Annotated in this window: 790 protein-coding genes, 40 tRNA genes, 12 rRNA genes, 4 pseudogenes, 5 riboswitches and 4 other annotated features (2 of these 855 running past the window's edge); of the genes and pseudogenes, 700 read left to right on the top strand and 146 right to left on the bottom strand. The window is 46.5% G+C overall.

Features of this window, described 5'->3' with window-relative positions:
* Positions 1-1,026, top strand: partial view of an argininosuccinate synthase gene (locus AC1VYS_RS25685; protein ID WP_090922968.1) — the 3' portion only. It extends 210 nt beyond the left edge of the window; 1,026 of the gene's 1,236 nt are visible here — the last part of the coding sequence; its start codon lies off the left edge, out of view; the stop codon is at positions 1,024-1,026.
* Positions 1,027-1,132: 106 nt separating this feature from the next.
* Positions 1,133-2,536, top strand: a complete 1,404-nt coding sequence (argH, locus tag AC1VYS_RS25680) for an argininosuccinate lyase (RefSeq protein ID WP_482911976.1) — start codon at positions 1,133-1,135, stop codon at positions 2,534-2,536.
* Positions 2,537-2,678: 142 nt separating this feature from the next.
* Here the strand turns inward: argH and AC1VYS_RS25675 are convergent, their stop codons facing one another.
* From AC1VYS_RS25675 to allC, 7 genes are all read right to left on the bottom strand, one after another.
* Positions 2,679-4,034, bottom strand: a complete 1,356-nt coding sequence (locus tag AC1VYS_RS25675) for an allantoinase (protein WP_482911975.1) — start codon at positions 4,032-4,034, stop codon at positions 2,679-2,681.
* 77 nt (positions 4,035-4,111) lie between these two features.
* Positions 4,112-5,506 (bottom strand): NCS1 family transporter, encoded by a 1,395-nt coding sequence (locus tag AC1VYS_RS25670; RefSeq protein WP_482911974.1) that lies wholly within the window; start codon positions 5,504-5,506, stop codon positions 4,112-4,114.
* A 323-nt stretch (positions 5,507-5,829) separates the two neighbouring features.
* Complete coding sequence (locus AC1VYS_RS25665; RefSeq protein ID WP_482911973.1) at positions 5,830-6,690, bottom strand: fumarylacetoacetate hydrolase family protein; 861 nt, start codon at positions 6,688-6,690, stop codon at positions 5,830-5,832.
* Entirely contained in the window at positions 6,690-7,997 is a 1,308-nt protein-coding gene (locus tag AC1VYS_RS25660; protein WP_482911972.1) for an amidase, read from the bottom strand. Before AC1VYS_RS25660 ends, AC1VYS_RS25665 begins: the two co-directional genes overlap by 1 nt.
* A 2-nt stretch (positions 7,998-7,999) precedes the next feature.
* Positions 8,000-9,337 (bottom strand): uracil/xanthine transporter, encoded by a 1,338-nt coding sequence (locus AC1VYS_RS25655; protein ID WP_482911971.1) that lies wholly within the window; start codon positions 9,335-9,337, stop codon positions 8,000-8,002.
* A gap of 204 nt (positions 9,338-9,541) precedes the next feature.
* On the bottom strand, positions 9,542-10,783 hold the full coding sequence (locus AC1VYS_RS25650) for a pyridoxal-phosphate-dependent aminotransferase family protein (protein WP_482911970.1): 1,242 nt from the start codon (positions 10,781-10,783) through the stop codon (positions 9,542-9,544).
* 32 nt (positions 10,784-10,815) lie between these two features.
* A complete protein-coding gene (gene allC, locus AC1VYS_RS25645; protein ID WP_482911969.1) occupies positions 10,816-12,060 on the bottom strand; it encodes an allantoate deiminase in 1,245 nt (414 codons plus the stop codon).
* Positions 12,061-12,231: 171 nt separating this feature from the next.
* On the opposite strand from allC, the gene AC1VYS_RS25640 reads away from it, so the two are divergent.
* Positions 12,232-13,863: a PucR family transcriptional regulator gene (locus AC1VYS_RS25640; RefSeq protein ID WP_482911968.1), complete on the top strand. Its 1,632-nt coding sequence runs from the start codon at positions 12,232-12,234 to the stop codon at positions 13,861-13,863.
* A 141-nt stretch (positions 13,864-14,004) separates the two neighbouring features.
* Here AC1VYS_RS25640 and AC1VYS_RS25635 read toward each other — a convergent pair whose 3' ends face one another.
* On the bottom strand, positions 14,005-14,793 hold the full coding sequence (locus AC1VYS_RS25635) for an alpha/beta hydrolase (RefSeq protein ID WP_482911967.1): 789 nt from the start codon (positions 14,791-14,793) through the stop codon (positions 14,005-14,007).
* Positions 14,794-15,095: 302 nt separating this feature from the next.
* On the opposite strand from AC1VYS_RS25635, the gene AC1VYS_RS25630 reads away from it, so the two are divergent.
* The 3 genes from AC1VYS_RS25630 to AC1VYS_RS25620 all read left to right on the top strand — a co-directional run bounded on the left by AC1VYS_RS25630 (position 15,096) and on the right by AC1VYS_RS25620 (position 18,309).
* Complete coding sequence (locus tag AC1VYS_RS25630; RefSeq protein ID WP_482911966.1) at positions 15,096-15,719, top strand: YhbD family protein; 624 nt, start codon at positions 15,096-15,098, stop codon at positions 15,717-15,719.
* A 13-nt stretch (positions 15,720-15,732) separates the two neighbouring features.
* Positions 15,733-16,560 carry a hypothetical protein gene (locus AC1VYS_RS25625; protein ID WP_482911965.1) on the top strand — a complete coding sequence of 276 codons (828 nt, stop codon included), beginning with the start codon at positions 15,733-15,735 and terminating at the stop codon, positions 16,558-16,560.
* A 186-nt stretch (positions 16,561-16,746) separates the two neighbouring features.
* Positions 16,747-18,309: an MDR family MFS transporter gene (locus tag AC1VYS_RS25620; RefSeq protein ID WP_482911964.1), complete on the top strand. Its 1,563-nt coding sequence runs from the start codon at positions 16,747-16,749 to the stop codon at positions 18,307-18,309.
* A gap of 447 nt (positions 18,310-18,756) precedes the next feature.
* On the opposite strand, the gene AC1VYS_RS25615 is transcribed toward AC1VYS_RS25620, so the two are convergent.
* A complete protein-coding gene (locus tag AC1VYS_RS25615) occupies positions 18,757-20,190 on the bottom strand; it encodes a VanW family protein (protein ID WP_482911963.1) in 1,434 nt (477 codons plus the stop codon).
* A gap of 253 nt (positions 20,191-20,443) precedes the next feature.
* Between AC1VYS_RS25615 and ftsE the strand changes: the two genes are divergently transcribed.
* The 5 genes from ftsE (at position 20,444) to AC1VYS_RS25590 (ending at position 26,507) form a co-directional block, all read left to right on the top strand.
* On the top strand, positions 20,444-21,130 hold the full coding sequence (gene ftsE, locus AC1VYS_RS25610; protein ID WP_366293032.1) for a cell division ATP-binding protein FtsE: 687 nt from the start codon (positions 20,444-20,446) through the stop codon (positions 21,128-21,130).
* On the top strand, positions 21,120-22,037 hold the full coding sequence (gene ftsX, locus AC1VYS_RS25605; protein WP_482911962.1) for a permease-like cell division protein FtsX: 918 nt from the start codon (positions 21,120-21,122) through the stop codon (positions 22,035-22,037). Before ftsE ends, ftsX begins: the two co-directional genes overlap by 11 nt.
* Before the next feature lie 163 nt (positions 22,038-22,200).
* Positions 22,201-23,481: a murein hydrolase activator EnvC family protein gene (locus AC1VYS_RS25600; protein WP_482911961.1), complete on the top strand. Its 1,281-nt coding sequence runs from the start codon at positions 22,201-22,203 to the stop codon at positions 23,479-23,481.
* Positions 23,482-23,641: 160 nt separating this feature from the next.
* Entirely contained in the window at positions 23,642-25,114 is a 1,473-nt protein-coding gene (locus tag AC1VYS_RS25595; protein WP_482915124.1) for a S41 family peptidase, read from the top strand.
* Between the two features lie 64 nt (positions 25,115-25,178).
* Positions 25,179-26,507: a PDZ domain-containing protein gene (locus tag AC1VYS_RS25590; RefSeq protein WP_482911960.1), complete on the top strand. Its 1,329-nt coding sequence runs from the start codon at positions 25,179-25,181 to the stop codon at positions 26,505-26,507.
* A gap of 57 nt (positions 26,508-26,564) precedes the next feature.
* On the opposite strand, the gene AC1VYS_RS25585 is transcribed toward AC1VYS_RS25590, so the two are convergent.
* Positions 26,565-27,254 carry a response regulator transcription factor gene (locus tag AC1VYS_RS25585; RefSeq protein ID WP_482911959.1) on the bottom strand — a complete coding sequence of 230 codons (690 nt, stop codon included), beginning with the start codon at positions 27,252-27,254 and terminating at the stop codon, positions 26,565-26,567.
* A gap of 19 nt (positions 27,255-27,273) precedes the next feature.
* The gene (locus AC1VYS_RS25580) at positions 27,274-28,491 is read right to left on the bottom strand and encodes a sensor histidine kinase (RefSeq protein ID WP_482911958.1); all 1,218 of its coding nucleotides are present in this window, start codon (positions 28,489-28,491) and stop codon (positions 27,274-27,276) included.
* Between the two features lie 202 nt (positions 28,492-28,693).
* On the opposite strand from AC1VYS_RS25580, the gene AC1VYS_RS25575 reads away from it, so the two are divergent.
* The 3 genes from AC1VYS_RS25575 to AC1VYS_RS25565 are packed head-to-tail and all read left to right on the top strand — an operon-like array spanning position 28,694 to position 31,999.
* On the top strand, positions 28,694-29,629 hold the full coding sequence (locus AC1VYS_RS25575; protein ID WP_482911957.1) for an ABC transporter ATP-binding protein: 936 nt from the start codon (positions 28,694-28,696) through the stop codon (positions 29,627-29,629).
* Positions 29,630-29,640: 11 nt separating this feature from the next.
* Positions 29,641-30,831 carry an ABC transporter permease gene (locus tag AC1VYS_RS25570; protein WP_482911956.1) on the top strand — a complete coding sequence of 397 codons (1,191 nt, stop codon included), beginning with the start codon at positions 29,641-29,643 and terminating at the stop codon, positions 30,829-30,831.
* Positions 30,824-31,999 carry an ABC transporter permease gene (locus AC1VYS_RS25565; protein ID WP_482911955.1) on the top strand — a complete coding sequence of 392 codons (1,176 nt, stop codon included), beginning with the start codon at positions 30,824-30,826 and terminating at the stop codon, positions 31,997-31,999. The genes AC1VYS_RS25570 and AC1VYS_RS25565 overlap by 8 nt, the downstream gene beginning before the upstream one ends.
* Positions 32,000-32,207: 208 nt before the next feature.
* Here the strand turns inward: AC1VYS_RS25565 and AC1VYS_RS25560 are convergent, their stop codons facing one another.
* On the bottom strand, positions 32,208-33,047 hold the full coding sequence (locus tag AC1VYS_RS25560; RefSeq protein WP_482911954.1) for a flagellar motor protein MotB: 840 nt from the start codon (positions 33,045-33,047) through the stop codon (positions 32,208-32,210).
* Entirely contained in the window at positions 33,031-33,831 is an 801-nt protein-coding gene (locus AC1VYS_RS25555; protein WP_482911953.1) for a flagellar motor protein, read from the bottom strand. The genes AC1VYS_RS25560 and AC1VYS_RS25555 overlap by 17 nt, the downstream gene beginning before the upstream one ends.
* Positions 33,832-34,000: 169 nt before the next feature.
* On the opposite strand from AC1VYS_RS25555, the gene uvrB reads away from it, so the two are divergent.
* From uvrB to ligA, 16 genes are all read left to right on the top strand, one after another.
* Entirely contained in the window at positions 34,001-35,992 is a 1,992-nt protein-coding gene (gene uvrB / locus AC1VYS_RS25550) for an excinuclease ABC subunit UvrB (protein WP_482911952.1), read from the top strand.
* 444 nt (positions 35,993-36,436) lie between these two features.
* Entirely contained in the window at positions 36,437-39,295 is a 2,859-nt protein-coding gene (uvrA, locus tag AC1VYS_RS25545) for an excinuclease ABC subunit UvrA (RefSeq protein WP_482911951.1), read from the top strand.
* 1,470 nt (positions 39,296-40,765) lie between these two features.
* Positions 40,766-40,975: a hypothetical protein gene (locus AC1VYS_RS25540; protein ID WP_090923015.1), complete on the top strand. Its 210-nt coding sequence runs from the start codon at positions 40,766-40,768 to the stop codon at positions 40,973-40,975.
* A 276-nt stretch (positions 40,976-41,251) separates the two neighbouring features.
* Positions 41,252-42,418 (top strand): S1C family serine protease, encoded by a 1,167-nt coding sequence (locus tag AC1VYS_RS25535; protein ID WP_482911950.1) that lies wholly within the window; start codon positions 41,252-41,254, stop codon positions 42,416-42,418.
* 43 nt (positions 42,419-42,461) lie between these two features.
* Positions 42,462-44,357, top strand: a complete 1,896-nt coding sequence (locus tag AC1VYS_RS25530; protein WP_482911949.1) for a stalk domain-containing protein — start codon at positions 42,462-42,464, stop codon at positions 44,355-44,357.
* A gap of 62 nt (positions 44,358-44,419) precedes the next feature.
* Positions 44,420-44,599: a hypothetical protein gene (locus AC1VYS_RS25525; protein ID WP_482934429.1), complete on the top strand. Its 180-nt coding sequence runs from the start codon at positions 44,420-44,422 to the stop codon at positions 44,597-44,599.
* 131 nt (positions 44,600-44,730) lie between these two features.
* On the top strand, positions 44,731-47,244 hold the full coding sequence (locus AC1VYS_RS25520; RefSeq protein WP_482911947.1) for a U32 family peptidase: 2,514 nt from the start codon (positions 44,731-44,733) through the stop codon (positions 47,242-47,244).
* Between the two features lie 82 nt (positions 47,245-47,326).
* Entirely contained in the window at positions 47,327-51,100 is a 3,774-nt protein-coding gene (locus AC1VYS_RS25515; protein ID WP_482934428.1) for a DEAD/DEAH box helicase, read from the top strand.
* A gap of 148 nt (positions 51,101-51,248) precedes the next feature.
* A complete protein-coding gene (galU, locus tag AC1VYS_RS25510; RefSeq protein WP_482915123.1) occupies positions 51,249-52,127 on the top strand; it encodes a UTP--glucose-1-phosphate uridylyltransferase GalU in 879 nt (292 codons plus the stop codon).
* A gap of 240 nt (positions 52,128-52,367) precedes the next feature.
* Positions 52,368-52,916: a dTDP-4-dehydrorhamnose 3,5-epimerase gene (gene rfbC / locus AC1VYS_RS25505; protein WP_482911945.1), complete on the top strand. Its 549-nt coding sequence runs from the start codon at positions 52,368-52,370 to the stop codon at positions 52,914-52,916.
* A gap of 53 nt (positions 52,917-52,969) precedes the next feature.
* Positions 52,970-53,995 carry a dTDP-glucose 4,6-dehydratase gene (gene rfbB / locus AC1VYS_RS25500; protein ID WP_482911944.1) on the top strand — a complete coding sequence of 342 codons (1,026 nt, stop codon included), beginning with the start codon at positions 52,970-52,972 and terminating at the stop codon, positions 53,993-53,995.
* Positions 53,992-54,882 carry a dTDP-4-dehydrorhamnose reductase gene (rfbD, locus tag AC1VYS_RS25495; protein WP_482911943.1) on the top strand — a complete coding sequence of 297 codons (891 nt, stop codon included), beginning with the start codon at positions 53,992-53,994 and terminating at the stop codon, positions 54,880-54,882. The genes rfbB and rfbD overlap by 4 nt, the downstream gene beginning before the upstream one ends.
* 324 nt (positions 54,883-55,206) lie before the next feature.
* Positions 55,207-56,082: a phosphatidylinositol-specific phospholipase C/glycerophosphodiester phosphodiesterase family protein gene (locus AC1VYS_RS25490; RefSeq protein ID WP_482911942.1), complete on the top strand. Its 876-nt coding sequence runs from the start codon at positions 55,207-55,209 to the stop codon at positions 56,080-56,082.
* Between the two features lie 226 nt (positions 56,083-56,308).
* A complete protein-coding gene (gene pcrB / locus AC1VYS_RS25485) occupies positions 56,309-56,995 on the top strand; it encodes a heptaprenylglyceryl phosphate synthase (protein WP_482915122.1) in 687 nt (228 codons plus the stop codon).
* A gap of 327 nt (positions 56,996-57,322) precedes the next feature.
* Complete coding sequence (pcrA, locus tag AC1VYS_RS25480; protein ID WP_482911941.1) at positions 57,323-59,689, top strand: DNA helicase PcrA; 2,367 nt, start codon at positions 57,323-57,325, stop codon at positions 59,687-59,689.
* A gap of 118 nt (positions 59,690-59,807) precedes the next feature.
* Positions 59,808-61,820: an NAD-dependent DNA ligase LigA gene (gene ligA, locus AC1VYS_RS25475; protein ID WP_482911940.1), complete on the top strand. Its 2,013-nt coding sequence runs from the start codon at positions 59,808-59,810 to the stop codon at positions 61,818-61,820.
* A 157-nt stretch (positions 61,821-61,977) separates the two neighbouring features.
* Here ligA and AC1VYS_RS25470 read toward each other — a convergent pair whose 3' ends face one another.
* Together AC1VYS_RS25470 and AC1VYS_RS25465 are read right to left on the bottom strand one after the other, a co-directional pair.
* Entirely contained in the window at positions 61,978-63,393 is a 1,416-nt protein-coding gene (locus AC1VYS_RS25470; RefSeq protein ID WP_482911939.1) for a molybdopterin-dependent oxidoreductase, read from the bottom strand.
* A gap of 245 nt (positions 63,394-63,638) precedes the next feature.
* A complete protein-coding gene (locus AC1VYS_RS25465; protein WP_482911938.1) occupies positions 63,639-63,860 on the bottom strand; it encodes a hypothetical protein in 222 nt (73 codons plus the stop codon).
* A gap of 186 nt (positions 63,861-64,046) precedes the next feature.
* Between AC1VYS_RS25465 and AC1VYS_RS25460 the strand changes: the two genes are divergently transcribed.
* The 12 genes from AC1VYS_RS25460 (at position 64,047) to pssA (AC1VYS_RS25405) (ending at position 79,429) form a co-directional block, all read left to right on the top strand.
* Positions 64,047-65,602: ribosomal RNA gene (locus tag AC1VYS_RS25460) — 16S ribosomal RNA — on the top strand.
* 107 nt (positions 65,603-65,709) lie between these two features.
* Positions 65,710-65,785, top strand: a tRNA-Ala gene (locus AC1VYS_RS25455).
* Positions 65,786-66,001: 216 nt separating this feature from the next.
* Positions 66,002-69,049 (top strand): 23S ribosomal RNA (locus AC1VYS_RS25450).
* A gap of 150 nt (positions 69,050-69,199) precedes the next feature.
* A 5S ribosomal RNA gene (gene rrf, locus AC1VYS_RS25445) occupies positions 69,200-69,316 on the top strand.
* Together the 16S, 23S and 5S rRNA genes with 1 tRNA gene alongside form the textbook arrangement of a ribosomal RNA operon.
* Before the next feature lie 179 nt (positions 69,317-69,495).
* Entirely contained in the window at positions 69,496-70,692 is a 1,197-nt protein-coding gene (locus AC1VYS_RS25440) for a GNAT family N-acetyltransferase (protein ID WP_482934427.1), read from the top strand.
* Positions 70,693-71,164: 472 nt separating this feature from the next.
* Positions 71,165-71,626, top strand: coding sequence for a CtsR family transcriptional regulator (locus AC1VYS_RS25435; RefSeq protein WP_110899255.1), 462 nt, complete (start codon positions 71,165-71,167; stop codon positions 71,624-71,626).
* Positions 71,627-71,657: 31 nt separating this feature from the next.
* Entirely contained in the window at positions 71,658-72,176 is a 519-nt protein-coding gene (gene mcsA / locus AC1VYS_RS25430) for a protein-arginine kinase activator protein McsA (RefSeq protein WP_482911936.1), read from the top strand.
* Between the two features lie 28 nt (positions 72,177-72,204).
* The gene (mcsB, locus tag AC1VYS_RS25425) at positions 72,205-73,275 is read left to right on the top strand and encodes a protein-arginine kinase McsB (protein ID WP_482911935.1); all 1,071 of its coding nucleotides are present in this window, start codon (positions 72,205-72,207) and stop codon (positions 73,273-73,275) included.
* Positions 73,276-73,467: 192 nt separating this feature from the next.
* Positions 73,468-75,930 (top strand): ATP-dependent Clp protease ATP-binding subunit, encoded by a 2,463-nt coding sequence (locus AC1VYS_RS25420; RefSeq protein WP_482911934.1) that lies wholly within the window; start codon positions 73,468-73,470, stop codon positions 75,928-75,930.
* Positions 75,931-76,198: 268 nt separating this feature from the next.
* Positions 76,199-77,566 carry a DNA repair protein RadA gene (gene radA / locus AC1VYS_RS25415; protein WP_123067451.1) on the top strand — a complete coding sequence of 456 codons (1,368 nt, stop codon included), beginning with the start codon at positions 76,199-76,201 and terminating at the stop codon, positions 77,564-77,566.
* A 13-nt stretch (positions 77,567-77,579) separates the two neighbouring features.
* Positions 77,580-78,656, top strand: a complete 1,077-nt coding sequence (gene disA, locus AC1VYS_RS25410) for a DNA integrity scanning diadenylate cyclase DisA (RefSeq protein ID WP_154960494.1) — start codon at positions 77,580-77,582, stop codon at positions 78,654-78,656.
* Between the two features lie 41 nt (positions 78,657-78,697).
* Positions 78,698-79,429, top strand: coding sequence for a CDP-diacylglycerol--serine O-phosphatidyltransferase (gene pssA, locus AC1VYS_RS25405; protein WP_482911933.1), 732 nt, complete (start codon positions 78,698-78,700; stop codon positions 79,427-79,429).
* A gap of 155 nt (positions 79,430-79,584) precedes the next feature.
* Here pssA (AC1VYS_RS25405) and AC1VYS_RS25400 read toward each other — a convergent pair whose 3' ends face one another.
* Positions 79,585-79,980 carry a nucleoside triphosphate pyrophosphohydrolase family protein gene (locus AC1VYS_RS25400; protein ID WP_482911932.1) on the bottom strand — a complete coding sequence of 132 codons (396 nt, stop codon included), beginning with the start codon at positions 79,978-79,980 and terminating at the stop codon, positions 79,585-79,587.
* A 172-nt stretch (positions 79,981-80,152) separates the two neighbouring features.
* Between AC1VYS_RS25400 and AC1VYS_RS25395 the strand changes: the two genes are divergently transcribed.
* The 63 genes from AC1VYS_RS25395 (at position 80,153) to AC1VYS_RS25085 (ending at position 128,726) form a co-directional block, all read left to right on the top strand.
* Entirely contained in the window at positions 80,153-81,238 is a 1,086-nt protein-coding gene (locus tag AC1VYS_RS25395) for a PIN/TRAM domain-containing protein (RefSeq protein ID WP_482911931.1), read from the top strand.
* A 101-nt stretch (positions 81,239-81,339) separates the two neighbouring features.
* On the top strand, positions 81,340-82,032 hold the full coding sequence (gene ispD, locus AC1VYS_RS25390; RefSeq protein WP_482911930.1) for a 2-C-methyl-D-erythritol 4-phosphate cytidylyltransferase: 693 nt from the start codon (positions 81,340-81,342) through the stop codon (positions 82,030-82,032).
* Positions 82,029-82,505 (top strand): 2-C-methyl-D-erythritol 2,4-cyclodiphosphate synthase, encoded by a 477-nt coding sequence (ispF, locus tag AC1VYS_RS25385; protein ID WP_482911929.1) that lies wholly within the window; start codon positions 82,029-82,031, stop codon positions 82,503-82,505. Before ispD ends, ispF begins: the two co-directional genes overlap by 4 nt.
* Positions 82,506-82,538: 33 nt before the next feature.
* Positions 82,539-83,993 carry a glutamate--tRNA ligase gene (gene gltX, locus AC1VYS_RS25380; protein ID WP_482911928.1) on the top strand — a complete coding sequence of 485 codons (1,455 nt, stop codon included), beginning with the start codon at positions 82,539-82,541 and terminating at the stop codon, positions 83,991-83,993.
* A gap of 512 nt (positions 83,994-84,505) precedes the next feature.
* The gene (cysE, locus tag AC1VYS_RS25375; protein WP_482911927.1) at positions 84,506-85,159 is read left to right on the top strand and encodes a serine O-acetyltransferase; all 654 of its coding nucleotides are present in this window, start codon (positions 84,506-84,508) and stop codon (positions 85,157-85,159) included.
* A 65-nt stretch (positions 85,160-85,224) separates the two neighbouring features.
* Complete coding sequence (cysS, locus tag AC1VYS_RS25370) at positions 85,225-86,625, top strand: cysteine--tRNA ligase (protein WP_482915121.1); 1,401 nt, start codon at positions 85,225-85,227, stop codon at positions 86,623-86,625.
* Positions 86,622-87,143 carry a Mini-ribonuclease 3 gene (locus AC1VYS_RS25365; protein ID WP_482911926.1) on the top strand — a complete coding sequence of 174 codons (522 nt, stop codon included), beginning with the start codon at positions 86,622-86,624 and terminating at the stop codon, positions 87,141-87,143. Before cysS ends, AC1VYS_RS25365 begins: the two co-directional genes overlap by 4 nt.
* Positions 87,144-87,192: 49 nt before the next feature.
* Positions 87,193-87,939: a 23S rRNA (guanosine(2251)-2'-O)-methyltransferase RlmB gene (gene rlmB, locus AC1VYS_RS25360; RefSeq protein WP_482911925.1), complete on the top strand. Its 747-nt coding sequence runs from the start codon at positions 87,193-87,195 to the stop codon at positions 87,937-87,939.
* A 5-nt stretch (positions 87,940-87,944) separates the two neighbouring features.
* Positions 87,945-88,466: an NYN domain-containing protein gene (locus AC1VYS_RS25355; RefSeq protein ID WP_441930658.1), complete on the top strand. Its 522-nt coding sequence runs from the start codon at positions 87,945-87,947 to the stop codon at positions 88,464-88,466.
* 172 nt (positions 88,467-88,638) lie between these two features.
* Positions 88,639-89,283: an RNA polymerase sporulation sigma factor SigH gene (sigH, locus tag AC1VYS_RS25350; protein ID WP_024633601.1), complete on the top strand. Its 645-nt coding sequence runs from the start codon at positions 88,639-88,641 to the stop codon at positions 89,281-89,283.
* 310 nt (positions 89,284-89,593) lie between these two features.
* Positions 89,594-89,743, top strand: a complete 150-nt coding sequence (rpmG, locus tag AC1VYS_RS25345; protein ID WP_072735843.1) for a 50S ribosomal protein L33 — start codon at positions 89,594-89,596, stop codon at positions 89,741-89,743.
* Positions 89,744-89,763: 20 nt separating this feature from the next.
* The gene (secE, locus tag AC1VYS_RS25340) at positions 89,764-89,955 is read left to right on the top strand and encodes a preprotein translocase subunit SecE (RefSeq protein WP_024633600.1); all 192 of its coding nucleotides are present in this window, start codon (positions 89,764-89,766) and stop codon (positions 89,953-89,955) included.
* A 22-nt stretch (positions 89,956-89,977) separates the two neighbouring features.
* Complete coding sequence (gene nusG / locus AC1VYS_RS25335; protein ID WP_145336484.1) at positions 89,978-90,511, top strand: transcription termination/antitermination protein NusG; 534 nt, start codon at positions 89,978-89,980, stop codon at positions 90,509-90,511.
* 68 nt (positions 90,512-90,579) lie between these two features.
* Entirely contained in the window at positions 90,580-91,005 is a 426-nt protein-coding gene (rplK, locus tag AC1VYS_RS25330; RefSeq protein ID WP_017692062.1) for a 50S ribosomal protein L11, read from the top strand.
* Positions 91,006-91,099: 94 nt separating this feature from the next.
* Positions 91,100-91,792: a 50S ribosomal protein L1 gene (rplA, locus tag AC1VYS_RS25325; RefSeq protein WP_482911924.1), complete on the top strand. Its 693-nt coding sequence runs from the start codon at positions 91,100-91,102 to the stop codon at positions 91,790-91,792.
* Between the two features lie 68 nt (positions 91,793-91,860).
* Positions 91,861-92,007, top strand: a sequence feature (ribosomal protein L10 leader region).
* 23 nt (positions 92,008-92,030) lie between these two features.
* Positions 92,031-92,534, top strand: coding sequence for a 50S ribosomal protein L10 (gene rplJ / locus AC1VYS_RS25320; RefSeq protein WP_123067246.1), 504 nt, complete (start codon positions 92,031-92,033; stop codon positions 92,532-92,534).
* A gap of 70 nt (positions 92,535-92,604) precedes the next feature.
* On the top strand, positions 92,605-92,967 hold the full coding sequence (gene rplL, locus AC1VYS_RS25315; protein WP_145336480.1) for a 50S ribosomal protein L7/L12: 363 nt from the start codon (positions 92,605-92,607) through the stop codon (positions 92,965-92,967).
* 98 nt (positions 92,968-93,065) lie between these two features.
* Entirely contained in the window at positions 93,066-93,668 is a 603-nt protein-coding gene (locus AC1VYS_RS25310; RefSeq protein WP_482911923.1) for a class I SAM-dependent methyltransferase, read from the top strand.
* A gap of 414 nt (positions 93,669-94,082) precedes the next feature.
* A complete protein-coding gene (gene rpoB / locus AC1VYS_RS25305) occupies positions 94,083-97,628 on the top strand; it encodes a DNA-directed RNA polymerase subunit beta (RefSeq protein ID WP_482911922.1) in 3,546 nt (1,181 codons plus the stop codon).
* Between the two features lie 110 nt (positions 97,629-97,738).
* Positions 97,739-101,353 (top strand): DNA-directed RNA polymerase subunit beta', encoded by a 3,615-nt coding sequence (gene rpoC / locus AC1VYS_RS25300; protein WP_482911921.1) that lies wholly within the window; start codon positions 97,739-97,741, stop codon positions 101,351-101,353.
* 201 nt (positions 101,354-101,554) lie between these two features.
* A complete protein-coding gene (locus tag AC1VYS_RS25295; RefSeq protein WP_090924680.1) occupies positions 101,555-101,803 on the top strand; it encodes a ribosomal L7Ae/L30e/S12e/Gadd45 family protein in 249 nt (82 codons plus the stop codon).
* 150 nt (positions 101,804-101,953) lie between these two features.
* Positions 101,954-102,376 carry a 30S ribosomal protein S12 gene (rpsL, locus tag AC1VYS_RS25290; RefSeq protein WP_017692070.1) on the top strand — a complete coding sequence of 141 codons (423 nt, stop codon included), beginning with the start codon at positions 101,954-101,956 and terminating at the stop codon, positions 102,374-102,376.
* A gap of 87 nt (positions 102,377-102,463) precedes the next feature.
* Positions 102,464-102,934: a 30S ribosomal protein S7 gene (gene rpsG, locus AC1VYS_RS25285; RefSeq protein ID WP_018753997.1), complete on the top strand. Its 471-nt coding sequence runs from the start codon at positions 102,464-102,466 to the stop codon at positions 102,932-102,934.
* Between the two features lie 48 nt (positions 102,935-102,982).
* A complete protein-coding gene (gene fusA, locus AC1VYS_RS25280) occupies positions 102,983-105,061 on the top strand; it encodes an elongation factor G (protein WP_482911920.1) in 2,079 nt (692 codons plus the stop codon).
* A gap of 94 nt (positions 105,062-105,155) precedes the next feature.
* Positions 105,156-106,346 carry an elongation factor Tu gene (gene tuf, locus AC1VYS_RS25275; RefSeq protein ID WP_482911919.1) on the top strand — a complete coding sequence of 397 codons (1,191 nt, stop codon included), beginning with the start codon at positions 105,156-105,158 and terminating at the stop codon, positions 106,344-106,346.
* Positions 106,347-106,779: 433 nt separating this feature from the next.
* Positions 106,780-107,088, top strand: coding sequence for a 30S ribosomal protein S10 (gene rpsJ, locus AC1VYS_RS25270; RefSeq protein WP_017692074.1), 309 nt, complete (start codon positions 106,780-106,782; stop codon positions 107,086-107,088).
* A gap of 47 nt (positions 107,089-107,135) precedes the next feature.
* Positions 107,136-107,759: a 50S ribosomal protein L3 gene (gene rplC / locus AC1VYS_RS25265; protein WP_482911918.1), complete on the top strand. Its 624-nt coding sequence runs from the start codon at positions 107,136-107,138 to the stop codon at positions 107,757-107,759.
* A 25-nt stretch (positions 107,760-107,784) separates the two neighbouring features.
* Positions 107,785-108,408, top strand: a complete 624-nt coding sequence (gene rplD, locus AC1VYS_RS25260) for a 50S ribosomal protein L4 (RefSeq protein WP_110899280.1) — start codon at positions 107,785-107,787, stop codon at positions 108,406-108,408.
* Positions 108,408-108,698 (top strand): 50S ribosomal protein L23, encoded by a 291-nt coding sequence (rplW, locus tag AC1VYS_RS25255; RefSeq protein WP_090924675.1) that lies wholly within the window; start codon positions 108,408-108,410, stop codon positions 108,696-108,698. The genes rplD and rplW overlap by 1 nt, the downstream gene beginning before the upstream one ends.
* A gap of 31 nt (positions 108,699-108,729) precedes the next feature.
* Entirely contained in the window at positions 108,730-109,560 is an 831-nt protein-coding gene (rplB, locus tag AC1VYS_RS25250; RefSeq protein ID WP_111271026.1) for a 50S ribosomal protein L2, read from the top strand.
* 71 nt (positions 109,561-109,631) lie between these two features.
* Positions 109,632-109,910 (top strand): 30S ribosomal protein S19, encoded by a 279-nt coding sequence (gene rpsS / locus AC1VYS_RS25245; RefSeq protein ID WP_056697694.1) that lies wholly within the window; start codon positions 109,632-109,634, stop codon positions 109,908-109,910.
* Between the two features lie 35 nt (positions 109,911-109,945).
* The gene (rplV, locus tag AC1VYS_RS25240; RefSeq protein WP_090924674.1) at positions 109,946-110,278 is read left to right on the top strand and encodes a 50S ribosomal protein L22; all 333 of its coding nucleotides are present in this window, start codon (positions 109,946-109,948) and stop codon (positions 110,276-110,278) included.
* 15 nt (positions 110,279-110,293) lie between these two features.
* Positions 110,294-110,959: a 30S ribosomal protein S3 gene (gene rpsC, locus AC1VYS_RS25235; RefSeq protein ID WP_090924673.1), complete on the top strand. Its 666-nt coding sequence runs from the start codon at positions 110,294-110,296 to the stop codon at positions 110,957-110,959.
* Between the two features lie 2 nt (positions 110,960-110,961).
* Positions 110,962-111,396: a 50S ribosomal protein L16 gene (gene rplP, locus AC1VYS_RS25230; RefSeq protein WP_076292170.1), complete on the top strand. Its 435-nt coding sequence runs from the start codon at positions 110,962-110,964 to the stop codon at positions 111,394-111,396.
* Positions 111,386-111,583 (top strand): 50S ribosomal protein L29, encoded by a 198-nt coding sequence (gene rpmC, locus AC1VYS_RS25225; protein ID WP_017692083.1) that lies wholly within the window; start codon positions 111,386-111,388, stop codon positions 111,581-111,583. Before rplP ends, rpmC begins: the two co-directional genes overlap by 11 nt.
* A gap of 48 nt (positions 111,584-111,631) precedes the next feature.
* On the top strand, positions 111,632-111,898 hold the full coding sequence (gene rpsQ / locus AC1VYS_RS25220) for a 30S ribosomal protein S17 (RefSeq protein ID WP_056697701.1): 267 nt from the start codon (positions 111,632-111,634) through the stop codon (positions 111,896-111,898).
* Positions 111,899-111,934: 36 nt separating this feature from the next.
* Positions 111,935-112,303: a 50S ribosomal protein L14 gene (rplN, locus tag AC1VYS_RS25215; RefSeq protein ID WP_024633579.1), complete on the top strand. Its 369-nt coding sequence runs from the start codon at positions 111,935-111,937 to the stop codon at positions 112,301-112,303.
* A 41-nt stretch (positions 112,304-112,344) separates the two neighbouring features.
* The gene (rplX, locus tag AC1VYS_RS25210; protein ID WP_017692086.1) at positions 112,345-112,698 is read left to right on the top strand and encodes a 50S ribosomal protein L24; all 354 of its coding nucleotides are present in this window, start codon (positions 112,345-112,347) and stop codon (positions 112,696-112,698) included.
* A gap of 32 nt (positions 112,699-112,730) precedes the next feature.
* The gene (rplE, locus tag AC1VYS_RS25205; RefSeq protein ID WP_090924671.1) at positions 112,731-113,273 is read left to right on the top strand and encodes a 50S ribosomal protein L5; all 543 of its coding nucleotides are present in this window, start codon (positions 112,731-112,733) and stop codon (positions 113,271-113,273) included.
* 74 nt (positions 113,274-113,347) lie between these two features.
* A complete protein-coding gene (locus AC1VYS_RS25200) occupies positions 113,348-113,533 on the top strand; it encodes a type Z 30S ribosomal protein S14 (protein WP_013312154.1) in 186 nt (61 codons plus the stop codon).
* Between the two features lie 32 nt (positions 113,534-113,565).
* The gene (rpsH, locus tag AC1VYS_RS25195; protein ID WP_123067254.1) at positions 113,566-113,964 is read left to right on the top strand and encodes a 30S ribosomal protein S8; all 399 of its coding nucleotides are present in this window, start codon (positions 113,566-113,568) and stop codon (positions 113,962-113,964) included.
* A gap of 30 nt (positions 113,965-113,994) precedes the next feature.
* The gene (gene rplF / locus AC1VYS_RS25190) at positions 113,995-114,537 is read left to right on the top strand and encodes a 50S ribosomal protein L6 (RefSeq protein WP_017692089.1); all 543 of its coding nucleotides are present in this window, start codon (positions 113,995-113,997) and stop codon (positions 114,535-114,537) included.
* Between the two features lie 117 nt (positions 114,538-114,654).
* Positions 114,655-115,023: a 50S ribosomal protein L18 gene (gene rplR / locus AC1VYS_RS25185; RefSeq protein ID WP_017692090.1), complete on the top strand. Its 369-nt coding sequence runs from the start codon at positions 114,655-114,657 to the stop codon at positions 115,021-115,023.
* Positions 115,024-115,050: 27 nt separating this feature from the next.
* Positions 115,051-115,548 (top strand): 30S ribosomal protein S5, encoded by a 498-nt coding sequence (gene rpsE, locus AC1VYS_RS25180; RefSeq protein WP_024633574.1) that lies wholly within the window; start codon positions 115,051-115,053, stop codon positions 115,546-115,548.
* A gap of 12 nt (positions 115,549-115,560) precedes the next feature.
* Positions 115,561-115,746: a 50S ribosomal protein L30 gene (rpmD, locus tag AC1VYS_RS25175; protein ID WP_017692092.1), complete on the top strand. Its 186-nt coding sequence runs from the start codon at positions 115,561-115,563 to the stop codon at positions 115,744-115,746.
* A gap of 43 nt (positions 115,747-115,789) precedes the next feature.
* Entirely contained in the window at positions 115,790-116,230 is a 441-nt protein-coding gene (gene rplO / locus AC1VYS_RS25170; protein WP_090924667.1) for a 50S ribosomal protein L15, read from the top strand.
* Entirely contained in the window at positions 116,230-117,528 is a 1,299-nt protein-coding gene (gene secY, locus AC1VYS_RS25165; RefSeq protein WP_090924666.1) for a preprotein translocase subunit SecY, read from the top strand. The genes rplO and secY overlap by 1 nt, the downstream gene beginning before the upstream one ends.
* A gap of 90 nt (positions 117,529-117,618) precedes the next feature.
* Positions 117,619-118,263: an adenylate kinase gene (locus AC1VYS_RS25160; protein WP_482911917.1), complete on the top strand. Its 645-nt coding sequence runs from the start codon at positions 117,619-117,621 to the stop codon at positions 118,261-118,263.
* 3 nt (positions 118,264-118,266) lie between these two features.
* A complete protein-coding gene (map, locus tag AC1VYS_RS25155) occupies positions 118,267-119,019 on the top strand; it encodes a type I methionyl aminopeptidase (protein ID WP_482911916.1) in 753 nt (250 codons plus the stop codon).
* Between the two features lie 10 nt (positions 119,020-119,029).
* Positions 119,030-119,338, top strand: a complete 309-nt coding sequence (locus AC1VYS_RS25150; RefSeq protein ID WP_482911915.1) for a hypothetical protein — start codon at positions 119,030-119,032, stop codon at positions 119,336-119,338.
* Between the two features lie 3 nt (positions 119,339-119,341).
* Positions 119,342-119,557: a translation initiation factor IF-1 gene (gene infA, locus AC1VYS_RS25145; RefSeq protein WP_017692098.1), complete on the top strand. Its 216-nt coding sequence runs from the start codon at positions 119,342-119,344 to the stop codon at positions 119,555-119,557.
* Positions 119,558-119,709: 152 nt separating this feature from the next.
* A complete protein-coding gene (gene rpmJ, locus AC1VYS_RS25140; protein WP_003333770.1) occupies positions 119,710-119,823 on the top strand; it encodes a 50S ribosomal protein L36 in 114 nt (37 codons plus the stop codon).
* A gap of 20 nt (positions 119,824-119,843) precedes the next feature.
* Positions 119,844-120,212: a 30S ribosomal protein S13 gene (rpsM, locus tag AC1VYS_RS25135; RefSeq protein ID WP_056697730.1), complete on the top strand. Its 369-nt coding sequence runs from the start codon at positions 119,844-119,846 to the stop codon at positions 120,210-120,212.
* Between the two features lie 19 nt (positions 120,213-120,231).
* Positions 120,232-120,627: a 30S ribosomal protein S11 gene (rpsK, locus tag AC1VYS_RS25130; RefSeq protein ID WP_068537278.1), complete on the top strand. Its 396-nt coding sequence runs from the start codon at positions 120,232-120,234 to the stop codon at positions 120,625-120,627.
* Between the two features lie 136 nt (positions 120,628-120,763).
* Positions 120,764-121,708, top strand: a complete 945-nt coding sequence (locus AC1VYS_RS25125; RefSeq protein WP_024633566.1) for a DNA-directed RNA polymerase subunit alpha — start codon at positions 120,764-120,766, stop codon at positions 121,706-121,708.
* Between the two features lie 34 nt (positions 121,709-121,742).
* Positions 121,743-122,108, top strand: coding sequence for a 50S ribosomal protein L17 (gene rplQ, locus AC1VYS_RS25120; RefSeq protein WP_017692102.1), 366 nt, complete (start codon positions 121,743-121,745; stop codon positions 122,106-122,108).
* A 161-nt stretch (positions 122,109-122,269) separates the two neighbouring features.
* Positions 122,270-123,043 (top strand): tRNA pseudouridine(38-40) synthase TruA, encoded by a 774-nt coding sequence (gene truA, locus AC1VYS_RS25115; RefSeq protein ID WP_482911914.1) that lies wholly within the window; start codon positions 122,270-122,272, stop codon positions 123,041-123,043.
* 204 nt (positions 123,044-123,247) lie between these two features.
* On the top strand, positions 123,248-123,685 hold the full coding sequence (gene rplM / locus AC1VYS_RS25110; protein WP_482911913.1) for a 50S ribosomal protein L13: 438 nt from the start codon (positions 123,248-123,250) through the stop codon (positions 123,683-123,685).
* Positions 123,686-123,704: 19 nt separating this feature from the next.
* On the top strand, positions 123,705-124,097 hold the full coding sequence (gene rpsI, locus AC1VYS_RS25105; protein WP_024633563.1) for a 30S ribosomal protein S9: 393 nt from the start codon (positions 123,705-123,707) through the stop codon (positions 124,095-124,097).
* Between the two features lie 663 nt (positions 124,098-124,760).
* Positions 124,761-125,453, top strand: a complete 693-nt coding sequence (locus AC1VYS_RS25100) for a phosphoadenylyl-sulfate reductase (protein WP_482911912.1) — start codon at positions 124,761-124,763, stop codon at positions 125,451-125,453.
* A gap of 98 nt (positions 125,454-125,551) precedes the next feature.
* Positions 125,552-126,721, top strand: coding sequence for a sulfate adenylyltransferase (gene sat, locus AC1VYS_RS25095; protein ID WP_482911911.1), 1,170 nt, complete (start codon positions 125,552-125,554; stop codon positions 126,719-126,721).
* Positions 126,722-126,788: 67 nt separating this feature from the next.
* On the top strand, positions 126,789-127,544 hold the full coding sequence (cwlD, locus tag AC1VYS_RS25090) for an N-acetylmuramoyl-L-alanine amidase CwlD (protein WP_482911910.1): 756 nt from the start codon (positions 126,789-126,791) through the stop codon (positions 127,542-127,544).
* A 78-nt stretch (positions 127,545-127,622) separates the two neighbouring features.
* Complete coding sequence (locus AC1VYS_RS25085) at positions 127,623-128,726, top strand: P-loop NTPase (protein WP_482911909.1); 1,104 nt, start codon at positions 127,623-127,625, stop codon at positions 128,724-128,726.
* A 132-nt stretch (positions 128,727-128,858) separates the two neighbouring features.
* On the opposite strand, the gene gerD is transcribed toward AC1VYS_RS25085, so the two are convergent.
* Positions 128,859-129,614 (bottom strand): spore germination lipoprotein GerD, encoded by a 756-nt coding sequence (gene gerD / locus AC1VYS_RS25080; protein WP_482911908.1) that lies wholly within the window; start codon positions 129,612-129,614, stop codon positions 128,859-128,861.
* A 125-nt stretch (positions 129,615-129,739) separates the two neighbouring features.
* Here gerD and AC1VYS_RS25075 point away from each other — a divergent pair, with 125 nt between their 5' ends.
* Positions 129,740-130,354, top strand: coding sequence for a KinB-signaling pathway activation protein (locus AC1VYS_RS25075; RefSeq protein WP_482911907.1), 615 nt, complete (start codon positions 129,740-129,742; stop codon positions 130,352-130,354).
* Between the two features lie 210 nt (positions 130,355-130,564).
* Here the strand turns inward: AC1VYS_RS25075 and pdaB are convergent, their stop codons facing one another.
* On the bottom strand, positions 130,565-131,341 hold the full coding sequence (pdaB, locus tag AC1VYS_RS25070; protein WP_482911906.1) for a polysaccharide deacetylase family sporulation protein PdaB: 777 nt from the start codon (positions 131,339-131,341) through the stop codon (positions 130,565-130,567).
* A 146-nt stretch (positions 131,342-131,487) separates the two neighbouring features.
* On the opposite strand from pdaB, the gene AC1VYS_RS25065 reads away from it, so the two are divergent.
* The 19 genes from AC1VYS_RS25065 to AC1VYS_RS24975 all read left to right on the top strand — a co-directional run bounded on the left by AC1VYS_RS25065 (position 131,488) and on the right by AC1VYS_RS24975 (position 139,415).
* Positions 131,488-132,105 carry a stage II sporulation protein M gene (locus tag AC1VYS_RS25065; protein WP_482911905.1) on the top strand — a complete coding sequence of 206 codons (618 nt, stop codon included), beginning with the start codon at positions 131,488-131,490 and terminating at the stop codon, positions 132,103-132,105.
* A 173-nt stretch (positions 132,106-132,278) separates the two neighbouring features.
* Positions 132,279-132,509, top strand: a complete 231-nt coding sequence (locus tag AC1VYS_RS25060) for a hypothetical protein (protein ID WP_441930600.1) — start codon at positions 132,279-132,281, stop codon at positions 132,507-132,509.
* Positions 132,510-133,047: 538 nt separating this feature from the next.
* A 16S ribosomal RNA gene (locus tag AC1VYS_RS25055) occupies positions 133,048-134,603 on the top strand.
* A 106-nt stretch (positions 134,604-134,709) separates the two neighbouring features.
* Positions 134,710-134,826, top strand: a 5S ribosomal RNA gene (rrf, locus tag AC1VYS_RS25050).
* Positions 134,827-134,859: 33 nt separating this feature from the next.
* Positions 134,860-134,936 (top strand) — tRNA-Ile (locus AC1VYS_RS25045).
* Between the two features lie 21 nt (positions 134,937-134,957).
* Positions 134,958-135,033, top strand: a tRNA-Ala gene (locus AC1VYS_RS25040).
* A gap of 204 nt (positions 135,034-135,237) precedes the next feature.
* Positions 135,238-138,163, top strand: a 23S ribosomal RNA gene (locus AC1VYS_RS25035).
* A 98-nt stretch (positions 138,164-138,261) separates the two neighbouring features.
* Positions 138,262-138,378, top strand: a 5S ribosomal RNA gene (gene rrf, locus AC1VYS_RS25030).
* An 86-nt stretch (positions 138,379-138,464) separates the two neighbouring features.
* A tRNA-Asn gene (locus AC1VYS_RS25025) sits at positions 138,465-138,540 on the top strand.
* A gap of 3 nt (positions 138,541-138,543) precedes the next feature.
* Positions 138,544-138,616: transfer RNA gene (locus AC1VYS_RS25020), tRNA-Thr, on the top strand.
* A 10-nt stretch (positions 138,617-138,626) separates the two neighbouring features.
* A tRNA-Glu gene (locus AC1VYS_RS25015) sits at positions 138,627-138,698 on the top strand.
* A gap of 43 nt (positions 138,699-138,741) precedes the next feature.
* Positions 138,742-138,817 (top strand) — tRNA-Val (locus AC1VYS_RS25010).
* 8 nt (positions 138,818-138,825) lie between these two features.
* Positions 138,826-138,900: transfer RNA gene (locus AC1VYS_RS25005), tRNA-Gln, on the top strand.
* An 8-nt stretch (positions 138,901-138,908) separates the two neighbouring features.
* Positions 138,909-138,981 (top strand) — tRNA-Lys (locus AC1VYS_RS25000).
* A 12-nt stretch (positions 138,982-138,993) separates the two neighbouring features.
* A tRNA-Leu gene (locus tag AC1VYS_RS24995) sits at positions 138,994-139,074 on the top strand.
* Positions 139,075-139,085: 11 nt separating this feature from the next.
* Positions 139,086-139,160, top strand: a tRNA-Gly gene (locus tag AC1VYS_RS24990).
* Between the two features lie 6 nt (positions 139,161-139,166).
* Positions 139,167-139,243 (top strand) — tRNA-Arg (locus AC1VYS_RS24985).
* A gap of 16 nt (positions 139,244-139,259) precedes the next feature.
* A tRNA-Pro gene (locus AC1VYS_RS24980) sits at positions 139,260-139,333 on the top strand.
* 11 nt (positions 139,334-139,344) lie between these two features.
* A tRNA-Gly gene (locus AC1VYS_RS24975) sits at positions 139,345-139,415 on the top strand.
* A gap of 257 nt (positions 139,416-139,672) precedes the next feature.
* Here the strand turns inward: AC1VYS_RS24975 and AC1VYS_RS24970 are convergent.
* Positions 139,673-140,032, bottom strand: coding sequence for a WGxxGxxG family protein (locus tag AC1VYS_RS24970; RefSeq protein WP_441930309.1), 360 nt, complete (start codon positions 140,030-140,032; stop codon positions 139,673-139,675).
* A 580-nt stretch (positions 140,033-140,612) separates the two neighbouring features.
* Between AC1VYS_RS24970 and ppc the strand changes: the two genes are divergently transcribed.
* The 16 genes from ppc to AC1VYS_RS24890 all read left to right on the top strand — a co-directional run bounded on the left by ppc (position 140,613) and on the right by AC1VYS_RS24890 (position 195,536).
* Entirely contained in the window at positions 140,613-143,405 is a 2,793-nt protein-coding gene (ppc, locus tag AC1VYS_RS24965; protein ID WP_482911904.1) for a phosphoenolpyruvate carboxylase, read from the top strand.
* Between the two features lie 256 nt (positions 143,406-143,661).
* Positions 143,662-144,228, top strand: coding sequence for an RNA polymerase sigma factor SigW (gene sigW / locus AC1VYS_RS24960; RefSeq protein ID WP_090924356.1), 567 nt, complete (start codon positions 143,662-143,664; stop codon positions 144,226-144,228).
* A 135-nt stretch (positions 144,229-144,363) separates the two neighbouring features.
* Positions 144,364-144,978 (top strand): zf-HC2 domain-containing protein, encoded by a 615-nt coding sequence (locus AC1VYS_RS24955; RefSeq protein ID WP_482911903.1) that lies wholly within the window; start codon positions 144,364-144,366, stop codon positions 144,976-144,978.
* A 290-nt stretch (positions 144,979-145,268) separates the two neighbouring features.
* Positions 145,269-146,108: a diadenylate cyclase CdaA gene (gene cdaA / locus AC1VYS_RS24950; RefSeq protein ID WP_482911902.1), complete on the top strand. Its 840-nt coding sequence runs from the start codon at positions 145,269-145,271 to the stop codon at positions 146,106-146,108.
* The gene (locus AC1VYS_RS24945) at positions 146,101-147,603 is read left to right on the top strand and encodes a CdaR family protein (RefSeq protein WP_482911901.1); all 1,503 of its coding nucleotides are present in this window, start codon (positions 146,101-146,103) and stop codon (positions 147,601-147,603) included. The genes cdaA and AC1VYS_RS24945 overlap by 8 nt, the downstream gene beginning before the upstream one ends.
* An 86-nt stretch (positions 147,604-147,689) precedes the next feature.
* Entirely contained in the window at positions 147,690-149,030 is a 1,341-nt protein-coding gene (gene glmM / locus AC1VYS_RS24940; protein WP_482911900.1) for a phosphoglucosamine mutase, read from the top strand.
* Between the two features lie 348 nt (positions 149,031-149,378).
* The gene (locus AC1VYS_RS24935; RefSeq protein WP_482911899.1) at positions 149,379-149,549 is read left to right on the top strand and encodes a hypothetical protein; all 171 of its coding nucleotides are present in this window, start codon (positions 149,379-149,381) and stop codon (positions 149,547-149,549) included.
* Between the two features lie 248 nt (positions 149,550-149,797).
* A complete protein-coding gene (gene glmS / locus AC1VYS_RS24930; RefSeq protein ID WP_482911898.1) occupies positions 149,798-151,630 on the top strand; it encodes a glutamine--fructose-6-phosphate transaminase (isomerizing) in 1,833 nt (610 codons plus the stop codon).
* A 23-nt stretch (positions 151,631-151,653) separates the two neighbouring features.
* A complete protein-coding gene (locus tag AC1VYS_RS24925) occupies positions 151,654-151,893 on the top strand; it encodes a hypothetical protein (protein ID WP_482911897.1) in 240 nt (79 codons plus the stop codon).
* Positions 151,894-152,340: 447 nt separating this feature from the next.
* Entirely contained in the window at positions 152,341-152,508 is a 168-nt protein-coding gene (locus AC1VYS_RS24920; RefSeq protein ID WP_253491078.1) for a hypothetical protein, read from the top strand.
* A complete protein-coding gene (gene ectB, locus AC1VYS_RS24915) occupies positions 152,495-153,778 on the top strand; it encodes a diaminobutyrate--2-oxoglutarate transaminase (protein ID WP_482911896.1) in 1,284 nt (427 codons plus the stop codon). Before AC1VYS_RS24920 ends, ectB begins: the two co-directional genes overlap by 14 nt.
* 767 nt (positions 153,779-154,545) lie before the next feature.
* Positions 154,546-169,416, top strand: coding sequence for an amino acid adenylation domain-containing protein (locus AC1VYS_RS24910; RefSeq protein WP_482915120.1), 14,871 nt, complete (start codon positions 154,546-154,548; stop codon positions 169,414-169,416).
* A 152-nt stretch (positions 169,417-169,568) separates the two neighbouring features.
* On the top strand, positions 169,569-172,880 hold the full coding sequence (locus AC1VYS_RS24905; protein ID WP_482911895.1) for a non-ribosomal peptide synthetase: 3,312 nt from the start codon (positions 169,569-169,571) through the stop codon (positions 172,878-172,880).
* Complete coding sequence (locus AC1VYS_RS24900; RefSeq protein WP_482911894.1) at positions 172,870-174,696, top strand: ABC transporter ATP-binding protein; 1,827 nt, start codon at positions 172,870-172,872, stop codon at positions 174,694-174,696. Before AC1VYS_RS24905 ends, AC1VYS_RS24900 begins: the two co-directional genes overlap by 11 nt.
* Positions 174,693-176,426 carry an ABC transporter ATP-binding protein gene (locus tag AC1VYS_RS24895; RefSeq protein WP_482911893.1) on the top strand — a complete coding sequence of 578 codons (1,734 nt, stop codon included), beginning with the start codon at positions 174,693-174,695 and terminating at the stop codon, positions 176,424-176,426. The genes AC1VYS_RS24900 and AC1VYS_RS24895 overlap by 4 nt, the downstream gene beginning before the upstream one ends.
* Positions 176,427-176,465: 39 nt before the next feature.
* Positions 176,466-195,536, top strand: a complete 19,071-nt coding sequence (locus tag AC1VYS_RS24890) for a non-ribosomal peptide synthase/polyketide synthase (RefSeq protein ID WP_482911892.1) — start codon at positions 176,466-176,468, stop codon at positions 195,534-195,536.
* Between the two features lie 75 nt (positions 195,537-195,611).
* On the opposite strand, the gene AC1VYS_RS24885 is transcribed toward AC1VYS_RS24890, so the two are convergent.
* Positions 195,612-196,658, bottom strand: coding sequence for a helix-turn-helix transcriptional regulator (locus tag AC1VYS_RS24885; protein WP_482911891.1), 1,047 nt, complete (start codon positions 196,656-196,658; stop codon positions 195,612-195,614).
* Positions 196,659-196,755: 97 nt separating this feature from the next.
* Here AC1VYS_RS24885 and AC1VYS_RS24880 point away from each other — a divergent pair, with 97 nt between their 5' ends.
* From AC1VYS_RS24880 to mmuM, 7 genes are all read left to right on the top strand, one after another.
* Positions 196,756-197,199: a VOC family protein gene (locus AC1VYS_RS24880; RefSeq protein WP_482911890.1), complete on the top strand. Its 444-nt coding sequence runs from the start codon at positions 196,756-196,758 to the stop codon at positions 197,197-197,199.
* A 371-nt stretch (positions 197,200-197,570) separates the two neighbouring features.
* Complete coding sequence (locus AC1VYS_RS24875) at positions 197,571-198,491, top strand: methyl-accepting chemotaxis protein (protein WP_482911889.1); 921 nt, start codon at positions 197,571-197,573, stop codon at positions 198,489-198,491.
* A gap of 234 nt (positions 198,492-198,725) precedes the next feature.
* Positions 198,726-200,438, top strand: a complete 1,713-nt coding sequence (locus tag AC1VYS_RS24870) for a spore germination protein (protein ID WP_482911888.1) — start codon at positions 198,726-198,728, stop codon at positions 200,436-200,438.
* Between the two features lie 90 nt (positions 200,439-200,528).
* Entirely contained in the window at positions 200,529-201,629 is a 1,101-nt protein-coding gene (locus tag AC1VYS_RS24865) for a GerAB/ArcD/ProY family transporter (protein ID WP_482915119.1), read from the top strand.
* Positions 201,626-202,828, top strand: a complete 1,203-nt coding sequence (locus AC1VYS_RS24860) for a Ger(x)C family spore germination protein (RefSeq protein ID WP_482911887.1) — start codon at positions 201,626-201,628, stop codon at positions 202,826-202,828. The genes AC1VYS_RS24865 and AC1VYS_RS24860 overlap by 4 nt, the downstream gene beginning before the upstream one ends.
* Before the next feature lie 135 nt (positions 202,829-202,963).
* Positions 202,964-203,065, top strand: a riboswitch (SAM riboswitch).
* A gap of 92 nt (positions 203,066-203,157) precedes the next feature.
* Positions 203,158-204,552 carry an S-methylmethionine permease gene (gene mmuP, locus AC1VYS_RS24855; RefSeq protein WP_482915118.1) on the top strand — a complete coding sequence of 465 codons (1,395 nt, stop codon included), beginning with the start codon at positions 203,158-203,160 and terminating at the stop codon, positions 204,550-204,552.
* Entirely contained in the window at positions 204,549-205,550 is a 1,002-nt protein-coding gene (mmuM, locus tag AC1VYS_RS24850) for a homocysteine S-methyltransferase (RefSeq protein WP_482911886.1), read from the top strand. The genes mmuP and mmuM overlap by 4 nt, the downstream gene beginning before the upstream one ends.
* Positions 205,551-205,679: 129 nt before the next feature.
* Here mmuM and AC1VYS_RS24845 read toward each other — a convergent pair whose 3' ends face one another.
* The 5 genes from AC1VYS_RS24845 to AC1VYS_RS24825 form a co-directional block, all read right to left on the bottom strand.
* Complete coding sequence (locus tag AC1VYS_RS24845) at positions 205,680-208,085, bottom strand: ABC transporter permease (RefSeq protein WP_482911885.1); 2,406 nt, start codon at positions 208,083-208,085, stop codon at positions 205,680-205,682.
* A gap of 3 nt (positions 208,086-208,088) precedes the next feature.
* Positions 208,089-208,847: an ABC transporter ATP-binding protein gene (locus AC1VYS_RS24840; protein WP_482911884.1), complete on the bottom strand. Its 759-nt coding sequence runs from the start codon at positions 208,845-208,847 to the stop codon at positions 208,089-208,091.
* 154 nt (positions 208,848-209,001) lie between these two features.
* Positions 209,002-210,465, bottom strand: a complete 1,464-nt coding sequence (locus tag AC1VYS_RS24835; protein ID WP_482911883.1) for a HAMP domain-containing sensor histidine kinase — start codon at positions 210,463-210,465, stop codon at positions 209,002-209,004.
* Positions 210,466-210,485: 20 nt separating this feature from the next.
* Positions 210,486-211,184 (bottom strand): response regulator transcription factor, encoded by a 699-nt coding sequence (locus tag AC1VYS_RS24830; protein ID WP_482911882.1) that lies wholly within the window; start codon positions 211,182-211,184, stop codon positions 210,486-210,488.
* Between the two features lie 104 nt (positions 211,185-211,288).
* Positions 211,289-212,110 (bottom strand): helix-turn-helix domain-containing protein, encoded by an 822-nt coding sequence (locus tag AC1VYS_RS24825; protein ID WP_482915117.1) that lies wholly within the window; start codon positions 212,108-212,110, stop codon positions 211,289-211,291.
* 235 nt (positions 212,111-212,345) lie between these two features.
* Between AC1VYS_RS24825 and AC1VYS_RS24820 the strand changes: the two genes are divergently transcribed.
* From AC1VYS_RS24820 to AC1VYS_RS24810, 3 genes are all read left to right on the top strand, one after another.
* Complete coding sequence (locus AC1VYS_RS24820) at positions 212,346-213,122, top strand: sugar phosphate isomerase/epimerase family protein (protein WP_145334688.1); 777 nt, start codon at positions 212,346-212,348, stop codon at positions 213,120-213,122.
* Positions 213,123-213,195: 73 nt separating this feature from the next.
* Positions 213,196-214,218 carry a Gfo/Idh/MocA family protein gene (locus AC1VYS_RS24815; RefSeq protein ID WP_090924332.1) on the top strand — a complete coding sequence of 341 codons (1,023 nt, stop codon included), beginning with the start codon at positions 213,196-213,198 and terminating at the stop codon, positions 214,216-214,218.
* Positions 214,219-214,850: 632 nt separating this feature from the next.
* Complete coding sequence (locus AC1VYS_RS24810) at positions 214,851-215,174, top strand: hypothetical protein (protein WP_482934426.1); 324 nt, start codon at positions 214,851-214,853, stop codon at positions 215,172-215,174.
* Between the two features lie 227 nt (positions 215,175-215,401).
* Here the strand turns inward: AC1VYS_RS24810 and AC1VYS_RS24805 are convergent, their stop codons facing one another.
* Both AC1VYS_RS24805 and AC1VYS_RS24800 read right to left on the bottom strand, forming a co-directional pair.
* Complete coding sequence (locus AC1VYS_RS24805; RefSeq protein WP_482911880.1) at positions 215,402-216,352, bottom strand: aldo/keto reductase; 951 nt, start codon at positions 216,350-216,352, stop codon at positions 215,402-215,404.
* 117 nt (positions 216,353-216,469) lie between these two features.
* Positions 216,470-217,474, bottom strand: coding sequence for a Gfo/Idh/MocA family protein (locus AC1VYS_RS24800; RefSeq protein ID WP_482911879.1), 1,005 nt, complete (start codon positions 217,472-217,474; stop codon positions 216,470-216,472).
* A 118-nt stretch (positions 217,475-217,592) separates the two neighbouring features.
* On the opposite strand from AC1VYS_RS24800, the gene AC1VYS_RS24795 reads away from it, so the two are divergent.
* From AC1VYS_RS24795 to AC1VYS_RS24785, 3 genes are all read left to right on the top strand, one after another.
* Positions 217,593-218,432: an AraC family transcriptional regulator gene (locus AC1VYS_RS24795; RefSeq protein WP_482911878.1), complete on the top strand. Its 840-nt coding sequence runs from the start codon at positions 217,593-217,595 to the stop codon at positions 218,430-218,432.
* Between the two features lie 132 nt (positions 218,433-218,564).
* Complete coding sequence (locus AC1VYS_RS24790; protein ID WP_090924327.1) at positions 218,565-218,972, top strand: RrF2 family transcriptional regulator; 408 nt, start codon at positions 218,565-218,567, stop codon at positions 218,970-218,972.
* Positions 218,973-219,144: 172 nt separating this feature from the next.
* Positions 219,145-219,597, top strand: coding sequence for a nuclear transport factor 2 family protein (locus AC1VYS_RS24785; protein ID WP_090924326.1), 453 nt, complete (start codon positions 219,145-219,147; stop codon positions 219,595-219,597).
* A 131-nt stretch (positions 219,598-219,728) separates the two neighbouring features.
* On the opposite strand, the gene AC1VYS_RS24780 is transcribed toward AC1VYS_RS24785, so the two are convergent.
* Positions 219,729-221,096 (bottom strand): MFS transporter, encoded by a 1,368-nt coding sequence (locus AC1VYS_RS24780; RefSeq protein ID WP_154960697.1) that lies wholly within the window; start codon positions 221,094-221,096, stop codon positions 219,729-219,731.
* A 211-nt stretch (positions 221,097-221,307) separates the two neighbouring features.
* On the opposite strand from AC1VYS_RS24780, the gene AC1VYS_RS24775 reads away from it, so the two are divergent.
* The 6 genes from AC1VYS_RS24775 to AC1VYS_RS24750 all read left to right on the top strand — a co-directional run bounded on the left by AC1VYS_RS24775 (position 221,308) and on the right by AC1VYS_RS24750 (position 225,562).
* Positions 221,308-221,634, top strand: coding sequence for an ArsR/SmtB family transcription factor (locus tag AC1VYS_RS24775; RefSeq protein ID WP_154960696.1), 327 nt, complete (start codon positions 221,308-221,310; stop codon positions 221,632-221,634).
* A 153-nt stretch (positions 221,635-221,787) separates the two neighbouring features.
* Entirely contained in the window at positions 221,788-221,982 is a 195-nt protein-coding gene (locus AC1VYS_RS24770) for a hypothetical protein (RefSeq protein WP_090924323.1), read from the top strand.
* 137 nt (positions 221,983-222,119) lie between these two features.
* On the top strand, positions 222,120-223,034 hold the full coding sequence (locus tag AC1VYS_RS24765; RefSeq protein WP_482915116.1) for a helix-turn-helix transcriptional regulator: 915 nt from the start codon (positions 222,120-222,122) through the stop codon (positions 223,032-223,034).
* Complete coding sequence (locus AC1VYS_RS24760) at positions 223,027-224,025, top strand: cysteine peptidase family C39 domain-containing protein (RefSeq protein WP_482911877.1); 999 nt, start codon at positions 223,027-223,029, stop codon at positions 224,023-224,025. The genes AC1VYS_RS24765 and AC1VYS_RS24760 overlap by 8 nt, the downstream gene beginning before the upstream one ends.
* A 105-nt stretch (positions 224,026-224,130) precedes the next feature.
* Positions 224,131-225,126 (top strand): hypothetical protein, encoded by a 996-nt coding sequence (locus tag AC1VYS_RS24755; RefSeq protein ID WP_482934425.1) that lies wholly within the window; start codon positions 224,131-224,133, stop codon positions 225,124-225,126.
* 247 nt (positions 225,127-225,373) lie between these two features.
* Positions 225,374-225,562: an aspartyl-phosphate phosphatase Spo0E family protein gene (locus AC1VYS_RS24750; RefSeq protein ID WP_123065934.1), complete on the top strand. Its 189-nt coding sequence runs from the start codon at positions 225,374-225,376 to the stop codon at positions 225,560-225,562.
* Here the strand turns inward: AC1VYS_RS24750 and AC1VYS_RS24745 are convergent.
* Positions 225,534-225,809, bottom strand: a complete 276-nt coding sequence (locus AC1VYS_RS24745; protein ID WP_482911875.1) for a hypothetical protein — start codon at positions 225,807-225,809, stop codon at positions 225,534-225,536. The genes AC1VYS_RS24750 and AC1VYS_RS24745 overlap by 29 nt on opposite strands.
* 458 nt (positions 225,810-226,267) lie before the next feature.
* Between AC1VYS_RS24745 and AC1VYS_RS24740 the strand changes: the two genes are divergently transcribed.
* The 3 genes from AC1VYS_RS24740 (at position 226,268) to AC1VYS_RS24730 (ending at position 229,867) form a co-directional block, all read left to right on the top strand.
* Positions 226,268-227,962 (top strand): DUF6138 family protein, encoded by a 1,695-nt coding sequence (locus AC1VYS_RS24740; protein WP_482911874.1) that lies wholly within the window; start codon positions 226,268-226,270, stop codon positions 227,960-227,962.
* A gap of 89 nt (positions 227,963-228,051) precedes the next feature.
* Entirely contained in the window at positions 228,052-229,158 is a 1,107-nt protein-coding gene (locus AC1VYS_RS24735; protein WP_482911873.1) for a hypothetical protein, read from the top strand.
* A complete protein-coding gene (locus AC1VYS_RS24730) occupies positions 229,148-229,867 on the top strand; it encodes a hypothetical protein (protein ID WP_482911872.1) in 720 nt (239 codons plus the stop codon). Before AC1VYS_RS24735 ends, AC1VYS_RS24730 begins: the two co-directional genes overlap by 11 nt.
* A 147-nt stretch (positions 229,868-230,014) precedes the next feature.
* Here AC1VYS_RS24730 and AC1VYS_RS24725 read toward each other — a convergent pair whose 3' ends face one another.
* Complete coding sequence (locus AC1VYS_RS24725; RefSeq protein ID WP_482911871.1) at positions 230,015-231,118, bottom strand: stalk domain-containing protein; 1,104 nt, start codon at positions 231,116-231,118, stop codon at positions 230,015-230,017.
* Positions 231,119-231,325: 207 nt separating this feature from the next.
* Here AC1VYS_RS24725 and AC1VYS_RS24720 point away from each other — a divergent pair, with 207 nt between their 5' ends.
* Together AC1VYS_RS24720 and AC1VYS_RS24715 are read left to right on the top strand one after the other, a co-directional pair.
* Positions 231,326-231,946 carry a phosphotransferase gene (locus tag AC1VYS_RS24720; RefSeq protein WP_482911870.1) on the top strand — a complete coding sequence of 207 codons (621 nt, stop codon included), beginning with the start codon at positions 231,326-231,328 and terminating at the stop codon, positions 231,944-231,946.
* Positions 231,943-232,140, top strand: coding sequence for a hypothetical protein (locus tag AC1VYS_RS24715; RefSeq protein ID WP_482911869.1), 198 nt, complete (start codon positions 231,943-231,945; stop codon positions 232,138-232,140). The genes AC1VYS_RS24720 and AC1VYS_RS24715 overlap by 4 nt, the downstream gene beginning before the upstream one ends.
* Before the next feature lie 17 nt (positions 232,141-232,157).
* Here AC1VYS_RS24715 and AC1VYS_RS24710 read toward each other — a convergent pair whose 3' ends face one another.
* Positions 232,158-232,364: a hypothetical protein gene (locus tag AC1VYS_RS24710; protein WP_482911868.1), complete on the bottom strand. Its 207-nt coding sequence runs from the start codon at positions 232,362-232,364 to the stop codon at positions 232,158-232,160.
* A gap of 394 nt (positions 232,365-232,758) precedes the next feature.
* Here AC1VYS_RS24710 and AC1VYS_RS24705 point away from each other — a divergent pair, with 394 nt between their 5' ends.
* The 11 genes from AC1VYS_RS24705 to AC1VYS_RS24655 all read left to right on the top strand — a co-directional run bounded on the left by AC1VYS_RS24705 (position 232,759) and on the right by AC1VYS_RS24655 (position 244,770).
* Positions 232,759-234,399: a copper amine oxidase N-terminal domain-containing protein gene (locus AC1VYS_RS24705; RefSeq protein ID WP_482915115.1), complete on the top strand. Its 1,641-nt coding sequence runs from the start codon at positions 232,759-232,761 to the stop codon at positions 234,397-234,399.
* A 238-nt stretch (positions 234,400-234,637) separates the two neighbouring features.
* Positions 234,638-235,090: a disulfide oxidoreductase gene (locus tag AC1VYS_RS24700; protein ID WP_482911867.1), complete on the top strand. Its 453-nt coding sequence runs from the start codon at positions 234,638-234,640 to the stop codon at positions 235,088-235,090.
* Positions 235,091-235,132: 42 nt separating this feature from the next.
* Positions 235,133-235,576, top strand: coding sequence for a FixH family protein (locus AC1VYS_RS24695; protein WP_482911866.1), 444 nt, complete (start codon positions 235,133-235,135; stop codon positions 235,574-235,576).
* Between the two features lie 91 nt (positions 235,577-235,667).
* Positions 235,668-236,648, top strand: coding sequence for a LacI family DNA-binding transcriptional regulator (locus tag AC1VYS_RS24690; protein WP_482911865.1), 981 nt, complete (start codon positions 235,668-235,670; stop codon positions 236,646-236,648).
* Between the two features lie 136 nt (positions 236,649-236,784).
* Positions 236,785-238,116 carry an ABC transporter substrate-binding protein gene (locus tag AC1VYS_RS24685; RefSeq protein ID WP_482911864.1) on the top strand — a complete coding sequence of 444 codons (1,332 nt, stop codon included), beginning with the start codon at positions 236,785-236,787 and terminating at the stop codon, positions 238,114-238,116.
* A 168-nt stretch (positions 238,117-238,284) separates the two neighbouring features.
* Positions 238,285-239,169: a carbohydrate ABC transporter permease gene (locus tag AC1VYS_RS24680; RefSeq protein ID WP_251511380.1), complete on the top strand. Its 885-nt coding sequence runs from the start codon at positions 238,285-238,287 to the stop codon at positions 239,167-239,169.
* Complete coding sequence (locus AC1VYS_RS24675; protein WP_435368275.1) at positions 239,166-239,996, top strand: carbohydrate ABC transporter permease; 831 nt, start codon at positions 239,166-239,168, stop codon at positions 239,994-239,996. Before AC1VYS_RS24680 ends, AC1VYS_RS24675 begins: the two co-directional genes overlap by 4 nt.
* Before the next feature lie 45 nt (positions 239,997-240,041).
* Positions 240,042-241,529, top strand: a complete 1,488-nt coding sequence (locus AC1VYS_RS24670) for a glycoside hydrolase family 32 protein (protein ID WP_482911863.1) — start codon at positions 240,042-240,044, stop codon at positions 241,527-241,529.
* Between the two features lie 84 nt (positions 241,530-241,613).
* On the top strand, positions 241,614-243,110 hold the full coding sequence (locus AC1VYS_RS24665; RefSeq protein WP_482911862.1) for an alpha/beta hydrolase family protein: 1,497 nt from the start codon (positions 241,614-241,616) through the stop codon (positions 243,108-243,110).
* A 33-nt stretch (positions 243,111-243,143) separates the two neighbouring features.
* Complete coding sequence (locus AC1VYS_RS24660; protein WP_285889025.1) at positions 243,144-243,536, top strand: MerR family transcriptional regulator; 393 nt, start codon at positions 243,144-243,146, stop codon at positions 243,534-243,536.
* Positions 243,537-243,708: 172 nt separating this feature from the next.
* Entirely contained in the window at positions 243,709-244,770 is a 1,062-nt protein-coding gene (locus tag AC1VYS_RS24655; RefSeq protein ID WP_482911861.1) for a serine hydrolase domain-containing protein, read from the top strand.
* A 95-nt stretch (positions 244,771-244,865) separates the two neighbouring features.
* Here AC1VYS_RS24655 and AC1VYS_RS24650 read toward each other — a convergent pair whose 3' ends face one another.
* From AC1VYS_RS24650 to AC1VYS_RS24635, 4 genes are all read right to left on the bottom strand, one after another.
* On the bottom strand, positions 244,866-245,543 hold the full coding sequence (locus AC1VYS_RS24650; protein WP_482911860.1) for a M14 family metallopeptidase: 678 nt from the start codon (positions 245,541-245,543) through the stop codon (positions 244,866-244,868).
* Positions 245,544-245,812: 269 nt separating this feature from the next.
* Positions 245,813-246,781 (bottom strand): ABC transporter ATP-binding protein, encoded by a 969-nt coding sequence (locus AC1VYS_RS24645; protein ID WP_482915114.1) that lies wholly within the window; start codon positions 246,779-246,781, stop codon positions 245,813-245,815.
* Between the two features lie 85 nt (positions 246,782-246,866).
* A complete protein-coding gene (locus AC1VYS_RS24640) occupies positions 246,867-247,667 on the bottom strand; it encodes an ABC transporter permease (RefSeq protein ID WP_482911859.1) in 801 nt (266 codons plus the stop codon).
* Positions 247,664-248,440 carry an ABC transporter permease gene (locus AC1VYS_RS24635; RefSeq protein ID WP_482911858.1) on the bottom strand — a complete coding sequence of 259 codons (777 nt, stop codon included), beginning with the start codon at positions 248,438-248,440 and terminating at the stop codon, positions 247,664-247,666. The genes AC1VYS_RS24640 and AC1VYS_RS24635 overlap by 4 nt, the downstream gene beginning before the upstream one ends.
* A gap of 268 nt (positions 248,441-248,708) precedes the next feature.
* Here AC1VYS_RS24635 and AC1VYS_RS24630 point away from each other — a divergent pair, with 268 nt between their 5' ends.
* Entirely contained in the window at positions 248,709-249,593 is an 885-nt protein-coding gene (locus AC1VYS_RS24630; RefSeq protein WP_482911857.1) for a DegV family protein, read from the top strand.
* Between the two features lie 28 nt (positions 249,594-249,621).
* Here the strand turns inward: AC1VYS_RS24630 and AC1VYS_RS24625 are convergent, their stop codons facing one another.
* Positions 249,622-249,837: a hypothetical protein gene (locus tag AC1VYS_RS24625; RefSeq protein WP_482911856.1), complete on the bottom strand. Its 216-nt coding sequence runs from the start codon at positions 249,835-249,837 to the stop codon at positions 249,622-249,624.
* A gap of 29 nt (positions 249,838-249,866) precedes the next feature.
* On the opposite strand from AC1VYS_RS24625, the gene AC1VYS_RS24620 reads away from it, so the two are divergent.
* The 11 genes from AC1VYS_RS24620 to AC1VYS_RS24570 all read left to right on the top strand — a co-directional run bounded on the left by AC1VYS_RS24620 (position 249,867) and on the right by AC1VYS_RS24570 (position 259,984).
* Positions 249,867-250,583: a response regulator transcription factor gene (locus AC1VYS_RS24620; protein WP_482911855.1), complete on the top strand. Its 717-nt coding sequence runs from the start codon at positions 249,867-249,869 to the stop codon at positions 250,581-250,583.
* A 5-nt stretch (positions 250,584-250,588) separates the two neighbouring features.
* The gene (locus tag AC1VYS_RS24615; protein WP_482915113.1) at positions 250,589-251,524 is read left to right on the top strand and encodes a sensor histidine kinase; all 936 of its coding nucleotides are present in this window, start codon (positions 250,589-250,591) and stop codon (positions 251,522-251,524) included.
* 193 nt (positions 251,525-251,717) lie between these two features.
* Positions 251,718-252,641, top strand: coding sequence for an ABC transporter ATP-binding protein (locus AC1VYS_RS24610; RefSeq protein ID WP_482911854.1), 924 nt, complete (start codon positions 251,718-251,720; stop codon positions 252,639-252,641).
* Entirely contained in the window at positions 252,634-253,341 is a 708-nt protein-coding gene (locus tag AC1VYS_RS24605; RefSeq protein WP_482911853.1) for an ABC transporter permease, read from the top strand. The genes AC1VYS_RS24610 and AC1VYS_RS24605 overlap by 8 nt, the downstream gene beginning before the upstream one ends.
* 118 nt (positions 253,342-253,459) lie before the next feature.
* Positions 253,460-254,272 carry a bifunctional hydroxymethylpyrimidine kinase/phosphomethylpyrimidine kinase gene (gene thiD, locus AC1VYS_RS24600; protein WP_482911852.1) on the top strand — a complete coding sequence of 271 codons (813 nt, stop codon included), beginning with the start codon at positions 253,460-253,462 and terminating at the stop codon, positions 254,270-254,272.
* A 294-nt stretch (positions 254,273-254,566) separates the two neighbouring features.
* Complete coding sequence (locus AC1VYS_RS24595; protein WP_482911851.1) at positions 254,567-255,247, top strand: response regulator transcription factor; 681 nt, start codon at positions 254,567-254,569, stop codon at positions 255,245-255,247.
* Positions 255,244-257,007, top strand: coding sequence for a sensor histidine kinase (locus AC1VYS_RS24590; protein WP_482911850.1), 1,764 nt, complete (start codon positions 255,244-255,246; stop codon positions 257,005-257,007). The genes AC1VYS_RS24595 and AC1VYS_RS24590 overlap by 4 nt, the downstream gene beginning before the upstream one ends.
* Positions 257,008-257,028: 21 nt before the next feature.
* Entirely contained in the window at positions 257,029-257,574 is a 546-nt protein-coding gene (pssA, locus tag AC1VYS_RS24585) for a CDP-diacylglycerol--serine O-phosphatidyltransferase (RefSeq protein ID WP_441930952.1), read from the top strand.
* Positions 257,575-257,588: 14 nt separating this feature from the next.
* A complete protein-coding gene (locus AC1VYS_RS24580; protein ID WP_482911849.1) occupies positions 257,589-258,074 on the top strand; it encodes a DedA family protein in 486 nt (161 codons plus the stop codon).
* A gap of 1,415 nt (positions 258,075-259,489) precedes the next feature.
* Positions 259,490-259,711, top strand: coding sequence for a hypothetical protein (locus tag AC1VYS_RS24575; protein WP_482911848.1), 222 nt, complete (start codon positions 259,490-259,492; stop codon positions 259,709-259,711).
* Positions 259,712-259,714: 3 nt separating this feature from the next.
* Positions 259,715-259,984: a hypothetical protein gene (locus AC1VYS_RS24570; protein ID WP_482911847.1), complete on the top strand. Its 270-nt coding sequence runs from the start codon at positions 259,715-259,717 to the stop codon at positions 259,982-259,984.
* A gap of 63 nt (positions 259,985-260,047) precedes the next feature.
* Here the strand turns inward: AC1VYS_RS24570 and AC1VYS_RS24565 are convergent, their stop codons facing one another.
* Both AC1VYS_RS24565 and AC1VYS_RS24560 read right to left on the bottom strand, forming a co-directional pair.
* The gene (locus tag AC1VYS_RS24565) at positions 260,048-260,710 is read right to left on the bottom strand and encodes a transcriptional regulator (RefSeq protein ID WP_482911846.1); all 663 of its coding nucleotides are present in this window, start codon (positions 260,708-260,710) and stop codon (positions 260,048-260,050) included.
* 464 nt (positions 260,711-261,174) lie between these two features.
* Positions 261,175-262,365, bottom strand: coding sequence for a cation:proton antiporter (locus AC1VYS_RS24560; RefSeq protein WP_482911845.1), 1,191 nt, complete (start codon positions 262,363-262,365; stop codon positions 261,175-261,177).
* A 385-nt stretch (positions 262,366-262,750) separates the two neighbouring features.
* Between AC1VYS_RS24560 and AC1VYS_RS24555 the strand changes: the two genes are divergently transcribed.
* The 5 genes from AC1VYS_RS24555 (at position 262,751) to AC1VYS_RS24535 (ending at position 266,431) form a co-directional block, all read left to right on the top strand.
* A complete protein-coding gene (locus tag AC1VYS_RS24555; protein ID WP_482911844.1) occupies positions 262,751-263,335 on the top strand; it encodes a DUF420 domain-containing protein in 585 nt (194 codons plus the stop codon).
* Between the two features lie 64 nt (positions 263,336-263,399).
* Positions 263,400-264,143 carry a 2,3-diphosphoglycerate-dependent phosphoglycerate mutase gene (gene gpmA, locus AC1VYS_RS24550; RefSeq protein WP_482911843.1) on the top strand — a complete coding sequence of 248 codons (744 nt, stop codon included), beginning with the start codon at positions 263,400-263,402 and terminating at the stop codon, positions 264,141-264,143.
* A gap of 349 nt (positions 264,144-264,492) precedes the next feature.
* Entirely contained in the window at positions 264,493-264,675 is a 183-nt protein-coding gene (locus AC1VYS_RS24545) for a hypothetical protein (RefSeq protein ID WP_482911842.1), read from the top strand.
* A gap of 371 nt (positions 264,676-265,046) precedes the next feature.
* Positions 265,047-265,955: an aldo/keto reductase gene (locus tag AC1VYS_RS24540; RefSeq protein WP_482915112.1), complete on the top strand. Its 909-nt coding sequence runs from the start codon at positions 265,047-265,049 to the stop codon at positions 265,953-265,955.
* A gap of 149 nt (positions 265,956-266,104) precedes the next feature.
* Positions 266,105-266,431: a thioredoxin family protein gene (locus AC1VYS_RS24535; protein ID WP_482911841.1), complete on the top strand. Its 327-nt coding sequence runs from the start codon at positions 266,105-266,107 to the stop codon at positions 266,429-266,431.
* Positions 266,432-266,501: 70 nt separating this feature from the next.
* Here AC1VYS_RS24535 and AC1VYS_RS24530 read toward each other — a convergent pair whose 3' ends face one another.
* Positions 266,502-267,392: a DMT family transporter gene (locus tag AC1VYS_RS24530; RefSeq protein WP_090924940.1), complete on the bottom strand. Its 891-nt coding sequence runs from the start codon at positions 267,390-267,392 to the stop codon at positions 266,502-266,504.
* Between the two features lie 198 nt (positions 267,393-267,590).
* Between AC1VYS_RS24530 and AC1VYS_RS24525 the strand changes: the two genes are divergently transcribed.
* Together AC1VYS_RS24525 and AC1VYS_RS24520 are read left to right on the top strand one after the other, a co-directional pair.
* Positions 267,591-268,481, top strand: coding sequence for a LysR family transcriptional regulator (locus AC1VYS_RS24525; protein WP_482911840.1), 891 nt, complete (start codon positions 267,591-267,593; stop codon positions 268,479-268,481).
* A 79-nt stretch (positions 268,482-268,560) separates the two neighbouring features.
* Complete coding sequence (locus AC1VYS_RS24520) at positions 268,561-268,743, top strand: hypothetical protein (RefSeq protein ID WP_482911839.1); 183 nt, start codon at positions 268,561-268,563, stop codon at positions 268,741-268,743.
* A 368-nt stretch (positions 268,744-269,111) separates the two neighbouring features.
* Here AC1VYS_RS24520 and AC1VYS_RS24515 read toward each other — a convergent pair whose 3' ends face one another.
* The gene (locus AC1VYS_RS24515) at positions 269,112-269,900 is read right to left on the bottom strand and encodes an undecaprenyl-diphosphate phosphatase (RefSeq protein WP_482915111.1); all 789 of its coding nucleotides are present in this window, start codon (positions 269,898-269,900) and stop codon (positions 269,112-269,114) included.
* A 245-nt stretch (positions 269,901-270,145) separates the two neighbouring features.
* On the opposite strand from AC1VYS_RS24515, the gene AC1VYS_RS24510 reads away from it, so the two are divergent.
* The 28 genes from AC1VYS_RS24510 (at position 270,146) to AC1VYS_RS24375 (ending at position 303,368) form a co-directional block, all read left to right on the top strand.
* A complete protein-coding gene (locus AC1VYS_RS24510; protein WP_482911838.1) occupies positions 270,146-270,778 on the top strand; it encodes a TetR/AcrR family transcriptional regulator in 633 nt (210 codons plus the stop codon).
* A 146-nt stretch (positions 270,779-270,924) separates the two neighbouring features.
* Complete coding sequence (locus AC1VYS_RS24505) at positions 270,925-271,785, top strand: substrate-binding periplasmic protein (RefSeq protein WP_482911837.1); 861 nt, start codon at positions 270,925-270,927, stop codon at positions 271,783-271,785.
* Positions 271,786-271,816: 31 nt separating this feature from the next.
* Positions 271,817-272,461 carry an amino acid ABC transporter permease gene (locus tag AC1VYS_RS24500; RefSeq protein ID WP_482911836.1) on the top strand — a complete coding sequence of 215 codons (645 nt, stop codon included), beginning with the start codon at positions 271,817-271,819 and terminating at the stop codon, positions 272,459-272,461.
* 16 nt (positions 272,462-272,477) lie between these two features.
* On the top strand, positions 272,478-273,224 hold the full coding sequence (locus AC1VYS_RS24495; RefSeq protein WP_482911835.1) for an amino acid ABC transporter ATP-binding protein: 747 nt from the start codon (positions 272,478-272,480) through the stop codon (positions 273,222-273,224).
* A 74-nt stretch (positions 273,225-273,298) separates the two neighbouring features.
* On the top strand, positions 273,299-273,721 hold the full coding sequence (locus AC1VYS_RS24490; RefSeq protein WP_090924948.1) for an OsmC family protein: 423 nt from the start codon (positions 273,299-273,301) through the stop codon (positions 273,719-273,721).
* Positions 273,722-273,989: 268 nt separating this feature from the next.
* Complete coding sequence (locus tag AC1VYS_RS24485; RefSeq protein ID WP_482911834.1) at positions 273,990-275,780, top strand: cache domain-containing sensor histidine kinase; 1,791 nt, start codon at positions 273,990-273,992, stop codon at positions 275,778-275,780.
* Complete coding sequence (locus AC1VYS_RS24480; RefSeq protein WP_482911833.1) at positions 275,773-277,380, top strand: response regulator; 1,608 nt, start codon at positions 275,773-275,775, stop codon at positions 277,378-277,380. The genes AC1VYS_RS24485 and AC1VYS_RS24480 overlap by 8 nt, the downstream gene beginning before the upstream one ends.
* Positions 277,373-277,555 carry a hypothetical protein gene (locus tag AC1VYS_RS24475; RefSeq protein ID WP_482911832.1) on the top strand — a complete coding sequence of 61 codons (183 nt, stop codon included), beginning with the start codon at positions 277,373-277,375 and terminating at the stop codon, positions 277,553-277,555. Before AC1VYS_RS24480 ends, AC1VYS_RS24475 begins: the two co-directional genes overlap by 8 nt.
* A gap of 292 nt (positions 277,556-277,847) precedes the next feature.
* On the top strand, positions 277,848-278,831 hold the full coding sequence (locus AC1VYS_RS24470) for an ABC transporter permease (RefSeq protein WP_145334795.1): 984 nt from the start codon (positions 277,848-277,850) through the stop codon (positions 278,829-278,831).
* A 15-nt stretch (positions 278,832-278,846) separates the two neighbouring features.
* Positions 278,847-279,749 (top strand): carbohydrate ABC transporter permease, encoded by a 903-nt coding sequence (locus AC1VYS_RS24465; protein WP_145334797.1) that lies wholly within the window; start codon positions 278,847-278,849, stop codon positions 279,747-279,749.
* 210 nt (positions 279,750-279,959) lie between these two features.
* Positions 279,960-281,648 carry an ABC transporter substrate-binding protein gene (locus AC1VYS_RS24460; protein WP_482911831.1) on the top strand — a complete coding sequence of 563 codons (1,689 nt, stop codon included), beginning with the start codon at positions 279,960-279,962 and terminating at the stop codon, positions 281,646-281,648.
* Positions 281,649-282,045: 397 nt separating this feature from the next.
* Entirely contained in the window at positions 282,046-283,743 is a 1,698-nt protein-coding gene (locus AC1VYS_RS24455; protein WP_482911830.1) for an ABC transporter substrate-binding protein, read from the top strand.
* Between the two features lie 162 nt (positions 283,744-283,905).
* Positions 283,906-285,591: an ABC transporter substrate-binding protein gene (locus tag AC1VYS_RS24450; RefSeq protein WP_482915110.1), complete on the top strand. Its 1,686-nt coding sequence runs from the start codon at positions 283,906-283,908 to the stop codon at positions 285,589-285,591.
* Between the two features lie 381 nt (positions 285,592-285,972).
* On the top strand, positions 285,973-287,319 hold the full coding sequence (locus tag AC1VYS_RS24445) for a GH1 family beta-glucosidase (RefSeq protein ID WP_482911829.1): 1,347 nt from the start codon (positions 285,973-285,975) through the stop codon (positions 287,317-287,319).
* A gap of 643 nt (positions 287,320-287,962) precedes the next feature.
* On the top strand, positions 287,963-288,226 hold the full coding sequence (locus AC1VYS_RS24440; RefSeq protein ID WP_441929460.1) for a hypothetical protein: 264 nt from the start codon (positions 287,963-287,965) through the stop codon (positions 288,224-288,226).
* A gap of 321 nt (positions 288,227-288,547) precedes the next feature.
* Positions 288,548-289,519 carry a ubiquinol oxidase subunit II gene (gene cyoA, locus AC1VYS_RS24435; RefSeq protein ID WP_482911828.1) on the top strand — a complete coding sequence of 324 codons (972 nt, stop codon included), beginning with the start codon at positions 288,548-288,550 and terminating at the stop codon, positions 289,517-289,519.
* A gap of 21 nt (positions 289,520-289,540) precedes the next feature.
* Positions 289,541-291,511, top strand: a complete 1,971-nt coding sequence (locus AC1VYS_RS24430) for a cbb3-type cytochrome c oxidase subunit I (protein ID WP_482911827.1) — start codon at positions 289,541-289,543, stop codon at positions 291,509-291,511.
* Complete coding sequence (cyoC, locus tag AC1VYS_RS24425) at positions 291,512-292,132, top strand: cytochrome o ubiquinol oxidase subunit III (protein ID WP_464678416.1); 621 nt, start codon at positions 291,512-291,514, stop codon at positions 292,130-292,132.
* On the top strand, positions 292,133-292,462 hold the full coding sequence (gene cyoD / locus AC1VYS_RS24420; protein WP_441929464.1) for a cytochrome o ubiquinol oxidase subunit IV: 330 nt from the start codon (positions 292,133-292,135) through the stop codon (positions 292,460-292,462).
* Between the two features lie 384 nt (positions 292,463-292,846).
* On the top strand, positions 292,847-293,830 hold the full coding sequence (locus AC1VYS_RS24415) for a zinc-dependent alcohol dehydrogenase family protein (protein ID WP_482911826.1): 984 nt from the start codon (positions 292,847-292,849) through the stop codon (positions 293,828-293,830).
* 132 nt (positions 293,831-293,962) lie between these two features.
* A complete protein-coding gene (locus tag AC1VYS_RS24410) occupies positions 293,963-294,373 on the top strand; it encodes a hypothetical protein (RefSeq protein ID WP_482934424.1) in 411 nt (136 codons plus the stop codon).
* A gap of 161 nt (positions 294,374-294,534) precedes the next feature.
* On the top strand, positions 294,535-295,374 hold the full coding sequence (gene kduI, locus AC1VYS_RS24405; protein ID WP_090924443.1) for a 5-dehydro-4-deoxy-D-glucuronate isomerase: 840 nt from the start codon (positions 294,535-294,537) through the stop codon (positions 295,372-295,374).
* A gap of 23 nt (positions 295,375-295,397) precedes the next feature.
* The gene (locus tag AC1VYS_RS24400) at positions 295,398-296,156 is read left to right on the top strand and encodes a DeoR/GlpR family DNA-binding transcription regulator (RefSeq protein ID WP_482911824.1); all 759 of its coding nucleotides are present in this window, start codon (positions 295,398-295,400) and stop codon (positions 296,154-296,156) included.
* An 81-nt stretch (positions 296,157-296,237) separates the two neighbouring features.
* Positions 296,238-296,990: a 2-dehydro-3-deoxy-D-gluconate 5-dehydrogenase KduD gene (gene kduD / locus AC1VYS_RS24395; RefSeq protein ID WP_090924445.1), complete on the top strand. Its 753-nt coding sequence runs from the start codon at positions 296,238-296,240 to the stop codon at positions 296,988-296,990.
* 40 nt (positions 296,991-297,030) lie between these two features.
* A complete protein-coding gene (locus AC1VYS_RS24390; RefSeq protein ID WP_482911823.1) occupies positions 297,031-297,882 on the top strand; it encodes a sugar phosphate isomerase/epimerase family protein in 852 nt (283 codons plus the stop codon).
* 336 nt (positions 297,883-298,218) lie between these two features.
* A complete protein-coding gene (locus tag AC1VYS_RS24385; protein ID WP_482911822.1) occupies positions 298,219-299,526 on the top strand; it encodes a homocysteine synthase in 1,308 nt (435 codons plus the stop codon).
* Between the two features lie 735 nt (positions 299,527-300,261).
* On the top strand, positions 300,262-302,352 hold the full coding sequence (locus tag AC1VYS_RS24380; RefSeq protein WP_482911821.1) for a heavy metal translocating P-type ATPase: 2,091 nt from the start codon (positions 300,262-300,264) through the stop codon (positions 302,350-302,352).
* Positions 302,353-302,558: 206 nt separating this feature from the next.
* Positions 302,559-303,368, top strand: a complete 810-nt coding sequence (locus AC1VYS_RS24375; RefSeq protein WP_482911820.1) for an alpha/beta fold hydrolase — start codon at positions 302,559-302,561, stop codon at positions 303,366-303,368.
* 142 nt (positions 303,369-303,510) lie between these two features.
* On the opposite strand, the gene AC1VYS_RS24370 is transcribed toward AC1VYS_RS24375, so the two are convergent.
* Entirely contained in the window at positions 303,511-304,242 is a 732-nt protein-coding gene (locus AC1VYS_RS24370; RefSeq protein ID WP_090924449.1) for a ZIP family metal transporter, read from the bottom strand.
* A 257-nt stretch (positions 304,243-304,499) separates the two neighbouring features.
* Between AC1VYS_RS24370 and trxB the strand changes: the two genes are divergently transcribed.
* Entirely contained in the window at positions 304,500-305,441 is a 942-nt protein-coding gene (trxB, locus tag AC1VYS_RS24365; RefSeq protein WP_482911819.1) for a thioredoxin-disulfide reductase, read from the top strand.
* A 127-nt stretch (positions 305,442-305,568) separates the two neighbouring features.
* A complete protein-coding gene (locus AC1VYS_RS24360) occupies positions 305,569-305,799 on the top strand; it encodes a glutaredoxin family protein (RefSeq protein ID WP_090924451.1) in 231 nt (76 codons plus the stop codon).
* Between the two features lie 351 nt (positions 305,800-306,150).
* Here the strand turns inward: AC1VYS_RS24360 and AC1VYS_RS24355 are convergent, their stop codons facing one another.
* Positions 306,151-306,339, bottom strand: a complete 189-nt coding sequence (locus AC1VYS_RS24355; protein WP_260510823.1) for a hypothetical protein — start codon at positions 306,337-306,339, stop codon at positions 306,151-306,153.
* Positions 306,340-306,500: 161 nt separating this feature from the next.
* Positions 306,501-307,664, bottom strand: coding sequence for an ROK family protein (locus tag AC1VYS_RS24350; RefSeq protein WP_482911818.1), 1,164 nt, complete (start codon positions 307,662-307,664; stop codon positions 306,501-306,503).
* 409 nt (positions 307,665-308,073) lie between these two features.
* On the opposite strand from AC1VYS_RS24350, the gene xylA reads away from it, so the two are divergent.
* The 9 genes and pseudogenes from xylA (at position 308,074) to AC1VYS_RS24305 (ending at position 322,402) form a co-directional block, all read left to right on the top strand.
* Positions 308,074-309,390, top strand: coding sequence for a xylose isomerase (gene xylA / locus AC1VYS_RS24345; RefSeq protein WP_482911817.1), 1,317 nt, complete (start codon positions 308,074-308,076; stop codon positions 309,388-309,390).
* Between the two features lie 875 nt (positions 309,391-310,265).
* On the top strand, positions 310,266-311,759 hold the full coding sequence (gene xylB / locus AC1VYS_RS24340) for a xylulokinase (RefSeq protein ID WP_482911816.1): 1,494 nt from the start codon (positions 310,266-310,268) through the stop codon (positions 311,757-311,759).
* A 358-nt stretch (positions 311,760-312,117) separates the two neighbouring features.
* Entirely contained in the window at positions 312,118-312,900 is a 783-nt protein-coding gene (locus tag AC1VYS_RS24335; RefSeq protein ID WP_482911815.1) for a glycosyltransferase family 2 protein, read from the top strand.
* Positions 312,797-313,759, top strand: a pseudogene (locus AC1VYS_RS24330) (hypothetical protein); the annotation flags it as partial. The gene AC1VYS_RS24335 and the pseudogene AC1VYS_RS24330, both read left to right, overlap by 104 nt.
* Before the next feature lie 423 nt (positions 313,760-314,182).
* Positions 314,183-315,253 (top strand): glycosyltransferase, encoded by a 1,071-nt coding sequence (locus tag AC1VYS_RS24325; protein WP_482915109.1) that lies wholly within the window; start codon positions 314,183-314,185, stop codon positions 315,251-315,253.
* Positions 315,254-316,517: 1,264 nt separating this feature from the next.
* The gene (locus AC1VYS_RS24320; protein ID WP_482911814.1) at positions 316,518-317,144 is read left to right on the top strand and encodes a bifunctional 4-hydroxy-2-oxoglutarate aldolase/2-dehydro-3-deoxy-phosphogluconate aldolase; all 627 of its coding nucleotides are present in this window, start codon (positions 316,518-316,520) and stop codon (positions 317,142-317,144) included.
* A gap of 248 nt (positions 317,145-317,392) precedes the next feature.
* Entirely contained in the window at positions 317,393-318,355 is a 963-nt protein-coding gene (locus AC1VYS_RS24315; RefSeq protein WP_482911813.1) for an alpha/beta hydrolase, read from the top strand.
* Positions 318,356-318,563: 208 nt separating this feature from the next.
* A complete protein-coding gene (locus AC1VYS_RS24310; RefSeq protein ID WP_482934423.1) occupies positions 318,564-320,948 on the top strand; it encodes a YcdB/YcdC domain-containing protein in 2,385 nt (794 codons plus the stop codon).
* A 326-nt stretch (positions 320,949-321,274) separates the two neighbouring features.
* Positions 321,275-322,402, top strand: coding sequence for a transglutaminase domain-containing protein (locus AC1VYS_RS24305; protein ID WP_482911811.1), 1,128 nt, complete (start codon positions 321,275-321,277; stop codon positions 322,400-322,402).
* A gap of 174 nt (positions 322,403-322,576) precedes the next feature.
* On the opposite strand, the gene AC1VYS_RS24300 is transcribed toward AC1VYS_RS24305, so the two are convergent.
* The 5 genes from AC1VYS_RS24300 to AC1VYS_RS24280 form a co-directional block, all read right to left on the bottom strand.
* Positions 322,577-324,871 (bottom strand): preprotein translocase subunit SecA, encoded by a 2,295-nt coding sequence (locus tag AC1VYS_RS24300; RefSeq protein ID WP_482911810.1) that lies wholly within the window; start codon positions 324,869-324,871, stop codon positions 322,577-322,579.
* Positions 324,872-324,894: 23 nt separating this feature from the next.
* Complete coding sequence (locus AC1VYS_RS24295) at positions 324,895-325,605, bottom strand: ABC transporter permease (protein ID WP_482911809.1); 711 nt, start codon at positions 325,603-325,605, stop codon at positions 324,895-324,897.
* 242 nt (positions 325,606-325,847) lie between these two features.
* Complete coding sequence (locus AC1VYS_RS24290; RefSeq protein ID WP_482911808.1) at positions 325,848-326,783, bottom strand: LytTR family transcriptional regulator DNA-binding domain-containing protein; 936 nt, start codon at positions 326,781-326,783, stop codon at positions 325,848-325,850.
* A 231-nt stretch (positions 326,784-327,014) separates the two neighbouring features.
* Complete coding sequence (locus AC1VYS_RS24285; RefSeq protein ID WP_482911807.1) at positions 327,015-328,505, bottom strand: amino acid permease; 1,491 nt, start codon at positions 328,503-328,505, stop codon at positions 327,015-327,017.
* A 111-nt stretch (positions 328,506-328,616) separates the two neighbouring features.
* Positions 328,617-328,835: riboswitch (Lysine riboswitch) on the bottom strand.
* A gap of 170 nt (positions 328,836-329,005) precedes the next feature.
* Positions 329,006-330,148 (bottom strand): virulence factor, encoded by a 1,143-nt coding sequence (locus AC1VYS_RS24280; protein ID WP_482911806.1) that lies wholly within the window; start codon positions 330,146-330,148, stop codon positions 329,006-329,008.
* A gap of 272 nt (positions 330,149-330,420) precedes the next feature.
* On the opposite strand from AC1VYS_RS24280, the gene AC1VYS_RS24275 reads away from it, so the two are divergent.
* A complete protein-coding gene (locus AC1VYS_RS24275; RefSeq protein WP_482911805.1) occupies positions 330,421-330,837 on the top strand; it encodes a hypothetical protein in 417 nt (138 codons plus the stop codon).
* Positions 330,838-330,915: 78 nt separating this feature from the next.
* Here the strand turns inward: AC1VYS_RS24275 and AC1VYS_RS24270 are convergent, their stop codons facing one another.
* Positions 330,916-331,614, bottom strand: a complete 699-nt coding sequence (locus AC1VYS_RS24270) for a response regulator transcription factor (protein WP_482911804.1) — start codon at positions 331,612-331,614, stop codon at positions 330,916-330,918.
* 350 nt (positions 331,615-331,964) lie between these two features.
* On the opposite strand from AC1VYS_RS24270, the gene AC1VYS_RS24265 reads away from it, so the two are divergent.
* The 6 genes from AC1VYS_RS24265 (at position 331,965) to AC1VYS_RS24240 (ending at position 340,875) form a co-directional block, all read left to right on the top strand.
* Positions 331,965-334,802 carry an ATP-binding protein gene (locus AC1VYS_RS24265; RefSeq protein ID WP_482934422.1) on the top strand — a complete coding sequence of 946 codons (2,838 nt, stop codon included), beginning with the start codon at positions 331,965-331,967 and terminating at the stop codon, positions 334,800-334,802.
* Positions 334,803-335,183: 381 nt separating this feature from the next.
* Positions 335,184-336,530 carry a cytochrome ubiquinol oxidase subunit I gene (locus AC1VYS_RS24260; RefSeq protein WP_482911802.1) on the top strand — a complete coding sequence of 449 codons (1,347 nt, stop codon included), beginning with the start codon at positions 335,184-335,186 and terminating at the stop codon, positions 336,528-336,530.
* Positions 336,527-337,561: a cytochrome d ubiquinol oxidase subunit II gene (locus AC1VYS_RS24255; protein WP_482911801.1), complete on the top strand. Its 1,035-nt coding sequence runs from the start codon at positions 336,527-336,529 to the stop codon at positions 337,559-337,561. The genes AC1VYS_RS24260 and AC1VYS_RS24255 overlap by 4 nt, the downstream gene beginning before the upstream one ends.
* A 7-nt stretch (positions 337,562-337,568) precedes the next feature.
* Positions 337,569-337,841 (top strand): hypothetical protein, encoded by a 273-nt coding sequence (locus tag AC1VYS_RS24250; RefSeq protein ID WP_482911800.1) that lies wholly within the window; start codon positions 337,569-337,571, stop codon positions 337,839-337,841.
* A gap of 92 nt (positions 337,842-337,933) precedes the next feature.
* On the top strand, positions 337,934-338,989 hold the full coding sequence (locus tag AC1VYS_RS24245; RefSeq protein ID WP_482911799.1) for an MBL fold metallo-hydrolase: 1,056 nt from the start codon (positions 337,934-337,936) through the stop codon (positions 338,987-338,989).
* Between the two features lie 260 nt (positions 338,990-339,249).
* The gene (locus tag AC1VYS_RS24240; RefSeq protein WP_482911798.1) at positions 339,250-340,875 is read left to right on the top strand and encodes an ABC-F family ATP-binding cassette domain-containing protein; all 1,626 of its coding nucleotides are present in this window, start codon (positions 339,250-339,252) and stop codon (positions 340,873-340,875) included.
* A 109-nt stretch (positions 340,876-340,984) separates the two neighbouring features.
* On the opposite strand, the gene AC1VYS_RS24235 is transcribed toward AC1VYS_RS24240, so the two are convergent.
* Positions 340,985-341,173 (bottom strand): hypothetical protein, encoded by a 189-nt coding sequence (locus AC1VYS_RS24235; RefSeq protein ID WP_090924473.1) that lies wholly within the window; start codon positions 341,171-341,173, stop codon positions 340,985-340,987.
* A gap of 284 nt (positions 341,174-341,457) precedes the next feature.
* On the opposite strand from AC1VYS_RS24235, the gene AC1VYS_RS24230 reads away from it, so the two are divergent.
* Entirely contained in the window at positions 341,458-342,345 is an 888-nt protein-coding gene (locus AC1VYS_RS24230; RefSeq protein WP_482915108.1) for a cation diffusion facilitator family transporter, read from the top strand.
* A gap of 101 nt (positions 342,346-342,446) precedes the next feature.
* Here AC1VYS_RS24230 and AC1VYS_RS24225 read toward each other — a convergent pair whose 3' ends face one another.
* Together AC1VYS_RS24225 and AC1VYS_RS24220 are read right to left on the bottom strand one after the other, a co-directional pair.
* Positions 342,447-342,965: a hypothetical protein gene (locus AC1VYS_RS24225; protein ID WP_482911797.1), complete on the bottom strand. Its 519-nt coding sequence runs from the start codon at positions 342,963-342,965 to the stop codon at positions 342,447-342,449.
* 379 nt (positions 342,966-343,344) lie between these two features.
* Positions 343,345-343,509 (bottom strand): DUF1328 domain-containing protein, encoded by a 165-nt coding sequence (locus AC1VYS_RS24220; protein WP_090924476.1) that lies wholly within the window; start codon positions 343,507-343,509, stop codon positions 343,345-343,347.
* 221 nt (positions 343,510-343,730) lie between these two features.
* Here AC1VYS_RS24220 and AC1VYS_RS24215 point away from each other — a divergent pair, with 221 nt between their 5' ends.
* The 11 genes from AC1VYS_RS24215 (at position 343,731) to AC1VYS_RS24165 (ending at position 356,013) form a co-directional block, all read left to right on the top strand.
* The gene (locus tag AC1VYS_RS24215; protein ID WP_482911796.1) at positions 343,731-344,246 is read left to right on the top strand and encodes a DUF948 domain-containing protein; all 516 of its coding nucleotides are present in this window, start codon (positions 343,731-343,733) and stop codon (positions 344,244-344,246) included.
* 68 nt (positions 344,247-344,314) lie between these two features.
* Positions 344,315-344,851, top strand: a complete 537-nt coding sequence (locus tag AC1VYS_RS24210; RefSeq protein WP_482911795.1) for a hypothetical protein — start codon at positions 344,315-344,317, stop codon at positions 344,849-344,851.
* Positions 344,852-344,946: 95 nt separating this feature from the next.
* The gene (locus tag AC1VYS_RS24205) at positions 344,947-345,291 is read left to right on the top strand and encodes a YflT domain-containing protein (RefSeq protein WP_482911794.1); all 345 of its coding nucleotides are present in this window, start codon (positions 344,947-344,949) and stop codon (positions 345,289-345,291) included.
* Positions 345,292-345,662: 371 nt separating this feature from the next.
* On the top strand, positions 345,663-346,832 hold the full coding sequence (locus AC1VYS_RS24200) for a PP2C family protein-serine/threonine phosphatase (protein ID WP_482911793.1): 1,170 nt from the start codon (positions 345,663-345,665) through the stop codon (positions 346,830-346,832).
* Positions 346,829-350,554, top strand: coding sequence for a response regulator (locus AC1VYS_RS24195; RefSeq protein ID WP_482911792.1), 3,726 nt, complete (start codon positions 346,829-346,831; stop codon positions 350,552-350,554). Before AC1VYS_RS24200 ends, AC1VYS_RS24195 begins: the two co-directional genes overlap by 4 nt.
* Positions 350,555-350,623: 69 nt before the next feature.
* On the top strand, positions 350,624-351,496 hold the full coding sequence (locus AC1VYS_RS24190) for a CheR family methyltransferase (protein WP_251511825.1): 873 nt from the start codon (positions 350,624-350,626) through the stop codon (positions 351,494-351,496).
* Between the two features lie 16 nt (positions 351,497-351,512).
* Positions 351,513-353,189 carry a response regulator gene (locus tag AC1VYS_RS24185; RefSeq protein ID WP_482911791.1) on the top strand — a complete coding sequence of 559 codons (1,677 nt, stop codon included), beginning with the start codon at positions 351,513-351,515 and terminating at the stop codon, positions 353,187-353,189.
* A gap of 87 nt (positions 353,190-353,276) precedes the next feature.
* Positions 353,277-353,615, top strand: a complete 339-nt coding sequence (locus AC1VYS_RS24180) for an STAS domain-containing protein (RefSeq protein ID WP_090924484.1) — start codon at positions 353,277-353,279, stop codon at positions 353,613-353,615.
* An 18-nt stretch (positions 353,616-353,633) separates the two neighbouring features.
* Complete coding sequence (gene rsbW / locus AC1VYS_RS24175) at positions 353,634-354,086, top strand: anti-sigma B factor RsbW (protein ID WP_482911790.1); 453 nt, start codon at positions 353,634-353,636, stop codon at positions 354,084-354,086.
* Positions 354,083-354,856: a sigma-70 family RNA polymerase sigma factor gene (locus AC1VYS_RS24170; RefSeq protein ID WP_342552793.1), complete on the top strand. Its 774-nt coding sequence runs from the start codon at positions 354,083-354,085 to the stop codon at positions 354,854-354,856. The genes rsbW and AC1VYS_RS24170 overlap by 4 nt, the downstream gene beginning before the upstream one ends.
* Positions 354,857-354,993: 137 nt before the next feature.
* Positions 354,994-356,013 carry a magnesium transporter CorA family protein gene (locus AC1VYS_RS24165; RefSeq protein ID WP_482911789.1) on the top strand — a complete coding sequence of 340 codons (1,020 nt, stop codon included), beginning with the start codon at positions 354,994-354,996 and terminating at the stop codon, positions 356,011-356,013.
* A 22-nt stretch (positions 356,014-356,035) separates the two neighbouring features.
* Here the strand turns inward: AC1VYS_RS24165 and AC1VYS_RS24160 are convergent, their stop codons facing one another.
* The 4 genes from AC1VYS_RS24160 to AC1VYS_RS24145 all read right to left on the bottom strand — a co-directional run bounded on the left by AC1VYS_RS24160 (position 356,036) and on the right by AC1VYS_RS24145 (position 358,048).
* A complete protein-coding gene (locus AC1VYS_RS24160) occupies positions 356,036-356,401 on the bottom strand; it encodes a DUF5665 domain-containing protein (RefSeq protein WP_482911788.1) in 366 nt (121 codons plus the stop codon).
* Positions 356,402-356,484: 83 nt separating this feature from the next.
* Positions 356,485-356,892 carry a YtxH domain-containing protein gene (locus AC1VYS_RS24155; RefSeq protein WP_482911787.1) on the bottom strand — a complete coding sequence of 136 codons (408 nt, stop codon included), beginning with the start codon at positions 356,890-356,892 and terminating at the stop codon, positions 356,485-356,487.
* A gap of 64 nt (positions 356,893-356,956) precedes the next feature.
* Positions 356,957-357,214, bottom strand: coding sequence for a GlsB/YeaQ/YmgE family stress response membrane protein (locus AC1VYS_RS24150; RefSeq protein WP_090924488.1), 258 nt, complete (start codon positions 357,212-357,214; stop codon positions 356,957-356,959).
* A gap of 132 nt (positions 357,215-357,346) precedes the next feature.
* Positions 357,347-358,048 carry a phosphatase PAP2 family protein gene (locus tag AC1VYS_RS24145; RefSeq protein WP_482911786.1) on the bottom strand — a complete coding sequence of 234 codons (702 nt, stop codon included), beginning with the start codon at positions 358,046-358,048 and terminating at the stop codon, positions 357,347-357,349.
* Positions 358,049-358,425: 377 nt separating this feature from the next.
* On the opposite strand from AC1VYS_RS24145, the gene AC1VYS_RS24140 reads away from it, so the two are divergent.
* Both AC1VYS_RS24140 and AC1VYS_RS24135 read left to right on the top strand, forming a co-directional pair.
* Positions 358,426-359,430 (top strand): asparaginase, encoded by a 1,005-nt coding sequence (locus AC1VYS_RS24140; protein WP_482911785.1) that lies wholly within the window; start codon positions 358,426-358,428, stop codon positions 359,428-359,430.
* Positions 359,431-359,580: 150 nt separating this feature from the next.
* Positions 359,581-360,318 (top strand): pirin family protein, encoded by a 738-nt coding sequence (locus AC1VYS_RS24135; protein WP_482911784.1) that lies wholly within the window; start codon positions 359,581-359,583, stop codon positions 360,316-360,318.
* Between the two features lie 157 nt (positions 360,319-360,475).
* On the opposite strand, the gene AC1VYS_RS24130 is transcribed toward AC1VYS_RS24135, so the two are convergent.
* Entirely contained in the window at positions 360,476-360,697 is a 222-nt protein-coding gene (locus AC1VYS_RS24130) for a DUF1128 domain-containing protein (RefSeq protein ID WP_482911783.1), read from the bottom strand.
* Between the two features lie 213 nt (positions 360,698-360,910).
* Between AC1VYS_RS24130 and yyaC the strand changes: the two genes are divergently transcribed.
* The 5 genes from yyaC to AC1VYS_RS24105 all read left to right on the top strand — a co-directional run bounded on the left by yyaC (position 360,911) and on the right by AC1VYS_RS24105 (position 367,750).
* On the top strand, positions 360,911-361,468 hold the full coding sequence (gene yyaC / locus AC1VYS_RS24125) for a spore protease YyaC (protein WP_482911782.1): 558 nt from the start codon (positions 360,911-360,913) through the stop codon (positions 361,466-361,468).
* A 60-nt stretch (positions 361,469-361,528) separates the two neighbouring features.
* Positions 361,529-362,320 (top strand): alpha/beta fold hydrolase, encoded by a 792-nt coding sequence (locus tag AC1VYS_RS24120; protein WP_482911781.1) that lies wholly within the window; start codon positions 361,529-361,531, stop codon positions 362,318-362,320.
* A gap of 291 nt (positions 362,321-362,611) precedes the next feature.
* On the top strand, positions 362,612-363,331 hold the full coding sequence (locus tag AC1VYS_RS24115; RefSeq protein ID WP_482911780.1) for a DUF6483 family protein: 720 nt from the start codon (positions 362,612-362,614) through the stop codon (positions 363,329-363,331).
* Between the two features lie 212 nt (positions 363,332-363,543).
* Positions 363,544-364,785, top strand: coding sequence for a class I SAM-dependent methyltransferase (locus AC1VYS_RS24110; RefSeq protein WP_482911779.1), 1,242 nt, complete (start codon positions 363,544-363,546; stop codon positions 364,783-364,785).
* Between the two features lie 829 nt (positions 364,786-365,614).
* On the top strand, positions 365,615-367,750 hold the full coding sequence (locus AC1VYS_RS24105) for an O-antigen ligase family protein (RefSeq protein ID WP_482934421.1): 2,136 nt from the start codon (positions 365,615-365,617) through the stop codon (positions 367,748-367,750).
* A 164-nt stretch (positions 367,751-367,914) separates the two neighbouring features.
* Here the strand turns inward: AC1VYS_RS24105 and AC1VYS_RS24100 are convergent, their stop codons facing one another.
* Complete coding sequence (locus AC1VYS_RS24100; protein ID WP_482911778.1) at positions 367,915-368,262, bottom strand: dehydrogenase; 348 nt, start codon at positions 368,260-368,262, stop codon at positions 367,915-367,917.
* 159 nt (positions 368,263-368,421) lie between these two features.
* Between AC1VYS_RS24100 and uptA the strand changes: the two genes are divergently transcribed.
* The 17 genes from uptA (at position 368,422) to AC1VYS_RS24015 (ending at position 382,174) form a co-directional block, all read left to right on the top strand.
* On the top strand, positions 368,422-369,039 hold the full coding sequence (gene uptA, locus AC1VYS_RS24095) for an undecaprenyl phosphate transporter UptA (RefSeq protein WP_123065842.1): 618 nt from the start codon (positions 368,422-368,424) through the stop codon (positions 369,037-369,039).
* Positions 369,039-369,608: a thioredoxin family protein gene (locus AC1VYS_RS24090; RefSeq protein WP_482911777.1), complete on the top strand. Its 570-nt coding sequence runs from the start codon at positions 369,039-369,041 to the stop codon at positions 369,606-369,608. Before uptA ends, AC1VYS_RS24090 begins: the two co-directional genes overlap by 1 nt.
* A gap of 5 nt (positions 369,609-369,613) precedes the next feature.
* Positions 369,614-370,246: an MBL fold metallo-hydrolase gene (locus AC1VYS_RS24085; protein WP_482911776.1), complete on the top strand. Its 633-nt coding sequence runs from the start codon at positions 369,614-369,616 to the stop codon at positions 370,244-370,246.
* Between the two features lie 361 nt (positions 370,247-370,607).
* Entirely contained in the window at positions 370,608-370,970 is a 363-nt protein-coding gene (locus AC1VYS_RS24080; protein WP_482911775.1) for a hypothetical protein, read from the top strand.
* A 142-nt stretch (positions 370,971-371,112) separates the two neighbouring features.
* Positions 371,113-371,643, top strand: a complete 531-nt coding sequence (gene sigY, locus AC1VYS_RS24075) for an RNA polymerase sigma factor SigY (protein ID WP_482911774.1) — start codon at positions 371,113-371,115, stop codon at positions 371,641-371,643.
* Between the two features lie 2 nt (positions 371,644-371,645).
* Positions 371,646-371,984, top strand: a complete 339-nt coding sequence (locus tag AC1VYS_RS24070; protein ID WP_482911773.1) for a YxlC family protein — start codon at positions 371,646-371,648, stop codon at positions 371,982-371,984.
* On the top strand, positions 371,977-372,210 hold the full coding sequence (locus tag AC1VYS_RS24065) for a sigmaY antisigma factor component (RefSeq protein WP_482911772.1): 234 nt from the start codon (positions 371,977-371,979) through the stop codon (positions 372,208-372,210). Before AC1VYS_RS24070 ends, AC1VYS_RS24065 begins: the two co-directional genes overlap by 8 nt.
* Positions 372,211-372,362: 152 nt before the next feature.
* Entirely contained in the window at positions 372,363-372,746 is a 384-nt protein-coding gene (locus tag AC1VYS_RS24060) for an ATPase (RefSeq protein ID WP_145334911.1), read from the top strand.
* Positions 372,747-372,919: 173 nt separating this feature from the next.
* Complete coding sequence (gatC, locus tag AC1VYS_RS24055; protein WP_090924504.1) at positions 372,920-373,207, top strand: Asp-tRNA(Asn)/Glu-tRNA(Gln) amidotransferase subunit GatC; 288 nt, start codon at positions 372,920-372,922, stop codon at positions 373,205-373,207.
* A gap of 27 nt (positions 373,208-373,234) precedes the next feature.
* Positions 373,235-374,692: an Asp-tRNA(Asn)/Glu-tRNA(Gln) amidotransferase subunit GatA gene (gatA, locus tag AC1VYS_RS24050; protein WP_482911771.1), complete on the top strand. Its 1,458-nt coding sequence runs from the start codon at positions 373,235-373,237 to the stop codon at positions 374,690-374,692.
* 26 nt (positions 374,693-374,718) lie between these two features.
* Positions 374,719-376,158, top strand: coding sequence for an Asp-tRNA(Asn)/Glu-tRNA(Gln) amidotransferase subunit GatB (gatB, locus tag AC1VYS_RS24045; protein WP_154891712.1), 1,440 nt, complete (start codon positions 374,719-374,721; stop codon positions 376,156-376,158).
* A 132-nt stretch (positions 376,159-376,290) separates the two neighbouring features.
* Positions 376,291-376,758 (top strand): GNAT family N-acetyltransferase, encoded by a 468-nt coding sequence (locus AC1VYS_RS24040; protein WP_482911770.1) that lies wholly within the window; start codon positions 376,291-376,293, stop codon positions 376,756-376,758.
* 33 nt (positions 376,759-376,791) lie between these two features.
* The gene (locus AC1VYS_RS24035; protein WP_145334919.1) at positions 376,792-377,502 is read left to right on the top strand and encodes an MgtC/SapB family protein; all 711 of its coding nucleotides are present in this window, start codon (positions 376,792-376,794) and stop codon (positions 377,500-377,502) included.
* A gap of 150 nt (positions 377,503-377,652) precedes the next feature.
* The gene (locus AC1VYS_RS24030) at positions 377,653-378,258 is read left to right on the top strand and encodes a hypothetical protein (RefSeq protein ID WP_482911769.1); all 606 of its coding nucleotides are present in this window, start codon (positions 377,653-377,655) and stop codon (positions 378,256-378,258) included.
* A gap of 30 nt (positions 378,259-378,288) precedes the next feature.
* Positions 378,289-379,710 (top strand): DUF4097 family beta strand repeat-containing protein, encoded by a 1,422-nt coding sequence (locus AC1VYS_RS24025; protein WP_482911768.1) that lies wholly within the window; start codon positions 378,289-378,291, stop codon positions 379,708-379,710.
* 158 nt (positions 379,711-379,868) lie between these two features.
* Positions 379,869-380,294: a peroxide-responsive transcriptional repressor PerR gene (gene perR / locus AC1VYS_RS24020; RefSeq protein ID WP_445647831.1), complete on the top strand. Its 426-nt coding sequence runs from the start codon at positions 379,869-379,871 to the stop codon at positions 380,292-380,294.
* A gap of 149 nt (positions 380,295-380,443) precedes the next feature.
* Positions 380,444-382,174 (top strand): glycosyl hydrolase family 18 protein, encoded by a 1,731-nt coding sequence (locus AC1VYS_RS24015; protein ID WP_482911767.1) that lies wholly within the window; start codon positions 380,444-380,446, stop codon positions 382,172-382,174.
* 130 nt (positions 382,175-382,304) lie between these two features.
* On the opposite strand, the gene AC1VYS_RS24010 is transcribed toward AC1VYS_RS24015, so the two are convergent.
* Entirely contained in the window at positions 382,305-382,682 is a 378-nt protein-coding gene (locus AC1VYS_RS24010) for a DUF2614 family zinc ribbon-containing protein (RefSeq protein WP_482911766.1), read from the bottom strand.
* A 132-nt stretch (positions 382,683-382,814) separates the two neighbouring features.
* Here AC1VYS_RS24010 and AC1VYS_RS24005 point away from each other — a divergent pair, with 132 nt between their 5' ends.
* The 22 genes from AC1VYS_RS24005 to AC1VYS_RS23900 all read left to right on the top strand — a co-directional run bounded on the left by AC1VYS_RS24005 (position 382,815) and on the right by AC1VYS_RS23900 (position 393,961).
* Positions 382,815-383,693: a nucleotidyltransferase-like protein gene (locus tag AC1VYS_RS24005; RefSeq protein ID WP_482911765.1), complete on the top strand. Its 879-nt coding sequence runs from the start codon at positions 382,815-382,817 to the stop codon at positions 383,691-383,693.
* 412 nt (positions 383,694-384,105) lie between these two features.
* Positions 384,106-385,661, top strand: a 16S ribosomal RNA gene (locus tag AC1VYS_RS24000).
* Positions 385,662-386,004: 343 nt separating this feature from the next.
* Positions 386,005-389,052, top strand: a 23S ribosomal RNA gene (locus AC1VYS_RS23995).
* A gap of 70 nt (positions 389,053-389,122) precedes the next feature.
* Positions 389,123-389,198 (top strand) — tRNA-Asn (locus AC1VYS_RS23990).
* A gap of 1 nt (position 389,199) precedes the next feature.
* Positions 389,200-389,291: transfer RNA gene (locus AC1VYS_RS23985), tRNA-Ser, on the top strand.
* Between the two features lie 17 nt (positions 389,292-389,308).
* A tRNA-Glu gene (locus AC1VYS_RS23980) sits at positions 389,309-389,380 on the top strand.
* Positions 389,381-389,482: 102 nt separating this feature from the next.
* A tRNA-Val gene (locus AC1VYS_RS23975) sits at positions 389,483-389,558 on the top strand.
* Positions 389,559-389,575: 17 nt separating this feature from the next.
* Positions 389,576-389,649 (top strand) — tRNA-Met (locus AC1VYS_RS23970).
* A 28-nt stretch (positions 389,650-389,677) separates the two neighbouring features.
* Positions 389,678-389,755: transfer RNA gene (locus tag AC1VYS_RS23965), tRNA-Asp, on the top strand.
* A gap of 96 nt (positions 389,756-389,851) precedes the next feature.
* A tRNA-Phe gene (locus tag AC1VYS_RS23960) sits at positions 389,852-389,924 on the top strand.
* A 22-nt stretch (positions 389,925-389,946) separates the two neighbouring features.
* Positions 389,947-390,022 (top strand) — tRNA-Thr (locus tag AC1VYS_RS23955).
* A 9-nt stretch (positions 390,023-390,031) separates the two neighbouring features.
* Positions 390,032-390,117, top strand: a tRNA-Tyr gene (locus tag AC1VYS_RS23950).
* 6 nt (positions 390,118-390,123) lie between these two features.
* Positions 390,124-390,197: transfer RNA gene (locus AC1VYS_RS23945), tRNA-Trp, on the top strand.
* A 28-nt stretch (positions 390,198-390,225) separates the two neighbouring features.
* Positions 390,226-390,298 (top strand) — tRNA-His (locus tag AC1VYS_RS23940).
* A gap of 14 nt (positions 390,299-390,312) precedes the next feature.
* Positions 390,313-390,387: transfer RNA gene (locus AC1VYS_RS23935), tRNA-Gln, on the top strand.
* 4 nt (positions 390,388-390,391) lie between these two features.
* Positions 390,392-390,466: transfer RNA gene (locus tag AC1VYS_RS23930), tRNA-Gly, on the top strand.
* Positions 390,467-390,472: 6 nt separating this feature from the next.
* Positions 390,473-390,546 (top strand) — tRNA-Cys (locus tag AC1VYS_RS23925).
* A 40-nt stretch (positions 390,547-390,586) separates the two neighbouring features.
* A tRNA-Leu gene (locus AC1VYS_RS23920) sits at positions 390,587-390,665 on the top strand.
* Between the two features lie 158 nt (positions 390,666-390,823).
* Positions 390,824-391,384: a cupredoxin domain-containing protein gene (locus AC1VYS_RS23915; RefSeq protein ID WP_482911764.1), complete on the top strand. Its 561-nt coding sequence runs from the start codon at positions 390,824-390,826 to the stop codon at positions 391,382-391,384.
* 49 nt (positions 391,385-391,433) lie between these two features.
* Positions 391,434-392,009 carry an RNA polymerase sigma factor gene (locus AC1VYS_RS23910; RefSeq protein ID WP_482911763.1) on the top strand — a complete coding sequence of 192 codons (576 nt, stop codon included), beginning with the start codon at positions 391,434-391,436 and terminating at the stop codon, positions 392,007-392,009.
* Entirely contained in the window at positions 392,009-392,773 is a 765-nt protein-coding gene (locus AC1VYS_RS23905) for an anti-sigma factor (RefSeq protein ID WP_482911762.1), read from the top strand. Before AC1VYS_RS23910 ends, AC1VYS_RS23905 begins: the two co-directional genes overlap by 1 nt.
* 255 nt (positions 392,774-393,028) lie before the next feature.
* Positions 393,029-393,961, top strand: a complete 933-nt coding sequence (locus AC1VYS_RS23900) for a class I SAM-dependent methyltransferase (RefSeq protein WP_482911761.1) — start codon at positions 393,029-393,031, stop codon at positions 393,959-393,961.
* 147 nt (positions 393,962-394,108) lie between these two features.
* On the opposite strand, the gene AC1VYS_RS23895 is transcribed toward AC1VYS_RS23900, so the two are convergent.
* Positions 394,109-396,529 carry a helix-turn-helix domain-containing protein gene (locus AC1VYS_RS23895; RefSeq protein WP_482911760.1) on the bottom strand — a complete coding sequence of 807 codons (2,421 nt, stop codon included), beginning with the start codon at positions 396,527-396,529 and terminating at the stop codon, positions 394,109-394,111.
* A 506-nt stretch (positions 396,530-397,035) separates the two neighbouring features.
* On the opposite strand from AC1VYS_RS23895, the gene AC1VYS_RS23890 reads away from it, so the two are divergent.
* The 12 genes from AC1VYS_RS23890 to AC1VYS_RS23835 all read left to right on the top strand — a co-directional run bounded on the left by AC1VYS_RS23890 (position 397,036) and on the right by AC1VYS_RS23835 (position 407,800).
* Positions 397,036-397,344 carry a LiaF transmembrane domain-containing protein gene (locus AC1VYS_RS23890; RefSeq protein ID WP_251509232.1) on the top strand — a complete coding sequence of 103 codons (309 nt, stop codon included), beginning with the start codon at positions 397,036-397,038 and terminating at the stop codon, positions 397,342-397,344.
* A gap of 38 nt (positions 397,345-397,382) precedes the next feature.
* Positions 397,383-398,054 carry a PspA/IM30 family protein gene (locus AC1VYS_RS23885; RefSeq protein ID WP_482911759.1) on the top strand — a complete coding sequence of 224 codons (672 nt, stop codon included), beginning with the start codon at positions 397,383-397,385 and terminating at the stop codon, positions 398,052-398,054.
* Positions 398,055-398,058: 4 nt separating this feature from the next.
* On the top strand, positions 398,059-398,295 hold the full coding sequence (locus AC1VYS_RS23880; protein WP_251509228.1) for a PspC domain-containing protein: 237 nt from the start codon (positions 398,059-398,061) through the stop codon (positions 398,293-398,295).
* 17 nt (positions 398,296-398,312) lie between these two features.
* Entirely contained in the window at positions 398,313-398,813 is a 501-nt protein-coding gene (locus AC1VYS_RS23875; protein ID WP_482911758.1) for a PspC domain-containing protein, read from the top strand.
* Between the two features lies 1 nt (position 398,814).
* Complete coding sequence (locus AC1VYS_RS23870; protein WP_482911757.1) at positions 398,815-399,522, top strand: PspA/IM30 family protein; 708 nt, start codon at positions 398,815-398,817, stop codon at positions 399,520-399,522.
* Between the two features lie 163 nt (positions 399,523-399,685).
* Positions 399,686-400,333 carry a cell wall-active antibiotics response protein LiaF gene (liaF, locus tag AC1VYS_RS23865; protein WP_482911756.1) on the top strand — a complete coding sequence of 216 codons (648 nt, stop codon included), beginning with the start codon at positions 399,686-399,688 and terminating at the stop codon, positions 400,331-400,333.
* Positions 400,334-400,369: 36 nt separating this feature from the next.
* Positions 400,370-401,485, top strand: coding sequence for a sensor histidine kinase (locus AC1VYS_RS23860; protein ID WP_482911755.1), 1,116 nt, complete (start codon positions 400,370-400,372; stop codon positions 401,483-401,485).
* Entirely contained in the window at positions 401,427-402,095 is a 669-nt protein-coding gene (locus AC1VYS_RS23855) for a response regulator (protein WP_482915106.1), read from the top strand. The genes AC1VYS_RS23860 and AC1VYS_RS23855 overlap by 59 nt, the downstream gene beginning before the upstream one ends.
* Before the next feature lie 263 nt (positions 402,096-402,358).
* Positions 402,359-403,192, top strand: a complete 834-nt coding sequence (locus AC1VYS_RS23850) for a YwmB family TATA-box binding protein (RefSeq protein WP_482911754.1) — start codon at positions 402,359-402,361, stop codon at positions 403,190-403,192.
* 178 nt (positions 403,193-403,370) lie between these two features.
* Positions 403,371-404,921, top strand: coding sequence for a glucose-6-phosphate dehydrogenase (gene zwf / locus AC1VYS_RS23845; protein WP_482911753.1), 1,551 nt, complete (start codon positions 403,371-403,373; stop codon positions 404,919-404,921).
* Positions 404,922-405,423: 502 nt separating this feature from the next.
* Positions 405,424-405,822 (top strand): DoxX family protein, encoded by a 399-nt coding sequence (locus AC1VYS_RS23840; RefSeq protein WP_053783291.1) that lies wholly within the window; start codon positions 405,424-405,426, stop codon positions 405,820-405,822.
* A 394-nt stretch (positions 405,823-406,216) separates the two neighbouring features.
* Complete coding sequence (locus tag AC1VYS_RS23835) at positions 406,217-407,800, top strand: peptide chain release factor 3 (RefSeq protein ID WP_090919682.1); 1,584 nt, start codon at positions 406,217-406,219, stop codon at positions 407,798-407,800.
* A gap of 169 nt (positions 407,801-407,969) precedes the next feature.
* Here AC1VYS_RS23835 and sspI read toward each other — a convergent pair whose 3' ends face one another.
* Positions 407,970-408,203: a small acid-soluble spore protein SspI gene (gene sspI / locus AC1VYS_RS23830; protein WP_036673259.1), complete on the bottom strand. Its 234-nt coding sequence runs from the start codon at positions 408,201-408,203 to the stop codon at positions 407,970-407,972.
* Between the two features lie 168 nt (positions 408,204-408,371).
* On the opposite strand from sspI, the gene AC1VYS_RS23825 reads away from it, so the two are divergent.
* The 58 genes and pseudogenes from AC1VYS_RS23825 to AC1VYS_RS23540 all read left to right on the top strand — a co-directional run bounded on the left by AC1VYS_RS23825 (position 408,372) and on the right by AC1VYS_RS23540 (position 460,668).
* Positions 408,372-409,034, top strand: a complete 663-nt coding sequence (locus tag AC1VYS_RS23825; protein ID WP_090919680.1) for a potassium channel family protein — start codon at positions 408,372-408,374, stop codon at positions 409,032-409,034.
* A gap of 102 nt (positions 409,035-409,136) precedes the next feature.
* Positions 409,137-409,931: a TrmH family RNA methyltransferase gene (locus AC1VYS_RS23820; RefSeq protein ID WP_482911752.1), complete on the top strand. Its 795-nt coding sequence runs from the start codon at positions 409,137-409,139 to the stop codon at positions 409,929-409,931.
* A gap of 365 nt (positions 409,932-410,296) precedes the next feature.
* Positions 410,297-412,036, top strand: coding sequence for an ABC transporter ATP-binding protein (locus AC1VYS_RS23815; protein WP_482911751.1), 1,740 nt, complete (start codon positions 410,297-410,299; stop codon positions 412,034-412,036).
* 485 nt (positions 412,037-412,521) lie between these two features.
* Entirely contained in the window at positions 412,522-413,115 is a 594-nt protein-coding gene (locus AC1VYS_RS23810; protein ID WP_482911750.1) for a sigma-70 family RNA polymerase sigma factor, read from the top strand.
* Positions 413,102-413,869, top strand: a complete 768-nt coding sequence (locus AC1VYS_RS23805) for a DUF3600 domain-containing protein (protein ID WP_482911749.1) — start codon at positions 413,102-413,104, stop codon at positions 413,867-413,869. Before AC1VYS_RS23810 ends, AC1VYS_RS23805 begins: the two co-directional genes overlap by 14 nt.
* A 274-nt stretch (positions 413,870-414,143) precedes the next feature.
* Positions 414,144-414,446: a hypothetical protein gene (locus tag AC1VYS_RS23800; RefSeq protein ID WP_482911748.1), complete on the top strand. Its 303-nt coding sequence runs from the start codon at positions 414,144-414,146 to the stop codon at positions 414,444-414,446.
* Positions 414,433-414,978 (top strand): hypothetical protein, encoded by a 546-nt coding sequence (locus tag AC1VYS_RS23795; protein WP_482911747.1) that lies wholly within the window; start codon positions 414,433-414,435, stop codon positions 414,976-414,978. Before AC1VYS_RS23800 ends, AC1VYS_RS23795 begins: the two co-directional genes overlap by 14 nt.
* Positions 414,979-415,037: 59 nt before the next feature.
* Entirely contained in the window at positions 415,038-415,376 is a 339-nt protein-coding gene (locus AC1VYS_RS23790) for a hypothetical protein (protein ID WP_482911746.1), read from the top strand.
* Positions 415,377-415,703: 327 nt separating this feature from the next.
* Positions 415,704-416,084: a hypothetical protein gene (locus tag AC1VYS_RS23785; protein ID WP_482911745.1), complete on the top strand. Its 381-nt coding sequence runs from the start codon at positions 415,704-415,706 to the stop codon at positions 416,082-416,084.
* A 110-nt stretch (positions 416,085-416,194) separates the two neighbouring features.
* Positions 416,195-416,422 (top strand): hypothetical protein, encoded by a 228-nt coding sequence (locus AC1VYS_RS23780; RefSeq protein ID WP_482911744.1) that lies wholly within the window; start codon positions 416,195-416,197, stop codon positions 416,420-416,422.
* A gap of 11 nt (positions 416,423-416,433) precedes the next feature.
* On the top strand, positions 416,434-416,805 hold the full coding sequence (locus tag AC1VYS_RS23775; protein ID WP_482911743.1) for a DUF7674 family protein: 372 nt from the start codon (positions 416,434-416,436) through the stop codon (positions 416,803-416,805).
* A 106-nt stretch (positions 416,806-416,911) separates the two neighbouring features.
* Complete coding sequence (locus tag AC1VYS_RS23770; RefSeq protein ID WP_482911742.1) at positions 416,912-417,424, top strand: hypothetical protein; 513 nt, start codon at positions 416,912-416,914, stop codon at positions 417,422-417,424.
* A gap of 659 nt (positions 417,425-418,083) precedes the next feature.
* On the top strand, positions 418,084-418,302 hold the full coding sequence (locus tag AC1VYS_RS23765) for a hypothetical protein (protein ID WP_482911741.1): 219 nt from the start codon (positions 418,084-418,086) through the stop codon (positions 418,300-418,302).
* A gap of 262 nt (positions 418,303-418,564) precedes the next feature.
* Positions 418,565-419,629, top strand: a complete 1,065-nt coding sequence (locus AC1VYS_RS23760; protein ID WP_482934420.1) for a nucleotidyl cyclase domain-containing protein — start codon at positions 418,565-418,567, stop codon at positions 419,627-419,629.
* 15 nt (positions 419,630-419,644) lie between these two features.
* Positions 419,645-420,910: a hypothetical protein gene (locus AC1VYS_RS23755; protein WP_482911739.1), complete on the top strand. Its 1,266-nt coding sequence runs from the start codon at positions 419,645-419,647 to the stop codon at positions 420,908-420,910.
* Between the two features lie 36 nt (positions 420,911-420,946).
* On the top strand, positions 420,947-421,981 hold the full coding sequence (locus tag AC1VYS_RS23750) for an SAF domain-containing protein (protein ID WP_482911738.1): 1,035 nt from the start codon (positions 420,947-420,949) through the stop codon (positions 421,979-421,981).
* A gap of 14 nt (positions 421,982-421,995) precedes the next feature.
* Complete coding sequence (locus AC1VYS_RS23745) at positions 421,996-422,679, top strand: hypothetical protein (protein ID WP_482911737.1); 684 nt, start codon at positions 421,996-421,998, stop codon at positions 422,677-422,679.
* Between the two features lies 1 nt (position 422,680).
* Positions 422,681-423,520 (top strand): hypothetical protein, encoded by an 840-nt coding sequence (locus AC1VYS_RS23740; protein ID WP_482911736.1) that lies wholly within the window; start codon positions 422,681-422,683, stop codon positions 423,518-423,520.
* Between the two features lie 2 nt (positions 423,521-423,522).
* Positions 423,523-425,430 (top strand): P-loop NTPase family protein, encoded by a 1,908-nt coding sequence (locus tag AC1VYS_RS23735; protein WP_482911735.1) that lies wholly within the window; start codon positions 423,523-423,525, stop codon positions 425,428-425,430.
* Positions 425,427-427,499, top strand: coding sequence for a hypothetical protein (locus tag AC1VYS_RS23730; RefSeq protein WP_482911734.1), 2,073 nt, complete (start codon positions 425,427-425,429; stop codon positions 427,497-427,499). The genes AC1VYS_RS23735 and AC1VYS_RS23730 overlap by 4 nt, the downstream gene beginning before the upstream one ends.
* 18 nt (positions 427,500-427,517) lie before the next feature.
* Entirely contained in the window at positions 427,518-427,982 is a 465-nt protein-coding gene (locus AC1VYS_RS23725; protein WP_482911733.1) for an ABC transporter permease, read from the top strand.
* 29 nt (positions 427,983-428,011) lie between these two features.
* Positions 428,012-428,515 carry an ABC transporter permease gene (locus tag AC1VYS_RS23720; protein ID WP_482911732.1) on the top strand — a complete coding sequence of 168 codons (504 nt, stop codon included), beginning with the start codon at positions 428,012-428,014 and terminating at the stop codon, positions 428,513-428,515.
* 43 nt (positions 428,516-428,558) lie between these two features.
* The gene (locus AC1VYS_RS23715; protein WP_482911731.1) at positions 428,559-428,939 is read left to right on the top strand and encodes a hypothetical protein; all 381 of its coding nucleotides are present in this window, start codon (positions 428,559-428,561) and stop codon (positions 428,937-428,939) included.
* Between the two features lie 13 nt (positions 428,940-428,952).
* Positions 428,953-429,501 carry a hypothetical protein gene (locus AC1VYS_RS23710; RefSeq protein ID WP_308723527.1) on the top strand — a complete coding sequence of 183 codons (549 nt, stop codon included), beginning with the start codon at positions 428,953-428,955 and terminating at the stop codon, positions 429,499-429,501.
* Positions 429,488-430,471 carry a hypothetical protein gene (locus AC1VYS_RS23705; RefSeq protein ID WP_482911730.1) on the top strand — a complete coding sequence of 328 codons (984 nt, stop codon included), beginning with the start codon at positions 429,488-429,490 and terminating at the stop codon, positions 430,469-430,471. The genes AC1VYS_RS23710 and AC1VYS_RS23705 overlap by 14 nt, the downstream gene beginning before the upstream one ends.
* 30 nt (positions 430,472-430,501) lie before the next feature.
* Complete coding sequence (gene essC, locus AC1VYS_RS23700) at positions 430,502-434,506, top strand: type VII secretion protein EssC (protein WP_482911729.1); 4,005 nt, start codon at positions 430,502-430,504, stop codon at positions 434,504-434,506.
* A 128-nt stretch (positions 434,507-434,634) separates the two neighbouring features.
* Complete coding sequence (locus AC1VYS_RS23695) at positions 434,635-434,904, top strand: WXG100 family type VII secretion target (protein ID WP_145406504.1); 270 nt, start codon at positions 434,635-434,637, stop codon at positions 434,902-434,904.
* A 75-nt stretch (positions 434,905-434,979) separates the two neighbouring features.
* Positions 434,980-435,729 (top strand): vWA domain-containing protein, encoded by a 750-nt coding sequence (locus AC1VYS_RS23690; RefSeq protein ID WP_482911728.1) that lies wholly within the window; start codon positions 434,980-434,982, stop codon positions 435,727-435,729.
* A gap of 19 nt (positions 435,730-435,748) precedes the next feature.
* Entirely contained in the window at positions 435,749-436,030 is a 282-nt protein-coding gene (locus AC1VYS_RS23685; protein WP_482911727.1) for a ubiquitin family protein, read from the top strand.
* Between the two features lie 38 nt (positions 436,031-436,068).
* Positions 436,069-437,427 (top strand): protein kinase family protein, encoded by a 1,359-nt coding sequence (locus tag AC1VYS_RS23680; RefSeq protein ID WP_482911726.1) that lies wholly within the window; start codon positions 436,069-436,071, stop codon positions 437,425-437,427.
* Between the two features lie 22 nt (positions 437,428-437,449).
* Positions 437,450-438,259 carry a hypothetical protein gene (locus tag AC1VYS_RS23675; RefSeq protein ID WP_482911725.1) on the top strand — a complete coding sequence of 270 codons (810 nt, stop codon included), beginning with the start codon at positions 437,450-437,452 and terminating at the stop codon, positions 438,257-438,259.
* A complete protein-coding gene (locus AC1VYS_RS23670; RefSeq protein ID WP_482911724.1) occupies positions 438,260-438,535 on the top strand; it encodes a WXG100 family type VII secretion target in 276 nt (91 codons plus the stop codon). It abuts the gene before it with no gap.
* A gap of 12 nt (positions 438,536-438,547) precedes the next feature.
* On the top strand, positions 438,548-438,907 hold the full coding sequence (locus tag AC1VYS_RS23665; RefSeq protein WP_482911723.1) for a WXG100 family type VII secretion target: 360 nt from the start codon (positions 438,548-438,550) through the stop codon (positions 438,905-438,907).
* A gap of 12 nt (positions 438,908-438,919) precedes the next feature.
* Positions 438,920-443,863, top strand: coding sequence for an RHS repeat-associated core domain-containing protein (locus tag AC1VYS_RS23660; RefSeq protein WP_482911722.1), 4,944 nt, complete (start codon positions 438,920-438,922; stop codon positions 443,861-443,863).
* Positions 443,864-444,514, top strand: coding sequence for an SMI1/KNR4 family protein (locus AC1VYS_RS23655; protein ID WP_482911721.1), 651 nt, complete (start codon positions 443,864-443,866; stop codon positions 444,512-444,514).
* A 455-nt stretch (positions 444,515-444,969) separates the two neighbouring features.
* The gene (locus tag AC1VYS_RS23650) at positions 444,970-445,776 is read left to right on the top strand and encodes an S-layer homology domain-containing protein (protein WP_482911720.1); all 807 of its coding nucleotides are present in this window, start codon (positions 444,970-444,972) and stop codon (positions 445,774-445,776) included.
* Between the two features lie 38 nt (positions 445,777-445,814).
* Positions 445,815-446,219 (top strand): hypothetical protein, encoded by a 405-nt coding sequence (locus tag AC1VYS_RS23645; protein WP_482934419.1) that lies wholly within the window; start codon positions 445,815-445,817, stop codon positions 446,217-446,219.
* 722 nt (positions 446,220-446,941) lie between these two features.
* Positions 446,942-447,379, top strand: a complete 438-nt coding sequence (locus tag AC1VYS_RS23640; protein WP_482911718.1) for a hypothetical protein — start codon at positions 446,942-446,944, stop codon at positions 447,377-447,379.
* A 691-nt stretch (positions 447,380-448,070) separates the two neighbouring features.
* Positions 448,071-448,307, top strand: a complete 237-nt coding sequence (locus AC1VYS_RS23635; protein WP_482911717.1) for a hypothetical protein — start codon at positions 448,071-448,073, stop codon at positions 448,305-448,307.
* A gap of 37 nt (positions 448,308-448,344) precedes the next feature.
* Complete coding sequence (locus AC1VYS_RS23630; protein ID WP_482911716.1) at positions 448,345-448,869, top strand: hypothetical protein; 525 nt, start codon at positions 448,345-448,347, stop codon at positions 448,867-448,869.
* A gap of 465 nt (positions 448,870-449,334) precedes the next feature.
* The gene (locus AC1VYS_RS23625) at positions 449,335-449,634 is read left to right on the top strand and encodes a hypothetical protein (RefSeq protein WP_482911715.1); all 300 of its coding nucleotides are present in this window, start codon (positions 449,335-449,337) and stop codon (positions 449,632-449,634) included.
* 173 nt (positions 449,635-449,807) lie between these two features.
* Complete coding sequence (locus AC1VYS_RS23620; protein WP_482911714.1) at positions 449,808-450,113, top strand: barstar family protein; 306 nt, start codon at positions 449,808-449,810, stop codon at positions 450,111-450,113.
* Positions 450,114-450,126: 13 nt separating this feature from the next.
* A complete protein-coding gene (locus AC1VYS_RS23615) occupies positions 450,127-451,284 on the top strand; it encodes an RHS repeat domain-containing protein (protein WP_482911713.1) in 1,158 nt (385 codons plus the stop codon).
* A 25-nt stretch (positions 451,285-451,309) separates the two neighbouring features.
* Entirely contained in the window at positions 451,310-451,708 is a 399-nt protein-coding gene (locus tag AC1VYS_RS23610; RefSeq protein ID WP_482911712.1) for a hypothetical protein, read from the top strand.
* Positions 451,709-452,278: 570 nt separating this feature from the next.
* The gene (locus tag AC1VYS_RS23605) at positions 452,279-452,587 is read left to right on the top strand and encodes a ParB/Srx family N-terminal domain-containing protein (protein ID WP_482911711.1); all 309 of its coding nucleotides are present in this window, start codon (positions 452,279-452,281) and stop codon (positions 452,585-452,587) included.
* A gap of 12 nt (positions 452,588-452,599) precedes the next feature.
* Entirely contained in the window at positions 452,600-452,854 is a 255-nt protein-coding gene (locus AC1VYS_RS23600) for a DUF7660 family protein (protein WP_145406466.1), read from the top strand.
* A 120-nt stretch (positions 452,855-452,974) separates the two neighbouring features.
* Positions 452,975-453,283, top strand: coding sequence for a hypothetical protein (locus AC1VYS_RS23595; protein WP_482911710.1), 309 nt, complete (start codon positions 452,975-452,977; stop codon positions 453,281-453,283).
* Between the two features lie 390 nt (positions 453,284-453,673).
* Positions 453,674-454,321: an RHS repeat-associated core domain-containing protein gene (locus AC1VYS_RS23590; protein WP_482911709.1), complete on the top strand. Its 648-nt coding sequence runs from the start codon at positions 453,674-453,676 to the stop codon at positions 454,319-454,321.
* Positions 454,314-454,868 carry a hypothetical protein gene (locus AC1VYS_RS23585; protein WP_482911708.1) on the top strand — a complete coding sequence of 185 codons (555 nt, stop codon included), beginning with the start codon at positions 454,314-454,316 and terminating at the stop codon, positions 454,866-454,868. Before AC1VYS_RS23590 ends, AC1VYS_RS23585 begins: the two co-directional genes overlap by 8 nt.
* A gap of 606 nt (positions 454,869-455,474) precedes the next feature.
* A complete protein-coding gene (locus tag AC1VYS_RS23580) occupies positions 455,475-455,837 on the top strand; it encodes a hypothetical protein (RefSeq protein ID WP_482934418.1) in 363 nt (120 codons plus the stop codon).
* A 190-nt stretch (positions 455,838-456,027) separates the two neighbouring features.
* Positions 456,028-456,276 (top strand): hypothetical protein, encoded by a 249-nt coding sequence (locus tag AC1VYS_RS23575; protein ID WP_482911706.1) that lies wholly within the window; start codon positions 456,028-456,030, stop codon positions 456,274-456,276.
* Positions 456,277-456,355: 79 nt separating this feature from the next.
* Positions 456,356-456,577, top strand: a complete 222-nt coding sequence (locus AC1VYS_RS23570; protein WP_482911705.1) for a hypothetical protein — start codon at positions 456,356-456,358, stop codon at positions 456,575-456,577.
* A 53-nt stretch (positions 456,578-456,630) separates the two neighbouring features.
* Positions 456,631-457,149 (top strand): annotated as a pseudogene (locus AC1VYS_RS23565) (DUF5704 domain-containing protein); the annotation flags it as partial.
* Between the two features lie 299 nt (positions 457,150-457,448).
* Complete coding sequence (locus tag AC1VYS_RS23560; protein WP_482911704.1) at positions 457,449-458,504, top strand: DUF1308 domain-containing protein; 1,056 nt, start codon at positions 457,449-457,451, stop codon at positions 458,502-458,504.
* Position 458,505: 1 nt separating this feature from the next.
* Positions 458,506-458,802 carry a DUF3349 domain-containing protein gene (locus AC1VYS_RS23555; RefSeq protein WP_482911703.1) on the top strand — a complete coding sequence of 99 codons (297 nt, stop codon included), beginning with the start codon at positions 458,506-458,508 and terminating at the stop codon, positions 458,800-458,802.
* A gap of 498 nt (positions 458,803-459,300) precedes the next feature.
* The gene (locus AC1VYS_RS23550) at positions 459,301-459,513 is read left to right on the top strand and encodes a hypothetical protein (RefSeq protein WP_482934417.1); all 213 of its coding nucleotides are present in this window, start codon (positions 459,301-459,303) and stop codon (positions 459,511-459,513) included.
* A gap of 400 nt (positions 459,514-459,913) precedes the next feature.
* Entirely contained in the window at positions 459,914-460,240 is a 327-nt protein-coding gene (locus AC1VYS_RS23545; protein WP_482934416.1) for a hypothetical protein, read from the top strand.
* Between the two features lie 143 nt (positions 460,241-460,383).
* The gene (locus AC1VYS_RS23540) at positions 460,384-460,668 is read left to right on the top strand and encodes a hypothetical protein (RefSeq protein ID WP_482911700.1); all 285 of its coding nucleotides are present in this window, start codon (positions 460,384-460,386) and stop codon (positions 460,666-460,668) included.
* A gap of 241 nt (positions 460,669-460,909) precedes the next feature.
* Here AC1VYS_RS23540 and AC1VYS_RS23535 read toward each other — a convergent pair whose 3' ends face one another.
* On the bottom strand, positions 460,910-461,230 hold the full coding sequence (locus tag AC1VYS_RS23535; RefSeq protein ID WP_311282147.1) for a winged helix-turn-helix transcriptional regulator: 321 nt from the start codon (positions 461,228-461,230) through the stop codon (positions 460,910-460,912).
* A gap of 425 nt (positions 461,231-461,655) precedes the next feature.
* Between AC1VYS_RS23535 and zwf (AC1VYS_RS23530) the strand changes: the two genes are divergently transcribed.
* From zwf (AC1VYS_RS23530) to yunB, 3 genes are all read left to right on the top strand, one after another.
* Entirely contained in the window at positions 461,656-463,110 is a 1,455-nt protein-coding gene (zwf, locus tag AC1VYS_RS23530) for a glucose-6-phosphate dehydrogenase (protein ID WP_482911699.1), read from the top strand.
* A 273-nt stretch (positions 463,111-463,383) separates the two neighbouring features.
* Positions 463,384-464,277 carry a phosphogluconate dehydrogenase (NAD(+)-dependent, decarboxylating) gene (gnd, locus tag AC1VYS_RS23525; RefSeq protein ID WP_090919660.1) on the top strand — a complete coding sequence of 298 codons (894 nt, stop codon included), beginning with the start codon at positions 463,384-463,386 and terminating at the stop codon, positions 464,275-464,277.
* Between the two features lie 250 nt (positions 464,278-464,527).
* A complete protein-coding gene (gene yunB / locus AC1VYS_RS23520; RefSeq protein WP_482911698.1) occupies positions 464,528-465,487 on the top strand; it encodes a sporulation protein YunB in 960 nt (319 codons plus the stop codon).
* Positions 465,488-465,765: 278 nt separating this feature from the next.
* Here yunB and AC1VYS_RS23515 read toward each other — a convergent pair whose 3' ends face one another.
* Positions 465,766-466,773, bottom strand: a complete 1,008-nt coding sequence (locus AC1VYS_RS23515) for a M23 family metallopeptidase (protein ID WP_482915105.1) — start codon at positions 466,771-466,773, stop codon at positions 465,766-465,768.
* Positions 466,774-467,039: 266 nt separating this feature from the next.
* Between AC1VYS_RS23515 and lipA the strand changes: the two genes are divergently transcribed.
* On the top strand, positions 467,040-467,939 hold the full coding sequence (gene lipA, locus AC1VYS_RS23510) for a lipoyl synthase (RefSeq protein WP_123064726.1): 900 nt from the start codon (positions 467,040-467,042) through the stop codon (positions 467,937-467,939).
* Positions 467,940-467,953: 14 nt separating this feature from the next.
* Positions 467,954-468,376 carry a YutD family protein gene (locus AC1VYS_RS23505; protein WP_482911697.1) on the top strand — a complete coding sequence of 141 codons (423 nt, stop codon included), beginning with the start codon at positions 467,954-467,956 and terminating at the stop codon, positions 468,374-468,376.
* A gap of 53 nt (positions 468,377-468,429) precedes the next feature.
* Here the strand turns inward: AC1VYS_RS23505 and AC1VYS_RS23500 are convergent, their stop codons facing one another.
* Entirely contained in the window at positions 468,430-469,233 is an 804-nt protein-coding gene (locus AC1VYS_RS23500; protein ID WP_482911696.1) for an NAD kinase, read from the bottom strand.
* Positions 469,234-469,335: 102 nt separating this feature from the next.
* Entirely contained in the window at positions 469,336-470,577 is a 1,242-nt protein-coding gene (ylbJ, locus tag AC1VYS_RS23495; protein WP_482911695.1) for a sporulation integral membrane protein YlbJ, read from the bottom strand.
* A 557-nt stretch (positions 470,578-471,134) separates the two neighbouring features.
* Between ylbJ and AC1VYS_RS23490 the strand changes: the two genes are divergently transcribed.
* Together AC1VYS_RS23490 and AC1VYS_RS23485 are read left to right on the top strand one after the other, a co-directional pair.
* The gene (locus AC1VYS_RS23490; RefSeq protein WP_482911694.1) at positions 471,135-471,512 is read left to right on the top strand and encodes a globin domain-containing protein; all 378 of its coding nucleotides are present in this window, start codon (positions 471,135-471,137) and stop codon (positions 471,510-471,512) included.
* A gap of 42 nt (positions 471,513-471,554) precedes the next feature.
* Positions 471,555-472,286, top strand: coding sequence for a DUF2225 domain-containing protein (locus AC1VYS_RS23485; protein ID WP_482915104.1), 732 nt, complete (start codon positions 471,555-471,557; stop codon positions 472,284-472,286).
* A gap of 18 nt (positions 472,287-472,304) precedes the next feature.
* Here the strand turns inward: AC1VYS_RS23485 and AC1VYS_RS23480 are convergent, their stop codons facing one another.
* Both AC1VYS_RS23480 and AC1VYS_RS23475 read right to left on the bottom strand, forming a co-directional pair.
* Positions 472,305-472,535: a hypothetical protein gene (locus AC1VYS_RS23480; RefSeq protein WP_482911693.1), complete on the bottom strand. Its 231-nt coding sequence runs from the start codon at positions 472,533-472,535 to the stop codon at positions 472,305-472,307.
* Positions 472,532-472,702, bottom strand: coding sequence for a YycC family protein (locus AC1VYS_RS23475; protein WP_090919636.1), 171 nt, complete (start codon positions 472,700-472,702; stop codon positions 472,532-472,534). Before AC1VYS_RS23475 ends, AC1VYS_RS23480 begins: the two co-directional genes overlap by 4 nt.
* Before the next feature lie 119 nt (positions 472,703-472,821).
* On the opposite strand from AC1VYS_RS23475, the gene AC1VYS_RS23470 reads away from it, so the two are divergent.
* Both AC1VYS_RS23470 and AC1VYS_RS23465 read left to right on the top strand, forming a co-directional pair.
* On the top strand, positions 472,822-474,621 hold the full coding sequence (locus AC1VYS_RS23470) for a M3 family oligoendopeptidase (protein ID WP_482911692.1): 1,800 nt from the start codon (positions 472,822-472,824) through the stop codon (positions 474,619-474,621).
* Positions 474,622-474,919: 298 nt separating this feature from the next.
* A complete protein-coding gene (locus AC1VYS_RS23465) occupies positions 474,920-475,330 on the top strand; it encodes an O-methyltransferase (RefSeq protein WP_482911691.1) in 411 nt (136 codons plus the stop codon).
* 117 nt (positions 475,331-475,447) lie between these two features.
* Here the strand turns inward: AC1VYS_RS23465 and AC1VYS_RS23460 are convergent, their stop codons facing one another.
* Together AC1VYS_RS23460 and AC1VYS_RS23455 are read right to left on the bottom strand one after the other, a co-directional pair.
* A complete protein-coding gene (locus AC1VYS_RS23460; protein WP_090919627.1) occupies positions 475,448-475,681 on the bottom strand; it encodes an alpha/beta-type small acid-soluble spore protein in 234 nt (77 codons plus the stop codon).
* Positions 475,682-475,883: 202 nt separating this feature from the next.
* The gene (locus AC1VYS_RS23455; protein WP_482911690.1) at positions 475,884-476,861 is read right to left on the bottom strand and encodes an aldose epimerase family protein; all 978 of its coding nucleotides are present in this window, start codon (positions 476,859-476,861) and stop codon (positions 475,884-475,886) included.
* A gap of 250 nt (positions 476,862-477,111) precedes the next feature.
* Positions 477,112-477,375 (top strand) — a binding site (T-box leader).
* 205 nt (positions 477,376-477,580) lie between these two features.
* Between AC1VYS_RS23455 and trpS the strand changes: the two genes are divergently transcribed.
* A complete protein-coding gene (trpS, locus tag AC1VYS_RS23450; RefSeq protein WP_482911689.1) occupies positions 477,581-478,573 on the top strand; it encodes a tryptophan--tRNA ligase in 993 nt (330 codons plus the stop codon).
* Positions 478,574-478,748: 175 nt separating this feature from the next.
* On the opposite strand, the gene AC1VYS_RS23445 is transcribed toward trpS, so the two are convergent.
* A complete protein-coding gene (locus AC1VYS_RS23445) occupies positions 478,749-478,946 on the bottom strand; it encodes a hypothetical protein (RefSeq protein WP_482911688.1) in 198 nt (65 codons plus the stop codon).
* Between the two features lie 119 nt (positions 478,947-479,065).
* On the opposite strand from AC1VYS_RS23445, the gene AC1VYS_RS23440 reads away from it, so the two are divergent.
* The gene (locus AC1VYS_RS23440; RefSeq protein ID WP_056702318.1) at positions 479,066-479,287 is read left to right on the top strand and encodes an alpha/beta-type small acid-soluble spore protein; all 222 of its coding nucleotides are present in this window, start codon (positions 479,066-479,068) and stop codon (positions 479,285-479,287) included.
* A 99-nt stretch (positions 479,288-479,386) separates the two neighbouring features.
* Here the strand turns inward: AC1VYS_RS23440 and AC1VYS_RS23435 are convergent, their stop codons facing one another.
* Entirely contained in the window at positions 479,387-480,367 is a 981-nt protein-coding gene (locus tag AC1VYS_RS23435) for a metal-dependent hydrolase (protein ID WP_482911687.1), read from the bottom strand.
* A 462-nt stretch (positions 480,368-480,829) separates the two neighbouring features.
* Between AC1VYS_RS23435 and AC1VYS_RS23430 the strand changes: the two genes are divergently transcribed.
* Complete coding sequence (locus tag AC1VYS_RS23430) at positions 480,830-481,438, top strand: SCO family protein (protein WP_482911686.1); 609 nt, start codon at positions 480,830-480,832, stop codon at positions 481,436-481,438.
* Between the two features lie 60 nt (positions 481,439-481,498).
* On the opposite strand, the gene AC1VYS_RS23425 is transcribed toward AC1VYS_RS23430, so the two are convergent.
* Both AC1VYS_RS23425 and AC1VYS_RS23420 read right to left on the bottom strand, forming a co-directional pair.
* Entirely contained in the window at positions 481,499-481,846 is a 348-nt protein-coding gene (locus AC1VYS_RS23425; RefSeq protein ID WP_482911685.1) for a toprim domain-containing protein, read from the bottom strand.
* 115 nt (positions 481,847-481,961) lie between these two features.
* Positions 481,962-483,179 (bottom strand): MFS transporter, encoded by a 1,218-nt coding sequence (locus tag AC1VYS_RS23420; RefSeq protein ID WP_482911684.1) that lies wholly within the window; start codon positions 483,177-483,179, stop codon positions 481,962-481,964.
* Between the two features lie 187 nt (positions 483,180-483,366).
* On the opposite strand from AC1VYS_RS23420, the gene AC1VYS_RS23415 reads away from it, so the two are divergent.
* The 11 genes from AC1VYS_RS23415 (at position 483,367) to AC1VYS_RS23365 (ending at position 496,515) form a co-directional block, all read left to right on the top strand.
* Positions 483,367-483,852: an ATPase gene (locus AC1VYS_RS23415; RefSeq protein ID WP_482934415.1), complete on the top strand. Its 486-nt coding sequence runs from the start codon at positions 483,367-483,369 to the stop codon at positions 483,850-483,852.
* 15 nt (positions 483,853-483,867) lie between these two features.
* Positions 483,868-485,013 (top strand): transglutaminase domain-containing protein, encoded by a 1,146-nt coding sequence (locus AC1VYS_RS23410; RefSeq protein WP_482911682.1) that lies wholly within the window; start codon positions 483,868-483,870, stop codon positions 485,011-485,013.
* 111 nt (positions 485,014-485,124) lie between these two features.
* Positions 485,125-487,155, top strand: coding sequence for a peptidoglycan D,D-transpeptidase FtsI family protein (locus AC1VYS_RS23405; protein WP_482911681.1), 2,031 nt, complete (start codon positions 485,125-485,127; stop codon positions 487,153-487,155).
* Positions 487,156-487,417: 262 nt separating this feature from the next.
* Positions 487,418-489,391, top strand: a complete 1,974-nt coding sequence (locus AC1VYS_RS23400) for a peptidoglycan D,D-transpeptidase FtsI family protein (RefSeq protein WP_482911680.1) — start codon at positions 487,418-487,420, stop codon at positions 489,389-489,391.
* 248 nt (positions 489,392-489,639) lie between these two features.
* A complete protein-coding gene (locus AC1VYS_RS23395; RefSeq protein ID WP_482911679.1) occupies positions 489,640-490,584 on the top strand; it encodes a metal ABC transporter solute-binding protein, Zn/Mn family in 945 nt (314 codons plus the stop codon).
* 97 nt (positions 490,585-490,681) lie between these two features.
* Positions 490,682-491,440: a metal ABC transporter ATP-binding protein gene (locus AC1VYS_RS23390; protein WP_482915103.1), complete on the top strand. Its 759-nt coding sequence runs from the start codon at positions 490,682-490,684 to the stop codon at positions 491,438-491,440.
* A 3-nt stretch (positions 491,441-491,443) separates the two neighbouring features.
* On the top strand, positions 491,444-492,403 hold the full coding sequence (locus tag AC1VYS_RS23385; protein WP_482911678.1) for a metal ABC transporter permease: 960 nt from the start codon (positions 491,444-491,446) through the stop codon (positions 492,401-492,403).
* Positions 492,404-493,276: a metal ABC transporter permease gene (locus tag AC1VYS_RS23380; protein ID WP_482911677.1), complete on the top strand. Its 873-nt coding sequence runs from the start codon at positions 492,404-492,406 to the stop codon at positions 493,274-493,276.
* Positions 493,277-493,577: 301 nt separating this feature from the next.
* A complete protein-coding gene (locus AC1VYS_RS23375; RefSeq protein ID WP_482911676.1) occupies positions 493,578-494,327 on the top strand; it encodes a Cof-type HAD-IIB family hydrolase in 750 nt (249 codons plus the stop codon).
* Between the two features lie 54 nt (positions 494,328-494,381).
* Positions 494,382-494,822: a DUF456 domain-containing protein gene (locus AC1VYS_RS23370; protein ID WP_482915102.1), complete on the top strand. Its 441-nt coding sequence runs from the start codon at positions 494,382-494,384 to the stop codon at positions 494,820-494,822.
* A 64-nt stretch (positions 494,823-494,886) separates the two neighbouring features.
* Complete coding sequence (locus AC1VYS_RS23365) at positions 494,887-496,515, top strand: putative polysaccharide biosynthesis protein (protein ID WP_482911675.1); 1,629 nt, start codon at positions 494,887-494,889, stop codon at positions 496,513-496,515.
* A 200-nt stretch (positions 496,516-496,715) separates the two neighbouring features.
* Here the strand turns inward: AC1VYS_RS23365 and AC1VYS_RS23360 are convergent, their stop codons facing one another.
* Positions 496,716-498,005, bottom strand: coding sequence for a DUF2515 family protein (locus tag AC1VYS_RS23360; protein ID WP_482911674.1), 1,290 nt, complete (start codon positions 498,003-498,005; stop codon positions 496,716-496,718).
* Between the two features lie 143 nt (positions 498,006-498,148).
* Between AC1VYS_RS23360 and AC1VYS_RS23355 the strand changes: the two genes are divergently transcribed.
* The 6 genes from AC1VYS_RS23355 (at position 498,149) to AC1VYS_RS23330 (ending at position 504,342) form a co-directional block, all read left to right on the top strand.
* The gene (locus AC1VYS_RS23355; protein WP_111269516.1) at positions 498,149-498,493 is read left to right on the top strand and encodes a thioredoxin family protein; all 345 of its coding nucleotides are present in this window, start codon (positions 498,149-498,151) and stop codon (positions 498,491-498,493) included.
* 918 nt (positions 498,494-499,411) lie between these two features.
* The gene (locus AC1VYS_RS23350) at positions 499,412-500,350 is read left to right on the top strand and encodes a COX15/CtaA family protein (RefSeq protein ID WP_482934414.1); all 939 of its coding nucleotides are present in this window, start codon (positions 499,412-499,414) and stop codon (positions 500,348-500,350) included.
* Between the two features lie 270 nt (positions 500,351-500,620).
* Positions 500,621-501,340 (top strand): Cthe_2314 family HEPN domain-containing protein, encoded by a 720-nt coding sequence (locus tag AC1VYS_RS23345; RefSeq protein ID WP_482911673.1) that lies wholly within the window; start codon positions 500,621-500,623, stop codon positions 501,338-501,340.
* Positions 501,341-501,513: 173 nt separating this feature from the next.
* Positions 501,514-501,652, top strand: a riboswitch (SAM riboswitch).
* 121 nt (positions 501,653-501,773) lie between these two features.
* Complete coding sequence (locus AC1VYS_RS23340) at positions 501,774-502,808, top strand: methionine ABC transporter ATP-binding protein (protein ID WP_482911672.1); 1,035 nt, start codon at positions 501,774-501,776, stop codon at positions 502,806-502,808.
* Positions 502,808-503,467, top strand: coding sequence for a methionine ABC transporter permease (locus AC1VYS_RS23335; RefSeq protein WP_482911671.1), 660 nt, complete (start codon positions 502,808-502,810; stop codon positions 503,465-503,467). The genes AC1VYS_RS23340 and AC1VYS_RS23335 overlap by 1 nt, the downstream gene beginning before the upstream one ends.
* 38 nt (positions 503,468-503,505) lie before the next feature.
* Positions 503,506-504,342, top strand: a complete 837-nt coding sequence (locus tag AC1VYS_RS23330) for a MetQ/NlpA family ABC transporter substrate-binding protein (RefSeq protein WP_482911670.1) — start codon at positions 503,506-503,508, stop codon at positions 504,340-504,342.
* A 75-nt stretch (positions 504,343-504,417) separates the two neighbouring features.
* Here AC1VYS_RS23330 and AC1VYS_RS23325 read toward each other — a convergent pair whose 3' ends face one another.
* Positions 504,418-505,278, bottom strand: coding sequence for a DUF2167 domain-containing protein (locus AC1VYS_RS23325; RefSeq protein ID WP_482911669.1), 861 nt, complete (start codon positions 505,276-505,278; stop codon positions 504,418-504,420).
* A gap of 248 nt (positions 505,279-505,526) precedes the next feature.
* Between AC1VYS_RS23325 and AC1VYS_RS23320 the strand changes: the two genes are divergently transcribed.
* Positions 505,527-506,291, top strand: a complete 765-nt coding sequence (locus AC1VYS_RS23320; RefSeq protein WP_482911668.1) for an SDR family oxidoreductase — start codon at positions 505,527-505,529, stop codon at positions 506,289-506,291.
* 73 nt (positions 506,292-506,364) lie between these two features.
* Here AC1VYS_RS23320 and AC1VYS_RS23315 read toward each other — a convergent pair whose 3' ends face one another.
* On the bottom strand, positions 506,365-506,610 hold the full coding sequence (locus AC1VYS_RS23315) for a NifU family protein (RefSeq protein WP_053783253.1): 246 nt from the start codon (positions 506,608-506,610) through the stop codon (positions 506,365-506,367).
* Between the two features lie 80 nt (positions 506,611-506,690).
* Between AC1VYS_RS23315 and AC1VYS_RS23310 the strand changes: the two genes are divergently transcribed.
* Entirely contained in the window at positions 506,691-506,945 is a 255-nt protein-coding gene (locus AC1VYS_RS23310) for a YuzB family protein (RefSeq protein ID WP_441929858.1), read from the top strand.
* Positions 506,946-506,951: 6 nt separating this feature from the next.
* On the opposite strand, the gene AC1VYS_RS23305 is transcribed toward AC1VYS_RS23310, so the two are convergent.
* Positions 506,952-508,013, bottom strand: coding sequence for an NAD(P)/FAD-dependent oxidoreductase (locus AC1VYS_RS23305; protein WP_482915100.1), 1,062 nt, complete (start codon positions 508,011-508,013; stop codon positions 506,952-506,954).
* A 264-nt stretch (positions 508,014-508,277) separates the two neighbouring features.
* Complete coding sequence (gene mqnE / locus AC1VYS_RS23300; protein WP_482911667.1) at positions 508,278-509,384, bottom strand: aminofutalosine synthase MqnE; 1,107 nt, start codon at positions 509,382-509,384, stop codon at positions 508,278-508,280.
* A gap of 445 nt (positions 509,385-509,829) precedes the next feature.
* Between mqnE and AC1VYS_RS23295 the strand changes: the two genes are divergently transcribed.
* From AC1VYS_RS23295 to AC1VYS_RS23265, 7 genes are all read left to right on the top strand, one after another.
* Positions 509,830-510,186, top strand: coding sequence for a HesB/IscA family protein (locus AC1VYS_RS23295; RefSeq protein WP_434749531.1), 357 nt, complete (start codon positions 509,830-509,832; stop codon positions 510,184-510,186).
* 368 nt (positions 510,187-510,554) lie between these two features.
* Positions 510,555-511,196, top strand: a complete 642-nt coding sequence (locus tag AC1VYS_RS23290) for an NAD(P)-dependent oxidoreductase (protein WP_482911666.1) — start codon at positions 510,555-510,557, stop codon at positions 511,194-511,196.
* 152 nt (positions 511,197-511,348) lie between these two features.
* Positions 511,349-512,791 (top strand): stalk domain-containing protein, encoded by a 1,443-nt coding sequence (locus AC1VYS_RS23285; RefSeq protein WP_482911665.1) that lies wholly within the window; start codon positions 511,349-511,351, stop codon positions 512,789-512,791.
* A gap of 79 nt (positions 512,792-512,870) precedes the next feature.
* On the top strand, positions 512,871-513,752 hold the full coding sequence (gene rarD, locus AC1VYS_RS23280; RefSeq protein WP_482911664.1) for an EamA family transporter RarD: 882 nt from the start codon (positions 512,871-512,873) through the stop codon (positions 513,750-513,752).
* Between the two features lie 145 nt (positions 513,753-513,897).
* Positions 513,898-514,551: an NUDIX hydrolase gene (locus AC1VYS_RS23275; RefSeq protein ID WP_482911663.1), complete on the top strand. Its 654-nt coding sequence runs from the start codon at positions 513,898-513,900 to the stop codon at positions 514,549-514,551.
* A complete protein-coding gene (locus tag AC1VYS_RS23270) occupies positions 514,478-515,671 on the top strand; it encodes an MFS transporter (RefSeq protein ID WP_482911662.1) in 1,194 nt (397 codons plus the stop codon). The genes AC1VYS_RS23275 and AC1VYS_RS23270 overlap by 74 nt, the downstream gene beginning before the upstream one ends.
* A gap of 10 nt (positions 515,672-515,681) precedes the next feature.
* Positions 515,682-516,032, top strand: coding sequence for a hypothetical protein (locus AC1VYS_RS23265; RefSeq protein ID WP_482911661.1), 351 nt, complete (start codon positions 515,682-515,684; stop codon positions 516,030-516,032).
* A gap of 603 nt (positions 516,033-516,635) precedes the next feature.
* On the opposite strand, the gene AC1VYS_RS23260 is transcribed toward AC1VYS_RS23265, so the two are convergent.
* Both AC1VYS_RS23260 and AC1VYS_RS23255 read right to left on the bottom strand, forming a co-directional pair.
* Positions 516,636-517,685, bottom strand: coding sequence for a glycoside hydrolase family 53 protein (locus AC1VYS_RS23260; protein ID WP_482911660.1), 1,050 nt, complete (start codon positions 517,683-517,685; stop codon positions 516,636-516,638).
* A 380-nt stretch (positions 517,686-518,065) separates the two neighbouring features.
* Complete coding sequence (locus tag AC1VYS_RS23255; RefSeq protein ID WP_123064690.1) at positions 518,066-518,293, bottom strand: hypothetical protein; 228 nt, start codon at positions 518,291-518,293, stop codon at positions 518,066-518,068.
* Positions 518,294-518,567: 274 nt separating this feature from the next.
* Here AC1VYS_RS23255 and ppk1 point away from each other — a divergent pair, with 274 nt between their 5' ends.
* Positions 518,568-520,649, top strand: a complete 2,082-nt coding sequence (ppk1, locus tag AC1VYS_RS23250) for a polyphosphate kinase 1 (RefSeq protein ID WP_482911659.1) — start codon at positions 518,568-518,570, stop codon at positions 520,647-520,649.
* Here ppk1 and AC1VYS_RS23245 read toward each other — a convergent pair.
* Complete coding sequence (locus tag AC1VYS_RS23245) at positions 520,609-522,138, bottom strand: Ppx/GppA phosphatase family protein (RefSeq protein ID WP_482911658.1); 1,530 nt, start codon at positions 522,136-522,138, stop codon at positions 520,609-520,611. The two genes, ppk1 and AC1VYS_RS23245, sit on opposite strands and share 41 nt — an antisense overlap.
* 25 nt (positions 522,139-522,163) lie before the next feature.
* The gene (locus AC1VYS_RS23240; protein ID WP_123064687.1) at positions 522,164-522,418 is read right to left on the bottom strand and encodes a hypothetical protein; all 255 of its coding nucleotides are present in this window, start codon (positions 522,416-522,418) and stop codon (positions 522,164-522,166) included.
* A gap of 235 nt (positions 522,419-522,653) precedes the next feature.
* Here AC1VYS_RS23240 and AC1VYS_RS23235 point away from each other — a divergent pair, with 235 nt between their 5' ends.
* Positions 522,654-523,313, top strand: a complete 660-nt coding sequence (locus AC1VYS_RS23235) for a YheC/YheD family protein (RefSeq protein WP_482911657.1) — start codon at positions 522,654-522,656, stop codon at positions 523,311-523,313.
* A 356-nt stretch (positions 523,314-523,669) separates the two neighbouring features.
* Positions 523,670-523,813 (top strand): sporulation histidine kinase inhibitor Sda, encoded by a 144-nt coding sequence (gene sda, locus AC1VYS_RS23230; RefSeq protein ID WP_024632651.1) that lies wholly within the window; start codon positions 523,670-523,672, stop codon positions 523,811-523,813.
* A gap of 21 nt (positions 523,814-523,834) precedes the next feature.
* Here sda and AC1VYS_RS23225 read toward each other — a convergent pair whose 3' ends face one another.
* Complete coding sequence (locus tag AC1VYS_RS23225; protein WP_482911656.1) at positions 523,835-524,086, bottom strand: hypothetical protein; 252 nt, start codon at positions 524,084-524,086, stop codon at positions 523,835-523,837.
* Between the two features lie 93 nt (positions 524,087-524,179).
* A complete protein-coding gene (locus AC1VYS_RS23220; RefSeq protein WP_482911655.1) occupies positions 524,180-525,181 on the bottom strand; it encodes an NAD(P)/FAD-dependent oxidoreductase in 1,002 nt (333 codons plus the stop codon).
* Between the two features lie 506 nt (positions 525,182-525,687).
* On the opposite strand from AC1VYS_RS23220, the gene AC1VYS_RS23215 reads away from it, so the two are divergent.
* Positions 525,688-526,881 carry an NAD(P)/FAD-dependent oxidoreductase gene (locus AC1VYS_RS23215; protein WP_482911654.1) on the top strand — a complete coding sequence of 398 codons (1,194 nt, stop codon included), beginning with the start codon at positions 525,688-525,690 and terminating at the stop codon, positions 526,879-526,881.
* Positions 526,878-527,132, top strand: coding sequence for a hypothetical protein (locus AC1VYS_RS23210; RefSeq protein ID WP_293199034.1), 255 nt, complete (start codon positions 526,878-526,880; stop codon positions 527,130-527,132). The genes AC1VYS_RS23215 and AC1VYS_RS23210 overlap by 4 nt, the downstream gene beginning before the upstream one ends.
* A gap of 424 nt (positions 527,133-527,556) precedes the next feature.
* On the opposite strand, the gene hemQ is transcribed toward AC1VYS_RS23210, so the two are convergent.
* On the bottom strand, positions 527,557-528,303 hold the full coding sequence (gene hemQ, locus AC1VYS_RS23205) for a hydrogen peroxide-dependent heme synthase (protein ID WP_482911653.1): 747 nt from the start codon (positions 528,301-528,303) through the stop codon (positions 527,557-527,559).
* Between the two features lie 227 nt (positions 528,304-528,530).
* On the opposite strand from hemQ, the gene AC1VYS_RS23200 reads away from it, so the two are divergent.
* From AC1VYS_RS23200 to dnaI, 4 genes are all read left to right on the top strand, one after another.
* Entirely contained in the window at positions 528,531-528,824 is a 294-nt protein-coding gene (locus AC1VYS_RS23200) for a YuiB family protein (RefSeq protein ID WP_441929877.1), read from the top strand.
* 382 nt (positions 528,825-529,206) lie between these two features.
* Entirely contained in the window at positions 529,207-530,742 is a 1,536-nt protein-coding gene (locus AC1VYS_RS23195) for a replication initiation and membrane attachment family protein (protein WP_482911652.1), read from the top strand.
* A gap of 110 nt (positions 530,743-530,852) precedes the next feature.
* The gene (locus tag AC1VYS_RS23190; protein ID WP_482911651.1) at positions 530,853-531,767 is read left to right on the top strand and encodes a tetratricopeptide repeat protein; all 915 of its coding nucleotides are present in this window, start codon (positions 530,853-530,855) and stop codon (positions 531,765-531,767) included.
* 161 nt (positions 531,768-531,928) lie between these two features.
* On the top strand, positions 531,929-532,879 hold the full coding sequence (dnaI, locus tag AC1VYS_RS23185; RefSeq protein ID WP_441929880.1) for a primosomal protein DnaI: 951 nt from the start codon (positions 531,929-531,931) through the stop codon (positions 532,877-532,879).
* Between the two features lie 91 nt (positions 532,880-532,970).
* Here the strand turns inward: dnaI and AC1VYS_RS23180 are convergent, their stop codons facing one another.
* A complete protein-coding gene (locus AC1VYS_RS23180) occupies positions 532,971-533,126 on the bottom strand; it encodes a YqzM family protein (RefSeq protein ID WP_090919461.1) in 156 nt (51 codons plus the stop codon).
* A gap of 270 nt (positions 533,127-533,396) precedes the next feature.
* Between AC1VYS_RS23180 and trxA the strand changes: the two genes are divergently transcribed.
* Positions 533,397-533,714, top strand: coding sequence for a thioredoxin (gene trxA, locus AC1VYS_RS23175; RefSeq protein ID WP_090919457.1), 318 nt, complete (start codon positions 533,397-533,399; stop codon positions 533,712-533,714).
* Positions 533,715-534,073: 359 nt separating this feature from the next.
* Positions 534,074-536,161, top strand: a complete 2,088-nt coding sequence (gene uvrC / locus AC1VYS_RS23170; RefSeq protein WP_482911650.1) for an excinuclease ABC subunit UvrC — start codon at positions 534,074-534,076, stop codon at positions 536,159-536,161.
* Here the strand turns inward: uvrC and AC1VYS_RS23165 are convergent.
* Positions 536,130-537,827: a CPBP family intramembrane glutamic endopeptidase gene (locus AC1VYS_RS23165; RefSeq protein ID WP_482911649.1), complete on the bottom strand. Its 1,698-nt coding sequence runs from the start codon at positions 537,825-537,827 to the stop codon at positions 536,130-536,132. The two genes, uvrC and AC1VYS_RS23165, sit on opposite strands and share 32 nt — an antisense overlap.
* Positions 537,828-538,278: 451 nt before the next feature.
* Between AC1VYS_RS23165 and AC1VYS_RS23160 the strand changes: the two genes are divergently transcribed.
* Complete coding sequence (locus AC1VYS_RS23160) at positions 538,279-539,598, top strand: TrkH family potassium uptake protein (protein WP_482915099.1); 1,320 nt, start codon at positions 538,279-538,281, stop codon at positions 539,596-539,598.
* 33 nt (positions 539,599-539,631) lie between these two features.
* Positions 539,632-540,303, top strand: coding sequence for a potassium channel family protein (locus AC1VYS_RS23155; RefSeq protein WP_482911648.1), 672 nt, complete (start codon positions 539,632-539,634; stop codon positions 540,301-540,303).
* 120 nt (positions 540,304-540,423) lie between these two features.
* Here AC1VYS_RS23155 and AC1VYS_RS23150 read toward each other — a convergent pair whose 3' ends face one another.
* A complete protein-coding gene (locus AC1VYS_RS23150; RefSeq protein WP_482911647.1) occupies positions 540,424-541,347 on the bottom strand; it encodes a LysR family transcriptional regulator in 924 nt (307 codons plus the stop codon).
* 360 nt (positions 541,348-541,707) lie between these two features.
* Here AC1VYS_RS23150 and AC1VYS_RS23145 point away from each other — a divergent pair, with 360 nt between their 5' ends.
* Both AC1VYS_RS23145 and sdhA read left to right on the top strand, forming a co-directional pair.
* Positions 541,708-542,376, top strand: coding sequence for a succinate dehydrogenase cytochrome b558 subunit (locus AC1VYS_RS23145; RefSeq protein ID WP_441929886.1), 669 nt, complete (start codon positions 541,708-541,710; stop codon positions 542,374-542,376).
* Between the two features lie 125 nt (positions 542,377-542,501).
* Complete coding sequence (gene sdhA / locus AC1VYS_RS23140) at positions 542,502-544,244, top strand: succinate dehydrogenase flavoprotein subunit (RefSeq protein ID WP_154891050.1); 1,743 nt, start codon at positions 542,502-542,504, stop codon at positions 544,242-544,244.
* Positions 544,245-544,262: 18 nt separating this feature from the next.
* Here sdhA and AC1VYS_RS23135 read toward each other — a convergent pair whose 3' ends face one another.
* Together AC1VYS_RS23135 and AC1VYS_RS23130 are read right to left on the bottom strand one after the other, a co-directional pair.
* On the bottom strand, positions 544,263-544,430 hold the full coding sequence (locus tag AC1VYS_RS23135) for a hypothetical protein (RefSeq protein WP_482911646.1): 168 nt from the start codon (positions 544,428-544,430) through the stop codon (positions 544,263-544,265).
* 113 nt (positions 544,431-544,543) lie between these two features.
* Positions 544,544-544,708, bottom strand: a complete 165-nt coding sequence (locus tag AC1VYS_RS23130) for a hypothetical protein (protein ID WP_482934413.1) — start codon at positions 544,706-544,708, stop codon at positions 544,544-544,546.
* 161 nt (positions 544,709-544,869) lie between these two features.
* Between AC1VYS_RS23130 and AC1VYS_RS23125 the strand changes: the two genes are divergently transcribed.
* From AC1VYS_RS23125 to AC1VYS_RS23105, 5 genes are all read left to right on the top strand, one after another.
* Positions 544,870-545,145 (top strand): hypothetical protein, encoded by a 276-nt coding sequence (locus AC1VYS_RS23125; protein WP_482911644.1) that lies wholly within the window; start codon positions 544,870-544,872, stop codon positions 545,143-545,145.
* A complete protein-coding gene (gene sdhB, locus AC1VYS_RS23120) occupies positions 545,124-545,888 on the top strand; it encodes a succinate dehydrogenase iron-sulfur subunit (protein WP_441929888.1) in 765 nt (254 codons plus the stop codon). Before AC1VYS_RS23125 ends, sdhB begins: the two co-directional genes overlap by 22 nt.
* A 190-nt stretch (positions 545,889-546,078) precedes the next feature.
* The gene (locus AC1VYS_RS23115; RefSeq protein ID WP_482911643.1) at positions 546,079-547,032 is read left to right on the top strand and encodes a metallophosphoesterase; all 954 of its coding nucleotides are present in this window, start codon (positions 546,079-546,081) and stop codon (positions 547,030-547,032) included.
* A gap of 34 nt (positions 547,033-547,066) precedes the next feature.
* Complete coding sequence (locus AC1VYS_RS23110) at positions 547,067-547,798, top strand: metallophosphoesterase family protein (protein ID WP_482911642.1); 732 nt, start codon at positions 547,067-547,069, stop codon at positions 547,796-547,798.
* A 144-nt stretch (positions 547,799-547,942) separates the two neighbouring features.
* Positions 547,943-548,527, top strand: coding sequence for a GNAT family N-acetyltransferase (locus AC1VYS_RS23105; protein ID WP_482911641.1), 585 nt, complete (start codon positions 547,943-547,945; stop codon positions 548,525-548,527).
* A gap of 694 nt (positions 548,528-549,221) precedes the next feature.
* Here the strand turns inward: AC1VYS_RS23105 and AC1VYS_RS23100 are convergent.
* The gene (locus AC1VYS_RS23100; RefSeq protein WP_482911640.1) at positions 549,222-550,031 is read right to left on the bottom strand and encodes a histidinol-phosphatase; all 810 of its coding nucleotides are present in this window, start codon (positions 550,029-550,031) and stop codon (positions 549,222-549,224) included.
* Between the two features lie 220 nt (positions 550,032-550,251).
* The gene (locus AC1VYS_RS23095) at positions 550,252-551,154 is read right to left on the bottom strand and encodes a LysR family transcriptional regulator (RefSeq protein ID WP_441929893.1); all 903 of its coding nucleotides are present in this window, start codon (positions 551,152-551,154) and stop codon (positions 550,252-550,254) included.
* A 447-nt stretch (positions 551,155-551,601) separates the two neighbouring features.
* Here AC1VYS_RS23095 and AC1VYS_RS23090 point away from each other — a divergent pair, with 447 nt between their 5' ends.
* The 5 genes from AC1VYS_RS23090 to AC1VYS_RS23070 all read left to right on the top strand — a co-directional run bounded on the left by AC1VYS_RS23090 (position 551,602) and on the right by AC1VYS_RS23070 (position 556,693).
* Positions 551,602-552,060: a chemotaxis protein CheX gene (locus tag AC1VYS_RS23090; RefSeq protein WP_123064663.1), complete on the top strand. Its 459-nt coding sequence runs from the start codon at positions 551,602-551,604 to the stop codon at positions 552,058-552,060.
* A gap of 58 nt (positions 552,061-552,118) precedes the next feature.
* Complete coding sequence (locus tag AC1VYS_RS23085; RefSeq protein ID WP_090919414.1) at positions 552,119-552,892, top strand: SDR family NAD(P)-dependent oxidoreductase; 774 nt, start codon at positions 552,119-552,121, stop codon at positions 552,890-552,892.
* A gap of 434 nt (positions 552,893-553,326) precedes the next feature.
* Positions 553,327-554,694 (top strand): DEAD/DEAH box helicase, encoded by a 1,368-nt coding sequence (locus AC1VYS_RS23080; protein ID WP_482911639.1) that lies wholly within the window; start codon positions 553,327-553,329, stop codon positions 554,692-554,694.
* Between the two features lie 25 nt (positions 554,695-554,719).
* Positions 554,720-555,472 (top strand): ABC transporter ATP-binding protein, encoded by a 753-nt coding sequence (locus tag AC1VYS_RS23075; protein ID WP_482911638.1) that lies wholly within the window; start codon positions 554,720-554,722, stop codon positions 555,470-555,472.
* Between the two features lie 3 nt (positions 555,473-555,475).
* Positions 555,476-556,693 carry an ABC transporter permease gene (locus tag AC1VYS_RS23070; protein WP_482911637.1) on the top strand — a complete coding sequence of 406 codons (1,218 nt, stop codon included), beginning with the start codon at positions 555,476-555,478 and terminating at the stop codon, positions 556,691-556,693.
* A 176-nt stretch (positions 556,694-556,869) separates the two neighbouring features.
* Here AC1VYS_RS23070 and AC1VYS_RS23065 read toward each other — a convergent pair whose 3' ends face one another.
* From AC1VYS_RS23065 to AC1VYS_RS23055, 3 genes are all read right to left on the bottom strand, one after another.
* Positions 556,870-556,995: a YjcZ family sporulation protein gene (locus AC1VYS_RS23065; protein ID WP_208606778.1), complete on the bottom strand. Its 126-nt coding sequence runs from the start codon at positions 556,993-556,995 to the stop codon at positions 556,870-556,872.
* A 285-nt stretch (positions 556,996-557,280) separates the two neighbouring features.
* Positions 557,281-558,579 (bottom strand): aminotransferase class I/II-fold pyridoxal phosphate-dependent enzyme, encoded by a 1,299-nt coding sequence (locus AC1VYS_RS23060; protein ID WP_482915098.1) that lies wholly within the window; start codon positions 558,577-558,579, stop codon positions 557,281-557,283.
* 165 nt (positions 558,580-558,744) lie between these two features.
* Positions 558,745-559,362, bottom strand: a complete 618-nt coding sequence (locus AC1VYS_RS23055; RefSeq protein WP_482911636.1) for a pyridoxamine 5'-phosphate oxidase family protein — start codon at positions 559,360-559,362, stop codon at positions 558,745-558,747.
* Positions 559,363-559,620: 258 nt separating this feature from the next.
* On the opposite strand from AC1VYS_RS23055, the gene pdxR reads away from it, so the two are divergent.
* A complete protein-coding gene (gene pdxR, locus AC1VYS_RS23050) occupies positions 559,621-561,078 on the top strand; it encodes a MocR-like pyridoxine biosynthesis transcription factor PdxR (protein WP_482911635.1) in 1,458 nt (485 codons plus the stop codon).
* A gap of 60 nt (positions 561,079-561,138) precedes the next feature.
* Positions 561,139-561,924 (top strand): AraC family transcriptional regulator, encoded by a 786-nt coding sequence (locus tag AC1VYS_RS23045; RefSeq protein WP_441929901.1) that lies wholly within the window; start codon positions 561,139-561,141, stop codon positions 561,922-561,924.
* 457 nt (positions 561,925-562,381) lie between these two features.
* Here the strand turns inward: AC1VYS_RS23045 and asd are convergent, their stop codons facing one another.
* Together asd and AC1VYS_RS23035 are read right to left on the bottom strand one after the other, a co-directional pair.
* Positions 562,382-563,176, bottom strand: coding sequence for an archaetidylserine decarboxylase (gene asd, locus AC1VYS_RS23040; RefSeq protein ID WP_482911634.1), 795 nt, complete (start codon positions 563,174-563,176; stop codon positions 562,382-562,384).
* Between the two features lie 84 nt (positions 563,177-563,260).
* Positions 563,261-564,391 carry a YheC/YheD family endospore coat-associated protein gene (locus tag AC1VYS_RS23035; protein ID WP_482911633.1) on the bottom strand — a complete coding sequence of 377 codons (1,131 nt, stop codon included), beginning with the start codon at positions 564,389-564,391 and terminating at the stop codon, positions 563,261-563,263.
* 350 nt (positions 564,392-564,741) lie between these two features.
* Here AC1VYS_RS23035 and AC1VYS_RS23030 point away from each other — a divergent pair, with 350 nt between their 5' ends.
* The gene (locus tag AC1VYS_RS23030) at positions 564,742-568,869 is read left to right on the top strand and encodes a WIAG-tail domain (protein ID WP_482911632.1); all 4,128 of its coding nucleotides are present in this window, start codon (positions 564,742-564,744) and stop codon (positions 568,867-568,869) included.
* A 183-nt stretch (positions 568,870-569,052) separates the two neighbouring features.
* On the opposite strand, the gene AC1VYS_RS23025 is transcribed toward AC1VYS_RS23030, so the two are convergent.
* Positions 569,053-570,615 carry a M4 family metallopeptidase gene (locus AC1VYS_RS23025; RefSeq protein WP_482911631.1) on the bottom strand — a complete coding sequence of 521 codons (1,563 nt, stop codon included), beginning with the start codon at positions 570,613-570,615 and terminating at the stop codon, positions 569,053-569,055.
* An 817-nt stretch (positions 570,616-571,432) separates the two neighbouring features.
* Between AC1VYS_RS23025 and AC1VYS_RS23020 the strand changes: the two genes are divergently transcribed.
* The 27 genes from AC1VYS_RS23020 (at position 571,433) to AC1VYS_RS22890 (ending at position 602,132) form a co-directional block, all read left to right on the top strand.
* Complete coding sequence (locus AC1VYS_RS23020) at positions 571,433-572,206, top strand: glycosyltransferase family 2 protein (RefSeq protein WP_482911630.1); 774 nt, start codon at positions 571,433-571,435, stop codon at positions 572,204-572,206.
* A 68-nt stretch (positions 572,207-572,274) separates the two neighbouring features.
* Complete coding sequence (locus AC1VYS_RS23015) at positions 572,275-573,396, top strand: glycosyltransferase family A protein (protein ID WP_482911629.1); 1,122 nt, start codon at positions 572,275-572,277, stop codon at positions 573,394-573,396.
* Positions 573,393-574,166, top strand: a complete 774-nt coding sequence (locus AC1VYS_RS23010) for a glycosyltransferase family 2 protein (RefSeq protein WP_482911628.1) — start codon at positions 573,393-573,395, stop codon at positions 574,164-574,166. Before AC1VYS_RS23015 ends, AC1VYS_RS23010 begins: the two co-directional genes overlap by 4 nt.
* Entirely contained in the window at positions 574,163-574,894 is a 732-nt protein-coding gene (locus AC1VYS_RS23005; RefSeq protein WP_482911627.1) for a sugar phosphate nucleotidyltransferase, read from the top strand. The genes AC1VYS_RS23010 and AC1VYS_RS23005 overlap by 4 nt, the downstream gene beginning before the upstream one ends.
* A gap of 963 nt (positions 574,895-575,857) precedes the next feature.
* Positions 575,858-576,622, top strand: coding sequence for a GT-D fold domain-containing protein (locus AC1VYS_RS23000; protein WP_482911626.1), 765 nt, complete (start codon positions 575,858-575,860; stop codon positions 576,620-576,622).
* 64 nt (positions 576,623-576,686) lie between these two features.
* Positions 576,687-578,339: a glycosyltransferase family 2 protein gene (locus AC1VYS_RS22995; RefSeq protein WP_482911625.1), complete on the top strand. Its 1,653-nt coding sequence runs from the start codon at positions 576,687-576,689 to the stop codon at positions 578,337-578,339.
* Positions 578,340-578,771: 432 nt separating this feature from the next.
* On the top strand, positions 578,772-579,221 hold the full coding sequence (locus AC1VYS_RS22990) for a hypothetical protein (RefSeq protein WP_482911624.1): 450 nt from the start codon (positions 578,772-578,774) through the stop codon (positions 579,219-579,221).
* Positions 579,222-579,877: 656 nt separating this feature from the next.
* Positions 579,878-581,221, top strand: a complete 1,344-nt coding sequence (locus AC1VYS_RS22985) for an LLM class flavin-dependent oxidoreductase (RefSeq protein ID WP_482911623.1) — start codon at positions 579,878-579,880, stop codon at positions 581,219-581,221.
* A gap of 287 nt (positions 581,222-581,508) precedes the next feature.
* Entirely contained in the window at positions 581,509-583,158 is a 1,650-nt protein-coding gene (locus AC1VYS_RS22980; RefSeq protein WP_482911622.1) for an ABC transporter substrate-binding protein, read from the top strand.
* Positions 583,159-583,233: 75 nt separating this feature from the next.
* Positions 583,234-584,166, top strand: a complete 933-nt coding sequence (locus AC1VYS_RS22975; protein WP_482911621.1) for an ABC transporter permease — start codon at positions 583,234-583,236, stop codon at positions 584,164-584,166.
* 68 nt (positions 584,167-584,234) lie between these two features.
* Positions 584,235-585,176: an ABC transporter permease gene (locus AC1VYS_RS22970; RefSeq protein WP_482915097.1), complete on the top strand. Its 942-nt coding sequence runs from the start codon at positions 584,235-584,237 to the stop codon at positions 585,174-585,176.
* A gap of 25 nt (positions 585,177-585,201) precedes the next feature.
* The gene (gene ssuE / locus AC1VYS_RS22965; RefSeq protein ID WP_482911620.1) at positions 585,202-585,750 is read left to right on the top strand and encodes an NADPH-dependent FMN reductase; all 549 of its coding nucleotides are present in this window, start codon (positions 585,202-585,204) and stop codon (positions 585,748-585,750) included.
* Positions 585,751-585,795: 45 nt separating this feature from the next.
* Positions 585,796-586,668 (top strand): LysR family transcriptional regulator, encoded by an 873-nt coding sequence (locus AC1VYS_RS22960; protein WP_123064643.1) that lies wholly within the window; start codon positions 585,796-585,798, stop codon positions 586,666-586,668.
* A gap of 71 nt (positions 586,669-586,739) precedes the next feature.
* A complete protein-coding gene (locus tag AC1VYS_RS22955; protein ID WP_482911619.1) occupies positions 586,740-588,023 on the top strand; it encodes an amidohydrolase in 1,284 nt (427 codons plus the stop codon).
* Positions 588,024-588,577: 554 nt separating this feature from the next.
* Entirely contained in the window at positions 588,578-589,444 is an 867-nt protein-coding gene (locus AC1VYS_RS22950) for a histidine racemase CntK family protein (RefSeq protein WP_482911618.1), read from the top strand.
* A 62-nt stretch (positions 589,445-589,506) separates the two neighbouring features.
* Entirely contained in the window at positions 589,507-590,307 is an 801-nt protein-coding gene (locus tag AC1VYS_RS22945) for a methyltransferase domain-containing protein (protein ID WP_482911617.1), read from the top strand.
* 95 nt (positions 590,308-590,402) lie between these two features.
* Positions 590,403-591,704 carry an opine metallophore biosynthesis dehydrogenase gene (locus tag AC1VYS_RS22940; protein WP_482911616.1) on the top strand — a complete coding sequence of 434 codons (1,302 nt, stop codon included), beginning with the start codon at positions 590,403-590,405 and terminating at the stop codon, positions 591,702-591,704.
* A 133-nt stretch (positions 591,705-591,837) separates the two neighbouring features.
* Positions 591,838-593,490, top strand: a complete 1,653-nt coding sequence (cntA, locus tag AC1VYS_RS22935) for a staphylopine-dependent metal ABC transporter substrate-binding lipoprotein (RefSeq protein WP_482911615.1) — start codon at positions 591,838-591,840, stop codon at positions 593,488-593,490.
* 13 nt (positions 593,491-593,503) lie between these two features.
* On the top strand, positions 593,504-594,436 hold the full coding sequence (gene opp1B, locus AC1VYS_RS22930) for a nickel/cobalt ABC transporter permease (protein ID WP_482911614.1): 933 nt from the start codon (positions 593,504-593,506) through the stop codon (positions 594,434-594,436).
* Entirely contained in the window at positions 594,436-595,332 is an 897-nt protein-coding gene (gene cntC, locus AC1VYS_RS22925; protein ID WP_482911613.1) for a staphylopine uptake ABC transporter permease subunit CntC, read from the top strand. Before opp1B ends, cntC begins: the two co-directional genes overlap by 1 nt.
* Entirely contained in the window at positions 595,313-596,122 is an 810-nt protein-coding gene (gene cntD, locus AC1VYS_RS22920) for a staphylopine uptake ABC transporter ATP-binding protein CntD (RefSeq protein WP_482911612.1), read from the top strand. The genes cntC and cntD overlap by 20 nt, the downstream gene beginning before the upstream one ends.
* Positions 596,123-596,875, top strand: coding sequence for an ABC transporter ATP-binding protein (locus AC1VYS_RS22915; protein ID WP_482911611.1), 753 nt, complete (start codon positions 596,123-596,125; stop codon positions 596,873-596,875).
* Between the two features lie 142 nt (positions 596,876-597,017).
* On the top strand, positions 597,018-598,211 hold the full coding sequence (gene cntE / locus AC1VYS_RS22910) for a staphylopine family metallophore export MFS transporter CntE (protein WP_482911610.1): 1,194 nt from the start codon (positions 597,018-597,020) through the stop codon (positions 598,209-598,211).
* A gap of 51 nt (positions 598,212-598,262) precedes the next feature.
* On the top strand, positions 598,263-599,495 hold the full coding sequence (gene cntE / locus AC1VYS_RS22905; protein ID WP_482911609.1) for a staphylopine family metallophore export MFS transporter CntE: 1,233 nt from the start codon (positions 598,263-598,265) through the stop codon (positions 599,493-599,495).
* Between the two features lie 381 nt (positions 599,496-599,876).
* Positions 599,877-601,073: a GTP-binding protein gene (locus AC1VYS_RS22900; RefSeq protein ID WP_482911608.1), complete on the top strand. Its 1,197-nt coding sequence runs from the start codon at positions 599,877-599,879 to the stop codon at positions 601,071-601,073.
* A gap of 152 nt (positions 601,074-601,225) precedes the next feature.
* A complete protein-coding gene (gene rpsN / locus AC1VYS_RS22895) occupies positions 601,226-601,495 on the top strand; it encodes a 30S ribosomal protein S14 (RefSeq protein ID WP_482911607.1) in 270 nt (89 codons plus the stop codon).
* 295 nt (positions 601,496-601,790) lie between these two features.
* A complete protein-coding gene (locus AC1VYS_RS22890) occupies positions 601,791-602,132 on the top strand; it encodes a DUF3024 domain-containing protein (protein WP_482911606.1) in 342 nt (113 codons plus the stop codon).
* Between the two features lie 857 nt (positions 602,133-602,989).
* Here AC1VYS_RS22890 and AC1VYS_RS22885 read toward each other — a convergent pair.
* Positions 602,990-604,090 (bottom strand): substrate-binding domain-containing protein, encoded by a 1,101-nt coding sequence (locus AC1VYS_RS22885; protein ID WP_482911605.1) that lies wholly within the window; start codon positions 604,088-604,090, stop codon positions 602,990-602,992.
* 268 nt (positions 604,091-604,358) lie between these two features.
* Between AC1VYS_RS22885 and modA the strand changes: the two genes are divergently transcribed.
* The 17 genes from modA (at position 604,359) to AC1VYS_RS22800 (ending at position 619,115) form a co-directional block, all read left to right on the top strand.
* Complete coding sequence (gene modA / locus AC1VYS_RS22880; protein WP_482911604.1) at positions 604,359-605,240, top strand: molybdate ABC transporter substrate-binding protein; 882 nt, start codon at positions 604,359-604,361, stop codon at positions 605,238-605,240.
* Positions 605,237-605,926, top strand: a complete 690-nt coding sequence (gene modB / locus AC1VYS_RS22875; protein WP_482911603.1) for a molybdate ABC transporter permease subunit — start codon at positions 605,237-605,239, stop codon at positions 605,924-605,926. Before modA ends, modB begins: the two co-directional genes overlap by 4 nt.
* 367 nt (positions 605,927-606,293) lie before the next feature.
* Complete coding sequence (locus AC1VYS_RS22870; RefSeq protein ID WP_434749617.1) at positions 606,294-606,626, top strand: hypothetical protein; 333 nt, start codon at positions 606,294-606,296, stop codon at positions 606,624-606,626.
* 370 nt (positions 606,627-606,996) lie between these two features.
* Positions 606,997-607,284: a nucleoside-diphosphate sugar epimerase gene (locus AC1VYS_RS22865; RefSeq protein ID WP_111269428.1), complete on the top strand. Its 288-nt coding sequence runs from the start codon at positions 606,997-606,999 to the stop codon at positions 607,282-607,284.
* A 23-nt stretch (positions 607,285-607,307) separates the two neighbouring features.
* Positions 607,308-607,649, top strand: coding sequence for an alpha-helical endospore appendage domain-containing protein (locus AC1VYS_RS22860; RefSeq protein ID WP_482911602.1), 342 nt, complete (start codon positions 607,308-607,310; stop codon positions 607,647-607,649).
* A complete protein-coding gene (locus AC1VYS_RS22855) occupies positions 607,646-607,945 on the top strand; it encodes a hypothetical protein (RefSeq protein WP_482911601.1) in 300 nt (99 codons plus the stop codon). Before AC1VYS_RS22860 ends, AC1VYS_RS22855 begins: the two co-directional genes overlap by 4 nt.
* Before the next feature lies 1 nt (position 607,946).
* Positions 607,947-608,285, top strand: a complete 339-nt coding sequence (locus tag AC1VYS_RS22850; protein WP_482911600.1) for a hypothetical protein — start codon at positions 607,947-607,949, stop codon at positions 608,283-608,285.
* Positions 608,286-608,598: 313 nt separating this feature from the next.
* Positions 608,599-609,693 (top strand): CgeB family protein, encoded by a 1,095-nt coding sequence (locus tag AC1VYS_RS22845; RefSeq protein WP_482911599.1) that lies wholly within the window; start codon positions 608,599-608,601, stop codon positions 609,691-609,693.
* 63 nt (positions 609,694-609,756) lie between these two features.
* Positions 609,757-610,899: a CgeB family protein gene (locus AC1VYS_RS22840; RefSeq protein ID WP_482911598.1), complete on the top strand. Its 1,143-nt coding sequence runs from the start codon at positions 609,757-609,759 to the stop codon at positions 610,897-610,899.
* Positions 610,900-610,947: 48 nt separating this feature from the next.
* On the top strand, positions 610,948-612,594 hold the full coding sequence (locus AC1VYS_RS22835) for a glycosyltransferase family 4 protein (RefSeq protein WP_482911597.1): 1,647 nt from the start codon (positions 610,948-610,950) through the stop codon (positions 612,592-612,594).
* 89 nt (positions 612,595-612,683) lie between these two features.
* Positions 612,684-613,775, top strand: coding sequence for a non-hydrolyzing UDP-N-acetylglucosamine 2-epimerase (wecB, locus tag AC1VYS_RS22830; protein WP_482911596.1), 1,092 nt, complete (start codon positions 612,684-612,686; stop codon positions 613,773-613,775).
* Positions 613,768-614,754 (top strand): polysaccharide biosynthesis protein, encoded by a 987-nt coding sequence (locus AC1VYS_RS22825; RefSeq protein WP_482911595.1) that lies wholly within the window; start codon positions 613,768-613,770, stop codon positions 614,752-614,754. Before wecB ends, AC1VYS_RS22825 begins: the two co-directional genes overlap by 8 nt.
* Positions 614,751-615,578 carry a dTDP-4-dehydrorhamnose reductase family protein gene (locus AC1VYS_RS22820; protein WP_482911594.1) on the top strand — a complete coding sequence of 276 codons (828 nt, stop codon included), beginning with the start codon at positions 614,751-614,753 and terminating at the stop codon, positions 615,576-615,578. The genes AC1VYS_RS22825 and AC1VYS_RS22820 overlap by 4 nt, the downstream gene beginning before the upstream one ends.
* A complete protein-coding gene (locus AC1VYS_RS22815) occupies positions 615,560-616,507 on the top strand; it encodes an NAD-dependent epimerase/dehydratase family protein (protein WP_482911593.1) in 948 nt (315 codons plus the stop codon). Before AC1VYS_RS22820 ends, AC1VYS_RS22815 begins: the two co-directional genes overlap by 19 nt.
* On the top strand, positions 616,504-617,220 hold the full coding sequence (locus AC1VYS_RS22810) for a glycosyltransferase (RefSeq protein WP_482911592.1): 717 nt from the start codon (positions 616,504-616,506) through the stop codon (positions 617,218-617,220). The genes AC1VYS_RS22815 and AC1VYS_RS22810 overlap by 4 nt, the downstream gene beginning before the upstream one ends.
* Positions 617,221-617,405: 185 nt before the next feature.
* Positions 617,406-618,212, top strand: a complete 807-nt coding sequence (locus tag AC1VYS_RS22805; RefSeq protein ID WP_482911591.1) for a glycosyltransferase — start codon at positions 617,406-617,408, stop codon at positions 618,210-618,212.
* A 348-nt stretch (positions 618,213-618,560) separates the two neighbouring features.
* On the top strand, positions 618,561-619,115 hold the full coding sequence (locus AC1VYS_RS22800; protein WP_482911590.1) for a GNAT family N-acetyltransferase: 555 nt from the start codon (positions 618,561-618,563) through the stop codon (positions 619,113-619,115).
* A 77-nt stretch (positions 619,116-619,192) separates the two neighbouring features.
* On the opposite strand, the gene AC1VYS_RS22795 is transcribed toward AC1VYS_RS22800, so the two are convergent.
* Positions 619,193-619,363, bottom strand: a complete 171-nt coding sequence (locus tag AC1VYS_RS22795; RefSeq protein ID WP_482911589.1) for a hypothetical protein — start codon at positions 619,361-619,363, stop codon at positions 619,193-619,195.
* Positions 619,360-620,598, bottom strand: coding sequence for a glycosyltransferase family 4 protein (locus AC1VYS_RS22790; protein ID WP_482911588.1), 1,239 nt, complete (start codon positions 620,596-620,598; stop codon positions 619,360-619,362). Before AC1VYS_RS22790 ends, AC1VYS_RS22795 begins: the two co-directional genes overlap by 4 nt.
* A 194-nt stretch (positions 620,599-620,792) precedes the next feature.
* Here AC1VYS_RS22790 and AC1VYS_RS22785 point away from each other — a divergent pair, with 194 nt between their 5' ends.
* The gene (locus tag AC1VYS_RS22785) at positions 620,793-621,152 is read left to right on the top strand and encodes a hypothetical protein (protein WP_482911587.1); all 360 of its coding nucleotides are present in this window, start codon (positions 620,793-620,795) and stop codon (positions 621,150-621,152) included.
* A gap of 238 nt (positions 621,153-621,390) precedes the next feature.
* Positions 621,391-622,881, top strand: a complete 1,491-nt coding sequence (locus AC1VYS_RS22780) for a DHA2 family efflux MFS transporter permease subunit (RefSeq protein WP_482911586.1) — start codon at positions 621,391-621,393, stop codon at positions 622,879-622,881.
* Between the two features lie 121 nt (positions 622,882-623,002).
* Here AC1VYS_RS22780 and AC1VYS_RS22775 read toward each other — a convergent pair whose 3' ends face one another.
* Together AC1VYS_RS22775 and AC1VYS_RS22770 are read right to left on the bottom strand one after the other, a co-directional pair.
* Positions 623,003-624,562, bottom strand: coding sequence for an IS1182 family transposase (locus AC1VYS_RS22775; protein WP_482911585.1), 1,560 nt, complete (start codon positions 624,560-624,562; stop codon positions 623,003-623,005).
* A 146-nt stretch (positions 624,563-624,708) separates the two neighbouring features.
* Positions 624,709-625,782 (bottom strand): glycosyltransferase family 4 protein, encoded by a 1,074-nt coding sequence (locus tag AC1VYS_RS22770; RefSeq protein ID WP_482911584.1) that lies wholly within the window; start codon positions 625,780-625,782, stop codon positions 624,709-624,711.
* Positions 625,783-626,020: 238 nt separating this feature from the next.
* Between AC1VYS_RS22770 and AC1VYS_RS22765 the strand changes: the two genes are divergently transcribed.
* The 6 genes from AC1VYS_RS22765 (at position 626,021) to AC1VYS_RS22740 (ending at position 632,313) form a co-directional block, all read left to right on the top strand.
* Positions 626,021-627,154, top strand: a complete 1,134-nt coding sequence (locus tag AC1VYS_RS22765; protein WP_482911583.1) for an ABC transporter ATP-binding protein — start codon at positions 626,021-626,023, stop codon at positions 627,152-627,154.
* Positions 627,151-627,867: an ABC transporter permease subunit gene (locus tag AC1VYS_RS22760; RefSeq protein WP_482911582.1), complete on the top strand. Its 717-nt coding sequence runs from the start codon at positions 627,151-627,153 to the stop codon at positions 627,865-627,867. Before AC1VYS_RS22765 ends, AC1VYS_RS22760 begins: the two co-directional genes overlap by 4 nt.
* A 4-nt stretch (positions 627,868-627,871) precedes the next feature.
* Complete coding sequence (locus AC1VYS_RS22755; RefSeq protein WP_482911581.1) at positions 627,872-629,266, top strand: GldG family protein; 1,395 nt, start codon at positions 627,872-627,874, stop codon at positions 629,264-629,266.
* Complete coding sequence (locus tag AC1VYS_RS22750; protein WP_482911580.1) at positions 629,263-630,354, top strand: DUF4340 domain-containing protein; 1,092 nt, start codon at positions 629,263-629,265, stop codon at positions 630,352-630,354. The genes AC1VYS_RS22755 and AC1VYS_RS22750 overlap by 4 nt, the downstream gene beginning before the upstream one ends.
* A gap of 207 nt (positions 630,355-630,561) precedes the next feature.
* Entirely contained in the window at positions 630,562-631,578 is a 1,017-nt protein-coding gene (locus AC1VYS_RS22745; RefSeq protein WP_482911579.1) for a YhcN/YlaJ family sporulation lipoprotein, read from the top strand.
* Between the two features lie 507 nt (positions 631,579-632,085).
* On the top strand, positions 632,086-632,313 hold the full coding sequence (locus AC1VYS_RS22740) for a helix-turn-helix domain-containing protein (RefSeq protein WP_090919235.1): 228 nt from the start codon (positions 632,086-632,088) through the stop codon (positions 632,311-632,313).
* A gap of 110 nt (positions 632,314-632,423) precedes the next feature.
* Here AC1VYS_RS22740 and AC1VYS_RS22735 read toward each other — a convergent pair whose 3' ends face one another.
* Both AC1VYS_RS22735 and AC1VYS_RS22730 read right to left on the bottom strand, forming a co-directional pair.
* On the bottom strand, positions 632,424-632,660 hold the full coding sequence (locus AC1VYS_RS22735) for a hypothetical protein (RefSeq protein ID WP_482911578.1): 237 nt from the start codon (positions 632,658-632,660) through the stop codon (positions 632,424-632,426).
* Positions 632,657-633,025 (bottom strand): hypothetical protein, encoded by a 369-nt coding sequence (locus AC1VYS_RS22730; protein ID WP_482911577.1) that lies wholly within the window; start codon positions 633,023-633,025, stop codon positions 632,657-632,659. The genes AC1VYS_RS22735 and AC1VYS_RS22730 overlap by 4 nt, the downstream gene beginning before the upstream one ends.
* A 361-nt stretch (positions 633,026-633,386) precedes the next feature.
* Between AC1VYS_RS22730 and AC1VYS_RS22725 the strand changes: the two genes are divergently transcribed.
* The 4 genes from AC1VYS_RS22725 to AC1VYS_RS22710 all read left to right on the top strand — a co-directional run bounded on the left by AC1VYS_RS22725 (position 633,387) and on the right by AC1VYS_RS22710 (position 636,641).
* Entirely contained in the window at positions 633,387-634,250 is an 864-nt protein-coding gene (locus tag AC1VYS_RS22725) for a MurR/RpiR family transcriptional regulator (RefSeq protein ID WP_482911576.1), read from the top strand.
* A gap of 3 nt (positions 634,251-634,253) precedes the next feature.
* Positions 634,254-634,982, top strand: a complete 729-nt coding sequence (gene nagB / locus AC1VYS_RS22720) for a glucosamine-6-phosphate deaminase (RefSeq protein ID WP_482911575.1) — start codon at positions 634,254-634,256, stop codon at positions 634,980-634,982.
* Positions 634,979-636,193 (top strand): N-acetylglucosamine-6-phosphate deacetylase, encoded by a 1,215-nt coding sequence (gene nagA / locus AC1VYS_RS22715; protein WP_482911574.1) that lies wholly within the window; start codon positions 634,979-634,981, stop codon positions 636,191-636,193. The genes nagB and nagA overlap by 4 nt, the downstream gene beginning before the upstream one ends.
* A gap of 76 nt (positions 636,194-636,269) precedes the next feature.
* A complete protein-coding gene (locus AC1VYS_RS22710; RefSeq protein WP_482911573.1) occupies positions 636,270-636,641 on the top strand; it encodes a hypothetical protein in 372 nt (123 codons plus the stop codon).
* Positions 636,642-637,534: 893 nt separating this feature from the next.
* On the opposite strand, the gene AC1VYS_RS22705 is transcribed toward AC1VYS_RS22710, so the two are convergent.
* From AC1VYS_RS22705 to AC1VYS_RS22690, 4 genes are all read right to left on the bottom strand, one after another.
* Positions 637,535-639,115: an oleate hydratase gene (locus AC1VYS_RS22705; RefSeq protein ID WP_482911571.1), complete on the bottom strand. Its 1,581-nt coding sequence runs from the start codon at positions 639,113-639,115 to the stop codon at positions 637,535-637,537.
* Between the two features lie 384 nt (positions 639,116-639,499).
* Positions 639,500-640,090 (bottom strand): TetR-like C-terminal domain-containing protein, encoded by a 591-nt coding sequence (locus AC1VYS_RS22700; protein ID WP_482911570.1) that lies wholly within the window; start codon positions 640,088-640,090, stop codon positions 639,500-639,502.
* Between the two features lie 559 nt (positions 640,091-640,649).
* Positions 640,650-642,005, bottom strand: coding sequence for a dipeptidase (locus AC1VYS_RS22695; RefSeq protein WP_482911569.1), 1,356 nt, complete (start codon positions 642,003-642,005; stop codon positions 640,650-640,652).
* Between the two features lie 120 nt (positions 642,006-642,125).
* On the bottom strand, positions 642,126-643,001 hold the full coding sequence (locus AC1VYS_RS22690) for a DUF72 domain-containing protein (RefSeq protein WP_482911568.1): 876 nt from the start codon (positions 642,999-643,001) through the stop codon (positions 642,126-642,128).
* Positions 643,002-643,291: 290 nt separating this feature from the next.
* Between AC1VYS_RS22690 and AC1VYS_RS22685 the strand changes: the two genes are divergently transcribed.
* From AC1VYS_RS22685 to AC1VYS_RS22665, 5 genes are all read left to right on the top strand, one after another.
* On the top strand, positions 643,292-644,035 hold the full coding sequence (locus AC1VYS_RS22685; RefSeq protein ID WP_482915096.1) for a class I SAM-dependent methyltransferase: 744 nt from the start codon (positions 643,292-643,294) through the stop codon (positions 644,033-644,035).
* A gap of 63 nt (positions 644,036-644,098) precedes the next feature.
* Entirely contained in the window at positions 644,099-645,091 is a 993-nt protein-coding gene (locus AC1VYS_RS22680; protein ID WP_482911567.1) for an MBL fold metallo-hydrolase, read from the top strand.
* Between the two features lie 238 nt (positions 645,092-645,329).
* Entirely contained in the window at positions 645,330-645,674 is a 345-nt protein-coding gene (locus AC1VYS_RS22675) for a hypothetical protein (RefSeq protein WP_482911566.1), read from the top strand.
* The gene (locus AC1VYS_RS22670; RefSeq protein WP_482911565.1) at positions 645,671-646,717 is read left to right on the top strand and encodes an FAD:protein FMN transferase; all 1,047 of its coding nucleotides are present in this window, start codon (positions 645,671-645,673) and stop codon (positions 646,715-646,717) included. The genes AC1VYS_RS22675 and AC1VYS_RS22670 overlap by 4 nt, the downstream gene beginning before the upstream one ends.
* 37 nt (positions 646,718-646,754) lie before the next feature.
* Positions 646,755-647,408 carry a ferric reductase-like transmembrane domain-containing protein gene (locus AC1VYS_RS22665; protein WP_482911564.1) on the top strand — a complete coding sequence of 218 codons (654 nt, stop codon included), beginning with the start codon at positions 646,755-646,757 and terminating at the stop codon, positions 647,406-647,408.
* Between the two features lie 228 nt (positions 647,409-647,636).
* On the opposite strand, the gene AC1VYS_RS22660 is transcribed toward AC1VYS_RS22665, so the two are convergent.
* Entirely contained in the window at positions 647,637-648,203 is a 567-nt protein-coding gene (locus tag AC1VYS_RS22660) for a phosphatidylglycerophosphatase A family protein (RefSeq protein WP_090919184.1), read from the bottom strand.
* Between the two features lie 394 nt (positions 648,204-648,597).
* Here AC1VYS_RS22660 and AC1VYS_RS22655 point away from each other — a divergent pair, with 394 nt between their 5' ends.
* From AC1VYS_RS22655 to AC1VYS_RS22615, 9 genes are all read left to right on the top strand, one after another.
* On the top strand, positions 648,598-649,653 hold the full coding sequence (locus AC1VYS_RS22655) for a GerMN domain-containing protein (RefSeq protein ID WP_482911563.1): 1,056 nt from the start codon (positions 648,598-648,600) through the stop codon (positions 649,651-649,653).
* 117 nt (positions 649,654-649,770) lie between these two features.
* Entirely contained in the window at positions 649,771-650,526 is a 756-nt protein-coding gene (rph, locus tag AC1VYS_RS22650; RefSeq protein WP_110898930.1) for a ribonuclease PH, read from the top strand.
* 1 nt (position 650,527) lies between these two features.
* The gene (locus tag AC1VYS_RS22645; protein ID WP_482911562.1) at positions 650,528-651,151 is read left to right on the top strand and encodes an XTP/dITP diphosphatase; all 624 of its coding nucleotides are present in this window, start codon (positions 650,528-650,530) and stop codon (positions 651,149-651,151) included.
* Positions 651,152-651,539: 388 nt separating this feature from the next.
* Entirely contained in the window at positions 651,540-652,382 is an 843-nt protein-coding gene (locus AC1VYS_RS22640; protein WP_482911561.1) for an STM4015 family protein, read from the top strand.
* A 3-nt stretch (positions 652,383-652,385) separates the two neighbouring features.
* Positions 652,386-653,669, top strand: coding sequence for an STM4014 family protein (locus tag AC1VYS_RS22635; RefSeq protein WP_482911560.1), 1,284 nt, complete (start codon positions 652,386-652,388; stop codon positions 653,667-653,669).
* A complete protein-coding gene (locus AC1VYS_RS22630; protein WP_482911559.1) occupies positions 653,662-654,447 on the top strand; it encodes an STM4013/SEN3800 family hydrolase in 786 nt (261 codons plus the stop codon). The genes AC1VYS_RS22635 and AC1VYS_RS22630 overlap by 8 nt, the downstream gene beginning before the upstream one ends.
* A gap of 13 nt (positions 654,448-654,460) precedes the next feature.
* Positions 654,461-655,846, top strand: a complete 1,386-nt coding sequence (locus tag AC1VYS_RS22625; RefSeq protein WP_482911558.1) for an STM4012 family radical SAM protein — start codon at positions 654,461-654,463, stop codon at positions 655,844-655,846.
* A complete protein-coding gene (locus tag AC1VYS_RS22620) occupies positions 655,843-656,706 on the top strand; it encodes an STM4011 family radical SAM protein (protein WP_482911557.1) in 864 nt (287 codons plus the stop codon). Before AC1VYS_RS22625 ends, AC1VYS_RS22620 begins: the two co-directional genes overlap by 4 nt.
* Positions 656,707-657,058: 352 nt before the next feature.
* Complete coding sequence (locus tag AC1VYS_RS22615; protein WP_482911556.1) at positions 657,059-658,756, top strand: methyl-accepting chemotaxis protein; 1,698 nt, start codon at positions 657,059-657,061, stop codon at positions 658,754-658,756.
* 170 nt (positions 658,757-658,926) lie between these two features.
* Here the strand turns inward: AC1VYS_RS22615 and asnB are convergent, their stop codons facing one another.
* The gene (gene asnB, locus AC1VYS_RS22610; protein WP_482915095.1) at positions 658,927-660,771 is read right to left on the bottom strand and encodes an asparagine synthase (glutamine-hydrolyzing); all 1,845 of its coding nucleotides are present in this window, start codon (positions 660,769-660,771) and stop codon (positions 658,927-658,929) included.
* Between the two features lie 194 nt (positions 660,772-660,965).
* On the opposite strand from asnB, the gene AC1VYS_RS22605 reads away from it, so the two are divergent.
* Together AC1VYS_RS22605 and AC1VYS_RS22600 are read left to right on the top strand one after the other, a co-directional pair.
* Positions 660,966-661,265, top strand: a complete 300-nt coding sequence (locus tag AC1VYS_RS22605) for a hypothetical protein (protein WP_482911555.1) — start codon at positions 660,966-660,968, stop codon at positions 661,263-661,265.
* 65 nt (positions 661,266-661,330) lie between these two features.
* Entirely contained in the window at positions 661,331-661,687 is a 357-nt protein-coding gene (locus AC1VYS_RS22600) for a hypothetical protein (RefSeq protein WP_482911554.1), read from the top strand.
* 279 nt (positions 661,688-661,966) lie between these two features.
* On the opposite strand, the gene AC1VYS_RS22595 is transcribed toward AC1VYS_RS22600, so the two are convergent.
* Positions 661,967-662,260: a magnetosome magnetite crystal formation protein family gene (locus AC1VYS_RS22595; RefSeq protein ID WP_482911553.1), complete on the bottom strand. Its 294-nt coding sequence runs from the start codon at positions 662,258-662,260 to the stop codon at positions 661,967-661,969.
* Between the two features lie 482 nt (positions 662,261-662,742).
* Here AC1VYS_RS22595 and AC1VYS_RS22590 point away from each other — a divergent pair.
* The 3 genes from AC1VYS_RS22590 (at position 662,743) to AC1VYS_RS22580 (ending at position 669,000) form a co-directional block, all read left to right on the top strand.
* A tRNA-Arg gene (locus AC1VYS_RS22590) sits at positions 662,743-662,816 on the top strand.
* Between the two features lie 906 nt (positions 662,817-663,722).
* Positions 663,723-664,517 (top strand): class I SAM-dependent methyltransferase, encoded by a 795-nt coding sequence (locus tag AC1VYS_RS22585; RefSeq protein WP_482911552.1) that lies wholly within the window; start codon positions 663,723-663,725, stop codon positions 664,515-664,517.
* 469 nt (positions 664,518-664,986) lie between these two features.
* Positions 664,987-669,000, top strand: a complete 4,014-nt coding sequence (locus AC1VYS_RS22580) for a S8 family serine peptidase (protein ID WP_482934412.1) — start codon at positions 664,987-664,989, stop codon at positions 668,998-669,000.
* 138 nt (positions 669,001-669,138) lie between these two features.
* Here AC1VYS_RS22580 and AC1VYS_RS22575 read toward each other — a convergent pair whose 3' ends face one another.
* The 3 genes from AC1VYS_RS22575 to AC1VYS_RS22565 form a co-directional block, all read right to left on the bottom strand.
* The gene (locus tag AC1VYS_RS22575; RefSeq protein WP_482911550.1) at positions 669,139-669,666 is read right to left on the bottom strand and encodes a GNAT family N-acetyltransferase; all 528 of its coding nucleotides are present in this window, start codon (positions 669,664-669,666) and stop codon (positions 669,139-669,141) included.
* A 372-nt stretch (positions 669,667-670,038) separates the two neighbouring features.
* Positions 670,039-671,274, bottom strand: coding sequence for a CynX/NimT family MFS transporter (locus AC1VYS_RS22570; RefSeq protein ID WP_482911549.1), 1,236 nt, complete (start codon positions 671,272-671,274; stop codon positions 670,039-670,041).
* A gap of 1,763 nt (positions 671,275-673,037) precedes the next feature.
* Positions 673,038-673,111: transfer RNA gene (locus AC1VYS_RS22565), tRNA-Arg, on the bottom strand.
* Positions 673,112-673,435: 324 nt separating this feature from the next.
* Here AC1VYS_RS22565 and AC1VYS_RS22560 point away from each other — a divergent pair.
* The 64 genes from AC1VYS_RS22560 to yajC all read left to right on the top strand — a co-directional run bounded on the left by AC1VYS_RS22560 (position 673,436) and on the right by yajC (position 738,638).
* A complete protein-coding gene (locus tag AC1VYS_RS22560; RefSeq protein ID WP_482911548.1) occupies positions 673,436-674,278 on the top strand; it encodes a hypothetical protein in 843 nt (280 codons plus the stop codon).
* Positions 674,279-674,413: 135 nt separating this feature from the next.
* Positions 674,414-675,754: a trigger factor gene (gene tig / locus AC1VYS_RS22555; RefSeq protein ID WP_482911547.1), complete on the top strand. Its 1,341-nt coding sequence runs from the start codon at positions 674,414-674,416 to the stop codon at positions 675,752-675,754.
* Positions 675,755-676,137: 383 nt separating this feature from the next.
* Positions 676,138-676,728 carry an ATP-dependent Clp endopeptidase proteolytic subunit ClpP gene (gene clpP, locus AC1VYS_RS22550; RefSeq protein ID WP_090919143.1) on the top strand — a complete coding sequence of 197 codons (591 nt, stop codon included), beginning with the start codon at positions 676,138-676,140 and terminating at the stop codon, positions 676,726-676,728.
* A gap of 12 nt (positions 676,729-676,740) precedes the next feature.
* The gene (clpX, locus tag AC1VYS_RS22545; RefSeq protein ID WP_342552538.1) at positions 676,741-677,994 is read left to right on the top strand and encodes an ATP-dependent protease ATP-binding subunit ClpX; all 1,254 of its coding nucleotides are present in this window, start codon (positions 676,741-676,743) and stop codon (positions 677,992-677,994) included.
* A gap of 120 nt (positions 677,995-678,114) precedes the next feature.
* Positions 678,115-679,212, top strand: coding sequence for a flavodoxin-dependent (E)-4-hydroxy-3-methylbut-2-enyl-diphosphate synthase (ispG, locus tag AC1VYS_RS22540; protein ID WP_482911546.1), 1,098 nt, complete (start codon positions 678,115-678,117; stop codon positions 679,210-679,212).
* Between the two features lie 241 nt (positions 679,213-679,453).
* Positions 679,454-681,211, top strand: coding sequence for an ATP-dependent protease LonB (gene lonB, locus AC1VYS_RS22535; RefSeq protein ID WP_482911545.1), 1,758 nt, complete (start codon positions 679,454-679,456; stop codon positions 681,209-681,211).
* Between the two features lie 86 nt (positions 681,212-681,297).
* Complete coding sequence (lon, locus tag AC1VYS_RS22530; RefSeq protein WP_482911544.1) at positions 681,298-683,637, top strand: endopeptidase La; 2,340 nt, start codon at positions 681,298-681,300, stop codon at positions 683,635-683,637.
* 250 nt (positions 683,638-683,887) lie between these two features.
* Entirely contained in the window at positions 683,888-684,553 is a 666-nt protein-coding gene (yihA, locus tag AC1VYS_RS22525) for a ribosome biogenesis GTP-binding protein YihA/YsxC (protein ID WP_482911543.1), read from the top strand.
* Positions 684,554-684,893: 340 nt separating this feature from the next.
* On the top strand, positions 684,894-686,279 hold the full coding sequence (gene hemA, locus AC1VYS_RS22520) for a glutamyl-tRNA reductase (protein ID WP_482911542.1): 1,386 nt from the start codon (positions 684,894-684,896) through the stop codon (positions 686,277-686,279).
* 14 nt (positions 686,280-686,293) lie between these two features.
* Positions 686,294-687,121: a cytochrome c biogenesis protein CcsA gene (ccsA, locus tag AC1VYS_RS22515; protein WP_482915094.1), complete on the top strand. Its 828-nt coding sequence runs from the start codon at positions 686,294-686,296 to the stop codon at positions 687,119-687,121.
* A 5-nt stretch (positions 687,122-687,126) separates the two neighbouring features.
* Positions 687,127-687,777, top strand: coding sequence for a precorrin-2 dehydrogenase/sirohydrochlorin ferrochelatase family protein (locus tag AC1VYS_RS22510; protein WP_482911541.1), 651 nt, complete (start codon positions 687,127-687,129; stop codon positions 687,775-687,777).
* Between the two features lie 2 nt (positions 687,778-687,779).
* Positions 687,780-688,733 carry a hydroxymethylbilane synthase gene (gene hemC, locus AC1VYS_RS22505; RefSeq protein WP_482911540.1) on the top strand — a complete coding sequence of 318 codons (954 nt, stop codon included), beginning with the start codon at positions 687,780-687,782 and terminating at the stop codon, positions 688,731-688,733.
* A 4-nt stretch (positions 688,734-688,737) separates the two neighbouring features.
* Positions 688,738-690,294 carry a uroporphyrinogen-III C-methyltransferase gene (gene cobA / locus AC1VYS_RS22500; RefSeq protein ID WP_482911539.1) on the top strand — a complete coding sequence of 519 codons (1,557 nt, stop codon included), beginning with the start codon at positions 688,738-688,740 and terminating at the stop codon, positions 690,292-690,294.
* 98 nt (positions 690,295-690,392) lie between these two features.
* On the top strand, positions 690,393-691,394 hold the full coding sequence (gene hemB, locus AC1VYS_RS22495; RefSeq protein ID WP_482911538.1) for a porphobilinogen synthase: 1,002 nt from the start codon (positions 690,393-690,395) through the stop codon (positions 691,392-691,394).
* Positions 691,395-691,416: 22 nt separating this feature from the next.
* Positions 691,417-692,721 (top strand): glutamate-1-semialdehyde 2,1-aminomutase, encoded by a 1,305-nt coding sequence (hemL, locus tag AC1VYS_RS22490; protein ID WP_482911537.1) that lies wholly within the window; start codon positions 691,417-691,419, stop codon positions 692,719-692,721.
* Positions 692,718-693,638, top strand: a complete 921-nt coding sequence (locus AC1VYS_RS22485) for an RluA family pseudouridine synthase (protein WP_482911536.1) — start codon at positions 692,718-692,720, stop codon at positions 693,636-693,638. Before hemL ends, AC1VYS_RS22485 begins: the two co-directional genes overlap by 4 nt.
* A gap of 191 nt (positions 693,639-693,829) precedes the next feature.
* The gene (locus AC1VYS_RS22480; protein WP_482911535.1) at positions 693,830-695,389 is read left to right on the top strand and encodes a LysM peptidoglycan-binding domain-containing protein; all 1,560 of its coding nucleotides are present in this window, start codon (positions 693,830-693,832) and stop codon (positions 695,387-695,389) included.
* A gap of 163 nt (positions 695,390-695,552) precedes the next feature.
* Positions 695,553-695,832: a binding site (T-box leader), on the top strand.
* A gap of 84 nt (positions 695,833-695,916) precedes the next feature.
* Complete coding sequence (locus AC1VYS_RS22475) at positions 695,917-698,580, top strand: valine--tRNA ligase (RefSeq protein ID WP_482911534.1); 2,664 nt, start codon at positions 695,917-695,919, stop codon at positions 698,578-698,580.
* Between the two features lie 89 nt (positions 698,581-698,669).
* Positions 698,670-700,046, top strand: a complete 1,377-nt coding sequence (locus AC1VYS_RS22470) for a bifunctional folylpolyglutamate synthase/dihydrofolate synthase (protein ID WP_482911533.1) — start codon at positions 698,670-698,672, stop codon at positions 700,044-700,046.
* 56 nt (positions 700,047-700,102) lie between these two features.
* Entirely contained in the window at positions 700,103-701,422 is a 1,320-nt protein-coding gene (gene murC / locus AC1VYS_RS22465; protein ID WP_441930875.1) for a UDP-N-acetylmuramate--L-alanine ligase, read from the top strand.
* Between the two features lie 283 nt (positions 701,423-701,705).
* Complete coding sequence (locus AC1VYS_RS22460; protein ID WP_482911532.1) at positions 701,706-702,959, top strand: SPOR domain-containing protein; 1,254 nt, start codon at positions 701,706-701,708, stop codon at positions 702,957-702,959.
* Between the two features lie 148 nt (positions 702,960-703,107).
* Positions 703,108-703,350, top strand: coding sequence for a DUF4321 domain-containing protein (locus tag AC1VYS_RS22455; protein ID WP_441930836.1), 243 nt, complete (start codon positions 703,108-703,110; stop codon positions 703,348-703,350).
* A 92-nt stretch (positions 703,351-703,442) separates the two neighbouring features.
* Positions 703,443-704,054 carry a Maf family protein gene (locus AC1VYS_RS22450; protein ID WP_482911531.1) on the top strand — a complete coding sequence of 204 codons (612 nt, stop codon included), beginning with the start codon at positions 703,443-703,445 and terminating at the stop codon, positions 704,052-704,054.
* Between the two features lie 30 nt (positions 704,055-704,084).
* Positions 704,085-704,774, top strand: a complete 690-nt coding sequence (gene radC, locus AC1VYS_RS22445) for a RadC family protein (RefSeq protein WP_482911530.1) — start codon at positions 704,085-704,087, stop codon at positions 704,772-704,774.
* Between the two features lie 188 nt (positions 704,775-704,962).
* Positions 704,963-705,997 (top strand): rod shape-determining protein, encoded by a 1,035-nt coding sequence (locus tag AC1VYS_RS22440; protein WP_090919103.1) that lies wholly within the window; start codon positions 704,963-704,965, stop codon positions 705,995-705,997.
* A 180-nt stretch (positions 705,998-706,177) separates the two neighbouring features.
* On the top strand, positions 706,178-707,050 hold the full coding sequence (gene mreC, locus AC1VYS_RS22435; RefSeq protein WP_482911529.1) for a rod shape-determining protein MreC: 873 nt from the start codon (positions 706,178-706,180) through the stop codon (positions 707,048-707,050).
* Positions 707,050-707,583 carry a rod shape-determining protein MreD gene (locus AC1VYS_RS22430; protein WP_441930826.1) on the top strand — a complete coding sequence of 178 codons (534 nt, stop codon included), beginning with the start codon at positions 707,050-707,052 and terminating at the stop codon, positions 707,581-707,583. Before mreC ends, AC1VYS_RS22430 begins: the two co-directional genes overlap by 1 nt.
* Positions 707,584-707,657: 74 nt before the next feature.
* Positions 707,658-708,320: a septum site-determining protein MinC gene (minC, locus tag AC1VYS_RS22425; protein ID WP_482911528.1), complete on the top strand. Its 663-nt coding sequence runs from the start codon at positions 707,658-707,660 to the stop codon at positions 708,318-708,320.
* 3 nt (positions 708,321-708,323) lie between these two features.
* The gene (gene minD / locus AC1VYS_RS22420; RefSeq protein WP_024633965.1) at positions 708,324-709,118 is read left to right on the top strand and encodes a septum site-determining protein MinD; all 795 of its coding nucleotides are present in this window, start codon (positions 708,324-708,326) and stop codon (positions 709,116-709,118) included.
* Between the two features lie 201 nt (positions 709,119-709,319).
* A complete protein-coding gene (locus AC1VYS_RS22415; RefSeq protein ID WP_482911527.1) occupies positions 709,320-710,261 on the top strand; it encodes a peptidoglycan DD-metalloendopeptidase family protein in 942 nt (313 codons plus the stop codon).
* Positions 710,254-711,114, top strand: a complete 861-nt coding sequence (locus AC1VYS_RS22410; RefSeq protein ID WP_482911526.1) for a M50 family metallopeptidase — start codon at positions 710,254-710,256, stop codon at positions 711,112-711,114. The genes AC1VYS_RS22415 and AC1VYS_RS22410 overlap by 8 nt, the downstream gene beginning before the upstream one ends.
* Before the next feature lie 108 nt (positions 711,115-711,222).
* Positions 711,223-712,473, top strand: coding sequence for an Rne/Rng family ribonuclease (locus AC1VYS_RS22405; RefSeq protein WP_482911525.1), 1,251 nt, complete (start codon positions 711,223-711,225; stop codon positions 712,471-712,473).
* A gap of 56 nt (positions 712,474-712,529) precedes the next feature.
* Positions 712,530-712,613, top strand: a sequence feature (ribosomal protein L21 leader region).
* A 14-nt stretch (positions 712,614-712,627) separates the two neighbouring features.
* Positions 712,628-712,939 (top strand): 50S ribosomal protein L21, encoded by a 312-nt coding sequence (gene rplU, locus AC1VYS_RS22400; RefSeq protein ID WP_090919085.1) that lies wholly within the window; start codon positions 712,628-712,630, stop codon positions 712,937-712,939.
* Positions 712,940-712,952: 13 nt separating this feature from the next.
* On the top strand, positions 712,953-713,282 hold the full coding sequence (locus AC1VYS_RS22395) for a ribosomal-processing cysteine protease Prp (protein WP_482911524.1): 330 nt from the start codon (positions 712,953-712,955) through the stop codon (positions 713,280-713,282).
* Positions 713,283-713,305: 23 nt separating this feature from the next.
* A complete protein-coding gene (gene rpmA, locus AC1VYS_RS22390; protein ID WP_110898889.1) occupies positions 713,306-713,617 on the top strand; it encodes a 50S ribosomal protein L27 in 312 nt (103 codons plus the stop codon).
* A 150-nt stretch (positions 713,618-713,767) separates the two neighbouring features.
* On the top strand, positions 713,768-714,505 hold the full coding sequence (locus AC1VYS_RS22385) for a Spo0B domain-containing protein (protein ID WP_482911523.1): 738 nt from the start codon (positions 713,768-713,770) through the stop codon (positions 714,503-714,505).
* A gap of 16 nt (positions 714,506-714,521) precedes the next feature.
* Positions 714,522-715,832: a GTPase ObgE gene (obgE, locus tag AC1VYS_RS22380; RefSeq protein WP_482911522.1), complete on the top strand. Its 1,311-nt coding sequence runs from the start codon at positions 714,522-714,524 to the stop codon at positions 715,830-715,832.
* Positions 715,833-716,086: 254 nt separating this feature from the next.
* Positions 716,087-716,524: an ACT domain-containing protein gene (locus AC1VYS_RS22375; protein ID WP_110898886.1), complete on the top strand. Its 438-nt coding sequence runs from the start codon at positions 716,087-716,089 to the stop codon at positions 716,522-716,524.
* A 46-nt stretch (positions 716,525-716,570) separates the two neighbouring features.
* Complete coding sequence (locus AC1VYS_RS22370; RefSeq protein ID WP_482911521.1) at positions 716,571-717,857, top strand: homoserine dehydrogenase; 1,287 nt, start codon at positions 716,571-716,573, stop codon at positions 717,855-717,857.
* 101 nt (positions 717,858-717,958) lie between these two features.
* The gene (gene thrC / locus AC1VYS_RS22365; RefSeq protein ID WP_482911520.1) at positions 717,959-719,029 is read left to right on the top strand and encodes a threonine synthase; all 1,071 of its coding nucleotides are present in this window, start codon (positions 717,959-717,961) and stop codon (positions 719,027-719,029) included.
* Positions 719,026-719,994, top strand: coding sequence for a homoserine kinase (gene thrB, locus AC1VYS_RS22360; RefSeq protein ID WP_482911519.1), 969 nt, complete (start codon positions 719,026-719,028; stop codon positions 719,992-719,994). Before thrC ends, thrB begins: the two co-directional genes overlap by 4 nt.
* The gene (gene pheA / locus AC1VYS_RS22355; protein WP_482911518.1) at positions 719,991-720,866 is read left to right on the top strand and encodes a prephenate dehydratase; all 876 of its coding nucleotides are present in this window, start codon (positions 719,991-719,993) and stop codon (positions 720,864-720,866) included. The genes thrB and pheA overlap by 4 nt, the downstream gene beginning before the upstream one ends.
* Positions 720,867-721,019: 153 nt before the next feature.
* Positions 721,020-721,901 carry a branched-chain-amino-acid transaminase gene (gene ilvE, locus AC1VYS_RS22350; protein ID WP_482911517.1) on the top strand — a complete coding sequence of 294 codons (882 nt, stop codon included), beginning with the start codon at positions 721,020-721,022 and terminating at the stop codon, positions 721,899-721,901.
* Positions 721,902-722,099: 198 nt separating this feature from the next.
* The gene (locus AC1VYS_RS22345; protein WP_482911516.1) at positions 722,100-723,734 is read left to right on the top strand and encodes a LysM peptidoglycan-binding domain-containing protein; all 1,635 of its coding nucleotides are present in this window, start codon (positions 722,100-722,102) and stop codon (positions 723,732-723,734) included.
* A 507-nt stretch (positions 723,735-724,241) separates the two neighbouring features.
* Positions 724,242-725,797 (top strand): 16S ribosomal RNA (locus AC1VYS_RS22340).
* Positions 725,798-726,132: 335 nt separating this feature from the next.
* Positions 726,133-729,058: ribosomal RNA gene (locus AC1VYS_RS22335) — 23S ribosomal RNA — on the top strand.
* A 149-nt stretch (positions 729,059-729,207) separates the two neighbouring features.
* Positions 729,208-729,324 (top strand): 5S ribosomal RNA (gene rrf / locus AC1VYS_RS22330).
* 71 nt (positions 729,325-729,395) lie between these two features.
* Positions 729,396-729,471, top strand: a tRNA-Asn gene (locus AC1VYS_RS22325).
* A gap of 4 nt (positions 729,472-729,475) precedes the next feature.
* A tRNA-Glu gene (locus tag AC1VYS_RS22320) sits at positions 729,476-729,547 on the top strand.
* A 122-nt stretch (positions 729,548-729,669) separates the two neighbouring features.
* Positions 729,670-729,745 (top strand) — tRNA-Val (locus AC1VYS_RS22315).
* Positions 729,746-729,760: 15 nt separating this feature from the next.
* Positions 729,761-729,834: transfer RNA gene (locus tag AC1VYS_RS22310), tRNA-Met, on the top strand.
* Between the two features lie 28 nt (positions 729,835-729,862).
* Positions 729,863-729,940 (top strand) — tRNA-Asp (locus AC1VYS_RS22305).
* Positions 729,941-730,070: 130 nt separating this feature from the next.
* Positions 730,071-730,145, top strand: a tRNA-Gly gene (locus AC1VYS_RS22300).
* Positions 730,146-730,151: 6 nt separating this feature from the next.
* Positions 730,152-730,228, top strand: a tRNA-Arg gene (locus AC1VYS_RS22295).
* A 16-nt stretch (positions 730,229-730,244) separates the two neighbouring features.
* Positions 730,245-730,323: transfer RNA gene (locus AC1VYS_RS22290), tRNA-Leu, on the top strand.
* A 7-nt stretch (positions 730,324-730,330) separates the two neighbouring features.
* Positions 730,331-730,404 (top strand) — tRNA-Pro (locus AC1VYS_RS22285).
* Positions 730,405-730,662: 258 nt separating this feature from the next.
* Positions 730,663-731,289, top strand: coding sequence for a BofC C-terminal domain-containing protein (locus AC1VYS_RS22280; protein ID WP_482911515.1), 627 nt, complete (start codon positions 730,663-730,665; stop codon positions 731,287-731,289).
* A gap of 277 nt (positions 731,290-731,566) precedes the next feature.
* Complete coding sequence (gene ruvC, locus AC1VYS_RS22275; RefSeq protein ID WP_090915614.1) at positions 731,567-732,070, top strand: crossover junction endodeoxyribonuclease RuvC; 504 nt, start codon at positions 731,567-731,569, stop codon at positions 732,068-732,070.
* Positions 732,067-732,681 (top strand): Holliday junction branch migration protein RuvA, encoded by a 615-nt coding sequence (ruvA, locus tag AC1VYS_RS22270; RefSeq protein ID WP_482911514.1) that lies wholly within the window; start codon positions 732,067-732,069, stop codon positions 732,679-732,681. Before ruvC ends, ruvA begins: the two co-directional genes overlap by 4 nt.
* 55 nt (positions 732,682-732,736) lie before the next feature.
* A complete protein-coding gene (ruvB, locus tag AC1VYS_RS22265; protein ID WP_482911513.1) occupies positions 732,737-733,747 on the top strand; it encodes a Holliday junction branch migration DNA helicase RuvB in 1,011 nt (336 codons plus the stop codon).
* A 153-nt stretch (positions 733,748-733,900) separates the two neighbouring features.
* A complete protein-coding gene (locus AC1VYS_RS22260; RefSeq protein WP_482911512.1) occupies positions 733,901-736,003 on the top strand; it encodes a SpoIID/LytB domain-containing protein in 2,103 nt (700 codons plus the stop codon).
* A gap of 57 nt (positions 736,004-736,060) precedes the next feature.
* Positions 736,061-737,089, top strand: a complete 1,029-nt coding sequence (queA, locus tag AC1VYS_RS22255; RefSeq protein ID WP_482911511.1) for a tRNA preQ1(34) S-adenosylmethionine ribosyltransferase-isomerase QueA — start codon at positions 736,061-736,063, stop codon at positions 737,087-737,089.
* A gap of 33 nt (positions 737,090-737,122) precedes the next feature.
* Positions 737,123-738,259, top strand: a complete 1,137-nt coding sequence (gene tgt, locus AC1VYS_RS22250) for a tRNA guanosine(34) transglycosylase Tgt (protein WP_342552499.1) — start codon at positions 737,123-737,125, stop codon at positions 738,257-738,259.
* Between the two features lie 67 nt (positions 738,260-738,326).
* Positions 738,327-738,638: a preprotein translocase subunit YajC gene (gene yajC / locus AC1VYS_RS22245; RefSeq protein WP_154888523.1), complete on the top strand. Its 312-nt coding sequence runs from the start codon at positions 738,327-738,329 to the stop codon at positions 738,636-738,638.
* A 98-nt stretch (positions 738,639-738,736) separates the two neighbouring features.
* On the opposite strand, the gene AC1VYS_RS22240 is transcribed toward yajC, so the two are convergent.
* On the bottom strand, positions 738,737-739,132 hold the full coding sequence (locus AC1VYS_RS22240) for a TIGR04086 family membrane protein (RefSeq protein ID WP_482911510.1): 396 nt from the start codon (positions 739,130-739,132) through the stop codon (positions 738,737-738,739).
* Positions 739,133-739,313: 181 nt separating this feature from the next.
* On the opposite strand from AC1VYS_RS22240, the gene AC1VYS_RS22235 reads away from it, so the two are divergent.
* A complete protein-coding gene (locus AC1VYS_RS22235; protein ID WP_482911509.1) occupies positions 739,314-740,060 on the top strand; it encodes a YetF domain-containing protein in 747 nt (248 codons plus the stop codon).
* A 2-nt stretch (positions 740,061-740,062) separates the two neighbouring features.
* On the opposite strand, the gene AC1VYS_RS22230 is transcribed toward AC1VYS_RS22235, so the two are convergent.
* Entirely contained in the window at positions 740,063-741,715 is a 1,653-nt protein-coding gene (locus tag AC1VYS_RS22230; RefSeq protein ID WP_482911508.1) for a putative polysaccharide biosynthesis protein, read from the bottom strand.
* 246 nt (positions 741,716-741,961) lie between these two features.
* Between AC1VYS_RS22230 and AC1VYS_RS22225 the strand changes: the two genes are divergently transcribed.
* The 6 genes from AC1VYS_RS22225 (at position 741,962) to AC1VYS_RS22200 (ending at position 748,476) form a co-directional block, all read left to right on the top strand.
* Entirely contained in the window at positions 741,962-742,201 is a 240-nt protein-coding gene (locus AC1VYS_RS22225; RefSeq protein ID WP_145332921.1) for a post-transcriptional regulator, read from the top strand.
* A gap of 91 nt (positions 742,202-742,292) precedes the next feature.
* Positions 742,293-743,543, top strand: coding sequence for a protein translocase subunit SecD (gene secD, locus AC1VYS_RS22220; RefSeq protein WP_482911507.1), 1,251 nt, complete (start codon positions 742,293-742,295; stop codon positions 743,541-743,543).
* Entirely contained in the window at positions 743,533-744,441 is a 909-nt protein-coding gene (secF, locus tag AC1VYS_RS22215; RefSeq protein ID WP_482911506.1) for a protein translocase subunit SecF, read from the top strand. Before secD ends, secF begins: the two co-directional genes overlap by 11 nt.
* A gap of 73 nt (positions 744,442-744,514) precedes the next feature.
* Positions 744,515-745,474, top strand: coding sequence for a cation diffusion facilitator family transporter (locus tag AC1VYS_RS22210; RefSeq protein ID WP_482911505.1), 960 nt, complete (start codon positions 744,515-744,517; stop codon positions 745,472-745,474).
* A 40-nt stretch (positions 745,475-745,514) separates the two neighbouring features.
* Entirely contained in the window at positions 745,515-747,923 is a 2,409-nt protein-coding gene (recJ, locus tag AC1VYS_RS22205) for a single-stranded-DNA-specific exonuclease RecJ (protein WP_482911504.1), read from the top strand.
* A gap of 37 nt (positions 747,924-747,960) precedes the next feature.
* Positions 747,961-748,476: an adenine phosphoribosyltransferase gene (locus AC1VYS_RS22200; protein WP_123066285.1), complete on the top strand. Its 516-nt coding sequence runs from the start codon at positions 747,961-747,963 to the stop codon at positions 748,474-748,476.
* Between the two features lie 214 nt (positions 748,477-748,690).
* Here the strand turns inward: AC1VYS_RS22200 and uraA are convergent, their stop codons facing one another.
* Positions 748,691-750,007, bottom strand: coding sequence for a uracil permease (gene uraA, locus AC1VYS_RS22195; RefSeq protein WP_482911503.1), 1,317 nt, complete (start codon positions 750,005-750,007; stop codon positions 748,691-748,693).
* A 314-nt stretch (positions 750,008-750,321) separates the two neighbouring features.
* On the opposite strand from uraA, the gene AC1VYS_RS22190 reads away from it, so the two are divergent.
* From AC1VYS_RS22190 to AC1VYS_RS22140, 11 genes are all read left to right on the top strand, one after another.
* Entirely contained in the window at positions 750,322-752,499 is a 2,178-nt protein-coding gene (locus AC1VYS_RS22190) for a RelA/SpoT family protein (protein ID WP_441924800.1), read from the top strand.
* 11 nt (positions 752,500-752,510) lie between these two features.
* Positions 752,511-752,960, top strand: a complete 450-nt coding sequence (gene dtd, locus AC1VYS_RS22185; RefSeq protein WP_154887497.1) for a D-aminoacyl-tRNA deacylase — start codon at positions 752,511-752,513, stop codon at positions 752,958-752,960.
* Positions 752,961-753,062: 102 nt separating this feature from the next.
* Positions 753,063-753,230: a hypothetical protein gene (locus AC1VYS_RS22180; protein WP_482911502.1), complete on the top strand. Its 168-nt coding sequence runs from the start codon at positions 753,063-753,065 to the stop codon at positions 753,228-753,230.
* A 251-nt stretch (positions 753,231-753,481) separates the two neighbouring features.
* Entirely contained in the window at positions 753,482-753,988 is a 507-nt protein-coding gene (locus AC1VYS_RS22175; RefSeq protein WP_482911501.1) for a type 1 glutamine amidotransferase domain-containing protein, read from the top strand.
* 71 nt (positions 753,989-754,059) lie between these two features.
* The gene (locus AC1VYS_RS22170; protein WP_123066289.1) at positions 754,060-754,506 is read left to right on the top strand and encodes a hypothetical protein; all 447 of its coding nucleotides are present in this window, start codon (positions 754,060-754,062) and stop codon (positions 754,504-754,506) included.
* A 958-nt stretch (positions 754,507-755,464) separates the two neighbouring features.
* Positions 755,465-756,718 (top strand): histidine--tRNA ligase, encoded by a 1,254-nt coding sequence (gene hisS / locus AC1VYS_RS22165; protein WP_482911500.1) that lies wholly within the window; start codon positions 755,465-755,467, stop codon positions 756,716-756,718.
* Between the two features lie 189 nt (positions 756,719-756,907).
* A complete protein-coding gene (gene aspS, locus AC1VYS_RS22160; RefSeq protein WP_482911498.1) occupies positions 756,908-758,686 on the top strand; it encodes an aspartate--tRNA ligase in 1,779 nt (592 codons plus the stop codon).
* Between the two features lie 18 nt (positions 758,687-758,704).
* A complete protein-coding gene (locus AC1VYS_RS22155; RefSeq protein ID WP_434749764.1) occupies positions 758,705-759,463 on the top strand; it encodes a tRNA threonylcarbamoyladenosine dehydratase in 759 nt (252 codons plus the stop codon).
* 304 nt (positions 759,464-759,767) lie between these two features.
* On the top strand, positions 759,768-761,066 hold the full coding sequence (locus AC1VYS_RS22150) for an NCS2 family permease (RefSeq protein WP_482911497.1): 1,299 nt from the start codon (positions 759,768-759,770) through the stop codon (positions 761,064-761,066).
* Positions 761,067-761,181: 115 nt separating this feature from the next.
* Positions 761,182-762,996 carry an ABC transporter ATP-binding protein gene (locus tag AC1VYS_RS22145; RefSeq protein ID WP_482911496.1) on the top strand — a complete coding sequence of 605 codons (1,815 nt, stop codon included), beginning with the start codon at positions 761,182-761,184 and terminating at the stop codon, positions 762,994-762,996.
* A 228-nt stretch (positions 762,997-763,224) separates the two neighbouring features.
* Positions 763,225-765,411 carry a HelD family protein gene (locus tag AC1VYS_RS22140; protein WP_482911495.1) on the top strand — a complete coding sequence of 729 codons (2,187 nt, stop codon included), beginning with the start codon at positions 763,225-763,227 and terminating at the stop codon, positions 765,409-765,411.
* Between the two features lie 140 nt (positions 765,412-765,551).
* Here AC1VYS_RS22140 and AC1VYS_RS22135 read toward each other — a convergent pair whose 3' ends face one another.
* A complete protein-coding gene (locus AC1VYS_RS22135; RefSeq protein WP_482911494.1) occupies positions 765,552-766,400 on the bottom strand; it encodes a DMT family transporter in 849 nt (282 codons plus the stop codon).
* A 130-nt stretch (positions 766,401-766,530) separates the two neighbouring features.
* On the opposite strand from AC1VYS_RS22135, the gene AC1VYS_RS22130 reads away from it, so the two are divergent.
* From AC1VYS_RS22130 to crcB (AC1VYS_RS22115), 4 genes are read left to right on the top strand one after another with little or no spacing between them, the layout of a single operon-like run.
* Positions 766,531-767,451 carry a LysR family transcriptional regulator gene (locus AC1VYS_RS22130; protein WP_482911493.1) on the top strand — a complete coding sequence of 307 codons (921 nt, stop codon included), beginning with the start codon at positions 766,531-766,533 and terminating at the stop codon, positions 767,449-767,451.
* 36 nt (positions 767,452-767,487) lie between these two features.
* Positions 767,488-768,795: a replication-associated recombination protein A gene (locus AC1VYS_RS22125; RefSeq protein WP_482911492.1), complete on the top strand. Its 1,308-nt coding sequence runs from the start codon at positions 767,488-767,490 to the stop codon at positions 768,793-768,795.
* A gap of 2 nt (positions 768,796-768,797) precedes the next feature.
* Positions 768,798-769,199, top strand: a complete 402-nt coding sequence (gene crcB / locus AC1VYS_RS22120) for a fluoride efflux transporter CrcB (RefSeq protein WP_482911491.1) — start codon at positions 768,798-768,800, stop codon at positions 769,197-769,199.
* Entirely contained in the window at positions 769,196-769,555 is a 360-nt protein-coding gene (gene crcB / locus AC1VYS_RS22115; protein ID WP_482911490.1) for a fluoride efflux transporter CrcB, read from the top strand. Before crcB (AC1VYS_RS22120) ends, crcB (AC1VYS_RS22115) begins: the two co-directional genes overlap by 4 nt.
* A 131-nt stretch (positions 769,556-769,686) precedes the next feature.
* Here crcB (AC1VYS_RS22115) and mnmA read toward each other — a convergent pair whose 3' ends face one another.
* Positions 769,687-770,811, bottom strand: coding sequence for a tRNA 2-thiouridine(34) synthase MnmA (gene mnmA / locus AC1VYS_RS22110; RefSeq protein ID WP_482911489.1), 1,125 nt, complete (start codon positions 770,809-770,811; stop codon positions 769,687-769,689).
* A gap of 356 nt (positions 770,812-771,167) precedes the next feature.
* Here mnmA and cymR point away from each other — a divergent pair, with 356 nt between their 5' ends.
* From cymR to AC1VYS_RS22035, 15 genes are all read left to right on the top strand, one after another.
* Positions 771,168-771,587: a cysteine metabolism transcriptional regulator CymR gene (gene cymR, locus AC1VYS_RS22105; RefSeq protein ID WP_090915550.1), complete on the top strand. Its 420-nt coding sequence runs from the start codon at positions 771,168-771,170 to the stop codon at positions 771,585-771,587.
* 150 nt (positions 771,588-771,737) lie between these two features.
* The gene (locus AC1VYS_RS22100; protein ID WP_482911488.1) at positions 771,738-772,889 is read left to right on the top strand and encodes a cysteine desulfurase family protein; all 1,152 of its coding nucleotides are present in this window, start codon (positions 771,738-771,740) and stop codon (positions 772,887-772,889) included.
* A gap of 164 nt (positions 772,890-773,053) precedes the next feature.
* Positions 773,054-773,575 (top strand): PRC-barrel domain-containing protein, encoded by a 522-nt coding sequence (locus AC1VYS_RS22095; protein WP_482911487.1) that lies wholly within the window; start codon positions 773,054-773,056, stop codon positions 773,573-773,575.
* A gap of 10 nt (positions 773,576-773,585) precedes the next feature.
* Positions 773,586-773,795 carry a hypothetical protein gene (locus AC1VYS_RS22090; protein ID WP_441924697.1) on the top strand — a complete coding sequence of 70 codons (210 nt, stop codon included), beginning with the start codon at positions 773,586-773,588 and terminating at the stop codon, positions 773,793-773,795.
* Between the two features lie 461 nt (positions 773,796-774,256).
* A complete protein-coding gene (locus AC1VYS_RS22085; RefSeq protein WP_441924695.1) occupies positions 774,257-775,324 on the top strand; it encodes an AI-2E family transporter in 1,068 nt (355 codons plus the stop codon).
* A 518-nt stretch (positions 775,325-775,842) separates the two neighbouring features.
* Positions 775,843-778,464, top strand: coding sequence for an alanine--tRNA ligase (gene alaS / locus AC1VYS_RS22080; protein WP_482911486.1), 2,622 nt, complete (start codon positions 775,843-775,845; stop codon positions 778,462-778,464).
* A 129-nt stretch (positions 778,465-778,593) separates the two neighbouring features.
* Positions 778,594-778,854: an IreB family regulatory phosphoprotein gene (locus AC1VYS_RS22075; protein ID WP_441924691.1), complete on the top strand. Its 261-nt coding sequence runs from the start codon at positions 778,594-778,596 to the stop codon at positions 778,852-778,854.
* Between the two features lie 125 nt (positions 778,855-778,979).
* Complete coding sequence (ruvX, locus tag AC1VYS_RS22070; RefSeq protein ID WP_186809628.1) at positions 778,980-779,396, top strand: Holliday junction resolvase RuvX; 417 nt, start codon at positions 778,980-778,982, stop codon at positions 779,394-779,396.
* A 12-nt stretch (positions 779,397-779,408) separates the two neighbouring features.
* The gene (locus AC1VYS_RS22065) at positions 779,409-779,708 is read left to right on the top strand and encodes a DUF1292 domain-containing protein (RefSeq protein ID WP_090915532.1); all 300 of its coding nucleotides are present in this window, start codon (positions 779,409-779,411) and stop codon (positions 779,706-779,708) included.
* Positions 779,709-780,023, top strand: coding sequence for a DUF1292 domain-containing protein (locus AC1VYS_RS22060; protein ID WP_110896269.1), 315 nt, complete (start codon positions 779,709-779,711; stop codon positions 780,021-780,023).
* Between the two features lie 75 nt (positions 780,024-780,098).
* A complete protein-coding gene (gene mltG / locus AC1VYS_RS22055; protein WP_482915093.1) occupies positions 780,099-781,139 on the top strand; it encodes an endolytic transglycosylase MltG in 1,041 nt (346 codons plus the stop codon).
* Between the two features lie 14 nt (positions 781,140-781,153).
* Entirely contained in the window at positions 781,154-782,083 is a 930-nt protein-coding gene (locus tag AC1VYS_RS22050) for a peptidase U32 family protein (RefSeq protein ID WP_482911485.1), read from the top strand.
* A gap of 17 nt (positions 782,084-782,100) precedes the next feature.
* Positions 782,101-783,432 (top strand): peptidase U32 family protein, encoded by a 1,332-nt coding sequence (locus AC1VYS_RS22045; RefSeq protein WP_482911484.1) that lies wholly within the window; start codon positions 782,101-782,103, stop codon positions 783,430-783,432.
* 240 nt (positions 783,433-783,672) lie between these two features.
* Positions 783,673-785,955, top strand: coding sequence for a methyl-accepting chemotaxis protein (locus tag AC1VYS_RS22040; RefSeq protein ID WP_482911483.1), 2,283 nt, complete (start codon positions 783,673-783,675; stop codon positions 785,953-785,955).
* Positions 785,956-786,085: 130 nt separating this feature from the next.
* On the top strand, positions 786,086-787,930 hold the full coding sequence (locus AC1VYS_RS22035) for a peptidoglycan D,D-transpeptidase FtsI family protein (protein WP_482911482.1): 1,845 nt from the start codon (positions 786,086-786,088) through the stop codon (positions 787,928-787,930).
* Positions 787,931-787,963: 33 nt separating this feature from the next.
* Here the strand turns inward: AC1VYS_RS22035 and AC1VYS_RS22030 are convergent, their stop codons facing one another.
* Positions 787,964-789,112, bottom strand: coding sequence for an AI-2E family transporter (locus tag AC1VYS_RS22030; RefSeq protein ID WP_482911481.1), 1,149 nt, complete (start codon positions 789,110-789,112; stop codon positions 787,964-787,966).
* A 172-nt stretch (positions 789,113-789,284) separates the two neighbouring features.
* On the opposite strand from AC1VYS_RS22030, the pseudogene AC1VYS_RS22025 reads away from it, so the two are divergent.
* Both AC1VYS_RS22025 and AC1VYS_RS22020 read left to right on the top strand, forming a co-directional pair.
* Positions 789,285-789,707, top strand: a pseudogene (locus AC1VYS_RS22025) (polysaccharide deacetylase family protein); the annotation flags it as partial.
* A 114-nt stretch (positions 789,708-789,821) separates the two neighbouring features.
* Positions 789,822-790,715 carry a YkoP family protein gene (locus AC1VYS_RS22020; protein WP_482915092.1) on the top strand — a complete coding sequence of 298 codons (894 nt, stop codon included), beginning with the start codon at positions 789,822-789,824 and terminating at the stop codon, positions 790,713-790,715.
* Between the two features lie 209 nt (positions 790,716-790,924).
* Here the strand turns inward: AC1VYS_RS22020 and ilvD are convergent, their stop codons facing one another.
* From ilvD to AC1VYS_RS22005, 3 genes and pseudogenes are all read right to left on the bottom strand, one after another.
* Complete coding sequence (gene ilvD / locus AC1VYS_RS22015; protein ID WP_145332657.1) at positions 790,925-792,610, bottom strand: dihydroxy-acid dehydratase; 1,686 nt, start codon at positions 792,608-792,610, stop codon at positions 790,925-790,927.
* 329 nt (positions 792,611-792,939) lie between these two features.
* Positions 792,940-793,188: pseudogene (locus AC1VYS_RS22010) on the bottom strand (KGG domain-containing protein); the annotation flags it as partial.
* 121 nt (positions 793,189-793,309) lie between these two features.
* Positions 793,310-794,350: an acyltransferase family protein gene (locus AC1VYS_RS22005; protein ID WP_482911480.1), complete on the bottom strand. Its 1,041-nt coding sequence runs from the start codon at positions 794,348-794,350 to the stop codon at positions 793,310-793,312.
* Between the two features lie 234 nt (positions 794,351-794,584).
* On the opposite strand from AC1VYS_RS22005, the gene AC1VYS_RS22000 reads away from it, so the two are divergent.
* From AC1VYS_RS22000 to mgrA, 6 genes are all read left to right on the top strand, one after another.
* Entirely contained in the window at positions 794,585-795,550 is a 966-nt protein-coding gene (locus tag AC1VYS_RS22000; protein ID WP_482911479.1) for a sugar kinase, read from the top strand.
* 89 nt (positions 795,551-795,639) lie between these two features.
* Positions 795,640-796,305, top strand: coding sequence for a bifunctional 2-keto-4-hydroxyglutarate aldolase/2-keto-3-deoxy-6-phosphogluconate aldolase (locus tag AC1VYS_RS21995; RefSeq protein ID WP_090915508.1), 666 nt, complete (start codon positions 795,640-795,642; stop codon positions 796,303-796,305).
* Positions 796,306-796,393: 88 nt separating this feature from the next.
* Positions 796,394-797,164, top strand: a complete 771-nt coding sequence (locus tag AC1VYS_RS21990; RefSeq protein WP_482911478.1) for an alpha/beta hydrolase — start codon at positions 796,394-796,396, stop codon at positions 797,162-797,164.
* A 26-nt stretch (positions 797,165-797,190) separates the two neighbouring features.
* Positions 797,191-797,958 (top strand): HAD family hydrolase, encoded by a 768-nt coding sequence (locus AC1VYS_RS21985; protein WP_482911477.1) that lies wholly within the window; start codon positions 797,191-797,193, stop codon positions 797,956-797,958.
* Positions 797,959-798,007: 49 nt separating this feature from the next.
* On the top strand, positions 798,008-798,748 hold the full coding sequence (locus tag AC1VYS_RS21980; protein WP_482911476.1) for an NAD-dependent protein deacylase: 741 nt from the start codon (positions 798,008-798,010) through the stop codon (positions 798,746-798,748).
* Between the two features lie 78 nt (positions 798,749-798,826).
* A complete protein-coding gene (gene mgrA / locus AC1VYS_RS21975) occupies positions 798,827-799,843 on the top strand; it encodes an L-glyceraldehyde 3-phosphate reductase (RefSeq protein WP_482915091.1) in 1,017 nt (338 codons plus the stop codon).
* Between the two features lie 179 nt (positions 799,844-800,022).
* Here the strand turns inward: mgrA and AC1VYS_RS21970 are convergent, their stop codons facing one another.
* Positions 800,023-800,991, bottom strand: coding sequence for an AraC family transcriptional regulator (locus AC1VYS_RS21970; RefSeq protein ID WP_482911475.1), 969 nt, complete (start codon positions 800,989-800,991; stop codon positions 800,023-800,025).
* A gap of 166 nt (positions 800,992-801,157) precedes the next feature.
* Between AC1VYS_RS21970 and AC1VYS_RS21965 the strand changes: the two genes are divergently transcribed.
* The 11 genes from AC1VYS_RS21965 to ptsP all read left to right on the top strand — a co-directional run bounded on the left by AC1VYS_RS21965 (position 801,158) and on the right by ptsP (position 814,837).
* Positions 801,158-802,339: a galactokinase gene (locus tag AC1VYS_RS21965; RefSeq protein WP_482911474.1), complete on the top strand. Its 1,182-nt coding sequence runs from the start codon at positions 801,158-801,160 to the stop codon at positions 802,337-802,339.
* Position 802,340: 1 nt separating this feature from the next.
* On the top strand, positions 802,341-803,330 hold the full coding sequence (gene galE, locus AC1VYS_RS21960; RefSeq protein WP_123066337.1) for a UDP-glucose 4-epimerase GalE: 990 nt from the start codon (positions 802,341-802,343) through the stop codon (positions 803,328-803,330).
* Between the two features lie 14 nt (positions 803,331-803,344).
* On the top strand, positions 803,345-804,943 hold the full coding sequence (locus tag AC1VYS_RS21955; protein WP_482911473.1) for a UDP-glucose--hexose-1-phosphate uridylyltransferase: 1,599 nt from the start codon (positions 803,345-803,347) through the stop codon (positions 804,941-804,943).
* A gap of 145 nt (positions 804,944-805,088) precedes the next feature.
* Positions 805,089-805,676: an MSMEG_1061 family FMN-dependent PPOX-type flavoprotein gene (locus AC1VYS_RS21950; RefSeq protein ID WP_482911472.1), complete on the top strand. Its 588-nt coding sequence runs from the start codon at positions 805,089-805,091 to the stop codon at positions 805,674-805,676.
* Positions 805,677-805,768: 92 nt separating this feature from the next.
* A complete protein-coding gene (locus tag AC1VYS_RS21945; protein ID WP_482911471.1) occupies positions 805,769-806,932 on the top strand; it encodes an iron-containing alcohol dehydrogenase in 1,164 nt (387 codons plus the stop codon).
* 306 nt (positions 806,933-807,238) lie between these two features.
* On the top strand, positions 807,239-807,775 hold the full coding sequence (locus AC1VYS_RS21940; RefSeq protein WP_482911470.1) for an NfeD family membrane protein: 537 nt from the start codon (positions 807,239-807,241) through the stop codon (positions 807,773-807,775).
* 84 nt (positions 807,776-807,859) lie between these two features.
* The gene (locus AC1VYS_RS21935; protein ID WP_482911469.1) at positions 807,860-809,416 is read left to right on the top strand and encodes a flotillin family protein; all 1,557 of its coding nucleotides are present in this window, start codon (positions 807,860-807,862) and stop codon (positions 809,414-809,416) included.
* Positions 809,417-809,582: 166 nt separating this feature from the next.
* Positions 809,583-810,437: a glucose PTS transporter transcription antiterminator GlcT gene (gene glcT, locus AC1VYS_RS21930; RefSeq protein WP_482911468.1), complete on the top strand. Its 855-nt coding sequence runs from the start codon at positions 809,583-809,585 to the stop codon at positions 810,435-810,437.
* 287 nt (positions 810,438-810,724) lie between these two features.
* Complete coding sequence (ptsG, locus tag AC1VYS_RS21925; RefSeq protein ID WP_482911467.1) at positions 810,725-812,779, top strand: glucose-specific PTS transporter subunit IIBC; 2,055 nt, start codon at positions 810,725-810,727, stop codon at positions 812,777-812,779.
* Between the two features lie 77 nt (positions 812,780-812,856).
* A complete protein-coding gene (locus AC1VYS_RS21920) occupies positions 812,857-813,132 on the top strand; it encodes an HPr family phosphocarrier protein (protein WP_036617010.1) in 276 nt (91 codons plus the stop codon).
* On the top strand, positions 813,125-814,837 hold the full coding sequence (ptsP, locus tag AC1VYS_RS21915) for a phosphoenolpyruvate--protein phosphotransferase (RefSeq protein WP_090915483.1): 1,713 nt from the start codon (positions 813,125-813,127) through the stop codon (positions 814,835-814,837). The genes AC1VYS_RS21920 and ptsP overlap by 8 nt, the downstream gene beginning before the upstream one ends.
* Positions 814,838-815,175: 338 nt before the next feature.
* Here ptsP and gcvPB read toward each other — a convergent pair whose 3' ends face one another.
* The 3 genes from gcvPB to gcvT form a co-directional block, all read right to left on the bottom strand.
* Positions 815,176-816,684 carry an aminomethyl-transferring glycine dehydrogenase subunit GcvPB gene (gene gcvPB / locus AC1VYS_RS21910; protein WP_482915090.1) on the bottom strand — a complete coding sequence of 503 codons (1,509 nt, stop codon included), beginning with the start codon at positions 816,682-816,684 and terminating at the stop codon, positions 815,176-815,178.
* A gap of 86 nt (positions 816,685-816,770) precedes the next feature.
* Positions 816,771-818,126, bottom strand: a complete 1,356-nt coding sequence (gene gcvPA / locus AC1VYS_RS21905; RefSeq protein ID WP_482911466.1) for an aminomethyl-transferring glycine dehydrogenase subunit GcvPA — start codon at positions 818,124-818,126, stop codon at positions 816,771-816,773.
* Positions 818,123-819,265, bottom strand: a complete 1,143-nt coding sequence (gcvT, locus tag AC1VYS_RS21900; RefSeq protein WP_482911465.1) for a glycine cleavage system aminomethyltransferase GcvT — start codon at positions 819,263-819,265, stop codon at positions 818,123-818,125. The genes gcvPA and gcvT overlap by 4 nt, the downstream gene beginning before the upstream one ends.
* Positions 819,266-819,583: 318 nt before the next feature.
* A riboswitch (glycine riboswitch) is annotated at positions 819,584-819,684 on the bottom strand.
* Positions 819,685-819,687: 3 nt separating this feature from the next.
* Positions 819,688-819,810: riboswitch (glycine riboswitch) on the bottom strand.
* A gap of 346 nt (positions 819,811-820,156) precedes the next feature.
* Between gcvT and gcvH the strand changes: the two genes are divergently transcribed.
* From gcvH to AC1VYS_RS21875, 5 genes are all read left to right on the top strand, one after another.
* Positions 820,157-820,549 carry a glycine cleavage system protein GcvH gene (gene gcvH, locus AC1VYS_RS21895; protein WP_482911464.1) on the top strand — a complete coding sequence of 131 codons (393 nt, stop codon included), beginning with the start codon at positions 820,157-820,159 and terminating at the stop codon, positions 820,547-820,549.
* Positions 820,550-820,989: 440 nt separating this feature from the next.
* Positions 820,990-822,453 carry a PTS mannitol transporter subunit IIBC gene (locus AC1VYS_RS21890; protein WP_482911463.1) on the top strand — a complete coding sequence of 488 codons (1,464 nt, stop codon included), beginning with the start codon at positions 820,990-820,992 and terminating at the stop codon, positions 822,451-822,453.
* Positions 822,454-822,520: 67 nt separating this feature from the next.
* On the top strand, positions 822,521-824,629 hold the full coding sequence (locus tag AC1VYS_RS21885) for a BglG family transcription antiterminator (RefSeq protein WP_482911462.1): 2,109 nt from the start codon (positions 822,521-822,523) through the stop codon (positions 824,627-824,629).
* A gap of 1 nt (position 824,630) precedes the next feature.
* On the top strand, positions 824,631-825,065 hold the full coding sequence (locus AC1VYS_RS21880; RefSeq protein WP_482911461.1) for a PTS mannitol transporter subunit IIA: 435 nt from the start codon (positions 824,631-824,633) through the stop codon (positions 825,063-825,065).
* Complete coding sequence (locus AC1VYS_RS21875; RefSeq protein WP_482911460.1) at positions 825,062-826,207, top strand: mannitol-1-phosphate 5-dehydrogenase; 1,146 nt, start codon at positions 825,062-825,064, stop codon at positions 826,205-826,207. The genes AC1VYS_RS21880 and AC1VYS_RS21875 overlap by 4 nt, the downstream gene beginning before the upstream one ends.
* A 201-nt stretch (positions 826,208-826,408) precedes the next feature.
* On the opposite strand, the gene AC1VYS_RS21870 is transcribed toward AC1VYS_RS21875, so the two are convergent.
* Both AC1VYS_RS21870 and AC1VYS_RS21865 read right to left on the bottom strand, forming a co-directional pair.
* The gene (locus tag AC1VYS_RS21870; RefSeq protein ID WP_482911459.1) at positions 826,409-826,639 is read right to left on the bottom strand and encodes a cysteine-rich CWC family protein; all 231 of its coding nucleotides are present in this window, start codon (positions 826,637-826,639) and stop codon (positions 826,409-826,411) included.
* Between the two features lie 180 nt (positions 826,640-826,819).
* On the bottom strand, positions 826,820-828,871 hold the full coding sequence (locus tag AC1VYS_RS21865) for an endonuclease MutS2 (RefSeq protein ID WP_482911458.1): 2,052 nt from the start codon (positions 828,869-828,871) through the stop codon (positions 826,820-826,822).
* Positions 828,872-829,613: 742 nt separating this feature from the next.
* Between AC1VYS_RS21865 and AC1VYS_RS21860 the strand changes: the two genes are divergently transcribed.
* The 14 genes from AC1VYS_RS21860 to AC1VYS_RS21795 all read left to right on the top strand — a co-directional run bounded on the left by AC1VYS_RS21860 (position 829,614) and on the right by AC1VYS_RS21795 (position 852,919).
* Positions 829,614-831,950 carry a helix-turn-helix domain-containing protein gene (locus AC1VYS_RS21860; protein ID WP_482911457.1) on the top strand — a complete coding sequence of 779 codons (2,337 nt, stop codon included), beginning with the start codon at positions 829,614-829,616 and terminating at the stop codon, positions 831,948-831,950.
* Between the two features lie 293 nt (positions 831,951-832,243).
* Positions 832,244-833,197, top strand: a complete 954-nt coding sequence (locus AC1VYS_RS21855; RefSeq protein WP_441924615.1) for an ABC transporter permease — start codon at positions 832,244-832,246, stop codon at positions 833,195-833,197.
* A 45-nt stretch (positions 833,198-833,242) separates the two neighbouring features.
* Positions 833,243-834,115 (top strand): carbohydrate ABC transporter permease, encoded by an 873-nt coding sequence (locus AC1VYS_RS21850; RefSeq protein WP_441924613.1) that lies wholly within the window; start codon positions 833,243-833,245, stop codon positions 834,113-834,115.
* A 129-nt stretch (positions 834,116-834,244) separates the two neighbouring features.
* Positions 834,245-835,744, top strand: a complete 1,500-nt coding sequence (locus tag AC1VYS_RS21845; RefSeq protein ID WP_482911456.1) for an extracellular solute-binding protein — start codon at positions 834,245-834,247, stop codon at positions 835,742-835,744.
* A gap of 23 nt (positions 835,745-835,767) precedes the next feature.
* The gene (locus AC1VYS_RS21840; protein ID WP_482911455.1) at positions 835,768-836,871 is read left to right on the top strand and encodes a glycoside hydrolase family 88/105 protein; all 1,104 of its coding nucleotides are present in this window, start codon (positions 835,768-835,770) and stop codon (positions 836,869-836,871) included.
* Positions 836,872-837,003: 132 nt separating this feature from the next.
* The gene (locus AC1VYS_RS21835) at positions 837,004-838,542 is read left to right on the top strand and encodes an extracellular solute-binding protein (RefSeq protein ID WP_482911454.1); all 1,539 of its coding nucleotides are present in this window, start codon (positions 837,004-837,006) and stop codon (positions 838,540-838,542) included.
* A 353-nt stretch (positions 838,543-838,895) separates the two neighbouring features.
* The gene (locus AC1VYS_RS21830) at positions 838,896-840,173 is read left to right on the top strand and encodes an S-layer homology domain-containing protein (RefSeq protein WP_482911453.1); all 1,278 of its coding nucleotides are present in this window, start codon (positions 838,896-838,898) and stop codon (positions 840,171-840,173) included.
* A gap of 8 nt (positions 840,174-840,181) precedes the next feature.
* A complete protein-coding gene (locus AC1VYS_RS21825) occupies positions 840,182-843,868 on the top strand; it encodes a DUF5704 domain-containing protein (RefSeq protein ID WP_482915089.1) in 3,687 nt (1,228 codons plus the stop codon).
* A gap of 181 nt (positions 843,869-844,049) precedes the next feature.
* Positions 844,050-846,233 carry a type I pullulanase gene (gene pulA, locus AC1VYS_RS21820; RefSeq protein WP_482911452.1) on the top strand — a complete coding sequence of 728 codons (2,184 nt, stop codon included), beginning with the start codon at positions 844,050-844,052 and terminating at the stop codon, positions 846,231-846,233.
* Positions 846,234-846,703: 470 nt separating this feature from the next.
* Positions 846,704-849,580, top strand: coding sequence for a type I pullulanase (gene pulA, locus AC1VYS_RS21815; RefSeq protein WP_482911451.1), 2,877 nt, complete (start codon positions 846,704-846,706; stop codon positions 849,578-849,580).
* A gap of 293 nt (positions 849,581-849,873) precedes the next feature.
* Positions 849,874-850,506, top strand: a complete 633-nt coding sequence (locus AC1VYS_RS21810; protein ID WP_482911450.1) for a 50S ribosomal protein L25 — start codon at positions 849,874-849,876, stop codon at positions 850,504-850,506.
* Positions 850,507-850,747: 241 nt separating this feature from the next.
* Complete coding sequence (locus AC1VYS_RS21805; RefSeq protein ID WP_482911449.1) at positions 850,748-851,251, top strand: hypothetical protein; 504 nt, start codon at positions 850,748-850,750, stop codon at positions 851,249-851,251.
* 289 nt (positions 851,252-851,540) lie between these two features.
* Complete coding sequence (locus AC1VYS_RS21800; protein WP_482911448.1) at positions 851,541-852,512, top strand: helix-turn-helix transcriptional regulator; 972 nt, start codon at positions 851,541-851,543, stop codon at positions 852,510-852,512.
* A 38-nt stretch (positions 852,513-852,550) separates the two neighbouring features.
* Complete coding sequence (locus AC1VYS_RS21795) at positions 852,551-852,919, top strand: HIRAN domain-containing protein (protein ID WP_482911447.1); 369 nt, start codon at positions 852,551-852,553, stop codon at positions 852,917-852,919.
* A gap of 14 nt (positions 852,920-852,933) precedes the next feature.
* Here the strand turns inward: AC1VYS_RS21795 and AC1VYS_RS21790 are convergent, their stop codons facing one another.
* Positions 852,934-854,037: a glycosyltransferase family 4 protein gene (locus tag AC1VYS_RS21790; protein ID WP_482911446.1), complete on the bottom strand. Its 1,104-nt coding sequence runs from the start codon at positions 854,035-854,037 to the stop codon at positions 852,934-852,936.
* A 164-nt stretch (positions 854,038-854,201) separates the two neighbouring features.
* Here AC1VYS_RS21790 and AC1VYS_RS21785 point away from each other — a divergent pair, with 164 nt between their 5' ends.
* From AC1VYS_RS21785 to msrA, 6 genes are all read left to right on the top strand, one after another.
* A complete protein-coding gene (locus tag AC1VYS_RS21785) occupies positions 854,202-854,564 on the top strand; it encodes a DUF3817 domain-containing protein (RefSeq protein ID WP_482934411.1) in 363 nt (120 codons plus the stop codon).
* A gap of 276 nt (positions 854,565-854,840) precedes the next feature.
* Positions 854,841-855,659, top strand: a complete 819-nt coding sequence (locus AC1VYS_RS21780; protein WP_482915088.1) for a TerC family protein — start codon at positions 854,841-854,843, stop codon at positions 855,657-855,659.
* 553 nt (positions 855,660-856,212) lie between these two features.
* Positions 856,213-857,673 carry an RtcB family protein gene (locus tag AC1VYS_RS21775; RefSeq protein WP_482911444.1) on the top strand — a complete coding sequence of 487 codons (1,461 nt, stop codon included), beginning with the start codon at positions 856,213-856,215 and terminating at the stop codon, positions 857,671-857,673.
* Positions 857,673-858,986 (top strand): AAA family ATPase, encoded by a 1,314-nt coding sequence (locus AC1VYS_RS21770; protein ID WP_482911443.1) that lies wholly within the window; start codon positions 857,673-857,675, stop codon positions 858,984-858,986. Before AC1VYS_RS21775 ends, AC1VYS_RS21770 begins: the two co-directional genes overlap by 1 nt.
* 362 nt (positions 858,987-859,348) lie before the next feature.
* Positions 859,349-859,606: a GlsB/YeaQ/YmgE family stress response membrane protein gene (locus AC1VYS_RS21765; protein WP_090915436.1), complete on the top strand. Its 258-nt coding sequence runs from the start codon at positions 859,349-859,351 to the stop codon at positions 859,604-859,606.
* Between the two features lie 222 nt (positions 859,607-859,828).
* A complete protein-coding gene (gene msrA / locus AC1VYS_RS21760; RefSeq protein WP_482911442.1) occupies positions 859,829-860,344 on the top strand; it encodes a peptide-methionine (S)-S-oxide reductase MsrA in 516 nt (171 codons plus the stop codon).
* A 79-nt stretch (positions 860,345-860,423) separates the two neighbouring features.
* Here msrA and AC1VYS_RS21755 read toward each other — a convergent pair whose 3' ends face one another.
* Entirely contained in the window at positions 860,424-861,704 is a 1,281-nt protein-coding gene (locus AC1VYS_RS21755; RefSeq protein ID WP_482911441.1) for a hypothetical protein, read from the bottom strand.
* A gap of 241 nt (positions 861,705-861,945) precedes the next feature.
* On the opposite strand from AC1VYS_RS21755, the gene AC1VYS_RS21750 reads away from it, so the two are divergent.
* Positions 861,946-862,536, top strand: a complete 591-nt coding sequence (locus tag AC1VYS_RS21750; protein WP_482911440.1) for a restriction endonuclease — start codon at positions 861,946-861,948, stop codon at positions 862,534-862,536.
* Positions 862,537-862,738: 202 nt separating this feature from the next.
* On the opposite strand, the gene AC1VYS_RS21745 is transcribed toward AC1VYS_RS21750, so the two are convergent.
* Entirely contained in the window at positions 862,739-863,329 is a 591-nt protein-coding gene (locus AC1VYS_RS21745; RefSeq protein ID WP_482911439.1) for a hypothetical protein, read from the bottom strand.
* A 305-nt stretch (positions 863,330-863,634) separates the two neighbouring features.
* A complete protein-coding gene (locus AC1VYS_RS21740; protein WP_482911438.1) occupies positions 863,635-865,281 on the bottom strand; it encodes an RNA polymerase sigma factor in 1,647 nt (548 codons plus the stop codon).
* A gap of 411 nt (positions 865,282-865,692) precedes the next feature.
* On the opposite strand from AC1VYS_RS21740, the gene AC1VYS_RS21735 reads away from it, so the two are divergent.
* Entirely contained in the window at positions 865,693-865,932 is a 240-nt protein-coding gene (locus AC1VYS_RS21735) for a hypothetical protein (protein WP_482911437.1), read from the top strand.
* Between the two features lie 117 nt (positions 865,933-866,049).
* Here the strand turns inward: AC1VYS_RS21735 and fabV are convergent, their stop codons facing one another.
* Entirely contained in the window at positions 866,050-867,246 is a 1,197-nt protein-coding gene (gene fabV / locus AC1VYS_RS21730; protein ID WP_482911436.1) for an enoyl-ACP reductase FabV, read from the bottom strand.
* A gap of 246 nt (positions 867,247-867,492) precedes the next feature.
* Between fabV and AC1VYS_RS21725 the strand changes: the two genes are divergently transcribed.
* From AC1VYS_RS21725 to AC1VYS_RS21715, 3 genes are all read left to right on the top strand, one after another.
* Positions 867,493-868,776: an XRE family transcriptional regulator gene (locus tag AC1VYS_RS21725; protein ID WP_482911435.1), complete on the top strand. Its 1,284-nt coding sequence runs from the start codon at positions 867,493-867,495 to the stop codon at positions 868,774-868,776.
* Between the two features lie 1,053 nt (positions 868,777-869,829).
* The gene (locus AC1VYS_RS21720; protein ID WP_482911434.1) at positions 869,830-870,249 is read left to right on the top strand and encodes a hypothetical protein; all 420 of its coding nucleotides are present in this window, start codon (positions 869,830-869,832) and stop codon (positions 870,247-870,249) included.
* 128 nt (positions 870,250-870,377) lie between these two features.
* Entirely contained in the window at positions 870,378-871,172 is a 795-nt protein-coding gene (locus AC1VYS_RS21715; protein WP_482911433.1) for a hypothetical protein, read from the top strand.
* Between the two features lie 175 nt (positions 871,173-871,347).
* Here the strand turns inward: AC1VYS_RS21715 and AC1VYS_RS21710 are convergent, their stop codons facing one another.
* The 3 genes from AC1VYS_RS21710 to AC1VYS_RS21700 all read right to left on the bottom strand — a co-directional run bounded on the left by AC1VYS_RS21710 (position 871,348) and on the right by AC1VYS_RS21700 (position 873,996).
* On the bottom strand, positions 871,348-872,007 hold the full coding sequence (locus tag AC1VYS_RS21710) for a hypothetical protein (RefSeq protein WP_482911432.1): 660 nt from the start codon (positions 872,005-872,007) through the stop codon (positions 871,348-871,350).
* A 70-nt stretch (positions 872,008-872,077) separates the two neighbouring features.
* Positions 872,078-872,896 (bottom strand): class I SAM-dependent methyltransferase, encoded by an 819-nt coding sequence (locus AC1VYS_RS21705; RefSeq protein WP_482911431.1) that lies wholly within the window; start codon positions 872,894-872,896, stop codon positions 872,078-872,080.
* A 68-nt stretch (positions 872,897-872,964) separates the two neighbouring features.
* The gene (locus AC1VYS_RS21700) at positions 872,965-873,996 is read right to left on the bottom strand and encodes a helix-turn-helix transcriptional regulator (protein WP_482911430.1); all 1,032 of its coding nucleotides are present in this window, start codon (positions 873,994-873,996) and stop codon (positions 872,965-872,967) included.
* 141 nt (positions 873,997-874,137) lie between these two features.
* Here AC1VYS_RS21700 and AC1VYS_RS21695 point away from each other — a divergent pair, with 141 nt between their 5' ends.
* Positions 874,138-875,571 carry a glycoside hydrolase family 1 protein gene (locus tag AC1VYS_RS21695; protein WP_482911429.1) on the top strand — a complete coding sequence of 478 codons (1,434 nt, stop codon included), beginning with the start codon at positions 874,138-874,140 and terminating at the stop codon, positions 875,569-875,571.
* An 85-nt stretch (positions 875,572-875,656) separates the two neighbouring features.
* On the opposite strand, the gene AC1VYS_RS21690 is transcribed toward AC1VYS_RS21695, so the two are convergent.
* Positions 875,657-876,325: a phosphatase PAP2 family protein gene (locus AC1VYS_RS21690; protein WP_482911428.1), complete on the bottom strand. Its 669-nt coding sequence runs from the start codon at positions 876,323-876,325 to the stop codon at positions 875,657-875,659.
* 244 nt (positions 876,326-876,569) lie between these two features.
* Here AC1VYS_RS21690 and AC1VYS_RS21685 point away from each other — a divergent pair, with 244 nt between their 5' ends.
* Positions 876,570-877,142, top strand: coding sequence for a hypothetical protein (locus AC1VYS_RS21685; protein WP_482911427.1), 573 nt, complete (start codon positions 876,570-876,572; stop codon positions 877,140-877,142).
* A gap of 244 nt (positions 877,143-877,386) precedes the next feature.
* On the opposite strand, the gene AC1VYS_RS21680 is transcribed toward AC1VYS_RS21685, so the two are convergent.
* A complete protein-coding gene (locus AC1VYS_RS21680) occupies positions 877,387-878,166 on the bottom strand; it encodes an AraC family transcriptional regulator (RefSeq protein ID WP_482911426.1) in 780 nt (259 codons plus the stop codon).
* Positions 878,167-878,196: 30 nt separating this feature from the next.
* Positions 878,197-878,781, bottom strand: a complete 585-nt coding sequence (locus AC1VYS_RS21675; protein WP_482911425.1) for a LysE family translocator — start codon at positions 878,779-878,781, stop codon at positions 878,197-878,199.
* Positions 878,782-879,194: 413 nt separating this feature from the next.
* On the opposite strand from AC1VYS_RS21675, the gene AC1VYS_RS21670 reads away from it, so the two are divergent.
* The 6 genes from AC1VYS_RS21670 to mmsB all read left to right on the top strand — a co-directional run bounded on the left by AC1VYS_RS21670 (position 879,195) and on the right by mmsB (position 887,611).
* Positions 879,195-880,208 (top strand): substrate-binding domain-containing protein, encoded by a 1,014-nt coding sequence (locus tag AC1VYS_RS21670; RefSeq protein ID WP_482911424.1) that lies wholly within the window; start codon positions 879,195-879,197, stop codon positions 880,206-880,208.
* Entirely contained in the window at positions 880,189-882,180 is a 1,992-nt protein-coding gene (locus AC1VYS_RS21665; protein WP_482915087.1) for a cache domain-containing sensor histidine kinase, read from the top strand. The genes AC1VYS_RS21670 and AC1VYS_RS21665 overlap by 20 nt, the downstream gene beginning before the upstream one ends.
* Before the next feature lie 20 nt (positions 882,181-882,200).
* A complete protein-coding gene (locus AC1VYS_RS21660) occupies positions 882,201-883,448 on the top strand; it encodes a response regulator (protein ID WP_482915086.1) in 1,248 nt (415 codons plus the stop codon).
* A 291-nt stretch (positions 883,449-883,739) separates the two neighbouring features.
* Positions 883,740-884,825, top strand: a complete 1,086-nt coding sequence (gene chvE / locus AC1VYS_RS21655) for a multiple monosaccharide ABC transporter substrate-binding protein (protein WP_482911423.1) — start codon at positions 883,740-883,742, stop codon at positions 884,823-884,825.
* An 88-nt stretch (positions 884,826-884,913) separates the two neighbouring features.
* A complete protein-coding gene (gene mmsA / locus AC1VYS_RS21650; protein ID WP_482911422.1) occupies positions 884,914-886,464 on the top strand; it encodes a multiple monosaccharide ABC transporter ATP-binding protein in 1,551 nt (516 codons plus the stop codon).
* The gene (mmsB, locus tag AC1VYS_RS21645; protein ID WP_434749846.1) at positions 886,448-887,611 is read left to right on the top strand and encodes a multiple monosaccharide ABC transporter permease; all 1,164 of its coding nucleotides are present in this window, start codon (positions 886,448-886,450) and stop codon (positions 887,609-887,611) included. The genes mmsA and mmsB overlap by 17 nt, the downstream gene beginning before the upstream one ends.
* A 107-nt stretch (positions 887,612-887,718) precedes the next feature.
* On the opposite strand, the gene AC1VYS_RS21640 is transcribed toward mmsB, so the two are convergent.
* Complete coding sequence (locus AC1VYS_RS21640) at positions 887,719-888,504, bottom strand: class I SAM-dependent methyltransferase (protein WP_482911421.1); 786 nt, start codon at positions 888,502-888,504, stop codon at positions 887,719-887,721.
* Positions 888,505-888,665: 161 nt separating this feature from the next.
* Positions 888,666-890,036, bottom strand: coding sequence for a magnesium transporter (gene mgtE, locus AC1VYS_RS21635; RefSeq protein ID WP_482911420.1), 1,371 nt, complete (start codon positions 890,034-890,036; stop codon positions 888,666-888,668).
* Between the two features lie 189 nt (positions 890,037-890,225).
* Between mgtE and AC1VYS_RS21630 the strand changes: the two genes are divergently transcribed.
* The 27 genes from AC1VYS_RS21630 to AC1VYS_RS21500 all read left to right on the top strand — a co-directional run bounded on the left by AC1VYS_RS21630 (position 890,226) and on the right by AC1VYS_RS21500 (position 914,188).
* Positions 890,226-890,936, top strand: coding sequence for a DNA alkylation repair protein (locus AC1VYS_RS21630; RefSeq protein WP_482915085.1), 711 nt, complete (start codon positions 890,226-890,228; stop codon positions 890,934-890,936).
* Positions 890,937-890,981: 45 nt separating this feature from the next.
* A complete protein-coding gene (locus AC1VYS_RS21625; RefSeq protein WP_482934410.1) occupies positions 890,982-891,524 on the top strand; it encodes a methylated-DNA--[protein]-cysteine S-methyltransferase in 543 nt (180 codons plus the stop codon).
* A gap of 108 nt (positions 891,525-891,632) precedes the next feature.
* The gene (locus AC1VYS_RS21620) at positions 891,633-891,938 is read left to right on the top strand and encodes a YfzA family protein (protein ID WP_482911418.1); all 306 of its coding nucleotides are present in this window, start codon (positions 891,633-891,635) and stop codon (positions 891,936-891,938) included.
* A 154-nt stretch (positions 891,939-892,092) separates the two neighbouring features.
* On the top strand, positions 892,093-893,316 hold the full coding sequence (locus AC1VYS_RS21615; RefSeq protein WP_482911417.1) for an amidohydrolase: 1,224 nt from the start codon (positions 892,093-892,095) through the stop codon (positions 893,314-893,316).
* Positions 893,317-893,584: 268 nt separating this feature from the next.
* Positions 893,585-894,058, top strand: a complete 474-nt coding sequence (locus AC1VYS_RS21610; protein ID WP_482911416.1) for a GNAT family N-acetyltransferase — start codon at positions 893,585-893,587, stop codon at positions 894,056-894,058.
* Positions 894,059-894,069: 11 nt separating this feature from the next.
* A complete protein-coding gene (locus AC1VYS_RS21605) occupies positions 894,070-894,498 on the top strand; it encodes a GNAT family N-acetyltransferase (protein WP_482911415.1) in 429 nt (142 codons plus the stop codon).
* 31 nt (positions 894,499-894,529) lie between these two features.
* Positions 894,530-895,264, top strand: a complete 735-nt coding sequence (locus AC1VYS_RS21600; RefSeq protein ID WP_482911414.1) for a DUF1361 domain-containing protein — start codon at positions 894,530-894,532, stop codon at positions 895,262-895,264.
* Positions 895,261-896,385, top strand: coding sequence for a DNA polymerase III subunit beta (gene dnaN / locus AC1VYS_RS21595; protein WP_482911413.1), 1,125 nt, complete (start codon positions 895,261-895,263; stop codon positions 896,383-896,385). The genes AC1VYS_RS21600 and dnaN overlap by 4 nt, the downstream gene beginning before the upstream one ends.
* 84 nt (positions 896,386-896,469) lie before the next feature.
* Positions 896,470-897,093, top strand: coding sequence for a hypothetical protein (locus AC1VYS_RS21590; protein ID WP_482911412.1), 624 nt, complete (start codon positions 896,470-896,472; stop codon positions 897,091-897,093).
* An 11-nt stretch (positions 897,094-897,104) separates the two neighbouring features.
* Positions 897,105-898,046, top strand: a complete 942-nt coding sequence (locus AC1VYS_RS21585; RefSeq protein ID WP_482911411.1) for a GNAT family N-acetyltransferase — start codon at positions 897,105-897,107, stop codon at positions 898,044-898,046.
* Entirely contained in the window at positions 898,043-898,774 is a 732-nt protein-coding gene (locus AC1VYS_RS21580) for a metallophosphoesterase family protein (protein WP_482911410.1), read from the top strand. The genes AC1VYS_RS21585 and AC1VYS_RS21580 overlap by 4 nt, the downstream gene beginning before the upstream one ends.
* A 238-nt stretch (positions 898,775-899,012) precedes the next feature.
* Positions 899,013-899,189: a hypothetical protein gene (locus AC1VYS_RS21575; RefSeq protein ID WP_482911409.1), complete on the top strand. Its 177-nt coding sequence runs from the start codon at positions 899,013-899,015 to the stop codon at positions 899,187-899,189.
* A 140-nt stretch (positions 899,190-899,329) separates the two neighbouring features.
* The gene (locus AC1VYS_RS21570; protein ID WP_482911408.1) at positions 899,330-899,842 is read left to right on the top strand and encodes a hypothetical protein; all 513 of its coding nucleotides are present in this window, start codon (positions 899,330-899,332) and stop codon (positions 899,840-899,842) included.
* Positions 899,842-900,132 carry a hypothetical protein gene (locus AC1VYS_RS21565; protein WP_482911407.1) on the top strand — a complete coding sequence of 97 codons (291 nt, stop codon included), beginning with the start codon at positions 899,842-899,844 and terminating at the stop codon, positions 900,130-900,132. Before AC1VYS_RS21570 ends, AC1VYS_RS21565 begins: the two co-directional genes overlap by 1 nt.
* Positions 900,133-900,199: 67 nt before the next feature.
* Complete coding sequence (locus tag AC1VYS_RS21560; protein ID WP_482911406.1) at positions 900,200-900,694, top strand: DinB family protein; 495 nt, start codon at positions 900,200-900,202, stop codon at positions 900,692-900,694.
* Between the two features lie 11 nt (positions 900,695-900,705).
* Entirely contained in the window at positions 900,706-901,578 is an 873-nt protein-coding gene (locus AC1VYS_RS21555; RefSeq protein WP_482911405.1) for an aminoglycoside phosphotransferase family protein, read from the top strand.
* A gap of 144 nt (positions 901,579-901,722) precedes the next feature.
* Positions 901,723-902,070: a hypothetical protein gene (locus AC1VYS_RS21550; RefSeq protein ID WP_090915355.1), complete on the top strand. Its 348-nt coding sequence runs from the start codon at positions 901,723-901,725 to the stop codon at positions 902,068-902,070.
* Between the two features lie 134 nt (positions 902,071-902,204).
* Positions 902,205-903,203, top strand: coding sequence for an endo-1,4-beta-xylanase (locus tag AC1VYS_RS21545; protein WP_482911404.1), 999 nt, complete (start codon positions 902,205-902,207; stop codon positions 903,201-903,203).
* Positions 903,204-903,443: 240 nt separating this feature from the next.
* The gene (locus tag AC1VYS_RS21540; protein WP_482915084.1) at positions 903,444-904,562 is read left to right on the top strand and encodes a response regulator transcription factor; all 1,119 of its coding nucleotides are present in this window, start codon (positions 903,444-903,446) and stop codon (positions 904,560-904,562) included.
* Positions 904,563-904,566: 4 nt separating this feature from the next.
* Positions 904,567-906,312, top strand: coding sequence for a sensor histidine kinase (locus AC1VYS_RS21535; RefSeq protein WP_482911403.1), 1,746 nt, complete (start codon positions 904,567-904,569; stop codon positions 906,310-906,312).
* Positions 906,313-906,337: 25 nt separating this feature from the next.
* On the top strand, positions 906,338-907,891 hold the full coding sequence (locus AC1VYS_RS21530; RefSeq protein WP_482911402.1) for a response regulator transcription factor: 1,554 nt from the start codon (positions 906,338-906,340) through the stop codon (positions 907,889-907,891).
* Positions 907,892-908,033: 142 nt separating this feature from the next.
* Positions 908,034-909,692 (top strand): ABC transporter substrate-binding protein, encoded by a 1,659-nt coding sequence (locus AC1VYS_RS21525; protein ID WP_482911401.1) that lies wholly within the window; start codon positions 908,034-908,036, stop codon positions 909,690-909,692.
* A 119-nt stretch (positions 909,693-909,811) separates the two neighbouring features.
* Positions 909,812-910,777, top strand: a complete 966-nt coding sequence (locus AC1VYS_RS21520) for an ABC transporter permease (protein ID WP_464677966.1) — start codon at positions 909,812-909,814, stop codon at positions 910,775-910,777.
* A 13-nt stretch (positions 910,778-910,790) separates the two neighbouring features.
* On the top strand, positions 910,791-911,693 hold the full coding sequence (locus AC1VYS_RS21515) for a carbohydrate ABC transporter permease (RefSeq protein ID WP_090915344.1): 903 nt from the start codon (positions 910,791-910,793) through the stop codon (positions 911,691-911,693).
* A 553-nt stretch (positions 911,694-912,246) separates the two neighbouring features.
* The gene (locus AC1VYS_RS21510) at positions 912,247-912,612 is read left to right on the top strand and encodes a hypothetical protein (protein WP_482911400.1); all 366 of its coding nucleotides are present in this window, start codon (positions 912,247-912,249) and stop codon (positions 912,610-912,612) included.
* 275 nt (positions 912,613-912,887) lie between these two features.
* Positions 912,888-913,229: a hypothetical protein gene (locus AC1VYS_RS21505; RefSeq protein ID WP_482911399.1), complete on the top strand. Its 342-nt coding sequence runs from the start codon at positions 912,888-912,890 to the stop codon at positions 913,227-913,229.
* A gap of 140 nt (positions 913,230-913,369) precedes the next feature.
* Positions 913,370-914,188, top strand: coding sequence for a purine-nucleoside phosphorylase (locus tag AC1VYS_RS21500; RefSeq protein ID WP_090915340.1), 819 nt, complete (start codon positions 913,370-913,372; stop codon positions 914,186-914,188).
* A 217-nt stretch (positions 914,189-914,405) separates the two neighbouring features.
* On the opposite strand, the gene AC1VYS_RS21495 is transcribed toward AC1VYS_RS21500, so the two are convergent.
* The 3 genes from AC1VYS_RS21495 to AC1VYS_RS21485 all read right to left on the bottom strand — a co-directional run bounded on the left by AC1VYS_RS21495 (position 914,406) and on the right by AC1VYS_RS21485 (position 917,572).
* Entirely contained in the window at positions 914,406-915,641 is a 1,236-nt protein-coding gene (locus tag AC1VYS_RS21495; RefSeq protein WP_482911398.1) for an MFS transporter, read from the bottom strand.
* A gap of 65 nt (positions 915,642-915,706) precedes the next feature.
* Positions 915,707-916,612: an ArsR/SmtB family transcription factor gene (locus AC1VYS_RS21490; RefSeq protein WP_482911397.1), complete on the bottom strand. Its 906-nt coding sequence runs from the start codon at positions 916,610-916,612 to the stop codon at positions 915,707-915,709.
* A gap of 258 nt (positions 916,613-916,870) precedes the next feature.
* Complete coding sequence (locus AC1VYS_RS21485; protein WP_482911396.1) at positions 916,871-917,572, bottom strand: DUF6199 family natural product biosynthesis protein; 702 nt, start codon at positions 917,570-917,572, stop codon at positions 916,871-916,873.
* A gap of 144 nt (positions 917,573-917,716) precedes the next feature.
* On the opposite strand from AC1VYS_RS21485, the gene AC1VYS_RS21480 reads away from it, so the two are divergent.
* The 5 genes from AC1VYS_RS21480 to pstA form a co-directional block, all read left to right on the top strand.
* Complete coding sequence (locus AC1VYS_RS21480; RefSeq protein ID WP_482911395.1) at positions 917,717-918,544, top strand: sugar phosphate isomerase/epimerase family protein; 828 nt, start codon at positions 917,717-917,719, stop codon at positions 918,542-918,544.
* Positions 918,545-918,874: 330 nt separating this feature from the next.
* On the top strand, positions 918,875-920,275 hold the full coding sequence (locus AC1VYS_RS21475; protein ID WP_482911394.1) for a stalk domain-containing protein: 1,401 nt from the start codon (positions 918,875-918,877) through the stop codon (positions 920,273-920,275).
* 119 nt (positions 920,276-920,394) lie between these two features.
* The gene (locus AC1VYS_RS21470) at positions 920,395-921,258 is read left to right on the top strand and encodes a phosphate ABC transporter substrate-binding protein (protein ID WP_090915333.1); all 864 of its coding nucleotides are present in this window, start codon (positions 920,395-920,397) and stop codon (positions 921,256-921,258) included.
* Between the two features lie 122 nt (positions 921,259-921,380).
* A complete protein-coding gene (gene pstC, locus AC1VYS_RS21465) occupies positions 921,381-922,349 on the top strand; it encodes a phosphate ABC transporter permease subunit PstC (protein ID WP_482911393.1) in 969 nt (322 codons plus the stop codon).
* Positions 922,346-922,746, top strand: the beginning of a protein-coding gene (pstA, locus tag AC1VYS_RS21460; RefSeq protein ID WP_464677963.1) for a phosphate ABC transporter permease PstA. Its footprint extends 508 nt past the window's final position; only the first 401 of its 909 coding nucleotides appear in the window; it begins with the start codon at positions 922,346-922,348; the stop codon falls past the right edge of the window. Before pstC ends, pstA begins: the two co-directional genes overlap by 4 nt.

Here is a 922,746-nt window from a genome sequence, read left to right as displayed (position 1 = left end):
GATTTCATCTATCCGATGTTCCAGGCAGGTGCCCTCTATGAAGGTCAATACTTGCTCGGTACAAGTATCGCACGTCCACTTATCGCTAAACGTATGGTGGACATCGCTCGTGCAGAAGGCGCTACAGCGATCGCTCACGGCGCTACGGGTAAAGGAAATGACCAGGTTCGTTTTGAGCTGAACGCAGCTGCACTGACACCGGACATTCAAGTGATCGCACCTTGGCGTCTGGAAGAGTTCCGCAATCAGTTCCCAGGACGAGCAGAAATGATCGCTTACGCTGAAAAACATGGCATTCCGGTTACCGCTTCTGCGGCGAAACCTTATTCCACGGACCGCAACCTGCTGCATATCAGCTATGAGAGCGGTGTGCTTGAAGATCCTTGGTTCGACCCAAGCGCGGACGAAAACAAAGATATGTTCCTGCTGAGCAGCGCACCTGAGGATGCACCGGATCAACCGGAGTACCTCGAACTGGAGTTTGAACAAGGTGACTGTGTTGCCCTGAACGGCGAGCGTCTGAGCCCGCTGCAAGTGATGGAGCAACTGAATGAACTGGGCGGTAAACACGGTATCGGCCGTGTAGACATGGTAGAAAACCGTTTTGTCGGCATGAAGAGCCGCGGCGTATACGAAACACCAGGTGGAACCATCTTGTTCACGGCACATCGCAAAATGGAATCCATTACGATGGATCGTGAAGTGATGAACCTGCGTGATAGCTTGATTACTCGTTACAGCACACTTGTGTACAACGGTTTCTGGTTTGCGCCGGAACGTCTGGCGTTGCAAGCTTTGGTAACGGAAAGCCAGAAGAACGTAACCGGTACGGTTCGTGTGAAACTGTACAAAGGAAACGTGATTGGCGCAGGGGTGAAAAGTCCTGTCAGCCTGTATAATCCGGATATTGCTACCATGGAAGCTGATCCTTCGGAGGCGTATGATCAAGGCGATGCAACAGGCTTTATCCGCCTGAACGCACTGCGTTTGAAAGTACATTCCGGTGTGGAACAAAACAAAAAATAATTCACGGCGTGTGGTTCACGCCACATCATAATTACTGACAAGGCGGGCCGTTCTTGCACATTCTGGCAGGGGCGGCTTTGTCCATGAACGAAAGGGGATACTCACTGTGAGCAAGCTGTGGGGAGGACGTTTTACGAAGCAAACCAACCATCTGGTTGAAGAATATACCGCATCCATTAACTTTGACAAGGCTTTGGCGGAAGAAGATATTCAAGGCAGTTTGGCCCATGTAACGATGCTCGGAAAATGCGGTATTTTGCCTGCGGAAGATGTGGAAACGATCAAGGAAGGTCTAATCACTGTTTTGCATAAAATCCGTGCAGGCGAAGTGGAATTCTCCGTATCCGATGAAGACATTCACATGAATATTGAGAAAAACCTGATCGAAACGATCGGCCCTGTCGGCGGTAAACTGCATACAGGCCGTAGCCGGAATGACCAGGTGGCAACCGATATGCACTTGTATCTGCGTGAACGTGTCGTTGGTTTTGTTGGCATGCTGCACGCTTTGCAGGAAGCGCTGATCGGACAGGCTAAAGACAATCTGGATACGATTGTACCGGGTTATACCCATTTACAACGTGCTCAGCCGATTTTGTTTGCGCACCACTTGATGGCCTATGTATCCATGTTCCAGCGTGATGCGGAGCGCCTGATGGACAGCTACAAACGGATTAACGTACTGCCACTTGGTGCAGGGGCGCTTGCGGGCACAACGTTCCCGATTGATCGTCATTTTGTAGCAGAGCAGCTTGGCTTTGACGGTGTATATGAGAACAGTCTGGATGCGGTAAGTGACCGTGACTTCATTGTGGAGTTCTTGGCGGCCGCTTCCCTGATCATGACTCACTTGTCCCGCCTGAGCGAAGAACTGGTACTATGGAGCAGCACGGAGTTTGGTTTTGTAGAGCTGGATGATGCGTTCTGCACAGGTAGTAGCATTATGCCGCAAAAGAAAAATCCCGATGTGCCCGAACTCGTTCGTGGTAAAACAGGACGTGTATACGGCAATCTGATCGGATTGCTGACTGTGCTGAAATCTCTTCCGCTAGCCTACAACAAGGACATGCAGGAAGACAAAGAAGGCATGTTTGATACAGTAGCAACACTTGAAGGGGCACTTCAGTTATTTGCTCCAATGATTGCTACGATGAAAGTAAACAAGGGTCGTATGCGTCAAGCGGTAAACCAGGACTTCTCCAATGCAACGGATATTGCTGATTTCCTCGTAGGTGAGGGTCTGCCTTTCCGTCAAGCCCATGAAGTGATTGGTAAAACGGTATTGTACTGCATCCAGAACGGCAAATATTTGCTTGATCTGACGATTGAAGAATTCAAGCAATTTTCACCGCTGTTTGATGACCGCATCTATGCTGTGTTACAGCCTGAAGCAGTAGTTAACGCTCGTAATGTTTACGGTGGAACAGCGTCTAACCAAGTGGCGGAAGCTATTTCTCGTAGTGAGAAGGTGCTGGGACAGACAGAGCAATGGATCGAGAATCGGGGTTAACACCTAGGGGCAGTACTCAGTGAAGATCTGACGATGATCTGAATGGGATAGGATGTTACCGATTGTGATCAATGGGAACTAAAAAAAGCATGTTCAAGAGATGTACTCTCGGACATGCTTCTTTTTTACGTTTCCTACTGCCTTATGGCCTCTGCCAGCTGCCTTCGGTTACAGAGGTGAGCACCTCACCGTTCTGAACAACGACATGTCCGCGGACAATTGTACCTGCCACACTCGACGGAAAAGTGTGCCCAATATAGAGGCTCTGTTTATGTTTTGCGTAATAGTTTTCTTCTGTGACGGTAAAGGCCTCATTTAGATCTACGATGGCAAGGTCTGCATCCATCCCGATGGCAATGCTTCCCTTACGGTCTGCAAGTCCAAAACGTTCTGCCGGATTGGAGGCTGTCCAGGCAGCGACGTGTTCAAGTGGAATATGATTTGCGAGTGCAAGTTCCAGTGCCGAGAGCAGGGTGAATTGTCCACCGCTGATTCCGCCCCATGCCTGAAAGAGATTATAATCTTTCGGGTCTTTCATCTCATAAGGACACGGCGAATGATCTGAGGACAGCATATCGAATCGGCCATCAATCAGGAGGGATACCAGCCGCTGCTGTTCATCTGCTTCCCGGAGTGGAGGTGCACATTTGGCGATCGTACCTTTTTCCCGCAAGCTATCGTGGTTAAAGAGCAGATAATGTGGGCAGGTTTCCACGGTGACGTTCATGCCTCGGGCTTTAGCCGCCTCAATTTTAGCCACGGCTGCTGCGGAACTGATATGAACAAAATGCAGGGCGCAGCCTGTAATTTCGGAGTAGTAGAGTGCACGTTCAACCGCCTCAACTTCTGCGATGATCGGTCGTGTCTCCAGATAGTCATCGGCACTGACCAGTCCTGCCGCCTCTTTTTCAGCTTTAAGCCAGTTTGTTATCGCCGCGCTTTCCGAATGCAGGGCCAGAATTTTATCGAGAGCCGCAATCTTTTTCATGCCCGTCAGCAGTGTCGTGTCGTCTACGGCTTCGAATTCTTTATTACCTGTGGTAGATAAGAATGCTTTGAAACCAATTACGCCAGATTCAGCTAACGGTTGCAGATCATCTTCGTTACCAGGCACGAGCCCGCCCCAGAGGCCAAAATCAACGAGAGACTTTTCATTACCGATGCGGGCTTTCTCCAGCAGTGCTTCCTCCGTGACTGTGGAAGGGATTCCGTTGAGTGGCATATCGAAAAAGGTTGTACAGCCACCTGCGGCCATCATCGCTGATCCGGTGGTGAAGCCTTCCCAGTGCTCCCTTCCTGGTTCGCTGAAATGCACGTGTACATCAATCATGCCTGGGAGTACATGCTGTCCGGTGGCATTCCACTCGTGTGTAGTTTCACCTTCAAGTGTAGCGGTAATCGCCGCAATCTTGCCATTTTTCACACCGATATCAACTTGTGTGACTCCGTCTGGCAACACCACATTTCCGCCACGTATGATCAGATCATAATGTTCCATATCCATCCCTCTCCTCTTTGCTGGTATTTTCATTGTATGGCTCGGATCGTTGAGTCAGGCCTGGGTTTTATTCGTATTTACTCGTAGATCGTACCTTTCTTGAATGAAGAGCCTTTAAAAGCAAATTTGCTAAGTAACAGGTATGCAAGGCCAGCCGTGATGAATCCGATGATCCAGCCAATGTCAACGAGCAGGAAGGCAGCTCCGGCTCCAATCAGCATGGCTAGCAAGGCGCTAGGGTTGTAACCTTTAAAATCGCCGTTATCCAGATATAACTCTGCTGTATCGACCTTTTGTTTTCGCAAGATGTAATATTCGACCAGCATGATCGCTACGATAGGGCCCAGGAATGCGGAGTAGATCAGAATGAACGTATTCAATCCTTGTGCTGAGGAATCTTGTACGAGTACCCACGGGAAGGAGCAGAGGGCAAGTAAGCCAGTGATGATGACAGATGCTTTGTATTTGAGCTTGGTAACAAGCGAGATGACATAAGCCGGCGGTACGATGTTAGCGACCATGTTAACGGCAACTGCGCCAATAACGATGAAGGCTGAGACGAATACGGTGATATAAGGGTTGTCCACAATAACAGCAAATGCCTTGACTGGATTGGAAATGCCTGTTGCTGCCGCCATCATTGCCCCGATGGTCAGAACGAACCCGTAAGCGATAACGATAGGGAAGAAGTAGAGCATACTGCGCTTTTTGTCACTCATGCCGCTCTTCAGCTCACGAGAATAGTCACCTGCACTTAGGAAGATGGCTGCATAGTTGCCGAGGAATACCATGATGAAAGCAAAGAATGGAAGTCCCCATGTTCCTTTGGCATTTACCCAATTTTCAGTAATAGCTGTGCTGTGGGAGTTAAGTAATAAGGTGAATACATAGACGAGTGCAAGCATAATAACGACGGAAGCGAGGGTTTCAACCCACTTGATTGCGTGAAAGCCATAAAGTGACAGGACAATCTGAACCGCCTGTAGCAAGATAAAACAAACAGGAATGCTATCAAGGCTGCCACCGCTTAACACTTTAACAATTTCATTCAAGGCCGTTGCCCCGACCCAGCTCTGAAAGCCGTACCAGACAATGGCGGGCACACCCCGTAAAAATGAGGAGATGATCGATCCTTTGATGCCAAAGGACATGCGCAGTTGAACGACATAGGGGATGCCTGTTCGGTAACCGAAACGGTCATTGATCGCAAAGATCACGGAAATGATACCAATGGCAATCATTGCAGCGACAAATGTCTGAAACACATTGAGTGTGGCAACACCAGCAACAATGAGGCTCGCTCCGAGGGTCATGTTACCGAGGTTCACGCCATCCCCGATCCACATGAACATGTAGGGTACTGATCCGATTGTTCTCTCGCTCTCCTGTTTCGGTTTTAAGGAGTCGTCGATGCTGATTTCTTCGTGTAGCTGCGTCTGTTTCAGTACTTGTCCTGCCAAATTCGTTGACATATCTGCCCCACTCCTCTTTGATATGGGGTGCCGCAAGGCTGGTTGATCTCTGAATTAACGAGTCGTTCCATCCATTCCTGTCTGCACACCACAGATGATATAAAACATGTAAGATAAAATAACTTATTTGTGTTATATATCCTTACCTGTTCTTTGTATCTCTTATTTTATCATCTTGTTTGTACAATTCATTGACAAAAACGTAGATTGTTATCGTAATTTCTGTTGAAATTGTATGAAAAAATATGACATTATGTGTTATGTTATAGAAAAGTGAAGTTAAAAACGCATTTTATGTTCAGAAAGCCTTACAATGTTCGGATTTAGCTCTCTACCTTATTATCTAATTTCTTAAGTCCGGCAATCTGACAGCCAACAAAATCGCCCGGTTGAATCGTGACTGATCCCGGGGTGCCTGTTAAGATGACATCTCCCGGATGAAGTGTCATCACGTTCGACAGAAAAGAAATCAGGTACGCAGGAGAAAAGATCATATGATTAACGGTATTGCTGTGGGCAACATGACCATTGTGCACCGTTTGAATCTCAAGTTCGTTCAGATTTTCGTATTCTTCAGGCGTTGAGAGGGAGGAGCCAAGGCTTAGGAACGTGTCAAAACTTTTGGCACGCTGCATGAACCGGGGGTTGCGGGCATGAATATCCTTGGCGGTTATATCAAGTGAGGTCGTGTAACCTGCTATAACGTCCATTGCCTGCTCTTCCCCAATGCCTTTGCATGTTTGTCCGATGACAATCGCGAGTTCTGCCTCAGCGGTGATCTGTCCCGCTCCGACCGGCAGACGGATCATTTCCCCGGAGCCGATCAGGGATGAGTCAGGTTTGAGAAAAATAACAGGTTCATCCTCTGGTGGATGTCCAGATAGTTCGATGGCTTTGCCCCAATAGTTCATGCCTACACCGATGATTTTTCCGGGTCGGCGATAGAGCGCACGGTAGGACACTTCATTCACCGGTAGAGAAGGTAGTGAATGGAGTTTCTCTTGCCCGTTACTGTCGTACCAGTCACGCAGCGCGGCGAATTGCTCTTTTTGCAGCAAATGAAATAGATCTGTGTCCCAGTTCATACTAAGCTGTTCATTCAACGTCGTTAGTGGAATAATGCCTCGATCCGTGTACAAGGCAATTTCTTCTTGCCCTTGATTTTCAATCGTTACAAGTTTCATTACCTCACCTCTTCCGCGAATTGTTTAGCTGTCCACTGTAATAGCTTAAGATCTGTATTTGTACCGCCGATAAAAGATAGCCCTATGGGTAACCCGTCAGGACGGAGGACAGGAACTGTAACCTGAGGCAGGCCAGAGAGCCCTGCGATACAGGAAAGTTGCATCGTTTTGGCTCTATAAGCCTCTGCTTCAGGCCCCTTTAGTCCCAAAAGGGGAGCTGGTCCGGGTGCAGTTGGAATGGCGAGTAGTCCATGTTCTCCTAACAAATAGACAAGGTTTCGCCGTACACGAGCACGCAGTTCCGCTTCGACCTTGCTGGCAGACTCCTCAAGGGAGCAGGCCCACTCAAAACGTTCTGCGATACCAGGTCCAAATGTCGGGTGTTCCTTTGTAAGCCAGTCACTGTGTTCACGCGCAATTTCCAGCCCTTGGAGAACGCGGAATGCCGCGGACCAGTCCGCCAGGCTCTCGGCAGGTTCTGTCAGATTGGTGGTTTCATAGCTACCCGGCTGCCATTCCGTAATTTTGTGTAAGGTGGAGAGCAGGAGTGAGCGATCCTCCGTTTCTGGCAGGTTCCATGCTTCTGTCGCTATGAAGAAGCGAGAGAATGGCTTCATATCTGTTTCGGATGTCATTCCTAATGTGATTTCTGATGTTTTTTCCTTCAATAGATGTTTTTCTTTCAGTAGGACGTTGCCTACGTTGCGTAAAATCGTTGGATTCCGGCTCATCCAGCCGACTGTATCGAATGAATGTGCAAGAGGAATAACACCTTCTGCCGAGACTGCTCCATGGGTTGGGCGGAAGCCATAGAGACCGCAATATGAAGAGGGAATGCGTACAGATCCACCGGTATCCGTTCCAATGCCGAAATCCACTAGCCCCGCAGCAGCTGCAACGGCAGATCCGCTTGATGAACCGCCTGGAATCCGATCCGGAGCGAGGGGGTTGGTTGGTGTGCCGTAATGAGCATTTTCTCCGTTCAAGCTGTACATGAGTTCGTCCGTCTGTGTTATACCTTCGAGGTTCGCGCCATTTTCTACCAGGGTGAGCAGGGCAGGTGCGGTGGATTCTGAGGGAGTGTGTGTACGAAGCCAATCGGGATTGCCTGCTCCACTTGTTTCCCCCTGAATATCAAAGACATCTTTGACTGCAAAAGTCAGTCCACTGAGTGAGCCGGCATGGGTGGCTGGCAATTTGATTTCGGCATTAACATAGGCTCCCCATGAATTAGACTGGAGCAGATCTGCCTTTTGATTGGGAGCTGATGTTACGGCCTCTTTCTGTTTCTGGTTTGGAAGTTCCATAGTTATTCCCCTTTCATTCTTATATTAGGGTTCAGTGTACTTAGGGAAGAGTGAGATTGAACTTGATTTAGCAATAAGGCCAGTAAAATGCCTACCAATAGCCCATTTCCGAGGAGTGGACGCAGTAATGGGGGTAAGGTAGTAAAAATCTCTGATGGTAATCCCATAACGATAATACCTATGAATAGAGGTGCAGCCGTCCGATAAAGGTTCGCCGAATCCATATGAATCTGTCCGAAATACTGGAGAGATGAGCCTAACAGGCGAAGGTACGTCACGAACAGTACAGCGCTCCCAATACTGAGCGGAAGTTGCGTGAGTAAACTACTCACAGCTGGAATGAGGCCGATAGCCGCAAACAGCAGGCCACCAATGACAAAAGGAAGCCGGTCTCGGATACGGGTCTGCTGGAGAAAGCCGACAGATGAAACGTAAGGTGCGTATGGGACAAGCCCGATCATCCCGGATATCACTGCAAGGATACCGCTGATGGTGAAAGAGCGTTTGTACTGGCGGCTCGATGCTTCTTGCTCATAAATAGAATCTGTACCTTTCAGGGCGCCAAACGTATTCGACGTGTTGATTAGGCCGGCTATGACGGCAATCGCGATTACACCGGCGTTTAGTCCGCCTGTTGGTTCTCCGAGCGGAAACCAGGTTGCATCCAGTGTTCCCGAGTGGGCTGTTCCGCTTACGTTATTGAAGATCATCGTGTGTAATGCCCAGCCACCCATAATGCCAATCAGCAAAGCGTACTGAGCAATTGCTGGTCGTGCCTTTGCTGATAAGACAGCAACGAAAACAGCCACTGCTGCAGCCAAAAGGAAAACGTCTGGCTGGATCGCAGATGTTTTATCGGAAGAGCCGGATGAAATGCCTAGCATACCTTCGAGAAAAATAATATTCAGCCGACAACCGAGTAAGAACATAAAGACGGCCATGACGCCTGGCGTGAATAATTTGGATAACGGAGAAGCCAGGCCACATAAACCGATCAGGATTGTAATCACGCCGGAGATTAATATACCGACGGCTAAGCTGCCGCCCAGTTCTGTCAGTGATATGCCCAGGGAGGGTGCTGCTGCGCTGAGACTTAGAATGACGCCCCACCATAATCCGGATTGCCCTTCCATGACGGACCTTTGATGTCCAAGCCATGCTTGTACAGCACATGCGATTCCAGTGAGGATAAACGAACACTGGATCAGAAATTGAATTCGTTCCTGAGGCAATGCAAATGCTGCCCCAACTGTAATAGGTATAACTACCGTATTTGTAAATAAGAAAAACAGCCATTGCAGCCCGCCCAGACCGGAGCGAAGCCAGTTGATTTTAAGCATGTGTCACCTTCCGTGTGGAGCCTCGTTGAAAATGTTTCCTGCGCACAAGGGCAATCCATGATGCGCTTCATGTATCTTGAACGAAGTCTGAATTGTACAAAAGGATTCCGGAAGTTCCCGGAATCCTTTCTATATTGAAAAACAACCTTGATCCTGATTAGAAAACAGTCCTGTTTCTACGCGGTATAATAATGCCTCAGAGCTTTACTCAGTAGCTTTATTCTGCTGCTCGTAAACGTCGAGGGCCTCTTGCACCCCGCGTCCAATTACAATCGGAGCTTTGTGCCTGATTAGCACTGCTTCCAGTGCGGATAGGACGAATAGTACGTTTTCTTTCCGGCAACTGTAGCCCATGGTGCCGATTCTCCAGATCTGCCCATGCAACGGGCCAAATGAGCTAGCGATTTCGATCCCGAACTGGGTCAGAAGTGTGGTGCGTACAGATTCACCATCAATGCCTGCAGGAATTTTTACACAGGTGACGACCGGAAGCTTCCAGGTTTGATCATTAAACAGCTCTAGCCCCATGCCGCGGATGCCTGCCATCAGTGCTTTTTCATGCAATCGATGACGCTTGAATCGTGCTTCAAGCCCTTCTTCCAGCAGAATGCGCAATCCTTCGCGCAGCGCGTATAACATGGACGTAGCCTCCGTATGATGGTTCAAGCGGCGTGGTCCCCAGTAGTCTTGCAACTGGCTCAGATCAAAGTAATTACTGCGGATCGGGTGTGCGACATCCCGGCGATCACTCTCAAGTGCAACACCACGTTCCACTTTTTTTCGGCTTGTCAGAATGCGTTCTACTCGTTCGTTATAGGTGACTGGTGCCATACCGGAAGGTACTGATATGCACTTTTGGGTACCCCCGATGACGGCATCAAGCTGCCATTCATCCACTTTGACAGGTGCACCCCCGATGGAAGCGACAGCGTCAACCACCGTCAATACACCGAGTTCACGGCAAGCCGGGCCGATTTGATCCAGTGGCTGCATGCAACCGGTTGAAGTCTCGCCATGTACAATGGCCACGATTTTGGGTTGAACCCGTTTGACCTCATCAATCACCGCTTGTTGGTCAAATACTTCTCCCCACGGACATTCCATCAGATGGAGCTCGGCACCGTGGCGTTCTGCGATTTCGGTCAGTAGATGTCCGAAGCGTCCGAAAATAGGGACGAGCACTTTGTCACCTGGTTCGATCAGGCTGCACAATACAGCTTCCAGGCCAGAACGTGAAGTCCCATCAACCGGAAAGGCCCACTGGTTCGTCGTTTGGAATGTCTGCCGTAACATGTCCATGGTTTCATTCATCATTCGGGTAAATTCCGGATCAAATTGTCCCAGAATGGGCGTTGCCATGGCTCGTAAAACTCTAGGGTCAACCTCGACCGGCCCTGGTGTCATAATCGTTCTCAAAGGTGCGTGAATTTCCCGGTACTGTGTCATCTCATATCGCCTCCTGGTTTCGGGTTGTTCGTTCAGTATGCCAGCTTATATAACAGGTCGATTAACAGGCGAACTCCGCGCTGCAAATCTTCCGTATGGGTGAATTCAGCAGGGGAGTGGCTAATGCCGCCCTGGCTTGGAACGAATAATAATCCTGTTGCACAATACGTGCCGAAAATCTGTGAGTCATGTCCTGCGCCACTTGTCATTCTTCTGTATGAAATACCTTCGCTTTTTAAAATGTCCTCAGCCGTTTGGTTTAACGTGCAATCCATCGCAACGGGAGGTTCATCCATCCACTTATGGTAAGCGACCGTTGTTCCATGTTCAGAGGCTACGGTCTCGAAGTCACTGAAGCATGCCTCGCAAAATTGCTCAATGATCTTGGCATCACTGTGACGAACATCCAGGCTAAAGGTGACCTCGCGTGCAATGACATTACCTACATTCGGTTTAACTTCCATGCGTCCAACGGTGGCGACAAGTCCGGACTCATGGGCTTTGGCCCGATGCATCAATATTCGGATCAACTCGGCTGAGGTAAACATCGCGTCGTGACGCCACTGCATGGGTGTTGTCCCGGCGTGATTGCTCTCACCGTATACCGTTATGTTATAACGGCGTTGTCCCACGATGTGGCTGACGATACCGATGGATTTCTCTTCCCGTTCGAGTACCTGGCCTTGTTCGATATGCAGTTCGATAAAACATTCCAGGTCTTTGCGTGTTGGCTGTGGATGAAGTCCTAGTCCGAAGCCTGCTCCGTGCATTGCCTGTTCGAACGGTATTCCGTTTACGTCTTTGATGTGGTGTACGGCCTCGCGGTCTTTTACTCCCGTTATGTTACCTGAGCCCCAATAGGTCATGGGAAAACGGCTGCCCTCTTCCTCGCACAGCGATACCACTTCAATGGGTTTGAGTGGTGGGCCGTGATGCGTCAACAAATATTCCACCGCAATGAGTGCGGCAATGATCCCGTAGGCTCCGTCATACTTGCCGCCGCCGATTACGGTATCAACATGAGATCCGGTTAATATCACGTTCGCCTCAGGATCACGTCCAGAGAGTCTGCCGAATAAATTACCGACATCGTCATAACGTGCGGATAATCCGAGTTGTTCTATTTTAGACTGGATCGCCTTCTGAGCCGCGCTCCAAGCCGGGTCATAGAGCAAACGGGTCACACCGCCGCTGTTGTCTTTTCCATACGAAGCCAGCCATTCGACCATCTCTTCGATCTGCTTAGACAAGGCAGATGGTTTCGATTGTTCAATCATCAAATGCAGTATCCCCCATTCCGGCAGCGCTAGCTTTCCAACCGATGTTAGATTAATTAACTTGGCATTGCGTTTAATTCATCGTAAAATAAAAAAAGTTAAAAATCATTCACGAAAATGTAGAAGAATATCTGAATTCATTGTGCATGTTAACCATAGGGGTGGAGAATGATGAAAATGAGTGACCTGCTGAAGCTGCCTGTATTCAACGGCACAATCGTGGTAGGGGGAAGCGATGGTTTGAAGAGGGAAGTCCATACCGTCAATATGATGGATGCTCCTGATATCATTCCGTACTTAAAAAGAAATGAATTGTTGATTACGACCGCTTTTCACTTCAAGGACGATCTGCCGGCCTTGCTTGAACTGATCCGTGAGATGGGGCACCAGGAATGCGCGGGGCTTGGTATCAAAAGCAAAAGATTCCTCGGTAGCATCCCTGAATCAGCGGTTCAGCTCGCCAATGAGTTAGATCTGCCTCTGATGGAACTTCCCGTCGATCCTTCCCTTGGTGATATTGTCAATAAATCGCTGAGCCATATTCTCGATGTGCGAACAACGGAGCTGCATAATGCGATACAGACCCATCGGCAGTTCACTCAGCAGATCATGAGTGGTCAAGGAATACCGAAGCTGCTAGATCAACTATCTTCCTTACTTCGTTTGCCTGTGTTTCTACTGGGGCCATATCTCCAGCCGATCTTCGGACGAGTTCCTACTAAAACGGCAGCGCATCTGGAGGGGCTGTTATCCGGTGGAGGTCAACTTCATGTTGCACCTTCCATGTTCTCCGCGTTTTCTCTGCTGGGGGAGGAACGTGAGACGTTAACCTTGTTTCCTGTATACACCCATCGACAGCTGCATTTCCTCTGTATTGCGGGTTTTGTATCACCGTCTGAACGTTCAAGCATTCTGACCATTGAACAGGCAACGAACGTGATTGCGTTTGAATTAATGAAGGATAATGCATTAAAGCAGAACCGGCGCCGGATCCAGAACGAGTTTTTTACAAATTTCATTGGAGGGGTCTTCTCAAGCAACGAGGAGATTGCAAGCCGGGCGCGGGAGTTCGGACTGTCCAGCGATCAACGATACCTTTGTGCGGTCGGCAAGTTGAACGGCAAGGATCGAACGACGTCCTTCATGCAGTACAAGGCGGAACAGGATCAGATTGCCGAGCATCTTCAAGGGGAGCTCGCGAACTTCCGTCATCCGATTTATCTGTTCACCCATGACCGATCCTATGTGCTACTTATGCCGCTGGTAGAAGAGTGGGATCTGATCAAACCTTTCTTTATCGAGCTGCTGGAACGTCTGCAACGTAAAATCGCCATGTATTACGAATCCGAGTTGTCATTTGGTCTCAGCAGTTATGCCCAGCCGCTTACTCAAGTGCCTTTATCTTTTAAAGAGGCCAATGAAGCTCTCTATTTCGGAAGTATATCGGGGAAAACAAGCTTTATTGAATTGTATCAGCCGAAGGAGGTATCTGAAATTCTGCGGCTGATCCCTCATGACCATCTAAGGAAGTTTTATGCGGATACGATGCAAGGTTTCGAGGACGAGACTCTTAAGGATCATCATATGTTGCTTCATACGTTGTCCGTATATCTGGAAACACATTGTCATCTTGCCGAGACAGCCAAGCGACTGTACATTCACCGGAATACCGTAATCTATCGGTTGGAGAAATGCGAAGAGATTATTGGTCGCAGCTTGAAAGATCCGGAGGAGACATTGCGACTGCGAATGGCTTTTCGGATCAAAGCTTTGCTGCCGGAAGATGGGAAAGCGGAGTACTGAGATTGACCGAATATGATTAAAAGCAGGCTGAGATAAACTGCACCTCCAGGCTAGTTAAAGTAACCAAAAGGGGGCGCAGTCCACTTCAAGCCTGCTTTTTAATGGACAATTAACGAAGAAGAAAAGGATTTCTTTTATGCCTCAGTCTCTTTTAGACAGCGGTAGCCACTTCAGCACATCCTGGATTTTCATGTCCCAGTAACCCCATTCATGTTCCCCTGGCTCTTCCTCATAAGTTAACTTGAAGTCTGTGTCGGCACAGGCTTTGCGGAACGTCTGATTATCTTCATACAGGAAATCCTCTGTTCCACAGCATTGATAGAGGAGTGGTCGTGGGGCCGTGTGATGTTTACTTTCCTGAAGCAAATGGATTAGATCGTTCTCTGAACCTGCAAATTGCGGGCCGAAGATACGTAACAGTTCATCCTGCCTTAAGGCGGATGGGGCATCGTTGTTCAGATGAGCGGCCATATCTAGAGCGCCCGAAAGACTTGCCGCCGCAGCGTACTGATCCGGTTTTCGTAAAGCCAGCTTGAAGGCGCCATACCCACCCATGGATAGGCCTGCTACAAAATTATCTTCGCGTTTGGCTGAAAGCGGGAAGAAGGAACGAGCAAGTGCTGGCAGTTCTTCGCTTATAAATGTCCAGTAACGCCCTCCCTCTGCCATGTCCGTGTAGAAGCTGCGATGAACCTGCGGCATAACGACCGCAATGCCAAGTGAAGCAACATAACGTTCAATCGATGTACGGCGGAGCCAAATGGAGTCATCGTCTGACATCCCGTGAAGCAAATACAGGGTGGGGTGCAGACCGGAACCTGTCACATTTTCCATACCGATCTGAGTGTGGGTCTGTTGTGGCAGAATCACGTGCATGCTAGTACTTAATCCGAGGGCGTCCGAGTAGAAATCACATTTAATGAGTGCCATACCAAAAGTAACCCCTTTCATAAATGGAAGTTGAATAAGGATGTTATTATGCCATGGAAAAGGTGAGAAAACTGAAATATATCAGCTTATATTCAAGGTTATACCCAAAATAAAGTAAACGCAATGATAGGTTATAAAACGTATTCGATATCTGCGCAAATAATCTTTGTATAATCAATTTTCTGAACAAAATAAAGAAATAAATAAACAAAGAATCGTTTATTTTTATCCAATATTATTGTCATGCCTTTACAGCGTAACAATGTTTTGTTACACTGATTTCATTGGAAGGGGGTCCTAAAATGACAGATGATTTGATCTCCAAAAAAGAACTGCTTGACCTGACAGGCATTTCATACGGTCAACTTTATCGATGGAAACGGAAAAACCTCATTCCTGAGGAGTGGTTTATTCGAAAGTCCTCTTTTACGGGACAGGAAACATTTTTTCCAAAACAGCAGATTTTACAGCGGATCGACAAGATCATTCATATGAAAGACGGGCTGTCGCTGGATGAACTGGCAGATGTGTTCTCGCCAACGCTTGGTGAGGTGGAGATGTCCGATCAGCAATTGCTGGACCGAAACATTGTTTCGTTGGCTTCGCTTGATCTGTTAAACGAGGCTGGACGCCAGCAGGCATTATACGGTTTGGAACAGATTATGATGCTATATGTGCTTGAGAAATTGCTTCTCAGCGGGGATATCACACAGCAGGAGGGGTTGCTCTTGATTGATGTGATGTCTGAGCACTATTACCGGTTCCGGGACCGGGCTAGTGAACTGCTGCTTATTCGCAAGATGGGCATACCTACCTTTATGGTGGTGAACTCGGGAGCAGAGCTTTATTTTGATCACGGGGTAAAAGTGGTACTCCGCATTCCGCTAGCAGCATTCATGGAAGAATTGAAAATTAAATTGGGCTGAGGGGGATTTTACAATGGAAGAACGTCACTTGAGAAATGATCTGAATGTTACAGGGTCTCGTAAAACAACAGGCGGTTCCTATCACCGGGTAAATATCGACGGTATGGCTAAACTGGATGGCGATTTGGACTGTTCCTCCCTGAGTGTTAACGGCACGCTGAAAATCTATGGTTCCCTTGTCTCTGAAAGCACAACGGTTAATGGTATGGCCAAAGTGGAAGGAGAACTTCGCACCCAGTCTCTTGATGTCAACGGAACACTGGGAGTCCACGGTGCAGCTCGAGCCGAGAGCACAATGGTTAATGGAATGTGTACGATCAATGGTCCGCTGGTTAGCTCTCGGGTACGGGTGGATGGCATGACGACGATTAATGGAGACCTGTCTACACCTGAGTTTACTGTGAACGGGAAGTGTAATGTTCGCGGTGGAGTGAATGGTGAACGTATTGATATTGGTGGTATGGCGACGATTGATGGAGATGTGCAGGGAGAGAGAATCGACGTTCAGGGCAATATTAAGGTAGGCGGACTTCTTAATGCGGACAGTGTGGAGATTCGATTATACACGTCCTCTTCAGCAAGAGAAGTAGGCGGCGAACGGATCGACATCCGGCGCAAGGAACGCAGCGGATTCTGGAAAGCGCTCGGATTAGGCGGGGCACCATCCTTCAGGGCCCAACTCATTGAGGGCGATGAAATTGTACTGGAAGATACCGAAGCAGATACGGTTCGAGGGAATCGAGTCCAAATTGGGCGGGGCTGTAATATCCGGTTCGTGGAATATTCAGGTGAACTATCCGTTGATCCGGAAGCAAAGGTGGGCAACAGTACGCGAATCTAGCCAATAGGCAAGATACAAGAGCGAGAGATGACTCTTATAACTTTTAATGGATAGAGCTGATGGTATCCCCTGAGGTAGAAGGTTTTGCAATAAAGCAATCAGTCCTTGGACTGATTGCTTGTTACTTCTTTTCGGATATACTAATGCAGTCATATGAATAGAACGGGAATGGAGAGATTAACAATAATGGCTGCACGCAACAATAAAATTGGATTTGTGCTGGCAGGTTTGCTGCTCAGCATCTTAATGGCCTCTATGGATAATACCATTGTGGCTACGGCCATGGGGGATATCGTGGGCAAGCTCGGCGGACTCGACAAGTTTGTCTGGGTAACGTCTGCTTACATGGTGGCTGAGATGGCGGGTATGCCGATCTTCGGTAAACTGTCAGATATGTATGGACGTAAAAAGTTTTTCGTCTTCGGGATCATCGTATTTATGCTTGGCTCCGCATTGTGTGGGACCGCGACATCCATCGTGGAACTGACGATGTACAGAGCGATCCAAGGGATCGGTGCAGGAGCACTGGTGCCGATTGCGTTTACGATTATGTTTGACGTGGTTGCACCTGAATCGCGGGGTAAGTTGGGTGGTCTGTTTGGAGCAGTATTCGGTCTTTCGAGTGTATTCGGGCCGTTGCTTGGGGCTTACATTACAGAGTATGCAACATGGGAATGGGTGTTTTACATCAATCTGCCGCTAGGGTTGATTGCATTTCTGTTTATCGCATTTTACTATAAAGAATCTCATCAGCATCAGTCACAGCAGATTGACTGGCTGGGTGCAGTAACACTGATCGGCGCAGTGGTCTGCCTAATCTTCGCGCTGGAGCTAGGTGGCAAAACGTTTGCTTGGGACTCTGCACAGATTTTGGGTCTGTTTGCCGGATTTATCGTGCTGGCACTGCTCTTCCTGTATGCAGAAACGAAGGCCAAAGAGCCGATTATTTCATTCAGCATGTTCCGCAAGCGGGTGTACTGGTCAAGTAACGTTATTGCCATGTTCAGTGGCGCTGCGTTTATTACGGCATCGGTATACATCCCGATTTTCATCCAGGGTGTACTCGGAGGGAAAGCGACCAATTCGGGTCTTGTTCTGTTGCCGATGATGCTAGGTTCCGTTGTGACGGCTTCCTTGGGCGGTGTACTCATGACCAAAACCAAATATCGTAACATCATGATTCCAACGCTGGCTTTGCTTGTAGTTGGGCTAGGTTTATTAACCACATTGGATGAAGGTTCATCCCTATGGACCATTCGAGTATACATGGTCATGATTGGCCTTGGTGTCGGTGCATCCTTCTCTGTACTTAGTAACGCGGCTATGAATGCATTTGAACCACAAAGACGCGGTGCCGCCAGTTCCACGCTGAACTTTCTGCGTTCCTTGGGCATGACGATGGGGATCACGATTTTTGGCATCGTACAGAGTCAGGTATTTACGCGCAAAATGACGGATAACATGGCGGGCGCCGCTGGAGAAGCTGGTGCTTCGGCTGGGGCGCCAGCAGGTGGTCTGCCTGCCGGGATGGATCTGACCGATCCGCATGCACTGCTTTCACCAGAGCTGCGTCAAGGGATTCCTCCACAGGTGCTGGAGTCCATCACATATGCGTTATCCTCTTCCATTGTGCAGCTGTTTGCCTGGGCAGTTATTCCAGCAGCACTTGCACTGTTCGCTTCCTTCTTCATGGGGAAAGAGAAGATGGTTGTAGGAGAAGAGCAGCACGAGTACACGGCTGGGCACTAAAGCAAGGAGAACGAAGCCAAGCCATCATTAAACCACTTTATTTCAACCAGTGACCTAGTATTAGTCTTAAATTATACCGCTATGTAAATTAAGCGAACACAAGACTATGCTTATAGGTGGTTTCATAAAATCATGAACTTAAACACAAGTCTCATATCCCATAGTTGGGTATGAGACTTGTTTTTTTTGCTTCTACAGATCTTTCGTTAGAGGGTTTTTAAGACTTATATTTACTTACTCCAATATATAAGTTTAACTTTCATTTACACAATAACGGAGAGGACAGAAAAAACCTGAAGAAGCGAAGCGCTCGCCTTTATCACCGGATTTTCCCCTCTGGAAAAGGGAATCCAAAAAATCCGGGGATAACAGCGATCGGAAGGTTATTCTGTCCTTGGAGTGTTCCGTGTAAACAACATGTATTTCAACTTATTTTTCCACCTGAATTTAAGGCTGTTTCCCTTCACGAATGCCATCCTCCACCACTGAAGGTTGCTGTGGATCAGGCATGCTAATATGACCTGAGCGGGCAATGAGGCGGCTTTGTGCTTTGTAAGTGTCTCGTGAGATCGTCTTGGATTCTACCACCTTTCCATCGACTCTTTTCGTACGTACCGTCTCCACGATGTACCCGGGCTGTCCATTCTGAAGCACTTGTTGGGCACCGTCGGGTAACACGTTGCTGGATACATATTTTACGGGTACACTCAGCGTTTCAATCGTACGAGACTCCACCGCATAACTGACGTTCTCCGGGAAGGTGCCGAAAAACTTCACCACCATGCGCCCGCCTTGCACCTTCGCTTGAATCAACAGGGATTTTTCCGTGCTGTTTCGAAAACGAAAGTTAATGGCGCCTGAGGCATAGGTGGCATCCAGCCCTTTCGGTAAATATTTAACGGGCAATGAGTGATTACGCCGTTCCACAATATCCAGGCCCGTTAGCAGAGCGGCGTTATATACGGTACTGGATACCTGACAGATTCCTCCGCCAATTCCGGGTGTGAGCCGGCCATTCACGATGACCGGTGCTTCCCGAAAACCATAGTCCTTCTCCGCTTTGCGAATCACTTTTTCATAGTCGAACACACCCCCGGGCTTCAAAATCATCCCGTTAATGGCCTGAGCCGCCGCGCTGACGTTATGTATCCGACCTTGACTGCTGTTACCCAGCCCTGTGGAAAATTGAATGATTTTTCGCTCGATGCCTTCCTGCTTCAGCGAATCGATCGTTACCTCTGGTTTCAAGGTGTATAGAGGTAAAAGAATGCGGATGGGTTCCGGTTTTACTCCATCCATCACATCGCTCAGCTCCCTGTGCAACTTGGTCTGCATGAGGGTGCTAAGTGTTTTCCAATCGATCCGGCGCACGCTTTTCTCCGGAATGTACTGCACTTGATCATTTGCGGTGATGCGGCGGATCGCTTCCGCCGGGATACCGAAGGTTTCTTTTTCCCAGGCAGGGCTAAGCAATTGTTGAAAGGTTTGTTCGTTGTAAGTCATATCGAGAGGGAAGGTCTTGGGGAATTGATACCGTGCATACGCGCGTTCCCACAGGTTCCCCTCATCCAGCTGTTGTATTGCAGCCTTGAAGCTGTTTGCGTTGTAACTCACTCCTAGTTCGGCGGCGGTATGTGACATCGTCATTGGGCTAGGTTCAGTCAGTTCCAGTGTGACGGGCCAGTCCTGCAATTGTTGAATGCGAGTGTGCAATTCTGCCAGTACGTCATTACGATGTTTGCCATCGATTGTCCAGCCCCCGACCTGTACACCTTTGGGTAAGTTAGGTTGATTCACGTACATATAGAGCAATCCATAGGACGCGGAACCGATCAAGAGCAGGGTGAAGAGGGCGATGACCGTTACATGTATTTTTTTCATAACCGAACGCTCCTTTTGGCTTCTGTTGTTCCGGAATTCGTAACACTTTCTATCTATATGATCCAACAGTGGAAAACTTTCGGGTACTCAATAGGTAACAAATTTGTTACAATAAACTTCATATGAATCCATGCTTCACCATCAAAAGAGGGACAGGATGGATTTTTCCTGATGAATTTCAGGCCTTTTTAAAGGAAATGCCGGGATTGTGTCGAAATGATAATGGCTAACTATGCGAGCAGGAAGTGATGATGTGATAGAAATGCAGGACGTGTGGAAGACCTACGCCAACGGTACCCACGCATTACAAGGGGTGTCGGTGAAGATCGACCGCAATGAATTTGTCTATATCGTTGGTCCATCCGGTGCAGGCAAATCGACATTTATGAAGCTGATGTACAGAGAAGAAGTGCCGACCAAAGGGCAAATATCCATTAATGGATTTAATATTGGAAAGTTAAAACCGAGAAAAATTCCTTATGTGCGCCGTAACATTGGCGTTGTGTTTCAGGATTTCCGTCTGTTGCCGAAGATGACGGCATTTGAGAATGTTGCGTTTGCAATGGAAGTTATTGAAGCACCCAAACGGCATATCAAGAAACGGGTTATGGAAGTGCTCGATCTGGTGGGACTACGCAACAAGGCCAACCGGGAACCTTCACAACTCTCAGGCGGGGAACAGCAACGGATTGCGATCGCTCGGGCGATTGTGAACAATCCTTCCGTCATTATTGCGGACGAGCCTACAGGGAATCTGGATCCGGAGACGTCATGGGGCATTATGCAACTGCTGGATGAGATCAATTTCCGGGGAACAACGATTGTGATGGCGACACACAACAAAGATATTGTAAATACGATGCGCAAACGGGTTATCGCCATTGAACGTGGACAGATTGTACGGGATCAGATGAGAGGGGAGTACGGTTATGAATTTTAGTACTCTCTTGCGACATCTGCGGGAGGGTTTCAAGAACGTATTCCGCAATGGCTGGATGTCCGTGGCATCCGTCATGTCGATTATCGTCTCTCTGTTTATTCTTGGCGTGTTTATGCTGCTTGTGCTCAACGTAAACTCCATGGCGAATCAGGTCGATAGCCAAGTGGAAATCAGTACGTTTCTGGAGCTGAACGTGGATGAGAACCTGCGTAATGTCATTGGTCAGGAGATCAGTGCCATGCCAGAAGTCAGCGAGATTCGAATTGTTCCGAAGGATGTAGGATTAAAAGAATTCCGTGATCGTCTAGGCGAAAATGCGGACAATGTTCTCGGTGGTTTCGATGTCGATAACAACCCGTTGCCGGATACGATTGAAGTCAAAGTGATTGAACCGGATACGGTCAATTTTGTCGCGCAGAAGATTGAAGCATTAAACGAGAAACATGCCGAGAAGCCGATCATGAAAGTGAACTACGGCAAAGAAACGGTAGATGTATTGTTCAAATTTACGAAGCTTGTTCGTAATATCGGATTTATTTTTGTCGGGGGACTGGGCTTGATGTCGATGTTCCTGATCTCGAATACGATTCGCGTAACGATTCTGGCTCGCCGCCGGGAGATTGGTATTATGAAACTGGTCGGGGCGACCAACACCTTTATCCGCTGGCCTTTCTTTATTGAAGGAGCGTTAATTGGACTAATCGGTTCTGTCATTACAGTCGCCGTTCTGTTCTTCGGATATAGTCAATTGATGTCGACAATTGGTCAGGACGTCTTCATGCAGATGCTGAATCTGATTCCGTTAAGCGAAATTTGGCCACTGATGGGAACGTTGCTGATTGGTCTGGGCGTGCTCGTAGGCATTTTGGGCAGTACACTGTCCATTCGCAAGTCGCTCAAAGTGTAGAAAATGTCAAAAAGAATGGCAAAACAGGTTCATTATTGAACGCTGTTTGACGATATGTAGGAAAGACGCAACTGTTGTTTTGATGAAAGAAAGCAAAGAACATGCTGTTCACCACCTGTGCAGGTTGCTTTCTTGTGAATTCATAGGATGGGAGATCATCATTTTGAAAAAAACCGCTTCGCTGCTGGCCTTCATGTTACTGGCCGGTATGACGTTTCAACCTTCTGACGGATATGCCAAGAATAGCATCAGCGATATTGACCAGCAGATTAAACAATTGGAGAGCAAGGCAGCTTCCGCCAAGCAGGAGCAAAAGAAAGCTGCGGCCAACAAAAAGGAAGCCCAGCATTACAAAAATAAAACCAATGACTATCTGAAGGTTGTTCTGGAACAGATTAATGTCGTAAGTGATGAGCTGGCGAGTGTATCATTGCAGATTGAGAATACGGAGGAAGATCTCCGTACAACGAAAAAAGATTTGCAAGCGGCAGAAGAACGGATCGTTGCAAGAGAGAAACTGCTGGAATCTCGTGTGCGCCTGATGTACACAGATGGGGCAGTATCTTATCTTGATGTCCTGTTGTCCTCCACCAGCTTTACCGATTTTCTGACCCGCGCGGACTCGCTTAAAACGATTGTGGATCAGGATCAGCACCTGCTGGATGAGCATAAAAAGGACAAGCAGCTTGTAGTGGATAAAAAGGCAGATTTGGATCGGCAATATGCAGAAGCTAAAAGCCTGTATTCACAGAAGAAACAGCGCAAGTCGCAGCTGAACGAGAAAGAAAAGGAAAAGCAAGTGCTTCTGGCTTCATATGATGCTAAAATTGAACAATCTGAAGAGTTGACGGCAGAGCAGGAAGCTGTGTTGATGCAGATTGCCGGCAAGCGTTCAGCTTTGTTACAGGAAAAAAATAAATTGCGTGAGCAACAGGCAGCAGCAGCAGCAAAGGCTCGGGCTGAAGCAGCGGCGCGTGCCAAAGCTGCAGCTAAAGCACCAACGCGTGTAAGCTCGAACGGCAACAGTGAAGTGACCTATTCATCAGGCAACGGTATTTTTGGTAGACCGGTCTCTGGTGGACGAATTTCTTCATCTTTTGGTCCGCGGGTTCATCCGATTACAGGGGAAGTAGGCAAAATGCATAATGGTGTCGATTTTGCCGTTCCGGTAGGTACGTCAGTTCATGCAGCTTCTGGTGGAATTGTAATCATGGCTGAATGGTACAGCGGTTATGGATATGCAGTTATCATTGACCATGGCGGCGGGCTGTGGACACTTTATGGTCACTTGCGTGAAGGTGGACTTAAGGTCAGCAAGGGAGATACGGTGAACAAAGGGGATACCATTGCCGAGTCCGGCAATACAGGGAACTCGACTGGACCTCACTTGCACTTTGAAGTGCGAGATAACGGAACAGCTGTGAATCCGATGAACTATTTGTAGATTGTCTGATTTAATGCGATGCAAATTATATAGTTTAAACTTCGAATGGAAAAATCATAATCCGTACAAGCTAGACATATACTAAGCTGGCATGTTCAGGGAAATGATTCGGGGCAGTCCGAATCGGATGCGCTTCAAAACTAAAGGCGGTGACAAACGGATGATGAAAAAAAGATCGGCGCTGCTGTTCGTAATTTTGGGACTGCTTGGCGGGAGTTTGTTAACCATCGTGTTAATGACTTACCCGGGCATTACAAGCCAGGTCAAACCCGGCGAAGGACTGCTGGCAAGTGTAACCGGCAGCTCACAGCAGAAAAACGATTTGAAGAAGATTGAAACCGCAATGGATTTGATCTCCAGCAACTATTATAAAGATGTGGACCGCACCAAACTGATTGATGGTGCGATCAATGGCATGATGGAATCTCTCGGTGATCCGTATTCCAACTATATGGGACAGGAAACAGCTGCCCAGTTTGAGGAGTCCATCGAAGGTTCATTTACCGGCATTGGTGCAGAGGTTTCCTCGCAAGACGGTAATGTCGTTGTCGTTTCCCCAATCAAAGGTTCACCTGCTGAAAAAGCAGGTATCCGTGCGAAAGACATCATTATGTCGGTTAACGGCGAATCGCTTCAAGGACTTGAACTTAACAAAGCGGTTAACAAGATTAGAGGTCCAAAGGGTAGCGAAGCCAAAGTACAGGTGAAACGTGCGGGATCGACAGAGCCGATTGAATTTACGATTGTTCGTGATGATATTGATCTGGAAACCGTCTATGCACATATGGAAGATGGCAATATTGGTGTCATTAACATTACGCAGTTCTCGCTGAATACAGGTGAACGCTTCAAGGAAGAGCTTGCTAAGCTGGAGAAGCAGAATATGAAAGGCCTGATCATCGATGTTCGGAATGACCCGGGCGGTGTACTGCAAGTCGTTATCGATATTGCAGAACAGTTTGTACCGAAAGGCAAAGTCATCGTTCAGGTTGAAGATAAAAATGGCAAGAAAGAACAAAGCAAATCGAATGGCTCAGCCAAACCTTATCCAATCACTGTGTTGATGAACAAAGGTAGCGCGAGTGCTTCCGAAATTCTGGCAGGAGCTTTGCAACAATCTGCTGGTGCTACACTCGTGGGTGAGAATTCATTTGGTAAAGGAACCGTGCAAACCAGCTATGATAAACAGATGGGCGACGGTAGCTTGTTGAAGATTACGATTGCCAAGTGGCTGACACCAAACGGTACTTGGATTCATGAAAAAGGCATCAAACCGGATATCGCAGTGAACCAGCCTGATTATTTCTCGGTTGCACCGATTAATAAGGAGAAGCTGCCACTGAAATATGACAGCAATAGCATGGATGTGAAAAGTGCTCAAACGATGCTGAGAGGACTTGACTTCAAGCCGGATCGTGTGGACGGATACTACGACCAGAAAACCGAAGAAGCCGTCAAGGCGTTCCAGAAGAAAAAAGGCATTCAGGTTACAGGCCAGATTGATGAAAAAACGGCAGAATCTCTGGAGGCTTCTCTGATTGAACGAATTGCCAATCCTCAATATGATGCACAGCTGAAACGCGCGATCGAAAATGTCTCGAAGGATATTTCGTCCGCGGTGTCGAAGCCATAAAGAAGGCTGATTTTCAGCCTTCTTTTTTTCTGAACCGGCTGAAGGAGAGGAGCGAAACGCTACAATGGAATGGGTATGGCCTTGGTTAGCTACATTAGGAGAAGCGTTGTTACAGTTGTTGATTCAGCCGTTTTATTATATGGCAGTGATTCTGATTGCTTTAATTTATCATCGTCAACTGCTCCAGGAACGTAAACTCTTCCATGTACGTATGCAAAGTTCGATCACGCAGACGATTCGAGCTGTTCTTGGGGGAATTGTCATTGGTGTGCTGGTGTCCATGATATCTCTTTTCCTTGGCACTTATCTTACGCTGGGTAGTGTCATCAGCATATGGATTGCAGCATTGGTTTTATCTTTAATTCGTATCCGTTATTTGTGCTTTGCCTATGCAGCGGGGGCACTGGGGATTCTACAATTTGCTCTGAATGTAGCCTCCAGCTGGCAGCCTGTCGGTATGCTTGGACAGGCTGTGGACACAGTTCGCGCATTGGACATGCCTGTGCTGCTCGTTCTGGCTGCGCTGCTGCACTTTGGCGAAGCTGCATTAGCTCGAATGCAAGGTGTTTCTATGGCATCACCGTTTCTCATGGAAGGGAAACGTGGGAAGTTGGTAGGTGGATATCAGATGCAACTCTTCTGGGCGATTCCGCTGCTGATTCTTGTTCCGACAACCGGAGGCATTACGGAGCTGGCGTGGACTCCGCTATTTCATTCAGGCCAGGGCTATACGTTGATGGCACTGCCGATCTTGCTTGGTCTTAGCGAGAATACACAGAGCATGCTGCCTGGGCGTAAACTTCAGCTCTCAGCCAAACGTTTAATGCTGTATAGCTTGGCTTTGCTAGTATTCAGCCTGCTTGCCGTATGGTGGTCACCTTTGACGGTGATTGCAGCATTGGTTGCTTTTGCCGGGCATGAGCTTCTGGTGTGGTATAGTGCGCTCGAGGAGCAGCAACTTAGTCCTGCATTTGTTCACCCGCAACACGGGCTCAAGGTATTGAGTGTGATTCCGGATAGTCCCGCAGCGGAACTCGGGATTGAAGCCGGGGAAACACTATATAAAGTGAACGGGATACTTGTGCACTCTCCAGAAGAACTGCACCGGGCACTGCGGATGAATCCGGCTTTTTGCAAGCTGGAGGTACGTAACCATCAGGGAGAGAGCAAGTTTATGCAGCGGGCGATTTACGAAGGCGAGCATCACCAGCTTGGTGTAATTATGGCACCGGATAAACATGAGGCTTGGGCGGTTCAGCCGCGTCCGGTTACTCTGTTTCATGTGATTACACTCAAGTTATTCACTCGCCGGAAAGAGCAACGTATTGATGAGGCTCCACTTGCTTTGCCACCGGCTCCTATAGTAAACGAAAAAGGTTCCGTGGAGATGTAAAACAAAAAAAGGTATTTCCAGACGTCTGTGAGGGCGTAGGGAAGTACCTTTTTTGCTTTATTTTTTGAGCATAAAGATGGCAATTTGGGTGCGATCTCGTAAATCTAGCTTACCTAGGATTTCCGTCACATAGTTTTTGACCGTACCCTCACTGAGAAACAGCTTAGCGGCAATTTCCTTGTTGGATAACCCTTCAGAGATGGACTCAGCAACGGAAAGCTCCGCACGGGTGAGACCGTACGTTTGAAGTGGCTCGTTTACAGGGAGAGGGGCTGGCGTACGGAGAAGACCCGCGAGTTTGCGTGCGATATCCGGGTGGATCAGCATATCCCCGTTATAAACAGTTTTGATGCCCTGTACGATCCGGGCAGGAGGGACATTTTTGAGCAGATAACCGCTCGCTCCGTTCTGTATAGCCTGAATAATATATTCATCGTCGTCAAAGGTTGTTAGCATCAGCACCTGGATATCGGGGAAACGGGTTTTGATTAAACGAGTCCCTTCGACCCCATCACATACAGGCATACGAATATCCATGAGTACCACATCTGCTGGTGTTCCTGATTCAAGGGAGGCAAGTGCCTGCGTTCCATTGGATGCGGTACCTGTAACATGAATATCTGCATCCAGGCCGAGCACCACGCTAAGGCTTTCGCGGATAAAAGAATCGTCGTCGACAAGAAATACCTGAACCTGTGAAGATTGATCTGGAAGTGGGTGTTGGTTTGCATCGTTTGGTTCTGACATGAGGGTGCTCCTTTCCCTTTTAGAGTAAATTCAGTTTGTTTGAAACGGGGATGCGGGTGATGACGGTGTATGGATCAGTGGACTGAATTTCGACAGTGCCTCCCATGACTTGTGTACGCTGCCGCATGCCCTCATGCCCGAGACCCGTGGTTACGCCTGGATCTAAAAGGGAGTGAGTGCTCCCGTCATTACGGATGATCATGCAGACCTCCTGATGCCCGAAGGCCAACTGCAAATGAATGGAAGAGGCCCCTCCATGTTTAATGGCATTGGTTACCGCTTCTTTGGCGTTTTTGTACAGCACAATCTGCGTACTAGGATAGAGAACGTGTGCCTGACCACATATCTCATAATTGGTTTGTATCCCTGTATCCCGGCCTACTTCCTCTAATAGACGATCCAAAGCGTAGGTATCGGCTGCATCGAAATCAGGGCGCAGCTTGTGAAGCGTGTTACGCATATCATCCATACTTGCGGCAAGTTGATCGCGAATCTGCTTGACCATTTCCGTGCCCTGTTCGGTATTCAAGGGTAGTGTGAGCAGGGCAGCCTCGGACATCATTTTCGTGCGAATTAGACGATGTCCAATATCATCATGAAGTTGTCTGGAAATTCGGATACGTTCCTCTGCCTGGGCTGCATCCTCCAATTGTTTTGCAAATAATAGAAGTTGTGCGCGTGCCTCGTGCAGCTCATAATGTTTATGCCTTAGCTCGTCATACACATTCTCCAGTTGCTCCCGGCTATTTGCTGTCTTGGCCCCTTGCCAAGAGAGTACGGCCGTCATCAACAATAGCAGATTCCCGACAATGCCTACCTTGATGGAGTCTGAGAACCAAGTGAAAGTTTTAACTTGAACTGCCACGGCTTCAAGATTTAGCACAGATGGAGTTGTATAATGCCAATGCAGTGCAAAATTACTTGCAATAAGCTGAATTCCTAACATAACCCATCGTGTAGATCCGCTTAACCGATACATATAAACATAGAGCACCGATAGAGAGATGAAGAACATAAAGGGGCCATATTGAGCTAACAACCAGCTAGCCCACAAAATTTCTGCCAAAAAGAATAGCGATTTTTGAGCAAGTGAACGGGTAAAACGGTTGGCTACCGCAAGTCCAGCTGCAATGAGGATATACAGGGTATATACTGCTTCGCTGTGCATGGGAAGGGTCAAACTGAACAACACAGCGGGTACGAATAATAAACCATATTGCAGGAATCCCATGGGCATATGTAGTGACATCCTTTTTAAGAAGATTGAAAAAATAAGATGATTATGCACCCTCGATTATAACATAGGCAATCGCAAGATCAGGAGATGACTTAAGTCACCTTTGATGTATGACTTTGTGTACCTTCGCCCAAGGTAGACATTCGTTACAATAAACTTAGAAATATCGCGGCAAGAGCTCATATGGGAGGGGCATACGTAGATGAACATATTGGAAATGGATCATGTCGTCAAACGATATGGCAGCAAGTTATCGGTGGATCACCTGAACCTGAATGTAGAAAAGGGCGAGATTTTTGGTCTGCTTGGCCCAAATGGAGCGGGGAAAAGTACCACAATCAGCATGATCGCAGGTTTATTGAGCATGGACCAAGGAGAGATCAGACTGGATGGTATATCGGTGAAAGAGCGACCGCTGGATGTAAAACGCAAGATTGGACTGGTTCCACAAGATTTGGCTCTATATGAAACGATGAGTGCCACGGATAATGTTACCTTTTTTGCCCGGCTCTATGGATTACGAGGCAAGATGCTCAAAGAAAGAGTACAGGAATCTCTTGAATTTGTCGGTTTGCAAGATAAGGCCAAGGATGCTCCATCTACCTTCTCGGGCGGGATGAAACGCAGGCTCAACATTGCATGTGCACTCAGCCATCGACCCGATCTGATTATTATGGATGAACCGACCGTAGGCATTGATCCGCAGTCCCGCAATCATATTCTGGAATCGGTGCGAACACTTAACAAGATGGGCTCGACCATTATCTATACAAGTCATTACATGGAGGAAGTTGCCGCGATCAGTAATCGCGTAGCCATCATGGATCAAGGCCGAATTATTGCTTGTGGCACCGAGGCCGAGTTAAGGGAACGCGTTGCATCGGAGGAAAAAATCGTACTTGCAACTTCGGGCATTGATACCGGTGTTGTAGAAGAACTTAAGCTTCACCCGCGTGTACGGGCAGTCGAAGTTACGGATGATACATTAACGATTATGCTGCCTTCGGCACAGCAGGCGCTGCAAGATATGCTGTTTATTTGCAGCAAGCATGACATAACCATTCAATCCCTCCGGGTCGAAGAACCGGATCTCGAGACGCTTTTCCTCAATCTGACCGGGCGTACGCTTCGAGACTAGGGGGAGATGGCATGAGCATATGGCATATTTGCATCTTTGAACTCAGACGTATTCTGAAAATTCGTTCTGTGGTCATTAATCTGTTTATTCTGCCTTTATTATTGATTTTCATCTTGGGAACGGCATTATCGAGTGCGATGGGAACAGGAAAAGATACGACGCCTGATACGCTGCGCTTGGGGATTGTGCAATCGAACGAAGCGGCATCCTCTCCGGTAGGTGAAGCGCTGAAAGCCTTTGTAGCTACACCTAAGGTGGCCCAAATGATAAAAGTGAAAAAAATGTCTTCGCAGGACGACACGATAGATGCCTTAAAACAAGGAGATCTTGATTTTGGGGTGATCATAACTTCGGATGTGGTGCAGCAATGGATGGCAGGAAAAACCGTTAAGCTGCAATGGATACTTGGAAAAGACAACACACTTAATGTAGTAGGGCAGGCTTTATTCACTAGCTTTACAGATGAGTTGAACCGACGGGCTGCCATTGCAAAAGTCCTTGGGCCAGAAACGGTGCTGGCGATGGCCACGCAAGATGGGATTGGATCGCCATCAGCACAGCCAACTATTAGGGTCAGCAGCCCGGGGCATTCCGGTCAATCCTACAGCGCTTCACAATATTACGCTGCAGCCATGCTGGCGATGTTTATGCTGTACTCTGGTATGACCACCGTTAACAGCCTGTTTACGGAGCGCGACAAACAAACACTTGCGCGTCTTCAGGCAACTCCGGTAGGCAATGGAGTGATCTTTGCTGGCAAAGTTGCAGGCAACAGTCTTCTTGCCTTTTTACAAGCAATCATTATTATCGTGATGACGAACCTGTTATTTGGCGTGAATTGGGGTAGTCATCCTTGGCTGATCGTACTGATCTGTATACTTATTACGCTGGCATCCATGACCTTGGGCATTATTGTGGCCTTGGTTAGTAAAAGTGCTGCCTCAGCTACTGCGTTAATGCAGGGGATTATCATCGTGATGACCTTTATTAGCGGTGGATTTACTCCGATCGCCATTGATTTTGTACAGCGCATTAGCGAATTCACAGTGAATCATTGGGCGCTTCAAAGTTTTCTGAGTATGATGCTGGATGCTACTATGCAAGAGATCATACACAATATTTTAATGCTCGGGGCTGTGTGTGCAGTGCTAGCAGCCGCTGCCGCAGTGATATACAGGAAGGTTGGATACCGTTATGAATAGTCTGCATATCGCTTGGCTAATGATCCGGAGAACACTAGGGCGTAAACGTGGGTTTGTTGCATTTTTACTGCTGCCATGTCTTGTAGTGACAGGTGCAGTTGCTCTTTTTGGAAGTGAGCAGGCCAGTCGTGCGGTCGTTTCTTATGTCAATATGGATGAGGGGATCGCGGGATCATGGATGATCAACGAGCTCGCTCGTACGAAGGACTACAGCTTCAAAGCTGTGAGTAACGAGGCGGAAGTGAAATCGGATATCGTCCGGCAAAAAGGAAGCATGGGAATTGTAATTCCCGCCAATTACACCGAATCGCTGTTACAGGGGAAGCCCGCGGAGATTCAGTGGATTGAAATGCGTGTCAGCGAAAGCTCATACATCCTACGAGCAGCCGCCGAAGGGGTTGCGGATGGGTTGAAACAATCTGCTGCTGCCGTACAAACATCTGCTTCCATGTCGCCTTCTAACGCTGACGCTAGGAATCAGGAGGGGAAACTCGAACAGCTCCTGCAAGAGATCGGGAGGCATCATCTATCCGGGGAAGCATTACATCTGCAGCTGTATCCAAAGCCAGGGTTAAACAACGTCACCGGATTCACGATCATGTTCATGATGGGACTGTTGACGAGTGCAGTTGCTGTTATTATGGAAGACCGAAAGCAGCGAACCATGGCTCGAATGTATGCCGCTCCGGTCAGATCATATGAGATCGCGCTTGGGAATTTTCTGGGAAGTCTTGCGATTGGGGTCATCCAGATTACGCTCGTGCTCGGCATAAGCCGTTGGGTGCTACATTATGATGCAGGGATTCCGTTTGGTGTTCATTTTCTGATTCTTAGTGCATTTATGCTTGTATCAATGGGAATTGCAAGTACTGTCAGCGGACTCATCCGTGAAACCAAAAATGCCAGTATGTTGAACTCCCTCATTATTGTACCCACCTGTATGATTGGGGGCTGCTTCTGGCCATTATCCATCATGCCGGAGTATATGCAGAAGCTTGCGAACTTTGTACCACAGAAGTGGACCATTGAGGCTGTAGAAACGATCTCTGCCGGAGGCACGTTGGCGGACATTACCCTGCCGCTGCTGATCTTGTTTGCCATGGCCGTGATCCTGCTAGCTATCGGTTCGGTCATACTTCGTCCGGATCAGCCAGGGATGGATGCGTAGAATGAGAGAACCGAACGAGAACAGGGTTACGATTATTGGTTATTGAGTATAATGCAAATATAAAATGAACAGAAAAAGCACGTCTGCCGGGATGAATATCGCAGTACGTGCTTTTTGATGTTCTACTTTTCAAATGAACTTTATTATATAAGTTCGCATTAAAGGGTTAACGGAGACTTGCAAGACGGTTAAAACTTGTGGCCATCAACTAAGGTTGCAACTGGCGAAGCACCGTAATTTCAACCCGGCGATTCTTCTGTCTTCCAGCCGCGGTTTTATTATCTCCGGTTGGGCGAGTGTCCGCATAACCCGCGTATTGGAAGTGGTCGGGGTCAAGTTTACCTTGATCCAGAAAGAAGCGGAGTACCGATAACGCCCGTTCTCCGGATAGTTCCCAGTTATCTTTGAAGGTGGAGTTTGCCCCAATTGGAATATTGTCTGTGTGCCCCTCAATACTGACCACCATTTGCAGATTACGAAACAAACTGGCGAGTTTGCTGAGTGTGGGGGCAGCATCGTTTTTCAGAGCAGCCTGTCCTTGGTCAAACAGAAACCGGTCACTTAGCGTAATGGAGATGCCCTGCGGCTTGTCCGCCACGAAAATTTGATTATCCAGTTGATTATCCTCAATATATTGGGTAATCACATTGAATAGATTTTGCAGTTCCTGCTCCTGTGTCCTGAACTGTTCTTCCCGCTCTGTGAGTGGACGGCTGTTTTCATCTGGGCTATCTTTACCCGAGTCGGATGCGGGGTCATGGTTATCCTCTGACCCTCCCTGAATCTGGGAAGGAGGTGTCTTGGTAATCGTTTGACCAGGTGTCTCGCCGAGTCCATCCCCCAGCTCAAGAATGGAGTCCGATTTATTAAAAGTGCTTTGAAGGGATTGAGTCACAACATCATATTTACCGGAATCCAGATTGCTCATGGCATACATGATGACAAAAAAGATCAGCAGCAGCGTAATGAGATCGGCATAGGTAATCATCCATCGCTCCCGATGATCAGCAGTTTCACGTTTGGCACGCCGATTACTGCGACGACTCATCCAACCCCTCCTTTGCAAGCGGAGGCTGTACGACTCTGCGGTGCGAGAGTGTAAAAGACTCTAGCCGTTTGCGGACAAGCTGCGGATTCTCACCATTCTGAATGGCAAGTATGCCTTCGAGCATCATCTCCATGGATTGAACTTCGTCAGCCCCTCTGGATTTGATTTTGGAAGCGATGGGTAAAAAGATCAGGTTAGCACTGGCAACCCCATACAGGGTAGCGGTAAAAGCTACAGCGATGGCTGGTCCGAGTCCTGTTGGATCGGTTAAGCTTCCTAACACTTGAATCAGTCCCATTACAGTTCCGATGATCCCCATCGTTGGAGCATAACCGCCGGCAGATTCAAATATTTTAGCATAACCTTCATGCTTCTGTTCTACAGAATCAATCTCCATCTCCAGAATCTGACGAACAACATCCGGATCTGTACCGTCGACAACCATCTGGATACCATCTTGTAAGAAAGGATGTGGATGATCGACTACTCTGCGTTCCAGGGCAAGCACACCGGATCTGCGGGCAATGGATGACATCTCGATCAGTTCTTCAACCCATTGTTTGGAATCATGAGGATGACGTCCAAACGCCATGCGTAAAGCAGCAGGAATCGTGCGCAGACGGTATGAAGGAAAGCTGGCTACCACAGCAGCAATTGTACCCCCGAATACGATTAAAGCAGCCGTTTTCTGCAACAGGCCAGATAACTGACCGCCTTCCCACAGAAAACCACTGATAACTGCGGCAATTCCGGCTATGATACCGATAAGTGTCGCAATATCCATAAATTAACCCACTCCTATCTTGATTTCACGTTTGCAACACTAAAACGAACAAGGTATAATTGAACGGGAACAAATATTCCTATTACTATAAGTTTTCCCAACTGGAAATTCGGGGAACTTCGACAATATATAGTGACTATTATTTTAGACGATAGGGTGAGATACGGCAATGAGCGATATTATTATGAGCGACAAAACGTTCGAAATCGAGTCAGAGTTTTCTCCCCAGGGTGATCAGCCTGCAGCCATTAAGGAATTGGTGAAGGGTGTTCAGGAAGGGAAGAGATACCAGACGCTTTTGGGTGCAACAGGTACAGGGAAGACATTTACCATTGCACAGACCATTGCCAAACTGCAACGCCCCACGTTGATTATTGCACACAATAAGACACTGGCAGCGCAGCTGGCAAGTGAGTTCAAAGAATTTTTTCCGAATAACATGGTTGAGTATTTTGTCAGTTACTATGACTACTATCAGCCAGAGGCCTATATTCCTTCCTCCGATACGTACATCGAGAAGGATTCAAGCATCAATGAAGAGATTGATAAGCTGCGACACGCAGCGACCAGTTCGTTGTTTGAACGCCGCGATGTCATTATTGTAGCGAGTGTGTCGTGCATATACGGTTTGGGTTCGCCACATGACTACTCCAGTATGTTGCTGTCTCTGCGAGTAGGAATGGAGAAACCACGTAATCAGATTCTGTCCCGCCTTGTCGAGATACAGTATCAGCGGAATGATATTAACTTTGTACGTGGTACGTTCCGTGTCCGTGGCGATGTTATTGAGATTTTCCCAGCCTCTAAGGGTGAACATGCCATTCGAGTCGAGCTGTTCGGAGACGAGATTGAGAAAATTACCGAGATTGACGTCTTGACCGGAGAATTGATCGGTGAACGCGAGCATATTGCCATTTTCCCGGCATCTCACTTCGTAACCCAGGAAGAAACGATGCGTGTGGCACTTGTGAATATTGAGCGAGAGTTGGAAGAACGACTCGAAGTGTTGCGTGAGCAAGGCAAGTTGCTGGAAGCACAGCGTCTGGAGCAACGTACACGATACGATATCGAGATGATGAAGGAAGTCGGATTCTGCTCAGGGATCGAGAACTATTCCGGACCGCTGACCTTCCGTGAACGCGGAGATACACCATACACACTAATGGATTATTTCCCGGATGATATGTTGATCGTGGTGGATGAGTCTCACGTTACATTGCCGCAGATTCGCGCGATGTACAATGGTGACCAAGCGAGGAAGACTGTACTAGTGGATCACGGTTTCCGCTTGCCTTCTGCACTGGATAACCGTCCGCTTAAGTTTGAAGAGTTTGAAGAAAAGATGAACCAGATTATCTATGTATCGGCGACACCAGGGCCTTACGAGATTGAGCATACCGATACGATGGTTCAGCAGATTATTCGTCCTACTGGCCTGCTTGATCCTGTTATTGAGCTGCGTCCGACGAAAGGACAGATCGATGATCTGATTGCAGAGATTAACGACCGGATTGCCAAAGACGAGCGGGTGCTGATCACTACGCTGACCAAGAAAATGTCGGAAGACCTGACGGATTACCTGAAGGAAGTTGGCATTAAGGTTAGATATCTGCACTCGGAGATCAAAACACTGGAGCGGATGTCGATTCTGCGTGATCTGAGGCTGGGTACCTTCCATGTATTGATTGGAATTAACTTGCTTCGGGAAGGTCTGGATCTACCGGAGGTTTCACTGGTGGCTATTCTGGATGCGGATAAGGAAGGTTTCCTGCGTTCCGAGCGTTCCCTGATTCAGACGATCGGGCGTGCCGCGAGGAACAGTGAAGGTAAAGTTATTTTGTATGGAGACAAAGTGACGGATTCCATGGATAAAGCGATTAAAGAGACGGAACGACGTCGTACTATTCAGATGGAATACAATGAGAAACATGGCATTACACCACAGACGATTCGCAAAAAAGTACGTGATGTGATTGAGGCAACAAAGGCTGCTGAATCCAAAAACGAGTATCTGACTGGCGCTGCCGAGAAGATGTCGAAGAAAGAGCGGCAGTCGCTTATTCAGCGTCTGGAAGCTGAGATGAAAGATGCAGCCAAAAACCTGCAGTTTGAGCGTGCGGCCGAGCTTCGTGATGCACTGCTGGAGCTGCGAGCAGAATAGATATAAGTCGATAATGATTCAACATGGATGATAAGAGAACGGCCGGTCTGGCCGTTCTCTTATTGAGTAAATTGAAGTAAATAAATGTATCCATTGACCCGATAATAAGTCATGTTGAAATCGCAAAATCAGGTCTATACTGATAAAAATGACGAATTTGGTTAAGAGGTTTATATGTAAGTAGTTGAACAAATCATTTACACAGAAACGGAGAGGACAGAAAAGACCTGGAAAAGCGGAGCGTTCGCCTAAAAGCTTTCTGACAAGAAAGCTACATCGGAAGCATAAGCTTATCAACAGATTTTTTCCCTTAAGTAAGTGGAAATTAAAAAAATCTGGGGATAACAGCGATTGTAAGGTTATTCTGTCATTGGAGTGTACACGTGTAAAGAATCTATAGTTCAACTTTTATAGAATAGAAAAGCAATGAGAGGATGAATACCATTGGCGAGCGAGAACATTGTCATCAAAGGTGCACGAGCGCACAACTTGAAAAACATCGATATTACCATTCCGCGTGACCGCTTTGTCGTATTGACCGGTTTGAGCGGATCCGGAAAGTCCTCGCTAGCGTTTGATACGATCTATGCCGAAGGACAGCGGCGTTATGTAGAATCATTGTCAGCCTATGCACGTCAGTTTTTAGGTCAGATGGAGAAACCGGATGTCGATTCGATTGAGGGTTTGTCTCCTGCGATTTCAATAGATCAGAAAACAACAAGCCGTAACCCGCGTTCCACGGTCGGAACCGTTACCGAAATCTATGATTACCTGCGTCTCCTGTTTGCACGTGTGGGTCATCCCCATTGTCCGGACCACGGGATTGAGATTACATCCCAAACGGTGGAACAGATGGTGGATCGTATCATGCAATATCCTGAACGTACCCGGTTGCAGATTTTGGCACCAATTGTTGCGGGACGCAAAGGGGAGCACAAAAGTGTATTTGCTGATGTGTCCAAACAAGGTTTCGTACGTGTACGGGTAAATGGAGAACTACGTGACCTATCAGAAGACATCCAACTGGAGAAAAACAAAAAACACACAATAGATGTTGTCGTTGACCGGATCGTTGTAAAGGATGACGTTCAGGCACGGCTGGCAGACTCTATTGAGACGGCTCTCAATCTGTCCGGCGGACAGCTGCTCGTTGATATCATTGGTGAAGAAGAGCTGCGCTTCAGTTCGAATTTTGCCTGCCCGGTCTGCGGATTCAGCATTGATGAGCTGGCGCCTCGGATGTTCTCTTTTAACAGCCCATTTGGCGCTTGCCCGGATTGTGACGGTTTGGGTGTCAAAATGATTGTCGACCCGGATCTGCTTGTGCCAGATCGCAGCAAAACGATTGAAGAAGGGGCGTTTGATGCCTGGACTGGAGGAACGTCCACGTATTATCCGCAATTTCTCCGCTCGGTATGTGAGCACTTTAATATTCCGCAGGATGTGCCTGTCGAGGATCTGCCTGCTGATCAGATGAACAAGTTACTACAAGGGACAGGCTCTGAGAAAATAAAGTTCCGCTACGAGAATGATTTTGGACAACGTAAGGAAGCACTGGTTACGTTTGAAGGTATCGTTAACAATCTGGAGCGTCGTTATCGCGAAACGGCTTCTGAAGGCATCCGTGAGTTTATTGAAGGATATATGAGTGCGAAGCCTTGCGGGACATGCAAAGGGCAACGTTTGAAACGCGAAAGCCTTGCAGTAACGATTAATGATCACAACATGGCCTATGTAACGAGTCTGTCTATTGGTGAAGCGGGACGATTCTTTGATACACTGCAGCTGACCGAAAAAGAACAGACCATTGCAAAACTGATTCTTAAAGAGATTAACAGTCGTTTAGGCTTCCTCGTTAATGTTGGTCTGGATTACCTGACCTTGAGCCGCGCTGCTGGAACGTTGTCCGGCGGTGAAGCACAGCGGATCAGACTAGCCACACAAATAGGATCAAGCCTGATGGGCGTGCTCTACATTCTGGATGAGCCAAGCATTGGTCTTCACCAACGGGACAATGATCGTTTGATCTCCACGCTGGCACATATGCGGGATATCGGCAACACATTGATTGTGGTAGAACATGATGAAGACACCATGATGGCTGCGGACTATATTATCGATATTGGTCCAGGTGCAGGAATTCACGGCGGTATGATTATGTCACAGGGTACACCGGAAGAGATTATGAATGACGAAAATTCGTTAACGGGTCAGTATCTTAGCGGACGGAAGTTTATACCGATTCGTAATGAACGCCGAAGTGTTGGGGACCGTTGGCTGGAAGTACGCGGAGCCAAAGAGAATAATCTGAAGAATCTGAATGTGAAAATTCCTGTAGGAGTATTCACCGCTGTAACGGGAGTGTCGGGTTCGGGTAAATCCACGCTGATTAACGAGATTCTGTACAAAACGCTGGCGCGCGATCTAAACCGTGCACGAGTTCGCCCAGGGGCACACAAGGAGATTCGAGGACTGGAGCATATCGATAAAGTGATTGATATCGACCAGTCGCCGATCGGACGAACACCACGTTCTAATCCGGCGACGTATACGGGTGTCTTTGATGATATTCGTGATCTGTTTGCACAGACGAACGAAGCCAAAGTGCGTGGATACAAAAAAGGCCGTTTCAGCTTTAACATCAAAGGTGGACGTTGTGAAGCTTGTCGGGGAGACGGCATTATCAAGATCGAGATGCATTTCTTACCGGATGTATACGTGCCGTGCGAGGTTTGCAAAGGCAAACGGTACAACCGTGAAACGCTTGAAGTGAAATATAAAAACAAAAATATTTCGGATGTGCTCGAGATGACAGTGGAGGACGCTACTCAATTTTTCGAGAACATTCCGAAGATTCATCGCAAAATGCAAACATTGCTTGATGTCGGCCTCGGTTACATCAATCTGGGTCAACCTGCGACAACACTGTCCGGTGGTGAAGCACAGCGTGTGAAACTTGCTTCCGAACTGTATCGTCGGAGCACTGGCAAAACGATCTATATTCTGGATGAGCCTACGACAGGTCTGCATGTCGATGATATCGACCGTCTGCTGAACGTGCTGCATCGCCTCGTCGATTCAGGAGAGTCTGTGCTTGTCATCGAGCATAATCTGGATGTCATCAAAACAGCCGATTATATCGTTGACCTCGGCCCCGAAGGAGGAAGCGGCGGCGGTACAATTGTAGCGACAGGAACGCCGGAGGATATTATTCAGGTCGAGGAATCCTATACAGGTAAGTATCTGAAACCAGTATTGGAACGCGATACGGAGCGGAGCAGAGCCCTACAACTGGTGGACTAGTAAGAGTAAGAGTAAGAGTAAGAGTAAGAGTAAGAGTGTGGAAAAGTTGTAATTCGGACGATGTAGATGCACCATGCTCGGTTCGGCTTACCTGTAACTTGTACTATGAAATTCGATTAGGTACGGAGTTATCATAAAGACATGAACCTTCTTTGCCTGAGAAATAGGCTGTGGATGAATGCCACCCCCATTTCTACGGTGAGGAAGGTTTTTTTGTGTTGTTTAAGAGTAGGGGGGATTTGGGGGATAGAAATCTGTGATAAAAAGGTGGAGCGGATTCTTAGAGATTATAAGTACATTAAGTAGAGGTAGAGGTGAGGTAGAAGTAGAAGTAGAAGTAGAAGTAGAAGTCGGAAACAGGAACATAATGATCAAAGGAATAAGGAGGTCAGCAGTGTCGACCAGAAGAATAAACAGTTAGCATTACTAAGCAAGTAGCAAGTAGCAAGTAGCAAGTAGCAAGTAGCAAGTAGCAAGTAGCAAGTAGCAAGTAGCAAGTAGCAAGTAGAAGGAGTAAGGAGTAAGTGGCAAGAAGTAATAAGCCGTAATCAGTAAGGGGTTATGAGCAATAACTAAAAAATCTAAAAGAAGTATTAAAAAAGGCCGAGAATCTTTAAGAGGGTTTTAGGTTTTGCAATATTTGTAATAGTTATGGAGTCTTTAATGAGAGGGGGCCTACGCTGGAGGTGTTATGTTGAGTGTAAGAATTGCGCTAAAGTGTATTTATTAAATGAGTTGATCGAGGGTAAACCGCCAGAGTAGTTTCCGTCATCTACTAATCCAACTCGAAATATTCTAACGATCACAGAAGAGCTTATTTGAGCAAAATCAGGTAAATCAGAATTCTAACGATCACCAGCGACGTTATTTCATCGAAAAAGCGAGGAATAGACTGTTTTTCGACGATTTTGAGTGAAATAAGCTTCCTCATGATCGTTAGATTTTGAAACAGGTGATAATCGGCCTAATAAGCTCCGTGGTGATCGTTAGAGCTGGGTGACTACGGTGAATGCTTGGATTTACTCGTAATTAAATGGAGCTACATGAACTACATATGGAATACATGTACTACGTGGACTACATGGAGCTATACGGATTTTAGGGGTGAATACTGGAGTTTTATAGAAATTCTCAGAACTGCTTAAAAATTCTTAGAACTACTTAGAATTACTTAGGACTAAGAACCGCCTACTAATCATCGATGACTGCTTCTGCATCCTGTTCCTATCTCCCTATTACATCTTATCTGTGACCCGTGTACGTCATCATCTATTAGCTGTGAATAAGGCGATTAATGAAAGTGTTTACATATCAGACCAGGCAAGCTTTCATGAGCGGGGTGGTCAAGCTGGATTTTTTTCATTTTTCTGGATGATAGGGCTTGCATTACTAACAGGGTACAGATAACATAGAGGAAGAGTTTAGGGTATGCGTTAGTTGTTCAATTATGGTGAGGAGGTCTGTCTATCCATGCTGCTTGCAGAGGCTGCCACGGCGAGTACATCGAATTTTAATGCATTTGATATTTTTGTCATCTTGTTTACAATCCTGATTTTTATCGGACTGGTTCGTCTGCTTCGTGCACCGAAGAAGAATTTGTTTGCCATCGGGTTTACAGTTGTCAGTCTGCTGGTATTTTTGATGACAGACTACGCGATGATTACAGGCTGGTTTGGTTAACAGAGACACACCTATGCAATAGAGATGAGAATACGTATTAGTCGTATTAAACACTTTCCATAATAAAGATGGAAGGTGTTTTTTCATGTCTGCATATCTCGAAATAGAGAGTCACTTTTTGTCGAAAAAGAACGAAAATTAAAACGATTGTACAGGCATAATTTGTATGATACATTGAGGGATACCAGTATTGCAGATGAGAGAGAAGATAGATTCGGCCAGGAATCGGCTGTCCAGTCGCGCAAGAAGGATGTATAGAGAGGGTCAGGTGAAATCATGAAAAGGTTTTTAACGAGAGCGACAGCTATGATGATGATTATGGTGCTCTCCATTGGTATGGCGGCTACGGCTGGAGCTGCATCTTCTAAGACAGGCATGCAAGCCAAGGTGATCGACGGCCAGGTGTATGTGAATAGCAAAGATCTGGTGAAAATATTTGGTGGCAGTGGACAATATGATGCCAAATCTGGAACGTATACATACAAGGGAAGTGCGAACATTCCGCAAGTGATCGAGAAGGTATCCCCGTCGGTGGTAGGCATTATCGGCAAAACGACGGAAAACCAGAACGGGTCGGAAAATGACCGTTATAATCTAGCACACGGCACAGGCGTTATTATTCGATCTAACGGATGGATTGTGACGAACGCCCATGTGGTAGATGAGCTGGTTGATCCAGTCGTGGTAACGACGGATGGTAATACATATAACATTACAGAATCATTCAGTGATCCATTAAGCGATCTTGCACTAATTAAAATTGATGCCAAATCCCTTAAACCTGCGGTATTTGCTAAAGCTTCGCAGGCGGCTGTGGGTGAAACGGTAATTGCAATTGGTACACCGATTTCTTTTTCATTGCGTAATTCAGCCACGGTTGGTGTGATCAGTGGTTTGAATCGTGGTGTAGAAGCTTCCTACCGCTTAATTCAGACGGACACGGCTATTAATCCGGGGAATAGCGGCGGGCCGCTGGTTAACTTGAAAGGAGAAGTTGTCGGTATCAACTCGATGAAATTTTCTGCGGTTGGCATTGAGAGCATGGGATTCTCCATTCCGGTGGATACCGTGAACTTTGTCATCAATCAGTTTTTCAAATATGGAACGGTCAAACGTGCAAGCCTCGGATTGCAGCTGGAAGAGAGCTGGTCGGCAATAGTAGGATTGCCTGCGGAAGACCCGTTGACGGTTACGAGCGTACTGAGCCCGGAAGCGAAGAAAGCCAAAATCAAGGAAGGGGATGCCATCTACAGCATTGCGGGCAAACGTGTATCTTCGGTAGTCGATATCAATGAGCTGCTCAAAGCCTACTTACCTGGACAAAAGGTAAAGTTGCTGGTGCAAACGGACGGAGACATCGTTACCCGCACTTTAGTACTCGTGGATCGAGCTTCCCTGGAAGATCAGTCCAATGAATCGCTTTTAATGGATGAAGAACAATAAAGCCCGGCAAGCAACCCGAATCTAGAGAGGACGAATGAACGGAATGAAGAAGTCATGGTTACGCGTGCTGAGCACGGGGGTATTAGCGGGGATGTTATTGGCAGGTACGGCGCTGCCTGTATGGGCAGCTGATGATCTGATCACGAATGAGTTACGGGTCAAAGCAGGAAGTACGAGCGCTTTTATCAACGGCAAGAAACAAAACATCACGAAACCACTCACGGTTAAGGGCGTGACACTGGTGCCTGTCGGTGTATTCAAAAAAGCATTTGGCAGTGAAATTCGGCTGGAGAAAAACGATGTAATTAAAATCAAGGAAGGCCCTCATGTGGTTGCCTTGAAGATTAACAGTTCCATTGCATGGATTGACGGAGCGAAAATAGAGATGGGTGCTGCGCCGAAAATGGTGAATGGTGTGTTAATGGTCCCTCTCCGCCCGGTTGCTGCAGGAATCGGTGCAACGCTTGCGCCGAACAGTTCGGGTGAGATCGTCATTCGTATGCTGCAAACAGGTGAGGGTACCGATGATGACAGCATTGATCTCGACAAGGGGAAAACGAGAATCGGCAACAGCTATTATGGCTGGTCGATTCATTATCCGGCTGATCTGCTGGTGTTACAAACCAATGAACAGGAACGGATGATGACCTTTGGCGCTACGGATGAAAGTTATTTTCTCGAAGTGTATGTGAGCGACCAGAACGTTGTGCTGGATGCGGACGACTTGCTGACACAGCTGGTACAGGTGGCCAAACAGGCAGGAGATACGGTACTGGATCGTGAAGCGATATCTAAAGGGAACAACCCTTATGCAAGGGTTGTCGTCAAAGATGCGGATGGTGTGTTATGGGAGTTGCGCCAGTATGTTCATGACGGTCGTCAATACGATGTCTACTTAGCGGATTATGAAGCGACCAATTATAAAGATTTGGGCAAGCATGCTTCATTCCTCAATTCCTTTGAGCCAAGCTATGCGCAGTCTGATCGAAGAATTAAAGATATTTCCACAGTAGAAGAAGGCATGCGAGCGGCTTGGAATGATGACTACGGTATTGAATTAAAGGTTCCGGCAGGCTGGTCCATGGATAATAAAAATATGGTCTATCAAGATCAGGACGGAGCGTATTTGCAGCTTCGTGTGACTTCAGCCAAGTCTGGGGCAACCGTGAAAGACTGGAGTGATCAGCTCGAAAAGTGGATGCGTGAAACCTTCACAGCAGAGAGCTATCAGCAAGTAGGCTCGTTTACAACGGAAGTCTCGGGTGAAACGGCCGAGGTGAATGAATTCCGCTATAACTTTGGGTCAGGATGGCAGACCGAGTTCGACGTTCTTTTGCAGAAAAACGGATATCGTTATTACGCAGAGTATACCTTCCCTGAAGGACAGGCTGCAGACCGGGCTTGGTTTGAGCAAATCATGAAGAGTGTAGAAATTGATTTTGATACGGTAAAAGATAACTTTGGTCAATTGGATGAAGATCCATATCTGACAGATAAAATGAAGACAATCACACGTACGTCTAAAACGTATCGTTACAGCGTGGATATTCCACGCTACTGGACGCCGTACAATGACCGATTTGAAAGCTCGCCTGTTGTTTATACGTTCACAGGCGGAGACTTCTCCATTGCGGCTACAGAGGACAAGTCGATTGAGATGACGGTTAGTCAGCTGAGAGAGGCCTATGCAGAGGCAGCCAAAACGCGAAAAAGCTTCAATCTGATCCGTAGTGAGCAACTGACCTTTGCAGGTGTGCCTGCGTTCTCCTTTACGTATCACGAAGTGGACAAGGGTGTGCCGTATACCGGGCGTCAGATTGTGTTTGAAAAGAATGGAACAACGTATACGATCACAAGCGGTCTAAATGATGCGAACCGTACGCAGGTGCAGGCTGCGATGATGGAGAAAGCAGTGAACTCATTTACTTTTATTAAATAAAATGAAAGCTGTATAGAAATTGCCGGAGGGTCAGAGAACCTTCCGGTTTTTTTCGTTTTGCTATGAAGTGGAAAGGCATGGGATATGAAGGGATTATATTAAATTCGGGTGGAATGCCAATGGAAAAAGATGAAAATGGTAAACGGTTTTTTCAGGAAAACGTAGAAGAGTGGGTGCAGAAGTGGTACACTATACTAGTTCAGGAGTTATTACTGCTGATAAGAGAAATAGAGAGAATGTAGGCTTGGATTTCAGGCAATACAGACTTAATGTATAGATATAGCGATACTTGACGTTGACAGCAATGCAGGCGTACCGAAATACAGGTACCATGGGAAGAACACTGGCTGAGGCCGGTATGGGGAGGATCTACATGAAAACAGCAACATTACGAAGAGAAGACGTTGAGCTTCTAGCACCTGCAGGGGACTGGGATTGCATGCGTTCGGCGGTAGCCAACGGGGCGGATGCGATTTTCTTCGGGGTCGAAAAGTTTAATGCACGGGCACGAGCGAACAATTTCCGTATGGACGAGCTACCGGAGATTATGGCTTTTTTGCACAGTTATGGCGTGAAAGGGTTCCTGACCTTTAATATATTGATCTTTGAAAATGAATTGAAAGATGCCAAGGAACTCATCGATGCCTGCGTAGATGCGGGTGTGGATGCAGTGATCGTACAGGATTTGGGTCTGGTCAAAATGATTCGTGAGATTTCACCGGACTTCCCGATTCACGGCTCTACTCAGATGACGATTACGTCGCCTGAAGCGGTGGAGTTTACGAAGCCGTTTGACATGGAACGTGTCGTACTTGGACGGGAGAACAATCTGAAGCAGATTCAAAAGATTGGTGATCAAGCGAAACTTCCGATGGAAGTATTCGTGCATGGCGCACTCTGCGTGTCCTATTCGGGTCAGTGTCTGACTTCCGAGATGTGGGGCGGGCGCTCCGCAAACCGTGGTGAATGTGCACAGGCTTGCCGTCTGCCGTATGATCTGATGGTAGATGGCGTTCACCAGCCAATGGGTGACGTGGCCTATCTGTTGTCTCCGAAAGATCTGGCAGCCATTGATATCATGCCGGAATTGATCGAAGCGGGCGTTACGTCTTTCAAAATTGAAGGGCGCCTCAAAACGCCAGAGTACGTAGCGAATGTAGTTAGCAAATATCGCAAGGCGATTGACCGTTATTTTGACGGTGACAATACACGTACAAGCAAGGAAGAGATTCGTGAGTTGCAACAGAGCTTCTCGCGTGGATTTACACATGGTTTCCTGGACGGCACGAACAACAAACAGCTGGTAGACGGCACATTCCCGAAAAGCCGCGGCGTTTATCTTGGTCGTGTGGATCAAGTGCTGCGTGACGGTGTTGTGCTGAAACTGGATGCACCCGTGAAACGTGGAGACGGCATTGTGTTTGACGCTGGTGATCCAACGAAAAAAGAAGAAGGCGGACGTGTGTATGATGTACGCCGCAAAGGTGTGAAGATCGAAGGCGAAGCCGGCGAAGGCTGGATCGTGGACATCGTACCAGGCCGCAGTGACGTGGATCTGCGCCGTGTGAAAGTCGGCGACAAAGTATGGAAAACCAATGACCCTGCGCTCGACAAACGTCTGCGTCAAAGCTTTGAGACCGATAAGCCTTACCGTGTCTTCCCGGTCAAAGTAAAAGTCATCGGCAGCCCGGGCCAGCCGCTCAGCACGTGGTGGACCGACGTGCAGAAGGGAACGACCGTGCGCGTGGATTCGGAGATGGAACTGGACATTGCCCAGAAACGTCCGATGACCCATGAATTGCTCGAGGAGCAATTCGGACGTCTCGGCGGCACCGTGTTCCAGCTGGAGGATCTGGACGTCAATCTGCACGGTGACGTCATCATCCCGATGCGCGAGTTGAACAATATTCGCCGTCAGGCGGTCGAACAACTCGCGGGCGAGCGCCCTAAACCGCCCGTCTACGTGAAACGGGCGGTGGACGTGTACGGCGATGCGGTACAACCGGCATCGCCAGTAGCTCGCGGTCAAGCAGAGCTGACCGCGCTATGCCGCAGCCTGCCACAAGTGGAGGCAGCGCTGGAAGCTGGCGTCGGCATGATTTACGCCGACTTCGAGTTTATCAAGCAGTTCCCGGCAGCGGTGGAAGCTGTACATGCCGCAGGTCGCAAAATCGCACTGGCTACGCCGCGTATTCATATGCCTGGCGAGAACGGCTATCACAACAATATCCTGCGTCTGGAACCAGATGCGGTACTCGTACGCAACACAGGTGCGTTGTACTTCTACCTGCGTCATCGTAGAATGAACCCGGACGCGAAGCATCCGCAGCTGATTGGTGACTTCTCCTTGAATATTGCCAATCACAAGGCCGTGGAACTGTTCCTGGAAGCAGGTTGCGACTGGATTACACCGTCGTACGACCTGAACATCCAGCAAATGGTTGATTTGCTCGGTAACTCCCGTACAAGTCAGACCGAAGTGGTCATCCATCAGCATCTGCCGATGTTCCATACGGAGCACTGCGTATACTGTACATTTATGAGTGAAGGAACGGACTATACGAACTGCGGACGTCCTTGCGAAGAAAAACGGGCATCCCTGCAAGACCGAATTGGTATGTCTCACCCGGTACGTGTAGATGAGGGCTGCCGTAACACGGTATATAATGCAGTAGAGCAGTCCGGGGCTGAATATCTGACGAACTTTATGGATCTGGGTGTATCCCGTTATCGTGTAGAGTTCTTGGAAGAGACGCCAGAGCAAGTGAAGGAAGTTATCGACCTGTATAACCGTGCACTGCGCGGTGAGATCAGCGGTACACAAGTATGGAAAACCCTGAAAGCAACGAACCAATTGGGCGTTACACGCGGTCAACTGGTGAAATAATAAGCAACCCCAATCTCTGCTTTACGGAGCTCTTGGGTTTTTTTCTATAAAAGCGGTATCGGCAACCAAGGAGGTGTGAAGCGTGGCTCCATTTACGATGATGGATATTAAATTGCTGTGCGGGGTCACGGCATTCAAACGCGGCGAAGAATATCAACAGTCTGGCAGGATTGGCAAGCTGGCTGTGAGTGAAGACGGACGTCATTATCAAGCCGTTGTTCGAGGGGCAGAAGCCTACCAAGTGAAGGTGGATCTGGACGATGCGGGAGAGATTGATGCCTATTGCAATTGCCCGGCGTACGGCAATTATTATGACTATTGTAAACATATCGCCGCTGTCCTGCTTGCTATTCATGAACGTGAGGATGCACAAGAATTGTCGGGGGGCAGAGGAACGACTTCGAAAGTAGGCACACTGGTTGAAGAAGAGACATGGGAGCGGCCCTATTCAACTTTAACGCCATCTGCATCCAAATCCGCACGTTCTTCTTCCTCATTTTCATCAATAGATTCAGCGGGCGGTTCATCCGCTTTATCAGGCGAGAACAGGGATGTCCCCTTTGAACCATCAACAATGTCCCATCGTGCGAGCATCGAATCTCCAATATCTACAGCACAAGGTCAGCAATCGGAGCAACTGGAGCAACCACATCAACTTCATCAACCGCAGCAGCATAAGCCGCAGTCATTGTCTCCTTCTCCTTTTGCTCAGGCAGGTCGTCCGAGTTCAGCTTCAGGCTGGGGTCGCTCTGCGGACAAACCGTCCTACCGCACGGCAGACCAGATTTTATCCATGTTTGCCAAGGATCGCAGATTGCCACAGGAACGGGAGCAAACGTACACTGCGCCGGTTACCCGCTCCATGCTGCGAGAAGAGTTGCAAGTACAGTTCATCTGCAAGCTGGTACATGTGCATAAAGGCGGGGCCAAGCTGGCGCTTGAAATAAAGGTAGGCAACAAAAGGCTCTATGTTGTGCAGAAGGTGAAGCAGTTCTTGAACTGTGTGGAGAAGGGCGAGCCGATGTCTTTCACCAAGCTGTTTCATTATGATCCACTGATGCATGTGTTCTGTGCTCAAGATCAGGCTATTCTTTCCATGCTCATTCGCATGAGGCAGAGTGAAGAGGCATATCGGGAGTCCATTTCCGGATATTTAGGTGCCTCGGATGGAAGGGATATTCTAATCGCTCCTATCGTCTGGAAACCGCTGCTCGAGCTGCTTCTGCAAGCGGACAGCCGCATGGAGGGCACGGGTCTGTCGAACGGACCACTTTCGCTGAGTGAAGGAGCTTTACCTTTATTTTACCGAATCGCAGAAGGGACTAATGAAGGGTATCAGCTGGAGGTGTCGGGACTGCGTGAGTTGATCCTGCTTCCGGCGTATGATGCGGCGGTCGTTGAGGGTCAGCTTTACATGCTTGAACCGATGCAGATGCGAAGTCTGGAGGATCTGAGCAGTGCGCTCACTTCATACGGTATTAAAGAAAGCATTGATATTTCGTCTCAGCAGGTGGATGAGTTTGTACAGCATGTTGTACCGGAACTGCGGACTTTGGGACATTTGTCAATTGATTCCCGTGTGCGCGAACAGATTGCTGAACCCGAGTTGTCACCGAAGCTGTACATCGACTTTTACCGGGAACGCATTACGGCACGTCTGGAATTTGATTATGGTGTGATGGTCATTAACCCGCTGGCGGAGTATCTGATTGATGAGGAAGAAAAGAAAGTCATCTTGATCCGCGACCGGTTCAAAGAACGAAACCTGATTGAGAGACTGGATCGCTCTTTTCTGGAGCGTGAGGGCAGTGTCTGGGCAAGCGAACGTGAGGACGCGATCTATGATGTGATGTATCACCTGTTGCCTGAGTTTGAGAAGCTGGCCGACATCTACATGCCGAATGCTGTGAAAGCGATGATGCCAACATATCCTATACCACCGAAGGTGCGCGCAGATTTGGGAAGAGGACTGGACTGGCTGGAGATTTCCTTCGAGATGGAGGGAGTCGATGAGCAGGAGTTGCAGGAACTAATGCGTAGCATTGTGGAAAAGAAAGCTTTCTTCCGCCTGCGAAGCGGTGTCTTCCTGTCACTTGAAAATGAAGGCGCGAGCAGCTTCGCTCGCATGGCTGATGCGCTTGGTCTGGAAGCTGGAGATATTCAGAGTAGTCATATCCGTCTGCCTGCTGTAAGGGCTTTGCAACTCCCGGGCAGAGATGAAGTTTCCGGTCAGGTAAAATGGGGCGGTTCGCTCAAACGTTTCCTTGATGATCTGCGTGATCCTGACCGGATGGACTTTCCGTTACCACAGACGCTGGCACCTGTGCTGCGGGATTACCAGGCAAGCGGGTATCAGTGGCTTCGTACCCTAGCACATTACCGGTTTGGAGGCATTCTGGCTGACGATATGGGACTGGGGAAAACGCTGCAAAGCATCGCCTACATTACCGCTTCATTACAAGAGAAACCTGTGTATGAGCAGGGACAGGCAACAGGGGGGTTCGTTGATGCAGACAACACCATGTCTAATGATTGGATCATGAATGAGTCTCAGCAGGCTTACTTGGCCGATCCCACTGGAACGATAGATGGTGCCTGGCATACCTCGCAGCAAGATGGACTGACGATTCGTACACGAATGACGCATCCGCCGATACTGGTTGTTGCGCCTGCTTCGTTGACTTACAACTGGGCGAGTGAGTTTGCGCGGTTTGCTCCGCATCTGAATGTATTGATCGCCGCAGGGCAGAAGGATGAACGTGCCAGCATGCTGGCCGATATGGACAAAGCAGACGTGATTGTGACGTCGTATCCGCTACTTCGTCGTGATCTGGATACGTATCTCGGGAGAACCTTCCATACCTTGATTCTGGACGAGGCGCAAGCGATCAAAAATGCATCGTCCCAGACGGCGCAGGCAGTCAAACGGATCCAAGCACCGCGCCGGTTTGCCCTGACAGGCACGCCCGTCGAGAATTCACTGGATGAACTGTGGTCTATTTTTGAAGCGGTATTCCCGGGACTGTTCCCGAGTTACAGAAGGTTTCGTGACTTGCCACCAGAACGCATCTCGCGTATGGTGCGTCCGTTCATTCTCCGTCGCTTGAAAAAAGATGTGCTGGAAGAACTGCCGGATCGCATTGAGACGGTGCAGCGTTCCGAGCTGACGGTGGAACAGAAAAAGCTGTATGCAGCTTATCTGTCTCAGCTTCAGGATGAGACAGAAAAGGATATGGAAGAGAACGGCTTCCAGAAAAATCGGATCAAAATCTTGGCTGGCATCACCCGTCTGCGTCAGTTATGTTGTCACCCGGCGCTGTTTGTGGACGGGTATCAAGGGGATTCCGGGAAGATGGAGCAACTGCTGGAGACTGTCCAGGATTGTCTGGCCGCCGGCAGACGTATTCTAATCTTCTCGCAGTTCGCAAGTATGCTGAGTCTGATTCGTCAGACCCTTACCGTGCAGGGGAACAATCTGTTTTATCTGGATGGGCAAACCCCTGCACAGAGTCGTGTGGACATGTGCCGCAGATTTAACGAAGGAGAAGCCGAGTTGTTCCTCATTTCACTCAAAGCTGGCGGAACCGGACTTAACCTCACGGGGGCGGACACCGTGATTTTGTATGATCTGTGGTGGAACCCCGCGGTAGAGGAACAGGCGATAGGGCGGGCGCATCGTATGGGACAGAAACAGGTAGTCCAGGTGATTCGTCTCGTGACTGAGGGCACCATCGAAGAGAAAATTCTGGAGCTGCAAAAGCGGAAGAAGGATTTGATTGCCGAGGTGATTGAACCGGGCGACGGGGGATCAACGACACTATCCGAGCAGGATATTCGCGAGTTGTTAATGGTGTAAAGCAAACTCATTTTTTATACAACTATTGTCAATCATTTGTGGTAATGTATAGAGAAATGCACCGCTTTTGCTAACCTGATTTATGGTTTGTTCAATCCCTTTTTTTAATTAACTACACCTTATTGATCCAGCCAAAGGAGTGTTTCCTATACGTATCCGCAAAGCGATTATTCCAGCCGCTGGACTGGGGACTCGGTTTCTGCCTGCAACCAAGGCGATGCCGAAAGAAATGCTGCCCATCGTGGACAAGCCAACCATTCAATACATTATTGAGGAAGCCGTTGCTTCCGGAATTGAAGATATAATTATCGTTACGGGAAAAGGCAAACGCGCAATCGAGGACCACTTTGATTATTCCTTTGAACTTGAACAAAATCTGGCAGACAAACAGAAGTGGGATCTGCTGAATGAAGTGCGCAAACCTTCCGAGATGGCGGACATCCATTATATCCGGCAAAAGGAACCTAAAGGACTTGGTCATGCCATCTGGTGTGCCCGCAAGTTTATTGGCAATGAACCGTTTGCCGTTCTGCTCGGGGACGACATTGTTGAAGCAGATCACCCATGCTTGCAGCAGATGATTGAAGTCTATGACGAACTGCAGTCCCCGATTGTCGGCGTGCAACCTGTCGATTGGAGTGAGGTATCTAGGTACGGTATCATTGATGGGGAATTGCTAACTCGTACGGATGAACGCGTCTTCCGGGCAAAACGTTTAATTGAAAAGCCGAAGACGGAGGTTTCTCCTTCGAATCTGGCGATTATGGGCCGTTATATTCTTACTCCTGACATTTTTGAAATATTGGGCAGACAATCTGCTGGTGTAGGCGGAGAGATTCAGTTGACGGATGCCTTGTCCCGTCTGAATGAGCAAAGACAGATTCTTGCCTATCATTTTGATGGCTTGCGCCATGATGTGGGTGAGAAGTTAGGTTTTATTGAAACGTCCATTCACTATGCACTCCAACGACCAGACCTGCGGGAAGATTTGTTGAAGTATCTGGAAGGTATTGTCGGTAAACGATAAGCGAGCCGCTGATTTTTCCGTCTATCCAATGTATTCATATCAATGTATTCATATTGCAGTATTCGATTTGTAGTTTGTATTATCTTAATGTCTGTCCATCCCTAGCCCAGCCGACGTACGATGTTTCGGCTGGGCTTTTGTGTCTGCATGACAGAGGCGAATGAACAAACACTTAGAGGGCAACTCACATATATATAATCAAAATGAAGAGTACTGTCAAAGGCAGAGCGGGGGGATGGCATGAAGGTAATTCCGCTATTTATGAAGGATGCAGCCATACTGGAACCGAAGATATACGGAGATCACCGCGGATATTTCATGGAAAGTTATAATGAGCAGATGCTGCTGGATCATGGGATACATCATACGTTTATTCAGGACAATCAATCCTTGTCAGCTGAGGCGGGTGTCCTGCGAGGGCTTCATTATCAGCTGCATCCGAAAGCGCAGACTAAGCTGGTGAGAGTGGTATCGGGTGCCATTTACGATGTGATTGTAGATATACGTAGACAGTCACCGACCTTCGGACAATGGAAAGGTGTCATACTCAGTGAACATAATCAGCGTCAGTTGTTAGTACCCCAAGGGTTTGCCCATGGTTTCTGTACACTGACTCCACGTACACAGGTGGCTTACAAAGTGGATGCGTATTATTCGCCTGAACATGACCGCGGTATTTTGTGGAATGATCCTGCGCTTGCGATTGATTGGCCTGTGACGGAACCGATCTTATCGGATAAAGATCAGAAGCACCCCGTACTCAGGGATGCAGAGCTGAATTTTGACTAATGACAAGACCTTCAGATACATTCTTCATTTGGAGGCAGAGGGAGAGAGACAGCATGAAATTACTGGTTACCGGCGGGGCTGGCTTTATCGGCAGCAACTTTGTGTTATATATGCTCCGAGAATATCCGAATTACGAAATTATTAATGTGGATGCACTCACATATGCGGGCAACTTGGAAAATCTGAAGTCGATTGAGTCCAATCCGCGGCACACTTTCATTAAAGCAGACATTGCAGATGTACAGCAGATGGAGAACATTTTTGCTCAGGGTGTCGATGTGGTTGTGAATTTTGCCGCTGAATCCCATGTGGATCGCAGCATTCTGGCTCCCGATGTTTTTGTTCGCACGAATGTTTTGGGTACGCAGGTACTGCTGGACGCATCCAAAAAATATCAGATCACCAAATTCGTACAGGTTTCGACGGATGAAGTATATGGTTCACTCGGGCCAACAGGACTGTTTACAGAAGAGACCCCTTTGATGCCTAACAGCCCTTATTCTGCAAGCAAAGCTGGAGGGGATCTGCTCGTCAGGGCTTATCACGAGACCTTCGGTTTGCCTGTTAACATTACCCGCTGTTCCAACAACTATGGCCCATTTCAATTCCCGGAGAAGCTTATTCCGCTCATTATCTCCCGTGCGTTGAAGGAAGAAGCTATTCCTGTATACGGTGATGGCCTGAATATCCGTGACTGGCTTTATGTGGAAGATCACTGTCGTGCCATTGATTTGGTCATTCATCAGGGCCGATCTGGAGAGGTATATAATATTGGTGGCAATAATGAACGCACAAATATTCACATTGTTGAGACCGTGCTGGAGCAACTGGGCAAACCGGCAAGTCTGATTCAATACGTACAAGACCGTCTGGGACATGATCGGCGTTACGGTATAGATCCAACCAAGCTGGAGACAGAGCTTGGCTGGAAACCGGTGCACCATTTTGAGACGGGAATTAAAGAGACGATAAAGTGGTATTTGAATCACCAGGAGTGGATGGCGAGCGTGCAGTCCGGCACGTATCAGGAGTATGTAAAACTCCAATATGGTCAGCGAATGGGTGAATCGGGCGCATGAATTATAGAATTATGGTAACAGGTGCAGCAGGACAGCTGGGATATGACGTTGTAAAAACCCTTGAAGCAGATGGTCATCGCGTACTAGGCTGTGACCGGGATCAGATGGACATCACGAATCAGCAACAGTGTACAGATCAGATCAATGCGTATCAGCCTGACGTTATTATTCATTGTGCTGCCTACACTGCGGTAGATCAGGCTGAATCCGATATCGATACGGCTTTCTCGATTAACGCTGTAGGTACACGTAATATAACAGTTGCTGCCGAAAACGTGAAAGCCAAGGTGGTCTATATCAGTACAGACTATGTATTTGACGGGATGGGGAACACCCCCTACCAGGAGTACGATGAGACGAATCCGCAAAGTGTATACGGCAAATCTAAACTTGCTGGAGAACGGCTGGTTCAGAGCCTGAGCACGCGGTGGTTTATTATCCGCACATCATGGGTGTTTGGCAGTCAGGGCCATAATTTTGTTAAAACCATGCTGGATCTGATGGGAATACGTCCGAAGCTTCAAGTTGTGCATGATCAGCAGGGTTCACCAACGTACACGGTGGATCTTGCTCGTCTAATCGCTGAGCTGGCTGTAAGCGAAAAATACGGCATTTATCATGCGTCCAATGCGGGAAGCTGCACATGGTTTGAATTTGCACAGGCAATTGCAGAGGAAGCAACTAAACATGGGACTTTTCAAACGGCTGTCCAGATCGCTGAGATCGTACCGTGCACGACAACTGAGTTTCCACGTCCAGCTCCTCGTCCAGCATATTCCGTGATGGATCATATGGGGATCCGAACGAACGGGCTTCAAGCCATGAGGCCTTGGAGAGAAGCACTAATTGCATTCTTGCATGAGCTGGATACGGAGCAGACGAATTGAGATATCATTTTATGAAAAGATGGATCTCTGATCGTTTTTGAGTAAGAAGGTATAGTGTAACCTCTCGTGTTTTACTGTAAAACATCACGATTCAATATTTATGTGATAGTCGTAAAGAGTCGCCTTATGGCGACTTTTTGTTTTGCCTATGCCCGATTCGGGTAGTTAGTTACCAAAATGCAATATGACATAACATGTTCAGATAGATAATGTTTTGTTCCGGCCATGTCGGGAATAAGACTCATTAGTTGTAGTTGTTAGATTCACAATGATTTCTAGTACAGTGTTTATTATGAATACGTCTGCAAAGGATGTGTAGATGATATGAAACGTATTGCCGCCGTTTTGACATTGCTGCTCGTTACCGTAGGTACACTCTTCTGGGCACATGATAGCCAGAGTGAAGAGCAACGTGACGGATTTACGAACTACCGATTAATAGCCCATGCGATGGGAAGTATTCGGGAACAGCCTTATACTAATGCGTATGAAGCCATGATTGCCAATTATGAAAAAGGCACACGGGTATTTGAAATTGATTTCATGCTCACTTCGGATCGCGTGGCTGTGGCCAGACATGAGTGGACGGCTAACATGAGCAAAATGCTGGGACAGGACGAAGAGTTGCCGGAGCATAAACAGGCCGGTGCACTTACCCATGATGAATTCATGAACACACCTATTCTGGGTATCTATCAGCCAATGGATGCTGATGGGATTATGAACGTTTTGTCCAAGTACCCGGATATGTACATCGTGACGGATACGAAGGAGCAAAAAGACGAAGATATCCAGCAAGTGCTTCAATCTCTAGTCGATGCTGCGAAGAAGTATGATTCGTCAACTCTAAGCCGGGTTGTTGTACAGATTTATAATGAACCTATGCTTGTAAAGGTAAAAGAGGTATATCATTTCCCCTCTATTATTTACACGCTCTACGCCACACAAGATACAGAGGGCCAGGTTGTTGATTTTGTGCAAAACAATGACATCGATGCCGTAACCATGCCGGAATATAAAGTGAACCAGAACTTTGTCGCCAAGCTGAAGAAGGCTGGGGCAGTCACCTATGTGCACACCATTAATGATACCCAGCAGGCTGCCAATTATGAGAAATGGGGCGTGTACGGTGTGTACTCTGACGTACTCACTGAGCAGGAAATGGAAGAGATGAATACAAGATTCGCTTGGAAACCGTAAAAGAATTAAGACTCAGGAAAGAGTCCGTGCAGACTCAACAAGAATCGAAAAGAAGACTCGAACTCCAGAGATACAGACTTTTCTCAGAAGGGAAACCGTGAAAAGTCTGTGTTTTTTCTGTTCGCCTTTTATACGAACATTGACACCTGTTGTCTGCTGACATAGACTTAGTTTACAAGCTTTTTAGGATGCAGAAGAACCTCTGGAGGAATGTTCGTTGATAGACATGATTAAGCAGTGGAGACATGTATTTAAGCTCGACCCAGACCGGGAAATTACAGACGAGGCACTGGATCAGATATGCATGTCAGGAACGGATGCGATTATCGTTGGCGGATCATCAGGAATCACATATGACAATACGGTAGATCTGATGTCCCGGGTTCGTCGTTATGAACTGCCCTGTGTGCTGGAAGTATCCGATTTGGAGGCTGTTGTACCCGGTTTTGACGGGTATCTGATTCCGATGGTGTTAAACACAACGGACAGCCAGTGGATTATTGGACATCACCAGCGGGCCATCGAGCGGTTTGGTTATATGATCCCATGGGATCTGCTGATTACCGAAGGGTATATTGTGCTTCATGCGGATTCCACTGTGGCGAAGTTAACCGGAGCGGAGACGGAACTGAGTGCAGAGGCTGCTGCTGCTTATGCTCAAGCTGGAGAACGCCTGCTGAATCTGCCCATTATATATATGGAGTACAGCGGAACATTTGGTGATATGGAACTTGTTGGCGAGACTCACAGACAACTGGAGCGGGCACACCTCATATATGGCGGTGGAATCGATACGGCGGAGAAAGCAGTACAAGCTGCTCAAGCTTCGGATACTGTTGTTGTTGGCAATATTGTGTATAGCAATTTGCGCCAAGCGCTGGAGACGGTACAAGCCGTGAAGGAAAACGCCTAACCGGTTTAGTTTACCATTGCCCCACATCCCCCTTTGAATCTGCTAAAATAGAACTTTGTCCTTTAAACTGAAAATTCACTACAGTTTTCTTGTTATTTTTATCTACCCACAAAGTATAAGGCAACTATGTTTACACATGAACGGAGAGTGCAGAAGCGATCTGAAGAAACGAAGTGTTCGTATTTATCACCGGATTTTCCCTTTGACAAAGGGGATCAAAAAATCTGGGGATAACGACGATCGGAAGATGCTACTGCACTCGGAGTGACCAGTGTAACCCCTAGCACTCTTATACCGATATCCAACTAATGAAAGGAGCATGCATGCATGCAACCTGTAAATATACATGATGCCGTAGCACGGCTTAACACCCCTCAGCGTCAAGCTGTCGAGGCGACGGATGGGCCGCTGCTGATTATGGCTGGCGCGGGCTCAGGCAAAACCCGGGTGTTAACACACCGGATCGCCTATCTGATCGCAACACGGAAAGCACCGCCATGGGGCATTTTGGCGATTACGTTCACCAACAAAGCTGCTCGTGAGATGCAGGATCGGGTTTCGCAGCTCGTAGGCGGTTCTCAGGGCCGTGATATTTGGGTATCCACGTTTCACTCTATGTGTGTGCGCATCTTGCGCCGCGACATTGAACGGATCGGTTTTACTTCCAACTTTAGCATTTTGGACTCATCCGACCAGTTATCCGTTATTCGCAGTTGTATGAAAGATCAGAATATCGATACGAAGAAGTTTGAACCCAAAGCCGTTCAGGCGATGATGAGCACAGCCAAAAACGAACTGATCAGTCCAGAGCAATATGAGAAGCAAGCAGGCGATTATTTCGAGGGCATTGTAGCGAAGGTATACACGATGTACCAACGCCGGTTAAGAGCCAATAACTCGCTCGACTTCGATGACCTGATCATGGCAACGATTCAACTGTTCAAAGAAGTGCCGGAAGTGCTCGACTTTTATCAAAAGAAATTCCAGTACATTCATGTTGATGAGTATCAGGATACGAACCGTGCACAGTACATGTTGTGCCGTATGCTGGCTGACAGCCACCACCGTATCTGCGTTGTAGGGGATAGTGACCAGTCGATCTACCGCTGGCGCGGGGCGGACATTACCAATATCCTCAATTTTGAAAAAGACTACCCGGAAGCACAGACAATTCTACTCGAGCAAAATTATCGTTCCACTTCCAACATCCTGAATGCAGCGAATGAAGTAATTGGCCTGAATACGGGCCGTAAACCGAAGAAACTGTGGACGGATAAAGAAGGCGGCTCGAAGATTAAGGTATACCGTGCCGATTCCGAACATGATGAGGGGTATTTTGTAACCTCCGAGATTAGTAAAAATGTGAAGAACGGCAAATCCTATCAGCATCATGCGATTTTGTATCGTACCAATGCCCAGTCCCGGGTGATCGAGGAAATTCTGATCAAGTCTGATATTCCATATCAGATTGTCGGCGGCATCAAGTTCTATGATCGTAAAGAGATCAAGGACATTCTGGCTTACCTGCGTTTGTTGTCCAACCCGGATGATGATATCAGTTTGACCCGGATTATTAATGTGCCGAAGCGCAGCATCGGGGATACGACAGTAGCCAAGCTGGCTGCAGCAGCTGGAGAGCGCGGGGTTTCCATTTTCCGTGTACTGCAAGTGGTTGATGATCTTGGTTTCGCCGGTCGTACGCGTAACGCGCTCGTAGAGTTCTATGATATGATCGCTGCTCTGCACCAGATGGTCGAGTACCTATCGGTTACTGAACTGACCGAGAAGATTCTGGAGATGAGCCAGTATCGTGACGAGATGCAGAAGGAGAATACCATTGAATCTCGCGCGAGACTGGAGAATATTGAAGAGTTCCTGTCCGTAACGATGGAGTTTGAGAAAAATAATGAAGACAAAACGCTCGTTTCGTTCCTCACTGATCTGGCGCTCATTGCAGATATTGATAGCATGAACGATGATGAAGAGGATCAGAGCGATGCGGTCACGTTGATGACAATGCACAGTGCCAAAGGTCTGGAATTCCCGGTTGTCTTTATCGTGGGTATGGAAGAAGGGGTCTTCCCGCACAGCCGTGCTTTTATGGACAACGAAGAACTGGAGGAGGAACGTCGCCTGGCTTACGTAGGGATTACGCGTGCAGAAGAGCAGCTGTTTCTGTCATGTGCGCAGATGCGGACCTTGTTTGGACGTACAACGGCGAATCCGCCATCCCGTTTCCTGGATGAAATTCCGGATGAGCTTAAGGAAGATACCTCCATTGCACGAGACCGTTACCGCCGTGGAACGAGCACGGGCGGAGGTTCCTATGGAGGACGCGGTTTAGGCTCTAGTGGCGGAAGTAATTTCGGCGGCGCTGCAAGTGCGTCCAAGCTGTTTGAGCAGCAGAGCCGAAGTGGTTCATCCGCAAGTGCTTCCGGGCCAACATCCCGGGTGACGATGAGCACCTCTCGTCCAACATCTGCAGCACCGACCTCAGCTTCGAAGTCTGTCTCTTCCGATAGTGCGGCAGGATTTAAAGCAGGCGATAAAGTGCAACATGGCAAATGGGGAACAGGTACCATCGTTGCGGTTAAAGGCAGTGGTAATGATACCGAACTGCAGATTGCATTCCCGGCTCCGGTTGGCGTGAAACGCCTTCTCGCCGGATTTGCCCCGATTACCAAAGTGGAATAAGAATGAAACGGCCTATTGCCTAATCCTGAGCTGACATGAGATCTGATTCTGCCATGTTCGATTATTGCAATAGGCATGTTTTTTCTACATATATTAAATAAACGGAGGGATGGCCCGTATGGACCCGATGCACCGGATGGAGCAACTCGTAGCCGAGCTGAACCAGCACAATTATCAGTACTACACGATGGATCAGCCACAGATCAGTGATAAGGAGTATGACCTTCTGTATGATGAACTGGTTACGCTGGAACAGGAGAGCGGCATGGTGTTGCCGGATTCTCCTACTCAACGTGTAGGGGGCGAACTGCTCAAGGGATTCAACCCGCATCGTCATTTATCCCCATTATGGAGTTTAGACAAAGCGCAGAACATTGAACAGTTGCGGAGCTGGAATACACGTGTTCTAAAACTGGTTAATGACTACAACAGCAAAAACCCGGATAATCCCTTGCCTGACCCGGGTTACGTCATTGAGTTGAAATTTGATGGACTAACGTTGAACCTGACTTATACAAATGGTGAGTTGGTTCAGGCTTCTACACGCGGAAACGGAGCGGTGGGAGAGGGTATCTTGGCACAGGTTAAAACCATTAAGTCGGTTCCGCTTAAAATTCCGTATACGGGTGGCACAATTGAAGTGCAAGGTGAGGGGATAATGAACCTCTCTGTGTTAAATCGATATAACGAAACGGCTGCCGAGCCGCTCAAAAATGCACGAAATGCAGCCGCAGGTGCGCTGCGTAACCTGAATCCAAAAACGACGGCTGAGCGTCGATTGAATGCCTATTTTTATAATATTGGTTATTCGGACGACATTCAGTTTGCGAGCCATCACGAAATGATGGACTTCTTGCGGGATAACCGTTTCAAAGTTAATCCATCCATCACCTACTTCCATGAATTTGATGATGTGATGGAGCAGCTCGAAGCAATCCAGGAAAATCGTGGACAACTGGATTACCTGATCGACGGGGCGGTAATAAAACTGACGGATATGCGTACTCGTGAGGTGCTTGGCTACACGGACAAGTTCCCGCGCTGGGCAGTTGCCTACAAGTTCGAAGCAGAAGAGACGACTACAGTACTGAACGAAGTGGTGTGGAACGTGGGCCGGACGGGCAAAGTAACTCCGCTCGCGCGGGTAGAAGCGGTTGAACTTGCTGGTGTTACTGTGCAAAACTGTACGCTGAACAATGTCGGCGATATTGAGCGTAAAAATCTGAAGTATGCACTGGGTTCACGTGTCTTCATTCGTCGTTCCAATGATGTTATCCCGGAGATCCTCGGCAAAGTGACCGAAGAGAATGATGGAGAAGAGATCATATATCCGGAGCAATGCCCGGCATGTGGATTCCCGCTGGAGCAGCGCGGAGCGCATTTATTCTGTAACAACAAACTGGCTTGCAAGCCGCAGACGGTTGCTCGTATTTCCCATTTTGCCTCCAGAGACGCGATGGACATCGAGACCTTCAGTGAGAAGACGGCGATTCAGTTATATGACGAATTGAACGTGCGTGAACCGGCCGATCTGTATACACTGCAGTTTGATGATTTGGTGAAGCTGGAGCGATTTGGGGAAAAGAAAGCGAATAACCTTCTCGCAGCGCTCGAGCAGAGTAAAGACCGAGACCTGGCATCGTTCCTGTATTCCTTGGGTATTCCCAACACAGGCAAATCCACGACACGTATGCTCGCCGAGCATTACCGTGATTTGCACGCGATCATGAATGCTACCATGGAGGAATTGGTTGAACTGCCGGACGTGGGTGGTATTGTAGCAGAGAGTATCGTTAGCTTCTTCGCTGATCCGTTTACACAAGCGGCTATCGAGAAAATGCTGAACCTTGGTGTGAAAGCACAGGCACCTGAAGCGCCGGCTGTTGTTGCAGAGGACTCCTTCTTTAGCGGTAAAACGGTAGTGCTCACAGGAACACTCCATCAATTGACGCGTGAAGAAGCCACGCAAAGACTTGAAGCGCTTGGCGCGAAGGTCACAGGAAGTGTATCGAAAAAGACAGACCTGGTCATTGCCGGAGAGAAGGCAGGCAGCAAATTAACGAAAGCTCGTGATCTCGGTATTCCAACCATCGAAGATGAGGATGAACTGGTACGCCTGCTGAATCCGTAGACTGTTAATATCTAAGACAGATGCACCAGCTCTTGTTATTTGGTAATAACAAACAAGTGTCAGACAGCTTGTGAATCAAGAAACCTCCAAAAACACGCATGACGTGTCTGGAGGCTTCTTTTTTGTGTATTGGACAACGTGAAGTTTTCATTCCATTTTATGAACCCGTAATATTCGGAAAACGCTGAGAAGCACCGGATAACCATGCATCTTTGTCGTATCCCCGTTCTTCCCAATATCCAATATGCTCGCTGTCGATGACTTCAATGCGGTTCAACCACTTGACTGATTTATAAGCGTACATCTGTGGAATAACGAGTCGTACAGGTCCGCCAAGGTCTGCAGGAATGGGTTTGCCATCATGCATTACTGCAATCATAATGTCATCCATCTGTGCTTGTTCTAACGTGATGGCATCGGTATATACCCCGTCACCAGAATAAAATTTGACGCTGTGCGCTCCGGGTTTCAAACCGGCTTTCTCCAAAAAATGCTTCAGTGGAATGCCTTCCCATGTATTCTTATATACGGACCAGCCGGTAACGCAGTGAAAGTCACTGACTTGCACGGTGCGCGCAAGCTTGACGAACTGCTCCCAATTCCAGATCTGTGCCCGTTCCACAAGTCCATCTACACGAAATGACCAGTTTGCATTGGAAAAGGAAGGAATGGGTGTAACCGTGTATACGCGAAAGTGTCCTTCGGCGCCACCACCGATCGGCGGGGAAGAAGCGGATAAGGGTTGCGGCAATGGAACCATCTGATTCGGGTCATTCTCTAGCATGGTGTCTATACTGTTATCAAACTTGAGGTTTTTGCCTACCCACGATACAAACGTAGGCCCAAGAGTCACAGCGAGTCCTATGCCAACAGCTGAGCGGATGAAGGCTCGACGAGTATATACGGGTTGAGGCTTCTCGATCTTTGATTCTCTGTTTCTATTGAGATTTTGTAGTGGATCTCCTTGGTGATGAAGTGATGTGTCTGCATGCAAGTTGGACATGGCTGCTGGTGTGCTATGTGTTTCTGACTCTTCTTTATTCGAAGTGGGACTGTTTGGAGCGGGCACACTTGGAATTTGTGTTGAAGGTTCACTGACTTGAAACGTACGGCGTGTTGAGTCTTTTAACCATCGGGTCCGTGTGATTGAGTGGTAAATGATATACGGCAAACCAACCCATGTGAGCAGATCATGAATTAAAAGTGCAGCATTGGACCACCGGGGGCCAGCAAGCTTGAACTGCCATAAGACGATACCGGATAATAACCAACCGACCAGAAGTGCAAGGACGATGATCGTATTGGCTTTTTGCCATGGCTTATTGCGAAGTTGCTTCCAATGCTTACTGGCCAAAAATAAGTAATAGACGACAGGAGCAAGCATGGCGAGACCCACAGCGATATGTAACCACTTTAACCAGACACGTCCGATACCCAGCGTTTCACGCCAGAAGCCACCAATTAGCATAAGACCAGTAATGGAGAGAATGACAACGATCCAGGCGTTCCAAGCATGAATGGAAACCAACTTTTTGCCGTAACCCTTACGCATCTTTTTTAACCACTGTTTCAAATGTGTTCACCTCGGATCATGGATTTGAGTTAAACGCAGGCAATAAGCAAAAATCCAATCGATGTACCACTTAAATAATTCAGCAAGTATTACTTAGAGCGGCATTGATAAGTTGCATGATGATGTTTTCGTGTTCCTGTTGATTGTATAACCTTAAAAACCCTTGAAGTACTTCCTTCAATTTAAGATACCTTATTATAAAGTTTTTGGATCACTTACTTCAAATTTGATCTTATTCGAGCTAATTACTTCCCTATGTTTTGCTTTGCAAAGCCAAAAGCTGCTTCATATTGAACATTCGCTTCAGCAATTGACATTACTCTCATTGGAACATAATAAAATTTAAATAAAGTACTTGCTAAAATAATGACAGCATGATATATTATTTCTTGTCGCTTCAAACGGACATTAGTAGAATAGCTTTGAAGAATGACATAAAAAAATGTTGACAGAAACTTAGTTAACATGATATGATAAATTTCCTGTCTGGTTGACGAAAGTTGACGAAGGATGGGTAACCAAGTTCCTTGAAAACTGAACAAATGGATAGTAACTTTTGATTTACAATGAATCGTCAGATTCAAAATGAGCTTATCGCTCTTTTCAATACCCCGATGAGTGCACAGCGTTTAACGATGCTGCGAAATTCATCTTTATTGGAGAGTTTGATCCTGGCTCAGGACGAACGCTGGCGGCATGCCTAATACATGCAAGTCGAGCGGAGTGGATGGAAAGCTTGCTTTCCTGATACTTAGCGGCGGACGGGTGAGTAACACGTAGGCAACCTGCCCTCAAGCTTGGGACAACTACCGGAAACGGTAGCTAATACCGAATACTTGTTTTCTTCGCCTGAAGAGAACTGGAAAGACGGAGCAATCTGTCACTTGGGGATGGGCCTGCGGCGCATTAGCTAGTTGGTGAGGTAACGGCTCACCAAGGCGACGATGCGTAGCCGACCTGAGAGGGTGATCGGCCACACTGGGACTGAGACACGGCCCAGACTCCTACGGGAGGCAGCAGTAGGGAATCTTCCGCAATGGGCGAAAGCCTGACGGAGCAATGCCGCGTGAGTGATGAAGGTTTTCGGATCGTAAAGCTCTGTTGCCAGGGAAGAACGCTTGGGAGAGTAACTGCTCTCAAGGTGACGGTACCTGAGAAGAAAGCCCCGGCTAACTACGTGCCAGCAGCCGCGGTAATACGTAGGGGGCAAGCGTTGTCCGGAATTATTGGGCGTAAAGCGCGCGCAGGCGGTCATGTAAGTCTGGTGTTTAATCCCGGGGCTCAACCCCGGATCGCACTGGAAACTGTGTGACTTGAGTGCAGAAGAGGAGAGTGGAATTCCACGTGTAGCGGTGAAATGCGTAGAGATGTGGAGGAACACCAGTGGCGAAGGCGACTCTCTGGGCTGTAACTGACGCTGAGGCGCGAAAGCGTGGGGAGCAAACAGGATTAGATACCCTGGTAGTCCACGCCGTAAACGATGAGTGCTAGGTGTTAGGGGTTTCGATACCCTTGGTGCCGAAGTTAACACATTAAGCACTCCGCCTGGGGAGTACGGTCGCAAGACTGAAACTCAAAGGAATTGACGGGGACCCGCACAAGCAGTGGAGTATGTGGTTTAATTCGAAGCAACGCGAAGAACCTTACCAGGTCTTGACATCCAACTAACGAAGCAGAGATGCATCAGGTGCCCTTCGGGGAAAGTTGAGACAGGTGGTGCATGGTTGTCGTCAGCTCGTGTCGTGAGATGTTGGGTTAAGTCCCGCAACGAGCGCAACCCTTATATTTAGTTGCCAGCACTTCGGGTGGGCACTCTAGATAGACTGCCGGTGACAAACCGGAGGAAGGTGGGGATGACGTCAAATCATCATGCCCCTTATGACCTGGGCTACACACGTACTACAATGGCCGGTACAACGGGCTGCGAAATCGCGAGATGGAGCTAATCCCACCAAAGCCGGTCTCAGTTCGGATTGCAGGCTGCAACTCGCCTGCATGAAGTCGGAATTGCTAGTAATCGCGGATCAGCATGCCGCGGTGAATACGTTCCCGGGTCTTGTACACACCGCCCGTCACACCACGAGAGTTTATAACACCCGAAGTCGGTGGGGTAACCGCAAGGAGCCAGCCGCCGAAGGTGGGATAGATGATTGGGGTGAAGTCGTAACAAGGTAGCCGTATCGGAAGGTGCGGCTGGATCACCTCCTTTCTATGGAGAATCGTTTCCCGCGTGGAAACATTCAAATATGTAAGTTCAATGAACTTGCAAGCAATACAAAGTTACCCATCCATTTGTTCAGTTTTGATGGAATTTGAGGGGCCATAGCTCAGCTGGGAGAGCGCCTGCCTTGCAAGCAGGAGGTCAGCGGTTCGATCCCGCTTGGCTCCACCAAAAAAAATTTCATCTATTTGTTGTGTTCTTTGAAAACTAGATATCGAAACGAAACAAACGCAAATTAGAACATTCCTTTTTAGCTGAACTTGTGTTCAACAAGTTTCAATAAAAACGGTAGTACAATTGCAATTGCGATGGTATCGAATGGGAGCGACTTTTGGCTTTGGACGCAGTCCAAAACAAGGGAAGCGAGCAGTCGAAACCGGAGCATATGGTTAAGCTACTAAGAGCACACGGAGGATGCCTAGGCGCTAGGAGCCGATGAAGGACGTGGCGAACAACGAAACTGCCTCGGGGAGCTGTAAGCAAGCTTTGATCCGGGGATGTCCGAATGGGGAAACCCAGCTGGGGTAATTTCCAGTTACACCTAACTGAATACATAGGTTAGTGTGAGGCATACCAGGGGAACTGAAACATCTAAGTACCCTGAGGAAGAGAAAACAATAGTGATTCCGTCAGTAGCGGCGAGCGAACGCGGAGAAGCCCAAACCAGAGAGCTTGCTCTTTGGGGTTGTGGGACGTCTCACATGGAGTTACAAAGGAACCGGTTAAGCGAAGAGGTCTGGAAAGGCCCGCCAAAGAAGGTAAAAGCCCTGTAATTGAAAGTCTGTTCCCTCCGAGACGGATCCCGAGTAGTGCGGGGCACGTGAAACCCCGTATGAATCCGGCAGGACCATCTGCCAAGGCTAAATACTTCCTAGCGACCGATAGTGAAGCAGTACCGTGAGGGAAAGGTGAAAAGCACCCCGGAAGGGGAGTGAAATAGAACCTGAAACCGTGTGCTTACAAAAAGTCAGAGCCCGTTTTAGGGGTGATGGCGTGCCTTTTGTAGAATGAACCGGCGAGTTACGTTCCCGTGCAAGGTTAAGGTGAAGAGCCGGAGCCGCAGCGAAAGCGAGTCTGAATAGGGCGACATAGTACGTGGACGTAGACCCGAAACCGGGTGATCTACCCCTGTCCAGGGTGAAGGTGCGGTAACACGCACTGGAGGCCCGAACCCACGCATGTTGAAAAATGCGGGGATGAGGTGGGGGTAGCGGAGAAATTCCAATCGAACTCGGAGATAGCTGGTTCTCCCCGAAATAGCTTTAGGGCTAGCCTCGGAAAATAGAGTCGTGGAGGTAGAGCACTGATTGGGTGCGGGGCCCGCAAGGGTTACCAAGCTCAGTCAAACTCCGAATGCCATAGACTTACTTCCGGGAGTCAGACAGTGAGTGCTAAGATCCATTGTCAAAAGGGAAACAGCCCAGACCATCAGCTAAGGTCCCCAAGTGTGTGTTAAGTGGGAAAGGATGTGGAGTTGCACAGACAACCAGGATGTTGGCTTAGAAGCAGCCACCATTGAAAGAGTGCGTAATAGCTCACTGGTCGAGTGACTCTGCGCCGAAAATGTAACGGGGCTAAACACACCACCGAAGCTATGGCTTGGATCGACTTCACTGCTTCTTTGAGGCGGTGTTTACCACAAAGACATTTTTGTCTGACAAGGTGTGAAATCTTGGAAGACCAAATGTTTCTCAGGGGATAAACACAGGGCTTCGAAGCTGGAGTGAAGTCGATCCAGGGGTAGGGGAGCGTTGTATAAGGGTTGAAGGTGTACCGTAAGGAGCGCTGGACATTATACAAGTGAGAATGCCGGTATGAGTAACGAAAAGATCAGTGAGAATCTGATCCGCCGAAAGCCTAAGGGTTCCTGAGGAAGGCTCGTCCGCTCAGGGTAAGTCGGGACCTAAGGCGAGGCCGAAAGGCGTAGTCGAAGGACAACAGGTCGAAATTCCTGTACCACCGTAAATCGTTACGAGCGATGGGGGGACGCAGTAGGGTAGTGACGCAGGCTGATGGATGCCTGTCCAAGCAGTAAGGCTGGTTAGTAGGCAAATCCGCTAACCGTAAGGCTGAGCTGTGATGGGGAGTGAAAATTACAGTAGCGAAGGTCATGATCTCACACTGCCAAGAAAAGCCTCTAGCCAGATGAAGGTGCCCGTACCGCAAACCGACACAGGTAGGCGAGAAGAGAATTCTAAGGCGCGCGGAAGAACTCTCGTTAAGGAACTCGGCAAAATGACCCCGTAACTTCGGGAGAAGGGGTGCCCCGGTAGTGTGAATAGCACGAGGGGGCCGCAGTGAAAAGGCCCAAGCGACTGTTTAGCAAAAACACAGGTCTGTGCGAAGCCGTAAGGCGAAGTATACGGGCTGACGCCTGCCCGGTGCTGGAAGGTTAAGGGGAGTGGTTAGGAGCAATCCGAAGCTGTGAACCGAAGCCCCAGTAAACGGCGGCCGTAACTATAACGGTCCTAAGGTAGCGAAATTCCTTGTCAGGTAAATTCTGACCCGCACGAATGGCGTAACGACTTGGGCGCTGTCTCAACGAGAGATCCGGTGAAATTTTAATACCTGTGAAGATGCAGGTTACCCGCGACAAGACGGAAAGACCCCATGGAGCTTTACTGCAGCTTGATATTGAATTTGGGTACGATCTGTACAGGATAGGTGGGAGCCTTTGAAGCGTGAGCGCCAGCTTGCGTGGAGGCACCGTTGGGATACCACCCTGATCGTATCTAGGTTCTAACCTGGTGCCCTCATCGGGTACGGGGACAGTGTCAGGTGGGCAGTTTGACTGGGGCGGTCGCCTCCTAAAGAGTAACGGAGGCGCCCAAAGGTTCCCTCAGAATGGTTGGAAATCATTCGAAGAGTGCAAAGGCATAAGGGAGCTTGACTGCGAGACCTACAAGTCGAGCAGGGACGAAAGTCGGGCTTAGTGATCCGGTGGTACCGCATGGAAGGGCCATCGCTCAACGGATAAAAGCTACCCTGGGGATAACAGGCTTATCTCCCCCAAGAGTCCACATCGACGGGGAGGTTTGGCACCTCGATGTCGGCTCATCGCATCCTGGGGCTGAAGTAGGTCCCAAGGGTTGGGCTGTTCGCCCATTAAAGCGGTACGCGAGCTGGGTTCAGAACGTCGTGAGACAGTTCGGTCCCTATCTGTCGTGGGCGTAGGAAATTTGAGAGGAGCTGTCCTTAGTACGAGAGGACCGGGATGGACGTACCGCTGGTGTACCAGTTGTTCCGCCAGGAGCACCGCTGGGTAGCTATGTACGGACGGGATAAGCGCTGAAAGCATCTAAGCGTGAAGCCCCCCTCAAGATGAGATTTCCCAGTATGTAAGACCCCTTGAAGACGACGAGGTAGATAGGCTGGGGGTGGAAGTGCAGTAATGCATGGAGCTGACCAGTACTAATCGGTCGAGGGCTTATCCAATAGCAAGTTTTGAGTCGCGTGAGTTTCGTTTCGAATCTAGTTTTCAGAGAACAACACTCTGAATGAAGTGAAAATGGGTACATCACCGAGTGTGTGTATGATTTTCAATTCTAAAATGAATGGAAGAAGCATTGCTTCGATCCAATCGCGTTTGGTGGCGATGGCGGAGGGGTTCCACACGTACCCATCCCGAACACGACCGTTAAGCCCTCTAGCGCCGATGGTACTTGGACCGCAGGGTCCTGGGAGAGTAGGACGCCGCCAAGCAAAGAACCACTGCCGATGTAATTCGGTGGTGGTTTTTATTTTTTATATATCAGATTCAGGAGATGTGAACGTTGCATCTCCTGTTTGACTTTAAGTGGAACCTCTGAGACACTCGAATGTAAGGGGAAGTATCGCGTAACCTTTTAAAAAAGAATGGGCTTACATTATAAGAGAATGGGGTGCAGGATGATATGGAACTTCGCAAATTAACGATGGACGATTATGAGGCGTGTATGGCGCTCTCTGAGTATGCTTTTCAGTTTACAATGACAGAAGATCAGTTGGAGAAGCGGCGGCAGGAGTTTGCTAAGCATAATGTGCTGGGTGTTTATGCGGATGGACAGGTAGGTGCCAAACTTCAGATTATTCCTTTTCAAACGTATATTCATGGACGTTCCTTCGAGATGGGTGGAATCGCTGGGGTAGCTACTTGGCCAGAATACAGACGTAAGGGTTGGGTAGCTGGGCTGCTGAAATATGCGCTCGAAGAAATGAAGCGGAATAAACAGAGTATCTCGTTCTTGCATCCATTTTCGTTCTCTTTTTATCGAAAGTACGGTTGGGAAACTTATGTTGAATATAAGAAATACAAATTATCTACGTCGCAACTGCCAGCCAAAAAGCAAACTCCAGGTACGATAAAACGGGAAAATCCTGAACTTGCAGTATTGAAGCAGGTCTATGATGCTTATGCCGCGCGTTATAATGGAACGTTAAATAGGGATGACGCTTGGTGGGGGAATTCGGTATTTGTTAAAAAGGGTAGCAAGCAAGCTGTATATTATGATGAAGCTGGAGAACCGCAGGGTTATGTATTTTACGAGGTAAAGGAAAGCAAATTTACCATTGGCGAAATGGTCCATCTGAATGAAGAGGCGAGACAAGGGCTGTGGACGTTCATTGCCAATCATGATTCGATGATTGACGAGGTGACTTTACAAGCGCCTGCAAGTGATATGCTTGCATTTCAACTGGACAATCCACGGATTGGGCAAGAAGTGATGCCTTACTTTATGGCACGAATCGTGAGCGTGGAGCAGTTTATTTCGCAGTACCCTTTTGCAAGTCAGGACTCGCCCGTACAGATCTGCCTTGAAGTCGAAGATGCATATGCTCCTTGGAATGAAGGGGTATGGGAATTAAATGTGGCAATGAACGGAACGGCTTCGATATGGAAAAAGGCAGAATCAGTACACGAAGGTCCGCTGGATCAAACCATTCGACTGAGCATCCAATCACTCACAGCGATGTTAATGGGGTATCGCAGACCAGCAGAGATGGCACAGATCGGTAGAATGGAAGGCACGGATACCGCGATTCAAGCGCTGGAGAAGGCTATTCCATATCGTGAAACCTATTTGCTCGATTTCTTTTAAGCCTGCAGATATCAAGTATTATTGATCCAAGTAGATACACAGCGTAATTGAAAGCAATCAGAACTTCTCCCGATGTCCGGGAGAGGTTTTTTTGTGTCAGGCGAATATTTCGTGTAAAATCGTAAAAAATGAATAGTGCCCCCACTTGGCAAACCATTAAAATATGCTATAATGTATATAAAGTCAAAGAAAGTCAAAGTCAACTGAAGGTTAAACACATACTATTGTAACTGTGATATGATGTTCGGCTTTCTTATTGCTCTCTGATGAAAGGTATCGTGGTTCAGATACATGTCATTGGAGATCAAGGAGATATTAAAGGACCTTCGTGCTTCCTTTGTTCTCCTGTTTAACATCCGAGGTGGCAAGATTCGCTGTTTCTCTGAGTGGTTAAATGGGTGGAGAAGGTGTACTCTGTGGGGGCGTGTGGGTCCTTATTGACTTAACGTTTCAGACAGTGGAGGATGATTGGATGCGTAATATCTCTGATATTATCGAACGATATCTGAAGGGTATTTTGCATGAAAGTCCCGAAGGAATGATTGAAATTCAGCGTAATGATCTGGCAGATCAGTTTTCATGTGTACCTTCCCAGATCAATTATGTCATCAGCACCCGTTTCACTCTGGAAAAAGGTTATCTGGTAGAGAGTAAACGTGGCGGTGGTGGATATGTTCGTATACAGCGCATTGAATTACCTGCCCAATCCGCTCTGCACAACCATCTTCATCATAGTATTGGTGAGGAGATTGGACAGACTGCTGCGGAAGGCTTGATCTATCAACTGGAAGAAGCGCGTTTCTTAAGCAAGCGGGAAGCCGGGTTGATGCGTGCGGCTGTGTCGAGAGAAGTTCTTATGGTCAAACTTCCTTACCGGGATCAAATTCGTGCCAGAATGTTGAAGGCGATGTTAATATCTTTGCTCGGTAAATGAAAACTATCGGGATCAAAGGAGGTACATCTATATGCTGTGCCAAGAATGTAATAAACGTCCGGCAACACTTCATTTCACGAAAATTGTAAATGGAGAGAAGACGGAATTTCATATCTGTGAATCATGTGCCCGTGAGAAGGGCGAGATGATCCCTGGAACATCAGGAGGATTTTCCATTCACAATCTGCTGTCAGGATTGCTTGATTTTGATCCGGCAGGCAAGAGTTCAGGTGCTGCGCCTGCCAAGACGCTGCAATGTGAAGAGTGCGGCATGACTTATGCCCAGTTCAGCAAAGTTGGCCGTTTCGGCTGTAGTTCGTGTTATAAATACTTTGACAGTCGTCTGGACCCATTATTCAAACGAGTGCATGGTAGCACGTCTCATGTGGGTAAAGTTCCTGCCAGAGCGGGCGGACGCATTAAGGTGAAACGACAGATTGCTGATCTGAAGCAAAATCTGAAGCAGAGCATTGCCCAAGAAGAATTCGAAGAGGCAGCTCAGATTCGTGATCAAATCCGTGAACTTGAAAAAGAAATAGCTCAGGAGTAAAGTTTGTCATAAGTAGGAGGGAAGCATGATGCCTAATCTGCGCTTTACAGAGAAGGCGCTCAGTGAGTGGATGCGCAGTGATGCAGCCGATTCAGAGATCGTGATCAGCAGTCGTGTCCGTATTGCACGTAACCTTCAGCATATCCCGTTTCCGATGCTGGCTTCGGATGAGCAATCGGAAGAGGTGCTGAATAAACTGAGCGAAGTACTTCAGTACGATGACGTACACGCCTTTGGTGATTTTACTACACTTGATCTGATCGATATCGACGAACTCGACAAGCGTGTGCTGGTGGAGAAACATCTGATTAGTCCGAGTCTGGCAAATGAATCGACAAACGGGGCTGTCATCCTCAGTGAGGATGAATCGGTAAGCATTATGATTAATGAAGAGGATCATCTGCGTATCCAGTGCCTCTATCCGGGGTTCCAGGTCAAAGAGGCTTGGGAGAAAGCTTCCGCTATAGATGATGCGTTTGAAGCGCACGTGGATTATGCGTTTGATGATCGCAGAGGTTATCTGACCAGTTGCCCAACCAACGTTGGAACAGGTGTCAGAGCGTCTGTCATGATGCATCTTCCCGCACTCGTTATGACACAGCAAATCGGCCGTATTCTGAGTGCCGTATCCCAAGTGGGATTAACGGTTCGAGGAATTTACGGAGAGGGCAGCGAGGCGATGGGTAACTTGTTCCAAATCTCCAATCAGATTACACTTGGACAAACGGAACAAGAAGTGATCGACAATCTGCACAGTGTAGTTTTACAGATGATTGGTCATGAACGTACAGCCAGAGAACGACTCATTACCGATTCGAGACTGCGTATTACAGATCGTGTGATGCGTTCCTACGGAATCTTGTCCCATGCGGCCATTGTAGACACGAAGGAAGCGGCGCAGCGCTTATCTGATGTCCGGCTCGGTGTAGATCTTGGTTTGCTGGATGGGCTATCCATACCTGTAATGAATGAGCTGAACGTGATGACGCAACCAGGTTTTTTGCAAAAAACGTTTGGCGATATGCGTACGGATGAGCGTGACATCTATCGAGCTCAGTTAATTCGTGATACGATCAATGCAGCTAAAAGTTCTGGATAAACTTCCTGAACACTAATATCGGTTTCATGCCGCATTTGCGGCTTTTATATACTAAGGCTTTCGCTTTTAATGGAGCCACCAATGATTTTATTCGCAGCATGGCTGCAAACAAAAATGATATGAAGAATACGAAGGGTTGTCCAATGGATTTAATCCCCTCGTTTTATCCAAAACCATGGAGGTGCAGGAGATATGATGTTTGGAAGATTTACGGAACGGGCCCAAAAGGTGCTCGCACTCGCGCAGGAAGAAGCTGTCCGTCTCGGTCATAATAACATCGGTACAGAGCATATTTTGCTCGGCCTCATTCGTGAAGGTGAAGGCATTGCTGCCAAAGCACTGATCGGCCTGGGACTCGGATTGGAAAAAATTCAGGATGAAGTAGAAACGCTAATTGGCCGTGGCCAGGAGCAACCTACGAACATTGCATATACGCCGCGTGCTAAAAAAGTCATTGAGCTGTCCATGGATGAGGCTCGTAAACTCGGTCACACCTATGTAGGCACAGAACATATTCTTCTCGGATTGATCCGTGAAGGTGAAGGGGTTGCGGCACGTGTGCTTAATAACCTCGGCATCAGCTTAAACAAAGCACGGCAACAAGTACTGCAATTGCTGGGCAGCAGCGAAGCAGTATCAAGTCACAACGGCACACCTGCCAATGTAAGCACACCAACACTGGACAGCCTAGCTCGCGATCTTACGGCTTATGCCAGAGAGAATAACCTTGATCCGGTTATTGGTCGTAGCAAGGAAATCGAGCGTGTTATTCAGGTATTGAGTCGCCGTACCAAAAACAACCCGGTATTGATTGGTGAGCCTGGTGTAGGTAAAACAGCTATTGCTGAGGGGCTTGCACAGAAAATTATCGCTAACGAAATTCCTGAAACATTGCGCGACAAACGGGTAATGACGCTTGATATGGGTTCGGTTGTAGCCGGAACCAAGTATCGTGGTGAGTTCGAGGACCGTTTGAAAAAAATCATGGATGAGATTCGTCAGGCCGGCAACATTGTCCTGTTCATCGATGAGCTGCACACGTTGATTGGTGCAGGTGGTGCTGAGGGTGCTATCGATGCCTCGAATATTTTAAAACCGGCACTCGCTCGTGGAGAATTACAGTGCATCGGTGCAACGACATTGGATGAGTATCGCAAATACATCGAGAAAGATGCTGCGCTGGAGCGTCGTTTCCAACCGATTACGGTAGATCAGCCTTCGCCGGAAGAAGCCATTCAAATTCTGCACGGTCTGCGTGATCGTTACGAGGCGCATCACCGCGTGAAAATTACGGATGAAGCGATTGTGCAAGCCGTTAAATTGTCGGATCGCTACATCACAGATCGTTTCTTGCCGGATAAAGCGATCGACTTGATTGATGAAGCTGGATCAAAAGTGAGATTGAACTCATATACTATTCCGCCAAACCTGAAACAATTGGAGAGCCGTCTGGAAGATATCCGTAAGGAAAAAGATGCCGCGGTTCAAAGCCAAGAGTTCGAAAAGGCAGCGGCGCTGCGTGATACGGAACAAAAAATCCGTGAAGAGCTGGATACAACCAAAAACCAATGGAAAGAAAAACAAGGACGTACTGATTCCGAGGTTACTCCAGAGGATATCGCTCAAGTGGTGGCCAACTGGACAGGAATTCCGGTGAACAAGCTGAAGGAAGAAGAGACACAACGTTTGATGACTTTGGAGTCCATTCTTCATGAACGGGTTATCGGGCAGGATGAAGCAGTTAAATCGGTAAGCCGTGCTGTTCGTCGTGCACGTGCCGGACTTAAAGATCCAAAACGTCCAATGGGTTCATTTATTTTCCTAGGCCCTACTGGGGTAGGTAAAACCGAGCTTGCTCGTGCACTTGCTGAAGCGATGTTTGGTGATGAAAATGCCGTTATCCGGATTGACATGTCCGAATATGGTGAGAAACACTCCACATCACGACTGGTCGGAGCGCCTCCAGGATATGTTGGATACGAAGAAGGCGGTCAGTTGACAGAGAAAGTTCGTCGCAAACCGTACTCCGTTGTCCTGCTGGATGAAGTGGAGAAAGCACATCCTGAGGTATTCAACATTTTGCTGCAAGTGCTGGAAGATGGTCGTCTGACCGATTCCAAAGGTCGTGTCGTTGACTTCCGCAATACACTGATTATCCTTACATCCAATGTGGGTGCAGAAGCGATTAAACGTAATTCTACGCTTGGCTTCACCGCAGTTGTGGATGCAGGGGCAGATTACGATAACATGAAGGGCAAAGTGATGGATGAGCTGAAGAAAAGCTTCCGTCCTGAGTTCCTGAACCGGATCGATGAGATTATCGTGTTCCACTCACTCGAACAGAAACACATCGCTGAGATTGTTACTCTCATGAGTGAGGAACTACGTAAACGTCTCAATGAATACGAGGTTGACTTTGAGCTCACCGATAACGCTAAGGCCTTCTTAGCGAAAGCTGGCTTCGATCCTGCTTACGGTGCGCGTCCACTTCGCCGGGCAATTCAGAAGCATATTGAAGACAAATTGTCTGAAGAGTTGCTCACAGGTAATGTTACCAAAGGGGATTCGTTGCTCATCGATGAAGAGAATGGTGCATTGTCTGTAACGAAAAAAGAGGCATCAGTTCCGTCCAATGAGGAAATTGAAACGAAATAAATATGGGATGAGCGGCTGAATGAAAGCAGCTTATAGGCATGTTCTGATCCTTCTCGGCTTCCGCCGAGAAGGATTTTTTCATATGTACCGGAGTTGTGATTGAAATGTAGCGTAATTCACCAGGAACATGTGTAAAGTTTGCGATAATCCTTTACGAAAAATCTCAAACAATGGTAAACTTTTAGTAACCCTGAAGGTTAGGGGGAATGAGCAAAATTCGTCGAATAATGCAAAATGCTGTTATAAAATCATCTATAGGAGTGCTGAAGTGGCCAAAGTAAAAACCAAGTTTCAATGTACGGAATGCGGCTATGAAGCCCCCAAATGGTACGGAAAATGTCCTGGTTGTCAGTCCTGGAATTCAATGATAGAAGAAACCGAAACGGTGGTCAAAACACAAGGGAGAAATTCTCCTCTGTTTGACAGTAAAGATAAACCGCTTCCTATCATAGATATAGATAGCGGTCAGGAGCCGCGTGTACAGACTGGAATCGGGGAGTTGAACCGTGTATTGGGCGGCGGTATTGTGCCAGGTTCGCTTGTTCTAGTGGGCGGTGACCCGGGAATTGGTAAATCAACGTTGATGTTACAGACTTCTCATGCACTAACCCACTCGGGATTACGAGTTTTATATGTGTCTGGGGAAGAATCCGTGAAGCAAACAAAATTACGGGCAGACCGTCTAGGTGCACTTTCGCCGGAGCTGTATGTGCTGTGTGAAACCAATATGGAGCGGGTAGAGGAAGCGGTGGATCAGATCCAGCCGCATTTTCTTGTCATCGACTCCATTCAGACGGTATATTTGCCCGAAGTTACCAGTGCACCAGGGAGTGTAGCACAGGTAAGGGAATGCACGTCCAGATTCATGCGGATTGCCAAAGGCCGAGGCATTGCAACGGTTCTTGTAGGGCATGTTACCAAAGAAGGTGCCATCGCTGGCCCCCGCATGTTGGAACATATGGTGGACTGCGTGCTTTATTTCGAAGGAGAACGACATCACACGTATCGTCTTCTTCGCGCGGTGAAGAACCGATTTGGTTCCACCAACGAAATTGGCATATTTGAAATGGGAGAAGACGGTCTTCGTGAAGTCGGTAATCCCTCAGAGCTATTTTTATCTGAACGTCCACTCGGCGTAGCCGGATCTACCGTTGTAGCGAGTATGGAGGGTACACGGCCGTTGCTGGTGGAGTTGCAGGCTTTGATTTCCACGACACACTTCCCTTCTCCCCGGCGGATGGCAACAGGGATAGATCATCATCGATTGAATCTGATCATTGCGGTGCTGGAAAAACGGATGGGCATGTTCCTGCAGACACAGGATGCCTACTTGAACGTGGCTGGTGGTGTAAGGCTAGATGAACCAGCGGTTGATCTGGCTGTGGCAGTTAGCATTGCCTCCAGCTTGAGAGATGTGCCAACCAAGCCGGATGATGTCATCTTTGGCGAGATTGGCTTGACGGGTGAAGTTCGTGCCGTATCCAGGGCAGAACAACGTGTGAAAGAAGCCGCGAAGCTGGGCTTCAAACGAGTTATTTTACCAGAAAAAAGCTTAAAGGGCTGGAAACATCCTCGCGGGATACAACTGATCGGTGTGAATACCGTGGCAGATGCACTAGCGGTTGCTTTAGATTAGGGGGCATAACAAGATGAAGGATTCAAGCCAACTGGACAATATGAATGATTTGTTAAGGCTGATCGCACCAGGTACACCTTTCCGCGAAGGTCTGGAAAATGTGCTGCGCGCCAAGACGGGCGCACTGCTTGTTGTAGGATACAGCCCTGAAGTAATGGAAGTGGTGGATGGGGGATTTTCGATTAACTGTGATTTCTCCCCGAACTACCTGTATGAGCTTGCCAAAATGGACGGTGCCATTATTCTGAGTGAGGATTTGAAGCGGATTTTGTATGCCAACACACAGCTGATTCCCGACTCCTCCATCTCTTCCTCAGAGACAGGCATTCGTCACCGGACCGCAGAGCGAGTAGCGAAACAAACCGGCAAATTGGTCGTTTCCATCTCACAGCGCCGGAATATTATTACCCTGTACCAGGGAACCCTTAGATATTCGCTTAAGGAAATAGGGGTTATTTTGACCAAAGCCAATCAGGCGATTCAAACGCTCGAAAAGTATAAAGCCGTCTTGAAGCAATCTCTTACGAATCTGAGTGCTTCCGAATTTGAGGAGCTGGTGACGATTCCTGAGGTGGTTAATGTTATTCAGCGAACAGAAATGGTACTGCGGATCAAAACGGAGATTGAACGGTACATTGATGAACTGGGGAACGAAGGAAGGCTCATTTCCATGCAAATGGAAGAACTCGTAGGTACTACAGAGGAAGAAGCATGGCTACTGTATAAAGACTATGCACGGGATGATAGCGACGACAAGATTCGTGAAATTATTATGGGCTTAAAAAGATTGTCGGACGATGAATTGCTTGATGCACATCATATTGTACGGCTCCTTGGTTATCCTTCTTCTGCGGCAACATCTGAAGATTCGGTTGCCCCGCGCGGATATCGGGTATTAAATAAGATCCCTCGTTTGCCTAATGTAATTATTCATAACCTGGTGGATCAATTTGAGCAATTACCTCATGTCATCATGGCAACGATTGAAGAACTCGATGAAGTGGACGGCATTGGCGAGGTTCGTGCCCGTACCATCAAGGAAGGCCTCAAACGTCTGCAAGAGCAGATGTTTATTGACAGACAGATGTAGGATTGGCTTATAACGGCTTCTAATGGATGAGGTGAAGCAACATGTTAACCAGATTCATTCCAAATCTTTTTACCTTAGGAAATCTGTTTCTTGGTATGCTGGCTATTTTGCTGGCCATTAACGGAAAATATAGCTCAGCCGCGATTATGGTTATCATTGCGATGCTGCTCGACGGTCTGGATGGGCGGGTGGCAAGAGCACTGAATGCACAAAGTGAATTTGGCAAGGAGCTGGATTCATTATCTGATATGGTATCCTTTGGTGCAGCGCCTGCGTTGATTATTTTCATGGTGTCTTTTCAGGATTCCATGCCGATCTTTGCCTGGATCGCAACGGCGGCTTTTCCGATCTGTGGTGCGATTCGTTTGGCGAGATTTAACGTGCGCCCGGGCATTCCGGGGTATTTCACAGGCTTGCCTATTCCCGCTGCAGGCGGTGTACTGGCTACGCTGTCCCTGTTTCACAAGGATATCGGACCCATTAGTATGATGATTGCTACGCTGCTGTTGTCTTATTTGATGGTCAGCTCACTGAAATATCCCAATTTCAAAAAAGTCGGACTGCCTCGCAAGGCAATCTGGATCGCTCCATGGGTTGTGTTGCTTGCGGTTGCGCTAGCTGTTCTTTTTCCAGATCAACTCTCCAAGCTGATATTTATTCCGTTAGTGTTATATGCTCTATATGGCATGAGACACAGTGTAAGAACTGCAGCTTCTCGCAATCGTGCGAAAAAACGTAAGGACAGAAAGTCATCGCGATCTTCTGACAATTAAAATGCAGGGCTTCTAGCGAACTTACCCACTCGGAAAGATCCCCGAGAGCCAATGCAAAAAAAATTAAAAAAGCACGTACATTTCCTAACAAGGAGTGTACGTGCTTTTTGGTTTGTATTCTTTGATCTATGACCAAGTAACGAGAGACCGATTAACTAAGACAGATTAAACATCCCAAGCGTCGAACATTTCTGTGATTCGTGATTCACAACCTCTTCCATATTGATGTCCAGCAGATTGCAAAGTGCAGACATATAGAACAGATTTCGGCCCAACTCGGCGCTAATCACCTCTTTGCAATTCTCACACAACTCACCTTCCACATGGGTTTCCAGCAGACCTTTGGCTTGAGAAATACCACTCTCGGGAGCGTACTGCTGTTTGGTGGCGTGCAGCTCAATGCAGCCGCATTCGGTAATGGCTTTGGACACTGCGCGATTAACAGAGGCTCCGGCTTGTCCCGTTTTGGACAGTACATCAATCAGGCTGCGATGGCGCAGCAACAGTTCGGAAACTTGATCCTGAAAAGCCTGTAAACTTAGCGTACTCATTTTGCTACTCACCTCGGGATATGAATTGAATTCATTATATGCCAATAAAAGTCTTACTTTCAACTGACGAATGCAACATTTCCAAAAACTTCATGCTGTCGCGATTAGCTTTTCAAAAATTGGATCATACTGGATATGAAGATGAAGAATGATTGAGGAGGTGCAGGAACTCATGTGGAGAAAAGGCATTTTAACTTTTACTGGATTGTGCGGCGCATGGTTCGGGTACACGGCTTATCATCTGGCAGGCAAGTCTATTCCCTGGATGGCTGAATGGATTCAGTCCGCGGGATTGCTGGGAGCTGGCGTATCAACACTGCTGGGAGCAGTACTTTTTATGTCCGTATGCACGATCGGCGGCACAGTGATGGCCAACAGATTAAACAGTGGTATCGATTCCTTAGCCAGAATTCCCATGAATGAACTTGCTGCTGGCGCGGCAGGCATCGTAGCTGGACTACTGTTTGCATTGCTGCTGTATCCTTGCTTGACCTGGCTCGGAAGCGCAGGAGAGGTGCTCCAGATAGCCCTGACCGTGATTGCGGCATATTCCGGGTATAGTTTGGCTATGGCCAAGAAAGACGATCTGGCCGCATTCTGGAAGTCAGGACGATGGGGGCACCCTGAGCCTGAAGAGCAGCGAAGAATGGAAGAACATAAAATCTTGGACACCAGCGTCATTATTGACGGCAGAATCGCAGATATCTGCAAAACCGGATTCATCGAGGGCACGATTGTTATCCCGGAATTTGTATTGGAAGAGCTGCAGCATATTGCAGACTCATCGGATCTGCTTAAGCGTAACCGCGGTCGCCGTGGCCTGGATATTTTGAACAAAATTCAGAAGGAGCTTGATGTGCAGGTATTGATCTACGAAGGAGATTTTGAAGAAATTTCCGAGGTGGACAGCAAACTGGTGAAACTCGCCAAAGTGCTTCAGGGCAAGGTTGTCACCAATGATTTTAACCTGAACAAAGTCTGTGAACTTCAAGGGGTATCGGTGCTCAATATCAATGATCTTGCAAATGCGGTGAAGCCAGTTGTGCTGCCAGGAGAAGAGATCATGGTGCAGATTATTAAGGACGGCAAGGAACACGGGCAAGGCGTAGCCTATCTGGATGACGGAACGATGATCGTAGTCGAAGGTGGACGGGAGTATATCGGCATGATGATGGAAGTGCTGGTGACCAGTGTGCTGCAGACGTCTGCGGGACGAATGATTTTTGCCAAGCCGAAACTGTTGGAAAAAGCCCAATAAAGCGGTATGATGGGTAGTGTATCGTTGTACGATGATGGACATCAGATCTGATATGAAGTGTCGTCCGGCGATAAACTGACAGACAAGGCAGGGATTGCGGCATGGATAAAGGTTGGGGCGTTGTCGTTGTGGCGGCAGGTCGGGGAACCCGAATGGGAACGACCGAGAGTAAACAGTTTTTGCTGCTACAGGACAAGCCCGTTTTCATACATACGCTTGAAGTATTTGCGGCTCTTGACGAGATCCGTGAGATGATTCTTGTTACTGGCGCTGCAGATGTTGAACGATGCCTGGAATGGGTAAAAGAATACCAACTGGAAACGCGTGTCCGCGTGATCCCCGGAGGGAAAGAGAGACAGCATTCGGTTCATGAGGGCCTTCGGGCTCTCGGCACCGAAGGTGTTCTTGTTCACGACGGGGTGCGTCCTTTTGTGACCCGAGAGCAGATCAGAGACTGTATGGCTGCCGCTTCATCAGGCGGAGGTGCTGTGCTGGCTGTGCCGGTGAAGGATACGATTAAACAAGTGAATGCGGAAGGTGTAGTTACAGCGACACCTGATCGCAGCAGTCTGTGGAGCATTCAAACCCCGCAGGCTTTTCGTCTTTCTTCCCTGCTGGAGGCTTATGAATCCGCGGAACGGGACGGGTTTCTGGGGACGGATGATGCCATGCTGGCTGAACGCCAGGGAATGTCGGTTAAGGTTGTGGAAGGCAGTTATACCAACATCAAACTAACGACACCGGAAGATTTACAGTATGCCGCGTTTTGGCTTGAGGGAGAGAAGAAGCGATGATACGTGTAGGACAAGGATTTGACGTGCACCAGTTGGTTGAGGGTAGACCGTGTATTATTGGCGGGGTAACTATTCCTTATGAAAAAGGGCTGCTGGGTCACTCGGACGCAGACGTGCTGCTGCATGCCATCAGCGATGCTATTCTTGGTGCGCTGGCACTTGGAGATATCGGCAAGCATTTCCCGGATACCGATCCGGAATTCAAGGATGCCGACAGCTTGAAATTACTCGAACACGTATGGCAGCTAGTGAAGGATCGCGGGTATAAGCTTGGAAATATCGATTCAACGATTATTGCCCAGAAGCCTAAGATGGCACCGTATATCCCGCAGATGGCTGAGGTGATTGCCAAAGCACTGGAAGCAGATATAACACAAGTGAACGTGAAGGCAACGACAACAGAGCAACTTGGGTTTCCTGGACGGGGAGAGGGAATTGCAGCCCAATCCGTTGTATGCCTGGTACGTGTGTGATATTATCAATCAATTAGAGACGGAGGGGATCATATGAGCACAGAAATTCGGGTGCGCTACGCACCAAGCCCAACGGGACACCTGCATATCGGGAACGCTCGTACTGCGCTGTTTAACTACTTGTATGCCAAACATAATAACGGAAAATTTATCATTCGTATTGAAGATACGGACGTGAAGCGGAACATTGCAGGCGGAGAAGAAAGCCAGCTGAAGTACTTGAAATGGCTCGGGATCGAGTGGGATGAGAGTATTGATGTAGGCGGAGAATACGGGCCGTACCGTCAGACTGAGCGTTTGGATTTGTATCACAAATACACGCAAGAACTGTTGGACAAAGGTCTGGCTTATCGTTGCTACTGCACGGAAGAAGAGCTGGAGCAGGAGCGCGAAGAACAGTCGGCTCGTGGAGAAACTCCGCGTTACTCTGGGAAACACCGTGACCTGACACCGGAGCAGATCGAAGCGTTTGAGGCGGAAGGCCGCGTGGCGAGCATTCGTTTCCGTGTACCAGCAGACCGCACATATACATTCAACGATATGGTCAAAGGCACAATCTCGTTCAATAGCAAGGAATCAGGCGACTTTGTCATTGTGAAAAAGGACGGCATTCCCACGTACAACTATGCCGTTGCCGTGGATGATCACTTGATGAAGATCTCCCACGTACTGCGTGGGGAGGATCATATCTCCAACACGCCGCGTCAGCTGATGATCTATGAAGCGCTTGGCTGGGAGCCGCCGCAATTCGGTCATATGACGCTGATCGTGAATGAAAATCACAAAAAACTGAGTAAACGCGATGAATCCGTCATTCAGTTTATTGAGCAATATGATCAGCTCGGCTATCTGCCGGAAGCGATGTTTAACTTCATTTCCCTGCTTGGCTGGTCGCCGGAAGGGGAAGAAGAAATCTTTTCACAAGAGCAGTTGATCTCTATCTTTGATACGAAGCGTCTATCCAAAAGCCCGGCTGTATTTGATACACACAAGCTGGCGCACTTGAATAACCATTACATCAAAAATGCGGACCCTGCACGAATTGCCGAGATGGCTATACCGCATCTGCAAAAAGCGGGACGTCTACCTGCGGAGCTGTCATCTGAACAAAAAGAGTGGGCATATACGCTCGTACACCTCTATCAGGAACAGATGAATGCTGCATCCGATATCGTGGAACTGTCCGAAGTATTCTTCCGTCCAGAGGTTGAACTGGAAAGCGAAGGCGCTGCGGTGCTTGCTGAAGAGCAGGTTCCAACCGTATTGAAGGCATTTGCGGATAAAGTACAGGCAAGTGACGAATTTACCCCAAGTAAAATGGCTGCTCTGATCAAAGAAGTGCAGAAGGAAACAGGCTTCAAGGGCAAACAGCTCTTTATGCCTATCCGCGTTGCTTTGACCGGACAGACACATGGACGTGATCTTAATCAGACCATAGTGCTACTGGGCCGTGACACTGTCATCCAGCGTTTGCTGGCACGAGTGTAAGTTTTCATTGTTCAACTTATGTAATTGGATTCTGCCGGTTGTCAGTCCAAAGGCTTTTCGCTATAATAGCAACACAAGGTTGAATTGTCATAATACGTTCATATAGAACAGCAAAGACCGGGAGAAGTAAGCTGATCCGGACAGACCCAGAGAGGATGGCCCCGCGCGCGAACAGATATTGGATCTGTTTGACGGGTGGTGGCTGTGAGCCGTCCACTGTCCAGCAGTCTGAAATGCACCCGTGAGCTGCACTGTCGAATCCGGCCCCGCCTCTGTCCACAGGATAGAGGGAAACGTCAGGATAGATGGCGACGACTGGTTCTCGTTACCGAACCGCCAGAGGGCGCATTCTTTTCAAGAATGTGCCAAGCAGAGTGGGACCGCGACTAACGCCTCTGCAGCTTCGTGCTGCAGGGGCGTTTTTTGTTTAGGCGAGTGCGCAAGTATAATACCAAGGAACACGCCGTCCGGCGAACCCGGAGGACGAGAACCGGAACAAGAGGGGAACGAGCATGTTCAAGAAGATCAGATCCGATATTCAGACGGTCTTTGAAAATGATCCGGCCGCCCGGAGTTGGTTTGAAGTCGTATTTACGTATTCGGGGTTGCATGCCATATGGGCCCATCGATTTGCTCACAATCTATACAAACGAAGATGGTATTCGTTCGCCCGGTTCATATCACAGGTTAGCCGGTTTATGACAGGGATAGAGATTCATCCCGGGGCTACGATTGGAGAGCGTTTGTTCATTGACCACGGTATGGGTGTTGTTATTGGAGAAACCTGTGAGATTGGTGACGATGTCGTGATCTATCAAGGAGTAACTCTTGGGGGAACAGGGAAAGAAAAAGGAAAGAGACACCCCACGATTGGTAATAATGTGGTTATCTCATCTGGCGCAAAGGTACTGGGATCATTTCGTGTCGGGGATCAGAGCAACATCGGGGCGAATTCCGTTGTATTGAAAGAAGTTCCTGCAAATAGTACGGTGGTGGGAATCCCAGGCAGAATCGTCAAGCAGGATGGACGACGGGTGGATCGTCTCAATCAACAATTGCCCGATCCGGTCATTGACTCTTTACGTAGCATGCAGCGTGAGATTGAACGACTGCAGGAGGAAGTGCGTACTTTGCAAAATACGCGAGAATCGGAGAAGTGCACATAACTCCATTGATGAACATAAACCATGAAATCAAGTAAAAAGCAGTTTAGGATGAAAGGAAAGTGACTATGACACTTCAGATTTATAATACGATGAGTCGCACCAAAGAGGAGTTTGTCCCACAAGAGCCTGGTAAAGTAAAAATGTATGTATGCGGACCAACTGTATATGACTACATTCATATTGGTAATGCACGCCCTGTAATCTTTTTCGACACGGTTCGTGGATATCTGGAGCAAACGGGACATGAAGTGAATTATGTCGTGAACTTTACCGATGTGGATGACAAACTGATCCGCAAAGCGGAGCAGCTTGGCACAGACGTACCGCATGTGGCTGAAAAGTTTATTGCCGCTTATTACGCGGACTTGGAGGGGCTAGGTATTCCTAAAGCCAGTAGCAACCCAAGGGTAACCGAGAACATGTCGCTAATTATTGATTTTATCCGTGAACTGGTTGAAAAGGGTTTTGCTTATGAAAATGGCGGTGATGTATATTATCGAACAGGAAAGTTCGAAAAATACGGTCAGCTGTCGAAACAAAACCTGCAGGAGTTGCAGTTCGGTATTCGGATCGGTGTAGATGAACGGAAGGAACATCCGGAAGATTTTGTGCTCTGGAAAGCAGCAAAACCAGGCGAGATCTTCTGGTCTAGCCCTTGGGGCGATGGCCGTCCAGGCTGGCATATCGAGTGCTCTGCCATGGCAAGGGAATACCTTGGTGACACGCTAGATATTCACGGCGGTGGACAGGATTTGCAGTTCCCTCACCATGAATGCGAATGCGCACAGTCCGAGGCAATCACAGGTGCACCTTTGGCGAATTACTGGATGCATAACGGTTTTATTCGTATTGATAACGAAAAAATGTCGAAATCCCTCGGTAACGGCGTTCTGGTAAAAGACCTGCGTGATCAGTACAAACGTGAAGCGATTCGTTACTTTATGTTGTCCACCCACTATCGTAATCCGCTCAATTTCACGGAAGATACGATGGAACAGGCGCAAAACAGTGTGGATCGGATTGCGAATGCGGTAGGTAACCTGAAACACCGCCTAGGAGCTGTGTCTGTTAATCAGGAGATTACACCGGAATTTTCAGCAAGACTAGACCAGATTCGACAGCAGTATCATGAAAAAATGCAGGATGATTTTAATACACCGGATGCAATCACCGCATTGTTCGAATGGGCTGCGGAAGCGAATCAGTTATTACAGCAGGATGTAGTGAATGCCGCTGAGATTCATGCGTTGCTGGAATTATTCACTGAACTGAATGCTGTGCTTCGAATTTATACGGACGTTGAGCCAGAGCTTCTCGATGAGGACATTGAACGTCTTATCCAAGAGCGCGTGGAGGCACGCAAATCCAAAAACTGGGCTCGTGCAGACGAAATTCGTGATGAACTGTCGGCTCAGGGAATCCTGCTTGAGGATACTGCGCAGGGCATGAGATGGCGGCGTAAATGAGCGAAGAGAAAAAGAATATTTTATCTAAATCTGTCGAATGGATTGAGCAGGTTGAGGGTGCTGAAGCGAAGAATCAGGCGGATGTCTCAGAAGGTGGATGGTTTCCTTATCCCCCTTCCAGACCTGCAAGGCTGATTCCGCCGATCGCTCTGGCTTACATTGGTGATGCGGTATATGAGGTTGCAGTAAGGCAATATCTGTTATCCAAAGCGAACATGCGCCCCAATCATTTGCATCGTAGCGCAACGAAACTGGTATCTGCCAAAGCGCAAAGCCGCATACTGACAAGTATTGAGGCTGAACTGACAGAAGAAGAGCAGGATGTTGTACGGTCAGGGCGGAATGCCAAATCGGGCAGTGTTCCGAAAAATGCTGATGTGCTGGAATACAGACATGCAACAGCTTTTGAATGTCTGATCGGCTATTTGTACAGCAGTAGTCAGCATGATCGCATGATTCAACTGATCGGGCTGGGTATTGAGCTGGCGGAACAAGCATCTGCATCAACAACGAAATAGCTTCAGGATTGAAATATATAACAAGCAATACAGAGAGGAACGAACAAGGATGGAAGAAGAATGGATTGCCGGTAAACACTCCGTAACGGAGGCGCTGCGTTCAGGCCGGACCATTAATAAAATATGGATCGCCGATACGGCGCAGAAACATTTGACACAACCGATTATTGCGGAGGCAAAAAAACAGGGGATTGTCATTCAGCATGTGGACAAGCGTAAGCTGGATCAGACTGTCCCCGGTATTCAGCATCAGGGTGTAGTCGCTCAGGCGGCACCTTATGCCTATGTTGAGGTTGAAGATATTCTGGAAGCGGCAAAATCCAAAAATGAGCAACCGTTTTTGATTTTGCTCGATGAGGTTGAAGATCCTCACAATCTTGGCTCTATCTTGCGTACAGCAGACTGCACAGGAGCTCACGGGGTTATTGTTCCTAAGCGGCGCTCGGCTTCTGTAACGGCAACGGTGTCCAAAACATCAGCAGGTGCGGCAGAGTATGTTCCGGTTGCCCGTGTAAGCAATTTAGCGCAAACGATCGATCGTCTCAAAGAAGAAGGAGTATGGGTTGTAGGTACAGATATCACTGCACGTGAAGGTGTGTTCGGAAATGGTGTGTTTACTGGTCCGGTAGCACTTGTCATAGGGAATGAGAACAAAGGTATGGGGCGTCTTATTCGTGAGAAATGTGATGTGCTGGTTAAACTGCCAATGCAAGGTCAGATTAATTCCCTGAATGCCTCCGTGGCAGCGGGTGTTGTCATGTACGAGGTGCTTCGCTCCCGCCAAGCGCAGGAATAAATGTTATGGCTGATTCCCGTGATGTGCTTCTTGTAGACGGGTATAATATGATCGGTGATTGGCCGGAATTATCCAAGCTGGCGGAGAGTGGGCTTGAAGAGGCTCGCAACAGACTGCTCTTTCGGCTAGCAGACTATCAGGCATTTTCCGGCCGCCGTGTCATTGTTGTGTTTGACGCCTACCTTGTGCCAGGACTCGGCAAATCCTTTACCCAAAGCAAAGTTCAGATTTATTTTACAAAGGAAAAAGAGACGGCAGACGAATGCATCGAAAGGCTCGTTCGGGAACTAAGCATGCGAAGACGCCAAATCTATGTAGCTACCAGCGATATGGTTGAGCAACATGTCATCTTTGGACAGGGAGCTCTGCGAATATCTGCCAGAGAGTTGCTGATTGAAGTAGAGCAGAATGAAAAAGAGTTACAGCAGCGACTTGCCGAGGATCAGGCTAAGTTAACTCGTAACACAATCGGGGGCAAATTAAGCCCGGATGTATTGCAGCAGTTTGAACGCTGGAGACGAGGCTGACAGCGGGTTTTTTACAAATTTTACAATATTGAAACTATTGACAATTATGTTATAGGTGTTCTTTTTTAGGGATAGCGTGGTTGACGGTTGGAGGTACCATCATATATACTGATCGTATATTTCATAGAGTAGAGTAACGGGGTACCTTGCGTTGCAGCCGGAGGGATTGTCTGTGAGTGTCGACCTCAAAGATATCATGTTATCCAAGTATGATTACCAAAGTGACGAAGACATTGTCGAAGCGGTCCGTGAAGGCGAAAGCGAAGCGCTGGAGTTTTTGATCAACAAGTATCGCAACTTTGTACGCGCCAAGGCAAGATCTTATTTTTTGATCGGAGCTGACCGGGAAGATATTATTCAAGAAGGAATGATTGGCCTTTACAAATCCATTCGTGATTTCAAAGGGGACAAGCTTGCTTCGTTCAAGGCATTTGCCGAACTGTGCATCACGAGACAGATTATTACGGCGATCAAGACAGCCACACGTCAGAAGCATATTCCGCTTAATTCTTATGTATCTCTGGACAAGCCCATTTATGATGAAGAGTCTGATCGTACGTTACTCGATGTGATTTGTGGAACTCAGGTCAGCGATCCGGAAGAGTTGATTATTAACCAGGAAGAGTTTGTGGGCCTGGAAGATAAAATGTCTGAGATTTTGAGTGACCTAGAACGTAAAGTACTGATGTTGTACCTGGACGGGAGATCTTATCAAGAGATTGCAGTGGATTTGGATCGTCATGTCAAGTCTATCGATAATGCATTGCAGCGTGTAAAGCGCAAACTTGAAAAGTACCTGGAAGTTCGAGATAATTGAACAAAGGTTGTTGTCGTTGGAGGAAAAGGCTCGGTATTTGAGTCTTTTTTTATTGTCTGAAGTTTATATTGTCAAGGTTTGATAAATACTAGTAATCGCTCGGTTCATGCCGGAGCAGTGAAAAAATCAGAGATGAGAGATACGTTGCGTTTTGTACGGAATTAATACCCAACGATGAAAGGTTATTCTTTCATTGACATGCTTATACCCTTGTGATAAAGTGTTTTAGGTAGGCCTATTTTATGGCTTTTTTTTCAGGATCAATTTAGAGACTCTGCTTCAATGTGGAAGTCTTCGGGAGGTGTACATCATGCGGGTAATTATTACTTTGGCTTGTACTAACTGCAAACAAAGAAATTACACTACGACAAAAAACAAGCGTAATCACCCCGACCGCATGGAGATGAAGAAATTTTGCAAGTTTTGTAACGAGCAGACTTCTCATCGCGAAACCAGATAGTTTTTGGAGGTGTAGTCGGCGTGAAACGTAGTTTCAAATCTCTGATTTCCTTTTTCTCTGAAAGCTGGGCTGAACTTAAAAAGGTTCGCTGGCCTAATCGTAAAGAGCTGACGAACTACACGTTAATCGTACTTGGTACTGTTGTGGTTATGACGCTGTTTTTTTGGGTCGTAGATATCGGCATCTCCGCTGTGATCGAAGCGATTATTTAAGAAGGGTCCCAGGTGGCTTGATATGGAAAAAAGATGGTACGTCGTTCATACCTATTCAGGGTATGAAAATAAGGTCAAAGCCAATTTGGAAAAACGCGTAGAGTCCATGGGCATGGAAGACAAGATTTTCCGAGTTCTTGTTCCGATGGAAGAAGAAGTGGTAAACAAAGACGGTAAGAAAAAAACCGTTATGCGTAAAGTTTACCCCGGTTATGTCTTGGTCGAAATGGTTCAGACGGATGATTCTTGGTATGTTGTTCGCAACACGCCAGGTGTTACCGGCTTTGTCGGTTCGACAGGTTCCGGTTCCAAACCAACAGCCTTGTTGCCAGAAGAAGTGGAACAAATTCTGAAGCACATGGGTATGGTTGAACCTAAGCCTAAAATTGAATTCGAGATTAAGGAATCCGTACGAATCAAAGTCGGTCCTTTTGCGAATTTTGTGGGCTCCGTGGAAGAAATTTTGGTAGACAAAAGCAAGCTCAAGGTACACGTTAACATGTTTGGACGGGAAACACCGCTTGAGTTGGAATACACCCAAGTGGAGAAGATATAGTTTCTTCAAGTTTCTTGTGGGAGGGCTGCGAGGCCCGTTAACCACTATTTTGCAAGGAGGTGTCAATCATGGCAAAAAAGGTAATCAAAATGGTAAAACTGCAGATTCCAGCAGGTAAAGCAAATCCAGCACCACCAGTAGGTCCGGCATTGGGTCAAGCAGGTGTCAACATCATGGCATTCTGTAAAGAATTCAACGCTCGTACAGCTGATCAAGCGGGATTGATTATTCCAGTTGAAATTTCTGTATTCGAGGACCGTTCCTTTACATTCATCACTAAAACTCCACCTGCAGCAGTTCTGTTGAAAGTGGCAGCTAAAGTTGAAAAAGGATCCGGCGAACCGAACAAGAAAAAAGTTGCTACCGTTAAACGTGATGCGGTACGTCAAATCGCGGAAACAAAAATGCCTGACCTGAATGCAGCAGACGTTGAGTCCGCAATGCGTATGGTCGAAGGTACTGCCCGCAGCATGGGTATCACCATCGAAGACTAATTTTCACACGAAACATGGCTTCGTAAAGCCGGCCGATTCGCGGCCGGTCAATGTGGGAGGTATATCCGCTAAAACCACAAAGGAGGAATATAACATGGCTAAACACGGTAAAAAATACCTGGAAGCTGCTAAGCTGATCGACAGCGAAGCAACTTACGAGCCTTCAGAAGCTGTAGAGCTTGTGAAAAAGGCAGCTACTGCAAAATTCGATGAAACTATCGAAGCAGCAGTTCGTTTGGGCGTAGACCCTCGTAAGCAAGACCAGGCGGTACGTGGTGTTGTTGTCTTGCCACACGGTACAGGTAAAACACAACGCGTATTGGTATTTGCAAAAGGTGACAAAGCGAAAGAAGCGGAAGCGGCTGGCGCGGACTATGTTGGTGATGCAGACATGATCAACAAAATCCAACAAGGCTGGTTCGAGTTCGACGTCTGCGTAGCGACACCAGATATGATGAGTGAAGTAGGTAAATTGGGCCGTCTGCTCGGCGGTAAAGGCCTGATGCCTAACCCTAAAGCCGGAACGGTAACTTTCGATGTAACTAAGGCTGTTCAAGAAATTAAAGCCGGTAAAATCGAATATCGTCTGGATCGTGCAGGTCAAATTCATGCACCGATCGGTAAAGCTTCTTTCTCTTCCGAGCAACTGAATGAGAACCTCAAAGCTCTCATGGAAGCTCTGAACCGTGCTAAACCGGCGGCAGCTAAAGGTGTTTATCTGAAGAACGTAAGTCTTTCTTCTACGATGGGCCCTGGCGCACGCGTGAACGCAGCAGCTTTTAGATAAATTGTTCTTGACAGGTTCGTCCTGTTCTGATAATCTATAAAAGTTGTGAGTCCGAGTGACTGACCGTTGACATTTGAATATGCTTGCCGTAGACAGTAGGTGCCTTATGGCTTAATTTCCTACCGAGGTGTGATTATACAACTTGAACGATGCAAATCGGATGCGAGTATATATCAAGCCTTCGTGATTCTACGGAGGCTTTTCTTAATGGGATAAATTTGATCAGGAGGTGTACAGATTGGCAAACGCAAAAGTGATTCAAGCAAAACAAGAGTCCGTTGATGTTGTAACAGCAAAATTGCGCGAAAGCGTGACAACAGTTGTTGTCGACTACCGCGGATTGAACGTTGCCCAAGCTACTGAACTGCGCAAGCAGCTTCGTGAAGCCGGAATCGAATTCCAAGTGCTGAAAAACACATTGCTTCGCCGTGCAACTGCAGCAGCAGAATTGACAGAACTCGATAGCGTTCTGACAGGTCCTACTGCGATTGCATTCAGCGGAGAAGATGCTGTAGCTCCAGCCAAAATTCTGAACGACTTCGCTAAGAAGAACGATGCACTGAAATTGAAAGGTGCTGTCGTAGAAGGTCGTGTAATTGGAGAAGAAGAAGTTAAAGCGTTGGCAGAACTGCCATCCCGCGAAGGTCTCCTCTCCATGCTCCTCAGCGTGCTTCAAGCGCCAGTGCGCAACTTCGCGCTTGCGGTTAAAGCTGTTGCAGACAAAGAAGAACAAGGCGCGTAAGCTACTTGATCTGAATACTGCCTAGCAGTAATGAAATAAAAAAAATAAAATTATATATGGAGGTTCAATCATGAGTAAAGAGCAAATCTTGGAAGCAATCAAAGGCATGACTGTACTGGAACTGAACGATCTTGTTAAAGCAATCGAAGAAGAATTCGGCGTAACTGCTGCAGCTCCAGTAGCTGCTGTAGGTGGCGGCGCGGCTTCAGCTGAAGCTGAGCAATCCGAGTTCGACGTAATCTTGGCAAGCGCTGGCGCTTCCAAAATCAACGTTATCAAAGCAGTTCGTGAAATCACTGGTCTTGGCTTGAAAGAAGCTAAAGAAGTAGTTGACAACGCTCCAAAAGCACTGAAAGAAAAAGTTTCTAAAGAAGAAGCAGAAACTATCAAAGCTAAGCTTGAAGAAGCTGGCGCTACAATCGAAGTTAAATAATTTAGCTTATCCTAGCTGAATGAACAAAACAACAAACCCCTTGACTTATATCAAGGGGTTTGTTGCTGTAAATGTAACTATGGAAAGTGAGTGAGGGCATGTCCAATCATTATTATTCGGACAAACCGGAAGTAGCACATGATCGCAAGGCCGCGGAAGCGGTGCTTCGCGGAGTTAGTTTGCGACTAGTGACGGATGCTGGTGTTTTTTCCAAGAATGGAGTCGATTATGGCAGCAGAGTGTTGATTGATGCGATGGAACTGCCGTCAGGCGCTCATATTCTCGATGTAGGATGTGGTTACGGGCCAATCGGGCTTACAGCAGCAAAACTTGTACCGGATGGGCATGTCACTATGATCGATATCAACGAAAGAGCGGTTGAGCTTTCCAGAGAAAATGCCAAAGGGAATGGCATTGCAAATGTTACGGTAATGCAGAGTAATCTACTAACTGAAGTAAAAGAGCGGGATTTCGACGTGATCTTGACTAACCCTCCTATACGAGCTGGCAAAGAAACAGTTCATTTGATTTTTGAACAGGCGTATCATCATTTGAAGGTGGGCGGATCGTTATGGATTGTCATTCAAAAGAAACAGGGGGCACCTTCTGCAAAGGCAAAGCTGGAATCGCTGTTTAAACGAGTGGAAGAAGTGACGAAGGATAAAGGCTACCGAATCTTCAAAGCGGTGAAAGAAGAGTAGAGGATCAGTACGGAGGTTCATTCGAATTTGTAAAGTAAGCAGGAGAGCATTTTTTTTGCAATAGGACTATTGACTTGAAATTCAAGCCGTGGTATAGTTGTAAAATGTCAGTATTAAGATGCCCTACTTGGCTTTAGCTAACTAAAAATGTCAAGCTTTTTTTACGCCGAACCGGGCTTATTATGCCTATGTTTGGCGTATAATATGTACATTTTGGGCAAACTGGGGATAAGAATGATTTGGAAAGACATCCGCCGATCAAAGTTGCTCCTTTATCGAACGACATTTCGAATAAGGGCTTTTCTTTATTTGCGGGTGCATTGTTTTGCTCTGTATGTGTACCATTATAAGGTTACAAACAGAGGTTCGCAACGAAATTTTTAAAGTGAGTAGACATTGAGGGGTGAGTTTAAGTTGGCAGGACATCTTGTTCAATATGGTCGACGCACTCGGCGCAGTTATGCACGAATTAACGAGATACTCGAAGTTCCGAACCTGATTGAAATCCAACAAAAATCATACGACTGGTTTTTGGAGGAAGGGTTGCGCGAAATGTTCCAGGATATCTCGCCGATCCAGGATTTTACAGGTAACTTGATTTTGGAATTTATCGATTACAGTCTCGGAGAACCGAAGTATACGGTAGACGACGCGAAAGAGCGTGACGTTACGTATGCAGCACCACTTCGGGTCAAAGTCCGGCTCATTAATAAGGAAACCGGAGAAGTCAAAGAGCAGGAAGTATTCATGGGAGATTTCCCGCTGATGACAAGTACCGGCACATTTATTATTAATGGTGCTGAACGGGTTATTGTCAGCCAGTTGGTTCGCTCTCCTAGCGTTTACTTCAGTACTAAAGTAGATAAGAACGCCAAAAAAACGTATACCGCTACTGTAATTCCTAACCGCGGCGCTTGGCTGGAGCTGGAGATGGACGCAAAGGACGTTGTTTACGTCCGGATCGACCGTACGCGTAAAATACCGGTCACGGTTCTCTTGCGTTCCCTTGGTTTTGGCACAGATGCTGAGATTTTGGATTTGCTCGGTAATGACGAATATATCCGCAATACGCTGGACAAAGACAACACCGATTCTACGGAGAAAGCTCTTATCGAGATTTATGAGCGTCTTCGTCCGGGCGAGCCGCCAACGCTGGATAATGCGAAGAGCTTGCTCGTTGCACGTTTCTTTGATCCAAAACGTTATGATCTCGCAAACGTAGGTCGTTACAAAATCAATAAAAAGCTTCACATCAAAAATCGTTTGTTCAATCAACGTTTGGCTGAATCACTTATCGACGCTGAAACAGGTGAAATCATTGCAGAAGCAGGTCAAATGGTTGACCGTCGTTTGCTCGACGAAATCATGCCTTATCTTGAGAAAAGCGTTGGCTTCCGCACATATCACGTGGGGAACGGCGTTTTGGATGCCAATGATATCCCGATGCAAACCATTGATGTGTTTTCACCAATCGAAGATGGTAAAGTGGTTAAGCTGATTGCCAATGGTGACATTGACAAGTCCGTGAAAAACATCACGCCAGCAGACATCATCTCTTCCATCAGTTACTTCCTTAACCTTTTGCACGGCATTGGAAGCACGGATGATATCGATCACTTGGGTAACCGTCGTCTGCGCTCTGTTGGCGAACTTTTACAAAACCAGTTCCGTATTGGATTGTCCCGTATGGAGCGTGTGGTTCGTGAGAGAATGTCCATTCAGGATGCAAATGTCATTACACCACAGGCTTTGATCAACATTCGTCCTGTTATTGCATCGATTAAAGAGTTCTTCGGAAGTTCCCAATTGTCGCAGTTTATGGATCAAACGAACCCGCTGGGTGAATTGACGCATAAACGTCGTCTGTCCGCACTCGGACCAGGCGGTTTGACTCGTGAGCGTGCCGGCATGGAAGTCCGTGACGTCCATCCATCGCACTATGGCCGGATGTGCCCGATCGAGACACCAGAGGGACCGAACATCGGTTTGATCAACTCCTTGTCGACGTTTGCACGTGTGAACGAATATGGCTTCATTGAAGCTCCATACCGCTGGGTTGATCCGAAGACTGGTGTGGTAACCGAACAAATCGATTACCTCACAGCAGACGAAGAGGACAACTATGTTATCGCTCAGGCGAATGCGAAGCTGAATGAAGATAGCACCTTTGCAGAAGATGCGATCATTGTACGTTACAACAAACAGTCGGATAACATCCTTACGATGCCGAGTGAACGAGTTGACTACATGGACGTATCTCCTAAGCAGGTTGTATCGGTAGCTACAGCGCTCATTCCGTTCCTTGAGAACGATGACTCCAACCGTGCCCTGATGGGATCAAACATGCAACGGCAGGCGGTTCCACTCTTGATTCCTAAAGCTCCGCTTGTAGGAACGGGTATGGAGCACAAAGCTGCGAAAGACTCCGGTGTATGTATTGTTGCCGATTACGACGGAATTATTGAACGTTCCTCTGCGAACGAGATTTGGCTTCGTCGTGTTGAAGAGGTAGATGGTCAGGAAGTCAAAGGCGATATCGTTAAATATAAATTACACAAATTTATGCGTTCGAACCAAGGAACATGCATCAACCAACGTCCGATCGTGAAAAGAGGCGCTGCTGTCAAAGCTGGCGATATCCTGGCTGACGGTCCTTCGACGGAAATGGGTGAACTTGCTCTTGGACGCAACGTTGTTGTTGCCTTCATGACATGGGAAGGTTACAACTACGAGGATGCGATCCTACTCAGCGAAAAACTCGTTAAGGAAGATGTTTACACATCCATCCACATCGAGGAATATGAGTCGGAAGCTCGTGATACGAAGCTCGGACCTGAAGAGATTACACGTGATATCCCTAACGTTGGGGAAGAAGCGTTGCGTAATCTGGATGAGCGCGGTATTATCCGCATCGGTGCTGAAATTGCTGCTGGCGACATTCTCGTTGGTAAAGTTACACCAAAAGGGGTAACGGAATTGACTGCAGAAGAGCGTCTATTGCATGCAATCTTTGGTGAAAAAGCACGTGAAGTACGTGATACATCCTTGCGTGTACCTCACGGTACCGATGGTATCGTAGTTGACGTGAAAGTATTTACCCGTGAAAACGGAGATGAACTGCCACCAGGTGTGAACCAGCTCGTTCGTGTTTATATTGCCCAGAAACGGAAAATCTCCGAGGGTGATAAAATGGCCGGACGTCACGGTAACAAAGGGGTCGTGGCCCGTATCTTGCCGGAAGAAGATATGCCTTTCCTGCCAGACGGTACACCGGTTCAGATCGTTCTTAACCCGCTGGGCGTACCTTCCCGTATGAACATCGGTCAAGTACTTGAGGTTCACTTGGGTATGGCAGCAATGCAGCTTGGTATCCACGTAGCTACACCTGTATTCGATGGAGCGAAGGAGTACGATGTCTTCGATACAATGGAAGAAGCAGGTATGCAACGTAACGGTAAAACCGTGCTGTATGATGGTCGTACAGGTGAAGAGTTTGAACGTGAAGTTACCGTTGGTGTCATGCACATGATCAAATTGGCACACATGGTTGATGATAAAATCCATGCCCGTTCCACAGGTCCTTACTCACTTGTTACGCAACAGCCGCTGGGTGGTAAAGCCCAATTCGGTGGACAGCGTTTCGGGGAGATGGAAGTTTGGGCGCTTGAGGCGTATGGTGCTGCTTATACCCTGCAAGAGATCTTGACCGTTAAATCCGATGACGTTGTGGGTCGGGTGAAAACGTACGAGTCCATTGTCAAAGGTGAGAATGTACCGGAACCAGGTGTTCCTGAGTCATTCAAAGTATTGATCAAAGAGCTGCAAAGCTTGGGTATGGACGTTAAGATTTTGAGTGAAGATGAGCAAGAGATTGAAATGAAAGAAATAGACGATGAAGATGACGCTGCGAGCGATAAGCTCAGCCTCAACCTTGAGGGTACAGAGGTCGGAGCGGAGTAATCGCTTCGGGCGCATGATGACCGGCGTTTTTCATCAGGCTAACGTCTTGCTCCGGCTAAGCCGGAGTAGGCGTAACCTAGATTACAGGACTTGGTAAGGAGGGTTGCTCCTTGTTGGACGTCAACAATTTCGAATATATGAAGATCGGGCTTGCTTCCCCAGAGAAAATTCGTTCTTGGTCCCGCGGAGAAGTGAAAAAACCGGAAACGATCAACTATCGTACACTGAAACCGGAAAAAGAAGGGCTGTTCTGCGAAAAGATTTTTGGCCCTACAAAAGACTGGGAATGTCATTGCGGTAAATACAAACGCGTTCGTTATAAAGGCGTTGTCTGTGACCGCTGTGGAGTTGAAGTAACTCGTGCGAAAGTCCGTCGTGAACGGATGGGCCATATTGAGCTTGCTGCTCCGGTATCTCATATCTGGTATTTCAAAGGTATTCCGAGCCGTATGGGTCTCGCATTGGATATGTCTCCAAGATCTCTGGAAGAGATCATTTATTTTGCATCATATGTAGTAACCGATCCAGGAGAAACTCCACTGGAGAAAAAACAGCTGTTGTCCGAGAAGGAATATCGCAGCTACCGTGAAAAGTACGGGTACGGCTTCCAGGCTGGCATGGGCGCAGAAGCAGTTAAAAAATTGCTTCAAGACCTTGATATAGAGAAAGAGCTTGAATTCCTGAAGGAAGAGCTCCGCACTGCACAAGGACAACGCCGCAATCGTGCGATCAAACGTTTGGAAGTTATTGAAGCTTTCCGTAACTCTGGTAACAATCCAGAGTGGATGATCATGGATGTACTTCCTGTCATTCCGCCGGAACTTCGTCCGATGGTACAACTGGATGGTGGACGTTTTGCTACGTCTGACTTGAATGACCTGTATCGCCGTGTGATTAACCGGAACAACCGTCTGAAACGTCTGCTTGACCTGGGCGCGCCAGATATCATCGTGCAAAATGAAAAGCGGATGCTGCAAGAAGCTGTTGATGCTTTGATCGACAACGGTCGTCGCGGACGTCCTGTTACAGGTCCGGGTAACCGTCCTTTGAAATCTCTCAGCCATATGCTGAAAGGTAAACAAGGTCGTTTCCGTCAGAACTTGCTCGGTAAACGTGTTGACTATTCCGGTCGTTCCGTTATCGTTGTCGGACCTTATCTGAAAATGTATCAGTGTGGTCTGCCTAAAGATATGGCACTCGAACTGTTCAAGCCTTTTGTCATGAAAGAGCTTGTCAATAAAGGGCTTGCCCACAACATCAAGAGCGCAAAACGTAAAGTTGAGCGTGTAAGTCCTGAAGTATGGGATGTTCTTGAAGAAGTAATCAAGGAGCATCCGGTTCTCCTGAACCGTGCCCCTACGCTTCACCGTCTCGGTATTCAAGCGTTTGAACCGATTCTGGTTGAAGGTAAAGCTATTCGTCTTCACCCGCTCGTATGTACGGCATACAATGCCGACTTTGACGGTGACCAAATGGCCGTGCACGTTCCATTGTCCGCTGAAGCACAAGCGGAAGCACGTATCCTGATGCTTGCATCAGGTAACATTTTGAACCCGAAAGACGGTAAACCGGTTGTAACTCCTTCCCAGGATATGGTCCTTGGATCATACTATCTGACAATGGATAACAAAGAGGAGAAGGGTACAGGTATGGTACTGCGTACAGTCAACGAGGCTGTATCTGCATACCAACGGGGTACTGCTGGACTGCATGCACGTGTAGCTATTCCGGTTAAGGCGCTTGGTAAAACAAGCTTTACGGAAGAACAACAAAAAGGCATGTTGTTGACAACGGTCGGCAAAATTATCTTTAACGAAATTTTCCCGGCAAGCTTCCCTTATATCAATGATGCGACTCGTGCAAACCTTTATCAAGGTACGGCCGATCACTCATTCGTATATGAGAAAGGTACTGACTTGAGAGAAGCAATCATGAATGCTCCTCAAGCAGGCGGTGTCGGCAAAGAATATTTGGGTTCCATCATCGCGCGTTGTTTTGAGATTTATCATACAACCGAAACTGCGGTTATTTTGGATAAAATCAAACAACTCGGATTCACATACTCTACACGTGCAGGTATTACCGTAGCCGTGTCTGATGTCGTCGTTCCACCTGAGAAATTCGAAATTCTCAGACAATCCGAAGACAAAGCGCAGATCGTTACGAACCAGTACCGTCGTGGTCTGATTACGAATGAAGAGCGTTATGACCGTATCATTGATATTTGGTCAAAATCCAAGGATGATATCACTGAGATTTTGATGAAATCCATGGATCGCTACAATTCAATCATGATGATGGTTGACTCCAAAGCACGGGGTAACAAATCACAAATCACCCAATTGGGTGGTATGCGTGGTCTGATGGCCAACCCATCTGGTAGAATTATCGAACTCCCAATCAAATCTAACTTCCGTGAAGGTCTGACAGTACTCGAGTACTTTATCTCCACTCACGGTGCGCGTAAAGGTCTCGCGGATACAGCCCTGCGTACAGCCGACTCAGGTTACCTGACTCGTCGTCTCGTAGACGTAGCCCAAGACGTAATTGTGCGTGAAGACGATTGTGGTACAGATAAAGGCTTTACCGTTAGTCGTATCCAGGATGGCAAAGAGGTTATTGAAGATCTCTACGACCGTATTGAAGGCAGATACTGCTTCGAAACTGTCCGTCATCCGGAAACAAAAGAAATTATTGCTGGCCGCAATGAGTTGATCGACTCTGACAAAGCAGAAGCGATTATCAAAGCAGGCGTAACTAAATTGCAAATCCGTTCCGTTCTCAGCTGCCGTGCAAGTCATGGTGTCTGCAAGAAGTGTTATGGTCGTAACCTTGCGACAGGTAAACACGTGGAAATTGGTGAAGCGGTTGGTATCATTGCTGCACAATCCATTGGTGAGCCAGGAACACAGCTTACAATGCGTACGTTCCATACCGGCGGTGTAGCCGGAGACGACATCACGCAAGGTTTGCCGCGTATTCAGGAGTTGTTCGAGGCCCGTAATCCTAAAGGTCAAGCAACGATCAGTGAGATTGACGGTGTGGTTAAAGAGATTCGCGAAGCGAAAGATCGTCGTGAAATCGAAATTCAAGGTGAAGCAGAATCCAAAGTGTACTCTGTTACTTACGGTTCCCGTGTCCGCGTAAGCGAAGGTATGGAAATTGAAGCGGGTGACGAGTTGACAGACGGTTCTATTGACCCGAAAGAAATGCTGCGCATCAAAGGCGTACGTGGCGTACAGAACTACATTTTGCAAGAAGTACAGCGCGTATACCGTAACCAGGGCGTAGAAATCAATGATAAACACGTTGAAGTTATGATCCGTCAAATGCTGCGTAAAATCCGTATCGTTGATGCAGGAGATACAACGTTGCTGCCGGGATCATTTGTAGATACGCATGAGTACGAAAGAGCGAATAAAATTGCGATTCTGAGTGATAAAGAGCCAGCGGTTGCAAAACCAATCTTGCTCGGTATTACCAAAGCATCCCTTGAAACAGACTCCTTCCTCTCTGCGGCATCATTCCAAGAGACGACACGTGTATTGACAGATGCAGCGATCAAAGGCAAAGTCGATCAGTTGCTCGGCCTGAAGGAAAATGTTATCATCGGTAAGCTGATTCCTGCAGGTACAGGTATGAACCGTTACCGCAGCATCAAATTTGCTGAGCCGGAAGACGGCCAATCTTCAGTAGAAGAACTGGAACCAGTTTCGGTAGACTAATATAGATTTCCTCTATCTGAGGAATTAAAGTATGTGTATGTCAGGAGACGACGTTTGTATTAATGAGGCGGACGGAGCCTGATATACACAAACTTTATAAAATCTTTTTAGAATAGCATTGACAATGCTTGCGCTAGATGCTAATATATCAAAGGTGCGTGGGCAGTTGATTGTAAATGGTCCTATTCGGAGGAATGTATGATGTCTAATGAAAAAGGCTTGCAAGATGCTCATGTCAAGATTGGTACCAAACAGACCATGCGGACAGTGCAGACAGGAATGGCTTCTGAAGTCTATGTCGCGGAAGATAGTGATCCGCAGCTCACTTCCAAAATCATTGCCTTGTGTGAACAACACAATGTGAAGTACACGAAAGTGGACACAATGAAAAATCTCGGCAAAGCTTGCGGGATTGGAGTGGGAGCAGCGATGGCTGCTGTCGTAAAATGATACGGTAAGGAACGTTTTTGTCCGAGAACATTTAAGGATTCTCCAAGGCAAAAACTTTTCATTTGTCTTTTTATGAACCGCCTGGGTCTGTGGGCTTAGATAAAGGTTTGTAAAGAAACATGAATAATTGAGGAAGGGGGTGGCAATCACATGCCAACTATTAACCAACTGGTTCGTAAAGGACGTCAAGCTAAAGTTGAAAAGTCAAAATCACCAGCTTTGCAAAAAGGGTTCAACGCTTTGAAACGTGAATCCACTAACATCAGTGCCCCACAAAAACGTGGTGTCTGCACTCGTGTAGGTACAATGACGCCTCGTAAACCGAACTCTGCACTTCGTAAATATGCCCGTGTTCGTTTGACGAACCGTCTCGAGGTAACTGCTTATATCCCGGGAATCGGACATAACCTTCAAGAGCACAGTGTGGTATTGATCCGTGGAGGTAAAGTAAAAGACCTTGCAGGGGTTCGTTATCACATCGTTCGTGGAGCTCTCGATACTGCAGGCGTGAACAACCGTATGCAAGCTCGTTCTAAATACGGTGCGAAACGTCCAAAAGCTAAAAAAGCCTAAATTATGATAAGCATGTTGCCTGAAAGCCTTCTGGCTTAGGTCTGGAAGGTGCAGGGACTGCTGAAGAAGAAAGAAAGGGGGATATCCATGCCACGCAAAGGTCCAGTTACGAAAAGAGACGTGTTGCCAGATCCGGTATACAACTCCAAGTTGGTTACTCGTTTGATCAACCGCATCATGCTCGACGGAAAACGCGGTGTTGCTCAAAGCATTCTGTATAATGCGTTCAAGTTGATTCAAGAACGTACGGGTAATGACCCGATGGAAGTATTTGAAGCAGCAATTAAAAATATCATGCCAGTCCTGGAAGTTAAAGCTCGCCGTGTCGGCGGTGCCAACTACCAAGTACCAATCGAGGTAAAACCAGAGAGACGTACTGCTTTGGGATTACGTTGGCTCGTGAACTACTCCCGCAACCGCGGTGAGAAAACAATGGAAGAGCGTTTGGCGGCTGAGATCATCGACGCTTCCAACAACACAGGCGCTTCTGTTAAGAAACGTGAAGACACGCACAAAATGGCTGAAGCGAACAAAGCGTTTGCTCACTACCGTTGGTAGGATTCAGTTCACAAAAATAAACTTCAATTTTGAAGGGAGACCCATTTCATGGCTAGAGAGTTCTCCTTAAAAAATACACGTAATATCGGGATCATGGCTCATATTGATGCGGGTAAAACCACGACAACTGAGCGGATCTTGTTTTACACAGGACGTACGCACAAAATCGGTGAAGTTCACGAAGGCGCTGCGACAATGGACTGGATGGAACAGGAACAGGAGCGCGGAATTACGATTACTTCCGCTGCGACTACCGCTGCTTGGAAAGGTCACCGCGTAAATATCATTGATACCCCGGGACACGTTGACTTCACTGTTGAAGTTGAACGTTCCCTTCGTGTATTGGACGGGGCAGTAGGTGTATTCAGTGCGAAAGAAGGCGTTGAGCCTCAGTCTGAAACTGTATGGAGACAGGCTGACAAGTACGGCGTACCTCGTATCGCATATGTAAACAAAATGGATATCATCGGTGCTGACTTCTTGAACGTTGTATCTGACATGCGTGATCGCCTTCAAGCGAACGCTGTTGCGATTCAACTTCCAATCGGCGCTGAAAATGATTTCAAAGGTATCATTGATATCGTTGCACAACGGGCTCATATGTACAAAGATGACCTGGGACAAGATATTGAAGAAACCGACATTCCTGCGGAATTCGTTGAAAAAGTTGAAGAACTTCGCAACGAATTGATTGAGCGTGTTGCAGAACTTGATGAAGATTTGACAATGAAATACCTGGAAGGCGAAGAGATCTCTATTGATGAGATCAAAGCCGCTCTCCGTAAGGGTGTAGTAGAGGTTAAAATCTTCCCAGTTATCTGTGGTTCCTCATACCGTAACAAAGGTGTTCAACTGATGTTGGATGCTGTTATCGACTACTTGCCTGCTCCTACGGATGTGCCATCAATCACTGGCCATCTTGAAGATGGAACAGAAGCAGTTCGTCAGTCCTCTGATGAAGAGCCGTTCTCTGCATTGGCCTTCAAAATTATGACTGACCCTTACGTTGGTAAATTGACATTCTTCCGCGTATACTCCGGCGTACTTCAATCCGGATCTTATGTATTGAATGCCACGAAAAACAAACGTGAGCGTATCGGTCGTATCCTTCAAATGCACGCAAACAGCCGTCAAGAAATCACTGAAGTTTACTCTGGTGATATCGCAGCAGCTGTTGGTTTGAAAGATACAGGTACAGGTGATACACTATGTGATGAGAAACACCCGGTTATCTTGGAATCAATGAACTTCCCTGATCCGGTAATCGAAATCGCTGTTGAACCTAAAACCAAAGCTGACCAAGATAAAATGGGTGTAGCTCTCGGTAAGTTGACGGAAGAGGATCCAACTCTTCGCGCTCACACTGACGAAGAAACAGGCCAAACAATCTTGGCGGGTATGGGTGAGCTTCACCTTGATATCATCATTGACCGTATGCGTCGTGAGTTCAAGGTGGATACTACTGTGGGTAAACCACAAGTAGCTTACCGCGAAACATTCCGTGCTCCAGCGCGCGTTGAAGGTAAATTCGTACGTCAATCCGGTGGTCGTGGTCAATACGGTCACGTATGGGTTGAATTCGAACCTCTCGAGCCGGGTACAGGCAGCCAGTTCGAAAGTAAGGTTGTCGGTGGTTCCGTTCCAAGAGAATACATTCAACCTGCACTGTCAGGGATTGAAGAGCAAATGAAAAACGGCGTTATCGCAGGCTTCCCGCTTGTTGACGTTAAGGCTACTATCGTAGACGGATCTTACCATGATGTCGATTCCAACGAGATGGCATTTAAAATTGCCGGATCTATGGCGCTGAAAGCAGCGAAAGACAAATGTAGTCCAGTTCTGCTTGAGCCTATCATGAAAGTAGAAGTAACTGTTCCAGAAGAGTATATGGGTGACGTAATGGGTATGTTGAACTCCCGTCGTGGCCGCATTGAAGGTATGGATTCCCGTAGTGGAGCTCAAATCATCCGTGCTAAGGTACCTCTCTCTGAGATGTTTGGTTATTCTACAACTCTTCGTTCCGGTACTCAAGGACGCGGCGTGTTCTCAATGGAACTCTCCCACTATGAAGAAGTTCCTAAGAGCATCGCTGAAGAGATCGTTGCCAAAACAAAAGGCACCGAGTAGTTTTCTCACACTGAATGCTTGTGCTTGAAACCTGGTTTGAAGCACCGCATTCAGTGAAACATAAAATCATAAATTTTAAGGAGGCCACGTTCAAATGGCAAAGGCTAAATACGAACGTAATAAACCACACGTTAACATTGGTACTATTGGTCACGTCGACCATGGTAAAACAACTCTGACTGCTGCAATCACAACTGTATTGTCCAAAACTTACGGTGGTGCTGCTGTAGCATTCGACCAAATCGACAAAGCTCCAGAAGAGCGCGAGCGCGGTATCACTATCTCCACAGCACACGTTGAGTACGAAACTGACACTCGTCACTACGCTCACGTAGACTGCCCAGGTCACGCCGACTATGTTAAAAACATGATCACTGGCGCGGCACAAATGGACGGAGCTATCCTGGTAGTATCCGCAGCTGACGGCCCAATGCCACAAACTCGTGAGCACATCTTGCTCTCCCGTCAAGTAGGCGTACCTTACATTGTTGTTTTCTTGAACAAATGTGACATGGTTGAAGACGAAGAGTTGTTGGAACTGGTTGAGATGGAAGTTCGCGACCTTCTTAACGAATACGAGTTCCCAGGTGATGATACTCCAATCACTCGTGGATCCGCTCGTGAAGCACTGGCTAACCCAGATGGTGAGTGGGCTCAAAAAATCGTTGAGATGTTCAAAGAAATCGACACTTACATCCCACTGCCTGAGCGTCAAACTGACAAGCCTTTCTTGATGCCTGTCGAGGACGTATTCTCCATCACTGGTCGTGGTACCGTTGCTACAGGTCGTGTAGAGCGTGGTACTGTTAAAGTCGGCGAAGAGATCGAGATCGTTGGTATCACTGAAGAAACTAAAAAATCCGTAGTTACGGGCGTTGAGATGTTCCGTAAATTGTTGGATTCCGCACAAGCGGGTGACAACATCGGTGCATTGTTGCGTGGTGTTGACCGTACTCAAATCGAGCGTGGTCAAGTACTTGCTAAACCAGCATCTGTTAAACCACACACAGAATTCACTGCTCAAATTTACGTTTTGACTAAAGAAGAGGGTGGCCGTCATAAGCCTTTCTTCACTGGATACCGTCCACAGTTCTACTTCCGTACAACTGACGTAACTGGTATCATCAACCTGCCAGAAGGTACTGAAATGGTAATGCCTGGTGACAACATCACGGTTACTGTTCAACTGATCTCTCCAATCGCGATCGAAGAAGGAACTAAGTTCTCTATTCGTGAAGGTGGACGTACAGTTGGTGCGGGTTCCGTAGCAACAATCCAAAAATAATTTGGCTCTTGCCAAATGAGTATAAGCAACAGTGTACTGGAACGAGTAACATTGTATTGTAACGAAGCTTCGGAAGAGTTCTTTATCCGACATCGGATAAAGAACTCTTTTATTATGTCAACGTTTCGGAACCTGCGTCATCTAAAATGAACAAGATTTATCTTATAGATTGATAGGTTAGGCAGCCTGGATATGAAGAAAAACATTGAGCTAAATTGAGTCGATTCATTTGAAAAGATCAATTTAAATGTTTTTATTAAATATGCTTGCAATATGCCCATCTTTTCTATATAATAATGAATGTTGTTCTTGTGACGTTGCGATGATGTGAGAGGTTACTGGCACACCCGGCCCCTTTGCCATGGGAGAGTGGCTAGAAAATTTTCACGGAGTATGTCCGATAAAAAATTGGGCGATAGAAGGAGGGACTAAAATGGCAAAGCAAAAAATTCGTATTCGTTTGAAAGCTTACGACCACAGAATTCTTGATCAATCCGCGGAGAAAATCGTTGAAACAGCAAAACGTTCGGGTGCAGGTGTATCCGGTCCGATTCCGCTTCCTACTGAAAAACAAATCATTACTATTCTTCGTGCGGTGCACAAGTACAAGGATTCTCGGGAGCAATTCGAACAACGCACTCATAAGCGTTTGATCGATATCGTTAACCCGACTCCACAAACTGTGGATGCCTTGATGCGCTTGGATCTACCGTCCGGTGTAGATATCGAAATTAAATTGTAATATATAGCAACAAACAAGACCACGTATAAAGGAAAAGAGGTGTCAACATGAAAGGTATCTTAGGAAAAAAACTTGGAATGACTCAAGTGTTTACCGCTGAAGGTAACGTAGTTCCAGTAACGGTTATCGAAGCAGGTCCTTGTGTTGTTTTACAAAAGAAAGATATTGAAAACGATGGCTACGAAGCAGTTCAAATCGGTTTTGCCGATAAGAAAGAGAAAAATGCTAACAAGCCAGAAGCAGGACACGCTAAAAAAGCGAATACTGCACCTAAGCGCTACGTTCGTGAGCTTCGCGGCATTAACATCGCGGAATATGAAGTTGGCCAAGAATTGAAAGCTGACATTTTCGCTGAAGGCGAGTTCGTTGACGTAACAGGTATTTCTAAAGGTAAAGGTTTTGCCGGCGTTATCAAACGTTGGGGACAAAGCACTGGACCTATGTCACACGGTTCGCGTTACCACCGTGGCCCAGGTTCGATGGGTTCGATCCAAGCAAACCGCGTTCCTAAAGGCAAACGCCTGCCAGGACACATGGGACATGATTCTGTTACAATCCAACGTCTTGAAGTTGTTAAAGTAGACGCTGAGCGTAACGTGATCCTCGTGAAAGGTTCCATTCCTGGACCGAAGAACAGTCTTGTAAAAGTTAAAGAAACGGTGAAAAAATAACCACTGAAGAAAGGAGGAACACAAAATGCCAAAAGTATCAGTTTACAATGTAGATGGTAGCCAAGTGGGTGAAGTTGAACTGAATGATGCGGTATTCGGTATCGAGCCGAATCAACACGTTCTGTACGATGCAGTTCTTATGCAACGCGCTTCCCTTCGTCAAGGTACCCACAAAGTAAAAGGACGTTCTGAAGTACGTGGCGGTGGACGTAAACCTTGGAAACAAAAAGGTACAGGTCGCGCTCGTCAAGGTTCGATTCGTTCTCCACAATGGAAAGGCGGCGGTATCGTATTTGGTCCGACTCCACGGAGCTATGCGTATAAACTGCCTAAGAAAGTTCGCCGTCTGGCGATCAAATCAGCCCTTTCATCTAAAGTGCAAGACAATGACATTATCGTTTTGGACGCTCTTACTCTGAGCTCGCCTAAAACTAAAGAATTTGCAGCTATCTTGAACAATCTTAAAGTAGGCCGCAAAGCTTTGATCGTAGCCCCTAGCTATGATGATAATGTAGCTCTTTCCGCACGGAATATTCCTGGCGTGAAATTCGTAGCTGCTGACGGCATTAATGTTCTTGACGTGCTTGGGCACGACAAACTGATCATTACGAAAGAAGCAGTTCAGAAGGTAGAGGAGGTGCTCGCGTAATGAAGGATCCTCGTGATATTGTAAAACGTCCGATTATTACGGAACGTACTGCTGACATGATGAACGACTTGAAATATGTATTTGAAGTCGATATCCGTGCAAACAAAACCGAGATCAAAAAAGCGGTAGAAGCTATTTTCGGCGTAAAAGTGAAAAACGTGAACACACTTCGTGTTCCAGCTAAACCGAAACGGTACGGACGTTATTCCGGATATACAAGCGAATGGAAAAAAGCGTTTGTAACACTGACGCAAGACAGCAAATCGCTTGAGTTCTTTGAAACTGTATAATTGAAATTTTTGAAGTAAGGAGGGAAAACTAGTGCCAATCAAAAAGTATAAACCAACATCCCCGGCAAGACGGAATATGTCCGTTTCTACATTTGAGGAAATCACCACAGATAAGCCGGAGAAATCGTTGTTAGCACCGTTGAGCAAACAAGCGGGTCGTAACAACCAAGGTAAAATTACAGTTCGTCACCACGGTGGTGGACACAAACGTAAATACCGTATCATCGACTTCAAACGTACTAAAGATGGAATACCGGGCCGCGTTGCTACAATCGAGTATGACCCGAACCGTACTTCCAACATTGCGTTGATTCACTATGCTGATGGTGAGAAACGTTACATCATCGCTCCTAAAGGTCTGAAAGTTGGAGATCAAGTATTCTCTGGTCCTGACGCAGATATCAAAATCGGTAACGCACTGCCGCTTGAAAACATTCCAGTAGGTACCGTTATCCACAACATCGAGTTGAAACCAGGTAAAGGCGGACAATTGGTTCGTGCTGCTGGTACAGAAGCTCAATTGCTTGGTAAAGAAGAAAAATACGTTTCTGTTCGTCTCTCTTCCGGAGAAGTTCGTCGTATTTTGAAAGTTTGCCGCGCGACAATCGGATCCGTTGGTAACCAAGACCACGAGCTCATCAAAATCGGTAAAGCCGGTCGTAGCCGTTGGTTGGGACAACGTCCTGAGGTTCGTGGTGTGGTAATGAACCCTAACGATCACCCTCACGGTGGTGGTGAAGGTCGTGCTCCAATCGGACGTAAATCGCCAATGTCACCATGGGGTAAACCTACTCTTGGTTTCAAAACGCGTAAGAAAAATAAAGCTTCTGATAAATACATCATCCGTCGCCGCACGAAGTAATACACAGTGTGCATAACTTCGTGAGGCATCTACGGATGCATAAAAGCTATGTTTGAAGGGAGGATCTCCACATGAGTCGCAGTTTGAAAAAAGGGCCATTCATTGATGGCTACATGCTCAAGAAGGTAGAAGAGATGGAAGCATCAGGCAAGAAGAACGTTATCAAAACCTGGTCCCGTCGCTCTACAATTTTCCCACAATTCATCGGACACACATTTGGCGTTTACGACGGTCGTAAGCACGTGCCAGTGTATGTAACTGAGGACATGGTCGGACACAAACTGGGTGAGTTCGCTCCAACCCGTACGTACAAAGGCCATACTGATGATGATAAGAAAACAAGAAGATAAATGAACATCTCTAATGTTTGAGAGGAGGTTACACAATGGAAGCAAAAGCACATGCTAAGTTTATCCGGATTGCTCCTCGTAAAGTTCAACTCGTTGTTGACTTGATTCGCGGCAAGCAAGTAGGTGAGGCGGTTGCCATTCTCCGTCACACTCCGAAATCCGCTTCTCCAGTTGTTGAGAAGTTGCTTAACTCCGCTATTGCGAATGCGGAACACAATTATTCTTTGGATGTTAATAACTTGGTGATCTCGCAAGCTTACGTAAACCAAGGACCAACGATGAAACGTTTCCGCCCTCGTGCAATGGGACGTGCAAGTCGTATTAACAAACGTACTAGCCACATTACTTTGGTGGTATCTGAAAAGTAGAAGGAGGGAAAACGTGTGGGCCAAAAGGTAAATCCAGTCGGACTTCGTGTCGGAGTTATCCGTGACTGGGAATCTAAGTGGTATGCAGGCAAAGACTTCGGTGATCTTTTGATGGAAGACGTGAAAATTCGTGAATTCCTGAAAAATAAATTGAAAGACTCCGCTATGTCTCGTGTTGAGATCGAGAGAGCGGCTAACCGCGTAAACGTAACGATTCACACAGCGAAACCAGGTATGGTAATCGGTAAAGGTGGATCTGAAGTTGAAAATCTTCGTAACCAAATTACGAAAATTGCTGGCGGTAAAAAGGTACACATCAACATTTCTGAAATTAAGAACCAAGACCTGGACGCAATCCTGGTAGCAGAAAGCATTGCACAACAATTGGAACGTCGTGTTTCTTTCCGTCGTGCGTTGAAACAAGCTATTCAAAGAACTATGCGCTCCGGTGCTAAAGGTATTAAAACTCAAGTAGGCGGACGTCTTGGCGGTGCTGAGATTGCACGTTCTGAAGGCTACAGCGAAGGAACTGTTCCACTGCACACACTGCGTGCTGACATTGACTATGGTACTGCAGAGGCTCATACTACTTACGGACGTATCGGCGTAAAAGTATGGATCTATCGTGGAGAGGTTCTTCCTACGGCTAAGAAACAAGCTGCTAAGGAAGGAGGCAACTAATCATGTTGGTACCAAAACGTGTAAAACACCGTAAGCAACAACGTGGACATATGAAAGGCCAAGCAAAAGGCGGAACTACGCTGAACTTTGGCGAATACGGTCTGCAAGCTACGGAACCGGCTTGGATTACGAACCGTCAAATCGAAGCGGCTCGTATTGCGATGACTCGTTACATCAAACGTGGTGGTAAAGTCTGGATCAAAATTTTCCCTGACAAACCAATCACTCAAAAGCCTCTCGAGGTTCGGATGGGTAGCGGTAAAGGTAACGTAGAAAAATGGGTTGCAGTAGTGAAACCAGGTAAGATCATGTTTGAACTTGCTGGTGTACCGGAGGATATTGCTCGCGAAGCGATGCGTCTTGCCGCTCACAAACTGCCAATCAAAACGAAGTTCGTGAAACGTGAAGAATTGGGTGGTGAAGCAAATGAAAGCTAGTGAATTTCGCAACCTAACCTCTGCTGAAATCGAGCAAAAGATTGCCGGATTTAAAGAAGAACTCTTTAATCTCCGCTTTCAACTCGCTACCGGTCAGCTGGATAACCCGACTCGAATCCGTGATGTGCGGAAAGAAATAGCTCGTGCTAAAACCATCATCCGTGAAAGAGAACTGGGAATCGGTTAATTAGAGGTCGGATGTACATTCCGTCTGTAATCAGGAAGGAGGCCAACAATGAGCGAAGAGCGTAATGCACGTAAAGTTCAAACTGGTAAAGTTGTCAGTGATAAAATGGACAAAACGATTGTTGTTGCTGTAGAAACCTACAAAAACCACAAATTGTATCATAAACGCATTAAGGTTACTAAAAAGTTCAAAGCGCATGACGAAGAAAACACTGCGAAAATCGGTGACACGGTGAAAATCATGGAGACTCGTCCGCTTTCGAAAGATAAACGCTGGAGACTTACTGAAGTCGTTGAAAAAGCGGTTATCATCTAATTGCATGATCAGCATAGCTGGAAGGAGGAATACTAAATGATTCAACCATTTACACGTTTGACTGTAGCCGACAACTCCGGTGCGAAGGAACTGATGTGTATCCGCGTACTCGGCGGTACGGGACGTCGTACAGCTCAAATCGGTGATTTGATCGTTTGTTCTGTAAAACAAGCAACACCAGGCGGCGTTGTCAAAAAAGGTGATGTAGTTAGAGCGGTTGTCGTTCGTACGAAACGTTCTGTGCGTCGTAAAGACGGTTCCTACATCGGTTTTGATGAAAATGCAGCTGTTGTTGTAAAAGACGACAGAAGCCCACGTGGAACACGTATTTTCGGACCTGTTGCTCGTGAACTTCGCGAGAAAGATTTTATGAAAATCGTTTCCTTGGCCCCAGAGGTTATCTAATAGATTATGCTCGTGATGTTTAGAAACAGGAGGTGTACGAAATGCCAAGAGTGAAAAAAGTTCTGGAATCCCATAACAACAAACTTCACGTTAAAAAGGAAGATACGGTTATGGTGATCAGCGGTAAAGACAAAGGTAAAAAAGGCCGTGTCATCGCTGCTTATCCTCGTGAAAACCGCGTCCTTGTGGAAGGTGTTAACATGGTGAAAAAACACCAGAAGCCTAACCAGCAAAACCCGCAAGGCGGCATTATCGAGAAGGAAGCTCCGATTCACGTTTCCAACGTGATGCACATCGATCCAAAGAGCGGAAAAGTAACCCGTGTTGGTTACAAAGTGTTGGATAACGGTAAAAAAGTGCGCGTTGCAAAACGTTCCGGAGAAATTATCGACTAATTGAACCGAATGAGAAAGGAGGGCTATGATTCATGGCATCAAGAATGAAAGAACGTTACCTGCAAGAAATCGCTCCTGCTTTGATGCAGAAGTTTAACTATACAACGGTAATGCAAGTGCCGAAAATCGAGAAAATCGTTATCAACATGGGTGTGGGCGACGCTGTCCAAAACTCCAAAGTGTTGGATTCCGCAGTAAACGATTTGCAACTGATCGCAGGTCAAAAACCTGTAATCACTCGTGCGAAAAAATCAATCGCAGGTTTCAAACTGCGTGAGAACATGCCTATCGGTGTGAAAGTAACATTGCGCGGCGAGCGTATGTACTACTTCCTCGATAAATTGTTCAACGTAACACTTCCACGTGTACGTGACTTCCGCGGTGTATCGAGCAAAGCGTTCGATGGTCGTGGTAACTACACTCTGGGTCTGAAAGAGCAATTGATCTTCCCAGAGATCGAGTATGATAAAGTAGACAAAGTCCGCGGTATGGATATTGTCATCGTAACAACGGCGAAAACAGACGAAGAGTCCCGCGAATTGCTTACGCAAATGGGAATGCCTTTCGTTAAATAATGTTGGCATAAACGTTCCGGGTGTCTGGAAAGACTCCCTTTTCTCCGAAATTATTTAGGAGGTGTCAGGCTAAAGTGGCAAAAACTTCGATGAAAGTTAAACAACAACGTACACCAAAGTTTAAAGTACGTGCTTATACACGCTGCGAGCGTTGCGGTCGTCCACATTCGGTACTGCAAAAGTTCAAAATTTGCAGAATTTGCTTCCGTGAATTAGCTTATAAAGGCCAGATCCCTGGCGTGAAAAAAGCAAGCTGGTAAAAAGTCCTGAACGGGAAGGAGGTTAACTCACAATGACTATGTCTGATCCAATTGCAGATATGCTTACTCGTATTCGTAACGCGAACACTGTTCGCCACGAAACGGTAGAAATGCCTGCTTCGACAATGAAAAAACAAATTGCCGATATCCTGAAGCGTGAAGGTTTCATCCGTGACGCTGAATTTATCGAAGATAACAAACAAGGGATTATCCGTGTTTTCTTGAAATACGGTCAAAATAACGAGCGCGTTATCACTGGTCTGAAAAGAATCAGTAAACCAGGTCTTCGTGTTTACACGAAAAGCAATGAAGTACCTCGCGTACTTGGCGGCCTTGGAATCGCGATTATCTCGACATCCAAAGGTGTTATGACGGACAAAGAAGCTCGTCAATCGAAATCCGGCGGAGAAGTCGTCTGCTACGTTTGGTAATATAACGTCACAAGATAGGAGGTGCAACATATGTCTCGTATTGGTCGCAAACCAATTACAGTACCAAGTGGTGTAGACATCACTTTGGACAATACCGTTATCACGGTAAAAGGACCTAAAGGAACTTTGACTCGTGAACTTCACAAAGACATGAAGGTTACAGTTGAAAACAACGAAATTACAGTTGTGCGTCCTTCCGATAACAAAACTCACCGTTCTTTGCACGGCACAACGCGTAGCGTTGTCAACAACATGGTGAGCGGCGTAACTGAAGGATTCGCTAAATCTCTGGAGTTGGTTGGGGTCGGATATCGTGCAAGCAAATCCGGAGATAAAATTGTTCTGAACGTTGGTTACTCTCACCCGGTTGAAATTACACCGGAAGCGGGAATCGAATTCGAAGTACCTTCGAATACGAAAATCATTGTTCGCGGTATCGATAAAGAGCGCGTAGGTGCTTACGCTGCTAAGATTCGTTCCGTTCGCGAACCTGAGCCGTACAAAGGTAAAGGTATTAAATATGAAGGCGAGCGTATCATCCGTAAGGAAGGTAAAGCCGGTAAGAAGAAATAAGATTTCTCTTACCGCCTTTGCGCGGCTTTCGGCTTGCTTGCTTCGTGTGTTTCTAATATACCCCGTGGCTTCTGCTTTGAAGCCAGCGAGGTAACCTGAAAGGAGTGAATCCCTGAGATGATTACGAAACCAGATAAAAACAAGGCTCGTCTGAAAAGACACCTTCGTGTTCGTAAGAAAATCCAAGGAACGGCTGCACGTCCTCGTTTGAACGTTTTCCGTTCTGGTAAACATATGTACGCTCAAATCATCGATGATGTAGCTGGTGTAACAATCGCTTCCGCGTCTACTGTAGACAAAGAATTGAGCACTGACATCAAAAATGGTGCATCTGTTGAATCTGCTCGTAAAGTTGGCGAACTCGTTGCTAAACGTGCAAAAGACAAAGGTGTTTCCAATATCGTATTTGACCGTAGCGGATATCTGTATCATGGTCGTATCGCAGCATTGGCTGAAGCGGCTCGTGAAGCAGGACTTGAGTTTTAAGATATTTTTCAAAAGGAGGTTAACGACTTGCGTGTAGATCCGAATACTTTGGAACTGTCTGAAAGAGTAGTAAACATTAATCGCGTAGCTAAAGTAGTAAAAGGCGGACGCCGTTTCAGCTTTAGCGCACTGGTTGTAGTCGGCGACGGCAACGGCTGGGTTGGAGCGGGTATCGGTAAAGCGGGCGAAGTACCTGATGCAATTCGCAAAGGTATTGAAGATGCTAAGAAAAACCTTGTACACGTTCCACTCGTAGGAACTTCGATTCCTCACTTGGTAACAGGTAAGTTCGGCGCAGGACGCGTTCTGTTGAAACCAGCATCTGAAGGTACTGGTGTTATCGCTGGTGGTCCTGTACGTGCGGTTCTCGAACTTGCTGGTGTAGGTGACATTTTGACAAAATCTCTGGGTTCTTCGAATTCCATGAACATGGTCAATGCGACTTTGGAAGGTTTGTCCCGTTTGAAGCGTGCTGAAGACGTGGCTAAACTGCGCGGAAAATCCGTCGAAGAGCTTCTGGGTTAGGAGGGAATTCTCATGGCTAAATTAGAAATTACCCTCGTCCGTAGCTTGATCGGACGTCCGGAGACGCAAAGAACAACTGTGAAAACATTGGGCTTGCGCAAAATCAACAGCAAAGTGGTTCAAAACGATAATCCTGCCATCCGTGGTATGATTAACAAAGTAAGCCACTTGGTAGCTGTTAAAGAAGTAGAAGCATAAGAACGGGTTAATCCCACAAATCTTTAAGGAGGTGCAACGAACGATGAAGTTACATGAGCTTTCTCCATCACCTGGATCCCGCAAAGAGCGTAAGCGTGTTGGTCGCGGTCCAAGTAGTGGTACGGGTAAAACATCAGGTCGCGGTCATAAAGGACAAAACGCTCGTTCTGGCGGTGGTGTTCGTCCAGGCTTCGAAGGTGGACAAAATCCATTGTATCGTCGCTTGCCAAAACGCGGTTTCGTAAACCCAACTCGCAAAGAATATGCAGTTGTTAATATCGAAGACCTGAATAGTTTGCCTGCGGGTACAGAAGTAACTCCAGAATTCTTGATGACGAATGGCGTTGTTAAAAACGCTAAATCCGGAATCAAAGTCCTGGGTAACGGTGAAGTCACTGTGAAGCTGACTGTTAAAGCTAACAAGTTTTCTCAATCTGCGGTGGAGAAAATTGAAGCTGCCGGCGGTACAACCGAGGTGATTTAATGTTCAAGACCCTAAAGAATATCTGGCGGGTTGAGGATCTGCGCAAAAGGGTATTATTTACCCTTTTTGTACTGATCATTTACCGCATCGGCTCCTTTGTTCCCGTTCCAGGTGTTAACAAAGATGTGTTCGAAGCGACAAATTCTGCGGGTAAAGAAGTTTTTGGACTTCTCAATACGTTCTCGGGTGGAGCACTGTTTCAGTTCTCGATATTTGCACTCGGGATCGTTCCTTACATCACTGCGTCTATCATAGTACAGTTGCTTTCCATGGACGTTATTCCTAAATTAGCGGAGTGGGCAAAGCAAGGTGAGCAAGGTAAGAAGAAATCTGCACAACTGACTCGTTATTTAACGATCGGTCTGGCATTGATTCAAGCGTTTGGTACGTCGATCGGATTTAACCGCTTGTACAATACAGACATGATTCCTAACGCTACGTTTGCAGATTATATCTTGATCGCGATTGTACTTACGGCCGGTACTTCATTCCTGATGTGGCTTGGTGAGCAGATCACCGAGAAGGGCATCGGAAACGGAATCTCGATTTTGATCTTTGCGGGTATCCTGTCAACAGTGCCTAACATTATCAAACAAACGATCGAGTCCGATTTCATCCAACCTGATCAGTTGTTTATGAACATCCTTAAAGGTGTAATCATCGCGATTGTGATCGTACTGATTATCATCGGTGTCATTTACATTCAGCAGGCGATTCGGAAAATTCCTGTGCAGTACGCAAAACGCGTCGTAGGAAACAAAATGTACGGTGGACAGAATACACATATCCCGCTGAAGATTAATGCAGCTGGTGTTATCCCTGTCATCTTCGCATCATCGCTGTTGATGTTCCCAACGATTATCGCCAACTTCTGGGCTAATCATGGTTGGGCACAGTGGATCGGTCAAAACTTGACTACACACAAACCACTTGGTATGGTGCTGTATGTCGTGATGATCTTCGGATTCACATTCTTCTATACTTTTGTACAGATGAATCCACAGCAGATGGCTGATAATATGAAAAAGAACGGCGGTTATATCCCGGGTATTCGCCCAGGTAAAGCAACCGAGAAATATCTGACCCGTGTCATGACTCGTTTGACAATGGCCGGAGCCATCTTCTTGGCAGTCATTTCCGTTCTGCCTGTATTCTTAGGGGCACTTTCTGGTTTGCCTCAATCAGCGCAAATTGGGGGGACTTCTCTCCTGATCGTTATCGGTGTTGCGCTGGATACGATGAAGCAAATCGAAAGCCAATTGATCAAACGCCACTACAAAGGTTTTATCAATAAATAGGCAATAGGTTCCGGTTGAGTAAAGATTTACTTGCCGGCACCTATTGTGCTGTTTGTTGATGTAGGGTAGTCTTGGAGGGAGTGACATAACGTGAACATCCTATTCATGGGCCCTCCGGGGGCAGGAAAAGGTACGCAAGCAGACGTCATTGTGAAAGAGTTCGGTATTCCCCATATTTCAACAGGCGATGCATTTCGTCTTGCGATTAAACAGGGAACTCCCATTGGCCTGAAAGCCAAGGAATATATGGATCAAGGATTACTTGTACCAGATGATGTAACCATCGGCATCGTTGAAGAACGTTTGCAGCAGTCCGACTGCAGAGAAGGATTCCTCTTGGATGGATTTCCAAGAACCCTGTCTCAAGCAGAAGCCCTGGATGGCATCCTGGAACGACTGAACTCAGGTCTTGATCATGTGATCAACCTGAAAGTGGATCGCAACAAATTACTCGCTCGTTTAACGGGTCGTCGTATTTGTAAAAACTGTGGTTCGACTTATCATGTCGTATTTAATCCACCGAAGCAGGATGGTACTTGTGATAAATGCGGCGGCGAGTTGTACCAACGCTCTGATGATAACGAAGAGAGCGTAGGCACTCGTTTGGACGAATATATCAACAAAACAGCACCACTCCTCACGTTCTACGAAACTAAAGACCTTCTTCGTCAAATCGACGGAGAACAGGATATCGATCAAGTTTCTCAAGAAATCGTGTCCTTGTTGAGAGGTTAATTGATGATCATTGGTAAGTCCGAAACGGAACTGGGTTTGATGAGGGAAGCAGGGAGAATTGTTGCGGAAACGCATCTTCTCTTGGCAGAGCACATTGTTCCCGGTATTACGACTGGTGAACTTGACCATATGGCTGATCAATTTATCTGCAGTCAAGGAGCTGTGCCGTCTTTCAAAGGTTATAACGGTTTCCCTGCCAGTGTGTGCGCTTCAGTGAATGAAGAGTTGGTACATGGATTTCCCGGCAAACGCAAGTTGAACGAGGGCGATATCGTTACGTTTGACATTGGCGCGCAGTACCAGGGGTATCATGGAGATTCTGCCTGGACCTATCCAGTAGGCCGTATTTCCGAAGAAGCTAGACGTCTTCTGGACGTTACTGAGGCTTCATTATACGCAGGACTAGCGCTGGTAAAACCAGACGTTCGCTTGTTTACAATATCTCATGCAATTCAGAAATATATTGAAGATGAAGGGTTTTCCGTCGTTCGTGAATATGTCGGTCACGGCATTGGAGCGGATTTGCACGAGGAACCATCGATTCCGAACTATGGTCTTCCTGATCGTGGACCAAGGTTAAAGGCTGGCATGGTGCTAGCCATTGAGCCAATGGTTAACGCAGGCAGACGGTATGTGAAAACGTTGGAAGATAACTGGACTGTCGTCACAGTAGATGGATCGTTATGTGCCCACTTTGAACACACCGTAGCAGTTACACCTGAGGGTATGGAAATTTTCACAAAACTGAACGCGTAGGTGATTAGGCATGAACAATCAGTCGAATCCGCAGCTCGGTCAACTTGTGAAGATCCGTAAAGGCCGCAATGCGGACCAAGCCGCAGTAATTGTTTCTATAGTAGACAATAGGTTCGTATATATCGCGGATGGAGACAAACGAAAGTTTGACCAACCCAAGAAGAAGAACATTCTTCATCTTGAACTTCAACCGATGATTAGCAGTGAGGTTGTAAACAGTTTAAACGAGAGTGGTCGGGTGACAAACGGAAAGCTCCGCTATGCGGTTCATTCGTTTCTGGAATCCACCAACATTCAAGCTGAAGAGAAAGGAGACTGACTAATGGCCAAGGAAGATGTCATTGAAGTGGAAGGCACGGTTCTTGAACCGCTGCCGAATGCAACGTTCAAGGTTGAGCTTGAGAATGGTCATCAAATTCTCGCTCACGTTTCCGGAAAATTGCGGATGCACTTCATCCGTATCCTGACTGGAGACAAAGTAGTTGTTCAGTTATCGCCTTATGATCTAACAAAAGGTCGTATAACTTACCGTAAATAGTAGTAGACAGTTGCAATGAACTGTGAAGCTTATGAAGCGGGTTTTGCCCGGCAAAACTTGCGAAAGCTTCGAAGCCGGTTTTACAATAGTAGAACTAGGTCAATGCTTACGAAGAGGGTTTTGCTAAGCAGAACTTTGAGGAGGTAATTCACATGAAGGTAAGACCTTCGGTCAAGCCGATTTGCGAAAAATGCAAAGTCATTCGCCGCAAAGGGAATGTAATGGTTATCTGTGAAAATCCAAAACACAAACAAAAACAAGGTTAATGAAGGGGGTGTAGCGTAAAATGGCACGTATAGCTGGTGTGGATTTGCCACGTGATAAGCGCGTTGAGATCGCCTTGACTTATATTTTCGGAATCGGTAAAACGACTTCCCAGAAAATTCTGAGCTCTACAGGCATCAATCAGAACACTCGTGTTCGTGATTTGACGGAAGATGAAGTCAGCAAATTGCGTGAAAGTATCGACAAAGAGGTCAAAGTTGAAGGTGACCTGCGTCGTGAAATCTCTTTGAATATTAAACGTTTGACGGAGATCGGTTGTTACCGTGGAGTTCGTCATCGTCGTGGTCTGCCTGTTCGTGGACAACGTACGAAAACGAATGCTCGTACTCGTAAAGGTCCTCGTCGTACTGTAGCGAACAAGAAGAAATAATAAGGGGGGATAAGAGAAAATGGCTAAACCGAAAAAAGTCGTACGTACTAAACGTCGTGACCGTAAAAATATTGAATCTGGCGTGGCACATATCCGTTCCACTTTCAATAACACTATCGTTACTATTACGGATCCTCACGGAAACGCGATTTCGTGGGCAAGCTCCGGCGGCCTCGGATTCAGAGGTTCCCGTAAATCGACTCCGTTTGCTGCACAAATGGCTGCTGAGACTGCTGCCAAAGCTGCAATGGAACATGGGATGAAATCCGTTGAGGTTATGGTTAAAGGACCAGGCGCAGGCCGTGAAGCAGCGATCCGCTCTTTGCAAGCTGCTGGTCTTGAAGTTAACCTGATCAAAGACGTAACTCCAGTCCCGCATAACGGATGCCGTCCTCCAAAACGTCGTCGTGTCTAATGAGATTTGCCCCTTCGTGTGGTATACATCCGGCACAATCTGCTAATAATGGTTGTTTAGGCATACTACTACATGTTTTCGCAAGAGAAGGTAAATGTTTCATAAAGGACCGACGTTTTGAAGGAGGGGTATTGCAGTGATAGAAATCGAAAAGCCGAAAATTGAGACGGTAGACGTCAATGATGATGGCACCTATGGGAAATTCGTAGTAGAACCGCTGGAGCGCGGATACGGTACGACGCTTGGAAACTCGCTTCGCCGAATCCTGCTCTCATCACTGCCGGGTGCGGCAGTGTCTTCGGTTCAAATCGATGGCGTTCTGCATGAATTTGCTACAGTTCCTGGCGTAATGGAAGATGTTACAGAGATTATCCTTAACCTGAAAGCTTTGTCGCTCAAAATTCATTCTGACGAGGAGAAAGTGCTCGAGATTGATGCTGAAGGCGAAGGAGCAATCACGGCTGGAGACATTCGTGCTGATTCCGATGTGGAAATCCTTAATCCGGATCTTCACATTGCTACGCTTGGACCAGGTTCGAGACTTCACATGCGTATTTTTGCCAATCGCGGTCGCGGCTACGTCCAGGCAGATCGGAATAAACGCGATGACCAGCCGATCGGCGTCATCCCTGTCGATTCCATCTTCACCCCGATTAGCCGCGTAAACTACGCTGTGGAAAATACGCGTGTAGGCCAAGTAACCAACTATGACAAGCTCACGTTGGAAGTTTGGACTGACGGAAGTATTCGTCCTGAAGAGGCTGTAAGCCTTGGCGCTAAAATTTTGACCGAGCATCTCATGCTCTTCGTGGGTCTTACAGACGAAGCGAAAGATGCAGAGATCATGGTTGAAAAAGAAGAAGACAAAAAAGAAAAAGTACTCGAAATGACGATTGAAGAGCTGGATCTCTCTGTTCGTTCCTACAACTGCCTCAAACGTGCTGGTATTAATACCGTACAAGAGCTGACTACGAAAACGGAAGAAGACATGATGAAAGTCCGTAACCTCGGACGCAAGTCTTTGGAAGAAGTTCAAGAGAAGCTTGAGGAACTTGGTTTGGGACTACGTACAGAAGAATAGACAGCTGAGTGCTTGAAGTGAAGGAGGGAAAACAATGGCATACCAAAAGTTGGGCCGTAATTCCAGCGCACGTAAGGCTTTGTTCCGTGACCTGGTAACCGACCTGTTCTTATACGAGCGCATTCAGACAACTGAAGCGAAAGCAAAAGAGGTTCGCTCTATTGCTGAAAAACTGATCACTAAAGCGAAAAAGGGAGATCTTCATGCCCGTCGCCAAGTGGCAGCTTATGTTCGCCGCGAAACAATCGATGGTGAGCAAGATGCAATCCAAAAACTGTTTAGCGAATTGTCCGGTCGTTACGCTGAGCGTCCAGGCGGATACACACGTATCCTGAAACTGGGACCTCGTCGTGGTGACGCAGCGCCTATGGTTTACTTGGAACTGGTAGACCGCGCGTAATACAGATGTGAGATGAGGAAAGGGGACAGAGTCCGACGATTCTGGATTAACCCTTTTTTTCTCTTCATTTCGGAATTCGTGCTGTAAATGAAGCTCCGTAAGGGGCTTCTTTTGCTGTTCGGGATAGGGTTATGTATAGTATGGAACAAAGGTGTGGTAATATGCGCAACTTATGTATGACGGTGACTTACGATGGAACGGCCTACTACGGCTTTCAAGTACAGCCAGGAGGTAATACCATTCAGGACCACCTTGAGGATTCCATTCGTGCGTTGACTGGTGAGACAGTAAAAATCACGGGTTCAGGCCGAACGGATGCAGGCGTTCATGCCCGCAGACAAATCTTCAATTTCCTTACAGCGTCCCAGATTCCGGTGGAACGTTGGTGTATCGCACTCAACTCCAGATTGCCATCTGATATTGTTGTTATTGATGCAATGGAGGTACCGCTAGATTTTCATTCTCGTTATGCAGCGAAAAAGAAAACCTATCGATACACGGTCAATGCAAACCAATTTCCGGATGTCTTTAATAGGAGATTGCAGCATCATCATCATGCCAAGCTGGATATCACTGCTATGGAAGAAGGCCTGCGTCATTTCATAGGCACATATGACTTTACGTCCTTTGCTTCGCGCAAGTCTCAGAAAGAGAATCATGTACGTTCGGTATACGAAGCATGGATAGAAGTGGACCGATCAATGTGTAGGGACCATCCTCGCGATCAGGGTGTCATTCACATTTATGTGAGTGGTAACGGCTTTTTGCAGCATATGGTGCGAATCATTGTCGGGACGTTGCTGGAGATCGGAGAGGGCAAACGGAAAGCCTCTGATGTGCCGAATATGATTGCTGCATGCAACCGTTCTGCTGCAGGACCAACTGCAGTTAGTTGCGGTTTGATGCTCTGGGATCTTGAATACAAAAAAGATTAAATTTAGTGAGTAAAAAGCTTAATTTATACTTGCGATTTGATCGCCTATCATGTAATATAAAAGTTGTGTTTTCTTAATGGCTTTCCCACAGCCCCAATTAAGATGTTCACATCGCAACAACTATCCATCAACACCTAAAGTTATCACTTAACGAACGAAGATAAATGAAAATGATGATTTTGAACATTTAAGGAGGAACTTTTCATGCGTACTACGTACATGGCGAAGCCTAACGAAGTTGAGCGCCAATGGCACATCATTGATGCTGAAGGCAAAACCCTCGGACGTTTGGCGAGCGAAGCAGCTGCTTTGATCCGCGGCAAACATAAGCCACAATTCACTCCACACGTGGACACTGGCGATTTCGTTGTTATCATCAATGCAGAGAAAATTGTATTGACTGGTAAAAAAATGCAAGGTAAAAAATACTACCGTCACTCGATGCACCCAGGTGGTTTGAAAGTAACTACTGCAGAAGAGATGGTTAAAAACAAAGCTGAACGTATGTTGGAATTGGCTGTTCGCGGTATGCTTCCTAAAACTCGCATGGGCGAGAAAATGAAGCTGAGACTTAAAGCGTACAGAGGCACTGAGCATCCACACGCAGCACAAAAACCAGAAGTTTACGAACTTCGCGGTTAATTAAAAGGAGGACAGTTTCATGGCACAAGTACAATACTATGGGACAGGTCGTCGTAAACATTCGGTAGCACGTGTTCGCCTTGTACCGGGTGAAGGACGCATTGTCATCAATAAACGTGATATTAATGAATACTTCGGTTTGGAAACACTCAAACTGATCGTAAAACAACCACTGAATTTGACTGAAACGCTCTCTAACTATGACGTTTTGGTTATCGCTCATGGTGGCGGAATCTCCGGTCAAGCCGGCGCAATCCGTCATGGTATCTCCCGCGCTCTGCTTAAAGCAGATCCAGAATACCGTGCATCCCTGAAAAAAGCAGGATTCCTGACTCGTGACCCACGTATGAAAGAACGTAAAAAATACGGTCTTAAAGCGGCTCGTCGCGCACCTCAGTTCTCCAAACGTTAATTTTTCAAAGTCCTTGGCTTCGGCTAAGGGCTTTTTTTGTTTTCTAAGTAGAATTCGATACGATGTACTAATCTAAAGCATTTCGAAGTTACTGTATCGTTCTGCTTTCATATGCAAAATGTTTCTTAAGACACCTCCTCCTCGAGCCTTTTAACTTACTTTTCGCTACACACTTGCTAGAGGTTTACTTCACCATATTGTTACCTCGAATCACTCCCAATTTCTCATTTCTTGTTATCAGTTTTTTTTATAAATACGATAAAGGGTTCTTACTTTTGCTAACAGGCGGAATCACAAGCATGTAGGGATCTGTTTGCTCAGCGAGAATCGACTTCAGCTTGCCTATGTCATATGGGAAGGTATTCTACCTGCACTTAGCATGCTATAAAGTCAACTGCGGCAAAGGTTTTTAGGTTATAAGGTAGGAAGTACCTTGGAGATGCTCTCATGAGATCTTGGTTTGATCTTATCCTCGAATGAGGTAAAAGACTAAATAACACTAAAACTGAGCCTAGTTAATTCGTTTTTTTGAGGAATGAACTGATGTATTTTACCAGATGGCAGGCATTGACATCCCGAGTGAAAGATTTATACTATACATAATTCATATTAGATTAGTCGGCTTTATTTGGTTTTGAGATCATGAATGGGGGAAATTGAACGATGAACTTGTTAGAAAAGGAAGAACTGGCACGTGCAAAAGCAGAGGAACTGGAGCATGCAAGTCCAGAGGATATTATTCGTTATGCAATTGAGACATTTCCAAATATCACTTTTGCATGCAGCTTCGGTGCAGAAGATGTTGTACTTGTAGATATGTTGCAAAAAATCAGCCCATCCACAGATATTTTTTATCTGGATACAGATTTTCATTTCCAGGAAACCTATAATACGCGTGATCGGATGCAAGAAAAGTACAACCTTGATTTTGTGAGAGTCTCGCCAAAGATTACACCGGAAGAGCAGGCTGCCCAGCATGGAGAAGAATTATGGAAATCAGATCCTAATGCTTGTTGCAACATTCGTAAGGTTGAACCGCTGACGCGTATTCTTTCGCAATATGATGCATGGATTACAGGTATTCGGAGAGATCAGGCGCCAACGCGGGCAAACTCCAAGAAGGTTGAATATGATACGAAGTTTGGCCTGATGAAATTTAACCCAATTGCTCATTGGACGAGTGAGGATGTGTGGGAATACATTCGTGCTAATAACGTGACATATAATCCACTTCATGATCAGAATTACCCAAGTATCGGCTGTGAGTACTGCACACGGCAAGTTATGCCTGGAGAAGATCCACGTGCGGGACGTTGGTCTGGCAATGATAAAACGGAATGCGGGCTGCATAAATAAGAGTTTAATTGTGGGCGGACCTAGCATTGTCTCTATATTTTATTGATCATAAGTGGTTTCCATCAAAATAACGGATGTATAAATAAGGAGCTGACAAGATGACTTCGATTCTGCCTCATGGAGGTGCGCTCGTACAGCGTGTCGTACAAGGAGAAGAACGTGAGCAATTGCTGCAGGAAAGTAAAAACCTGAACTCATTACAGATTAGCACTTGGACGATCTCAGATTTGGACTTGATTGGTGTAGGTGCGTTCTCACCACTGCAAGGGTTTATGAATGAGGAAGATTATCTTTCTGTCGTATCTCGGATGCGTTTGGCTGACGGTACCGTATGGAGCATACCAATCACCCTTGCTGTAGATGATCAACAGGCATCTTCTCTTCGTAAAGGTGAGGTTGTTGCTCTTGTTGGTGAAGCGGATGGGGTAACTTATGGTCTGCTTGAAGTTCAAAGCATCTATAAGGTGGATCAGGGAGAGGAAGCACGCCGTGTATTCAAGACCGATGATCCAGAACATCCTGGTGTGAAAAAACTGCTCGAGCGTCCTGCAACATATGTAGGAGGGCCAATTCAGGTATTGAACCGTCCGAAACCTGCCAAGTTCGAAGAATTCTATTATGATCCGGCAGAGACACGCAACATTTTTAAGGAAAAAGGCTGGCGAACCGTTGTTGGCTTTCAGACCCGTAACCCGGTTCATCGGGCGCATGAATATATCCAGAAAAGTGCAATGGAGATCGTTGATGCCCTTTTCCTGAATCCGCTTGTGGGCGAAACCAAATCGGATGATGTTCCTGCGAATGTGCGCATGAAGAGTTATTTGGTTCTACTGGAGAACTACTATCCGGCGGATCGTGCATTTCTGGGCGTATTCCCGGCTGCCATGCGGTATGCAGGACCTCGTGAAGCTATTTTCCATGCGATGGTGCGTAAAAATTATGGTTGTACCCACTTTATTGTGGGCCGTGATCATGCAGGTGTAGGTGATTACTACGGAACCTATGAAGCACAAGAGATCTTCTCTAATTTTACCGCTGAGGAGCTCGGCATTACACCGCTGTTCTTCGAACATAGCTTCTTCTGCACTAAGTGCGGAAACATGGCTTCCAGTAAAACATGCCCTCATGACAAGGAGCACCACCTGACGCTGTCCGGAACCAAGGTCCGTGGATTGCTGCGTAATGGTGAATGTCCGCCGCCTCAATTTACACGGCCTGAGGTTGCTGAGGTGCTGATTGAGGGTATGGCAGAGCAAGTCCATTCCTAAGGGTATATTTGTCCATCTTGTCCCATATAGATGATTAGAGTCATTTATAGGGACGAGGTGGTTTTTTATGCGCAAAAACATGGGGAAACATCTGGTGGTCTGGATCCGCTTGAAAACAGTGAAGAGGGTTATGCTGAGCCTATGTTTGTTGGCTATGTTTGTGGCGGTTGTTTCGTATGAGATGCCTTCGGCCAAAACGTCAGGATATTGGAGCCTGCCTCTGGCTGGTAAGGTGATCGCTATTGATGCAGGTCATGGAGGGCCAGATGGTGGCGCAGTGAGCAGGCAGGGAGTTATTGAGAAGGATATCAATCTGTCCATTGCGCTGTATGTTAGAGACTATTTGCAGCAAGCAGGAGCTCTTGTTGTGATGACTCGTGAAATCGATAAGGATTTGGCCGACGAGGGAACGAGAGGGTACTCCAGACGCAAGACAGAGGATCTCAAACAGAGAGTGAGGCAGATTGAAGATAAACAGGCCGATTTATTTATTAGCATTCACATGAACAGCGTGCCATCTAATCGCTGGAGTGGCGCACAAGTTTTCTACACGCCTAATCATCCTGATAACGAAGGTCTTGCAAATCTGTTACAAGCTGAAATGATTCGGAACCTGGAAAATACAGATCGTATAGCAAAAACGGTGAGTACCGTCTACTTGTTACAGGCTCTGAAAATCCCATCAGCACTCGTTGAGGTTGGATTTTTGTCCCATCCAGAAGAGGCAAAAATGCTTGCTGATGAAATGTACCAACGGAAAGTAGCTGCGTCTATTTACAACGGCATTCTCCGATATTCCGCAGGAGAACGTCCGAAAAGTTAGTCATAAGAAGAAAGGTAGTGCTATAATTGGAACAGCATACCTAACACATGCCAATAGATAAAACCGAGGTGCTGTCTGATGTTATCCAAAGAACAGATACTTGAACTTTTACAGCCATTACAGGAACCACAGCTTGGACAAAGCCTGACGGAACTGGGATGGATTCGTGACATTATGGTGAAAGAACATCATGTGGCATTAAGCATGGTGACACTGGAGAATCGGCCAGAAGATGCAACCGCTTTAACGGATGCTGCACGTAACTTGCTGTCCCAGCATGGAGTGAAGGATGTTCATATCCGCACACGAGTAGCGTCTGAGCACGACCGTCAGAGTCTTAACCTGGGACAAGCCGAACAAGATGAAGACCAGGATGAAGTACTTGTTAAAGGCCATGCAGCGGGTCTAGATGGACATGAGCTGTTAAGTCCTGAATCGGGAGTTCGTTTTATCGCCGTCGCTAGTGGTAAGGGGGGCGTAGGTAAATCAACGGTGACTGTTAATTTGGCCGCTGCTTTGGCCCGTCAAGGAAAGAAAGTCGGACTCATTGATGCCGATATTTATGGTTTCAGTGTGCCAGATATGATGGGGATCGAGGAATATCCGGTCGTTGAGGATGGGGTTATTCAACCGGTCGAACGTTTTGGCGTCAAAGTGATGTCGATGGGTTTCTTTATTCGGGAAAATAATCCGGTGATTTGGCGTGGACCAATGCTTGGCCGGATGCTGCGTCAGTTCTTCACCGATGTTCAGTGGGGCGAGCTCGATTATATGCTTCTGGATCTGCCACCAGGTACAGGTGACGTCGCACTGGATGTGCATCAGATGTTACCACAGAGCAAAGAGATCATCGTTACGACTCCACATGCCACTGCAGCCTTTGTAGCGGCACGTGCCGGAGCGATGGCCATTCAAACGGAACATGAGTTGCTGGGTGTAGTTGAAAACATGGCGTACTACGAATGTGGCAAATGTGGAGAGAAAGAATATGTATTTGGTCGTGGCGGGGGTGGACGTCTTGCGGAAAGCCTGCACACGGTGCTCCTGGCCCAGATTCCATTAGGTGCTCCGGACAACCATCCTTCTGAGCCGGATTTCTCACCGTCTGTATACAAGGCTGAGACGACAATCGGGGCTATATATGACGAAGTTGCCCGGTCGATCGAGTCTAAATTTCAATAAGCATTGTAATAGGATTGAAAGTAAAAGCCTGCGTCCTTTGCTTTGGATGCAGGCTTTTTTGACATTATCTCAAGTTAGAGGATGGGCGTCCATCATTGTTAAATTTTTGCTAACTCTGAATTAAGCTTTTCGTTATGAACTTCCTCCACCGCCACCAGAGTCTCCGCCTCCAGAATCACCACTGCCACCATCTCCACCGTCCTGACCACCGGCTTCCTGCCCCTTTTGCCCGCCACCACTTTCCGTTTTAGGCTGGAGTTCTTCTTGTACCACTTTTTTTAGCAGAGTAAGGACTTCCATACGAAACAAAGGATTCTGCATAACTTCCTGCATAACGGTCATGGTTTGTTTTCGATATTCCGGGGTTTTAGTCATATCCATAAACATCTTGGATACCTCAGGTGATTTCATGATATCCCCAATCGATTTTTGGTATGTCGGGTCTTTGATCAATTGCATGTGAAGTTGTTTGCTTTGTCCGTTAATCGCCTTAGCGAATTCACCGGCAAATTGCGGATCGGTCATGATTTTCTCGAATTCCTTCTGGTATTCAGGAGCTGTTATGGTATCTTTTACGGCAATACGTATTTGTTCTGAAGATTGCATAGGCATTAACATTTTCATACCCACCGTTCCCGAGCCACCGCCAGAGCCGCCCCCCTCTTCAGAGCCACCACCTCCACCACTGCCGCCAGAGGAGCTTTGACCCGTTAGAGCCTCTTCAACGGCCTTTTTACCTTCATCACTTTTCAGAATATCGACGACCATCGTTTTCATCTCTTTATAGCTGCCCTGAGGAGGCGAAGAACTCTGATCTGAACCGCAGCCGGCAAGCATGACGGATAGCCCGAATACAACACAGCATAGCTGCGACATAGGCCGTTTCATGTGTACGATCCCTCCTTGATTAGATACTGGATGTAGTATGTGATGGGAAAGGGGGAAATATGTTGAGCAATGATGGTTTTTTGCTGTGAAGGTTGGTAAAATAAACTCTCGGGGGTGGAAAACATTTGAATTTGCGTAGATGGTTTTTCCTGTTTTGGACAGCCTTGCTTATTGGCGCCGCAGGAGCATTAGGTACAGGATTGATTATGATGCTGGTAAACGGGGAAAAAATGAATGGAATCGCCGACTTTATGCTCTATCTGCTGATTCTGTTTGGCTCCGGAGTGATGATTAGTGTATATTCACAAATGGGTTTCTTTGCATATCTCATATTAAACTATATGGGGAAAGGTGTATTCCCAAGACGCGGATGGCAAATTGTGCAGATTGTGTTGACCGTGCTGGCGTTGCTGGATATCATGTTTTTGCGTCTTTTTGTAGGTGGAGGGCGGGAGCGCTTCTCGGATATTTTGCTGGGGCTGATCATTTTGGCAACGGCAATTGTTACCGCTTACGTGAAAATTAAACAGACGCATATCTCCGCGCTAGTACCCACGCTCTTTTTCATGATAGCCGTAACGGCTGTGGAGACGATTGGTGTATTGCGGATTGATGTTAATGCAGCTACCATCTTTATTGTAATCCCTTTGCTGCTATGTAATGCATATCAGATGTTGATCCTGCACAAACTGGTCGATGGTGCAAAAGAACGGGCTGTGGAAACTGCGGTCAGCCGTTAATTGATTGTGGGGCGTAAAAGGTCATTACCTCAATAAGGTGTCCATATTACGAAAAATACCAAAAGAGCTAACCAAGTTAGCTCTTTTTCAACTTTATATGAACTTGTGTGGCCATCTTGTTATTTAGCCGTCCATTGTAGGTATGATCAGCATCAGTTGTAGAAGGTAACTACTTTTTTTGACTTGTTTCAGATCATTATTCCGTGTTTCTTATTGGACGCTGGCTTGATCACGTACTTCCTTACCTTCTACACTGGAATGATGAAGCAACTCCGACACGGTCACGAATTCGTATCCCTGATTTTTCAATTTATCAATGATGACAGGCAGGGCTTCATGAGTTTGTTTAGAAGAATCACTGGCATGCAGCAGGACGATATCGCCTGGATGGGCCTTGCTGACGACACGATCAACGATCGTTTGTACTCCTGGATTTTTCCAATCCAACGAATCGGTATCCCACTGAACAACCTGATAGTTTAGACTGTTCGCAACCTGAAGCACACGTTTATCAAAATCTCCGTTTGGCAATCGCAGTAAATTCGGTTCTTTTCCCGTTAAATCGGTTAAAATGCTGTGAGCTGTCGAAATTTCCTTGCGAATTTGTTCTTCAGTTAAGCTGCTGTAGTTTTCGTGGCGATGCCCATGACTTCCAATCTCATATCCTGCATCTTTGATGGCGGTAACAATCTCGGGGTGGGTTTTGCTCCAGGGTGAGGAGAGAAAGAAGGTGGCTTTCTGCACTTTATTCTCCTGCAGAACTTTTAGAATCGGCTCGGTTCGTTTATCCCCCCAGCTAATGTCAAAGGTAAGTGCAATAACCTTCTTGTCAGTTGGAACACTGTAAACGGCGGAAGGTGCTTCTTCCGAGAAGACAGATACGTTGCCGCTTTCGAGATAAATAATACCAATTGCAAAGATGGCAGCAACGAGCACAATCAGGTTACGTTTGATCTTTTTGCCACTGAATACATAGAACGAGTTCATTTCGCTAAGCGCCCCTCTCCCATTTAAAAATGCTTGTTTCTGTTCGATAGGAAAATGCTTGTTTACAGTTCAGTGTATGCTCGTACCGTCCAGTTATTCGTTTTACATCGTTGTTTGTCCATCATTTCGATTACTAGGAGGCTGTTATGTTAAAATTCAGTACATTTATGAGAGATATGGGGACGATTAGGGGAGCCTTAGTTTGGTCCTTTCTGTTGTTTGCTGTAGGGATCGGAGCTGGCTGGGTAAGTACAGGGCCGCTGGAGGAATTGTTGTTAAGCCAGATTGAGGGACTACGCCAGGTCAGTCAACAGCTGGAGCAGGGAGGAAATGTGCAATGGAATTTCTTTTTGCTTATTTTTTTCAACAATGCCATCAAAAGCGTACTGGTCATCTATGCAGGTATTTTCTTCGGTATTTTACCCATTGTCTTCCTGCTACTTAACGGGATGGTACTCGGCTTTGTTGTTCACACCACAATGAATTATGGGGCAAGCTTTTTTGATATCGTTGTAAAGGGGCTGCTTCCACACGGAATTATTGAGATTCCTGTCATTATTATAGCTTGTGCATTCGGACTGAAGTTCGGTGGCCTGGTGATACGTAGTCTCGCGCAATTGGGGGGCGACAAACGCACAATGATTGGGTCTCGGTGGAAAGAGTTTATGAATATGACGTTAACGGCAAGCTTCTGGATAATTATCTTACTCCTTGTTGCCGCAGTTATTGAGAGCACACTCACGTATGCGCTTGTAAGAGGTTGAAATCCCTTGTAGAAATTTTGTGATACCCAGCATTCATAAATTTCCAAGAATTTGACCATAACAATAAAACGGGTTTCAGCAGTGCAGGCGAAAAGAGCTCTACTTAAAGAAATTGCGTTGTTGAAATACTGCAGTGTGACTATAGAGGATATGCACAAAAAGGAGAACTCTTAATGCTGGGTATGCTATTTAACGAGAAGGAATGCAAGGAACTGGACTACGTATTGCGCAAAGAATTGGATGAAATGCTGTTCGATCTGAGTGACCATCGTCTTGACCAGGAGATTAAATATGCCATAGCGAGTCGGTACAAAACGGTATTCCGCATGTATGCACGGTTCGCACCGCCTAAGGAGTTGTCGAAGTATGCAAGAGGCGGTAAGCTAAAGAAGTCCAAGCCATGAAGTGGGGCTGAAATATATAAATCTGCATAAGGTGAGGAGAGGTGCAACTCTATCTACAGAGTTTTTGTGAGTTTTGTACCTCTGATTCATCGACTTGCTTTGAAATAGACCAATCAATTGAGCTTTTTGTCGAAATAGGGTTGACCTTTCCGATTCTATATGGTAAATTAATTTTCGTTCCATTTTAAGGAGCTGTTTGATTGGACAAGCATATTTGTTAACATGATTAAAAATAATCTGAAAATAATGCTTGCAAAGACAATGTGGTTGTGATACATTATAAAAGTCGCCGCTGAAACGACGACAACATGAAAAACAACGCATTAATTGAATGTTTGATCTTTGAAAACTGAACAACGAGTGAGTAAAACATTCTGCTTGCAGGATGAACGTGAAGGTTTTGGTACATGCCATCCGGCTGTATGGAAACTGGAACAACAATGAGATTTTTAATCTCGTCAGATTCAAAATGAGCTTATCGCTCTTTTCAATACCCCAATGAGTTGCACAGCATTTAACGATGCTGCGAAATTCATCTTTATTGGAGAGTTTGATCCTGGCTCAGGACGAACGCTGGCGGCATGCCTAATACATGCAAGTCGAGCGGAGTTGATGGAAAGCTTGCTTTCCTGATACTTAGCGGCGGACGGGTGAGTAACACGTAGGCAACCTGCCCTCAAGCTTGGGACAACTACCGGAAACGGTAGCTAATACCGAATACTTGTTTTCTTCGCCTGAAGAGAATTGGAAAGACGGAGCAATCTGTCACTTGGGGATGGGCCTGCGGCGCATTAGCTAGTTGGTGAGGTAACGGCTCACCAAGGCGACGATGCGTAGCCGACCTGAGAGGGTGATCGGCCACACTGGGACTGAGACACGGCCCAGACTCCTACGGGAGGCAGCAGTAGGGAATCTTCCGCAATGGGCGAAAGCCTGACGGAGCAATGCCGCGTGAGTGATGAAGGTTTTCGGATCGTAAAGCTCTGTTGCCAGGGAAGAACGCTTGGGAGAGTAACTGCTCTCAAGGTGACGGTACCTGAGAAGAAAGCCCCGGCTAACTACGTGCCAGCAGCCGCGGTAATACGTAGGGGGCAAGCGTTGTCCGGAATTATTGGGCGTAAAGCGCGCGCAGGCGGTCATGTAAGTCTGGTGTTTAATCCCGGGGCTCAACCCCGGATCGCACTGGAAACTGCGTGACTTGAGTGCAGAAGAGGAGAGTGGAATTCCACGTGTAGCGGTGAAATGCGTAGAGATGTGGAGGAACACCAGCGGCGAAGGCGACTCTCTGGGCTGTAACTGACGCTGAGGCGCGAAAGCGTGGGGAGCAAACAGGATTAGATACCCTGGTAGTCCACGCCGTAAACGATGAGTGCTAGGTGTTAGGGGTTTCGATACCCTTGGTGCCGAAGTTAACACATTAAGCACTCCGCCTGGGGAGTACGGTCGCAAGACTGAAACTCAAAGGAATTGACGGGGACCCGCACAAGCAGTGGAGTATGTGGTTTAATTCGAAGCAACGCGAAGAACCTTACCAGGTCTTGACATCCAACTAACGAAGCAGAGATGCATCAGGTGCCCTTCGGGGAAAGTTGAGACAGGTGGTGCATGGTTGTCGTCAGCTCGTGTCGTGAGATGTTGGGTTAAGTCCCGCAACGAGCGCAACCCTTATATTTAGTTGCCAGCACTTCGGGTGGGCACTCTAGATAGACTGCCGGTGACAAACCGGAGGAAGGTGGGGATGACGTCAAATCATCATGCCCCTTATGACCTGGGCTACACACGTACTACAATGGCCGGTACAACGGGCTGCGAAATCGCGAGATGGAGCTAATCCCAGCAAAGCCGGTCTCAGTTCGGATTGCAGGCTGCAACTCGCCTGCATGAAGTCGGAATTGCTAGTAATCGCGGATCAGCATGCCGCGGTGAATACGTTCCCGGGTCTTGTACACACCGCCCGTCACACCACGAGAGTTTATAACACCCGAAGTCGGTGGGGTAACCGCAAGGAGCCAGCCGCCGAAGGTGGGATAGATGATTGGGGTGAAGTCGTAACAAGGTAGCCGTATCGGAAGGTGCGGCTGGATCACCTCCTTTCTATGGAGAATCGTCTTCTGCAACGAAGACATTCAAATTTTAAATCTAGCCAGGTCGGCTAGTTACTCACTCGTTGCTCAGTTTTGAGAGCTCAAACTCTCGAACGTTTGGTGGCGATAGCGAAGGGGTTCCACACGTTCCCATCCCGAACACGACCGTTAAGCCCTTCAGCGTCGATGGTACTTGGACCGCAGGGTCCTGGGAGAGTAGAACGCCGCCAAGCGTAACCCATTATGGGTTCAAAAAAATATAATGTGGGCCCTTAGCTCAGTTGGTTAGAGCGCACCTCTGATAAGGGTGAGGCCGGTGGTTCGAGTCCACCAGGGCCCACCATTTCTTCATCTAATATAATATGGGGCCATAGCTCAGCTGGGAGAGCGCCTGCCTTGCAAGCAGGAGGTCAGCGGTTCGATCCCGCTTGGCTCCACCAAAAAGATTTTTAAGTTTGTTCTTTGAAAACTAGATATCGAAACGAAACAAACGCGAATTAGAACATTCCTTTTTAGCTGAACTTGTGTTCAACAAGTTTCAATAAAAACGGTAGATTGCTGGAGCGAGTGATCGAAATGGAGCGACTTTTGGCTTTGGACGTAGTCCAAAACAAGGGAAGCGACAGCTCGAACACGAGCGACCTGGTTAAGCTACTAAGAGCACACGGAGGATGCCTAGGCGCTAGGAGCCGATGAAGGACGTGGCGAACAACGAAACTGCCTCGGGGAGCTGTAAGCAAGCTTTGATCCGGGGATGTCCGAATGGGGAAACCCAGCTGGGGTAATATCCAGTTACTCATAACTGAATACATAGGTTATGTAGAGGCATACCAGGGGAACTGAAACATCTAAGTACCCTGAGGAAGAGAAAACAATAGTGATTCCGTCAGTAGCGGCGAGCGAACGCGGAGAAGCCCAAACCAAGGAGCTTGCTCTTTGGGGTTGTGGGACGTCTCACATGGAGTTACAAAGGAACCGGTTAAGCGAAGAGGTCTGGAAAGGCCCGCCAAAGAAGGTAAAAGCCCTGTAATTGAAAGTCTGTTCCCTCCGAGACGGATCCCGAGTAGTGCGGGGCACGTGAAACCCCGTATGAATCCGGCAGGACCATCTGCCAAGGCTAAATACTTCCTAGCGACCGATAGTGAAGCAGTACCGTGAGGGAAAGGTGAAAAGCACCCCGGAAGGGGAGTGAAATAGAACCTGAAACCGTGTGCTTACAAAAAGTCAGAGCCCGTTTTAGGGGTGATGGCGTGCCTTTTGTAGAATGAACCGGCGAGTTACGTTCCCGTGCAAGGTTAAGGTGAAGAGCCGGAGCCGCAGCGAAAGCGAGTCTGAATAGGGCGACATAGTACGTGGACGTAGACCCGAAACCGGGTGATCTACCCCTGTCCAGGGTGAAGGTGCGGTAACACGCACTGGAGGCCCGAACCCACGCATGTTGAAAAATGCGGGGATGAGGTGGGGGTAGCGGAGAAATTCCAATCGAACTCGGAGATAGCTGGTTCTCCCCGAAATAGCTTTAGGGCTAGCCTCGGAAAACAGAGTCGTGGAGGTAGAGCACTGATTGGGTGCGGGGCCCGCAAGGGTTACCAAGCTCAGTCAAACTCCGAATGCCATAGACTTACTTCCGGGAGTCAGACAGTGAGTGCTAAGATCCATTGTCAAAAGGGAAACAGCCCAGACCATCAGCTAAGGTCCCCAAGTGTGTGTTAAGTGGGAAAGGATGTGGAGTTGCACAGACAACCAGGATGTTGGCTTAGAAGCAGCCACCATTGAAAGAGTGCGTAATAGCTCACTGGTCGAGTGACTCTGCGCCGAAAATGTAACGGGGCTAAACACACCACCGAAGCTATGGCTTGATGCTTTGCATCAGGGGTAGGGGAGCGTTGTATGTACGTTGAAGGTGTACCGTAAGGAGCGCTGGAGAGCATACAAGTGAGAATGCCGGTATGAGTAACGAAAAGATCAGTGAGAATCTGATCCGCCGAAAGCCTAAGGGTTCCTGAGGAAGGCTCGTCCGCTCAGGGTAAGTCGGGACCTAAGGCGAGGCCGAAAGGCGTAGTCGAAGGACAACAGGTCGAAATTCCTGTACCACCGTAAATCGTTACGAGCGATGGGGGGACGCAGTAGGGTAGTGACGCAGACTGATGGATGTCTGTCCAAGCAGTGAGGCTGATGTGTAGGCAAATCCGCACATCGTAAGGCTGAGCTGTGATGGGGAGTGAAAATTACAGTAGCGAAGGTCATGATCTCACACTGCCAAGAAAAGCCTCTAGCCAGATGAAGGTGCCCGTACCGCAAACCGACACAGGTAGGCGAGAAGAGAATTCTAAGGCGCGCGGAAGAACTCTCGTTAAGGAACTCGGCAAAATGACCCCGTAACTTCGGGAGAAGGGGTGCCCCGGTAGTGTGAATAGCACGAGGGGGCCGCAGTGAAAAGGCCCAAGCGACTGTTTAGCAAAAACACAGGTCTGTGCGAAGCCGTAAGGCGAAGTATACGGGCTGACGCCTGCCCGGTGCTGGAAGGTTAAGGGGAGTGGTTAGGAGCAATCCGAAGCTGTGAACCGAAGCCCCAGTAAACGGCGGCCGTAACTATAACGGTCCTAAGGTAGCGAAATTCCTTGTCAGGTAAATTCTGACCCGCACGAATGGCGTAACGACTTGGGCGCTGTCTCAACGAGAGATCCGGTGAAATTTTAATACCTGTGAAGATGCAGGTTACCCGCGACAAGACGGAAAGACCCCATGGAGCTTTACTGCAGCTTGATATTGAATTTGGGTACGATCTGTACAGGATAGGTGGGAGCCTTTGAAGCGTGAGCGCCAGCTTGCGTGGAGGCACCGTTGGGATACCACCCTGATCGTATCTAGGTTCTAACCTGGTGCCCTAATCGGGTACGGGGACAGTGTCAGGTGGGCAGTTTGACTGGGGCGGTCGCCTCCTAAAGAGTAACGGAGGCGCCCAAAGGTTCCCTCAGAATGGTTGGAAATCATTCGAAGAGTGCAAAGGCATAAGGGAGCTTGACTGCGAGACCTACAAGTCGAGCAGGGACGAAAGTCGGGCTTAGTGATCCGGTGGTACCGCATGGAAGGGCCATCGCTCAACGGATAAAAGCTACCCTGGGGATAACAGGCTTATCTCCCCCAAGAGTCCACATCGACGGGGAGGTTTGGCACCTCGATGTCGGCTCATCGCATCCTGGGGCTGAAGTAGGTCCCAAGGGTTGGGCTGTTCGCCCATTAAAGCGGTACGCGAGCTGGGTTCAGAACGTCGTGAGACAGTTCGGTCCCTATCTGTCGTGGGCGTAGGAAATTTGAGAGGAGCTGTCCTTAGTACGAGAGGACCGGGATGGACGTACCGCTGGTGTACCAGTTGTTCCGCCAGGAGCACCGCTGGGTAGCTATGTACGGACGGGATAAGCGCTGAAAGCATCTAAGCGTGAAGCCCCCCTCAAGATGAGATTTCCCAGTATGTAAGACCCCTTGAAGACGACGAGGTAGATAGGCTGGGGGTGGAAGTGCAGCAATGCATGGAGCTGACCAGTACTAATCGGTCGAGGGCTTATCCAATAGCAAGTTTTAAATCGCGTACGTTTCGTTTCGAATCTAGTTTTCAGAGAACAACAACTCTGAATGAATGGAAGAAGCTATGCTTCGATCCAATCGCGTTTGGTGGCGATGGCGGAGGGGTTCCACACGTACCCATCCCGAACACGACCGTTAAGCCCTCTAGCGCCGATGGTACTTGGACCGCAGGGTCCTGGGAGAGTAGGACGCCGCCAAGCGAACTCTTTCATCTTACATAGAAAACAGGCTCTGCATGTGGACGTTGTATGATGAAAATTGCATTTGCATTGCAAATGCATATTATTCCCTGATAGCTCAGTTGGTAGAGCACTCGACTGTTAATCGAGTTGTCACAGGTTCGAGTCCTGTTCGGGGAGCCATTTGCTCTCATAGCTCAGTAGGTAGAGTGCATCCATGGTAAGGATGAGGTCACCGGTTCGATCCCGGTTGAGAGCTCTGCAAATGGGGCCCGTTGGTCAAGGGGTTAAGACACCTCCCTTTCACGGAGGTAACAGGGGTTCGAATCCCCTACGGGTCATAGTATTATCTAATGTTTTAATCGGGATGAACATCCCAAAGATGGAGGCTTAGCTCAGCTGGGAGAGCATCTGCCTTACAAGCAGAGGGTCGGGGGTTCGATCCCCTCAGCCTCCACCATCTATTTTTGGGGATTAGCCAAGCGGTAAGGCAACGGACTTTGACTCCGTCATGCATAGGTTCAAATCCTATATCCCCAGCCATTTACTATGAGTCATTAGCTCAGTTGGTAGAGCACCTGACTTTTAATCAGGGTGTCGAAGGTTCGAATCCTTCATGACTCACTTTTACTACATGCGCGTGTGGCGGAATTGGCAGACGCACTAGACTTAGGATCTAGCGTCTTTGACGTGGGGGTTCAAGTCCCTCCACGCGCATCCTTTATTTTGCGGAAGTGGCTCAGCGGTAGAGCATCGCCTTGCCAAGGCGAGGGTCGCGGGTTCGATTCCCGTCTTCCGCTCCAATATTTGCGCCCTTAGCTCAGCTGGATAGAGCGTTTGACTACGAATCAAAAGGCCGGGAGTTCGAATCTCTCAGGGCGCGCCATTATTTCCATTCATATCGGGATGTAGCTCAGCTTGGTAGAGCACCTGGTTTGGGACCAGGGGGTCGCATGTTCAAATCGTGTCATCCCGATTTTTGTTTATGCGGGTGTAGTTCAATGGTAGAACTTTAGCCTTCCAAGCTAATAGCGTGGGTTCGATTCCCATCACCCGCTTACTGATTCAAAACAAAGTCTCTGCACACACTGCAGGGACTTTGTTTATTTTACTGCACAATGCTTAATCTGAAATGCTAAGTATATACAGTGACAGGAAGCGAACTAAGGAATGGATCGCCTCATATGTATTCTAAGAGCCAAGACCTTCATGAGAAGCACCACAGAAGGTCTTGGCTCTATTATGTTGCTTTACGCTAGCGGACAGTGATGACCCGTCCAGCAGCGTGAGTTTTACTTTTCAGAAGAACCAGTAATTAACGCTCGTGATGATCTGTCACTCTCTTACGCATGCCGGCCAATCCCAGCAATCCCAGTAAACCAAGCCATCCCCAGTCCATGCCTCTGTCACGGTCTGTTGTTGTCGCAGCATTTGTCCGTACGCTATTTGTGCGGTAATCTCCATTGTTTCGGTAATCACCATTCGTACGATAGTTACCATCCATGTTCATGTTCAAGTTGCTGTTTGTACGATCCATGTAGTTGCTGTTTTGATACGATTGTACACGTGAACCATTGGTGTCGGTTCCTTTAGACATGTGGCCCTCAGCACCTGCAGGACCAGCAATTGAGGCAACCAGCAATACAGAAGCAATAATCGTTGTGGCTTTTTTCATGATGTGAACTCCTCCTTTATGTTGTACGAACTATCAAATAATCTGCCCAAACACACAAGAACATTATGTAGTATGAAGAGTGTTAACTTATGGGGGAGCGACAAAACGAATGAGAGATACATAAGAATTCCGCTGAAAGCAGACGGTAAGTGGTACAAAATAAAAAAATCATCTTTAATTTATTACGTCAGTGTGGTAAAGTATACAAAAGCTTGCTTTGCCGGTCATGTTTCTTTGTAACGTCTGTTATCAATGAATGGTAAAACTGGAGATTAGAAATTTCACTTGTGTACAATCAGGCCTATATAAACGAACTGCATAATTATAACTTTTTTAGATTAGTTATGAGATGTACGAGGTGTGAAAAGTACGTGAAAAAGGTATCATGCGACAGCATATGACCATTCATTGAAGCAGAACAAGAAAATGAATAAAAAAGCGTGTTTTTATGCTGTAATTCGGGGATAATCCCCATTTTTTCTAGTAGAAAAATAAAGATTTTCGTACCATTTTATTGTATGATGTTATGAAGGTGTCAAATTTACGTGTACGAATGGAACGATCAGATGGGAGGATAAGCATGACTGAAACTATGGTAACCGCCAGCAAAAGCCAATCCAACAACCTGCTTCGTAGAGACGTGCGGTTCCTGGGCAATATACTCGGAGAAGTTCTTGTCCATCAAGGCGGCACGGAGCTTCTAGATATCGTTGAGAAGATTCGGGAAACGAGCAAATCGTTACGTGCAGAGTTTTTGCCAGAACTGTATGAAGAGTTCAAAACGATGATCCAGGAATTAGACTCGGACAATCGGCATCAGGTTATTCGGGCTTTCGCTATTTATTTTCAATTAGTTAACATTGCTGAACAAAACCATCGGATTCGGCGTAAACGGGATTATGAGCGTTCTGCAGGGGATGCTGTGCAGCCGGGATCCATTGAAAAAGCAGTACAGGATTTGAAGGAACGTGGATTGTCTCATACCGAAGTAGAAGAGATTCTGGATGATTTATCTCTGGAACTCGTGATGACGGCTCATCCAACCGAGGCGATGCGCCGGGTTATTTTGGATATTCATAAACGGATCTCTGAAGATGTCATGCTGCTTGATAATCCTACGCTGACGTTGCGTGAACGTGAACAACTGCGTGAGAAACTGTTGAATGAGGTCATTACTCTCTGGCAGACAGATGAGCTTCGCGATCGCAAACCGACTGTACTTGATGAAGTGCGGAACGGGATGTATTACTTTCATGAAACGTTGTTCCACGTACTTCCGGATGTATATCAGGAACTGGAACGTTGCCTGAATAAATTTTATCCAGACCATGACTGGCATGTGCCGACGTATTTGCGTTTCGGTTCCTGGATCGGTGGAGACCGGGATGGAAATCCATCGGTAACTTCAGATGTAACATGGCAGACGTTGTTAATGCAGCGCAAGCTCGCTTTGCGTGAATATCAGCGGATTATGATTGAACTTATGGGTCACCTCAGCTTCAGCACCAACATCATCCATATCTCGGATGAACTGGTTCAGTCGATTGAGCAGGATCGTAACTGTGTTACTTTGAAGAAAGTAGACATTTGGCGCAACGAAAAAGAGCCGTACCGTATCAAACTGGCTTACATGATCGCCAAGTTGAACAATGTTCTTGATGAGAACAAGGTAGGTCAGCCGGATCGCTACCAGAACGCTCAAGACCTGATTGATGATCTGTTAATTATCGACCGTAGCTTGCGTCATCATTTTGCTGACTATGTAGCGGATACAACAGTTCGTAAAATGATTCGTCAAGTTGAATTGTTCGGTTTCCATACAGCTTCTTTGGATGTTCGTCAGCACAGTAAGGAACATGAAAGTGCGATGTCAGAAATTTTGGCAAAAATGAATATTGTAGACGATTATGCACGTCTGACAGAGGACGGTAAAATCGATCTGCTTGCTCGTTTGCTGGATGACCCAAGGCCTCTTACATCTCCTTACCATCAGTATACGGAAGGAACCAAAGAGTGTCTGGATGTATTCCGTACGATTAAGCGTGCTCAGAATGAATTCGGTACGGGCTGTATCACCAGCTACCTGATCAGTATGACACAGGGGGCAAGTGATCTGCTTGAAGTGATGGTTTTCGCCAAAGAGGTTGGTTTGTTCTCCAAAGGAGCAAACGGTGAAGTGATCTCTACACTGCAGGCTGTGCCATTGTTCGAGACGATTGACGACCTTCATGCGGCATCCGAGATTATGCAAAGACTCTTTAATCTGCCTGTGTATCGTGAAAGCGTTAAGGGACGTAATGAACTGCACGAAATTATGCTTGGTTACTCTGACAGTAATAAGGATGGCGGAGTAGTTACAGCCAACTGGGAATTGCGCGTAGCAATGAACGCGATTACGGCTGTGGGCAATGAACATGGTGTGAAACTGAAGTTCTTCCATGGACGCGGCGGAGCACTTGGACGCGGTGGGATGCCTTTGAACCGTAGTATTCTTGCACAACCACCTCATACGATTGGCGGCGGCATCAAGATTACGGAACAAGGAGAGGTTATTTCGTCCCGTTATTCTCTACAAGGGATTGCTTACCGCAGTCTGGAGCAGGCTACTTCAGCGCTGATTACAGCGGCTTTGAATGGTCTGGAGCCGCAAGAGTCGGCATCTGAGCAAGCTTGGGATGAGATTATCAAAGACATCTCTGAAGTATCGCTGACGAAGTATCAGGATCTCATTTTCCGTGACCCGGACTTCTTCACGTTCTTTAAGGAGTCTACACCTCTTCCTGAGGTTGGTGAGCTCAACATTGGTTCAAGGCCATCCAAACGGAAGGGTAGTGACAAGTTTGAAGACTTGCGTGCGATTCCTTGGGTATTTGCCTGGACACAAAGCCGTTACTTGCTTCCGGCTTGGTATGCGGCAGGTACGGGGTTGCAAAGTTACTATCAGGGCAAAGAGGAGAACCTGAACGTCCTGAAAGAAATGTATGCTAACTTCCCGTTCTTCCGTACGCTGATTGATACGGTGCAAATGGCGGTTGCCAAAGCAGATCTCGTGATTGCTAAAGAGTATTCGGCCATGACTTCCAATAAAGAAGCTCGTGACCGTATCTTTGGTCAGATCGAATCGGAGTTTAAGCTTACCAAAGAGCTGATTCTGAAAATTACAGGTGAAGCTGAAATTCTGGATGATGTACCTGTAATTCAGGAATCGATTCGTTTGCGTAATCCGTATGTTGATCCACTTTCCTACATGCAAGTACAGTTGCTAAGTGAACTGCGTGACATGCGGGAACGTGGTGAGGATGATACCGAACTACTTCGTGAAGTATTGTTGACCATTAATGGTATTGCAGCAGGATTGCGGAATACAGGCTGATGCTTGATCAAAAGATCATTCACAACGTTCATATGATGAATGATTTATGTAATAAAATAAATATCTATCTCTTCTTTTGAAAAGAGAGATTAGACGGGACTCCTTAGGGAGTTCCCGTTTTTACTGTTTTTGGAGGATATTTTGTGATACAGTCTTGATTTTTGACCAAAGTTGATTTACGATTTGATTGGTGAATTACAAGTGTGGACGGGTATCAGAAGACGGAAGACCCATCAGCAAGTCTGGGGGAATCAGGGTGGACAATTTGGAGAACAGGCTTGTGAAGCTGGTACTCAAGGGAGACCAGAGAGCCTTTGCAGAAATCGTTGAATTATACAAGGACAAGCTGTTTCATTTGGCATATCGGATGCTGAGCAACCGTCACGAAGCGGAGGATGTTGTTCAGGAGACGTTTTTGCGTGTGTTTCGAAATATGGAAAAGTATGATCCGAATCAGAAATTCTCGACCTGGATCTATCGGATTGCAACGAATTTGTGCATTGACCGGTTACGGAGAAAGAAACCTTCTTACTCACTTGATGCAGAACTGAATGATCAGGAAGGATCTGACGGCTACGCAATGCTTCCTAGTGATGATCGAACACCAGAGAGCGAAGCACTTCTTTCCGAAACACAGACCCTCATCCGTGAGGCGATTGATAGCTTACCAGCCAAGTATAAGTCTGTTATGGTATTGAGATATTTACAGGACTTGTCATTACAGGAGATCAGTGATGTCACGGGTATGCCCGTAACAACGATTAAGACAAGGGTGCACCGGGGCCGTGATTTTCTGCGCAAAAAACTAGAATATAAGTTATAATCACAATCACCCGAAATTTTGGGCAAAATTATTTGAAACATATCCGAAACGGGTGCGTATGAAATGTATGCAAGTCTTATGCATGCTTTTTGCAGGTGTATGGACTAAGTGTCTAAGGAAAGGATTGGCTCTCATATGGATTGCAACTCGGCCGTCTCTTTAATGCATGAATGTTTGGATGAGTCGTTGTCCCCGGTACAGAAGACTGAACTGAAAAGCCATCTGTTGATCTGTCCGGATTGTCGCATGCGCTTTAAAGAGTTGGAACAGACGGAAATGCTACTCTTTGCCATGAAACATTATTCACCGTCTGCCTCGGATGAGCTGACCAATCGAATTATGAATGCTCTGCCACAGCCCAAGAGACAGCAAATATGGCTCAAATGGGTCAAAGGACATCCCGCGCTGACGGCGGCAGCCTTCTTTTTGGTCGTGATGCTCTTTAGCGCCTTTAATTTCTGGAATCAGAACAACGAAATGGTCGTTAAGGGGAAGAGTCTGGATCAACTCGTGATTCAAGGCAACACGGTAATTGTTCCAGAAGGTAAGTCAATTGCTGGCGATCTTACAATAGAGAATGGAACCGCTCAGGTATATGGTGATGTGAATGGTAATCTGACGGTCATCGACGGACAACTGTATCAAGCATCAACAGCCCATGTGTCAGGACAGGTGAAAAGCATTGATCAGGCGCTGGACTGGTTCTGGTACAAAATAACCAATATGGTAGATGAAGTAGCTTACCGCTAATTCAGGGTATAACTTCACGGGTATATACCAAGCAGGGTACCTCCGAATTGCGTGGGGTGCTCTTTTTTTATTGTCTAAATTACAGATAAAGTGGAAAAAGGAAGCTTATATGCAGTTTGTGACTGGAGTAACTTGCAACCTGAACGGTAACGTTATAACCTAGATAGTAATAAGAACATACTACATATAGATAAGCATTGAATAAATGCGAAGAAGGGATTATGTAAAATCCCGAATGGTTAATATGAGATCAGGGTTTACTCATCAATGGGGATAGCGGGGGCTGGCTTATGAATTATTTTGCTGACTTAACGTGGAAAGAGTCCATTAAGGACGTTATCGATATATTGATCGTTACCTATATTATGTACAAACTGATTTTACTTGTACGGGGTACACGTGCGGTTCAGCTTCTGAAAGGGATTCTGTTCCTTGTGTTGATCTGGGCATTAAGTACGTGGCTAAACCTGTATACACTCAAGTGGCTGATGAACCAGATGTTTACGTTTGGGGTCGTTGCGGTGTTCATTATATTCCAACCGGAACTCCGCCGTGGTCTGGAGCAATTGGGTCGAGGCAAGTTATTTGGTCGGTCAACTGCCGCAAGTGATGAAGAATTAACGGTGTTAATTGGTGAGATTATTAAGTCTGTTAACTACTTATCCCGCCGTAAAATAGGTGCGCTGGTTGTCTTTGAGCGTGAAACAGGGCTGAATGACTACACGGAATCAGGGATCAAGATGCAGTCTCTTGTTAGTTCTGAACTGATGATTAACATTTTTATTCCCAATACACCACTTCATGATGGAGCAGTCATCATCCAGGGAAAACAGATATCCGCCGCAGCTTGTTACTTGCCATTATCCGAGAATCCGTTTATCAGCAAGGAATTGGGTACACGCCATCGTGCGGCAATCGGAATAACTGAGGTGGCCGATGCAATCTGTCTAGTTGTTTCGGAGGAGACGGGACAAGTTTCTCTTGCGATGAATGGACAGGTGGTCCGTGATATTAAGGAAGAGTCACTGATTGCGAAGCTGTATGAGGAATTGCGTCCAACCTCCAATCTGAGCAAAAAGAATGCATGGTCAACCTTCTGGAAACGGAAGGGGGGACGCAACAATGGATAAATGGTTTAACAACAATACGTTTGCCAAAATACTTGCACTGGCGGTGAGTTTGCTTCTCTGGTTCATGATTCATCTGGATGAAGTTCCAACAACACCGACAATAACTACAGGCATATCCAGTAAGGTTGTGGAGCGTACTGTGCCTGTACAGCCATATGGACTGGATAGTAATGCTTATGTTCTTACGTCGCTCAGCACAGATGAGGTGAAGCTGGAGATCAAAGGACAGCGTTCGATGCTGACGTCTATTTTTACCAATGATGATTATAAAGTTCTGGTCGATTTGAGCCAAGTAAAGGATGGTTCCAATACATTGCCGCTTGTACCTGATCTGCCTTCCGGTGTCGAAGTGGTCAGTATGGAACCGTCCATGGTGACGGTGAACGTGGAGAAATTGGGCACCAAATCGTTTAACGTGAATATTGTACCCGAAGGAGAGCCTTCGGCAGGATATACAGTTGGAACGCCCGTAGTTGAGCCTTCCGCTCCGGTTAAGGTAACTCTTCCGGAAGGACAGCTTGAAGCTGTGGCGAGTGTTCAGGGCAGTGTGAGTGTGAAAGATGCGAAGGAAGAAGTGATTCAGAAGAAAGTGAAGCTTCAGGCATATGACGCTGAGGGTAAAGTAATCGAGAATGCGATGATCACGCCACAAACGGTTGAGGTTCGTGTTCCGGTCAATCAGCCCTATACCAAAGTTCCCTTGAGGATCAAATATTCAGGACAGTTGCCAGACGGTTTGGTACTCTCCTCGGTCGAGCCGAGCGTGAAAGAAGTCTCGATTTATGGGAGTAAGGGGGCACTTGCAGGTATACAGTCCTACGACCAAGCTACTCTTGATCTTACACAATTCACCGAGTCCGGAATATCTACAGTTAACGTAGACTTGACGCCGCCTTCCGGTTCTGAGAAAATCGAGCCTAGTTCGATTCAGATCAAGGTAACGGTGTCACCCTATGATGAGGTCGAAACGACCACTAAGGTCTTTCCCAACGTGCCGATACATTTAAGTGGTGTAGGAAATGGGCTGGAAGGTGAGTTGGTTACTCCGAAAAGTGGTGGTCTAAATATCACTCTAACCGGATCAAGAAACATGCTTGAAGGTCTAAGTGGTGACGACATCAAACTTAACGGTGATCTCCAAGGGCTTGCTGTGGGCACACATGAAATTAAACTGGAAGCCGATCTGCCCCGGTTTGCCAAGCTGGGTGAGGGCTCCAATAATTTAAATGCTACGGTTAAGATCACTGAGAAAGCCGAAGACGTGACTGCTCCTCCAGAGCAAAACTCCAGTGAGGATAATACATCAGCGCCGGACCCATCGCCGGCTGAAGTGGAGAATGGGCAGCCAAACACGGATGATCCTGTAGAAAATCAAAACGAATCGAATACGGAACAGCAGGATCAAAGTCAGGGAAGTGCAGCAACCAACCGCGGAAATGTGAACAACAGTGCGAATAATAGCAGCGGTGGTAGTAAATCAGGGCCTAATCCGTAATGATACAATGTTTTATGTATTTCAAATTCAAATTCAAAAATAATATGGATACACTCATATATGATGCAAATAGAAGGAGTTAGATCATGGGTAAATATTTTGGTACAGATGGTGTCAGAGGGGTTGCTAATAAGGAGTTGACAGCGGAGCTAGCTTATAGCATCGGGCGTTGTGGTGGTTATGTGCTTGCAGGTGGGGTGGAAAGACCTAAAGTCGTCATTGGCATGGATACACGAATCTCTGGACTTATGCTGGAATCAGCGCTCGTAGCGGGTCTGTTGTCTATTGGTGCAGATGTCATTCGTTTGGGCGTTGTGTCTACTCCAGGTGTGGCTTACATTGCACGATTGCTTAAAGCAGACGCGGGTGTAATGATCTCGGCTTCTCACAATCCGGTTGAGGATAACGGTATCAAATTTTTCGGTGGGGATGGCTTTAAGCTATCGGATGAAACAGAGAACCGGATCGAGGAACTAATGGATGCGGAAAAAGATGAGCTGCCGCGCCCAGTTGGTGCAGGTCTCGGAACGGTGACGGTAGATGAGCAATCTCGTTATCTTTATCTGGATTACCTCAAAACAACCGTATCCGAGTCGTTCTCTGGTCTCAAAATTGTACTCGACTGTGCCAACGGTGCTGCTTATGAGCTGGCGCCCAAATTGTTTAGCGAGCTTGGTGCAGAAGTCATTGCCATTGGTGCTGAACCTAACGGGCTGAACATTAATGAGCAATGTGGTTCAACTCATCCGGAGCATTTAAAGCAAGAGGTGCTGAAACATCAAGCGGATCTTGGTCTTGCTTTTGACGGGGATGCCGATCGTCTGATTGCTATTGATGAAACGGGTGCCGAAGTGGATGGCGACTTTATTCTGTGTATTTGCGGAGACGCGATGAATCGGGCAGGCAAGCTGAAAGATAGCACGGTGGTGTCTACCGTTATGAGTAATATTGGTTTCTACAAAGCAACAGAGAAGCTTGCGCTGAAAACAGCCAAAACGGCTGTTGGTGACCGCTATGTGATGGAAGAGATGCGTCGTGGTGGATATAACCTGGGCGGCGAGCAGTCGGGTCACGTTATTTTCCTGGACTACAATACAACGGGAGATGGCATGCTAACGGCGATTCAACTTGTCGACACACTGAAAGCTTCAGGTAAAAAGCTGAGTGAGTTGAAAGCAATCATGACACAGTACCCACAAGTACTGGTTAACGTTCGTGTTGAAGACAAGAGCAAATACGAAGGCAATGTTGCCATCGGAGAAGCGATCGCTGCAGTAGAAGAAAAGCTGGGAGATAATGGTCGCGTGTTGGTCCGTGCGTCAGGTACAGAGTCCCTAATTCGTGTAATGGCGGAAGGGCCAGATAAGGATGAACTGGAGCAGTTTGTATCCCAGATTGCTGATGTTGTGCAAAAAGAACTGGTATAGACGCTAAGAAAAACCCTGTTGTCATGGGATCTGAATGTTACTTTTAACAAAATTGATTTCTTGGCATATGGTTATACAGAGGTTGATTTAATTCTAATTATTAACGATTCATTCATTGTTCCTGCGTCCTGGCCAGATAAGACCATGGGTCTGATTATTTGGCCTTGGAACGTGGGTAAATATGCTGAAATAGTTACAGGTACTTTGCTCCATTGCAAAATGGACTTAAGGTGCATATAATGAGTGGAGTCGTCATTCAGACACGGAAAGTGAGGATTGTAAGGTTGCAGTTATACAAGCGCCAGAGCTTGAAGTTGCGCGGGACGCATGTTGGTGAATGTCTCTTTTATGAAATGTAGAGAAGACATGATGAACATGGACGGCAATCAAGCTGACGAGGTGGAGGTGTTCGGATTGTTCGGCGGGGACCTCCCGGTGATGCACCAGAGCCGTGAACCGGATTGCGGAAAATGGATGGGTGACTGTCCACACAACGCGCCGGTAGGTGCAGGAGATTAATTAAAATTAAAATGAATGTGCGTGAAGAGCGTAAACAGTGCGCGGACGGGAAAATGATGTACATTCATGATTGCATTCGTAATAGAGCATGAACACAGCGGGATGGCAGAAGGCCGTTCTGATCATTGATAATTGAATAGGAAATGATATTCATGATACGTTAGGCAATCTATCATTTTCCAATACGTCCACCTCTGCCTGTTTCTCTTCCTGACACAGTATTCATATACAAACGGAGGAACTAAATTATGTGCGGTATTGTTGGATATATTGGTAATAAGAACACTCAATCGGTATTGGTCGAAGGATTGAAAAAGCTTGAGTATCGTGGTTATGACTCTGCAGGGATCGCTGTATTTACACCGCAAGGTCTGCAAATTACGAAAGCTCTTGGACGTTTGGCGAACCTTGAAGCAAAGCTGGATGGTGCTCCGCTGGTAGGTAATGCCGGAATCGGACACACTCGCTGGGCTACGCATGGTAAACCATCGGACGAGAATTCCCATCCACACACGGATGGAAGCCAGAAGTTCTCCGTTGTGCATAACGGGATTATTGAGAACTATCTGGAGCTGAAGGATGAGCTGATCTCCCAAGGTCACACGTTTACTTCCGAGACAGATACTGAAGTCATTTCTCACCTGGTTGCACGTGAATACAATGGTGATATCGTTAAAACTGTGCAAAAAGTGATCACATTGTTGCGTGGTGCATTCGCACTGGGTGTATTGACAGAGCATGAGCCTGAGAAACTCGTTGCTGTGCGTCAAGCTAGCCCATTGATTATTGGTGTTGGTGAAGGCGAGAACTTCATTGGTTCTGATATCCCGGCAATTCTGGAACATACACGTAATGTGTACATTCTGAATGATGGTGAAATGGCTGTATTAACACATGATGCTGTCGAATTGATGACGATTGAGGGCAATTTTATTTCTCGGGAAATGATTCGTGTCGATTGGGATGCAGTAACCGCGGAAAAAGGCGGATTTGAGCACTTTATGTTGAAAGAGATTCATGAGCAACCAAAAGCATATCGTGATACAATGCTGGGTCGCATCGACAATGAAGGCAAAAAAGTGCAGCTTCCTGAGCTCAAAATGACGGAAGAGCAAATTAAAAACATTCGTAACATTCAGATTATTGCTTGTGGTACGGCGTACCATGCAGGTCTGGTTGGACGTACAGTGATTGAGCAATTGGTGCGTATTCCGGTTGAAACGGATGTAGCTTCCGAGTATCGTTACCGCTCACCAATTGTAAACAAAGACACACTTGTAATTGTAGTGAGCCAATCCGGTGAAACGGCAGATACGCTGGCAGCACTGCGTGAAGCTCAATCTAACGGTGCGCATGTACTGGCGATTACAAACGTTGTAGGTAGCTCGATTGCACGTGATGCAGACGATGTGATTGCTACATTGGCTGGTCCTGAGATCGCCGTGGCTTCCACTAAGGCTTACACTTCCCAGTTGATCGCGTTCAACCTGCTTGGTTTGTACCTTGCACAAGTACGTGGTACACAAACGCCTGATGAGATTGCACACACACTGGCAGCGATGCAAGCATTGCCTGAGCAAGTGGAATCCATGCTGGAGCAAGCAGATGCCATTAAAGGATATGCAGAGCAAATCTCCAAACATCAACATCTTTTCTTCATTGGCCGTGGGCTGGATTACGCGGTAGCTCAAGAAGGGTCGTTGAAACTGAAAGAGATTTCTTATATCCACTCTGAAGCATATGCTGCAGGTGAGTTGAAACATGGTACACTTGCGTTGATCGAGGACGGTATCCCTGTTATTGCCTTGGCAACACAGGAGAACGTACTGGAGAAAACGGTAAGTAACATCAAAGAAGTAAAAGCACGTGGCGCAGACGTACTGGCGATTACGTACGAAGAGCACGTAGCTCCATTGCTGAAATCCGTGGACCAAGCGTTTGCGATTCCTAAGACGTTGCCACTTCTAAGCCCAGCTCTGTCTGTTGTTGCATTGCAATTGCTGGCATATTACGCTTCCCTCGCTCTGGGTCACGATGTCGATAAACCACGTAACTTGGCGAAAAGTGTAACGGTTGAGTAAAATCCTGGCTTGAATGAACAAACATGTTCAGTATTGAAAAAAGTTATGAACCAGTAAAAGAGTTTGAATCGTATGGTATGAACAATGGTTTTAACATCGAAAAGGGAGCCCGAGAGATTGACTCGTGGCTTCCTTTTTTAGTTCTCAAAAATACACTATACAGCTTGATATTCGTTGTAGTGAAAGTGGAAGAAGCGAACGAAGCCAAGCAAAGAAGAAGGAACCTTCCACGTAACAAAATCGCAAGTAAATACACCTTGTAAAATAGCTGTTAACTCGACATCAATGTAATTTTTAGCTCTGCTAATCTTTACAAAACAAAAGTAAATTAAAATGAAAAGTATAACTTCTTAAATTCTTCTGCTTACATAAGTTAACGAGATCAATTTAGGACAATTATGTTAATTTTTTGTAAAGTGAAAGGATTCAAAGCTTTGACGGAGAAGATAAAGGTAATATATACCATTAATACCATTCGATTTATTGGTAAATTACTCCTGTTGAATTCCTCGATTGATGACAAACTCTGCTTATTTTCCTCCTAATTGTGTTAATTTAAGGCGAAATATTAACACTTTATACTTCAAAGATCTAATTTAACCAAAATTTTACTATACATTCTTTGGAAATTTGATATAATTCTACGCAGGTCGACCTTCCAATTATTGAAAAAAATAGAATTGGTGGGTTTTTATACATACCTAAGCTGTGTGCGAGAGACCAGTCTACTGGATACCCAGCAAGCCGGCATGCGAGGACCGACAATTGTGGTAACGACAGCCAAGAATTTTTTGCTCGATGACGCCAGAAGTTTCAGAAAGAATGAAGCTAAACTTATCCCAATTACGATGGAGGATGAAGCGCGTGAGCATTTTTGAAAAGCTGGAATCTAACGTAAGATCTTACTGCAGAAGCTTTCCGGTAGTATTCGACCGGGCCAAGGAAGACCTGTTATATGCTGAGGATGGAAGAGCATATATTGACTTTTTTGCAGGTGCTGGAGCACTGAACTATGGTCATAACAACGATTATATTAAAGGTCGGATTCTAGATTACCTGACCTCCGATCGGATTATGCATGGTCTCGATATGTACACAATGGCCAAGCGCGAATTCATCCAGAGCTTCTCGGAACGAATCCTGGAGCCAAAGAAGCTGAATTACAAGCTTCAATTCTGCGGTCCGACGGGCACAAATGCAGTGGAAGCGGCACTCAAGCTTGCACGCAAGGCGAAGAAAAGAACCGGCATCTTTGCATTCATGGGCGGTTTCCACGGCATGTCACTTGGCAGCCTCTCGGCAACAAGTTCCAAGTCGATGAGGGAAGGAGCGGGGCTTCCTCTGGATGGAGTTACATTCATACCACATCCGAGTGGGGCTTTCGCAGATATGGATACACTTGGTTATATTGAAAATATTCTAACGGATTCGCACTCCGGAGTTGATAAACCGGCTGCCATTCTGCTTGAAACAGTTCAGGCTGAAGGCGGTATTCACGTCGCTGACGCACAGTGGCTACGCGGATTGCAACAGATTTGCCGCAAGCACGATATACTGCTCATTACTGATGAGATTCAGGTCGGCTGCGGCCGAACTGGCGAATTCTTCTCTTTCGAACGTGCGGGGATTGAGCCGGATCTGATTACCCTGTCAAAGTCGATCAGCGGATACGGCCTGCCAATGTCCCTCCTGCTCCTGAAGCCTGAACTGGATCTCTGGACGCCAGGAGAACACAACGGTACCTTCCGCGGCAACCAGCTCGCTTTTGTGGCTGCCAAGGCTGCTCTTGAGTTCCGGGATAGAGCAGCTTTGGAACAACAGGTGAAGCAGAAGGAAGAGTTCGTGCGAGCTTTCCTTGATAAAGAAATCAAACCTCTACATCCTTCCATCACGATCCGCGGGATCGGCCTGATCTGGGGTATTGACGTTTCGGGCTTCACGGATGAAGCCGGGGCGAAGCGGATGTCGGAGATCAGTTTTGAGAAAGGGCTTATTATTGAAAGGGCCGGCAGAGGGGACCTCGTCCTGAAGATCATGCCTCCGCTGACTGTTTCAATGGAGAATCTGGCTGCTGGTTGCGATATTATCAAGTCTAGTATTCAGCAGGTAATCTCTCAAGAGGCCCAGAGATTGCTGGTAACGACCTAAGCTTGGTCAAGCCGAAAGGTGGGCTGGTAATAGGAATGGAACTTCCTTCCAGAGACTGACCCGCGCTGGTGTTAAGATAATGTTTGCTCACATAGGAATATTTCACTGAGAAATTCCTTAGTACTGTCAGTCAACATGGAATTCACTTCTTTCCTAGGGCTAACCCCGTTATCTAACACAGAGCATTTATGGGAGCCTCATGAAATGCCATCTTCACATGTAATCGCCCGGGAAAAGATCACTACCCCGCAGCCTGATCTTGACTTATCCACATCGGGACTGCGGGGGAATGCACTAATCGTACATAGAGTGTATCAGTGCTCCTTAACATAGATTTCGATCAAGGTAACTCCGTTGCTAAATCCGGATGTACAGCTAATTCCCTGCTGGCCTAATGGAATCCTACAGCACGTCTTACATCAATGGGAGGAACCTCCTTTGTCCACCTCTAATTCTAATTCCAATTCCAAATCCAAGGTTAAATGCAAGGTCCGTTTTCGGGCATCTGTATTCACAGTAAACATATTGAAGCAAGGGAGCCAATAACAGATACACCTTTTGCGTAAACGATGTCTCTATTTTTTTTCAAGCAGGGAGTCGTTCGAGATCGTTGCCAGGCAGAAGATTGCCATATGCGATCAATTGAATAAGCAAAGCGGTGATTTGGCATAAGCCATTGCTATTGTTGTCACATTTTGAAAAGGCGGGGAGCATTGCTGCGGCATAGGCTCTGCCGGATTGCTTTTACCGATGAAGAGAGGGGAACGATCCAGGTGGCTTTTGAAAAAGAAACGTTGTTTTGGAACGAAAAACTCGCTAGTGATGATGATATTCTGACACGGTTGCCTTACAGCAAAACTCAAAGCCCTTTAAGACCCAAGATGGCAAACGTTAGTGGTTCGCTCTCAGAGAAAGTGTCGCAGCGTGTCCTTCAAATGAGCAAGGGAGCTCCGCTGGCGACGTTTATGATTATGCTTGCTGGTGTGCAGTCACTTTTATATAAATATACAGGCGCTTCCGACATTTTGGTTGGTATGCCGATTGTACCGAAAAAGACGGAACAGCGCCGATCGATTAATCATACGGTCATATTAAAAAATTCGTTTGCGGCGGGTGCGACTTTTAAAACAATTCTGAGTGAATTGAGGACTTCCTTACCTGAAGTGATTCAGCATCAACATATTCCGTTCTCGAAAATGACAGAGAAGCTGGACTTGCAATATGCGGACGGCAAGCCCATCATCCATACACTAGTATCTCTCAAGGAGCTACATCATGATGAAATCACACCCCATGTAGTCATGGATTGTTCTTTTGTTTTCAGCATAACCGACGGGACGATACAGTTAGCCCTTTTATACAACGAGCATTTGTATGATGCTGAATTCATGACTCGGGTTGTTGGTCATCTCGACAGCTTGCTAACTGTGGGTCTCCACGAGTTGGAGCAGGACATTGTGAAGATTGATATGTTGTCTGAAGAAGAGAGATTTCAATTGCTCCAAAGCTTTAACGATACCAAGCAGGACTATGCCCGGGATTGGACCATTCATCAACTCGTAGAAGAACAGGTACAACGGGTTCCCGAAGCGACGGCAGTTGTTTTTAAGAATCAGCGGATTTCGTACGCGGAGTTGAACGAACGGGCTAACCAGCTGGCGAGAACGCTGCGATCCGCTGGTGTGTTACCCAATCAATTGGTCGGCTTGATGGTCAAAAGATCGCTGGAGACGGTTGTTGGTATTCTGGCGGTTCTAAAAGCTGGCGGTGCCTATGTACCGATTGATCCGGAATACCCGGAAGAACGCATCCGCTACATTTTGGAGAACTCGAACGCACAGCTGCTGCTGACTCAAAGGGAACTAATGCACCGGGTACCTTTCAAAGGGACTGTACTCGCACTGGATGACGAGAAATCCTATAGCAACGATGGCTCGAATATGGTGTCTGCTAGCGGTCCGAATGATCTTGCTTATGTCATTTATACATCTGGTACAACAGGCAAGCCGAAAGGGGTCATGCTGGAGCATCGGGGTTTGGTAAGCTTGAAGCTGATGTTCGCTGACAGGCTGGGTATTACGGAGCAGGACCGGATCGTTCAATTTGCCAGTCTGTCATTCGACGCATCCTGCTGGGAAATCTTCAAGGCACTCTATTTTGGCGCGGCTTTGTATATCCCAACGGCCGAAACGATTCTCGATACCCGTTTGTTCGAACGTTTTATGAATGAGCATGCCATTACGGCAGCGATTTTGCCCCCAACGTATAGTGCTTATTTAAACCCTGACCGTCTTCCTAGTTTAACGAAACTCGTAACGGGAGGCTCGGCGGTATCGGCTGAATTTGTGCAGCAGTGGAAAACGAAGGTTAACTATTTTAATGCTTATGGTCCTACGGAAGCTTCCATAGTTACGACGCTTTGGGATGCAAATGAGGAGCAGCCAGAGCAAAGAGTGATTCCGATTGGACGACCGCTGGCCAATCACCAGATATTCATTTTGGATGCCCACCTGCAGCTTGTACCTCCCGGAGTGGACGGCGAGTTATGCGTGGCAGGCGTGGGACTTGCGAGAGGGTACCTGAATCAACCGGAGTTGACGGCAGAGAAATTTGTGCGACATCCGTTTGCGCCGGGAGAACGCCTTTATCGGACAGGAGATCTCGCCCGCTGGCTGCCAGACGGGAATATGGAGTACTTGGGCCGGATCGACCACCAAGTGAAGATACGTGGATTCCGAATCGAGATCGGTGAGATTGAAGAGCAGCTTCTGAAGATCGACACTGTGCAGGAGACGATTGTAATCGCGCGGGAAGGGAAAAGTGGGCAAGAACTGTGTGCTTACTTGGTTGCAATCCATCCACTTACGCTCGGTGAGCTGAGAAGCACACTGGCGCAAAAGTTGCCGAACTACATGATTCCGGCACATTTTGTCCAGCTTCCGCGGATGCCACTCACGCCGAACGGCAAAATTGATCGTAAGGTTTTGCCTAGTCCGGAAGGGAATGCGCTGACCGGAGGCTCGTACGTAGCTCCCCGCAATGAAGCGGAGCGGACGCTTGCCGAAGTATGGCAGGCGGTATTGAATGCTGATCGCATTGGGGTAACGGATCATTTCTTTGAGCTTGGCGGAGACTCGATCAAGTCTATCCAAGTATCTTCGCGGCTTCATCAAGCAGGATACAAGCTGGAAATCCGAGATTTGTTCAAATATCCGACGATCTCACAGCTCAGTCTACATGTGAAACCGATTGGACGAGCTATCGATCAAAGCGAAATAACGGGTGAAACGGTACTGATGCCGATTCAGCATTGGTTTTTCGAAAGTTCTTTTGCTGATCCGCATCATTTCAATCAGTCGGTGATGCTGTACCGGAAGGAACGTTTTGATGAAGAGAAGGTAGGTCAGGTGCTGCAAAAGCTGGCGGAACATCATGACGCCTTGCGAATGGTGTTCCGTAAGACGGAACAAGGGTTCAGCGCCCGGAACCGAGCAATTCAGGAAGGCGTGCTGTTCACGCTGGATGTGTTTGACTTCGAGGATGAGCAACACACCGAGCAGGTTGTGGAAGCGAAGGCGACGGACATTCAAGCAGGTATTGACCTGGAGAATGGACCTCTTATGAAAGCGGGACTCTTTCAGTGTGCGGATGGCGATCATCTGTTACTGGCGGTTCATCATGCCGTGGTGGACGGTGTATCATGGCGGATACTGATGGAAGACTTCGCCCTGGGTTACGATCAGGCAGTCAAAAGGGAGGACATTCGTTTTCCGGCGAAAACGGATGCGTACCGCACTTGGTCAGAACAGCTAGCAGATTACGCGCAAGGTCCAGATATAGCGAAGGAACAGGCCTATTGGCAGGCGATAGAACAAATTGCGGTCCCCGCTATACCGAAGGATATCGAGACAGACGTTACGACGCAGCAGGACAGCGAATCACTTTTCGTTTGTCTGACTTCCGAAGAAACAGAGCTTTTGCTGAAACGAGTGCACCGGGCCTATAACACCGAAATGAACGATATTTTGGTAACGGCGCTTGGCATAGCTGTTCGCAAGTGGACGGGACATGAACGGGTGCGAATCAATCTCGAAGGGCACGGGCGTGAATCAATCGGAACAGATATTGATATTACACGTACAGTTGGCTGGTTTACGACCAAGTTTCCGGTAATTCTGGAGCCAGAAACTGACCGGGACTTGGCTTACCAGATTAAACAGGCTAAGGAAAGATTGCGCCTTATTCCGAATAAGGGGCTAGGGTACGGCATATGCCGTTATCTCTCTAAGCCGGAGGATGGCTTTGTTTGGGGTGCTGAACCGGAAATTAATTTTAACTACCTCGGCCAGTTCGACGATGATGCGAATCAAGACGAGATCGGTATATCTTTTTATTCCAGCGGTAATCCGGCTAGTGCTCGGCAAGCCCGCAGCTTTGTGCTGGATATCAACGGTATGGTGCTGGATGGCGCTTTGTCACTCGATCTTAGTTACAGCCGGAAGCAATATCGCAAGGAAACAATGGAAGCCTTCGGTCAGATGCTTGGGCAAAGTCTCCGAGAGCTCATTATCCACTGTGCGGATAAAGAGAATACCGAATTGACACCGAGCGACCTGCAATTTAAGGGTTTGACCATCACAGAATTGGAGCAAATCTCCCAACGTTCAAGCCATATGGGGGTAATCGAAAATATTTACTCGCTTACGCCGATGCAGAAGGGTATGTGGTTCCACAGTGCGCTTGATCAACAAACAGCCGCTTACTTCGAACAGACACGTTTTACGATGCGTGGAGCACTGAACGTCCAGCTTTTCGAGAAGAGTTGGACAGAACTAGCGAAACGTCATCTGGTACTGCGGGCAAATTTTGTGAAGGGTTCAGCGGGCGAGCCAATGCAAGTCATATACCGCGACAAGCCAATCGGTTTTGAATATGAAGATTTGCTTCATTTGCAGGCGGACGAGAAACAAGCGTATTTAGACAAAAAAGCCGAGGGTGATAAGCTTCGCGGTTTCGATCTAGAATATGATGCGCTCATTCGAGTTACGATTCTGCGTACGGAGGAAGAAAGTTATCATGTGCTGTGGAGTTTTCAGCATATTCTGATGGACGGTTGGTGCTTGCCGCAGCTGACACATGAGCTGTTTGAGACGTACGCGGCCTTGGTGTCCGGCAAGGAGCTGGCTGTAGATAAAGGCTCAGATTATGGAGCTTATATCGAATGGTTGGAGAAACAGGACGATCAGGCGGCATCAGCCTATTGGACATCATTCCTGGAAGGTTATGAAGGGCAAACTGTACTTCCGGGACAAAAAGAACCTGCGCCGAACGGCGAATTCAGGGCTGATCACGTCACCGCCGAGCTAGGCAAGGACTTGAGCGAGCGGATGGACCAGGTGGCGAAACAGCACCTAGTTACGGTTAATACACTGCTGCAAGCCGCCTGGGGCGTGATGCTGCAAAAGTATAACGGGACAAATGATGCCTTATTCGGCAGTGTCGTAGCCGGAAGACCCGTAGAAATCCCTGGTATTGAGTCAATGATCGGGCTGTTCATCAATACGGTTCCGGTCCGCGTAACGAGTGAAGCGGATACCCAATTTACCGATTTGATGGCGCAGCTTCAAGAACGGGCGCTGGATTCCGGGAATTATGATTACTATCCTTTGTATGAAATTCAAGCTCGCAGCGTGCAAAAGCAGAACCTGGTCAACCATATCATTGCTTTTGAGAACTATCCGGTGGATGAGCAGATGGAGCAGGCAGGTGACCAGCAGCACGGTGATCTGACGATCGCTGACGTTCAGATGGAGGAGCAGACGAACTATGACTTCAACGTGACCGTGGTACCGGGAGCCGAGATTGAAATTCGTTTTGACTTTAACGCCGAAGTGTTCGATAAAGGCAGTATGGAGCGGCTTAAGGGGCATCTTGTGCATCTGCTGGAGCAGGTGACGGATAATCCGGAAATTACTGTGGGCGATCTGGATCTTGTGACGGAGGAGGAAAAGGCAGACCTTCTCGGACGTTTTAACGATACCACCACGGAATTCCCGCGTGGGAAGACGCTTATTCAATTGTTCGAAGAGCAAGCAGATCGCAACCCGGATGCAATTGCCATCTCCTTGAATGAGCAAGAGTTGACTTACCGGGAGCTTAACGAATATGTTAATCGCCTTGCCCGTACCTTGCGTAGTCACGGAATAACCCGAGGGAGACTAGTCGCTATTATGGCTGAGCGTTCCATTGAAATGGTGGTGGGTATGCTGGCGGCACACAAAGCCGGAGCGGGTTACGTACCAATTGATCCGGAATATCCAGAGGAGCGTATTCGTTTTCTGATCGAGGATTCGGGAGCACAGGTCATGCTGACCCAAAGCCACTTGCGTGAACTTCTGGCGGATTCGGACTCCGTGATCTTATTGGATGATGAATTTTTCTATCACGAGGACAGAACTGATCTACATCCAGGCACGGAAGCGACAGATCTGGCATGCATCATCTACACGTCCGGCACGACGGGCAAGCCGAAAGGCAACCTTGTTTCACACCGCAACATCGTGCGGATTGTGCGAAATACGAATTATATCGATATCACTGAACAGGATCATGTCCTTCAACTTTCGAGTTATTCGTTTGACGGAGCGATTTTTGATATTTTCGGAGCTTTGACCAATGGAGCACGGCTTGTGCTGGTTCCTCGCGAGACTTTGTTAGAGATTGGTCAGCTAGCAGATCTCATTCAGCGCGAGCATATATCGGTCATGCTGATTACGACAGCTTTCTTTAATGTGCTTGTAGATGTGAACGTCAATTGTCTGCAGGATGTCCGGGCGATTTTGTTCGGAGGAGAGCGTGTGTCGGTTGGTCATGTACGTAAAGCGCTTGCCCATATTGGACCAGGCAAGCTTAATCACCTGTACGGCCCGTCGGAAAGTACGGTTTATACCACGTATCTTCCAGTCGACTTCGTGGATGATTCGGCAGTTACTGTGCCTATCGGGCGGCCAATCAGCAATACGACGGTGTATATCGTCGACAGCCAGAACAAGCTTTTGCCGGTTGGAGTAGCCGGGGAACTTTGCATTGGTGGAGAAGGCTTGGTACAGGGCTACAATAATCGACCGGAGCTGACTGCCGAGAAATTTGTAGATAATCCGTTTATGCCAGGAGAGCGCATGTACCGAACAGGAGATTTGGCGAAATGGCTGCCAGATGGCACGATTGATTATGTAGGACGGACGGATGATCAAGTGAAAATCCGAGGCTTCCGCATTGAGTTGGGTGAGATCGAAGCTCAGCTTCAAAAAGTGAAGGGGATTCGGAAAACAACGGTATTTGCACGGGAAAACATCTCTGGTGAAAAGCAGCTTTGTGCTTATTATGAAGCAGACATCGAGCTTCCAACAGCTGAGCTGAAGAGTGTGCTCTCACAGGAACTTCCGGCTTATATGATCCCGACGTATCTGATTCAGTTGGAAAGGCTCCCGTTGACGACGAATGGCAAGGTCGACCGCAGGTCTCTCCCGGAGCCTGAGGAAAGTTTGCAACCGGGTGAAGGACATGTTCCGCCTCGGACTCCACTGGAGGTCAGCTTGGCCGAAATTTGGAAAAGCGTGCTCGGACTAGCGGTTATCGGCGTTCATGACAATTTCTTTAACCTCGGTGGACATTCCTTGAGGGCGACGAAACTGGTGAGCAAGATCCATCAGGATCTGAACGTTGAATTGCCTTTGCGTGACGTATTCCGCTACTCGACACTTGAAGAGATGGCTTTCGCTATCTCCCGAATCGGAGAGCAGTCGTTCTCGTCAATTCCGCTGGCAGACGTAAGAGAATATTATCCACTTTCTTCAGCTCAGAAGCGGTTGTACATCCTGAATCAGCTGGAAGGAGCCGATCAGAGCTACAATATGCCGGGTGTGTTGCTGTTGGAAGGAACGATTAATCGGAGCCTGTTGGAGGAGGCTTTCCACGGACTTATTGCACGGCATGAAACATTACGAACAGGCTTCCAGATCGTACAAGGTGAAGCAGTACAGCGCATTTACGAGAGCTTCGACTTCACTCTTAAGTACCGTCATTCTAGCGAGGTGGAAGCACCAAAAGTTGTGCATGACTTCATCCGGCCTTTCGACTTGGCGAAACCTCCACTGTTGCGAGCAGAACTCGTAGAGCTGGGAACCAATCGTTATCTATTGATGTTCGATATGCACCATATTATCTCTGACGGGGTTTCAATGGACGTATTCGTTGAGGAACTGGTTCGTTTGTACGACGGCCATCCATTAGAGCCTTTGCGTATTCAATATAAGGACTACGCTGTATGGCAACAGTCGGATGAACAAGAGGTGCAGTTGAAACGCGAGGAAATTTACTGGTTGGATCGTTACCGGGGGGAGTTACCGGTTTTGGAAATGCCAACGGATTATCCGCGTCCTGCTGTACAAAGCTTTGAGGGACAAACGCTCACGTCCTTTGTAGATCCTGCAACGAGCGAAGGCTTAAAGCAGTTAGCTGCTCAAACAGGAACGACGCTGTATATGGTGCTGCTTGCCGCCTATACCGTACTTTTGCATAAATACACAGGGCAGGATGATTTGATCGTTGGAACGTCAATTGCGGGCAGAACACATGTTGACACGCAGCCGTTAATCGGAATGTTCGTCAATACGCTGGCGCTCCGCAATTATCCCGCTTCGGAGAAGACTTTCCTGTCGTATTTGGAAGAAGTGAAAGAAACGACCTTAGGCGCTTACGAGCATCAGAATTATCCGTTTGAAGAGCTTGTCGATAAAGTGCAGGTTAGCCGGGATCTAAGCCGCAACCCGTTGTTCGACACTATGTTCTCCTTACAAAATTTGGAGGATAAAGAGCTAGAGTTGGAAGGGATGAAATTGTCCCCTTACCCTAGCGAATACGGCTCGGCCAAGTTCGACTTGAGTGTGGATGTTACAGAAGAGAACGGCGGTTTGGAGTGCAGCTTTGAATTCGCAACGGCTCTTTATGCAGAATCCACAATCCGGCGAATGTCGACTTATTTTGGACAATTGCTTAAGGAGATTATAAGTCACCCGGATGCAAAGATTGCTGAGTTGAACTTGTTGACGGCAGAGGAGAAAGAAATTCTGGACGCCTTTAATCCGGGACAGGTGGAAGCAGCTCCTACAGTCGCATTCCACCGTTTGTTCGAGGAACAGGCGGAACGAACGCCGGAAGCGGCAGCTGTTGTGTATGAGAATAACAGGCTGACGTATTCAGAACTGAACAAACAGGCGAACCGTTTGTCGGCTACGTTGCGTGCAAGCGGCATCGGCCGGGAAACGATCGTTGGAATTCTCGCAGAGCGTTCGGTCGACTTGCTGGTAGCCGTTCTGGCGGTTTGGAAAGCAGGCGGTGCTTATGTACCGCTAGATCCGGACTATCCGGCAGATCGTGTGCGGTTCATGCTCCAAGACAGCGGAGCGAAGGTGCTGCTGACTCAAAGACCGCTGCGAGAGCGTGCTGAAGCTTGGCTTAGCGAAGAAGAACTGGCGTTGTCCACGGTGCTGTACCTTGATGAAGAAACATCGTACAGCGAGGAGTGGGCGAATGCGTCAATGGATTTTGGCGAAGTCTCCAGTACGGTTTCGGTTATGGTCTCTGGCAAGCTGACAGGAGCTGTGAATGGTGGCGGCGATGAGAGCCCATTAAATGTTGTTGATGTTGCTGGCGCGTACAGCTTCCATGAGGCTCGTCCGGAGGATCTGGCCTACGTAATTTACACATCGGGAACAACGGGCAAGCCGAAGGGCGTAATGATCGAACATCGCAGTCTGGTGAACACAGCGGCGGGCTACCGTCGGGAATATAGGTTGGATCAATTCCCGGTGCGGCTATTGCAGCTTGCTAGCTTCTCATTTGATGTGTTCGTAGGTGATATTGCGCGCACACTGTACAACGGAGGCACAATGGTCATTGTGCCAAAAGACGACCGGATTGATCCATCTCGTCTACACCACTGGATCGAGCAAGAGCAGGTTACCATTTTTGAATCAACGCCGGCGTTAATCGTGCCGTTTATGGAATACGTGTACGAGCAGGGCCTGGATATGAGCGGGATGGAGCTGTTAATTACAAGCTCGGACAGCTGTAGTGTGGCGGATTACCGGAATTTGCAGGAACGTTTTGGATCGCTGTTCCGAATCATCAACGCCTATGGCGTGACGGAAGCGGCAATCGACTCCAGTTTCTATGACGAATCACTGGCAATGTTGCCGCAAACAGGCCATGTGCCAATTGGAAAAGCGTGGCTAAATGCGAAGTTTCACATCGTGGATGCGTATTTAAATCCGGTGCCTGTCGGAGTGCTGGGCGAGTTGGTTATCAGCGGAGTTGGGGTCTCGCGCGGTTACTTGAATCGTCCAGAATTGACCGAAGAGAAGTTCGTCGATAGTCCATTTACTGCGGGTGAACGGTTATACCGCACAGGAGACTTGGCGCGGTGGATGGAAGACGGCAACGTGGATTTCATCGGCCGGATCGACAATCAGGCGAAAATCCGGGGTTATCGAATTGAGACTGGGGAGATTGAGTCCCAGTTGCTGCGCGTGGAAGGCTTGCGAGAAACAGTGGTGCTGGTTCGAAGTGATGCGACTGGTCAAAAAGCGCTATGCGCGTATTACACGCGAGATACCGGAACGGAACTGGCAGTAAACGATCTGCGCAGTAAACTGGCACAGGAGTTGCCGGGATATATGATCCCGTCATACTTCGTAGAGCTTGAGGTTATGCCTCTGACACCAAACGGAAAAATCGATCGGAAGGCACTGCGAGCACCGGAAGGGGAAACAGGAAGTGGAACGGAATCCATCGCACCGCGCAATGAGCTGGAAACGAAGCTGGCGTTGATATGGCAGGAGGTTTTGGGGTTAACAAAGGAAATTGGCGTTTATGATAACTTCTTCGACATTGGCGGTCACTCTCTACGTGCGACGACACTGGTTAGCAAGGTTCACCAAGAGTTGAACGTAGATCTGCCTCTGCGTGACGTGTTCCGTCATTCCACCATCGAGAGCATGGCAGTAGCCATTTCACGGTTAAATGAACAGAAATTTGTTTCTATTCCGGTGGCAGATGGCCGAGAGGTGTATCCACAATCTTTTGCCCAAAAACGTCTTTATATTCTGAACCAACTGGAAGGTGCGGAGCTTAGCTACAACATGCCTGAAGCGATGTTGCTGGAGGGGGCTTTGGATCAGGCAAGGTTTGAAGATGCATTCCGTAAGCTTATGATGCGGCATGACATGCTGCGTACCGGATTTGAAATGTTAGATGGCGAAGCATCGCAGCGGATTTATGAGGATGTAGATTTTGCCGTGGAGTTCTATCAAGCGGATGAGCAAGAAGCTGAGGAGATCGTTCACCGTTTCGTCCGTCCGTTTGATTTGGCAAAACCTCCGCTGCTGAGAGTGGGTCTCGTAGAGCTTGCTCCAGAACGCCATATTCTCATGTACGACATGCATCACATTATTTCTGACGGCGTATCTATGGAAATCTTTATCGAAGAATTCGTCCGCCTGTACCGGGGAGAGTCATTGGAACCTCTGGGCATTCAGTACAAAGACTACTCCGTTTGGCTACATTCGCAGGAGCAGAAGGAAAGGCTTCAGCTTCAGGAGGCATACTGGCTGGACATGTTCCAAGGCGAACTTCCGGTGCTCGAAATGCCGACCGACTATCCGCGTCCTTCTGTGCAGAACTATGAGGGTCAGACAATGGAATTTTTCTTGGATGCTTCTAGTACAGACAGCCTGAAGCAGCTGGCTTCGGAAACAGGTACGACGCTGTTTATGGTGCTACTTGCGGCATATAACGTGCTTCTGCACAAATATTCAGGTCAGGAAGATGTGATTGTCGGTACACCGATTGCCGGAAGGAACCATGGAGATGTGCAGCCGTTAATCGGGATTTTCTTAAATACGCTGGCCATCCGCAGTTATCCGGTTTCGGAGAAGACATTCCTGTCATACCTGAACGAAGTGAAAGAAACGACTCTCCACGCTTTCGAGCATCAAAACTATCCGTTCGAAGAATTGGTGGACAAGGTTCAAGTCAACCGTGATTTAAGCCGCAATCCACTTTTCGACACACTGTTTACGATGCAGAATACGGAGAACGAAGAATTTGAGTTGGAAGGTCTTCGCCTGATCCCTTATCCAAACGAGCTGGATACCGCCAAATTTGATATCAGCTTGGATGTGGGCGAGGAGAATGGCGGCTTGGATTACAGCTTCGAATATGCGACGGCTCTTTACAAAAGAGAGACGATTGAACGGTTGGCTAAACATTACGAGCAGCTGCTCGTAATGATCATAAACCGCCCGGATGCAAAGATCGCCGAGCTGAGCCTGCTGACGTCAGAGGAAGAAGACCAAATTCTCGAAGAGTTTAACCCGGTGCAACCGGAACTGGCTCCTGCGGCTGCGTTCCACCGTCTGTTCGAGGAACAAGTTGAACATATACCGGAAGAGACAGCCGTTGTGTACGAGAATAACAGGCTGACGTATGCGGAATTGAACGAGCGATCGAACCGTTTGTCGGCTACGCTGCGTGCAAGCGGCATCGGGCGGGGGACGATCGTTGGTATTCTTGCCGAACGTTCGGTAGACCTGTTGGTGGCGGTACTGGCTGTTTGGAAAGCAGGTGGTGCGTATGTACCGCTTGACCCGGACTATCCGGCAGACCGGGTGCGGTTCATGCTTGAAGACAGCGGGGCGAAGGTGCTGCTGACGCAAAGACCGCTGCGAGAGCGTGCCGAAGCTTGGATTAGTAACGACGATTTAGTGCTATCAGCGGTTCTGTACCTTGATGACGAAACGTCTTACAGCAATGTTGTTGATGTAAATGGCATGGGCGATTTCCATAAAGCGCGTCCGGAGGATCTGGCGTACGTTATTTACACGTCAGGAACGACCGGCAAGCCGAAGGGCGTCATGATTGAGCATCGCAGTCTGGTGAACACAGCGGCGGGTTACCGTCGTGAATACCGGTTAGATCAGTTCCCGGTGCGGCTATTGCAGCTCGCGAGCTTCTCATTCGACGTGTTCGTGGGCGATATTGCGCGTACGCTGTACAACGGAGGCACAATGGTGATTGTACCGAAGGACGACCGGATTGATCCGTCTCGTCTGCACCACTGGATCGAGCAGGAGAGGGTGACCATTTTTGAATCGACGCCAGCACTCATCGTGCCGTTTATGGAATACGTGTACGAGCAGGGATTGGATATAAGCGGAATGGAGCTACTCATCACAAGCTCGGACAGCTGTAGTGTGGCAGATTACCGGAATATGCAGGAACGCTTTGGATCGCTGTTCCGAATCATCAATGCCTATGGCGTGACGGAAGCGGCAATCGACTCCAGTTTCTACGATGAGCCACTGACAAGTCTGCCGCAAACTGGCCATGTGCCTATCGGCAAAGCGTGGTTAAATGCGAAGTTCTACATCGTGGATACGCATCTGAACCCAGTACCCGTTGGTGTACTTGGCGAGTTGGTTATCGGCGGAGTTGGGGTCGCGCGAGGATACTTGAACCGCCCAGAACTGACAGAAGAAAAGTTCGTAGACAGTCCATTTGCTGCGGGTGAGCGATTGTACCGTACAGGAGACTTGGCACGGTGGACGGATGACGGGAACGTAGACTTCATCGGACGAATCGACAACCAGGCCAAAATCCGGGGGTACCGGATTGAAACGGGCGAGATCGAGTCGCAATTGCTGCGGCTGGAAGGCGTGCGTGAAACGGTTGTACTGGTACGAAGTGACGCGAAGGGGCAAAAGGCACTCTGCGCATACTGCACGCCAGATACTGGAGCTAAGCTGGTAGTGAACAATCTGCGTAGTGCACTGGCACAGGAGTTGCCAGGATATATGATCCCTTCATACTTCGTGGAGCTTGACCATCTGCCTCTGACACCAAACGGAAAGATTGACCGGAAGGCGCTGCCAGCGCCAGAAGGGGAAGCGGGAGGCGGAACAGAGTATGTCGCACCACGTAATAAGCTGGAAACGAAGCTGGCAGTAATTTGGCAGGAAGTTCTGGGGCTTGCGAAGGAAATTGGCGTTTACGACAACTTCTTTGACATCGGCGGTCACTCCCTGCGAGCGACGACGCTAGCGGGCAAGGTATTTAAGGACTTAAACGTCAACTTGCCATTGCGTGATGTATTCCGTCACTCCACGATTGCGGCGATGGCTGATGCTATTGCCCGGATGGAACGGTGGGAGCATGAGACCATCCCTCAAGCGGAAGAGAGAGAGTGCTATCCTCTGTCTTCGGCGCAGAAAAGGCTGTTTATTCAGCACACACTCGACGGAGCAGATCAGCTTTACAATATGCCAGAGCTGGTTCAGTTGGAAGGTGAGCTTGATTTAGGCCGGTTGGAAGATGCTTTGCGGAAATTGATCACACGGCATGAATCGCTACGCACCGGTTTTGAAATTGTGAAGGGTGAAGCGGTTCAGCGGATTTACCCGCAGGTTGATTTTGTGATTGAGCATCATCAAGCGGATCAAGAGGATGCGGCTCATATCGAGCAGATCATCCGTGGCTTCGTTCGTCCGTTTGATCTCGGTAAGCCGCCGTTACTTCGAGCGGGGGTCATTGAGCTGGGGCCAAACATGCACATTCTTCTTTTCGACATGCACCATATTGTGTCCGACGGCATATCCATGGCGATTGTGATGGATGAGTTCTCGCTTTTATACGCTGGGGAAGAACTGCCGCCACTGCGCATTCAATACAAGGATTACGCTGTCTGGCAGCAGTCGAAGGCGCATCATGACCGGATCGGGCAACAGGAAGCATACTGGCTGAAAACCCTGGAAGGCGATCTGCCAGCGTCAGATTTGCCGATGGATTACGAGCGGCCTGCGGTTCGTGACTACGAAGGCATGCATCTGGATTTTGATGTCGAAGCTTCTCTTTCTGCGCGGTTACGCCAATTGGCAGCCGAGCGTGAAAGCACGCTGTACATGGTGCTTCTTGCGGCATATACGGTGCTGCTGTCCAAGTACAGCGGGCAGGACGACTTGATCGTGGGTACCCCAGTGGCGGGAAGAACGAATGCCGATTTGGAACCAATCATCGGTATGTTTGTTAATACGCTGGCACTCCGCAATCGTCCGTCGGGCAACAAAACGTTTTTGTCCTACCTCGAAGAAGTGAAGGAGACAGCGTTGGGTGCTTTCGAGAATCAAGATTTTCCATTTGAAGAACTCGTGGAGCGTTTGAATGTGAAGCGGGAACCAGGACGCTTCCCGTTGTTTGATGCCGTTTTCGACATGCAAAATATCGAGGAACAAGATGTTGAACTGGAAGGGATCAGCCTGAAGAATTATGAGCTTGACCAATTGGAAGAAGCAAAGTTTGATCTGACACTGTTTATGTATGAAAACAACGGAGCACTAAGCGGGGGCTTCTTCTACGCCACCAAGCTGTTCAAAGAATCGATGATCCGCACCTTGACCGGGGATTACCTGCGGGTACTGTCTCAAATTGTGGAGAATCCGCAAATGGAACTAAGCCAAATCGAATGCCATAAACCGGCGGCGAGCGCAAAAAGTGCCGTCGATACAATCGAATTCGTATTTTAATGCTACAAGCGCACATCCGCGATCAAGCGAGAGCGGTGCGCGTTCTAAAGAAGACAGGGAACAACATGCAAGCCCGGAGAAGCGCAGTTCAAAATCAAGCTTTTTGAATCTGCGCCGGGCATGCGGTCAATTCATTTTTAGGGGAGGTACAGATGAAATCTTTGTTTGAAAAGGAAGAAAGGTACTGGAGCGGTAAGTTTGAAACCGATGACAGCCTGAGCTTCCTTCCCTACAGTAAATCCTCCAAATTATCTGCTGACGGCGAAGCTACGGCTGAACCGAGGCTGATTCGTCGTACTCTGCCGAGCGAGCTTTCGGAGAGAATAGTTCGCCTCGCAAATGGGTCGGACTTGGCTTTGTACATGATTGTTTTGGCAGGAGTGAAAAGCCTGCTATTCAAATATACTGGTCAGGATCAAGTGCTGATCGGAATGCCTTCTTATAACTCAAAATCTGATGGGACTCCGCCACCGCATGAGATCTTGGTGATTAAGACGTCTATACACCAGCAGACTACGTTGAAAACGCTGCTTGGTGGCATTAAAACCTCCATCGGTGAGGCACTGGAGCATCAGCATCTGCCTTTTCGGAAAATGGTGGAACCGCTCCATCTGGACTATACGGGAGATGGCCTTCCAATCATCAATACCGTTGTATCTTTAACTTCGGTTCATCCGGGACCGCTGAGTCACCAGATGGCGACGGATACCATTTTTTGCTTTGAGCGTCGGAACCACGCCATCGAGCTGGAAATAAGCTTCAACGAGCAGCGGTATGAGCAGGCCTTTATGGAACAGGCGACCGACCATCTTGTTCGGCTGCTGTCCGTGCTTTTATTTCAACCAGATCTGGAGCTTGGACAAGCAGATGTGCTGTCCCCGGACGAGAGAGAAATGCTGCTGAATCGATTTAATGATACCGAAACCGGATTCGATCGAGAAAAAACGATTTATGGTTTGTTCGAAGAACAGGCGGAGCTTTACCCAAATAACGTAGCCGCCGTCATGAATGAGCGGCAACTGACCTACCGTGAGCTGAATGAGCGATCCAATCGGCTGGCGCGGAAGCTGCGGGAGACTGGAGTTCAAGCAGATCAATTGGTAGCGATTTTGGCGGAACGCTCAATTGATATGGTGGTTGGTATTCTGGCGATTCTCAAAGCGGGCGGAGCCTACGTACCTGTAGATCCCGATTACCCGGAGGAGCGCATCGGCTTCATGATCGAGGATTCAGGTGCGCCGTTATTGCTAATTCAACAGCATCTGTATGAGAAGACTGATTTTGCAGGAACACGCATTGAGATAGATGATTTTGTTTGGGATGACAGAATGGCAGATTCTGAAGACACACTGGATACTTCAAACCTGGAGCCGATTTCGGGTCCTGACAACCTGGCCTATGTTATCTATACGTCGGGAACAACCGGCAGACCGAAAGGGACGTTGATTGAGCATAAAAATGTTGTACGTCTCCTGTTCAATGATAAGAACCTGTTTGACTTCGGGCCTTCCGATACCTGGACGCTGTTCCACTCGTTCTGCTTTGATTTCTCCGTCTGGGAAATGTACGGGGCACTGCTGAACGGAGGCAAGCTGGTCATCGTACCGCCACTCACAGCAAAAAATCCAGCCGAGTTCCTGGCACTACTGGGCCGTGAACAGGTTACGATTTTGAACCAGACGCCTACTTACTTCTATCAGCTGCTACGTAATGTTCTATCAGACCATGCTTATGAGCTACGGATTCGCAACGTTATCTTCGGAGGCGAAGCGCTGAGTCCGCTTTTACTTAAGGGGTTCAAGACGAAGTACCCGGAGACAAAGCTGATCAATATGTACGGTATTACCGAGACGACAGTTCACGTTACATATAAGGAAATTACGTGGGTCGAAATAAAAGCAGCGAAAAGCAATATCGGTAAGCCGATCCCAACATTGAGCGTGTATGTTCTGGATGAAAGCCACAGACCTGTGCCGATCGGTGTGGCAGGTGAGATGTACGTGGCTGGGGAAGGCCTGGCGAGAGGGTATCTGAATCGCCCGGATCTGACAGCAGAGAAATTTGTCGATTCCCCGTTTGCGGAGGGGGAGAAACTGTATCGCTCGGGTGATTTGGCGGCTTGGTTGCCGGACGGAAACATCGAATATCTGGGCCGAATCGACCATCAGGTGAAAATCCGTGGCTACCGGATTGAGCTGGACGAAATCGAGACGCAGCTTCTGAAGATCACCGCTGTGCAAGAAGCCAAGGTGCTCGACCGCGATGATGCGAACGGCCAAAAGCAGCTTGTCGCCTATTATGTCGCGGAAAAGAGACTGAAGTCGCATGAACTCAAGGAGGAGCTTGCCAAGCAGCTTCCAGGGTATATGATCCCATCGCATCTTGTGCAGCTTTCACAGATGCCATTGACCTCAAACGGGAAAATCGACCGAAAAGCGCTGCCAGCGCCGGGTGAAGCTACGGATTTGGAAGTGGAATATGTCGCGCCGAGAACGCTGCTCGAAATGAAGATCGCCCGCGTCTGGCAGGATACGCTTGGCATTCCGCAGGTTGGCGTAAAGGATAACTTTTTTGAGCTTGGTGGCAACTCCTTAAGTCTGATGAGGCTTGTTCAAGCTGTTTACGATGAAACGGGTATTGAAGTACCGCTGAACCGCCAATTTCATCATTTATCCGTTGAAGCCATGGCTTTCGGGGAGGGGGATCTAGGTCTGGATCAGGGGGGAGACTCCTTCATTAAACTGAATAAGGCAGGAGATTTGAACGTGTTCTGCTTCCCTCCTGGCAGCGGGTTCGGTATCGGTTACCGAGAGCTAGCAAGCAGGCTGGACGGTCGATTCGTGCTCTACGGTATTGATTTTATCGATGATGCTGCCACCAATTATGAGGTTATGCTGAACCGCTATGTGGATGAGATTGTCAGCATCCAGCCCAAAGGACCTTATGTGTTACTAGGTTACTGCTTTGGAGGAAACCTGACGTTCGAGGTAGCCAAAACGATGGAGAAACGAGGGTATTCTGTAACGGACGTACTCATGGTGGACTCGTGGATTAAAGACACGCTGACACCGGCTGAAACGTCGGAGAAAGAGCTTGAAGAAATGCTTGCCGATTTCGAGGAAGAAGAGAAGGAATTAATGAGCAGCCCACTTGTGCGGGAGCGGGTTCATCGGAAGGTCAAGGCAACCTTGGCGTATGAAGCACAGCTAATTAATTCCGGCATGATCACTGCCCGGATTTACGAACTGATTGCGAAGGACAGCGAAGCTTTTCGTCTGGAGCACCAGTTGCCATCATGGCAGGGAGCAACAACGCAAGCTTATGCCGATTACCGACTGGAAGGTGCGCATGAGGAATTGCTTGAACTCGCGCGCGTAGATGAAACTGCCGTGGTCATCCGGAACATTTTAGAGCAAGTCCAGCGGCAGATCGAAGCGGAGGCTGGGGTGCTTCATGGAAGCTGACCGGCAGCCGTCTGCTCGACAACAAAGTGCAGTGACGTCTTCCAAACGCCAAACTGCCTACGCTACCTGGAAAGCGTTCCGCTGGCTGATGTCCTATGTAAACCGTCACAAAGGGTGGATGATCGTCGGTATCTTGTCCGCGATTGCTGCCGCCGTTATTGAAATATGGACGGGAAGTTTGATTGAGCGGTTGACCACCGAAGCCGAGGAAGGAGCGGGGCCAGTCGTTCTGCAAATCGTGTACACCGTCTTTGTGGTCATCTTAATCGGTGTGCCAGCGAAGTTTTTTATGAGTTTTGGGGTGGAGAGGAGCAGCGCCTCTGCGGTGCAGGATATCCGTAACCATGTTATGCATCATATCGGCAAACTCCGGGTCTCCTATTTGGAAAAGCAGCACTCGGGTGACGTGTTGTCGCGGATGAACAATGACCTGCAGCTCATCCAGCAGTTTATGATTCGGGATCTTGCCCAGTGGTTCTATCATCCGTTATTGTTCATCGGTTGTTTCTCCTATTTGATCTACCTCCAATGGGAGCTCATGTTGTACAGCCTGCTGTTATTTCCTGTAGCGCTGTTCGTTTCCCAATGGATCGGCAAGCAACTGGAACGGTTGACGGAAGAAGCTCAGACCAACATGGGCCGAATGAACGTTAACCTTCAGGATACGCTTGGAGGCATGCCTATTGTAAAAAGCTACCTGTTATCCGGCATGTTATCCCGTTCCTATCAAGTGTTGCTGCAATTGACAGCTCAAAAAAAGCTGGCCGTGAAAAAGCGTGAAGCCTGGGTCAACCCGCTGCTTTCCACGCTGATGATCAGTCCTATCATTTTCGCTGTCAGTTATGGAAGCTATTTAATCTATCAAGGACAGCTTGGTGCGGGAGAGCTGGTTGCCTTCCTGTATTTGCTGAATCTGTGTCTGGAGCCGCTGGAGCACATTCCCGAGCTCATCACGCGCACGTTCGAAATGACCGGTGCCCTGAGAAGGGTCTCCGACATCGTAGAGCAACCGACCGAAACGGAAAATGGCCGTTCCCTTCCGAGAACAAGTGCAGTACCTATCGATTTTCAGAACGTAACCTTTGGGTACGAGGAAAACTCTCCAATTCTACGGAATGTTAGCTTCTCCGTGCCGGAAGGAAAGACGATTGCGCTTGTTGGAGCAAGCGGTGGAGGAAAGAGCACGGTATTTAAACTGGTATGCGGTTTTTATCCGCTTCCGAAGAACCAAGGCGAGATCCGCGTATTCGGCGGCCTGATCGAAGGAGCCGATCTGGAGCAGCTTCGGTCACACTTTTCGGTGGTCGCTCAGGATTCCTATTTGTTTAGCGGCACGATCGCTGAAAATATCGGCTATGGGCGGGAAGAAGCGTCGATGGACGAGATCATTGAAGCAGCCAAAGTTGCCCAGGCACATTCTTTCATTATGCAGCTTCCCGGCGGTTATCAGACGTATGTCGGAGAGCGTGGAGGTTTCTTATCTGGCGGTCAGCGCCAGCGTATCGCCATGGCCAGGGCTTTTCTGAAGAATGCTCCCATTCTGTTGCTGGACGAGCCAACATCGGCTCTTGATCCGGAGTCTGAAAGTGCGGTTCAGGAAGCGCTGGGTGTATTGATGAAGCAAAGAACGACGATGGTTATTGCCCACCGGCTGTCTACGGTACAAAGTGCAGACGAGATTTGGGTCATGGAACAAGGAAAACTTGTGGAAAAGGGTACTCATGAACAATTACTGGAGATGAAGGGACTGTATGCCCAGTCGTACTACCAGGAATTTACCGAGTCTGCCGAACGCAGGGAGGTGGCGTACATATGAAAAAGAGCGGACGAATCTCGCAAGTGAAAGAACTCGGCTACTTGTTAAAATTTATGAACCGCAAGCAAAAAGCGCAGTACGCCACAGGCCTTGCTGTAACGGCGCTCACCCAGACATTGTTCCTGATCGCCTTCAGTCTGGTCGTACATAACTTGGTTGATTTTGCCGTATCCCGAGATACATCTCTAATGGTGAATGCTTTTATTATTTTAGGTGCGGCGTTGTTCCTGGAAAATATAATTTCTCCTTGGTTCATTTATTTGTACCAGCGTAGTGTCGAACTGACGGTGCTGAATATCCGCGAGCGTCTGTATGACAAACTGTGCCGGGTGCGGCCGAGATTTCTGGAGCAGACGCACCATGGGGACTTGCTTTCGCGAGTGAACAATGACGTAACGACCGTTGAGTTTACATTCTCGCAGGTTTATTTTGTGTTGCTGCTGCAAGTTGTCTTTTGCATTGGCTCGATTGCCTCCATGGTGTTGATCGATTGGCGGTTTGCCGGCGTATCCTTCGTCATACTGCTGTTATCCTCCGTGGTTAGCCTGAAATTTGCGCGGGATATTCGCGTCTTGTCTGAACAAGGTTTGCAAACACTCGGTAAAATGACCGAAAAATTCAAAGATTTTATGGGCGGCATTCAAATGGTGAAGCTGTTCCGAATCCGCACGATCTACAGCCAGTACGAGGCGTTGAACGAACAAATGGCACAGACGCTTCGGCAAACGGCTAAGAAGAACGGCATGCAGGCAGCGGTGAACCATTTTATCAGCTATGTTACGTTCTGCGGTATTATCGTCATCGGCAGTCTCCTGTATGCCTACGGAATGATGGGTATGGGGAGCGTCGCTGCCCTGGCGGTTCTGCAAGTGAATCTGACGCATGCCTTGTTGAACTTGGGGACAGTTCTGTCCATGACCCAAAATTCGCTCGCGGGTGCTCACCGTATTCAAGAGGTACTCAGGGAGGAAGAGGAACCGGAGCGTCTGGGATCTCCTCACAGCGAGCTTGTGTCTGAGGCTGCAGTGGAGTTTCGCGACGTGGAATTTTCCTATCAGGCGGATAAAAAGGTGCTTGTGAACATGTCCATGCAAGTATTTCCTGGTCAAGTTGCTGCGATCGTGGGAGCCAGCGGCAGCGGTAAAAGTACGCTAATCAAGCTGTTACTCGGCTTTTATCCTGTAGACAGTGGTGAAATTTTGCTTCAAGGCAAACCATTCGGTCATTACACGCTCGACGAAATTCGCAGGCAGATTGCATACGTTCCGCAGGAGCCATTTTTGTTTACCGGCACGATTGAGGAAAACATCCGCTACGGGAACCCGGAAGCCACGGATGAAGAAGTGATCGAAGCAGCCAAAGCGGCATATGCTCATCATTTTATTCAAGAACTTCCTGAACAATATCAAACGTCGGTAGGAGAGAGAGGTGCATCGTTGTCTGGCGGACAAAGGCAGCGCATTGCGATCGCCCGGGCGATTCTCAAAAATGCCCCGATTCTGCTGCTGGACGAAGCTACCTCCGCACTGGATAACGAATCCCAGCATTGGGTACAACAGGCCCTGAATGTTTTGATGAAGGGGCGCACCACAATTCTGATTGCTCACCGTCTCAGCACGGTGGAACATGCAGATTCAATTACTGTAATGAATCAAGGGACGGTCGTCGAACGGGGTCGCCATCAGGATCTGCTGGCACTCGGGGGTTATTATGCTCGGCTTTACGGTTAGCTTATCTACAAACAATCTCTAAAACGGGAGTGTGTCGATGTGAGAGAGAATGCCAACAAGCAATATGGATTAACGCAAGCCCAGCGCCGAATATGGTTCATGGAGATTATGAATCCGGATACGTCCATCACGATGCTTTCTGCTACCTATCAAATTACGGGTGAGATCGACACACAGCTTCTGGAGCAAGCAGCAACAGAGATCATCAAAACCTATGACGCTTTCCGAATCCGCCTTGGTGGGGATTTGCAAAATCCAACGCAGTGGTTTGAAGAACCGGAAAATGTGCAAGCAATAATAAACCGACTCGAAATAGACAATACCGAACAATTTTATGCATGGGTGAATGATTTAAGCCAAAAGCCGGCTAGTGTGTTCGATGAACACCTTCACCAATTTACGATGATCCTTTTTGCGAACGGCCAGGTATGGCTTAATTTGACGATAAATCATATCATCGCTGACGGTTTGTCTGTTAATGCGTTGCTGCATGCAGTAATGGAAAAATATCTGGAACTGCGGAAAGACAAAGACAAAGCCGAAGATAAAGATGGAGGCAAAGGCGAAAATAAAGGCATCACGAGAAGTGGCCAAGCCCCTTCCTATCTGGATTATATCTCTGCGGAGCAAGATTATGAGCAATCGGCGCGTTATCAAAAAGGTAAAGAATATTGGCTGACGAAGTACAACACTTTGCCTGAAACGACCGGTATTAAATCGGTTCCGCCATTCTCCATCGGCAGCGAATCCAATACAATTGCCATCACTTTGGACGGTTCCCGGTATGAACGCATTCTGGCCTTCGGTGAACAACATCAGGTCAGCTTATATACATTATTTTTGTCCGCGATGTACGCCTTGTTGTACAAACTGACCGATAGCACCGATGTTCCAGTCGGCACGGTTTTTGCCAATCGGACCAGTAAGAAGGAAAAAGAAACCATAGGCATGTTTGTCAGCACCGTAGCTACACGCATTCATCTAAATCCAGACGAGCACGTGCTTTCCTTGATTCACCAAGTTGCCAAGGAAAATACAGCGGATCTTCGGTATCAAAAGTATCCTTACAATCAGTTAATTCAGGATTTGCGCGAACAACACGGCCGAAACGATCTCTCGGAACTGTTCCGCACGTCTCTGGAATATCTTCCTCTGAAAATTGAGGAATACGAAGAAATCAAAGTACGTCTGGAAGCTCACTTTGCTAGGCATGAAATGGACGATTTATTGCTGCGTTTCGATCATATGTTGAATGAAGGCCATGTCATTCTCCATGCATCCTATCGTACTGGCCTGTTTGAGACGACCGAAATTGATCGGATTATCGAACAGTATGTAACTGTTCTAGATCAGTTTGTTCAGACGCCGGAACTCGCGGTACGCGAAATTTCCCTGTTGAGTGATGAGGAGAGACAGCGTATTCTCCACGTGTTTAACCCTTCGGTGGCAGAACTGAACGAAGGCGAAGCATTTCATCGGTATGTTGAAAGGTTTGCCCGGGAAACTCCGGATCATCCGGCAGTTGTTTACATGAACGAACAGCTGACCTATAGCGAATTAAATGATCGCGCCGATCGGCTGGCTGTTCTTCTTCGCGAACAGGGTGTGGGAAGGGAAACAATTACAGGTATTTGGGCGGAACGTTCGGTGGAGCTGCTGGTCGGAGTGCTCGCCGTTTGGAAAGCTGGCGGGGCCTACGTACCGCTGGATCCTGATTATCCGGCGGAGCGGATTGAATTCATGCTCGGTGATAGCGATGCTTCGGTGCTGCTTACGCAGCGTCATCTGTTGGAGCGTGCTGGGGGTTGGTTAGCCGATGAGCGTCTGAAGCTTCAAGCTGTTTATGCACTGGACGATGAAGAGATTTATAACGGACAGGCTTTAAACATGAAATTTGAGTCTACTGACAGCGCACCGCAAGACCTGGCTTATGTGATTTACACCTCGGGAACGACAGGACGTCCGAAAGGTGTCATGATCGAGCACGGTAGTCTCGTAAATACGGCGGATGCATACCGCCGCGAATATCGGTTGGATCAGTTTCCGGTGCGGCTGCTGCAGCTGGCCAGTTTCTCGTTTGATGTATTCGTCGGCGACATCGCACGTACGCTGTATAACGGAGGCACGATGGTAATTGTGCCCAAGGATGACCGAATTGACCCGGGTCGTTTACATGCCTGGATTCGGGATCAAAGCATAACGGTATTTGAATCAACGCCTGCACTCATCCTGCCGTTCATGCAGCATATTTATGATGAAGGGCTAGATCTTAGCTCCATGCAATTGTTGATTACCAGCTCAGACGCTTGCAGTGTTACCGATTACCGCATACTGCAGGAAAGATTCGGCGGACAGTTCCGCATCATTAACAGCTATGGTGTTACCGAAGCGGCCATTGACAGCAGCTTTTACGATGAGCCTCTGGATAAATTGCCAACGTCGGGTCATGTGCCGATCGGCAAAGCTTGGCTGAACTCCAGGTTTTACATTGTTGATGCTGCGTTAAAGCCAGTGCCTGTAGGGGTTCCAGGCGAACTTGTCATCGGCGGCTCAGGGGTTGCTCGCGGGTACTGGAACCGTCCGGATTTAACTGCCGAGAAGTTTGTGGACAGCCCTTTTGTGCCAGGTGAACGTCTGTACCGGACAGGCGATTTGGCTCGCTGGTTGGAAGACGGCAATGTCGACTTCATTGGCCGGATCGACTATCAGGTGAAGATTCGCGGGTTCCGAATTGAACTTGGCGAAATTGAGACAGCTTTGCTGCGTTTTCCGGGCGTCAAGCAGGCTGTAGTGACAGACCGTATAGATGAGCAGGGGCAAAAGTACTTATGTGGTTACGTGGCAAGTGACGCTTCCTTGCAGTCCAGCGATTTGTTGCTGCAATTGAAACAAGATTTGCCAGTCCATATGATCCCGGCACGGCTGATGTATCTGGATAAGCTTCCGCTCACACCGAATGGAAAAATTGACCGTAAAGCACTCCCTGAACCGACCGGAACGGTGGAAGTGGGCCATGAGTATGTGGCTCCGCGTACCACGCTGGAAACAAGACTTGCGCTCATTTGGCAGCAGGTGCTAGGTGTTACGCGAGTTGGAATCCATGACGATTTCTTTGAGCTGGGTGGTCATTCCTTACGAGCCTCCTCGCTAGTTTCGAAGATTCGGAGAGAGCTGCAAGTCGAGGTTCCACTGCGTGACGTTTTCCGTTATACGACGATTGGGCAGCTTGCTCAAAGAATCAGCGGGTTAAGGCAGCAGGAGGCGTATGAGATTACGAAGGCGCCCGAGGCCAAGTACTTTCCAGTTTCATCGGAGCAAAAGCGTCTGTATGTATTGCGCCAGCTTAACGGAGCTGAGCGCAGCTACAATATGTCTGCGGCGCTTCTTCTCGAAGGGGTGTTGGATCATAAGCGCGTCCAGCAAGCGTTCCGGGCACTGATTCAGCGCCATGAGACGCTGCGTACCGGGATCGAACAGGTTCAAGGCGAGCTTGTGCAGCACATCTATGATGAGGTGGAGTTTGCTGTAGATTTTCTCCAGGCGAGCGAGCAGGAAGTGGATCAAGTAGTAGAAGGCTATTATCGCCCGTTTGATCTGACCAAGCCACCTCTTCTCCGCATCGGCCTGATCGAAGTTGCCGAGGATCGTCATATTCTGTTGTTTGATATGCATCATATCGTCTCAGATGGCATTTCGACGGCATTGCTTTTCGACGAGTTCAGCCGCCTGTATCGGGGCGAGGAGCTGGCTCCACTGCATATTCAATACAAAGATTATGCGGTTTGGCAGCAGTCTGAATCTTACGGGCAACTAATTCAGCCGCAGAAGGAGTATTGGCTGCAACAGTTGTCGGGCGAGCTGCCGGTCTTGGAGCTGCCAACGGACTTCCCGCGGCCTGCGGTGCAGAGTTTTGACGGCCGCACCGTGAAGTTTTATATCGGAAAAGAGCGGACGGATAAGTTGAAAGAGCTGGCTGCACGGACAGGCACGACCCTGTATATGGTGCTGCTATCGGCCTACTCCATCCTGATGCATAAATACTCTGGTCAGGAAGATCTGATCGTGGGAACCCCTATTGCGGGAAGAACGCAGGAAGAAGTGCAGCCAATCGTCGGGATGTTCATCAACACGCTGGCTATTCGCAGTCGTCCGGAGCGTTCCAAGTCGTACCTTTCGTACCTTGAAGAAGTTAAGGACATTACGCTGGGGGCTTTCGAACACCAAAATTATCTGTTCGAAGATTTGGTGGAAAGTCTTCATATTCCGCGTGCGACCGGTCGGAATCCAATCTTTGATACGTTCTTCTCCCTGCAAAATACGGAGAACGAGCAAATTGTTATCGAGGGACTGGAGCAATCGTTCTATCCGCTGGAAAACCGAACGTCCAAATTCGAGCTGCTCTTGGATATTTCGGAGCTGGACGGTCAGCTCGAGTGCCGGTTGGAGTATGCCACGGCTTTATATAAACAGGAGACGGCTGAACGATTCGCCAAACATTATGACAAGTTGCTTGAAACTATCGCAGCGGCACCGGGCGGAAACATTGCCTCGCTTGAAATGCTCAATGAGGAGGAAATCGACGAGCTGGTGCGTGGTTTCAATCATTCGCAGGCAGGCTACCCGCGTCAGCAGACGATTCACAGCTTGTTCGAAGAAAAGGCAGAGCTATACCCGAATAACGTAGCCGCCGTCATGAATGAGCGGGAGCTTACCTACCGCGAGCTGAACGAGAGATCCAACCGACTTGCGCGGAAGCTGAGGGAGGCAGGAGTCCATGCGGATCAACTGGTAGCGATTTTGGCTGAACGTTCGCTTGATATGGTCGTCGGCATTCTGGCTATCCTCAAAGCGGGCGGAGCCTACGTTCCTGTTGATCCCGACTACCCGGAGGAACGCATCCGTTTCATGATCGAGGATTCGGGCGCACCGTTATTGCTGATTCAACAGCATCTGCACGAGAAGACCGACTTCGCAGGTACGCGGCTTGAATTAGACGATTTCGTATGGGGTGACAGCGGAGCGGACTCCGCAGATGCCCTGCGCGCTTCGAATCTGGAGCCGATTTCCGGGCCAAACAACTTGGCCTATGTCATCTACACCTCGGGAACGACCGGCAGACCGAAAGGAACATTGATCGAGCATAAAAACGTTGTACGTCTCCTGTTCAACGACAAGAATCTGTTCGACTTCGGCGCATCTGATACGTGGACGTTGTTCCACTCGTTCTGTTTTGATTTCTCCGTCTGGGAAATGTATGGAGCATTGTTGTACGGAGGAAAGTTGGTCATCGTACCGCCACTCACTGCGAAGAATCCGGCTGATTTTCTGGCGCTGTTAGGGCGTGAACAGGTTACGATTTTGAATCAAACGCCAACGTACTTCTACCAGCTGCTGCGTGAGGCCTTATCGGATCATGCATATGATTTGCGGATTCGCAACGTCATCTTCGGTGGGGAAGCACTCAGTCCGCTATTGCTCAAGGGGTTCAAAGCAAAATACCCGGACACCAAACTAATTAACATGTATGGCATTACCGAGACAACGGTTCACGTGACGTATAAAGAGATTACGTGGGTTGAGATGGAGGCGGCAAAGAGCAATATCGGTAAGCCGATTCCAACACTGAGCGTGTATGTTCTGGATGAAAATCGTCGTCCTGTGCCCATCGGGGTTGCGGGCGAGATGTATGTGGCTGGAGAAGGTCTGGCGCGAGGATACCTGAATCGACCGGATCTGACGGCGGAGAAATTTGTTGATTCCCCGTTTGCGAAGGGGGAGAAACTGTACCGCTCGGGTGACTTGGCTGCTTGGTTGCCAGACGGCAACATCGAATACCTGGGCCGGATTGACCATCAGGTGAAAATCCGCGGGTACCGGATCGAGCTGGACGAAATCGAGACACAGCTTCTGAATGTCGAAGGCGTGGAAGAAGCAGTAGTGCTTGCTCGTGAGGACGGAGGGGGCGAAAAGGCGCTAGTTGCTTACTATGTGGCGAACCGCATGCTGACGGTCAGCGAGATGAGAACCTCGCTAGCTCAGGAAATGCCAGGATATATGATCCCGTCATACTTCGTGCAGATGGAGCGTATGCCGCTCACGTCGAACGGTAAGGTGGATCGCAAAGCGCTACCAGAGCCGCAAGACGGCATGGAAACGGGCGTTGAATTTGTAGCGCCGCGTAACCGGACAGAGGCTCAGCTTGTGAAGATCTGGGAGGATGTGCTGGGTTACTCCGGTATTGGTGTTCTGAACAATTTCTTTGAGCTTGGAGGCCATTCGTTGCGTGCGACCAGCCTTGTGAGCAAGATTCGGAAGGAAATGAACGTCGAACTTCCGCTGCGTGATGTGTTCCGCTACATGACGGTAGAGTCGATGGCCGAGGCTATTGCCAGTTTGGAAGAATCGCAACATATCTCGATTCCGAAAGCGGAAGAGAAAACATACTATCCGGTTTCCTCCGCTCAAAAAAGGTTGTACGTCCTGCACCAGTTGGATAGCTTGGAGCTGAATTACAACCTCCCAAGCGCCTTGCAATTGGAAGGCACTTTGAACGAGGCCAAAGTGGAACAAGCACTGAATGCTTTGGTGGCCCGCCATGACATGCTGCGTACCGGTTTTGAGATCGTGGACGGGGAGCCGGTTCAGCGTATTTTTCCGCTCCTTGCTTTCAAGATTGAGAAGGTTCAAGCGAGTGAAGATCAGGTTGCGGCTATTCTTGAAGGTTTCATCCAGCCGTTTGACTTGACTCAGCCACCTTTGCTGCGTGCCCTGCTGATCGAACTGGAGACAGAAAAATTCTTGCTTGCGCTGGATATTCATCATATTGCTTCCGATGGTCTCTCTATGGACGTGCTGCTGCGCGAATTCGTGCGGTTATACAATGGAGAAGAATTGCCCGAGCTGCGTATCCAATACAAGGATTATGCCGTTTGGCAGCAATCCGAGGAGCAACGCCAGCACATTAAAGAACAGGAAAAATACTGGCGCGGGGTGTTCAGCTCAGAGCTTCCGGTTCTTGAACTGCCTCTCGACTTATCCCGTCCGGCTGTCCAGCAGTTTGACGGTCAAACGCTCACGTTTACGCTGGATGCGGAGAAAAGTGAAGCTCTTAAACGGCTTGCTGGTGATTCGGGGGCTACGCTGTATATGCTCCTGCTCGCCGCATATACCGTATTGCTTCATAAATATGCGGGACAGGAAGATATCGTGGTCGGAACACCGATCGCTGCTCGTTCTCACGCTGATCTGCAGCCGATTATCGGTATGTTTGTCAATACGCTGGCTCTTCGCTTGGAACCAGTTGCTGAGCAAACGTTTATGGATTATTTACAGAAAGTGAAGGAAACGACGCTTGGAGCCTACGAGCACCAGGATTATCCGTTCGAAGAACTGGTGGAAGCTCTTCAGGTGAGCCGGGATTTAAGCCGGAATCCGCTGTTCGATACGATGTTTTCATTGCAAAAGCACGAAAGCTTGGATTTAACCCTTGAAGGTCTGCAATGGTCGCTATATGACATTGAGGAAAAAACAGCAAAGTTTGATCTTAGCTTGGATATTGTAGAAGCGGGTAACGAATTGGTTTGCAAGGTTGAGTATGCTACTTCGTTATTTAGACAGGAAACGATGGTAAGGCTAGCGGGTCACTATGATCAGCTACTGGCGTCGATCCTGGCTCAGCCGAATTCGCGGATTTCGGACTTGGATATCCTGATGGACTACGAAAAACATGATCTGCTGGTCGGTTTTGACGTATCGTCTTCGGCCCTTGCGAAGCAATCCGCCGCAGAGGGTACAGGTCTGGAAGCTCATAAGTCGTGGAGAGAGAGAATGTTCCACGAGCTGTTCGAGGAGCAGGCGGAGCGTACTCCGGGAGCGTTGGCGGTTGTCTACGAAGACAACAAGCTGACGTATGCGGAGTTAAACGCCAAAGCGAATCGTCTGGCATATGTACTACGGGAGCACGGCGTGAAGCCGGAGCAGGTGGTGGGCATTTTGGCTGGTCGTTCGGCGGAGTTATTGATCGGGGTTCTCGCTGTATGGAAAGCGGGTGGCGCTTATGTTCCACTTGATCCAGACTATCCGGCAGAGCGTATCGAGTATATGCTCTCGGACAGTGGGGCATCGGTACTGCTCACGCAAACCTGCCTTTTGGAGCAAGCGGAAGCTTGGCGCGAAGATAGAGCTCTAACATTGCAAACAGTGCTTGCACTTGATGATGCAGCGACGTATAGCCTCGGAGCATCGGAAACGGACGTGAGCTTACAAGCTGTTGGTGAAGTAGGGGCAGCGAAAGAGGCTTTGGCACAAGCGGAGACGGTTGCTGCGGAAACGTCTGTTACGGCAGAAGCCGAGCAAAGCGTACTATCGGCAGACTTTGTATCGAATCTGGCGAATGTGAACAAGCCAGGTGATTTGGCTTACGTTATCTACACCTCCGGTACGACGGGCCGTCCGAAGGGCGTGGCGATGGAACACCGTAGCTTGATGAATACGGCGGCGGGATACCGCCGGGACTACCGCTTGGATCAGTTCCCGGTCCGACTGTTACAGCTTGCGAGCTTCTCGTTTGATGTGTTCGTTGGCGACATTGCGCGGACGCTTTACAACGGTGGAACCATGGTCATTGTGCCGAAAGACGACCGGATTGATCCAACCCGACTTTACGGCTGGATTCATGATTACGCCGTGACGGTGTTTGAATCAACCCCGGCGCTGATCATGCCGTTCATGGAGCATGTGTACGCCGAGGGTCTGGATCTCAGTTCGATGGAGTTGCTGATTACAAGCTCGGATGCTTGTAGCGTAGCGGATTACCGCAATTTGCAGGAGCGCTTCGGTTCGCAGTTCCGTATTATTAACAGCTATGGCGTAACAGAGGCGGCAATTGATTCGAGCTTCTATGACGAGCCGCTGGAACAGTTGCCGAAGACAGGTAGTGTGCCGATTGGGAAAGCATGGCTGAACGCCAAGTTCTACATTGTGGATGCGAATCTGAAGCCGGTGCCTATTGGAGTTCTAGGCGAGCTGGTGATCGGCGGGGCCGGGGTGGCCCGTGGTTACTTGAACCGCCCGGATTTGACAGCGGAGAAATTCGTAGACAGTCCGTTCGCCGCTGGAGAGCGGCTGTACCGGACAGGTGACCTGGCTCGCTGGATGCCGGACGGTAACGTGGACTTCATCGGCCGGATCGACAACCAGGTGAAAATTCGCGGTCATCGAATCGAGCTTGGTGAGATTGAAGCGGCCATGAAAAATGTTGCTAACGTGCGTCAGACCCTTGTCATTGATCGAACGGATGAGCGGGGGCAGAAATTTTTGTGCGGATATGTCGTAGCGGATTCCAACTTTGATCTGGAGGAGCTTGTGGCCCATCTGGACGCTGTTTTGCCTTCCCATATGGTGCCTTCGCGTATGATGCGCCTGGATCAAATGCCACTTACGCCAAACGGTAAGATCGATCGCAAAGCACTGCCTGTACCGGAAGGAAACATTCGCGCAGAGGCTACATACGCGGCGCCTCGTACGCCTGCTGAGCAAGCCCTTGCGTCGGTCTGGCAGTCCGTGCTGGGTGTGGATCAGGTTGGCACGATGGACAATTTCTTTGCGCTCGGCGGCGATTCAATCAAGGCTTTGCAAGTATCTTCCCGTCTTTTGCAAACGGGGTACAAGCTGGTCATGAAAGATTTGTTTCATTATCCAACGATTTCTGCCCTTAGTTTGCAGCTTCAAACGGCGGAGAGAACGGCAAGCCAGGCCGAAGTGACAGGGGAGGTCATCTTAACTCCGATTCAGCGCTGGTTCTTTGAACAAAATCCGGCCGATGTGCATCACAGCAATCAGGCATTCATGCAGTTCTCCCAGCATGGATATGACGAAGGTGCCTTACGCCAAGCGGTGCGTCAGCTTGTCGTACATCATGATGCTCTTCGTACGGTTTACCGCCAGACCGAAAACGGTTATAACGCCTGGAACCGCGGCGCCGGGGAGAACGAAGTTCTGTTCGATCTGGAAGTTGTCGATTTTAAGGGAGCCCATAACGTGAAAGAAGCGGTAGAAGCTAAGGCGAATGACATTCAAGCGAGCATTGATCTGGCAAACGGTCCGCTTGTGAAGCTCGGCTTGTTCCGTTGTGATGACGGCGACCACTTGCTCATCGCGATTCACCACTTGGTCGTAGACGGTGTATCCTGGCGGATTCTGCTTGAGGATTTTGCTACTGGCTATGAGCAGGCACTGCAAGGGCAACCGATCCGTCTGCCGCTCAAAACCGATTCCTTCCAAACGTGGGCGAAACAGCTCGCTGATTATGCAAACGGCTCGGCGATGGAAGGCGAAAGAGAATATTGGCAGCATATTGAGCATTTGAGCCATGAGCCACTGCCGAAAGATTTTGAACAAAGCAGATCCAACCTGCAGAACAGCGGGCTCGTGACTGTTCGTTGGTCGGCGGAGGAAACGCAGCAGCTGTTGAAGCAGGCACACCGCGCCTACAATACGGAAATGAACGATCTGTTGCTTGCGGCGCTTGGACTCGCGGTAAAAGAGTGGAGCGGTCTGGATCGCGTGCTGGTAAATCTCGAAGGCCACGGCCGGGAAGAACTTTTGCCAGATGTAGACATTACGCGCACAGTGGGCTGGTTTACGAGTCAGTTCCCTGTCGTTCTCGAGCCTGGTCATGCTCAGGCACTCGGTCATCAGGTGAAACAGGTAAAAGAAAGCTTGCGCCGCATCCCGAACAAAGGAATCGGCTACGGCATTCTGCGTTATATATCGACACCGCGTGAAAACGAGCGCTTTGCATTGGAACCAGAGATCAGTTTTAACTATTTGGGACAGTTCGACCAGGATTACGATAGTAGTGGTTCACAGCCGTCACCGTTTAGTCCAGGCTCCGATTCAAGCCCAAATGCAGTGATGGACTTTGTCCTTGATATCAACGGGATGGTATCGGAAGGAATATTGGAACTCACGATCCGTTATGGGGAAACTCAGTATCAACGGGATACGATAGAACGTCTGAGCACTCTGCTTCATTCGAGCTTGCTTGAAGTCATTCGTCATTGTGTATCCAAAGAACGGCCGGAGCTTACGCCTAGTGACGTACTGCTGCAAGATGTGACGCTGGAGGAACTGGATCGGTTGGCTGAACAAACGGCGGTACTAGGTGAACTGGAAAATGTATACACCCTGACTCCGTTGCAAAAAGGGATGTTGTTCCACAGCCTACTGGATGCAGATTCGGAGGCTTACTTCGAACAGGTGACCTTCGATCTGTACGGAAACCTTAATGTTGAAGCATTCACAAAAGGATTGGATACGCTGGTGCAGCGGAATGAGGCGTTACGAACCAATTTTATTACCGGCTGGAGAGACGAGCCCATTCAAGTGGTATTCCGCGAGCGGAAGTGTGAAGTGTACTTCGAAGATATTCGCTTCGCAAGCGACGAAGACCCGGAGAAGAGGATAACCGATTTTGTCAGCGCCGATAAAGCGAACAAGTTCGATTTGGCTCAAGGCTCTCTGATGCGTGTTACCGTTTTGCGTACCGGAGAAGAGTCCTATCATGTGATCTGGAGTCACCATCACATTTTGATGGACGGCTGGTGCATGTCATTCATGATTAAGGAAGTGTTCGACACCTACTTCGCGTTCCAGGAGAATTGCACGGCGGAGCTTCCTCCGGTTACTTCATACTCCCGGTATATCGAATGGCTGGAAACTCAGGATGCTGCGAAAGCTTCACGTTACTGGTCAGACTATTTGGCAGGTTACGATCAGCAGACCAAGCTACCTCAGGAGAAAACGCTGACGAAGCAGGGTGCGTTTGAAGCGGCTGAAATCGATGTTGAACTCAGCAAGGAACTGACGTGGCAAATTGAGCGGGTGGCACGCCAGCAACAGGTGACGCTTAATACGTTCATGCAGACCGTATGGGGGCTGGTTTTACAGATATACAACAACAGTGAAGATGTCGTATTCGGCTCGGTCGTATCGGGTCGTCCGGCGGAAATTCCGGGCATCGAAAGCATGATTGGCCTATTTATTAATACGATCCCGGTCCGTGTTCAAGGCAAAGCCGAGGAGACTGTGGCTGATATCTTAAGGAAAACCCAAGATCAAGCGCTGGCTTCAGGAGCTTACGAGACGTTCCCGCTGTTCGAAATTCAGTCGCTAAGTGAGCAGAAGCGCGACTTGATCAACCACATTATGGTCTTTGAGAATTATCCGATGGAAGAACAAATTGAACAGGTCGTCGGCGGAGACAAAGAAGCGCTGAAAATCGCTAATATCCAGTCACCGGAACAAACAAACTACGACCTGGACATTACCGTTATTCCGGAAGAGCATATTTTGCTGCGGTTTACGTATAATGCGCTGACGTACGGAGAGGAAGACATCAAGGCGATCCATAGTCATTTTGCCTGGGCACTGGAGCAGGTTGCGGCTAACCCGAACATGCGTGTGAACCAGTTGGAACTTTTGACGTCGGCGGAAAAAGAACAAATTCTTGGTGCGTTTAACCCGTCGCAACCGGAAATAGAAGAGGCTCCTATGGCTGCGTTCCATCGTCTGTTCGAGGAACAGGCGCAACGTACGCCTGAATCGGAAGCTGTCGTGTACGAAAACGACAGGCTGACATATGCTGAGCTGAACGAGCGGGCGAACCGTTTGGCGTCTACACTGCGTGCCAGCAGCATCGGCCGTGAGTCCATCGTTGGTATCTTTGCCGAACGTTCGGTGGATTTGCTGGTAGCTGTGCTGGCCGTTTGGAAAGCAGGCGGCGCGTATGTACCGCTGGACCCGGATTATCCGGCAGACCGCGTGCGATTCATGCTTGAAGACAGCGGAGCGAAGGTACTTCTAACGCAAACGCCGCTGCGAGAACGTGCCGAAGCCTGGATTGGTGAAGAGGAACTTGCGCTGGAAGCGGTGCTGTACCTCGACGACCAAGCGGCTTACAGTGAGGAGCTGGCAAATGCAACGATGGATTCTGGTATGGTGTCGGGAGTTGTTTCAAGCCTGGTTTCTAACGTCTCCTCCGACACCATTTCCGACAAGCTGACGGGTGTTGTGAAGAATAAAGGTAATGCGAGTCATCCAGATGTTGTTGATGTTGCTGATCTGAAGAGTTTCCATGAAGCAGGTCCGGAGGATCTGGCCTACGTGATCTACACGTCAGGAACAACGGGCAAGCCTAAGGGCGTGATGATCGAGCATCGCAGTCTGGTGAACACGGCCGCGGGTTACCGTCGGGAGTATCGGTTGAATCAGTTTCCGGTGAGGTTGTTACAGCTTGCCAGCTTCTCGTTTGACGTGTTCGTGGGGGATATTGCACGCACGCTGTATAACGGAGGCACAATGGTGATTGTGCCGAAGGACGAACGGATTGATCCGTCTCGTTTGCACCACTGGATCGAGCAGGAACAAGTGACCATTTTTGAATCGACGCCAGCGCTGATTGTGCCGTTTATGGAATATGTGCATGAGCAGGCGCTGGATATGAGCGAGATGGAGCTGCTCATCACAAGTTCGGACAGCTGTAGCGTGGCAGATTACCGCACTTTGCAGGAACGTTTTGGATCATTGTTCCGAATCATCAATGCCTATGGTGTAACGGAAGCGACGATCGACTCCAGCTTCTACGATGAGCCACTGGAAATGTTGCCACAGACAGGGCATGTACCTATCGGCAAAGCGTGGTTAAATGCGAAGTTTTACATTGTGGATACACACCTGAATCCGGTGCCAGTCGGTGTGCTGGGCGAATTGGTTATCGGCGGAATTGGGGTCGCGCGCGGATACTTGAACCGTCCGGAGCTGACTGAAGAGAAGTTCGTGGACAGTCCATTCATCACGGGTGAGAGGTTGTACCGCACGGGAGATTTAGCTCGTTGGATGGAGGATGGCAACGTGGATTTCATTGGCCGAATCGACAACCAAGCGAAAATACGGGGTTACCGGATCGAGACAGGCGAAGTTGAAGCGAAGCTGCTCCGCATTAGTGCCGTGAAGGAAGCTGTCGTTGTTGTCCGGGAAGATCAGGAAGGCCAGAAAGCGTTGTGCGCATATTATACAGCCGAAGAAGGTTTGACTGCGCGCGACTTGAAGCGGGCTATTGCCAGCGAGCTACCGGGGTATATGATCCCGTCATATTTCATGGAGCTGGAGTACCTGCCTCTGACCTCAAACGGAAAGATCGACCGTAAGGCGTTGCCTGCGCCTGAAGCGGGAGTATCCGGAGGACGTGAGTACGTGGCGCCGCGTACCGAACTGGAGGTAAAACTGGCTGCCATATGGCAGGAGGTGCTTGTTCGTGACAAGGCTGTTAGCGTAACGGACAACTTCTTCGATCTCGGCGGACACTCTCTGCGAGCGACAACGCTTGTTAGCAAGATGCATAAAGAACTAGGCATTGAATTCCCTCTTCGTGATGTGTTCAATTACTCGACGGTTGAGGAAATGGCTATGGCTATGGAGCAACTGGAGACCCGTTCGTTTACATCTATTTCTGCTGCGGAACCGAGCGATTATTATCCGCTCTCTTCGGCTCAGAAACGTCTCTATATCTTGAACCAGTTGGAAGGAGGCGAGCTGAGCTACAACATTCCAGGAGCGATGTTGCTCGAAGGAGAGCTCGACCGGCAGCGGTTTGAAGAAGCGTTCCGCGGACTTATAGCTCGGCATGAAACACTGCGTACCGGCTTCGAGATGGTAAATGGTGAAGTGGTTCAGCGGATTTATGAAGAAACTGTCTTCCAGGTGGAATATGTGCGGATCAGCGAAGAGCAAACGGAAGAAACGGTGCGCGAATTCATTCGTGCGTTTGATCTGGCTCAACCACCCCTTCTGCGTGTAGGCCTTGCCGAACTGGCACAGGATCGGCACATTCTAATGTTTGATACGCATCATATCGTATCTGACGGCGTTTCGATGGACGTACTAATCGAGGAGTTCGTCCTCCTTTACAGTGCGGAGCCACTCGAGCCACTCCGTATTCAGTACAAAGATTATGCGGTATGGCAACAATCGGACGAGCAGAAGGCGCTTCTTGCCAAACAGGAGGCTTACTGGCTCGATATGTTCAGCGGAGAGTTGCCTGTGTTGGAATTGCCGACCGACTATCCGCGCCCGGCGATGCAGAGCTACGAGGGTCGTACACTGCAATTGTTTATGAACAGCGAGAAAAGCGAGGGTCTGAAACGGCTTGCTGCTGAGAACGGTGCAACACTTTACATGGTTCTGCTTGCTGGATACACCATATTATTGCAAAAATATACAGGGCAAGAAGACGTCGTTGTGGGCACGCCGATTGCAGGAAGAAATCATAACGATGTTCAGCCGTTGATCGGGATGTTTGTCAATACGCTGGCCATCCGTAGTTATCCGGCTGCAAGCAAAACATTCCTTGACTACTTGAAGGAAATCAAGGAGACAACCCTTGGTGCTTTTGAACATCAAAATTATCCGTTTGAGGAACTGGTAGATAAGGTAAACGTGGTTCGCGATTTGAGCCGCAATCCGCTGTTTGATACGATGTTTGCTTTGCAGAATACAGAGAATGTGGAAATCCAGCTTCCCGGACTCCATTTATCGACGTATGCCAGCGAAGAAATTGTTTCGAAGTTCGATCTAAGCTTGGACGTCACAGAGATTGAGGAAGGTCTGGAATACTTGTTTGAATACGCCACGGCTCTTTATAAAACCGAAACCATGGAGAAATTGGCCGCTCACTATTTGCAACTACTTGAATCGATTCTCTGCAATCCATCGGCAACCATTGCTGAGTTGAACTTGCTGACGGCAGAGGAACAGGAAATTATCGACGCGTTTAACCCTACGCGACCTGAAGCGGAAGCCGTTCCTGCAGCTGCGTTCCATCGTCTGTTCGAGGAACAGGCAGAGCGCACGCCTGAAGATACAGCTGTTGTATACGAGAATGACAGGCTGACGTATGCGAAGCTGAACGAGCAGGCGAACCGTCTGGCGGCTACGCTACGGATAAGCGGCATCGGCCGGGAGTCAATCGTTGGCATTCTTGCCGAGCGTTCGGTGGACTTGCTGGTGGCCGTGCTGGCTGTCTGGAAAGCAGGCGGGGCGTATGTACCACTTGACCCGGATTATCCGGCAGACCGTGTACGCTTCATGCTCCAAGATAGCGGAGCGAAGGTGCTACTGACGCAAACGCTACTGCGAGAACGTGCTGAAGCCTGGCTCGTTGAAGAGGAACTGGCGCTGGCGAAGGTGCTGTATCTGGACGACGAGGAATCGTATAGCGTTGAGCGGGCGAATTCATCGATGGGCTCGGGTATCGTTTCGGACAAGCTGAAAAGTGCTGCGAACGATGGAGATGCGAGTCGGCCAGATGTTGTTGATGTTGCTGGCATGGACAGCTTCCATGAAGCACGTCCAGAGGATCTGGCATATGTAATCTACACGTCGGGAACAACCGGGAAACCGAAGGGCGTTATGATTGAGCACCGCAGTCTGGTGAATACGGCGGCGGGTTACCGTCGGGAATACCGATTAGATCAGTTCCCTGTGCGGCTGCTGCAGCTCGCCAGTTTCTCGTTTGATGTATTCGTGGGCGATATCGCGCGCACGTTGTATAACGGAGGTACTATGGTAATTGTACCGAAGGACGACCGGATTGATCCATCCCGTCTGCATCACTGGATTGAGCGGGAACAAGTGACTATCTTCGAATCGACACCAGCGCTAATCGTGCCGTTTTTGGACTACGTGCATGAGCAAGGGCTGGATATGAGCGGGATGGAGCTGCTGATTACAAGCTCGGACAGCTGCAGCGTAGCGGATTACCGAACTTTGCAGGAACGCTATGGCTCGGTGTTCCGGATCATCAACGCCTACGGGGTGACGGAAGCGGCGATTGACACCAGTTTCTACGATGAATCGTTGACGCTGCTGCCGCAGACTGGACATGTACCAATCGGCAAAGCGTGGCTGAATGCGAAGTTTTACATTGTGGATGCACATCTGAACCCGGTGCCCGTTGGTGTACTTGGAGAGCTGGTTATCGGGGGAGTTGGCGTGGCACGCGGATACTTGAATCGCCCGGACCTCACAGAAGAGAAATTCGTCGATAGTCCGTTCGCCGAGGGAGAGAGACTGTACCGAACGGGAGATTCAGCTCGTTGGATGCAAGACGGCAACGTGGACTTTATCAGTCGGATTGACAACCAGGCGAAAATCCGGGGATATCGTATCGAAACGGGCGAGATTGAAGCGATGATGCTGAGTGTAAGTGGCGTGAAGGAAGCAGTCGTTGTTGTCCGGGAAGATCAGGAAGGGCAAAAAGCATTGTGCGCTTATTATACAGCGGAAGGCGAATTGACCGCGGCAGATCTGAAACGGGAGATCTCCAGCGAGTTGCCGGGATACATGATTCCGTCCTACTTTGTGGAGCTGGAGCGATTGCCTTTGACGCCGAATGGGAAAATCGACCGGAAGGCGCTGCCCGCGCCGGAAGGGGTAGCAAATGCAGGCCGCGAATACGTGGCACCGCGCACCGAATTAGAAGCGAAACTGGTTGCCGTTTGGCAGGACGTACTCGGTTCGGTCCAGATTGGCATAACAGACAATTTCTTCGACCTTGGTGGACATTCTCTGCGAGCAACGACGCTCGTAAGCAAAGTACACAAGGAGTTAAGCGTAAACTTACCGCTGCGCGATGTATTCCGGCATGCAACCATCGAATCGATGGCCGAAGCCATCAGCCAATTGGAGCGACAGGAACACATTTCTATTCCGGTGCTAGACAAGAAGGAGTACTATCCGCTTTCCTCCGTGCAAAAACGGTTATACATCCAGCAACAGATGGAAGGTGCGGAGCTTAGCTACAACATGTCTGGTATGACGGTTCTCGTCGGGCAACTGGAAAGGAACCAATTCGAATTGGCACTCAAAGGACTAATTGCTCGTCATGAAATTTTGCGAACGGGCTTCGAAATGGTAGGCGGTGAACCTGTACAACGGATTTATCGGGACTTGGAGTTTACCGTCGAGTATACGAAAGCGACGGAGAGTGAAACCAGGAGCATTGCAGACAGCTTTGTGCGTGTCTTTGACTTGGAGCAGCCGCCGCTACTGCGTGTGGGCATAGTTGAATGGGAAGCAGAACGGCATCTGCTCATGTTGGACATTCATCATATCGTCACGGATGGTATGTCGATGGGCATCATCGTTGAAGAGCTGTTGCGCCTGTATAACGGTGAGACGCTGGAACCACTTCGTATTCAATACAAAGAATTTGCTGCCTGGCAGCAGTCCAAACCTGTACAAGAGCGGCTGAAACGTCAGGAAGCTTACTGGCTGGATATGCTGGAAGGTGAACTGCCTACGCTTGAACTGCCTACAGACTTTGTGAGACCAGCTACACGTAGCTTTGAGGGAGATGTACTTCCCTTCAGCATCGATAAGCTGATGACTGACAACTTGCAGCGCATTGCTGATGAGAATGGTGCTACCCTGTATATGGTATTATCGGCCGCCTATTCCATCCTGCTCAGCAAGTACTCGGGACAAGATGATATCATTGTAGGCACGCCGGTTTCCGGCCGCACGCACGCTGACCTGGAGCCGCTTATCGGAATGTTTGTCAACACATTAGCGATTCGCCATTATCCATCCGGCGAGAAGACATTCCTCACTTATTTGAACGAAGTCAAAGAAACGATGCTGGGGGCCTACGACCATCAGGATTATCCATTCGAGGAGCTTGTGAAAAAGCTGCAGGTGCCGCGAGATCAAAGTCGCAATCCTGTATTCGATGTTATGTTTGCTCTGGAAACGAAGGAAGACAACGTTCAAAGTTTCGGAGAGATCCAGATCGAATCATATCCAGAAACGCATGCCGTGTCCCAATTTGATCTTACCTTGATCATTTCGTTGCTGGATGAGGGAATGAACGGGCAGTTTGAATATGCCACCAAGTTGTTCACACGCAATCTGATCGACAATTTTGCGCAAGACCTGCTCCTGATTATCCGTCAGGTTTGCGAACAGCCTTCTATACTGCTAAAGGATATTTCCTTGAATGGACAATCCGAACAGGAGCAAGATGAGTTAGAGGCTATCGATATTATTTTCTAGTCCATTACCCGGTCTGGGTGTATGCCGTTGTTCGTTCGGCGCGCATCCTGGGCCGGGTGTTTTTTTGCTACCACATTAAATAGACTCCAGCAATCTTAAATAATATTGTCTCAACGATTCCTTCAACATCTCAGGCTCAACAATCTTAAAGGAAGTGCCGTAGCCTGCAAGGTAACTCACGATGAAATCTAATTCATGAGATTCATAGGTTCCGACGAGTAGCCAGACTCCTTCCTTATTTTCAAGACGCATAGACGGATAGTGATTTTGCTGAAACTGTTCTATCCCGGCCTCGTTAATTTCACATTGAAAAGGAATTGCTTGTTCGGAAGGTTTCCATAAGAAATGATATTGCTCTGCTCTCAGATCAGCCAGCTCAATAATAGGCTCAATATCCGTCAAGACAGCCGAAATGATTCGATCACAGCGGAATACACGATAAGCTTGTTTCTCCAGATCGTACGCCTGGCAATACCAGTACCCTTTACTGGAATATAGCGCAATGGGCTGTATAACACGGGTGCTGCTTTTTGTTTTGGAAATTGCTTTTGACTGATCATGAGTAGCTTCCAGATTCTCTTTGGCAGACTCATTGTTCTCAAACGAAACGGTGACTTTACTCCGCTCCGCCGCACTCTTGTTTATGTCAGGATACGTAATCTGAATAACCATTTGCTGTACCGCGGCCTTCAATAGAAGCTCCAGATGAATACTGTCTTTGATCTGTTCGGTATGTTTAAAGGTGACACGTTGTTGCATGTGATGAATATTCTCTCGTTGTCGATCGGATAATGCGGCCATGAATTTCTCATGCACAGAGTCAAATGTCGTCTGAAAAGGCAGGCTGGTGAAGCTGCGAAGGGCCTGCATGGCGAAGTACAGGGCATGGAGCTCATCGGTATTAAAAGAGATCGGAGGCAGCTGCATCTGTTGAAGCAACCGGTAGCCGCCATAACGTCCATATTCGACATAGATGGGCGCGCCCATCTCTTCCAAGGACGCGATGTCTCGCAATGCGGTGCGTTTGGATATATGAAACTCTTGCATCAATTCAGTCAGGGTGAAATATTGTTTTTGATTAATGAAGCGAAGCATATGGTGTAAACGTTCAGTCTTTTTCATCTGTTCACCTCTCCCTCCTCTCAATGGTGCCGTTTATTGGCACCTTTACTTGTTATAGTGACAAGTGTAAGGCAAACGATTAGAGGAGGCAAACAGAATGAATATGGAAGTGATTCCTTTTCTCTCGATGAACGGAGAAGCGGCTAAAGCCATTACATTTTACGAAAAAACGTTGGGTGCAAAGGTGTTGTTCCGAAAAAGCTACAAAGAAATGAAGCAAATGAGTCCCGGTTTCACATATCCTGCCGGTCAGGATGAGTACATTACACATTCGGTGCTGGAAATCGGAGCAAACAAAATCATGATCGCAGAGGATGCAATGGATGCGGAGAGACCCTGGGAACTGGGGAACAGTACATCGCTGTGCATTCAATCCCAGGATCAAGGCCAAATGGATCGACTGTACGAGGTGTTGGCACAACATGAGGGGGTGAAGGTACTTGTGCCCTACGAACGGAATGAATTCAGCCCCGGATATGGGATCGTCCGTGATCCGTTTGGCGTTGTGATTCAGCTTTGTGTAACGGTGCATGATTTCTAAGGTTTAAAATTATTACATTTGGCGTCAATCTCAAAACTTGAAGTCAGGCTTGAAGTTTCTAAAGAAGAGCAAATTATGGTTATCCATAACTTGCTCTTTATTTTTCTGTTCTCCCACAGATCGTTAATTATGATTGGAGAAAAGACTGCAATAGTGTAAGATCAAGCCTGCATAGTCCAAAGTATGGAGGTTGTATGTACAACAAAAAATTATATTTTAGGATTTATGCAAATCAGTGATCCAAAAGTCCCGAATTCGGGTATCATTACTAGGAGTCAACACATCGCATGAATGCATCTATTAATGAACGGCATTAAGTAATTAATTTGCAACAATTTTATTGACTATGGGACGGATTGTGGGGGATGAGGATGTCTTTATTGGAGACTGGGCGGCAAGATCAGGTAACGGACGAGTTGGTGGTCAAAGCGATGGAGAAAAGTTTGGCGATTATTCGATTCGACTTAAACCGCAGGGTTACATACGTGAACGATGTATTTGCTTCAAGGATGGGATACACCAAGAAAGAGATGTACGGTATGCAGCATCGTCAATTATGTTTTGGGAGATTTGCAGACAGCCCATCGTATGAGGAGTTCTGGAGAAGTATTTTGGGCGGGAAAAGCTTCCAGGACAAGATCGAACGCATGGATGCAAATGGTCAATCGGTGTGGCTAGAAGCTACATATATGCCCGTGTTTGATGCATCGAATCAAAAGGTGCTTGGTGTCTGTAAGATGGCTACTGATATTACGAATCGCCAGAACAACATTACAGCCGTTGTTCAAGAATTGAAGGCGCTATCTCAAGAGCTGAATGAGCAGGCAGAGGCAGGGATTGGGCGGAGCCATGAACTAATGTCCAGCGTTTCTTACATCTCGGAAGTATCTGCAGCTAACCAATCTACACTAATACATCTGCAAGAGCAGGCTGGCTCCATTCAAGGCGTGGTGCGGACGATTCGGGAAATTTCTTCTCAGACACAGCTACTTGCACTGAATGCAGCAATTGAGGCTGCACATGCAGGAGAATTCGGACGCGGGTTCGATATCGTGGCGAAGGAAGTGCGCAAGCTATCTGCCATGGTGGAGAATTCAATTAATGAGATTCGAGATAGTGTAACAGGAATTACCAAAGAGATTACCAACATTACAGATGGTACAAAAAAGGTAGAGGATTACGTGCAACAAAGTCACGAGAGAATTGAGATTGCGTTAAATGATTTCAAAACGATCGCGGCTGCGGCTCATTTACTTGATGATAAGGCACAGCATGTGACTCGAATTGTGTAAGCGAAAATAAATGTATGATAGGAATGATAAGAACGATTCTGTGCTCATTACAGGATCGTTTTTTTGTGTTCAGATACAATTTTTCACAAATCACAAGTGATAGGGATTGATCAAGCAAGAATGTGTTCCATTGCATATCTTGCCAAAATCACGGAATTTTTATGGACGAACAGGACACAATAAGCCAGAAATACCTGCGCTTTGATTTTACGGAGAAGGGAGGAGGATGGGAGAATGTGGTCAACGATCTTATCTTATGTACCGAAATGGACCATTTGGGCACAGGCACTCATGGTTTTCATCGTACCGATTATTATATATTTCACGACGAATTGGTTCCATACGGCAATTAAGCGTGGAAGCTTCTCCCGCGAAAATAAAATGATTCCTTCACCGAAGGACATTTCACCAGCTGAAGCTGGCATCGGACCAGGCACGGAAACCGGGCACTATGCCAACATTAAGTTAACCGGAATATACACGACAGATTTGATTACGGTTCGAGAGACCTTTGGCAAAAATGCAGATGTACATATTCGAGAGTTCGCCATTCGAGGAACGAATACGAGAGCAGCAATCCTGTATACCGAAGGGCTGACGGATACAGATCTGATCGACAAATATTTAATTGAACCTTTGATGATTAAGGGCATACCTGAACTTAAACAGGAAAGTTTTCTTCATCCTGAGCAGGCAGACTTCCTGTCCACATATCTGAAAACTCAAATCCTTCCCGTCAGCGAGATTCAAGAGACACAATCTCTTCAGGAGCTTGCATCAAGTGTGTTAGTAGGGAAAAACGGTTTGTTGGTGGATGGTATACCGGGGGCTATGCTGATCGGGACGTCCAGATTAAAGACACGCGGGGTGGATGAACCCTTATCTGAAGGTCTGCTACGCGGACCGCGTATCGGTTTTACAGAGGAGCTTAGTGATAACACGGGAATTTTACGACGTTATGGAAGCGACCAGAGTTTATTTATAGAAAAGTTTGAAGTGGGCAGCCGGATCAAAAAGGACCTCGCTATTGCTTATATTCAGGATATTGCCGACCCTAAACTCGTGACCGAGGTTATTAAACGTGTCAAAAGTATCGATATGGACACGATGCTGGAATCCGGTTATGTAGAACAACTGATTGAAGACGATGCCCTGAGTCCTTTTCAGCAGATACTGAATACAGAAAGGCCCGACCGCGTGATCGGTGCTTTATTGGAAGGTCGAGTCGCTATTTTGCTGGACGGAACTCCGTTTGTACTGGTTGTGCCGGTTACGTTCAGCATGCTGCTCCAATCTCCAGAAGACTACTATGAACGCTGGATTCCAAGTACCTTCCTTCGAATTCTACGTTTTATGGCGGCTATGCTAGCCTTGCTAGCCCCAGCGCTTTATATCTCATTCATATCGTTCCATCCAGGTCTGATTCCAACGAAACTGGTGCTGACGATTATTGAAACCCGTTCGGGTGTACCCTTTCCTTCCATTATTGAAGCTTTAATTATGGAGCTGTCCATCGAGATTCTAAGGGAAGCAGGGATTCGTCTGCCCAAACCCATCGGACCTGCGATGGGAATCGTTGGGGGTCTGATCATCGGGCAGGCAGCAGTACAGGCAGGTATTATAAGCCAATTTCTAGTTATTGTTGTAGCGGTCACAGCGATTTCGTCCTTCACTATTCCCGTGTATAGTGCGGGATTGACGCTCCGTTTGCTCCGTTTTGCTGCCATGTTTAGTGCTGCTGTAATGGGATTATATGGCGTGGTTATGTTCTTCTTGCTGATGTGTACACATCTGGCTCGATTATCGAGTTTCGGAGTGCCTTATATTGCGCCAGCTGTTCCATATCATTTGAGCGATTGGAAGGATTTTGTCATCCGTGCTCCGCTTAATATGATGAGAAAACGTCCTTCCATGATGAATCCGACCGATGAAGATCGGAAGAAATAATGAAGTTCGAGGTGGATTTTCGTGCAAAGCAGTTTTGTGCAGTCCAGTTTAGCCTCGTACAATCCACAGATGGTCTGGAGGTGTTATGTAATGAATGACTCCCAATTCAAAATTACTACCACGCAAGCCGTGGTCATCATTGTCAATTACATGCTTGGTGCAGGCATATTGACTCTGCCTCGGACAACCAGTAAAGCTGTCGGAACACCTGACGTATGGATTTCTATCCTTCTCTCCGGGTTGATTATCACGGGTGTGGGAATTATACTGGTGACCTTGTGCCGTCGATTCCCGGAAAAAACGGTTTTTCAATTCACCAGGGAGATTACGGGACGGTGGATTGCTTACATACTGGGCTTTGCCAACATTCTTTATTTTATGGTGATTGCTGCCTTCGAAATCCGGGTGATGGCTGACGTTACCGGAATGTATCTGCTCGAACGTACCCCTACTTGGGCCATTGTGATGGTATTTATGTGGATTGGAATCTATCTGATCTCTGGCGGACTTCCAGTCATCGTGCGTGTGTTTGAGATCATTTTGCCGATTACCTTGGTCATATTTGTGATGGAAATTTTGCTTAGTAATCAGTTGTTCGAGATCGGTAATCTCAGACCTGTACTTGGAGAAGGGATTTTACCTGTGATCAAAGGGTTGAAGCCTTCCTTGCTATCATACACAGGTTATGAAGTGATGCTGGTCATTACAGCCTATATGCAAAATCCAAAAAAAAGCAATAAGGCCATGACTTGGGGTCTTGGCATATCTACATCGATTTATTTGATCACGGTCGTTATGGTCGTTGGCAGTTTATCGCTCGATGGAATTAAAACGAGAACCTGGCCAACGCTCGATCTGGTTCGAAGTTTTGAGATTCAGGGTTTGATCTTTGAACGCTTCGAATCGTTATTGCTCGTCATCTGGATTTTGCAGATTTTCTCTACGTTTGCGATCACCCATTACTGCGCTTCTGTGGGGATTCGTGATCTGTTTAAGGCTAAAAAGATGCGGATGATTATGTACTCTCTTCTACCTTTTATCTATTTGGCAGCCATGATTCCCAAAAATGTATATGAAACATTCGCATTAGGTGACATGCTGGGTAATGTATCTGTCGTGTTGTTTGCCATTATGCCTCTGATACTGCTGCTGCTGAGCATTATTCGTAAAAAAGGAGGTAAACACGCATGATTTCACTCCGGTTGTGGCTACGTATGATCTGTGTATTACTGATTTTTAGTCTTATCTCGGGATGCTGGAGCAGCCGGGAAATAGAAGATTTGAGTCTGTATGTGGGTCTCGGCATCGATGTTGGTCAGGAAACAAATTTCGAGAAAAAAATATCAGCCCAAGGAGGGCATTATCCCAAAGAAGAAATTGTGACAGCAACTGTTCAGATTGCCCCAGGGAAATCGAGTGGTCAGCAGAGCGATGAAGGAGGTTCACCTTCTTCCGGAAAATCATCATACTCCAATGAACAACTTACCGGGGATTCGTTGCTTCAAATATTTCGTCAGTTTGCCTTGCGCCGAGATCGTCCGCTCATTGGACATCATCTCAAAGTGATCGTCATTTCCAAAGATATTGCTAAAAAGTATGGATTGAAACAGCTGCTTGATTTTGTGTTGCGGGATAATGATATTCGCCCCAATTGCCTTGTGTTAATCAGCCATCACCGTGCGCTGGATGTACTCACTTCTAGAGATCCTTCCCGGATTCCGGCCTTTTATCTTACGGGAATCACAAATAACTCGTATATATCCAATAAGATAATGGAGCCGGTTTCGCTTGCCAAACTGGATGCAGAGATGCAGTCTGGCTCCAGCTTTTTGCTTCAAAATGTGTTGAATGCAGATGGCGAGGATAAATTTTCAGGGGGCAGCATCTTTAAAGCCAAAACAACGAAATTTATCGGGGAGCTTAGCCAAACCGACCTGGAAGCATTATCTTGGATTAAGCCTAAGGAACATGGCGGTGTCATCAAAACATACAGCAAGGAAGGCTTCACGGTTCTCTATGAGATTAAGAAAAAGACCACAAAAATCATTCCGAAGGTAGTTCGAGGGGACATCTCATTTCACGTCAAGGCAGAGTCAGAAGGTTGGCTAATGGAGGATTGGCGAGCCCCCGAAAAAGAAGAGAAGGGAGCCTATCTGAAGGAACTGGAGAAGGATTTTGCTAAAATCGTAGATCAACAGATTGATCAAATGCTCTATAAAATCCAGCATACGTATAAAGCTGACGTTGCCGGTTTTCGGGATAGCCTCCGAATCCATTATCCTAAAACGTGGAAAAAGGTAAAAGATAACTGGGATGAAGTGTTTGCAACAGTACCTATTACGTATGAGATTAAAACAAGTGTTGTAAATCCGGGATCTTCCACAGAGTAGCCTAATACTCTCCACGGGAATGCTTAATGTGTTAACCCCGACACCAAGGGTCGATGGCTCTGCTTGGAGCAGACATATTGTTTATTTAAATGTTGACACATTAGGCAGCAGTCGATATAGTTATACAAAATCATTTTCTTATCCAGAGAGGTGGAGGGACTGGCCCTTAGAAACCTCAGCAACAGATCTGAAGGATACTGTGCTAATTCCAGCGGGTGAAAGCCTGATAGATAGGAGCGTTTGTTTTTATTTGTCAGTTACGGCGCACTCTTCAGGAAAGAGTGGGTCTTTTTTGTTTGTTCTGGATGAAGAAGCAAGGAGCAGGTTATATGGAGAACAGCAACGAAAAGGGTCAATTTCAGCGAAAAATGCAAACGAGGCATGTCGTTATGCTCTCTCTTGGCGGCGTCATTGGAACTGGACTGTTCCTTAGCTCAGGGTATACCATTCAACAAGCCGGACCACTAGGTACGATTCTATCCTATCTGATTGGCGCTTTGGTGGTGTACCTGGTGATGCTCTGTCTTGGTGAGCTGTCTGTGCATATGCCGGAGACAGGTGCATTTCATAGTTATGCGGCTAAATACATTGGACCCGCTACAGGATACACAGTGGCCTGGCTGTACTGGCTTACTTGGACTGTAGCACTTGGATCGGAATTTACAGCAGCGGGACTGCTTATGCAGCGCTGGTTTCCGTCTGTGAACGTCTGGATCTGGAGTGCGCTGTTTGCGCTGATGATTTTCCTGTTTAATGCGTTCACGGTAAAACTGTTTGCAGAATCGGAGTTCTGGTTCTCTTTGGTGAAGGTGATGACGATCGTCATCTTTATCATTCTTGGCGGCGCCGCCATGTTTGGTATTATTCCGATGGCAAATGCTGAACCGGCTCCGTTCTTTTCCAACATTACTGCGTCCGGGTGGTTTCCTTACGGAGCGACTGCGATCCTCATGACGATGCTGGCAGTCAATTTTGCCTTTTCAGGCACGGAGCTGATTGGTATTGCCGCAGGGGAAACGGAAAATCCGGAAAAAACGATTCCGAAGGCCATTCACACCACGCTGTGGCGTTTAATTATTTTCTTTATTGGCACGATCGTTATTCTGTCCGCTTTGCTGCCAATGTCAGATGCAAGTGTGCTGGAGAGTCCGTTCGTTGCTGTCATGGAGCGGGTCGGTGTTCCGTATGCAGCCGACATCATGAACTTTGTTATTTTAACGGCAATTCTGTCTGCTGCGAATTCGGGGCTATATGCTTCATCACGGATGCTCTGGTCACTGGCGGATAAAAAGACGATCTCTCCATGGTTTGCCCGCCTGACGAAACGCGGAGTACCATTCAATGCGCTTGTGCTCAGCATGGCTGGTGGTGCACTGGCTTTATTGTCCAGCATCATTGCACCGGGAACTGTCTATATCACGCTCGTTTCGATCTCAGGTCTTGCTGTGGTAGCGGTATGGATGAGCATCAGCGTGTCTCAATACATGTTCCGTAGGCAGTATCTGCGGGAAGGACATGACGTGAAAGATCTGGTTTACCGAACGCCATTATATCCAATCGTACCTATCGTTTCATTTGTATTGTGCCTGGCATCCTGCATCGGTATCGCTTTTGACCCAACGCAGCGGATTGCACTATACTGTGGTATTCCATTTATTATCTTATGTTATATCGCGTATTATTGGACAGATCGGACGAAGAAGAAAAGAGGGATGACTTCATGACTAAACGTGAGGAAACAAATAATATCCATGTGATTCAACATATTTTGGAGGAGTATCCGGTCATGATTCTGGACGGTGCACTGGCGACGGAGCTTGAGCAGCATGGCTGTGATCTGGATGATCCGCTCTGGTCTGCACGAGTGTTGCTGGAGAACCCGGATGTTATCGTGAACGTGCATGCTGATTATTTTCGTGCAGGGGCAGATTGCGCAATCACCTCCAGTTATCAGGCAACGGTGGAGGGCTTCCGCAAGCGTGGCATTGGAGAAGAGGCTGCACTGGATCTGATTCGCAAAACGGTAGAGCTGGCTGCAAAGGCCAGAGATGACGTGTGGGCAGAAGTGCAGGGAGCCACAGTAGCTGAAGGTTCAACAGGACAGCTTGGCGAGAAGTTGCGTCGTCCGCGACCTGTCGTTGCTGGCTCTGTCGGCCCATACGGTGCCTATCTGGCAGATGGTTCGGAATATGTGGGACATTACGGCGTGTCCGATGAGACACTTGCTGCATTTCACCGACCTCGCATGGCTGCGTTGATTGAAGCAGGAGCTGACATACTCGCATTCGAGACGATTCCTTCGTTGCAAGAGGCTCGTGTTCTTGTGGAATTGCTTAAGGAGTTTCCGAATACTCATGCGTGGCTTTCTTTTTCATTAAAAGATGGGACAAGCATCAGCGAGGGAACGTCGCTTCAGGTATGCGCACAGACCTTTGGCTCTGAATCGCAGATTGCGGCAATCGGCCTGAACTGCGCTCCAATGGAAGTGGTCACGGAAGCCATCGGTATTCTTCGCCAAGGTAGCGATAAACCAGTTATCGTCTACCCGAATTCAGGCGAGATTTACGATGCCGAGACCAAAACATGGAGCGGGCAAGGCTCTTGTGGCAGCATGAAGGATGCATCGGAACAATGGGTTGCTGCTGGTGCGCAGATTATTGGCGGATGCTGCCGGACAACACCGTATCAAATTAGCGAGCTGGCGAAGAAGTGGCGTGGTTAGTAGCCCAAATTTTATAGAAAAAATTGAATAAGAACATAAAAATGTATCTAAACATAAAAAACTTAGATAATCTCCAAGAGCCCTTACCTTTTTATATATAGGTAAGGGCTCTTTTAGATTCCTTTTAGGTTATTCAATAACTAACATACGTGGTGATGCCTTGCGAATTTCCTGAGATGCCAGCCAGCATCCAATTGCTGCTGCCAATATACTCAAACAGACGAATAACAGGATGCCCCATCCATTCAGAACCAAGGGAAGGTGTACGATCCCATATCCCGAGAGAACTTGTTCAAGTAACCGGGGAAGAAGATAGACGCCCGCAATAATGCCAAACATTGAACCTATCAGGGATAGCGATGCGACTCCAAGTGTAAGCGAGGAACGAATACTGCCGGATGTCATACCTATTGATTTGTAGATGCCATACGTCTTGTTCTCTTTGCGAATGCTGATCCGGCAGGTACTGAAGATGATCATAAAGGTAACCATGATGAACAGTAGACCAATCAGAGCCATGGGATATATAAGAATGTTTAATGCTTCTTCGAAAACGGAATCCAGCAATGTTTTTTGCGTGACGATGGAAGCAGAGTCTCTGAACCGCTCATTCAGTTGGGCTGCAATTATCCCTGCCTGTGATGGGTCGTTGATATTAATAAAGGCAGCATCTACGTCACTGTAACTTGGATTTACGCTTTTAACCGCTTGAACGGTGATTCTCCCGGATACTGACATGTTTGCAATCGCTTGATAGATACCCGAAATGATGAATGTGCGCTTCTCTCCTTCAACGTAAAGATCGATAAGGTCTCCCAAATCCTTGTTTAACATTTTGGCAACACTGACCCCGATTGAAATTTCATTCTCGCGTTCAGGGTTATTTCCTTTTAACGTCTCGAACCCGGAGTCCTTATAGCTCCCATCCAATACACCTAAATAAAGACTGATCGACGGACGGGTTGTATGGTTTTCCAAAACTTCGGAGGGAATCACGCCGGTAAGGTTTCCCTGCCAGCCCACATTTTTGATGCGGTGATCTTCTTCCAGTACACGTTGAAGTGCTGCTTTTGGAAATGTCGTTTTGTCTACGACCACAGCGGCAATGTTGGCATTGTCATACCCCCATTGGGCTGCTGTCTGATGGATGCCGATAATACTGGTTAGAACAGTATATCCGAAGACGAGCACGGAAGCGGCCACCGACGTCAGCAGTATCATTAAGACAGAGCTTTTGCCATTTTTGATCAAACTGCGTATGCCGATGACCCAAGAAACAGGCAGCTTTCCAAATGAAGCCATATGTGCTAGCGGTGAATCCATTCGTCGCACCATGCGTACATTGTCGTTCTCCGACATACCGTAACGAATGGCCTGAACAGGCTGGATCATGCGAGCTTTTCTGGCGTATAACACGACAAATGCAATAACCAAGACGAGTAACAGCAGCCCTACAACAATAGCAGCTCCAATGCCCTCAATGGCAAGATCCCCCTGGTCAGTCCGCAGGGACGATACGGAGATGTTGATGATGAATTTGGAGACGAATACGCTAAGTACCACTCCGGGAAGAACGGCGATGATGGACAACAGAGCATATTGAATAACGTAGGTAGCAATGGTTGCTCGGGAGGTCAGCCCAAGCGACTTGAGGATACCTATCGTTTTGTAGTTGGCCAGAATGGCATCGGATATGGTGAAGCCAATCGTAATGAGTGCAATCATCATCATGACGGCCCCTAAGAATATCATAATGAAACCGATGATCTGGTTGATGATTAGATAGAAGGATGAGATACTTTCGAATTCCATTTTGGTTTCCAGAAAAGGAGAACCTGTCTCGCTTGTATAACGGTCCCAGTAGCTGGAGCTCGTACTGTAGTCATCAAAATGTATGCCTATCATGTGATGTTCTTTACCTGCAAGCGTGGTGAAATCATGTTGATAATCGCCAGGGTTCATCCAGATTCTTGCCGTATTGCTGAACGGTGCTCCGTAAGGAACATCCACAACAATCGCTGATACGGTGAGACTTAGCCTAGAAGGTCCCGTTCTGAATTGAACGACATCACCGACAGTAATGTTATAACTGTAGGCCATCGAAGTAGGAATCCACACATTTCCTTGTGCGGGAGACGGGCTTTCTTTACCGGCTGCAAATACGAGTTGATCTACATTCCATGGAGGTGGAGGGGTGTTCATCATGTACAAGTAAATGTTAGAGATATCCACATTATCTAAGGTTATGCCTGACAAAGTACGGTAAGTAAGCAAAGGCGAGACCTGAACACCTTTCTGAGCGGCCCACCAGTCATACACCGTTAGGGGATCATTTAGATTTTTTTCCAATGTCAACATCTGATGCGATCCGTTCGTTTGGCTATGCATTTCCTTGAACTGATAACCTGTGTTCGCCAAAATGATGACGGAAGTGCACACCAGAAGGGTGGAAAGTAAAATAAGCAGGGTATTAAACAGGTTTTGGATTTTATTTTGAGTGAGATAAGAAAAGCTCAGCTTCAGGATGGCAGCCATAAATTACTCCTTCCCCGATACAAAAGCGAAGACAATGGACTCCCGCTCCGGAATTTGATGCTCGTGATATTTGTCGAATTCCAGAATACCGCCGATTTTACCATCCTGGATCAAGATCAGACGATCAGCCCGGCATGCGGCTTGGATGTCATGGGTTACCATCACGACGGACTGTCCTTCCCGGTTCATATCTGTCAGGATGTCGAGCACCGCTTTTCCATGTTCGAAGTTTAAACTTCCGGTAGGCTCGTCAGCGAACAGGATATCCGGTGAGTTGATTAGTGCACGGGCAATCGCAGCCCGTTGTTGCTGACCCCCAGAGGTCTGGGAGGGCAGGCGGTTGTGTTGTTCATGAATATCCATGTCGCGCATAAGTTGATTCGCCCGCGCTTGAACCTCACTTTTTTTATTTCTGGCGATGTACCCGGGAAGAGCGATGTTTTCGTGAATAGAAAGGTCGGGAACAAGGTTGATGCTTTGATAGATGTACCCGATTCGACGTGTGCGGAATGCAGACAATTCTCGTTCGTTATAGGTATCAATACGTTGATTCTGAAAATAAACCTCGCCAGCAGTGACCTGGTCCAGTCCGCTCAGTAAATATAACAGTGTAGATTTCCCTGAACCGGAATTGCCCATGATCACAGTGAAATCCCCTTCATAGATATCGAGATTCACATTACGAATCGCATGGTACTGTTCGCTCCCGGTCTGGTAGGTTTTACACAGGTTTTGGGCACGAATGATGGATGTTTTGTTCAAGCAGATTCACTCCCCGTTGCAGTATATCGTTCATCATAAAGGGAAGATGTTGAGAAACCCTTATCCAAATATAAATAAAGTATTACAAACCTAGGACAGATAGCTCAGAGTAAACAAGGCATTTATGAACACTGAGACTCTATAATTCGTCACCTCAACATAAGGGCAGACTGAACTGAAAGAGAGTTTCTTTACCATTTTTGCTGGAAAAATGAATCTGTCCTCCATGCGCTTCAATGATGCTTTTGCAGATAGAAAGGCCAAGTCCTGTTCCTTCCTGGATAAGGGGAGAGTAGGAAGCAGAGGAAGTAGAGGAAGAGCCACCTCTAAAATATCGTTCAAATACAAAGGGCATGTCCTGAGTCTGGATACCTCGCCCCGAATCAGTGATGGTCAGTTTGAATTGTCCCGAATGGACCTCAGCATGAATGCGGATAAAATCACCGGGAGCAGTATGTTTAAGTGCGTTAGATATCAGATTGGAGATGACCTGTTCTATGCGTACCGGATCAATCCGAATAAGTACGTCAGGGATAGGGCTAGGCTGTTCGTAGGTCAATCCGTGGGATTGAACGATATGTGCAATGGGTCTCAGCATATTTTCGAAGACGGAGCGACTGTATCGTTCTTGCGGCTCAACCGAGATCTGCCCAAGCTCATGTAATGCGTGAACAAGCAAATCCTCTACTAGCCGGGCTGTTTTGTCTGTATGGATTTGCATAATATCCAAATATTCTTTGAGAGTGTCTTCATCTTCGCATACTCCTTGGGAGATCGCATCTATGTACGCTTTTATCGTCGTAATGGGTGTCTTGAGATCATGAGAGATATTAGTGATGAGCTCTTTCTGAGCTTTTTCCTGCCTCATGCGCTGTGTGCTCAGATGCATAAGTTCCATCCGCATCAAGTCCAGCATAGCGTAGAGGTCACCTATTTCGTCTGTGTGTTGGTATTGAATTTTCTCGTCGTATTTGCCTTTAAGAATCGATTCAGCGTGATGTTTCAGCTGGTTGACCGGGGTTAACATCTGTCTCTTGATCCGGCGAACGATGGTGTATAGAAGAAACATGAGCATTAGGGAAAGTATGATTACTGTAACCATTAGGAATATGGGAACAGGAGACTTCTTCTGAGCAAACACCAGAGATTGGGGGACGGTGAAAATGATATTTCCAACCTGAGGACCATTTGGCTTTGGGCTTCCCATAACGGGAAAAGCAATGTCCAATGATTCATTGCCATCCGCAAGCTGTAACACATCTGCGAGATTATAATGCAATGCGGATCTCAGATTAACCAATGATCCTTCGGAGGACGGTAAAGAGGACAGTTGGATTAGACCATCCAGTCCGACATAGGAAAAAGGAATATTTTCTTTGCTTGCTGCTGCACGGATTCGCTCTTGAACAATAGGGTCTGCAAGACGATGATGATTTTGCTCCAGTTCAAGCAGCACCGGATTAACCTTCAGGCGTACCTGATTAATCATCGGTACAGATTCACTGGAAGAATGTGATGCCAGCAGATGAAGGAATAATCCAAGGCTACAGAGCAGGATTAGAAGTAGGATTGCTAATGATAATTTCAGCCATCGTGTAGACCAGTTATATAGTGACATGAACGCTTCTCCATTCGTGCTTAGTCATGATTAAACTTGTATCCGACTCCCCAGACGGTTTTTAAAAGGGTTGGATGAGAGGCATCGTGCTCAATCTTTTCCCGTAATCTGCGTATGTACACCGTTACTGTATTTTCATCTCCGTAAGCATCGAAGCCCCAGATCGCATCAAGTAATTGAGATTTGGAGAAGACCTGATTTTTGTTGCTGGCAAGATAATACAGCAGTTGGAATTCTTTTGCCGATAGGGAAACTTCATTACCATTTACGGTAACTTTATAAGCCTTCTTGTCAATTTCCAGGTTAGCAAGACGTAGTAGATGGGAGTGATCCTGTACCGTGTTCAGACTGTCATATCTTCTGAAGTGAGCATTGATTCTGGCGAGCAGCTCGCTTAGGGAGAATGGTTTGCTCATATAGTCGTCAGCACCGAATCCAAGCCCCAGCACCTTGTCGGTATCACTTCCTCTGGCACTCAGAATAAGAATGGGAATGTTGTTCCGCCTGCGAATTTCGCGGCATACATCGATACCGTCCTGATCTGGCAACATAATATCGAGAATAATATAGTCCGGCTGGATTAACTCCATAATCTGAAGGCCATCCTCTCCAGTGGCTGCAACGGCGGCCTCATATCCATTTCTCATCAGATAATCGCGCAAGATGCGGGAAATGTCATGTTCGTCCTCGATAATGAGAACTTTGCGTTTCGAGTTCATGGGATCACTCCAGTACATCCAGTTTTATAATGAAGGTTTATAAAAATAAGTAATGATTTAGGATACATCGCCGAATAGATGAATTGAAATTAAAGTATCTCACCTTACACATGCTCCAGATCATCTATCGGTTCATGCTGTTTTGATTTTTGGTACTCTGCTGGAGACACGCTAAAATGCGCCCGAAACACCCGGTGGAAATAGGAGTAGCTCGCAAAACCGCAGGACTCGGCAATATGCTCCAGTGTCATCTCGCTGTATTTCATACGCTCCAGTGCGGCGTTCAGTCGGATTTCGATGGCATATTGGATCATGGTCTGATTATAGTGTTCCTTGAACAAACGCACGGCCCGCGAGAGACTAAGTCCGGCATAACGGGCAGCTTCCTCTAATTTGAACGTAACCGTGGCATGTTCTTCGATAAAACGCTTCAGCTTAAGTGCCGAAGAGACAGCCCGGTCGGTCTGAATATTTTCCGTAATCGCCCGATCAATGTACAGGCATAGCCCCCGCAGCAGAGCGTCCTTCAGCTCCGCATTTTCCTCCAGTGGGCCGCGACGTTTCTCCAGCAGCATGTTGCGCCACAGGCTGATCAGCTTGTCATCTAGGCCAATACGACTTACCGTCGGACGTTGCTGGCGTTTCCACCACTTTTCAATCCAGCCGCCTTCACAGAAGAGATAGTAGTCCCCACTCGACAAACGCCCTTCCTTATGTGGTTCATCTACGACGAGGCGATAATCGTCCCCTGGTTTTAATAAAAGCAAATCACCGCTGGTCATGCGGAATTCCTCTTCTTGTACATATACTTTGCACGAGCCTTCCGTCTGCAAGCGGAATAAATAGGTGGCAAGCTCGCCTTTCATATTATGGGTGAATGCCTTGTAGTGATAGGAGTAGTCACAGATCAATACGGATGTGTCCAATGTGTCCAAAGATGTATGCCCCCAAACGTTCGCTCCTGTTGAATCAACGGAATTATAGGACTGCCAGCGTGCAGCCATAGAACTGAATTCACGGATTACAACAGGATGGAAATAAAATTTGATCAGATAGTTCATGTTTCGATTATATTGTATATGTTCATTTTAGCCTGTTTTGCGTTAGGATGATACCAGATAGAGCAATGTAAGCAAATTTGAGAGCAGAGGAGTATCTGTCATGAAAAAATTGAACATTGGTTTGCAACTTTTTACACTTCGTGATGAAACTGCAGCAGATTTTCGTGGTACACTGCGCAAAGTGGCCGCCCTTGGATACGAAGGGGTTGAATTTGCCGGATATGGCGACATTCCAGCAGAGGAAATGAAAGCGCTACTAGATGAGCTGGGTCTAAAAGGTTTTAGCAGCCACGTGTCCCTTCATGCGATGCGCGAAGACCTGCAAAAACAAATCGATTACCTGAAAACAATTGGTGCACAATATATGATCTGTCCTTATCTGATGCCGGAAGATCGCCCGGACAATGCAGAAGGCTGGACGAAATTATTTGAAGAATTGCAACAGTACGGAGCCGAAGCAGCGAAACAAGGTTTGATCTTTGGTTACCACAACCATGACTTTGAATTCCATGGCCAAGTTGGGGATGCCAATGCTTTTGATGCGATGTTCGCTCAAACGACTCCAGAAGCTGTACAAGTGGAAATGGACGTATGTTGGGTACAGTTTGCTGGACAAAATCCAATCGAGTATATTAATAAATATGCGGGTCGTTTGCCGTTGCTTCACTTGAAAGATTTCAGCAAAGACGAGCAGGGTCAGATGAAAACACTGGAGCTGGGACAAGGCGAAGTGGATCTGCCAGCTGTTATTGAAAGCGCAACAAATGCAGGTGTAGAGTGGCTGATCGTGGAACAGGACGTATGTCAGAACCCTCCGCTTGAGAGCGTAGAGAATAGCCACAACTGGCTGAAACAAAACTATCTGAACCAGTTCTAAGAGTTCAACTTCCATAGACGTAACATCTGACCGTGTCAAACATGAATCTAATTGTCAAAGGAGACTTTTGTACATGAGTAAAATTAAAGTTGCAGTATTCGGCTGTGGAGCTATCGCTCAGCGCAGACATATTCCGGAGTACGCTGCCAATGAGAACGTAGAACTTGTCGCATTTGCTGATCCGGTAGTGGAGCGTGCGCAGGAAATGGCCGAAATGTACGGTGGTAAAGCATATTCCAGTTACGAGGAATTGCTTGCAAACGAAACAACAGTGGAAGCGGTGAGCGTATGTACACCAAACTATCTGCATGCACCAATGACGATTGCCGCTGCCAATGCGGGCAAGCATGTGCTGGTTGAGAAACCGATGGCGGTTTCCACTGAAGAAGGCGAGCAAATGATTGAGGCGGCTAAGAAAAACGGCGTATATCTGATGGTAGGTCACAACCAACGTCTGATGCCTCCTCACGTGAAAGCCAAAGAAATTCTGGATTCCGGCCGATTGGGCAAAGTGCTGACCTTCCGTACGGCTTTCGGTCACCCGGGTCCAGAAGGCTGGAGTTTAGATGGAGCAGGTAGCTGGTTTTTCCGCAAAGAAGAAGCTATTATGGGCGCGATGGGTGACCTTGGCGTACACAAATCCGACTTTATCCGTTATTTGCTGAACGACGAAGTATCCGAAGTAGCTGGTTTCATCAGCACGCTGCACAAAGAAGGTACGGATGTGGATGACAATGCGACATGTTTGCTGCGCATGAAGAGCGGCGCAATCGGCACACTCGTAGCCAGCTGGACACAATACAGAGGCGGAGACAACAGCACTGTGCTATGGTGTGAGAATGGCGTAATGAAGATCGGTACAGTCGAAGGTGACGAGGTTATCGTTGAGTTGACCAACGGTACGGTTGAAACGTACAAAGTCGGCGCGATGGCGACCAATGAAAAACAAGTACCAAGCGGCGTAATCGATGCATTCGTAGAATCCATCGTAACCAAGACACCTCCATCCATCTCGGGTGAAGAGGGCTTGCGTTCCCTGCAAGTCATTCTGGCTGCGTTTGAATCCGAGAAAACAGGTCAGATCGTTAAGCTGTAACTGATTAATAGGTCGTAATAGGCTATAAAAGGTATTAATATTCATTCGTAGGAATTAGTTGGTATCGATAGGCATTAGTGGGCAGTAATAGGCTATATTTAGGATAGGAATTGCTATTGGTTCGCAATCAATAAATTTAGAGGACATTCCCCAGTGCAGTGTGCTGGGGGATGTCCTTTTTATGTGAGTCATCGGTTAGAGTGCAACGGTTAAGCACATTACGCGAGTTGATTTCATGTTCACATATGATGCAGACGGGATTATGAATTTAATCCAAAGACATTCTCCAGTACCCTATACTAGAGAATGTCTTTTTTGTGAGTAATCTAGGGAGACATCGTATGTCCAAAACACCAGGACTGCGCTAACGATCCCAGATGAGCTTATTTGCACCGTTTTGGCGGTCTAAGAAATCTAACGATCACCAGCGACGCTATTTCCTCAGAAATGCCTTCGAAAGAGCAAAATGGGGGGGGGAAATGAGAAAATAGCGTTTCCTGTGATCGTTAGATTTGAGAAGAGGCTAAAATAGGCGAAATAGCATCATCTGTGATCGTTAGAAGTCCAGCGCATGTCATTTGTCTGTAACCGCTGGCTCAAAGTACTATAAATGAGGGGTTTACTGTGCATCGGTGAGTAAGTATACTTTGCGACGTGTGCGTGTGCGTGTGCGTGTGCGTGTGCGTGTGCGTGTGCGTGTGCGTGTGCGTGTGCGTGTGCGTGTGCGTGTGCGTGTGCGTGTGCGTGTGCGTGTGCGTGTGCGTGTGCGTGTGCGTGTGCGTGTGCGTGTGCGTGTGCGTGTGCGTGTGCGTGTGCGTGTGCGTGTGCGTGTGCGTGTGCGTGTGCGTGTGCGTGTGCGTGTGCGTGTGCGTGTGCGTGTGCGTGTGCGTGTGCGTGTGCGTGTGCGTGTGCGTGTGCGTGTGCGTGTGCGTGTGCGTGTGCGTGTGCGATGTTGAGGTAATATTGCCAACAAGAGCAGGCCCAAGCTAGCCTAATGTTCAATTGCTTGAGTCACGTTGTGTATCTGGTCTCTCTCCATTATTCCAGTTGCACAGCTATCAAAAAAACGGGACAAGGCGGAAAATCCGTTACCTTGATCCCGTTTTTAGTTTGAAATTTGTTGTGGTTTATTTAAAGATTTGTTTTTGGCGTTTAGCAAGTTTAGAATTCCAGGACGTTATCTTCAGATGCCGGCTGGCTTAACCTCACTCGCCAGATCGATCCAGGCGATCTCTTCCGCAGTCAGCGTAATGCGGGAGCCTTCGTCACAGGAGAGCAACTCTGCCTGATTTTGTGCCCCAATCAATGCACAGGTCGGGAAGGACTGATTCAATACGTAGGCCAAGGCAATCTGAATCGCCGTTGTATTTTTGGATTCAGCCAATTCCCCGGCACGGCGCAGCCGCTCCCAATTGCCTTCGCTGTAGAATACACGCACCAGATCAGCATTGTCGCGTACCTCAGGCGTGAAACGTCCGGTGAAGAAGCCGCGAGCCTGTGAAGACCAGGACAGGAGTGGCAATTGTGATTGCTCATGCCATGCGAGCGTTTCGGCATCCGCCGATACACAGCCTGCCCAGAATGGCTCGTTCGCTTTGGCGAGACTGAGGTTTGGGCTGCTGAACGTGAATCCTTTGAGACCATGGGAGGCGGCATAAGCGTTAGCTTCTTCTAACCGCTGCCAGGTCCAGTTGGAGGCGCCGATGGCGCCGATTTTGCCAGACTCGATGTGTTCGTTTAGTGCCTCCAGAATGGCAGCCACAGGTATGTTCGGATCATCCCGATGCAGTGCGTACAGCTCGACATGCTCCGTCTGCAAACGCTCCAGACTTTGAGTTAGGTCTTTGCGGATCGCATCGGCGTTCACGCGAGGGCCGTTCTGATCATGGTGTGCCCCTTTTGTAAGAATGACCATCTGGTCGCGATTGCCGCGTTCCTTCATATAACGTCCCAGTACCTCTTCACTCTGTCCACCGCAATAGATGTGCGCTGTATCTACCGTGTTGCCACCGATCGCCAGAAACGCATCCAGGTTGGTCGCAGCTTTCTCATACGTATCATGAAAGAAATAGTCTGTTCCTTTGATTAGCCTTGAGACTTTTTTGCCAGCACCGGCGATTTCAATATATTCCATAGATAAACCATCCTCTCATATATAAGGGTGCAATTCATTTTGGAGCTTTCATTCGAAATGAAAAGTAAGAATTTAGAATTGGCATTAAACTAATATATGTTGTCTCTAGTTCGCGTCTCACAGCGTAATTCGTGTACGTTCTTCTGCCGAGCGAAGACAAGCTTCAAGCACTTTCATATTGGCTGCCGCATCGGAAGGAGCGAAACGAAGTTCTTTGCCCTGAAGTACAGCGCGAGCCATATCATCCCCTTGTAATGCATAATGATTGACCTGTTGCACCTCAACTTCACGACGTTCACCACCTGCAGTAACAAAGAAGTTTGAGGTGCTGTCTGTACGAGCAATATAAGCCGAAGGGACTTCGATAATACCGTCAGAGCCAAGTACCTCCAGCGTATTACGGAAGGCTGCCCACATACTGCTATCAAACGTAACGCCAACATGGTTATCGAATTCAAGCAGTCCGGAAGCCATCATATCCACCTGATCATGCTCTGGTGAGAACATACCGATAACAGTCACTGCCTTCGGCTCCTGTCCCAGCAGGAGGCGAGCCGCACTAATGGAATAACAGCCGATATCGTACAGCGCGCCGCCACCCCATTCTTTACGGAAACGCACGTTGCCGGACGAACCCGAATTGTTAAACGAAAACGTACTGTGGATGCCACGAATTTCACCAATCTCGCCGCTGGCGATAATCTCCCGAATCTGGTCATAACGCGGATGATGGCGGTACATAAACGCTTCAGCCAGATGCACGCCTGCATCTGCACAAGCTTCAACCATCTCTAGTGCTTCTTTTTCCGTGAGAGCGAGTGGTTTTTCGCATAAAATATGTTTGCCAGCTTGTGCTGCGCGGATCGTCCATTCCCGGTGCAGATGATTCGGAAGTGGAATGTAAACGGCATCGATTGAATCATCTTCTAAAATGGCTTCATAGCTTCCGTAAGCCTTTTCAATTCCAAGTTTATCAGCAGTTTGCTGTGCTTTATCGAGATCACGGCTGGCAATAGCGGTAACCTCGTTCAACTCCGATTGCTGCAAGCCAGGAATGACGGAACCTATTGCAATGTTGGCGCTGCCGAGAATGCCCCAGCGTAACTTTTGAACAGAATTCATAACTTGTTTCCTCCTGTAATTGAATGTATATTGTGATTATAAAGAATAGATGAATGAATTAAAATGATAATATATTGAATTGAATTAACACAATATTGCTTAATGGGGTGAACCAACCATGATGAGACAAACCGTATTGCTGACCCTGCAGGATATCCCCTATTTCTGTTACCCGGAGTCCGTTGGACATTATACGGATCATACCCAGCACGCTGTATTACGTGAGGCAGGGGTGCTTAATAATTTCAACATTCACTATGTTGCGGCAGGTAAAGGATATGTGGAGGCCGATGGGATAGTGCACGAGCTTCGGGCAGGTCAAGCGGTGCTCTATTTTCCGCATCAACGGCAGCATTATTATAGTAGCGAAGATGAGCCGTGGGACGTACGGTGGGTCCATTTTTACGGAGAACGGCTGCATGATTATATGCTGGAACGGGGATTGCACCGCAACCTTTTATGGACGCTGAGACAGCGTACTTCCTGGGAGGACGCTCATCTGGCGTTGCTTGAAGAGGTGGAACAGAACCGGATGCTTCGTCCAGCCCAGTTGTCCACGTTGACCTATGCTCTGCTGGCGGAATTTGTACAGCATGCGGTACCCCTCAAGAACACACGAGCCACGAGCAAAACGGAGAGCCGAGTGCTGTCGTTATTGCCGCAGATGCAGCAGGAGGCTTGTGAACCTTTTCTGTTACAAGACTGGGCAGATCGCGCAGGAGTGAGTACGTATTATTTTTGCAAAATGTTCAAGAATGCCGTAGAGATGACGCCAATGGAGTTTATCACACGTTCACGGCTACAGATGGCCAAGCAGTGGCTACTTGAACGCCCGTCGGCCAACATTGGGCAGATTGCCGAGGAAGCGGGATATCCTAATGCGAGTTATTTTAACCGTCAGTTTATGGCGCATGAGGGCATGACACCTACTGATTACCGTGGGCTTTACCATAAATAAAAAAGAAAAATGGATGAATCAAACCTTCAGCAAAGCCATCTACCTTGGTACTCTCATGTGGATTCGTTTGACAGGGCCTTCAATCAGGTCTATTATGGATAAATTAAATCCGTATATATGAGGTGTCCTCTCATGAAATATTCCAAAGCGACCAACTATGCGCTCCACACAATGTTATATCTGGTTAGCACTGCGCCTGAGCAACTGATTAGCGTGCATCAACTGGCTGAATTTCAGAAAGTCTCCCCAACGTACCTGTCCAAAATACTAACCAAACTGGTCAAAGCGGGCATGATCGAATCCACATCCGGTGCCAATGGCGGTTATCGACTTAGTCGCAAGAACCCTGATCCTTCTTTTCTGGAAATCATTCATGCCATCGAAGGCAAGGCTTCCTTGTTTGAATGCTCACAGAATCATAATGCAGCATGTTTGATCCAGCAGGTTATGGTTCAGGCGGAGGAAGAGATGGAAAGTTTCCTGCAACATAAAAAAATGTCTGAGCTCGCATCCCAGATGAGGGAAGCTCATTCACTGTAGTATTTATCGCTCTAGTGTGCCTCAAGTATGTTTCTGTTCCAGTAAGATTGGGTAATGTTTTTAGATTTCTCACTTGGTGCGGCGTTGTGCCTGACAGAAGGGCAATGCTACAATAAGGAAGATACTATATATACATACTTAATCACATCTTACACCTCTGGAGGGAAAACACATGAGCCAAACGACGACGATGACGGAACTGGAGCAACTGCTTGCACTCGAAAATATTAGAAATACCAAGGCGCGTTATTGCCGCTATATTGATACAAAAGCATGGGATGAACTCGGTGACGTATTTGCACCGGATGCCGTTGCCGATTTCAGCACGGAAGGCAATCCGATTCCGGTTTTGACTGGACGTGACACGATTGTACAGGTATTCCGTGACCTTGTAGACCCGGCGGTGACTGTGCATCACGTACATAGTGCGGAGGTGGAGTTTGTATCTGCGACTGAAGCGAAGGTTATTTCTCCGATGGAGGACTGGGTAACGTTCCCGGAAGGTAACGAGAACAAATCTTTCCACGGATTTGGGCATTATCACGAAACATTTGTCAAGATCGATGGACAGTGGCGTATTAAGCACACCAGCTTGAAACGTCTGCGCCTGGATCTGTTTGAATAACGAAATTTAAATATAGTGAGATCGGAAAAGAACCTGAACAATTTCAGGTAAAACAAAGGAAGAAGCCGTTAATTTTATTGGCTTCTTCCTTTGTTTTATTGAAGTATTTTTAAATTAGTTAGAGGTTAATATTACGCCACCTTATCTTTCCGTGGTTGCATCCTCAAATAAATTTGCGAAAAGATAACCGATGCGAGGCCAACTGCAGTCATGCCCCAGAAGATAAAGCTATACGCAGAAGATAGTTGCATGTTCTGCATCGCGGTCAGAGCAACCCCGGTTACAGCTACGCTGAATGCACCGCTGAAAAATTGACTGAGTTGGAACAGTCCCATGCCTGCGCCCACTTGATCCATGGACAGATTGCCTGACAATTCGTTGGATACGCTGGTCGTCAAAGAAGAGAAACCAACGCTGAGCAGCATGTACACAACCATGATGGCATAGATGCTTTGGTCTGCAAACAGAGCGAACAGCCCGGCAGCGGCCAGGAGCAGCCAAGGTGCAAACTTCAATAACAACGTATTGCCGTGACGATCAATCATACGCCCGATGCGGTTGGACAGTAGCATGGACACAAGCGCACCCGGGAAAATCACCAGTCCTGATTGTGCAGGTGTCAGTCCATAGAGATGTGCCAGAACCTGTGGCAACAGGAACAGCGTGGCGAAGTTATTAATATACGATACAATTCCCAGTGAGCTGAGGATCATATATTTTTTGTCTTTGAACAATGCGGGTTGCACAAACGGATCAGTTGCACGGCGAATGCGGAACCAGAACAGCAACAGTGCGCTTACCCCGATAATAAGTGTAATGACCTGACGAGAAGTCAGGAATAATAGAATCCCGGTTGTACCGATGGCAAGCAAGACCGCACCGAGCATGTCGAAGGAACCCTTTTGCGGCGTTTCTCGCGGTAACAGTTTATAAAAAACAGGAATTAAAAATAGCGCTAAACCGGTAACGATAAATAAATCATGCCATCCCAAAAACTGTGTAATGCTACCGCCAAGTACCGGACCTAGTCCCAGACCTAGCGAACTGGCGGACATGATGACGGCCATCGATTTACCCCGGCGGTCATTCGGAATGTAGCGTGTAATCAGTACAATCGCTAGTCCCGGAACGGATGCTGCACCTGCAGCCTGAACCAGACGGGCAATGAGCAGAACAATGAAATGGTCACTGAAGAAACCCAAGACAGACGCGCTTCCAAGCAGGGTAAGTCCCGTAGTGAACAGGGTGCGTATCGGTACAAAATCGGACAAACGTGAGAATGTAATCGAGGAAATCGCAAATACGATGGAATAACCCGTAACAATCCAGGATGAAGCGACAGAGGTCAGCTTGAATTCGGCCGCAATTTTGGGCAGAGCCAGATTAAACATCATCGTGTTCATTACGACGAGCACAACGGTGAATCCAAGCAACGCCACAATTAATCCTTCCTGTATGCCTGTCCGTTCCATCGGGGTTGCCGTAGCCGTGTTGTTCATAAAAACCTCCTATCATGATGTGTATTTCGCAACATTTCAGAAACGGTGTGTAACATTTGCAAAATGGTGTATAATGTCAGCCCCTGTGCTTCACACAAGGGATGCATGCGAAATTTATAAGTTATAAGTTCGATTGGTATCGAACATTAGAAATATATCATGGATGTGTGTTAGAATACAATGCATAGTCTTAAAAAAAGGAGACTGCCGTATGAAAATTTTACATCATCCACAAGTGGCGGATATTGAGCTTTCCTCCGTGCTATATGCGCTCAGCGATCCAACCCGGCTGGGAATAGTAGCAGAAGCCGCTAGAAGCGGGGAGCAGCCGTGTAGTCATTTTCATGCTCGTGTTGTGAAATCAACGATGTCGCACCATATTCGTACCTTACGTGAGGCGGGTGTCATTCGCGTCCGAGTGCAGGGTACACAGCATTTTATTACATTGCGATCTGACGATCTGGAAGCTCGTTTTCCAGGGTTGCTACAGCCTCTTCTCCAAGCCGCCGCAGAGACAAGTACAGATTCGTCCGAGTGAATGTCCTTTCTTCTTTATGAAGAAGGGGCATTTTTTATTTTTTAGAATTCGATAAAAAATTACTCCTGATGCGACATTCTATGTCGTCCCAATGCCTCTATAATGATGGTGAACAAAAACACATAAACCCTATTGAAAAGAGGTTCACAATCATTGGCTAAAACAAAAAGAGGTCGCGTTCTGTGGAGTCTTCCGTCCAGAGGACGGGGAACATGTCCAATATGCAAGAGTACACGAATCAAATTGTTGTATACGCAAACGAAAACAGATGGTACGAGTCTGAAAGTGTGTAAAAAATGCTCCAAAGCTGTGCAGTCCAGAGTAGATCTGGCAGAGGTAAATGTGTAGAGCTGAAAGAGAAATCACGTAAGGAAATGTAGACGGATACCCTGTCATAGCCTGTTCTTCGGAACAGGCTATATCCTTTTGATATAATACAGAAATAAACGTTGGAATGATTCGGGGGGTGAAATCGCTTGAGTAGCATGCATCGGATTCATTGGTTTGATGAACAGATTCGAAGCGGGCGTTTTCCGAATAGCGGCGGTCTGGCAAAACAATTCGAGATATCTCGGCGTCAGGCGCAACGTGACATTGAATATATGCTAAATACCCTCAGAGCCCCATTGGTGTATGTAGCCAAGTATCGAGGGTACTGTTACGAGGATCAGACCTTTCGTTTGCCGCATTTATATATGACGGATGAGGAACAAGGCGTGCTCAAATATCTGGCCCATCGATATCGGCATTATGACTATGAGCGTGCGGATACGGTGAAACGGGTGGCACACTTATTGGAACGTTTTACGATGGAGGATCACCTGCCCAAAGAACAGTATCCGGTGTTCGCAGCACCGCCCAGGCACCTTCAATGGTTTAAATTGTTGTCCCATGCGATAGAGGATGCACGAAAAGTGCATATCTATTACAAGGATCACGAGGGGGAGCATCAGATTACCTTCTGTCCAGTGAAGCTAACCGCTCAATTTAATGCAGACTATGTAATCGGTTATGAGACTGACCCGCTGCAACAGACACCGATTCGCCTGGAAAGCATCATGCAGCTGACGCTGCTGGAGGAACGCTTTGAATGCAACCAGGATACATGGATGAGCACCTGGGGGGATGCATTGCCTGTTCGAAAACCGTTTGTGGCCGAGATTCGTTTCCGTGAGATGCAGCAATCGGAGCTGTGGCGAGGGTACCGGATTCGGGAGCAAAAGGGGCAGGTCTGCTTGATTGAATTTTACGATACGGATGTATTTTTGCAACATCTGTACGCTGCGGAGTGGGAGGAACTGCTCTCCCCAGGATGGCTCAGACGCAAGCTAATGAAGCGGGTAGAAGAAATGACAGAGCGGCTGAGCAGGGGACAGAAAGGGAGAGAACAGGATGGCTGAGAACATGCTGGAGCATCTGGTGATGAAGCGGGAGTCAAAGTCATTTGTGGACAGCCTACATGCGATTTTGCGGCATACTGGTCAATTCCAAGGAGAAAAGTACATGCTTGCAGGGTATACCGGCATGGCCTTTAAATTGTCCGTCCATCAGAGATTACTGCCGATGTCGGTAACGGCATACGGACAGTGGGGAGTGTCTCATCAAGGCGGTATCGACAATCTTGGCCTATTTACCATATATGACGGGGGACGCAGTCGCCATCCGACATTTGCTTATTATCAACAAGATGCTGTGAATTGGGTCAGACGGAGTCTGGATGAAGGCAAAGGTGTCATCTACTGGATGCCCGAGTTTGGTGTCATTTATGGATATGATGATGCAGATCGGGTCTTTTATGTGCAGGATGGCTGGAGCAAAGAGCCGCATATTTTGCTGTATGATAATTTCGGATTGAATTTCACCGGTTTCTGGTACTGTCAGATCTTTGGTGATCAGGTGCAACGTACAGAGCAGGAGATGGTGCTGGAATCTTTACGCCTGGCAATGGAGGATTGGGATATTCCGTACCGTTTGTTACCTGATCAAAATATAGCTTCTGGACGGCTTGCATATGATGTTTGGATAGAAGGACTTCGCTCTGGAGATTACGATGGTGCAGGAGCAGCTTACCTTCTGGATTCGTACTGCCAATCGCGTACCGAGATTCGAATGTATTTGCATGATGTTCGCGGCTTATGGACTGAACTGGAGCAGGCCTGGATGTGTTATAACCAGATTGCTGAACTGATCCAGCAGATGAGAGCGCTTTTGGTACGGGAAAAACATGGGCTTGCGCTGCGGGAGGATGCCAATGAGCAACTTGCGCAGTTTCTTGGACAGGCGAAGTTACTCGAAGAGCAGGCGGTAGATTTTTTTCGTACCATATCCGCGCAGTATGCGGACCGTAAACGATCTACGGTAACCCGCTGGGGCACACACTCCGCACGGTAGAACTGGGGATAGGATGTACGTTGAACAAAAGGAAGGCAGAATGGATACAGGAACGAGGTTCAAAGAATGAAGAGAATGAGGTTATTGACTGATTTAGCTGATTTAATGCAGCGACTACCTCAGACCAATGCGGGTACCACGAACACGGATACATGGCGATACGGAGCAGGCACCTATGCAGATGCGTTATACCCTATTTTGTTACACAAAAAGTGGACACATCTTCCGCGATATATGATTGCAGGCATGACAGCAAGTCTTTTTCGTTTCGTGGTGGACCGTCGTCTGACGAAAGAATCCATCTCGGCATATAACTGGATGGCAGAAAACTTTGTTGCTGCCGATTTCATCGGAGTGACAGCGAGTCAAGCTGCCGGGTTTTCCTTTGAACCGACGTTTCCACTCTATCAGAAGCATGCATTACTGAATATCAAAAGTTCGATCGACCGGGGAACTGGGGCGGTGTTATGGCATGATCAATTTGTTGTTGTTGTTGGATACGATGATGACGAGGAAGTCCTATTTTTTTGCACAGGAGATGAGCCTGACGTGCTTCGTTTACCCTATTCCTTAGTCGGCCAGAATAACTCACCCTATTGGTATTATCAAGTGTTGGAAGCTCAACAGTCCATCGATATGTGGGAAGTGTGCAAGGAGTCGTTAATCCAGGCTGTATACAAATGGGAAACGCACGACTATATGCTGCCAGCGCAAGATTACGCTTGCGGTTCTGCCGCATACACCGCGGTTGCGGATGTGCTGCAGTCCGGAAACTATGAGAGCAATCAGGCGGCAGCGGTGCTTCGCTATTATGCTTATACAAGAGGGGACATCGCCTCATATGTCAGAGCGCTTGAACATTTATCGCCGCATATGGATCAAGTCATTGTAAAATATACACAGCTCGCTGATCTCTATGCATCTATTGTTGAAGTACTGGATGATTCCGCGGCATGGGATGCAAGGGAACCGGAAAGTGTGCAGCAAGTTATTGAACTGATTCGAAACGCAGGGGGTACGGAACAGGCTGCCATTGATGCAATTAAACATGCTTTTCCTGAAACGATCAACAATCGCTTCTCGGATATTGGGCTCAGATAACAATACGACACTTTAACATTGAATAAGCTGTACATCTAGACATGTTAGACACCAGAAAGGCGATAAGCCAATCTGGTGTCTTTTTGCGTATCACAATGTTCCGGATGCCACGTGGACGAACGCTGCCTTTATAAAAAAAATATATAAAATTTGAAATAAAGGTAATCTGAATCCTGCTTCATTCCGAATATTATTATATATGGTCTTTTTTGGATGATGAATTCAAGGAATGAATGGGGGCAGAACGATGGTACGGAACCCGGAAACCCTTCAGGAATGTATCGAAAACGCAAGGTTGAGACTTTACCAGATGGCAAACCAATATACGAGTCTGCAACATCCGGAAGTCATTCGTCAGTCGATGGTGCTGGATGAATTAATTAACGAATATAACGATGCCAAACGCTTTATTTCACAAAGGAACCATCATAGCTAGGGTCAAGTGTACGAACGGCAGACTGAACCTCCGAAACAAGTCGTCCGCGTTCTTCGTAGAGCGGCATCTCTTCTTTAAACTGAAAGTGAATCGTTCGGACATCGCCTTCAGACAGTGTTATTTTTTGAGACTCTAATTCAATGAAAAATGAGTCATCAAACCTAAATCCGTCTCGATCCCGGTAGCAGTACATGTAGTCAATATCCTTTTCTTCAACCACTAACACACCTTCTTCTGTCAACTTCATCATGGTATCCTCCTTCATAAGTGTGGAATGCAATATCTATTTACATTATATAGCATCTGTTAAAATTTGGGGATAGCTATATCATACATAACCTGAATATTTTATAACCTGAATGATTTCTGTTTTGCTTAGCTGTAGGAGTTTAGTCTTCAAGTAATCGTACGAAAGTCCGACAAGGATATAGGCAATTTCATAAATACACTGAAACGACGTTGCTGACATCTCATTTCGGTGTTTTTTTGTTGCTTCCTCCGAAGTTTCACGTCAGAGAAGAAACTCTTAATTAGGATCAAGTGAGGGACAACCGTGCGTAAGACTTATTGTTGCGAGTATGACCGAGCGTGTAAAATATAGGTGGAATGCGAACGTTAATGCGTATTTTTATCATTCAATGTACAGACTGCTCAGGCAGTTTGAGATAGAAGCCGTCGTGGTGTTGGAACAAGAGTACATACAACATGTTTTACGGAAAGGCAGGAGATAAAATGACAGCAGCAGTGGAACAAGCTTTGGAAGAAATGATTCAGGCCATAAATGAATGGTTTGATGAGCAAGCGGCACGAACCGATTTAGAGCAGACGATCCAAAGAACGAAACTGCAGATGGGCATATTTGATGATATTTTTGTTTTGTACAAGCCGGGAAGAACGATCGTGGATAGCCTGGATATGGGATGGGACGAAGGTTCACTATCGACGCAGACGATCCGGTTTACAGAAGAACTGGTACGCACCGAGATACAGCCGAGGCTGGTCGAGGTGGTTCAGGAGAAGTTAGCCGAATGGGCAGATACACCGCTGATTGATTACCGGTTTACGTTTAGAGGAAAGTTTCCTACAAGCAACGGGATGCTGAAGCTGACGTTGCTGGAATACATCAATGAAGAGAAAAGACAGCAACTTCTAGAACAGATTCGGACGTATACGGAGCAAAAACTGGAGAATGGTGTATACCCGACCAAGCCGCTCGAAACGACTTTTTTGGCAAAACATCTGCTCGATCCCGTGTTATTTCCGTCGATGGATGCAACATGGATTATTAGACAATATGAACAGATTCAAACGTTAAATCGGGAGCGAAAGGATGCTCTCGCCGAGCACCGTCATACGATCATTTATGCCTTGACGCTATGGGCGGAGAAGCAGTTTTTACCACAGTATTTCGACGTACAGATTTCAGAATATTGTGAAAATGAATACTCGTTGAAGCCAGATCAGAAGCTGGACGGGCAGGTTAAGAGTTCACACGCTATAGATCTGCTACTCTATGCAGCGGTGATGATTTTGCGTTTCGAACCTAGCTACAGCAAGCCAAGAGGGCTTAGGTTTCTGGAACTGGCCAAGCAGCTCGGTAGTGAGCAGGCAGATCGGATGTTGACTGAGGGCAGCGGTACATATAAGCCGGAAGATACTTATGTTAAGACGGAGCAGGTGGAATGCCAAGCCAATGATGTTTTTGCGAGGATAGCGATTCAAATACATCAGGAAGAACCGGGAGCATATCAACAGGCGATAGCCTTTATTATTCGTTTGCTGGAGCAGGGGTTCCCCAAGAGTTATCACATCAAACTGAAATCCAAAGTAAAACAGTACCTGCCGGTCAAAGGACTTGCCAAATCGGATACACACCGGTTCTTTGCTAATGCTCTAGAATATCCTGAGCTGCGTTCACTTCTGGAACAATACGCACGAGCAGCCATCCAGGAATTTGAGTTTTATGCAGATACAGAAGGGGAGAAGAGTGGGATGCCGGGAAGTTATGTCGCCTTTGGGCTTGGACTTACGAGCGAGCAGTATTTTCCTCTGATTTACGAATATATGGCGCAGGTCGATGATGAACATCAGATGATTCAGGACAAATTTATTGTTGCTTTTGCCGATAAGTATGGTGTGACAGCAGACTCAGTGCCAGTTCTCGTTCACAGTTTGCGCCGTTCAACGGACGGATTGAAACTCAAATTGTTGCCGGAGTTCGAGCAGGACGAGAAGCTTGAGTGGTTGCTGGAACAGGTTCAGGAGTTGGAATCATATGAAGTTCAGCGAGTGCTCTACCCGATTTTTGGCAAGGTAGAGAAACTGGCTGCACTGGCCCGTAAGGCGGAGGGCAAACGAAAAGAATTGTTACTGAGGCTGTCGCATGCCGCAGGCAAATAAACGAGCTGTCACCAATCCAAATAAACGGGCCTGGTGACTCATTAAGTAAAGTATTAGACGCCAAAAGTTGCAGTGAGAGGTGGATGGAGATGGAAGCTTTAACGAAAAGCGTCTGGCAGGGGCTGTCTGAACAGGACAAGCAGGAATGGATGCAACGTATTGCGCTTCAGCTGCCTGAAGGGATGCAGTATGAGGGATTGCAGACGTTTGAGCGATATGGACAGCGGACTCAGACCGGAGTGTTTACACAGGATGAACAGCGATTCGTATTTGTTCCAGGTGATCAGGTAACATTAGGCTGGGAAAAGTGGCATCACGGAATGGATAAGGAAACGACTGCTGATCTGCACGAAACTGCAAGCAGTTACGGGATTGAGGACGTACAATCGTTTCTGTCAGGCCAGATGTCACCTGTGAGAGAGGTCAATATTGGCCCGATGCTTGTGGAGTGTGAGACCATCTCCCTGGGGTGGATTGAGGTAACCGAGGAAGAAGCATTTGCCCAGGAGCATGATGATTTTCCTAAAGCCTTAGCCGAATTCAAGGAATCGGGGCTGAATGAATATGAACTTCATCTGGAATTCAAACTGATTCAAGACCAAGGAGAGGTTCGAATTCTCTGGTTTAATGAAGGAATCGAACTGGAGGACATTGTAAAGGAAGAAACAGCGGCGGGATTCAGTTTGTTGACGGAAGACGAGTGGGAGTATATCTATGGTGGAGGTTGTCGCACGTTATTTCCTTGGGGAGACAGCTTTGACTATACGATGAGATTAAGACATCTGGGAATACCTAAAAATCAAGATCAGCTAGATCCATCGTTTGTGCATTCAGAAACAGATACAGGTGTGGATACTGGGACAGATGCACTTACGGAGCCGATTGAATCCTCGCGAGATGGAGAACATCATCACCCTTATGATCTGGAGTTGCCGAACTTCTTCGGTGTACAGTTTGCCGGAGATCCATATAAGTACGAGCTTACACTGGGTGCAGATGGAGAAGTGATGCCAAAAGGCGGAGATGGTGGAGCTCTAATCTGTGGAGGAACCGGACCATTACTTAGCTTCCTTCCTTCTGCTTCAGTATTTTTCCGGGACGTGAATGTGGATGAGCTGGATTGGGAGGAATTGATGGATGGGTTGTATTACAGAAGAGTGATCCGTCTCGCGGATGTGCAATTGAATGCCGAATAACAAGGGTTCCGAACCTTCGGCAAATAAAACAAATGCTGCTACTGGCGTGGTCATGTATGAGGGGACGTCATATCCCGAAAAAACGTTCCGAGATTATCTGGTGATCTATGCATCCGATGGAATTCGGCTGAGTGCCGGCACGCTGGTTCTATTTTTTCTCAATGTATTTCTGCTTATTCCGATCTTTAGTGTTCCATATCAAACTCTTTATGCATATCTTCTATTGCCACCATTAGCGATCATGAACCTGTGGGCCATCGCTCTAATTATTGCTCCACGCAGACTTCAATTAAATTATGTATTGTTTCGGGGTGTATTTGGACTTGTGTGTTCAGTCAGCTTTATGGTGGTTATACAGAAGTTTGCGTACGGGACGTTGGGTATGACAACGGCATGGTATGTGATTGGTTCTTTCGTGGTGTATGTATTTACTTTAATTCAATATGTGTTGCTTCGATTAAGACGATTAAAGCAGCCACATCGGCTCAACAAAGGCAAGAAAAGCAACTCCAGAATGTCTATTCTTTTCCTAAGCGTGATTTCAGGAGGAGCTTACCTTATAGCTAACGCTTCACTCGCTTTTGTGACCAAGCAGACCGTGGGCGTTGTTTTGATTTGCGTATACAACCTGCTTATCTTTGTTGTGTTTCACTTTGTTATGGACTTACACCGATATTACTGGCTTCGCCGAGTTATGAATAGAGCATGATCATAGGTACAGCCTTAGGGCTGTGCCTTTTTCGTAAACAAAACACATACCAGACCGGCTTTTACGTCTGGAGAACGGATGAGCCGAAATGGTATGTGTTTTATTGTTAGTGCTTATCTTATGGTGTTACCCTAAAGAAGCTAAGATTTATTTCAGTTTTTGCACAGCCACTGCCATTTGCTCCAGTTGGGTATGGGTCAATTGGTTATTTGGCGAGCTGAGTGTGACATAACGATCATCCAGTTTGAACGTAAGCAGGTCGGTTTTGTCCGGAGTGTACCATTTGGCAGATACGCCGTTAGGCAATTTTACTGTTTGGCCATCATAGCTGAACGAGTAGTCTCTAGGAGACACTGTTACATTCATGCGGTTGAATACAAAGTTCACACCATCACCGCCTGCACCTACACTTTTGAAGGCGTCTCCCGCAACCATATGCTGTGGTGCATAAGCAGTGGTGAAGCCATCGAATTGAGCAAATGATTTACGGATCTGTTCCAGCTGCTGTTTGGAGTAACTTACATTTTCAAAAGCCGTAATACCTTGATCATTGCCGCCTTTTACTTTTTGTACAGAGACAGCGACTTGTTGCAACTGTGCTTGGGACAGCTTATGATCTGGCGAGCTGAGTGTGACATACCGATCATCCAGTTCGAAGGTTAACATGCCGATATCGCTTGGTGTATACCATTTTGCACTAACACCATTGGACAGTTTAACCTCTTTGCTCGTGTAACCGTCCGAATAATCTCTTGGAGAAACATCAACCTTCATGTGATTGAAAATGAAGCTTACACCGTCGCCAACGGCTACGCTTTTGAATGTATCACCTGCAGTCATTTGCTGTGGAGCATATGCTGTCTCAAAGCCATCGAATTGAGCAAATGCTTTCTGGATCGCTTCTTTTTGCGCTACGGTATAGGTTACATTGGTTAGTGCAGTTGGATTGCTGTTCGCTTCACCAATAATAACTTGTTTATTGGCACCATCATATGTTACAGGCACATGCAGTGCATCAGCCAGTGCGCGAACCGGTAGATAAGTCGAGTTATTGTAAGTGATTGGAGCCAGTTTTTTACCGTTCCCGTCAGTCGGCGAGTATGCTGCACCGTCTACATTAAAGCTGATTCCATGATTGAGGTAAGCCGAGATTTTCTCCAATTGTGTTCCGGCGTATACACCGGCTGCTCCGGTTAAGGTCATACCCAGCACCATCATTGTAGCTACGGATTTCTTCATGTTTTTCTTCATCATATATCTCTCCTTTAAGTTGAGGTTATTTGTTGTCTTGCTGTTCCTTATGGCTTTATATTACCCCCCGAACTTATCCAGAATAATTCTGAATTATCTCCAACTTGTAAACATGTGTAACGATCTTTGCATCATGATGGGTAGTTCTCATGTATAGCTTATAGGGGAAGCATCTTGTTTGAGTTTTATCATCAAGGAGGGACATGGATGGATCATCGCGTTATGAAAGAGTTTATTGAAGAGTTTTATGATATTGGTCGGATACAGCGCGTGGAAGTGATGAAACAGGGGACGAGCTCTGAAGCCAAATGCATCGATTCTTCAGCAGGTAGATTCGTGTTGCGTAGACTTAGAGATGAGCAGCAGGCTGTAAACGAAGAGAGATTTCATCACGTTCTTTCATTGCAAAACATCTCTCCAGCAATGGTCATTGCGCGGAATGGGTTGTCCTATGTGCATTTGAATGATGAAATTTATAATTTGCAGTACTACGTGGAAGAAACGGTACCGTACGATCAGGAAACCATGCATTTTGTTGAATTTGGGAACATGCTTGCTCGCTTTCACCATGCTGCTCACAAGCTTGAAATCATGGATCAGCAGGATCGTTTTGCGTTATCTCTATTATGGTCACAAGTCCGTGATGAAGTCAGGGGATCTTCGTCAGCTATTATCGGTTCACTTGAGGGGTATGTAGAGCAATGTACGGAGTACATCGTGAGAAGTGATAGCTTGATTCATGGTGATCTGGGTGTGTGGAATATGTTATTTATGAAGCAAAAGACGTTTTTGATCGATTTTGGAGAGGTGAGAAGAGTTTATCAATGATAGAAGAAGTAATGAAAGGATATGCTGAGGCCGGGGGACTGCTCACGAGAGAACGGTTGTATGAACAAATTCATCTATGGATGCTGCGCGGCTGGCTGGCGTGGATCAGGGAGAGGGGAGTTACCTCCCCGATGGTGCAACACATGGAACGAGGCGTGCGAAGAGTTGCCGTATTCAAGGAGATATTACTTTAGCCTTCAGAGGATCACGATCAGTTGTACAAATACAGGACAAATCCGCCTATGCCCAGTACGATGGCGCCGACGTATACATATGTAAGTTTACTCAGATTTTGCCGTGTACGGCGATCATAGTCGGGGTTACTGATGCGATTGGCTTTCGAATTCCCGATGATAAGTGTAGCAATCCCTCCAAATAAGGCGATACCGATAACCAATGCATAAGGTAGCCAAGTCATGAGTTGACCTCCTTTTCCAGTCGATGGAGAGCGTTTACTTCTATTGTATCTCAGGTTTACTCGCAATGTAAGCTATTATTGAGAAATATAGGAAATTTGTGTGATTTGAATTTGAAGGATGTACACGCACTAGTGGATGGACGAGTGAATTAAATCTATACGGTATATTGCAGATAAGTTGTGCATTTTTGACTCAGGTCACTAGAATTTTAATTTTTTTTAGATAAAAAAACATAGATGTATCAAGCGTTTGCGGCTTTCTTTATCGAAAGCTGTAATTTTTTTTGCCTGCGGAGTGATCCAGAATGAAGAACCGTGCGTTACATCCTATGAAGACAACGACAAAGAAACAAAGGAACCAAAAACATACTTAAGGAGTGACTCACCAATGAAGATGAAAATGAAAACATTTATTGCACCTGTACTTAGCTTGTCGCTGTTAATGCCAGGAATCGCGGGAGCTGCTGCTGCACCCCAGACTTCCACTTCCATGAGCATGATGAAAGCATCCGTGAACACCCCTGCGGCTGACCTGAGAGCGAATCTGGATCATCTGTTGTCCGAGCACTTTGCACTGGCGGTAACGGCTATGGCGAAAGCTTATGATGGAGCCAAAGATGCAGATGCAGCCTACAAAGCTCTCGACCAAAATGCACTGGATATGCAACCGGCGATTGCTTCCCTCTACGGTGAAGCGGGTGCCAAAGAATTCGAACGCATCTTCCGTGCACACAACAAATATACCGACGATCTGGTGAAAGCAACCAAGATGGGTAACCAGACTGGTATCAAGCAAGCACAGGATAACATCAACGGATTCGTGGATGAATTCTCCACATTCCTGAGCACAGCGACAGAAGGCAAACTGCCGAAAGACGCAGCAAAACAAGCATTGAAAGTGCATGAAGATCTCGTGCAAAAAGTATTCGACGAGTACGTAGCCGGAGATTACACCGATGCATACAAGGCATATCGTGAAGGCTTCAAGGAAATGTTTGACGTAAGTAAAGCACTTTCCACTGCGATTACAACACAAATGCCTGAGAAATTTAACAACACCAAAGCAGATACCAAAGCAGCTGACCTGAGATCTGCACTCAACCACTTGGCTTCGGAGCACTTTGCGCTTTCCGCTCTGCAAATGCAAGAGCAATATGATGGCCGCACAGCGGCATCGAATGCCCTCGTAACCGCAGAAGCTGGAAACACAGCGGACTTCAAAGCTGCGATTGCTTCTATTTACGGTAATGAAGGAGCGAGTGCGTTCGAGAAAATCTGGGTGACTAACCATGTTAACGCTCAGAGTGACTATGTTAAAGCTGTAAAAGATAACGATGCGACTGCGCGTGCAGCTGTGCAAAAACGAATCGACGGATTTACAACAGAGTTTGCTACATTCCTTGATTCCGCAACAGCAGGCAACCTGCCTAAATCTGCAGCACAACAGGCGCTGACAACACATGAAAACCAGGTGCAAAAAGTGCTGGATCAATATGCAGCAGGCAACTATGATGCTTCTTACACCACGAATCGTGAAGGCTACAAAGTGATGTTCGGAGTAGGTCAAGCGCTGGGTAATGGTATTGTGACTCAATTCAATGACAAGTTCCAAGAGACGGCACCGACAACACCTGCACCAACACCAGCGCCAGACATGACAACCGTTTGGATGAAGCTGAACAGCAAAATGCTGAAAATTAACGACAAAACAACCAACATGGACACTACACCTGTGCTTTGGAAAAATACAACATACATCCCTTTGCGTTTCCTGAGTGAGGGAATCGGCGCAACGGTGAAATGGGATAAAAAAGCACAGCAAGTTACCGTTATGGCTGGTGATGATACACTTGTATTCTGGGTGAACAACACGGTCATGGAAGTTAATGGTATGAAGAAAAACGTAGGTTCTACTGTCTTTGTTAACAAAGACGGACGTACACAAGTACCGCTGCGTTTCATTGCTGAATTGCTGCAATGGAATGTGAAATGGGCTCAAAAAGATGGATCTATTACACTGACTAAAGCAATGTAATGCAAGTGTAATGCAAAAATCAACACGGTGATCCGATACGGACTTAAGTTGATATAATTAATCTCACATTCAAACCGAAAAGGCTGCCCCTGTGGCAGCTTTTTTGTATTCGCCTGAAAGAGCAAATATTTGGTATAATTAATCCCGTAATCTATTACATAAGCATTCAAATAACTCAAGGAATACAAAGTAATGTTCAATTATTCAAGAATGAACAATAGAAGAGGAGGACAGAGGTATGAGTGCAACATCCAATTCAGAGAAGCCTGCACGGAGTGTAGATACCCGATTATTTATTGCCTGGGCTATGTCTGTCATTGCAACCTTGGGAAGTCTTTATCTAAGTGAGATCAAGCAGTTTCTGCCATGTGATCTGTGCTGGTTTCAGCGTATCTTTATGTATCCCTTAACGATTTTGCTCGGTATTGCGTACTTCAAGGATGATGTGGGAATTGCCAAGTACGTGCTCCCGCTCAGCTTTATTGGGGGCGGAATTTCCTTGTATCACGTAACGATTCAGCGGATCTTTTCGGCTACAGGCAACGCAGTGGCGTGTGGTAAGGTGCCATGTTATACCGATTATTTGAACTGGTTTGGTTTTATCACGATCCCATTGCTGGCTCTGATCGCATTTATCATTATTATCGTGATGTTGTGGGGAATCGGTAAAACACCTAAATCTTCTAACTAAATGTTCTCCTTAAATCTTTTTACGCAGAAAGGACCAACGGTGATGAAGGGACAAGCTCGCTGGTTTACGCCTTTGCTCATACTGATTTTTATTCTGAACGGCTGCTCTTACACGGAACAGTCTGCCTCAGGCGAGATGCCAGAGATGATTCGAGTGAAGCTCATGATGCCGGATCAGGCGAAGGTGAACGAAGAAGTCGCTTTACAGATCAAGCTAACCCAAGGGGAGAAGTCTGTAAATGATGCGGATCATGTACAGTTCCAAATCTGGAACGAAGAGAACGAACCTGCGGCACCTTCCATTGAAGAAGGCATGATGAACGCCGATGAGCTTGAGGCTCGAGGGGCAATGAAGGCTAGCTCTGTAGGTGATGGCATATATGAAGTGAGGTATACATTTCAGGAGCCGGGGGTCTACGTTGTCCAGGCACATGTAACCTCAGGTGCAATGCACACCATGCCGAGGGCCAAAGTTGTCGTGGAATGAAGCAGCCGTGAGGGCAGCGGGATGGTTCAGGATGTGAAACAGGTATATAATGAGGATGGACAAAAGAATGTAGACAGGAAAAGAGGCTGTTATGGCAACTATTCATGATGTTGCACTCAAGGCTGGTGTTTCAGTAACTACCGTCTCGCGTGTATTGAACAACAGGGGTTACATCAGTCAGAAGACACGTGACAAAGTGTACCAAACGATGGACGAGCTGAATTATAGACCCAATGAGATTGCCCGTTCCCTGCTACGCAAGCAGTCCAACCTTATCGGTTTGATCATTCCAGATGTATCACATCCGTTTTTCGGAGAACTGGCCAGTTATGTAGAGTATTATGCATACCAGAATGGTTTCAAAATTATGCTGTGCAACTCTCATATGGACCCTTCCAAAGAACGTGAATATGTAGAGATGCTCAAAGGAAATCGGGTAGATGGAATTATTATGGGGAGTCACACGCTTGAAGTGGATGAATACGTTAATCTCCATTCACCCATTGTAACTTTTGATCGACAGATTGGAGAGGACATTCCGTTTATATCCTCGGATAATTATCAGGGCGGTGTCATGGCAGCAGAGTTACTGCTCTCCAAAGGGAGACGGCATATAGCTCATATCTGTGGTAATTTGGGGTTAAATATGCTATCCAATCGTCGTACGATAGGTTTTCTGAATACGCTGGAGGCACATGGGGTCAAGCCAATCATGATTTATGAAACCGATCTCAATGTGTTCGATCAGCATCAGTATACGGAATTAATGGATAAACTGCTCACAGAGCAGCCGCTGCTGGACGGATTATTTGTAACGAGTGATCTCATGGCTGTTCATGCGCTAAAAAAAACGATTTCTAGCGGACGCAGGGTCCCCGAAGACATCGCTATCATAGGTTATGATGACAGCCGAGCGGCTTGCTATACTGTGCCCGGAATTACAACGATCAGACAGCCGGTAGAAGATATGGCCGAGTTGGCCGTTGATCTGATTCGACGTCAGATTGCAGAGGAACAGGTCAATATGGAGAATATTTTTCCTGTAACATTGGTGGAGAGGGAGACGACCTGAATCAGGTTGTCTCTTTTTTTGACGAAAATATTTTTTTTGATCGATATGTCAAACGATTGACATGTCAAACCTTTGACATTATAATCTGATTTGTAAGCGTTTCCTCTTTACACAAATGAATGGGGGCCATAACAAGATGAAAAAAGAACAACGGTGGACGGGGATTTGGGTATTGTCATTAATTATGATGCTGGTTCTGTCAGCCTGCGGAGGGAAAGCAGCCACGGATACGAATGCTTCCTCGGGGTCAACCGATGGTGGCAGCGAGAATGTCAAAATTACGATGCTTAACTCGAAATCAGAGATTAACGCTCAACTAGAACAGGCTGCCAAAGATTTTCAAGCGGAAAATCCAAATATTACACTTGAGATCGTACCCGTAGGCAGTGGACAGTCTCCGTTCGAAAAGGCCTCTGCCCTCTATGCCTCAGGTAATCCGACAACGATGATGATGCTGGATACCGGGGATGTCGAGAAGTTCAAGGATCGTGTTCTTGATCTCACCTCGGAGCCTTGGATGAAAGACGCGGTAGAGAATAGTACGGCGGCTACAACATTTGATGGCAAAAATTACGCGTTCCCTTTCTCCATTGAAGGATATGGATTCATCTATAACCAGAAAGTGCTGGATCAAGCGGTAGGTGGAACATTTGATCCCAAATCGGTAGAGACAACAGCGCAACTGGAGGACTTGTTCAAAAAAATAGCAGCTGTCGGCAAAGCACCTTTGATTATTTCCCCAATGGATTGGTCACTTGGAGCGCATTACCTGCCGCTTGCTTATGGTGGACAATCCGCGGATCGTTCCCAAGTGGATCAATTCATGAACGATCTGAAAGCAGGTAAAGTAGATCTAGCGTCCAACGCTGTATTTAATGGTTTGATGGATACATTTGATGTGATGAAAACGTACAATATCGACAAGGCTTCACCACTCTCCGGTACGTATGAGCGTGGACCCGAAGTGCTTGGCAAAGGCGAAGTGGGAATCTGGTTCATGGGAAACTGGGCTTGGCCACAAATTTCCGGATTTGATACAGCAGATGGGAAATACGGCTTCCTGCCGGTTCCTGTGAGCAATAACGCAGCTGACTTCGGCAATTCACAGATCTCCGCTGCGGTATCCAAACGTATTTTGCTGGACAAAGAAAAAAGCTCACCAGCACAACAAGAAGCTGCGAAGAAGTTTTTGGACTGGATCGTTTATAAAGAGAAAGGTCAGGATTTCCTGGTCAAACAAGCCAGCATCATTCCAGCATTCAGTAACATTGAGCTGGAGCCAGCTGACCCGCTTGGCAAATCCATTAGTGAATACATCAAGGCAGGCAAGATTGAAGAATCTATGAGCACACTGCCAGCCGATCACTGGTCCAAATTGGGAGCTTCCATGCAGAAATATTTGGCTAATGTTATTGATCGTGCCGGACTTGCCAGCGAGATTCAAGCTTACTGGACTAACGTAAAATAAATGGTTTCGTGTGGCCTTACACACCGCATCAAGGGAAGTTTTTCTCCATAGGAATAATGCCTGATGTGAGGGCCAGACAGAACATAACATAAGTGAATTCTGTCTGGCCTATCATACCGGCGAACCGTTAGGTTCATGACATGGAGAGAGATAGAGTGGAGGATGACAATGCTTACTGAAAAGGGATTATGGACACGTCTGCGCACTCGCCTGATATTTACTGGCCCTACTTTGTTTGCTTTTGCGACAGTAATGATTATTCCGTTTTTGTATGGTATCTATTTAACGTTCACGAACTGGGATGGCATCGCAGTAGATCAAAGTTTTGTCGGCTGGGATAACTATATCGGCGTGTTCAAAGACACCGTGTTCTGGAAGTCGTTTGGTATGACGCTGGAGTATGTATTTATTACGGTTGTGTTCACCAACGTTGTTGCCTTTTTGCTGGCCTATGCCGTAACCCGGGGAATCAAGGCGCAAGGTTGGTTTCGAGCCGGATTTTTCTTGCCCAATCTTGTAGGCGGTATTGTGCTTGGTTTCATCTGGCAGTTTATATTCAATCAGGTACTTGTATTTGCAGGCCAAAAACTGAACATACCGTTCTTCTCCGCCTCCTGGCTGGCTGATCCGGACAAAGCTTTCTGGGCACTCGTGATCGTAACCGTCTGGCAATATGCTGGTTATATGATGGTCATTTACATCGCGGGTTTGATGAACGTACCACGAGATGTGCTGGAAGCGGCAAGCATTGATGGAGCAAGCAATCGTAGAATGCTGATGCGCATTGTACTACCACTGATGGTTCCTTCCTTTATCGTATGTGTCTTCCTGTCACTGCAACGTGGATTTATGGTGTACGATCTAAACGTCTCCCTTACAAGCGGCGGACCTTTCAAAAGTACAGAGATGGTGTCTATGCATGTATATGAGCAAGCCTTCCTCGCGCGTGACTATGGGCTTGGTCAGGCTGAAGCCCTTGTTCTGTTTATCCTCGTGGCGACTATTACATTGCTTCAGGTGTATTTTAGCAAAAAGCTGGAGGTCGAGGCATGATGGCTGGACAATCACGTATGTTGAACGGACTGAAATTAGCAGCCTTAGTCCTTGGCATGATCCTATTCGTGTTTCCCTTTGTACTACTGATCTTGAATTCATTTAAAGCCAATCAGGCCATTACTTCTGATCCGCTTGGCTTACCCCGTTCTTTTCAACTTGAAAATTACGCTAATGCGTTTGATAAAATGGGTTATTTATCGGCCTTCAGCAATACATTGCTGATTACCGTTGCCGGCGTACTGCTCATTGCTCTCTTCTCTGCGATGACTGCACATTATTTTGTTCGGCACCACAGCAAGCTGAATCAGTATCTTTTTTTCCTGATGGTAGCGGCGATGATTATTCCGTTTCAGGCGATTATGATTCCGCTTGTGAAAATTTACGGCTCACTCAGCTTACTGGATAACAAGTGGTCACTAATCTATATGTACATTGGCTTTGGTAGCCCGCTTGCCGTATTTATTTATCATGGCTTTGTCAAAAGCATCCCGCTGGAACTGGAAGAAGCGGCTCTAATGGACGGCTGTGGAAGAGTGCAGACCTTTTTCCGTATCGTGTTGCCGGTACTGCTGCCAACCACGGTTACAATCAGTGTGCTGAACGTTTTATGGATATGGAATGACTTTTTGCTTCCATCCCTCGTGCTTACGTCGTCTGAGCAACGGACGTTACCATTGTCGACCTTTTATTTTTACGGAACGTACACCGTCGATTACGGTCCGTTGATGGCTGGATTGGTATTGACACTGTTGCCTGTGTTGATCGTTTATCTGTTTGCACAAAAGTATATCATTCAAGGAGTTATGCAGGGCGCCATTAAATAAGTTGAACAAGGTGAGATAGAGATATAGAGACTGGAGTGAAGACATATGAAGCATGAAGCGCAGATCGAAAATCGTTATACCCTTGAAAGGGCAAAGGCGTATATAGAGGAACATCGTCACAACGTTAGTCCAGTCTATCGTCTAGGGTATCACCTGATGCCGGAAGTCGGCTGGATGAATGATCCCAATGGATTTATTTATTTTAATGGCATGTATCATATGTTCTATCAATATTATCCTTACGAACCGGTATGGGGACCGATGCATTGGGGCCACGCCGTAAGTCATGATTTGGTGACATGGTCGTATCTGCCTGTGGCATTAGCACCGGATCACCCGTATGATCGCGATGGTTGCTTCTCTGGTAGTGCTATTGTTCAGGATGGAAAACTCGTGCTTATGTATACGGGGCATGTAGTCACCGGGCCAAATAAAGATAAGGATTACCAGCAGACACAGAATATCGCTGTGTCAGAGAACGGAATTGATTTTGTCAAAAGCGAGCTTAATCCGGTCATTGGATTACAACAGATTCCGGAACATGCAAGTCCTAAGGATTTTCGTGATCCAAAAGTGTTTGAACGTAACGGCATGTATTATTGTGTGCTTGGGTCCAATGATGATGCAGGAAACGGAAGTATTCTGCTCTATCGTTCAACAGACTTGCTGAACTGGACTTATGTTAACGTGCTGGCCCAGAGCGACGGAACACTCGGCGACAACTGGGAATGTCCGGATGTATTTTCGCTGGATGATCGGGATGTGCTGATCATGTCTCCGCAGCGTATGCCAGCTCAGGGTGATCATTATCGGAATTTACATTCCACCGTATACATGATGGGAACACTGGATACGGACAAGGGAGTGCTTCAATATGACGAGTACGTTCCGCTGGATTGCGGCTTCGATTTCTACGCACCCCAGACGATGGAGGATGCACAAGGACGAAGAATACTGATGGCCTGGATGGAGACTTGGGAGAGTGAGATACCCACACAAGCATCCCACGCCTGGGCAGGAGCTATGACGTTACCGCGCCAATTGATTCGTAAGGGAGAACGTTTGATATTCCAGCCGCTTCCAGAACTTTCGAAGTACAGACTTGCAGGTGTTGAACAGAAGGCTCGTCCGGTGGAAGATGGCACACATGATCTTGGTATCAGCGGCGATTGTTATGAATTACATGCTGTATTTGAAGCGGCGGAGGCTCAGCGTTTTGGGTTAAAACTGCGCACAAGCGAGCACGAGGAAACCGTTATTACTTATGATGTGCAGGACCGTCGCTTAAGCATGAATCGCGATCGTGCCGGACAGGGACTTGGCGGAGAGCGTGCAACGACAGTAGAACTTGATGAAGGCAAACTGGAGCTTCGCATTTTTGTGGACATTAGTTCAATTGAGGTTTTTATTCAGCAAGGAGAGCAGGTCATGTCTGCACGAATATATCCGGATTCTAGCTCTAAAGGGATTGAAGTTTTTTCACAAGGAAGATGTACACTGACCGAGCTTCGCAAATGGGATTTACAAGTATAAAACGTAATACAGCAATACTCCTTGACCTTGAAGTATACTTCAAGGTTTATTGTTGTTGTATCAACAACGTTTGGAGGAAAAATCATGAAGATATTCGAATGGATTTTCGTACTAATAACGATAGTGGGGGCGCTGGGTTTACCGTTCTATGCGAAAAGGCAGAAGCTTGCGATAGGCATGCTTAGTGCCTTGGTAATCGCATTTCTGCTACATGCTGTGATTGATTCAGTACGGGTGATGTTACTGCCGTCTTATATTGTCGCGCTCATACTCTTTATCCTGTTAATCATTCAAGTAATTAAATGGACTCGCAGTGTTGGAAGTATGACACCGGAAATACGTAAGAAAAAGTCAAAAGGGCGTACCTGGCTTCGCGGCTTGTTGATCCTCATTCTTGCTGCATTCTCCGGTGTTGGGTCAGGAATGCTAACGAGGTATTTCCCGGCATTTACGATGCCTGAACCAACGGGACAATTCGCCATCGGTACATTTTCGCAGCGGATCGTAGATGAATCCCGTGAAGAGACACTTTCCCCTGAAGCTGGAGACAAGCGGGAACTGATGATTAATGTGTGGTATCCGGTCGATCCGCAGGCTGCAAAAGGGATTAAACCGGAGTCGTACCCTGCCGAATTGGGGGAAGCAATCAGTCTGGTGTTTGGCATCCCGCCTCAAGTGTTCAGTTATCTCGATACGATACCTACACACGTGGTAAAAGGTGCGGCGATGTCTAATGCAAGCAGCTCTTACCCTGTTGTCCTGTTCTCTCCCGGTGTCCGTTCGGCTCGTTTTCAGAGTATGACGGCGGTGGAGGAGCTGGTCAGCCATGGCTATATCGTCGTAGGAATGGATCATCCGTATACGTCGGCTCGGGTAACTTTCCCGGATGGTCACAAGGTTTCTTATGATGCAGGGCCTGAATTTGCAACATCGGAAGAACTGTATCAATATAATGTACAGGGAGTGGGCATTCGCGCGGCGGATGCACGTTTTGTAATCGATACGCTTGAACAATGGAATGTGAGCGATCCAAATCAGGTGCTGGAGGGCAGACTTGACCTGAGCCACACGGGCATTATGGGACATTCCTATGGTGGGGCCACAACAGCTGAAGCACTCGCACAGGATGAACGTTTGCAAGCCGGACTCAGCCTGGAAGGTGGATTTTGGGGCAGTGTTTCCAAGTCGTCGCTGAAACAGCCGTTTATGTACATCATGTCTGGCAAGACAGCTAAAAGTCTGGGACCCAATCCTACCGAGCATGAAAAATTATTCTATCCCGAATTCGAACCTGATCTGAAACATGTTATGAATAACAGTCTGAATGATACTTATTACCTGACGGTGGATGGATTTTTCCATCAGAGCTTCACGGATATTGCGTTAATCTCACCGCGTTTGTTTGCCAAAAATATGTCTGCGGAACATAATATCGATATTACGAGAAGTTATGCACTTGCCTTTTTTGACCGTTACCTGAAAGGTGAAGCACAGCCTCTACTACAAGGAAATTCAGCCAAATTTCCCGAAGCATCTTATGATCACGAATATACGAAGATCCGTAACAAACCAACGCAATGATTCAGTTGGAAAGGGGAGAGCGTTGTGCAGACCATGACAAGAGGCCAATTGGCCAAAAAGACGGGCGTAAGTATGGCCACGCTTCGTTATTATGAGGATAGCGGCATATTGCCTGCTCCGCATCGATCCTCCAACGGATATCGCGTATATACCGAGGATTATCTGGTCAAAGTCAAGTTCATCAAGGATGCACAGACACTTGGTTATTCGCTGAAAGCCATACAGGAAACGCTGGAGCTTCTAAGCAATGAGGATATGGAAAAAGAGACGTTAAAAACACTTGTCCGCGAAAGGATCGCCGACATTCAACAGCACATCAATCATCTGGAACAGATGCAGAAAAATCTGGCCGGATTGTTGCTTACACCCGAAGACGATATCGATAGTTATATCCAATCCTTTAGAATAGAGAAGAGAGAGCCGTAATCATGGCTCTTTTTTTCTATTTTAAGAGTAGGCAAGTCGTATGTAACGAGCAGGAAATGTCGGGAGAGAAACGAATATAACGAATACACCGTTTGAATTCTCCATTCGAGGTTGGTTAGCTTGTTCCTAATATGACTTAATCGATGTACATCAGAGAGGAGCACCATCGTTTATGAGGAATATACAAGGTTTTGTTTCTGATTATATTAAAGGTAAAAAACATCTTCATCTTGAGATTGGCATCATTACCAAGGAAGATATCGAGTTTCATTCATTTGGCAATCCCCCAAAGCAGAGCACAGTTGCTCCTGAACATCGTTTATTTGAAATCGGCTCTCTAACCAAATTATTCACAAGTTTGCTTCTACTAGAATTAGAGCATAAACAACGACTTTCCACCGATGATACAGTCAGCAAGTACATAGACCATGGCAATAACGATTATTTTAAAAAAATTACGCTCAAACATCTTGCAACGCACACCTCTGGATTACCCAGATTAGCACCGAACTTGTCCTCGAAAAAAAATCGATACAATCCGTATTCAAAGTATACGGAACAAGATTTGCTTGCTTTTTTAGCTGACGCGGACTATACAGATCAGATCGGTACATTTGAATATTCAAATACAGGTATGGGTTTATTGGGATACATCCTATGTAAAATCACAGATCTTACATATGACGAATTGCTTAAAACATATATCGCAGATCCGCTACATCTTACAGAAACAGCCGTTCTACTGAATACAGAACAGAACAGCCGATTGGTGGATGGACATACATCAACGGGGAAAGTTATGCCTCACTGGGATATGAATGGAGTACACGATGGAGCGGGAGCAATCAAGTCATCTGTTCACGATATGAGTTTATTTGTACAAGCTAATCTCAATGAAGGGCACCCGCTCACCTCAACCATACAACAAAGCCATGTACCTATTCGAATCGGAGAATCAGAGCTTTATTTCGGTTGGCAAGAGGATACGGCGTTGGATCAGAATATGTTGTGGCATAACGGCGGCACCTTTGGTGCTACCAGTTATTTAGCTATAAACAAGAAGCAGGGCGTAGGAGTCGTATTATTGTCCAATTACTGTTTTGGATCAGCCGATCGTGTGGACGAGTATCTGGATGCGATCTATAAGTTTTTTACGAAAAAAGATCTGTATCCGCTCACGTTCCTGGAGCCTGTAGGCAAGGATATACTTGAATCCGTGATGCAAAATCAATGATACAGAATCCATACCAATAAAATCACCACCTCCATTGCTAACCACCGATGTCATTCATCGGGTTTTCTGCTGTGGAGGTGGTTTTGTTTTTTCGCTCAAGTCATACCTGCTTCTCGTAGAAAATGATGCACAATCTCCGTCTGGTACTTGATCCGTACAGCGCGTTTCAGACTCCAGCACGTCTCCACGGTGATAGACTTCGCATGTAGCAACCTCGAAGCCGCTGTCCTAGCGGAGCCCGGCAACTCATGCCGCTTCAGATTAAAATGATGCTTGCCCACCGGTATAGAGCGGTTCATGCGCTCAATCACCCTGCGACAGAACGGCACGCTGGAGCTACCGGGATTGGTGATCAGCGTTTGTCCAAGCACGCGTGGACTGAGTTGTGATAGACCGTTGGCTTCATGCAGATCAAGCCACCAGTCAGGATGATACTCGCGTGCAAGCTTGAACACGGCGGCTGCCAGAGGGTGCTTGGCTTTTCCAGACTTGCGGCGAGGAAAGGTGCGATTCAGGTCGGGTTTACCTCTGATTTTTTTTGCATAAGCCTGCTGATTGACTCTCGGCACAATAATCAAGGTTCCGCGATGGATCACACGCCGTCCCGAGGCACAATCATCGGCAAGCTTCTGTGCAGCGGCCATACTCGCGGTTTCATTGCCATGAACTCCAGATGTAATCATCATGACGGGTCCGGGATTCGTTCCGCGTACGATGTAATAAGGCGCAGCATAGGGACTGGGTGCAGCAAGAACATGTCTGGTCACAAGCATGACCCTCACCTCCGTTACTACAATACGTCATGTCCCTCTTTCATGTAACGGCGTTCGAACAGCCCTGTGCCCCGTTTCATCGTAAAATAGGCCAACCTCTGGTCTAGGGCGTGTCTTGAAACCTACTGAAGTGCATCTTTTACCGCCTTTTCGCCCCCTGCTGCGTCAGTTTCCCTTGACGTGCCCCGGCACACCTGCAGAAAACTTCCTTGCTTGGAGCGAAAATTCAGCAAAATCTGCTTTCTTCAGAGTTTTCAGACACGCCCTAATCAATAGACTTTGTGTATAACATCCTCGAAGTCGGGTTCCTTCATCTCAATATCGTCAATCTCTCCCCACTGCTCCAATTCCTTGAAAATGTCCATCGTACGCCATTCCTTCCGGTTCACCAGTGCAGTGAGCACCTGATTGTCCATACTGGTAACCTGAATGGCGGAAGGTAATACATCTGGCAGTTGAACCTGTCCACGGAAGGCCACACGGATCAATGTAGGCAAACCGATCGTATCCCGAAGGGAGGCGATGGTTCCGTCATAGGTCAGCTGTCCATGATTTATAACCATGACACGGCTACATAGCTGTTCGATATCATCCATGTCGTGGGTGGTGAGCAGAATGGTTTTGCCAAACTCTTCATTTAATGTACGCAAAAACTGGCGAATATTTCGCTTCGCATTTACGTCCAGTCCGATGGTGGGTTCATCGAGAAAGAGTAGCTCTGGATCATGCAGCATGGACGCTGCCAGATCGGCCCGCATACGTTGCCCAAGGGAGAGCTTGCGAACCGGGGTAGCCCAGAAGGATTCGAGATCCAGCAGTTCAGCGAACTGGGACAGTCTTTTCTTTTTGACCTCCGAACTCACACCGTACATCTCTGCCAAAATATCATACGAATCCTTCACAGGTAAGTCCCACCAGAGCTGACTTCGCTGTCCAAACACAACGCCGAGCTTGCGAACCGTCCTGCGTCGTTCCTCATGTGGATTCATCCCGCCAAGCACGACCTCACCCGCTGTCGGGTGAAGAATGCCTGTAAGCATTTTGATCGTGGTGGATTTGCCAGCCCCGTTTGGGCCGATGTAGCCAACAAATTCCCCTTGCCGGATGTCAAAACTGATGTCACGTACCGCTTCTTTCGTTACATATTGGCGTGAAAACAAGGTGCGTATCCCTGAGAAGCGGCCTTCCCGCACGACAGGGGTTTTGAATTGTTTTTGCAGGTTGCGTGCTGTAATCATATTCATGTGTATTTCGCCTCCTCCGTTAATTCATATCAATTGAAAAAATGATTTTACACAGACACTCCGATGACAGAAAACTTCTCTAACTACCCGTACTTTGATATTTAGTCATGCCGAACGCCCAGAAACGTAAGCTGGCTACCAGACATATCACCGCTACCGCAGCAATAAGAGCTAGCACCCACGCGCCGCCTTCACCGCGTAACAAGTAGAGGGATGGAATGTAGTTCACAAATCCGACGGGGATAGCGGTCAGCAGCAGGCTGGACATCCATTTGGGATAGAGGGTGAGCGGATATTGAGCCGCGGTGCGGGCTGCATCCTCTGTGATGACCTGCAACTCCTCGATGCGTGTGGTCCAGAAACCAAGTGTTGCTGTGGCAAGTCCAATGGAAAAAAGAATGATGGCTCCGGTCACAATGACGAATAAGGAGAGTGGGATAACCGTCCAGCCGATCTGCCCGCTGTGCATCATACCTGCAAGTGACCAAAATAGAATGAATCCGCCTTGTAGCACTTCGCCAATCATGATGCGAAAATTCTGCGGCATCAGTGCCAGCAGGACAGGCATCGGCCGGGTGAGCAGTTGGTCCAGCTCACCGCCTACCAGATATTTTTCCAGATGATGCACTTCATTGCCGAATGTACGATATAACGTTTTGGATAACGTCATGATAGCAAAGAGATAGCCAATTTCATGTAAAGACCAACCCTTGATCGCACCGAATTTGTGCAGTACCAACGCGATCATCAGAAATTCGGAAATTTGAATAAGTGCAGCCAGAATAGCTCTCAGCACAAAGTTAAACTTGTATTGCATCCGGCTACGGATGCTTGTTCGAATGAGAATTTTATATAAGTGGAACCAAGAAATAGGTTTCATCCGCCCTGCACCTCCACTTTACGACGTAATACTTTAGTGATAGCAAGACAGAGCAGAGTCATGAACACACACCAAAGCAAGGTTCCCCATAGGAAGGAGCCGTCTTCGAAGCCAAGGTAAATTCGGGTGGGTACATAGAGTAGAAATGGATAGGGCGATAGCCAGGCCAGTTGTTCCAGCCATTTTGGCAGCCATTCCAGCGGGATGAAAAAACCGGCCATCAGGTTCATCAGAGCATGATTGGCCCAGTGTAACCAAGATGACTCCGTCGTCCACATGGAGGTGGCGCCGATAATATAGTTCATGCAGATGGATAAGTACGCCGCACCAGCAAGTGCTAGGGCAGTATAGCCTAAAGTCCAGGCCTCTGCGGGCCATTTCAGGGAAAAAACGATGGAGTAGAGAAGGTAGATCGGAAGGCTTTTGTACACGAATTGGTAGGCGATCTGCCCCCATTCTCGTGCCATCAGGTGAGTGAACAGATGTACCGGACGCATGAGATCCAGTGCGATCTGCCCTGTCCTGACACTGAGCGGAATACCGAGTCCGTTCGTCAGGAAGCCTGAGATCCAGAGTGATGATTGCGTGAATGCAATGTAGCTGATCATTCCCTGTACCCCGTATTCTCCGAGCTGGTGGTCGGCCCCGATGCCGATCCAGAGACAAGCATACATGTAACCAAATATGGCGCTTGCCAGGTTATGTACCATGTGTGCCCCGCGGTATTGCAGGTTTCGGGCGTAGGCTTTGGAAGCCAACGTTAAATAAAGCATATGACACCTCCGATAAGTGGATTGAACGGCGGACCCGTTCACTTCAGTCAAGGCGAAAAAGAGAGAAGGACAACAGCATACCAATTTATCCCTTCACAGGCAAGACATTTTTTTAGAGAATATTGGAACTTGAGGGATTGTTCATGAATGCGCCACAAGACAGGCGAGGGTCAAATCCTTTATAATTAAGAGGTAAAACCGCAAGCGTTTACAATTGTTTTTATTTAAATTTAAAATAACCGCCGGGCATGTGCCTGACGATGGGTAGATGATTACCAGCACGAACAAACCGGCAAGAGAGAAGGATGTCATGAAGAAAATTGCATGGGTTACCGACAGCACCAGTACACTGGATTCCGCTTTTGCGGAGCAAAATCATATCTATATCGTGCCGCTGCGCATCGTATTTGGCGAGGAATGTTACCGGGAAACCGAAGACATCTCGCCCGATACATTTTATGAAAAATTGGCAGTTTCTTCACGCGCGAGCAGTTCACAGCCGCCAATCGGCGAGTTTATCGAACTGTACGAATCGCTGAAGGACAAGTACGATGAGATTATTACGATTCATTGCTCTACGGAACTTAGCGGAACGCTCCACACCTCGATGCAGGCTGCGGACATTGCAGGCGTGACGGTTACCGCAATTGATTCAAGGGCAGGAGCCTATCCTCTTCGGGAGATGATTATGCAAGGCTTGGAATGGCAGAAGCAGGGATGTTCCGCTACCGAGATTAAACATCATATTGAGCAGATGATTGATAACATGTCTTTTTATCTCATTCCTGCAAGTCTTCAGAATCTTCATCGCAGCGGCCGTGTGACAGGAACACAACTGATTATCAGCCAACTGCTCAAAATACACTTGTTGCTTCGATTCGAAGAGGGCAAAGTGGTCGTAAACGAGAAGATTCGCACGTTTAAGCGGACCAAGGAGCGCATGCTCGAGATGCTGAAAAAAGACATGGAGAAGGTTAAACATGTGTGTATTATGCATGCAAACAACCATGAGGAAGCACACACGATTAAACAACAAATCACTGAACTGCTTCCACGCTTGAAAACCGAGATTATGCCGTTTATCCCAGTGGTCAGCATTCATGCCGGGGCCGGTACAATCGGATTGTGCTGGATTCGCGGTGAACAAGCATAACTGTAGGAAAAACGTTGATCAATACTGCTTAGTATTGAAGTGAAGAAACAATCTCATCATAATTAACAACATAAATCTCATCATAAATGTCTTCATAAATCTCATCATAGATAAAATCAAAAAAAACCTGATGGAGCACACTTGAAGCCCAAGTGTCTGCCTGGTCAGGTTTTTTTGATCTGTCATTGCCAATTTCATCAAACTGTGAGGTAATGAAGAAAACGGTCTTATAGAATAGCTTCATAGAAAATGTTTTATACCGGAGGGAAGCCTATGTCAAGTCATCGCTTGCTGCTTGTGGAAGACGATCGTTCGATTAGTGAGATGGTTGGCCCCTATTTGGAAAAAGAGGGCTTTGACCTTACATATGCCTATGACGGTCTGGAGGCAGAACGGCTGTTCAACGAGGCGAAGCCTGGTTTTGCCCTGATTATTCTTGATCTGATGCTGCCGCATCGCAGCGGGATGGATGTTTTGCAAACCATTCGCGCCAGTAGTCTGGTGCCCGTACTCATTCTATCTGCAAAAGATGGGGACGTGGACAAAGCGCTTGGCCTCGGTTTTGGAGCGGACGATTACCTGAGCAAACCGTTCTCTCTGATTGAGCTGACGGCCCGCATCAAAGCAGCCATCCGTCGTGCCAATTATACGGCTCAGCCTGCGGAAGAAGCGGTGCAAGACCACCGAATCATGATCGGCGGACTTGTAGTAGATATGGAAACATATGAGGTAGAACGTGAAGGAGAACCGATCAAGTTAACGTCCAAGGAATTTGGCATTTTAAAATTATTGATCACCCATCCCGGTAAAGTATTCACCAAGGCTCAGATTTACGCGTCCGTCTGGAATGATCATTATTATGGAGACGAAAATATAATCAACGTACATATGCGCCGCCTGCGAGAAAAGCTGGAGGCAGACCCCTCGGCTCCACGTTATATTAAGACGTTATGGGGCATTGGATATAAGCTGGAGGCAGAGCCTGTATGATCATTATGCTGTGGTTGCTCTCTTTATCTACGATATTGCTCGCAAGTGCTGTTATTTTGCTTGGATTAAAGCTTCGTAAACGAAGCACGCATCTAACCTATATTCATAACAAAGTGTCTGGCATTCTGGAGCAGAACACGTTTGAACGTTTGTTAGTATTTGATAGTGATGCACAGGTAAGTCTACTGTTAAACGATATGAACCGGTTGCTGGAGCATGCTCATCTGGCTAAGGCTGACTATGCCAACCAGGAGAAGGAGATGCGCCATATGCTCTCCAACATTTCACATGACCTGAAGACACCGCTTACGGTTGTATTAGGATATAGTGAAACGTTGCTGCACAGTGCGTCTTTGACGGATGCAGAGCGCAGGGTGATGACGGAGAAAATACTGGATAAAGCACAGGAAGTGCTGCGCTTGATACATTCCTTCTTTGATCTCGCCAAGCTTGAATCGGGAGATCGTCAGCTGGAACTGAGCCGGGTGAACATCAGTGAGCTGTGCCGTGTCAAAATGTTATCGTTTTATGAATTGCTCATCAAGCTTGGGTTGCAAGTCGAACTGGACATTCCGGAGCAGGATGTGTTCGTTCGCGCAAACGAAGAGGCACTGGAACGCGTGCTGGACAATCTCATTACCAATGCGATGAAATATGGCGCCGATGGCAAGGAGCTCGGAATATCTATACTGAACCGAGAAGGAGAGCCAGTGACGGTGCAGGTGTGGGATCGCGGAAAGGGTATTCCGGAGCAAGAGCACAGCAGGGTATTTGAACGGATGTACACGCTGGAAGATTCGCGTAATCGGATGTATCAGGGTAGCGGCCTCGGTCTAACGATCACGAAGCGACTGGTGGAACGCATGGGTGGACGTATTGATGTTCATAGCGTGCCACATCAGCGGACGGTATTTTCTTTTACGTTGGAAGAAATGTTGTAGGGCCGTAGAGACTAACGATTCCAAGTTGATGGTTATTCGTATACGGGTCAATTTTCCATCGAAATATCTAAGTAAATCAGGACGTGTTCCAACTTAAGGTTTTTGTAAGATTTGATTAATAAAAAAGCAGACTTTTTTCTTTACAATACAGTTATAAGCACCCCAGCAGGGGGATGTAAAGGAGAATGACCAGATGAGTTATATTGCACGGACCATAAATTTAACCAAGGTGTACGAAGGAACAGAGGTTGTATCCGGGGTTAACATGAATATTAAACAAGGGGAAATTTACGGGTTTTTGGGTCCGAACGGGGCAGGGAAAACAACATTAATGAAAATGTTAACTAATCTTGTTAAACCTACCGCGGGTGAAATCGAACTCTTTGGCGAAAAGTTAAATCCGGACTCTTACGAGCTATTGAAACGAATGGGCAGTATTATCGAGTATCCCTTTTTCTATGACAAACTGTCAGCTTGGGAGAATCTGGATCTGCACTGTGAGTACATGGGGTTTCCTAATAAACAGATGATCGGCAAACATATGGAAATGGTCGGTTTGAAGGATGCGGGCAAGAAGCCTGTAAAGGAATTTTCTCTCGGTATGAAGCAGCGTCTTGGGTTGGCGCGTGCGCTGATCACAACACCCGAGTTGTTAATTCTGGATGAACCGATCAATGGGCTTGACCCGATAGGCATCAAAGAAATGCGAGATCTTTTTAAACGATTGAGCACAGAATATCGCATTACCATGCTGATATCCAGTCACATTCTAGGCGAGGTAGAACAGGTTGCAGACACCATTGGCGTCATTCGGGATGGAAGGCTTGTTGAAGAAGTATCCATGGAGAGCATACGTGGCAGCCATACCGATTATATTGAAGTACAGGCTGCTGATCCCAAGAAGGCTGCATACGTCGTAGAGCATTTGCTACACCTGAGCAATTATAAGCTGTTTGATGAGCAGATGTTGCGTGTCTATGACTCGGATTTAACGACTTCCGATCTTAACAGCAAATTGGTTCAGCACGGGGTTGCGGTGGAGTCGATTTCTAAACGTTCTCATTCCCTGGAAGAGCACTTCATGGGTCTGATGAAAGGGGCTGATGACGTTGTTTAAACTCATTCGTCTGGAATGGCGCAAGCATCGCTTTGCCAGGAATTTTGTGGGTGCAGGCATCGCCGTTGTCAGCATTCTTCTATTTATGATTTTGATTGGTGTTACCGATTTCGGGGCAGAAGATTACGCCTTGGCTGATTACCACGGGGCTTTTACGCTAATTGATACATTTTCCAGGGCAGTGTTTATTATATTTGCTGGTTCCTTGATATCTAAATTGATTATTAGCGAATACAGGGACAAAACGATGAATGTGATGTTTACCTATCCGATCAAGCGGCATAAAATTATTGCTGCGAAGCTAATGTTAGTTTTTATATTTACGTTTACGATGATTATGTTAACGGACATTCTAATGGGTGTGCTCCTGCTGGCGGCAAATCAGTATTATGGTTTTATTACGGAGCCGCTGGCATCAGCAGATTTAGGGCAGCTGGTCCTTAAATACACAATCAGTTCAGTCTCTGCTGCCGCTATGGCTCTGATTCCTCTGTTCTTCGGTATGCGCAAGCATTCCGTGACGGCTACAATGGTTGCTTCCATTTTTCTTGTTCTCATCGTATGCTCGGGTTTTAGCGGTTCCAATGGACCTACATTGTCGGTCAATAACATCATCGTGATTCCGTTGACCTTGGGTGCAATAGGCTTATGGATTGCTACACGTTCCATGACACGATTGGAAACGAAAGATTTGAATTAAGACAGATCTCTTTTTATGCTGAAAAAGCATGCTGCATACGGCCTCACATGGCATTGACATCCGCTCGTACAAGGGATAGGATAGTGTCAACTGAAACACGAAGGAGAATAGAACGACCATGACGATTCCAAAGACATTAACTATCGCTGGCTCGGATACGAGCGGTGGCGCAGGCATTCAAGCGGATTTGAAAACATTCCAGGAGCTGGGCGTATACGGTATGACCGTACTAACAACGGTTGTTTCCATGGAACCTGAGACATGGGATCACCAGGTGTTTCCTGTTGAATTAAATGTAGTCGAAGCCCAGCTTCGCACTGTATTGGACGGGATTGGTTTTGATGCGATGAAGACAGGCATGCTGGGTTCAGTCGATATCATTGAGCTGGTGGCGAAACATATTCGCCGCAGTGGTTTGCCACAGATCGTTATTGATCCGGTTATGGTTTGCAAAGGTACGGATGAAGTGCTGCAGCCGGAAAATACTGAAGCCATGATCGAATTTTTATTGCCAGGAGCAGATCTCGTAACGCCAAATCTGTTTGAAGCTTCCCAACTGGCAAAGAGTGGTCCGATTCGCTCCAAAGAGCAGATGGAAGCTGCCGCAGCTACAATTCATGCGCATGGTGCCAAGCATGTCCTGATTAAGGATCGCGGTGTGATCAATCCAGGTAAAGCGATGGATTTGCTTTATGATGGGACAAACTATGAATGGTTCGAAGCTGATGTTGTAGGCTCCGGGTATACTCATGGTGCGGGATGCACAACATCTGCTGCAATTACGGCCGGGTTGGCCCGTGGCCTATCGGTGAAAGAGGCTGTGCGTGAAGGGAAAGCTTTTGTAACCAAAGCGATTGCTGGCGGATTCCCGTTGAACCGCTTTGTTGGTCCTACACTTCATGTGGCACATCGTTTGGAACATCAACGTTAATCAAGGTTTGGAATGCACTTATCCGGAGTAGGAAAGGCTGCATGACATTGCATAATTTTGATTAGCATATCTATAAATTTCATCTCAGGAGCGGTCAACACACAGTGTATTACTTGTTGGCTGCTTCTTTTTTTGCGCATTTTGATAAAAAATAGTAACTTTTGGTATATATTAATCGTATATATGATGGAGCCGATTCTTGCGTATAACTGGATTGATCTGGATAAACCAGGACACATGAACGACACATGAAGCAGGTATGTTAACTGTAGAAATAGAGAAGGAGAGTCGGTCATGATCAGAACCGTGCTTCTGGTAGAAGATGAAAGCCGCATTCGTGAGATTGTGGCCGATTATTTTATAAAAGAACAATGGAATGTTATTGAAGCTGAAGATGGAGTGCAGGCACTGGAACAGTTGGCTTTGCATGAGGTAGACCTGGTCATTTTGGATGTATTGATGCCTGAAATGGATGGGTGGACATTATGTGGTCATATTCGTTCCACTTCTGCCGTACCTATTATCATGCTCACCGCAAAGTCGGAGGATGATGACAAGATTCACGGATTCCAGTTAGGTGTAGACGATTATGTGACCAAGCCGTTCAGCCCCCGCGTTCTGGTTGCGCGGGCGGAGACGCTCATGAAACGAGTGGAAGGGGCAATGGGGCGAGAGCAGGGTGTGATTCGTTTTGGCGAAGTTACCCTGGACCCCTGGGCCAGACGTCTGGAGAGAAGCGGAGTTGAGGTAGAGCTCGCACCCAAGGAATATGATCTGCTGCTCTATCTGGCTCGGAATGCGGGTATTGTCTTATCCCGGGAAGCGATCTTAAATCGGATTTGGGGATTTGATTTTGAAGGTGATTCCCGTGTGGTAGATACACATATCAAAAAGCTCCGCAGTAAACTGGGCGATGAAGCAAAGTGCATTCGCACCGTCATTGGTACAGGGTATCGGTTTGAGGCAGAAGCATGAGAAGAAATGGCGTAACGATGAAGCTGTTTCTGGTCATGGCCGGATTTGTGGTCCTGCTATATGGGACAACGGTGCTTGCCCAGCTGATCTGGTTCCCCGATTTTTACCAACACCAGAAGATTACCAGTATGAAAAAGAAGCTGTCCAAGTTTGAACAGCAATACTCTGCCAGTCACTGGAGTGATCTGCAACTTGCCAAGGAAACGGGCAGGTTCATGCGTCAAAATCAATCCCATCTCGTCATTTTGACGAACACAGGCAAGCTGGTGAACGATCCTTTTCACATTACATTGCTTCAGGAAGACGGCAAACGTGTGAAGGTGTCCCTGTCTCTTTTTATTAATAGTGAGAACGCGGGCTGGATCAGATCCCATCTAAAGTTTGGTCAGAAACTGACGGTGAAGGGTCCCTCCAGCGATCAGGATCAACCAGAACCTATGGTATATCCTTTCAAAATCCAGGATGGGGCTTCTAACGCATGGGGGACAGAAGGCTTTCAGGAGTCTTTATTACCTGTGCAGGAGTGGACAGGGGTGCTAACAGAGGTCGTGCTGCCTGACCTTGCTACCTGGAGTCAGAGGCAAGGGTTGCTTGTGCAGGCTCTGGACAGTCGATTCCCGTTGTCGTCAGAAGACCAGAAAAATCTGTCTAATGGCAAAATGATCAACGAAGAATGGACGGAGAGCTGGAGCGGAGTGCGTAACATCGTTACCATTGCTCCTGTGCACCGTGCCGGTGCGGAGCAACAGTTGATTTTCTCGCTCACCTCCCTGCAGGAGGTTCGGGAAGCGAATGAAGCTACTCGTTTATTCTATGGATACTTCGGTATTGGCGCGTTTGTGCTGATTCTGTTGCTCGCCCTGTTACTTTCCAAAATCATAACCAAGCCGCTGCTCGCTTTGAATCATGTGGCGAAAAAGATGTCCACGCTCGATTTCACGGTGAGATCATCGATCCGGCGCAAGGATGAGATTGGGAGCCTTTCTGATAGTCTGAATGCTTTATCAGGCACACTGGGTCAGACGCTGGAAGAGCTTAAACAGGCCAACGATCAGATGCGTACCGATATGGAATTGAAACAACAGATTGAACAGCGTCAGCGTAAGTTTTTTGCCGATGCTTCTCATGAACTCAAGACACCGATCAGCATTATTAAGGGATATTCTGAAGGGCTGAAAGACGGTGTGAGTGAAAACAAGCGGGAGCGCTACATTGAAGTCATTGTAGATGAAGCCATCAAGATGGAAACGATGGTGGAGGAAATGCTGGATTTAGTTAGACTGGAATCTGCTGCAATTCAACTGAATACCGGAGCGATTGCTCTGTCTGACATGATCGAAGATATTGCTGGGCGCCTTGGGCCCCAGTTGAAAGATAAAGGACTTGAAGTGGTACTTGTCTCCACAACGGAGCAGACCATTGAAGGGGATCGCAGCAAGCTGGAGCAAGTATTTTATAATATTATGATGAATGCTATACGCCACGCGGTTCCGCAAACCGATATAATGATTGAGATTAGCAGGCATGACGGTTGTGTTCATGTCACGATTGAGAATAAAGGCGAACACATAGCGGAAGAGGAACGTCAATATATATGGGAGAGGTTCTATCGTGTAGAGCGCTCGCGCAATCGCAAAATGGGAGGGACTGGGCTAGGCCTGGCCATTGCGAAACAGATTCTGGATCTGCACGGATGTGGTTATGGTGTGGAGAATACACCGGATGGCGTACGTTTTTATATTACATTTCCTAAAGCCTAGTATGAAAGGAAGTTAAATTTTATGAAGTCTTTACCATCCATTTTAACCTTGGGGAATTTAAGTTCGGGGATGCTTGCGGTCATTATGGCGATTCATGGGGAGTTTGCCTTGGCTGTGACAATGATATGGGTAGCGATGTTCTTTGATTTGTTTGATGGATATGCAGCACGCAAACTTCATTGCGAAGGGGAATTTGGCAAGGCACTAGACTCGCTCGCCGATGTGGTTTCCTTCGGGACAGCGCCCGTGCTGATTTTGTACCTCAACTCGATGACGGAGGTTGGGATGCTCGGTATGGCACTGACGGCCCTGTTCCCGGTATGCGGAGCGCTTCGTCTTGCGCGTTACAACTGCCAGAAAACACCCGTTAGCGGTTTTGTCGGGATGCCAATTACGTTTGCAGGTGGGTTGATGTCTTTCTTCGCCCTGTGGAGTCCTTATTTTAATCAAGGTGTAGCGTATCTTGTTATTGTTGTATTATCCGGTCTCATGGTTAGTCAAATCCGTTTCCCTTCACTGAAGCAAATACTGCCCTCTCATGAGAAGGATATTGTGGAACCGAAATAAGGAGCGAGTCAAGTATGGAGTTTGCTAGAGAATTTATTGGTCAGTACGGATATTTTGCAATTTATGGATTACTTGCTCTTGGCGTCATTGGGATGCCGATCCCGGATGAGGTGATGATGACCTTTGTCGGTTATCTCGCCTCCATCTCGGTTCTGAATTATTCCGTGTCCATCGCGGTCAGCTTTGGCGGAGCGTTTACAGGTGGGCTACTGAGTTATACGATTGGCAGAAAAGCGGGCAGACCCCTGTTTGACAAATATGGTAAATGGATCGGCGTAAATGCCAAGCGGTTCAGCAGGGTGGAGACATGGTTTCTCAAATATGGGTCCTGGTCTATTATTCTCGGTTACTTTATCCCGGGCATTCGTCATCTGATGTGCTGTTTCTCCGGCATGAGCCGAATGGCGATGGGCAGATACGTTATTGTTTCTAGCATTGGCGCATTTGCCTGGTGTGTCGTGTTTATCTCGATCGGTTTTTATGTGGGTGTGTTAACCTAGATTGGACAACCTTTTGTGTCATACGGACGGACTAATTTCTTAAATACATCTTAGGATTGAAGACCTCTTTGCGTTTAAGGTGGTCTTTTTTTGCTGTGTATATTTTTTATGAAAAGTAACAGTAACAGCAATAGCAGAAGCAAACCAGCAGCACACCAAGAAGCCCATCAGAAGCACGCCAGAAGTACACTAGAGTACACCAAAAGCTCGCGAACCAAACCAGAATCTCATCAAAACTATACCAGACACACGTGAGAACTAAACCAAGAACTACATCAGAACTACAACAGAAGCACAACAGCAGCGTACCAATAAGCAAATCAGAAGCGCATCAGAACTACACCAGAAGCACATCAGAAGCACGTCAGAAGCACACCAAGAAGCACACCAGCAGCGCACCAAGAAGCACATCAGAAGCACACCAGCAGCGCACCAAGAAGCACATCAGAAGCACACCAGCAGCGCATCAGCAGCGCACCAAGGAGCACACCAGCAGCACACCAAGAAGCACATCAGAAGCGCATCAGAAGCGCATCAGCAGTACACCAAGAAGCACACCAAGAAGCACACCAGCAGCACGTCAGAAGCACATCAGCAGCACGTCAGAACTACACCAGCAGCACGTCAGAAGCACATCAGAAGCACACCAGCCGTACACCCAGAAGCACATCAGAAGCACACCAGCCGTACACCCAGAAGCACATCAGAAGCACACCAGCACCACATCAGCACTATACCAATTTCGTCTTTATTTTATGCTAAGCCCATCCTAGATCAGCAAACTTCACAGCGAGTCCATTACAAGCTAGTTCAATCTCACTAATCTCCGTGAGAGCCACTCGAATAGACCAATGAGAGTCAAAACTGCTCATCAAAATTCTAACGATCACAGATGAGCTTATTTGCACGATTTTGAGCTCTCTGAAATTCTAACGATCACCAGGGAGCTTATTTCAGCAAAAACATATGAAATAGGCCTGTTTTCGCACCAAATGACCGAAATAAGCATCCCTGAGATCGTTAGAAAATCAAACGGTATAATATACGTCAAATAGCGTCTCTGGTGATCGTTAGAAAATCGCTGCTCATAAGGTTCCGCATAAGACTACGGCTGCTTCATAATCAACAGCTAAAAACGCTTTAAGATGATGTTCAGTCATCAGCGAAAGATTGGGTTGTACCACCATAGAGTCACATTTGGTTATATGCAGTGCACATAGAGAGTATGAGTACCTATGAACATTGTGGAGAAACGTTCGCACTTAAGGAGACACGTCGTGACATATCTGAGCCACATTCACTCATAAACTAGCCACGATTAAGTAATCATTAACATAAACATAAATACTGCCATGCTATAACCACCTTCCCACGACTACGGGATCAAGCACATCCAGCTACTGCGCCGTGGGACAATGTTTGCCGATCACAGCCAACTATTGCGCCGTGGGACAACGTTTGCCGATTACATCCAACTACTGAGCCGTGGGGCAACGTTTGCCGATTACATCCAACTACTGAGCCGTGGGGCAACGTTTGCCGATTACATCCAGCTACTGCGCCGTGGGACAATGTTTGCCGATTACATCCAGCTACTGCGCCGTGGGGCAACGTTGCCGATTACATCCAACTACTGAGCCGTGGGACAACGTTTGCCGATTACATCCAGCTACTGCGCCGTGGGACAATGTTTGCCGATTACATCCAGCTACTGCGCCGTGGGGCAACGTTGCCGATTACATCCAACTACTGAGCCGTGGGACAACGTTCTCCAAGTACATCCAACTACTGCGCCTTGGGGCAACGTTTGCCGATCACATCCAACTACTGTGCCCAGAGATAACGTTCGCCAAGCACGTCCAACCACTGCACCACTGCACCATACTCACTATGTATATGACACGAGCTAACACTGTACTCAGGAACTAAGACTGTGCAGCTGAGACTCGTCCGAACCACATGCACTTACTCGTTTATGCTCGTAAAGCATAAGTTCGGTACCGCTGATTGCCGCTCGCGACATATATTATTTGTTGCTCCAACAGGCTGCGGAGAACCCTTCTCGTATGTACATCAGAGATACGCAGATGTGTTGCGAGCTCCAAAGGTGTAAACGGCCTGATTATACGTCTCGCATACCGCACGGCCTCAGCATCCAACCAGTTCAGGGATGCGGGAGCATCTGTAGCCATAAATTTACCCATGAAAGCGAGTACCAGTTGCTGACACTGTTTTGGTTCGTCTTTAATGGAGCGATAAGCAATCGGCAGAAAAGTCCAATCATCCAATGTTAGCAGACAGTGTCGCCAGCATAAATCTTTGAAACGTCTCACATCAAGATCACGAGCATGAGGCCCGTAGCCCTGAATCTCAATCCCGCCCTTCACTCCGTTACCTGGTATGTAGGCAAGATCTAGATAACGATAACCGTTGTGAAAATCTCGAACTTCCCACTCGGGATGCAAATGGTTGAAATTTTTCATGACGGGAAACCAGACGGAGCGCAAAAATTCCAATGTACCATGTTCAAGCCCATGTTCAATCCGTGATCGAACGCGGGGGTTGGTTTCTTTTGTGAGCAGTGTTCTCATCCATTCTTCATATGCTTCATCAAAGTTTTGGATTATTGTACTCATGGCATGATAACCTCCTAAGATAAGTTAGTGGGAAAATGTAAAAAGCCGCTTTACCCAATCTTTCCTGCCTCCATAATTGAAAGGTTGGAAAAATGGACAAAGCGGCGTGTGCTTCACGACCGATTAATTAATCACCGTTTACTAATTAATGTCTATTTACTAACATCTATAGCTGCTTTTTCTACAATAATTCCAAGTATAACCTAGACCCGGTTTTGATGCTACTCCGCTTACCTCCAGCGCCTACTAAGTTGTGTAGTTTAATTGCATGAAGATTTTACAACGCAAGTATGAGTGAGTTCTAAAGAGTGAGTTAAGAGTGAGTTCATTATGGTAAGGATGTCTTGGGCTTAACACAGAAGTACCACTTTTACTATGAGTAAGTTTATGTCGGATTGGATGAACAACCAAGTCGTTTAACCATTTCTGTTAAAAGGGAGCAATGCTTCCGCACACCTTCATCCTCACCCGTTCTGATGGGAATCCTCAATCCCTTGTTCCACACGTTGTTCACCCTTTTTACGGGCAAAAGTAATTTTCAGCAACGGTGGTGTGACCAGTGTGGTGACAATGACCATGATTACAACGCTGGTAAAATATTCGGAATCAAGTAAGCCAGATGCAAGTCCGGTCGAGGCAATGATAAGAGCAACTTCCCCTCTGGAGATCATGCCTGCCCCAATGGCTATCGAAGAAGAACGGTCAAAACCCGTCAACCGAGCACCTACCCCTCCGCCAAGAATCTTGGTGACAATGGCAACGATACTGATGACGATGATCAGGCCAATCTGTGAGCCTACGCCCTCGAAAGTTACATTCAGTCCGATGCTGACGAAAAAGACAGGTACAAAGATGCTGTATGCGATTGGTTCCACCTTTTGCTCCACTTCATGCTTGAAGCCAGTTTGAGAAATCGCAATCCCTGCTGCAAATGCACCGATAATCCCTGCAACACCCATCCATTCTGCAAAATATGAAAAACCAAAACAGATGATGAGTCCGGCTGTAATCACCGTTTCCGTAACCCGCAGCGGAGCCATCCATTTCATTATACGTGGTACAAGCAGCCAGCTTGCTGCAACGATGATGACGAAGAACAACAGCTTTTTGCCAATGAGCAAGCCAATAGAAACATCACCGCCACCTGTTCCAAGTACACTCATCATGACAGCGAGCAGTACAACGACGAGCACATCATCGACTACCGCTGCCCCAAGAATGGTGGTGCCTTCACGTGAACCGAGCTGATTCATATCCTTCAAGGTTTGCACGGAAATACTTACTGACGTTGCACAGAACAATAATCCAAAGAACAATGCATGAGTCTGTGACATCCCAAAAGCAATCGCTGAACCATATCCTCCGATAAAAGGTAAAATAACCCCGCCCACTGCAACAGCGAAAGCGGACTTCCAGTTTTTCTTCAATTGCTCCAGGTCAGTTTCCAGACCCGCGATGAACATGAGCAATAATACCCCGATCTCGGCCATATAATGCACAAAATCGCTTTTATCCACCCAGCCTAGTAGGGCAGGCCCAATGACAACACCCACAATAAGTTTACCCAGCACCGATGGCTGGCCTAACCGAACGGAGAGATCACCGGCCAGTTTGGTGAAGATCAAAATAAGGGCAAGAACTAAAATAAATTCCACAGATGGTTTCTCCTCTCTGATCGCGGCAACCTTAGAATATCCTTTCCAAGGGAAAACATCCCTGTTCCACCCAATTTGAACAAAACAAAAGGCACGGAACAACGATAACAAGTTACCGTTCCATGCCTGTAAAAGACAAAGAGGGGCCCTTGGTGACAGGCTCCTCCATAGTCGACGCGTATGTGATTAAGTGCATTAATTATACCACAGTTTAAGACTTGGGTAAAATCGTGCTCGCTCGAAGAGGCATGAAAACAGCCTAAAACGGGCATTTATACGTAAGGACAGCCTTTTTTTGTTCAGAGTGTTGTCACTTAACAGCCCTGAATTGCCGCGATATAATGATATAGAACACAGAAAGTTAGGATATGAGGAGGATTTTGCATTGGCTAACAAGGAAAGAGGGAACCTGAACGCTTCATCGAATCAGACAACCCCGACCAGTAATAAAAATTTCGCAGGTATTATTATTACCATCTCCATTCTTGCTAACGTTATCATCTTGTTATTGTTTTTCGCACCCTCGATCGGGTACAAAGGTCAGGTTACGTTCGACATTACCGTGTTGCCACGCTTTAATGCCGTGTTTAACAGCTTTACCTTTATCTTTTTGCTGGCTGCGCTGATCGCGATTATCAAACGTAACGTCAAGCTGCATAAACGCTTTATTTTGGCAGCATTTTCAACGACGTTGCTATTCCTGGTGACGTATCTGACGTTCCATTATCTATCTCCGGAAACGTCCAAGTTTGGCGGCGAAGGTATCGTTCGTTCGATCTACTTCTTTATTTTGATTACACACAGCATTCTGGCTGCCCTGATCGTGCCACTTGCGCTCTTTACGCTCGTATGGGGTTGGACAAACCAGTTGCAGAAGCACCGTAAAATCGCACGCTGGACCATGCCAATCTGGTTATATGTTAGTTCTACAGGTGTAGTCGTTTACTTGATGATGGCACCGTATTATTGATTTCTTTTTATTCCGTTAACGGTTCATATTATTAATAATGTATCCAAGGAAGGAGGGGCACGTGATGTACAGAATAGTGTTGATTCGCCATGGACAGAGCATGTGGAATGTGGAAAACCGGTTCACAGGTTGGACGGACGTGGATCTGACCGAGGACGGGTATGGAGAAGCGCGTAAGGCCGGGAAAATCCTGAAAGAGCAGGGGTTTGATTTTGACTGTGCCTACGCGTCGGTATTGAAACGTTCCATTCGTACACTGGATATAGCGTTGGATGAGATGGACCTGATGTGGATTCCGATTGAGAAGACGTGGAAGCTGAATGAGCGCCACTATGGTGCGCTGCAAGGGTTGAACAAGCAACAGACGGCTGTGAAGTATGGGGAAGCTCAAGTTCATGAATGGCGTCGTTCCATTAACATTTCCCCACCACCTCTGGGTGAGAATGACGACAGGTATGTGCAGGATCTGGACAAATACAAGCGCCTTGGTTGCACCATCCCTCTTACAGAGAATCTGATGGATACGTCCAAGCGGGTGTTGGAGTACTGGAATGCAGAGATTAAACCGATGGTTTCTTCGGGAAAAAGGGTGCTGATCTCCGCGCATGGCAATACGCTCCGTTCACTTGTCATGCATCTGGACCAATTGTCCGAAGCAGACGTGATGGCGCTCAACATCCCGACAGGCATTCCGCTGGTCTACGAGTTGAACGAAGATCTTCACCCGACCGGTCATTTTTATCTGACCGCCGATGGCTCGACCTACAAGCATGAAGAGATGAGCCAAGTAGCCCGACCATCCGACTGATGACAAGGGATTAGGGCAACAGCAACTCAATAAAGTGTATGAAACCACTACATGTTTCCTTATAAGCTTCTAACCTAATGGCTCACATATGGATTCAAAATAAAGTCCTGTATCGTTCATATAGGCTCACGTTACGGAGCATAATAACCGAGTCAAAAGATGATCACCGAACCATTCTTCATTTCGGTGATCATCTTTTTTGTACTGCCGAATCGAAACATCAGGGTGTGCCAGTTGGAGGAAAGTTTTAATTTTTTGCAGGCAAGCTTGTTTATCGTTTCGTTTGTGCTAGATCGGGTAAAACTCAAACAAGACACAATGTACATGAATCCAAAAGGAGGAGAGTTACATGTCGAAACGCAAATTGCTCATGACAGCGATTGGAGCTGGCGTGACGTATCTGATGAGGAATAAACAGGCCAGGGACAAGGTCATTAGCACCGTATCCAATATGGTGAAAAAGAATGGATCATCTTCAGCCCGTACGGCTAGACCGCGGGTAGATGTTAGCAATCAAGAGTGGAGAAACTAAGCAATTCAGGAGTCTTACATGAAGGCTAGCCAAAAGAGTGGGCGGAGTAAGGCAGTCCTCTTATCTGTTCGAAGCACGATTCTGAAAGGCTACCAAATTGGGATGGTTTATGTAATCTCGAATAATTGGAGTTACACAAAGGCAAATATAAAAGTAGCTTGCACGTACTTTTTTGCTACTTGCGGGCGCATAGGGTGAGCAACAGCAAAGAGACCTGGGACGATTGTTCCGGGTTTTTGTTATGTGTTGCCTGAGCATCACGGGGAATGGGGCACCTATGCGATTTTTTCCAGCAAGAATGATACAATGAGTACTTGCAGAACGTATAGAGAGGAGATGCACTTATGGAAAATGGTCGTTCGCACACAACCATGAAAAAGAATCGTTTGGGCACATCCGAATTAATGGTGGGTGAGATCGGACTGGGCTGTATGTCGCTCGGAACGGAACTGAAACCTGCGGTGGAACTGATTCACGAAGCGCTGGATCTTGGGGTTAATCTGCTGGATACAGCCGATCTGTATGATGCCGGACGCAACGAAGAGATTGTGGGACAAGCGATCAAAGGGCGCCGGGACCAAGTCATTCTGGCAACCAAAGTGGGGAACCGCCGCATTCCTGGGAAGGAAGGCTGGTCATGGGACCCGTCCAAAGCTTATATTAAACAGGCCGTGCATGAAAGCCTCAAACGCCTACAAACCGATTATATTGATCTGTATCAGCTTCATGGAGGCACGCTGGATGATCCAACCGCTGAGACCATTGAGGCATTTGAGGAGTTGAAGAAAGAAGGACTTATCCGATACTACGGTATTTCTTCCATTCGTCCTAACGTGATTCGGGAGTATGTAGAGAATTCGTCTATTGTCAGCGTGATGAACCAGTACAGTGTGCTTGATCGCCGGGCGGAAGAGGAAGTATTACCTTTACTTGAGCAAAAAGAAATTAGTGTCATCGCTCGCGGGCCGGTTGCCAGTGGTGTACTGGCAGAATCGGGAACGGCGAAGGCGGATAAAGGATATTTAGACTACAAGCCAGAGCAGTTACATCACATTCGCCAAGGCCTCGCTGGACTGGTCACAGATGATCGCAGCATGGCGCAGACGGCCATCCGTTATGCGCTTGCACATCCTGCCGTTGCTGCTGTTGTTCCAGGAGCCAGCTCCAGAAAACAATTACTGCATAACATTGCTGCTGCTTCATCGGCTCGGCTCACCACGGCCGAGATTCAGGCCATACGGGAGCAGAGTCCTGCCAACCATTACACGCAGCATCGCTGATGCGTGATGTACCTGTTTTCAAATGTAACTATATAAGGTACAATAAAGACAGGTAGGAGCAGTACAAGATAACAACTTGAACCAAGAATTGAACCATTTTTACACAAAGAACAACCAATAACTAGAACGACATTAAGGAGAGAACTCATATGGAAAGAATTCAAAGTGAACAGCAATACCGCGACCTGATTAACTCTGACGGCATGACGGTCATTAAATTTGATACAACTTGGTGCCCGGACTGCAAAAACCTGGATCGTTTCATCGGTGACGTTATGGATCAACATACGGATAAAACCTTCTATGCACTGGATGCAGAAGAATTTCAGCCGTTTGCGGAAGAGAACGGTGTGCGTGGCATTCCAAGCCTGCTGGTGTTCCAGAACGGCAAGAAGCTTGCACATCTTCACAGCAAATGGGCCAAAACGCCTGCACAAATCTCGGAGTACTTGGAGACCCTTGAATCCAAAGTATAAGCTGATGCTTAGCAAAACCCCTGCCTGTCTTATGACAAAGCAGGGGTTTTTGAATTGTGAATCGTTAGAGTTAGAGTTTAACAAGTTTACTTCTTTTTGAATTGAGGTTTACAAGTAGAATACTTGCAATAATCATGACCAGTCCAGCAATCAGATTGATGGTGATGGATTCTCCTAGAAATAACACACTACATAGCAGTGCAATCAATGGAATCAGAAAGGTGAAGGAGCCTACTTTGCTGGCTTCCCCGGAACTGACAAGTTTGAAGAAGGCCAGCCAGCCGAGAGCAATGACAAATACGGAGATGAAAAGCATATCCATCACAAAAGGCAGAACCCATTGTACCTCATTCCAGTTCTCTGTAGCGGTTCCCGTTAAAGTTAGAATTACACCGCCAATGAGAATCGGAATGGCTGTCATCCAGATCCCGTCCACCTTGGCTGAAGTTTTTTTCATATAGATCGTGCCTGCTGCCCAACTGATGGCACTGAACAATCCCAGCATGACACCTTCAGGGGACATTTTGCCAGTCATGCCACCGATGCTGATCGTTGCTACGCCTGCAAAGCCGAGCGCGAGTCCGATTATTTTCATAGTATACATCGTTTCACCAAGCCACAGCCATGCCCCAATCCCAAGCAGAACAGGCTGCAAGAACACGATGGAAGAAAACAATCCAGCAGGCACTTCGGTCAGACCCACCGTCTGAAAACCGTAAAAGAAAATGATGTTAAGTGCGGCAGAGATGGCGTAAATATACCATGTTTTCCGAAACTGGAGTGTTTTGTACCGCGGAAATGCATAAAATCCAAGAACCAGTCCGGCAATTAGCAGCCGCATGCCTGCGAACAGGAGGGGCGGTGTATAGTTTAATGCGTATTTGGTCAGTGGCCAGTTGATTCCCCACATGAGAACCAGAAAAGCCAAGATCCAGCCTGCTTTTGAACGTGATAAAGCCATAGATTATCTCTCCTTCAAGTTATATGGAAAGTCTTTTTGAACTGCAAGTCCAGTACAGTTTTTCTTCTGAATCAACCCATTCGAATGTTCTTTGGCCATTGTATTTGCCAGTCGTTGATCGTCCGTGTTCACTATGATACAATAACAAACATAATAATTAAAATGCATGTTATTTATGAGGAGCATACCAGAAATGTTATGAAAAATTCACAATTACAGTTATTTATTAAAATAGCCGAGACGAGAAGTTTCACACGGGCCGGCCAAGAGATGAATATGACGCAGCCTGCGGTGAGCCGTGCCATCTCGGCACTGGAGAATGAACTGGATGTTTCGCTCATCATTCGAGACCGACGTAACGGAATTATGCTGACCGATGTAGGGCAACGAATACTAGTCATTTTCCGCAGAATTTTACAGCAGTATGATAAGGTACAACAAGTTGTTGCTGCGGAGAAAGGGCTGGAGATTGGAACCATTCGCATCGGTTCTTTTCCGATGTCCTCGGCTCATCTATTGCCTCGAATTATTCGATCTATCCGTGATCGTTATCCGCAGATCGAATTCGAGCTGCACGAAGGCAATATTGTGGAGATTCAACAGTGGCTGAATTCGCGTGTAATTGATGTTGCTTTAATGATTGCAACGGAGCAGGAGGCGGAAGAACTAAACTATGAAACGATGCCGCTGTACAACGAAGAGATGCTTGCTGTATTTCGTGAGGACGAGACGTTTGCTGATCAGGACATACTGGATGTGAAACAGTTAAGCGGGCAGTCAATGATTATTTGTAACGGTGGTTATGAGATGCCTATTGTAGATCTCTTTGCCTGTGCGGAAGCAGAGCTTAGCATCGGTTTTATTGTTCATAATGTCAATACGTGTCTAAATATGATCGAACAAGGGTTGGGGACGGCCATATTACCTGCCATTTCGTTATCCTGGCTTCCACCTGGTGTCAGAGCTCTGCCAACGGAGCCGAAGGCCTATCGTCCCGTTCAGCTTGCTTTACCTTCCTTTACGGAGGCATCTCCAGCTTCTCGTTTGTTTGTGGAAACGTCATTACAATTGTTCGGACGGCAGCGGTAAAAATCTTGTTTAGAATTTGTTCAGTATCGTTCGGTATACTTGATAGAACAAACTGAATATTGGAGTGAACAAGAGCCACATGAGCAGAGAGATTATAGATGAGATGCACCAATTAAGCCACAATGACGATCGCCGGTATCACTTGTTGATGATGGGTGTTAAACAAATGTTACATGAACAGAAGCTGAACAGATATCGCTGGCTGGGGAGACTTAAGGAGCGGAGAAGACAACGGAACATTCAGGCAGACCGATGGGAATAACGATCGAACTTCCTGAACATGCCATAGAAATATGATGGTACATGTACATATTAAGTGACAGCAAAATGGCGGCCCGACTTCCGTGAGGAAGACAGGGCCGCCATTTTCCAATTAAAATCAACGGATCTGTTTGATGTTTGATATGAATTGAACTATGTTTACACAGAAACGGAGAGGACAGAAAAAACCTGAAAAGCGAAGCGACCGCCTAAAAGCTTTCTGAAAGAAAGCTACATCGGAAGCATACGCTTATCACCGGATTTTCCCCTTGGGAAAAGGGCATCAAAAAATCTGGGGATAACAGCGGTTGGAAGGTTATTCTGTCATCGGAGTGAGACATGTAAACCTATTCTTTCAATTTATAAGAATTACATCATCAAGATCACAAAGAATACAGCTGCCAGTACAAAGCGGTACACAGCGAAGACGGTCAGGCTCAATCTTTTCAAAATCGACAAGAATGTCTTAATCGCCAGCATGGCAACGATGAACGCTGCGATAAATCCGATCGCAAAGATCAGAAAATCATCGCTGTTCAGATGATCGATGCTTTTGTACATATCATATCCCGTGGCACCAATCATAATTGGAACGGACACGAGGAAGGTGAACTCTGCCGCAGCTACCCGGCTGATTCCGGCAAACAAGCCGCCCGAGATCGTAGAGCCGGAGCGGGAGAAGCCTGGCCACAACGCCAAAATCTGAAACATACCCACAGCAAATGCCTGTTTGTAGGTAATATCGTCTACATCATGTGTGGTAATGCGTGAGCTCTTATGGCTCCAGCGTTCAGCTACGATCATCAATATACCACCGATCACAAGGCTGTACAGTACGGTTTGCGGACCAAACAAGTGAGCCTTGATCCAGTCCCGGAACACGAGTCCGATGACAACGGCAGGAACCATCGCCAGAATGATATGTCCCAGATTAAGGCGACGGGAATACGGCCTGTTGCCTCCAGTGAAGCGAAACATATCAATGAATTTGTTCCAGTACAGTACAACAACAGCCAGTACAGCACCAAGCTGGACAACCACCTCAAACGTTTTGACTGACTCGTTGTCCTCTGATAGACCCAGCAAGTGAGCTGTCAGAATCATGTGTCCGGTAGAGGACACGGGCAAAAACTCAGTCAAACCCTCGATGATGCCCATAATAATGGATGATATAAAGTCCAAATTCTCTTCCTCCTTGAGATGCAGATGACAAGTTATAAGGCCTGTCCTGCTATAACGATGTCTGTTCTTTCGAACAAGACTATCCTCTATTATGCTCAGAATGCTCTCCCACTTCAACTCTATGCTTGAAACCCATTGTTTAAAACTATATTGACAAAAACCTAGTTATCCCATAGGATATAAATTAACTGACTGACTGATCAATCGGGAGGGCTTGGAGAATGGCTAAAAATAGCGGTTTGGAACCTGGAGAAGAGCGCCGGGACCAAATTATTCGCATAGCGATGGAACGATTCGCAACCCAAGGGTACCATCAGACGAAAATCTCTGACATTGTTCGCGAAGCTGGTGTTGCGCAAGGGACATTTTACTGGCATTTCAAAAGCAAGGAAGCCATTGCTTCCGAAATTTTGTTAACGGGCAGAGAACAACTACTTGAAGCAATCGGGCAAGGATATCGAAAAGATGCCGGTTCGGTTGAAGATATGGTAAAGGCCTCAGAGAAGCTGTTTACAAGCTTGTTCACCTTTGCTGCACAGAACCGATATTTCATGGAGCTGTTGCTTAAGGGGATTGTGACCGAGGAATCCGTCCAGGGGCTAGTGGAAGAGACTCGTAATGCGGTGGAGACAGCGTTCCGCCACAATATGGGACGAGCAATCGAGCTGGGGATGTTGCCAGCAGACATGAATGTCCCCCTGCGTGCGGCATTGCTTGTCAGCATGATTGAGGGCGTGATCTCGCGCTGGTTGTTCGGCTCAGAGGAGTTGCACAGCCGTTTCGCGGAGATGAGCGCTGCAGCGTTAGCAGCGGAAGCGGCAAGTTTTGAATTTTACGGCCTGCTCGGTACATAATGTCGGCAGGGCCTGGGGCTTTACTTTTCACGCAAAAGAGGCAAGAAGGATTCACATTTAAGATACTTCTTCACATGATTAAGCCAGTCATAGGGAATAATGGAATCACCAAGAGAACATAAGATGAATGAGAGGAAGTTAACGTCATGAATAACACATATGGAACTGAAATTCGCAAAGGGTGGTCTCTCACCGCAATTCTGCTCATGGTTGTACTCGTACTGAGTGCGTGCGGTAGCAAGCCGGCTGCGGAGAATGGAAATTCAAATAATGCAGCACAGTCCGGTGGCAACGAATTGGAACAGATCAAATCGGCAGGTGTCATCAAGGTTGGCATGATGGGTACGTATCGTCCATACAACTTCCTGAATGACAAGAAAGAAATGGACGGATTCGATGCGGATATCGCACGTGAAGTAGCGAAGCGTCTCGGAGTTAAGGTTGAGTTTGTATCTCAGGAGTTTTCGGGTCTGACACCAAGTCTGCAAGCGAAAAAGCTGGATGCGATTATCAGCCAAATGACGATTACCGATGATCGTAAAAAAGTGCTCGATTTCAGTGATCCGTATATCACCAACCAAGTCAAAATCATTGTCAAAGAAGACAACAACGATATTACGAAGCTGGAAGACTTCAAAGGCAAAAAGATCGGTGTAGGTCTGGGTACAAATGATGAAACGTATCTGCGTAACGAAGTGTTGCCCAAAGTCGGAGAATTTACAATTCAAACGTACGATGATGTTATCTCATCCTTGAAAGACCTGAATGCAGGACGGATCGATGCCACGATCAACAACTTGTATGCATTGAAACCGATCATAGACGCGAATGGCTTCAAAATTAAAGCTGTAGGCGAAGCAATCAAGAGTGACCAGGCGGGTATCGCGGTGCGTAAGGACAATCCTGAGCTTGTCGCGGCATTGAACGATGCACTGAAAGGCATGAAGGATGACGGCACGTACAATACCATTTTCAAAAAATGGTTTGGTGAAGAGCCTGCGCAATAATGAACCGGCAAGGCGAAGGGAAGTTTGATCCATGGAACTGGTATTTGAAAATATCCCCTTCTTTCTGAAGGGGGCTTATTATACGCTGTATGTTACGGTGATCTCTATGTTTTTTGCCTTCATTATCGGGGTGCTTGTAGCTATTGCCAGGCTTAAAGGACCGATGTGGCTAAGATTGATCGCCAGATTTTATGTATCCATTATGCGGGGCACCCCGCTGCTGGTGCAATTATTCGTTATCTATTACGGGCTTGTGGATTATGGCGTAACCCTCGGGTCACTAACGGCCGCTTGTCTTGGTCTCAGTCTGAATGCGGGGGCATTCCTGTCGGAAACGTTCCGCGGTGCGATTCAAGCTGTACCGAAAGGGCAAACGGAAGCGGCATACGCTACGGGTATGACTCCGGCTCAGGCAATGAGACGGATCATTTTCCCTCAGGCCGTGCGCATTGCCATTCCACCGATGGGGAATACCTTTATCGGAATGCTCAAGGAAACATCATTGGTGGCGGCGATTGGCGTTACGGAGTTGTTGCGTTCTGCACAGCTTCTGGTGTCGCAGTATGCGGTCAATATGCCATTTTATCTGGCAATCGGCGTGATGTATTGGATCATGAGCATCGGCTTCTCGGCCATTCTGGAACAAGTGGAGCGCCGGCTGGCCCGGGCTTACTAAAGGGGGAGAGAACCGGGTGATTACTACAACTGGGTTAACCAAACGTTTTCAAAATCATGAAGTGCTCACCAATATCGATATGCATGTAGATGCCAAGGATATTGTTGTCTTGCTGGGGCCAAGCGGCTCAGGCAAAAGTACATTGCTACGCTGTCTTAATGGACTCGAACAGTTGTCCGGCGGACAGATCGAAGTGAACGGCATTGTGGTAAACAGCGCAGATTCGCTGCGTGTTCAGCGTGCCCGGGTGCTGGAGATTCGTCGCCAGACGGGCATGGTGTTCCAACAGTTTAACCTGTATCCGCACAAGACGGTGCTTGGCAATGTAATAGAAGGTCTTGTTACAGTGAAAAAAATAAAACGGGACGAAGCCGCCGAACGCGGACGGCTTTTGCTGGATCGTGTAGGGCTGTCGGATAAGCAGGATGCTTATCCTTCCCGTTTATCCGGTGGACAACAGCAACGCGTAGCCATTGCACGGGCGCTGGCAATGGAACCGGAAGTGATGCTGTTTGACGAACCGACCTCGGCACTTGACCCCGAACTGGTTGGAGAGGTGCTGTCGGTCATGAAAGAACTGGCGCAGGAAGGCATGACAATGCTGGTCGTGACACATGAGCTGAAATTTGCCCGGAACGTGGCGAACAAAATTGTCTTTATGGCGGACGGCTCCATTGTGGAGACAGCTAGCCCTGAAGCCTTTTTCGAACATCCTGAGCAAGAACGTACACGCCAGTTCCTGCGGCAGATCACGGAATTTTAAGTTGCTCGGTGAATGGAAGGTTATTCTGTCATCGCAGTGTATGTGTAAACTACTATAGAAAGAAGGAAAACATCATGAATGTAACAACAGTATGGAAAGGAAAACGCGCGTTTACCTCTGAAGGACCTTCAGGGTATGCTGTAGGCATGGATGCCACAGCGGCATATGGTGGTGACAGCCAAGGCGCTACGCCGATGGAATTGTTACTGGCTGGCCTTGGCGGCTGCATGGGAATCGATATTACAATGATTCTGGATGCTTTTCTGGACAAGATCGATTCGATTGAGATTGAAGCGCAAGGTACACGGAGCGAGGATATGCCGAAAGGTTTTACGTCCATTGACCTGATCTTCAAAGTAGACGGGGACATCCCGGATTACCGGATCTGGAAAGCCATCCAGATGGCTGAAGAGAAATACTGCGCGGTTTCTGCATCACTCAGCGCAGATATCCATCCGAAGCTGATTCTTAACGGCGTAAGCACTCCGCGTCCATAACATAAAACGCGAGCTTTACATCGAAAAGACATTTTAAAGCTAGGTGAAGGCACTCCCAATTCAGGGGAGTGCCTTTTTGGCATCTGTATATTATCGGATTACGAACTCAGGCGCCTGTAATAACTCCGTCTTATATCTCCACTTTAATGTCAAATCGTATACTGCGTTTATATGGTATGATGGATGCGCAGGTTACAACGATCTGATTCTCATGATTCAAATGATCGCAATTTGTAAGCGCTTATACAAGATGACGGAAGGTGCGGATATGTTAAAACGGCTGATTCGTATTACAAACGATCTCAAATTAAAGTATAAATTGCTCATTTCCTACGTGCTTGTTGTCATGGTTCCCGTCCTGATTATCGGTCTCGCGGTGACCAGTTATTTTCGTCAGCAAGCGCTGGATAATGCCATTGGGCAAACGATCATCAATGTGGATAAAATTAAAAGCCAGACAGCAACGATGTTGCGCGTGCCTACGGACATATCCAACTTGCTCATGTTTAACAGCGATCTTAAGGAGATTGTGAATCGCCAGTATAAAAGTGTGGTGGAGCTGACCTCGGCTTACCTCGCGTATAAAGACTTTCAGGAATATCGAAGGCTTTATCGGGAAATCGCAGGCATACGTTTTTACTCGACGAACCCGACATTGATCAACAATCTGGAATTTATTCCGGTCAATGAACGAACCAAGCAGAGTTACTGGTATAAAGAAGCGCTGAAAACAACGAGCATCGGCTGGTTTTACATCCCTGGCAACGAAGACAATCCGGTTCACCGGCTTAGTCTGGTGCGTAAAGTTCCTTTTGCCGAATATAAGACCGAAGGTGTGCTTATGATCGTAATCAATCAGGAAGAACTTAACGGTTTGTTGCGCCAAGAGCAGTTCGAGACATTGATTACCGATGAGCAGGGTTACGTTGTTGCAGCGAAAAATACCGACCTGGTCGGGAAAACGCTGGGTCAGCTTGATTTTGGCGTAGACCTGCAGAGTCAACCTAAGGGAACCATTGAAGCTGATTTTCAGGGAGAGCCCTCGAATATTGTCATTGATGAACTGGGGCCGGGATCAAGCTTTAACAAGCTGAAGGTTATCTCGGTGTTTGCGACCAAAAATATTGTCAAAGATGCCAACCAGATTAGCCAGATCGGCATGATTTTTATTACCCTGGTGCTGGTGATTGCGCTGCTGTTGGTATACATTATTTCATTTCTTACCTCGAACCGGTTGCTGCGCCTCAGTAAACATCTGAATAAGCTGGCTCTTGGAGATTTGAACGTCACTTCGCGTATTGACGGGAACGATGAGATTGGGCAATTATCACGTCAGTTTAACAATATGGTTAAAAGTATCAACGAACTGATGACCCAGGTGGTCGAGACAACGGAGCAGAACAACCAATTGGAAATCGCGCAAAAAGAGATTAAACTGAAAATGATGGCCAGCCAGATTAATCCTCATTTTTTGTTTAACGCGCTTGAATCCATTCGCATGAAGGCACATATCAAGGGAGAGGCCGAGATTGCGAATATTGTCAGGCTGCTAGGCAAGCTGATGCGGAAAAGCCTGGAGATTGGCAGCGGCAAAACGACCTTCCGGGCAGAACTGGAAATGGTGCGTTCCTATCTCGAAATTCAGAAATTCCGTTATGGAGACAGGTTAGCCTTCGAGATTCATCTGGACCCCGAGGTAGAGAGGATGTATATCCCGCCGTTGATCATACAGCCGATTGTGGAGAACGCGATTGTGCATGGACTAGAGAACAAAGAAGGAACTGTGCGGGTGCACATTTTGATTTGTATGGTGGATCGCATGGTCAAGGTAGAAGTGAAAGATGATGGGGCGGGCATCACGCCGGAACGACTGGCAGAAGTGATGCAGTTTGTCAGTGGCCCTGAGGAAGAGGAGAAGAGCCGGATAGGTATGCGGAATGTGCATCAGCGTTTGACTTTGACGTACGGGGAAAATGCCGGGTTACAGATTAACAGTGTGTACGGGGAAGGAACAGAGGTTTCTTTCACCTTACCAGCAGGAGGGAACCAGCATGTATAAAGTATTGTTGGTAGACGATGAACCAAGCATTCGCGAGGGATTGACCACGATTATCGATTGGGAAAAATACAGCTTCCAGGTCATGGCTACAGCCGGAAGCGGGCGCGAGGCTATCGCCTGTTTCAACGAAATCAAGCCGGACCTGACCATTATTGATATACGGATGCCAGGCATGACTGGCCTGGAAGTCATCGAAGAGATCCGCCAGCGTGAACCGGAGGCGCATTTTCTGATTTTGAGCGGTTATGCTGACTTTGATTATGCCAAAAAAGCGATCAGCTTCGGCGTGGACGGTTATCTGCTTAAGCCAGTTGATGAAGAAGAGATTATCGCTGAACTCGAACGCATAGCGGGACAGCTTCATCAGGAGGGGGAGATGCAGGCCCGCCAAGCCGGAGAAGATACTGCGTATAGGGAACATCAGATTGACTCGCTGCTGCTTGATTCTCTGCAAGGTATCGGGAGCATGGAGGAGGACAGCCTTGGACTTCATTGGCCGCAGTATCAAGTGATTTTACTGGAGATCCATGCGGCACTTGACTTGCAGCGGGGAAATGAAATGAAACGCAAACTGATTGAAGCATTTGATCAGAAGAATAGAGGCATCGTATTTTCATACCATTCCGGCTTGGGGTTATTAATTCAAGAAGCAGTTACACAGGACTCAGCGGCACAAAGCCTCTATGATGAACTGCAAGCATTACTTGCAGAATGGAACGTGCACATGTACGCTGCTGCCGGAGAGCCGGTACAGTCTACCACGGATATTGCCAGATCGTATACACAGGCAAGTAGCCTCCTTGCAGAACGTTTTCTGTTTACGGAGGAACGGATCAAACGCTGGGATGAAGGGCGGCTTACTCCTTCTAGCACAGAGGAAAACGGTGTTGTAACTGAAAAGGACGGATTACAGGAGCCGGACGAAGTTGAACTGGCGGACAAGCTATACTATGCCTTGGATATTCGCAGTAGTGAGTCTGTCATGCGTGTACTTGGAGAGATGCAGGAGTGTCTTGTTCCGTATCATTGGACGGAGCAAGCAATCAAAACGGCATTCTCTCAAGTGTTCTCACTCGCGTTCAACAAACTTGCTGCAGCGAATCAGCACATTCAGTCCATTATGCAGGATCATTCCGTGCTGATTAGTGAAGTATACCATCAGTTTACGATGGCTGATCTGAAAGCGATGGCGGCAGAGCATTTGAATCGTCTGATTCATCGCATGGGCGGTGGCAGTACGGATACGGTGATGAAACAGATGATTGATTTTATTCAGCGTAATCCGGGTGAGAATCTGAAGCTGGAGGTTCTGGCCGAAGTGTTTAATTATAACAGCAGTTATTTGGGGAAATTGTTCAAGAATCACACCGGCGAGTCTTTTAACGCCTTTCTGGATAAAGTTCGGATTGAGAAAGCAAAAGTATTGCTTGATGAAGGGTTAAAGGTTCATCAGGTGGCTTCAAGAGTGGGATATGCCAATGTGGACTATTTTCACGGTAAATTCAAGAAATACGTCGGCGAATCCCCTTCGGCATATAAACAATCCAGATCGCAATCTCTTGCGAGGGAAACGAATCATTATGACAATGAGGATGAATAACCACGGTGATCCGGGGGGCTGCTGTTCAGCTTTAATGAAACGTCCGGAAGCCGCTTTTCTTTTTCAGGAGATGTTGTCTTATGTGCGCGGAGAGCAGTTTCATCCGGAAAGTTCTGTTACAGCTGCTGAGCTGTTAGACGTCTTCAAACTTCAGCCTATTCAATTTACGTTGTGATCCATAGGAGTCACCCGAGGGACCTGAAAAGGTCTCTTTTTTAATGTGTAAAGCATGAGGGAAACGATTTCTAAAAAACGCTTTCGTTAATATCCTTAAAAAGTAAAATTAAACTTTATATAGAATTATTAGTGTTGATAAGTTTTAAATATCTCTGATTTTAACGGATAAATGTCTGACTTTAGAGGGGGATATCTAATTTTTATATGATTTTCTCTAAAATCCAGATGGTATTTTGAAAACGCTCTATCGATTATGATTATTTTATAAAAACAGAGGAGGGGGAACGGAGATGGAAACGCTAACAAAGAAATCCGCTTCCGCGAAAAGAGGCAGTGACTCCCAGCCGCCATTGAAGCCAAGGCGTAACGGAGTTTGGGACAGAATGAAACAACAGAAATATCTTTATCTTATGTCATTGCCATTCGTCGCTTGGGTTTTTGTATTTAACTATCTTCCGCTATGGGGATGGACGATGGCTTTTCAAAACTATAAACCTGCCAGGTCGTTTGGTGAACAGGACTGGGTTGGTTTTAAACACTTTGTAGAATTGTTCAGTGATGACAGGTTCTATCTGGTGCTTCGAAATACACTTGCGATGAGTTTGATGGGACTGGTTGTCGGTTTTATCGTGCCGATTTTCTTCGCGATCCTCCTGAACGAAATGAAAGGCATGTTCTTCAAACGGGCTGTACAGACCGTATCGTACCTGCCTCACTTTGTATCCTGGGTCGTTGTTGCGGGGATTATTACCAAGATGCTGTCCACGGATGGAGGCATTATCAATGACCTGCTCATCGGTCTCAACATTATTGATCAGCCCATTCAGTTTATGGCCAAAGGGAACCTGTTCTGGTACATTGTAACCGCTTCAGATATGTGGAAGGAAACGGGCTGGAATGCGATCATCTATCTGGCGGCCATCACAGGTATTGACCAAGAACTGTATGAAGCATCCCGTGTAGACGGTGCAAACCGTTTTAGACAGATGTGGCATATTACACTGCCAGGTATCCGGACGACGATTTCTGTATTGTTCATCATGTCCATCGGACATTTGATCAGCATCGGTTTTGAGAAACAATTTTTGCTACAGAACAGTCTGGTCCTGGATTACTCGGAAGTCCTTGATCTCTACGCACTCAATTACGGTTTGAATATGGGCCGATTCTCGTATGGTACAGCGATAGGTATCTTTAACTCTGTTGTCAGTATCATCCTGTTGTTTACGGCCAACGGGTTGTTCAAAAAATTCACCAAAGAAAGCATCATGTAGGGAGGGGGAGACATTATGGCGAACAAAACATTCAATGCCACACGGGGCGATAAAGTGTTCGATATATTCAATATCCTCGCGATGACCATGGTGCTGATTGTAACGCTCTATCCGTTCCTTAACGTACTGGCGATCTCGCTCAATAACTCGGCAGATACGGTACGCGGCGGAATTTACTTATGGCCTCGTGAATTTACATTACAGAATTATCAGACGATCTTCCAGTATGAAGGTTTGCTCCAGGGCTTGAAAATCTCCATTATGCGTACGCTCGTAGGTACACTGCTTGGACTGATCAGTTCTTCCATGATCGCATTTACGCTGAGCAGACCTGACTTCGGTCTTCGGAAATTTGTATCTACAACACTGGCGCTGACGATGTATTTCTCGGGTGGTCTGATTCCGGTATACATCCTGATGCGTGACCTGAACCTGATCGGTACATTCTGGGTATACGTATTGCCTGGTATGATCAGTGCCTGGAACGTATTTATCATCCGTTCATTCATTGACGGTCTGCCTTATGCTTTGCAGGAATCAGCCAAGCTGGACGGTGCAAATGATTTTAAAATCTATTACAGCATTATTTTGCCGCTCTGTAAGCCGGTACTGGCAACTATTGCTTTGTTCCTGGCAGTGGGTCAGTGGAATGCGTGGTTCGATACGTATCTGTATAACGGCTCTAAAGCACATCTGACGACATTGCAATATGAGTTGATGAAAGTGTTGCAAAGTACACAACAAGGTTCGGGAGCCGGACGAAATGCGAATGATATGGCACAGCAAATGACGCAAATCTCTCCAGAATCCATCAAAATGGCAATTACGATTGTAGTCACGGTTCCGATTCTGATTGTGTATCCGTTCCTGCAAAAGTACTTTGTTGGCGGGATGACGCTTGGCGCCGTAAAAGCATAGACCTATATCCGGATGTAAAGACTGGCTTAATAATGGATTGTACACCTATAATAAAGTGCTTATAAAGATAAGCTCAGAATATCCTCACTGCTGCCATACGGGTCAAATGTAGGATTGTCGGCCGCGGCGGCAGAGGACATTCATGAAGCTATAGAGAGGAACAGATTGTTCCGTATAAGGCAGACGTATGAAATAGGGAGGATTACCATTATGTCCAGTTTCAAATGGAAGGTCACACTGGCGCCGGTTCTGGCTTTGCTATTGCTTACAGCTTGTGATGGAGGTGTCGGCAGTAAACCGTCGCTTACGGATACAAGCGGGGCACGGGATGCACCATCTTCACTTACATTTGATTTTTTTAGTGTTGATCCCAGTCCGAACTGGAATGACATGAAGGATGAGGTTGGCAAGGTCATTACAGCCAAAACAGGCATCACCCTGAACGGCGAATTTGCCGTTAGCGGGGGGCAAGATAGAATATCGCTGATGGCAGCAAGTCGAGACTACCCAGATATCGTTTCACCCAAGGGTGAGCTTAGCAAGCTGGTGGATGCTGGGGCGATGCTCGACCTGACAGACCTGATTGAACAACACGCTCCCAACCTGAAGAAGCTATATGGTAATTACATGGATCGGTTGAAATACAGTAACGAGGATCAAGCTATTTATGTGCTTCCAACGTACTATGCGGTGGATCAGAAGTATTTTGACGCTGGCGGCGGATTCGGTATTCAGCATCGTGTGCTGAAGGAGTTAGGATACCCGCAGGTTCGTACACTTCAGGATTATGAAAATATCTTGCGAGCTTACAGCGAAAAACACCCCATGACGGATGGTCAGCCGACCATTCCGTTAACGCTGGATGCTGACAACTGGAGAATCATGATCACCGTTACGAATCCTGCTTTTCTGGCTACAGGCGCGCCGGATGACGGCGAATACTACATTGATCCAGTTACCTATGAAGCGAAGCTACATTATAAGCGCCCAGAGGAAAAGGAGTACTTCCGCTGGTTGAACCATATGTATAACGAAGGTTTGCTGGATCAGGAAAGCTTTGTACAAAAATCAGATCAGTATAAATCCAAGATTGCGAGTGGACGCGTACTGGGCCTGATTGATCAGGATTGGGGATACGCTGACGCTGAGGACGCATTGAAATCGGCGGGCAGAGCGGAGGCAACCTATTCACATTTTCCGGTGACCTTGTCCGAAGACATGAAGGATCATTCTTTTCAAGACACGGGATTTGTATCAGGCTGGGGAATTGGTATAACGACTTCTAACCCTGATCCGGTGCGTACCATCCAGTTCTTTGACTATTTGGCTTCCGAAGAGGGTCAGATCTTGATGAACTGGGGAATTCAAGGCAAGCACTACGAGATCAAGGATGGCAAACGTGTAATTCCTGCAGAAGTCCAGGATCAAAAAACAAACCATGCTTCTGCCTTCCAGAGAGAGTCTGGCATTGGACTATATAAAAATATGTCTGGACGTTACGGGGATGGTGTAAAAGATTCGACTGATAATTATTATACGACGAATTTTCCTGAGCAAATTCAGGCTTCATATACCCAGGCGGAGAAAGAGACCCTACGGGCATATGGTGCATCCACTTGGAAGGACCTGTTTCCAAAGGAAGAGGAATTCCCGGTTAAACCTTGGGGGGCTGCATATAACATGCCTACACCAGGAGACTCCGACTATAATGTCATTTTCCAGAAAACACAGGATATTATTCGCAAACGGATTCCCGAAGCTGTCTTAAGTCCAGCCGATAAGTTTGATGCCATGTATGATGGCATGATCGCTGAACTGAATCAGGCGGGAGCAGAAAAAATGGAAAAACAATATACCACATTGATTCAAAATCGTGTTCGTTTGTGGAACACTGATTAGTGCTGAAGTCGTACAGACTTATCCACTTGAAAAATAAAACAGAACCCGGACTATCGGGTTTCTTTTATAACGAAAACGTTTTAGCTAAACCGTTTTAGAGTTAAAAAAATAGCTATTGACAAGGATTTTTTTAACCTTTATGATTCAACTGTGAAAGCACTTACAATAACCTGTACACGATTGAACAGCTCGCTATCATGAACGAAACTGATCCACTTGAGAGTAAGCAAAAGTATGGTTAGGTCAGATTTGCATCCCTTATTCACTGGAAATTAAGTAAGCGCTTTTAATGATATTGGATCTGAGAAGAAGACTGGATTCACCCGAATATGGTATGAGCAGGCGAGCCCTGTTGTACAAATACACAGCTTCATTTTATCCAAAAGGGGGATTATACATGAAGGGCAGAACACCAAAAACATTTGCTATGCTTTTGTTAGCCAGCGCTCTTGCTGTGACAGCAGCATGCAGCAACGGAGGAAAATCAGCTGAAGAAAAACCGGTGGACACGGGCGATACAACAACGCCAATCACTTTTACATTCTTTGGAGCAGATGCGAGTCCAAACTGGAACAACATGAAGGATGCTGTCGGGCAAGAGATTACAAAGGCAACGGGTGTTACGCTTGAAGCTGAATTTGATGTGAATAACGGCGGCGATCAGAAGATTCCTCTCATGGCTGCAAGTGGTGATTACCCTGATATTATCTATCCTAAAGGAAACCTGTCGAAGCTAGTGGATGCAGGTGCAATGCTTGATCTGACCGATCTGATTGAGGAGCATGCACCTAACCTTAAAAAAATCTATGGTGACCAGATGAACCGTCTGAAATATAGCAATGAAGATCAGAAAATTTACACGATTCCAACGAATATGGGTGTAGGTAACGTAGCATTCGATGCTACCGGCGGATTCGAGATTCAGCAGAAAGTGTTGAAAGAGCTGGGTTATCCCGAAGTGAAAACCCTTGAAGATTATGAAAACGTGCTACGCACTTATTATGAGAAACATCCAACCATTGATGGTCAGCCTACCATTCCGCTGACGCTGAATGCGGATGACTGGAAGATTATGATTACGGTTACAAACCCCGCCTTCCAAGCAACTGGCGGACCAGACGATGGTGAATATTATATTGATCCGGAAACATATGAAGCAAAGCTGCACTACAAACGTCCAGAGGAGAAAGAATACTTCCGCTGGTTGAACAAAATGTACAACGAAGGGCTCTTGGATAAAGATACGTTTGTTCAGAAGGATGACCAGTATAAGTCCAAAATCGCCAGTGGCCGCGTTCTGGGTCTGATCGACCAGGAGTGGAACTATGGCGAAGCAGAGAATGCGCTGAAGTCCAAAAACAACGGCGAGAGCACATATGCTCACTTCTCCGTTTCCCTGAACAAAGACATTGTAGATCACACATTCCAGCCAACAGGTTTTGACGGTTACGGCATCGGGATTACAAAATCTGCGAAAGATCCGGTTCGGATCATCAAATTTATGGATTGGCTTGCCTCCGATGAAGGTCAGGTGCTCCGGTACTGGGGTGTAGAGAACCAGCATTACAAAGTCGAGAATGGAAAACGCATCGTACCAGATGATGTGCAGGATCGCAAAATTAACGATAACTCCGCGTTCACGAAAGAGTCTGGAGTCGGCATGTATAACATCTTTAGCGCCAGATATGGTGATGGTATGAAAGATTCCACAGACAACTACTATACAACGAACTTCCCTGAACAGATTCAGGCGGGATATACAGCGGCGGAGAAAGAAACGTTGAAAGCGTATGGCATTACGACATGGAAAGATTTCTTCCCATCTGAGGATGAGTTGAAACTGAAGGATTGGGGTGCAGCATATAACATGCCGGTGCCTTCCGATACCGAATACAATGTAACTTTCCAAAAAACACAGGATATTATCCGCAAACGCATACCGGAAGCGATTTTGGCGAAACCGGATCAATTTGACAGTCTGTATGACGGACTACTGGCTGAACTGGATAAAGCAGGCGCAGTGGAGATGGAAAAACAATATACCGTCTGGATCAAAGATCGTGTATCCCTCTGGACAGGTAAAGATGTGAAATAAGTTTCAGTACCATCTATCGATTGGAGCATATGTCCTGATCAAAATTCATGAATAAGCTTCGCTTATAAAAGACGTGGTATTCGCAGGCCTCAAGCCTGTTATACAGATAAAACCTTCATAAATAGGGGAGATAGACAAATGAGAGGCAAAATGAAAGTCAGAATGACAGCTAAGACACCTAAGACGTTTGCAATGTTAATGTTGGCTAGTGCAATGTTGGTTACGGCTGGATGCGGTAACTCCGGTAGTAAAGAGACTACCGAATCCAGTGGTACCGACCCGATTACGATCTCGTTCTTTGGTGCTGACCCAAGTCCAACCTGGAACAATATGCAGGATGCCGTTGGTAAAGAGATTACGAAGCAAACAGGCGTTACGATTGAAGCGGAGTATGATGTCAACAATGGCGGTGATCAGAAGGTTGCGCTGATGGCAGCCAGCGGCGATTATCCGGATATGATTTTCCCAAAAGGAAACTTGTCGAAGCTTGTGGATGCCGGAGCCATGGTTGACCTCACGGATCTGATTGAGAAGCATGCTCCCAACCTGAAAAAAATCTATGGTGACCAGATGAATCGTCTGAAATACAGCACCGAAGATCAAGCGATCTATACGATCCCGACCAACATGGGGGTAGATAACGTTGTCTTTGATGCTACGGGCGGATTCGAAATCCAGCAAAAGGTACTGAAAGAACTGGGTTACCCGGAAGTGAAAACACTGGAGGACTACGAAAACGTACTCCGTGCGTATTATGAGAAACACCCTACTATCGACGGCCAGCCAACGATTCCTCTGACGCTGAATGCTGATGATTGGAAAATCATGATTACCGTTACGAATCCGGCCTTCCAGGCAACGGGTGCACCGGATGATGGTGAATACTACATTAACCCTGAAACGTATGAAGCGATGCTTCACTACAAACGTCCAGAGGAGAAAGAGTATTTCCGCTGGTTGAACAAAATGTACAACGAAGGTCTGTTGGACAAAGATACATTTGTGCAAAAAGATGACCAGTACAAGTCCAAAATTGCCAGCGGCCGTGTTCTGGGTCTGATTGATCAGGAGTGGAACTATGGTGAAGCCGAGAATGCTCTCAAATCCGCAGGTAAGGATGACAGCACGTATGCTCACTTCTCCGTCTCACTGAACAAGGACATCGTAGACCACACGTTCCAACCAACCGGTTTTGACGGTTACGGCATCGGAATCACGACGTCTGCCAAAGATCCGGTTCGCATCATCAAGTTCATGGATTGGCTCGCATCCGATGAAGGTCAAGTCCTGAGAAACTGGGGAATTGAAAACGAGCACTACAAAGTAGAGGATGGCAAACGTGTCGTTCCACAGGATATACAGGATCGCAAAGTTAACGATAACTCCGCATTTACCAAAGAAACGGGTATTGGCATGTATAACATTTTTAGTGCCAGATACGGTGATGGCGTGAAGGATGCAACGGACAATTATTTCACGACTAACTTCCCGGAACAGATTCAGGCCGGATATACGGCAGCTGAGAAGGAAACGTTGAAAGCTTATGGTATTAACACATGGAAGGATTTCTATCCTGCTGAAGACGATCTGAAGCTGAAAGAGTGGGGGGCAGCGTATAATATGCCTGTACCTTCCGGCACAGATTACAGTGTGAAATTCCAGAAAACCCAGGATATCGTTCGCAAACGTATTCCTGAAGCTGTTCTGACTTCACCAGCAAATTTTGATGCAACCTATGATTCATTCCTCGCTGAACTGGACAAAGCTGGTGCAGTGGAGATGGAGAAACAATACACGGAGTGGATCAAAGATCGTGTATCTCTGTGGACAGGTAAAGATGTGAAATAATAAAGTTACTTCTTCATTCAAGTTAAAATTAGTCCGAAAAGGCCCTCACTGCGAGGGTCTTTTTGTATAGAACTGTGAGTAGAAGCATTGACGACATTTTTGAAATCGAATATAATCCTCTTATTGTAAGCACTTCCAGCCAGAAAAAGGGATGGATCTAAAGTAGTTTTATGCTTTAACAGGAGTCAGCTTAAATAATAAGGTATAACATTTTTATTTTTTTAATTTTTCGAAAACGTTTTAGGAAACCAGTTTCGCTCAATGCCTTATTTTTAAATCAGCAATGATCGAGACGGAATCATGCCTCACCGAAGGATCTATCATTATAGAATGGCCGCGAGATAGACAATCCGCGTGTCATCAGAGACGGAGGACATATCCATGACCATTTTCCAATTCCCGCAAGATTTCCGCTGGGGAACCGCAACGGCATCCTATCAGATTGAAGGTGCAGCGCAAGAGGGGGGACGGGGAGTATCCATCTGGGATACATTTGCACGTACGCCTGGTAAAGTATTCAACGGTGACAATGGCGACGTTGCTTGTGACAGCTATCACCGCTATGAAGAAGATATCGCACTGATGAAAAAGCTCGGCATTAACACATATCGTTTCTCTATTGCCTGGCCGCGCGTTATTCCGGATGGGGATGGAGAGATCAACCGTGAAGGATTGGATTTCTACCATCGTTTTGTAGATGCCCTGCTGGATGCAGGAATTGAACCGTTTCTCACCCTATACCACTGGGATCTACCGCAGACACTTGAGGATGATGGGGGCTGGGGAAACCGCAGAACGGTGGATGCGTTTGTCAAATATGCGGAAGTGATCTTTAAAGAGTTTTCAGGCAAAATCAACTTCTGGTTGACCTTCAATGAACCATGGTGTATCGCGTTCCTGTCCAACATGCTCGGCATTCATGCGCCAGGCAATAAAGATGTGCAAACGGCAATTAACGTGGCTCATGGTCTACTCGTTGCACATGGTAAAGCTGTTCAGTCCTTCCGTCGTATGGGCATTACCGGTCAGATCGGTATCGCTCCCAATGTATGCTGGGCAGAGCCTTACAGCAAGTCTCCTGAAGATCAGGCAGCATGTGACCGTTCTATTGCACTGAACACGGACTGGTTCCTTGATCCCATCTATAAAGGCTCATATCCTCAGTTTCTGGTGGACTGGTTTGCAGAAGCGGGAGCGACTGTACCGATTCAAGATGGTGATATGGAAATTATTTCAGAGCCAATTGACCTGTTGGGGATTAACTATTATACGATGGGCATTAACCGTTTTAATCCGGAAGCGGGTGTGCTTCAATCCGAAGAAATGAACATGGGCTTGATTAAAACGGACATCGGCTGGCCGGTAGAATCACGCGGTTTATATGAATTCATGCATTATTTGCAAAAGTACGGTAACGGGGATGTGTATATCACGGAGAATGGTGCATGTATTAACGATGATCTGGAGAACGGCAAAATTAACGATGATCGCCGCATTTCTTATTATGAACAACATTTGGCTCAAATCCACCGCATTATCAATGATGGCATTAACCTGAAAGGGTATATGGCTTGGTCGCTGATGGATAATTATGAATGGGCTGAAGGTTACCGGATGCGCTTTGGTTTGGTGCATGTTGATTTCCGCTCGCTTGTGAGAACGCCTAAGGAAAGTTTTTACTGGTATCAGAGCGTGATCAAGAACAATTGGCTGGAAACCCGGAACTAAGCTTTGAACAAATGTATCTTTAACAGAAACTATTTTTTTCTACTATTATATGGGCGGTTCTGTCGGACTTCTAAGGCAGACCGTCTTTTTCTTATTCTAACGATCTCAGATGAGCTTATTCGAGCGAAATAGAGCCTTCTGAAATTGTAACGATCTCCACAAAGCTTATTTTAACAAAAACAGAAGAAACAAGCCCAATTTAGAACCAAACGACTCAAATAAGCTATCCTGTGATCGTTAGAAAATAAAAAGGTGTGATATACCCTAAATGGCGTCTCGGGTGATCGTTAGAAAAACGATGCTCCGTAGTAGCCGTCGCAGCATCTCAAACAATTCCAATCTAACTTTTTCTTCGCTTAACTAAAAGAACAGAACAGATAATCGTTAAGCATCTCTGTCGTCACAAGTAAAGTTGAGATTTCTTAACTGTTCATAAGGGTTAACTGAATTTCTGTTATAAATGGATCGTTTTTGGGTTATAAGAAGTATGAAGATGGTGATAATAAGTTTGTCAATACAATTCAAAGAAATAAAGTGTCCAAAATGAGAAATAAATTTGAACATTTCTTGACTAAAAATCATACTGATGTGGTATATTGGTATTAGGAAAGCACTTACAAAAAGGGAAAAGGAAGTGTTTACTATGGCATCTAAAACAGCAATGGTCAGCCAATTGGAGCGTAAAGATAAAAATATGCATCGTGCAGTTTTGACGATGACGGTTCTGGCATGGGTAGCACTCATCACTGGAGTTGTACTTTGCCTGATCAACTTGAACGAATTCAATGATCGTAATTTAGGTTTAATGGTTGGGATTGGCTTTCTTGTAGGTAGCGTATTTATCTACGTGATTGCCAAAGCCATCGGTCTGGTTCATACACGTCAGGAAGATGAAGGCGCTGATTAATTATAATCTCGCGTAAAATTGTCCATAATAAGACTGGAATATTCCCCGGAATCCAGTCAATAAAGCCCTTTGCGGATTCGTTGACATTAGTTCAACGGGACTGCAAAGGGTTTTGTTTTGTGACGTGGAGTGTAAAGATTACGATGTACAAATATCAACCGATCAAGCGATTTGTGAGAAAAAATTCACACATTTGGGGTGTAAAATCGACAAATTTGTTAACAAGAATAAAAAAGTCGCTCGTTTCTGATATCTTTAGTAGGAAGAGAGTAGTATACTGATTTTTTAGTATTAGCGAATATTTAAGGAGAGGGGATCAAAATGAACAAGAAACCTAGGTCGCTTATCCGGATTATTATTCCGGTTGTCCTGACGTTGGTTACAATTGCATTGATTGTCTGGCCAATGCTGGCAGGCGGGCAGTATGTTGTTCTGGATCCGAAGGGGCCTATTGGCGCCGCACAGAAAGATTTGATTATTATTTCAACTCTTCTATGTGCTGTTGTCATCGTTCCTGTGTTGATTATGTCCGCTGTAATCGTTTGGCGTTACCGCGACAAGCCAGAAAACAAAAATGAGTACAAGCCAAACTGGTCTCATAGTACAAAGGCGGAGGTCATCTGGTGGACAATTCCGATTGTCATCATTGGACTATTGGCCATCGTTACAGTGCGCTACACTTATGATTTGGAGCCTTCCAAACCACTTGCGCATGAGAAAGAACCAATTACGATTCAGGTATCTTCACTGGATTGGAAATGGCTGTTCCTTTATCCTGAGCAGGGCATTGCAACAGTTAACACACTGAATATTCCTGCTGACCGGCCTGTGAAATTTGAGCTCACTGCAGATTCACCGATGAACTCGTTCTGGATTCCGCAATTGGGTGGACAAATTTACACGATGTCAGGAATGGCAATGACTTTGTATTTGCAAGCTGACCATGAGGGTAAATACTGGGGTTCAGGCGCGAACTTCACTGGTGAACACTTTGGCGAGATGCGTTTTGATGTTAATGCAACTTCGGACGAAGAGTTTGATAAATGGGTGAATGAAGTGAAGCAACAATCCCAACCAATGACACAAGATACGTATGATGCACTGGCTAAGCCAGGAACAAGTAACGTTGCTTACTACTCTGCGTTTCCTGAAGGTCTATTCCAGAAAATCGTGACTAAGTATGTTGTTGATGGTAAAAGTGCTCACAGCAAGCATGAAGGCTCAAGCTCAAACGAGTCGGCTGCTGGAGACAAATCCTTATCTGTACCGAAATTAAATACAAGTACGAATTAAAGATTCGAAAGGAGGCCCCCAATGTTAGAGAGATTAAAGGAGTTTGCATCTGAATTCTTCGTAACTGGTGATCCATTGATCTACGGTGCGATGGTAGCGATCGGGATTACGATGATTACGATTGTAGCGGTGCTGACTTATTTTAAAAAATGGGGCTGGCTCTGGCGTAACTGGTTAACTACTGTCGATCACAAAAAGATCGGTATTATGTATATCATTGCTTCCATTATCATGTTGTTCCGTGGTGGTGTGGATGCATTGATGATGCGTCTGCAGCTGGCTATGCCTAATATGGATTTCTTACATCCAGAACACTATAATCAGGTCTTCACAACACATGGTACGATCATGATCCTGTTCATGGCGATGCCATTCATGTTCGGTTTGTTTAACGTTATTGTGCCGTTACAGATCGGAGCAAGGGACGTGGCATTCCCGTTCCTGAACGCACTGAGCTTCTGGTTATTCTTCTTGGGCGCAATGCTGTTCAACCTGTCCTTCGTCATCGGTGGTTCGCCGGATGCAGGATGGCTGAGTTATCCGCCTCTATCGGAGCTGTCGCACAGTCCGGGGGTAGGACAGAACTTCTATATATGGGGTATCCAGATATCGGGTATCGGTTCCCTGGCAACCGGTATCAACTTTATGGTTACCATCATTAAAATGCGTGCGCCAGGCATGAAATGGATGAAACTGCCGATGTTCACATGGTCGGTATTCTCCACTTGTATCATTATCTTGTTTGCATTCCCGATCTTGACAGTGACACTTGCATTGCTCTTCCTCGACAGGTTTGCCGGGGCGCATTTCTTCACACTTGATCTGGGCGGCAACCCAATGATGTATATCAACTTGATCTGGATGTGGGGTCACCCTGAGGTATACATTGTCGTCTTGCCGGCATTCGGTGTGTTCTCCGAGATCGTAAGTACGTTCTCGAAGAAGAAACTGTTTGGTTACAAATCGATGGTATTCGCGATGCTGATCATCAGCTTCCTGTCCTTCTTCACATGGGCGCATCACTTCTTCACGATGGGTTCCGGCGCGGACGTTAATGCATTCTTCGCGGTTACGACGATGTTGATTGCCATTCCAACAGGGGTTAAGATATTTAACTGGCTGTTTACGATGTATAAAGGAAGGATACGCATGGCCACTCCGATGATGTGGACACTTGCCTTTATCCCGTGCTTTATCGTCGGGGGAATGACGGGCGTTCTGTTATCCGTTGCTCCTGCTGACTTCCAGTTCCACAACAGTTACTTCCTGATTGCCCACTTCCACCAAGTATTGATCGGTGGCGTTGTCTTCGGATACTTCGCAGGTCTGTACTACTGGTGGCCAAAAATGTTCGGTTTCCAACTCGAAGAGAAACTGGGCAAATGGGCATTCTGGACTTGGAATATTGGTTTCTATGTCTGCTTCATGCCGCAGTACGCTGTCGGTCTGATGGGTATGACACGTCGTCTGAGCACATACGGCTGGGATACTGGCTGGTGGGAACTGAACTTCGTATCGACGATCGGGGCATTCCTGATGGGTGTCGGATTCCTGTTCCAAGTTGCACAAATTGCAGACGGTATTCGTAAATACAAAACGCTCAAAGCTTCTGGCGATCCATGGGATGGTCGTACGCTCGAGTGGTCCATTCCTTCACCAGCTCCAGAGTACAACTTCGCTGTTACTCCGCGCGGAGATGATATTGATGAGTGGTGGGAAGAGAAAGAACGTCGTGCGAAAGGCATTCATCCGCCTGAGCCTGTATATGCGCCAATTCATATGCCGAAGAATTCTTCTATTCCGTTCATCATGTCTGTCTTCTGGTTCGTAGCCGGTTTCGGTTTCGTCTTTGGATGGCTGTGGATGGCAATTCTCGGACTGGCTGGCGTGGGTATCTGCATGATTGCGCGTTCCTTCTCTTACGATACGGATTACTATATTCCGGTCGATGAGATCAAGCGTACCGAAGCGTCGTTAAGGGGGTCGGTATAGATGGCTCAAGCAGCCGCTAAGCACGGTGAGAATCATGCACACGGTCATGACCATGACCACCATGATCCACAGGAAATGAAAATTCTCGGATTCTGGTTCTTCCTGATTTCCGACGTCATCCTGTTCTCCGTATTGTTCGCAACCTTCATTGTGTTGCGTGACAATACGGCGGGCGGACCGATTTTGTCTGAATTGATTAAAATGCCTGGTGTCATTGCTGAAACATTCCTCTTGCTCACAAGTTCATTCACGAGCGGACTTGCTGTTCTGGCTATGAACCAAGGCAAAGTGAAACAATTGATTAACTGGCTGATCGTTACAGCCGTTCTGGGCGCAGGCTTCCTTGCACTGGAAATTTATGAGTTTGTTGAGATGGTTCACGAAGGATTCAGCTACACAACAAGTGCAGCGTCCGGCGCGTTCTTTACCCTCGTAGGTACTCACGGACTTCACGTATCGCTCGGTCTGATCTGGATGATCGGACTGATGTTCCAGCTGAAAAAACGGGGTATTACCGATGTAACTCGTGGTAAAATCAACGTAATCAGCTTGTACTGGCACTTCTTGGACGTCGTGTGGATTTTCCTCCTTACGATCGTCTATCTGATGGGGGTGATGTAGATGGCAGGGCACAACGCACATGATTCCCATGGACATGAACAACATGGCTCATTGAAGTCTTATGTCGTCGGTTTCATTCTGTCCATCGTTCTGACCATCATTCCTCTGGTAGTGGTGCTGAACGACATGATGGGCAAAACAGGAACGATGGTTGTTATTCTTGGTACAGCAGCACTTCAGTTTGTGGTTCAACTCTTCTTCTTCATGCATATCCGTGAAACAGAGAAACCACGCTGGAATGTGATGGCCCTTATTTTCGGATTGCTGATGATGTTGACCATCGTTATTGGTTCGATCTGGATCATGCTGAACAACGCAGTTGCACATTAATATGTTTTAACGAGAACCTTCTTGTCTGTATTGCAGACGGGAAGGTTCTTTTTTTGGATTTTAGCAGAGATGTTAGTCTGGTTTAGGACAATTATATTAGGGTGTGTATGAAAACGCTGAAGGCAACCAACTTTGTTGAATTTTCGTTCCAAGCCAGGAAGCTTTCTGTAGGCGTGCCGGGGCACGTCAATGTAAATTAACGTAGAAGAGGGCGAAAAGGCGGTAAAAGATGCACTTCCGTGAGTTCCAAGAAATGCACAGTTAGTATGATGTGGTTACATAGAAGGGGTATTGATGTTACGATAGTGTATATTTGGGTGTATATTTGGAATATTGACCCAGTTGTGGGGGGAGAAATTTTCAGGTGTTTTAGGAGAGAATAGAATGAAAGCAAAGGTTATACGATACTATCGTTTTGGTGAACCAACTGAAGTATTGCGTCTAGAGGAAAAAGAAGTGCTATTGCCCGGTCCGGGAGAATTAACAGTAAGAATGTCGCTCCGGCCCATCAATCCTTCCGATCTCATTCCCATTCGAGGAGCATATCCACATCGTACTTCTCTACCCGCTATTCCAGGTTTTGAAGGTGTAGGAGTAGTAGAATCCATAGGGAGCGGAGTATCCCATCACATGCTGGGACGCCGCGTCTTACCGTTGAAGGGTGAGAATACATGGCAGGAAGTAGTGAAGACTACAGCTCGATATGCTGTCATCGTGCCTGATGATATTTCTGATTCATCCGCTAGTCAGATTTATATTAACCCGATAACCGCTTGGTTGATCTGTACCCGCATACTGCATCTTACGTATGGTAATACATTGATCGTTAATGCCGGCGGCTCTGCAATCGGTCGTATTTTTGCACAATTAGCGAGAATTGTTGGTTTTCGAATGATTGCGCTTACAAGAAATGATCGTCACACTGCTGATTTACATCGTCTTGGTGCAGATCTCATCGTAAATACAACGAAGGATTTGCTCCAAGAGAGAATCATGGAATTTACAGAAGGTCGCGGTGCTGATGCAGCTGTAGACTGTATTGGAGGAACTGATGGAGAGCAGCTAGTGAGCTGTCTTAGACCACATGGCACGGTTATAAGTGCGGGACTGTTATCGGGTGTCACACCGTTATGGCATGAAGTAACCCGGGAAACACAAGTTCAGGTGAAACTTTTCTGGCTCAAACATTGGGTGGAACGCTGCTCGCAGGAGGAGTGGGAACGGGTATTCCATGATGTGATGCAGCTGGTTAAATCCGGGAGGTTGATCATGGCAGACATCGGAGCAAAGTTTGATTTAACGAATGTGCAACAAGCTATTGTAACTTTTGAATCTGATATTCAGGGGAAAGTGCTCTTGAAGAGCTAGAGTTGAGATTATTTGCGAGGTGATGATATGAAGATTGCAGAGAAGATAATATGTCTATGTATGTTGTGTATGGTTTTGGTTGTACTATCTGCTTGCTCGCAAAAAACGGTGAGTAACCAGAGGACGAATGATGTGGAGCTGAATCCTCCGGCGATTGAAGTTTCTTTACAGGAGGCGGAAGCCAGGGTTCCTTTTAAAATCAAGCAACCGGTCATCCCATTCGAAGTAACGGAACAATCCACTCGGCTTCTAGAAACGAATGGAACATACGAAGCGGTTGAAATTACCTATGTTAAGAAGGATGAAAATGCAAACGTGATTTTGCTGATAACCAACTCCAAGGTGGATACCCCTCCGACAGGCAAGAAAGGGCAGAAGTTAACTAACGGTTCGCAAACCTGGGATCAAGGAAATGGAGAGGTAAGTGCGATCTATTGGAGACATGAGGGGTTAACCTACACTGTGGTTTCTGGAAAAAACAATAATCTTGAACCTCTGTATGATTACGAGACTTTACTAGAAATAGCTAACACGATTCAATAATTTGGTTGAATCATAAAATAAGGGTACACAAATGATAGTAAATGAACTAAAATGAACTTATATGAACTTTAATAAACATTAGTGAACTTCATTGAAAGCCACAAGGCATCAATGAGCTCAACTCTAAACTTAATTCACAAGACGAAAGGAATGGATTACTAATGGAAAACCGTTATGCAGCACATCCGAATGAAGTGAAAACGTATGATACAGCTCGTTTGCGTGAGGAATTCCTTATGGAGCAATTGTTTGCCAAAGACGAACTGGTGACGGTGTACTCCCATGTGGATCGTTACATTGTCGGAACTGCAGTTACACAGAGCAAAGACATTACACTTGAAGTCAACTTGAAAGATATCGGAACGGACTTTTTCCTGGAGCGCCGTGAAATCGGTATCATCAACGTGGGTGGACAAGGTACAGTAACAGCGGACGGAGAAGTGTATGAAATTGGAGCCAAAGAATGCCTCTACATCGGTAAAGGCGTTAAGGAAGTGGTATTCAAGAGCAATGGCACAGAGCAAGCGGCTCAGTTCTACTTTGTTTCTACACCAGCTCACCATACCTATCCAACGGTAAAAGCAACTCAAGAGCAAGCACAGCCGAACCACCTCGGCAGCATCGAAACCTCCAACGAGCGTACCATCTACCGTTACATTCACCAAGGTGAAGGCGGAATCAAGAGCTGTCAGCTCGTTATGGGTATCACTGAACTGAATAAAGGTAACATGTGGAATACGATGCCAGCACATACACACAACCGTCGTTCCGAAGTGTACCTGTACTGGAACCTGCCTGAAGATGGCGTTGTATTCCATATGATGGGCGAGCCAACGGAAACACGCCACCTCGTTGTACGCGATCGTCAGGCGATCATTTCTCCAAGCTGGTCCATTCACAGCGGTGTGGGCACAAGCAACTACACCTTCTGCTGGGCAATGGCTGGAGAAAACCAAACGTTTGAAGACATGGACGGCGTAGCGATGAAGGATCTGAAATAAGTAGGAAATAGGAAGTTGATTAGATGAATCCATTGAAACGACATGAAAAAATAATGGAGGCTCTGCTGGAGCGCCAGGAGGTCACGGTTAGTGATCTGAGCGAGCTGTTGCAGGTGACAGGCAAAACGGTGCGAGAGGATCTCGACAAGCTGGAGAGTATGGGATTGCTTGTCCGTGTACACGGCGGAGCCATGCTGGCACAGAATGATCAATATGGAATTCTGAATAGCCGCGGGGCACTAGAAAAACACCAGTCCGAGAAAACCGAGATAGCAGAACGAGCCCTCGCGTACATTAAGCCTGGGGATATTGTAGCACTGGATGGTGGAAGCACGACGTTAGAGATGGCCAAGCGTCTGGACAACCAGCCGCTGACGGTGATCACGAGTGATCTGTACATCATTGCAGAGCTAATCAAAAAGGAACAGGTGCGACTGGTTGTTCCTGGAGGAGCACGTGTACGTAATATGCTGGTGGGTGAAGATACAGCGGCGTTTATCTCCGGGCTGAACATTCACAAAGCCTTCATTTCTACAACAGCGCTGCATCCTGAATTTGGATTGTCCATCTACACAGGGGATTTGGTTCCGCTGAAAAAAGCAATGATTTCCGCTGCACAGCAGGTATTCGGCGTGGTGGATCATTACAAATTCGGGCAATTTGCACTTCGTACCTTTGCACAGTGCTTTGAACTGGATTATATCATCAGTGACCGGAATCTGGACGAAGATACAGCGGCTTTATACAGACAGAGCGGTGTCAATGTGGATTACCAAAGTTAACTTCATGCATTTTTAACGGAATGAAATAACGAACAAATAAGGTTGTTGTTTGCATATCAAAGACATGCGGAGGAATTGTTCATGAACCCATTTGATTTAAGCGGACAAGTTGCAATGGTGACAGGTACATCAGGAGGACTTGGGCAAGGAATGGCAGTTGGCCTCGCGGAAGCGGGCGCAGATGTAGTGCTCGTATCTTACTCCAAACCGGCAGAGACGGCTAGTGCTATTGAAGCATTGGGACGCAAAGCATATATCATCGAAGCTGATCTAAGCAAGGAAGAGGAACTGTCAGCTGTGTTTGAAAAAGCGCTCGCTTTCCAAGGCAGAATCGATATTCTCGTCAACAATGCCGGCATTATTCGCCGTACTCCAGCAGCAGATCATGCGCATCAGGACTGGCATGACGTTATTGCTCTGAACCTGAACAGCGTGTTCTTCCTGAGCCAGTTGGCAGGCAGACATATGATTGAACGTGGAAGCGGCAAGATCATTAATATCGCATCGATGCTTTCTTATCAAGGCGGCATTAATGTACCGGGATATACGGCAAGTAAACACGGGGTTGCCGGGTTGACGAAAGCACTTGCCAATGAATGGGCTGGCAAAGGCATTCAGATTAACGGTATTGCTCCAGGTTATATGGAAACGGATAATACAACACAAATTCGTGCGGACGAGAATCGTTACCGCGATATTACGGCGCGTATTCCAGCAGGTCGCTGGGGAACACCAGAAGATTTGAAAGGTCCGGTTGTGTTCCTGGCTTCTGCTGCATCCGATTATTTGAATGGTCACGTACTGAATGTAGACGGCGGTTGGATGGCGCGTTAATTCGTCTTTCGAAGTCCGTTTTGCGGAAGGAGGCAATGAGATGAAACTTGGCATTCTAGCCCATACGTTTGGTAAACGGCCTACAGCTGAGCTGGCACAAATCATTGCGGATAACGGATTTAACTCCGTGCAGTTGGCTCTTGCCAAAGCTCTATCAGATATGGATTCTGCGAATGGCAAATTGAGCCCTGGATTTGCTAATGAGGTCGGCGAACAATTTGCCAGCCGCGGGGTTAAAATCGCTGTTCTAGGCTGTTATATTAACCCGATTGATCCGGACCCAGTGAGCCGTCGCGCAGACATTAACCGGTTCAAGGAACATCTGCGATATGCACGGGACTTTGGCTGTAGCATGGTTGCAACGGAAACGGGTGAACGAACGACGTATAAGGATTCCCATCCAGACACATATGATGAAAAATCATGGAGTGTTCTGAAGGACACGCTGGAGGAAATCACGGAGGAAGCTGAAAAGTGGGGCGTACATGCCGCCATTGAACCGGTAGCAACTCACACACTTCATACCCATGAACATATGACCCGTTTGTTCGAGGAGATTCCTTCATCGAATCTGGGCATGTTGTTTGATCCTTGTAATTTGATCAAGCCTCATCATACCGCGGATCAAGGTGCGTTTCTGCGCGAAGTGATGGAGAAGCTGTACGAACGGATTATCGTCATTCATGCGAAGGATGTAGCTTTCAATACACAGGGAGAAAAGTATAACCCTGTTCCTGGAGCTGGCATTCTGGACTATCCGTTGTTCTTCGAATTACTCAAAACGTATAAACCGCACATTGATATCTCGCTGGAAGGTGTGAATGCAGAAGAGGCTGTGCCTGCTGCCAAGCATCTGCGCGAGGTATGGGACGCTGTGAAGGTTAATCGCTAAAGAGTTGAATGAGTCCTAGAGACTCTCTCGGCAGTCAGTTCATTTAGATGATGAACAATTAAGCTGAAGACGATGAGGATGAAATGAGAGCTAGAAGTAGCTCTGAAGATGAATGAACTGAAAAACCTTTGCTGCGGCAAAGGTTTTTTTGCTACAGGAGATTGAATTTTACACAAATACATATTTCTCATCGGAAAAATCGGAAATAACTCTTTTCAAAACAGACATCTTGTGAGAGAATATGGAAAACATAAGTTGCCATGATTAGACATCAAAAAGTCAGGAATTGAGATCAGGATGCACAAGAGTGCATATATCAAGGGAGGATACAGAATTATGTCAAACGAACGTGAGCTTTCATTTGAAACATTAGCTATTCATGCAGGTCAAGAGATTGACCCAACAACCCAATCTAGAGCTGTACCTTTGTACCAGACCACATCTTATGGATTCCGTGATACGGAGCATGCCGCTAATCTGTTTGGATTGAAAGAGTTTGGCAATATCTATACACGTCTGATGAATCCGACAACTGATGTATTCGAGCAACGGATTGCGGCGCTGGAAGGCGGAGCAGGGGCATTGGCTACGGCTTCGGGTCAAGCAGCGATTACGTTCTCTTTGCTAAACATTGCCGGCGCCGGTGATGAGATCGTGTCTTCGGCAAGTCTGTATGGCGGTACGTATAACCTCTTCTCCACAACGTTGCCGAAATTGGGCCTTGATGTGAAGTTTGTAGATTCCAGTGATCCGGAGAACTTCCGTGCGGCGATTACAGAGAAAACAAAAGCGTTGTACGCTGAAACGATTGGCAACCCAAAAGGTAATGTACTTGATATTGAAGCTGTAGCAGCTATTGCCCATGAACATGGGATTCCGTTGATCGTAGATAACACGTTCCCGAGCCCATATTTGCTTCGTCCTATTGAGCATGGAGCAGATATCGTTGTTCACTCTGCGACGAAGTTCATTGGTGGGCATGGTACATCCATCGGAGGTGTCATCGTAGACAGCGGTAAATTCGACTGGAAGGCAAGTGGGAAATTCCCGGGATTGACTGAACCGGACCCAAGTTATAATGGGGTTGTGTATACGGAAGCAGTCGGCCCGATTGCTTATATTATTAAAGCGCGTGTGCAGTTGCTACGTGACTTGGGAGCGTCCATTTCACCATTTAATTCCTGGCTGTTGGTACAAGGTTTGGAGACATTGCATCTTCGCGTGGAACGTCATAGCAGCAATGCACTGGCAGTTGCAGAGTATCTGGAGAAACATGAGGATGTTCTGTGGGTGAGCTATACAGGGCTGCCAAGTCATCCATCTTATGAACTTGCACAGAAATATCTGCCAAGAGGGCAAGGTGCAATTCTGACGTTCGGCATTAAAGGCGGCGTGGATGCAGGACGTAAATTAATCGAAAATGTAAAATTGTTCTCCCACCTTGCTAACGTAGGTGATTCCAAGTCATTGATCATTCATCCGGCAAGCACAACACATGCCCAGTTGACGGAGGCAGAGCAAACAGCTGCTGGGGTTAATCCGGAATTGATCCGTCTGTCCATCGGTACAGAGAATGTTCAGGACATCATCTATGATCTGGAGCAAGCGATTAAAGCCAGCCAGGGTGCAAGCGTAGGAAAATAACCAAACATTTATATGATAAAAGGTCAAAGTCGCTTTAGCGGGCTTTGGCCTTTTTGTGTGGGCAGTTTACGGTATGAGTTTGCATTAGAAGGATGTACAGAGGAGTACCCACTTTTGATATACTTATTTATGTATATTCTCTAAGAGGGGGCGGAAAGTATTATATTACGTATAGGTTACGCCATCCCAGTTCTAATCCTTGTTGCTACTAACATTGGTTTGTTGATTTTTATTGTGAGGAATTTTCAAGGTTTATCGGAGACGGGAAGAGCGAGCATGCTTTTACTTGTATGGGGTATGTTGACCTGTGTGACAGTTACATCAATTGTCCGGTATATCTCCTGGATTAGAGATAAAAAAATTTAATGTTCTTTCCCCATGAAGCCGCTGTTGGCGGCTTTTTTGATGTGTTTGGATGATTTAGATGTGTTGGTGAATTGTTTGATATATTCTAAAACCTACAGGAAATACCCATTTACAAATGAACAGCACAGGCATATAATTGATTGAAAGTTGTATTTGGTAAAAACAATTGCATTAGTACAAAAATGATTATCATTCTCACTGGATCTGTGATCCGGTGAGAATGTAAAATTCTCTCTAAACCATGCTGCTGCGGGATTCCCGCAGCAGCATGTGCCATTTTTAGGGCAATAACAATGGCTCTCATTCTCAATACAACTGGGGTTAATGCAGTCAGACGAGAACAAAACCTCCGAAGGGAACGTGATTTATATGCAAGCAATACATCAGCCTTTACAAGGGAAACAGCAAGCCAAGCAGCAAACGGCACATACACCTGGCCCCAATCGGGGCAAAAAACCGAACTTCCGCGCGATGCTGCAGAACAAGGAGATGCAGGCGGCGCTGGGTAGCGGCATTATGATGCTGATTGCATGGGGGATAGCACCTTATTTTTCCACATTGTCTGTGATACTCTACATTGCCGCTTATGCGATTGGTGGCTGGACGAAGGCCAAGGAAGGCGTCGAAACGTTGATTAAGGATCGTGATTTGGACGTTAACCTGCTTATGATTGCCGCATCACTTGGAGCGGCGACGATTGGTTACTGGAATGAAGGCGCGATGCTGATCTTTATTTTTGCCCTTAGCGGGGCATTGGAAAGCTACGCTACGGAACGCAGTCATAAAGATATCTCATCCTTGCTGGCACTTAAACCAGAGACAGCACTGCGAATCGAGGATGGACAGATGAATGTTGTGGCGATTGAGGATTTGCAGCTGGGGGATCTACTGCTTGTGAAGCCAGGCGAGCTGATTCCTGCAGATGGTGTGGTCTATCGGGGGAGTTCTTTTATCAATCAATCGTCGATTACAGGAGAGTCCATGCCAGTTGATAAGAGCGCAGGCGACGAAGTTTATGCAGGCACAGTCAACGGTGAGGGTGCATTATATGTCGAGGTCACGAAGTCGGCTGAAGGATCTCTGTTTGGGAAAATCATCAAACTGGTGGAGGAAGCGCAAGCTGAGGTGCCGGATTCGCAGCGTTTTATGGAACGGTTTGAAGGCATCTATGCACGAATTGTGGTAGCCGTCACGCTCCTTGTTATTGTTGGAACACCGTTACTGTTGGGATGGACGTGGAATGAAGCTTTTTACAAAGCGATGGTCTTTCTGGTGGTGGCATCTCCTTGTGCACTTGTGTCCTCCATTATGCCTGTGATGCTGTCTGCGATGTCCAGTAGCGCACGTCGCGGCATTTTGTTCAAGGGTGGGGCACATATGGAGAATATCGCCCATACGAAGGTGGTTGCTTTTGACAAAACAGGTACACTCACGATGGGAACGCCTCAAGTAACGGATATCCTGACTACATCGAGCGTAAGCAGAGAACAGTTATTATCTGCGGTGGCATCCGTTGAAAATCTTTCGATGCATCCTCTTGCCCGGGCGATTGTGGAGCGGGCTCGCAAGGAGAATTTATCACTGCAAGAAGCAGAGCATGTGCAGTCCATTACAGGACACGGCATTGAAGGAACGGTGAATGGTGTCATATGGAAGATTGGGCGGCTGGATGGAGCAATATGGTCACAAACGGCAAAAGATACACAAGAAATGCAGCCGCTGGAACAGACGGGAGCCGCGATAACACTGGCTGTAATGCCGAACCGAGAATCCGAGGATGGTAATGCCATGGAACCCGAAGCCGATGAAGTTGAAGTATCCGTAAATCATTCAGTGGACTGGGAAGAGGTGTGCAACGGACTGGAGCAGGAAGGTAAAACGATATCTGTTGTAACCGTCAATGGTGAGTTTGCGGGTTTGATTGCGATGCGGGATATGATCCGTCCACAGGCAGCAGTAGCTGTGAAGAAGCTGGAAAGTATGGGGGTCAAAGTAGCAATGTTAACCGGTGATCGTTCTCGTTCAGCTTCGGTCATTGCGGATGAAACCGGGGTTAGTCTGGTCTATGCCGACTTGCTGCCTGAAGACAAGGTCCAACAGGTGCAAGCGCTCCGTGAGAAGTATGGTCATGTGTTGATGGTTGGTGATGGTGTGAATGATGCGCCTGCGCTTGCAGCAGCAACAGTGGGGATGGGCATGGGTTTGTCAGGCAGTGGAACAGCAATCGAGGTGGCGGATGCAGTGCTCATGAATGATAATATTGAAGAGATTGCTTGGGTGATTGGGCAGGCCAGACGAGCAGAACGCACGGTGAAGTATAATATGTGCTTTGCCATTACAGTTATTTTGGCGTTAATTGCAGGCAACTTCTTGCAAGACGTTGCTTTGCCACTCGGTGTGGTTGGTCATGAAGGCAGCACCATTCTGGTGATTTTGAATGGACTTCGGCTGCTGCGTTAGGTCTGAAACGGATGTATTACCAAAGTACGGGCATTGTTTACAGTATCATTGAAATATATATATGTTGGGAACAGTCGGTTCTAACGCATACGGTCGGCAGCTTTCGTTTGAACCTGTGGTCAGAGGGTAATAGTCGAAGAGACGATACAACGTATCTTGCTAACGATAATTACGAATGACTACTAAGGACAAGGGAGCTGTGAACAATGGGCCGTTACGTACAAGTTGAACCGAATGTAAAAGTATATGTTGAAGATATTGGTGAAGGAACTCCGGTGCTGTTTTTGCACGGCTGGCCTGTCAATTATAAAATGTTTGAATACCAATTGAATATCCTGCCGAACCATGGTATTCGTACTATTGCGATGGATTTCAGAGGTTATGGCTTATCCGATAAGCCATCCACCGGATATGACTATGACCGCATGGCAGATGATGTGCGCGCTGTTATCGATGATCTGGAGCTGACGGATGTGGTACTCGCTGGTTTCTCCATGGGCGGTGCTATCGCGGCACATTACATGGCGCGTCATCAGGGACATGGAGTATCGAAGCTAGCCTTGCTGTCAGCAGCAGCGCCTGTATTTACGCAGCGTGAAGGGTACCCATACGGCTTGAAGCCGGATGAGCTGAATGAGCAGATTATTGAGCCGATCTTTGCAGATCGTCCGAAGCTGCTGGATACGTTCGGCGGGATGTTTTTTGCGAAAGAGCATAGCCAGCCATTCATGCAATGGTTCCATGCACTTGGTATGGAAGCTTCGTCTTATGGTACGATCAGCAGTGCGATGGCGCTACGGGATGAGGATTTACGCGGGGAACTGGAAACCATTCAGGTGCCTACAGCCATTTTCCACGGTAAAAAGGATGAAATCTGCCCGTTCGAATTCGCGGAAGAGATGCAGAAGGCGATCCCTTCAGCTGAAATGGTTGTATTTGAAGAGAGTGGACATGGTGCGTTTTACGATGAGTTGGAAAAATACAATGCCGAACTGATTCGATTTATTCAATCTTGATCGGTTGGACAAAAAGAATATATAGATTGCTTACGAATGATTTCAACAATTTCAGTAATTTCATGGAATCTTCATTTGTGGCTAAAAAAAGAACCCAACTTCAGCATCCGCTGTGGTCTGGGTTCTTTTGCCTTTCACTAATCTAGAACAGTTCGGTTAGGCCAATCATCGTAATCAGACCAAACAGGAAGGAGATTGTAGCTGCGCGTGCATTACCGTCACCGTGACTCTCAGGGATGAGTTCTTTGTACACGATGAACATCATCGCGCCTGCTGCAAAAGCAAGACCGTATGGCACAAGGCCAGCCACCAGACTGCTTAGTGTATATCCGATCATGGCCGTTATAATCTCTACAGCTCCAGTCAGTGTTGCAATACCAAGAGCCTTGAAGCGGCCGATGTTCTGATTGACGAGAAAGAGAGCGACCAGAAAGCCTTCAGGTGCATTTTGCAATCCGATAGAAAAGGCAATAAGATTCCCTAAGTTTTCATCCGTACTTGCATAACTCACACCGACAGACAAGCCCTCCGGCAAGTTATGCATCGTAATGGCTGCGATAATCATGAAGGCTTTGCCTTCAATTTTGAAAGGCATCTTCTCTGGGTTTTCCAGGTCTACGTGTGGAATCCGCATCTCGAGCACCAGCAGAACCAAGCTGCCGAGCATAATGCCAAAAGCAAGAACAAATAAATTAGACTGTCCCAGTGCTTCGGGAATGAGATTGTACACCGAAGCTGAGGTCATAATACCCGCTGCGTAAGCGAGCAGTATATCGCGCAGACGATGTGATATTTTACGCATAAATAAAATTGGCACGGCTCCAAGTCCGGTGGACATGGCCGAAATAATACTGCCGAGTAGAGCGTCGTTCATGCTTCCATTTTCCCTCCTGATGAAGACTTCTTCATAATCGCTGCCGAGCATTGACACCGTACTTAAAAGAGATCATAATGAACAACAGATTAGAATGATTATAAATTAGAATTCCGTTTCTGCATAGGTGAATCGTCATATTCGCAGGTAGTCCTGATGGACATGACATGGGCTATTCGTTTTAGTGTATGCAAAGGCTTGCGCTTTTGATGCCGGAGAACCTGACCTTTTTGCAGAACCTGAGGGAGGAACTATACATGTATAAATCAATTATTATTGGAACAGGCCCTGCAGGGCTGACAGCAGCAATCTATCTGGCACGCGCTAACTTGAGCCCACTCGTTATTGAAGGACCGCAACCGGGTGGACAGCTGACAACAACGACGGAAGTGGAGAACTTCCCGGGTTTCCCTGATGGCATCATGGGTCCTGAGTTGATGGATAACATGCGTAAGCAAGCGGAGCGTTTTGGCGCAGAATTCCGTACGGGCTGGGTAAATAACATCGACATGAGCGAGCGTCCATTCAAAATCCAAGTTGAAGGTATGGGCGAACTCGTATCCGAAACGTTGATCCTGTCCACAGGCGCATCTGCTAAATATCTGGGTATTCCAGGAGAAGAAACAAACGTAGGACGTGGTGTCAGCACATGTGCGACTTGTGACGGATTCTTCTTCCGTAATAAAGAAATTATCGTTATTGGCGGCGGCGATTCCGCACTGGAAGAAGCAAGCTTCTTGTCCCGTTTCGGTTCCAAAGTAACCTTGGTGCACCGTCGTGAAGAGCTGCGCGGCTCCAAAATCATGCAAGATCGTGCACGCAGCAACGAGAAAGTGGAAATGGCACTGAACCGCACACCAATTGAAGTAATTGCTGGTGACAACGGCGTAACTGGCCTCAAAGTGCTCAACAACGCAACAGGTGAAGAAGAAATCATCCCAGCAAGCGGTGTATTTGTAGCCATTGGTCACACACCAAACACAGGTTTCTTGGGTGGTCAGATTACTACAGACGAGCATGGTTACATTTTGACTACACCAGGTACTTCTGAAACAAACATCCCAGGCGTATTCGCATGTGGTGACGTTCAGGATACACGTTATAAACAAGCGATCACTGCTGCAGGAAGCGGATGTATGGCTGCGATGGACACCGAGAAATTCATTGAGAGCCTGGAACACAGCGCAGTAGCGTTGTAATTTGCAACCTTCTGAAAAAACTGGATATTGGATCACAATGTGAAAGCCCAGTGTTTGAATAGTGCTTTCTTAAGCTTATAAATAATTAACCATATAAATTAAATAATCATTATGAGGTGAATTGAACATGGAAAACGTAATTGTATACACATCCACGAACTGCCCGAACTGCAAATCCGTCAAGACTTTCCTGGCTGATAAAGGGATTGCTTACGAAGAGCGCAACATCGAAACAAGCGACGAGTTCGCACAACAAGTATGGGATATGGGCGTACGCGCAGTTCCTTTGACTGTGATCGGTGAACACCGCATTCTGGGTATGAACAAAACACAATTTGCTAAAGCATTGGACGCTTAATTAACGCTTTGTTTGCTAGTATGTAGGCTGGCTAAGTGGAGAGCGATGAGAGTTGTATAGAAATTGTAATCAAAATCTGTACAAGAATCTGTATGCGCATATCAGAACTGAGCTATTCCGGTTCGCGCGAGCCGTTTGAATATAGAAGCAAGATTGGGAAGAGGCCGTACCGTATAAGGTACGGTCATTTCTTATTTTTCTGATGTTGAAGGAAATGGGAGGAAAACAAAAAGAAGACGCGTAAGGCAACGTCTGGACTTGAGGACATTGCGCATAAGCGTCTCCTTTTTAGTCGGAGAAACATCATTTGCCTTTGAGTATAGAGTACATTTAAGTGTAAAGAATTCTCCGCTAGAAAAAAATACTCATGCAAGTCTGAAATACGACATACACCAGTAAGCCTGACAGCATGTACATGAGACCAGCCTTCTTTTTGCTCTGAAAAAATCGAAGTATGCCCAGGCTGAACAGGGGCGCAAGCACAATCAGGAACAGGAGTACGGTGACAAATACTGGCGCCGAGATATCTGATGTATCCACGTAGGTCACGAGTTCCACTCCGTTTCATTATCGGATAACACAGCAACGATAACGCTGCCATGACAAAAATCACATAATCTCATTATACCTCTGGATTTCTTTAACAAAAAGGGAGGAAATGGGGCGAAATCTTGTCATTTTTATATATTTTTAGCTAAATATTAAACAGAGACCCTTACATTACCCAAAAATTGGGATATTGCAGAATAAGCAGCCCCGATTCGAGTCGAACGGCTACCAAGTGCAGCCCATTCCACTTGCAGACTTCGACGGTGATAAGGCAGAGTACGTTCCTCGACCACCTGTTTGAGCGCCGATTCAATCCAGGGTTTGGCCTCTGAAAGCGGTCCGCCAATAATAATACGTTCCGGGTTAAAGCTGTTAACGATGTTGGTAATGCCAACGCCCAGCTTGCGTCCGATGGTACTATATAGGTTTAATACAGCTTCGTGTCCATGCTGAGCATGTTCAACCAGTTCCTTGGTTGTATGAGCAGGCAGATGCTGCTGATCCGGGTGTTCATATACTTTTTCCGAGGCATATAACTCCCAGCATCCCCGATTACCGCAAGAACAGGGCAGACCCTCTGCTTCAATGGACATATGACCAGTCTCACCAGCGTATCCCCAAGCACCCTTATATAATTCACCATCAACCATAATACCTGAACCAATCCCGATCCCTGCACTGATATAGATCAGATGACGCACACCAACACCTGCACCAAAGTTCAATTCGCCCCGGGCTCCTGCGTTGGCCTCATTATCAATGGTGACAGGCAGGTTGAAGCTTTGTTCCATCATGGATCGCAAAGGCACCATTTCCCACTTTAAGTTGGGCGCAAACAGTACGGTTCCTTGCTCATCCACCATCCCGGGAACACCGATGCCTATGCCAATTACCCCGTGCGGAGAGGGGGGAGCCTGCTTTATCAGATGACTCGCGGCCAGCTTTAATTGTTCCAATACAGACGCTGCATCATGCTGCTCCAGATCGACGGCATAATCGGCAACGATATGACCTTCAAGGTCGGTAAGTACACCCTTCAAACGGGTTACGCTTAGTTCCAAGCCAACCGCATATCCAGCCGTACCCCGAAAAAGCAGCATCAAAGGTTTACGTCCACCGCTGGATTCTCCTGGTCCAATCTCCTGTACCAGCTCGTCTGTGATCAAATCCGCCACCAGATTGGATACCGTTGCTTTGTTAAGACCGGTCACTTCGGACAATTTGGCTCGGGAAAGGGGGGCGTGACGACGGATCGTATCCAGTACGATCGACTTGTTTATTTTTTTGACCAGCATTTGGTCTCCGGTAATTTTCATATCGTTAAGGCACTCCTATTCTTTCTCTTTTTATATAAATTGAACTGAACAGATTTACACGGACACTTCGATGACAGAATAACCTTTCGATCGCTGTTATCCCCAGATTTTTCGATTCCCCAATTAAAGGGGAAAATCCGGTGATAAATGCGAACACTTCGCTTCTACAGGTTTTTTCTGTCCTCTCCGTTCATGTGTAAATTAAATGGTTCAAATTATATAAGTAAAGGCTCTCATGTACATCCGCTAAGAAGCTATTCGACTATTATAGCGTAAACGAACTAGGAAGAAACAATTTTATTTTTACTTTGTTTAACCAATAGACAAAGTAAATCCGATGTGTTAGGATAACGGTGTAAACGATTTCTTAAACAAACTCTTTTAAAACTTTTGAGGAGGCATTTATCACATGGCCTATTTTGAATCCGTTAATAAGATTGCATTCGAAGGTAAAGATTCCAAGAATCCATTTGCTTTTAAACATTATAATCCACAAGAAGTTGTCGCTGGCAAGACGATGGAAGAGCACTTCCGTTTCGGTATGGCTTACTGGCACACATTAACTGCAGGCGGTAGCGACCCGTTCGGTGCTGAAACAGCAGTACGTTCGTGGGATAGCTACTCCGGTTTGGATAAAGCGAAAGTTCGTGTAGAAGCAGCTTTTGAATTTATGGAAAAAATGAATCTGCCATACTACTGTTTCCACGATGTAGACGTGGCTCCAGAAGGCGCATCACTGCGTGAATTCTACAGCAACATCGATACGATCGTTGATTTGCTGGAAGAGCACATGAAAGCAAGCGGCAAAAAGCTGCTCTGGAACACGGCTAACATGTTCTCCAACCCACGTTTCATGTTTGGTGCAGCATCCACTTGCAACGCTGATGTATATGCTCATGCAGCAGCTCAGATCAAAAAAGGTCTGGAAGTAGGTAAACGCCTAGGTGCAGAAAACTATGTATTCTGGGGTGGCCGTGAAGGTTACGACACATTGCTGAACACGGACATGCAACTGGAGCAAGACAACATTGCTCGTATGTTCCATATGGCTGTTGACTATGCAAAAGAAATCGGCTTCGACGCTCAGTTCCTGATCGAGCCTAAACCTAAAGAGCCAACAAAACACCAATACGACTTCGACGCAGCAACTTCCATTGCGTTCTTGCAAAAATATGATCTCGACAAACAGTTCAAACTGAACCTTGAAGCGAACCATGCAACGCTGGCTGGTCACACATTTGATCATGAAATCCGCGTAGCACGTATCAACGGCATGCTCGGTTCCCTGGATGCGAACCAAGGCGATCTGCTGATTGGCTGGGATACGGACGAGTTCCCGGTTGATATGTATGATGCAACATTAACGATGTACGAAGTGTTGAAAAACGGCGGTCTGGGTAAAGGTGGCGTAAACTTCGACGCGAAAGTTCGTCGTGGCTCCTTCGAACCTGAGGATCTGTTCCTGGCTCACATCGCAGGTATGGATACGTATGCGAAAGGTCTGAAAGTCGCTTCTAAGCTGATCGAAGACCGTGTATTCGATGAATTCATCGAGCAACGTTACAGCAGCTTCAACGAAGGCATCGGTGCAGATGTCCTGGCAGGTAAAGCTACACTTACTTCCTTGGCTGAGTATGCACTGAACAACGAAAACCCACGCAAAAACCAATCGGGACGTCAGGAACTGTTGAGAGCAAAACTTAACCAATACATCCTGGCTGACTAGGGTGGGTCTGAAATCGCTGAAGGAAGCAGATTTTGCCGAATTTTCGTTCCAAACCAGGAAGTTTTCCGCAGGCGTGCCGGGGCACGTCAAGGGAAAGTGACGAAGTATGGGGCGAAAAGGGGTAAAAGATGCACTTCAGTGGGTTTCAAGACACGCCCCGATAAAAGTCTTAGAGGAAGAGTAAATTCATGTCTGAACGAACTGGCTGTGACTCTATGACTAGATCATTGCTGCAGATAAAGCAGGAAAATATCTCTTCCTACTCGGTGCAAAAGTACGTTGCATCCTGGACGTTGAATAAGCGTGACATTCAAACCGTCCCCGCTTTCCCCTGGGAAGGCGGGGACGGTTTGTTGGTTTGAGGTTCGTTGCCCCAAACGAGTACGGTTGTACCGTTTGAAAGCAACGTTACAAGGGGCATGCAGAAACGGAGTGGGCAGAAAGAACCCGGAGAAACGAAGTGTTCGCATTTACAACCGGATTTCACCCTTGGAAAAGGGGGAAGTGAAGAAATCCGGGGGTAAGGGCGATCGCAGGGTTTTCTGCACACGGAGTGACCGGGCATGCCGCGCACCAACGCTTTATGCTTTTAAATAAACCAATGACGATTGAAATGTTATTGGAACCCAAGTTGCCCCAAACGAGTACGGTTGTACCGTTTGAAAGCAACGTTACAAGGGGCATGCAGAAACGGAGTGAGCAGAAAGGACCCGGAGAAACGAAGTGTTCGCATTTACAACCGGATTTCACCCTTGAAAAGGGGAAGTGAAGAAATCCGGGAGTAAGGGCGATCGGAGGGTTTTCTGCACACGGAGTGACCTTCCATGCCCCATCTCACGTCATTTCAACCCTGTATAAACGAAAGGAGTATACTTATGAGTTACGTAATTGGCGTCGATCTCGGAACGAGCGCGGTCAAGACCGTTTTGGTCAATCGCGAAGGTAAAGTGGCATTTGAAGCATCGGAGGCCTATCCGCTCTATCAGCCTAAGGCTGGATATAGTGAGCAAAATCCAGAGGATTGGGTGGAGCAGACGATTGTGTCGCTTCGTAAATTGCTGGAAGTATCGGGCGTGCAGCCTTCCGAGATTGAAGGATTAAGCTTCTCCGGGCAGATGCACGGGCTGGTGCTGGTGGATGCAGAAGGCAAACCACTGCGCAATGCCATCCTGTGGAACGATACCCGAACGACAGCACAGTGCCGCCGGATTGAGAAGGTGCTTGACAGCAAGTTGCTCAGCATTGCCCGGAACCGTGCATTGGAAGGGTTTACGCTGCCTAAAATTTTGTGGGTACAGGAAAATGAACCAGAATTGCTGGATCAAGCGTCCTTGTTCCTGTTGCCAAAAGACTACGTCCGTTACCGCCTGACTGGCGATTACGCGATGGATTATTCCGATGCAGCGGGTACGTTGCTGCTGGATGTGGCAGGCAAACAATGGAGCACGGAGATCGCATCGGCATTTAATCTGCCGATGACGCTTTGTCCGAGCCTGGTTGAATCTTTTGATGAAGTCGGCACACTGTTGCCTGAGATTGCAGAGCAAACAGGTTTGGCGTCAGCGACCAAAGTATTTGCTGGCGGCGCGGATAACGCCTGCGGTGCAATTGGTGCAGGCATACTAAGTGAAGGACAGACGATGTGCAGCATCGGTACGTCCGGGGTTGTTCTCTCGTACGAAGAACGAAAGGATCTCGATTTCGAAGGAAAAGTGCACTTTTTTAATCACGGGGAGAAAGATGCCTTCTATATTATGGGTGTAACGCTTGCGGCGGGATACAGTCTCTCCTGGTTCAAAGATACTTTTGCAGCGGACAAATCATTCGATGTTCTCCTGCAGGGCATTGACCAGATTCCGGCAGGAAGCAACGGTCTGTTGTTCACGCCATATATCGTAGGGGAGCGCACACCTCACCCGGATGCGAATATTCGAGGCAGTTTTATCGGCATGGATGCTGGGCATAAGCTGGAGCATTTTGGACGTGCCGTAATGGAAGGCATCACCTTCTCGCTACGTGAGTCGATTGATATTTTGCGTGGTGCGGGCAAGACAGTTAATGAGGTGATCTCCATTGGGGGCGGAGCGAAGAACGAAGCTTGGTTGCAGATGCAAGCGGACATTTTCAATGCAACGATTGTGAAGCTGGAGAGCGAGCAAGGTCCGGCGATGGGTGCAGCGATGCTGGCGGCTTATGGCAGTGGCTGGTTCCCGACGATGCAAGAGTGTGCGGCAGCATTTATTCGTCCAGCGAAGTCCTATGTACCGAACCCGGAGACAGTGGCAGTATATGACGGTTTGTTTGCTCTTTATCAAGAGGTGTATGGACAGACACGCAGTTTGAATGATCGTTTGGCGGTATATCGTTAAATCGAATGTGTCATCAGTAGTCCGTATTCAAAAATAACCTTATAGAGTTACTTTGATAAAAGAAACATTCGAGAAGCATTCGCGCAAGCGAGTGCTTTTTTGTGTTTGGTGTCGAAGTGAATCCTGAGCTTGGAAGAAAAGATACGATCTCTTGCAAATGCTCTTTCGCATATGTGGCTGCCCATCTCTGGCATGAAAGGTGGCGACGCGTGTTTGGGAGCTACACACGTTGGAACACCGTTGGCACGTTGCTGAGCCGAAACAAACATTACCCTGCATAACCGGATTCCGGCTTAGCATAGATTGGATATAGAGTGTTCGGATCTACAAAGGAAACAGGAAGCATGGGGGTGAGAGGTTGGGTGAGCAGGAAAAAGAACAAGAACAAGAACATGAACATGAACGGGAACGCAAACACGAACACAAGCAGGAGCAACTAACGAGAAACAAGCCACATATCACCTTGTCGATGATTGTACGCAACGAGGAAAAACGCTATCTCAGACAGGCACTGGAAACACATCTTCCTTGGATTGATCGGGCTGTCATTATTGATGATGGAAGCACGGATGGGACGGCTGCCATGTGCAGAGAGCTTTTACACGGTATCCCACTTGTACTAGTGCAGAATCCGGTCTCCCGGTTTTCTGATGAGGTGAGTCTGAGAAAGCAGCAGTGGGAGCAGACCATTGCAACCAAGCCAGAGTGGATTCTCAATCTGGATGCAGACGAGATTTTAACGCCGGATTTTGGGGTCTTGCGAGATGAAATATTAAGTGGAGCGGAAGAAGCGATTTATTTCCGTTTGTTTGATATGTGGAGCGAGACCGCGTATCGGGAGGATGCCTTTTGGCAGGCACATTTGTATTATCGTCCTTTCATGGTCAGATATCGCCCTGGGGTAGTTTACGAATGGAAGGAAACACCGCAGCATTGTGGACGATTCCCGATGAACATTCAGCATTTTTCTTATGCCTGCCACGCTCCGAGAGTGAAGCATTATGGCTGGGCAAGAGAAGAAGATCGTGTTCACAAATATGCGAGATACCAGACACTGGACCCCGAGGCACGGTATGGATGGAAGGAGCAATATGAGTCGATATTGGATACAGATCCACGGCTTATTCCATGGTCTGATTAAGGGGAAGGGAGTGAGCTTAATGAAAAAAGACCAACTAGATAGTAATCGCAGTGACAAATGTGTCCAAGGTGAGCTGCGAACGGATGACATACCCTCCAAGGCCGAGAAGGAAACGGGACAAACGTTAAGAATAAAGCAGGAGCAGGAGCAGGAGCAGGAGCAGGAGCAAGAGCAGGAGCAGGAGCAAGAGCAAGAAAAAGAAAAAGAAGAAGAAGAAGAAGAAGAAGACAAAGATGCAGACAAAGATGAAGACAAAGATGCAGACAAAGATGAAGACAAAGAGACAGCGCACAAACAAGAGCAAGCCCTGAAGCAAGTACAAATACAGAAGCAAGAGAGAAATTCCAAACAAGCAATAGAAACGAAGGGGAAAGATAGGGTACAGCCAATCGAATTAGAGACTGTGCAAAGTAAACGCGAGCATATTCTGATTGCTAGCCCTGTACGGCAGACAGCAGCTATTCTGAATGAATTTTTAGATTCTCTGCAAAGGCTGGAACGAACGACGGTTCAAACGGCTTACTTGTTTGTAGATGACAATGAGGAAGAAGCTTCCTCCCGATTGTTGCATGATTTTGTACTTCGACATAACGGTACGGTGATTCATGCTCGTGATCTGAATGATGCAGAGAGCATGGACGCGGACAATCAAGGAAACTACAACAAAGACGAAGGTGGACACTATTGGAGAAATGAACAGGTATGGCGAGTTGCTAGGTTGAAAAACGACATTTTACAGTATGCTCGTGAGCATAAGTATGATGCCGTGTTCCTGGTCGATTCCGATCTGGTACTGCACCCGAAAACTCTTGAACAGCTTGCCAACAGTGGAAAAGAGATCATCTCCAATATTTTCTGGACCCGCTGGCAGCCGGGAACGAAGGAAATGCCGCAGGTATGGCTCCAGGATGAGTACGCACTCTATCGGCGTGGTGGTTCAGCTCTTTCCGGAACAGAGGCGGAAGATGAGGACACACAGGCGAGTGCATTTCTAAACCAGTTACGTATTCCGGGTTGTTATGAGGTAGGTGGGTTAGGCGCCTGTACACTCATTCGGCGATCTGTGCTTGAAGCGGAAGTGAATTTTGACCGCATTCCCAATGTATCTTTTTGGGGAGAGGACCGTCATTTCTGCATTCGTGCTCAGGCGTACGGGTTCCAACTGTTCGTAGATACCCACCATCCAGCGTATCACATCTATCGTTTGTCTGAATTGCCGGGGGCAGCGGCCTATAACCGCAGAATCCGACGAGGAGAAGAGGCAATTAGCATTTCCTTGTGTATGATTGTGAAAAATGAAGAAACCTCCCTCGCCAGATGTCTGGACTCGGTAAAAGGCATTGCCGATGAGATCGTCATCGTGGACACGGGTTCCACGGATCGTACACGAGAGATTGCAGCGCAGTATACGGATTGTATTTTCGATTTTGAGTGGGTGGATGATTTTGCTGCGGCACGGAATTTTGCCTTTGATCAGGCATCCAGCGAATATATATTGTGGCTCGATGCTGATGATGTGTTTGAACCGGAGGATCGTGCGAAGCTTATTATACTGAAACGTTCTCTTGATCCCGAAGTGGACAGCGTGACGATGGACTATCATCTCTCATTCACGCCTGAGGGCAAGGTCGCGTACAGTTTGCGGCGGAATCGTCTGGTGAGACGGGATCGCCAGTTTCGCTGGATTGGGGCAGTGCATGAATACCTGGCTGTTGCAGGCAATTTGCTTCATAGTGATGTAGCTGTGACCCACAAGAAAGATAAGGTACACACGGATCGAAATCTACGAATTTATCGCAAACGGGAGCAGGCGGGTGAAGAGTTTTCGCCCCGTGATCTTTATTATTTTGGCAATGAACTGAAAGACCATGCTCAGCATGAAGAAGCCATAACGTATTACGAGAAATTTCTGGAGACCGGACTAGGATGGGTGGAGGATCGAATTGCAGCCTGCCAGAAAATTGCGGATTGTGAGGCTGTATTGAAACGTCCGGAGCGGGAAGTGGCGGCGTTGTTTCGGGCTTTTGCCTATGATCTGCCAAGAGCTGAGGTATGCTGCCGTCTAGGGGGTTATTTTGCCGACAGAGCAGATTACCGCCAAGCTGTATTCTGGTATGAACAGGCTGTGCAGGCGATCCGTCCAGCTGATCCGATGGTTGTGTTGAATGAAGCTGCATGGACCTGGATGCCTCATCTGCAATTATGTGTATGTTATGATCGTATGGGCAACCGTGCGAAGGCCAAGGAGCACAACGATATTGCACTGGCCTATCATCCAACTCATCCGAGCATGTTGTATAATGATCGATATTTTAAGGATACGATGAAAGAAACTGTATTGGAGAATGCATAAAGTTTAGCTTAATGGGCTTTAATAGCGATATATGATCAGCACATTACGTTAGTTGCCATAATGCATGTAATACACGGAAATGTTGCGCGTGTAGCTCTTCCTTTTCAAAAAACGATTTAAGTTGAACTATTCTTTTACACTTTAACGGAGAGGACAGAAGAAAACTGGGGGTAACAGGGATTGGAAGTTCTTCTGCAATCGGAATGGACTGTCTGAAATCTATAGTTCAACTCATATAGAATGAATCCTAAGGTTAACAGAGTCCACCTCTTCGCGATGAAGAGGTTTTTTGTTTCTATTTTAAAAATCAAAAATAAGGAGGTGTGTCCACAGGGGAGAACATCAGCAGCGTTATAATGAAGAGTTTAAGAAACAAGCAGTGAAGTTCATCCAAGAACAAACGAAGACGCCTGGGATCTCGCGAAAGAGCTCAATATCCCGAAAGATAAGTTTGTGGAAAACCATCGCACCGCGTTTTCTTTGGAGAAAATGTGCGCCATTCTAGATGTATCTAGGAGCGATTATTACAATGTCGGCGTGGATATTTCAATGAGTTAGTGGGAGTTATGGTGCCAGGTAACTGCTCCCTACTTTATTCTAACGATCACAGGAGAGCTTATTTTAAGGTTTTTGAGGGGGTGAAAATTCTAACGATCACCACAAACGCTATTTCGTCAAAAATGCATATAATTGGGCGAAATCATCACTAATATGAGTAAATAAGCTCTCTGGTGATCGTTAGAAAATAAAAAGTGGCGAATCAGGCCAAATAAGGTTTCTGGTGATCGTTAGAAAATGAGATGCTATGCATAAACCGAATTGGAGCTAGTGATTGCGATGACAAAATGGAAATGCTCTTATGCTCTTATGCTCTTATGCTCTTATGCTCTTATGCTCTTATGCTCTTATGTCCTTATGTCCTTATGTCCTTAAGCTCTTATGCTCTGATCCCTTGATCTATTGGTTGTTCTGACACCACGCGGAGACCTATATGTTATTTTATTCACAATCTCTATATAATCATAATCCTTATGTTCACAATCCCTATATAATCATAATCCTTATGTAGATAATGCCTATATTCATAATGCCTGTATCCACAATCTCTATGTTCATAATCCCTATGTTTACACTCCCTATCATGGATAATGTATTTCTTCCAGGGGAGCCTATGCATTACAATAGGGTTTAACGGAAAAGCGGTGAACACCATGACGGGTCCTCAGCTGCCGAATCTGAATGAAGCAAGGGGAAGTGAATGGATATGAATCTGACAGAAGTACTATTGGAATCGAGACTGGTCGCGATCGTGCGCGGCATAAGCCGGGAAGCGGCGGTTACGGCTGGACAGGGCATGACCGACGGTGGCATTCGTCTAATGGAAGTAACGTTGAATACACCGAATGCTCATCAGATTATTGCAGATTGGCGTGAGCTTTACGAAGGACAGGCCTATATCGGAGCAGGGACGGTACTCAATGTGAGTATGGCGAAGGAGGCGGTGGCTGCAGGGGCGCAATTTTTAGTCTCCCCCAATGTCGATCTGTCTGTCATTGAATATGCTGTAGAACACGGTGTAGAGATCTGGCCTGGGGCGATGACACCAACGGAGATTGTAGCTGCGTATGAAGCAGGGGCACGAGCAGTTAAGCTGTTCCCTATGGCCAGTCTGGGTATTCCATACCTTCGTGAGATCAAAGCACCTCTCGATCACATCCCATTGCTGGCAACGGGTGGAGCGACACTAGAGAATATTTCTGCCTATTATGAGGCAGGTGCAGCCGCAGTGGGCTTGGGTAGTGCTCTTTTACCAAAAGAAGCTTTAACATCAGGTGACACCACACAAATTGCAGAGCGTGCACGGGCATTTGTGGAAGCCGCTAATACGTAAAGGGACAGATAAGCGGACAGTAGGCAGATAGATAAGCGGATAGATGGACGAATAGGGAACGTTAATAAAGAGAACCAACCTTAAGTTTTAATCTAGGGAAATAGAGAGCAAGCTATAGACATTAGGGTAAATATAAAAAGAGCTTACATGGTTATTCGTTATTACAAAAAATGAGATCATTTAACGTACAGCTGATCATGCTATCGTATGATGAGCATATGCCATCAGCCAGAGAGGAGAGAGACCTTGTGAAAGCGAGAACGATGATTGGTAGTATGTTGGCTGTGGCCGCAGTAACGGCGGGAGGGTTATGGAAGGCAGCAGTTAAAAGCCAGACCCCCAAAAAAATTCCGATTACGTTGACCCCGCCGATGCCTTTTGAGGATATAACCTTTGAGAGTGGAGGGGGAAAGGTGCAGGGCTGGTTTATTCCAGCGAGACCCGATGTTCCAAAGCCTTGGCCGCTCGTCATTATCGCTCATGGCTGGGGTTCCAACCGTTCCCGTGTGTTGCGGTATGCGCGCCCCATTTGGGAAGCTGGATATGCATTGCTCATGTATGATGTGCGCAGCCATGGGGCCAGTGATGCGGTTCGCGCTGCATCTGCCTATCTGTTTAGAGACGATTTGCTGGCTGCACTGACTTATGTATCAGGCCGATCTGAGGTTGACTCGGAAGCGATCGCAGTGTTAGGGCACTCATTGGGTGGACTGGGAACGATTCTTGCACTTACAGAAGGCATTCCGGTTTCCGCCGTGGTCACTGATTCCATGCCATCCCAGTTTCAGGTTATCGTCAGTTCGGAACTGAGACGCCGGCGTCTGCCGCTGTTCCCGCTGGCACAGTTGATCCCCCGAATATGGTTTTGGCGGTTAGGTGAGTCCTTGAAGACATATCAGCAGAATGATGCAGTAATGATGCTGAATGAAAGGCGAAGAGGTATGAAATTGCCACTATTGATGGTGCACTCGAAAGGGGATAATTTTATTCCGCCGAGTGAACTGGAATATTTTATGTCCAAAGCAGATCCGCCTGTAGAGCATCTATGGGTCAACAGTGAGGGCCATAGCTGCTCCGAGGAAGACCCGGCTTTCTGGGAAACGGTGATTCCGTTCTTGAAAATGCATGTTCGTTCTACATCAGAACCAATAGCGGAGGACGGAGTTGCAACAGAGCAGGATGAAACGGATTTGCATCATAGTATAGGTTAATAGTGAAAACGCCAATTTGATTGGCGTTTTTTTGTTTTGTCTTTACAATATACAGAAATTCACAATTGTAAAATTACCCGGAAAACAGCGATTAAAAAGGAAGCTTATGGTATCATAGATTAGAATGTCAAAATTCATGTGAGAGATTAATCTTATATCCTGCATGAAATCGAAGGGAGAGGTAACCATTTTGAGTTGGGATTGGAACATGAATGGAAGGCTTAAAACGTTCACAGCCAAAGCCGCAGCAACAGCAATGGCAACTCTGCTGTTTACGACACAGGCACCGGGTTTGACGGGGAGCGCATCTGCTGCTCAGGCGGAAGCTGGCTCAGTGAATGAAGCAGTGTCGGGGGAAAATGATCAACTAGACATAACAAGCAATGACGTGCCGGAGGGAGCAAAGATTTCATCCAGGCAAGCCGCTGACAATATATTAAAGCTGTTCCCGTTATTAAAAAAAGCGGCGATCTCATCCGCAAAGTTTGATTCACCTAATTCTTATCCGCCGCCGGATTACAAGGCTTGGGATATTGGATTCCAAATTGTACAAGGCAATCACTCCATGGGATTCAGCGCAAGTGTCCATGCAGGTACTGGGGAAGTACTTAGCGTACATTTGCCATCTGAATTTGTGGAGAGTCAACTATCATCTGTAGCTGATGTTCAATTGACCAAGGAAGAAGCAGAAAAAGCTGCTTTGGAACTGCTGCATCAGGCGATTCCTGGACTTCAGGAAGGGCAGTATGTACCGCTAGGGGACCAGTATTCACCAGCGGAGCAGCAAGCCTTGTTTGGCCGCAATCAATATCAATTTGTCTATAACCTAAAACATGACGGAGTCATTTCGGATGCAGAGACAGTCTACATAAGTGTGGATGAGAGAGGGCAGGCAACATCGTATTCACGATCTACCATCTCGGCGAAATATCCGTCCTCCAAACCGAAGGCATCGGAAGAACAGGCCAGAAAAGTGTTTGAGGATGGGTTTGATGTTGAGCTGGCCTATATCTCCAAAGAAAGTTTGTCTTCCAGACAGGGGCAGCAATACGTTCTTGGTTATTTACCCAAAGATGATAGTATGGGGCCGATTAACGCTAACACGTTAGACCGAATTGATGTGCTGACCGGAAAATCCGTGGACAAGAGCAATTCACAGCATAACAAAAAAGTGACAGGTAATGTCCCGGCATTTACCGCAGCCAGCGGTCAGCGCTTAAATGTACAACAGGCCGTAGAGCGGGTTGCAGCGAGCTTTGACATACCTAAGGATTACAAACTCGAGCACAGCCAATTAACTAAAGGTTCCTACGGCAATGCGAACAATCAGGTATGGAGTCTAAGCTGGAGCAATCGAAATGCGAACATATCCTATATGTTCATGCGTGATATTTCGGCTCAGGTCGATGCAGTTACAGGACAGGTCTACAGCTATAGCTTGATGCAACGGGTTGGACCAGAGATGGGTCAGGAAAAGCCTTCTCAAGAGAAGGAGAGTAAGACAGTTACTTCACAACAAGCCGAGAAGCTGGCGATGAATACGATCATTGCTGCTGTGCCGCAGGCAAAAGAGCAGTATCAGCTGAGCAGAGTCCTTGAAATAGACGATGCTCGTACGTTTGTGTTTCAGCGTTACCTGAATGGAATTCGGGTTCAGGATGACACGGCACAAGTGCAGGTAAAGAACAACGGGAACATTACCGAATTTTATACACGCTTGGCGGTATCGCCTGAACAACTTCCGGCAGATACTACGCCTGCAATCCGCTACGAAGAAGCCAAGGAACTTTATCTGAAGAAATATACGTTAACGTTGAATTATGCCCGTTACGGTGGATACGGCTTGGGTTCTGGTAGTTCTGTACCTGTCGGAGTAAATTTGGCTTACGTGCCTGTGAGTGGCCAGAAATCTCTTTATAATTTGAACGAATTGCTGGATGCCAATTCAGGTCAATGGTTCTTCATGTACGGTCTGAACCATGCAGCATCTCAGGTAGAACCAACAGATATTGCGGGTCATGTTGCTGAATCAGCTTTGCGTAACATGACAAAGCATAAGGTGTTGCTTGCCGATGAACAGGGACGCGTGCTCCCGGATCGGGTCATTACCCGTGGGGACTGGTTCAACTATCTGGCAAGAGCAATTAACCCGAACTTGGATATGTATTACAACAGTGATAGTAATGACAAACTTTTTGCTGATGTGAGTATAGAGAGTCCGTATTACAAGGCAGTGAAAGTCCTGATGGATCAACGCTGGATCGGTGGAGCTGACCCTGAAAAGCAGCTAAAACCTGAAGAAGAAATGACACGTGAGGAATTAGCTGTAGTGTTGATGCGGATTCTGCGTTATGAGAAGCTCGCCGGTTTCTATATGCAACCTTCAGATTTGCCTAACATTGCAGATGCGAGTGCGATCAATAATAAGGGAGCCGTTTCCCTGAGTCTGAAGCTTGGTTTATTACCTTCCATTGAGGGAAGATTCATGCCTGCACGCAAAGTAACGGTAGCAGAAGCTTCTCAAGTTCTGGAACGACTTGCGAAGTTGCAGGGCAAGACGGACACGTTTATGACTGGTAGCCGCCTTTATTGATTCCAGGCAGAGCTGACCTGCATTAATGTGTATGAATCGGTACGCATGCAAAGCCACTCATAATTTGCTCCAGGAAGACATAGAATGAAGTGAAGCGGTAAACATGGTGACTGCAACTAAAGTTCAAGGGGCCTTCCGAGAAGGTCCCTTTTTAACTTGATTCCACTAAGATTGGAAAGATATAAGTTGAATTATTCTTTTACACGTTCTGTCCTCGGAGTGGACTGTGTAAAATTTTTAATTCAACTTATATAGAACACTGAATGCAAGACCTTTTATGATACAATAGGGCATGAGAATGTTACGAAGAAGGGTGGGGTCCTTTCATGGGTAAGAACGGTAAACGAGTGATCACCATGTTGCTGGCAGGCTGTCTGGTTGCGGCTTGGCTGCCGCGTACGGTTGATCTGGATCAATTGTATGCGGCATCAGGAACCTCAGAACTATCAACAGCGACGGATTTACGTCAGACACTGTTGAATGCGATGTCACAACGTACAGAGAAAGTGGTGTTTACCTATAAGGGGAATGTAAAGGGCCTCAAGAAACAGCTGCAGACCTCCATCGACGAGGCAATGAAGAGCGACCCCTACATCCAATATACAGTGAAAAGTTATGCGTTCAACTATAAAGGATCAAACACGTCAGCCGAGGTGGATGTAACCCTTACTTACCGGGAGACGAAGGCACAGACGGATTATGTGAATCGGAAAGTAGCTAATGTGCTTAAAGAAATCATTAAACCTGGTATGACAAGCCATGAGAAGGTTAAAGTGATTCATGACTGGATTGTACTGAATCTTGCTTATGATACGTCACTACAAAAATATACGGCTTACGATGGACTTGCTACAGGCAGTACCGTATGTCAAGGATACTCCTTGCTTACTTACCGCATGCTGGAGCGCGTTGGGATTGAAAATCGCATCGTTGAAGGTAAGGCAGGCGGGCAACTCCATGCCTGGAATCTGGTGAAACTGGATGGCAAATGGTATCATCTCGATACAACATGGGATGATCCAACGCCTGATCGCAAAGGTGTGGTTAGCCATAATTATTACCTGCTTAGCGATAAAGAGATGGCGCGTGATCATGTCTGGACAGGCAAAAACAAATATCCTGCAGCTTATGCGCCTTACCGAGACGCTCTGCTTAAACTGGTGAAGTCGGATGGGAACAATCAGGAGATTTATGAGAAGCTCTACCGTGCTCTGGAGTACTCCTTATACAATGAACAGGATGCAGTCAAGGAACGGGCAGTGCTCAAAACCAAAGTACAGAGTGTACTGAAAGAGGGCGGCACTTCGCTTACGTTCAGGTACAAAGGGACGGAGAGCAGTTTGATCGAAGATTTGCAGGATCTGTACCAGCTTGGAATGAAATCGATCTCTTATTTTGTCTCCAAGATGGAAGGTACATCAGACCTGCGTGTCAAAATTAATTGGACTTTGTAAGGAGCAGGAGCAGGAACAGGGACAGGTTCAGGTTCAAGATTCAGTTCGTATACAGCGAATAAAGTACATGAATAGCAACGTGCTATCCATGATAGAGCGCTCCTTGTGAGGGGCGCTCTTTGTGGTGTTTACAATTTAATGCTAAGAACACGTCCGTCTAGTCTCTATGCTGTATCAAAATTTTCCCCACCCAAACACCGGCCTCAAAATCTTATGTAACCAATAGGCTATGATTGTGGCAGGTGTCCATGAACCAGGATTCAACCAATATTGCTGATATTGATCATTGATAATGTATGTCCAAGTTGAAGGAGGGGTGTTTAGTCCAAACTTCTCCCATATTGCGGGATTATTGGACCCTCCTATTTGGGATAACATATCTGCAGACTTCTTATCTATTTCAGAGGGGATCTGCTCGTAAGCTAGAATAATTTGATGATGGAATTCATCAATCGGATTTTTTTCAGCAAGACCTGTTAGATGAATGCTTTCACGGATGAAGGATGCATAGGCCAAATGATCAGCCCAAAGCTGATCCATATAAAAAAGTCTCACCCGCTGCTCCGAAGGGCTCATTGGCAGTACCCGCTTCAGGATTTTGAGCCTTTCCTCATACAAATGGCGTCTCTGAACCTCGATGATATCGGAGTAACTGTTCAGTTCCTGTTGGAGATGGAAGTTTTGGCTCATAATTCTACGCTGAATTAGGTCTATTTTTTCACAGAGTCCCGGATCTTCAAGAGGTTCATCCTGCTTAAGGCTACTCTTCATGAGATCGGAACCAAATTGAAGTAACATCTCATCTTGCAAACTTAAGAAAAAAACAGAAGCTCCGGGGTCACCTTGGCGGCCGGCTCGTCCGCGCAGTTGGTTGTCGATCCGTACGTTTTGGTTCATATTCGTGCCAATCACGTACAAACCGCCCAGTTTGGCTACGGCTTCACCCTGTTCGGACTTACCGCCACCAAGCTGAATATCGATGCCTCGTCCCGCCATATTCGTAGACACCGTTACTGCACCGATTACTCCCGCTTTGGCAATAATCTCAGCCTCTTCAGCATCATTCTTTGCGTTCAGAACATGGCAAGGTACCTGGGCATCTGCCAGCGATTCAGCCAGAATAACAGATTCTTCTACACTTGATGTACCAATGAGTATTGGACGTCCCGTGGAGTGGGTAGATATTACTTCTTGGATGAGAGCATTAAATTTGGCTTCTTTATGAGTAAATATGCGATGCGGATGATCGATTCGTATGTTTGTTCGATTCGGCGGGATGTTTACAACCTGCAGATTATAAATGTTTTTAAATTCAAATGCTGAAGCCTGCGCGGTAGCTGTCATTCCACAAATTTTTGGATAAAGACTAAGGAAATGTTGAAGTGTGATTGTGCCGAGGACCTTTCCTCCCGTTTTTACAGGCAGTTCCTCTTTGGCGTATAGCGCGGTCTGCAGCCCCTCTGGCAAATGCCTGTTCTCCGCAACACGTCCGGTATACTCGTCGATTAGCTTGATTTCTCCATCATGAACGATATAGTCGATGTCTCTTTTCAGTAATAGTGCCGCATGCAACGCGCAGTTCAATGACATCAACAAATGGCTATTCGATTCTTCATACAAGTTGCCGCAACCAAGTAACAATTCCACTTTAGCTGAACCAGCTTCATTTAGATAAACATTCCGTTTAAATTCATCAAAGTCATAATGCTCATTTTCATGCAGTTCCCTGACCACTGCTACTAGTGAATTCCTTTCACCGTCAGTGGCATCTGGCTCACCAGCGATAACTAGAGGCACACGTGCTTCGTCAAGTAGCAATGAATCTGCTTCGTCAACGATAACGGAGTGGAAGGGACGATGTACGGTATTGGCTTCGACCAATGCGATGGTGTCCCGAAGATAATCAAATCCAGCTTCTTTGGCTGTAACGTAGGTGATATCCGCAGCGTACGCTTCCCGTTTCTGTGTCATACTCATGCCGGCTTTAACGGAAGCAACCGTCAATCCAAGCATGGAATAGATCGGTTCCATCCAAAGTGCATCACGATTGGCCAAATAATCGTTAAATGTCAGTACATGAACACCTTCGCCGGTCAATGCATGCAGATAAGCAGGCATGACAGCTGAGAGAGTTTTCCCTTCTCCAGTATGTTGCTCGATCAGGAATCCCTCGTGTAGAGCGAAGGCAGCCATAATTTGAACATCATAAGGTTGTAATCCAAGGGTTCTACTCGCTGCCTCACAAACCATTGCATATGCATCAACAAGCAGCTCGTCCATTGGCCTGCCCGCTTGTACTTCCTTTTTCAGCCGGAGAGATTCTGCTTGTAGTTGTCTATCGTTCCACGCATGCATTTCCTTTTGCTGTTGTCTGACAAGAAGGGCTTTGTCTCGGTAGCTTTTCAATCTTAGCTGCTCTTCACGCTTCCTGAATTTCTGAATGAATTTGATGACAGTATGTAGTGGCATGAGATTGATACACCTCCTTATTTCTATTCATCCTTTAATCGCCGTTGATATAGCACTACAGAGATAACCGTTACTACAACCGTCCATGACATAATAAAGAAAAGCGGTTTTGTCAGATCTTCCGTCGTAAAGCCTGTATGGGGCACATTCAGTAGATGTACAAGCTGGCTGCTTGGCATATAATTCAGTATTTTGAGAATGGGATAATCCTTCTCAAATACGGCTCCCCATGGCGCCCCGGAAAAGAGTATGGAGACAGGTAGTATAGAAAAGGAGGCACCCACCAGCGTTCTGGAGTATAAACCACAGATTGTTCCGAGTGATGTGTACAGAATAATCGAAAAAAGGGTTGCTGCCGCAAACGCCCACAGGCTGGGTGGTTTATACCCCAATATAATGATAGAAATACTCAAAGCAATAGTGGACAGTACAAAAACAAGCGCACTTTTACCGATTAATACATCTAAGGTTGTTGCTGGCGTCATCATTAATGAGCGTAATGTGCTGCGTTCCTTTTCTTCTGCGAACAAACAAGCCTGTGCAAAGCATGTGAGAAGAACAAACGAAAGATTGAGAAGAAAACCGATCGCTCCATGCAAATTTGGACCTGCACCTCGAAAAATAATAGCAAAAACAATGGGAACGAATAACATGATGGAGAGACCATAATTTCGTGTGAACTCCTTATAATCTTTCACAAATATTGCACGTACACGTTTCAATGAGATATTCATAATAGCTCACTTCCAGTCATTTTGATGAAAATATCGCTCAGGCTGGGCTCTTTTGTTTCTATACGATTAATTAATCCCGATATGTTCAACACGTATAACTGTCATTCACACCACTTCCTTAGCGTTTATGGCTTAACTATATAGAGATTAGCTGATCCCAGCTATTCGAATTCCCTGAAATGTAGCTGTTTTGTGCTGAATTGTACCCAGAAGTGATTGACTGAGTCGTTATAGGTGCAACATCAGAGGTTAAGAAGTGATTTTAAATCCTGCAATTTCGTTCGAGACAATGGGACAACCGTATCTTTGCCTGTATGTAATCGAAGACTATAACTATTTTTCGACCATGTAATGATCTCTCTTATTTTTTGCAGATTAACTATGTAGGATCGATGGCATCTGAAAAAGCCGAAATTCGCGAGTCGCTGCTCAAGCTCAGTTAGCGTTAAGGCACAGTCATAATTTTCACCATCTACATGAACAAGAACGGAACCCTCTATACTTTCGATAAAATCAATTTCAGGGGGATTGAATAAAATGACTTTGTTATTCCTTTTTGTATAAATCTTTTGCAAGGTGATATTAACTAAATCGGGGTCCTTCACTTCTGGTTTATCCTCTTCTGAATCCTGAATGTCCATTTGCTGAAATCCAAGCTTATTTAATCGATAAATGACATTGCATGATATAAGGGCGTCTTCAAAATTGGAAGTAATAACTAGAATCTGCTTTTCTTTTGAAAGGTCATCGATAATACGTTTAAACTGACGACGTTCCTGTTCTTCCAAGAAAAAAAAGGGCTCCTCTAATACGAGTGTAGGCTGATGGGCAAAGTAGGTACGCAATAGAGTCACATACATCCTTTTCGAGGGAGTTAGATTTTTGATTCTTACCTTTCGCTCTTCCTTTAATTCAAAATAGCCCAACAGGGAAGTGGTAAGCTCATGATGCTCGCTTATGTTGATTAGAAATGTGATTAGTTCCTCTACTGTTAAGTGTAAATATTCGTTTTGTTGTGCGCGAAAAATATAATATAGTGAACGATCCTGCAGTTGATTAATTAAAATCTGCTTTCGCTTCAGGTCGGTTATAATGCCAAACACTTGGTCATATGTCATGTTCAATTCGAACTCGGGTAGAAATGATTCTCCTTCGTGATACACAGTTTGAAATTGCATGTGAGCCTCCTAACACTGCTTTTGAATATATGAAACAATCACATTATTATAATGTTGGCATAATCCTTTGTCATCTTCCATTAAAACATAAATTTAACTATTGCAGAGGAACATAAGGCTCTTATGAAATGGAGTTGGTGCACTTACATACCTTTATAAAAATAGAAAATCCCCAGTTCTAAGAAGAGGTTTTCTCTCTGTAGAACAGGGGATGAGTGTACATGGTAAAGCCTACTCCTTGCTACCTGGCAGTTCAGCAGGTGTAAAGTCACATTCCTGCAGCGGGACAACTTTGGTCTTTTTGATCCATTTGTAACCAAGCCATAGAATGAGGAACAGCGGCACACTTAGATAAGCGACAAGCACTCCGCTCCAGTCGATCTGATCGCCTAAGAACGCCTGATAGTTCTGTCCCAGAATAACGATAATACACAGCACAAAGGCAAAGATTGGACCAAACGGGAACCACCGCGCACGGTAAGGCAGATCTCTTAGATCGCGACCTTGTGCAACATAGGCTCGCCGGAATCGGTAATGGCTAATTGCAATACCAAGCCAAGTAATAAATCCACACATGCCGGATGCATTCAACAGCCATGTATACACAATTCCGTCACCGAAGAGGGAAGCCAGAAATGCAAGCATGCCCACAGCGGTTGTGACAAGCAGGGCATTCATCGGAATGCCGCGTTTATTCAGCTTGCCAAGGAAACGTGGAGCTTTGCCATCCCGGGAAAGTGCATAGAGCACACGGCTCGAAGCGTACATACCGGAGTTGCCTGCTGAGAGCACGGAAGTCAGGATGACGGCATTCATGACAGAAGCTGCAATCGCAAGTCCTGCTTTCTCAAAGACCAGTGTAAACGGACTAACCCCGATGTTCTCCAGATCATCTTTGAGCAGATTCGGGTGAGTGTACGGAATAATCAAACTGATGACGGTGATGGCCAAAATGTAAAAGATCAGAATGCGCCAGAAGACCTGACGAATGGCACGTGGCACGTTTTCGCGTGGGTTCTCACTTTCGCCAGCGGCGACACCGATCAGTTCCGTACCCTGGAAGGAGAAACCCGCAGCCATAAACACGCCTAGTACAGTGAAGAATCCGCCGTGAAATGGTGCATCCCCGATGGTAAAGTTGCTGAAGCCAACAGCTTCACCGCCCAGAATACCAAAAATCATCAGCACGCCGACGCTCAGGAAGATGATAACGGTAGCCACTTTGATAATAGCAAACCAATATTCCGATTCTCCATACCCTTTGACAGATAGGATATTCAAAGCAAAAATCAGTACCAGAAACAGTAAACTCCATAACATGGAGGAGCTTTCCGGGAACCAGTATTTGATAAGTACTGTAGCAGCAGCGAGTTCGGCGGCAATCGTCACCGCCCAGTTGTACCAGAAGTTCCAGCCCATGGCGAAGCCCAGAGCGGGATCAACGAAACGTGCCGCATACGTATTAAAAGAACCGGAGTCCGGCATAAAAGTTGCGAGTTCACCCAAGCTGGTCATCAGGAAATAAACCATAATGCCCACAGCCGCGTAGGCAATTAATGCACCGCCGGGGCCGGCAGTGGAGATGGCTGTACCACTTGCCAGAAACAGCCCGGTTCCAATGGAGCCGCCCAAGGCGATCATAGTCATGTGACGTGCACGCAAACCTTTTTTCAGGGTAGGTCCGGTTGTAGTTGTTGGTGATTGGTTGCTGCGGTCTTGCATGGAAACACTCCTTCATTTGTAATGCTGATGCAAATCATGGCTTCATAAACAAAAAAAGACCACAGGCATGAGCCAGCGGTCTTGATATCTATGTCCGCACCATGTCTAGATGATTAAGATAGCTCAACACAGAAGAAGTCATACCTTTTTTAGAAAAGATATGCATGCTTGCTGTGACAGTTCTGCACCTTTCGGCTACAGCCCCAGCTCACCGGACCGATGAAGGAACGTCCAGCGAGCTTCGGCGGGTACTCCTTTCGGCTGATCTCAACAGCGGCTCCTAGCGCCTTCTTCAGCTTACTGATCGCACCCGCGACCTCTACCTCACCATGTCATGGATGAGGTGTATCTATTGTTTATGAAATTAGAAATCACGCTTCGAGCAGCGTATAACCTGTTAATCAAACAGACAACAAGTATACCGCTCATCTTTTTACAGTGCAATAACAAATGTTGGAGTTTACTCTAACGGCCCCGTAAAGCGCATTCGATAGAACAGATTAATCCTGCTTTTTATTCCGTCCCGCCATCTGTTGCCACACGGTTCCGGCAGCTTGTTCACCAGATTCGATGCGTTCCAGCGCCATTTTGGCCTGCAAGCTTACTTCAAATTCAGGATCTTCCGCGGCGATACGTAAAGCTTGCTCGGCTTCTTCGGTTCCGACCTCATACAGAAAGCGGGCCGCGCGCCAGCGTACAAGTTTACTTTTGTCCGTTAACGTTTCAGTCATGGCCGGTGTGGCAGCAGGGTCACCAATATCTGATAACGTATCCCCGGCAGTGCGCCGCACAGCAGCAGAACTGTCCCGAAGTGCTTCGTACAGAAGTTCCATTGCCTCGGCTGTACGAATATCCCCCAGATAAACAACAGCCAAACGGCGAATTTGCATTTTGCTGTCACGTAGTGCCTGGGCTACCAATGGCAATCGTTCTTCTGTGGGCTCCATACCATCCAGTGCAGCGTAGCGCACATTCCAGTCTTCGCTCTGAAGGGCTTCCTGAAGTTCGGCTCCATCCAGTGCGCGCCGGTGTTCAACGAATTCTTCCGTATTGGTACCATGTGCAATAGCTTGCTGAATGACTTGCTCCAGTCGTTCGGGTGGGTAGGCTGCTTCCAGTTCCTGTTCAACTTCACGCGCAATATCTGGCAGCTCTCCGTAACGTACCCCATAATCGCTCAACTTCCGCTCTTTGATTAGCGTGGCGCTCGCAACCTCCGTAACCGCTTTGACGAAACGGTCTGACAGTGAGATTCGTTCTTCTTTCGTTCCGGCTTTGACACGAATTTGCATCGGCACTCCCCGGAAAAACTGTACAAAAACTTGTGCCTCTCCAAAATGCTCGCCTGAAGCATCCTCGGAGTCAATCCAGTCCAGACTCACACCTTCCTGACCAAGGCGGCTCTGTACTTCACCAAGAATAACAGACCAATCTGCATTGCCTTTACGATCCAGTGCAACGAAGTCAGTTGTATGGAACACACTTTTTACGCCTGGAATGTGAAGCATCTGGCGAATAAACGCCGGGGCTGAACGTTCGTTGTCCAGTGTATAAGTTCTGCGAATCCCGTCTTCCAGACGTTCGTCGAGATGTAGCATCATCGTATTTGGACTTGGTGTTGGTTCAATAGAAACGATATTCATGGGTGAAACCTCCTATAATACCAGATTGATACATAACCTCCCGTAAAATAAATCACACAGGTATCTTTAATTTAGCGGACACCTCTATTTTAACGGATACCTCTATTCTACATGAAATCAAGAAAACTGCGAAATTACATGCGGTGAAGAAGCATCGGCGTAGGTTTGTGAAGAAGTACGAAGATTGTTAACACTTCTTTCATGTTCGTGCACAAACATTTTTAAATGAAAGCTGACATAATATAGGTAAGAAGCTATTGGAGGTTATACCTATGGAGCCTGTTACTGTGCTAACGGATGGAGAGCGTTGTATTAACTTTGAGAAAATCAAACTATTGTTTGAGGATTGGATTGCTTCTGCGCCATCAGATTCAGTAAAGGGAACAGGAAGAGGGGATTGGGAGAATTCTCGTTTTTGCATTGTGGATTACAGGAACGCCGAACAGGCAATATCCGCGGCGAAAGCCATTCGTGCGTTTGTACCGGATGTGCCTCTACTGGTCATTACGGATTTTACATCCTTGGTTCGTAAGCGTCATTTGCAGCAAATTACAGGTATTGGTGTTATGAAATTGATGTTATGGAATGAACAAGACCCCGATCAATTGGTTACCGGGATTGAGAAATGGCTGCAAACTTTTGGGTATGAAACACCAATAACCATGCCTTCCGCTCTACACATCAGGTAAAACGAAAGAAGCATGGTACTTGCACAGTGTTTATACTACTTGTCAATTTATGTTTTATGACGTCTTTAACGAAGACCACTAGACCATATATTTATAGCCTGTACCCCATACCGTTTTAATATAACGGGGATTTTTGGGGTCGGGCTCTATTTTTTTGCGAAGACTAGAGATATGTACGTCGATGGTTCGATCAAGGTAGGCACGTTCCGAGCCTTTGATTCGATCCATCAGTTCATTTCGGGTAAACACTTTGCCCGGATTGCGATACAATTCCTTCATAATCTCGAATTCTATATGGGTTACATCGATTTCAATACCATCTACAAATAGCGTTCTTCTGTATTCGTTCACATTAATATGACCCGTCACTTCAGCTGTCGGATTATCTTTAACCGGTTTGTCCTGATATGTAATAATCGACCGGCGTAACAGCGCTTTTATTCTGGCGTCCAGTTCCTTCAGACTAAACGGCTTGCATAGGAAATCATCAGCACCGTTATGTAAGGCACGAAGTCGATCATTCAGCATGGTGCTTGCGGATATCATCAGTACAGGAACCGTAGAATTTTGCCGAAAAGCATCAACAAGTTCGTTACCGTCAATTTCGGGCAACATCAGGTCGGTCACAACAATATCAGGCTGAAATTGGGGGAATAAATGAAGTGCTTCACGAGCATGATGAACCCGCTCTGTTATGTATCCTTCCTCCTCAAGAAAAAAAGCGATCATGTCCGCTAGATTCTTTTCATCTTCTATAAGAAGTACTTTGATTGACATAGCTTCACACTCCTGATGGACAAGGATTTGTTAAGAAAATACGAGAAATTGATTAAAAATACTGCAAAAAATTTAATGTTTCTATTCCAGAATATAGGAAGTGGCACCAACTTGCAAAATGACTTTACTTAATAATGTAGTTTATCATGAGTTTAATTTTTTTGCCGAATCATAATTTTTCCCATACGTACAATGAATGTTAATTACAGTATAATGGATCAGAGCAATTTAAGGGGGAAAAGGTTGAAAGTTATCGCCAGCTATTAGGGGGAACGGATGTTGTTTGAGAGACCAGAACGGGCAGGAATACAACGAACCAAGGGTGAGGACAGAAGCCTATGAATGGGATAATGGGAGCAAAGAACCTGTTGGATCGAGTTGTACTGCAATTGAGAAGGCCTTGGGTTGGAACATGTCTTCTAGTCATTCTTGGCACAATAAGTGCCATTTTTCCATTTACATTGTTCTATGGGGTGCAATTTATAATCAGCAGTGCCGCAGCACTGATTGCCCTTCGTTTATACGGAGGAATCTACGGTTTTGTGACACTGACGTTAATCTATCTGTTCAAAATCCTGATCGTTGGACTGGACACACATAACCTGTATGTCATGGCAGGACATGTTATAGAGCTGGTCTGGATGATAGGCTGGCAGAGGTACTATAAAAAAGGAAGTCTGATCAAAGCTAACGCTGTGTTCTGGGTTTCAATGTTGCTTCCTGTAATCGGTTACGGATATTACGTATTAGGTCTGAGCGTTGAAGTGACCAAATATGAATATATGTACATGGCTGTCGTGAGCATGGTCAACGCCCTGATTGCAGGCATTGTGGTTGATTTTTGGATCACGCTGGGGGAACATCAGGCGAAACGAGCAGGCACGATTCCCTTAGCCAGAATCGCATTTAAATATGTAGTTGCTTTTGTTGTGTTTGTATCTCTTGTCCTGTTGTCAGTGGATAGTCGGAGACAATTAAGCCAGATGAACGAATCCATCTTACGAGATATGAGACATGCAGCGAATGCTGTTGTTCAGGACTTAGATGGACAGTATGTAACACCGGATAACCTTGCAGAAAATGTGGAGCGTTACCACCACTTGCTGGGTATGAATGTAATTTTACTAGATCAGCGTGGGACTGTTGTCGTTTCTGGAAGCCCCGAATGTCAACCAGGAGAATTCATAAACCTGGAAAGTTTTCAGGTGCTAACATCAAGGAGCGGCCCAATTCTTTTAATTTCAGAAAAAGCTCATTACAGCGATATATTGGATCATTGGCGGCAAGCTTTTTTTATCTATGAGGCTGAGGAAATGAATAATACCCCTTATCAGGTGTTTATTGAGACGAATTCGTCCCAGTATTACACGCAAATTGAGAAGATCTATCTGACTACTTTGCAAGCTTTATTTCTTATTATCGTTTCATCCATGATTGTGGCAGCTCCTTTGAGCAGCAAAGTGGTGAGCCCCTTACTTCGTTTGACCCGGTTAACAGGTTCTCTTCCTCGTCTCCTGTTTCGTAATGGAAATATGGATTGGCCGAGCAGTCATGTGACCGAAGTGCAGATCCTTATTGGAAACTTACGCAAAATGGCGGATGTGTTACTCGAACAATTCGAACAGATTCGACTCGATAAGTTAACTCTGGAGGACAGGGTCATTGCTCGTACAAAGGAACTGAAGAACAGCGAAGGCATTAAACGTGCCATTATCGAATCTTCGATTGACGCCATTATCTCCGTTGATTGTCAAGGGTTGATCATTGAGTTTAACCCCGAGGCCGAAAGGATGTTTGGATTGGGGCGGGAAGAGGTTTTATTGCAGAAGGAAGCCTCCTCTCTTTTCCAAGGGATTAGTTTTCAGGAAATTAAGTTGATGTTAGAACAATATGAGTATGTTGAAGGCAAAAGGTATATCACGGTTGATGAAATATTAGGTGTTCGGAACGATGGCTCCGTTTTTCCGATTGAGTATAGAATTGTAGAGATTCAATTGGGTAAAAACGAGACGTTGTACAATCTGTTCATCAAAGATATTACAGAACGGACTCGTGCTGAAGAAGATCGGGTGCGTCATGCCCTTGTGTTGGAGCACCTTAACCTGGAGCTGTTTCAAGAGAAGGCAGCGATTCAGGAACAGCGCGACATCAGTGAACAATTCATTGAATCGGTTCGCGAAGGGCTTGTCATGTCTGACCGTTCAGGTACGATCACGATTGTGAATCGCCGAATAGAAGAGATGTTCGGACTAGGTAACTTCCTAGGAGAGTCCATAACTGACTTGGCTCAAGCCATCGATTCAATGGTGCAGACGGACAACTTCAATCTGACAGAACAGACAAGAGCATTTCTGGATGGAGAACAAGCATTCATCGAAACCAATTTCTGTTTTGACAATGTGGAGCAAAGTGTATTTTCGTTGTATATGAAACAGATGGACGTGCCGGGGAAAAATCATGGATTCCTGCTCGTATTTCGTGACTTAACGGGTGAAGAGCGGCTGAACCGAATGAAAAATGAGTTGATCAGCGTTGTTTCTCATGAACTTCGGACACCTGTGGCTACCATCATGGGATATGTTGAACTGATGTTAATGTATGACCTTCCGGCATCCCAACGTAAAGAGTTCATGGAGACTATTGCTTCTGAAGGCAAACGTCTGAGTAGCTTGCTGGATGATGTGCTTGATATCCAACGTCTCGATAATGAAGGCATGACTTATCATATGACCTACGTTCCTCTCGTGGACCTTGTTGAAGGTGTAGCAGAGCAGTGGAACATGAAGTCTTCTCAGCGAATCTATGTGCATGTCTTTAATGGTGATCTCTTTGCTTATGCGGATCAGAACCGAATGGTTCAAGTACTGCATAATCTGATAGGCAATGCGGTAAAGTACTCTCCGGGAGCAGAACGAATCGATGTCACATTATGGGAAGAAGAGGGAGCTCTATGCATTGATGTACGGGATTACGGTATAGGGATTGCCGAGAGTGAGAAGGATCTGCTGTTTAACAAATTCTATCGTGTAGATAATTCCGATCATCGTCAGATTGGTGGCACAGGCCTCGGTTTATATATATCCCGCAAAATTGTGGAGGATCATCAAGGAAGTCTGACCTTCATGTCGGCTCCAGGGAAAGGCAGTACGTTCAAAGTCAGGCTGCCTAAACAGGACGTTGTCCTCTAGTCTTCTAACTGAAAGTTAATACCATATAGTAAGGTGAGCTTTTATCTTTTGGCACGCGACCGTGCGGAGAGATAAAGGCTTTTTTGTTTTTTTATCATCTGGGATAAAAAAACAGGAAATTTTGCACACTGTATATAGAGCCATAATTTGCATCCGGTACAGAAGGAGGACAACACGTATATGTTTCGCAAACAAGAAAAAACACTCATCATCGTCTGTCTGGTGGCAGCTGTGGTCGTGTTGTATGCCGTCGTCAAAAGCATCATCCGCATTATGAGTTATTAAGGACCCGTTCTGGCTGAACGAATCCACTGTCGTACATAACCCATAACGATATATGTGAACCATTGATAACGATTACGTCGAAAGAGGAGTGTACCCATGTCATCTCTGGACCCTGTACTGCTCAGCCGAATATTAACCGGTCTGACCCTGTTTGTGCATATCATCTTTGCTTCGATTGGTGTAGGTGTTCCGCTCATGATTGCTTTAGCTGAGTGGCGGGGGCTGCGCACTAATGACATTCACTACACCCTGCTGGCTCGCCGGTGGGCAAGAGGTTTTGTCATTACGGTAGCCGTAGGTGTGGTCACAGGCACATCCATCGGATTACAGCTGAGCTTGTTGTGGCCGATGTTTATGCGCGTTGCCGGACAAGCTATTGCGTTGCCTCTATTTATGGAGACATTTGCTTTTTTCGTGGAAGCCATCTTTCTGGGAATTTACCTATACACCTGGGATCGGTTCAAAAAGAAATACACGCACATGTTGTTGCTCATTCCGGTAGCTCTTGGCTCATCCGCTTCCGCGATATTTATCACAACCGTGAACTCCTTCATGAACCAGCCACAAGGTTTCACCTTGATTAACGGCATCATGAAGGATATTGACCCCATTGCCGCGATGCTTAACCCGGCGACACCAACCAAAGTATCCCACGTGCTTGCTTCCTCTTATACCTTAAGTGCGGGTGTACTGGCGGGGATTGCGGCGTTCAGTCTGCTGCGCGGGCGGGACCATGTATATTACAAAAAAGCGCTCAAGCTCACAACAGTTTCTGCGCTTGTGTTTGCGATCAGCACCGTCATGATCGGTGACTCTTCCGGTAAATTTTTGGCAAAATATCAGCCGGAGAAGCTGGCTGCCGCCGAGTGGCATTTCAAAACGATGAAGGAAGCGCCGCTAGTCTATGGCGGTATTCTGGATGAAAACAACGAGGTCAAATATGCCATTGAAATTCCTTATGCACTGAGTATTCTGGCTGGTAATCGACCGGATACAGAAGTGAAGGGGCTGGAAGAATATCCTGCTGATCTCAGGCCGCCGTTGTCCATCCATTACATGTTCGACCTGAAAGTTACAACAGGAGTCATCATCTTGCTGATTCCGGTGCTCTACGTGCTGCGTCGCTGGTTGCCGGGACGCAAACCGTATCCGAAATGGCTGCTGCTTGGCATCGTGTTTCTTGGCCCACTAGCGATGATTGCCATTGAGCTGGGCTGGATGTTTGCCGAGGTTGGCAGACAGCCCTGGATTTTGCGTGGATATATGAAGGTGTCCGAGGCGGCAACGACGTCCACTTCAGTCGGCTGGATGTTAGTATTGTTTATCCTGCTGTATCTGGTGCTGTGCTTCTCATGCATCCGCGTAATCAGCAAGTTGTTCCGTAACAAGGAAGCGGAGAAGGAACTGGACTCGCTTGGACTGGAAGGAGGCATCGTGCATTGAGCTTTGAAATTGCGGGCATCGCGATATTGTGGACGTTTCTGTTCGGTTATCTGATCGTGGCGTCGATTGATTTCGGCGCGGGTTTTTTCAGCTTTTACAGCATATTGACCGGACATGAAAACAAAATTCATAACATTATTCAACGCTACCTGTCTCCAGTGTGGGAAGTGACGAATGTGTTTCTCATTTTCTTTGTCGTGGGGCTGGTCGGCTTCTATCCCGACAGTGCATTCTATTACGGCACAGCCCTGCTTGTTCCGGGTTCGCTGGCGATTGTGCTACTGGCGATCCGGGGAGTGTATTACGCCTACAACACCTATGGCAACCACGGGAAAAACAGCAAAATCTATCTGGCATTGTACGGCGCAACGGGATTGCTGATCCCGGCAGTGTTCTCCACCATTTTGGCAATATCCGAAGGCGGGATTATCGAACAGGTTGGCGAAAAGGTGTTCTTTCACTGGCGTGAATTTTTGACAAATCCCTACACATGGTCGGTTGTATTGCTCGCTCTGGTGAGTGTACTGTACATCTCTGCGATGTTTCTGTCCTATTATGCGAAACGGGCCGGGGATGAGCCAGCCTTCGGCGTACTTCGGGAATATGCGTTGCTGTGGAGCTTACCCACGATTTTTGCGAGTTTTCTTGCTTTTCTGCAAATCAATAAACAAAATCCGGCTCACTTTGAGCGTATGGTGGACATGTCGTGGATGTTTATCGCATCCTTTATCTGTTTTGTTATCGCAGTGTCGCTCGTGTGGAAGGAGAAATACCTGGGCTGGTGTTTTATCGCGGTGATGCTCCAGTTTGCCTTTGCTTGGTACGGATATGGTCGCTCGCATCTGCCCTATATTCTGTACCCGTACATCAACATTTACGACAGTTTTACGAACCGAACGATGGGGATTGCGCTGATTACCGCATTTAGTCTTGGGCTGCTGGTGCTCATTCCATCACTGGTACTGATTATGAAGCTGTTCCTGTTTGATGCCAATTATGTACGTGGTAACGCCGGGAAAAAGAAAGGGTGACTTCGCCATGTTTGCGACGACGATTTCGAATATTTTCTATATGCTGTCTGCTCTGCTACTCCGGCAACTTTCGGTGCTGAGATCTGCATGGCCCGCAGGTATTTATCCGGGTGTGCACTTGCATCCGCTTTTGGAAGAAGGGGTGAAAGGCATACCGGGCATCACGGGGCTTAGCTTTTTTGAGACGTTTACGATCATGTATGCTCCGCCTCTGATTATGCTGACCGCGATTGTCTTTCTGTTTATCTATATGGCGGTATGCAAAAATCCAAAGGACTGATTACATTGACGCTGTACTTATGTCAGGTGGTACGTCCACTGCCGATACGGGTAATCTGATGTTAAGAACTGAGGAAGGGAGGAGGCCCCTTCATGCCCAAAATTCGTTATAACAATATCGATAATGTCAGTACAGACAAAACGCTGAAGGAGTTCAAGCAGTGGAGAGAACAGCGGCGCCGCAAAGTAAAGGACTATTCCTACAAGGTGCCAAAGCACGAGCCTGAACTGGATTATTTACATGCGAACCGGGAAGAAACCACGATCACGTGGATCGGACACTCCACCTTTTTCATCCAATATTATGGACTGAATATCGTGACCGATCCGGTGTGGGCGGAAAAAATGGGGTTTCAACGCAGGCTTGGTGCCCCCGGTATTCCGATTCAGGATATCCCGCCGCTCGATGTCATCCTTATCTCTCACTCACATTATGATCACCTGCATTTGGCTTCCTTGCGCAAGTTGATTACATCGAAGACACTGCTGATTGTGCCTGAAGGCCTGAAACGCAAGATGATCCGTAAGGGGTTCCATCGCTGTCATGAGATGAAATGGTGGGAGCATACGATGCTTGGTGGAGTGAAGATTTCGTTTGTGCCTGCTCAGCATTGGACACGCCGAACGTTATTTGATACCAATACGTCCCATTGGGGTGGTTATGTATTGGAGCCAAACCATGTTTTGCACACAACAGAAGAGAGCGCAGCAACCAAAGAAATGCCAGACCAGTCTACTTCAGTGAATGCTGAATCGCAGCAAGCTCCTGATGACAAACAAGTAGAGGGTTATCCGCCTGTCCTATACTTTGTGGGAGATACGGGGTATTTCAAGGAATTCAAAACGATTGGTGAACGCTTCGACATAGACGTAACGCTGATGCCCATTGGCGCGTATGACCCTGAATGGTTCATGACCTCACAGCATGTTACGCCAGAGGAGGCTTTGCAAGGGTTCGTTGAAACAGGTTCACAGTTAATGGTGCCTATGCATTATGGGACATTCAAGCTGGCGGACGACACGCCCAAGGAAGCATTGGATCGGCTGGAAATGGAGCGGGAGCGACTGGGGATTGCCAAGGAACGGATTCGGGTGCTTGGGCACGGTGAGACACTTCGCATCCGGCATGAAGCTGCTGATGCTGAGTAAGTACTAAATTAAAAATTCTATGAAAAAGTACGTTAACCGGACTAACAAAAGCGAGCCAGATATGGTAATCTATAAACATACGTGCATGAACAGCATATTTACCAAAACTTTAATCCGTAAAAAGCGGCTGATTTTCGAATTTGCCGCTTTTTTGTGTTATAATATGGTGCCAGAATAGGCATCGGATATTGAATCCATGATTTTACGCAGGTTGCTATTCATGCAGTATGCAGATTAACGAATAAAGGATGGTATGCTTAATGATTAGTACAAGCGGCATCACGCTCCGCTACGGAAAACGTGCACTTTTTGAAGATGTGAATATCAAATTCACGCCAGGCAACTGTTACGGCCTGATCGGTGCGAACGGAGCCGGCAAATCAACATTTTTGAAAATTTTGTCCGGTGAGATTGAAGCCAACTCGGGAGAGGTGCACATCACCCCGGGCGAACGTATGGCCGTTTTGAAGCAAAACCACTTTGAATATGATGAGTACCCAGTTCTCGAAACCGTAATTATGGGTCACGCTCGTCTGTATTCCATCATGAAAGAGAAGGATGCTTTGTATGCGAAGGCAGACTTCACAGAAGAAGACGGTTTGCGTGCAGGTGAACTTGAAGGGGAGTTCGCTGAGCAGAACGGCTGGGATGCTGAACCGGATGCAGCAGCACTCCTGATCGGTCTCGGGATCGATCGCGATATGCATGACAAAAAGATGGTAGAGCTTAGCGGTAATGAAAAAGTCCGTGTATTGCTGGCACAAGCGCTGTTTGGCCGTCCAAACAACCTGTTACTCGATGAGCCTACCAACCACTTGGATCTCGAATCCATTCAATGGCTCGAGAATTTCTTGATGGATTATGAAGGTACTGTCATCGTTGTATCCCATGACCGTCACTTCCTGAACAAAGTATGTACGCATATCGCGGACATCGACTTTGGTAAAATCCAGCTGTACGTAGGTAACTACGACTTCTGGTACGAGTCCAGCCAATTGGCTCTTGCGTTGCAGCGGGATGCCAACAAGAAAAAAGAAGAGAAGATTAAAGAGCTGCAAGCCTTTATTCAACGTTTCTCCGCGAACGCTTCGAAATCCAAACAGGCGACTTCCCGGAAGAAACAACTCGACAAAATTACGCTGGATGATCTTCGTCCATCCAACCGTAAATATCCGTTCATTAACTTCAAGCCTGAACGCGAAGCGGGTAAACAATTGCTGACTGTAGATCGTATTCACAAATCTATCGATGGCGTGAAAATGCTGGATGATGTGAGCTTTGTGGTGAACAAAGGTGACAAAATTGCATTTGTTGGCCCGAACGGTAATGCCAAATCACTGTTGTTTGATATTCTCATGGGTGAAACGGAAGCTGACAGCGGCGAATATACTTGGGGTGTGACAACGACTCAGGCTTATTTCCCGAAAGATAACTCCCAATTCTTTGACGGTGTGGATATGACACTCGTAGACTGGTTGCGTCAGTATTCCAAAGATCAGGATGAAACGTATCTGCGTGGCTTCTTGGGCCGTATGCTGTTCTCTGGCGAGGAGTCCCAGAAGAAGGCTAGCGTACTCTCCGGGGGAGAGAAAGTTCGCTGTATGCTGGCGAAAATGATGCAGACAGGTGCAAACGCACTGATTCTCGATGAGCCAACGAACCACTTGGATCTCGAATCCATTACTGCACTAAATAATGGTATGATTGATTTTGATGGAACGATGTTGTTTACATCCCATGACCATCAGTTCATTCAGACGATCGCAAACCGGATTATCGAAATTACGCCAACAGGTCTGATCGATCGCCAAATGAGCTATGACGAGTATCTGGAAAGCGACGAAATCAAAGAACTTCGCAACAAAATGTACCCAGTGGAAGCTTAATTCCACTTCAAATACGTGCAAGCGAAAAACCGCAAGTCCTCCCAGTGGAGGGCGTGCGGTTTTTTTTGTCGTGCTCATGATGATATACAGCTCTTATGCTGGCGCGAACCTAAGACCCGCCTGTACGGCGACGCTGGTTGTTCGGCTTTTTGTTGTTCTGGCTCTTCATGGCTTTAGGGCCGCCTTCAAAGTAAGCACCGGATTGGTTACCGGAGTTTTGCTGCTCTTTCTTTTGTGCCAGCTTTTGACGGATCGCATCTTGCAGGCTGACCTTTTTCGGTTCATTATTTTCGCTCATTATATATCCCTCCCGGTCTTGCAGTGAGCCGTCCAACTTGGACGGGATGTACTCATTTTATACGTTTTATAATAGCCTCACAAGGGCAACATGATAAAATGCCGATTTCCACCAGTTTTACCCAAGCCAAGATTGTTTCTCGTTTGCTACAGCCCTGCCCTCTGGAAACTTTGTTTCGGCTTAACTACAGCAATGCTGCTTGGCAAAACTGTTTCTGTAGACCCACACGACCTGTATTTGGTAACATGAGAAAACGATTGGAAACGTGAAAAAGGAGTGTCGTCCTGTTGAACGCATATGAAGAAATACGTAAAGGAGAGCGGGGAGCCTGGATCAGCATTGCGGCATACCTCGTTTTGTCTGCTTTTAAGCTGATCTGCGGATATTTGTTTGCTTCCAGCGCATTGGTTGCAGACGGTATCAATAATGCCACAGATATTGTAGCATCCGTTGCCGTGCTGGTCGGATTGCGTATCTCGCAGAAACCGCCAGATTCCGATCATGCGTATGGTCACTTTCGAGCGGAGACGATCGCGGCATTGATTGCCTCATTTATTATGGCGGTTGTAGGACTTCAAGTTTTGGTGGAAGCGGTTCGATCCTGGTATGTAGGTGATTATGCGGTCCCGAATCTCTGGGCAGCTGGCGTAGCTGTGATCTGTGCGATGGTCATGTTGGGTGTATACCGTTTCAACTCCCGTCTGGCCCAACAAATTAACAGCCAAGCCTTGCTGGCAGCAGCCAAAGATAATCGCTCTGATGCCTGGGTGAGTATCGGTGCTGCGGTCGGCATTGTCGGTTCCCAATTCGGTCTTCCGTGGCTGGATAAAGTAGCTGCCATCCTTGTAGGTCTGTTGATCTGTAAAACAGCTTGGGAAATTTTCCGTGATTCGACTCATCTGCTTACGGACGGGTTTGATCAAAAGCAATTAACGGATTTGAGATCTGCCGTTGCGCGTGTGCCTGGTGTCGAAATGATCAAGGATGTTAAAGCACGAGTACATGGCAGCCATGTTCTTGTTGATGTGGTCATTGAAGTAGATGGAGGATTAACGCTGGTGCAGGGCCATGAAATCTGTGATCAGGTAGAGGAACGCCTGAAACGATCACATAATATTATGCATGTTCATGTACATGTCGAGCCGAGATCAGAAGAAACACACCTGACATAAAGCTGTTAAAGCGAGGAGTATTAGAGCCTGAACATCAAAAGAGGACAGACGCGCTATGGCGTACTGTCCTCTTTACTTATGTTATAAACGATTATACGATATTATTGAATAGCAACGTGAATCCAGGCTTTGCCTTTCCAAGTGTACACTTGAACCCATTCGCCGCCGTCGAATCCGTCAACGACTTCACCCGTTGTATCAATGACTTGTGCACCCAGCGCACCGATCGGTTTGCCGTTTGGCGCATCATAGAACCATGTGCGCTCAAGCAAGTTAAGCAGCATCGTTGGCATTACAACTTCGTCACCCGGTTTTACAATCGGCTCTTCAAACATGATATCGTCTTTTGTAGACGGTGTCTCTGTTGTTGTTGAAGTACCTTGTGTACCTGTGGAATCAACTGTTGTGCCTGTTACGGTCTCTGCCTGACCTTCAATGGTTTCTACAGCAGGTTTGTTCACTTCTACAGCCGGCGTTGTTGTAGCTGGTGTAGTCGTCGTCGCTTCAGTACCTGAAGTTGTCGGTGTTACTGTGCCAGTAACCGCTTCCTCAGCACCTGCAGCGGCAGCCATGGAACCCATCAAAGTTAAAGCAGCGGCAAAACTTACGATTTTTTTCATTTGTTTTTCCTCCTCGGTTAGATATGTAGTTTTTGTTGTCCTGTGATAAAAGTAACCAAGCAAGCTGGTCTATGAATCACAAATTATAACAATATTTTCTTGGTTTCTCCAGAGTCAACTGGCGCATATGTGGGTATATAACAGGCCTGTAAAAATCAGACTATCGTGGTATAAAACCGGGCTGGCTATATCATTAAAGTCCTGTTTTTCCAGGACTCTTCGGCGGTTCATATTGGAATAAAGCAGGAGGGAGTGTAATACATAAATATAGAAAAATAGGAAAGTGCACCTGTCTTTAGAACGCACAAAAGCCGACGAGCCTGAAGGCGTCATCGGCTTTCGTATGTAATGCGATTGTCTAGACTTAGACAGCGGCAACTCATCGCATTCGGCTTCGTCCCGTAATGAGGGAAATGACGAAAAGTACAACAAAGATGAAGAACAACACTTTTGCAATCGAAGCAGCCGCTTCAACAATCCCGAAAAACCCGAAGATACCGGCAACCAGCGCGATAATCAGAAAAATCACTGACCATTTTAACATGAGAATTCATCCTTTCGTGTTATAGTTTGTGGCGTGAGTTGTGGTGTCTCACTGCCCTGTGTAGTCTAACCTTAACCGAGGTCAAAAGACTTGAAACATGGTGTTTTTTTCTTCTTCTATACTTCGCTGGAGGGATATTTTTCTTTTGTTTCGCCCGAGAAACCCTCGGGTAACTATAGCAATAACAAAACCGACGTAACCATGGAAAGAGAGGTTCTTTTATGATCTATCAACTAAGCGTGGCCCTGATTGCAGTGGCATTTGCTGTACTTGTTTTCTTTTTGATTCGCACGTTAAAATCGGCCCAGGGTTCACTGGACAATGTTTCTCAGACACTTCAGGAAGTGCAGAAGACCATTGATGAGCTCAGCTATGAAGTAAAACAGACCGTAAGACATGCCAATGACATCACTGCTGACGTGCAGCACAAAATGAAGAAGATTGACCCCGTGATGGAGTCGGTTGAGAATCTGGGAGAAGTACTTAGTGAGGTTACGGCAGCGGCCAAGCAGGTGTCCACTACACTGATGACCCGCTTTCAGACGAAGTCGTCCAAAGGGGAAACAGGCAAATCGTCTGAATCTAATCTCAACCAGGTAACAGCTCCACCTGCTACACCAGCGGAACGTACCCTGCAATCCTATGAAGCTACATATCAAGATGAAGCAAAGGGCGGGAAGAAATGGATGAATTATATCGATCTTGCAGCTAATGTGTGGCAACGACTGCGTAAATAACATGACCGCTTTCTGAAATTTAGTGAAGCCTTCAGGGCGGTAATGAACCTGATGAAAGGGTGAGAATCATGATGAAACTACTGCTAGTGACGATGTTTAGCGTAATTTCTCCCTTTTCCGTTCAACCGGCAGCAACGCCTGCTGCTCACGACTTGCAATGGACGGTAATGGAGGAGCAGGTGCCAGAGATGACTATGGCAGTTGATCGTTCCGAGACGTTCGAGCAGTTTCGGACTCTGAATGGCATTTCACTGGAAGATAGAAAACATGAATTGTTTATCAATCTTGGCCAGCCAATTTCCATCAAAGAGGACCCCTATCTGGGATGCCCGGAATATCAATTCCGTGATGTGAATGTCGGCGTATGTGAAGATACAGGCATAATTCAGTATGTACATGTCGATGGTTCACATGATGATCTGAAGTTGAATGGGAAGTCTATCCCGATGAATATTGATGCGATTCATCAGGTGCTGGGCAAACCTTATCATGTTGCTGAGGATGGCGAAGTTTACCTTCGTGGCCATTATGCAATCAAAGTGTATATGAAACCAGGCTCCAGGGAGATTGAAGGCGTTGACTTTTTTGACGATACGGTTACCTGAGATGAATGATTCAGCTTTCGTTTCAACGTAAAATAGTATGGTTATATACTATAAGAGCTCGATAAAGAAGATTATATCAGAGGAGAGTGGAAACGATGAATTCAACCAACGAACAGGCTTATGCTAAAGTGGTAGAAAACGGAGTTCAAGCAGTAGAAGCGGTGAAAGAGTTGCAGACTACTGGATACTTGGCTGATCATATCTTCGTGCTTGCACATGAGAAGGATCGTACGGATCGAATTGCAGATACTGCAGATGCTAAAGAGATTGGCATTAAGGAAGAAGGTCTATTTGATTCCATGGCGAACCTGTTCCGCTCACGCGGTGACGAACTTCGGGCGAAGATTGTATCGATGGGCTTCACAGAAGCCGAGGCTGATTTCTATGAAAGTGAATTGGATAAAGGCAAGGTACTGATCATTGCCAAAAAGAAAGACTAATTTTACAGCCTGAACGCGGGATCGTTAGTTCAGCAAATGTTCTGCGGTGAACCGGGAAGGCTTAATCAAAAACATAGATAAGGAATGGGGTAAACCCCATTCCTTATCTATGTTTTTGCAAGTTGTGCGCCTGGCATGGAGATTCCCATCTGGCGAATGTATGCCAGGCAATGCAAAAACGGATGTGAAAATGAACGAATGAATTCCCTTTGATGGTTATTTGTGATAGAAGTTTTCTGGCTTTATCATTATAGTTATACTAGGAATTGTTATGTCTACTGTCTCTCTGAATGCAAAATTTGTATAAATAAGGTTGTTCGTTGAATAGATAACTATCGACAAACCCGGACGCCATAGATAAGGAGATTGAAATGAGAATACTTATTGTTGACGACAATCCGACAAATGTCATTATCATTAGAGAAATTTTGAAAAAGGAAAATTACCGGGATATTGTGACAGCAAGTTCAGCCATGGAGATGTTCGAAGTATTGGGGATCGGTGAAGATAACAGCGAGCTGCGTCCCAAAGCGTCGGATATTGACCTGATTTTGCTGGATATGATGATGCCCGAGATGGATGGGATTGAAGCCTGCAGCATTGTGCAAAAATTCGAAAATCTGAAAGACATTCCGATTATTATGGTAACCGCAATTGGTGATTCCAAAAAACTGGCAGAAGCGCTCGATGCAGGGGCATCCGATTATGTAACGAAGCCAATTAACAAGGTAGAATTGATGGCGCGAATTCGGCTGGCCTTACGTCTGAAACAGGAAAAAGATTGGCACAAGGAGCGTGACCAGCGGATTCAGGATGAGTTGAAACTGGCAGCGATGGTACAAAACGCTGTGCTCAGTCATGCGATCGAAGATCCTTTGTTTCAAGTACATGCCATCTACAAACCATCCTTTGAACTCGCAGGAGATCTCTACTCCTGGTTTCCTCTCGGAGAAGGGAGGTACGGGGTGTTACTTCTCGACATGATGGGTCATGGCATATCCTCATCTCTGTTTACGATGTTTATCGCTTCCGTGCTTAAGGATACGGTAACGACTTATGTAGACCCGGAGAAAGTTATTCAGGAGCTGAATCGTCGCTTTAACCAGCTGCATCTGGGAAAACAGTTGGTGCAGTATTACTTTACAGCGATTTATTTAGTCGTAGACACGCGTATGAAGCGCATTGATTATGTGAATGCCGGGCATCCACCAGCTTTATTTTTCCGTAGTGACGGCAGCGTGACTTCCTTTGACAGCGTGTGCTGTCCTGTGGGCTTGTTTGACAAAATGGATATTGAGCCTCAGACCATTCACTACGAAGGTGAGGGACATATTGCGATGTACACGGATGGTTTGCTTGAAACGGTCCAAGGTGACCAGGAGCAGCAACTGGAGTTTTTGAAAGAACAATTAAAAGGTTCTCATAAGTGGAATGAAGAAGCGATGCAGACGTTGTTCTTCGATGACGAATTGAATCAGGAACGGGACGATGATAAATGTCTGGTATGGATCACCTTGGATAAAGGGGCGGAAACCGAATGAAAATCAGGAATAAACTGCTGATTGGTTTTACCGCCTTGATGGCCATTATGATCATGCTTACCTTTGTGAGCTATGAGCGTTTGAACAGCAGTAATAAGCAGATCGATCAGATGTATCAGGAACGTTATCTGAAGGTAAGATTTACTTCAGCTGCTCGCGGAGAAGTCAATGATATTGCTAAAGTGCTGGCTAACTTGTTATTAAACCCGAACAATTCGGTCAGCGCGGCTGAATCGGATCTGAAGGAAATGAAGGACAGAGGTGTCCGTTATCTAGAACAGGTGAGAGACCGGGCAGATACCGCTTCTGAACATCAACTTGTAGACCGTGTGAATAATGCATGGGATGCTTACACGAATTATGCAACAAGAATAACCAGCTTGATGTCTCAGAACCGGGTGGAGGACGCTAACAATTATCGTAATTCCACTGGACTTGCGGTGCAGAAGGAAACGGTGGACAGCTTGAATGCATTGTCTCGTTATCAGGATCAGGAGATTGATGCCGAGATCAAAGACGCCAATGCTGCATATAGCAGGGCTGTCCAGATCACAATTAGCATTATGATCGCTGGGTTACTGCTGGCTTTGGGTGTCATTCTGTGGGTGCTCCCAAGCATTTCGCGTGGTCTGAATACGGTATCGATGATGATAACGAGTTTTGGCAAGGGACGTTATAAAACGATCCGCCGGATTCAAATCAAGTCGACCGATGAGATCGGTCAAATTGCTTCCGTTTTTAAAGAAGTCTCTAACGATCTGGAAGAAAAGCTGGAGATTGAGAAAGCTTACGTGCAAGCCCAGCAAGATCAGAACTGGATGAGTTCCAACATTGCAAGAGTTCCTGAGCTTCTTCGGGGAATCGGCTCCATCCGGCAAATTTCCCAGATGTTTATCAGTGAATTCACACCTGTGCTTGGTGCGCAATTGGGTGTGGTGTATCTGATTGACGAGGAGAAACATCCAGATGAATTGAGACGTTATGGTTCCTATGCTTTTGAAGAGAATGGCGAGCTTGGTAAAGAGGTGTATCGGATCGGGGAAGGTATGATTGGTCAAGCTGCACTGGATATGAATCCGATTGTGCTGGAGCAGACACCTGATCAATATGTGAGCATCGGCTCTGCCTCGGGTTCGGCACGTGCTGCCGGAATTATGATCTATCCGGTCGTGTTTGAAGACGAACTCATTGGTGTGGTGGAACTGGCTTCCTTTGAAGGTTTCAGCGAAATGCACAAGCAACTGTTTGGTCAGTTAATCATGAATTTGGGTGTTATCCTTAACAATGTGCGACGACGTCTTCGTGTGGAGGAATTGCTGCGGGAGTCTCAGGCGCTTACAGAAGAGCTACAGGTGCAATCCGAGGAATTACAGACACAGCAGGAAGAATTACGCCGTTCCAATGAAAATCTGGAAGAACAGACCGACGCACTCAAACGTTCTGAAGAGCTGCTGCAACGCCAGCAGGAAGAATTGGAGCATTTTAATACCGAACTGATTGCCAAAACGCGAGCGCTCGAAGAACAGGTACGTGAAGTGGAAGAGAAAAATGATGAAATTGAGAAAACAAAGACACAATTGGAACAGCAGGCCATGCAATTGTCGATGACCAGCAAATACAAGTCTGAGTTTCTGGCAAATATGTCGCATGAGCTGCGAACTCCACTCAACAGTCTGCTCATATTGTCTCAGTTATTGTCGGAGAACAAGGATGGCAATCTCAGCAGTAAACAGCAGGAGTATGCACAAACCATTTATATGTCCGGTGCAGACCTACTGAAAATGATTGATGAGATTTTGGATCTATCCAAAGTAGACGCAGGCAAGATGGATATCAACTATGAGACTGTTCGGTTGGATGAGCTGACCAGCTTTGTCACCCAGAACTTTGGCCCGATGGCCAACAAGAAGGAACTGGATCTTAACTTCGATTTCGACAATTCCCTGCCAGAATGGATCTATACAGACAGTCACCGGGTGAAACAGATTTTAAGAAACTTGTTGTCCAACGCATTCAAGTTTACAAACCGTGGCTCGGTAAGTCTGATCGCGAAGCGTATGAAACCAGAGGAATTGCCTGGGTATCTGAATACGAATCAGAAATACCTTGGATTTAGCATCAAAGATACCGGGATTGGCATTCCGTCCGATAAGACAGATCTGATCTTTGAAGCGTTCCAACAGGTAGACGGTACAACTAGTCGTAAATATGGTGGTACGGGACTTGGCTTGTCGATCAGTCGCGAACTGGCACGCCTGCTTGGCGGGGCAATACAGGTTGAATCCGCTGAAGGGGTGGGCAGCACCTTTACATTATTCTTGCCGGATAATCATCAAGATGCCGAATTGGCAGAGGAAGAAGCAGCGAGAGAAGCAGCGGTATCTACAGAACAGCCGCAAGAAAGGTTGCCGGATATCAAGCCTGTTCGTTCATCTCAACAATCTATACTTGCACCTGATCCGGAACGAAGTCGTGTCGCTGATTTATCCCCTGCTCGTGGTGCAGAGTTAACTCGGATTGAGGACGATGTTAATAACATCGTTGAAGGTGACAAAACACTGCTGATCATCGAAGATGATGTGAACTTTGCCCACATTCTGATGGACATGGCGAGAGGTCGGGGGTTCAAGGCATTGGTTGCTCTCCAAGGGGATACGGGACTGGAGATGGCCCGTGAATACTTGCCTGATGCAATCATTCTTGATATCCAGTTGCCTGTAATGGATGGGTGGACGATATTGGGGGAACTGAAGAGCAGTTCCGTAACACGTCACATCCCGGTGCATGTCATCTCCGTTGTGGATGATATGAAACAAGGGCTGATGATGGGAGCCATTGCGTATCTAAAAAAACCATCCAGCAAAGATTCATTGGATAAAGCATTCTCTCATATCGAATCCTATACTGAAAATCAATTAAAACGACTGCTCATCGTTGAAGATGATGAAATTCAGCGTAAAGCAATCATTGAATTGATCGGTCATGATGATGTGGCTATCACGGCTGTTTCTACAGGGCAAGAGGCACTGAATGAATTGCACAGCCAGCGTTACGATTGTATGGTACTGGATCTGATGCTAACGGATATGACAGGTTTCGAATTGCTTGATCAGATTCGGGATGATGAATATCTGAATGATTTGCCGATTATTATATATACCGGCAAAGAGCTGGATTCGAAAGAAGAGATGAAACTTCGCAAATATGCGGAATCGATCATTATCAAAGACGTGAAGTCACCAGAACGTCTGCTGGATGAAACGACATTGTTCCTGCATCGGGTAGAAGCCAACTTGCCAGAGGACAAACGCCGTATTTTGCAGAAGCTTCATAATAAAGAGACTTTGTTCGAAGGCAAAAAAATATTGCTTGTTGATGATGATATTCGAAATGTGTTTGCATTATCCAGTGTGCTTGAAGGGTACCGTATGGAAGTTACGTTTGCTGAGAACGGCCGTGAGGCATTGGAGGCACTCGAGAAACATCCAGAATTTGATCTGGTGCTGATGGATATGATGATGCCAGAGATGGACGGATATGAAGCGATGACACGGATTAGACAGAATCCGAAATTCGATAAATTGCCGATTATTGCACTCACAGCCAAGGCGATGAAAGATGATCGAGGGAAATGTATTGAGGCTGGAGCATCCGATTATGTAAAAAAACCGATTCAAACCGATCAATTGTTGTCATTAATGCGGGTATGGTTGTATTCGTAAGCGTATGGTTTGGGTAATGAAGGACAATAACGCATACGCAAGTAACCAATGATGAAGTGGAGAGAAGATATGACACCGTGGGAACCTAACGAAACGGGAGCAGATACGGTTCGTATACCGCAAGATGAAGAGCGTGAACTGATCGAAATTGAATTGTTGCTGGAGGGAATGCATCGTTTGTATGGGTATGACTTTCGGAATTATGCGCTGCCATCCCTGAGACGAAGAATATGGCACTACGCGCATGCAGAAGGTGTGAAAAGCATATCTGGGCTGCAGGAAAAAGTTTTGCATAACCGTTCATCGTTTGAACGCTTTGTACAGAACTTGTCCATACCCGTTACAGAAATGTTTCGCGACCCATCGCTTTTCCGTATGTTTCGGGAAAAGATCATTCCCATTCTGAGAACCTATCCGTATATCCGGATATGGCATGCAGGCTGCTCTACGGGGGAAGAAGTTTACTCCATGGCTATTATGCTGCATGAGGAAGGGCTCTATGACAAAGCACGAATTTACGCTACGGATATGAATGACCGTTCACTGCAACAGGCCAAGGAAGGCGTATACGGTATTGAGAAAATGAAGTTGTTTACAACAAATTATCTGGAGGCAGGGGGCACGAAAGCCTTCTCCGAATACTATACAGCGAAATATAATTCCGTTATATTTCACCCGTTTCTTCAGAAAAACATTATTTTTGCCGAACATAACTTGGCAACAGACCGGTCATTTAATGAGTTTAACGTTATTTTTTGCCGCAATGTCATGATTTATTTCAACGATGAGCTGCGGAACCATGTGCACGGGCTGTTTCATGAGAGCTTGAGCCACTTTGGCATACTCGTTCTGGGATCAAAAGAATCCATTCATTTTACAGAATATAGTGATGCCTATGAGCCGTTAGACCGGACCGAAAAAATATACCGGAAGATCAAATAGGGGGTTAGGCTTAGCTATGGGGCTCAATGAACCAATCCACATATTATTGGTAGATGACCGCCCTGAGAACCTGCTTGCGCTCGAAGCAGTTCTGGAATCAGAGCAGTACAAACTCGTCAAGGCAAATTCCGGAGAAGAGGCACTCCGTTGTTTGCTCAAAGACGAATTTGCGGTCATTGTACTTGATGTACAGATGCCTGGGATGGACGGAATTGAGACAGCGAAATTAATTAAGGCACGAGACAAATCGAAAGATGTGCCGATCATCTTTATCTCGGCAAACAGTAGAGAGGCTGAGCATCTGTTTGCCGGGTATTCAGCGGGAGCCATTGATTATATGGTCAAACCGTTTATTCCTCAGATTTTGAAGTCCAAAATCGAGGGTTTTGTGGAGATGTTTATTTCAAACAAAAGACTCAAAACACAGACGATGCTGCTTCATCAGAAGACGCAGGAGCTGGAGAAGATGAATCAGCAGCTTGTACAGGCCAAAGAAGAAGCCGAGATTGCGGCTAATGCCAAAACGGAGTTTCTGGCCATGATGAGTCACGAGATCCGAACACCGATGAACGGAGTCATCGGCATGGTCGACCTGTTGATGGAAACCGAGTTGAAGGAAGATCAGAAGGAATATGTCGATATTGTTCGTCGTAGTGCCGATGCGCTTGTTACGGTGATTAATGACATTCTTGATTTTACCAAAATGGAGTCTGGCAAAATGGAGCTGGAGGAGCATCCATTCGAACTGGTTTCCTGCATACGGGAAGTGCTTGGCTTATTTGCTGCAGAAGCAGGCAAGAAAAATTTGGAATTGGATTATTTCCTCGAGGACTCTGTGCCAGAATTAATCTATGGAGATATGGCACGGCTCCGTCAGGTGCTGTTGAATTTGATTGCCAATGCGGTGAAGTTCACCGACCATGGCGGTGTCTATCTGATTGTCTCCGTGAATGGAGAGCAGGAGGGAAACCTGTCTTTGGAGTTTGCTGTCAAGGATACGGGAATAGGCATTGCATCGGATAAAGTGGATCGCCTGTTTCAGCCGTTCTCCCAGCTGGATACGTCGATGACCCGAAAATATGGCGGAACAGGTCTTGGCCTTGCCATTTGTAAAACGCTGGTCGAAATGATGGGTGGACAGATCTATCTGGATACCTCTGAGAAGCGGGGAGCTACCTTCGTATTTACCATTCAGGCCAAGCGTTACATTGAAACGGAACTGGTTCAGGGCGGCAGCGAAGAGAAGTTGACGGATGTGAAAAATGAACATAAACATCCTACCGTGTTAATTGTGGATGATCACCCCATTAATCAGAAATTGATGGCGATTATGTTGCATAAATTGGGACTGCTTTCGGATATTGCGGAAGATGGTCAGAAGGCTCTGGACATGGTAATCGAGGCCACGTCGCCATATGATTATATTTTTATGGATTTACAGATGCCGATCATGGATGGTTTGGAATGCACAAGACGCATCCGTGAGAGCGTACCCCAGAAGAAGCAACCCGTCATCATCGCGATGACGGCTAACGTAATGGAAGGCATTCAGCAACGCTGTATGGCTGCAGGGATGGATGACTATATCAGCAAACCGGTAAAAATGGGCAGTGTGAAGCAGAAGCTTGCACATTTCCAGAAGAAACATCAGGTTATAAATCCAGGCTCTTCTGCAATGAATCATGCGAATTGAATTTTTTGCCAGTTATGTTTCCTGTTTCACTCGTGCGTAAGTTGGGTTATAAGGTAAGGAAACCATTGATCAGGAGAGAGATGTCTAATGAATACAAATAAAAATGAAAAATTCAATGCAAGAACCGAGACACATGACGGTGTATGCACAGTGTACCTGACTGGCGAACTGGATTTGTCGGTTGCTCCTGACTTCCGTTTGGTAATGGAACCGCTCGTGGACAACAAGGAGCAGGATTTGATTATTAACATGAAAGATCTCAAGTACATTGATAGCACAGGGATTGGTATCCTGTTATCTGTTCTCAAGGCCAGACATGGAATGGAAGCTCGCTTTGAAGTACAGGAAGTTCCTGCGCAAATTCAGAAACTTTTTGATATGACGGGTATAGCCAAATTCTTTGTTACACAGAAGAATTCCCAATAGGAAAGGATCGAAAAAGGAATGAATGCAGAAGTCCAAAGAATTACGCTGAATTTACCGGCGACAGCTGAATATGTGGATATTGTAAGACTTAATCTATATGGTGTTGCTTCCAAAATGGGTTTTTCGTACGAAGACATTGAGGATATGAAGGTTGCTGTGTCCGAAGCCTGTAACAACTCCGTATTGTATGCCTACTCTCATGAAGGCGGCATGGTTGAAGTGGTATTTGAAGTAGATGGTGAGTCACTCGCGATTACTGTCAACGATGAGGGTGCCAGCTTTGAAAATGTGAACCCTGCTGTAACACGTTCCGGACTTCATGACAAAGAACTGACAGACGCTCAGATTGGCGGACTTGGGTTCTACCTGATGCAAGCTCTAATGGACGATGTCAGTGTGGAGAGTGAGACGGGCAAAGGTACGAAAGTAGTACTCGTAAAACGTCTTGCAAAAAGTGAGGAGAAAGTATGAATGAAAAAGTGACTCCCCCAGAGTCCATGTCTGAAGCGATTGGTTTGATCTGGGAATATCAACAAACACAGGACAACGAAATCGCTACCGTTCTTATTCGAAAGTACGAACCGATGGTCAAAATGGCCGCGGGTAAAATTGCCCGGAATCGACCGGATTTATATGAGGATCTCTACCAGACAGGCCAAATGGCTTTGATCCGATTGCTGAAGCAATACGATATCAATCTGGGGATTCCATTTGAGCCGTATGCGATGAAAAGTATGATCGGCCATATGAAAAATTATCTTCGGGATAAGTCTTGGTACATTCAAGTACCGAGAAGAATCAAGGAAAAAGGTGCACTAGTGCAGCATGCGATTGATGAACTGACGGTTAAGCTGGAACGTTCACCAGGGGTTAATGAGATTGCAGAATATCTGGATCTTACACCAGAGGAAACGATTGAAGTCCTGGCTGGTCGCGAGTGTTACCACTATGTTTCTCTGGATTCTCCTTTATCTCAGGATGACAGCGCAGCTACACTGGGTGAATTGATCAGCGCGGATGTGAATGATTTTGATTCGGTTGAAAAACGGATGGATCTGCAGCAGGCATTAGGACAGCTCAAAGAGCAAGAACAGAAGGTACTTATTTTAGCGTTCCAAGATGGTCAGTCACAGCGGGCCATAGCCCAGAAGCTGGGTGTTTCTCAGATGAGCGTATCCCGGATTCAGAAACGGGCTACGGAAAAACTGAAGCAAATTATGTCTAACGCTTCTATGCTATGATAAATCTTTCCTATTGTTGCCCCAATACGGCTTGACGAGGACACGGTATTGCACTCACTGGATTGCATACGTGTCCTTTTTGAATTCACTGGAGGGACCCGGCGACCAATGGATTAACATGTCAGGAGGAATATAAGGTGGATGATATCAAACTGGAAGCTCGGCGTGATCAGTTATCCTGCTCTGAGGATTGGCAGTGGTGGGACTGGGTAGCTCCGGATTCCAGCAGTATGGATAGTGCACTTTATGATCTGGAGCAGGCATTTCCAGAGATGCAGTATTGGCTAAGCAAAATACCGGAAGCTGAATCAAACTACTTATCTGTTCGTTACTTGAACGGCACAGATGCGGTTATTTTTGGCTCTTTCTTATATGCCGTGAAGAATGAAACAAATGATCAACGAAGAGATAACCAGATGTTTTTTTATGTCGATAAGTTCAATTTGGTCACGCTCAATTTGGACGACAATACGAGAGGCATTATGAAATCGGGCGAACGTATGCATATGCTGCAGCAATGCACTCAGGCTAGAGAAGGTATGTTTGTGCTTTTTCGGGCCATTCTGCATTATTATCATGTCGGTATGGATCATTTTGAGATGAATTTACGTGATCTGGAACGGACAATGGAGTCGCGCAATGCACGTACATTAATGGATCAGATTCTGGCGGCGCGGTTTGAATTACTATATTGGAGCAACCTGTTCATTCCTTATGCCGAATTAATGGCAGCTTCCCGGGAAGCTTATCTTCAGGAGATTACAGACAATCGCTTCTATCAACAACTTCAGTATCGCGTTGAACGTATGGAGTGTCTGTTTCAGCATTATGAAAAGGAGATCGACACTTTAATCTCGATAGATAATGCCATATCGGGAGTGCGTGGTAATGAAATTATGAAAACACTGACGATTGTTACTTCTGTATTCACACCGGCAACAGCGGCAGGTGCTATATGGGGAATGAATTTTGAAAATTTGCCCCTGATCGACAAGACGTGGGGAGTTGTACTCGTCATCGCATTGATTATCTGTAGTATGGTTAGCATGTATATATGGATGATGATGAAAGGGTGGACAGGGGATTTGTTGAAGGTAAAATCTGCCCAGTCTTCCGCTCCGGGAAACCGGGACAGAGGAAAAGAGGGGCCGCAATAGCCACAGACGGGCTGCCCCTCTTTTATTTTTTGTAATCCTGGATGTAACCGAGAAGATCAGCGATATATTGACCCACGATAGGCATATTAACAAACTGGCTAAGGATATACGCAAGCAAACCGAGTACAACAAATGTACCGACAGTCAACCCAAGCCCGCGAGCCATACCAGCGGTAAAGTTCGTAATGATTCTTTTTTTGGGGCTACTGTAGTTTTCAATGATGTCTTTGATCTGTGCTCTCTCCAAACTGTCCGCAATCTGATCGAGCCGTGTGTTCAGGCGCTTGACCTCGTGACGCAATTCGAATGGATGCTCACTTGTATCATACTGCTGTGCAGGTGTTCCTTCTGTTACAGGGGTATTGCCATTGATCGTGACTTTACTCATATCTGTCATTCCTCCGTTCACTTTGGATAAAAAATAGCCAGCTGGAATGCAGCTGGCTATTCATTGATCGAGCTCATCAGGCCTTACAGGCTTGTCGAGTTCAATTGTTTACGCGCATCTTCCTTCGCTTCCACAGAAGCGGCAGCTACTTCTTCGGATGCACGCGTTGCTTCCTCAGCAACATCTGCAGATGCTTTTCTCACGGAGTCCATAACGTCATTGCGACCTTGGTTTACCGTTTTAGCAAGATCGGACGTTTTGGATGATACCGTTTTGGCAATTTCAGATGCTTTGTCACCAACAACAGTAGCCACTTCCTTTGTCCGGTCAGTCACCATGCCTACCTTTTCAGAAAGATCACCACGCAATTCGCGGCCTGGTTTAGGGGCGAATAACAGGGCAGCTGCAGCGCCCAGCAAACCTCCGATGAAGATACCTTTTGCGAAAGTCGAACCACTTTGTACAGGATATTGCTCTTCTGCTTTATTCATGTCTAATCACTCCTTCTTTAATTTGGGAAACAAATACGAAACAACGAACACCATCTAACCCGAATCAGGCAGCCTGTCTAAGCAGTCTGGACACAAGCCCCAGCAAGAAAACAAAGAGAGCTGTACCAATGATGGCAGGAATGACTGCAAAGTTACCGATAACTGGTCCCCAGTTACCAAGCAAAAGTGCTCCGAGCCAAGCTCCGGCGAATCCGGCAATCATCGCACCAATCACGCCGCCCGGCATGTTATGACCGGCTAGTGCATCTCCGATTAAACCGATAATGATCGCCATGACAATGCTGATAATAATGCCCCACATAACAACCGCCTCCTTTTCAACTTGATGCAGGATGTTGTCTGTTCGCGTTTGCTTACTTCGTATATAAACGCGGTGCAACACAGTGAAACAACTAACTGTCTGATGAATAAGTTGGAAATTAGAGGGAAGGGATCAGGAAACAGATCGTTTTATTCCTTGGACCATACAACCAATCCAGACGAATCCGGCAGCAAATCCGGCAAAGACATCGGTAGGGTAATGGACTCCCAGCATCACTCTGCTTAGACCAATCAATAGAACAAATAAAGTACCACAGAAGATGGGAAGCCACCTGCTGAGTACGTCACGTCCGTTCCATTCCAAGGCCCAGATGACAAACAACATACCGTAAAATCCCATTGAAATCATGGCATGACCACTGGGATAACTATATCCATGCACAACGAGGAGATGATCGAGTTCGGGTCTGCTTCGTCTGAAGATTTCTTTTAAAAACGTGTTCAAAATCCACATCATTCCAAAACTTGCGCAGATGATATAACCATACATCATCGTTCTGGGATGGCGCTGTAAGAAACATAACAGTGCGAACCCTGCTGCAACGAGTGCTGATATTTTGAAAGAACCCAGTGCTGTGATGAATGAAGTGTATGGTAATAAAGAAAGACGAGACTGGGAATGCAGGTAAAATAGTTGCTGAATCTGACCATCCAGCTGAATCAAACGATTCAGACCCAGCCAGGCTCCAACACCTGCCAATAACAACACAATGCCTGCACTCATCAGTGAAGCAATCAGGATATATTTCAGCAGGGATTGGAAAGGAATAACATGTTGTGATTCAGATGAGAACTGTGGAGAATTGCGTAGCATGAGACGTGTCTCCTTCTATAAAGAGTAGTCCTTTAATAAGGTTGATAAAGCTTTACCCGAAACGACTGTCGAAAAAACTGTAAAACCGTCGTTTTTGTACTATACTAATGAGGATATCCCATGCGGCGCCGTGAAGCAAAGCAGAGAAGTTATATAAGTTGAACTAAAGTTTTTACACAGCCCACTCCGACGACAGAATAACCTTCCAATCGCTGTTATCCCCAGATTTTTTGATTCCCTTTTCGAAAAGGGAAAATCCGGTGATAAAGGCGACCGCTCCGCTTTTTCAGGTTTTTTCTGTCCTCTCCGTTAACGTGTAAAAGAACAGTCAACTTATATAAATATGAAATTAGTAATTTAAAAGGAGAGAAACTCGCGTGGAGAGTGCTTTGTTAGTTAAAGAATACCGTGCAGGCGTTATGGAATGCGCCCACTACGGACACATATGTATTACAGATGAGTATGGGCAGGTTGCATATTCAGTTGGTAATCCTCATTTCAGAGCGTTTACACGTTCATCTGCCAAACCATTTCAGGCGATCCCTGGAATCCGGGCGGGAATGGACCGCCACTACAACCTTGAGGCCCAGGAGATTGCCATCATGGCTTCATCACATCGCTCAGAACCGGAGCATATTCAGGTGCTGGAACATCTAGCTCGTAAAGTTGGACTTGGTGAGGAATGTTTGGTCTGTGCGCCAAGCTACCCGCTCAATGAGGAAAGCCGCAATAACTGGTTGCGTGCACAAGGAGAGAAACGCAGAATACTGCACAACTGTTCGGGTAAACATCTAGGGATTTTAGGTTATAGCCAGATGAAAAAGCTTGATTTGCATAGCTATGCCGAGCCAGGGCATCCAGTGCAACAGGAAATCCTTGAAACATTGGCCGGTCTTGCTGGCATTAAAGAAAATGAAATTCAACTCGGGACGGATGGCTGCGGCTTTCCGGTATTTTCATTGCCGCTATCCGCGCTCTCGAGCGCGTATCTTAAGCTGGCTTGTCCTGACCTCATTGAGGATGAGTCGACACGCATCGCTGTGAAGACAATTACTTCTGCGATGAATCAGCACCCTCTTATGGTCGGTGGCAAGAATCGGGTGGATTCGGTGTTGCTGGAGGACGATAATATTGTTGCCAAGGGCGGATTCAAGGGTGTATTCGGCTTTGCGCTCAAAAAAGAGAGACTTGGTATTACCTTTAAAGTGCTGGACGGTTCCGAGGAAGAGTGGGCCTCCATTGCACAATCGATATTGAAGCAACTCAACTATTCCAACCCTAAAACCATTGCACGCTTGGCTGAAGTATTTTCTGCAGACATTCGTAATGATGCAGGCACTGTAGTTGGGCGGATGGATAGTGAATTTGTGCTCCACTCATAAAAGGATAGCGTATAACCTTTGGAAGGAGCTTGATTAGAATAACCGAACCCCGGGTAAAGATCACATACCAACTGGTATTGACCTATACAATTCTAAACATGCATGGATCACTGCGATAAGGCAGTTCCAATTCTCTGGAGGTGGATGAATATGATTAAAGTAGTGACATCGGAAGAAAGGCACACGTCGGATCGAGGTTGGATACACAGCGAATTCAGCTTTTCCTTTGCAGATTATGAGGATCCAAGCAATGCCCATTTTGGTTGTCTGTTAGCTCATAATGACAACATACTGATGCCGCAGGAAGGCTTTAAGAAACATCCACATCATGATCTCGAAATTGTCAGTTATGTAATATCAGGTACGCTTAAGCATACAGACAGTATGGGGACAGAACAGATGCTGGAAGCGGGGACAGTTCAGGTGATGAGTGCAGGTACAGGTGTAGAGCACTCCGAAACCAATCCGGCCACGGATGAACCGGTACGTTTCCTGCAGATGTGGTTTCTGCCTTCCCAGCGAATGTTAAAACCGTCTTATGCATATCGCAAAATAGAAGAATCGGCACATACAAATCGGCTTTGTCCAATTGTATCCGGCTCAACGGATCAAGCGGATGAACGTATGGAAGAAGGTTCACTCCGAATTGCTCAGGATGTAACTTGTTATCTATCCAAGCTGGAGTCGGGCAAAAAACTAATGTATCCGCAACATGAAGATCGGCGGACACATTTGTTCCTCATTAACGGACATCTGGAGATCCAGTGTTCCGATGGTCATTTTAATCTCAAGCCCGGAGATGCGGCTCGAATTCGCAAAAGCTGTGATCTTCAGATGACTAGTGCAGGCAGCGAGCCGGCCGAATTTGTACTTGTTGATCTACCTTGATACATTCGGACATAGATGAACAAGGTTGGAATAAGCAAGTGCATAGACTATAAAAAATAAAAAGGACTTGTCCTGCATCAGTATTCTGATGTAAGACAGGTCCTTTTCTGTTGTTGCACTTCTCTCAAATATAAAGGCAGAAGCAAGAGGGTGTAGCTTATTTACGAAGTTTGCCCAGTTCCGAAGCAACCGCTTCAACCTCGGAGATGCTCAGGTGCTCTTTACCGATAACCATCTCGTACAAATCTTGCAGATCCTCATATTTCTCAAGCGGGAATGCTGAACCTTGCATAGCAGCACCACTGGCCATCCGCAGTTTGGTCTTAATGGCTTCAATCATATATTCGATATTTTCCGCTGTTGCTTGTGTTAAATCCATCGTTAACTTCATCCTTTCCATCTACGGGGATGGTTTGCTCACTTTCCATATCGGAAACTCTTGTTATTGTAGCATGAGTGGAAGGGCACAAGCCAATGATTTTGCGGGGGAACGGAGCATCGGTTACAATGTGAGAATAGAACGCAATGACTGGAAAACAAGATTGCACTGGAGTTGTCAGTCAGATCAGAGTGCAGCAGGAGGGAATCAAGCTTGGCCTTATATAAACGTGAACTTGTCCGGCAGCAGCGCCGAGAACTGCGTAAAAGTGTGCATGGAGACAATCTGATCCTCTTTTTCAAGGAAATCTCCCAGCTCCACAATCTGGATGAAATTACGTTTCTCTGTATCGGTACAGATCGTTCCACCGGGGATGCACTTGGACCGCTGACGGGTACACTGTTGGCGGAATGCGGTATACCTCATGTAATTGGCACGCTGGCTGCTCCTTGTGATGCAAATACTCTCGAAAAGCAGTTGGCACATATACCCGCACACCATACCGTGATTGCAATTGATGCATGTTTAGGCCCGAAAGATACTACCGGGACATACTATGTTTCAGGGACGCCTCTTTATCCCGCCCAATCCGTTGGCGGCAAGTTGCCACCTGTTGGAGAATACAGTGTAGCCGCAGTAGTGAATGCGAGCGGCCCGAGACCGTATTCTATCCTGCAGATGACTTCACTGCACCTTGTTATGGGCATGTCTCAAACGATTGCCAACGCGGTAACTGAGGCCTGGATTGCACGAGAAACGTTTCATTCATGAGATGAATGCTTAATAATATACAACTTGAAATATTACATTCGCGCAGAGAGAGGGATTAATATGGAAAAAGTGATGTGTGATGGAACGACGATTTGTTATGCTGAGCAGGGTAAGGGAGAAGCACTAGTGCTACTTCACGGATACTGCGGCAGTTCATCCTATTGGGATGAGGTGGTGCCGGAACTGGCACGCAGCTATCGTTGTATCGTACCTGATCTGCGTGGGCACGGGAAAACGGATGCACCAGTTGGCAGTTACACGATTGAACAGATGGGTAACGATGTGCTGCAGCTGATGGATGAAATAGGTGTGGAAAAAGCGGTCATTTTGGGACATTCCATGGGCGGATATATTGCACTTTCAATCGCACAGCATCACCCGGAGCGCCTGAATGCGTTTGGTCTGATCCATTCAACAGCATTCCCCGACGGTGAAGAGGCGAAGGAGAAACGCTTGCGTGCAGTATCCACGATTCAGACTGAAGGCATCGTGAATTTTGTGGATGGGCTGGTTCCTGGTCTGTTTGCACCGGAAAACTTAGAGTCGTTGTCCACACATGTGAATCGTGTGAAGGAAATTGGTTATCAGACTGCTCCTCAAGGTGCGGTTGGTGCAGCACTGGCTATGCGTGAACGCCCGGATCGACGTGATGTGTTATCGGCTACACCACTTCCAGTACTGCTTGTAGCAGGAGAAAAGGATGGGCTGATTCCGCCAGAACGCACCTTTACGAGTGATAAGCCTCATATTGTTCAAGCTACGATTGCAAGAGCAGGACATATGAGCATGTATGAAGCACCAGAAGAATTGATTCAGGTGATTAAACAGTTTATGGCCGGTTTGTCTGACTAACTGTGAAGTCATTCAATTCAATGAAGTGGAATGGAAATAGATAGCCCTGAAGGTCTGTCGGAGATATGAGAGAGTTTACGATGAATCGTACCGAATCATTGTAAGTATACGAAGCCCCTGTGTGTCCCATGTATTGGACAGGCAGGGGCTTGGTTTTGTTTGCTGACAGAACTCAGGAAGTCGGAGGAAGTCGGAGTTTCGCTTTTTTTCACGCCATGAATTAAAATACATCATATGGATATACGCATAGAAATATACGATAAATGATTGAGGATATAAGGGGGCACACCGATGTTCAGGAAGGATTACCTGCTCCGCATGATGGAGGAAATGACCGAGGCAATTGGCAAGGCTTTTACGCTTAGACAGCAACGAAAACATACGGAGGCCTTGTCTGAACTGGATGAGCTGATGCGTAGACAATTTGGCATGAATCTTAATTTGCTGAACTCCCTGCCTGCAGAGGATGTCATCGAAATGTTCCGGTTTCGTGGTGTCATTGAAGTGGATAATCTGCAGCAGGCGGCAAGACTTATCGAGGAAGAGGCGTATATTTATCAGGAGAAAGGCAGAGTCGAGGGCATTGATGATCAGGATAAAATGGATGCAGAGGATGCGGCGCTTGTTCGTTTAATGCGAGCGTTACATTTTTACCTGTATGCATTAAATCATGGTGCTAATCGCGAATTGCTGCAAGTGCCCGAACGTGTCGATGGAATTCTGGAACAAGTTCAGGAATACGAGCTTCCTGCCCGAACGGAGAAGCAGCTTGCGCTGTACCGGGAACAACAAGGACGTTACGATGCAGCCGAAAATGGGTGGTACAGATTGCTGCACCTTGGTGCCGAGTATCCGGTACAGTATGAGGAGGATGCAAAAGCATTTTATCAGAGACTAACGGAACTTGCCGATGAGCAACTGGAACAGGGTGGCTTGCCAAGAGACGAAGTCAACGAAGGGCTGGCACAGATTAAAGAGCTGGAGACCAAACGTCAGCAGATGAAAGCATAACTGAGCTGTTAAAAACGCATAGCACACATAATACGTCTTTTAACTGAATCTATAACCGAACTATTGACTCAACATATAACAAAACCTGGGTTTAAGCCTATAATTGAAAATATAATTTAGTATGAATGTTCATATAGAGAACTGGCTCTTCACTTGGAGAGGGAACAGAATTATGGTATGGTAACGGTTGACCAAACCAAACCGAAAGTGAGATGTACCCCGTGGATTCGTTGCGAAAGCTTATACAAGATGTTTTTGAACAGAACTCGCTGATTACGGCGACCTGGAGTCAGCTGCGCAGACGGGACAATGTCTCGTTTACCAAAGTGCAGGTGAAGCCGGTTACGCTGAAGAATCAGCTCCATTACCAGTTTGCTTTTCATTATGCCAATAAAGTGCTGCATGAAAATTTGACTCCTGCTGAAGCGTTGGAACGTATGACTTTGTTGTGTGAAGAGACATTCCGTCAGGGATTGCTTTGCACGGCAGATGCGGATTATCAAATTTTGATCAGCAAAAAATATAAAGTATCGATTCTGACCAAATCTCCATCCAAAACAGCGGTGGATCTATCCCATAATCGCAAAAAGCAATATGTGTTGGAAGAAGGAGTACCGGTTTCCTTCCTCGTTGAGCTTGGCATTATGAACGAGGAAGGACGTGTGCTTGCACGCAAGTACGATAAGTTCAGGCAGATCAACCGTTTCCTTGAGATGGTGCAGGATGTTATTCCTCATCTGCCGGAAGGACGTCCGCTGACCATCGTGGATTTTGGCTGCGGTAAGTCTTATTTGACCTTTGCTTTATATCATTATTTGTCCGTACAGCAGCGGCGTTCGCTCAACATCATCGGTCTGGATTTAAAGGCAGACGTCATTGAACACTGTAATGATCTGGCCAGACGTTTGCATTACGGTGATCTGAAATTCCTCGTTGGTGACATTGCGGATTATGATGAGCTGAACGAAGTGGATATGGTCGTTACTCTCCATGCTTGTGATACCGCTACAGATGCGGCACTGGAGAAAGCTGTCCGTTGGGGAGCATCCGTTATTTTGTCGGTTCCTTGCTGTCAGCATGAGTTGTATGATCAGGTCGAGTCTTCAGTGATGAATCCGCTCCTGTCTCATGGCATTCTGAAGGAGCGTTTCTCGGCACTGGCAACTGATGCGATTCGCGCCAAATTGCTGGATATTATGGGATATAAAACGCAGTTGCTCGAATTCATTGATCTGGAGAATACACCAAAAAATATTTTGATACGTGCCGTCCGTGGTCAGGCTGGGCAAGTGAAGGACATGTGGAGTGAATACACTGCATTCCGTGATTTTATTCATGCCGATCCCTATCTGGAGCGTGCCTGTGCGGATCTGTTGCCGGTTGAAGGAAACATAACTGGTGGAAAAGTGGACAAGGAAAATTTAGAGCGGTCTGCGAAATGTAATCTTCATTGATCATTTTTAGAATTATGTTTCATGAATTAAGGATAATCGAGATTGGAGAGCTAGAGTGAGAGGGTCACATCTTCCTACATGAGTGGTCTGCATCATTGAGGAAATGGACATACTGTTGCAAGGGTCGCTTTACTCGATGTGTAAGATGAATGTGTGAGATGAAGAATACAAATGATAAATGAATGATGACGGATGAAAAAAGCGAGATCGTTCATTTAATAAAAATGTGGAATTATGCTTTTGAGGGAAAAGGATGATATGTGCATCGAAACTTATTGATGCAGCCCTGTAGATCAAGAACTGATCTGACGGCTAGGTTGAAATGAGGTAGAAGGACCCGCGATCGGGAGCCTTCTGCCTTTTTTTTATTTTTGATAGGGATAAGAAAAAGAAGGTGTGGAACGAAGTGGAGGATAGAGAACCGGATATGCATCAAACTACATGGGCGGGCGGGAGTAAACTTTCGAAAGATCGGTGCTATTACCAAGATAAATGCAATACATATAACGATATAGCTAGTCCGTCCCGTACATCTATCTTTGAGCATGGGTCGTCTGCTTCGAGTTGTGACATTGGGAGTGAAAAAAAGGGAAGTGGGAAGAGTTTCAGTGGGCCAAAATGGACTATCGTTCTGGGTTCAAGCATGGTGGCTATATTAGTGATCGGATGTTTGCGCAGAGGTTTGTTTAATTCGGCTGACATCTATCCGGTTATTTTAATGACTGGAGCTATTGCGTTGATCTCTCTGCTAATGTACGTCGGAGAAATGCTAGGGAGGACACGTGATGGCTTGGTTTCAGTGAGGCCAGGATCAACTCGGCTGGGAGTTATGAATTTTGCGCTTGCAGGCTTTCCACTGGCAATGATGTTATGTTATGCGGTACATGCTTGGGCAGGCTCGGTGAGTACGCAGGGCAGCATCAATGAAATGATTCGTTGGAGTCTGCTTGCGATGTTTGCTCTGCTTGCTGCAAAGCTGGCAGCAAGCAAGGGTGGTATGTACTGGCTTGCCTTTGGCTGGCAGGTGGCAGGCGGCATACTTGTGCTAAGTGGCGTCTTCGCCGTATACGGTGTGCTGCCGCTGCCCTTCGGGATCATGCGTACAGCTGACCCCGAGATCAGCTCCGCCGGTGCCCGGCTCGGCGGATTGCTGCAGTATCCCAATGCGTACGGTGCCGTCGTTGGCATGTACGCATTGGAGCGGCTGACGGCCGCCGCGGGAGTGCTGGCCTGGCGAGCCGCCCCGGCACGCCGGCTCTTCGCGGCGGTGCTGCCGCTCATGCCCGCGCAAGCCGCGCTCCTGCTGAGCGAGTCGCGCGGCGCCTGGCTAGCGGCCGGCTGTGCCGCGGCCGCCGCCTTGGCCCTGCAGCGGCGCGGTGCCCGCCTGCCGCTGCTGCTGGCCTTGGCCGCGCCTCTGGCGTGCGCGGCCTGGCTGTACCGCCAGCTGGCTGCTGCCCAGCTGGCGCCTGCGCCCTTGCCCGGCCTGCTGGCACTGGCCGGGGCATGGGCAGCTGCGCTGCTCGGCACGCTGCTGCTGTGCCGTCTCTGGCACAGCGGCGCCGGGGCCGGGCGCAACGCTGCCTTGGCGGCCACGGTGCTGGCGTGCATCGCCGCCGCACTTATGGCCGCGGCCTCCACCGCCGAACGTTTCGCGGCGGGTGTCGGCACAGGGATATCCCGCCTGCAGATGTGGCGGGATGCCCTACGGTTATGGTCCGAGGCCGCATGGCTCGGCCACGGAGGAGAGACATGGCGCACCATGTTCCGCGCCATCCAGTCCTCGCCGTATGTGGGCGGCGAGGTTCACAGCGGGCTGCTCGACCTGGCCCTGGATACGGGCCTGCTCGGCGTCGCGCTGATTGCAGGGTGGATGCTCTTCACCCTGCGCAGCATCCGCCGCTTCGCACCGCGGCTACTGCCGCCCGTGCTGGTCTTCGTCCTGCATGGAATCGTGGACTTCGACTGGAGTTATGCGCTCAGCTGGATGCTCTTCATCTGGCTCACAGCATGGGCATTTGCCCGGAGAACAGAAACAGAGGCATCCTCACGGCAACAGTTTACGGATCGCAGTACTTCGGGTATACTTCTTGATCCAGACCAATCTGGAAAATCTGCTTATATGATTACGAAGAAGGCTTATGCTGGCCAACCCGCGATTAGACCGTATCAATCTCAGCATTACTCGCACTATCTCGTTTTACCGGCAATTTATTCAAGGCTGACGCATGTCTGTACTTGCGTCCGTACCTACATCCGCACCTACATCTTCCCCTATATTCGTACTTACATTTGTATCTGTATCCGTGCCTGTAATTGCACTTACATTCGTATCCGTATGCCGGGTCATATCAAACGATATACAGTTGCGATTTTACTTGCATGCTGGCTCGGGGTAACACTTTGGATCACTACACGTTACGCATGGGCGGATATGCTATATCGTCACGCGCTGACTAAACAGATCGGGACTACAGCGAGTGCCCAGTATCTTCGATCAGCTTATCGCTTGAATCCAACTCGGCCTGAACTGGCAATTTCACTTGCCCGTACGCTGCCTCAAGCGGAAGCCACATCCATTTTACGGAACAGCTTGTCCCATTCGCCGAAAGATCCCGATCTTTATTTGCAGCTTGGACGATTGGCATCACAATCGGGGGATGGGAAGCAAGCGGGACCGTATTTCATCACAGCCATCGCCTTAAATCGTTACGATAATGAAACCCAAAGAACGGCACTTTACTGGATGGAACGGACGGCTATGCGTGAAATTTCAAGAGGTCACGTCTTGCAAGCCCAAAAAACTGCGGCTATAGGGTTACAAATGCATGAACGTTACAAAGAGCTGGCAGCACAGGTCGATGCAGATTGTATGCGTAACGACCGTCGTTTCGTGTTGCATGCCTCGGCTTCATTGACGGTTGAACACTTGCGCAGAATTGCTGCGAAGCAGCAAACCTTGCAGTAGTCAATTTAATTGATAGCAACTTTGCGTATGTGTCAGTACACACCAGTTGTTCTTCCTTAACTCCTGCTGTTTCAGGATAGAGGAAAGCTTTGGTTTGTGTTGCCCTTCTCAGAGAGACTTAAGCAGGCGGGCGAGAATGCTTTCGCCTGCCTGTTTAAACTTTTCTACAGACGGTAACCGCCAAAAGCGTGTTTAAATGCTTCTTTCAGCGGTTCAACCTCAACGTCCCAGAGCGCAGCAATATCTGCACTGACTTCGGCATTCCACCATTCGCACAGTTTTTTGCGGTCATTACGGTTTTCTCCAATCCAGAGCAGATTTGCGATAACTTTGGCGTAGTATGTTTCCTCGGCCTGCTTCATTTGTTCCGGAGAGATATACAATTTCAACCTTTTGGCCGTCCGGTATAATTCCTTGCTGCAGGCACGGCGAATGCCGCGGGCAGAGGGCAAATTTTGGCCGGATTGCTTATGTTTGACCAGGGGAGACCCAGGCGCAGATTTAAATGACACGATCCCACACTCCTCTCCCCATACCATATGCGGAGCAGGGGCAGCGGGACACTACCTTGATCCGTCAAGTAGCCACGGTCAGGGGCCTGTGATAAAATAAGGACGAACAACCATGGTGTGGCAGGGCACCGCCATTCAGGAAAAAGAAAGAGGGTTGAAATGGACGTTATTCATAACATTGTCAGCCAATTATTCGACTGGATTCAAAGCCTCGGATATTTCGGCATCATGCTCGGGTTAATGCTCGAAGTTATCCCAAGTGAAATTGTGCTGGCTTATGGCGGTTTTCTCGTTTCTCAGCATAACATTAACTTCTTCGGTGCGATGATTTTTGGTACAGTGGGCGGGGTGCTCGCTCAATTGTTTATTTACTGGATTGGTCGTTATGGCGGCAGACCTGTACTTGAACGCTACGGTAAATACATATTGATCCAGAAAAAACACATTGATCATTCCGAAGAGTGGTTCCGCAAGTATGGTACAGGTGTTATTTTCACAGCAAGGTTTGTTCCTGTCGTAAGACATGCAATTTCGATTCCGGCCGGCATCACGAAAATGCACACAGGCAAATTCATTCTGCTAACCACACTCGCTGTTATACCTTGGACTGCATTGTTTATATATTTAGGAATGATTCTTGGAGATCAGTGGAAGCATGTAGATGAGAAAGCGGCACCGTTTATTACGCCAATCTTGCTTGTCGCGCTTGCTCTTATGATTATTTATGTTGTTATTAAATGGATGAATGTACGTAAAAAGAGAGGAAGTGTGAAGTAATGTCCAAACCTAACTTGTCTCACAAATTCGGTAAAGGCTTGCCTCCGAAGGAATTTATCGCAAGCATGACTAAAAATCAAAGTGAGTTTCAGGCAAACTATGATAGCTTTGCCTGGGCAAATGAAGAGGATCGTGAATTTTTCGAAAGCCTGAACTATCGTGACGACCTTCGTGTGCTGATTCTGGCAGCGGATTGGTGTGGTGATGTAGTTCGAAATATTCCGGTCGTGTTTCAGGCGCTGGAGATTTCAGGCATCCCGACTGAAGTTCTGATTATGGAAAATCATCCGGATGTGATGGATGAATTCCTGACGATGGGTGGCCGTTCCGTGCCGATTGTGATCGTAGCAGATACAGGCGGACATGTGCTTGGTCAATGGGGGCCGCGCCCACAACACGTACAAGAGGTGATGGTCGAGTTCAAACGACTGAATCCTGATCGTGAAGCTGCAGACTACCAAGACAACATGGCCGAAGCGCGCAAAGAGATTTTGAAACGCTATGGGGAAGGAACGGAGTCCCATGCAGTGATCATTCGTGAGCTGCGTGAACTGATTTCGGGTTTTTAATTCATATGCTTAACATTCGTACATTTACGCTCGGGCCGTTGCAAACCAATGCCTACCTGTTACAGGGAGAGGACCCGGGTAAAGCTGTTATTGTTGATCCAGGCATGAATCCTGGCCCGCTACTCAAGGCTATTCAGGATCTGGAGATTGAAGCGATTCTTCTGACCCATGCTCATTTCGACCATATCGGCGGTATGGAGGAGATTCGCAAGCTGAAGAGTTGTCCCGTCTACTTGCATGATCTCGAAAGTGACTGGCTGACTACGGCCAAATTGAACGGGTCGGTGAATTGGCCGCAAGTCACACCACCGATTACAGCGAATCCGGCTGAGTTTGCCTTGGATGAAGGTCAGAAGCTGCAATTGATTGGTCACACGTTTCAGGTATACCATACGCCAGGACATTCTCCGGGTAGTGTCAGTCTCCTGTGCGAAAATGATCTGTTTGCTGGAGATGTGTTGTTCCGCATGGGCGTAGGTAGAACGGATCTCACAGGTGGACGTGAACGCGATCTGGTGGACTCCATTCAGAATAAGTTGTATCGTTTCCCCGATGAGGTTAAGGTATATCCGGGACATGGCCCCAAAACAACGATAGGTTATGAGAAACAGAACAACCCTTACGTTCCTGCAAGATGATTCGACAGAATATGTGAATTAAGTCTGGACAAGTGCCAGCTTTTTCATTAGAATAACAATTAGTTGTTACAAGCGTTAAGGCATTACTTAACTAAAGCGTTGAATAGAAGTACCCTAACTCGCGAAGCACGCAGACTGTGGTCTATACCCGGTTTGCGTTCTTTTTTTGTTTTCAGCCCTTTTTTTGGCTGGATTAGAGGGAAATAAAGAATGAGTAGAAGCAGTAGAGAAAGAACAGATTAATTAAGCTCGATATTAGAATAAAGGTTAATGATCGTAAGTTACCTAAGGTAAACACTACAGATGATGGATTGTTTTTAATTAAGCGAGGGTGAGGGAAAATAATGTGGAGAAAATAAATATGTTTCAGTCGAAGCAATCGCCAGAGTATACATATCTTGATGAGCAACGACTCGAATTAAATTCCGTCATGCATTCCGTTATTAAAGAAGCAACTCTTCAGAAAGCTTACATACCTAATGCCAGTTTTAGTCATATTTATAATAACAAACAACCCCGCTTGAATTTAGGCCGTGCTGACTTGGATAAAGCAATTTTAGAAAATAACCATATACACCGTTCGAAGCCCAATCACTCAAAAATAGACATGACGAAACAAGACTTCAGGCAGCAGCAAAATATATGGACCAGCCGTGTGCTAAGAAACGGTGCATGTGATCAGCGGTGGTTCGACAAACTGCAAGAATACAGAAATGGAGTCTGATTGCCCGGGAAATTGTCATATTCATATTACTCGAAAATTGAAAATACATAGTCCTTCCCAAAAAACATTTCATTTAGCGTTGAACGTTTGGATCGAGTCTGTCGTATTACCTTTAGATTGAAACAGAAAGCGGGTGATCATCATGATGAGAACAGCTGAATTGGAGGAAGTGCGCAGAGCGGCGGAGGGCGATGACAGCGCACTTGCAGCTCTATTACAACGCCATTACTCGTTTGTTTATAAATATCTGATGAAAGTTACGATGGATCCTAACCTTGCTGAAGAGATTGTACAGGACACCATGATTCGATGTATGGAAAATATAAGGCGTTATAATGGTACATCAGCATTTTCATCTTGGATGATTACCATTGCAACCCGAATCTACATCGACAGAACCAGGCGTAAGAAGAGGGAGCAGAGCTGGCTTGAATTGATTCGCCATCAGGCCATCCGTCGTTTTCGCTGGCAACTCGAAAGTCGAAACGAGGAATGGACGGATGTAATGGATGCGATGACCAGGCTCACTCCAGAGCATCGCATTGCTGTGCTGCTGAAACATTATTATGGCTATAGTTACGATGAGATCGGAGAGATGCTGGGTATTCCTGCCGGAACGGCAAAGTCTCGGACAGCTTATGGTCTCCGTCAATTGAGAAAGGAGCTGGAATAGTTATGAGCAGATCGAATGAGACACAGGATCAGGAAATCATACAACGGTTGCAGCAGTCTATGAAAGCATTGGATGATGTCTATGAACCGGCTGATATTCCTTCGTTGGCAGCACTCGAATCCCGTGTTAGGGAACAAAGACGCATAAAACGCAGAGCCAATCTGGTTGAGATCATCTGCTTCTGGCTCGTTGCACTAACGGTAATTGCAATGGGAACATTGTTGTTTGTTTCTTCTCCTGCCGTTTACTTGGGCATACAAGTCTTGGGTACAGTTATTGCTGTCATTGTAGCTTCATCTTGGCTTGTTCGACAGCGGAAAGAGACGGTGCACCATGAATAGATTGCATTATTCGCTAGAAGATATTCCGCCAGTCCTGCTTGCATTTCTTGTGCTCCTGCTTTTGTTTCAAGGAACATGGATTTTTCTGGACGCACGCAAACGTGATCGTTTTCCTTGGTTATGGGGATTGTGGGGCATTACCAGCGTTCCTGGGCCCCTGCTTATTTACTGGCTGGTTGTGATCCGCACAGACCGCAAAAGACATAAAAAGAATTCAACATATTAGAGATATGAGAACGATTCGATATGACTTATGAAAATTTCCAAAAAGATTTTGCACAAATATGTTGTTTAAATCTAGTATTCCTAGACATCGTTATTCTTTTCTAGTAGACTATACAAATAAATAATAATGATAGACTACCAGGAGGTTAGACGATGCTGCGATTAGGAGAGAAGGTTGTCATCGTCGCGGATGCGTTTGAGCAAAATCTTCCTGTGGGGGAATATGGATACATCATCGCTTATGACCGGAATCCGGACAATGCGTTCGATTACGTGCTTCGAGTGCCGCTGGTTAATCGGAACTTTTTTGTTCCATCCGGCGACGTCGATCTGGAAGAGGTTCTGCTGAAGCAGGAAGCTGAGCGGGTCGAGCGAGAAGCGTTGATAGATTACGCCCTTGCGACACATAATGAGAAGCTGTTTCATCATCTGATGAACGGTGAACCTCTAGTTGTGGAAGAGGAAGAAGAAACCGCGAATGATGTGATGTCCCAGGCGGATTTTATAAAGCAGGTTAATCTGCGTGCATGGATTTAAGGGTGAGAATTTCAGGAGTCGGCTGATGCCGGCTCCTTTTTTGCATTTACATTGAATTGTCGAACTAACTCACCTATAATTAAAAAAGTTATCTTGGGACTTTAGCCCGTTAAACGAATGCTTCGTTTGCAGGGTTATCTCAAGCACAGAACGAATGAAGGAGGCATCCGGTAATGAGTATTTCAAATAATGACGTTCAGCATGTGGCCAAGCTGGCCCGGCTTAATCTGACTGCTGAAGAAGAACAGACGCTGACAGGTCAACTGAACGCGATCTTAAAATATGCAGAGAAGCTGAATGAGCTGGACACGGACAATATTGAGCCAACAACTCACGTTCTGCATGTCAGCAACGTGATGCGTGAGGATGAAACCAAGGAAAGCCTGTCCATAGAACAGGTGATGCATAACGCACCAGACGAAGAAGACGGGCAGTTCAAAGTACCTGCTGTCATGGAATAATGGATAATTGGAAGGAGGACAAGCACTGTGAGTTTATTTGAACAATCATTGCCTGAGTTACATAACAAGCTGCACGCCAAAGAACTATCGGTCAGCGATCTGGTCGATCAGGCGTATCAGAATATCGGTGCACATGATGACAAGGTGAAGGCTTATTTAACGCTGGACGAGGAGAATGCACGCGCTCGCGCTCGTCAGCTGGATGACCGACTTGTCAGTGGTGAGGAGAAAGGTCTGCTGTTTGGTTTGCCTGTAGGTATTAAAGATAACATTGTGACGAACGGACTGCGTACCACTTGTGGAAGTCAGTTCCTGCGTAATTTCGACCCGGTGTATGATGCAACAGTTGTCGAAAAGCTCAAAGCAGCGGATACCGTAACCTTGGGTAAACTAAACATGGACGAATTTGCCATGGGTGGTTCCAACGAGAATTCCAGCTTCTCACCTGTGCATAATCCATGGGCACTTGATCGTGTACCGGGTGGTTCCTCAGGTGGTTCTGCTGCAGCGGTTGCTGCGGGAGAAGCGTACTTCACACTTGGATCAGACACGGGCGGTTCTATTCGTCAGCCTGCTTCCTATTGCGGAATTGTCGGTTTAAAGCCTACTTACGGACTGGTTTCCCGTTTTGGCTTGGTGGCGTTTGCGTCATCCCTCGACCAAATCGGACCTTTGACCAAAAATGTAGAAGATTCTGCTTATGTGTTGCAAGCCATTGCCGGTTATGATGCCAAAGATTCGACATCTGCCAAGGTAGATATTCCGGATTACTTGAGCGGACTGACAGGGGATGTCAAAGGATTGCGCATTGCCGTACCGAAGGAATATATCGGTGAAGGCGTTGATCCGCAAGTCAAAGAGAAAGTTCTTGCTGCACTTCAAGTGCTGGAAGCTCTTGGAGCGACATGGGAAGAAGTGTCTCTGCCGCATACCGAATATGCAGTAGCTACCTATTACCTGCTTGCTTCTTCTGAAGCTTCTTCCAACTTGGCTCGGTTTGACGGTGTGCGTTACGGTGTACGTGCGGACAATCCGGAGAATTTGCTGGATCTGTACCACCAGTCCAGAAGTCAGGGCTTTGGTCCGGAAGTGAAACGGCGTATTATGCTTGGAACCTATGCACTCAGCTCCGGTTACTATGATGCGTATTATTTGAAAGCTCAGAAAGTGCGCACATTAATTAAAAAGGACTTTGATGATGTTTTTGCCAAGTATGACGTGATCATTGGACCTACTGCACCTACAACGGCATTTAAGATGGGGTCTCAGGTAGACAATCCGCTTACGATGTATCTGAATGACATTCTGACGATCCCAGTTAGTCTGGCGGGTGTTCCAGCGGTCAGCATTCCTTGCGGATTCGCGGATGGTTTGCCTGTTGGATTGCAGATCATAGGTAAAGCTTTCGATGAAACAACCGTATTGCGCGTAGCGCATGCGTATGAACAAAATACAGCATTCCACAAGCAGCGTCCGCAGCTGTAGACTGCCCGGAACGGAGGTAATAAGAAATGTCCGCATCTAAATATGAAACGGTCGTTGGACTTGAAGTCCACGTGGAGTTACATACCAACTCCAAAATTTTCTGTGGCTGCTCCACTGCTTTTGGAGCTCCGCCTAATACACACACCTGTCCGGTCTGTCTCGGACACCCGGGCGTATTGCCTGTGCTGAACCGTCAGGCTGTTGACTATGCGATGAAGGCCGCAATGGCTCTCAACTGTACAATCGCAGATGTCAGCAAGTTTGACCGTAAAAACTACTTCTACCCGGATTCACCTAAAGCGTATCAGATTTCACAATTTGATCAGCCGATCGGTGAGAATGGCTGGATCGATATCGAAGTGAATGGCGAAACGAAACGAATCGGCATCACACGTTTGCATCTGGAAGAGGATGCAGGAAAGCTCACACACGTGGATGGCGGTTATGCATCCCTTGTCGATTTTAACCGTGTCGGAACGCCACTGGTAGAGATTGTATCCGAACCCGAGATTTCTTCCCCGGAAGAAGCCCGTGCGTATTTGGAAAAACTCCGTGCGATTATGCAGTACTGTGATGTCTCGGATGTGAAGATGGAAGAGGGGTCACTTCGTTGCGACGCCAACATCAGCTTGCGTCCACATGGTCAAGAGAAACTGGGAACCCGGGCGGAGCTCAAAAATATGAACTCCTTCCGCGGTGTACAGCGTGGTCTGGAATATGAACAATATCGTCAGGCCGAAATTCTCGATGACGGCGGAGAAGTTGTTCAAGAGACACGTCGCTGGGATGAGGCTCAGGGCAAAACCTTGTCGATGCGTGGCAAAGAGCAAGCGCATGACTATCGTTATTTCCCAGACCCGGATCTGGTTAAACTGCATATTGATGCCGAATGGAAGGAACGCATCAGAGCCTCGATTCCTGAATTGCCGGATCAGCGTAAAGCCCGGTACACTGCAGATTATAGCCTGCCGAGTTATGATGCCGAGGTTATCACCTCATCCAAAGCAATTGCAGACTTGTTTGAAGATAGTCTGAAATATACCCAGGATGCCAAATCGGTTTCCAACTGGATTATGGGTGACTTGCTTGGGTATCTCAACACCAATAATCTTGAGGTAACGCAAGTTCCGCTGACGGGGCAAGGACTCGGCGAGATGATCGGATTGCTGGAGAAAGGCACTATCAATAGCAAAATCGCAAAAACCGTATTTAAGGAAATGCTGGAGAGCGGCAAACTTCCACAACAGATCGTAGAAGAAAAAGGACTTGTGCAAATCAGTGATGAAGGAGCGATCCTCGCCATTGTGGAGCAGGTCGTTGCGAACAATCCGCAATCTGTCGAGGATTACAAAGCTGGTAAACAGAAGGCCATCGGTTTCCTCGTAGGTCAGGTTATGAAAGAAAGTAAAGGCAAAGCGAATCCAGCCCTTGCCAACCAACTGCTCGCAGATGTATTGAACCGCTAATCCTTCCAGTGAGGTCGGACAGAAAGAGGCTCGTCCCTGTGACAGCCTCTTTTTTGTTATAAAGAATTCTGACGTGCCGTGTTATTTCGGTTTAACGGTTTATGAAGTCTGATACGGAGGAGTTTCTTAACGATGAGAATTCAAACATTGTCACTGCGTGATGAAGATATGTTGGCCCAATTGTGGAGACTGCAACATATGGCTTACCGATTGGAAGCAAAGATTATCGGATTTCAAGATATTCCGCCTTTGCTTGATACGATGGAAACATTACAGAAATGCGGGGAAACATTTTACGGATATGTTGATGAGCAGGATGGAGAGCTACTTGGTGCAGTGGCTGTGATGGAAGAAGAATGGGACACACTAACCATCACACGTATGATGGTGCACCCGAGCCACTTTCGCAAAGGGATTGCTGCTTCATTAATGAAGCATGTCTTCGAACTACATCCCAATCTGCCTCGCTACATCGTTTCTACAGGAACGCTAAATACAGCTGCAGTGAATCTATATATGAAGTTTGGGTTTAAGCCAGTGGATGCTGCAGAGATCGCACCTGGAGTGGAATTAACGACATTTCATAAGAATAAGCTTTAAGCATGTGAACAACTTAGAGGGGGAACTAGAACGTTGAGCAATCCTTGGTTTATTGATGAATGGCATATTTTGCTTCGTTTATTGCTGGCTATGCTGCTTGGTGGACTTGTGGGTCTGGAACGTGAGCGTTCCAATCATGCTGCCGGACTACGAACTCATATTTTGGTATGTCTCGGATCGGCACTGATTATGATGTTGTCTATTTACGGTTTTAAAGACTTTGCACATGAATTAAATGTGCGGATCGATCCTGCGCGTCTTGCTACAGCAGTAATTACCGGTGTCGGTTTCTTAGGCGCAGGTACGATTCTTTTCACAGGGAAGTCCATTACGGGTCTTACGACGGCAGCTTCAATCTGGGTTGTTGCGGCGATTGGTCTTGCCGCGGGGGCGGGATTCTTTTTTGCCTCTATCGTCTCCACAGTCCTTGTACTCTTGAATCTTTGGGTATTTAACAAATTAGAGCTCAGGTATTTGCGAGGCAACAAGCTGCATGTCATTACGCTTCATACCTTGTCCGAGCCCGGGACATTAGAGAAGGTCTCATCTTTTATGGAACAGGAAAAGATTAGAGTTCGTAAAATCACGGTGAATGAACCAGATTTGGCTTTTGCAGAAGTCGTATCTGTTGAGCGAAAAATAGAAATTGTACTACACGTTCAAGTGCCACATGACTTTAAAACGATACAGATTGTCTCCAAGTTAAGACAGTGGGAACACATGACGAAAGTGTCTATTGAATAAAAGTAAATCTCAACCCTCTGAGTCCAGGAATGGCGGAGGGTTTTTAGTGATATCCATTTTTATTCCAGTTACTCTTCTAGCACTTTAGGGTACTATTTTACCAAATGCATGATGAGGGTCACGGTGATTTTCTAAAGAAAGGAGCATGTTATGAAGAAGGGTCATACAGTTAGTGCAAAAACGGGAAAGTCCAGAAAGCCCAGAAAGACCAAGAAAGTACGGAATAAAACACATAAGTTTATTGCCGGGCTATTAAGTGCCATCATACCGGGTTTGGGACATATCTATTTGCGTTTATACATGCGCGGGTTGACTTTTATTTTGCTTGTTTTGCTTGATTTGTCCGCTCTGTTATACTTCTCATCCATCGGTATACAGATCAATGTACCTTTACTGATTTTGCTGGCTCTTTGTATTCCGGTGATATATTTCTACAATGTATATGATGTGCTGCAATCAGCTGACTGGGTTATGCTGCGCAGGCGCCGGGCTGTAACACAAGGAAATACGGACAAGTCACTTGGTAGCGAACGTTCCGAACGGGAAGGCATGATGGTGTGGGAGCGCGGCATTTCGTTTGGACTTCTGTTAATTGTGGGAGGTTCACTAATGGTGCTGTTCTTCCGGAAACCACGCTGGTTTCAAGATTTGATTGCCATGTACGGCGGATATTCTTTTGCTATTCTGATGATTGCAGGCGGCTTGTTACTATTCGGCCGGGAATTTTGGGTTATGCTTCGTAAGAAGAAAACATAGGGAACGGATAGGACGGAAGGAGGGGAAAGAATGAACCGCAAAATCCGGGTCGGACGTTATACGGCTGCTGCTCTAATAGCTACTGTTGGTGTACTGCTCATTATGGATAAACAGTGGGGGACAGATTACCTCTACGATTTTGTAGATTGGTGGCCGTTTTTGCTTGTGGCTCTGGGCGTGGAATGGATCTTATTGGTCCTGTGGACACGCGGTAGAGGTAAACGAGATTTAGAACGTTTGACCCCGTCAGATGAGCGCCAAAAAGCTCGTTTTAAACCGGATGCGAAAGGCATTTTGGCATCTTTGATTTTAACCGCCTCTGTATTTATTGTGACTGAGCAGGATCACTATATGCATTTATGGAACCGAGTCAGTCTTAATCTGGGAGCAGCATCAATGGACTATAGTCAGGCTGCCGGTTATAAGGAAGATAAGGTCACGATCGGAGTTCCTGTCCGTATGGATACTTCGGATATCGTGGTCGAGGGTGTGAACGGAGATATAACAATCCTGCGGGGAGATACGGATGAGATTAAAGTGAATACCGTTGTCTGGGTAGATCAAGCATCTGAAGTACAAGCCAAGGCGGTAGCAGCGGCTTCTTTCGTAGAAGCGGAAGGAGATAAAACCATTCATATCAAAGCGACAGGTAAAGCATATGGTGAAAATGAAAAAATGCAGCCGCGCATGAATATGACGATCACCATTCCAGACGACCGCCGTTTCAATCTGGATATCCGCACTTCGAATGGTGCGATTTTGTTAAACCGTCCTGAAGCCATCAAGACCATTGTTGCCGAGACAGGCAACGGGCGAATTCGAATTACGAATGCGGTTGGCGATATCTCGGGGAAAACGCTAAACGGGGACGTAATCGTAGCTAACGCTATAGGCAACGTCGACATGGATAGCAACCGTGGGGATATGAAAGCACGCGGCGTTTCGGGAGATGTGGATTTGACCACGCAAGTGGGAAATGTCAGTATCACAAAATCTATTGGTGAGTTTACAGCGGAAACCCGGAATGGCAATATTACATTAGACAGTGCCAACCTGGGTGTTAAAGCGCAGTCCCTTAATGGAAGTATTAATATAGTCTCCGCCAAAGTCGGGGGAGATTGGGATATATACAGTGCGGTCGGAGCCATTAACGTCATGATTCCTGAACGCGGCGATTACAGTCTGACGGGTTCCAGCAGTTATGGTGATTTGCGTACAGATCTGCCGTTCAACGTCAAAAACAAAACGATTGAAGGACAGCTTGGTGAGGGCGAGTACAGGATCAAAATTGAAGGAAACAGTGACCTGACGGTAGAGCGTAACCCAGAAGTTTCTATACCAGAAACCCTGTCAACCGAATCAGATGAAACGAATGAAAATGGACAGCAGACGACGGATGAAGGCCCAAGTTCCCAAGAGGATACAACCGAAGTTCCTGCATCGTCGCGTTGACAATAAACTTGCAATCGCCGTACAATAAATATACACTGGCAAGGTTACATGACGTGAAAGAGCGCTTGTTGTTGTGTACAGCCGGTAAATTACACTTTGTATGAGGGCGAAGGTTTATTTTCTTCAAACAGAGAATGAAAGGTAAGGCGGTGGGCTTTATGGCAACACGTGTCCAACATGCATTGGAGCAGCTCAAAACGACCGGTGTCCGTATTACACCCCAGCGTCATGCCATATTAAACTATTTGATGGAATCGATGGGGCATCCGACAGCCGACGAGATTTACCGGGCGCTTGAACCCCAATTTCCGAGTATGAGCGTGGCGACCGTATATAACAATCTAAAAATGTTTCTGGAAGCAGGTATGGTTCGGGAACTGACCTACGGAGATAACTCAAGCCGTTTTGATGCCAACGTAACGGATCATTATCATGTGATCTGTGACCAATGTGGCAAGATTGAAGACTTCAGCTATCCGTCGTTAAAGAGCGTAGAGCTTCAGGCTGAGTCAAGCACGGGATTTGAAGTACATGGTCACCGATTGGAAGTATATGGTGTGTGCAAGAGTTGCAGGGATCAATAGAGATGATTTACAATATTAACGTGTGGAATTCAGTATGGATTCTTCACGTTTTTTATTTATAGAGGTTCTGAGAATAAACATCTTTGTGTATAAATCATTTGTTTTTTTGTATTTTCACCATCATCTATGGAATTAACGGAGGTAGTCGTTTGGGTAGAAAAAGTAAATATACACGTCGTAAACGACGTTCATTTTGGCCCGGGTTACTTGGAGCTTGTCTGGTGGCTGGTGGTGCCTATTGGCTTATTACCAACCTGTGGCTGAACAAGGTCTATGAGGATCCGGACTGGCTCGGAAGAAACCAGCCTATTTTTGTAGACGGAAAGCTTATGAATGAGGATGCTTCTGGCACAGGAGAACAACTTAAACTGCCTGTGAAAGTGCTACAAGAAACTATTGATCCTGGAATACGTTACGAAGCTGATTCCGGAGATATTATTATAGCTTCACCGCAGCGAGTGCTTCATATGAAAGAGGGCAGCACCAAGGCAGAATTGAATCATCAGAATTATTCGATGAAGGTGAAGCCGGAAGTTAAAGCGAATGAGGCGTATATTCCTCTTCAGCCGTTGAAAGAGGTATACGGACTGACCGTTCAGGAGGACTTGACGACAGGTGCAGTTATCCTGATGCGTGGCGGTGATACGATACAATATGCTGAGATTGATACCCTGTCATCCAAAGAAGATCAGACTGTTCAGTTGTATAAGAGCGGAGAAGAGTCGTCCACCATTCTCACGGATATGAAGCAGAATACGAGAGTGCGTGTGTGGCAGACGGGAAAAGATCAAAGCTTCGTGCAGATGGATAACGGTTATGCCGGTTATGTAGATAATGACCATCTTGCTTTAGGTGAGAAAAAGACGCTGGACATGCCGAAGTTTACACCTACTGCAGCGGAGAAAAAGTGGAAAAACAAACCCGTCAATCTGGTCTGGGAGGCTGTTTATAATCGGCAGCCAGATGTAAGCTCCATCGGGAAAATGCCTGGAGTTAACGTGGTGAGTCCAACATGGTTCCATATTACGGATGGAGATGGCTCAGTGAAAAGCAAAGGAGATCAATCCTATGTAAACTGGGCTCACCGTTCAGGGATGGAAGTATGGGGATTAATGGATAACAGTTTTGATCCGGCTATCACGAAGGAGGCATTGTCCACCTACGCCAAGCGTACGCACATCATTGAACAAATGCTGGATTACGCCAGAACGTTCCGGCTGGACGGTATCAATATCGATTTTGAGAATGTACACACCGAAGATGGAGTTAATGTGACTCAGTTTGTACGTGAAATAAAGGCGATGGCCCGTATTCATGGACTAATGTTATCGGTGGATGTCACTCCAAAATCAAATAGTGAAATGTGGTCTGCTTTTTTAGATCGCCGTGGATTGGGAGCTTTTGCCGATTATATTGTGGTGATGGCATATGACGAGCACTGGGCTGCCAGTCCAAAAGCTGGCTCGGTAGCTTCTCTCCCATGGACTGAGTCCTCGATGCGACGCATCCTTGAGGAAGATGAGGTGCCTTCGGACAAGCTGATTATGGCCGTTCCTTTATACACACGGATTTGGACTGAACAAGCCAATGAACAGGGAGAGATCAAAGTATCCTCCAAAGCTGTAGGTATGAACACCGTACAGGAGTTAATTAAGGAGAAGAAACTTAAACCTGTTCTGGATCAGGCAAGTGGGCAGAACTATGTAGAGTATAAGGAAGATGGAGCTATCAAAAAAATCTGGATCGAAGATAAGGTATCTTTGCAAGCACGGGTGGATCTTCTTGCTTCGCTGAAACTAGGTGGAGTAGCTGCGTGGAACAGAAGTTTTGCCAATGCGTCGGCATGGGAAACGCTCAAACAGGCTGGTTATTCTAAATAAATTATTAGCAACTTAACTGAACTCATTATAATTATAGTTTTCATAATTAGAAAAAGACCCGGTAGAATTACCGGGTCTTTTTGATGTGTTGTTTTTTTGAGAAAAGTCTGTCAACAACTGATACACCTCGTTACTTGGAAGATGCGGCGGGTGGAGTAGTTGGTTCTAAAGGTGGACTCATTGTGTTTGCTTTGTTCGGATCCATCGTCAGAATCGTATGACAAAACATACAGCGGTCTGTCTTGCCCAGCATTTTTGTTAACTTGCCGCATTCCGGACAATCGACTTGTACGGCACTGGTTGAGAGCATACCAGCCCAGAAATAAATAATCAAACTGCCAAGCATGGCAACAAGTCCAATAACAAGACCAACAGCTGCAATGACCTTTCCGGCATGTCCCCAGAACACAATTCCGGCTGTCCCGAGTATCATTAGGCCCATTCCTAACATGGTTAACAGTAATCCCCAAGTGCGAAAAGCATTAATTTTTGCTGATTTAAAAATCATGAAAAATGCTCCTATCGTATGAGTAGTTTTGGACCCAGAAAAAGAAGGAAACGTTGTGGTTCATGTAGAATTACATTATAACTGACTTGGCGCTAGTCTGCCATGAATTGTATAAATTGTATGGAGGGAATCGTGGAATTAAAGAACCTTGCTTTTTTGTCCGAGCAGTCGGAAGAGACGGGGGCAGTTGGGGCTATCGCTTATTCCCACCCGGGAGAGCGATTCCACGGCTCCCTGATTCAGGATTTCGATTTGCTGGTACTGATTGTGCACAACACAGAGCACACGATGCCAACGGTCGAACATTACAGATACGGTGATCTTCGATATCAGTTGATTTATGCCAGCCGGTATGATTTGCAGATAACTGCGGTTACGGGAGAACATGATAATCTCATGCAATGTCTGATTGAAGGCGAGATCATCTGGGAGACGGATAATCAGATCAGTAACTTGCGAGAAGAATTATCTTCATTCGGAAATGAGTTGCGTGAGCAAAAACTGTTTCATGAGTTCACCAGTTTTCTAAGAATGTATGTTGAGGCCAAGCAACATATCCAGCAGGGGCATGTTGTGGATGCTTATTATAGTGCACTGGAGGCACTGGGGAACTGGGCAAGGATTGTGCTTATTGAGCAGGGGATCTATCCTGATCATGCCGTCTGGACGCATGTACAGCAATTGGATCGTGCATTGTGGAAACTTTATCAGGAGTTAACAGTAAGTTCCGAGACTTTGGAACAGCGTGTGGAGCTTGTACTGCTTGCCTGTGAATTTTCTGTCATGTCCAAAATGGGAGAGTGCTCCGAACTTTTGCTACGTGTGATGAGAAGCCGGAAAGAGCCATGGAGCATTAATGAACTTGTTCATCATCCTCAGTTAAAGTTTGTTCGTAAGGACCTGCCTTTGGTTCTTCGTAAACTTGTGTTTCGTTCTATAGTAAAAGAATCAGCTGGATGGCCCTCTCTGGAAGGGGAAGGCAGAGAAATTCGATATTGGATTGAAACTTGATCTAGGTTATTAAATGGATATGTGAAATGGTATATAAAGGAGGGGAAACCTTCCTTTTTTGTTTGTTTAATAATTTATAAGTTTGATGTTGACTCCGATCAGTGGAATATGGTACATTATATTTCGTTCCCCAAATGAGTAAAACGTGAGTAAATGACGAATCATTTGAGGAAAAGTGAAGAACAATGGACAACAAAAAGAAAATAAAAAAAGTTCTTGACGAAATTAAACGAAATGTGTTACATTATTCAAGTCGCCGCCGAAACTTGGCTAGACAAAAAGAAGTAAAACAAATCGTGTTTGATCTTTGAAAACTGAACAACGAGTGAGTATCGATCTTGCTTGCAAGATCAAAAAATGAGATTTTTAATCTCGTCAGATTCAAAATGAGCTTATCGCTCTTTTCAATACTTTATTGGAGAGTTTGATCCTGGCTCAGGACGAACGCTGGCGGCATGCCTAATACATGCAAGTCGAGCGGAGTTGATGGAAAGCTTGCTTTCCTGATACTTAGCGGCGGACGGGTGAGTAACACGTAGGCAACCTGCCCTCAAGCTTGGGACAACTACCGGAAACGGTAGCTAATACCGAATACTTGTTTTCTTCGCCTGAAGAGAACTGGAAAGACGGAGCAATCTGTCACTTGGGGATGGGCCTGCGGCGCATTAGCTAGTTGGTGAGGTGACGGCTCACCAAGGCGACGATGCGTAGCCGACCTGAGAGGGTGATCGGCCACACTGGGACTGAGACACGGCCCAGACTCCTACGGGAGGCAGCAGTAGGGAATCTTCCGCAATGGGCGAAAGCCTGACGGAGCAATGCCGCGTGAGTGATGAAGGTTTTCGGATCGTAAAGCTCTGTTGCCAGGGAAGAACGCTTGGGAGAGTAACTGCTCTCAAGGTGACGGTACCTGAGAAGAAAGCCCCGGCTAACTACGTGCCAGCAGCCGCGGTAATACGTAGGGGGCAAGCGTTGTCCGGAATTATTGGGCGTAAAGCGCGCGCAGGCGGTCATGTAAGTCTGGTGTTTAATCCCGGGGCTCAACCCCGGATCGCACTGGAAACTGTGTGACTTGAGTGCAGAAGAGGAGAGTGGAATTCCACGTGTAGCGGTGAAATGCGTAGAGATGTGGAGGAACACCAGTGGCGAAGGCGACTCTCTGGGCTGTAACTGACGCTGAGGCGCGAAAGCGTGGGGAGCAAACAGGATTAGATACCCTGGTAGTCCACGCCGTAAACGATGAGTGCTAGGTGTTAGGGGTTTCGATACCCTTGGTGCCGAAGTTAACACATTAAGCACTCCGCCTGGGGAGTACGGTCGCAAGACTGAAACTCAAAGGAATTGACGGGGACCCGCACAAGCAGTGGAGTATGTGGTTTAATTCGAAGCAACGCGAAGAACCTTACCAGGTCTTGACATCCAACTAACGAAGCAGAGATGCATCAGGTGCCCTTCGGGGAAAGTTGAGACAGGTGGTGCATGGTTGTCGTCAGCTCGTGTCGTGAGATGTTGGGTTAAGTCCCGCAACGAGCGCAACCCTTATATTTAGTTGCCAGCACTTCGGGTGGGCACTCTAGATAGACTGCCGGTGACAAACCGGAGGAAGGTGGGGATGACGTCAAATCATCATGCCCCTTATGACCTGGGCTACACACGTACTACAATGGCCGGTACAACGGGCAGCGAAATCGCGAGATGGAGCCAATCCCAGCAAAGCCGGTCTCAGTTCGGATTGCAGGCTGCAACTCGCCTGCATGAAGTCGGAATTGCTAGTAATCGCGGATCAGCATGCCGCGGTGAATACGTTCCCGGGTCTTGTACACACCGCCCGTCACACCACGAGAGTTTATAACACCCGAAGTCGGTGGGGTAACCGCAAGGAGCCAGCCGCCGAAGGTGGGATAGATGATTGGGGTGAAGTCGTAACAAGGTAGCCGTATCGGAAGGTGCGGCTGGATCACCTCCTTTCTATGGAGAATCGTTTCCCGAGCGGAAACATTCAAATTTTAAATCTAGCCAGGTCGGCTAGTTACTCACTCGTTGCTCAGTTTTGAGAGCTCAAACTCTCAAAACTTCTCGTTTATTCGACCGACACATCCGTGAACGGCCCGAACCAAACGATTTGTTCTTTGAAAACTAGATATCGAAACGAAACAAACGCGAATTAGAACATTCCTTTTTAGCTGAACTTGTGTTCAACAAGTTTCAATAAAAACGGTAGATTGCTGGAGCGAGTGATCGAAATGGAGCGACTTTTGGCTTTGGACGTAGTCCAAAACAAGGGAAGAGACAGCTCGAACACGAGCGACCTGGTTAAGCTACTAAGAGCACACGGAGGATGCCTAGGCGCTAGGAGCCGATGAAGGACGTGGCGAACAACGAAACTGCCTCGGGGAGCTGTAAGCAAGCTTTGATCCGGGGATGTCCGAATGGGGAAACCCAGCTGGGGTAATTTCCAGTTACACCTAACTGAATACATAGGTTAGTGTGAGGCATACCAGGGGAACTGAAACATCTAAGTACCCTGAGGAAGAGAAAACAATAGTGATTCCGTCAGTAGCGGCGAGCGAACGCGGAGAAGCCCAAACCAAGGAGCTTGCTCTTTGGGGTTGTGGGACGTCTCACATGGAGTTACAAAGGAGTCAGTTAAACGAAGAGGTCTGGAAAGGCCCGCCAAAGAAGGTAAAAGCCCTGTAATTGAAAGTTGATTCTCTCCGAGACGGATCCCGAGTAGTGCGGGGCACGTGAAACCCCGTATGAATCCGGCAGGACCATCTGCCAAGGCTAAATACTTCCTAGCGACCGATAGTGAAGCAGTACCGTGAGGGAAAGGTGAAAAGCACCCCGGAAGGGGAGTGAAATAGAACCTGAAACCGTGTGCTTACAAAAAGTCAGAGCCCGTTTTAGGGGTGATGGCGTGCCTTTTGTAGAATGAACCGGCGAGTTACGTTCCCGTGCAAGGTTAAGGTGAAGAGCCGGAGCCGCAGCGAAAGCGAGTCTGAATAGGGCGACATAGTACGTGGACGTAGACCCGAAACCGGGTGATCTACCCCTGTCCAGGGTGAAGGTGCGGTAACACGCACTGGAGGCCCGAACCCACGCATGTTGAAAAATGCGGGGATGAGGTGGGGGTAGCGGAGAAATTCCAATCGAACTCGGAGATAGCTGGTTCTCCCCGAAATAGCTTTAGGGCTAGCCTCGGAAAACAGAGTCGTGGAGGTAGAGCACTGATTGGGTGCGGGGCCCGCAAGGGTTACCAAGCTCAGTCAAACTCCGAATGCCATAGACTTACTTCCGGGAGTCAGACAGTGAGTGCTAAGATCCATTGTCAAAAGGGAAACAGCCCAGACCATCAGCTAAGGTCCCCAAGTGTGTGTTAAGTGGGAAAGGATGTGGAGTTGCACAGACAACCAGGATGTTGGCTTAGAAGCAGCCACCATTGAAAGAGTGCGTAATAGCTCACTGGTCGAGTGACTCTGCGCCGAAAATGTAACGGGGCTAAACACACCACCGAAGCTATGGCTTGGATCGACTTCACTGCTTCTTTGAGGCGGTGTTTACCACAAGGACATTTTTGTCTGACAAGGTGTGAAATCTTGGAAGACCAAATGTTTCTCAGGGGATAAACACAGGGCTTCGAAGCTGGAGTGAAGTCGATCCAGGGGTAGGGGAGCGTTGTATAAGGGTTGAAGGTGTACCGTAAGGAGCGCTGGACATTATACAAGTGAGAATGCCGGTATGAGTAACGAAAAGATCAGTGAGAATCTGATCCGCCGAAAGCCTAAGGGTTCCTGAGGAAGGCTCGTCCGCTCAGGGTAAGTCGGGACCTAAGGCGAGGCCGAAAGGCGTAGTCGAAGGACAACAGGTCGAAATTCCTGTACCACCGTAAATCGTTACGAGCGATGGGGGGACGCAGTAGGGTAGTGACGCAGACTGATGGATGTCTGTCCAAGCAGTAAGGCTGATGTGTAGGCAAATCCGCACATCGTAAGGCTGAGCTGTGATGGGGAGTGAAAATTACAGTAGCGAAGGTCATGATCTCACACTGCCAAGAAAAGCCTCTAGCCAGATGAAGGTGCCCGTACCGCAAACCGACACAGGTAGGCGAGAAGAGAATTCTAAGGCGCGCGGAAGAACTCTCGTTAAGGAACTCGGCAAAATGACCCCGTAACTTCGGGAGAAGGGGTGCCCCGGTAGTGTGAATAGCACGAGGGGGCCGCAGTGAAAAGGCCCAAGCGACTGTTTAGCAAAAACACAGGTCTGTGCGAAGCCGTAAGGCGAAGTATACGGGCTGACGCCTGCCCGGTGCTGGAAGGTTAAGGGGAGTGGTTAGGAGTAATCCGAAGCTGTGAACCGAAGCCCCAGTAAACGGCGGCCGTAACTATAACGGTCCTAAGGTAGCGAAATTCCTTGTCAGGTAAATTCTGACCCGCACGAATGGCGTAACGACTTGGGCGCTGTCTCAACGAGAGATCCGGTGAAATTTTAATACCTGTGAAGATGCAGGTTACCCGCGACAAGACGGAAAGACCCCATGGAGCTTTACTGCAGCTTGATATTGAATTTGGGTACGATCTGTACAGGATAGGTGGGAGCCTTTGAAGCGTGAGCGCCAGCTTGCGTGGAGGCACCGTTGGGATACCACCCTGATCGTATCTAGGTTCTAACCTGGTGCCCTCATCGGGTACGGGGACAGTGTCAGGTGGGCAGTTTGACTGGGGCGGTCGCCTCCTAAAGAGTAACGGAGGCGCCCAAAGGTTCCCTCAGAATGGTTGGAAATCATTCGAAGAGTGCAAAGGCATAAGGGAGCTTGACTGCGAGACCTACAAGTCGAGCAGGGACGAAAGTCGGGCTTAGTGATCCGGTGGTACCGCATGGAAGGGCCATCGCTCAACGGATAAAAGCTACCCTGGGGATAACAGGCTTATCTCCCCCAAGAGTCCACATCGACGGGGAGGTTTGGCACCTCGATGTCGGCTCATCGCATCCTGGGGCTGAAGTAGGTCCCAAGGGTTGGGCTGTTCGCCCATTAAAGCGGTACGCGAGCTGGGTTCAGAACGTCGTGAGACAGTTCGGTCCCTATCTGTCGTGGGCGTAGGAAATTTGAGAGGAGCTGTCCTTAGTACGAGAGGACCGGGATGGACGTACCGCTGGTGTACCAGTTGTTCCGCCAGGAGCACCGCTGGGTAGCTATGTACGGACGGGATAAGCGCTGAAAGCATCTAAGCGTGAAGCCCCCCTCAAGATGAGATTTCCCAGTATGTAAGACCCCTTGAAGACGACGAGGTAGATAGGCTGGGGGTGGAAGTGCAGTAATGCATGGAGCTGACCAGTACTAATCGGTCGAGGGCTTATCCAATAGCAAGTTTTGAGTCGCGTACGTTTCGTTTCGAATCTAGTTTTCAGAGAACAACAACTCTGAAACATATTCCCTGATAGCTCAGTTGGTAGAGCACTCGACTGTTAATCGAGTTGTCACAGGTTCGAGTCCTGTTCGGGGAGCCATGGAGAGGTGTCCGAGCTGGCCGAAGGAGCACGATTGGAAATCGTGTAGGCGTCACAAGCGTCTCGAGGGTTCGAATCCCTCTCTCTCCGCCATAATACTTCTCTAGCAAGGCCCGTTGGTCAAGGGGTTAAGACACCTCCCTTTCACGGAGGTAACAGGGGTTCGAATCCCCTACGGGTCATAGTTATTTTAATAACTTGAAAGTCTAATGAAAAGATCATCACTTCAAAAAAAGAGTTGATTTTAACATCGGATTTATGGTAAGATCATAAATGTGTTATTCGGAGGCTTAGCTCAGCTGGGAGAGCATCTGCCTTACAAGCAGAGGGTCGGGGGTTCGATCCCCTCAGCCTCCACCATATACCTTTTATAACGACGCGGGGTGGAGCAGCCCGGTAGCTCGTCGGGCTCATAACCCGAAGGCCGCAGGTTCAAATCCTGCCCCCGCAATTTAAACTTTCTTCTATGAAAGTGATCTGGAACCGTGGTGTAGTTGGCCTAACATGCCTGCCTGTCACGCAGGAGATCGCGGGTTCGAATCCCGTCGGTTCCGCCATTTAAGTTTTAACATGAGGGAAGTTGTTCACTACATCTGCTGTATGGCACTGATGCCCTGGATAAAGTGTAGCGACTCAAGCTTAAACTTTATTATGGCTCGGTAGCTCAGTCGGTAGAGCAGAGGACTGAAAATCCTCGTGTCGGCGGTTCGATTCCGTCCCGAGCCACCTTTACAGAATAACTTAATATGCCGGTGTAGCTCAACTGGTAGAGCAACTGACTTGTAATCAGTAGGTTGGGGGTTCAAGTCCTCTCGCCGGCACCATGTAATCCTGGAGGATTAGCGAAGTGGCCAAACGCATCAGACTGTAAATCTGCTCCCGTACGGGTTCGGTGGTTCGAATCCATCATCCTCCACCAGTTTTTAGGGGCATAGTTTAAAGGTAGAACAACGGTCTCCAAAACCGTTGGTGTGGGTTCAATTCCTGCTGCCCCTGCCAATTAATCTTAATGAATGTAATCTATATGGCGATCGTGGCGAAGTGGTTAACGCACCGGTTTGTGGATCCGGCATTCGGGGGTTCAATTCCCCTCGATCGCCCCTTTGTTATCTAATGGGGATTAGCCAAGCGGTAAGGCAACGGACTTTGACTCCGTCATGCATAGGTTCAAATCCTATATCCCCAGCCATTATGCGGAAGTGGCTCAGCGGTAGAGCATCGCCTTGCCAAGGCGAGGGTCGCGGGTTCGATTCCCGTCTTCCGCTCCATAATAAGGCGCCATAGCCAAGTGGTAAGGCACAGCTCTGCAAAAGCTTTATCCCCAGTTCGAATCTGGGTGGCGCCTCCAGCATATTTTTATTTGAAAATTATATGCTATAACTAAATAGGCCGGCGTGGCGGAATGGCAGACGCGCTCGACTCAAAATCGAGTGGGAAACCGTGGAGGTTCGAGTCCTCTCGCCGGTATTATTAGCAAGTTCCTTAGAGATTATCTGAGGAACTTTTTTTGTTTTCAAAAAAGAACTTTATAAAAAATTATGAGAGATCAAACCGAATACAGGTTTGATTCGTTTCTTATGTTTGTATACCATGCTACGCTACATATTTTAGGGAGGAAAGCAATAATGAAAAAATCTGCAAAATACTTATCCTTGATTTGGGTACTGGGACTATGTCTATCGTTGCCTCAGTTGGCGGGTGCAGAAGCATCAGTTCACAATCACATGGGGGGAACCGGTGATAAGAAGGACGTAAAGCCGTCGTCCAAACAAGTAACGGGTTCAACTGCTAATAATGTGACTAAACCAAACAAACCTAAGAAATCGGTACCTGCAACTCCAGGTAAGGAAAAGTCCACAAAGAAGAAAAGTGATGCTTCCAAATCTTCTAAAGACACTAAAAAGGCCAAAGATCCCAAAACAGAGAAGAGCAAGACCTATGTGGTTGAGATTTCTGATTTTGCATTTCAAACTGCAGAATTGAAGATTAAGGTTGGGGATCGTGTTGAATTTGTGAACAAGGATCAGGTTGAACATTCCGTTGTTGCTGAGGACGATTCTTTCAATACGGGATTATTGGGTGAGGGTGAGAAATCAGTCATTACATTTAAGAAGGCGGGCGAAATTAATTATCACTGTGGACCTCATCCAAGTATGAAAGGGGTAATTAAAGTCCTCTCGAAGTAATCCTGTGTGCGATATCGCTCGACCTGACAGGAGAGGGGAAGACTTTTTAATGCAGGAGTACTCCGATTATCAGCTGATCTTACTGATTAAACAAAAAAAGCAAGAGGCATTATCAGAGTTATATGATCGTTACGCTTCTCTTATATACTCATTTGCATGGAAGGCTCTTCAACAGGAGGAGGCTGCCCGAGAAGTGGTGCAGTCTGTGTTTGTCAGAATATGGACGACAGAGGCTGAATTCGACCCGAATAAGGGACAGTTTAGAAACTGGATAATCACGATTACACGTAACCTGGCTGTCGATTGGCTACGTAAACAACGCACTCTTTCCAGCCATTTAGTGTCTTATTATACAGCCGAGAAGCTGGAAAGAGTTGCAGAGCTTGCCGAATTATCAGTTGAAAGCCAAGTTGAAAAACAATTGTTGAAGGAACAGATTAAAGGAATGCGTGCAATTCTTTCTCAACAACAACTTCAATTGCTTGAACATTTTTATTGGCAAGGATACAGCTTAAGTGAGTTAGCTGCGTACTATCAGGAGCCTTTGGGCACAGTTAAAAGCAGACTGCACCAGACACTGAAAATACTGCGTAAGCACTTGCTTGCGGGAGGGGAAGAATGGTAATGTCGTCAACAACCGTCTGCTCATATATGCTGGAGTATCTATCTGATCCTTGCTCAGAGGAAGGCAAAGCTTTTGAACGGCATCTTGCTGCTTGTGAAATGTGTAAGATTGAATTAGAGCAACTACGGCTAGGCTGGGAGGCGATTCCAACGTATATAGAACAAGTGGAGCTGCCATCCGATTTAAAGCAACAGGTAATGGAAGCCGCATGGGGGAAAAGCAAAGGAATCTTAGCGCCAGATCTTGCAGAAAGTAAAAATAGTAGCAGAATCAAGCGCCTTAGCAGGCATTTTAACAATAGAAAAATGAATCTTGCAGCAGCTTCGTTACTTATTCTTCTTGGTGTTAGTTTGTTAGGAAATGTAGTTATGATTCAAGAGCGCATCGAACAGCCTGTAACATTGATGAATTCAATTGATTTGCCTACTTCAGAGATCCAAAAGGTTATAAAGCTTGAATCTCTAACCTCCGGGAGTAGTTATGGGGTAGCTTGTATTGTAGGAACCGGGATGAATCAGCAGTTTGTAGTCTACTTGTTCAATCCACCACAGACGGAAAAGAATGAGGTTTATCAAGTATGGTTGAATAAGGATCAGACGTATCAGAATGCAGGTAAGCTGAAAGTGGAGAATCAGATGGGGCTTGGTGTGCTCGCAATTCCTATGGGCAATCAGGCATGGAACTATGATTCTGTTGCGATTACGTTGGAGTCTGATTCGACAGGACTTGTTCCGCGTGGTCCACAGATCTTTCGTTCAAGTTAACAGGTTAAAACGTGATACAGATTTCTTTTTCGGATACATTGCCGGGCACTACTCTTCTCAAGTCAGATTAGTCGGGGTAGACGGAATTGTTATATGTCAAAATGTTAGTCGCATAATTATTTTGTAAAAACAACACAGAGGAGGACTTTGTCCCCTTCTGTGTTGTTTTTATGTTTAAACATAAGTAACATAAAGATTGACGTATAATTCTATTCGATATATTGTAGATATATTAAGTCTACAATATGAAAGGAAGTGAAGAAGCTGACAACTCAACCGTTTACAGCGAACTCGGATATACTATTTGACCTCGATGTGTGGGAACAAGCGTGGAAGAACCGCCCGAGAAGTTCAAGATACAAACAAAAAAGTGCACCGTTTGATACAGAGGAAGCTTTTGAGCGTTGGGCTCGGAATTATCATGCTCAGTCTTTTACAGAGGAAGGCAAGAATCGCTCGGCACGCATTATGGGCTGGATTGAAAATCAGGGTGTAACGTTTGAAGGAGCCTCGGTGCTGGACGTGGGCGCGGCCTCTGGTATATTTACGATTCCTTTTGCAGAAAAGGGAGCCAGAGTCACTGCTGTTGAGCCTTCTGCACTGCTCGTCTCCTTAATGCAGGAAACCATTCCTGCTGAGCTCAAAGATAACATCACGATTGTACCCGAGCGATTCGAAGAAATCTCTATACAGGATAAAGGCTGGGAGAAACAATATGATATCGTCTTTGCATCGATGTGCCCGGCGATGTCTGATTGGGAAACGATTGAGCAAGCCATCCATTGTGCCCGAAAGTATGTCTATGTTAGTATGATCGCAGGTGCCAAAGAGCATACGCTCATGGATGAGCTGAGAACGGTGCTTGGAGTGCATGCTCCTTATAAGGCAGGGGATATGGCATACCTCCAGCAGCTACTTTACCTTAAGGGATACTCATATACGATGATTATTACAAGAGAAGTAAACGATTTTGAGATTCAGACAGACGAATTGATTCAAAAGCTGCCTGAATGGCTGCATACCTATGAAATGCCAACGGATGCAGCAGCATTAAATAAAGCTGAAAGATACATCCGTGACACTTACCCAAACAACGTGGTCTCCTTCTCGCGAGGAGCAAGGTTTGGCAAAATGCTGATTCAGCTTGAACAAGCTCATATGAAAACAGTGCCTACAGTCAAAAGGTAATGCCACAAGCCGCAAGCAGCTTCCATTACTTGGTGTCCTACTCCTGCTTTATGAATTGGGTGGTCTGCGGCATGTCTGAAACTGGCATTGAGGCATTAAATTTTATGTTTCTGATGACTAATAACAAATTTCTCTTGCAATAGAACACTATCCTCTGACAGCCCGTTCGGGGTGTCTTTTACGCTCCCGGTATTTTCCGGGAGTCAACCCTTCCCATTTTCGAAAGGAACGGATAAAGTTTTGTGGATTTGTATAGCGAAGCCGTTCGGCGATTTCTTTTACCGTCCAATCACTTTCGTCCAGCCATTTTTTGGCGATATTCAGTCGATATCTAGTCAAATACTCACTAAATGAAGCGCCGGTTTCTTTACGAAAAACACTGCTTAAATAGTTGGCATTATAATGAAGCCGCATCGCACATTCGTCCAACGTCAAGTCTTTGTCATAATCTTGCTCGATAATGGCGATTATCTTCTCTGAAATATGCTGATATTGTGCAACCTGTCTTTCTTTGAAAATGTGAATGAGAGGCAGAATCACCTGATGAGTTAACCATTGCTCGACCTCGGCTGCGTACTGTAAAACATACAACTCATGGAATAGTGAGCGGTCGTTCTGGCAGATCTGTCCGAGCCGAATACCGGATTCCTGAGCGAGTTGCAAGATATGCGTCAGTAGTCGCATTAAAGCAACCTGATATTCTTCCGGGGTACACTCAAGTGAAAACAGTGTCTCCAGTAACTCGGTCAGCTGTGCAGAAGCAACAACTTCGTCTGCTTGTTGAATAGACTGAAGCAGTGAATACTCCAGTGTTTCTGGATATGCCATCGCCCACACGGCTGAAGCCCAATCATGCTGTCCATATTGAACGATAATGCCTGTCCCAAGCCGCATGCGATGTTTCAATGAATTTATGGCTTCATTGTAAGCCTGTGGAATATGCCTCATTAAACGATGTGGCTGACTCAGACCGATACTTACCTTCAAATCCAAAACCTCACTGATCTGCTCTTGCAACTGTTCTGTTAACGATGAAAGCCACTCCGAAAACAGTGTAGGATCTTCCTGATTACTGCCAATCACCGTTACAACATTCTGTTCCAGTACTATAGGAAGTAATTGTTGATAAGGTTCAAGAGTCTCTTCAAGGATGTTTTGGATGGCAAACAAGAGCAGAGAACGATCTTCCATGGTGTATCTGGAGTGGTTCATCAGTTCAGGCTGAAGAGCAATCACGGCAACTTGTTGCCAATTTGAAAGCGCGGTGGCATAACCCTGTTCTCGCAATGTGTCTAGCAATGTATTGGAGCGGTTTCTGCCCTGAAGCAATTGCATCATAACGGTTGTGCGAATTTGTCTTTGATGCTGATTTAAAGCAGATTCCAATTGAGAGCGTGCATCGGATAACTGAGTGACACCCATTTGAATTAATTCCAATTCATTAGGAGAACTCGCAGGTTGTTGCGGCAATGCAGAATGACCTTTGATGATGATATTGTCGCCTAATTGAGCAAGAATCTGCCTGATTGGCGCGAGCATTCGTCTTGAACCCAGCCATGCGAGCAGCAGAGAAAGCAAGAGCATTGCAATACTGATATACAGCGTATGGAACCCGATTTTGATATAGTCTTTGATCAATGTATTCTCAGGGGATATGAGAATATATGTCCAACCTTTTAATGTAGCAGGACTGTAGATTAACGAATAATCGGCATTGGCAAACTGTACTTCACGTTCAGCATAAGCGTCAGAGTACATTACGGGGGCTAATGTCTGGATGCGTTCACCGTTATTCCGATCAAACAGACCCATGGCAGACAAAGGTTGTCCAATATAGGATGCGTCCGGGTGAGCAATGACCCGTTGTTCCCGATTTATAATGATCAAACCTGAGACCGAGGCCTCTATGGTGGAAGATTGCGCAAGCGGATTTTGCATGGCGCATGCCGGGATTCCTGCGATCAGCGCTGCATTGGACGGTGTACTCGTACCCTGAATTGTTCTTGCGAGTGTAACATGATAAATGCAGTTCTGATCTGAAAAACGTTGGTTGGTCATTTTTTGCTCGTTATCATCTTCATTACTGAAAATGGACGAGGGCGCAAGTTGCCATCCGGAGGTCATTGTATCGGCAATCAAATCTTTCATCGGCAGTGATAACGGGAAGCGAGTATTAGCATAGAAGCCCGCATGATTGATAAGCCAATTTTTAGAATGATTGACTAGGATAATATCCAGTAGAGGCTCCCATGACTTCATATGCTGGAATTCTGTCTGTAAGTCGCCGGCTTGCAACTGGCTGATCCGTTGAAGCGAATTCGAGTCTGCAAGAGAACGAAGTGTGATCGGAGAGCGAACAGCCTGATCCAGCATGTAACTGACTGTAGCAAGCTTATGCTCTACGTTGGACTGTAACTGTTCGAGCAACTGTTGATTCGTATGTGTTCGATGTAGCTCAGTCTGGCTGGAAGAATAAATAAAAGCAGCAATTCCCGTCAGCAGGATAGGCACTGTACTTAACAGAAGCCCGAAGATAATCATTTTATGGAGATAGCTTATCGTTCGCACATGCCCACTCCTTGATGGAAGATAGATTCTTTCTTCTTTATTTTAGTAAACGCTTTCAAATAGAACAATCTAAATTTTGTTTATTTGGATAAAAAAGTAATTAAAGAAACGTAAATTGTGTGATGTACGTAGTACTAAGATAACGACGTCTTTCATAATTAGCAGACAGGACTTCGGTGAAGTATTACCGATTTACGGGTAATAACAGGTAGTCGGAGTGGCGTAATGCGTTGAGAATATTCAGGTCTAGCCTATGGACAGTCGTAGGTCTAAGCAGTCCCCCGACCTGAGTCTAGGATCAAAAACCGTCCGCAGTCTGTTTTGAAAAGTCACAGAATCCCCTAGAATAAGGACATAAGGTTAAACAAGAAACACGGAAACAAAAAACAAGCAAGTATTCAACAAACGAATGAAACGGCTCATTGAACAAATGTAGGAATTAGGCTAACAGCGATTAGGTTGAGGATTTAAAAAATTAAAGTCGGGAAGGGCGGTGAACAACAATTATGAGAATGAACAAGGGGAATGGCTTGGCGATTGTATTGATTGTACTCGGTGCACTAATGCTCTTCGGAAAATTAACACCATTGTTTGGACATCTGATGGGTTATCTGATTCCGGTCCTGATGATTGCACTGGGGTATTACGGAATTAAAAGAGGAAATGTAACGCTTGGATGGATCGTTCTGATCATCGGTATCGTATCTCTAATGGGCAAACTTGCTTGGATGATCGGGCCGATTATCGCAATCGGATTGATTATCTTCGGTATCTCGATGCTAAGCAACAATCGCAATTCACGTCGTCGCTATTGAGTAAGGTCACGATCAAGTAAAAGGAGGGACAGAACATAATGAGTGTATTTCGTCGAATGCGGGATATCACCGTAGCTAGTCTGAACGAACATTTGGAGCAAAGTCAGGATCCGGTTAAACTGATTGATCAGTTCCTGGTCTCGACCCGCCAAGACATTGGAGAAGCCGAGAAGCTTCGACACCAGTATGCGAGCCATACAAGACAAATGAAACAGCAAGCAGATCAAGCATCTGCTATGGTTAACAAACGAGAAGAGCAGGCATCCATGGCATTGAAAGCCGGTGAGGAACACCTCGCCAAGCTGGCTCTACAGGAGAAAATTCTCCATGAGGAAAAAATGGATCAATACAATGAATTGTACACACAAAGCGCTGCCGCATTGCAGGAACTTGATGAGCAGATCAATCAGTTGAAGGCAGAATATCAGAACGTGTATAGCAAACGCCAATATTACTACGCTCGCATGCAAACAATCCAGTTGCAACAACGAATGAATCAACGTGGAAACTACAGTGGTCAAAATGTACCCGGTATGTTCAATAAGCTGGATGACCAAGTCTCCGATCTTGAATACGAGGCGCAGAGTCTTCGGGACATCCGGCGAATGGGTCAAGATGGTTCCGGCTTATCCGGTAACATGTCTTCCTCTGCACTGGACAAAGAGCTGGAGCGCTTGAAGCAAAAGCTCAATAACGATAAAAAGGAGTAGTCACATGAATAAATTATACCGCTCAACGCGTAACCGTATGCTGACAGGATTGATCGGCGGCATATCTGAAAACCTAGGATTAAGTACCACGCTGCTACGGATCATTTTCTTCATCAGTATTTTCGCAACGGGTGGTACATCTCTATTCATCTACTTCATCGCAGCATTAGTTGTACCTAAGGAACCTAACTACGGAGATCCGTACGTATATGGTCCCGATCACAGTAGAGGTTACAAGTAAACGAAAGGAGCAAGCACATGAGCAAACTATACCGCTCAACGCGTGACCGAATGATGACCGGTCTAATCGGCGGCATATCTGAAGCCATTGGAATGGATTCTACGCTGCTGCGGATCATCTTCGTCATCAGTATCTTTGCAACTGGGGGCACGACGTTGTTAATCTACTTCATCGCTGCTCTCGTCGTACCCAAAGAGCCGTTTCCGCCATATGATCCATATGGTTACGGTCCAGGGGCCGGTTCTGGCAGAGGATATGGTGGCTATGACCATCAGGCACCTAGAGATCCTTATAACAACAACCCTAATCAACCGGGTCCCGGCTTTGGTCCTGGCCCAGGATACAACAGCAGACCGCATTCCGGCCCGCGTTCCTATGACAATAACACTTATGGAACAGGAAGCCAGCACGAAAGTGAACTGGATTCCATGATGAAAGATATTGAGAAAAAAGCACTGAAAAAAGAAGTGGAAGAGCTTCGCCAAAAATTATCTCGTTACGAGAAGGGAGAAAAGTAAAATGGGAGTATTTAAACGGATTAAGGATATGACGAAGGCATCGGTAAATGATATGTTGGATAAAGTAGAAGATCCGATTGTAATGTTGAACCAGTACTTGCGTGATATGGAGGCAGAGATTCATGAGGCTGAGGTGACTGTAGCTAAACAAATGGCTAATGAGCGCCGCATGAAGCAACGTCTGGACGAAGCAGAACGTACTTCGGTACAACGGGAGTCCCAAGCTGAAGCTGCTCTGTCCAATGGTCAGGAAGAAGTAGCACGCAAATTGCTGGAAGAGAAAATTTACTTTGAACAAAAAATTGAGGAATACCGTGAACTGCATGCTCAATCCGAAGCACAAGCGAAAGATTTGTTGCAACAGTTGCATGATATGAAAGATGAATTCTACAAAATGCGCAACAAACGTAATGAGCTGGTATCCCGTGCACAGATGGCTAAAGCGAAGAAACAAATGTCTTCGATCAACAGCTTGCATTCCATTGAGAGCGGAAGCGCATCCCTTGGATTCCACCGCATGGAAGAAAAAATCATGCAGCTTGAAGCTGAGGCAGATGTAGCCCGTGCACCATACCGCAATACTGGAGCTTCTTACACCAATCCGGTTGATCTGGAGAAACAATTCAAAGTAGATCAGCAATTGCAGGCGCTGAAAAACAAAATGGGCAATAGTTCCAAGAACGAAGCGACCGATACTTCTAAAGAATAACTGTTCGCTTGGTGGACAATATGATATTCTATAGATCGTGTAACCTATACGATTCGTAGAACACAAGTTAAGCCATACAGGATTTCATTGCCTGCTATGGCTTTTCCGTCGGAATGAAGAAAATCCAGATCGTAGTTGAACTTACAGAGGAGGTGCGGTACAGATGAGTAAAAAAAGTCATTGGCTTGCAGTCATTATTATTGTGGTTGGTTTTCTGATGCTCTTTAACCGGAATATGAACTTGCTGACGGCTGCCGCACTGATTCTGTTAACGGTTGGAATGCTTCAGATTCGAAAAGGAGAAACCAAAAAAGGGTATCGTTATCTTGGTGTTGGCGCAGCCTTGCTGCTGCTGGATAACTTGATGATTGTCTTTTTGATCGTACTTGCATCCCTAGCTTATTTTTATTCCAAGAACAAAAAGATGCATCTTCATGATGATGTTATAAAAAAACAAAATTTTATGGCCCGTTATTACTGGGATCAGTCCTCCTGGAGGCTGCGCAGTATGAGTCTGTGGCACGCCATTGGCGAGGTCAATGCGGACTTGTCTCTTTCTATTCCTGAAGAGAAACAAACTATTATACTGCTGCAAGGTGTTATGGGGAATGTACGTCTGACCCTGCCTGAGGATTATGGTGTAGAGATTGAGGCGTCAGTACTATTTGGCCGAGTAAATCTGCTGGGCGAGCAGGATAGTGGCATGATGAATAAATTGATGTGGAGAACTCCTGGATATGAATCCAGTGAATATAAAGTAAAATTTGTTATTTCGTATATTGTTGGCGACTTAAATATTCATAATCCGTAGTACTAAGAAATGGATGAGGAAAAGGAGGACTCCTGGATGAAGGACAGAAAACATACCGATATGGTTACCCGAAGTATGCGTGAAGGGATCCTCCTTGTTTTCATTGTGTTTGCTGTTATTTTATATGTGTTGTATACATATGGTTATCTGGCTCCGTTTGCAGGCTGGCGTCATCTGATCCAATCCGGTCTGGCTCTGTTGCTTCTACTGATCGGAATCGGTGCCATATTTGGATTTTATCAGAGTTACAGGGTGAAAAGGCGGCTGGAATTGTTAACGGAAACGTTACTGCAATGGGAAAAAGGTTCACTCTCCCGAACGGTACCTGACCTCGGGCAGGATGATGTTGGCCGGCTTAGTGAGCAGCTGGGTCGCATCGGCAAAAAGTGGGAGGATCAGGTATCTTCTCTCCAGCGGTTGTCTACTAACAATGCACAGCTGGCCGAACAGGCAAGAATTACAGCTATTGTAGAAGAGAGGCAACGGCTTGCAAGGGAATTGCATGATGCGGTATCACAGCAGCTATTTGCGATCTCGATGACAGCAACGGCGGTAGGTCGGAAGATGGAGAAGGATTTTGAACGGGCACAGCGCCAAGTTGCTTTAATTGAGGAAATGGCTTCGGTGGCTCAGTCCGAGATGAGGGCATTGTTGCTGCATCTTCGGCCCGTCTATCTGGAGGGAAAACAGTTGGAGCAAGGGCTGCGTGACCTGGTGATGGAACTGAAAACCAAAGTGCCCATGGAAATCGTACTGGAGATGGACGAAGATATTCATCTGGTCAAAGGAATCGAGAACCATTTATTTCGGATCATTCAGGAAGCAATGTCGAATACATTGCGTCACGCAAAAGCGGAGAAGATGGAGATCAGGTTGCAGCGCCGTATAGACGCCGTTCGGGTTCTGATTCGAGATGACGGTCAGGGCTTTGATCTGGATGAACAGAAACAAGCTTCATATGGTTTGGCGAATATGCGTGAACGGGTTACAGAGATTGGGGGAGCTATCCAATTTGTTACAGCACCTGGTAAAGGAACACGGATTGAGATTACGATCCCTCTGATGAACGAAGAAAGCGAGGTAGAACATGTCAATGGAACCGGAAGTCGAAACGGAGACGGAAACGTCGATCAGAGTATTGCTCGTGGATGATCATGAGATGGTACGTATAGGTCTTGCTGCGGTTTTGGATACGGAAGACGGCATCGAAGTGATCGGTGAAGCTGGAAGCGGGGAGGAAGGCATCAGGCTAGCTCAGGAATATAAGCCAGACGTTGTGTTGATGGATCTTGTCATGGAAGGCATGGATGGCATTGAAGCAACACGTCAGGTTCTCAAAATTAACCCGGAATGCAAAGTCATTGTACTGACCAGTTATCTGGATGATGAAAAGATGTATCCGGTCATTGAAGCAGGGGCCTTCAGCTATCTGCTGAAAACGTCCAGAGCCAATGAGGTAGCTGACGCCATTCGTGCCGCTGCACGTGGACAGTCCGTTCTGGAGTCACAGGTGGCGTCTAAAATGATGAATCGGTTCCGACAGCCGCAAGCGGCAGCACCTTTACATGAAGAACTGACCGATCGTGAGATGGATGTTCTGCGTTTGGTGGCGCAAGGCAAGTCCAATCAAGATATCGCGGATGAGCTAATTATCGGTATAAAAACAGTTAAGTTCCATGTGACCAATTTGCTTGCGAAGCTGGGTGTGGATGACCGGACACAGGCTGCAATTTACGCGTATAAGAACGGATTGGCAGAGTAGCTTATGAAGCAGAAGCAGGGTGTACGAGGGTATACGTTTGAAATATAAAGAATTATATGTTTCAAAGAAATTTTGAAAACAGGAAATAAATAAAGTTTTGAAGATAACGAAGATAACTGGAAGCCTGGTCTGCCCTAAGATGGTGGATGGGCTTTTTTTGTTTTGTATTCATAGAAAGAGTCTCGTAATGGGTTTAGGTCAAGTTGGAAGGGGGCATGCTGTTGATAGATTCATAGAATAGAAGATTGAATGGGGGAATTCACATGCTAAAACGTTGGATGAATACAGGGGTCATTGCCATAGCCATTATAATTCTAATCGGGGTTACGCAGGTATACGCTGAGAATGTAAAAGTAGAAAAGAAAGGTTCTGGTACCGGGGTGGCAGGACTGGAGCAATTGTTACATACCGCAGATTCAGTCATGAAAAATGCAGATCAATGGGTGATCAAATGGCAAGCTGGAGGCCACGGGGATGCTCGTACGCAAGCAGTGAAGCTGGCAGCAAATCTGGGACTTGCAGCACCCGTTCAGGATGTACAAACCGGACATGATGTCTATCGAAGCGAGAGGATAGTTGGGAGTTCTGGATCTCCAGTAGGTTTGCTGCTTAATGTGGCAAGAACAGAACAAGATGGATACTATGTGATCGTGCAGCTGTCAGGAGGAGCAGAACTGGAGCACCAGACATTGCTTGCTTCACATGAACAGGTGGGAGAGGCAATGAATAAACTCGGCTTGCAAGCAAGCTGGAATATGTCCGTGCAGGGCAAGTTGAGTGAAATGAGTGAAGATGATGGGAATGACAACTCATCCACAATAGATGTATCCAATATGGCTCAGGCTGGTGTAGCAAGAAAAGCCGGTGAACAGTTAGCCGCGCTGGAAGCGAAGCTCTCTCGTGAACTGGATGTGACGGAAGTTGAGCGTTATGAAGATGGGGCTACAGCCAGTGTTTCATATCAGGCGACAGCGTTACCGCTGGAGATTCTGAGCGGCTCACACCTGTTAAATATGCAGCTTGCGGTACATCAAGTTAGTGGGCAGGATGATGCGCGTGTTACTGTCGGTTTTCCGGTGATCACGATTGAATATTAAACGATGGAGGTAATGATATTGTAGCTGAATCCTGGCAGGTGATATGCTAAAATAGCATCACATCCAAGTTGGGACTTGCTGGTAATTGTCATTTGGTTTAATTAGGTTGACTGAACTGAACACTATTACATAGCTCGGGAAGCGAATTAGAAGGTCTTCCCGAAGGAAAGAGGGGCCTATGGACAATCAGCAGATGCAAAATGAAGTACAGACACCAGGTGCAGTATTTTTCATTTTTGGAGCAACGGGAGATTTGGCCCGCCGGAAGTTGTTTCCGGCTATCTACAGTTTATACCGTGAAGGCAAGCTTGCTGATGACTTTGCGGTTATTGGCGTAGCCAGGCGTCCGAGGTCACAGGAACAGTTCCGGGACGATCTTCTGGAATCCATCCAGGAGTTCTGCCGTTACCCGGCAGGGGATTCGCGGGAGTGGAACGCTTTTGCCGAGCATTTTGAATATAAATCACTGGACATCAACAATGTGGACGGGTTCCGGGAACTGCGGGAGCAGACCGAACTGTTGGAGGCCAAGTTCAAAACACCGGGAAATCGGTTGTTCTATCTGGCACTGGCACCTGAGTTATTTGGCAGTGTGTCGTACAGTTTGAGAGATGGCGGCATGCTGGAGGGTAGTGGATGGAATCGTCTGGTGATTGAGAAGCCGTTCGGATATGATCTGCCATCGGCCGAGAAGTTGAATGAACAGATCCGCGAGGTGTTTAAGGAAGAGGAAATCTATCGGATTGACCACTACCTGGGCAAGGAAATGGTACAAAATATCGAGGTGATTCGCTTCGGGAATGCCTTTTTCGAACCGCTCTGGAACAATAAACACATCGCAAACGTTCAGATTACACTGGGGGAGACGGTGGGTGTTGAAGAGCGCGGTGGATATTATGACCACTCCGGTGCACTCCGTGATATGGGACAGAATCATATGCTGCAGATGCTGACGATGATTGCGATGGAGCCGCCAAGCCGTCTGTTCCCGGAGGATATCCGGGATGAGAAGGTGAAGGTGCTTCGTTCCCTACGCGAGTTTATGTCGGATGAAGATGTGCGTAACAACGTTGTACGTGCTCAGTATACAGAAGGAGAGTCCCGCGGCAAACCGCTTCCGGGCTACCGTCAGGAAGACAAGGTTGATCCGGAGTCCAATACGGAGACGTACTTTGCAGCACGCGTATTTGTAGATAACTTCCGCTGGGCCGGTGTGCCGTTCTACATTCGGACAGGCAAACGTCTGCCGGTGAAAACAACGGAAATTGTGGTTGAGTTCAAATCGATGCCGAACAACGTATACCTCGGTAAAAAATATAAATTGGAGCCGAATCTGCTCGTGATTCGGGTAAATCCGATGGAAGGCATTTATATCAAAATCAATGCCAAAAAGCCGGGCTCGGATTCCGAGATTCAGCCCTTGGCGATGGACTTCTGCCAGAGCTGCATGATCGGAATCAACTCGCCCGAAGCTTATGAGCGTCTGCTGCATGATGCAGCAGAAGGCGACTCCACATACTTCACCCGCTGGGATGAAGTGGCGACCGCATGGTCTTTTGTTGACCGGATCGCGGCCGCTTGGGGGCGCAATCAAGGTGAACTGCACACGTATCCCGCAGGAACGTGGGGCCCGGAGGCGACAGCCAAGTTGCTCGAGCAGGATGGTTTCCACTGGTGGCCAGTGAATGGGCAGGATGAGGATAGCGTCATTTGGCATGTAAATAGTTAAGGGCATGAGGAATGGACCATAAAGGAATTTAAAAGTTATTAGGGGATAACGCGAATGTTCATCGAATGTTCAGGTGGTTTGCCATCGGTGATCTGTGTAACTCCCTTTAGTTCAACTAGTAGTGTTAGTAAAGGGCCCTTGGAAGATCGCATGAGAGATGCGGTCTTTCGGGCTTTTTTCTGTTGATAGTGAATCAAAGTCACGGACATAGAAGTAGATCCTAAGAGGCTCCATCAAAAGGAAATAAATAATTTAAATTAAGTTGTTGACAAAAAGTAAGTGAATAACTTATACTCAACACATGAGTTAAAGAGTTAAGCAAAAGACCTGCTGAGTTCGGGCAAAACATAATATATAAATCCGACACAGAGGAACATTCATGAGATAAAAGGTAAACCAGTTGAAGGGGTTTGCGGATAGACAGAATCATGAAAAAATTTTCGCATAATATCTTTAATCTAAGAATACTATTTTGTATATATCGAATGGAGGAAAGAAAATGATGTTGGATGTAGGATTGTTGTTAATTCGTTTGGTGATTGGTTTGTCGTTCATGGCGCACGGGGCACAGAAGTTGTTTGGATGGTTCGGAGGATACGGCATCAAAGGTACAGGCGGCTGGTTTGAATCGATGGGCATGAAACCTGGTGCACTCGTTGCTTTACTGGCAGGACTTGCTGAATTCGGAGGCGGATTGCTGCTCGCGCTGGGTCTGCTGACACCGGTAGGCGGAATCCTGATCGCACTGACTATGGTGATTGCTATCGTTAAAGTACACGGTGCTAACGGTTACTGGTCTACACAGAACGGATTCGAGTATAACCTCGCGATCCTTGTGGTGGGCGTAGCTCTGGCTCTGACAGGCGGCGGGCAATATGCGCTGGATGCACTGATTTTCTAAAATCGAATGATCTGTAAGACATGAGAGGAACCCGGATGCCAGTTACATGGCGGAAGGGTTCTTTTTTGCGAAGAAAAGTGTTGAATTGGTGGAACGTAATCGGTTATTTTCGGCACAGATTATGGTACAATAGGAGAGTTGAATTGAGAACGAGGGAAAAAGCATGAATGGAAGCACTGATCTGAAAGGATGAACTCCATTGTAAATGTGTAAAATGAATTTATCGTGTACCTCTGTTGATGAGGATGACATGCGAGTTTATAATCAACCGGCTTAGCCGGGTGGCATAAAGTTTTAGATTTTACAACTACGTTTGAAAGTTTACCAAGTGACTCTATGGACGACCGGCGCTGACCGGATTAACGTGAATGAACGGATGAAAGGGATAGACGCTATGAGCAAAGCTGCAAATAACATTCTTCAAAAGGAAGTGGACAAACGCCGGACGTTTGCCATTATCTCTCACCCCGATGCGGGTAAAACGACTTTGACCGAGAAGCTGCTGTTGTTCGGGGGCGCGATTCGCCTTGCGGGAACAGTTAAAGCCCGGAAAGCAAGCAAACACGCGACAAGTGACTGGATGGAAATCGAGAAACAGCGGGGGATCTCGGTTACATCCTCTGTCATGCAGTTCGATTATCTGGATCATCGGGTTAACATTTTGGATACTCCAGGTCACCAAGACTTCAGTGAAGACACGTATCGTACACTGACAGCTGCCGACAGCGCGGTGATGTTGATTGACGTGGCAAAAGGTGTCGAGGCACAGACGATCAAATTGTTCCAGGTATGTGCGAAGCGTGGCATTCCGATCTTTACGTTTATCAACAAACTGGACCGTGAGGGACAAAGTCCGTTTGACCTGATGGAAGAACTGGAAAACGTATTGGGTATTCGCTCCGTGCCTATGAACTGGCCGATTGGTACAGGCCGTGATCTGTGCGGTGTGTACGACCGGATGAAAAATCAGGTGGAGTTGTTCCAAGGCGACGATCATTCGACGATCAAAGTGCAAAAAGTCGATGGATACAAGGATCCGATTATCCGCGAGATGGCGGGTGAGTACCTGCATGATCAGCTATGTCAGGAGCTTGAGCTTCTGGATGTAGCAGGTGACCCATTTGATATGGAAAAGGTACAGAAGGGTGAACTGACACCGATTTTCTTCGGCAGTGCCATCAACAATTTTGGTGTGCAGACGTTCCTCGAAAATTTCCTGGAGCTTGCTCCGAAGCCAGAACCACGCCGCAGTACCGCTGGCGAAATTGAACCAACCAATGAGAAGTTCACGGGTTATGTATTCAAAATTCAGGCGAATATGAACCCTGCACACCGCGACCGGATCGCGTTCTTGCGTATTGTGTCCGGTAAGTTCGAGCGAGGCATGAGCGTGAAGCATAATCGTGTAGGCAAAGAAATTAAGCTGTCCCAACCGCAGCAATTCCTGGCACAGGATCGGGATATCGTCGAAGAGGCTTATGCTGGCGACATCATCGGTCTGTTCGATCCGGGAATTTTCCGGATCGGGGATTCGCTGAGTCAGGGCAGTGAAGTGGTATTTGATGAATTGCCAACATTTTCGCCTGAGATTTTTGCCAAAGTGACGGTTAAAAACGCGCTGAAACACAAACAGTATCAAAAAGGGATCGATCAGCTTACGGAGGAAGGTACTATTCAAGTATTTAACACGGTGAGCTTTGATGAGACCATTCTGGGCGTAGTCGGTCAGCTCCAGTTCGAGGTATTCGAATACCGGATGAAGGGTGAATATGGGGTAGATGTGCAGTTGCAACGGATGCAGTATCAGTTTGCCCGCTGGATCGTGGACGAGAACTTAGACCCGAGTAAATTCCGGATTAACTCTGCCCTGGTAAAAGATAAAAAGGGCAATTACGTTGTACTCTTCGAGAATGAGTATGCGATGAGAACGGCGATCGATAAAAATCCGACAGCGAAGTTCCTTGAAACTGCGCCTTAATGAATATGATCCCGAATATAAAGATATAATTAAATCCCTCCGCCGGGTGGTGGAGGGATTTTTTGCTTCACCTTACCTATAGGCAGAATTTATCCTGCCGGATTAGGGGAGCTTTTTTTGCAGACAGAACAAACGCTTTGATGGTTTCCTTCACCCGTCAGTGCTTCGATTATCGAAGCGGTTGTACGGGAATGGTGTGCAGATGCTCCTGCGCAATTTGAATCAGTTCCTCCTGCTTGGCAGGCTCTGTGTTCTTCCAGATCATCTCGAAAATGGCGCCAAGTCCAGGCAACGCTGCTTCAGGTCCGTCCACTGAACCTTCGATCATCTCCCGGAGCTGGTCATCACTTTTGTCATGAACCTTATGAACAATCGCTTCACGCAGGCTTAATGTAATGGGCATCGCAATTCCCTCCTCGGTTTATTCGGCTGCTGTATTACTGTTCCCTGTGGAGGGTGAGCGCATTCAAGTTTTTCCGTCTTTGTGGTATACTACGAAGGATTATTTACGTTGGCATCGTACAGGAATTGGTACGTCTTGCCGTAATGCAGCGGGAGGTTAAATACCCTGATGGCGAAGAAACAGTATGCTGTAATCGGTATGGGACGATTCGGGTCAAGTATAGCGAATGCACTGAGCGGTATGGGGTTTGACGTGCTGGCGATTGATGCGAACGAGCAACGGACGCAGGAAATGTCCAATGTGGTGACCCATGCGGTATCGGCAGATTCAACGGATGAAGAAGCGCTGCGAGCGCTGGGCATACGTAATTTTGACGTTGTTGTTGTAGCGATTGGCGAAGATATACAGGCGAGTATTTTGACCACATTGATATTGAAAGATATGGGTGTGCCCGTACTGATTGTAAAGGCTCAAAATGAGTTACATGGCAAGGTGTTGCAGAAGATTGGTGCGGACAAAGTCATTTACCCGGAACGGGATATGGGTCTGCGTGTAGCGCATCATTTAACATCACCCAACATTCTGGACTATATTGAATTATCCGAGGATTACAGCATTTTGGAGATTAGAGCATCCGAGCAGATGATTGGCAAAAACCTATTGGAGCTGAACATTCGGGCGCGTTTCGGCTGTAACGTCATGGCCATTAAAAGCGGGGGTTCTATGAACATCTCCCCTTATGCCGAGGATCGGATTGCAGATGGAGATGTACTGGTTATTGTCGGGCACAAGGATCATCTGACCAAGCTGGAGCTGGCCTATCCAAAGTGATTAAGGAACATAGGACATTTAAATGAAGAGCAGGCTCGGGGAGTTTGTGAGCAGATTGCTGTAGATTGAAATAGTGAACCCGCAAACGGGAAGGATGGAACGATGGATATTGTATCACCGCAAAATACACGTGTAAAAGAGTGGGCACAGTTGCTGGAGAAAAAGCATCGAACCCGTCAACATAAATATATAATCGAGGGCATTCATCTTGTACAGGAAGCGCTACGTGCCGGAGCTGATCTGGAGTGTATCGTATACGACGGTGAGCAGGGAGTGCCTATAGAGCTAGCTGGACTGGAGAATCCACTGAAGCGAGTCGAGTGGGTCAGTGTGTCTCCTGCCGTGATCGCCAAATGTACGGATACGATGACCCCTCAGCCGGTATTTGCAATCGTGCGAAAAAGTAAAGAGCCGCTGCAAAGTCTGATTGCAGAGCCGCAAGGTTTGGTGGTTGTGCTGGACAATGTGCAAGATCCCGGAAATGTGGGCACGATCATTCGCAGTGCGGATGCTGCCGGAGCGGCAGGTGTGGTTCTTGGCGCTGGCTGTGCGGATGTGTATAACCCGAAGACAATTCGATCAACGATGGGCTCTTTGTTCCATTTGCCCATTGTGGAGGGAGAATTGCAGTCGTTGCTTCCTGAGGCAAAAGCCGCAGGTGTGAGACTGGTTAGCACCTCTTTGCAGGCAGAGCATTCGTGTTACAGTTATGATTTTACCAAGCCGGTATGGCTTGTCATTGGCAATGAGGGCAAGGGCATCTCGGACACCACGGCACAACTCGTGGATGACGCAATTACGATTCCAATGCAAGGACAAGCCGAGTCGCTTAACGCCGCGATGGCAGCAACGATTTTGTTGTTTGAAGCGATGCGGCAACGGATGTTTATTAACTAATAATTTCTGACCAAAAATTTCAAGTTTTCTTTTACTGACTAAAATTAACTGTCCCCAACTCACCAAAGACTGGAACTTGGTTGCCGCTATTCCCCAACCATTTCTCCAGTCTTTTTCTCGTCCATTAAACCACCACAGCAGGGACTTTTCGTCTAAATCCCGAATAGGTAATCAAGCAGAAACCCAGGCAAATCAAGACTTTTAAGGATTGCAAGTAGTTTACCCAAGCTTTTAATCAGGTATTTCTCTATCTCTTCAAGGACACGAAATATTAGTCGTTTTCGTTCACAATCAAACCAGTTTATTTCCAGTTTCAAAGCTATAAACTGTTGCTGTATGACCATTAAAGGAGGTTGCGATTGTCTATGAATCAAATCCGGGCAGGGATTATTGAAATATTGTATAAAAGTAAAATAATCATTTTTTTAATTTTGTTGTTCAATATTTCAGCCTCACTAGTTTCCATCGTGCAACCACTCCTTTTTAAAGATTTATTTGACGATATTTTACCTGGAAAACATATGGGGACGGCTACATTATATATTATAATACTCATTCTTATCCCCATTGTTTATGCCGCATTAAACAGTGTTACCACGTATTATAACAATGAGTTAGGCAACCATCTATCCAAGAACCTTCGCCTGCGCTTGTTTGCTCAACTGCTTCAAATCCGACCAAGAAATGTGGACAAAATCGGAAGAGGAGAAATTATTAACCGAATCACTTCACAAGTTGGAATGCTTTGTGAAGTTTTTGTAGTAGAAACCATCATGTCGATCGTAACAAATGCCATTTTGTTAATTGCCACTTTGTGGATCATGCTGTCCATGAGTGTTGAACTAACATTAGTAGCCATGATATCATTTCCTGTGTTTATGTATGGTTTTAAGCGCTTTAGGAACAAGACGGAGAGGCTGGATAAGCGTTATTATAATATTTTGGAACAGGGCATAAGTTATTTGAATGATTTCTTTTATAATTTGAAAGCGGTTCATATGTCTAATGGGCATCAAGCTGAGAAGAAGAGGTGGAACAACTGGAACGATGAAGCCTGGAAGATTTCAAAGCAGGCTCGGGTTTTTCATCATATGGTGTTAAACCTTGTTGCTGACACTGTGATTTCTTTGATTACGGGTATCATTTATGGTTATAGTCTATACCTGATTCTGATCGGTCAAATTTCACCAGGGACGCTGCTGGCATTTATTGTTATACTCCCAAGATTGTATAGCATTTTCAAGTCGCTTTTTACGCTGAATATCGATATGAGCCGTATGAAAGTTATCGTAGATAACTTGAATGAAATACTTGAATTAGAAAAGATCGAATCAGGAGCTAAACTTCCTGATTATACCCAAATCCCTTGCCTTCAGATGAGAAATGTATCGTATCGTTATGCGGCAGAAGACTCCTTTGGTATCTCGAACTTTAATTTAGATATTAAGCCAGGAACTTTCGTTGGTATTGTTGGTCTAAGCGGATCGGGGAAATCCACGATCTTTGAACTAATCCACAGGTATGTAGAGCCGGATGACGGGGAGATATTACTGGACGGCGTACCTATAAAGGAAATCGATCTTCATGAATTAAGAAAATATATTGGCTATTCTCCACAAAAGGGAGTGTTGTGGAATAAGTCTATTTTAGAAAACATCATTTATCCGCTAGAAAAAGAAGAAATGGATGAAAAGGCATGGGTGAGATTCAATTCTGCTGTAAAAATAGCTCATGTTCAATCATTTGTTCAAGCCATGCCTGAGCAATATGAGAAGAAGGTGGAGAGCCATGGAGATAATCTCTCTGGTGGAGAAATTCAACGAATTTTATTAGCTAGGGCATTCATGAATGAATTCCGAGTTCTGATGCTGGATGAGTATACCTCTGCTCTGGATGCTATGACGGAGAGTGATTTGAATGATACCCTATTGAACCTAAAGGGGAAGCAAACTATATTGGTCATAGCACATCGGCTCTCAACCGTGAAGAATGCCGATTATATCCTAGTGATTGAAAATGGGCGCATTATAGAGCAAGGCAGTCCAAGTGAATTGCAGTCTCGAAAGGGGAATTATTACAGGATGGTGGAGAAACAGCAATTGTAAGACTGTATTCATGGATTAAAGCTCTTGAGTAACCAGACTGTTTAATAAAAATCCTGTTCAATTCCTAATTGATTTGGTCTGGACATACTCGAAGACTGGTTGAAATGTATGCATTCAAGCTAACATTTCCCAGTCTTTTTAGGCATGTGATTTAATACATCAATGGATACTGATAATAGTATGAGATGAGAAAATCTATAACATCAAATTAACATTGATATAATGTCGTAAAGCCCGCAGTGGCCATTTAGATGCAAAAAGACACTAAAGCATGGAATTCTTAGTTTACATAGATATTTTATTGTTAAATCAAAAAATGGGATTAATAGAGAAACTTCTTACATTCAAAATAATGGACTCTGTCGAAGGATGAGAGATTATTATCTTGAAGGTGTTTTTCATTTTAGAAATTCAAATATGAAATAAAATCGAACGATATCTAATGTTTAAACCAATATATAGTATCAGCAGAAAGGGGATGGAAAATGAGTGAAGAGAACGAGTACATAACATTGGTGCGGCTGACCTTGGCTGGAGACCATGAGGCTTATGGAGAATTATATGAGAAGACAGTAACGGATGTGTATCGTACGGTTCGATTTCTGGTACATGATGCGGCGGATGCCGAGGATCTGGTGCAGGAAATTTACATTCAGGCTTATCGGTCCTTGGAGAGATATGATCTTGGACGCGCTTTTAGGCCATGGTTAATGGGAGTTAGCATGCGGCAGATCAAAAGTTATCGACGTAGGAAAATGATGCAATTACAATTCTCGCAACGAATGGAGCAGATGAATACCCAAACGGGTTTGGAGGCTGATTTCTCCTCTCATTTAATCCATAAACTGGCGAATCGTCACTTACTGGAGCAAGTGCATCGTCTGCCTTACAAGTTGCAGCAGGTCGTGACGTTACACTATTTGAACGAATATACCCAGGAAGAAGTCGCTGACATTTTAGATATCCCGCTGGGGACAGTTAAATCTCGAATTCACGCAGCACTCACCAAATTGAGACAGAAGCAGGAACTACACTCCGAACTTGCGAGAAAGGTGGACAACGCTAATGAAATTGGATGAACAGTTACGGTCGGCATATCAGGAGGAAACGAAAGATTGGATCATCTCGGATCAGATCAAACATAATGTAATGAATGAGACTCACAAAAAAAAGATTAATAGCCAACGAAGCAAAACATGGCGAGTGAGCATATTGCTACTTGCAGCGCTTCTTATCCCTACAGGAGCTTACGCAGGGTATACCTATCTGGCTGACAGTATATATGGTTCACGGGAAAATGTTGCCTCGTTAGGTGGGACAGCAGCAAATTACGAGCGATTGGAAGCAAAGCTACAGCAGGCCAAGGCTCATTTTACGGAAAGTGAATTTGGGCTGTATATGGGACTGCTCAAACAATTTGGAGAAATGGCAGTAACCCATGCTGATACCCAAGGAAAAATAAACCCGGATAGCTGGAGTATAGAGGAGCGGGAAAAGTATAATCAAATTACAGCAAAGCTGGAGCCTTTTTTTGATAAAATGAATTCGTTGGAGAACAAGTCATCCAAATCTCTATCTGTTTCACCGAGGTTAATGGACGAAGCTGGATTTTGGGAGGAACAGTTTACCCAGGCAGAAAAGTTGTTTACCAAGGAAGAATATGCCGACTTTAAATCTGTATATGAACAAATGAAGACGTACAACACAACAGTGGAAGGCACGGAAGACAGTTATGACATGAATCGGTTATCCAAAGATCAGCGGGCTGATCTGGATCAATTAACAGAGCGTATGAGTGTATATTTGGAAAAAATCGGGCTGGATGTGCGTTGATTCATGCTGTCGGTGGCTTAAACGAACAGGAGAAAATGGGCAAAGAGACCGCTGTATCCAACCAAGGATACAGTGGTTTTTTATATGAGGAACTGTTCAAGTACAGTAGGTTCTTTTCATGATATTATTAGTAAGGAAGAATATGTATTAGTAATGAATAGTGGATATCCTGCAATAATTATGTCCAAAAGATATACAGGTGTTTGAGGCCATTTTAAAATTGAATATTGGTGTTGATTATCTTGATTATCTCTGCCAATGAAAGGAGCAGGGTATGGATAGCGAGCGCAATGCGGATTGGAACAAATCGTTCAGAGAGATCAATGATTTTCGCGGTTTAGTGGATGTGATAGAAAATTGGGGGAGCTTATATGAGGAGTGGGAAGAGTATAACATCTATGGTATGATTGCCATTTTAACTGCAAGTTTAGACAATATTGAGAGAAATTTTTTGGATGATGAAATCGAGAACTTGCATGAACATTTCACTGACAAACATTTGCAATTTCTAATTAGGCTAGGGAAAGCAGCTGAGAAAGGTGTTATTCGTAAGGAGGGCACGGATGGAAGTTTATGATTTGGGTAATTTCACTAAGGCGGTGGTCTGGAAGGGAACGACTCCGATTGGTTTTAATCAAACGGCTGACGAGTTGAAAACCGTAATACATTTAAATCAGAACTCAGTTTCCAAGTATAACCAAATTGTGATGGAACTTAAATTGGCTAGAAACAGCTCTTACTATGCGTTGCTGGGAGTAGAATACATACCTGAGGAGACCTCGGAATTATTAATTAAAGTTGAAAAAAGTAAAAATGAACATGAATTATATCGCTCTGCATTGGGACCTAAGGAAATTATATACACAGGTATTCCAGATGAATATGCAGATGCAATTATGGTTGCAGCTAAGAAAAAAACACAAGACGCTAATTGGAAGTATTCTGGAAGTATTGTGTTTGGATTAGGTGCTCATAGTGTAGTGGGTTCCAGTGAATCCGTTTTCTCGAAGATTACCGAAATCCTCATGCTTTTATTGATGAATGAACTTGTTTTGGATTCCCCTTGGAGTGATGAAAATCTAATCAAAAAAGAGTTATTAGTACCTTGAAATTAGAAGCTGATTTGAATGGTACAGAGAGTAGTCTAAATAGGAGATGTTAAAAGCGTATGAGCAGGTTAAAAGCAGAAAGTGTCGTAACACTTTTGAAATATCTGGATCAGGATTTTCTTACAGAGGAACAGTACGATGAAATCTGCGAACTAGATATTAACGATAAGGAGCAACAAATGCAGGTCATACGAAGTGTGATCATACCAGGGTATAAAAGCTTGAATGTGAGCGAACAGAAGAGTATGAAAATCGTTTTAGCGTTATGCATAGATATAGATAATGAAGCTTACTTTGGCGGGGTTTTTGTTTCTATTTCGCTGCCATTTGAGAATCAGATTAAGAATAAAAGAGATTTTTTTCGAAACATTTATAACGAAATTTTGAGAGAAGGGTAGGAGGTACCAAGCAGATCAAAATAAGAGACACGTGCGCAATGAATATGAAGAATATTAATTTATAAAGGAGGTGCGTATACATATCGGTTGAGAAGATAGAGGACAGGGATCTTTTAGATTTACGTTTTCTGCTTATTCAGCTAATAAAGAGAGTGATTGCGGGAGGTTATTACACCGATTACTGCAAAAAAAATTTAGTTAGAGGATTCGCTTCAACGTGAGAAGTTAACATAGTCATATCTTAATTAATTTAAGTTGATGTGGAAGTGCTGTAGATGGTTAGAATTAGGGGAGAAGCCCTGATCTTAGATTACTAGTGGAGGTATAATGATAACATTAGAGAGGAAAGGGAAGTACGCTCTTCATCTACGGTTTCAAATTAATGACATTAATGATTTAATAAAAGCCTTTCAGATCGCTTCAGAGGGAGGAACAGGGGAAATTAGATTGGGTGAACCTGCAGCTATTAATAATAGGATCGTACAAACAATTAGTATTACTATCAATAATGAGCAAGATAAACTAAGCCGCTCAGGCTCAACAGTGATGCTTGAATTGGAGAATGAAACAATACATTATATCTTGGATCGCTTCAAACAGTGTGGCATAAACCGCCATTTCTCTCCTGCAGAATTGTGTGAAGTCAGCTTTGGCAAACAGAATGTAACGATTTACGGTTTTCTGGATATTGGGAAAAAGAATAATTAGAAAATAGGTGATTAGGATTCACTTCGTTTGGCAAATGTCAAAGTATAAAAAGGACGAACTGCCTTTGTATCAACCAGGTAATAAAGAAACATGGACTTCGTTATCCGATATTGGAAAAAGGTCTGAAAGTGAATGTTGAAAATATGGAACATGTTGCCCGTTTGGCTCTAAGAGAATACATCTGGATTCAGTTAGCGTCAGAGTCCATGTTCGTTCGCTTCGATTATGATTATTATGTGGACGTTGGTACTATAGAAAGATGTGATGAAGCAGTTCAAAAAGTAATGGATTTGGAGTTATCCATAGATCTCTGGGATGAACCATATCCATTAGCATAGGAGTGGGAACAATGACTAGTCAATCGGAAGCATTTATGAGAAAAATGTTAGAGTTTTTCCCATCAACAGAGGCATCCTACAGAGAATCTATTGAGTTTAATGGTGAGGTGTTGGAGACGGTTATAATCGAGGATGTTTTCATGCCTGTAGTCATTGAACTTATAAGACGGGAGAAAAACATTGAGCTATTAGAACGGATATTTGAATATTTTGAAGAAGTTTCGAATGATGAAGATACTCACTTGATAAATATATTTTCAATTACCGCATTAGAAATTCTGGGTAATGAAAAAAATATTTTACGAACTGCACAGAAATACATGGGACCTAAAACGACAAAACTACAAATTGAAGCGGATAAAGCTTTGGGTAGAGAAGTTTAGCTGATAACGCTCCTGATCAACTGGAAGGTGAATGATGAGCATAGAGCCATTTAGTAACATATCGTTAAGAGGCAGAGTCGCCTATGCAATAAGCTGCCTGGAGAACATGATTTCAGCTTTGGAATATGACATTAATGATTGGGAAATCGTGTTAAGCTACTTATGGACATTTACTGATATTCGGTATTTGGACGATTGGAATGAAATTATTGTTGAGATCATCCCCGAAAATTTGCTTGAGTTTGAAACCTATGAAGAACAAGAGTTTGCTCATTTGAGCAAAGAAGAATATTTGTATTTGCGTAATTTATATAAAAGTTGTGACATATCGATACATGTTTTTATTAGAGAAATATTCGAATTGGGAATCAGTCATGCATACTCTGTCATTGAGGGACATGGAATGAATAGTCTGAAATGTATGGAACAAATCATTTTATTCATGGAAAAGAAACAATTTCCATTACCGGATGTCCATTTATTTCTGATGTACCCTTTAGATGAAAATAGAGGATGGGGCAACCGGTTTGATGGTAAGAGAATATCAAAATTGCTGGAGGGTAAGACGGGTGGATCAACATCTTTACGACTTAATATCGGAGGTGAAAGCAACACTTGAAGCTGAACCAAACAGTATTATTTACGGTGAATTAGGGGCGGGCCAGATCAATGGCTAGAAATAGGTCAAATACTGTATGAACCGTTAGTGATTAATAAGTATTCTGGACACATCTATTATTGCACACAGGATCATCAAGAAGTATGGAATAAGAAGAATTTGGGAGATTTTAATCACTTCCTTTATCATTATGTTTTTGGTTTGAAATATGAGGAAATTGAACCTGATGTACATCAGGATGATTGGTATTCATTACTCGATAAGATAAACCGGACCAGTTAATTCTGCTGAGTTGCTTGATTTTGGTTTGCACTGATTTACACTGTTCAGCAAACGAACAAAGGCAATGTGACGTGGAAGATCACTTAATTAAGAATCGCAAACTCCAATAAATAGTAAAATTTTCCGTATGAAATTAATAATAAATTGATATATTTTGTAAATTATTTGTAAGTGTTACGGGGTAACAAAGGAGATAGGTTGGACTTACTGTTGAATCTGTAATTTTTCATAAGAATCAGATCGATACGTATTAATGCATCAGTTGCGAATGGTGCATTGAATCTCAAAACAATATATTATAAAGCAATTTGCATTTATATGCATAACCATAGTTAATGGAAGGATATTGAGGTGTGAGATCTTACATGTAAATGCAAATGAAATACGAAATGCGTTTTTATGTTTTACAAAGGACTAATCATTTTTCTGTTATTTTGAATGAGGCTTCTACAAATAAAAGAAAAAATAATGCAATACAAAGACCTATTGTATCTGAAGATACAATAGGTCTTTGTATTGAAAAAAATAAAAACATACCCTTAATTATCCAAATATTAAAGTTGGTTTTGGAAATAAAAAAGGAAATTAAGACATGAGTCTGAAAATGACTAGGTCTTGTTACAGCAGTGAGGACTATATACTTAGTCATATTTGGTCATAAATAACAAAAAAATGTTGTAAAATTGCCGATTTGAGGCTATGATTTAAATCAATGTTACTTATTTATCCAATATATAGGTATTTAGAACCATATATTTATTATAATTCCATTCAATAGAACTGGGAAAAATGAAAGATAAATTGGAAAAAAAACACTGGATATTGCTTATTTTTAGGAAAGTGGGTTGTGGTAGAAATATGATTGATCTTGAAAGATTTACATCAGGCTTTTTATTATCTGTAAATTGTATTTTGTTTATTGTTGGATTATTCATGTACAGAAAATGGAGAAACCCGACATATTTGAAGTTTCTGGCTGCATTTTCTCTAATGTTGTTCTCCAGTATTGGAATGTCTCTGATGTCTGCTAAACTTTTTAACTTTAATATGTTCTTTATGTCTCTTTACGCCGCAGGACTAGTCATAACACAAATTGCTCTTTTTCGCCTTTACTATAAAAGTACAGACAAGTTATACGTTCACTTGGGCGGAACAGCGGTTACTCTAATCACTGCAGCGATGTCTCTGTTCTTACCTGTACAGATGAGTTCGTTTCTGTTGTTTCTAGCCGTTGTCAGTGTGACTCTTTTTACACTGGTTAAGCTTTTTCCGGATGTGGGTCTAAACCCTAAATATTTTATGGCAACAGTCCTTTTCTCTTTGCAATATTTGTTGCACTTAGCAGGAGCATTTACAGGATATGAATTATTGGCAGAATTAGGATTGATTTTTAGCACTTTTGCAAGCTTTATCATATTTGTAATGATCTTCGAAAAGATTATTGGTGTTATGCAAGCAGCTACATACACGTCGACTCGAGATGAAATTACAGGGTTATTCACACAGAAACACTTCGTACATCAAGCTAATCAAGCTTTAACAAGTGGTAAAACGGTAGGTGTGCTATACATAGAAATTCAAAATGTTTCAACACATATCTCGGAGGAAGAATCATACAGAAGAGCAGGTAGAGCTCTAGGAAGAGCTCTAGATGGGCTGGGATTTGCAGGGCGTTATCAAAATAATACTCTGATTGCTCTAGTAACAAGCGCTGGAATGCCGCTCTCGGAACTGGTTAATTCAATAAGAATGAAAATTGATGTAGAGGCCTCAACAACTGTTCTTGTTGGATACACGGATACTAAACCGGGAATGGCTTTGGATGAACTGATCTCTGAAGCTAGAGAAGGAGCGGTTCGAACGAAGCAACATGGATTAAATAAAATTTTTGATTTGGATCAAAGCAAAATATTAGCAGACTAATGGGGGCAGGACACCGTGAATGCAGTAATTATCTCCAATAAAGCTTCTGCACTGGTACATGAGGCTATAGGAAACACCGATGTTAGTTTTGAAAAAGCAGGCCGGTTTGAAGGCGCGCAGTTTGTTGAATATTGTGAAGCTGTAGCGCGAATTAATATCAATGCTTTTATCACAGATATCGATTGTACAGATGCACAGACTTTTCTAAGAGGCATTAGTCAGTATCGCGTAATAAGACCTAACACCAAAATTATTGTTATAGCTCTTGATCGTTATGAGGATGATGGAGTCGTTCATGAATTGGCTGATATGGGGATTAATGTGGTAACTACCTCACCAGGGACCAAGGCGAAATCCATTATTCCAGCGTTGCGCAATTTATTGCCACATTCAGATCAAAACGGCTCAGAAACGGGTCCACAAGGCGATTGGGATACAACAGATTCTGAATTGGAAAAAGTAAAGGATCGGATCTATCGTTATACAGCTAAGCTAACCTCTTCAGGGGGGTTCGACTCATCTGATGTGATGGACCTTGAGCTTCCAGACGTACCTATTCAAGAGAGAATTATTCTTAAGGATCGCATCATTGGCACCATTCTCGTTGCTGTTATGGGAGTAGAGTCCAAGGTAGGTTCAACCCACCAGAGTATATTGATTGCTAATTATTTGAAGCGAAAAGGCTATTCTGTAGGTTTGGTTGAAGCAAACGGGTCAAGCGATTTTACAGCTATTGAGAATGCTTATGAAGGAACACAGGATTTTAAAAGCAATCATATTCACTTTTCAATTGAGGGTGTAGAGTACTACAAAAATAATAGCAAAATAGACATGAATCACCTAGTCACGTTAGGACATGACTACTTGATTTTAGATATTGGCGGCTTTGAAGAAAGTGAATGGAGTAAGGAATTTTACCGAGCTAGTGTGAACATTGTAGTGGGTGCAGGCAGTGAATGGCGTCAAGGGAAAATCCGAAGATTCAGAGATATACATAAAAAAATGGATCAATCGAATTGGGTTTATTGTGTGCCTTTTGTTGAGAATCTGAGTATCCAGGATATACGTAAAGAGCTTCCGGGTAACCTCGTTTATCGTATTCCGCCACATGCAGACCCGTATAAACACCAGAGTGATACAGATTCGGTACTTAATAAATTGATGAAAAGCTACATGGGGGACAGCAAAAAGATATCCTCCAAATCATTGTTATATGGAGTTTTGGGGTTATGCATCGTGATTATTATCGTGCTGATCACATTATTAGCTGTGAAAATGTAATTGGATTTAACGATGTTAGAGTGAGAGGGGTTCATTATGTCAAAGATTCGATTTAGACAGAAGCAGCTGCTTCTGTCCGCTTCCATTGGAGGTGCAATTGTACTATTTTTATGTGTTGTTGCAGGGTATTTTATCATTGATTACATTCAAGGAAGATACGTAGAAAGAACGGTGCAGCTTGAACAGCAACTTCAGGATGCCCAGAAGAAATTAAACGAAGATAAGATGCGAGTGACTGTTCTGAATGATAATCATACTGCGGGTGATCTTATTACCGAAAATGATGTTACATCACTTGTTGTACCGGTTAGTACCGTTCCACAGAATACGGTTGAGCAAGCAGATATTGTTGGAAAAAGAATAAAAATAGATTTGCAGAAAAATTCAATGATCACAAACACCATGTTGTTTGAAGATGGTATAACGCCAAAAGATCTTAGAAATCAGGAATTTAGTCTGGTGAGACTTCCCTTGAAGTTGAAGAAAGATGAGTTTGTAGATGTTCGGATTCGCTTTGCGACGGGTCAGGATTACATAGTTCTTTCGAAGAAGAAAGTTGAAGATTTAAATAATGGGACGATATGGTACAAGATGAGTGAGAAGGAAATTCTGACGATGTCTAGTGCAATCGTGGATGCTTATATTAACGATGCATCAATCTATGCTTTAAGTTATGTTGATCCGTACATGCAAGACGCTGCAATTCCAAACTATCCATCAAATGCCAAAGTGCTGGATCTTATAGAATCCAACCCTAATATTGTGGGTATTGCAACTTCTGCTCTTGAACGGCAAGTAAGAGCCAAATTGGAGCAGGATCTGAAATCCATGAGTGATGAGGATCGCCAAAAGTATATTAGCGGACGTAATACAACAGAGCTGAATAGCGGTGAGTACATCACCGAAACAGAGGGTCAAGGAAAGAAAGCAAATGCGCAGCAGGATAATACATTGATGAATGATGCAACATCAGGATTGAATCAACAGGACATGAACGGCAATACATCTAACGTCAATTCAGACTCAGGAAGTGTTTTCAAGGATAGCAATACACGAGAACCTGGACAGTAAATAAGGAGACCGACATGAAACAAATACTTGTTATCGGCCACTACGATAAAACGGATTTTATGATGTACCTTGGAAAAATGTTATCGATGGACCACAAGGTTCTGCTTGTGGATGCTACGAGGCACAGAGACTATGAATATGTATTTCCTAAAGTAGATGACTCCCTCACTCTGCATACACATGATCAATTTGATGTTATGGAAGATATACATTCCTACGAGGATCTGCAGCACAATCTCAGAGATTCCGAGTATGATTTTGTATTGATTGATTGTAATGATGAAAACAAATTGGAGAGCTGGCCAACAGCGGATTTTGTCTACGTCGTCACATCATATGAGAATCCTGTGATTCAGAAAAATGTAAATCTGATCCGGGCTTATTTTCAAGGAGAGAAGTTATCCGCTATTAACTTGCCTGTAACAAAAGTAATCTATGAGGTCAGTAACCATCTGGATGAAACATACATGAATAGTCTGCTGGATGACTTGCCAATAACTTGGAAAGAAAGTTTGATTTATTATCCGGATGAACGCGATCAGACACTAAAAATCATTAATCAATATAAAAGTACAGTGATGGTTAAGCGGATGTCCAATTCCTATAAACTGGTGATTAAACAGGTAGTGGAATTCATTTTGGGCCAGGAAATGTCCAAGGTTAACGCACTATGGAAGCGGGCCGAAAGGAGTAATTAGTATGGGGAAAATTGCATTATGGGGTATGCAGCATGGGATCGGTGTAACGAGTGCAACCGCTGCATTGGCTACATTTATCGGATTTGAATACGATGTTCGAACACTAGTATCACAGCCGCAACGGACGGATGGTGATATGGAACGTTTCTTTAATAAAACGATCAGTCAATATAATCGGCAATTTTTTGCCATTGGTGGACTTGGACTTGATTCATTGGAGCGTGTAGCCAAGAGCAGTAAGCTTGAACGGGACAGCGTCAAAAATTATACGTTGATGGTAGAGCGGAATCGACTGGATCTGCTTTGGGGAAGTGAACGCTTGAATCGTCCTCAGCCAAGTTCCATAGAATCAGTTAACATGATCTTCCGCATGGCGGCGGAGTATTATGGGATTTCTCTTTTGGATGCCAGAAGTGAGCAAGAGAATGAGGTGTCCAATAGCTTAATCAAAGAAGCCGATTTGGTTATCGTCTGTGTTAATCAGAACGTGAGTGTTCTTGAGAAATATTTTGACGCACAACAAAGTCAGTGGCCGGAGGCTTTACAACAAAAACCACATTTGCTTCTGATGACACAATATGATCCGTTATCTAAATACAAAATTAAAAATATTGCGAACAAGTACAAATTTAAACATCCGATTCTAACGATCCCATACAATACAAGTTTCAAGGACCACATGAACGATGGAGATATTAAAGGTTTCTTTGCAAGGAATCGTTATATTAGCAGCAACAATGAAAATTATTATTTTATACAAGAAGTCGGACGCGCAGCAAAAACCATTTTGCATGAGATTGGGATTAATACCAAACTGAAGCGAATCGAAAGAGGGAGTTAGAGATGGGATTAGCATTCACCATTAATTTCCTTGTTATTATGCTCATTGTAGCTATATTAATCGCTTATTTATTTGTAAAACTGAACCGAAAGCCGGGTCGAAGTGTAACGAATAAAAAGAGTGAGAACCAAGAGAGGTTTGAATTTGATTATCTTCTTGAGTATGTAAAAACAATGATTAATGAGTATGTAAACAGTAATCTGCTGGACATGGGGATGAGCAGTGAGGAATACAATCGCCGTCAAGGGATCGTAGCTGAATTACGAAGTGCGATGAAAAATGCGACTTCGGGTGACATACAAGAAAAAATATATCTTAAGCAGTTCATCTCGGATCTGCTCGAACGAAATTATGGGTTCAACGATGATAACATCAATCGATTAATTCCATTTGAAGATGAGGATCAATTAACACAGCAGGACAAGTTTGATATTCTACTTCATTTGTTCAAGAAAAAACATGGCTTTCATGCATTATCTAAACTGATTGACAAGTATAAATTGGATGAGCCGAAAAAGGTTATTGAGGATGGAACTGTAGATTCCTATGTGATTACTGGTGAGGAGATCGACTCCATTTATGTAAAAGAAGCACGCGGTGGTCTGGAGTTTGACGACAAACTGGCGATTGTTGTACAGCGGGTCTACCAGCATTATAAGGGCTTCGGGGTGATTGATGAGATACGTGATATGTCTATTGATGGTATATCAGGTGGCGTATCTGGAGTTCCTACTCATATGCAGATGGTAGAAGATGAAATGTCACTATTGCAAGGAATGAAACAGTATAAGTACCCGGGATATCAGAGTGTGTGGATTTTCTTCCGAGGTAAGTCAATTCATATGTCGTTTCTGAGTTTTGGAACTGACTTGGAGTTGAAAAGGGTCTGTCAGAATATTTATAAGTATGATAATCCAGGTCAATTGACCGAGACGAACGGCTTTAAAGTCAATGAGATGAAAGACGGATCACGGGTTGTCGTAGTCAGACCTCCATTTGCAGAAAGCTGGGCATTTTTTGTCAGAAAGTTTGATCTTCCCAATATGAAGCTGGATCATCTAATTTCGTCCAAGGATACAGTGAATGCGGAGTTAGCAAGAGATATGATTAAGTATTTGATGAAAGGTGCGCAGGTTACTGCGTTTACTGGTCCGCAAGGGTCAGGTAAGACCTCCTTGGTTATGGCTTCTGTGAAATACATATATGCTACGTTAACTCTGAGGATTCAAGAGATGACATTTGAGCTTCATTTAAGAAGGCTGTACCCGCAGCGTAACTCGCTCGCTTTACGTGAGACGGAGAACATAACGGGACAAGCAGGACTAGATCTTCAGAAAAAAACAGATGGATCGGTAAACATCCTGGGAGAGGTGGCAACAGATCCTGTTGCAGCCTGGATGATCCAGATGTCGCAGGTAGCGAGTCTATTTACGATTTTCACACACCACGCGACTTCTGCACGAGAACTGGTCTGGTCTTTGCGTAACTCACTGCTCAAAACGGGTGTATTCCAAAACGAACGCATTGCAGAAGAACAGGTTGCCAATGCGGTACAGTGGGACGTTCACATGCGCAAGGAGATGAACGGTAAACGTTACATCGAGCGCATTACAGAGATTACGCCCGTCCGATTTGAATCGGATTCGCTGGAGCATGATGAAGCAATAACCAAGGGAGATTCTATTGAGAGCAAGCTTGATGCGCTGGTTAATCTGCAACGAGAAGTCTATCGCAGAAACAGTGGGAGAGTGTGGACGGCACGGAATATCATTGAATATCGAAACGGTGAATATGTCGCTGTGTCCCCCATCTCTCCTGAAAAAATTGAAAAGATGCTGTTTCACATGAATGAAGAAGACCGGGCAAACTTTAGCCAATTCTTGAACACACATTGGGGGCAAGCTCAATGAATAAGTGGATATGGATCTTTGCCATTTCGGGCGGTGCTCTTCTAATCTCGGGCGGAATACTTCTTTATCTCATCCTGAAAGATCGCAAACGCAAGAAAAATCGGGAGAATGTATGGCCTTCTTCCAAAAATGTAACGGGCAGAACTCCTCGGCAATTACTGGTGTTTTATCAGAAATCATATCATCAGCTGATCAAAGTGCCGATTATCAAATCACAGATATTAAAAATTCGCAAGCGTCTTACCGCGATCAATACGTATGATGAATACTCGTTACGTAAAGAAACCATGCGGATTACCTACTTAACCTTGGGATCCATACTAGGCGGACTCATTATTCTTGCGATCTTTAGTAAGAGCTGGATGGCATTATTTTTCGGTGCACTGGCTGCGATTGTGATTAATGAATTGTTCATTGATATTTTTGTTAATCGTGTTGAAGACCGCTTGTTGAAACAGTTTTCTAATGTTCTGGAGGATGACCGCCATCACTATCAGGAAGTTCGAATGGTGGACGAGGCTCTGTATCAGGCGGCTCAATCCTCACCACATGATATTAAACTTCAAACCGAGCGGATTCATGAAGTGTTGACGTCCAAAGATCCCGGCAGGGAACTGGAAAAGTATTATGCGGTTGCACCCAACCGATATTTGAAGGTGTTCTCTGGAGTCTCGCACTTGATCATGGAATATGGTGATCGGAATGTACAGAAGGGCTCCATGTATTTGAATGCTATCAACAAATTCGTGCAGGAGATCAGATATGACCTGATGAGAAGGCAGAAACTGCGCTATAAGTTAGGTGGACTCACCTTACTTGCGTTATTGCCGATCTTACTCTCCTTTCCGTTACAGCGCTGGGCAGAGAACTATTTTCCAATAACAACGGATTTCTACGATAGTAGAATTGGATTTCTGATTCGTATGTTTATCTATGCATCGGCTGTAATCTGTTACTTACTTATCCGCAAGCTGTCCGAAAATGATGAAGCCAAATATGTTCCGAAGGGTCCAAGAAAGGAATGGGAAAAGAAAGCTTACTCTTGGTCTTGGGTAAAGTGGATTGTGGATCGACTGGTTCCACCGTCCAATACAAGGAAGCATCATCGAACCAATATGCTGCTTAAAGAGGCGAATTCCCATTTGACGTTGGAATGGTTGTATATCCATCGAGTTGTTATCTCCGTTTCTGCATTTTTGGGTGTGATCCTGATCTCGGTATTCCTGCACTATAACAGTGTTCACCATATATTTAGCAAACCCACAACGGAAGAAACCAATATTCTGGGATATATGAATGCGGATGAATTGGAACGCGCGAATCAATTAACGACGATGGACAATCGAATTATGGAGGATCTTCGGAGCAATAAAGATCTGACTCGAGAACAGATTGTTCAATCGGTCGAAGCTCACACGAATGAGCCGCTGACGGATGTTGCGATGAATAATATCGTTAACCGGATTATAAGTAAAATCACTGTTGTGAATAACGAGTATCTCAAATGGTGGGAGCTTCTGATTGCAATTGGTGCAGGCGGTGTCGGTTATTACATCACAATATGGATGCTGCAATTTCAGCGCCGCTTACGGGCACTGGAAATGCAAAATGAAGTGGATCAGTTTCATGTGCTTATATCGATATTATGTGAGTTTGAACGAATTTCGGTGGAGACTGTACTGGAGTGGATGGAACGTTACAGTATTATTTTCCGTCCTGCCTTGCAGAAGTGTCTGCTCAACTATGACAGTGGCGCAGAAGATGCGCTGAAAATGCTGAAATCGGATGCTCCCTTCGATTCCTTTGGCAGAATCGTGAAACGTTTAATGCAGGCTGTAGAGAAGCTTTCTTTACGCGAAGCATTTGATGATCTGGAAATGGAGCAGGAGTATTACGCGGAACAGAAAAAAGAACGACTGGAGCTTCTGATTCGCAAAAAAACTTCCTATGGCAAGTTATTTGGATGGACGCCAGGAGCGCTGCTTATCGCTCTTTATCTGGTATTTCCATTCCTCTATATGTCCTTTAAACAGTTAAGTGATATATCTACGCAACTACAAACTATATAAGAGAGGAGCGATTTTTCCATGGAAGAAAATACAGGCGTCGGTATACGCGTCGCGGCAGGTATATTCCTCACGATTATGCTGATTACGATTGTCGTTATTATCACGATTTCATCACAGGATGCGGCAAAACAAGGGCAGACCAAGATGGCGGCTATAACAACACAACTGTCGGATACAGAGTATCAGACGTATAGCAATACGACACTATCAGGAAGTCAGGTATTGAATGCCGTGAGGCAATATATGAATCAGGAGCAGTTTGGAGTTCAAGTAATTACAGGGAAACAGAGAGGAACTGTGGGCACTTTCTACGGTGATGTATTTAATGACATAGGAGAGATAACTGGAAGCAGTAGTTCTAGTCTTTCCGCTGCTGAGAGACAATCTTCTGAAGAATATGTTAATCCTAGTGGGAAATTTAGATCTTCCATTGTGAGGGACAAAAACAATATGATAAGAGGCATTATCTTTGAACAGGAGTAGTAATGTTCAGGTTCAAATAAAAGAAGGGATTGAGTTATTTGGAAGAAAATACAGGCGTCGGTATACGCGTCGCAGCAGGTATATTCCTCACGATTATGTTGATTACGATTGTTGTTATTATCACGATCTCATCACAGGATGCGGCGAAACAGGGCCAGACGAAGATGGCGGCTATTACAACCCAACTGTCCGATACAGAGTATCAGACGTATAGCAATACAACGCTGTCAGGAAGTCAGGTGCTGAATGCAATACGGCAGTATATGAATCAGGATGAGTTTGGTATACAGGTGATAACTGGAAAGCAATATTATGCTGATTCTAAAACTTTAGGTACATTTTATGGTCAACAATTTAATTTGGATGACAGAGGAGTAGTCAAATCTCTTGAGAAATGGAAGAAAACCTCTCTGAGCAATGCTGAATTGCAGTCTTCTGTTGAATACATCAATCCGAGTGGGAAGTTCATCTCTAGTATCCTGAGAGATGACAATAACATGATAAGAGGAATTAAATTTGAACAACAGAGATAAGAGTTAATGATTTAGTGAAAATGAAATACAAGGAGGTCCTCCAATGAGCGAAACGGTAGAAAAGTTCATACTCGTGGCAGCTGAGATCAGTATTGTGCTCGTTGCCTGCATGTTCGCTCTAGGAGGCATCCAATCTCAGGATGCTGCTGTTCAGGCAGCACACAAAAGCGCAGTCAACGAAGATCGGAGATTATTTACCAGTCTCGAAATTACAGAACAAGTGACGTACACCGGTGCAGAGGTGCTTCATAGCATCAGGCAGATGAAAGCACTGGATGCCAACATTCGTGTAGTTAACCAATATTTCTATCGTTCAGATGATATTGAAAGTATTGATGTCTCAGGCATTGATCTGAACCGAACGTATACCGTGTCTTATATAAGGGACAGTCAAGGCAAGGTACAAACCATTGTTTTTACATAAAGGGTGAGCTTGTTTGGAAAACTCTTTCTCCAAAATATTAGGTGTTTTTATCGCTATCATTTTGTTATTCCTCTATCCGTTGTTCCAGCAGGCACAGCGGCAGGATGACCTGTCACAGCTTGTGGTACATTCGGCGGTGACTACATTTGTGGATTCGGCCCGGACTAAAGGGTACATCACACCTGAAATGTATACCGAGTTTAATCAGAAGCTGGGAGCCACAGGCAATCAGTATGAGATTCAGATGGAACATTTGCATAAGAAGTACAATCCGGATTACTCCGATCCGGCTAATGCAGCGACATTCCGTGATAGTTTTACAACGTATTTTGATGGTCACTACAACCAGGAAATCATGCAAAGATTATTTCCGAGCAGTCCCACAGCGGATCTCAATCGAAGATACGTGATGGCGGTAGGTGATTTCTTCACCGTAAAAGTAAAAAATGTGAACCGCACGATGGCAACTATTTTAAACGATGTGTTCACAGGGGGAATCACGAACGGGAATGTCAAGGTTTACGTTCCTTACGGAGGCATGGTAATCAATGAAGATTACTAATTGGGCGATTTTCTTTATCTGTATCTTTGTGCCGTTCTATCTCATTATGGATTTCCGAACTGGGGATCAGAAGACAGCACTTGCTTTGTCAGATCAATATTCTGCAACGCTTCATACTGCTGTTCAAGATGCTTCTCAGATGTTGAATACGAATGTTCTTCAAGAATATGAAGCGGGATATCAGTCGAGAAAGTTTTTCTTTGCTAACAAAGAGCGGGCATTGGATACCTTTTTCCGTACCCTCTATCTGAACTTTGATGTTGTGAATGATCTGGTTAGACAAGGTGCTCTTGCTGGATATATACCAGCCGTTGCGGTCATTGATTACGATGGTTATGACGTATACGCCATTGATGAGTATCGTGACGCTAATGGTGAGCGAGTGTTTAAGCATATGTGGAGACCCAAAAAACCATATTCGTATTCCGACAATCGCGGCAACAGCATAAGCTTCACGTTGGACAGTTATGTGTACGCATACGATGCTTATGCCAGAGCTTGGGTAGAAGGCTTCCGTGAAGATTTGGCGGGTACAACGAACATTCCTTTATTAGATAATGCAGCCGATTTTGAACTGATGCGCAAGAGCGTCATTGTGAAGAGTATTCAGCAGGATCTGGCTTATTACATAAACAAACATAATGAATATGCGACTAGATATGGTATTCACTATACGTTTAAGCTTCCACAGATTTCCCAAGAGCAATGGATTAATTCGATTGATGATATTGGTATTATGGCATTCATTCAAGGCATTCCCATCGGTGACCAATTTTATAATAACTACGCACTTGGCGGAGGGCGTCTAGTTAAGAAAACCGAGATCAAGGGTGCTGTAAATCCAGCAACTGGTATTAAATATTATTATCCAAGCACATGTTCTTACGGCTACAGGGAAGAGGAGACCTTTTCAAGTGAGAAAGACGCGGCAGCGGCTGGTTATTATCCCAAGGGTTGTATGAATCGTTAAAGAAGTTGCATGAAGAGGAGGTAACAGAGCATGTCCCATTTTTTCTATAAGAGATCGCCTAGGATTATTAAAGAAACGTCGGGAGAAGAAGTTGAAATTTTCTCGCCGCCTTCTATACCACAGCCTCCACAGTTGAATATTATTTCGATTATGGTACCAATCATGGTTACCGTTGCAGGTGGGGCAGCCATGATGACTTTTTATCAAAGCCGGGGAAACGGACAGTTTGTAACGGTACAGATGATCTCACTCTGTATGATGGTCGTGTCCTATTTCGTGCCTGTGCTTGTTCATTTCCAAGCCAAGGCGAAGCATCGCAAAAAGATCAAAGAGCGGGAACGGCTGTATGACAACCATATCAATGAAAATCGAGAGATTTTGCAGAACTGGAAAAATGAATTGATTCTAAACTGGCATCAGACGCATCTGGACCCACAATTTTGTATCAATATGGTGAAGGATCGGAGCTCTTCAGTATGGGAGAGAATCCCTCAGGACTTTGATTTTCTGAAAGTTCGTGTGGGAATAGGTACTGTGCCTAGTAATTTTGATATTAAAGTGCCGAAGCAGAATGGTGTTGAAAAGGACCAAATGCTTGAAAAGGCAAGAGAAATGACCGAAAAATTCACAACGATAACTAACGCTCCTGCTTTACTGGATCTGAACAAGTATCGGGTTGTCGGTATTGTGGGCGATGAAGAAGAGCTGAACAGATTCTGTCGTACGGTCGTGACTCAGCTTGCGGCGCACCATGCCCCAGATGAACTGAAATTGGCCGTATTCATGAATAAAACGCAGCGAGAAAACTGGGACTGGATGAGGTGGATTCCACATGTGTGGAATGATACTCGTTCGGGTAGATATTTGTTCGAGGAACGTGCATATCAGCCACAGCTCATGGAACAGCTATTCACTCTCCTGCAGCGACGCCAATGGTTGAATAAGGGGGAGAAAGCATTACCTTTTTACGTCTGCTTCCTGCCTTTCATTGAAATGTTGGAGCATGAGCCGATTCTCCCATTAATGATGAAAAGCTCAGAGGTTATTGGGGCTTGCAGCATCGTACTGGCTCCTAGCAAAGATATGTTGCCGAAGGAATGTGAACTTGTTATTGATTTAACTTCAAATGAAGGGGTTATGCGTTCCACGAACGTCACAGGCGGCTCCGCGGGCGATAACACGTATGCCAAGCCGAAGGATGAAATTCCTTTTGTACAACCTTTCCAACCGGATCAAATGTCTCTGGAGCAAGCAGACCAGTTTGCTAGACAGATTGCACCATATCGAATCAAGCGAAATTCAGCAGATGAAATCGTGAACGTACTGACGCTTTTCGAATTATTTGGTATTCAAGATATTGATCAATTCGATGTGGAGAACAACTGGCAGAAGTCCCGTTATCCAAACACCCTTCCGTTTCCTGTCGGTGTTAGGGGAGGAAAAAAGCCTGTTCTTCTCAATCTTCATGACAAAATCGAGCGTAAAGGACATGGGCCTCACGGTCTCATGGCTGGAACTACCGGTTCAGGGAAAAGTGAAGTCATCCAATCCATTATTGCCTCGCTGGCAGTTGAGTATCATCCGCACGATATGGCCTTCATGTTGATTGACTACAAGGGTGGTGGAATGTCGAATATATTCCAGGATCTTCCCCACGTCATAGCTACCGTGACTAATCTCGAGGAAGAGGGGTTGATTGAACGCTCCAAAGTTTCGCTTAAAGCGGAGCTTAAGCGGAGACAGCGCCTGTTCATTGCTGCTGGAAACGTACAGCATATTGACGAGTATTATCAGACCGATTGGAAAGATCAAGATCCGCTTCCGCATCTATTTATTGTCATCGATGAGTTTGCCCAGCTCAAAAAGGACCAACCGGAATTTATGAGTGAGCTTGTTTCTATAGCGGCGATTGGTCGAACCTTGGGTGTGCACTTGCTGCTCGCGACGCAGAAGCCGGGCGGCGTCGTGGACGATAAAATCTGGAGTAACTCGCGTTATAAAGTCTGTCTCCGGGTTCAGGATGAGAGCGACAGTCGTGAGATGATTCGAATCCCGGATGCTGCTCATATTACAAATCCAGGTCGTGGTTTCCTGCAAGTGGGAAGCAATGAAGTGTTTGAATCCGTGCAATTTGCCTGGAGCGGAGCTCCATATCGGCCGGATCAAAATATTGTACAGTCAGACGATACGATGTATTCCTATGAACTGGATGGCCGGAAAACAAAGCTGAGAGATCAACTGGAGCTGATTCGGGAAACGGAGCCTTCTGAAGAGAAGGGCCTACGCAAAAAGCAACTGAACGTTCTGATTGATCATATCGCTATGAAAGCTGAACAGGAAGGTATTCGACGTTTGCCAGGTCCTTGGCTGGAGCCTCTGCCTACTCAACTTACGCTAGAGGATTTGGAGACCGGGGCGATGGAGCCGGGGAAAATATTGAACCCACAAGTCGGACTTATTGATGATGTCGTCAACCAGAGACAGTTCCCGCTTCGAATCGATATTGAATCAGGCCACTGGCTGATTTACGGTATGCCAGGGACAGGTAAAACGACCTTTATCCAGACCTTACTGTACTCTATCGCGAAAGACACAACTCCGAATGATGTGAACATCTATGCGCTTGATTTCGGAAGAATGCTGAAGGATTATGCACTGTTGCCTCATGTAGCTGATGTAATTCAGGATGATCAGGAAGAGAAAATGAATCGATTATTTAATTATCTGGAAGAAACGATCAATCAGCGCAAAACGCTCTTTGCCGAGACTGGGGTGAAATCCAGACTGTCCTATTGTGCGGAAACCGGCAACACATTGCCGGCGATACTCGTTATTATCGACAGTTATGTTAGTTTCCGAGCGCAATTTGAGAAACTTCATGAGAAGCTGGACCCGCTTTTGCGTGAAGGACCGGGACTCGGAATATACTTTGTTGCTACGCTTAACCGAATTTCGGATATGCTGGATCGGATTCGCAGTAATTTTCCAAATGCGGTCTCCTATATGCTTGCGGATACAGCGGATTATAACTACGCCGTAGGAAGGCTGCTCAAGGCTCCGACACAGTTGCCGGAGGGCAGAGCTTTTGTGAAAGGGGGCATTCCTCCTTATGAATTCCAGACCGCTTTATCTATTCAAGCCTTGAATGAGTCCACTCGTGCAAAACAGTTGCGTGAACAATTTGCAGCGATCGATGCTTCCTGTACAACGCCTAAACCGGAGTCGATTCGAGTGCTGCCTGAAGTCATCTCGATTCCAGAGGCTACAGATCATCTGAATCTGGCCTCCAGTCCTATTTTACCTGTGCACATGAACATTGACAGTTTGAACATGCTTGGTTGGGATATGGTGGCAGACGGCCCTTATTTCATGGTGGCAGGAAGAATGGAATCTGGCAAGACGTCACTACTTGTGACAATTGGCCTGATGTCAGCTGTGAAATATACACAGGATGAGCTTGAACTCTATCTGTGTGACTTTAGACGCACACCACAAGGATTGGGCGTATTGAAAGACCTTCATCATACCGTGGGATTTGCAACCAATGAGTCCACGATGGAGGAAATGATCGAAGAACTCCGTACCAAGCTGGAAGAGCGAGTGGCTGATCCGGATGAATTTGCTCCTAAAATGATGCTGATTATGGACGACGTTGATTTCATCGCGAAGCGTATTTCCCGAACCATCACAGGGCATCTGGAATACATCACAAGAAACGGACGGGAACATGGGGTGTATATCATCGTTTCGGGACAGGCCAACGCGATCAACCGTAACTATGATGATTGGTTAAAGGACATCAAATCTGCTCAGATTGGTTGGTTACTAGGCACAGCCGATTCTAACGATACGGAGTTATTCAATATTAAAGTTCCTTATACGTCAGGCAGTCGTGTACTGCCAGATGGAGAAGGATTTTATGTTAAACGTAAATTTGTAAATGTCAAAGTAGTACATGCATTTGCCAATGGTGTTGCACAGGTTGAAGAGCAAGTCTTAATACGAAATGGAAACGCGAATCTTGTCGCAAATTAAGGGTTATAAGGAAAAAAGACTCACAAATGAGTCTTTTTTCCCAAAAAATGTTTGGTAATTGTATAGTTCATTGTATACAATAGTAATTGGTTAAAATTTATAAAATTGGTATAAAGGGGAAGATGAGAATGGCAAGAATTAAAATTACACCCGAAGAAATGGATAAAGCATCTAATCAGTTTAGACAAGCTCAACAAGAAAGCCAACAGCTTACTCAGAAATTAAATTCACTCATGCAATCTATGCAACCCGAGTGGGAAGGTATGCAATCTAATGCATTTTATGTGCGTTATCAAGAGAATCAGAAACAAATGACCTCTTATATTGAAATGCTTGGGTTTGTTTCTGAAGAACTAACTAAGATTTCACAACGCTTTAGAGATGCAGACCAAACGTAGTTCGTTACATAAGAAGCCAGGTAAACTTACCTGGCTTTTTCTATATCTGGAGGATGAAAAGGTGAATTTATTCCGATGAGTTATACAATACATGCGACGGGAAGCACACCCGCTCTATTAATCTATTTAATTGATATCAGTGGCTCCATGACACTTGAGCTCGAAGGACAGCGGAGAATGGATATTGTGAATGAGGGATTGCAGACTATCATTCGACAAATTGTTTATCGGGCAACAAAAGGTTCTAAGGTATCCCCACGTTACCGCATTGCCATTCTTGCCTATAGTGATGAGGTATATGACCTGCTGGATGGTGTAAAATCCATTGACCGAATTGCCAACCGCGGCAGTCTTCCACCGTTATATCCCAAACGATTCACAGATACGGCGAAAGCATTCAAGCAGGCCGAGAAAATCATTCAGTCCGAGCTGCGCAACATGGAACAATGTCCTGCCCCGCTTATCTGTCATATGACAGATGGAATCTATACAGGTGAAGACCCTGAACCCATCGTTGATCGAATTAAATCAATGTCTGTACCTGATGGACAAGTGCTAGTGGAGAACATCTTTATTACAGAAGACGCTTCTACAAGCCGAATTCGGGATACACGAGCATGGAAAGGCATGATGCCAGATTCTTTTGTCGTCGACCCTTATTCCGAGAAGCTGAAACGGATGTCTTCTGTGATTCCGGAAAGCTATCGCGAAATGATGATGGAATCCGGATATTCCATTCAGAAGGGTGCCCTTATGATGATGCCTGGGACAAGCAAGGACTTAATTTCGTTAGGCTTGCAGATGTCTGCTTCAACACCAATGTAACCGATAGGAGGATAAACAGATGGATCGGACATTATTAACTTTAATTATTGAAGCAACCGGAAAAAGGACAGATATTGAAGTGCCTAATACGCTTCCGCTCAATGAATTACTTGAGCCTATGCTCAAAGGATTGAATGAAGGCATGGCTTTGACATTTCAGGCATCCAATTATCGTTACTCTCTTAGCAGTGATGGAAATGAGTGGAATAACATAGAGTTGCACCAGTCTTTGGCTAATGTAAAAGCGATGGATGGATGTTACCTGCGGATCGAGCAGGTGAGCTCATTTTCAACAGTTTAATCTCGAAATATTTTTCAGTGTAAAGGGGAGCAAGCATTGTGTTTCCACCAGAACTAACTACCGAATTACACATTAGAAACCAAGCCTATAGATTGGTGCCTCACCCTCAATTCGAAGGTATGCCTTATGGACAAGAGGGACGGGAAGGCACGGTCTATAAGCTGATCAACGGCGCGGGAGAGAGCAGTGCATTGAAGGTGTTCCGTCCAGCCTTCAGGAAACCTTCTGCAATGAAATTAACGGAACTTATGGCAGATATGAAGGATCTCTCCGGACTTCGTGTGTGGTCGAGAGCAATCCTGAATCCGCTAGAAGATATGGAGCTACTCGGTCAATATCCGGAGCTGCTATATAGTGCGCATATGCCTTGGATTGAAGGCAAGACATGGAGTGAATTCATGCTTGACCGAGAAGTGATTACTCAGGAGAAGTCTTTGAAACTAGCAAGCGTTTTGGTATCAACTATGGCTGTATTGGAGCAAGCTGGCATAGCCCATGCAGATTTGTCAGCTGCTAATCTACTGATCGTGAACGCGAATCAAGAATCGGAAGATATGTCTGTTGAACTAGTGGACGTAGAAGGAATGTATGCCAAGCAATTGGAGGAACCCGATAATTTACCTGAAGGTGCAACGGGATATACTCCATCCTTCCTTAGAGAATACGGGGATTGGAGTCCTCAATCGGATCGATTTGCTGGCGGAATCCTGCTTGCCGAGATGCTGGCTTGGTCGAGTACAGACATATGTAAGTATGCATGGGGAGACAGTTATTTTGATCCACAAGAAATGCAGCAGCCGAGCGAGCGTTACACCCTTCTTCAAGCAACGCTTGAACGACAGTATGGGCCCGAAGTAGCTGCTCTGTTAAGCAGATTGTGGAGTGCGGAGCAACTGCAGCAATGTCCGACATTCGGGGAGTGGCAGATTGCTTTGGCTTCAGCAAAACAGTTTGTAGAGCAAGCAGCCAAGGTTGTTTCTGATCCAGATACAGAGCTGCAGCAGCCAGAAGAAGAGACGGTGAACCTGCCAAGTGAGTATGCTGTAGATGCTTTAACGTCTGCGCAAGAGAATCAACTGGCGCGGGCACGCCAACTCGAACGTCAGGGGAATTTGACTTCGGCCTTCTGGGAATACGGGAAGCTGATTGAGCAGTTCAAGGAACGAACTCCATTTCATATTGAGATTGGCATTGCGATGGAGCAGGTGCAGGAAGGCATCGATCAGACCGTTTTTAATCCGGAACCCAAGCAAACTTTAGTCAAAAAGGGCTGGGCTCAGCTACTGCACCAGAATAAACAGTCCCATTATGAACGTTTGTGGATATATGTCATAGGTGGTTCCGTTGGGGCGTTAGTTTTTGCATTCATTATCTACGTCATAGGACTGTTTAAATAGAGCTATAGGGAGCGTGTGATTTTTGGAAAATGAGTTGCAGGAAGAGTGGGCTTTTGAGTTGTCCCCAGAGGAGTTTTTCTTTTTAACTCAGCTAGTAGGAGTTCGCTATATAGCCAATTTTGAAGATCCCTATCGTGGATATTTAGCTAAGGAATTGGAAGAGGAATATAAGCTTATCGAGAAAACATTTATCTCCAAAGGATACCTGATCCCGAAAGCGGATGGGTCGGGCTACGATATGAATGAAATGCTGGCTTATTGTATTGCTGCTTGCGGCAGTGCTGATGTTATGCATGTGAGTAAACAGATTGAAGGCAAGGGGAAATACGAGGGCCATTACTATTTTACACCTCGAATTGTTGTTGAACAGACCGTCACCGAGTCGGGCGGGATTCGGATTGTTCCTGTGGCAGACGCGAGCATCACCTTGGAAGCCATGAAAGGTTTTTTCCCGCTTACACTTCAATATCGAAGCCCAGCCAAGAAAGCAGTCATTAAGGAATGCACATGGGAACAATGGAATCAGCTTACGGAGGCTGATCGGTGTAACAGATTAATTCAAGCAGGTCATACGGAAGAGCAGGCCGGGCTTGCAATGGAGATTTTCAACAACGGTGAGCGTTCCGGGTCGATGATGTTTATGAAGAGACATGGGTTGATGTGGCATCAGGAGGGTTATCACTATGCACAATGGGGAGACAAGCTGTACCTGGCTGTGGAGCTAACCGAAGGTACACTTCAGTTGCAGCCTTATAAGCCAGCTATAGTGAAAAAAGCATTACTGCGTTTTGCAGATCAAATGGAGAAATTGGAAGGGAAAGGGGTTAAATAAATGGCGGACCGTATCAAAATAGAGCCTGATCGTATTAAGGAAATTGCCACCCGTTTTCTAGCGAGCAGTCAGGAAAATATTGCGTTATCCAGAGAATTGAAGTCATTGATTGATGGAATTACAGGAGAATGGGAAGGAAAATCTCAAGAACGATTTTATTCCTCTTATAAAGATGCACATGTTCAGTTGGAAAGTGTTTCTACTGTGTTGAAGGATGTAGGGGATGAGTTGAAAGCGATCGCGGAGCGGTTTAGTAAGGCAGACTCAACAAAGTAAGGAGATGTACATATGCCTATTCGGCCAGATGTCAGTAAGCTGCGGAGTATAGCCTCCAGATTACGCAGCAACAGCAGCAAAATGGAGAATGAACGCTCCAGCATCAATAGTAATGTGCAGGCCATGGTCTGGAAAGGTCGGGTGCATCAGCACTTTATGGATGATTTTCGTGATACAGCACAGCGGATGAGACAGACCGCGGATGAGATGGAACAATTTGCTCGGCGATTGGAATCGCTCGCCAACCAGTTTATGCAGGAAGATATTGAGGAAGAGCGCAGAGAGAGAGAGCGTCAGGAACGTGAGCGTCAGGAGCGAGAAAGACAACGAGCAGCTGCATCTGCGGCCGCAGCAGCTGCGAAGAAGAGATAAGGGGGAAGTCGTGTGAAATTGGAAGTCAGCCTATCCGACCTGAAACGGACATCAAGAAGCCTAGATCGGGCTGCAGATGAGATGGGGGATTTGCGAGCGGATCTGAACCGGTCGATGAACAGCCTAACCCAGAAAACCCTCAGCCAAGGCGGGGTCCAAAGTACGTTTACCCAGCTTATGCGGGAGCTGGATGGCTTGCAAACCAAGCTGGAGCTGCTCTCGGAGCTAACCCGTCGCAAACGGGACGAATATGAGCAAGCCGATCGGGCGGGGAAAAAATTCAACTGGGGGAAGCTGGCGAGCTTCCTCACCTTTGCTTTAGGCACCGTCCTGGACTTCCTCCCCGTGGTGGGGAATGTTAAGGGGGTAATCGAAGCGATTACTGGTCGAGATCTGCTGACTGGTGTGAAACTAGAATGGTATGAACGTGGTCTTGGTGTGCTAGGACCACTGGGGAAAGGAGTTAATAAAGCGACATCCCTTCTCAAGTTTGCGGATGAAGCCTTGGAGCTGACAGGAAAAGCGGTGAAGCATGCGGACGATGCGATCGATGCCGCCAAAACGGCCGGTCGGCACGCGGATGACGCGATTGATGCCGCCAAAACGGCCAGTCGACACGCGGATGATGCGATCGATGCCATCCCGACCAGTCCAAACAAAGCGGGAATGCCGGGGAATACGACCCGGGAAGCAGGAGAAGACATTGTGGGTACGACGCCGAAGCCAGCCAAGCCAGGTGAAGCTCCGGCAGGTGCCAGAGAAGCGGATGCTCCGATGACCAGTAATAAACCAACAGGCAAGGCCGACGATGTCCCTGGTGATGCCGGTCCTACCCGTCATGATGCAGGAGGTCTGACGGATGCAGAGAAAGCCGGGATAGCGGGGGTTACAGGAATCACGAGTGCAGCCGCAGCCAAGGCTCTGAAAGATAAAGCGGCCAGTGCAGGCGCCAAAGGGGTAGATGCGCCTGTCTCTTCATCCAAGGGAGGTACCGCTTCACCACACCAGCCATCACCGGGTCGGACGCCTGAGACACAGAATGTCACGAAGTCCAAGACAGAAAGTTGTCCGGGAGATCCGATTCATGCCGCGACAGGTCAGCAGTTTATGAACCACAATATCTTGACCCTACATGGGGCTGCAGACTGGCCGCTGACCTTGAGCTACAATTCCGGTCTGCTGCAGCGAGGTGAACTAGGCCTGGCTTGGACACACCAATATGGACTTCGCCTGGAGATCCAAGCTGATGCGGAGGGAATGGAGCAACCTATACCTGCCGTGGAGGTCTACTGGACCGCTGGACGGCACAACCGTTTTGTGAGTCAAGCCGATGGCTCCTACCGCAGCTCCGATCTCGACGTCTACTTTGACGTGCTCGAACGAGATGCACAGGGCTGGATCCTGACTACGCGCGAGCCGCTGGAAAGCTACCGCTTCACCGAAGCGGGTCAACTGCTCAGCCACACGAATACAAACGGCCTGAGTTTGGATATAACCTATAACGCGGTTGGTCGCTTGGCGGCCCTGACAGACCGAGCTACGCAGCGTGCGTTGCAGCTGGAGTATACGCCTACAGGTGAGCTGAAAGAAGTCAAAGATGCGCTGCGCCAGGTAGAGTTTAAATACAATACCAACGGCATCTTGGTACAGATTCAAGAGCCGGCAGGGGTGGTCACTGACCTGGTTTCGGACGAGGCAGGACGTTTGCTCGCCCTGAGCGAGAGTGGTATTCTTCAATTCACCAATACCTATGATGCTTCTTACCGGATCATTAAACAGACCGATGCCGCAGGCTATGCGTTCCTGTTCCATTATGATACCGAGAGTCATCCGGGGCAGACATGGACGACCGTGACGAACCGGCTCGGACAGACGCGGACCCTGGTCCATGATGAAGCACTGCAGCTCCTGGAAGTGCATGCGGAAGATGGCGGAATCACGCGCTATACCTATACCCCGCAGGGACAGACGGAGCGCGTCATCAATCCATTGGGTGAAACCACGACATACGTCTATGATGATGAGGGGCACCTGATCCGCGACATCGATCCGTTGGGTCAAGAGACACAATACAGCTATACCCCGCTTCATCAACTGGCGCGTGGAATCGATGCCGAAGGCGGCGTAACCAGCTATCAGTATGATGAACAGCAACGCCTGACCACCGTGACCCGTCCGGATGGAAGCCAAGCGCAGTGGAGTTACACTGAAACCGGACAAACAGCGTTGTATCAGGACTTCACTGGAGCGAGCTGGACCTATGTTTACAGCGACACAGGTGAACTGGCGTACACCCTGGATCCGGAGGGAAGAAAGGTACATGTTCGCTGGGATGAAGCGGGGCGTATGGTGGAACTGGAGGATGCCGCCGGAGGCATTAGCCGCCGAAGCTATGATGGCGCAGACCGCCTGACCTCCATCACGGACCCGATGGGTCTCACGTGGCAAACCCGATATAATGCCAGCGGACAACGGATTCGCGAGACGCGCCCATCCGGTGCTTCGATGCAGTATACCTATACCCCAAGCGGAGAAGTGGCGACCGTCACTGATGCGCTGGGCCATACGAAGCAATATACCTACGATGCCGAGAATCGCCTGATTGCCGAAACGAATGCCTTGGGCGATACCACGCAATTATCGTATGACCTTGCTGGACGATTGCAGGCCGTCACCGATGCGCTGGGACAGCAAACGCAGTATCACTATGATGGGGCTGGACGATTGGTGAGCGTGGTGGATGGTGAGGGCCGAACCGTACAGCAGCTGACCTACGATGCTGCGGGTCGCCCCGTTGCTTGGCAGGATGGACTCGGCCACATGACACGGCTGCGATTTAACGCTCTGCATCAGCGTGTAGAGGATACCGATGCCGATGGGCACACCCGCCGTTATCGGTATGATGCTGCTCATCGCCTCATGGAAGTCATCCAGGGTGAAGGCACAGACGAAGTCACCTATCGCCAGACTTGGGACGGAGAAGACCGCAATACGAGCTACACCGATGCCAGCGGCAATGAAACCCGGCTCGCGTATGACCGCAGCGGTCGATTGCTGCAGGAGACGAATGCCGCCGGGGCACGAACCGCCTACGCGTATGATGAACGCGGCTGGCTGCGTGCCAAGCTGGATGCCAAAGGCCAGGAAACCCGGTACGAATACGATGCCGCAGGTCGTCTGATCCGGGCCACAGATGAAGCAGGCGAAATCGTGCTCACCTACACACCGGACGGACAAGTGGCACGTGTTCTGGAAGCCGAGCAGCATGAGGAACGGTCCTACGATGCGGCTGGCCGCTTGCTCACCCGGACCGACGGGTTCGGATATTTGCTGCAATATGCTTATGATGCGGCAGGCCAAATGACTGCCCTCACTTATCCGGATGGTAAAGTGGTGGAGTACCGCTACCACGCTACGGGAGAACTGGCCGAAGTGAAGGACTGGAACGGTCGCCTGACCCGGTATCGGTATGATGCCAGCGGGAAACTCATCGACACCAAGCGTCCGAATGGCAGTCAGGAGCAGCGGGAATATGACGCGGCTGGCCAGCTCATTCGCCTGACCAATACGAGCGGGCAGGGGATTCGATTACAGCAATTCAAGTATGAATACAGTCCAGGCGGTTTGCTGCTGAAGGAAGAGAATAAACAGTATACGTATGACACCTTAAAACGCCTGCGCAGTGGCGCAGAGCCCGGTCGTATTGTACACTACACGTATGACCCGTCAGGCAACCTGACGAGCGAACAGGTCGGGACATCCCCAACTGAAAACCCGGGTAGTTTGCTGACACAACAGCAGCTACACTATACCTGGGATAATCGCCTACAACGGGTAGGGGACTATCCGGTCGAGATGGATGCGAATGGTAACCTGCTGTATGCCACGGATGGCAGCACCGCTTCCGCGTATGAATACGATGCCCGTAACCGACTGGTGAAGGCGGGCAAGCTGAAATATCGGTACAACCCGCAAGGCGACCGCATCGAACTCGCGCAGCGCGGCCAAGTGACTCGCTACGTCATTGACGATGCGCCTGAACTGAGCCGGGTGCTGATGGAGCTGGATGGCGAGGGCAACGTCAAGGCCCGTTATGTGTACGGTCTGGGGCTGATCGGGCGCGAAGATGCAGACGGAACGTATCTGAGCTACCACTACGATCTGCGCGGCAGCACAACTCTCCTGACAGACGAACAAAACCGGGTGACGGATCGCTATACGTATGGATTGTATGGCGAGCTGGAGCAGCATGAAGGCGTCACCTTACAGCCGTTTGCGTATAACGGCCGAGACGGTGTCATGACCGATGCAAACGGACTGTATTACATGCGAGCGCGGTACTATGATCCGAAGCTGAAGCGTTTCCTGAACCGGGACGTGATCCGCGGGGAGATTGAAGACGGACAGACCTTTAACCGCTATGCGTATGTCAACGGAAACCCGGTAAGCTACATTGACCCGTTGGGGTTGATGAGGTGTGAGACTGGCAGGGCGGGTAATGGTGATAATACGTACAAGGATGATTTACAACAGATAATAAACAATCTAGATTCCACAAAAGGAGGAACACTAGGTAATATTGATGGTTCGAAATTTATTAATAAATCATTTCAAACTAAAATATTTGATAATGTTCCCGACATTGACAATTATAAAGGTGGAACGATTGCGATTATTGGACATAGAGATTCAATAGTACCTTTTCAAAAAACTAAAGGTCTAGATAATAGGATCAATGTCTTTAAAGCGAATAATTTTGGCCCTGGTGGTTGGACTGCCGAGAAAAATTTTCAGTGGATTAAAGATATCGTAGAAAATAAACAACCAGTTTATTTTGCGTCCCAAAAGTTGAATGTAGGAGATAGCTGGACTAGAGAAGAAATAAAGTATCTACTAGACTCTGGATACAGGCAAAAAGGGAGTTACTTTATCCCCTTACTGACAAGGAGGAATTAGATGGAAATTGATGATGTGTTACCTAAAACCTATAAAGAGATAAGTGAAAAAGGGTATATCAAAAAGAGGGATTCTAAACAAAATGATAATGCTATACAAAACTATCTGTGGTTTATTAATTTAATATGGATTTCTAAAGAAGAACTAATGCAGAAAGAGTACGAGAGCTTTCATAATATAAATATGGTACCTTTTGCATATACCAATGGTGGCGATTATTGGTGCTTTGATTTAAATCAAAAAGATTACACACCAGTTGTATGTTGTTATCACGACGGAGCAGAAGGTGAATATTATGCCAAGACGCTGGAGGCTGCATTATTTAGGCAAATATTAGATTTTGCATGCAATGAATTTACTGATAGTGTGAATGAAGATGCAGAAAGTATAGTCGCGGGTAAACGTATTGTATTAAATTGGGTAAGAATGCTAGAAGAATACTTCCCTGATGAATGGATTTTGGATTTGGAAGATATTGTTAAGACTAATGATTATGTTGACAGTAGTCCAGGCTATGTACTTATGATCTCAGATAGTAAATATGATGAATTGGTAAAGAAGCACATTAACTTTGATTTGTTGGATAAACCGTTTATTTGGACTCAGGAGGATACTGCAAATTTTTTTGGTGGAGCTAGCCGTACTGAATAACGAATGACCTGACCAACAACATATTCATGTAATATTTGTATAAGAATGTCATCATCTTAATTGCACGCACATCAGAGGTTTTAGTTTCTAACTTTCACTATTCAGTTACATTGAGCAGGTCGATTATGGTCATATATCACCATGACTGGCCTGATTTTTTTTCTTGCTGTTAGAAACTGGACATTTTATCTAAAGAGAAAGTAAACAGAAATATGATCCTAAATACTTATATTTCACAAGTTTTTAGTGGTAAAATATTCTTATAAATGGCAGTTTTGATTGGCTTTTAGGATGATTGAAGACCTAGTTTTTATTCTTGAAAAATCATGAAGCAAGGTGAAATTACATAGCATTGAAGGTGATATTTTAGGAAGTTGTAAGATGTGAACGATTCAAGGTACATAGGTTTACCAGAGATTTTGCGAAGAGAATAACAATACTGGAGTGTGAACGAATTGAAGAAAGTAACACAATTACTACTAAGTGGCGCATTGGTACTGGGAATGCTTCCTTTCACCGGGAGTGCAAATGCAGCAGCACCTTCATTTAAAGACGTACCTGCGAGCCATTGGGCGAAAGCTTCCATCGATGCTGCCGTGTCCAATGGTTATTTTAAAGGCTACAGTGATGGAACGTTTAAGCCTGGAGCAACGGTAACACGTGCAGAATTTGCGGCATTGTTGTCCCGTGTGTCCAAAGCGACTCCTGAGATGGAGCAAGCGAATGTATTTCGGGATTTGACAGGTCATTGGAGTGAAGGAGAAGTAAACCGTGCGGTATCTCTCGGCTTTTTGAAAGCTTCGGATTATCCAAACGGATTTAAACCCAGCACGGCATTGACACGGGAAGAAATGGCTAAGTGGCTCAGTTCAGGGCTTGCCGCACAAAACGAGGATTTCAAGCAAGCGCTAAAGGATACAGACACAGCAAATACGTTAGTTCCTGTAGCTGAGTTCTACAAGGGTGGTTTAAAGAAAGCGGCCTATCCATACGTCTCGGTTGTATTAGGAACCGGGTTGATGGCTGGGTACCCGGATGGAACCTTCGGTCCCGGGAAGACGACGACACGAGCAGAGGCTGCTGTGATTTTGTCCCGCTATCAACAGGTGCAAGAAAGTAAGGCAGATTCGTACAGAGATTTAAATGAAATGCGGGAAGTAGGTCAGACGGGAAGTAACCTGACTACAGCGACCCTATATGAATATTTCACGAAACAGGATGTAACCCCAGAAAGCTTTGATCGTGTGATCGGGAAAAAGTGAAATTACGGAATAATCTCGGTACAATAACGGCCCATCGCATGATTGTGGCAGACGCATATTCCAAGACGAAGATACAAAATTTATATGGGAAAATGTTTATTGATACAAATTATTTAAATCCTGTAAGCGAACCTTATTATGAGGTGTTTATGGAAGTCACAGTGACACCGAATGGAAATAATTTAAGGAATTTAGCGTTCGTTCAAGCTGTTGGAGATAAATTTAGAACTGTGAGCAACTTCAATAGTGGAACTACTGAAACATATGGGATTAGCAACTTGCCAGTGGAGGAGTATGTGGATTCTGGATTTTTTAAACAAGGTGTGTCTCGCACATTTTGGATGAATTTTCTTTTAAGAAGATCTGCAGGCACGTCTGTTAGCCAATCTATGGCATCCTTTGTAGTGGATAAAGAAACAAGCACGTTTTTTAGAATTCCATGAGCTATGTATGTAGAGGGTTCAAACAAGGAGTGCTGCTTCTTTTCTTCATTGTTTTATTACTCAACACGTTAGAAAACATTTCAGTAGCAGCGAATGATAACGAAGACCAGGATTTAAAAAGGATTGTTGTCAGTCCTGATCCCGAGGAAAGAAAAAATTAGAAGAGTTTCCTAACCCGGACCGGAGGGACCAACGGGTTATCAAAAAGTAGTGAGGGTGTTTGAAGGGGTCAAACAGGCTAATCCTGGGGTGTACTGGTACCAGTTGATAGTCTCAAGTGGATCGCAGAAACGTCATTTGGAAATATACCAGCGAACAACGTCGAGGACGGAAATAAGTATGCGCCTGTGAAAACATCGGTTCGAGATCAAATCCAGATGGCCAATAACCCAGTATATATACCAGATAAATATATTGATCAAACTGGAGCAGACGTGCCCTCAGATGTCTCTGTTCCCAGTCCACATATTGCAAAAGTCGAGACAACAGAATTTCAAGGTAAAAAATCTATTATTACCAAACTGGAATTGGATCGGACCAAAACAATAGTGACTTTGATATCGAAAACTTGATTCTGTACGATAAATTTGGAAATAGTTCGAAAGCTAACCCTGAGTTCAGGAAAATACTATCCGAGACACCGGGCTTTGAAGGGCTAAAGCCAAATAAAAAAGGTTTTTCAATAAAATTCAAACCATCAAGCAAGTAACTAGGAGGTTATAATGGACAATTCAGACAAAGTGCATGGTGCTCACGCAAAGGTGTTTATTCAATACGATGGCTCTCTGCAAGACTTAGGATCAAAAATTGAAAAAGCGCTAAATATACCTGCATTAAGATTCGAAAATATGGAAGATGAACCATATGATTTGGTAGGCTACGCTGAGATTTTTGGCTTTGAAGTTGAATTAAAAGAATCCCTGCAAAATGATAAGTGGTCAAATTACCAGTATTTATTGTCGGCGATTACTACTGATTCATTCGAAGAGATTTTCAATGAGCGTATGTTTGATATTTCACTTTGGATGGCACGCTACATTTCACTTATGTGTGAATTAACCACCTTGGCAGAGAATTCAGATAAACGAACAGGTCAATCATTCTATTTGAACACATCAACAGCAAAAAGAGAAAGTAGTTTTGTTGATACAAAGATATAGTTTGCCAATGCATCAAGAGAAAGTGACTTTCTATGGTTTTTCTTTGGTGGGGCAACCAGTGTTGAATGAGCCTATCATTCAACCAATAACACAAATAACCTATGTAATGCCTGTATAAAGATTTCTCCATTTTGTTTGTACGTACGATGATCAAATGCTTTAATTTTATAACCTAAATAACGATACTCCGATACAAAAAGCAGGTTAATTATGGTCAGATACGACCATAATTAACCTGCTTTTTGTTATTTTCGTTTTCTGGAATTTTGTCAACTTCTAATTGTATAATACGCCGCCCCGATAGAAAAGCCGTCTAAACCATCCCGCTTACGTATGACCGCAGCGGCCGATTGCTACAGGAAGCGAATGCAGTCAGTGTGCGAACCGCCTACGCTTGAGTCAATAACGCAGGTACTAAAATATTATCTCAAGCGGATGTACGCCAGCTTAGGAATGCTGGATTTGATGGTTTGTATGCTCCAACAAGTAAAAACCCTTATCATGTGAGGATCATTGCTAAAGATAAAAACTTTAATGAAGAAGGAATCCAATTGTTGGATGAGATATTTAGAGAGGTAGGAAGATTGAAAATTAAATAAGAGGTGTAGAAAATGAATAATCAAAATAGCTCTGAATTGTACTTCCTAGTAAGCCTCATACAAATAAAACAGAGGGTCATTGGTTTGCAAGTATGAGAAAAGCAGTTGAGGAAGCAAAAAAGAGTGAAACCACAAAGGTATATTTGAACAAGGGATTGCAAAATGAGGTTCCTGGAGCAAAAACTAATAGACCTGATGTTATGGTTGTTAAATCTGATGGTAAAATAAATCAGTACGAAGTGCCGAGCAAAACAGATGACCCTGCTAAATTGATACAACGAATGATTGAGAACCAAAAACATTTGGGTGATAGGGCTGGTAGTATCTAAATACTTCCTATAAAAAATAAAGGTAGAGGTGGTAGTTTTGAGAGATAGATTAATGACATCTATTGTCTTGTATGGTTCAATTAATATTCGAGCAATGGAGATATGGAATTGTTATCAGTATTTTTTGAAATTAAATGAAGAGTTAGGATACACATCGACCCATATAGGTGTTATTGGGGATAGTTTCAAGTCAGGAAAGTTAACCACCATTAAACGAACAGAAGCAAAGTTAAAGAAGGCATGTGAAAATGGGGAGAGTATTGAGACTGTATCTATCTATGCTCTACCGCAAGAATTTACCCAAGCAGCATTTGATTATTGTTCTTTTATCAGTATTAATAAAAGCTTTAATAATCAATTCATAATTGTTACAATCCCTAGTGAAGATTTAAGAAAAATTAATACAGTTAACCTAATAGATGATTTAGAAAACTTTATTGAACGTAAAGAGTGTGAAGTGTTTGAATTGTCAGTACTCGAAAGTCCTTTAATTTATTCTTCCAAGGTAAATCAGCCAACTGACTTCAAAAGTTTAAAAATAATAGATAAAATTGAGTTTTAGTTCCTCTAACCTTGATTGGCTTAATGCCTTTCAAGGTTTCTTTTTTTGTGGGGGCTACCCAGTGGGGAATGAATCCATCATTAAACCAATAATAAATGTAACCCATGTAATACCCGTATAAAAGTTTCGTTATTTTGTTTGTACGTGCATAAATGCTTGAATTTTATATCCTAAATAATGCTATCATTCTACAGGTCGATTATGGTCAGACAATACCATAATTAACCTGCTTTTTGCTATATTCGTTTTATGGCATTTTCAACTCGTAATTGTAGAATTTTGCACCCCAATAGAAAAGCTGTCTAAACCATCCCGCTTGACGTACGACCGCAGCTGGGTGCGAGCCAAGCTAGATGTCAAGGTGTATTACATGCGAGCGCGGTATTACGATCCGAAGCTGAAGCGTTTCCTGAACCGAGACGTGATTGCGGGGAGATTCAGGACGGACAGACCTTTAATCGGTATGTGTATGTCAACTGGAACCCGGTAAGTTATATTGACCCGTTAGGGTTGATGAGGTGTGAGATTGAGGGTGCGGCTAATGGCGCGGATAACATTGCTCAATTTGCTAAGTACAAGGAGTTATTAAAAGTAGAAGAAGCCGCAAACCCCGTAGTTGATAGCTTAAGACAAACAGGTCAATTGCCTTCTAACTATGTTACAAAATCTGTAGCTGAACAGAGTCGCTATAAACCAGGTAAAGCATTAAATAACTACGTTCAGGGTGGTTTAATTGGGGGAGATGTATTTGAAAATACTACCTGAAGCACCTAGCAGGGTGTGGTACGAGGCGGATATTGGTTTAAGTAATACCGTGTTTAGAAGCAAACAACCTGGAACAAGACTGTTGTATTCTAATGATGGACAAATGTATATTACAACTGACCATTATGAATCAGTTAACTTCATCGGTACTTATAAGTAAAGGAGTGAAGTAAGTGAGCATACAAGAAGATGATTTAAGAAAAGAAATTGTGACCTTACAAGTTGGTAATATTCAAGATGCAGGGGAACTTCATCTACTCTTAAAAAGAGAGCTTGAATTTCCTGATTTTTACGGAATGAATTGGGATGCTTTTTGGGATACGATTACAGGGTTAGTTGAATTACCTGAAACTTTGAGTTTTGATGGGTGGGACCAACTTACAACTGCCCTTCCTGATGACTCCCAAACCCTGAGTGAATTATTACACAAATTCAATGAAAAACATCCTTCTTGGTACTGTAAGGTAGTTCACAAATAAGATTCGCTGAGCCTTGAGGTTTTCTCAAGGCTCTTGTTTCGGAGGGATAGCCCGAAAATTATACTGTCAGTACGAAACTGAACATTCTACAACGGAAAAGTATACTTGGGATAATCGTCTACAACGTGTAGGGGACTATCCCGTCGAGATAGACGCGAATGGTAACCTGCTGTATGCCACGGATGGCAGCACCGCTTCCGCGTATGAATATGATGTCCGTAACCGACTGGTGAGGGCCGGCAAGCTGAACTATCGGTACAACCCGCAAGGCGACCGCATCGAACTCGCGCAGCGCGGCCAAGTGACCCGCTACGTCATAGACGATGCGCCTGAACTGAGCCGGGTGCTAATGGAGCTGGATGGCGAGGGCAACGTCAAAGCCCGTTATGTGTACGGGCTGGGGCTGATTGGACGGGAAGATGCAGACGGAACGTATCTGAGCTACCACTATGATCTGCGCGGCAGCACGACGTTGCTCACGGATGAGCAGAATCGAGTGACGGATCGCTATACGTATGGACTCTATGGAGAATTGGAGCAGCATGAAGGTGTCACTTCGCAGCCGTTTGCGTATAATGGGCGAGACGGTGTCATGACCGATGCGAACGGACTGTATTACATGCGAGCGCGGTACTATGATCCGAAGCTGAAGCGTTTCCTGAACCGGGACGTGATCCGCGGTGACATTCAGGACGGACAGACCTTTAACCGCTATGCGTATGTGAACGGGAACCCGGTAAGCTACATTGACCCGTTGGGGTTGATGAAGTGTGAGACTGGGGGGGCGGGTAAAAATGATGATTTTGCTAAAGAGCCATTTTTACCAGATGAGTACTATCAAGGTGAGAATGGTAAGCCAGGTAAAAATATAGCATCAATTCAAGGGACACCAGGAGAAAGAATGGATCTCAGGAGATTAGGTTCAAGTGGAGAGGTAGAGAGATCTAGAGTGATATATGATCTAGGGGGTAAACAAAAATATAGAGTTGATTTTAGCGATCATGGTAATACACTTTATCACCCTAACCCCCCACATTTACATGAGTACACATATCAAGACGCTGGGAAAAGTATAAAAGAAAAAATACTGTATACTCTAGATACCTCTACAGGTAGAATGAGAAGAAGTGAAATTGATCCGAAATTAAATAAAATTGTTTATGGCGACTGAGATTTGGAGGTGTCAATAATATATTATGATAAATGAAGAATTAATTCTAAATACATTTAAGGATTCTTGGGTATATAATAGAATTATAAAAGTAGTTTATGGTATTGAGGAAGATTTTGAAAATAATTTTATTGGGAATCTGGATCTGACTTTCAAAGTAACTCTTTTAAGTTCAATGGAACCTTTTAAACTAAAAATTCGATATCATGAAATAAATGATCTGACAATTCACAAAGCCTTAACTTTTCCATTAACCAAAGGTCTGATTATTCGAGATTTGAAAAAAGAAGGGATTGTAAGTTGGCAAGAATACCATGTACATGATGATAGCGGGTATGGTGAGAACGATGGATTTCAATTCATTGATTTCTATTGTAAGGCTATTGAAGTGATTTCTGTAAAAAAATTCTATGAATTAGATTAAGTGTGTTTTAAGAAGAAATAGGCACTGTTGAGATAGTAGATAAAACTAATTCAGAGCACACTATAATACAAGGAACGAATTTCAAGAAAATAGTTTGTAAGTTCTGAATTTTACCAGGCATTCATCATTTAGTTAGAAATGTAGATTACAAATCGCATGTTCTTCTATTTGATGATCTTAAAGAGCTGTTGGAAAGAAATAATATTAAAGGGGTTCAATTTACTTAGAATTAAAAACAAAACCTTGACTGGCTTTCCGCTTTTCAAGGTTTTTTTATTTTTTGAAATATTTATGTTTAAACATTTGAAAATTGTAAGCCACGGATGCAAATACTGCTTCCACCTAAGAATACGATACTCGTAACCGTCTGATGAAGGCTGGTAAGCTCAAATACCCGCAAGACGCCCGGGTTAAAATGGTGCGACGCGGCTAAGTAACCCGCTACGTCATTGACGATGCGCCTGAACTGAGCCGGGTGCTGATGGAACTGGATGGCGAAGGCAACATCAAAGTTTGAGTCTGATTATGATACAGAACATGAATTAGGTTAATCCTAAAGAAATCAGATTCATGCAAAGTTCTATCAGTAATAAAACTGGTCATTATACGCTACTTGATAATGCAAAGGCATTTTCAGAAAACCCTTCTAAAATATTTGAATTAAACCCGATAATAGTCTGGCAGGAGGGGAAGGGGAACATGTGGACACTCGACCATAGAAGGTTAGGGGCTGCTAGACCTGCCGATTTAGACAAAATTCCAGTTCAGTGGGCTTCTAAAGCAGAAGTTTATCAGGATGCATGGAAATTTTCTATAAGGGTCGATAGTAAATCTATTTCTTTAAAAATTGGCAAGGGCTTGAAGGAAGTCATCGAATAGGAGGGCTTAACTTTGAATATTCACGATAAATTGGCAAATGTAAAAGACGTGGAAGGTTTAATAAGTTTTATTCATGCATTAACTGAAGATTTAGAGCAAAATCCAAGCCAGTGGGCAAATACAGACCTCACAGATTACCTGAATGGAATTGCATCATGGGTTGAGGATAGATACGAACTAATTGAAGAATCAAAGGAAGAGTTTTCGGAAAATATTAATTGGAATTCAATAGCTACAATTTTATTTGTAGGAAGTAGATACGAGTGATTTTTTTCTTCTTTCAAAAGATCTTTCCCACTTGTTTTATGAGTAGGAATGAGCTTTTTTTGCATGCCCAAAATCAAAGGAGGATGAAAGTTTTATAATGTCATAGGAGAATGAAAAGCGATGAGTAGTTTGAAACCAGAAAGTATAGTCACCCTTTTAAAATATCTTGATATTGATTTTCTTACTGAAGACCAGTATGAGGAGATTTGTGATTTAGATATTAATGACGAAGAGCAACAATTAAAAGTAATTAAGGCAGTAATCGTTCCGGGGTTTAACAGCTTAAACGAGAGAGATCAGCAAGATATGATAAAGGTCTTAAACATGTGTTTAGGAGATCATATATCGTTTATTGGAGTTTTTGTAGCGATCTCATTACCTTTTGAAAATGAAATAATCGATAAAAAAATTTCTTCAGAAATATTTTGAAGGAAATATCCAAGAGTTATAATAAACCTTTTCATTTATATTATTAGTGACAGTCAGAAAAGATAGATCAATTATACACTTTACAAAAGATATTTAATCAAATAGAGATTAATCTAATGTATTCACATCGGGCTAAGTCTTAGGTGTAACCGTTTATTGTATTGACAGATTTAGACATCGAAAAATTAAAAATCAGATGTGAAAGTACTATGAAAAAACTTGAATTTACAAAAAACCTTAGTTCGTTTCAAATAGAACTAAGGTTTTTTGGGCCTAGATATAATAAGGTAGTAGAACGGTACAAGACGACTGCAATCTACGTGGCAGTACAACTCTCCTGACAGATGAACAGAAGCGAGTGACGGATCGCTGGATCGCTATACGTATGGATTGTACGGCGAGCTGGGGCAACATGAAGGTGTCACCTCGCAGCTGTCTGCTTACAATGGGCGAAACGGGGTCATGACCGATGCCAACGGACTGTACTACATGCGAGCGCGGTACTATGATCCGAAGCTGAAGCGTTTCCTGAACCGGGACGTCATCCGCGGTGACATTCAGGACGGACAGACCTTTAACCGTTATGCGTATGTCAACGGGAATCCGGTAAGTTATATTGACACGTTGGGGTTGATGCGGTGTGAGACTGAGGGTGCGGGTGAAGGTAGTTGGTTGTCTGGCAAAACTGGAGAGGTGAACTGGAAGAGTAAACCTAACTTTGGGCATACTTTTGATACACATGGAGCGGGTAAGAAGAATTTAGAGTCATTAAAAGGACGCTCAAGAACTGTCAATGGAGTTGGGGAAATGACAGAACAAGGTCAATGGCTTGATAATCAGAGGGCAGCAGAATTTTTAAATTCGAATGGTAAAGTTAATAAACCAACCATAGTAGACATACCAGAAGGTTTAGGACAAGTGATAAAGCCTTCTTGGGAAATAGTACCCGTGACAAGAGCTGTTATTATTCCTAATTCAAAAACAGGAAAACTAAAAACTGCGTACCCTGTTAGTGGCACATTCAAATTGAATGAATAAAAAGGTGGTGAAATCGGTGTTTAGAATGTATCTACAGCATAAAAATATCTTTGATAAAGTTACGATTGAAGAAAAAGAGTATGATGATGGTCTTGATAATCACACAAGTGTAATATATGACATTTGTGGATATTTGCATCAAACTGGAGAGATTGATTTTATTGTTTCAGGCTTTGGAAGTGAGCGTTGGCCTGTAGATTGTAAATTTGATCTTCCCCTAATAATTGAGGAATTGCCAGATATAATTCAAAGTTTCAATAAAAATGAATTTAGTGTGTGCTTGGGTTTTTATGAACAAAATGTGATGAGAGAGATAGCTTTTAGTGAAAAAGAGGGGAGGCTACATCTAGCTTGCAAAAGTCTAACGCAAGGATGGTCACCTTCTCCAACATATTTAATAATGGAAAAATTATCTGTAAAAAAGATGTTGGAAGAATTATTCAGGGATTTTATTTTTTGTAGTCAAAAAGTATGTCCAGAACTACTAGATGAAAAGCTTTTTAGGGATTGGATTTCCTTATATCCAATCCAAATATGTGAACAATAAAATGTGGTAATTATAAGAAAAAGTTATTTTTGGTGGGGGCTACCCACTACGGAATGAACTTATCACAACACTATAGCGTTACATCTAGCAGGTCAATTACGGTACAGGTAGTACCATGATTGACCTGTTTTATCATGCTCGCTTAAAATCAAATCTAAATGCCTATATTTTACAAGCTTATAGCGGTAAAATATTATTAAACATGGCAGTTTTGATTGGCTTTTGGGATGGTGAAGACCTAGTCTAACTGATCTCCTAAAGGTCAATCTTTTTGCCTGCTCAAGCAACTGATTTATTTCTGTCATCATCTGAGAGTCGGTTCGTCCCGACTGTTCCAGCTTTAAAAAAGTTGTCTGATCTAATGTTGAAAATCCATTACAGAGAATATAATGGGAAGATTGAAAGATCGACTGTGATCTATGATGGTGCTGGTAGGCAGAAATATAGAGTGGATCATGAAAACCATAGTATGCCAAATGATCACTCAATTCCTCACTTGCATGAACGTGAATTTAAACCAGGATATTCTGATAAGGGTAAGGAGTTTGATTACAACTTCTTTTAATGAGTAGGGGTGATAAAGTGGAGTTCATAAAAAGTTACAACTTGATTCTTCAAAAAATTCCAGTACCAATCAGGGAAAAGGACTTCAGACTTGTTTCAAGTATTCGTTATTATATGGATTATAACGAACATTTTGAAGAAGTATCCTTTTTAGAGGTTGGATATATTTTAGAAGCGAAAGCAGCGAATAAGTCATACCAAGTGCTGTTAGGTTTTAACGAGGTTACTTCTCTAAAGCTATCGGATTTTGGTGGTGCGTTTAATCAAATAATAGGATTTAAAATAACTGATATGAAGGACCGTTGCTGGGAAAGTAGCAAAAGATATTACGTTCATGATTATGAAAATGATGTCATGAGTTTCTATTGTCGCTCGATTGAAGTCTTATCCGTAGAAGAAAAGTAACGAATCAAACATCTTGGTAGGGTTCTTGCCTTTCAAGGTTTCTTTTTTTGTTTAGTGAAAAATGCACCTGACAGATGCATAGGCAAAGCCTATGTCCCGCTTCACCTTGACGTGTAAAAGATAACCTTTGGCTGAAAATAACATAAGAAAAAGTCTATTGTCATCGGTTTATAAAGGGGACGGTGTTTGATTGATGAAAGAAGAAGCGAACTATGGATCGACGGCATGTATGCTATTTTCTAATGAAGAACTTTGGAATTTTCTTATAACTAAATTTGAAAATAATTCAGCTGTATCTATAAGAACATTGACTGATGATGATAGAGAGATTGACTTAAGCTCACATATACCAATTCAATTTATATGTTTTGATGGTGAGAAACGAGATTTGTTTATTAGCTTCAATGGAACTCAAACATCGATTTTTGTTTGTGATTAAGAAATAATGTTCATCGATGAAAATGTAAAAGGTATATACATCAAGTGATGCTTTTGGAAATGTTGTGTACGAGGGGCATTTGCGTAATCTTTCACATGTTGAGATACTATCTTTATTTGCTGATGTCATTTCATGTTTTATTGGTGCAGAAGAAGTTGAAATAGTTGAGGAAGAAGCTCCTTACGATGAAGAAAATAAGCAATACAACTACTATAAACCTCTTAATTATAAAATAAATGTAAAAAATAAAAATCCGAACAAACAGATTGAAACTTTTGAAAATATCACTATAAGTTTTTAATTGAGTATTCCACATAGGTCTGTCAGGGTTCTGGATGAATCTATGTACAAGCTCTCCCGGTGTGGGTGTATGAGGGAGATTACTAAGTAGAGTTTCGCAACCTTGCGGAAAATGCACCGTCTGACTAAAGTATGCAGTCGGAAGTCGATGCTCAGCTGGATGCGAATACCAACCTGTACTACCACGTTGCATCGGACGAAGTATCCGTGGAGGTCATTGGCCGATTGTAACTGGGAGCTCGTTTCCCCCGTTTCAAGGACAGTATTGCCCCAACTTGGTTTAGTTACTGGACAAGTACGCAGGATATTGATGGAGATAAGCGAGGGAATTTTCCGCAGTTTACCGTGCCGATCCGGCCGGGAAGCCATCCGCTGCAGGGATACCAGAATATGGGAGTGGAAATGGGATACCACTTCAAGTTTGATTATAAAACGAAAGGCAATATGTTTGGCCCGAGAGACGGGATTCGTCTCACCCCGACCTTTTATTTTGTCAGCAAGGATGGCTGAACCCGCGTGCCGGTGGATTTGTATTATTCGACCAATCTGCGGAACTTTATCCGCGTAGGCACCATGCCCCACTCATGAACCAGTGGCTGCTAGAAGGATTCCAACGTCAGGTGCAGGATAGTTATGGGAACTCGTTCTCGTTACGAGATGGAGATGTGGTGTTCTATCACGCGGATCGTTCGAGTCGGGACGATTTAGTGCCCAGGTGCCGCATTAGTTGGAACATGCACAAATATGAGAAATAGAGATGTGATTTAAATGCGGTATCCCTTATGGGGTGCCGCATTATTTTTACAGTAAAAATAGCACTAGGTATAGAAGTATCTATTTAAAAATAAATCTGAGAACCAAATCCTGTCGAGATGGATGCGAATGGTAACCTGTTGTATGCCACGGATGGCAGCACCGCTTCCGCGTATGAATACGATGCCCGTAACCGACTGGTGAAGGCGGGCAAGCTGAAATATCGGTATAACCCGCAAGGCGACCGCATCGAACTGGCCCAGCGCGGCCAAGTGACTCGCTACGTCATTGACGATGCGCCTGAACTGAGCCGGGTACTGATGGAGCTGGATGGCGAGGGCAATGTCAAGGCCCGTTATGTGTACGGTCTGGGGCTGATCGGGCGGGAAGATGCCAATGGAACGTATCTGAGCTACCACTACGGTCTGCGGGGCAGTACAACTCTTCTGACAGATGAACAGAACCGGGTGACGGATCGCTATACGTATGGATTGTATGGCGAGCTGGAGCAGCATGAAGGTGTCACCTCGCAGCCGTTTGCGTACAATGGGCGAGACGGGGTCATGACCGATGCAAACGGACTGTATTACATGCGAGCACGGTACTATGATCCGAAGCTGAAGCGTTTCTTGAACCGGGACGTCATTCGCGGGGAGATTCAAGACGGACAGACATTTAACCGCTATGCGTATGTCAACGGGAATCCGGTAAGTTACATTGACCCGTTGGGGTTGATGAAGTGTAATACTCGCGGGACGGTTGATCTTCCGAAGGTAAATATCGATACCGGAACTGCTAATGCATTTATATCTGAAGGTTCTCCTATCAGACATGAGTTAAAAGCATATGTAAATGGAAAACAGATGGTTATGACTGACACTGCTGCAAGAGAATTTAGAAATATAATAAACGGAGTTGCAGGACCGTTGGAGAAAGCACGCGCGGAAAGATTTATGAATCGCGTTCAAGTCATCCCTGATAACCCGTCCTCTAGGGCTATGAATCTAGTAGAAACCAAGAAAGTCGGAGCGAATGATAAGATTATTTTTGGTACGGGCGATAATTTAGGAATTACAACTATGACTGGTGATGCTAAATTTGTAAGAGGGGCTTCTGCCCAAGGAGTGGATTTTGATGCATATATACACTCACCAGTACCTTTAGGAGGTAAGTAAATTGAGTGACACGTTGATGCCAAAACACTTGGAAAGCACATACAAGATGTTAAAACATGCTTTCCCTAATGGTATTGGAAACGATGATTATTTTCCGCTCATGTCCTTGCTCTACGAATATATGTCTGACAGGAACTTGGCTGAAGTTATTTCGTCAATTACAGGGAAAGACATAGCTATTACTCTTAATGACATTCAAAAATCAGTATTTTTTAACCTGTCAAGTGATGAAGTCATACAGAATATAAGAAAAAAACTTTTACCATATGGTTTTGAGAAATGGACAGAAGAAGAATAAAGACAGTGGACCTTGATTGGTTTCATGCCTTTCAAGGTTTCTTTTTTGGTGGGGCTATCTGGTGCCGAATGAACCCATCTTTCAACAAATAACAAATATAACCCAAGTAATACCGTTATAAAGATTTTATCATTTTGTTTGTACGCACAGTAAATGCTTTAATAACGCTGTTCCCTTACATTAAACAGGTCGATTATGGTCAGATACCACCATGATTGACCTGTTTTGTTATGCTTTCATTAAAATTGATTGTAAAAAATTAAATCTAAATACCTATATTTTACGTGCTCATAGTGGTAAAATATTCTTATAAATGGAATTTTTGATTGACTTTTAGAATGATTGAAGACCTAGTGTTTATTCTTGAAAAAGTATGAAGCAAGCTGAACATTTACAAAGAATTGAAGGTGGTATTTTAGGAAGGTCTAAGATGTGGACGATTTAAGGTACATAGGTTTAGCAGAGATTGTAGAATAACAATACTGGAGTGTGAATAATTTGAAGAAAGTAACACAACTACTACTAAGCGGTGCGTTGGTCCTTGGAACGCTCCCTTTTTCTGGAAATGCAACTGCAGCAGCAACACCTTCATTTAAAGATGTGCCTGCCAGCCATTGGGCGAAAGCCTCCATCGATGCTGCCGTGTCCAATGGGAGGGATATGATATTGGATACAAGAAGAGGCGAGGAAATTACGAACAATCATAGTTAGAATCTTCTCAGTTACTGAGGGAATGAAGTATTCGATTTGTTCGGAGGGTCACATGTATAACTTACTTGTAATTACAGAAGAATGTCCCTAGATGCGGGGAGAAAGGCCCCTGGACGGAAGTTCAACGGGCGAAAGATATGTTTGTTGTCCTAATTCTGGTAAAGATTTTTGGATATTTATAAGAGTCGAACATGATACTGTCTTCGATGTATAAGTCCACCAGTGTCAGGTACGGGATAACTATGATGGGGCAATTTCGTTACGCGATGGGATGTGATGTTCTCATGCGGATGGATCGAGCTGAGATCATGAGTTTTCTTCGATTCGTCTCATTTTTTATGGAGAAATTCAGAGTAAAGTGAGGGATAAAACGGTGTCACGGATTGTCAAAAGTTTTCTTTTGATTGTTGTAATCATTGGAGTATTAGGTGGATGTTCAGGAGTGAGCGAAGAAGATCAGGAGATTATAGATCGGTCAGAATCCATAGCAATTAAGTATTTGAAAGATACTTATGATCTAGTTGATGTAGTGATTACAAGAAGACAGTTGCAGCCCAGAATGGCTATGGCTCGTGTTACTATATATGGCTATGTATCAGGACATGAAGAGCAGCATTTCAATATCTCGGTAAACTATGAATCAAATAAGGCAGAATTACTTTCGTTTAGCAGAGATTTTCGCAATATGCTTAGTGAAAGGGGTTCGCCCCCTATAAAAAAAGAGTAACAAAATTTAGGATTCGAGGGATTGTGAAGCCATGTGTGATACTTCTAATGAAAAGGATAATGTGAGGGATGAAGGTGTCACGGATTGTCAAAAATTTTCTTTTAATCGTTGTTATTATCTCCTTATTAGGGGGATGTTCAGGAGTGAGCAAAGAAGATCAGGAAGTTATAGATCGGTCGGAGGCCATAGCGACTAAGTATTTGAAAGATACTTATAACTTAGATGTTGTAATTACAGAAAAACAAATGCAACCTAAAATGGCAATGAGTTGGGTTACTTTTTATGGCTATGTTTCTCAGCATGCAGATCAATCTTTTAATCTCTCAATTAATTATGAAGAAAACCGAACTGAGTCATTTAGTTTTAGTCCAGAATTAAAGAAAGTTTTGATAGTTAACGGCTACGATCCGTACCAGTTGAACGAATAAAAACTTTTGTTTGAAGCAGCCGGATGCGTTTGGTGAATAGTATGATGTACAAGGCTCGATTCTATACATAGGTAGCAAAAAAACGGGTCAACGAAGTTTGAATACAAACCCAAGTGCTGCTTATTTTTTGTATGAAAAAGGGGCAACACTTGGATTATATATTTTCATCATCCGGATAACATATATTCAAGCATATACTACAAAATATTAATTTTATATTAGGCGAATATTTTAATTTTCTTTAAAGCCACTTCTCCGCCCATTTCTCTACCGCGCTTAACGCGCGCCCCAGTTCGCTTCCTTTGCGAGACAGCATATATTCAGTCCGAACGGGACGTTCAGTAACGACATGCCGCACGACCAGTCCCTCTTCTTCCAATTCCTTCATACGTTCATTCAATACACGTTTGCTCAGATCGGGAATATAAGCATGAATTTCACTGAAGCGTTTGGGTTCTTCCATCAACGCATGGATAATTAAAGCCACCCACTTTCGGCCAATGATCTGATAAGATTGTTCCACTTTTGAGCACATTTGCTTAGCATTCTCATCATCGTTCATAACTGTACTCCTTTGGTTTAGTATCCCTTGTACTATACTTAGTATACTTATTGTAACCTTCTTGTCCACAGGGTATATGTATAAAATGTCACAATCCAATTGCTATTAAACTTACCACATAAAGCGTTAACATTCAACAAAACCCCTGTAAACACTGGAGTTCACAGGTTAGACACGAATGTTGACGAATTGTGACGACAGGTGTAATATGGGTAACGTTAAATCTTAAGGTTACAATTTATAACCTGATCAAAGTTGATTGAGGTTATGGAGAGAAGGAATGTTCCCATGGTTGGATTGAGGCAACGTTAATAAACGGAGGCAAGGCGGGCGACGTGCCCACTTATTCCGTCTTTTGTCATGCTTGGATTTGACCATTTTGCAACATCATATACTATACTGCACAGATCATAGGAGGCACTCCAATGGATGCAATGACATTTGTCCTGTTCGGGGCAACAGGCGATTTAGCCAAACGTAAAATTTACCCTGCATTATACAATCTGTACGTAGATCAGAAAATGCCGAAGGCATTCTCCGTTATCGGTTTGGGCCGTCGTGAACTATCGGATGCAGACTTCCAAGCGAATGTGGAAAAGTCACTACAGGAATTCTCCCGTCAGAAGCCGGAGGAGGCATCACAGGTACGCGATTTCATCGGAGCTTTCCGTTACTGTTCGCTGAACAATACGAAGCTTGAAGATTACACCCGGTTGCTTCAGCTGGTGCAAGAGCGTGAACAAGAATTGAATATCCCGGAAAACCGCATGTTCTATATGTCGGTTGCACCTGAATTTTTCGAGCCAATCGCACTGAATATTCAAGAAAGCGGCCTGGGTAACACAAAAGGCTGGAAGAAACTGATCATCGAAAAACCATTTGGACATGATTTGCAGTCTGCTCGTGAGCTGAATGAGAAGCTGAGCAATACCTTTGCGGAAGAAGAAATTTATCGGATCGACCACTTCCTGGGAAAACCAATGGTACAGAACATCGAAACACTGACGTATGCCAACCCGGTGATTCAAGCACTTTGGTCTAACCGTTACATTGCGAACGTACAGATCACAGCAAGTGAAACCGTAGGTGTTGAGGAACGTGCTGCGTATTATGACCAAAGTGGTGCGCTCCGCGACATGTTCCAGAATCACATGCTTCAACTGCTGATGATGATTGCGTTGCATTTGCCGAAACGTTGCACACCGCAAGAAATTCAGTATAAAAAGAAAAAAATTGCAGAGTCTTTGCGGCCTTTGACTAAAGAAAATGTGACTTCTGAAGTGGTTCGTGCCCAATATGGTGCAGGCGAGCTTCAAGGTTCAGCAGTTGTTGGTTACCTGGACGAGCCTGGTATTCCTGCTAACTCACAGAATGAAACATATGTAGCCGCAAGACTGTGGTTGGATGATCCGTTCTGGGACGAGGTTCCCTTTTATATTCGCACAGGTAAACGCATGGCTGAGAAATCAACCCGAATCGTCGTTGAATTCAAGGCGCCGCTCAAAACAGGACATGAGTCTGAAAACACGATGGCTCCAAACCTGTTGACGCTGGAAATTGGTCCTGGCGAAAGTATCTCTCTTCAATTGAATGCGAAGAACCCACTGAACCATGGTGAGGTAGAACCGATGCATATGACCTTTAACTCAGGAGAACGTAACGTTCCTGAAGCGTACGAGAACTTGATCTTTGACGCGATGCGTGGAGACTCCACTTTCTTTGCACACTGGAACGAAGTTGAACTGGCATGGCAGTGGGTACAACCGATTCAGGAGGCCTTTGCGGCAGGTACTATTCCACTGGATACGTACAGTGCAGGTTCGAATGGACCTGAAACAGCCGATCGTCTGACTGCGGAGAATGGATTCCGTTGGTGGTAAGAGAGGAAACATTCCTCAACTATTTTCTAAATATTTCATTGCTTTAAATTATACCGTTCCAATTTTGCATAAGACCTTCTGACTCATTCAGCCAGAAGGCCGCAAACATTTTATATATAGATGATTGTTCATTTTAAAGTGTTTCGTTTGACAGCAAACAGTGCTCGAAGGAACGATTCGTAACCGGAACGGGAATTTGCTGCATGGGCAGGAACTGCTTTCATTGAACAATTTGAATACTCAAAACATTTGCATAAATAGGAGGATTTTATCATGAAACTTGGACTTATCGGACTCGGAAAAATGGGCTTGAACTTGGGCAGAAACCTGATTGATCACAAACACGAAGTGGTTGCCTTTGACCTGAATGCAGAAGCGGTTAATGAAATGAAAGAATACGGCGCTCAAGGCGTTTCCTCATACAAAGAAATGGTTGAATCCTTGGAATCTCCGCGCGTGCTGTGGATCATGGTTCCTCATAACGTTGTAGATGCAGTGCTGGCTGAAGTGAGCCCGCTGCTGTCCAAAGGTGATATCATCATCGAAGCAGGGAATTCCCACTACAAAGAGTCCATCCGTCGTTACGAACAGCTGAAACCACAAGGCATTCACTACATGGATGCAGGAACTTCAGGCGGTATGGAAGGTGCGCGTAACGGTGCATGTTACATGATCGGTGGAGATCCGGAAGCTTGGGCGATCGTTGAGCCTGCTTTCAAAGACACTTCAGTGGAGAACGGTTATCTGTATGCAGGTAAAGCAGGTAGCGGTCACTTCCTCAAAATGGTGCACAACGGAATCGAGTACGGTATGATGGCTTCCATCGGTGAAGGCTTCGACGTATTGGAGAAAAGCGGATTTGACTTCGATTTCGAACAAGTTGCGCGTGTATGGAACAACGGTTCCGTTATCCGTTCTTGGCTGATGGAATTGACAGAGCGTGCGTTCTCCAAAGATGCTAACCTGGATGAAATCAAAGGGGTTATGCACTCCTCCGGCGAAGGCCGCTGGACCGTTGAAACGGCATTTGACCTTCAAACGGCTACACCTGTTATCGCCCTGTCCCTGTTGATGCGTTACCGTTCCCTGGAAACCGATACGTTCACGGGTAAAGTCGTTGCGGCACTGCGTAACGAATTTGGTGGACATGCGGTGGAGAAAAACTAATTTATTCTTTTGAACAAACCTAAAGATTTCTTATTTGTGAAAAGTAAACCTTTCGCCTGTGCAGATGGTATCTGCTGCGGGCGGAAGGTTTTTTTGCGCTTAGAGTAGTCTGCTTTGTGCATCCTGCGGATTATCGGCGATCAAACTACTCCAACGTGACATGCGGAGTGCTGTCCTTCTTTTTCAGGACAACATTGCATATGCATAACATATAAGCCTATGGCTCATCCCGCAGGGGAGGGACGCTCCGATGATGCGAAAGAGATGGCGAAGCCGAAGACGACGGCCGCCGAAACAACCTAGTGGCAGGCGCAAAATATGGTTAATTGCTTTGCTCGTAGCGATATTTTGTCTGATGCAAGGTTTTGCATACGTGGACAAAAAGATGAAGCCGCCCATTATGCACTTGGCTAAGATCAGGGTAAAGCAGATTGCAACTGAAGCGATTAATAAAGCCATTACGGCTCAGGTTGCTGAAGGCAAGACAACGGAAGGTTTAATCGATTGGAAAACCGACACGGCAGGCAAAGTTTCGGGTTTTATGCTGAACTATAACGAACATATGCGCATCACGGCAAGTACGATGAATGTGGTGCAGTCTACCCTTCAGAACGTGCATATGTTGAAAGAAAAAATTCCGCTTGGTCAGGCGCTGGGAAGTCCCGTATTGGCCTCGTTTGGCCCTAGCATACCCGTTCGCATTGAACCGCAGGGGGCGGTCAAGGTTGACCTGAATACCCGTCAGCAGAATGCAGGCATTAATATGATTCTGGTCGAGGTATACATCCACATTATTGCCGAGGTCGCCGTGGTTGTGCCTTTTGACATGGAACCAGAAACCGTTGATACGGAAATCCCGATCTCCTATCTGCTCGTTGTTGGTGACGTACCGATGTATTATTACGATAATCAAGGCAAACCGGTTGGCAGCAATGGCAGTAATGCTCCTGCGATTGCACTGCCTTCGGGGCAGGCAGGCGTATCAAATGGCGGTAATGGCCACACAGGGAACGGTGGTGGCGGTACTAATAGTAACAACGGGAGTGGTACAGGTACGAACCATAGCGGCGAGACATCTGGCAATCAGCCACAGATCCAAAGTCCGCAGCAAGCGCCGGGAAACAATAGACAGTCCAACGGGCTTGAAATTGAACTGGATCCGCCTGATCTGAACGGAAACTTCCAGTCTGGACAGAATGGCCATCCTTAGACATAAAACGAATGGCATCACTAGATATGCGAAAGAAAATAGCAAATAGCAATTGGCAATAGTAAGGGATGTCCGGTAAAAATGGACAGTAGGAGCATGTGAGTTGTGTGCATCAAGCAAGCAAGCAAGCAAGTAAGTAAGTAAGTAAGTAAGTAAGTAAGTATACAAAAAGGGGGACCTCCGCAATTACAGAGGTTCCCCTTATTTATGTCTAGTTGTGTCTTGGAACCAGTGGAAGTGTATCTTCTATTTCCTTTTCGCCGCCTGCTGCGTGCTCTTTACTTACTCTTTTTCTTCCTCAGGCCGCGTTCTTCCTGTTCCCAATGTCTAAGCAGTGGATAGGGATCGAATGACCATTCATGCAGACCGCTGTCACGATAAATTCCATAATGAAGATGCGGCGGGAATTTGCCCTGAGTTCCAGGTTTGCCGTAGCCTGAGCTGCCAACCCATCCGACTACCTGACCCGGAGTAACCACATCACCGATTCGCACCCCTTTATCAAAGCCAGATAAGTGAGCGTAATAATGATAATGATTGTTCAAATCCCGGATACCAATCCGCCATCCACCGAATGGGTTCCAGCCTTTAATTTCAACAATGCCGTAACACGTACTGCGAACCGGCAATCCATGTGGAGCAAAGATATCCGTTCCTTCATGAATGCGGTATCCACCCCAGCTGCGTTTCGTTCCCCATGTGCTACGATAGGAATAATTGGTACCTAAAGGAACAGGAAAGGCATGTCCGAATAGATCGAGATTGTCAAAATGCTCATATAATTTCGCAAATTGCTGGATTCGCTGCACGGCTCTCGAATTGTGGTAGTACTCCCAGAGACCAATGCCAAAATCCTCTGGTTTATTTCCATATTGCTGTATGATCGATGCCATACTGTAAAGCACATCCAAATCATTGTTAGAGTCCGCAATTCCGTCTCCTGATCCATCTCGGCCTTTGCCATTGAAGAAAAGAATGGATTGAGAATGCTGGTCTGTCTCATCCGGATTCAGCCAGCCTCTCCAGGCCGGAGAGGTCATGAAAATACCCGTTAAACGATCAGGATGTTTACGATCCTTAGGGTGCGCGCGTGTAATGGTTCGTTCATACTGATCAATTGCGGCCAATCTGTACCATGGTATTTGGGTCATCTGGCCAATACTATCATATAGATGACGGCGTGCAGCGAAAATGTCAGCTGCTTTTGGCTCCATAGTCTGTGCTTGAATATCTTTTTGTTGGAGAGATTCACTGTAAACATCAGCAGGCAGGAACGGGAGAAGCAGAGCGCCTGCGAGTAAGGTTTTAATGCAAAAGCCGTAGGTGTTACGGAGTGACCAGTGCTGTTGCACAGGGAAGCAGCCCCTTTCCATTGAGATGATGCATGTATGCCCGATAAATCAAGCTATACCTTAGCGTTCTTCAAACGTTCTGTTTTTATCCATTTCGCTGTGCATGCACAAGATGTGACAAATGGGGGTTTTTCCAAGCCTTTCATGGTATAATATGTTCCGAGCAACAGCCTAACTTCAGTAGAAAGAAGGTTTATGCATTGGCTAAACGTGTTAAAGAACCGAAACCGGACTGGATTCGGATCAAATTGACAACCGGAGATAACTATCAGGAAATTAAAAACATGATGCGTTCCAAAACATTGCATACGGTATGTGAGGAAGCACGTTGTCCGAATATTTATGAATGCTGGGCGAATCGAACAGCTACTTTTATGATTTTGGGCGATATTTGTACAAGAGCATGCCGATTTTGTGCGGTCAATACCGGTCTACCAACGGAACTTGATTTACAGGAACCGGAACGTGTAGCAGAAGCAGCAGAGCAGATGAACCTGCAACATTGCGTAATTACAAGTGTAGCTCGGGATGACTTGAAAGACGGAGGAGCCACAATTTTTGCTGAGACGGTGAAAGCAGTACGCAAACGTTTGCCGCTGTGCAGTGTGGAGGTGCTTATTCCGGACTTTATGGGCGATCGGGATTCGCTGCAGATCGTTATGGATGCCAAACCGGATATTTTGAATCATAACATCGAAACGGTTGAACGGTTGTCAGATAAAGTGCGTGCCAAAGCAAAGTATAAACGTTCACTGGAATTGCTTGCTCGTGCCAAAGAGATGCAGCCTAACATCCCAACGAAATCAAGCATTATGCTGGGCGTAGGTGAAGAATATAACGAAATTTTAGCAACGATGGATGATCTTCGTGCGGTGAACTGTGATATTATGACGATTGGTCAATACTTACAGCCATCCGAGAAACATCTGTTTGTTGAGAAGTATTATCCGCCTGAAGAATTTGCAGCATTGAAACAAGAAGGATTGAAGCGTGGATTTAGTCACGTCGAATCCGGTCCGATGGTACGCAGTTCTTATCATGCACATGAACAGGTAAAATCAGCGAACCAGCATACGGAACAGGCGGCAACACACGCGTGATGGAGGAATCCGGATTGGAACAGAATAAAAACACGGAAGAACAGCTGGAGAATGAGCAACAGAACGAGCAACAGCCGCAAGAAACGGAACAGGAGTCTGTACAGGAACAGGAACAGCCTAAGGCACCCGTCATTGTACAGGTCGGTACTAAAAACTACGAAATTGTTCAGAACCACAAGCAGGGCTGGAACCCTGAAGTGTTTCGTGACCGTTACAGCGAAGTGTTGGAGCGTTACGACTACATTATTGGGGACTGGGGATATAGTCAGTTGAGACTCAAAGGTTTTTATCGGGACAATCACCCCAAAGCAACGAAGGATTCAACCATCTCTTATTTGGTGGATTACATCAATGAATACTGTAACTTTGGCTGTGCATACTTCGTACTTCAGAAGTGCAAAGAGCAGGCACAAGCCAAAGCAAAAAGCGGTTCCTAAAAAGGACCGCTTTTTTGGTGTGTATTGCGTTTAGTCAGATGTACTGGCTTGGCCTAGTCAAGAAAGGCAGTGCGTACCCGGTTCCAGAACGGATAGGGCCGAAAACGCGCAAAGCTGACCTTTTGCTCGGAGACCTGACAGCGAACGGAGATCAGATCCTCTACCATCACATTGACATGATCAATGGTCAGCAGTAGACGCTGATCTTTACGTGAGAAAATATCACAATGGTGATGCTTGGGCAAAATGACAGGTGAACCAAGCGTCCGGTAGACACGGTTGTTAATGGAAGCAATCTCAGCAATCTGAATCGCATCAATGGTTGGATGCACCATGGCCCCGCCGAGTGCTTTGTTGTACGCCGTACTACCTGAAGGAGTGGAAACGCAGATCCCATCCCCCCGGAACATCTCAAATGTAACGTCGTTGATGTCCACTTGTGCTACAACCGTACCATCTACCCCTTTTAATGTGAATTCATTCAGGGCGATGTAAGAGGCGTTGCCTGACTTTTTACGAATCTCCAGTTCCAGCAATGGATACTTCACAATACGCGGTTTAAGGAGATCAGGATCGCCTTTACCGCTCATAAGTCTAACCAGTTCCCGTAATTCTCCCTTCTTCCAGTCGGCATAGAAGCCAAGATGGCCTGTATGAACCCCAACAAAAGCAATATCCGGAATGCGGTCGATGAAATTGTGAAAAGCTTGAAGCATCGTTCCGTCGCCTCCGATGGAGATGACAATCTCCGGCGATTCTGCATCCAGCTTGAATCCTTCTTCCTTCGCCAGCGCATGAAACTGCTGACTGAGATCAATCGATAACTGGTCTCCGCGGTCTTGAACATAGTATCTCAAGATGAAAGCTCCTTTGTGGTCATTATACTACCGATGATAATCAATTCCGCGCCATAACACAATGTCCGATTCAACTTCCGGGCAAACTATTTGCACGAGGCTCTAATTTTTACCCCGTTTTGGCGTCAGATACGAATGAATCCAGGCAAGACATAACAGAATGAAGAGTATGCAAACGAACACCATTATTCCTGTTGTCCCAATGAGCATCCATCCTGGTGTATATGCAGAGTGTGAAGGGATATACGTGGTATTCAAAAATGCAGGTAGAGTAATTTTTCCCATGAAAAGGGGCCATAACGCGATAACAAGTAACGGTGCAATTGCGGCATGAATCGCTCGGGCTAGTAAAAACGGACCGTACCGCATTGGGGTATTACTTAAGACGCTCATAATCTGCGCATGGACGGATAGTCCACCCCAGGAAAGTACAAAGGAAGCAGCAGCAACTTTGAAAACAAGAGGTACGGTGCTAGCTGCAACTCCGGCTTCCTTGGATCCAAGCGTCACCTCAAATAATCCGCCGACGAGGCTATGGGACAAGGAAGGTGGTAAACCGGCATGTTGAAGTCCTTGTTCCGTCACGGTGTATAATACTCCAAGCCATCCGGTCTGTACCAATAATTCCATTATGACGGAGAAGAATACAACCAGTCCTCCTACGATAATAATAAGCCTGAGGGAAGAGGATACGGCGTGCCGTAATAACTCACCAAATGCCCGTCCATCTGCTTGCCTTGCTTCGTGCATTGAATAGATCGCGCGCATGAAACGGCTGCGATGCTCTCCGTGAGCAGGAGAGGATTCGGAGGACAGATCTGTAGCGGAACGACCATGAAATCGCATGAGCACGCCTACAAGAAAAGCAGCTGAATAATGCGATGCCACAAGAATTGGGGCGATGGATGTATTGTGAAAAAAACCAACAGACACCGCTCCAATCATAAAGATCGGATCAGATGACGTGGTGAATGCGACCAGCCGCTCACCTTCTTCTCGTGTGACCAGTTTCTGTTCCCATAATTGTGCCGTCAGTTTAGCGCCGGTGGGATAACCTGAAGCACAGCTTACTGCAAAGACAAACCCTCCGCTTCCAGGAACGCGGAATAGCGGGCGCATGAGTGGATTAAGCAATGTACCCAGAAAATGCACAATGCCAAAACCGAGCAACAACTCGGATAATACCAGAAAGGGAAACAGGGAAGGGAACAGAACATCCCACCAAATCGATAGCCCCCTCACGCTGGCATGCCAGGTCTCGGATGGATACAAAGCCATTAGCACGCAAAAGATAAGGAGAGTGAGAATTACCGAAGTTTGCATAATGCGCTGAGGAACGTTCATGAATTTCTCTCCTTTTATGATGAAGTTGCATGATCTGCAATCCGTGATGTAGCTATGCCATCAATATATGAAAAACAATGGACAAACAGTACAAAATAATATATGGAAAGCGCTTGCAAAGATGGCTGTGTTTTTGAATGATGTATGCTAAAATGGTAAAAACGCCTGAACGTCACCTAATGGTCATAAAGGTGGAATCAATAAGGATGGAGTGATGATCATGAGTCTTGTCGCCGGAGTCTTGGTCTGTGCATTTGTGTATGTGATACGTGCCTCGCTGGTGCGTACTGAAGAGGAAGATTGGCGAAGTTATTAATGAAATATGTGATGCGCCAGCCCTTAAGGTTGGCGCTTTTTTTGTCATTTTTAATCCAAAACTCCTTGGTACATAAGGCTCTGGTCAAATCTGATCTTTCATGTAATATAGGACTTTTTGGTTTTTTTTGATAGAATGAAGATGCTGGTCTTTAAGGGCCAGGTTTGTTGATCTGTTGTTGAGCATGTTTAAGTGACATGTACTATATTACAAAATTCGACATATGAAAGGGGGAAGAAGCATGAATCAAAGTTTAAGTATTTATGACAATCTTGGTGGTGAGCAAGGCGTTCGTGCATTGGTGGAGGCTTTTTATCCAATTGTAATGCAAAATGAAAAGCTAGCACCGCTCTTCCCGGAAGATATCAGGCCGGTGATGGACAAGCAATACATGTTTCTGTCTCAATTTTTTGGAGGTCCAGCGTTGTTCTCAGAAGCTTTCGGACATCCGATGATGCGTGCTCGTCATATGCACTTTGAAGTGACGGTAGAGCGAGCAGAGGCGTGGCTTGCATGTATGAATCAAGCGTTAACACAAGTTGGCGTGGAGGAACCGTTGCATTCGTTTATTTTGCAGCGTTTATCCGGACCTGCTCACCATTTTGTAAATACGCCATAGTTCCAAATATACGATAAGCCTTACGGGAGAGGGATGGAACAAGTGGAATTAGAGCCGTTGTATAAGGTGAAGGTGACATGTAATTACTGCGAGAAAGAGTTTGAAACGTCACGAGTGAGGCCGAGTTTGAAACGGCCTTACCGAACGGATTCTGATTTTTGCGCGTATTACAAACAGGAGAATCCGGATTTTTATGTGGTCCGAATCTGCCCTTCGTGTGGGTTTGCTTCAACCGAAAATTCATCAGTTAATCTGAATGAGATGCAGCGCAAGGCGTTTATCGAACAGATCGGAAACCGCTGGGTTAAGCGGGATTATAGTGGGGCAAGAAATCTGGAGCAGGCACTTGCTACTTACAAATTAGGTTTGTTGTGTGCTCAGGTTATTCAGGAAAAGGATCGTGTCGTTGCTGGCCTGTTGCATCATATTGCCTGGTTGTACCGTTATATGGAAGATCATGCGCAGGAGCATCGTTTTCTCGAATTCAGCCTAGAGGCCTATGTCAAGGTGTTTGAACGGGAAGGAACAGGCGGCAATGAAGCCAAATTGCTGTATCTTCTGGGAGAGTTGAATCGCAGAGTTGGAAGGTTCCATGAAGCGGTCCAGTGGTTCGGCCGAGTCATTCATGACAAGCGAATTATGGATGCAGCAATGATTCGTGCTTCGAGGGAACAATGGGCACTACTGCGTGAACAGATGATATCGGGGAAGATGGAATTACCTCAAGAGATGCTGGAAGCAGACAAAGGGACTGCAAAGCGCAGCCCCCTTTAGGCTTAAGAGCTAACATGTTTAGCGGACAGGGCGACTGGACAACAGGTAATCGTTATCGGTATCAATGACGGTCATGCTGCTATTACAGCACGGAAAGACAAGCAATTTCTTTTTTCCTTCACGGATACGGATGAGTTCTTTGGGTTTAAGGGGGAGAAGTACGTTGTTAGCACCGCAATAAGGGCATTGCTGTACATAAATATCCCCCATAATCACATCGTATGGCCAACTATTTTCAAAAGGGATCATTCGGACTTGTCTTCCTGATCAGAAGGCTTAGCTGCCTCTTCCTTGGCCAGTTCTGCAATCTTCTGCATGAGAATATGTTGAGGCATATGCATTAAATGTTCCAAAGGCACGCCCAGAGATGCTGCTAATTTGACGGCTGTTTCGGCCGATACTTGTAAAGGTTTCATACACTTACCTCCTGAAAAAGTTGCTGCATTATTTCTCTAGTATAGAGATACGTTGCGTATAAAACCAGTTTTTAATTCAATTCTTTATATCGAATCTATAGAAAGAGGTGCCTTATTAGATGAAAATGCCATTACATCCTGTATGGGATCTGGAGTCCATCTTTAGTGGAGGTTCTTCTTCCGAAGCATTCGCTGCATATCTGAATGATCTGGAAACGGATGTACGAAAGCTGCAAGAAACATTGAATCAGACGGCTGCTCCAACGACACTGGGAGACACGGAGGCTTTTGACTCTATTCTCAAACTGCTACAGAGCTGTTATGTCCGAATTTCTGAAGGTTCTGCATTTGTATCCTGTTTGTCCGCTCAAAACCAGCAGGATAAAAAAGCGGCTCAACTTCAGGGGGCTGTAAGTTCTATTGCAGCGATGCTCAGCAGCAGTAAATCCAAATTCGACAACATACTTAGCCTGATGCCAGAGGATGTATGGACTAAATGGCTTGAACGTCCGGAAATCAAACCGCTGTCCTTTGTGTTAAACGAGAGTCGTACACAAGCGAAAGAAAAATTGTCACCGGATCTGGAGGGGCTTGCTCTAGATCTGGGCGTGGATGGTTATCATGGTTGGGGCAAATTTTACAATACGATTGTAAGCAAAGTGAATATCCCGTTTGAACAGGATGGAGATACGGTTATGCTGTCCGCAGGACAAGCTGCTAACAAGCTTAGTGACACCGATCGTGGAGTGCGTGAGCAGGTATTTGCGTCATGGGAGCAGGCCTGGACAGATGTGGAGGATTTCTGCGCAGATACGTTGAATCATCTCGCAGGTTTCCGCCTGAAGCTGTATGAGAAGCGTGGATGGCATGATATCTTGAAGGAACCTCTCTCGATTAATCGGATGTCACGCCAAACGCTGGATACGATGTGGGAGGTCATCAACGGAGCCAAGCCGGTACTTGTAAAGTATTTGGAGCGAAAAGCCCAATTGCTTGGTGTCGATAAGCTGAGCTGGAGCGATGTAGAAGCACCGGTGGGCAAGTCTGTTGGCAAAGTGACCTATGACGAGGCAGCCCAGACGATCGTGGAGCAATTTGCCAAGTTCAGTCCTAAACTGTCGAGCTTTGCAGAGATGGCTTTTGAGAACCGATGGATTGAAGCCGAAGATCGTCCGGGCAAGCGTCCAGGTGGATTCTGCACTTCATTGCCACTAAGCAAAGCAACTCGGATCTTTATGACCTTCTCTGGAACGGCGTCGAATGTGTCCACACTCGCGCACGAACTTGGTCATGGATACCACCAGCATATCATGGAAGAACTGCCAGCGCTGAATCAGCGTTACGCGATGAATGTGGCTGAGACGGCTTCTACATTTGCAGAGATGATTGTTGCTGATGCATTAGTTCAAACTGCGAGTGATGAGCAGGAGAAGCTGGCGTTGCTTGAAGATAAAATACAACGCAGTGTTGCGTTCTTTATGAACATACATGCTCGTTTCCTGTTTGAGAATCGTTTCTATGAGCAGCGTAAGAAGGGCCTGGTAAGTGCGGATGAGTTGAGCAGATTAATGGTGGAGGCTCAAGAAGAGGCGTATTGCGGTGTTCTTGCGTCAAATCATCCACATTTCTGGGCATCTAAGCTACATTTCTATCTGACCGGTGTACCCTTCTATAATTTCCCTTATACCTTCGGGTACATGTTTAGTGCGGGAATCTATGCTCGGGCACAGCAAGAAGGTGCCGCTTTTGCGGGGAAATATGATGATTTGCTACGTGATACTGGACGAATGACTGTTGAGGAACTGGCTCAGAAACATCTGGGTACAGATTTGACACAAGCGGACTTCTGGCAAAATGCTGCGAATCTGGTTATTGCCGATATAGAGCAATTTTTAGAGATGACCTCAGATATGCAATAGCAAAACATTTGAATTCGAATGAACGAGAAAAGAAGCTATCATTGACTGTCTAATACATCAATGGTGGCTTCTTTTTCATTTTCGTATCTCTTTTGTGGTGTATGTATTTTTTGTCGTAAATAACGGAAAAAGCTCACTTTTAGGAAGGGGTGTGGCAATTAATTGTGCAAAACATAGGGATAATTACCCAAAAATGTTTATATTTGTTGAGTAAGCGTATATGATGTCATATAATGAGTCGTAAGTCCTTGTGTTATAGGACTTAAAGCATAAAAAACATAGTAGGAGGAGTGTTAACGTGAAAGCAGAGCAACTTTCATTAGCAAGACAGTTGGATTTGGTGTTCAAAGAACTAGATCAGGAGTTATCAGGATTAGATTCAGGAGTAGTTTTTGTGCAAATACGAAATAACGTTATTGGAAAATTTGGTATTCGACATAATCCGATAACGGGGAGAGAGGGGCGGATTGAGATGGAAAGTGATGGACTTAATCATGCGCAAAGGACTTCTTTTCGCGCCATGGCATTGGAAACGCTGAAATTCAAACGAAATTGGACACATGGTGAAATCAGCTATGACTTTACGGTAAGACAAGGCATGATTATGATCGATGCCACGATGGAATCCAACTACAATATGGCGAACTTGATGATTCGCTACCCTAAGACAAATACATATCTGGATTCGGGTATGGGATCTGGCTCATAATGTACCATAACTAGATATTGCGTTGTTTATTACAAATAGAAATAAAGCGGCACCTCCGAAGAAGGCCGCCATTCATTTCAATTCATTTCAAGCAACACTCAAGCAATAATTACGAGCTTACGAACGACCCGATAATTGCTGCTCAGCGATTTGTACCAGACGTTTCGTGATGTATCCGCCCAGAGATCCAGTCTCACGGGAAGTATAGTTACCGTAGTAACCATCTTGCGGGATTGTTACACCCAGCTCTTGCGCAGCTTCCATTTTCAATTGTTGCAATGCTGCGTTCGCTTGAGGAACAACCAGATTGTTGGAGCGGCTTCCGCCACCTTGGTTTTGACTTCCGTACATATGTCTCACCTCCTTGTGGGTTGGTGATGTTAGTATGGATCGAGAATGAGGAAATATACATGATATGGCGTAAGGGAATATATGGATAATCAAACGAAGACATGTCAACTCAAAAAGCCGATCCAGTGCGGATCGGCTCGTTTTGTGCAGCGGTCAAAATATCAATAGATGAGATTTTACATAGCGTAAAAATAAGGCTTGCCTATTCGGTTGGTGATATAACCTCGATATGTGTAAACAGCTCTACCGGTTGCTCGGGTTCAAGTCGGATCAGTCCGGTCACACCGTCGGTCATCGGCAAATTCGGTGCATCCGGCAACCAGGTATAAGGTTCGATACACAAAAATTGATCGGACTCCCCTTTGGTATACAAAACCCAGTGCTTAAAAAAAACTTCATCCACTGAATATTTCAGAGTATATCCATCTTTTCTCCGCAGATGAGCAACTGCAGGTTGGCCTTCCGCAGCACGAAGCAGCGTGTCCCAGTTCCGTCCTTGCATGCTGATTCCTTCGCTAATGGAGGACCATTCATCATGTAGCGCCTCGATCTCACCCGTAGGCAGTTGCTCTTCATTTTGTGCGTACAATCCAGAAACAGGTAACTGCAATGTCCAGTCAGCAGGTTTACCGTCTAGCAAAAACCATGTATGATATCCCATCCCAAAGGGAGCAGGTGTTGAACTCAGATTAGTGACACGTAGTCGCTGGGTTAATACTGAATTTTGCAAACTGAACGTCATTTCAAGTTTCAGAGGAATAGGGAATTGTTCCATCCAATGCTTTTCATTTTCGGTTAATAATTCAGTCGTGATTGCACATCCGTCTTCATCTTCTTCAATATCACTGACACACCAGGACTGGCTGCGATGGAGCCCGTGAATATGGTTGCCATTCGCCGTATTCTGATCGAACTGATAACGTACACCTTCATATTCGAATTGTCCCTGATGGATACGTCCTGGCGGTATGAGCAACGGGACTCCAAAGTGATAAGGCTTCTGTAAATAGAAAGCCAGATCGTCTTCGTCGGGACGACGAACGATATCCCTGTTATGCACCAAATCGCGAATCGAGATGATGTTATTTCCTAGACGAGGTAGCAGGGTGATTTCCAATTCACGGCTATGTAGGATATACGTGTCGTAACCATTCCATTGACCTTTGGTCACTTGTTTCATATCGATGCTCCTTTTCCCACTTGAAATCTGTCTGCAGGCAGTCAGGCTTGCTGAAGCTGCTGCAGGCGTGTCATTGTAATCATGCCAACTTTTTTTGTGATTCCTGCAAATCTTCTTCAAAGCCTTCACAGGATAAGCAATACCATCATAACAGATTTTCATGCATCGGGAAAAAAACTCATTCCATTTTGACATTCAGGCTTGGGCGGATTAAGATGGAATTCTGGAAGTCTTTTATGAACTGAATGATATCAAAGCGATGACGGGGACAAGTAGGCAAAGAGTATTCTCTTCAGAAAGCCAGTGGTTGATGCGAACTGGCGTGAACTCTTTTTTGAATGGACCCTTGAGTGTATAGCTGAACCAATCGTGCTTGTGCAGGCGATTCCAGTAGGTTATACCGGTTATTCCACGTTACGGAACAATGAAGGCTTTTTCTTTTCTGCTTTCCTGCATGTCAGGGCTAGCGAAGATGAGGCGAATAAGGGTGGCACCACGGTCTCACGTCCCTTGCGGATGTGGGGCTTTTTTGCGTTCGCAGAGTGGGAAGGTTTTATGTTCATGCGTTCAAAGTTTAAAATTCTAAATTCTATATAAGTTGAACGATTCATTTACACCATAATGGAGAGGACAGAAACTAATTCTGTCATCGAAGTGGGTTGTATAAAATCTGGATTTCAATTTATATAGGGTTGAAGTGATTAGGGAGGCGTATTCGTATGAAAACAGTATTATCAGGTATTCAGCCGAGCGGTAAGCTTACATTGGGCAATTATATCGGTGCAATTAAAAATTTTGTGAAATTGCAGCATGACTACAAGTGCCATTTCATGGTTGTAGATCTGCATGCCGTCACGGTGGCACAAGAGCCGGCAGCACTGCGTGAGCAATCCGAGGCTGTAGCCGCATTATTTATCGCGGCCGGAATTGATCCAAGCAAGTCAAATGTATTTCTGCAATCGCATGTACCACAACACGCTGAACTTGGCTGGTTGATGACAACGCTGACCTCGATGGGTGAGCTGGAACGGATGACTCAGTTCAAAGACAAGTCTTCAGGTAAAGATTCTGTAGGCGCCGGTTTGTTTGTATATCCATCTCTGATGGCAGCAGATATTTTGCTGTACAATGCAGATCTGGTACCTGTCGGTGAAGATCAGAAGCAGCATCTGGAGCTGACGCGTGATCTGGCAGGGCGTTTTAACCATCGTTACGGAGAATATTTCACCATCCCTGAGCCTTATATTCCACAAGTCGGTGCTCGTGTCATGTCACTGGATGATGCCTCCTCGAAGATGAGTAAAAGTAATCCCAATGCCGGCAGTTATATCGCTCTCTTAGATCCGCCGGATGTCATTCGCAAAAAAATAAGCCGTGCCACAACGGATTCTGGTCGTGAAGTTGTCTATGATCCGGCAAATAAGCCGGAAGTCAGCAATTTGATGAGCATTTATGCGGAATGTGCGGGGATGACATTGAATGAGGTCGCAGAGCGTTATGAAGGCAAAATGTACGGTCCATTCAAAAAGGAACTCGCTGAAGTGGTTGTCTCTGTAATTGAACCGCTTCAGGCTAGATACAACGAAATTCGTGAGTCTGGTGAACTTGCCGATGTATTAGAGAATTCGGCACGTCGTGCTGAAGAGGATGCTGCGAAGACACTGGATGCGGTGAAAGAGCGCATGGGCTTTGTTCCTAGACGCAAATCATAATGATAAATCCAGTCCATGGGTTAGAAACATGTGATTCTGGCCTGACGTGATCTTGATTGTTTTTTATTATTTATGATGAAGCTTGTGAATGGTTCAGGATGTGAACGAAAGAGGAGACGGATGAATGCATCCGTCTCCTCTTTTTTTGAATTTGTAGCTATTGCGAATGCACCACTCAGGACGTTGACTCGGAAGCCGAGCGGGCTTCCAGACGTTCTTTTTTAGACCGAATGACAAATCCCCAAACGATATTAGCCATGGACAAGACAAACAGCAGGGCGGCAAGCCAGCCATTGTATGAGATCGAGATCGCTGTAATCGTTAACAAAACAATGGAAGAGAATGCAAACCACAAGGATAAACCTTTGCTCATTGGGAAAAACCTCCATGTACAAATTTAATGAATTCTCGTATAACCTGAAGCGAGCGAGCCATAATAATCTTGCAAGCTTGCAATACATTACAGACACAGATTGAAAGGAGATTTTAAATATGGCTCAAGGATCTCGCTCTTCTAACAACTTGGTGGTACCTCAAGCGACAGCAGCCCTGCAACAATTGAAAATGGAGGCTGCACAAGAACTGGGTGTTACCATTCCACAAGACGGATACTACGGTAACTACACTTCCCGTGAGACTGGATCTTTGGGTGGATATATCACCAAACGTCTGGTACAAATCGCTGAGCAGTCTCTGGCTGGGTCTGGCAAATAATTTATATACCAAAGCAGTGAAAGCCCGGAGCGATAACGCTCCGGGCTTTTCCCGCGCAATCATTCCTATATCTGATTGTGCCCTCAATCCATACCTGCGTCAAGGGCGAGCAGATAAAAGTTTTTTATCCATTTTCTCGTCACTCAGCCAGCCCACATAGGTATCAATCGTTTTGAAATTCCGATCCATGACCACAACGGCAACAAACGGATATTGTTTCCGGTGTCGATACCGGACATCGGCCCAGCGAACTTTATATCCGGCGGGAAGCTCCTCCACTTCTGCTACGGCATACGAAGTGAAGTACAGGAATGCACTAACCTCTGGTGCTTTGCGTGAAGCTATAACAGCTGCATGTGTAGAGGATGTGGCATGAAGACTCCATGTCAGATCAGATCCATCGATTTTCCCGAGCTCGTAACTTCCATCCTTATTCGTTTTGACCACATGCCACCGGCTCCAGGAAATCGTTGGAATGACGATGTATTTGGCTGGTTCCGGACTGTTATCCATACGTCTCACCTTGCGAACCACCATCGCACGAGCAATGGTACGCCATATATAATATATTCCAATCAGAATATACAGCGTCGTAAAGAGTGGGGCAGGTGCGATAAGATCAAAAGCCCATAACAGAATCGCAATGACATGCGTTGTGAACAGGAACGGGTCAAAAATATGAATGATGTTCCAGGCAATCCAGCGTTCTGTAAAAGGGCGTGCGGCCTGTGTTCCATACGTATTGAACAAGTCAGTGAATACATGAACGCCTACAGCTACGGCTGTCCACAGGGCGACATGGCCTAGCGAGACTCCCGAAAAAATTAATCCAATTACACCGGTAAGCAGCAGTACCCATAACAGCAGAAACGGCAGCGAGTGGGATAATCCCCGATGATTTCGAATATAGAGCGAATTGCTTTTGAAACGCAGTGCAGTATCAATGTCAGGGGCCTGGGAGCCAGCGATCGTACCCACCATGACTGCGGCTGCGAGCATCGGATCGGCTGCAACGACAGGATCAACATAGGCGAGACCCGCCAGACCAATGCCCATGACAAAATGTGTAGAGGTATCCATAAATGTCTCCTTTGTAAGGTGTATCGTATTTAAACATTAACCTTCTCTATCTAGGTGATACCCATATCTAGTGTATATTATCCACCTGCATGGATGCAAAACATGCGGAGCCCTGGTAACAATCTGTCCATTTCCCAACAAATGTACGAACATTGTCAAACTATTCTCCGAGTTCCTGTGATAAACTTTATATCGGAAGTGCTGTGAGAAGATTAAATATTCCTCGATGGGACTTTTTTGAAAACATCATCCATGTTAAAACCGAGGCAAGTTTGGCAATGAAGGCACTATTTTATACATATGTATCACTGAACCGTAGCGATAACGCAAATTGAAGGTAAACTTCAACGGATTTCACGGTGTGAAGAGGCAAGTGGTAAGCAATCGAACAGAGGATTAATGTGCATCACATATGTATGCGCATTCACCAGTATATTGTTGGGGGGAAAAAGGATGCAGGTCATGAAGAAGTATAAATGGACATGGATATTGCTTGGAATAGCACTGATTATGGCAGTTTATTTAATGTGGAACACGGCATTTGCCAGCAAGGAGAAATTACCCGAGATTCGGGAAATCCAATCCTTCTCTATGGAAAATATAGACGGACGTAATGTATCTCTTGCGGATACCCAAGGCAAAGTGCGGTTGTTCTACTTTTATTTTACCAGCTGCCCTGATGTGTGTCCGATTACGACATTTACACTGTCGCAGGTGCAGGACTTGTTGAAAGAGGATGGAACTTTTGCAGACAAAGCCTCTTTTGTATCGATTTCCTTTGACCCGAAGGTGGATACGCGTGAGAAGATCAAAACATTTGCCGACCGTTTCCACGCGGATTATTCCGGCTGGTATTTCCTGCGAGGGGATATGGATAAAACCAAACAGTTCGCCAAAGAATCTTTTCAGATTCTGATCGAAGGCGAGAATAAGGATGATTTTGCCCATATGAACATGATTGGTCTGGTGGATGAGAATAACCAGCTTCGCAAGGTTTATAACGCCTTTAATACAGAAGATGTGCAACCAGAAGCCATTGCAGAGGATATTCGCAGGCTGATCAAAGAATAATTATAAACGAAAGGCTGTCTCCGGTAGATTTAACTGGAAACAGCCTTTATTTTCCTCATTTTAATACGAAGGTTGGTCGGGATACTGGATGTACTCCTCCAGTCCGGCCTTTTCCAATTGAGAAATGATGTATTCATCAGGTGTACCTTCAACCCCTGCATAGCCACGCCTTGTATACATTTGTACCGCATCTGGGAAAGCGTCACGCAGTACACCTCTTATTCTTTTACCTGAGCTGTCATTGTCCATGAATAAATAAACTTCATCATACCCCACTTGCTTGCGCAGCGTCTCCAGTTTAAGGGAGTTCAGCGTTCCAAACGTGCACAAAATATTGATTTCGGGTCCAACCAAACGTTTGAGTTTACTGCGATCATTCTTACCTTCCACAATGACATGAATAGGCATCTTATTCACCCCTGATTCGAGAGCTGATGTCGACATTCCCCGGGAAATGTTACAGCGAAAATCGACTGAATGTACTTATAGTGTATCTGGAAATGGGGGAATGATGCAAAGTTTGTTACCCAAGAATGCTTTTCGCATCGGAAGATGAGAGTGAGGCCGCGTGTCTGGATGTATAATATGGCAGCAGCAGAATGCCAACCATTAGCAAAATAAAAGCAATGAAATAAGGGGATACGCCGAGCCTCAGTTGTCCCGCCGTAATCGGACCAATGAATGAGCCAATAGAAGTCGCAATCGATTGCAAAGAGAAAATACGCCCAAGCTTGCTGCCGCCACTTAAGTGAATAAAAAGTGTAGCCATCGCTGGGAAAATAATGCCTTTGGACATCCCGAGCACAAATAATACGATGGATATTGAGATTTGTGGGATGGCTGCCATAACGAAAAAGCTCAAGGACATCAGAAGCACACCAGCAACAAGACGTAGTTTGGGTGAATAACGGTTAAGGAACAGCATGCTGAGTGTGAACAATGCGCCGATACTAATGATGGAAAACAGTAAACCCGTCGACATCATGGAAGAATGCCCGCCTCCCCGCAAAGGGAGTTCAAAGAATAGAATACCTTGAGCGCAGGCAATGACCAAAGGCAGCATGAAATAACGCCAGGAAACGGGCAGGAATGCTTTGGATGCGTCTGCTCGAATACGGCCGGAATGGGTCGAAGCTTGGTCGGATGATCCCGACGCCGGCTTCGCTGGTTCTGTCAATGGCTGCGGCTGGGGAGTAAGGCCTCGGGGCATGGTCAGTAGGGCAATGACACCAGTCAGTATGAGCAAATAGCCGAGACCCGAGAAGGTCGAGGAAAAGCCCATAGCGCCAACAATTACTGCACCTGCAGCTGGTGATACAACGGAGGCCAGCGTATGAACAACACCATGACCCGACATATATTTGCCCTGTTTCACCGGATCACTGGACAGCTGTGCCAGCAGCGCCAAACATGCGGGGGACAGAAAGGCTAATACAAATCCGCTGATGGAACGCAGTGCGAGCAACTGCCAAGGAGTATGAATATGAGCCTGCAGGAGAAGGATGATGCCCGCGCCTACCAGACTGAATACGATATATCTGCGGCTGCCATGTTTATCGATCTGTGTCCCGGCAATTAAGTTGCCAGGCAGATGGGTTAAGGAATATATGCCCATCATCCAGCCGATAAAAGTGGGTGCTGCACCGAGCGATATGGCAAACGGCGTCAGGATGGGATATTGAGCATGCAAATCGAATACAGCTAGAAACAAAAACAGGTATAGCCAGATAGCCGTTTTCACTAGAGCCCCTCCTTGTTAGGCGATGCATGTTCATTCACGGGTCTGGAACGTGTCCACGTTCGCTTTACGAATCCTCATGGTACTACTTGTACGCCCCGAAGGACGAACTTAGACCGTTTATTTTTGCCGGAGAGGGCTTAGCTGACAGCAGGATCGGAAATCATGTATAATATTCGGGAAGTCATAAATGAACTCTAATACGGAAGGTGTAATCATGAACATAGACGTAATCAAAGAGTTTGTGATGCAGAACTGGCTGGTGATCGTCGTTGCATTGATCATTTTGTTCTTTGTTCTGAATGTGGTCAAAACGATGTTAAAATGGGCGATTGCCATCATCATTATTGCGGCTCTGCTGATATACAGCGGCATCTCCATTGAACAGATCAAACAGACTGTCACAGACGTGCAATCCAGCACGATGGACACACTCAAAAAAGAAGCAACAAGCATCATGCTCAAGGAAGCTTCCAAAGCAACCTATTCGGCCGGACAAAATGGTGAATTTACGATAACCAGTCCTAACGTTGAGCTTAAGGGTAGCACGAAGTCGGATAAAGTCGATGTGACGTTCCGCGGTATTTCTGTTGGTGAGTGGAAACTCGACAACGATACGATCCGTACATTTGTCGAACAGGCACAAAAAAACAAAACAGCACCTACTTCGCAGTAGAGGAGGAATGAAGACGTGCTGCAAACTTGGCTGGACAGCCTGAAGGAGTTTAATGGGATTACTATTTTACTGCTGCTGATCGTAGCGGCTTCCTTATTGCAGGGTTGGGCCAGAGGGGCTTCACGTTCTGCGGGGAGACTCTTTGGTTTCCTAATGGACGGTATTATGGCGGTCATTGGTATTTTGTTATCCATCGGTTTAACGTTATGGCTCGCACCATATGTGCAGCAATGGTTGTCTGTACATGCCGGGGCCATGCCTAATCGTGAGTTAAACCGTTGGGAGCAATTGTATTATACGTTGGTAACCGCGATTGCGGATTTCCCGCTCATGCGGTTCGCTGTATTATTTGTACTGAGTTACGGCGTGATTCGCATGATTCTTGGGTTTCTATCATCCTTCCTATTCAGAAGAAGACACATAGGAGATGAGCAGGTTGCACCCAAAGGTTTCATTAGCCGCCTAACAGGCGCTGTGATTGGAACCGTGATTGGCTCCGTCCGCGGAATGATTGTGATCGCAGTATTATTCATGATCGTCAGTCTATATCCGGGCAGCATGTTCAGCAGATATGTGGAGGCTTCCCCGATCTACATGCAGGGGGCCAAATCGGTCATTGAACCTTTGTCTGGTACTTTTATTAAAGACAAGCTTCCCGTATTTACAAAGGCTGTACAGAAGGAACTCGGAGGTATTCTGCAGCGGAAATACGAAGTGATTGATCACAATATTCCGGCAGATATCGAGCAAGCTGCGCAGGAGATTGTCAAAGGTAAAACTTCGGATGAAGAAAAAGCCAGAGCTCTGTATGACTGGGTCGGGAGCCGGGTTCAATACGACTATGGGAAAGTGGATGATTATGAACAGAAGGGAATCTGGCATGAACAGACCCCGCAGAATACGTTTGATACACGCAAAGGGGTATGCATCGATTATGCTCGTCTATATGCGGTGATGGCTCGTTCCCAGGGGCTTGATGTGAAGGTTGTTACAGGTCTGGGATATAACGGTCAGGGAGGCTACGGTCCTCATGCGTGGAATGAAGTCTATTTGAGTGATTCCCAAAGCTGGGTTCCGCTTGATCCAACGTGGGCCATTAGTGGGGACTGGTTTAATCCGCCTAACTTTGCCGACACCCATCTGAAAGATCAGTCAGCTTGATACTACACCGGACACGGACAAGGTTCGGAATATGACGACGTTGCCAGGTTATCATGCCGGGAATCGAAATTTTTCTGCGGTATGCATCAAGTCATGAAAGAGGTAGGATGAATGAAAAAGCATTCCAATGAGAAGGATGAAATTGCGGACAAACGGCGCTTTAGTTACCGGATGAACGTATTTTTCTTCGCTTCCTTTGTTATTTTTAGCGTAATTATTGTGCGTTTGGCCTATTTACAGTTCGTCGAAGGGCCTGAACTCAGTCAGGAAGAAGCAAGTAACATTACGAAGGATGTGCCGCTTGCTCCTGTGAGAGGAACCATCTATGACTCTACAGGCACCGTGAAGCTGGCTTATTCCAAGCCAATTCAATCGTTATATCTTACATTGTACAAAAACTATGGCGATGTGGATGGTAAGCCCAACCCCAAAATCGGGGAAGTTCAGGAGATAGCCGGGCATCTACATGATGTGTTTGAAAAGTATAAAGCCCCCAATTCTGAATCTTTGACCGTGGATCAGATTATGGAGGAAATGGATTTGAATTCACGCAAGGCGAATGGTTTTATGCCGCGTCTGATCAAGAGTGATTTGTCCGAAGGCGAGGTTGCTTATTTTCTCCAGCATAAGGATGAATTCAAAGGTATTCAGATTGTAGAAGAAAGTGTGCGTTACTATGATCCGGATACAGTGGCTGTTCAATCCATTGGCTATTTGAAAAAATTCAAAAGCTCTAAAACATTGAACAAGTATAAAGAAGTGGATGAAGCGAACAAAACACAGACTGATCCTGGCCTGATATATACGGAAAATGAGTTTGTTGGATTTGATGGACTTGAGTTACAGTATCAGGATAAGCTGCGAGGCAAAAGTGGATATACGTCGGTTGACGTTGATCTGCGTAACCTTCCTGAAGGTGTAGCGGGTACAACTCCGCCGCAAAAAGGGTATGACCTGATCTCCAGCATCAACAAAAACGTACAGGTGAAAACCGAACAAGCGATTATGGATCAGCTCAGCTGGCTACATCGCAATCCGGTATCCGGTAAATTGCATCCCAATGCCAAAACAGGCTTTGCCGTAGCGATGGAAGTGGATACAGGTAAAGTTATAGCTGCAGCGAGTATGCCTGATTATGACACCAATGTGTGGAGAACGGGCAGCATCAGCACAGAAGAATACGATAAAATCAAATATATTTACCAGAATGGTACGATCCGAGGATTCTTGCCTGGTGAGTCCAGAAAAAGGGCAGAATCTGTCGTGTTACTCGGTTCGACGATTAAGCCACTGAGTGTATTGATCGGTTTGAAGGAAGGTTTCTTTACCACCAATTCAGTGTACATCGACCGAGGTTCAACCACATTTGGCGGAGATAACCGCCGCGTACAGAACTCATCGGGACATGTCTATGGTGCGATGCGCCCGCATGATGCCATTCGTCATTCCTCTAACGTATTTATGATTGACGAGGTTGGTAAGAAGCTGTACTCGCGATATGGTGCCAAGGGTGTTGATAAGTGGGACCAGTATATGGAACAGTTTGGTCTGGGTATAAAAACAGGAGTAGATTTACCGAATGAATACGCAGGATATAAAGAGTATATCAAAAGTGAAGAAAGTTCCTTGACCAAACTAGCCTATGCTTCTTTTGGACAACAAGGGAAATATACTACCATGCAACTCGCTCAATATACAGTAATGCTCGCGAATAAAGGAAAACGCATGGAACCGCAGCTTGTTAAAGAGTTCCGTGATTCGGAAGGCAATGTAGTGGAGAAGGTGAAACCGAAGGTACTCAGCACAGCAGATTTCAATGATGCGTACTGGAATGAAGTGCAGCGTGGTATGGCCACTGAGGTTTCTGCCTTTGGCGGCTTCCCTTATGATTTTGCCAGAAAAACAGGTACTTCGACACAGAATATTGGAGGGAAACTGGTGGATAACGGGGTATTTATCGCTTATGCACCCCGTAACAATCCAAAGCTGGCTGTTGCTGTCATGATCCCTGAAGGGGGCTTTGGTTCCAACAGTGCCGCTCCGGTTGCACGCGCGATTTTTGACGCTTACGATCAGGAATTCGGTCTCGATGGTATTCCGAAAAAGGATAAAAATAAAGACACAGAAACGAGTACGCCGTAATGAAGTGATGGAGATCTTACACGCCATACACCAAAAGGCCCCGAGAACGGGGCCTTTTTTGTTGTACTTTATGGAACCCAATCATTCCTCTTACGTTATATACATAGGGAAGAGGGTTAGCCAAGAGCTAGGGAAGGCAATGTTGTTTTCTTTATGGTTGGATCATATTACGAGAATGTAACCAAAAATAGAAAGACGTTACAGTTAGCTTTTGCTAAAATTAAGAGGTGAAAGTTTGCTAACGAACGGAGAGGGGCATTACATGTTTAAACGACTGAAGAATAAACCGCCGAATGAGGACGAAAGAGCGGTAAATACAGCTTCCAGCGCCAGGCTGAATATATTTTTTTTCGTGGCTTTTGTTATATTCAGCATTTTGATCTTTCGGCTGGCATTTATTCAGTTTGTCGAAGGGCCTGAACTGACTTATATGGAATCGACACGCAATACTAAAGATATTCCGTTAGCCCCTGTGCGCGGACCGATCTATGATGCGACCGGAAAAGTAGCACTTGCTTATTCGGAACCGGTTCAGTCACTCTATGTACTGCTTTATGAGGATTATCGTAATGATGACCGCAGACAGGAAGCGGAGGAACTGGCTCGTGAACTGGCGGATATATTCAAACGATTCAATCCGGGAGACGAGAAGCAGCCGGATGCAGAGGAGATCGTTAAACGGCTGGATCTGGATCACCAGAAAACATTCGGTTATGTGCCAAGACTGGTCAAGTCAGATCTGACAACCCAGGAAATTGCTTTTTTTCTAGAGAAAAAAACGGAGTATCCCGGTGTTATGGTGCTGGAAGAAAATGTGCGGAGATATGATCCCGATCGTGTTGCTGTGCAGGTTGTTGGTTATACACGGGAATTTAAGGGAGCAGGTGCATTAAGGCAATACCAAACGATCATAGAGCAATCGGCATCGCAACGTGATCCGGGATTGGTATACTCACAGGACGAGAAGGTTGGTTTCGATGGGTTGGAGTTACAGTACCAGCAGGAGCTTCGAGGACGAAGCGGATATCATTCCATTGATATTGACTCTCGCAATTTACCAACGGGCACAATGGAGCTGACTCCACCAGAGAAGGGTTACAGTCTGATCTCCACCATCGACAAGCAGGTTCAGCTTGCGGCACAAAAGGCCATTACGGATGAATTACGAAAGTTGCCGAAGGCTATTACAGGTTACGCCGTAGCTATGGAAGTGGACACAGGCAATGTGGTAGCTATGGCAAGTATGCCAGATTATGATCCGAATGACTGGGATTATGACAAAATCAAGTATGTTTTCCGTAACGGGACGACGGAATCTTTCCCTCCTGATGACTCGAGGAAACGGGCTGAATCGGTTGTGCTTCTTGGCTCGGTCATTAAACCGCTGAGTGTTCTCATCGGTCTGAAAGAAGGACTGTTCACTGCGGGGAGTACTTATCATGATAAAGGTTATGCTGTACTCGGCAAAGATGGTCGGCAAGTGAGAAACTCACACTCGGCGTATAACGGGAACATTACGGCACGCAGAGCGATTGAAAAGTCGTCCAATGCATTCATGATTGATATGGTGGGCAAACGTTTGCTGAGCAACTATGGTGCCACAAAAGCCCTTGCTAAGTGGGACGAATACATGAAGGATTTTGGTTTAGGTGTCTCGACAGGCATTGATCTGCCCAAAGAATTCCTTGGTCAGTTGGAGTATAATGCAAAAAATGATGAGTCTGCCCTGACACGTCTTGCATTTGCGTCATTTGGTCAGCAAGCCAAATATACGACGATGCAACTTGCCCAGTACACCACTATGCTGGCAAATAAGGGTAAGCGGTTGGAGCCACACCTGGTGAAAGAAATCAGGGACGCAGAGGGCAATGTGGTGAAGAAATTCAAGCCAAAGGTGCTTAATGAAGTACAGTTTGCCGATGCACACTGGAACGAAGTGCATAAGGGTATGGTGACCAAGGTGAGTGCCTTTGACGGGTTCCCTTATGATTTTGCCAGAAAGACAGGAACATCCGAGCAAGGAACCGGGCCGAATAAAAAGGAGAACGGTGTCTTTATCGCTTTTGCTCCGCGGGAGAATCCAAAGCTGGCTGTAGCAGTCGTCGTGCCTGAAGGTGGGTTTGGTTCGGTGAGTGCTTCGCCTATTGCACGTAAAATTTTCGATGCTTACGATCAAGTATATGGATTAGACGGCATTCCGAAGGGCAAGAAAGATCAGAATCAGGAGCAAAATTAAATACCGGAGCTTTTAAAACAAGAAGAAAAAAGGCAGGATCATAAAAACGTTTGATAAACTGCATCATACTCTACTTTATAAACTTTTGGACAGGCGAGGGAAAATATCCCTTGCCTTTTATTTTTTCATCGGATAAAATTTGCACAAGGGAAACATTATTAGACGAACTTAAAAGTTAGTACCTTGTACAACTTAATTAGTTGTGGACAAATATTTTAGGATAGGGAAAGGAGAGAGTTGAATTGCTAATGGTAAAGATGAGGAGCATTCATCGTGGATTCATTACGATGGCATGTATTGTACTTATTATTGTGCTTACCGCTTGCTCTAGTACTCCGGGAACAGATGCTAACGGCAAAGTGCAGGTCACGGCAACAACAGGCATGATTGCTGATGTAGCACGAGAGGTGGGCGGAGCATATGTTGAGGTTACCGGATTGATGGGACCAGGTGTAGACCCGCATTTGTATAAAGCATCCCAAGGAGATATCCGCAAACTGGAACAAGCCAAGGTCATCTTCTATAACGGCCTGCATCTGGAAGGAAAGATGACAAATATATTGGAGAAAATGTCCAAAAGTAAACGGGTCACTGCGGTTGCCGAAAAAATTCCGGTAGAGGAGTTACATTCCGGTCAGGCGACGGGCGGTACGGAGTATGATCCGCATGTGTGGTTTAACGTCAAGCACTGGATGCGGGCTACTGAAGCTGTCCGTGACACGCTGATGGAAGCAGACCCGGATCATGCACAGCAGTACAAGGCACAGGCGGAAACGTATCTGGAGAAGCTGGATGCATTAGATAAGGAAGTGCGTGAGAACATTGGACAGATTCCTGAAGCGAGCCGTGTACTGGTGACAGCGCATGATGCATTTGGCTATTTTGGTCAAGCCTACGACATTAAAGTAATGGGGCTTCAAGGCATCAGCACAGCAGCGGAATACGGAGCCAAAGATGTAAGTGAATTACGGGATTTTCTGGTAGGAAATCAGATCAAAGCGGTATTCATTGAATCAAGTGTACCTGCTAAAGCGATGGAAGCAATTATTGCTGGTGCAGCTGAGAAGGGCCATACCGTGAAAATTGGCGGCGAACTGTTCTCTGACGCTATGGGTGCTGAGGGAACCGTAGAGGGCACCTATATCGGAATGGTGCGGCACAATGTCGAAACGATCGTGGCAGCTTTGAAGTAATAAACGATTTGGAGAGAGGAGCGCTATGATGATAAACAATACCAATACAACCAAACAAGCGTTAGGAAATATAGACAATGATCTGCCCGGACAAGGAATAGAAATTGCCTCTTCGCCTCTTCGTGTAAGCAATTTGGCGGTGGCTTATCACAAAAAGCCAGTGCTTAGCAATGTGTCCTTCGATGTACCCGAAGGACAACTTATTGGCATTTTGGGTCCGAATGGGGCAGGCAAGTCAACCTTGATCAAAGCGGTTCTGGGGCTTGTACCCAAAATGCACGGTGAGGTAGAAATCTTCGGACAATCTTATCGTGAAACACGGCGGCGCATCGGCTATGTTCCACAAAGGGAGTCCGTCGATTGGGACTTTCCGACCCATGCTTTAGATGTTGTCATGATGGGGCGGTACGGACATCTGGGCTGGTTCCGACGCCCAGGCAAAAAGGAAAAGGATCTGGCCGCTCATTGTCTGGAACAGGTTGGCATGGGGGATTACATGTATCGGCAGATCAGCCAGCTATCTGGTGGACAGCAGCAACGTGTTTTCCTCGCTAGAGCGCTTGTACAGGATGCAGACCTCTATTTCATGGATGAGCCTTTTGCAGGAGTGGATGCTACAACGGAGAAAGCAATCATTTCTCTGCTGGAGCAATTGAAGAGACAGGGCAAAACCGTGCTGGTAGTTCACCATGATTTGGCTACGGTGGAGGAGTACTTCGATCATGTACTGCTACTCAACGGGCGTTTGGTTGCCGCTGGACCAACAAGCGAAGTGTTTGTCGAAGATACATTACAGGAAACCTATGGAGGCCGGATCGCGATGATCGGCAGCCGAGCGGGGAAAGGCCAGGTGTAGCACATGTGGAACTGGGTTATTTCTATTTTGTCAGACCCGAACACACGTTGGATATTACTTGGCTGTCTATTGCTCGGATTCAGCAGTGGTATTATCGGTTCGTTTACATTTCTTCGTCGTCAAAGTCTGATGGGCGATACTCTTGCACACGCGGCATTGCCTGGAATTTGTATCGCGTTTATGTTGACGGAAACCAAATCGATTGCATTGTTCTTATTCGGTGCACTCATCGCAGGCATTGTAGCAACTTTCGGGATTTCGTGGATCACCCGATTTTCAAGGATCAAGCAGGACACAGCGATGGGCATCGTGCTGACGGTATTTTTCGGTATCGGTGTGGTGATGTTGACACGTATCCAACATAGCGCCAGTGGAAGCCAGAGCGGACTTGACAAGTACCTGTTCGGGCAAGCGGCATCGATGGTGTTAACGGATGTGTATGTGATGGGCGGAGTATGTCTTGTACTATTGGTCGCTTGCCTAGTTTGGTTTAAGGAATTCAAGCTCGTGAGCTTCGACCCGGGCTTTGCGAGAGGTATGGGACTGCCAGTTGGCGTATTGGAGCAGCTTATTCTGTTACTGACTGTCATTGCCGTTGTAGCCGGAATTCAGGCAGTTGGTGTGGTGCTCGTTGCGGCATTACTGGTGACCCCAGCAGCGGCGGCAAGGTGCTGGACCGATTCGCTCGCTCTTATGGTGCTACTGGCTGGATTGTTCGGCGCGTTAAGCGGTGCAGTAGGAACGATTTTCAGCACGTTTGTTCCTAACCTGCCGACAGGGCCAGTAACGGTGATTGGAGCTACGGTGTTGTTTGCGATATCGGCTCTGTTTGCACCGAGACGTGGATTGCTCGCCCGTAAGTTGCGGAGCATCCAAGCGAAATCGACTTATATGCGTGAAGAACAGGCCGCGTTGCAGGTACATTCAGCACAGTCTCAAACACAGAAGCAGGGGGAGATGTAGATGGCAACATTTTGGATTATTCTAACCGCAATACTTGTCTCCTCTGCTTGCGCTATTCTTGGTTGCTTCCTGATTCTGCGGCGCATGGCTCTGGTCGGAGATGCGATTAGCCATGCGGTATTACCCGGGATTGCAATAGCTTTTCTGTGGAGTGGCTCCAGAGAATCCTTGTGGATGTTGCTGGGAGCAACGGTGTTTGGACTGTTGACGGTGTTCTTCATTCAGACCCTCCAGGCTGGAGGCCTGTCTTCGGATGCTTCGATTGGCATCGTATTTACAGCACTCTTTGCTGTAGGAGTCATTCTGATCAGTCTGAATGCACAGCATATCGATCTGGATCTGGACTGTGTATTGTTCGGTGAAATTGCCTATGTACAGTGGGATACGTTAACGTTGTGGGGCATGGATGTCGGGCCAAGAGCAGTCTGGATGCTAGGGATTACGTTACTTGTCATTCTTGTCGTTGTCGGACTGTTCTACAAGCAATTCAAGTTATGTGCTTTCGATCCGGCACTGGCGGCAGCTTGCGGCATTCCGGTGGTTTTGTTCCATTATGCGCTCATGGGACTCGTGTCCATGACGTCTGTTGCTTCTTTTGAAAGTGTAGGCTCCATTCTTGTTGTAGGCATGTTGATTGTACCTGCGGCTGCAGCTTATCTGCTCACGGATCAGCTCGGCAAAATGATTCTGTACGCTGTACTGATCGGTGCAGCTTCCTCTGTTGGCGGTTACCTGATGGCTTACGCGATGGATGCTTCTATTGCAGGATGCATGGTGGCTGTAGCTGGTATTCTATTTGTACTCGCGCTGCTCCTGTCACCCAAACATGGAATTGTGCTGCGGTATGTCCGCCGTAAATATGCGGCACGGTGACCACTGGTAATAAGGATCATTCATGGCATATCATATTAGGGATGATTTGTACTTTTGAACTTGAACAAATCAGTCGATTAACCAGACCGCCTGCTCTGCTGGCGGTTTTTGGTATTTCCGATTTCTAATAATAAATGATATACAGCGTCAAAGATTCAAATACAGGTTACTTTGTTGCATATGCGTGATCTGTGGTAAAATGTCGTTAGCTGTGACGTCCGGGGCGTCTGCGATTTCGCGGATACCGGGCGATCTTGTTGTTTTATAGGAGAGAGAGAAATACTGGAGGAGGATTTACAGCATGAGTGAACTGAAATATAAACTGCTGGCCTTGGATATGGACGGCACGTTGCTGAATGATAATCATGAAATTACACAGGAGACGGCCAAGTGGATACAGATTGCTATTCGTCGCGGAGTGCATGTGTGCTTGTCTACGGGGAGAGCCGTATACCACGCTATGCCTTATGCAGTACAGCTCGGTCTGGAAACGCCAATGGTTACGGTCAACGGTAGCGAGGTTTGGAAAGCTCCACATGAGCTTCACCTGCGCCATCTGATGGACCCAGCTTTGATTCGCAAGATGCACGAGATCGGGGAGAAATATAACAGTTGGTACTGGGCATACTCCGTGGAAGAGCTGTTTAACCGGGATCGCTGGACGGATAACATTGAAGCATTAGAATGGCTGAAATTTGGATTCACTACCGAGGATGATGAGGTTCGTCATCAGATCATGATGGAGCTGCAGGAAATGGGCGGTTTGCAAATGACCAATTCCTCTCCTGTAAACATTGAAGTAAATCCGGAGAACGTATCCAAAGCTACCGGTGTAGCCGAAGTATGCCAGTTGCTGGGCATCAACATGTCCGAAGTGGTCGCTGTGGGCGACAGTCTGAACGATCTCGCTGTGATTGAAGCGGTTGGTTTGGGTGTTGCGATGGGCAATGCACAGAAGCAAGTGAAACAAGCGGCAGATTTGGTTATAGGAAGTAATAATGAGGATGGCATTGCCCATCTGATTCGCGAACATATTTTGAAGGGGGAGTAACCTTTGCTCGCAACCGTTGGCTGGATTTTAATTGTACTGCTGTTTGCAGTAGGTATGGCAGGTACGGTGTATCCGATCTTGCCGGGTGCAATCGCGATTTTCTTCGCGTTTCTGGTCTACGGCTGGTTCTTCAGCTTTGATCCGTTTGGGGTCTCGTTCTGGATTATTCAGATTCTGATCGTGGTGGTACTGTTTGTGGCGGATTATGTAGTGAGTGCTTGGGGTGTCAAAAAGTTCGGCGGTTCCAAGCTCTCGACAACGCTGAGTACCATTGGTGTAATCATTGGCCCGTTTGTGATTCCGGCTTTTGGACTTGTCCTGGGGCCGTTCATCGGTGCGTTTATCGGAGAGCTGATCGGGGGTTCCTCGCCTTCCAAAGCATCCAAAGTCGGATTTGGCTCTGTCGTCGGGCTGTTTACCAGCACGGTGATGAAAATTATTTTGCAACTCGTGATGATTGTTCTATTCATTATTTGGGTGGTTCGATTCGCCTAGATTGTCAGGTTAGCTAGCTTAGGGCCGGAGAGGTCCGGTGTGGGGGAAAGAAGGGGAATTCGTTTTGTCTAAGAAGGAAACATTTATCAAAGGTACGCTCATATTGGCTGCTGCCGCATTGATTGCAAGGGTACTCGGTCTGGTGCAGCGCGTGCCGCTGGAGCATATTCTCGGGGATATCGGTAACGCATCGTTCACAATCTCCAATACGGTGTATTTAATGCTGTTAACTGTCGCAACGGCGGGCATACCGAGTACGCTGAGTAAAATGGTTTCGGAACGCTACGCACTCGGACGTGCGGGTGAAGCGCAGCAGATATACCGTGCAGCCTTGATCTTCGCGGCCGTTGCCGGTGTGGTCATGTCTGTTTTGTTATGGTTTGCAGCACCATTCTATGCTACCCATATTTCCAAAGTACCGGAATCTGTAAGTGCGATTCGGGCATTGGCTCCGGCCTTGCTGCTTTTCCCGGCTATTGCGATGATGCGTGGTTATTTCCAGGGACGCGGTAATATGACGGCAGGCGGTATCTCGCAGATCGTAGAGCAGTTTGCGCGCGTAGGCGTAGCGATTGTTGTGGCCTATGTGATGTTGCAATGGAATTACGATGATCAGACGATTGCAGCCGGGGCATCCTTCGGTGGTGTGTTCGGTAGCATCGGTGCATTTGCGGTAATGCTGTACTTCACATTGAAGCTGCGCAAAAGTGATCATGCGGCACAGCTACATTATGAGCGAGCAGAGCAACTGCCGATGCGCGGTATTTACACGGATATTTTCAAGCTGTCGATTCCGATTGTTTTATCTTCGCTTGCTGTTCCGGCAATCAACTTTATTGACTCTTCTCTCGTCGTTCCCCTGCTTAGTGGACGAATCGGCCTGGAAGAAGCGACAGGCGTACTGGCGATTCTTGGGGCCAAAGCCCAGAGTATAGCTGGTATCCCGCCGATTCTGGCCATAGCGCTCAGTCAGTCACTTGTTCCTGTCATTTCTGCGGCTTTTGCCCGTAAAGATGAATTGCATCTGAAAAATCAGGTGACGCTGGCGCTGCGGATTTCCATCCTGACGGGAATGCCGATTGTGATTACCCTGTGTGCGGCGGCTTATTCGGTAAACGGTTTGCTGTTCACAACTCCGGATGGCACGCCGATTATTGCATTGCTTACGTTCGGCACCATTTTCCAGATTACAATGATGACAACGAACTCCATGCTCCTCGGGGTAGGTAAACCACGAATTACGATGATTAGCGTAGCTGCAGGAATTATCGTGAAGCTGATTGCGAGTCTTATCCTGGCGCCGATCTTTGGTATTTACGGGATCATTATTGCAACAGGATTATGTTTCTTGGTCATCACGTATTTGAATCTGCGTGTACTGCGCAAAATTGTGGATTTCTCAATTATGGGGGATCGCTGGGTTGGATTTATCATCACGGTACTTCTCGCAGCAGCTGTCGGCTTTGCGGCCAATTGGAGCGGAAACCAGATCTTTGGTGCGTTCTTGCCTGCACGGGTATCCTTCCTGTTAACCTGTATGGTCGTGGGTGTGCTGGTCGTTGTCGTATATCTCGTACTGATGGTGGTTCTTCGTGTGTTGCGTAAGGACGAGCTGGGGAGTTATCCGCGAATTCTGCAAAAAATTCTTCGTCCGCTTATGCGTCTGCAACGCGGCGCTGGACAACGGGGATAAATGTAGGTGAAAAAAGCGCGGTCTGCACTTATAGCAGACGGCGCTTTTTTATTGTTATTGCAAAAGAGGCTGGTTCACGTGACGGTGAACATTATCCTTACTTTGGCCTTACATAGCAGAATCTGCTCGATCTGCTTTAGTGACGTTAAGATCCTGTTAAAGCCGTATTCGGATACCGTTTTTTCTTTTTCTCCTGCCAATTAGTGAGTGATTGTCTGCACATCATGAGCGAGAGCTGTTTTTAACATGCCGTACCGATGCTCATGACTCATTTCAAACAGCCAAGGTCTGCGTGGCGCGGTCAGGTATCCAAGGCAATCGCTTGTCTCAAGCCAGTCATGTCTTGTAATCGGTTCATAAGGTGTGTCCCCCCAGACAGCGAGCAACTCAGGTGAGTAAAGACGCTGACCTTCCGGAAGCCATTCCTCATTCATTAAAACTTCCGTGTACAGATTATGATCTGCGGGGCCCTCGTGATGCTTGGTAAACAGGCCAGGCCAATATTCCGCCCGTGAGCCGCCGTGAGGAACGGTGCGTGCGAACTCCAACACTTGCTGGAGCACTTGCTCCACACCGAATAATAGGGCATACAGCCCTTTGCCGAACTGGATGCGTTCATTCAGTTTGCCAAAATGTTCAATGACCCGCCCGGCGAGGCCACCTCCTTGTCCAAGAGGGAAGACAATGTGGTTCAGTCCGGCCAGATTATGCAGATGAAAAGCAGGTTTGGAGAGCACTTCTTTCTGAAAATAAGGATGCTGCACCACTCGTGTCTCTATATAGTTCTGCTCATTAATAATTAATGCCACACTCAGTATGGAACTGCAGCGTTCCAGCCAGAAGCGCTCCCAGAACGGGGTCATAAATGCCGATACGTGAAAATGGGACAACAGATGGAAGCAGCTTCGGCCAAGCCGCCGACTGTGCATATACAGCTGCAACTGGGGGTACGCATCTTGGAAAATAAGAGCATTGCAACGCTCCAGCAGGCGATACATATGTTCACGATCCTCATGGTTTTGCAAATTATGCATCAGGTCGCTGTGCAGATCGGTCATATGATATCCGCCGTTGCGGGATACCATGTGCGCCAGCAGAGCCCAGTGCAGTTCGGGGTACTGTTCATAACATTCCAGATAAGCAGCCGTGCGGGTCACATTACTGCGATTCTGCTGTTGCGTTAATGTTTTGATTTCTTCGAGAATGATACAGTCCTCCTCACAAACCAGTGCACTTTGTGCCTGAATGTTGCGAGTGGTAGATGACCTGCCCGCTGTGGGTAGCAGCCGCTCAACCTCAGCCTGTAGAACAGCAGCAGTATCTGCGTTCCAGTTCAGGTCACGTGCAGGATGTCTGAGCTGGGAGGAAGCATGCCAGGCAGCCTGTTTACCGCGCCATACTTCCAGGGCTGCTCCGGGAATGGAGCGAATGATCTGCATAATGGAACCCTGGTGATGCGTTTCCGAAGAGTCGTTTCTGGTGGAAGTCATGAATGGAACATCCTTTCATGAAAAACTTTGTTTGATGAGCCAGAACTTGTGGTTATTCTAAGTATGCGCCGAACATTTGACTTCCAATCACCAATTTGCTTCACTTAGATGTAGATAAGGTACAGAAAGGGAGATGTTGACAAATGGAACAGATTACATCCAAACCGGAATTTGATGTGGCGATTCAATCTCCACGTTTGACGGTAGCCGTATTCAAGGCAGATTGGTGTGGGGACTGCAAGTACATCGATCCGTTTATGCCTGAGGTGGAAACCAAGTATTCACGTGATTTGACCTTGATTGAAGTGGATGTTGACCAAGTAGGCCCGGTAAGTCAGGAGCAAAATATTTTGGGTATTCCAAGTTTTGTAGCCTACACGGACGGACGGGAATTGGTGCGTTATGTGAATAAGCTGCGTAAGTCCAGAGAAGAGATTGAGCAGTTCTTGGATCGCGCTGTTGAGGTTTATAACACGATTCACAAGTAGATACGAAGCAATAAGGGTGAGCAAAGTAATGCAAAGCACAGCAGGAATGAAATATCCCAAGATAGGGAAGAATGTGAACTAAGTATGCAAACACAAGGCTGTCGGTTGAGCCACATTTGGCTTAAGACTGCCTTGTTTTTATTTTGCTTGAGGTGAGAAGAACTAGAGGCTACAGGTCGGATTCGGGAAATTTCTTTATCAATGATGCTGTGATATGTTACACACCAACTCACTCTTTTTCGCAGACATTGCACGGTAACTCATGCTCTAACGATCACCAGGAACGTTATTTGCTCGAATATAACTCATAAAAAAATCTAACGATCTCCACATACGCTATTTGGGACCAAAATGCGTATATGCAGCAATTGTTGCCGTGTTACTTAGAAATAAGCTCCATGGTGATCGTTAGGTTCGGAAAAGGGGCTATATTTTCAAAATAAGCTTTGTGGTGATCGTTAGAATCCGAAGTGGGGGGAGTTGATGATTGAAAACGATAAACGATAAACGATAAACGATAAACGATAAACGATAAACGATAAACGATAAACGATGAACAATGAACAATAAACATAAATAATAAATGCGGAGTTTTAGGCTACCGAGTTTGTTCATGGCTTACATAATAAGATTCGAGAATAATGACCCGCTGGTCAAATTTTTAATAGACGTTAACATTTTGTCACAAAGCGCGGCGTCAATGATGATTTTATCCGGTATAATGAATTTAGTTGTGAAATTAGTGTCAAAGTTAAAAACAAGCGGTTGTAATGAGCTCTTATGAATGCAAAGTTGTAAGGTAAGGCAATTACATCGTTTTAAAGTAACCAAAGAACACTAGCACCATTAATGAAATTAGCATGATTATCAAGCGAAGACTTTCTTCGCCATCTTAAACCAACAGCGGGTGAGAAAAAATTGAAGCACTTAACATTGTTTAAATGGTTAACTGTATTAACCTGTCTTGTCATGTTCCTGGCTACCTTTGGGGGCGGAATCGTGACCAAAACCGAATCCGGCCTTGGCTGTGGAACCGAATGGCCTTTGTGTAACGGAAAGCTTGTGCCAGCACATACTGTTGCCTCACTGATTGAATACTCCCACCGTGCCGTCAGTGCACTGGCAGGGCTGCTATCCATTGCTTCGTTTGTTGCTTTCTTACGATTTGGCAAACAGCGTCGTGATCTGCAATTGTTCTCGTTGCTAACTCTTATATTTGTGATCATTCAGGGAATCATGGGTGCATTTGCCGTTGTCTTCTCGCAGTCTTCAGCGGTTATGGCACTTCACTTTGGGTTCGCGCTCATTGCTTTCGCCAGCTCGTTGATGATGGCTCTAGGCATTCGGCAGGAGGCGAAACATGGCGGCTTGGAACGTCTGAATCAATATCCTCGCGTCAGCAAAGGATTCCGCAACCTGGTCTGGTTCTCAACGATCTATACGTATCTGGTCGTGTATACAGGGGCGTTCGTAAGCCATACGAATTCAGCCGGCGGTTGTTCCGGATTTCCGCTCTGTAATGGGCAGATTGTGCCTGAACTCTCTGGCGGGGTAGCTATTGCCTTTGCCCACCGCCTGGCAGCTGTGTCGCTCGTGATCGTAATTGCGATCTTAGGGCATTTTGCTTATCGCAAACATCCGGATAACCGTGAGATGCGGACACTCGGAGTGGTATCCGTCGTTTTAATTCTGTTGCAAGTGGTTATCGGTATGTTCATGATGTGGACGATTAATCAACCAGAAGTTTACATGTTTGTGGCGCTTGCACATATGTTGGATATCGCTGTACTCTTTGGTATCTTGACCTATATGAGCTTCCTCGTATACAAGCTACACCGCCCGGTGAACCGTTTCTAAACAGATTACGAACTTTGGTATTTACAAAGGAAGGTTAGTGCATTGTCCTGATGCTGCGCTGGGCCTTATTGGAAAGTCCACCATCCGGTGATGTAGATCATTGGAGAGGTGGACTTTTGTTTGATGTGAGAGGTAGCAGGGCAACCTAAATCAAGTTGTTATGATTAAAGGCGTAGATGTTAGAACGTTGCTAAAACTTCAGCTTCTTCAGCTGTTTAACAGTTGTGATAATATATATTTGCCGTCATCAGTGGAAAGAGGAGGCCATCTATGCTGCGTACTTTATTAGGGGAAAAGCCACGAGTGAATCAGGGAAAATTGAAAGAGGCTATGGATACCATGGCGTTTACCCTGGATTCTTTTGAGAAACAGATGTATGTCGACCATGATCCGAATCATGATTATCGGAAGTTATATATATGGACACAGGGACTTATTTCCTCGTTGGATGAACTGGAGCAGAGTTATTTTGCAGCCGCATATTTCCGTAGAAAAGTAGTTGCTGGTTCAACGGGAGATATGAGTTCTGCTGAGAAGGCGGAGTATGCGCGGTATGTTTATTTCTACAAAGATGCATTTATTCGGTGCTTCGCTATTTTGGACAAACTGGGTACGGTTTTAAATGAAATTTTCCAATTAAATACATCTAAAACGAAAGTACATTTCTCCTATTATACCGTACTAAGGCAATTTGATTATTATCGGGACCATCATGAACTCGCACAGCAATTAATTAAAATCAAGGAAGCTTATAGGGAACCGATGAGCAAACTTCGCAAGCGGCGGAATATGGAGATCCATTATATGAATTCAGAAATGCAGGATGATCTGTGGCAGTTACATCAGACGATGCGTGGAAAAGTAAAGCTGGAGGATCTGGATCAGCATCTTCTGGAGATGCAGCAGGGTGTGGATATGGTCTGTGAAACGCTGCATATGGCTTATCGATACATCAATCGAATCTGGCGTAAACAGATTGCGAAACGTTAAGTATATCCATGCATTTGAAATAATACCATTTGACAAATCGGAATACTTTGGATTATACTGAGTTCCAGATCGAATCTTACATGGATTCATGTCTACAATAAAGCATTTGATGTAGTTTGGTCATTATATATGACGAACTACATGAACCTATATAATCCTACAACTGTATATTTCTCTTATCGAGAGTGGCGGAGGGACAGGCCCGATGAAGCCCGGCAACCGATCAACGATGATGGCACGAATGTTCTCATTGTTGATGTTAGGTGCTAATTCCTACAGAATCATGTTGCACATGATTTTGGCAGATGAGAAGGTCATTTCACGTGAAGAGCCATCTTTGTATCTGCAAAGGGCTCTTTTTTTGCGTAGAACGGGGAGTTTTCTCTTCCTTCGGGTAAAGATATATGTAGGTGATGGGGAAGGAGCAGTACTAGTGATTGAATTGGTTGGATTAACCAAAACATATGGCAGACGTACCAAGGCAACGACGGCGTTGTCACACCTTGATCTGAAGATTCAGAAGGGTGAGATTTTCGGCGTGATTGGTCACTCAGGTGCAGGGAAAAGTACATTGATCCGATGTATTAATTTGCTTGAGCGCCCGACAGAAGGTGAGGTCTGGGTTGATGGCATTAACCTGACCGAACTTAGCAAAAGTGAACTACAGCAGCAACGACGAAAGATCGGTATGATATTTCAGCATTTCAATTTGTTGTCTTCTGCAACGGTATACGACAATGTGGCTTTCCCGTTAAAACTGGTCAACACACCTAAGGATGCGATTGATCGCAAGGTGAAGGAAATGCTCGCTCTGGTTGGATTGGAGCAGCACAGCAGTAAATATCCGGCTCAGTTGTCCGGTGGACAGAAACAACGGGTAGGGATAGCGAGAGCTCTGGCAAGTGATCCGAGTGTACTTCTTTGTGATGAGGCAACTTCGGCACTTGATCCGCAAACAACCAATTCCATTCTGAAGCTATTGCTGGATATTAATGAAAAGTATAATCTGACCATTGTGCTGATTACCCACGAGATGCATGTCATTCAGAACATCTGCGACCGGGTAGCAGTTATCCATCAAGGTGGTATTGTGGAGCAAGGGCCAGTGACGGAGGTATTCATGAAACCGCAACATGCGATCACGCGGGATTTTGTCTCACGTGACAGCGAGGGTGGACTGGCACTGGAGGAGACGGTTATGGCGAATGCCGAAACAGAACTGCCAGCAGGAATATCCTCCAAGTTAGTGAAGGTTTCATTTCTTGGAGATAAAACCTATGAGGCGATTCTGTCGAGAACGGTTCGCAAAACAGGTGTGGATTTCGCTATTCTGCAAGGTACAATCTCTACAATCAAGCAGGTTCCTTATGGTCAACTGACGGTGCGTTTTGAAGGTGACTCCGTTGCGATCGAGCAAACCTTGTCAGAACTAACCGCAGAAGGACTTGATGTGGAGGTGCTCCGATAATGGATTTTTCCAAAGTACGCTGGGAAGAGGTCGGTACGGCCTCCATTGAAACATTGCAAATTCTTGCCGTATCCGGTTTGTTTACTGTTCTCTTGGGTTTGCCGCTTGGTGTCATTCTGTTTATGACAGGCCGCTCGGCTTCACCTAGTTCAAAACTAACCTACATCATATTATCTATTATTGTTAATATTTTACGTTCGGTACCTTTCATCATACTAATTGTTGCTCTTATTCCGTTTACACGTACGCTTGTGGGGACAGCTACAGGTGTGCTTGGTGTCATTCCACCGCTTGTGATCTCGGCTGCTCCGTATTTTGCACGTCTTGTTGAAAATACATTGCGTGAAGTGGATCGGGGTGTGATTGAAGCAGCTCAGGCAATGGGAGCATCCACAGGACAGATTGTTAGAAGGGTTTTGTTACCTGAAGCTTTACCGGGCTTGCTTGCCGGGATTACGATTACCATCGTAACGTTGGTCTCTTATACGGCCATGGCGGGTATGGTTGGCGGTGGAGGTCTGGGTACACTTGCAATTAACTATGGATACTATCGATATCAGAATGAGATCATGATTATTTCTGTGGTATCCATGATTATTCTGGTTCAGCTTTTGCAGATGATTGGCGATCGTCTGGTCATTTATTTCACCCGGAAATAACAGATAGATGAAAAATAAAATGCGAAGGGGTTTTACAGATGAAAAAGTGGTCTATTATTCTACTCAGCTTGATGATGATTGCCGTGCTCGCAGCATGCGGCAACAACAAGAAATCCGACAGTGGTGCAGATAACTCAGCAGGCGCTCCACGTACGGTTGAATTGAAAGTCGGTGCTTCACCTACACCACATGCTGAGATTCTGGAAAGCATCAAACCCGAACTGGAAGCACAAGGCATTCGTTTGCAAGTGGTGACGTTTAACGACTATGTGCAGCCTAACCAACAGTTGGCAGATGGCAAATTGGATGCAAACTTCTTCCAGCATCAGCCTTACCTTGATACGGAGAACAAAGAGCGTGGATTCAACCTTGTTGCTGTGACTCCAGTCCATGTAGAACCTTTCGGTGGTTACTCCAAAAAGATTAAATCCCTGGATGAACTGAAAGATGGCGCTAAAGTGGCTATCCCTAACGACCCATCCAATGGTGGACGTGCACTTTTGTTGCTCGCTAAAAAAGGTTTGATTACGCTCAAAGACGATACAAACATCGCATCCACTAAACAGGACATTACAGCGAATCCGAAAAACCTGGAAATCATCGAACTGGATGCAGCCATGATGCCTCGTCAGCTGGATGAAGCTGATCTGGTGTTTATCAATGCCAACTATGCACTGGAAGCAAACCTCAATCCATCTAAAGATGCGTTGTTGATCGAAGACCTGCAAGGCAACCCATATGCTAACATTCTCGTGTCCCGTGAAGATAACAAAGACGCAGACGCCATCAAAAAACTGGCAGAAGCTCTCCACTCCGAAACGGTGAAAAAATTCATCAAAGAACGTTACCAAGGTGCAGTTGAACCTGCATTTTAAGTTGTTAAAACGAGCGCATAATTTTAAATAGCTGAAAGCCCCGCACGATCTCTTCAAGAGGTCTGCGGGGCTTTACTATTTCTGAGTCCTTGACTTCCGCCGAAGCATTATGAAGATGAATGCAGTAAAACACGCAGTAACAATGTAGATCATGCCTTTTTTGATTAGAGTCTGCCGTTCCTCTTTTTTGGTAGCGGCTACCCCATCACCGCCCGGAATAAGATGCATGAGACCAAGCTCCGATTTTTTATCAAGGGAAGCATTAAATTCCTGGTATGTATGACCGTTGTTGATTTTAATATTTTGGAGTACCATTTCTTCAAACTGTTTTCGACTTTCTTCAAAATAATAACTTGGGGTTACAAGTATGACGCTAATATACCCTTCACGTGTTAACAAGTTTACTTTATAATATACGACTCCTCCCTGTAGGGGATCTCGCAAACCTATGGAATAGCGTAATTGATGTTTACTTTCTTCATACACAGGTTCAACATCCCAACGTAGCACGGAGGATTGATTTTCTGCGCTCGCTTTCTCACGCTGTCCTTCAGGACTCTGCTTGTAACTTTCCAGGAGTTCATCGGCATCTAATTCATTTTTGTCATGATCGTCGACATTTCCTATGTCGTGGTATTCAAAAATGACGTTCCAATATAACTGCATGTTCATGTTATAAAGAGAGCCAATTTCAGTACCGTTCGGAGGAGGAGGATTTTCTTTCATAAACCTCTTGGTATTTTCTTTATCAAAAAAAGCGAGATTTTCCGGTACGTTTACTGACGCTATATCCTCCAAAGATACTGCTGTAGGGCCACTCTGCCATTCAAATCCATCGGCTGAACCAAAATTTTCTGCAGCAACTTTCATGGTTGAAAATGGAAGTGAGGTAAGAAGAAGCAAGATGAAGACGAAGGGGATACATAACTTTTTCATTTCATTAATCCTTTCAGATGATGTAAGCAGCAATTTACACCTTAGTATGTCATGTCGTTATTATCATAAGGCACAATGACCTACTGAGATTATCATAACAATTCAATTTAGATCAAGGCATTTCTGGATATGAAGGTATATTTGCACAGTGAAACAACTGGAACAGATTGTGAAGAGCTACAAGTTGTGAGAGGCGGATAAATCTTTTATACTGGATAAGTGACTGCTCTTTGAAGAGGGGGATGAACGTGAAGGGAAAGATTGCCCTCATAACGGGAAGTGCCAAAGGCCTGGGTAAAATGACAGCCCTCAGTCTGGCGGATCAGGGATGTCACATTGCCCTTAATTATGTGCATAGCAAATCAGAGGCTGAATTGCTGCAAGCGCAGATTACCGCCAAAGGGGTACGTTGCATTGCCATTCAGGCAGATATATCGAAAGTAGAAGAGATGCATGCACTCGTTACAGCGGTAGAAACACAGCTGGGTCACGTAGACATTCTGGTGAATAACGCCGGTCCATTTGTACGTGAGCGCCGGGTATTCGCAGACTATTCTGAAGCAGAAGTCCAGATGTTGGTTCAGGGTAACCTGCTGGGGCCGATGATTCTGGATCAACTCGTACTGCCCGAAATGCGTCGCAAACAATGGGGACGGATTATTCATTTTGGCTTCAGTCATGCGGGCGAAGCAAGATCCTGGCCTCATCGCGCCGTATATGCTGCTGCCAAAGTAGGTCTGGTTTCGTTTACCAAGACCCTTGCGGTTGAAGAAGCACCCTACGGGATTACGGTCAATATGGTATGCCCTGGAGATATTCGTGGTGCGAATAAAGAGAAAACGATTGATGAAATTGCAGACATACCCGATAAGGAGACGCCGAGAGGGCGGCCTGGCAGTGGAGAAGATATTGCGCGAGTGATCACGTACCTGTGTTTGGATCATTCCGACTTTATAACGGGCAACATCATGGATGTATCCGGAGGGCTTGATCCGATCAGGCCTACCATCTGATGGAATTAAAAAAAGAGCCTCTCGCTTCTTGCGAAGCGAAAGGCTCTCTGAGGTTTATTTCGTGAAGGATTGATTAGAATACTTGTACGACTTCTTGTACACCCTCAACTTCTTCAAGAAGGGCGCGTTCAATCCCGGCTTTTAAGGTAATGGTGGAGCTTGGGCAACTGCCGCAGGCACCGACCAGTTTCAGCTTAATGATGCCGTCCTCCACGTCGACCAGTTCCACGTCACCGCCATCGCGTTGCAGGAACGGACGAAGTTTATCAAGCACATCAGATACCTCATCATACATGGTGCTTTGTGCGTTTTCGCTCATATTGTTCAACTCCTTTCCTTCCTATATTATATTACAAATGACCATAAATTAAAATGGTCAAACAAAGCAGGTGAACTGAAATGAGACCAATTATTGAATTTTGTGCTAACAATATGCATTTTGGCACCGATGAAATCATGGATCAGCTGGATGAAAATCCAGACTATGATGTGATCGAATACGGATGTCTGACCAATTGTGGCCAATGTTATATGACACCTTTTGCCCTGGTCAATGGTGAAGTCGTCACTACAGATAAAGTAGAAGATCTATATAATGCCATTCTAGCCAAAATTGCCGAAGCGGACGCCTGGGACGCGCTGGATCTCGATTAACCTTAATTAACCGAGATGGCGTTTCGACATCCAGAGCACGCCGCTTTTCAAAATACGAGGCACTCGTCCCATCATGGACGTTTTGCCCATCAGCCCAAATCCAGCTTTCTTGCCAAGCGCGCCCAGTGTGCCGCGAAGCTTAAGAGGCTGCGGATTGGGTTTTTCGCCTTTCCAAAGGGCATGCTGAATATGAGCGATCTGTTCACCCTGAACCTCCGCAGCCTGACCACTTGGTGCATAAGGGACACTAGCACAGTCACCTACCACGTAAACGTCGGTATACTCCGGAATTTGATAGTACTCATTTAATACGACACGACCTTGGGGATCTTTCGTTACATCGAGATCTTGAACTACTTTTACCGGTTGAATGCCTGCCGTCCATACGACAGCATCGGTTTGTATCTGTTCGTCGCGGTTGTAGATCGCGTTAGGCTCCACCCGTGAAATGGCGATATGTCCTCGTGCTTCAACCTGATGTTCGCCGAACCATTCGTGAACATAAGAGGAGAGACGTTGAGGGAATGCGGATAATACACGTTCACCGCGATCCAGAATACTGATATTCAGATCCGGTCTGCTTTCGCGTAATTCGGCAGCCATTTCAACACCACTTAAGCCACCGCCCACAATGTGAACATGACCATAAGCTTTAACTTCATTAAGACGCAGATACGTCTCGCGTGTTTTGCTGAAACTTTGAATGGTACAGCTATATTCTTCAGCACCAGGTGTATTATGAAAACGATCCGTACAACCTAGTCCAATGACTAGCTTGTCATATTCAAGCGGTTCCTGACCTTCGAATTCGATCTGACGCTGCTCCAGATTAATGGCAGTTACTTCACCGAAACGGTGTGTCACTTTCTCATTCACCGGAAAATGGATACGCAAGTCGTAATCCGATACCGTTCCTGCTGCGAGCGCGTAATATTCGGTCTTTAATCCCTGAAAAGGACTCCGGTCCACCAGTACAATCTGGGTGTCTGCCGGAATTTTGCCTTCCAAAAGTTCCTTGATGATGGTGAGGCCGCCATAACCGCCTCCAAGAATGACGAAATTTTTCATGACTCGGCTTCCTTTCTGCATCAGTCCCACTGCTGGGGCTGCAACCTGTAGAGCAGCCATGAACTTACATCGCTGCTCCGCTTGTTGTTTTTAGTTTAAATAATTTGAATAATTCATAATGAGGAGATGAAAATTTGAAATATGTGATCACAGTTAAGCATCACTCTGATCAAACGTCCCCCCTGATTGAAGAAAGTATCGTTCTTTGATGAGTGATGCTTCTGCTGTTGTAGCCTTTGCCTGGATCGATGAAAACAATTAGAGCTATTCGTAAACTTGAATTTCATTGTAGAACGTATCACGTTCTACTGGAATACGTCCTGCACCTTTAATAAGCCATATGAGCTCTTTACGTGTAAGGCCTTCAGGTGTCAGAGCACCTGCGGCATGACTAATCCGTTCGCGAACAATCGTACCATGTGCATCTGAAGCACCGAATCCAAGGGCAACTTGAGCCAGCTGTGGACCGATGTTAATGAAGTATGCTTTGATATGATCGATGTTATCCAGCATCAGTCGGCTGATCGCTATTGTTTTGAGATCTTCATAAGCCGAGTTACGACGCATAATGCTTGCGTTTTTACTTTTTGGCTGCATGGAAAGCGGAATAAAGACCATGAATCCGTTGGTCTCGTCTTGCAGTTCACGAATCTGCACCATATGATTGACGCGGTCCTCATAGGATTCGATCGATCCATACAACATCGTCGTATGTGTACGCATGCCTAGCTCATGAGCTGTGCGGTGCACCTCAAGATAACGATCCACGTTGGCTTTGTCTACACGCATTTTTTTGCGGTATTCATCCGAGAGAATCTCAGCGCCGCCACCAGTCAATGTTTTCAGACCTGCATTTTGCAGCTCTTGCAGAACTTCTCTGATACTGAGTCCGCTAATCCGGGTAAAGAAATCAATCTCTGCCGCAGTGTAAGCTTTCAGCGTGACATCCGGATATTTTTCGTTTAAAGCACGCAGGGAATCGACATAATATTGAAAAGGAACATGATTGTTATGTCCACCTACAATATGGAACTCACGCACGCCTGGATGAATATGCTGTTCCACATAATCGATCATTTCCGGACCCGATAATGTATAAGAGCCTTCCTCACCCTGGTCTTTGCGGAAATTACAAAATGCGCAGCGAGCTTCGCATACGTTGGTGAAATAAAGGCTCATGTTTTCAATAAAATATACTTTCTTGCCGTTCTTCCGCAGATTGGCCTCATTGGCCAGCTGGCCCAAAGTCAGCAAATCATCTGTTTCATACAGATATACGCCGTCTTCTACGCTCAGCCTTACGCCGTTCTGCACTTTCTCAACGATTTCGGCCATTCTTTTGTCTGTGAACGGTGTTACCAATGTAGACATGCTGTTTCCTCCTGTTCTTTACCGGAATACGAGTTGTGTTGTGTAGAACTTACCAGCAGAACTACATAGCAAAGATGCGGTCAACTACCGCCTTCCTGTGAAAGACTAACTCTTATTACCCGGTGCAGCGTGTGCTGCAATCGAAAAGTTTATTTTTTCAAAAGGAGCCATGTGACTCTATATGCATTGGGGACTGAGAACCAGTCTCGAAATGTGAAAAAAATTACAACTCCATATACGACCATCATCCGAATAAGTCATGGCAAAATATTGACAATTTCAGAGTGATCACCTATCCATTATAAACCTCGTGCCGCAGGGGTTCAATACACTGGGAAGAAAAAGGAGTTCAGGGGGAACGCGGAAGCGGGCAAACATGACTTGAGCCACTTGACGGGGTGGAGTATAATTTAAGGAAGAGTGATGAAAAGGAGAGTGACCTGGCATGATTAATATCAGCGAAACGGCTGCTGACCGATTGAAAGAGATGCTTGCACAGCAAGAGACTCCTGGAATGTTCCTTCGTCTTGGCGTAGCACCGGGCGGTTGTACCGGATTTTCGTACGCCATGGGCTTTGATGATAAAGAGTCCGATGAGGATATATATATGGACATTCAGGACATGAAAGTCGTTGTGGAGAAAGAAAATGTGAAATATTTGAATGGACTCGAAATTGACTTCGAAGAATCCGGCATGTCCGGCGGCTTCACCATCCACAATCCGAATGCAGTAGCCACTTGCGGCTGCGGCTCGTCCTTCCGTACACGTGAAGAAGCAGGGGTACCGGATAAAGATTGTTAATCGGGTGACGAATGTTAACCATCCTTGAATGAGTATTTTGATGTTGAAAATAAAGGCCTCTATAGCGTGTTAGTCTCGTGCTGACAACGTTATGGAGGCCTTTTTGTCATAGAGTTTCACTCGTGTCTCACGAATCCTGAGGCATAATGAAGTTTTTATTCTTTTACTTAAGGTCTGAATCCATGTTTCGTTGACATTTGCAATTGAATTTATATATTTCATAAGCATTATGGTTAAACGTATTGATAAAAGGATTAACCGTAACAAGTTGACAAGAATAGTTGTAACTTGTATAGTTACATTATGAAGTTTAGGAAAACGTTCCTAGCACAAAGAAAATGAACTCAAAATTAAAGGAGAGATTTTGAATGAAGATCGCAATTATTGGTGCAACAGGCAAAGCAGGTAGTGTTATTTCGAAAGAAGCAACAGACCGTGGACATGAAGTGACTGCAATTGTGCGTAATGCATCCAAATTAGAAGATAAAGGTCTGAACGTACTGGAAAAAGACGTATTTGATCTGACTGCTTCAGATGTTCAAGCCTTTGATGTCGTTGTGAATGCGTTTGGAGCTCCAGCGGGCAAAGAAAACCTGCATGTCGAAGTAGGACAAGCGCTTATCGGCATGTTCAAAGATGCCCCTAACACTCGTCTGATCGTTGTGGGTGGTGCAGGAAGCTTGTTCACCGATGAGTCCAAAACGCTGCGTGTTGTTGATTCCCCAGGATTCCCTGATGCGTACAAAGCAACAGCTACTAACCAAGGCAAAAACCTGCAAGATTTGCAAGCATCCTCCGGCATTCAATGGACCTTCCTTAGTCCGGCTGGATTCTTCAATCCGGAAGGCGTGCGTACTGGAAAATACCAGTCTGGCAACGATGTAATTATGGTGAACAGTGAAGGTAACAGCTACATCAGCTATGCCGATTACGCGATTGCACTTGTGGATGAAATTGAGAATCCACAGCATAAAAATGCACGCTTTACTGTAGTTGGCGAAGCGAAGTAAACTGAAAATTACGTTTCTATCTAGGATAAACGTTAAGCATTCCAATCAAGAACGCTGGTCGAAACAGATCAGCGTTTTTTTATTGTAACTAAGTTCCATTCTCTAACGTTTAATTTAAAGAATGCCAATTTTATCGAAAAGGGTGATAAAGGATGCAGAGAGGAATATTTAAACGTTTTAAATTAGCCCGAGTGGGCTTAATACTTGCCGTCAGTATCTTCTGTCTTCCTCATGTGCAGGCAGAAGGATCTACGAGTGAACAAGTAAAACGCTTGTCTGATGTTGCTGTCGTTACTGCAGGTGAACGATCCGTTTATGCAGTTAAAAAAGATGGAACAGTATGGGCTTGGGGTGGATCGCAGAGAAGCGGCTTGTTGGGTAATGGTTATCCTGTGCAATCAGAGTCTCCGGTTCAAATGAAAATTGACAATGTATCCGATGCTGCTGGCGGGACACGACATGCACTTCTTTTAAAAAAGGACGGCACGGTATGGGCAGTGGGATCGAACGAGGACGGGCAGTTGGGACTCGGGACGGCTTCTAATGATCTCGTTTTAGCACCTGTGCAAATAGAAAGTTTGAGTGATGTTACAGCAATCGCTGCTGAAGGTAATCAGAGTCTGGCCTTGAAATCAGACGGGACAGTATGGCAGTGGGGACGGACGGATCGAGTAAGCATGCCCTCATATAAGCCGGTAAAGGTAGAAGGGCTTCCAGCAGGCGCAGCCATAGCGTCGGGTTATGGGTCAGCCATGATGCTGGATACCGGAGGGAATGTGTATGTGTGGGGCACAGTGCTTACAGAGACGAATCCCGACAAGTTAAGGAAACCTACAATGGTAAGTGGGCTAAACAAGAAAGTTACAGCCATTGCGGCATCGGGGAATAGAGCTGCTGCGTTAGCGGAAGACGGAACCGTATGGACATGGAATAACTCCAAAATGTATCCCACACCTGGACAGTTACTGCATCCAACGAAGGTGCTTCAGGCAGAAGACGTGCAGCACATTGCTGGGGGAAATGGCTCTTTCTTTGGTCTGACTAAAAAGGATGGAACGGTATGGATGTGGTACAGTCACTGGGATCAGCCTACCTACAAGGCTGTTCAGATTTTAGGAATTAACGATGCGTTACATATGGCGAGCAGCCGATTTTGGGGAAATTATGCACTGCTCAAGAACGGTACGTTGATGGCATGGGAAACGGATACGCTGGGGGGATTTTCAGAGCCTAAGCCTGTTCGAGCACCAATTCAGATCAAATTAAATGGTGAGATCGTCCCTTTAGTTATCCCGCCCGTTATTATAAATAATGTCAGCTACGTGCCACTGAGAGGTGTGTTTGAACCTATAGGTGCGAAAATCGAGTGGAATCAAGGTAACTTCACAGGTATTGTTAAAAAGGGAAAAACAGTCATTGAAATATATGCTGCAGCAGAGAAGCTTCGATTAAATGGTCAGATTGTACCAGATAAGTTCAACCCTAAAATGCTGAATGGTGTTACGATGGTACCTCTTCGTTTTATCTCTGAATCATTGGGGGCGGAAGTAAGATGGAATGGTGCCGATAATATCATTCATATCAATATTCCCTAGAAGTACTCCTTTACTTATGTAAGGAACGAGGCGTATAATCCGTTTACACAACAGAGATGAAAAAGAGAGGGCACGTTTCATGAATAACGGATTAATCAATGCCATTATTGCGTATGTCATGTGGGGAATTCTCCCGCTTTATTGGAAGCTTTTTAACGACGTACCTGCTGGCGAAATTTTGTCACATCGGGTGGTGTGGTCATTTGTATTTATGGGGATTTTAGTAGCCATTCAGCGCCGCTGGAGTGATGTAAAACGAATCTGGACCAGTCGCTCGACACTATTGTCACTCACGGCAAGCGGACTACTTATTGCAATCAACTGGCTGATCTTTATCTGGGCAGTGAACAACGGTCATGTGGTGGAGACTAGCCTTGGGTATTACTTAAATCCCTTGCTGAACGTGTTGCTTGCCGTTGTTTTCCTGCACGAGAAACCCAACCGGGGGCAATGGCTCGCGATTGCAATTGCAGCGGTTGCGGTGTTGATCATTGCAATGGACTACGGACGTTTTCCGTGGATCTCCATTTCGCTGGCTGTTTCTTTTGGTTTATATGGCCTGGCGAAGAAAAAGATCAAGCAAGACGCGTCAGTGGGTTTGCTATCCGAGACAGCCGTTGTCCTACCTGTTGCATTAGGTTACTGGATTTATCTTGGTATTATAGGTAAAACAACGGCCTGGACGTTGCCTGCGCCCATGTTTTTGGAATTGCTGCTTTCCGGCGTTGTAACCGCATTGCCGCTACTGTTCTTCGCACGGGCCGCTGCTCGCATGTCGCTGTCTACGCTCGGATTTGTTCAATACATTGGTCCAACCATTATGTTAATACTGAGCATATTTGTGTTTAAGGAGTCCGTTTCACCTGTGTTACTGGGTGGCTTTGCCTTGATATGGACAGCGCTTGTCGTCTATGCTGTTTCCTCCATACGCGCTACTAAACTGGCGAAGTCGATGTCATAACAGCAGTCAATGTCATACTAGTCCTTTCCATCCATGGGATGGGAGGGCTGTTTTTTTATCAACATCTAAGATGAAGAAGGTAGATTAATTTATTCTTTTATTTACAAATTAAGGAACGTATGTTCTAATTATAGAAGTTGACTTTTTGAACGGTGGTGAAGTTGAAGGGATGGAGCAGCAGGGAATTATACTCGTTGTGAGTGTTTCGATCTTACATAAGGACAAATTACTGATTATCCAAGAGAACAAAGCATCTGTACGAAATACATGGAATTTCCCTTCAGGTCGAGTGGAGTACGGGGAAGATATACTGGATGCGGCACGTCGGGAAACCAGAGAAGAGACGGGTTATGATGTTAGACTGACTGCTACAACAGGTATTTACAATTTTATAAGCAGTCTTCAGCAACAGGTAGTTTTGTTCCATTTTATCGGTGAAATTATAGGTGGTTCTCTGCAACGGGATGCTGTAGAAATTGCAGATGCGAAGTGGGTCAGACCCGAAGAATTGTCTAACTCGGATGTACTGGATTTACGTGATCGGGAAGTGATGATGCAGATTACGGATAATGTAATGTCTAAAAAAAGAGTATCCTTTAATGATTTTTCACAGCAAGCTATAGAAATGGAGAAAGATGTTCATGAAGCCCTCGTATTTAACTCGTGCTTTTTATTATCTGTGGACAACCCAAACGGCAGCCAATGCTGCGGATGTTTTATATATTATGGCTCTTACAGTAATGGTGTTGGATCGTACGAACTCGCTAGTGTCTGCGGCGGCGTTACCATTGATCCGTAGTGGAGCCCAACTATTAAGCAGTCTTGTTGCACCGCTCCTAATCCAGCGCTTTAAGTTGTCCAGCTTGCTCTTTTTGTCACAGACCGGGCAGTTTTTATTGTTTATCTGTCTGGCTATGTACATACAGCTTAACGGAATAGAGGCTTCATTGGTGCTTGTGTTCTCGCTTATATTCGTGATGTCTTTTCTCGATGGATGGACAACGCCAGCTCGTAATGCACTGATTCCACGACTGGTTACTCATGAACAAGGTCTACTTAAAGCCAATGGATTTATGAGCGTCAGCGATCAAGTTGTACAATTTGCAGGTTGGGGCCTGAGTGGCGTAATTGTTGCATTAATTGGATCAAGTTCTACCTTGTTAGTCACAGCCGTTATTTATGGTTTGGCTGCGGTGTTTACACTTGGCGTCAAGGAGCAAGCCCATACGGAGATGGCGGAGAGACAGGTCAATGCGTCATCTGACACTACACCTGACCTTGCCATAAACAGATGGCATACGTTAACGGAAGGCTGGAAAATGATATGGAAGACTCCCCGTCTGCGGGTACTTACATTCATGGATATGATTGATATGCTTGGCGGCTCCATTTGGGTAGGTGCCTTCACATTGGCCTTTGTTCAAGTCGCACTTGGTCAAGGAGAAGAATGGTGGGGCTTTATCAATGCAGCTTATTTTGCCGGAACCATTGGTGGTGGTTTGCTGGTGCTTGCCCTAGCTAGAATCATTGGACAGCGTTATTTTTCAGTTATGATGATAGGGATGGCAGGGTACGGAATATTAACCGCGGTTTATGCGTTAAACTCACAGCCTTTTGTTGCGTTGATTTTAGTCATGTTGATGGGACCGTTTGCTGAGCTTGCAATGATCAACCGGCGTACGTTAATTCAGAGTAGTGTGGCTAATCTGATGCTGCCCAAGGTTTTATCGGCTCAAGCCTCGATGATGCATCTCGTGTTTTGCATATCTTTGCTAGGCATGGCCTGGCTTGCTGAATACATTGGCATCGTCAACCTCTATTTGTTTGCAGCTGTATTGACGATTTTAGCCATTGTAGCTGGTTTACTGAATTACCGGGCTTTTCAGGATCAAAATGTTCATCGTCAAATGATGAATTAGGGGGAGAATGATGATGGTTAATGATGAGTTACTAGAGCGAAAGCCTGATCGTTTCAGGCTACCGGGAAATAGAATTCGTTCCATATCTCCGTTTCTTTTTTCAGTAATCATCGGGATGATGTACACATGGTTAGTCGTTAATGAACCGACAAACGGATATCTCAGAGCAATATTGCCAAGTACAGATGGAGCCGATCTCCATCAATATCTTCCGGTCATCTTTCCTGCATTTGTATTTTCGTATGTTGTACAGAGAAAACACATGATTCTGATCGAAAATATATCGTTTAGCTGTATTCAAGCGATTATTGCCATCCTCAGTCTTTTTGTATCTCTTATAGCTGTTATGGTGTTCATGTAATTTCGAACAGGATCATTTGAAATCTCCCCCGGAATACTCAACCGTTGTTCCCTCCAAGTAACTAGTATATAAGAGGGCCATAATGCTCTTTAACATCAAAATGCGCTATCCCTAAGGGGAAGCGCATTTTGTGAATATTTTTTTACTCCCGTGAAAAGACTAGGCAGGTTTTTAGAAGCCCTTCCGTAAGGAGCAGCGCGTAGTGGAGGGGGCGGGATCGATTCTGTAGAAGCGAAGTGTTCGCGTTTGTCATCGGATTTTCCCCTATGGAGGGGAATTCAAACAGAAATCCGAGGACAACCAGCGATCGAAAGAACGCCCCGCCCCCGGAACGTCCACTCGCAGTCTCCATCCTTAATGTTTTTATCTACTCCCGTGAAAAGACTAGGCACGTTTTAGAAGCCCTTCCGTAAGGAGCAGCGCGTAGTGGAGGGGGCGGGATCGATTCTGTAGAAGCGAAGTGTTCGCGTTTGTCATCGGATTTTCCCCTATGGAGGGGAATTCAAACAGAAATCCGAGGACAACCAGCGATCGAAAGAACGCCCCACCCGCGTAACGTCCACCGCAGCTCCCTCCCGCGCACAAGGCTTCTAACCTCCGTGCTTAGTCAATGAACCCTTCCATGGTAGCGGTCGGCATCATATTGGACTGCCAAGCGCCTTTGGTGTAACCAGCATTATAACCTGGAGTAGCTTGTGGCTCCCAGTAGAATACACCTTTTCCTTTGCCACTTGGCAAATTGCGAATCTGATTTTTCATCGCTGCGACAAAGCTTTTACCTGCCGCTGCCTGATTGTTGTCCATGCCAATTTCGGAGATCATGATTTCTTTGCCATAACGGTTGATCATATCCTTTGCATTGTTGACCGTCTTGGTCACCGCGGTGTTCCAGCCAGAAGCGGAAGGATAGAGAGACATTGCAATCATGTCAAAATTGGCCCCATTGTTGATTAGTCCGCCGATGTTCCAGACAAACAGGGCATTATCGTCTCCGTTTGCAAGATGCACCATCGTTTTGGTACCGCTGCTTATGGATTTTACAGCATTATGTCCTGTGTTCACGAGCCAAGCATAATTTTTCATATTAACGGAAGCTTTACCATCATCCCACAACATACCGTTGCTGGTTTCGTTACCGATCTGTACCCAGTCTGGAGTGACACCTTTACTCTGCATGGTCGTCATAACGTCACGGGTATAGCTCCAGACAACATCCATCAACTGCTGGAAGGTATAGTTTTTCCATGCGGCTGGCTTAGTTTGTTTGCCTGGGTCTGCCCAGGAATCGCTGTAATGCAGTGTCAGCATGACACTCATACCTGCATTTTTAGCACGTTGTGCGAGAGCAGCAGCGCGATCTTTATTCATGTAACCGTTACCATAATCATTCGAAGGATTAACGAACACCCGGATGCGGACGGAGTTAATCTGGTAATCCTTTTTCAAAATATCAATGATGTCCCGTTGTACGCCGTTTTTATCTTTCCACTTGTAGCCTTGAGCTTCCATGCCGGGAACCCAGCTGATGTCGGCTCCTTTAGCAAAACCCGGTGCAGCGCTGATGTGCTGGCCTGCAGGTAGCAGGACAGAAGTAAAGAACAAAACAAATGCCAATAAAAATCTCATTTTGGAACCCCTTACATTTCTAAACATGACAACATGCCTCCTCGGTTATAAGTTGAGATGCATCCTCATTATAGCCTTGCGAAATCATGCTCCTAAAGGGTCCGTTTCCAATATTTTGGTTGTTTTCTTAACTTCTCCTCTTTTTCACCCGTTACTTCTCTATCTATTATAAAAAAAGACAAAACAAAAAGCCGTCCGAAGACGGCTTTTCTACCCGTGGCGCTTTTTTGAAACATTGATCCGTATCCCGCGCCTCCATTACCATCCAATTTTATTTGGAAGTAGTGGATCGGGTAAGGGACACGTTCAACATGTGATTAGAAATGTTGACGCACCTCCTTTCCTTGTGGCAAGAGTATACAACACTCTGTTTCAGAAAGCTAGTCTTTTTTCATATTTACGCAAAATTATTTTTCGGTTTGAAACATCGTCGTTTCCCGTGCATAATGGCTCTTCGTTCCATTATCATTGCGAATCCGTACACTATCATCACTGATCTTCTCCACAATGCCGCGACCGACTTCACAATATACACCTGCCGGATCTTCCTGCCATGCGGTAACTACACATTGGGAAAGAGCGGCAGTGAAAAACTCGATGTTTTTTTGTAACGTTCTAGGTTTATTCGATTTCATGAGATACTCCTTTAAAATAACGTAAATTTGGGATGATAACGACAGCCGATCAAATCACACTGTTATTCACTTTACCTTGTCTATTGTGCTTTGTAAAGGGATGGAAAAAGTTACGGTCATGAGTTATCATTTACATAAATTTAACACTGCGATAACATTCCGATGACGCTTGGAGTCGATTACGAATAGTACAATTACAAAAGAGGTTCGAAAGATTCTATGAATAGTAGAAGTTCAAATAAGAATTGACATGCATCACATTCGGAGGCCATACATGCATAAAGATATTAAAACAGGCAACTATGTTAATCGTGATTTGAGTTGGGTTGAATTTAATCGGCGTGTGCTTCAGGAGGCACAGGACACCACGACGCCTATGCTGGAGCGGATGAGGTTTCTTGGCATCGTTGCCAGCAATCTGGATGAGTTTGTCAGTGTCAGGCTCGCAGAGACCAAGGAGAAAATCAAGGCTGGATTCACGCAAAAAGATTTTACTGGCTATACCCCTTCGGGGTTGTACCGCAGACTCATTAAACGAACCGGGGCCATGGTCGCGGAGCAATATAAAACGTACCGTGAGCTCATTCGCCTTCTCGCCAAGAAAGGCGTGCACATCCAGGAGTATGTGGATCTTAATGTGACGCAGCAACGGGCAATGGATCAATATTACCATGACATTATTTTTCCGGTGCTTACGCCGATGGCTATCGACCAGAGCCGGCCTTTTCCGCTAGTGCACAACAAGTCCGTTTATCTGTCCGTAATGCTGCAAAAAGAAGATGAGCAGGATGGCGAGCCATTTATGGCGATCGTGCAGGTACCTTCCAATCTTCCTCGCATTGTGAAGGTTCCTCTGAGGGCCAATAGCAAGAAAAAAAGTTTCATTCTAATCGAAGACTTGATTAAACAGCATGTGCACACCTTGTTCAGCGGATATGTATCGCTGGCTGTGCAGGAGTTCCGGGTAACTCGAAACGCAGATCTCTCCATTAATGAAGAAGAAGCGGAAGACTTGCTGGAGGCCATTGAAAAAGAGCTGCGTCGCAGACGTCGCGGAGCCCCTGTCAGACTGGAAGTGTGCAAGGATTTCCGTAGTGACGCGCTACAGGAGCTGCAAGAGGAGTTTGAAATTCAGGACCCGATCTTTGAAATTGATGGACCGCTGGATCTCAGCTTTTTAGCTGGATTTGTGGATAGCCTCGAAGGTTTCTCACATCTCAAATATGGTCCTGTACAACCTGTATATCCGCCTGAGTTCCTGCCGAGAGAAAGTCATTTTGAGCTACTTCGCAGACAGGATGTGCTGGTTCATCACCCGTATGAATCGTTTGAACCGGTGACAGATTTTATACTGGAAGCTTCAGAAGATCCACAGGTTCTGGCTATTAAAATGACGCTTTACCGAGTCAATGGTGACTCGCGTCTTATTCCAGCGCTCGCGCTCGCTGCAGAGAGTGGGAAGCAAGTTACCGTTGTTGTGGAACTGAAAGCTAGGTTTGATGAGGAACGGAATATTGCATGGGCTCGGAAGCTAGAAAAGGCAGGCTGCCATGTCGTTTATGGTTTGGTCGGTCTGAAAACACATGCAAAAATCATTCTCGTTGTACGCCGGGAGCAGCAGGGGCTGCGCCGATATGTTCACGTTGGTACGGGGAACTACAACGAAAGCACCGCCAAAGTGTATACGGATGTAGGTTTGTTCACCTCTAACCCGATCATTGGTGAGGATGCATCTGAACTGTTTAACGAGATTACCGGTTATTCCGGCCCGAAGGCACTGCAAGCATTCCGTGTTGCGCCAGATGGCATGAAGGACGAGTTGTTCACATTGATTCGCCGAGAAACAGAGCATGCATTAAAAGGCAAACGTTCCCGAATCATTGCCAAGATCAACTCTTTATCACATCAGGAAATGATAGATCAATTATATGTAGCTTCGCAGGCAGGGGTGCAGATTGACCTGATTGTCCGCGGCGTATGTTGCTTACGTCCAGGTGTAGAAGGGCTGAGCGAGAACATTCGAGTCATTAGTATTGTAGACCGTTTTCTTGAACATTCCCGGTTGTTTTACTTTGAAAATGACGGTAACCCCGATGTTTTCATTTCCAGTGCAGACTGGATGTCACGTAACTTAAATCGACGTATTGAGCTGATGTGTCCTGTATTTGATCCTTCATTGAAAAAAATGCTGGTGGATATCCTCAATCTGTCATTGAATGACAATGTGAAGGCCAGAGAACTTATGCCAAACGGCAATTATATATTTGTAAAAAATGAAAAGCCCCCGCTGAGAAGTCAGACGGAGGCGATGGGAATTATCCCTTGGAAGCCCGCACAATGGAGTGTTTTAACGTAACTCCCCAGGCTTCTTGCAAATCTTTGACGGCATCTTCCAGGCCGTTGAGTTCCAGTAAAGGCTCGTCTGTACAGGTCAACGTGACCTGCAGCGAGTCTTTTTCTTTGACTGCGTGAATGGCAGCAATGCTCTCCGCACGGTTGATCGCTTCGGCTGCTCGGAGCAACGAACCGATGCGGTGGGCATGTTGTGTATCCGAATCTTTCAGAATGTCCTCATGCTTCTGTAGAAGTTGAGGCGTTCTTTTTTTCGGATGATAGTCGGCTGCAATGGCACTTAAAATTGTTTCCCTATGGGACAGACCGTAAATGCTTGCATTCATAATCCAGTATGCCGAGTGTTGCGTGTACCGGAAAAAGTTAATTTGTTTGCCAGCCATGTGCAGCATGGAGCAGGCGTACAGAATTCGTTCATCAGACTCATCAGGTGCAGCCTCCTGTAACGCGGTGTACAAGTGAACCATATCCTGATAAATTCGGTTCAGACGTTTCTCTGGGATCGGCGGGCCATAATGAAGGAAATTGCGGATACTGTCCTTCAGTGCATCCGGTGCGGCAGGTTGACCAGATGCGAGATAGTCTCTCAAGAGGCCATCACGAAGTCCTGCTCCGCTCACCACATAACGATCTCCCTGGATGATACGGAAGATGGTACGCAGGATCAGTACGCCAGGTACGATAATGTCGGCCCGATCTTTGGCGAGACCTGGCACCTTTTTGCGTTGGGCCGAAGTAAGATAAGGCAAGGAATGAGCGATATTTTCCATCGCTTCCTCTCCAATCTCATAATGATGCGTGACTGGCAAAGAATATTGCGTCCGTTTCTGTTCTACTTTTGCGAGTGTACGCATCGTACCGCCTAGTCCAATCAGTGGCAAACCGGGATGTTCCCGAATCCAGTCCTGTCCCTTTAATGCCTCGATAACGTTATTGCACAGTGCCAGTTCATTGGCTTCGGTCCATTGATCCTCGCCCCCATAACGGGCATGTGAATTCACGGCACCGATCGGCAATGAGACGCTGTGCAATCTTTCGCGATTGCGGAATACGGTGATTTCCGTACTACCGCCCCCGATGTCCACAACATAACCGTCCTTCAGATCAATGGACTGAATCACGCCCAAAAATCCGTAATAAGCCTCTCGATCTCCCGAGACACATTCAATTGTAAGTCCAGTCTCACTTTCTAACCATGCAATAATCTGCGCGGCGTTAGTTGCATTACGGATAGCTGCTGTCGCAGCTGCCCGAATCAGTTCGGTTTGATAAGCCTCACAGGTGGCCTTGAATTGCCGCAAAATAGTCATCGCAGTTGTTAAAGACTGCCTTTGGATGCTGCCATCCGGTTCAACAACTCCGCTTAGTCTGGCAGCATATTTGTCTTCATGAATAATGCGGTACGCTCCATCTTCACTCACCTCATAGATCACAAGACGAATGGAGTTTGAGCCAATATCAACAATTCCAAGTGTTTTATTATTTCGTGTCATAAGCATCTCCTTCTACAAAGGTCAGTTACCCGTAATGCAACAGGGCAGCCATGGCTTCCGGTGAGCCTGGAGGCGTGGCAGAGAAGGGCGTGGTGAACATCACGACGATGATAAAGACGATGAAACAGGCAAATAAAATACAACTTAGGGCAAAGCCACGATTGCGTTTTTTGATAAACAGACGAATCCCGATTACGAAAAGAAGTACAGTCACCGCGACCAGTACAATCGACATCGCGAAGTAGGCTACACCATAAAGTGATTTGAAAAATGCTTCCATGTCTTCTGAACGCTCCTTAGAACCTCATTTTTAGCCAATACAAGTCATTCTTTAGTAGCATACGACAGATTGAACCGTTTGAAAAGTAAACCGGCGTTTGTCCCGGAATCCGCTTAGCAAAGCAGGACATGTTCCACAGAAAAGGGGCCCCTGCCTTGGACAATCATCCAAGAAAATCATCCATGGGTTGAGTATGTATAAGGAAGGAGCATTGTTTCAGAGAGGAGATCAACCTATGTCGAGACAATTAGCAAGCAAATGGCGGAAGACGGCTGCATTAATAAAATATCCGGTGGCTGCTGCTCATATTCCGCAGACAAAAGCATTTAATTCAGCTAATTTGCTGTTTATGTTGCAACGTTATGGAATGGTATACATTAAACCCGTTGTTGGCGGCGGAGGATATGGCGTGATCCGAGTATCAAGCAGTGGTGGTGTCTACAGGTATACACATATGAAGGTTAGTCGTTCATTCGCCAGCTTTAGACAGATGTGTCGTTCCCTAGTGCGCGTAAAGGCAAAACGAAGATATTTGATCCAACAAGGGATTCATCTTGCAACCATTCACGGAAGACCTGTGGATTACAGAGTTAAGGTGGTCAAGACTGCGCAGGGATGGGTATTTCGTTCTTTAGTTGGAAGACTTGCCCGTCCGGGATTGTGTGTGACGAATCTGAGCAAGGGAGGAACGATGCTTTCAGGCAAAAGAGCACTCGCCTTATCACTGCCTCACATCGCTAATGCGCATAAACGGCACGAGATGCGTTCATTGACACTGACTTGTACACATATTATGGAAACGCAGTTCCCTGGCATAGGTCAGCTGGGATTTGATTATGGTTTGGATCACTCCGGCAGAATATGGATTTTGGAAGTGAATACCAGACCTCAATGAAAATTGCTGGAAAGTCTAAAGAAAACGTAGGGAAAACCGATAGTATATACAAGAGAAATCGGTTGAAAAGCGTTTGAAAATTTTCGGTTTTGGGTAATACATTCGGAGCATCGGTGGAAAATATGAAAATAGCTCTAAATTTTCTGTTTATCCTGAATTTCATAGAGATGCTATTCATCCTGTGTATAATTAATGTCCACATTATCCACCCTTATACATTCTATGTTTTTTCCAATTATCAACAAACTATGCACAGGATTTCCACATGTTGTTGTGGATAACAAGAACGCTTGTTCTCTTCCGTGATCTCTGATATGATAGTTTTGAGGAAAATAAAGGAAAGGTTGTGGCGGGAAATGGCTATGTTATCCGATGAGATGTTGTTGGATTCCTACCATAAAGCGATCGAACTGGATCTCGAAAGAGATTTCATCGCGCTGCTATTGGCAGAAATCCATAAGCGCAAACTGGGTACTGACGTATCTGCCATACTTCACTAGAGATCCTCATTGCAGGCAATGTTACAGGTTTCCGGACAAGTCCCATAAAGAGACAGGCAACAGTGTGCTTGTTTGACAATGGTGACAATACAACAAGTGATTGCAAACGCTCTCGGTTTCGTCTGCCATGTCAGAGGAAGCCTGAAGTTCGTAGGGGCTGTATGGTCCGGTGTAGTCGTCTAATTTGCCGCATTCTGACAGTCCCTGAAGGCAGTGGGGACAAGCCTGCTCCGGTACAACCAGACCGTTACACAGCGGGCATATATAAGACAAGGGTATCCCTCCTGATTATGAGATTGCTCAGGAGTAAGATACCCTTTTTTGTGCCATATTATGTGATTTCTCTTATAAGGTGAAGTCTTTACATTAACGTTTCATGTTACTGCTGTGTCCAGGAGACAACTTGGCATCTGGATCGAAGTATACTTTTGCATTATTCACTGCAGTAGGAGCTTCTCCAAAGCCTACAGCAATCAGTTTCAGCTTGCCTGGATATGTTGTGATATCGCCGGCAGCAAAGATGCCAGGTATAGATGTTTCCATGCGGGAGTCCACAACGATGGAATTGCTATCAATTTCGATACCCCATTCGGCAATCGGACCAAGGGATGAGACGAAACCAAAGTTAACAATAACATTATCCACTTCAATTTCTTGTGTTTCTTTTGTTTTAACATGTGCGAGAGTAACCTTAGTAATCGTGTCCTCTCCGTGAAGTTCCGTAATTTCGGTTGGTGTGACAACGTTGACTTTGGAATTCATCAGGTTTTCCACACTGTGCTCATGTGCGCGGAACTTGTCCCGGCGGTGAATCAGAGTAACTTGCTCCGCAATTGGCTCAAGCATAAGTGCCCAGTCCACAGCAGAATCTCCGCCGCCGCTGATCAAAACTTTTTTACCTGCAAAAGCGTTTAAATCACTGATGAAGTAATGCAGATTGGTTTTCTCAAACTTTGCTGCACCTTCCAGTTCAAGACGTCGAGGTTCAAAGGCTCCGACACCAGCTGTAATAATAACGGCTTTAGCATGATATTCATTCTCATCTGTCTTTACGATGAAATGCTGTTCTTCTTTTTTCTCCACCGATACTACTTTTTCTTCCAGACGGATGTTCGGGTTAAAGTGGTTCATCTGCTCGATCAGGTTGTTAACCAGTTCCTGAGCAGTCACTTTTGGGAAGCCGGCTACATCATAGATGTATTTCTCTGGATATAAGGCAGCTAGCTGTCCGCCAAGCTGAGGCATACTTTCTACCAGCGTAACAGATGCCTGACGCATACCTCCATAAAATGCAGCGAACAGGCCCGCAGGACCGCCGCCGATAATAAGCAAATCGGTCATTTCATGACCGGATGTCTGTGCAGTCAACAATCAACAACACCTTTCTTATTTTAATAGGTAGAGACCAGTCAATATTTTTGCAAATTACGTCATATAATCTGCATGGGTGCCAAACGGTCTTTCCTATTATAAACGGTGTAATCTGGGTTGCAAAGTTAGCTGGATCACTTATTCGAGAATAATTGATGAAGATCTGGTGAGAATAGGATGAAATTGGAAATGAAAGGTTATGAAAAATAACAAAAAAAACCTTGATCTTTGCGTCAAATACAGATATCCTTGACCTGTACTATGTGTTTTTTTGTCAAAATAAGAGTGATATAATCGGGTCGAGACACTCCTTGTGTTTTGTGGAAACTTGTGGTTAATTTCACAACTAAAATCGATGATATGCGTATAGAGTTTCAAAACCATTCATGAAGTTTACATTTGTCGTCATAATGGATAAGACCTGAGCAATACTTGTAAGTAAGAGCATTTTGCATTCCACCTATGAAAGGGAGGGTGCGAGCGAAAGCGGAAGGAGTACAGATATGAGCAGCATTCCCAAAATCGTCATTCTCGGAGCGGGATATGGCGGCATTCTGACAGCCCAGCGGCTGCAGAAGGAACTGAACTATAACGAAGCCGACGTCACCTTGGTGAACCGGCATGATTATCATTATATTACAACCCATCTACATATGCCGGCAGCTGGCACGGATAAGATAGAACATGCGCGAGTTTCTATTTCAAAACTGATCGATGAGTTCAAAATTGATCTTGTGAAATCATCGGTGAAGGAGATTCGTCTTCAGGACCGTAAAGTGATTCTGGAGGACGGTACGTTGTCCTACGATTACCTGATTATTGGACTGGGCGGAGAACCCGAAACTTTTGGTATCCCCGGTATGCTTGACCATGCGATGACGATTCGCAGCATCAACTCTGTAAGGTTGATTCGGGAACACATCGAATATCAATTCGCGATGTACAAGAACGATAACAAACGAAACCGTATTCGTTTCGTTGTGGGTGGAGCCGGTTTCAGCGGGGTGGAATTTGTCGCAGAACTTGCAGACCGTATCCCGCAGCTATGCAAAGAATTTGACGTGGACCCAAAACATGTACACATCTATAATGTTGAAGCTGCACCTTCGGCATTGCCGGGATTCGATCCGGAACTTGTAGAGCATGCAATGAACGTACTGAAGAAAAAAGGGGTTACGTTTAAAATTGGTGTTCCGATTAAGCAATGCCTTCCTGATGGCGTAATCGTTGGTGAAGGCGAAAAAATTGACGCAGCCACAGTCGTGTGGACAGGAGGCATTCGAGGGAATTCCTTACTTGAACAGGCTGGGCTTGAAGTGATGCGTGGCCGTGTAAAGGTAGATGAATATTTGCGTGCTCCTGGGCACGAACATGTGTATGTGATCGGGGACAACTCCCTTGTGTTTAACAAGGAGGGCAGACCGTATCCGCCAACAGCACAGATTGCGATGCAGCAGGGTGTAAACTGTGCGAAAAATATTGTCGCAGCCATTCGCAACAAGCAGCCTCAGCCTTTTGAATTCACAAGCAAAGGTACCGTTGCCTCTTTGGGTAAAGGGGAAGCGATTGCTGTCGTTGGGGATAAGAAATACAAGGGCTGGAAGGCAGCGCAATTGAAAAAATTGGTGGATATGCGCTATTTGTTTATCATCGGAGGTATTCCGCTGGTCCTGAGGAAAGGACGGTTTTTCGGATGAGACATTGCAGTGTGCAGGTACGCGGTCTGTTAACCCGTGAGGAACTGGATCGCTATAACGGCCTGATGCAAGTGGGCGGTTATCTTGAGGAACAGAATCAATATGACCTGGCTTACATCGTTCAGAAAGAAGTGGACATTCTCATCCTGCCGGCGATTGAACGGCTGAAGGAAAAGGGTCGTGACCGTGACCGTGCGACTGCTGAGTTTCTCGAATCTCTGAAAGCGGTTGATGAAGAGGAGCAGGATTAAGACCTCAGAAAGTTAAACAAGATGAGTTTACACCGAACACTCCGATGACAGAATAACCTTTCAATCGCTGTTATCCCCGAATTTTTTGATTCCCTTTTTTAAAGGGGAAAATTCGGTGATAAAGGCGAGCGCTTCGCTTTTCCAGGTTTTTTCTGTCCTCTCCGTTTTTGTGTAAACAATGAGTTTAACTAAAATAAATCTAAATCATGCTTGAAGTGAAGTAATAGGTGTGGAAAAAGCACCGCGGAGTAATCCATCCGGCGGTGCTTTTTATGCTGTATTGAAAGACTAAAAAAATCACCGTGAAGTAATCCTTGAAGGATAACTCCGCGGTGATTATTTTATGATGTCTTGAAATTCAAAAAAACGTCCAGGCTGTCTCAATTAAAGACAAGCTGGACGATTCTTGCATGTATGAAACAAATTACAGCTTCAGCATCTCTTCCAGCATGCTTTCATTCAGCAAGCTTCCTACATAGAAGGAGCCGAATTCGCCATAACGTGCGCTGACTTCATCAAAACGCATCTCGTACACGAGCTTTTTGAATTGAAGTGCGTCATCTGCAAACAGGGTAACGCCCCATTCCCAATCATCAAATCCGACAGAGCCGGTAATGATTTGTTTAACCTTGCCTGCATAGCTGCGACCGATCATGCCATGACTACGCATCATAGTGCGACGTTCGTCCATGGACAGCATGTACCAGTTGTCGTTCAGTTCACGCTTTTTGTTCATCGGGTAGAAACAAATGTATTGGCGCTGTGGCAGAACTGGCTTAAGACGGGCGATAATTTCCGGGTTTTGCATCGGATCTTCGCCTTCTTTGCCAAGATAGTTACTCAGTTCAACTACACTGACATATGAATAAGCCTTGGTTGTGTACTGGGCAAACGTTGTTTTGTTGAAAGCGTTCTCTACTGCTTTCAGATCTTCCAGCGTTTCCCGCAGATGCATCATCACAAAGTCTGCCTTCTGGCCGACGACCGTATAAACAACGGTACTGCCTTGGGAAGCCTCCTCGACATTTTTCCATTCGTTCCAAAACTCCTGAAGCTCGTCCAGGGCAACAGCACGCTCTTCATCATCGGCTGCTTTCCAGGCGGTCCAGTTCATCGAGCGAAAATCATGCAGGGCATACCAGCCCTCCAGGGTTGATGCGGCTTCGTTCATGGATTTTGTTCCTCCTGCAGGTTATATTTCCAAATCCCGGTAAGGGACGGTTCAGTGCTTTATCCTTATATTGTATCCCAACATGAAGCAGAAGGGCAAATGATCTTCTTGTGAAGAATGGTGAAGTTGTCCAGAAAGTTCGTTGCTTCGCCACATTTTTTGCGGTAAACTTACTACTATCCAGAAGGCAAAACCGAAAGTGTGAAAGAAGAGGTGAGTGTTGGCCGATGCAGTTCATACCTGTGCTTGTATTAATGGTATTATTTTTCGTTATGATGTTTGGTATCGGTTTCATACTGAATATGCTTATGAAAACCACCTGGTTTCCTTCCTATTTGTTCGTCATCGTTATTTTACCTGTGGTGGTATACTCCCTATGGGATCATTCGTCTACGCTCGTATCACATCTGGGATCTTTCCAGATCGTTGATTACATGACAGGGGTTGCAGGTTTGGCGGGGGCGATCATCAGCGGCTGGACGATTCAGAAGCTTCGTCTGGGCGGCTATCGTATGTTTTGATGGCTGGTAAGTGAAGGCAATTGCCACGCGGAATGAGAAAAAGTCTTGTCTTTGACGCAAACGCTTACGCGTACAAAGGGAGGCTTTTTTTGTTGTGCTGAACGGTGTTAAGCAATATTTGTCCGCTTTTTTCATATACATTAATTGAGCAGATTTAAACTATTTCCCTTGTAATCTTGGACTGCAGCTTTTATAGTATTCTAGCGACTCTTTGAAGTGACTCACTTGAAAATTCGCCCAATTTTGCGAAAACGTGAACGATGTCGACCTAGGACGAAACGGAGTGAGAACGGGTTCGTTTTTTACCTGTTTTTGAACATTTGAGGATCGGACATTTATGATAGAATAGAAAAACAACGTTTGGGAAGAAGGAGATCAGGCTATGCGCATGAAGAATTTGCATCATTATACGGAACATCATCGCTACTGCGTATACAGGGAGTTTGGATTAAGCGCCCTGGACGACCGCATGCTCACAGGAGCTTACCAGCCTATGGTAGGTGCTTTTGCGGTTGGCTTGTATCGGCTGTTATTTCAGCATCTTCCCGGAGAACAGGTCGGTTATTCCCCACTTGAGCAGCAGCGTAGGCTGTTCATGACATTGGGGCTGGAACCCAGCGAGAAAGGACGTAAATATCTGGTTGAACAGGCATCGAAGCTGGAAGCCGTGGGTCTTCTCCAGACGTCGAGGGTCTATATTCCAGAAAATGATGATTATATCTATGAGTACGAACTGCAACCGCCGCTCTCGCCGGCAGAGTTTTTTCGTACACAGCATCTGACACTGCTGCTTCGGGACAAAATTGGCAAGTTTGCTGTATTGTCGCTGCGAGCTGGCTTTTCAGCAGTTGAAAATGGGGATGCACCTTACGTTGTAGCTAATAAAGAAAATATTTCAGTTCCCTTTTACGATATATTTGAGCTCAATACACATGTGATTGATTATGAGCTGGAGCAGGCATTATCCGAAGTGTCCACCTCGGCGCAGCGAACAGGCACGAATGATACAGCCGAGGAGAATACGCTGAATTATGCTGATATTATTTTACGATTCCCGCGTGAGTCTGTGAACCGTCGTTATGTGGAACAGCTTCGCTTCGATCATGAACAGCTTGGGATCGTCAATTATGTGGTGAACAAATTTAATCTTAGTGTGCAGGATGTGTGTCGTCTGCTGGATGAGGATGGTGTGTTCAATCCCCAAGGACAGCTGTTACTGGATGATCTGCAGCACAAAGCAAGCATGCAATTCAGACAGACCAAGAAACGTCAGGAACAGCAGACGGTACAAGCCGCCAAGGTAGTTGCACTTCGGCAGCATATGGAGGAGCCACAGCCATATACCGATTCTGGGGAACCGCCGGTGGAGCATGTTGTACAGATGGAGTATTATGTCGAGGTGCCGCCGCAATTTTCAACCAAATGTGATATTCATCAATACAATATGATGCTGCGTAACGAGCCGTACACAAGGTTGCTGCAGACGTTCTTCCCGGGGGCTGTACCGGATAATCTGGTTGATATTTTTGAGAAAATTGACCTTAGTTACAAGTTGCCTGGCGAAGTGATCAATGTATTGATCCATTATTTGATGGCATTGCTTGTATCCGGTGGTGAGCAACGGATTAACCGTAATTTTGTAGAGGCCATTGCCTCCAATATGTTGCTCAAGCAGGTTAATACGTATGAGAAGGCCGTGCAATATATTCGTGATCAGGCCAAGGTGAAAGGCAAGCAGGCTGCAGGAGCAGCTGGAACCCGTACCCGTACATACGGCAAAGGAACCAAAGCCAAACCCGAAATTCCGATTGTACAAGACATAAGCCATGATGGGGATAACGTTTCGGAGGAAGAGTTCGAAGAGATGATGCGGTTTGCCCAAGAGATGCAGGCGAGTAAGCAAAAAGGAACATTATAGTTGTATGATACATGCGGGTTCCTTGAAAGAGGTAACTCGCTTTTTTACATAGGCGTGCAGCAGTACGTCATTAGAGGAGCGCAATTCAATTGGAAGGGAGAGCAACTCCGTTGACTACGAATCAAAAGGCCATTGAATGCCTTGAAAATAATGATTATGATGCAGCTTTGAATCTATTCCAACAAGCGTTGAATGAATCAAGAGATGTCCAATCCTTGACGAATCTGGCTTGGATCTATTATCACGAAGAGGGTGATACAGAAGTAGCTATTGAATTGGCTCAAGAAGCAGTGAAGTTGAACCCGACCTCCCATTTTCCGTACAGTCTGCTGGGCGAATTGCTCGTGGTGAAGGAGAGATGGGAAGAAGCCGCGGTTGTACTATCAGACTCTATTGCTGTGGAGCCTTCCAAAGAGGCATACAATAACTTAGCAATTGCCAAATATCATCTCGGAGAGTTGGAACAGGCTTCAGCTTTATTTTTGAAAAGCGCTGGGCCTTCTGATTACGCCATGTATAGTCATGTTCACTGTTTAATTCGGCTGGGACATACGATTGAAGCAAAACAAAAACTGGATGCCTTCTTGGAAAGTGATGATGATTTTGTCGGAGAGGTACATGTGGCAGAACTGTACTTGGAGCTTGCATGTTATTCCGAAGCGGTGCACTGGTTTGAAAAATCATGGGACACATATTATAATTCGCCCGACTGGGTGTGTAGATATATTTATGCTCTAGTTCAGACGAATGCAATGGAACGTGCGGTTGAAATTGCAGAAGAATGCATTCGGTTAAAACAAGATGACATTGAGGAAGAGCAGGCAGAAGAGTGCGATGAGAATTGGACAGAAAGTGACAAGGTGGCATACCTGATTCGATTGCAAAATGAGATGCGGGAATACGAACAAATTATTGAACAAATTTCTTCGGGGTTTGCTCCGCCATTTCAATTCACGACGTCTTCAAGCTCCGGATGTTACTTATTCGGTTGCACCAGACATGGTCATTCGGAGTATACGAATTAGAATAGCCATGGAGTCATTTGATGCTGTAGTTTTTCCAAATGTATCAGTTGAGTTATTGTCCGCTTTTCTATAGAATGAACAGTACGAATGATTGAACATCAAGTGATAAGTATGTCCCATTATTCAATAATATAGATACTTTCAAAAGGGGGCTTGAAGCCATGGAATCCTTGGGAGGACTGCTTCAGCAGCTGAACCCTTCCTTTCGTGAGCAGTCGCGGCGAATTATGGCGGATTTGCTGGAAGACCCGTATGTGCGCGAGTTCCGCGCAGGTCATCCTGAACTGAAAGATACTCAGCTCATGCCCGATCTGAGCAAGCTGTTTCAGTATGCCAAAGATTCGAAGAACTGCGCGAATTGTCCGGGACTTGACAACTGTCCCAACGATTTTCAGGGTCATTTTTGCAAACTGGAAGTAGAGAACTTCAACGGTAAACCCGAAATTATAGATATCAAAGCACCTTGCTCGAAACAGATCGCCCGGCAAAATGAACATATCATCAAGCAGCGGATTCGCAGTTTCTATGTGGATGAACGTGCACTTAGTGCTGGCTATAATGATGTGGAAATTATGGGTAAAGATCGCATGCGTGCACCAGCGGTTAACCGGGTGCTTCGTTATATCAGCGAGGCCAAAGCTAATGGACTTTCAACGCAAGGGTTGTATCTGGAAGGTTCGTTTGGAACCGGCAAGACGTTTCTGATGTGTTATCTGCTGCACGAGCTTGCCGTTGCAGGTCATACGGGCGTTATCATTTATATGCCAGACTTTGTGGAAGATCTGAAATCCATGATCAGTGAAGGACAGAAGCTTAAGGAAATGACGGATGTTCTGAAAAGCTGTGACCTGCTCATCTTTGATGATATTGGTGCAGAGAACCTCAACCCATGGGTACGAGATCATGTGATGGGCTCGATTCTCAATTATAGAATGAATCGCAAGCCAACGTTCTATACGTCCAATTACAACCTGGAAGGGCTGGAGAAACACTTGAGCTTTACCAACCGGGATGGTGAGGAAACGAACAAAGGTCAACGTCTGATGGATCGCATTCGTCCATTTGTGGATGTTATTCAGGTTCGGGGCGAGAATCAACGGGGGAAGAGCTAGGATACTGATAACCCAAAAAAGCCTGGCTTTCGCAATATGCGAGAACCGGGCTTTTCTGGTCTGTGGGAGCCTGAGTACTGACTTGAACATCCTATTCGGTCAGGAATTTGAAAATTACCATACCAAAGAAGATGACAGTCATCAGGCCGCCCATACCGACAACGCCCATAATCAGATCGAAGAGATCGCTTCGCGGCTCCTCGTTCACATGTTCACGTGGGTCGGTCATCCGAATATTAGCGTCCATTGGTTTGCCTCCTTATGAGGATTGACAGCTTGGCCTGCAAGCAGGGCTGGGGCTCCAATCCGGAGTAATTTTAGTATACTTGGAAAAGAAAGCGTTTGTAAAGATTTTGCAGATGGGCTGTTGCACCTGTAATTGTGAAGATTTCATGTTGGGAAGATGAACATTACCTGTTCATTTCACATGTTTAATGCACATGTGTTATACTGGAAGTGTCGTTCACGACGTTACAGGTTAAAATAAACCGTAAGTATATATAAGGAGGACAATTTCATGGCTATTGTTAACGTATCCGATCAATCCTTTAACACGGAAGTCGAAGGAGAAGGAACGGTTCTGGTAGATTTCTGGGCGCCTTGGTGTGGTCCTTGCAAAATGCTCGCTCCAATCTTGGAAGAACTGTCCACTGAAGTTGGCGATTCCGTAAAAATCGCTAAAGTAAACGTGGATGAGAATCCAGAATCTGCTTCCCGTTTCGGCGTAATGAGTATTCCAACATTGATCTTCTTCAAAGACGGTCAACCGGTTGATAAAGTGGTTGGTTTGAACTCTAAAGAAGCTCTCAAAGGAATCATCGAAAAACATCAATAAGCAACAAGCCAGAACACGAATAAGTGCAGGCTGACACATCGCCTCCGGTTTACATGCCGGAGGCGTTTTGCGTCGAAAAGCTTGATACAGGACAATATAAAAGTAAAATATAAATGATGTGGTAATTTATTTATATTTTATAATTGAATAAAAAATGAAACTGGAAATTTACATGAATAACGGAGAGGACAGAAATGAACAGGAGAAACGAAGTGGGCGCGTTTATCACCGGATTTTTCCTTTGAAAAGGGAATCAAAAAAATCTGGGGATAACAGCGATCGAAGGTTCATTCTGTCGTCGGAGTGAAACATGTAAGGTGAAGGCTTCAATTTTTTCGGAAGGGAGGACCCACCGAATTATGGATCCATTTATGCAGGAGCTAAACGAGCAGGAGAAGGCACTGGAGCAGATTCGCCATAAGCTCGCATTGCTTCCTGATCTGCCGGGCTGTTACTTGATGAAAAACAGTGAAGGCACCATTATTTATGTTGGTAAAGCCAAAGTGCTCAAAAACCGCGTGCGCTCTTATTTTATTGGCAGTCATAACGGAAAGACACAACGTCTTGTATCCGAAATCCGTGATTTTGAATACATCGTGACCGGTAGCAACATGGAAGCACTCATTCTGGAGTGTAACCTGATCAAAAAACATATGCCGCGTTACAACGTGCTACTCAAAGACGATAAAACATTTCCTTATCTTAAAATAACAAATGAAAAGCATCCGCGGCTCGAAGTGACCCGCCGGGTGCTGAAAGATAAAGCCAAATACTTCGGTCCCTACCCGAACTCCTATGCGGCACACCAAACGAAAAAACTGTTGGATCGGATGTATCCACTCCGCAAATGTGGTGTAATGCCTAAAGAAGTTTGTCTATATTACCACATGGGCCAATGCCTTGCTCCTTGTGTGAAGGAAGTTGGCAAAGAGCAGTATGACGAGATTTCGCAGGAGATCGGATCATTTCTGAGCGGCGGGCATGAGGAGATCAAAAAGGACTTGCAGCGCAAAATGCAGGAAGCCGCTGAAGATTTGTATTTTGAACGTGCCAAAGAACTGCGTGACCAGGTTATCGCGATTGATGCGATCATGGAAAAACAGAAAATTACGATGGCGGATGCCAGAGACCGTGATGTCTTTGGATTTGCGATTGATAAAGGCTGGATGTGTGTCCAGATTCTATATATGCGTCAGGGGAAAATGATTGAACGTCATGTGTCTACCTTCCCATTTTACGGTGAGGCCTACAATGATTTCATGTCCTATGTAACACAGTATTATAGTGATAACCCGGCTTTGCCACAGGAAATTTTGCTACCGGAGATGCCGAAGGAACTGCTCTCTGGTCAGGAAACAAGCGATTCCGCAAAAGTGGATCAAGCGAATACATCCGAGGATAAACATTCTGAGGGAACGGTTGAATCCACGCAGGAGGAATTACAAGTCGGGATGAACCAGACCGCCGCTTCGATGCCGCTTGTTGCCGAGACACTTGCGGCTTATGGGTCGGAGGTAACCGAGGAAGAAAAGAGCAATGCTGCCGAATTGCAGGAAACATCCAATGCCAAGCTACCATCCGAGATGGATGATCCGTCGCAGATGGCTGCTTCTCTGCAAGAATGGTTGGACATTAAAGTGCATATCCCGCAACGCGGACTGAAACGCCAGATGATCACGATGGCACTCGACAATGCACGGGTGGCATTGGAGGAGAAGTTCCGCCTCATTGAACGTAATGAAGAGCGAACATCTAAGGCTTCCGAGGGATTGGGACGCTGGATTGGACTGGATCAGCTACGCCGGATTGAAGCATTTGATAACTCGAATATTCAGGGGACGAATCCGGTCTCGGCCATGATTGTATTTACCGATGGTAAACCGGACAAAAAGGAATACCGCAAATATAAAGTGCGTTCTGTCGAAGGACCGGACGATTATGAAACGATGCGTGAAGTCATCCGCCGCCGTTATGAGCGGGTGCTTAAGGAAAACCTGACCCAGCCTGACTTGATCGTGGTCGATGGCGGTAAAGGGCAGATTTCGGCTGCTGTGGATGTGCTTGAAAACGAGCTGGGATTATTTATTCCAGTGTGTGGATTGGTGAAGGATGCCAAACACAAAACCTCACAGCTGATGATTGGCAATCCACCAGAGGTGATTGCTCTACCGCGGGATAGCCAGGAGTTTTATCTATTGCAGCGGATTCAGGAAGAGGTTCACCGATTTGCGATCTCATTCCATCGCGAGCAGCGTGGTAAATCGATGGTTACGTCCCGGCTCGATGCTATTCCAGGCATTGGAGAGAAGCGTCGCAAGCTGCTGTTGAAGCACTTTGGCTCTTTACGCAAAATCAAAGAGGCCAGTGTCGAAGACTTCCGGCCTCTATCTATTGGAGATAAACTAGCAACTCAGATTATTGCAGCACTTCGTGATGAGGAGTCGTGACATACGGCTTCTCTTTTTGTTTTGGATTGAAACGGTAGACCACATATCCAACAATAGCCGGCAACACAATCCAGAAAATTCCGGCGCCCATGTTTAGTGCGTCTCCCATGAAAATCAAGCTGAGTCCCATCAATAAACTGTCAAAGATGACATGGGCAAAAACAACAGCAATGAAGCCGTGACGCAGCATGATCAGGCTGAACAACAGTCCAATAACAGTCAGTTCGATCGGTCGTGTAATAACCGGATAGATCGGATACAAGGTGTGTCCAAGTGCCCAAATAATTGTAGGAATCAGACAGGCGATAAACGTGTTACGTACAACCTTTTGCATCATTCGAATACCAAACAGCCGGTATACCGCTTCTTCGCCAATACCGGCCATCCAAGCCATAATCGGGAAGATCCAGGCATACGTCATGTTATACGTTGATTGATCTGGCGATGTTGTAGACCATGTGCCAATGCTGCGTTCCAGAATAAAGAACAGAACGGATTGTACACCAAGCAGAATGAATGCCCATAGATAACCGGCATACATACTGTGTAGTACGTATTTGCCGTAACCTGGCTCCTTGGCACGAGGCCATGGATTCAATCCGATTTTGCGCCACATGCCGTCCCCGGCTACAAGTGACAAATAGATTGTGGCACTCATCACGATTGTTATGCCCGTTTGGATGAGCATAAGGAACACTAACATGAAGCTTGAAAGCCCTTGTGCCTGGAAGAGAGGCAGCATGTTCAGTGTACCAATCATAGAAGCCGCAAAGTAAACCAGTGACAATACCACGCCTCGTTTAAACGATGTATTTGCACGAGCCAGAATGCTGTAAATGATGGCAAGCACTCCGAGGACAAATGTCAGAAAGGCGTAACCACCGTAAGTTAACCAGTTGGCTAATTGGGTCTGGTCTTTAACATAATCCGTATGAGATTTCGGTACAGAGAATCCTGGATCGAACGAACGGACAGCCCCATTTTCAAATGTAAAATTCAATTCTAGCTTGGAGTTGCCGATCGTTTTACTTGCATCCGTGTATTTGAGACCTGGCTCGCCATCTCGTGTATCCAGTTGGAGTGTCGGGATGTTATAACCGAATTCTTTCAAAACTCCAGCGGCTAGTTCTTCTTTCTCGCTCAAAGGCATATGACCTTCTGCAAGCGATTCTGACGTGCTTTGGATACCTTGTTCTTTTTGAGTTTCAACGGCCGTATAGAGTGAGGAAGGCAGCACGCGTTTGAAAGCGACCACTTTACCTGTTTTCATATGTACGTCAACGTTAAGGTAACCGCCTCTGTCCTGATCGAGCAAACGCACACGGTATACATCGTAAGGATAAACTGTTTCCCACTTCTGATTGTATGTGCTGAGTTGCTTGGTCTTCGCCATATAACCGTAAATATCGGAATGGGTCTGATAAGTTACAAGGGGTTTACTGGCATTGCTGGGGAGCGTATAGTCATCAACAGAAGCCGCGAATGAACGTGCGGATTGGATCGCTTGATCCTTGTTAATAAAGGATGTTGACGAAATTTCGGTCGTTTGTGATGAAGTCGCAGGAAAGATCTGAAATACAAAAAATAAAATCAGTCCAATCACCGCAAGCAACCCCAAACGCTTGAAGTTAGCCTTAAGCTGCAAAGGCTGCCCTAAGGGATTCATGGAATGGTGTTCCTCCTTTTTCAATTACATCGTAATGTAAAGATAGCATAGGGCGTGTACTCAATGCCAATGACAGGACGAAAACGGGTGTAAATCTTTGAAAATGAATGAAAATGATCGAAAAAATCTGATCTTGCAGTCCGGGCCTAGATGTTCTTCCCGTTTTGAACGAATTCGATGTTATTTACACAAAAATCGTTTTGTGTGCATTCGCCGCAACGCTTATAATTTTGAAGCAAATATGCAAAAATCCGCATGTCTAACTTGCAACAAGGGAACGAATAGAACGAAGAGTGCTTAATGGCCGAAAATAGCTACTATAATGAACAGGTTGTATACCAACTCCAATTATATGTTGCTTTTTTATGAATCATACATGGGCTCCACGGGGTGGAGTTATTTTCTTTTTAGCAGAGGTGATGATACTGAAGTGAAAGCAAATGTTCAATGGATGCGATTATCGCCGCCACGTATTCTGGTGTTAGGGTTTGCCGGCATTATTATGCTGGGCACACTGCTACTGATGCTTCCGGTATCCAGCCGAAGTGGTGAAAGTCTGGCTTTTGTCGATGCACTGTTCACGGCGACATCGGCTGTCTGTGTGACAGGCCTGGTTGTTGTGGATACAGGAACCTACTTTTCCGTACTGGGTCAGGTGATAATTGCTATTCTGATACAGATCGGCGGTCTTGGCTTTATGACGATGTCTACGCTGGTTGCGATTGCTTTCAAACGAAAAATATCGCTCAAGGAGCGATTGATTTTGCAGGAAGCGATGAATCAGAGCACGATGGAAGGCATTGTGAGACTGATTCGCAAGGTTGTGATCTACTCGCTGATTTTGGAGGGGATTTGCGGTACGTTGTTCGCACTGCGCTGGTCATTGGATATGCCGTTGGGACGGGCGATGTATTATGGCTACTGGCACGCGATCTCAATGTTTAACAATGCCGGGTTTGATATGTTTGGTCATTTTAGCAGTCTGACGAGCTACGTCTATGATCCACTTGTTAATTTTACAGCCATGTTTCTGATTGTTTCCGGAGGAATTGGGTTTGTCGTGCTGTCCGATTTGGTAGATTATCATAAAACAAAGAAGCTGTCGCTACATTCCAAAGTGGTCCTGCTGATGACGACCTTGTTAATTGTGTTTGGCGCACTGGTCATCTTTGTGTTTGAGTTCAGCAACCCGCGAACGCTGGGCGGCCTGAATTGGGGCGGTAAATTACTCGGTTCGTTCTTCCAATCTGTGACACCACGTACAGCTGGAGCTAATACGGTAGATATTGCCGGACTAAGGCAGGCAACGCAATTTTTTATGATTATATTGATGTTTATCGGTGCATCGCCAGGTTCAACGGGAGGTGGCATCAAAACAACAACATTCCTGATTATGGCCGGAGCGGTCATTGCGATGATGCGCGGACGGGAGGATATCGTTTTTTTCCGGTATCGGCTTGTGCAGGAGCGCATTTTCAAGGCACTCACGATCACGTTGCTGGCTTTATTATTCATTATTACGGTCACAATGGTGCTGAGTACAACAGAGGACAGTAATTTTTTAATGATCTTATTTGAAACGACATCTGCTTTCGGTACCGTAGGGCTTTCACTTGGTTTGACGCTGAAGCTGACCACATTTGGCAAGTTAATGATCTGTATTACGATGTTTGCAGGACGGCTTGGACCGATCACACTGGCGTATGCATTGGGTCAGAAAAAGGGTAAGGACTTATACAGATATCCAGAAGGTAAAATGATAATTGGTTAGTGATTATTTGGACAGAGGGGTTCGTGAAGAACAATGAAAAAACAGCAGTTTGCGGTGATTGGACTTGGCCGATTCGGCTCTAGTCTGGCGCAGGAATTAATGGAACTGGGTTATGAGGTGCTTGGCATTGATAAAAATGAAGAGCTGGTCGAAGACATGAGTGATCTGGTCACTCATGCCGTCGTGGCGGACGCTACGGATGAGGAAGTGCTTCGCTCTCTGGGCATTCGTAATTTTGACTGCGGCATCGTTGCCATCGGCGACGATATTCAGACGAGTATCCTGACCGCCATCCTGCTCAAAGAGCTGGGTGTCAAAACGGTTGTAGCTAAAGCCATCTCTGTTCTTCACGGACGTGCACTCGACAAACTGGGCATCGACCGTGTTGTTTATCCTGAACGGGATATGGGCATTCGGGTCGCTCACCAACTGGTTACACCTAACCTGCTGGATTACATCGAGTTGTCCAATGATTACAGCATTGTGGAGATGAAGGTACCTGCATGTCTGCACAATAAAACACTCTCCAGTCTTAATGCACGTGTGCGATTTAACTGTAGTATTGTAGCCCTGCAAAAAGAAGCCGGGGTTATTATTGCCCCGACGGCGATGGATTCCCTGCAAATGGGGGATATTATGGTTATTATTGGTAATAATAATGACATTGACCGTTTTGAAGAAGAAGTTATTAGTCAAGAGAGCTGAGCAGACAAATTTATTTTGATCGTCAACTGGTGATGAGGTTAACCCTATAACCTTTACCCCTCTTCACGCTCTTTAAAAGCTTGTCTCAATAATGGGATAAGCTGCCCCATCTTCATGAAATCAAGGCGTTGTTGTCCTCCGTGAGGGCAATGACGCCTTTGCTGTAAAAAATGCAGCGGTCTCCCTGACCCATTGTTTGGAGGTTTCGCTGAGGTTTTCCTTTTCCCCGTAGATCATGCAGGTTGTTCTTCGGGTCTGTTTCAGCTGGGGCAAATGCACCGCAACGAGATCATTATCTGCTAACAGTTGAGGACGAAGATAGGATTTGGGAAGCAAGGCAGCAGCTTTGCAGGTCGGCAGGAGACGGATAATCGCCTCAAACGAATCGATCTCCATACGAATGTCAGGCATCACAGTGCAGCGTTGGAACAGATCATCTGTCAGTTTGCGATACCATGTTCCTTTGGAGAACGTAATCATCGGCAGATCCTGCAAATGCTCCATCCCAGCTTCTTTGCCAGCAAGCGGGTGCGTGAGCGGAACGACCAGTTCCAGGTGATCATCAAATAGCGGTACACAGTTAAGTCCTGTTTCACTAATGGAGGAGGCCACAATGCCTACATCGGCTTTTTTATCACGTACAAAAGAAACAATCTCATGTGTCTTGCCAGTCAATAGCTTCAATTCTGCATGAGGATGTTTCTCCATAAAAGCGTTGACCAGCGGAGGCAAGGTGGTCTGAAGTGTTGTCAGGCTCGCACCGAGTGTAATAATGCTCTGTTCCTCATCCTTGTACTGAGACAGCATGGTGAGGAATTTCTGCTGCTGCTGTTTCTGCTCGACGGCGAAGGTGTAAGCGAATTGACCTACACTAGTTAATTCAAGACGTTTGCCACGACGATGAAAGAGGGACACGCCCAGCTCATCCTCCAGTTTGGAAATTTTACGAGAGAGTGCAGGCTGAGACAGATTGAGTAATTTGGATGCACGGTTTAGACTGGATTGCTCCACGACCGCTGCAAATGCGTTTAATTCTTCGAACATGAACACAAACCTCTCTTCTTATGAGTGTGATCCTTGCCCTTGATTAATCGTTTGCTCTGTTGTATAGCATTGAAACCGATTATTTTAATATGGTATAGCCTAATAAATACGTTGTTGATGTTTTATAACCCCAACAAAACCTTTGTTTCAACCCTTATACCTATAGGTTATAACATTTAATAATTATATTGCAATTCCCTTATAAGAAAAAAAGGAGTAACATGAATTGTGACACAAGTTGTTCACACCTGATCAAAACGGAACAATTTGTCGAACCTTCCCATGTAAGAAGGATTCGTGTCATGATATAAGAATGGATTTATGAAAACGTTGTATTTAGCGAAAGGGGATCGACATTTTATGAAAGGGTTTTACTCCAGAAAGCTGCACTCCTTGCTTGGCGTTATTCCGCTCAGTCTGTTTTTTGTCGAGCATTTGGTGACAAACTTCACGGCTGTGGAAGGCGGCAAAGAAGCTTTTTATGGTGCCGTTGCATTTCTGAACGGTCTGCCTCTTGTTATTGTGATTGAGGCGCTCCTCATTTGGCTGCCGCTTTTCTATCACGGTGTATATGGGCTTTACATTGCCTATCAGGCCAAGCCTAATGTGGGTCGTTACGGCAATGAGCGCAACTGGCGCTATACGTTGCAGCGAATCAGTGGTGTTATCACGTTTGTCTTCGTGATCTGGCATGTATGGGAGACTCGCGTACAAATTGCCTTGGGTAATGTTACACATGAAGAGATAGGCGGCGTTATTCATAATGCTGTGACGAATCCGATAACCTTTGCTATTTATATGGTTAGTGTGGTTGCGGCGTCATATCACTTTGCCAATGGACTCTGGTCGTTCCTCGTTAGCTGGGGAATTACAGTCGGACCTCGTGCACAGCGCGTATCTTCGTATGTCTGCATGAGCTTGTTTGCTCTTATTTCCATCATGTTTATCGCTTCATTGTTTGCTTTCCGGAATGTAGATTTCCAGACAGCAACTTCAATGATCGATGCGGTAAAATCCGTTTTGGTCTAAATTAGACGAATTAGCACTTGTTGATTTATGTTTTCTGATTAAAATTCACTGATTTAATTTTTGTGATTAACGCTTACTGATTAACCTTAGGATTAATGCTTATCTATAAAGGGAGTGAACTAGCAATGGCATCATCGAATGTAATTATTGTGGGCGGCGGTCTCGCGGGATTGATGGCGGCGATCAAATCGGCTGAAGCCGGAGTCCATGTTCATTTATTTTCACTGGTTCCTGTTAAAAGATCCCACTCCGTATGTGCCCAGGGCGGTATCAACGGTGCGGTAAATACCAAAGGGGAAGGCGACTCCCCATGGGTTCACTTTGACGATACGGTTTATGGCGGAGACTTCCTTGCCAACCAGCCACCCGTTAAAGCGATGTGTGAAGCAGCACCTGGCATCATCCACTTGATGGACCGGATGGGCGTTATGTTCAACCGTACACCGGAAGGTTTGCTCGATTTCCGCCGTTTCGGAGGAACGAAGCATCACCGTACAGCATTTGCAGGCGCGACAACAGGACAACAGCTGTTGTACGCACTCGATGAGCAAGTACGGCGCTGGGAAGCAGCCGGTCTCGTGACCAAGTATGAGAACTGGGAGTTCCTGCAAGCCGTTGTAGACGATGAAGGCGTATGCCGCGGTATCGTGGCACAGGATCTCAAAACGATGAAAGTGCAGACCTTCCCTGCTGAGGCTGTTATTCTGGCGAGCGGTGGTCCGGGTATCATTTTTGGTAAAACAACAAACTCTGTTATCAATACAGGAACGGCTGCAAGCGCGGTATATCAGCAAGGCGTGAATTATGCTAACGGCGAATTCATTCAGATCCACCCGACTGCGATTCCAGGAGATGACAAGCTGCGTCTGATGTCCGAATCTGCGCGTGGTGAAGGTGGACGAATCTGGACATACAAAGACGGCAAACCTTGGTATTTCCTTGAGGAGAAATATCCATCCTACGGTAACCTTGTTCCGCGTGATATCGCAACGCGTGAAATCTTCAGCGTTTGCGTAGACATGGGACTTGGTGTAAACGGCGAGAATATGGTGTACCTCGACCTCTCTCACAAAGATCCGAAGGAATTGGATGTCAAGCTGGGCGGAATCATCGAAATTTATGAGAAATTCATGGGTGATGATCCGCGTAAAATTCCAATGAAAATCTTCCCGGCAGTTCACTATTCCATGGGCGGCATGTGGGTAGATTATAACCAAATGACAAACATTCCAGGCTTGTTTGCAGCCGGCGAATGTGAATATCAATATCATGGTGCGAACCGTTTGGGTGCAAACTCACTCGTATCCGCAATCTATGGCGGTATGGTGGCAGGACCTAAGGCAGCTGAATATATCAAAGGTCTTAAGAAATCATCCGCTGATATCTCTTCTTCTGTTTTCGATGGTTACACAAAGCGCCAAACCGACAAATACGAAGGCATCATGAAAATGCAAGGTACGGAAAATGCTTATGTGATCCACAAAGAGCTGGGCGAGTGGATGACAGCCAATATGACCGTGGTTCGTTACAACGACAAACTCGAAGCGACTATTGGCAAAATCAAAGAATTGAAAGAGCGTTATAGCAAAATCAACATGTACGACAACTCCGGCTGGAACAATCCGGGTGCGGCATTTACCCGCCAGTTGTGGAACATGCTTGAGCTTTCTGAAGCGATGACACTTGGAGCATTGCTGCGTAACGAGAGCCGCGGAGCGCACTACAAACCGGAGTTTACAGAGCGTAACGATGAAGAGTTCCTGAAAACGACCATCGCGAGCTGGTCGAAGGAAGGCCCACAAATCTCGTACGAGCCAGTCGACGTATCCCTGATTCCACCACGTATTCGGGACTACTCGAAAGACTAACCCGCAATATGTATAGTGTTAATCGTACAGTTGCTGATCGATTAAGCTCTTAATGATAATGACAGCAATCCAGCATGAATGGATTGCAGCTTCCAGCAAAGCAGCATGAGGTGTACGGCGTAGCGAAGGGAGCGGAAATGCCCGAAAGAAGCGAAGCGTTCGCTTTTGCAACCCCATTGTATTCATTGTGGAGATTCATTCCGTACAATGGGGGAGCAATGGGCGATCCAAAGGGCATTCTGTGACCGGAGCGTCTACCCGAGCACTAAAACAGCCAGCTTTGCGCACCTTCATTCATTTCAAGGAAGCTTGGTATTAGAGGCTTCCACAACAAATGACAGCAATCCAGCATGAATGGATTGCAGATCCAGCAAAGCAGCATGAGGTGCACGGCGTAGCGAAGGGAGCGGAAATGCCCCAAAGAAGCGAAGCGTTCGCGTTTGCACCCCCATTGTATTCATCATCTAGATTCATTCCGTACAATGGGGGAGCAATGGGCGATCCAAAGGGCATTCCGCGACCGGAGCGTCTAACCGAGCACCAAAACAGCCAGCTTTGCGCACCTTCATTCATTTCAAGGAAGCTTGGTATTAGAGGCTTCCACAACAAATGACAGCAATCCAGCATGAATGGATTGCAGCTTCCAGCAAAGCAGCATGAGGTGCACGGCGTAGCGCAGGGAGCGGAAATGCCCGAAAGAAGCGAAGCGTTCGCGTTTGCAACCCCATTGTATTCATCGTGGAGATTCATTCCGTACAATGGGGGAGCAATGGGCGATCCAAAGGGCATTCCGCGACTGGAGCGTCTAACCGAGCACCGAAACAGCCAGCTTTGCGCACCAGCAATACAATCATCGTCACCAGAGGAGGGGACAACGATATGGCGGAACAAGCAACAGTGAGTAAAACCGTCAAGTTTATTATCACCCGTCAAGACAGCCCGGAGTCATCTTCGTATACCGAGGAGTTTGAACTTCCGTACCGTCCGAATATGAATGTGATCAGCGCCCTGATGGAAATTCAGCGGAACCCGGTAAATACGGATGGTAAATCCATTGCGCCGGTTTGTTGGGAATCCAACTGTCTTGAAGAAGTGTGCGGGGCCTGCTCCATGGTTATTAACGGCAAACCTCGTCAAGCGTGTGCTGCCTTGATCGACAAGCTCGAACAACCGGTTCGTATCGAACCGATGAAAACATTCCCGGTGGTACGTGACCTTGTCATTGACCGTACGCGGATGTTCAACGCTTTGAAACGTGTTAAAGCATGGATTCCTATCGATGGCACATATGATCTTGGTCCTGGACCCCGGATGCCTGAGAAGAAACGTCAGTGGGCTTATGAGCTGTCCAAGTGTATGACTTGTGGCGTGTGTCTCGAAGCTTGTCCGAACGTAAACGAAAAAACCGACTTTATCGGTCCAGCAGCGCTGTCCCAAGTACGTCTGTTCAATGCTCACCCTACTGGTGAGATGAATGCAGAAGAGCGTCTGGAAGCGCTGATGGAAGATGGCGGTATAGAAGGGTGCGGTAACTCGCAGAACTGTGTGCGTTCATGTCCAAAAGGCATCCCGCTCACGACGTCTATTGCAGAGATGAATAAACAAACGACCAAGCACATGTTCAAACGTTGGCTGGGTGTATAAAGGTGTAGTGTAGAAGAGAGATCTAACTCTGCTTCTCGAAGAAGTCGTGATTCCGTGCGGTACTAAGCGGAACACGGCTTCTTTTGTTATCAACCGAAGGAAGCGGGCATCCCATGTAGAATATGGTATACTACAGGGATGGATATGGCTTATAACAACTTTCAAGAAACAAGATCCGAGGAGGGAAGAGATGGGAAAGACACCTCGTTCAAACAACGGTAGTTCGCCGTCCTCGCACCTGAACAGGCCAAACGGATCGAATGAACCTCTTTTCCCTGGAGAAGAAAAGGATCACGACCCTTCTCGTCGAATGTTCCAACTACGAAAAAATATCATGACTTTGGTAGCTGGTGTCCTGACATTAGGATACGCGCTTTGGGAGCCTAAGCGTTTACAGATCAATCACATTGATCTCAAGCTCCCTTCATTTCCTGAATCGTTTGACGGACTACGTATTGTTCATTTCAGTGATGTGCACCTTGGTTTTCATACAGGACAGAAAGAATTAAGCAAGCTGGCAACACAGATCAAGGATCAGCAGCCCGATCTCATCTGTTTTACCGGAGATATCGTTGAGAGACAAGCGGAGCCAATGCGAGAGTGTGTACCGGTTTTGGCTTCCATGGAGGCAAGGTACGGAAAATTTGCTGTTTTGGGGAATCATGACTATCGAGGGCGGCAGCAAAAGGAAGTGCAGGACATGTTTCGTGAAGCAGGTTTTACGTTGCTGCGCAACCAGCATGTCGTCATAGAACAAGGACGCGAGAAACTCGCAGTAGCAGGTCTGGATGATGCCTTAACGGGCAAGCCTGATCCCAAAGCAGCGGTTGCAGGGCTGAATGAGTGTGTATGGAAGTTACTGCTCATGCATGAACCGGATTATGCCGATTACGCTGCTCCGTATGGATTCGGGCTACAACTCTCAGGTCACAGTCATGGTGGCCAGGTTCGTTTTCCCTGGTTCGGTGCAATGACAACTCCACGGGGGTCACGCAAATATGTACAGGGATTGCACTATACCTCTAAGCTTCAAATGCCGGTTTACGTAAATCGAGGATTTGGTATGACGCAGCTTCCTATTCGTTTTCTGTGCAGGCCTGAACTGACCGTGCTTCATTTAAGCCGGGATGATGTGAGTAAATGATAAAGCTTAATAAACATGAATGGAGGTTAAACAGATGGAACGAATAGCGATTGTATCCGACATTCATGGCAACATGACTGCTTGGGAAGCTGTGATGAAAGATATTAAGGACCGCGGCTTGAACAGAATCTTTTGTCTGGGTGACCTCGTAGGCAAGGGACCGCAACCCGCTGAAGTGGTGGAGCAGGTCAGAGCAGCATGTGAAGTAGTTATTCGTGGGAACTGGGATGAACTTGTCGCAGTGAATCAGGATGTCCGGGATTTCACATGGCAAGCTGAGCGGCTGGGAGCCGAGCGAGTGGCTTATTTGGCGAGTTTACCCTTCAGTCATGAATTTAAATTAAGCGGGCGTACTGTTCGATTAGTTCATGCTTCACCGCAAAGTGTATATCACCGTGTACAGCCATGGGATGAGATGGAGAAGCGACTGGCGATGTTCGATCCACCGACGGACGAATCAGAGGCTGGACCGGCTGACGTGGTGGGGTATGGCGATGTGCATAATGCGTTTCTGCAATATTTAGACGGAAAAATGCTGTTTAATACAGGCAGCGTAGGAAATCCACTCGATCTTCCACAGGCTTCATATTGCATTCTCGAAGGGGAGTACGGCGACGATAGACAGAAGCCGTTTAACCTTCAGTTTGTTCGGGTTTCTTATGATATTGAAACTGAAGTACAGATCGCGCAGCAAGCACAAGTACCGGCACTTGATGCATATATTCGTGAGATACGTTTGGGCATCTATCGCGGATTACAAGAGTGAATGTAATATCGTGACCGAATAAAGCCGAACAGTTACAGGACATACTACAATTTATGTCATTCGATCAGTAGTATCATGCCGGATCATCCTTAGAGCTTGCTTGTCTTACCGGACTAAAGCCCGTTAGGCAAAGGAGTGATTGTCATGCTTAACCGAAACATGCTGATTCAAGGCCTGCCAGCCTTATGGACAGACCGCCTTGTACTTCGGTCATTACGTCAGAGTGATTATATCACGTTATCTGAATTATTATCCGATCCTCAAGTGATTCGATACGTCAATCGAGGAAGCCAGCCTCCACCTATTCGGGCGAGGAAATTGCTAAACCAGATCCGGAGCAGCAGTGCCAAGCTGGATTCGTTGCATTACGGCATCTGTTGGAAAGGTAGGGAGCAAGTGATCGGCATTACCTCTTTTCAGCACTGGAACGATCAAAAAGGGACTGCACAGATCGGTTATATTCTGGACAGATCGTGCTGGGGAAAAGGCGTGGCGACTGAGGCCGTTCATCGCCTGCTGACATTCGGATTTAACGAACTTCATCTATGGCGAGTTGAAGCACGATGTTATGAGGCCAACGGTTCCTCCGAGCGGGTACTGCTTAAAATGGGCATGACATACGAGCGCAATCTTCCATCCTATGGTCTAAATGATGGGAAGGATCAAGCATCTGAATCCTCCATGGATGTTAAGGTATATGGTGTGTATCGGGAACAGTTTCAGTATTGAAACGAACTTCAATCTTTTGTTACACAATTGAAATATAGCTGCAATTGAACTCTAACAGACAAGGGGTAAACTTATCTCATGACCCCCTTTTTGATAATAGATAATGCTGTTGGGACCCGCGATGAGCGGGTTCATTTTTTTTAACAGAACATATAACCTACTAGAGTGTGTCTGAAAACGTTGGAAAAAGCCAAAGTTGCTGAATTTTCGTTCTAAGCCAGTGATTTTCCCGTTGATATGCTGGGGTACATTAAGGGAGAGTGACATAGGATGAGGTAAAAGGCGGTAAAGGATGCACCACAGAAAGTTTCAAGACACACCTTGTTTGGAATTTATGAATGCTGGATAACTCTGGAATTCTAACGATCTCAGAAAACCTTATTTGCCCCCGAACAGGCTGCCTGGAAATGTAACGATCCCAGTGGAGCTTATTTTGCTGAAACTCGGTCAAAATTCTATTATTTACAGCAAATTCACCCAAATAACGCTTCTGGTGATCGTTAGAATGTAAAACTCGCCAATAAATACGAAATAAGGTTTCTGGTGATCGTTAGAGTATGAGGGGAACCAGAAACAGGGTGTGAGTTAGATATGACGAGGAGCCTTACCAAGGGAATTAGATAAAACAAGAAAATAAAAAAATCCTCACGTATAGTTGTTATGCTACGTGGGGATCTTTGTGTTTTATCAGCTTTTATAGAGGGACGATCTGCATTTGCTTCTTCTTGAAATACACCCAATCCGTGAAACCGATCTCCCGCAGACGTATGCGTACCAAGTCAAGCTCATCTCCTACCCGGCCGGGGATATGCGCATCTGAACCAAAGGTGACTTTTACACCGAAATGATTGGCACGTTCCAGAATGGCATCGGAAGGGTACCAGCCGCCACTAAGCTTGGTTTTGCCCGAAGTGTTGATTTCAATTGCAACGTTGGCATCGGCTATTACCTTGAGAGCTTCGTCAATTGCATGGTCTGCGATAATCTCGGAGAATGGGGGATAATTTCCTTTCATCGCATCGATATGTCCAAGAATCTGGAACATGCCGCTGCGGGCCGATTCTGCGATTAACGCATAGTAACCTTCTTTTACTTCAATTTTGCGAGCATTGCTTAGTCCGTTCCAGCGGGTTTTGTTGAAAATACTCACATCTTCCGTGTGATGAACGGAACCGATAATATAATCAAACGGATATTGCCCGAGCGTTGCCCGGTACAATTCAGCATGAGGTGGAAAGTAGTCGGATTCGATCCCGAGCAAAACATCAATCTTGCCGGCATATTCTTCTTTTAACGCGAGCACTTCAGCTACATAATGTTGTAATTCAGATTTACCCATCGCAATTCGTGGATGCGCCTGCTCCAGTTCACTGCCAAAGTAAGGGGTGTGATCGGAGATTCCTATGGCTTGTAGTCCTGCCTCAATGCCTGCTTCAATGTAATCCCTGATGTTACCATCCGCATGACCGCAGCGGAAATGATGTGTATGAAGATCAAATTTCATATGGAATCCCTACCCTTTCTTTTCATCTGTTTAAGTTGAACTGAAGATTTTACACAATCCACTCCGATGACAGAACAACCTTCAATCCCTGTTATCCCCAGATTTTTTTGATTCCCTTTTCGAAGGGGAAAATCCGGTGATAAAGGCGAGCGCTCCGCTTTTCAGGTTTTTTCTGTCCTCTCCGTTCACGTGTAAAAAGAATAGTTCAACTTATCTAGGCTTATTCTGAGCTAATAAATTGTGTTTCCGGCATGCCCTTGAGATCACTCAGGAATTGATGCATTGCCGAGTTGAGATAACGACTGGATTTATAGATGACCCCTACGGGATGGCTGACCTCCAGCTCACTTAAAGGAATCATTCGCAATGTACCTTGCCGCAACTCCTGTGCAACGGATTGTTTGGAGATAATGGCTGCACCGAGATCAATCTCCACCATTCGTTTGACTTCTTCACTACTCGACAGTTCCATAACCACGTTGGGTTCAATATTGTATTTTTTGAAAACCGTTTCTGTAAACCTGCGTCCAACCGTATCGGGGGACAGAAGAATCAGAGGTGTGCTTCGTAGGACATCGACTGCTGCATGTTTTTTCTTTGCGAGCGGGTGAGAAGGTGATACAACAAGTTCGAACGTATCATAGTACAGCACAGACGTACTGAGGTTAGGGTTCCGCTCGGTCAGATATCCGATCCCGAGGTCGACCAGGCCGTTCTCGACCTGTGTATAGATCTGAGAGGAGGGCAGAGACTGAATACTTGTTTTGATGAGTGGAAATTGATCCTGGAAGTAAGAGAGTACTCTTGGCAAAATTTGAATGGCAATCGACGTTGTTGTTCCAAGCACAATACGTCCTTGCGGTGTTTCATCCAGATCGGACAGCTTCTGTTTCAACTCGTCCACAATATCAAGCATCCGTTCAGCATGTTCCAGAAAAACCTGTCCGCGATCTGTGAGGGTTACGGGCTGGTTGCGATCGACAAGAACCGTGTTGAATTCATCCTCTAGACTTTTGATCTGGGCCGAGACAGCCGGCTGGGTCAGGTTAAGGAGTTCTCCCGCTTTGCGGAAACTCATCGTTTTGGAAATAGTAATTAGCGTTTCCAGTTGGCTAATGTTCATATACGGCCTCCTTGCAGCAAAATATCCTCTGTATGTCATGTGTCATGCAGCGAATTCCGTGACGGATATGTTTCTTATATCTTAAATTATAGGGGATTACGGAGAACAGAGCAATGAAGGGCACACGCCTATTTGAAAGTAGACTAACGTACTAATAAATAGAATAATTCTGAAAAGAGATAGAAATTAAAATTTAAACTATATAAAAAACGGGATAAAAGTCCTATGCTCCTTTTATAGCTTGAACGAAGGAATAATATTTCTTTCAAGAAGTGAAAAGCGACAAAAACAGCTATAAACATTTGCTATTCGAATGACGATAAATTATAGTACACAAGGTTTAACGAATTCTTAATGAATTCTCGTACGTGATAAAGTATAATAAATTTAATGAATATGGGACTTTTGGTATGTGACCAATAACCCAGTGTGAGGAGGACATACACAGTGAAAGCGGAAGTAATTAACCCATTCCTGGAATCTGCACGCAACGTATTTGAACAGCTCATCCAGGTTTCGCCTTCCACCGGGAATCTTGGCGTGAAGAATGTAGAATACATTGCTGACCATGTCTGGATCGTGATTGGAATGACGGGACAGTTGAGCGGTAATATTGTTTTTGGTATACAAGAAACAGTGGCATTGAAAATTGTTTCAGCCATGATGGGTGGTTTTGTCATCACCGAGATGGACGATATGAGTAAAAGTGCGATCTCCGAGCTCGGTAACATGATCAGCGGCAATGCAAGTACAATTCTGTCCAACCAAGGCGTTGTTGTGGATATCACCCCTCCTCAAGTTATGCAATCTGAAATTTTAGCCACATTTACTGCAACGAAAGCGCTCAGCATACCTTTGTTGATGGATGGGATTGGCGAGATGGATATTCAGGTGATGATCTCGTAAAATAGAAGCATAGGCCTTAATAAGGCAAATGTGTTTTATTAACGGGAGGACATCAACCATGCTGAAAGATCAGGTTGTTTTTATAACAGGAGCATCGAGTGGAATCGGTGCGCTCTGCGCGCAAATGCTGATCGAGGAAGGAGCCATCCCGATTTTGGCTGCCCGTTCGCGGGACAAGCTGGATCAGATTGGTGCTTCACTACAGGGGCGGCATGAACTGCTTACACTGGATGTTACAGACAGTGAGCAGGTTCAGACGGCTGTAGATGCGATGTTACATAAATACGGACGAATCGATATTTTGCTGAATAACGCGGGATACGGAAAATTTGCTGCCATGACAGACATGTCTGTACAAGAATTCGATGAGATGATGGACGTGAATTATATGGGCATTGTCCGCTGTACGAAAGCAGTGCTTCCACACATGCTGGAACGGGGCAAAGGCCAGATTGTAAACGTTGCTTCGATGGCAGGCAAAATTGGAACGGCCAAATCAGCCTCTTATACGGCCACAAAGCATGCCGTACTCGGATTCAGCAATGCACTACGTCAGGAACTGCGCAAGACTGGAATTACCGTCACGACGATTAATCCGGGCCCTATTGATACACCGTTTTTTGATCGGGCAGATCCTTCAGGGAATTACGTAAACAATGTGCGCTGGCTGATGCTGACACCTCAGAATGTAGCAGGCCACATGATTCGCGCTATGAAGAAACGCAAGGAAGAAGTGAATCTGCCGCGGCTGGCATCGGCTGGCATTTGGCTGTATCAGTTGTTCCCGCGACTTGCCGATCGACTGTCCCACGGAGTAATGAATCAGAAGTAGCATGTAACAAGTGCACCATATACCGGATGAAGAAGGGCTCCGCCGAGGGGCTTTTCTTTTTTTTGCGCAGACTTGAACATTTCGGGAATAAGATTTGGTACGCGGGCTTTTTTCGCATATAATGAAAGGTAATGTGATGACAGGCTTTTGTTTTAAGCGTACAAGCAGGTTTATAGGCGAAATGATATATTTACACGATAACGGAGAGAGCAGAAAGAACCTGGAGAAGCGGAGCGGTCGCCTGAAAGCTTTCTGAAAGAAAGCTGTATCGGAAGCATACGCATATCACCGGATTTCTCCTTAATATAAGGAATAGAAAAAATCTGGGGATAACAGTGATCGGAAGGAAATTCTGCTATCGAAGTGTTTAGTGTAAAAAGAAAAAAATTGAGCCTGTAAATCATCAAAACGAATAAATTTAAAGGATGGAATACATGACGAATCAAACTTTTACATCAATAGGCGTGGCACAGGATCTGGAGGCACTGCTGGCTCAGCATGGCATTAACGAACCTTCTCCGGTACAGGCGCAGACCATTCCGGTTATATTGGAAGGCAAGGATGTCGTATCCAAGTCCCAGACGGGAACTGGTAAAACACTGGCCTATCTACTGCCACTACTGCAATCCATCAAGAGTGACATTAAAGGAACCCAGAAACTGATTATCGCGCCAACGCAGGAACTTGCAATGCAAATCGTACGTGAGGCTCAGCGTTACGGCGCGGATCGCGGCATCGGTGTGCAAGGTCTGATTGGCGGCGCTGCCGTGAAACGTCAGATCGAGAAATTGCGTGAACATCCAGAATTGGTTGTTGGTACACCTGGACGGTTGAAGGAACTGATCACACTCAAAAAGCTAAAAATGCACAACGTATCCACCATTGTTATCGACGAAGCGGATCAGGTGTTCCAGCTCGGCGGTGTAAGTGACGTGGAATTTGTGCTCAAAAGTGCGCTGCGCGACCGCCAGTTAATCTTCCTGTCCGCAACAATTGACGAGCATACCTCTACACTCGCGAAACGCGAGATGAAGGAGCCTGTGCAGATCGGTATCGAACCGGATCGTGCAACGGCTGCTGGACTCGAACATTATTATTTTGTAGAAGAGAGCCGTAACAAGATTGATATGCTGCGTCGTCTCGTTCGACAATATAACCCGGATCGAGCGATTGTTTTTGTGAATGCAACGGAGGACATCGGTGAGGTTGAGGCAAAAATGAACCACTTGGGGCTGAACGCAGCTGCACTGTACGGGGACGCCGACAAAGTAACACGCAGTAACGTACTGTCTGCCTTCCGTAACGGTAAAATTCAATTGCTGATCGCTTCGGAGGTAGCAGCAAGAGGACTGGATATCGAAGGCCTGCCAATGGTCATCAACTATGACCCAGCCTTTGACTCGGAGCATTACGTTCACCGTGCTGGCCGGACAGGACGGATGGGACGTTCAGGTATTGTGCTGTCTATCGTGGATGAAACACAAATTTTCATCATGCGTAAATTCGCACGCGAACTTGGCATCGAATTGCAGGAGCGCACACTCTTTGGTGGTAAAGTGCTGGTGGCTGATCCACGGCCGGATACTCGTCCTGAAGGACATTCTTTCTCGCGGAAACCAGGACAATCCCGTGATCGTAAGCCAGCTCAGGGGAACCGGAAACCGGGAACGAGAGCGACGATTTCGAATTCAAGTCAGCGTCCTGCAAGCGGAAATACAGGTCGCACAGGTAGCGACCAGAACCGCAAAAACAAGGGAGCACCCAAGTGGAGCAAAGACAGAGCGCCGCGCTCTGAGGAATAATCGGATGAAAGGGGTGCAGGGATAGATGGAAAATGTTCAATCGCCTGTGCTGCAAATCAGCGGGCTTAGCGGAGGATACAGTGCCAAACGGCCGGTGCTTCATGACGTTGATCTGGAAGTTGGACGCGGGGAAATGGTCGGACTGATCGGATTAAATGGTGCTGGCAAGAGTACAACGATGAAACATATCCTGGGCCTGATGACTCCGCAGCAGGGAGAAGTTCGGGTGATGGGCAAAAAACGGGATGAGGATGCACAGATCTACCAGTCTGCGATGGCCTTTGTCCCAGAATCTCCCGAGTTATATGATGAAATGACGGTTATGGAGCATCTGGAGTTTACGGCGAGAGCTTACAACGTGTCCGAAGCAGATTTTAAACATCGGACAGAGAAGTTACTCAACTTATTCCGCATGAATGAGAAAAGTACAAGTCTGTCTACACATCTGTCCAAAGGTATGCGGCAAAAGGTCATGATCATGTGTGCTTTCGTGGCAGGGCCACCGCTCTACATTATCGATGAACCTTTTCTGGGACTTGACCCGCTGGGCATTCGTTCACTGCTTGATTTTATGCTGGAGATGAAAGCTGCCGGGTCTTCCATTCTGCTCAGTTCACACATTTTGTCCACGATTGAAAATTATTGTGACCGTTTTGTTGTATTGCATCGTGGGCATGTCATTGCACAAGGAACACTGAATGAATTACGTACAAAGTTCGGGGAGCCTGACACAACGCTGGAGCATATGTTCTATTCCCTCGTGCAAGGCAGGGATTAGTATATGGATCTCACGCTGTTATGGAAGCAACGTCGGACAGGTTTCTGGAATGGAATTCTTCCTTATGTGGGCTATGTCATCCAGAGCGGTGTAGCGATGGTCTTTCTGTTTCTCGTCATCGCTTTCTCTGCCTGGTATACATCGTTTGTACAGAACATTCCTGCGGGATTTCCGATTCGCTGGATTGCTTTATTATTGCTGGCTCCGCTTGCCCTGTTTAGCAGTTATCGTACATATCTGCTTCCGGCAGATATTGTTTTCCTGCGGCCGCAGGAGTACCGGATGCAGGATTATTTGAAAAACAGCTTTGTTCGTGGCGTTATTTATAAAATGCTGTTGCTGCTGTTCGTATTTCTTACGTTGTGGCCGCTCTATGTAAGGGCAGATGCCAATGCCAAGCCGCTGGGCTGGTCCATTCTGTTTCTTGTGTTATGGAAAGTACTGTCCAGTTATGGTGCATGGCAAGAACTGAGGATGGTCCAAGCAGGGGCGTCCAAGGGATATCGGATACTTCGATGGGCACTGGCTATCCTTGCCGTTGCCGCCTGGTTATGGCAGCCGCCGCTGCGTAGTCTGTGGTTTCTGTTGCTGCTTGCTGCTGTTTATGTCGTTGCACTACGTGTACCTGTTAAACATCGAGTCGCTTGGGAGCGTCTGATTCAAGTGGAGCAGACGCAGGCAGGCAGAGTGATGCGCACATTAGGCTGGTTTGTGGATGTGCCATCGTCTGGAACGAAAGTAAGCTCCCGCCGCTGGCTTAGCAGATGGGGGAATGGCCTTCCATGGAATGCCGGGCAGGCTTACCGGTATCTTATGACCAAAACGTTTATTCGAACGGAAGTATTCACCATTGTTCTGCGTCTGATCATCCTGGGTATGTTGCTTTCCTGGTGGACGGCAGGCAGTTACTTCGGGATCGGGGTATATCTGTTCTTCCTGCTACTTACAGGCATTCAACTGGGGGTACTGCGCCGCAGTCACGGTGAATCCTTCTGGGTCATGATCTATCCGATCTCAGGAGAGAGCCGCCGTTCACAGGTGCTCGGTTTCATCTTCCAACTGCATGCTATAGCCGCTTTGCTCATGTGGTTGCCGATGCTGGCAGCGGGAATGGAAGGACTGAGTATAACAGGCATTGCACTCATACTCGGTGTACTTGTCATCGTGCTGATGCGTCGTTCGCAGGGGAGCAAATGGCTCAAAGAGGAAGAGGACGAGTAGAAGAACCAAAGTAGCCTAGGCTTTCGCTGAGCCGTAAGGTTTATTCATCACAAGTGAAATGTGCATAGGAGTAAGAGAAGAAGTGTATTTCGGATTGTATCCCGAAATACACTTCTTTTTTGATGTGTGGTATACACTCATGATGTCATGCTAGATAAATAGCGAAGGCGTACGTATTAGTACAGGAAGGATTTTGTGATGATTACGAGCAGGATGAACAGTACGAGAATGGCACCAATGTTTGTGAATCCTCCAACGCCACAGTATCCGTATCCGCCTCTTGTATCTTCAACTTGGGACATGGGTCATACCCCTTTCGAGTGATGGTTTGGCACGCCCTTGCGTACATCGTATATTATGTGCCATGGGGTTAGGCTGATTGGGCCTCTGCCCGTGCGTCCTTGTTTTGGGCATCTGTCCAGTAGGGGGGCGGGCAGAGGTACTTAGTGGACGCTGATTGAAATTTTCTGAAATTGTGAATGTGATAAAACGAAAGAACCCTTTGGCGCTGACATTAGCTTTCGCAATGTGCTCCAAAGGGTTCTAATTATATAAATCATCTAGGTTAAGCGGTTATATTCCATATTTTAAGTCGTTTGCAAATCCTGCACGCCGCGATAGACCGTATCAAACAGCTCTTCCAAACCACTTTCTTCAATACATGAGAAGGCAATCCGTAGATCAGACTCACCCAGCGCGATAGTGCCTACACCATATTGATGCAAGAGATGGCTGCGAAGCGCTTCAGCACCGACTTGTTTCAGCTTCAGACACATGAAGTAACCGGAGTTGAACGGATAATAATCCCATACGTCTCCATACTTTCCACTGTCGAGAATCGCTTTAACTTTGTTGGCGCGGCCTTTCATAATCTCAAACTTTTCCTGTTTCTGTGCTTCAAACTCCGGTGCTTTCAGCGCATCCAGAACAAAAGTCTGTGAAGGATGTGGTCCACTGGAGATCGTTGCACGGATAATACCAAGTGTTTTTTGCTCCAATGCATGCAAAACAGCAGCATCTTCATGAGCAAATGTAATGAATCCAACACGGAAGCCCCATACGAATTCTTCTTTCGTTGCACCGTCGATTTTCACCGTTAATACACGTGGATGAATATTGGCCAGTTTACCAAAAAGAGACTCATGAATGGAATCTTCAAAGAACAGACCAAAGTAAGCATCATCTGTAACCACAACAACATTTACACCCGCTTCTGCAGCTTGACGAATGGCATCTACGATGGCACCTGCTTCTGCGCCGCCTGGCGTGTAACCTGTCGGATTGTTCGGGAAGTTAAGCAGAACAATGGCTTTTCCTTTGTCCTTCTGAGCAAGCAACGCCTGAAGCAGTCCATCGCTGTTAAAGTTCATTTGATCATCAAACAATGGATAATGAATCAACTGACCGTGTCGACGAATTCCGAAAGTCAGCTCGTAATTCTCCCAGTTTTTATCCGGATATATAACAGCGTCCCCTTCTTCAGTGAACAGGTCGGCTACGATGCTGAGTCCATGAGTCAGTGCGTTTGTTACAATTGGATTCCCAAAAGATTTACCTTCCAGGGAAGGGGTTTCTCTTAGCATCTTCTCTCTCCAAACGGTACGCAATTCAGGTTTGCCTGCAGGCGGCGCATAAGGATACAGATCCTTCGGCTGGAATGCGGACAACTTATCCTGAATTACCGGAAGGTGCATCGGGACACCACCCTCCAAAGCGATACCAATGGTTGCATTATAGGTCTTGGCCAGGCTCGCTGCTTCCGCAGATTGACTCAAGATACCTTCTTTAGGAAAATAAATTTCTTTGCCGAGTTGTGACAGCATGGAGTAGACGTGACTGCTGCCGGCCTGAATACTTTCGTTCAACTGTTCAGCCAGTGGATTCATTTTTTTCATCCTTCCAAGTCTTTGTGATTCACTGCCTAACATTATAACACCTTGACATGGCCCCGTCACGGAAATTACGCAATATGACAGTTATATCACTTCACCGCGTTGTTGCGCAGGGTAAGAATGCAATATTAGTATGAATCTAAAGCCGGATCTGGCGAGTTATTCTTGATGGTACGGGCAATATTTTCGCATCATTTCAGTCGTTTCATGATCCCGGCCTTCGTTTCGTTTACTCAATTCACCGCTGATATGATCAAATCGTTCGGGAGTCAGATTCTGCCCGAATTTAAACTTGGCGCTAATTCGCTCCGGTACGATTCGAACGACAGCAACCGCTTTGAGTCGTCCGGTGTAACGAGGATCTTCGGCATCAATCGGTATGTAACCTCCTTGTGGCTGCAGTTTTTCCATAAAGCGCTGCAGCACTTTGCCTTTCATCTCAAGTTCCTGCACAGGTTCTGCCTGACCGAAAGCCATCACACTTTTGAAAAAGGAGGTGGCTGGACAAGCCAGTTCAGGATCGCTGAAAAAGGAAGGAATCAGCGAAAATTCCTCTGCCACAGTAAAGCTGACGGATGTGTGCTGCTTGATCTGTTTCATTTTTTCTCCGGCTAAACTTCCATGAAAATAAAAGCAGCCATCCATATATACAAAATTCAGCGGTGTCACTCTCGGTTCACCATCCGGGCTGACGGTTCCCAGAAACCCGAAGGAGCACTGATCCAGAAAGGTGATGACTTCCCGTTCTTCTTCTATTGAAAATTCTTTGCGTCTCATTTGATTTCCCCCATTATTAAGAAAGTGTTTGGACATGTCTGAACGCAGAAACGATTAGAACATGTCTGCAAATTGGATTGCAGCGTTGTTTTTCCTAGAGATAACCATAAAACGAATATTGACAGTAAAATAGATCCAATTTACATTCATTTTTATAGGCCAATTGGGATGAGAGATCGCAGTTAGCTAAAAGTGAGGATTTGAAAAAATGAAATAAGGGTCATTAAGGAGCGTTAACGAAGGGGGAGAATCACATACATGGAATTGTGGCTGCCACTTGATTCGTACGAGCTTCAGCACCGGTACAAATATCAAGCGTTATATCACGCACTGCGAGATGCGATTCATTCGGGTACACTGGAGGCAGGAACACGTCTGCCGTCTACACGTGTACTGGCGAAACAGTATGATATGTCGCGCGGTTCTGTAGCTCAGGTATACGATATGCTGCTTGCAGATGGGTATGTCCGTGCTTTTCCGGGGAAAGGAACCTATGTTACGGAATCTTTGTCTGCATACGATAACGATCAGACTGAAGCCGTGCTGTCCTTATCTCCTTGGGGAGAGCGCCTTCGTGTACTAACCGCAGAGCACAAACATTCCCGTGAAGAGGTTCAACCCGCGCAGGAATCCGTCATTGATTTTCGAATGCAGCGTTTGTTGACAGAACATTTTCCAGCAGCCGAGTGGAAAAGTGCGCTTGCTGCAGTTCACCGCAGCGGCTGGCCAGAGCCGGATGATACCGCCGGAGACGTGGAACTGCGGGAAGCGATCGCCTCACATCTTCGCTGGACACGTGGCATCCAGGCAGAGGCTTCGCAGATCGTACTCTTTAGCGGGTCGATTCAGGGTATAACCCTGTTGTCCCAGTTGCTGATTCCGGAGGGGAGGCCTGTAGTTGTGGAGAGTCCGGGTTATCAGGGCATCGTACATGCAGTCAGATCCTGCGGAGGCCAGGTAGTTCCAGCGGAAGTGGATGAGGGAGGCATTGTCCCGCAAGACTGGCAGGCACAGACGTTGTTCGTCACGCCGACGCGTCAGTTCCCGACAGGAGCCGTGCTTGGACTTGAACGAAGACGAGCGCTGCTGGCTTGGGCATCGAAACGCAATGCCGTTATTGTTGAAGATGACTATGACAGTGAGTTCCGGTGGGGCGGGCGGCCAATTGAACCGCTTAAGGTGCTTGACCGCGAGCAGCGTGTAATCTACATTGGTTCCTTCTCCCAAACGATGCCAGCTTCGTTCCGGCTAGGCTTTGCGGTATTACCACGTAGTCTGGTGGAGCCGCTGCTAGCCGCGAAGGCGTTGTATGAACCGGTATCACCTGCTCTGCTGGAGCAGCGTGCACTCGCCAGATTCATGACAAGAGGAGGGTATATGCGGCACTTGCGGAGATTAACCCGGTTATACGGGGAGCGGCATGATTTTTTTGTAGAGGAGATGAAGCGTTGTATGCCGCAGGCGTTCACCATGCAGCCCGGGGATGCCGGGCTTACAATCTATGCGGTCTGGAACGGGGACTCTACGAGTTATGAACGGTTCACCAAAGGGATTCAGGAGCAGGGCGTGTTGTTTCGGGATGTAGAACAGTACCGGTTAATACCAGGGCATTCAGCCATTTGTTTCGGGTTTGCACATCTGGAAAAAACGGAGATCCGCGAAGGCATTGAGCGAATGAGAACAGTGTGGGAGAAGTGTACATTTTCGTTTCAGTGAATTCCGCTGTATAATGGGATAAGTGTGTAAAGAGATTAACTGTCAAGGGGGAGTGGCGACATGCTGCAAGCATCGCCATCATCATTTGTAATTTTGCCCGCAGTCGCCAAAATAGTCTGTGAACCGGGCTGGAAATGGCAGAAGCGGGAAAAACCGATGCAAAATTATGATTTATTTTACGTGTGGAGCGGCGAGGGCACGGTTATTTTGAACGATCAGCCTTACGAGGTTGGCAAAGGAAGCTGTTTTTTGTTTCGTCCGGGAGATCATACCAGTGCAACGCATAACAGGCAAAAGCCACTTGTGCTGACGTATATTCACTTTGATGTGGACGGGCCCGTGATTGATGTGCCCCAGTCTTATCGCGAAGTGCAGGAGACTGTGGAGTTCGAGCATTTGTTGGCACGGTATGTGAGGTTGTTTTTATCGGATGTGTATGGACGTGATGAGGAGAGCAGGCTGATTCTGAAGCAGTTGATGATTCATTTGCTGCGTGCGGATACGGAAGAGCCAGTAGAGAAAAAGGTAAGTAACCAGTTATCGGATGTGATTCAGGAGGTGGCGAATTATGTTCGTCAGCATCCCGGAATTACGCATCGCGTAGAAGATCTGGCAGCACGCGCCGGTCTGTCGCCGCGTTACTTTTCAATCAAGTTCAAGGAACTGGTCGGATCATCGGTACAATCCTATATCATTCGTATGCGCATTGAGCGGGCAGAACATCTTCTGGTACATACCGGCATGAACGTGACCGAAGTTGCGGATGCACTGGGGTATCGTGACATCTTTTTCTTCAGTCGTCAGTTCAAGCAATATACTGGAAAAAGTCCCTCAGAGATTCGTTGAAGCGTACTCCTGAATACTTGCTCCGATATCTCACAGCGTTTCAATGTTGGATGCCTAGGGTAAGTAACTAGCATTCCAGATGACCTTACAAGGAGGAACATGTGATGATGAACGGAAAACGACGGGTTCGCAGCCGCAGAAATTCCATTAAAGGATGCAGCATTTTTCGGAAACGTCTGCGCCGGCTTAAACCGGTCGAGGAACTGCAGGATGTGTGGTTCTAACGCCTGGTGATATGGTTTTTAACGTTTAGTGAACAGTCTATTCAGGCGAAGTGAAACTTCGCCATGCATGTATACATGAAATGATGTTTATTAATCAATTGAGAATCAATTCAGAAATTCAGAACGATAACCTTTCATATGATGAATCATAGGTATGGAAGATAACGAATAAAGAGGATGGCATAACACCTGATTGCAGGTGCCGCGCCATCCTCTTTATTCTGCATATGAAATTATAGACGTTTAGGTTTTAATCGACCCAGTAAAGCCCCCATTTTAACCGAGTCTCCGGGTTTCAGATCAGGGCGCGGTTCGAAGGTGTCGGTCTGCATAAGCAGTACAACCGTAGAGCCAAACTCGAAATAGGCGAGGTCATCTCCCTGAGCCCAAGCTTCGGTGTCGCCATCTGCATATTGAATGCTGCTGACGTTCATTGCTCCGACTTTGACGACAGCCACTTCACCATAATCATGCTCAATATACGTAATGAGTCGTTCATTGCGGCTGAGCACGGATTTCATATGGGTGAGTCCGAAATCATTCACGGGATAAACTTTACCTTTGATATGTTCGCTCTCCATCTTGCGACCGCTAACAGGTGCATGAATGCGGTGATAGTCGCGCGGGCTGAGATAGAGCACAAAACCATAACCATGCTTGTACTTCTCCAGGTGTGGAGAGTGGTTTAACAATTCAGCGAGTGTATAATTTTGTCCCTTTACATTCAGAATGGTTCCTGCAGAAATCGGGCCAGCTGCCGTAATTTTCGCGTCGACAGGGCTGATTAGTGCATGTTCCGAAAGGTCCAGAGAGCGCATCCCGGGTTTTAATTTGCGAGTGAAGAAATCATTCAGGGAACGATATTCTTTCCAATCTTTCTCGGCTTCCTGTACAGGGATGTTGTAGGTCCGGACAAAATAAGGAATAAATGCCTTGCTTCCCCGGCTTTTGGAGAAAGCTCCCACGGTCCGGGAGATCCATTTGCGCGAAGAAAGCTCAGTCATTAATCGCAACAGCGTTTTTGCCATGAATATCCCCCTTAGGGTTAATACAAACTTCAAGGCCGCAAATGCGGCCATTCTGCATAATATTGACACAAATCACGAATGAAATCAATACAATCCACGATCATAGGTTTGTGGCTGTCTTGGAATGCTGGAGTTGTGATTGACCAGCAGGCGTCCGTACGCCATTGGTTTGTTATATGTCATCTGCCAATGTTCCTGCATGCCGGCCTTACGAAAACCATATCTCTGATCCCTGCCATTGCATTCAATAAAATAAATTCCTCCGTCTTGGGTCACGCCAAGGTCGAGGCCCAGATCAGCCAGATGAGGCAGGTTTGTTGCCAGTGTGTGGGCAATACGTAGCGCAACTATTGCAATGCGGGTCTCCAGTTGGAATAGATCAGCACTCGGTGCGGTCAGACCAAGGGCTTCGTGAACGGTCATGACTTTACCACCCTGAGCGATGTTGGTTACAAACGTATGCGCCGGAGCTGCCTTGGCGAACATGCCAGTGACACTCCATAACCCATCTCCCCCGCGCTGCACGGATACTCTCAGATCAACGGGCCTTCCCTCATACCGGATTAGTGGAATCCGTTCTTCAATCAGATAAGCATGGCGGAATATCCGCCTTAGCGTAGCGGAAGGCAGCTGCCCACGGTTCAACCTGAAGGTTGCCCAGCCTTTGCGTGCGGCTCTGGTTTCACAGGTTAGTCGCCAGTTTCCGTCCTGCTGGTACAGCCGCATTATGCCATGACCAATACTGCCGCTGCACGGTTTAATGACGAGATCCTTATGATGTTCCATCATATAATTGAGGGATTCGGGCGTTGCTTTGACTGCATGTGGCAGATGATCTTTTAAAAAAGGATCTTGCCGCAGCATATCATGCACATGATCTTTGCGGTAGCGATTCCGCACGTTATATACCTGGATGCCTTGCAGCAGCAAACGGGTAATCTGTCGCTGCTCTGCACTTCGAAGCTGGAGCGAGCGGTTATGGATGACAGAAGGAAGCGGCATACGCTCACGGACGTATCGACCTTCTTTTTTCACATAAGCGAGGCATGTTTTGCGATCCAGATTGATATCCTCCAGCCTCAAAAAGCAAGGCGTTAATCCGTAACAGGCTGCAGCCTGCTCATAATTTGCGAGTGATTCCTGACCGGTCCTTCCGGCCGGTATCCCCCGGTACATGCGTGAATCGAACATAATGCCGATCGTTTCTTGGAGCATGACCGTTCCTCCTTCGTTGTTATCGCGCAACCATGAATCTTTTTTCAGCACGCCGACCTGTCAATGCATGGATTTAACATCGCGATAACGCAGACCGGTGTGCAGAGGTGCTTCTATACATCCGTTGATGTTCAGACACCATATCTTATGAAAAGAGCGGAATTGGGGCGTGGACAGCCGCCTTCTCTCTTCACTTCAGACAGCCTAATTACACCAGGACAGGGATCTTGTTCGCCTGAATAGACATAAATCTCATCATGGATATGCAAAAGTAGGGTGAAGAAAGTGGCAGATGCCCAGGTTAAAGCATATGATGCCGGAGATGAACGTTAGGGGAAGGAGCTGGCCTCATGAGTAAAAAAGGCAAAAAAAAGGTAGTGACGCCTAAACTACGTCATATCAGTCCAAAATTCAGGGAACTGGAGCTAACGGATCGGCGAATGGAATTCGCCAAGCCGGAAAAAACAGTGAAAAAGGAAGAGGTTTCGAGTTCGTACACGGCTGTTCCCAAGGCGGTTATTGCTGATACAGCAGCAACATCCGAACAAATCACGTCCGATTCATTAAATAATAAACCCGAAGTGGTTGTGGAAGTGCAAGATGTGAAGCATAAGCAAGAACGGAACCAGGTGAAGGAGCAGCAACCAATGTCTCCGGTGAGCGAAGAAAAAAACAGTATGGAACAAGAAAGCGTAGAAAAAGAGCTTCAGATCAGAAGTGTGACCCAGCTTCCACTGAAAGAACAGAATAATGAAGGCCGATTAACAGATGAGAAGCGGCTGGAACGATTGAATCAGAACCAGATGCCAGGTCATACAGGACATTACATTTATACAGACGACATCAGCGAATTTGCTATTACCGAAGGTAAGCTGGCTCCCTTTTCGGTGGATGCTTCCAAGCTGAAATCGGGCGCTGTAGGCAGTGAGGCTCTCCAAGATTATGCAGTGACCAGCATTCATATTGCGGACGGTGCCATTGTATCTGCAAAGCTGGCGGAGGCTTCGATCGCAGAGGAACATCTGATTGACGGTTCTGTGTCAGGTCACAAAATCAGAAATGCATCCATCGCTGGAGACAAAATTCGGGATGGGAGCATTACCTCACAGAAGCTCGGCAATCAGGTCATTGATTCAGCCAAAATTGCGGATGGCTCCATCGGTACAAGGCATTTGAGTCGCCTGCTCGTCACAGAGGAATTAATTCAGAATCAAGCCGTTACTGGTGAAAAAATTGCGATTAGCGGGATCGAGACTCGTCATTTAGCCGGCGGTGCTGTCCATACCTCGAAACTGGCCGATGATGCGGTCACCAGTGCCAAGATTCGCGATGGAGCGGTGACGGGCAGCAAGCTGGAGGAGCAATCGGTTGATTCAAGCCATATTCAGGCCGGTTCGGTGAAACAGTCTCATTTGGCTGAAGGGTCCGTTGGACGTAATCAACTGCTGGCAAGCAGCATCGGCAGTGAACAGATTGAGGACGGTTCGATTCATACACGGCATATTGCGGAACATGCCTTGAATGGACGACATCTGGTGGATGGTTCGATCGGATCGCTACAGATTCGAGCTGCTGCTATCGGCAGTGAACAAATCGGGAACGCCGAAATCGGCAGTGAGCATCTGGTTGATGGAGCCATCATCAGCAGCAAGCTGGCGGATCAATCGGTGGGGACAGCAAAATTGCTGGAGCAGGCGGTGACGGCCTCGAAACTGGCAGACCAGAGCGTTGTTGCGTCCAAAATATCAGATGAGGCCGTGCTAGGGAAACATCTGGCCAAAGGTTCGATTCGCGGGGAACACATTGTCAATCGTGGTATCACACCGGTTCATGTGGATAATGGAGCTATACATTCCATACATCTGGCGAGTGGTAGCATCGAGACAGCACATCTATCCGAGGGAAGTGTATCTGCGGATGCGCTGGCTTCTGGTGTTGTGCTGGAGAAACATCTGGCAGAGTCTTCTGTAGGATCATTCCAATTGCAGGATGAAGCTGTCACAACTGCAAAGCTGGCGTCAGAGAGTGTAACGGCTGAAAAGCTCGCTCCGGCTGCCATTACAAGCAAAGCCATATCCCCAGGTACGGTCAATTCATCCCATCTGGCCAAAGCATCCGTATCTACTTCTCATCTGGCTCCGGGCAGTATTGACTCTGCAGCGTTAAGACCATATGCAGTGAAAGCCGAGCACCTGACAGAACATGCCGTAGGCGCCCCTCATTTGCAACCAGGTAGCGTTCAGTCCGACGCGATATCTCGCGCAGCGATTACCACAGACAAAATAGCTCCGGGCAGTGTGACTTCAGCACTGATGGCAGGCGGTTCCATCTTTCCACCACACCTTACAGATCATGCGGTTACATCACCTAAACTTTCACCGGAAAGTGTCTCTACAGATAAGCTGGCTGATCTATCGGTGACCTCGGCTAAACTGGCGGACGGCAGTATCACTTCTGCCAAAATTATGGCCGAAAGCATTGTCGCAAAACATATCCCGGCTGAAACGATTCGTGGATATCATCTGAAGCAGCACACGATCTCGCTGGAGCATCTGTCCGATGAGGTGCGTACGCCAGAATTATTTGCAAACGGCAGTATCCCTGGTAGCAAGCTCCGTCAAAGAACAGTGTCGACAGAACATCTGGCCTCCGACTCGGTATCTGGAGAGGAATTACAGTATGGGGCAGTAAGCAGCGAACATCTTCAACGAGCTTCGGTGGATTCCATGCATCTCGCAGAAGGAAGTGTTAAGGCAGACCATTTGGCTGCACAGTCTGTGGATGGTGCTCATCTGAGAGAAGAGGTCATTCGCAGTGAACACATTACCGAACAGGCGATATCTTCCCGTCATCTGACAGCTGGTTCGGTACAAACAGAACATCTGGCTCCGCTCTGCGTAACGGAAGCACATCTCCAACCGGGACTCATCAGCGGACTACATCTGCAAGGGGAATCGCTGGGTGCTGCACATCTGCAGCAAGGTGCCGTTCAATCTCGTCATATTCAGGATAGCGCTGTTCTTTCTTACCATATTAAGGAGAAAAGTATCGGAACAGAACATCTGGAAGAAGAGTCTGTCCGTTCGGTTATTTTACAAGATGGTGCAGTTACGGTATCCAAACTGGCGGATGGCAGTGTGGACGGCAGTAAACTGACCGAAGGTGCGATATCCAGCATTCATATAACCGAAGAGAGCGTGCAGTCTGCGCATATCGCGGAAGGTGCAATCCGTGCGGATCATATAGAGGATGGCAGCATCACCTCAAGTCATTTGAGCGAAGAAACCGTAAGTACAGCCCATCTGCAAGATGGTGCAGTTACTGCGTCCAAACTGGCGGATGGGAGTGTGGATGGCAGTAAACTGACCGAAGGTGCGGTATCCAGCATTCATTTGACCGATGAAAGTGTACAGTCTGCACATATCGCGGAAGGTGCAATCCGTGCGGATCATATAGAGGATGGAAGCATCGCGGCAAGCCATTTGAGCGAAGAAGCTGTAAACACAGCTCACCTGCAAGATGGAGCAGTCACGGCGTCTAAACTGGCGGATGGGAGTGTGGATGGCAGTAAACTGACCGAAGGTGCGATATCGTCTGTGCATCTGGCCGATCGTGCCATTGATGGCAGCAAGCTGAGCGAGCAAAGTATTACATCCAGTCACTTAAATGAAGGGATTGTTGGCACGGCTCATTTAAGCGAAGAGATCTGGAATGCAATTCGTCAGGTCAGTGCAGAGACACTCGAACAGCTTGCGGAGTTCAAAAGGCAGGAAGCGATGCAGGAAGTGCAGCAGTTCATACAGTCAGTAGGCTTGCCTAATGATGGACTGTTTGCATGGGGAGATGATGCAGAGGATTCGACTGATACGCCAATTGAGCTCCAGGCAGGAAGTCTGAATCTTCAAGAACTGCTCGGGTTGCCCAATAATCTGGAAGCAGAAGCAGCGCCAACGGAAGGCAAGTCTGGTGTGGAAATCACTGAATCGGGGAATGTATTGGACGCAGAAAATACGCTATCGTCTGATGAAGCTGGCCCTGAGTTCTCTGATTCTATTGCTCCTGAGTGGTCTAATAATGAGGTGCCCGTTAGCTATACACCTGAGTCCCAGTCGGTGACACAAGAGCATTTGTGTAATGGTTCTGTAGGTAGTGATCAATTGCAGGCTCGTGCCGTTCAAGTCGAACACTTGGCATTCCAGCCGGTACGTAGTGTAAGCAAACAGCCCGCTGTGCAACAGTTTGGCATGGAAGCTTTTGTTCTCCCAGAGAATGAAACGTGTACGGAAGTGACGATTGTTTTTGAAGAGTCATTTGTCTCGGAGCATTATGTCATTGTAGCGATGAGCAATGACCGTGGATTCCAGGTATCCCTGTTATCCCAAAGTGAAGATGAAGCGGTACTGGAAGTAACGAGAACAGCAGATTGCAAGCATACGTATGGTCTGTTGTCCTGGATTGCAGCGGGGCCATCGGCATAACAAATAAACAGAAGCGGTGCCGGCGAATTTGTCCCGGACACCGCTTTTGCTTGGCAAGCCTGACCGTTCGGACATGAGGGGTGTCGGAACGAAGCTATTTTTTTACCAAGATTCCTGAAAATAAATGAGTTTGGTTTTAATTTGTATTCATGGAATCAGGCATTGCACATGATTGGTTAACGATTATAGTCCTACAGCTTGATAAGCTTTGGTGATGGCTGTTGCCTCGGCAGAATTCGCACCGTAGAGGTCTTTGGCGGCCTGGATCGTTGCTGTTTTGGCAGCTGCGAATTTCGATGTTGGTGTCAGGTAATTCACCAGCGTGCTATAGAAAACACGTACGGCCTTATCCCGGCCGATGCCGCTAACCGTTACACCGTTATGTGTACCACCTTGGGCTGCAAGGTAGAACGCTTTGTTGATAATACCGCTGTTGGTATGCACACCGCCGTTATCCGCACTGCCTGTGTAGCGGTCGCTATATTTGTCAGGCTGGTTGTACAGCGTAGGATCTGCTAAAGAGCGCAATGCATCTCCTGGAATGTTAGGGGTATAGATGCCGTCACCCAGCAGCCAGTTTTTGCTCTCAATGGTGTTACCCATAATATCAGCAAACGCTTCGTTTAATGCTCCTGGTTCGTTGCGATATTCCAGATTGGCGGTGTACTCGATCACTCCGTGTGTCAACTCATGGCCCACAACATCGAGATCCCCGGAGAAGATACCAAACAGTGAGCCGTCTCCGTCACCAAATACAATCTGTGCCCCGTTCCAGAAGGCATTGTTATACTTGGAGCCATAATGTACGGTAGAGCGAATCAGAAGTCCGTTGCCATCGAGGCTGTTACGATTAAATTTATTTTTGTAAAAATCATAAGTGGCAGCAGCATAAGCATGCGCATCAACAGCTGCACGGTCCGTCCACACGTTATTGGAGCTGGTAGACAATGTGCCTGGTAAGGAGGAACGATTGTTTGCAGTATAGGTTTGAATGCCTTTCCCGCGAGTGGTATCTTTCAGCTGGTAGGTGCTGCCCGATTGCGTTGTGGTCAACGTTTTGGTGTCACCAAACACCCCCGTACCTGTTCCTGTAGCAAAATTGATAATATCAAACTGGGATACGATGCTTCCGTCCACGGCGTTAATAAAATATTTGGTTCGTAGCGGGGCAGGTTCAAGCACGTTCACTTCGGTAATGTAAACCAGATAGGTCTGACCGTCATCTTCATGATGATATATTTGGAGTTCAGCCTTTGGCTCAAGCTCCGGCGCACCTAACTCACCGATCCGGGAGGTCGCTTCTTCCGAAGCCACTTTAATTGCGTCCTCTGCACTGATGCCAGGGACTCCGTCATTAGGAATAGCTTGTTCTTCAACAGGTGGAAGCTCACCAAGAGCGGAAGTTACAGCTCCAGTCTTGTCCAGATGGAGGGTTTGCTCAGCACCGTAAACCGGAATGCCTTTGATGTACTGTTGCAGACGGAAGTGCCTTACGCCGGAAGTATCCGTGTTACGTTTAATAATTTTGAGTTGGCCTTGAACATCGGAGTTCAGGAACTGTTCCTGTTGTCCAAGATAATTATAGATCGTTTCGTCGGGATTGTTGTTCAAAAGGATACTCTCCTCGGAGGCATAAGGGGCCTCAAGCGGAATGGATGGATCAGATGGCGCTGCAGCAGCAGAGGATACAGAAGCGAGCAAAAGAGCTCCTCCAAGAATGGTTGGCATAACTTTAGCAAATTTCATTGTTAACTCTCCCGTTCTCATATAATTTTTTGGAAAAAGGATATTATGCCTATCTCGGCTGGGTTTCCGTCTGCATCTGGCAGGGCGGAGTGAGGGGCTGAAACAGAAGTTTGTTTTAGAAGCAGGGGTTGTCCCCCTAGTGATTGCGGCAAACTGAAGGTTCTACGGAGAACCGGGATGTTTAATCCGCGTGTGGCGTGCCGAAGAAGAAATTTGGATTGGGATTGTGAACGGCATCACTCCTTTCAAGTTCATGGTCTGTTTGTGTACTAAACGGAGGAGATCAAACGTTTAAACTAACCGAAGGTCAATAAATGAGTAGAAAGAGGTTTTGGGAACATTAGTTCCTCGTTAGGTTAAAAATGTAAATTATACGGCTTGAATCGTATAGTATCACAGTGTAAAAGTTTGGAAAAGATGCAATTTGAATTTTTTGTGAAAATTGTGTCTAAGGACAGGGAAGAGATGTCTTTTTTGATTTTCTTGACGAATATTGTCGTTTTGGAGGGAGGGGGGATAAGTATTATCGCCTAGAACCTACATGTGATAAGGACATACGCCGTTTCCACTGCTCCACGAATACATAGAATAACGTGTACTCCCTTGGTACGTTCAGGATGGGTTGTGGGAGGTGAATTTGTTGCGGAAACAACGTAATAGAGCACGTTTTGCAACGAAAACAAGTAAAAAACACACCAGAAGGATTCCTGGAAAAAGAAGAATCCATTCGCGAAGAAAAAAGGGTATAAAGGCCTATGCCTTCGTTATACCACCCCATCTTTCATTTCTTTCAAACGATCTTAGAACGGTACCTGAAATGGATGGAGAAGCTTCTCAACAAGATAGAGAAGTTATCCGGCAGCCTGTGCTATCGGTAATTATCCCAGCAATGAACGAGGAGCGCACAATCGCTGCTGTAGTCCGTGAAGTCACACGTATATGCCTTGATACAGAAGTGCTGGTCATTGTGAACGGATCAACCGATGGCACAGCGAGCGAAGCTGAACGGGCAGGGGCACGTGTACTCCAGTATCCCGAAGCGCTAGGACATGATGCAGGACGAAGAGTAGGGGCAGCAGCAGCAAGAGGGCAAATTCTGCTGTTCACGGATGCAGATATTCGTATCCCGGCCGTGCATCTTGCACCTTATGTGAAAGCCGTGCTGAATGGTATCGATGTTGCACTGAACGATTACAACGGTCCGGTGACACGCCGCCCTGTTCATCCAGTCGTTGAAGCGAAACATATGTTGAACAGTCTGCTTTCCAGACCTGATCTCGGCGGAGCTTCCATGACAGCTATTCCTCATGCTCTCAGCCGTAAGGCACTTGAGGCGATTGACATATCTTCGCTGGAGATTCCGCCGCTTGCTCATGCCAAAGCGGTACTCGGCGGACTTCAGGTGAAAGCCGTTCATCATGTGCCTGTAGGCAAATGGAATGCTGTTCGCATCAAGAAACGAATCGGTACAGATCCGCTGAGTCAGGTGGTATTACAGGATCATCTGGAGGCGATCCGCTGGATTACAGATACACAGGGACCACGGGGTGGTTATCCTGATCTGCAGCGTGTTCGCAGTCTGGCCCAATAGGAAGATGAACAGTCAGAGAGGTATGACATGAGATCGGTTAAGGCGGCATCATGCGGGAGGTGACAGCAATGAAAATACGATCAGGAGCGAGGGCTCAGAGGACCGGAGCCAAGCGAATGGCGACGAGCAGACCACGGAGCAGACGGCAAACTGGGGGCAAACGCGCACCACGTGTGAAGCGTCTCGGACGGAGCCAGCGGAATGTTCGGCAGGTGATGCCGGATCTGCGTCCATATTGGCGAGCAGGCCAGCTTGCGGGCAAACAATTCAGGGCAGATGCCGACATCCTGAATAAGCATGCTTCTGATGCGTGGCTAGTATACGCTGCGGCGAATCTGCCGGAACAGATTAGCTACGGATCTGCATTGCAGGCAGGCAGAATGTTTATTCAAGGCTATGCGAAGTCCTCGGGCCGTACGCCAGAGATTGTACCATTGCCTCTCCGACATGTTGCTGCTGCCGTAGTCTGTGCCTGCAATGAGGAACGCACAATTGGGCAAGTGCTGGCACAGCTGAAACGTCTGCCGCTCCGTGATATTGTGGTTGTATTAAACGGCACAACGGATAACAGTTTGGAGCGCGTGCTGCAACAACCGGGCATTACACTTGTATATGAACCGGATCGGGCTGGTCATGATGTGGGGCGGGCACTTGGAGCCAAAATGACAGATGCAGAAACGGTTTTGTTTGTGGATGGAGACATGGTTGTGCCTGCTGAACAGCTCGCGCCGTTCTTGTTCGCCATTGACAGGGGGCAGGATGTCGCATTAAACGATCTGACTTCTTTGCTTCCTCCTTTTGCCGAGCAGGACGAAGTCAGCCGAATCAAGGCCTATCTAAATCACACATTAGGTCGGCGGGACCTTGGCTCGAATTCGATGACTGCTGTGCCTCATGCTCTATCAAGGAGAATGATTCAAGCGGTGAAACCTGCTGCACTGGCTGTTCCCCCAAAGGCACAGATGCTTGCGATCCAACAGGGACTGAGGGTATCCGCTCCATGCCAGGTAGACGTCATACGCTCTAATCGGTTGCGTCCAGGCAACACAGGCAGTGGTAATGATGTGGCCAGACTAATTCTTGGTGATCATCTGGAAGCTCTGGCGGCGTGGATGGATACGAGTGAACATGTGCTTCGGGCCAACCTTCCTTCCCGCGCAGAGATAGCGTACAGGAGGAATGTGAGATGACGCTGACAAGCATCATTATACCGACCTATAACGGACTCTCACTGCTGAAGCCTTGTGTGGAGGCCATCCGAACATACACGGGAGAAGCGACATCGTACGAGATCATCGTTGTGGATAATGGTTCGACGGATGGTACTGCCGAATATTGTGCCAAGGAACGCATCCGGTTTGTTCGTTTACCCGAAAATCGGGGATTCCCTGTTGCTTGTAATGCTGGCCTTCGGGTGGCGTGCGGAGATGAGCTGCTGTTGCTGAATAACGATGTTACCGTTACATCATGCTGGCTGGAAAATATGCGCAAAGCACTATACAGTGAAGAGCACATTGGCATCATAGGACCGGTTACGAATTATGCCAGCGGAATTCAGCAAGTGGATATGACGTTTCGGGATGTGCAGCACTTTCAGGAACTGGCAGCCGCCAACAATGTTTCGGATGTGTCAAGGTGGAAGGAAGTGCACCGAATTGTCGGACTGTGTATGCTGATGAGACGAAGTGTACTGGAGGCTGTGGGGTGGCTTGACGAAGCATATTCCCCGGGACACTATGAAGATGACGATTATTGTTATCGGGCAAGGCTGCAGGGCTTCCGTTTGCTGGTATGCGGGGATGTCCTTGTACATCATCAGGGTAGCGCGAGCTTTCAGAAGACAGATCAAGCCGAATGGAAACAATTGCTGGAACGTAACCGTTCGATTTTTATGAATAAATGGCATGTCGATCCGCGTGAATTTATGGACATATCCGATGAAGGAGGGAACAAGGAATGAAAGGTGTAATTCTTGCTGGTGGCACAGGGACCAGGCTGTACCCTCTGACCCGGCTTATTAACAAACATCTGCTTCCCGTCGGTAAACATCCGATGATTATGTATGGCATCGACAGGCTTCGTCAGGCAGGGATTGAGGATATTCTGATTGTCATCAATAAACATTCGGCCGGTTTGTATACGGAGTATCTTGGTGGCGGAGCAGATCATGGAGTCAAATTAACGTATCGTATTCAGGAGAAGGCGGGCGGCATTGCCGAAGCGCTTGATCTGGCATCATCGTTTATTCTTCCGGGCGAAAAATTTGTGGTGCTTCTTGGTGATAATCTGTTCAGCGATGATCTGAAACCATATGTAGATCGATATATGCAGCAACCTGCGGGGACCGCGCGTGTACTGCTTAAGGGGGTGGACGATGCACGTCGCTACGGGGTTCCTGTCTTTGATGAACACCATCCGGAACGTATCGCGTACATTGAAGAAAAGCCAAGCCAGCCGAAGACCTCTTATTGTGTAACGGGCATATACATGTATGACGACCATGTATTTAGCCTGATTCATAACATTGTACCGTCCGCACGTGGGGAACTGGAGATTACCGATGTAAACAACCATTATGCATCCGGCGGCGGACTGGAGTACGATATTTTGCAAAAATATTGGAGCGATGCGGGCACATTTGAATCACTCCAGGAGGCAGCTGTACGCATGAAAGGGCAGCTGCCTTAACCGGAAATAACACGATACAACTTCGGTGCTGTGCGTGATCGAAGCAGATGAACAAAGCAAATGATTGAATTAGATCATTGAGCAGATGTTTCAGACTGATGATGAGGTGAAACTTGCGCCGGAGCTTTCTTCAAGGCTCCGGCGTTTTGTGCAGTGACAGTAGCCATCCCTTTTCTATGCTTGAGGGGAATGGTGTGAAATGAGTGGTTTGAGATGAGTGGTGTGAGATCAGTAATTTCTTGTGGGAGTGAAGTGCGCCGCGCAGGTAGGAGAGAAAGCGTGTGAAGCATTGTGGGGCGCTCAGGAAGGAAATTGAAAGGAAAGAGTTCAGGAAAGTGCGGAATGTGAGAGGTACGGTGAGAGCAGAAATGGTCTTCTCGGTCATGCAGATAGTGTGAAGTGTGGAGGCAGAGCTGTGCAATTGAATAATGCAGGGAAGTGGGGCATGTGAAAGGTACAGCAGTAAGAGCAAGGAGCAGGAAAAGTAGAGGCAAGGCGGATCAGGCTGGAGTTGTATCGGGTTTGAGTAAGACAGGTAGAGCTGGCAGGGGTAGAAGCGAGATAAGAGATGGTAAGGCAGGCCGGGCCAGCCGTGCAGCGCTGGCTGGCGCAGCACAGAGGCGCCTGCGCCAAGGCTCGGCCCAGCGCAGGCAAGCCTCCGCGCAGGGCCGGCGCGCCGCGGCCCGCGCCAAGCAGCGCACGGCGATGCGCCGTGCGCCCAAGCCAGCACCGCACGCAAGCTCGCCACAGGCGATGCCTGCCAGCGGTGCTGGCCTCGCCCCGCGCCAGACGACACTCCCGCAGGGTGTCGTCCTGCCCGCGGGGCGGGAAGGCGCTGCCGCGAGTGCGGGCAGCGCAAACGGCGTGCCGCCGCCGGCCGCGGAGCATGCTGTGCAGGCGGCAGGGCCCGGCGGTTACGCCGCGGGTTACCGCGACGGCGTATTCGCCGGGGGCGAGGCGCTGGTGGCGCAGCACATCCCGCCGGATCATATTCTGCCCGCTGTGGCGGCGGCCGATTTGATCGCGGCGGGCTTCCGCCAGTATGCGCCCAGCCTGACCCGGCTGACCAGCCCTCATGAGATGGCTGGTCACATCATGGCGGCGCTGGATGCGCAGCGCCCCTTGTCTGTCGTTCGCCTCGGGGATGGCGAACTGCTTACGCTGGCAGCAGATACGGTGCTGCCAGCTGCCGAAGTGCAGGAGCTGGCACCGTTTCTGCCTTATGCAGGGGTGCCATGCTCCACTCCTGACATCCGCGCGATGCTTGCGGAAGCGATTCGGGGTGCAGACTGGGTGGGGGTGCCCATCTCACGTGCTCCGACGTTTCAGGGACTATTATTCCCAGTGCTGCGCCATTTCGGAATCGATTGGTCCCATCTGAAATTGACCAGTTCCACCATCAATTACAGTCTGCATCAGTCTCGTCTGCTGCTGCCAATTCTACAAGGACGGCGCGTGCTGCTTATCGGGAGCCAGGCGGTAGAGCTGGGAGCCTTGTTACAATTGCATGGGGTGCAGGTTACAGGCATCATCCCTGCAGTAGCAGGCATGGCAGATATTCCGAGAATAATGCAGCTGACGGCCGAGCACACCTTTGATATCGCTCTTGTCGCAGCGGGCATACCAGCGGTGGTGTTATGTAGGCGTATCGCCGGAGAACTGGGCAAAGTCGCTTTTGATTTTGGACATTTGGCAGACAAATTGGTAACAGGGGAGCTTCAACTCTAGTGAATCGTCTGGGGCAGGATATCCGGAACCCTGCTGCTGGCACGAGTGGAATGGAGGAAGCAACATGACGAAATCGGAAATACAGCCTCATCGTGTACGGAAAAATAACCAGAGGAGCTCGCAACTGAGCAGTCAGTTTAAGAATAGAGATGGAGCAGGATCAACGGGTAGCCATCCTCAACGTATGGGAACATCGACTAAGGTTCTTCTTCATGCAGCCGGTAGTCGTAAACGACGTCATTCCCTACGGAAAGGCTCAAAAAGCAAACGCGTTCTTCGAAGTAACAAGTTATACAAGCAGGGATATAACCGTGGTTACGAAGACGGTGTTCGTCAGGGACAGAATTCATTCGGGATTGTGTTTGAAGGCGTCAGCATCATCATTCCTACCTATAATCAGCGGGAATATGTGCTGCAATGTGTCTCAAGCATTGAGAAAAACACCCCGGCACCTTATGAAATCATCGTTGTAGACAATGCTTCTCAGGATGGTACGGCCGATGCTCTACTTCGCCAAGGCGGTATGGTGAGGGTTGCTGCACTGGAGAACAATCGGGGATTTGCCGGAGGAGTCAATCATGGATTGATGATGGCAAAGGGACGGCATATCGTTGTGCTAAACAACGATACCCTGGTTACTCCAGGCTGGCTTGAGAATATGATGACGTGTCTGAACAGTGATCCGCAGATCGGTGTAGTCGGCCCTGTGACGAACTATATTGGCGGGGATCAACAGATTGAGGTGCCATATCATGATGTGCAGAAGATGTGGTCTTTCGCTGCCAGTCAGAATCGTCCAGACCCGGAGAAACATCGGATGACGGATCGGCTCGTTGGATTCTGCTGGCTGTTTTCCAGAGATTTGTTTGAGCGCACAGGTTATCTGGATGAGGGTTACGCCGTAGGCAACTTTGAGGATGACGATTGGATTGTTCGGGTACGAATGCTGGGATACAGGCTTGCTGTAGCAGGTGACGCCTTTATCCATCATTTTGGAAGTGTCAGCATGAAAGCGCTCGGAGAACAGGACTTTAACACAGTAAATAAGGGCAATGAACAATTTTACAGTCAAAAATGGGGAGATCCGCAAGCGCTCATCACTGAAATTTCCAGGTTGGCACAGACCCAATATGCAGACCCTCAAACTCGATCTCAAGCGAACGTATCTTCATCAGCAGCAAAAGGGGATCTACGTCGGCAGGCTAACGGTTCCTCTTATGAAAAAAGTCACGTAACATCACCGTTCAGACGAAGCAGTGATTTCTATCCCGAAGGTGCATTCCTTGTTGATCTGAAGGGGGATGTCTATGTACTAAGAGGAGGTCAGCGCCACAAGCTGAACATTCCTGTTCCGCGCGGTATCTCGCCGGTGCTGGTCGCCAAACCTGATCTGCTGGGCATACCTGAGGGTGAACCGCTGTTGTCCGCCGGAGACATACCGAACGGATCGCATGAACCTGACCTACCTCTTGCTGCGATACCTTCCGATCCCGGCGTGGCACCTACTTACATGAGCACTGTATCTGCTGCTGATGCACCCGAATGTTGGTATCTGGTTATCAGAGGCGAACGTAGAAAGTTTGTGTCCGCTTATGCAGCGGAACGTTGGGGAATACGTTCCAGTCATGTGCAACAAATATCAACCGAACAACTCCATTCGATCCCGGAAGGGTGGCCGATTATTGCTCCGCCTCAATTGCTGAACCAGGGTTTGTAATGACCGCCGTTCGGGGTTTGAAGCAACATGTTATCATGCGGAATGAACACCACAGTGCGCTACGCAGCTTTTAAGCTGAACGTTTGCACGAATCTGTTTATTCCGCATGAGGTGTCCCATCAAAGGCTACATAGTTAAGTTGATGACTTTAGGCAAATCAAGATAAGTGAGAATATAGTTGTTGCAGAATCATGGAGAAACTTTGAAAAGATAATGAAGGCATGAGTACTTTACAACGCTTAAGTAAGGCGCTGAGCGGATGAGAGATCTAGATGTTTTCCCTTTTTTTATTTTAAATTACATAAGTTGGGTTTTAGAATGGGTAAATGAATAAATTCCCAAAATAGGTATATGGTAGAGTTATCGTATACTGTAAGATAAATAAAGGGGAATGGGGACGTTTACCCATGTTAACAAGTTTGGAGGCGGAAAATGAAAAGAGCACTTTTTATTCCTTTTCTAATCTTATTCATTCTTTCGGGGTGCAATACTCACGAAAAAATAGATATTAAATCACCATCTTATATGTTTAGCGAAGACTCCGGGATCGCTAGTGAGGTGAATTTAAGTTTAAATGGAATCTTTAACAAAAACGAAAATGCTTTTGAGGGATCTTTGTCTATCAATGATATGGCTTTCGAAAAGGTAATCTTCATGCATAAATCTTTACTAATATCTTATGAAGGCCCGAAGAGAACAGTTTTAGGAGATATTTATTTAGATGAACAGGCTAATCAATTTGCAATTATTATTACGGAACCTGAACTATACACGAAATTAACGAATGAAAAATATCAGAATGAAGGGTTAGTTATAAGTGCTCCTGCATTAAATCTAGAAGAAGCAAAGACGATTGAGGAGAAATTAAAAGCATTGGAGTGAGTCTAAACTCCTCCTTTTTTTTGAATCAAAAATGATACTGAATGTATAACTCAAAATTTAATTTTATTTTTTCTATTCTGTTATAGGATTGTTCTATTAGCAAAACCATTGACGATGCAAAGGGTCGGGAGTACATTTATAGCCATAATTCTTATTTAACAGATGGGAATTGGAGGTCTAAAGTGATCTGGTATGTCCAGGTTGTCTAATCTCTTGGATTACAATCATGAAACTCAGGAGGTATGTCGATGTCATCATCCAAAAAAGTGGTGTAGGCGGGATGGCAAATGGGAAGCTTTACTGGTGCCTGATCTAGAAAAGTTGGTCAAACTTCTGGTACGGCAGGATGAGATTGCTGCTGTCTGACGGAATAAGTTATACTCTGCCAATGCTACACCAGCAGGACACATTAGCGTTATTTTACATGGACAATATGGGTGAACCCCTTATTTAAACTTCTGATAACGTTATAGAAAAAATCTATTAGAAGCACGGTTGACCGGTTCGGCGGGGCAGTGATAAGCTGTGTGAAATTAAAACAAACCAAACTCATAGGAATAATCAATTTTGAGGGTTTACGATGCTTGCTTATTGATCTATATACACTACATTTTGGTTCTATCAAATCACCTTATTTCAGGGAAGGCGGAGTGTACATGACAGCAAAACGGAGTTTGAAATTTGGAGCCATCATTCATGGTGTTGGTGGAAGCAATACGACCTGGAGACACCCGGAGGTTCTATCCGATGCGAGCGTAAACTTTGGATTTTACAAACGTCAGGCGCTGAAGGCAGAGGAAGGCAAGTTTGATCTGGTATTCATTGCAGATGGCCTGTATATTACGGAAAAATCCATTCCTCACTTCCTGAATCGCTTTGAGCCGATCAGCATTCTTTCCGCTCTTGCTGCAGTAACTTCACACATTGGACTTGTAGGCACACTCTCCACATCCTATAGTGATCCATTTACAGTAGCCAGACAGTTCGGTTCGCTTGATCTGATCAGTGACGGACGTGCAGGCTGGAACGTGGTCACATCCCCCTTGGAAGGTACAGCGAAAAATTACAGCAAAAGTCATCATCCAACACATCCGGAGCGTTACCGTATTGCTAAGGAATATTTACAAGTGACCAAAGGATTGTGGGATTCGTGGGAAGACGATGCATTTGTAAGAGACAAGGACAGCGGAGTGTTCTTCGATCCTTCGAAACTACACACTCTGAACCATGAAGGGGAGTTCTTCTCTGTACAGGGGCCATTGAACATCGCTCGTTCACGGCAGGGACAGCCGGTTATTTTCCAAGCAGGTTCTTCAGAGGATGGCAAAACACTGGCGGCACAGGAAGCCGATGCCGTATTCACTGGACATGATAACATTGAAGATGCACAGGCGTTTTATAAAGACGTCAAAACACGGGCAGCTTCCTACGGGCGTTCAGCACAAGATATTGTTATTTTGCCAGGCATTAACCCGATTGTGGGACGGACGGCCGAGGAAGCGGAACAGAAATATCAGGAGATCGCAAGCCTGGTAACCATTGATAAAGCATTGGACTACTTGGGACGTTTCTTTGAGCATCATGATTTCTCCCAATATCCGCTGGATGAACCGTTCCCTGAACTGGATGGCATAGGCAGCAACAGCTTCCGCAGCGGAACAGACAAGATTAAAAAAGATGCCAGAGAACAGGGGTTAACGCTGCGCGAAGTTGCTTTGCGGGCTGCAACACCACGAAGTCAATTCCTGGGCACGCCGGAGCAGGTCGCAGACAAGGTTCAGGAATGGTTCGAGGCAGAAGCGGCAGACGGATTCATCATTGCTTCGGAGTTGCCTAGCGGATTGTCCGACTTTGTGGAGTTGGTGGTGCCGATTCTACAAGAACGCGGCCTCTATCGTACGGAGTATGAGCATGATACGCTGCGTGGCAATCTGGGTGTTCAGGTGCCCGCAAACCGTTATACAGTAGCTAAAACGCAGGAAGAGTCGAACGTCATCTAATCGAATGTCAAATGTCATTTAAATCGAACATCATTTAATTGTTGTAATTCATGTTAACTCAAACGCGGTGACTCTAACCTGTACTCAAAATTTAATACATTCGGATCGAATACAAGTACAGTCCATCGTTAAAATGAAGCACAAATGCATCTGGATCATAGAATTAATAAACTCAATAAAGTCTTCTTGCCTTAAAACCAACTTTTCTCATAGGAAATATAAATTATAAATAAGTTCGCTTGGCGTAGCACATTAATGACACCTGTATACACAGAGGGGGAAGCGATATGAATAGGTCTATCTCATGGACAAAAGTGGTGGCATTGGCAGTAGCGTTGGTGATGGTTTTGTCCGGATGCGGAGCAACATCGGGAGGCAAAACCAGCGGTGCGGCACAGGCTTCCGCCGGCGGGGCTCAGGCTGGTAAAGCGGAGGGGGGTAACCTCACCTTTGCACTGGCGACTTCACCGGATACACTCGATCCGCATCGTAGCGGTCTTGCCGTAGCCGTACGAGCGATTCGCACGATCTACGACAATCTGGTGGTTCAATTGCCCGATGGTTCCATCAAACCTTGGCTTGCCAAGGAATGGAGTGTATCGAAGGATGGCAAAAGTTATACGTTCAAGCTACGTGAAGACGTGAAATTCCATGATGGAACCCCGTTTAACGCCGAAGCGGTGAAGTACAATCTGGATCGGGTCATTGATCCTGCCACCAAAGCTGCCAATTCACTTGCCCTGATTAGACCTTATAGCTCCTCCGAGGTCATTGATGAGTATACGATCAAAGTTAATCTGAATGCACCTTCGCAGGCGTTTCTCGGTAACCTGAGTCAGGCATTACTAGGAATCGTGTCTCCAACGGCTGCAAAGAAATATGGGGATCAACTAGGCAAAAATCCGGTAGGCACAGGTCCGTATACCTTTGTGAAATGGGATGGAAACGCGGATATCGTAGTGGCCAAAAACAAGGATTACAACTGGGGCCCGGAAACGGTCGAAAACAAAGGGGCTCCTCATATCGATACGATCACATTTAAAATTGTACCGGAAGAAGCAACACGCATCGGAAGTGTACAGAGTAAGCAGGTGCTTGCCGCAGAGACCGTACCGCCGCAAAATATCGCTGCGCTGAAAAGTGATCCGAACCAGCAATTGTTGCAAGCCAACACGGTTGGACTGCCATACACCCTCTTTTTCAATCTGCGCAAGGCACCTTGGGATGATGTAAAAGTAAGGCAAGCGGTACAATCCGCTGTTGACATCGAGTCCATTGTGAAAACCTTGTATCTGGGTAACTACGAGCGCGCATGGTCTGCATTGTCTCCAGGCATTCTTGGCTATGACAAGGCACTTGAAGGGAGTATCACCCCGGACATCAACCGAGCTAACCAACTACTGGATGAGCAGGGCTGGGTTAAGGGAACTGACGGGATTCGTGTGAAAGACGGGAAGAAGTTGACTCTGAAATATGTGGATGGCTCCCCGAACCGGGAGAAGCGCAATGACATTGCTGCCATCATCCAGCAACAGCTGAAACCGCTGGGCATTGCGGTAGAAGTGGTGATTACCAAAGACATTGCTACTGTGATCTATCAGAACTGGGATTATGATCTGTACGGCAACAGCCAGGTCAACTCCGATCCAAATGCCTTGTACGCCTTCTATCATACCAGTGCGGAAGGGGAGCGTCCGACATTATCCGGTTTGTCTGATCCCAAGATCGACCAACTTCTGGAGCAGGGAGCGGTAGAGACGGATTCGGCAAAAAGGGTAGACATCTACAGTCAGATTCAGAAATATCTCATTGAACAGGCGGTTATTTTGCCAATATACGTATTTCCGTATACTGTGGCTGCATCCAAAAACGTTGAAGGCATCAAGTTCGATTCACTCGGTTATCCACTCTTTAATGATGTACGTATTCAGCCATAATACAAGTTGTTTTATCCATTCATCATTCCAACACGGCGTAAAGCCTGTTCCGGTTTCAGAAAGGAGCCATCCGGTATGATTCAACTGATCTTGTCACGGCTAGCAACGTCGCTTCTCGTTATATTTGGAGCTTCGGTGCTGGTGTACTGCATCATGTATCTTCTGCCGGGTGATCCGGTGCTGCTCATGCTGGACCCGTCCTCGGCTACCCCGGAGATGATTGCCAATCTCCGGGCACAGCTTGGGCTGGATCAACCCTTTTATATCCAGTTTGCGAACTATTTTGGCGATATGCTGCGCGGGGATTTTGGTCAATCCATGGTCAACTCCGATCCGGTATTGCCCAAAATTGTGGAGCATTTCCCGGCAACACTGGCATTAACGGCACTCAGCTCGCTGATTGCCATCACCATCGGAATTACACTTGGTGTTCTGTCGGCCATTCACCGGAATGGTGTGATTGATGTTGTGGCTCGTCTCGTTGGTTTGTTCGGCATCTCGATGCCCACCTTCTGGACCGGTATTCTGCTCATTCTCTTGTTTTCCGTGCAACTCGGCTGGTTCCCAGCGATGGGTTCGGATGGATTCAGTACCTTGGTGCTTCCGGCAGCCACACTAGGACTTGTCGGTGCAGGATTTATTGTGCGGATGGTGCGTAACAGCATGCTTGAAGTGATCAATGAACCGTTTATCGTTGCTTTACGGGCCAAAGGATTGTCTGAACGGGCCATCATGTATGGTCATGCACTGCGTAATGCATTGATCCCCGCCGTTACGGTCATCGGTATGTTAATTGGGGATTTGCTGGCAGGAACCGTGGTGGTAGAGACGGTATTCTCCAGACAAGGAATTGGTCGTATTATTGCTGATGCGCTAATGGCTAAGGATCTGCCGGTGGTGCAGGGCGTTGTATTTTTTACATCGATCATCTATGTCGTATTGAATTTGCTTGTAGACATCTCGTATTCGTACATTGATCCTCGGGTTCGGCGTGCTGTCCGTACATGATACAGCAAGGAACACCGCATCAGGAGGTTGCAAAACGTGAAGCGGCAGGAGAAGGAGGCGTTAATTTTATGAGCATGAAACCTTTGACGGGGCACAAAAAGGCATGGACAGCAAGTGCAGGAAGCGCAGGAAGTGTAGGGAAAGCACGCCTGTGGAGATGGAATCGCCTGCCTTGGCAGCGCCGTGTTTCATCCGTAGTATCGCGGTTATTTTTGTACACGGCGCTGCTCATCGTCATCTTCACTGTGGCCTGTGCCATCGTGCCTGGCTGGATCGCGCCTTATGATCCAACACAGATGATGACGGATGCCATTCTACAGGCTCCTTCTGCTGCACACCTATTCGGTACAGACTATTTCGGCCGGGACATCTTCAGTGTGGTTGTGCATGGCAGCATGGATTCCTTGCTGATCGGTTTTGCTTCCGTGCTTGTGGGCGGTCTCGTCGGCAGTGCTCTTGGCATCCTTGCGGGATATGCGGGAGGAATAGTTGATACGGTAACGATGCGGGCGGTGGATATTCTTATGGCCGTACCAGGTGTATTACTCGCCCTATCTGTTGCTGCGGCGCTTGGGCCAGGACTGCTGAATATTGCACTGGCTGTTGCAGTAGCTTCGATACCAGGTTATGCAAGGGTGATGCGCGGTCAGGTGATGTCCGTCAAAAATCTCCCCTTCATTACAGCCACACGTTCACTGGGCGGTTCCAATGCCCGCATTTTCTGGAAACATGTCCTGCCACACTCTTTGTCTCCGCTGCTCGTTATGGCAACGCTAGGTGTAGGAACATCCATCCTGACTGGTTCTGGACTCAGTTTCCTCGGGCTCGGAGTACTGAAAGAAATTCCGGATTGGGGTGCATTGCTGTCCCAAGGGAGAGGTTATTTGACGGTAGCCTGGTGGATTTGCACATTCCCGGGTCTGGCCATTACATTGTTTGTTCTGGCTGTGAATCTGATAGGGGACGATATTCGCGACAGGCTTGATCCCAAAGTAAAAGGAGCGGCTTAACCGCTATTTCAAGGAGGAAAATAATATGTCACATGTTGTCATTATCGCCGGAACCCCGTCCAAGCGTTCACGATTGACAGGACTTACGGATTATAGCAACCATACGTTAAGCAAAGCTGGTATTTCCGTTGAAGTGATTCAGGTGACCGATTTGCCGGCTGAAGATCTGGTGCAGGCCAAGTTCGATAGTCCGGCCATTCAGGATGCACTTGCCATTGTCGATGGAGCGGATGCCGTTATTGTGGCTACTCCGGTATATAAGGCAGCCTATTCGGGCGTGCTTAAGCTGTTTCTCGACCTGATTCCACAAGAAGGACTCCGGGATAAGGTGGCTCTGCCACTCGTCATTGGCGGTTCAATTGCACATTTGCTCGCCATTGATTATGCTTTGAAGCCTGTGCTTACCGCGCTCGGCGGACGACATATCCTTGGCGGTGTATACGCAGTGGATCAGGGGATTGAACGCAATGAGGATGGAACATTTACACTTGCAGCAGATATTACCGCACGTTTAGATCGGTCTCTGGAAGAATTACGATTGACACTGGAAAAGGATGGGATTACGATATCCTAAAACCAAGTTTTTATATAGGAAAAATAAGTAGATACGGAGGCGCCCATGAATATAGAGAACATTGAAGCGTTTGTATATATTAATCACTACGGAAGCTTCAATAAGGCGGCTGAAGTACTCTTCTTGTCCCAGCCTTCGGTTACGGCACGTATTCAATCATTGGAAAGGGAGCTGGGATGCAAGCTGTTTGACCGACTAGGCAAGCAGATCGTGCTGACGGATGAAGGGCGCAAATTTTTACCGTATGCGCAGCAGGTGCTGCAAGTGATCCAGAAGGGAAAACAGAAAATTCAGCAGCGGAGAACGACACCTGAGGCACTGCGCCTCGGAAGTACTGTGTCAGTGTCCAATTACGTCATCCCCGATTTTCTGCCCAGAATCAAGGAGTCGTATCCCGAAGTCAACATTAAACTGACAACAGCAACAACGGATCAATTGATTGCCAAACTGCTCGGTCAGGAGATTGATCTGGCGTTTGTACGCAAGGTCATGCACCCTGCGATTCGTACCGTTGCTTTTTACGAAGATCCGATACAGCTATACGTGTACAGAGGGCATCCTTTCATTGAAAGCGGACATGTCAGCATGGAGGCGATCCGGAATGAACAGCTGGTCTTTTTTGAATGTGGCTCACTGGACTGGCTTCGCATTCACCGGGCCTTCGACTCCCTGGAGTACCCGCCGGATATTACATATCATGTCGATAATTCGGAAACAGCGAAAAAACTCGTCATGCAAGGTGCGGGCATCGCTTTTCTGCCGGGGTTAACGGTGAAGAAAGAGGTACAGCGTCAAGAACTGTTCCCGATTCAAGTCCATGAGGTGGCAGGTGTGTCGCTGCAGATCAGCGTGGTGACTTTAAAAGAAGAATATTCGCCATTTGCAGAGCCTTTTGGGGAACTGCTGCGGCAATTATAGATGGAAATGACAAGGCGAATCAGAGTATATCGTTATCATTGGACAAATGAAGTTTGAAAGGAGGGCCCAGGATGAAAAGTGATCTAGAGCAGACGAGAGGACAGCTTGTGCAGCCGGAGGAAGAGCAACAACAAGTGGAGCAGAACGAGCAAGAGCGGGAAGCAGCGTGGACTTTAGATCACCCATATGTGTCGCCACAGGTACAGGATGCTGAGCAAGAGCAGGAGTTCGCGGCACATCTGACCGCAATTCGGAGGCATCTTCATCGTAATCCGGAGCTTTCTGGTGAGGAAAGGGAAACAACAGCAGCTATTCGTAGCTGGCTGGAAGAGGAAGGCGTTCGCCTTGCCGATGAGTATAAACTGCGAACGGGGCTTGTCGCTGAGATAGGACAGGGAAGTGGCCCCGTCGTAGCGCTGCGAGCGGATATTGATGCCTTGCCTATTCAGGAGGAAACGAAGCTGGAGTTTGCTTCACAGATCGCGGGCCATATGCATGCATGCGGGCACGATGCGCACACAGCTATTTTGATTGGAGCCGCACGGTTACTGAAACAGCGTGAATCCAGTTTACCCGGAAAGGTGCGATTGATTTTTCAACCTTCAGAGGAAAAAGCAACAGGTGCACGCCAAGTCATCCAGAGCGGAGCACTCGCCGATGTTCAGGCTATATTTGGTTTGCACAATAAACCGGATCTGCGAGTAGGCACAGTGGGTATTCGCGAGGGAGCGTTGATGGCAGCAGCGGATGGATTTGTCGTTAAAGTGCAGGGAGTGGGCACCCATGCGGCTGTACCTGAGGCAGGCATCGATCCGATTGTGGTTGCCGCACATATCGTTACCGCATTGCAAGCCATTGTCAGCCGGAATGTAGGTGCTCAGGAGAGTGCTGTACTCAGCGTTACGAAAATAAACAGCGGTACAGCCTGGAATGTTATTCCGGAGGAAGCGATACTTGACGGCACAGTACGCACTTTCGACGAGAAGGTGCGCGCCCGTATCCGTGAACGTTTCAATCAGGTCGTAGCTGGTGTGGCTGCAGCCTACGGCACAACGGCGACGGTACGCTGGATTCAGGGGCCACCTGCTGTGTTCAATGATGCATCGCTGGCATTGGATGCGGAACAAGTCGTGAGTGAACTTGGGCTGAACCTTGTCAGACCGCTGCCTTCGCCGGCAGGAGAGGATTTTTCCTTTTATCAAAAAGAAGTGCCGGGTCTGTTCCTCTTTCTCGGGACATCGGGACCGCACGAGTGGCATCATCCGGGCTTTGATGTAGATGAGCAGGCTTTGCCAATTGGTGCACATTTGCTAGCAGGGCTGGCTGAACAAGCATTGAAACGTCTGCAAGTTTGAAGTGTCTGTTCAAATACGTAATTCAGGCAAAAAGACATTCCTTGTGGACTATTGAGCGTATGTTGGGCATAAATCTCATTCAATTGTAATTCCCCGCAATATTTTTCAGGGCTGGCGCCGAAGCGTCAGCCTTTCCTCTGTTTTCGTTAATCTCATAACATCAAAACGTTTCAGAGAATAGTTTTGAATTTGGAAATATTTGTTGACGCCCCCCAATGAGTGTGCTATATTTTTCTCGTCCTTTAATCGTAATAATTACTATTAAATGCATAAGTTGACCTATTTATTTACACAGAAACGGAGAGGACAGAAAAAACCTGAGAAAGCGTAGCGGTCGCCTAAAAGCTTTCTGCAAGAAAGCTACATCGGAAGCATACGCTTATCATCGGATTTTTCCCTTTGGAAAAGGGAATCAAAAAAAATCTGGAGATAACAGCGATGGGAAGGTTATTCTGTCATCGGAGTGCTCCGTGTAAACTTTCTTAGTTTAACTTATGTAGAGCAAGCAACGGAGAACTTCAATTCGAATCCAAAGAACAGGAGCCGCCGCCGCGATGAAACAAGAGATTGGTTTTATTAAATGTAATCCGACACAGAACATGACCCTTCTGGTGAGAACGGATCACGCATCCGAACAATATAGTGATATCGCTTCCAGCCTGATGTCTTATGATCATGTTCACGCTGAACAAGTCGGGTTCATCAAGCAGACACGAAGACCAGAAGCCGTTGCACGCCTAGAGATGGCGGGAGGAGAGTTTTGTGGCAATGCTTGCATGGCGCTGGCAGCCCATATTGCAGCAGAAGCGGGCCTGAAGAAGCAAGCGTCCATGAATATCAAGCTGGATGTTTCAGGCACAGAGCGCTTGATCAGCTGTCAGGTGAAGCGACGAGAGCATCGGTATGATTGCCGGGTTACGATGCCTGTTCCCGATCAGATCGAGCGGCGGAAGATTACGTTTGAAGGTATGGAGCTGGAGATGGTCATTGTCCGGTATGTCGAATTCATTCATATCGTGATTGAAGTGCAACACGTTGATGACCTGATGAAGGGAAAGGCAGAACACCTTGCACGGTTACTTGGACTCACGATGGGAGACAAAATGATCGGTGTGTTGTTAGTTCACCCTGCTACGCAAGAGATGGCGCCCCTTATTTATGTCCCGCAGCTGGATAGTCTGATCTGGGAGAGAGGGTGCGGATCAGGTACGGCCTCTGTAGGCGCTTATCAGGCCTGGCTTAGACAGAGCGAAGTCACCCAGTTGGTCAAGCAACCTGGAGGTGCAATTAAGGTGACCGCTCAGTGGGGGAGCCAAGGGGTGAAGGCCATTACGATTGAGGGAACTGTTGGCATTGTTGCCTATGGCACGGCTTTTATTGATACCTTACAGGAGCAGAGCAGGAGCGTTGTAGAGGTCTGAGCAGGTACCTGAGACTGAGATGTATGATGGTTTCACCATTACAAAGTGCAGGAGGAGAGGTAATGATCACGTTGATCCACTTGGAGACCAGACTTCGTGCATTTGCCGAACAATTTGGCAAGCTTGCGGCCGGATATGATCAGACGCTTGAGCACAGTGCGGAACTGGAAGCGGTCATTAACGAGTATTCACGGTTTGTGACCGACCCTGATCACAAAATCGCTTGGGGGATGTTGAGGCAAGCAGAACTGGAGGAGCTTGACCCGTTAGTTCAAGCGTTAAGACAAAAGTCTGCTCAGTGCGTCGCGATTATGGAGAAATATCGGGCATTGAAGCTGCAGGATGGAGAAGTGCAGATTGCGGATTATTTTAAAAATATCGAAGAGTGCATCGACAAAGAGTTTGGCAGCTTTCAGGTGACGCCTGACTCTAAAGTGCTGCTGGTGGGTTCCGGTTCATTTCCGATGACCCCTTTACTAATCGCTAAACGTACCGGAGCCGAGGTGGTCGGCATAGATATCGACACAGAGGCAATCGCGCTGGGGAGAAAAGTTGTGGAGACGCTTGGGGCAGGCTTGAACATTCGTTTGGAACAGCAACTGCTGGAGGATCTGGCGTATACCAGGCAGGCGACACATCTTATTTTCAGCTCCACGGTGGCTAACAAGTATGACTTGCTCGATCAATTATATGCATTGACCAATGAACAAGTCGTTGTAGCTATGCGGTACGGCAATGAGTTGAAATCACTGTTTAATTATCCCATGAAAGAGACGGACGGTAGTAAATGGCGGCTCGCAGACAACATTTTGCGCCCGCATGATGTGTTCGATATCGCGTTGTACCAGAAGGCATTCAAGTAAAGGCTGTAAATAAGATCGCCTTGAATTCGATATCGCATAAAATTTTTTCGTGTGCATGTACGTAAAGTTTGTATTTGTTCACAAGGGAGGTATATATGAGCGGCGTTGAAAGAGTCCTGTTATGCGGCACTGGCCCGGCATCTGTCCAGCTTGCGGTAACCTTGAAAATACATCTGGGCTGTCACGTGGGAATGGCGGGAAGGGAATCGGTGCGGTCAGCATCGTTCTTTGCATCACTGGAACAGAGCCAGCAACAGGTTCAGGTGACGATTCAAAATGAGAAGCATCGACCTTTGGCAGGGAGCTGTAAGGTGGATCAGGTGTTTAGAGGATACAACACCCTCGAAGGGGAGTGGGATACGTTGATATTGGCAGTCACCACCGATGCTTATATCGATGTACTCCAAGAAATCAATGATGAATTCGTTAAACAACTGAAATTCGTTATTTTGGTTTCCCCAACCTTCGGTTCCAGTCTCCTGGTGAGCCAGTATTTGCTTGAGCGGAATGTATCCCCGGAAATCATCAGCTTCTCCACCTATCTTGGCGATACCCGCTGGGTGCATGAACAACCGTCTAATGAAGTGATCACCACGGGAGTCAAAAGGAAGGTTTACATCGGCTCCACGGTTCCCTCTTCAACCTATGTACAGCAATTAAGCGAGTTATTCGAGTGGTTGCATATTTCACTCGCCGTCATGTCTTCCCCACTGGAAGCCGAAACAAGAAATATTTCGCTGTACGTTCATCCACCGCTTTTTATGAATGATTTTTCGCTAGAAGTGATTTTTGGTGAGCAACGGGTTCAAAAGTATGTTTACAAGCTTTATCCCGAAGGGCCGATTACACCCGCGCTCATTCGCAGTATGCGGTCACAGTGGCAGGAGATCCGGCAGATTACAGACAGACTTCATATTCAGGGCGTAAACCTGCTGCAGTTTATGACGGATGACAATTATCCGGTTCGATTAGAGAGTTTATCACGTCAGGATATCGAGCAATTTGATCAATTCGAGGCCATCCATCAGGAGTTTTTATTATACATACGGTACGCCTCATTATTGATTGATCCGTTCTCGGAGCCGGATGCTACCGGCACATATTTTGACTTCTCCGCTGTTCCGTTCCGCCGAATATTTATAAACCGCGAGGGTGAACTCGACGTTCCGAGAATGCCCAAGGAAGACTATTACCGCATAAAAATGATTCAGGGCATCGCGAGACATGTGAATGTCGCCTGTCCAACGATAGATCATTTCATTGCCACATATGAAGCAAAGCTTCAGGAAGTGACGCGTACACATCCAGATCAGCGCCTGTCGACCGCGTTTGTGATCCAGTCGTTTGGGCAGGATGTTCGCATGATCTGTAACGGACTTACGGGCGGTAAGGTCTAGTTATATCTGAAGAAGCAGAGTTAAAAGTTTTCTGAAAGAAAGCCGTATTGCGAGATGGTACTGCAATCGAAGTGGCATGGAGTAACAAGCAATGATCTGCTTGAATCTTATTTGTTTATCAGGGGGAACTATGGTGAGAAAAAGGCGTACTTTTACACGCATTATAACACTGGTTGCTGTCATTGCGATGATATCGGGCTGTGCTCAGCGTGCCACAAAGGAAAATACCGAAGCGGCATCATCAGTCGGTAGGATCAATAATGAAATTATCTATGCTTCCGCGAAAGATATTAACGATATGAACCCGCATCTGTACACAGGCTCGATGCCTGCGCAAGGCATGGTGTACGAATCTCTGGTCGAGAACACGGCTGAGGGAATCAAACCATTGCTCGCTGAATCATGGGACATCTCCAAGGATGGCAAAACGTACACCTTTCATCTGCGCAAAGGGGTGAAGTTCCATGACGGCGAGCCATTTAACGCCGAAGCGGTCAGACAGAATATCGAAGCGGTTCAGGCCAATGCCGAGAAACATGCCTGGATCAAGCTCTCCACGAAGCTGAAGGATGTCAAAGTGAAGGATGAATACACCGTGGAGTTGGATCTTTCCGATGCCTATTATCCGACGCTGGTAGAGTTGTCCATGACCAGGCCGTATGTCTTCATCTCACCAAAGGATTTCAAAAAGGGTGGAACCAAGGACGGGGTGAACGGTTTCCATGGGACTGGGCCGTACAAGTTGACGGGGCACAAGGTCGAAGAAAACGCCACCTTTGAAGCCAATACGGAATACTGGGGTGGTATACCTGCCATTCAGAAAATTACGGCCAAAGTGCTCCCCGCTGGAGAAACAACCTATTTGGCACTGCAAAAAGGGGAGATCAACTTTGTCTTCACGGATGACCGCGGGGCTGACAGCATTGATGTAGAAGCGATGGATCAGCTCACTGCATCCGGCGAGTATCAGGTGGTGCGAAGTGATGCGATGAACACGGCGATGATTGTCGCGAATAGCAGCAAGCAGAACAGCCCGGTTCATGAAAAAGCTGTGCGGGAAGCGTTATGGATCGGTATCGATCGGGAGACGATCAGCAAGGATATTTTTAATGGCACGCAGACGGTAGCAAACACCTTGTTTTCATCCAATGTGAACTATGCCAATGTCGATCTAAAGGTTCGCACGTATGATCCGGAAGCAGCCAAACGTCTGCTGGATCAGGCAGGCTGGACTTTGGCAGAGGGCAAGAACGTACGTACAAAGAACGGCCAACCCTTAGCGATGAAGCTTTACTATGACAGCAACTCGTCCTCACAGAAAATGCAGGCGGAGTTCATCCAGTATGCAATGAAAGAGATCGGTATGGAGCTTGATCTGACAGGCGAGGAGTCCTCTTCCATTGCGAACCGAAGAGCGACCGGGGAATATGATCTGTTGTTCAACCAGACCTGGGGACTTGCGTATGACCCGCAGAGCACGATCGCCGCGTTTACGTCGGATTCAGCATACAAACATACGACAAGTGGTATCGCGGAAGCAGATGAACTGTATCGGAAAATCGATCAGGTGATGAGCTCGACCGACGATGACTCAACAACCGCATCTCAACATGGAAAATCGAGAAAAGCACTTTATGCGGATATTTTAAACATCGTACATGATGAAGCGGTGTTCATCCCGCTTACGAACGGGCGTGTCACCATTGTTGCTCCGAAACGTCTGCAAGGCATTACCTTCAAACAGACACAGTATGAATTGCCGTTTGAAAAGATGAAATTCGAGTAGAGGGGAGAGGGCTATGGGAAGTTATATTGCCAAACGACTGCTGCTGACCATCCCTTTGCTGATCGTTATTTCATTGATTACTTTTTTACTGATTAATCTCTCTCCACTCGACCCGGCAGTCGTTGTTCTGCAGGCTCAGGATGTGCCGCAGATCACCGATGAACTGATCGCTCAAACGAATGAAGCGCTGGGTTTTAACCAGCCTTTCTTCATTCGTTATATGGACTGGATGGCGGCCGTTGTACAGTTTGACTTCGGATATTCTTACGTGTCTGGTGAATCGGTGTGGTCTTTGATCGGGCCGGCTTTACTGAATACGTTAAAGCTTACGTTGGTATCATCTGTCTTTATCATCCTTTTATCCATATTACTTGGCGTACTATGTGCTTTGAAAGAAGGAAAGATGCTGGATCAATCGGTCAGAGGCATTTCCTTTTTCCTGACAGCGATGCCGTCGTATTGGCTTGCGTCCATCCTGATCTGGTATTTTTCGGTGAAACTGGACCTGTTGCCGACCAGCGGCATGGACTCTTATCGCAGCTACATTCTGCCTGTGCTGGTGATCACGGTCAGCTATACGGGCATTTATTTCCGGACGGTACGCAGTGCGATGCTGAGCAACATGAATGAGAATTATGTGTTATATGCGCGCGCGAGCGGCCTTAGCGAGCGAAAGGTCATGCTGCACATTTTGCGTAACTCCTTGCAAGTCGCGGTGTCCATCTTCTGCATGGCGATTCCGATTGTACTGGGCAGCACCGTTGTTATTGAGAATGTATTTGCGTGGCCGGGGCTAGGCCGGTTAAGTGTAAAGTCGATTCTGAGCCGGGATTTTCCGATCATTCAGGCCTATGTGCTTATTTTGGCGGTAACGTTTGTGGTGTTTAATATGCTTTCGGACATGATCAATGCCGCGCTTAATCCTCGTTTAAGAAAGGAAATCTGATGCGACTATTCAAAAGTCTGAGCCGTGACAAACTCGCCGTGGCCTCGCTTGCCGTTATTGTCGTGACCCTTATTCTGGGGATCTGTGCACCTCTCGTTGCCCCTCATGACCCTGGAGCCGTCAACATGAAGCTACGCTATGCCTCACCTTCCTGGCCTTATCTGTTAGGCAATGACCACCTTGGTCGATGTGTCTTATCCAGATTGATCTACGGTATCCGTTCGAGTGTGTTATGGGTGCTGGCGGCACTCGGTTTCTCGGTACTGATCGGTGCGGCGGCGGGATTTGTCGCAGGGTATTTCAAAGGTAAAGTGGATGCGTGGTTGATGCGAATCTGTGACATTATGCTGTCTTTTCCCGGTTACGTGATGACGCTGGCGGTGGTTGGTATTTTGGGGGCGGGACTGGAAAATATTCTGATCGCCTTTGTCTGCATGAAATGGGCCTGGTTTGCGCGTGTCATTCGTACATCTGTGATGCAATTCGCAGACATGGATTATGTGAAATTCGCTAAGGCTTCGGGTATACCCAGTTGGATTATTATTACACGTCACATCATTCCGGTAACCTTTGCCGATATTGCCGTCATCTCCAGTGGCGCGATGTGTTCCATGATGCTACAGGTGTCGGGGCTATCCTTCCTTGGTCTGGGCATTCAGGCACCCCATGCAGAGTGGGGCATGATGCTGAATGAAGCGAGAGAAGTCATGTTTTCCAGACCTGAATTGATGCTTGCACCGGGGCTTGCGATCGTTGTGGTGGTATCGGCTTTTAACTTTTTATCAGACGCGCTTCAGGTGGCGTTAGACCCTAAATTAATGACCTCTCCTGGCAAGCGGGATAAATCGCGTGAAAGAGAGGTGAGAAAGGCGGCCTATGAATATAGTCGAGGTTGAGCATCTGAAAGTGTGGGATACGCGTACAGATCAGGCCATTGTTCATGACAGTTCATTTTCGGTGCGGCAGGGGAGTTGCATGGCGATTGTCGGGGAGAGCGGCAGCGGCAAATCAGTCACATGCAGGGCGCTGATGCGGCTGAATAAGCCCAATATGCGCCAATCGGGAAAGATGCTATTTCAGGGCACAGATTTGAATCAGCTCTCCGAAAAGGAGATGCGGCGGCGAAGAGGCAAGCAGTTGTGTATGATTTTGCAGCAGGGCATGAGTGCATTTGATCCTTCCTGTGTGATCGGTGTACATATCCGGGAGACGTTGCAGACGCATTACCATTGGAATACCCGGGAGCTGGAGCGGAGAATGCGGCTCGCAATGGAAAGTGTTATGCTTCGAAATCCGATGGACATTCTGAACAAATATCCCCATCAACTGTCTGGCGGCATGTTGCAACGAATGATGATCGCGCTCGCCCTTGTGCTCGAACCGGATCTGATTATTGCGGATGAGCCAACCACGGCGCTGGACACCATCTCCCAGTACGAAGTGCTGGAGCAACTGATTCAGCTACGTGAACGTATGGGCTGCTCCATGATTTTTATCTCCCATGATCTCGGCGTTGTACAGAAGATTGCCGATGATGTGATGGTTATGAAAGACGGCAAGGTTGTGGAACAGGGTAACATGCAGTCTGTTTTGCAGGAGCCTACCCATGCCTATACCCGTTATCTCGTATCTACACGACTGGAGTTGAGCAACCATTTCAAAGCATTGATGCAGGAGGGATCATAGATGCTAACGGTAGATCAGGTTGAGAAATCATATGTCCAAGGCGGCCTATTCTTAAAGCATCGGCAGCAGGTGTTGAAAAAGGTGACTTTGGAATGCCGTCATGGTGAATGCCTCGGCATTATTGGCGAAAGCGGCAGCGGCAAATCCACACTGGGTCGGTTGATGCTGGGACTGGAAAGCCCGGATCGCGGCGCCATCCGGCTGGAGGGAAAAGATGTGAAAGATCGGCGCGTGCGGATGGGCCGCATCAGTGCGGTTTTTCAAAACTATACCTCCTCCATCAATCCGTTTCTTACCGTGCAGGATGCGATTATGGAGCCGATGAAGGCACTCCAAAAGTCAGGACAAGGACAGCAGATTAACGCAAAAGTAGATACACTGCTTGCCCAAGTTGGACTGGATTCATCGTACCGGCTCAAGTATCCACATGAGCTGTCCGGCGGGGAAGCACAGCGAGTCTGCATCGCGAGAGCAGTGTCGACAGAGCCGCAGTATCTTGTACTAGACGAAGCGGTCAGCTCGCTGGATGTGTCGGTCCAGCTTCAGGTTTTGCAATTGCTAAAATCGTTGAAGAGCTTATACAAGATGAGTTATGTCTTCATTACGCACGACATTCAGGCGGCAGCCTATATCTGCGACAGGTTCGTTTTTTTCAGAGAAGGCCAGATTGAAGAAACGGTTTCGGTTGATCAGTTAAAACATGTGCAGTCCGACTATGCTCAACAATTGTTGAGCCATCTCATTTCATTGTAGCGTGGAGAAGTGGGGGAGCCACGTATGTAGCCCATGAAACGATCTTGAGTTAAAGAACAATGAAGTGTTCCTAGTGGAAACGGTTAGAATCACCTACGTGTGTAAGTTGGGAGAGCATTATAAGTAAGGGGGAACAGTTGTTGTGAGTGGAGCAATGTCATGGCCTTTTTTGCGTTTGTACATTTTGGTGCTGCTCTACTTCAGTGCCAATGCCATTCTGAATGTCATTATTCCATTGCAGGGGGCATTCCTCGGTGCGAGCAGTACGACGATCGGGCTGATTATGGGTGCGTATATGTTTACAACGATGTTTTTCAGACCGTGGGCAGGCAAAATTATTCAAAAGCACGGGCCGATCAAAATCTTGCGGATCATTCTGATTATCAATGGATTTGCGCTGATTCTTTACACGTTGACAGGACTTGGCGGTTATCTGATTGCCCGTATTTTGCAAGGGGTATCGACGGCCTTTTTTTCCATGGCGCTACAGATTGGCATCATTGATGCACTACCGGAGAAAGACCGTTCTCAGGGCATTTCCTATTATTCGTTGTTCAGTTACATTCCGGGCATTGTTGGCCCGGTGCTGGCTTTAGCCATTTGGCAGACCGGAGGCATGGATTATTTTACAGTGGTGCTGATCGGGATCGCGGTCTGTACAGGAGTGTTCGGCTATACCGCCAAGATGGAAAAAGATAAGGAGGGGACGCAGTCCGCTGCAGATGCATCCGGGCAGAACGTGAGTATGTGGGAGTCCTTCGGACAGCTGGTGAGAAATCCATTGTTGTTCCGCTGCAGTGTGCTGATGCTGAGTGCATCGGTGGTATTTGGCGCGGTCACTACATTTATTCCGCTGTATGCAAGTCAGGTTCCTAGCGGCAATGCTGGCATATACTTGATGCTGCAGGCGGGTATAGTGGTGCTGGCGCGAATCGCACTCCGCAAACGCATTCCTTCGGACGGGAAGTGGCATTCACCGTTTATCATGACCACGATGCTGTTGCTGGCAGTTGCGGCACAGTGTGTGAGTTTTTCCGTTACGGGAGGCATGGTCTTCTTTTATTTGGGTGCAGTTCTGATGGGGATTGCTCAAGCGATTTTGTATCCAACACTCACGACCTATCTGTCCTTTGTTTTGCCTCAGCTGAACCGCAATGTACTCATGGGTTTGTTTATTGCGACGGCTGATTTGGGCATTTCGCTCGGAGGTGTGATCATGGGACCGATTGCTGATCTGTCGTCCTATTCATTTATGTATACGATCTGTGCTATTCTAGGAGCGGTAATGATCGTTTTTGCCTATGAACGGCGTAAAGCGACTACCGGAACCTCATGAGCTGACGGCCAGAGAACGTGGGTACGTGTTAGAGAAAGCAGGTATGAACGATTGAAAGATTCTATAACGACAACATCCAGTGGAAAATTAAACCCGGTATCGTTTTCCTTTATCGGGTTTTACATACTGGCTTTTTTGTTTTTTGCGGCGAATGCGGCGTTGACGATTATTTTACCTTTGCGCAGTGAAGCGGCCGGGTTAAATCAGGCTGAAATTGGTCTGATGATGGGCAGTTACATGTTCACCTGTATGCTGCTCCGACCATTTGCTGCACAGATGCTGGGCAAATATGGACCACTACGGGTCATGCGATGGCTGTTGATGTTACATGCGGCGACGTTGCTACTGTTTATCGTGTCCGGGGTGGACACGTATCTGTGGCTGCGAGCACTTCAAGGTGTAGCAACGGCATTTTTCTCGATGACGATGCAGGCGGGTATTGTGGAAAGGCTGGAAGATAAGGATCGTGCGCAAGGGCTGGCGATGTACACCTTGTTTACGATGGTGCCTTCGCTAGTCATCCCGATTCTGGCCGTGCAAATCTGGCAAAACGCCAGTGAGCTGGCGTTCACGCTGTTGATGATTGGACTGGCGGCACTCCCCTTGTTACTCGGATACAAGGTGGATTTACCACAGAGTACGGTGCAGAACAAAACGTATACGCTGGGGGATATGCTTCGCTCGTTCAGTGGCATCTGGCGCAGTACACCCCTGCTCGTCAGCAGTGTGGTGATGCTGTTTGCATCCTGTGTATTTGGTGCGACAGCGACCTTTCTTCCGCTATATATGGTATCGACTGGTATGGCGAGCGCGGGTATCTTTTTGACGATTCAGGGTCTCGTGGTGATCCTGTGCCGATTCATTTTGCGCAAAAAAATACCGTCAGACGGCAGCTGGAATACGTGGCTTATGGCAGGTCTGATGTTATCTGCGGCACTGGGGACACAGCTGCTTAGCCTGATGGATATGCTGGGGCCATTTGTGTATATCTCTGCGGTGTTTAGCGGTTTTGCCCTAGCTTTATTGTATCCAACGCTGACCACGTATTTGTCCTTTGTATTGCCTGCGGATTCGAGGTATGTGCTTATGGGCATATTTATGTCCTCGTATGATCTCGGTTTTTCACTGGGCGGGCTGGCGATGGGCGTTGTGTTACAGATCAGCTCTTATTCCGTGATGTTTACCGTTTGTACATTGCTCTCTGTTGCCGCATTGATTGTTGTGGTGTTTTTCAGACAGCGGATGGAAGCCGGGAATAAGTCTATTACTGCGCCAGTAAATTGAGTTGGAAGACAGAAGGAAAGACAAGGGAACGGCGTAGATTTAGATAAAGGTACTGGAGAAGGTAAAGGAAGCGGTACAGGTCGCAAGCAATAGGGTTATACAAAAGGAGCTAGAGATGAAGAGGAACAGCTCAAGAGTTACAGATGAATAGTTACGAATAAAGAGTTACAGGTAAAGCTTATGGTTGTTCTGCGAAGCGCATCACGAATGCGAATGTGCAGGGGATTGATAAGCTTTTTTATTATTTTTTGCATGAAATACGAAAAAAGATTTGACAACGGCGCTAAGCAGGATTATAGTCATTGTTGTTAATCGTAATAATTACTATTAAACCGAAAAACCATCGATCAAGGTGAACTGTACCTATAAGGAGTAGATCATATGACACAAAAGCAAATACCGGTGACCGTTCTTAGCGGTTACCTTGGATCAGGTAAAACAACGGTTCTGAATCATGTGCTACACAATCGGCAAGGGCTGAAAGTTGCTGTGATCGTGAACGACATGAGTGAGGTCAATATTGATGCGGCTATGGTGAAAGGGGAGGCAACACTCTCACGTACCGAAGAGAAACTGGTGGAAATGTCTAACGGCTGTATATGCTGCACTCTCCGTGATGATCTGATGCAGGAGATCGAAAAGCTGGTGAACGAAGGCAAGTATGACTACATCCTGATTGAGTCGACAGGCATCAGCGAACCTGTTCCGGTGGCACAGACATTTACATATGCCGATGAAGAGACAGGCATCGATCTGACACGACTGGCGAAGTTGGATTGTCTGGTCACTGTCGTTGACGCTAACCGTTTCTGGCATGACTATGCTTCCGGACAAAGCTTGCTGGATCGGAATCAGGCGACCGGGGAAGACGATACCCGTGATGTAGTGGATCTGCTCATCGATCAGATCGAAACCTGTGATGTGTTGCTGCTGAACAAGTGTGATCTTGTAGAAGAAGCAGAGCTTCACAAACTGGAGGGTATTATCCGGAAGTTGCAACCGAGTGCCAAAATCATTCGTACGGTGAACGGAAAGGTGAACCCCGTGGAAATTTTGAATACGGGACGGTTTGATTTTGAGAAAGTGAGCATGTCGGCTGGCTGGATACAGGAGTTGGAAAAAGAGTCCCACACGCCAGAGACCGAAGAATACGGTATCGGATCATTTGTGTACCGCCGCAGGAAGCCGTTCCATCCTTCCCGTCTGGCTGAATTCATGAGCTATTGGCCGGAAGAAGTTGTACGTGCCAAAGGGCTGGTATGGCTTGCCGCTGAAGGAGATGTGGCTGCCAGTCTGAGTCAGGCAGGGCCATCCATTCAGTTTGGGCCTGCCGGACACTGGGTTGCCGCGTTGCCGGAAGCGGACAAGGAAGAGATCTTGCGGACCGAACCGGATGTGCTTGCAAAATGGGATGCCGAGTGGGGCGATCGCCAAACGGAACTGGTCATGATCGGCATGGATATGGAGCGTTCCATCATTGAGGATGAACTGGATCAATGTCTGCTCAGCGATGAAGAGATGCTGGCAGATTGGGGGCATTTTGAAAATCCGTTACCGTGGCCTGTCGAGGTTATGTAAGAGAGATTTGAGGTGTAAGAGAAGATAGGCTGGAGATAGGGGCTATAGGTGATCTAGGCGTTACAGCGGGACAACCTTATGGAGTTCGTGGATCGATAAACATTTCATACATCATCAAAAAATATTTAAACCTAACAAAGGAGCTGTAGAAGATGGCTAAAAAGTCAAAGGTTGTGCGTGAGAAACAACGGCAAGCGGTCGTAGCGAAGTATGCGGAACTGCGCCGCGAACTGAAGCAAAAAGGGGATTATGAGGCGCTGCAAAAGCTGCCCCGTAATGCGTCACCAACCAGATTGAAAAATCGTTGCGAGGTTACTGGCCGTCCGCGTGGATATCTGCGCAAATTCAAAGTATCCCGGATCAAATTCCGTGAACTGGCTCATCAAGGTCAGATTCCAGGAGTGACCAAATCTAGCTGGTAAACCTAAGGGATAATATGTTTACAGCAAGACAAATATGTGATTACAAGCAAGACGGAATAATGTGATTCTTTGCAAGAATATGTTTTTAGAACGGGTAGGCATTTCGAGCGAAATTCTTGACAAACGTACAGGCTCTCATGCTCCTGGGAGCGGTTAACACAAAGTAGCACGTGCATCCGTCCAAGAAATTGAAAAGGTGTGCAGAGTTAAGGCATGGTGGGTTTGTTGACTGTAACACTTTTGCTGGCTCCAGCTTGATGATAAGTGTTATTTTTCGATAAGGGAGGCCGCTTTCATGGTGGATGTGTTTACGCAGCGCCGAATTGTATCCTTGATGAACGGTTATATTCATGAGAAAGTACCAGCAGAGTTACGGACGATGGTGAAGTTAACCTACGAGATGAAGGGTAATGAGTTGATTCTGAGCGAAGAACGCCCTGCTGGACACCGATATCAGTGGGAGCAGATGCCGATCGCCCGTTTTTACTGGCAAGATGACCAATGGAAAGTATACGCTAGCGATGAGCAGCACAACTGGAGTCCGGCGGATATGGTTGTGCCATGTTCCGATTTTGAGGATGTATTGGAGCAAGTGGAACGAGATGACTCTGGAGTGTTTTGGCGTGAACGTGATTGAATATAATAAAGGTGCGTCTGGTGATAGAACTGAAATAACTAAAATAACTGGAGAAGCGCGCGTTGACTATATGAGGATCGGAATCGTGAACAACGATTAGGGTCCTCTTTTTGTTTTGTCGTGAAAGGTTTAATTGGGTGGCGCGAATAAGTGGAGTAACTTGGTGGTGAGAGTAAAGTGGTGCGCATGGTAAGAGGAAGCGGGAGTGGAATGGTCGAGTAAGTGAAGTAACCTGATGGTGCACTATAGTTTGCGAGTGGCTGGATTAGCTTGGTAGTGGGAGAGAAGTGGTGCGAGAGGGTAGAGTAACTTGGCTGGAGAGAAATGTGGTGAAGGTGAAAGAAACTACTGCAGTAGGCTCGGCTCGTGCCCCTAAAAATCTCTAGTACAAATTCTAACGATCTCCAGGAACGCTATTCACCCCAAAAAAGCGGATTTGAAATTCTAACGATCCGTAGAAGCGTTATTTTGCTGAAAATAGCGTTTTTGACAGGGAAATCGGTGATTTTCGGCCGAATAAGCTCTCTGGTGATCGTTAGATTTTTCAAACCGCGATATGTGGCTAAATAGGCTCGCTGGTGATCGTTAGCGTGAGGAGTGCAGGTGGAGAAGCGCTCATTTGTTGAAGAGCAAACAAACTGCTGAAGAGCAAAATTGGATGGAGTGGAGTATACTGGCTCCCTGCCCCCGTAGACCGTTCAACCGTGCAGCTCTGGACCAAACCAAACAGCCCATACACCGTGAAACCTGTTACCCTGCTGCCATCCTCACTGACGCTCCTAACCCTTTCCCTCCGTTCACATCGTCCTTCTCTCTATCATCTCGTACACACTCCAAGCTACTCAACTCTACTACGGCTAAGCCTCGAATAAAACCTCACCCGTGCGTGATACATCATAGCCTTCGAACGCTCTCAGCTCTTGCCTGAACTCCGAAGACCGGAGGATGTGCAAAACCGATTCAATCCAGGCTTCATTCCCTTGCTTTCGCAGCATGACCAAGTCGTAGCGCTCCTGCACGAGCGGAATGAAATCAACTTGTCCGACAAGGCGAGCGGCCTTCTCAATGCCTACACCTACATCGGCTTCTCCGGAACTGACTTTCGCTGCCACACCCATATGACTTGTTTCTTCCGTATCATATCCGAGTAGTCCAGCAGTGGATATCCCGTGCAGTCGCAACTGCTCGTCCAGCAGCACCCTGGCGCCAGAACCTTTTTCCCGATTGGCTAGACGCAGGTCTGGTTGGTTTAGGTCTGTCCAGTTGTTTAACTGACGGGGGTTACCGCGTGGAACATACAAGCCCGCAGGGCGGGACAATAGATTGACTACAATATAGGACCAGCCTGTTAAAATTTTGCGAATATACGGTAGATTATACTCTCCGGTGTCCCCGTCCAGCAGATGGGTGCTAACCAGATCGGACTCTCCCCGATACATCGAGATCAGCCCATCCAGACTACCCATAAAAGAGCGTAGCGGACGAATGTCTCGGGATTGCTTCTCGATATGACGCATCAGAATATCCAGACTGACATCTTGTCCCGTAATAACCAGATGGCGAGCCGCACCCGGGATGTTTTGACCGTAGCCAGCCAGAGAACTTGCGAATGCAGGTGAAGCCGTTTGAGAAGCGGATGTGATCCTATTATGAGATGTCATCGCATGCTGCGGATCTCCTTGACCCATCACTGTGGATGAGCCAGCAACCGGGCTAGCCTCGGTTGATAGTTGCTCGGTTGTCAATCCAGGCACTGCATTTGGCTGCGCCTGTACTGGTGACTGGAGCTGTTTGGAACGGCGTTTGTAGGCTTCCAGATCGGTAGCGTCAATGCGCATCTGTTTGCCCACACGATAGGCGACCAGGTCTCCCTTTTTGATCAGGTCATAGACGGTCAGTTTGGATATTTTAAGTAGCTTGGCAATTTCTTCGGTTGTGTAGGATTGCTCCTCCGTCATTGATGAAGAACCTCCCTCTATAATATAAAGGCCGTAAAACCCTAAACTTCTAATCTCATATAAAAAGGTGTTTCTTGTACTATACCATTATTTGAAGATAGGCATAAACTTGGGAACACACAATTAAAAAGCCCTAATGCTGTGTTGAACCTTGAATGTGATCAATATGACCTTCCTATTTTATTTGTTCTGTGTATAATTAGTTATAGTCAATTATATCTATTTATAACTAAACATAACGTCAATCATGAAATTTGGGGGAGAACAAATGAATAAAAGAATCGGATATGTGCTTGGAACGATGTCACTGGGACTGGCGCTTGTACTGGCTGGCTGTGGTGCAAACGCAGATACGAATAAGCAAGATGCGGCATCTTCTGCAAATCAACCAACAGCCTCTACACCAGTAGCATCCGGGGAGAATACAACGCCAGCAACGACAGAGCCACAGGAAAAAGTCGAGCTGATCGTTTCCGCTGCAGCAAGTCTGACCGATGCAATGAAGGAGATTCAGACGAATTTTGAACAAGCCAATCCCAATATCAACCTGAGCTTTAACTTCGGGGCGTCGGGTGCATTACAGCAGCAGATTGAGCAGGGAGCACCCGCAGATCTATTTGTATCCGCCTCCGTCAAAAATATGAAGGCATTAGTGGATGAGAATCTAATCGCATCAAGTGACCAGAAGAACTTACTGCAAAATTCACTGGTAGCTATTGTACCCGCAGATGGGACAAGTACAGTAACCAGTGAGAAAGATCTGACAAGTGACGCCATCAAAACGGTAGCCATTGGCATTCCCGAGAGTGTACCTGCAGGTACTTATGCGAAAGAGGCTTTGACTAATGCGAAACTTTGGGATCAGCTTGAGAAAAAGTTTGTTCAAGGTAAAGATGTAAGGCAAGTTCTTCAATATGTAGAAACAGGTAACGCGGATGCCGGATTTGTATATAAAACAGATGCGCTCACCTCCAGCCAAGTGAAAATTGCGTTTGAAGTAGATAAGAACAGCTACAAACCAGCCAATTATCCGCTAGGTATTATTGAAGGTACGAAACATCGCTCAGAGGCTGAACAATTCTATGCTTATCTGCAAACACCTGAAGTGCTGGATATCTTTGCGAAATACGGATTCTCGATTCCGAAATGAACATGACGATGATCGACTGGTCTGCATTCTGGCCTCCAGTGCGTTTATCCCTTCAGGTGGCGCTGTTATCCAGTATTGTAGCGGTCGTAGTTGGTGTAGCGGTTGCCTGGAAAATGTCACGTACTTCATTTCGCGGTAAAGTTTTTCTGGAAACCGTCCTTATGCTTCCGCTCGTTCTGCCTCCAACGGTGGTTGGATTCCTGCTACTGGTTATTTTGGGACGCAGGAGCTTGCTCGGACGCTGGATCGAGGCGATCTTTTCGGCACCTGTCATTTTTTCGTGGTGGGCTGCGGTCATTGCTTCTGTCGTTGTGGCTTTCCCGCTGGTATATCAGACGATGAAATCCGGTTTTAACGGAGTGGATCGAGACCTGGAGGATGCAGGACGGTCTATTGGAGCAAATGAATGGCAGGTGTTCCGTTACATTACGTTGCCAATGGCAGGTAGAGCGTTGATGACTGCTTTTATTTTGGGCTTTGCCCGTGCGCTGGGAGAATTTGGCGCAACACTCATGATCGCAGGCAACATTCCAGGCAAAACACAGACGGTGCCAACGGCCATTTATGTCGCTGTGGATTCAGGAAATCAGACGATGGCCTGGGCCTGGACGATATCGATCATTATTATCTCTTTCGTCATGTTACTTATGACGAGACAGCAGCGAGATAGTAAAGCATCCTTTTAGGGCGTGTCTTGAAACCTACTGAAGTGCATCTTTTCCCCCTTTTCGCCCCCTGCTACGTCACTTCCCCTTGACGTGCCCCGGCACGCCTGCGGGAAACTTCCTTGCTTGGAACGAAAATTCGGCAAAATCATGTAAAACCCGCTTGGAGAATTTATTCTCGCATAGCGGGTTTTTATTATGAATCAGCTGACATATGTCCTCAGGAGGAATGAAAATGATCATAATGGAAAAGTAAAGCCCTTTTCGGCGAAAAAAAACAAATTTTTTTCCAAAAATGTACCATTCAGTACTCGCTTTCCGGGGGCTTGTTCCTGTAAAATAGGAGGTAACTGATTCCAGCCAAGCATTGAAATAAGGAGAGACGACGATGAAGACTAAACTTGATTGCGACATAACGTTGCAAATCGATGATTATCTGGATCTTTTGCATTTTGCCATCCAAATTCAAGATCAGGAATGGCGCCAGTCCCTTATCCAGCAACTCAAAATATTTCAAACGGCAACGGAGCAGCAACATACTCCTGAAGAAGAATTATGGATGAGATTTGATTATATCAACAGTAAATTGACAGGTCTATGTCATCAGATTCATGCCGCTCACTCTCTGGATGAACGTAAAAAGTTCGAAGAACGTGTTGGTGTGTTGCAATTACAGCGGGTGGAAGTAGCCCGGAAAATCAAGTGGGCGAGTCGCAGATAGAAGTGGTCATGAAACAGCACGGATCATAGTTCAGACTTGCGTAAAATTCATGATCCTCTTCGCTTGCCCAGATCGTGTGCTCACATTGAAGTTACACATTGAAGAACAAAGCTATTCTCCAGTGCTAAACGGGGAGTGGCTTTTTTGCTTTTTAAAAGCTAAAGCTGCTTCCCTCTGGTAACACGGTGCCGTTGCTTTTCGAATTGGAGCTAAGTAATTTAAAGGTATACAGGAATGATGTGATTTCAACGATATAGGCGCAAGCTGGAGGAACTGACGCTCCCGGCCCGGCATATGCTGTAGCAGGCAAATGCTGATAGGCCGGGTTTTTCTATGGGTGAAGCAGGCCTTAACCGAAAGGAGGAGCACCATGCAGAGCAAAATCGATGAAATTATTACCCATATTGCACATTCCCACCAGCAGATTGCAAGGGTATTGGATGCCAAACGTCAGGTGGCTGTACGCATGTCGGAGATCATCCACCATCTGCCGGATAACGAGCCGGAACTGGATGGAGTGGAAGGTTTGCTGGACAGCTCGGGACAGATTAACAAAAGCATTATCTCCTACCTGGGCGGGCTTGCTGACCTGGAAGAAGCTGTGGCCGAAACACTGACCCAGGTTATGCGGGAGATCGCGGTACAAGAAGAAGAATAAGCCCGGAAGGCGGGTGATGAAACATGAGCAGAGAACAAAGCCTTATTCTGATGCTGGATGCAGCGGCCAAGATGCAGTGGAATATCGCGCTGATTCTAGAGGCCAAAGCCATTGAGGCCGAGAAAGTACGGAACTGGACACTGAATCATCTGAATGGGGATAGCTTTTTAACCCATGGTGACCAGGTGGGAGAACCACTTAAAATGCATGAACAACTGGTGGAGCTGCTGGAAGGACTAACTCGTATGGAAACGGGACTATGCAATAACCTTAAAGCGGTGATGGTCCAGAATGACGGCGAAGATGGCAGCGGAATGGACGGGGGCATGTTTGGCGGCATGGATCTCGGGGATATGGGAAAATGAGTCTGTTGCAGCGTGAGCAGGAGGTCAAACTGGCGCTGATCGAATCCATCGCACACAGCCAGCAGGCGCTCGCCCGCATTCTGGACAGTGTAGCCAGTGTATCTTCTCATTCGGAAGTATCCGCCCGCAGTCTCGCGGAGAACATACGTCTGCTTAGTCGTTACCAGGAAGAGATGTCTCGCATGGTCACGGGGATCAGGCTGACCCGAATTCGTCATGGGGAACCAGGTCTGCCTTGGCTCAAAGATCCCGGATGTGTCGTACGTACTGCCGGGGACCTACAGGAGGAATGCTGATATGTTAAAAAAGAAATCTAGGCTGAAAGCCAAACGGGCTTTAGTAGCCCGCGGTGCCCGTTTGCGCAAAATTCGCAAGCTGCGTGCGCTGAAATCCAAGCGTGTTGTTCACAAACGTATAGGTAAAGGACGCAGTGCGTGGCTGAAAAAAAAGAAACGTACGGTGCAGAGGCACCGGAACAAGAAACTCGTGCGACCTGTCGCCCCGGTTACCCCTACCGATCCAAACCCGGACAGCGCGTACAGTCAGGGGTACAACGAGGCGTACAACGAGGGATTCAACGCGGGTTTCGCCAAGGGATTCGAGGACGGACACCAATTGGCATACAAAGCACAGTAATAAATACAGCCGATCAAGAAACAGCCATGAATGAAACGGTTGTCGAAGAAACAGCAAAGCGCGACGACGTATAAGTTATACCTATGATTAACATACAGATCAAGGTTACAGCCCGGAGGGACAGATCCCTCCGGGCTCTTTGCATGACCGCAGTAGCGGACATGCCCGTGCAGGCGAATATGGAGGGCAGACGCCAATTTTGAGCCTTGCAGGACACCCGTCCATGATGCATCTGACCCCGAGGCATATCCTTTAGAGGGAAGACCAATCTCGTGGAGAGTCAGGAAATGAGATCTCCTTGAAGGAAGACAGGGTGAATAATGTGGCAAAACGAAGAAACCGCCCGCTGACTGAAGCGGAGGCGGCCTACCGCGGCGGATATGCAGAAGGCCGCAGGTTTGGCGGCTGTCAGGCCATCATGGAGCGGATGCAGCCGTTTGAACCGACCTTGCGGGACATGAAGGTACTGTATATCCCGCAGGGATTCGATGCCATTGATCAGGGTGTCATTCTGGCACTGCAACAGTCGGTCCGAGAATGCGTTGTTGGATCGCCAGCAACGATGTTGCAAGAAGCCAGTCAGCACCAACCAGATGTTGTTCTTGTGATGAACGGCCTGCACGTATTTCCCGAGAATCATCTGGAGCAGGTGAAGGGAATACGTGAACTGGGGATTCGGACTGCAGTATGGTTTGTCGATGATCCCTATTTCACGGAGGATACCGCGACGATCTGTCAGCATTACGACATCGTGTTTACTCATGAAGAGGCTGCCGTGCCCTTCTACACAAACCAGGGAGCAAGGCGGGTCATTTACATGCCACTGGCAGTAAATCCAGGCATGTATCATCCGCGCCGCACTGAGCCGCAATACCAGTATGATATCTGCTTTATTGGCACTGGGTTTTGGAACCGGATTGATCTGTTTAATCAGCTTGCGCCTTACCTTGCGGATAAAAAGGTGTTCATTGCCGGAAGTCAGTGGAATCGGCTTGCAAGGCTAGATGTACTGGGGCAGTTTATTCACGAAGGATGGATTGACCCCGAGGCAACGGTTGATTATTACAATGGCGCCAAAATTGTAATTAACGTACACCGAACCTGTGAGAATGGTGAGGATAATCGAAACACCCATCAGCTCCAGGGGAGATCGATTAATCCGCGCACCTATGAGATCGGTGCCTGTGGCACGATGCAGATTACCGATACTCGTGGAGATTTGCCCCGTTATTATCAGCCCGGATATGACATCGAGACATTTAGCACAGCGGCAGAACTGCAGCGCAAGATCCACTATTATCTGCATCATGAAGAAGAACGCCAGAATATCGCTTGGCGAGGTCTGCTCACCACCATGAATCGCCATACGTTTAACCGCCGCATTACCGAGTTGTTAGGACATCTGTAGTTTCCCTTCTGTGAAAGGGCAGCATCAGGAAGCACGTTATCCCAAATAAAAAGGAGTGGCCGTATGTCTCTCAAACATCGTAAAACGAGAAAGTTTCATCAACCACCTGTAGTCAGTCTGGCAGATCAGGCTCGAAAAAACGGGCAGCGTGCCGGATTTGATGCAGGTAAAGAAGAAGGATATCTGCGTGGCCGCGCCAACTATATTGTGAATTGTGCACAAGAGCCCCTGCCTTTCCGGCAGCTTCACGTGCTCTATGTTTCTTCGGGAAAAGGTTTCCCATACTCTCCGCTGGATGAAGCGATTATGGCTACACTTCAGGGGATGGTTGCTCAGGTGACGTTGTCTGATCCACGTCAGCCGGTATCTCAAGTTGCGCTCGAAACCCGTCCTGACCTGGTGTTAGTGCTGGATGGCATGGATATCCCTATCGAGCACATCGATGCCATACGCCAGGCGGGAATTCAGACGGCAATCTGGCTTACAGACGATCCGTATTACACCGACATGACGCTGGAAATTGTGAAGCATTATGATCATGTATTCACACTGGAACTGAATTGTGTTGAACTATATCGCCAGCATGGCTGTGCATCCGTGCATTATATGCCTTTTGCCGCATTCACCAACCACTACTTCCCGATCACAACCCCTTCCCCGCTCAAAAGGGATGTTAGCTTTATCGGCTCAGCATACTGGAACCGCGTGTATTTCTTCAATCCAATCATGCCGCATCTTATGACACACAATACCGTCTTTAACGGCATCTGGTGGGACCGTCTGCCTGACTATACGGCCTATGGCGAGAAAATCGAGCTGGGTCGCTGGATGAGTCCGCAAGAGACCAATGACGTATACAACGGCACCAAAATCGTCATCAATCTGCATCGCTCCCATGAGGATGATTCAGTCAACAATAACCAGATCAAAATTCCGCCAGCCTCACCAAACCCGAGAACGTTTGAGATTGCCGCTAGCACAACACTGCAACTGACCGATGCACGCGACGATCTGGCACGTTTCTATAAACCGGGGGTGGAGATCGAGACGTATTCTTCACCTCAGGAGTTGCTTGAGAAGGTGGATTATTACCTTGCACATGAGAAGGAACGGCGCGAGATTGCCCTGCGAGGGCTCGAACGGACGTTGAAAGATCACACGTATGGCAGAAGAATCAATCAATTGTTAAGCATTGTATTCCCTTAATCTCGGCCAGGAGGAGGTGTGCACAGTACCCTGTATCGGTTTGTCTGTATGCAGGGTCCGTGTGCGGCCATGGCAATGAAACCAAAACTGATGCTGTTTTCCCATGTATGCAATACCCGCAGTATTACAGGGGCGGAGAAGCTTTTGCTTCATTTTATGCGAGAAATCGGTGTGATCTTCGAATGTGTGCTCGTCGCCCCCCAAGAAGGGAAACTTACCGGACTCGCACGAAGGTTTGGCATTCAGGTTCACATATGTAATTTGCCGATGCTTCACGGTGTGTACACCCCTTATCAGGGCATTGCGCAAGATGCAGAACATCTGCGGCACACCCCGGCATTTCAGGATGCACTTTGGCTGATTCGAAGTCACGAGCCGGATATGATTCTAACCAATACCTGTGTGAATGTGATGCCCGCTGTGGCCGCAAAATCACTGGGAATTCCGGTCATCTGGAAAATTACCGAGATTATTCAGGCGAATGAACACACAGCCGAAGCGATCCAGATGATCGGCCAGTATGCGGACTGGATTATCGGGATTTCCGAGACTGCAGCGGTACCGTTCAAAGAAGCAGGTATGGGTGACCGGGTAACCATTATTTCCCCGACATGGGAGCCTTCCCTGCCTGCACCGGATCGCTGGCTTCATCTACGTGAGCGAAAACGCAGGGAGCTTGGCTTCAAGTCTTCGCATACCTGTATCGGTTATATCTCTTCCTTTATATATGATGCCAAAGGTTTAAAACCCTTTGTAGATATGGCACTGAAGCTGTGTGAGACACATCCTCGCTGCCGCTTCTGGATCATTGGCGCACCGTCGGATAAAAAGTATTACGACGAATGTGTATCACGGGTGAAACGGTCTGGGTACGCAAGGCGCTTCATTTTTACCACGTTCGAGGAAAATGTATCTCTGGCCTACGCTGCGATGGATATCGTGGTCATCCCCAGCATGGTAAAAGAAGGATTCGGCATGACTGCGCTGGAGGGACTTTATTTTGCCAAACCGGTCATCGCCTTTGCCCAGGGTGGTCTCAGTGAATTGATGGAATCCGTAGGGAGCGGTGCATTTCTGGCGCCGCCAGGGGACAGTGACGCACTTGTTACATTGGCGATGACGCTGCTGAACGATTCTGAGCTTGCTTCCGATACCGGATGGCGTAACCGGACAGAAGCGGAAAAGCTGTATGGAATCGAAACCTACCGAGTGAAGCTGCATACGATGGTCACACAGTGGTTGCTCCGTTTTCCCGGATGGTTCAAGTATATCCAGCCACCGAATGGTCCTGTGTTGACTTGGGGGGATGGTGGACTTCGTACAGTACTGATTTCCGATCCATCCCTCATACGGACGTTGCTGTTCCCAGAAAACATTGTGCAGCTTCTACCTCGCTCTTCGTTGCCGCCAGTAACCGTGACAGGGCAGGGAGAGGGAACCGGAAAACCACGCGAAGAAGATCAACGGATTGAACCGGTAATTCGCGTGAGAAAACGCCGCCGCAAGAGAAGTGTTCCGACTTCTCGCCGTAAGCTTAACGCGGTGAAACGGACGATTCGAACCGGGAAGAAGAGCCGTACGGCCCGTAAAGTAAAAAGCCGGCACGCATCTGCTTCGAAATTGTTTACTCGCAGACGCTCTTCCAGAAGTAAGGGACGCCGACGTACGACACGCAAAAGTTCCAATACACGATAAGAGACAAAGTTCCTAATACACGTTAAATAGAGGGACTCCAATACAAGAAAAAAGGGGTTTCTAATACACGATAGAAGGCAGGGATAACGATGAAGATCATGACGGTGCTGGGTACGAGACCTGAGATTATTCGGCTCAGCCTGATCATTTCCAAGCTGGACCAGTATGCGTCCAAACATATTCTGGTACACACGGGACAGAACTTCACAGAAAGTCTCAGCGGTCTTTTTTTCAAGGAAATGGGTCTGCGTGCCCCGGATTATGTTCTTCAGGATGAAGCCGCCTCATTGGGGCGACAGCTGTCCTCCATGTTTACACAGATGGAAGACTTGATCCTGCAGGAGAAGCCCGACAAGGTGCTTTTGCTTGGAGACACGAACAGTGCCTTGTGTGCTGTACTCGCTGAACGTATGGGCATTCCTGTTATTCATATGGAGGCAGGGAATCGCTGTTTCGATCTGGATGTGCCGGAGGAGAAAAACCGCCGCGTGATTGATGCGATCTCCACCATTAATATGCCTTACACCGAACAAAGCAAGAAACATCTTGTCAGTGAAGGCGTGCCCAGCCGCCGCATTGTGCTTACGGGCAATCCGATCTACGAGGTGATGGAACATTATGGTCCGCAGGTCAATGCCAGCAAAATTTTGAAAAAACTCAAGCTGAAGCCCGGACAATATTTTCTCGTCACCGCTCATCGGGCTGAAAATGTCGATCACCCTCCTCATCTGCTGGGGATTATGAAGGGGCTGAATCAAGTCGCGGAGGAACAAGGGCAACGCGTGATATGCAGTATTCATCCGCGAACGGCGATTCGCATTGCCGAACATCTGCAGCTGGAGATGCATCCGCTGGTGGAATTCCATGAGCCGTTTGGATTTTTCGACTTTGTCATGCTGGAGCGACATGCACGTTGTGCGCTCACAGACAGCGGAACGGTTCAGGAAGAATGTTGCATCATGGGAGTGCCTACCGTAACGATGCGTCGCACGACAGAACGTCCGGAAACGGTAGACTGTGGCAGCAATGTGGTCTCCGGCCTGGATGCCGCACGCATTGCGGATTGTGTGAACGTGATGACCAAACTGCCAAATGATTGGGATTGTCCGCAAGGTTACAAGGCAACAGATGTGTCCAGTAAAGTGGTCAAATTTCTGCTTGGAGGGAAAATGCATGTTTGAAAATAAGCGTATACTCGTGACTGGCGGTACGGGATCATGGGGGTATGAGCTTGTCGCTCAACTGTTGCCCCAGCAGCCAAAAGAAATTATTGTGTACTCTCGCAACGAGTCCAGCCAGGTAGCGATGAGTCGTGATTTTGAAGACCCACGACTTCATTTCCGCATTGGGGATATTCGTGACAAAGACGCCTTGACGGCGGCCTGCCAACATGTGGATTATGTTTTCCATCTGGCAGCACTCAAGCATGTTCCGGTATGTGAAGACCAGCCGTATGAAGCACTCAAAACAAACGTGATCGGCACACAGAATGTCATCGAGGCGGCGATTGAAAATAAAGTGAAAAAAGTCATTTATATTTCAACTGACAAAGCCGCCAATCCTTCGAACTTCTATGGAATGACCAAGGCGATCGGTGAGAAGTTAATTGTTTATGCGAACCTGCTTCATAGTGATACGAAGTTTGTCACGGTACGGGGCGGCAATGTGCTCGGCACCAACGGCAGTGTAGTGCATCTGTTCAAAAACCAGATTCGCCAAAAAGGTCAGGTATCCATTACGGATATGGGCATGACCCGGTTCTTCCTTACACTCAAGGATGCGATTACACTGTTGTTTAAAGCTTCGGTAGAAAGTGTTGGTGGAGAGATCTTTGTCATGACGATGCCAACGTGCAAGATTGTTGATCTTGCCGAAGTGCTGATTGAGGATTCCGGTGTGGAAAACGTAGCGATTGTGGAACGTGGCGTTCGTCCGGGCGAGAAAATCCACGAAATACTAATGAGTGAATTCGAGAGCATGACGACCGTTGTCTACGACGAGCAGTATCTGGTCATTTTGCCTACGCTCGGCATTCCAGGATTGCGTGAGCATTATACCAACTGCCCACCGGTGCCATACAGCAGCTTCAGTTCTGAGCACCAACTTATGACCAAAGAAGAGATTCGTGAAATTCTGAAGCGCGGAGGGTTTCTGTCATGAAGCTGCTGATTCTTGGGGGAAACGGAATGGCCGGCCATATTCTGGTCGACTATTTCCGCCGTCAAGGTGTGCACAGTGTCTTCTACACCACCCGGGATGTGACTGACCCGAATGGTTTGGTCCTGGATGTGAATGACAGCTTTATGGTCGACAGGCTTGTAGAAGCGGTGCACCCGGACGTTATCATTAATGCAGTTGGTGTGCTGAACAGCTTCGCGGATGAGGATAAAATTGGCGCTTATCATATCAATGGCTTTCTGCCGCATCGTCTGCGGCGGATGGCAGATTCCATCGGTGCACGTCTGATCCACATTAGCACAGATTGTGTGTTCAGTGGAGATCGTGGGGCATATCGGGAGGATGATGTGACAGACGGTACATCATCCTACGCGATTACAAAAGCACTCGGTGAAGTACGGGATGAAGGACATTTGACGATACGTACGTCCATTATTGGACCTGAAATCCGGCAGGGTGGTATTGGTCTGATGCAGTGGTTTATGTCCAGTACAGGTGAGGTTGGCGGGTATACACGAGTCTTCTGGAATGGCGTGACAACACTGGAGCTTGCCAAATGGGTAGACCACTATCTGGATTCTCGAGTCAGTGGCCTGATCCATCTTGCTCATCCAGCACCGGTCAGTAAACATGACCTGCTTGTGCTGTTCCAGCAGGTCTGGAACAAACAGGATGTGAAGGTTGTACCGGATGATAGCATGGTGCAGGATCGCACGCTCGTATCCACCCGTGAGGATGTGAAGACAGACCTGCCGGACTATTCAACTATGCTGAAGGAGCTGGCATTATGGATGGAGCAGAGCTGACGGGTAAAAAAGTACTGATTACAGGCGCCTCCGGTTTTACAGGACGACATGCTGTAACCTATTTCCAAGGTGCCAGTGCGGATGTTGTGGCCGTTGTGAGGCGGCCGGATGTGTATTCGTTTGGTAAAAACGTGGGCGTATATGTCTGTGATCTCAATAATAAGGATCAAGTTCGTGAACTGATTCAGGAGATTGAGCCGGATTATGTGCTTCATCTCGCTGGCAAAAACTCGGTTCCGGATTCCTGGGCTGATCCCTTGTTAGTGCTTGAAACCAACGTGATGGCGGTGCTGTACCTTCTGGATGCTCTACGCATCTGTCCGAAGGCGCGGACGGTGATTGTAGGGTCCAGACTCAAGTACACACCGGAACCTGGAAGAATACCTCAGCCGCCGCATCCTTACAGCTTGAGCAAAGCGCTGGAAGAGATGGTGTCGCTGTCTTGGATGTCCCTGTTCGGTCAGCAGATCATGCTGGCAGAACCGGGTAATCTGATTGGTGCCGGGCCCTCTACGGGCATCTGCTCTCTGCTTGCCCGCCATGTGGTTGCTTGTGAGCAGACGGGCAAAACCGAAGCGTTTCGTTTATCCGGGCGAGATAATACACGTGATTTTCTGGATGTACGGGATGCGGTTCGTGCGTATGCTACCTTATTGGTACATGGCAGCAGTGGTACAGTGTATCCGGTGGTGTCCGGGGTGGAACGGAGCCTTGGAGAGATCGCTGATCTGCTGATGTCAATGACAGAAGCCAAAGTACCGATCCGCTGGGATGGTACTTCATCTGGGCCGGACGGAGCAGGGAAACAGGAGTTAATGTCGGAACTACGCCAATTGGGCTGGCAACCGCAGATCTCATTTGAGGCATCACTACGCGATATTTTGAGTGATGTTCGTACCCAGCACCAGCAAGGGAGGACGACAGGATGAATCCGCGTGTATCCATTGTGATTCCGTTCTACAATTGCCATTACGTGCCGATGGCGATTCAGAGTGCGCTGGATCAAACCTATCCAGAGGTCGAGATTATCGTTGTCAACGACGGCTCCACAAGACATGCGGAGCTGCTCCAGCCTTATCTTCCGCGGATTAATGTACTTGGCAAAAGCAACGGCGGCACCGCCTCTGCACTGAACCACGGCATCCGGCATGCCTCGGGTGATTATGTGGCTTGGCTGAGCTCGGATGATTTCTTTTATCCTGATAAAATTCGTTACCAGCTTGAATTTATGCAGCGTGAACATGTCCTGGTCTCGCATACGAATTTTCACTATATCAATGAACATTCGGCGGTTACCAAAATGCATGGTGGGCCTGAGCCGATGTCTGAACTGGATTGTTTACGCCGTTTTAATGGCGGTAATCCGGTCAACGGATGCACGGTCATGATCCGTAAGGATCTGTTCAGCGGCGTAGGGCTGTTTGATGAGCTGCTGCCTTATACGCATGACCTGGATCTCTGGTTGCGAATACTGCTTAATGGTCATCGCTTCCCGTACCTGAATGAGCCGCTAACGGCGTATCGCTGGCATGGGGGGATGGGGTCGGTACGTCATGCGGACGTGATCGGCAGAGAAGCGTCCATGGTCTGGTCCAGGTACCGCGAACCGTTGTTGCAGCGTATTGCTGCGCTTGGCGGGTAGCGATTGAGGCCGTTATGAAGCCGCACTGCGTGCTGAATAGCGGCCTGTTTGGCGTAGCCTTTTGCGAGGGGAATAAAGAGATTCCTAACCGGATGTGTGCCATAAGTTAGTTTTAATGTCAGAAGGGTCGGCTGCTCGGTAATACAGTACAAAAGGTATAAAAATGTACGTTTATCATACCGCGAATGCCCGATACCGTTGCTTGGAAGCTTCATATACTGGAGGAGACGCATGAGTTTGCTTTGCAGAGATTTGTGGAGGAAGGGGATGCCCGGATGGAGCCGAAGGTATCGATCGTGATTCCTTTTTATAATTGTCCATATATTGAGCAAGCCGTTCACAGTGCCCTTCACCAGACGTATCCCCATATTGAGGTAATCGTGGTGGATGATGGTTCAACCAAACATGTGGAACGACTGCAGCCGTTTATGGATCAGATTCATTACATTCGCAAAGAAAACGGCGGTACAGCGACCGCGCTCAACGAAGGCATCAAACATGCGACAGGGAATTATTTTGTCTGGCTCAGCTCAGATGATGTGATGTTGCTGAATCGGGTGGAGAAGCAGTTACAGTTCATGCTTGATGTCAGAGCATCGTTCTGTCATGGGGCGTATCATTACGTGAATGAAAATGGCGAATGGTTAGATACGGTACAGCCCGAGGTGGGAAGCCGTCTGGAGATGCTGCAAGTACTGATGGAAGGCTGCCCGATTAACGGTTGTACGGTAATGGTGGAGATGGAGGCATTTGAGCGCTTTGGGGTATTTGACACCGATTTTCGGTATACGCATGATTACGAGATGTGGCTAAGGCTGTTCCCGTTGTATGAGTTGTTTTACTTCAATGAACCGCTGATGTGTTATCGATTGCACGAGTCGATGGGCACCAAGCGACATTTCAAGGAACTGGTTGCGGAGATGGAACGCGTTCAAGAGAAGCACCGTCCGACCCTGCTTAACTTGCTGCATGTTGGCGGGTATTGGAAGTAATCAATGATTGACGTCTACAGAGCAAAATGATGGAGCAAGATGAGAGGGATGAGCAGGATGAAATCTGAACATTGGGAGCGAACACCTAACCAGCCGCGTTTCAGATGCTGTAGGGTGCACGCTCTTCTTTTTTTAGAGATGAGATAGGATGGGGTGGAGTTAAGAAGATTAGATTAGGGCGAACAAAACGGAATATAAATATGGAATGGAAAACTACGGGTAGCAGGTATGAAAGGTGAATTTCAAGTATAATGAGTGGTGACTTGTACATAGAAGGGACTGAACGATGCGCAGATGTCAATATTGGATAACCAGACTATTAAACTATGATTAATGGAGGTTAACGTATTGATTACCGAATTACACACGACAAGACTGCATTTGCGGCAAATGAAGGAATCCGACTCGGCTGACCTGTTTCAGGTATGGTCCGATCCGGAGGTAGCCCGGTTTATGAATATTTCACCTTTCTCCGATGAAAAACAAGCGCTAGAGATGATCCAGTTGCTTGCTAATCTCGCTGAGGAAAAGCAGGCCATCCGGTTCACCATCATTGAAAAGGAGTCAGGTGTGATTCTGGGTTCCTGTGGTTACAATGATCTGAACTTCGAACAAGCTAGAGCTGAGATCGGGTACGATCTTGCCAGAGCCCATTGGGGCAAAGGGTATGCGACAGAAGCTGTTTCTGCTCTGTTAACACATGGCTTCACGACCTTGGCATTATACCGAATTGAGGCCAAAGTTGATCCTCGTAACGTGAGCTCTATTAAACTGCTGGAAAAGCTTGATTTCACACAGGAAGGAACCCTGAGAGGTTACGAGAGAGCAGGAAGTGGAGCAGAATCAGGTTCGAGGGACACGTTTAACGATCTGTATATGTATTCGAAGCTGGCTTCTGATTAAGGCAACAGGACGGATAAATAAACTCCAAATATGAAAAAAGAAGCTGCAGATTGAAGTCTGTGGCTTCTTTGTGTTCATTAGTCTTTTTCATTCAAAATAACCATGGATACCGGATCGGGGAAGACATATCCTTTCGGAAGTTTTTGCATAAGTGCATTCATCGCCTCGTAATCCACCTCAATGTGGGGCGTGGAGACAGGAACGGTAAACCAGCGATTATACAGATCACTTGGAACAAGCAAGGTCATGCCCGGAGCCCTCCTCTATAGATCGCTTCTTGATATACATCCAGTGTACGTAACCCCATTTCTTCTAGGGAGCGATGCTGTTCAGCCCACAATTTGGCGGCTGCTCCTACCTTTTTGCGGGTTGCATCGTCTTCAAGCAGTGCATTTAGCAGTTCGCTGAGAGAGTCCACATCCTGCGGAGGGACGACCCAGCCGGTGCGACCAGGTTCAACCATTTCGGGCATGCCTGCTGTGCCGCTGACGATGACGGGGACACCGGCAAGTTGTGCTTCGGTAACAGAAAAAGGTTGTGTGTCTTGAAGGCTTGGCTGCACATAAATATCTGCGTGTTTGAGAAAAGAAGGGATGTTGTCCAGCTTACCCCAGAATACGATATCTTCAGTAATACCAGCGTTAGAAGCCTGACCACGCAACTCATCGAGCAGATTGCCTTCTCCTGCAATCCAGCACACCCAATCTGAACGTTTTTTCTTCAGGCTGGCGAGTGCCTTGATCAGCACATGCACCCCTTTGATATATTCAAGTCTCCCGGTAAAAGCAATGACCTTTTTATCGGCAGGTGCACGATGAGGGAACCTGGCAGCCGCAGCTTTACGATAATTCGGCAGATCGACAGCGTACGGAATCTGTCTGAATTTGGACTCAGGAACCGCGAGTTCAGTCACCGTGCTTTTGATCCAATGGCTCGACACGAGAATCAATTCAGATTGCGCGGCGCTTCGCTGCTCCAGGGAGAGGAAGTAACGTCCTCTTTTGGATTGCAGATATGCAGGCAATGTTAGTTGAGGGTTGGAGTTCTGCGCATCATAGAACGCTTCGCGGGCGAGTGCTCCATGGTAACTCGTGACGAGAGGAATGTTTCGCTTCAAAATGCGTTTGATTGCAACGGCTGCAACAGGGTCTTGTGCATGAATTACATCATACTGTTCTACCCCCAGAAAAGCCGCAGCCATCTCAAAGGCATATCTGTTCAACTCGTAATAAGCAAGCAGAGGGTCGGCAGTGAATTGTGGCAGGTCGGTTGGGTTAAGCTTGGCTTGAAGCATGGGCCATACCAGGTCTTTCGAGAATGAACGATTGAGATTACGGACATATACTTCATTTCTAGCGCTGTTTGTGCCCATGATATCCACTTCGACACCGAGGGCAACGAGTCTGTCGGCGAGTTGTTTAATATATGTCCAGATGCCTCCCATATGTGTAAGTTCCCAATACGTAACGAGCAGAACTCTCATAACGACCTCCTTGTCGCGGCCTGCACAGGCCGAACTCCTATCCTGTTATTCTATGAAATAAGCAAGTGGGAAGGTCGGGCATTGGTTGCATATCTATAAAATTGGGTGACCGTACATGCCACTGGACGAGAAGATGCATATCCTGACTACAGGGAGAATATTGAAGGATTTAGGCTCCGTAGGAGGGATACGAGATGGCGGCTTATACCATTCAGATGCATGAGAATGTTCTTCAGACGTTTATTCCTGTGAAATACATGGATGTGGAGGTTGCTTATGTTGGAGACGGCGAAGGAACAGATGTATTCGTTGGAGTAGGCGGGAATTACGGAGAATTGTACCGAAACTTATTTCATGTAAACCCGGGCTCCGGGTCGGTAGCAAATAGTTATGTCATTCATAATCTGAATGTGCCTGCCGAGATTTGTGAGCTGAAAATCATAAGTAATAATTCAGTGCCGAATCATCTGGTGATTCGAATCTATTGTCGCAGCGGGGAAGGACAGCTTATCGGTGTATTGTCGGAGCATCAAATGATAAAACTTGCAGATTGATGAGTAATCAACGATAGGAGCAGGCGAGAAGCCTGGTCCTTTTTTTGTCGTTACTTTTGCAAAATAGCCCCTTAAAAAATAGCTTGACAGTAAAGGTATTTTCATTAAAATTAAACCAGTATAAAACGAAAGTTTAAAACAATGATTTAAAACGATGGTTTGAAAAATCGTATTTATAGGCAGTCCGCAGGCCGGTTCATTCTGATGCCATGGCGACGCCGGAAAAGAGAGTGAGTTCGTGAAACAACAAACAACAGTACCGCAGGAGACCGAGGCATTTTCACTTAAGACGATCATCTTGCCCCTTCTATCGATTATCGTCGGAATGATTATGGTCATTCTGGACAGCACGGTCGTTAACGTCGCTATTCCGAATCTGGTACAGTACTTCGAGACTGACCTGAAAACGATTCAATGGACGGTTACAGGGTACACGCTGGCTTTGTCTGCCGTAATTCCACTAGCCGGATGGCTAACCGACCGTTTCGGGGCCAAAAGAGTATTTCTATTCACTATTGCCATGTTCACCCTTGGCTCCGTATTGTGTTCGATTGCTCAATCACCTGAGCAGTTGATTTTATTTCGTGTCATTCAAGGACTTGGAGGCGGCATGGTTGCTCCAATCGGGATGGCGATGGTGTTTCGTCTGGCTCCGCCGGAACGCAGAGGTTCCATTATGGGGATGCTCGGTATTCCGATGCTGCTTGCTCCTGCGCTCGGTCCGGTATTGTCCGGCTGGTTTATTGAATCGGTCAGCTGGCACTGGATTTTCCTGATTAATCTGCCGATTGGTATTGCGGCTTTCATTCTCTGTGTTCGCTTCTTACCGGATACCGACCGCGGCCTTACACCTGCTCTGGATTTGCTGGGTATGATTCTAGCACCCATTGCTTTCTCCATGCTGGCGTATGGTGTAAGTGAAGGCGGCACGAGCTGGACGTCTGCGACAACACTTACGGGTGTTATTGTTGGCGGAGTAGCGCTTATCCTGTTTATTATCGTAGAGCTTCGTCAAAAAAATCCGTTGCTTGAGCTTCGTGTGTTTACCTCTTCCGATTTCTCCAGAGGTATCGTCCTGGCCTGGGTAGCCCAAGTGGCATTGTTCGGCTCCATGATTCTGATCCCGCTCTACTTGCAGCAAATCAAAGGATACACGGCACTCGAGACAGGACTTATCCTGTTGCCTCAAGCTTTGGCTTCGGGGATTTCGATGCCACTGGGTGGTCGACTGTTTGACAAGATCGGAGCAAGACCACTGGCCTTTGTAGGTTTGGGTATTATTTCAGGTGCGTTGTTTATTTTGTCTACGATTACAGCAACGACAGGCCTTGGTCTTATTATTACAGCTTTGCTTATGATGGGATTTGGCATGGGCTTGTCCATGATGCCTTTGAACACACATGTGCTGAATGCAGCACCGCGTAAACTGGTGGCACGTGTGACACCACTGACTGCTGCTGCGCAGCAGGTTGTTGTATCTTTCGCGGTAGCGGGTCTTACCGGTTTTCTTACCTCTCGTGTGACAAGTAACACAATGGGCACGGAGAAAGCGGATATCGTAAACGGACTGGTGAGTGGATTCAATGATACGTTTTTACTCGCAGCTTGCATTGCGCTGTTCGGTTGTGTGCTTAGTCTGATTCTGCGCAAACCGAAGCGTGTAGCTGAACCGGAACCGGAATTGCAGACAGGAGAGACTCCTGACCCTGCGATGATGATGGGACATTAATAGGTATCTGCCTGACAAAGGCAGTATGCAATAAATTGAGGGGCTGTCTCAAAAGCCCCTAAAATCACACATCGGTGAAGAGATATAACACCGATACGTCCAAAAAGGACAAAGCAGAAGCTCATCCTGCTTTGTCCTTTTTTCGTTTTTCCGTCAGTGTAGCTTTTTTAAGCAGATTGTGAGCAAGGCAAAGCCACCCGACCTCCAGGCTTACTTTTTGCAAGCCGCGAAGCAGGAATCTTCGGAATCCCCGATTGTTTTTGAGCTGTCCAAACACACTTTCTGGCTCGATCATGCGCCGAACGGAAAGCGTATATCCTTCCTCACTACGCAACCGCTCTCGCATCTCGTTTTTTTGCCGCATGTAGGTCATGCTGACCGCAATCTCTCGGTTACCTTGAGCCTTGGTGCATGTCGATTTCAAGGGGCACTGGCTACAATCCTCACTCCGGTAATGACGGGTTCGAATCGTGTAGCCGCTCTCCGTTTCCGATCGGTTTTCAACCCGGAAATGCAACGTCTGTCCTGCCGCACAAGTCCATGTATCTGACGTTTCATTGTAATCCCAGTTGTCGACTTTACCAATGGCTTGCCTAAAAGCCTTTGTTTTTTCTTTGTGATACGTCCCGTATTTGACGATCCCTTGGATATTTTTTTCTTCCATATAGCTGTAATTTTCCTCACTACCATACCCAGCATCGGCAATGACGATCTTGGGTCTTTGGCCAAGCATTTCTTCCAGATGATCCAGATGGGGCTTCAGACATTTGGTGTCCGTGGGCCGCTGATGCACACTGTAACCCAAAACAAACTGATTTTCTGTTCCGATCTGCACATTGTATCCCGGTTTCAATTGACCATTTCGCATGTGGTCCTCTTTCATTCGCATGAAGGTGGCGTCCGGATCGGTTTTACTGTAGCTGTTTCGCTCACCAGCCGTTTGGATTTGATGCTCGTATTTGTGCAGCCGGGGCAGCAAGTCCTTTCGCAACTGGCGCACCGCTTTCTTGAGTGTTTTGTCCTTGGTTTTTTCGCTGAGTTTTTCCTCCAATTGCTGGACGGCTTGCTCCAGCTTTTCCGCTGTGAGCGCCGAGGTTTCACCAAGTTCAGGCAGATCCGCCCCCGTGTGGAGGGCATCTTCTTCGTTTTCTGCTTCTTCGATGGCTTGAAACAGGGTATGTACTTTTTCTTGCAGCTTGGCCTGATGCTTAACGACGGCTTTTTTCCATACAAAGGTGTAGCGATTCGCACTCGCTTCAAGCTTGGTTCCGTCCAGAAAATAGTGATCCAAGGATACATATTGCTCCTGAACCAGCAGCTCCAGTACATGGGTAAACACAGTTTCCAGTACCGTTTTCATCCGCTCGGAACGAAAGCGATTAATGGTACGGAAGTCTGGCTGCTGTCGCCCGGCGAGCCACATGAACATGATATTTTCGCGAACCGCCTTGGCGATTTGCCGGGAAGAATAGATGCGCTGGGTGTAGGCGTAAATGATGATTTTAGTGAGCATTTTGGGATGATAGCTGTGGCGACCACCACCAGGGTATGCGGCGTTGAAAATGGAGTCGCTCAGGCCATGGACGGCCTCATTCACAACACGGACGAGGTGATTTTCGGGGATATCTGTCTCCAAATCCATTGGCAAGAAAAGTTGATTCATGGTATATTGAATGTACAAAGAAACCGTCTCCTTTTGTAAATGGTGGGTCGCACTTCCATTTTACCAAAGAACGGTTTCTTTTTGTTGTATAATTTTGGAGAATAGGGCTATCCCAAGTTTTTTTTATGACTTATGGGACAGCCCCTTTTGAATACCCATCGTGCTCAATGGAAAATCCGCAATGCCGTCATCATTTCGCGGAAAGAGGCTGCGTATCGGTCGGGTGAAAAGGACAGGCTCAGATGTTGTCTTCCCTGGATACGAATATATTCTCGCAGTTTCTTGTTGTTCATCAGCTCCATTGCTTCGTCTACTGCGGCATGCACATTGCCGATTGGATAGAATTTACCCGTTTTGTTGTGAGTAATAAATGAACGCACGCCATCCGAATCTGTGCTGAGTACAGGGCAACCACAGCTAATGGCTTCGGCTACGGCATAACCGAAACCTTCGAGTAAAGAAGTGGATAACATAATCCCCCCTGAAGCAGCAATCATGGAGTAGAAGGTTGGCATCTCCGAGTGGGGAACGTTCACAAAGATCCCGATGCGATCTTCTAAACCATACTCGGCGAGCAGATGCCGAAACATGACCTCATCTTCGGGATTAGCCAAGGTGGGATCGTGGAAGAGCCACAGCCTGGCTTTTGGTTTCTTTTTAATAATCGCATGGGAAATTTCGAGGAACTCACGCCAGTTTTTGTTGTGCTCCAGACGTCCGACCCACGCAAGAACCGGGTAAGGCGGAGTGTCCACAGCGAGTGGGGCAAAAGCATCCGTATCCAGCATGTTGGGAATGACAAAGCGATGAAGCCATGGACAAATATGAATGAACATATCCAGCAGGTGATCGGTTGGCGGTATTACAGCAGCATCGCAGTGAGCTTGAAGGTAGGGAACAGCCATTTCAATGGTCTCCAGTGCTTGTTCTCGCGTACCCAGACCTTGTGCTTCAAAAATAATCCGACCTTTGTAACCAAGACCTCTTAAACGGCCAGGCATGGCAATATCTGAAGTGGTAATAATGGCATCATAGTGCTGACTGTGAATCAGATGATGGATATCCTGGTCACTGGCGGCGGTGAAAATACGAGTATCGCTGTTGTTCTGCAAGCCTGAGCCTGTATTCAAATACAAAAGATGAGCCTCTATGCCATGACGTTTCAATACAGCGGTTCGCAGTCGATTCAGTGTATCCACACCACCGCTGGGAACGTAAAACGTGAACAATACTTTCACACGATTCACCCTCTGACTTATGGTCAGGAGCTCATTCTCCTGTACTGTATGTTACGTATGACACAAGGGCGGGGTGTGGGTACAATGTTGAAAGTTCACAATTTAGACAAAAAAAATTAAGCTTTATTTTAAGTGATCTTAAGCTGACACTAGCGTACATCTCCTATGATACAAATAACTTCCCGTGTTGTGTCTACTAGCGCTGCATGGGTATTTTTAACGGGAAAGGATGAAGGACGTGCTCGAAGTGAGACAGGTGAGCAAAGTGTACGAGGGCCAGCGCGGTGTGCACCATTTGAACTTCACCATGGAGCGAGGCGAGATTGTTGGATTTTTGGGACCCAATGGTGCTGGCAAAACGACGACGATGAGAATGATTACAGGGTATCTGCATCCAACAGAAGGTTCAGTTCTGGTCGATGGTGTATCGGTTCATGATCAGGGACGGAGCGTTCGCTCCAAAATTGGATATCTGCCCGAAACGCCGCCGCTTTATCCGGATATGACGGTGCAGTCATATCTTAAATTTGTGGCCAATCTGCGGGATGTGCCTGCGCGTGAGGTCAAACTTCGGATTAGTGAGATGGTCAGCAGGTTGGGATTGCAGGGTAGGGAAAAACAGTTGGTGCGCGGATTGTCCAAAGGATACAAGCAGCGGCTGGGGCTAGCCGGAGCGATCATACATAAGCCAGACCTGCTTGTGCTGGATGAACCTACCTCTGGACTTGATCCGAACCAGATTATCGAGATTCGGGATTTGATTCGGGAACTGGGTGAAAATCATACCGTGTTACTTAGCACGCATATTTTGCCTGAAGTAAGTACGCTCTGTAATCGCATGCTGATCATTAATCAGGGAAAACTTGTATTGGATGGCTCACCGCAGGATCTTGGCTCTGCGATGGGGGATCGTTTCAAGGTATCGCTTGAAGTTAAAGCAACGGAACAACAGTTGTTGCAGGTATTGTCACCTTGGGAAAAGGCCGAAACAGAGATTATTCCATCTGTAGTTACATCTTCTTCCACTCCTCCTGAAAGAAGCTTAGAAGGAACGTCAAGTGAATCAGGAGCCTCAGCATCAGGAGAAGCCGTTTCTCTCGCACCTTCCACCGTACATGTAAGGCTTACCGGGGAAACGTCCGAGGATTACCGGGAAGAGCTGTTTTATCTGTTGTCTGGTGCAGGTTTGCCTATTCTGGAGATGAAACGTGAGAATCTTAGCTTGGAGCAAATCTTCCTGAAGTTAACAACGTCGGAGATTACTGAAACCGAGGCAGCATTAACCCCCGGGGAAGACGTACAGGATGCGGATGATGCAGGGCCAGAAACTTCTTTGGGTTCAACTTCCGATGAAGGGGAGGGAAGCAAATGAGACGAATGATGGCCATCTGTAACAAGGAGCTGCAGGCATATTTCCTGTCACCAACCTCTTATTTTGCTTTTGCCGTATACGTGCTGATGACAAGTCTGCTGTTCTATTCAAGTTTTGTATACTATCAGCCGAGCATTGTAGACTACCGCCTTGTCTTGGGTGATACGTTGTCTATGCTGCTTTTTGTCGTGCCCTTGTTAACGATGCGACTCGTTGCAGAGGAGTTCAGACAGGGAACGGACGAGCTGCTACTGACTTCACCGACACGGGTGAGCGAGATTATTTTCGGAAAATATTTAGCTTCACTCGCCATTTTGCTCGTGCTCATTTTGTGCAGTCTGGTGTATCCGTTTATCATGTCTTTTTACGGGAAGCTGGATCTTACGTCGGTCTGGTTATCTGCCCTTGGTTTGTTCTTCCTCGGTGCCAGCATGATGGCAATCGGACTCTTTGCTTCCACGTTGTCTCAGCATCAGATGGTGTCTGCGGTGGCGGGTTTTATTATGTTGCTCGTTTTGTGGATGCTTGATTCATTTGCAGGCAATACGGGGTCTGCTTTGCAGAAGTGGCTTGATCCGTTTGCACTGACAAAGCACTTTGATAACTTTACCAAAGGTGTGCTAAGCGGACCGGATGTTTTGTACTATGTAACACTTTCGGGTTTGTTTTTACTGTTAAGCATTCAAATTGTGGAACGGAAGCGGTGGAGGTGAGAAGATGAAAAAATGGTTAAGTCATACCAATAGTACCGTCTTGTCCGTCGCGGTGATTGGCATTTTTATTTTGCTAACCCTGTTCCTGAATTCGCTTGGCGGATTCCAACTCGATCTGACCTCAAATAAACAATATACGTTATCTGACCAGTCACTTACAGCGATCAAAAATGTCAAAGATGATGTCAACATTCTCGTATTAACGGTTGAAAATGCAAACAATACCGTCCTGAACCGCGAAGTAGCGGATATGATTGAAGAGTATACCAAACGCAGCGGCAAGCTGAAAATGAAACAGTACAACTTGACGCAGGAACCTGCGCTTGCCTCCAAGTACGGAATCACGGGCAGCTCGATTGTGCTGGAGCAGGGAGACCGGCATAAGGTCATCGACATTGCCAGCCTGTTTACCGCAAATGGAGACGGGAGCGATGGATCTTATCAGTTTACGGGAGAGGAGAAATTAACACAGGCACTGATGAACCTTTCCTCAACGGAGACGAAAAAAATGGTGTTCCTGACTGGACATGAAGAATTGAGTCTCGATCAGATGGGGGCTTTGCGGTCTTCACTGGAGCAGAATAATGTCACAACAGAGGAGTTGCAACTGAATCAAGCTGGCAAAGTACCTGAGGATGCCGATGTACTCGCTATTATTGGGCCACAGCGTGATTTGAGTGATGCTGAGCTTAAGGCCGTACGGACATATATGAGCAATGAAGGTAAGCTGTTATTATCCCTCGGTTTTGCAGAAGATATGAAGTCCAGTTGGAAAAATATCGACGCATTGATCGCGGACTACGGCGTAGTTGATGAGCATGCGGTTATGGTGGATAACAATCAAGCCAGTACAATGGGGCCGCTGTGGCTTGCACCTGAGTACGGAAGTCATGCCATCACAGACAAGCTAGCTCAGAACAAGCTGTACCCGATGCTGTCTCTGTCGATTGCACTAACTAGCAAGGAGCAAGACAAGTATAAGCTGTCTCCGTTGATGCATTCCTCGAATGAAAGCTACGGAGAGACCAATATTAGCGGTTTGCTGCAAAATGAAACGAATAATGATAAGGATGTGGACATCCAGGGGCCTGTAGATCTTGGCTATGCCGCAGATACGAATGATGGCAAGCCCAAAGCGGTCATTCTGGGGTCGTCCATTTTCATGCAGGATTCGGAAATTGTAAATGGCGGCAACCGGGATTTCATTTTGAACACTGTAAATTATCTGAGTGAAAAGCAAGACGGTCTGACGATTCGTCCACGCGTACAAGCTGGTTATGAGACCGCATATCTGAATGGTCAGCAGGCCAGAGTCATATTTTTTGCAGCCATTGTAGCATTCCCGCTTGTCTTTGTGATCATCGGTGTACTCTTATGGTGGAGGCGCAGACGAGTATGAGAAAATTAATTCCAACAATAGTGGTCGTTGTTATATTGATTGCAGGCTGGGTGTATGCAGCCAATCAGAATTATTTTCGGGAAGAAGAGGCAGTGCAGGCCAAACTTCTTGGTATATCATCATCAGATATTCAGGCTATTACGCTGCATGAGGGGACTGGAGATAAGTCCGGTACAGGTGCGGGTACAGATTCAGATGCGGTGTCAACGTTAGAACTAAAAGATGGAGTCTGGCACATGACGGAGCCGAAAAACTATCCGCTGAATGAGTACAGTGTTGGCAGCTGGCTTGAAGCCGTGAGTAGTGCTGACCAGGAGATGATTGTCGAAGAGTCGCCAAAGGATGTAGAGAAATACGGCTTGGGGAATTCGGCTACACGTCTGGATATCAAAGTGAAAGACGGGCGTGAATTCAAGCTTGCAATAGGTAGCCAGTTGCCTGCGGGAGATACGCACTATGTGCAAGTGAATTCAGGAGCGGTAGTTGCTGTGAAAAATGAAGCGGTCACCAATATGGCTCTCACACGCCGTGGATTAATGGACACCACCCCGTTTAACATGGATGAGTCTAATGTGCGTACGCTGGAATGGGAAGGAGAAGCGGCGAGCTGGATGCTAAGGGCATCGGCAGAAGGGGATACAGCGTCTGAACATACGTGGACGATCAATGGAAAATCCATTAAGTCAGAAGATGCAATATCGCTGATCGGTCAAATTAAAAATCTGACTACTGCCGATGACGTTCGTAAGGCATCCGATTTAAAAGATGCGATTCCTCGCTCCACTTTGTCAGTCCAGCAACAAGTGAACGGGAAAGAGGCGACTACGGTTTATCGGTTGCTGACGACCTCTTCGGAGCCAGATACGATCTGGGTCATTACCCCGGATGAAGAGTGGGCCTATGCGATGGATGCGGCTGGTCTGAAAGAAGTGGAGAAGTATTCGGAGAAACTCAAAACATCCAGTGCCATTTCGAAGTCTGGGGAGAAATCTACAGAATCCGAGAAGGCACAAGCTTCTACAGCTTCTGCACATTCAGCTGCATCTGAAAAAAATTCAACATCATCTTCGACTTCTTCCAGGAAGTAAGTCGGGAAAAAGAACAGTACTGTTGTAATGCAGTACTGTTTTTGGTTTGTTTTAACGAAAAAAAATCCGATTTGAACTTCCCTACAAGCAACAATAATGTGCCAACTTGGTAAGTCAAAGTGCCATATCCTTTCAGCATATCGATCACAGCAGACGCGCATCCTATCTATGTGAACCAAACCAACCACATTGGAGGATGAACATTACATGCCAACAGTCAAAAAGGCAACAGCGATTACGTTATCATTGTCTACTGCAATTTTTGTAATGGCCGGCTTGACGGGTTGTGGGAATCGCGATAATAACATGCATACACAAAGTGTTCGTGAACAAGCACATGGTATCAATCGTTACGGCGTTGAAACCAACGGTATGGATGGTATTCGTGCGAAAAGTTACCGGATGCACAATGTCACCGACCTGAGATCCAGCGATGAGCTGGCGAAGCGTATTAATGAGATGAAGGAAGTCGAGTCCGCTCACGTCATGTTGACGGATCGTAACGCTTATGTTGCTGTGCGTCTGGCTCATGGACATGCAGGCAAGCTGGGTAGCAAATCAACAGGTCAACCGAGTGGTCGTCTGAATGGCACGATGCGTAACCATGCCAGCGATACGATGCGTGGCGGGTTGATGAATGAGGATATGGGTGGGATGCGCGTTCATGGCGGATCGGGCACGAATTCACCGTACACTACAAGCGGAATCGCTCCGGGGCTTAATACGGGTACAGCAACAGACCGCAGCCATATGGGCAATGACCGCGGAATCTATGGCACGATGGGCACGGGCACAATCGGTATGATGCGCGGTTTGACGGATAGTGGCAAGGCGCGTCCGATGGACGAAAGTCAGTATGGCACAAGAAGTGAGCGTCCACGTATGATGGATAGTTCGGATGACAACACACCTGAGGAGATCAAAGGTAAAATCTCCGCCAAAATCAAGCAGTTTGCACCAAACGTGGAGAACGTATATGTGTCGGCTAACCCCGATTTCGTAGGCCAGGTGGAGAACTATGCAGCCGATCTGCGCAACGGTAAGCCAGTCAGCGGCATGATCGATACGTTCCAGTCGATGGTGGAACGCATCTTCCCAACGAATGCGGGCGATACCAATCACCGGGACGGAATTTTAGGCGATGGTGTGATGAACCGCAATCATGATGGTTTAATGAATCGTAACCATAATGATGGCGGCATGATGAACCGTATGAATCGGTAGGACGGTGAAATGAACAATTGTGCCTTTGCGGAGGTGCTTATCCACTGCAAGGGCATATTTGTTTCTACATAAGTACATTACTTGGTCAAAAAACACTAAATATCTATCTAAGATTCATGAATACTAATTAATTGTTGTAAGAATTGCTTTAACTCTTTGGTCGTTCCGTTCAAGTGCTTAATCGTTTCCATAAATTCGCTTAATACTGCTACAATCTCGTTAGCGACATTTTTGACAGGGATAAAAGCAACATCAAAGGGAACGCCAAATATCTCCTTCGGAAAGTGACTGTATGTCGTTGTTGTGCCGTTATTCTTTCACAATGAAAATGGAGCAAGCAGTGATTGTTTAAATGGAATGTTATGTGCTGGCACACCCGAAATAACCATTCAACTGCCCATTTTTCTTATAAAACTGAACCAACGCCCTTGAACTGACATAAGATGAGTTGACTGTATCCCCTTAACCTTGTTACACCAACACAACCCGAGCAAGGAGGGGTGAACATTGAAGGGTATCGATCATCATAAAAGCAAATTTTTGTTAACCCACCGTGAACGCGAAGTATTCGAATTATTGGTTCAGGACAAAACAACGCGTGACATCGCAGGGCAGTTATTCATCAGCGAGAAAACGGTGCGTAACCATATCTCCAATGTGATGCAGAAACTCAATGTTAAGGGTCGTTCGCAGGCAGTTGTAGAGCTTATTAAGCTCGGAGAACTGAAGATTTAGCTGCGAATTACAGTTAAAATGAGGCAACACAAAAGCCTTTCTCTATCCTTCAGTATGAAGTATGGGGAAAGGCTTTTATGTTTGTATTTTGGAGCGGTAGGGCTCTCATTTTAGCTGCAACACACGACAACTTTTTCGTCGTATTTTCTTTTAATCAGCAGTTGCCCACGTTTATCAATCAGATACGGAATATCGTTTTTCTCTAACGTTTGCGTCATATGTTCGGAACTGTTCTCCATAAAAACATAATACTCATTCTGCCTGTCGTTATAATCCATATACGCGGGTATCGTCAACACAACAACAATTACAATGGAAGCAACAATCCAAATCCACCTTTTGGTCACTTCAATTGAACCTCCTCTTTACGCTTATGTTCCTTCATAAATGCTCTCCATCTTTTTCTCGAAAATGGCTGATAAAATAACTGCTCCAATTCCTCAAACTCTGCATCATTTAAGTCTAAGTACAACGCCTTTTTGGCAATTTTAGCGGCAGGCTGTGATGAGATGGTGCGTCTGTCCACTTTTCGTTTGATCGGCACGTGAAATTGCAAAAAGTCTACGTAACGTTCCCAACCTTCCCAGCTCAACCTGGCTCCACGTTTCCAATCCATCGCATAGAGGGCAATATAATTGTTGACGGTGTCACTACGCTTAGTGGCAATGATCCAAATGTTTGGAACGATTTTATTACGCTGTCTGCGGTTCATAAGCAGTACTCCTTTTTTGATCACCGAATCATCCCGTATAGACGCATCACCTGTTCTGTTCCTATTACTAAGGAAAAGGTAAGAGTAAAAGTAAGAGTAAGAGCTAAGAGCAAGAGCGCAAGTACAGACGAATGAATAACAATTACATACGATTAACTTTAGCAGACTGTGAAAAAACTTCAAATGGACTGAAGGTGTGACTAAGCCTGATTGATTAACATAATGGACTTATATCAACTCCAGCGAAAATCCTCTTGATTTGCCAGAGCGCCTTGATTAAAATAAAGGTGTAAAAACTATTTTCTTTATATTTATAAAAATAATAAAAAAAATTTTCATATTAAATATAAAAGAGGTGCTTATGGCAGCCATCTTACATGCATTGCAGCAAGAATTAAACCATCTGCCGTCTCAGGAAAGGCGGATCGCCGAGGTGATTCTACAATCGCCGTCGGATGTTCCGGGCATGACGATTAACAAATTGGCTGAACAGAGCGGGACAAGCGCGGCGACGGTAACTCGTTTTTGCAAATCATTTCACTTCAAAGGTTTTCCCGATCTCAAAATGAAACTTGCCGCCGAACTGTCGCACGCACCGAATGAAACAGCCTATCAGGATATTGTTGCGGGCAACCCTTTATCCAAAATCGTCGAGGCTATTGAAGGGAATCATCTCGCATCTATTGCGGATACAACACGGTTACTGGATTTGGGCAGGTTAGAACAAGTCGTGCAGCTATTATGTCAGGCCCGGCGTATTGACCTGTACGGTGTGGCGACTTCGTCCATTGTTACACAGGATTTTTATCAGAAGCTGGTACGGATCGGTAAAAGCTGTACTGCCTTTTCCGATTCCCATATGCAGATTACATCCGCTTCCTCGCTTGGGCAAGGAGATGTGGCGCTGGCCGTATCGTATTCAGGTGAAACACCGGAGACGATCGATGCGCTGACTTGTGCCAAACAGGCTGGAGCTTCCACGATCTCGCTGACGTCATATGGCAGTAACTCACTCGCTGCCGTATCGGATATCCCGCTTTTCACATCTTCTCTCGAAGAAGGGATGCGACGCGGCGATATGGCTTCACGCATTGCGCTGCTGCATGTGATTGATATTTTGTTTACAGGCATGGTCAGTGCAGATTTTGATCAATTTATACCTAAACTTGAGCAGTCGTATCACAATGTGCAGTCCTATCGTTTCCATCACACCGGAGGTGCTTGACAGATGAATATTCGTATTTTTGAAAATGAAGAAGATTTGAACGCGACGGGTGCAGGCTTGATCGCCAGCTTGCTGCAAACGAAACCTCGTGCCGTACTTGGACTTGCAACGGGAAGTTCACCTGTGGGCATTTACAAGCAGTTAATTACGATGTATCAAAAAGGTTTGGTGAGTTTTGCGCAGGCCTCTTCTTTTAACTTGGATGAATATGTAGGTTTACCTACAGAGCATCGTGAAAGCTACCGCAGTTTTATGAATGAGCAGCTGTTTAATCATATCGACATCGATCTATCCCGCACAAATGTGCCCAATGGCGAGGCAGTAGATTTGGAGGAGGAATGTGCGAATTACGAGCTACGTTTGGAGGATCGTGGGCCTGTGGATCTGCAACTGCTCGGGATCGGACATAATGGTCATATCGGTTTTAATGAACCTGGAACGGAATTGACGGGGCGCACCCATGTGGTAGGTCTGAAGGAAGAGACCAGAAAGGCGAACGCCCGCTTTTTTGATAGCATCGAGGAAGTTCCAGCGCAAGCGATTACGATGGGTGTGGGTTCGATTTTAAAAGCGAAACAGATCCTGCTCATTGCCCGTGGAGAAGAAAAAGCGGAGATTATTCGCGAAGCGTTCATGGGTCCGATTACCACATCCTGTCCTGCATCTTTGCTGCAATGTCATCCGAACGTCGTTGTATTGCTGGATCGAGCGGCAGGGAGGCTGGTTAGATGACCGAAACCAATCCTAAAGTCAGTGAGGCTGAAGGGGAGAAAAACATAACCTTGCTTCGCGGCAGACTGTTGCTTGCCGATGAACTGTTGGAAGACGGTCTGATCGCCTGGCGCGCTGGGAAAATCGTATATGCCGGCATACCAGAAGGTTTACCTGAACAGATTCGTCGGGAAGCTGGATCACTTCCTGTAAAAGGGGCAGGGCTTATTGTAGCTGGATTTATCGATATCCATGTGCATGGTGGTAACGGGGAAGATTTCATGGATGCCAGCCCTGACGTGTTGGACAAGATCACTTCATTTCATAGTTCCCAGGGCACAACGGCGATGCTGGCGACGTCCATGACCGCTCCGAAGGAACGTCTGGATCATGTTTTGGCTGAAGTAGATCGCTACCGTTCGGGGAAAATGCCATATGCTCAGCTGGAAGGTGTGCATTTGGAGGGTCCCTTTTTTAGTCCAAAGTGGCCTGGCGCGCAAAATCCCGATCATATCGTGCTTCCTGACGTTAGCTGGCTGCAAGGATGGGAAAAGCAATATCCTGGCCTCATTCGCCAGGTGACGCTGGCACCAGAACGTGAAGGGGCATTGGAGGTCATCTCCTGGCTGCGGGAACAACGGATCACGGCTGCGCTGGGTCATACCGATGCAACTTACGATGACGTACAGCGCGCAGTGGAGGCCGGATTGCATCATGCCGTGCATACGTTTAACGCGATGACACCGCTACACCACCGTGAGCCGGGAACAGCAGGAGCCGTGCTAAGTGATCCGCGTATTAGCGCCGAAGTCATTGCCGATGGCATTCATGTGCATCCCGCCGCGATTTCAATCCTTGCTCAATTGAAGCAAGGCAATGACCAGCTTGTGCTGATTACCGATGCGATGTCAGCGGCAGGGCTGGAAGATGGCGAATACAAGATCGGTGATCTGCCCGTTATTGTAAAGAACGGCGAAGCTCGTTTGAAAGAAGGCAGCGCTCTGGCAGGAAGCACGTTGACTATGGTTCGTGGGTTCCGTTATCTTGTGCAGGAAGTAGGGCTGAGTCTAATCGCTGCTTCTAGAGCAGCCAGCTTGACGCCCGCACGTTTGCTAGGGATCGACCACCGAACGGGTTCCCTGACGAAGGGGAAACAGGCAGATATCGTTTTGCTGAATGAGGATTTGGAAATTGATACGGTGTGGGTGCAAGGCAGAAGGATCGGCAGTTGAGAGGAAATACGTTGAACAATATGTTAAAATAGATCTCAAAAATGAGATCTGCGGATCATTAACGGAGGCATGAACCATGGAACGAAACGCCATGCTGGAACATGATCCGTTTATCCCCGTGCTGGCGGAGAAGCTGCACATTCACGGATACTATGCTTTTTATGGCGAGCATTACAATGAGACGGATATGGAGCAGTACTGTAAACATCTGTTCACAACCTTTAATAACATCGTATGGATTGAACTGGATGAGCGTAAAAAGTACATGATTGTGGATCATCGTGGACGTAATACGGTCATGAAACTCATCGAAGGTATGTTAAATACGCGCAGAACGCTACGAGCTAATCAGGCAATGGCGGGAACCGATACGAGAGGGGTAGATCAGGAGATCGCTCATTTCTCTAAGCAGGTGCACATGCTGAAGTTTACTACGTTTCGCCCGTAAAGTTAGAATAAAGACGGAGTTGGTCAAGGATGGATGGATGCAGGCAGGCCTGTAACTTTATCCTGACGAATAGTAGAGTGGGGAACCCAGTAATAACCCAAATATATTGAAGAAGTATCGAATTATGCTTAGTCGTGGCTGACCACCTCGTTATGAAGCAGGGCACTGCGTGCTGTGAGTGCCCACCCTCATCATGAAGCAGGGCACTACGTGCTGGGAGTTGTCCACCCTCATCATGAAGCAGGGCACTACGTGCTGTGAGTTGAACGCAGAACGCAATGCGAATAGTTCACACTATAAACCGTTACGGCAAGTGACGAGTAGCGAGCCAGACTGTGACAATGATGCTTGAAGCTCTAACGATCCTGAGGGAGCTTATTTGCCCTATTTTGCAGTGTTTTCGATTCTAACGATCACCACACACGCTATTTCATGTAAATGAGCAGTTTTAGGGTGTAAAAGAGGCGTTCCATCGCAAATAAGGTCTCTGGTGATCGTTAGATTTCTGAAAGACTCTAAAAGTGTGAAATAAGCTCTCTGGTGATCGTTAGAGCATCAATTAGCTAGTTTTTGTCTATGTTTTTTAGTTTGCTCTATGTTTTTGGTTTGCTCTATGTTTTTAGTGTGCTCTTTGTTTTTTTGTTTGCTCCTTTCGTGAAGGTGGTGTACCGCCCAGCATGGCACTTTTATTTATGGGGTCTGTTCCTACATACTTTACAGCTTTACAAAAGATACATTTCAAAAAAAGAGTCCTGTCAAAGAATCAAAATGTCCGTTACCAAGGGTACATTTTAGATCTGACGGGGCTCTTTTGATGTTTTCATTTGATTTTTTATAGTAACAGTCATAGAAATGAATCAATTCAAATCACATCTAAGTTTCAGTATTAATTACTATCTAAACGAAGTCACGAAACTGCTGAACAGCGTTCGCACGTCGTATTGATATTGATGGATCGGCTCAACCGGACGATTGATGCCAAGCAACGTATACACAGCAATCCGTGCGGCGCGTACTGAATATTCCTCCGTAAACACCACATCATCTGGAATCTCGCAAAATTGACTGATAAATGCCAGATTCGTTGAACCTTCCGGCACGACTTGAGGGCGGTCACTGTTCAGCCTTGGCATAAATTGCGCAGTGATATACGGCATCATGCAAGGAATACAGTTGGCCGTTGCCATGATCTCCTCTTGATGCTCCTGGAAATGAAGATGGCCAATCAATTCTTGCATAATCTCTTCCCCGGTGCAATCACACATTCTTTTTTTCACATAGTCCCCTACATTATCAGGATACAATCCATAACCCCAGAAGACTTTGACGTGCTCAGGCTGATTGCGGAAATGGGGCTGAAAAGCCAAAACAACGGACATAAACCAGCTCGAGTCTTTGAATGTCACAAGTGCTCCTGTACCTGCACGGTTACGTGTGAATTTTTCCATCAGATCAAAGAAAACGGAATCCTGGAAAGTGACGGTGAATGATTCCCATTTGGACTCATCGATATGATCATCGAACGAAGAAGGGGTGCCCAGCATCGGTTTTTTCGCCGCAATGTTCTCCCACAGCTTCCAAGAGCTGCCCTTGCCATTCAGTTTAGGAGCGGAAGTCATCGAACCCAGATCTGCACCTTCGGTCATCGATCCGTTCGTAACAATAACCAGATCACCCTCATGAATGTCGATCACTTCCTGGGCACCGTTCCGCCGTACATGCATACCTGTGACTGTAATTCCGTCGTCTTCTTTGAAGTCCAAATCCGTAACAGTGCATTTCAGCGTGAAATCTACGCCGTACGGCTCCAAATATCGGTGCAGCGGCAGAATGATGGAGTCATATTGGTTGTAGGGTGTACGTGTAACCCCTTCGAGCGTTTGAATTCGTGGAAACTCGTGAAAAAAGCGAAGCATATATCGTTTGAACTCCACCGCACTGTGCCAAGGCTGAAAGGCAAACGTCGTTGCCCACATGTACCAGAAGTTCGTTTGGAAAAAGTGGGGTGCAAACCAGTCGTTGATCCGCAATTTACCCAGCGTCTCTTCAGGCGTAATGATGAGTTTGCCCATCGCCAGCCGGTCGGCCATATCAAAACCCATGGATAATACGTCTTCCACCTGACCATCGCGGTTAATTAACCGTGCATTGGAATGTGTGGGGTTAGCGTTATCAAAAGCCGTAATCTCTTCTCTGACCGATATACCCGGATGTTCAATAGAAGGGATGGTCTCCAGCAACTCCCACAGGTTTTCATATGCCTCATCATTGAGCATCCGTCCACCGCGAATGACGTAACCTTGTTCCGGATTACCTGCACCGTCATTACTCCCCCCGAGAATCGGCATTTCCTCGATGATGTGAATATTTCCGCCGGGGAAATCACAGTCTCTGACCAAATAAGCCGCTCCTGCGAGAGATGCAATACCGCCGCCTACAAAATAAACCTGTTTAGAGCCATGTTCTTTTTTCACGATCAATCGCCTCCAAAAGATGGTGTATTCTTCACATTTCCAATGTAAACCTGCACCGGAAAAGAAGGTATGATCAAAAGAAGACAGCTGTCTGTTTTTTAGTCACTTTTGGAAAAATGTCTAGTTTTAGTCGGGAGATCTAGCGATGACTTGATGCTAATTGTGTATACCGTATTCATATGAATAGGGCAGAATCTCTGAATTCCTGGTATAGGGTAGTTCGCCCGAAGATGAACACGATGATAGAAAAAAAGCTGCACATCCTTAACGGGATGGCCGCTTGTAATCTGCCTTATATGCCTTTTCTAATTTATGTGTTGCCACTGCATTAATCGTACCTCTATTTTGTTATTCCAATTTTTGTTCCGTTATCTGCACTCTTATTCATTTTTTGTTCTTCAATCCGTGCTGATACTTATGCTCATACTTATGTAGTGCTCTTAGCACATTGCCCTCAATAAGTTCACTTAGTCGATCGATAATCTGTTTTGGCGGTTCTTTCATGTCATTTCTCATCCACTGAATAATCATGCCTGTGAAAGCCAGTGTATAGAAATTAACAACAAACTCTTTATCCTCGCCACGAACCTTGATTCCGCAAGCCAGTTCATCAATGACACCCATAATCAGATCATGCGTCACTTGATAGAGATAACCATCCAGATGAGAACGGCCAAGGGATTCAAGTGTATTGCAGCAAAAAGCTTTATTGTTCTCGATGTAACAGAAAATTTTGTAGAATCCTTCTGTCCACGTATCATAACTGCGGTATTCATGGATACTTTCTACCGCTTCCGTTTCGTAAATCCACCCGAGCAGGGCGTATATATCCTGAAAATGATAATAAAAGGTTTGCCGGTTTACACCGCAGTCCTGCACCAGATGTTTTACCGTAATTTTATTGAGCGGCATGTGTTCCATCAGGCATTTCAGCGAATGAGCCAGCGCGGTTTTGGTCAAGTGGGAAGCAGACATTACCGTTCACCTCATCATTCAGATTGTAGTCATCATACGACATGAGTTTACTACTGAAAACGTACATAAGAAGGCTACCACATTTTACCTAAATATGGTATTGCAATGATCACTGCAAACACAGAAAAATAAAAAAACGATGACCGTGTAGGCCATCGTTTTTACGTTATTACATTATTGAAGCGGAAATAACAGCGAAGGAAAGAACGATTCGCCACCGGAACTTCTGCACAAGCGGGCCCTGTGTTATTCTACTCATCCCCGTAAAAGCTAGATTACGTTTGTAAAACGACTTATAGGAACGCGCATAACGTAGTGGAGGGGGCGAAATCGATTCTGAAGAAGCGAAGCGCTCTCTTATAGATTATCCTCTACAGGGGTTAAATAAAAATTTACACGTTAAACGGAGTGGGGAGAAAAAAGCTGTAGAAGCGAAGCGCTCGCCTTTATTACCGGATTTCTCCCTTTAGAAAAGGGATCAAAGAAATCTGGGAATAACAGCGATCGAAAGCTTATTCTCCCTGCGAAGTGACCTCCGTGTAAGCGTGTTTTTTAACGATTATAAGCTTTTCATAAATTCCACGACCGTCAGCAACCCTTTATCAAAGTTCTCCAGGTTAAAATGTTCGTTTGGTGCATGCAGATTTTCGTCTGGCAGACCAAAGCCCATCATTACGGCAGGAACGCCAAGGACGCGGGAAAGCTTCTCAACGATTGGAATGGAGCCTCCATCCTTGGTGAATAGAGCACGTACGCCATATACTTTTTCGTAAGCGTCTGCGGCTTTTTGCAGGATAGGATCAGTCGGATCGGTATTGAACGCAAAAGCCTTCTCGATCTGTTTGATCTGTAATGTTGCTCCTGGTTGAACATGTGAACGCAGGTGAGCCTCGATGCGATCCAGTACATGCTGCGGATCTTGATCTGCAACAAGACGGCAAGTGATTTTAGCGTGAGCTTCCTTTGGAATGACCGTTTTGCTGCCTTCGCCCTGGAAACCGCCCCATACACCATTCAATTCGAGTGTTGGGCGCGCCCCAACACGTTCTACAAAGGAGTACCCTTCCTCACCATACAATTGCTCCAGTCCAAGATCTTGACGAAGCTGTTCTTCATTGAAGCCTTGCTTCACGAATTCTTCTCTCATCTCGGGGGACAATGGCAGAACGCCGTCATAGAATCCATCTACGCTCACGCGACCTTGCTCATCATGCAAAGATGCCAGCAAGGAAACGAGGGCATGAAGCGCGTTGGGTACACCGCCGCCGAAGGAACCGGAGTGCAGGTCGGTATTGGCGGTGAACAGATCCACATGCATTGAGCACAGGCCGCGCAGGCCCGTGGAGATGGCTGGTTTTCCTTTTTCCAAAAGGGACGTATCCGAGATCAGCACCATGTCTGCACGCAATTTGTCGGTGTTATCATTCAAATAAATCGGCAGGTTCGGGCTGGAGATTTCCTCTTCGCCTTCGATGCAGAATTTTACGTTGACTGGCAGTTCTTTATTTTCCGCAATCAGAGCTTCCACGGCTTTGATATGTATAAAAATTTGTCCTTTATCATCCGTTGCGCCGCGGGCGTACAGCTTCCCATCACGAATCGTTGGTTCGAAAGGAGGGGTTTCCCACAGATGAAGCGGATCAACGGGCTGCACGTCATAGTGTCCATAGATCAGGGCTGTCGGTTTACCCGGAGCATGCAGATGGTCTGCATAAACAATCGGATGACCCGCTGTTTGGATAATCTCGACATTTTCCATACCCGCACGTGTAAGTGCATCCGCTGCCCATTGTGCCGCACGTTGAATATCTTCTTTATGCTCAGAAATGGCGGAAATACTTGGAATGGATAACCATTCGTTCAATTCTGCCAGATGTTTATCCCGATTCTGCTCAAAATATACTTGTTCTTTCATTGAAAAAGGCCTCCTTCAAATCTGCTTTCAATCTATTGTAATCCATTTTGCCCTGTTAATAAAACATTGGTTAAAAAAATGATCCCCCACAGGGCAGCATGATCAAGCTTAGTATTTATTCTAAAATAACTCCAGCTGCTCGGGTCCTTCTTCCTTCTCAGGCTCGGTGCGGTCGGGGAATGGTTTGATAGGCTGACCTAGCAGTTCCATCATCATCTGGGCGTTGGTTGCTGCATCTCCGGCAGAGTTATTGTTGAAAATAACAAACACATCTTCACTCTGCTCCTGCAATTGTTCCAGATAACCTCTCCACTCTATCAATTCCTGCTCGTTGTATCGATACAGATAACGTGTCTCACGCCAGTTTGATGCGCCGTTTTGCTGCCAGCCGGATCCGTTGCGTCCATGCATACGGACGAGTGTCATCTGGGAGTCGGTTGCGACGGGCACAATAGGAATAGAGCCTGTCCCAGCCTGTGGTTCGTCACAGACACTATGAATCCATCCTTGCTCTTTCAGAAAATGAAGCGTGCGCTGACGCATGTTGTCTGCATACCAGCTTTGGTGACGAAATTCAATCGCGCATGGAATACCCTCCATACGGAGCTTCACTTCCCGCAGTTCATTGACGTTGTCCCGATTACACTCAAACCAAGGCGGATATTGAAACAAGGCAGCCTGCATTTTGCCTGCTTCAATCACAGGTTCAAGCGATTCACGAAAAGCTTTGTACATCTCGGATGTGCTGGTAAAGTACGGCTTGCCGCGTAGATGTCCCGTCATTCCTTGATAAGCTTTCACGATAAATGAGAATGATTCAGGCGTTTCCGCAGCCCAGCGGGCCATCCGGTCGCGAGGCTGCACGGCGTAGAAGGAACTATCTACCTCCACCGTGGAGAAATATTGTCCGTACAGACGAAGCTTGTCTTTCGCTTGGGTACGGTTTGGATAGAGGTCTTCCTGATCGCCCCATCCCGTAAGTCCAATACGAATCATAAGAACACCTCCTGTTGTATGTATTTAACCGATTCGCAGGAGCATGATATGTCTAACATTATATCGTGCGTTATAAAAGCGTTCAATGAGTGACAGCAGAGGATTATTTTGAGTTTGAGGCATAAAACGTTACAATAATTTGGAATGATACATAGAGCATAACCAGTCTATATTCATTGGATAACAGCGACTGCTCAGGCTGTTTGTCATTGGAGTGTAAGTCTTAGTAATATCTAGTCCAAAGTATAGTGCTAGCTGTGCGAATGATGATACGGAGGGCGAAGATGACCATGACGGCATGGTACGAAAAGAGTTTTGGCGAAGATTATCTGCTCGTATACAAACACCGGGATGTGCATGGTGCTTATGAGGAAGTACATAAAATGATTAACTGGCTAAGGCTCCATCCTCATGCAGAGGTGCTTGATCTATGCTGTGGCATGGGCAGGCACTCTCTTGCGCTTGCGGACGCTGGTTTTCAGGTGACAGGAGTAGACTTGTCGGATGTGCTTCTGAACGAAGCCAGGGAACTCGATACCGATCATCGGGTCAGGTGGTATCATGCCGATATGCGCAGGCTTCCGCCTAACGCTCGTTTTGACGCCGTAGTTAACCTGTTCACTTCATTTGGGTACTTTCCTGAAGATGTCGAGCAATTGAAGGTGCTGCATGCAATGCATGATGTATTGAGACCGGGAGGCAGCTTCATTATTGATTTTATCAACACAGCTCATGTGAAGAAACATCTGGTGGCACACTCCGTTCGTGAAGATGAAGGGCAGCGGATTGAAGAGTTTCGCAGGATACAAGACGGATTTGTGCAAAAGGAAATTCGAATCAAGGACATCGCAGCCGGAACGGAACCGCGAATTTATAAGGAAAGTGTCAAGCTCTACTCGCGTGAGCAACTCAGTGAAATGCTGGAGGCTGCGGAGCTTCAGGTTGATCAGGTTCACGGGGGTTACGATGAAGAGAAGTATGATGAGCAGACTTCGCCGCGCATGATTTTTGTGGGACATCGTCCTGCGGACTAAAAGCAAAAGCATGCTCAGTTTAAATATCTTTAGTTCACTTGTGAATGAGAGAGGGGAGAGACCATGAAACGTACAAGAACCGAAGAGTTATCGATGCCAAAAGGGATGCACCGTATCCAAATCACGATGTCTTTTCCGCTTCGTTGGGTGAACAGTTATATTTTGACCGAACTGAATGGAAAGGTAAGCATTATTGATCCGGGACCAAGATCAGCAGGGACGGAGCAGGAGTGGCAAGAAGCGCTGGCAGAGCGAGATTTGACCTTTGAGGATGTTCATCAAATTGTGTTAACTCATCATCATCCCGATCATCTGGGATTATCCGGATGGATGCAGCAGATGTCGGGTGCACCGGTGTTAATGTCAGCACGCTCCCGCCAGGAAACAGATTTCATGTGGGGAAACGGGGCGAGTATTGAAGAGAGGCTGCCAGCGTATTACCTGCTTCATGGTATGCCGCAACAAAAAACGATTGAAATCAAGGAACACATGAGAACGTTTATCTCGCAGATTACACCACTTCCGAAGGCAACCATCATTGCGGATGGTGATACTATCCATATGGGTGGAAAAGCTTGGACCGCTGTGGAAACGGGGGGACATGCTCCAGGCCATCTGTCGTTCTATGCTCCCGAATTCAAAGAGATTTTGTGCGGAGATGCGGTTTTACCCCAGATTTCACCCAATATTAGTTTGCAGCCGGGCAGTGACCCAGAACCGTTGCTATCATACATGGAAGGATTACGGCGGTTGAATATGTTTGAGGTGGAGCGTGCATATCCAGGCCATCGAAATCCGTTTACTCGTTTTACGGAACGCACAACCGACTTGCTTGCTCATCATGAAGAACGTCTGGCAAAACTGACCGAGCATTTGCAGAAAACCCCAGCTCACGCGTACGATATCTGCCTGCATCTGTTTGGTGATCGGCTCGGCACACACCAGTTGCGCTTCGCCATGAGCGAAACACTGGCTCACTTGCAGGAATTAATCCGGCGTGGCTTAGCGAAGCAGGAACAGCAGCAGGACGGCATCATTTATTTTTCAATCGTTTAAGTAGCTAGGCGTCATAATCCGCATAAACATCTTTTTGCAATTTTAATAATATATCTATATTTCAATACCAATTTTATTGTTGATCGTTGTCCCCGAGCAGGAAGTACCTGTTCGGGGCTTTTTTTTGTGAGATCATATTAAAAAGCTTTAGGCACGCTTAACTGTTTATTCAGCTTCCTTTAAGCCTGCTTGCCTATCATACAACTATGAACTTTGCTATAGAAAGCAGGGATAAGCGATGGCAAGACGTAACAGGAACCAATGGAGAAAATGGCAAGCTTCGGCTGCAGCAACGTTGACGGTGGCTGCACTCTTTCAATATGTAAGAACCTCGGATGCATTTGATGCGGCTTATGCGGCTGCAAATGGAACAGACACTGGTGTGACGGCTTCAACACAGGTTGATTCACGCGACGATGTGATGGATGAATGGTCTCCAGATCGTAAAGATCAGTATAGCTGGGATGCAGATGGAGACTCGGTTGATCAGAATCAGAATCAGAATCAGGATCAGACAAAATTGTTTCGCTCAGGCTCGGATATCAATCGTGGCCATTATCAGTCACACATAGGTGTATCATGAGCCGCACAGAGCAAGCTGTAAGTCCGCTCCGATTTTGTTTCTACGCGATGAACACGGAGGTGGAGGTACAGCTGTTGGCAGATAGAGAACAAGCGGAACATGCAGCCTGTCTCGTGAAGAACTGGTTTGAAACACAGGAGCAGCGCTTCAGCCGTTTTGTGGCTGACAGTGAACTGAATCGTCTGAATAAGAGTGAAGGATGGGTACCTGTGTCGGCTGCGATGGATGAGGTGCTCAGCCTGGCTTACGGATATATTGGACAGACGGAGGGCATTTTCCAGCCAGGCATCTCGCAGGCCTTGCGATCTGCGGGATACGATATAAGCTTTGAGAAGATGCAGCAGAGAGGATTCCAGCTGCCTTTGCTGGCGCGTCTGTTTCGTACAAGAGAAACGGAATCTTTTAGTATGAGCGAATATGATTATGATTACAGTCGTCCGAACTGGATACAACGGGAAGGTAGCCGGATGGTTCATCTCGATCCGGGAGCCGAACTTGATCTCGGTGGAATCGTGAAGGGCTGGGCTGTAGAACGCATTGCAGACTGGTTGCAGAAGACGTTGAAGATTACTGCGGGCATGATTAATGCAGGCGGTGATGTCCAGGTATGGGGAACGAAAGATCATCAACATTGGACACTTGAGATAAAAAGTCCATTCTCACAGGAGCAAGGTATGAATGGGGCGGTAAGGCTGCAGCGAGGGGCTGTCGCGACTTCAGGCATTACACGCAGACAGTGGCAGGATGAGCATGGTCTTACAGCACATCATCTTATTGATCCCCGGACGATGGAACCCTCACATACAGACATTTTGCAATGCACAGTGGTTGGTCAGCATGCTTCGCAGTGCGAAATTATAGCCAAGACCGTATGTATCTTGGGAAGTGCGGAGGCAGTGAATTGGCTTAATCGGCATTATGACCGACATGATGCTCTTTGGATCACTAGGGACGGAAATGTATATTTTAGAGGCAATACTGCAACGCTTGCTGAGCGCTGGCCTGGATTCGACCCGGATCATCGGTTCAGCTTGATCGAATAGGAACGGGACAAATCCAGTAGATTTGGGGGAGCCGGTTATGGCACAGTGGATTGTAGATTACCTGCCAACGTGGAACATTATTCGAATAAGTGGAATTGCGGCATATTTGCTGCTTTTTATCGGGGTATTTCTAGGTATTGCTCAAGGGATGCCTATGGCAAAGGGGAAACCAAAAGCTGTTATGTTAACGTGGCACACAAGAACAACCTGGCTAGCCTTTGGACTTGGCATAATACATGCGCTCACATTGGTTGTTGATCACTATAGCCCGTTTACCTGGAGTGAATTGTTGATTCCTTTTACAGCATCGGTGCACCCAATTGGTACGGGGCTGGGCACGTTAGCTTTCTACGGCTTGGTAATTGTGTTGTTGTCCAGTGATCTACGAAACAAGCTGGGACGCAGATGGTGGTTTATGTTCCATATGTTATCTTATCCGGTGTTCGCCAGTTTATTGGTTCATGGCATGATTACCGGCAGTGATTCGAATTATGTCATCATGCGCCTTATGTATGTATTTACGGGCATAAGTATTATAGGCATAACGGTATTGCGTGGGCTGTTACGGGAGCGCAAAGGACCGGAGATTACGATTGGACCCAAACGAATCGAATCAGAATCCATCCGGGATCGAAAGTGGGCAGAAGCCTATGGATTAGCTGTACCGCTCGGACAAGAGCAACTCAAATAGGCGTGTTAGTATACCGTGTTAAGTAGAGATTCTCTTGTTTGAGTATGATTTTTCATCATTTACAACTATATATTATTTTAATTTTAATATAGAAAAGCGGCCATGGAGGCCGCTTTTTTTCTGAGACGTTTGATTATGATCAACGTATATTAGGCAGATATGTATTCACTCGAAAACGAATCCATTCCGTGCCAATTCATCATCAGTTACTGGTACGCTAATAAGGAACTAAATTTTATCGTCACTAACCGGTTTTTCTCCCAGCGCCTCTTCCATCTCGGACTGTTTACGGTGAGCAATACGACTACTGGCGGCTGATGCGATGGCCCCGACAATATCGTCGAAGAACGTATGCACAGGCCCAAGGCTTTTGTCATTGAGACGTTCCAATACCCCGGGTTTTAGCTTGTCCACATAACCGTAATTGGTAAATCCGATACTGCCATATACGTTCACAATGGAGAAGGCCAGAATTTCATCTACGCCATATAATCCTTCATCGTTCTCAATCATCTCTTGCAGGGGAGAGATCAATTGTCCCTGTTCGGCCAGAAGATCAAGCTGGATGCCGGTTAACACCGCATTTTGCACTTCGCGTTTTTTCAAAACCATCTCTACATTTTCAATGCATTCTTCCATCGTCAGTCCAGGATAGTACTTCTTCTGAAGCAGCATAACCAGTTCTGCGATCTCAGGGATCGTGACGCCCCGTTTGTGCAACCATTCCCTTGTCGCTTCGGCGACTTTACGGCTATTCAGACTGTAAGGGATTTTTTCCTGCTCCGGATGTTCCATGGGCGGTTCCTCCTCTGGTGTCTATAAAAGCTGAACTGAAGGGGTTTACACGTACACTTCGATGACAGAAGAACCTTCCGATCGCTGTTATCCGCAGATTTTTCGATTACCTTTTATCCAAGGTGAAAATCTGCGGATAAAGGCGAACGCTTCGCTTCTTCAGGTTTTTTCTGTCCTCTCCGTTAATGTGTAAAAAAATCATTCAACTTATATATCGATGATTGTATAGATCTTACTTACATACGTTATTAACCGTATCGCGTTGCTTTTATGTTTGTTTCACATAAAGATCGTCAGCTCGAGTAAGGGCTTGTGCAAAAAGTAGTTATTTTTTGATCAAAGGCTCGTATACATGGTAGTACAAACTGTAAAAATGATGAGGGGGAACGTGATCATGAGAAAAATCCCATCTTTACGTAAGGCATCAGCAGCGGCTTTGCTAAGTATTCCTGTAGTTTTGACTGGCTGTGGTATGTTTGGTGCCCAATCTTCAGAAGCTATTGATCCGCCGCCGCGCATTCAGGAAGCTGCTATGATTCAGGCTGCCGAAGGGAACGGAACGCTAGCAACACTCCCGCTGACGACCGTCTATTTGCAAGACCAGCAGGGGCTGCTCGCTCCAGTCTCTTTAACACTTCCATCTGGAACGGATGTGAGTAGTCCGAAGACTGCATTAGATACATTAATTACGGGCGGAGCTTATGCCGGCATGTTACCAGAAGGTTTCAAAGGTGTACTGCCACAAGGTACGGTCGTGCAAAATGTAACGATTCATGCAGACGACAAGCTGGCAGTTGTCGAGTTCTCGGGTAACTTTGCCAAATATGATGCCAAAGATGAGCGTAAAATGCTGGAAGCGGTGACGTGGACACTGACGGGTACGCCAGATGTAAACAATGTACAGATCTGGGTGGATGGCAAAAAGCTAAGCCAAATGCCTGTGAACAGTACACCGCTACCAGAGCCGCTGAATCGTGCAGTAGGCATTAATCTGGATCTGGGCGAGTCCTTTACAACGAACAGCAGTCCGGTGACGGTTTATTTTTCAGCCGCTTCTCCTGCTGGTGTACAGTATTATGTTCCTGTTACACGTCTCGTAACTCCGGGTGGAGACCGGGTTCAGGCAGCATTAAATGAGTTGATCAAGGGACCAGCCAAAGGCGGAGAACTGGAAGAAGTCATGACAGGTGGAACCGAACTCCAGTCTGTTAAAGTATCTGAGGATGGAACGGTAACGGTTGCGCTTAAGGACGACATGTTTACTGAAGGGGATGTTGTACCTAGTGAACTTTTGCAGTCCGTTGTCCTGACAACCGCGGAGAACACAGTCAGCAAGGATGCCAAAGTGCAGATTGAATGGAACGGGCACAAAACGGTCAAAGGTGATGATAACCGGGATTACAGTACGCCTGTATCAAAGCCGGAGTATATCAACGAAATTCCGATTTAACAATAAGAAGGGCCTGAGGGTGCTTTTAACTGAACTCTTTGGTAAAATATAAAGGATGGCTGTAAGAGATAAGAAGTTCAACATTACAGGATGCTTAAGTCGTAGGAGGCAGAAAATATGAGATCTAACGGACGAACTAGCGAACAGCTGCGCCCGATGAATTTAACAATTAACACGAATAAATACGCCGAGGGCTCTGTATTGATTGAAGTTGGTGATACAAAGGTAATCTGTACCGCAACGGTGGAGGAACGTGTTCCGCCTTTTATGAAAGGACAAGGTAAAGGCTGGGTTACAGCAGAATATTCGATGCTTCCGCGTGCCACGCACACTAGGAACCAGCGTGAAGCGAATCGGGGTAAACTGACGGGACGTACGATGGAAATCCAGCGTCTGATCGGCCGGGCTCTTCGTTCGGTTGTGAACCTGCAGGCACTCGGCGAGCGTACCATTACGCTGGACTGTGATGTTATTCAGGCGGATGGAGGCACGCGTACAACGTCCATTACCGGTTCATTTGTTGCATTGGCACTTGCGGTGAACAAAATAGCACAGCAACACAAACTGCAAGTGTTTCCGATTACAGACTTCCTCGCTTCCGTGAGCGTAGGGGTTGTTGGAGAACAACCAGTGCTCGATTTGAACTATGACGAAGATTCCAAGGCTAAGGTGGACATGAACCTGGTGATGACCGGCAGCGGTAAATATGTCGAGCTTCAGGGAACAGGTGAGGAAGCACCATTTGATCGCCGTGAATTAAACGCGATGCTGGAACTTGGTGAACAGGGAATCTTGGAAATGATTGAGCGTCAAAAAGAAGTGCTTGGACCGATTGCGCTCAAAATTGGCTCACGCGGATTAGGTGAGGCATAAGATGAGCCTGGACAGCCCGGTTATTATTGTTGCTACCCGCAATGCAGGGAAAGTGCGGGAATTCGCACATGCCTTCGCTTCCCTGGGTAAAGAGGTTAAAAGCATGTTTGACTACCCGGAGCTGCCGGATGTCGTGGAAGACGGCGTTACCTTTGCTGAAAATGCATGGAAAAAAGCAAAAGCAGTTGGCGATGCGCTTGGGCTGCCCGTTCTGGCAGACGATTCGGGACTTTGTGTTGAACTGCTGAACGGAGAGCCCGGTGTCTATTCGGCAAGATATGCAGGTGAAGGTGCTACGGATGCACAGAACAACGCCAAGCTTCTGGATGCTCTCGCTGCATTGAAGTCCGGAGAGGATTCGCAGCAGCCGTTGCTAAGCCCGGCACAGTTTGTCTGTGCACTGGTGTTGTACGATCCGGCAAGCGGAGATAAGTATGAAGCCGAGGGTACGGCAGAAGGCTGGATTACAGCAGATGCGGCGGGTGAAGGTGGCTTCGGATATGATCCACTCTTCTATGTCCCGGACTACGAGAAAACGATGGCTGAACTTTCCTTGGAGCAAAAACAAGCCATCAGTCATCGAGGTCAAGCGCTGCGAGCACTTGTTTCTCGTCTGAAAGCATAAAGGTTGAGGTAAGCTGTAAGCTTCCCTCTAGTGCTGATCCGATGGCCCTTATCACGTGGAGGGAGCAGAAGAATCAGCTTTAAGTCATAAGGCGTTAATGGAGAACACAACGATCATTCCTGCGGAATATGTTGTCTTCCCATTAACGTCTTTTTTATATGCCTATATGTTAAACGTAACTGATACATCAATATACCTAAATATTGGGACCAATTTGGGATGATCAACACGGGAACGTGTGTTCTTTTTGCTATGCTGAAAATGAGATGTTTGCATGATTGGGAAGAGCGTTGGGACTGGGGTTGGAAGAAGTTGCAAGTCAGGCCGGGTATGGGTTAACATTCAAATTAGTGAATGATGATTGAACCTTAAACGGGAGGGATTAGGCATGCAAGAAGTGAAGCTGGTTGTAACTTACGATGACTATGAAGACGGTGTTCGGATGGAGACGCTTCTTCGAGATTTGGCAGCGAAACCGGAAGCAGCAACGCTGGACAGCCTGATCATTGGAGATTGGGGACAAGCTTATGAAAATTCACCGCAGGAATTCAAGGATACGTTGATTGAACTTGCACCAAGTTTCCCCGCTTTGAAACAATTATTTATCGGAGACATGGAGTCTGAAGAATGCGAAGTTTCTTGGATTGTTCAGACGAATCTTGCGCCGATTTTGCAAGCTTTTCCGAATTTGACCTCGTTTGTGATTAAAGGCAGCAGCGGACTTGAACTGGAACCTCTCCAGCACGGCAAACTGGAGGAATTAATCATTATTTGCGGCGGTCTGCCCAAGAAGGTCCTGTCCGCCATCACTGCGGCAGGGCTGCCTGAATTGCGCAAGCTTGAACTCTATCTGGGGGTTGAAGATTACGGATTCGACGGTTCATTGGACGATGTGTTACCTTTGCTTGAAAAAGGACGTTTCCCTAAACTGGAGTACCTCGGTTTGAAGAACAGCGAAATTCAGGATGAGATTGCAGAGGCTGTTGCAAACGCATCGATTTTGGATCAGATTCAAGAGCTTGATCTCTCCGAAGGCACATTATCCGATGAAGGCGCAGAGGCGCTGCTTGCCAGCGATAAAATTAAACAGTTAAAACATTTGAACCTGAGCTATCACTACATGACGGATGAAGTCATGAAACGCTGGAACGAGTCAGGCATGTCCGTGGATGTTAGTGATCAGCAGGAAAGTGATGAAGAGGACTGGCGTTTCCCGATGCTGACAGAGTAACCAATGTTGGATCAAAAGCCTTTGTTATTAATTGGTAACCCGGATAATCGACGTACGGTAGGGCTGCAAGAAGCCAGAAAACAAATGGGCATGAAACCTGCGACCGTGTTGTCTTATGAGAACCTGCTACGTAGTTGGAGACAGGGGGGCAGTCTGGCTGAACTCGTGCAGTCAGACTTTGCGGCGCCGCTAATTCGACTGGATGCCCCAGGGGAAGATTGGGAGGTTGAACGCGGACTGTTACATCTCGGAGCAGCGGATTATGGCGGTTTGGGCGATAAAGTACTGAATAATTATGAACCGATCTGTAAGGGATCGAAAAACCGCGTTACAACTGATCTGCCCTCCTCCTTGCAAAAGGTAGAACGCGAGTCTTTCTCCGCCGAAGAAGCGCTCACATTAGAACAGCAATGGGGTAGAATTTATGCGCCTGCTCAATGGTTCTCGGGCTGGAAAGCTTGCCTTGCTCGAATTGTACGGGAAGCCCGAGAAGTGTGGCCTGATGTGCAATACTGGAATGATCCTGCCGAGATTGGCGTGATGTTTGATAAAAGAGCATGCCAGTTGCATCTTAGGCAACATGGAAATTCAGTGCCGCCTTTACTACCTTCCTCGGAGCCTATAGAGTGCTGGGAACTTTTGCGTGCAGCAATGGACGCTTCGAGGATGCATCGTGTTTTTGTCAAACTGGCCTATGGCTCGGGTGCTTCTGGAGTTGTTGCTTATCAGGTGAATCCAAGAACGGGTGCGGAAATGGCGGTAACAACTGTGGGTATGGAGACCCTCCAGGGCCGAACGATTTTTTATAACGAAGGTAAACTCCAGAAATATACTCGCCATGAGGAAATTCGTACGTTGTTGGACTGGATCTGTGCTGAAGGTGCACAAGTGGAGCGATGGATGCCCAAAGCCATGTTGGATCAACGGGTTTATGACATTCGTCAACTTGTGATGGCAGGACAGGCTGGTCATGCGGTCATGCGTCTTAGCCATACACCAATCACAAATCTTCATCTGCGGAATGAGCGGATGTTACCGGCAGAAGCGGGTCTCAACGAATCTCATCTGGACATGATTCAGGAGGCGGCTCTGGATACGATGAGAGCGTTCCCGAATTCATGGTCGGCAGGCATTGATGTGATGCTGACTAGCAGCATGAATCCTCGTGCGTACGTGCTGGATGTGAATCCGTTTGGAGACTTGTTATATCGAGTCAAACATCAAGGAATGAGCCCTTATGAGTGGGAAATGAAGCTTTTGCGAAAGGAGCCTGTTAGACATGCCTGATATGAACACCATTGTAGGCTCCCATGATATTGTAATGATTACACTGGATACGCTGCGATATGACGTTGCCAAGCTGGAGGAGCAACATTGCCCTAATCTGTGCGGCTCGGGTTCGTGGGAAAAACGGCATACCCCCGGCAGCTTCACATATGCTGCGCATCATGCCTTTTTTGGCGGTTTTATGCCTACACCTGCGAACACGGACAAGGCGTCTCACGTTAGATTGTTCCATTCTCGAAATACCGGACTTCAAACCCATCCTCATACCTGGTTATTTGATACACCGGATATCGTGTCGGGATTTGCTGCTGAGGGATACCGGACAATTTGTATCGGCGGTGTCATTTTTTTTACGAAAAAGAATCCCCTCGCCAAAGTGCTGCCTGGTTATTTTCAGCAAAGTTATTGGCGGATGAATTTTGGAGTCACTAACCCACGATCCACAGAAAATCAAGTAAACCATGCGTTAAAGGTGCTTCAACAGACTGCTTTAGATGAAAAGCTGTTTCTCTTCATAAACGTTTCAGCCATTCACGGCCCTAATCGCTATTTTGTGGAAGGCGCCCGGGAAGACTCGGTTGAGACACAGCGTGCTGCACTGCGATATGTCGACAAGGCATTAGGGCCGTTGTTTGAAGCGATGAGAGAGCGAGAACGGCCAGCGTTTTGCCTTGCTTTTTCTGACCATGGTACCGCCTACGGTGAAGATGGATATCACGGTCACCGTCTGGCACACGATGTGGTTTGGACAGTGCCGTACCGTGAATTTATTTTATAAGGAGGGAAGCCCGATGAGTGAGTATGCAGAGCAAACTACAGCAGGTGCCGCACAATCTGGCTCCGATTCAACAGCAACTCTTCGTGAAGTGCTGAAATTCCCTTATCGTTCTTATCTATACTCCTATCCGCATAAGACAGCGTATCGTGAGCTGAATCCCCCGATTTCATTGCAATCTTTGTGGGAAAAGGAGGATACGGAAACTTACTTTTTATACATGCATATTCCTTTCTGTGCCGCTCGTTGCGGATTTTGTAATCTGTTCACATTGCCGGACAAAAGGCAGGATAGCCATGAACAGTACGTGGGTGCACTTGAACGTCAGGCAAAACAGTGGGCGCCGATTACGTCGCGTAGACCGTATTCACGGTTTGCCATTGGCGGGGGAACCCCAACCTTGTTGAATGAGTCGCAACTCAGCCGATTGTTCGACATTGCCGAGCATACGATGGGATTGGATTCGTCGCAGGCTTCCATTTCGGTGGAGACATCCCCTGACACGGTTACGGATGGGAAACTGGGCATTTTGAAGGAACGACGAGTGGATCGAGTAAGTATGGGAATTCAGAGCTTTATTGAGGCGGAGGCCTCTGCCATCTATCGGCCGCAAAAACCGCAGGAGGTAGAGCGGGCACTGGAGAAGTTGATTCGTTATGATTTTCCGCTGTTGAATCTGGATCTGATCTACGGTTTGCCAGGTCAAACCGTGAATACGTGGATCTATTCCCTTGAACGTGTGCTGGCCTATGATCCGGGTGAAATATTTATTTATCCGTTGTATACGCGGGAGAATACAATTGTGAAGCCAGAAGATATACAACGTCAAGGGCCCGATATCCGCATGGAGCTGTACAAAGCTGCACGTGAGCTGTTAAAAAGCAAAGGATATGTACAATATTCCATGCGTAGGTTTGCGAAGGAACAGTCTTCTGCCAAAGTACTGTTACCCTACAGCTGTCAGGAAGAAGGTATGGTTGGTCTCGGATGTGGTGCTCGATCCTATACGAGCGAGGTGCACTATGCCTCAAAGTATGGTGTGACTTATAAAGCAACACAGAGCATTATTGCCGATTATGTAAACGCTGAACGCTACGACATTGCCGATTATGGCATCGTATTAAATCTTGAAGAGCAGAGACGCCGATTCATATTAAAAGCATTGCTGCATCGGGAAGGACTCCTATTGTCCGCCTACCAGGAGAGATTTGGAACTGATGTTATGTCTGATTACCCTTGGCTAAACGCATTGCTGGCAGAAGAGATGGCAAGTTTCGATGTTGATGCTGGAGGGCGAGTGCTGCGTTTGACAGAAGAGGGGCTGGGATACTCCGATGCCATAGGAGATTGGCTTATCTCTGCGAAGATTCGTGAGCAGATGGAAGGATTTGTTTTCTCATGAAAGCGACCTTATATTATCGGGGGAAGTTGTCCTCCTGTAACTATGATTGTCCTTATTGCCCGTTTAGTAAAACAGTGGATTCCAAAGAAACGCTGAATGTGGATGAACAACAGTTGCGGCAATTTGTTAACTGGGTGAGGGAACAGGAGAGTCATGGGCATCGTTTTTCTATATTTTTCAACCCCTATGGAGAAGCCTTGGTGCGGCGATGGTATCGGGAAGCGATGGTTGAATTGTCACATATGGCCCATGTGGAAAAAGTAGCAATTCAGACGAACCTGTCAGTCAAACTAGACTGGGCACGTGAGTTGCATGTGGGCAAAGCCGCCTTCTGGGCAACATATCATCCCCGTGAGACCAAAGAGACATCCTTTGTAAACCAATGTATGACTTTACGTGAGATGGGACTGTCTTTCAGTGTAGGTACGGTAGGCTTGCGCAGTGCATTTCCAGCGATAGAAAGCATGAGAAAAGCTCTGCCGGACGATGTGTATATGTGGGTTAATGCGTTCAAAGATCGGCCCGATTACTACACCCCGGACGAAATAAAGTTTCTCAAGGGAATCGACCCGTTGTTTGAGGGGAATTTGCAGGACTATGACAGTTTGGGCAAGAACTGTGCCGCAGGCTCGGATGTATTTTACGTGCAAGGCTCGGGGCATGTGAAAAGGTGTTACAAGGATCGCCGCATCATTGGTCATCTCTATCGTGACGACTTACAGGCTTTGGCGAAAGACCGACCTTGTAGTATGAAAAAATGCGGTTGTTATATCGGTTATATTCATATGCAGGATTCCCCGTTTAGAGAAACATTTGGCACAGGACTGCTGGAACGGAATCCAGCCTTCATCCATCAATAAAAACATCTTTCAGTAAGTACTTGTTCTCAAACCGAAAGGTTTGCGTGCAAGTGTACTGAAAGATGTTTTTTTGTTTTTTTTTGTTTTGTTTCGATGGGAAAAATCATGATTCTCTACTTTCAAATAGGTCTTGACTTTTTTGTTTACAAATTTAAAATATTTTTTGATTCAAGTTTGGTTCAATTTGGGTTAGTATAAATTAGGAACAAAGACCTGTTTGGTAAATGATATTAGTGTTTATAGTATCGATATATATCATATTATAGGTCTTTAGTCTTAATTGTAGGAGGGGTAAATACGTAAAAGATATTTAGTTTTACAACATTTCATTGAACCTCAGGAGGAATTCAAAGTGAAAAGAGTATCCATCAGTCAAAAATTGCTTATCGGTTTTTCATCCGTTCTATTGTTGTTGATAGCGGTTACAGCTATTTCATACTTTCAATTTGTAAGCTTGGAGAAAACGTTCACCGATTTAATAAATGATAGAACTAGCAAATTGCTGAAAATCAAAAATATGACGATTGATCTTAAATCACAACAAGTTGCTTTGAGGAATTACATCATGCAACCTAGTCAGGACAATGAGGACGCATTTCAGCAAGCATATGAAGATTACATAAAATTGAGCGAAGATTTAAAAGCGACAGTTACAAGTGCCAATATGAAACAATATCTGGCAGACTCCAGCAAATTGATGAGCCAATATTATGAAATTTCAAAAAACATAATGTCTATGACCAAGCAAGGGAATGTGGGAGAAATATCTCAGTTAATGGAGAATACAGTCCCGCCGCTTATAACTGAATTTGAAAACATTGTTGAGTCTATGGAAAACCATCAGCAAAAAGCGATGGATGAGGGGATCTCTGCAGCCAATATCCAAACCTCTAGTGTTCTTCGTTTGATCACTATCCTTGGTATCGTTTCTATTCTTATTGGCTTAGCAATTGCAATCATTATCGGTCGAGTGATTTCCAAACCTGTTCAGGCGGTTGCACAAGCTGCTGGCCGAATCGCCGAGGGTGATCTGACAGGTGAGTCGATCAAGGTCCGTAACAAAGACGAGATTGGGGAGATGGCTGAGGCGTTTAACTTGATGTCAGTTAATTTACGTGCGCTGATCCATCAGGTGAACGATGGTGCTGAACGTGTAGCAGCTTCATCGGAAGAATTAACGGCAAGTACAGAACAGACCGCTATAGCTAATGAACAAGTTGCTACGACAATGGGCGAGATTGCAGCAGGAATGGATTCGCAGGTTCGTATGGTCAGTGAAGGATTCCAAACGATGAATGAACTGGCAACCGGTTTCAGGCAAGTGGCTGAAAATACAACCGTTGTTTCGGAGCAGGCTGCAGAAGCATCTTCCCAGACGATCTCCGGTAGTGAATCCATTCGCTCAGCAGTGGGGCAGATGAATTCCATTCAGAACACGGTTTCGAGCCTTGCAGGAGTTATTGAAGAACTCAGTAAGCACTCGACAGATATTGTGAAAATGGTAGATGCAATCTCGGAAATATCTGCGCAAACGAATCTGTTATCACTTAATGCAGCCATTGAAGCAGCGAGAGCCGGGGAGCACGGGAGAGGGTTCCAGGTTGTGGCTACAGAAGTTAGGAAATTGTCAGAGCAGTCTGCACAGTCTGCAGGAGAAATCGTCGGACTTGTTTCTTCCATTGAGACAGGCATGAGAAATGCTGCGCTTTCAATGAGTGTGGTATCATCTGAGGTGCAAGAAGGAATTCAATTAGTGCATCAGGCAGGATCTACTTTTGACGAGATTCGATCTTCCGTGAGTGGAGTTGCAGGGCAGGCACAGGAGGTATCCGCTTCCATTGAACAGATGAATGCTGGTGTAGAGCAGATTAATGCCTCTATGAAATCAATTATGGACGTAACGGAGAACGCGGCTGCGGGTACAGAAGAGGTAAGTGCAACAACCGAAGAGCAATTGTCTGCAATGCAGGAGATTGCATCGGCTGCGAATGATCTTTCATCTATGGCGGAGGTATTGCAGCAGTCTGTTGCCCGTTTTAAAGTCTCTTAATTGCTCAATTTAAAGTCTCTTAACTGAGGAAAAAAATATGTGAAAGTGCCCCTACGCCATATTAATGGTTTAGGGGCATCTTTAGTTGCTAAATTCATGTCGGTGACCATCATTGTTCTGAATAGGTGTACCCTGTGTTCGAAAGTACAGATGAACTGAGGGTAAGGTATTTATCGGATGGCGACGTTGTAGGCCCTCAGCCAGCTATTGATTTGGGTCAAATAAGCAAACAATTGCGGCCCTGACATTAATTGTCCAAACCAAGGCAGATTGGAAGAGGCGTCCGGTGAAGAAGCGAGATTTCGAATCTGCACTTTGTCGATTAATGGCAAAATTGGCGATGATGGATCATCCAGTATTTCAAGCACCTGTTGCTTAACGGCTGCAAGATATTGAGGATTATGTGTCTTGGGATAAGGGCTCTTTTTACGATATAAAACATCATCAGGTAGCACACCTTCAAGTGCTTTTCGCAAAATGCCTTTCTCTCTTCCACCGGTAATTTTCATTTCCCAGGGAATGTTGAATACATATTGGATCAGACGATGATCACAATAAGGAACACGTACTTCTAATCCGGCGCCCATACTCATCCGGTCTTTGCGATCCAGCAGTGTAGGCATGAACCGAGTGATATTTAAGTAAGACATCACACGCATCTGTGCTGTCTTTCCAGTTTCACCCTTCAGTAACGGAACCTCGGCAACGGCATCCGAATATCGATCTGCAAGGTAGTCAAGTGGTCTAATCCACTCGCGAATGTCTGGAGATAACAGTCCTGCCCGCATATCAGGTGCTACAGACCAAGGGAATGTGCCTGAGTTCAGCATTTCATCCCGATGAAACCAAGGATAACCCCCAAATACTTCATCAGCAGCTTCACCAGAGATGGCGACGGTGGCTCCCTTTTTGATCTCTTTACAGAACAGGTACAAGGAAGAATCTACATCTGCCATGCCCGGCAGATCTCTTACCAGCATAGCCTGAGTAAGTGCGTGTACAAGTTCTCCATTTTCAATCTCGATCCAGTGGTGATCGGTTTTGAGCTCATCAACCATTCGCTGAATCCATGGACCATCGGCCCCGGGCTGGAAGGAATGTGCCTGGAAATGTTTGGCGTTATTCACATAATCAACCGAATACGTACTGACTTGACCTTGCCCCGTCCGGTTGTAATAATCAACAGCCAAAGCAGACAAGGCACTGGAGTCAAGGCCGCCGGATAAAAGAGAGCATACAGGAACATCGGAAGCTAACTGGCGTTCCAGCGTGTCCTGTAACAGACGACGTACTTCAGCTGCAGTCTCTTCCAGATTATGTTCGTGTTTCACGGACTCGAGTTTCCAATAGGCATAGGTTTTAATCCCGTTACGGCTAAAAATCATGGCATGGGCAGGCTTCAGTTCATGTAATGAAGAGTAAACGCCATGTCCTGGTGTTCGTGCAGGGCCCACAATAAATACTTCTGCGAGTCCCTCCGGTCCTACAGTAGCTTCCACATCCGGATGCAGAAGCAACGCTTTGGGTTCCGAACCAAAAACGAGGCTATCCTTTGTATTACTGTAGAACAGAGGCTTCACGCCAAGGCGGTCACGAGCGATGAAAACCTGTTCTCTTCCGCTGTCCCAAATGGCAAAAGCAAAGATGCCGTTAAATTTTTCTACACACACAGGACCCCACTCGATATAGGAGGCAAGTAGAACTTCGGTGTCACATTGGGTACGGAAATGGTGCCCACGCTGAAGTAACTCTTTTTTCAATTCGGGTGCATTGTATAGTTCTCCGTTATACACAACGGTATAGGAGGTATCTCCCTGTAACGCATGCATGGGCTGTGCCCCGTTCTCTGGATCCATTACGCTGAGGCGGCGATGTCCAAAAGCACAGGGGTTGGAAATCCATGTACCTGAAGCGTCGGGGCCGCGGTTCGATAAGCTATCCGTCATTCGGACGAGCAGCTCCGATTCCTGTGTCAAATCCCGATTCCACTGTACGAAGCCGGTTATACCGCACATGGTTTGTTCATCCTTTCTTGGTCGAGTCATTCATCCGTATGCTGCTAAAAATCGTAAGCAACTAGCAAATGTTGTCTTTTTCGTCAGAGGTCGTAACAAATATATGCCGAATGCAGGCATAAAATGTCTGTCCTCTTCGGAAACTACATCTAGGGATAACAGCCTTTAGCTGCCTCTGAAGGGGAGAACATGTAATGGACAGAATCAACTACTATGTGTCTGTCATGGGCCGCTCCGTCATACCCGATCCAACTACAACGTCGTATGAATGGGTGATTCAGGCAACACCGCAGGAAGCCGAACATTTACTGGGATTGCTTTATCTTATGCAGGAAAAGGAAGAAGAAGCTTTTCCCGGAATGGTATTTCCATGGCCGGATACGCCGGAACATAATGTGAACCGTGCTTATGAAGCCGTTTTGCAGCAAGTGTATCGGGAAATTTACCGCTTGGGGACACCGGAGACTAAGCATCAGATCGAACAAAGTACTTGAACAGGCAAGCTAGATGATTGGTATGAAGCAAGTGAAAGTGATCAGAACAAAAGGAGAAGATAACGATGTATGCCATTCAGGATGCTAAAATACGTAGATTAACGGAAGTGGATGGAATGTCTTGTGCTGAAGTGGAGGTACAACCGGGTAATACAGGCGATCCGTCTTTACTTGTATATGTAGCTAGGGCTCAGCCGGGGAATGAACTGCAGGTAGTGCGCATTGTGCGTAATCACTCAGATGGCGCTATCGACTGGTATAACAACAATATGCATACCGCTTTTGAAGATGCTACAGAAACAGCATTTGAAAATAGTGAGGGCATCACAGCAGAAGAGGACAAAGCACAGTTTCAAAGTAATCTGCTTGCCTTTGGTTTGCTTGGCCCAACGCTGCAGCGATATTTGATTGGTCAGGGGTAAGCAGCTAGCTTAACTTGCACAAGTGATTGTGTTACTGCAATCAGCAGCAATGGAAAGAACAAAAGATCTGAAAGATCTGAAAGTGAAGTAGGGTACAGTGAAGGGTCGAAGGACAGTAAGAAACAGGAAATGAAGTAGAGAAGCGCAAGTACAAGAGAGTAACGAGATGTATTGTGGAATTCAAGAGTAGTGATGGAAAAACCCGCCGTAGCATCACGGCGGGTTTGTTGATGAGTGAGTGCATATTTTGTTTGCGGTGGGTTAGAATGATTCAGTAATTCAGTAATATTCACGCAGAACCTGAATGCCTTTCACCACATTGTATACAAAGCTCAGGCCATAAATGATAAAGAACAAAACTACGAACCCGATCGCTGATCCCAAACTTTGGGCTGTCACAAAAAAATATAGTAACGGAATCGCCGCAAGAAACGGGAACACATGGGAGAACAGAGCACGCTTCGCGTGTCCGGCGATGTATTCATCCCTGGCCACAATCCATACAATAATGGGGAACAGGAACGGGGCAAAGAAAATGCTAAAATAGGATAGGGACGATAAAAGTTGTCTCATAAATGTTCTCTCCTTTGATGAAATTTCACATGGGTATGTATGCAAACCAATTACCCAGCTTAAGGGCTGCTGAATAAGTATGCATTTCCTATCGGTACACGTACACGTGTGCAGACATAAGTACAGGTAAAGACACAGTACAGGTACTGCTGCAAGTCCAGAAAATGTGGCAGGCATAGGATTTACATCAACAGAAATGCATAGATCCATATAGACCTAGTGTTAACAAGATGCTGTTGCGTACTGTACTGCTACTCTCTCTGAAGGCTGCAGGGACTATTGGTAGTACCGATCGATAGTACTGATTGATAGTACTCAATATTACCTCAATATGATTACCTTATTCGGCTTTTTGTTTTAGTATACATACTTATACGGTACTGGTTGTTATTAGGCTGCATTATTAATTTTTAATAAAACTATTGCTAAAAATAGAAATCGGAGTATAATAGAGATCGTGCCGAATTTTATTATACATATTTGTCTCAGTAGCTCAGCAGGATAGAGCAACGGCCTTCTAAGCCGTCGGTCGGGGGTTCGAATCCCTCCTGGGACGTCAAACAAGAAGCTTCCTTCGGGAAGCTTTTTTTGCGTTCTGGGGATGAGAACCCCGAAGGTTCGTCGGAGCATCTACATCGATAGCATTCACTTCGCAGTCTCGACTGGAAGGAGAGTATCCCTCCTGGGACGTCAAACAAGAAACTTCCTTCGGGAAGCTTTTTTGCGTTCTGGGGATGAGAACCCCAAAGGTTCGTCGGAGCATCTACATCGATAGCATTCACTTCGCAGTCTCGACTGGAAGGAGAGTATCCCTCCTGGGACGTCAAACAAGAAGCTTCCTTCGGGAAGCTTTTTTGTGTATAGGGAATGCTTCCCACACAGGGAGAATGCCGTTCTTTGGAGACAATAAGCCATTTTACAGTGAGATCGACCCTCGCTATCGTGCCGATAAAATTCTAACGATCACGAGAGAGCTTATTTGCCTTACTTTAGGCGTTTTGAAATTCTAACGATCACCAGAGAGATTATTTTCTTGATTTAGGGCATTTATTATGCTTTCTCGTGTTGATTTAACTGAATAGCGTTTCTGAGGATCGTTAGAATTGAAAAAGATTTTTTCTTCACCAAATAAGGCTTCTCGTGATCGTTAGAAAATTCAGTTCAACAAAAGGAGGTAGGATACGCTGTCTATTCCTCCGTTTAATATATACTACAGATAATATATACTACAGAGCAGTCTTCTTCCTTCTGTAAGCTCATCCTAAATACTTGATTTACACATCCTATCTATTTTTGCCTGGCTGTTGACAGGTATGGAAGCATGAAATGTAGAATGTTCTCCTTCATCGAGCGGATTTTTATGTCTGCTGATAGCGTCGCTTGATTGTTTTTTCCTATAAGTTAAATAGATTATATATATTTTATCAATAAAGTAATTTGTGCCACAATGAGGATATCAACAGTGAAAGCGACGGTGAAACAGATGAAATCAATCAATCAGTGGCAGGCAGAAGAGTATGACAATCAGCTGGCTTTTGTATCGGAGTATGGAAAAAGCCTCATCCCTTGGCTTCATCCGAAAGCAGGAGAATCCATTCTTGATCTTGGATGTGGAACCGGCGATTTAACCCATGAGATTTCCCAATTCGGCGCGGAGGTGGCAGGCATAGATGCCTCTTCTGACATGATCAATCAAGCGAAGAAAAAGTTTCCTGGGTTGGAGTTTTGGGAAGCGGATGGCCAGCAGTTTAAGACAGAGCGCCAATTTGATGCTGTTTTTTCCAACGCTGCGTTACACTGGATGCGCAATCCACAAAATGTTGTAGACTGTGTGTGGCTTGCCCTGAAGCCAAGAGGGCGATTTGTGGCCGAATTTGGCGGTAAAGGGAATGTGCAGATCATTGTGAATGCGATAGAGGAAGTACTGGAACGGCACACAGGAATCAAGGCTGCGGAGCGTAATCCATGGTATTTTCCGACGATTGCACAATACAGCACACTTTTGGAAAACAGAGGCTTTGTGGTTCGACAGGCCTATCACTATGACCGGCCTACCAAACTAGCAGAAGGGGAGGAAGGAATCATAGGCTGGTTGGCTCATTTTGGTGATGACTATTTCGAGGGGTTCAGCTCCGAGCAGGTGGAGGAATGGTGCCGGGAAATCAGCCGGATCGTGACTCCAAAACTGTGGAAAAATGATGCGATCTATGCGGATTACAAGCGCATTCGAATTGAAGCGTTTAAACCCGAAACTTAATGGGAGAATAACTGAGAAAGATTGTTATATGAATGTAATTCTCTTATTTCTCATAACTAGCAACAGCTCTTCACTACTCTCATCCCAATAAGGGTAGGCTAATCCCAATGAATCCTGAACCCCCCCAATATAAATTATCCAAAACCATGCCCTTCTTTTGTTCAGAAAAGCATGGTTTTTCCTTGTTTTTAAACTGAATATTTAAAATTTAAATATCCAAACGACAAAAATATACAAATGCGAATATATATCGTCCTAAAGACCCATATAAGTAATTTCTATATCATAATGTAAGTATTTAGAAGGAATTTGTGATATTTTGGTAGAATAATTTACCAGGGGTCAAACATCTTGCAGATTGGCGGTGAAATGGTCGAAAGTATTGCAGTACTTCTGGCAACGTGATCCCATGTGGTGAGGCATATACACGAAGAAGGAGGGCATCGCCTTGAATAAACGATTGATATCTATGTTAATGAGTTTCCTTATGGTTTTTTCCCTTATCCTGCCTGCAGCCGGAGCCGCTTCCGCGGATTCCGCAATTGAACTTGATAACACATTAAACAGCACCGAAGCAAAGCAAATGAGAGAGCTGCTTGCCGGTCGGGAAGCTCGAATTGCTGCAGATCCCTTTCTAGATAAAAGTCTGGAAGGTCTTGGTGGAGAGAACACACGGGTCATCGTTGAACTTTCCAATAAACCTGTTGCTGTAGCACAAGGCGAATCAACCCTCTCAGGAAGATCATTCACCTCCTCGATGGAAACCAAGGCTGTGACTCAAGTTGAAGACCAACAACAGTCATTTGTACATAGCCTCACTCAGAAAAAAATCAAACACGAAGTATTGGACAATTATGCATATGCCCTTAATGGTGTATCCCTTGAAGTAAAAGGGAATCAATTGGGACAATTGCTTCAAATACCAGGCGTAGTGAGTGTATACCCTGACTATGAAGTGACGCTTGCGCCAGACACAGGCGAGGTTAATCCGCATATGAAAGATACAGCGCCTTTTATCGGAGCTCCTGAAGTATGGGATCTGGGGTATAAAGGAAGAGGTGTGAAAGTCGGCGTTATTGATACCGGTATTGACTACAATCACCCGAATCTGCGCGATGCTTATAAGGGCGGATGGGATTTTGTAGATAACGATGATGATCCTTATGAAGCGACCTATCAGGAATGGAAAGCATCAGGTCAGCCTGAGCTTAATGAAAGAGGAAGCTCTTATTATACTTCTCATGGCACACACGTTTCAGGTACGGTCGCTGCTCGTGAAGCGGGAGACTATGGGGTCGTCGGGATTGCTCCTGAAGCGGATATTTATGCATACCGTGTTTTAGGGCCTTATGGTAGTGGACAGACGTCTTGGGTACTCGGCGGAATTGACCGTTCAGTAGCGGACGGAATGGATGTCATCAACCTGTCGCTTGGTGCCGAAAATAATGATCCAAGCTATGTCACTTCGGTAGCGTTGAATAATGCAATGCTGTCTGGAGTAACTGCGGTTGTATCCAGTGGTAACAGTGGGCCTAACCGTTATACTCTTGGTTCACCGGGTGCATCTGCAATGGCGATTACAGTAGGTAACTCTACAGGCCCTAGCCAGGTCATTACGGCGAACACACATTTCTGGATTGGTGAAGCAGGCGAGAAAACGGCGCCTGAGCAACAGCCAGTTCCAGAAAAGGAGCAAACTCCTGAACTGGGGAATGCTCCTGAAACACAGGAGCCGGCTGTTACACCGGTAACCGCACCAGAAGGTGAGGCGGAAGCCGCTACACCTGAAAGTGAAGTAGGAGAGGTTGCACCTGCTCAGAATAGCGGCAATGAGTCTGATGCTGATATAACGGATGCAACGTCATCTGATGAGTCACAACAAACTGCACAGCCTGAAAATGATCAAGCTTCAGCACCAGAAGCGAATATGGACAATGAAATGACGGATGAAGGTACTGCTCCAACGTCAGAGGTGGCAGAGACAACTGCACCAACATCACCTTCGAATAAGGAACAAACACCTCAGTCATTGGCCGAATCCGTGTACCGTCTGGATGTGATGGGCTGGAGTCTTGCGGCTGATCCTGAAGCAGTTTTGACAGATCGATATGATGTTGAATTTGCAGCTCTGGGTAAACCTGCAGATTTCGAAGGTAAGGATTTTACAGGCAAAGTCGCTTTGATCCAGCGCGGCGAACTCGCCTTTGTGGAGAAAATTGCCAATGCCAAAGCGGCTGGAGCCGTGGCGGTCATTGTGTATAACAATATTCCAGGACCGATTGGTGTTAGTCTTGGAGACAACTTTGATCTGATTCCGACACTCAGCATGTCGAAGGAAGATGGCGAAGTGATTAAAGCTGAACTGGATGCGGGTCAAGCAGTTGAAGTCAATTTCAGTGATATTGAACGCAGTCAGACACCTGGGGATGAGATGAGTACTTCCAGTTCCCGCGGACCTGCCAAAGTAACATTGGATATTAAACCGGATGTCGTTGCACCGGGTGCCAACATTTTGTCCACCATTCCTGCCTATGGCAAAGATGAACCTGAAGCAGATTATGCGCAAGCGTATGATCGCAAAAGTGGAACAAGCATGGCTGCACCGCACGTAGCAGGTCTCGCTGCACTCCTTCTTGAAAAGCACCCGGACTGGACTGCTTTTGATGTCAAGGTTGCTCTGATGAATAATGCCAAGATCATGGACACAGTCAAATATGACGTGTTTGATCAGGGTTCAGGGCGCATTCAAGCGGTGAAATCGATTGATCCAGCCGCTTTTGTCAAAGTTATGGATGTGACCCAGTATACGGAGAGTGGTTCCGTAGTTGAAAAAGAAAACATCACGGGAAGTATCAACTATGGCAACTTTATGAGTACGGATGAAAAAACAGTAACCAAAACGATCAAGGTTCAGGCCTTGAACGGAAGTAACGGCGAGTATACGGTGAATGTGAATCCGACTCGTACGGTGCCGGGGGTTTCTGTTGCCGTTGATAAAACTTCATTCACCTTGAATGGGGAGGAAGAGCTTGCTGTGACCATTACTGTTCCTCGTGGTGTTACAGCGCTAACTGAGGCGCAAGGTTACATTGAAATTACGAATGGAACAAATTCGTTTACTGTACCCTATGTGGCACACTTTAACGTGACATCCAGCGGAGTGAAGTACATTGAAACGGTCAAAGGGACTGCCAAAAATCCGTTTTACTATCCGTTGAAGGCAGACGGTTCACTGGATACGTTGAACGTTGCAATGGAATTCTATAATCCAATGACATTTGCACTGATTGAAATTTATAACGGCCTTGATCCTGAGGGTGGCCATTATCAAGATGGTTACATCGGCTCTATCTTTGGAAATTATTATAATTTTAATGCAAATACAAAATACACGCTGGCTTGGGATGGCCAGTATTCGGATTACACTACGGAAGAAGTCACTGATATTGCGGACGGATTGTATACAGTGGATATCACGACGATCGGTGCGGACGGAAAGACTTATAAAAAAGATACACCTCCGTTTTTGGTTAAAAAGACAGCCCCGGCAGTAACTGCTCCAGAATCACTGGAGTTCAAAGCGGAGGACGCGGTTGTGATTAACGGTACGGTGGATGATCTGTATTTCCGCGCTGCACCTGCACTGGCTAAAGGGTGGAGCATTACCCTTGATCCGACGAAAGCGCTGGAAGCTACCTACGTCGTGAAAAAGGAAGATGGCTCCACATTGAAAGAAGGCACATTTAATGTTCAGGCAGATGCCAATTTCGAATATACCTTGGAGGGTGTCGAAGGTGGTACGTATACTGTTGAGACTACGGTAAAAGACGAACAAGGTCTTAGTGGTACGGCTAGCACGACCATTACAGTGGAATCTGCGCAGACTGAACCTGAAACACCAGCTACGAAAGCACCTGGCACACCAATGTTGTCCCACAATAACGGCTTTGTGAACGGTCTGTTAGGGGGCGACTACACGGTGTCCATGAACATGTGGTGGGGTGAAAATGCAACGAGCTACAAGCTGTATGAGGATGGCGTATTGGTTGATTCGCAAAAATTGACCTATAACGCGCCTTGGGCACAGTTTGCTCAAACGAAAATTAAAGGCAAAACCAATGGCACCTACACTTATGTTGCCGAGCTAGCCAATGATAAGGGCGTTACGCGCAGTCAGACGCTGACTGTGCGGGTGACCGATGCACTGCCTGGCAAAGCGGTACTATCCCACGATAACTGGGATGTGGACGGCAATTACAAGGTGATGATGAACTTGTGGTGGGGAACGAATGCAACCGAGTATCGTCTTTATGAGAATGATGAGTTGATCGATACACAGTCACTCAAAGCGACAACACCGCTGCCCCAATTTGCTGTAACGGCAGTGAAAGGCAAAACATCTGGTACGTATACGTACCGAGCCGAGTTGGTTAACGCTGCCGGAGTGACAAACACCAATACCATTACGGTGAAGGTGAAGTAAACGCGGTAAGAGCTTGTTGTGTGAAAAAGTAAAACCTCGCTCGATTCGGCGTAAAGCCGGTGACTAGCACGACAGCGAGATATGAGAAATGGCCTCCCCTGTGCAGTGTACAGGAAGAGGCCATTTCTTGTTGTTTACTTACAGGGAGGGATGATGTTTATTTATCCAAATATAATTGGTGAATTGCAGCATTTGTCCATTCATTTCAAATTCTTCATCACTAGTCACCGTATGCTTGAACCCGTTTTGCATTAGAACTTTTTGAGATGCTATATTGCGGGTGGTCGTTTTTGCATGAACTTCTTTTATATCTAAATCAATGCTTGTTTGGAGTAATAATTTTAATGCTTGTTTCGCGATACCTTTCCCAGTGTTGATTTTTCCTACTCTATAACCGAGAAATCCTATTTTATTAGAAAAGTTGATATCCACTAAATTTATTCTTCCAAGAATAGAACGATTTTCATCTTTTATTAAATAAAAATATGAGAGCCCTTTAGCTTGCTCATCAAGCAACATTTCAGTTTTCACTCTAAAAACCTCAGGTCTGTAATAATCATCTCCTCGAGATGGTATCATTTCCTCGAAAAAAGTTCTGTTTTCAATTTCAAATTCATATAGGTTTTCAAAGTCTGTGTCTTTTAACTTCTCAATGACGAGTTTCATGATTCCTCCTCCAAATAACTAAAAGTAAATACTACAAAGTTGCTTATGTAAATCAGATTGAAGCTATGGTTCGAACGAATATATGTTGACCTCGCAACTTCTATTTTATTGCAATTAAGTTTTATATAGCTAGTATAACACTTATGTTTCGGTAAGGTATTTTCAGGGAATGGCTCCTGTAAAGGAGTCTAATCAGATTTTGTTTTCTGGAAAAGTAAAACCCTCGCTTGTCCGGCATAAAGCCGGTGAACAGGGCGACAGCGAGATATGAGAAATGGCCTCCCCTGTGCAGTGTACAGGAAGAGGACATTTCTTGTTGTTTACTTACAGGGAGGAATCCAGAACCGTTCTCCTGGTGGTATATTTTCAAAACTAAGAAACCGTTCGGTTTTTGCTCGCCTGGAGTCCTGTCATGAGCAGAGCAATCGCAAGCAGAACCTGTACGAGCAGCGGGAGAGTCCATCCGTTGGTCCAGTCATGCATTAAACCAAATAGTAATGGACCTCCTGCGGCAAGCATATAACCGAAGGATTGAGCCATCCCGGAAAGACTCGCAGCCTCTCGCGCATGATTGGTGCGAAGAACAAAAAACATTGTAACCAGACCAAATGAGGCTCCGGCACCAATACCGGCTAGAGCAACCCCGATTGTGACGAGGGTAGGTACATCGCTGAAAAGTAACGCATATCCGATAATGAGACACAAACACGTTATGGTGGTTAGTGTTCGCTGATCTTGTGTTTTTCCGGCTAGGATCGGAACAATAAAAGTAGCAGGTACGCTAATCATCTGCATCAGAGACAACATCCAGCCAGCCGAAGCAGCACTGAATCCCTGATCCGCGAGAATCTCGGGAAGCCACGTTATCGTTGTATAAAAGATTAACGACTGGATGCCCATGAAAAACGTTACGAACCAAGCGAGAGAAGAGGTGCGTAAGCGTGCGGGTGCGTTTTCGCTCTGAGAAGTAACATATAACATCTGTTTGCGTCCTCTCCCAGCCCGTGGAAGCCATAAAACAATAGCTAGCAGGGACAGAATGGCCCACATCCCTAATGAAGCCCTCCAGCCAAGCGGGGCGGTTGTTGCCACGGGGACACTGAGGCCTGAGGAGATCGAAGCAAACATGTTCATCGACACTGAGTACAGTCCGGTGACGATGCCAACACGTAACGGGAAATCGCGTTTGATCAGACTCGGCAGAAGTACATTGCTAAGGGCGATACCACATCCCAAAATAGCTGTCCCCGCATATAGAGCCAGAACGGAAGGAAGTAAGCGTAAAGCGATTCCGCCAGTAACAATAATTACAGCAAGCAGCAGGGCGGTCTCCAGCCCAAAACGTTTCGCAAGACGAGGAGCAAAAGGTGAAACAGCTGCAAAAGCAATCAAAGGCAGTGAGGTTAGCAGACCCGCCATAGTATGGCCAATCCCTGTGTCGGAGCGAATCAAGTCCACGACAGGGCCAGTGGCTGTGATGGGTGACCGCATGGTAGCGGCGATGACGATAATTCCAGCGAGTGACATCCCGAGTTTTTGAGAGGTTTGTTGGGAATGTTTATCTCCCCCGGAAGCGATGGAATGCTGCTGTTGTGTAGGTGATGGCATAATTAATCTCCTGTTTCTAGTAAGTTGAGTGGATGGTGCTTAAGTTTGTTTTGTTGGGATAATCCGACGAACACTTTAGTCCAATGGAATAAGAGCAAGAACGGATGCACAATTAGATCTCACGTTAACAATTAATTGTTGATTAGGAGTCGAACTGGTGTAAGCAAGCAAAAAACCTGGAACGAAAGGATGATTCCAAAAACCTCATTTTACAATAACTTGCTTTTACGTCGATGGAGATGACCATGGATGTGGTGAAAGAGATAGATGGAACTTATTAAAGTGAATTATTTAGAACGCCTTAGTATGTGTCTGAATTTAGATAAAAAAATCAAATAGTAAAAACAATGCAAAGATGTACAGGTGAACAATAAGTCACAATGAAGTGAAGATATTAGTCGTCAGCCAGTCACTAAGTATAACCTTAAAAGGGATTGATACGTGAAGTAATATGTATGGATTGGCACAACATCCATTAAGTAAGCATAACATTGTGTGTCAATATGGGGCAATGAAATGTAAAACTTAACAGATGTGTGTCTCTAGCTCAAGTCGAATGATATATAGTAGAGAATTAGTGAAGTAGAGAATTATTAGAGGAATGTTCTGGCTGGATGAATAAGAGCACGCGTGATTTTAGTGGGTCAGTGGGGCGAAAGAGTGATATAAAGTGGGAAGATGCGATTAAGACTGGATAATGAAAGATTAACTGGATAAAAAAATAGATAAGAGGTAATGAAAGAATAAAGGTAATAGAAAAACGCAGGTGTGAGTTAGCAGAGGGAGGGGCATCAGAAAGAGAGGAAGGAAGAAGAAAAGAGCAGGGTCAGCAAGAATAAGCGTGTGGAGGCCGTGTGTGGAACAAATACTGTATTCGAAGAGTGTGTAAAACTCTCGGGAATTGAAAGATAATCTCTCAGCGTACTTAAATCTTAAAAAAGATATACAATGTACAACGCATTCTAGAACAGGGCATGACATCCTATAGCTTCAAACTAGGTGCTGAATTCTAACGATCACGAGAAACCTTATTCGGAGGAAAAAGAGTCTTTTCCAATTCTAACGATCCTCAGGAACGCTATTTAGTCCATATCGCACGAAAAAGTACAAAAAAAGCACGACATTTAGGGAATAAGCTCTCTGGTGATCGTTAGAATTTTAAAGTGGTTAAAATGAGGCAAATAAGCTCTCTGGTGATCGTTAGAGTTTTCTGGAACGACGATGAGAGGGGGGGGGGGGGCGATCTCATTATATACTGGACTATTTGCTATCAGGAACGGCATTCTCACTTTAGTTAAAGCTAAGAGCTTGAAGTTTATAAGGCAGCAAAGCAAGTCCCGCAAAGCTAATGATTCAAAAGAACATTGTGCGGATACTCTCCTTCCAGTCGAGACTGCGAAGTGAATGCTCTCGATGCGGATGCTCCGACGAACCCTTGGGGTTCTCATCCCCCGAACGCAAAAAAGCTTCCCGAAGGAAGCTTCTTGTTTGAACGTCCCAGGAGGGATACTCTCCTTTCAGTCGAGACTGCGAAGTGAATGCTCTCGATGCGGATGCTCCGACGAACCCTTGGGGTTCTCATCCCCAGAACGCAAAAAAAGCTTCCCGAAGGAAGCTTCTTGTTTGAACGTCCCAGGAGGGATACTCTCCTTCCAGTCGAGACTGCGAAGTGAATGCTCTCGATGCGGATGCTCCGACGAACCCTTGGGGTTCTCATCCCCAGAACGCAAAAAAAGCTTCCCGAAGGAGGCTTCTTGTTTGAACGTCCCAGGAGGGATTCGAACCCCCGACCGACGGCTTAGAAGGCCGTTGCTCTATCCTGCTGAGCTACTGAGACATGAAATTTTTCAAGCAAAAATGATTTTATCATAAATAAAAAATAATATCAAATGTTTTATTTCAGGCTCATTTTCGTATATGATATTTGGCGGCTGCAACGTTTTTTTCTTTCTAATTAGGGTTATGTTAGAATATCAGAAGAACTCAGACAATAGATCCATATTTCGTTGATATATATCTATTCATGGTCGATTCCAGCTGGAGATTCAGGAAGAGAGGAGGTGCCCCTATCAAGGAATCCAGGACCCCGGAGACTGAACAAAATAACAATATTGTACTGTTTCCAAAAACGCTTGACTATTATCAAATACAACTGACGGTTATGCTTGAAAATGAACGTTACGGTGAAGCAATGGAATTGCTTCGCTTTTTGTTGCAATGCCAAGGACAGGAAGAACGTCATTATGATGAGTGGAGAGCATTACTCGAATGGCTACAGGCAGCATTTCCTCAATATGAAGAGATGGAAATGCCGGCAATTCGTCAAGAAGAGGAAGAGGACGTCAGTGAGGAAGACATGGCAAGGCAGCATGCCAAGTTGAAACTTGCACAGGACGATGGTTATGTTGATAAGCTTCTTCGTACCGTTATGGAAGGGCCACTGTCTGAGCAGACGATGCTGGCACTCGAGCAACTGGCCTTTTTGGACGTTCCAAAAGTGGATGAAGAACTGATCCAGTGGTTGCAAAATAAAGCACTCCATCCTTTATTACAGTTCAGAGTGATGCAAACCTTACGTCGCCGAGGGGTGCAGGATATCGTACGGTTCACAAGAGGCGAGGAAGATGTAGAAATTGAAATCGCTGATGTTCCGCTTAAACCGGAAGAATTCCCGCTACAGATTGTACAGATTTTGGAACGAGTGGCAGACCAGACGGAGGTTCATGAACCTACGCTCTTTTATTTTGCCCAGGAACTGTGGATACAGTATGTTATGGCAGTATATGGAACACGTGATTACCAGTCTATGCTGGAGCAAAATGATGCTATGGCCGACATTTGGGCTGCTGCGCTACATATGACGGTGGCAGACAGTCTTGGCGGATCGCATGATGAGGAAAATACGCGTTCAATGTATGCTGTGACTGGTGCAATGAGGTTTCGGCTTGAGCAGGCATATCGCTCTATGAAACAGTTTGTTTCTGCCGGTTTGGACGGCCATTAGAGGGCGGAAACGTTTACCTCAAACCGTATCAAGGGATTCCCCTTGAAAAAGAATGCAAACTTGTTTATACTAAAATGGTTATTTTGTACGTGATTGCCTACGTGAACATGTGAATTTTGGAGGGGAAAGTATACAATGAAAGCAACTTGGGAAAAGATAGAGAAGAACCTTGGGGTTCTTGAGGTTGAAGTCGGTGCAGAGCGCGTAACGGAAGCACTCGACAAAGCTTTTAATAAAGTGGTTAAACAAGCAAACGTACCTGGATTCCGTAAAGGTAAAGTGCCACGTCCAATCTTCGAAGCTCGTTTCGGAGTAGAGAGCCTTTATCAAGAAGCAATCGACATTTTGCTTCCTGAAGCTTACACAGAAGCGATTGATCAAACGGATATCTTCCCGGTGGATCGTCCTGATGTAGACATCGAGCAATTCGGTAAAGGACAATCCTTCAAATTCAAAGCGAAAGTAACTGTGAAACCAGAAGTTACCCTGGGTGACTACAAAGGTATCGAAGTTGCTGTAGCTAAAGGTGAAGTAACGGATGCAGAAGTGGCAGAAGAGCTGGAGCGTCTGCAACAGCGTCATGCTGAACTGGTTGTTGTTGATGAAGGTGCTGCAGCGAACGGCGATGTTGCTGTAATCGACTTCGACGGTTCTGTTGATGGTGTACCTTTCGAAGGTGGACAAGCAGAGCGTTACTCTTTGGAACTGGGTTCCAACACATTCATTCCTGGCTTTGAAGAGCAAGTAGTGGGTCTGTCCACTGGCGACTTCAAAGACGTAGAAGTAACTTTCCCAGAGAGCTACCATGCAACAGAACTTGCTGGCAAACAAGCGGTATTTAAAGTGAAAGTTCACGAAATCAAACGCAAGCAGCTTCCAGAACTGGATGATGAGTTTGCTAAAGATGTTAGCGAATTTGATACTCTTGAAGAGTACAAAGCTGATCTCAAAACACAACTGGATTCCCGTAAAGCAGACGAGTTTAAAGCTGCTCAGGAAAATGCAGTTGTAGAAAAAGTAGCTGAGAACGCTGAAGTGGACATCCCTTCTGCAATGGTTGACAGCGAAGTACAGAACATGATGCGTGATTTCGACAACCGTCTCCGCAACCAAGGGATGAACCTTGAGATGTTCTTGAGCTTTTCCGGCCAAACTCAAGCTGACTTGAGAGCTCAAATGAATGATGATGCTTCGAAACGTGTTCGTAATAACCTGGTGCTTGAAGCAGTAGGCAAAGCGGAAAACATCGAAGTTTCCGATGAAGAAGTGAACCAAGAACTCGAGAAAATGGCTGAATCTTACAAGCGTCCTGCTGAAGAGATCCGTGGCATCCTCGAAGGTAACGGTTCCCTGGACAGCCTTCGCGATGAAGTTAAATTGCGCAAAACAATCGATGTTCTCGTTGAGAACAGCAAAGTTGTTGAGCCGGTTGAAGCTCCAGCCGAAGAAGCTGCTGCAGAAGCTGACGAAAAATAAGACAAGCTGTTTGAATTTGACAGCTGTATAAACGATAAGGCACGTGAGTCATTGCGTGCCTTATTTTTAAATTATGACATCCATTTTATAGAAAAATGAGTATTGATATGGATTCTCATTAATCGTATTGCTAGGTGCCCGTTTTCCGTTGATTTCATACCTTTGATGTTGACTTGAAATAAAAAAAGTTAATACGGCATAGGATGGGTGTAATTTGCACATACATAGAAAACATGGTTAAATATGATCAGGCTAAATCGTAAACATGCCTAGGATGACGTGATTTCTGAAAAATGACATTGTCACAGGAACATGTTAAAATGATTTTGGGTTTGCTTTACATTTAGCAATGTCTAATTACATGTAGAAAAGAGGTTGGTCTCATGAGTCTGGTGCCAATGGTTGTTGAACAAACCAATCGAGGCGAGCGTTCTTACGATATATATTCACGTTTGCTGAAAGATCGCATTATTTTTCTGACCAGTGCGATTGATGACGATGTAGCCAATCTTGTCATAGCTCAGCTTTTGTTTTTGGCAGCCGACGATCCTGAGAAGGATATCAGCTTGTATATTAATTCACCTGGTGGTTCTGTTACCGCAGGGATGGGTATATACGATACGATGCAATTTATTAAGCCAGATGTATCGACCATTTGCGTAGGCATGGCAGCGAGCATGGGCTCTCTTTTGCTGACCGCAGGCGCTCCTGGCAAAAGATATGCGCTTACGAACAGTGAAGTGATGATTCACCAGCCGCTTGGCGGCGTTCAGGGACAGGCTGCGGATATTAAAATCCACGCAGAATGGATTATTAAAACTCGTCAGAAACTAAATCAAATATATGTTGATCGTACAGGTCAGCCCCTTGATAAAATTGAGCGGGATACAGACCGTGACTTTTTCATGAGTGCTGAAGAAGCGAAAACGTACGGCATTATTGACCAGGTGCTCAGCAGACCGATCAATTCCTAAAGGGGTGGTTTCATGTTTAAATTTAACGATGAGAAAGGGCAACTGAAATGCTCTTTTTGCGGTAAATCTCAGGAGCAAGTTCGGAAGCTGGTCGCTGGACCAGGCGTATACATTTGTGATGAATGTATCGAACTTTGCACTGAAATTGTTGAGGAAGAACTCGGTCACGATGAAGAGTTAGACCTGAAAGATATTCCGAAACCGAAAGAAATTCGTGATATCCTTGATCAATATGTTATTGGTCAGGAACAAGCGAAAAAATCATTGTCTGTTGCAGTGTACAACCACTACAAACGGATCAATACTCAAAGCAAGATTGAGGATGTTGAATTGTCGAAGAGTAACATTTTGCTCTTAGGACCTACGGGTTCCGGTAAAACGTTGCTTGCACAAACGATGGCGAAGATCCTGAACGTTCCTTTTGCTATTGCGGATGCAACTTCATTGACAGAAGCTGGTTATGTGGGTGAGGATGTCGAGAACATTCTGCTTAAATTGATTCAGGCGGCTGACTATGATGTAGAAAAAGCAGAGCGCGGCATTATCTATATTGATGAAATTGATAAAGTTGCACGTAAATCGGAGAACCCGTCTATTACTCGTGACGTATCCGGTGAAGGTGTTCAGCAAGCTTTGCTGAAAATTCTTGAGGGTACCGTTGCTTCCGTGCCTCCACAAGGCGGTCGTAAGCATCCACATCAAGAGTTCATTCAAATCGATACAACAAACATTTTGTTCATCTGCGGTGGTGCTTTTGATGGCCTCGAGCAAATGATCAAACGCCGGATCGGTAAAAAAGTCATTGGCTTTAATGCGGCTACGGAGCAAAAAGATTTGAAACCAGGTGAATATCTGGGTATGGTATTGCCAGAAGACCTGCTCAAATTTGGTTTGATTCCGGAATTCGTGGGCCGTCTGCCAGTGATCTCTACTTTGGAGCCACTGGATGAAGATACGTTGGTACGGATTCTGTCCGAACCGAAAAATGCACTGACGAAGCAGTATCAAAAACTGCTTGAGCTGGATAATGTCAATCTGGTGTTTGAGCCGGGTGCATTGCTAGCGATTGCCAAAGAAGCAATCAAACGTAACACGGGTGCACGTGGTTTGCGTGCAATCATTGAAGGTATCATGCTGGAAATCATGTATGAGGTGCCTTCACGTGAAGACGTAACCAGCTGTGTCATTACCGAAGAAGTAGTTGAGAAAAAAGTTGTGCCTGAACTTGGCCAATCAAAGGATGATAAGCAAGAAGAGAGTGCTTAATCAGCACATCTTCAGCTAAGCTTTGAAATATAGACTTGTCAGTTCTCCACTTGGGCAGAAGGCGTATATATGGTCTTTTGTCAGAGTGGAGCTTTGACGTTGTGGGGAGAGAAATCACTCATGTATTTAAGACAGGACACCCGTCCCGTAAAAGTAGGGAACTTGACAATTGGCGGCAGTAACGAGGTTATTATTCAGAGTATGTGTACAACCAAAACAGCAGACGTTGAAGCGACAGTTGCAGAGATTTTGCGATTGGAAGAAGCTGGATGCCAAGTGGTGCGTGTAACAGTGAATAATGAGGAAGCTGCAGCAGCGATTAAGGAAATCAAGAAGCAGATTCATATCCCGCTTGTAGCTGATATTCATTTTAACTACAAGCTCGCTTTGCTTGCCATCGAGAATGGCATTGATAAAGTTCGGATCAATCCGGGCAACATCGGTAAACGTGCCAAAGTAGAAGAGGTTGTCAAAGCGTGCAAAGAAAAAGGTATTCCGATTCGGATCGGGGTAAACGCGGGTTCACTAGAGAACCATCTCCTTGAAAAGTATGGCTATCCTACAGCGGATGCTATGGTCGAAAGTGCGTTGTTCCACATTGGCATTCTGGAAGAACTTGATTTCCACGATATCATTGTGTCACTTAAAGCATCCGATGTACCAATGGCTATCGAAGCTTATACAAAGGCAGCTCAGATTATTCCTTATCCGTTGCACCTTGGCATCACTGAGGCAGGAACACTGTTCTCGGGCACAATTAAAAGTTCTGCGGGTATGGGCGCACTTCTTTCTATGGGGATTGGTTCCACGATGCGTATCTCGCTTAGTGCCGACCCGGTAGAAGAGATTAAGGTTGCACGTGATCTGCTCAAAACCTTTGGCCTGATTTCTAATGCGGCTACACTGATCTCTTGCCCAACTTGCGGGCGTCTTGATATCGATCTTTTCTCCATCGCCAACGAAGTGGAAGAGTATATCTCTAAACTTAAGGTGCCGATCAAGGTGTCTGTGTTGGGTTGTGCGGTAAATGGTCCAGGCGAAGCAAAAGAAGCGGATATCGGCATTGCTGGTGCCCGTGGAGAAGGGCTTTTATTCCGTCATGGACAAATGATTCGTAAAGTGCCGGAAGAGATCATGGTAGAAGAATTGAAAAAAGAAATCGATAAAATTGTCGAAGCATATGAAGAAACAGGTGTCATCCCTGGACGTTCGCACTAATCTTATAATGTACAATTGTTCCGAAATGAATTGGATCTTATCTTATTCAAGCGATAGTGTTATGTTTAAATAGGTGAAATATGAAGGCCCGCCATACTTGGCGGGCTTTTTGCATGGCTACATACAAATTCTCTGATACAAAATCCTCTTCTTCCGTTTACGTCTCGTTGAAAAGGCTATACTACCAAGTATTAGCATGATCACAGATGAGATGAAAGACAGAACAGGAGGATGTTGAAATATGGGTGACTTGGGCATGGTATTCATGTTGATACAGTTATTTTTTGGCGTGGTAATCGGGTTATACTTCTGGAACTTGCTTCGGGGCCAGAAAACAAACCGTACTGCCGTTGAGCGTGAATCAAAGAAAGAATTGGAGAAGCTTCGCAAGCTGCGTTCTATCTCACTAACCAAGCCACTGGCGGAGAAGACACGTCCGGCTACCATTAACGATATTGTCGGGCAGAAAGATGGACTTCGTGCACTCAAAGCAGCATTATGCAGTGCTAATCCCCAGCATGTGATTATATACGGCCCGCCAGGAGTGGGGAAAACGGCTGCTGCAAGGGTCGTGCTGGAAGAGGCGAAAAAAAATCCGACCTCTCCATTCAAAGCCGATGCCAAATTTACAGAGCTGGATGCGACAACGGCTCGTTTTGATGAGCGAGGTATCGCTGATCCGCTAATTGGTTCTGTCCATGATCCGATCTATCAGGGAGCAGGAGCCATGGGCGTGGCGGGTATCCCTCAACCGAAGCCGGGTGCGGTAACCAAAGCGCATGGCGGTATGCTTTTTATTGATGAAATCGGAGAATTACATTCTATCCAGATGAATAAGCTGTTGAAAGTACTGGAGGACCGCAAAGTCTTTTTGGAAAGTGCGTACTATAACTCGGAAGATACGCATACTCCTGCTTATATCCATGATATTTTCCAGAATGGGTTGCCGGCCGATTTTCGTCTTGTTGGAGCGACGACACGTTCCCCGCATGAGCTTCCCCCAGCTTTACGTTCACGGTGTATGGAAGTTTACTTCCGTCCATTGTTACCTGAGGAGATCGGGGGAATTGCGGAAGATGCGGTACAGAAAATCGGGTTCAGCCCTTGCCCGGATGCCGTAGATGTGGTCAAGCGATATGCGACTAATGGACGCGAAGCAGTCAACATCATTCAGCTGGCTGCTGGACTCGCGCTTACCGAAAAGCGCGAGACACTTCAGGCTTCCGATGTAGAGTGGGTTGCGGGGAGCAGTCAGATTCAGCCAAGGCCAGATCGCAAGGTTCCTTCGAAACCGCAGGTCGGTTTTGTCAATGGGCTTGCCGTCTACGGACCAAACATGGGCACGATTCTGGAGATTGAGGTATCAGCTGTTCCTACTCCGAAAGAGCAAGGCCGCATCAATATCACAGGTGTCGTGGATGAGGAAGAGATTGGAGGCGGTTCCCGTACACTCAGGCGGAAAAGTATGGCGAAAGGCTCGGTTGAAAATGTGTTAACCGTATTAAAAGCTATGGGTATCCGCACGAGTGATTACGATTTACATGTGAATTTCCCGGGAGGTACGCCAATCGATGGGCCATCGGCCGGAATTGCTATGGCGACAGCGATTACTTCAGCCATTCAAGGACTCACTGTAGACCATGAGTTGGCGATGACGGGCGAGATTAGTATCCACGGTCGTGTTAAGCCGATTGGAGGCGTGCTGGCGAAGGTGGAGGCAGCTTTCCAGGCTGGGGCGAAGACGGTCATTATACCGGCGGAAAACTGGCAGTCCATTTTTGACAATCTAGATGGTTTGCGGGTGATTCCTGTAGATACGGTTCAGGATGTGTTCCGCGAAGTCTTTGGCTGGGAGCCGGGGGCGCAACAAGTGGAGCAGCAGCTGGCGGCAGAAGAGACTGTGACACCGAAACCGGAGATTTTCCCACCGGCCTCCGCCTCTTTCTTAAGGGCAGAGTCACCTCGTCAAGGGCGAGTTACAGATTCGGGGAGCTGCTAAGCGCTTCCCTTCATTGGTTTTTTATGTGAACATTTGATAGAATAATGGATGACTACAACCTGAGAGCCATTGGAGGTGCGAAAGCGATGGGACCGAGCAAAGCGAAAGGTCGTCGTTTTCCTTTACTGCCTTTAAGAGGACTTCTCGTCTACCCGAGTATGGTGCTGCATCTCGATGTGGGCCGGGAGAAATCGGTCAAGGCTTTAGAAAAAGCGATGGTAGAAGAACATTTGATTCTCCTATGTTCCCAAGCCGAGGTAAATATTGAGGAACCTACACGAGAGGATATATTCCGCATTGGAACCGTAGCTAAGGTAAGACAGATGTTGAAGCTGCCCAACGGAACGATTCGAGTACTTGTGGAAGGCTTGGAACGGGCTGAAATTATTGAATATACGGACAACGAAGAATATTACGAGGTACTGGCGCAAGAGCTGCCTGAGGAAGAGAATACCCATCCAGAGACAGATGCCCTCATGCGTACCGTTCTGAACCAGTTCGAGAATTATATCAATTTGTCCAAAAAAGTAACGCCTGAAACTCTGGCCGCGGTGTCCGATATCGAAGAACCGGGGCGTCTTGCGGACGTGATTACAAGCCATCTGTCCTTGAAGATCAAGGACAAACAGGAAATTCTGGAGACCATCGACGTTCGGGAACGTTTGGAGAAACTGCTGGACATCCTGAATAATGAGCGTGAAGTGCTGGAGCTTGAACGCAAGATCAGCCAACGTGTGAAGAAACAGATGGAGAAAACCCAGAAAGAGTACTATTTGCGTGAGCAGATGAAGGCGATCCAGAAGGAACTCGGTGAAAAAGAGGGCCGTGCTGGCGAAGTGGAAGAACTTCGTAATCAGATGGAAAGTCTCGGCCTGCCGGACAAGGTGAAAGAGAAGGTCGAGAAAGAGATTGATCGACTGGAGAAAATGCCGGCAAGCTCTGCCGAGGGCGGCGTCATCCGTAACTATGTGGATTGGCTGTTAGCTTTACCTTGGAGCCAGATGACGGATGATGATCTCGATATTCAAAAGGCTGAAGAGGTGCTTAACGCAGATCACTATGGTCTCGAGAAACCCAAAGAGCGTGTACTGGAGTATCTGGCCGTGCAGAAGCTTGTCAAAAAGCTTAAAGGCCCGATCCTCTGTCTCGTTGGCCCGCCAGGGGTAGGTAAAACCTCTCTTGCCCGTTCCATCGCCAGATCGCTGGGGCGGGAGTTTGTCCGTATCTCGCTCGGGGGCGTACGGGATGAAGCAGAGATTCGTGGACACCGTCGTACCTACGTAGGTGCGATGCCTGGTCGGATTATTCAAGGCATGAAAACAGCAGGATCACTTAATCCTGTATTTTTGCTCGATGAGATCGACAAGATGGCTTCCGACTTCCGCGGAGATCCTTCCGCTGCATTGCTAGAGGTGCTTGATCCAGAGCAGAACAATACGTTTAGTGATCACTTTGTAGAGCTGCCTTTTGACTTATCCAACGTTATGTTTATAACTACAGCGAACACGGTGCACAACATTCCGCGTCCGCTATTAGACCGTATGGAAATGCTGAATATTCCAGGTTATACCGAGCTGGAGAAGTTGCAAATATCCAAAAACTATTTGCTGCCCAAACAGAAGAAGGATCACGGTCTGGAAGAAGATCAACTGGAAGTTCCGGAGGACAGCCTGCTTAAAGTTATTCGCGAGTATACACGTGAATCAGGTGTGCGGAATTTGGAACAGCAAATGGCATCGCTCTGCCGGAAAGCAGCTAAAAATATCGTATCCGGTGCTGAGGGCCAGATTGTGATCTTGCCAGATGATGTTAAGGACTATCTCGGTCCGGGCAAATTCCGCTATGGCATGGCTGAGCTGGAAGATCAGATTGGTACCGTAACAGGGCTTGCATGGACTGAGGTCGGCGGAGACACGCTTGTGATCGAAGTAACCGTGGTGCCGGGAACGGGCAAGCTGACCCTTACAGGTAAGCTGGGAGACGTGATGAAAGAATCTGCTCAGGCGGCTTTCAGTTATACACGTTCGAAAGCTGCACAGCTGGGCATTGCTTCGGATTTTCATGAGAAAAACGACATTCACATCCACGTACCGGAAGGGGCTATCCCTAAAGATGGCCCATCTGCCGGTATTACGATGGCAACGGCCTTGATCTCGGCTCTGACGAATAAACATGTGTCCAAAGACATTGCCATGACTGGTGAAATTACGCTGCGCGGACGGGTGCTGCCGATTGGCGGTTTGAAAGAAAAGTCACTGGCGGCCCACCGTGCGGGTTACAAAAAAATATTATTGCCTAAGGATAACGAACGAGATCTGCGCGACATTCCAGACAGTATCAAGGAAGATGTGGAATTTGTGCCAGTAGCTCATATGGATCAGGTGTTGCAACATGCTCTAGTGGAGCAGGCGGGCATTCATCTGTAATCTACACGTGTCCGCAGGGATCGTATGGAGAGTAGACCGTTCTGCGGAAGCTTCGGCGTCCGCTGGAACGGTTTTTTTGCTATAATCTGTTGTGAGTTGGTCAAAATCGTCTTTTTTCGAGTACAATCGATGTTTTTTGGGTACAGGAGAAGTTTTTTTTGATATGATAGAAGGTATGATGGCATAATACGGGATGAAAATGTAATCGTTATGCTCGCAAGACAGGTGTTCAAGAGAGGAAAGATGCAATTTGAAAGTCAATCAATCTGAGTTTATTATTAGTGCCGTTCGGCCTGAACAATATCCAGATGATGGCCTGCCGGAGATTGCCCTGGCGGGGCGCTCCAACGTGGGTAAGTCATCACTGATCAACCGTTTGATCAGCCGTAAAAATCTGGCGCGTACAAGTGCTACGCCGGGTAAAACCCAGCAACTTAATTATTATAAGATCAATCAGGATCTGTATTTCGTCGATTTTCCGGGTTATGGATACGCCAAAGTATCCAAAGAGCAGCGTTTTGCCTGGGGTAAGATGATGGAGAAGTATTTGCTGCAACGTGATGAATTAAAACTCGTCATGCAGATGGTGGACATGAGACATGAGCCGTCCAAGGATGACAAAATGATGAATGAATGGCTGCGCCATCACGGTTTGCCACTGGTCGTTGTGGCTACAAAGATGGACAAGATTCCTAAGACTCGCAGAGCAAAACATATTAAAGTCATCAAAGAAGCACTGGGCCTTCGCTCAGGTGACTTGTTTGTCCCTTTTTCATCCGAGGAAGGTTTGGGCAAGGAAGAGCTTTGGGACATTATTACTCGCCATGCCCGGATAGACAAATACGCACCAGTTGAAGAAGAGGCCGATAACGAGAGCGGAGCAACTGTTCAAACAACTGAAGATAACAATCACTAACCTAAAATATTTGAAATACACATCATGTTTCCCGCACCTAGATAGTCATGGAATGATTCCATGGCTATTTGTTATAAGCAGTCTTGAATCGGCTTGCAAAGTCTTCGTTTTCTCAAATGTTCATCGTTCCTATTCAATAACGCATAACGGTGAACATTGGTGAGACACTACAATAAATGACAATGCATATGATAATCATCATGTGGATTTCATAAACATTTCATAAAAATGGGCGAGTGGTGGACTTGATGTGTGATATAATTAACTATGTCATTCTGAATTGGATAGAGATATACAGTAAACACTTTGATTGGAAATTTATTAGGCAGGTGAACTTGCAATGCACATCGTTGTTGTTGGTTTGAATTATCGCACGGCGCCTGTAGAGGTCAGAGAACGATTCACATTTGCAGAAAAGGACTTGTCTGAAGCGCTGCAGCAGCTCAAGCTGACCAAGAGTGTATTGGAAGGTGTAATCGTAGCCACTTGTAATCGTACGGAATTGTACGTTGTGGTCGACCGTCTTCACATGTGCGGTTATTTTATAAGAACATTCATGGAGCAATGGTTTAACGTTCCACGGGAAGAATTTACGCAACACTTATATATATATGAGGATGATCAGGCCATGCGCCATCTGTTCCGGGTCATTTGCGGGCTGGATTCGATGGTCATTGGAGAGACTCAGATTCTCGGCCAAGTGAAACAGGCTTTTTTCAAAGCACAAGAAGAGAAAGCGACCGGAACTTGGTTTAACAAATTGTTTAAACAGGCAGTTACCTTGGGCAAGCGGGCGCATTCGGAGACTTCCATCGGGGAGAGTGCCGTTTCTGTCAGCTATGCTGCGGTTGAACTGGGCAAGCGGATTTTTGGTATGTTCACAGACAAGAAGGTGCTTATCTTAGGTGCCGGCAAAATGAGTGAACTTACAGTTAAACATCTGTATGCCAACGGGGCATCTGAAGTTATTGTGGCCAATCGGACGCTCGCCAGAGCCGAGGAGTTGGCCAGCAAGTTCCGAGGAACGCCGTGTACGATGGAGCAGGCCCTTACTAGACTGAGCGAAGTAGACATTGTCATCAGTTCTACAGGAGCAGAACGTTATATTCTTGATGCAGGAATCGTTCGGGAAAGCATGAAGCGCCGGCAAGCACGTCCGCTGTTCCTGATTGATATTGCCGTACCGCGCGATATTGATCCGGCGATTGGCGAAATCTCTAACGTATTTCTCTACGATATCGATGATCTTGAAGGTATTGTGGAGAGCAATCTGGAGATGCGTAAGGTGGAAGCTGCGAAGATTGAGAGAATGATTGAGCTGGAGATGGAAGATTATTACCAGTGGCTTAGAACACTCGGCGTTCGTCCGGTTATTCGGGCTTTGCAGGAGAAGGGTGTATCCATTCACGAAGAAACGATGGATAGTCTGTTCAACAAGCTGCCAGAGCTGGATGAGCATCAACGTAAAGTCATTCGTCGTTTGACCAAGAGTATTGTGAATCAAATGACAACAGATCCGATCAACCGAATCAAAGAAATGGCAGGTACGAAGCAAGGTGATGAAGCACTGCGCATGTTTACGCAGATTTTCGCGCTGGAGGATGCAGTGGAGATGGCTGCTGAAAAAGTGAATCAGAGTGATGCAACAGCTCTGGGCAAACCAGCGATTCACCTGAACGAAAACCGGCAAGAACCCGTGTCGGCTTATGTTCCGGCAGGCGTATAAGGCAGGTGGGCAGCTTGACCCTTGCTGAACAAGTCTATGAAGCTTTAATTTATATGTATGCCCTGAGCCTACTGTTCTATTTCTCGGACTGCATTCGACGCAATGTGGGGGCGAAGCGGACAGGCACAGGGTTTCTTATTGTTGTTTGGGGATTACAGGTAACCCATGTGATTCTGCGGATGTGGATGGAAGGTCATTTCCCGATCTACACTACATTTGATTTTCTGTTTATTTTCTCTTTTAGCATCGTATTGATGTCATTGATTATGACCCGGGTTCAGCGTTCGGAATTTGTCATTCTGCTGCTCAACGTTGTTGGCTTTTCGGTGACGGTGCTGAACCGACTATGGTTTACAGCAGGGGAAATTTCACTGCATAACTGGCAGACGGTTCATGGGTTGTTGATTATGCACATTACGCTAGCAAACCTGGGATTCGCGGCTTTAACGGTTGCTTCAGTGTTTGCTCTGCTATATCTATTTCTTCATCACAAGTTGAAAAACAAAAAATGGAATGATACGGTGCGGCGTCTGCCGAGCCTAGAGGTCATTGGCAAATACATGGATGGTGCAACATTGATTGGGACGCCTCTTCTAGGGGTATCCGTTGTGCTGGCTGTGTTGTCGATCGTGGCGGAAAGACGATGGCATCTACTGCTAGATCTGAAGGTGATTGCAACAGGTCTGGCCATTGCCATCTATGTTGGATATTTTGTCGTGAAGAGAAGAAAGCAGTTTTCAATGATGGTTATGTCCAGATGGACATTAATTGGATATGCACTTGTCATCATCAGCTTTTTATCCAATGCGTATTCGGCGTTTCATCGCTGGACGGGAGAGTGAAGAGTATGGAACACTACACGCCGATTTATGTCAATATTTCAGATAAATCCGTCTTCGTGATCGGCGGTGGACGTGTTGCTGAGCGTAAAGTGAAGGGGTTGTTGCAGACTGAAGCCCGAATCACGGTGGTTAGCCCTGTGCTTACGTCTGCTCTCGAACAATTGCATCAGGAATCCCGAATCGAGTGGATAGCCCGGTCCTACCGCAATGGTGATTTGCGGGGGGCCTTTCTCGTATATGCAGCAACGGACGATCAGCATGTTAACCGTGCTGTAGTTCTAGAGGCTGAGGCGGGGGCAATGCTAGTGAATGATGCGATGTCTTCCGGCAATAGCAGCTTTATTACGCCGAGTGTGGTCAGACGAGGGCGGTTAAGCATCGCTATCTCGACAGCTGGTGCAGGTCCTGCGGCGGCAGCCGAGATTCGTGCTTTGCTTGAACAGCAGTTTGGAGATGAATACGAGACGTATCTTGATTTTTTACACCAGATGAGAATGGAGATCAAGTCCCGTGGACTGTCTCCAGTTGCGAGAAGAACATTGCTACGGCGTCTGACGGAAATGGATATGCTGGATAGGATACGTGCGGGGCAGTTTGAGTGGTGGACCGAAGAAGAAATCGGGAACTGGATATCCCGTAATCAGGAGGAAATGTAGATATGCGTACAATTAAAGTGGGCAGTAGACAAAGTGCTCTGGCGTTAACACAGACCGGATATGTGATTCAAGATTTACGTGATATTTGTAAGCGGGAAGGTTTAGCTTTTGACTTTGAGGTACATAAGATCGTGACAAAGGGAGACCTCATTCTGGATGTTACGTTGTCCAAAGTAGGCGGTAAAGGGTTATTTGTCAAAGAAATCGAACAGGCGATGCTTGACCATACCATTGATATGGCTGTGCACAGTATGAAGGACATGCCTTCCGAGCTTCCAGAAGGTCTCGTGAACGGTGCAGTTCCCCGGCGGGCAGATCCTCGGGATGCGCTTGTATCTCGTGGCGGCCTTACACTGGATCAATTGCCAGAGGGTGCACGGGTTGGGACAAGCAGTCTGCGCAGATCAAGCCAGTTGAAAGCCTATCGCCCAGACCTGCAACTGGAATCTATCCGAGGCAATATTGACTCACGCCTGCGGAAGCTTGAGTCCGAAGGATTGGACGCCATTATTTTGGCAGCAGCAGGCTTGTATCGGATGGGCTGGGAGGATCGGATTACGGAATATTTGTCTGAGGAAGCCTGCCTTCCGGCTGTTGGCCAAGGGGCTCTTGGCATTGAGTGCCGTGAAGATGATGAGGAATTACTACATCTGCTATCTCTCTATAACGATCCGGCAACAGCTTCGCCAGTCATGGCAGAGCGCCGTTTCCTGAGCGTGTTAAACGGAGGTTGTCAGGTACCGATTGGTGCACATGCGGTGTGGATTCCGGAAGATGCAGATTCCCTGAACAGTGAAAACAAGTTACAATTAACGGGTATGGTTGGTACGCCGGATGGCGGACTGATTTTGAAGGAAACGTTGAGTGGTAAAGATCCGGTTCGCCTTGGAGAAGAAGTGGCTTGGAGATTAATTGATCGCGGGGCTGAACAGATACTGGCAGAAGTTAGGGGATGAAGGCATGGCGGGGAAAGTCTTTTTGGTAGGTGCGGGTCCTGGAGATGCAAGACTGATTACGGTAAAAGGGTGGGAGAGCATCGGCAAGGCAGACGCCGTTGTTTATGATCGGCTCGCAAGTCCACGATTGCTGAAACTAATGAAACCCGGTGCAGTTAAAATTTATGTGGGGAAACGACCGGACCGACATACGATGAAACAGGAAGAGATTAACCAGCTACTTGTCGATCTGGCCCTTGAAGGCAAAGTGGTTGTGCGTTTGAAAGGCGGAGATCCGACGATATTCGGACGGGTAGGGGAAGAAGCAGAATTGCTGCACAAAAACGGTATTCCGTTTGAGATTGTACCAGGTGTAACCGCGGCAATCAGCGTGCCTGCGTATGCAGGTATTCCGGTGACACACCGGGATTATGCTTCCTCCATCTCGATTATTACCGGACATGAGAGCCCCGACAAACTGGATCGCAGTATTCATTGGGATAAAGTAACGAATGCAACGGGCACACTGGTATTTATGATGGGTGTTGCCAAAATTGGTTATATTAGCGAGCAGCTTATTCGTCATGGTCGTCCAGCTAGCACACCCGTGGCGCTTGTACGTTGGGGAACTCGGGCAGAACAGGATACGATCACGGGAACGCTGGAGGATATCGAAGCCAAAGTCATTGCGGCAAATTTTCAGCCACCAGCCGTAATCGTCGTTGGAGATGTAGTCAAACAGCGGGAGCAATTGAAATGGGCAGAGGTGCTGCCGCTGTTTGGTAAACGAATTCTGGTTACCCGTGCCCGCAGTCAGGCAAGTGAACTGGTGAATCGTATTGAAGAACTCGGTGGTGAACCCTATGAGTTCCCGGTCATTGAAACGGTTATGCCGTCCAGCGAATCTTCCAAACAAAGTGTCAAAGATGCGCTGCATGCGTTAAATACATTTGATTGGGTCTTTTTCACAAGTGTCAATGGTGTGGAGTTTTTCTTCCGTCATCTGGAAAACGAAGGCAAGGACATTCGCTCGCTTCATCTGGCCAGAATCGCAGCAGTGGGACCATCGACGGCAGAAGCGCTGCGCAAGCACGGGATCGCGCCTGAAGTTGTTAAAGGGCCTTTTCAAGCAGAAGGCATGCTCGAAGCGTTTGAAAGTGAGTTGAAGTCAGGCCAGAAGGTGTTGATCCCTCACGGTGATCTCGCGCGGTCTTGGTTACCGGAGCAGTTGAAAGAGCGAGGATTGCACGTTACCGAGGCAATCATATATGATACCATCCTTGCGGGTGAAGAGGATGATGAATTACTCAAACTGCTTGAAGAGGGCGGTATCCATGCGGTGACCTTTACAAGCTCATCTACGGTGAAGAACTTCATGAAGATGCTGAAACGAATGGGTGTGGAAGATCCGTTGCCGCTACTAAAAGGAGTAGAGGTTGCGTGTATAGGGCCAGTTACCGCTAAGACCGCAGAGGCTGCCGGGCTGGAGGTTACTCTTATGGCGAAGGAAGCCACGATGACCAGCCTGATCGATGTTTTATGTGAATGGAAACGAGCTGCCGCAAGTGTTGGTAGCAATTAAGCTGGACTAGCTGTGCTTAAACTTATGAAGCGTGCTGAATTCGTGAAGAACCGGCGCGCTTCCCTTTTTGCCAATGAAATTCAGGGAGGTAATGATAAATGGGTTTTCCAATCGTACGTCATCGCCGGTTACGTCAATCGGTAGGCATCCGCAATATGGTGAGAGAGACACACTTGACTGTGGATGATTTTATTCAACCGATCTACGTCACATACGGTAAAAATGTAAAGTCTGAGATTAAATCAATGCCAGGCGTATTCCGTTTCTCGCTGGATCGTCTACAGGAAGAAGTCAAAGAAATTGCTGAACTGGGTATACCGGCTGTACTGTTGTTCGGTATTCCGGAAACAAAAGACAGTGTAGGTTCATCCGGTTTTGCAGAGGATGGCATTGTGCAGGAAGCAACGAGATTGATCAAATCCTGGTATCCCGAGCTGTTGGTGATTGCAGACACTTGCCTATGTGAATTCACCGACCATGGTCACTGCGGCATGGTGCATACTACGGAGATTAATGGACATATCTGCGGTGATGTTCTGAATGACGAGTCTTTGGAGTTGCTGGTGAAAACGGCAGTATCGCAAGCTAAGGCAGGCGCAGATATTATTGCACCATCGAATATGATGGACGGTTTTGTGCAAGCGATTCGTGCAGGCCTGGATGAGAATGGTTTTAACCATATTCCGATCATGTCTTATTCCGTTAAGTATGCTTCAGCATTCTACGGACCATTTCGTGAAGCAGCAGATTCCACACCGCAATTCGGGGATCGAAAATCCTATCAGATGGACCCGGCAAATGCTCGGGAAGCACTACGCGAAGCTGAAACGGACGTGCTGGAAGGGGCAGACATGTTGATGGTCAAACCATCATTGTCCTATCTCGATATTATGCGGACCATCAAGGATCAGTTTGATCTTCCGCTCGTGGCTTACAATGTAAGCGGAGAGTACGCAATGGTGAAGGCGGCCGCAATTCAAGGATGGATTGATGAAAAAAAGGTGGCTATGGAAATCCTGCTCAGTATGAAACGTGCCGGGGCAGATATGATTATTACGTATTATGCCAAAGATGCATCCCGCTGGCTGGCTGAAAAGTAAATTTAATTTAAGGAGGATGTTCATGACTGCACAACAAGGCAATCGTCGCAATGATGAGCGCTCACGCAGCGCATTTGAGGAAGCCAAACAGTACATACCTGGGGGAGTGAACAGTCCGGTTCGGGCGTTCAAATCGGTCGGACTCACGCCGATCTATGTCGAGCGTGGGGAGGGCTCCAAAATCTACGATATTGATGGCAATGTGTTCATTGATTACGTAGGTTCATGGGGCCCGCTGATTATGGGACATGCTCATCCTGAAGTTGTAGAGGCACTCCGGCAGACAGCCCTGAAAGGCACGAGCTTTGGTGCGCCAACCCTGCTTGAGACGGAAATGGCAAAAATCGTGTGTGAGCGTGTGCCATCCATTGATATCGTGCGCATGGTGAATTCCGGTACGGAAGCAACGATGAGCGCCATTCGCTTGGCTCGTGGGGTAACTGGACGCAGTAAAATTTTGAAATTTGAAGGCTCCTATCATGGACATGCAGACAGCTTGCTTATCAAAGCTGGATCGGGAGTAGCTACGCTGGGATTGCCGGACAGCCCAGGAGTACCTGAAGGGGTGGCATTGAACACCATCACGGTTCCTTACAATGATTTGCAGTCCGTGCGTCTGGCCTTTGAAAAATTTGGAGAAGAGATTGCGGCTGTAATCGTCGAACCGGTTGCTGGCAATATGGGTGTCGTGCCTCCCGCTACTGGTTTTCTGGAAGGATTGCGCAGTGTCACTAAGGAGTATGGAAGCTTGTTGATCTTTGACGAAGTCATGACGGGGTTCCGTGTAGGGCTTAACTGTGCACAGGGCCGATTTGGGGTTACACCGGATCTGACATGTTTGGGTAAAGTTATCGGCGGTGGTCTTCCTGTAGGAGCATATGGCGGTCGCCGAGATTTGATGGAACAGGTTGCGCCTACAGGCCCAATCTATCAGGCTGGTACATTAAGTGGTAATCCGCTCGCAATGGCGGCAGGTTATACGACGCTGAAGCTTTTGACGCCGGAAGTATATGATCGTCTGGAGATGTTGTCTGCACGTTTGCAAGCGGGATTCGAAAAAAATGCAACAGAAGCAGGCGTTGCGGTGACGATCAACCGTGTCGGTTCAATGGTATGTCCATTCTTCAGTGACGTGCCGGTAACGAACTATGATATTGCGAAGGAAAGCAATCTGGATCAGTTCCGCCGTTATTTTGCAGCGATGATTGATCATGGAGTTAGCGTGGCGCCTTCCCAGTATGAAGGGATGTTTGTGTCCGGTGTGCATACAGAGCAGGATATTGAGGATACCATCGAGGCTAACCGTAAGGCTTTGCAATCGCTATGAGTATAAAAAGCTGGAAACGTCGCGGTCAATGGCTTGAACTGATGCCAGGCAAGGCGGTGACTGGAAAAGAGGACAGACAAGCTGCTGCTGAACAGTGGCTCCTGTCTGAACTCGAGTTCCCGGAGAAGCTACTGCGTCAGCTCAAGGCAACCGAGGGAGTACAGCTAGCAGGGGACCGGCTTCGGCTGGCCCTTTTTGCTGTGCAGCCGTTAGATGTGGAGCCACGTTGGACTGATCTGGATGTGTTGTACGAAGATGATTTCTGCCTCGTTGTGCACAAACCAGCTGGGATGAAGCTTCACCCGGATGGCAGTCGTGAAGAACAGACCATAACGCTGGATCATGCGGTGGCTTCGCACTACCAGATGAATGGAATCGAGACCCGTGTGCGTCATGTTCATCGTCTGGATGAAGATACGACCGGCCCTGTTTTATATGCCAAAAATGCTTTTGCGCTCGCCAAACTTGATGAAGCGATGCGCCGCAAAGCCATCCATCGTCAGTATGTTGCTATTGCAGGCGGCCAAATAGCGAGTGATATTCGCAAGATTGATGCGCCGATCGGCAAGGACAGACATCATAAGCAACGCAGACGTGTCTCTGAAGCGGGACAGGATGCGGTCACTCATGTGGACATCGTAAACGTATGGGACAGGGCAACACTCGTACGTCTGAAGCTAGAAACGGGGCGTACACATCAGATTCGCGTGCACCTCAGCTATGCTGGTCACCCTCTGATCGGTGACAAATTGTATGGGGGACGTTCTGACATCATTGGCAGGCAGGCATTGCATGGCGAAGTGCTCAGCTTTAAGCATCCTCTAACGGGAGCCTTAATTGAAGTACAAGACCCGTGGCCAGCGGATTTTGAACAATTGGCAGCGAGGGAGAGTCATAGCGTAGAAGGACAGACCTGATATAGCAGGTCTGTTTTTTTAATTCTTGCTTCTTCATTCTCCAAAATGGATGAAACCAGAACGGGCTTTTTCAACAAAGGTGGCATGCCCACCCCGGTTCAGGCATATAGATGGGTAACGAAGGATTGGACCATGGATCAGTCCCATGAGAAGGATCATGGTGAACATATGCCGAAAGGAGGACGCCACCTTTGTTGAATCAACCTTATGGTTTACGGTTCGATATTTATGAGCGCGTTCATTTGTCTGAGGGAGTGCCGGCTATTGAGGAACTAGAGGAAATTGAATTATATCCCCGCATTCAAGTGATTGGACAGGATGACCATGCTACCTTGAGGGGGCATCTGCTGCTTACAGGAACGTACCGAGGAGAGAGCGAAGATTCAGAGGAGTTAAAACATTTTATTCCTGTCGAGATTACCGTGCCATTGAACAGGGTGAGATCCATTGATGACATTTCAATTGAGATTGAGAATTTTGATGTAGACCTGTTATCTAGCCGGAGTTTGAATATTACAGGTGTATTGTCTTTGCGAGGTATTGAAGGTTTCCCGGTAGAGGAGCCACAAGTGTGGTCGGCCGACGAATTCACGGTTGTTCATTCTCCCGAAGTTCAGCCTGACAGCAGGGAGAGCGAACTGGGTCAGACAGATTATTCCGAGTTGTCGGAACAATCCGGGTTGCGTAATGAAGAGCAAGAGCTGGCGAATGCAGCTGAGCTTGCTGCGTACGGTTCCCCAGAATCTGCTGATTTGTCTCTGAGAGTTGAAGAGCAATCGGGGTATGAAGAGCTCTCGCAAGCCTACGGGAACCAGGCAACAGCCGAGCCGTTGACATCTGATGCTGCTCCTTTGGAAGAACCGGATGAAAATAGACAGCCTGATTCGGGTGAGGGAATTCTACCATCACAAGCATCGAATGAAATGATTGAAGCCCCTTCTCCAATCTCATCGTTCATGGCCGAAACGGCTGATAGATTGGCTTCTTATCCAGAATCCGAGCCATTGCTTCCGATAGAGGATGAAGCTTCGACATGGCCCGAACCTTCGGTAAATCATGCACCTGAGAGTTCAGGATCATGGAGTCCAGATCCGTCCGTGCAGGCCCGTTCTGAAACAACATCGAAGCCACTTGAGGAGACTGCACCTGATGTATGGCACTTTGAAGAAGCTCGGTCCGTGGGCTCACAAGCAGAGCAATTGATTTCGAATGCTCCAGTACAGGCTCAGCCGGAGAACTGGCAAGATGTATTTGCGACATCCGAAGCGGCTCAGTCAGAAGAGGAACGGCCATCTGTATCGGAAGAGGCTGCCGAAGAAGGAGCTCTTTTACAGAACGAGGGGACTGTTCCTGAACCGATCGCTGAGACGGAAGACAAGCCGGAACTGAAGGTTGCTTTTGGTAGTAAGAAGGAATCGTCACGAAGAGAAGAAGAGGGCGTGGGCATTTCTTCTCTGTTGTCTTCGGGCCGTGCTGTCCGTGAAGGTGAGGGCGAGCGCAGCGAGGAAATTTCAGATGGAGTCGTTCCGGAAGAGGATAGTCAGGCAGAAGATGTGGAATGGAAAAATCTGTTTCTGGGTACGATTGTGGATCAGACGCCTTTCCGCAAAGTCAAGCTGTGCATCGTACAGCGCGAAGAAACGCTCGATGCTATTGCAGACAGGTACCAGCTTAGCACCAGAGAGCTTCAGTTATATAATCGATTGACCGAACAGGTTGTTGAAGAAGGACAGATTCTATATATCCCTTAGTCATCCAAGTGAGGGAACCGTAGTTTAAGCTGCCCGTAATCCTTTGTCAGGATTACGGGTTTTGCTTGTTTTTCTACATTTCGCCTGTACAATAGTCTGGTTCCGCTGTTGCCAGGTTGACTATCAGGCACGAGCAAGGTATGATGTGTTTAGGTTTTTTTGAATAATGACGTGGATCGGGAGTAGTAGACAGTATGACCTTTCAGAGAGTGGGATCGATACGCTGTGAGATTCCGCAGGAACCAACTGATCGAAGTCGCCCGGGAGTTGCCTGTTTGAGTACTTGAGGTGGATGTGTTAATTCATTAACCTCGGAGGTAGGATGGGCCGGTCGCAGCCGTTATCTGCTTGAAGTGTCACGCCAGATACAGAGGGTAGATGGTTATCCTGCTGTCAGCGTGAAACAAAGGTGGTACCGCGAAAGCTAACCTTTCGTCCTTTGATGGATGAAAGGTTTTTTTTGTTTTTTTTACCCTAATAATGAGTTTAGGGGCTAAGATGAAGATGAAGTAACGGAGGAATGACACATGTCTGAACAAAAAAATGTAACAACCGAAATGCCGACAACATACGATCCGAAGGCGGCAGAAGACAAATGGTACTCCACCTGGACGGAGCGCGGGTATTTCCAAGCGGGTAAACGCAAGGATGCTGAGCCGTTTACCATTGTAATTCCACCCCCAAACGTAACGGGGATGCTTCACATTGGGCATGCGCTTGACTTCACCTTGCAGGATATCCTTATTCGCACAAAGCGGATGCAGGGATACGATGCACTTTGGCTGCCAGGCTCTGACCATGCAGGGATCGCGACCCAAACGAAGGTAGAGCAGAAGCTGCGTGAAGAGGGATTGACGCGGTACGATCTGGGACGGGAGAAGTTTCTGGAGAAAGTATGGGACTGGAAAGACCAGTACGCTACGACCATTCGTCAGCAATGGGGTAAAATGGGACTATCGCTGGATTATTCGCGTGAACGTTTTACACTGGATGAAGGTCTGTCCAAAGCGGTGCGTAAAGTGTTTGTGCAATTGTATGAAAAAGGCCTCATTTACAGAGGTAAACGCATTATCAACTGGGATCCGGTAAACCGTACGGCGCTCTCCGACATTGAGGTTGAATATAAAGAAGTTCAGGGGCATCTCTACCATCTGCGTTATCCGCTCAAAGACGGAAGTGGTCACATTACTGTGGCAACGACACGTCCGGAAACAATGCTGGGTGATACCGCCGTTGCTGTGCATCCTAAGGATGAGCGTTATGCTGACATGATCGGCAAAACCCTTGTGTTGCCAATCATTGGACGTGAAATTCCGGTTATTGCAGATGATTACGTAGATAAAGAGTTCGGCAGTGGCGCTGTGAAGATTACTCCCGCACATGATCCGAATGACTTTGAAGTAGGTCTTCGTCATAATCTACCACAGATTACAGTGATGGATGAGACCGGAACGATGAATGCTGAAGCAGGCAAATATCAGGGACTAGATCGCAGTGATTGCCGCAAACAAATTGTGGCTGATCTGAAAGAACTGGGTGTTTTAATTAACATTGAAGACCACATGCATCAGGTTGGACATAGTGAACGTACGGGGGCGGTTGTAGAGCCTTATCTGTCCACGCAATGGTTTGTTGAGATGAAACCTCTCGCAGAGAGAGCGATTCAGAAACAAAAAAGTGGAGACGGTGTAAACTTTGTACCTGAACGTTTTGAAAAAACGTATTTGAACTGGATTGAAAATGTTCGTGACTGGTGTATTTCACGTCAGCTTTGGTGGGGACATCGTATTCCTGCTTGGTACGACGAAGAGACAGGTGAGATTATTGTCACTGCTGAAGACCCAACCACGATGCCTGAATATGCAGGACGCAAGCTGAAACAGGATGAAGATGTCCTGGATACATGGTTCAGCTCTGCGCTCTGGCCTTTCTCCACACTGGGATGGCCGGAAGAAACCGAAGATTTGCAGCGTTATTACCCAACGAATGTGCTTGTAACCGGATATGACATCATTTATTTCTGGGTGTCCCGCATGATCTTTACTGCACTGGAATTCACCGATGAAATTCCGTTCAAGGATGTGCTGATGCATGGTCTTGTACGTGACGCAGATGGACGAAAAATGTCCAAATCTCTTGGTAACGGTGTAGACCCGCTGGATGTTATCGAGAAGTATGGTGCAGATGCAATGCGTTACATGATCTCGACCAGCAGTACGCCAGGACAGGATTTGCGTTTCCGCTGGGAGCGGGTGGAACAGGCACGAAACTTTGCCAACAAAATCTGGAACGCTTCCCGTTTTGCATTGATGAACCTGGAAGGGTTCACTTACGATGAACGTGACATCAGCGGTGAGCTCGGAACAGCGGATTATTGGATTTTGCACCGCCTGAACGAAACTTCCCGTGATATTACGCGTCTAATCGATGCGTATGAATTTGGGGAAACAGGCCGCGTATTGTACAACTTTATCTGGGATGATCTATGTGACTGGTATATCGAATTCGCCAAGTTGTCATTCTACGGAGAAGATCCGGTTGCGAAGAAGAAAACACAATCAGTTCTGGCCTACGTGCTGGATCAGACGATGCGCCTGATTCATCCGTTCATGCCTTATATCTCCGAAGAGATCTGGCAACATCTGCCTCATGATGGGGAGACGATTACACTCGCTTCCTGGCCGGTATACGACCCTGCGCTGGAGAATCCGGAAGCTGTTGCCGAGATGAACTTGTTGATGGATACCATTCGCGCCGTTCGGAACATTCGTGCCGAAGTGAATGTGCCGATGAGCAAAAAGATCGAATTAATGGTCAAAGCGAACAGTGATGAAACGTCCAGCATTATTGAACGCAACAGTCATTACATCAAACGCTTCTGTAACACATCCGAATTCGAGAGTGGATTGGATCTGAGTTCACCAGAAAAAGCCATGACAGCGATCATCACGGGAGCAGAATTGTACTTGCCGCTAGCAGGTCTGATAGATATTGAACAAGAAGTAGCTCGTCTGGAGAAAGAACTTCAGAATCTCGAAGGTGAAGTGCTCCGCGTGGAGAAAAAACTGGCGAACGAAGGTTTCGTAGCAAAGGCTCCCGCTAAAGTCATTGAGGAAGAACGTGCCAAACAAGCGGATTATTCCGATAAACGGGATAAAGTCATCGCACGGATCAAAGAGCTGAAGGGTTAATATCCAAAGGGTCGGATGGATTGCTTGCTGCGCCATCCGGCTGCTTTTTTCAATCTTCAATCAAACACAGAGAACCGAAGGTGAATCAGATGACGGAATTAAACGGAACAGATACAGCAACTCCTTTACAAACGTACGATGAGGCCGTGGACTGGATCAATGGCCTTATTCCTTTTGGTATCAGGCCAGGTTTGGACCGAATCGAGAGTTTGATGTCAGAGCTTGGCAATCCGCATCAACGGCTCAAATTCATTCATGTCGCGGGAACGAACGGTAAAGGTTCGACTTGCGCTTTTTTGACGTCAGTGCTGCTTCAAGCGGGATATGATGTTGGAACGTATACATCACCTTATATCACCAAGTTTACAAATCGTTTTCAATATAACGGTGAAGATATCCCAGAAGAAACGTTGTTAAAATTGTCGAACCGCTTACGTCCACTCGTGATGAAGATGGCTTCTACGCCGCTGGGTTCACCGACGATGTTTGAAGTGTCGACGGCTTTGGCTCTGCTTTATTATGCTGAAGAGTGTTACCCGGATATTGTAGTATGGGAGACTGGGCTGGGGGGAAGGATGGACGTAACGAATATTGTTACTCCAGTCGTGTCCGTCATCACTAATATCGGTATGGATCATACGGATTTGCTTGGAGATACCATCGAACAGATTGCACGGGAAAAGGCAGGCATTATTAAGCCTGGTGTACCTGTTGTGACCTGTGCGGTACAGCCCGAAGCCGTAAAGGTCATTCAGGAGCGAGCGAAGCAGCTAAAATCAACAGTGTATCTGGCTGGAAATCAATTTTCCTACCGCAGACTGGATAGCAGCAAGGAGGGGCAAAGCCTTCATTTTTCCGGCCCATTCCGTGATTTGAACATTCACATTCATATGCAAGGTATATATCAATGTGATAATGCTGTAGCCGCATTAATGTCTCTCGAGTTACTAAGACAATATATGGCATTTATGCTGGATGAAGACGATATTAAACTTGGGTTTAAAAATGCCTTCTGGGCGGGTAGATTTGAGAAAGTCACTGAAAATCCTCTGATTGTACTTGATGGTGCTCATAATCCCGAAGGGGCAGAATCACTTGCCAAGAGCATTATCGACGTATATCCCCAAAAAAAGTTAATTTTGATGATGGGTATGCTGGCGAATAAGCATCACGAAGCATATTTGCAGCATATACTGCCACTAGTGGATACGCTGATCCTGACCGAGCCAGATTTCCGCCGTAAAATGGCTGCAACCGAATTGTTGCAGATTGTCGAACGGGTACGTCCCGCCATTGCGAAGCAGGAACTGGATATCATTGTCGAGCCTGATTGGGCAAAGGCACTTGATTTATTGAAGTCACGGACGGAAGCGGAGGATCTGGGGGTGGTTTCCGGCACGCTTTATCTGATTGCGGACGTGCGGGCAGCCCTTTTGCATCAAACCGATTCTGAAAAAGGTTGGTGAAAGTTTTGTTAAACACATCGGAACACGTTCATTTTATAGGGATTGGCGGTTATGGCATGAGTGCCATCGCCCGGGTTATGCTGGAGATGGGATATACCGTTACCGGATCGGATGTCGCTTCACAGGAGTTGACGGAGAAGTTGGCAGCCAAAGGGGCGAAAATATATATTGGACATACCGCAGAGCATGTGAATGGAGCAGATCTGGTAGTCTACTCTACAGCAGCTCCTGCGGATAACGTGGAGCGTGTCGCTGCTGAGCAGCTAAACATACCTATTCTTCACCGCGCGCAGATGTTAGCGCGTTTGTTAAACGAGCGCAAAGGCGTGGCCGTAGCTGGGGCGCATGGCAAAACGACCACTTCTTCCATGATTGCGCTGGTTATGGAGCAATGTGATACAGATCCGACCTATATTATTGGTGGAGAGATCATGAATTTAGGTACGAATGCCAAAGCAGGGCAAGGCGAGTGGGTTGTTGCGGAAGCGGACGAGAGCGACGGCTCCTTTTTGCAATACCATCCTTGGCTCGGCATCGTAACGAACATTGAAGCTGACCATCTGGAAAATTACAATAGTGACTTTGAGGAGCTCAAAAAAGCCTATGTACAGTTTCTGAGTCAGATTCGTCCAGAGGGTACAGCGATTGTGTGCGCTGATGATGAAAATGTGCAGGCCATTTTGCCGCATCTTAAATCCCGCATTACCACTTATGGCATTGATCAGGCCGCGGATTATACGGCTACAGATATCGTACTTGGGGACCGACGCATCTCCTTCACCATGAATCATCAGGGAAGTGCAATGGGAACAGTAGAGTTGTCAGTGCCAGGTAAACACAACGTCTATAATGCGATGGCTACAGTGATTACCTGTCTCGAAGCAGGCATTCCGTTTGAGAAGATTACAGCGGCTATCGTGCAATTCCATGGGGCTAAACGCAGATTCCAAGTGCTGGGTGAAGCGCGTGACATGCTGATCATTGACGACTATGCTCATCATCCTACGGAAATAGAAGCTACGATCAGTGCGGCGAAAGCAACCGGCAAACGTATTATTGCCGTATTCCAACCGCAGCGTTATACACGCACATTTTTCCTGCTAGATGCGTTCAGTCGGGCTTTTGCCGAGGCGGATGAGGTTCTGATTACCGATATCTACTCTCCTGCTGGCGAAAAGCAAATTGAAGGAGTGCATTCGGCTAGACTGGTTGAACTAATTGTGCAGAATAGCAATGCTACAGCAAGATACTTGCCTACCAAAGAGGAAGTTGTCGCTGACCTCCAGCCAAGGCTGCAACCAGGTGATCTTGTGCTTACAATGGGTGCAGGGGATATTTGGAAAGTGGGCGACACACTCGCCAAAGGTTTGAAATAACTGTTTAATTTTCAAAAAAATATTCAAGGTTGAACTCAGAAGATTAGAAATGCGGAAGATAACCGCTACTCACTAATTTATTCTGTCAACAGGTTCGCCTTGTCAATGTGAAGTTCTGTTTATATCGTACTCAAAACGTCTGTCTTCTTCATGAAGCAGGCGTTTTTTTGTTGTCACATACATGAGTGGATTACATGCAGGAAGTGATTTTTACCGATTCATGGAATATTGTCCTCATTGCAAGCATATAGCTGATATAAATGGGACAAAGGAGAGGGTACGGGTGAGCAATGCCAGAATGACGTTTCGCTTCGGAGATCAAGAGTCGGACAAGCCGGACAGCGGGGAGACGCCGACATCCAGTCCACTGGTCACAAGCAACGAAGAATTATCTAATGCATTCCAACCCCAGCGAAATTCTGAACCAGACACAAACCATATGACAGTACCATCATGGACAGCGGAGGACATGCCTGTGGACTGGGGAGGAACGATTCTGGCAGATGCTTCCCGTTCTGGATCGGATCGTTTGAAGTACACGGATTCGCTGAACTACCGGAATTCGGATCCGGAATTGGATTTTGCTCCTCGTACAACCGATGTAGACTCTCCCTCAAAGCAGAATGAGCAGTATGATCCCTATGAGTCTGAGCGAAGTCACGATCTGGATCAAGGACATAACTGGATGGTCGAAACAGAGAACTATTCATATAAACGAAATCGCCCTCCCAAAGGTTGGAAGATGATTGGGTCTATTTCAGGGGCATTGGTTACCGGAGCTTTGTTTGGGATGGTTATTTTGTCCTTCTTTAACAAGGAGAGCATGGTAAAACCGGATGAGATGCTTCCTGTGAATCAGACCGTTTCTGTTGAAACAGATCAGAAGGGGAGTGCTGGAACAGCAGGACAACTCGGAATTCCCTCAGTGGGCGGTACATATTATGCATTGCAATACGGGGTGTTCAGTTCCCCGGAACGAGCGGAGCAAGCGAAGCTTGAACTCACTCAAGCAGGTATCGCTGCTGGTTCAGATCCGGAAGATGGCAATCGTATCTATGCAGGCATCTCTGCTGATCGCGAGGAGGCCAAGCTTCTTAGTACCAGACTAAAGTCCCAGGGAGTTGAATTGTACGTAAAAGAGATCGTTAACCCGGAAATAAATCCGGCGATTTTCGGTAACAAACAGGAGGATGTCGCTCTTTTCTTCAACAGCAGCTCGGCTCTTGTCGATCAGTTATCAACCCTGTCGATCCAGCAACTGGGTCAATCGGTGCAAGCGGCTATTGTACCGGATATGATGGCGGCCCTACAGACTCAGCATCAAACATGGATGACTGGGATAAAGAGCCTCATGCCAGGAATGGCAGCCGATGTGCAACCGGTGATGTCCAACATGGAGAAATCCATGAACAGCGCTATAACAGCAGTGACCGAATATAACAAAAATCCAGATGTCGTTCACATGTGGGCAGTCCAGTCGGATTTGATGGAGTATGTGTTGCAACAGAAAAAGTGGCTTGAGTCGATTAAGCAATAAGAGAATCTCTTTCCCATAACAACGCCTTTAACTCCCTATCCGGCAAGGAACTGGAAATAGTTCCCCCTGCCGGATTTGTGTTTGTATTGACGTACAAAACCCCGTATAATAATGTGGGTGTCAAAAAATGGCGAGGGAAGATTAACCGATGAAAAAAAACTTCGGCGTGTTATTATTGTTTCTGCTGCTCGGCTGGATGGCTGGAGCGTGGATCGCCAAGGCACTGCAGCCTGTAAAGGCCGTAGCCTTTCTAACCAAGGTCACAACGATTAGTTGGTCGCCTCAGGCTGATCTGGATATTTTCAGTTATGACCTTTCATTTCAATTTCAAATGAGCCTCTTAAGTCTGATCGGTATTATTGCAGCAGTATGGCTGTATCGCAGACTGTAGGAGAATGACGAATGTTGACTAAAAAAATAAACTAGTGACATCTATTATTGTGATTCGGACAGGTGTTGCCGTAGTATAAGGAGCCGTTAATGTTGAATAACACAGAGCAGCGCCCGATTATTCTGGCCTCCACATCGCCGCGGCGCAAGGAACTGATCGCATCACTCCATTTAGCGTTTGAAATTATACCAAGTTATGCAGACGAGAATACACCATCGGACTGGACACCGGAACAGACGGTGCAGGAACTTGCTCTGCGCAAGGCGCTTGCAGTGTATCGCGGACTTGAAGGTAGCGGGCAGGATGCTATTATCGTTGGCAGTGATACCGTAGTCGTGCTGGATAATGAGATTCTTGGCAAACCTGTCGACGAGGCGGATGCTGAACGGATGTTGTCACGACTGCAAGGGCGGGAGCATCGTGTGTTCACCGGCGTCGCTTGTATTGATGCAGTCAGCGGACATTCAGTGGTGCATTATCGTCAGACCGATGTAACGATGAAGGAACTGTCTGAAGCCACGATTCGCGCTTATGTGAAGACGGGAGAACCTTCGGATAAGGCAGGATCTTACGCTATTCAAGGTATTGGCGCTTCACTGATCGACCGCATTGAAGGGTGTTATTTTAATGTGGTGGGCTTGCCTCTATCCTTACTTAGTGACATGCTGGAGGGGTTTGGCGTGTATGTGTTGCCACAGACTTAAAAAAACGGATGCTGTGAAAAGAGGGAACATATGGAGTCGCCTCAGTACATGATGCGCGACATCCCCCAGGAAGAACGCCCGAGAGAACGCATGATGGAATACGGGGCGGGCGCCTTGAGCCATGCCGAATTGCTGGCTATATTACTTCGAACAGGCACCAGACAGGAATCAGCGATGCATATGGCACAGCGGATACTGAATCAAGCAGGTGGCATACGTTCGCTGATGGATCTGAGCCTTGCAGAGATGACAGCTATGAAGGGCATTGGACAAGCCAAAGCGGTTCAGCTCAAAGCTGGCATTGAACTAGGGCATCGCATTGCCAAGAGCCGGCTTGTTGCTTCGACATCAATCCGTACGCCGCGTGATGCTGCGGATATTTTAATGGAACAGCTGCGTTATTTACAGAAAGAACATTTTGTGTGTCTTTTTTTGAATAGCAAAAATCATATCATAGCCCAGGAAACACTCTCCATGGGTAGCCTTAATGCTTCGATTGTACATCCGCGTGAAGTATTTCGTGCCGCCATCAAATGCAGTAGTGCCTCAATTGTGTGTGCGCATAACCATCCTAGCGGTGACCCAACGCCCAGTCCGGAAGATATTCAGATAACCAAAAGACTGATTGAAGCCGGCGCAATTGTGGGCATTGACGTTCTGGACCACCTTGTTATTGGTGATGGAACATACGTAAGTTTGAAGGAGAAGGGCTTGGTATAATATAATGGTTGGCGTTGATGTTTTCCTATGAATGATAACGGACGTGTCCGTCAAAGATAGGTTCACTCTATTTTTACAGATTTAAAATACGATATGCGAATATTAGCTCCACGGTTTCGTGGGAATAAAAGTTATGCTCTTGCAATGAAACAGGAGCAGCAATATGAGGCAGAAAAGGAGAATACGTCATGTTTGGTGGTTTTACGAAAGATTTGGGTATTGATTTGGGGACAGCGAATACGCTGGTTTATGTGCGTGGTAAAGGAATTGTGGTGCGGGAGCCTTCGGTTGTTGCACTGCGTACGGATACAAAAAGCATTGAAGCGGTGGGGGAGTCTGCCAAAAAAATGATCGGTCGTACACCTGGTAACATTCGTGCCATTCGTCCAATGAAAGATGGCGTAATCGCTGACTTCGATACTACAGCAACGATGATCAAATACTTCATTCGTCAGGCACAGAAGCAACGCTCGATGTTCCAGCGTCATCCCAACGTGATGGTATGTGTACCATCCGGAATTACGGCAGTGGAGCAACGTGCGGTGGAAGATGCGACGAAACAGGCGGGAGCACGTGAGGCTTACACGATCGAAGAACCATTTGCAGCCGCTATTGGTGCGGATCTGCCCGTATGGGAACCAACAGGCAGTATGGTCGTTGATATTGGCGGCGGTACAACTGAAGTAGCGGTCATTTCTCTGGGGGGTATCGTAACTAGCCGTTCAGTGCGTGTAGCAGGCGACGAGATGGATGAATCCGTAATTCAGTACATCAAACGCCAATACAATCTGATGATCGGTGAGCGTACATCTGAGCAGTTGAAGATGGATATCGGCTCAGCTATGCCACTGGAGCAAGTAGAAACGATGGAAATTCGTGGACGTGATCTCGTGACAGGTCTGCCGAAGACGATCACTATCACTTCTGATGAGATCAGCGAAGCTCTGGCAGATACCGTGAATGCTATTGTTGAAGCGGTAAAAGTAACACTCGAGAAATGCCCTCCTGAGCTTGCAGCAGACATTATGGATCGTGGAATTGTCCTGACAGGCGGCGGAGCATTGCTTCGCAATCTGGATAAGTTGCTTGCGGGTGAGACAGGAATGCCTGTCATTGTTGCAGAGAACCCACTGGATTGTGTAGCAATCGGAACAGGTAAAGCACTGGAGAATATTCATATGTTTAAAAGCAGAAGCAGTTCAGCAGTTCGTTCCAAGCGTTAATGAATTGCTTGCCGCCTAATCCCTGATTGGGCGGCAGCACTTCAATGTAGATGGCCCGGTTAACCCGGGAGAGCTATAACCCGCTTAACAGGGGAGGGTCGACTGATATTCTCGCAGGGACTTAAGGTCTGATGCCTCCCCGCCGGGCTGGGCTCGGAAGAGAATAATGGATGTTAGAGGGTGTTGGAACTGTTTAAACTGCTGGGCAACAAAAGACTTTTTGTTTTGCTGGTGGGCCTTGTTACATTTATCGCGCTGATGGGCTTTACGCTTAGTCCGCGAGCCAATTTATCCTGGCCGGAGAAATTCCTGAAGGATTCAGTTGGATTTGTACAATACGTATTTTACAAGCCCGCTTCTTATGTAGCGGGCTTTTTCAAAGATGTAGCGAACATGCGTGCGGTATATGAGGAAAATGAAGAACTCCGTATTGCAATGGGGCACTATACACGTGACCGGCTGAAATACAATGATTTGGAGCAGACAAATCAGCAGCTCCAAAAGGCACTTAACTTCACTGAAGAGCAGAAGAATCGATATAACTACGGCTCACGAATTGCGCAGGTTATCAGTGCGAATTCCGATCCGAACAGCAGAACGATTAACATTGATATCGGAGAAAACGCAGGTATTAAACCAGGCATGGCTGTTACTTCGCAGGAAGGACTGGTTGGGGTGATCAGCCACGTCAGCTCATACACATCAACGGTGAATCTATTAACTTCGATGGATGCCAATGACCCAACATCGAATGCGATTGCAGCTACGGCTGTAGGCAAAGAGAAGGTGTTTGGCATGATCGAGAGTTATGATCCGAAGAGCGGCACGCTGAAGATGACGAAAATTTCGGAAGACTCCAATATAGCAGAAGATGATGAAATCATCTCTTCGGGTATTATCAATAATTTTCCGAAGTACATGCGCATTGGTAAAGTGAAGAGTGTGGAGAAGAGCGAATATGGTTTGACAAAGACAGCTACCATTGAGCCCTATGCGAACTTCCTCGATTGGAAAGAGTTGATTGTAATCATTCCGCCTGAGGTTAAACAATAATGGTTACGCGCAAACAGGTTCTGTTTCTGTTACTGTTCGTTCTGTTCATTGCTGAAGATACGATTCTGCCGCAGATCATTCCTTCGGCTTGGCAGATGCGTATTTCAGTCAATCTGGTTTATATCGTTATTCTGTTTTTTGCTGTGTATCATCACCGGCATACGGCATTGGTACTGGGTATCATGTTTGGTCTTCTGCATGACGTCGTCTTCTACGGGGAGATGATTGGGCCTTACGGATTCTCAATGGGATTATCCGCGTATACGATGGGACTCATATTTCAAGCACCGCGTGCACCGATGCCTATTATGGTTTCGGTTGTCCTGCTCGGAAGTTTGCTGAATGATACGATGTTATTTTTCTTATACAAACTCTTCCAGCTCAATCATGTGACCTTTGACTGGGCACTGATCGAATACATGATCCCTAATCTGTTTGTTCACTTTGTGTTTACCTTGATCATTTATGTTCCTCTGCGTAAACAGCTGGAGAAGATCGGCACACCGAAAAGCAAGGCAGATGAAGCTTCCTGATGACATTTATGGAGCAAGAAGCAGGAACTCGGGGACCAGGGCACGAAATGTAATGAGATGGGAGGGACAGGCTTATGACGGTAAAATCGAATCACGTAACGATTAAAGGCATCCGAGACGGCTTGGTTTTCCTGTTGGACGATCAGTGTGAATTCGAGGAATTGCTCTATGAGCTCCGCTATAAGCTGGAACACAGCCATCAAAACATTTTGACCGGACCGATAGTTCATGTGGATATCAAGCTTGGAGCGCGAGAAGTTACAGAAGACCAAAAAGAAGAGATTCTGGATGTTTTGAAGCAAAAAGGCAATCTGTTGATCCGTTCCATTGACTCGCCTGCACTTGTTCAGGAGGTCAAAGGTCCACCGCCAATTGTGACGATGTGTGGCATGGTACGGTCGGGTCAGGTGCTTCATCATGAGGGAAATCTTCTGTTTCTTGGAGATATCAATCCTGGCGGCACAGTAACGTGCACTGGGGATATATATGTATTGGGTTCACTCAGAGGTATGGCTCACGCCGGAATTAGCGGGGACGAAGAGGCAATTATCGCAGCATCGGTGTTTGCACCGACACAACTGCGTATTGCAGACGTGATCAGCCGTCCTCCGGATGAATGGGAGAGTCGTGAAACCGGAATGGAATTTGCTTACTTGCAGGACAATCAGATGCAGATCGACAAGATGAGCAATATCGTTCGGTTGCGCCGAGATTTTAATGTGTTTAAAGGAGTGTAGCTCATGGGAGAGGCGATCGTGATCACTTCGGGTAAAGGCGGCGTGGGTAAAACAACCACCTCGGCAAACATCGGGACAGCGCTGGCGCTGCTTGGCAAAAAGGTTTGTCTGGTCGATACGGATATCGGCCTTCGTAATCTGGATGTTGTGATGGGACTCGAGAACCGCATTATTTACGATCTGTGCGATGTTGCAGACGGCCGCTGCCGTCTGAATCAGGCTTTGGTGAAAGACAAGCGTTTCGAAGAATTATACATGTTGCCTGCAGCGCAGACGAGAGACAAAAACTCTGTATCGCCAGAACAGGTGAAGGATATCATCCTGGAACTTAAAAAAGATTTTGAATATGTCATTATTGACTGCCCGGCGGGTATCGAGCAGGGATTCAAAAATGCGGTAGCCGGAGCAGATCAGGCCATCGTGGTCACTACACCGGAAAATGCAGCAGTACGTGATGCGGATCGTGTTATCGGTTTGCTAGAGAGTTCACACATCCAGTCACCGAAACTGGTGGTGAACCGGATTCGCAATAATATGGTGAAGTCAGGCGACATGTTAGATATCGATGGTATTCTACAAGTACTTAATATCGACCTGATTGGTATCGTGCCGGATGATGAACTTGTCATCAAGGCCGCCAACTCAGGCGAACCTACAGTGATGAACCCGGATTCACTTGCAGCCATTGCCTATCGCAATATTGCAAGACGAATTTTGGGAGATACCGTGCCATTAATGCAGCTGGAGCAGAAAAAGGGTGCGTTTTCCCGTTTCAAGAAATTTTTTGGAATGGGTTAAATCATACGAATCACATAAAAAGAACATAGTAGACCGTAATTTAACGCTTACAGCCGGGGCATTGTGCCCGGCTTTTTTGTTTTCATTTAATTCGTCTGTTTAACGTGTAGCTTTATTTAGAGTTCTGTAGAGGGGCTTGTTCATATTCTCCGCTGCTGTTTCATAGGATGTAGTAAACAAGCCTCGGCGGGAGGACATGGCATGAATACAAAACTGAGAATTAAACAGAGAAGAGAAGAGCGGATTCGGCGGCTTATGGATGGGGCAGTGCATGAAGTATTACAAGAACAAAAGCCAGTTTTTCATTGGGAGAGTGAAGGGGAAAGAGATCGAGGCAGAGAAAGAGATAGAAAAATAGACCAAAGTATAGATGACAGTAAAGATCAGGGCAGAAATAGCGAGCGTGTTGAACTGGCTCGGCAAAAGCCGTTTACTTTTGTAGAGGAACCATCGGAACGAGATCCGGAATGGCTATGGAAAAAGGAGAATGGACATTTTGGTCCTACAGGGCGTTCTGGTTTTAATTTATTTCGATCGTTGCTGCGGCGCACAATAGTTAGTGCCGTTATATTTGCAGGCGTGTGGGGACTGTTCCAACTAAATGCATCGTGGACAGTAGCACCCAAGACGGTCATTGCTGATATGCTTCATAACGATATGGATTTTGCAGCGGCTACGGCATGGTATGAACGGAATTTTGGTGGAACACCCTCTTTCTTGCCAGTGCTTGGACACACCACCGATGTAGTGAACGGCTCAGGGATGCGCCCTCTCTTGGGGAAACCAATCTCGGGAACGGTAGTGCAGCCGTTTGCGCTGAGCATGAAGGGGATTGAAATTGTTCCTGAGGCGGCGACAGCTGGAGGACTGGTGCAAGTAGTCAGCTCGGGCGCGGGACGTGTACTCGAGGTTCTCGGAGATGTTTCCACGGGGTATACCGTTGTTATTCAACACGCCGGCAAGGTAACAGCCATATATGGCCGGATGAATGAGATCGACGTCCAGGTGAGTGATTGGGTTGAAGCGGGAAATGCGGTAGGAAGTTTGAAGGCCGGAAGCACGAAACAGCCGGCAACGCTCTATTTTGCGATAAAAGAAGGAGAAAATTACGTGGACCCCGCGGAAGTGGTTGCCCTTGATTAGGGTCTGGGGTGTGCGAATCTCGCTTCACCCGTTTTTTGTCATTATTATGATGACCTCTTTGCTAACTGGACATTTTATTGAACTGATTACGTTGTTTGCTATCGTATTTATTCATGAATGCGGACATGCTGCTGCGGCAGCCCTTCTGGGCTGCCGTGTACTGTCCATACAGATGCTGCCTTTCGGAGGGGTGGCAGTCATCGAAGATGGCGGTAAACTCACAGCTTATCGCGAGATTGTAATTGCTTTGGCAGGTCCGCTACAGAATGTGTTAATGGTTGGCATTGTGCTGTTATTACGTCAGTTTCAGTTGGGTGATCCTGTATTTCTGGATTATATCATTCAGGCGAACCTGCTTATTGCCCTGTTTAATCTGTTGCCTGTGCTACCACTGGATGGAGGTAAGATTGTTCAAGCTGTGGTCAGCCTATGGGCTCCATACTATACCACGCTCATGTGGACTTATCGTATCAGTATCCTGTGCAGTACAGGGGTTATTTTGGCTGCGGTTATACAGTGGTTTTCTGGCGATTACGGGCTTCCGTTAAACCTTTTATTAATAGGCCTTTTTTTGTTTTACTCTAATTTTACCGATTATCGGAACGTGCCTTATCGATTTATCCGTTTTCTGATGAACCGGGAAGCTGTTTTCGTCCGGCATGCAGCTACAGGCAGTTTGGTCCAGCCAATAATCTCGTTTCCGGCGAAACCTTTGGACACAATTTTGCGTCTATTAAAAAGAGAGAGATACCACATGGTATACGTGATGAACAAGCAGGGGCGTATAATGGCAGTTTTGCCTGAGCAGCGCGTGATCGGTTCTTATTTTCAACAAAATACGGATAAATTGTGATAGCTGCTGATGAACCTGCTCTCAAACGGGGTAATACATTATTGATCAATATTGCCCAGAATATGAAATGGATGTGGATGAATTGAAGGGTCTTCTAGAGGTGAAGCCATGAAACAAATGATTTTACATAATGAACATAACCTCATGCAAATGGCGCTTCTGGAAGAAGGCAAAGCTGTGGAGTTCACGGCAGAGCGTACACGCGAGCGCGGGCTACTCGGCTCCTTTTTCAAGGGACGTGTAGTGAATGTGTTACCGGGTATGCAGGCTGCCTTTGTGGATATCGGTCAGAAAAAGAATGCGTTTCTGTATGTGGATGATGTGCTTCATCCCCATCTCGAGAAGCAGCCGAAAGTAAAACCTTCCATCTCGGAACTGCTGCGTCCGGGTCAGGAATTAATTGTACAGGTTCTGAAGGAACCGGTAGGAAGCAAAGGTGCCCGGGTGACTACGCATTATTCACTTCCGGGCCGCTGGCTTGTCTACATGCCTGTAGCGGGTTATGTGGCTGTGTCCAAAAAGATTGCCCGGGAGGGAGATCGTTCCCGTCTCAAAGCGATGGGGGAGCAGTTGCTAAGGGATGAAGAGGGCTTGATTATTCGTACCGTATCTGCGGAAGAACCTTATGAGGCGATTCAGACTGATTTGGAGGCATTGCGCGTTCAGTGGCTTCTGATTCGAGAAAAAGCAGACAGTTTGCCTTCTCCAAGCTTGTTGCACCAGGATCAAAGCATGATTCAGCGAGTGATCAGAGATGTGTACACGCCTGGTAGTGACGAGGTGATTACGGATAGTGAAGGACAGGCTCGCGTAATTCGATCCCTGCTTGAAGAGATCTGTCCAGGGCACGAGCCTCAGGTTCAAGTATATTCCGGAACGGAATCCATCTTTGATGCGTATGGCGTACAGGAGCAACTGAACAAGGATTTTGCCCGCAAAGTCTGGTTACCTGGCGGGGGATATATCGTTATTGATCATACCGAAGCGCTGACAGTGATTGATGTTAATACCGGAAAATATACAGGTGCAGGCGGAGACAGTCTGGAAGAAACGGTTACTGAAACTAACATGCAGGCTGCACTCGAGATTGCAAGGTTAATGCGGCTGAGAGATATCGGCGGTATGATTATCGTGGATTTCATTGATATGGAAGAGGCGTCTAATCGGCATGAAGTGGCTGGTGCACTGGAGCAAGAATTACGGAAGGATCGAACGAAAGCTTTTGTTCTGGGGTGGACCAAGCTGGGATTGCTTGAACTGACTCGTAAAAAGGTGAGAGAAGAAAGCACACTGCCCTATGTGGAGCCTTGTTCTTCCTGTCACGGGACGGGGAAAAGATATATTTCACCTTTGCATTGATTTTTAGTATGGTGCGTGATATACTAATCAAGTATGTGTTTAGCCTATTGGTCTTGCACATGCTGTAACCGCACTGGCCAGGTATAAGAACAGTTCCGCAAGGTACTGTCACCTGAGAACGGGCGAGTCTGAGACATGAGGAGGTGCAAGGCAAATGTACGCAATTATTGAAACAGGCGGCAAACAGTACAAAGTCCAAGAGGGCGATGTTCTGTTCATCGAGAAATTGAATGCGAACGACGGCGAAAGCGTAACGTTCGACCGTGTCCTGGCTGTATCTAACGATCAAGGTTTGACAGCAGGTACACCATTGGTTTCCGGAGCTACTGTAACGGCTAAAGTGGAGAAACATGGCAAAGGTCAAAAGGTTGTTGTATACAAATACAAACCGAAAAAGAACTACCATGTGAAGCAAGGTCACCGTCAACCGTACACTAAAGTAACTATCGAAAAAATCAAAGCGTAAGAAGGTGCGATAAGTGATTATCGTTCAAATCTTTCGTGATGAGGACGGGAACATCGAACGCTTTTCCATCGAAGGGCATGCCAATTTTGCCAAGCGGGGAGAAGATATCGTATGTGCCGGGGTATCTGCTGTTACAGTGGGTACAGTGAACTCGATTGAAGCATTGACTGGTGTCGAGATGGATGCCAAGATGAAGAATGGCTTTTTAAGCGGTTCTTTGCCGGTGCTTGCAAAAGGGGAAACTTTTTCTCAGGTACAGTTGTTGCTCGAATCCATGGTAGTTATGCTCTCTAATATTGCAGAGTCATACGGGAAGTATATTCAAATACAGCAACACCAATAAGCGAAGAAGGAGGAAAACCAATCATGTTGAAATTAAATCTTCAGTTGTTCGCATCGAAAAAAGGTGTAGGTTCCACGAAGAACGGACGTGACAGTAATGCACAACGTCTGGGTGTTAAACGTGCAGATGGCCAAACTGTAACTGGTGGTAGCATTCTCGTTCGCCAACGCGGAACGAAAATTCACCCAGGTACAAACGTGGGTATCGGTAAAGATGACACTTTGTTCGCGAAAATCGACGGCGTTGTTAAATTCGAACGTTGGGGTCGCGATCGCAAAAAAGTAAGCATCTACCCTGTTGACGTTGCTCCAGTAGCAGCTGCAGTAGAAGCTTAATATCGGCATTCCGCCTAAGGAGCCTTCGGCATTTTTGCCGGAGGTTTTTTGCATTCTGCGACTATTCGATAATGAACTGGCAGAAAAGACATGTTATACTTGGTTACGGTGGGTTGAAACCAACCGAGTTTTGTAGAACGGGGAGAAGCCATGAAATCCTGGAAAAGAGTGCCGTGGATTGCGGCATGTTCACTTGTGATTCCTTTGGTTTTCGTTATGCTGTATCCGGCGGCCTTGGCGAGCGTCGTTTGCGCATTGTGGTCCGTTGCGGCGATGTTCATTTCTGTATATGCACTGAAAAGGCAAGCGGAAGCGGAACGCAAAACCATCATACAATCCATGGAAAAAACAGCAATAGCCTCATTAAATCATCATAGGCATGACTGGATGAACGATCTTCAGGTGTTATATGGATATCTTCGGCTGGGCAAACTTGATAAATCTCTGCAGTGTGTGGAAAGAATAAAAGAGCGGGTCACGGAAGAAAGCCGGATATCCAAATTAGGCATTCCTTCTCTCGTATTTTATTTGCAGTCTTTTCGAGCCAGTGGAGTTGCGCTGGAATTGCATGTGCAAGTGGAAGAAGAGTTGCAGCTCAGTGCTCTGGTCTCTCCCGAGGATGGCGAGTCGCTTACGGGGGCGATTGCGGATGCAATTCGGGCCTACCAATATGGCGGTGGCCGGTCGTCTTGGGGAGAGGTTCGTAAACTGACCTTGAACTTCGGACAGGATCATGGAGATGTTGTCGTCAGGCTGGACGGTGATCAAACCCTTGATCCGGAAGCGCTGCGGCAATTAACGGCCGTACTCAAAGGTAAAAAAGTCAGAACGGAGCAGCTTCCGTCTGGGGATACGTTTGTACAATTCAGAATGCCTTGTGGAATATAGGAAGAAGGGGTAACCAATGTTTGTTGATAAAGCGAAGATTTATGTAAAAGCCGGAGATGGAGGGGACGGCATCGTCTCTTTCCGTCGTGAGAAATATGTACCGGAGGGTGGTCCTGCTGGCGGCGATGGCGGCCGGGGAGCCGATATTATTTTCCGGGTAGATGAAGGTCTGCGAACGTTGATGGACTTTCGCTACCAGCGTCACTTCAAAGCTCCACGTGGAGAAAAGGGACGTAACAAAAGCCAGCATGGTGCAAATGCAGAGAACATGATTGTACGTATCCCGCCGGGTACGACTGTTGTGGATGAAGATAGCGGAGAAGTGTTAGCCGATCTTACACGTCATGGGCAGCAGGTTGTTGTTGCAAAGGGTGGCCGGGGCGGTCGGGGGAACATTCGTTTTGCAACGCCGAGAAATCCTGCTCCTGAACTAGCCGAGAATGGTGAAGAAGGCCAAGAGCGTTATATTGTGCTTGAGCTTAAAGTCATGGCGGATGTGGGACTAGTAGGATTCCCGAGTGTGGGTAAATCCACATTGCTGTCCGTTGTATCTGCTGCCAAGCCAAAGATTGGGGCATACCACTTTACAACTATTACACCTAACTTGGGTGTCGTTGATGTGGGTGAGGGCCGCGGTTTTGTTATGGCCGATTTGCCGGGTCTAATTGAAGGGGCGCATGAGGGTGTTGGACTTGGACATGAATTCCTGCGACATGTTGAGCGGACACGGGTGATTATTCATGTTGTGGATATGTCCGGTTCAGAAGGGCGCGATCCTTTCGAAGACTGGCAGAAAATTAATGATGAGCTGAGACTATATAATCCACTCCTTGCCGAGAGACCGCAGGTTGTAGCTGCGAACAAGATGGATATGCCGGATTCCGAAGCTAATCTGGAGCAATTTTTGCAACAGGTTCGTGAAGTGAAGCCAGATATTGAAGTCATGCCTATTTCGTCTCTGACTCGTCAAGGTATTCAGGAATTGTTGTACCGTGCGGCTGATCTGCTGGATCAGATTCCGGATGAGCCTGAGGTAGAAGAAGTGGTTGATCTTTCCGAGCGTAAAGTATACAGTTTGGAGAAAAAAGAGGACGAAGGTTTCCGTATTGTGCGTGAGAACGATACATTCATTGTGGAAAGCGCCAAGATTGATCGTATGATGAAACGGATGCAGTTGAATTCACACGAGGCCATTCTGAAGCTGGCACGCACACTTCGTTACATGGGTGTGGATGATGAACTTCGTAAACGCGGCGCAGTGGAAGGCACGATTGTGCGCATTGGAGATTTCGAGTTTGAATTCGTGGAAAGCAGCAGTTACTATTAAGCCGTTAGGTTGCAAAATCAATACTTTAAACATCATCGGCTGATGATTGCTAAACAAAAATGAGAAACGCAGTAGAGCGGGAAGTTACCGTGATGCTGCGTTTTTTTGTTTGTTTTCTGACATGGGAGAGAGAAGCTTGTATAATGTGAGAAACAGTTTTTGAAAAATAGACATGTCACGTATTGCCCTTTTGTGATTCATCCTATATAATGTCCACTATATGAATACATGAGTCTTTGAGGAGAGGACGTTCTGTGAATGAACGCTATTACTTAGTACGGGAAGATATTTTACCAGAGGCTGTGGTAAAAACGATGCAGGTGAAAGAGTTGCTTGCTTCCGGTGATGTCAAAACAGTGCATGAGGCCGTCGAGCAGGTTGGATTAAGCCGAAGTGCCTTTTACAAGTACAAAGATGGAATCCATCTGATCAATCAGCTGGAGCGTGAACGAATCGTAACCATCTCGATCGACCTGGAGCATCAGTCTGGTATTTTGTCTCGTGTGCTTGGACATTTTGCGGGTTATGGAGCCAACGTACTTACGATTAATCAGAGTATTCCGCTTCAGGGAAGAGCCAATGTTGTCATTTCCGTGGAAACGACGCATCTGCATGGAGAGATTGGAGAAATGCTGGATCGAATGCAAGATATGCCTGGGGTGAAGCGTACACGGATCGTAGGCCAAGGTTAATCGGGCTTTGAGAATATAGGATTAGACAATAGGGGGTAGGTCGTTAGTGAAACCGGTAAAAGTCGGATTGTTGGGCCTGGGCACGGTTGGAACGGGCGTTGTCCGAATTGTGGAAGGGAATCAAGAGGATTTAAGCAGCCAGGTGGGATCGCCAATAATTATTGAGAAAATTGCGGTGAAGAACACGGAGAAAGAGCGTGTTATACCCATTGACCGGGCGAAGCTGACGGAGAACCCTTGGGATGTCATTCGTCACCCGGACATTGATGTTATCGTTGAAGTGATGGGCGGCATTGATCAGACGAAAGAATATATTCTTGAAGCACTGGAACGTGGAAAACATATCGTAACAGCGAACAAGGATCTTATGGCATTGCACGGTTCAGAGATTCTGGCTAAAGCACAGGAAAAGCAATGTGATGTGTTTTATGAAGCCAGTGTGGCTGGGGGCATCCCGATTATCCGCACGCTGATTGAAGGTTTCTCTTCGGACCGGATTACGCGAATTATGGGGATTGTAAACGGAACAACGAACTATATTTTGACGAAAATGAGTCAGGAAGGCGCATCTTATAAAGAGGTGCTAGCAGAAGCCCAGGCTCTAGGGTACGCGGAAACAGATCCAACTTCGGATGTGGAAGGACTCGATGCTGCTCGTAAGATGGCAATCTTGGGTACCCTCGGTTTCCGTACGAATGTGGAATTGAAAGATGTTGCCGTTAAGGGCATCTCTTCCGTCACACGTGAGGATATAATGTATGCCAAAAGACTAGGTTATGAGTTGAAGCTCCTTGGCATCGCAGATCGCATCGATGACGAGATTACGATTAGTGTGCAACCAACGATGGTGAGAAAGAACCATCCAATCGCAGCGGTAAACGGTGTGTTCAACGCCGTGTATGTGCATGGTGAGGCGGTAGGCGAGACGATGTTTTATGGAGCAGGAGCGGGTGAATTGCCAACAGCGACTTCCGTAGTTGCTGACATCGTTGCCGTAACGAAAAACCTCAAGCTTGGCGTAAACGGAGTAAAAGCGATCGTGCCATATAAACAGAAAAGACTGCAGAGTGATGAGCAGATTTTTTCGAAAAATTTTATATTACTGCACGTGGACGACAAAGCAGGGGTACTGGCACAGATTACGCAAATTTTTGCCGAGTATGAAGTCAGTCTCGCTTCGGTTGTGCAACAGCCGAATGAGCACAATCCAGATGCTGAGATCATTATCGTTACGCATAACGCAAGTAAGGCCAGCATGGACAAAGTACTGAAGCACTTTGAATCACTCAACGTGATTCGCCGGATTAAGAGTGTTTACCGCGTAGAAGGTTAGTTGTTAAGTCATCTTAAAATGAAATCATTATAAATTTCTATTGTGCAAGCAAGCCATAATCAATTATTTAGATTAATTAAACTTAAAGGAGTTTACCTACAATGAGATATCAAGGATTATTACAAACGTACAAAGAGAACCTTCCAGTCAATGAAAATACGCCACAGCTTACACTTCAAGAAGGAAATACACCGCTGATTCATGCAGAAAATCTGTCGAAAGAACTCGGTTTGAATTTGTATTTCAAATATGAAGGCTTGAATCCTACAGGATCTTTCAAGGATCGCGGAATGGTAATGGCTGTTGCTAAAGCAATGGAGGAAGGTAGCCGTACAATTATGTGTGCGTCCACAGGGAATACATCTGCAGCTGCAGCAGCATACGCCGCACGCGGTGGTCTGAATTGTATCGTTTTGATTCCCAATAACAATATTGCCCTCGGTAAACTCGCTCAAGCCATGATTTACGGTGCCAAAGTTATCGCCATCAATGGTAACTTTGACCGTGCCCTTGAGATCGTCCGTGAGATTACGGCTAAACACCCGATTACACTTGTGAACTCTGTCAATCCATACCGGATTGAAGGACAGAAAACAGCTGCTTTCGAAGTGGTTGAGCAATTGGGTGAAGCACCTGACGTTCTTGCCATTCCAGTTGGTAATGCGGGTAACATCTCGGCATACTGGAAAGGCTTTAAAGAGTATAAAGAAGCAGGTAAAGCGAATACGTTACCCCGTATGGTTGGCTTCGAGGCAGAAGGAGCTATGGCCATCGTTAAAGGAGAGCCAATTCTTGAGCCGGAAACCGTAGCTACAGCGATTCGAATCGGTAACCCAGCCAGCTGGAAAACGGCAGTGGCTGCAGCTGAAGAGTCCGGTGGTCAGATTAACTACGTTACAGATGACGAAATCTTGGCAGCATACCGCACCATTGCAGCACGTGAAGGGGTATTTGCTGAACCTGCTTCTGCTGCATCTGTAGCTGGTGTGTACAAATTGCATAGTGAGGGCTACTTCAAAGGCGGAGAAACCGTTGTATGTGTATTGACAGGTAACGGACTGAAAGATCCGAATGTAGCAATTAAGACGGCTGCTGTGGAACCACTGGTCGTTGAAGATACGGAAGAAGCGGTTATGGCAGCTATTGCCCAACTGGAGCAGCAGTCTGTATGAGCTTGCGTGAAAAAGTAACCGTCAAAATCCCGGCAAGCACTGCCAATCTGGGTCCAGGGTTTGATACCCTGGGCATGGCGTTGTCTTTGTATGCCTGGCTTGAGTTTAAACCTGCATCTCAGACGACATTTCATCTGTATGGAGATCATCTAACCGGTTTACCTACGGATAAGTCAAATCTGATCTATGAAGTCGCGCAAATGGTATTTGATGAGGCTGGGGTCTCTGTACCTGAGCTTGAAATTTCGATGTATTCAGATATCCCTCTTACTCGAGGACTTGGAAGCAGTGCTTCGGCAATTGTCGGTGCGCTTGCCGGTGCTAATGCATTGATCGGCAATCCGTTATCGAATGATAAGCTGCTAGACATGGCTACAGCACTGGAGAAACATCCAGACAACGTTGGTGCATCGTTATATGGAGGTATCATTACTGCAGCTTGGGACGGTCAGCATGTGGACTACATCCGTATTGAGCCTCACCAGGATCTGCAGTCTCTGGTTATCGTGCCGGACTTCCAGTTGTCGACTTCTAAAGCGAGGGATATTGTTCCCAAGCAGTTTGGAATGTCCGATGTTGTACACAATGTGAGTCGTTCTTCGTTGCTCGTTGCTGCATTAGCCAGCGGACGACTCGATATGATTCAGAAGGCGATGTCGGACCGAATTCACCAGCCGTATCGTGCATCACTGGTACCTGGCATGACGGAGATTTTGGAACATGCTACCGACCATGGCGCATTGGGTGCAGCATTAAGTGGGGCCGGGCCAACGGTCCTTGCACTGGTGGATCGTCACGATACCCGGAAGGCAGAGTTGGAGCAATACTTAATGGGGGTTATGAAGCAGGAGGGGATCACAGCCTCTGCTTTGTGGCTGGACCCGGATTTGGACGGCGTGGTTATAATGCCGGATCAAGATGAACGTCCTTTTTTGGACAGAATCAAAGGGGAAGTTAACGAATGAAACGAATTGCAGTATTACCAGAAGGCTCAGTCTCACACGAAGCAATCGATTTCCTTTTTGATGGGGAAGCCCTGGATTTGCGGCACTCCAAACTCATTTCGGACATATTTCGTGCGGTTGATAACGGGAGTGTACAGTACAGTGTGATTCCGTTTGAAAATACAATTGAAGGTTCTGTTAGCCTGCATATGGACTGGCTTGTAAATGAGGTCGATATCCCGATGCAAGCGGAGTGGGTGTACCCCTCCATTCAGAATGTTATCGGACATGGGAATGAATTTGTCACGGGCGATGGCACATATGATTTTGGTAAAATCACCAAGATTCTATCCCATCCTGTGGCGATCCCGCAGTGTCAGAATTTTATTCGGCAACATTCACCTGATGCAGATCTCGAAGGCGTCAACAGCACAGCTGAGGCAGTGGAGATTGTGAAGAAAAACCCAGGAAAGGGCTGGGTGGCAATCGGTACGAAGCTTGCGGCTCAAAAGCATGGTCTCGATATCATGGCTGAACGTGTGACGGATCATGACAATAACTACACCCGTTTTGTACTAATTGGCCGTGAACCGGTCGACATTCCGCGTCAGCCGGATCATGTGAAGACAAGCTTGCTTGTTACATTGCCTGAGGATGCACCAGGTGCACTCCATCAGGTGTTGTCGGCTTTTGCCTGGAGAAAGCTGAACTTGACTCGTCTTGAATCTCGTCCAACGAAGAAACGTTTGGGCAGTTACTACTTTTACATTGATGTCATTGAATCGTTGGATTCCGTATTGCTCACGGCAGCCATGGCTGAAATCGAGGCATTGAATTGCCAGGTGCGTGTTCTTGGAAGTTATCCATGTTATTCATACCCTTCACTGAGATAACCGGATTGTGGTTAGTGGTTGGGTAATGCAAAGAGGTCGTCCGGCTTCTGTGTGATATAAGAGAGTTTTTTCGTTATTTTTGTAGTACAATGGACAGGTTTATTATGTATCGGAAATATAGGAAATGTATATTTAATGGAGGTGCAGTTAGTCGTGGCAGAACAATGGATCTATTTGGATGGTCAGTATGTAACCAAGGAGAATGCAAAAGTTTCGGTTTATGACCATGGATTTTTGTACGGAGATGGAATCTTCGAAGGTATTCGGATTTACAACGGCAATATTTTCAGATGTAAGGCTCACTTGGATCGCTTGTATGATTCGGCAAAATCCATCAGTTTGAATATTCCGCTGTCATACGATGAGATGCTTGAAGTGATGGCTGAAACGGTGCGCCGCAATGATATGCGTAACGGTTATATTCGTCTGATCGTCTCACGCGGACCAGGGAACCTGGGCCTTGACCCGACGCGTTGCCCTAAAGCTTCCGTGATCATTATTGTAGAACAGCTAGCAATCTATCCGGAAGAAGCGTATCTTACTGGATTGAAGGCCGTCTCCGTATCCCAGCGTCGTAACATCCCGGATGCGTTGAATCCGAAGATTAAATCCCTTAACTACTTGAACAACATCCTTGTCAAATTGCAATCGAACTTTTCGGGTGCAGGTGAGGCTATTATGCTGAACTCCCAAGGCTACGTAACCGAGGGTTCAAGCGATAACATTTTCATTATCAAAAACGGTGTGGTGTATACCCCTCCTTGTTACCTTGGAGCACTTGAAGGCATTACACGTCAAGCGATTATCGATCTGTGCGTAGAACTGGGTATTGAATTAAAAGAAGTGCCTTTCACGCTTCATGATGTGTACATTGCAGATGAGGTATTCTTCACAGGAACAGCAGCGGAAGTTATTGCGGCGTGCGAAGTGGATGGCAGAACGATTGGTTCTGGTGTAGCAGGCCCGGTTACGTTGAGGTTACTTGAGGCGTTCCGCCAGATTGTGGATAAAGACGGCTACAAGGTGTGGGAATAATTACTACGTCGAATTGAATAAATAACAGGAATTCTCCTTGTCCGATAAAATGTAACATGCCTCGCGTATGTGGGATTTTAGAAGGCGGGAGGATTTTTTTTGTTCAAATGATGTCATTAGCCCGGTTGCTGCATAGGATGTAGTAACGGTATGGGCGAATGTACTGCCCAAGTATGACGTCTAGGAGGTTAGTTCCCTGTGAAAATACACATGGTGAAAAAAGGCGACACCTTATATCTGCTGTCACAAAAATACAATGTAGCGCTGGACAAATTAATTGCGGCCAACCCGCAAATTGCTGATCCCGACAAGCTGGACATTGGTATGAAGGTCAAAATTCCCGCACAACCAGTAACACCAAAGCCAGAGGGCGTACTGCACAGTCACAAGGTAGTTCAAGGAGATTCGTTATGGAAGTTGTCACAAGCCTGGGGTGTTCCGTTGAAAGACATGATCAATGCGAACCCACAATTAAAGAATCCAAATGCTCTTCTGGTTGGAGAAACCGTCTATATTCCTTCCATGCATACGCAAGGGAATCAGGCTGCGAATCCCAACATTGGTAATATTGGTGCGCAAGAAAAATTATCACCTGAAGGCAAAGAGTACACGGGCGTAAAAGAAGAAACGGCACCTGTCGTACCCTCTCCCCCTCCTCAGGCAGTTGAAAAGCCAGTTCCTGTACCAGCTCCAACACCTGTTGCCCCGGCTAAGCCTAATGTCATGCCTGAATTGGAGGCTTTGCCGCAATTGCCTGAAATGCCTGAAATGAAACCCGAGAAGAAAATGGATAAAAAAGAAGAGATGAAGCCAGAGGTTCAAGTCCAACCTGTGAAAGAAGCTAAAAAATCTCCATTGCCTAATCTTTCACCTGAAATGATGCCTTTACCGGTAATGCCTAACATGGAACCGTCTGTGAATAATGCACCAGCCACGAAGGCTCCTTGTGGTTGTGGTCAGAAAATGCTCCATGCTCCGATCGAACATCCTTATATGCAAGTCCCGGTGCCAGCACAAGAGGTGTATGCTACTCAGCAAAATAACATGTATACCGCAGGGGTAGCGAATAACTCTCCGTTCCCTGGTGTTCAGGATGTCGGTGCTTATAGCATGGGAGATGTGCCAAACAGCCCGTGGACAGGAGCGGAGCAGTCTTATAATCACAATAACGTCATGCCCAATTTGCCTAATGTATCTCCAGACATAGCAAACAATGCATTTCCAATTTCACCAGCTGGTCAGGTGAACAGCCCTTTCCCGAATCTTGCAGCTGCAAATAACCAAATGAATCATCAGCCGCCATTTATGTCTCCGTACTCGATGCTCCCGTATCCTCCATGCGGTTGTGGATCACATACACATGCACCTCAGTATACTTATCCTACGTATGGTTATCAGGAACCGGTTTGGGGCATGTATGGTCATCCGAATGGTATGCCGCCTGAAATGTCCACATCAGTTATGCCGAATCATCCGATGGAATATGCTTACCAAAATCCGTATCCTACTCAAAATATGGTTCCTCCGTCTCCGCTCGGTGCTTTTGGGGAGATGTACCCTTCTCAGGTCCATGGTGACAATAGTGGAAAAAAGGGAGGGCGTGACAATGCGAACTTAAGTCAGGCTGCTTTTGAAGAGGCAGATCCTGAATCTGAGGCAAAACCGAAATCAACACCACCTAAAAATGGGCTGGCAAAACGGAGAACGAGTAAGACGCCTGCGAAAAGTAAATCGAAGGCATCTGTATCTGGTAAATCTACCAGAGAAGGCTCAGCATCATCTAGTTCACAAAAAACTGCCAAGAAACGTCGCAACCCCTGGATTCAACATTAAAAGTTAACAGAAGAAAGTTTGATTGTGAAAAGTCAGTTCTGCTATGGAGAACTGACTTTTCGCTTTTATAGTTATAGCGAGTAAAGCGATTAAAAAAGACGTGCTTCAAACAGCGGCTGGTTGAGATAAATAGAAATATTGTGGATAATGTTTGAAAGCCTGTTTAGATATATGTTACAATATGAATGCGCTTTAATTTTTAGTTTGTTAACAGGGAAAAGTGGAGTGTATATGCCAAGTTTATAAAAAGTTAAACTATTATAGAAAAATATCTTGCATTAAATTTGGTGATATGATACATTATTTAAGTCGCCGCTGAAACACAGTGTTGACGAAGCTAAACAAGTTTGATCTTTGAAAACTGAACAACGAGTGAGTAAAACATTCTGCTTGCAGAATGAACGTGAAGGTTTTGGTACATGCCATGCGGCTGTATGAAAACTGGAACACAATTGAGATTTTTAATCTCGTCAGATTCAAAATGAGCTTATCGCTCTTATCAATACTTTATTGGAGAGTTTGATCCTGGCTCAGGACGAACGCTGGCGGCATGCCTAATACATGCAAGTCGAGCGGAGTGGATGGAAAGCTTGCTTTCCTGATACTTAGCGGCGGACGGGTGAGTAACACGTAGGCAACCTGCCCTCAAGCTTGGGACAACTACCGGAAACGGTAGCTAATACCGAATACTTGTTTTCTTCGCCTGAAGAGAACTGGAAAGACGGAGCAATCTGTCACTTGGGGATGGGCCTGCGGCGCATTAGCTAGTTGGTGAGGTAACGGCTCACCAAGGCGACGATGCGTAGCCGACCTGAGAGGGTGATCGGCCACACTGGGACTGAGACACGGCCCAGACTCCTACGGGAGGCAGCAGTAGGGAATCTTCCGCAATGGGCGAAAGCCTGACGGAGCAATGCCGCGTGAGTGATGAAGGTTTTCGGATCGTAAAGCTCTGTTGCCAGGGAAGAACGCTTGGGAGAGTAACTGCTCTCAAGGTGACGGTACCTGAGAAGAAAGCCCCGGCTAACTACGTGCCAGCAGCCGCGGTAATACGTAGGGGGCAAGCGTTGTCCGGAATTATTGGGCGTAAAGCGCGCGCAGGCGGTCATGTAAGTCTGGTGTTTAATCCCGGGGCTCAACCCCGGATCGCACTGGAAACTGCGTGACTTGAGTGCAGAAGAGGAGAGTGGAATTCCACGTGTAGCGGTGAAATGCGTAGAGATGTGGAGGAACACCAGTGGCGAAGGCGACTCTCTGGGCTGTAACTGACGCTGAGGCGCGAAAGCGTGGGGAGCAAACAGGATTAGATACCCTGGTAGTCCACGCCGTAAACGATGAGTGCTAGGTGTTAGGGGTTTCGATACCCTTGGTGCCGAAGTTAACACATTAAGCACTCCGCCTGGGGAGTACGGTCGCAAGACTGAAACTCAAAGGAATTGACGGGGACCCGCACAAGCAGTGGAGTATGTGGTTTAATTCGAAGCAACGCGAAGAACCTTACCAGGTCTTGACATCCAACTAACGAAGCAGAGATGCATCAGGTGCCCTTCGGGGAAAGTTGAGACAGGTGGTGCATGGTTGTCGTCAGCTCGTGTCGTGAGATGTTGGGTTAAGTCCCGCAACGAGCGCAACCCTTATATTTAGTTGCCAGCACTTCGGGTGGGCACTCTAGATAGACTGCCGGTGACAAACCGGAGGAAGGTGGGGATGACGTCAAATCATCATGCCCCTTATGACCTGGGCTACACACGTACTACAATGGCCGGTACAACGGGCTGCGAAATCGCGAGATGGAGCTAATCCCACCAAAGCCGGTCTCAGTTCGGATTGCAGGCTGCAACTCGCCTGCATGAAGTCGGAATTGCTAGTAATCGCGGATCAGCATGCCGCGGTGAATACGTTCCCGGGTCTTGTACACACCGCCCGTCACACCACGAGAGTTTATAACACCCGAAGTCGGTGGGGTAACCGCAAGGAGCCAGCCGCCGAAGGTGGGATAGATGATTGGGGTGAAGTCGTAACAAGGTAGCCGTATCGGAAGGTGCGGCTGGATCACCTCCTTTCTATGGAGAATCGTCTTCTGCAATGAAGACATTCAAATATGCAGCTCAGCTGCAAACCACTCACTCGTTGCTCAGTTTTGAGAGCTCAAACTCTCAAAACTTCTCGTTTATTCGACCGACACATCTGTGAACGGCCCGAACCAAACAATTTGTTCTTTGAAAACTAGATATCGAAACGAAACAAACGCGAATTAGAACATTCCTTTTTAGCTGAACTTGTGTTCAACAAGTTTCAATAAAAACGGTAGATTGCACGTACGATGGTATCGGATGGGAGCGACTTTTGGCTTTGCGAAGCAAAACAAGGGAAGCGAGCAACCGAAACCGGAGAACGAGGTTAAGCTACTAAGAGCACACGGAGGATGCCTAGGCGCTAGGAGCCGATGAAGGACGTGGCGAACAACGAAACTGCCTCGGGGAGCTGTAAGCAAGCTTTGATCCGGGGATGTCCGAATGGGGAAACCCAGCTGGGGTAATATCCAGTTACTCATAACTGAATACATAGGTTATGTAGAGGCATACCAGGGGAACTGAAACATCTAAGTACCCTGAGGAAGAGAAAACAATAGTGATTTCGTCAGTAGCGGCGAGCGAACGCGGAGAAGCCCAAACCAAGGAGCTTGCTCTTTGGGGTTGTGGGACGTCTCACATGGAGTTACAAAGGAACCGATTAAGCGAAGAGGTCTGGAAAGGCCCGCCAAAGAAGGTAAAAGCCCTGTAATTGAAAGTCTGTTCCCTCCGAGACGGATCCCGAGTAGTGCGGGGCACGTGAAACCCCGTATGAATCCGGCAGGACCATCTGCCAAGGCTAAATACTTCCTAGCGACCGATAGTGAAGCAGTACCGTGAGGGAAAGGTGAAAAGCACCCCGGAAGGGGAGTGAAATAGAACCTGAAACCGTGTGCTTACAAAAAGTCAGAGCCCGTTTTAGGGGTGATGGCGTGCCTTTTGTAGAATGAACCGGCGAGTTACGTTCCCGTGCAAGGTTAAGGTGAAGAGCCGGAGCCGCAGCGAAAGCGAGTCTGAATAGGGCGACATAGTACGTGGACGTAGACCCGAAACCGGGTGATCTACCCCTGTCCAGGGTGAAGGTGCGGTAACACGCACTGGAGGCCCGAACCCACGCATGTTGAAAAATGCGGGGATGAGGTGGGGGTAGCGGAGAAATTCCAATCGAACTCGGAGATAGCTGGTTCTCCCCGAAATAGCTTTAGGGCTAGCCTCGGAAAACAGAGTCGTGGAGGTAGAGCACTGATTGGGTGCGGGGCCCGCAAGGGTTACCAAGCTCAGTCAAACTCCGAATGCCATAGACTTACTTCCGGGAGTCAGACAGTGAGTGCTAAGATCCATTGTCAAAAGGGAAACAGCCCAGACCATCAGCTAAGGTCCCCAAGTGTGTGTTAAGTGGGAAAGGATGTGGAGTTGCACAGACAACCAGGATGTTGGCTTAGAAGCAGCCACCATTGAAAGAGTGCGTAATAGCTCACTGGTCGAGTGACTCTGCGCCGAAAATGTAACGGGGCTAAACACACCACCGAAGCTATGGCTTGATGCTTTGCATCAGGGGTAGGGGAGCGTTGTATAAGGGTTGAAGGTGTACCGTAAGGAGCGCTGGACATTATACAAGTGAGAATGCCGGTATGAGTAACGAAAAGATCAGTGAGAATCTGATCCGCCGAAAGCCTAAGGGTTCCTGAGGAAGGCTCGTCCGCTCAGGGTAAGTCGGGACCTAAGGCGAGGCCGAAAGGCGTAGTCGAAGGACAACAGGTCGAAATTCCTGTACCACCGTAAATCGTTACGAGCGATGGGGGGACGCAGTAGGGTAGTGACGCAGGCTGATGGATGCCTGTCCAAGCAGTAAGGCTGGTTAGTAGGCAAATCCGCTAACCGTAAGGCTGAGCTGTGATGGGGAGTGAAAATTACAGTAGCGAAGGTCATGATCTCACACTGCCAAGAAAAGCCTCTAGCCAGATGAAGGTGCCCGTACCGCAAACCGACACAGGTAGGCGAGAAGAGAATTCTAAGGCGCGCGGAAGAACTCTCGTTAAGGAACTCGGCAAAATGACCCCGTAACTTCGGGAGAAGGGGTGCCCCGGTAGTGTGAATAGCACGAGGGGGCCGCAGTGAAAAGGCCCAAGCGACTGTTTAGCAAAAACACAGGTCTGTGCGAAGCCGTAAGGCGAAGTATACGGGCTGACGCCTGCCCGGTGCTGGAAGGTTAAGGGGAGTGGTTAGGAGCAATCCGAAGCTGTGAACCGAAGCCCCAGTAAACGGCGGCCGTAACTATAACGGTCCTAAGGTAGCGAAATTCCTTGTCAGGTAAATTCTGACCCGCACGAATGGCGTAACGACTTGGGCGCTGTCTCAACGAGAGATCCGGTGAAATTTTAATACCTGTGAAGATGCAGGTTACCCGCGACAAGACGGAAAGACCCCATGGAGCTTTACTGCAGCTTGATATTGAATTTGGGTACGATCTGTACAGGATAGGTGGGAGCCTTTGAAGCGTGAGCGCCAGCTTGCGTGGAGGCACCGTTGGGATACCACCCTGATCGTATCTAGGTTCTAACCTGGTGCCCTTAGCGGGTACGGGGACAGTGTCAGGTGGGCAGTTTGACTGGGGCGGTCGCCTCCTAAAGAGTAACGGAGGCGCCCAAAGGTTCCCTCAGAATGGTTGGAAATCATTCGAAGAGTGCAAAGGCATAAGGGAGCTTGACTGCGAGACCTACAAGTCGAGCAGGGACGAAAGTCGGGCTTAGTGATCCGGTGGTACCGCATGGAAGGGCCATCGCTCAACGGATAAAAGCTACCCTGGGGATAACAGGCTTATCTCCCCCAAGAGTCCACATCGACGGGGAGGTTTGGCACCTCGATGTCGGCTCATCGCATCCTGGGGCTGAAGTAGGTCCCAAGGGTTGGGCTGTTCGCCCATTAAAGCGGTACGCGAGCTGGGTTCAGAACGTCGTGAGACAGTTCGGTCCCTATCTGTCGTGGGCGTAGGAAATTTGAGAGGAGCTGTCCTTAGTACGAGAGGACCGGGATGGACGTACCGCTGGTGTACCAGTTGTTCCGCCAGGAGCACCGCTGGGTAGCTATGTACGGACGGGATAAGCGCTGAAAGCATCTAAGCGTGAAGCCCCCCTCAAGATGAGATTTCCCAGTATGTAAGACCCCTTGAAGACGACGAGGTAGATAGGCTGGGGGTGGAAGTGCAGTAATGCATGGAGCTGACCAGTACTAATCGGTCGAGGGCTTATCCAATAGCAAGTTTTAAATCGCGTACGTTTCGTTTCGAATCTAGTTTTCAGAGAACAACACTCTGAATGAAGTGAAAATGGGTACATCACCGAGTGTGTGTATGATTTTCAGTTCTGAATGAATGGAAGAAGCTATGCTTCGATCCAATCGCGTTTGGTGGCGATGGCGGAGGGGTTCCACACGTACCCATCCCGAACACGACCGTTAAGCCCTCTAGCGCCGATGGTACTTGGACCGCAGGGTCCTGGGAGAGTAGGACGCCGCCAAGCAAATCTTTCATTTTACATAGAAAACAGGCTTTGCATGTGGACGTTGTACGATGGAATATTTTTTTGATTATTCCCTGATAGCTCAGTTGGTAGAGCACTCGACTGTTAATCGAGTTGTCACAGGTTCGAGTCCTGTTCGGGGAGCCATTAAGGCCCGTTGGTCAAGGGGTTAAGACACCTCCCTTTCACGGAGGTAACAGGGGTTCGAATCCCCTACGGGTCATAGTTATTTAATAACTAAAGAGTGGGATGAGAATCCCAAAGGTTCGTCGGAGGATCAACATCGTTAGCAACTGCTTCGCAGTCTCGAGCGAATTGAGAGTATCCCCTACGGGTCATAGTTACGGAGGCTTAGCTCAGCTGGGAGAGCATCTGCCTTACAAGCAGAGGGTCGGGGGTTCGATCCCCTCAGCCTCCACCATATATATTTTAACGACGCGGGGTGGAGCAGCCCGGTAGCTCGTCGGGCTCATAACCCGAAGGCCGCAGGTTCAAATCCTGCCCCCGCAATTGTAGCTTTCCTAACCGAAAGTGATCTGGAACCGTGGTGTAGTTGGCCTAACATGCCTGCCTGTCACGCAGGAGATCGCGGGTTCGAATCCCGTCGGTTCCGCCATCTTTACAAGCTTCAGGGATGAGAATCCGTTTTGGGGTTCGTCGGAGCATTAACTTCGAGAGCATTCGCTTCGCAGTCTCGAACGAAGTGAGAGTATCCCGTCGGTTCCGCCATCTTTAACTATTTTTATGCGGAAGTGGCTCAGCGGTAGAGCATCGCCTTGCCAAGGCGAGGGTCGCGGGTTCGATTCCCGTCTTCCGCTCCAATATTTGCGCCCTTAGCTCAGCTGGATAGAGCGTTTGACTACGAATCAAAAGGCCGGGAGTTCGAATCTCTCAGGGCGCGCCATTATTTTTCATAGTTTGCCGGCGTGGCGGAATGGCAGACGCGCTCGACTCAAAATCGAGTGGGAAACCGTGGAGGTTCGAGTCCTCTCGCCGGTATATATAACGGGATGTAGCTCAGCTTGGTAGAGCACCTGGTTTGGGACCAGGGGGTCGCATGTTCAAATCGTGTCATCCCGATTCCTAAAAAACACTATCAAATTTGATAGTGTTTTTTTTTGCCTTTTTAAAGTAATCATCATATATAAATTAAGCAGTTCTTAGCTCTAGCTATTCATCCATGCAGCGTTCCTGTGTTTAATAAGGCTGGGTTTGCATAAAGGTTTATCCATTAGGTCACAATAGGTTAAAAAAGTGATTGAAGGGGTCTATGTGAACAGGATTAACTTCAGAAAACAATTAAAGAAACGTTGGCGGCGATGGAAACGAACTTTGTGGATGGCTGCCGCTATATGTGCGGTTACGATATTGGCATACCGTGGTTTATCTATATCTGCAGCAGTTGAACGTTTACTTACAAAGGACTTTGGTGAGGCCGTAAGTGTTATGGGCACGGTTAAGCAAAAGGAACGATCTGCACAGGAGATTCAGATGATTTTTAAACAACTTGAAACAGACGGAGAACCGTTAATACGTGTCGTTTTACAAACGAAATATATTTGTGGTGTTGAGACTGAACAATTGGGCAGAATGGATATTCCTCAACTAAAAAATTTGCTGAATCAACATCCAGAGTGGGAAGCAGAGGTCACTTCATCCGATACGTTACATCTGAATCAAAGCGTGGATGACCTTTCACCAATCTGCAAACAAGAAGCATACATCAGTATCGATGCGGCCGGTAATCTCAATTTGTATGAGGGTAAGCCTGCAGAAGAGAACGTTATTCGGACGTTTTTTCAACTCGATGTAGGTACGCTGGAGAGTTCATTGCCTGAAGGAGTATTAGAACAATTACAGGAAGGTATTCGCATTCAGGATAAAGATGAGTATGACAGTGTGATCTCGACATTTAGTGACTTTGCTGTGGATGAAAAGCATCGATTGCTTCGAAATGGCGGATAGAAACGAAATAAGGAAATATAAGCCTTGTCTCATAGAAGGTCCATTATTAATGGAGAGTTTAGTATAAGATAAGAAAGTCTCAAGAGAAGGACATCGTGGGTATGTCCTTTTTGTCGTTTTTTGAAAACTGCTCTTTTTATGGAACAAAATATTTGAAGAATGCAAACGAATTACAACAAGCTTTGGCATAGACAAAGTTTTTCCTGCCGCAAGGCCTATCTTTTGTTATAATGAAATGAACGATACATATGTTCGCTTTTGTAAGGGAGAGATGGTTTTGCGTTTTTTGGGAATTGACCCTGGGATTGCGATTGTGGGGTTTGGTTTTGTGGATAAGATCGGGAACAAGGTTGTACCCGTACAATATGGATGTATTCAGACGGAGGCTCATACTCCGGATGAGGACCGGCTCCTTCACGTATATGAAGGCATGGTGCAGTTAATTGATAAATACAAACCAGATGCCGTTGCACTGGAGAAGCTCTTTTTTAACCGTAACGTAACAACAGCGATGTCTGTCAGTCAGGCTAGAGGGGTCATGATCCTTGCAGCTGCTCAGAAAGGCCTGCCTATAGCGGAATACACCCCGATGCAGATTAAACAGGCAATAGTGGGATATGGCAAGGCGGAGAAAAAACAGGTGCAGGAGATGGTCAAAATGTTCCTTCGTCTGCAGGTTGTGCCTAAACCGGATGACGTTGCAGATGCACTTGCTGTTGCTGTTTGTCATGCACATTCTTATACACTAAATTCCAAGTTGAATGAGGTATTGCGAAAATGATTGATTTTCTAAGAGGGCAGTTTATACATGTCGAAAGTGATTATATTGTGCTGGATGTTCATGGAGTGGGTTACCGTGTATTCTGCCCGAATCCCTATGCGTTCGCCAAGCAAGAAGGCGAGATTATTGTGTACACCCATCACCATGTGCGTGAAGACGCGATGCTGCTGTTTGGATTTGTTACGCGAGAGGAACAGCGTTTATTCCGCAAATTAATTGAAGTATCTGGTATAGGTCCAAAAGTGGCGTTAGGCATTCTTGCTGGCGGCACGCCTGATCATGTGGTCACAGCTATTTATCAGGAGAATTTGACGTTCCTGACGAAACTGCCGGGTATTGGTAAGAAAACAGCACAGCGTATGATTCTGGATCTAAAGGACAAACTGGATGGTTTCGGCACAGCAGCATATGAAACAGGTCTTTTTGCACCACCTTCCGAAGAGCTTGGAAGCGGATCTGCATGGGATGAGGCCCGTGAAGGTCTGAAGGCACTTGGATATACGGATAGCGAACTAGATAAAGTATGGCTCAAGCTGAAAAAAGATGTAACGACCGCAGATTCTGTGGATGTGTTAATGAAGCAGGCACTGAAAATGTTATTTACGGGATAATTTATTTTCATAGTTGCACTAGAGTTACAACCTGCAAGAAAAGGGTGGGAAGAACATGGATGAACGGATTATATCCGCTAACCTGATGATGGAGGACCAGAACGTTGAATTAAGCCTTCGTCCCCGATATTTAAATGAATACATCGGACAAAATCAGGTGAAGGAAAATCTTAAAATATATATTGAAGCCGCTAAGTTGCGGAATGAAGCACTGGATCATGTACTGTTATATGGCCCTCCGGGACTTGGTAAAACAACACTCGCTAACATTATCGCTAATGAACTTGGCGTAAATTTGCGAACAACATCAGGCCCCGCAATTGAACGCCCAGGTGATTTGGCAGCTTTGCTTACGAATTTGCAGGAGGGGGACGTTCTATTCATTGACGAGATTCATCGGCTTCATCGTACTGTCGAAGAGGTCATGTACCCGGCTATGGAGGACTCCGCTCTGGATATTATGATCGGCAAAGGGCCAAGTGCGCGTTCCGTTCGCTTGGACTTGCCGTCATTTACACTGATTGGAGCTACTACGCGAGCGGGCCTGTTGTCAGCTCCGCTTCGTGACCGTTTTGGGGTCATCAGTCGTTTGGAGTTCTATACCGTTGACGAACTTGCGTACATCGTTTCACGATCCACTGAAATTTTGGGTGTAGAGATTGTTGGGGATGCTGCTGAAGAGATTGCTCTGCGTTCGCGGGGGACACCGCGGATTGCAAACCGTTTGTTGAAACGAGTACGTGACTTTGCCCAAGTGCGCGGTGATGGCATCATTACTCAAGCGCTGGCAGAGGAGGCATTGCAACGGCTGCAAATTGATCCGCGTGGGTTGGACGAAATTGACCACAAGATGCTCAAGTCCATGATTAACAGCTTTCGGGGAGGGCCCGTTGGACTGGATACCATTGCGGCTACGATTGGGGAAGAGTCTCAGACGATTGAGGATGTATACGAACCATATCTACTGCAGATCGGTATGATTCAGCGTACGCCTAGAGGACGCGTAGTAACCGATCTGGCCTATCATCACCTTGGCTTGCCTGTTCCACCAAGGGACGGTAAGTAAGGCTTGGCTTCGGTTCTTTACCTTGTGATACGAGAACTATGGGACAATAAAATGACGAAGATGATATAGTTTGGATATGAGTCAAAAATGGAATTCGTTAAGATTGAAGTTGAAATCTCAAGAGAATCTGACCGATATAAATGAAAGATATGCATGGAGAGGAGCCTGATTGTGGGAAAAGCAATACGTACGAAGAAATGGAGTCGTCGATTGAAGGTACTGGGGGCTGTTCTGTTGACTTTTGGCTGTCTACAAGTGTCTGCTTACGCGGCAGGTAACGATGGACAGTTGATTCGGGTAGCTATGTTTGCGAATTTGGGGAGCACATATAAATCAACAACACCATTGATTACACTTGAATCAACAGGATCTTGGGGGCTTCAGGCTACAGGAGGGTCGAATATAAATCTCCCATCCGGGCAAGCACGTTTTAGTGCAGATGGATTTCGCGTAAAAGTATTGGAGACTGCTGATTTCAAAACAGCCGCAGCTGCAGTGAAATTACTTCAGGCTACCGCTGATAAACCTTTGCTGTTTGCAGCGACGTTCAATGGCAAAACGATTTATCAGCTATACACAGGCAATTATGGAACAGCAGTACTTGCGGGACAAGCCATTACACGAGTGCAGAAGACGGCAGCAGCTCAATTGGAGGGACAACAGCCGATTGTGACAGGAAGCGACCGTTTATCTGCGGGCACGTACCCTTCTCTTCAGGAAGCAGAAGCAGTGCAGGCAAATTTGCTATCAGCAGGATTCACAGCTTATCCGGTGCTGCAGCTAGATGGAAGCAGTCAAACCTATATGGTATGGGTAGGCGAAGCGGCATCTGCGGCGGAGTTATCCACGCTAAAGCAGCGTGTGGAAGCAAGCGTAGCTGGCATTAGCCTCTCTTCTGTAGGTAACAGTGCGGGTTTAATCATTCGCCAGGATGCTGGATTGAGTATGGATGCTATTAAAACATCTCCACATTACACGATTGCAGGTACAGATTCCAAAGTTTTGGTGCAGGGCAGTGGCACCGGTATTAAAGTTGTGGAGCGCTCTCAGCGGACATATCGCGGAGATATGGAGATCAGCATCGTTAACGGAGATCTAGCTTTGGTTAACGTTGTCCCATTGGAACAATATCTATACTCGGTGGTTGGCGCAGAAGTGTATTCTTCCTGGCCGGCTGAAGCACTTAAAGTGCAGGCGGTAGCTGCCCGTTCCTATGCACTTCAGCAGGGAGAGCGTTTCAAGATCGCCAATGTTGTGGATACAACGTTGAGTCAGGCGTATAACGGCATGAATTCCGAGAACGACAAAGTAACCAGTGCGGTGGATGCAACAGCTGGAGAAGTAATTAAAAGTGGTGACAAAATTGTAGAAGCTGTATTTTCATCTAATGCTGGGGGACAAACTGCTCATCCTTCTGAAGTTTGGAACGGTGGGGCAGGCGTATTTACCAATGTAGAGAGTCATGGCGATCTGTCTGCCCAGGCTGGACTGCATACATGGTATCATGTTCTATTGAGTTCAGGTCTGAGCGGATATATCCGAGAGGACAATATAAAAGAATTGACAACAAAGACGGCTGCTGGACTCTCGAAAGCAACAGTAACCGCTCAAAATACAAATGTAAGACCCATCCCTCTCATTCAATCCAATGTTGAACCGGTTGCCAAAATTAATCCCGGCACAGAGATTGTTGTATTGGCAAAAGTGGCTCAATCCAATGACTACGCTTGGGTGAGAGGGCCGTTTACTTCGGCTCAACTGGTCAAGACGTTGCAAGGTAAAACCACTACAACCGCTCCATCCTCTATCTCAACGCTGGAAGTAACCAAGCGTGGGCCATCGGGGAGAGCCCTTGAAGTTACGGCTAACGGTCAGCCGTTAACAGTCAAATATGCTGACACCTATCGCTCTGCACTCGGCGGATTACCCAGCACTTTATTTGATATTGCAGGCACCGGAAGTTATACTGTATTAGGCGCTGACGGCCAAAAAGTCAGCAAAACCGGATCACAGGGTGCGTCTGTATTATCTGCCTCAGGTACGGGCAACTCTTCCAGCAATGCATTGGTTGTAATGAGTGCAGATGGTCAAGCGAGAGCAGTGACACAAGGTCAGACCTTTATGTTCATCGGCCAGGGTAATGGCCATGGACTTGGTTTATCTCAATGGGGAGCCAAAGGTATGGCTGATGAAGGGTATGATTACCAGACGATATTGAAACACTATTATCAAAACGCGACGATTGTTAAGGAATAAAAGACAATGATGTCAAGGAATAAAAAGAATATCAATGCATTAAGGAATGAATAGAACATGAATGTGAACTTATATGATTTTGAATTACCAGAGGAATTAATCGCCCAGACTCCGTTGCTTGATCGCACGGCTTCTCGATTGCTTACTTTGAACAAAAAGACGGGTGAGGTTGCTCATCACCATTTTCCTCATATTATCAACGTTCTGGAGCCAGGGGATACACTGATTTTGAATGATACTCGTGTTTTGCCTGCCCGCTTGTTTGGTACCAAAGAGGACACGGGAGCTAAAGCCGAAGTTCTGCTCCTTAAAAATGTGGAAGGTGACAAGTGGGAAGCATTGGTTAAGCCTGGGAAAAAGCTGAGAGCTGGCGCTGTGATTGTATTTAGTGATGAATTAAAAGCTGTCATTAATGAAGTGGGCGAGATGGGAGCACGTACGTTAACATTTGAGTACAATGGCATTTTTCAGGAGATTTTGGATCGTCTGGGCGAAATGCCGCTACCTCCTTATATCAAGGAGACGCTGGACGATCGTGAGCGTTATCAGACGGTATATGCGAAACACGAAGGCTCTGCCGCTGCACCAACGGCAGGTTTACACTTTACCGATGAGTTGCTGGGTCAGATTCGTGCTAAAGGTGTGAATATTGGATTTATTACTCTGCACGTTGGATTAGGCACCTTCAGACCGATGTCTGTTGACATGGTTGAGGATCATGTTATGCATGAGGAGTATTATTCTTTATCACAGGAAACGGCTGATCTGATTAACCAAACCAAAGAGCGTGGCAATAAAGTTTTTGCTGTGGGTACGACCAGTTGCAGAACGCTGGAGACGGTAGGCAGTAAATTCGAAGATGGTGTGTTGCAGGAAAGCAGTGGCTGGACGAGCATTTTTATCTACCCAGGTTACTCTTTCAAGGTCATTGACGGAATGCTGACGAATTTCCACTTACCTAAATCAACACTAGTAATGCTTGTGAGTGCACTTGCAGGTAGAGAGCATATCATGCATGCCTATGCGGAAGCGATCAAGGAACAATACCGCTTTTTCAGTTTTGGCGATGCAATGTTGATTTATTAATTAACGATTAACTTTAGAGGATGATTATAACCAATGGCAGCAATTACTTACGAACATATCAAAACGTGTAAACAATCTGGTGCGCGTCTGGGACGTGTGCATACACCTCATGGAGTCATTGAAACACCGACCTTTATGCCAGTAGGCACACAGGCAACAGTAAAAACGATGAGTCCTGAAGAACTGAAAGAAATGGATGCTCAGATTATTCTGAGCAATACCTATCACTTATTTCTGAGACCAGGGCATGAAATTATCCGTCAAGCTGGCGGATTGCACAAGTTTATGAATTGGGATCGGCCGATATTGACAGACAGCGGTGGATTTCAGGTGTTTTCCCTTAGTGAGATGCGTAAAATTACCGAAGAGGGCGTACATTTCCGCTCCCATCTGAACGGAGACAAAAAGTTCCTTTCGCCGGAAGTGGCTATGGAAATTCAGAACGCGCTAGGATCGGATATCATGATGGCGTTTGATGAATGTCCTCCTTATCCAGCTGAATATGAATACGTCAAAAAATCGCTAGAAAGAACAAGCCGCTGGGCGGAGCGTTGTCTTGAAAGTCATGCTCGTCCACATGATCAAGGCTTGTTTGCCATCGTACAGGGCGGCATGCACGAGGATCTTCGTCGTCAAAGCGCGGCTGATTTGACTTCCATGGATTTTCCGGGGTATGCTATTGGTGGACTGAGTGTTGGAGAGCCGAAACATTTGATGTATGGTGTATTGGATTATACGGTGCCTTTGTTGCCTTCCAATAAACCACGGTATTTGATGGGGGTAGGTTCGCCCGATGCATTGATTGAGGGATCGATTCGTGGAGTGGACATGTTTGACTGCGTGTTGCCGACCCGAATTGCCCGTAACGGAACAACGATGACAAGCCAGGGACGTCTGGTCGTTCGCAATGCCAAGTTTGCAACCGATTTTGGGCCACTTGACCCGGAATGTGATTGTTACACTTGCCGCAACTACTCCAGAGCGTATTTGCGCCATCTGATCAAAGCAGATGAAACGTTTGGCTTACGTCTGACAACGATCCATAATCTTCATTTCCTACAGAACCTGATGCGCAATGTGCGTAAAGCTATAATGGAAGATCGTTTGCTTGATTTCCGGGATGAATTTTTCGATCAATATGGTCTGCATGACAATGACAAAGGTTTCTAATTGAGGTTTTTGCGGAGCCTATGCAACAAGCAGTAACTGTACGTATAGTCGATAAGGGGGAGTTTTGATGTTTCAAGCAATGACTGCTCAAGCTGCAAATCCTGGTGGTGGAATTTTTTCGTTGATCGTACCTTTGGTATTAATGGTAGCGATTTTCTACTTCCTGATGATTCGCCCACAGAACAAAAAGCAAAAAGCACGCAATGCAATGTTGGGCCAGCTGAAAAAAGGCGATAAAATTGTAACCATCGGTGGGCTTCACGGCACGATTGCTGAAATTACGGATGACGTAGTGGTATTACGTGTAAACGATGTTACCAAGCTTACGTTTGACCGCAATGCCATCAGCAGTGCAGTAAGTCGTGAAACGGCTGAATAATTGTATACATGATGAGAATGAGAATATGCACCCGCATATTCCCGAACAGAGAATCGGATCTGAAGCAGATCCGGTTCTCTTTTTTTGTGGGAGTCAATTTACGATGAGCGTTGTGTGTTAACACCAAAGATGCCACCAAGAGCAGAAAGCAGGAATGCAATAAGCAGCTGCAGGCTGTCTTTCCAGTTAAACGAAGCGTCCAAGGCTAGGAATCCAATGAGGAGCACCAGAAGCCCATAAACGATGCCTGTAATGCCACCGTAATACCATCCTTTCTCACCAGCCCGTTTGCCCGCAATAAAACCACCAATGAGCAGTGACAAACCATGAATCACATAGGTATACGTGGAGAGTTCCTGTTCTCGTAAGCCACTCATCCATAGGAAGAAAGAAAGGACCAACGCGCCGATAAACATCCAGATAAAAGCATGATAGAGACCAGACAAAATTGGATTAGACACCCGAAATGAAAACAAGCGGCGAATCAATTGCATGAAGCAACCCCCTTGTACAAGTTTGAAATTATTACAGTCTATGGTCAAGCCTTCTCACTTATGAACTGATTTCCATTAAATGAACGGTTTATTTCTGCATGAGCATGTCAGGTTCAGGTCAAAATAGGGATTGCACTTGAGATATCTGATTAAATGCTGAAATTCGAAGGAGGTACCTGTCATGAATTTCACTGATATCGGCCCACATATATATCGAACCATACTCATGTATTTTCTGGTTTATTGCGCGATCCGAATTATGGGCAAACGTGAGATCGGCAAACTCTCCATGTTTGATCTGGTCGTATCAATTATGCTTGCAGAAATGGCTGCTTTTGTCATTGAGGATATTAAAAAACCACTCTCTCATGGTATTGCTCCAATGATGACTGTCATTATCATGCAGATTGGCATGGCTTTTATCGGCTTGAAAAGTCGCAAACTTCGTTTGATGATTGATGGAAAACCTACAGTTTTAATCTCTAAAGGTAAGCTTCATCGGGATGAAATGCGTAAACAACGTTATAATTTGGATGACCTGTTGCTCCAATTACGGGAGCAGAACATCGATAGCATAGGTGATGTAGATTTTGCGCTCTTAGAGACAACGGGCAAGCTGACTGTTTTTCCGAAAGATCAAAGTTCTGAAGGGGATTCCTCCGAATCGGGATCTAGCCATGCGTCGCCCAGTAAAAAGAATAGTATCAAATTGAAAGGTTTTCCCAATATCAAATATGAGGGCTTACCCGTACCGCTGATTATGGACGGGAAAGTGCAGGATGAGAATCTGGAGATGATCGAGAAAACACGTTTCTGGCTGAAAAATCAAATTCAGCAAAAAGGCATCCATGATTTCAAAGATGTGTTTATATGTTCGATTGACCATAATGGCAAGTTATATATCAGCGCTCGGGAGGACAAAAAATAAATCTATTTGTCAGAGCGCCGTTTAAACCAAGAACCAATGAACGGAGCGCGGGACAGATCATGAAAATCTATCATTTTGGTGAGGCCCATAATGAGAAAGTATACGAGCAAACCTGCCGCTGGTGCTATAATCATTCGCAGCCAAAATGGAATCTGGGCAGCTGTGTGCTCATAGATGAGCAAGGTCGCAGCACCCATAATCAACATGCCGAATCCTGTTTTAACCCAATCCATCAACTTGAAGCGAAAATTTAATAAATGACGCACACTACGTGCGTGTAGTAGGGTAACAACCATCGAGTTGATACAGATGGCAATGACTGCTCCAAAAATGCCATACTCGGGCTGCGAGGCCAACATTAAAATTAAAGAAATTTTGATAACAGCCCCGATAAATGTATTGAGCAAAGCTTTGCCTGGACGATCAAGGGCCTGCAGCGCTGCCTGAAGCGGTGCTTGAATGTAGATGAACAAAGCAAACGGGGCCATCAACTTTAGCATGCTTCCAATCGATGCATCATCATAGAGCAGCAGACACATCGGTTCGGCAAGCACATACATAAAGACAGAAAACGGCGCTCCCGTGACTAGAGCTAATCTTAGAGCCTGATGCATTCTTTTATGAATGAGCGCACGATCACCCTTTGCGGAAGCTTCAGACAAGGAAGGGACGAGTGATGTTGCGAGAGATGAGGTCAGTGCTCCAGGGAGAAGCAGTAGTGGGATTACCATCCCTTGTAATGCACCATATTGTGCTGTAGCCAGCCCTTTGGCAATACCGGCTATGGCGAGACTCTGGGCTGTTACGATCGTTTCAGCGAGATAAGATAGCGAGCCGACAAGACGACCAGCTGTAACAGGAATAGAGATGGCCAGCAGACGACGGATTAATCCTTTCTGAGAAGGAACAGCCGCTGTAGAGAATTCGGCGTTTTCCTGCCAATTGGAATTAGCTTCTGTTACAGACTTCGATGAGGGCGAGGGAAGCTGTATTTTTTGCCTGGATAGAGGAAGTTCCTGTTCCTTTCTATACCTTGCATAATTCCAGAGCAGAACGAGCATTCCCCCCAGTTCCCCAACCATGGCACCAAGCATTGCTCCAGCGGCCGCATGTTCAATTCCTTTCGGTAGCAACAACCATGCAAACCAGATGACAAAAATGATGCGGATGATCGTTTCGGTGATGGATGAGATCGCTGTAGGCATCATATTTTGCTTACCTTGGAAATATCCCCTGTATACCGCTGAAACTGCAATGATAGCAATCATGGGACTCATGCTAACAAACGTATGATATACTCTCTCATCCGTGAGGACATATTGGGTGATCCAAGGGGCAAACAGGATGCATAGAAACATAAAAACGACACCGAGAGTGAGCGTGAAGCTAAGGCTGATCTGCAAAATACGCTGGGGTGAATAACGGTTGGCACCTGTTTCGGCTTCAGCAACAAGCTTGGCCACAGCTAGAGGAATACCTCCGGTAATCAGCGTCACCAGTACGATAAAAAAGGGATAGCTCAGTTGATAGATACCTACACCCTCTGCACCGATGACTCGTGGCAGTGCGATACGTGGAATGAAGCCAAGAATCCGGTTGATGATACCTGCTGCGAGCAGGATCATGGCCCCCTGAATAAATGTCTGTTTCTTCAAAACTACCCCTCTTTCCCGGTTGAAGGTACAGGTTATCCTCATTGATGGGATTAGTTATCCTCATTGGGACAAAGCCGTTGTACTTCATCCTATGCCGTTCTTTCATCATCTCATGACAACTTGGACACGATTAACAAAAAGAACCATAAACGAGAAGAAGGAATATGAAAGGGTGAGGTCGAATGATGTAGTATTGATGCCGCATAAAGGCTCGGATGTATGAAGGGAGGCTCCCCGTTGGAAGAAATGAATGATGTGGAGTTGGAACAGTCAATAGAGATACTCTGTCGAAGTAAGGCAGAGGAATTAAGGCTTGTCGGTTACGAATATGTCACCAGCAAAGATGTCTGGAATTGCGTCAGTCATAAATACGAAAAACAGGGTATTCCACCGCTTCACCAACTGGTGAACGACATATTGTCACTGAAAGCAACAAGCTTTATGAACTTTATGACGGTGTCTGCATACCGGGGGTCCTCTTTCTAGACGAAAGGGATCTTTTTTGTTGAAAATTGACTGCTTTTTACGGCATCGCTATAATAGGAATATTGAGAACGAAAGGGGATCTAGGAACGGCATGAAAAGAATTATCAGTTTCATTCTGGTTGTGCTTGTCACCACAGGGGTTATGGTGGGTACAAGCCCGGAGCTGCTCAAAAATATAAAATTGGGCCTTGATTTAAAAGGAGGCTACGAGATTTTATATGAAGCAGAGCCGCTCGAAGCAGGGCAACAACTCAGCAAAGCTTCCTTGGTGCAAACAGCCAAAAGCCTCGAAAGCCGTGCCAATGCGCTCGGAACAAGTGAGCCGGAAGTAACTACGGAAGGAAACAACCGAATTCGGTTGAAACTGGCAGGGGTTACGGATGAGGCTGAGGTTAGAGCCAAAATGAAAGAACCCGCTGTTCTGACATTCCGGAGTAAAGCGCCAGATGACAAAGATGGCGAGTTCACTAAAATTGAACTCCGGGGTAATGAGTTTGTCGAAAATGCGGCTAAGGTTGTTTTCACAAATTTGAACCAGCCAATGATCGACATTAAAGTGAAAGACAAAGCCAAGTTTTCTGAAATTACGAAACGTTTGGTCGGACAACCTCTAGCAATATATCTGGACGATCAGTTGCTTTCTGCACCAGAAGTTAAACAGCAATTGACCGACGGATCTGCTCAAATCTCAGGTTCCTACACACGTGAAGAAGCGAATCAGCTTCGTGATACGATTAACCTGGGCGCACTGCCGCTGAAACTTACGGAGAAATACTCCCAAAGCGTAGGCGCAACTCTTGGTAAGTTGTCTCTGGATCAGACGATCAAAGCCGGTTTGATTGGTTCTGTCATCATTCTGATCTTTATGATTGGATTGTATCGCATACCTGGTATCATCGCTAGTTTTGCACTGATCACCCATACGTGGTTAGTACTTGCCATTTTCTATCTTGGAGATTTTGTACTTACCCTTCCGGGTATCGCAGCCTTCATCCTGGGTATAGGTATGGCGGTTGATGCCAACATCATTACGTACGAACGGATTAAGGAAGAGATGCGTAGCGGCAAATCCATTTTGTCATCCGTTAAGGCGGGAAGCAAACACTCCTTCCGTACGATTATCGACTCCAATATCACGACGATTATAGCAGCAGCTGTAATGTTCTTCTTGGGTACTGGTGCGGTTAAAGGCTTTGCACTCGTACTGATTTTCGACATTGTAACCAGTATCATCACGAATATTTTCTTCTCCCGCTTCCTGTTAACCTTGCTTGTACGGGGTAACGTAGTCAAGAAGCCTAAGTATTTCGGTGTGAAGGAGAGTGAAATTCGTGCGCTTTAATTGGAACTATGATTATATAAAGGGCAGTAAGGTTGCCTATATCTTTTCAATTATTCTTACAATTACGGGAATTGTCAGCATTCTTGGCTTGGGATTGAACTACGCTGTTGATTTCCGTGCAGGCTCAAATGTTGACATTTCCGTATCCAAAGCGATTACTACAGAGCAAGTTAATCCGATCATCAAGGAAATGGGTGTCGATGAGGGTGATGTACACATCACACCGGGCGCGGATCGGGTCAATGTTCGTTTTTCCAATGTATTGGACGAAAATCAGGAGAGTAAATTCAAACAGGAATTTAGCAAGCTCGATTCCAAAGCTTCTTATGAGGTCAACACCGTTGATCCGGAGATGGCGAAGGAACTGGAGCGCAACGCCATTTATGCCGTTCTCATTGCGAGTATCGGGATTATGATCTATGTGGCTATCCGTTTCGAATGGCGCTTTGGTCTTGCAGCTGTTATTGCACTCTTCCATGATGCCTTTGTTGTTATAAGTGTATTCTCCATTTTCCGTCTGGAAGTGGATTTGACCTTTATTACAGCGGTACTGACCATCGTTGGTTTCTCAATTAACGATACGATCGTTATCTTTGACCGGATTCGGGAAAATCTTCGTTTTGCCAAGAAGACTACCAAAGCGGAGTTGCGCGAGGTTGTAAATCAAAGTTTGGCTCAAACGATGACTCGTTCCTTGAATACAACGTTCACGGTATTTGCCGCTTCAATCTGTTTGTTCATCTTTGGTGGAGAGTCCATTCGTATGTTCTCCCTTGCCATGGTAATCGGAACATTGTTCGGTGCTTATTCTTCAATCTTCATCGCTGCTCCACTTTGGCTGGTGCTTAAAGGTAAACAAATTAGCAAACCTAAAACAGCGGCAAAAGCTTCTAACTAAACATCGGAATGTAAAGCCGCGTCTGCCAGGCGCGGTTTTGCAGCGTTAAGTACAGAATTAAGGGGGAATCAACATGACAAGAGAAGCTGGCCGATCCGCATACGCGGCTACATGGAGCGGTATCGTCGGAAATATGGCACTTGCAGTCATCAAAACAGGAGTAGGATACATGGCAAACAGCAAATCATTGCTGGCTGACGGCCTGTATTCTGCATCAGAGGCTGCCTCCTCCCTGGTTGCTCTTTTTCCCTCAAGATCTGTACATTCCAGAGGTAAGGTACACAAGGAACGACTAAAAGAACATGCACGGGCCGCAAAACCCGGCATGACGGTTCTCCTAGCAGTGCTTATTTTGATGGGAGGCCTTCAACTGGCTATTTCTGCCTTAAGTAGCTTATCGAGCGGTGAGCTTGAAGCACCAGGAAAGTCTGTTCTTTTGGTTGCTGTTGCAGCTCTTGCTGTGAAAGAAGCTATTTTTCAGTTTCAGTATCGATATTTCCGTAAACGAAATCAGTCCCAGGCGATGTCGTATGCTCTGCAACACCGCCGTGCACTTTATTGTTCGCTTACAGTATTAATTGGCATTATCGGCGCGATGGCTGGAGAAGAGACAGGTTTGAGCCTGCTATTATATCTTGATCCAACCGCTGCGCTTGTTGCTGCAGGTTTCATTTTGTATAAAGGATACAGAATGATTGTAGACACGGTTTATGGTTCGCTTATTCAAGAACTTGAGCAAGAGGATGCTACCGACTACAAGGAAACCGTACAACGGGTGTATGGCATTATCACGATTGAACATTTGGTTGCACGGGAGCAGGAACATGATGTTACCATTGAGTTAGTTATTAGTGTAAATCCCAGAATCTCCATTCTGGAGGCGCAAGAAATTGCGAACCGGGCAAAGGCGTTATTGTTAACTCGTTTCAGTCATGTAAAAGAAGTTCAGATTCAGGCCATACCTTATGATCCTGGATATCCTTATAAATCCAATCATGAACTGCCCGATCATGAAGCGACATTAATTCAGTAATGACGCAAAGGTCTCGTAGATCAGGAAAGGAGCGTTATCGTTGCTTTATTCGCAATATCAGTGGAATACACCACATATCAATCTGGAGGCGGCTGCGGGACTTTCGCAGGCGCTTTCCGTTTCCCCTCTCGTTGGACGTTTGCTTGCCAGCCGGGGTGTGCACAATGAAAAGGAAGCAGAACGCTTTTTGCATCCTGATTTGAATCAGATGCATGATCCCTATCTGCTTCTGGGTATGAGTGAAGCAGTTCCTCGAATCAAGTTGGCACTGGAACGAGAAGAACATATTTTAATTTATGGAGATTATGATGCCGATGGAGTATCCAGCACGTCACTCATGATTCATCTAATGCGTCATTTGGGAGCATCATACGATATTTATATTCCTCATCGGTCGAACGAAGGCTATGGTCTCCATAACCATGCTTTGGACTGGGCTCATCAGCAGGGTGTTACGTTGATTATTACTGTCGATACGGGAATCAGCGCTGTAGAACAGATTGCTTATGCTGCAACGCTGGGGATTGAAGTCATTGTGACGGATCACCATGAACCCCCTGGGATTTTACCTGAGGCATACACGCTGATTAATCCGAAACTGCCAGGCTGTCCTTATCCGTTCAAGGGTCTCGCCGGGGCAGGTGTAGCCTTGAAGGTTGCTCAAGCACTGATTGGTGAAGTGCCGGGTGAGTGGATGGAGATCGCAGCTATTGGAACCGTGGCTGATTTGATGCCGCTTGAAGGTGAGAATCGAGTGATTGTCAGTTACGGGATCGAATCCATGCGAGGTTCCAAACTGCCTGGAGTCAGTGCTTTGCTGGAGATTAGTGGTGTAGATCAGAGCCAAGTGACTTCCATTAATATTGCTTTTGCCATGGCTCCACGTATTAATGCAAGCGGTCGATTGGATCATGCCGGAAGAGCGGTCTCACTACTCACAACGGAAGATTTGGATGAGGCCCATACCCTTGCGGGACAGCTGGATCTACTGAATCGAGAGCGGCAACAAGTCGTAGAGGGCATTTTACAGGAAGCAACAGCACAGCTGGAACAGAAAATTGAACAACGTTCCGGATCTGTGCCGGATGTGATCGTACTGGCGGGTGAAGGCTGGAACGTCGGTGTAGTCGGCATTGTGGCTTCTAAATTACTGGATCGATATTATCGTCCAACACTAATTCTGGGCATTGATCCCGACAGTGGCGTCTGCAAAGGCTCTGCACGTTCCATCGAGGGTCTTGATATCTATGAGGCACTAACAGCGAACAAAAATAGTATGGATCATTATGGCGGACATCCTGCAGCTGCAGGAATGACTTTGCATCGTGATCAATTGGAAGAGCTTGAGGCGGGTCTAAATGAATTTGCCGCAACGGTACTGACAGAGGAGGACTTTATGCCTCAACGTCTGGCTGATGATGAATGCAGGATCAGTGATGTTCCACTCAAGGTGATTCAGGAGATTGACAGATTGCAGCCGTTTGGTATGAGCAATCCATCCCCACGTTTTGTATTGAGAAAAGTAACTGTCAAGGAAACCAGAACTATGGGGCGGGAAAAACGTCATTTGAAGCTGGTTCTGGAACAAGACGGACAGCAATTGGAAACAGTTGCTTTCGGCAAGGGAGCACTGGCTGAATTTCTCTCTCCGGGTTCTGTCATTGATGTGATGGGAGAGCTTTCCATCAACGAATGGAATGGAATGAGAAAGCCGCAGATGATGCTTCAGGACATTCAGGTTCCTGGAGCTCAGGTGTTTGATATGCGTGGACATCCTGAGCCGTTAAACGCAATGAAGCACTTTCTGAGCGCACTGGACGTGCATCTGCGATATAAAGCGGGTTCCATCGGGGCAATTGTTCGAAAAGAAACGAATGTTTCTGAGGGAAATTCATTGTATGAACCGTGCCTTTGGGTATATGATAGAAGGGTCGGGTTATTTCCGTGTAATGCTGCTGCAGAGCAGTATGGGCAGGAAAAAGTCCGGACGTTATTTGTGTTTGATACGCCGGAAACTCCGGAACAACTTGATGCAATGCTGGCTTTATTCAGCGGAGCCGAGAATATCATCCTTCTGCACGGATCAGGCAACCGTCGAGACCGACTTCAGATGCCCTCCAGGGAACTGTTCAAGCGTATTTATATGCTGGTGTTCAAATGGAAAGCGGAGCCCGTGGAGGAACAAGAGATAATTCCTGTGCTCAGTCGTCAGTGTGGTTGTTCTACGCGTATGATCACGATGATGCTTGATGTATTCGAGGAGCTATCCTTTATTACTCGGAAGGACGGCAAAATTACGGTTGCGAACAACCCGCCAAAACGTGATTTAACTTCGGCACGTCATTATCAGGCGCTGGAAAACATGGCTGAGACTGAACAGGTGATGCTGGATGCATCCACACCTCAGTTGACACAATGGATGGTATCCCGGATGAAGGGCGTATCTTAGATGGAAGTTTGTGTATTTATTTTAGGAGGAGATTATTTTGGATTTTAAAGAGTATATTCGTGTCATTCCTGACTTTCCACAACCGGGAATCAGCTTCAAGGACATCACAACATTGTTGAAAGATGGAGAAATGTACCGCAATGCAATCAATGAACTGAAACAGATGGTTTCTGAACTCAAAATTGATGTCATTGCTGGACCAGAAGCACGCGGTTTCGTTGTGGGCGCCCCACTTGCTTACGCACTTGGTGTTGGTTTTGCTCCAATTCGCAAAAGTGGAAAATTGCCTGGAGCGACAATCGAAGCAGGGTATGATCTCGAATATGGCAAGGATACACTTGCAATGCATACAGATGCGATCGAGAAAGGGCAGAATGTCCTGATTGCAGATGATCTGCTCGCAACGGGTGGTACCATCGCTACTTCCATCAATTTGATTGAACAATTGGGCGGCAATGTGGTAGGTGCTGCATTCCTGATTGAATTAACGGATTTGAATGGGCGCGGTAAATTGCCTGAGAATATGAATGTGTTTACGTTGATGAACTACTAAACGTGACACTAGCTTATGATTTGCTGTGAATATCAAATGTAAACTTCCCAGTTTCCCGGGAAATAATATACAGCATTAATGATTGGCAAAAAGCCTGCTTCACCAGCACTTAAGTTGGGGAGGCAGGCTTTTTGAGTTACCTTTTTGAAGATGAAATACGTTCATGGAATAGATATGAGCATACGCGAATCATAAAAGTTGTTCATAATAATGCTTAGTCAGGTGTTTTCTCGGTAACCGGCTGTTTTTGACTCTCTTCGTTCAATAATCCAAGGACCTCGAACATTTTGAACAACAGGCTGAGAACCATACCAGCAATCGTGGCCAGGGCCATGCCTTTCAGATGTACACCATAGAAGGAGATTTCGGTACCGCTAAGACCAATAACCAGTACGAGTGTCGTGAGCAGCAAATTCGTCGGTTTGGCAAAATCAACTTTTTGTTCAACCAGAATACGTAATCCTGATGCTGCAATAACCCCAAACAGAAGTAATGATACCCCACCCATCACCGGTACAGGTATATTAGCCACAAGCGCTGAAAATGTACCTGAGAATGAGAGAAGGATGGCAATAACAGCTGCACCACCAATAACGTAAATGGAGTAGACACGAGTCAGAGCCATAACACCGATATTTTCACCATACGTTGTATTCGGAGTGGAACCCACGAAACCAGACAAAATTGTAGACACACCATTACCGAGCAGGGAACGATGAAGCCCAGGATCTTTGGATAAATCTTTGCCTACAATGCTGCTAGTCACAAGCAAGTGGCCGATATGTTCCACAATGACAACGAGTGCAACCGGTAAAATCGTGAAGATTACGGACCAGTCAAATGTAGGTGTCGTCAGGGTTGGGGTAGAGAGAAAGCTGGCATCTAAGATATTACTTTTTTCAACAAAGCCCATAAAATATCCAAGAATATAACCAGACACAATACCGATCAAAATATGAATAATTTTAGGGAAACCGCGGAAGGTTACAGCACCGATTACTGTGATTCCGAGGGTAACCATAGAAAGAATAATAGGTTTAGCTTGTGGTATCCAATCAGGATTTTTCACAGGATTGGAATTAATTAGTCCTGCCATTCCCGCAGCAACGGGCACAAGCTCAAGACCAATCAAGGCAACGATGGCACCCATAACGGCTGGTGGGAATACAACATTAATCCATCCTGTACCAGCATATTTCACGAGAAGCGCCACTAGACAGAACACAATTCCTGTTAAGATAAAAGCTCCAAGTGCCATAGAGTATCCGTTCTCGGGATGCTGTTGCAAAACCAGGTATACAGGGGAAATGAACGCAAAGCTGGAGCCCAGATATGCGGGAATTTTCCCCTTACACATTAATATGTAGAGCAATGTTCCGATTCCGTTCATCAACAAAATCATACTTGGATCAACACCGAAGTAATTCGGTACCAATACCGTGCTGCCAAACATGGCGAACAAATGTTGTAGACTCAGTAGCGAGCCTGAGCCCAAAGGCATCTTTTGATCAACCTGAATTTCGCGTTGCAATGAATCTCATCTCCTTTTCCGATACACAAACTTTCAATAGATTACAGAGTTTCTTTCAAATTAGCAATAACAATTTTCAGGTTTGGACTGTAAATCACTTATTTTCTCGAACTTTCCTTCTATTTCCGCAAATATCGGCAATAATACATAACAACCGAACATTAAAAAAAATTGGATAAACGCTCTTATTCGTCAGCAGTTGACGGGAAACGGGCAAGGCGTCATAATTATAGGAAATTACTTTTACGGGGAACCTGTGTTGATGTATTGTCACGGGTTCCATTTTGTATAGAAAGGACACGGAACAGATCAGAATGGGCATAGAGCAATTACTCGAGAAGGCCGGGGCGTATATCAAAGAACCCGATCTGGTGCGCATACGAGAAGCTTACGAATTTGCTGATCAGGCTCACCACGGACAGACGCGAAAATCGGGAGAACCGTATATTCTGCATCCGCTTGCGGTTGCCGACATTGTTGTGAATATGCAGATGGACACCATCTCCATTATTGCAGCACTTCTTCATGATGTAGTAGAAGACACTACGGTGTCGCTTGAAGAGATCCGCACTCGTTTCGGCAATACGTGTGCCATGCTTGTTGACGGCTTGACAAAGCTGGAACGTATCCAGTTCCGCTCCAAGGAAGAACAGCAGAACGAGAACTACCGCAAAATGTTCATCGCCATGGCGCAGGACATCCGTGTCATCGTGATTAAACTGGCTGACCGTCTGCATAATATGCGGACCCTCAAGTTTCAGTCGGAAGAAAGTCAGCGCCGGATTTCGTATGAGACGCTTGAGATTTTCTGTCCGATTGCAAACCGTTTGGGGATTTCTGCGATCAAATGGGAAATGGAGGACATCGCCCTCCGTTATTTGAATCCGCAACAATACTACCGTATCGCTAATCTCATGCATAAGAAACGTGCAGAACGAGAGCAGTACATCGACACCGTTATGGACGGTATTACGAGCAAGCTGGAGGAAATGGGCATTCAGGCAGACTTGTCTGGTCGACCTAAACATATCTACAGTGTGTTCAAAAAAATGACGACCAAAAACAAGCAGTTTAACGAGATTTATGACCTGCTTGCGATTCGTATTATTGTGGATAATATCAAGGATTGTTATGCTACGCTGGGCATAATCCACACATTATGGAAGCCTATGCCTGGACGGTTCAAGGACTACATCGCTATGCCAAAAGCGAATATGTACCAGTCCTTGCATACTACCGTGGTAGGACCTAACGGTGAGCCAACCGAGGTACAGATTCGTACTTGGGATATGCACCGAACAGCCGAGTTTGGTATCGCGGCACACTGGGCTTATAAAGAAGGAACTGCGGCAGGGCCTCAGTTTGAAGATAAAATCACCTTTTTCCGGGAAATTCTTGAGCTTCAAAATGAAGCACAGGATGCTTCCGAATTTGTGGAATCGCTCAAAATGGACTTTTTCTCCGATCTGGTGTTTGTATTTACGCCAAAAGGTGAAGTCATTGAATTGCCAAGTGGCTCTGTACCGTTAGACTTTGCCTATCGCATTCATACCGAGGTTGGAAACCGAACCATTGGTGCCAAAGTAAATGGCCGAATTGTTCCACTGGACTATCATCTCAAAACGGGCGATATTATCGAAATTCTGACTTCCAAGCATTCTTATGGCCCTAGCCAGGACTGGTTGAAAATAGCTAAATCTTCACATGCACGAGCCAAGATTAAACAATGGTTCAAGAAGGAACGCCGTGAAGAGAACGTAGAAAAAGGCCGGGAGAACTGCGAGCGCGAGCTGAAACGGATGGGACTTGATCCTTCTGCGTGGATGACCGATGACAAGCTAATGGAAGCGGCGAAGAAATTTGCTTTTAATGATATCGATGATATGTTAGCTGCGGTTGGTTTTGGCGGAATCACGGCTGCTCAGATTGTCACGAAGGCAACGGAAAAGCTTCGTAAAGAGCAGGAAGAATCCAACTTGCTGGAACTGAATTCCGAGATGCGTGAACTGAAGCCGGCTCCTGAACGCAGAAACAGACCGACCAACGGTATTCGTGTCAAAGGCATTGATAACCTGCTGGTTCGCTTTGCAAGGTGCTGTAACCCTGTGCCTGGAGATGACATTATCGGTTATGTTACTCGTGGCCGTGGCGTATCTGTGCACCGCAGTGACTGTCCAAATATCCCTACAAGTGCGGATGGAGAAGAGGCAGCACGGGTGATTGAAGTTGAGTGGGAAGAGAATATCGAATCAAGCTACAGTGTCGATATTGAGATCACAGGTCATGACCGCAATGGACTGCTTAATGAGGTGCTTCAGGCTGTTTCCGAAAGTAAAACGAACATATCTGCCGTCACCGGACGGACGGATAAAAATAAATTGGCATTGGTGCACGTCACGATTCTGATTCGCAATACAGATCATCTGCATGCCGTCGTGGAACGAATCAAACGGGTAAAGGACGTTTATTCAGTGCACCGGATTATGCAGTAGGGAGTCCGTAAATGAGAGTGCTGGTACAACGCTGTAAAGAGGCTCAGGTAACCGTGGGTGATGAATTGACAGGCAGAATTGAATCTGGTTTGATGCTGCTTGTAGGTATAACTCATGAGGATACGGAGAAAGATGCGATCTACCTGGCAGATAAAATTAGCGGCCTTCGCATATTTGAGGATGAACAGGAAAAGATGAATCTCAGTCTGCTGGATGTAGGCGGTGCGGTATTGTCCGTTTCACAGTTTACGCTGTATGGTGATTGTCGCAAAGGCAAACGCCCAAGTTTTGCTGCTGCGGCTCGTCCAGAGGCAGCTGAACGTTTGTATGAAACCTTTAATCAGTTGTTGCGTGATAAAGGAATTCAGGTGGAAACGGGACGTTTCGGAGCGATGATGGATGTTACGTTTACGAACTGGGGCCCGGTTACCCTGATGGTAGAAAGTCCTTCACGGGACTGAGCTTTCGTATAATTGCGCAGTGAAGAGGCCATAATGAGAGAAGAACACGTTGGTATTACATTGTAGTTATATCTTTGTTAATCAAAGGAGTTTCTCTTAATTATGCGCCAATCTGCAAAAGTAACCAAAACCCAGAACGAGCCGCTAATGATGCCTGGCAATCTGGCGGAGTCGCTTCAACTTGCCCGCTCTGCCGCAGCTCATGTGTCCACATTGTGGATGCTGCAAACTTCGGATAAAGACAGGCAGCAGCATCATCCACGACCATAGCCTAACCATTTAACAAAACATAATAGTTATGCTCGAAGCCCCGGTTGTTTGACAATCTGGGGCTTTTTGCTGTTATGATTCACATTTCATCTTCTCGGAGGAAGGCTGCAGAATCAATTCCAAAAGTATGGATTGTTATAAAAGGCACTCCTTGGGGTAATAACAAAACGAGGCACAAAAGACGTGCCGAAGGATAGAACCAATCTCTATAATTTTAATCACATTCGAATACGGAAAGGAGACCATAGATCATGAGTAAAGTTGCTTTTTTGCTTGCGAATGAGTTTGAGGATTCAGAAATGAAGGTTCCGTACGATGAGGTGAAGAAAGCAGGACATGAGGTGCACATTATCGGTTTAAAAGCCGGTGAAACGCTTCAAGGCAAGGGAGGTAAGGCTTCCTACACAACTGACAAAGCGATCTCCGAGGTTCATGCATCTGATTATGATGCGGTTGTTATTCCAGGGGGGGCATCGCCAGAAAATTTGCGAACGGACGCAAATATATTGAAGTTTGTTACGGACATCAATGCTGCGAACAAACCAATCGCTGCGATCTGCCATGGCCCACAAATTTTGGCTAGCGCAGATTTGCTCAAGGGACGCACAATTACATCCTATCCGCCGTTGAAAGACGACATGGTCAATGCTGGAGCCGACTTCAAGGATCATGAAGCGGTTGTCGATGGGAACTATATTACATCCCGTACACCTGAAGATGAACCGGCATTTGTTCGAGAATTAATGAAAGTAATATGATCATAAAAGGATAAATTAAATTGCATAATGCATTCTAATGATATATTTCATTCCATAAAGGAGGGTTTGACATGGCAAAACATATTCAGGCGTATTTTCGAACCGAAGACGAGGCAGAGGGTGCAAGAACTTCACTATTAACGTTTCATACCGAACAGCTTGAAGTAGGTCAACTGGATGCTGCCATTGGCAGAGATACACGAGTTATGGTACCACTAGTTCCTTACAATACGGCTGGTGGTGTGGGTACGAACGGTGCAATGGGCGTAGGGGCAGCTCCCGGGGTTCCGGCTAGCGAAAATGTAATTCCGGTTGTCACTGATGTCAATCGTGACGCTGAACGTGATCCGCGCAACAGAGTGAACGAGGACGGAGATATGCTGGATGCTGCAGATGTGACTTCGGCCGACTACGATGACCTGCATTATGTTCTGTCTGCCAAAGTAAGAGACGAGGATTATGATGCGATTGTTCATAAACTTCGCTCTAACCATGCCTATGTGGAAGAACTTGATTAACCGATAGATACAATTCAGGCCCTTGTGCCTTCCCGGTCTCCTATTGTCGGGAAGGCGCAAGGGCCTTTTGTCATTTGCAACGATTCGATGGGGCCTGCAAATTTGCTGGTTAAAAAACAAAATTAATGTAGAAAAATCGATTTTTAAAGCGTTATCATTTTTGTAATATTACTGTAATATTAGTAACACAAGCCTTTAACAATGTGCGCTTATAATAACAGACATGACCCCCTTTTTTTTATATATCTTTTGAACCTGCACACCGTGTGCAGGTTATTTTTTTCTATCTTTGTATGTTAGCCCTTGACTTTAGTACTGCGGTTCATTACAATCAGAAAATAATACGTTGACTATAGTCAACTAAAGTCGTTTTTTGAACTATATGACTGATTTGATGACGGGACCAAGTACTCCGTACCCACATGACCAGAGAGGAATCCCTAAGGCTGTAAGGATTCTCTTGATGAGCGGACGAATGACTTCCCCGAGAACAGACGGCGAACAAGGCAGATAGCATCTGCGGATCGTAGTAGCCGGCCTGCGCATGACGTGCGTTATACGTAGAGCGGAAGAACTGTTGATTTGGATGTAGCATTAAAACATCCCGACTTAACAACAGCAACCTGAACGGCTATAGTCTCAGTCTTCCGGAATGTGGGTGGTACCACGGGTGAATGTATATACAATCTCTCGTCCCTTTGTTTGCTTACGATGAGCAAACAGGGCGAGGGATTTTTTTGTTTTTTAGTTAAGATATGAGATATACACGGAGAACGGAGAGGACAGAAAGGACCTGGAAAAGCGGAGCGTTCGCCTTTATCACCGGATTTTTAACATTTCTAAAAGTTAGATCAGGAAAATCCGGGGGTAACAGCGATTGAAAGGTTTTCTGTCCGCGTAGTGGGAATCGTGGAATATCTTAACGTTTACAGAGAAAATCAATGCTGGAGGGATACAGATGGCTTTTCAAAAACCGACAGGGACGCAGGATTTACTGCCAGGAGTAGTCGAGAAGTGGCAGTATGTAGAAGAAAAAGCACGTGATCTGTGCCGACGCTTTAATTACCGTGAGATTCGTACACCGATCTTCGAGCAAACTTCCTTGTTTGTACGCGGAGTAGGAGAAACGACGGATATTGTGGAGAAAGAAATGTACACCTTTGATGACAAAGGCAATCGCAGCATGACACTTCGTCCGGAAGGCACAGCAGGTGTGGTTCGTGCTTACGTGGAGAATAAGCTGTATGGGGAACCGGACGTGAGCAAACTGTATTATATCGGACCGATGTTCCGGTATGAGCGTCCGCAGGCAGGTCGCCAGCGTCAGTTCCACCAGTTCGGTGTAGAAGCACTTGGTGCAGTCGATCCGGCAATTGATGCCGAAGTGATTGCACTTGGTTACCAACTGTGTGTAGAGCTTGGCCTAAAAGATGTCAAAGTGGAAATAAACTCGGTGGGGAATGCAACAAGTCGGGCGGAATACCGCGAGACACTGCTTGGTTTCCTTAGACCAATGAAGGACACACTTTGCAAGGACTGCCAATCTCGAATGGAGCGTAACCCGCTGCGTGTCTTAGATTGTAAGGTGGATCAGGATAAATTCGTTGGGGCTCCATCCATTTTGGATAGCCTGGATGAGGAATCATTGAGTCATTTTGCCAAACTGCAGGCGTATCTGGACGATTTCGGCGTAGACTATGCGGTGAATAACCGTTTGGTGAGAGGGCTGGATTATTACACCCTGACTGCATTTGAGCTAAAAGCACAAGGGATTGGAGCCATTGATACCGTTGGTGGCGGCGGCAGATACAACGGTCTGGTTGGCGATATTGGCGGACCGGATCAACCGGGTATCGGCTTTGGTATTGGTCTGGAGCGTATTCAGCTCATTCTGGAATACCAAAATATTGAGGTAACTACACTTGCTCCGCTCGACGTATATTTCGTCGCTCTGGGCGAGTCAGCGGATCGTGAGGTCAATCGACTGTTGTTCAAATTACGTCAATCCGGCTTATCCGGTGAGCGTGATTATCTGGGTCGCAAAATGAAAGCACAGATGAAATCGGCTGACCGTTTCAAAGCTCGCTATACGGCCATCCTTGGAGATGACGAACTGGAGCGTGGCGAGATTTCACTCAAAGCGATGGATACAGGTGAGCAACAGACCGTGAAGCTGGATGATCTGGTGGCAGCGGTACGCGGAAACAATTAAGAACCTATGATGGAATGATAGTTGTAGAATCGGCAAGTGGCTATGGTGACAGGATTCCGGTTGTACGGATGGTAATCTCCAGAGACAGGATGCCTTTCGAATATAAATCTTCACGTAACCGGATTGTGGATGGCATGCTACAAGCTTGTCTTACACAAAACGGAAATTTCACATAAGAGGAGTTTGGTTATGAAAAGAAGTCATCATTGCGGCGCATTAACAAACGCACATATCGGTGAAACGGTAACATTGAACGGCTGGGTACAGACCCGCCGTGACCTGGGGGGCGTACTTTTTATCGATCTGCGTGACCGCAGCGGAATTGTACAAGTTGTGTTTAACCCGGCATATTCCGGTGAAGCATTGCAAATCGCAGATCGTGTACGCAGTGAGTATGTCATTGCGGTAACAGGTAAAGTGGTTAAACGTGATGCAGAGACCGTGAACAAAAACTTGCCAACAGGCGAGATCGAAGTTCAAATTACGGAGATTGAAGTGTTGAATGCAGCCAAAACACCGCCGTTCTTCATCGAAGATGGCGTTGAGGTAGATGAATCCCTGCGTTTGAAATATCGTTACCTGGACTTGCGTCGTCCAGAAATGTTCGAAACATTAAAACTGCGTTCCAAAGCATCTAAAGTGTTCCGTGATTACCTGGATGGAGAAGAGTTCGTTGAGGTAGAAACGCCTATCTTGACCAAGAGCTCGCCGGAAGGCGCGCGTGACTATCTCGTACCAAGCCGTGTGCATGAAGGTGAATTCTTCGCCTTGCCACAATCCCCACAAATCTACAAACAATTGTTGATGGTCGGTGGACTTGAGCGTTATTACCAGATCGCTCGTTGTTTCCGTGACGAGGACTTGCGTGCAGACCGTCAACCTGAATTCACTCAAGTCGACATCGAGACGTCTTTCTTGCAACAAGATGATCTGTTGCCAATGATGGAAGAATTGATGGCAAAATTGCTGCGTGAAACGAAAGGAATTGAGCTGGAGCTGCCTTTCCAACGGATTACGTATGCTGATGCCATGGGTAAATATGGTTCCGATAAACCGGATCTGCGTTTTGGCATGGAACTGGTGGAAATGAACGATATCGTAGCAAACAGCGGCGTGAAAGTATTTGCTTCAGTCATTGAAAAAGGCGGAGAAGTGAAAGTACTAAACGCCAAAGGCTGTGGTACATGGAGCCGTAAAGAGATTGACGATCTCGGACCATTCGCTGCCCGTTACGGTGCCAAAGGTCTGGCGTGGATTCAAGTGAAAGACGGCGAGTTCAAAGGGCCAATCGTGAAGTTCTTTACGCCGGAAGAGATTGAAGCTGTTAAAGTACGTACAGGCGCTGAAGAAGGCGACTTGTTGCTCTTCTCCGCTGACACCAAAAAAGTGGTTGCTGATGTTCTCGGTGCCCTGCGTCTGAAAATCGGACGCCAACTGGGTCTGATCGATGACAGCAAATTCAAGTTTGCTTGGGTTGTGGACTTCCCGCTGCTCGGCTATGATGAAGATGCGAAACGTTATGTGGCGGAACACCATCCGTTCACACGTCCAAAAGACGAAGATGTACATCTGTTTGACACAGATCCGGGTGCAATCCGCGCTCAAGCCTATGACCTTGTATTGAACGGTTATGAAGTCGGTGGCGGTTCAATGCGTATCTACAAACGCGATGTACAGGAGAAAATGTTTGCTGCACTTGGACTTACACCAGAAGTGGCTAACGACAAATTCGGTTATCTGCTCGAAGCATTCGAATATGGTACACCACCACACGGCGGAATCGCCTTTGGTCTGGACCGTCTCGTGATGTTGCTGGCAGGTCGCACGAATCTGCGTGAAACCATCGCCTTCCCGAAAACGGCAAGTGCAACGGATCTGCTGATGAATGCTCCTTCCGAAGTGGATGGATCACAACTGGAACAGCTTCATATCCGTGTAGCTCGTAAGCCAGTCGCGGAAAAGAAATAAAGGAGGCATCGATTCTCAATGCTCCATCAATTTTCAAGAACAGAGCTTGCGATCGGACCAGAAGGTCTGAATACGCTCAGAAATAGCACGGTAGCTGTGCTCGGTATTGGCGGTGTGGGCGGTATTGCTGTAGAAGCACTTGCCCGCAGCGGCGTTGGCCGCATCATCCTGATCGACAAAGACGTGGTGGATATCACGAACATCAACCGTCAAATTCATGCTCTTACCACTACGGTAGGTCAGAAAAAAGCTGACTTGATGGTAGAACGCGTGAAACTGATCAATCCGGAATGTGATGCGATTGCGCTGAACATGTTTTATACCGAAGAAACGTATGAGGAACTGTTCAAGTATGAGCTGGACTATGTGCTGGATGCTTCCGATACGATTATCTACAAAGTGCATCTCATTAAAGAATGTCTGAAACGCAAAATTCCAATGATCTCCAGCATGGGTGCCGCGAACAAAATGGACCCGACGAAATTCCAGGTTGCGGATATTTCGAAAACGTCCATGGACCCGATTGCCCGTGTGGTTCGCACCAAGTTGCGTAAAGACGGCATCAAAAAAGGGGTTAAGGTGGTATTCTCTACGGAGGAGCCACTCAAGCCACGTGCAGACGTGACGCAGAAGATCGTTCCGGAGAATGCGCCGGAGATTCGCAAAGCGAAACAACCCCCGGCAAGCAATGCTTTTGTACCACCGGTAGCTGGATTGATTATGGTCAGTGTTGCAGTGAAAGATCTGCTTGAAAAAGCGGAGAAGTCAGAGGCTTAAGGCGAAACAACAAATCAAATCAAACCAAACCATATAGTTGCAGATCTACACAAAAAACGCAGGTGCCATGAGCACCTGCGTTTTTTGATACCTTTATTTTCGTTCGTTGGGAATACTTTTTGAAGGTATCAACGAGAGTTATCACATTGGTCATCGTAAATAGCTTGATAACTGTATAGTTTGGGGCTCGATATGTCAGGATTACGTCATGTACTTCACTTTGAAAACGGTGTATGATATGTTGTGCTGCGCGAAATGATGATACATACATAATGTTTTGCGGCCAGAGAGGGGAACAGAACAAATGAAACATGGGTGGTTGTCCAGACAACTGGGCATGGAACCAGAAGATCAGTGGAAGAAGGAAATTGTGGCCGGCGCCATATCCTATTTTGCTGTCGTTTATATTGTGATGGTGAATGCCACAATTCTTGCCGATGCAGGGATGCCCTTACAGGCAGCAATGGTAGGTACGTTACTCACATCCATTGCGGGATGTTTGCTGATGGCTTTCGGTGGTAAATCACCGATCGTAGTCGTACCCGGCATGGGGATCAACGCATTTTTCACGTATACACTTGTGCACTCGATGAAGCTGACTTGGCAAGAGGCGCTGGCGGTCGTTGCCGTAACTGGCGTACTTTTTTCCATTGTTGCTTTTACATCATTATATAAACTGATCAGCGAAGCAATCCCGAAAAATTTACAGCATGGCATTACGGTTGGGATTGGGTTGTTTCTGACTTTTATCGGATTGCAAAAGAGCAGCATTGTCATTGCACATCAGACGACTTTTGTCGCCATTGGACATTTTAATGATCCAAATGTCATCACGGCTTGTGTAACATTAGTGCTTGCAATTATTTTATTCATTCGAAATATACAGGGTGGTCTACTCATCAGTATTCTAATCGGAACAGGACTTGCTTATGTGCTGGGAGCGGTACATCCTGGCGAAGCGGTATCTGCCATGGATGCACTGCGTCAATACGGCGGTCTGTTCGGTGAATTGTCTCTGATGAGACTGGCAGATATTGCGTTCTGGATCGCGGTTTTCCTGCTGCTATTAATCGTTGTATTTGAAAATATAGGGCTTATTACCGCCCAAACCAATATGATTGGTCGTCCGGCAAGGTTTAAGGGCAGTCTGCGTGCATTGTCGATTAGCACGGTGTTGGCAGGCATCTTTGGCAGTAGTCCGCCCGTGGCAGCAGCTGAGACCACGGCGGGCATCGCCGCAGGCGGCCGCACGGGCTTGACTCCGCTTGTCACAGCTGTGCTGTTCGGCGCGACCTTTTTCTTCATTCCGCTACTCGGTTATATTCCGGACAGTGCGATCGCTCCCATTTTGATCATCATCGGTGGTTTGATGGTACAGGGTGTAAGGGAGATGGATTTCAGCGATTTTACCGAAGCGTTTCCGGCATTCTTAATCATGGTCATGATTCCTTTTACGTATAGCATTGTGGACGGGATGGCTTTTGGTTTTATTGCGTATCCGCTGGCAAAACTGGCCGCTGGAAAAGGAAAAGAAGTACCTGTGGTCATGTATGGCATTTCGATTCTGTTTCTGGCGAACTTTGTATTGCATGGTATTTTGTAAAATAATTAAAAAGTGACATTGCTATCACTAACGATAAGGGATTTAGGGAAACCTCATGTAAGTTTGAACGTATGATCAAGGATGAAGAGATAGAGAGCGGCTGGGAGGAACGGGAATGGAAGAACAGCAAACGTTGGAATCAGATGAGCCAAAAGTAGGAAAAAAAGGATTCAAGGATTTTGTTAAATTAATTGCATCTACGAACCCGCCAAAATTGATTCTGACCCTGGCTCTCATTTTGACGTTGATTCAAACAACGGCCGGCTTAATCGTGCCGCTAATGACCAAAGGCCTCATTGATGGGCTGACCACATCAGCTCTAGATAAATCGGTGATTTTTCTGTTACTCGGCGCGTTTGTCATTCAAGCGATCGCTTCAGGCATCAGCATCTATATGTTGAACTATGCCGGGCAACGTGTCGTGGCGACGCTGCGCACCAAGCTATGGAACAAGGTACTGTCACTCCGTATGCCATATTTTGACCGAAACCGTACTGGGGATACGATGAGCAGGATCACCAATGATACCAGTCAGATTATGACGTTGATTGCGGATTATCTCGTGTCATTTGTCTCCAATATCGTTGCGGTAATTGGTGGCGTGGCACTGCTGTTTTATCTGGACTGGGTCATGTCTCTCATCATTCTGAGTCTGGTACCGCTGACCATGCTGATCTTGTTGCCAGTGGGCAGAAAAATGTACAAAATTTCGAAAAAACAGCAGGACGAAATGGCCGGGCTGACGTCGGTTCTCAGTCAGGTGATCAGTGAAATTCGCTTGGTCAAAGCATATGGAACCGAGAAGCAGGAATCGGAGGCGGGAGATTCCCGCATTCGTAAAATGTTTGCTTTTGGATTACAGGAAGCACGGATTCTGGCATTAATCGGACCCTTGTTTACTTTTGTTATGACGGCTGTGCTCGTTGTTATTCTCGGCGTTGGAGGTATGCGCGTAGCTTCCGGTCTATTATCACCGGGGGAACTGGTTGCTTTCATTCTCCTGTTATTCCAAGTCATTATGCCAATGGGGCAGTTCACAACCCTGTATTCACGTTTGCAAAAAGTGGTCGGTGCTACCGAGCGCATTCAGGCGATTCTTGCAGATGAGGAAGAACCGGATCACAGCACAAAGCCGGCTCCGCAAGGCAATGACACGATTACGTTTCACAACGTACATTTCTCTTATGTTACAGGTGAAGAAGTGTTGCACGGTATTAATCTAACTGTTCCGACTCGTAAGGTCACAGCGATTGTCGGTCCAAGCGGTAGCGGCAAATCTACACTGTTCTCGTTGTTAGAGCAGTTTTATGTTCCCAACTCTGGTTACATCTCATATGGAGGAGAAGCGATAACAAAGTATTCATTATCCTCATGGCGTAACAAGATCGGGTATGTATCACAGGAAAGCCCACTAATGGCAGGCACGATCAAAGACAATATCACCTACGGTTTGGATCGTGAGGTAACGATGGAGGAGATCAGCAGAGCGGCTGAAATGGCATATTCGGCTGATTTTATTAACAAACTGCCACAAGGCTACGACACGGAAGTGGGCGAACGAGGGATTAAATTATCTGGCGGACAGCGTCAGCGGATCGCCATTGCTCGTGCATTGCTGCGTAGTCCCGATATTCTCATGCTGGATGAAGCAACCTCCAGTTTGGATAGTACCTCGGAATACGAAGTGCAACAAGCGTTGTCCAATCTGATGGAGGGGCGAACCACGATTGTTATCGCGCATCGCTTGTCCACGGTTGTAGATTCGGATCAGATTGTTGTTTTGGAGCACGGGCATGTGACCGGAACAGGAACTCATGCGGAGTTGATTAGTACACATCCTGTGTATCGTGAGCTTGCACAAAAGCAGTTTGTCGCACAGGATGAAGAGGGTAAGGCGAGCAACGATGGGGAAATACGACACAAAGAGTAATGTTCGCTAAGTAGAGGAACGAGATTAGAAGGATTTCTGCGATACCTGTGAAGGGAGAATTCAGCAGAGTCCTTCTTTTTTGTTAGAAGGGTTCATGGTTTCTAAAGTTCGTCTAAGAAAATCGATATGGCTTTCAGTCGCCCTTTGTGATATATTGGATATCCTTTTGTATTGCGCGATGGACAGCGATGCAGAACAATTAACGATTTCTTAGGAGGTAACTGAAACATGTCAGACAGCTTTCAAAGTGCCTATCAAGAAGAAGAGTACAGGTTAGAGCGAACGATGAAAGAAGTGGATCGCCAGCTGGAACGGCTGCGGAATTTCCCGGTGTATACCGGCCACGACTTCACGGAGCAAGTGCTGGAATCCGGACGTGAAGAGCGCCGGAATGCCTTGTCCAAGAGCGCGCAGCAACCCTATTTCGGACGCTTGGATTTCGAAGAGCAGGGCAGTGGTGCACGGAAACCGCTGTATATTGGCAAAATCGGCGTAGACCGCGAAGAGGTCGGTGAGCACCCACTTGTCATCGATTGGCGCGCTCCTGTCGCGAGCTTGTTTTACTCTTTTACGGGAGGAGAAGCCTCCGCAACGTATGAAGCCCCCGAAGGATTAATTGAAGGTCTGGTATATCTGAAACGAAATGTGGTGATTCGTCAGCGCATATTGGAACGTGTGGCAGATACGTATAACCGGGACAGCGACCAGCCAGCTGTATCCGACGAGTTCCTTGTGTACCGTCTTGGGGAGAACAAGGACAATAAGCTCCGGGATATCGTATCTACGATTCAGGCTGAGCAGGATCAGATCATTCGGGCGGCAAGAAACACCGCACTGATCATTCAGGGGGTCGCCGGATCAGGGAAAACAACGGTTGCCCTGCATCGCCTTGCTTTTCTGTTGTACCAGTACAAGGAGCAGGTGTCGGCGGAAAAAATGGTTATTTTTGCACCCAACCATATGTTTCTGGATTACATCTCGGATGTGTTGCCAGAACTCGGGGTAGGGGATATTCAGCAGCAGACGTTTCCGGACTGGGCGATGAACCTGCTGGGGCTGGATATGCCGCTAGCAGATGCGTCAGAAACGCTGCATACATGGTTTGAGACCCCTGCTACTCGGCCTGAACTGAACGATGATGTTCCCGGACGTTACAAAGGCTCGATTCGTTTCATGGAACTGATTCGGGAGTGGTTATCGGGGATGGAAGAGGCTTCTGTGCCGGATGCAGATTTTAGTCCTTGGGACGGTGCCTTGCTCAGTAAACAGGAGATCGAAAACTGGTTTGGGACGGAGTACAAACATTATCCGCTAGCGAAGCGCAAAGAGCGGGTCATGGCACGGATTCACCGCTGGATTGAGATGGAATTGAAAAAGCCGATGCCGGAAACGGTACGTAAAGAACGCAAGAAAAAGGCAGCAACGCGTGAGAAATCCTATGCCAAAAAGTGGCCTGAGTATAATCCATTGACGTTGTACAAACAGCTGTTCAAAGCAGCAAAAGGTGGGGCTGTACCCGCCGAGCTAAGCAGCTTAATACCCAAAGCGATCATGAAACAAACCGGTGCAGACCTGAAGAAAGATGTCATTCGGGAAGAAGATTTGCCGGCACTGGTTTATATCCATACGCTGGTACATGACATCGAAGGATCGGAGCGTTTTGACCACATTGTCATTGACGAAGCCCAGGACTTCTCGCCATTTCATGTTGCGCTGCTGGATCAGTTTGTGAAAGGGCATTCCTTCACTATTTTGGGAGACTTGTCGCAAGGTATTCATGAGTACCGTGGTGTTCATGCATGGGAAGAGATGAGTTCATTATTTCCAGAGGAACAGAATGCCTATTTTGCCTTAACTCGAAGCTATCGTTCCACAATGGAAATCATTGATTATGCCAATACCATCCTGGAACAGGGTGTGAAGAGTGGTATTACGGCGATTCCCGTGTTCCGGAGCGGTGATCCGGTGCGTACTTTAGCTTACGGAAGTGAGGGACGGACGGGGAGTCTGGAACGGGCACTGAAGATGCTTACCTCGAAAGATTATAGGACAGTGTCCATCCTGACGCGAACATTGCATGAAGCCGAAGAACTTCATCGCGAGCTTGAGGCGACGGGCTGGGATTTGAACCTGATCGATGGCGGCAAAAAGCAGTACAGCGGAGGACATTCTATTTTGCCAGTGTATCTGTCAAAAGGGCTTGAATTCGATGCAGCAATTGTAGCTGATGTTGATCAGGAGCACTATTTGCCTGGCGCAGGTGATGCGAAGTTGCTCTATGTTGGCTGTACACGGGCTTTGCATGAATTGTGGTTATTCCACAATGGCAGCATGCCAGCGTATGCTGCGGCAACGCACAATCCTGTGGGAGAGCAGGTTACAATTCAGGACTGGCCGGATGAGACTGTTTCATAGTCAAATAGATTATGTAGTAAGAAGCTTTATAGATATAGAGGCATGACGCAGGTTAACCCTGACGCATGCCTTTTTTGCATTTAGCATGAAGACAGTATTCTTACCCGGAGGTTACAGAGCGAGATGTGCTTTGTTTCTTTCTAGCTGAACGGCGGTTCACCAGATAGATGCCTAACCCGATCAGTACACCTCCAGCCCCGACAAACCATTGAACCTGTTCGCCTATCAAAAACCAGCTTGAAAGCACGCCGAAGAACGGTGCGAGTAAACAAATAACTGCTAGTCTGAGCAGGGTCACTGTTCTGTAAAAGATAGAACCAGAGGGAAAACTGCAAGATGGAACAAATTAGCGTTAGATATAACAACGATAGGATGGAGACTGTAGTTACTGTAAAATGAGGTTGCTCCGTCCATACACTTAGCAGAAGCAAGGCTGAACCTCCAGCAAGCATCTGATAAGCTGTAAGCACGAAAGTATCGTAATTGACACCCCAGCGCTTGATAAGCAAGGTGGATACGGCAAACGAAATCGCTCCGCCAAAACAGATCCATGTCCCGGGGCTGAAGCTCATATGCCACCCAAAGGTAACCAAAATGCCGACAAACCCAACAATCACGCCAATCCACTGGCTTGACCGATAGCTCAGGTTATATAGCAGCGCACTGAGAACAATGACGATCAGTGGATTCGTGAATGTAATAATGGCCGACTCACCGGATGAAATCCAGTTCATGCTGTAATAGGCGCAGCCCATCACCCCCGCGGATTGGAACAAGCCGATCAGAATGATTTTCCCCCAAGCTCGCCATTTACTTGGTATAGGTCGCTTACGTAGGACTAAGGCCATCAAACCTCCTGCCAAAATATAGCGCAAGCCCATCAATAGAAAGGGGGGAGCGTACATCATACCTATTTTGCCCACAGGAAAAGAAGTCCCCATAATAAGTGTAGTTACGATAATCAATACGATGTATTTGGCTGGATTCATGTCGAGCACTCCTTCGATGTAGCGTAATACGTTTAATGTTCAGTACTCATTGTAGTCTATTCTTGACATAGAGTATAATGATTACAAATGAACTGGATATCATTTTGAATGATGTCAGAGTGGAGGCAAGATGGAGAGCGGGGATCTTCGAATATTTCAGTGTGTAGCCCAAGAAGGGAATTTAACTAGAGCTGCTGTCAAGCTGGGATACGTTCAATCCAACGTTACGGCGCGTATTCGGCATTTGGAGGCTGAGGTAGGTACACCATTGTTCATCCGTCACAATCGGGGAATGACACTGTCTCCAGCGGGGGAGATGCTGCTAACGTACGCGGATAAGATCGTTGGTTTGTTAAATGATGCTTCAAGAGCACTACAGGCTACCAATACACCAGAGGGGCCTTTGCAAATTGGTTCCATACAGACGGCGGCTGCGGTAAGGCTGCCGCGTCTTCTAGCCAAATATTACGCTCAGTACCCAGACGTTTCTCTTGCGCTGGCTACAGGACACTCACAGATGCTTATTGATCAGGTCATTGCGTATGAATTGGAAGGAGCATTTATTGGCTGTTCCTGTGACCATCCTGATATTAAATCGATCGACGTATTTGATGAAGAGCTGTTTGTTGTTTCGTCTCCGGCATTGTCCGAGGATGAACTAACCCGTAAGCCGATATTAGTTTATAGTATGGGGTGCTCCTACCGTAAAATTTTGGAGGACTGGATGCTTCTGAGCGGTGTTCACAGGCCCGTTATTATGGAATTTGGGACGCTGGAGGCCATTATCAGTGGCGTAGCCTCTGGAATGGGCATCTCTTTACTGCCTGAAATTGTTATTAGCCAGCCAATTCAAAACGGTCTGTTACGTAAACATTCGCTTCCTGCTGGAATGAACCGTATGATGACACGATTTATTACACGTAAGGATGCTTTTATTAGCAGTGCGCTTGGGGCATTTATGGCGATGCTTCCACAGGAATGTGATATGATAGCGAGTGGAGAGAGCATAAGTTATCCAAGAAATACACAACTGCATGGCAATTTAGATTAGCATTAGATCGGCAATCCGTTAAGGAAGTGATAGCACATGGATTTATTTTCGTTTCAGCAGGACACACAACCACAAGCCAGATTGCTGGCAGACCGCATGCGGCCTGAGCATCTGGATGAATATATAGGGCAGGAACATATTATCGGGCCAGGAAAGCTTCTACGCCGAGCCATTGAAGCTGATCAGATTTCATCGATCCTGTTGTACGGACCGCCGGGATGTGGCAAGACAACGCTTGCCCATATTATCTCTCAGCATACCCAAGGCCAATTCGTGCGGTTGAACGCGGTGGATGCCTCTGTGAAGGATGTACGAGAAGTCATTGAGCAGGCACAGACGAACAAACAGCTCTATGGAACCAAAACGATTCTGTTCCTCGACGAGGTCCATCGTTTTAACAGTTCACGCCAAGATGCACTGCTGCCAGCGGTAGAGAAGGGCACGATCATTTTCATTGGCGCAACAACAGAGAACCCTTTTCATTATGTAAATGGAGCCTTGATGAGTCGATCCACCCTTTTTCAACTGGAATCCTTAAATAAGGATCACTCCTTGATTGCAATGCGCAGAGCGTTAAGCGATACGGATAAAGGGCTTGGTTTTATGGAACTGCAAGCCGATGATGAAGCGCTGGCGCACATTGCCACGATGGCGAATGGTGATATTCGCCGTGCATTGAATGCGTTGGAGCTGGCTGCGCTCACGACACCGCCCGAACAGGATGGAACAGTTCACATCACGCTGGCTGTCGCGGAAGAGTCCATTCGTCGTCCTATTGTCAAGGCAGACGAGTCCACACAGTATGATGTATTGTCCGCTTTTCACAAAAGCATTCGTGGTTCGAGCGATGCAGCGTTATTCTGGTTTCTATATGCGGTAGAGAAACTGGGCATGGACCCCATGACATTTATTCGTCGTCTGATTGCCGCGAGCAGTGAGGACATTGGACTGGCGAATCCCCAGGCGATGACTCAGGCGATTGGGGCGCTTGATGCTTACCGAAATAACGGCTGGCCTGAGGCGAAGCTAAATATTGCGCAAGCTATTTTGTTTGCGGTGGAAAGTCCGAAGTCCAATGCGGTATATACTGCGATATCCAAAGCGATGAGCGCCATTGATGAGGTGAAGTCGGCCGAAGTGCCGCTGCATTTGAGGGATACACATTATTCAGGTGCCGCTAAGCTGGGACATGAGGGATACCAGTATCCGCATAACTACCCGGGACATTATGTGAAGCAGGAGTATCTGCCGAAACAGCTCTCTCGAAGAGTCTTTTATGAGGCGACAGAGCAGGGGAATGAGTCAAAGATCAGGCTGAATCAACAACGGCGCAGGGAGTTATAGCCATGAAAGAATTAGCATATATCGGAGTCGGTGGCTTCCTGGGCACATTGACCAGGTATACTATTCAACTGATGATCCCTGCGGCGAATACGGGTTTTCCATGGGCAGTGCTGTTGATCAATACGATCGGCAGCCTGTTTTTAGGTTGGTTTTTTACCATAGCCATCCCGGAAAAAATAACACCACAGCTTCGCCTCGCCATCGGCACAGGATTTACTGGAGCTTTCACGACCTTCTCCACATTCACACTGGATATTGTTCGATTATCGGAGGGCGGAGATTGGTTGAAAGCAGCGGCTTATCTCCTACTTAGTGTAGTGGCTGGACTGCTGCTCTGCGCGCTCGGCATCAAGCTGGGAAACGGAATGCTCGCTGTCTCTCCAAAGGGGAGTGATGCCAGGTGATCATCTGGATTGGATTAGCAGGTGTGGTAGGTGCACTGCTCCGTTACAGTCTGGGGAAAGCCATCTCTGGTAAGCTTGGAACCTCTTTCCCTTGGGGAACCTGGATCATTAACGTGAGCGGTTCTCTTCTCCTTGGCATGTTGTATGGCGGGCATCAAGCAGGGAGTTTGCCAGACGCAATGTGGACGGTATGGGGAACCGGCTTCTGCGGAGCATATACGACCTTCTCCACCTTTGGGTATGAAACCTTAACATTGATGGGACAACAGCGATATGCCAGAGCGATTGTTTATGTGGTAAGTTCTGTTGTGGTGGGGGTAGTAGGTTGCCTCGCAGGAGTTACGCTCACTGCATAACTAAATTATTTTAAATTTTTTGCAAAAAAAGCAGGAAAAAAGCCATCCTTCATGGTATTACATGAAAGACGGCTTTTTTTGTAGGAATACAAGGGATTGGCTTCACCGCTCCAATTGAGAAGGAAAGCCTGTTATTGCATCGCCGGTACAGGTACTTTCTGCACCTGATCAATCGTACCACCGCCGAGGCAAACCTCTCCGTCGTAGAAAACAACGGCTTGTCCTGGCGTGATCGCTTTTTGCTGCTGATCAAACTGAACGTCCACGCTGCCGTCTTCCTTCCAGGTTAGCGTAACACCTTGATCCGGTTGACGATAACGGAATTTGGCTGTGCAGCGGAAAGGCACATTTGGTGTATGTTCTGCACCTGCAATCCAGTTAACCCCTGTTGCCGTTAGACCTGTGGAGTACAAGCTGGCATGAGCATCGCCCTGCACTACGAGCAATTGGTTTTTCTCCAAATTTTTATCAGCAACAAACCAAGGCTCGCCGTTGCCGGAACCGCCAATGCCAAGTCCTTGACGTTGACCGAGAGTGTAGTACATCAGACCGTCGTGACGACCTTTGACTTCACCGGTTACGATATCAACCATGTCTCCGCCTTTGGCTGGCAGATAATTGCTCAGGAACTCCTTGAAGTTGCGTTCACCGATAAAGCATACACCTGTGCTATCTTTTTTCTTGGCTGTATACAGACCGGCAGCTTCAGCAATTTTGCGCACTTCCGGTTTAGGCAGGTGACCAATCGGGAACATGGCTTTGGATAGTTGTTTTTGATTAAGAGCGTTCAGGAAGTAAGTCTGATCTTTATTATTGTCTACACCACGGAGCAGCTTGAAATTGCCATCCTCTTCAATGAGACGAGCATAATGACCTGTAGCTACATAATCTGCACCGAGATCCAGCGCTTTGTTCAGAAACTCACCGAATTTGATCTCACGATTACACATGACATCCGGATTCGGCGTACGGCCCGACTTATATTCATCAAGGAAATAGGTAAATACTTTATCAAAGTATTCTTTCTCGAAGTTGACAGTGTAATACGGAATGCCGATCTGTTCGCACACCCGGCGCACATCCTCTGAATCTTCTTCAGCGGTGCAGTGGCCAAACTCGTCTGTATCATCCCAGTTTTTCATGAAAATGCCGATGACATCGTAACCTTGCTCTTTCAGAAGCAATGCGGTAACGGATGAATCCACACCTCCGGACATGCCAACGACGACCCGTGTGTTTTCATTTGCTTTGGACATCGTTATCACCATTTCTATATATAAATGTGTTTCGTTACTATTCTAGCATAACCCGAGCGAACTTACGATACACCCGGCCAACTTTGGATACTGTCCACTCCACACGCACATTTTGCAATATCGTCAATCTTTCTTTTCCATAACACATGCAGATATGTTAACATTACTTGAGGGTTATGATCGGAATACGCAGGATTAGCAGATTAACACTTGTTTTCCCTGAGGTTCGCCAGGCGGAATCACGGAATCAATGGTCATGAACCACGTAGAGAATCGACATAAAGAACAGTGCTTGAGAACAATAAACATCTAACGTTCCGGTTTGTTTTTTTCGAAAATTGAAAGAGGTGACTCCTTTGAAGATATCAACAAAAGGCCGTTACGGCCTCACAATCATGATGGAGCTGGCCGCCAGAACTGGCGAAGGCCCAACATCATTAAAAAGTATTGCCGAGCGGAACCAGCTCTCGGAACATTATTTGGAGCAACTGATTGCGCCACTGCGTAATGCTGGCCTTGTTAAGAGTATCCGCGGTGCATATGGCGGTTACATTCTGGCAGGTGATCCTGCAACTGTAACAGCGGGGGACGTTATTCGTGTGCTGGAGGGACCGATCTCCCCAGTGGACTTTACGGAAGAAGATGACCCAGCAAAGCGTGACCTGTGGTTGCGCATCCGGGACGGCATTGCAGAAGTGCTGGATTCAACAACATTGAAAGATTTAATTACTTTCGAGGATCAGGAAAAGAAAGATTCCTACATGTTTTACATTTAGGAAGCAATTAAGGAATGAAGTTGATCATCCAGAAGACACACTAAAGCCTCCAATATGGGGGCTTTAGCCATGCCAACAGAGATTAAAGCTTGCCCTTTAGCAGTATTCTGAACATAAAAAGGAAATCCAACAACCAACGGGGTGACAACGATGAATCGTATATATTTGGATCATGCCGCTTCGACACCTATGCATCCACGCGTCGCTGAAGCGATGATGAACGTTATGACTGGGCAATATGGTAATCCATCCAGTATTCATGCCTTTGGCCGTGAAGCCAAACGAACGGTCAGTGGAGCAAGGGATGTTATCGCGGCATATTTGGGATGTAACCCGGACGAGCTTGTTTTTACGGGTGGTGGCACAGAAAGTGACAATTTGGCGATTTTTGGTGCAGTTGCTGCACGAGCGGAGAAGGGCAAACATGTGATTACCACGGCAATTGAACATCATGCCGTATTGCATTCATGCCAGGAACTGGAGCGGCGGGGATACGAAGTGACTTATCTGCCTGTGGACGAGTCTGGACGCATCAAGCTGGAGGATCTTCGTGAGGCAATTCGGCCGGACACTGTGCTGATTACGATGATGTATGCCAACAACGAAGTAGGCACCATTCAGCCGATTCGTGAGGTCGGAGAACTGGCACGTCAGCATGATATTTTATTTCACACGGATGCGGTTCAGGCGCTGGGTAGTCAGCCGATCTCTTGTAGAGACTTGCCTGTGGATTTCATTAGCTTCTCGGCACACAAAATTAACGGTCCGCAAGGTGTCGGTGCCCTGTATGTAAGACGTGGCATTACATTGGAAGCAAGATCACATGGTGGATTGCAGGAAAGACAACGGCGTGCAGGCACAGAGAACATCGCCGGTATTGCCGGGTTTGCAGAAGCGGTAAAACGGATCTCCGAAGAGGGAAACGAGTATCTGCAACATGCCTTGGAACTGCGGAAATTACTACTGGATCAGCTTGCTATGCATGTGGGTGCCGATCATTTTCATGTCAACGGTCATGAGGAGTACACCCTTCCCAATATTCTCAATATCAGCTTTCCCGAGGTAACTACCGAAACGATGCTGATGAACCTGGATATGGAGGGCATCGCTGTAGCAAGTGGCTCAGCTTGCACTTCTGGTTCCCTTGAAGTATCGCATGTACTGAAAGCCATGAATCTGCCAGAGGCATTTTTACAGTCCGCGATTCGATTTAGCTGGGGTTTGGGTAATACTACAAAAGAAATCATCACAACCGCCGAAAAAATTGGAACCATTCTTGAACGCCTGCGTAATAGACCTTAAGGGGCTCTTTACACATGGAACAGAAGGAGGGGAGAAGTTCCATTTTCATCGGTTGGATAGCAGCGGTTTGATGATCGGCGTCTGATTGCCACTCATCAACTTTGGGCATACCTAGCAATAGCGCCGCGCCTATACAATGTGAAGAAGATGAGGGGGACCCAGCGATGAAGCTTCAGGAAATGATCGGACTTGCCGTTTTTGATGTTGAGGACGGGAAGCAGGTCGGTAAAATCCAGGATTTCATTGTGAATGATGATTGGGAGATTGAAGGCATTGAACTTGAGAATAAGGGCCTGTTTACCAATCATGTCAAGATGGTGCAATGGAAAGATATCGTTGCCTATGGCGAAGATGCCGTCATGATCCGTAATCAACAGGCTGTCCGCAAGACGGGGGCCGACGACATAAAATACACGTACCTCCTTGGTCGCTCTAAATTGAAGGAGATGTCCGTGCTCACCGAAGAAGGGTTGTTGCTCGGACGACTCTCCGATGTTTATTTTGACCAGGAGTTGGGAAATACAATAATAGGGATTGAAATTACGGACGGTTTTGTGTCCGATCTGATTGAGGGCCGTAAATGGCTGCCATGTACAAGTGATATGTCTATCGGAGAAAGTGCCATCATGGTACCGCCACTGAGTGAACAACGCTTGGAAAATGCCATTCATTCTGTTAATGGATAGGTGAATGAATATGAAATGTCCAAATTGTAGTTCGAAAGATATCGGAAAAATTGGTTCCCATCAGTTTTATTGCTGGGGATGCTTTATTGAGTTAACGGTAAACGGTGAGAAAATGTCTGTGTATCAGGTGGAAGAGGACGGCACGCTGAGCTCTTTAGATGATTTGTTCTTTGGAGAAGAGCTGCCGCAAGACTTCGATCACATTCACGCTTCCTCTTAAAACGCAGTTCAACTTCCTCTATATGCGGTTTCTTGACAATTCATGTCATTAAATGCTGTCGCAATCTGGCGGCTGGATATAGATGTAGTTACATAGTGGTCAGGAAGGACATGTATAATTATATGATGTACTGATCCATAAAATGCGCTTCCCTCGTTTGAAGAGGGGGGCGCATTTTATTTTCCGTTAGAATCACGAGGAGAACGTTACTTTATATCTGGGGTAAGTCTTGAAATCCAATGTCACTTACCCTTGACGTGCTCGGGCACACCTAGGGTAAACTTTCTGGCTTGGAACGAACATTTAGCAAAATGGGCTTCCTTCAGCATTTTCAGACACATCCTAGCTTCATGCTACCACCTCTTTACGGAGTTAATAAAAATCCTCTCTCCTACATATACTTACTTCCAGAGCCAGTCCATATACTGAACTTTAGAGGTAGTCCAAAGGGGAGAATCGAAGTGGAGCAACTAACCAAAAATAAAATGTTTCGTTACGCGATCTGGCTCTTACTCGGATTAGTTATTTTATATTTTGTCTGGCTGTTACGGCCGTTATTATTACATATTTATGGATTCTTGAAAACGGTACTGGCTCCGTTCATCGTTGCACTCATCATATCCTATGTCCTTAATCCGATTGTGAGCATGCTTGGCGGCCGGAAAGTTCCGCGCTCCATTGCTGTACTGTTAATCTATGCTTTTTTTCTGACCTGTATCGGAGTCATCTTAATGAATGTCATTCCTGTTCTGATTGAACAACTTGAAGAATTAAATGAACATATGCCGGAATTGTCCATGCGTGCGCAAAACCTGATGAACAATATGGATCACAAATTGATGCCACCAAGCATACGCACAGGTATGAACAGCTGGTTTTTCCAGATGGAGGATCGTCTGACACAAGGGATCACTGTTTTGATGGACAATATCGGAGCAACGATTAATGTGCTGTTTAATGTATTCATTGTGCCATTTCTGATATTTTATATGTTAAAAGATTTTGATGTTTTTGAACGAACCATCGTAGCATATCTGCCCCGTTCTCGCCGTAAAGCGATTGTTTCCGTGATGAAAGAGATCGATACTGCACTCGGTAATTATATTCGGGGGCAATTTATCGTCTGTGTGATCGTAGGGATCTTTGCGTATATCGGATATATCGTGATCGATATGCCTTATGCCCTTCTTCTGGCAAGTATTGTGGCGGTATTCAACATTGTGCCGTATCTGGGTCCTTTTCTGGGAGCGGCACCTGCGGTGGTGATGGCATCAACGGTTTCTTTCAAAATGGTACTGCTGGTCATCGCTGTAAACACACTCTGCCAGGTGCTCGAGAGCAATGTAGTTTCCCCACAGGTGGTGGGACGAACGCTGCATTTACATCCTCTTTCGATTATATTTGCGCTGCTGGTAGGTGGAGAGCTGGCGGGCATTGTCGGTCTTATTTTAGCTGTACCTGTCTTTGCCGTGTTAAAAGTCATCGTGCAGCACTTTTTCGCCTACTATATCAAGCGTAGAACGGAGTGAGTCCATCAACCTTGAAAGGGTGGCATCTTTTAGCGGATTACTCTGGAAGGCGCGTTGACACTCGCTAACACTATCGATATAATGAGGGTGTATGTTTACATGATCAAATCGATGATGAAATGAAGTATGCCGAGGGTTCCTTTCCTCAGAGAATAGACTTCTTCGAATTCAGATATGCTCTGAGTTCGCTGGCTGGGAGAGTCTTGAAAGTTGAAGCGGCAGAAAGCTGATTTCGGAGTGCAGGACAACCCTGCCGGGAGCGACCGTTACTCGCATGAACGAGGCGATTGTTCGTTTATCCTTCCAATGACGGGAGATGAACCCTTTTCAATGACGGGAGTTAAACCCTTTCAATAAGGGAAGATGAACAATAACCAGGGTGGTACCGCGATAACATCGTCCCTGATCATTCAGGGGCGTTTTTTGTGTTTATTTTTACACAGGTGTTATTAAAAATTCATGTTAACCAACCGGGGCGATCTCGCTGCGGAACTTATAATTTGATGGGGGCAACCAGTATGAAAGCCAGTGAAATCCGTTCCAAATGGATCCAGTTTTTTGCAAGTAAAGGTCACAAAATTGAACCAAGCGCGTCGCTTGTGCCGCACAACGACCCTTCCCTGTTGTGGATTAATGCGGGTATGGCACCGCTGAAACCTTACTTTGACGGACGGGAGAAACCGGAGAACCCGCGTCTTGCGAACTCGCAGAAGTGTATCCGTACCAACGATATCGAAAATGTCGGCAAAACACGTCGTCACCATACGTTCTTTGAAATGCTCGGTAACTTCTCCATCGGTGATTACTTTAAGGAAGAAACGGTGACTTGGGCTTGGGAATTTTTAACGAGCAAAGAGTGGATCGGATTCGATCCGGAACGCTTGTCCGTTACCGTATACCCGGAAGATGAAGAAGCCTTCAAACTGTGGAATGAAAAAATCGGATTGCCGGCTGAACGCATCATCAAGCTGGACGAAAACTTCTGGGATATCGGCGAAGGCCCATGTGGACCTTGTACTGAAATCTTCTATGACCGTGGGGAAGCTTACGGTAACGATATGAACGATCCTGAAATGTACCCGGGTGGAGAGAATGAGCGTTATTTGGAAGTGTGGAACCTTGTATTCTCGCAATTCAACCATAACAAAGACGGTAGCTACACACCGCTTCCGAACAAAAACATTGATACAGGTGCGGGGCTGGAGCGTTTTGCATCCATTCTGCAAAATGTAGATTCCAATTTTGACACCGATCTGTTCCAACCGATGATTCAGAAAACGGCTGCACTTGCGGGCGTAAAATATAACGACAGCGTTGAGATTGATGTTGCCCTCAAAGTCATTGCCGATCATATCCGTACCGTGGCATTTGCTGTAGGTGATGGCGTACTGCCAAGTAATGAAGGCCGCGGATATGTCATTCGCCGTTTGCTGCGCCGTGCGGTTCGTTACGGAAAAGTGCTCGGACTTGACCGTCCATTCCTGTATGAACTGACTACAACCGTTGGTGAAGTTATGGGCATGTACTACCCTGAAGTAGTGGACAAACAAGAATTCATTGCCAAAGTGATCAAAACCGAGGAAGAGCGTTTCCACGAAACATTATCAGACGGGCTTGCGATTCTGGCTGATATTAGCGGCACAGCGAAATCCGAAGGACGCACAGTGATTAGCGGGCCAGAGGCTTTCAAACTGTATGATACGTATGGCTTCCCGTTTGACCTGACAGAAGATTATGCTGCAGAGCATGGTTTGACAGTGGATCGTGAAGGTTTTGATGCATCCATGCAGGAGCAGCGTGATCGTGCCCGTGCAGGACGTCAAGAGAACGAAAGCATGAAGATTCAAGGTGGACCTTTGGCTGACCTGGAGGTTAAAAGCGAGTTTGTTGGATATACTGACCTGTTGACGGAAGCAAAAATTGTAGCGATTGTTACGGGAGATGCGCTTGCAGACTCCGTAGGAGAAGGACAGACCGCTCAGGTTATTCTGGATCAAACACCATTTTATGCAGAAAGCGGCGGTCAGGTAAGTGACCAGGGCTTGCTTCGCAGCGAGGCTGCTGTAGCAACAGTTCAAGGTCTGTTTAAAGCTCCGCAAGGACAGCATGTACATTTGGTGACGATTGAGTCGGGTGAGCTTCGTGTGGGCGATGTCATTCAAGCTGAAGTGGATTCAACCAAACGCGGTGATATCATCAAAAACCATACGGCGACACACTTGCTGCACAAAGCGTTGAAAGATGTGCTCGGTACACATGTTAATCAGGCTGGTTCCCTGGTGGAACCGCAACGTCTACGTTTTGACTTCTCTCACTTCGGCAGCATTACGCCGGAAGAGTTGACAGAGATTGAACGTCAAGTGAACGAACAGATCTGGAATCGCCTGAATGTGAACATTGAGCTGAAAGGCATCGATGAAGCGAAGGAAATGGGTGCAATGGCCCTTTTTGGCGAGAAATATGGAGAAATTGTACGCGTCGTGCAAATTGGAGATTATAGTTTGGAACTTTGTGGCGGCTGTCACGTAAGTAATACTTCAGAGATTGGAATTTTCAAACTTGTCAGCGAAAGCGGAATCGGATCGGGTGTACGCCGTATTGAGGCTGTAACTGGTCGCGGTGCTTATCTGTATGTGGAGAGCCAGCTGGATCTGCTCAAGCAGTCCGCAACCCTGCTCAAAGCAAATGTAGCGGATGTGCCGAAACGGATTGAAGGTCTGAATCAGCAGCTGAAAGAAGCGGCTAGAGAGACTGAATCTCTGCAAAGCAAACTGAGTGCTATGGAAGCGGGTCAGTTGACGGATCAGGTTGTACAAGCAGGAAATACACAATTGCTGGCAGCCCGCGTAGATGCACCGAACATGGATGCACTGCGTACCGTTGCGGATGAGTTGAAAGTAAAACTGCCAGATGCTGTTCTCGTACTTGGTGCTCCAGCTGATGGCAAGGTGAATTTTGTTGTTGCAGTACCTGCTGAGCAGGTGAAACAAGGTCTGCACGCCGGTAAGATTGTTAAGGAAGTTGCTGCAGTATGCGGCGGCGGCGGCGGCGGACGTCCGGATATGGCTCAGGCCGGAGGCAAGGACGCAAGCAAGCTGGATGAAGCGCTGAAACTGGCGATTTCCATCGTCAGCCAGTAAAGGACAAGCAAAAAACACAATTGCCTTATCCTTTGTGTACTTGTGGCAGTCAGAATATGTTATTATATAAACAGAAATCAATTCGGCAGGACATGGTCCCCATGTTCATGCAGGAGCGAGGTGTCATCAATGGACTCCATGGATAAGACGGTTAAATTTAATGTGAAAGGTGACGAACAGGAGGTATCTTCACAAGAGATTCTTCTCACGGTATATGACGCGCTGGTCGATAAAGAGTATAATCCCATTAACCAGATCGTTGGATATCTGATATCCGGCGACCCCGCGTATATTCCGCGTCACAACAACGCACGCAGTCTGGTCCGGAAAAAGGAGCGCGACGAGCTGATTGAAGAGCTTGTACGTTCTTATCTGGCCAATCACCGGTAATGTACGCCGCTTCCGTTTGTTTGCAGCCTTGCGGACAAACGGAAAATGAACCGACAGAAGACAGACTGAAGTCTGCATAGACGATTGCATATCGTTCTGAACAGGCTGCAGGATGGGAGAGCATGATGAAAAAATTAGGTTTGGACTATGGGGACCGCAGAATCGGGGTTGCCGTGAGTGACGCCTTCGGTTGGACTGCCCAGGGATTGGAAGTGCTTGAACGCCGCCGGGATGAAGGTGAGTTTACACGAATTGCTGAACTGGTGCGTGAGCACGAGATTAGCGAAATTGTAGTTGGACTCCCCAAAAACATGAACGGCACCGTAGGGCCGCGTGGTGAAATATGTATTGCTTTTGCCGAACGCCTGCGGGGCGAACTGAATTTACCTGTTCACCTTTGGGATGAACGGCTGACAACGATGGCAGCCGAACGTACGCTGATTGAAGCGGATGTCAGTCGCAAAAAACGCAAACAGGTCGTGGATAAAATGGCCGCAAGCCTGATTTTGCAAAATTATTTGGATGCCAATAGTACAAGGTGAGGGGGATCAACAATGGCTGAAGATCAACTGGGTATGGAAGAAGAAGCTGAGATCATTTACATTGCAGATGACGAGGGTAACGAAGAGGAATTCGAAGTCATCATGAAATTCGAAGTGGACGGTTCGGAGGCCAAGTATATGATGGTTGCTCCGGTTGAACCTGAAGATGGCGAGACGGATGTGTATGCATTCCGTTATGAAGAAGATGGCGATGATATCAAACTTTTTGTGATCCAAGACGATGCCGAGTGGGATATTGTCGAGGAGACCTTTAATACATTTCTTGCTGAAGATGAAGAGGAAGCGAACTAAATGACGGAATATAATCGCAAAGACCTGAAGTGGACAGATTCGCTGCGTCTGGCATTCGGTGCTCATGTGGAGCTCGAGGAAGAGAACGGTAAATCACATCCGTATGAACTGCTCGCTGAATTTGAGGTTCATGGGCAGCAGTACGCGGTGCTCCGCAGTTCATTGCGTCCGTATGACGAGGTTGAACTTCTGCGGGTTTTACCTGGCAGTGAAGACCAGATCATGCCGGAATTAGTTACGATCGATGATGACGATGAGTGGGAGAGTATTTCAGAGCTTTATGATGAATGCACACTCCCGATTGACGAGGATTAACCAGCTTCAAATTGAAAAAACCGGAAGGGCGGAGAAGTCCGCTCTTTTTGGTTGTGTAAAGGAGTTGTGTCTCTGTTGAAAGGCAAAGTCATAGGTATTCTGCTTGTAATACTGTTAATTCTGGCCTTAGGAGCTGGCGGGTATGTATGGAGTATGATGCGTCCGGTACAAGCTTCGTCCGAGCCTGTTGTATTTGAGATCAAGAGTGGAGCGGGCATTTCCAAAATTGCGGACCAACTGCAGCAAGAAGGATTGATTCGAAACAGTCTCGTTTTCAAAGGTTATTTAAAGTGGAATAAGCTGGGCAGTAATTTTATGGCTGGAAAATACGCCATGAATCCAGGTGTGACATATGATGAGATTGTTCATAAACTGAGCAGCGGCGATGTCGTACCCGAAGAAATGGTGAAGTTTACGATCCCGGAAGGGTATACCGTCTTGCAAATGGCAGGTAAGCTTTCTTATGAACATGTTGTTGATCGGGATGAGTTCATCAAGCTTGCCAATGATCCCTCGGCCTTCGATGTGGATATCATCAAGGGAATTCCTGTGGATGAAGAACTTCGCTACGCATTGGAAGGATATCTGTTCCCGGAAACGTACGAGTTGAAAAAGGGGAGTTCTACCCACGATGTAATGCAGAGAATGCTGGAAGAATTCGAGACCAAAATCAATTCCATACCGGATCTGGAAGCGAAGCTTCAGGAAAAGAAACTCTCCTTGCATGAACTGCTGACGATTGCGTCACTTGTGGAAAAAGAAGTTGTAGTGGATAAGGAACGTGCTCTGGTTGCAGGTGTAATCTACAATCGGATTAATAAGGATATGAAGTTGGAAATTGATGCAACTGTGCAGTATTTGCTCGATAGACCGAAGGAGCGACTGTTTTTCAAAGACCTGAAGGTACAGAGTCCGTACAATACGTATTTGAACAAAGGTCTGCCACCAGGTCCTATTTCCAGTCCAAGTCTCGCATCCATCAAGGCGGCATTGAACCCGGAAGCCTCGGACTATCTGTTTTACGTTACGAAAAAGGATGGGACTTCAGGGCATCTGTTTGCCAAGACATACAAGGAACATCAGCAAAATATAGCCAAAAGTAAGGCTGCGCAATAAGCGGAGGGGATTAGATGAGTAAAAAACATGAACTGCTCGTGACAGCAGCAAATGTAACAGAAGCAGAAGCATTGCTTCAAGCCGGAGCGGATGCTTTGTTAATTGGAGATGATCGCTTTGGCATGCGTCTGCCAGGAAGCTTTAGCCTGGAAGAGACTGCAGAGGTGGCGGCTATGGCTGCCAAACATGAGGCTCGGGTTATTGTTTCCATGAACAACCTGATGTCGAATGAATTGTTAAAAGAATTACCTGAGTATGTACAAGCCTTGGGCCAAACGGGTGTGTACGCGGTCGAGTTCAACGATCCATCCGTACTGGCAGCAATCAAGGAGCATGCACCGCATATTCATCTACATTGGAATGCAGAGATGACATCCACAAACTACGCAACAGCTAACTATTGGGGAACTAAAGGGGCCAGCCGAGTTGTGCTTGCCCGTGAGTTGAACATGGACGAAATCACGGAGATGGTTCCATTTTTAAAAGTGGAAGCGCAGGTACAGGTCCATGGCATGACCAATATTTATCACTCCAAGCGCAGCCTGGTTCAGAGTTATATGGCTCATCAAGGACGTCCGGTGGATGGAGAGCTTGGCAAGGAACGCGGTTTGTTCCTGATTGAAGCGGAGCGACGGGATGAGAAGTTCCCGATTTATGAGGATATCAATGGAACGCATATTATGAGTTCTGAGGACATCTGCATTTTGGAAGATCTCCATCTGATGATGGAAGCAGGTGTGCACAGCTTTAAGGTGGAGGGAATCCTCAAGTCCCTTGCATACAACGAAGCTGTTGTACGTGCATATCGCAAGGCGATAGATCTGTATGAAAAAGACGCAGAGACTTATGCATACGACGAAGAATGGTTGCGCGAGGTTCGTGAACTGCAGGACCCTGAGCGGGAATTGTCATTTGGATTTTTCTACAAAGAACAAGTGTATTAATAGATGAGGTGAACAAGATGGAAACAGTGGCGGTCAAGCGGAAGTTCTCCGGTAAACGTAACCGTCTGGATAAACCGGAGCTCTTGGCTCCGGCGGGAAATCTGGAAAAATTGAAATTTGCGATTCACTATGGGGCTGACGCCGTATATATCGGTGGACAGGCTTATGGACTTCGTTCCAACGCAGATAACTTCAGTTTTGAAGAAATGCGTGAAGGAGTAGAATTTGCGAAAAAGTATGGAGCTAAAGTATTCGTAGCAACGAATATCTATGCCCATAACGAAGATGTGGCAGGCATTGAAGCATACTTGCAGAACCTGTATGATGCAGGCATCTCGGCGGTTATTGTTGCTGATCCGGCTATCATTGAAGTAGCTCTGCGTGCGGTACCTGGTTTGGAAGTGCATCTTAGCACACAGCAGTCCACGTTGAACTGGCAAGCCGTGAAGTTCTGGAAGGACGAAGGACTGCCGCGGGTTGTGCTTGGCCGTGAGACAAGCTTTGAAGAGATTGAAGAGATCAAAGCGAATGTGGACATCGAGATTGAAGCTTTCATTCACGGAGCAATGTGTTCATCCTATTCGGGCCGTTGTGTATTGTCCAATCACTTTACAGACCGGGACTCCAATCGCGGAGGTTGCTGTCAGTCTTGCCGCTGGAAGTATGATCTGTTCGAGGATGCGAGAGAAGATGCGGTCTGGGTAAGCGAAGAGGAAATGCAGATGAAGGCTGCTCCTGCTCCGTTTAAACTGGGAGATAATCAGTTGCCTCTGTTCCAGGAACAGGATAATTCCTTCTCCATGGGCTCGAAAGACCTGTGCATGATCGGTCATATCCCGGAATTGATTGATGTGGGTGTGGACAGTTTCAAAATCGAAGGACGTATGAAATCCATTCACTATGTAGCTACGGTCGTCAACGTATACCGTCAGGCGATTGACGCTTATATGGCTGATCCTGAGAATTATGTGTTAAAGCCGGAGTGGGTAGAAGAAATGAATAAAGCGGCGAACCGCCCGCTGAATACCGGTTTCTTCTACGATACGCCTGATCATGAAGATCATATCTATGAGCCGGAAGAGAAGGCTGTGCCTTACGATTTTGCTGGACTCGTTATGGGTTATGATGCAGAAACAGGCATGGCTACTGTTCAGCAGCGGAATCACTTTAAGCCAGGACAAGAAATTGAGTTTTTCGGTCCGAACGGTACGTTTTTTAAACAAGTAGTAGGGGAAATCCAGGATGAACAAGGCAATATTCTGGATGCAGCTCGGCATCCGTTACAGCTGGTGAAAATGAAAGTTGATCAACCGGTATCCTACTTTGACATGATGAGAAAAAAGAAGTAGGCTTATATTCCTAGTTTGAAACAAAATAATGTTAACGAATCGCAAATTTGTGTTATAAATTACAGGAATGGACCTCCGTATATCGGTATATGGGGGTCTTTTTTTTATAGAAAAATAGGAAAAAAGTTGTAATATATTTCTGAAGGATTGGAGGGAAAGCAGGAAAGCTGTCGAATACTACATATTTATAGGGGAGAGATTGAAAAATCTAATAAGAAAATTACTGGCAGGTGATTGGGATTGGTACAAAAGAAGGATAAAGACAGTGGGGAACACATTACACAACCCGAGCAGGCTAAGCCTGATAAGACACAGAACGTAAAAAAAGTTAAACCGGTCAAAATCAAAAAAGAAGGGATACATAAAAAAACGTTCAAATTTGATCGCAGCAAGATCCGGTTTGATTGGATCAAAGTGGATTGGTTGAAGAAACAACTGAAAAATCGTGATTGGAAAGGGCTTGGAGGCAATTCATTCAAACAGATCAAAAAGGTGAATCCGATCAAATCGGTAGGGGTTAAACTTTTCTTGATCTTTTTTGCAGCTATTATGATCGTTGTTGTTAGTTTGGGTCTATTATCCTATTCAAAGGCTAAAAATACGATTGAAGCCAATGCATCGAGAGCCAATCAGGAGACAATTGATCAAACCAAGCAGAAGCTGGATATCATTTTGGAGCGATTTGTGGATACGTCTACACAGATTTTCTTTGATCCAGAGATGCAGTCTTTGCTTCAGAAAATGTCAGATCCAAACTTGACGGCCTATGATACGTTCGTCAATTCGAGTTCAATTAATAAACAGTTATCCAATGTTGCTTTTACAAACAAATCCATGGAAGCGATTTATCTGGTGCCTACGGATGAATCCAAATCCGTTATGGGTACAGGGAACAGTAGTTCAACGATGGGTAGTGTTCGTCAGGAAGCCTGGTACAGTGATCTCATTGCACAGGGTGGATACCGCTGGCTCCCGACAGAAGAGAAGACCGATGGTACGACGCAGACTTTCCGAATTGCACGTTCCATGAAGAACCTGCAAGGTACAACGCAGTCTTACGTGCTGATCATTGAGTTGAAGCTGGACGTGCTGGAAGAGCAACTGAAATCACTGGATCTGGGGGCAGGCTCGGTCATTCAATTGATTGCTCCGGATAACAAAGTCGTTGCTTCATCCGTCGCAGGGCGTGCAGGAAAAGAAACCGAACTAGCCTTTGTGAAAGATTTGAAAGAGCCTGCAGGAAGTACAAATACCGAATATGATATTGATGGCAAATCGACGAATATGCTGGCTGTATACAGTACGCTGGATTCATCTGCGTGGAAGATGGTCGGTATGGTTCCCACTTCAATGCTGGTTAAGGATGCCAAAGGCATCTTGACAGTGACCTTGTGGATGGCACTTGCATTTGCAGCTCTGGCTGTGGTCATCGGTGTCTGGATGGTTCGTATGATTGCTCGTCCGCTCAGCGGATTGAAAGATTTGATGCAAGAGGGTGCAAAAGGAAATCTGAAAGTACGCACTCCGTATAGTTCCCAAGATGAGATAGGACAGCTTTCCGCTGCATTTAATACGATGATGGAACAAATTACGAAGCTGGTCGAGCAGACCAATCGTTCTGCACAGGAAGTGTTGGATACCGCTACAGAACTGAGCAATGCTTCGAAGAAAACAGCTGTATCTGCTTCAGAGATTGCTGTAGCTACAGAAGAGATTGCCGGTGGTGCAGGCAGTCTTGCGACAGAAGCGGAACGAGGCAATGAACTGACAGATAATATTTCTCGTCAGATGGAGAGTGTAATTGCCGCTAATGAAGAGATGGGTGATTCTGCCCGCCATGTTGAGAAATCCAGTCAGACGGGATCACAGCATCTCAATCAATTGATGACCAAAACGCAGAAAACAGAAGAGATGATTGGAGCTTTGGTTCGCAAAGTCGATTCGTTGAAAGAGAGCACATCTTCCGTATTAAAGGTGCTCGATGTGATGCAGAATATTACGAAACAGACCAATATTTTGTCTCTGAATGCAACGATTGAAGCGGCGCGTGCTGGTGCAGCTGGCCGTGGATTCATGGTTGTAGCCGATGAGGTGCGTCAACTCGCTGCACAGTCCAGACAATCCATTGATATGGTTGGAGAGATCACAGACAAAATTATGACAGAGATGAACGAAACGGTGAAAGCTCTGTCTGATGCATATCCTTTGTTCAAGGAACAAATGGATGCCGTGAAGGATACAAATGTGATCTTTGCTTCTGTACAGAATCAGATGGGAGCTTTCGTAGAACGCTTGGGTATGGTTACAGGTTCGATCGGAGAGCTGAGCAAATCTCAGGCAACATTGTCTGAAGCGATGAGCAATGTCAGCGCGGTTGCTGAAGAGTCGTCGGCAACTTCGGAGGAAGTGGCTTCCCTGAGTAGTGAACAACAAAACATTAGTAATCAACTCGTCAGCCTCTCTGGCAAGCTGGAGAATGTTTCGAGTGAGCTGAAAGAAACGCTCTCACGTTTTACAGTGTAACTAGCAGACAGCATACACCAGGCTATTAATTGTAAAAAACCTGCCTCTTTATCGAGGCAGGTTTTTGTTTTCCGGATAATTCCAGACAGAGCAGCGCATAATACATGAAAAAGTTGAAGGTGGAATAGGTGTGCAGTTGCAACTTGTATGGAAACGCCGTATAGCCTTAATTAGCGCTGGCTTAACGATCATCTTTGCAGTGTTGATGCTGAGACTTGGCTGGGTTCAAATGGTCCAGGTGAATCGAATCATGCCAGGTTTTCAGCGAACCATGCGTGAGATGTCAGTGCTGCAGCGTGAACGAGGTGTGATGCTGGATTCCGGCCGCGGTCAGTTTACGGATGTTCAAGGGCGTCCGTTAACCGGCAAGTTGCAATGGGGGGTTGTACTTTTTCCGCGTAACCAAAATGAAAATAAGCATCAGATGGCTGGTGGAAGCAAGCAGAAACATCTGGAGAAAAGCAAGGATGATCTTAAGCTCAACCAGCTGGCATCAATCCTTGGTACTAGTGTAGATCACTTGAACAAGGAATGGGATAGGGGAAGTACTCCTCATCTCTGGACAGGAGGCGGTTCAGAACCTGTTTTGTTAACGGATGCCCAGCTTGTTCACATACGTGAGTTGAATATAAAAGGGGCGAGTGCATATCCCGTCATGACGAGGTATGATTCGAAAGCCCGTGGTAGCCAGTGGCTCGGTTACCTTAATGAACAACCGGAAGAACATAGAAGACAAGCCGGACATCAAGATGAGATCCGACAGCCATTTGCTATGAAATCGGGAGCAGCTGGGCTCGAGAGGACACTGGAGCCTTTGTTAAGAGGTGTAGGCCCAACCTTGGTCACACGAATGGTATCCGGAAAAGGGCAGGTCATTCCAGAGATTGAGCCGCGTGTCATTGCACCTGCTAACGTACATTATCCATTAGTAGTAGAAACCACGATTGATGCCAGGCTACAACAAGGCATCGAAGAATTGATAGCATCATCAGGGCTACAGGAAGGAGCTGTGGTAGTTCTTGATACTGCTAATGCAGATGTACGTGCGATGGTATCATATCCCTTCTATCAGCCTCAGCATGTAAATCCGCAGCAATCTTCCTGGGGGAATCGTGCTATACGAGGGGCTGTACCGGGCTCCATTTTCAAAATCGTTACAGCTGCAGCTGCACTGGAAAATCGGGTGGTTTCTCGCGGAGAGAAGTTCCACTGTGAAGGAGTTTATGGAAAATATGGCCTTTCTTGCTGGAAGGAGCATGGACATGGTGAATTGAATTTGGAAAAGGGGTTTGCCGAGTCGTGTAACATTGTGTTCGCTGAAACTGCACGTAGGCTCCGTATGGAGCAGTTGGAACAAACGGCTGATCGCCTAGGGCTTGCACGTTCTGTTGGCTGGCAGGCACAACACTTGGCGGGGATGCCGGTATTAAAACATTTTGATCATGAAGAACCGGGACGCATTCGAACCGATGCTGTGAAGTCTGCAGACGAAGGAGCCAAAATTCAGACAGCCATTGGACAGCGGGATGTTCTGGTCACGCCTCTACAAGCAGCCAACCTGATCGTGACATTGTTGCATGATGGGAGGGTGAGCGCTCCAAGGCTGGTGCAACGAATCCGGTACTCGGATGGAGGTACGATGCTGGACATGCCTTCACACAGCTCTCCTTCTGCAGCAGGACAGGTTTCTCCGGCTACTGCTCATCAGCTGTTAAAATGGATGAATACCGTTGTACGAGAGGGAACAGGAAAATCCCTGCAGCATGCGAGATGGCATGTGGCAGGGAAGTCAGGCACGGCTCAGGTTCAGCAAAAAGGGAAAGCCAGGAACAACCAATGGTTTATAGGATATGGGCCCGTAGAGAAGCCGAGATACGCTGTTGCCGTGCTGGTTCAGAATGTATCTCCAGAAGCTTCCCATCAGGCTACAGCTCTATTTCGCAAGGTTATGGACTACTTGGCAGAGTGCTCGTGATTGGTTCACATGAAAAGGTCACGAGCATGTCATCTACTGATGTTCTGTTCTCTCTGAAACATCAGGAACAGGTGGGTCAACCACTAATGGTGAAGATTCGAATTCGTCATTGGGCAGATGAATCCATTTCTGCAGATACCCTTGCTGTAACAGTTCTTTTAGAAGGATCAGAAGTATAGGAGATAACACAACACCTGCAAGTCCGAAGATCGACAGGGAGATCAGCATAAACGAAAGCATCAAGTAGGCAGATGAAACCCCGATGGAGTTCCCTGATATTTTAGGTTCCAGCAGTTGCCGCGTCAGCATCGTCACAGCCAAAACAACAATTAAGCCAATGGCAAGTGTACTATTGCCCACGATAAATAAATAAACAATCCACGGAATAAATATCACCGGAACACCGAGCAACGGCACCAGATCAAAGATGGCACAGACAGCTGCGATGGTAAAGGCATTGGAGGTTCCCAGAATCAATAACCCCGCATATATCAATACAAATGTAATTAACATCATGATCAATTGTGCCTTCATATAGGAACGGATCGTTTTGAACACATGTGTACGCATAAATTCATTTGCCGTTTTCAGTGTTTTAGGCGTTTTGGCACGCGCAAACTTGCGCCAGGATTCAATCTCAATGCTGAGGAAAAATGCTAGAATGATCGCGATCCCAAAGTTTGTAATGAACGTGGAGAATGAGCTGAGAAAGCCGATAATAAACTGTGCCCCACTGGTTACCCAGCGCGACAGGATTCCGGACAACGTAGCAAAATACTCATTCACTTTGTCCAGCATTCCTTCAGGAAGGGCATTGGACTTATCCTGTATGAGCAAGACCAGATTCGTGAACTCACGCTGGATCATCTCAACATACACCGGGAAATTGAGCTGAAGATCGGAAATTTGTGAAATGATAAAAAAACCTAGGCCGAAAAAGGCAGCCACGATGAGTCCGAGAAATAACAAAACAGAGATGGCGGTTCCTGCCGTTTTGGGCAATCCTTTTCGGTGGAGAAATTTGGCCAATGGTTCAATCATCCAAAAGACAATAAATGAAAGAAAAACAGGTGCAGCGATATGATACAATTTACTAAAAGCGAACATGATCACATACACCGTTAATACAAGCAGAGCGATATCAAAGACGGTGCGTCCGTATTTTTTATAAAGCGGCAACATGGACATAGACTCCTTTACAGGCAAAAATTAGATTGTATTCATTGTACATGATAGTGGGGTTTTGGGGAAACCACATTTAATAAAAGAACCAACTGTGATAAAATGAAAGAAGGTTTATTTTAGAAAGTGCCGTATGGCTGTAAAATAGCAAGAGAAGTGGGGAATCAACATCATGACAACGATGCTTCAGAGTATTTTACTGTGGTTATTGTATCTGTCCTCTTTTTATGCTTTTATTCCAAGTCTGATCAGCAGACTGTTTGGATTTCGTGTGTTCCGGAGAGGGAAAAGTGATACACAATATGCCCTTACATTTGACGATGGGCCTGATCCTTTTTATACGCCCCGGTTGCTCGATCTGTTACGTAAGTACAACGTGAAGGCAACTTTTTTTGTTGTGGGTGAGCATGCAGCAAGTCATCCGGAGTTAATCAGACGAATGCATGAGGAAGGGCATCTGATCGGAATTCATAATTATATTCACAAAACAAACTGGTTGATGCGTCCGCGAACGGTTCGGGACCAGATCAAACGAACAGGGCATATTATTCAAGAGATTACGGGGGAGAAAACCTGTTATTATCGTCCGCCATGGGGCATTATGAACTTGTTTGATTTTTTTAGCAAAAAAGATCGCAAGATCATTCTGTGGTCCGCCATGTTTGAGGACTGGAAATGCAGTGTAGGTGCGGAGCAACTGAAAGAACGTATGCTGAAAAAGTTAAAGGGCGGAGAGGTTATGTTGCTTCATGACCGAGGCACAACCTTGGGAGCCGATGCTCACGCGCCGGAGCAAATGCTTGAGGCGCTGGAAACCGTGCTAGACGAAGCTAAGCGACGTGGCTTGGAAAGTGTACGTGTGGACACCTTGATGTATGGTGGCAGTATAAAATCAAAATCCAGATCGTCGTCAAAAATATCACAAGTGCAAGCGGAAACCCGCTTGAAGCTGAAGCTGTGGAAACGTGCCGTGGTTGCTTTGTGGTTAGGGTGGGAAAAGTTGTTCCACTGGGTGTATCATCTGCGAACTGCTTCATCTAATGATCCTATGCTTCATTTCCGTTCCCGTGTATACCATGGTGCGCGAGTAGAGATGAGCAATGGTTATGTGTTGCATAATGGTGATCCGATGATTGAATTGCATTTTGACAATCAAAAATTGTTTGAACTTGGTGTGACGTCACGCTCAACCATGCATTTGGCGATTCGTATGATTCGTACGATGGAACAGCAACTGCCGGACTTGGCGCAGCTTGTTGCTGCAGAACCTGAATTACGCTCTGCAAAGGCGGTTTATGGTGTGAGCATGATTAACCGTGGTCCTGAAAAATTTGGATTTACTGTACAAGAGCTTGCTCCAGGGCCGTTTAGCATGGCTTCCAGGTTATATCTGAAGTTACTGCTTAGCGTCATCCATCCGGCAGGCAAAAAACGTTTGAAGCAGCGGACAGATCAATTGGTGCCGAAGATGATTGTGATGCCTGTGGAGGAACTACTGCAACGGTATGGAGAACATTATCATTCAGTCGCTTCAGGTGTAACTGAACAAGCAGAAGACGATTCCTTTGTTATAGAAAATGAGGTTTTAACGGAACAGAATTGATTTCATTAATGAGAACTGAATTCGCTGATGATGTTATAACGGATTTATACACGAATTTAATTATTTATTGAATAGCGCAATCTTCCTGAGAATAGCGTTTATACGCACTTTCGATGCAAAAAAAGGATGCGCTTTGCCAGTGTGGCAAAGCGCATCCTTTTTTGTTTTTATATACTTGCTTTAGTATTTGATGACTTCATCATCCAAAACTAGATTTTCAGAACGCCACCATTGCTTGCATTGGTTACAAGTTTGGAGTAGCGAGCCAGCAAACCGGTTTTGACTTTGGGTTCAAAACCTTTCCAGTTCGCACGACGAGCTTCAAATTCTTCATCGCTAATTTGCAACTCAATCGTACGGTTGTTCAGGTCGAGTTCGATGATATCTCCTTCTTCAACAAAGGCAATCGGACCGCCTTCTGCTGCTTCCGGAGAGATATGGCCTATACTGATTCCGCGGGATGCGCCAGAGAACCGTCCATCCGTGATCAGACCGACTTTGGCACCGAGTCCCATACCTACGATCTGGGAAGTTGGCGCAAGCATTTCAGGCATACCTGGTCCGCCTTTTGGTCCTTCATAACGAATAACCACGACATGTCCTTCTTTAACTTTGCCGTTAGCGATACCTTCAAGTGCTTCTTCCTGGGAGTCGAAACAGATCGCAGGGCCTTTGTGGTATCCGCCAACCGAAGCATCAACCGCACCAACTTTAATGATCGCACCTTCTGGTGCAAGGTTACCGAACAATACAGCCAGTCCGCCTTTTTCGGAGTGAGGGTTGTCCAGCTTGTGAATTACGTTTGTATCTTTGATCTCCTGGCCTTCCACGTTTTCACGAATGGTTTTACCTGTAACGGTAATACAGTCCGCGTGGATCGCGCCCGGTTTCTTGAGCAATTCATTCAGAACCGCACTTACGCCACCTGCATTGTGAACATCTTCAATGTGCAGGTCAGAAGCCGGTGCCAGTTTCGCCAGATGCGGAACACGGTTAGCAACTTCATTGATACGCTCGATTGGGTATTCAATGCCAGCTTCGTGAGCCAGAGCGAGTGTATGCAGTACAGTATTGGTCGAACCACCCATCGCCATGTCCAGAGCAAATGCATTGTCGATGGCTTCTACAGTTACGATATCACGTGGTTTCAGATCCAGCTTGATCAGTTCCATCAGTTGTTTCGCCGATTGTTTAACAAACTCGCGGCGCTCAGGTGCTACAGCCAGAATGGTTCCGTTACCCGGCATAGCCAGTCCCATCGCTTCTGCAAGGCAGTTCATGGAGTTCGCGGTGAACATACCGGAACATGATCCGCAAGTTGGACAACCGAACTGCTCAAGCTCAAGCAAGCTCTTGTCGTCGATTTTACCCGCCTGGAAAGCACCTACACCTTCGAATACGGAAGTGAGGGAAAGAGCTTTACCGTTGCTGTCACGGCCGGCTTTCATCGGTCCACCGCTAACGAATACGGTAGGGATGTTGCAGCGGAGTGCGCCCATCATCATACCTGGTGTAATTTTGTCACAGTTCGGGATACAAACCATGCCGTCGAACCAGTGAGCAGATACAACCGTTTCTACGGAGTCCGCAATAATGTCACGGCTTGGCAAGGAGTAACGCATACCGATGTGTCCCATCGCAATCCCGTCATCAACCCCGATGGTGTTGAATTCGAACGGAACGCCGCCGGCTTCACGAATGGCATCCTTAACAATTTTACCAAACTCCTGCAAGTGAACATGACCAGGTACGATATCGATGTACGAGTTACAAACTGCAATAAACGGCTTGCCGAAATCCTCTTCTTTTACGCCCGCTGCACGGAGCAAACTCCGGTGTGGTGCGCGGTCAAACCCTTTTTTGATCATATCGGAACGCATCTTATTGGCTGACATGGTGTATTCCCCCCAAAACTATAATATTGAGCAACATGAATGGAAAAATAAATGGCAGTACATCTGTCGTTTAATTTCATCCGTACTCTAAAAAATAACCCGTGGGCTGGTGTCTGGCTCCCCGTAGTTTGTGAATTTCTTTGCTGCTTTAAACCCGTGAACACCCGGTTTTTCTATAGAGTCTATCACAACCATCGTCATATTTCTACAATCAATAGACATATAGAAAAGAAGCCTCATTCCATTGACATGGAGTTTGGCTTCTGGATTCATTTAAAAGCAAGGTTCGTTTCAAAGGGGATGTGTCTTTATAAGCTCAGCTTAACTTAACTACTTCCACCTTTGCGGCCGATCTCGCGATAAAATTCTTTGCTGTGCGTTTCTGAAGTGGCTTCACCGCCTTTTCGCCCGATTTCCTTATAAAAATCTGCATCATGAGCATCTGAAGTCGCTTCACCACCCTTTTTACCTATTGTCTGGTAGAAGCTACGGTCATGGTTTCTCGATGTAGCTTTTCCTCCTAACCGTCCGGCTTCTTCTCTACTCATCTTGCGTTCTGACGTCTGCCCTTGTGCCATCACAAATCACTCCTTACCATGATAAGTTGTTTTTTGCAGCTTGTATCCTGAATTACCACAGTTTTTCCAGCCTGAAACAAAATAAATGGGAGTTGCTGGGTATTAGAAGTGATCTGGAACATTATGCAGAACGCTTGAAAACACCGTGTCGATGAAATGAAATCCGCGAAATATCCGGCTCGATGAAAGCTTTAAAGGTTTGTCGTACAAGAGGGTGAGCGAGTGTAATGGAAAATAGTACAGCAACAACAAGGATAACAGGGATAAACAATGCACTACCCATGTAACTGTATACCCCTGACCAGATCGCAAGCCGCACGAGGAAGCCGTGCAAAAGGAAGACGTACAGTGTACGGCGACCCAGATCGGTCAGTCTGGAGGTCAGGTTGGGAACCCAGGCAAGGAATAGCGTCGCGGAGATGATTTCCAGCAGGTACACACCAAGCCGGTAAATTCCGGCATACCATTCCTGATGCCCCAGTTCAGCATAAGTCTTGCTTCCAAGCAGCCATCCTTGCGGAATGTTCAAGCCGCCATAGGCAATATATATCAGCAGAGCAGCAGATAGGATCGCAGCTGCTCTGCGGCCCCAGCCCGGGAGTAGACGAGCACGAATGGCTGCACCATAGTCATATCCTATGACGAAGAACGGGAGAAACACAAAGGTACGGCTGCAGCTGAGCCAAAAACCATCGACAGGCAAATAACCGGCAATGATACCGAGTGCGATTGAAGCAATCAAGCGATGGACAGGTTTCCAAGAGATCGTAATCCGAACCAGTAAACGCCAGCAGAAATGGCTGGCAAGGAACCACAGTAGCAGATACGGCGCAAAGAAGGATAACCGCATATGAGGTGTATGAAATACGGTTGCATCCATCAACGCATATAACGTTTGGAACAAAACATATTGTAGTACAATCTGTTTCAGCACGTTACGTCCCGCGACTCCCTGGATAGAAGGTTTGGCAAAATATCCGGTCACCCATACGAAGAGGGGCATATGAAACGTATAGATCCACATAAACAACGCTTCTGCTCCGGCAAAGCGCGTAATGAGCGGTTCCAGTGCATTTCCAGCCAGCACACAGACAATTAACATGAAGCGAAGATTGTAAAAGAAAGATTCCTGATCATCCTGAATCAGTATCTGATTTCTCATGATGTAGCCCCCTTGAAAACTTTGTTGAAAAGTAATATATCTTTATCCGCTATACATCTGTATTAAGGTTAATATGGATTCACTCTAATGATTGTGATTTTATTCACATTAGAAAGCGTTATCTTTTCTCAAAGATGTGACAACAAAAAGAATGCTTCGGGATTGACAACGGTTGCATACGGGATGACAATGGTAGAAGAAGATGAGGTAGTCAATATTAAGGAGGAAGGCAATATGTCAACGAGTCCCTTTCAAAGCCCTGATATTATTACATTCGGGGAAAGTATGGGGTTGCTGACGGCCAGAGATACAAGAGGGCTTGAATATGCAGCTACACTGGACAAGACATTCGGAGGAGCGGAGAGCAATCTGGCTATTGGCGTAGCAAGGCTTGGACACACCAGTGGCTGGTTTGGACGGCTCGGTAACGATCCGATCGGTAACATGATTCTGAAAGCCATTCGCGGCGAAGGTGTAGATGTATCCCGGGCCAAATTAAGTGATCATGAACCTACAGGTCTGATGATTCGTGAGAACGCTTCCGGGAAAGCCTCGGTGCATTATTATAGGAAGTTATCCGCGGCAAGTGCGATGACACCGGATGATCTTGATCCGGGATATATTGCCGGGGCCAAGATTTTGCATGTTACAGGTATTACTGCAGCCATCAGCGATTCAGGACTTTCCACGGTTGAAGCCGCCATACATATTGCCAAGCAGGCGGGGGTGAAAGTGAGCTTCGATCCAAATCTGCGCCTCAAGCTGTGGTCAGCAGAGAAGGCTCGCCCTGTGTTGCTGCGTTTGGCAGAACAGGCTGACTACTTTTTACCAGGTTTGGATGAGATGAAACTGTTATATAACGAAGAAAGTGATCAAAAGGTGCTGGAACGCCTAGCCGCCATGGATGCAGTATGTATTGTTAAAGGCGGTCCTGATTTGACCTACGTACTTGCGGATGGTACCCTAACGGAAGTTCCGTACTTTAAAGCAGATCAGGTTCTTGATACTGTAGGGGCCGGAGACGGATTCTGCGCAGGCTTTTTAACTGGTCTGTTAAAAGGATACAACCCGCAGGAAGCGACCAGGCTCGGTAATTTGAACGGATCAATGGTTATCCAGGCTGTCGGAGATTGGGAAGCACTTCCGACATGGGCACAGGTCGAGGCCAAGCTGAATAATGTTGCTCACGTTGAGCGTTAAGTTCCGTTAAAATCAGGATGACTCATCTTCGTTCTTCAAAATGTAAAGTTTGTATACACAACCACCACATGGACAAGGGAGAGAATGAAATGAAGAAGCTTCAACTTTTGCAAAAGATGACGGACAATGGTGTGGTGGCAGTTCTGCGCGCAGATTCAGCTGACCAGGTCATTGCTATGGCCGAGCAAGCAATCGCGGGTGGCATCAAGGTTATTGAGATTACGATGACCGTTCCAGGTGCGCTCAAAGCGATCGAAAAATTAAGCCGTGTGTACCATTGGAATACGCAAGATCCAGAGAAATTCGCAATTATTGGAGCGGGTACCGTGCTTGAGGCGCAGACGGCAAGAGCTGCAATTATGTCCGGGGCTGAATTTGTCGTTGGACCTTCACTTAACCCTGAGACGGTTCAAATGTGTAATTTGTATCGCGTGCCGATCCTGCCGGGTGTCATGACGATTGCTGATGTTCAGCGTGCACTGGAGCTTGGCGTCGATATTATCAAGCTGTTCCCTGGCAATCTGTATGACCCTTCGATTATCAAAACGATGAAAGGCCCTATGCCACAGGCGAACTTTATGCCTACAGGCGGAGTGTCTTTGTCCAATCTGGGCGAATGGATTAAAGGTGGAGCTGTTGCTGTCGGGATCGGATCTGATCTGACGTCGGAAGCTGTGAAGACGGGAGATTTGAGCCATGTCCGCCGCAAAGCGGAACAATATATGGAAGCTTATCGCAAAGCCAAGGCTGAATAATATTTCAACATGGAAGGGAGCCTGCGACAAGCAGGCTCCCGCTTCCATAAGCTGCGGTAATTTGCGGAAGTTAGAAAGGTGAATGATGTTGAGAAATCGTTATAATACGGGGCGCAAGAAGAGGGGCATTGGCAAGTTTCTGCTCGTACTTCTGGCGCTCATTGTCATTGGTTGCGGATACGTTGCATGGAAGCTATTTACGCCTTACGGGCCTCAGGAGGCTGCTCAGGCTGCGATGGAAACATCCGGCGGAGTTACCGTTAGTGAGCAGGAGAACTGGATCGATTTTAAACCGGATAAGCCTAAAGCTGATGCAAAAAGTGTACTTTTCTATCCTGGCGGTTTAGTGAAGCCGGAAAGTTATGCTCCTCTTGCTCATGAACTTGCCGCAGCTGGTCATCATACCATTATTGCTAAAATGCCTTTCAATTTAGCTGTAATTAAGCCTAATCTGGCCGATGATATTTTGTCAGCCTACCCGGAAGAGAAGTTTGTCATGGGTGGTCACTCGCTAGGAGGCTCCATGGCTGCACGATATGTAGTGGCACATCCTGATGTTCTTCAAGGCATTTTTTTCCTGGCATCCTATCCTGACCAAAAAGGAAGTGTGCAGAAGCTGGGTATTCCGGCGTTATCCATTCTCGGCACCAATGATGGCGTGGTGAATATGACCAAGTATCAGGAAGGACGCATGTATTTGCCACCAGATACCGTGTATTACACCATTGAAGGAGGGAACCATGCTCAGTTTGGTGACTATGGTCATCAGAAGGGAGACGGTGAGCCCACAGTCAACGAAGAGGACCAGTTGAAACAGACGGTCAAAACGTTATTATCCTGGTTAGATACGATCAAGTAGTTTAATTTCAGCGGAGGTGAAGGTGAGTGGCTTTGCTACAGGTGCAGGGAGAGAGGATTCCTTGCAGAGCAATTCTGTTTGACAAAGATGGCACCTTGCTGGATTTTCTTCAATTATGGGGTCCTTGGGCCGAGAGTATGCTCATGCAAATGCAAGTATGGATGCGAGAACGTGAGGCCTCCTTTACCGTGGAACTCGAACATGTGCTGGGTACAGTTCATGATTCGGAAGGTCATCTCAGCGGCTACGATGTGCAAGGGCCGCTCGCCATTGCAACTGTAGATGAATGTAACGGCTGGCTGGCAGGACAGCTCTATGCTACAGGTACGCCATGGAACGAAGCTATTACAACGATACGTCAGTTTTCAAGCATAGCGATGAAGTCTGTAAGAGAGCGGAAATCCGCTGAACCTATGCCTGGATTACTGGATTTACTGCAACGTTGTAAGGAAGCAGGCATTCAGCTTGCAGTGGTGACTTCCGATAGTACATCAGCGGCTGAAGCACATCTGGACTGGATGGGCATCCGTTCCTTTTTCAGTTCAATTGTAGGCTGTGACCGAGTAAGTCGTGGCAAACCCGATGGGGAATCCTTCCTGCTAGCTTGCCAGGAATTATCTGTCCCGCCTCATCAGGCTGTAGTCATTGGAGATAGCAATGGTGATATGCAAATGGGACGCCATGCAGGAGCAGCATATACATTGGGGTACTGTCCGCAATTGGATCAGGGCGCGCATCTGCATGACGCTGACGTCGTAATACGTCACTATGATGAATTAGATGTTTTATTATAATTGTTGTTCTGTGTTCGTATAATTCAAGGGAATCAAAGGAGGAGAGAGGATGAAAGCAACAGAGCAACTGGCTGCCTGGATTCAGGAGAGTTCACGCATTGTTTTTTTCGGAGGAGCCGGAACTTCAACGGAAAGCGGGATTCCCGACTTTCGCTCGGCAGCAGGACTGTATCAGACGGAGCAGCACTCCCCTTATCCTCCGGAGGAACTGTTAAGCCGGCATTTTTTTGATCAGCACGCTGATATTTTCTATGACTTCTACCGTGGGAAAATGCTTCATCCCGATGCAGAGCCCAATGGCTGTCATTATTTACTTGCCAGACTGGAGCAGGAGGGGAAACTTCACGCTGTCATTACGCAAAACATCGATGGTCTGCATCAAAAGGCAGGCAGCAGTCACGTGCTGGAGCTTCACGGTTCGGTTCATCGCAATGCTTGCATGGATTGCAAGCAGTTCTATTCGCTGCATGACATTATGCAATCGAAAGAGGTTGTACCTCGTTGCTCGTCATGCGGAGGTGTGGTCAAGCCAGATGTAGTTTTGTACGAAGAAGAACTGGATCAGACAACGTTATATCATGCCATCGATGCCTTGTCTTCAGCAGATCTACTTCTGGTAGGAGGAACATCACTGACAGTCTATCCGGCGGCTCAATTGATTACCTATTTTCAGGGAAAACATACCGTTCTGCTCAACGCCACACCAACCGCTTATGATCATCGGGCTGACTTGTTGATTACAGAGCCCATTGGAGAGGTAATGAAGAGGGTAGAACAACTTTTGCGCTAAAAAATGGACTGAATTACTGCATCCTCCGGCTAAGGCTTGGATCAGGATGCGCGAACCTGTGGAAAGAAGGGATTCATGATGGTCTATGTAGCTGCTGATACACGCTATGAAACGATGAAATATAACCGCGTGGGACGTTCGGGCCTCAAGCTGCCAGCGATCTCACTTGGACTGTGGCATAATTTTGGTGGAATTAACAGTGTAGAGAATGGACGCAACATGATTACACGTGCGTTTGATCTCGGGATTACACATTTTGATTTGGCAAACAATTATGGGCCACCTGCAGGTTCAGCAGAGCAGATGTTTGGCCAAGTGCTGGCTCAGGATTTGAAATCTTACCGCGATGAATTGATTATCTCCACCAAAGCCGGATACAATATGTGGCCTGGGCCTTATGGTGAATGGGGTTCTCGCAAATACCTGATTTCCAGTCTGAATCAGAGTCTGACTCGAATGGGACTAGATTATGTGGATATTTTTTATTCACACCGTTATGATCCGGATACGCCGCTTGAAGAGACGATGATGGCACTCGATCATATTGTCCGTTCAGGCAAGGCACTCTATGTTGGCATTTCCAATTATCCTGCTGAGCAAACGAAACAGGCGGCCGAGATACTGAAAAGCCTGGGTACGCCGCTGCTGATTCATCAGCCAAGGTACTCCATGCTGGATCGCTGGATTGAGGATGGGCTTCAGGATGTGCTAGATGAGTATGGAGCAGGAAGTATTGCGTTCTGTCCATTGGAGCAAGGTGTGCTCACGAACAAATATTTGAATGGCATTCCAGAGGATTCACGCGCCAAAGGACCTTCTGTATTTCTGAATGAAAATAATATCTCTCCCGAGACACTGCGTAAGGTACGTGCTCTGAATCAGATTGCGGCATCCCGTGGTCAGAGTCTTGCCCAGTTTGCACTGGCATGGGTACTGCGGAATGGAAGAGTCACGTCTGCGCTAATTGGCGCAAGCCGTCCGTCTCAGATTGAAGAGAACGTGGCTGCGCTTAGTCAGCTGGAGTTTTCGACAGAGGAACTGGAACGGATTGAGTCGATTTTGCGACCGGAGTCTACGAACAAAAATAAGGATTAGAACCTGTCCCGTATGTGGGGAAGTGTTCAGAAATAAATCATACACAAAAGGTGCATCTTAGCCATAAAGGCAAGATGCACCTTTTTTATTTTGAACAGGTGATCCTAATTCAGTTATTCCGTTTTTGTTCATATTTACGATGTGATATGACGCTGTCTCTTCTATGTGAGGGAGAGATTTTACGTACCTTTTGAAGGTGCCGGACGCGCAAGCAGTTTGTCCCGGTAGAGACTTGGTGCCTCCCCGTGGAATCGTTTGAACTGTTTGGAAAAATATAAGGCGTCGGGCATACCCACAGATGCGGATACTTGCTCGATGGACAAATCCGGGCGTTCCCTCAGGAGTTGACGAGACTTGTCGATCCGCAGTTTCAACAAATAAGTCACAGGGGTGAGGCCCGTTTCCTGCTTGAAAATACGTGAGAGATACGCGCGGTTATACCCCAAGCTCTCGGACATTTGCTCGATAGACACAGGGTAAGCATACTGGGTGGACATATATTGAATCATCTGTTTGACCGTGCGCCGGATGGAGGATTCCCCCGAGGTTAATGTTTGCCCTTCGGAGAGGTGATTCTGAGCCTCGGCTAAAATCATATACAGTGTACCGAGTGATGTATAATGCGCGCTCTCTTTTCGCTCGGCAAAAGCATCCTGCATGACCGACAGCCAGTTGGATATGTTACCTGCTGTACCGGCATGGAAAACAGATTTCTCGGGCCTGAACCCGGCCTGTTCGACGTGCCGAGCAGCTTCACTGCCTGTGAAGGCAATCCAGCGGTATTGCCAAGGCTTGCGAGCATGGGACTGGTAGCTTACCAGTTGGCCTGGATGAATCAAAAAACAATCACCTGCGGCGAGATCGTAGGTGTGCTGTTCCGTACGGAATGTACCGGCTCCATTTTCTACATAATGCAAAAGATAATAATCATATAGCTTCGGTCCGAGTGCATGTCCTGGAAGGGTCTGGCTTGCACCGGCAAACAGGACATGCAATGCCCTTTGGTTGTGATAGACGGGATTCGAGGCAACGGAGTAACTAAGTGCTCCGCTTTTGCCTGTGGGTGTTTCCTGCTGTGAGGAGCGGAGGCTGGACGAATTGCTAACGTTATGGGATATTTCAGCCGAGTTAGCTTTGGATTCCTTCATATATGTTCCTTCTTTCCGTAATGTCGAGCTTCGGTCGTTAAACTCATTATAGGATTAAAGGTCACATTTATCCATATGAATCACACATGGTTTCATTTTAAGAGAGATCACTTCCTTGTATAATAACATTAAGAAAACCACAACAAAGAGGCGAGGTGCATCAGCTTTGAATGTAACTGATTTGCAACAAAAGTTTATTGAGAAGTACGGAGAAAGTGGAGCGGACATCCGTGTATTCCATGCCCCTGGGCGTGTGAATCTGATTGGTGAACATATCGACTACAATGGTGGTTATGTGCTCCCGGCCGCGCTTGAGTTTGGCACAACCTTGCTCATTCGTGAACGTACGGATAACGCATTACAGCTGGCTTCTACCAATATGGCTTACGAGGGGACTGTGGACAGAGCCTCCATTGGTCAGGAGAAAACGGGAGAGTGGACGGACTACCCGGTAGGCGTCATGGTACAGCTGCAAGGCAAAGGTGTGCAAGTGACGAGAGGGTATGATTTCCTCTATCACGGTGAGATACCAAATGGCGCAGGACTTTCCTCCTCAGCATCTCTGGAGGTTCTCACCGGGTATGCGATTCAATCCATGGAAGGGGTACCCGACATTGACACCGTGGAACTTGCGCTTTTGTCCCAGAAAGCAGAAAATGAGTTTGTTGGTGTCAACTGTGGCATAATGGATCAGTTTGCTGTAGCGAATGGGGCTAAGGAACATGCAATTCTCCTGATGTGTGATACGCTCGAGTATGAGAAGGTTCCTTTTCGCACAGGTGCTTACAAACTGATTATCGGTAACACAAATAAACGTCGTGGATTGGTCGATTCGGCTTACAATGAGCGGCGCTCCCAATGCGAGCAGGCACTTGCCATTTTGAAGGAACAGCTGCCTGCACTGAATTACCTGGCTCAATTGAAGCCAGAGCAATTTGACACATTACAGGATCAGATCAAGGATGAGAAAGTCAGACAGCGTGCCCAGCACGTTGTGGAAGAAAATGCGCGGGTGCTATCCTCAGTCGAGGCTTTGCGGAACAATGATCTGCATATGTTTGGACAGTTGATGAATGCTTCGCATGAATCGCTGCGTGACTTGTATGAAGTCAGCTGTAGCGAACTGGATGTTATGGTGGAAGAAGCTCAGCGGATTCCAGGAACACTGGGTGCACGTATGACTGGTGCTGGTTTTGGCGGATGTACGGTGTCTCTGGTGCATGAGAATGATGTGGAACGTTTTGTGAGTGAAGTGGGTGCAGCGTATGAAGCACGTACCGGTCTCAAAGGTGATTTCTATGTATGTGGTGTAGGCGAAGGTGTTAACGAACTCAAGGAGGCGAAGTAAAATGGCAATTTTGGTGACAGGTGGAGCAGGATATATTGGATCTCATACAGTGGCAGCATTGCTCGAACGTGGCGAGGAAGTCGTTGTACTGGATAACTTGCAGACAGGACATCGCGAGGCATTGCTGGGCGGTAAGTTGTATGAAGGCGATTTGCGTGACAAGGAAATCTTGACGAAACTGTTCGCGGAAAATTCAATTGATGCCGTCATTCACTTTGCGGCCAACTCGCTCGTCGGCGAGAGCATGAAAGAACCGGCTAAATACTACGATAATAACGTATTCGGCACACTTTGCCTGCTTGAAGCAATGAATGCAGCGAATGTACGTCGCATCGTCTTCTCATCTACAGCAGCAACTTACGGCGAACCTGAGAAGGTGCCGATCGAAGAGAGCGACCGTACGGAGCCTACGAATGTATATGGTGAAACCAAATTGATGATGGAGCGCATGATGTCCTGGTTCGACAAAGTGCAGGATATCAAATACGTTTCCCTGCGTTACTTCAATGCAGCCGGTGCACACGAAAGTGGCAAAATCGGTGAGGATCACCAGCCGGAAAGTCACTTGATTCCGCTTGTATTGCAGACGGCATTGAAACAACGTTCACATATCGCTGTATTCGGAGATGACTATGCAACAGAGGATGGCACATGTATCCGTGACTACATCCATGTTAGCGATCTGGCTGATGCGCATCTACGTGCTGTGGATTACTTGCGCAAAGGGGAGAACAGCAACGTGTTCAACCTGGGTAACGGCACTGGATTCTCGGTGAAACAAGTGATCGAAACCGCTAAAAAAGTGACAGGTTTGGATATTCCGGTTGTTCAGGAACCACGTCGTGCGGGTGACCCGGCTGTTCTGGTAGCGTCGTCTGCGAAAGCAAGATCCGTTCTGGGCTGGAACCCGAAATGGACAAATCTCGAAGATGTCATTCAAAGCGCATGGAACTGGCATCAATCACGCCCTGAAGGCTACGGAAAAAACTAGGAGGCGAACATCTTATGTCACAGACTCAACCTGGAGCAGAGGCCACAGAGCGTACACCCGAGCAGCAGGAAGCACTGCATGCCATTGAGCGTCTGGTCGCATTTGCCTTACAGAAAAAACTGATCGAGGAAGCGGACTATGATTACAGCCGCAACCTGTTAATGGAACAGTTCGGATTCTCAGAGCCATATGCTGGTGAACTGGATGCTACAATACCTGATAGTCCACAGAGCATGCTGGACACGTTAATTGATTATGGATATACCATTGGACTCATTCCTGAAAATAGCGACACGTTCCGTGACCTGCTGGATGCGAAAATTATGGGTCATCTGATGGCGCGCCCATCAGAAGTTGTGCGTGCTTTCCGCGATAAGGAGCAGGCGGAAGGCATCGAGGCGGCAACATCGCAATTTTATGACTTGTCCATTAACTCGAACTACATCCGAATGGATCGCGTATCCAAGAACGTCTATTGGACACAGGATACCGCTTATGGCGAGATGGAGATTACGATCAACCTTTCGAAGCCGGAGAAAAGTCCAAAGGAAATCGCTATGGCGAAGTTGCTTCCACCTCCGGTATATCCAAAATGTCAGCTGTGCCGTGAAAATGTAGGTTATGCTGGTCGGGTGAATCACCCGGCTCGCCAGAATCTGCGTGTCATTCCGCTGCAGCTTAATAACGAGCCGTGGTTGTTCCAATACTCACCGTACGTGTACTACAATGAGCACTGCATTATTTTCCATCATGATCATGTGCCGATGAAACTGACGAAGGATACCTTGCGCAGACTGCTTGCCTTTGTTCAGGAATATCCGCATTACTTTATCGGGTCTAACGCCGATCTTCCAATCGTGGGAGGTTCCATTCTGACCCATGACCACTTCCAGGGCGGACGTCATACGTTTGCCATTCAAAACGCACAGCCAGAGGCGGTCTTCCGTCATGCAGATGCACCAGGGCTGACACTTAGCCTTGTCAAATGGCCGATGTCCGTGATGCGCTTGCATTCCCATGATCCTGCGGAATTGCTAGAAGCGGGTAACGCGGTCTACGAAGCGTGGAAGGTGTACAGTGACTCCGCAGTAGAGATCGAAGCGTTTAGTGAGATCGATGGGGAAAAGGTACCTCACAATACGGTAACTCCGATTGTTCGCCGTAGTGCGGATGGCGGCTTTGAGATGGATCTCGTGTTACGTAACAACCGTACAAATGACGAGCACCCGGAAGGCATTTTCCACCCACACCGCGAGATGCATCATCTGAAAAAAGAAAACATCGGGCTGATCGAAGTTATGGGACTGGCTATTTTGCCAGGACGTCTTAAAGAAGAACTAGACGGTATTGCCGACATCTTGGCGGGAAATACAGAGCTTGCTGAAGCTGCCCAGGCGGCAGATCATGAACTGAACAAACATGTACCGTGGACAGAAGAGTTAAAGCAGGGGCATGGCTCCAGCTTGACGAAGGAAGAAGCGGTTACACTTGTACAACAGCAGGTAGGTTTGAAATTCTCCGAAATTCTGGAGCATGCAGGTGTGTACAAACATGATGAAGCTGGACGTCAAGCATTCCGTCGCTTCGTAAGTAGTATGGGATATACCGAGTAGCAGGACCATTTGGCATCCGTTCAATTGCGAACGGGTGCTTTTTGACATGGATTGAGGTGTATAATGGAGTAAGGAAATGAAAGAAGAACAGAGTATAACGAAGACGAAGAACAATCCAATACATAAGAAAAAGGGGACAATTCATATGGAAAAGCAGCCGCTTAATCTTCCATTTATCTCAGATGCCAACGAACTTAAAAGCATGGTTGGAGAATCCAGCGAACGTGTGCGTAACAAAGTAATCCCGTTTGTGGATTCGCATGTTCAGAATTTTATCACGAAGTCACCCATGTTCTTCTTGTCCACTTCGGATCAGGATGGAAAATGTGATGTATCACCGCGCGGGGATGACCCTGGCTTTGTTCGTGTATTGGATTCTTATAGACTGGTGTACCCCGAACGCCCAGGAAATCGCCGAATCGATTCGTTGTTGAACATTCTGTCAGATCCAGGTGTAGGAATGTTGTTTGTGATTCCGGGTTTGAATGAAGTGCTGCGTATCAATGGAACAGCTCGGATTACAAAGGATGAAGAATTCATCGCAAGCATGAACTGGGATGGTAAAACCATTGGAGCAGCCGTCATTGTCGAAGTCGAGGAATGTTTCATTCATTGTCCGCGGGCCTTTAATCAGGCAGGATTATGGGACGTTGCAACATGGGCGAAATCCGAAGAGTTGCCATCCGTGAATGAACTTCTTCAAGCACATCTGAAGATCAACGGATTGAACTAAAGTGAGCGGCTATCGATTTGTTTTTCTATAAAAGGGGTACTATAATTGAGGTTGCACTAAAAATTAAACTCCATTGGAGGCGATTATAGATCATGAGATCTTTTCAATTTTATAACCCAACTCGTCTAATCTTCGGTAAAGGCCAGCTCGAAGCGCTGAAAACCGAAGTGCCGAAATACGGCAAACGGGTTCTGCTTGTATATGGCGGTGGAAGCATTAAACGTAGCGGACTGTATGATCAGGTGCTTGGTTTGCTCAAGGAAATCGGAACAGAAGTAACGGAGCTCGCAGGTGTAGAGCCGAATCCGCGTCTGTCCACTGTACATAAAGGCGTGGACTTGTGTAAAACACATGGTATTGAGCTCATTCTGGCTGTGGGTGGCGGTAGTGTGCTTGATTGTGCCAAAGCGATTGCTGTTGGGGCGAAATACGATGGAGATATGTGGGACTTTGCACAGCGTAAAGCTGTTGCACAAGATGCGCTTCCACTCGGCACAGTGCTTACCATGGCGGCTACCGGTTCAGAGATGAACTCCGGTTCGGTAATTACAAACCAGGAAACACAAGAGAAGCTCGGATGGGGCAGTGCGCATTCTTTCCCTGCATTCTCCATTCTTGATCCCGTGAACACATACACGGTACCGAAGGACCAAACGGTATACGGTATGGTGGACATGATGTCTCACGTATTGGAGCATTATTTCCATCTGGATCCGAACACACCTGTTCAACTCGGCTTCTGCGAGACGATTCTGCGAACAGTAATGGAAGCAGCTCCTCGTTTAGTGGATGACCTGGAGAACTACGAACTTCGTGAGACGATTCTGTATTGCGGAACAATGGCGCTGAATGGAGTGCTGAACATGGGACTCGCAGGAGACTGGGCAACGCACAATATCGAACATGCTGTATCAGCGGTTTATGATATTCCGCATGGCGGCGGACTTGCAATCCTGTTCCCGCACTGGATGAGACATAACCTGGATGTGAAGGTGGATCGTTTCAAACGTCTTGCAATCAATGTGTTTGATGTGAACCCTGAAGGTAAATCTGACAGACAGATTGCCGAGGAGGGCATTGATGCACTCAGCAAGTTCTGGACATCCATTGGTGCACCAAACCGTCTGGCTGACTATGATATTGATGACAGTCAGATTGAGGTTATGGCGGATAAAGCGATGCTGTTCGGGCCGTTCGGTAACTTTAAAAAGCTGCAACGTGAAGATGTGGTATCCATCTACAAAGCTTCGCTGTAAGTGAATTAAGAAGCTTGATGTGTAAGCTTAATACCTATTGCACTACTAATATAAACGCAAGTCTCCTGCTGGAGGCTTGCGTTTTTTAGTGTCTGGATTACTGTGAATCACTTCTGTGATTCCACACCGTGAATTGGCATGGAAGAGAGAAATGGAGCATTCCTGAATATTATGATGCTAATACCCATTAGCGTCTTCTCAATACAACTCAGGAAAGATTTTGAAACATTTTGCCTGGATGTACGTATTTATTTACATGTGGAATGCACAGTTGGGAGAAATTGCAGCGGAGAGGAGGAAGAGGGGATGGAAGCAATCTATTGGGGGTGTCTCATCGGAGGTGCCGTTTTTGCCATTGTGAGTCTGGTGCTAGGTGACTTGATTGACGGTTTGCTGGATGGTGCTTTCGAAATGCCCGGTGTTGATTTTTTTAAACCTGTTGTACTGGCGGGATCCATCACTGCTTTTGGTGGAGCAGGCATACTACTGACGCGGTACAGCTCTCTTAGTGTGATGTCGAATCTGATCTTATCCCTGCTGATCGGTATTGCTGCAGCCATGCTGGTATTCTTCGCATATATCAAGCCGATGCGTAACAGTGACGTTTCAATTGGTTTCTCCATGAAGGAGTTTGCGGGCAAAATTGGTGAAATCACGATTCCGGTACCAGCAAACGGATTTGGTGAAGTCATGATTCGTTTTGCATCTGGCAACACCATTCAGACAGCGTCCAGCTTCGAACAGCTTCCCATTTCGGTGGGGGCACGAGTGGTTGTCATCGATGTGGTGGACGGAGTATTGCGTGTATCCGAGTGGGAAGAAGATGTACTTAAGGATGTCTAGGTCAGTGAAGTTTTCTAATATTGCAGGGAACTGACGATAGCAAAAAATGATTTTAATACTTACGAGATAAGGGGAGAGATGTGAATGATTGAAAATATGGATTGGGATGTATTGTTAATTCCTGTCGTGGTTGTTGGTGTGATTTTGATTTTGGGTTTAGCTTTCTGGGCGAGATACAAAACGGTAGGCCCCGACGAAGCGATGATTGTAACCGGTTCATTCCTGGGCAGCAAAAATATTTCAGAAGATGAGTCAGGACGTAAAATCAAAATCGTGCGCGGCGGCGGGGCGTTCATCCTGCCTGTGTTCCAGCAGTCTGAATTTATTTCGTTACTGTCACACAAGCTCGATGTCTCCACGCCTGAAGTCTACACAGAACAGGGTGTTCCTGTTATTGCTGACGGGGTGGCGATCATCAAGGTCGGAAGCGCTGTAGAGGACGTTGCAACGGCTGCTGAGCAATTTATCGGTAAACCGGTTGACGCGCTGAGGGGCGAAGCACAGGAAGTGCTGGAGGGGCATTTACGGGCCATTCTCGGTACGATGACGGTGGAAGAGGTATACCGGAACAGAGATCGTTTTGCTCAAGAGGTTCAAGGTGTGGCAGCACGGGATCTGAAAAAGATGGGTCTGCAGATCGTTTCCTTTACCATTAAGGATGTTCGCGATAAACAAGGATATTTGGATGCGCTCGGTAAACCAAGAATCGCAGCCGTGAAACGGGATGCTGAAATTGCCGAAGCAGAAGCAATGCGGGATGCACGGATTCAGAAGGCAAATGCCGAAGAGCAAGGACAAAAAGCAGAGTTGCTTCGTGATACCAATATTGCCGAGGCAGCCAAAGAGAAAGAATTGAAAGTAGCAGCCTTTAAACGTGATCAGGATACAGCCAAGGCGGAAGCCGATCAGGCGTATCATATCCATGAAGCGCGTGCAAGACAAACGGTTGTTGAAGAGCAGATGAAAGTTGAACTCGTACGTAAAGAGCGTGAGATCGACCTGCAAGAAAAAGAGATTACGGTTCGTGAGAAACAATATGACGCAGAAGTGAAGAAAAAAGCGGAAGCGGATCGTTATGCCGTTGAGCAGGCTGCGGAAGCCGATAAAGCAAAACGGATGCGTGAAGCCGATGCGGTTCAATACTCCATTGAAACCCAAGCTAAGGCAACAGCCGAGCAAAAACGGCTTGAAGGTCAGGCTATTGCGGATGCAGAGCGTGCAAAAGGTACAGCTGATGCAGAAGTTATTCGTCTGCGTGGTCTTGCCGAAGCGGAAGCCAAAGAAAAATTGGCAGAGGCATTCCAGAAGTTTGGCGAAGCTGCGGTACTCGATATCATTGTCAAAATGTTGCCTGAATTGGCTGGTAAAATCGCTGAGCCAATCTCCTCGATTGATAAGTTGACGGTCGTAGATACAGGTAAAGGCGAGGGTGCTGCACGTGTCAGCAACTACGTTACGGAACTGATGGCTACTGCACCTGAAATGTTGAAAAGCGTATCAGGTATCGACGTGGAGCAGCTGATCAAAGGGTTGACCAAACCGAAAACAGCTACACCAGTGGCCGTGCCTTCGAGTGAAGCTGTAAAACAGACATCACCTATTATCGAGAGCATTGTGGAGCGTAACGATAGTAAAGAGTAAGAAATGGTAGCTTAATTACATGGCTGGTCTATTGACCTTATGGCGAATTTTTGTTACTTTTTAAGCGAGACGTCCGGCGCGGTTTGCCCGCTCCGGATGTTTTTTTGATTTGGTTTGAAGATGTGTCAGGCACATCCAAGATGGTGTGAAAAAAAGAGGTGCAAAAATGAGCAGCCTGCATGTAGCTAAAGCGCTAAATAATAATGTAATTATTGCACAGCATCCTGAGCATGGCGAGGTTGTTGTCATCGGCAAGGGGATCGGTTTTAATCGGAAGCCGAGTGATGGCATCCCACTAACCGCTGTGGAGAAGATGTTTATTTTAAAGAACCAGCAGGAACAGGAGCAGTACAAACAGCTTCTTCCGCAGGTAGATGAAGCTTTGATCGAGATTATTAATGAAGTCATCACGTATATCGCCGAGCGTACAGACGTTCAGCTTAATGAACATATTCATATTGCCTTAACAGATCATATTTCATTTGCGCTAAAACGCAAAGAACAGGGGATTGTCATTCAAAACCCGTTTTTATATGAAACAAGGGAGATTTACCCGGACGAGTACCGGATGGGTGAATATGCCGTTCGTCTAATTAAGGAAAAAATGGGTGTAGACCTGGGTCAGGATGAGATTGGTTTTGTGGCACTGCATATCTACAGCGCGATGACAAACCAGAATATATCACAGGTACGAGAGCATTCTCAATTAATTACGGATTTGGTAAACCTGGTTGCAGACCAGCTCGACTATTCCTTCGAAACGCAGTCTTTGGATTATTCCCGTCTGTTAACTCACCTTCGGTTCGCCCTGGAACGTGTACGCCGTGGAGATAAGGTGGAGGAACTGCATAAGCTGGATTCTTTGCTCAAATTGGAGTACCCCGAAATGTACTCGCTTGCATGGAAGCTCACTAAGGTGATGGAGAAACGACTAAAATTGCCTGTGTATCCGGCAGAAGTTGGGTATCTAACGATACATCTGCAACGACTGAATCAACGGAAAGAAGAAGAGAATAAGTGAAATTATGTCGGAAATTTTAACAAAATCACGTTTTTTTCTGTAAAGGCTTGCAATGCGTTTGAAGTGGTGCTACAATGGTGACCGTAATCAAGCAACTGAATAAACATAAGCGACGTGTTACTGACTCGATCAGGCATGAGTTAATTAGAGTGTGATTGTTCTACCTTATTAAGGGTATGCTATACCCCAAGGTAGGCGCAGTTCACTTTTATTAGTTCATGCCTTTTTTGTGTTCCCTTGCTTGCATCACGACATACAGACTTAGACGAAAGGAAGAATACGACGCGATGTTTAAAAAGCTTTTTGGTGTATTGCAAAGAGTAGGTAAAGCTCTTATGTTGCCTGTAGCGATCTTGCCAGCCGCAGGTTTGCTGCTCGGAATCGGTAACATGCTGGTGAATCCGGATTTCCTGCAATATGCGACTGCGCTCGATACCCCTTGGGTAAACTCGATTGCAACTATAATGATGAACGCAGGTCAGATCGTATTTGATAATCTGGCATTGCTGTTTGCTGTCGGGGTAGCTGTTGGACTCGCTGGCGGTGAAGGTGTAGCAGGACTTGCAGCCATCATCGGTTACCTGGTCATGAATGTGACTTTGGGTTCCGCAGTAGGCGTTACGCCTGCTATGATCGGCAAAGTACCTGGTTACGCAAGTATCCTGGGTATTCCAACACTAAGCACAGGGGTGTTTGGAGGTATCATCATTGGTATCGCCGCAGCACTGTGTTACAATCGGTTCTTCAAAATCGAACTACCGTCTTACCTAGGATTCTTCGCAGGTAAACGTTTTGTTCCTATTGTCACTTCAGTCGTTTCCCTGCTGTTAGGGTTGCTGCTTGTGGTCATCTGGCCACCAATCCAGAACGGATTAAATGCCATTTCTCACTTCATGGTAGATACCAGCCCGACCTTGTCGGCCTTTATCTTCGGTGTTGTGGAACGGTCACTGATTCCGTTTGGTCTGCATCACATTTTCTACTCCCCATTCTGGTTTGAGTTCGGTGAATATGTGAACAAAGCGGGTGAAGTGATCCGCGGGGATCAGAAGATTTTCTTCAGTCAACTGCGTGATGGCGTTGCATTGACTGCAGGAACGTTCCAAGTAGGTAAATTCCCGTTCATGATGTTCGGTTTGCCAGCGGCAGCACTTGCGATGTACCATGAAGCAAGACCTGAGCATAAAAAATATGTTGCAGGCATCATGGGTTCAGCTGCACTGACATCATTCCTGACAGGGATCACAGAACCACTTGAGTTCTCGTTCCTGTTCGTAGCACCGATTTTGTTTGCGGTACACTGTATCTTTGCGGGTCTGTCTTTCATGACGATGCAATTGCTTGATGTCAAAATTGGGATGACCTTCTCAGGCGGTTTCATTGACTTCCTGATCTTCGGTATCATTCCAAACCGTACGCCATGGTGGGACGTTATCATTGTCGGTTTGATCCTTGCTGTGATCTACTACTTCGGATTCCGATTGATCATTCGCAAGTTCAATCTCAAAACACCTGGACGTGAAGAGGTATCTGCGGAAACTGCATCCGGCGGTTCTTCAGGCTCCACGGACGATCTGCCTCATAATATCCTCGAAGCCTTCGGCGGAAAGGAAAACATTAAACATCTGGATGCATGTATTACTCGTTTGCGGATCGAAGTCAATGAGAAATCCAATGTACAAAAAGATCGTTTGAAACAATTGGGTGCATCTGGTGTGCTTGAAGTGGGTAATAATGTTCAAGCCATCTTCGGAACACGTTCCGATACGATCAAGTCCCAAATGCAAGATATCATTGCAGGACGTACACCTGCGCCAACTCCAGCTGCTGATGTTAAACCGACTCCTGAAGAGGAGAAGGCACAGGGCGAACAAGGTGAGCGCATTGTATCAGAGGATATCGTGATGCCAGTCAATGGTGAGCTGATGGATATTACCAACGTACCTGATCCGGTCTTTGCTGAAAAAATGACAGGTGACGGGTTTGCCATTTTGCCACATGACGGAACGATTACATCTCCTGTGTATGGTAAAGTATTTAATGTATTTCCAAGCAAACACGCAGTAGGCATTATGTCCGACGGTGGCAAGGAAGTGCTTGTTCACATAGGTGTTAATACGGTGAAACTGAAAGGTCAAGGTTTCAACGTACTGGTTCAGGAAGGTGATCTGGTATCCGCAGGACAACCGATTATGGAAGTGGATCTGGAGTATGTCAAAGCGAACGCTCCTTCGATCATTTCTCCGGTGATATTCACCAACCTGCCAGAAGGCTCTACCGTCACTTTGAAGAAGAGTGGCGTGCTCAAAGTTGGCGATCAGCCGATCATTGAGATAAAATAAGAACTGTTCCAACGATGGCAAGCAAGTGTAAATATATGCAATGCCTAAACTAAACTACCGAAAGCGAGATGATTGTAATGCAACAAACATTCAGAATTACAGACGAAGATGGTATCCACGCACGTCCGGCAACTGCCCTGGTTAATACAGCAAACAAATTCAAAGGTGCTGAATCCTTCGCAGAAGCAAACGGCAAAAAAGTAACATTGAAATCCATTCTGGGCGTTCTTTCCCTTGGTCTGGAGCAAGGTGACACTATCAGCATCATCGTTGAAGGTGAAGGCGAAGCTGAAGCACTTCAAGCTTTGACAGATGTTATGGTTAACGAAGGGTTGGGCGAAATTAATGCTTAATGTTTCCGGGATCGCGGCTTCGGCGGGTATTGCTATCGCCAAGGCGTTTATCTTGGAGCATCCTGACTACTCTGTAGAAAAACGCCAGATTAACGACGTTGACGCAGAGATCGCTAAACTTGACTCGGCGCTGGGTAAATCCCGCGCTGAGCTTGAGGCGATCAAAGAGCGTACTTTACAAGAGCTCGGCGAGAAAAAAGCAGAGATTTTTGCATCGCATTTGCTCATCCTGGATGACCCGGAACTGATTGATCCGGTGAAAGCGAAGATCGCTGATGACATGATCAATGCAGAATTTGCACTGAATGAGACAGCTTCCCAGTTCATCTCGATGTTCGAAAACATGAAGAGTGCATACCTGCAAGAACGTGCAGCGGATATGCGTGACGTTACGAAGCGTGTGCTAAATCACTTGCTTGGTATCGACTTCATGAGCCCGGCTGAAATCAGTGAAGAAGTGATTGTGCTTGCAGAGGATTTAACACCTTCTGATACAGCTCAATTGAACCGCCAGTATGTTAAAGGTTTTGCAACCAACATTGGTGGACGTACTTCTCACTCGGCGATCATGGCTCGTTCCCTTGAGATTCCGGCTGTGGTTGGAACGAAAGACATCCTAGCTCAAGCGAAACAAGGAGACTTGATCATTGTTGACGGTCTGGACGGTCAAGTTCTGGTTAACCCGACAGATGACGTCGTTGCTGAATACCGTGCCAAACAGGAACAGTATGATGCACAGCGTGCGGAGTGGAGAAAACTGCGTGACGAACCAACGGTTACGGTGGACAACGTTCATGTGGAACTGGCTGCAAATATCGGTACGCCGAACGATGTAACTGGTGTATTGGAAAACGGCGGCGAGGCGGTAGGCTTGTATCGTACCGAGTTCTTGTACATGGGAAGAGACAAGCTTCCTTCCGAAGACATTCAGTACAATGCTTACAAAGCTGTACTTGAAAAAATGGAAGGCAAACCTGTCGTAGTTCGTACACTCGACATCGGCGGAGACAAAGAGCTTCCTTATCTGGATCTGCCAAAAGAAATGAATCCATTCCTCGGCTTCCGCGCAGTTCGTCTGTGTCTGGACCGTCTGGATATCTTCCGTACTCAATTGCGTGCATTACTGCGTGCAAGTGTACACGGAAACCTGCGTGTCATGTTCCCTATGATTGCAACACTGGGTGAATTCCGTGAAGCCAAAGCTGTCCTGCTCGAAGAGAAGGAAAAGCTGGTTGCTGAAGGGATCGCTGTTTCTGATAGCATTCAACTCGGGATCATGGTCGAAATTCCATCAACAGCTGTAATGGCGGATCAATTCGCCAAAGAAGTGGACTTCTTCAGTATCGGTACCAACGATCTGATTCAGTACACGATGGCTGCTGACCGGATGAATGAGCGTGTATCTTATCTTTACCAACCATACAACCCGGCTATTTTGCGTTTGGTCAAAATGGTTATCGATGCAGCGCATCGTGAAGGTAAATGGGCTGGCATGTGTGGTGAGATGGCAGGAGACGAAACAGCAATTCCATTGCTGCTTGGTCTTGGACTGGATGAGTTCAGCATGAGCGCAACTTCCATTCTGCCAGCACGTAGCCAGATCACCAAATTGTCCCGTGCAGATATGCAGGAACTGGCTGCCAAAGCTTTGGAAATGCAAACCGCTGAACAAGTGGTTGAACTGGTTCAAAGCATTCAAGCGTAATTTTGCCGGAGTTTCCTCCGGATTTGAGGTTTTCTTTTTCCGAATAAAGGGCTGCCTTAGTGTAGCAATATTGCCGGTGTCCACGATTCAGTGGGGGCCGGCTTTTTTTGTTGACGTGCGAAACGACGGCTGGTGTTACAAATGTTATAGAAAGATAAAGAAAATCCCCTTGTGAGAATGAGAGAATGCCTCATCATACATAAGGGGATTACATAGATAGCTTACGCTTATCATCGGATTATTCTTAAGAACAAGGAGATCCAGAAATCCTGGGATCACAGACCTTGTAAGAAAGGGTTATCATCGAAGCAGAATGCGTAAAAAATAATTTAACTTATTTAGCTGCAAGCACAGTTTAATACAGGTTTACGTGCTGCGGTCGTTTCATCGAGACGAGTTACCGGCGTGCCGTACGGAGCATTGAGCACCAATTCCGGTGTTTCTTCTGCTTCTTTGGCAATACGGATCATTGTATCGATAAATCCGTCCAGCGTCTCTTTGCTCTCGGTTTCCGTTGGCTCAATCATAATGCACTCCTCGACATTAAGCGGGAAGTAGATGGTTGGCGGGTGATACCCAAAGTCCAGCAGGCGTTTGGTTACATCCAGTGTACGCACACCGTACTGTTTCAGGCGGCGGCCTGACATAACAAATTCATGTTTGCACACGCCGGGATAAGGAATCTCGTAATGGGGGGCCAAGCGAGCCATCATATAATTGGCGTTCAGCACAGCGCATTCGGATACGCGACGCAGACCCTCTGGCCCATAGGTGCGAATGTAAGCATAAGCACGAACCAGGATGCCGAAGTTGCCATAATAGGCTTTGACCCGGCCGATCGATTGATTTCCTTCGTAATCCAGAGCGTACATGCCTTGATCATTCTGAACAACCATCGGTTTAGGTAGGAAGGGAATCAGGCGGCTCTTTACACCGACAGGTCCGGCACCAGGGCCACCCCCACCGTGAGGTGTGCTCATCGTTTTATGCAAGTTCAGATGCACCACATCAAAGCCCATATCGCCAGGACGTGTAATGCCCATGATGGCATTGGAGTTGGCTCCGTCATAATACAACAATCCGCCAGCTTCGTGCACGATGGACGCAATCTCTTGAATATCCTTTTCAAACAAACCGAGCGTGTTTGGATTGGTTAGCATGAGTGCTGCGGTATCTGAACCGACTGCAGCACGCAGTGCATCCAGATCGACCAGACCGTCGGCGCGAGACGGAATTGTGACCGTTTCGAATCCCGCTACGGTTGCGCTGGCAGGGTTTGTGCCATGTGAGGAATCCGGAACGATGACCTTGGTACGCAGTTCACCACGGCTTTCGTGATAAGCTCGAATCATCATAAGCCCGGTCCATTCCCCGTGTGCTCCGGCAGCAGGTTGCAGAGTTACGGCATCCATACCTGTCAGACCAGCAAGATCATTTTGTAAAGTATGGAGCAGTTCGAGAGCACCTTGAAGACTGGATTCATGCTGATACGGATGGATTTTGGCAAAACCATTGTAACGTGCTACATCTTCATTAATCTTCGGATTGTATTTCATCGTACAGGAACCAAGTGGATAAAAGCCGTTATCTACCCCGAAGTTGCGGCGGGACAATGCCGTATAATGACGAATAACATCAACCTCGAATACTTCCGGCAACGCGGCCGCTTCCGAGCGCAGCATTTCCCGGGGAATCAACGTGTCAGCATCCTGACGGGGAACATCACATTCCGGCAATGAATAGGCCACGCGACCAGGACTGCTCAATTCGAAAATCAGAGTTTGTTCGGGAGCAACGGACGGTGCGACTTGCGGACTGGTTGAGGTTCCTTGGGCTTCTGAGTCCATTCCAGTCGGCTGATTGACTGACTGAGGTAGGTTAGATGTATCCGGTGAAGTACCCGCAATGTTTGCTTTTGTAGTCGTTTCCTGAGTCACAGCGATCCCTCCAATACACGTGCGAATTCATCGATCTCTTCTTTGCTGCGTCGTTCGGTGACCGCAATGAGCAGATGTCCTGCCAGTTCCGAATATTCACGTCCGAGTTCATAACCGCCGATGAAGCCTGCATCCAGCAGTTTCAGCTGAAGAGCATCCACATCGGTTCCTTCAGGGAGCTGGATGACGAATTCGTTAAACGTAGGGGCAGTAAAAGTGAGGCTCACCCCTGGAATAGCGGCTAACGTATTTCGTGCATAGTAACTCTTCTGCAAATTCAGATCAGCAACATCGATCATGCCTTGTCTTCCCAGGGTAGACATATAGACAGAAGCACTAAGTGCTAACAAAGCCTGATTAGAACAGATGTTGGACGTCGCTTTTTCGCGACGAATATGCTGTTCACGGGCTTGCAGCGTCAGCACGAAACCACGTTTGCCGTTGCGATCGGTTGTCTGGCCGACGATTCGACCAGGAATCCGGCGCATGTGAGCCTGGGACACGGCGAAGTATCCGCAAGTGGGTCCGCCGAGCGATGCGGCGATTCCGAGGGGCTGCGCATCGCCTACAACGATGTCGGCCCCCAGCTTGCCTGGGGCTTCCAGCAAACCGAGCGACAGCGGGTTGGCGCTCACCACGAGCAGTCCTTTGTGCGTGTGCACAAGGTCGGCGGCATGCTTTACATTTTCCACGGCACCAAAAAAGTTCGGGCTTTGAATCATAACCGCTGCGGTATCGTCTGAAATGGCTGCTTGCAGGGCATCCCAGTCTGTAACCCCATCTTTGTAACCAATCTCTACAATCTCAAGACTGAGGCCATGTGCGTACGCCTGCAACACCTGACGGGCTTCCGGGTGAACGGTGCGAGATACGATAAGCTGTTTGCGACGGGTAGCTGCGGCGGCAAGATTGCCTGCTTCCGCAAAGGCCGTTGCACCATCATACATACTCGCATTGGCTACTGCCATACCTGTCAACTCGCAAATATACGATTGAAATTCAAAGATAGCCTGCAATTCTCCTTGGCTGATCTCCGGCTGATAAGGGGTGTAGGCTGTATAGAACTCCGAACGGGAAATGACATGGTTGATGACCGAAGGGATGTGGTGGTCATAGATGCCTGCGCCGAGGAAGCTGGCATGTGTCTCAAAGTTAGCATTGGAGCCAGCCTGTTTCGACATGTGGCGAGTTAAGGCATATTCATCCAGTTTGGAGGAGACAGGCAACTCGCCCTGATAACGAATCTCCTGCGGGATATCTTTGAATAAATCTTCAAGCGTATCCACGCCGATCGTGGCCAGCATTGCGCTCTGGTCTTGTTCTGTCATGGGAATGTAGCGGTGCTTGCTCATGCTTGCTCAGCTCCTTGAGTAGGTGTCTTTGACGTACGTGTCCGTTTATGAAAAGGGGTCTTGACGACCTCGGCTTTCAGCTTTTTGCCACGGATCTCAATCTCCAGCGGAGTGCCTATTGCAGCATACTTGCTGTCAATTAGGGCGAGGCCCAGATTACGCTTCAAGGTTGGGGACTGTGTTCCGGTTGTCACTTCACCGATCTGAACGCCGTCCGCATAGATCGGGTAATGTGGCCGCGGTATGCCACGCTCCAGCACTTCGATGCCAATCAGCTTGCGGGCAGGACCGTCATTTTTTTGTTGCAACAAAGCTTCATGTCCGATAAAAGGTCCGGCATTTAATTTCACGAACATGCCAAGCCCTGCCTCCAGTGGAGAGATGGTGGGTGACAGCTCCTGACCGTACAAAGGCAACTTCGCTTCGAATCGCAGTGTATCACGCGCACCAAGTCCTGCTGGAACGAGGCCTACATCAGCACCGGCTTCCATCAGTCCGTTCCATACGAGGGCCGCCTGATCTGCTGCAACATACAATTCAAAACCATCTTCACCTGTATATCCAGTGCGCGACAGTAGCAACTTTACTCCGCATACCTCGGCATGCTGCACGAAGCGGAACGGTTCAATGGTGCTTGCGTCCACCTCTGAACCTGTGACCTTCGAGAGAATATCGACCGCCAAAGGGCCTTGTATCGCCAGCAACGCCGTTTGCTCGGAATCATTGGTCATGTTCACCCCAGGTATAATGTGCTCCTGCAACCATGCCCAGTCTTTGTCGATATTGGAGGCATTGACGACCAGCATGTAGTGTTGCTCCGCGAGTTTATAGATGAGCAGGTCATCCACCACACCGCCATCGGGGTAACACATCAGCGTGTATTGTGCCTGACCTGGTACAATTGTGGTCACATCGTTAGTCATCATGTGCTGTAAAAAGGCCTCCGCTTGTTCACCCGATACGGTGAATTCGCCCATATGGGATACATCGAACAGTCCGGCGCGCTCACGCACCGCTTCATGTTCCTTTTGAATACCACTAAACTGCACGGGGAGCTCCCAGCCGCCAAAATCAATGCAACGTACGCCTTCATATTGCGCATATAGGGGGAAGAGTGGTGTTCTTAACAAATCAGACATCCAATCACCTCGTTATGGCCTTTAGCGGGCCGAGTATAGAAACACGTTTTAAGAGCCGAGTCTTAATGCTTGGTTCGTTGTAATAAACAAAATATAAAAGCGATGAGATACTAAGTAAAGCTACATCCAAATTATCCAATTAGTTAATTCAAGTTCAATTCCGTCATAAAACAAGTACAGTCATAAGTAAGTTGATCAGTCATTTATAACAGACACGCTTTAGGTAGACGATTCGGTATCCTGCATTTCATTTTTTGGGAAAAAGGAAAAGGACAGGCCAAAGAACCGGCATGCCAAGTAGCACGCTGTATTCTTAGGCTCTGTCCCTTGTACCTGAGAGTTACCCCGCCGTTTATGTAGACAGGTTTCCCCTTGGGTGATCATAACGTCCGAACTGGACGATTAGATGCTCTCCAGAGTTGCGTCCTGTAAAAGTCCTTTTGCCTGAGAGATTCACCCCCGCTTGTCGGTGGTTTACTCCTTCGGCGCCGCCTCATGCACATCCCCAAACCGGGTGTACAGGCAATCTCTCCCTTTACATTCATCCGCGGTTCATACGTAGTCCAATTAACTTCAGTTTCTCTTCTCATTAAAACGTGAATACACTCCTGATGTCAAGAACAATATCATTAAAATAGTGTAAAATACGAATATTTTGTATTGTGAACGTATTAATGTTCGTGTATTTTAAAAGAGTACGCTTACTATTCTAATATTCACCATTATATGCAGAAAGAGTAGCGTAAGGTTACACATGTCGGGGTGTCGAAATTCATATAAATTGTGAGCTAACTTGACATTTGAATCTGAAATGTCATACGCTATTGTCTGGGAAAAAGGTGAAGGTCAAAGAACGCATGCACTCATTAATGAAAAGCGAGGCGGATATCGATGAGCGAATTGAGAAATGATTTCCTGTACAGTGAAGAGCACGAATGGGTGCAAACCGTAGGGGAGGATACCGTACGTATTGGCATTACCGAGTTCGCACAGCATCAGCTGGGTGACATTGTGTTTGTAGAATTGCCTGATCTTGAAGCAAGTGTAAAAGCAGAAGAGAGCATCGGTACGATTGAATCGGTCAAAACGGTGTCGGATCTGTTCTCACCCGTCAGCGGTACCATTATTGCAGTCAATGAAGCTTTGCAGGACTCGCCAGAACTGGTGAACAGCTCTCCTTATGAAGATGGCTGGATGATTGAAATCCGTGTCGATGGAGATATAACAGCTGCTTTAGCTACATTGTTGAATGCGGACGCATATCGTAAACATACGGAGGAGTAAACCAGGCTGATCACCGATTTTTTTGTACTTATGGACATATATATAATCACATATAAATAGATCATTTTATCTCCAAACCTGCGTGAGCTGTGAGCTTATGCAGGTTTTTTTGGTGTGTTTTTGGTGCATTTTGGAGAGTGCTCAAGCAGGAGTGACGTAGATTTCATGAATAAAAACAGTTCGAACCGACCAAGCTATTTTATTGCTTTGCATACTGTATATGAACAAAATCATACCCGGAATAATCCTTGTATATCAAGGGTTTGAGCATATATTCTTATTAAAAAACGATTACATAATCTAATGTTGTCATCATTATTCATGACGAGACTACGCTTTCATTTGATTGAACAGGAAAGGTTTCTCGCTTAGGATTACAGCAAGGGAAGAATGATACCCCTTTCATATTGATAATGACTTGATCCAAGGAGGATAAACCAATGAGTAATTTGGACCAAATGTCCAATTCTAAGGGTGGAATACGTGTAGGTGTACAACGTTTCGGACGGTTCTTGAGCGGCATGGTTATGCCGAATATGGGCGCATTTATTGCTTGGGGACTCATCACCGCGATGTTTATTAAAACAGGATGGTTCCCGAATGCGACGCTAGAACAACTCGTAGGTCCGATGATTAATTATTTGCTGCCACTCTTGATCGGTTACACCGGAGGTACGATGGTCCACGGTCAGCGTGGTGGTGTCGTTGGTGCGATTATGACCATCGGTGTGATTGTAGGTAGTGACATTCCAATGTTCCTCGGTGCAATGATTGCGGGACCGCTCGGAGCATGGGTCATCAAGAAGTTCGACAAATCCATTGAGGGTAAGATTAGAGCCGGGTTTGAGATGCTGGTCAACAACTTCTCGGCAGGAATCATCGGTGGAATTTTGGGCATTATCTCATTGCTCGGGATCGGGCCGGCAGTTGAAGCGATCAGCAAAGTATTATCTGCGGGTGTACAGGGTCTAATGAACCTCGGCTTATTGCCACTCGTCAATCTGATTATTGAACCCGGTAAAGTATTGTTCCTGAACAATGCCATTAACCACGGGATCTTAACACCAATTGCAACAGATCAGGCAAGAGAGCTGGGCCAATCCGTTCTTTACATGCTTGAGTCTAACCCGGGGCCGGGACTAGGTATTTTGCTTGCTTACTGTTTCTTCGGTCGTGGAATGGCGAAATCTTCTGCACCTGGTGCAGTGGTCATTCATTTCTTCGGCGGAATTCACGAAATTTACTTCCCGTACATTCTGATGAGACCGATTCTGATTCTGGCAGCTATTGCCGGCGGTGTCGCTGGTACGTTAACGTTCATGCTGACTGGAGCAGGACTGGTGTCCGCGCCGTCACCGGGTAGTATCATCGCATACTTCCTGTTGACACCAAAAGGTGGATACATCCCAATGCTCGCAGGGGTTATCGTCGCTGCAGTTGTTTCTTTCCTGATTGCCTCTCTGTTACTCAAAACGGGTAAACAGAAGGAAGAAGATCTGGAAGCGGCCTCCAGCCGAATGAAAGACATGAAGAGCCAAGGCAATACAGCAAATGCAGCCATTACGGCGGATAACGGTGAAGCAGACAGAGCAGCGGATATCGCAACATCGGCAGCTTCCAAGGCAAAAACAGATGTGAAAAAGATTGTTTTCTCCTGTGATGCGGGTATGGGTTCAAGTGCCATGGGTGCTTCGATTTTGCGCAAAAAAATGAAAGCTGAAGGAATTGACGTTGCCGTAACCAACACGGCGATCAGTGAAATTCCGCAAGATGCAGACGTTGTCATTACGCAAAAAACACTAACCGATCGTGCACGTACAGTGGCACCGAACGCAGAGCATATATCCATTGACAACTTCCTAAAAAGCCCGGAATACGATGCGCTTGTTGAACGTTTGAAATAAGCGGAGAGCAGACTGCGAACCAGCTTCAAACGAGGGCAGCCGTTTTCCCAGAGCCGGAGGCTGAGATATGAGTATTACTAAAAGACAACGTGAAATTGTGGAATTCCTGCTGGAACACCCCCATGAAGTCACGGCCGGCGAAATCGCCGTTGAAGTAAAAGTGAGTACCCGTACCGTGCATCGTGAGTTGCTGATGATTGAACAGTGGCTTGAACCGCTCGGTATGCGACTCGAAAAAAAGTCGGGAACCGGAATACGTATCGATTCCGGTTCAGATGACCTCAGCGCATTACGCCAGAAGCTGGAAGGTAATGAATATGTAGAGTTTACGCCGGAAGAGCGTAAGCTCTTCATGCTTTGCATCTTGCTGGATGAAGCCGAACCGGTCAAACTGCTCGCACTCGCCTCTGATCTGAAAGTGACGGTCTCGACGGTTACCACGGACTTGGATGATCTGGAGTCACGTATCCGGCAGGCAGGGTTGAAGCTTGTTCGAAGGCGAGGATATGGTGTCAAAATTACCGGAAGTGAAGCGATCCATCGCAGAGCCATTGCAGCGCTCGCTTTGGAAGTGCTGGATGAGTCGGATCTCTTTGGTAGGCAACCTGAACAAGGAGGCTCCATTGTTAATCAAAAATTGCTCAGAATGATCGGTCATAGCGATGTGCTTACCATTGAGAATGCATTATGGCAGCCGGATATCGAATGGCTCGAAAAAATTCCTGAACGGCAGTATATGAAACTGCTAATTCAGTTATCGGTAGCGGTTGTTCGCATTCGCAAAGGTTTTAATATGGGACGTTGTTCGTCAGGAATCAATACGACTGCAACTGAAGGTATATCAGCGGAGCAGCAGGAACAGCGAGTTCCTGTATTCATGGCTTCGCGTCTGTGCGGCGTTCTATACTCACAGCTTGGAGTCACCTTCTCGGAAGAAGAGAGGGCGTATTTTCATCAATTGCTTTCGGAGACAGAGCAGCAGATTCATTCTTCTCGTCTACTTCCGATTGATGATCTGATTCTCATGGACAGAGTGCATTCACTAACGGATCAGATGCAGGAAAGAACAGGTTATGCCTTTCATGAAGATCGTTTGCTTCGCGAAGGGTTAATTACACATATGGTACCTGTTATGGAACGGCTTGAAGGACATCAGCTAATCCGTAATCCGTTATTACAGCAGATTCGCAAGGATTATGACATCCTTTTTGAACAAGTTAAAAAGTCCGTGTTACAGGCATGGCCGGGAGCAGCAGTTCCAGATGAAGAGATCGGTTTTCTCGTGATGCATTTTGGTGCTTCTATTGAACGGCTACGAGCGTTAAAGCAGGAAATTCGGGCGATTGTTGTATGTAACAGTGGCATTGGTTCCTCGCGCATGCTGTCCAGCAGGTTGTCCAAGGAATTTCCGGAAATCCAGATTATAGACAGTGTCTCCTGGTACGAAGCGGCCCGAATGCCAGCCGAGGAATATGATCTGGTGTTATCCACCGTCGATTTGCCAATGGAGGAAGATCAGTATTACAAGGTCAGTCCACTGCTTACAGCAGAGGAAAGTGAAAGTCTGCGGCATTTTATCAAAACAACAACGTTACAGCGGCAACATCGTAAACCCCGTGACAAGGGGAATGAGAACACGAATCATAACAACGCCGACCCGGATGGAATGGAAGCAACCTTGCTCGAAATTGTGCGCATTATCGGTAAGTTTCAGGTACATGCCATGGACAACGCTCATCTTGATTTTGCCCAAAGTGTGCTTGGGATGTGTAAAGTGGCACATCGAACAGGTGTATTGAAAAACCCGGAAGAGGTTGCCAAACTGCTGGAGGTTCGTGAGTCGATGGGAAGTCAGAAGATTCCCGGAACTCAGTTGGCTCTTTTCCATACACGGAGCGAAAGCATCTATAAGCCCTCCATTAGTCTTTTTCAACTTGAGAAACCTTTGCTTCCGACAGCGGAAGACCCGGAAGGTGTCAGCTATGTGCTGCTGATGCTTGGGCCAAAAGAGTTGTCCAAGGAAAGTCTGGAGGTTCTCAGTGAGATTAGTGCGCTGTTGCTGCAAGAAGAGATGATTGCACTGCTAAGTAAGGGGAATCGGGATGAGATTATTCATTACCTGTCCCGTGAGCTGGTTGGATTTTATCGCAGTAAAAATGAAATTGGAGGTCTATAACATGAGTATGTTAACAACAGATAAAGTCATCATGAACGCGACGGCTCAAGATAAATACGAAGCTATTCGCATGGCGGGACAGATTTTGAAGGATGCAGGCCATATCAGTTCGGATTATATTGACAAAATGATTGAGCGTGAGGAGATCGTATCCACCTATGTGGGCAATGGACTGGCTATTCCGCATGGCACGAAAGAATCCAAAGCGTTTATTCTCTCCACCGGAATCTCGGTGATTCAGTTCCCGCAGGGGGTTGATTTTGGAGAAGAAAAAGCATATATGGTCATTGGTATCGCGGCACAAGGCGGCGAACATATGGAGATTCTGACGAGCATCGCGGTGATCTGTGCCGAAGAAGAGAATATGGAAGCACTGCGTTATGCGAAAACGGCTGAGGAAGTAATCACCATCCTAGAAAGTGAAATGGAACTATGAAGGCCCTCCACTTTGGCGCAGGTAACATCGGACGTGGATTTATTGGCTTGATTCTGTCCCGTGCCGGATATCAAGTGACATTCTCGGATGTGAATCAGGAATTGGTCAATGTTCTTCGGAAGCGCGGTGAGTATACCGTGGAGCTTGCCAATGAGAGTAAAGATCAGGAAACGGTTACCGGAGTAACGGCCATTGATGGACGAGAGTTGCAGCAAGTTGCTGAAGCGGTGGCAGAAGCTGATTTGGTTACTACTGCGGTGGGCGTAGGTGTGCTGAAGTATATTGCGCCAGGAATCGCCGAAGGTCTGGAGCTAAGACGACGTGCAGGTTCTGTGCAAAAACCTCTGCATATTATCGCTTGTGAAAATGCCATCGGTGGAAGCTCCCAGCTGAAAGAGCATGTGTATGCTTTGCTGGATGAAAAGGCTCGCGCTTTTGCTGATGAATATGTTTACTTTCCAAATTCGGCCGTAGACCGGATTGTACCGATTCAAAATCATGCAGATCCGCTGCATGTACAGGTGGAACCTTTTTATGAATGGATTGTGGATCGCTCCGAGATGGCGCCTGCGTTTAAACCGATGGATGGCGTCGTTTACGTGGATGATCTGGAACCGTATATCGAGCGCAAATTGTTTACTGTTAATACAGGACACTGCGTTGCGGCATATATCGGTTATGTGCACGGGTATGATACGATCCAGCAGGCGATTGCGGATGAAAAAGTAAAATCTGTGGTATACGGTGCAATGCAGGAAACGGGTCAGGTGTTAGTGAAACGCTTTGGCTTCAACCCGGAGGAGCATGAGCAGTATATTGTGAAAATATTGGGGCGGTTTGTTAATCCCTATCTGACCGATGAGGTAACCCGTGTGGGGCGCTCGCCGCTGCGCAAGCTCTCCCCGAATGATCGGCTCGTTCGTCCGGCACTTCTGGCGCATGCGGACCATATGACGGTGACCCATCTGGCTATGGGCATGGCGGCGGCCTGCAAGTTTGATGTGTCTGATGATCCAGAGGCTGTTGAATTGCAAAGCATGATTCGTGAGAAAGGCGTCGCGGCTGCGCTGTCACACTATACCACTATGGATGAGGAACATCCGGTCCTGGTGGAAGCGGTGAAGCAGTACCATCATATGTAATCGGTTAGTATAACAGTAATCGAAGTGAAGTCTGGCAAAGTGTAATAACGAACTTAAGTATCAAATATAAAGAAACCATCCCTTCAAATGAATGATGCAGTTCCATTTGAGAAGGAATGGTTTCTTTTATTTTTTGATCCTAGTTAACAATCAGCTCTTCATACCGCTTATAGCGAATAAGAGCTGGTTATAGCAAAATAGTTACTCATGCTCACGTGCATAGTTCTCCAAACATTGCTGACAAATGCATGACTTGCCGCGCTGCTCGGCTGGAATACGCTCAAACACACCTTCGGGAAAGGAAGCATGGCCGCACCAGCATTCCGAATGTGGTTTACCCGCGGCGTAGGCACATGCATTGCGTTCACCGCAAAGTGGACACATAAGCACATTGACCGTTTTTCTGGTAGTGCTATCCTGCTGATTAAACATCGACTAGGCCTCCTCTTCAGTGTTTTTAAGTCGGGCGGTGGCTATCTATTGATCTCAGTATAACAAATCCAACAGGTATATACCGCACCTTTTAGAGTAATGACTGGTTCAAATTGCAGAGCAGCTTATCGATTTAAATGGAGATTACGCACAGGTTCTTGGTTGTCAGAGTGTGACTTTTCATTCTTTTGGTGGAAGCTCAATTTGTAATCCTTCTACATGTTTACGCCCCATCAATTTGCGTTTTTTACGGTTTTCTTTGCTTTCCAGCACAATATCTAAATCGTAATTACTTGGATACAACTCATCAGCAGAGATGTGCAGGCGCAGACGTTTCTTATGAATTTTTAGTTTGTGTCCCTGAATCATGACCTCAATCTGTCCTCGATTATCCTCTTCCTCGCTTACAATGCCTGCCTGATCCAGATAGGCGACATAGACACGGTCTCCTTTACGAAAAGCACGTAATGGTTCTGGTGGCGGATCGGCGACGGGAGCCTCAGCGTTTGAAGAGATAGCCTCACCCTCACTTGCGACGGCCTCATGTGCACCCTGTTCCATAGATTCAGTGTGTTCCATAGAAACAGGCACGGTAGTATGAAATAGACCCTCTGTTTGTGATTGCGGTTCTTTTGCAACAACCTGCTTCATGTCCTTTGTAATAGCTTCATTTACTACAGATTTGGAACGATCGATAATATGCTTGGGCATGCCCAGTTTGAGCGCGATGGAATAAGCATAACTTTCACCGGCTTCCCCGATTCGAAGTCGATACAGAGGCTGGAGAGATAAGGTGTCAAACTCCATACGTGCATTCTCAAACCCAGGTGTGGCTGAAGCAAAATGTTTAATTTCCCCAAAATGTGTTGTAGCCACAACGGTTGATCCGCAGCGATGCAATTCCTCCAGCATAGCTATGGAGAGTCCGACCCCTTCTCCAGGATCTGTGCCTGAAGCCATCTCGTCAATAAGCACAAGCGTGGAAGGATTTGCCTGCTCCAGAATGGTAATCATATTCCGAATATGTGCCGAGAACGTGCTAAGTGCCTGTTCAAGACTCTGACCATCGCCGATATCCACTGCGATTTGTTCATATACAGCCATCTCACCTCCCTCACGCACAGGAACAAGTAGTCCGGATTGCATCATCAGCGTTAATAGCCCAAGTGTCTTGAGTGCGACGGTTTTGCCGCCTGTGTTCGGGCCTGTAATGATGAGGGACGAATAAGTGTATCCGATGGAAAAATCAAGCGGGACCATGGACGGCCCCATCAGCGGATGTCTCGCTCGTTGCAGGTTAACTTTACCGTTGCTGTTAACGCGCACGGATTGTCCGTCAATAGCTACTGCATATTTTGCTTTGGCAAATAGAAAGTCCAAGACACCAACGGTTTCCGTATTTAAGGCAATCTCTCGGCTGTAAGATTCGGTCAGATCAGTCAAATCGCCAAGAATTTTCATCTCTTCCCTGGATTCCTCTGCCTGTAATGAAGTAAGTTCCATCTGCAGGCCTGTCAGTTCGGCAGGTTCGATATAGACGGTTTGGCCGCTCCCCGATTCGTCGAGTACGCTGCCTCTGACGTGTTTGCGGAATTCTTTTTTGATGGGCAGCACGGTTCTCCCGTTTCGCTGACTCACGACTTGCTCCTGCATGATCGAACGGTGTTTGCTAACCAGGGAATCCAGCTTGCGTTTCATACGTTCCTCGTTCACGCTCATTTTTTTTCGGATGCGAACGAGTTCCTTACTAGCCTGATCCTGAATGCGACCACTGTGGATACAGCGTTCGATTTCGCTTCGCAAGGATTCCATCAGGATCATGGAGGATGCATAACGGCTAACGATCGGAGCAACGCCGGATTTGCTATCCATATACTTCATTAGTTGTGCGCAGCTGCGGAGAAACTGAGCAAGATGGGTGAAGTCACGTTCACTGAACAGATACCCGGTACCGAGCAGGTCGATGATGGTCTCCATTCCTTCCAGCGAAGGAATAGGCACACTCGCTCCGAAACGGACAAGAGCGGTCGCTTCTGCAGTTTCGTCCAGGCGCATCTGAATCAGATGTGCATCAGTCATTGGTTTGAGTTCCCGGGCATAACGTTTGCCGAGATAGGATAGGGCGCAGTCTGCAATGTTTTTCTGAATATGATGGAAGCCAAGACTGGTTAGGGTTTGTTCATTTGAACTCTTGATATTTGCTGTCGTGCTAACGTCATTATTGTTGTTCATGTTTAAATCTCTCCTTCATGTAAAATGTTTTTGTTGTGCTTATATAAATTGAGCTATTCATTTACACGGAAACGAAGAGGACAGAAAAGACCTGAAGAAGCGGAGCGTTCACCTAAAAGCTTTCTGCAAGAAAGCTGCATCGGAAGCATACGCTGATCGTCAGATTTTATCCTTTCTAGAAGGGAATCAAGAAAATCTGGGGATAACAGCGATTGGAAGGTTATTCTGTCATCGGAGTGCATGTGTGAATAATCTTTAGATCAATTTATATAGTCAAAAATATTCCTCATGGAAAACACAAAAAGGGCGGAGAATGAACAAACGTCATTCTCCGCCCTGAACGTATGGGAAAGCAAAGTCCAATAAGGGTCTGTACAAAAAAATCCGCGCTGAACACAGCGCGGAAATAGACCCGGACATAGGCAATCCCGGAGGCGATGTTTGATTCCGCTGTTCTTAACTAAGTACAGGGATATGGCGCATCATGAAGCACACCTATGCTATAACGGCAAAAGTGTCATTTAGAGGCCAAACTCCTGAATATGAAACTTGATTAGTTAAGAACGCTCACCGACATCAAAATCTCTCCTTCGACCTGAGGAATATACAAGTAATATAAACTGGAAATCAATTCAAGTCAACAAATCTGAATAAAGATGTGGACTTGATTATGAATGGGTTTTAAAATAACAATAGTAATTTAATCCAATGTAAGCGATTTTATAAAAGGGAGATGCTCTTCTTGCCTAAATATTTACTGCGTCTGCTCTGCTTTACGATGATTCTTGGGGCCTTGCCGGTCATTGTGATTGGTTCCGTCTCGTATACGATTGCTTCCCGTGATATTGAACAGAAAGTGCGCGAGAGTAATCTTCAGATACTACATCAGACTCAGATGCGAGTGGAACAGGTATTACGAAGTTTACAGCTGTCCTCAATCCAATATGTCAATTCACCTTTGGTGCTGAGGGCAATGAAGCAACCGCTGAATAGCAGCGAATTTCAGGAAATTCGTGATCTGACATCCGGATTTAACAATCTTCAGGCGGTCACAAGTATTGATCAGGCTTACCTTGTAAATTTGGAGCAGGATTGGGTCGTATCGATGCGTTCATTTGGCAAAATCAATGATTTCAGCATTCGAGACCGGATCGGAACTTATCTTACATACACCAACAGTTTGTTTTGGGTAACTCAAAATAAAAGTTCATCGAAAGAGAGCGTACCTGTATCTGCGGGCATGGGTGAGGCTTTAACGGAACAGGCCCCTAGCTTGATCTCTTCGGATAATGTAGTCAGCATGGTTTTTAAAATTCCGATGGTTCCTACAAATGTGAAACCGAAAGGATTCCTTGTCATTGATATTGCGGATGCAGAGCTAAGCAGTTTTTTGAGCCGGAATCCCAATTCAGGTGATTTGTACGTTCTGGATAAAGACCAGAAGTACTTTCTGAATGACACGAATTATGGAAATAAATACGATCTGCTCAACCAAGATATTCAGGAGAAGGTTCAGACAACGGGGGAAGCGCAAGGATTTTACAGTGCAGAAGTGGAGGGCAAACCCGTAGCTGTCAGCTACAGGCAGTCTCCGCTAAACGGCTGGTTATACGTATCGGTCGTGTCGCTCGGACAGATTACAGCCCAGTCGCAAAAGATCGCAGTGGTAACCGGAGTGGCCACGTTAATTATGTTGTTGGTGACAGGACTTGTAGCGATATACGGCAGCAGGCGTATGTACTCCCCAATCTCTAGACTGCTGCAATTTACAAAAGGTCTGGATTCGCCGCTTCCTCCAGCAGGACGCCGTCAGGATGAATTTATCTATATTGAGGAACGCTTGTCCACCCTGTTCAGTTCGGAGAAAACGATGCGTGAGCAGATGAAGGGGCAGCATGTGCATCTTCAGGAATTTTTTATGACCAAGCTGCTGACAGGCAAAATATCGGAAGAGGATTTCAGATATCAGGGCGAATTGTATGATTTCCCGACCGGGTGGTCACATCTGGGCGTACTGATGCTTCAGATTGATACGCTTGAAGGCACGAGATATGAGGAGCAGGATCGGGATCTATTGCTATTTGCGGTCAATAATATGGTAGGTGAGTTATTGCCCTCCGAAATACGTTTTACACCGGTCATGCTCGATGATGCGCAGGTTACCGTGCTTGCTTCTGAACTGAGCGATGAGGTGCAGCTTAAGGAATGGATGCATACACAGGCCGATTGGATTCGTGAACGGATCGTAACCTATCTGAATCTGCCTGTAAGCATTGGTATTAGCCGGGCTTATTCGAGCATTGGAGATACGCCTAGAGCGTATCAGGAGAGCAGGGAAGCTTTGCAGGGCAGAGTCAGCTTGGGCAGCCGTATTATTTTACACTATGAGGATATTCAACCAAGAGGGCAGATGGAGGCCGCGCTCTATACACAGTTGCGCATGATTGAAGATCAATTAGCTTCAGCGCTCAAACAGGGGGATGAAGAGAAAACAGATTTTTATTTTACACAATATTTAGGATTACTGGCGGACAAAAAACTTCATTTCAGTGAGTATCCGGTTATTATGGTGCAATTATTGTCACGGGGTTACCAACTTGTACAGGAGCAGGGCGGAGATGTGGCAGAAGTGCTGGGTGAGAAAGCATCAATGGCCTATTTGCTCAAGCTGTCTACATTGGATGAGATGACGAGTTGGTTCCGCAAGCGATTATTCCTGCCTGTGATTCGTTTCTGGAAGGAACAAGAGGAATCACAATATATGAATATCGCCCGCCGGATGATTCGACTGATCGAGGAACGGTATGATCGGGACTTATCGCTGGAGGCTTGTGCCGAGGAATTGAACTTTCATCCTGTCTATCTAAGCCGGGTCTTCAAGAAGGAAGCGGGCGTTAATTTTACCGAATATCTTGCAGAGTACCGCATGGAAAAAGCCAAAACATGGCTACAGACGACGGATCTGAAAATATCGGAAATCGCCGAAAAATTAAATTACACGAACCCGACAGCTTTTATCCGTACATTTCGCAAAATAACAGGAACAACTCCCGGCAAGTACAGGGAGCAGCAACGTTAGAGAACAAGGCCTGCTCTGCCCGCCATGGCAGGCAGGCTTTTGGCGTTTAATCTAACATTTTTAGAACCCTTTAACAGCATATATGCCAAAGTTAAACCAGGAACATATAGGTTGAAAGTAGTTCATTTCGTGTCTGACCAGCAATTCCAATAACGCTGTAACCCTTGATACATAAGGAAAAACAAGAGGCTAAAACGAGACGATAGCCAGCGATTCGATTATCCGCCACAATGGAGACATGAATTCAGGAAGTGATCTTTTGTAATCGTTTCCAACGTGGGGAGGAAGACACTATGAAAGCCGAAACGGCGGCTCGGACACGGCCCGCTACCCGCAGTGACAAAAACCTGCTGTGGAGGGACATCATCAAAAACCGGTGGCTGTACATTATGCTGATTCCGGGAGTGCTTTACTTTGTTATCTTCAAATACATACCGATGTATGGCATTACGATGGCTTTTCAGGATTACACGCCGTACAAAGGCATTCTGGGAAGCGATTGGGTAGGATTCAAGCACTTCCAGCGTTTCTTTGGTGAACCGCAGTTCTGGACATTATTTAGAAATACATTTTTGCTTGCGATTTACAATCTGGTTTTCTTTTTTCCATTGCCGATCGTACTGGCTTTGATGATGAATGAGGTTCGGCGTGAGCGATTCAAACGTTTTGTACAGACATTGGTTTACGTTCCCCATTTTGTTTCTTGGGTTGTTGTGGTTGGTGTGTTCTACATGCTGTTTACGACAGAAGGTGGTGCAATCAACGAACTGCTCTATAACCTCACGGGACAAAAAATTGCTTTCCTGCTTGAACCAGGATGGTTCCGTACGATGATTGTAGGACAATCCATCTGGAAAGAGGTAGGCTGGGGCACCATTATCTTCCTGGCTGCACTCTCTGGTGTAGACACACAGCTCTACGAGGCTGCTCGTATTGACGGGGCCAACCGCTGGCGTCAAACGTGGCACATTACGTTGCCGGCGATTCGTAGTACCATCATCATTTTGCTCATTTTGCGTCTGGGCCACTTCCTGGATACAGGCTTCGAACAGATCTTCCTGATGCTGACACCTACCAACCGTGACGTGGGCGAGGTATTTGATACCTACGTTTACACGAAGGGGCTTACCCAGGCACAGTACAGTTATAGTGCTGCTGTCGGATTGTTTAAGTCGGTTGTCGGACTGGCGCTGGTACTTGGTGCCAATACTTTAGCCAAAAAATTCGGGGAGGAAGGCGTCTATTGATGCACGGAGGCAGACGCTCTTCATCAGACAGGAGTGAACATTCAGATGCAACAGGATAAAACATGGGGCAACCGGATCTTTGATTTTGTGAATCATGGCTTGCTGTTCTTGATTGGTATCGTAACCGTAATCCCGTTCATTTATATTTTGGCTGTGTCATTTACCAGCCCGCATGAAGTGGCTAAAGGCGGATTCATTCTTTTTCCAAAAGAATTCTCCTTGGCAGCCTACCGATACATTTTTTCCACGGATACATTGATTCGAAGTCTCGGTGTATCGATCTATATTACCGTTGTGGGTACACTGATTAACTTGTTATTTACATCGCTCATGGCTTATCCGTTATCTAGAAAGTATTTGCGCGGACGCCAGCCGATTCTGCTGGGTGTGTTGTTCACCATGCTGTTCAGCGGCGGGATGATTCCCACTTACTTTGTCGTAAAATCCCTGCATCTAACCGATACACTCTGGTCTTTGATGCTGCCAACAGCAATCAGTGCGTTCAACCTGATCGTACTCAAAAACTTCTTCCAAGCCATCCCGGATGAGTTGGAGGATGCCGCCAAAATCGACGGATGTAACGACGTTAGTGTTTTGTTCCGCATTGTGTTGCCATTGTCGATGCCAGCGATGGCTACGTTCTCACTCTTTTATGCCGTGGCACACTGGAACAGTTTTTTCAGTGCCGTCATCTACATCAACGATAGCGAGAAGTGGCCGGTACAAGTGTGGCTGCGTGAAATTGTCATTTTGGCACAGAGCCGAATCGGAGATACAAGCATTGAAGAAACGGAAATCCAGCCGCTTACGATTCGTATGGCCGTTATCGTATTCTCGACTATTCCGATTATGCTGGTCTACCCGTTCCTGCAAAAGCATTTTGCCAAGGGAGTGATGCTCGGTTCGGTAAAAGGTTGATTGCTATGGTATTTAGTGTGAAGCGAATTACTGGATTAAGATCATGATTGCATGCACGAAACTGAAGAACTATAACGTTGTTAGATTTTAGGGCTGTGACTGTATATCTAAAAGGGAGGTTTTCATCAAATGAAGGCAACAAAAAAGAAAGCCGTAGCTGTTCTAAGTACACTGGCTCTGGTGACCGGTTTGCTGGCAGGATGCGGATCAGATGAGGGTAAGGCTGCTGAAGGCGGCGTACAGAATGTATCTATTGCTATTGCGCAGGTGGGTGATGTGCCAAGCAAGGGAAATGATGTACAGAAAAAAATCGAAGAGTACACCAATACCAAGCTCGACATTCAGTGGATTCCGGCATCAGCGTACAATGACAAAATTAATGTCATGATCGCTTCCAGCGACATGCCTAAAATCGTAAAGGTGCAATATAACCCAACGGTAACGAATGCGATGCGAAATGATGTGTTCTGGGAAGTCGGGCCATTGCTGAATGATTACAAAAACCTTTCGGCCCAAAACGGACGTTTCTTTGACAACATCAAGGTTAACGGTAAAATTTACGGCGTGCCGGTATTCTCTGATATTGCACGAGCAACCGTTATTTACCGTAAGGATTGGTTCGACAAGTTGAACTTGAAAGTACCAACAACACCGGATGAGTGGTACGAGACGATCAAGACACTGTCCACTTCTGATCCAGATGGCGATGGACAGGCGAATACGTTTGGATTGATGTTATTCAAAAAGTATAACGAAGATCAGTATTCCTTTACGACTCGCCTTGGTGTAAGTTTTGGTGCACCGAACAAATGGAAGGTTGAGAGTGACGGCAGTTTCACACCAGAATTCATGACACCGGAATATATGCAGGTGCTGGATTTGCTGAAACGTTTGTATGAAGAGAAGTTGCTGAATCAAGACTTCGCTGTATTTGATTCAACAGAAGCGGAGAAAAAGTATGATTCCGGCGTTGTAGGCATGCGTGTTGGTGTGGCACAGAACGGTAAAAGCCAGCAGGAACGTCTTTCCAAAAATAACCCGGACGGCGTTGTGGATATTGCCGGTCTGCTCGGGCCGAATGGTGACCGTGTAGCTGGACAGACAGGAAACTCAGGCATTCTGGCTTTCCCGAAAGCAACAGTAAAATCGGAAGAAGAGCTGAAGAGCCTGCTCTCGTTCCTGGATAAACTGATGGATCCGGAGATGGCAACGCTATTGATGCGTGGTATGGAAGGTAAACATTACACCAAAGTCGGAGACAACGAAGTGGAAATGAGTGATTTTGATGCCTTCCAGCGTGAAGTAAAGCCATATCGGGATAATTTCCCTTATGTTGATGGTTACAATGTACCCAAACTGAAAGACACCGAGCTTGGCGAAAAAGGAACGGCATTGGTGAAGGAACTGGCAGAACATGCTGTGCCAAACCCTGCTTTGACGTTGTATTCGCCAACCTATGGTGACCGCGGAGCAGATCTGGACCAAGTGATTGCCGATGCGCAAACCAAGTATATTATGGGCAAGATTGATCAAAGCGGCTGGGAAAAAGAAATTGAGAATTGGGCTAAAGCAGGCGGAACCAAAATCCGTGAGGAATATGCTGAGGATTACAAAAAACAGGCTCAATAAGGAGCGAAACCGGAGGTTTGATCATGAAGGAAACATTACAACATACACCTATGCGCATGGCCGACCAGTTTATGGAGAGTTATCGCAGCCATGAGCTGTATGCGACTTGGCATTATGAGAACGGTTGTCTGCTCAAAGCACTGGAAGAACTCTATGCTCGTACAGGCGAACAGAGATATTTTGACTATATTCAGGAACTCATGGATCATTTCATTCAGGAAGACGGAACGATCCGTTCCTATACGATTGAGGAATATAATCTGGATCAGATCAATCAGGGTAAATCGTTATTTTTCCTGCTGGAGAAAACGGGCCAGGAAAAGTATCGCAAAGCTTCTGAGTTGCTGATGACGCAGCTGAAAGGACAACCGCGCACGAGTGAGGGCGGATTCTGGCACAAGAAGATCTATCCGTTTCAAATGTGGCTGGATGGATTGTATATGGCGACACCTTATCTGACTCAATATGGAGCCGTGACTGGTGAAGAGAAGTGGTTCGACAAGGCTGCTCTGCAATTGCTGCTGGTGGAAGCGCGAACTCGTGATCCACGCAGTGGCTTGCTCTACCATGCTTGGGACGAGAGCAAAGAGCAGCGCTGGAGTTCAGGAGAGACGGGATGTTCGCCTCATGTCTGGAGCCGGGCTGTGGGTTGGTACGTGATGGCCGTTGTAGATACACTGGATTATTTGCCAGTTGATCATGAGCAGCGTGGACAGATTATCGGTATTTTCGAACGGCTCGCGAATTCGCTTGTTCATGTACAGGATCAGCAGACCGGATTGTGGCCGCATCTGCTGGATCAGCCAGGACGGGAGCGGAATTATCTGGAGGCATCGGGAACCTCAATGTTTGTGTACGCACTGGCTAAGGGTGTACGTAAAGGGTACTTGAGCGGAAAGTTTAAAGCCATTGCGGAAAAAGGATACCAGGGTCTGCTACAACATCTGTTGGAAACAGACCAGGAGGGTGTGCTCTCCCTGACACAGTGCAATGGGGGGGCTGGCCTTGGAGGAACTCCGTATCGTGACGGGTCCTACGAGTATTATGTAACTGAATCGATTCGGATCAATGATCCAAAATCGGTTGCTCCGTTTATTTTGGCGGGGGTAGAGATGGAACTGGCATAATGCCGGTTCTTTTCTCCCAAAGATTATGATAGCGCATACATTACGAGGATGAAGACATCTAAACTTATATATGATTGAGGAATGAGGGCAAGTTCGCTGAACATTAGGTTTATCCAAAAGGAGAGATGGTTCATGAGTCCAAAAAGTCCAAAAAGTTCAAAGAGTCCAAAGAGTCCTATGTTTCGCGTAGGTAGCTTCGTCATCGTTGGTGCGATGTCTGCCGGTTTGCTGGCTGGATGTGGGGGAGAAAAAGCTCCAGCCGCCGGGGAAGGCAAAATGCCCATTTCTATTTCTTTGATGCAGGTGGGTGATGTGCCCGCCAAGGAAAATGCAATTGAGAAGAAGATTGAGGAATACACGAATACGGATGTAAATGTGCAATGGATTCCGCAATCGGCGTTCGACGACAAAGTAAATGTCATGGTGGCATCAGGGGAGATGCCAACGATTATGCGTGTCAATTACGTGCCTACAACATTTAATGCGGCAAAGACAGGACTGTTCTGGGAACTCGGGCCTTATCTGAAAGATTACAAAAACTTGTCTGCCCAGTCGGAGGCTCATTTTAATAACATCAAGATCGAAGGTAAAATCTACGGCATCCCGAATTTCCGGGATATCGGACGAACGGCGATCGTATATCGGAAAGACTGGTTTGATAAGCTGAAACTGGATATCCCGAAAAATCTGGATGACTGGTATGAGGTTATGCGTTCCATCCGCAAAGACGACCCGGACGGTAATGGCAAGGAAGATACGTATGGTGCGCTGTTATTCAAAAAGTATAACGAGGGCGTATCCTCGCCGCTGACCCGGATTGCTGTAAGTATTGGTGGAGTGAACAAATGGGGCGTGGACGATGCTGGTAAATTAACTCCAGAGTTCCTTACTCCTGAATATGTAGATACGATGAAGCTGTTCAAGCGACTGTTTAATGAAGGGCTGATCAATAGTGATTTTCCTGCACTGGACCCATCGGATGCGGACAAAAAAATGGATTCAGGTCTCGTTGGCATGAAACTGAACGGTGTCGCCCAGAACGGAAAATCGTCCCAGCAGCGGCTTACACCTAACGCACCGGACGGTGTCATTGATGTAGCGCCGTTCCAGGGGCCAGATGGCGTTCGCATTGCGGGCGAGCCTGGAAACTACGGTATGCTAGTCATCCCGAAAGCATCTGTCACCGATGAAGAGCAACTCAAGAAGGTACTTACATTCCTGGACCAACTAATGGACGAGGAACTCAGCACGCTGCAACTGCGTGGATTGCTCGATGTACATTATGCCAAGACCGCTGACGGTAAAACGGAAATGAAAGACTTTGATGCTTATCAGCGGGAGGTCAAACCATATCGTGATAATCTGCTGAGTGTTGAAGGGTACAATGTACCTGAACTGGTCGATGTTCCTATTGGTATGAAAGGCACGAAAATGGCTCGTGAGAACGAACAATATGCGATTGCTAATCCTGCACTTACTCTCTCTTCCGTAATCTACACGGAGCGTGGTCAGGAATTGGATCAGATGATCTGGGATGCGCAGACCAAGTACATTATGGGCAAGATCGATGATGCTGGCTGGGAGCAAGAAATTGCTAATTGGAGAAAAGCAGGCGGTGACCAGTTGATCACTGAACTGGAAGCATCATATAAAGAATTGAACGGGAAATAAATGAGAGTGTAATAAAAAAAAGGTTGATTTCATGCAAAGGATAGGTATATTCTATAAAAGAGTAGAAATTCCATAATTTAATAAGTGAGACCACACCTTAAAGCATAAGGCTATGAATCTGCGGATTCATGGCCTTTTTTTATGTTTTTAGGGTGGGAAGTAGGTCTTTGGAAGGGGGAGATGCTCACCTTAGGATCATGGGGGATATGAAAATGATACCAAAATACTAGACAAACATGGTAGAATATTGATTATTATTCCAAATTTAGGTTTTTGATTTTGTTTGATAAGCATGTCAGTTGTTAGAGCAATTGAAGCATCCCCATACTAAGGTACATAGGAGTGTGAACAGAATGAACAAGGAACAAATAGTTCAAGGGAAGAAGAAAAGAAGATTCGTTTATATGATTGGGCTTTTAACAGCTGCCGTGATGGCGGGAACAAGTTTTTCTTTTGGAATAGAGTCTGGGCAGTGGACAACAGCGGCGAATGCAGCTGGAGTGAAGGACAGTGCAGTGAGTAAATTCAGCGATATCAAAGGACACTGGGCTCAGGCAACGATTGCCAAAGCATATGAGAGAAAATTGATTTCCGGCTATCAAGATGGCACTTTCCGCCCGAATGGTAAGATCACCCGCGGGGAATATGCAGCAATACTAGCTCGCGCGACCAGAATCGATAACGTTCAGGGGCAGGAACAGTTTTCCTTCACCGATCTTCAAGGACACTGGTCTGAACCAGCAGTGCGTCAACTGGTTGGACAAGGTTTTATTGACACAGGTGATTATGCGGGCGGCTTTAAGCCTAATACCGAGCTGACACGTTATGAGATGATGAAGTGGATTGCAAACGGACTGAGCAAGTCGGACAGCAGTTTTCAAGATGCTTTTAATGATACGAAGAACACTTTACTGCCTACCCCGGAAGTGAACCGCGGAACAATCCGGAATGAACAGATTCCGTATCTTGCTCTAGTGCGTGGAACAGGCATTGTAGGTGGATTTCAGGATGGTACATTAAAACCGGCAGAACCGACGACTCGGGCCGAGGTTTCCGCTATATTGCTTCGCTACATGGACGTGGAAGGCACGAATGCTTCAAAGTACAGCGACCTGAGCGAGATGCGGGAAGTGGGCACGACAGGTACGAATTTAACGACGATTAGTAATTATAAGTATATTAAGGGAAGTTTCAAAGATATCGTCAACACGGAGTATACACTTAAAAATAATGTTGGTGTCATGAAATATCATAGGTTTATTGTCGTAGACACTCGAGGAAAACAAGCTAGGGGCATATACGCTGGGTTGTTTATAGATCAAGAAAACTTGACTAGAGCTCAGGTAGGTCGCTTCTCCACGTATGCTGATATTACATTTACATCTAAATTGGAGAAGTCGAATCTTTTAACTTTCGCTAGAGCAAATAATAACAGAGCTATACCAGTCCAGCGATTATTTAATGAGGAGTATTTGAAGCAGAAGGGATTTGTTACATTACCTGATGATACAAGCAAGGTTTTAAAGAAAGATATTCCATTAAGATTTTGGACATCACATACTTTAGACGCTGTACAAGGCGGATATACGATAAAAGATGATGCAGGTAAAGAAGTTCAGATCTATCAATAGAATTTTTGGTGGTGATTAAATTAAATAAAAAAATTTCTTCTATAATTAATATCCAGTGTTTAATTAGAACTTGTTTTATCGCGTGTTTTATAACTTTGCTATATTATTTCTCAAATTATATTTTTGGGGTTAATGCTGCAATAGAACAATATGGGCCTAAATTCATGAAGGGTTCGGCAGTAATTGTAGATGCAGAAGAAACAGAGGGGAAACCGGGTGTTTACTGGTATCAACTTGATTCAGGCAAGTTTAGGGCGGAATATCAAGGCACTTACAAAGATGTAGCTAACGGAGGAACAGATGAGGACGCTTACCCTGTAAAAACAGAAATACCAGACAACTTGAATATGAGACGATGGCCACCAGAAAATTGGAAATCCTATAGAGGGAATAGTATTAAATCCTCAATGGTCACAGATATTAAGTTAAAAGATGATCCTAATGGTGTTAGATATCAGCAAGTTAACAGCTATGAAGGAATAGGGATTCCACGGGTTACGAGTGAGAGTAATGCAGATATTCGAACATACACTGGTAAGGGGTTTACTTTTTTTGAAAGAGAAAAATTTGGAACTAGACCAGGAGGTAAGCCAAAGTTTAGAATGGTGTACCACACGCCCGTCAGTATCTTTTGGGAGGGAAAGATTTATGAAGAAAAAGAAATCGATGTTACACCTGACACTACCCTCACAATGGGCCAGACTAAACAGATGGTGGCCAAAGTCAAGACCAAAGGCTATGGCTCAACAACATGGGGTCAAGGTGTTGATGTATCTGGCAGGGAGACAGAGATTAAATGGTTTTCCTCAGACGAAACGGTGGCAAGCGTTGAACTGAAGACAGGTATGTTAAAAGCGGAAAGTCCAGGAACGGTCACCGTACGTGCAATCTGGAACAACGGTACATATCTTATTTCAGATACAGCTACAGTTAAGGTGACATCCGAACCAGGACTCGTGGTGAATCTGCCGAATGCCTGTAAGTCCAGCACAAAACTCCTGCAGGCAGAGGCGGTGCTTACCAAATCGGATCGAAGTATCCATAAATTGACGATACATCCCAAATTGACCTGGAGCAGTTCGAACTCTGCTGTGGCAACAATCGGTGCCGATGGCAAAATTACAACAAAAGGCATAGTGGGTACTACGATCATAAGAGCTCATTTCTTGGATACTACCCAGCGCATAGACGAGAAGGCTGAACAGGAACTGGAAGTCAAGGATTGCTCTAATGGCGGAGATGGAGGAGACACGGGCGGTGAAGATCCAGGAAATGATCCTGCAAATACTTGTCCGGTGAGCATCAGTCCACCAAGTCGAGGCGCAGTACTTGAAGCTAAAGTGATGGACCCTTCGGTTCGAGCTATACTCAAAGCAGACATCCGGGGTGCTGAGAAGTTCGATGTGACACGAGGCATCCCAACGTCGGAAGATCTGTATGCAAATGTTTTCGCCAAAGGATATTTGTTTCAGCACCGATGGGTTAACATGACGGGCACAGTGACCTACGATGTTAAAGTCAAGAAGATGTATCACAAAACGTGGACCATTCCAGGACGTCCATCTAGCGGCAAGGGGGACCCAGGCACACAACCAGAGCCCAAAGAACGTGATGTGCCAGGTGATCAAAATATGCGAGTAACAAGGGATTATAGTTACTGGCAGATTGATAACTTGGAGGTTTACCAATTAAATGAAGCTAAAGTTTCTAACTATGCGCTTGGTGGTTACGGAGGTATGGTTACGCTAACGCCAAATTCATACACACCTCCGACTTTACAATCCATGACGGATACTGCTGTGCAGAGCCATGTCAAACCCTCGCCATGCCGTGAGATTGATCTGGGTACCCAGACTGTCCCGGGGGGTTCCACTGAACCGCCTACACCGATGGAAACTTCACTTTTTCAAGCAGAAGCAGAAGCGGTGGTTCAGGAGAATACGGTTAGCAATGACAAAGTGATTTTTAATAGTGAAACTATAATGGATGCTGGCCCAGCTCAGAAGGAAGCCCCTAGACCTGGAATGATTCCGCAACCTCATATGATCGGGGATGATGTGTTATATCAGAATAGGTTAACTATTCAGAACACATTGATTAATAAAGCCGACCAGCCCACCACAGGTGAAGTGACTTACGGACTACTGCCTGAAAACGTAAACGGTGGACAAAATCAGCGGTTTTCAATTCCCGGAATCAATCCAATCACGGTACATACACCTGTGGTTAACTACGCTTGGGTGTCGGATGACCAGCCGCATAATCAGAAAACGACGCCAGATCCCACTCGATCGGCATTGATTCTGGAGCGTCCATTCCTGGTGCGCATCCCCACGTCAGGACAGCATTTAGATGCATCTCGTTATCCGGGATACGGAAATCGTGATTACGCCAAATATTTTCGCACTAAACAGGTGCGTTTTCCGTTCGATGTCTACACAGATGGCAAAAGTAACTTTGTTCCAGCCAATAGCTGGATTGATATTCCGGTCAACCAACTGGACACCTCTTTTGTGCTCCCCGTGTGGATTGATGAAGGAAAATATCAGATTGAGTTCCGTAACATGGCAGAAAATGCACCTTTGCCGTTTACAGAGCAACCGGATGCCAATACAGATCTGACACATCATGTTGCTGTGGACACCGTAGCTGTGGAGGTCATTGGGCGGTTGTATGATTTTCGAATCACAGATATCGCGGACTATCATTGGGAAAAGGTGTTTCGTCAAAGACCAGGAAGTCCCGAGCCTACGGGTGTTAACTACTGGACAGGAACAAATGAAATTGATGGAGATCCGAGAGGGAACTTGGCTCCGTATGTTTTACCGATTCGTCCAGGTAGCCATCCCGTGCAGGGATTCCGCAATGCTGCTGTGAAGACAGGTTACCACTTCAAATTTGATGTGAAGACCAAAGGCAATATGTTTGGCAAACAGGACGGTATCCGAATTACGCCAAATTTCTTTTTTGTAAGTAAAGACGGGACCAAGAGACAGGAAGTGGATCTGTATTATCATCGTGGACGAGAGCAACTTATTCGTATTGGATCTGAACAAGACACGGAGAAACGTTATGTTATCCTGAACGCAAGGCTACGTAACGTACCTGGAACAGAACTCGGCGATACAGCGCGTTATCAGTACACTCATCAATGGACAGAGGAAGAGCGTAAATTGTATACGCTGGAACAGGCGATGGTTCGGTTCGTGACCCAGACCTCATTTCACAAAACCTGGACAGGGCGTTACAACTGGATGATTCTCCCCTCACCAATTCGTACACTCATCGGCCCCAAAACTGATCTTCCTTCTGGTGTGGATATATACCGGGCGAATGCCGCGATACAGCGCTGGTACGGAGAATATAGCTTACCGGCTGATGTATATGCGGTACCCAAAGACACAAATTTGGAGCACCTGGCACGTGGAACTCTACTGGATGATAAGGCCCCTATATTCCTGCAAGATGGGTATATCGTCGTGAATTTTAATCTGGAAACGTTACAAAATGGGAATTCATTCGCGCCTCATCTGCAATATATCCACGCACCATTAATGAATCAGTGGAAACTGGAGGGTTTTAACGCGAGCCCACTGGATGGTCAGGGAACAAGGCTGGTGAGGGACGGAGATGTGGTATGGTATCATGCCGATCAATCCAGCCGTGATGATTTTCAATCTCAGGTGCCTCATTAAAGAAGCGACCAGTTGGGAATTGGAAGTTTATTGAACATGTGAAGCAGTCGTGATGAGTTTCCACATCACCTCTGCTTTTTTTTTTGTATGAGCACATTATGCTTGGCCTTAGGAACGGGTATAAAGGGTAAGGAGCATTTGTTTTTTTATATACACTACGCTCTGCGAGAGGGGAAACGCTATGATTGACGATCTTCAGAAACAGCAACAGCAGACAGCTGAGAAAACGAACACAGCCTCGGACTTGAATACATACGAAGAGGGGGATCTGGGTGTAACCCTTGAACCGAATTTCTGTTCTTTCAAGGTTTGGGCTCCAACTGCGTTTCAAATGGAATTGCTTCTATACCTACCCCTCACAGGTGGAAATCCCGATGACATCCCGAACGCATTGAAGCAGAGCACCATCCCAATGCATTCCGGTGAACAGGATGTGTGGCTTTTAAAAGTGGAAGGGGATTTACGAGGTTATCGTTATATGTTCAAGCCAACTTTTGCCGATGGAACATCAACAATTGCGGTTGATCCTTACGCGCGAGCCGTAACCATGAACGGAGAAATGGGTGTCATCGTGGACATGGAAAAGACTCACCCTGAGGGATGGCAACAGGATAACCGTCCCGAATTGAATCATCCTACGGATGCGGTCCTGTATGAGCTACATGTTCGGGATTTTTCCATTCATGCTTCTTCCGGGATTACGAACAAAGGAAAGTACCTGGCTTTCACGGAGACGGGGCTTCGAGATACAGAAGGCAATACGCTTGGAATTGATCATTTGGTTGAGTTAGGCATTACGCATGTACACCTGCTACCTGTATTTGATTTTGCTACGGTAGACGAGTCGAATGTAGATGATGATCTTAAGGATGCTTCTAACTATAACTGGGGTTATGATCCGCTGCATTACAATGTGCCGGAAGGCTCCTATGCCACGCGCGCCGATGAACCTGAAACGCGAATTCGCGAATTCAAGTCGATGATTCTTGCACTTCATCGTAAAGGGATAGGTGTCATTATGGATGTAGTGTATAACCACACATTTGATACAGCGGAGAGTTCATTTGAAAAGCTGGTGCCGGGATACTATTATCGTCAGCATGCCGATGGAACGTATAGCAATGGTTCAGGAACAGGCAATGAAGTGGCAACGGAAAGAGCCATGGTTCGTAAATTTATTATCGATTCGGTTCGTTACTGGGCAGAGGAATATCATGTGGACGGGTTTCGCTTTGATCTGATGGGGCTGATCGATATTATCACGATGAAACAACTCGCATCTGAGCTTCATACTCAGGTATCCCCTTCCATCTTGTTATATGGTGAGCCTTGGGGGGCGATGGAATCTCCCTTGGGTGATGAGATGACATTGAAGGGAACACAGCGTGGAGCAGGATTTGCAGTGTTCAATGATAATTTTCGCGGTGTCATTAAAGGAGATAGCGATGGAGACGGCAAAGGATTTGCAACAGGTGAAGATGGGAAAGAAGCGGAGTTATGGACAGGTGTGCAAGGGGCGATTCATGACTTTACGGAAGGTCCCGCTGAGACCATTAATTATGTAACCGTGCATGACAATCTCAATTTGTGGGATAAGGTGGCGCGCACGCAAGGGTTACAAGATATGCTGGGTTTTCTGACGTATAAGGAAGATGGGAGTATCCGAGGGTTCGACAACGTCGAAGACGCTGTTCAAGAGGCCAATCCTTATCTTCAGATCGATCCAGAGCATGTGCTAGAAAATGAAACCGTTAGACGCTGCCTTCTTGCAAACGGCATTGTGCTGACCTCACAGGGTATTCCGCTGATTGCGGCCGGAGATGAGTTGCTGCGTAGCAAATACGGGGATGCCAACAGCCATGAGAGTGGAGATGTGGTCAACGCCATTCATTGGGATCAAAAACAGCGGTTCAAGCCGGTATTTGACTACTATCGAGGTCTGATTCGTTTGCGGCGGGAGCATCCGGCCTTTTGCCTGCGTACACGTGAAGCGATTGAGCAGCATATTCATCTATTGCAAAACGAAAACGGACTACTTGCATTCGAGCTGCAGGGGGCGGCTGTGGACGATACATGGCACCGGATTATAGTGATCTATAATGCTACCGAAGAATCTCAGGCGGTCTCCATTCCTTCAGGTACATGGGAAGTGGTTGTTGAAGATGGACAGGCTGGGGTGGATTCACTTCGCACAATCGAGTCCACCGAGAAAATGGAGGACAGCAATAACGTCCACACTAGGAAGACTCAAAACACCAATAACACCAATAACATCAAAAATAGCTCAGACAAGCACGGTCATACCAACACCCAAGTACAGGTCCAAATGTTATCGATGACCGTAATGTTTTCGCAGTCATCTTGAAGAGAGTCCAGCTTGAACAGGGGGAGAAAAGTCCGAATTGCGTTTAAAATCAGTAACCATAACCAATAACGAAGTTTAATGTGTATAAGTTGAACTATTCATTTACTCTTCAGTCGAAATTCATTTAATCTTTAATGGAGAGAACAGAAAAATCCAGGGGATAACAGGGAATGGAAAGTTATTCTGTCATGGAATTGGACTGTGTAAAATCTTTAGTTCAACTTATATAGTTAAAAGCCATAACGCCCAACACTCCTTTTGATATTTAAAAGGGAGTTTTTTTGATTTCACAGGTACATACGCTGTCAACCCTAACGCTTGTTTACATATGATAAATGAAAGCGATTGCTCATCGATTGCCTTGCTTTAACCGATATGTTGAGTACAGACAACCCCGGGTTGACAAAAAGCGTCCCACTTCGTAACATCGGGACAATACGAAATTAAAGGATACAAAGGCGGTGGGAACGATGCCGGAATGGACTTCTTTTTGTTATGAAGGCAACGATCTTGGCTTAACTTATACCAGTGCTGCGAGTACGTTCAACGTATGGGCGCCTACAGCACAGCTGGTCCATATATTAATTTTTGAAAATGAGGGAGAGTATAACGATCTCGGCGAGGTAACCTATCATGAGGATGGTCAGGCATATGAGATGACCCGTAGCCCAGAGGGGATCTGGCAACGGACGCTTACGGGGGACTGGGCAGGATACTTTTATATGTATCGCATCGTTCATCAGGATCAACGGGTAGAAGTTGCAGTCGACCCTTATGCCAGAGCGGTTACGGCTAATGGGCAACGGACAGCAATCATTGATCTGAATACAACCGATCCGGAGGGGTGGGATCAGGATGTTAAGCCATCTTTTCTACATCCGGTTGATGCGATCATTTATGAACTACATGTACGAGATTTCTCTTCTGATCCGCAGGCGGAAATTCCGTATAAAGGGAAGTATCTTGCTTTTACAGCTACTGGACTTACAGATGAGGCGGGCAACCGAATTGGTGTCGATCATTTGGTTGAACTTGGCATTACCCATGTACATCTTCTGCCTGTGGCCGATTATCAAACAGTAAATGAACTTGCAGCAGCGAACGCCGATTCAACGGTTAAAGCACCGTACAACTGGGGCTATGATCCGCAGCATTACAATGTCCCTGAAGGTTCTTATGCGACGAATCCACGAGATCCTGCTGTTCGGATTCGGGAATTAAAATCGATGATCCAGTCGCTGCACAGGCAAGGTATCCGAGTTGTGCTTGATGTCGTCTACAACCATACCTACAGTGTGGAAAAAGGACCTTTTGAACGGATCGTGCCGGGTTACTTTTATCGTCATTATGAAGATGGTACACTCAGCAACGGTTCAGGTGTAGGTAATGAACTAGCAACAGAACGCCCGATGGTTCGAAAATATATTTTGGATTCCTTGCGTTATTGGGCTGAAGAATATCATATTGACGGATTCCGGTTTGATCTTATGGCATTGATTGATCAGGACACCATGAGTGAACTCACCCGTGAGTTAAGAGAGCAGATTGATCCTGCTTTTCTGATCTATGGAGAGCCGTGGATGGGAGGAGACTCGCCACTGAATCGTCCTACTCTCAAAGGAACGCAGAGAGACAAAGGATTTGCTGTATTTAACGATCATTTTCGCAGTGCGATTAAAGGGGACAGTGACGGCAGCAGCAGAGGATTCATCACGGGTGCTGGAGGTCAGGAATATGAAATAGGCAAAGGGGTGGCCGGAGCACTGGATGATTTCACCTCTTCCCCAGCAGAAACCGTTAATTATGTAACAGCCCATGATAATCTCAATTTGTGGGATAAAATCGCAACCTCTCTTCATCTTCGCCATGATCTGGGCTTTCCCGTATGGAAAGACGGACATCCCGTGGAGGGTGGTAGTGCCGAATCAGCGGTTAAAGCAGCAATTCCGTATCGATATATCGATGAAGCTGATGTAATGCATAATGAGATGGTACGTCGCTCCATTCTTGCATCAGGTATCCTGCTTACTTCACAGGGAGTACCCTTTCTTCATGCCGGTGATGAGATGTTAAGATCCAAGGTTGGAGATCATAACAGTTATCGAAGCGGTGATGCGGTAAATACGATTACGTGGGCCAATAAAGCCCGTTTCAGACCTGTATTTGACTATTATCGCGGGCTCATCCACTTGCGGCGCACCCATCCAGCGTTTCGCATGAGGGAGGCGGAGCAGGTTCGCAGACATCTTCGCTTTATTCGGATGGACGGAAATGTCGTCGCCTATATGCTGGAGCATGGAGCGAATGAGGATTCTTGGAATCGTATTATTGTGATTTATAATGGTTCGGACGAATCCCAGTCCATACATTTGGATGCGGGTGAATGGAAGGTTACCGTGAATCATCATACGGCTGGAACGGATGTGATCGAGACCGTCGTAGGCGAGGTTCAAGTCGAGCGCTGGTCACTCATGGTTTTATATGATGTGGAGCGTGCTGTTGAGAGCGGTCCTGCTTCGCTGGAGATTGTTCTTCCGCACAGGGTATTTGCTCCGAATGAGACCTCTCTGCTCCGAGTTAAGGTGAGGGATCATATCGGCAATGTTCTGGAAAATGTACCTGTGGTGTGGAGATCATCTGATCCAGATATTGTCCGTATAGAAGAAGATGGTACCCTCCACACGTTGAATCGAGGGGAAGTTTTGATTACGGCTACCGTCGGTTTGATCACAACATCTTGTAACATCCAGGTAGATGTGCGGTACGCTAAGCGAATTGAAATCGTAGGTGAGCCTGTGCTGTATACCACTCGAATTAGTCGTTTTCGTGCGATCGTGCTGGATCAATACGGGCAGCCGCTCACAGATGCCCATATCCGCTGGAATTCTTCTCACTCAGATATTGCGGCCGTGAGTCATGCTGGTTTTGTGAGGGCATTGACAACGGGGAAATCGGTGATTAGCGCCGAAGTAGGGAACATACGCGCAACTTATGCAATCACGGTTCATAGACATATATCACGAACGGTGACAATCCGTTACGAGCGAGCGGATCACTGCTATGATGGCTGGGATGTGTGGGTGTGGGGGACCGGTATGGAGGACGGAGCCGTGCGCTTGGAACAGATGGGCAATATTGCAGAAGCTCGGTTCCGCGTCGCTCCGGGTTTGCATCATATCGGTTTTATCATCAGACTGCACGAGTGGGAGGCCAAGGACACTTGCGGAGATCGCTATGTGGATATCGTACCTGAGGATAGTGACGTACAGATTATCGTGCAAAGTGGATCAGACAATATGCAAATTATACGGGGAAATCGTGAAATGGATGATCGGAATAGTGCTTAAAGTGTTGCTGCTTAAACTTATTGCGCTGGAGATTTACTTAAATCATTAAAATACCCGCCAATCTTACAGCCGGAAGCAGTTCCGGCTGATTTGGCATTCCCAAAAATATATGGAATGACAAAAAAAGGTTATAAATATTCAGGTTTATGTTTTAGATGCTGGATCATTGGGGTAAATATAGATATGGCCCAATATATGGCCTTCAGAAAAAAGACCGTATCGGTCTATGAGAGAAGCCGCAGAGCTTATCAACAAATACAAAGTAGGGATCCCTTGAAGGAGGATGTTCAATCATGAAATCCAACGGAAAAATGGCTCAACTTACAGCAACGCCAAGAACGGAAAAGAAAGGTGCAGCACTGCGCCTGTTAAGACAAGGTGGACGAGTTCCTGCCGTAGTTTACGGGCCGGGGCAAGAAGGTGCCGCCATACATGTGGATGAAAAAGAAATGCTGAGAGTGGCTCGTACAGGCCGCTCAGAGATGTTTAACCTGAACGTGGAGGGCGGCAAAACCGTTCCTGTACTGATCAAGGATCAGCAGGAGCGCAATGGACGTCTGTTGCACGTTGACTTTTTGCAGATTTCGAAAAATAAACCGATTAGCGTTAGCGTATCGATTGACTTCCAGGGTACTGCTGCAGGTTCCAAAGTAGGCGGTGTATTCCAGACGCAAGAAACGCAGCTGGAGGTTGAAGGTTTGCCGGCAGATCTGCCAACATCGATTGCAGTCGACGTCAGCGGTTTGGAAATCGGGGATCGTTTGACAGCAGGTGACGTTAAACTGGATAAAGGTTTGACACTCGTGACGTCACCGGAATCCATCGTTGCTTCGGTTATGCCACCACAGGCTATTGAAGAGGAACCTACCGCTTCTGCTGATGATACAGCACCTGAAGCGGCAGAAGAACAATCTGCAGAAGAATAGGGCGAAAGCGGAAATTAACTATATTCCTCGATCGTCAAGCATGTCCAAGCCCAGTCCCACTTATTGTGGGCTGGGCTTTTTTCGTATAATCATGTTATCCAGAAAAGCGTTCAGTTGGCTATGATTGCAGGTAGTTAATTGGAAAATCCTGAATTATTGGATTTGAGAGTCGTATTTATGGTACAACGTAAAGATAGATGGAATAGAAAGAAAGCAGGTTTGCCATATATTTGACCCGACTGTGTACGATAATTTAAAAGTAGCCTTTGAGAATGTACTATACGACTTGGACAACCTGGATGAAAGTATCCACATTACCCATCGCAGGGATCAATTGGAGATGGCTAGCATGTCTCGAGAGTTCACCTTGCAATTCTGTTTGAGAGATCATGCCACCGTGACTGCTGAAGTGGTACTGAGAAGTTCGTTGCAGGCGATAGCCGCAGAGATTTTGGAGACGCCGGGCAGCCATCCGGGCTGCGAACTGGAACTTCGTTTTGCATGGGTAACAAAGGAATTGGAGTCACGTTGTCACGATACCATGGCGGTCATGCAGGAAAATTGGCCTGATCAGCGGACGGTACAACATGTCCACTATCTTTTTGGAGATGAGTCCAAATCATTCGACGTTTCCACTAATGTTTATTTTGATCGACATGTGAACGAGGAGCAGATGCACGATATTCCCTTATTATGTGATCATATGGTTCAGGTGCTGAACAAATTGGTAATGGTGCACGCATAAACAGGTAAGAATTTAATAGAACTTTGTAAGCCTTATTTCTTATGGAGAGTAGGGCTTTTTTGTATTTATTTTAGATATTTGTATAGGCTTTCAGGCTTAGGAAAATCAGATTTTGGGTTATTAATTTACGCAAGCAAGTAAGAGAATGTATATTTAGGGAGGGGAAAAGTGCAATTGGACTATAAATAAAAGGTGAAATTGCGAAAAAGTTATTTGGGACTAAAGATTTAGATATGAACTAAAGGAACTAGTTTTCCTTGCCGATAAAATATCGAAGGGGAGAAACTACATGACAGAGAAATTAATTCGTCTGCTGCGTATACTTCAGGCTATACAAGCTAATCCCGGAATCTCTGCAAAGGAATTGGCGCTGAAATGTGGTACAACAGTGCGCACGATCTATCGTGATCTCCGGATTTTGGACAGGGTTGCTCCCATAATGAACGAAGGATATGGAAAAGGTTATCGATTTATCGGTGAGTTTGCCATGTATCCTTTGGACTTTACCGAACAGGAAGCTATGCTCTTCTGTATGCTTCCGGCCTTAGTTGATACATCGAAATTACCTGTTGAATTCGATTCAGCTTTTGATAAGGTCATATCGGCACATACCAAATTGAAAACAAGGAACAGTGAAATTGTGGAAAATATTGCAGGCATTATTCGGATGGGGATACCTGCTTACCGTGAAGAGGGAAAAGACCCGAACTTGTTAATTCCCATTATCGAAGCGATTTTAGATGGACAGACGATTCAGGCTCATTATCATACGCTCACCGATAACGAAATTACGGTTCGGCATATAGACCCTTATTATCTCGTACCACGTGACCAACGTTTTTATCTGATCGGGTACTGTCATCTACAGCAGAAAGTTCGATTGTTTCGCATCAGCCGCTTTCTGGATGTTATACGTACCAATACTGTATTTGATATGGGTGACTTCAATATAACCCAATATATGAAAAATACATGGTCTGTTGACCGTGGGGACGAACATATTCATTTTAAGGTGAGATTCTCCGAAAAGGTGGCCCCCTACATAAAAGAAGAAGAGATGTTTGTTCGTCCGCGAATGACAGATCTTGTGGATGGTCGATTGTTATTCGAAGTAACACTGAATAGCAGCCGTGAATTTTTGCAATGGTTATATCAGTTCGGTCCTGAGGCTGAGGTGCTTGAACCTCGCGAGTATCGGAGAGAAATTCGTAAACAACTTTTGGAATGGCTAGAGCACTATGAAGATGAAGAGACTTTATAGTCATTCTCCAAGGAATATAGTTAAAAAGGAGCATTCTTATGAGTAACAAAATTTTTGCGGCTATGATGGGCATGGAAAATTATCATGGAGCACAGACTCTTCATGTGGGGGATACACTTTATCTTGTAAAAGACCCGGATAATCGCTTGGATCATCAAGCTATCAAAGTGGTTATACCCCCAATAGGTGAGGTGGGTTATATCGTTAACCAGACTGGAAAGGTGCCCCATGGCTGCTGGACTGGTTCAGAGTTCTATGATGCTTTCTATCAACAAACCTGTGCAAAAGTGAAATTTATGATGCAGGATATGGTGATTATTGAACTGATTGAAATAACGCATGTACCTGTGCTACAGAAACAGATAGACTCTATAATTGTGGAACGGCAGTTCCGTGAGAAAGCCTGATCAAGAAAAAAGGCTCATGGACGGATGAGCCTTGTATACGCTGCCTCCAAATACAGAGCTGTTCTTGCCCAGCTGAATTGGGCACTTGCCGTTTCGCGGCCGTTTCTCCCCATGGATTGCACAAGATCAGGTTGGGTAGCCAAATGATACAAGGATGAGGTGAACTGCTGGGGCTGCTTATATTTTGATATCAAGTATCCATTTTTCCCCGACTGGATAATCTCCCGGATCCCCCCATTATCTGAAGCGATGACAGGAATGCCAGAGGCCATAGCTTCTACATTCACCAGACCAAAGGCCTCGTGGTTCTGTGAAGGACAGACCAGGCAGTCGACGCTCCGATAGAGTTGATCAATTTGTTCATGATTCATCTGTCCGAGAAAGGTAGCGTAAACGTTATGTTTCTGCGTCAGTTTACGAAGAGAGCGCACATAGCGTGGAGGCCCCTTACCGCTAATGACCAACTGGACAGATACTTGTGGCTGTAAGAGAGCAACAGCGCGAATGAGAACATCTACTCCTTTACCAGGAATGACTCTTCCCGCATACAGAACAGTGAAACGTTCGGTAATACCGAACCTTTGACGCAAGCGAAGACGCTCCTCACTGCTGGCAACGGGTCGGAATCGCTCAGGATCTGTACCCAGTGGAACGACATTCAACTTTTCCTTCACGGCAGGGAAACGACTGTAAAGTCTGCGTTTTAACGATTGGCTGTTCACGGCAATACAATCCGCTTTTTTCAGCATTGCCAGCTTCCTCGGCCCGGGCTGAGCGAAGGTGAGCGAGTGGAGATAGAGAACAACGGGGATTTGTGGAAAGGCTTGTTTAATGGTCGCCATGCTGTGAGGTCGGTTATCCACTTGAATGATGTCAGGATTAAGTGTCCGGATCAAACGAATGGCTGCCCCTGTGTAGCCTGAATTACTTGATGCAGAGATTCGCTGAATCGTAATATGGCGGATCTGTTCCAGCGCCGGTAAACCCTTTACTGCACGGCTTATAATAGTGACCTGATGACGGCGGGCAAGTTCGTGTGCAATGCCTAAAATACAAATTTCCACTGAACCATTGCCGGGCAGAGGCAACTTCTCTGGTGCAATCAGGACTATTTTCATGAATCAATCCCTCCTTGTCCGACATTGGTTACGACCTGTTTCATGCATTGTATGTGAGAGAAGCATATTTGCTCCTGTTAGACGGTTATATTGAATATTTGTCTGATTCATGGAATATTCTTACTGTTCGGCTAGATACAGATTGTCTTTGCTTTTGTGATATAATGTACAAGATACAACATGCGTTTATTGCAAAGAGCAGGGGGAAGATGATGCTAGGTTCAATGCTGGGTCGTTTCCGGCTAATGTTATGGTTACAGGGGATTTCATATGTAATGTTGTTATTCGTTGCGTTTCCTCTTCGGGATGCGGGAATTATGCCACAAGCGGTTACTTGGTTCGGTAACCTGTATGGTTTTCTGTTCCTGATGTACCTTTTGTTTATGGTGTCTTCATATACGGTTATGAAATGGCGTTTGCGCCGTCCTATTGCGCTCTTCTTTATTTCTTTTATACCGCTGGGCAATATGATTTACGATTTTTTTGTCTTTCGAAAATTGGTTCATAACACCGCAAATAAAGCTTGACTTTATTTTATGTTATGAAATATGATGTATACAGGTTATTCACCGGTTTCAACTAAAACTACATATTCCTGTTAAAGGGGAGTAGCTTTTACAGTAAAGTCGTCAATTCGGGATTGCATCCCCGGCTTTATTGGCAACAATTTGTTGTTAGCGAGACCTTTACCAAGTTTTTATGCTCGGTAAAGGTCTCTTTTTGTGGTTAAAAAAGGATCTTGCCAGCAATGGTGAAGATCCTTTTTTTTGTACATTATAAGCATTATTAAGGAGGAGTTAATGTTGGAACCAGCACTATTATTAGAATACGGGTGGGTACTTCTGGTCTTGGTTGTCCTTGAAGGATTACTTGCAGCAGATAATGCCCTAGTACTTGCAATTATGGTTAAGCATTTGCCTGAGGAAAAGCGTAAAAAGGCTTTGTTTTATGGACTGATGGGTGCATTTGTTTTCCGCCTCGGGTCGTTGTTCCTGATCTCATTCTTGGTGGATGTGTGGCAAGTTCAAGCGATCGGTGCACTGTATCTTCTGTACATCTCGATAAATCATATCGTCAAAAAGATGTTGAGTGGTCGAAATAAAACAGATGTAGCTGCTGACCATGCCCCCAAAAAACCAAAGAAACAATCTGGTTTCTGGATGACCGTATTTAAGGTAGAAGTTGCGGATATAGCTTTTGCAGTAGACTCAATATTAGCAGCGGTAGCTTTGGCAGTCGCTTTGCCGGCAAGCGGTTTGCCGCCAATTGGCGGCCTGGATGGTGGACAGTTCATTGTTATCTTCCTCGGCGGTTTTATCGGACTTGTCATCATGCGTTTTGCAGCGTCGTTTTTCGTGAAATTGCTCCATTCCCGTCCGGGTCTCGAAGTTGCTGCTTTTGTGATTGTGGGTTGGGTAGGGGTTAAATTGTCTGTAATCACACTGGCTCACCCTTCACTGGGTATTTTGGATGAGCATTTCCCGGAAAATAAAATTTGGAAAATTGGTTTCTATGTTGTATTGATCACGATTGCTGTATGTGGATGGTTCCTTTCATCCAAAGTATCTGAAAAGGAAGATGATAATCCAGTGGAAGAACTGCAAGAGCAGGCTAAACTGTAAGGATTACAAAGGATTAGAAAGTTATCTTGCAAAATAAAAGATGACAGCAGTGAATAATCGTTAAAAAGTACAAAACAGGAGGTTGTCCCCCGGACAACCTCCTGTTTTTTTCTAACTCGTTATAATGCTTGATTGCTCTAATTTCCAAGAAAAGGGTTGACATCTTAAAAGATGTGCCCTTAATATATACATATCAATTAAGAGGGAGGCTGGGAGACATGACGTTAGGTTATGAATTGAATCCATTACACACAAGCATTGACACAATTGCATATCTGGCTCATCGTCTTTTTGGCCTCATACGGTCGACATAAAAGAACCGGCATATTATTTGCAGATCACATCTGAGCGTAACATGTGATGTCTATAAGTAATATGTGTTCTTCGCGATATCAAGCGCTGGATGACATACACAAATTCCGTTTGTGCTGTTATCCGTTATTGTCATGTAGTAGAAGCCATGGGCGATGAGTCCATGGCTTTTTATGTTTTTACAAAACAACAAGCAGCAAACCGAATTTGCTGAACGAATAGGAAGGAATTACACTTATATATGAACAAATGGAATGGTTTTGAGAGCTTGAACGAAATGACCGGGGGTTATCGCCATCAAGTTAAATTACCAGCAGGAGAACTTACTGTATATGCGGCACAACAACTATTTTCTTCTCTGGATTACAAAGTATTTGAGATGGCTAACAACAATTTGCAAATCCCGGATATTTCTTACATGGGATATACCCCGGACGTACATGTGGGTGTAGGAACGTGTATTGGAACGACAGCAGTATGGGAAGCGCAGAGTGGCTATGTATCACCATCCATCGTGGGCAGTGACATTGGCTGTGGTATGAGAGTACATCTGACCAATTTGCATAAGGATGATTTAAAAGAGGTAAAGTTGCGCAGAAAACTGGTTAAAGCGATTGAGAAAGTACTACCGATGGAGGCTAGTCAGCGAGGGCATTTTTCAGATATAAGGCTGGAGCACATTGTACGTAAAGGACTGCATGGATTACCTAAAAAATATATTCCCGATAGCTACACACCCAAAAAATCGACCTCTCTGACGCATGTGGAGAGCAGCAGGTTTACGTATGACGAGAATGTTCTGAATCTTGTTCCAGATATGACCTGGCACCGTTCACATCGCCAACTTGGCACGCTGGGTGGAGGCAATCATTTTGCCGAGATTCAGGCGATTGAGATCGCAGAGGAAAATCGTGAAGTGGCCGAGGCTTGGGGGCTTTATGATGGACAGATTGCTGTTATGATTCACTCTGGTTCAAGGGCGTGGGGCGGACATGTAAGCCAGACAAGTTCGGCTGCGATTGCCAAAGTTATGCAGCGACTGGGTCTCGGAACTTCCGATCCGAGATTGGTATTTGCCCCACTAGATCATGCGGAGGGTCGCCATTACGTAAATATGATGTACTCCGCTTTGAATTATGCCGTAGTAAATCGTCACCTCATTGCCTATGCAATCCGGGAGGCGTTCAGGGATGTATTTGGGTCAAAATGTGAATTCCGTACACTGTACGACTTGATGCACAACTATGCTTGGGAAGAATCCCATGCAGAGAGAGGCTCTGTATTTGTACACCGGAAAGGAGCCACTCGGGCATTACCTGCGGGTCATCAGGATAATCCCAAGCCTTACCTGGCTACAGGCCACCCGGCATTGATCCCTGGCTCAATGGGCACGGCTTCATATATCATGGTCGGTCAACCTGAAGGAGTAGATAACTACCACTCCATTTGTCACGGGGCTGGGCGGATCCGGTCAAGGACAGCTACGAAACGTCTGGTAACTGTTGAGGATTTTGCTGCCGCACTGGGTGTGGGAACGGCGGACGAAATTGTTGTGAACCAGCGATCCTTGGAGTCCATTATTGATGAATCACCTCAGGCGTATAAAAACGTTGATGAAATAATAGATAGTGTTACCGGGGCCGGACTGGCTCAAGTGGTAGCCAAATGCAAACCGCTTGCCGCGGTAAAGGGAGCGAAATGATGAGCGATAAAGAAAAACAGATGAATCCAATGAACGAAACGAAGGCCATCTATTCCTACGACGAACAGCATGATACGCGTATCCGGGTTGAAGGATACGCGGTCTATTCCAGACTGATTCGAGGGATTGGTGAGGCGCTTCTGAAGCGCTACGGCGTTGAATACAAGTTGTATTCAAGTTCTGATCCGAACAATGAATATTGGGAACTGCTGCGGGAAGACTTGCAGAATGGAAGCGACGAGGTCGAACTTGTCGCTCGTATATTTGAGGATCTCGAGCTCCAAACGATGCATTACGATGATGATGGAGATGTACCTACATATGGTGTGCATTATTCTATCCGCAACAACGTATTTGCTTATCCGAAATGGGGCGTCGCTCTGGTACGGGTGCCTTTTTTTCGGGAAAACGGGATCTATAGTGAAGACTTTGTGTTTGCTATAGGGGATGAGGCGATGAAGCACTTCTTGGGAAGTGTCCGTGAACGCGAACGTCAGCAAAATATGAAAAAAGTAACGGTGTATACGGATGCTCGCAATGGCAGCGATCGCCATGTGGAATCCATAACACGTTCAGTGAGTAGAGAAGATGTGGTTCTTTCCGCACAGATCAAACAGGATATTTTCCGCTCGCTGGATCAGTTTTTCGAAGCGGATCGTTCTTTTTACAGGGATTACGATATCCCTTACAAACGCGGCATTCTGCTCTATGGGCATCCAGGGAACGGAAAAACAACGCTGGTGAAATCAATAGCAGGCAGTATTCCTGGACCGGCAGCTTATTGGCAAATTACGGAGTACACCAACAGTGAGTCTGTACGTGAAGTGTTTGATGCAGCCAAACGACTGGCACCGATGGTGCTGATCATCGAAGATATCGACTCGATGCCGGATGAAGTTCGTTCCTTTTTCCTGAATACACTGGATGGAGCGACGTCGAAAGAAGGAATCTTCTTGATCGGTACGACAAATTATCCGGAAAAAATCGATCCGGGTCTCATGAATCGTGCCGGACGATTCGACCGGGCTTATGAAATTCCTTTGCCTGATGAAGCTTTGCGCCTACAATATTTGAGGCAGCGTGGATTTAGCGTGTTTGCAGGTGAGGAAGGGACGATTGAGGCTGCGCGTCTGACCGATACGTTCTCGCTTGCACAACTCGGAGAATTGTATGTCAGTGCTGCGCTGGAGTGGCATCAAAATGGCCGAACGGATATTGTTCAGGTCATTCAGTCTATGCGAGGAGAGCTAGACAAGAGCCATAAACATAATTGGCTTGCACAGCCGGGTAAAGGCCGAGCCGGATTTTATTGATCTGGTTTATGGATTCTGTTTTTTGATTGGATACGCTGATGGGATACCATTCTGATGGACTATAAAGTTTAAGCATTAATGGTTCTAAGCCATAAATATAAATTCACCTTCACTGGGTATACTAACCTTGTCTCTGGTAACATACAATGACTTTCGGGAGGTACATATCGCAGCCATGTGCTGATGAGATGCCGGAAAATGAAACGGCTGTTGTCATGGTCTCGCGGAGCGCATGTTAGCAGAGAAGGAGGCATTCTGGACATTGGTAATATGCAACAATTTTTATGCCAGTTGTTTAAATGCCTTCGGAGCGGTTAATAGTAGTCAGACGCAACAAAAACTTTAAAATAGAGGTGAATGATATGGGTTGGTTATGGTCATTAATTATCGGTGGTATCATTGGTTGGCTCGCAGGTCTGATTGTTGGTCGTGACATCCCAGGCGGTATTATTGGTAATATCGTTGCTGGTTTTATCGGTGGATGGTTAGGTGGAGTCATTCTTGGAGACATGGGTCCTGAGATGGGCGGATTCCACATCGTACCGGCATTAATTGGTGCAATCGTGCTTGTAGCGATTGTCAGCTTGATCTTCCGTTCGATGGGACGAAGCCGCGGGTAAATTAAAGCGAGCAATGGTCTTGTCACGAAGTTATGTCACAGCTACAAGCTGTACAAACCTTATGGTTATTACTGCTTCCAAGTGAAGCTGAATGAAGAGGTTGATGAAGAGCCATTGCGGTGGCTTTCCATCAACCTCTTGTTGTTTTACAATGTAGAAATGAATGCGTGTCTTAGCTAATTGCTTTCATGATATTGTTTTGAACCAGAGGAGTTGAATGGAGTGGAAAAAGCAACGTTTGCCGGCGGATGTTTCTGGTGTATGGTTACCCCGTTTGAGGAACAACCAGGCATCTACGGTATCGTATCAGGCTATACAGGTGGTCATGTCGAAAATCCGACCTATGAGCAGGTGAAGACGGGAGAGACAGGGCACGTGGAAGTCGTTGAGATTACATTTGATCCAGAAGTATTCCCTTACGAGCGCTTATTAGAATTATACTGGCCTCAGATTGATCCCACGGACGATGGAGGACAATTTCAGGATAGAGGATCGCAGTATCGTACCGCGATCTTTGTATACAATGAGCGCCAGCGGCAGCTTGCCGAGCAATCCAAAAAAGATCTGGCGGCCAGCGGTAGATTCATTCAGCCCATCGTGACCGAGATTCGGGATGCCGTAACTTTTTACCCGGCAGAGGATTACCATCAGGACTATCACAAGAAAAACGAGAAACATTACAAGGAAGACCGCGCACTGTCTGGTAGGGACGAATTCATTAACGAGAACTGGAAATAAAAGAAAGCCGGAGGAGCACCGCGAGGAGCTGTTCCGGCTTTTTTTGGCTAAAGCTAAGTCAGGTAAGAAGCAATAAAAATTATTTAACTGTAGAAGTTTTGAGTGCATACTTAGAAAGGGCGTCACCCTTCATCGAATAGATTACATCATTTATATAAGTGGAGATGCTTTCTAATGAGGGAGCAGCAGCACTAGCAGTGTACACATGTACGTCTTCCAATGTCTGTGGATCAAGAATATATCCTGTTTTGGCAAAATCAAGCTGGTATTGCCCGTCTTGTGTCCGGTCAACATGCATGAGCACAGGCTGAGCATCCTTGAACATACGCTCTGTCACTTTGCTTTTCATTGTGTATAGCTCTAACTTGGAGCCAGTGAGCACAGTGTATCCATTACCCGCTGTTTGTATATACGCATCCCCAGCGATTGCACGTCCCCATGCAAGCTTGCCGTCCGAACTAAATCCCATCAAGCGATTGCCTGTGGATTCAAAGTTAGCACGCATCAGAACGGAACCATCGTCCAGAATGGCCAGAGATTCACCGCCACCATCCCCTTGTGTATTGGCATCTGCCGGGAACTGATAGAAGGATAGACGTGTTAACGAAGTGTCATAGATTTCAATTTTGGGATTGGCTGCGGGCTGCCAGAAGTTGCCTGACTTGACCTGTTTGCTTGCATCCACAACGATTCGTCCCTGACCTGCCTTGAGTACATTCCCTGTCAATGCTTTCTCGGTCAACAACTTGCCTTTTGTGTCGTACAAAGAAAGCGTCGAGCGCACGGAGCCATTCGCTTGTACTCCCTGGCTTGTAGCGACCAGCAGATTATCATTATCCATGAGCGAGATGCGTGCTGGCGAATTCAAGGTTTTCACCCAGTTGGTCTTGCCGGATGTATTAAACGAATATAATTTTTTGCTTTTATCCGAATACTCCATATAGACGTAAGCCGTACCATTGCTTGTATATAAGGAATTGGAATAAGTTGTATAAGGTCCGCTTTTCTCATGGAAAATCGTGCTCCACTTAAGCTGTCCTGTCTTTGCATCCAGCGCTTGTAACGAATCAAGTTGCCAGTCCAGTGTTGTTTTGCTGCTCGTTTTCGTTACGGGTTGGGAGGTGTGCACATACACCAAATTTTTGGAAGGCACAGCATAAATGTCCTTAATCAAGACATCCTTCTCCGTATTAGCCTCGTTTAACATAAGGGAAGAAGAAGTCCATGCCGGTTTCGGCAAGGATTCTGTGGCTGCTGCCGCGTATCCTGTTGTTGTATTCATGTTCAAGAGAAGCATGCCGCTGAGCAGAAGAACGGCCCATGTTGTAGACTTGCGTTTAGGATTGGTATAGGTATGCAAGTGATAAACCACCTTTCGTCTTCGGTCAAAATAACACCGATTGTAGAATTCTACCATTGATTTCTAGTGGAATTCAACCGAACATGCTGTAACCTTTTTGCACATTAAATGTGTTAGATCGATGTTAAAAGAGGTGAAACGGTTACAGGGAAGTCATCTTCTTTAGATGTGCAAGGAATTTTGATATATTTAGTGCTGTAACACGAGATATACGGAGTAATGAGAACAAGGAGAAACAGACATGAATTGGAGTGAGAACATCACCCTATGGGTTATCGCAGGCATTGTCCTGTTGTTGCTGCTGACCTGGGTTATTCGCCGGATCGTTTATCGTGGACAACGGATACGAAGTGAGGCGAACCCACAGAAAATCACGATTAAGGATATCGATAAAATGGAGGATGGGTCAGAGTTTGAGTTATATCTATACAATCTGTTCGAGCAACTTGGTTATGACGAGGTCCACAAAACAACGAGCAGCCGTGATTTTGGAGCAGACCTCGTTTTTGTAGACAGGATGGGAAGACGCAGTGTGGTACAGGCTAAACGATACGGGGCGAATCATCCGGTTGGTCTAAGCGCGGTGCAAGAGATCTATACATCGATGCGTTATTATGACGCGGATCGCTCCATCGTACTGACATCTGCCCGATATACAGAGGCATGCCGAACGCTGGCTGCGGTGAATGAGGTAAAATTGCTGGACCGAGAGGACTTGATCGATCTGATTGGCCTGTTTAAGTCGCGCAGGCTGGACGAAGCGATGGAACTGATTGAAGAACATGACCACGAGCCGATAGAGACGTGGCAGTCTCGGCGCAAGCGATCTTGATGCCATACGAGCCGGAGGGGAACCTTTTGGGCAAGGTTGAAGGCAATGCAGGGTATGGGTGCTGGGCTGGAAACGTTACACCATTACATGGCGACGTGGGGTAGCAAACATGAACTATGATGAATCTAAATACGTTATTCTATAAAAGAAGCATCAACTCATACAAGAAGAGTTGATGCTTCTTTTATTAGATAATAACTTATTATTTAGATACTTCAGTATCCGGAAGTAATTTTTTGAAAGCTGATTGATCAAAATCATCGGCTTGAACAAGCCATTTATCATTTTTGTTTACGAGTGTAAGAACTCCCTTCATGGGAACAACCTCTTTTTCGCCATTTTCTTTCTTAAGCACGAGATCCAATGTGTAGTCCAAATCTACGTAATCCTCTAACTCTTGATAAACTGAGAATTTCATGTTCTCAGGTTTCATTGAAGCTTGTTGTTTTGCAGCGGCTCGTAGGACTAGTGATATATGACTCAAGTGCACAGGTTCTTCTTCGAAATTTTTAGCGAAAAAGGGCTCCATTACCTCGTAGCGTTTAAGAAATTCTTCTTCAGATGGAGGATTTTCGGGAGTATTATTAATCGTATATTCCTTCAATTTGAATTCCTCAGCTGCTTTGATGTATTTTTCAGTTAGATTTTCTTTATCTGAAGGATCTGTTGGATTCTTCACTTCAGTTCCTGGACTCTCAGTGACCGTTTGTTGTGGACTGGAATTTGAACTACAACCTGCCACGAATACAGCTGATATTAAAGTTATTCCTAATATCCATGGTAACCTCTTCATTGTTGTTATACTCCCTTCTATTTTAGGATACCCTACCATAATTAACGTATTGTACAAAGATTAGTTTCCATTTTTGGAAAACTTGTAGCACCACGAGTAAATAACTAAAAAGTGATTAAAAACTACCCATGACGCACATGCGTCATGGGTAGTTTTTAATCATTTTCATACGTTCAGGAGGGGGCCGAGGTGAAATAACGATCTCCTAATTACTTCAATGGACAGACAGAAGGAAAGAAAGAGCTTAGTTTAAAAATGGCCACCGCTCGAGAACGGCTATTCTTCATATACATTTCCGAACCGACTTACTTGACCGGTCCCATCCAGGTTGAAATCGTCTTCTGCTGGTGCGGCAACGGCGGTTTCAACTTCCCGTTATCGATCAAATGCTTCAAAATATAAGCGACCAGCCGGCCTCCTCCGGTGTTGCCTCTAACCATGTAAGCAAGCTGCGGCTTCAAATGCTTCGGCTGATTTTGCAGGAACAGGTTGAGCATTTTGTCGTAGAGCTTGCCGACAGCAGGAGCATACAGAGCGGACAAATCCGGCATTGCCTTGTTCAACCGATCCAACGTTTGCGGAGAGTCAAACCAAACCGCATTGAACTTGTACCCCTCCTTCGTCTTGCGGATGTATCCTTTCTCCAGCAGGAACGAATATTGCTCGGCGTTCTCTTCGTTGTCGGGCAGTTCCCCTTGTTGGAACGCATGACAAATCTCGACATTCCGGTATTCTAGGAAACGCCAATCCGTCTCGCGGTCGCTCCAGTAAGTATTGAATTGCCATAAGTATAGAGGAGTGTCTTCGACGTAGCGGATCGACGGACCGAAGGTGACGTAACTACCCATATCAAAACCCGGATCGGGATAGTGGCTGCGATCTAACGCCGCATAGGCAATATATTGACCTCCGTCCTTTCGCATTGGTGCGACCGCATCGAAGTTTTCGCCCGCTGGCATGCTTCGCCAGGATTGCTCCTCGATATTCTTGGGTAGTAAGGTCCAAAGCAGGAAGTTATAGTCGCCGTCCGGAACGTACACTCCGCTATCCTCGACTTGCCGGCGAACTTCCATTAACGCGTCAAAATGAACATCGGCCACTTCGGCGGCGCAATCTTGCCAAAATGGATGACCGGCTACAGCCAATTCAAAGAGGTCCCAGATGATGGTATTGCTTTGATATTTGCCGGGAGAGGTTTGGATGAGAAAATTGTAATCGGCCAGATGCCGGACTTCGCCTTCCAGCAAAGACGGCGGCATTCCCAGTTCCTCCGCGATTTGATGTACGGTACGCGCCTTGTGATAAGCCGCGTAAACGATATTTTGCGCCAAGGCGCGTCCAAGAAAATCGTTGGTTTCGCCCAAACTGCCGGCCGAACCCGAATGGCCCATTTCTCCCATGCTGACCGGATTGACACTTAAAGTTCCTGTTGTACGCATACGTTTCATCCCTTTCCGTAACTTCTTTTTAGCCTCGCTTAAATGCCACTTCACCGTGCCTTCAGGAATGTTCAGAGCAATCGCGATATCGCTGATTTTAAGCTCTTCGTAGTAGTGCATGACCACGATCCGGCGATGGATGTCGGACAGAAATGCAACTTCTCGGCGTAGCTCGCGTGAAGCTTCGGTTGCCAGCAACCGATCAAGCGGTTCCCGGGAAGGGGCGGCAGACAGTTCAGACATACCGTTGATTTCGATCACTTGGGGAGCGTGCGCACGCTTTTTCAACCAATTCACCCAAGTGTATCGAGCAACCGTCCAGACGTAAGCGTCAAGACTTCTAATGTCCCGCACCCCAGAGAAGGATTTCAACAACTGCAGCATAATCTCCTGAGCCAGATCCTCCGCCTCGGCCCGGTGTTTTACCCGGTTTAACGCAAAACCGAAAATCGGTTTGACATAGCTCCGAATCGCTTCCGCGGCTTCTTTTCCGTTATTACTGATTGAATCCATTTTTTCCTCCATATTTGCGTCTGTAATTCCTGACATTTATATAGTGTGCCAGCAGAAATAAAGGTTGGGATTATTTTTTTAAAAGTTTAACGTCCTACCGGATCACTCATACATATACAATTACAAACATCATAAGTAGGTCACTTCAATGGTTAAAGAGACGTTATGACTTTTTTGTTAACCAGGAGTGGTCTCGATTAATTATTCAAACACATAATTGGTTTGTGGGAAGTGTCGTCTTATATGGCTGTCTCATCGACTTGTTGTATTTTTATCGGCTATGTAATGTTTTAATAGGGTTAATGCTACGTATACGGATGTATAAATGAGTTCGAGCTAGCTGCACCTTCACTTGAATCATTACACATGATATATTGAATATATATCAACTGAAGGAGTGTGTTCATCATTATGGCACGTACACAGACACAAAAGGCATTACGTAAAGCAACACGGTCCGGGCAATGGACTCCCGAGCAAAGCCGGAGAGTGAATGGAGATTATGGGGCATTATCGCAGCATGTTCGCCTGACACCAACCAAGCAGGAAAAATTACAAAAGGTCAAACACAAGAAGCAGATCATCCAGGATGGTGGTGCTTCTTTTTATTTTGCCTTCAAGCGGAGTGGGTCAGGAAAAAAGGCCGGATAAATGAGTAAAAAGAAAAACGAATGGATGATAGGAGAGTGGATTACGTGCAAGACGCGTGAAAAATAAAAAAAGGAGAAGCGCTGCAGCTCCTCCCTACAAACAAAATAAGATTAAACTTTATGACTGAATGAGATGAGGTACTTCCACATTTGGATCCACATCGGCTTCATAATCGACGCCATCCGTTTCGAAACCAAACAGTTGGAAGAATTCGCGGCGATAACCTTCAAGATCAGACAGCTCATAGATGTTCTCGGTGGTCAGCTCGTTCCAAATCTTCGCCACTTCCTCCTGCACATCCGCTCTCATCTCCCAATCATCAATACGAATGCGTCCTTGCTCATCTGTTGGCACTTCACCGTCAGCATAGAGGCGATCTGCAAACAGCCGTTGCAGTTGTTCGATACATCCCTCATGCAGTCCTTTTTCCTTCATTACTTTGTACAATGCCGAAATATACAGAGGCACAACGGGAATAGCCGAGCTGGACTGTGTAACCAGTGCTTTGGCTACGGTAACGTAAGCACGTCCTCCTGTTGCACTCAGTTGCTCATGCATTTTGCGGGCTGTTGCCTCAAGGTGATCTTTCGCTTGACCAATGGAGCCTTCACGATAAATGGCATGTGTCAGTTCAGGGCCGATGTAAGAGAAGGCAATGGTTGTTGCATTGTCTGCGAGTACGCCGCCTTGCTTTAGTGCATCCATCCACAGTTCCCAGTCTTCGCCGCCCATGACATTAACCGTCTGACGAATCTCTTCTTCTGTCGCCGTTTCGAGAGTCACTGAAGTGATCTCGCCAGTATGGAAATTGACAGTTTTGTTTGTGTAAGGCTGTCCAATCGGCTTGAGCACAGAGTTGAACACTTCGCCTGTATTTGGATCGGTACGGCGTGCCGAAGCAACGCTGTAAACGACCAGATCCACTTGACCCAATTCGCTGCGAATCAGTTCAACAGCTCTATCACGGGTTTCATTGGCAAAAGCATCCCCAGTGATGCTGTATGATTTCAGGCCTGCAGCATCCGCAGCCTTCTCAAATGCCGCAGAGTTATACCATCCGGCAGAAGCGGTTCGTTTATCGGTTGCACTGGAAGGGCGGTAAATACCAATTGTATTAGCGCCAGCTCCAAAAGCGGAGACAACGCGCGAAGCCAGTCCATAACCTGTAGACGCGCCAATAACGAGCACATTGCGTGGCCCCTGAATCGCTGGCTTGGATTTTACATAATTAATCTGCTCCTGCACTTGTGCCGCACAGCCGACAGGATGGGAAGTTGTACAAATAAAACCACGTGTTCTTGGTTTAATAATCATTATTGTGGCACCCTTTCGTGTTCAATTCATGTGTAACATTGGATCGATTCTTCATGCTTTTTTCGTATATTGTACGTATACATCTCCCCTATTGTAAAACAATTACGTTCGAAACGGAAACCGTTTTGTCAATTTTGCGGGAAGGATAGCACAGGGGTGGCCATTGGGCTTTCATTTTGGGATGAGGAGATGGTAGACTCGCTATAGAGAAAGAGGAGACCTTCATAATGAAAGGATAGACCTGTCATGCTGAAAGAACGGATCGAGTTTTTGAGCAAACGAAAACAAATCTCACGTAAGGACCTCGTAGAAGGTCTGGTTACGCAGGCGCATTTCGCAAACATCCTGGCTGAGCGTTATCCGCTGCCTGAGGATTTGGCGGAGAGTATCGCTGAGCGCTTGGGTGTAAGTTCCTCTTATCTATTGCAGACGGCGGTCCAGGATGAGAAGACACTTGCGCGGGCAGAAGCGATCTTTGTACAGATGTCGGTACCAGCCTCGGCAATCCCGGAGGAAACGGTATATGCTCTGGAGGATCGGGATGATTCACTTACGGTGGAACTGACGATTGCTTTGATGAAAGCAGTTTACTATCAGCAGTTAAATGACGCTGCTGCGCATGAATATATACATGCATCGTATCTGAATTTTTATCTGGAGAAGTATGGCCGCCCGGATGACGTGCAGCTACCTGGGCCGCTTACGAAAGCTTTGCTATTTTACAAAATCCAATATTATCGATCCAAGCAGGCATTTGTAGACGTGCTCACTCATGTGACAAGACTGAGCGCCCTGACGGAGCCAGGAAGCGAGCTATGGCTGTCGATCCAGAATATTCAGATAGAGGCATACATTCATACCCGGCAGTATGAGGATGCGAAGCGCACATTTGAGCAGACGATGAAACAGGTGTATGATCAGCGGTTGTTTCATCGTTTGTCTGGTCTGTATGTGGCATACAGCGGGTATTGCTTTACGATGGGACTGTTGCAGGAGGCTTTGTCTGCATTGTCGATGGCTGAGGCAAATCTGGTCTACGCCGGAAATCAGGGAGATTTGGTGACGGCCATTGCGAACAATCGAATTGTCATGTTGACGATGTCAGGGGAGTTAGATCAGGCACAGACTGAGATTGAGCGTTTTGAAAACCTGCTCCAGGCAGAAACGAAGGAGACGCAGCAGGCGATGAAGCCGTTGCTTTTGGTGTATCGCTGTGAGGTTGCCTCCGCTCGGAAAAGTTGGGGCATGTTGGCGCAAAGTGTGGATCAACTGTTAAATTGTGCTGTCACAGAGGATCAGCAAATGAACGCCGTGTTTTATCAAAGTCAGCTGGCGCTGGCACACGGGGAACAGGAGTTCTTTATAACTCAAGCACAGACTTGTCTGCCGTATTTTGAGTCTGTGCAGCAGCCGCTACGTTTGGAATCCTTATATGAAGGATTGGCTGTGGTGAGTGAGGATCAGCGGCGTTATAAAGAGGCGGCAGGTTATTATCGCAAGCTGGTGTATTTGCTTCGGAGAACGAAGTAAAGGTTAAGTTTTAAGGCCGGTTGGGGCAGGCAAGGTAGGTAAGGTAGGGTAGGTAAATCGATTGAAGTTTGGAGGGAGGGAAAAGCAGTGCAGGCATGAGGTGATCGGTTAAGGGAGATTAGGAAGTAGAAAGATAAGATAGAACAGATAGAGTAGGTCTGGAACGTATTGTGTATCGTAAGGATCGGACCGCTTGGCTAGATGCAGTAATGTAAAGGGATATAGATTGTAGCAGGGCAAGGTAAGGCAATGAGACAGGACAAGCAAAAGGTGAATTAAGAGTAGAGTAGAGTAGAGTAAAGTAGATTAAGACAAGCCAGGATAGGACAATACAAGGAGGTTTATTTTCTAACGATCACCAGCGACGCTATTTCTGCGAATTTCAGGCGTTTGGTATCCTAACGATCACAGTGGAGCTTATTTTAGGAAAATCAGTGCCAAATTGGACTTTTTCTTTGTTTTTCAGTGAAATAAGCTCTCTGGTGATCGTTACAATTTCAGAAAGGCCTATTTTGCTCAAATAAGCTTATCTGAGATCGTTAGAATAAATAAATGGGTTGCAAAGCTTCAACTTCTCAGTAGAATATTTTAAATGTGGAAGATATATGTGTGTGAATTTTATGCGGTAGATGGTAGATGTGTGCTGTAAGTTTGTCTTGATTGCTGAATGTTTGCTATAAGCGTGTCTTAAATGGAGTTGTACGCTGTAAGTGCATCATGAATGTGCATTGTTTGCTAGATAAGCATCTTTAATAGAGCTAAGGTGCCGAGTGTGCATTCGTCTAAAAATAGGGATTTGACCACTCTGAGTAACTGTAATCAGAGCCGAGTAGCGGACATTTTCACAAAAATAAATGGTTTAATCCTCATTGAGTCGGTTAGAACGATATTTTTATTGGGAAAAAGCAAGTATAGCTACAAATAAATTGATGGAATGTTGTCTTTAGCGGGACATTTCCTCGGTTCTTTTGTATGTGTCCAGATATGTATTCATACGGGCTATGTTGTGTTTATAATTAATCATACCAATAAAAAACAAATGAGGTGTTCGAAATGATGGGATGGTTTAAACGTAAAAACAAACAGGAAGATGCTGTTGCCAAAGCGGATCGTGTGATGAACAAAGGACTTACAGGCATGATGATGAAAGGTTTTGTGCCGAAGGAACATCGGGATGCCATTAATCAAAGCTTGGACTCTGCTAAACAGGCACAGCTGGCTGCAAGCGGTTCGTTGCCTCTAACAGCGACTGGAACTGTGCTCAGTGTAACGGATACAGGTAAATTGATTAATTTTGATCCGATTGTAGTGCTTGTGCTTGAAGTGACGGAAACAAACGGCCGCACCTATCAGCGTACGATGGAAACACTGGTGTCGAAACTGCAGATTCCCCGTGCCGGTGATCGCGTTGGTTTGGGACAAAATCCGGCAAATTCTTCTGAACTGATCTATATGGGACTTCTGGCGGTGTAGGTGTCGAGGAATTAATTGGAATTATTAGCACTTAGATTACAGGTAACAACGAAAAGGAAACATACAAAAAAATAGGTACACAGTAAAAAGGTTTATAGAGCATAAATTAGATAGATAGGGTGATAGAGATGAGTCGTTTTTTTAGAGTAATTGGCTTACTGATGGTATTTGGGACAGGGTTTTCCCCGTTCATAGCTCAGTGGCTGTGGAATGATCCGTTTATGGTCATGCAGGCGTGGTGGTTTAAACCGATGCTTTTTGGAGGAATTGGTATACTGGTCATTTCGTCTATATTCGGTACGAGTTTGGGTCAGCGCAAGATCAAATCGGGATTGCCAGCAGTGGGTGTGATCCAAAGTATTCAGCAGACGGGCACTTATATTAATGAACAGCCGGAAGTGAAAATGATGCTGAAAGTGTCTCGTCAAGGCCGAGAAACATATGATACCGAACTAAGAACCATTGTTCCTTTAACCTCGCTGTCCCAGTTCCAGCCGGGAGCAATCATCCCGCTTGTCGTTTCCGAGAAAGATGAGCGCAAAGTCGGGCTGGATCACCAAGGAACGGTGTCGCAAGAGCATATGCAGCAACTGTTGAATGAAAAGATGATGCAGCAAGGTATAGCATCGGAGATGGTGGATATTGCACGTACAGGAGAGAAGGGGTTCGCTAAAATTCTGGACGTTACACCTATGGGAAGTGGACAGAATGGCAACATCAAGCTACAGCTAAAACTGAGTATTACGAAGCTCAACGGTGAAACCTTTGAGACGATTACGCAAAAAGAAATCCTGCCCTCTGCGATGTCGCAGGTTCAGCAGGGGCATATCATTAATGTGTTTTATTTGCCACAGGATCCTTCCAAGGTTGCTCTTGCCCTTCAAGTGCAGGAGCAGCAGCTGAACCAACTCTTCTCGTCCTGATCCGCTCATTTTATCTGCTTATCCTTAGCAGCACTTTAAAAAAGCTGTACTACATGGAACTGTAGCATTCTCGCGGTTCATTTCAGGAAATTAGAGTTGTATATTAGAGTGCCCTCCCGAAGTCAAAGTGACGATGAACGGGAGAGCGCTCTTTCTTTATATCGTTATATGCAAGTTAAGAACGGGTGCTTGAAGGAGAATGCATCAGCATTTCCCGGAAAGAGTGAAAAAGAGGCTGTGCGTAGTGTTCAAGCTGCTTCCGGCTGGTCTCTGCCTCTTCTGTTAATCTATCGTGATCGAACCATACGACAGCATAATCATTGTCATCATTTGGTTTACTCGTATCCCAGCAGACAGTCCCCGCACGATCTTCATAGAAGGCAAATGGAATATATCCGGCCTTAATGAGTGATTCCGATGATGACCAGAGGTTACGTACTTCCCGCAGAGGAGAGTCAGAAGGTAGATTCGGTAATTCAATCATAAATCCTTCATAGCGAAGATAGACATTCAGAACGGATCGGCTGCTTAGATAGGCGATATACAGCGGAGGCAGAGAGAAAGATGAGTTATGCGTATCGGAGCCTGGCTTAATATAACTAGCAGCTAACTCGTTAATCTGTTCTACCGTCACAGCAGAGTCTAGCATTTTCCAGCGAACCCACCCTTCTTCATCAACCTCACCATCCTGCATATCCGCAGGCACACCGTAATCTTCTTCTTCCATTTTGGCCGGATGAGACATGAGAATATCCCGGTGAGGAGAATCGAAATATGTATCAAGCCAGCTTTTGATGAAAAGTCGATCTCGTTCCAGAACTTCTTTATTACTCAAAGTGGTCACAACCCTTCAAGGTCAGTAATCTTTATATTTTTATATCCTTATATTCGGATATCCTTTTAATTTAAACGATGCCGATCCGCATGCGATAGGAGAACAGTACGTCTTTTGATTTTTCGTCAAAAACAAGCTCGGCCTGACGTCTGAAATCATCCACCATGTCATTGAGCTCTGTGGCGCCCAGCTTCAAAGCTGTTTGGAGTCCGCCTTGGCTAAGAGCTAGGTTGACATAACGCTCAGCTGTGAATGGCTCCTGATGATGGAACACAATCTCCCGGCTGTAACGGAATAGCCTGGATTGTTGGATCTGCTGCAAATGGCCTTCTTTGCTCCATTTATGTGCTTGTTGCTCTGCGCTCGATAGACGTGAAGCAAGTTCATCCGCAGTGCTCACCAGTTGCTGGTATGCTGCTTCAAGCTGCCAGTCCAATACAGGCGGCCAGTCACAGTCGTAGGCAGCAAAAACACCACCTGGACGCAGCACCCGTGCAAATTCGCGCAAGGTGGATTCCGGCTCCATCCAGTGAAAAGATTGGGAGCAAGTCAGAATATCTACGCTGTCATCCGGCAGGCCGAGGTCATGGGACATGCCTGACGCGAAACGAAGCTGATCCGGTTTGCCTGCTGCCTCCCACTTGGCAATACCCACAGAGCGCATATCCTCGCTCGGTTCCACACCGATTACCCGTTCAGCTTGATCCAGCCAGATCCAAGTGGATAAACCTGTTCCACAGCCGACATCAGCCACAAAGCGAGGCCTTTTGCCCAGATAATGAGCCAAAATATCAACGACTTCGCGGGGAGCAGAGGGTCTGTTTTGGTCATATAATGTGCCAAATCCTTTAAAGCGTTCCACGTTATTATGCCTGATCTGTTGATTCATGTGTGTGCCTCCCAACATCTTTGAAGTCCTATCGATCCTAATTTTAGATTATATGATATAGATACATACTATATTGTATCATCATCCCCTAAATTCTGCCCATCATCTTCCAGTAAATGTACGAGAGCCTCCTGATGTCTGCGGAGCAGTTCCCTGCGTACCGTCTGGGGTGTGATAACGGTTACTTTCGAGCCAAAGGACATTAGAAAGGAATACAGCTGTTCACCCTCATCAATTGGAATAGAAACCCTAAGCTTCCCGTCCGGCTCTTGCTGAATCATAGCGGGATCAAGCAGGTCGTAAACACGATAGGCAGTCGTTTGTTCAAACAGAAGTTCCATCGGAAGCTCTTTTTCAGGCGGTTGATTAGACTGTGTATCAGCATCTTTGTTTTTAGCATGATGTAGATCTTCCTTGATGATCTCTTTCTCGGCATCCTCCGCTATGGATGTCACCGCGCGCTCATATGGGCCGGGAACAAAGCGAAGTTTCGTAATCCGTTTAATTTTGTATGTGACAAAGGTATTAAGCGAATCGGATGAATTGGATGTCACAGGCTGGGATTGTTTCAGACCCTTGAAGTACCATGTGTTGTTCTTAAAAATCAACTTCACGGGCAGCGCTGTTTCCTCACTCGCTTTTCCGTTGGAATCGATATAGTGAAAGGAGAGAAGCTGGCTGGCGAATATCGCCTGTTTCACCTGATTAAATAGCTGCATCTCTTGCTCGGGAATACTGCCCCAAGGAGAATACTCAAATTCAATCCAGTCCAGTTTATGATCAAAAAGGGTCGTTAACCTGCCCAGCATCCGGGCGCTATTCAGATGAGGAATGGCGCTGACGCTGTACAAGCCCAGCAGAATCTCATTCTGTTCATCCTCGCTTAGCAGCGATTTGTCCATGACATAGTGATCCATCAGATGGATGCCGCCGTGTTTGCCCGTTGTTGTGTAGACGGGAATGCCTGCCGCACTCAGGCGGTCAATGTCCCGGTATACGGTGCGAACCGAGATTTCGAACAGGCGCGCAAGCTCCGGGGCGGTCGTTTTCTTTTTTTCCAGCAATAGCAACAACATTCGGAATAATCGGTTATGTTCCATGACCAAATTATATCATGACAACCCTTGTCAGGGTATGGGTGCTACACTTGGACTATAACGTTATAGTTCTCAGCGTATTTCAGTGGATTGAAGATCACAGACGTGCTCTAGTAGCAGTCAACATTAGAGGAGGAACAGATCATGAAAATGAAAGACGGATTCTTTTGGGGCGGCGCAACGGCTGCCAATCAGTTTGAAGGCGGATGGAATAAGGACGGCAAAGGGCCGAGCACATCGGATATGATGACAGGCGGAACGCATACAACGCCGCGCCGAATTACACCTGTTCTTGAAGAAGGAACGTATTATCCGAGCCATGAAGCGGTTGATTTTTATGGACATTATAAAGAAGATATTGCGATGATGGCTGAGATGGGTTTCAAAATGTTCCGCATGTCAATCAACTGGTCCCGCATCTATCCGAACGGTGACGATCTGGAGCCAAACGAAGAGGGTTTGAAGTTCTATGATAACGTCTTTGCCGAGTTGAAAAAACACAACATTGAGCCTTTGGTGACGATCTCCCACTACGAGACACCATTTGGCCTGACACAAAAATATAACGGCTGGGCTTCTCGTGAAGTGATCGAGTTTTACATCCGTTATTGTACAACCCTGTTTAACCGTTATAAGGATCAGGTAAAATACTGGCTGACCTTTAACGAAATCAACTGTCTGACGATGCCACTTGGTGCCTATATGGCAGGTGGATTGTTGTTTGAAGGTAAAGAAACATTGACGGACGGGGTAGATCAGCCGCAGACTCGTTTCCAGGCGCTGCATCATCAATTCGTAGCCAGTGCCAAAGCGGTGAAGCTGGGACATGAGATCAACCCGGATTTCAAAATCGGCTGTATGGTTGCTTTCATGACTACGTATCCGAACACGTGCAATCCGGATGATATTTTGCTTGCACAGAAGAAAGATCAACTGTCCAACATGATCTGTGGCGATGTACAGGTTCGGGGAGCGTATCCGGGATTTGCCAAACGTTTCTTCGCAGAAGAAGGCATCGAGATTCAAATGCAACCGGAAGATGAGCAAACGCTGCGCGAAGGCTGTGTTGATTTTTATTCCTTTAGTTATTACATGTCTCTCGTGGAAAGCGCGGATGCATCACTGGAAAGAGCAGAAGGAAACTTGCTTGGCGGTATCAAAAACCCTTATCTCGAAGCTTCTGACTGGGGCTGGCAGATCGATCCAAAAGGTCTGCGCTACACGCTCAATCATCTGTATGACCGTTACCAAGTACCATTGATGGTGGTGGAGAATGGGTTGGGTGCTGTCGATGTCGTGCAAGAAGATGGCTCCATTCAGGATGACTACCGAATCGATTATCTGAAAGGTCACATTGAGCAGATGAAAGAAGCAGCTGCAGACGGCGTTGATCTCATTGCCTATACGATGTGGGGCTGTATTGACCTTGTAAGTGCATCAACAGGAGAGATGAAGAAACGTTACGGGTTCATCCATGTCAACAAAGATAATGATGGCAATGGTGATTTGAGCCGCACACCGAAGAAAAGCTTCTACTGGTACAAAGATGTAATTGCTTCCAATGGAGAGAAGCTGTAATTCAACAGCTGTAATCAAAAAGATAACAAAACCCCGACGATCTATAGATCGTTGGGGTTTTTGTGATGATGCATGTAACATGCGACTAGGCAAAGCTTCTGGCTTGTAGTTCAGACAGCCGCTGCAAATAACGTCTGTAGAACCAGATACAGGTGAATAACCAGCACCCGCTCAGAAAGTAACCGCCAACGACATCACTAGGGTAATGCACGCCCAGATAAATTCGGCTGATACCGATCATTAGGATAAAGGCCGCACTGGATGCAATCATACATACACGCCCAGTAAAGGTAGGAATATGCTTCCAGATCAGAAAAGCAAGTCCACCGTAAAGGCTGAACGCTGCCATGGAATGTCCGCTGGGGAAGCTGTACCCGCTTACTTCGATAATACGGTTAATGGTTGGGCGAGCTCGTTGAAACACCAGCTTGATCACGGCATTCAGCAGCGTAGAGCCTGCAAGCACGATGGCAAGAAAGAGCAGTTCGCGTTTATGTCGCAGGAATACATAGAGGATCAGCATGACAGCGACCGTAATGACAACCACCTGAAGTTCGCTGCCAATCCAGGTGAAAAATTGCATAAATTGGGTCATGCCAGGTGATTCCATGCCCTGGATCAAGTCGATGAGTGTAGCATCGAAACGATGAATCTGATTATCGCTAATGGACAGCGCAATGCTGATAAAAGCGAACAGGCATAACGCAGCAACCAGCAGCGGAACGGATATTTTTTTCGTCAAATTGTGCTTCAAATGTTAATTCCTCCATGATGTAAAATGTCTTTTATGTATAGCTTCACCCGTTGAACGAGGGAGATGGTTTAGACAAAGACTTCGATAACAGTACAACCTTTCATTCAACCGATGCAGTCAGAAGTATATACATAACCTTTTTAACATAGTGTTAACATTCTACAATAAAACAAACAAAAACGAAAATGGAGACGTTAATGAGATAAGAGTGGCTTCAAGATAACTCAAAGGGGGATCTGTAAGGATGAGGAGAATGGTAGCGACCGTTTTAGTTCTATTATTATTTGTAGTAAATGTGATCGTTTGGCCGGGTGAACGGGCATACGCATGTAGCTGTGTGGAATCCAGTGCCAAGGATAAGCTGAAAAGGTATAGCGCAGTATTTACGGGAAAAGTAGTCGAGATCGGAGGTGACTCCATATTCAGTAGTAGGGAATATAAGAAATATACGCTGGATGTAGACACGACCTGGAAAGGCGTAGATGCAAAAAAGACAACCATTTTGATTAATAATATGGGCGAAGGTGCCTGCGGAATAACATTGAACAAAGATCAGTCTTATCTGATCTTTGCGCATAAGGGAGATAAAGATGGAAGGCTTTACAGTAGCCTATGTAGCGGCAATCTCCAGATTGAACAGGCTGGAGAGGCAATCAATATGCTGGGTAAGGGCACTCCCGTAAGCTCTGATGATTTCACGGACAGTAGCAGTGGATATCGCAATCCGTGGATGATCTCGCTATATGCTGGAGGTGCAGTTGTCATACTTGCGCTTGTAGGTGGCACGCTGTGGAGAAGGAAACAGCGGAGAGCATAATTTTTATAGTTGAAGCATCTGTATGGATATCATAGAAGAGTTGTATGTGATATATAAAAGGTTTGTATGAGAGCTGCCAAATGAAGGACAAGAGCTGCAGTGAACGCAGCGTGCAGTGGAATTGACCTGACCAAACATCCCCTTATGGACCTATATACGCTCCGTAAGGGGATGTTGATTTTTCAGCTGCGTTTTAAATTTTGGTTGGTGATCAGCATCCGATTCGGCATGATGCAACTCCATACTAACGCTGGAGCTGTACCATATAATCATGCGCGGTCACACCGAAGACCCGTTTGAAATGTCTGTTCAAATGCGTAAGATCCACGAACCCGCAGTCGGCGACAGCGGCGTAGATATCTTTGTGTTTTTCAAGGGATTGACGGGCATGCTCGACCTTACAGTTCAGGAAAAATTGATAGGGTGAAAAGCCGGTATGGGCTTTGAATTCCCGGATAAATTGAAACTTCGACAGGCCTAACGCAGCCGATAGATCATCCAGTTTGAGTACGTCTGCCGTGCTGCAAAACATCATTTCTTTTGCTTTGCGAACAAGGCTGTCCTGAGGTTTCCAGAGTCTTGCAGGCTGTTCCTCCTGAGCGAGCATATGCACCAGATCAAACAGCCGGGTGCTACACTCGGCTTCGTCCTGTCTGTGCTGCACGGCATCGTTCAGCATGAGAATGCTTCGGGCAAGCTTCGGATCATAGACGATGGGAGTGGAGAAGCGAAGTTCCTTTTTACCCATAATCTCTTCAACTAATTCGGGCTTCAGGTAAAGCATCACATAATCAATACCCTCTTTATCATAGGAACTTCCATCATGTAATTGCTCGCGATTAAACAACATGACGCCGTTCGGATGTGAAGCCTGATAGTGACCATCGAGATGATATTGCTGAATGCCGCGCAGCGTTACACCTACGGCATATTCCTCATGGCAATGCTTTTTATAAGTAAAATCGGTGAAGCTGGCGGATAGTGCCAGCACGTCTTCTGATCTTTTGTAGCTAAACTGTTCCATACCGCACACCTCCGCAGATTAAATAAGTCATTAGATCAGACCGGACACAATAATGGCTGAGTATATCAAAAAAAGAGCCATCAGCATACTGCATGTTCGCTGGTAACGATTCAGCAAGGATCGAAAGATCGTGCCGAACACCACCCAGCTGGAGTAAGCCAGAAAACCGATACATGTAATCAGCATAACATAGAAGAACGCAGACCATGATTCCGCAGCGACGTAAGGAAGTACATAAGCTGGAATGACGGTGAAGGTAAACAGCACCACCTTGGGATTCACGAATTGCGTCATTACACCGTTCCAAAAGCCTAAGATGGCCTGGGGAGCTGCTTCAGTAGAGCCCATTCGATAGACCTGATAAGCAAGGTACAGCATGTAGAGGCTGCCAATGATCTGCATGACTTGTAATATGCTCGGCAAGATGTCAGCAAGCAATCGATTCAGAAAAGCAGAAGCGGTAAGCAGCAAACCAAAAGCCAGTGTGGCTCCCCAGACATAAGGCATGGTGCGGCGTGCGCCTACTTTTTGTGTGGAGGAGAGAATGACAATATTGCTGGGGCCTGGTGTGAAAGTGACAACGATGCAGTAGATTAAAAAGGATAGTATATTCATCTTGAACTCCTTCTTTGATGAGAGATTAAATTAAACGATTATTGTCGTAATCATACGGCGGAGCAGACCATAGCTATAGTACATTATTGCAGCGGAGCTTTGGGTTAAGGTTATGTCTCCTGATCAGCTACCATTTATATAAGTTGAATTTCTCTTTACACGTTAACGGAGAGGACAGAAAAAAACTGAAAAAGCGAAGCGGTCGCCTTTATCACCGGATTTTTCCCTTGAGAAAGGGAATCAAAAAATTAGGGGATAACAGCGATTGGAAGGTTATTCTGTCATCGGAGTGGACTGTGTAAATCTTTAGTCAACTTATATAGAAAGGTTTCCTTTTTGAATGATTGCGTTTACAATCTATAACGGAGTGAGGGTGTACAAATAGACATAGACCACTTGAGGAAGTGAACGAGATGAAAAAAATGCTGCTGATCTATATTGTGTTGATTGCGGCGTTTGCGTTGTATGTATTGAGATTTGAATATACGAGTCAGGTGAACAGCTCGTGGGAAAACCGCGGACTGCGCGGTGATCTGGGGGAGACGTACATGATGATTACGTTTCAGTCCGGGCTGGAATATTGGAAGAGTCCACTAAAAGGTTTTGAAGATGCTGCGGATGCGCTTGGCGTGACCGTCGAGTATCGCGGGGCTACACGGTATGATGCCAAGGAGCAGACCACGGTGATTGAGCAGGCCATTGCACGCAAACCTGCGGGCATCGCCATATCAGCGATTGACCCGAAATCATTGATTCCTGCGATTAATAAAGCTGTGGAAGCAGATATTCCTGTAATCCTGTTCGATGCAGATGCACCGGGGAGTCAGGCGTATTCATTTTTGGGAACAGATAATTACAAGGCAGGCGTAACAGCAGCGGATAAAATGGCTGAGTTGCTTGGCCGTGAGGGAGAGGTGGCCGTATTAACGTTGCCGGGACAGCAGAATCATGAAGAACGAACCAATGGATTCCGTGAAACGATTAAGCAGCGATATCCCTCGATGAAGGTTGTTGAAGTTGCAGATGGACATGGAGATACGTTGAAATCCCGGGATGAAACGATCCGGATGATGAAGGCGCATCCAAAGCTGGCGGGAATATTTGTCACGGAGGCAACCGGAGGCGCCGGGGCTGGGGAAGCGGTGCAAAATGCAGGTTCAAGCCATGGTCAGAAGCTGCACATTATTTCTTTTGACACGAACAAAGCGACACTGGATCTGATCCAGAACGGCACGATATCCGCCACGATTGCACAAGGAACCTGGAACATGGGATATTGGTCACTTCAATATCTGTTCCATCTGCACCACCACTTGACGGTCCCCGCGCCTTCGCCATCTGGAGAAAATGCACCGCTACCTGTAACGGTAGATACGGGGATCTCTGTCGTGACACGTTCGAATGTGGATGATTATTATGCCAAATAATCAGCGGACATGGCGTTCTGTCCTTGGAAACCGTGCTCGTCGTCTGCGTCTGCGCAACATGCCATTACGTTACCAGTTGATGCTGCTATTTTTGCTTTTTGCAATTGTGCCGTCCGTCGGTTTGGGTCTGCTTGTGAATTGGACGGTAGAACGGGTAGTGGAGCGGCAGGTTGAAGGTCATACGATGCAACTGATTGGCAAGGTCAATGAAGCGCTGAATACCAAGATGGAGAATTTGCAAAATATGACATACTTGATTGCATTTGAACCGGACGTGAATGCATTTATGGATCATAAGATCAGCGGAGATGGAGACGGAGACGGAGGCAAACGTGAGAGCGAACTCGAACCTGAACCCGAACGAATCAAACCTCTAGCCAATCAAGTGTATACGGAATCCGAGCAGAATCGGTTGTATGGCATCAAGCAGACTTTGCAAGGATTCACCACGTTATACCCGGAGATCGCCGGCATCGTGCTGGTGAACAGTAACGGTGACTATATCAGCAACGAGATGTACCCTCGAACGGAGCAGCGTTTGACCCGGGAAGTTTGGTATCAAAAAGCTGCAGCCCAACCAGGTATTTTTACGGTGCTCGGTAAGCCGCAGGAGCGCAACATGACAACCCATGTGCGGTATAAGGACGATGAGATCGTATCGGTCGCCCGCTCTGTCACGGATGAAACAACCGGGCTAGTGAAGGGAGCCGTGCTGATTGACCTTAAGCTGAGGTCTGTCTCACAGGCAGCACGTAATGTGACACTTGGTAAATCCGGGTATGTCATGGTTACGGATGCAGAAGGACAAAGTGTATACAAACCGGAGCATCCGTTAATTGAACATATTCCGACGAACTGGTTTGCTTCTGGGGAGAGTGGAACGTTTACGAAAGAGGTGGATAGCGAGACATTGTTATTCATGTTTCAGTCATCTACCTTTACAGGTTGGAGAACGGTGGGGGTATTCCCGACCAAAGAGTCCATCTCCGAGGTGCGGCAGATTCAGTTTTACGTGGTCAGTTTTGTTTTTGTGGTTTGTTTGTTTGGGCTGAGTGCATCCTTGTGGTTCTCGCGTTCGATCGCCCAGCCAATTTTTCGGTTGATGTCATATATGCGCAGGGCAGAGACAGGCAATCTGAGTGCAGGCCGCTGGAGTGATCGAGCCGATGAGATCGGTATGCTGGGCAACAGCTTTAACCGAATGCTCAGCCAGATTCGTCAGCTAATCTCGCTGAATGAGCTACGGGAGCGGCAGAAACGGGATGCGGAGATGCGTAGCTTACAGGAGCATATTAAACCTCATTTTTTATATAATACGCTGGATACGATTCACTGGATGGCTCGAAAAGAAGGGGCTGACGGTGTGTCCGATATGGTCGCGGCCTTGTCCCGATTGTTCCGGATCGGGCTGAGCAAGGGACAGGATTATATTCCGCTGCACTCGGAGCTGGAGCATATCAACAGTTATTTGCAGATTCAGCAGACCAGGTACCGTGATCGTCTTCATTGTACAGTAGATGTGCCGGAAGAATTGCAGAACCTGTATGTGCTCAAGTTGCTGCTCCAGCCTTTGGTGGAAAATGCAATTTACCATGGTATCAAAGGCAGACGTGGCCCAGGCTATATCGTCATTAAAGGGAAGGTACAGCAGGGGCGACTTCATCTGACGATTCAGGACGATGGAGCCGGAATGACAAGGGAGCGGCTCGCGGAGATGCTGCGGCTACTGGATATACCCATGGAGAGTCTGGAAGCGACTTCACCAGAGTGGACGGGGAAAAGTTACGGGATGCTGAATGTACAGGCAAGGTTACGATTGTCATTTGGTAGCGATTATGGAATTTTGCTGGACAGCAGGTTGGGCGAGGGAACCTGTGTTACGATTGTTCATCCGTTAATGCGAGAATTGCCTGCAACAGTTCATCCCCCTGCTGAGCCAAGAGATAATCAAGATCGACAGGAAAAGGAGTGAAGTAGCGCGTGGATTATACAATGACACCCGTAAACGCGGCGGATGCGCTGTATCGTGTGCTGATTGCAGACGATGAGCCGATCATTCGGGAAGGGATCCGGGAAGCCATGGATTGGGCTGCACTCGGTATGGAGGTTGTCGGAGAAGCCGAAGATGGTGAAGAAGCACTTGAACGGGCAGCTGAGCTAAACGTAAATGTCGTACTTGTTGATATGAATATGCCTTTTCTGAATGGCATTGGACTGATTCGTGCTTTACAGGAAAAGTGTCCCGGCGTTCGTTATTTGATTATATCAGGACATGATGAATTCGCTTATGCTCAGGAAGCGGTTCGTCTTGGGGTGGAGGATTACATTCTGAAACCTGTACAAGCAGACCAGTTGAAAGTAGCACTTGAACGGCTACGTCAGCGATTGGATGAGGAACATCAACGGACAGCATATGTCAGACAGGCGGCAGAGCAGATTGAACGGAATATTCCGCTGTTAAGGCAGCGGTTTTGTCAGGAGTGGATGGGGGGGCAGGCGGGTGGCAAAAACCTGACCGAGCAGCTCTCATTTCTGCATCTGCCGTTTGGTTCGCCCGTTCAAGTTGGTGTTGTGCGCTGGCCAGCTGCGGAGGCACGTCAGACGATACTGCGAGAGAATGATCGTCAGTTATTCCTGTTCGCCGTGGAGAATATCATTGCGGAGTTGCTCGGAGATCGTCCGCATGTGCTCTTCCGCGATGCCAGCAGTGTCATTGGTATTTGTCTGTGGCAGGAAGCCCCGGAAGATATTGCACCATTGTTAGAGCAGCAGATCAGTGCTTGTCTGAATATTGCAGTTCATGCCCATGTTGAACCTCATGTTGGTTCGCTGGAAGAGGTACCGGACACATATCGGCATTGCCGTGAGCAAGTATATGAAGAAGTGAAGCTTTCTCCGCTCGTTCGCAGGGCAAGGCAGCTGATTCAGGAAGAGTATGCAGAACGGGAGTTGACACTGGAATCGCTGGCATCCCGTTTGCAGGTGTCGGCCGTGTATCTCAGTCGTGTGTTAAAAAAAGAACTGAACGATTCTTTCGTTACACTGGTCACTCGTGCCCGCATTCGTAAAGCTGCACAGTTGCTGGACTCCACTTCACTCCCGATTCACTCGATTGCCGAACGAGTAGGATATGATACACAGCATTATTTCAGCACAGCGTTCAAAAAAACGATGGGCATCTCCCCAGCCCAGTATCGCAAAAATGGCGGAACGGACAATTCGTCCGCAGGCCCGTTGTAGACTTCTCAATGAATCCCATCGGATTGAACGATTATTCTGACATTGTCAAAACATAAAAACAAACCCACTGCTAAGGTTAATCACCTGTGGTGGGTTTTTTGTTTGCTCTTTTCCATCAAAAGTTAAATTTTTATAAAAAAGGTTCAAAACCTGCAAAGACCCCGCTGGCTGTGAAATGCTACCATGGGATGCAGAGAGGAACAATAAGCAGCTGAAAGATACTCCATGTGTTGTAAGCGTTATCTTACGAATCAAACCGAACGCGATGACGTGAAGAAAGGGGAACTTCATATGAAAAAAGGAGCAACACTCATCTGGCTTCTAATCATGGCCTTGATGCTCTCGGCCTGTAATCTGGCTGAAAGTGATGTGGGTAGCAAGGAAAAAGGATATGTCGGCATATCCATGCCTACCAAATCATCAGAACGTTGGGTGGGCGACGGAGAGAATATGGTTCGTTTGTTTCAGGAGCAAGGTTACAAAACAGATCTTCAGTACGCTGAAGATGTGGTTGAGAATCAAATCTCCCAGATTGAAAACATGATTACCAAAGGTGTCGACGTGATGGTCATCGCTTCTGTTGATGGCAACACGCTGACCGATGTCATCAAGAAGGCGCATGACGAAGGCATTCAGGTCATCTCGTATGACCGACTTATTCGTAACACGCCATATCTGACTTACTATGCTACGTTTGACAATTTTAAAGTCGGGGTGCTGCAAGCCTCCTACATTGAGCAGAAGCTGGGGCTTAAGGAGGGTAAGGGGCCGTTTAACATTGAATTATTTGGTGGATCACCGGATGACAACAATGCATACTTTTTCTTCGATGGTGCGATGTCGGTGCTCAAACCGTATATTGACTCTGGCAAACTGGTCGTCCGAAGCAAACAGATGACGATGGCACAAATTGCCACACTGCGTTGGGACGGGGCTTTGGCCCAATCACGGATGGATAACCTGCTGAGTGCTTACTATTCGGGCGATAATCTGGATGCCGTGTTATCTCCGTATGACGGAATCAGTATCGGGATTATATCATCTCTGAAAGGCATTGGCTACGGCAAGCCGAACAAACCGCTTCCGGTTATTACGGGGCAGGATGCGGAACTTGCATCGATCAAGTCCATTGTGGCTGGAGAACAGACACAGACCGTTTTCAAGGACACACGTAAGCTCGCTGAGAAAACGGTGGAGATGGCTAATAGCATTTTGCAAGGAGAACAAGCAGAAGTTAATGATACGGAATCATATAACAACGGATTAATGATTGTCCCGGCGTATTTGCTTGACCCGATCTCTGTCGATCGAACCAACGTGGAAAAAGATATTGTGGGAAGCAAGTATTACACGAAAGAAGAAATAGGCTTGCCGTAAAGTGTGAGGAAAAAGATAAAGCACTCATAAATACGATGAAAGAAATCGCTTTGCCATAATGCATCATCCAAGGAAAGGAGCACATGCCATGACGGACATTATTCTTGAAATGAAAAACATAACCAAAACGTTCCCGGGAGTTAAAGCGCTGGAAAACGTTAACCTAAAGATCCGGGAAGGCGAAATTCATTCCATATGCGGCGAGAATGGCGCAGGCAAGTCTACGCTGATGAAGGTGCTTAGCGGAGTATACCCGCATGGAAGCTATGAAGGAGACATTTTGTTCCGCGGTAAGGCTTGTGAATTCAAAGATATCAAGCAGAGCGAAGACCTGGGCATTGTCATTATTCATCAGGAGCTGGCGCTGATCCCGTATCTCTCCATAGCGGAAAATATATATCTGGGCAATGAGCGTGCAAGCAAAGGCATCGTGAATTGGAAGGAAACCTTTGTCGGGACACGAGAACTGCTTGGCAAAGTAGGTCTGAACGAAAATCCGAACACGCTGGTATCCAGCATCGGGGTAGGTAAGCAACAACTGGTTGAAATTGCGAAAGCGCTCTCCAAAAAAGTACGTTTGCTCATCCTGGATGAGCCCACTGCAGCGTTAAATGAAGACGACAGTGAAAATCTGCTACAACTGATGCTGGAATTCAAAAAGCAGGGCATCGCCTGTATCCTGATCTCTCACAAGCTGAACGAGGTATCTAAGGTTTCGGATGAGGTGACGATCCTGAGAGATGGCAAAACGATTGAAACGCTGGATATGAAAAAGGACAGCGTTACCGAGGATCGCATCATCAGCGGCATGGTTGGACGGGATCTGACGAGCCGCTACCCTGAACGTCATGCCACCATTGGTGACGTGGTGCTGGAAGTGAAAGACTGGACGGTGTATCACGAGCATCAGGCCGAGCGCAAGGTGCTGGATCAGATCAACATGAACATCAGACGCGGCGAGATCGTAGGCATCGCTGGACTGATGGGCGCAGGACGGACAGAGCTTGCGATGAGTATTTTCGGCAAATCGTATGGCCGTAACATCTCGGGGCAACTGATCAAGGATGGCAAGCCGATTCAGAACAACAGTGTGACCGAGGCGATTCAGAATGGTTTTGCTTATGTGACGGAGGATCGCAAGGAATATGGACTTATTTTGATGGATGATATCAAACGCAACATTTCACTCACCGGACTTGGCAAACTGACCCGGAATGCCGTTGTGAACGAGCAGGAGGAAGTGCTGGTTGCGGAAGAAATGAAGAAAAGCATGAACATCAAGGCACCTAACATCCTGCAGAAAACCGGAAATCTGAGCGGAGGTAACCAGCAGAAGGTGGTACTGAGCAAATGGATTTTTGCCGGGCCGGATATTCTCATTCTGGATGAGCCGACACGCGGAATCGACGTAGGTGCCAAGTTCGAAATTTATACGATTATCCACCGGCTTGCTGCCGAAGGCAAGGGTGTGCTGGTGATTTCATCGGAGCTTCCGGAAGTGCTGGGTCTGTGTGACCGGATCTATGTGATGAATGCCGGACAAATTACGGGTGAAGTCAACCGGGAGCAGGCATCGCAGGAAACACTGATGAGATATATGACCAAGTCTGGAGGCGGTAAGCATGGAAACGGTAACTAAACTGTTTAAAAATAATATACGTCAATATGGGATGATCATTGCCCTCGTTGTCATTATGATTCTCTTTGAGGTACTGACGAGCGGGCTGCTGCTCAAGCCGATTAATATCACGAACCTGATTTTGCAAAATAGCTACATTTTAGTACTCGCCATTGGTATGGTGCTGGTCATTATCACAGGGCATATCGACTTGTCTGTCGGTTCGATTGCGGCCTTTGTCGGTGCTGTAGCCGCCATTATGATGGTGGATTGGCAGTTGCCAGCTTGGCTCGCAGTCATTGCTTCCCTGCTGGTCGGTGCACTCATTGGTGCATGGCAGGGCTTCTGGATTGCGTATGTGCGGATTCCCGCCTTCATTGTTACGCTCGCCGGTATGTTGCTGTTCCGTGGTCTGACGATGATTGTACTGGAAGGGCAGTCGATATCTCCTTTCCCTGCTGGATTCCAGAAAATCAGCTCCGGTTTCCTGCCGGATGTTCAATTCTCGGGTCTGGGTCTGGTATCTATCATTGTGGGGATTGCGCTCACCATCTGGTACATTGTGAATGAACTGCGGGAACGTGCTTCCCAGCGCAAGTATGGCTTTGAAGTAGTATCGCAAGGGCTGTTCCTGCTCAAGCTGATTGTGGTGGCAGCGGTAACGAACCTGTTCACCTTCGTGCTGGCAAGTTATGCGGGTATTCCGAATATTTTGGTGCTCCTGTTTGTGCTAATCGTGGTGTACTCCTTTGTCATGAATCGTACCGTGATGGGACGTCATGTGTACGCACTCGGCGGCAATGAGAAGGCGGCAGGACTGTCCGGGGTCAAAACGAAAAAAGTCACGTTCTGGGTGTTCGTGAACATGGGTACACTTGCAGCTGTATCCGGTCTGATCTTCGCCGCACGTTTGAATGCGGCTACGCCAAGAGCAGGTACGAACTTTGAGCTGGATGCCATCGCGGCTTGCTTCATTGGTGGAGCGTCAGCTTCCGGCGGAATCGGTACCGTATTTGGCGCAATCATCGGTGGTCTGGTCATGGGTGTACTCAACAACGGGATGTCCCTGATCGGCCTGGGTATCGACTGGCAGCAAGGAATCAAAGGATTGGTACTGCTGCTGGCAGTGGCATTTGATATCTATAACAAAAATAAACGAGCTGCTTAAATCATAACAGTTGGTTCGGAGCTCGCTCCGACAGGTCTTATGAGATGCCGTAAATTTGAAATATGGAGTTAGTGAAAAGGCTTGGCATGTGCCAAGCCTTTTTGTCTTTATTTTGTAACCGCAATCCACAACGTCCATGAGTCCTTCTCAATAATTGCATCATCAGCACGGTTTGTAAGTTTGCTGTTAATAAACACAATCAGCTCTCCAAGCTCATGGTCTGTTAATTCATGAAGAATAGAGCGTCCAGTCCGATGCGCCAGATCGTTATTCAATGCAGCCATGTCCTGGTGAATAGATCTAGTCTCCCAAAGCTGCACTGTTTTAAGGATCACGAATCCATTAGAATCAAGAGATCTTTGGACTTCAGCGGCTTCGTGCCGACGGGAGCGTTCCATGTCAATTAATTTAGGATACTTTTCGAAGAAGTAACCCCTAATATGATTTTCATCCCCTGGCATTAAACAATCTTCCGGTGTTCTGTCTTGAATGATGAATACACCACCACCAGGTTTCAGGATACGCTTAGCTTCTTGAAAACAGCTGTCCAAATCATGCAAATGATGTATGAGCGCTCTTTCTAAGACGATATCAAATGTATGGTCTGGAAGTCCCGAGTTGTAGGCATTCCCTTGTTGCAATGTGACATTGCTCAGATTCTCACAATGCCGAGCAGCTCCTTGTAACATCTCATTTGAAAAGTCTACTCCAGTAACATGGGCTGCCCCTGAGCTTGCTAAAGCTTTAGTATAAATACCTCCGCCGCAGCCGATGTCAACAATTTCTTTACCGGCTATGCCTACATGCTGCTTAATCAAAGATAACCAAGATACATCGGCAGTTCTGGTTGTGTACGTCATTCTGTTTCGTTTATCGTGAAAATTAATTGGCATTCAAACCACCTCTTGTTCCGTTCTGCGAAACATGGTTTCAATAAGTGACATGCCTTTACAATACCATAATTATCTTCTTCGTCAAGAGGCGCTGGTTTAAATATACATTTTTGAATTAGAGACGGCTTGCTTAGTTTAAACCGACCCTTACACAGCAGGATTCACATCAGTGCGCCTATGAAACGTGTAGCAATACCAAAGTAGATAAACAGGGAGAGAATATCATTTAACGTCGTAATTAACGGGCCAGATGCTACAGCGGGATCGACTTTGAAACGACTGAGCAGAAGCGGGATGCATGTGCCTGTCAGAGTGCCGATAATCAGTGTGAAGAACAGGGATACACCGATAATCATCCCGAGTAGCCAGTCCCCTTGCCAGATATAAGCAATGACCGTGATCAGCAGACCGCAGACAAGACCGATCATCGTCCCGACTTTAATCTCTCGTCCAATCAGGGCGAGTACCGTTGATTTGTCCAGCTTGCGTCCAATAAGTCCGCGTACGACCACAGCAAGGGACTGCGTGCCTGTATTTCCCGTCATTCCGGCAATCATGGGCATGAAGAACGCAAGAGCAACAACCTGATTCAGTGTATCTTCAAAAAAATCAACAATGCTTCCCGAGATCAGGCCGATCAATAACAGCAAAATAAGCCAAGGCAACCTGCGTCTGACCGCAACGAGCGGTTTCGTATCAAAGTCAATATCTTTACCGCCGCCGCCCATTTTGGCGAGGTCTTCGCTGGCCTCATCCATAATGATGTCAATGACGTCATCCATCTGGATGATCCCGCACAGCCGGTTATTCTCATCCACGACCGGAAGGGCGATGAATTCGTAACGCTGGAGCAACTGTGCTGCTTCTTCCTGATCCATATCTACGGTGGCGTGAATGACCCGTCTGGTCATCAGTTGTTCAACCTTGGTTCTGTCATCGGCCAGAGCAAGGGAGCGGTAACTAACGACACCGGCTAGCTTACCTTCATCGTCAATGACATAAAGGTAACTGGAAGGAGAGAGGTGCAACGTACCTTGTGATTGCTTCAGCGCTTCCTTCGCTGTGTCGTGGGTAGATAATGTCCGATAGCGGTCAGTCATGATCCGTCCGGCAGTCTCTGGTGGATAGCTAAGTACAGACCGGATAATGGCGGAGTGATCCAGATTCATGCTGGATAACAATTCTTCCCTTCGTTTCGCCGGCAGATCGTGCATGAAACGAATGAGGTCACTTTTGTCCATCTGCTGCATGACTTCCAGTGTACGTTCTGGCCCGAGTCGTTCAAACAGTTCAGCCTGCTCGTGCAGCTTCAGGTTCTCGGCCAGATCGGCAAGTGTATCCGGTTTAAATAGAAGAAGAAATCGATTCTTTTCGTCTTCAGGGAATTTTTTATAGATAAGGGAAAGATCATAGGGGCGCAGTTCCTTCACCAGTTTATAGAATTCCGGCAGATTTTGGGACTCTACATGCTGCGTCAACTGCTGGGTGATTTCTTCAACGGAAAGCTCTTTATTGGTTTGAGAACCGTTCATATCAACACTCCTTTCCTGAATGGTCAGCTTCATATTTTTAAACGGGAATGCTCTGTTCTTAAACAATGGTATGTGTAGTGAAGTAGAAGACATATTGAAATCTTGCTTAAACATTCGAAGTGGGCTTACAAATGTAAGCACTCAGGATATACTTGTTCTACAGCAACAAATGAGGAGGCCGTTATGTCCTTGGAAACCGATATTCGAACGCAACTGCTCAGTCTGGCTGAGCCGGAATACCAGAAATTCTCAGCGTCCCTTATTCCGAACATTACAAATGTACTGGGTGTGCGCTTACCCACGATCCGCAAAATAGCCAAACAGATTGCTGCATCAGACTGGCGAACGTACCTGAATACGGCGCAGGATGAATATTTTGAAGAGGTGATGCTGCAAGCGATGGTGATTGGTCATGTGCAAGTGGATATGGACGAGTTGCTGACACGCATTGCGGCTTTTGTGCCCAAAATCGATAACTGGTCGGTGTGTGACAGCTTCTGTGCCGGACTGAAATATACGAAAGTGCATATGGATGCGATGTGGAACTTCATTCAACCTTATTTGAAGTCTGATCAGGAATATGAAATCCGGTTTGGTGTCGTGATGCTGCTGAACTTTTATCTGGAGGAGCCTTATATTCATCAGGTGTTGCCCTTACTCGATCAGATTAAACATGAGGCCTATTATGTCAAAATGGCAGTCGCTTGGGCAATCTCGATTGCGTATGTGAAACAGCCCGAAGTGACCATGCCTTATTTGAAGCACAATACGCTTGACGATTTTACGTACAACAAGGCGCTGCAGAAGATTACGGAATCATACCGCGTGACACCCGAGGGCAAGCAAATAATACGAGGTATGAAACGTAAGGTGAAAAGGCAGAATCAGACAACCTCCTGATATAAAATCGGGAGAAGAGAAGGTGAATATGTGATGAGGCAAAAGATGATGTACACTACCATGCAACTACAGGGTCGTCCGTGGAGCCTGCTGGCAACCGAAAAGGGACTTTGCCGAGTGGTCATGCCCAATGAAACGCTGGAGGACTGGCACGGTTGGATCGGAAAAGTTGCTCCGGGTACTGAACTCGAAGAGAATGAGCAGGCATTAAGACAGACGAGCATGATGGACTGGCTGGAGTCCTATTTTGCAGGGGAAAAGATCGCCTTCACAGAGGAAATCCCGCTTGACTTGATCGGTACGGAATTTCAGCAGCAGGTATGGAAAGCACTCGGACATGTGCCGTATGGTGAGATTCGCACGTATGGAGACATTGCTAGCGCCATCGGCCGACCTTCGGCTGTGCGAGCAGTAGGTGCGGCTAATGGGGCAAATCCCATTCCAGTGTTGCTCCCATGTCACCGGATTATTGGTGCCAATCGCAAGCTGACGGGTTTTCGTGGTGGTCTCGAGATGAAGCGCAGTCTGCTGGATATCGAGCAGATACAGGGTGTTGAAGATGGAGGGCATGTGAGATTTGAATTTTAATATCAAGAGGTTTTAAAAAGGAATATGAAGATTTTTCTTTATAGAGAAACACTGAGCCTTCTTTGTGAATGAATCTGGAGTTTATATTTTTGAGGGGAGGGGATTGTATTGTCCTACGTTTCGCACAAATCTCACCCGAATCGTACAAAACGCTGGATGATCAGCATTGGCATTTTTGTAGTTCTTCAAGTCATCTTTATTGTTATTGACGGCACGTCTTTAGAACCCAGGATCAATGATAGTGACAATGAATTTGCAGTAATGCTTAGAGGCATCCTTGAGTCAAAGCTGCTTAATGAAGGGGTAGCACCGTATTCTTTTCCCTTGTTTAATCTGATTCTGATCGTGTACGTAGTTGCCTTATTTCTTCAGGCAATAGCAGATATAATCTCAGTTGTCTTTCGAAAAAGATAAAAGCAGACTCGTGATTCTCGCATTCTATTAAAATGTGTCGTTTTTATTTAGCGTAATTCCTTCTTGAAGCTTGAAGTGGTATGGTAAACTAAAATATAAAATGGTTTGTTATAAACATCAGGAAACATGCCAGATATCAAGAGGTGAATGATCTATGCAACAGGCATATTGGCTGACCAATGTAAGGTTGGAGCAAGGGTATATTCGTGAAGGAGCAGAGGTGACGGGCACGCAAACAGGACTTGCGCATCTTCGAATTGAAAACGGAGTCATCGCTGCGATTATGGATGGTAATGAACCACTGACGGACAATTTGCCATCGTTGGATGGCAAAGGGTTGCTATTGTTCCCTTCGTTCCAAGAAGCGCACGTTCATCTGGATAAAACCTACTATGACGAGCCGTGGAGAGCAGTTAGACGCAGCTCCAGCATCTTTGATCGTATTGAGGAAGAAAAGGTATTGCTGCCCAAGTTGCTACCCGATGCGAAACGGCAGGCGGAAAGCATCCTTGCGCTAATACAGGGGTATGGCTCTACACATGTTCGAGCGCATTGTAATATTGAACCAGTGAGCGGACTGAAACGATTGGAGGCAACCAAGCAGGCCCTGGAGAGTTACACAGGTAAAATATCTTCAGAGATTGTCGCGTTCCCACAGCATGGGCTATTACGATCGAACTCAGTCGAACTGATGGAACAAGCCATGACAGAGGGCGCAACACATGTAGGCGGACTTGATCCGTATACCGTAGATGAGAACATCGAAAAATCGCTACATACCATGATGGAACTGGCAGTCAAACATCAAGCAGGGATCGATATGCATCTGCATGATGGCGGCGAATCTGGCAAGCAAACGTTGCTGGAACTTGTCAGGCTGACTGAAGAAGCTGGGCTTCAAGGTCAAGTTACGGTGAGTCATGCGTTCTGGTTTGCCGGAGCGGGGCAGCAGGAAGCCGAAGAGATGGCGAGTCGTATGGCATCGCTAGGGATGAGTGTTGCTTCAACGGTGCCAATCGGCAGAACGATGATGCCGCTTCCGATGCTGCAAAGTATGGGTGTGAACGTGAAACTGGCCACGGACAGTCTGACGGATCACTGGTCTCCATTCGGCAGCGGGGATATGCTGGAAAAGGCAGGACGTTTCGCTGAACTATATGGATATAGCGATGAGTTATCGTTGTCTCAATCACTGGCCTATGTAACGGGCGGAGTGACACCGTTGAATGCAGCAGGGGAGAAGGTATGGCCGAAGACTGGGGATGAAGCGAATTTTGTACTAGTGCAGGCGAGTTGTGCAGCTGAGGCGGTTGCCCGTAGAGCCGACAGGAAAGCGGTGTGGTATCAAGGGCAAGTGGTGAGCGGAACGTTAGCCTGATTAGTATGGTTTGAACACCAAATATGTTGGCATAACATGTAAACCGTGAACCAAGCTAAGCTTAAGAACAGTAATGCTGGATTAACAAAATAAAGCATGAGGGTTAAGCCACGGATTTCGTGGCTTTTTGCATGGAACAGAGTGGAAGGGAGATTACAAAATGGGGAGGAAAAAATTATACGCATAATCCACATTCTGGGTTATGATAGATTATGATTTTAATATAGTAAGAGTTCGTTACTAGGTAGTAACAGGAGGAAAAGGCGTAATGAATATGAATCACCACATGGAAAATCAAGTGACCTTACAACCGATTACACAGGAAAATGAAAGTGAATGCATCCGTCTGCAACCGAGGGAAGATCAGCTCAAATTGGTAGCAAGCAATGCGGATTCTTTAATTCATGCGACCAAGGAATTGACTTCGAGACCTTACGGGATCTATGCGGGAAATGATATGGTCGGGTTTATTTTGTTTGATAATGAGATGTATACGGATGGGTATTACTGGATTCTTCGTTTTATGATGGATGGGAAACATCAAGGTCAGGGTTATGGGAAACGTGCGATTCAGGAAGTCATTCACATGTTGCAGGAGCGAAGTGATTGTCGGCAGATCAGAGTATCCCATGTGCCACATAATGTTGTGGCTAATGCACTGTACAAACGTTGTGGTTTTCAGGAAACAGGTGAATTTGAGGATAACGGTGACATTATTTTAAGTTATCAGGTCAGAGAATAGGGGCGGTAAAAATGATCAGAGAAGCCGAAGCCAGGGATGCAGCGGCTATTGAAGGGTTGTACAGGGAACTATTGCCTAACCATGCGAATATCGAGGTACTGGCTGAACGAATTGAAGAGATCAAGTGTCACGAACACAGCTTCCTTTTTGTATACGAAGCCCGGGAGCAGGTGGTCGGTACAGCTCATTTACATATTTGCTTGGATGCACTCTCAGGACATCGTCCCTTTGGTGTTGTAGAGAGAGTGATTATCTCTGACAAGGTGCAGGGAAAGGGATACGGGACAGAATTAATGCAGCATCTGGAACAGGTATGTGTGCAGATGAATGCATCGAAGATGCTGCTCGCAAGCGGAGCTTCCAGACATGCGGCCCATCAATTTTATACACAACTTGGTTATGATGGCGAGTCCAGCAAAGCGTTTAAGAAGTATCTATAGATTATCTAAGGAGAACGATTAATCCAACAAGATGAGAACTAAACGATATCAATACAAAATATTGAATAAAGGATTTATGGCAATGACGTTTATGTTGCTGCTTATGACGTTATTTTGTTTAGGCATTGCTGCATACTTGCGAGCAAAGCTCGGTTCAAACATGTATGCCTTTTTAGGTTGGGACATGTTTCTGGCATGGGTTCCATTACTCATTTCATTGCTTATGGCTTACGCCTTCCAGCGCAAGGCTGTGAGACCCGGATGGCTGGGCGTGACACTGGTTGCGTTGCTCGGTCTGATCTGGCTTTTCTTTTTGCCTAATGCGGCCTATCTGTTTACAGAGATGCTGCATGCATTCCGATATTTTACGGCTCAACAGGGGAGTCGATTTTGGTTTACTATAGATTTTTGGTACAGTCTGACACTTGCATTTACTGTTGCCATCGTAGGTTTGCTACTCTCGACATGTTCTGTGATACAAATACAACAGTTGCTTCATCGGTTTGTACACAGGTTTGTTTGCTGGATAGTCGTGGCAATTATTTTGCTTCTGAGCAGTTTAGGCGTGTATATTGGCAGATTTAATCGATGGAATTCATGGGATATGGTATCCCAGCCGAGTCAGATTATGATCGATTTATGGAATGATTTTGGTGCAGGAGATGGCCTTATGATTGAGTTTGTAACCCTGATGTTTATAATTCAAGGGTTCGCATACATCATCATTTCACAGATAAATATCCATAACAGGGAGCTGCCCCAATGAGAGTGATCATAAACCGTATTCGTTTACTGGAACAGTTAACTAAAACAGTCCGCTTTGTACCGTCTAACGAGCAAGCTCGCGTGCTTGAGTGTATATTTATGGAGGCGGTTACAGATCGGATCAATCTAATTGGTGGGGATGGTACCACTTTTTTGATGACGGAGATGGCTAAGGAACATATTCAAATACAGCAAAAGGGAAAAGTGGCGGTTCAGGCGAAACTTCTGGCTGAGATCGTGCGGAAGATGGAGGACAACGAAATCATGTTATCCACTGAGGCGACGAGTGATCGGTTAATGGTTTCAACCCTTTCGAACAGATCAACCTTTGTCCTTAAGTTGCTGCAGGTTGATGAATATCCGATTCCAGAGCGTATGGAGGATCACACGTTGTTTGCCATCCGCGGAGCAAGTTTGCGAGATGCTATTCGTCAAACCTTGTTTGCAGTTCAGAAAAAAGAACATCTGCCTACGCTTACTGGAGTAAAGATGGAAGTTAGGGATAATACGTTAATCATGATTGGTTGTGACCGGTATCGAATGGGTAAGGTGGAGCAGGTTTTTACGTCTGAGAAGGCTACCACAAGCAAAGGAGTCATTGTTCCTGGTCGAACTGTGAATGAGCTTGAGAAACTTATTGGGAATGAAGCTGTTCATGTAAAATGGTGTAAAACTAAAATCGAGTTCACGGGCAACGATTTTACTCTTCTGACTCATTCCATCACAGGAACTTATCCGAACGTGGATATAGGTGTTGACTCCGTGTACGCGGCTCGATTTGTCGTGCATGCACCTGCTCTTATATCGGCCCTGGATCGGGTTGCGATCATTGCATCTCAGGAGAAGACCAATCTGACTCAAATGCGGGTTCATGCGGGGCAAGTTGAATTCAACGCCTCAAGTCAAGTGAATTATGCTTCAGAGTCTCTCGATATACAGGATTTTGTGGGGGCGGAATGTAAAGTGTCACTTAATGTAGGTTATGCATTGGAAGCTTTGAAAGCTCTGGGTGCAGAGCGGGTTCACGTACAGATCAACCAAGGAATGCAGATGATTCTATTTACCTCGGAAGAAAAAAACGGGGTGTTACAGCTAATTATGGCAGCTCGAACAGCTGGCTGATTTTTGTTCCGAACAACTCTTAAGTATAGGAGTGGACAAAGTAGGAATTCGGAATATCAATACAACTGATCAGGAGGAAAAGACATGAGTAATGCTTCTGATTTTATCCGTCAATTGCCCTGCGTTTCTGAATGTCAACGAATCTTCAGAGCAGCAGCGATGCTGGATGCAATACTAATGCCAGAATGGGAGTACAGGTATTATTCGTACAATGCGCATTGGGATGTGAACGAACAGATGGCTTCCATGAGAGATGGTGAGGGAGATCACTATTTCGCATTATTTGATTCGAGCAACCGTTTAATCGTCAAAGGTTACGACAAAGCTTATGCTTCCCTACATCAAGATCAATTTGGTGATGTATTGGAGGGTGTGCCGGCAGACTTCAAAAAGACGTTTCTGGACGAGCCTGCTTTTATGATGGATCAGACTACCTTCTGCATCTGGAATGAAGAGAAACAGAACAAGTGGGTTTCGAGTCAAGAGCTTCCGGATGAAGCTTATGCTCTGCTACAAGTTCTTGTGGGCGGTGCGGAGCACTACCATGTTTGGGCTCAGGAGTATTATGAGATTGAACTGGATCTAGAGCCGATTCAGCATGTTTTTGCCATGAAATCGTTGGATGAACAACTGTTACAGTCATTAAACCCGGAGATTGAGTTAGACGAGTTGGAAGAAGACATTGCAGAAATCGGATACCCGGTTTAGGAGGAATGCATATGAGATTAACAGAATGGACTGCGGACACGCTCCAATATGATCTGTCGGATGAATATTCGATTCGCCTTGCCGATGTTACGGAGTGGGGGTTATTTTGTACCATCTATTATGATATGGGATACGTCGGATTTTTCAGGGAAGAAGAATTCAGTTCCACAAGGTGCAGCGCGTACTGGATCTATCGAGGGGAAAGTAAAATAGGCGGTGTACGAATGGAGCCTAACAAGATGTATCATTTGTTTCTCATTCCGCCATTCCAGCAAGGATTTGAGATCGTCAAGCTGCTGAAACGGAAATTAATGCAGTGTTCGGATCGTAGCAAACGTATTCTGACATTTGAGATTCTTCCGGGACAAGTCGACTGGTTTGCGAGAGCGGGGTTCTGGCCGGTCGAATTCAGATGCCGCTGGATGCAGCGTCCCACGGATCATTTCGAGGTGGATTGGGACAGCAGGGTGACTGTTAAGAGCCCAGAGATTATTGGAAAAGAATCAGGCTTCAAATATGTAAACGAAGAGGAAATTGCCCAGTGTGATCTGGAAAGTTTCGGTGGAAGTCTGGAAGCAACGCGCAGAAAGCGGAGCTCTCTTGAAGATTTTACACCTGACGAAGATCCTAATTATACGAATGAAATCCTGACTCAGGCATCTACATTGGTATATGATCGCGAAACGGGTGAGTTGGTCGCTAACTGCCGCTTGTGTTTACAGGATGATCAGGCTGCGGTATACAGTATTGGCGTAATCCCCTCGTACAGAGGCAGAGGACTTGCTACCCAAATGTTACAAAGAGCATTAACGATGCTCAAGGGGCACTATCCATTTTTGCGACTGTATGTGATGGAAGGCAATGATGCCGAGTCTGTATATCTGAATCTGGGTTTCGTTCAAGGTGTGCAGGAGATTCAGACGATGTATATTCCTGAGGAGAAAGCGGAATGAAGGTTGCCATTTTAACCGATATTCACGGAAATACTCCTGCGCTTCGAGCTGTGCTAAATGATATCGATCAACAGGGAGACATTGAGCAAATATTTTGTTTAGGGGATATGATTGGCATTGGTCCTTATTCGAATGAAGTCATCGAAATGTTGTACAGCCGCGAGCATATGACAGCCATTGCAGGGAATCACGAAGCTGCTGTGCTTCATTTGCTTCAAGGCAGAGGACCGCTAGAAGGACACAAAGGAATGAAAGAACATCATGAGTGGGTTGGCGGTCAGCTTAGTCAGGAGTCGATCAAGAGAATACAGAAGCTGCCCCAATCAATCGAAAAAGAAGTTGAAGGACATCATATACTTTTGACTCATTATCATATGAATGATAACAAGCTGGATACGATTGACCGAGAACCCTCAGGCGTGAAGTGGGATGCAAAATATAAAGGAACACCGTATGACCTGATCTGTTTTGGACATTATCACATATTGCATTATTTCAGAACAGAGCAGCGGGTTTACATGAATCCTGGAGCGTTGGGATGCAATGATCTTGCGGTGGCAAGATACGGAATTGTGGATTTTCAGAAGGAACGTCTGGATATGAGATTTACAGCGGTTCCCTATAACAACAGGCAGTATCTTCAAGCGTATGAGCATCTGAACGTTCCAGATAAGGATTTTATTTTGAAAGCGTTCCATGGAAATCAACTCGAAAAAGAAATGTTGTAGAGATAGGGCGGTCTAATGAGATCGCCCTCTTTATTTCAGAAAGAGGAGGAAAAGATCATTATATTTGGTATAATTATTTGTTTACTTGTACTTTTAATTCTAGGTCAATATGTCATCAAAACAGCCATTGATACTTCAAAAAATACGCAGCATACGAAAGAGATTTTGGAAGAGTTAAAGGAAATTAAGTCTTTATTGAAAGAGAGACAGTAACGAAGCTTAATGAAGAGGTGAGGGCATGATTCATGATTTAAAAGGTGAGAAAAATATGTCTTCTGTGACGGGGATGCTTTTCGCCGCGGTTAAAGAGAACAGAGAACGCTTGAAATTCATCACGGATTCCATGTCACAGGATGAGGTCGATTACAGAGGACCATGCACAATTCTCACGGATGACAAAATAGACTGTAACTAAAGTTCAATTCAGGTTGTTTTTATTATAAGAATAGTGGAGACCGTTGAAACGTGGAACAGCAAATGATTGAATATCATAATTCGCTGCTGAGCATGTTCGCTCATGTGGTGAACAAGGCACACATTGGGAGGTGATGAAGGATGAATAATACACGAAATATCAAACGATTCTGGTTGGTTATGGGTACTGTGGTAGCAGCGCTAGCCCTGTACTTCTTTTTTATGAACAACCGGTTTGTGGATATCGAAACCTCTTTATCTAGCGCGGAGGTTGTCCGTGCAGACACGAGCAAAGCAATATATACCAAGTTAGGTGGTAGTGGAGCGCAGATCCGTTTTGATGATGCTGTTTTAAGTGAAGCGGAAACAAGCAGGGTTGTTCATTGGTTGAATGAAGCTCCAGCGTCAGCGAAGACACCTGTAGATCGCATTGAGGGTAGTGTTCATATGGGTATCGCTCTGAGATTGAAGCATAACACTCAGGTCACGATACAATACAATGGTAAAGAGATATATGTTACGAAAAAGGGCCGTTTTAATCAGGATTCGAGGTATATAATGCATCATCAGGCATTAAAAGATTACCTGGACCGAGAGCTGGAGGGGACCTATTACGGAGGAAATCTGGCTAAGCAGGAACAGGAGGAGACGTAATGAAGATACATAAAAAAATATTCAATCTGTCGGCTTGGCTCGCTGTATTGGCTGTCTTTTTTATTCCGGGAACGCTGAATGATGATAACGAACCTTTACGAACCGAGTATGGATTCCCGCTTCGTTTTTTGACGGATTATCATGTCTCGAATTCGAATGGATCGACATGGTTTATATCGGATATGTATATTAATTTACTAGTATATATCGTGAATGTTCTATTAATTTATGCCGGAATACATGTGATTGTGTATATCAAAAAAAGATTAACTAAGAAATCAGTGGAATGAATAATAATTTATTGAATTGATCAAGAAGCTATAATGACCTGAGTACAGCAACATAGGAGGCTATGGTATGGAAACCTTTTTTCAATACAACTGGATCGTGCGTGAACAGTGGTATGCGTGGTGTGCTGACCTGCCGCCAGAAGAATTGCTTCGACCGCGTACAGGTGGTGTGGGAAGTATACTTAAGACTTTTTTTCATATCATTGATGTGGAGTGGAGCTGGCTTCAACTGCTACAAGGAAAACCGGATACTGCGGAGGATTTTGCAAACTACCAGACGCTCGAAGCTGTTCGTGAGCTGGACCGCAAGCTACATCAAGATGTAGAAGCATTTGTTTTATTGTGGGAGCCGAGCATGGAAAAGAGAACTTACATCGACCGCCGAAGCGACGGACACGTGCATATCGATGCTTGGGGCGAAGTCATGCGTCATGTCATTGCACATGAAATCCATCATATAGGGCAGTTATCCGTATGGGCAAGAGAACTTGGCCGAGAGCCCGTATCTGCTAATGTTATAGGTAAAGGATTGATTGAACCTAACCATGATGAAGGGCCGTGAGGTGAGTACAAGTGATACAACTTCGCAGTATCCACTGGGTTCAACTGGATGAAGCGATTCGGCGGGAAATAGGTCAGGAGCATCGGATGATCCCGCTAAAGCCTGGATTGGAAGCGGATGTTATGCGTGTTGAACTTCATGATCAGCTGTGTGTACTGAAGATCTGGAATAAGGATTCTCGTCCGGATATTGAAAAACAGTATCAGTTATTGCAGGAGTTGATTCAAAGTGGGATCCAGGTATCCCAGCCATATGGCTGGGGGATGGATGAGCATCAGAATCAAGTACTGCTCACAAGTTACGATGGTGTGCCGGTTACCCGGCTAGATCAAGGAATATTAAGACGGCTTGCTCAGACTTTAAATAATATCCACCAGCATCCAGTCCGTGTTAAAGAGCCGCAAACGAAAGAAGCAAAACAAAATTACATTCCACGTTACAATTTCGTTGACTATTTTTTTCCTCAGGTTGCTAAGCACCTAGATATCCATCACATTGTTCATGACTTAATGAAACGTATAAAGATCAGACAGGATCACTTCATTCATGGTGACTATAACCTAGGGAATATTCTAGAGATGAATGGAAAATACACTATCATAGACTGGACCAACGGACAGTGCGGAGATCCGAGATATGATGCGGCATGGTCTGTTTTTCTAATTACCATCTATAACGGAGAAGAGTTCGGAATGTTTTATCAGGCCGAATTACGAGCGGTTGCCGGCGATACGCTGGATGAGGAGGAGGGTTTTGAAGCATTGGCCTGGTTACGCTGGGTGTTGCTCTCGCGCGAAGGCGATGTTCCGAGAAATGCAGAAGTCATGCGGCGAGTGTTTGATGTAGCTACTCATAACCCTTACCTCCAAGCAGACTTGTTGTAAATGAAATATCCCCTCTATAGAGCATTTCCTTAAAGTCCTAAAATTACGATTTGGTATTCGGAATATCTTTTTAAGGTGACCTACAAGCCTGTCCTAAACTCGTATTTTCTGCATACCTATGGTAGTAGAGGAGCGTGATGAGTAATGGAACAGAAGGTACAGACTTACTTTGAACTGAAACAGCAGCAGAAAGAGATCGAACAACAGTTATCTGTATTGAGAGATGAGATTGTGGCATACTGTGCTCAGCAAGGCGTATATGAAACCGAAGTAGGGGGATATAAGGTGAAAACGGTGCTCCAGCACCGCAAGGAATATGACGATCAGAAGCTGTACGCATCGTTGCCTGACCCAGAGATCTGGAGGCTGCTGTCCAAGGTGGACAGCCATAAGCTGAAAAGCCTGATTAAGCTTAATGTACTCTCTGAAGAACAAGTCAGCCCGGCATGTACAGTGAAGCAAGTGACTTTGCTACAGATAGACAAGTTATAACGTATATTGCCTGCATTTCTTCTTTTTGTGCTGAAATTGGTAGAATTTCAGGGGGGAGAAGGTTTATTTTGTTCAGGGAAAGCGCATTCATTATCCGTTATGATGAAGAAATAAATCTGCGAGGAGGAACCAGGATGTCTACCGAAATTCCGTCCCTACATACTGCTTATGCCGATGCGTTCAAAATAGGTGCAGCAGTACATACAAGAATGCTACAATCCGAAGGGGAATTTATTGCGAAGCACTACAATAGTGTTACTGCGGAGAATCAGATGAAGTTTGAAGAAGTTCATCCGCGAGAACATGAATATACGTTTGAGGCAGCAGATGAGATCGTTGATTTTGCAGTGGGCCGTGCGATAGGTGTACGTGGTCACACGTTGGTATGGCACAATCAGACGCCGGCATGGGTGTTTGAGGATGCTTCCGGCGGACCGGCTTCGAGGGAACTGATGTTGTCCCGCTTGAAGCAGCATATCGATACCGTTGTTGGCCGTTACAAAGGACAGATCTACGCATGGGATGTGGTAAACGAGGCGATTGAAGACAAGACTGATGTGATCATGCGAGATACAAACTGGTTGCGATTGCTGGGAGAAGATTACCTGGCACAGGCATTCCATATGGCTCATGAAGCTGATCCTGATGCGCTGTTGTTCTATAATGATTACAACGAGACTAATCCGGTCAAACGGGAGAAAATATACAATCTGGTTCGGTCCCTGCTGGATCAGGGGGTTCCGGTTCATGGTATTGGTATGCAAGGACACTGGAATATTCATGGTCCGTCTATTGAAGAGATCCGTGAAGCCATTGAACGTTATGCTTCACTGGATGTGCAGCTTCACGTCACTGAATTGGATGTATCTGTGTTTCAACATGATGATAAGCGCACTGATCTGACAGAGCCGACGCCTGAGATGATGGAGCTTCAGGAGAAACGGTATGAGGAGATTTTCAAGCTGTTCCGGGAGTATCAATCCAATATTACTTCTGTAACATTCTGGGGTGTGGCTGATCATTATACGTGGTTGGATCATTTCCCGGTACGCGGCCGCAAAAACTGGCCATTTGTGTTCGATACCAAGCAGCAACCGAAGGATTCATTTTGGCGCATTATCGGGCAAAAGTAAAAAGAAGGCTAGGGCAAAGGTTCAGGCTCAATTTAGATAAACGTTTAAGCGAAACACCCAGCGCTTTGCTGAGTGTTTCGGAATTACAGCCTTACATGCGGACCCCATAAAAAGGGCGAGCCTGTAAGGCTTTTTTGAAGTATCTTATATATAGAGCAGATTTATTCGAATAATAGCATTGTCACATGGACGGTACGATGCCATACTGGAGAAAAAAAGGGGAAATGGCAGGTGAATCCAATGTACAAGGTCATTGTAGCAGATGATGAGCCGTTTATGCTGGAAGGCTGGAAAACGATGATCGATTGGCAAGGCTGCGGATATGAGTTGTGTGGAACTGCGACCGATGGAGAAGAAGCACTGGAACTGATCAACCATGTAAATCCGGATTTGGTGGTAACCGATATCCAGATGCCCGTGCTTGATGGACTGGGGCTGATCCGAACCATGCGTGAAGAGTTAAAATATGATTCCCAAATCGTGATCGTAACAGGGTATTCCGAGTTTGGTTATGCACAGCAGGCGATACGATATCGGGTGAATGAATATGTGCTCAAACCTTTGGTGCCAGAAGAAATTCACGAGTTATTACGGAACCTGATCGTACCGCTGGATACCCAGCGGCAGGAAATAGAGATCAAGCTTGCGGAAGAGCAATATCACGCCATGGAGATGCTGGACACAACTACGGATGAGGGCGGCATGCTGGATGAGGCGGATCTGGAGAAAATGGCATCGCGTGCCCGGCAGTTTATCGCTTTAATCGAGGCAGGAGATGTAAAAGGCATTGCTCGCACTGTGGATGATATGCTACAGGAGATGCAGGAATCACGGGCCGCGATGATTTGGGCTCAAAGCGCAGTCAGATACATCCACGGGGAACTACTGCGCAGATATAGCATGATCGGAGCAGATCAGACTCTTCTCCAAGTGCGGATCTGGCATCATACAGAGAGTTGGTTCATGGGAGACTTGAAGAAATTGTTTATTCGGATTACGGAAACCTTTGCCTCAATGGCTCAGGCTGATCCGGGTTCCAGTGGGCTCGTGGCAGAGGCCGTACAGTATCTGAAGGAGCACTATCGTACCAAAATCAAACTGCAGCAGCTAGCGAATCATATTCATGTCAACGCAGCTTATTTAGGTCAGCAGTTCAAGCGTGAGATGGGAATCAGCTTCAGTGAATATGTTCATCGTCTTCGTATTGAAGAGGCACGCAGGATGCTCCGCCGAACCAATATGAAAATTTCAGATATCGCGTTTGAATTGGGCTATCATGATGCGGAGTATTTTACAGAAAAATTTAAAGCGCTTACAGGCGAGCTCCCATCTCTATATAAAAACAACAACCAAGGGTGATCATGTGCATAAGAAAAAGAGGACTTTTCATACCGTAAACGACATCCCCCTTCGATATAAGTTTTTGCTGATCTATGTGGTCAGTATTCTTCTTCCGATTATTGCGATTAATCTGTTTTTTTATCAACGAACATCTGCAGATATCAAAGTGCGGGAACAGGAAAATTTGCGCAAATCAATTGACAGAGCTGCGGGAGAATTGGTCGGTATGATTGATGAGAGCGTGGCGCTAAGCCGTATGATTGCCGCCGATGATTCCTTGTATGAAGCCTTGGATCGTACCTATGCGTCACCTGTGGATTATTACAACGAATACCATGTTTTCTTGCGTGACAAATTGACACGTTATATGTCGGCTAATATTTTGGAAGTCCGAATTTTTACGGATAACGATACCATTCAGACCGGTAGTCACTACATCGTCATGAAGGACAAAATGACATCACTGCCGGGCATGGAGCAGTTAAATCAAGCAAACGGCGATATTTTAGTTATTGATTACGAAGAACAGTCTGGATTTAGCCGAGGGAAGCGAATTAGTGTCATTGGGAAAATGAAGACATTTACTTCATATGCTACCTACGCGAAGTATTCCAAAATTGATCTCGAAGTGAATCGCATTTACAGCATCCTTAATCGGGAGACAAACAGCCTGCAGCTCATGCTTGTGGACGGAAATAGCCGTCCGGTCGTTTCCAGTGCACGCTTCCCGGCAGAGGGATGGTCTTCGGATGCGAATTCCGAATATATCATGGAGAAGTCACTTGGCAATCTGGCTTATCTGGACGGCTGGAAGCTGATCGGTGTTGCGGATACGCGGCATGTGGATCAGTTGTTGAACGAAGCGCGTAATTCTATTTTGTGGCTCGCGGTCATCAGTGTCATCGTACCCTCGGTGCTCATTTACTTTATTCTGCGTTCGTACCACTACCGTGTCCGTAAATTGTCACGGCATATGGAGAAAGTGCGGAATGAACGTTTTGACCTGATTGAGATTCAGGAAGGTCGGGACGAGATTGGCGGGTTAATTCGCACGTTTAATATGATGATCAGCAAAATCCATTCTCTGATTAACGACGTATACAAACTGGAGATCAGGCACAAGGATTTGGAACTGGATCAAGTCCGAACGGAGTTATCTATGCTCCAGAGCCAGATGAATCCACATTTTCTGTTTAATACACTGAATGCCCTGCTCGTGGTGAGCACTAAAAACGGCTATACCGAAGTATCTGAGATTATTAAAAGCTTATCTTTACTTATGAGACAGTTGCTCAGCAGATCAGACAACCTGATTGCACTCGAAGAGGAGTTGCAGTTCACAACACTTTATCTTCAAATTGAGAAGTTCAGGTTCGGAGAGTTGTTTGATTATACTCTGGATATTGATCCAAAGGCTGCAGGCAAACGTATTCCGCGTATGAGTATTCAGCCGCTGGTGGAAAATGCGTGCAAACATGGACTGCAAGCACGTAAGAATGGGCGATTAATTCACATTACTGCAAAGCTAGGTGAATCCGGACTTGTTATTCGTGTCATCGATAATGGGATCGGGATGGAACAGGATAAACTGAGGCAATTAATACAGGATGTACGCTCGGATCAGGCGAAGGACGGTTCACATGTGGGCATCCGTAATGTCTATCGCCGCCTGGAATTATTTTATGAAGGAGATGCAACGTTCACGATTCGCAGTGAGAAGGGTAGCGGCACAGAAGCCGGATTTCATATTCCGACAGATAGACTGTGACTGATGAACAAAGGGGGACAGCAAGATGTATAAAGTACTATTGGTGGATGATGAGCCATTTGCGATTGAAGGCCTGCAGTTGTTAATTGATTGGCGAAAATTTGGGTTTGAAATTAACGGTGTGTGCACCAATGGAGAAGAGGCAGTCGAAGCGATCCGTATGAGTAAACCGGATCTCGTTGTCACGGATATTCACATGCCCGCGATGAACGGGCTGGAATTGATTGAAGAGGCACGCCGCCAGGGGCATGATTCCACAATTTTTGTCATTACAAGTGGATACAGCGATTTTAATTACGCGAGGCAGGCTATTCGTCTTGGCGTCAGCAATTACTTAACCAAACCTGTGGATACGATGGAAGCGGACGATATGCTGGAGCGACTGGCGCAGGAGTTGAAGGAAAAGCAAGAGCGCGAAGTTGTTCGTGAACAGGCCAAAGTACAGGAAACCCGGCATGTTTTGGCTACACTGGTTACCGGACAGGAAGTTGAGGATGCAGAACAGATGGCCCACGATATCGCTCATCTGTATGAACAAGCTCAGAGGTGGACGTACGTGAAGGTCAGATTTCAGCGTGTTGATTCTGGTCAGATTCGTTCGATGATTCATGAGACTGTGAGTCGTGAACCGTGCTGTTATGTAGTGGAAATTGAACAGGATACCTGTGGCATTGTATGGGGTGAAGCATCTTCAGGGCTAGAAACATGGCAAGGTAGAGGTCATCGGGATTTTGCGGAAAGATTGTTGTCTGACTTAAATGAAATTGTTCCAGACGGAGTTCAGTTTGCCGTAGGTTTGCCTGTGCAGCAACCGGAAGCCTTATCTCTTTCCAGAAGTATGGCTATCGAGACGGAGCGTTTTTTGTTTCTGCACCAGGGGAATTTACTGTTCGCCGAAGATATCCAGGAACAACGTCTAAGGTTTAATCCCGAATCTCTCCGTGAAGTGGATCTCATTATGGAGCATCTGGAGAACGGTTCGCCAGAACAGTTAAGTCTGTCGATTAGAGAAGCATTCCATCAATTTGTAATGAACAAGACTGCACCTGAATTTGTACAAATATTCATGACCCAGATTTTATTCCGTGGTTTTTCTCTATGCAAGGAGCTTGGAGGAGAAACGAAGGATCTGTTGCTGGATACAGCCTTTCATTCCGATGACCGGTATCACTGGAACATCGAAAAATCGGCAAGTATGTTGGAAGATTTTTGCCTGAAGTGTCAAGCTGTGGCATCATCTCTTCGTCAAAAACAGCTCGGCGGAACACAGGCGATGGTAGCTGAGTATTTGCAAGAGCATTTTAGAGAGACCTTTACCATTAAGGAGCTGGCCGAACGTTTCTTCATGCATCCTGTGCATCTGGGCCAATCTTTTATGCGCAAATACGGCAAGGGTGTCCTCGATATGGTACATGATCTTAGGATAGAGGAAGCGATGAGACTACTTAGAGATTCCAACGATGCTTCATGTGCGATTGCAGAGCAGGTTGGTTATAAGAGCTACCAGCATTTTCTAAAACAATTTGAGCGGAGAACAGGGCTGAAGCCGGCTGAGTATCGCCTTAAGCATGCTAAGTAGAGCACACATAAGGAGGTTTGATCCGGTTCAAGACCTCCTGCAATTAAGGGGGGGAGATGCTTAAATCTGTTTATTTTGAAACCGCATACATTTCCTCATAATGAAATCAGTAAGGCAAACCACTTCCAAGGAGGCGCAATACATGGGGGGATTGAAGAAAAAGAAACTTTGGGGTTCCGTTTCTCTTGTTCTGGCACTAACTCTGGCACTGGCAGGATGCAGTGGAGAAGAGGCCAAAACGACGACACCCGATGGTAAGGAAGTATTAAACATCTCGGCATTTATCGGTACACCAAATCAGGCACCGGCAGCGGATAACCGCATCTACAAAAAGATTGAAGATGAGCTGGGTGTCAAACTAAACATGGAGTTTCTGGTCGGTGACTTGCAACAGAAGCTGGGTGTTATGGTTGCGGGTGGAGAATACCCGGATCTGATTACTGCAGATACCAAACTGGTTGCGGCTGGTGCGGTTATTCCACTGGAGGATCTGATTGAGAAGCATGCACCGAACCTCAAAAAGCATTATGCAAAAGATTGGGAACGAATGAAAGATTCCAGTGATGGACATATCTACTGGTTGCCAAACTATGGCGTATACACAGGTGAGTTCATCAGTAACTACTATTCCGGTCCTGCGTTCTGGATTCAAAAACAGGTACTGAAAGAAGCCGGATATCCAACACCGAAAACACTTGATGAGTATATGAAACTGATTCGTGATTATACTGCGAAACATCCAACAACAGCGGATGGACAGCCAACGATTGGTTTCACAACTTTGGCTTCCGACTGGAGAACCTTCCCACTGCTCAATCCGCCAGAGCATTTGACAGGTCATCCAAATGATGGCGGGGTTGTTGTTGATGATAAGGGCGTTGCAAGCGTATTCGCGGATAAAGACATTTCTAAACGATATTATAAAGAGCTGAACAGTCTCTATAATGAAGGACTGCTTGATAAAGAAGCCTTCGTTCAGAACTATGACCAGTATTTGGCTAAAATCTCTTCTGGACGCGTTGTCGGTATGTTTGACCAGCACTGGAACTTCCAGCAAGGTGAAGATCCGCTCGTAGCTCAGAATAAAATTGGGGAAACGTATGTTGGCTTCCCGCTTGTATATGACACAAGTATCAAGGATCACTACCTGGATCGTCCGGTTATCAACTTGAACAACGGTTTTGGTATTAGTAAAGATGCTAAAGACGCTGTTGCAATCTTGGAATTCCTCGATAAGTTGATGGATGAAAAGTATCAAAAGTTGCTGTCCTGGGGTGAAGAAGGCGTAGACTATATGGTCAACGATGAAGGAAGATTCTATCGTACGCCTGAACAACGTCTTCAACAGGAAGACCCGGCATGGAAACTGGCTAACAAAGCAGAAGGCTTCTACGGTGCAGCACCGAAAATGGAAGGTACTTTCTCGGATGGCAACGCGATTGGTGCAACCAATCAGCCTGAAGAATTCTATGATGGCTTGAAAAAAGAGGATAAAGAATTGCTGGATGCATACGGTTTCAAAACATGGAGTGATTTCTTCTCTCCTGCACCTGAAAACCCAGTGTATTATCCAGCGTGGCAAGTGGACTTGAAAGAAGGTTCAGATGCTTCGGTAGCCAACAAACAAATGACCGATACATCGCTGAAGTACTTGCCTAGAGCGATCATGTCCAATTCAGATCAATTTGATTCGATCTGGAGCGAGTATGTGGACGCTTACAAGAAAATCAACGTGAAAGCGTATGAAGACCGAATCAATGAGCAATTACAATGGCGGATTCAGAACTGGACCGTGAAATAAATAAAAGCGGTTGTTGGATTGGCTCGGAAGGTGTCAGGTGCATGGATGTAAATCATGCCCTGTGCCTTCCGAGCAATTCATCCCTAAAATCCGCTGTACGTTGATAGGAGGAGTGAAAGATGGCGAATACGCCGGGAGCCATACAGGAAAAATCTGCTCCAACCGTTGTGACCAAGACGCCTCTGATGAAGCGCCTGCGCAGTCAAAAACAACTGATGTTTATGTCTCTGCCCATCGTCGCTTATATTTTGGTTTTCTCGTATTATCCGATCTGGGGCTGGGTTATGGCGTTCCAGAATTACAGTCCAGCGAAGAAATTCTCGCAACAGGAGTGGGTCGGACTTAAGCACTTCAAGTTTCTGCTTACGGACGACGCGTTTCTGAACGTGCTTCGCAATACGATCGCGATGAGTTTAATTAACATGATTCTTGGCTTCGTGACAGCCATTGTTTTTGCGATTTTGCTGAATGAAATTAAACACAAGCTGTACAAGCGCACGATTCAAACGATCTCATATCTGCCTCACTTCCTGTCATGGATCATCGTTACGGGCATTGTAGCGAGTTCCTTATCGGTTGATGGCGGGATTGTGAACGTGGTGCTGATGAAGCTGGGATTCATTAATGAACCCATCATGTGGCTCAGCGTTCCAGAGTATTTCTGGGGGATTGTTGGTGCATCACACGTATGGAAAGAAGTCGGCTGGAATGCAATTATCTATCTGGCAGCGATCACTTCCATTGACCCTTCACTTTATGAAGCGGCTGAGATTGATGGAGCTAACCGGTATAAAAAAATGTTGTATGTTACGTTGCCGGGCATCAAGTCCATCGTCATTATCTTGTTGATTATGAACATGGGATGGATTCTGGAAGCCGGATTCGAAGTACAGTACTTGCTTGGAAATGGTGTAGTTGTTGACTGGTCTCAGACCATTGATATCTTTGTCTTGAAATACGGGCTACAGATCGGTAACTATTCACTAGCTACCGCAGCGGGTATATTCAAAACGGTCGTCAGTATCACCCTGATATTTGCAGCTAACTCAATATCCAAACGATTCGGCGAAGACCGATTAATATGAGGAGGACACATCGATGGGAATAAACAAATCTCGAGTTGAGCCGATTGTCTTCCACACATTTAACGGCTTGCTGATGATCTTTATTGCAGTAGTGACCTTATATCCATTTTTGAACACACTGGCTATTTCTTTTAATGCGGGTAACGATACGATTCGGGGCGGAATCTATCTGTTGCCGAGGGAGTGGACTACCCAAAACTACAAAGCTGTATTTGCGGGTGGAACCATATTCGCGGCTTTTGGGGTCTCGGTTGCCAGAACTGTACTAGGTACTGTTCTCAGCTTGTTCCTCACTTCCATGCTGGCATATACGCTGAGCCGCAAAGACTATATTCTGCGCAAACCGATTACGATTATCGTTGTATTGACGATGTATTTCAGTGCAGGTCTCATTCCAACGTACTTCCTGATCAAAGATTTGCACTTGCTTAACAACTTCTTGGTATACATCATTCCGGGTCTAATCAGTGCGTTTAATATGATCGTTATTCGGACGTATATCCAGACGTTGCCTGAAGGACTGATTGAGTCAGCCAAGATTGATGGTGCCGGTGATTTCAGAACATTTATGTCGATCATTTTACCGTTGTGTCAGCCTGTACTTGCAACTGTCGCGTTGTTCATTGCGGTAGGGCAATGGAACTCTTGGTTTGATACGTTCCTGTATGCTTCATCCAAGCAAAACCTGAGTACGTTGCAGTATGAGTTGATGAAACTGCTGTCTTCTTCTATGAACACCAACAGCAGCGCTGCGGTATCTAGCGGGGCAGATATGGGGCAAGCGCGTAACATGGTTACGCCGATATCGATCCGGGCAGCGATCACCATTGTTGCAGCATTGCCAATCCTGGTCGTGTATCCGTTCTTGCAGAAGTACTTTGTACACGGATTGCAACTGGGTAGTGTGAAGGAATAGTGAGAAGGAGCAAAAGTATAAATCAAAAAAAGAATGAAATCGGTCTAAATAATGACCGATTCCATTCTTTTTTTTGGTATAAAACTGTAACTTTTTGATTTTTGAGATGTTATTTATTATAGGCATCCGTCCCGTATACGGAAGAACCAGGCTTTGTTGATAATTCTTCAATATTTCAAGTTTTCTTAGTGGAAATTCGACTACTTCTTTTTGACATATCTAATGAACCAAAATACAAAGATCCAAGGCAAGATATATATCGTTATCCACTCAAATAGATTGATAAGCTCAATTACACTGAAGCCATTTTGAAATTTTTGATAACTTACTATCGATACAATAAATATAACTAAAATACAAATTGAAATTTTCAATGATTTGTTCAATATGATTGATCACTTCCTTTTTTTATGTGGAATATAATCTATTTTTAATTAATAATTACAATAAAGCATTTATTTGTCAACAATAAAACAACGCTCGCTTTCCTTATCGGAGGATCTGCATCATGCCGCGAACCAGTCTTACAGCATTGTATTACAAGGAGTGAAATATGAAGATTAAATTTTTTGCAGTTACTGTGCTTATCTTTATGCTTATGGGTTGCTCAAACAAGGTGATATCTTTTGATGGGGAGAGCAACAACTGGAAGGTGATGCTCACATATAAATCTGCAACAGATATGGCCGAATTCACCATACGATATATCGGTGACGAATATGAAGTGAAGGATGTACATTACCAGTTCAGCGGTCAGGAATTCGAAGCAAACGGATATGAGGAAAACCTGGGAAACCCGCAACGAGATATCAAACATGCTTCAGGCGCTAAGTTTCTAGATCTTGAGCAATTTCCTCTTTCGATTCATATTCAATGGAATGAAGATCAAGCCGAAACGTTATATCTTGAAGGATTATAAATCTAGTTCAAACGGAGTTGAGTCAGATGGAAAGCATCCGTAATTATGCGTTAACGTTTTTCGGGAATTTCGGGATGGCCTATTTTATTTTTGGAGAGGGAACCATGGGTAGGCCATTGCTATTCGCACTCCTTATGCTCATGCTGATAATGGGGATGGACTGGTACAAAAGCAGGGGGAATCATACGCTGAGTTAGCATATGTGTACTTTGGAGCCGATTCTGGCAGAGGATCGGCTGTTTGGTATACAATTTTAGAGGGGAGGTGCTGGATCATTGTCACGATTGCTTTCGCTTGACTCGTTCCGATGTTGGATGCAGCGGAAACAGGAACAACTGCAGGTGCTCCAGATCTCAACGGAAGAGAGAAAACAAAATCCTGAAATGGAGAGGGAGAGTACTTTCGATCCGTTCATTGCATATGTTCATGAATCGGAGAGAGCAATTGGGCAAGTCACGATATGGGCTTCTGGGCAGATGGAATTTGAGGTAATTAACTTCGACACAGAAGAACGTTTATTGTGGACGTATGTTGAGCAGATTGAAGAGCAAGACGCAAATTTCGAAACGATGTTGGAACCTTACTTTGGCGCACTACAGTCCGGGGTTAAGACTTAGAATAGCTTATGGCAACCTTATATTGAAGTGAGAATGGGGACTGCCATTTACATTAGAGCCGTTGTTCATTACACTTGATAAGTAACGCTTATAAATAGGGTATATGTAATATCAATTCAGATTATCAGGAGGACGTTATTATGCATCAATCAGCACACATTCAGGAAGCACGCGATTACATATTAAACCGGATCAACTCCAAGCCAGTGGTAGGTATGATTCTGGGTTCAGGACTGGGAGCACTTGCGGACGAGATTGAGAATGCAACAGTGATCCCTTATACAGAGATTCCATATTTTGCCCAATCCGAAGCCATCGGACACGCTAATGAATTGGTGATTGGAGAATTAATGGGGAAGACTGTTGTAGCCATGAAAGGCCGCCTTCACTACTATGAAGGTTTTACCCTAGATGAAGTAACATTCCCGGTTCGTATTATGAAGGCACTGGGCGTTGAACAACTGATCGTCACTAACGCTTGTGGTGCGGTCAACACCGGTTTTGAACCAGGCCAGCTCATGCTGATTACGGATCATATTAATCTGGTTGGCAACAACCCGCTGATTGGACCAAACAATGCTGATCTGGGCGTGCGCTTCCCGGATGTGTCTCAAGTATACAACCGTGAATTGCGCAGTGTCGCTCTCCAGGTTGCGGAAGAGCAAAATGTAAGCCTGCAACAAGGGGTATACGCTTGGTGGAGTGGCCCAGCTTATGAAACACCTGCTGAGATTCGCATGATTCGTACGATGGGTGCGGACGCTGTAGGGATGTCTACTGTACCAGAAGCGATTGTTGCCATTCATGGCGGCATGAAGGTGCTCGGTATTTCCTGTCTGACAAACATGGCATGTGGTATTCTGGATCAACCGCTCAGCCATGACGAAGTTATTGAGGTAGCCGCGAAAGTGAAAACAACGTTTATCGGCTTGGTTAAAGGCATTTTGCAAAAAATGTAACATTGCATCGCACTATACTAGTAGTACCCATTCGCAGGCATTGTCTCATCAGAAACTTCTGGTGGGGCAATGTTTTTTTTGCAGAGAAGAGGCTGATGCAAGAATGTGTTCCTGCATCAGCTTGTGTGACTTATAACTTATAAGTGGAAATATAATTATATGAAGATATGTATAACTTAGCCCATCCATAGCTGTCATACGACCTGCTTTATTTAATTCAAGAGAATGACTCTTCTTTCTTGAGTTTTGATAAATCTCCATCCAAAAATTTCAGACTCGGCAGAAAGGCTGCGGCTATGGAGCACAATATAGGAAGCAATCCAATCGTTAGGAATAGTACGGGCATTCCGAATCTCTCAGCTAGTGCTGCACCTGCAAAAGCCCCCACAGGCTGTAACCCCCCGCCGATCAAGAAACGAATTGAATTGACTCTACCTTGGAGCGAGACAGGTACAAGCGTGCCATGAAGTGAGGAACTAAGCACACCAAAAAAAGGACCTGCTGCCCCAGAGATACATAAAATAAGGAGTGCAAATGGATAACTGGGAAATGCTCCGAGTAAAACGTAGCTGAGCCCGATCGTAGCTAAACTGCAAAGCATAACAACTCTTCTCTTCTTAAACTCACCTAGCTTGGATATGATCAGCAGCCCGCCGAGGGTACCGAATGCAGAGGCTGAGGTCAAGGTACCCATAGTCGCAGCATTTTGATGTAACACTTCACGCACAAAAGGAATCATCATCGTCCAGACAGCTATAGAAGACATATTACTTATGGAAACCATGAGCATGATGGTTAACATTGCGGGGAACTTTCGATAGAAGGAGAAAGCTTCGCCAATATCTTGAATATATTCTTTGAATGAAAATGTAACGTTAGAAATGGATTGTTGATGGATCGTAGGCATATAGAGCAATGCAGTTAATGCTAAAAGGTAACATGCAGCATTGACGCCCAATGTGGGCAAGGAACCGGCAAGTGCGATCAGAGCTCCAGCCAAAGCAGGGCCAATCAAGGCAGAGGCATTACGAGCACCATCGATTACAGCGAATGAGCGTATCAATTGATGCTTGTCTACTACACCAGGAATCACGGCCATGGCTGTTGGCATGAACAGTGCGGAACAAGCACCGCTGAATGCTGCTGCCATAAAGAGATGCCAGATGTGCAGATGGCCAGCAATACTCATGCTCAATGGGATTAGAAGAGCCGCTAGCCTAATGACTACAAGCCCGGTCATGAATTTTCCTCGGCTCAGTCGATCGGATAGTGGTGATCCAAGCAAGCGGAATAAGACTTCAGAAATACTAAAACATAGTGCCATAGCACCCATGGCCAGTTTGGAAGCTGTTAATTCATACACAATCCATTCCATAGCCAATAGACCAAAAACATCGCCGAAGGAACTTAGAGTAACGGTGGCTAATAAATAGTAGTAACTTCGCTTCAGCATGGAAACTCCTCCGTAGATGTCAAATAGGACTTAGTAAATACGAAACAAAATGTAATGGAGAGTTCTTAGCTGTTAATATAGTGGTTGATCTGCTGAGGGAGTTTATTCAAGGCCTCCGACCGCAAGCTATATTCCGTATTTTTGTGATTATAGTGAACAAGAACTAGACCAGCAGCTCGCAGAAAAATCAGATGATAGTGTATTGTACTCTTTGAGAGCTTGACCTCACGGACGATCTCGGAAAAAGATAACTGCTTACCCGTAAGCAGACGTAGAATAACTAATCGCGTTTCATCGGACAAGGCTCTTGTAAGACGAAGCAATTTAGGATCGGGCCGTCCCGGTTCTGTCGGCATGATGTCACAAGCGTAATTCGTGAAAATGACCTCATCCAAGAGGGTTGACGTGACAAAAGGACGAGCATGGTATTGGGGAATTAGAATTACCCTTTTCAACTTAGAGGTGGGATAAATGCGCATGCCTTGAGTTGCATCTTCATAAACCTCTTTGTCATTAGTGCCATCAAGGAGAGCACGTCTTTCCTCTGCCTCGCGAATGAGTTCATCTATGATGACTGAGTTGACTTGACTAAAATACTGGTTATTCCATTCTCTTAATACCTCTAAAGTTTGGTTACGCAGTGATGATAAATTAGAGGGCACAGACATGTGAAACTGGGATGCAATGTCGAATAACTCTCCTGTTGAAAGGCTCTCAAGCCAATCCATAAATCCATTCACCGATCGTTCGCCAGGACAAGTCCAAATGTAAGGAGCAAGAGTAAAGTTGTCTGTCGCTTTCATCATATCGCGCATCAGTTGAAGCTTGGCTGGAGTGAAACGGTTCTGGACTTCACGTATCCAAGACTTTCCCGCGTCTAGGGCGTTATGATTTTGTTTGTTCGTAAAAGCAATCAAGCTGTTTACGCACTCGTACATCGGAGAGAAATCAACTTCAACTTTGTAATCCATAAATGTAGAACCTCCTATTTGTTCTATGTTTATAGAACTAATTGTTTTTAATATTAAGTGATCCAGCGTTTTTTTTCAACTGCTAACCGATTTGAATGTTATGCCCCTGTTCTTGTACAACCGAAATTGTTATGGGTGGATACATAACAAACACGAATAGACCTATTCATTGAATCCATGAATGGGTCTATTCGTGTTTGTCATTTTTGTTGAGTTAATGCACAATGTAGAGTCATTGTTTATGTTGTATTACCATGGTTAGAATGCCTGAAATACGGTCCAGATGGCGACGAGCATGCACAGGACGCCTCCTATTTTGCACATAACATAATAAAAGTCACTAGGTTCGGGATTATTCACCCATACCCATTGGAAGGAAATCCAGAAAAGAAACCGCTGGAATGGTTCGTAATAAAACGTGCACCACCCGTAAATGAATACGGCAATGGCGAGGAATAAAAAAGCAGGCATACCTGGTTTCTCGTGGTACTCTGGGAAGGCAGCCGTTACGAGCATAGCCGGTGTATATTGTTCCTCACCCTCTGCAATTACGCGTTCCCCGTTTAGAACGTCACTTTGCGGAGGAGCCATATTTCCATCCTCATCATAACTCAATAAAGTACCGTGTTGTTGCTCGACCTCATATTTGTTTCCTTGAGGGTAAAATACATTATATGTTGCAATAGGTGTGGAAGCGGTTTGAGTAACCGTATAATTCTGCTCGTCAATCGTTACGATACGTTTGCTTTTTTCGACTTGTACCTGAATGGGGTCTGCATCTTGGCCTCGATAGGTGATCCTTGTGCCATCCTCATGGTCTGAAACATATTTATGTTGATCGATATAGAATACAGGCTGTGTAAAATAAGATTTCGAACTGATCCCGACAATGATAGATAGAATTGTAATACAAGCAAGCATAATGAGGGTAGGCCCATGTTTTTTAAATAGAGAATTCACAGATGAATAACCAATCCTTTCCTGTAAATGAGTATTCTTTTACATACGCAAGGTTTGGTGAAGGGTTGCGTTTGTTCTGTTGGCGAGTAAGCATTTCGTATACAATGGAATGAGCATCTAAAAGGAATGACAGGAGGCGAAGGGATGATTAAGGGATTGACCAAGGCAGGGCTTGGCAAGCTGGAATCCGATGAACAATATATCACGTATGCTGCCAGGTATGGTTTTGGGGCAGTTGATTTGAATCCGCTCTCATTCGTACAGACGTATGGCATAGGACAAGCACAGCATCTGCTGCAAAGCAATCAAGTTATTATTGGCTCAGCGGATTTTCTAGTGGAATGGCGTTCAGACGATGAACAGTTCCGAGAGGGGCTACCGAACCTGGTAGCAATGGCCGAAGCATCTGCCGCACTGAACGTAGACAAATGTTGTACCTACATTCTCCCCTCTACCGATCAGCCTGCAGCGCCATTTATGACTGTAGCGACCAAACGACTAAGACTTTGTGCTGATATTTTGGATGCTTATGGTATCCGGCTCGGATTAGAGTTTGTGGGATGTCATCACTTGCGTACGCAATGGAAGAATCCGTTTCTTTGGCGTGTAGAGGATACATTGGACTGGATCGATACCATTCACGCACCCAATGTGGGTCTGCTCGTCGATTCGTATCACTGGCACACGAATGGGATGGAGATGAACGAACTCCTGAAGTTAAAGCGGGAGCAGGTGGTTCATGTGCACATCAATGATGCTTATGACCTGCCTATTGAGGAATTGAAGGACGGAGAACGGCTTTATCCGGGAGAAGGTATCATTCATCTAACAGGTTTTCTGAAAAATCTGCAGGCCATCGGTTATACCGATGTTGTGGCTCAGGAAGTGCTGGCACCTGCATCCGAACTGGATGTGGAGACACGGTTTGCCAAGTCAAAGGCAGGCTACGATCGGGTGTTTGGTTCCCTTTAAAAAAATACGATAACCTTTGACCCATGCAATTCGTATGGGTTATTTGTTGTTGCAATCACGGGGCCAGACGAATTGTAATGAAAATTTTACAATATGAATGTGTTTATATGAAAACATTGACAATACGTTAACAATTCCAAGATTTCCCGTTTACAAATCCCTCCTATAATTACAAACGTGATAGGTCATTTTTACTATGAACGTGGATAGTTTGGGGGGATGAGGCGAACTAGCTCTCATATAGACGATACATGCAAGCATACCAAGCAGGGCACAGCAATACCAGGCAAGATTATATGGAGAAAAGAAGGGTGACAAAAGCCAATGTCAATGAAGAAGACGTTAGTAGTGTCCATGGTAGCCACAATATTAACAACCTCTGTGGTTCACGCAGTATCGGCTGCTCCTGCAACAAAATCTGTAGCTAGTACGAGTGCAGCTCAGGTGAAAAACTCCACATTTACCATAAACGGTAACAGTGTCATTGTACGTTCCATTGTAAAAAATGGAGAAACGTTGGTTGCCGTTCGCGATGTAATCCAAGCGATCGGTGCACAAGCTGAAATTGCAAACGGAGCGACGGTGATTCAATTGAATGGTCACACAGTCAGCTTGCAGAACAAGTCCAAGCAGCTTGTCGTGGACGGAGCTAAGGTGAATCTGAACCAGCCCGTTACGATCATTGGAGGAGCGAGTTATGTTGCGCTTCGTCCACTGGTGACTGGCGTAGGTGGAACCGTTGGTTTGAAAAACGGTCAGCTTGAAGTCAGCACGATTGCTCTGATTGAAGGTACAGAGAACCCGCGCTTTGCCGGAGCAAATGAGCTAATTGTCTCCAAAAATGACGATGAGGGCAGAAGTGATTATCTCATCCATACGGCTACTGGAAAATATGAGCTGTTGTTAAAGACTGAAGGTGGTTCTGACCTCGTCGTGTCTCCGAGCGGTAATCAAGCAGCCTATACGAATGCAGAAGGAGCCGTATACGTTATCGATCTGAAAACGAAGGCTTCGAAGCTCATTACGGATGATACAAGCATCAAACCGGAACTGGTCTGGTCTGCGGATGAGAGTTCGATCTATTTCCTGCAAGGAGATAAAGGATCGGTGATCGCAAACTTGAATCTGGCAGACGGCACCATTAAGAAACTGGTGGAAGATAAAGTCGATTACAAAGAAAACTTGAATGTGTCACTGAGTGGCAAACGATTCGTCTATACCGTAACCACACTCGGTAAAGTAACAGCGGATTCGACGAATGTAGACGAAGACAATGTGGATATTGATTTTTCGGCAAATCAACAGCAATTATTTTCGTATAACAACGGTGATGGAAAACCTGAAGCTACGAAGTTAACCACTTCAACGGATGATAAAGTATTTATCTATTCTGCAGATGGTCAGAAAGCTTACTACGTAAGTGTACCTTCTGAAGATGGCAATGCTTCACTGATGTCTGTAGATGCATCCCAGAAACCAGTTACGGTGTATAGCGAACACGATGTAGAACAAGCGGTTTTGTCAGGTGGTATATTGTATGTGCTTGCTGCGCAGGACGACAAAAATAGCGTGATTCTGTCCATCGATACGGTGACTGGTCAACAATCCAAGCTCTACACGGTATCCTCTGACGTATCATCCATTGTTGTGAAGGGTTCACAGATTGCTGTCGTTGAGAACGGACGAGTGCTGGTGCAAGCAGATGGCAGCTGGAAAGCTGTAACGAAGTAAGAATCTGTAGTAAAAACAGAAGCTCCTAATTGAATGAAGTTGATCGAAAAAATGATATCCCAATATGAAATGTAGTGAAAATTAAAATTTAACGTTAAATTCGAGAGGAGCTTTTTACAATGAAAAAATGGATTAAACCTTTCACAGCCATGCTGATGGCTGTATCCCTGGTTGGTGGACTTGGTGGTGCAATGACAGCATCGGCTGCCAAAAGCACAGAGAAAGGCAAAATTGTTATCAATGGATCTTCTGCATTGCTCCCATTGACGCTTCAAGCTGCAAGTGAGTTCAAGAAAGACAATCCAAAAGTTAAAATCTCGGCATCGGCCGCGGGTTCCGTTACAGGCCCACAATCCGTTCGTAAAGGCATTGCAGATATCGGTGCGGTAGACTGGGATGCATCCAAGGATGTTCCTGGCTTCAAAAAGTTCGACGGACAGGTTGCTCATCCGGTAGCTGTAACCGTGTTTACAGCGGTAGTAAATACAAACGTGGGTGTAACGAGTCTGACTACAAAACAATTGCAAGACATCTTCTCCGGCAAAGTAACCAACTGGAAAGAAGTTGGCGGTTCAGACGGTAAAATCGTTGTGGTTAACCGTAAGTTCGGATCAGGTACACGCGTTAACTTCCAACAAAAAGCACTCGATGGTAAAGACTTCATGAGCAAAGGGGACAACTACAAGGAAGTAGGTTCCAGCGGTGACATGAAAACGACCATCGAAACGACACCTAACGCAATTGGTTATATCGACCTGCCGTACGTAACAAGCAAAATGAAAGCTGTATCCATTAATGGCGTAGCTCCAACAGAGAAAAACGTGCTGAACAAAACATACAAAGTATGGGGTATCGGATACTACATGACGAAAGGTCAACCAACGGGTGCAACGAAGGCATTCATCGAATACATCCAAAGCAACAAATTCCAGAACGGTTCCCTGAAAAAGCTGAAATTCATTCCGCTCGCAGCCGTTAAGTAAAACGTTCAGTCTGATCTGAATCAGACTTCAACATCCTGCACCTGCATTTCATAAGAAAGGGATAGCCAGCTTCCGCGCGTGGTCGCCAAGCTGGCTTCTCTATGTGAAAGGAAGAGTCCTCTATGATGGAAATGAATCCACCGGCGAACAGCCCGGCTCCGAATGAGCTGGGTTCAAGCCTTGGCAAAGCGCCCGGGAAGAGACGACGTTTTGACCGCAAAGCACGCCTCCGGTGGTCTAACCGCATGTTTCGCATCCTCTGTATTGGCAGTGCGGCCTTTGTCTGCCTCGTTCTGCTCTGTATTCTGGTGCTTATGCTTCGCACAGGTGTCCTCACTTTTGCAGACGTCTCGCTGAAGGAGTTCTTTTTCTCCACGAACTGGGACCCGGAAAATGAGCACTATGGTGCGCTGACCTTTATTCTGGGTACGTTTGCTCTCACCGGACTTACGATGCTGATGGCGATTCCTCTATCCGTCATCATTGCTGTATTTCTGGCGGAAATGACACCAAAATGGCTTCGTCGCCTGTTGCGTCCGGTGCTGGATCTGCTGGTGGGTATCCCGTCCGTCGTATACGGTTATCTTGGTTTGACGGTATTGATCCCATGGCTTAGAGACTTGAGTGGACGTGATCTGGCAGATGGTCTGCTTGCGGCGTCTATCGTGCTCACCATTATGGTGCTGCCGACGATTAGCCGAATTAGTGATGATGCCATCTCCGCCGTGCCGAACAAATACCGGGATGCGGCGTATGCACTCGGTACGAATCGGTTTCAAACGATTACTCGTGTTGTACTTCCTGCGGCAAGAGGTGGCATTATGTATGCAGTTATTCTGGGCATGACACGTGCCATTGGTGAGACGATGGCTGTGGTGATGGTTATTGGGAATACGGCGCAGTTGCCGACGAGTTTATTCACACCAACTGCCGTGCTGACCAGTAACATTGTGATGCAAATCTCCAGTGTAGAATTCGATTCGATCTGGAATCATGGCTTATACATGATGGGCTTTATTTTGCTGGCGATCTCCATTCTGATGATCGTTGCCGTGAGAATGCTGCAGAAGAAAGGGGGACGTCATCTGTGAGTGTGAAAAGAGAGGTTAATCCGGCTACCGCGTATTCTTTTGGCAAACGGCGAGCGTCCTCGGCATGGATGGATCGGCTGTTTACAGGTACGGTGTGGGGCGTAGGTATTATCGTCATTTTATTTATTGTGGGATTGTTGTTCCTGTTGTTGCAAAAAGGGTTGCCGATGCTCAGCTGGGATTTCCTGTACGGTGTACCGAGTGAGATTGAAGAAGGCGGAGGCATTGGCCCGGCACTATTCAACTCTTTTTACGTACTGATTCTGTCTCTTCTCATCTCGATTCCGATCGGGCTTGCAGCAGGTATATACCTTGCTGAATTTGCACCAAACAACAAACTGATTGAGGTTGTGCGCATATGCGTGGAAGGGCTGTCGTCCGTGCCATCGATTATTTT

The organism is Paenibacillus sp. G34 (genome assembly GCF_056856875.1).
This window is presented reverse-complemented; position numbering and strand designations above follow the sequence as displayed.

Bases quoted from the DNA above. Each gene is read 5' to 3' on its own strand.
- AC1VYS_RS22785 (WP_482911587.1), top strand. From the start codon at position 620,793: ATGGCGGCTTATACCATTCAGATGCATGAGAATGTTCTTCAGACGTTT.
- AC1VYS_RS25590 (WP_482911960.1), top strand. From the start codon at position 25,179: ATGGAATGGGTATGGCCTTGGTTAGCTACATTAGGAGAAGCGTTGTTA.
- AC1VYS_RS23665 (WP_482911723.1), top strand. From the start codon at position 438,548: ATGCCTATTCGGCCAGATGTCAGTAAGCTGCGGAGTATAGCCTCCAGA.
- clpX (WP_342552538.1), top strand. From the start codon at position 676,741: ATGTTTAAATTTAACGATGAGAAAGGGCAACTGAAATGCTCTTTTTGC.
- AC1VYS_RS22140 (WP_482911495.1), top strand. From the start codon at position 763,225: ATGTCAGACAGCTTTCAAAGTGCCTATCAAGAAGAAGAGTACAGGTTA.
- AC1VYS_RS23640 (WP_482911718.1), top strand. From the start codon at position 446,942: ATGGACAATTCAGACAAAGTGCATGGTGCTCACGCAAAGGTGTTTATT.
- AC1VYS_RS23750 (WP_482911738.1), top strand. From the start codon at position 420,947: ATGTCAAAGATTCGATTTAGACAGAAGCAGCTGCTTCTGTCCGCTTCC.
- AC1VYS_RS22605 (WP_482911555.1), top strand. From the start codon at position 660,966: ATGGACAGAATCAACTACTATGTGTCTGTCATGGGCCGCTCCGTCATA.
- AC1VYS_RS23415 (WP_482934415.1), top strand. From the start codon at position 483,367: ATGAACTCTAATACGGAAGGTGTAATCATGAACATAGACGTAATCAAA.
- mmsA (WP_482911422.1), top strand. From the start codon at position 884,914: ATGACGGACATTATTCTTGAAATGAAAAACATAACCAAAACGTTCCCG.
- AC1VYS_RS23345 (WP_482911673.1), top strand. From the start codon at position 500,621: ATGCTGCGTACTTTATTAGGGGAAAAGCCACGAGTGAATCAGGGAAAA.
- xylA (WP_482911817.1), top strand. From the start codon at position 308,074: ATGGCCTATTTTGAATCCGTTAATAAGATTGCATTCGAAGGTAAAGAT.
- AC1VYS_RS25465 (WP_482911938.1), bottom strand. From the start codon at position 63,860: ATGTTAACTAAGTTTCTGTCAACATTTTTTTATGTCATTCTTCAAAGC.
- AC1VYS_RS24030 (WP_482911769.1), top strand. From the start codon at position 377,653: ATGAAGAAGGGTCATACAGTTAGTGCAAAAACGGGAAAGTCCAGAAAG.
- cwlD (WP_482911910.1), top strand. From the start codon at position 126,789: ATGCGCAAAAACATGGGGAAACATCTGGTGGTCTGGATCCGCTTGAAA.
- AC1VYS_RS22940 (WP_482911616.1), top strand. From the start codon at position 590,403: ATGAGCGGCGTTGAAAGAGTCCTGTTATGCGGCACTGGCCCGGCATCT.
- AC1VYS_RS22095 (WP_482911487.1), top strand. From the start codon at position 773,054: ATGAAGCTTCAGGAAATGATCGGACTTGCCGTTTTTGATGTTGAGGAC.
- AC1VYS_RS24305 (WP_482911811.1), top strand. From the start codon at position 321,275: ATGGGTAAGAACGGTAAACGAGTGATCACCATGTTGCTGGCAGGCTGT.
- mnmA (WP_482911489.1), bottom strand. From the start codon at position 770,811: ATGTCCAAAGCAAATGAAAACACACGGGTCGTCGTTGGCATGTCCGGA.
- AC1VYS_RS21495 (WP_482911398.1), bottom strand. From the start codon at position 915,641: ATGCTGAAGCGAAGTTACTACTATTTATTAGCCACCGTTACTCTAAGT.
- AC1VYS_RS24690 (WP_482911865.1), top strand. From the start codon at position 235,668: ATGGCAACTATTCATGATGTTGCACTCAAGGCTGGTGTTTCAGTAACT.
- AC1VYS_RS23585 (WP_482911708.1), top strand. From the start codon at position 454,314: ATGAATAAAAAGGTGGTGAAATCGGTGTTTAGAATGTATCTACAGCAT.
- AC1VYS_RS21765 (WP_090915436.1), top strand. From the start codon at position 859,349: ATGGGTTGGTTATGGTCATTAATTATCGGTGGTATCATTGGTTGGCTC.
- AC1VYS_RS24465 (WP_145334797.1), top strand. From the start codon at position 278,847: ATGGCGAACAAAACATTCAATGCCACACGGGGCGATAAAGTGTTCGAT.
- kduD (WP_090924445.1), top strand. From the start codon at position 296,238: ATGAACCCATTTGATTTAAGCGGACAAGTTGCAATGGTGACAGGTACA.
- AC1VYS_RS23395 (WP_482911679.1), top strand. From the start codon at position 489,640: ATGGTAAAGATGAGGAGCATTCATCGTGGATTCATTACGATGGCATGT.
- AC1VYS_RS22825 (WP_482911595.1), top strand. From the start codon at position 613,768: ATGTTTGAAAATAAGCGTATACTCGTGACTGGCGGTACGGGATCATGG.
- AC1VYS_RS21550 (WP_090915355.1), top strand. From the start codon at position 901,723: ATGGAACAGAAGGTACAGACTTACTTTGAACTGAAACAGCAGCAGAAA.
- AC1VYS_RS23075 (WP_482911638.1), top strand. From the start codon at position 554,720: ATGGAAAATGTTCAATCGCCTGTGCTGCAAATCAGCGGGCTTAGCGGA.
- AC1VYS_RS25435 (WP_110899255.1), top strand. From the start codon at position 71,165: ATGCGTAATATCTCTGATATTATCGAACGATATCTGAAGGGTATTTTG.
- zwf (WP_482911699.1), top strand. From the start codon at position 461,656: ATGGATGCAATGACATTTGTCCTGTTCGGGGCAACAGGCGATTTAGCC.
- AC1VYS_RS23430 (WP_482911686.1), top strand. From the start codon at position 480,830: ATGAAGAAGTATAAATGGACATGGATATTGCTTGGAATAGCACTGATT.
- nagA (WP_482911574.1), top strand. From the start codon at position 634,979: ATGACCGAAACCAATCCTAAAGTCAGTGAGGCTGAAGGGGAGAAAAAC.
- AC1VYS_RS24130 (WP_482911783.1), bottom strand. From the start codon at position 360,697: ATGGATTTAACACAAGCAACAGCGGAAAATATCGAATATATGATTGAA.
- AC1VYS_RS24475 (WP_482911832.1), top strand. From the start codon at position 277,373: ATGAATAACCACGGTGATCCGGGGGGCTGCTGTTCAGCTTTAATGAAA.
- opp1B (WP_482911614.1), top strand. From the start codon at position 593,504: ATGGGAAGTTATATTGCCAAACGACTGCTGCTGACCATCCCTTTGCTG.
- AC1VYS_RS22695 (WP_482911569.1), bottom strand. From the start codon at position 642,005: ATGAAAGAACAAGTATATTTTGAGCAGAATCGGGATAAACATCTGGCA.
- AC1VYS_RS23740 (WP_482911736.1), top strand. From the start codon at position 422,681: ATGGGGAAAATTGCATTATGGGGTATGCAGCATGGGATCGGTGTAACG.
- AC1VYS_RS23560 (WP_482911704.1), top strand. From the start codon at position 457,449: ATGGATGCGAATGGTAACCTGTTGTATGCCACGGATGGCAGCACCGCT.
- ispD (WP_482911930.1), top strand. From the start codon at position 81,340: ATGGATAAAGGTTGGGGCGTTGTCGTTGTGGCGGCAGGTCGGGGAACC.
- ssuE (WP_482911620.1), top strand. From the start codon at position 585,202: ATGTCACATGTTGTCATTATCGCCGGAACCCCGTCCAAGCGTTCACGA.
- AC1VYS_RS24790 (WP_090924327.1), top strand. From the start codon at position 218,565: ATGAAATATTCCAAAGCGACCAACTATGCGCTCCACACAATGTTATAT.
- ppc (WP_482911904.1), top strand. From the start codon at position 140,613: ATGACTGAAACTATGGTAACCGCCAGCAAAAGCCAATCCAACAACCTG.
- AC1VYS_RS24935 (WP_482911899.1), top strand. From the start codon at position 149,379: ATGAAATGTAGAGAAGACATGATGAACATGGACGGCAATCAAGCTGAC.
- secY (WP_090924666.1), top strand. From the start codon at position 116,230: ATGTTCAAGACCCTAAAGAATATCTGGCGGGTTGAGGATCTGCGCAAA.
- rlmB (WP_482911925.1), top strand. From the start codon at position 87,193: ATGGAAGAAGAATGGATTGCCGGTAAACACTCCGTAACGGAGGCGCTG.
- AC1VYS_RS22700 (WP_482911570.1), bottom strand. From the start codon at position 640,090: ATGTCTGCTTCCCACTTGACCAAAACCGCGCTGGCTCATTCGCTGAAA.
- chvE (WP_482911423.1), top strand. From the start codon at position 883,740: ATGAAAAAAGGAGCAACACTCATCTGGCTTCTAATCATGGCCTTGATG.
- AC1VYS_RS22065 (WP_090915532.1), top strand. From the start codon at position 779,409: ATGGCTGAAGATCAACTGGGTATGGAAGAAGAAGCTGAGATCATTTAC.
- AC1VYS_RS24080 (WP_482911775.1), top strand. From the start codon at position 370,608: ATGTTTCAGTCGAAGCAATCGCCAGAGTATACATATCTTGATGAGCAA.
- AC1VYS_RS25620 (WP_482911964.1), top strand. From the start codon at position 16,747: ATGGCTGCACGCAACAATAAAATTGGATTTGTGCTGGCAGGTTTGCTG.
- AC1VYS_RS24105 (WP_482934421.1), top strand. From the start codon at position 365,615: ATGAATTTTGCGCTTGCAGGCTTTCCACTGGCAATGATGTTATGTTAT.
- AC1VYS_RS24400 (WP_482911824.1), top strand. From the start codon at position 295,398: ATGAATCCATTGAAACGACATGAAAAAATAATGGAGGCTCTGCTGGAG.
- AC1VYS_RS22600 (WP_482911554.1), top strand. From the start codon at position 661,331: ATGTATGCCATTCAGGATGCTAAAATACGTAGATTAACGGAAGTGGAT.
- AC1VYS_RS22030 (WP_482911481.1), bottom strand. From the start codon at position 789,112: ATGTTGCCGCTTTATAAAAAATACGGACGCACCGTCTTTGATATCGCT.
- kduI (WP_090924443.1), top strand. From the start codon at position 294,535: ATGGAAAACCGTTATGCAGCACATCCGAATGAAGTGAAAACGTATGAT.
- AC1VYS_RS23880 (WP_251509228.1), top strand. From the start codon at position 398,059: ATGAATAAATTATACCGCTCAACGCGTAACCGTATGCTGACAGGATTG.
- AC1VYS_RS24260 (WP_482911802.1), top strand. From the start codon at position 335,184: ATGTCATCTCTGGACCCTGTACTGCTCAGCCGAATATTAACCGGTCTG.
- AC1VYS_RS24415 (WP_482911826.1), top strand. From the start codon at position 292,847: ATGAAAGCAAAGGTTATACGATACTATCGTTTTGGTGAACCAACTGAA.
- rplC (WP_482911918.1), top strand. From the start codon at position 107,136: ATGAAAGGTATCTTAGGAAAAAAACTTGGAATGACTCAAGTGTTTACC.
- AC1VYS_RS24660 (WP_285889025.1), top strand. From the start codon at position 243,144: ATGACAAGAGGCCAATTGGCCAAAAAGACGGGCGTAAGTATGGCCACG.
- AC1VYS_RS25365 (WP_482911926.1), top strand. From the start codon at position 86,622: ATGAGCGAAGAGAAAAAGAATATTTTATCTAAATCTGTCGAATGGATT.
- AC1VYS_RS22670 (WP_482911565.1), top strand. From the start codon at position 645,671: ATGAGCCGCACAGAGCAAGCTGTAAGTCCGCTCCGATTTTGTTTCTAC.
- AC1VYS_RS23375 (WP_482911676.1), top strand. From the start codon at position 493,578: ATGAGTGAACTGAAATATAAACTGCTGGCCTTGGATATGGACGGCACG.
- AC1VYS_RS24680 (WP_251511380.1), top strand. From the start codon at position 238,285: ATGCTTACTGAAAAGGGATTATGGACACGTCTGCGCACTCGCCTGATA.
- AC1VYS_RS25660 (WP_482911972.1), bottom strand. From the start codon at position 7,997: ATGGAACTTCCAAACCAGAAACAGAAAGAGGCCGTAACATCAGCTCCC.
- AC1VYS_RS23440 (WP_056702318.1), top strand. From the start codon at position 479,066: ATGGCTCAAGGATCTCGCTCTTCTAACAACTTGGTGGTACCTCAAGCG.
- AC1VYS_RS24145 (WP_482911786.1), bottom strand. From the start codon at position 358,048: ATGCTACGCAATTCTCCACAGTTCTCATCTGAATCACAACATGTTATT.
- AC1VYS_RS24885 (WP_482911891.1), bottom strand. From the start codon at position 196,658: ATGAAAAAGACTGAACGTTTACACCATATGCTTCGCTTCATTAATCAA.
- AC1VYS_RS21705 (WP_482911431.1), bottom strand. From the start codon at position 872,896: ATGAATCAACAGATCAGGCATAATAACGTGGAACGCTTTAAAGGATTT.
- glmS (WP_482911898.1), top strand. From the start codon at position 149,798: ATGTGCGGTATTGTTGGATATATTGGTAATAAGAACACTCAATCGGTA.
- AC1VYS_RS24205 (WP_482911794.1), top strand. From the start codon at position 344,947: ATGAATTCAACCAACGAACAGGCTTATGCTAAAGTGGTAGAAAACGGA.
- dnaI (WP_441929880.1), top strand. From the start codon at position 531,929: ATGGAATCCTTGGGAGGACTGCTTCAGCAGCTGAACCCTTCCTTTCGT.
- AC1VYS_RS22050 (WP_482911485.1), top strand. From the start codon at position 781,154: ATGAGTAAAAAACATGAACTGCTCGTGACAGCAGCAAATGTAACAGAA.
- pstC (WP_482911393.1), top strand. From the start codon at position 921,381: ATGATGGAAATGAATCCACCGGCGAACAGCCCGGCTCCGAATGAGCTG.
- AC1VYS_RS24155 (WP_482911787.1), bottom strand. From the start codon at position 356,892: ATGAATAAAGCAGAAGAGCAATATCCTGTACAAAGTGGTTCGACTTTC.
- AC1VYS_RS21870 (WP_482911459.1), bottom strand. From the start codon at position 826,639: ATGTTTAATCAGCAGGATAGCACTACCAGAAAAACGGTCAATGTGCTT.
- AC1VYS_RS23200 (WP_441929877.1), top strand. From the start codon at position 528,531: ATGCAGTTCATACCTGTGCTTGTATTAATGGTATTATTTTTCGTTATG.
- rfbB (WP_482911944.1), top strand. From the start codon at position 52,970: ATGAAATTACTGGTTACCGGCGGGGCTGGCTTTATCGGCAGCAACTTT.
- AC1VYS_RS21590 (WP_482911412.1), top strand. From the start codon at position 896,470: ATGAGTAATGCTTCTGATTTTATCCGTCAATTGCCCTGCGTTTCTGAA.
- AC1VYS_RS22170 (WP_123066289.1), top strand. From the start codon at position 754,060: ATGGCAAAACATATTCAGGCGTATTTTCGAACCGAAGACGAGGCAGAG.
- rpsG (WP_018753997.1), top strand. From the start codon at position 102,464: ATGCCACGCAAAGGTCCAGTTACGAAAAGAGACGTGTTGCCAGATCCG.
- AC1VYS_RS25525 (WP_482934429.1), top strand. From the start codon at position 44,420: ATGAAGTGGAAAGGCATGGGATATGAAGGGATTATATTAAATTCGGGT.
- rpmC (WP_017692083.1), top strand. From the start codon at position 111,386: ATGAAAGCTAGTGAATTTCGCAACCTAACCTCTGCTGAAATCGAGCAA.
- AC1VYS_RS25395 (WP_482911931.1), top strand. From the start codon at position 80,153: ATGTGGAGAAAAGGCATTTTAACTTTTACTGGATTGTGCGGCGCATGG.
- AC1VYS_RS23730 (WP_482911734.1), top strand. From the start codon at position 425,427: ATGAATAAGTGGATATGGATCTTTGCCATTTCGGGCGGTGCTCTTCTA.
- thrC (WP_482911520.1), top strand. From the start codon at position 717,959: ATGAGATATCAAGGATTATTACAAACGTACAAAGAGAACCTTCCAGTC.
- AC1VYS_RS24645 (WP_482915114.1), bottom strand. From the start codon at position 246,781: ATGATTACAGCACGCAACCTGCAAAAACAATTCAAAACCCCTGTCGTG.
- AC1VYS_RS24530 (WP_090924940.1), bottom strand. From the start codon at position 267,392: ATGGCTTTATCACGTTCAAAAGCAGGCTGGATCTTGGCTTTTCTGGTT.
- AC1VYS_RS24275 (WP_482911805.1), top strand. From the start codon at position 330,421: ATGGAGCCTGTTACTGTGCTAACGGATGGAGAGCGTTGTATTAACTTT.
- AC1VYS_RS23060 (WP_482915098.1), bottom strand. From the start codon at position 558,579: ATGAATCCACTGGCTGAACAGTTGAACGAAAGTATTCAGGCCGGCAGC.
- cyoD (WP_441929464.1), top strand. From the start codon at position 292,133: ATGGCAGGGCACAACGCACATGATTCCCATGGACATGAACAACATGGC.
- AC1VYS_RS24800 (WP_482911879.1), bottom strand. From the start codon at position 217,474: ATGAATTCTGTTCAAAAGTTACGCTGGGGCATTCTCGGCAGCGCCAAC.
- AC1VYS_RS24200 (WP_482911793.1), top strand. From the start codon at position 345,663: ATGAGAATACTTATTGTTGACGACAATCCGACAAATGTCATTATCATT.
- AC1VYS_RS23775 (WP_482911743.1), top strand. From the start codon at position 416,434: ATGACTAGTCAATCGGAAGCATTTATGAGAAAAATGTTAGAGTTTTTC.
- AC1VYS_RS22235 (WP_482911509.1), top strand. From the start codon at position 739,314: ATGAATTTCACTGATATCGGCCCACATATATATCGAACCATACTCATG.
- uptA (WP_123065842.1), top strand. From the start codon at position 368,422: ATGGACGTTATTCATAACATTGTCAGCCAATTATTCGACTGGATTCAA.
- AC1VYS_RS21865 (WP_482911458.1), bottom strand. From the start codon at position 828,871: ATGAACAACAATAATGACGTTAGCACGACAGCAAATATCAAGAGTTCA.
- AC1VYS_RS24695 (WP_482911866.1), top strand. From the start codon at position 235,133: ATGAAGGGACAAGCTCGCTGGTTTACGCCTTTGCTCATACTGATTTTT.
- AC1VYS_RS24320 (WP_482911814.1), top strand. From the start codon at position 316,518: ATGAATCTGACAGAAGTACTATTGGAATCGAGACTGGTCGCGATCGTG.
- gcvPB (WP_482915090.1), bottom strand. From the start codon at position 816,684: ATGGACTCAGAAGCCCAAGGAACCTCAACCAGTCCGCAAGTCGCACCG.
- AC1VYS_RS24650 (WP_482911860.1), bottom strand. From the start codon at position 245,543: ATGCTTGTGACCAGACATGTTCTTGCTGCACCCAGTCCCTATGCTGCG.
- AC1VYS_RS25575 (WP_482911957.1), top strand. From the start codon at position 28,694: ATGAACATATTGGAAATGGATCATGTCGTCAAACGATATGGCAGCAAG.
- AC1VYS_RS23595 (WP_482911710.1), top strand. From the start codon at position 452,975: ATGAGTAGTTTGAAACCAGAAAGTATAGTCACCCTTTTAAAATATCTT.
- AC1VYS_RS23645 (WP_482934419.1), top strand. From the start codon at position 445,815: ATGATTGTGGCAGACGCATATTCCAAGACGAAGATACAAAATTTATAT.
- xylB (WP_482911816.1), top strand. From the start codon at position 310,266: ATGAGTTACGTAATTGGCGTCGATCTCGGAACGAGCGCGGTCAAGACC.
- radC (WP_482911530.1), top strand. From the start codon at position 704,085: ATGGAGTCGCCTCAGTACATGATGCGCGACATCCCCCAGGAAGAACGC.
- clpP (WP_090919143.1), top strand. From the start codon at position 676,138: ATGAGTCTGGTGCCAATGGTTGTTGAACAAACCAATCGAGGCGAGCGT.
- aspS (WP_482911498.1), top strand. From the start codon at position 756,908: ATGAAAAGAAGTCATCATTGCGGCGCATTAACAAACGCACATATCGGT.
- map (WP_482911916.1), top strand. From the start codon at position 118,267: ATGATCATTGGTAAGTCCGAAACGGAACTGGGTTTGATGAGGGAAGCA.
- AC1VYS_RS23310 (WP_441929858.1), top strand. From the start codon at position 506,691: ATGAGACCAATTATTGAATTTTGTGCTAACAATATGCATTTTGGCACC.
- AC1VYS_RS22975 (WP_482911621.1), top strand. From the start codon at position 583,234: ATGATTCAACTGATCTTGTCACGGCTAGCAACGTCGCTTCTCGTTATA.
- ligA (WP_482911940.1), top strand. From the start codon at position 59,808: ATGGACCCGATGCACCGGATGGAGCAACTCGTAGCCGAGCTGAACCAG.
- AC1VYS_RS22710 (WP_482911573.1), top strand. From the start codon at position 636,270: ATGGAACGAAACGCCATGCTGGAACATGATCCGTTTATCCCCGTGCTG.
- AC1VYS_RS23125 (WP_482911644.1), top strand. From the start codon at position 544,870: ATGAATGGATTGCAGCTTCCAGCAAAGCAGCATGAGGTGCACGGCGTA.
- AC1VYS_RS23360 (WP_482911674.1), bottom strand. From the start codon at position 498,005: ATGACTTCCACCAGAAACGACTCTTCGGAAACGCATCACCAGGGTTCC.
- AC1VYS_RS22020 (WP_482915092.1), top strand. From the start codon at position 789,822: ATGCTGAAAAAGTTAAAGGGCGGAGAGGTTATGTTGCTTCATGACCGA.
- sigY (WP_482911774.1), top strand. From the start codon at position 371,113: ATGATGAGAACAGCTGAATTGGAGGAAGTGCGCAGAGCGGCGGAGGGC.
- AC1VYS_RS24500 (WP_482911836.1), top strand. From the start codon at position 271,817: ATGGAACTGGTATTTGAAAATATCCCCTTCTTTCTGAAGGGGGCTTAT.
- AC1VYS_RS22455 (WP_441930836.1), top strand. From the start codon at position 703,108: ATGAAAAAAAACTTCGGCGTGTTATTATTGTTTCTGCTGCTCGGCTGG.
- AC1VYS_RS21970 (WP_482911475.1), bottom strand. From the start codon at position 800,991: ATGAAGGAATCCAAAGCTAACTCGGCTGAAATATCCCATAACGTTAGC.
- rplA (WP_482911924.1), top strand. From the start codon at position 91,100: ATGGCTAAACACGGTAAAAAATACCTGGAAGCTGCTAAGCTGATCGAC.
- asnB (WP_482915095.1), bottom strand. From the start codon at position 660,771: ATGTGCGGTATAACCGGCTTCGTACAGTGGAATCGGGATTTGACACAG.
- AC1VYS_RS23455 (WP_482911690.1), bottom strand. From the start codon at position 476,861: ATGAAACAAGTGACCAAAGGTCAATGGAATGGTTACGACACGTATATC.
- uvrC (WP_482911650.1), top strand. From the start codon at position 534,074: ATGGATCCATTTATGCAGGAGCTAAACGAGCAGGAGAAGGCACTGGAG.
- rarD (WP_482911664.1), top strand. From the start codon at position 512,871: ATGAATAACGGATTAATCAATGCCATTATTGCGTATGTCATGTGGGGA.
- AC1VYS_RS22890 (WP_482911606.1), top strand. From the start codon at position 601,791: ATGGTGGATGTGTTTACGCAGCGCCGAATTGTATCCTTGATGAACGGT.
- AC1VYS_RS23480 (WP_482911693.1), bottom strand. From the start codon at position 472,535: ATGATCCCTTTTGAAAATAGTTGGCCATACGATGTGATTATGGGGGAT.
- AC1VYS_RS21660 (WP_482915086.1), top strand. From the start codon at position 882,201: ATGACACCCGTAAACGCGGCGGATGCGCTGTATCGTGTGCTGATTGCA.
- mmuM (WP_482911886.1), top strand. From the start codon at position 204,549: ATGACTAAACGTGAGGAAACAAATAATATCCATGTGATTCAACATATT.
- AC1VYS_RS22225 (WP_145332921.1), top strand. From the start codon at position 741,962: ATGAATGATGTGGAGTTGGAACAGTCAATAGAGATACTCTGTCGAAGT.
- mmuP (WP_482915118.1), top strand. From the start codon at position 203,158: ATGGAGAACAGCAACGAAAAGGGTCAATTTCAGCGAAAAATGCAAACG.
- AC1VYS_RS22560 (WP_482911548.1), top strand. From the start codon at position 673,436: ATGCTTGAAAATGAACGTTACGGTGAAGCAATGGAATTGCTTCGCTTT.
- trpS (WP_482911689.1), top strand. From the start codon at position 477,581: ATGAAAACAGTATTATCAGGTATTCAGCCGAGCGGTAAGCTTACATTG.
- ruvB (WP_482911513.1), top strand. From the start codon at position 732,737: ATGGATGAACGGATTATATCCGCTAACCTGATGATGGAGGACCAGAAC.
- AC1VYS_RS23135 (WP_482911646.1), bottom strand. From the start codon at position 544,430: ATGAATACAATGGGGTTGCAAAAGCGAACGCTTCGCTTCTTTCGGGCA.
- ylbJ (WP_482911695.1), bottom strand. From the start codon at position 470,577: ATGAACGTTCCTCAGCGCATTATGCAAACTTCGGTAATTCTCACTCTC.
- AC1VYS_RS25565 (WP_482911955.1), top strand. From the start codon at position 30,824: ATGAATAGTCTGCATATCGCTTGGCTAATGATCCGGAGAACACTAGGG.
- hemB (WP_482911538.1), top strand. From the start codon at position 690,393: ATGGGTTTTCCAATCGTACGTCATCGCCGGTTACGTCAATCGGTAGGC.
- minD (WP_024633965.1), top strand. From the start codon at position 708,324: ATGGGAGAGGCGATCGTGATCACTTCGGGTAAAGGCGGCGTGGGTAAA.
- AC1VYS_RS21605 (WP_482911415.1), top strand. From the start codon at position 894,070: ATGATCAGAGAAGCCGAAGCCAGGGATGCAGCGGCTATTGAAGGGTTG.
- AC1VYS_RS24300 (WP_482911810.1), bottom strand. From the start codon at position 324,871: ATGCCACTACATACTGTCATCAAATTCATTCAGAAATTCAGGAAGCGT.
- pcrB (WP_482915122.1), top strand. From the start codon at position 56,309: ATGATTAAGCAGTGGAGACATGTATTTAAGCTCGACCCAGACCGGGAA.
- AC1VYS_RS22440 (WP_090919103.1), top strand. From the start codon at position 704,963: ATGTTTGGTGGTTTTACGAAAGATTTGGGTATTGATTTGGGGACAGCG.
- AC1VYS_RS24710 (WP_482911868.1), bottom strand. From the start codon at position 232,364: ATGACTTGGCTACCTTATGCATTGGTTATCGGTATCGCCTTATTTGGA.
- murC (WP_441930875.1), top strand. From the start codon at position 700,103: ATGAGTGCCATCGCCCGGGTTATGCTGGAGATGGGATATACCGTTACC.
- AC1VYS_RS22475 (WP_482911534.1), top strand. From the start codon at position 695,917: ATGTCTGAACAAAAAAATGTAACAACCGAAATGCCGACAACATACGAT.
- AC1VYS_RS24860 (WP_482911887.1), top strand. From the start codon at position 201,626: ATGATTTCACTCCGGTTGTGGCTACGTATGATCTGTGTATTACTGATT.
- AC1VYS_RS22730 (WP_482911577.1), bottom strand. From the start codon at position 633,025: ATGAACCGCAGACAGCGTAATAAAATCGTTCCAAACATTTGGATCATT.
- AC1VYS_RS21520 (WP_464677966.1), top strand. From the start codon at position 909,812: ATGGCGAATACGCCGGGAGCCATACAGGAAAAATCTGCTCCAACCGTT.
- AC1VYS_RS22175 (WP_482911501.1), top strand. From the start codon at position 753,482: ATGAGTAAAGTTGCTTTTTTGCTTGCGAATGAGTTTGAGGATTCAGAA.
- AC1VYS_RS23005 (WP_482911627.1), top strand. From the start codon at position 574,163: ATGAAAGGTGTAATTCTTGCTGGTGGCACAGGGACCAGGCTGTACCCT.
- AC1VYS_RS21785 (WP_482934411.1), top strand. From the start codon at position 854,202: ATGTACAAGATACAACATGCGTTTATTGCAAAGAGCAGGGGGAAGATG.
- AC1VYS_RS24220 (WP_090924476.1), bottom strand. From the start codon at position 343,509: ATGTTAAAATGGTCAGTGATTTTTCTGATTATCGCGCTGGTTGCCGGT.
- ispG (WP_482911546.1), top strand. From the start codon at position 678,115: ATGTATTTAAGACAGGACACCCGTCCCGTAAAAGTAGGGAACTTGACA.
- AC1VYS_RS24685 (WP_482911864.1), top strand. From the start codon at position 236,785: ATGAAAAAAGAACAACGGTGGACGGGGATTTGGGTATTGTCATTAATT.
- AC1VYS_RS23785 (WP_482911745.1), top strand. From the start codon at position 415,704: ATGATAACATTAGAGAGGAAAGGGAAGTACGCTCTTCATCTACGGTTT.
- AC1VYS_RS24065 (WP_482911772.1), top strand. From the start codon at position 371,977: ATGAATAGATTGCATTATTCGCTAGAAGATATTCCGCCAGTCCTGCTT.
- AC1VYS_RS24190 (WP_251511825.1), top strand. From the start codon at position 350,624: ATGACACCGTGGGAACCTAACGAAACGGGAGCAGATACGGTTCGTATA.
- essC (WP_482911729.1), top strand. From the start codon at position 430,502: ATGTCCCATTTTTTCTATAAGAGATCGCCTAGGATTATTAAAGAAACG.
- AC1VYS_RS24480 (WP_482911833.1), top strand. From the start codon at position 275,773: ATGTATAAAGTATTGTTGGTAGACGATGAACCAAGCATTCGCGAGGGA.
- AC1VYS_RS22180 (WP_482911502.1), top strand. From the start codon at position 753,063: ATGCGCCAATCTGCAAAAGTAACCAAAACCCAGAACGAGCCGCTAATG.
- AC1VYS_RS23490 (WP_482911694.1), top strand. From the start codon at position 471,135: ATGAATCAAAGTTTAAGTATTTATGACAATCTTGGTGGTGAGCAAGGC.
- rplL (WP_145336480.1), top strand. From the start codon at position 92,605: ATGAGTAAAGAGCAAATCTTGGAAGCAATCAAAGGCATGACTGTACTG.
- AC1VYS_RS25060 (WP_441930600.1), top strand. From the start codon at position 132,279: ATGCTGGGTATGCTATTTAACGAGAAGGAATGCAAGGAACTGGACTAC.
- AC1VYS_RS23285 (WP_482911665.1), top strand. From the start codon at position 511,349: ATGCAGAGAGGAATATTTAAACGTTTTAAATTAGCCCGAGTGGGCTTA.
- AC1VYS_RS24665 (WP_482911862.1), top strand. From the start codon at position 241,614: ATGAAGATATTCGAATGGATTTTCGTACTAATAACGATAGTGGGGGCG.
- AC1VYS_RS24160 (WP_482911788.1), bottom strand. From the start codon at position 356,401: ATGAGTAAAGTCACGATCAATGGCAATACCCCTGTAACAGAAGGAACA.
- AC1VYS_RS23655 (WP_482911721.1), top strand. From the start codon at position 443,864: ATGGAAATTGATGATGTGTTACCTAAAACCTATAAAGAGATAAGTGAA.
- AC1VYS_RS21885 (WP_482911462.1), top strand. From the start codon at position 822,521: ATGAGTATTACTAAAAGACAACGTGAAATTGTGGAATTCCTGCTGGAA.
- AC1VYS_RS23885 (WP_482911759.1), top strand. From the start codon at position 397,383: ATGAGTGTATTTCGTCGAATGCGGGATATCACCGTAGCTAGTCTGAAC.
- AC1VYS_RS23325 (WP_482911669.1), bottom strand. From the start codon at position 505,278: ATGAAAAAGTTATGTATCCCCTTCGTCTTCATCTTGCTTCTTCTTACC.
- AC1VYS_RS23870 (WP_482911757.1), top strand. From the start codon at position 398,815: ATGGGAGTATTTAAACGGATTAAGGATATGACGAAGGCATCGGTAAAT.
- AC1VYS_RS23305 (WP_482915100.1), bottom strand. From the start codon at position 508,013: ATGAAAAATTTCGTCATTCTTGGAGGCGGTTATGGCGGCCTCACCATC.
- AC1VYS_RS21575 (WP_482911409.1), top strand. From the start codon at position 899,013: ATGATTCATGATTTAAAAGGTGAGAAAAATATGTCTTCTGTGACGGGG.
- AC1VYS_RS24895 (WP_482911893.1), top strand. From the start codon at position 174,693: ATGAAAAAGAGCGGACGAATCTCGCAAGTGAAAGAACTCGGCTACTTG.
- AC1VYS_RS24785 (WP_090924326.1), top strand. From the start codon at position 219,145: ATGAGCCAAACGACGACGATGACGGAACTGGAGCAACTGCTTGCACTC.
- AC1VYS_RS23100 (WP_482911640.1), bottom strand. From the start codon at position 550,031: ATGAAATTTGATCTTCATACACATCATTTCCGCTGCGGTCATGCGGAT.
- AC1VYS_RS21845 (WP_482911456.1), top strand. From the start codon at position 834,245: ATGAAGGCAACAAAAAAGAAAGCCGTAGCTGTTCTAAGTACACTGGCT.
- AC1VYS_RS23045 (WP_441929901.1), top strand. From the start codon at position 561,139: ATGCTGCAAGCATCGCCATCATCATTTGTAATTTTGCCCGCAGTCGCC.
- AC1VYS_RS22870 (WP_434749617.1), top strand. From the start codon at position 606,294: ATGAAGACTAAACTTGATTGCGACATAACGTTGCAAATCGATGATTAT.
- nagB (WP_482911575.1), top strand. From the start codon at position 634,254: ATGAATATTCGTATTTTTGAAAATGAAGAAGATTTGAACGCGACGGGT.
- AC1VYS_RS23330 (WP_482911670.1), top strand. From the start codon at position 503,506: ATGAAAAAGTGGTCTATTATTCTACTCAGCTTGATGATGATTGCCGTG.
- AC1VYS_RS23020 (WP_482911630.1), top strand. From the start codon at position 571,433: ATGGATGGAGAAGCTTCTCAACAAGATAGAGAAGTTATCCGGCAGCCT.
- rpmJ (WP_003333770.1), top strand. From the start codon at position 119,710: ATGAAGGTAAGACCTTCGGTCAAGCCGATTTGCGAAAAATGCAAAGTC.
- AC1VYS_RS24385 (WP_482911822.1), top strand. From the start codon at position 298,219: ATGTCAAACGAACGTGAGCTTTCATTTGAAACATTAGCTATTCATGCA.
- AC1VYS_RS22685 (WP_482915096.1), top strand. From the start codon at position 643,292: ATGACGGCATGGTACGAAAAGAGTTTTGGCGAAGATTATCTGCTCGTA.
- lon (WP_482911544.1), top strand. From the start codon at position 681,298: ATGGGACCGAGCAAAGCGAAAGGTCGTCGTTTTCCTTTACTGCCTTTA.
- AC1VYS_RS24295 (WP_482911809.1), bottom strand. From the start codon at position 325,605: ATGAATATCTCATTGAAACGTGTACGTGCAATATTTGTGAAAGATTAT.
- AC1VYS_RS22580 (WP_482934412.1), top strand. From the start codon at position 664,987: ATGTTAATGAGTTTCCTTATGGTTTTTTCCCTTATCCTGCCTGCAGCC.
- AC1VYS_RS24245 (WP_482911799.1), top strand. From the start codon at position 337,934: ATGCCCAAAATTCGTTATAACAATATCGATAATGTCAGTACAGACAAA.
- modB (WP_482911603.1), top strand. From the start codon at position 605,237: ATGAACATGACGATGATCGACTGGTCTGCATTCTGGCCTCCAGTGCGT.
- AC1VYS_RS23445 (WP_482911688.1), bottom strand. From the start codon at position 478,946: ATGAGCAAAGGTTTATCCTTGTGGTTTGCATTCTCTTCCATTGTTTTG.
- AC1VYS_RS21665 (WP_482915087.1), top strand. From the start codon at position 880,189: ATGATTATTATGCCAAATAATCAGCGGACATGGCGTTCTGTCCTTGGA.
- AC1VYS_RS24945 (WP_482911901.1), top strand. From the start codon at position 146,101: ATGGATAAATGGTTTAACAACAATACGTTTGCCAAAATACTTGCACTG.
- rfbD (WP_482911943.1), top strand. From the start codon at position 53,992: ATGAATTATAGAATTATGGTAACAGGTGCAGCAGGACAGCTGGGATAT.
- pssA (WP_441930952.1), top strand. From the start codon at position 257,029: ATGAAGTCTTTACCATCCATTTTAACCTTGGGGAATTTAAGTTCGGGG.
- hemC (WP_482911540.1), top strand. From the start codon at position 687,780: ATGCGTACAATTAAAGTGGGCAGTAGACAAAGTGCTCTGGCGTTAACA.
- AC1VYS_RS23610 (WP_482911712.1), top strand. From the start codon at position 451,310: ATGATAAATGAAGAATTAATTCTAAATACATTTAAGGATTCTTGGGTA.
- gnd (WP_090919660.1), top strand. From the start codon at position 463,384: ATGAAACTTGGACTTATCGGACTCGGAAAAATGGGCTTGAACTTGGGC.
- ptsP (WP_090915483.1), top strand. From the start codon at position 813,125: ATGCTTAATGTTTCCGGGATCGCGGCTTCGGCGGGTATTGCTATCGCC.
- AC1VYS_RS24360 (WP_090924451.1), top strand. From the start codon at position 305,569: ATGGAAAACGTAATTGTATACACATCCACGAACTGCCCGAACTGCAAA.
- AC1VYS_RS23810 (WP_482911750.1), top strand. From the start codon at position 412,522: ATGAGTGAAGAGAACGAGTACATAACATTGGTGCGGCTGACCTTGGCT.
- AC1VYS_RS21675 (WP_482911425.1), bottom strand. From the start codon at position 878,781: ATGAATATACTATCCTTTTTAATCTACTGCATCGTTGTCACTTTCACA.
- AC1VYS_RS23160 (WP_482915099.1), top strand. From the start codon at position 538,279: ATGCGATTATCGCCGCCACGTATTCTGGTGTTAGGGTTTGCCGGCATT.
- dtd (WP_154887497.1), top strand. From the start codon at position 752,511: ATGAGAGTGCTGGTACAACGCTGTAAAGAGGCTCAGGTAACCGTGGGT.
- AC1VYS_RS21790 (WP_482911446.1), bottom strand. From the start codon at position 854,037: ATGAAAATAGTCCTGATTGCACCAGAGAAGTTGCCTCTGCCCGGCAAT.
- AC1VYS_RS24640 (WP_482911859.1), bottom strand. From the start codon at position 247,667: ATGAAACCTATTTCTTGGTTCCACTTATATAAAATTCTCATTCGAACA.
- AC1VYS_RS24805 (WP_482911880.1), bottom strand. From the start codon at position 216,352: ATGGAATATATTGAAATCGCCGGTGCTGGCAAAAAAGTCTCAAGGCTA.
- mmsB (WP_434749846.1), top strand. From the start codon at position 886,448: ATGGAAACGGTAACTAAACTGTTTAAAAATAATATACGTCAATATGGG.
- AC1VYS_RS24185 (WP_482911791.1), top strand. From the start codon at position 351,513: ATGGGGCTCAATGAACCAATCCACATATTATTGGTAGATGACCGCCCT.
- AC1VYS_RS22210 (WP_482911505.1), top strand. From the start codon at position 744,515: ATGACAAGAGAAGCTGGCCGATCCGCATACGCGGCTACATGGAGCGGT.
- AC1VYS_RS24835 (WP_482911883.1), bottom strand. From the start codon at position 210,465: ATGTCACTATATAACTGGTCTACACGATGGCTGAAATTATCATTAGCA.
- AC1VYS_RS21775 (WP_482911444.1), top strand. From the start codon at position 856,213: ATGAACAAATGGAATGGTTTTGAGAGCTTGAACGAAATGACCGGGGGT.
- thiD (WP_482911852.1), top strand. From the start codon at position 253,460: ATGACGATTCCAAAGACATTAACTATCGCTGGCTCGGATACGAGCGGT.
- dnaN (WP_482911413.1), top strand. From the start codon at position 895,261: ATGAGAGTGATCATAAACCGTATTCGTTTACTGGAACAGTTAACTAAA.
- AC1VYS_RS21610 (WP_482911416.1), top strand. From the start codon at position 893,585: ATGAATATGAATCACCACATGGAAAATCAAGTGACCTTACAACCGATT.
- AC1VYS_RS24170 (WP_342552793.1), top strand. From the start codon at position 354,083: ATGAATGAAAAAGTGACTCCCCCAGAGTCCATGTCTGAAGCGATTGGT.
- AC1VYS_RS24110 (WP_482911779.1), top strand. From the start codon at position 363,544: ATGTACCCCGTGGATTCGTTGCGAAAGCTTATACAAGATGTTTTTGAA.
- AC1VYS_RS22155 (WP_434749764.1), top strand. From the start codon at position 758,705: ATGCTCCATCAATTTTCAAGAACAGAGCTTGCGATCGGACCAGAAGGT.
- AC1VYS_RS23080 (WP_482911639.1), top strand. From the start codon at position 553,327: ATGACGAATCAAACTTTTACATCAATAGGCGTGGCACAGGATCTGGAG.
- AC1VYS_RS24195 (WP_482911792.1), top strand. From the start codon at position 346,829: ATGAAAATCAGGAATAAACTGCTGATTGGTTTTACCGCCTTGATGGCC.
- AC1VYS_RS21940 (WP_482911470.1), top strand. From the start codon at position 807,239: ATGGAAGCAATCTATTGGGGGTGTCTCATCGGAGGTGCCGTTTTTGCC.
- allC (WP_482911969.1), bottom strand. From the start codon at position 12,060: ATGATTGAACAATCGAAACCATCTGCCTTGTCTAAGCAGATCGAAGAG.
- AC1VYS_RS21540 (WP_482915084.1), top strand. From the start codon at position 903,444: ATGTACAAGGTCATTGTAGCAGATGATGAGCCGTTTATGCTGGAAGGC.
- AC1VYS_RS22860 (WP_482911602.1), top strand. From the start codon at position 607,308: ATGAGCAGAGAACAAAGCCTTATTCTGATGCTGGATGCAGCGGCCAAG.
- AC1VYS_RS24150 (WP_090924488.1), bottom strand. From the start codon at position 357,214: ATGTGGGGCATTATTATCAGCATTGTCATGGCGATCATTATCGGTTTA.
- AC1VYS_RS23695 (WP_145406504.1), top strand. From the start codon at position 434,635: ATGGCAAGAATTAAAATTACACCCGAAGAAATGGATAAAGCATCTAAT.
- AC1VYS_RS22885 (WP_482911605.1), bottom strand. From the start codon at position 604,090: ATGACGGAGGAGCAATCCTACACAACCGAAGAAATTGCCAAGCTACTT.
- AC1VYS_RS25400 (WP_482911932.1), bottom strand. From the start codon at position 79,980: ATGAGTACGCTAAGTTTACAGGCTTTTCAGGATCAAGTTTCCGAACTG.
- AC1VYS_RS22850 (WP_482911600.1), top strand. From the start codon at position 607,947: ATGTTAAAAAAGAAATCTAGGCTGAAAGCCAAACGGGCTTTAGTAGCC.
- AC1VYS_RS22135 (WP_482911494.1), bottom strand. From the start codon at position 766,400: ATGAATCCAGCCAAATACATCGTATTGATTATCGTAACTACACTTATT.
- AC1VYS_RS25355 (WP_441930658.1), top strand. From the start codon at position 87,945: ATGGCTGATTCCCGTGATGTGCTTCTTGTAGACGGGTATAATATGATC.
- AC1VYS_RS23370 (WP_482915102.1), top strand. From the start codon at position 494,382: ATGGCAGGTACGGTGTATCCGATCTTGCCGGGTGCAATCGCGATTTTC.
- AC1VYS_RS22075 (WP_441924691.1), top strand. From the start codon at position 778,594: ATGGACTCCATGGATAAGACGGTTAAATTTAATGTGAAAGGTGACGAA.
- AC1VYS_RS22100 (WP_482911488.1), top strand. From the start codon at position 771,738: ATGAATCGTATATATTTGGATCATGCCGCTTCGACACCTATGCATCCA.
- AC1VYS_RS23840 (WP_053783291.1), top strand. From the start codon at position 405,424: ATGTTGGATGTAGGATTGTTGTTAATTCGTTTGGTGATTGGTTTGTCG.
- fabV (WP_482911436.1), bottom strand. From the start codon at position 867,246: ATGATTATTAAACCAAGAACACGTGGTTTTATTTGTACAACTTCCCAT.
- AC1VYS_RS21835 (WP_482911454.1), top strand. From the start codon at position 837,004: ATGAGTCCAAAAAGTCCAAAAAGTTCAAAGAGTCCAAAGAGTCCTATG.
- AC1VYS_RS24755 (WP_482934425.1), top strand. From the start codon at position 224,131: ATGCAGCGACTACCTCAGACCAATGCGGGTACCACGAACACGGATACA.
- AC1VYS_RS24615 (WP_482915113.1), top strand. From the start codon at position 250,589: ATGCTGTGGTTGCTCTCTTTATCTACGATATTGCTCGCAAGTGCTGTT.
- AC1VYS_RS22945 (WP_482911617.1), top strand. From the start codon at position 589,507: ATGATCACGTTGATCCACTTGGAGACCAGACTTCGTGCATTTGCCGAA.
- obgE (WP_482911522.1), top strand. From the start codon at position 714,522: ATGTTTGTTGATAAAGCGAAGATTTATGTAAAAGCCGGAGATGGAGGG.
- AC1VYS_RS23425 (WP_482911685.1), bottom strand. From the start codon at position 481,846: ATGCCTATTCATGTCATTGTGGAAGGTAAGAATGATCGCAGTAAACTC.
- AC1VYS_RS24490 (WP_090924948.1), top strand. From the start codon at position 273,299: ATGAATGTAACAACAGTATGGAAAGGAAAACGCGCGTTTACCTCTGAA.
- AC1VYS_RS21935 (WP_482911469.1), top strand. From the start codon at position 807,860: ATGATTGAAAATATGGATTGGGATGTATTGTTAATTCCTGTCGTGGTT.
- AC1VYS_RS21735 (WP_482911437.1), top strand. From the start codon at position 865,693: ATGGCACGTACACAGACACAAAAGGCATTACGTAAAGCAACACGGTCC.
- rplX (WP_017692086.1), top strand. From the start codon at position 112,345: ATGCCAAGAGTGAAAAAAGTTCTGGAATCCCATAACAACAAACTTCAC.
- AC1VYS_RS24905 (WP_482911895.1), top strand. From the start codon at position 169,569: ATGAAATCTTTGTTTGAAAAGGAAGAAAGGTACTGGAGCGGTAAGTTT.
- AC1VYS_RS24025 (WP_482911768.1), top strand. From the start codon at position 378,289: ATGAACCGCAAAATCCGGGTCGGACGTTATACGGCTGCTGCTCTAATA.
- AC1VYS_RS23890 (WP_251509232.1), top strand. From the start codon at position 397,036: ATGAGAATGAACAAGGGGAATGGCTTGGCGATTGTATTGATTGTACTC.
- AC1VYS_RS24430 (WP_482911827.1), top strand. From the start codon at position 289,541: ATGTTAGAGAGATTAAAGGAGTTTGCATCTGAATTCTTCGTAACTGGT.
- gatB (WP_154891712.1), top strand. From the start codon at position 374,719: ATGTCCGCATCTAAATATGAAACGGTCGTTGGACTTGAAGTCCACGTG.
- AC1VYS_RS23215 (WP_482911654.1), top strand. From the start codon at position 525,688: ATGAGCAGCATTCCCAAAATCGTCATTCTCGGAGCGGGATATGGCGGC.
- AC1VYS_RS23705 (WP_482911730.1), top strand. From the start codon at position 429,488: ATGAAGATTACTAATTGGGCGATTTTCTTTATCTGTATCTTTGTGCCG.
- sspI (WP_036673259.1), bottom strand. From the start codon at position 408,203: ATGCCCATTACATTAAGCCTGCGTGAAGCGATTGTTCATAAGGTTCAT.
- AC1VYS_RS24740 (WP_482911874.1), top strand. From the start codon at position 226,268: ATGTTTTACGGAAAGGCAGGAGATAAAATGACAGCAGCAGTGGAACAA.
- AC1VYS_RS24670 (WP_482911863.1), top strand. From the start codon at position 240,042: ATGAAGCATGAAGCGCAGATCGAAAATCGTTATACCCTTGAAAGGGCA.
- AC1VYS_RS22675 (WP_482911566.1), top strand. From the start codon at position 645,330: ATGGCAAGACGTAACAGGAACCAATGGAGAAAATGGCAAGCTTCGGCT.
- AC1VYS_RS24775 (WP_154960696.1), top strand. From the start codon at position 221,308: ATGAAAATTTTACATCATCCACAAGTGGCGGATATTGAGCTTTCCTCC.
- cysS (WP_482915121.1), top strand. From the start codon at position 85,225: ATGACACTTCAGATTTATAATACGATGAGTCGCACCAAAGAGGAGTTT.
- AC1VYS_RS24060 (WP_145334911.1), top strand. From the start codon at position 372,363: ATGCTGCGATTAGGAGAGAAGGTTGTCATCGTCGCGGATGCGTTTGAG.
- AC1VYS_RS22430 (WP_441930826.1), top strand. From the start codon at position 707,050: ATGGTTACGCGCAAACAGGTTCTGTTTCTGTTACTGTTCGTTCTGTTC.
- hemL (WP_482911537.1), top strand. From the start codon at position 691,417: ATGACTGCACAACAAGGCAATCGTCGCAATGATGAGCGCTCACGCAGC.
- cysE (WP_482911927.1), top strand. From the start codon at position 84,506: ATGTTCAAGAAGATCAGATCCGATATTCAGACGGTCTTTGAAAATGAT.
- AC1VYS_RS21745 (WP_482911439.1), bottom strand. From the start codon at position 863,329: ATGAAGAGGTTACCATGGATATTAGGAATAACTTTAATATCAGCTGTA.
- AC1VYS_RS24265 (WP_482934422.1), top strand. From the start codon at position 331,965: ATGGGAGCAAAGAACCTGTTGGATCGAGTTGTACTGCAATTGAGAAGG.
- AC1VYS_RS22995 (WP_482911625.1), top strand. From the start codon at position 576,687: ATGACGAAATCGGAAATACAGCCTCATCGTGTACGGAAAAATAACCAG.
- AC1VYS_RS21880 (WP_482911461.1), top strand. From the start codon at position 824,631: ATGAGTATGTTAACAACAGATAAAGTCATCATGAACGCGACGGCTCAA.
- AC1VYS_RS23210 (WP_293199034.1), top strand. From the start codon at position 526,878: ATGAGACATTGCAGTGTGCAGGTACGCGGTCTGTTAACCCGTGAGGAA.
- AC1VYS_RS24180 (WP_090924484.1), top strand. From the start codon at position 353,277: ATGAATACAAATAAAAATGAAAAATTCAATGCAAGAACCGAGACACAT.
- AC1VYS_RS21670 (WP_482911424.1), top strand. From the start codon at position 879,195: ATGAAAAAAATGCTGCTGATCTATATTGTGTTGATTGCGGCGTTTGCG.
- AC1VYS_RS25655 (WP_482911971.1), bottom strand. From the start codon at position 9,337: ATGCTTAAAATCAACTGGCTTCGCTCCGGTCTGGGCGGGCTGCAATGG.
- AC1VYS_RS25665 (WP_482911973.1), bottom strand. From the start codon at position 6,690: ATGAAACTTGTAACGATTGAAAATCAAGGGCAAGAAGAAATTGCCTTG.
- disA (WP_154960494.1), top strand. From the start codon at position 77,580: ATGAAGGATTCAAGCCAACTGGACAATATGAATGATTTGTTAAGGCTG.
- AC1VYS_RS23735 (WP_482911735.1), top strand. From the start codon at position 423,523: ATGGGATTAGCATTCACCATTAATTTCCTTGTTATTATGCTCATTGTA.
- rpmA (WP_110898889.1), top strand. From the start codon at position 713,306: ATGTTGAAATTAAATCTTCAGTTGTTCGCATCGAAAAAAGGTGTAGGT.
- rpsH (WP_123067254.1), top strand. From the start codon at position 113,566: ATGACTATGTCTGATCCAATTGCAGATATGCTTACTCGTATTCGTAAC.
- AC1VYS_RS25540 (WP_090923015.1), top strand. From the start codon at position 40,766: ATGCTGCTTGCAGAGGCTGCCACGGCGAGTACATCGAATTTTAATGCA.
- AC1VYS_RS25530 (WP_482911949.1), top strand. From the start codon at position 42,462: ATGAAGAAGTCATGGTTACGCGTGCTGAGCACGGGGGTATTAGCGGGG.
- AC1VYS_RS22635 (WP_482911560.1), top strand. From the start codon at position 652,386: ATGTTGGATCAAAAGCCTTTGTTATTAATTGGTAACCCGGATAATCGA.
- AC1VYS_RS24505 (WP_482911837.1), top strand. From the start codon at position 270,925: ATGAATAACACATATGGAACTGAAATTCGCAAAGGGTGGTCTCTCACC.
- AC1VYS_RS21685 (WP_482911427.1), top strand. From the start codon at position 876,570: ATGAGGAGAATGGTAGCGACCGTTTTAGTTCTATTATTATTTGTAGTA.
- cyoA (WP_482911828.1), top strand. From the start codon at position 288,548: ATGAACAAGAAACCTAGGTCGCTTATCCGGATTATTATTCCGGTTGTC.
- rpsM (WP_056697730.1), top strand. From the start codon at position 119,844: ATGGCACGTATAGCTGGTGTGGATTTGCCACGTGATAAGCGCGTTGAG.
- AC1VYS_RS22810 (WP_482911592.1), top strand. From the start codon at position 616,504: ATGAATCCGCGTGTATCCATTGTGATTCCGTTCTACAATTGCCATTAC.
- AC1VYS_RS24730 (WP_482911872.1), top strand. From the start codon at position 229,148: ATGCCGAATAACAAGGGTTCCGAACCTTCGGCAAATAAAACAAATGCT.
- AC1VYS_RS22640 (WP_482911561.1), top strand. From the start codon at position 651,540: ATGCAAGAAGTGAAGCTGGTTGTAACTTACGATGACTATGAAGACGGT.
- AC1VYS_RS22405 (WP_482911525.1), top strand. From the start codon at position 711,223: ATGAAACAAATGATTTTACATAATGAACATAACCTCATGCAAATGGCG.
- AC1VYS_RS21750 (WP_482911440.1), top strand. From the start codon at position 861,946: ATGAATTGGAGTGAGAACATCACCCTATGGGTTATCGCAGGCATTGTC.
- mgtE (WP_482911420.1), bottom strand. From the start codon at position 890,036: ATGAACGGTTCTCAAACCAATAAAGAGCTTTCCGTTGAAGAAATCACC.
- rpsJ (WP_017692074.1), top strand. From the start codon at position 106,780: ATGGCAAAGCAAAAAATTCGTATTCGTTTGAAAGCTTACGACCACAGA.
- AC1VYS_RS23130 (WP_482934413.1), bottom strand. From the start codon at position 544,708: ATGATGAATACAATGGGGGTGCAAACGCGAACGCTTCGCTTCTTTGGG.
- AC1VYS_RS24675 (WP_435368275.1), top strand. From the start codon at position 239,166: ATGATGGCTGGACAATCACGTATGTTGAACGGACTGAAATTAGCAGCC.
- AC1VYS_RS23800 (WP_482911748.1), top strand. From the start codon at position 414,144: ATGGATAGCGAGCGCAATGCGGATTGGAACAAATCGTTCAGAGAGATC.
- tig (WP_482911547.1), top strand. From the start codon at position 674,414: ATGAAAGCAACTTGGGAAAAGATAGAGAAGAACCTTGGGGTTCTTGAG.
- cntC (WP_482911613.1), top strand. From the start codon at position 594,436: ATGCGACTATTCAAAAGTCTGAGCCGTGACAAACTCGCCGTGGCCTCG.
- pheA (WP_482911518.1), top strand. From the start codon at position 719,991: ATGAAACGAATTGCAGTATTACCAGAAGGCTCAGTCTCACACGAAGCA.
- AC1VYS_RS23355 (WP_111269516.1), top strand. From the start codon at position 498,149: ATGGAACAGATTACATCCAAACCGGAATTTGATGTGGCGATTCAATCT.
- AC1VYS_RS23435 (WP_482911687.1), bottom strand. From the start codon at position 480,367: ATGGATACCTCTACACATTTTGTCATGGGCATTGGTCTGGCGGGTCTC.
- AC1VYS_RS21740 (WP_482911438.1), bottom strand. From the start codon at position 865,281: ATGGATTCAATCAGTAATAACGGAAAAGAAGCCGCGGAAGCGATTCGG.
- AC1VYS_RS23725 (WP_482911733.1), top strand. From the start codon at position 427,518: ATGGAAGAAAATACAGGCGTCGGTATACGCGTCGCGGCAGGTATATTC.
- AC1VYS_RS22680 (WP_482911567.1), top strand. From the start codon at position 644,099: ATGAAACGTACAAGAACCGAAGAGTTATCGATGCCAAAAGGGATGCAC.
- AC1VYS_RS24630 (WP_482911857.1), top strand. From the start codon at position 248,709: ATGATTACCAGCACGAACAAACCGGCAAGAGAGAAGGATGTCATGAAG.
- AC1VYS_RS23315 (WP_053783253.1), bottom strand. From the start codon at position 506,610: ATGAGCGAAAACGCACAAAGCACCATGTATGATGAGGTATCTGATGTG.
- gcvT (WP_482911465.1), bottom strand. From the start codon at position 819,265: ATGTCTGATTTGTTAAGAACACCACTCTTCCCCCTATATGCGCAATAT.
- AC1VYS_RS21640 (WP_482911421.1), bottom strand. From the start codon at position 888,504: ATGCCAATTAATTTTCACGATAAACGAAACAGAATGACGTACACAACC.
- AC1VYS_RS23195 (WP_482911652.1), top strand. From the start codon at position 529,207: ATGCGCATGAAGAATTTGCATCATTATACGGAACATCATCGCTACTGC.
- AC1VYS_RS22980 (WP_482911622.1), top strand. From the start codon at position 581,509: ATGAATAGGTCTATCTCATGGACAAAAGTGGTGGCATTGGCAGTAGCG.
- rpmD (WP_017692092.1), top strand. From the start codon at position 115,561: ATGGCTAAATTAGAAATTACCCTCGTCCGTAGCTTGATCGGACGTCCG.
- AC1VYS_RS22840 (WP_482911598.1), top strand. From the start codon at position 609,757: ATGTCTCTCAAACATCGTAAAACGAGAAAGTTTCATCAACCACCTGTA.
- AC1VYS_RS24875 (WP_482911889.1), top strand. From the start codon at position 197,571: ATGTCTTTATTGGAGACTGGGCGGCAAGATCAGGTAACGGACGAGTTG.
- AC1VYS_RS24440 (WP_441929460.1), top strand. From the start codon at position 287,963: ATGGCATCTAAAACAGCAATGGTCAGCCAATTGGAGCGTAAAGATAAA.
- AC1VYS_RS24595 (WP_482911851.1), top strand. From the start codon at position 254,567: ATGATCAGAACCGTGCTTCTGGTAGAAGATGAAAGCCGCATTCGTGAG.
- AC1VYS_RS24070 (WP_482911773.1), top strand. From the start codon at position 371,646: ATGAGCAGATCGAATGAGACACAGGATCAGGAAATCATACAACGGTTG.
- gatC (WP_090924504.1), top strand. From the start codon at position 372,920: ATGAGTATTTCAAATAATGACGTTCAGCATGTGGCCAAGCTGGCCCGG.
- AC1VYS_RS22005 (WP_482911480.1), bottom strand. From the start codon at position 794,350: ATGAGAAATCAGATACTGATTCAGGATGATCAGGAATCTTTCTTTTAC.
- rpsK (WP_068537278.1), top strand. From the start codon at position 120,232: ATGGCTAAACCGAAAAAAGTCGTACGTACTAAACGTCGTGACCGTAAA.
- rplO (WP_090924667.1), top strand. From the start codon at position 115,790: ATGAAGTTACATGAGCTTTCTCCATCACCTGGATCCCGCAAAGAGCGT.
- fusA (WP_482911920.1), top strand. From the start codon at position 102,983: ATGGCTAGAGAGTTCTCCTTAAAAAATACACGTAATATCGGGATCATG.
- AC1VYS_RS22000 (WP_482911479.1), top strand. From the start codon at position 794,585: ATGTCAACGAGTCCCTTTCAAAGCCCTGATATTATTACATTCGGGGAA.
- AC1VYS_RS25490 (WP_482911942.1), top strand. From the start codon at position 55,207: ATGAAACGTATTGCCGCCGTTTTGACATTGCTGCTCGTTACCGTAGGT.
- AC1VYS_RS22620 (WP_482911557.1), top strand. From the start codon at position 655,843: ATGAAAGCGACCTTATATTATCGGGGGAAGTTGTCCTCCTGTAACTAT.
- rpsN (WP_482911607.1), top strand. From the start codon at position 601,226: ATGGCTAAAAAGTCAAAGGTTGTGCGTGAGAAACAACGGCAAGCGGTC.
- AC1VYS_RS23235 (WP_482911657.1), top strand. From the start codon at position 522,654: ATGTCGAGACAATTAGCAAGCAAATGGCGGAAGACGGCTGCATTAATA.
- AC1VYS_RS25150 (WP_482911915.1), top strand. From the start codon at position 119,030: ATGAACAATCAGTCGAATCCGCAGCTCGGTCAACTTGTGAAGATCCGT.
- AC1VYS_RS25310 (WP_482911923.1), top strand. From the start codon at position 93,066: ATGTCCAATCATTATTATTCGGACAAACCGGAAGTAGCACATGATCGC.
- AC1VYS_RS23790 (WP_482911746.1), top strand. From the start codon at position 415,038: ATGAGCAGGTTAAAAGCAGAAAGTGTCGTAACACTTTTGAAATATCTG.
- rpsQ (WP_056697701.1), top strand. From the start codon at position 111,632: ATGAGCGAAGAGCGTAATGCACGTAAAGTTCAAACTGGTAAAGTTGTC.
- AC1VYS_RS23070 (WP_482911637.1), top strand. From the start codon at position 555,476: ATGGATCTCACGCTGTTATGGAAGCAACGTCGGACAGGTTTCTGGAAT.
- AC1VYS_RS21945 (WP_482911471.1), top strand. From the start codon at position 805,769: ATGAGATCTTTTCAATTTTATAACCCAACTCGTCTAATCTTCGGTAAA.
- AC1VYS_RS24575 (WP_482911848.1), top strand. From the start codon at position 259,490: ATGTTTGCCGATCACAGCCAACTATTGCGCCGTGGGACAACGTTTGCC.
- AC1VYS_RS21475 (WP_482911394.1), top strand. From the start codon at position 918,875: ATGAAGAAGACGTTAGTAGTGTCCATGGTAGCCACAATATTAACAACC.
- asd (WP_482911634.1), bottom strand. From the start codon at position 563,176: ATGGCAAAAACGCTGTTGCGATTAATGACTGAGCTTTCTTCGCGCAAA.
- AC1VYS_RS25555 (WP_482911953.1), bottom strand. From the start codon at position 33,831: ATGGATATTGCGACACTTATCGGTATCATAGCCGGAATTGCCGCAGTT.
- AC1VYS_RS25535 (WP_482911950.1), top strand. From the start codon at position 41,252: ATGAAAAGGTTTTTAACGAGAGCGACAGCTATGATGATGATTATGGTG.
- AC1VYS_RS23860 (WP_482911755.1), top strand. From the start codon at position 400,370: ATGAAGGACAGAAAACATACCGATATGGTTACCCGAAGTATGCGTGAA.
- AC1VYS_RS21510 (WP_482911400.1), top strand. From the start codon at position 912,247: ATGAAGATTAAATTTTTTGCAGTTACTGTGCTTATCTTTATGCTTATG.
- AC1VYS_RS23245 (WP_482911658.1), bottom strand. From the start codon at position 522,138: ATGACACGAAATAATAAAACACTTGGAATTGTTGATATTGGCTCAAAC.
- zwf (WP_482911753.1), top strand. From the start codon at position 403,371: ATGGACAATCAGCAGATGCAAAATGAAGTACAGACACCAGGTGCAGTA.
- pcrA (WP_482911941.1), top strand. From the start codon at position 57,323: ATGCAACCTGTAAATATACATGATGCCGTAGCACGGCTTAACACCCCT.
- AC1VYS_RS23685 (WP_482911727.1), top strand. From the start codon at position 435,749: ATGGATCGGACATTATTAACTTTAATTATTGAAGCAACCGGAAAAAGG.
- thrB (WP_482911519.1), top strand. From the start codon at position 719,026: ATGAGCTTGCGTGAAAAAGTAACCGTCAAAATCCCGGCAAGCACTGCC.
- AC1VYS_RS22630 (WP_482911559.1), top strand. From the start codon at position 653,662: ATGCCTGATATGAACACCATTGTAGGCTCCCATGATATTGTAATGATT.
- AC1VYS_RS24325 (WP_482915109.1), top strand. From the start codon at position 314,183: ATGATTGTGAAAAATGAAGAAACCTCCCTCGCCAGATGTCTGGACTCG.
- AC1VYS_RS22745 (WP_482911579.1), top strand. From the start codon at position 630,562: ATGCCAACAGTCAAAAAGGCAACAGCGATTACGTTATCATTGTCTACT.
- AC1VYS_RS21515 (WP_090915344.1), top strand. From the start codon at position 910,791: ATGGGAATAAACAAATCTCGAGTTGAGCCGATTGTCTTCCACACATTT.
- AC1VYS_RS24780 (WP_154960697.1), bottom strand. From the start codon at position 221,096: ATGAACAACACGGCTACGGCAACCCCGATGGAACGGACAGGCATACAG.
- AC1VYS_RS21770 (WP_482911443.1), top strand. From the start codon at position 857,673: ATGAGCGATAAAGAAAAACAGATGAATCCAATGAACGAAACGAAGGCC.
- AC1VYS_RS24815 (WP_090924332.1), top strand. From the start codon at position 213,196: ATGAGTAAAATTAAAGTTGCAGTATTCGGCTGTGGAGCTATCGCTCAG.
- AC1VYS_RS24270 (WP_482911804.1), bottom strand. From the start codon at position 331,614: ATGTCAATCAAAGTACTTCTTATAGAAGATGAAAAGAATCTAGCGGAC.
- AC1VYS_RS21850 (WP_441924613.1), top strand. From the start codon at position 833,243: ATGCAACAGGATAAAACATGGGGCAACCGGATCTTTGATTTTGTGAAT.
- AC1VYS_RS24565 (WP_482911846.1), bottom strand. From the start codon at position 260,710: ATGAGTACAATAATCCAAAACTTTGATGAAGCATATGAAGAATGGATG.
- cobA (WP_482911539.1), top strand. From the start codon at position 688,738: ATGGCGGGGAAAGTCTTTTTGGTAGGTGCGGGTCCTGGAGATGCAAGA.
- AC1VYS_RS23400 (WP_482911680.1), top strand. From the start codon at position 487,418: ATGTTTAAACGACTGAAGAATAAACCGCCGAATGAGGACGAAAGAGCG.
- AC1VYS_RS24510 (WP_482911838.1), top strand. From the start codon at position 270,146: ATGGCTAAAAATAGCGGTTTGGAACCTGGAGAAGAGCGCCGGGACCAA.
- wecB (WP_482911596.1), top strand. From the start codon at position 612,684: ATGAAGATCATGACGGTGCTGGGTACGAGACCTGAGATTATTCGGCTC.
- AC1VYS_RS22755 (WP_482911581.1), top strand. From the start codon at position 627,872: ATGAAAAAATGGTTAAGTCATACCAATAGTACCGTCTTGTCCGTCGCG.
- AC1VYS_RS21490 (WP_482911397.1), bottom strand. From the start codon at position 916,612: ATGGATTACAAAGTTGAAGTTGATTTCTCTCCGATGTACGAGTGCGTA.
- AC1VYS_RS24375 (WP_482911820.1), top strand. From the start codon at position 302,559: ATGGGCCGTTACGTACAAGTTGAACCGAATGTAAAAGTATATGTTGAA.
- hemA (WP_482911542.1), top strand. From the start codon at position 684,894: ATGCACATCGTTGTTGTTGGTTTGAATTATCGCACGGCGCCTGTAGAG.
- AC1VYS_RS22960 (WP_123064643.1), top strand. From the start codon at position 585,796: ATGAATATAGAGAACATTGAAGCGTTTGTATATATTAATCACTACGGA.
- AC1VYS_RS23855 (WP_482915106.1), top strand. From the start codon at position 401,427: ATGGAACCGGAAGTCGAAACGGAGACGGAAACGTCGATCAGAGTATTG.
- AC1VYS_RS24635 (WP_482911858.1), bottom strand. From the start codon at position 248,440: ATGCTTTATTTAACGTTGGCTTCCAAAGCCTACGCCCGAAACCTGCAA.
- AC1VYS_RS24870 (WP_482911888.1), top strand. From the start codon at position 198,726: ATGTGGTCAACGATCTTATCTTATGTACCGAAATGGACCATTTGGGCA.
- AC1VYS_RS24010 (WP_482911766.1), bottom strand. From the start codon at position 382,682: ATGATTTTTAAATCAGCAAAAATTAATGCTTTTCGCACTTGGGGATTA.
- AC1VYS_RS24040 (WP_482911770.1), top strand. From the start codon at position 376,291: ATGAGAATTCAAACATTGTCACTGCGTGATGAAGATATGTTGGCCCAA.
- AC1VYS_RS21470 (WP_090915333.1), top strand. From the start codon at position 920,395: ATGAAAAAATGGATTAAACCTTTCACAGCCATGCTGATGGCTGTATCC.
- AC1VYS_RS24445 (WP_482911829.1), top strand. From the start codon at position 285,973: ATGACCATTTTCCAATTCCCGCAAGATTTCCGCTGGGGAACCGCAACG.
- AC1VYS_RS22900 (WP_482911608.1), top strand. From the start codon at position 599,877: ATGACACAAAAGCAAATACCGGTGACCGTTCTTAGCGGTTACCTTGGA.
- rplM (WP_482911913.1), top strand. From the start codon at position 123,248: ATGCGTACTACGTACATGGCGAAGCCTAACGAAGTTGAGCGCCAATGG.
- AC1VYS_RS24620 (WP_482911855.1), top strand. From the start codon at position 249,867: ATGTCAAGTCATCGCTTGCTGCTTGTGGAAGACGATCGTTCGATTAGT.
- AC1VYS_RS22815 (WP_482911593.1), top strand. From the start codon at position 615,560: ATGGATGGAGCAGAGCTGACGGGTAAAAAAGTACTGATTACAGGCGCC.
- rpmG (WP_072735843.1), top strand. From the start codon at position 89,594: ATGCGGGTAATTATTACTTTGGCTTGTACTAACTGCAAACAAAGAAAT.
- cdaA (WP_482911902.1), top strand. From the start codon at position 145,269: ATGAATTATTTTGCTGACTTAACGTGGAAAGAGTCCATTAAGGACGTT.
- ruvX (WP_186809628.1), top strand. From the start codon at position 778,980: ATGAAAAAATTAGGTTTGGACTATGGGGACCGCAGAATCGGGGTTGCC.
- AC1VYS_RS25615 (WP_482911963.1), bottom strand. From the start codon at position 20,190: ATGAAAAAAATACATGTAACGGTCATCGCCCTCTTCACCCTGCTCTTG.
- AC1VYS_RS23255 (WP_123064690.1), bottom strand. From the start codon at position 518,293: ATGAAATCGAATAAACCTAGAACGTTACAAAAAAACATCGAGTTTTTC.
- glcT (WP_482911468.1), top strand. From the start codon at position 809,583: ATGAGCAGCCTGCATGTAGCTAAAGCGCTAAATAATAATGTAATTATT.
- AC1VYS_RS22470 (WP_482911533.1), top strand. From the start codon at position 698,670: ATGACGGAATTAAACGGAACAGATACAGCAACTCCTTTACAAACGTAC.
- AC1VYS_RS23795 (WP_482911747.1), top strand. From the start codon at position 414,433: ATGGAAGTTTATGATTTGGGTAATTTCACTAAGGCGGTGGTCTGGAAG.
- infA (WP_017692098.1), top strand. From the start codon at position 119,342: ATGGCCAAGGAAGATGTCATTGAAGTGGAAGGCACGGTTCTTGAACCG.
- AC1VYS_RS23265 (WP_482911661.1), top strand. From the start codon at position 515,682: ATGATGGTTAATGATGAGTTACTAGAGCGAAAGCCTGATCGTTTCAGG.
- AC1VYS_RS22090 (WP_441924697.1), top strand. From the start codon at position 773,586: ATGAAATGTCCAAATTGTAGTTCGAAAGATATCGGAAAAATTGGTTCC.
- AC1VYS_RS22260 (WP_482911512.1), top strand. From the start codon at position 733,901: ATGGAGAGGAGCCTGATTGTGGGAAAAGCAATACGTACGAAGAAATGG.
- AC1VYS_RS24765 (WP_482915116.1), top strand. From the start codon at position 222,120: ATGCATCGGATTCATTGGTTTGATGAACAGATTCGAAGCGGGCGTTTT.
- AC1VYS_RS22760 (WP_482911582.1), top strand. From the start codon at position 627,151: ATGAGACGAATGATGGCCATCTGTAACAAGGAGCTGCAGGCATATTTC.
- AC1VYS_RS22060 (WP_110896269.1), top strand. From the start codon at position 779,709: ATGACGGAATATAATCGCAAAGACCTGAAGTGGACAGATTCGCTGCGT.
- rplR (WP_017692090.1), top strand. From the start codon at position 114,655: ATGATTACGAAACCAGATAAAAACAAGGCTCGTCTGAAAAGACACCTT.
- AC1VYS_RS22190 (WP_441924800.1), top strand. From the start codon at position 750,322: ATGGGCATAGAGCAATTACTCGAGAAGGCCGGGGCGTATATCAAAGAA.
- AC1VYS_RS24225 (WP_482911797.1), bottom strand. From the start codon at position 342,965: ATGAAAAAAATCGTAAGTTTTGCCGCTGCTTTAACTTTGATGGGTTCC.
- AC1VYS_RS23155 (WP_482911648.1), top strand. From the start codon at position 539,632: ATGAAAAAACAGCAGTTTGCGGTGATTGGACTTGGCCGATTCGGCTCT.
- AC1VYS_RS24520 (WP_482911839.1), top strand. From the start codon at position 268,561: ATGAGCAGAGAGATTATAGATGAGATGCACCAATTAAGCCACAATGAC.
- AC1VYS_RS23270 (WP_482911662.1), top strand. From the start codon at position 514,478: ATGGCTCTTACAGTAATGGTGTTGGATCGTACGAACTCGCTAGTGTCT.
- AC1VYS_RS22990 (WP_482911624.1), top strand. From the start codon at position 578,772: ATGAAAAGAGCACTTTTTATTCCTTTTCTAATCTTATTCATTCTTTCG.
- AC1VYS_RS24235 (WP_090924473.1), bottom strand. From the start codon at position 341,173: ATGAGCGAAAATAATGAACCGAAAAAGGTCAGCCTGCAAGATGCGATC.
- AC1VYS_RS23635 (WP_482911717.1), top strand. From the start codon at position 448,071: ATGAGAAAAGCAGTTGAGGAAGCAAAAAAGAGTGAAACCACAAAGGTA.
- AC1VYS_RS24085 (WP_482911776.1), top strand. From the start codon at position 369,614: ATGCTTAACATTCGTACATTTACGCTCGGGCCGTTGCAAACCAATGCC.
- AC1VYS_RS25580 (WP_482911958.1), bottom strand. From the start codon at position 28,491: ATGCCCATGGGATTCCTGCAATATGGTTTATTATTCGTACCCGCTGTG.
- rplK (WP_017692062.1), top strand. From the start codon at position 90,580: ATGGCAAAAAAGGTAATCAAAATGGTAAAACTGCAGATTCCAGCAGGT.
- hisS (WP_482911500.1), top strand. From the start codon at position 755,465: ATGGCTTTTCAAAAACCGACAGGGACGCAGGATTTACTGCCAGGAGTA.
- AC1VYS_RS25630 (WP_482911966.1), top strand. From the start codon at position 15,096: ATGACAGATGATTTGATCTCCAAAAAAGAACTGCTTGACCTGACAGGC.
- galE (WP_123066337.1), top strand. From the start codon at position 802,341: ATGGCAATTTTGGTGACAGGTGGAGCAGGATATATTGGATCTCATACA.
- AC1VYS_RS23470 (WP_482911692.1), top strand. From the start codon at position 472,822: ATGAAAATGCCATTACATCCTGTATGGGATCTGGAGTCCATCTTTAGT.
- AC1VYS_RS23605 (WP_482911711.1), top strand. From the start codon at position 452,279: ATGCAAAGTTCTATCAGTAATAAAACTGGTCATTATACGCTACTTGAT.
- AC1VYS_RS22750 (WP_482911580.1), top strand. From the start codon at position 629,263: ATGAGAAAATTAATTCCAACAATAGTGGTCGTTGTTATATTGATTGCA.
- hemQ (WP_482911653.1), bottom strand. From the start codon at position 528,303: ATGAACGAAGCCGCATCAACCCTGGAGGGCTGGTATGCCCTGCATGAT.
- modA (WP_482911604.1), top strand. From the start codon at position 604,359: ATGAATAAAAGAATCGGATATGTGCTTGGAACGATGTCACTGGGACTG.
- AC1VYS_RS23770 (WP_482911742.1), top strand. From the start codon at position 416,912: ATGATTTCAGCTTTGGAATATGACATTAATGATTGGGAAATCGTGTTA.
- AC1VYS_RS23535 (WP_311282147.1), bottom strand. From the start codon at position 461,230: ATGAACGATGATGAGAATGCTAAGCAAATGTGCTCAAAAGTGGAACAA.
- AC1VYS_RS21545 (WP_482911404.1), top strand. From the start codon at position 902,205: ATGTCTACCGAAATTCCGTCCCTACATACTGCTTATGCCGATGCGTTC.
- crcB (WP_482911491.1), top strand. From the start codon at position 768,798: ATGAAAGAATTAGCATATATCGGAGTCGGTGGCTTCCTGGGCACATTG.
- AC1VYS_RS24955 (WP_482911903.1), top strand. From the start codon at position 144,364: ATGGATTGCAACTCGGCCGTCTCTTTAATGCATGAATGTTTGGATGAG.
- ispF (WP_482911929.1), top strand. From the start codon at position 82,029: ATGATACGTGTAGGACAAGGATTTGACGTGCACCAGTTGGTTGAGGGT.
- AC1VYS_RS24210 (WP_482911795.1), top strand. From the start codon at position 344,315: ATGATGAAACTACTGCTAGTGACGATGTTTAGCGTAATTTCTCCCTTT.
- AC1VYS_RS22835 (WP_482911597.1), top strand. From the start codon at position 610,948: ATGCAGGGTCCGTGTGCGGCCATGGCAATGAAACCAAAACTGATGCTG.
- AC1VYS_RS22510 (WP_482911541.1), top strand. From the start codon at position 687,127: ATGGAACACTACACGCCGATTTATGTCAATATTTCAGATAAATCCGTC.
- liaF (WP_482911756.1), top strand. From the start codon at position 399,686: ATGAGTAAAAAAAGTCATTGGCTTGCAGTCATTATTATTGTGGTTGGT.
- AC1VYS_RS23715 (WP_482911731.1), top strand. From the start codon at position 428,559: ATGAGCGAAACGGTAGAAAAGTTCATACTCGTGGCAGCTGAGATCAGT.
- perR (WP_445647831.1), top strand. From the start codon at position 379,869: ATGGCAACACGTGTCCAACATGCATTGGAGCAGCTCAAAACGACCGGT.
- AC1VYS_RS25635 (WP_482911967.1), bottom strand. From the start codon at position 14,793: ATGGCACTCATTAAATGTGATTTCTACTCGGACGCCCTCGGATTAAGT.
- AC1VYS_RS24880 (WP_482911890.1), top strand. From the start codon at position 196,756: ATGAATATGGAAGTGATTCCTTTTCTCTCGATGAACGGAGAAGCGGCT.
- AC1VYS_RS23875 (WP_482911758.1), top strand. From the start codon at position 398,313: ATGAGCAAACTATACCGCTCAACGCGTGACCGAATGATGACCGGTCTA.
- AC1VYS_RS25295 (WP_090924680.1), top strand. From the start codon at position 101,555: ATGTCTAATGAAAAAGGCTTGCAAGATGCTCATGTCAAGATTGGTACC.
- AC1VYS_RS21600 (WP_482911414.1), top strand. From the start codon at position 894,530: ATGAGAACTAAACGATATCAATACAAAATATTGAATAAAGGATTTATG.
- AC1VYS_RS22820 (WP_482911594.1), top strand. From the start codon at position 614,751: ATGAAGCTGCTGATTCTTGGGGGAAACGGAATGGCCGGCCATATTCTG.
- AC1VYS_RS25420 (WP_482911934.1), top strand. From the start codon at position 73,468: ATGATGTTTGGAAGATTTACGGAACGGGCCCAAAAGGTGCTCGCACTC.
- AC1VYS_RS24820 (WP_145334688.1), top strand. From the start codon at position 212,346: ATGAAAAAATTGAACATTGGTTTGCAACTTTTTACACTTCGTGATGAA.
- AC1VYS_RS22145 (WP_482911496.1), top strand. From the start codon at position 761,182: ATGGAAGAACAGCAAACGTTGGAATCAGATGAGCCAAAAGTAGGAAAA.
- AC1VYS_RS24705 (WP_482915115.1), top strand. From the start codon at position 232,759: ATGAAAATGAAAACATTTATTGCACCTGTACTTAGCTTGTCGCTGTTA.
- AC1VYS_RS22130 (WP_482911493.1), top strand. From the start codon at position 766,531: ATGGAGAGCGGGGATCTTCGAATATTTCAGTGTGTAGCCCAAGAAGGG.
- ftsX (WP_482911962.1), top strand. From the start codon at position 21,120: ATGAATTTTAGTACTCTCTTGCGACATCTGCGGGAGGGTTTCAAGAAC.
- rplF (WP_017692089.1), top strand. From the start codon at position 113,995: ATGTCTCGTATTGGTCGCAAACCAATTACAGTACCAAGTGGTGTAGAC.
- AC1VYS_RS22955 (WP_482911619.1), top strand. From the start codon at position 586,740: ATGAAAAGTGATCTAGAGCAGACGAGAGGACAGCTTGTGCAGCCGGAG.
- AC1VYS_RS21950 (WP_482911472.1), top strand. From the start codon at position 805,089: ATGGAAAAGCAGCCGCTTAATCTTCCATTTATCTCAGATGCCAACGAA.
- AC1VYS_RS21565 (WP_482911407.1), top strand. From the start codon at position 899,842: ATGAAGATACATAAAAAAATATTCAATCTGTCGGCTTGGCTCGCTGTA.
- AC1VYS_RS22415 (WP_482911527.1), top strand. From the start codon at position 709,320: ATGAATACAAAACTGAGAATTAAACAGAGAAGAGAAGAGCGGATTCGG.
- AC1VYS_RS21615 (WP_482911417.1), top strand. From the start codon at position 892,093: ATGCAACAGGCATATTGGCTGACCAATGTAAGGTTGGAGCAAGGGTAT.
- AC1VYS_RS23025 (WP_482911631.1), bottom strand. From the start codon at position 570,615: ATGAAATTTGCTAAAGTTATGCCAACCATTCTTGGAGGAGCTCTTTTG.
- pulA (WP_482911451.1), top strand. From the start codon at position 846,704: ATGCCGGAATGGACTTCTTTTTGTTATGAAGGCAACGATCTTGGCTTA.
- AC1VYS_RS22280 (WP_482911515.1), top strand. From the start codon at position 730,663: ATGGCTGCCGCTATATGTGCGGTTACGATATTGGCATACCGTGGTTTA.
- AC1VYS_RS21715 (WP_482911433.1), top strand. From the start codon at position 870,378: ATGAGTCGTTTTTTTAGAGTAATTGGCTTACTGATGGTATTTGGGACA.
- AC1VYS_RS21480 (WP_482911395.1), top strand. From the start codon at position 917,717: ATGATTAAGGGATTGACCAAGGCAGGGCTTGGCAAGCTGGAATCCGAT.
- pdaB (WP_482911906.1), bottom strand. From the start codon at position 131,341: ATGAACTCGTTCTATGTATTCAGTGGCAAAAAGATCAAACGTAACCTG.
- AC1VYS_RS24350 (WP_482911818.1), bottom strand. From the start codon at position 307,664: ATGAAAATTACCGGAGACCAAATGCTGGTCAAAAAAATAAACAAGTCG.
- AC1VYS_RS22570 (WP_482911549.1), bottom strand. From the start codon at position 671,274: ATGCCATCACCTACACAACAGCAGCATTCCATCGCTTCCGGGGGAGAT.
- AC1VYS_RS21580 (WP_482911410.1), top strand. From the start codon at position 898,043: ATGAAGGTTGCCATTTTAACCGATATTCACGGAAATACTCCTGCGCTT.
- AC1VYS_RS23150 (WP_482911647.1), bottom strand. From the start codon at position 541,347: ATGTTCGAAGAATTAAACGCATTTGCAGCGGTCGTGGAGCAATCCAGT.
- AC1VYS_RS23690 (WP_482911728.1), top strand. From the start codon at position 434,980: ATGAGTTATACAATACATGCGACGGGAAGCACACCCGCTCTATTAATC.
- AC1VYS_RS21795 (WP_482911447.1), top strand. From the start codon at position 852,551: ATGAGTAACAAAATTTTTGCGGCTATGATGGGCATGGAAAATTATCAT.
- AC1VYS_RS24450 (WP_482915110.1), top strand. From the start codon at position 283,906: ATGACAGCTAAGACACCTAAGACGTTTGCAATGTTAATGTTGGCTAGT.
- AC1VYS_RS22985 (WP_482911623.1), top strand. From the start codon at position 579,878: ATGACAGCAAAACGGAGTTTGAAATTTGGAGCCATCATTCATGGTGTT.
- AC1VYS_RS24970 (WP_441930309.1), bottom strand. From the start codon at position 140,032: ATGAAAAAAGCCACAACGATTATTGCTTCTGTATTGCTGGTTGCCTCA.
- AC1VYS_RS24290 (WP_482911808.1), bottom strand. From the start codon at position 326,783: ATGCAATTTCAAACTGTGTATCACGAAGGAGAATCATTTCTACCCGAG.
- AC1VYS_RS22795 (WP_482911589.1), bottom strand. From the start codon at position 619,363: ATGACCTTGCTTGTTCCAAGTGATCTGTATAATCGCTGGTTTACCGTT.
- AC1VYS_RS24310 (WP_482934423.1), top strand. From the start codon at position 318,564: ATGAATGGAAGGCTTAAAACGTTCACAGCCAAAGCCGCAGCAACAGCA.
- AC1VYS_RS23670 (WP_482911724.1), top strand. From the start codon at position 438,260: ATGGCGGACCGTATCAAAATAGAGCCTGATCGTATTAAGGAAATTGCC.
- AC1VYS_RS22595 (WP_482911553.1), bottom strand. From the start codon at position 662,260: ATGAGACAACTTTTATCGTCCCTATCCTATTTTAGCATTTTCTTTGCC.
- ptsG (WP_482911467.1), top strand. From the start codon at position 810,725: ATGTTTAAAAAGCTTTTTGGTGTATTGCAAAGAGTAGGTAAAGCTCTT.
- AC1VYS_RS23290 (WP_482911666.1), top strand. From the start codon at position 510,555: ATGAAGATCGCAATTATTGGTGCAACAGGCAAAGCAGGTAGTGTTATT.
- AC1VYS_RS24715 (WP_482911869.1), top strand. From the start codon at position 231,943: ATGATAGAAGAAGTAATGAAAGGATATGCTGAGGCCGGGGGACTGCTC.
- AC1VYS_RS22690 (WP_482911568.1), bottom strand. From the start codon at position 643,001: ATGATTCGTATTGGACTTACGGGATGGGGCGATCAGGAAGACCTCTAT.
- trxA (WP_090919457.1), top strand. From the start codon at position 533,397: ATGGCTATTGTTAACGTATCCGATCAATCCTTTAACACGGAAGTCGAA.
- AC1VYS_RS24760 (WP_482911877.1), top strand. From the start codon at position 223,027: ATGGCTGAGAACATGCTGGAGCATCTGGTGATGAAGCGGGAGTCAAAG.
- tuf (WP_482911919.1), top strand. From the start codon at position 105,156: ATGGCAAAGGCTAAATACGAACGTAATAAACCACACGTTAACATTGGT.
- AC1VYS_RS25675 (WP_482911975.1), bottom strand. From the start codon at position 4,034: ATGGAACATTATGATCTGATCATACGTGGCGGAAATGTGGTGTTGCCA.
- AC1VYS_RS23910 (WP_482911763.1), top strand. From the start codon at position 391,434: ATGCAGGAGTACTCCGATTATCAGCTGATCTTACTGATTAAACAAAAA.
- nusG (WP_145336484.1), top strand. From the start codon at position 89,978: ATGGAAAAAAGATGGTACGTCGTTCATACCTATTCAGGGTATGAAAAT.
- AC1VYS_RS23165 (WP_482911649.1), bottom strand. From the start codon at position 537,827: ATGAATCCCTTAGGGCAGCCTTTGCAGCTTAAGGCTAACTTCAAGCGT.
- AC1VYS_RS22655 (WP_482911563.1), top strand. From the start codon at position 648,598: ATGAGAAAAATCCCATCTTTACGTAAGGCATCAGCAGCGGCTTTGCTA.
- AC1VYS_RS22625 (WP_482911558.1), top strand. From the start codon at position 654,461: ATGAGTGAGTATGCAGAGCAAACTACAGCAGGTGCCGCACAATCTGGC.
- AC1VYS_RS24580 (WP_482911849.1), top strand. From the start codon at position 257,589: ATGGAGTTTGCTAGAGAATTTATTGGTCAGTACGGATATTTTGCAATT.
- mqnE (WP_482911667.1), bottom strand. From the start codon at position 509,384: ATGTCTACATTGGTAACACCGTTCACAGACAAAAGAATGGCCGAAATC.
- AC1VYS_RS21700 (WP_482911430.1), bottom strand. From the start codon at position 873,996: ATGGAACATAACCGATTATTCCGAATGTTGTTGCTATTGCTGGAAAAA.
- AC1VYS_RS24750 (WP_123065934.1), top strand. From the start codon at position 225,374: ATGGTACGGAACCCGGAAACCCTTCAGGAATGTATCGAAAACGCAAGG.
- AC1VYS_RS24625 (WP_482911856.1), bottom strand. From the start codon at position 249,837: ATGAAGCTATTCTATAAGACCGTTTTCTTCATTACCTCACAGTTTGAT.
- AC1VYS_RS22725 (WP_482911576.1), top strand. From the start codon at position 633,387: ATGGCAGCCATCTTACATGCATTGCAGCAAGAATTAAACCATCTGCCG.
- rplW (WP_090924675.1), top strand. From the start codon at position 108,408: ATGAAGGATCCTCGTGATATTGTAAAACGTCCGATTATTACGGAACGT.
- AC1VYS_RS24215 (WP_482911796.1), top strand. From the start codon at position 343,731: ATGATCTATCAACTAAGCGTGGCCCTGATTGCAGTGGCATTTGCTGTA.
- AC1VYS_RS25100 (WP_482911912.1), top strand. From the start codon at position 124,761: ATGAACTTGTTAGAAAAGGAAGAACTGGCACGTGCAAAAGCAGAGGAA.
- AC1VYS_RS22575 (WP_482911550.1), bottom strand. From the start codon at position 669,666: ATGAAACTCGTCATTGAGAAGTTAAAAGACACAGACTTTGAAAACCTA.
- AC1VYS_RS24470 (WP_145334795.1), top strand. From the start codon at position 277,848: ATGGAAACGCTAACAAAGAAATCCGCTTCCGCGAAAAGAGGCAGTGAC.
- AC1VYS_RS22970 (WP_482915097.1), top strand. From the start codon at position 584,235: ATGAGCATGAAACCTTTGACGGGGCACAAAAAGGCATGGACAGCAAGT.
- AC1VYS_RS23335 (WP_482911671.1), top strand. From the start codon at position 502,808: ATGGATTTTTCCAAAGTACGCTGGGAAGAGGTCGGTACGGCCTCCATT.
- rplN (WP_024633579.1), top strand. From the start codon at position 111,935: ATGATTCAACCATTTACACGTTTGACTGTAGCCGACAACTCCGGTGCG.
- AC1VYS_RS25520 (WP_482911947.1), top strand. From the start codon at position 44,731: ATGAAAACAGCAACATTACGAAGAGAAGACGTTGAGCTTCTAGCACCT.
- AC1VYS_RS21725 (WP_482911435.1), top strand. From the start codon at position 867,493: ATGCTGAAAGAACGGATCGAGTTTTTGAGCAAACGAAAACAAATCTCA.
- AC1VYS_RS24120 (WP_482911781.1), top strand. From the start codon at position 361,529: ATGGAAAAAGTGATGTGTGATGGAACGACGATTTGTTATGCTGAGCAG.
- pulA (WP_482911452.1), top strand. From the start codon at position 844,050: ATGATTGACGATCTTCAGAAACAGCAACAGCAGACAGCTGAGAAAACG.
- AC1VYS_RS23015 (WP_482911629.1), top strand. From the start codon at position 572,275: ATGAAAATACGATCAGGAGCGAGGGCTCAGAGGACCGGAGCCAAGCGA.
- AC1VYS_RS21800 (WP_482911448.1), top strand. From the start codon at position 851,541: ATGACAGAGAAATTAATTCGTCTGCTGCGTATACTTCAGGCTATACAA.
- AC1VYS_RS24610 (WP_482911854.1), top strand. From the start codon at position 251,718: ATGAGTTATATTGCACGGACCATAAATTTAACCAAGGTGTACGAAGGA.
- AC1VYS_RS24090 (WP_482911777.1), top strand. From the start codon at position 369,039: ATGTCCAAACCTAACTTGTCTCACAAATTCGGTAAAGGCTTGCCTCCG.
- AC1VYS_RS23055 (WP_482911636.1), bottom strand. From the start codon at position 559,362: ATGAGACGCAAAGAATTTTCAATAGAAGAAGAACGGGAAGTCATCACC.
- AC1VYS_RS23385 (WP_482911678.1), top strand. From the start codon at position 491,444: ATGTGGAACTGGGTTATTTCTATTTTGTCAGACCCGAACACACGTTGG.
- alaS (WP_482911486.1), top strand. From the start codon at position 775,843: ATGAAAGCCAGTGAAATCCGTTCCAAATGGATCCAGTTTTTTGCAAGT.
- AC1VYS_RS23760 (WP_482934420.1), top strand. From the start codon at position 418,565: ATGATTGATCTTGAAAGATTTACATCAGGCTTTTTATTATCTGTAAAT.
- gcvPA (WP_482911466.1), bottom strand. From the start codon at position 818,126: ATGAGCAAGCACCGCTACATTCCCATGACAGAACAAGACCAGAGCGCA.
- sdhA (WP_154891050.1), top strand. From the start codon at position 542,502: ATGGCATCATCGAATGTAATTATTGTGGGCGGCGGTCTCGCGGGATTG.
- AC1VYS_RS24370 (WP_090924449.1), bottom strand. From the start codon at position 304,242: ATGAACGACGCTCTACTCGGCAGTATTATTTCGGCCATGTCCACCGGA.
- AC1VYS_RS24115 (WP_482911780.1), top strand. From the start codon at position 362,612: ATGTTCAGGAAGGATTACCTGCTCCGCATGATGGAGGAAATGACCGAG.
- gerD (WP_482911908.1), bottom strand. From the start codon at position 129,614: ATGAAACGGCCTATGTCGCAGCTATGCTGTGTTGTATTCGGGCTATCC.
- AC1VYS_RS22665 (WP_482911564.1), top strand. From the start codon at position 646,755: ATGGCACAGTGGATTGTAGATTACCTGCCAACGTGGAACATTATTCGA.
- yunB (WP_482911698.1), top strand. From the start codon at position 464,528: ATGATGCGAAAGAGATGGCGAAGCCGAAGACGACGGCCGCCGAAACAA.
- AC1VYS_RS23095 (WP_441929893.1), bottom strand. From the start codon at position 551,154: ATGAACATTAGCCAACTGGAAACGCTAATTACTATTTCCAAAACGATG.
- AC1VYS_RS24590 (WP_482911850.1), top strand. From the start codon at position 255,244: ATGAGAAGAAATGGCGTAACGATGAAGCTGTTTCTGGTCATGGCCGGA.
- AC1VYS_RS25625 (WP_482911965.1), top strand. From the start codon at position 15,733: ATGGAAGAACGTCACTTGAGAAATGATCTGAATGTTACAGGGTCTCGT.
- secD (WP_482911507.1), top strand. From the start codon at position 742,293: ATGAAAAGAATTATCAGTTTCATTCTGGTTGTGCTTGTCACCACAGGG.
- AC1VYS_RS23825 (WP_090919680.1), top strand. From the start codon at position 408,372: ATGGCGAAGAAACAGTATGCTGTAATCGGTATGGGACGATTCGGGTCA.
- rfbC (WP_482911945.1), top strand. From the start codon at position 52,368: ATGAAGGTAATTCCGCTATTTATGAAGGATGCAGCCATACTGGAACCG.
- AC1VYS_RS22660 (WP_090919184.1), bottom strand. From the start codon at position 648,203: ATGGAACATCCGGAGCAGGAAAAAATCCCTTACAGTCTGAATAGCCGT.
- AC1VYS_RS25570 (WP_482911956.1), top strand. From the start codon at position 29,641: ATGAGCATATGGCATATTTGCATCTTTGAACTCAGACGTATTCTGAAA.
- AC1VYS_RS23405 (WP_482911681.1), top strand. From the start codon at position 485,125: ATGAAAAAGCATTCCAATGAGAAGGATGAAATTGCGGACAAACGGCGC.
- AC1VYS_RS23085 (WP_090919414.1), top strand. From the start codon at position 552,119: ATGCTGAAAGATCAGGTTGTTTTTATAACAGGAGCATCGAGTGGAATC.
- AC1VYS_RS25640 (WP_482911968.1), top strand. From the start codon at position 12,232: ATGAAAATGAGTGACCTGCTGAAGCTGCCTGTATTCAACGGCACAATC.
- AC1VYS_RS21720 (WP_482911434.1), top strand. From the start codon at position 869,830: ATGATGGGATGGTTTAAACGTAAAAACAAACAGGAAGATGCTGTTGCC.
- cntD (WP_482911612.1), top strand. From the start codon at position 595,313: ATGAATATAGTCGAGGTTGAGCATCTGAAAGTGTGGGATACGCGTACA.
- AC1VYS_RS21585 (WP_482911411.1), top strand. From the start codon at position 897,105: ATGAGATTAACAGAATGGACTGCGGACACGCTCCAATATGATCTGTCG.
- queA (WP_482911511.1), top strand. From the start codon at position 736,061: ATGAATGTGAACTTATATGATTTTGAATTACCAGAGGAATTAATCGCC.
- ruvA (WP_482911514.1), top strand. From the start codon at position 732,067: ATGATTGATTTTCTAAGAGGGCAGTTTATACATGTCGAAAGTGATTAT.
- AC1VYS_RS23765 (WP_482911741.1), top strand. From the start codon at position 418,084: ATGAAATACGAAATGCGTTTTTATGTTTTACAAAGGACTAATCATTTT.
- AC1VYS_RS24135 (WP_482911784.1), top strand. From the start codon at position 359,581: ATGATTAAAGTAGTGACATCGGAAGAAAGGCACACGTCGGATCGAGGT.
- rplP (WP_076292170.1), top strand. From the start codon at position 110,962: ATGTTGGTACCAAAACGTGTAAAACACCGTAAGCAACAACGTGGACAT.
- AC1VYS_RS22045 (WP_482911484.1), top strand. From the start codon at position 782,101: ATGGAAACAGTGGCGGTCAAGCGGAAGTTCTCCGGTAAACGTAACCGT.
- AC1VYS_RS24845 (WP_482911885.1), bottom strand. From the start codon at position 208,085: ATGGCTGCCATCCTGAAGCTGAGCTTTTCTTATCTCACTCAAAATAAA.
- ilvD (WP_145332657.1), bottom strand. From the start codon at position 792,610: ATGTCAGCCAATAAGATGCGTTCCGATATGATCAAAAAAGGGTTTGAC.
- AC1VYS_RS21560 (WP_482911406.1), top strand. From the start codon at position 900,200: ATGGAAACCTTTTTTCAATACAACTGGATCGTGCGTGAACAGTGGTAT.
- AC1VYS_RS24485 (WP_482911834.1), top strand. From the start codon at position 273,990: ATGTTAAAACGGCTGATTCGTATTACAAACGATCTCAAATTAAAGTAT.
- AC1VYS_RS25585 (WP_482911959.1), bottom strand. From the start codon at position 27,254: ATGTCAGAACCAAACGATGCAAACCAACACCCACTTCCAGATCAATCT.
- AC1VYS_RS24540 (WP_482915112.1), top strand. From the start codon at position 265,047: ATGAAAAAGAATCGTTTGGGCACATCCGAATTAATGGTGGGTGAGATC.
- AC1VYS_RS23065 (WP_208606778.1), bottom strand. From the start codon at position 556,995: ATGTCCCAAGTTGAAGATACAAGAGGCGGATACGGATACTGTGGCGTT.
- AC1VYS_RS24700 (WP_482911867.1), top strand. From the start codon at position 234,638: ATGAGTGCAACATCCAATTCAGAGAAGCCTGCACGGAGTGTAGATACC.
- AC1VYS_RS21955 (WP_482911473.1), top strand. From the start codon at position 803,345: ATGTCACAGACTCAACCTGGAGCAGAGGCCACAGAGCGTACACCCGAG.
- mcsA (WP_482911936.1), top strand. From the start codon at position 71,658: ATGCTGTGCCAAGAATGTAATAAACGTCCGGCAACACTTCATTTCACG.
- glmM (WP_482911900.1), top strand. From the start codon at position 147,690: ATGGGTAAATATTTTGGTACAGATGGTGTCAGAGGGGTTGCTAATAAG.
- AC1VYS_RS21890 (WP_482911463.1), top strand. From the start codon at position 820,990: ATGAGTAATTTGGACCAAATGTCCAATTCTAAGGGTGGAATACGTGTA.
- AC1VYS_RS22865 (WP_111269428.1), top strand. From the start codon at position 606,997: ATGCAGAGCAAAATCGATGAAATTATTACCCATATTGCACATTCCCAC.
- AC1VYS_RS22855 (WP_482911601.1), top strand. From the start codon at position 607,646: ATGAGTCTGTTGCAGCGTGAGCAGGAGGTCAAACTGGCGCTGATCGAA.
- AC1VYS_RS21680 (WP_482911426.1), bottom strand. From the start codon at position 878,166: ATGGAACAGTTTAGCTACAAAAGATCAGAAGACGTGCTGGCACTATCC.
- AC1VYS_RS24865 (WP_482915119.1), top strand. From the start codon at position 200,529: ATGAATGACTCCCAATTCAAAATTACTACCACGCAAGCCGTGGTCATC.
- AC1VYS_RS25065 (WP_482911905.1), top strand. From the start codon at position 131,488: ATGTTAAAATTCAGTACATTTATGAGAGATATGGGGACGATTAGGGGA.
- AC1VYS_RS24390 (WP_482911823.1), top strand. From the start codon at position 297,031: ATGAAACTTGGCATTCTAGCCCATACGTTTGGTAAACGGCCTACAGCT.
- AC1VYS_RS21920 (WP_036617010.1), top strand. From the start codon at position 812,857: ATGCAACAAACATTCAGAATTACAGACGAAGATGGTATCCACGCACGT.
- AC1VYS_RS21695 (WP_482911429.1), top strand. From the start codon at position 874,138: ATGAAAATGAAAGACGGATTCTTTTGGGGCGGCGCAACGGCTGCCAAT.
- AC1VYS_RS23260 (WP_482911660.1), bottom strand. From the start codon at position 517,685: ATGTTTAGAAATGTAAGGGGTTCCAAAATGAGATTTTTATTGGCATTT.
- rpsS (WP_056697694.1), top strand. From the start codon at position 109,632: ATGAGTCGCAGTTTGAAAAAAGGGCCATTCATTGATGGCTACATGCTC.
- AC1VYS_RS23835 (WP_090919682.1), top strand. From the start codon at position 406,217: ATGAGCAAAGCTGCAAATAACATTCTTCAAAAGGAAGTGGACAAACGC.
- yajC (WP_154888523.1), top strand. From the start codon at position 738,327: ATGTTTCAAGCAATGACTGCTCAAGCTGCAAATCCTGGTGGTGGAATT.
- AC1VYS_RS23820 (WP_482911752.1), top strand. From the start codon at position 409,137: ATGGATATTGTATCACCGCAAAATACACGTGTAAAAGAGTGGGCACAG.
- AC1VYS_RS22150 (WP_482911497.1), top strand. From the start codon at position 759,768: ATGAAACATGGGTGGTTGTCCAGACAACTGGGCATGGAACCAGAAGAT.
- AC1VYS_RS25560 (WP_482911954.1), bottom strand. From the start codon at position 33,047: ATGAGTCGTCGCAGTAATCGGCGTGCCAAACGTGAAACTGCTGATCAT.
- rsbW (WP_482911790.1), top strand. From the start codon at position 353,634: ATGAATGCAGAAGTCCAAAGAATTACGCTGAATTTACCGGCGACAGCT.
- AC1VYS_RS23815 (WP_482911751.1), top strand. From the start codon at position 410,297: ATGAATCAAATCCGGGCAGGGATTATTGAAATATTGTATAAAAGTAAA.
- AC1VYS_RS21625 (WP_482934410.1), top strand. From the start codon at position 890,982: ATGATGTACACTACCATGCAACTACAGGGTCGTCCGTGGAGCCTGCTG.
- AC1VYS_RS23180 (WP_090919461.1), bottom strand. From the start codon at position 533,126: ATGGACGCTAATATTCGGATGACCGACCCACGTGAACATGTGAACGAG.
- gcvH (WP_482911464.1), top strand. From the start codon at position 820,157: ATGAGCGAATTGAGAAATGATTTCCTGTACAGTGAAGAGCACGAATGG.
- rpsL (WP_017692070.1), top strand. From the start codon at position 101,954: ATGCCAACTATTAACCAACTGGTTCGTAAAGGACGTCAAGCTAAAGTT.
- mcsB (WP_482911935.1), top strand. From the start codon at position 72,205: ATGCCTAATCTGCGCTTTACAGAGAAGGCGCTCAGTGAGTGGATGCGC.
- AC1VYS_RS24455 (WP_482911830.1), top strand. From the start codon at position 282,046: ATGAAGGGCAGAACACCAAAAACATTTGCTATGCTTTTGTTAGCCAGC.
- rpsI (WP_024633563.1), top strand. From the start codon at position 123,705: ATGGCACAAGTACAATACTATGGGACAGGTCGTCGTAAACATTCGGTA.
- gpmA (WP_482911843.1), top strand. From the start codon at position 263,400: ATGTACAGAATAGTGTTGATTCGCCATGGACAGAGCATGTGGAATGTG.
- AC1VYS_RS23035 (WP_482911633.1), bottom strand. From the start codon at position 564,391: ATGCTCCAAGAAACGATCGGCATTATGTTCGATTCACGCATGTACCGG.
- AC1VYS_RS21840 (WP_482911455.1), top strand. From the start codon at position 835,768: ATGAAGGAAACATTACAACATACACCTATGCGCATGGCCGACCAGTTT.
- AC1VYS_RS23380 (WP_482911677.1), top strand. From the start codon at position 492,404: ATGGCAACATTTTGGATTATTCTAACCGCAATACTTGTCTCCTCTGCT.
- ppk1 (WP_482911659.1), top strand. From the start codon at position 518,568: ATGCATAAAGATATTAAAACAGGCAACTATGTTAATCGTGATTTGAGT.
- rph (WP_110898930.1), top strand. From the start codon at position 649,771: ATGAGATCTAACGGACGAACTAGCGAACAGCTGCGCCCGATGAATTTA.
- AC1VYS_RS24745 (WP_482911875.1), bottom strand. From the start codon at position 225,809: ATGAAGTTGACAGAAGAAGGTGTGTTAGTGGTTGAAGAAAAGGATATT.
- AC1VYS_RS22485 (WP_482911536.1), top strand. From the start codon at position 692,718: ATGAGTATAAAAAGCTGGAAACGTCGCGGTCAATGGCTTGAACTGATG.
- AC1VYS_RS22645 (WP_482911562.1), top strand. From the start codon at position 650,528: ATGAGCCTGGACAGCCCGGTTATTATTGTTGCTACCCGCAATGCAGGG.
- AC1VYS_RS22915 (WP_482911611.1), top strand. From the start codon at position 596,123: ATGCTAACGGTAGATCAGGTTGAGAAATCATATGTCCAAGGCGGCCTA.
- AC1VYS_RS23475 (WP_090919636.1), bottom strand. From the start codon at position 472,702: ATGAAACCTTTACAAGTATCGGCCGAAACAGCCGTCAAATTAGCAGCA.
- AC1VYS_RS21570 (WP_482911408.1), top strand. From the start codon at position 899,330: ATGAATAATACACGAAATATCAAACGATTCTGGTTGGTTATGGGTACT.
- rplU (WP_090919085.1), top strand. From the start codon at position 712,628: ATGTACGCAATTATTGAAACAGGCGGCAAACAGTACAAAGTCCAAGAG.
- AC1VYS_RS24380 (WP_482911821.1), top strand. From the start codon at position 300,262: ATGCAAGCAATACATCAGCCTTTACAAGGGAAACAGCAAGCCAAGCAG.
- AC1VYS_RS22950 (WP_482911618.1), top strand. From the start codon at position 588,578: ATGAAACAAGAGATTGGTTTTATTAAATGTAATCCGACACAGAACATG.
- AC1VYS_RS25650 (WP_482911970.1), bottom strand. From the start codon at position 10,783: ATGACACAGTACCGGGAAATTCACGCACCTTTGAGAACGATTATGACA.
- rplV (WP_090924674.1), top strand. From the start codon at position 109,946: ATGGAAGCAAAAGCACATGCTAAGTTTATCCGGATTGCTCCTCGTAAA.
- AC1VYS_RS24830 (WP_482911882.1), bottom strand. From the start codon at position 211,184: ATGAACTCGAAACGCAAAGTTCTCATTATCGAGGACGAACATGACATT.
- pdxR (WP_482911635.1), top strand. From the start codon at position 559,621: ATGGAATTGTGGCTGCCACTTGATTCGTACGAGCTTCAGCACCGGTAC.
- cyoC (WP_464678416.1), top strand. From the start codon at position 291,512: ATGGCTCAAGCAGCCGCTAAGCACGGTGAGAATCATGCACACGGTCAT.
- AC1VYS_RS25595 (WP_482915124.1), top strand. From the start codon at position 23,642: ATGATGAAAAAAAGATCGGCGCTGCTGTTCGTAATTTTGGGACTGCTT.
- AC1VYS_RS23915 (WP_482911764.1), top strand. From the start codon at position 390,824: ATGAAAAAATCTGCAAAATACTTATCCTTGATTTGGGTACTGGGACTA.
- AC1VYS_RS24285 (WP_482911807.1), bottom strand. From the start codon at position 328,505: ATGCAAGACCGCAGCAACCAATCACCAACAACTACAACCGGACCTACC.
- AC1VYS_RS21980 (WP_482911476.1), top strand. From the start codon at position 798,008: ATGAAAGCAACAGAGCAACTGGCTGCCTGGATTCAGGAGAGTTCACGC.
- uvrB (WP_482911952.1), top strand. From the start codon at position 34,001: ATGAGCGATATTATTATGAGCGACAAAACGTTCGAAATCGAGTCAGAG.
- AC1VYS_RS24240 (WP_482911798.1), top strand. From the start codon at position 339,250: ATGATTAGTACAAGCGGCATCACGCTCCGCTACGGAAAACGTGCACTT.
- mgrA (WP_482915091.1), top strand. From the start codon at position 798,827: ATGGTCTATGTAGCTGCTGATACACGCTATGAAACGATGAAATATAAC.
- AC1VYS_RS24535 (WP_482911841.1), top strand. From the start codon at position 266,105: ATGGAAAGAATTCAAAGTGAACAGCAATACCGCGACCTGATTAACTCT.
- AC1VYS_RS24725 (WP_482911871.1), bottom strand. From the start codon at position 231,118: ATGAAGAAAAACATGAAGAAATCCGTAGCTACAATGATGGTGCTGGGT.
- rplD (WP_110899280.1), top strand. From the start codon at position 107,785: ATGCCAAAAGTATCAGTTTACAATGTAGATGGTAGCCAAGTGGGTGAA.
- AC1VYS_RS21830 (WP_482911453.1), top strand. From the start codon at position 838,896: ATGAACAAGGAACAAATAGTTCAAGGGAAGAAGAAAAGAAGATTCGTT.
- AC1VYS_RS21525 (WP_482911401.1), top strand. From the start codon at position 908,034: ATGGGGGGATTGAAGAAAAAGAAACTTTGGGGTTCCGTTTCTCTTGTT.
- AC1VYS_RS22385 (WP_482911523.1), top strand. From the start codon at position 713,768: ATGAAATCCTGGAAAAGAGTGCCGTGGATTGCGGCATGTTCACTTGTG.
- AC1VYS_RS24655 (WP_482911861.1), top strand. From the start codon at position 243,709: ATGAGGAATATACAAGGTTTTGTTTCTGATTATATTAAAGGTAAAAAA.
- tgt (WP_342552499.1), top strand. From the start codon at position 737,123: ATGGCAGCAATTACTTACGAACATATCAAAACGTGTAAACAATCTGGT.
- AC1VYS_RS23240 (WP_123064687.1), bottom strand. From the start codon at position 522,418: ATGGAAGCATTTTTCAAATCACTTTATGGTGTAGCCTACTTCGCGATG.
- AC1VYS_RS23745 (WP_482911737.1), top strand. From the start codon at position 421,996: ATGAAACAAATACTTGTTATCGGCCACTACGATAAAACGGATTTTATG.
- AC1VYS_RS24525 (WP_482911840.1), top strand. From the start codon at position 267,591: ATGAAAAATTCACAATTACAGTTATTTATTAAAATAGCCGAGACGAGA.
- AC1VYS_RS23115 (WP_482911643.1), top strand. From the start codon at position 546,079: ATGGGAAAGACACCTCGTTCAAACAACGGTAGTTCGCCGTCCTCGCAC.
- sat (WP_482911911.1), top strand. From the start codon at position 125,552: ATGACTTCGATTCTGCCTCATGGAGGTGCGCTCGTACAGCGTGTCGTA.
- AC1VYS_RS23460 (WP_090919627.1), bottom strand. From the start codon at position 475,681: ATGTACGGAAGTCAAAACCAAGGTGGCGGAAGCCGCTCCAACAATCTG.
- AC1VYS_RS21810 (WP_482911450.1), top strand. From the start codon at position 849,874: ATGAAATCCAACGGAAAAATGGCTCAACTTACAGCAACGCCAAGAACG.
- AC1VYS_RS23105 (WP_482911641.1), top strand. From the start codon at position 547,943: ATGCTTAACCGAAACATGCTGATTCAAGGCCTGCCAGCCTTATGGACA.
- trxB (WP_482911819.1), top strand. From the start codon at position 304,500: ATGTATAAATCAATTATTATTGGAACAGGCCCTGCAGGGCTGACAGCA.
- sdhB (WP_441929888.1), top strand. From the start codon at position 545,124: ATGGCGGAACAAGCAACAGTGAGTAAAACCGTCAAGTTTATTATCACC.
- AC1VYS_RS24925 (WP_482911897.1), top strand. From the start codon at position 151,654: ATGTTCAGTATTGAAAAAAGTTATGAACCAGTAAAAGAGTTTGAATCG.
- AC1VYS_RS25670 (WP_482911974.1), bottom strand. From the start codon at position 5,506: ATGTCAACGAATTTGGCAGGACAAGTACTGAAACAGACGCAGCTACAC.
- lonB (WP_482911545.1), top strand. From the start codon at position 679,454: ATGGGTGACTTGGGCATGGTATTCATGTTGATACAGTTATTTTTTGGC.
- AC1VYS_RS24515 (WP_482915111.1), bottom strand. From the start codon at position 269,900: ATGGGCATCATCGAGGGTTTGACTGAGTTTTTGCCCGTGTCCTCTACC.
- AC1VYS_RS23145 (WP_441929886.1), top strand. From the start codon at position 541,708: ATGAAAGGGTTTTACTCCAGAAAGCTGCACTCCTTGCTTGGCGTTATT.
- rplE (WP_090924671.1), top strand. From the start codon at position 112,731: ATGGCATCAAGAATGAAAGAACGTTACCTGCAAGAAATCGCTCCTGCT.
- AC1VYS_RS23030 (WP_482911632.1), top strand. From the start codon at position 564,742: ATGAGTAAAAAAGGCAAAAAAAAGGTAGTGACGCCTAAACTACGTCAT.
- AC1VYS_RS24735 (WP_482911873.1), top strand. From the start codon at position 228,052: ATGGAAGCTTTAACGAAAAGCGTCTGGCAGGGGCTGTCTGAACAGGAC.
- AC1VYS_RS24720 (WP_482911870.1), top strand. From the start codon at position 231,326: ATGGATCATCGCGTTATGAAAGAGTTTATTGAAGAGTTTTATGATATT.
- AC1VYS_RS24460 (WP_482911831.1), top strand. From the start codon at position 279,960: ATGTCCAGTTTCAAATGGAAGGTCACACTGGCGCCGGTTCTGGCTTTG.
- AC1VYS_RS23010 (WP_482911628.1), top strand. From the start codon at position 573,393: ATGACGCTGACAAGCATCATTATACCGACCTATAACGGACTCTCACTG.
- AC1VYS_RS25085 (WP_482911909.1), top strand. From the start codon at position 127,623: ATGTTATCCAAAGAACAGATACTTGAACTTTTACAGCCATTACAGGAA.
- sda (WP_024632651.1), top strand. From the start codon at position 523,670: ATGGCTATGTTATCCGATGAGATGTTGTTGGATTCCTACCATAAAGCG.
- AC1VYS_RS24795 (WP_482911878.1), top strand. From the start codon at position 217,593: ATGATGAGACAAACCGTATTGCTGACCCTGCAGGATATCCCCTATTTC.
- AC1VYS_RS23110 (WP_482911642.1), top strand. From the start codon at position 547,067: ATGGAACGAATAGCGATTGTATCCGACATTCATGGCAACATGACTGCT.
- AC1VYS_RS23805 (WP_482911749.1), top strand. From the start codon at position 413,102: ATGAAATTGGATGAACAGTTACGGTCGGCATATCAGGAGGAAACGAAA.
- gltX (WP_482911928.1), top strand. From the start codon at position 82,539: ATGAGCACAGAAATTCGGGTGCGCTACGCACCAAGCCCAACGGGACAC.
- AC1VYS_RS21500 (WP_090915340.1), top strand. From the start codon at position 913,370: ATGCATCAATCAGCACACATTCAGGAAGCACGCGATTACATATTAAAC.
- AC1VYS_RS21855 (WP_441924615.1), top strand. From the start codon at position 832,244: ATGAAAGCCGAAACGGCGGCTCGGACACGGCCCGCTACCCGCAGTGAC.
- pssA (WP_482911933.1), top strand. From the start codon at position 78,698: ATGTTAACCAGATTCATTCCAAATCTTTTTACCTTAGGAAATCTGTTT.
- AC1VYS_RS23295 (WP_434749531.1), top strand. From the start codon at position 509,830: ATGATTAATATCAGCGAAACGGCTGCTGACCGATTGAAAGAGATGCTT.
- AC1VYS_RS22240 (WP_482911510.1), bottom strand. From the start codon at position 739,132: ATGCAATTGATTCGCCGCTTGTTTTCATTTCGGGTGTCTAATCCAATT.
- AC1VYS_RS22790 (WP_482911588.1), bottom strand. From the start codon at position 620,598: ATGAGAGTTCTGCTCGTTACGTATTGGGAACTTACACATATGGGAGGC.
- AC1VYS_RS23850 (WP_482911754.1), top strand. From the start codon at position 402,359: ATGCTAAAACGTTGGATGAATACAGGGGTCATTGCCATAGCCATTATA.
- rplQ (WP_017692102.1), top strand. From the start codon at position 121,743: ATGGCATACCAAAAGTTGGGCCGTAATTCCAGCGCACGTAAGGCTTTG.
- AC1VYS_RS22125 (WP_482911492.1), top strand. From the start codon at position 767,488: ATGGATTTATTTTCGTTTCAGCAGGACACACAACCACAAGCCAGATTG.
- AC1VYS_RS24900 (WP_482911894.1), top strand. From the start codon at position 172,870: ATGGAAGCTGACCGGCAGCCGTCTGCTCGACAACAAAGTGCAGTGACG.
- truA (WP_482911914.1), top strand. From the start codon at position 122,270: ATGCGCAACTTATGTATGACGGTGACTTACGATGGAACGGCCTACTAC.
- AC1VYS_RS23905 (WP_482911762.1), top strand. From the start codon at position 392,009: ATGTCGTCAACAACCGTCTGCTCATATATGCTGGAGTATCTATCTGAT.
- AC1VYS_RS21875 (WP_482911460.1), top strand. From the start codon at position 825,062: ATGAAGGCCCTCCACTTTGGCGCAGGTAACATCGGACGTGGATTTATT.
- AC1VYS_RS24280 (WP_482911806.1), bottom strand. From the start codon at position 330,148: ATGAATATCGTTTCTATTGAACCAACACCAAGTCCAAATACGATGATG.
- AC1VYS_RS21530 (WP_482911402.1), top strand. From the start codon at position 906,338: ATGTATAAAGTACTATTGGTGGATGATGAGCCATTTGCGATTGAAGGC.
- AC1VYS_RS24545 (WP_482911842.1), top strand. From the start codon at position 264,493: ATGTCGAAACGCAAATTGCTCATGACAGCGATTGGAGCTGGCGTGACG.
- AC1VYS_RS24250 (WP_482911800.1), top strand. From the start codon at position 337,569: ATGTTTGCGACGACGATTTCGAATATTTTCTATATGCTGTCTGCTCTG.
- AC1VYS_RS22805 (WP_482911591.1), top strand. From the start codon at position 617,406: ATGCCCGATACCGTTGCTTGGAAGCTTCATATACTGGAGGAGACGCAT.
- AC1VYS_RS21995 (WP_090915508.1), top strand. From the start codon at position 795,640: ATGAAGAAGCTTCAACTTTTGCAAAAGATGACGGACAATGGTGTGGTG.
- minC (WP_482911528.1), top strand. From the start codon at position 707,658: ATGACGGTAAAATCGAATCACGTAACGATTAAAGGCATCCGAGACGGC.